The sequence below is a fragment of the Chryseobacterium sp. PCH239 genome (assembly GCF_018924625.1).
Classification (GTDB): domain Bacteria; phylum Bacteroidota; class Bacteroidia; order Flavobacteriales; family Weeksellaceae; genus Chryseobacterium; species Chryseobacterium cucumeris.
Genome location: NZ_CP073027.1, coordinates 57,672 through 980,417 on the forward strand (window position 1 = coordinate 57,672; position 922,746 = coordinate 980,417).

849 protein-coding genes, 7 tRNA genes, 1 other RNA gene, 18 pseudogenes and 1 riboswitch (2 of these 876 running past the window's edge) are annotated in these 922,746 nt (G+C 36.5%); of the genes and pseudogenes, 418 read left to right on the forward strand and 457 right to left on the reverse strand.

Annotated features, from left to right (window positions below; translation table 11 throughout):
- The 14 genes from KBP46_RS00310 to KBP46_RS00375 all read left to right on the forward strand — a co-directional run.
- A protein-coding gene (locus KBP46_RS00310; RefSeq protein WP_216444348.1) for a hypothetical protein crosses the window boundary here: on the forward strand, positions 1–1,907 show its 3' portion. Its footprint begins 1,057 nt before the window's first position; only the last 1,907 of its 2,964 coding nucleotides appear in the window; its start codon lies off the left edge, out of view; its stop codon occupies positions 1,905–1,907.
- Between the two features lie 13 nt (positions 1,908–1,920).
- Positions 1,921–2,970: a hypothetical protein gene (locus KBP46_RS23370; RefSeq protein WP_253297132.1), complete on the forward strand. Its 1,050-nt coding sequence runs from the start codon at positions 1,921–1,923 to the stop codon at positions 2,968–2,970.
- A 9-nt stretch (positions 2,971–2,979) separates the two neighbouring features.
- Complete coding sequence (locus tag KBP46_RS00320; protein WP_216444349.1) at positions 2,980–6,576, forward strand: DUF6443 domain-containing protein; 3,597 nt, start codon at positions 2,980–2,982, stop codon at positions 6,574–6,576.
- Positions 6,576–6,926 carry a hypothetical protein gene (locus KBP46_RS00325; protein WP_216444350.1) on the forward strand — a complete coding sequence of 117 codons (351 nt, stop codon included), beginning with the start codon at positions 6,576–6,578 and terminating at the stop codon, positions 6,924–6,926. Before KBP46_RS00320 ends, KBP46_RS00325 begins: the two co-directional genes overlap by 1 nt.
- Positions 6,927–7,038: 112 nt before the next feature.
- Positions 7,039–7,491: a hypothetical protein gene (locus KBP46_RS00330; protein WP_216444351.1), complete on the forward strand. Its 453-nt coding sequence runs from the start codon at positions 7,039–7,041 to the stop codon at positions 7,489–7,491.
- Between the two features lie 415 nt (positions 7,492–7,906).
- Positions 7,907–8,050 carry a hypothetical protein gene (locus tag KBP46_RS00335; RefSeq protein WP_156121528.1) on the forward strand — a complete coding sequence of 48 codons (144 nt, stop codon included), beginning with the start codon at positions 7,907–7,909 and terminating at the stop codon, positions 8,048–8,050.
- Positions 8,051–9,236: 1,186 nt separating this feature from the next.
- On the forward strand, positions 9,237–10,664 hold the full coding sequence (gene purB / locus KBP46_RS00340) for an adenylosuccinate lyase (RefSeq protein ID WP_047421604.1): 1,428 nt from the start codon (positions 9,237–9,239) through the stop codon (positions 10,662–10,664).
- Positions 10,665–10,715: 51 nt separating this feature from the next.
- Positions 10,716–11,687 carry a WG repeat-containing protein gene (locus KBP46_RS00345; protein ID WP_253297133.1) on the forward strand — a complete coding sequence of 324 codons (972 nt, stop codon included), beginning with the start codon at positions 10,716–10,718 and terminating at the stop codon, positions 11,685–11,687.
- 199 nt (positions 11,688–11,886) lie between these two features.
- Entirely contained in the window at positions 11,887–12,918 is a 1,032-nt protein-coding gene (locus KBP46_RS00350; protein WP_062671838.1) for a YhcG family protein, read from the forward strand.
- A gap of 26 nt (positions 12,919–12,944) precedes the next feature.
- Positions 12,945–16,640 carry a phosphoribosylformylglycinamidine synthase gene (locus tag KBP46_RS00355; RefSeq protein WP_216444353.1) on the forward strand — a complete coding sequence of 1,232 codons (3,696 nt, stop codon included), beginning with the start codon at positions 12,945–12,947 and terminating at the stop codon, positions 16,638–16,640.
- Positions 16,621–17,034, forward strand: coding sequence for a hypothetical protein (locus KBP46_RS00360; RefSeq protein WP_062671903.1), 414 nt, complete (start codon positions 16,621–16,623; stop codon positions 17,032–17,034). The genes KBP46_RS00355 and KBP46_RS00360 overlap by 20 nt, the downstream gene beginning before the upstream one ends.
- A 432-nt stretch (positions 17,035–17,466) precedes the next feature.
- Positions 17,467–18,096 (forward strand): GDSL-type esterase/lipase family protein, encoded by a 630-nt coding sequence (locus KBP46_RS00365; protein WP_216444354.1) that lies wholly within the window; start codon positions 17,467–17,469, stop codon positions 18,094–18,096.
- On the forward strand, positions 18,096–18,428 hold the full coding sequence (locus KBP46_RS00370; RefSeq protein WP_123277756.1) for a gamma-glutamylcyclotransferase family protein: 333 nt from the start codon (positions 18,096–18,098) through the stop codon (positions 18,426–18,428). The genes KBP46_RS00365 and KBP46_RS00370 overlap by 1 nt, the downstream gene beginning before the upstream one ends.
- Positions 18,429–18,694: 266 nt before the next feature.
- Positions 18,695–19,153, forward strand: a complete 459-nt coding sequence (locus tag KBP46_RS00375; protein ID WP_062671841.1) for a GyrI-like domain-containing protein — start codon at positions 18,695–18,697, stop codon at positions 19,151–19,153.
- 133 nt (positions 19,154–19,286) lie between these two features.
- Here the strand turns inward: KBP46_RS00375 and KBP46_RS00380 are convergent, their stop codons facing one another.
- A complete protein-coding gene (locus KBP46_RS00380) occupies positions 19,287–19,643 on the reverse strand; it encodes a diacylglycerol kinase family protein (protein ID WP_216444355.1) in 357 nt (118 codons plus the stop codon).
- A gap of 183 nt (positions 19,644–19,826) precedes the next feature.
- Between KBP46_RS00380 and dnaN the strand changes: the two genes are divergently transcribed.
- Complete coding sequence (dnaN, locus tag KBP46_RS00385) at positions 19,827–20,957, forward strand: DNA polymerase III subunit beta (RefSeq protein WP_034699704.1); 1,131 nt, start codon at positions 19,827–19,829, stop codon at positions 20,955–20,957.
- Positions 20,958–21,026: 69 nt separating this feature from the next.
- Here dnaN and KBP46_RS00390 read toward each other — a convergent pair whose 3' ends face one another.
- Both KBP46_RS00390 and KBP46_RS00395 read right to left on the reverse strand, forming a co-directional pair.
- Positions 21,027–21,860, reverse strand: a complete 834-nt coding sequence (locus KBP46_RS00390) for a GLPGLI family protein (protein WP_123277755.1) — start codon at positions 21,858–21,860, stop codon at positions 21,027–21,029.
- A gap of 48 nt (positions 21,861–21,908) precedes the next feature.
- Positions 21,909–22,079 (reverse strand): hypothetical protein, encoded by a 171-nt coding sequence (locus tag KBP46_RS00395; RefSeq protein WP_184935498.1) that lies wholly within the window; start codon positions 22,077–22,079, stop codon positions 21,909–21,911.
- Between the two features lie 236 nt (positions 22,080–22,315).
- On the opposite strand from KBP46_RS00395, the gene KBP46_RS00400 reads away from it, so the two are divergent.
- The 4 genes from KBP46_RS00400 to KBP46_RS00415 all read left to right on the forward strand — a co-directional run bounded on the left by KBP46_RS00400 (position 22,316) and on the right by KBP46_RS00415 (position 27,315).
- Positions 22,316–23,146: a helix-turn-helix domain-containing protein gene (locus tag KBP46_RS00400; protein WP_216444356.1), complete on the forward strand. Its 831-nt coding sequence runs from the start codon at positions 22,316–22,318 to the stop codon at positions 23,144–23,146.
- A gap of 63 nt (positions 23,147–23,209) precedes the next feature.
- Positions 23,210–23,827 (forward strand): DUF417 family protein, encoded by a 618-nt coding sequence (locus KBP46_RS00405; protein ID WP_216444357.1) that lies wholly within the window; start codon positions 23,210–23,212, stop codon positions 23,825–23,827.
- A gap of 205 nt (positions 23,828–24,032) precedes the next feature.
- A complete protein-coding gene (gene pheT / locus KBP46_RS00410) occupies positions 24,033–26,435 on the forward strand; it encodes a phenylalanine--tRNA ligase subunit beta (protein WP_216444358.1) in 2,403 nt (800 codons plus the stop codon).
- Positions 26,436–26,904: 469 nt separating this feature from the next.
- A complete protein-coding gene (locus KBP46_RS00415; protein ID WP_062671854.1) occupies positions 26,905–27,315 on the forward strand; it encodes an META domain-containing protein in 411 nt (136 codons plus the stop codon).
- Between the two features lie 48 nt (positions 27,316–27,363).
- On the opposite strand, the gene KBP46_RS00420 is transcribed toward KBP46_RS00415, so the two are convergent.
- From KBP46_RS00420 to KBP46_RS00450, 7 genes are all read right to left on the reverse strand, one after another.
- Complete coding sequence (locus KBP46_RS00420) at positions 27,364–27,603, reverse strand: hypothetical protein (RefSeq protein ID WP_002977986.1); 240 nt, start codon at positions 27,601–27,603, stop codon at positions 27,364–27,366.
- Between the two features lie 45 nt (positions 27,604–27,648).
- Positions 27,649–28,545, reverse strand: coding sequence for a 3-hydroxybutyryl-CoA dehydrogenase (locus KBP46_RS00425; protein WP_170872097.1), 897 nt, complete (start codon positions 28,543–28,545; stop codon positions 27,649–27,651).
- 10 nt (positions 28,546–28,555) lie between these two features.
- On the reverse strand, positions 28,556–28,966 hold the full coding sequence (locus KBP46_RS00430; protein ID WP_062671860.1) for a hypothetical protein: 411 nt from the start codon (positions 28,964–28,966) through the stop codon (positions 28,556–28,558).
- Between the two features lie 31 nt (positions 28,967–28,997).
- The gene (bla-A, locus tag KBP46_RS00435) at positions 28,998–29,876 is read right to left on the reverse strand and encodes a CGA/CIA family class A beta-lactamase (RefSeq protein WP_216444359.1); all 879 of its coding nucleotides are present in this window, start codon (positions 29,874–29,876) and stop codon (positions 28,998–29,000) included.
- Positions 29,877–29,942: 66 nt separating this feature from the next.
- Positions 29,943–31,673: a cellulase family glycosylhydrolase gene (locus KBP46_RS00440; protein WP_216444360.1), complete on the reverse strand. Its 1,731-nt coding sequence runs from the start codon at positions 31,671–31,673 to the stop codon at positions 29,943–29,945.
- A 40-nt stretch (positions 31,674–31,713) separates the two neighbouring features.
- Positions 31,714–32,448 carry a hypothetical protein gene (locus KBP46_RS00445; RefSeq protein WP_216444361.1) on the reverse strand — a complete coding sequence of 245 codons (735 nt, stop codon included), beginning with the start codon at positions 32,446–32,448 and terminating at the stop codon, positions 31,714–31,716.
- A gap of 1 nt (position 32,449) precedes the next feature.
- A complete protein-coding gene (locus tag KBP46_RS00450) occupies positions 32,450–33,412 on the reverse strand; it encodes a Gfo/Idh/MocA family protein (RefSeq protein ID WP_216444362.1) in 963 nt (320 codons plus the stop codon).
- A gap of 134 nt (positions 33,413–33,546) precedes the next feature.
- On the opposite strand from KBP46_RS00450, the gene KBP46_RS00455 reads away from it, so the two are divergent.
- From KBP46_RS00455 to KBP46_RS00470, 4 genes are all read left to right on the forward strand, one after another.
- Positions 33,547–34,194: a hypothetical protein gene (locus KBP46_RS00455; protein WP_216444363.1), complete on the forward strand. Its 648-nt coding sequence runs from the start codon at positions 33,547–33,549 to the stop codon at positions 34,192–34,194.
- A 101-nt stretch (positions 34,195–34,295) separates the two neighbouring features.
- A complete protein-coding gene (locus KBP46_RS00460; protein ID WP_062671873.1) occupies positions 34,296–34,946 on the forward strand; it encodes a protein-L-isoaspartate(D-aspartate) O-methyltransferase in 651 nt (216 codons plus the stop codon).
- 316 nt (positions 34,947–35,262) lie between these two features.
- Positions 35,263–36,249, forward strand: a complete 987-nt coding sequence (locus KBP46_RS00465; RefSeq protein ID WP_216444364.1) for a D-glycerate dehydrogenase — start codon at positions 35,263–35,265, stop codon at positions 36,247–36,249.
- Positions 36,250–36,298: 49 nt separating this feature from the next.
- Entirely contained in the window at positions 36,299–36,592 is a 294-nt protein-coding gene (locus KBP46_RS00470; RefSeq protein WP_062671877.1) for a hypothetical protein, read from the forward strand.
- A 118-nt stretch (positions 36,593–36,710) separates the two neighbouring features.
- Here the strand turns inward: KBP46_RS00470 and KBP46_RS00475 are convergent, their stop codons facing one another.
- On the reverse strand, positions 36,711–37,145 hold the full coding sequence (locus KBP46_RS00475) for an endonuclease domain-containing protein (RefSeq protein ID WP_216444365.1): 435 nt from the start codon (positions 37,143–37,145) through the stop codon (positions 36,711–36,713).
- Between the two features lie 289 nt (positions 37,146–37,434).
- Between KBP46_RS00475 and KBP46_RS00480 the strand changes: the two genes are divergently transcribed.
- The 3 genes from KBP46_RS00480 to KBP46_RS00490 all read left to right on the forward strand — a co-directional run bounded on the left by KBP46_RS00480 (position 37,435) and on the right by KBP46_RS00490 (position 40,981).
- Complete coding sequence (locus tag KBP46_RS00480; protein ID WP_216444366.1) at positions 37,435–39,420, forward strand: urocanate hydratase; 1,986 nt, start codon at positions 37,435–37,437, stop codon at positions 39,418–39,420.
- A 35-nt stretch (positions 39,421–39,455) separates the two neighbouring features.
- On the forward strand, positions 39,456–39,977 hold the full coding sequence (locus KBP46_RS00485; protein ID WP_216444367.1) for a Crp/Fnr family transcriptional regulator: 522 nt from the start codon (positions 39,456–39,458) through the stop codon (positions 39,975–39,977).
- 242 nt (positions 39,978–40,219) lie between these two features.
- On the forward strand, positions 40,220–40,981 hold the full coding sequence (locus tag KBP46_RS00490) for an MBL fold metallo-hydrolase (RefSeq protein WP_216444368.1): 762 nt from the start codon (positions 40,220–40,222) through the stop codon (positions 40,979–40,981).
- A gap of 477 nt (positions 40,982–41,458) precedes the next feature.
- On the opposite strand, the gene KBP46_RS00495 is transcribed toward KBP46_RS00490, so the two are convergent.
- Positions 41,459–41,731 (reverse strand): hypothetical protein, encoded by a 273-nt coding sequence (locus tag KBP46_RS00495; RefSeq protein ID WP_216444369.1) that lies wholly within the window; start codon positions 41,729–41,731, stop codon positions 41,459–41,461.
- 51 nt (positions 41,732–41,782) lie between these two features.
- Positions 41,783–42,541, reverse strand: a complete 759-nt coding sequence (locus KBP46_RS00500) for a restriction endonuclease (RefSeq protein WP_216444370.1) — start codon at positions 42,539–42,541, stop codon at positions 41,783–41,785.
- Positions 42,542–42,941: 400 nt separating this feature from the next.
- Between KBP46_RS00500 and KBP46_RS00505 the strand changes: the two genes are divergently transcribed.
- Positions 42,942–43,649, forward strand: coding sequence for a DUF6261 family protein (locus tag KBP46_RS00505; RefSeq protein WP_216444371.1), 708 nt, complete (start codon positions 42,942–42,944; stop codon positions 43,647–43,649).
- Between the two features lie 365 nt (positions 43,650–44,014).
- Here KBP46_RS00505 and tpx (KBP46_RS00510) read toward each other — a convergent pair whose 3' ends face one another.
- On the reverse strand, positions 44,015–44,584 hold the full coding sequence (gene tpx / locus KBP46_RS00510; RefSeq protein WP_202838563.1) for a thiol peroxidase: 570 nt from the start codon (positions 44,582–44,584) through the stop codon (positions 44,015–44,017).
- Positions 44,585–44,870: 286 nt separating this feature from the next.
- Here tpx (KBP46_RS00510) and KBP46_RS00515 point away from each other — a divergent pair, with 286 nt between their 5' ends.
- The 6 genes from KBP46_RS00515 to KBP46_RS00540 all read left to right on the forward strand — a co-directional run bounded on the left by KBP46_RS00515 (position 44,871) and on the right by KBP46_RS00540 (position 49,797).
- Positions 44,871–46,502: an NADP-dependent glyceraldehyde-3-phosphate dehydrogenase gene (locus KBP46_RS00515; protein WP_120231606.1), complete on the forward strand. Its 1,632-nt coding sequence runs from the start codon at positions 44,871–44,873 to the stop codon at positions 46,500–46,502.
- A gap of 155 nt (positions 46,503–46,657) precedes the next feature.
- Positions 46,658–47,167, forward strand: a complete 510-nt coding sequence (locus KBP46_RS00520) for an RNA polymerase sigma factor (protein ID WP_062675295.1) — start codon at positions 46,658–46,660, stop codon at positions 47,165–47,167.
- A 10-nt stretch (positions 47,168–47,177) separates the two neighbouring features.
- Positions 47,178–47,993: a hypothetical protein gene (locus KBP46_RS00525; RefSeq protein ID WP_216444372.1), complete on the forward strand. Its 816-nt coding sequence runs from the start codon at positions 47,178–47,180 to the stop codon at positions 47,991–47,993.
- Positions 47,994–48,055: 62 nt separating this feature from the next.
- On the forward strand, positions 48,056–48,415 hold the full coding sequence (locus tag KBP46_RS00530; protein ID WP_062675293.1) for a hypothetical protein: 360 nt from the start codon (positions 48,056–48,058) through the stop codon (positions 48,413–48,415).
- Between the two features lie 268 nt (positions 48,416–48,683).
- A complete protein-coding gene (locus KBP46_RS00535) occupies positions 48,684–49,193 on the forward strand; it encodes an RNA polymerase sigma factor (protein ID WP_062675292.1) in 510 nt (169 codons plus the stop codon).
- A 13-nt stretch (positions 49,194–49,206) separates the two neighbouring features.
- Positions 49,207–49,797, forward strand: a complete 591-nt coding sequence (locus KBP46_RS00540) for a hypothetical protein (protein WP_216444373.1) — start codon at positions 49,207–49,209, stop codon at positions 49,795–49,797.
- Between the two features lie 41 nt (positions 49,798–49,838).
- On the opposite strand, the gene KBP46_RS00545 is transcribed toward KBP46_RS00540, so the two are convergent.
- On the reverse strand, positions 49,839–51,017 hold the full coding sequence (locus KBP46_RS00545; RefSeq protein ID WP_253297134.1) for a S41 family peptidase: 1,179 nt from the start codon (positions 51,015–51,017) through the stop codon (positions 49,839–49,841).
- 23 nt (positions 51,018–51,040) lie between these two features.
- Positions 51,041–51,376, reverse strand: coding sequence for a hypothetical protein (locus KBP46_RS23375; RefSeq protein ID WP_253297135.1), 336 nt, complete (start codon positions 51,374–51,376; stop codon positions 51,041–51,043).
- A gap of 234 nt (positions 51,377–51,610) precedes the next feature.
- On the opposite strand from KBP46_RS23375, the gene KBP46_RS00550 reads away from it, so the two are divergent.
- Complete coding sequence (locus tag KBP46_RS00550) at positions 51,611–52,645, forward strand: MBL fold metallo-hydrolase (protein ID WP_253297136.1); 1,035 nt, start codon at positions 51,611–51,613, stop codon at positions 52,643–52,645.
- Here KBP46_RS00550 and KBP46_RS00555 read toward each other — a convergent pair whose 3' ends face one another.
- A complete protein-coding gene (locus tag KBP46_RS00555; RefSeq protein WP_062675288.1) occupies positions 52,646–52,933 on the reverse strand; it encodes a GNAT family N-acetyltransferase in 288 nt (95 codons plus the stop codon).
- A 492-nt stretch (positions 52,934–53,425) separates the two neighbouring features.
- Between KBP46_RS00555 and KBP46_RS00560 the strand changes: the two genes are divergently transcribed.
- From KBP46_RS00560 to KBP46_RS00575, 4 genes are all read left to right on the forward strand, one after another.
- Complete coding sequence (locus tag KBP46_RS00560) at positions 53,426–53,881, forward strand: hypothetical protein (protein ID WP_120231602.1); 456 nt, start codon at positions 53,426–53,428, stop codon at positions 53,879–53,881.
- A 114-nt stretch (positions 53,882–53,995) separates the two neighbouring features.
- The gene (locus KBP46_RS00565) at positions 53,996–54,901 is read left to right on the forward strand and encodes an AraC family transcriptional regulator (RefSeq protein WP_120231601.1); all 906 of its coding nucleotides are present in this window, start codon (positions 53,996–53,998) and stop codon (positions 54,899–54,901) included.
- A gap of 86 nt (positions 54,902–54,987) precedes the next feature.
- Positions 54,988–55,989: an aldo/keto reductase gene (locus KBP46_RS00570; RefSeq protein WP_120231600.1), complete on the forward strand. Its 1,002-nt coding sequence runs from the start codon at positions 54,988–54,990 to the stop codon at positions 55,987–55,989.
- A gap of 87 nt (positions 55,990–56,076) precedes the next feature.
- A complete protein-coding gene (locus tag KBP46_RS00575; protein ID WP_123277734.1) occupies positions 56,077–57,069 on the forward strand; it encodes an MBL fold metallo-hydrolase in 993 nt (330 codons plus the stop codon).
- A 333-nt stretch (positions 57,070–57,402) separates the two neighbouring features.
- On the opposite strand, the gene KBP46_RS00580 is transcribed toward KBP46_RS00575, so the two are convergent.
- From KBP46_RS00580 to KBP46_RS00610, 7 genes are all read right to left on the reverse strand, one after another.
- A complete protein-coding gene (locus KBP46_RS00580; protein WP_216444375.1) occupies positions 57,403–57,795 on the reverse strand; it encodes a DoxX family protein in 393 nt (130 codons plus the stop codon).
- A gap of 38 nt (positions 57,796–57,833) precedes the next feature.
- On the reverse strand, positions 57,834–58,610 hold the full coding sequence (locus KBP46_RS00585) for a thioredoxin family protein (RefSeq protein ID WP_120231598.1): 777 nt from the start codon (positions 58,608–58,610) through the stop codon (positions 57,834–57,836).
- Between the two features lie 323 nt (positions 58,611–58,933).
- The gene (locus KBP46_RS00590) at positions 58,934–59,698 is read right to left on the reverse strand and encodes a LytTR family DNA-binding domain-containing protein (protein ID WP_216444376.1); all 765 of its coding nucleotides are present in this window, start codon (positions 59,696–59,698) and stop codon (positions 58,934–58,936) included.
- Positions 59,679–60,692: a sensor histidine kinase gene (locus tag KBP46_RS00595; RefSeq protein WP_216444377.1), complete on the reverse strand. Its 1,014-nt coding sequence runs from the start codon at positions 60,690–60,692 to the stop codon at positions 59,679–59,681. Before KBP46_RS00595 ends, KBP46_RS00590 begins: the two co-directional genes overlap by 20 nt.
- Positions 60,693–60,772: 80 nt before the next feature.
- Positions 60,773–61,216: a hypothetical protein gene (locus tag KBP46_RS00600; protein WP_062675279.1), complete on the reverse strand. Its 444-nt coding sequence runs from the start codon at positions 61,214–61,216 to the stop codon at positions 60,773–60,775.
- The gene (locus tag KBP46_RS00605; protein WP_123277729.1) at positions 61,213–62,196 is read right to left on the reverse strand and encodes a heme-binding domain-containing protein; all 984 of its coding nucleotides are present in this window, start codon (positions 62,194–62,196) and stop codon (positions 61,213–61,215) included. The genes KBP46_RS00600 and KBP46_RS00605 overlap by 4 nt, the downstream gene beginning before the upstream one ends.
- 171 nt (positions 62,197–62,367) lie before the next feature.
- The gene (locus KBP46_RS00610; RefSeq protein WP_253297137.1) at positions 62,368–63,114 is read right to left on the reverse strand and encodes an SDR family oxidoreductase; all 747 of its coding nucleotides are present in this window, start codon (positions 63,112–63,114) and stop codon (positions 62,368–62,370) included.
- A gap of 101 nt (positions 63,115–63,215) precedes the next feature.
- Between KBP46_RS00610 and KBP46_RS00615 the strand changes: the two genes are divergently transcribed.
- Positions 63,216–63,551, forward strand: coding sequence for a helix-turn-helix domain-containing protein (locus KBP46_RS00615; RefSeq protein WP_110010401.1), 336 nt, complete (start codon positions 63,216–63,218; stop codon positions 63,549–63,551).
- A 205-nt stretch (positions 63,552–63,756) separates the two neighbouring features.
- Here KBP46_RS00615 and KBP46_RS00620 read toward each other — a convergent pair whose 3' ends face one another.
- Entirely contained in the window at positions 63,757–65,976 is a 2,220-nt protein-coding gene (locus tag KBP46_RS00620; protein WP_062675276.1) for an NADP-dependent isocitrate dehydrogenase, read from the reverse strand.
- A gap of 359 nt (positions 65,977–66,335) precedes the next feature.
- On the opposite strand from KBP46_RS00620, the gene tpx (KBP46_RS00625) reads away from it, so the two are divergent.
- The 24 genes from tpx (KBP46_RS00625) (at position 66,336) to KBP46_RS00735 (ending at position 83,190) form a co-directional block, all read left to right on the forward strand.
- Entirely contained in the window at positions 66,336–66,836 is a 501-nt protein-coding gene (tpx, locus tag KBP46_RS00625; RefSeq protein WP_062675275.1) for a thiol peroxidase, read from the forward strand.
- A gap of 70 nt (positions 66,837–66,906) precedes the next feature.
- Positions 66,907–67,254, forward strand: coding sequence for a VOC family protein (locus KBP46_RS00630; RefSeq protein WP_216444379.1), 348 nt, complete (start codon positions 66,907–66,909; stop codon positions 67,252–67,254).
- Positions 67,255–67,360: 106 nt separating this feature from the next.
- Complete coding sequence (locus tag KBP46_RS00635) at positions 67,361–68,572, forward strand: DUF763 domain-containing protein (RefSeq protein ID WP_216444380.1); 1,212 nt, start codon at positions 67,361–67,363, stop codon at positions 68,570–68,572.
- A 272-nt stretch (positions 68,573–68,844) separates the two neighbouring features.
- Positions 68,845–69,435 carry a Crp/Fnr family transcriptional regulator gene (locus tag KBP46_RS00640; RefSeq protein WP_079242156.1) on the forward strand — a complete coding sequence of 197 codons (591 nt, stop codon included), beginning with the start codon at positions 68,845–68,847 and terminating at the stop codon, positions 69,433–69,435.
- Between the two features lie 77 nt (positions 69,436–69,512).
- Positions 69,513–69,920 (forward strand): VOC family protein, encoded by a 408-nt coding sequence (locus tag KBP46_RS00645; protein WP_062675271.1) that lies wholly within the window; start codon positions 69,513–69,515, stop codon positions 69,918–69,920.
- 97 nt (positions 69,921–70,017) lie between these two features.
- Positions 70,018–70,428, forward strand: coding sequence for a VOC family protein (locus KBP46_RS00650; RefSeq protein WP_062675270.1), 411 nt, complete (start codon positions 70,018–70,020; stop codon positions 70,426–70,428).
- 25 nt (positions 70,429–70,453) lie between these two features.
- Entirely contained in the window at positions 70,454–70,915 is a 462-nt protein-coding gene (locus tag KBP46_RS00655; RefSeq protein ID WP_216444381.1) for a hypothetical protein, read from the forward strand.
- A 201-nt stretch (positions 70,916–71,116) separates the two neighbouring features.
- A complete protein-coding gene (locus tag KBP46_RS00660) occupies positions 71,117–71,641 on the forward strand; it encodes a DinB family protein (protein ID WP_216444382.1) in 525 nt (174 codons plus the stop codon).
- Positions 71,642–71,643: 2 nt separating this feature from the next.
- Positions 71,644–72,420, forward strand: a complete 777-nt coding sequence (locus tag KBP46_RS00665) for an alpha/beta fold hydrolase (RefSeq protein ID WP_216444383.1) — start codon at positions 71,644–71,646, stop codon at positions 72,418–72,420.
- A 90-nt stretch (positions 72,421–72,510) separates the two neighbouring features.
- A complete protein-coding gene (locus KBP46_RS00670) occupies positions 72,511–72,942 on the forward strand; it encodes a VOC family protein (RefSeq protein WP_216444384.1) in 432 nt (143 codons plus the stop codon).
- Positions 72,943–73,021: 79 nt separating this feature from the next.
- A complete protein-coding gene (locus tag KBP46_RS00675; RefSeq protein ID WP_062675265.1) occupies positions 73,022–73,435 on the forward strand; it encodes an SRPBCC family protein in 414 nt (137 codons plus the stop codon).
- A 36-nt stretch (positions 73,436–73,471) separates the two neighbouring features.
- Positions 73,472–73,711, forward strand: a complete 240-nt coding sequence (locus KBP46_RS00680; RefSeq protein ID WP_228432187.1) for a hypothetical protein — start codon at positions 73,472–73,474, stop codon at positions 73,709–73,711.
- A 133-nt stretch (positions 73,712–73,844) separates the two neighbouring features.
- Positions 73,845–74,711, forward strand: coding sequence for a VOC family protein (locus KBP46_RS00685; RefSeq protein ID WP_216444385.1), 867 nt, complete (start codon positions 73,845–73,847; stop codon positions 74,709–74,711).
- Positions 74,712–74,758: 47 nt separating this feature from the next.
- On the forward strand, positions 74,759–75,592 hold the full coding sequence (locus KBP46_RS00690) for an SDR family oxidoreductase (RefSeq protein WP_216444386.1): 834 nt from the start codon (positions 74,759–74,761) through the stop codon (positions 75,590–75,592).
- 117 nt (positions 75,593–75,709) lie between these two features.
- The gene (locus KBP46_RS00695) at positions 75,710–76,138 is read left to right on the forward strand and encodes a hypothetical protein (protein ID WP_062675262.1); all 429 of its coding nucleotides are present in this window, start codon (positions 75,710–75,712) and stop codon (positions 76,136–76,138) included.
- A gap of 86 nt (positions 76,139–76,224) precedes the next feature.
- Positions 76,225–76,683, forward strand: a complete 459-nt coding sequence (locus KBP46_RS00700; RefSeq protein WP_062675261.1) for an SRPBCC domain-containing protein — start codon at positions 76,225–76,227, stop codon at positions 76,681–76,683.
- A 94-nt stretch (positions 76,684–76,777) separates the two neighbouring features.
- On the forward strand, positions 76,778–77,236 hold the full coding sequence (locus KBP46_RS00705) for a hypothetical protein (RefSeq protein ID WP_062675260.1): 459 nt from the start codon (positions 76,778–76,780) through the stop codon (positions 77,234–77,236).
- Between the two features lie 172 nt (positions 77,237–77,408).
- Positions 77,409–79,412 carry a S9 family peptidase gene (locus KBP46_RS00710; protein WP_216444387.1) on the forward strand — a complete coding sequence of 668 codons (2,004 nt, stop codon included), beginning with the start codon at positions 77,409–77,411 and terminating at the stop codon, positions 79,410–79,412.
- Between the two features lie 680 nt (positions 79,413–80,092).
- Positions 80,093–80,311: a hypothetical protein gene (locus KBP46_RS23380; protein WP_253297138.1), complete on the forward strand. Its 219-nt coding sequence runs from the start codon at positions 80,093–80,095 to the stop codon at positions 80,309–80,311.
- Positions 80,308–80,670 carry an RNA polymerase sigma factor gene (locus KBP46_RS23385; RefSeq protein ID WP_253297139.1) on the forward strand — a complete coding sequence of 121 codons (363 nt, stop codon included), beginning with the start codon at positions 80,308–80,310 and terminating at the stop codon, positions 80,668–80,670. The genes KBP46_RS23380 and KBP46_RS23385 overlap by 4 nt, the downstream gene beginning before the upstream one ends.
- Positions 80,671–80,681: 11 nt before the next feature.
- Positions 80,682–81,014 carry a hypothetical protein gene (locus tag KBP46_RS00720; protein WP_047433535.1) on the forward strand — a complete coding sequence of 111 codons (333 nt, stop codon included), beginning with the start codon at positions 80,682–80,684 and terminating at the stop codon, positions 81,012–81,014.
- Positions 81,015–81,106: 92 nt separating this feature from the next.
- Entirely contained in the window at positions 81,107–81,364 is a 258-nt protein-coding gene (locus KBP46_RS00725; protein WP_216444388.1) for a hypothetical protein, read from the forward strand.
- Positions 81,365–81,619: 255 nt separating this feature from the next.
- The gene (locus KBP46_RS00730; protein WP_216444389.1) at positions 81,620–82,153 is read left to right on the forward strand and encodes an alpha/beta hydrolase; all 534 of its coding nucleotides are present in this window, start codon (positions 81,620–81,622) and stop codon (positions 82,151–82,153) included.
- A 389-nt stretch (positions 82,154–82,542) separates the two neighbouring features.
- On the forward strand, positions 82,543–83,190 hold the full coding sequence (locus KBP46_RS00735; protein ID WP_216444390.1) for a J domain-containing protein: 648 nt from the start codon (positions 82,543–82,545) through the stop codon (positions 83,188–83,190).
- Position 83,191: 1 nt separating this feature from the next.
- On the opposite strand, the gene KBP46_RS00740 is transcribed toward KBP46_RS00735, so the two are convergent.
- On the reverse strand, positions 83,192–83,341 hold the full coding sequence (locus tag KBP46_RS00740) for a hypothetical protein (RefSeq protein ID WP_164723264.1): 150 nt from the start codon (positions 83,339–83,341) through the stop codon (positions 83,192–83,194).
- 474 nt (positions 83,342–83,815) lie between these two features.
- Here KBP46_RS00740 and gcvP point away from each other — a divergent pair, with 474 nt between their 5' ends.
- Entirely contained in the window at positions 83,816–86,674 is a 2,859-nt protein-coding gene (gcvP, locus tag KBP46_RS00745; RefSeq protein ID WP_062675256.1) for an aminomethyl-transferring glycine dehydrogenase, read from the forward strand.
- Positions 86,675–86,770: 96 nt separating this feature from the next.
- On the opposite strand, the gene KBP46_RS00750 is transcribed toward gcvP, so the two are convergent.
- The 5 genes and pseudogenes from KBP46_RS00750 to KBP46_RS00770 all read right to left on the reverse strand — a co-directional run bounded on the left by KBP46_RS00750 (position 86,771) and on the right by KBP46_RS00770 (position 89,994).
- Complete coding sequence (locus KBP46_RS00750) at positions 86,771–87,589, reverse strand: hypothetical protein (protein WP_216444391.1); 819 nt, start codon at positions 87,587–87,589, stop codon at positions 86,771–86,773.
- Between the two features lie 138 nt (positions 87,590–87,727).
- Positions 87,728–87,901 (reverse strand): hypothetical protein, encoded by a 174-nt coding sequence (locus KBP46_RS00755; protein WP_167348782.1) that lies wholly within the window; start codon positions 87,899–87,901, stop codon positions 87,728–87,730.
- A gap of 256 nt (positions 87,902–88,157) precedes the next feature.
- Entirely contained in the window at positions 88,158–88,526 is a 369-nt protein-coding gene (locus tag KBP46_RS00760) for a hypothetical protein (RefSeq protein WP_216444392.1), read from the reverse strand.
- 12 nt (positions 88,527–88,538) lie between these two features.
- Positions 88,539–89,278 (reverse strand): annotated as a pseudogene (locus tag KBP46_RS00765) (YggS family pyridoxal phosphate-dependent enzyme).
- Entirely contained in the window at positions 89,275–89,994 is a 720-nt protein-coding gene (locus tag KBP46_RS00770; protein ID WP_120231575.1) for an AAA family ATPase, read from the reverse strand. The pseudogene KBP46_RS00765 and the gene KBP46_RS00770 overlap by 4 nt, the downstream one beginning before the upstream one ends.
- A 1,093-nt stretch (positions 89,995–91,087) precedes the next feature.
- On the opposite strand from KBP46_RS00770, the gene KBP46_RS00775 reads away from it, so the two are divergent.
- Positions 91,088–91,423, forward strand: a complete 336-nt coding sequence (locus tag KBP46_RS00775) for a multidrug efflux SMR transporter (RefSeq protein WP_120231574.1) — start codon at positions 91,088–91,090, stop codon at positions 91,421–91,423.
- Here the strand turns inward: KBP46_RS00775 and KBP46_RS00780 are convergent.
- The 3 genes from KBP46_RS00780 to KBP46_RS00790 form a co-directional block, all read right to left on the reverse strand.
- Positions 91,392–92,075 (reverse strand): glycosyltransferase family 32 protein, encoded by a 684-nt coding sequence (locus KBP46_RS00780; protein ID WP_216444393.1) that lies wholly within the window; start codon positions 92,073–92,075, stop codon positions 91,392–91,394. The genes KBP46_RS00775 and KBP46_RS00780 overlap by 32 nt on opposite strands.
- Positions 92,076–92,435: 360 nt before the next feature.
- Positions 92,436–92,660 carry a hypothetical protein gene (locus tag KBP46_RS00785; RefSeq protein WP_062675249.1) on the reverse strand — a complete coding sequence of 75 codons (225 nt, stop codon included), beginning with the start codon at positions 92,658–92,660 and terminating at the stop codon, positions 92,436–92,438.
- 7 nt (positions 92,661–92,667) lie between these two features.
- Positions 92,668–93,039 (reverse strand): hypothetical protein, encoded by a 372-nt coding sequence (locus KBP46_RS00790; RefSeq protein ID WP_228436703.1) that lies wholly within the window; start codon positions 93,037–93,039, stop codon positions 92,668–92,670.
- Positions 93,040–93,288: 249 nt separating this feature from the next.
- Here KBP46_RS00790 and KBP46_RS00795 point away from each other — a divergent pair, with 249 nt between their 5' ends.
- Entirely contained in the window at positions 93,289–94,365 is a 1,077-nt protein-coding gene (locus KBP46_RS00795) for a sensor histidine kinase (protein ID WP_123277712.1), read from the forward strand.
- On the forward strand, positions 94,365–95,093 hold the full coding sequence (locus KBP46_RS00800; protein WP_216444394.1) for a LytTR family DNA-binding domain-containing protein: 729 nt from the start codon (positions 94,365–94,367) through the stop codon (positions 95,091–95,093). The genes KBP46_RS00795 and KBP46_RS00800 overlap by 1 nt, the downstream gene beginning before the upstream one ends.
- A gap of 181 nt (positions 95,094–95,274) precedes the next feature.
- Here KBP46_RS00800 and KBP46_RS00805 read toward each other — a convergent pair whose 3' ends face one another.
- A complete protein-coding gene (locus KBP46_RS00805; RefSeq protein WP_253297140.1) occupies positions 95,275–96,081 on the reverse strand; it encodes a DNA-formamidopyrimidine glycosylase family protein in 807 nt (268 codons plus the stop codon).
- Between the two features lie 17 nt (positions 96,082–96,098).
- Complete coding sequence (locus KBP46_RS00810) at positions 96,099–96,728, reverse strand: bifunctional 2-polyprenyl-6-hydroxyphenol methylase/3-demethylubiquinol 3-O-methyltransferase UbiG (RefSeq protein WP_216444395.1); 630 nt, start codon at positions 96,726–96,728, stop codon at positions 96,099–96,101.
- Between the two features lie 198 nt (positions 96,729–96,926).
- On the opposite strand from KBP46_RS00810, the gene KBP46_RS00815 reads away from it, so the two are divergent.
- A complete protein-coding gene (locus KBP46_RS00815) occupies positions 96,927–98,282 on the forward strand; it encodes a deoxyguanosinetriphosphate triphosphohydrolase (protein WP_216445428.1) in 1,356 nt (451 codons plus the stop codon).
- Positions 98,283–98,289: 7 nt separating this feature from the next.
- Here the strand turns inward: KBP46_RS00815 and KBP46_RS00820 are convergent, their stop codons facing one another.
- From KBP46_RS00820 to KBP46_RS00845, 6 genes are all read right to left on the reverse strand, one after another.
- Positions 98,290–99,381, reverse strand: a complete 1,092-nt coding sequence (locus tag KBP46_RS00820) for a nitronate monooxygenase family protein (protein WP_253297141.1) — start codon at positions 99,379–99,381, stop codon at positions 98,290–98,292.
- A 13-nt stretch (positions 99,382–99,394) separates the two neighbouring features.
- A complete protein-coding gene (locus KBP46_RS00825; protein WP_253297142.1) occupies positions 99,395–99,775 on the reverse strand; it encodes a nuclear transport factor 2 family protein in 381 nt (126 codons plus the stop codon).
- Positions 99,776–99,843: 68 nt separating this feature from the next.
- A complete protein-coding gene (locus KBP46_RS00830; RefSeq protein WP_216444397.1) occupies positions 99,844–100,578 on the reverse strand; it encodes an SDR family NAD(P)-dependent oxidoreductase in 735 nt (244 codons plus the stop codon).
- Between the two features lie 7 nt (positions 100,579–100,585).
- Positions 100,586–100,804, reverse strand: coding sequence for a 4-oxalocrotonate tautomerase family protein (locus KBP46_RS00835; protein ID WP_062675241.1), 219 nt, complete (start codon positions 100,802–100,804; stop codon positions 100,586–100,588).
- A 27-nt stretch (positions 100,805–100,831) separates the two neighbouring features.
- Entirely contained in the window at positions 100,832–101,365 is a 534-nt protein-coding gene (locus tag KBP46_RS00840; protein ID WP_216444398.1) for a YceI family protein, read from the reverse strand.
- A 107-nt stretch (positions 101,366–101,472) separates the two neighbouring features.
- Positions 101,473–102,063 (reverse strand): Crp/Fnr family transcriptional regulator, encoded by a 591-nt coding sequence (locus KBP46_RS00845; protein ID WP_228432178.1) that lies wholly within the window; start codon positions 102,061–102,063, stop codon positions 101,473–101,475.
- Positions 102,064–102,244: 181 nt separating this feature from the next.
- Here KBP46_RS00845 and KBP46_RS00850 point away from each other — a divergent pair, with 181 nt between their 5' ends.
- Positions 102,245–103,183 (forward strand): SPFH domain-containing protein, encoded by a 939-nt coding sequence (locus KBP46_RS00850; protein ID WP_062675312.1) that lies wholly within the window; start codon positions 102,245–102,247, stop codon positions 103,181–103,183.
- A 155-nt stretch (positions 103,184–103,338) separates the two neighbouring features.
- Here the strand turns inward: KBP46_RS00850 and KBP46_RS23390 are convergent, their stop codons facing one another.
- Positions 103,339–103,953 carry a DUF4377 domain-containing protein gene (locus KBP46_RS23390; protein WP_253297143.1) on the reverse strand — a complete coding sequence of 205 codons (615 nt, stop codon included), beginning with the start codon at positions 103,951–103,953 and terminating at the stop codon, positions 103,339–103,341.
- A gap of 146 nt (positions 103,954–104,099) precedes the next feature.
- On the opposite strand from KBP46_RS23390, the gene KBP46_RS00865 reads away from it, so the two are divergent.
- The 3 genes from KBP46_RS00865 to KBP46_RS00875 all read left to right on the forward strand — a co-directional run bounded on the left by KBP46_RS00865 (position 104,100) and on the right by KBP46_RS00875 (position 107,186).
- Complete coding sequence (locus KBP46_RS00865) at positions 104,100–106,121, forward strand: hypothetical protein (protein ID WP_216444399.1); 2,022 nt, start codon at positions 104,100–104,102, stop codon at positions 106,119–106,121.
- A gap of 120 nt (positions 106,122–106,241) precedes the next feature.
- Positions 106,242–106,697, forward strand: a complete 456-nt coding sequence (locus KBP46_RS00870; protein WP_123277704.1) for a lipocalin family protein — start codon at positions 106,242–106,244, stop codon at positions 106,695–106,697.
- A 24-nt stretch (positions 106,698–106,721) separates the two neighbouring features.
- Complete coding sequence (locus KBP46_RS00875) at positions 106,722–107,186, forward strand: hypothetical protein (RefSeq protein WP_123277703.1); 465 nt, start codon at positions 106,722–106,724, stop codon at positions 107,184–107,186.
- Between the two features lie 335 nt (positions 107,187–107,521).
- On the opposite strand, the gene KBP46_RS00880 is transcribed toward KBP46_RS00875, so the two are convergent.
- The 4 genes from KBP46_RS00880 to KBP46_RS00895 all read right to left on the reverse strand — a co-directional run bounded on the left by KBP46_RS00880 (position 107,522) and on the right by KBP46_RS00895 (position 114,491).
- Positions 107,522–107,860 (reverse strand): DUF962 domain-containing protein, encoded by a 339-nt coding sequence (locus KBP46_RS00880; protein ID WP_123277702.1) that lies wholly within the window; start codon positions 107,858–107,860, stop codon positions 107,522–107,524.
- Positions 107,861–108,019: 159 nt separating this feature from the next.
- The gene (locus KBP46_RS00885) at positions 108,020–109,702 is read right to left on the reverse strand and encodes an APC family permease (RefSeq protein ID WP_062675235.1); all 1,683 of its coding nucleotides are present in this window, start codon (positions 109,700–109,702) and stop codon (positions 108,020–108,022) included.
- A 104-nt stretch (positions 109,703–109,806) separates the two neighbouring features.
- Positions 109,807–112,071: a CocE/NonD family hydrolase gene (locus tag KBP46_RS00890; RefSeq protein WP_216444400.1), complete on the reverse strand. Its 2,265-nt coding sequence runs from the start codon at positions 112,069–112,071 to the stop codon at positions 109,807–109,809.
- 182 nt (positions 112,072–112,253) lie between these two features.
- A complete protein-coding gene (locus KBP46_RS00895) occupies positions 112,254–114,491 on the reverse strand; it encodes a CocE/NonD family hydrolase (protein ID WP_216444401.1) in 2,238 nt (745 codons plus the stop codon).
- 257 nt (positions 114,492–114,748) lie between these two features.
- On the opposite strand from KBP46_RS00895, the gene KBP46_RS00900 reads away from it, so the two are divergent.
- From KBP46_RS00900 to KBP46_RS00940, 9 genes are all read left to right on the forward strand, one after another.
- Positions 114,749–117,712, forward strand: coding sequence for a tetratricopeptide repeat protein (locus tag KBP46_RS00900; protein WP_216444402.1), 2,964 nt, complete (start codon positions 114,749–114,751; stop codon positions 117,710–117,712).
- 3 nt (positions 117,713–117,715) lie between these two features.
- The gene (locus KBP46_RS00905) at positions 117,716–118,207 is read left to right on the forward strand and encodes a hypothetical protein (protein ID WP_062675232.1); all 492 of its coding nucleotides are present in this window, start codon (positions 117,716–117,718) and stop codon (positions 118,205–118,207) included.
- A 35-nt stretch (positions 118,208–118,242) separates the two neighbouring features.
- Complete coding sequence (locus KBP46_RS00910; protein ID WP_216444403.1) at positions 118,243–120,006, forward strand: TonB-dependent receptor; 1,764 nt, start codon at positions 118,243–118,245, stop codon at positions 120,004–120,006.
- 62 nt (positions 120,007–120,068) lie between these two features.
- Positions 120,069–120,140, forward strand: a tRNA-Arg gene (locus KBP46_RS00915).
- A gap of 698 nt (positions 120,141–120,838) precedes the next feature.
- Complete coding sequence (locus KBP46_RS00920) at positions 120,839–121,111, forward strand: hypothetical protein (RefSeq protein ID WP_131797530.1); 273 nt, start codon at positions 120,839–120,841, stop codon at positions 121,109–121,111.
- A gap of 88 nt (positions 121,112–121,199) precedes the next feature.
- Positions 121,200–122,468, forward strand: coding sequence for a hypothetical protein (locus KBP46_RS00925; protein WP_123277699.1), 1,269 nt, complete (start codon positions 121,200–121,202; stop codon positions 122,466–122,468).
- Positions 122,469–122,589: 121 nt separating this feature from the next.
- Positions 122,590–123,030 (forward strand): transposase, encoded by a 441-nt coding sequence (locus KBP46_RS00930; RefSeq protein WP_123277698.1) that lies wholly within the window; start codon positions 122,590–122,592, stop codon positions 123,028–123,030.
- A 10-nt stretch (positions 123,031–123,040) separates the two neighbouring features.
- Positions 123,041–123,322 carry a helix-turn-helix domain-containing protein gene (locus KBP46_RS00935; RefSeq protein ID WP_367397890.1) on the forward strand — a complete coding sequence of 94 codons (282 nt, stop codon included), beginning with the start codon at positions 123,041–123,043 and terminating at the stop codon, positions 123,320–123,322.
- Positions 123,323–123,535: 213 nt separating this feature from the next.
- On the forward strand, positions 123,536–124,519 hold the full coding sequence (locus KBP46_RS00940; RefSeq protein ID WP_253297144.1) for a diguanylate cyclase: 984 nt from the start codon (positions 123,536–123,538) through the stop codon (positions 124,517–124,519).
- A gap of 546 nt (positions 124,520–125,065) precedes the next feature.
- Here KBP46_RS00940 and KBP46_RS00945 read toward each other — a convergent pair.
- The 3 genes from KBP46_RS00945 to KBP46_RS00955 all read right to left on the reverse strand — a co-directional run bounded on the left by KBP46_RS00945 (position 125,066) and on the right by KBP46_RS00955 (position 129,654).
- On the reverse strand, positions 125,066–125,701 hold the full coding sequence (locus KBP46_RS00945) for a response regulator transcription factor (protein ID WP_216444404.1): 636 nt from the start codon (positions 125,699–125,701) through the stop codon (positions 125,066–125,068).
- Entirely contained in the window at positions 125,694–128,684 is a 2,991-nt protein-coding gene (locus tag KBP46_RS00950; RefSeq protein ID WP_216444405.1) for a two-component regulator propeller domain-containing protein, read from the reverse strand. The genes KBP46_RS00945 and KBP46_RS00950 overlap by 8 nt, the downstream gene beginning before the upstream one ends.
- A 547-nt stretch (positions 128,685–129,231) precedes the next feature.
- Entirely contained in the window at positions 129,232–129,654 is a 423-nt protein-coding gene (locus KBP46_RS00955) for a lipocalin family protein (protein WP_216444406.1), read from the reverse strand.
- 470 nt (positions 129,655–130,124) lie between these two features.
- Here KBP46_RS00955 and KBP46_RS00960 point away from each other — a divergent pair, with 470 nt between their 5' ends.
- From KBP46_RS00960 to KBP46_RS00970, 3 genes are all read left to right on the forward strand, one after another.
- Positions 130,125–131,648: a catalase gene (locus KBP46_RS00960; RefSeq protein ID WP_062675222.1), complete on the forward strand. Its 1,524-nt coding sequence runs from the start codon at positions 130,125–130,127 to the stop codon at positions 131,646–131,648.
- A 5-nt stretch (positions 131,649–131,653) separates the two neighbouring features.
- Positions 131,654–132,163 carry an ankyrin repeat domain-containing protein gene (locus KBP46_RS00965; RefSeq protein WP_216444407.1) on the forward strand — a complete coding sequence of 170 codons (510 nt, stop codon included), beginning with the start codon at positions 131,654–131,656 and terminating at the stop codon, positions 132,161–132,163.
- A 591-nt stretch (positions 132,164–132,754) separates the two neighbouring features.
- Positions 132,755–133,894: a hypothetical protein gene (locus KBP46_RS00970; RefSeq protein WP_148045418.1), complete on the forward strand. Its 1,140-nt coding sequence runs from the start codon at positions 132,755–132,757 to the stop codon at positions 133,892–133,894.
- Positions 133,895–134,028: 134 nt separating this feature from the next.
- Here KBP46_RS00970 and KBP46_RS00975 read toward each other — a convergent pair whose 3' ends face one another.
- Positions 134,029–134,667: a response regulator transcription factor gene (locus KBP46_RS00975; protein ID WP_062675219.1), complete on the reverse strand. Its 639-nt coding sequence runs from the start codon at positions 134,665–134,667 to the stop codon at positions 134,029–134,031.
- A complete protein-coding gene (locus KBP46_RS00980; protein ID WP_216444408.1) occupies positions 134,660–137,650 on the reverse strand; it encodes a two-component regulator propeller domain-containing protein in 2,991 nt (996 codons plus the stop codon). Before KBP46_RS00980 ends, KBP46_RS00975 begins: the two co-directional genes overlap by 8 nt.
- 423 nt (positions 137,651–138,073) lie before the next feature.
- Between KBP46_RS00980 and KBP46_RS00985 the strand changes: the two genes are divergently transcribed.
- From KBP46_RS00985 to KBP46_RS01000, 4 genes are all read left to right on the forward strand, one after another.
- Positions 138,074–139,006, forward strand: a complete 933-nt coding sequence (locus KBP46_RS00985; protein WP_216444409.1) for a hypothetical protein — start codon at positions 138,074–138,076, stop codon at positions 139,004–139,006.
- Between the two features lie 111 nt (positions 139,007–139,117).
- Entirely contained in the window at positions 139,118–139,588 is a 471-nt protein-coding gene (locus KBP46_RS00990; RefSeq protein ID WP_062675216.1) for a hypothetical protein, read from the forward strand.
- 34 nt (positions 139,589–139,622) lie between these two features.
- Positions 139,623–140,042, forward strand: a complete 420-nt coding sequence (locus tag KBP46_RS00995) for a helix-turn-helix domain containing protein (protein ID WP_123279938.1) — start codon at positions 139,623–139,625, stop codon at positions 140,040–140,042.
- Positions 140,018–140,350: a hypothetical protein gene (locus KBP46_RS01000; protein WP_062675214.1), complete on the forward strand. Its 333-nt coding sequence runs from the start codon at positions 140,018–140,020 to the stop codon at positions 140,348–140,350. The genes KBP46_RS00995 and KBP46_RS01000 overlap by 25 nt, the downstream gene beginning before the upstream one ends.
- A 320-nt stretch (positions 140,351–140,670) precedes the next feature.
- Here KBP46_RS01000 and KBP46_RS01005 read toward each other — a convergent pair whose 3' ends face one another.
- The 3 genes from KBP46_RS01005 to KBP46_RS01015 form a co-directional block, all read right to left on the reverse strand.
- Positions 140,671–141,156: a hypothetical protein gene (locus tag KBP46_RS01005; RefSeq protein ID WP_216444410.1), complete on the reverse strand. Its 486-nt coding sequence runs from the start codon at positions 141,154–141,156 to the stop codon at positions 140,671–140,673.
- Between the two features lie 293 nt (positions 141,157–141,449).
- The gene (locus KBP46_RS01010; RefSeq protein ID WP_253297145.1) at positions 141,450–141,722 is read right to left on the reverse strand and encodes an AAA domain-containing protein; all 273 of its coding nucleotides are present in this window, start codon (positions 141,720–141,722) and stop codon (positions 141,450–141,452) included.
- A gap of 38 nt (positions 141,723–141,760) precedes the next feature.
- Positions 141,761–143,842 carry an AAA domain-containing protein gene (locus KBP46_RS01015; RefSeq protein WP_216444411.1) on the reverse strand — a complete coding sequence of 694 codons (2,082 nt, stop codon included), beginning with the start codon at positions 143,840–143,842 and terminating at the stop codon, positions 141,761–141,763.
- Between the two features lie 792 nt (positions 143,843–144,634).
- Here KBP46_RS01015 and KBP46_RS23395 point away from each other — a divergent pair.
- From KBP46_RS23395 to KBP46_RS01025, 3 genes are all read left to right on the forward strand, one after another.
- Positions 144,635–144,874, forward strand: coding sequence for a hypothetical protein (locus KBP46_RS23395; protein WP_253297146.1), 240 nt, complete (start codon positions 144,635–144,637; stop codon positions 144,872–144,874).
- A gap of 116 nt (positions 144,875–144,990) precedes the next feature.
- A complete protein-coding gene (locus tag KBP46_RS01020) occupies positions 144,991–146,433 on the forward strand; it encodes a hypothetical protein (RefSeq protein ID WP_253297147.1) in 1,443 nt (480 codons plus the stop codon).
- Between the two features lie 208 nt (positions 146,434–146,641).
- On the forward strand, positions 146,642–147,211 hold the full coding sequence (locus KBP46_RS01025; RefSeq protein ID WP_216444412.1) for a hypothetical protein: 570 nt from the start codon (positions 146,642–146,644) through the stop codon (positions 147,209–147,211).
- A gap of 80 nt (positions 147,212–147,291) precedes the next feature.
- On the opposite strand, the gene KBP46_RS01030 is transcribed toward KBP46_RS01025, so the two are convergent.
- The 7 genes from KBP46_RS01030 to KBP46_RS01060 all read right to left on the reverse strand — a co-directional run bounded on the left by KBP46_RS01030 (position 147,292) and on the right by KBP46_RS01060 (position 156,282).
- The gene (locus KBP46_RS01030) at positions 147,292–147,750 is read right to left on the reverse strand and encodes an organic hydroperoxide resistance protein (RefSeq protein WP_062675208.1); all 459 of its coding nucleotides are present in this window, start codon (positions 147,748–147,750) and stop codon (positions 147,292–147,294) included.
- 48 nt (positions 147,751–147,798) lie between these two features.
- Positions 147,799–149,097 (reverse strand): epoxide hydrolase family protein, encoded by a 1,299-nt coding sequence (locus KBP46_RS01035; protein ID WP_216444413.1) that lies wholly within the window; start codon positions 149,095–149,097, stop codon positions 147,799–147,801.
- Between the two features lie 271 nt (positions 149,098–149,368).
- Positions 149,369–150,175 carry an SDR family NAD(P)-dependent oxidoreductase gene (locus KBP46_RS01040; RefSeq protein ID WP_123279944.1) on the reverse strand — a complete coding sequence of 269 codons (807 nt, stop codon included), beginning with the start codon at positions 150,173–150,175 and terminating at the stop codon, positions 149,369–149,371.
- Positions 150,176–150,266: 91 nt separating this feature from the next.
- Positions 150,267–150,854: a TetR/AcrR family transcriptional regulator gene (locus KBP46_RS01045; protein WP_062675205.1), complete on the reverse strand. Its 588-nt coding sequence runs from the start codon at positions 150,852–150,854 to the stop codon at positions 150,267–150,269.
- A 242-nt stretch (positions 150,855–151,096) separates the two neighbouring features.
- The gene (locus KBP46_RS01050; protein ID WP_123279945.1) at positions 151,097–151,690 is read right to left on the reverse strand and encodes an outer membrane beta-barrel protein; all 594 of its coding nucleotides are present in this window, start codon (positions 151,688–151,690) and stop codon (positions 151,097–151,099) included.
- 7 nt (positions 151,691–151,697) lie between these two features.
- Positions 151,698–152,930, reverse strand: coding sequence for a PKD domain-containing protein (locus KBP46_RS01055; protein WP_216444414.1), 1,233 nt, complete (start codon positions 152,928–152,930; stop codon positions 151,698–151,700).
- 352 nt (positions 152,931–153,282) lie between these two features.
- Positions 153,283–156,282 (reverse strand): reprolysin-like metallopeptidase, encoded by a 3,000-nt coding sequence (locus KBP46_RS01060; protein ID WP_216444415.1) that lies wholly within the window; start codon positions 156,280–156,282, stop codon positions 153,283–153,285.
- A gap of 195 nt (positions 156,283–156,477) precedes the next feature.
- Between KBP46_RS01060 and KBP46_RS01065 the strand changes: the two genes are divergently transcribed.
- On the forward strand, positions 156,478–157,917 hold the full coding sequence (locus tag KBP46_RS01065) for a LuxR C-terminal-related transcriptional regulator (RefSeq protein ID WP_216444416.1): 1,440 nt from the start codon (positions 156,478–156,480) through the stop codon (positions 157,915–157,917).
- 171 nt (positions 157,918–158,088) lie between these two features.
- Here KBP46_RS01065 and KBP46_RS24090 read toward each other — a convergent pair whose 3' ends face one another.
- The 5 genes from KBP46_RS24090 to KBP46_RS01090 form a co-directional block, all read right to left on the reverse strand.
- Positions 158,089–158,181 carry a hypothetical protein gene (locus KBP46_RS24090; RefSeq protein ID WP_367397891.1) on the reverse strand — a complete coding sequence of 31 codons (93 nt, stop codon included), beginning with the start codon at positions 158,179–158,181 and terminating at the stop codon, positions 158,089–158,091.
- A gap of 520 nt (positions 158,182–158,701) precedes the next feature.
- Positions 158,702–158,866, reverse strand: a complete 165-nt coding sequence (locus KBP46_RS01075) for a hypothetical protein (RefSeq protein ID WP_216444417.1) — start codon at positions 158,864–158,866, stop codon at positions 158,702–158,704.
- Positions 158,860–159,138, reverse strand: coding sequence for a hypothetical protein (locus KBP46_RS01080; protein WP_216444418.1), 279 nt, complete (start codon positions 159,136–159,138; stop codon positions 158,860–158,862). Before KBP46_RS01080 ends, KBP46_RS01075 begins: the two co-directional genes overlap by 7 nt.
- Positions 159,139–159,165: 27 nt before the next feature.
- Positions 159,166–161,988 (reverse strand): T9SS type B sorting domain-containing protein, encoded by a 2,823-nt coding sequence (locus KBP46_RS01085; protein WP_216444419.1) that lies wholly within the window; start codon positions 161,986–161,988, stop codon positions 159,166–159,168.
- 50 nt (positions 161,989–162,038) lie between these two features.
- Entirely contained in the window at positions 162,039–166,547 is a 4,509-nt protein-coding gene (locus KBP46_RS01090) for a fibronectin type III domain-containing protein (RefSeq protein ID WP_216444420.1), read from the reverse strand.
- Between the two features lie 774 nt (positions 166,548–167,321).
- Between KBP46_RS01090 and KBP46_RS01095 the strand changes: the two genes are divergently transcribed.
- Positions 167,322–168,047 (forward strand): response regulator transcription factor, encoded by a 726-nt coding sequence (locus KBP46_RS01095; RefSeq protein ID WP_216444421.1) that lies wholly within the window; start codon positions 167,322–167,324, stop codon positions 168,045–168,047.
- Between the two features lie 161 nt (positions 168,048–168,208).
- On the opposite strand, the gene KBP46_RS01100 is transcribed toward KBP46_RS01095, so the two are convergent.
- Positions 168,209–168,568: a hypothetical protein gene (locus KBP46_RS01100; protein WP_034696561.1), complete on the reverse strand. Its 360-nt coding sequence runs from the start codon at positions 168,566–168,568 to the stop codon at positions 168,209–168,211.
- A gap of 252 nt (positions 168,569–168,820) precedes the next feature.
- Here KBP46_RS01100 and gndA point away from each other — a divergent pair, with 252 nt between their 5' ends.
- From gndA to KBP46_RS01125, 5 genes are all read left to right on the forward strand, one after another.
- Positions 168,821–170,239 (forward strand): NADP-dependent phosphogluconate dehydrogenase, encoded by a 1,419-nt coding sequence (gene gndA, locus KBP46_RS01105; protein ID WP_062675196.1) that lies wholly within the window; start codon positions 168,821–168,823, stop codon positions 170,237–170,239.
- A 13-nt stretch (positions 170,240–170,252) separates the two neighbouring features.
- A complete protein-coding gene (gene zwf, locus KBP46_RS01110; RefSeq protein WP_120232218.1) occupies positions 170,253–171,734 on the forward strand; it encodes a glucose-6-phosphate dehydrogenase in 1,482 nt (493 codons plus the stop codon).
- 28 nt (positions 171,735–171,762) lie between these two features.
- Positions 171,763–172,473 carry a 6-phosphogluconolactonase gene (pgl, locus tag KBP46_RS01115; RefSeq protein ID WP_120231526.1) on the forward strand — a complete coding sequence of 237 codons (711 nt, stop codon included), beginning with the start codon at positions 171,763–171,765 and terminating at the stop codon, positions 172,471–172,473.
- A gap of 690 nt (positions 172,474–173,163) precedes the next feature.
- Complete coding sequence (locus tag KBP46_RS01120) at positions 173,164–173,802, forward strand: TetR/AcrR family transcriptional regulator (protein ID WP_216444422.1); 639 nt, start codon at positions 173,164–173,166, stop codon at positions 173,800–173,802.
- Between the two features lie 715 nt (positions 173,803–174,517).
- On the forward strand, positions 174,518–175,156 hold the full coding sequence (locus KBP46_RS01125) for a TetR/AcrR family transcriptional regulator (protein WP_062675193.1): 639 nt from the start codon (positions 174,518–174,520) through the stop codon (positions 175,154–175,156).
- 63 nt (positions 175,157–175,219) lie between these two features.
- Here KBP46_RS01125 and KBP46_RS01130 read toward each other — a convergent pair whose 3' ends face one another.
- From KBP46_RS01130 to KBP46_RS01145, 4 genes are read right to left on the reverse strand one after another with little or no spacing between them, the layout of a single operon-like run.
- Complete coding sequence (locus KBP46_RS01130) at positions 175,220–176,746, reverse strand: peroxidase, FMP-type (RefSeq protein ID WP_216444423.1); 1,527 nt, start codon at positions 176,744–176,746, stop codon at positions 175,220–175,222.
- An 18-nt stretch (positions 176,747–176,764) separates the two neighbouring features.
- A complete protein-coding gene (locus KBP46_RS01135; RefSeq protein ID WP_216444424.1) occupies positions 176,765–178,219 on the reverse strand; it encodes a ferritin-like protein in 1,455 nt (484 codons plus the stop codon).
- 4 nt (positions 178,220–178,223) lie between these two features.
- The gene (locus KBP46_RS01140) at positions 178,224–180,299 is read right to left on the reverse strand and encodes a GMC oxidoreductase (RefSeq protein WP_216444425.1); all 2,076 of its coding nucleotides are present in this window, start codon (positions 180,297–180,299) and stop codon (positions 178,224–178,226) included.
- A complete protein-coding gene (locus KBP46_RS01145) occupies positions 180,296–180,742 on the reverse strand; it encodes a hypothetical protein (RefSeq protein WP_062675189.1) in 447 nt (148 codons plus the stop codon). The genes KBP46_RS01140 and KBP46_RS01145 overlap by 4 nt, the downstream gene beginning before the upstream one ends.
- Before the next feature lie 449 nt (positions 180,743–181,191).
- Here KBP46_RS01145 and KBP46_RS23400 point away from each other — a divergent pair, with 449 nt between their 5' ends.
- Positions 181,192–181,794, forward strand: coding sequence for a M20 family metallopeptidase (locus KBP46_RS23400; RefSeq protein WP_253297148.1), 603 nt, complete (start codon positions 181,192–181,194; stop codon positions 181,792–181,794).
- Positions 181,795–181,817: 23 nt separating this feature from the next.
- Positions 181,818–182,498: a M20/M25/M40 family metallo-hydrolase gene (locus KBP46_RS23405; protein ID WP_253297149.1), complete on the forward strand. Its 681-nt coding sequence runs from the start codon at positions 181,818–181,820 to the stop codon at positions 182,496–182,498.
- On the opposite strand, the gene KBP46_RS01155 is transcribed toward KBP46_RS23405, so the two are convergent.
- Together KBP46_RS01155 and KBP46_RS01160 are read right to left on the reverse strand one after the other, a co-directional pair.
- Positions 182,495–182,911: a RidA family protein gene (locus tag KBP46_RS01155; protein WP_120231519.1), complete on the reverse strand. Its 417-nt coding sequence runs from the start codon at positions 182,909–182,911 to the stop codon at positions 182,495–182,497. The two genes, KBP46_RS23405 and KBP46_RS01155, sit on opposite strands and share 4 nt — an antisense overlap.
- Positions 182,912–183,068: 157 nt before the next feature.
- Entirely contained in the window at positions 183,069–183,671 is a 603-nt protein-coding gene (locus KBP46_RS01160) for an FMN-dependent NADH-azoreductase (protein WP_120231518.1), read from the reverse strand.
- A 118-nt stretch (positions 183,672–183,789) separates the two neighbouring features.
- Between KBP46_RS01160 and KBP46_RS01165 the strand changes: the two genes are divergently transcribed.
- Together KBP46_RS01165 and KBP46_RS01170 are read left to right on the forward strand one after the other, a co-directional pair.
- On the forward strand, positions 183,790–184,146 hold the full coding sequence (locus KBP46_RS01165) for a helix-turn-helix domain-containing protein (protein WP_062675186.1): 357 nt from the start codon (positions 183,790–183,792) through the stop codon (positions 184,144–184,146).
- Between the two features lie 110 nt (positions 184,147–184,256).
- A complete protein-coding gene (locus tag KBP46_RS01170; protein WP_123279963.1) occupies positions 184,257–184,853 on the forward strand; it encodes a Crp/Fnr family transcriptional regulator in 597 nt (198 codons plus the stop codon).
- Between the two features lie 29 nt (positions 184,854–184,882).
- On the opposite strand, the gene KBP46_RS01175 is transcribed toward KBP46_RS01170, so the two are convergent.
- Together KBP46_RS01175 and KBP46_RS01180 are read right to left on the reverse strand one after the other, a co-directional pair.
- A complete protein-coding gene (locus tag KBP46_RS01175; protein WP_216444426.1) occupies positions 184,883–185,725 on the reverse strand; it encodes a universal stress protein in 843 nt (280 codons plus the stop codon).
- The gene (locus tag KBP46_RS01180; RefSeq protein WP_062675183.1) at positions 185,722–186,198 is read right to left on the reverse strand and encodes a MarR family winged helix-turn-helix transcriptional regulator; all 477 of its coding nucleotides are present in this window, start codon (positions 186,196–186,198) and stop codon (positions 185,722–185,724) included. Before KBP46_RS01180 ends, KBP46_RS01175 begins: the two co-directional genes overlap by 4 nt.
- Before the next feature lie 275 nt (positions 186,199–186,473).
- On the opposite strand from KBP46_RS01180, the gene KBP46_RS23410 reads away from it, so the two are divergent.
- On the forward strand, positions 186,474–186,554 hold the full coding sequence (locus tag KBP46_RS23410) for a hypothetical protein (protein ID WP_253297307.1): 81 nt from the start codon (positions 186,474–186,476) through the stop codon (positions 186,552–186,554).
- Between the two features lie 11 nt (positions 186,555–186,565).
- Here the strand turns inward: KBP46_RS23410 and KBP46_RS01190 are convergent, their stop codons facing one another.
- The 3 genes from KBP46_RS01190 to KBP46_RS01200 form a co-directional block, all read right to left on the reverse strand.
- Complete coding sequence (locus KBP46_RS01190; RefSeq protein ID WP_062675182.1) at positions 186,566–187,771, reverse strand: MFS transporter; 1,206 nt, start codon at positions 187,769–187,771, stop codon at positions 186,566–186,568.
- Positions 187,772–187,859: 88 nt separating this feature from the next.
- The gene (locus KBP46_RS01195; protein ID WP_216444427.1) at positions 187,860–188,774 is read right to left on the reverse strand and encodes an AraC family transcriptional regulator; all 915 of its coding nucleotides are present in this window, start codon (positions 188,772–188,774) and stop codon (positions 187,860–187,862) included.
- 170 nt (positions 188,775–188,944) lie between these two features.
- The gene (locus KBP46_RS01200; protein ID WP_062675180.1) at positions 188,945–189,460 is read right to left on the reverse strand and encodes a hypothetical protein; all 516 of its coding nucleotides are present in this window, start codon (positions 189,458–189,460) and stop codon (positions 188,945–188,947) included.
- 117 nt (positions 189,461–189,577) lie between these two features.
- Between KBP46_RS01200 and KBP46_RS01205 the strand changes: the two genes are divergently transcribed.
- The 4 genes and pseudogenes from KBP46_RS01205 to KBP46_RS01220 all read left to right on the forward strand — a co-directional run bounded on the left by KBP46_RS01205 (position 189,578) and on the right by KBP46_RS01220 (position 194,601).
- A complete protein-coding gene (locus KBP46_RS01205; protein WP_216444428.1) occupies positions 189,578–190,993 on the forward strand; it encodes a PLP-dependent aminotransferase family protein in 1,416 nt (471 codons plus the stop codon).
- 306 nt (positions 190,994–191,299) lie between these two features.
- Complete coding sequence (locus KBP46_RS01210; RefSeq protein ID WP_002978882.1) at positions 191,300–191,476, forward strand: histone H1; 177 nt, start codon at positions 191,300–191,302, stop codon at positions 191,474–191,476.
- 217 nt (positions 191,477–191,693) lie between these two features.
- Positions 191,694–192,842, forward strand: coding sequence for a carboxypeptidase-like regulatory domain-containing protein (locus KBP46_RS01215; protein ID WP_120231512.1), 1,149 nt, complete (start codon positions 191,694–191,696; stop codon positions 192,840–192,842).
- 188 nt (positions 192,843–193,030) lie between these two features.
- Positions 193,031–194,601: pseudogene (locus KBP46_RS01220) on the forward strand (M28 family peptidase).
- 294 nt (positions 194,602–194,895) lie between these two features.
- Here the strand turns inward: KBP46_RS01220 and KBP46_RS01225 are convergent.
- Complete coding sequence (locus KBP46_RS01225; RefSeq protein ID WP_062675177.1) at positions 194,896–195,234, reverse strand: hypothetical protein; 339 nt, start codon at positions 195,232–195,234, stop codon at positions 194,896–194,898.
- Positions 195,235–195,731: 497 nt separating this feature from the next.
- Here KBP46_RS01225 and KBP46_RS01230 point away from each other — a divergent pair, with 497 nt between their 5' ends.
- The 5 genes from KBP46_RS01230 to KBP46_RS01250 all read left to right on the forward strand — a co-directional run bounded on the left by KBP46_RS01230 (position 195,732) and on the right by KBP46_RS01250 (position 198,870).
- Positions 195,732–195,926, forward strand: coding sequence for a hypothetical protein (locus KBP46_RS01230; RefSeq protein ID WP_216444429.1), 195 nt, complete (start codon positions 195,732–195,734; stop codon positions 195,924–195,926).
- Positions 195,927–196,016: 90 nt separating this feature from the next.
- Entirely contained in the window at positions 196,017–196,436 is a 420-nt protein-coding gene (locus KBP46_RS01235; RefSeq protein WP_216444430.1) for a hypothetical protein, read from the forward strand.
- Between the two features lie 124 nt (positions 196,437–196,560).
- Complete coding sequence (locus KBP46_RS01240) at positions 196,561–197,151, forward strand: hypothetical protein (protein ID WP_216444431.1); 591 nt, start codon at positions 196,561–196,563, stop codon at positions 197,149–197,151.
- 47 nt (positions 197,152–197,198) lie between these two features.
- Positions 197,199–197,987, forward strand: a complete 789-nt coding sequence (locus KBP46_RS01245) for a LuxR C-terminal-related transcriptional regulator (RefSeq protein ID WP_216444432.1) — start codon at positions 197,199–197,201, stop codon at positions 197,985–197,987.
- 235 nt (positions 197,988–198,222) lie between these two features.
- Positions 198,223–198,870: a hypothetical protein gene (locus KBP46_RS01250; RefSeq protein ID WP_216444433.1), complete on the forward strand. Its 648-nt coding sequence runs from the start codon at positions 198,223–198,225 to the stop codon at positions 198,868–198,870.
- 197 nt (positions 198,871–199,067) lie between these two features.
- Here the strand turns inward: KBP46_RS01250 and KBP46_RS01255 are convergent, their stop codons facing one another.
- Positions 199,068–199,505: a hypothetical protein gene (locus KBP46_RS01255; protein ID WP_062675172.1), complete on the reverse strand. Its 438-nt coding sequence runs from the start codon at positions 199,503–199,505 to the stop codon at positions 199,068–199,070.
- A gap of 1,046 nt (positions 199,506–200,551) precedes the next feature.
- On the opposite strand from KBP46_RS01255, the gene KBP46_RS01260 reads away from it, so the two are divergent.
- Positions 200,552–201,892 (forward strand): LuxR C-terminal-related transcriptional regulator, encoded by a 1,341-nt coding sequence (locus KBP46_RS01260; protein ID WP_216444434.1) that lies wholly within the window; start codon positions 200,552–200,554, stop codon positions 201,890–201,892.
- An 86-nt stretch (positions 201,893–201,978) separates the two neighbouring features.
- Here the strand turns inward: KBP46_RS01260 and KBP46_RS01265 are convergent, their stop codons facing one another.
- From KBP46_RS01265 to KBP46_RS01275, 3 genes are all read right to left on the reverse strand, one after another.
- Positions 201,979–202,614, reverse strand: a complete 636-nt coding sequence (locus tag KBP46_RS01265) for an HAD family hydrolase (protein ID WP_216444435.1) — start codon at positions 202,612–202,614, stop codon at positions 201,979–201,981.
- A 46-nt stretch (positions 202,615–202,660) separates the two neighbouring features.
- Positions 202,661–204,784, reverse strand: a complete 2,124-nt coding sequence (locus KBP46_RS01270) for a Tex family protein (RefSeq protein ID WP_062675169.1) — start codon at positions 204,782–204,784, stop codon at positions 202,661–202,663.
- 115 nt (positions 204,785–204,899) lie between these two features.
- Positions 204,900–207,296 (reverse strand): hypothetical protein, encoded by a 2,397-nt coding sequence (locus KBP46_RS01275; RefSeq protein WP_216444436.1) that lies wholly within the window; start codon positions 207,294–207,296, stop codon positions 204,900–204,902.
- 371 nt (positions 207,297–207,667) lie between these two features.
- Here KBP46_RS01275 and KBP46_RS01280 point away from each other — a divergent pair, with 371 nt between their 5' ends.
- Complete coding sequence (locus KBP46_RS01280; RefSeq protein WP_120231454.1) at positions 207,668–207,865, forward strand: hypothetical protein; 198 nt, start codon at positions 207,668–207,670, stop codon at positions 207,863–207,865.
- A 112-nt stretch (positions 207,866–207,977) separates the two neighbouring features.
- Entirely contained in the window at positions 207,978–208,655 is a 678-nt protein-coding gene (locus KBP46_RS01285) for a YceI family protein (RefSeq protein WP_216444437.1), read from the forward strand.
- A gap of 89 nt (positions 208,656–208,744) precedes the next feature.
- On the opposite strand, the gene KBP46_RS01290 is transcribed toward KBP46_RS01285, so the two are convergent.
- Entirely contained in the window at positions 208,745–209,101 is a 357-nt protein-coding gene (locus KBP46_RS01290; protein WP_216444438.1) for a hypothetical protein, read from the reverse strand.
- A 202-nt stretch (positions 209,102–209,303) separates the two neighbouring features.
- Between KBP46_RS01290 and KBP46_RS01295 the strand changes: the two genes are divergently transcribed.
- From KBP46_RS01295 to KBP46_RS01325, 8 genes are all read left to right on the forward strand, one after another.
- A complete protein-coding gene (locus KBP46_RS01295; protein ID WP_120231451.1) occupies positions 209,304–209,558 on the forward strand; it encodes a DUF1294 domain-containing protein in 255 nt (84 codons plus the stop codon).
- Between the two features lie 106 nt (positions 209,559–209,664).
- Positions 209,665–209,871, forward strand: coding sequence for a hypothetical protein (locus KBP46_RS01300; protein ID WP_062675163.1), 207 nt, complete (start codon positions 209,665–209,667; stop codon positions 209,869–209,871).
- 136 nt (positions 209,872–210,007) lie between these two features.
- Positions 210,008–211,813 (forward strand): translational GTPase TypA, encoded by a 1,806-nt coding sequence (gene typA, locus KBP46_RS01305; RefSeq protein WP_062675162.1) that lies wholly within the window; start codon positions 210,008–210,010, stop codon positions 211,811–211,813.
- Positions 211,814–211,943: 130 nt separating this feature from the next.
- Complete coding sequence (locus tag KBP46_RS01310; RefSeq protein ID WP_216444439.1) at positions 211,944–213,560, forward strand: glycoside hydrolase family 10 protein; 1,617 nt, start codon at positions 211,944–211,946, stop codon at positions 213,558–213,560.
- 243 nt (positions 213,561–213,803) lie between these two features.
- A complete protein-coding gene (locus KBP46_RS23415) occupies positions 213,804–214,001 on the forward strand; it encodes a hypothetical protein (RefSeq protein ID WP_253297150.1) in 198 nt (65 codons plus the stop codon).
- Complete coding sequence (locus tag KBP46_RS01315; protein ID WP_253297308.1) at positions 213,929–214,354, forward strand: ferritin; 426 nt, start codon at positions 213,929–213,931, stop codon at positions 214,352–214,354. Before KBP46_RS23415 ends, KBP46_RS01315 begins: the two co-directional genes overlap by 73 nt.
- 180 nt (positions 214,355–214,534) lie before the next feature.
- The gene (gene ychF / locus KBP46_RS01320) at positions 214,535–215,626 is read left to right on the forward strand and encodes a redox-regulated ATPase YchF (RefSeq protein ID WP_062675159.1); all 1,092 of its coding nucleotides are present in this window, start codon (positions 214,535–214,537) and stop codon (positions 215,624–215,626) included.
- A gap of 83 nt (positions 215,627–215,709) precedes the next feature.
- Complete coding sequence (locus KBP46_RS01325; protein WP_216444440.1) at positions 215,710–216,789, forward strand: hypothetical protein; 1,080 nt, start codon at positions 215,710–215,712, stop codon at positions 216,787–216,789.
- 345 nt (positions 216,790–217,134) lie between these two features.
- Here KBP46_RS01325 and KBP46_RS01330 read toward each other — a convergent pair whose 3' ends face one another.
- The 3 genes from KBP46_RS01330 to KBP46_RS01340 are packed head-to-tail and all read right to left on the reverse strand — an operon-like array spanning position 217,135 to position 217,746.
- On the reverse strand, positions 217,135–217,293 hold the full coding sequence (locus tag KBP46_RS01330; protein WP_167348781.1) for a hypothetical protein: 159 nt from the start codon (positions 217,291–217,293) through the stop codon (positions 217,135–217,137).
- Positions 217,294–217,329: 36 nt separating this feature from the next.
- Positions 217,330–217,527: a hypothetical protein gene (locus KBP46_RS01335; protein WP_062675157.1), complete on the reverse strand. Its 198-nt coding sequence runs from the start codon at positions 217,525–217,527 to the stop codon at positions 217,330–217,332.
- Positions 217,528–217,557: 30 nt separating this feature from the next.
- Entirely contained in the window at positions 217,558–217,746 is a 189-nt protein-coding gene (locus tag KBP46_RS01340; protein WP_062675156.1) for a hypothetical protein, read from the reverse strand.
- Between the two features lie 279 nt (positions 217,747–218,025).
- On the opposite strand from KBP46_RS01340, the gene KBP46_RS01345 reads away from it, so the two are divergent.
- From KBP46_RS01345 to cls, 3 genes are all read left to right on the forward strand, one after another.
- Complete coding sequence (locus KBP46_RS01345) at positions 218,026–218,964, forward strand: AraC family transcriptional regulator (protein WP_062675155.1); 939 nt, start codon at positions 218,026–218,028, stop codon at positions 218,962–218,964.
- A gap of 89 nt (positions 218,965–219,053) precedes the next feature.
- Positions 219,054–219,818 (forward strand): SDR family NAD(P)-dependent oxidoreductase, encoded by a 765-nt coding sequence (locus KBP46_RS01350; RefSeq protein WP_123279977.1) that lies wholly within the window; start codon positions 219,054–219,056, stop codon positions 219,816–219,818.
- Positions 219,819–219,897: 79 nt separating this feature from the next.
- On the forward strand, positions 219,898–221,364 hold the full coding sequence (gene cls, locus KBP46_RS01355) for a cardiolipin synthase (RefSeq protein ID WP_216444441.1): 1,467 nt from the start codon (positions 219,898–219,900) through the stop codon (positions 221,362–221,364).
- A gap of 91 nt (positions 221,365–221,455) precedes the next feature.
- On the opposite strand, the gene KBP46_RS01360 is transcribed toward cls, so the two are convergent.
- Positions 221,456–222,604, reverse strand: coding sequence for a methionine aminotransferase (locus tag KBP46_RS01360; protein ID WP_120231443.1), 1,149 nt, complete (start codon positions 222,602–222,604; stop codon positions 221,456–221,458).
- Positions 222,605–222,828: 224 nt separating this feature from the next.
- On the opposite strand from KBP46_RS01360, the gene KBP46_RS01365 reads away from it, so the two are divergent.
- The gene (locus tag KBP46_RS01365) at positions 222,829–223,368 is read left to right on the forward strand and encodes a DUF2867 domain-containing protein (protein ID WP_216444442.1); all 540 of its coding nucleotides are present in this window, start codon (positions 222,829–222,831) and stop codon (positions 223,366–223,368) included.
- Between the two features lie 97 nt (positions 223,369–223,465).
- Here KBP46_RS01365 and KBP46_RS01370 read toward each other — a convergent pair whose 3' ends face one another.
- From KBP46_RS01370 to KBP46_RS01390, 5 genes are all read right to left on the reverse strand, one after another.
- Complete coding sequence (locus KBP46_RS01370) at positions 223,466–225,181, reverse strand: hypothetical protein (RefSeq protein ID WP_216444443.1); 1,716 nt, start codon at positions 225,179–225,181, stop codon at positions 223,466–223,468.
- Between the two features lie 118 nt (positions 225,182–225,299).
- On the reverse strand, positions 225,300–225,497 hold the full coding sequence (locus KBP46_RS01375) for a hypothetical protein (protein WP_131797524.1): 198 nt from the start codon (positions 225,495–225,497) through the stop codon (positions 225,300–225,302).
- 109 nt (positions 225,498–225,606) lie between these two features.
- Positions 225,607–226,338, reverse strand: a complete 732-nt coding sequence (locus KBP46_RS01380) for a LytTR family DNA-binding domain-containing protein (RefSeq protein ID WP_216444444.1) — start codon at positions 226,336–226,338, stop codon at positions 225,607–225,609.
- On the reverse strand, positions 226,328–228,238 hold the full coding sequence (locus KBP46_RS01385; protein ID WP_216444445.1) for a histidine kinase: 1,911 nt from the start codon (positions 228,236–228,238) through the stop codon (positions 226,328–226,330). The genes KBP46_RS01380 and KBP46_RS01385 overlap by 11 nt, the downstream gene beginning before the upstream one ends.
- Positions 228,229–229,155 (reverse strand): two-component regulator propeller domain-containing protein, encoded by a 927-nt coding sequence (locus KBP46_RS01390; RefSeq protein ID WP_216444446.1) that lies wholly within the window; start codon positions 229,153–229,155, stop codon positions 228,229–228,231. Before KBP46_RS01390 ends, KBP46_RS01385 begins: the two co-directional genes overlap by 10 nt.
- Before the next feature lie 219 nt (positions 229,156–229,374).
- Here KBP46_RS01390 and KBP46_RS01395 point away from each other — a divergent pair, with 219 nt between their 5' ends.
- The 7 genes from KBP46_RS01395 (at position 229,375) to KBP46_RS01425 (ending at position 238,182) form a co-directional block, all read left to right on the forward strand.
- Positions 229,375–231,243, forward strand: a complete 1,869-nt coding sequence (locus KBP46_RS01395) for a DNA topoisomerase IV subunit B (protein WP_216444447.1) — start codon at positions 229,375–229,377, stop codon at positions 231,241–231,243.
- Between the two features lie 129 nt (positions 231,244–231,372).
- A complete protein-coding gene (locus tag KBP46_RS01400) occupies positions 231,373–231,879 on the forward strand; it encodes a hypothetical protein (protein ID WP_253297151.1) in 507 nt (168 codons plus the stop codon).
- Complete coding sequence (locus KBP46_RS01405) at positions 231,854–234,445, forward strand: DNA gyrase/topoisomerase IV subunit A (protein ID WP_120231437.1); 2,592 nt, start codon at positions 231,854–231,856, stop codon at positions 234,443–234,445. Before KBP46_RS01400 ends, KBP46_RS01405 begins: the two co-directional genes overlap by 26 nt.
- 44 nt (positions 234,446–234,489) lie before the next feature.
- Positions 234,490–235,131: a rhomboid family intramembrane serine protease gene (locus KBP46_RS01410; RefSeq protein WP_216444448.1), complete on the forward strand. Its 642-nt coding sequence runs from the start codon at positions 234,490–234,492 to the stop codon at positions 235,129–235,131.
- 31 nt (positions 235,132–235,162) lie between these two features.
- On the forward strand, positions 235,163–236,251 hold the full coding sequence (locus KBP46_RS01415; protein ID WP_216444449.1) for an AraC family transcriptional regulator: 1,089 nt from the start codon (positions 235,163–235,165) through the stop codon (positions 236,249–236,251).
- A 159-nt stretch (positions 236,252–236,410) separates the two neighbouring features.
- On the forward strand, positions 236,411–237,196 hold the full coding sequence (locus KBP46_RS01420) for an SDR family oxidoreductase (RefSeq protein ID WP_216444450.1): 786 nt from the start codon (positions 236,411–236,413) through the stop codon (positions 237,194–237,196).
- On the forward strand, positions 237,193–238,182 hold the full coding sequence (locus tag KBP46_RS01425) for an NAD-dependent epimerase/dehydratase family protein (RefSeq protein WP_216444451.1): 990 nt from the start codon (positions 237,193–237,195) through the stop codon (positions 238,180–238,182). The genes KBP46_RS01420 and KBP46_RS01425 overlap by 4 nt, the downstream gene beginning before the upstream one ends.
- Positions 238,183–238,198: 16 nt before the next feature.
- Here the strand turns inward: KBP46_RS01425 and KBP46_RS01430 are convergent, their stop codons facing one another.
- The 7 genes from KBP46_RS01430 to KBP46_RS01460 all read right to left on the reverse strand — a co-directional run bounded on the left by KBP46_RS01430 (position 238,199) and on the right by KBP46_RS01460 (position 244,177).
- Entirely contained in the window at positions 238,199–239,740 is a 1,542-nt protein-coding gene (locus KBP46_RS01430) for a hypothetical protein (RefSeq protein ID WP_253297152.1), read from the reverse strand.
- A 7-nt stretch (positions 239,741–239,747) separates the two neighbouring features.
- Positions 239,748–240,320 carry a hypothetical protein gene (locus KBP46_RS01435; RefSeq protein WP_062675138.1) on the reverse strand — a complete coding sequence of 191 codons (573 nt, stop codon included), beginning with the start codon at positions 240,318–240,320 and terminating at the stop codon, positions 239,748–239,750.
- Positions 240,321–240,846: 526 nt separating this feature from the next.
- Positions 240,847–241,206 carry a DUF4180 domain-containing protein gene (locus KBP46_RS01440; protein WP_216444452.1) on the reverse strand — a complete coding sequence of 120 codons (360 nt, stop codon included), beginning with the start codon at positions 241,204–241,206 and terminating at the stop codon, positions 240,847–240,849.
- Between the two features lie 15 nt (positions 241,207–241,221).
- Positions 241,222–242,070: a peptide chain release factor N(5)-glutamine methyltransferase gene (prmC, locus tag KBP46_RS01445; protein ID WP_216444453.1), complete on the reverse strand. Its 849-nt coding sequence runs from the start codon at positions 242,068–242,070 to the stop codon at positions 241,222–241,224.
- Positions 242,071–242,829, reverse strand: a complete 759-nt coding sequence (yaaA, locus tag KBP46_RS01450) for a peroxide stress protein YaaA (RefSeq protein ID WP_062675135.1) — start codon at positions 242,827–242,829, stop codon at positions 242,071–242,073.
- A 4-nt stretch (positions 242,830–242,833) separates the two neighbouring features.
- Positions 242,834–243,535, reverse strand: coding sequence for a CPBP family intramembrane glutamic endopeptidase (locus KBP46_RS01455; protein ID WP_216444454.1), 702 nt, complete (start codon positions 243,533–243,535; stop codon positions 242,834–242,836).
- A gap of 30 nt (positions 243,536–243,565) precedes the next feature.
- A complete protein-coding gene (locus tag KBP46_RS01460; protein WP_034696488.1) occupies positions 243,566–244,177 on the reverse strand; it encodes an L-threonylcarbamoyladenylate synthase in 612 nt (203 codons plus the stop codon).
- A gap of 101 nt (positions 244,178–244,278) precedes the next feature.
- On the opposite strand from KBP46_RS01460, the gene KBP46_RS01465 reads away from it, so the two are divergent.
- The 5 genes from KBP46_RS01465 to KBP46_RS01485 all read left to right on the forward strand — a co-directional run bounded on the left by KBP46_RS01465 (position 244,279) and on the right by KBP46_RS01485 (position 244,795).
- Positions 244,279–244,351: transfer RNA gene (locus tag KBP46_RS01465), tRNA-Met, on the forward strand.
- Between the two features lie 38 nt (positions 244,352–244,389).
- Positions 244,390–244,462: transfer RNA gene (locus KBP46_RS01470), tRNA-Met, on the forward strand.
- Between the two features lie 38 nt (positions 244,463–244,500).
- A tRNA-Met gene (locus KBP46_RS01475) sits at positions 244,501–244,573 on the forward strand.
- A 38-nt stretch (positions 244,574–244,611) separates the two neighbouring features.
- Positions 244,612–244,684 (forward strand) — tRNA-Met (locus tag KBP46_RS01480).
- Positions 244,685–244,722: 38 nt separating this feature from the next.
- Positions 244,723–244,795 (forward strand) — tRNA-Met (locus tag KBP46_RS01485).
- Between the two features lie 56 nt (positions 244,796–244,851).
- Here the strand turns inward: KBP46_RS01485 and KBP46_RS01490 are convergent.
- Positions 244,852–245,091 carry an Ada metal-binding domain-containing protein gene (locus KBP46_RS01490; RefSeq protein ID WP_123279916.1) on the reverse strand — a complete coding sequence of 80 codons (240 nt, stop codon included), beginning with the start codon at positions 245,089–245,091 and terminating at the stop codon, positions 244,852–244,854.
- Positions 245,092–245,109: 18 nt separating this feature from the next.
- Positions 245,110–245,822, reverse strand: a pseudogene (locus KBP46_RS01495) (2OG-Fe(II) oxygenase).
- A 191-nt stretch (positions 245,823–246,013) separates the two neighbouring features.
- On the opposite strand from KBP46_RS01495, the gene KBP46_RS01500 reads away from it, so the two are divergent.
- The gene (locus KBP46_RS01500) at positions 246,014–246,460 is read left to right on the forward strand and encodes a GNAT family N-acetyltransferase (RefSeq protein ID WP_123279914.1); all 447 of its coding nucleotides are present in this window, start codon (positions 246,014–246,016) and stop codon (positions 246,458–246,460) included.
- A gap of 345 nt (positions 246,461–246,805) precedes the next feature.
- Here KBP46_RS01500 and KBP46_RS01505 read toward each other — a convergent pair whose 3' ends face one another.
- From KBP46_RS01505 to KBP46_RS01535, 7 genes are all read right to left on the reverse strand, one after another.
- Complete coding sequence (locus tag KBP46_RS01505) at positions 246,806–247,387, reverse strand: hypothetical protein (protein ID WP_062675130.1); 582 nt, start codon at positions 247,385–247,387, stop codon at positions 246,806–246,808.
- Between the two features lie 274 nt (positions 247,388–247,661).
- Positions 247,662–248,228: a glutathione peroxidase gene (locus tag KBP46_RS01510; RefSeq protein WP_216444455.1), complete on the reverse strand. Its 567-nt coding sequence runs from the start codon at positions 248,226–248,228 to the stop codon at positions 247,662–247,664.
- 33 nt (positions 248,229–248,261) lie between these two features.
- Positions 248,262–248,480 carry a helix-turn-helix domain-containing protein gene (locus KBP46_RS01515; protein WP_253297153.1) on the reverse strand — a complete coding sequence of 73 codons (219 nt, stop codon included), beginning with the start codon at positions 248,478–248,480 and terminating at the stop codon, positions 248,262–248,264.
- Positions 248,481–248,629: 149 nt separating this feature from the next.
- Complete coding sequence (locus KBP46_RS01520) at positions 248,630–249,397, reverse strand: LytTR family DNA-binding domain-containing protein (protein ID WP_216444456.1); 768 nt, start codon at positions 249,395–249,397, stop codon at positions 248,630–248,632.
- Complete coding sequence (locus KBP46_RS01525; RefSeq protein ID WP_062675127.1) at positions 249,372–250,424, reverse strand: sensor histidine kinase; 1,053 nt, start codon at positions 250,422–250,424, stop codon at positions 249,372–249,374. The genes KBP46_RS01520 and KBP46_RS01525 overlap by 26 nt, the downstream gene beginning before the upstream one ends.
- A 217-nt stretch (positions 250,425–250,641) precedes the next feature.
- Entirely contained in the window at positions 250,642–251,115 is a 474-nt protein-coding gene (locus KBP46_RS01530) for a cytochrome P460 family protein (RefSeq protein ID WP_216444457.1), read from the reverse strand.
- A 3-nt stretch (positions 251,116–251,118) separates the two neighbouring features.
- Positions 251,119–252,027 carry a heme-binding domain-containing protein gene (locus KBP46_RS01535; protein ID WP_253297154.1) on the reverse strand — a complete coding sequence of 303 codons (909 nt, stop codon included), beginning with the start codon at positions 252,025–252,027 and terminating at the stop codon, positions 251,119–251,121.
- A 505-nt stretch (positions 252,028–252,532) separates the two neighbouring features.
- Here KBP46_RS01535 and KBP46_RS01540 point away from each other — a divergent pair.
- The 4 genes from KBP46_RS01540 (at position 252,533) to KBP46_RS01555 (ending at position 256,469) form a co-directional block, all read left to right on the forward strand.
- Entirely contained in the window at positions 252,533–252,898 is a 366-nt protein-coding gene (locus tag KBP46_RS01540; RefSeq protein WP_034695620.1) for a BlaI/MecI/CopY family transcriptional regulator, read from the forward strand.
- Positions 252,899–252,903: 5 nt separating this feature from the next.
- Complete coding sequence (locus tag KBP46_RS01545; protein ID WP_216444459.1) at positions 252,904–254,787, forward strand: M56 family metallopeptidase; 1,884 nt, start codon at positions 252,904–252,906, stop codon at positions 254,785–254,787.
- Positions 254,788–254,851: 64 nt separating this feature from the next.
- Positions 254,852–255,742, forward strand: coding sequence for a GLPGLI family protein (locus KBP46_RS01550; RefSeq protein ID WP_062675123.1), 891 nt, complete (start codon positions 254,852–254,854; stop codon positions 255,740–255,742).
- 163 nt (positions 255,743–255,905) lie between these two features.
- Positions 255,906–256,469 carry a sugar O-acetyltransferase gene (locus tag KBP46_RS01555; RefSeq protein WP_120231420.1) on the forward strand — a complete coding sequence of 188 codons (564 nt, stop codon included), beginning with the start codon at positions 255,906–255,908 and terminating at the stop codon, positions 256,467–256,469.
- A 79-nt stretch (positions 256,470–256,548) separates the two neighbouring features.
- Here the strand turns inward: KBP46_RS01555 and fsa are convergent, their stop codons facing one another.
- On the reverse strand, positions 256,549–257,202 hold the full coding sequence (gene fsa, locus KBP46_RS01560) for a fructose-6-phosphate aldolase (RefSeq protein ID WP_216444460.1): 654 nt from the start codon (positions 257,200–257,202) through the stop codon (positions 256,549–256,551).
- A 279-nt stretch (positions 257,203–257,481) separates the two neighbouring features.
- On the opposite strand from fsa, the gene KBP46_RS01565 reads away from it, so the two are divergent.
- Positions 257,482–257,970, forward strand: coding sequence for a YdeI/OmpD-associated family protein (locus tag KBP46_RS01565; protein WP_216444461.1), 489 nt, complete (start codon positions 257,482–257,484; stop codon positions 257,968–257,970).
- Positions 257,971–258,205: 235 nt separating this feature from the next.
- Here the strand turns inward: KBP46_RS01565 and KBP46_RS01570 are convergent, their stop codons facing one another.
- Entirely contained in the window at positions 258,206–258,736 is a 531-nt protein-coding gene (locus KBP46_RS01570) for a hypothetical protein (protein WP_228432525.1), read from the reverse strand.
- A 196-nt stretch (positions 258,737–258,932) separates the two neighbouring features.
- Between KBP46_RS01570 and pepE the strand changes: the two genes are divergently transcribed.
- From pepE to KBP46_RS01590, 4 genes are all read left to right on the forward strand, one after another.
- Positions 258,933–259,625, forward strand: a complete 693-nt coding sequence (pepE, locus tag KBP46_RS01575) for a dipeptidase PepE (RefSeq protein WP_120231417.1) — start codon at positions 258,933–258,935, stop codon at positions 259,623–259,625.
- A complete protein-coding gene (locus tag KBP46_RS01580) occupies positions 259,625–260,476 on the forward strand; it encodes a hypothetical protein (RefSeq protein WP_216444462.1) in 852 nt (283 codons plus the stop codon). The genes pepE and KBP46_RS01580 overlap by 1 nt, the downstream gene beginning before the upstream one ends.
- Positions 260,477–260,585: 109 nt before the next feature.
- Positions 260,586–261,959, forward strand: coding sequence for a D-alanyl-D-alanine carboxypeptidase/D-alanyl-D-alanine-endopeptidase (dacB, locus tag KBP46_RS01585; RefSeq protein ID WP_216444463.1), 1,374 nt, complete (start codon positions 260,586–260,588; stop codon positions 261,957–261,959).
- A gap of 6 nt (positions 261,960–261,965) precedes the next feature.
- Entirely contained in the window at positions 261,966–263,141 is a 1,176-nt protein-coding gene (locus KBP46_RS01590) for a HAMP domain-containing sensor histidine kinase (RefSeq protein WP_253297155.1), read from the forward strand.
- Positions 263,142–263,263: 122 nt separating this feature from the next.
- Here KBP46_RS01590 and KBP46_RS01595 read toward each other — a convergent pair whose 3' ends face one another.
- From KBP46_RS01595 to KBP46_RS01620, 6 genes and pseudogenes are all read right to left on the reverse strand, one after another.
- Positions 263,264–265,120, reverse strand: a complete 1,857-nt coding sequence (locus KBP46_RS01595) for a peptidase M61 (protein ID WP_062675115.1) — start codon at positions 265,118–265,120, stop codon at positions 263,264–263,266.
- Between the two features lie 133 nt (positions 265,121–265,253).
- A complete protein-coding gene (locus KBP46_RS01600) occupies positions 265,254–266,885 on the reverse strand; it encodes a M1 family metallopeptidase (RefSeq protein ID WP_216444464.1) in 1,632 nt (543 codons plus the stop codon).
- A 133-nt stretch (positions 266,886–267,018) separates the two neighbouring features.
- Positions 267,019–269,979: a reprolysin-like metallopeptidase gene (locus KBP46_RS01605; protein WP_062675113.1), complete on the reverse strand. Its 2,961-nt coding sequence runs from the start codon at positions 269,977–269,979 to the stop codon at positions 267,019–267,021.
- 226 nt (positions 269,980–270,205) lie between these two features.
- Positions 270,206–270,963, reverse strand: a pseudogene (locus KBP46_RS01610) (twin-arginine translocase subunit TatC).
- Between the two features lie 135 nt (positions 270,964–271,098).
- Positions 271,099–271,626 carry a hypothetical protein gene (locus KBP46_RS01615; RefSeq protein WP_216444465.1) on the reverse strand — a complete coding sequence of 176 codons (528 nt, stop codon included), beginning with the start codon at positions 271,624–271,626 and terminating at the stop codon, positions 271,099–271,101.
- Positions 271,627–271,695: 69 nt separating this feature from the next.
- Positions 271,696–272,655: an SIS domain-containing protein gene (locus KBP46_RS01620; protein WP_062675110.1), complete on the reverse strand. Its 960-nt coding sequence runs from the start codon at positions 272,653–272,655 to the stop codon at positions 271,696–271,698.
- A 158-nt stretch (positions 272,656–272,813) separates the two neighbouring features.
- Here KBP46_RS01620 and recQ point away from each other — a divergent pair, with 158 nt between their 5' ends.
- From recQ to KBP46_RS01655, 7 genes are all read left to right on the forward strand, one after another.
- Positions 272,814–275,018, forward strand: coding sequence for a DNA helicase RecQ (gene recQ / locus KBP46_RS01625; RefSeq protein ID WP_120231409.1), 2,205 nt, complete (start codon positions 272,814–272,816; stop codon positions 275,016–275,018).
- 168 nt (positions 275,019–275,186) lie between these two features.
- A complete protein-coding gene (locus KBP46_RS01630) occupies positions 275,187–276,272 on the forward strand; it encodes a glycosyltransferase (protein ID WP_216444466.1) in 1,086 nt (361 codons plus the stop codon).
- Positions 276,273–276,348: 76 nt separating this feature from the next.
- Positions 276,349–276,693: a hypothetical protein gene (locus KBP46_RS01635; RefSeq protein ID WP_123279900.1), complete on the forward strand. Its 345-nt coding sequence runs from the start codon at positions 276,349–276,351 to the stop codon at positions 276,691–276,693.
- Between the two features lie 30 nt (positions 276,694–276,723).
- A complete protein-coding gene (locus tag KBP46_RS01640) occupies positions 276,724–277,110 on the forward strand; it encodes a cupin domain-containing protein (protein ID WP_123279899.1) in 387 nt (128 codons plus the stop codon).
- Positions 277,111–277,240: 130 nt separating this feature from the next.
- Entirely contained in the window at positions 277,241–278,644 is a 1,404-nt protein-coding gene (gene lpdA / locus KBP46_RS01645; RefSeq protein WP_047429636.1) for a dihydrolipoyl dehydrogenase, read from the forward strand.
- 120 nt (positions 278,645–278,764) lie between these two features.
- On the forward strand, positions 278,765–279,628 hold the full coding sequence (locus KBP46_RS01650; protein ID WP_216444467.1) for a DUF4476 domain-containing protein: 864 nt from the start codon (positions 278,765–278,767) through the stop codon (positions 279,626–279,628).
- A 194-nt stretch (positions 279,629–279,822) separates the two neighbouring features.
- Positions 279,823–280,647 (forward strand): S1 RNA-binding domain-containing protein, encoded by an 825-nt coding sequence (locus KBP46_RS01655; RefSeq protein ID WP_062675104.1) that lies wholly within the window; start codon positions 279,823–279,825, stop codon positions 280,645–280,647.
- 40 nt (positions 280,648–280,687) lie between these two features.
- On the opposite strand, the gene KBP46_RS01660 is transcribed toward KBP46_RS01655, so the two are convergent.
- Positions 280,688–284,014: a T9SS type B sorting domain-containing protein gene (locus KBP46_RS01660; RefSeq protein WP_216444468.1), complete on the reverse strand. Its 3,327-nt coding sequence runs from the start codon at positions 284,012–284,014 to the stop codon at positions 280,688–280,690.
- A gap of 178 nt (positions 284,015–284,192) precedes the next feature.
- On the opposite strand from KBP46_RS01660, the gene KBP46_RS01665 reads away from it, so the two are divergent.
- The 4 genes from KBP46_RS01665 to KBP46_RS01680 all read left to right on the forward strand — a co-directional run bounded on the left by KBP46_RS01665 (position 284,193) and on the right by KBP46_RS01680 (position 290,495).
- On the forward strand, positions 284,193–284,786 hold the full coding sequence (locus tag KBP46_RS01665; protein ID WP_062675102.1) for a TetR/AcrR family transcriptional regulator: 594 nt from the start codon (positions 284,193–284,195) through the stop codon (positions 284,784–284,786).
- A gap of 89 nt (positions 284,787–284,875) precedes the next feature.
- Entirely contained in the window at positions 284,876–286,228 is a 1,353-nt protein-coding gene (locus tag KBP46_RS01670) for a TolC family protein (protein WP_123279895.1), read from the forward strand.
- Positions 286,229–286,237: 9 nt separating this feature from the next.
- On the forward strand, positions 286,238–287,299 hold the full coding sequence (locus tag KBP46_RS01675; RefSeq protein WP_062675100.1) for an efflux RND transporter periplasmic adaptor subunit: 1,062 nt from the start codon (positions 286,238–286,240) through the stop codon (positions 287,297–287,299).
- A gap of 7 nt (positions 287,300–287,306) precedes the next feature.
- On the forward strand, positions 287,307–290,495 hold the full coding sequence (locus tag KBP46_RS01680) for an efflux RND transporter permease subunit (protein ID WP_216444469.1): 3,189 nt from the start codon (positions 287,307–287,309) through the stop codon (positions 290,493–290,495).
- A 311-nt stretch (positions 290,496–290,806) separates the two neighbouring features.
- Here the strand turns inward: KBP46_RS01680 and KBP46_RS01685 are convergent, their stop codons facing one another.
- From KBP46_RS01685 to KBP46_RS01740, 12 genes are all read right to left on the reverse strand, one after another.
- On the reverse strand, positions 290,807–291,253 hold the full coding sequence (locus KBP46_RS01685; RefSeq protein ID WP_047429652.1) for a KTSC domain-containing protein: 447 nt from the start codon (positions 291,251–291,253) through the stop codon (positions 290,807–290,809).
- A 571-nt stretch (positions 291,254–291,824) separates the two neighbouring features.
- A complete protein-coding gene (locus KBP46_RS01690; RefSeq protein ID WP_216444470.1) occupies positions 291,825–292,721 on the reverse strand; it encodes a retropepsin-like aspartic protease in 897 nt (298 codons plus the stop codon).
- 185 nt (positions 292,722–292,906) lie between these two features.
- Complete coding sequence (locus KBP46_RS01695) at positions 292,907–293,671, reverse strand: hypothetical protein (RefSeq protein ID WP_120231402.1); 765 nt, start codon at positions 293,669–293,671, stop codon at positions 292,907–292,909.
- Positions 293,672–293,880: 209 nt separating this feature from the next.
- Positions 293,881–294,261 (reverse strand): VOC family protein, encoded by a 381-nt coding sequence (locus KBP46_RS01700; RefSeq protein WP_216444471.1) that lies wholly within the window; start codon positions 294,259–294,261, stop codon positions 293,881–293,883.
- 283 nt (positions 294,262–294,544) lie between these two features.
- Positions 294,545–295,207 carry a DUF2306 domain-containing protein gene (locus KBP46_RS01705; protein ID WP_216444472.1) on the reverse strand — a complete coding sequence of 221 codons (663 nt, stop codon included), beginning with the start codon at positions 295,205–295,207 and terminating at the stop codon, positions 294,545–294,547.
- 13 nt (positions 295,208–295,220) lie between these two features.
- On the reverse strand, positions 295,221–295,679 hold the full coding sequence (locus KBP46_RS01710) for a DUF2750 domain-containing protein (protein ID WP_216444473.1): 459 nt from the start codon (positions 295,677–295,679) through the stop codon (positions 295,221–295,223).
- Between the two features lie 39 nt (positions 295,680–295,718).
- Positions 295,719–296,093, reverse strand: coding sequence for a hypothetical protein (locus KBP46_RS01715; protein ID WP_062675093.1), 375 nt, complete (start codon positions 296,091–296,093; stop codon positions 295,719–295,721).
- An 87-nt stretch (positions 296,094–296,180) separates the two neighbouring features.
- Positions 296,181–296,762: a GDP-mannose pyrophosphatase NudK gene (gene nudK / locus KBP46_RS01720; RefSeq protein WP_216444474.1), complete on the reverse strand. Its 582-nt coding sequence runs from the start codon at positions 296,760–296,762 to the stop codon at positions 296,181–296,183.
- Between the two features lie 65 nt (positions 296,763–296,827).
- The gene (locus tag KBP46_RS01725) at positions 296,828–297,733 is read right to left on the reverse strand and encodes a TIGR01777 family oxidoreductase (RefSeq protein WP_216444475.1); all 906 of its coding nucleotides are present in this window, start codon (positions 297,731–297,733) and stop codon (positions 296,828–296,830) included.
- 24 nt (positions 297,734–297,757) lie between these two features.
- Positions 297,758–298,102 carry a hypothetical protein gene (locus KBP46_RS01730; protein ID WP_062675090.1) on the reverse strand — a complete coding sequence of 115 codons (345 nt, stop codon included), beginning with the start codon at positions 298,100–298,102 and terminating at the stop codon, positions 297,758–297,760.
- A 5-nt stretch (positions 298,103–298,107) separates the two neighbouring features.
- The gene (locus KBP46_RS01735; protein WP_216444476.1) at positions 298,108–298,701 is read right to left on the reverse strand and encodes an HPP family protein; all 594 of its coding nucleotides are present in this window, start codon (positions 298,699–298,701) and stop codon (positions 298,108–298,110) included.
- Entirely contained in the window at positions 298,702–299,607 is a 906-nt protein-coding gene (locus tag KBP46_RS01740) for an arginase family protein (protein WP_216444477.1), read from the reverse strand. It abuts the gene before it with no gap.
- 317 nt (positions 299,608–299,924) lie between these two features.
- Here KBP46_RS01740 and KBP46_RS01745 point away from each other — a divergent pair, with 317 nt between their 5' ends.
- The 9 genes from KBP46_RS01745 to KBP46_RS01785 all read left to right on the forward strand — a co-directional run bounded on the left by KBP46_RS01745 (position 299,925) and on the right by KBP46_RS01785 (position 307,273).
- Positions 299,925–300,716 carry a hypothetical protein gene (locus KBP46_RS01745; protein ID WP_062675087.1) on the forward strand — a complete coding sequence of 264 codons (792 nt, stop codon included), beginning with the start codon at positions 299,925–299,927 and terminating at the stop codon, positions 300,714–300,716.
- Between the two features lie 519 nt (positions 300,717–301,235).
- Positions 301,236–301,568, forward strand: a complete 333-nt coding sequence (locus KBP46_RS01750; RefSeq protein ID WP_047429680.1) for a single-stranded DNA-binding protein — start codon at positions 301,236–301,238, stop codon at positions 301,566–301,568.
- Positions 301,569–301,582: 14 nt separating this feature from the next.
- Positions 301,583–302,038 (forward strand): HRDC domain-containing protein, encoded by a 456-nt coding sequence (locus KBP46_RS01755; protein ID WP_228436683.1) that lies wholly within the window; start codon positions 301,583–301,585, stop codon positions 302,036–302,038.
- A gap of 122 nt (positions 302,039–302,160) precedes the next feature.
- Positions 302,161–303,531, forward strand: coding sequence for a histidine--tRNA ligase (gene hisS / locus KBP46_RS01760; protein WP_216444478.1), 1,371 nt, complete (start codon positions 302,161–302,163; stop codon positions 303,529–303,531).
- 101 nt (positions 303,532–303,632) lie between these two features.
- Complete coding sequence (locus tag KBP46_RS01765) at positions 303,633–304,481, forward strand: PH domain-containing protein (RefSeq protein ID WP_216444479.1); 849 nt, start codon at positions 303,633–303,635, stop codon at positions 304,479–304,481.
- A gap of 17 nt (positions 304,482–304,498) precedes the next feature.
- Positions 304,499–305,146 (forward strand): GNAT family N-acetyltransferase, encoded by a 648-nt coding sequence (locus KBP46_RS01770; RefSeq protein WP_202840751.1) that lies wholly within the window; start codon positions 304,499–304,501, stop codon positions 305,144–305,146.
- 52 nt (positions 305,147–305,198) lie between these two features.
- On the forward strand, positions 305,199–305,738 hold the full coding sequence (locus KBP46_RS01775; RefSeq protein ID WP_216445438.1) for a PH domain-containing protein: 540 nt from the start codon (positions 305,199–305,201) through the stop codon (positions 305,736–305,738).
- 9 nt (positions 305,739–305,747) lie between these two features.
- Positions 305,748–306,461 (forward strand): hypothetical protein, encoded by a 714-nt coding sequence (locus tag KBP46_RS01780; protein ID WP_216444480.1) that lies wholly within the window; start codon positions 305,748–305,750, stop codon positions 306,459–306,461.
- A 20-nt stretch (positions 306,462–306,481) separates the two neighbouring features.
- A complete protein-coding gene (locus tag KBP46_RS01785) occupies positions 306,482–307,273 on the forward strand; it encodes a bifunctional 2-polyprenyl-6-hydroxyphenol methylase/3-demethylubiquinol 3-O-methyltransferase UbiG (RefSeq protein WP_216444481.1) in 792 nt (263 codons plus the stop codon).
- A gap of 96 nt (positions 307,274–307,369) precedes the next feature.
- On the opposite strand, the gene KBP46_RS01790 is transcribed toward KBP46_RS01785, so the two are convergent.
- From KBP46_RS01790 to KBP46_RS01800, 3 genes are all read right to left on the reverse strand, one after another.
- A complete protein-coding gene (locus tag KBP46_RS01790; protein ID WP_034695510.1) occupies positions 307,370–307,606 on the reverse strand; it encodes a YtxH domain-containing protein in 237 nt (78 codons plus the stop codon).
- A gap of 99 nt (positions 307,607–307,705) precedes the next feature.
- Complete coding sequence (locus KBP46_RS01795) at positions 307,706–308,548, reverse strand: isoaspartyl peptidase/L-asparaginase (RefSeq protein ID WP_062675080.1); 843 nt, start codon at positions 308,546–308,548, stop codon at positions 307,706–307,708.
- 327 nt (positions 308,549–308,875) lie between these two features.
- Positions 308,876–309,766, reverse strand: a complete 891-nt coding sequence (locus tag KBP46_RS01800; protein WP_034695508.1) for a cyanophycinase — start codon at positions 309,764–309,766, stop codon at positions 308,876–308,878.
- 198 nt (positions 309,767–309,964) lie between these two features.
- Between KBP46_RS01800 and cphA the strand changes: the two genes are divergently transcribed.
- From cphA to KBP46_RS01820, 4 genes are all read left to right on the forward strand, one after another.
- The gene (gene cphA / locus KBP46_RS01805; protein ID WP_216444482.1) at positions 309,965–312,595 is read left to right on the forward strand and encodes a cyanophycin synthetase; all 2,631 of its coding nucleotides are present in this window, start codon (positions 309,965–309,967) and stop codon (positions 312,593–312,595) included.
- A gap of 396 nt (positions 312,596–312,991) precedes the next feature.
- Entirely contained in the window at positions 312,992–313,141 is a 150-nt protein-coding gene (locus KBP46_RS01810) for a hypothetical protein (protein WP_157885777.1), read from the forward strand.
- A gap of 228 nt (positions 313,142–313,369) precedes the next feature.
- The gene (locus KBP46_RS01815; protein ID WP_253297156.1) at positions 313,370–313,783 is read left to right on the forward strand and encodes an N-acetylmuramoyl-L-alanine amidase; all 414 of its coding nucleotides are present in this window, start codon (positions 313,370–313,372) and stop codon (positions 313,781–313,783) included.
- A 98-nt stretch (positions 313,784–313,881) separates the two neighbouring features.
- Positions 313,882–314,265 carry a hypothetical protein gene (locus KBP46_RS01820; protein ID WP_216444484.1) on the forward strand — a complete coding sequence of 128 codons (384 nt, stop codon included), beginning with the start codon at positions 313,882–313,884 and terminating at the stop codon, positions 314,263–314,265.
- A gap of 31 nt (positions 314,266–314,296) precedes the next feature.
- Here the strand turns inward: KBP46_RS01820 and KBP46_RS01825 are convergent, their stop codons facing one another.
- The 13 genes from KBP46_RS01825 to KBP46_RS01885 form a co-directional block, all read right to left on the reverse strand.
- Complete coding sequence (locus KBP46_RS01825) at positions 314,297–314,536, reverse strand: hypothetical protein (protein ID WP_216444485.1); 240 nt, start codon at positions 314,534–314,536, stop codon at positions 314,297–314,299.
- A 103-nt stretch (positions 314,537–314,639) separates the two neighbouring features.
- Positions 314,640–314,930, reverse strand: a complete 291-nt coding sequence (locus KBP46_RS01830; protein WP_216444486.1) for a hypothetical protein — start codon at positions 314,928–314,930, stop codon at positions 314,640–314,642.
- Positions 314,927–315,856 carry a hypothetical protein gene (locus KBP46_RS01835; protein ID WP_216444487.1) on the reverse strand — a complete coding sequence of 310 codons (930 nt, stop codon included), beginning with the start codon at positions 315,854–315,856 and terminating at the stop codon, positions 314,927–314,929. The genes KBP46_RS01830 and KBP46_RS01835 overlap by 4 nt, the downstream gene beginning before the upstream one ends.
- Positions 315,857–316,086: 230 nt before the next feature.
- The gene (locus KBP46_RS01840; RefSeq protein ID WP_062675078.1) at positions 316,087–316,545 is read right to left on the reverse strand and encodes a hypothetical protein; all 459 of its coding nucleotides are present in this window, start codon (positions 316,543–316,545) and stop codon (positions 316,087–316,089) included.
- A gap of 23 nt (positions 316,546–316,568) precedes the next feature.
- Complete coding sequence (locus KBP46_RS01845) at positions 316,569–317,747, reverse strand: hypothetical protein (RefSeq protein WP_062675077.1); 1,179 nt, start codon at positions 317,745–317,747, stop codon at positions 316,569–316,571.
- Positions 317,748–317,973: 226 nt separating this feature from the next.
- Complete coding sequence (locus tag KBP46_RS01850) at positions 317,974–318,807, reverse strand: type 1 glutamine amidotransferase (protein WP_216444488.1); 834 nt, start codon at positions 318,805–318,807, stop codon at positions 317,974–317,976.
- A 32-nt stretch (positions 318,808–318,839) separates the two neighbouring features.
- Positions 318,840–319,961: a carboxylate-amine ligase gene (locus KBP46_RS01855; protein WP_216444489.1), complete on the reverse strand. Its 1,122-nt coding sequence runs from the start codon at positions 319,959–319,961 to the stop codon at positions 318,840–318,842.
- 31 nt (positions 319,962–319,992) lie between these two features.
- Positions 319,993–320,946 (reverse strand): RimK family alpha-L-glutamate ligase, encoded by a 954-nt coding sequence (locus KBP46_RS01860; RefSeq protein ID WP_062675074.1) that lies wholly within the window; start codon positions 320,944–320,946, stop codon positions 319,993–319,995.
- 53 nt (positions 320,947–320,999) lie between these two features.
- Positions 321,000–321,713, reverse strand: coding sequence for an alpha/beta hydrolase-fold protein (locus KBP46_RS01865; protein ID WP_120231385.1), 714 nt, complete (start codon positions 321,711–321,713; stop codon positions 321,000–321,002).
- A gap of 27 nt (positions 321,714–321,740) precedes the next feature.
- A complete protein-coding gene (locus KBP46_RS01870) occupies positions 321,741–322,019 on the reverse strand; it encodes a hypothetical protein (protein WP_062675072.1) in 279 nt (92 codons plus the stop codon).
- A 2-nt stretch (positions 322,020–322,021) separates the two neighbouring features.
- Positions 322,022–323,236, reverse strand: coding sequence for an acetyl-CoA carboxylase biotin carboxylase subunit family protein (locus KBP46_RS01875; RefSeq protein ID WP_216444490.1), 1,215 nt, complete (start codon positions 323,234–323,236; stop codon positions 322,022–322,024).
- A gap of 141 nt (positions 323,237–323,377) precedes the next feature.
- Positions 323,378–324,793: a leucyl aminopeptidase family protein gene (locus tag KBP46_RS01880; protein ID WP_216444491.1), complete on the reverse strand. Its 1,416-nt coding sequence runs from the start codon at positions 324,791–324,793 to the stop codon at positions 323,378–323,380.
- A gap of 91 nt (positions 324,794–324,884) precedes the next feature.
- On the reverse strand, positions 324,885–326,006 hold the full coding sequence (locus KBP46_RS01885; protein ID WP_216444492.1) for an alpha/beta hydrolase: 1,122 nt from the start codon (positions 326,004–326,006) through the stop codon (positions 324,885–324,887).
- Between the two features lie 199 nt (positions 326,007–326,205).
- Between KBP46_RS01885 and glgB the strand changes: the two genes are divergently transcribed.
- The 8 genes from glgB (at position 326,206) to apaG (ending at position 337,390) form a co-directional block, all read left to right on the forward strand.
- On the forward strand, positions 326,206–328,152 hold the full coding sequence (gene glgB / locus KBP46_RS01890) for a 1,4-alpha-glucan branching protein GlgB (RefSeq protein ID WP_216444493.1): 1,947 nt from the start codon (positions 326,206–326,208) through the stop codon (positions 328,150–328,152).
- Between the two features lie 3 nt (positions 328,153–328,155).
- Entirely contained in the window at positions 328,156–329,562 is a 1,407-nt protein-coding gene (locus tag KBP46_RS01895) for a glycogen synthase (protein WP_216444494.1), read from the forward strand.
- A 4-nt stretch (positions 329,563–329,566) separates the two neighbouring features.
- Positions 329,567–330,103 (forward strand): hypothetical protein, encoded by a 537-nt coding sequence (locus KBP46_RS01900; protein WP_216444495.1) that lies wholly within the window; start codon positions 329,567–329,569, stop codon positions 330,101–330,103.
- A gap of 14 nt (positions 330,104–330,117) precedes the next feature.
- Positions 330,118–331,386: a glucose-1-phosphate adenylyltransferase gene (locus KBP46_RS01905; protein WP_062675062.1), complete on the forward strand. Its 1,269-nt coding sequence runs from the start codon at positions 330,118–330,120 to the stop codon at positions 331,384–331,386.
- A 258-nt stretch (positions 331,387–331,644) separates the two neighbouring features.
- Positions 331,645–332,685, forward strand: a complete 1,041-nt coding sequence (locus KBP46_RS01910; RefSeq protein ID WP_062675060.1) for an SRPBCC domain-containing protein — start codon at positions 331,645–331,647, stop codon at positions 332,683–332,685.
- A gap of 125 nt (positions 332,686–332,810) precedes the next feature.
- Positions 332,811–335,627, forward strand: a complete 2,817-nt coding sequence (locus tag KBP46_RS01915; protein ID WP_062675058.1) for a 2-oxoglutarate dehydrogenase E1 component — start codon at positions 332,811–332,813, stop codon at positions 335,625–335,627.
- Between the two features lie 39 nt (positions 335,628–335,666).
- Positions 335,667–336,920 (forward strand): 2-oxoglutarate dehydrogenase complex dihydrolipoyllysine-residue succinyltransferase, encoded by a 1,254-nt coding sequence (odhB, locus tag KBP46_RS01920; RefSeq protein WP_110010291.1) that lies wholly within the window; start codon positions 335,667–335,669, stop codon positions 336,918–336,920.
- 80 nt (positions 336,921–337,000) lie between these two features.
- Positions 337,001–337,390: a Co2+/Mg2+ efflux protein ApaG gene (apaG, locus tag KBP46_RS01925; protein WP_062675055.1), complete on the forward strand. Its 390-nt coding sequence runs from the start codon at positions 337,001–337,003 to the stop codon at positions 337,388–337,390.
- 67 nt (positions 337,391–337,457) lie between these two features.
- Here the strand turns inward: apaG and KBP46_RS01930 are convergent, their stop codons facing one another.
- The 3 genes from KBP46_RS01930 to KBP46_RS01940 form a co-directional block, all read right to left on the reverse strand.
- A complete protein-coding gene (locus KBP46_RS01930; protein WP_062675053.1) occupies positions 337,458–338,012 on the reverse strand; it encodes a 3'-5' exonuclease in 555 nt (184 codons plus the stop codon).
- Between the two features lie 218 nt (positions 338,013–338,230).
- A complete protein-coding gene (locus KBP46_RS01935; RefSeq protein ID WP_216444496.1) occupies positions 338,231–339,208 on the reverse strand; it encodes a glycosyltransferase family 2 protein in 978 nt (325 codons plus the stop codon).
- 6 nt (positions 339,209–339,214) lie between these two features.
- Entirely contained in the window at positions 339,215–340,099 is an 885-nt protein-coding gene (locus KBP46_RS01940; RefSeq protein ID WP_216444497.1) for a lysophospholipid acyltransferase family protein, read from the reverse strand.
- 80 nt (positions 340,100–340,179) lie between these two features.
- Between KBP46_RS01940 and KBP46_RS01945 the strand changes: the two genes are divergently transcribed.
- Complete coding sequence (locus tag KBP46_RS01945) at positions 340,180–340,752, forward strand: thioredoxin family protein (protein WP_062675047.1); 573 nt, start codon at positions 340,180–340,182, stop codon at positions 340,750–340,752.
- 106 nt (positions 340,753–340,858) lie between these two features.
- Here the strand turns inward: KBP46_RS01945 and KBP46_RS01950 are convergent, their stop codons facing one another.
- A complete protein-coding gene (locus KBP46_RS01950) occupies positions 340,859–342,220 on the reverse strand; it encodes an aldehyde dehydrogenase (protein WP_216444498.1) in 1,362 nt (453 codons plus the stop codon).
- 190 nt (positions 342,221–342,410) lie between these two features.
- Between KBP46_RS01950 and KBP46_RS01955 the strand changes: the two genes are divergently transcribed.
- Positions 342,411–344,090, forward strand: coding sequence for a hypothetical protein (locus KBP46_RS01955; RefSeq protein WP_216444499.1), 1,680 nt, complete (start codon positions 342,411–342,413; stop codon positions 344,088–344,090).
- Between the two features lie 17 nt (positions 344,091–344,107).
- Entirely contained in the window at positions 344,108–344,617 is a 510-nt protein-coding gene (locus KBP46_RS01960) for a hypothetical protein (protein WP_120231374.1), read from the forward strand.
- 2 nt (positions 344,618–344,619) lie between these two features.
- Here the strand turns inward: KBP46_RS01960 and KBP46_RS01965 are convergent, their stop codons facing one another.
- The 4 genes from KBP46_RS01965 to KBP46_RS01975 form a co-directional block, all read right to left on the reverse strand.
- Positions 344,620–346,182: an MFS transporter gene (locus KBP46_RS01965; protein ID WP_216444500.1), complete on the reverse strand. Its 1,563-nt coding sequence runs from the start codon at positions 346,180–346,182 to the stop codon at positions 344,620–344,622.
- 270 nt (positions 346,183–346,452) lie between these two features.
- Entirely contained in the window at positions 346,453–347,499 is a 1,047-nt protein-coding gene (locus tag KBP46_RS01970) for an HlyD family secretion protein (RefSeq protein ID WP_216444501.1), read from the reverse strand.
- A 5-nt stretch (positions 347,500–347,504) separates the two neighbouring features.
- Positions 347,505–347,924, reverse strand: a complete 420-nt coding sequence (locus tag KBP46_RS23425) for a TolC family protein (protein ID WP_253297157.1) — start codon at positions 347,922–347,924, stop codon at positions 347,505–347,507.
- Positions 347,921–348,760 carry a TolC family protein gene (locus tag KBP46_RS01975; protein ID WP_253297158.1) on the reverse strand — a complete coding sequence of 280 codons (840 nt, stop codon included), beginning with the start codon at positions 348,758–348,760 and terminating at the stop codon, positions 347,921–347,923. Before KBP46_RS01975 ends, KBP46_RS23425 begins: the two co-directional genes overlap by 4 nt.
- Positions 348,761–348,974: 214 nt before the next feature.
- Here KBP46_RS01975 and KBP46_RS23430 point away from each other — a divergent pair, with 214 nt between their 5' ends.
- A complete protein-coding gene (locus KBP46_RS23430) occupies positions 348,975–349,310 on the forward strand; it encodes a hypothetical protein (protein WP_253297159.1) in 336 nt (111 codons plus the stop codon).
- Positions 349,307–349,726, forward strand: coding sequence for a helix-turn-helix domain-containing protein (locus tag KBP46_RS23435; protein WP_253297160.1), 420 nt, complete (start codon positions 349,307–349,309; stop codon positions 349,724–349,726). Before KBP46_RS23430 ends, KBP46_RS23435 begins: the two co-directional genes overlap by 4 nt.
- A 342-nt stretch (positions 349,727–350,068) precedes the next feature.
- Here KBP46_RS23435 and rplI read toward each other — a convergent pair whose 3' ends face one another.
- The 7 genes from rplI to KBP46_RS02015 all read right to left on the reverse strand — a co-directional run bounded on the left by rplI (position 350,069) and on the right by KBP46_RS02015 (position 355,977).
- On the reverse strand, positions 350,069–350,566 hold the full coding sequence (gene rplI / locus KBP46_RS01985) for a 50S ribosomal protein L9 (protein WP_047429787.1): 498 nt from the start codon (positions 350,564–350,566) through the stop codon (positions 350,069–350,071).
- A 110-nt stretch (positions 350,567–350,676) separates the two neighbouring features.
- Positions 350,677–350,979 (reverse strand): 30S ribosomal protein S18, encoded by a 303-nt coding sequence (gene rpsR / locus KBP46_RS01990; RefSeq protein WP_002979091.1) that lies wholly within the window; start codon positions 350,977–350,979, stop codon positions 350,677–350,679.
- Positions 350,980–351,011: 32 nt separating this feature from the next.
- Positions 351,012–351,353 (reverse strand): 30S ribosomal protein S6, encoded by a 342-nt coding sequence (rpsF, locus tag KBP46_RS01995; RefSeq protein WP_034695444.1) that lies wholly within the window; start codon positions 351,351–351,353, stop codon positions 351,012–351,014.
- A 100-nt stretch (positions 351,354–351,453) separates the two neighbouring features.
- Entirely contained in the window at positions 351,454–352,839 is a 1,386-nt protein-coding gene (locus KBP46_RS02000) for a chloride channel protein (RefSeq protein ID WP_216444502.1), read from the reverse strand.
- 41 nt (positions 352,840–352,880) lie between these two features.
- Complete coding sequence (locus KBP46_RS02005; protein ID WP_216444503.1) at positions 352,881–353,516, reverse strand: hypothetical protein; 636 nt, start codon at positions 353,514–353,516, stop codon at positions 352,881–352,883.
- Between the two features lie 263 nt (positions 353,517–353,779).
- Positions 353,780–355,087, reverse strand: coding sequence for a dihydrolipoamide acetyltransferase family protein (locus tag KBP46_RS02010; RefSeq protein WP_120231367.1), 1,308 nt, complete (start codon positions 355,085–355,087; stop codon positions 353,780–353,782).
- Positions 355,088–355,149: 62 nt separating this feature from the next.
- Positions 355,150–355,977, reverse strand: a complete 828-nt coding sequence (locus KBP46_RS02015; RefSeq protein WP_062675025.1) for an S-adenosyl-l-methionine hydroxide adenosyltransferase family protein — start codon at positions 355,975–355,977, stop codon at positions 355,150–355,152.
- Positions 355,978–356,110: 133 nt separating this feature from the next.
- On the opposite strand from KBP46_RS02015, the gene KBP46_RS02020 reads away from it, so the two are divergent.
- The 6 genes from KBP46_RS02020 to KBP46_RS02045 all read left to right on the forward strand — a co-directional run bounded on the left by KBP46_RS02020 (position 356,111) and on the right by KBP46_RS02045 (position 361,077).
- On the forward strand, positions 356,111–357,070 hold the full coding sequence (locus KBP46_RS02020; RefSeq protein ID WP_002979097.1) for a PhoH family protein: 960 nt from the start codon (positions 356,111–356,113) through the stop codon (positions 357,068–357,070).
- 117 nt (positions 357,071–357,187) lie between these two features.
- Entirely contained in the window at positions 357,188–357,850 is a 663-nt protein-coding gene (locus KBP46_RS02025; RefSeq protein WP_120231366.1) for a porin family protein, read from the forward strand.
- A 133-nt stretch (positions 357,851–357,983) separates the two neighbouring features.
- The gene (locus tag KBP46_RS02030) at positions 357,984–358,484 is read left to right on the forward strand and encodes a hypothetical protein (RefSeq protein WP_079241869.1); all 501 of its coding nucleotides are present in this window, start codon (positions 357,984–357,986) and stop codon (positions 358,482–358,484) included.
- A gap of 460 nt (positions 358,485–358,944) precedes the next feature.
- Positions 358,945–359,601 (forward strand): outer membrane protein, encoded by a 657-nt coding sequence (locus KBP46_RS02035; RefSeq protein ID WP_062675019.1) that lies wholly within the window; start codon positions 358,945–358,947, stop codon positions 359,599–359,601.
- Between the two features lie 75 nt (positions 359,602–359,676).
- Positions 359,677–360,339, forward strand: coding sequence for an outer membrane beta-barrel protein (locus KBP46_RS02040; RefSeq protein WP_216444504.1), 663 nt, complete (start codon positions 359,677–359,679; stop codon positions 360,337–360,339).
- 75 nt (positions 360,340–360,414) lie between these two features.
- The gene (locus KBP46_RS02045) at positions 360,415–361,077 is read left to right on the forward strand and encodes a porin family protein (RefSeq protein WP_216444505.1); all 663 of its coding nucleotides are present in this window, start codon (positions 360,415–360,417) and stop codon (positions 361,075–361,077) included.
- 72 nt (positions 361,078–361,149) lie between these two features.
- On the opposite strand, the gene ffh is transcribed toward KBP46_RS02045, so the two are convergent.
- Positions 361,150–362,511 (reverse strand): signal recognition particle protein, encoded by a 1,362-nt coding sequence (gene ffh, locus KBP46_RS02050; RefSeq protein WP_062675013.1) that lies wholly within the window; start codon positions 362,509–362,511, stop codon positions 361,150–361,152.
- 177 nt (positions 362,512–362,688) lie between these two features.
- On the opposite strand from ffh, the gene KBP46_RS02055 reads away from it, so the two are divergent.
- The 30 genes from KBP46_RS02055 to KBP46_RS02200 all read left to right on the forward strand — a co-directional run bounded on the left by KBP46_RS02055 (position 362,689) and on the right by KBP46_RS02200 (position 390,769).
- Positions 362,689–363,060 (forward strand): hypothetical protein, encoded by a 372-nt coding sequence (locus KBP46_RS02055; RefSeq protein ID WP_041461471.1) that lies wholly within the window; start codon positions 362,689–362,691, stop codon positions 363,058–363,060.
- Between the two features lie 59 nt (positions 363,061–363,119).
- Positions 363,120–364,217 (forward strand): F0F1 ATP synthase subunit A, encoded by a 1,098-nt coding sequence (gene atpB / locus KBP46_RS02060; protein WP_123279856.1) that lies wholly within the window; start codon positions 363,120–363,122, stop codon positions 364,215–364,217.
- Between the two features lie 47 nt (positions 364,218–364,264).
- On the forward strand, positions 364,265–364,459 hold the full coding sequence (atpE, locus tag KBP46_RS02065; RefSeq protein WP_002979108.1) for an ATP synthase F0 subunit C: 195 nt from the start codon (positions 364,265–364,267) through the stop codon (positions 364,457–364,459).
- A gap of 83 nt (positions 364,460–364,542) precedes the next feature.
- Positions 364,543–365,040 (forward strand): F0F1 ATP synthase subunit B, encoded by a 498-nt coding sequence (locus KBP46_RS02070; RefSeq protein ID WP_002979110.1) that lies wholly within the window; start codon positions 364,543–364,545, stop codon positions 365,038–365,040.
- A 2-nt stretch (positions 365,041–365,042) separates the two neighbouring features.
- The gene (gene atpH / locus KBP46_RS02075; RefSeq protein ID WP_123279855.1) at positions 365,043–365,582 is read left to right on the forward strand and encodes an ATP synthase F1 subunit delta; all 540 of its coding nucleotides are present in this window, start codon (positions 365,043–365,045) and stop codon (positions 365,580–365,582) included.
- Positions 365,583–365,598: 16 nt separating this feature from the next.
- Positions 365,599–367,176: a F0F1 ATP synthase subunit alpha gene (gene atpA, locus KBP46_RS02080; protein WP_034695418.1), complete on the forward strand. Its 1,578-nt coding sequence runs from the start codon at positions 365,599–365,601 to the stop codon at positions 367,174–367,176.
- 76 nt (positions 367,177–367,252) lie between these two features.
- Positions 367,253–368,116, forward strand: coding sequence for an ATP synthase F1 subunit gamma (gene atpG, locus KBP46_RS02085; RefSeq protein WP_062675004.1), 864 nt, complete (start codon positions 367,253–367,255; stop codon positions 368,114–368,116).
- A 272-nt stretch (positions 368,117–368,388) separates the two neighbouring features.
- The gene (locus KBP46_RS02090) at positions 368,389–369,747 is read left to right on the forward strand and encodes a hemolysin family protein (RefSeq protein WP_062675002.1); all 1,359 of its coding nucleotides are present in this window, start codon (positions 368,389–368,391) and stop codon (positions 369,745–369,747) included.
- Between the two features lie 10 nt (positions 369,748–369,757).
- Complete coding sequence (locus KBP46_RS02095) at positions 369,758–370,063, forward strand: ATP-dependent Clp protease adaptor ClpS (protein WP_099049883.1); 306 nt, start codon at positions 369,758–369,760, stop codon at positions 370,061–370,063.
- Positions 370,064–370,272: 209 nt separating this feature from the next.
- Positions 370,273–370,887, forward strand: coding sequence for a uridine kinase (udk, locus tag KBP46_RS02100; RefSeq protein ID WP_034697618.1), 615 nt, complete (start codon positions 370,273–370,275; stop codon positions 370,885–370,887).
- Positions 370,888–370,890: 3 nt separating this feature from the next.
- Positions 370,891–371,247 (forward strand): septum formation initiator family protein, encoded by a 357-nt coding sequence (locus tag KBP46_RS02105; RefSeq protein WP_034697620.1) that lies wholly within the window; start codon positions 370,891–370,893, stop codon positions 371,245–371,247.
- A 102-nt stretch (positions 371,248–371,349) separates the two neighbouring features.
- Entirely contained in the window at positions 371,350–372,513 is a 1,164-nt protein-coding gene (locus KBP46_RS02110) for a methylmalonyl-CoA mutase family protein (RefSeq protein ID WP_216444506.1), read from the forward strand.
- On the forward strand, positions 372,513–372,953 hold the full coding sequence (locus tag KBP46_RS02115; protein WP_123279853.1) for a DinB family protein: 441 nt from the start codon (positions 372,513–372,515) through the stop codon (positions 372,951–372,953). Before KBP46_RS02110 ends, KBP46_RS02115 begins: the two co-directional genes overlap by 1 nt.
- A 144-nt stretch (positions 372,954–373,097) precedes the next feature.
- Entirely contained in the window at positions 373,098–374,258 is a 1,161-nt protein-coding gene (locus KBP46_RS02120; protein WP_253297161.1) for a class I SAM-dependent methyltransferase, read from the forward strand.
- 137 nt (positions 374,259–374,395) lie between these two features.
- The gene (locus tag KBP46_RS02125; protein ID WP_123279852.1) at positions 374,396–374,668 is read left to right on the forward strand and encodes a hypothetical protein; all 273 of its coding nucleotides are present in this window, start codon (positions 374,396–374,398) and stop codon (positions 374,666–374,668) included.
- Between the two features lie 158 nt (positions 374,669–374,826).
- Positions 374,827–376,206: a dipeptidase gene (locus KBP46_RS02130; RefSeq protein WP_123279851.1), complete on the forward strand. Its 1,380-nt coding sequence runs from the start codon at positions 374,827–374,829 to the stop codon at positions 376,204–376,206.
- A 200-nt stretch (positions 376,207–376,406) separates the two neighbouring features.
- Entirely contained in the window at positions 376,407–377,327 is a 921-nt protein-coding gene (locus KBP46_RS02135) for a T9SS type A sorting domain-containing protein (protein WP_216444507.1), read from the forward strand.
- Between the two features lie 211 nt (positions 377,328–377,538).
- Positions 377,539–378,462: a T9SS type A sorting domain-containing protein gene (locus tag KBP46_RS02140; protein WP_062674989.1), complete on the forward strand. Its 924-nt coding sequence runs from the start codon at positions 377,539–377,541 to the stop codon at positions 378,460–378,462.
- Positions 378,463–378,541: 79 nt separating this feature from the next.
- On the forward strand, positions 378,542–379,249 hold the full coding sequence (locus tag KBP46_RS02145) for an SDR family oxidoreductase (protein WP_062674986.1): 708 nt from the start codon (positions 378,542–378,544) through the stop codon (positions 379,247–379,249).
- Positions 379,250–379,399: 150 nt separating this feature from the next.
- Complete coding sequence (locus tag KBP46_RS02150; protein ID WP_034697635.1) at positions 379,400–380,146, forward strand: electron transfer flavoprotein subunit beta/FixA family protein; 747 nt, start codon at positions 379,400–379,402, stop codon at positions 380,144–380,146.
- A gap of 40 nt (positions 380,147–380,186) precedes the next feature.
- The gene (locus tag KBP46_RS02155; RefSeq protein ID WP_062674983.1) at positions 380,187–381,134 is read left to right on the forward strand and encodes an electron transfer flavoprotein subunit alpha/FixB family protein; all 948 of its coding nucleotides are present in this window, start codon (positions 380,187–380,189) and stop codon (positions 381,132–381,134) included.
- 191 nt (positions 381,135–381,325) lie between these two features.
- Entirely contained in the window at positions 381,326–381,925 is a 600-nt protein-coding gene (locus tag KBP46_RS02160; RefSeq protein WP_062674981.1) for a bifunctional nuclease family protein, read from the forward strand.
- A 22-nt stretch (positions 381,926–381,947) separates the two neighbouring features.
- Positions 381,948–383,330 carry a nucleoside permease gene (locus KBP46_RS02165; protein WP_216444508.1) on the forward strand — a complete coding sequence of 461 codons (1,383 nt, stop codon included), beginning with the start codon at positions 381,948–381,950 and terminating at the stop codon, positions 383,328–383,330.
- Between the two features lie 298 nt (positions 383,331–383,628).
- Entirely contained in the window at positions 383,629–384,033 is a 405-nt protein-coding gene (locus KBP46_RS02170) for a hypothetical protein (protein ID WP_062674976.1), read from the forward strand.
- Positions 384,034–384,035: 2 nt separating this feature from the next.
- The gene (locus KBP46_RS02175; RefSeq protein ID WP_062674975.1) at positions 384,036–384,446 is read left to right on the forward strand and encodes a hypothetical protein; all 411 of its coding nucleotides are present in this window, start codon (positions 384,036–384,038) and stop codon (positions 384,444–384,446) included.
- Positions 384,447–384,503: 57 nt separating this feature from the next.
- Positions 384,504–385,682, forward strand: a complete 1,179-nt coding sequence (locus KBP46_RS02180; protein WP_120231353.1) for an acetyl-CoA C-acyltransferase — start codon at positions 384,504–384,506, stop codon at positions 385,680–385,682.
- A gap of 297 nt (positions 385,683–385,979) precedes the next feature.
- Positions 385,980–387,470, forward strand: coding sequence for an MFS transporter (locus KBP46_RS02185; RefSeq protein ID WP_062674972.1), 1,491 nt, complete (start codon positions 385,980–385,982; stop codon positions 387,468–387,470).
- Between the two features lie 202 nt (positions 387,471–387,672).
- Positions 387,673–388,599, forward strand: a complete 927-nt coding sequence (locus tag KBP46_RS02190) for a mevalonate kinase (protein ID WP_062674970.1) — start codon at positions 387,673–387,675, stop codon at positions 388,597–388,599.
- A 10-nt stretch (positions 388,600–388,609) separates the two neighbouring features.
- A complete protein-coding gene (locus KBP46_RS02195; protein ID WP_123279848.1) occupies positions 388,610–389,539 on the forward strand; it encodes a UbiA family prenyltransferase in 930 nt (309 codons plus the stop codon).
- Between the two features lie 63 nt (positions 389,540–389,602).
- The gene (locus tag KBP46_RS02200) at positions 389,603–390,769 is read left to right on the forward strand and encodes a proline dehydrogenase family protein (protein ID WP_123279847.1); all 1,167 of its coding nucleotides are present in this window, start codon (positions 389,603–389,605) and stop codon (positions 390,767–390,769) included.
- A gap of 445 nt (positions 390,770–391,214) precedes the next feature.
- On the opposite strand, the gene KBP46_RS02205 is transcribed toward KBP46_RS02200, so the two are convergent.
- Positions 391,215–391,751: a helix-turn-helix domain-containing protein gene (locus tag KBP46_RS02205; RefSeq protein ID WP_216444509.1), complete on the reverse strand. Its 537-nt coding sequence runs from the start codon at positions 391,749–391,751 to the stop codon at positions 391,215–391,217.
- A gap of 968 nt (positions 391,752–392,719) precedes the next feature.
- Here KBP46_RS02205 and KBP46_RS02210 point away from each other — a divergent pair.
- Both KBP46_RS02210 and KBP46_RS02215 read left to right on the forward strand, forming a co-directional pair.
- Positions 392,720–393,829 carry a M14 family zinc carboxypeptidase gene (locus tag KBP46_RS02210; protein ID WP_216444510.1) on the forward strand — a complete coding sequence of 370 codons (1,110 nt, stop codon included), beginning with the start codon at positions 392,720–392,722 and terminating at the stop codon, positions 393,827–393,829.
- Positions 393,830–393,881: 52 nt separating this feature from the next.
- On the forward strand, positions 393,882–394,286 hold the full coding sequence (locus tag KBP46_RS02215) for a hypothetical protein (protein WP_216444511.1): 405 nt from the start codon (positions 393,882–393,884) through the stop codon (positions 394,284–394,286).
- 203 nt (positions 394,287–394,489) lie between these two features.
- Here KBP46_RS02215 and KBP46_RS02220 read toward each other — a convergent pair whose 3' ends face one another.
- Entirely contained in the window at positions 394,490–394,987 is a 498-nt protein-coding gene (locus KBP46_RS02220; RefSeq protein WP_062674957.1) for a DUF4920 domain-containing protein, read from the reverse strand.
- 142 nt (positions 394,988–395,129) lie between these two features.
- Between KBP46_RS02220 and KBP46_RS02225 the strand changes: the two genes are divergently transcribed.
- The 7 genes from KBP46_RS02225 (at position 395,130) to KBP46_RS02255 (ending at position 404,066) form a co-directional block, all read left to right on the forward strand.
- Positions 395,130–396,542, forward strand: a complete 1,413-nt coding sequence (locus KBP46_RS02225) for an APC family permease (RefSeq protein ID WP_062674954.1) — start codon at positions 395,130–395,132, stop codon at positions 396,540–396,542.
- 157 nt (positions 396,543–396,699) lie between these two features.
- Positions 396,700–397,140, forward strand: coding sequence for a GPW/gp25 family protein (locus tag KBP46_RS02230; RefSeq protein WP_002979175.1), 441 nt, complete (start codon positions 396,700–396,702; stop codon positions 397,138–397,140).
- A 24-nt stretch (positions 397,141–397,164) separates the two neighbouring features.
- On the forward strand, positions 397,165–399,048 hold the full coding sequence (locus tag KBP46_RS02235; protein ID WP_062674952.1) for a type VI secretion system baseplate subunit TssF: 1,884 nt from the start codon (positions 397,165–397,167) through the stop codon (positions 399,046–399,048).
- A gap of 84 nt (positions 399,049–399,132) precedes the next feature.
- On the forward strand, positions 399,133–400,020 hold the full coding sequence (bla, locus tag KBP46_RS02240; RefSeq protein WP_123279842.1) for a class A beta-lactamase, subclass A2: 888 nt from the start codon (positions 399,133–399,135) through the stop codon (positions 400,018–400,020).
- Positions 400,021–400,309: 289 nt separating this feature from the next.
- Positions 400,310–403,141, forward strand: a complete 2,832-nt coding sequence (uvrA, locus tag KBP46_RS02245) for an excinuclease ABC subunit UvrA (RefSeq protein ID WP_216444512.1) — start codon at positions 400,310–400,312, stop codon at positions 403,139–403,141.
- Between the two features lie 271 nt (positions 403,142–403,412).
- Complete coding sequence (locus KBP46_RS02250; RefSeq protein ID WP_120231345.1) at positions 403,413–403,817, forward strand: hypothetical protein; 405 nt, start codon at positions 403,413–403,415, stop codon at positions 403,815–403,817.
- Between the two features lie 114 nt (positions 403,818–403,931).
- Positions 403,932–404,066, forward strand: a complete 135-nt coding sequence (locus tag KBP46_RS02255; protein WP_082798797.1) for a bacteriocin — start codon at positions 403,932–403,934, stop codon at positions 404,064–404,066.
- A gap of 37 nt (positions 404,067–404,103) precedes the next feature.
- Here the strand turns inward: KBP46_RS02255 and KBP46_RS02260 are convergent, their stop codons facing one another.
- Complete coding sequence (locus KBP46_RS02260; RefSeq protein ID WP_216444513.1) at positions 404,104–404,643, reverse strand: DUF3828 domain-containing protein; 540 nt, start codon at positions 404,641–404,643, stop codon at positions 404,104–404,106.
- Between the two features lie 118 nt (positions 404,644–404,761).
- On the opposite strand from KBP46_RS02260, the gene KBP46_RS02265 reads away from it, so the two are divergent.
- From KBP46_RS02265 to KBP46_RS02280, 4 genes are all read left to right on the forward strand, one after another.
- Complete coding sequence (locus tag KBP46_RS02265; protein ID WP_062674938.1) at positions 404,762–405,274, forward strand: DUF421 domain-containing protein; 513 nt, start codon at positions 404,762–404,764, stop codon at positions 405,272–405,274.
- A 5-nt stretch (positions 405,275–405,279) separates the two neighbouring features.
- Positions 405,280–405,771: a GNAT family N-acetyltransferase gene (locus KBP46_RS02270; protein ID WP_120231341.1), complete on the forward strand. Its 492-nt coding sequence runs from the start codon at positions 405,280–405,282 to the stop codon at positions 405,769–405,771.
- Between the two features lie 203 nt (positions 405,772–405,974).
- Positions 405,975–406,154 carry a hypothetical protein gene (locus tag KBP46_RS02275; protein ID WP_062674933.1) on the forward strand — a complete coding sequence of 60 codons (180 nt, stop codon included), beginning with the start codon at positions 405,975–405,977 and terminating at the stop codon, positions 406,152–406,154.
- 114 nt (positions 406,155–406,268) lie between these two features.
- Positions 406,269–406,490 carry a hypothetical protein gene (locus KBP46_RS02280; protein WP_034698313.1) on the forward strand — a complete coding sequence of 74 codons (222 nt, stop codon included), beginning with the start codon at positions 406,269–406,271 and terminating at the stop codon, positions 406,488–406,490.
- Between the two features lie 42 nt (positions 406,491–406,532).
- Here the strand turns inward: KBP46_RS02280 and KBP46_RS02285 are convergent, their stop codons facing one another.
- The gene (locus KBP46_RS02285; protein ID WP_062674931.1) at positions 406,533–406,847 is read right to left on the reverse strand and encodes a DUF4286 family protein; all 315 of its coding nucleotides are present in this window, start codon (positions 406,845–406,847) and stop codon (positions 406,533–406,535) included.
- 150 nt (positions 406,848–406,997) lie between these two features.
- Between KBP46_RS02285 and gyrA the strand changes: the two genes are divergently transcribed.
- From gyrA to KBP46_RS02315, 6 genes are all read left to right on the forward strand, one after another.
- Positions 406,998–409,598, forward strand: a complete 2,601-nt coding sequence (gene gyrA, locus KBP46_RS02290) for a DNA gyrase subunit A (RefSeq protein WP_062674929.1) — start codon at positions 406,998–407,000, stop codon at positions 409,596–409,598.
- A 29-nt stretch (positions 409,599–409,627) separates the two neighbouring features.
- Positions 409,628–410,659 (forward strand): hypothetical protein, encoded by a 1,032-nt coding sequence (locus KBP46_RS02295; RefSeq protein ID WP_062674927.1) that lies wholly within the window; start codon positions 409,628–409,630, stop codon positions 410,657–410,659.
- A 299-nt stretch (positions 410,660–410,958) separates the two neighbouring features.
- Positions 410,959–411,795: a 1,4-dihydroxy-2-naphthoyl-CoA synthase gene (locus KBP46_RS02300; RefSeq protein WP_034697698.1), complete on the forward strand. Its 837-nt coding sequence runs from the start codon at positions 410,959–410,961 to the stop codon at positions 411,793–411,795.
- A gap of 79 nt (positions 411,796–411,874) precedes the next feature.
- Entirely contained in the window at positions 411,875–412,804 is a 930-nt protein-coding gene (gene menA / locus KBP46_RS02305) for a 1,4-dihydroxy-2-naphthoate octaprenyltransferase (protein WP_062674924.1), read from the forward strand.
- A 16-nt stretch (positions 412,805–412,820) separates the two neighbouring features.
- Positions 412,821–413,267, forward strand: a complete 447-nt coding sequence (locus KBP46_RS02310) for an SRPBCC family protein (RefSeq protein WP_062674922.1) — start codon at positions 412,821–412,823, stop codon at positions 413,265–413,267.
- Between the two features lie 118 nt (positions 413,268–413,385).
- Entirely contained in the window at positions 413,386–414,072 is a 687-nt protein-coding gene (locus KBP46_RS02315; protein ID WP_047425484.1) for a metal-dependent hydrolase, read from the forward strand.
- Between the two features lie 116 nt (positions 414,073–414,188).
- On the opposite strand, the gene ffs is transcribed toward KBP46_RS02315, so the two are convergent.
- Positions 414,189–414,286: signal recognition particle sRNA small type (gene ffs, locus KBP46_RS02320), an RNA gene on the reverse strand.
- A 130-nt stretch (positions 414,287–414,416) separates the two neighbouring features.
- Here ffs and KBP46_RS02325 point away from each other — a divergent pair.
- The 14 genes from KBP46_RS02325 to KBP46_RS02390 all read left to right on the forward strand — a co-directional run bounded on the left by KBP46_RS02325 (position 414,417) and on the right by KBP46_RS02390 (position 426,403).
- Complete coding sequence (locus KBP46_RS02325) at positions 414,417–415,019, forward strand: DUF4199 domain-containing protein (RefSeq protein WP_062674918.1); 603 nt, start codon at positions 414,417–414,419, stop codon at positions 415,017–415,019.
- A 17-nt stretch (positions 415,020–415,036) separates the two neighbouring features.
- The gene (locus KBP46_RS02330) at positions 415,037–415,987 is read left to right on the forward strand and encodes a glycosyltransferase family 2 protein (protein WP_062674916.1); all 951 of its coding nucleotides are present in this window, start codon (positions 415,037–415,039) and stop codon (positions 415,985–415,987) included.
- The gene (locus tag KBP46_RS02335; RefSeq protein ID WP_216444514.1) at positions 415,987–416,379 is read left to right on the forward strand and encodes a hypothetical protein; all 393 of its coding nucleotides are present in this window, start codon (positions 415,987–415,989) and stop codon (positions 416,377–416,379) included. Before KBP46_RS02330 ends, KBP46_RS02335 begins: the two co-directional genes overlap by 1 nt.
- Before the next feature lie 112 nt (positions 416,380–416,491).
- Positions 416,492–416,881, forward strand: a complete 390-nt coding sequence (locus KBP46_RS02340) for a hypothetical protein (RefSeq protein ID WP_120231334.1) — start codon at positions 416,492–416,494, stop codon at positions 416,879–416,881.
- A 187-nt stretch (positions 416,882–417,068) separates the two neighbouring features.
- A complete protein-coding gene (locus KBP46_RS02345) occupies positions 417,069–417,770 on the forward strand; it encodes a DUF2807 domain-containing protein (protein WP_123279833.1) in 702 nt (233 codons plus the stop codon).
- 65 nt (positions 417,771–417,835) lie between these two features.
- Positions 417,836–419,551, forward strand: coding sequence for a phospho-sugar mutase (locus tag KBP46_RS02350; RefSeq protein WP_216444515.1), 1,716 nt, complete (start codon positions 417,836–417,838; stop codon positions 419,549–419,551).
- A 17-nt stretch (positions 419,552–419,568) separates the two neighbouring features.
- Positions 419,569–420,480, forward strand: a complete 912-nt coding sequence (locus KBP46_RS02355) for a hypothetical protein (protein ID WP_216444516.1) — start codon at positions 419,569–419,571, stop codon at positions 420,478–420,480.
- Positions 420,481–420,502: 22 nt separating this feature from the next.
- A complete protein-coding gene (locus KBP46_RS02360) occupies positions 420,503–421,756 on the forward strand; it encodes a pyridoxal phosphate-dependent aminotransferase (protein WP_062674905.1) in 1,254 nt (417 codons plus the stop codon).
- 121 nt (positions 421,757–421,877) lie between these two features.
- A complete protein-coding gene (locus KBP46_RS02365) occupies positions 421,878–422,468 on the forward strand; it encodes a hypothetical protein (protein ID WP_216444517.1) in 591 nt (196 codons plus the stop codon).
- Positions 422,469–422,595: 127 nt separating this feature from the next.
- Positions 422,596–423,582, forward strand: coding sequence for a phosphatase PAP2 family protein (locus KBP46_RS02370; RefSeq protein ID WP_062674903.1), 987 nt, complete (start codon positions 422,596–422,598; stop codon positions 423,580–423,582).
- Positions 423,583–423,721: 139 nt separating this feature from the next.
- Positions 423,722–424,444 (forward strand): 3-deoxy-manno-octulosonate cytidylyltransferase, encoded by a 723-nt coding sequence (gene kdsB / locus KBP46_RS02375; RefSeq protein ID WP_062674902.1) that lies wholly within the window; start codon positions 423,722–423,724, stop codon positions 424,442–424,444.
- A gap of 98 nt (positions 424,445–424,542) precedes the next feature.
- Positions 424,543–425,205, forward strand: a complete 663-nt coding sequence (locus KBP46_RS02380; RefSeq protein WP_062674900.1) for a hypothetical protein — start codon at positions 424,543–424,545, stop codon at positions 425,203–425,205.
- 66 nt (positions 425,206–425,271) lie between these two features.
- Positions 425,272–425,814, forward strand: coding sequence for a glutathione peroxidase (locus tag KBP46_RS02385; protein WP_216444518.1), 543 nt, complete (start codon positions 425,272–425,274; stop codon positions 425,812–425,814).
- 73 nt (positions 425,815–425,887) lie between these two features.
- Entirely contained in the window at positions 425,888–426,403 is a 516-nt protein-coding gene (locus tag KBP46_RS02390) for a VOC family protein (protein ID WP_317041204.1), read from the forward strand.
- Between the two features lie 110 nt (positions 426,404–426,513).
- Here KBP46_RS02390 and KBP46_RS02395 read toward each other — a convergent pair whose 3' ends face one another.
- Positions 426,514–427,170, reverse strand: coding sequence for an NAD(P)H-binding protein (locus KBP46_RS02395; RefSeq protein ID WP_120231329.1), 657 nt, complete (start codon positions 427,168–427,170; stop codon positions 426,514–426,516).
- 115 nt (positions 427,171–427,285) lie between these two features.
- Here KBP46_RS02395 and KBP46_RS02400 point away from each other — a divergent pair, with 115 nt between their 5' ends.
- Together KBP46_RS02400 and KBP46_RS02405 are read left to right on the forward strand one after the other, a co-directional pair.
- Entirely contained in the window at positions 427,286–427,639 is a 354-nt protein-coding gene (locus KBP46_RS02400) for an MmcQ/YjbR family DNA-binding protein (RefSeq protein ID WP_062674894.1), read from the forward strand.
- 82 nt (positions 427,640–427,721) lie between these two features.
- The gene (locus KBP46_RS02405) at positions 427,722–428,213 is read left to right on the forward strand and encodes a hypothetical protein (RefSeq protein ID WP_253297162.1); all 492 of its coding nucleotides are present in this window, start codon (positions 427,722–427,724) and stop codon (positions 428,211–428,213) included.
- Positions 428,214–428,252: 39 nt separating this feature from the next.
- Here KBP46_RS02405 and KBP46_RS02410 read toward each other — a convergent pair whose 3' ends face one another.
- Positions 428,253–429,173 carry a bifunctional riboflavin kinase/FAD synthetase gene (locus KBP46_RS02410; RefSeq protein ID WP_062674889.1) on the reverse strand — a complete coding sequence of 307 codons (921 nt, stop codon included), beginning with the start codon at positions 429,171–429,173 and terminating at the stop codon, positions 428,253–428,255.
- A 288-nt stretch (positions 429,174–429,461) separates the two neighbouring features.
- Between KBP46_RS02410 and atpD the strand changes: the two genes are divergently transcribed.
- From atpD to KBP46_RS02425, 3 genes are all read left to right on the forward strand, one after another.
- Entirely contained in the window at positions 429,462–430,970 is a 1,509-nt protein-coding gene (atpD, locus tag KBP46_RS02415; RefSeq protein ID WP_062674887.1) for a F0F1 ATP synthase subunit beta, read from the forward strand.
- Between the two features lie 88 nt (positions 430,971–431,058).
- Entirely contained in the window at positions 431,059–431,340 is a 282-nt protein-coding gene (locus KBP46_RS02420) for a F0F1 ATP synthase subunit epsilon (protein WP_062674884.1), read from the forward strand.
- A gap of 78 nt (positions 431,341–431,418) precedes the next feature.
- Positions 431,419–432,237 carry a hypothetical protein gene (locus tag KBP46_RS02425; RefSeq protein WP_216444519.1) on the forward strand — a complete coding sequence of 273 codons (819 nt, stop codon included), beginning with the start codon at positions 431,419–431,421 and terminating at the stop codon, positions 432,235–432,237.
- A gap of 340 nt (positions 432,238–432,577) precedes the next feature.
- On the opposite strand, the gene KBP46_RS02430 is transcribed toward KBP46_RS02425, so the two are convergent.
- The 5 genes and pseudogenes from KBP46_RS02430 to KBP46_RS02450 all read right to left on the reverse strand — a co-directional run bounded on the left by KBP46_RS02430 (position 432,578) and on the right by KBP46_RS02450 (position 439,241).
- Entirely contained in the window at positions 432,578–434,767 is a 2,190-nt protein-coding gene (locus KBP46_RS02430) for a radical SAM protein (protein ID WP_062674880.1), read from the reverse strand.
- Between the two features lie 157 nt (positions 434,768–434,924).
- The gene (locus KBP46_RS02435; RefSeq protein ID WP_216444520.1) at positions 434,925–435,686 is read right to left on the reverse strand and encodes a hypothetical protein; all 762 of its coding nucleotides are present in this window, start codon (positions 435,684–435,686) and stop codon (positions 434,925–434,927) included.
- Between the two features lie 215 nt (positions 435,687–435,901).
- Positions 435,902–436,780: pseudogene (locus tag KBP46_RS02440) on the reverse strand (DMT family transporter).
- A 65-nt stretch (positions 436,781–436,845) separates the two neighbouring features.
- Positions 436,846–438,119 (reverse strand): annotated as a pseudogene (locus KBP46_RS02445) (aminotransferase class I/II-fold pyridoxal phosphate-dependent enzyme).
- Between the two features lie 85 nt (positions 438,120–438,204).
- A pseudogene (locus KBP46_RS02450) lies at positions 438,205–439,241 on the reverse strand (PLP-dependent cysteine synthase family protein).
- Between the two features lie 220 nt (positions 439,242–439,461).
- Here KBP46_RS02450 and KBP46_RS02455 point away from each other — a divergent pair.
- The 8 genes and pseudogenes from KBP46_RS02455 (at position 439,462) to KBP46_RS02490 (ending at position 452,648) form a co-directional block, all read left to right on the forward strand.
- The gene (locus KBP46_RS02455; RefSeq protein ID WP_062674869.1) at positions 439,462–442,947 is read left to right on the forward strand and encodes a DUF2723 domain-containing protein; all 3,486 of its coding nucleotides are present in this window, start codon (positions 439,462–439,464) and stop codon (positions 442,945–442,947) included.
- Positions 442,948–443,036: 89 nt separating this feature from the next.
- Entirely contained in the window at positions 443,037–444,530 is a 1,494-nt protein-coding gene (locus KBP46_RS02460) for a hypothetical protein (protein WP_216444521.1), read from the forward strand.
- A 132-nt stretch (positions 444,531–444,662) separates the two neighbouring features.
- Positions 444,663–445,187, forward strand: coding sequence for a DUF1697 domain-containing protein (locus KBP46_RS02465; RefSeq protein ID WP_120231322.1), 525 nt, complete (start codon positions 444,663–444,665; stop codon positions 445,185–445,187).
- A gap of 521 nt (positions 445,188–445,708) precedes the next feature.
- A complete protein-coding gene (gene kdsA, locus KBP46_RS02470; protein WP_216444522.1) occupies positions 445,709–446,518 on the forward strand; it encodes a 3-deoxy-8-phosphooctulonate synthase in 810 nt (269 codons plus the stop codon).
- A 43-nt stretch (positions 446,519–446,561) separates the two neighbouring features.
- Positions 446,562–448,798 (forward strand): annotated as a pseudogene (locus tag KBP46_RS02475) (TonB-dependent receptor plug domain-containing protein).
- Between the two features lie 133 nt (positions 448,799–448,931).
- Positions 448,932–449,312, forward strand: a complete 381-nt coding sequence (locus KBP46_RS02480; RefSeq protein ID WP_253297163.1) for a hypothetical protein — start codon at positions 448,932–448,934, stop codon at positions 449,310–449,312.
- A 115-nt stretch (positions 449,313–449,427) separates the two neighbouring features.
- On the forward strand, positions 449,428–449,901 hold the full coding sequence (locus KBP46_RS02485; protein ID WP_120231320.1) for a DUF3347 domain-containing protein: 474 nt from the start codon (positions 449,428–449,430) through the stop codon (positions 449,899–449,901).
- A gap of 89 nt (positions 449,902–449,990) precedes the next feature.
- Positions 449,991–452,648, forward strand: a complete 2,658-nt coding sequence (locus KBP46_RS02490; RefSeq protein ID WP_253297164.1) for a multicopper oxidase domain-containing protein — start codon at positions 449,991–449,993, stop codon at positions 452,646–452,648.
- A 180-nt stretch (positions 452,649–452,828) separates the two neighbouring features.
- Here the strand turns inward: KBP46_RS02490 and KBP46_RS02495 are convergent, their stop codons facing one another.
- From KBP46_RS02495 to KBP46_RS02520, 6 genes are all read right to left on the reverse strand, one after another.
- Entirely contained in the window at positions 452,829–454,862 is a 2,034-nt protein-coding gene (locus KBP46_RS02495; protein ID WP_216444523.1) for a S9 family peptidase, read from the reverse strand.
- 73 nt (positions 454,863–454,935) lie between these two features.
- Positions 454,936–456,054, reverse strand: coding sequence for an FAD-dependent monooxygenase (locus KBP46_RS02500; RefSeq protein ID WP_216444524.1), 1,119 nt, complete (start codon positions 456,052–456,054; stop codon positions 454,936–454,938).
- Positions 456,055–456,132: 78 nt separating this feature from the next.
- Positions 456,133–456,633: a GNAT family N-acetyltransferase gene (locus tag KBP46_RS02505; protein ID WP_216444525.1), complete on the reverse strand. Its 501-nt coding sequence runs from the start codon at positions 456,631–456,633 to the stop codon at positions 456,133–456,135.
- A gap of 12 nt (positions 456,634–456,645) precedes the next feature.
- The gene (locus KBP46_RS02510; RefSeq protein ID WP_216444526.1) at positions 456,646–457,254 is read right to left on the reverse strand and encodes a hypothetical protein; all 609 of its coding nucleotides are present in this window, start codon (positions 457,252–457,254) and stop codon (positions 456,646–456,648) included.
- A 184-nt stretch (positions 457,255–457,438) separates the two neighbouring features.
- Positions 457,439–458,305 (reverse strand): RNA polymerase sigma factor RpoD/SigA, encoded by an 867-nt coding sequence (locus KBP46_RS02515; RefSeq protein WP_002979276.1) that lies wholly within the window; start codon positions 458,303–458,305, stop codon positions 457,439–457,441.
- 359 nt (positions 458,306–458,664) lie between these two features.
- Positions 458,665–459,456, reverse strand: a complete 792-nt coding sequence (locus KBP46_RS02520; RefSeq protein ID WP_047374592.1) for a S1/P1 nuclease — start codon at positions 459,454–459,456, stop codon at positions 458,665–458,667.
- 460 nt (positions 459,457–459,916) lie between these two features.
- On the opposite strand from KBP46_RS02520, the gene KBP46_RS02525 reads away from it, so the two are divergent.
- From KBP46_RS02525 to KBP46_RS02540, 4 genes are all read left to right on the forward strand, one after another.
- Positions 459,917–460,858: a type VI secretion system baseplate subunit TssG gene (locus tag KBP46_RS02525; RefSeq protein WP_062674851.1), complete on the forward strand. Its 942-nt coding sequence runs from the start codon at positions 459,917–459,919 to the stop codon at positions 460,856–460,858.
- Positions 460,859–460,912: 54 nt separating this feature from the next.
- Entirely contained in the window at positions 460,913–461,815 is a 903-nt protein-coding gene (locus tag KBP46_RS02530; protein WP_062674849.1) for a TssN family type VI secretion system protein, read from the forward strand.
- A gap of 26 nt (positions 461,816–461,841) precedes the next feature.
- Positions 461,842–462,981, forward strand: coding sequence for a hypothetical protein (locus KBP46_RS02535; protein ID WP_062674847.1), 1,140 nt, complete (start codon positions 461,842–461,844; stop codon positions 462,979–462,981).
- Positions 462,982–463,081: 100 nt separating this feature from the next.
- Positions 463,082–464,257 carry an aminotransferase class V-fold PLP-dependent enzyme gene (locus KBP46_RS02540; RefSeq protein WP_253297165.1) on the forward strand — a complete coding sequence of 392 codons (1,176 nt, stop codon included), beginning with the start codon at positions 463,082–463,084 and terminating at the stop codon, positions 464,255–464,257.
- Between the two features lie 52 nt (positions 464,258–464,309).
- On the opposite strand, the gene blaIND is transcribed toward KBP46_RS02540, so the two are convergent.
- Positions 464,310–465,038 carry an IND family subclass B1 metallo-beta-lactamase gene (gene blaIND / locus KBP46_RS02545; RefSeq protein ID WP_062674843.1) on the reverse strand — a complete coding sequence of 243 codons (729 nt, stop codon included), beginning with the start codon at positions 465,036–465,038 and terminating at the stop codon, positions 464,310–464,312.
- A gap of 362 nt (positions 465,039–465,400) precedes the next feature.
- Positions 465,401–466,054, reverse strand: a complete 654-nt coding sequence (locus KBP46_RS02550) for a metal-dependent transcriptional regulator (protein ID WP_062674841.1) — start codon at positions 466,052–466,054, stop codon at positions 465,401–465,403.
- An 85-nt stretch (positions 466,055–466,139) separates the two neighbouring features.
- Here KBP46_RS02550 and KBP46_RS02555 point away from each other — a divergent pair, with 85 nt between their 5' ends.
- Positions 466,140–467,168, forward strand: a complete 1,029-nt coding sequence (locus KBP46_RS02555; protein ID WP_216444528.1) for a low specificity L-threonine aldolase — start codon at positions 466,140–466,142, stop codon at positions 467,166–467,168.
- Between the two features lie 48 nt (positions 467,169–467,216).
- On the opposite strand, the gene KBP46_RS02560 is transcribed toward KBP46_RS02555, so the two are convergent.
- Positions 467,217–467,720 carry a hypothetical protein gene (locus KBP46_RS02560; protein ID WP_216444529.1) on the reverse strand — a complete coding sequence of 168 codons (504 nt, stop codon included), beginning with the start codon at positions 467,718–467,720 and terminating at the stop codon, positions 467,217–467,219.
- A gap of 311 nt (positions 467,721–468,031) precedes the next feature.
- Here KBP46_RS02560 and KBP46_RS02565 point away from each other — a divergent pair, with 311 nt between their 5' ends.
- On the forward strand, positions 468,032–468,787 hold the full coding sequence (locus KBP46_RS02565; RefSeq protein ID WP_216444530.1) for a hypothetical protein: 756 nt from the start codon (positions 468,032–468,034) through the stop codon (positions 468,785–468,787).
- Positions 468,784–468,993 carry a hypothetical protein gene (locus tag KBP46_RS02570; RefSeq protein ID WP_216444531.1) on the forward strand — a complete coding sequence of 70 codons (210 nt, stop codon included), beginning with the start codon at positions 468,784–468,786 and terminating at the stop codon, positions 468,991–468,993. The genes KBP46_RS02565 and KBP46_RS02570 overlap by 4 nt, the downstream gene beginning before the upstream one ends.
- A 10-nt stretch (positions 468,994–469,003) precedes the next feature.
- Here the strand turns inward: KBP46_RS02570 and KBP46_RS02575 are convergent, their stop codons facing one another.
- From KBP46_RS02575 to KBP46_RS02605, 7 genes are all read right to left on the reverse strand, one after another.
- Positions 469,004–469,558 carry a DUF4256 domain-containing protein gene (locus tag KBP46_RS02575; protein WP_216444532.1) on the reverse strand — a complete coding sequence of 185 codons (555 nt, stop codon included), beginning with the start codon at positions 469,556–469,558 and terminating at the stop codon, positions 469,004–469,006.
- 128 nt (positions 469,559–469,686) lie between these two features.
- Positions 469,687–470,085, reverse strand: a complete 399-nt coding sequence (locus KBP46_RS02580; protein ID WP_062669345.1) for a DoxX family protein — start codon at positions 470,083–470,085, stop codon at positions 469,687–469,689.
- Between the two features lie 18 nt (positions 470,086–470,103).
- Positions 470,104–470,682: a YdeI family protein gene (locus tag KBP46_RS02585; RefSeq protein WP_216444533.1), complete on the reverse strand. Its 579-nt coding sequence runs from the start codon at positions 470,680–470,682 to the stop codon at positions 470,104–470,106.
- A gap of 195 nt (positions 470,683–470,877) precedes the next feature.
- Complete coding sequence (locus KBP46_RS02590; RefSeq protein WP_120231208.1) at positions 470,878–471,351, reverse strand: SRPBCC domain-containing protein; 474 nt, start codon at positions 471,349–471,351, stop codon at positions 470,878–470,880.
- A 192-nt stretch (positions 471,352–471,543) separates the two neighbouring features.
- Positions 471,544–471,870, reverse strand: coding sequence for a helix-turn-helix transcriptional regulator (locus tag KBP46_RS02595; RefSeq protein WP_062669351.1), 327 nt, complete (start codon positions 471,868–471,870; stop codon positions 471,544–471,546).
- Between the two features lie 150 nt (positions 471,871–472,020).
- Positions 472,021–474,135, reverse strand: a complete 2,115-nt coding sequence (locus tag KBP46_RS02600; RefSeq protein ID WP_216444534.1) for a carboxy terminal-processing peptidase — start codon at positions 474,133–474,135, stop codon at positions 472,021–472,023.
- Positions 474,136–474,553: 418 nt separating this feature from the next.
- Complete coding sequence (locus KBP46_RS02605; protein WP_216444535.1) at positions 474,554–475,315, reverse strand: O-methyltransferase; 762 nt, start codon at positions 475,313–475,315, stop codon at positions 474,554–474,556.
- Positions 475,316–475,960: 645 nt separating this feature from the next.
- On the opposite strand from KBP46_RS02605, the gene KBP46_RS02610 reads away from it, so the two are divergent.
- Positions 475,961–476,743: a YdcF family protein gene (locus tag KBP46_RS02610; protein ID WP_216444536.1), complete on the forward strand. Its 783-nt coding sequence runs from the start codon at positions 475,961–475,963 to the stop codon at positions 476,741–476,743.
- A gap of 78 nt (positions 476,744–476,821) precedes the next feature.
- Here KBP46_RS02610 and KBP46_RS02615 read toward each other — a convergent pair whose 3' ends face one another.
- The 4 genes from KBP46_RS02615 to KBP46_RS02630 form a co-directional block, all read right to left on the reverse strand.
- Positions 476,822–477,691, reverse strand: a complete 870-nt coding sequence (locus KBP46_RS02615) for a DMT family transporter (protein ID WP_216444537.1) — start codon at positions 477,689–477,691, stop codon at positions 476,822–476,824.
- 148 nt (positions 477,692–477,839) lie between these two features.
- Positions 477,840–478,283, reverse strand: coding sequence for a VOC family protein (locus tag KBP46_RS02620; protein WP_216444538.1), 444 nt, complete (start codon positions 478,281–478,283; stop codon positions 477,840–477,842).
- Positions 478,284–479,047: 764 nt separating this feature from the next.
- Complete coding sequence (locus KBP46_RS02625; protein WP_216444539.1) at positions 479,048–480,001, reverse strand: DUF6624 domain-containing protein; 954 nt, start codon at positions 479,999–480,001, stop codon at positions 479,048–479,050.
- A gap of 150 nt (positions 480,002–480,151) precedes the next feature.
- The gene (locus tag KBP46_RS02630; protein ID WP_216444540.1) at positions 480,152–481,609 is read right to left on the reverse strand and encodes a PLP-dependent aminotransferase family protein; all 1,458 of its coding nucleotides are present in this window, start codon (positions 481,607–481,609) and stop codon (positions 480,152–480,154) included.
- Positions 481,610–481,701: 92 nt separating this feature from the next.
- On the opposite strand from KBP46_RS02630, the gene KBP46_RS02635 reads away from it, so the two are divergent.
- Together KBP46_RS02635 and KBP46_RS02640 are read left to right on the forward strand one after the other, a co-directional pair.
- Positions 481,702–482,037, forward strand: coding sequence for an antibiotic biosynthesis monooxygenase (locus tag KBP46_RS02635; RefSeq protein ID WP_216444541.1), 336 nt, complete (start codon positions 481,702–481,704; stop codon positions 482,035–482,037).
- Between the two features lie 72 nt (positions 482,038–482,109).
- Complete coding sequence (locus KBP46_RS02640; protein ID WP_253297166.1) at positions 482,110–482,466, forward strand: GNAT family N-acetyltransferase; 357 nt, start codon at positions 482,110–482,112, stop codon at positions 482,464–482,466.
- Between the two features lie 99 nt (positions 482,467–482,565).
- On the opposite strand, the gene KBP46_RS02645 is transcribed toward KBP46_RS02640, so the two are convergent.
- From KBP46_RS02645 to KBP46_RS02675, 7 genes and pseudogenes are all read right to left on the reverse strand, one after another.
- Complete coding sequence (locus KBP46_RS02645; RefSeq protein ID WP_216444542.1) at positions 482,566–483,804, reverse strand: hypothetical protein; 1,239 nt, start codon at positions 483,802–483,804, stop codon at positions 482,566–482,568.
- 89 nt (positions 483,805–483,893) lie between these two features.
- A pseudogene (locus KBP46_RS02650) lies at positions 483,894–484,681 on the reverse strand (DUF2625 domain-containing protein).
- A 10-nt stretch (positions 484,682–484,691) separates the two neighbouring features.
- Entirely contained in the window at positions 484,692–485,567 is an 876-nt protein-coding gene (locus KBP46_RS02655; protein WP_253297167.1) for a phosphotransferase, read from the reverse strand.
- Between the two features lie 195 nt (positions 485,568–485,762).
- Complete coding sequence (locus tag KBP46_RS02660) at positions 485,763–486,920, reverse strand: alpha/beta hydrolase-fold protein (RefSeq protein WP_216444544.1); 1,158 nt, start codon at positions 486,918–486,920, stop codon at positions 485,763–485,765.
- 145 nt (positions 486,921–487,065) lie between these two features.
- Positions 487,066–488,559: a BspA family leucine-rich repeat surface protein gene (locus KBP46_RS02665; RefSeq protein WP_216444545.1), complete on the reverse strand. Its 1,494-nt coding sequence runs from the start codon at positions 488,557–488,559 to the stop codon at positions 487,066–487,068.
- Between the two features lie 285 nt (positions 488,560–488,844).
- Complete coding sequence (locus KBP46_RS02670) at positions 488,845–491,229, reverse strand: TonB-dependent receptor (RefSeq protein WP_216444546.1); 2,385 nt, start codon at positions 491,227–491,229, stop codon at positions 488,845–488,847.
- Between the two features lie 209 nt (positions 491,230–491,438).
- Positions 491,439–491,705, reverse strand: a complete 267-nt coding sequence (locus tag KBP46_RS02675; RefSeq protein ID WP_216444547.1) for a hypothetical protein — start codon at positions 491,703–491,705, stop codon at positions 491,439–491,441.
- Positions 491,706–492,172: 467 nt separating this feature from the next.
- On the opposite strand from KBP46_RS02675, the gene KBP46_RS02680 reads away from it, so the two are divergent.
- Positions 492,173–492,961: a LexA family transcriptional regulator gene (locus KBP46_RS02680; RefSeq protein ID WP_062669386.1), complete on the forward strand. Its 789-nt coding sequence runs from the start codon at positions 492,173–492,175 to the stop codon at positions 492,959–492,961.
- Positions 492,962–493,030: 69 nt separating this feature from the next.
- Here the strand turns inward: KBP46_RS02680 and xth are convergent, their stop codons facing one another.
- The gene (gene xth / locus KBP46_RS02685) at positions 493,031–493,810 is read right to left on the reverse strand and encodes an exodeoxyribonuclease III (RefSeq protein ID WP_123279796.1); all 780 of its coding nucleotides are present in this window, start codon (positions 493,808–493,810) and stop codon (positions 493,031–493,033) included.
- 190 nt (positions 493,811–494,000) lie between these two features.
- On the opposite strand from xth, the gene KBP46_RS02690 reads away from it, so the two are divergent.
- Entirely contained in the window at positions 494,001–495,236 is a 1,236-nt protein-coding gene (locus tag KBP46_RS02690) for a YaiO family outer membrane beta-barrel protein (RefSeq protein ID WP_123279795.1), read from the forward strand.
- Here the strand turns inward: KBP46_RS02690 and KBP46_RS02695 are convergent.
- The 8 genes from KBP46_RS02695 to KBP46_RS02725 all read right to left on the reverse strand — a co-directional run bounded on the left by KBP46_RS02695 (position 495,233) and on the right by KBP46_RS02725 (position 506,606).
- Positions 495,233–498,670, reverse strand: a complete 3,438-nt coding sequence (locus tag KBP46_RS02695; RefSeq protein ID WP_216444548.1) for a sulfatase-like hydrolase/transferase — start codon at positions 498,668–498,670, stop codon at positions 495,233–495,235. The genes KBP46_RS02690 and KBP46_RS02695 overlap by 4 nt on opposite strands.
- Positions 498,664–499,731 (reverse strand): HEAT repeat domain-containing protein, encoded by a 1,068-nt coding sequence (locus KBP46_RS02700; RefSeq protein ID WP_216444549.1) that lies wholly within the window; start codon positions 499,729–499,731, stop codon positions 498,664–498,666. Before KBP46_RS02700 ends, KBP46_RS02695 begins: the two co-directional genes overlap by 7 nt.
- A 9-nt stretch (positions 499,732–499,740) precedes the next feature.
- A complete protein-coding gene (locus KBP46_RS02705; RefSeq protein WP_062669396.1) occupies positions 499,741–500,097 on the reverse strand; it encodes a response regulator transcription factor in 357 nt (118 codons plus the stop codon).
- Between the two features lie 13 nt (positions 500,098–500,110).
- Entirely contained in the window at positions 500,111–502,936 is a 2,826-nt protein-coding gene (locus KBP46_RS02710) for a PAS domain-containing hybrid sensor histidine kinase/response regulator (protein ID WP_253297168.1), read from the reverse strand.
- Positions 502,933–504,018: a PAS domain S-box protein gene (locus KBP46_RS23440; RefSeq protein ID WP_253297169.1), complete on the reverse strand. Its 1,086-nt coding sequence runs from the start codon at positions 504,016–504,018 to the stop codon at positions 502,933–502,935. Before KBP46_RS23440 ends, KBP46_RS02710 begins: the two co-directional genes overlap by 4 nt.
- 388 nt (positions 504,019–504,406) lie before the next feature.
- Positions 504,407–505,222 (reverse strand): ferritin-like domain-containing protein, encoded by an 816-nt coding sequence (locus KBP46_RS02715; protein ID WP_062669400.1) that lies wholly within the window; start codon positions 505,220–505,222, stop codon positions 504,407–504,409.
- 24 nt (positions 505,223–505,246) lie between these two features.
- Positions 505,247–505,957, reverse strand: coding sequence for a ferritin-like domain-containing protein (locus KBP46_RS02720; protein ID WP_062669402.1), 711 nt, complete (start codon positions 505,955–505,957; stop codon positions 505,247–505,249).
- Positions 505,958–506,036: 79 nt separating this feature from the next.
- A complete protein-coding gene (locus tag KBP46_RS02725) occupies positions 506,037–506,606 on the reverse strand; it encodes a fasciclin domain-containing protein (RefSeq protein WP_062669404.1) in 570 nt (189 codons plus the stop codon).
- Between the two features lie 252 nt (positions 506,607–506,858).
- Here KBP46_RS02725 and KBP46_RS02730 point away from each other — a divergent pair, with 252 nt between their 5' ends.
- On the forward strand, positions 506,859–507,428 hold the full coding sequence (locus tag KBP46_RS02730) for an RNA polymerase sigma factor (RefSeq protein WP_228432501.1): 570 nt from the start codon (positions 506,859–506,861) through the stop codon (positions 507,426–507,428).
- A gap of 1 nt (position 507,429) precedes the next feature.
- Positions 507,430–508,251: an anti-sigma factor gene (locus tag KBP46_RS02735; protein WP_216444550.1), complete on the forward strand. Its 822-nt coding sequence runs from the start codon at positions 507,430–507,432 to the stop codon at positions 508,249–508,251.
- Positions 508,252–508,428: 177 nt separating this feature from the next.
- On the opposite strand, the gene KBP46_RS02740 is transcribed toward KBP46_RS02735, so the two are convergent.
- The 3 genes from KBP46_RS02740 to KBP46_RS02750 all read right to left on the reverse strand — a co-directional run bounded on the left by KBP46_RS02740 (position 508,429) and on the right by KBP46_RS02750 (position 511,446).
- Positions 508,429–509,823, reverse strand: coding sequence for an alkaline phosphatase (locus tag KBP46_RS02740; protein ID WP_216444551.1), 1,395 nt, complete (start codon positions 509,821–509,823; stop codon positions 508,429–508,431).
- A gap of 78 nt (positions 509,824–509,901) precedes the next feature.
- Positions 509,902–511,104: a GTP-binding protein gene (locus KBP46_RS02745; protein ID WP_216444552.1), complete on the reverse strand. Its 1,203-nt coding sequence runs from the start codon at positions 511,102–511,104 to the stop codon at positions 509,902–509,904.
- A 3-nt stretch (positions 511,105–511,107) separates the two neighbouring features.
- Positions 511,108–511,446 carry a MerC domain-containing protein gene (locus tag KBP46_RS02750; RefSeq protein WP_216444553.1) on the reverse strand — a complete coding sequence of 113 codons (339 nt, stop codon included), beginning with the start codon at positions 511,444–511,446 and terminating at the stop codon, positions 511,108–511,110.
- Between the two features lie 86 nt (positions 511,447–511,532).
- Between KBP46_RS02750 and KBP46_RS02755 the strand changes: the two genes are divergently transcribed.
- The gene (locus KBP46_RS02755; RefSeq protein WP_216444554.1) at positions 511,533–511,922 is read left to right on the forward strand and encodes a Fur family transcriptional regulator; all 390 of its coding nucleotides are present in this window, start codon (positions 511,533–511,535) and stop codon (positions 511,920–511,922) included.
- Positions 511,923–511,987: 65 nt separating this feature from the next.
- On the opposite strand, the gene KBP46_RS02760 is transcribed toward KBP46_RS02755, so the two are convergent.
- The 3 genes from KBP46_RS02760 to KBP46_RS02770 form a co-directional block, all read right to left on the reverse strand.
- Positions 511,988–512,473, reverse strand: coding sequence for a hypothetical protein (locus tag KBP46_RS02760; RefSeq protein ID WP_034697952.1), 486 nt, complete (start codon positions 512,471–512,473; stop codon positions 511,988–511,990).
- A 342-nt stretch (positions 512,474–512,815) separates the two neighbouring features.
- Positions 512,816–513,478 carry a hypothetical protein gene (locus KBP46_RS02765; RefSeq protein WP_216444555.1) on the reverse strand — a complete coding sequence of 221 codons (663 nt, stop codon included), beginning with the start codon at positions 513,476–513,478 and terminating at the stop codon, positions 512,816–512,818.
- On the reverse strand, positions 513,475–514,074 hold the full coding sequence (locus tag KBP46_RS02770; RefSeq protein ID WP_216444556.1) for a hypothetical protein: 600 nt from the start codon (positions 514,072–514,074) through the stop codon (positions 513,475–513,477). The genes KBP46_RS02765 and KBP46_RS02770 overlap by 4 nt, the downstream gene beginning before the upstream one ends.
- Before the next feature lie 163 nt (positions 514,075–514,237).
- Here KBP46_RS02770 and KBP46_RS02775 point away from each other — a divergent pair, with 163 nt between their 5' ends.
- The gene (locus KBP46_RS02775; protein WP_062669418.1) at positions 514,238–514,729 is read left to right on the forward strand and encodes a hypothetical protein; all 492 of its coding nucleotides are present in this window, start codon (positions 514,238–514,240) and stop codon (positions 514,727–514,729) included.
- Positions 514,730–514,791: 62 nt separating this feature from the next.
- Here the strand turns inward: KBP46_RS02775 and KBP46_RS02780 are convergent, their stop codons facing one another.
- The 3 genes from KBP46_RS02780 to KBP46_RS02790 are packed head-to-tail and all read right to left on the reverse strand — an operon-like array spanning position 514,792 to position 516,404.
- Positions 514,792–515,019 carry a hypothetical protein gene (locus KBP46_RS02780; protein ID WP_062669420.1) on the reverse strand — a complete coding sequence of 76 codons (228 nt, stop codon included), beginning with the start codon at positions 515,017–515,019 and terminating at the stop codon, positions 514,792–514,794.
- Positions 515,020–515,037: 18 nt separating this feature from the next.
- Positions 515,038–515,499, reverse strand: a complete 462-nt coding sequence (locus tag KBP46_RS02785) for an NUDIX domain-containing protein (protein WP_062669422.1) — start codon at positions 515,497–515,499, stop codon at positions 515,038–515,040.
- A 59-nt stretch (positions 515,500–515,558) separates the two neighbouring features.
- Complete coding sequence (locus KBP46_RS02790) at positions 515,559–516,404, reverse strand: AraC family transcriptional regulator (RefSeq protein WP_216444557.1); 846 nt, start codon at positions 516,402–516,404, stop codon at positions 515,559–515,561.
- A gap of 90 nt (positions 516,405–516,494) precedes the next feature.
- Here KBP46_RS02790 and KBP46_RS02795 point away from each other — a divergent pair, with 90 nt between their 5' ends.
- Together KBP46_RS02795 and KBP46_RS02800 are read left to right on the forward strand one after the other, a co-directional pair.
- Complete coding sequence (locus KBP46_RS02795; protein WP_216444558.1) at positions 516,495–517,475, forward strand: polysaccharide deacetylase family protein; 981 nt, start codon at positions 516,495–516,497, stop codon at positions 517,473–517,475.
- Between the two features lie 117 nt (positions 517,476–517,592).
- Entirely contained in the window at positions 517,593–517,982 is a 390-nt protein-coding gene (locus tag KBP46_RS02800) for a DoxX family protein (RefSeq protein ID WP_123279784.1), read from the forward strand.
- A 515-nt stretch (positions 517,983–518,497) separates the two neighbouring features.
- On the opposite strand, the gene KBP46_RS02805 is transcribed toward KBP46_RS02800, so the two are convergent.
- The 18 genes from KBP46_RS02805 to KBP46_RS02890 form a co-directional block, all read right to left on the reverse strand.
- Positions 518,498–520,015, reverse strand: a complete 1,518-nt coding sequence (locus KBP46_RS02805) for a TSUP family transporter (RefSeq protein WP_216444559.1) — start codon at positions 520,013–520,015, stop codon at positions 518,498–518,500.
- A gap of 5 nt (positions 520,016–520,020) precedes the next feature.
- The gene (locus KBP46_RS02810; protein ID WP_216444560.1) at positions 520,021–522,897 is read right to left on the reverse strand and encodes a TonB-dependent receptor; all 2,877 of its coding nucleotides are present in this window, start codon (positions 522,895–522,897) and stop codon (positions 520,021–520,023) included.
- 385 nt (positions 522,898–523,282) lie between these two features.
- A complete protein-coding gene (locus KBP46_RS02815; protein WP_062669434.1) occupies positions 523,283–524,959 on the reverse strand; it encodes an NADPH-dependent assimilatory sulfite reductase hemoprotein subunit in 1,677 nt (558 codons plus the stop codon).
- A gap of 31 nt (positions 524,960–524,990) precedes the next feature.
- A complete protein-coding gene (locus KBP46_RS02820) occupies positions 524,991–526,703 on the reverse strand; it encodes a sulfite reductase flavoprotein subunit alpha (protein ID WP_216444561.1) in 1,713 nt (570 codons plus the stop codon).
- Positions 526,693–527,538: a uroporphyrinogen-III C-methyltransferase gene (gene cobA, locus KBP46_RS02825; protein WP_216444562.1), complete on the reverse strand. Its 846-nt coding sequence runs from the start codon at positions 527,536–527,538 to the stop codon at positions 526,693–526,695. Before cobA ends, KBP46_RS02820 begins: the two co-directional genes overlap by 11 nt.
- Before the next feature lie 23 nt (positions 527,539–527,561).
- Entirely contained in the window at positions 527,562–528,473 is a 912-nt protein-coding gene (cysK, locus tag KBP46_RS02830; protein WP_216444563.1) for a cysteine synthase A, read from the reverse strand.
- A gap of 27 nt (positions 528,474–528,500) precedes the next feature.
- Positions 528,501–529,331 carry a serine O-acetyltransferase EpsC gene (epsC, locus tag KBP46_RS02835; RefSeq protein WP_062669442.1) on the reverse strand — a complete coding sequence of 277 codons (831 nt, stop codon included), beginning with the start codon at positions 529,329–529,331 and terminating at the stop codon, positions 528,501–528,503.
- A gap of 5 nt (positions 529,332–529,336) precedes the next feature.
- Entirely contained in the window at positions 529,337–530,575 is a 1,239-nt protein-coding gene (locus KBP46_RS02840) for a sulfate adenylyltransferase subunit 1 (protein ID WP_216444564.1), read from the reverse strand.
- A 94-nt stretch (positions 530,576–530,669) separates the two neighbouring features.
- Positions 530,670–531,578, reverse strand: a complete 909-nt coding sequence (gene cysD, locus KBP46_RS02845) for a sulfate adenylyltransferase subunit CysD (RefSeq protein WP_216444565.1) — start codon at positions 531,576–531,578, stop codon at positions 530,670–530,672.
- A 12-nt stretch (positions 531,579–531,590) separates the two neighbouring features.
- On the reverse strand, positions 531,591–532,304 hold the full coding sequence (locus KBP46_RS02850; RefSeq protein WP_216444566.1) for a phosphoadenylyl-sulfate reductase: 714 nt from the start codon (positions 532,302–532,304) through the stop codon (positions 531,591–531,593).
- 83 nt (positions 532,305–532,387) lie between these two features.
- Positions 532,388–532,804 carry an Rrf2 family transcriptional regulator gene (locus KBP46_RS02855; protein WP_062669451.1) on the reverse strand — a complete coding sequence of 139 codons (417 nt, stop codon included), beginning with the start codon at positions 532,802–532,804 and terminating at the stop codon, positions 532,388–532,390.
- A gap of 302 nt (positions 532,805–533,106) precedes the next feature.
- The gene (locus KBP46_RS02860; RefSeq protein WP_216444567.1) at positions 533,107–533,601 is read right to left on the reverse strand and encodes a GNAT family N-acetyltransferase; all 495 of its coding nucleotides are present in this window, start codon (positions 533,599–533,601) and stop codon (positions 533,107–533,109) included.
- Positions 533,511–535,859: a zinc-dependent metalloprotease gene (locus KBP46_RS02865; protein ID WP_216444568.1), complete on the reverse strand. Its 2,349-nt coding sequence runs from the start codon at positions 535,857–535,859 to the stop codon at positions 533,511–533,513. Before KBP46_RS02865 ends, KBP46_RS02860 begins: the two co-directional genes overlap by 91 nt.
- A gap of 81 nt (positions 535,860–535,940) precedes the next feature.
- The gene (locus tag KBP46_RS02870) at positions 535,941–537,206 is read right to left on the reverse strand and encodes an FAD-binding oxidoreductase (protein WP_216444569.1); all 1,266 of its coding nucleotides are present in this window, start codon (positions 537,204–537,206) and stop codon (positions 535,941–535,943) included.
- 8 nt (positions 537,207–537,214) lie between these two features.
- Complete coding sequence (locus KBP46_RS02875; protein ID WP_216444570.1) at positions 537,215–538,213, reverse strand: 4-hydroxyproline epimerase; 999 nt, start codon at positions 538,211–538,213, stop codon at positions 537,215–537,217.
- On the reverse strand, positions 538,210–539,700 hold the full coding sequence (locus KBP46_RS02880) for an aldehyde dehydrogenase (NADP(+)) (protein ID WP_216444571.1): 1,491 nt from the start codon (positions 539,698–539,700) through the stop codon (positions 538,210–538,212). Before KBP46_RS02880 ends, KBP46_RS02875 begins: the two co-directional genes overlap by 4 nt.
- Positions 539,697–540,620 (reverse strand): dihydrodipicolinate synthase family protein, encoded by a 924-nt coding sequence (locus tag KBP46_RS02885; protein WP_216444572.1) that lies wholly within the window; start codon positions 540,618–540,620, stop codon positions 539,697–539,699. The genes KBP46_RS02880 and KBP46_RS02885 overlap by 4 nt, the downstream gene beginning before the upstream one ends.
- Positions 540,621–540,712: 92 nt before the next feature.
- A complete protein-coding gene (locus tag KBP46_RS02890) occupies positions 540,713–541,597 on the reverse strand; it encodes an AraC family transcriptional regulator (protein ID WP_228436650.1) in 885 nt (294 codons plus the stop codon).
- Positions 541,598–541,784: 187 nt separating this feature from the next.
- Here KBP46_RS02890 and KBP46_RS02895 point away from each other — a divergent pair, with 187 nt between their 5' ends.
- Both KBP46_RS02895 and KBP46_RS02900 read left to right on the forward strand, forming a co-directional pair.
- Complete coding sequence (locus tag KBP46_RS02895) at positions 541,785–543,173, forward strand: aminopeptidase P family protein (protein ID WP_062669465.1); 1,389 nt, start codon at positions 541,785–541,787, stop codon at positions 543,171–543,173.
- A gap of 20 nt (positions 543,174–543,193) precedes the next feature.
- On the forward strand, positions 543,194–545,365 hold the full coding sequence (locus KBP46_RS02900) for a S9 family peptidase (protein ID WP_216444573.1): 2,172 nt from the start codon (positions 543,194–543,196) through the stop codon (positions 545,363–545,365).
- Between the two features lie 74 nt (positions 545,366–545,439).
- On the opposite strand, the gene KBP46_RS02905 is transcribed toward KBP46_RS02900, so the two are convergent.
- Complete coding sequence (locus tag KBP46_RS02905) at positions 545,440–546,423, reverse strand: hypothetical protein (RefSeq protein WP_216444574.1); 984 nt, start codon at positions 546,421–546,423, stop codon at positions 545,440–545,442.
- Positions 546,424–546,440: 17 nt separating this feature from the next.
- Positions 546,441–547,364, reverse strand: a complete 924-nt coding sequence (locus tag KBP46_RS02910) for a hypothetical protein (protein WP_120231157.1) — start codon at positions 547,362–547,364, stop codon at positions 546,441–546,443.
- A gap of 385 nt (positions 547,365–547,749) precedes the next feature.
- Between KBP46_RS02910 and KBP46_RS02915 the strand changes: the two genes are divergently transcribed.
- Positions 547,750–548,355, forward strand: coding sequence for a DNA-3-methyladenine glycosylase (locus tag KBP46_RS02915; RefSeq protein ID WP_216444575.1), 606 nt, complete (start codon positions 547,750–547,752; stop codon positions 548,353–548,355).
- Between the two features lie 3 nt (positions 548,356–548,358).
- Here the strand turns inward: KBP46_RS02915 and mug are convergent, their stop codons facing one another.
- Positions 548,359–548,862, reverse strand: a complete 504-nt coding sequence (gene mug / locus KBP46_RS02920; RefSeq protein WP_062669477.1) for a G/U mismatch-specific DNA glycosylase — start codon at positions 548,860–548,862, stop codon at positions 548,359–548,361.
- Between the two features lie 237 nt (positions 548,863–549,099).
- Between mug and KBP46_RS02925 the strand changes: the two are divergent.
- Positions 549,100–549,416, forward strand: a pseudogene (locus tag KBP46_RS02925) (multidrug efflux SMR transporter).
- A gap of 163 nt (positions 549,417–549,579) precedes the next feature.
- Here the strand turns inward: KBP46_RS02925 and KBP46_RS02930 are convergent.
- From KBP46_RS02930 to KBP46_RS02950, 5 genes are all read right to left on the reverse strand, one after another.
- The gene (locus KBP46_RS02930; protein ID WP_120231155.1) at positions 549,580–550,281 is read right to left on the reverse strand and encodes a LytTR family DNA-binding domain-containing protein; all 702 of its coding nucleotides are present in this window, start codon (positions 550,279–550,281) and stop codon (positions 549,580–549,582) included.
- Positions 550,262–551,299: a sensor histidine kinase gene (locus KBP46_RS02935; RefSeq protein ID WP_253297170.1), complete on the reverse strand. Its 1,038-nt coding sequence runs from the start codon at positions 551,297–551,299 to the stop codon at positions 550,262–550,264. The genes KBP46_RS02930 and KBP46_RS02935 overlap by 20 nt, the downstream gene beginning before the upstream one ends.
- 184 nt (positions 551,300–551,483) lie before the next feature.
- Positions 551,484–551,879: a DoxX family protein gene (locus KBP46_RS02940; RefSeq protein WP_082798723.1), complete on the reverse strand. Its 396-nt coding sequence runs from the start codon at positions 551,877–551,879 to the stop codon at positions 551,484–551,486.
- A 353-nt stretch (positions 551,880–552,232) separates the two neighbouring features.
- The gene (locus KBP46_RS02945) at positions 552,233–552,736 is read right to left on the reverse strand and encodes a TlpA disulfide reductase family protein (protein ID WP_253297171.1); all 504 of its coding nucleotides are present in this window, start codon (positions 552,734–552,736) and stop codon (positions 552,233–552,235) included.
- 1 nt (position 552,737) lies between these two features.
- Positions 552,738–553,166: a rhodanese-like domain-containing protein gene (locus KBP46_RS02950; RefSeq protein WP_216444578.1), complete on the reverse strand. Its 429-nt coding sequence runs from the start codon at positions 553,164–553,166 to the stop codon at positions 552,738–552,740.
- 150 nt (positions 553,167–553,316) lie between these two features.
- Between KBP46_RS02950 and KBP46_RS02955 the strand changes: the two genes are divergently transcribed.
- Positions 553,317–554,975, forward strand: a complete 1,659-nt coding sequence (locus tag KBP46_RS02955; RefSeq protein ID WP_216444579.1) for an FAD-binding dehydrogenase — start codon at positions 553,317–553,319, stop codon at positions 554,973–554,975.
- 18 nt (positions 554,976–554,993) lie between these two features.
- Positions 554,994–555,797, forward strand: coding sequence for an SDR family oxidoreductase (locus KBP46_RS02960; RefSeq protein ID WP_216444580.1), 804 nt, complete (start codon positions 554,994–554,996; stop codon positions 555,795–555,797).
- Between the two features lie 64 nt (positions 555,798–555,861).
- Here KBP46_RS02960 and KBP46_RS02965 read toward each other — a convergent pair whose 3' ends face one another.
- Entirely contained in the window at positions 555,862–556,851 is a 990-nt protein-coding gene (locus tag KBP46_RS02965) for an aldo/keto reductase (protein ID WP_216444581.1), read from the reverse strand.
- 225 nt (positions 556,852–557,076) lie between these two features.
- Between KBP46_RS02965 and KBP46_RS02970 the strand changes: the two genes are divergently transcribed.
- The 3 genes from KBP46_RS02970 to KBP46_RS02980 all read left to right on the forward strand — a co-directional run bounded on the left by KBP46_RS02970 (position 557,077) and on the right by KBP46_RS02980 (position 561,344).
- A complete protein-coding gene (locus KBP46_RS02970; RefSeq protein WP_216444582.1) occupies positions 557,077–558,348 on the forward strand; it encodes an NAD(P)/FAD-dependent oxidoreductase in 1,272 nt (423 codons plus the stop codon).
- A 33-nt stretch (positions 558,349–558,381) separates the two neighbouring features.
- The gene (locus KBP46_RS02975) at positions 558,382–559,374 is read left to right on the forward strand and encodes an SDR family oxidoreductase (RefSeq protein ID WP_216444583.1); all 993 of its coding nucleotides are present in this window, start codon (positions 558,382–558,384) and stop codon (positions 559,372–559,374) included.
- A 122-nt stretch (positions 559,375–559,496) separates the two neighbouring features.
- Positions 559,497–561,344: a chloride channel protein gene (locus tag KBP46_RS02980; RefSeq protein ID WP_216444584.1), complete on the forward strand. Its 1,848-nt coding sequence runs from the start codon at positions 559,497–559,499 to the stop codon at positions 561,342–561,344.
- A 165-nt stretch (positions 561,345–561,509) separates the two neighbouring features.
- On the opposite strand, the gene KBP46_RS02985 is transcribed toward KBP46_RS02980, so the two are convergent.
- The 10 genes from KBP46_RS02985 to KBP46_RS03030 all read right to left on the reverse strand — a co-directional run bounded on the left by KBP46_RS02985 (position 561,510) and on the right by KBP46_RS03030 (position 575,713).
- Positions 561,510–562,454 (reverse strand): aldo/keto reductase, encoded by a 945-nt coding sequence (locus tag KBP46_RS02985; protein ID WP_216444585.1) that lies wholly within the window; start codon positions 562,452–562,454, stop codon positions 561,510–561,512.
- A gap of 371 nt (positions 562,455–562,825) precedes the next feature.
- Complete coding sequence (locus KBP46_RS02990) at positions 562,826–564,634, reverse strand: hypothetical protein (protein ID WP_216444586.1); 1,809 nt, start codon at positions 564,632–564,634, stop codon at positions 562,826–562,828.
- Between the two features lie 250 nt (positions 564,635–564,884).
- On the reverse strand, positions 564,885–566,036 hold the full coding sequence (locus KBP46_RS02995; protein ID WP_216444587.1) for an efflux RND transporter periplasmic adaptor subunit: 1,152 nt from the start codon (positions 566,034–566,036) through the stop codon (positions 564,885–564,887).
- 7 nt (positions 566,037–566,043) lie between these two features.
- Entirely contained in the window at positions 566,044–570,381 is a 4,338-nt protein-coding gene (locus KBP46_RS03000) for a CusA/CzcA family heavy metal efflux RND transporter (RefSeq protein ID WP_216444588.1), read from the reverse strand.
- 200 nt (positions 570,382–570,581) lie between these two features.
- Positions 570,582–570,944 (reverse strand): hypothetical protein, encoded by a 363-nt coding sequence (locus tag KBP46_RS03005; RefSeq protein WP_131797460.1) that lies wholly within the window; start codon positions 570,942–570,944, stop codon positions 570,582–570,584.
- Positions 570,945–571,077: 133 nt separating this feature from the next.
- Positions 571,078–571,647: a Crp/Fnr family transcriptional regulator gene (locus tag KBP46_RS03010; RefSeq protein ID WP_062669523.1), complete on the reverse strand. Its 570-nt coding sequence runs from the start codon at positions 571,645–571,647 to the stop codon at positions 571,078–571,080.
- A gap of 66 nt (positions 571,648–571,713) precedes the next feature.
- Positions 571,714–572,478: a siderophore-interacting protein gene (locus KBP46_RS03015; protein WP_216444589.1), complete on the reverse strand. Its 765-nt coding sequence runs from the start codon at positions 572,476–572,478 to the stop codon at positions 571,714–571,716.
- 2 nt (positions 572,479–572,480) lie between these two features.
- On the reverse strand, positions 572,481–573,656 hold the full coding sequence (locus tag KBP46_RS03020; RefSeq protein ID WP_216444590.1) for an MFS transporter: 1,176 nt from the start codon (positions 573,654–573,656) through the stop codon (positions 572,481–572,483).
- An 85-nt stretch (positions 573,657–573,741) separates the two neighbouring features.
- Positions 573,742–574,350, reverse strand: coding sequence for a hypothetical protein (locus tag KBP46_RS03025; protein ID WP_062669530.1), 609 nt, complete (start codon positions 574,348–574,350; stop codon positions 573,742–573,744).
- Positions 574,351–574,930: 580 nt separating this feature from the next.
- On the reverse strand, positions 574,931–575,713 hold the full coding sequence (locus tag KBP46_RS03030; protein WP_216444591.1) for an AraC family transcriptional regulator: 783 nt from the start codon (positions 575,711–575,713) through the stop codon (positions 574,931–574,933).
- 71 nt (positions 575,714–575,784) lie between these two features.
- Here KBP46_RS03030 and KBP46_RS03035 point away from each other — a divergent pair, with 71 nt between their 5' ends.
- On the forward strand, positions 575,785–576,990 hold the full coding sequence (locus tag KBP46_RS03035; protein WP_253297172.1) for an MFS transporter: 1,206 nt from the start codon (positions 575,785–575,787) through the stop codon (positions 576,988–576,990).
- Between the two features lie 12 nt (positions 576,991–577,002).
- Here KBP46_RS03035 and KBP46_RS03040 read toward each other — a convergent pair whose 3' ends face one another.
- Together KBP46_RS03040 and KBP46_RS03045 are read right to left on the reverse strand one after the other, a co-directional pair.
- A complete protein-coding gene (locus KBP46_RS03040) occupies positions 577,003–577,710 on the reverse strand; it encodes a DUF421 domain-containing protein (protein ID WP_062669536.1) in 708 nt (235 codons plus the stop codon).
- A 61-nt stretch (positions 577,711–577,771) separates the two neighbouring features.
- Positions 577,772–578,536 carry an MBL fold metallo-hydrolase gene (locus KBP46_RS03045; RefSeq protein WP_216444592.1) on the reverse strand — a complete coding sequence of 255 codons (765 nt, stop codon included), beginning with the start codon at positions 578,534–578,536 and terminating at the stop codon, positions 577,772–577,774.
- A 92-nt stretch (positions 578,537–578,628) separates the two neighbouring features.
- Here KBP46_RS03045 and KBP46_RS03050 point away from each other — a divergent pair, with 92 nt between their 5' ends.
- Both KBP46_RS03050 and KBP46_RS03055 read left to right on the forward strand, forming a co-directional pair.
- The gene (locus KBP46_RS03050) at positions 578,629–578,943 is read left to right on the forward strand and encodes a helix-turn-helix domain-containing protein (protein WP_062669540.1); all 315 of its coding nucleotides are present in this window, start codon (positions 578,629–578,631) and stop codon (positions 578,941–578,943) included.
- 57 nt (positions 578,944–579,000) lie between these two features.
- Positions 579,001–579,555, forward strand: coding sequence for a hypothetical protein (locus tag KBP46_RS03055; RefSeq protein WP_216444593.1), 555 nt, complete (start codon positions 579,001–579,003; stop codon positions 579,553–579,555).
- A 100-nt stretch (positions 579,556–579,655) separates the two neighbouring features.
- Here the strand turns inward: KBP46_RS03055 and bioA are convergent, their stop codons facing one another.
- From bioA to KBP46_RS03080, 5 genes are all read right to left on the reverse strand, one after another.
- On the reverse strand, positions 579,656–580,948 hold the full coding sequence (gene bioA / locus KBP46_RS03060; RefSeq protein WP_216444594.1) for an adenosylmethionine--8-amino-7-oxononanoate transaminase: 1,293 nt from the start codon (positions 580,946–580,948) through the stop codon (positions 579,656–579,658).
- A 279-nt stretch (positions 580,949–581,227) separates the two neighbouring features.
- The gene (bioB, locus tag KBP46_RS03065; protein WP_062669547.1) at positions 581,228–582,211 is read right to left on the reverse strand and encodes a biotin synthase BioB; all 984 of its coding nucleotides are present in this window, start codon (positions 582,209–582,211) and stop codon (positions 581,228–581,230) included.
- Complete coding sequence (bioD, locus tag KBP46_RS03070) at positions 582,211–582,825, reverse strand: dethiobiotin synthase (protein ID WP_062669549.1); 615 nt, start codon at positions 582,823–582,825, stop codon at positions 582,211–582,213. Before bioD ends, bioB begins: the two co-directional genes overlap by 1 nt.
- A gap of 54 nt (positions 582,826–582,879) precedes the next feature.
- Positions 582,880–583,989, reverse strand: coding sequence for a pyridoxal phosphate-dependent aminotransferase family protein (locus tag KBP46_RS03075; RefSeq protein WP_216444595.1), 1,110 nt, complete (start codon positions 583,987–583,989; stop codon positions 582,880–582,882).
- Positions 583,982–584,527, reverse strand: coding sequence for a hypothetical protein (locus tag KBP46_RS03080; RefSeq protein ID WP_253297173.1), 546 nt, complete (start codon positions 584,525–584,527; stop codon positions 583,982–583,984). The genes KBP46_RS03075 and KBP46_RS03080 overlap by 8 nt, the downstream gene beginning before the upstream one ends.
- A gap of 143 nt (positions 584,528–584,670) precedes the next feature.
- Here KBP46_RS03080 and KBP46_RS03085 point away from each other — a divergent pair, with 143 nt between their 5' ends.
- Positions 584,671–586,161: a PLP-dependent aminotransferase family protein gene (locus KBP46_RS03085; protein WP_216444596.1), complete on the forward strand. Its 1,491-nt coding sequence runs from the start codon at positions 584,671–584,673 to the stop codon at positions 586,159–586,161.
- Between the two features lie 388 nt (positions 586,162–586,549).
- On the opposite strand, the gene KBP46_RS03090 is transcribed toward KBP46_RS03085, so the two are convergent.
- Genes KBP46_RS03090 through KBP46_RS03130 form a run of 9 tightly spaced genes read right to left on the reverse strand, consistent with a single transcriptional unit; the run spans position 586,550 to position 600,241 of the window.
- Positions 586,550–587,737 (reverse strand): PepSY domain-containing protein, encoded by a 1,188-nt coding sequence (locus KBP46_RS03090; protein WP_216444597.1) that lies wholly within the window; start codon positions 587,735–587,737, stop codon positions 586,550–586,552.
- A gap of 2 nt (positions 587,738–587,739) precedes the next feature.
- Entirely contained in the window at positions 587,740–590,181 is a 2,442-nt protein-coding gene (locus tag KBP46_RS03095) for a TonB-dependent receptor (RefSeq protein WP_216444598.1), read from the reverse strand.
- Entirely contained in the window at positions 590,168–591,556 is a 1,389-nt protein-coding gene (locus KBP46_RS03100) for an AMP-binding protein (protein WP_216444599.1), read from the reverse strand. Before KBP46_RS03100 ends, KBP46_RS03095 begins: the two co-directional genes overlap by 14 nt.
- Positions 591,557–591,560: 4 nt before the next feature.
- Positions 591,561–591,806: an acyl carrier protein gene (locus KBP46_RS03105; RefSeq protein WP_002979498.1), complete on the reverse strand. Its 246-nt coding sequence runs from the start codon at positions 591,804–591,806 to the stop codon at positions 591,561–591,563.
- A gap of 1 nt (position 591,807) precedes the next feature.
- Entirely contained in the window at positions 591,808–593,199 is a 1,392-nt protein-coding gene (locus KBP46_RS03110) for an MATE family efflux transporter (RefSeq protein ID WP_253297174.1), read from the reverse strand.
- Between the two features lie 8 nt (positions 593,200–593,207).
- Positions 593,208–595,019, reverse strand: coding sequence for an IucA/IucC family siderophore biosynthesis protein (locus tag KBP46_RS03115; protein ID WP_216444601.1), 1,812 nt, complete (start codon positions 595,017–595,019; stop codon positions 593,208–593,210).
- Between the two features lie 6 nt (positions 595,020–595,025).
- Complete coding sequence (locus tag KBP46_RS03120) at positions 595,026–596,342, reverse strand: lysine N(6)-hydroxylase/L-ornithine N(5)-oxygenase family protein (RefSeq protein ID WP_216444602.1); 1,317 nt, start codon at positions 596,340–596,342, stop codon at positions 595,026–595,028.
- Positions 596,335–598,743 carry a GNAT family N-acetyltransferase gene (locus KBP46_RS03125; protein ID WP_216444603.1) on the reverse strand — a complete coding sequence of 803 codons (2,409 nt, stop codon included), beginning with the start codon at positions 598,741–598,743 and terminating at the stop codon, positions 596,335–596,337. Before KBP46_RS03125 ends, KBP46_RS03120 begins: the two co-directional genes overlap by 8 nt.
- A complete protein-coding gene (locus tag KBP46_RS03130) occupies positions 598,715–600,241 on the reverse strand; it encodes an aspartate aminotransferase family protein (protein WP_216444604.1) in 1,527 nt (508 codons plus the stop codon). The genes KBP46_RS03125 and KBP46_RS03130 overlap by 29 nt, the downstream gene beginning before the upstream one ends.
- A gap of 215 nt (positions 600,242–600,456) precedes the next feature.
- On the opposite strand from KBP46_RS03130, the gene KBP46_RS23445 reads away from it, so the two are divergent.
- Positions 600,457–600,918, forward strand: a complete 462-nt coding sequence (locus KBP46_RS23445; RefSeq protein WP_253297175.1) for a hypothetical protein — start codon at positions 600,457–600,459, stop codon at positions 600,916–600,918.
- Complete coding sequence (locus tag KBP46_RS23450; RefSeq protein ID WP_253297176.1) at positions 600,915–601,553, forward strand: TauD/TfdA family dioxygenase; 639 nt, start codon at positions 600,915–600,917, stop codon at positions 601,551–601,553. Before KBP46_RS23445 ends, KBP46_RS23450 begins: the two co-directional genes overlap by 4 nt.
- Positions 601,554–601,791: 238 nt before the next feature.
- On the opposite strand, the gene KBP46_RS03140 is transcribed toward KBP46_RS23450, so the two are convergent.
- The 10 genes and pseudogenes from KBP46_RS03140 to KBP46_RS03180 all read right to left on the reverse strand — a co-directional run bounded on the left by KBP46_RS03140 (position 601,792) and on the right by KBP46_RS03180 (position 609,275).
- Positions 601,792–602,604: an alpha/beta hydrolase family protein gene (locus KBP46_RS03140; protein ID WP_216444605.1), complete on the reverse strand. Its 813-nt coding sequence runs from the start codon at positions 602,602–602,604 to the stop codon at positions 601,792–601,794.
- Between the two features lie 183 nt (positions 602,605–602,787).
- Positions 602,788–603,764: pseudogene (locus KBP46_RS03145) on the reverse strand (3-oxoacyl-ACP synthase III family protein).
- A 125-nt stretch (positions 603,765–603,889) separates the two neighbouring features.
- Positions 603,890–604,480 carry a Crp/Fnr family transcriptional regulator gene (locus KBP46_RS03150; RefSeq protein ID WP_216444606.1) on the reverse strand — a complete coding sequence of 197 codons (591 nt, stop codon included), beginning with the start codon at positions 604,478–604,480 and terminating at the stop codon, positions 603,890–603,892.
- Positions 604,481–604,577: 97 nt separating this feature from the next.
- Positions 604,578–605,099: a GNAT family N-acetyltransferase gene (locus KBP46_RS03155; RefSeq protein ID WP_216444607.1), complete on the reverse strand. Its 522-nt coding sequence runs from the start codon at positions 605,097–605,099 to the stop codon at positions 604,578–604,580.
- Between the two features lie 17 nt (positions 605,100–605,116).
- Positions 605,117–605,698: a nucleosidase gene (locus KBP46_RS03160; RefSeq protein WP_120231116.1), complete on the reverse strand. Its 582-nt coding sequence runs from the start codon at positions 605,696–605,698 to the stop codon at positions 605,117–605,119.
- Between the two features lie 35 nt (positions 605,699–605,733).
- The gene (locus KBP46_RS03165; protein WP_216444608.1) at positions 605,734–606,108 is read right to left on the reverse strand and encodes a hypothetical protein; all 375 of its coding nucleotides are present in this window, start codon (positions 606,106–606,108) and stop codon (positions 605,734–605,736) included.
- Between the two features lie 107 nt (positions 606,109–606,215).
- A complete protein-coding gene (locus tag KBP46_RS03170) occupies positions 606,216–606,917 on the reverse strand; it encodes a DsbA family oxidoreductase (protein ID WP_216444609.1) in 702 nt (233 codons plus the stop codon).
- A gap of 257 nt (positions 606,918–607,174) precedes the next feature.
- Positions 607,175–607,330 carry a hypothetical protein gene (locus KBP46_RS23460; protein WP_253297179.1) on the reverse strand — a complete coding sequence of 52 codons (156 nt, stop codon included), beginning with the start codon at positions 607,328–607,330 and terminating at the stop codon, positions 607,175–607,177.
- A gap of 2 nt (positions 607,331–607,332) precedes the next feature.
- Complete coding sequence (locus KBP46_RS03175; RefSeq protein WP_253297180.1) at positions 607,333–608,340, reverse strand: MFS transporter; 1,008 nt, start codon at positions 608,338–608,340, stop codon at positions 607,333–607,335.
- Positions 608,341–608,345: 5 nt separating this feature from the next.
- The gene (locus KBP46_RS03180; RefSeq protein WP_216444610.1) at positions 608,346–609,275 is read right to left on the reverse strand and encodes an alpha/beta hydrolase; all 930 of its coding nucleotides are present in this window, start codon (positions 609,273–609,275) and stop codon (positions 608,346–608,348) included.
- 158 nt (positions 609,276–609,433) lie between these two features.
- On the opposite strand from KBP46_RS03180, the gene KBP46_RS03185 reads away from it, so the two are divergent.
- Positions 609,434–609,814 (forward strand): helix-turn-helix domain-containing protein, encoded by a 381-nt coding sequence (locus KBP46_RS03185; RefSeq protein ID WP_216444611.1) that lies wholly within the window; start codon positions 609,434–609,436, stop codon positions 609,812–609,814.
- Between the two features lie 88 nt (positions 609,815–609,902).
- Here the strand turns inward: KBP46_RS03185 and KBP46_RS03190 are convergent, their stop codons facing one another.
- Positions 609,903–611,099 carry an MFS transporter gene (locus tag KBP46_RS03190; protein ID WP_216444612.1) on the reverse strand — a complete coding sequence of 399 codons (1,197 nt, stop codon included), beginning with the start codon at positions 611,097–611,099 and terminating at the stop codon, positions 609,903–609,905.
- Positions 611,100–611,343: 244 nt separating this feature from the next.
- Between KBP46_RS03190 and KBP46_RS03195 the strand changes: the two genes are divergently transcribed.
- Positions 611,344–612,075: an MBL fold metallo-hydrolase gene (locus KBP46_RS03195; protein WP_216444613.1), complete on the forward strand. Its 732-nt coding sequence runs from the start codon at positions 611,344–611,346 to the stop codon at positions 612,073–612,075.
- A gap of 16 nt (positions 612,076–612,091) precedes the next feature.
- Here the strand turns inward: KBP46_RS03195 and KBP46_RS03200 are convergent, their stop codons facing one another.
- Complete coding sequence (locus KBP46_RS03200; RefSeq protein WP_062669594.1) at positions 612,092–612,433, reverse strand: hypothetical protein; 342 nt, start codon at positions 612,431–612,433, stop codon at positions 612,092–612,094.
- 519 nt (positions 612,434–612,952) lie between these two features.
- Positions 612,953–613,582, reverse strand: coding sequence for a chloramphenicol acetyltransferase (locus KBP46_RS03205; protein ID WP_216444614.1), 630 nt, complete (start codon positions 613,580–613,582; stop codon positions 612,953–612,955).
- 224 nt (positions 613,583–613,806) lie between these two features.
- On the opposite strand from KBP46_RS03205, the gene KBP46_RS03210 reads away from it, so the two are divergent.
- The 4 genes from KBP46_RS03210 to KBP46_RS03225 all read left to right on the forward strand — a co-directional run bounded on the left by KBP46_RS03210 (position 613,807) and on the right by KBP46_RS03225 (position 616,897).
- Positions 613,807–614,652, forward strand: a complete 846-nt coding sequence (locus KBP46_RS03210; protein ID WP_216444615.1) for an NAD(P)-dependent oxidoreductase — start codon at positions 613,807–613,809, stop codon at positions 614,650–614,652.
- A gap of 11 nt (positions 614,653–614,663) precedes the next feature.
- Positions 614,664–615,110 (forward strand): PPC domain-containing DNA-binding protein, encoded by a 447-nt coding sequence (locus KBP46_RS03215; RefSeq protein WP_120231108.1) that lies wholly within the window; start codon positions 614,664–614,666, stop codon positions 615,108–615,110.
- A 49-nt stretch (positions 615,111–615,159) separates the two neighbouring features.
- On the forward strand, positions 615,160–615,744 hold the full coding sequence (locus tag KBP46_RS03220; RefSeq protein ID WP_216444616.1) for a Crp/Fnr family transcriptional regulator: 585 nt from the start codon (positions 615,160–615,162) through the stop codon (positions 615,742–615,744).
- Between the two features lie 85 nt (positions 615,745–615,829).
- Complete coding sequence (locus KBP46_RS03225; protein ID WP_216444617.1) at positions 615,830–616,897, forward strand: SDR family oxidoreductase; 1,068 nt, start codon at positions 615,830–615,832, stop codon at positions 616,895–616,897.
- Positions 616,898–617,104: 207 nt separating this feature from the next.
- On the opposite strand, the gene KBP46_RS03230 is transcribed toward KBP46_RS03225, so the two are convergent.
- Genes KBP46_RS03230 through KBP46_RS03240 form a run of 3 tightly spaced genes read right to left on the reverse strand, consistent with a single transcriptional unit; the run spans position 617,105 to position 619,124 of the window.
- The gene (locus KBP46_RS03230; protein WP_253297181.1) at positions 617,105–617,911 is read right to left on the reverse strand and encodes an AraC family transcriptional regulator; all 807 of its coding nucleotides are present in this window, start codon (positions 617,909–617,911) and stop codon (positions 617,105–617,107) included.
- A gap of 15 nt (positions 617,912–617,926) precedes the next feature.
- Positions 617,927–618,328, reverse strand: coding sequence for a heme-binding protein (locus tag KBP46_RS03235; protein ID WP_216444618.1), 402 nt, complete (start codon positions 618,326–618,328; stop codon positions 617,927–617,929).
- Positions 618,329–618,332: 4 nt separating this feature from the next.
- Positions 618,333–619,124, reverse strand: coding sequence for an SDR family oxidoreductase (locus tag KBP46_RS03240; protein WP_216444619.1), 792 nt, complete (start codon positions 619,122–619,124; stop codon positions 618,333–618,335).
- 200 nt (positions 619,125–619,324) lie between these two features.
- Here KBP46_RS03240 and KBP46_RS03245 point away from each other — a divergent pair, with 200 nt between their 5' ends.
- The 6 genes from KBP46_RS03245 to pdeM all read left to right on the forward strand — a co-directional run bounded on the left by KBP46_RS03245 (position 619,325) and on the right by pdeM (position 627,724).
- A complete protein-coding gene (locus KBP46_RS03245) occupies positions 619,325–620,773 on the forward strand; it encodes a S41 family peptidase (RefSeq protein WP_216444620.1) in 1,449 nt (482 codons plus the stop codon).
- 282 nt (positions 620,774–621,055) lie between these two features.
- A complete protein-coding gene (locus KBP46_RS03250) occupies positions 621,056–622,078 on the forward strand; it encodes a ligase-associated DNA damage response exonuclease (protein WP_120231102.1) in 1,023 nt (340 codons plus the stop codon).
- On the forward strand, positions 622,075–623,655 hold the full coding sequence (locus tag KBP46_RS03255) for an ATP-dependent DNA ligase (RefSeq protein ID WP_216444621.1): 1,581 nt from the start codon (positions 622,075–622,077) through the stop codon (positions 623,653–623,655). The genes KBP46_RS03250 and KBP46_RS03255 overlap by 4 nt, the downstream gene beginning before the upstream one ends.
- A gap of 176 nt (positions 623,656–623,831) precedes the next feature.
- Positions 623,832–626,282, forward strand: a complete 2,451-nt coding sequence (locus KBP46_RS03260; RefSeq protein ID WP_216444622.1) for a ligase-associated DNA damage response DEXH box helicase — start codon at positions 623,832–623,834, stop codon at positions 626,280–626,282.
- Positions 626,283–626,428: 146 nt separating this feature from the next.
- Positions 626,429–627,031, forward strand: a complete 603-nt coding sequence (locus KBP46_RS03265; RefSeq protein WP_062669619.1) for a 2,3-diphosphoglycerate-dependent phosphoglycerate mutase — start codon at positions 626,429–626,431, stop codon at positions 627,029–627,031.
- 51 nt (positions 627,032–627,082) lie between these two features.
- Positions 627,083–627,724 carry a ligase-associated DNA damage response endonuclease PdeM gene (pdeM, locus tag KBP46_RS03270; RefSeq protein WP_216444623.1) on the forward strand — a complete coding sequence of 214 codons (642 nt, stop codon included), beginning with the start codon at positions 627,083–627,085 and terminating at the stop codon, positions 627,722–627,724.
- Between the two features lie 4 nt (positions 627,725–627,728).
- Here pdeM and KBP46_RS03275 read toward each other — a convergent pair whose 3' ends face one another.
- Positions 627,729–628,580 carry a GLPGLI family protein gene (locus KBP46_RS03275; RefSeq protein WP_216444624.1) on the reverse strand — a complete coding sequence of 284 codons (852 nt, stop codon included), beginning with the start codon at positions 628,578–628,580 and terminating at the stop codon, positions 627,729–627,731.
- A gap of 618 nt (positions 628,581–629,198) precedes the next feature.
- Positions 629,199–630,416: an MFS transporter gene (locus KBP46_RS03280; protein ID WP_216444625.1), complete on the reverse strand. Its 1,218-nt coding sequence runs from the start codon at positions 630,414–630,416 to the stop codon at positions 629,199–629,201.
- Between the two features lie 151 nt (positions 630,417–630,567).
- Here KBP46_RS03280 and KBP46_RS03285 point away from each other — a divergent pair, with 151 nt between their 5' ends.
- From KBP46_RS03285 to KBP46_RS03300, 4 genes are all read left to right on the forward strand, one after another.
- A complete protein-coding gene (locus KBP46_RS03285; RefSeq protein ID WP_062669631.1) occupies positions 630,568–631,158 on the forward strand; it encodes a TetR/AcrR family transcriptional regulator in 591 nt (196 codons plus the stop codon).
- A 124-nt stretch (positions 631,159–631,282) separates the two neighbouring features.
- A complete protein-coding gene (locus tag KBP46_RS03290; protein WP_253297182.1) occupies positions 631,283–631,684 on the forward strand; it encodes a hypothetical protein in 402 nt (133 codons plus the stop codon).
- Positions 631,685–631,686: 2 nt separating this feature from the next.
- A complete protein-coding gene (locus KBP46_RS03295; RefSeq protein WP_216444627.1) occupies positions 631,687–631,977 on the forward strand; it encodes a DUF3817 domain-containing protein in 291 nt (96 codons plus the stop codon).
- Positions 631,978–632,386: 409 nt separating this feature from the next.
- Positions 632,387–632,893 (forward strand): pyridoxamine 5'-phosphate oxidase family protein, encoded by a 507-nt coding sequence (locus KBP46_RS03300; protein WP_062669636.1) that lies wholly within the window; start codon positions 632,387–632,389, stop codon positions 632,891–632,893.
- A 138-nt stretch (positions 632,894–633,031) separates the two neighbouring features.
- Here the strand turns inward: KBP46_RS03300 and KBP46_RS03305 are convergent, their stop codons facing one another.
- From KBP46_RS03305 to KBP46_RS03315, 3 genes are read right to left on the reverse strand one after another with little or no spacing between them, the layout of a single operon-like run.
- Positions 633,032–633,265, reverse strand: a complete 234-nt coding sequence (locus KBP46_RS03305; protein WP_120231091.1) for a thioredoxin family protein — start codon at positions 633,263–633,265, stop codon at positions 633,032–633,034.
- Positions 633,266–633,274: 9 nt separating this feature from the next.
- Positions 633,275–634,159 (reverse strand): dihydrodipicolinate synthase family protein, encoded by an 885-nt coding sequence (locus KBP46_RS03310; RefSeq protein WP_062669646.1) that lies wholly within the window; start codon positions 634,157–634,159, stop codon positions 633,275–633,277.
- 31 nt (positions 634,160–634,190) lie between these two features.
- Positions 634,191–634,646 carry a cupin domain-containing protein gene (locus tag KBP46_RS03315; RefSeq protein ID WP_123279713.1) on the reverse strand — a complete coding sequence of 152 codons (456 nt, stop codon included), beginning with the start codon at positions 634,644–634,646 and terminating at the stop codon, positions 634,191–634,193.
- Positions 634,647–634,747: 101 nt separating this feature from the next.
- Between KBP46_RS03315 and KBP46_RS03320 the strand changes: the two genes are divergently transcribed.
- A complete protein-coding gene (locus KBP46_RS03320; protein WP_216444628.1) occupies positions 634,748–636,199 on the forward strand; it encodes a PLP-dependent aminotransferase family protein in 1,452 nt (483 codons plus the stop codon).
- Between the two features lie 126 nt (positions 636,200–636,325).
- Here KBP46_RS03320 and KBP46_RS03325 read toward each other — a convergent pair whose 3' ends face one another.
- A complete protein-coding gene (locus tag KBP46_RS03325) occupies positions 636,326–637,405 on the reverse strand; it encodes an Atu1372/SO_1960 family protein (protein WP_253297183.1) in 1,080 nt (359 codons plus the stop codon).
- Positions 637,406–637,577: 172 nt separating this feature from the next.
- Here KBP46_RS03325 and KBP46_RS03330 point away from each other — a divergent pair, with 172 nt between their 5' ends.
- Positions 637,578–638,381 (forward strand): AraC family transcriptional regulator, encoded by an 804-nt coding sequence (locus tag KBP46_RS03330; RefSeq protein WP_216444630.1) that lies wholly within the window; start codon positions 637,578–637,580, stop codon positions 638,379–638,381.
- Here the strand turns inward: KBP46_RS03330 and KBP46_RS03335 are convergent.
- The 14 genes from KBP46_RS03335 to KBP46_RS03400 form a co-directional block, all read right to left on the reverse strand.
- Positions 638,363–639,019: a DUF6766 family protein gene (locus KBP46_RS03335; RefSeq protein ID WP_062669656.1), complete on the reverse strand. Its 657-nt coding sequence runs from the start codon at positions 639,017–639,019 to the stop codon at positions 638,363–638,365. The two genes, KBP46_RS03330 and KBP46_RS03335, sit on opposite strands and share 19 nt — an antisense overlap.
- A 52-nt stretch (positions 639,020–639,071) precedes the next feature.
- On the reverse strand, positions 639,072–640,604 hold the full coding sequence (locus KBP46_RS03340) for an FAD-dependent oxidoreductase (RefSeq protein WP_216444631.1): 1,533 nt from the start codon (positions 640,602–640,604) through the stop codon (positions 639,072–639,074).
- Positions 640,605–640,624: 20 nt separating this feature from the next.
- A complete protein-coding gene (locus KBP46_RS03345; RefSeq protein WP_157885741.1) occupies positions 640,625–640,789 on the reverse strand; it encodes a hypothetical protein in 165 nt (54 codons plus the stop codon).
- 27 nt (positions 640,790–640,816) lie between these two features.
- Positions 640,817–641,563: an SDR family oxidoreductase gene (locus KBP46_RS03350; protein ID WP_216444632.1), complete on the reverse strand. Its 747-nt coding sequence runs from the start codon at positions 641,561–641,563 to the stop codon at positions 640,817–640,819.
- Positions 641,564–641,586: 23 nt separating this feature from the next.
- A complete protein-coding gene (locus KBP46_RS03355) occupies positions 641,587–642,378 on the reverse strand; it encodes an SDR family oxidoreductase (protein ID WP_062669663.1) in 792 nt (263 codons plus the stop codon).
- Between the two features lie 5 nt (positions 642,379–642,383).
- Positions 642,384–642,884 carry a CinA family protein gene (locus KBP46_RS03360; RefSeq protein WP_047430617.1) on the reverse strand — a complete coding sequence of 167 codons (501 nt, stop codon included), beginning with the start codon at positions 642,882–642,884 and terminating at the stop codon, positions 642,384–642,386.
- Between the two features lie 128 nt (positions 642,885–643,012).
- Entirely contained in the window at positions 643,013–645,151 is a 2,139-nt protein-coding gene (locus KBP46_RS03365) for a catalase (RefSeq protein ID WP_216444633.1), read from the reverse strand.
- 58 nt (positions 645,152–645,209) lie between these two features.
- On the reverse strand, positions 645,210–645,587 hold the full coding sequence (locus tag KBP46_RS03370) for a hypothetical protein (RefSeq protein ID WP_062669667.1): 378 nt from the start codon (positions 645,585–645,587) through the stop codon (positions 645,210–645,212).
- Positions 645,588–645,602: 15 nt separating this feature from the next.
- Positions 645,603–645,905, reverse strand: a complete 303-nt coding sequence (locus KBP46_RS03375) for a hypothetical protein (RefSeq protein ID WP_131797461.1) — start codon at positions 645,903–645,905, stop codon at positions 645,603–645,605.
- A gap of 62 nt (positions 645,906–645,967) precedes the next feature.
- Positions 645,968–646,555, reverse strand: coding sequence for a ferritin-like domain-containing protein (locus KBP46_RS03380; protein ID WP_120231083.1), 588 nt, complete (start codon positions 646,553–646,555; stop codon positions 645,968–645,970).
- A gap of 72 nt (positions 646,556–646,627) precedes the next feature.
- Positions 646,628–647,422 (reverse strand): KGG domain-containing protein, encoded by a 795-nt coding sequence (locus KBP46_RS03385; RefSeq protein ID WP_062669673.1) that lies wholly within the window; start codon positions 647,420–647,422, stop codon positions 646,628–646,630.
- Positions 647,423–647,637: 215 nt separating this feature from the next.
- Positions 647,638–648,126 (reverse strand): Crp/Fnr family transcriptional regulator, encoded by a 489-nt coding sequence (locus KBP46_RS03390; protein ID WP_301285854.1) that lies wholly within the window; start codon positions 648,124–648,126, stop codon positions 647,638–647,640.
- 176 nt (positions 648,127–648,302) lie between these two features.
- A complete protein-coding gene (locus tag KBP46_RS03395; protein WP_120231082.1) occupies positions 648,303–648,899 on the reverse strand; it encodes a Crp/Fnr family transcriptional regulator in 597 nt (198 codons plus the stop codon).
- Between the two features lie 512 nt (positions 648,900–649,411).
- Entirely contained in the window at positions 649,412–650,296 is an 885-nt protein-coding gene (locus KBP46_RS03400) for a DMT family transporter (RefSeq protein WP_117753074.1), read from the reverse strand.
- Between the two features lie 96 nt (positions 650,297–650,392).
- Here KBP46_RS03400 and KBP46_RS03405 point away from each other — a divergent pair, with 96 nt between their 5' ends.
- Complete coding sequence (locus KBP46_RS03405) at positions 650,393–651,814, forward strand: PLP-dependent aminotransferase family protein (protein WP_062669682.1); 1,422 nt, start codon at positions 650,393–650,395, stop codon at positions 651,812–651,814.
- Between the two features lie 145 nt (positions 651,815–651,959).
- On the opposite strand, the gene KBP46_RS03410 is transcribed toward KBP46_RS03405, so the two are convergent.
- The 5 genes from KBP46_RS03410 to KBP46_RS03430 all read right to left on the reverse strand — a co-directional run bounded on the left by KBP46_RS03410 (position 651,960) and on the right by KBP46_RS03430 (position 655,273).
- The gene (locus KBP46_RS03410; protein WP_034698263.1) at positions 651,960–652,556 is read right to left on the reverse strand and encodes a Crp/Fnr family transcriptional regulator; all 597 of its coding nucleotides are present in this window, start codon (positions 652,554–652,556) and stop codon (positions 651,960–651,962) included.
- Complete coding sequence (gene ytxJ / locus KBP46_RS03415; RefSeq protein WP_216444634.1) at positions 652,553–652,933, reverse strand: bacillithiol system redox-active protein YtxJ; 381 nt, start codon at positions 652,931–652,933, stop codon at positions 652,553–652,555. The genes KBP46_RS03410 and ytxJ overlap by 4 nt, the downstream gene beginning before the upstream one ends.
- The gene (locus KBP46_RS03420) at positions 652,930–653,331 is read right to left on the reverse strand and encodes a DUF1569 domain-containing protein (protein WP_062671526.1); all 402 of its coding nucleotides are present in this window, start codon (positions 653,329–653,331) and stop codon (positions 652,930–652,932) included. Before KBP46_RS03420 ends, ytxJ begins: the two co-directional genes overlap by 4 nt.
- 53 nt (positions 653,332–653,384) lie before the next feature.
- The gene (locus KBP46_RS03425) at positions 653,385–653,921 is read right to left on the reverse strand and encodes a YfiT family bacillithiol transferase (protein ID WP_062669686.1); all 537 of its coding nucleotides are present in this window, start codon (positions 653,919–653,921) and stop codon (positions 653,385–653,387) included.
- 209 nt (positions 653,922–654,130) lie between these two features.
- The gene (locus tag KBP46_RS03430) at positions 654,131–655,273 is read right to left on the reverse strand and encodes a DEAD/DEAH box helicase (protein ID WP_216444635.1); all 1,143 of its coding nucleotides are present in this window, start codon (positions 655,271–655,273) and stop codon (positions 654,131–654,133) included.
- A 214-nt stretch (positions 655,274–655,487) separates the two neighbouring features.
- Here KBP46_RS03430 and pncA point away from each other — a divergent pair, with 214 nt between their 5' ends.
- Entirely contained in the window at positions 655,488–656,093 is a 606-nt protein-coding gene (gene pncA, locus KBP46_RS03435) for a bifunctional nicotinamidase/pyrazinamidase (RefSeq protein ID WP_034698270.1), read from the forward strand.
- Positions 656,094–656,254: 161 nt separating this feature from the next.
- Here pncA and KBP46_RS03440 read toward each other — a convergent pair whose 3' ends face one another.
- Positions 656,255–657,169 (reverse strand): pseudouridine synthase, encoded by a 915-nt coding sequence (locus KBP46_RS03440; RefSeq protein ID WP_062671528.1) that lies wholly within the window; start codon positions 657,167–657,169, stop codon positions 656,255–656,257.
- Between the two features lie 368 nt (positions 657,170–657,537).
- Between KBP46_RS03440 and aroB the strand changes: the two genes are divergently transcribed.
- The 6 genes from aroB (at position 657,538) to KBP46_RS03470 (ending at position 663,352) form a co-directional block, all read left to right on the forward strand.
- Positions 657,538–658,584: a 3-dehydroquinate synthase gene (gene aroB / locus KBP46_RS03445; protein WP_062669692.1), complete on the forward strand. Its 1,047-nt coding sequence runs from the start codon at positions 657,538–657,540 to the stop codon at positions 658,582–658,584.
- Positions 658,585–658,857: 273 nt separating this feature from the next.
- The gene (locus tag KBP46_RS03450; RefSeq protein WP_062669694.1) at positions 658,858–659,493 is read left to right on the forward strand and encodes a porin family protein; all 636 of its coding nucleotides are present in this window, start codon (positions 658,858–658,860) and stop codon (positions 659,491–659,493) included.
- 230 nt (positions 659,494–659,723) lie between these two features.
- Positions 659,724–660,344 carry a porin family protein gene (locus KBP46_RS03455; protein ID WP_216444636.1) on the forward strand — a complete coding sequence of 207 codons (621 nt, stop codon included), beginning with the start codon at positions 659,724–659,726 and terminating at the stop codon, positions 660,342–660,344.
- Between the two features lie 205 nt (positions 660,345–660,549).
- Positions 660,550–661,137 (forward strand): porin family protein, encoded by a 588-nt coding sequence (locus tag KBP46_RS03460; RefSeq protein ID WP_062669698.1) that lies wholly within the window; start codon positions 660,550–660,552, stop codon positions 661,135–661,137.
- A 431-nt stretch (positions 661,138–661,568) separates the two neighbouring features.
- A complete protein-coding gene (locus KBP46_RS03465; RefSeq protein WP_216444637.1) occupies positions 661,569–662,267 on the forward strand; it encodes a porin family protein in 699 nt (232 codons plus the stop codon).
- Between the two features lie 365 nt (positions 662,268–662,632).
- Positions 662,633–663,352, forward strand: a complete 720-nt coding sequence (locus KBP46_RS03470) for a porin family protein (RefSeq protein WP_120231076.1) — start codon at positions 662,633–662,635, stop codon at positions 663,350–663,352.
- A gap of 89 nt (positions 663,353–663,441) precedes the next feature.
- Here the strand turns inward: KBP46_RS03470 and KBP46_RS03475 are convergent, their stop codons facing one another.
- The 6 genes from KBP46_RS03475 to KBP46_RS03500 form a co-directional block, all read right to left on the reverse strand.
- A complete protein-coding gene (locus KBP46_RS03475; protein ID WP_216444638.1) occupies positions 663,442–664,389 on the reverse strand; it encodes a glycerophosphodiester phosphodiesterase family protein in 948 nt (315 codons plus the stop codon).
- 144 nt (positions 664,390–664,533) lie between these two features.
- Positions 664,534–666,033, reverse strand: coding sequence for an amidophosphoribosyltransferase (purF, locus tag KBP46_RS03480; RefSeq protein ID WP_062669706.1), 1,500 nt, complete (start codon positions 666,031–666,033; stop codon positions 664,534–664,536).
- Between the two features lie 99 nt (positions 666,034–666,132).
- Complete coding sequence (purC, locus tag KBP46_RS03485; protein WP_047430685.1) at positions 666,133–666,855, reverse strand: phosphoribosylaminoimidazolesuccinocarboxamide synthase; 723 nt, start codon at positions 666,853–666,855, stop codon at positions 666,133–666,135.
- A gap of 36 nt (positions 666,856–666,891) precedes the next feature.
- Positions 666,892–667,587 carry a DUF3307 domain-containing protein gene (locus KBP46_RS03490; protein WP_062669712.1) on the reverse strand — a complete coding sequence of 232 codons (696 nt, stop codon included), beginning with the start codon at positions 667,585–667,587 and terminating at the stop codon, positions 666,892–666,894.
- Positions 667,588–667,589: 2 nt separating this feature from the next.
- Positions 667,590–668,195: a SatD family protein gene (locus KBP46_RS03495; protein WP_034698295.1), complete on the reverse strand. Its 606-nt coding sequence runs from the start codon at positions 668,193–668,195 to the stop codon at positions 667,590–667,592.
- Positions 668,196–668,653: 458 nt separating this feature from the next.
- Positions 668,654–670,567: an endonuclease gene (locus KBP46_RS03500; RefSeq protein ID WP_216444639.1), complete on the reverse strand. Its 1,914-nt coding sequence runs from the start codon at positions 670,565–670,567 to the stop codon at positions 668,654–668,656.
- Between the two features lie 191 nt (positions 670,568–670,758).
- Here KBP46_RS03500 and KBP46_RS03505 point away from each other — a divergent pair, with 191 nt between their 5' ends.
- The 10 genes from KBP46_RS03505 (at position 670,759) to KBP46_RS03550 (ending at position 680,174) form a co-directional block, all read left to right on the forward strand.
- Complete coding sequence (locus KBP46_RS03505) at positions 670,759–671,898, forward strand: acyl-CoA dehydrogenase family protein (protein WP_120231072.1); 1,140 nt, start codon at positions 670,759–670,761, stop codon at positions 671,896–671,898.
- 21 nt (positions 671,899–671,919) lie between these two features.
- Complete coding sequence (locus tag KBP46_RS03510; RefSeq protein ID WP_062669718.1) at positions 671,920–672,417, forward strand: DinB family protein; 498 nt, start codon at positions 671,920–671,922, stop codon at positions 672,415–672,417.
- Between the two features lie 365 nt (positions 672,418–672,782).
- Positions 672,783–675,713: a reprolysin-like metallopeptidase gene (locus KBP46_RS03515; RefSeq protein ID WP_216444640.1), complete on the forward strand. Its 2,931-nt coding sequence runs from the start codon at positions 672,783–672,785 to the stop codon at positions 675,711–675,713.
- A 474-nt stretch (positions 675,714–676,187) separates the two neighbouring features.
- Entirely contained in the window at positions 676,188–676,901 is a 714-nt protein-coding gene (locus KBP46_RS03520; RefSeq protein ID WP_120231070.1) for a glycohydrolase toxin TNT-related protein, read from the forward strand.
- 10 nt (positions 676,902–676,911) lie between these two features.
- Positions 676,912–677,322 (forward strand): hypothetical protein, encoded by a 411-nt coding sequence (locus KBP46_RS03525; RefSeq protein WP_216444641.1) that lies wholly within the window; start codon positions 676,912–676,914, stop codon positions 677,320–677,322.
- Positions 677,323–677,436: 114 nt separating this feature from the next.
- Complete coding sequence (locus KBP46_RS03530; RefSeq protein ID WP_216444642.1) at positions 677,437–678,168, forward strand: energy transducer TonB; 732 nt, start codon at positions 677,437–677,439, stop codon at positions 678,166–678,168.
- A 104-nt stretch (positions 678,169–678,272) separates the two neighbouring features.
- On the forward strand, positions 678,273–678,740 hold the full coding sequence (locus KBP46_RS03535; protein WP_216444643.1) for a nucleoside triphosphate pyrophosphohydrolase family protein: 468 nt from the start codon (positions 678,273–678,275) through the stop codon (positions 678,738–678,740).
- 3 nt (positions 678,741–678,743) lie between these two features.
- Complete coding sequence (locus KBP46_RS03540) at positions 678,744–679,307, forward strand: thioredoxin family protein (protein ID WP_062669728.1); 564 nt, start codon at positions 678,744–678,746, stop codon at positions 679,305–679,307.
- Between the two features lie 3 nt (positions 679,308–679,310).
- A complete protein-coding gene (locus KBP46_RS03545; protein ID WP_062669730.1) occupies positions 679,311–679,916 on the forward strand; it encodes a DUF4230 domain-containing protein in 606 nt (201 codons plus the stop codon).
- Positions 679,917–679,988: 72 nt separating this feature from the next.
- Entirely contained in the window at positions 679,989–680,174 is a 186-nt protein-coding gene (locus KBP46_RS03550; protein ID WP_123278245.1) for a hypothetical protein, read from the forward strand.
- Between the two features lie 96 nt (positions 680,175–680,270).
- On the opposite strand, the gene leuB is transcribed toward KBP46_RS03550, so the two are convergent.
- From leuB to KBP46_RS03570, 4 genes are read right to left on the reverse strand one after another with little or no spacing between them, the layout of a single operon-like run.
- Positions 680,271–681,395, reverse strand: a complete 1,125-nt coding sequence (gene leuB, locus KBP46_RS03555) for a 3-isopropylmalate dehydrogenase (RefSeq protein ID WP_120231067.1) — start codon at positions 681,393–681,395, stop codon at positions 680,271–680,273.
- The gene (gene leuD / locus KBP46_RS03560) at positions 681,376–681,984 is read right to left on the reverse strand and encodes a 3-isopropylmalate dehydratase small subunit (RefSeq protein ID WP_062669734.1); all 609 of its coding nucleotides are present in this window, start codon (positions 681,982–681,984) and stop codon (positions 681,376–681,378) included. Before leuD ends, leuB begins: the two co-directional genes overlap by 20 nt.
- A gap of 15 nt (positions 681,985–681,999) precedes the next feature.
- The gene (gene leuC, locus KBP46_RS03565) at positions 682,000–683,388 is read right to left on the reverse strand and encodes a 3-isopropylmalate dehydratase large subunit (protein WP_216444644.1); all 1,389 of its coding nucleotides are present in this window, start codon (positions 683,386–683,388) and stop codon (positions 682,000–682,002) included.
- Between the two features lie 29 nt (positions 683,389–683,417).
- Positions 683,418–684,581: a 2-isopropylmalate synthase gene (locus KBP46_RS03570; protein ID WP_082798676.1), complete on the reverse strand. Its 1,164-nt coding sequence runs from the start codon at positions 684,579–684,581 to the stop codon at positions 683,418–683,420.
- 148 nt (positions 684,582–684,729) lie between these two features.
- Between KBP46_RS03570 and KBP46_RS03575 the strand changes: the two genes are divergently transcribed.
- On the forward strand, positions 684,730–686,274 hold the full coding sequence (locus KBP46_RS03575) for a hypothetical protein (RefSeq protein ID WP_123278248.1): 1,545 nt from the start codon (positions 684,730–684,732) through the stop codon (positions 686,272–686,274).
- A 169-nt stretch (positions 686,275–686,443) separates the two neighbouring features.
- Here KBP46_RS03575 and KBP46_RS03580 read toward each other — a convergent pair whose 3' ends face one another.
- Positions 686,444–687,418, reverse strand: a complete 975-nt coding sequence (locus KBP46_RS03580) for a dipeptidase (RefSeq protein ID WP_216444645.1) — start codon at positions 687,416–687,418, stop codon at positions 686,444–686,446.
- 242 nt (positions 687,419–687,660) lie between these two features.
- On the opposite strand from KBP46_RS03580, the gene thrS reads away from it, so the two are divergent.
- Both thrS and infC read left to right on the forward strand, forming a co-directional pair.
- Positions 687,661–689,580 (forward strand): threonine--tRNA ligase, encoded by a 1,920-nt coding sequence (gene thrS / locus KBP46_RS03585; protein WP_216444646.1) that lies wholly within the window; start codon positions 687,661–687,663, stop codon positions 689,578–689,580.
- 174 nt (positions 689,581–689,754) lie between these two features.
- Positions 689,755–690,255, forward strand: coding sequence for a translation initiation factor IF-3 (gene infC / locus KBP46_RS03590; RefSeq protein WP_027372223.1), 501 nt, complete (start codon positions 689,755–689,757; stop codon positions 690,253–690,255).
- Positions 690,256–690,350: 95 nt separating this feature from the next.
- On the opposite strand, the gene KBP46_RS03595 is transcribed toward infC, so the two are convergent.
- Positions 690,351–690,914: a hypothetical protein gene (locus tag KBP46_RS03595; RefSeq protein WP_216444647.1), complete on the reverse strand. Its 564-nt coding sequence runs from the start codon at positions 690,912–690,914 to the stop codon at positions 690,351–690,353.
- A 158-nt stretch (positions 690,915–691,072) separates the two neighbouring features.
- Here KBP46_RS03595 and KBP46_RS03600 point away from each other — a divergent pair, with 158 nt between their 5' ends.
- A complete protein-coding gene (locus tag KBP46_RS03600) occupies positions 691,073–692,146 on the forward strand; it encodes a resolvase (RefSeq protein WP_216444648.1) in 1,074 nt (357 codons plus the stop codon).
- Between the two features lie 86 nt (positions 692,147–692,232).
- The gene (locus tag KBP46_RS03605; RefSeq protein WP_062669748.1) at positions 692,233–692,799 is read left to right on the forward strand and encodes a hypothetical protein; all 567 of its coding nucleotides are present in this window, start codon (positions 692,233–692,235) and stop codon (positions 692,797–692,799) included.
- A gap of 81 nt (positions 692,800–692,880) precedes the next feature.
- On the opposite strand, the gene KBP46_RS03610 is transcribed toward KBP46_RS03605, so the two are convergent.
- The 5 genes from KBP46_RS03610 to KBP46_RS03625 form a co-directional block, all read right to left on the reverse strand.
- Positions 692,881–693,510 carry a response regulator transcription factor gene (locus tag KBP46_RS03610; protein ID WP_123278253.1) on the reverse strand — a complete coding sequence of 210 codons (630 nt, stop codon included), beginning with the start codon at positions 693,508–693,510 and terminating at the stop codon, positions 692,881–692,883.
- 2 nt (positions 693,511–693,512) lie between these two features.
- Complete coding sequence (locus tag KBP46_RS23465) at positions 693,513–694,244, reverse strand: sensor histidine kinase (protein ID WP_253297185.1); 732 nt, start codon at positions 694,242–694,244, stop codon at positions 693,513–693,515.
- Positions 694,241–695,719 carry a lipopolysaccharide assembly protein LapB gene (locus KBP46_RS03615; RefSeq protein ID WP_253297186.1) on the reverse strand — a complete coding sequence of 493 codons (1,479 nt, stop codon included), beginning with the start codon at positions 695,717–695,719 and terminating at the stop codon, positions 694,241–694,243. The genes KBP46_RS23465 and KBP46_RS03615 overlap by 4 nt, the downstream gene beginning before the upstream one ends.
- Before the next feature lie 61 nt (positions 695,720–695,780).
- Entirely contained in the window at positions 695,781–698,249 is a 2,469-nt protein-coding gene (locus tag KBP46_RS03620; protein WP_216444649.1) for a tetratricopeptide repeat protein, read from the reverse strand.
- Positions 698,250–698,621: 372 nt separating this feature from the next.
- Positions 698,622–698,864: a hypothetical protein gene (locus KBP46_RS03625; RefSeq protein WP_062669754.1), complete on the reverse strand. Its 243-nt coding sequence runs from the start codon at positions 698,862–698,864 to the stop codon at positions 698,622–698,624.
- 357 nt (positions 698,865–699,221) lie between these two features.
- On the opposite strand from KBP46_RS03625, the gene KBP46_RS03630 reads away from it, so the two are divergent.
- The 6 genes and pseudogenes from KBP46_RS03630 (at position 699,222) to KBP46_RS03655 (ending at position 705,072) form a co-directional block, all read left to right on the forward strand.
- The gene (locus KBP46_RS03630) at positions 699,222–700,043 is read left to right on the forward strand and encodes an alpha/beta fold hydrolase (protein ID WP_062669756.1); all 822 of its coding nucleotides are present in this window, start codon (positions 699,222–699,224) and stop codon (positions 700,041–700,043) included.
- A gap of 228 nt (positions 700,044–700,271) precedes the next feature.
- Complete coding sequence (gene rpmI / locus KBP46_RS03635) at positions 700,272–700,469, forward strand: 50S ribosomal protein L35 (RefSeq protein WP_034694453.1); 198 nt, start codon at positions 700,272–700,274, stop codon at positions 700,467–700,469.
- Between the two features lie 117 nt (positions 700,470–700,586).
- Positions 700,587–700,930 (forward strand): annotated as a pseudogene (rplT, locus tag KBP46_RS03640) (50S ribosomal protein L20).
- A gap of 350 nt (positions 700,931–701,280) precedes the next feature.
- Complete coding sequence (locus KBP46_RS03645) at positions 701,281–702,444, forward strand: M28 family peptidase (RefSeq protein WP_216444650.1); 1,164 nt, start codon at positions 701,281–701,283, stop codon at positions 702,442–702,444.
- Positions 702,445–702,520: 76 nt separating this feature from the next.
- Entirely contained in the window at positions 702,521–703,696 is a 1,176-nt protein-coding gene (locus KBP46_RS03650; protein WP_216444651.1) for a M28 family peptidase, read from the forward strand.
- Positions 703,697–703,902: 206 nt separating this feature from the next.
- Positions 703,903–705,072, forward strand: a complete 1,170-nt coding sequence (locus tag KBP46_RS03655) for a M20/M25/M40 family metallo-hydrolase (protein ID WP_216444652.1) — start codon at positions 703,903–703,905, stop codon at positions 705,070–705,072.
- Positions 705,073–705,155: 83 nt separating this feature from the next.
- On the opposite strand, the gene KBP46_RS03660 is transcribed toward KBP46_RS03655, so the two are convergent.
- The 16 genes from KBP46_RS03660 to KBP46_RS03735 all read right to left on the reverse strand — a co-directional run bounded on the left by KBP46_RS03660 (position 705,156) and on the right by KBP46_RS03735 (position 719,407).
- Entirely contained in the window at positions 705,156–705,701 is a 546-nt protein-coding gene (locus KBP46_RS03660) for a lipopolysaccharide assembly protein LapB (RefSeq protein ID WP_216444653.1), read from the reverse strand.
- The gene (gene hisIE, locus KBP46_RS03665) at positions 705,670–706,257 is read right to left on the reverse strand and encodes a bifunctional phosphoribosyl-AMP cyclohydrolase/phosphoribosyl-ATP diphosphatase HisIE (protein WP_216444654.1); all 588 of its coding nucleotides are present in this window, start codon (positions 706,255–706,257) and stop codon (positions 705,670–705,672) included. Before hisIE ends, KBP46_RS03660 begins: the two co-directional genes overlap by 32 nt.
- Complete coding sequence (gene hisF, locus KBP46_RS03670; RefSeq protein WP_216444655.1) at positions 706,254–707,006, reverse strand: imidazole glycerol phosphate synthase subunit HisF; 753 nt, start codon at positions 707,004–707,006, stop codon at positions 706,254–706,256. The genes hisIE and hisF overlap by 4 nt, the downstream gene beginning before the upstream one ends.
- Entirely contained in the window at positions 706,999–707,718 is a 720-nt protein-coding gene (gene hisA, locus KBP46_RS03675) for a 1-(5-phosphoribosyl)-5-[(5-phosphoribosylamino)methylideneamino]imidazole-4-carboxamide isomerase (RefSeq protein WP_062669771.1), read from the reverse strand. The genes hisF and hisA overlap by 8 nt, the downstream gene beginning before the upstream one ends.
- A gap of 2 nt (positions 707,719–707,720) precedes the next feature.
- On the reverse strand, positions 707,721–708,299 hold the full coding sequence (gene hisH / locus KBP46_RS03680; RefSeq protein WP_123278261.1) for an imidazole glycerol phosphate synthase subunit HisH: 579 nt from the start codon (positions 708,297–708,299) through the stop codon (positions 707,721–707,723).
- 2 nt (positions 708,300–708,301) lie between these two features.
- Positions 708,302–709,396: a bifunctional histidinol-phosphatase/imidazoleglycerol-phosphate dehydratase HisB gene (gene hisB, locus KBP46_RS03685; RefSeq protein ID WP_216444656.1), complete on the reverse strand. Its 1,095-nt coding sequence runs from the start codon at positions 709,394–709,396 to the stop codon at positions 708,302–708,304.
- A 2-nt stretch (positions 709,397–709,398) separates the two neighbouring features.
- On the reverse strand, positions 709,399–710,424 hold the full coding sequence (gene hisC, locus KBP46_RS03690) for a histidinol-phosphate transaminase (protein WP_216444657.1): 1,026 nt from the start codon (positions 710,422–710,424) through the stop codon (positions 709,399–709,401).
- A gap of 89 nt (positions 710,425–710,513) precedes the next feature.
- Positions 710,514–711,788, reverse strand: a complete 1,275-nt coding sequence (gene hisD, locus KBP46_RS03695; RefSeq protein WP_216444658.1) for a histidinol dehydrogenase — start codon at positions 711,786–711,788, stop codon at positions 710,514–710,516.
- A gap of 226 nt (positions 711,789–712,014) precedes the next feature.
- Positions 712,015–712,872 (reverse strand): ATP phosphoribosyltransferase, encoded by an 858-nt coding sequence (gene hisG, locus KBP46_RS03700; protein ID WP_062669782.1) that lies wholly within the window; start codon positions 712,870–712,872, stop codon positions 712,015–712,017.
- A gap of 247 nt (positions 712,873–713,119) precedes the next feature.
- Positions 713,120–714,217, reverse strand: a complete 1,098-nt coding sequence (locus KBP46_RS03705) for a glycosyltransferase family 1 protein (RefSeq protein ID WP_216444659.1) — start codon at positions 714,215–714,217, stop codon at positions 713,120–713,122.
- Positions 714,214–714,990: a polysaccharide deacetylase family protein gene (locus KBP46_RS03710; RefSeq protein ID WP_216444660.1), complete on the reverse strand. Its 777-nt coding sequence runs from the start codon at positions 714,988–714,990 to the stop codon at positions 714,214–714,216. The genes KBP46_RS03705 and KBP46_RS03710 overlap by 4 nt, the downstream gene beginning before the upstream one ends.
- Position 714,991: 1 nt before the next feature.
- The gene (locus tag KBP46_RS03715) at positions 714,992–715,921 is read right to left on the reverse strand and encodes a glycosyltransferase family 2 protein (protein ID WP_120231046.1); all 930 of its coding nucleotides are present in this window, start codon (positions 715,919–715,921) and stop codon (positions 714,992–714,994) included.
- A 5-nt stretch (positions 715,922–715,926) separates the two neighbouring features.
- Positions 715,927–717,096, reverse strand: a complete 1,170-nt coding sequence (locus KBP46_RS03720) for a glycosyltransferase family 87 protein (RefSeq protein ID WP_120231045.1) — start codon at positions 717,094–717,096, stop codon at positions 715,927–715,929.
- A 29-nt stretch (positions 717,097–717,125) separates the two neighbouring features.
- On the reverse strand, positions 717,126–717,938 hold the full coding sequence (locus KBP46_RS03725; protein WP_062669791.1) for a 2,3,4,5-tetrahydropyridine-2,6-dicarboxylate N-succinyltransferase: 813 nt from the start codon (positions 717,936–717,938) through the stop codon (positions 717,126–717,128).
- A 71-nt stretch (positions 717,939–718,009) separates the two neighbouring features.
- Complete coding sequence (locus tag KBP46_RS03730; RefSeq protein ID WP_253297187.1) at positions 718,010–718,621, reverse strand: isoprenylcysteine carboxylmethyltransferase family protein; 612 nt, start codon at positions 718,619–718,621, stop codon at positions 718,010–718,012.
- A gap of 213 nt (positions 718,622–718,834) precedes the next feature.
- Positions 718,835–719,407 carry a C40 family peptidase gene (locus KBP46_RS03735; protein WP_062669794.1) on the reverse strand — a complete coding sequence of 191 codons (573 nt, stop codon included), beginning with the start codon at positions 719,405–719,407 and terminating at the stop codon, positions 718,835–718,837.
- 154 nt (positions 719,408–719,561) lie between these two features.
- Here KBP46_RS03735 and KBP46_RS03740 point away from each other — a divergent pair, with 154 nt between their 5' ends.
- On the forward strand, positions 719,562–720,197 hold the full coding sequence (locus KBP46_RS03740) for a hypothetical protein (protein WP_216444662.1): 636 nt from the start codon (positions 719,562–719,564) through the stop codon (positions 720,195–720,197).
- A gap of 38 nt (positions 720,198–720,235) precedes the next feature.
- On the opposite strand, the gene KBP46_RS03745 is transcribed toward KBP46_RS03740, so the two are convergent.
- Positions 720,236–720,604 (reverse strand): hypothetical protein, encoded by a 369-nt coding sequence (locus KBP46_RS03745; RefSeq protein WP_034694405.1) that lies wholly within the window; start codon positions 720,602–720,604, stop codon positions 720,236–720,238.
- 385 nt (positions 720,605–720,989) lie between these two features.
- Between KBP46_RS03745 and KBP46_RS03750 the strand changes: the two genes are divergently transcribed.
- Entirely contained in the window at positions 720,990–721,673 is a 684-nt protein-coding gene (locus KBP46_RS03750; protein ID WP_062669796.1) for a hypothetical protein, read from the forward strand.
- 93 nt (positions 721,674–721,766) lie between these two features.
- Here the strand turns inward: KBP46_RS03750 and KBP46_RS03755 are convergent, their stop codons facing one another.
- Both KBP46_RS03755 and arr read right to left on the reverse strand, forming a co-directional pair.
- Entirely contained in the window at positions 721,767–721,952 is a 186-nt protein-coding gene (locus tag KBP46_RS03755) for a hypothetical protein (protein ID WP_062669797.1), read from the reverse strand.
- A gap of 207 nt (positions 721,953–722,159) precedes the next feature.
- Positions 722,160–722,573, reverse strand: coding sequence for an NAD(+)--rifampin ADP-ribosyltransferase (gene arr / locus KBP46_RS24095; RefSeq protein WP_367397897.1), 414 nt, complete (start codon positions 722,571–722,573; stop codon positions 722,160–722,162).
- A 1,406-nt stretch (positions 722,574–723,979) separates the two neighbouring features.
- Between arr and KBP46_RS03765 the strand changes: the two genes are divergently transcribed.
- From KBP46_RS03765 to KBP46_RS03840, 16 genes are all read left to right on the forward strand, one after another.
- A complete protein-coding gene (locus tag KBP46_RS03765; RefSeq protein WP_123278270.1) occupies positions 723,980–724,987 on the forward strand; it encodes a LacI family DNA-binding transcriptional regulator in 1,008 nt (335 codons plus the stop codon).
- A gap of 52 nt (positions 724,988–725,039) precedes the next feature.
- Entirely contained in the window at positions 725,040–725,954 is a 915-nt protein-coding gene (locus KBP46_RS03770; RefSeq protein ID WP_216444664.1) for a carbohydrate kinase, read from the forward strand.
- 11 nt (positions 725,955–725,965) lie between these two features.
- The gene (locus KBP46_RS03775; protein ID WP_062669803.1) at positions 725,966–727,210 is read left to right on the forward strand and encodes a sugar MFS transporter; all 1,245 of its coding nucleotides are present in this window, start codon (positions 725,966–725,968) and stop codon (positions 727,208–727,210) included.
- Positions 727,211–727,215: 5 nt separating this feature from the next.
- Complete coding sequence (locus tag KBP46_RS03780) at positions 727,216–728,625, forward strand: carbohydrate porin (RefSeq protein ID WP_216444665.1); 1,410 nt, start codon at positions 727,216–727,218, stop codon at positions 728,623–728,625.
- 17 nt (positions 728,626–728,642) lie between these two features.
- Positions 728,643–729,482 carry a sugar phosphate isomerase/epimerase gene (locus tag KBP46_RS03785; protein WP_216444666.1) on the forward strand — a complete coding sequence of 280 codons (840 nt, stop codon included), beginning with the start codon at positions 728,643–728,645 and terminating at the stop codon, positions 729,480–729,482.
- Between the two features lie 164 nt (positions 729,483–729,646).
- On the forward strand, positions 729,647–730,120 hold the full coding sequence (locus tag KBP46_RS03790) for a Dps family protein (protein ID WP_002978775.1): 474 nt from the start codon (positions 729,647–729,649) through the stop codon (positions 730,118–730,120).
- 54 nt (positions 730,121–730,174) lie between these two features.
- Positions 730,175–730,870, forward strand: coding sequence for a LytTR family DNA-binding domain-containing protein (locus tag KBP46_RS03795; protein ID WP_002978774.1), 696 nt, complete (start codon positions 730,175–730,177; stop codon positions 730,868–730,870).
- 110 nt (positions 730,871–730,980) lie between these two features.
- Positions 730,981–733,188 carry a hybrid sensor histidine kinase/response regulator gene (locus tag KBP46_RS03800; protein ID WP_216444667.1) on the forward strand — a complete coding sequence of 736 codons (2,208 nt, stop codon included), beginning with the start codon at positions 730,981–730,983 and terminating at the stop codon, positions 733,186–733,188.
- Positions 733,189–733,200: 12 nt separating this feature from the next.
- Positions 733,201–734,259 carry an NADH:flavin oxidoreductase/NADH oxidase gene (locus KBP46_RS03805; protein WP_216444668.1) on the forward strand — a complete coding sequence of 353 codons (1,059 nt, stop codon included), beginning with the start codon at positions 733,201–733,203 and terminating at the stop codon, positions 734,257–734,259.
- 22 nt (positions 734,260–734,281) lie between these two features.
- Positions 734,282–734,833 (forward strand): antibiotic biosynthesis monooxygenase, encoded by a 552-nt coding sequence (locus KBP46_RS03810; protein ID WP_062671539.1) that lies wholly within the window; start codon positions 734,282–734,284, stop codon positions 734,831–734,833.
- 199 nt (positions 734,834–735,032) lie between these two features.
- Complete coding sequence (locus KBP46_RS03815; RefSeq protein ID WP_216444669.1) at positions 735,033–735,590, forward strand: hypothetical protein; 558 nt, start codon at positions 735,033–735,035, stop codon at positions 735,588–735,590.
- Between the two features lie 131 nt (positions 735,591–735,721).
- Positions 735,722–736,768: a cupin domain-containing protein gene (locus KBP46_RS03820; RefSeq protein WP_216444670.1), complete on the forward strand. Its 1,047-nt coding sequence runs from the start codon at positions 735,722–735,724 to the stop codon at positions 736,766–736,768.
- Positions 736,769–736,773: 5 nt separating this feature from the next.
- Positions 736,774–737,466 carry a YoaK family protein gene (locus KBP46_RS03825; RefSeq protein WP_216444671.1) on the forward strand — a complete coding sequence of 231 codons (693 nt, stop codon included), beginning with the start codon at positions 736,774–736,776 and terminating at the stop codon, positions 737,464–737,466.
- Between the two features lie 4 nt (positions 737,467–737,470).
- Entirely contained in the window at positions 737,471–737,932 is a 462-nt protein-coding gene (locus KBP46_RS03830) for a redoxin domain-containing protein (RefSeq protein WP_216444672.1), read from the forward strand.
- 2 nt (positions 737,933–737,934) lie between these two features.
- Positions 737,935–738,453: a thioredoxin domain-containing protein gene (locus KBP46_RS03835; RefSeq protein WP_216444673.1), complete on the forward strand. Its 519-nt coding sequence runs from the start codon at positions 737,935–737,937 to the stop codon at positions 738,451–738,453.
- A gap of 49 nt (positions 738,454–738,502) precedes the next feature.
- Positions 738,503–739,324, forward strand: coding sequence for an alpha/beta fold hydrolase (locus KBP46_RS03840; protein ID WP_216444674.1), 822 nt, complete (start codon positions 738,503–738,505; stop codon positions 739,322–739,324).
- Positions 739,325–739,441: 117 nt separating this feature from the next.
- On the opposite strand, the gene KBP46_RS03845 is transcribed toward KBP46_RS03840, so the two are convergent.
- The 4 genes from KBP46_RS03845 to KBP46_RS03855 form a co-directional block, all read right to left on the reverse strand.
- Complete coding sequence (locus tag KBP46_RS03845; protein ID WP_062669825.1) at positions 739,442–739,648, reverse strand: hypothetical protein; 207 nt, start codon at positions 739,646–739,648, stop codon at positions 739,442–739,444.
- A gap of 46 nt (positions 739,649–739,694) precedes the next feature.
- Entirely contained in the window at positions 739,695–739,940 is a 246-nt protein-coding gene (locus tag KBP46_RS23470) for an HAD family hydrolase (RefSeq protein WP_253297188.1), read from the reverse strand.
- A 29-nt stretch (positions 739,941–739,969) separates the two neighbouring features.
- A complete protein-coding gene (locus KBP46_RS03850; RefSeq protein WP_253297189.1) occupies positions 739,970–740,494 on the reverse strand; it encodes an HAD family hydrolase in 525 nt (174 codons plus the stop codon).
- 176 nt (positions 740,495–740,670) lie between these two features.
- Entirely contained in the window at positions 740,671–741,543 is an 873-nt protein-coding gene (locus KBP46_RS03855; protein ID WP_062669828.1) for an AraC family transcriptional regulator, read from the reverse strand.
- Positions 741,544–741,699: 156 nt separating this feature from the next.
- Here KBP46_RS03855 and KBP46_RS03860 point away from each other — a divergent pair, with 156 nt between their 5' ends.
- A complete protein-coding gene (locus KBP46_RS03860; protein WP_216444675.1) occupies positions 741,700–742,296 on the forward strand; it encodes a hypothetical protein in 597 nt (198 codons plus the stop codon).
- Positions 742,297–742,418: 122 nt separating this feature from the next.
- Here the strand turns inward: KBP46_RS03860 and KBP46_RS03865 are convergent, their stop codons facing one another.
- Genes KBP46_RS03865 through KBP46_RS03890 form a run of 6 tightly spaced genes read right to left on the reverse strand, consistent with a single transcriptional unit; the run spans position 742,419 to position 752,382 of the window.
- Positions 742,419–744,452: an alpha-glucuronidase gene (locus tag KBP46_RS03865; protein ID WP_216444676.1), complete on the reverse strand. Its 2,034-nt coding sequence runs from the start codon at positions 744,450–744,452 to the stop codon at positions 742,419–742,421.
- A 27-nt stretch (positions 744,453–744,479) separates the two neighbouring features.
- Positions 744,480–745,454, reverse strand: a complete 975-nt coding sequence (locus KBP46_RS03870; RefSeq protein WP_216444677.1) for a glycoside hydrolase family 43 protein — start codon at positions 745,452–745,454, stop codon at positions 744,480–744,482.
- A 21-nt stretch (positions 745,455–745,475) separates the two neighbouring features.
- Entirely contained in the window at positions 745,476–746,585 is a 1,110-nt protein-coding gene (locus tag KBP46_RS03875) for an endo-1,4-beta-xylanase (RefSeq protein WP_216444678.1), read from the reverse strand.
- Between the two features lie 10 nt (positions 746,586–746,595).
- A complete protein-coding gene (locus KBP46_RS03880) occupies positions 746,596–748,041 on the reverse strand; it encodes an MFS transporter (RefSeq protein ID WP_216444679.1) in 1,446 nt (481 codons plus the stop codon).
- Positions 748,042–748,069: 28 nt separating this feature from the next.
- Complete coding sequence (locus KBP46_RS03885; RefSeq protein WP_216444680.1) at positions 748,070–749,974, reverse strand: sialate O-acetylesterase; 1,905 nt, start codon at positions 749,972–749,974, stop codon at positions 748,070–748,072.
- Between the two features lie 32 nt (positions 749,975–750,006).
- Complete coding sequence (locus KBP46_RS03890) at positions 750,007–752,382, reverse strand: glycoside hydrolase family 127 protein (RefSeq protein ID WP_216444681.1); 2,376 nt, start codon at positions 752,380–752,382, stop codon at positions 750,007–750,009.
- Positions 752,383–752,896: 514 nt separating this feature from the next.
- Here KBP46_RS03890 and KBP46_RS03895 point away from each other — a divergent pair.
- Positions 752,897–753,583 (forward strand): NUDIX domain-containing protein, encoded by a 687-nt coding sequence (locus tag KBP46_RS03895; RefSeq protein ID WP_216444682.1) that lies wholly within the window; start codon positions 752,897–752,899, stop codon positions 753,581–753,583.
- 980 nt (positions 753,584–754,563) lie between these two features.
- A complete protein-coding gene (locus tag KBP46_RS03900; protein WP_253297278.1) occupies positions 754,564–755,961 on the forward strand; it encodes an RICIN domain-containing protein in 1,398 nt (465 codons plus the stop codon).
- 693 nt (positions 755,962–756,654) lie between these two features.
- Here KBP46_RS03900 and KBP46_RS03905 read toward each other — a convergent pair.
- The 50 genes and pseudogenes from KBP46_RS03905 to KBP46_RS04150 form a co-directional block, all read right to left on the reverse strand.
- Positions 756,655–758,382, reverse strand: coding sequence for a sodium/solute symporter (locus KBP46_RS03905; protein WP_123278287.1), 1,728 nt, complete (start codon positions 758,380–758,382; stop codon positions 756,655–756,657).
- A 3-nt stretch (positions 758,383–758,385) separates the two neighbouring features.
- Positions 758,386–759,543, reverse strand: coding sequence for an aldose epimerase family protein (locus tag KBP46_RS03910; RefSeq protein ID WP_216444683.1), 1,158 nt, complete (start codon positions 759,541–759,543; stop codon positions 758,386–758,388).
- Between the two features lie 27 nt (positions 759,544–759,570).
- Positions 759,571–761,067: an L-arabinose isomerase gene (gene araA / locus KBP46_RS03915; protein ID WP_216444684.1), complete on the reverse strand. Its 1,497-nt coding sequence runs from the start codon at positions 761,065–761,067 to the stop codon at positions 759,571–759,573.
- 39 nt (positions 761,068–761,106) lie between these two features.
- Positions 761,107–761,817 (reverse strand): L-ribulose-5-phosphate 4-epimerase, encoded by a 711-nt coding sequence (locus tag KBP46_RS03920; RefSeq protein ID WP_216444685.1) that lies wholly within the window; start codon positions 761,815–761,817, stop codon positions 761,107–761,109.
- Positions 761,818–761,850: 33 nt separating this feature from the next.
- Entirely contained in the window at positions 761,851–763,551 is a 1,701-nt protein-coding gene (locus tag KBP46_RS03925) for a ribulokinase (protein WP_216444686.1), read from the reverse strand.
- A 128-nt stretch (positions 763,552–763,679) separates the two neighbouring features.
- Positions 763,680–765,668, reverse strand: coding sequence for an alpha-L-arabinofuranosidase C-terminal domain-containing protein (locus KBP46_RS03930; RefSeq protein ID WP_216444687.1), 1,989 nt, complete (start codon positions 765,666–765,668; stop codon positions 763,680–763,682).
- A gap of 52 nt (positions 765,669–765,720) precedes the next feature.
- Complete coding sequence (locus KBP46_RS03935; RefSeq protein ID WP_216444688.1) at positions 765,721–768,354, reverse strand: glycoside hydrolase family 3 protein; 2,634 nt, start codon at positions 768,352–768,354, stop codon at positions 765,721–765,723.
- Between the two features lie 400 nt (positions 768,355–768,754).
- Entirely contained in the window at positions 768,755–771,493 is a 2,739-nt protein-coding gene (locus tag KBP46_RS03940; protein ID WP_216444689.1) for a T9SS type A sorting domain-containing protein, read from the reverse strand.
- A 269-nt stretch (positions 771,494–771,762) separates the two neighbouring features.
- Entirely contained in the window at positions 771,763–774,285 is a 2,523-nt protein-coding gene (locus tag KBP46_RS03945; protein WP_216444690.1) for a glycosyl hydrolase 115 family protein, read from the reverse strand.
- 17 nt (positions 774,286–774,302) lie between these two features.
- Entirely contained in the window at positions 774,303–775,523 is a 1,221-nt protein-coding gene (locus tag KBP46_RS03950) for an SGNH/GDSL hydrolase family protein (RefSeq protein ID WP_216444691.1), read from the reverse strand.
- A 25-nt stretch (positions 775,524–775,548) separates the two neighbouring features.
- Positions 775,549–777,486: a glycoside hydrolase family 97 protein gene (locus KBP46_RS03955; protein ID WP_216444692.1), complete on the reverse strand. Its 1,938-nt coding sequence runs from the start codon at positions 777,484–777,486 to the stop codon at positions 775,549–775,551.
- Positions 777,483–777,929, reverse strand: coding sequence for a carbohydrate-binding protein (locus tag KBP46_RS24100; protein ID WP_367397898.1), 447 nt, complete (start codon positions 777,927–777,929; stop codon positions 777,483–777,485). The genes KBP46_RS03955 and KBP46_RS24100 overlap by 4 nt, the downstream gene beginning before the upstream one ends.
- A 75-nt stretch (positions 777,930–778,004) precedes the next feature.
- A pseudogene (locus tag KBP46_RS24105) lies at positions 778,005–778,864 on the reverse strand (glycoside hydrolase family 43 protein); the annotation flags it as partial.
- A 32-nt stretch (positions 778,865–778,896) separates the two neighbouring features.
- Complete coding sequence (locus tag KBP46_RS03965) at positions 778,897–779,769, reverse strand: esterase family protein (protein WP_216444693.1); 873 nt, start codon at positions 779,767–779,769, stop codon at positions 778,897–778,899.
- Between the two features lie 100 nt (positions 779,770–779,869).
- A complete protein-coding gene (locus KBP46_RS03970; RefSeq protein WP_216444694.1) occupies positions 779,870–781,477 on the reverse strand; it encodes a glycoside hydrolase 43 family protein in 1,608 nt (535 codons plus the stop codon).
- 86 nt (positions 781,478–781,563) lie between these two features.
- On the reverse strand, positions 781,564–783,282 hold the full coding sequence (locus KBP46_RS03975) for a glycoside hydrolase family 43 protein (RefSeq protein WP_123278299.1): 1,719 nt from the start codon (positions 783,280–783,282) through the stop codon (positions 781,564–781,566).
- Positions 783,283–783,456: 174 nt separating this feature from the next.
- Complete coding sequence (locus KBP46_RS03980) at positions 783,457–784,731, reverse strand: MFS transporter (protein ID WP_216444695.1); 1,275 nt, start codon at positions 784,729–784,731, stop codon at positions 783,457–783,459.
- Positions 784,732–784,735: 4 nt separating this feature from the next.
- Entirely contained in the window at positions 784,736–785,347 is a 612-nt protein-coding gene (locus KBP46_RS03985) for a bifunctional 4-hydroxy-2-oxoglutarate aldolase/2-dehydro-3-deoxy-phosphogluconate aldolase (RefSeq protein ID WP_216445448.1), read from the reverse strand.
- 16 nt (positions 785,348–785,363) lie between these two features.
- The gene (locus KBP46_RS03990; protein WP_228432294.1) at positions 785,364–786,377 is read right to left on the reverse strand and encodes a sugar kinase; all 1,014 of its coding nucleotides are present in this window, start codon (positions 786,375–786,377) and stop codon (positions 785,364–785,366) included.
- Positions 786,367–787,785 carry a glucuronate isomerase gene (gene uxaC, locus KBP46_RS03995; protein WP_216444696.1) on the reverse strand — a complete coding sequence of 473 codons (1,419 nt, stop codon included), beginning with the start codon at positions 787,783–787,785 and terminating at the stop codon, positions 786,367–786,369. Before uxaC ends, KBP46_RS03990 begins: the two co-directional genes overlap by 11 nt.
- Positions 787,786–787,913: 128 nt before the next feature.
- Entirely contained in the window at positions 787,914–788,729 is an 816-nt protein-coding gene (locus tag KBP46_RS04000) for an SDR family oxidoreductase (RefSeq protein ID WP_216444697.1), read from the reverse strand.
- A 32-nt stretch (positions 788,730–788,761) separates the two neighbouring features.
- On the reverse strand, positions 788,762–789,937 hold the full coding sequence (uxuA, locus tag KBP46_RS04005; RefSeq protein ID WP_216444698.1) for a mannonate dehydratase: 1,176 nt from the start codon (positions 789,935–789,937) through the stop codon (positions 788,762–788,764).
- 79 nt (positions 789,938–790,016) lie between these two features.
- Positions 790,017–791,975: a RagB/SusD family nutrient uptake outer membrane protein gene (locus KBP46_RS04010; protein WP_216444699.1), complete on the reverse strand. Its 1,959-nt coding sequence runs from the start codon at positions 791,973–791,975 to the stop codon at positions 790,017–790,019.
- Between the two features lie 12 nt (positions 791,976–791,987).
- Positions 791,988–794,882 carry a SusC/RagA family TonB-linked outer membrane protein gene (locus KBP46_RS04015; RefSeq protein ID WP_062669889.1) on the reverse strand — a complete coding sequence of 965 codons (2,895 nt, stop codon included), beginning with the start codon at positions 794,880–794,882 and terminating at the stop codon, positions 791,988–791,990.
- Positions 794,883–794,975: 93 nt separating this feature from the next.
- Positions 794,976–796,304, reverse strand: a complete 1,329-nt coding sequence (gene xylA, locus KBP46_RS04020) for a xylose isomerase (protein WP_216444700.1) — start codon at positions 796,302–796,304, stop codon at positions 794,976–794,978.
- Between the two features lie 106 nt (positions 796,305–796,410).
- Entirely contained in the window at positions 796,411–797,895 is a 1,485-nt protein-coding gene (locus KBP46_RS04025) for a xylulokinase (protein WP_110009769.1), read from the reverse strand.
- Between the two features lie 15 nt (positions 797,896–797,910).
- Positions 797,911–798,636 carry an NUDIX domain-containing protein gene (locus KBP46_RS04030; RefSeq protein ID WP_062669895.1) on the reverse strand — a complete coding sequence of 242 codons (726 nt, stop codon included), beginning with the start codon at positions 798,634–798,636 and terminating at the stop codon, positions 797,911–797,913.
- 921 nt (positions 798,637–799,557) lie between these two features.
- Positions 799,558–800,877: an aspartate kinase gene (locus tag KBP46_RS04035; protein WP_062669897.1), complete on the reverse strand. Its 1,320-nt coding sequence runs from the start codon at positions 800,875–800,877 to the stop codon at positions 799,558–799,560.
- Between the two features lie 287 nt (positions 800,878–801,164).
- On the reverse strand, positions 801,165–801,848 hold the full coding sequence (locus KBP46_RS04040) for an MBL fold metallo-hydrolase (RefSeq protein WP_062669899.1): 684 nt from the start codon (positions 801,846–801,848) through the stop codon (positions 801,165–801,167).
- A 53-nt stretch (positions 801,849–801,901) separates the two neighbouring features.
- Positions 801,902–802,489 (reverse strand): Crp/Fnr family transcriptional regulator, encoded by a 588-nt coding sequence (locus KBP46_RS04045; protein WP_216444701.1) that lies wholly within the window; start codon positions 802,487–802,489, stop codon positions 801,902–801,904.
- Between the two features lie 571 nt (positions 802,490–803,060).
- Positions 803,061–804,251: a DUF3570 domain-containing protein gene (locus tag KBP46_RS04050; protein WP_216444702.1), complete on the reverse strand. Its 1,191-nt coding sequence runs from the start codon at positions 804,249–804,251 to the stop codon at positions 803,061–803,063.
- A gap of 35 nt (positions 804,252–804,286) precedes the next feature.
- On the reverse strand, positions 804,287–804,508 hold the full coding sequence (locus KBP46_RS04055; protein WP_062669905.1) for a DUF4266 domain-containing protein: 222 nt from the start codon (positions 804,506–804,508) through the stop codon (positions 804,287–804,289).
- Positions 804,505–805,431 carry an FAD:protein FMN transferase gene (locus KBP46_RS04060; RefSeq protein WP_216444703.1) on the reverse strand — a complete coding sequence of 309 codons (927 nt, stop codon included), beginning with the start codon at positions 805,429–805,431 and terminating at the stop codon, positions 804,505–804,507. Before KBP46_RS04060 ends, KBP46_RS04055 begins: the two co-directional genes overlap by 4 nt.
- 5 nt (positions 805,432–805,436) lie before the next feature.
- Positions 805,437–805,880, reverse strand: coding sequence for a thioredoxin family protein (locus KBP46_RS04065; protein WP_120230997.1), 444 nt, complete (start codon positions 805,878–805,880; stop codon positions 805,437–805,439).
- A gap of 70 nt (positions 805,881–805,950) precedes the next feature.
- A complete protein-coding gene (locus KBP46_RS04070; protein ID WP_062669911.1) occupies positions 805,951–806,340 on the reverse strand; it encodes a hypothetical protein in 390 nt (129 codons plus the stop codon).
- A gap of 36 nt (positions 806,341–806,376) precedes the next feature.
- Positions 806,377–808,884, reverse strand: coding sequence for a cation-translocating P-type ATPase (locus KBP46_RS04075; protein ID WP_216444704.1), 2,508 nt, complete (start codon positions 808,882–808,884; stop codon positions 806,377–806,379).
- Positions 808,885–808,958: 74 nt separating this feature from the next.
- Positions 808,959–809,423: a heme-binding domain-containing protein gene (locus tag KBP46_RS04080; RefSeq protein ID WP_062669915.1), complete on the reverse strand. Its 465-nt coding sequence runs from the start codon at positions 809,421–809,423 to the stop codon at positions 808,959–808,961.
- Positions 809,424–809,464: 41 nt separating this feature from the next.
- Complete coding sequence (locus KBP46_RS04085; protein WP_216444705.1) at positions 809,465–810,619, reverse strand: efflux RND transporter periplasmic adaptor subunit; 1,155 nt, start codon at positions 810,617–810,619, stop codon at positions 809,465–809,467.
- Positions 810,620–810,621: 2 nt separating this feature from the next.
- Positions 810,622–814,969: pseudogene (locus KBP46_RS04095) on the reverse strand (CusA/CzcA family heavy metal efflux RND transporter).
- A gap of 137 nt (positions 814,970–815,106) precedes the next feature.
- The gene (locus tag KBP46_RS04100) at positions 815,107–815,367 is read right to left on the reverse strand and encodes a hypothetical protein (protein ID WP_238590563.1); all 261 of its coding nucleotides are present in this window, start codon (positions 815,365–815,367) and stop codon (positions 815,107–815,109) included.
- Positions 815,368–815,576: 209 nt separating this feature from the next.
- Positions 815,577–816,251 (reverse strand): MarR family winged helix-turn-helix transcriptional regulator, encoded by a 675-nt coding sequence (locus KBP46_RS04105; RefSeq protein ID WP_123278314.1) that lies wholly within the window; start codon positions 816,249–816,251, stop codon positions 815,577–815,579.
- 233 nt (positions 816,252–816,484) lie between these two features.
- Positions 816,485–816,784 carry a hypothetical protein gene (locus KBP46_RS04110; RefSeq protein ID WP_062669922.1) on the reverse strand — a complete coding sequence of 100 codons (300 nt, stop codon included), beginning with the start codon at positions 816,782–816,784 and terminating at the stop codon, positions 816,485–816,487.
- A gap of 316 nt (positions 816,785–817,100) precedes the next feature.
- Positions 817,101–817,691: a GTP cyclohydrolase II gene (ribA, locus tag KBP46_RS04115; RefSeq protein WP_062669924.1), complete on the reverse strand. Its 591-nt coding sequence runs from the start codon at positions 817,689–817,691 to the stop codon at positions 817,101–817,103.
- A gap of 26 nt (positions 817,692–817,717) precedes the next feature.
- Positions 817,718–818,266 carry a lipocalin family protein gene (locus KBP46_RS04120; protein WP_062669926.1) on the reverse strand — a complete coding sequence of 183 codons (549 nt, stop codon included), beginning with the start codon at positions 818,264–818,266 and terminating at the stop codon, positions 817,718–817,720.
- A complete protein-coding gene (locus KBP46_RS04125) occupies positions 818,256–818,945 on the reverse strand; it encodes a lycopene cyclase domain-containing protein (RefSeq protein ID WP_123278316.1) in 690 nt (229 codons plus the stop codon). The genes KBP46_RS04120 and KBP46_RS04125 overlap by 11 nt, the downstream gene beginning before the upstream one ends.
- Complete coding sequence (locus tag KBP46_RS04130; protein ID WP_216444708.1) at positions 818,942–819,394, reverse strand: sterol desaturase family protein; 453 nt, start codon at positions 819,392–819,394, stop codon at positions 818,942–818,944. Before KBP46_RS04130 ends, KBP46_RS04125 begins: the two co-directional genes overlap by 4 nt.
- Position 819,395: 1 nt before the next feature.
- The gene (locus KBP46_RS04135; RefSeq protein ID WP_120230990.1) at positions 819,396–819,863 is read right to left on the reverse strand and encodes an SRPBCC family protein; all 468 of its coding nucleotides are present in this window, start codon (positions 819,861–819,863) and stop codon (positions 819,396–819,398) included.
- A gap of 57 nt (positions 819,864–819,920) precedes the next feature.
- Entirely contained in the window at positions 819,921–820,757 is an 837-nt protein-coding gene (locus tag KBP46_RS04140; RefSeq protein ID WP_216444709.1) for a phytoene/squalene synthase family protein, read from the reverse strand.
- 1 nt (position 820,758) lies between these two features.
- Complete coding sequence (locus KBP46_RS04145; protein ID WP_062669936.1) at positions 820,759–822,249, reverse strand: NAD(P)/FAD-dependent oxidoreductase; 1,491 nt, start codon at positions 822,247–822,249, stop codon at positions 820,759–820,761.
- Positions 822,250–822,291: 42 nt separating this feature from the next.
- Positions 822,292–822,948: a MarR family winged helix-turn-helix transcriptional regulator gene (locus KBP46_RS04150; RefSeq protein WP_216444710.1), complete on the reverse strand. Its 657-nt coding sequence runs from the start codon at positions 822,946–822,948 to the stop codon at positions 822,292–822,294.
- A gap of 415 nt (positions 822,949–823,363) precedes the next feature.
- Here KBP46_RS04150 and KBP46_RS23480 point away from each other — a divergent pair, with 415 nt between their 5' ends.
- The 3 genes from KBP46_RS23480 to KBP46_RS23490 are packed head-to-tail and all read left to right on the forward strand — an operon-like array spanning position 823,364 to position 824,720.
- Positions 823,364–823,540 carry a hypothetical protein gene (locus KBP46_RS23480; RefSeq protein ID WP_253297192.1) on the forward strand — a complete coding sequence of 59 codons (177 nt, stop codon included), beginning with the start codon at positions 823,364–823,366 and terminating at the stop codon, positions 823,538–823,540.
- Entirely contained in the window at positions 823,525–824,247 is a 723-nt protein-coding gene (locus tag KBP46_RS23485; protein WP_253297193.1) for an NRAMP family divalent metal transporter, read from the forward strand. The genes KBP46_RS23480 and KBP46_RS23485 overlap by 16 nt, the downstream gene beginning before the upstream one ends.
- Positions 824,244–824,720: a divalent metal cation transporter gene (locus tag KBP46_RS23490; RefSeq protein ID WP_253297194.1), complete on the forward strand. Its 477-nt coding sequence runs from the start codon at positions 824,244–824,246 to the stop codon at positions 824,718–824,720. Before KBP46_RS23485 ends, KBP46_RS23490 begins: the two co-directional genes overlap by 4 nt.
- Here the strand turns inward: KBP46_RS23490 and KBP46_RS04160 are convergent.
- The 7 genes from KBP46_RS04160 to KBP46_RS04190 all read right to left on the reverse strand — a co-directional run bounded on the left by KBP46_RS04160 (position 824,660) and on the right by KBP46_RS04190 (position 831,625).
- Positions 824,660–826,039: an MBL fold metallo-hydrolase RNA specificity domain-containing protein gene (locus KBP46_RS04160; protein WP_123278322.1), complete on the reverse strand. Its 1,380-nt coding sequence runs from the start codon at positions 826,037–826,039 to the stop codon at positions 824,660–824,662. The genes KBP46_RS23490 and KBP46_RS04160 overlap by 61 nt on opposite strands.
- Before the next feature lie 12 nt (positions 826,040–826,051).
- On the reverse strand, positions 826,052–826,468 hold the full coding sequence (locus KBP46_RS04165; RefSeq protein WP_216444711.1) for an Hsp20/alpha crystallin family protein: 417 nt from the start codon (positions 826,466–826,468) through the stop codon (positions 826,052–826,054).
- 69 nt (positions 826,469–826,537) lie between these two features.
- The gene (locus KBP46_RS04170) at positions 826,538–826,909 is read right to left on the reverse strand and encodes a hypothetical protein (protein WP_216444712.1); all 372 of its coding nucleotides are present in this window, start codon (positions 826,907–826,909) and stop codon (positions 826,538–826,540) included.
- An 81-nt stretch (positions 826,910–826,990) separates the two neighbouring features.
- On the reverse strand, positions 826,991–828,025 hold the full coding sequence (locus KBP46_RS04175) for a response regulator (protein WP_253297195.1): 1,035 nt from the start codon (positions 828,023–828,025) through the stop codon (positions 826,991–826,993).
- A 32-nt stretch (positions 828,026–828,057) separates the two neighbouring features.
- Positions 828,058–829,227: a PAS domain-containing sensor histidine kinase gene (locus tag KBP46_RS04180; RefSeq protein WP_253297196.1), complete on the reverse strand. Its 1,170-nt coding sequence runs from the start codon at positions 829,225–829,227 to the stop codon at positions 828,058–828,060.
- Between the two features lie 140 nt (positions 829,228–829,367).
- Positions 829,368–830,243 carry a universal stress protein gene (locus KBP46_RS04185; RefSeq protein WP_216444714.1) on the reverse strand — a complete coding sequence of 292 codons (876 nt, stop codon included), beginning with the start codon at positions 830,241–830,243 and terminating at the stop codon, positions 829,368–829,370.
- Positions 830,244–830,251: 8 nt separating this feature from the next.
- Positions 830,252–831,625, reverse strand: coding sequence for a L,D-transpeptidase family protein (locus KBP46_RS04190; protein WP_253297197.1), 1,374 nt, complete (start codon positions 831,623–831,625; stop codon positions 830,252–830,254).
- Between the two features lie 249 nt (positions 831,626–831,874).
- Here KBP46_RS04190 and KBP46_RS04195 point away from each other — a divergent pair, with 249 nt between their 5' ends.
- The 22 genes and pseudogenes from KBP46_RS04195 to KBP46_RS04290 all read left to right on the forward strand — a co-directional run bounded on the left by KBP46_RS04195 (position 831,875) and on the right by KBP46_RS04290 (position 855,068).
- Complete coding sequence (locus tag KBP46_RS04195; RefSeq protein WP_216444716.1) at positions 831,875–832,537, forward strand: BON domain-containing protein; 663 nt, start codon at positions 831,875–831,877, stop codon at positions 832,535–832,537.
- 38 nt (positions 832,538–832,575) lie between these two features.
- Complete coding sequence (locus KBP46_RS04200) at positions 832,576–833,340, forward strand: ABC transporter permease (RefSeq protein WP_216444717.1); 765 nt, start codon at positions 832,576–832,578, stop codon at positions 833,338–833,340.
- Complete coding sequence (locus KBP46_RS04205) at positions 833,340–834,119, forward strand: ABC transporter ATP-binding protein (RefSeq protein ID WP_216444718.1); 780 nt, start codon at positions 833,340–833,342, stop codon at positions 834,117–834,119. Before KBP46_RS04200 ends, KBP46_RS04205 begins: the two co-directional genes overlap by 1 nt.
- 12 nt (positions 834,120–834,131) lie before the next feature.
- Entirely contained in the window at positions 834,132–835,046 is a 915-nt protein-coding gene (locus KBP46_RS04210) for an MlaD family protein (protein WP_253297198.1), read from the forward strand.
- 328 nt (positions 835,047–835,374) lie between these two features.
- Positions 835,375–836,724: a sigma-54 dependent transcriptional regulator gene (locus tag KBP46_RS04215; RefSeq protein ID WP_216444719.1), complete on the forward strand. Its 1,350-nt coding sequence runs from the start codon at positions 835,375–835,377 to the stop codon at positions 836,722–836,724.
- A complete protein-coding gene (locus KBP46_RS04220) occupies positions 836,725–837,048 on the forward strand; it encodes an FIST N-terminal domain-containing protein (protein WP_216444720.1) in 324 nt (107 codons plus the stop codon).
- 41 nt (positions 837,049–837,089) lie between these two features.
- Positions 837,090–837,860 carry an FIST signal transduction protein gene (locus tag KBP46_RS04225; RefSeq protein WP_216444721.1) on the forward strand — a complete coding sequence of 257 codons (771 nt, stop codon included), beginning with the start codon at positions 837,090–837,092 and terminating at the stop codon, positions 837,858–837,860.
- A 2-nt stretch (positions 837,861–837,862) separates the two neighbouring features.
- On the forward strand, positions 837,863–840,130 hold the full coding sequence (locus KBP46_RS04230; protein ID WP_216444722.1) for a response regulator: 2,268 nt from the start codon (positions 837,863–837,865) through the stop codon (positions 840,128–840,130).
- Between the two features lie 114 nt (positions 840,131–840,244).
- Complete coding sequence (locus KBP46_RS04235) at positions 840,245–840,685, forward strand: response regulator (RefSeq protein WP_062669968.1); 441 nt, start codon at positions 840,245–840,247, stop codon at positions 840,683–840,685.
- A gap of 6 nt (positions 840,686–840,691) precedes the next feature.
- Positions 840,692–841,423 (forward strand): polysaccharide biosynthesis/export family protein, encoded by a 732-nt coding sequence (locus tag KBP46_RS04240; RefSeq protein ID WP_062669970.1) that lies wholly within the window; start codon positions 840,692–840,694, stop codon positions 841,421–841,423.
- Between the two features lie 10 nt (positions 841,424–841,433).
- Complete coding sequence (locus KBP46_RS04245) at positions 841,434–843,581, forward strand: hypothetical protein (RefSeq protein WP_216444723.1); 2,148 nt, start codon at positions 841,434–841,436, stop codon at positions 843,579–843,581.
- Complete coding sequence (locus KBP46_RS04250; RefSeq protein ID WP_216444724.1) at positions 843,578–844,804, forward strand: lipopolysaccharide biosynthesis protein; 1,227 nt, start codon at positions 843,578–843,580, stop codon at positions 844,802–844,804. The genes KBP46_RS04245 and KBP46_RS04250 overlap by 4 nt, the downstream gene beginning before the upstream one ends.
- Positions 844,795–845,910, forward strand: coding sequence for a glycosyltransferase family 4 protein (locus KBP46_RS04255; protein ID WP_216444725.1), 1,116 nt, complete (start codon positions 844,795–844,797; stop codon positions 845,908–845,910). Before KBP46_RS04250 ends, KBP46_RS04255 begins: the two co-directional genes overlap by 10 nt.
- 1 nt (position 845,911) lies before the next feature.
- Positions 845,912–847,216: an O-antigen ligase gene (locus KBP46_RS04260; protein ID WP_062669979.1), complete on the forward strand. Its 1,305-nt coding sequence runs from the start codon at positions 845,912–845,914 to the stop codon at positions 847,214–847,216.
- A gap of 119 nt (positions 847,217–847,335) precedes the next feature.
- Entirely contained in the window at positions 847,336–849,645 is a 2,310-nt protein-coding gene (locus KBP46_RS04265) for a hypothetical protein (protein ID WP_216444726.1), read from the forward strand.
- Positions 849,642–850,385 carry a DapH/DapD/GlmU-related protein gene (locus KBP46_RS04270; RefSeq protein WP_216444727.1) on the forward strand — a complete coding sequence of 248 codons (744 nt, stop codon included), beginning with the start codon at positions 849,642–849,644 and terminating at the stop codon, positions 850,383–850,385. Before KBP46_RS04265 ends, KBP46_RS04270 begins: the two co-directional genes overlap by 4 nt.
- Complete coding sequence (locus tag KBP46_RS04275) at positions 850,330–851,565, forward strand: glycosyltransferase family 4 protein (RefSeq protein WP_216444728.1); 1,236 nt, start codon at positions 850,330–850,332, stop codon at positions 851,563–851,565. The genes KBP46_RS04270 and KBP46_RS04275 overlap by 56 nt, the downstream gene beginning before the upstream one ends.
- 1 nt (position 851,566) lies before the next feature.
- The gene (locus tag KBP46_RS04280) at positions 851,567–852,643 is read left to right on the forward strand and encodes a glycosyltransferase family 4 protein (RefSeq protein WP_216444729.1); all 1,077 of its coding nucleotides are present in this window, start codon (positions 851,567–851,569) and stop codon (positions 852,641–852,643) included.
- 126 nt (positions 852,644–852,769) lie between these two features.
- Positions 852,770–853,117, forward strand: coding sequence for a DUF1972 domain-containing protein (locus KBP46_RS23495; protein WP_253297199.1), 348 nt, complete (start codon positions 852,770–852,772; stop codon positions 853,115–853,117).
- A gap of 5 nt (positions 853,118–853,122) precedes the next feature.
- Positions 853,123–853,233 (forward strand): annotated as a pseudogene (locus KBP46_RS23500) (DUF1972 domain-containing protein); the annotation flags it as partial.
- A gap of 75 nt (positions 853,234–853,308) precedes the next feature.
- Positions 853,309–853,989 (forward strand): glycosyltransferase, encoded by a 681-nt coding sequence (locus KBP46_RS23505; protein ID WP_253297200.1) that lies wholly within the window; start codon positions 853,309–853,311, stop codon positions 853,987–853,989.
- A gap of 11 nt (positions 853,990–854,000) precedes the next feature.
- On the forward strand, positions 854,001–855,068 hold the full coding sequence (locus KBP46_RS04290; protein ID WP_216444730.1) for a glycosyltransferase family 4 protein: 1,068 nt from the start codon (positions 854,001–854,003) through the stop codon (positions 855,066–855,068).
- Between the two features lie 643 nt (positions 855,069–855,711).
- Here the strand turns inward: KBP46_RS04290 and KBP46_RS04295 are convergent.
- Entirely contained in the window at positions 855,712–857,292 is a 1,581-nt protein-coding gene (locus KBP46_RS04295) for a hypothetical protein (protein WP_062669992.1), read from the reverse strand.
- Between the two features lie 629 nt (positions 857,293–857,921).
- Positions 857,922–857,995: transfer RNA gene (locus KBP46_RS04300), tRNA-Ala, on the reverse strand.
- 171 nt (positions 857,996–858,166) lie between these two features.
- Between KBP46_RS04300 and KBP46_RS04305 the strand changes: the two genes are divergently transcribed.
- Complete coding sequence (locus tag KBP46_RS04305) at positions 858,167–858,703, forward strand: GNAT family N-acetyltransferase (protein ID WP_062669998.1); 537 nt, start codon at positions 858,167–858,169, stop codon at positions 858,701–858,703.
- Positions 858,704–858,710: 7 nt separating this feature from the next.
- On the opposite strand, the gene KBP46_RS04310 is transcribed toward KBP46_RS04305, so the two are convergent.
- The 3 genes from KBP46_RS04310 to pnuC form a co-directional block, all read right to left on the reverse strand.
- The gene (locus tag KBP46_RS04310; RefSeq protein ID WP_062669996.1) at positions 858,711–859,070 is read right to left on the reverse strand and encodes a VOC family protein; all 360 of its coding nucleotides are present in this window, start codon (positions 859,068–859,070) and stop codon (positions 858,711–858,713) included.
- A gap of 461 nt (positions 859,071–859,531) precedes the next feature.
- A complete protein-coding gene (locus tag KBP46_RS04315; protein WP_216444731.1) occupies positions 859,532–860,563 on the reverse strand; it encodes a hypothetical protein in 1,032 nt (343 codons plus the stop codon).
- A complete protein-coding gene (pnuC, locus tag KBP46_RS04320) occupies positions 860,550–861,146 on the reverse strand; it encodes a nicotinamide riboside transporter PnuC (RefSeq protein WP_062670006.1) in 597 nt (198 codons plus the stop codon). Before pnuC ends, KBP46_RS04315 begins: the two co-directional genes overlap by 14 nt.
- A gap of 25 nt (positions 861,147–861,171) precedes the next feature.
- Positions 861,172–861,278: riboswitch (TPP riboswitch) on the reverse strand.
- A 121-nt stretch (positions 861,279–861,399) separates the two neighbouring features.
- On the opposite strand from pnuC, the gene KBP46_RS04325 reads away from it, so the two are divergent.
- Positions 861,400–861,858, forward strand: coding sequence for a PA2169 family four-helix-bundle protein (locus KBP46_RS04325; RefSeq protein ID WP_216444732.1), 459 nt, complete (start codon positions 861,400–861,402; stop codon positions 861,856–861,858).
- Positions 861,859–861,980: 122 nt separating this feature from the next.
- Here the strand turns inward: KBP46_RS04325 and KBP46_RS04330 are convergent.
- From KBP46_RS04330 to KBP46_RS04365, 8 genes and pseudogenes are all read right to left on the reverse strand, one after another.
- Positions 861,981–862,591 (reverse strand): annotated as a pseudogene (locus KBP46_RS04330) (DUF4142 domain-containing protein).
- A 129-nt stretch (positions 862,592–862,720) separates the two neighbouring features.
- Positions 862,721–863,329, reverse strand: coding sequence for an alpha-ketoglutarate-dependent dioxygenase AlkB (locus tag KBP46_RS04335; RefSeq protein WP_062670013.1), 609 nt, complete (start codon positions 863,327–863,329; stop codon positions 862,721–862,723).
- Positions 863,330–863,541: 212 nt separating this feature from the next.
- Positions 863,542–864,120, reverse strand: a complete 579-nt coding sequence (locus tag KBP46_RS04340) for a ferritin-like domain-containing protein (RefSeq protein ID WP_216444733.1) — start codon at positions 864,118–864,120, stop codon at positions 863,542–863,544.
- 163 nt (positions 864,121–864,283) lie between these two features.
- The gene (locus tag KBP46_RS04345; RefSeq protein WP_216444734.1) at positions 864,284–865,036 is read right to left on the reverse strand and encodes an alpha amylase C-terminal domain-containing protein; all 753 of its coding nucleotides are present in this window, start codon (positions 865,034–865,036) and stop codon (positions 864,284–864,286) included.
- A gap of 67 nt (positions 865,037–865,103) precedes the next feature.
- Complete coding sequence (locus tag KBP46_RS04350; RefSeq protein ID WP_216444735.1) at positions 865,104–865,763, reverse strand: alpha-amylase family glycosyl hydrolase; 660 nt, start codon at positions 865,761–865,763, stop codon at positions 865,104–865,106.
- 11 nt (positions 865,764–865,774) lie between these two features.
- Positions 865,775–866,527, reverse strand: coding sequence for an SDR family oxidoreductase (locus tag KBP46_RS04355; RefSeq protein WP_216444736.1), 753 nt, complete (start codon positions 866,525–866,527; stop codon positions 865,775–865,777).
- Between the two features lie 32 nt (positions 866,528–866,559).
- Complete coding sequence (locus tag KBP46_RS04360; RefSeq protein ID WP_216444737.1) at positions 866,560–867,129, reverse strand: CinA family protein; 570 nt, start codon at positions 867,127–867,129, stop codon at positions 866,560–866,562.
- 27 nt (positions 867,130–867,156) lie between these two features.
- Complete coding sequence (locus KBP46_RS04365) at positions 867,157–867,552, reverse strand: low affinity iron permease family protein (protein WP_216444738.1); 396 nt, start codon at positions 867,550–867,552, stop codon at positions 867,157–867,159.
- A gap of 374 nt (positions 867,553–867,926) precedes the next feature.
- Between KBP46_RS04365 and KBP46_RS04370 the strand changes: the two genes are divergently transcribed.
- Positions 867,927–870,536: a TonB-dependent receptor gene (locus tag KBP46_RS04370; RefSeq protein ID WP_062670024.1), complete on the forward strand. Its 2,610-nt coding sequence runs from the start codon at positions 867,927–867,929 to the stop codon at positions 870,534–870,536.
- Positions 870,537–870,637: 101 nt separating this feature from the next.
- On the opposite strand, the gene KBP46_RS04375 is transcribed toward KBP46_RS04370, so the two are convergent.
- Positions 870,638–871,219 (reverse strand): YdeI family protein, encoded by a 582-nt coding sequence (locus KBP46_RS04375; RefSeq protein ID WP_216444739.1) that lies wholly within the window; start codon positions 871,217–871,219, stop codon positions 870,638–870,640.
- Positions 871,220–871,387: 168 nt separating this feature from the next.
- On the opposite strand from KBP46_RS04375, the gene KBP46_RS04380 reads away from it, so the two are divergent.
- Positions 871,388–872,017, forward strand: coding sequence for a hypothetical protein (locus KBP46_RS04380; RefSeq protein ID WP_120230955.1), 630 nt, complete (start codon positions 871,388–871,390; stop codon positions 872,015–872,017).
- Between the two features lies 1 nt (position 872,018).
- Here the strand turns inward: KBP46_RS04380 and KBP46_RS04385 are convergent, their stop codons facing one another.
- Positions 872,019–872,501: a MarR family winged helix-turn-helix transcriptional regulator gene (locus KBP46_RS04385; RefSeq protein ID WP_062670029.1), complete on the reverse strand. Its 483-nt coding sequence runs from the start codon at positions 872,499–872,501 to the stop codon at positions 872,019–872,021.
- A 2-nt stretch (positions 872,502–872,503) separates the two neighbouring features.
- Positions 872,504–872,992: a GNAT family N-acetyltransferase gene (locus KBP46_RS04390; protein ID WP_216444740.1), complete on the reverse strand. Its 489-nt coding sequence runs from the start codon at positions 872,990–872,992 to the stop codon at positions 872,504–872,506.
- A gap of 160 nt (positions 872,993–873,152) precedes the next feature.
- On the opposite strand from KBP46_RS04390, the gene KBP46_RS04395 reads away from it, so the two are divergent.
- The gene (locus KBP46_RS04395; RefSeq protein WP_216444741.1) at positions 873,153–874,133 is read left to right on the forward strand and encodes a BtrH N-terminal domain-containing protein; all 981 of its coding nucleotides are present in this window, start codon (positions 873,153–873,155) and stop codon (positions 874,131–874,133) included.
- Between the two features lie 88 nt (positions 874,134–874,221).
- On the opposite strand, the gene KBP46_RS04400 is transcribed toward KBP46_RS04395, so the two are convergent.
- The 15 genes and pseudogenes from KBP46_RS04400 to KBP46_RS04470 form a co-directional block, all read right to left on the reverse strand.
- The gene (locus tag KBP46_RS04400; protein WP_216444742.1) at positions 874,222–875,637 is read right to left on the reverse strand and encodes an efflux transporter outer membrane subunit; all 1,416 of its coding nucleotides are present in this window, start codon (positions 875,635–875,637) and stop codon (positions 874,222–874,224) included.
- A 91-nt stretch (positions 875,638–875,728) separates the two neighbouring features.
- Entirely contained in the window at positions 875,729–878,875 is a 3,147-nt protein-coding gene (locus KBP46_RS04405; protein ID WP_062670038.1) for an efflux RND transporter permease subunit, read from the reverse strand.
- Positions 878,875–880,062, reverse strand: a complete 1,188-nt coding sequence (locus KBP46_RS04410) for an efflux RND transporter periplasmic adaptor subunit (RefSeq protein WP_062670040.1) — start codon at positions 880,060–880,062, stop codon at positions 878,875–878,877. The genes KBP46_RS04405 and KBP46_RS04410 overlap by 1 nt, the downstream gene beginning before the upstream one ends.
- A gap of 1 nt (position 880,063) precedes the next feature.
- The gene (locus KBP46_RS04415) at positions 880,064–880,519 is read right to left on the reverse strand and encodes a hypothetical protein (protein WP_034694378.1); all 456 of its coding nucleotides are present in this window, start codon (positions 880,517–880,519) and stop codon (positions 880,064–880,066) included.
- A gap of 116 nt (positions 880,520–880,635) precedes the next feature.
- Positions 880,636–881,148, reverse strand: coding sequence for a GNAT family N-acetyltransferase (locus KBP46_RS04420; RefSeq protein ID WP_216444743.1), 513 nt, complete (start codon positions 881,146–881,148; stop codon positions 880,636–880,638).
- A gap of 173 nt (positions 881,149–881,321) precedes the next feature.
- A complete protein-coding gene (locus tag KBP46_RS04425) occupies positions 881,322–881,552 on the reverse strand; it encodes a DUF2007 domain-containing protein (protein ID WP_062670045.1) in 231 nt (76 codons plus the stop codon).
- A 61-nt stretch (positions 881,553–881,613) separates the two neighbouring features.
- A complete protein-coding gene (gene lat / locus KBP46_RS04430; protein WP_216444744.1) occupies positions 881,614–882,939 on the reverse strand; it encodes an L-lysine 6-transaminase in 1,326 nt (441 codons plus the stop codon).
- A 112-nt stretch (positions 882,940–883,051) separates the two neighbouring features.
- The gene (locus KBP46_RS04435) at positions 883,052–884,602 is read right to left on the reverse strand and encodes an aldehyde dehydrogenase family protein (protein ID WP_216444745.1); all 1,551 of its coding nucleotides are present in this window, start codon (positions 884,600–884,602) and stop codon (positions 883,052–883,054) included.
- Between the two features lie 56 nt (positions 884,603–884,658).
- Positions 884,659–884,844 (reverse strand): hypothetical protein, encoded by a 186-nt coding sequence (locus tag KBP46_RS04440; protein WP_157885742.1) that lies wholly within the window; start codon positions 884,842–884,844, stop codon positions 884,659–884,661.
- 232 nt (positions 884,845–885,076) lie between these two features.
- Positions 885,077–885,265: a hypothetical protein gene (locus KBP46_RS04445; RefSeq protein WP_034694367.1), complete on the reverse strand. Its 189-nt coding sequence runs from the start codon at positions 885,263–885,265 to the stop codon at positions 885,077–885,079.
- An 83-nt stretch (positions 885,266–885,348) separates the two neighbouring features.
- Positions 885,349–886,215, reverse strand: a complete 867-nt coding sequence (locus KBP46_RS04450; RefSeq protein WP_216444746.1) for an SPFH domain-containing protein — start codon at positions 886,213–886,215, stop codon at positions 885,349–885,351.
- A gap of 355 nt (positions 886,216–886,570) precedes the next feature.
- Positions 886,571–889,839: pseudogene (ccsA, locus tag KBP46_RS04455) on the reverse strand (cytochrome c biogenesis protein CcsA).
- Positions 889,840–890,083: 244 nt separating this feature from the next.
- Complete coding sequence (locus KBP46_RS04460; protein WP_184935552.1) at positions 890,084–891,220, reverse strand: tetratricopeptide repeat protein; 1,137 nt, start codon at positions 891,218–891,220, stop codon at positions 890,084–890,086.
- Between the two features lie 136 nt (positions 891,221–891,356).
- A complete protein-coding gene (locus KBP46_RS04465; RefSeq protein ID WP_216444747.1) occupies positions 891,357–891,938 on the reverse strand; it encodes a Crp/Fnr family transcriptional regulator in 582 nt (193 codons plus the stop codon).
- A 260-nt stretch (positions 891,939–892,198) separates the two neighbouring features.
- The gene (locus KBP46_RS04470; RefSeq protein WP_216444748.1) at positions 892,199–892,837 is read right to left on the reverse strand and encodes a cysteine hydrolase family protein; all 639 of its coding nucleotides are present in this window, start codon (positions 892,835–892,837) and stop codon (positions 892,199–892,201) included.
- A 361-nt stretch (positions 892,838–893,198) separates the two neighbouring features.
- Between KBP46_RS04470 and KBP46_RS04475 the strand changes: the two genes are divergently transcribed.
- From KBP46_RS04475 to KBP46_RS04490, 4 genes and pseudogenes are all read left to right on the forward strand, one after another.
- A complete protein-coding gene (locus KBP46_RS04475; protein ID WP_216444749.1) occupies positions 893,199–895,778 on the forward strand; it encodes a DNA translocase FtsK in 2,580 nt (859 codons plus the stop codon).
- A gap of 64 nt (positions 895,779–895,842) precedes the next feature.
- Positions 895,843–896,489, forward strand: a pseudogene (locus tag KBP46_RS04480) (outer membrane lipoprotein carrier protein LolA).
- Between the two features lie 110 nt (positions 896,490–896,599).
- Positions 896,600–898,057 (forward strand): LptF/LptG family permease, encoded by a 1,458-nt coding sequence (locus KBP46_RS04485; RefSeq protein ID WP_120230946.1) that lies wholly within the window; start codon positions 896,600–896,602, stop codon positions 898,055–898,057.
- 131 nt (positions 898,058–898,188) lie between these two features.
- Complete coding sequence (locus KBP46_RS04490; RefSeq protein ID WP_216444750.1) at positions 898,189–898,980, forward strand: hypothetical protein; 792 nt, start codon at positions 898,189–898,191, stop codon at positions 898,978–898,980.
- Positions 898,981–899,023: 43 nt separating this feature from the next.
- Here the strand turns inward: KBP46_RS04490 and KBP46_RS04495 are convergent, their stop codons facing one another.
- The 3 genes from KBP46_RS04495 to KBP46_RS04505 all read right to left on the reverse strand — a co-directional run bounded on the left by KBP46_RS04495 (position 899,024) and on the right by KBP46_RS04505 (position 902,613).
- The gene (locus KBP46_RS04495; RefSeq protein WP_216444751.1) at positions 899,024–900,085 is read right to left on the reverse strand and encodes a 3-oxoacyl-ACP synthase III family protein; all 1,062 of its coding nucleotides are present in this window, start codon (positions 900,083–900,085) and stop codon (positions 899,024–899,026) included.
- A 198-nt stretch (positions 900,086–900,283) separates the two neighbouring features.
- Positions 900,284–900,838, reverse strand: a complete 555-nt coding sequence (gene frr / locus KBP46_RS04500) for a ribosome recycling factor (RefSeq protein WP_142722488.1) — start codon at positions 900,836–900,838, stop codon at positions 900,284–900,286.
- Positions 900,839–901,305: 467 nt separating this feature from the next.
- Complete coding sequence (locus tag KBP46_RS04505; protein WP_216444752.1) at positions 901,306–902,613, reverse strand: PIN domain-containing protein; 1,308 nt, start codon at positions 902,611–902,613, stop codon at positions 901,306–901,308.
- 116 nt (positions 902,614–902,729) lie between these two features.
- Here KBP46_RS04505 and KBP46_RS04510 point away from each other — a divergent pair, with 116 nt between their 5' ends.
- On the forward strand, positions 902,730–903,128 hold the full coding sequence (locus tag KBP46_RS04510) for a hypothetical protein (RefSeq protein WP_216444753.1): 399 nt from the start codon (positions 902,730–902,732) through the stop codon (positions 903,126–903,128).
- Between the two features lie 93 nt (positions 903,129–903,221).
- On the opposite strand, the gene KBP46_RS04515 is transcribed toward KBP46_RS04510, so the two are convergent.
- A complete protein-coding gene (locus tag KBP46_RS04515) occupies positions 903,222–903,806 on the reverse strand; it encodes a super-infection exclusion protein B (RefSeq protein ID WP_216444754.1) in 585 nt (194 codons plus the stop codon).
- Between the two features lie 664 nt (positions 903,807–904,470).
- On the opposite strand from KBP46_RS04515, the gene KBP46_RS04520 reads away from it, so the two are divergent.
- Positions 904,471–905,826, forward strand: coding sequence for a lipase family protein (locus KBP46_RS04520; RefSeq protein ID WP_216444755.1), 1,356 nt, complete (start codon positions 904,471–904,473; stop codon positions 905,824–905,826).
- A gap of 79 nt (positions 905,827–905,905) precedes the next feature.
- Here KBP46_RS04520 and pyrH read toward each other — a convergent pair whose 3' ends face one another.
- The gene (gene pyrH, locus KBP46_RS04525; protein ID WP_062670071.1) at positions 905,906–906,613 is read right to left on the reverse strand and encodes a UMP kinase; all 708 of its coding nucleotides are present in this window, start codon (positions 906,611–906,613) and stop codon (positions 905,906–905,908) included.
- A 168-nt stretch (positions 906,614–906,781) separates the two neighbouring features.
- Here pyrH and porQ point away from each other — a divergent pair, with 168 nt between their 5' ends.
- The 5 genes from porQ (at position 906,782) to KBP46_RS04550 (ending at position 909,872) form a co-directional block, all read left to right on the forward strand.
- Positions 906,782–907,774 carry a type IX secretion system protein PorQ gene (gene porQ, locus KBP46_RS04530; protein WP_062670073.1) on the forward strand — a complete coding sequence of 331 codons (993 nt, stop codon included), beginning with the start codon at positions 906,782–906,784 and terminating at the stop codon, positions 907,772–907,774.
- Positions 907,775–907,858: 84 nt separating this feature from the next.
- On the forward strand, positions 907,859–908,533 hold the full coding sequence (cmk, locus tag KBP46_RS04535) for a (d)CMP kinase (protein WP_123278360.1): 675 nt from the start codon (positions 907,859–907,861) through the stop codon (positions 908,531–908,533).
- 95 nt (positions 908,534–908,628) lie between these two features.
- Positions 908,629–908,979 (forward strand): YtxH domain-containing protein, encoded by a 351-nt coding sequence (locus tag KBP46_RS04540; protein WP_047431084.1) that lies wholly within the window; start codon positions 908,629–908,631, stop codon positions 908,977–908,979.
- Positions 908,980–909,059: 80 nt separating this feature from the next.
- Complete coding sequence (locus KBP46_RS04545) at positions 909,060–909,368, forward strand: phage holin family protein (protein ID WP_034694332.1); 309 nt, start codon at positions 909,060–909,062, stop codon at positions 909,366–909,368.
- Between the two features lie 3 nt (positions 909,369–909,371).
- Positions 909,372–909,872 carry a hypothetical protein gene (locus KBP46_RS04550; RefSeq protein WP_062670076.1) on the forward strand — a complete coding sequence of 167 codons (501 nt, stop codon included), beginning with the start codon at positions 909,372–909,374 and terminating at the stop codon, positions 909,870–909,872.
- A gap of 80 nt (positions 909,873–909,952) precedes the next feature.
- Here KBP46_RS04550 and KBP46_RS04555 read toward each other — a convergent pair whose 3' ends face one another.
- Positions 909,953–910,678, reverse strand: coding sequence for an RNA methyltransferase (locus KBP46_RS04555; RefSeq protein WP_216444756.1), 726 nt, complete (start codon positions 910,676–910,678; stop codon positions 909,953–909,955).
- Between KBP46_RS04555 and KBP46_RS04560 the strand changes: the two genes are divergently transcribed.
- Positions 910,664–913,273: a BamA/TamA family outer membrane protein gene (locus KBP46_RS04560; protein WP_062670078.1), complete on the forward strand. Its 2,610-nt coding sequence runs from the start codon at positions 910,664–910,666 to the stop codon at positions 913,271–913,273. The genes KBP46_RS04555 and KBP46_RS04560 overlap by 15 nt on opposite strands.
- Here the strand turns inward: KBP46_RS04560 and KBP46_RS04565 are convergent.
- Both KBP46_RS04565 and KBP46_RS04570 read right to left on the reverse strand, forming a co-directional pair.
- Entirely contained in the window at positions 913,270–913,887 is a 618-nt protein-coding gene (locus KBP46_RS04565; RefSeq protein WP_062670079.1) for a vancomycin high temperature exclusion protein, read from the reverse strand. The genes KBP46_RS04560 and KBP46_RS04565 overlap by 4 nt on opposite strands.
- Positions 913,884–915,008 carry a ferredoxin--NADP reductase gene (locus tag KBP46_RS04570; RefSeq protein WP_216444757.1) on the reverse strand — a complete coding sequence of 375 codons (1,125 nt, stop codon included), beginning with the start codon at positions 915,006–915,008 and terminating at the stop codon, positions 913,884–913,886. Before KBP46_RS04570 ends, KBP46_RS04565 begins: the two co-directional genes overlap by 4 nt.
- 33 nt (positions 915,009–915,041) lie before the next feature.
- On the opposite strand from KBP46_RS04570, the gene KBP46_RS04575 reads away from it, so the two are divergent.
- From KBP46_RS04575 to KBP46_RS04605, 7 genes are all read left to right on the forward strand, one after another.
- Positions 915,042–915,602 carry a TlpA disulfide reductase family protein gene (locus KBP46_RS04575; protein WP_062670082.1) on the forward strand — a complete coding sequence of 187 codons (561 nt, stop codon included), beginning with the start codon at positions 915,042–915,044 and terminating at the stop codon, positions 915,600–915,602.
- 23 nt (positions 915,603–915,625) lie between these two features.
- Positions 915,626–916,597: an iron ABC transporter permease gene (locus tag KBP46_RS04580; RefSeq protein WP_216444758.1), complete on the forward strand. Its 972-nt coding sequence runs from the start codon at positions 915,626–915,628 to the stop codon at positions 916,595–916,597.
- 527 nt (positions 916,598–917,124) lie between these two features.
- A complete protein-coding gene (locus KBP46_RS04585; RefSeq protein WP_216444759.1) occupies positions 917,125–918,048 on the forward strand; it encodes an ABC transporter ATP-binding protein in 924 nt (307 codons plus the stop codon).
- A gap of 165 nt (positions 918,049–918,213) precedes the next feature.
- Positions 918,214–918,666, forward strand: coding sequence for a MarR family winged helix-turn-helix transcriptional regulator (locus KBP46_RS04590; protein WP_062671553.1), 453 nt, complete (start codon positions 918,214–918,216; stop codon positions 918,664–918,666).
- A gap of 53 nt (positions 918,667–918,719) precedes the next feature.
- Positions 918,720–921,113 carry a 3-hydroxyacyl-CoA dehydrogenase/enoyl-CoA hydratase family protein gene (locus KBP46_RS04595; RefSeq protein WP_216444760.1) on the forward strand — a complete coding sequence of 798 codons (2,394 nt, stop codon included), beginning with the start codon at positions 918,720–918,722 and terminating at the stop codon, positions 921,111–921,113.
- Between the two features lie 118 nt (positions 921,114–921,231).
- Positions 921,232–922,413 (forward strand): acetyl-CoA C-acyltransferase, encoded by a 1,182-nt coding sequence (locus tag KBP46_RS04600; RefSeq protein ID WP_062670092.1) that lies wholly within the window; start codon positions 921,232–921,234, stop codon positions 922,411–922,413.
- Positions 922,414–922,502: 89 nt separating this feature from the next.
- A protein-coding gene (locus KBP46_RS04605) for a four helix bundle protein (RefSeq protein ID WP_216444761.1) crosses the window boundary here: on the forward strand, positions 922,503–922,746 show its 5' portion. 77 nt of this gene lie beyond the right edge of the window; the window shows 244 of its 321 coding nt (coding positions 1–244); the start codon lies at positions 922,503–922,505; its stop codon lies off the right edge, out of view.

Here is a 922,746-nt window from a genome sequence, read left to right on the forward strand (position 1 = left end):
TGATTAAAAACAGATATAAAACTGTTAAAACTGTAGATTTTAATCTTAGTCCTAAAGGCTCAGCAAGTAAAAGATGGCTTTTAACAAAATTAAAACTAAACCAGGATGAATATAATTTTGAATATTATAATGACGGGTTCTTTCCTCCTGAAACAACCCGGGCAGTAGATTTTTGGGGATATTGGAATGGTAAGCCAGAGAATAATCCAATTATTCCTGCCTATACTTTTTCAAAAATAACAGGTGATTTAACGATAACAGGAGACAGCAGAAATTCGAATCCTGCATATTCTGATGCCGGTATTTTGAAAAAAATAATATATCCTACGAAAGGAACCACTGAATTTATTTACGAACCCCATGATTTTTCATATAAAATTGTCAGGAATTCCACCACTGATTTTCTCCCACAGGTTGTTGGTTCAACAGGTGTAACAAGTGGGCTGAGAATAAAAAAAATGATAGATACTCCCAATTACGGAAATCCGATTATTCGTGATTTTAAATACCTTCAGAATAGGGATAATCCTAGTGCCGGTTCGTCAGGAATTTTAAAATCAAATTATGATTTTTTTACATATACAGAGTATACTCAAAACTTTAATGCTGCCCAACAAAACATTAAGCGTATAGTTGAGCAGGGATCAAATATAGAGCAGAGCATTTTCTCAAAACAGAATATGGAATATAGTAAAGTACAGGAATATTTAAATGATTCTCTGTATAAAGAATATACATTTACCAGCTCTTTATGGTACCCTGATTATGCTGATGATTTGCTGGCGAATACAAAATTTTATCTTTCAAACTACAGTAATATAGCTTTGGAAAATTACCAGAAAAATTCGAAAGTTTTCTTCATTGATAACAGCGATAGGAGAGGAAAGTTAAGGGATGAGATTTTCTTTAAAGATAATAATGAGATTCGTCATATAACAACAGAATACAAAACACTGACTTTTCATCCATATTGTAAAAACATAATTAAGGGAAATAATGTAACAAACAATTGTAACTTTAATACAGATAAAGATTACACCACCAAAGTTAATCTTATTAAAGGGATTTGGGTTCAAAAAAGTAGAATACGTACCATGCCGTTTGTTGTTGATGTGGTCAGTGATGAAAATTATCTGTCTAACGGAAATTTTGTTCAAAATACAATTTATAACTATTTGGACAATAAAACCCTAAGTGTTTCTCAAATTCAAAAAAATGAGCCCGGGGGGGAAGTTATTTATAAAACATCTTATTCATATCCATCTCTACCAGGAGATTCTAAACTTGTACTCAAAAATATTCTGAGTACACCTTTAAAAATAACGTATGAACTTGAAAAATGGACAAACACTGGGTTTGTCTCAAGGGAAACATCAAAAGTAGTTACAGAATATGATAATGATCCTGCTAATTTTAATCCGAAATCTATATCGACCTATGACTTATTAACGGGAGCAGCAACAACAGAAATTACTTATGACAAATACGATTCTAAAGGAAATGTACAGCAATATACTTCAAAAGAAGGTGTTTCAACCACAATCATTTGGGGTTACAATAAAACCCAGCCTATTGCTAAAATAGAAGGAGCAAAACTTTCAGATATTTCTCAAACAATCATTGACAATATTGTGAATGCTTCCATTAATGATGGACAGTTGGGTACTGATGCGTCAGAACAGTCATTGATCTCCGCTTTAGATTTGTTTAGAAATAATTCAGCATTGTCAACTTATCAGATTAGTACCTACACATACGATCCATTAATCGGCGTTCGAAGCATCACGCCTCCGTCGGGAATCAGGGAAGTATATATTTATGATTCAGCAAATAGGCTTAAAGAAATCAGAGAAAGCAGCCAGACAGGCAACTTATTAAAAGAATTTAAATATAACTATAAACAATAAAAAAACTTAAATTATGAAAAAAATAATAATCATTGCAGGAATTTTAGCCGCTCAATTATCTTTTGCACAGCTATATACATCATCAGGTATTGTCAATCAGACCTCTACCCCTACATCTTCTAACGTAGGAATCGGAGTTGCCGATCCTCATGCTAATCTGGAAGTGGGTAACCAAAACGGAGGTAAGATAACAATTTCAACAGCAGGATGGAGCGGTACCTCTGCCAGTCCTAAATATCCAGCATTAGAATTTGCTGGTTACTCTAACTCTCCTAAGGCAAGAATCACTGCTACTGAAGAAACAGGGAATATATATGGGTCGAAATTTTCTATTTTACTTAATGATAATACGAGTGCAACAAGCATGACTGAAAGATTTTCAATCCTTTATAATGGAAATGTTGGAATCGGAGCAAGCACCCCTAAAGCAACATTAGATATTCAAAATAGGTTTTTAATTTCAGAAAATGCACCTGTATCTGGTGCAGCAATTAGATCTTATGATACATACTGGTCCAGAGGATATGGATTTGTTGATACTTCTGTTTCAAATAATATGGGACAATTCGGTGCGGTAGGACCTAAAGACAATATAGATTATTTTTATATAGGAAAAGATTACAATAATAATATTGTTAGTTTTTATCCAGCGGATAAAAAAACTGTTTTTTATGGTAATATGGGTTTAAATGGTAAATTAGAAGCAAAAGAAGTTAAAGTAACGCTAACTCCAACGGCTGACTTTGTATTTGAAGAAAACTACGACCTTCCAAAGCTTGAAGAAGTAGCCAAACATATTAAAGAGAAAAAGCACCTTCCTGAAATTGCTTCTGCCAAAGTGATGGAAAAAGAAGGAGTAAACGTTGGTGAATTTCAGATCAAATTATTACAGAAAATCGAAGAGCTTACCCTTTATGCTATTAAACAGGAAAGACAGTTAAAGGATCAGCAGGAAAAAATACAAAAATTAGAAGGAGAGAATTCAGATCTTAAAAACGTTGTTTCCGAAATTAAGCAATTGAAAGAGCAATTCCTTATGATGAAATCTAATACAACCCATTAATATAGAGAAATGTATAAGAAAATATATCTAAGCATTGGGTTGCTGTTGAGTCTTCAAAACTTCGGACAGGTGGTTTTAACCGCTCCTCCTGCTCCCAATACTGAAGTAGCAGACCCGCAAAGTATACGTATGCTTCCGGGGTTTAAGTTCAGTTCTGTCAATGGAACTTTCCGGGCTTACATCGGAGGATCATCATCTGGCAATGGAGAAACTTATACTCCAATTACAGTCAATTATTCGTCTAGTCTTCCAACTACGGAAAATTATGTCTATACCAGACAGTATTTAGTTCCGACTACCGTTTCAGACGGATCTCTTCAGCAGATACAGAGTGTTCAGTTTTTTGATGGCCTTGGAAGACCGAAACAGACTGTGAGTATTAAATCAACTCCTACAGGAAAAGACCTGGTAACCCATATTCCTTATGACAATTTTGGAAGACAGGTGGACAGCTGGCTTCCGGTACCTATGGCTTCATTAAGCGGTAATATTCAAACAGGGGTAGAAGGAAGTGCTAACAGCTACTATCAGTCTAACGGCATTACTGATTCCTATCCTTTTACTCACAAAACATTAGAGGATTCTCCGCTTGACCGGTTATTAAACCAAAAAAATCCGGGAACTGACTGGCAGAACAAGCCTGTTGTTTTTGAATATGAAGCCAATGTGGTGGGTGAAGTTAAAAAATTTACCACCGTTACCGCATGGGTGGATGGAGCCACTTCTTCTCAGCTTGTATTATCCGGTACATACGGAGATGCACAGCTGTATAAAAATACGGTAACCGATGAGGACAGTAATAAAACCATAGAATTTAAAAATGGTCAGGGGCAAACATTATTGGTAAGAAAAGTCATCAGTGCTTCAGAAAATGCAGATACGTATTATGTTTATAATGAATATGACCAGCTGGCATTTGTGATACCGCCTTTAGCTTCTGCCGGGTCAACCGTTTCAGCTTCTGCACTGGAACATCTTTGCTACCAGTATAAATATGATGGTAAAAACAGGCTTGTGGAAAAGAGACTTCCGGGAAAAGGCCTGGAACAAATGGTATACAATAAAAAAGATCAGGTTATCCTGTATCGCGATACTGCTCTCAAAAATGGAATAGCTAATTTTTCAGCGGATCAGTCATGGATGTTCACAAAATATGACCGTTTCGGAAGAGTAGTGTATGCAGGGATTACCAGAGATGCCAATCCAAGAAATACCATACAGAATACCATTGATAATCAACTTGCAGATACTTTTGAAACCCGTGGAGGAAGCTTTACGCTGAATGGAACCAGTATCGAATATGGAAACGTGTCTTATCCTACAACAGTTGATAAGCTTTTGACTGTCAATTATTATGATACCTATCCCCAGGGAGCTCCGGCAGTAAGTGCAGTCTTAGGACAGGATGTATTACCTCAGACCACACAGAATTCAGAAGTGAGTACGAAAAGTCTTCCAACGGCTTCTTATACTAAGAATGTTGAAAATGATGGCTGGACAAAAGTATATACTTACTATGATAAAAAAGGAAGATCAATCGCTACCCATTCTTTGAACCATCTGGGAGGATACACGAAGACCGAAAGCTTCCTGAAATTTTCCGGAGTGCCGGAGTATAGCCTTATTGAGCACAAAAGATCTGCAAACGATACTAAAGTAAATATCAAAGAAACTTTTGAATATGATCATCAGGAAAGATTAGTAAGACACTGGAACCAGGTAAATGGAGGGGCTCAGGAGCTTCTGGCAGAAAATCTTTACAATGATCTGGGGCAGCTGCAGACGAAAAACGTGGGAAATACCACTGGCAGCCCACTGCAAAGTATAAAGTACGCCTACAATATCAGAGGCTGGATGACCAAAGTGAATGATCCTTCCAATCTGCAGAATAAACTTTTTGCGTATGAGTTGCGTTATAACAACCCTAACAGTCAGTTTTCAGGTTCTGCGAGATATAATGGAAATATCTCACAGATGTCGTGGATTACCCAAAATGATGGAGTATTGAGAAATTACTCTTATGAATATGATGCTCTTAACCGACTTAAAGAAGGACGTTTCTGGGATGCCATGAATTTGGAAAGAGGAGAATACCACGAACAGCTTACCTATGATCTTAACGGAAACATTAAAAGCCTTTTAAGAAGAGGAAGACATCTTCCGGGATATACCGCACCAGAAGTAATGGACAATCTGGAATACCATTATGAAAATGGGGAACAAAGTAATAAGTTATCTTATTTAAAAGAAATCGGCACCGGAAATGCCATCAGCGGATATCCGTTAGCATCAGGAAGTACAGGAAGCACCATTACTTATGATGTCAATGGAAATATGACCACTCAGTTGGATAAAGGAATTTCCTCCATCCAATATAATTATCTAAATTTACCGGGTAAGATTACCCAAAACTCCAAAGTGACTGATTATATTTACAGAGCAGACGGAGTGAAAGTAAGAAAGGTTTTCGGAACAGAAACAACCGATTATCTGGATGGTTTTCAGTATACCAATTCGATATTAAAGTTTTTCCCAACATCAGAAGGATATTTTAATGTTGAAACCGGAAAGTATGTATATAATTATACGGACCACCTTGGAAATGTTAGATTAAGTTATGCTAAAAATGGAGCAGGAACAGAGATCATTGAAGAAAGTAACTATTACCCGTTTGGATTGAAGCATGAGGGGTATAATGGATTGGTAGGAAATCCTGCATATAAGTATAAGTACCAAGGACAAGAGTTGCAGGAGACTGGTCTTTACAGTTTTAAGTGGAGAAATTATATGCCCGATGTAGGAAGGTTCTTTAATATTGATCCTTTGGCTGAAAAATTCACATATAATTCTACCTATGCATTCCAGGAAAATAAATTGGGAATGGGTGTTGAATTGGAAGGATTGGAATTACTGAAAAATCATACCGGATTTTTTGCAATTCATGGGAACGCAATGAGAGTTGTCCGAGCTCCGGGATCACAGATGAGTAACGGACAAGCAACCTTTACTGCTGCCGGTATTGGATTGACCACAAAAGGATATAATCCAGGTGGCGCAAGAATATCGGATGGTTCATCAGGTTTAAGATTAAAATCTCATGCTTATAGCGGTCCTACACCAAATGGCGCAACAATGGAAAATGTACAGGAAACGCCGGAAAGCATGGATAGCCAAAAGTTTACCACTAGCAAGAGAGGTTTAGAAATGACTAACAAGATGATCAAGAATTATGATAAGCTCAACACTGCCGCAGGAGGAGCGCAAGAGTTGGTTGGCTTAATGGATTTAGCTTCTAACATTCCTGATGCCATAAAAAGTACAAAAGCATATACACAAGCTGCTAAAGATGTAAAACTTATTAATTCTCAAGCTAAAACAATGGATAGAGTTATAGATTTGGTAAATGAAAGTGGAATTGAAATGAACCAACAAACGAAAAATGATGTTATCAATTTTGTATTTGATGGAACTTTACCAAATCCGGGAGCAGGATTGATGCCCAATTCTTTAATCATCCAAAACGGAACCCAGATTCTTAGGAATAACAATTTGCCTGTACAGCCTCTTAACCAGCAATTAAACACCAATAAAAAAGTTTTACCGTAATGAAAACAATTAAATATATCTCATTAATCTTAATATTATTAAGTATAAGTTGCTGTGTCAATCAGAAACAAAAAGATGAAAAGCAAATCAAAGCAACGGTTCAGAATTTTTGGAAATCAGTTAAAAATAATGATTTACAAGCATATAATGGTTTAATCTACGAATCTGAAAATTTTCCAGGTGTCACAGCAGGTGATTTATACTTTTTACACAAGCATTACAAAGCCTTAAATATACAAGAAAGACTAAAAGGCGAAATAAAAATTAAAGATACAATAGGTTTATCACCAGATATAAAGATGAAATATGTACAATATACATTTAAAAAAAGGGAGATTCTAACAACATAAAAAAACCTTTGACTATAACATTAATTTTTTATAAGCCAATAGGTTTTGATAAAATTTCAGATCCAGTAATTTTAGATAATCACATTGGTTGGGATAAATAATAATGATTTCAATGAAAATAATTAAATATATTTCATTAATCTTAATGTTATTAAGTATAAGTTGCTGTGTCAATCAGAAACAAAAAGATGAAGAGCAAATTAAAAATACAATAAGAGAATATTGGACTGCTATTAAGAATAATGATTTAGAGGGATATAAAAACCTTTTTGATGAAGGTGAAAATTTTGCTGGAGCTATGCAAGGTGATCTATATTTTCTCCATAAAAATTACAATAAAATAAACCCAAATGATGTTCTATTAAAAAATATCAAGATTAAAGATACTGTTGTGATGTTTGCTGAAAATAAACAAAAGTATATTCAGTATACAATCAAAAAAGAAAATGATACTAATCTGATTAAGAAACCATTAATTATAACTTTAATGTTTTTTAAACCTGTGGGATACAATAAAATATTTAATCTTGCGCCATTAAAGAATCATATTGGTTGGGATAAATAATAATGATTTCAATGAAAACAATTAAATACATCTCATTAATCTTAATATTATTAAGTATAAGTTGCTGTGTAAATCAACAGAAAAAAGATGAAGAGCAGATTAAAACAACGGTTCAAAACTTCTGGATAACAGTTCACAACAATGATGAAGAGAATTCCCTGCTGGCGCGAGCGTCTCGCTCGTGTCCACAAATAAAACGAAGCCTCTGCAATAGCAGAGGTTTTTTATTTTTTTTATTTTGAAAAACTATATTGATATATAATAGTGATCATCAAAAGTTAATAAAAATTATTGTAAATTGTATAAAATGAACAGGTTATGTTTTTGTGTCCCAAAAATATGTATATTGGTATACCAAATTAAAGCGTAATCCGAAAAGCATATAGAGTAGGAAAAAAATCAAAAAAATGTTACTATGAAAAACTTAAGAAAACTTTCAAAAAGAGAATTGAAAACAGTTCAGGGAGGTATCCCGATGTGTCTTGCAGGATACTTCTGGTGCTCACTGGAAAGAAAATGTATTCCGGTAGGGTCACCATGCGGACTTATTATCGATTAACTAAATTAAAAATAGTAAAAACAAACAGGCTGTCTCAAAAATGGGATAACCTGTTTGTTATATGCTCTCCACCAATTGACTTAGGAATCAGGAGCGTTAAGAAAATTTCAATGTAATCCGTTAAAAAATTTCCACTGTCTGAGCATGGGGTTTGTTCAGAACCGAAGCAGAACCGAATGATCCATGCGAGTTTGGAAATTTTAGGAGTACATTTAAATTTTTAGCGGATGATTCCCGTCTTGAACTTTTGTATACTTTTGTTTCAAGACAAAAGTATAAATGAAAATCATATTAAATACTTTACAAATTATTTGTTTTACTTCTTTTTGATCTGTGTATTTTAGGCAACAGTCATTTAAAAAGTAGTATGTTACTCATTAATGCCCGACTTAGGAATCAGTAGCGTTAAGAAAATTTGAATGTAATCTGTTAAAAAATTTCCACTGTCTGAGCATGGGACTTGCTCAGAAGCGAAGCAGAATCGAACGATCCATGCGAGTCTGGAAATTTTAGGAGTACATTAAAATTTTTAGCGGATGATTCCCCATCTTGAACTTTTGCATACTTTTGTTTCAAGACAAAAGTATAAATGAAAATCATATTAAATATTTTACAAATTATTTGTTTTACTTCTTTTTTAATCTGTGTCTTTTATTTATTAATGGTATTAGCTAGCAGTCACAACATTCCTCTTCGTGTTTATCTGAAAATAGTCATTGTAATTCTAATTTCTATAATCCTATATTTCTATCTGCGATATATTAAAAAGAAAAGGTTCGGCAGCTAGTCTCGCCTAGAGCATGGTTATAAATAGGACAAGAGATAGTATTAGTTTTTAGTATTAAAAATTAACATGCTACTTATTAATATCTGACTTAGGAATCAGTAGCGTCAAGAAAATTTCAATGTAATCCGTTAAAAAATTTCCACTGTCTGAGCATGGGACTTACTCAGATCCGAAGCAGAACCAGATGATCCATGCGAGTTTGGAAATTTTAGGATTCCATTTAAATTTTTAGCGGATGATTCCCGTCTTGAACTTTTGTATACTTTTGTTTGACTACTTCGAATCTTCGATTTCAAGGCAAAAGTATAAGTAAAAATAATGAATGAAAATCATCCAAACTGGATTTTCAACTCTCACTGAAAAACCGTATTTTTGTACATCTAAAAAGTAAAAGAACGAATGAATTCCTACAAAAATCCATTGGAAGAGCGCTACTCCAGTGAAGAAATGTTATTTAACTTCTCACACAATAACAAATTCCAGAATTGGAGAAAGCTTTGGATAGCTCTTGCTGAAATCGAAAAAGACCTTGGACTTGAAATTACAGACGAGCAGATCGCTGAGTTAAAAGCTAATGCTGAAAACATCGATTATGAGAAAGCAGCAGAGTATGAAAAAAAATTCCGTCATGATGTAATGGCTCACGTTCACGCTTATGGGGATGTGGCGCCTTCAGCAAAAGGAATTATCCACCTGGGAGCTACTTCGGCTTTTGTAGGAGACAATACAGACTTAATCCAAATCCGTGACGGACTTTTAATCTTAAAGAAAAAGTTGGTTAACGTAATGAAGAACTTAGCAGACTTTGCTATTCAGTATAAAGATCTTCCCACTTTAGGGTTTACACACTTCCAGCCGGCTCAGCTGACAACAGTTGGAAAAAGAGCTACACTTTGGTTACAGAGTTTGGTTCTTGACATCGAAGAACTGGATTTCTTCCTTGAAACCCTTCGTTTCAGAGGAGTAAAAGGAACTACAGGAACTGCTGCAAGTTTCCTTGAGCTTTTCAACGGTGATTATTCAAAAGTAAAACACCTAGATAAAGAACTTTCAAAAAGATTCGGCTTCGATAAAGTTTTCGGAGTTTCCGGACAGACTTACGATAGAAAAATCGATGCGAAAGTAGTTGCTTTATTAGGAAATATTGCACAGTCAGCACATAAATTCACAAACGATTTACGTTTACTTCAAAACCTTAAGGAAATTGAAGAACCATTCGAGAAAAACCAGATCGGTTCATCGGCAATGGCGTACAAGCGTAACCCAATGAGAAGTGAAAGAATCGGAGCATTGGCAAAATATGTAATGTCTCTGACAACAAGTTCTGCAATGGTAGCTTCTACACAATGGTTTGAAAGAACATTGGATGACTCTGCGAATAAGAGATTAACCATTCCTCAGGCGTTTTTAGCCGTGGATGCTATTCTTTTGATCTGGAACAATATTCTGAACGGAATTGTAGTATATCCAAACAGAATCAACAAGCACATTATGGAAGAGCTTCCTTTCATGGCGACAGAATATATCATCATGGAAGAAGTAAAAGCCGGTGGTGACCGTCAGGAAATCCACGAAGTGATCAGAGTTCACTCTATGGAAGCTTCCAAGAAAGTGAAAGAGGAAGGAAAAGAAAACGACCTTATCGAAAGAATCCTGAATGATGATTCTTTAAAACTAGATAAATCAAAACTGAAAGAAGTTTTAGATCCTAAAAACTTTATCGGGTTCGCGCCGATTCAGACGGAGGAATTCATCAAGAACGAGGTACAGCCGATTATAGACCAAAACAAAGACTTAATAGGATTGGAAGCTGATCTTAAAGTATAAAACAATATGCAGTCTTTTGGGCTGCATATTTTATTTCCCACTCCAGATAATATGAAAAAACTACTATTAACCATTCTTTTAACACCAATCATTTCTTTTTCTCAGACTAAAGAAGATTTACATTATTTTAAATCCAAAGATTCTTTAGTAGGAGTAAAAGATAAAGCAGGAAAAATAATTGTTCCTGCACAGTTCAAAGTCTTTTCATTCCTAAAAGATGGAGATCCTGTAGAAGGAGAAACCATTCTTTTTGATGGAAGCAAAGAAGGCGAAAAACCGGAGAAAAATGCATGGGGCTATGTGTATGACAGAAATGGGAAATTCCTGTATCAGCCTTTCCTTTATGACAATGGAGCAGATTATTTCTCTGAAGGACTGAGAAGATTGGTTAAAAATGGTAAAGTAGGATTTGCAGACCGAAACGGAAAGATCATTATTGAAGCTGAGCATGATTTTGCATCCCCCTTTAATTATGGATATGCTGCATTTTGTGATGGTTGCGACTGGGAAAAAACAAATGACGAGCACAGATCTGTTGTAGGTGGTAAATGGGGAGTAATGAATGTCAAAGGAGAAACAGTTCAGCCATTAACAAAACCAACAGATCAGGATGTTGAAATAGATGGTAAATATTATCCTAATCAGTTTCAGTATAATGAAAAGGAGAAGAATATCCTTCAGTTCTTTGAAAAACAGAAGAAAAAATTGTCAGATCTTTATTATGTAAATTTTTACAGTAAACTGTCTGAAAAAGAAAAGAATCTTTTTTTTGAAATCGTAGAAAGACCAAAAGAAAACTTTCCTTATTATCAGGTGAATACCTATAATTACAGGAAAAAGGACTTGGATATGCTGTACCGTTTCAAATTCCTGGTTTCAGAAGATGGAAAAACATTTTATGCCATTGACGATTTTAATGAAATGAAAGTTCCTTTTGAAAACTGGCTGAAAGAAGAATTAAATAATGCTGAGCACTTTCAGAAAGAACATAAGGATAATCCGAATAAATTTATCAATAAATAATATAAAATTGGAAATTCGGCAGTTCAAATTTGAAGAACATATGACTTATTCCTTTAAATTTGTACAGAATAATGATTGGAGGGAAAATCTCTTTCAAAAATTTCCAATATAGATGGGTTTAAAGAGAGAAACTTTAACTCAGAAAAAGTAAAAAGAAAAATAAATCTAATATTAAAAATCTGACATCTAATTTTTAATAATGTTACAGAATCAAAATCATCAACAATTAATGGCCGATCTTAAGGAGCTGGTAGACAAGACAAGAAGTCAGGTCGCTGCTCAGGTAAACTCGGCAATGGTGGTTTTGTACTGGGAAATAGGAAAAAGAATAAATGAAGATGTTTTAGATAATAAGAGGGCAGAGTATGGTAAAGAAGTTATTGTACAAATCTCTCAACAACTTACGTTAGAATTTGGAAATTCATTTTCTGAAAAAAATATCCGAAAAATGATGCAGTTTGCGTCTGTTTTTAGTGATTTTAATATTGTCGCATCAGCGATGCGACAATTATCATGGACCCATTTTTTACTTCTCATTCCTATTTCACAAGATACTAAAAGAAACTTTTATCTTGAAGTTTGTAAAATTGAAAATTGGAGTGTCAGAGTCTTAAGAGAGAAAATCAATTCTCTGCTTTTTGAACGAACAGCAATAAGCAAAAAGCCTGAGGAAATAATAGATAAAGAACTGAAAAAATGGTCTGAAAATAATATTTTAAACCCTGATTTGGTTTTTAAAGATCCCTATTTTCTTGATTTTTTGGAATTGAAAGATACATTTTCTGAAAAAGATTTAGAAGAAGCCATTATCGTGGAACTTCAAAAATTCATTTCTGAGTTGGGAAGTGATTTTGCATTTCTTTCAAGACAAAAAAGAATCACAATAGATAATAGAGACTACTACCTAGATTTGCTTTTCTATCATAGGAAACTAAAATCTTTAGTCGTTATCGAACTAAAATTAGGTGAATTTGAAGCCAGCCATAAAGGGCAGATGGAGCTTTATCTCTCATACCTTAATAAATATGAAAAAGTAGAAGGTGAAAACCCTCCCATTGGTTTAATCCTTTGTTCCGGGAAAAATTCCGAACATATAGAACTCATGAATCTGGAAGGGGATAATATAAAAGTAGCAGAATATTTACTTATCTTACCTTCAGAAAAAGTTTTGCTTGAAAAATTGCATCGTTCAATAGAGATAGCAAGAAATAAATTTGAAAATAAAAAATAAATCTAATATTAAAAATCTGACATCTAATGTCTAATAACAAAAGAATTTTCGTAGAAAAAAGAGGAATTTTCGATGTTGAAAGTCCAAAAATTTTTGATGAAGTAAAAGCGGTTGTCCCGGCAGTTCAAAGTGTGAAAGTATACAATGTATATGATATTTTCAACCTGAACGACGGAGAATTTGAAAAAGTGGTAAACAACACTTTCGTAGACCCTGTTACTGATATTTTACATACAGAAAACCCTGCAAAGGCTATTCATTTCGGGATGGAATTTTTGCCGGGACAGTATGATCAGAGAGCAGATTCTGCACAGCAGTGTATCGCTTTGCTGACTGAAAATGAAAAATCAAAAGTAAGAAGTGGTAAGCTGATCGAATTTGAAGGAGTTTCTGAAGCGGATTTGGTTAAAATCAAAGACCTTTTGATCAACAAAGTGGAATCTCAGGAAAAGGACTTATCTATTCTGGATATTCCTGCAGAGGAAACCCCATCAAAAGTAATCATCCACGAAAACTTCATTAATTTCAATGATGTAGAACTTGAGAACTTCTATAACAGCCACGGTTTTGCATTAGGATTGGATGACCTGAAATTCATTCAGGAATACTTCAAAACTGAAGAAAGAAATCCTACGGAAACAGAATTAAAAGTATTAGACACCTATTGGAGCGACCACTGTCGTCACACGACATTCGAAACAGAATTGTCAGATATTCAGTTTGAAGGTCAGTTCAAACACACATTGGAAACTATTTTCAATGATTATATCGAGAAAAGAAAATTCTTAGGCCGTGAGCTGAAGCCAATTTCCTTAATGGACCTGGCAACAGTATGCGGTAAATATTTCCATAAAACAGGGAATCTTGATAACCTTGTTATTTCTGATGAGATTAATGCATGTACCATTCAGATCGAAGCAGAATATGACGGTAAAAAAGAACCTTGGTATTTATTATTCAAAAACGAAACGCACAATCACCCTACGGAAATTGAACCTTTCGGTGGAGCATCTACTTGTTTAGGAGGGGCAATCAGAGATCCATTATCCGGAAGATCTTTCGTTTTCCAGGCGATGAGATTAACGGGAGCTGCAGACGTTTTGGAATCTGTTGACAAAACTTTACCAGGGAAACTCCCTCAGAAAACCATTACCAAACAGGCTGCCAACGGATATTCATCTTATGGTAACCAGATCGGTCTTGCCACTACTATGGTTTCTGAAATCTATGACGAAGGCTATAAAGCTAAAAGAATGGAAGTTGGTTTCGTTACCGGAGCTGTTCCTGTAGATTGGGTAAGACGTGAGAAGCCTGAAAACGGTGATTCAATCATTATCTTAGGAGGAGCAACAGGTCGTGACGGAGTAGGAGGAGCAAGCGGAAGTTCGAAAGAGCAGGACGAGACTTCTATCCACACGATGAGTTCTGAAGTTCAGAAAGGAAATGCTGTAGAAGAGCGTAAAATTCAGAGATTATTCAGAAATCCTGAGGTAACAAAGCTGATCAAAAAATCAAACGACTTCGGAGCAGGAGGTGTCTCTGTAGCAATTGGTGAAATTGCAGACTCTTTAGAAGTAAACCTTGATGTATTACCATTAAAATATGAAGGATTAAACGGAACCGAGCTGGCTATTTCCGAATCTCAGGAAAGAATGGCAGTGGTAGTTGATCCTCAGGATAAAGAAAAATTCATTAAATTCTGTGAAGCTGAAAACATTGTTGCGGTAGAAGTAGCAAAAGTGACAGATTCAGGAAGAATGCAGATGTTCTGGAAAGGAGACAAAATTGTAGACCTTTCAAGAGCTTTCTTAGATACCAACGGATGTTCAAAATCTCAGGAAGTGAAAATCACTCACCTTGAAGAAGTAAAAGAAGAAACAAAAGCTTTCACAGCAGAAAACTTCCTGAACATCTTAAAAGATAAAAATGTAGCTTCCCAGAAAGGACTGCTTGAAATGTTCGACTCTTCAATTGGAGCCACTACAGTAGCAATGCCTTTAGGTGGAAAATACCAGCAGACCCTGATGGAAGGAAGTGTGCAGACACTGCCGATCTTAGGAGCAAAAGATATAAAAACCGTTTCTCTGGCAAGCTGGGGATTCGATGCTGAAATCTCAAAACAAAACTCCCTGTTAGGATCATCTTACGCCGTAGTAGAGAGTGTAGCGAAGATTGTAGCGATGGGAGGCGATTATAAAAACATCCGACTAAGCTTCCAGGAATATTTTGAAAAATTGGGACAGAACCCTGAAAAATGGGGTAAACCTTTGGCTTCACTTTTAGGAGCTTACGATGCACAAATCAATTTAGGTCTTGCGGCGATCGGAGGAAAAGATTCCATGAGCGGAACGTATCAGGATCTGAATGTTCCGCCAACCCTGATTTCTTTTGCATGTGCTAACGGAGACAAAGAAAATATCATTTCTCCTGAATTGAAAAACGCAGGAAACAAACTGTATTTCTTCAATCATATTGCTCAGGAAAACGGACTTCCAAACTATAATGCTTTAAAAGAAGTTTTTGAATTCATTTTTGAAAACATCAAAGCAGGAAAAATTGTTTCTGTGAAAACAGTAAAAGAAGGAGGTTTGGCAGTAGCTTTAGCAAAAATGAGCTTCGGTAACAGATTAGGAGCTGAAATCAATGCTGATGAAGCTGTTTTATTAGCTAAAAATATCGGTAGCTTAATCATTGAAGCTAAAGAAGAATTAAGCTCAGCAGCTCTTCAATTGATCGGAGAAGTAAAAGATTCAGGTGCTGTAAAAATCAATGGTATTGAATCAAACATAACAGATCTTGTAGCTGCTAATACCAATACTTTCGAGAACCTTTTCCCGACAGTAGAAAAAGAAAAGATTACGGTTGAAATTGATGAAAAATCAAACTCAATCCATCCAAGAAATATCATCATCAAAAAACACGGGATTGCGCAGCCTAAAGTTTTTGCTCCGGTATTCCCGGGAACTAACTGTGAGTACGACACGCTGAATGCATTCCAGAAAGAAGGTGCCGTAGTTAGCAGCTTGCCTTTAATCAATATCAATCACCAGTTATTGGATGAAAGCATTGATGCATGGGTAGAAGAGATCAGAACATCTCAGATTCTGGCATTCTCAGGAGGTTTCTCTGCGGGTGATGAACCGGATGGTTCTGCAAAATTCATCGTTAACGTTCTGAAAAACGAAAAAATGAAAAATGCAGTACACGAATTATTAGACAGAGACGGAATGATTATCGGGATCTGTAACGGATTCCAGGCATTGGTGAAATCAGGATTGTTACCTTACGGAAGAATCAAAGATCTGGATGAAAACTCTCCAACATTAGCTCATAATGCTATCAGAAGACACATCTCTCAGATGGTTACTGTAAAAGTAGTGAATGACGAAAGCCCTTGGTTAAAAGGAATGAAAGGACAAACTTTCACTATTCCGATTTCCCACGGAGAAGGACGTTTCATGGCTTCAGAAGAAGAGATTAAGAAATTGTATGAAAACGGGCAGATTGCAACTCAGTACATTGATCTTGATGGAAACATTGCCCACGGAATGCCATTCAACCCTAATAATTCATTATTCGGAATTGAAGGAATTACCAGCCCATGTGGAAAGATCTATGGAAGAATGGGCCATCCGGAGCGTTTTGCAGACGGTCTCATGAAGAATATACCAACCGCGAATTATCACAACATATTCAAAAACGGTGTTGAATACTTCAAATAATAATACAAGAAAAATGATCGTCATCCATGGCGGTCATTTTTCGTCTTTAGGAGGTTTCTACGAAGAAGCTTCCAACGTTCTCATGAAGGATACAGATTGGAAAGTAGGAACACTGGATGGCTTTGATGATATTCTCTACGGAGGTTTCGGAGTGATTGAAGGCAAAGAAAAAATTGAAATCATCTGGAAAGAAGCAGAAAAGTCAAAAGAAGACTTAGGCTTTAAGGCTACCCGTGAATTCTATGAAAACAAGATCAGACAGGGAAAACCTTTCAACACAGAACTCATTCAACAGAAATTAAATGAATTGACTGAAGGGAAAGGGCAGACGCTTTTTGAAATACTGGTGGAAATTATAGAATCACATACGAATATTACGCTGACATTAGAATGATGTAATGAGTAATAAGTAATTTTGTTATATCAGCTTCATCCAATCAACTTGTTGATTCATTCTTTGCTTCCTTGGATAAACATACTCACAATAAAACCTTTGCGTCAAAAATTTAACTATTAAGAATAAAGATTGTAAGAAAAGTTAAGATTCATCGCCGATGAATAGGAAATTCTGCTTCATAATAGCTTTAGCTGTTGCCTTAATAATTCTTTATTCCTTCAAAAATCTTAATGGTTCAAATAAGTTTATTCAACCAGGGTACAAATTGGTCTATAGCTAAGTGAAACGCCCTTGCGAACGAAAACATAAAAAGTTAAACCATGAGCGTCTTTTGCGTTAAAAATCACACAAAATTGAGGAGAATTATTTCCCTTAAACGATTTTTTCTTAATACTTTTACTTCAACAAAACAGGAAACAATAAAGTTCAATGAAGAAAATTATTTACGGGCTGTTCTTCGGTGACAGCATTACCTACGGAGAATATGACGGAGTTTTTGGCGGCTGGGTAGATATTCTGAAAAGATATGCCCTGCAGAAATTTCATGAAGGAAATGGAGATGAACTGATCCTATTCAATCTCGGAATAGGAGGAGAAACCACAGAAGGATTGCTCAAAAGAATTCCTCATGAATTGGCTGCAAGAAATTCTGCTGATGGAAATATCGTTTTTCTAAGCTATGGAGCCAATGATCTTGCGGTAAAAGATGGAGTACAGATTGTAGATCCTGAAAAATTTAAAACCAATATCAAAGAAGCTGTCGCACATGCCAGGCAGTTTTCCAATACCATTTATCTTGTAAGCATTCTTCCTTTCTCTCAAAAAATAGATGGAGTAGTAGTCAGCTCCGGGAAGAAAAGAATCAATGAAGATGTGGTTGTTTACAATCAAATTTTGAAAAATATCGCAGCAGAAGACTCATTGGGATATATAGATTTTTATTCTGCTTTCCTGGATGATAAAGAAATTCTGCTTTCTGCAGACGGTGTGCATCCTAATGAAAAAGGCTATGGAATGATGGCCGAAATCGCAATTCCAATCATTGAAAAGTATCTGTAATGCCTAATTTATTTTCTTATGGAACCCTGCAGAAAGAGCAGGTACAGCTTGAAACTTTTGGAAGAATTTTACAAGGTGAAAAAGATATCTTATCAGGCTATAAATTAAGTATGCTTGAAATTACAGATCCTGAAGTACTTCGGAAAAGCGGTCAGAAATACCATCCTGTACTTGAATTTTCAGGAAACAATGAGGATGAGATAGAAGGAGTACTTTTTGACGTGACAGATGAAGAAATCCTCCAGGCAGATGAATACGAAGTGGATGATTACAAAAGAATCAAAACCGTTTTTAAATCTGGAAAAGAAGGGTTTATCTATGTCGGGAAATAGTCATTGCAAGCAACGCGAAGCAATCTCACTATCTCCTATGAAATTCCAACGGTCTCTTTGTCATTCCGGGCAAAGCAAGAAATCTAAGCTTGAATGTTCTCTCGCAGATTTCGCTAATATGACCAATTTAATATTCAATAGAAGTGGGCTTTAGCCCACTTATCCTATAAAAATAAATTCACTGGCTTCAGCCCAAACTTAAAAAAACTGCTGACATACCCTTGTCACAACCTGTTTTTATCTTTGTGCTAACAAAAAATCAATAAATGAATAACGTAAAAATAGAACCTTTTAAGGTGATCGGGATCTCTGTAAGAACAACCAATGAAAATGGACAGGCAGGAAAAGATATTCCGGTATTATGGGAGAAAATGATCAGCGAGAATATTGTCAATTCAATTCCAAATAAAATAGACAATACCATTTATTCCATCTATACAGATTACGAAAAAGACCATACAAAACCTTATACAACGGTTCTCGGATGTAAAGTCGAAAACCTTGATAACATCCCGGAAGGAATGGTTGGCTATTCTTTTGATGGTGGAGAATATCTGAAATTTGTCCCAAAAGGAGACCTTTCAAAAGGGTTGGTTATCAACGAATGGTTAAAAATCTGGGAAATGGGTTTGAACAGAACATTTACCGCCGATTTTGAAGTGTATGGAGAAAAAGCACAAAATCCTTCAGATGCCGAAGTAGATATTTTCATCGCTGTAAAATAACAAAAAGTGAAAAAACTTGCCTTCACAACCTTTGAACTGAAGACGTGATATTCCCCTCCTTCGGAGGGGTGTCAAAAATTCAAAGAATTTTTGACGGGGTGGTTAAACAATATTTGTCAACAATTCCCCAATTTTAACTAAAAACATATTTCCCATACACCAAGACTCCGACAATCACCGCTGCAATAGCTGTCAGCAATACAGCTCCGGCAGCAATGTCCTTAATAAAGCCAATTCTTTTGTCGAAATCAGGTTGAATGATATCACAGATCTTTTCAATAGCGGTATTAAAAATTTCAGCACTTAAAACAGCGAATGAGGCAATAAGAACCATAGCGGTGTCTGTGCTGCTCAGGTTGAAATAAAAAATAAGGAAGAGATTGACAAAAAATGCGATGAGCTCAATCTGGAAATTCCTTTCCGTTTTTATCATCATCAAAACACCCCTGAAAGCATTGAGAAAACTTTTATGAATAGGAGGTTTTTCCATAATTCTGAACTTTTCAGACAAAGATAGCCTTTGTATTTTGATAAAAAATGATTCTTCGAAGAAATATATGCATAATGTCAAGGCTCAAAACAAATTAAGGATCTTTGTTAAAAACTCCTCCATATTATTCTTTTCTTTGTTGTATGTATTTATTATATTTGTAGAAACTTATTTTATAAATCTATGAAATTTATTATTTCAAGTGGTGAACTGCAGAAGGCTTTGCAAACTGTAAGTGGCGTAATATCAAGCTCTCAATCGAGACCGATTTTAGAAAACTATCTTTTTGAATTAGACGGAAATAATGTTACCATTACAGCATCTGACGGCGAGACAACTCTTGTTACTTCTCTGGAAGTAAAGTCTGATGATACAGGTAAATTTGCTGTTCCTGCTAAAATTTTTCAGGATTTTATCAAGACATATGGTGAACAGCCTCTGACATTTGTTGTCAAAGACAATGCCGAAGGTACCGGAAGCCAGCTTGAGATTTTAGATGAAAAAGATAATTTCGCAGTAGCATTAGACAATGCTGATGACTATCCTGAATTACCGGAATTCGACGCTTCCCAAAGTGTAACGATGCCGGCAGGAGTTTTGTCTGAAGCTTTGACAAACACACTATTTGCTACAAGTAACGACTCTCTTCGTCCGGTAATGACAGGAGTGCTTTTCCAGTTTGGAGAAAATGAAACCAATTTCGTTTCTACAGACTCCCACAGATTGGTGGTGTACAAAAGAGCAGACCTGATGAATGCCGAACCGATGGAGTTTATCATGCCTAAAAAGCCTCTTAACATTTTCAAAAATATCCTGGCAAGTTCTAATGAAGACGTTACCATCGACTTCAATGAGAATATGGCTAAATTTACTTTTGGTAAGCATATCTGGATCTGTAGACTGATTGATGGTAAATATCCAAACTATACAGCGGTAATTCCAAAAGAAAATCCAAATGTATTGACCATCAACAGAAACCTGTTGCTGGGAGCAATCAAAAGAGCGTCTATCATGTCTAACAAATCTACCAATCAGGTGAGATTCAAGCTTTCCGGAAATATTCTTCACCTTCATGCAGAAGATACTGAATATGCAAATAAAGCTGACATGCAGATTCCTTGCGACTACAACGGAGAAGATATCAATATCGGATTCAGTTCCAAATTCTTAACAGAAATGCTTACGATTTTAGGATCTGATGATATTACCATGAAAATGTCTCAGCCTAACAGACCAGGAATCATTGAACCTCTTGATGGTCTTGAAGAAAATGAAAATATCTTAATGTTATCAATGCCGGTAATCGGATTATAATATTACTATAATAAATAATAGAAAGCCGGAATTTTCCGGCTTTTGTTTATGAATTAGTGTTTGGTGATTTTATTTAAAATCAATTTTTTGATTTAGCTCTATAGGATTGTTTTTTTCTCTTAAACTTTTTTGGATTTCAAAAGTTGATTCTCTGAAATTTAACTTTTTCATACCTCCATTTCCATCATCAGTCATTGCTTTATATCCTGATGTTTTTATGTATGCATAAGGATCATTATAGAAATCCTGCATAAGCTTTTTGAATACTTCCCAATTGATTTCTTTTCCACCATTTTCTTCTGATGTATATAAATTTTTATGGTCAAATTTTTGAGTTTTAATTAATCGGAATAAATAATCTTCCTTATCATCATATATTTCTATAATCAAACCAGGCAAACCATGAAATATATATGGTCCTTCGGATATTTGAATTTCGTGAGAAAACCATGCTGTCCAATGTCTGTCTCCATATGTTGTTTCAGCTTTTTGACATTTTATATTTCCAATCATTCTGATATCGTCAGTTAATGTCCAATTCATGACATTAGTAATTGGAATATAAAATTTATCCCTACTTATCATTGATGTGAAATATCTGAAAAATTGATTTGATTTTAGGTTTTTTTTCAGATATATTTGCTCATTAATGTTAGGATAACCCATTCCATAGCCATTCCCATAATAGATCATAGAATCTGATTTTTTTCTTGTATCATCACGGAAAACTGATTCCTGATTTAAAATATCCAGATAATATATTTTGGATTTTGTTTTTTTATATAATGTTGAAGGTCTATAGACAAGTTCATACATAATTGTTAAACTTTGAGAAGGAACAATAATATATGCAAGGAAAAAAAGAAGTAATATGACCTTTTTAAAAGTATATTTCTTATACATTTTAAGTTTATTATAAATCCCCTCTTTTGAAAAAAGGGGATAAATTATCTACATACATCTAAAAGCTGCCCATTCTCCTACGGAATTATCTCTTCCAATGTAAAGTCCACATTCAAGTCCGTACTGAGCACAAATATCATTGTTGCCCGTACTGCACATGTCACCATAAGATGTTCCGCCTTTTAAATCTTTCAATTCGTTTCGTGATAATTTTTTCATAATGCATTTATTTTAAAATTTGTAATTTAAATTTATATATAATTTTTATTTTTAATTGTGGGAAACCGTATTTTCTAAAAAAAATCTATTTATAAGTAAATGAATCTCTATTGGTTATGTTTTTAATTTGTAATATTCTTTAAATTACTATTATTACTTTATTTGTCACTTTTAAAGTGCCTCTTTTTTAGTAGTTTTGTTCTAACTTAAAACGTTTATTTCGATCAATTTTCATCATGAAAATAAAGATACAGTCTTACCACACTTCAGATTTTCCTTCGGAATTCACTACTGAAAACTATAGCGTTTTTCTGTGGAAGGGTTTCGGTATTTTTTCAGTAGATGGCATCAACTATTCTTATAGTGGATACAATATCCTGTTTCTTTCCCCTTATCAGAAGATGAAATTGGTTTCTGAATCGGAGGAAAACATCCATGTGCTTTTCTTTCATGGAGATTATTACTGTATAGAATATCATAAAGAAGAAGTGGCCTGCAACGGGCTTCTTTTCAATAATATTTATCTGAATCCCGGGGTTGAGCTGTCAGAAGAAAACTTCAATTATATTCTTGAGCTTTTTAATCATATCAAAAAAGAAGAAAGTGAAAAGCATCCGTTTTCTGAATCCATTATCAAAACCTATATCCAGCTCATTCTGGCTATCGGAAGCAAACAGAAAAGCAGTATTGAAAACAGCATAATTTCTAATGAAAAGCTTCCCAATAAAAATGCTGCAGAATTTCAGAAACTGCTGGAAACATATTTTAAAACAGAAAAAGAACTGTCATTTTACAGCGATAAACTGAACATTACCAATAGTACATTAAGCAAAGCGGTAAAAAAAGAATTTGCCAAAACACCCACACAGCTTATCAATGAGAGAATCATTCTTGAATCTAAGAAACTGCTTCATTTAACCTATCGGTCTGTCAAGGAAATTGCTTCAGAGTTAGGATTTGGCGATGAATTTTATTTCAGCAGGTACTTTAAAAAATCCGTTGGCTGCTCACCTAAAAATTACAGAGAAAAAGTAGGAATTTCTGTGGTGGCAAAAATGTCCATGTAATGTCCCGAAATGTCTATGTTGGCGCTCTGTACATGTGAATACCTTTGGTGAAAAATAAATCACATGAAAAACAGCAGACTTTATCACCAATTATTACAATGGGATACGTACTTTTTCAATTTTCTTAGAATCTCAATTTTCATCGTTATGGCTTGGATTGGAGGCTTGAAAGCCTTTCATTATGAAGCTGATGGAATTGTTCCTTTCGTTGCCAACAGCCCTTTGATGAGTTTTTTCTACAAAAATGCAGACCATAAAGTTATTAAGGAAGATAAAAAACGGGTTGCAGAATACACTTTGTATAAAAATCCTGAAGGAAAAGTGGTTCAGAAAAATATTAACTGGCATCAGGAAAACGGAACATATGCCTTTTCCTACGGTTTAGGGACAATGATCGTTGTAATAGGAGTTATGGTATTACTGGGGATTTGGTTTCCTAAAATTGGAACAATTGGAGGTGCTTTAACATTTTTAATGTCATTGGTTACCCTGTCATTTCTGGTCACCACTCCTGAAGTATATGTACCGAATCTGGGGGGAGATTATGCAACTCCCCAGTATGGTTTTCCCTATCTGTCAGGAGCAGGACGTCTCGTATTGAAGGATATTATCATGATGGCCGGAGGGTTGGTATTATTTTCTGATAGCCTGAAGAAGCTGGTGAGACCATTGGACCAATAGTTTCATGAATCAGCAGCACAAAGATTAACGAAAATTTATTATCTTAAAATCGCTTCTAAATTTCTCTATTTCTCAAAAAAACACGACATTTGTAGCTCGAAAAATCATCCATGAAAATGGTGGGATTTCAAATAAAAGTTTCAAAATAGAGCAGATGAAACCATAGGACACATCTGACGAATTAAATAAGTAGATAGATTAACAAATGAAAATATCAAACAACTGGCTGAAGGACTTTGTAAAAACGGAATCAAAAACTGAAAGAATCGGTGAATTCCTTACAGATATAGGTCTTGAGGTTGAAGGGATAGATAAATTTGAAAGTGTAAGAGGCAGCCTGGAAGGAATTGTTGTAGGTAAAGTACTTACCTGCGAAAAACATCCTAATGCTGACAAACTGAAGAAGACAACAGTAGAGGTAGGAAACGGAAAAGTGTTGAACATTGTTTGCGGAGCTCCGAATGTTGAAGCAGGACAGACTGTTCCTGTAGCCGTTGTTGGAACAAAAATCTATGACAAGACCGGAAACTTTTTTGAAATTAAAGAAGCAAAAATCAGAGGAGAGGTTTCTCAGGGAATGATCTGTGCAGAAGACGAACTAGGCCTTAGCGAAGATCATGGAGGAATTATGGTGCTGGATGAAACAAAATATGAAGTAGGGAAAAACTTTGCAGACTATTTTGAGTTGACCAATGATGAGGTTTTTGAAATCGGTTTAACACCGAACAGAACAGATGCCATGTCTCACTATGGTGTTGCAAGAGATTTACACGCTTATCTTTCTACGAACCAATTGAAGTCACAATTTAATAAAGTAGCTTCTGAAGTTTTGAATAGCGAAGGAACTCATGATTTCAAACTGGAAATTGAAGATGCAGAATTGTGTCCAAGATATATCGGTGCTGTGATTGAAGACGTAAAGGTAGCAGAATCACCGTCCTGGTTGAAAGACAGACTGAGAGCGATCGGATTAAGCCCGATTAATAACGTTGTAGATATTACCAACTATATTCTTCATGGATACGGACAGCCGCTTCACGCGTTTGATGCAGATAAAATTGCAGATAAAAAAGTGAAAGTAGGTGTAGTAAAACCGGGAACGAAATTCACGACTTTAGATGGTGTTGAAAGAACATTAAATGGTTCTGAAATCATGATCAAAGACGGTAAAGATAAGCCGATGTGTATTGCCGGAGTATTCGGTGGTGAAAACTCAGGAGTATCTGATACTACAAAAACAATATTCCTTGAAAGTGCTTACTTCAACCCGATTGCAGTGAGAAAAGGAGCAAAAGCGCATAGCTTGAATACAGATGCTTCTTTCAGATTTGAGAGAGGAGTAGACCCGAATCTTACCAGAACAGCCATCACTCACGCTATTAAAATGATTCAGGAAATTGCTGAAGGTAAATTGGTAGGTGACTTATTGGAAGAATATCCTAAGAAAATAGAGGACAATTACGTGATCCTTAGATTCTCTAAAATTGAGCAGATTTTAGGAACAAAAATCCACAGAGAAAAAGTAAAGGAAATCTTAAAAGCATTGGAAATTCAGGTTTTAAATGAAATTCCAAACGGTTTCGAAATCTCCGTTCCTGCGTACAGAGCAGATGTAACAAGAGAAATTGACGTGATTGAAGAGATTTTAAGAATCTATGGATACAATAAAATTGATGCTCCACAGAAGATTTCGTTTACTCCTGTTAAGCTAAGCGCTAACGATCAGGACGAACTGGAAAACAGCTGGGCAAGAACTTTACAAGGCCTTGGTTTCAATGAAGTAATGAACAACTCTTTAACTTCTGTAAAAGACGAAACAGATGCTGTAAAACTATTGAACCCTTTAAGCGGTGATCTGGCATTCATGAGAAAGTCTTTATTGGAAGGACTTCTTCAGAATACAGTATATAACATCAACAGAAAGAATCAGGATATCAAGTTCTTCGAATTAGGAAAAATTTATCACAAAAAAGATAAATACGAAGAAAGAAAACAACTGGCATTACTGGTTTCCGGAAGAGATGTTGCAGAAAACTGGCTTCAGCCAAAATCTGCGGTAAGCTTCTATAACCTTAAGGCGTATGTAAAAGTTTTATTGGAAAGATTGGCTGTAGATTACAAAGAAGTAGCTCTAACTGATGACAGATTCTCTGATGCATTGGTATATGAAGCGGATGGTAAAGCATTGGTAAGAATCGGAAAAGTAGCGCCTGCCTTATTGAAAGACTTTGATATTGATCAGGAATGTTTCTATGCAGAAATTGAACTGGAATTTGCTCAGGAGTTACGTTCTAAAAATGAATTGAAATTCAAAGATATTCCGAAGTTCAACAAAATCAGAAGAGACTTAGCTTTATTGATTGATAAAACAGTTAACTATCAGGATTTATATCAGACAGCTAAGAAGAACAAATCTCCATTCATTAAAAACATTAATCTGTTCGATGTGTATGAAGGTAAAAATCTTCCTGAAGGTAAGAAGTCTTATGCAATGAGCTTCGAACTGTTAAACGAAGAAAAAACACTGGAAGAAAAAGAGATTACAGAGGTAATGGATTCTCTGATCAAAGCTTTCCAGAAAGAATTCAACGCTGAGTTGAGATCTTAATCATTGAAAATACATATTTCAACATAATAGAAACGGACTTGTTTAAGTCCGTTTTTTGTTTTATTGCGTTGTTGTTAGGCTTGGGCTAAAGCCAAATGAATTTTGTTGGTCAAAAACGGACTACCTTTGACTAAGCTTAGGATTACAATCCGTTCTATTGAATTTTAATTCAGTGATGTTTTTCCTGCTTCAGTTTATCCACAATCTTTGTCACTCCGTAGGAGTCTCAGAACTCTTTATAAGCTAATTGTAATAGAGATTCCTTCAGAATGACAAAGGCTACGTTACAACTTTAGTGCACATGAAGTTCTTATGTATTAAGGTTTTCAATCCTTTTTTGATCATCAAGAGCATAAAAATAATTCTGAAAAATATTCAAAATATCAAATGTTAAAGAATAATAAAATTCACGGCAACCCGTTTAAATAATATAATTTCCGTAAATTTGGGTTAATTCAAAAAGAAAAAAATGAAAAATCTTTTTTTAAGTATATGTACAGCGGCAGTATTGGCTTCATGTGGATCCATGACAAGCCCGTCTGCATCTAAAGTAGGGAAAGCTCAGCCTGCTCTTGCCAGCACAAAATGGACACTGGCTGAAACGGTAAAAGGTAAAGTTCCAACATTAAATATTGAAGGAGAAAAGATCACTGGAAATGCAGGATGTAACAACTATTTCGGAACAGCTACAATAGATCCGTCTACAGGAAGTTTTGCAGCGGGACAGATGGGATCTACGAAAATGATGTGCAGCAACATCGGAGTAGAGCAGAACTTTATGGATATGATGGGAAAAGCTAACAAATATGTGGTTTCCGGAAATACTTTAGAATTGTACAAAGACAATCTTTTGCTATTGAAATTCACAAAATCAGAATAAAAAACAAAAGGAACTCAATTGAGTTCCTTTTTTATGTTTAGAGTGTTATTAATCTTCCTCTTCTTCGTCGTACTTAGCCAACTCTTCGTCGCACCATTTGAACGCTGCTTCTACTACTTTAGTAGCCTCGTCTGCCATCGTTTCTTCATCATCACCTTCAAGATCATCTAACCACTCAACTTCTTCTTCCTCAACGTTTAGGATAAATCTTGGATATTCTGTATGAACTACGAATAGATCCTCTGGAAATTCCGAATTATCTGCTAATAAAAACTTTGGTAATTTCATTTTTTTAATGTTTTAACTTTCTCAAAGATAAATAAAATTATTGATTTAAGATGACTTCAAAAACATTTTTGAAACTTTTTCAGCTTTTTTGCTTTCAGAATAATCGTAGAACCCTTCTCCTGATTTTACACCCAGTTTTCCGGCTGTCACCATATTCACAAGCAATGGGTTTGGAGCATACTTAGGATTTTTGAAACCGTCATACATTACGTTCAGAATGGCAAGGCATACATCAAGACCAATAAAGTCTGCCAGCTGAAGCGGACCCATCGGATGAGCCATTCCCAGTTTCATTACCGTATCAATTTCTTCTACACCAGCCACTCCGTTATAAAGGGTTTCGATAGACTCATTGATCATTGGCATTAGAATTCTGTTGGCCACAAAACCTGGATAATCATTTACCTCTACAGGAACTTTACCCAAAGTTTTACTCATTTCATAAATGGCATCAAAAGTCTCTTTGGAAGTAGAGTATCCCTTGATAATTTCTACCAGTTTCATGATAGGAACCGGATTCATAAAGTGCATTCCGATTACTTTATCAGCTCTTTTGGTAGCCGCAGCAATTTTTGTGATAGAAATAGAAGAAGTATTAGTTGCAAGGATACAGTTGGCAGGAGCCAGTTCATCCATCTGACCAAAGATCTTTAATTTAAGATCCAGGTTTTCTGTAGCTGCCTCTACAATAAGATCTGCAGAACCTGCAGCATCATTCAATGCTGTAAAAGTAGTGATGTTACCTAAAGTTTCAGCTTTTTGCTCCTCTGTAAGGTTTCCTTTTGCAATGATTCTGTCAAGATTCGTAGTAATGGTTTTTAAACCTCTGTCCAAAGCTTCCTGGGATACATCTACAAGATTTACTTTAAAACCGCTTTGTGCAAAAGTATGTGCAATACCATTCCCCATGGTTCCCGCTCCGATAACTACAATGTTTTTAATCATTTTTCCTTTATTTTTTATAGATAGTTAAATTTTTTGCGTCTGTAAGATCCGATTGTGTGACAACAGCTGTAGAGTCAAAGGTAACATTTCCTACACTCTGGCTTTTTTTACTGTTATTCTGGTTGGAAACAGTAGCCGTTAAACCTCTTATCAATCGTTTTTTCTGATTCTTTGTAAGAAAGTCGGTGCCAACATACAATGTATATTCACCTTCTCTTCCCATGCCTTTTTGGATCAGGACTTCCAGGCTTTTGATCTGGCTTTTGTTCTTAAATTCTTTCAGAAAGCTCATCACAGGCTTATCAGAGGCAGGGCCACAGCATACACTTCCGTAGCTGATCTCTAAATAATTCTGATTCTTCTGAGCGTAAAAGAATGTGAAAGCGAATAGAGCCGTTGTTATTATTATTTTTTTCATGTTAAATCGCTTTAAAAATAAGCTTAAAATTTTACTTATTAAAATATTCCCAAACCTCCCTGGAAATATCTGAAATCATCCTGCAGTTGACTGCATCCGTTTCCGTTGAATTACTGACAAATACGGCTAATGCATAATGTTTTCCATTCGGTAAAGTAATGATTCCTATTTCATTTTCCGCACCTGTCAAACCTGCTTTATTTTTCCCGGAAGCTCCCGTTTTTCTTGCCACGGGAGTGTTTTTGGGAAGTTGTTCCACCATTTTATTCAATCCTGTGGAAGTAGACCATAGTACTTTCATCAGATAATCTGTAGATTTTTTGGAAAGTATTTTCCCGTCATAGAATTTTTTAAGGATATCGACTGCTGATTTTGTAGTACTGTAATTTTCATATTGAACATTCCAGTCTTTATGCATGTCCTCTTCATTATATTTGATCTGAAAACCTTGTACCCCTTTTGAATCTATGAATTTTTGAACAGTCCGGGTTCCTCCCAATAACCTGAGAAGAATATCACAGCCGTTGTTATCACTTTTGGCAACCGTATATCCAATCACTTCACTTAACGGAACTTCTGCATTCTTCCCGGCATATTGATCACGAAGCGGCGACCATGTATTCTCGAGTAAATTTGACTGATCCAGTTTAATTTTCTGATCCAGAGAAAGCTTTCCCTGGTCTATGGCATTCAGAACCGTTGCGGCAATGTGAAACTTGAATACACTTTGCATTGGCAGCTTTTTGTCTGCGTTTTTATTGTATGTAAAACCATTTTCAAAACCTAGGACAGAAACGCCCACAGTAGCTTTTTTGTTCTTAAGGATTGAGTTTATTTTCTGTTCTAATAAAGAAGTCTGGGCAAAGGTAAATGCTGAAATCAGAAGAAAAAAGAATGCTGTTTTTTTCATAATATGATCATTAAAAAAGCCCTCTTCTGAAGACCGGAAGAGAGCTGCAATTTAAGACAATTATTACTATTTTAATTCAAAATAATTCAGATTAACACCATCATTTTCAAAGACAATTCTGATCTTGTTTTCCCCTTTCTGAAGGCTGATGTTTTTTGCTGATACCGTTTTCCAGTTTTCATTTCCACCTGTCGATACCAATGATACTGTAGCTAAAACTTTTCCTGAAGCTGTTTCAATTCTTATTTTAGAATCGTTGGCCGCAGAATATCTGATATCCATCGAATAACTTTTGTCTCCTTTGGACTGAACTGTGTACTGAAGCCATTCTCCGGTTTCTGTTTTTCCTACATAATACTGATTGGTAACTTTATCATTACATTTATATATATCTACCCCGTCATTTCTCATCTGCTGTCCGGAGTTCCATTCCGATCTTTTAGCCGGATCACTTACCCAGAGATTAATAAAATCCTTATCCAGATACGCAGCCCCCATTCTTCCCAAATCATATTCTGAAGCAAATATTCTTCCCGGAGCCTGGTGATTTCTGAAAGGTTTTGTATAAGCATCTGTAATCTGTCTGAACATCGCATCAATTACATCTCTTTTAATTTCCGTATTGTTCAGTTTATAATTGTCGGCAATCTGTAGTAAAGCTTTTTTGGCATATTCTTTAGAAGGCTTTTCACCTCCGTTTTTCCAGTAATCCAACAGCTTTTCATATTCAGGCGTGATTTTTACATTGGTAATTCCCGCGATATTATCAATCTTTTTCATCGGCCAGAAGGCGTATCCTATATTATGCTTGCCCAAAAGCTGAATCAGCTCGGTAAACCATACATTGGAATTCTCACCAGTTTCCCCAAGCCATATCGGCATATTGTGTTTCTCTCTGAGATCCAGCGCGAATTGAATGGTTTGATCATCATTGTAATTCCAGTATTTATGAAAACTGAAGGCCATATTATTATCCCAGATCGCCGGAAGCCCGTTATAATTGTTTCCCCATCCGTTTCCTTCAATAAAAATAATATGTTTTTTATCAACTTCTCTAATAGCTGCAGTGATGTCTTTCTGAAGCTTCCAAAGTGGAGCATTGGACATTTCATCTGTACCATTCGGGTTTTTCCCGGTAAAATTGATATTGGGTTCGTTAATCAGGTCATACCCTCCAATCCATGGATTATCTTTATACCGCTCAGCTAGTTTTTTCCAAAGCGCAATCGTTTTTCTCTGGTTTTCTTCATTAGCCCAAAGTGAAGGCTTGGATTTGTCATTATCAGAGATGTTCGCATCATTTCCCTGACCTCCCGGTGCAGCATGAAGATCCAGAATAAGGTATATTTTATTATCGGTGCACCATTGAAGAAGGTCGTCAGTCATTCTAAAACCTTCATCCAGCCATGTATCTTTTCCTTTTGCAGGTTCTTTTTCAATAGGAAGGGTGTAAAGGTTGTAATGCATCGGCAACCTTATAGAATTGAATCCTGCTTTGGCTAAAAAGTCGATATCCTGCTTTGTGATTCCATTTTTCAGGTAAGCTTTGTAGAACTCATTCATTCCGTCTTCACCAATCAATTCTGCAATTTTCTCCTTAATCTTATACTGAGGGCCTGCAAAATCAGCAGTTTTCAGCATATATCCTTCCTGTAGCATCCAACCGCCGAGCCCAAGACCTTTCAATTGAATATTTTCACCTTTATCATTAACGATTTTTTGTCCTGAAGTCTTCAGTAATTGTGATGTCCCAAATTGAGACAATAAAAGTACGGATAATAGAATGGCTCTTTTCATAGTAGTTTCAATGATTTAAATAATAGGAATTTTTTAGAAATTAGTCATAATGAATGGTGGCATCATAATAAGAATCTACATTCAGACCATTTATTCTGCCAGGAATCCATTGCGTGTGTAAAACAAAATCTTTCAATTGTTTATTGAATTGTTTTTCAAATATATTGTTTTTTTTGTTTTGAAATTCACTTTTTACTGATAAATCCTTAATTTTTCCGTTTTTAGTAATAATAAAAGAAGCTGAAGTGTAGGAATAAAACTTTTCCTTTTTTGATTTATATCCTTGGGGAGTAGGAAATTTTTTTAGATAATCAGTTTGTAGTTTTTCAAACTGATTGTCTGCGGTAGAGTTAGGATAGCGCGAAATATCATCACATTCTTCATATGAAAATATTTCATCGGGATGATTTTTTATAAACAGTTGCTTTGCGGTAAAGCGCAATGAGTCTATAAATTTCTTTCCGAATCTTTTTAAAATAAGTCTGTTCATCTCGATTTCCCGGCAGTTTTCATAGTGATCATTCGGAAATCTTACACAAGATATGGGAATTTGCTGTGTTTTTATATGATTCTGATTCAGAAGCTCGATAAATTCCTTTTCACCCAGATAATCATAGCCTAAGCCAGAGAAATTGGTCCAGGTATAATTTTTATAATTGAAATCATTTTGTGCCTGCTTTTTTTGATCATCACAATCTATCTCGTAACCATTTTTTTTCTGATGACAAGATAGCATTGTGATTGCTGCCAAAAATAGTGCAGACTTTATTTTCATGTTAACTGATCAGTTTCATAATCTCTAAAGCCACTTTCAATGCTTCAGTTCCATCTTCAAGAGAAACTTCTACATTTTTGTCGCCAGTAATCGCATCAGCGAAAGAATTTAATTCGTCCAGAATAGCATTGTTAGGCTGGATATTTGGATATTCAAACAGAATCTGGTTCTTTTCTCCCTCTGCATTTTCAATGATCATATCAAATGGAGTAGGGTTTTCAGGAGCATCTTTCATTCTGATCACTTCAGCCTTTTTCTCAAGGAAGTCAACGGAAATATAAGCATCTTTCTGGAAGAATCTGCTCTTTCTCATCGCCTTCATAGAAATTCTGGAAGTCGTAAGGTTGGCCACACATCCGTTCTCGAACTCTATTCTTGCGTTGGCAATATCCGGAGTTTTGCTGACTACACAAACACCACTTGCGTGGATATTTTTCACTTTGGATTTCGCAATGCTTAATAAGATATCAAGATCGTGAATCATAAGATCCAATACCACAGAAACATCTGTACCACGGGGATTAAATTCAGCCAGTCTGTGGATTTCAATAAACATCGGAGTACTGATGTATTCCTTGGTAGCAATAAACGCTGGGTTGTATCGCTCAACGTGTCCTACCTGTGCTTTGATTCCTTTTTCCTGGCACAAACGAAGAATTTCTTCTGCCTGTTCAAGAGTCTGGGTTACCGGCTTTTCAATAAAGAAATGAAGACCTTTTTTAATAGCTTTTAAAGCGTAATCGTAATGATAAACTGTAGGAGTGACAATATCAAGCATGTCGATCTGTTCCAGTAAATCATCAAAATTTTCAAAATATTTATATCCGAATTCGGCTTCTAATTTCTTTCCGTTTTCAACATCTTTATCATGGAAACCTACAAATTCATATCTATCTGATTGATTAAGAAGTTTTAAATGTATTTTTCCCAAGTGTCCGGCACCTACCAAACCTGCTTTTAACATAGCTGTATTAAATTTTTGTAAAGATAGTGAATGTACATTTATAAAATACATGACTTTTCACTTGGTGATAGTCAGGAATGAACGTCTTCATTCATTAAAGAAATTATACTAAATTCACGGTCAGAAAAATAGCTATGAAGAGAATAATTTCGATTGTAATCATTTCTGGATTATGTACTGCAGGATGTATAGGAGATAGTCCATATGATCCGCAGGCTCAATGCGGAACACCAACAAATCTGATATTTGAAAAAGGAAATAACAAGCTTTCCTGGAGCTTTATCAGCCAGGGAGAAGGATATTTTGAAATACAGTATGGGGAGCAGGGGTTCACTTTGGGAAAGGGAACTACAGTGGTCACCAACAAGTATTTTTATAATCTTCCTCTCTATAAAGATAATAAATATGACCTTTATGTGAGAAAAAATTGTGGAACAGCTAATGGGCGCAGCCATTGGGCAGGACCTGTTACCGTATTGGCTGGCACTACAACTACCTGTGTAAAGCCAGAGTATGCAACCTATTCAAAAACAACCTCTTCTGCGAATTCTTCTAGTTTTGATGCTACAGTATCCTGGGAAAATGATGGGGTTTCCGCATATGAAACGGTTTTGACAACAAGTTCTGCTCCTCCTGCAAGTGGAGATTTGGTGTTTGCAGGTCAAAAAGCTATTTATGTAGGATTAAGTAAAACCTTGAATTATAACTTTTTTGTGAGAAAAAAATGTGCTGACAATACTTTTAGCGATTTTTACGGACCTTATCCGATAAAGTGGAATTAAGAAATAAAAACCAAGCAATCAAAAAATGATTGCTTTATTTTTGTGGATAATTCTTTGCTTCAATTTCTGAAATCTAATTTCTAATTTCTTACTTTTGTCAAATGCAGGATTCGTTTGTACATAAAGGAAAAAGAAAGATTTTAGTAGATTACCTTCGAAACAGAATTGGTATTTCGGATGAAAATGTACTTTCGGCGATGAGTGAAGTTCCGAGACACCTTTTTATCGAAAGTATTTTTGAAGATTTTGCCTATGAAGACAGAGCATTTCCTATTCTGGCTCATCAGACCATTTCCCATCCTTCCACGGTAGCGGAACAGTCTGAATTACTGAAGGTAAAACCGGGTGAAAAAGTGTTGGAAATTGGAACAGGATGTGGATACCAGACCGCAGTGTTAATGGCGATGAAAGCTCATGTCTATACGGTGGAAAGACAGAAAGACCTGTTTGATTTTTCCAAAAAGAAACTCAGAGAACTTCATCTGTTTCCAAAATTCCAAAGCTTTGGGGATGGTTTTGCAGGACTTCCTACTTTTGCTCCTTTTGATAAAATTATCGTTACATGTGGCGCTTCTACACTGCCTACAGAACTTTTAAAACAACTGAATGTCGGAGGAATAATGGTGATTCCATTAGGTCCAACGGATGAGCAGGTTTTATACAGATTTACCAAAGTAGGCCCTACAGAATTTGAAAAAGAAGAATTCGGAGCTTATAAATTTGTTCCGATGCTTGGAAATACAAATCAGTAGAATAGATTTGGTAGACTTAGTGGTCTCAAACACCAGTTCTTTGTGAGAAACATCTTATCAGTAGAAGCTGACTTTTATTCGTTTTTTCAAAAAAAATCATTTGGATTTAATCAAAATTTAAAATCTTTTAACTCCGTTTCGGAATGAAAATTGATGGAATTAAAACCCTCAGTATACAATCACGATCACAGAAATATATATAGATTTTGAATCAAACATTCAGATGAAAAGAAATAATTTTTTTAATATTAAAGTTCAATAACCTTACTTTTTGAGAGTGAGGTTTTTTTATTTAAAATCATTAAATAACAGTACAATGAAAGTTTTTATCAATAAAAGAATTCCCGAAACAGGAATTGAAATGCTGAATGAGGCCGGTCTGGAACTTATATTTCCGGAAAAGGAAACCCTTTCTTACGAAGAATGGATTCATTACTGTAAAAACACTGACACCATACTCAATGTGGGCGGAGATTTCAAATATGATAAGAATTTTTTTGATGCCTGCCCGAATGTCAAAGCCATTGCCTTATATTCTGTAGGATTTGATCACGTTGACATTAAAGAAGCTACGCAAAGAAATATTCCGATAGGGAATACTCCTGATGTTTTGAGCAGAGCTACTTCAGATGTTGCTTTTTTACTGATGCAGTCTGTTGCCAGAAGAGCAAGCTATAATTTTCAGAAAGTAAAAGATGATAACTGGGGAGCATTTGATCCTCTACACGCCCTGGGCCAGGAATTATATGGAAAAACACTGGGGATTTTTGGATTGGGCCGAATCGGGTATGAAATGGCTGAAAAATCAAAAAAGGCTTTTGGTATGAACATCATTTACCACAACCGCCATCAGAATGAAAAAGCAGAAAAAGAGCTGGGGGCAGCTTATGTTTCTTTTGAAGAATTGATCAGAAACTCAGATGTATTGAGTGTACATGCCAATTTTACCCCAGAGCAGAAAGAATTATTCAACTATTCTATATTTGAGCAGATGAAACCGAATGCTATTTTCATTAATACAGCCAGAGGAGGGTTTCACAATCAAAAAGATCTGTATCAGGCACTCGTTGACAAAAAAATCTGGGGAGCAGGTCTGGATGTTACCAATCCGGAACCAATGTCTGCAGATGATCCTATTCTGGGACTTTCAAGTGTCTGTATTCTGCCGCATATCGGTTCTGCGACTTTAGAAGCCCGAAATGGAATGGCCAGACTGGCTGCAGGAAATATTATCGCTTTTTCAAAAAATGAAAAAATGCCGAATTGTGCAAATCCTGACGTTTATTCTCATCAATCATCATAACTTGGAATTATTTTTGTTCTGATGATATAAACCTAAAATCTTAAATACTATGGCACCAGAGAAAAATATTAATGAGCAAAACAAGAGGTTAGAACAGATGGATTATAGCCCTAATGAAGATATATTTAAGAGAGAAAAACATATTTCGCTTGATGGCGACGGAAATCCTATTCTGGATGAAGACTTTGATGAAGATAAAATTGATAAAGGGTTAGATATCCCTGGAGCTGAGGATGATGATGAAATGGAAGAAATAGGAGAGGAAGATGAAGAAAACAACTACTGGAGTCTCAGTGATAATGAAGATGACCATGAAGAAGAAAACGATGATGTTTTAACTTAAATTTTAACGATACAAAAACCAGCCTTATTGAATTTCAGTAAGGTTTTTTTATGCTGAATAACGACTAATATGGGTAAGGGTAATTCCCCTCCCTCGGAGGGGTGGATTCGAAAATTCTTTAAATTTTTGAAGACGGGGTGGTTCCGTAATGCAGCACAATAAAATCCTCCAACTCCTTCATCACCAGACTCAGATTATTCCTCACATCAAAATCACTAATCCTGAAAACCAACAACCCCAAAGATTCAAGATATTCTTCTCTTATCCCGTCATAAATCTGTTTTTCATCATGGCTTGAACCGTCTATTTCTATAATGAGGCCAAGCGTTTTTACATAAAAATCAACGATATAATTTCCGATAATCCTTTGTCTGTCAAAATCAATGGTATAGAATTTTTTTGCACGGACTTTTTTCCAGAAGATCACTTCTCCCAAAATCCGGGCTTTACGTTTTTCTTTTGATAATGCTTTTAAATAGGGATTGTAGGGCAGGTTTTCAACGAAATTCCTGCGGATAGGAATTCCGTTTACAGTAGTAAGGATTTCTTTCATTGTTGTGTTTTTGACCACCCCGTCTTCCAAAGTTGTTAACTTTGAAATCCACCCCTACAAAGGAGGGGAATTGAGGTGTGTTTATTCAAATATAGTATTTAATATTAAATGATAGTCGATTTACAGTTTTCATAACTTTGCTTAAACCTTAAACCTTAAACCTTAAACCTTAAACCTTAAACCTTAAACCTTAAACCATTCTTTCCTTCCCCTCTTGCCTATATTTCCTATTTTGAATATCTTTAAAACTTCAAACATTGTTTAAAAACATAGACCTTTAAATAGTAATATGACATTCCAAGAACAGATACAGCAGGGGATTCCTAATCAGCTGCCGCAACCAAAACCATACGAGACCAATATCAACCATGCTCCGAAGCGTAAAGAAATTTTAGGGGAAGAAGAGAAAAAACTGGCATTGAAGAATGCTTTACGTTATTTCGAACCTCAGTTTCATGCAGAACTGATTCCTGAATTCAAGCAGGAACTGGAAGATTACGGAAGGATTTATATGTACCGTTTCCGTCCGGATTATGAAATGAAGGCGAGACCTATTACAGACTATCCCGGAAAATCTGAGCAGGCGAAAGCGATCATGCTGATGATTCAGAATAACCTGGATTATGCAGTAGCACAGCATCCACACGAACTGATTACGTATGGTGGAAACGGAGCGGTTTTCTCCAACTGGGCGCAGTATCTGCTGACCATGAAATATTTGTCTGAAATGAGTAATGAACAGACCTTGGTAATGTATTCAGGACATCCGATGGGATTGTTCCCTTCTCATAAAGATGCACCAAGAGTTGTGGTAACGAATGGTATGATGATCCCGAACTATTCCAAACCGGATGACTGGGAGAAATTCAATGCATTAGGTGTTACTCAGTATGGGCAAATGACGGCAGGAAGTTATATGTATATCGGTCCTCAGGGGATTGTTCATGGAACGACGATTACTGTGTTAAATGCTTTCAGAAAAATCAAGAAAGAGCCGAAAGGAGGACTTTTCGTTACTTCAGGATTAGGAGGAATGAGTGGTGCTCAGCCAAAAGCAGGGAATATTGCAGGCTGTGTTACTGTATGTGCAGAAGTGAATCCTAAGATCACGAAAATCCGTCACGATCAGAAATGGGTGAATGAGATTCATGAAGATCTTGATGCATTGGTAAAAAGAGTAAGAGAAGCACAGGCGAACAAAGAAACAGTGTCTTTGGCTTACCTTGGAAATGTTGTAGAGGTTTGGGAGAAATTTGATCAGGAAGATTTAAGAATCGATATCGGATCAGATCAGACTTCCCTTCACAATCCATGGGCGGGTGGTTATTATCCTGTAGGACAAAGTTTTGAAGAATCTAATACCATGATGGCTGAAAACCCTGAGTTGTTCAAAGAAAAAGTTCAGGAAACGTTGAGAAGACACGCTGCGGCCATCAATAAACATACAGAAAAAGGAACTTATTTCTTTGATTACGGAAATGCCTTTTTGTTGGAAGCTTCCAGAGCCGGAGCTGATGTAATGGCAGAAAATCCGACATTAGGAAGAGAATTCAAATATCCGAGTTATGTACAGGATATCATGGGACCTATGTGTTTTGATTATGGTTTTGGGCCGTTCCGTTGGGTATGTTCCAGTGGAAATCCGGAAGATCTTCAGAAGACAGATGATATTGCCTGTGCAGTATTAGAGGAAATGGTTAAGAACTCTCCTGAAGAAATCCAGCAGCAGATGAAAGACAATATCCAATGGATCAAGGGAGCGCAGGAAAACAAACTGGTGGTAGGTTCTCAGGCAAGAATCCTTTATGCAGACGCAGAAGGAAGAATGAAAATTGCTGAAGCCTTCAACAAAGCTATTAAAAACGGAGAAATCGGACCTGTGGTTCTAGGCAGAGACCACCATGACGTTTCAGGAACAGATTCTCCTTACAGAGAGACTTCCAATATCTATGACGGATCAAGATTTACAGCAGATATGGCCATTCACAACGTGATTGGGGACAGTTTCCGTGGAGCTACCTGGGTTTCCATTCACAATGGTGGCGGAGTAGGCTGGGGAGAAGTGATCAACGGAGGTTTCGGAATGCTTCTTGACGGAAGTGATGATGCCGACAGAAGATTAAAATCCATGCTTTTCTGGGATGTAAACAACGGAATCTCAAGAAGAAGCTGGGCAAGAAACGAAGGCGCTGTTTTTGCCATTAAAAGAGCGATGGAAGCAGAACCAAACTTAAAAGTAACCCTTCCGAACCTTGTAGACGAAAACTTATTGTAATATAAAAATTCAACATTGGCAACCATCAACAAAAATTGTTTTCACACCTGAACGTAGAGGATAGTGATCCTGTATGGGAGAAGTTTGCTGAGGTTGAATTTTCAAAGAAAAATATATTTACTGACAACAAAGCCTATCTTGTAGAAGATGGGCTTGTCCGTAAATACTACATCAACAGTACCTCAGATATCGATACCGAGATCTGTGCAGAATTCTACTTTCCCGGCGATATTTTTACTGTGGAAGAAAAAAGCTCTGATGCCGTTTATGAGTCCATCAACAAAGGACTGGCCTGGGAAATCACTCTGGATGAGGTGAAAGACCTGTTTGCTGTAAATCCGCACTGCCGTTTCGTACAGAACTACTATCTGAGCAGAAAGCTCAATGCTGCGATGAAAAGGGAAATGCTCTTGCTGAAAAACACTCCGCAAGACCTTTATGAATATCTGCTGAAGAACAAACCCCATTATATTCAGAATATTCCTCTGAAATACCTTGCCTCCTATATTGGCATTACACCTATTTCTTTAAGCCGGATCAGGAAGCGTATTCTGTAAGAAGCTGGAAGCTGGAAGCTGGATGAAGGGAGCTGGAAGTTATTTCCAGTCTTCATATTTTCTGTAGGTTTTAAAAATTAATTGGAAAATTATTGTAAATAAAAAAAGTGACATAGTTGTTCTTTCACCTCAATAACTTCCATCTTCCATCCCCCAGCTCCCATTCTCAAAACACCCTCATTAATTAACTTTTGTTTATTGACTGGCCTTCCGTAAGTTTCTTCCTTTGCTGAAAAAAGAATATGGAAATACAAAAATTAAACTGGGCAGGTGTAAAACTCACTTCACATAACAAAACCATCTTAATAGATGCTGTAGAAGATTTCTCTTATTACAAACCTGTTTTGGGAGATGCTGTAGAGAATCTCATAGAATTTTCAGACCATGTACAGGCAGATTATATCCTGTTTACCCATATGCACCTTGACCATTTTGATAAAGGAGTGATCCAAAAATGCTTAAAGAAAGAGGGAAAACTGATCGTCTACGCAGGATTGGAAGCTATTGTAAGAAAACTTGTACCTGATGTTGAAATGATCGTTATGGATCTTGATGAAACCTTCACAGAAAAAAATATCACCTTCAAACCGGTATTTGCGATGGATGGTGTGGGAGAAATACAATCTTCCTGGATTGTAGATGATGGTGATACTAAAATCTTTCACGGAGGAGATACCATCTGGCACAACCAGTTCTGGAAGCTTGGAAAAGAAAACCCCAATATAGATTACGCTTTCTTACCCGTAAACGGAGTAGTAGTAAATTTCGAGATCATTGGATTAGAATACAGCCCGGTTCCCGCGTCCCTTAATCTGAAAGAAGCATTTGCTGCAGCTCGTCTTCTACACGCCCAAAAGCTGGTGCCTATCCATTACGGATTGTTTGCCCATGAGAAATGCTATATTCCTCAGGTTTTTGACGAGCAGGATTTGAAAAACATTTCTGAGGAAGTTGGACAGGAATATTTGATTTTAAAAGATGGAGCAATGCTGGTAGAATCTTAATTGATATTTATAAGGAAAACTGTCATTCTGAGTGAAATGCAATGGAATGAAGAATCTCAATATCAATAGGAACGGGCTATAATCCTGAGCATAGTTCGAAGGAAGCCCGTTTTCTTTTATGCATAATATGAATTGGCTTTAGCCGAAATTTAAAATTAGGTTTTGGCTAAAGCCTTTTGTATTTTTCTTTTTTATATCGGGCTAAAGCCCGATGCTATTGATAATCTTATTGTACTTTATTTCTTTTTATAATAAGAGTCTAGTTTCCTTCGGAAAGACAAAATGAGCGCTTAGATTATCCACACAGTTTGTCATTCCGCAGGAATCTCGACAACGATTAAACATCAAAACCTTTACAATTTCTCAACAAAAAAGCTATGAAAAGTTTTCCATAGCTTATTCCTGATAATTAAGGTTGAAATTTTGTTTGAAAATAAAAACTTACGGTGAGGCAGGCTTTATTTCTTTTTGAAATAATTATTCATGATCATGATTATTGTCTTTAAATTCATGAGGTTGAAAAGAGACTTGATTATCTTTATCTAAACCTTTAATTTTTTTTAATATTTCTTTTGGACCACTTTCGAAATAGACCACATAATCATAGATTAATCCGTCCTTACTGGTAAATGTTTCTATGTGCCACTCTGTTGCACATAATTCTTCATAAGTTATTCCTAATTTTTCAGCTAATCTTGTCTCATCTTGAATTTGTTGCAATTCCATAAAATGTTCTTTGGCTCGTCCCATGTTATTATATGTTTTTAATTATTTAAATAGTTTAGCAATATTATTATTTTATTAGTATTTACTAAGCCAATCTTTTAAGTTTTCATAATCTTTTAAATCTAACTTATCTTTTAGCTGAGAGGCTTCCTTGATAGCATCTTTTGTGAAAGTGCTAGTAGTTACAATAATACTTTTTGATGGATTTTTAAATGTCTGTACACCAACAACTTCTCGAATAATTCCAACATCTACTTTGTTTTCTGGTGAGTATTTTTTACATTCAACTAAAATTAGAAAGCTAGTTAATGCGTTACGAATACTTGCGATAATATCAGTACCCCCATCTCTTGTTTGTTTTGTTAATGTCACATCAAAACCTAAATCTTCCAAAATACTAGCAACTAATTCCTCAAATTTTCTAGAGGTAAGTTCATGTAGTTTTTCAGGATGTTTATTTAAATATTTTTTAATTTCGTCGTTAACATCAGTTAGTAATATTGACGGACTTTCAATCTCTTCATTGGAGTACAAGTTTTCAACTTTTTCGTCATCTTGTTCATATTGTGTCATTCTGACAAGTAATGTATCTTTTGCATTTTCTAAAGAAAGCATTGATGCTTCAACGTCAACTGCTCGAAATTGATTATCTTGATCCTTTCCTAAAATCACAAAACTCCAGTCCTTATCAATTTTGTCTAATATAATTGTTCCTAATAAATTTTTATCATCGTCTATAAACCATGCTTTTTCCTCTCCTAAAACAAAAGCCATTGGGTTTTTTTGAATATTATTTTTATAAAATTCATGTTCTGAAATTTGTTTTATTGCCATTTTTTTTGTGGATTAATTATATTAATGCGTAATCTAATTATCAAATCTATAAAAATGGTTCAAAAATTAACTCCGTATTTCTACGGAAATTTCCCCAAATATAAAAGGTATCATTCTCAAAACCTTACGGTTTTCCGTAATCCCAAAAGCCCCAACCTCAAAACATCCATTTACAACCTCCCCACCCCTCCAGAACTCTAAAACAATAGCAAAACACCCCTCTCAAGCTCTCCGCTTATTACAAGCAAGTCTGTTTGAAACTTCCCAAGAACTTGGGAACTCTCCTGCAGGTAGGGGGAAAGCTCCCAAGACCACGGGAGGTTTGTTGCAGGTATGTTTGTAACAAAACAATTTTTTCTATATTTGATTATTAATTTATTAATCCCAAAAACACAAAAAAATGAAAATTGCCCTCACACAGCTGAGCACTAAAGATCTTGCGACTTTAGCTCAGAGAATTCTTTCCAATGCCCAATCCGGAAAATACCCTGTTATTAACAATCATCCTCTTGTAGGCGCTTTGGCGTCTTCCTATACGGAATACGATAAGGTCTATACAAAGCAGGTCTACAGCGGAAAAGGGAAGGACGTAGCCACAGCCGATCACGAAAGAGATACCGCCTATGCCAATCTGAAATCTTTCCTGAACGGGTATCGTAAGCTGCCTTCTGCGGCCAACTATCAGCAGGCAGAGGATCTCTACGGAGTATTCAAAACTTTTGGGCTGAATCTGGACAGGCTCAGTTATTCTTCACAAACCGCTCAGATGAAGAAGCTTATAGAAGCATTAGAAACGACAGAAAACAAACAGAAGATCACGCTTCTTTCTCTGGATGCAGCCTTTGCAGAGATGAAAGCTAAGCAGGATGCTTTTGAGGTAGTGTTTGCAGAGCAGGCAGGAGCTAATGCCGATCTTCGTCAAATGACGAGTGCGAGTGCTATCCGTAAAGATCTGGAAAAAACATTGAAAACTTATCTTAATCTGCTCACGGTGATGAAAGAAGTATCGGGCTGGGAATTGCTGTACAGTGATACCAATGAGTTGGTGAAAGCTGCTAAAAACTCTACATCAGAGAAGAAAGAGAGTGGTGAAACTCCACAGAAATAAGTTTTGGTTTTTTTGTTGGAGAACCGAGAAGACGCAAGTTTTTTTTAAGTGATGTCTTATTTTAAGGCGCAAAAAGATTTCAACTTCGCTCAATATGAGATTTTCAGCAGGTAATACGTGATTATTTTCCCACAGATTTCACTGTTCTTTTCCTATTTATCTGCTTAATCCGCCTAATCGCGTTTAGATTCCTTGCTTTACTCGGAATGACAAATATGCCGTTGAAATTTTATCTCCGATAAAATCCTTGCGCCTTACAACAGAAAGTTTTTAATGTCATTTTGCGCCTTAGCGTTTTTCCAACAAAACAATTATAACATAAAAAAACTCAGCAATTCGCTGAGTTTTATTTTTTAAGCCATTTATTATTTCACAACCGCAATAGCCGCTTCATAGTTCGGTTCCTGAGAAATATCCGGCACTTGTTCTTCATAGATAATATTACCTGAAGGATCTATTACCACAACCGCTCTGCTCAGAAGCCCTTTCATTGGAGAATCTACCAGTTCCACCCCATAGTTCCAGCCAAAGTCTGAACGGAAATCGGAAAGCATGATTACGTTTTTGATGCCTTCCGCGCCACAGAATCTTTTCTGGGCAAACGGCAGATCTTTGGAAATACAAAGGACTACGGTATTGGGAAGGTTTCCTGCCTCTTCATTGAAATGATGTACAGAAGCAGAACAAACACCAGTGTCTACACTCGGAAAGATATTCAGAATAACGTATCTTCCTTTGAAGGAATCCAGGGTCTGGTCATTCATATTCACATCGGTAAGGGTAAATTTAGGAGCCGGTTTATTCAGTGCCGGCAATTTGGCATAAGTATGAACTTCTTTCCCGCCCATTAAAACTGTATTGATCGCTTTAGATTTTTGAGCAAAGCCCACCGCAGAGAAGAATAGCAGTGTGCCGCAAACTAATTTTGAAAACATGAAATTTATTTTTAAGCTAAATTATTCTTTTTTCAGGAGCTAAGATTAATTTTAATTCAAATAGATCGAATCTATTGTCAGATTATTTTTTTCAACACAATTTACTTTTACCTTTATATTATTAAACAGGGTTGTTTCAAAGGTGTCATTCTGAATGAAATAAAATGTAATGAAGAATCTCATATAAAAATCAATAAAGATTCTTCATTCGTCAGAATGACGAAAGTCAAATAATTTAAATTTTGAGACAATCTCAATCTTATCACATAAAAAAATAGAAAGATTTATGAGTTCAGAAAATACAGCATCATTTCATCACAGCATTTTTAAAGGAGAAAACGAAATTCCGGAAGAATATAAAGTTCCGGTCATCCATCAGAGAACCTATCTTTTGAATGGAGAACTGGTAGAGTGGAAAGGAGATGTCACGGAAATTTATTCCCCGGTATGCATCCCCACAGAAAACGGATTGGAAAGAAAACTTCTGGGAAGTATTCCGAATATTGGTCCGAACGAGGCGATGGAAGTTCTCGAAGCTTGTGTAAAAGCCTATGATAACGGTCTTGGTGAATGGCCTACCATGTCTGTGGAAGGACGTATCAAATGCATGCAGAAATTCGTATATCTGATGATCCAGCAGAGAGATCTGGTTATCAGACTACTGATGTGGGAAATCGGGAAGACACTGGCCGATTCTACCAAAGAGTTTGACCGTACTGTAGATTATATCAACCAAACCATTGATGCATTAAAAGATCTTGACAGGGAATCTTCCCGCTTTCAACAGGCAGAAGGAACCATTGCACAGATCAGAAGGGCTCCGCTTGGCGTGGTGTTAAGTATGGGACCTTTCAATTATCCTCTCAATGAAATTTTTACCACATTGATTCCGGCTCTGATCATGGGAAATACCATCCTGTTTAAACTGCCAAAGCATGGTGTCCTTGCTCATTATCCTTTATTGAACGCTTTCAAAGAAGCCTTCCCGAAAGGAACGGTGAATACATTATATGGAAAAGGTTCAGAAATCATCACTCCGATTATGGAAAGCGGAAAAGTGAACGTTCTTGCCTTTATCGGATCCAGTAAAGTGGCGAACGGATTGAAAAAACTACACCCGAAAGTAAACCGTTTAAGAGCCATCCTGAGTCTGGATGCTAAAAATGCAGCCATCGTTACTAAAAATGCGAATCTTGATGTAGCGGTAAGTGAGTGTATTTTAGGAGCACTTTCTTTCAACGGGCAGCGTTGTACAGCATTGAAACTGATATTTGTTCAGAAAGAAGTGGCATTGGAGTTTACAGAGAAATTAAGTGCTGCTGTCTCTGCTTTGAAGGCTGGGCTGCCATGGGAAAAAGAGGTGAAAGTAACTCCACTTCCGGAGGTCAATAAACCGGCTTATCTGAAAGAATGTATTGATGATGCTTTACAGAAAGGAGCTGCAGTACTGAATAAAGATGGAGGCTATACAGATGAATCTTTTGTTTTCCCGGCAGTTGTATATCCTGTAAACAGTGAGATGAAACTTTATCATGAAGAACAGTTTGGTCCTGTGATTCCTGTTGTTCCCTTCGAAGATATAGAAGAGCCTATAGAATATCAGGTGAATGCCTCCCACGGAATGCAGGTAAGTATTTTCAGTGAAGATCCTCATGAAGTAGCAAGACTGATTGATCCTTTTGTAAATCTTGTAAGCCGTGTCAATATCAACTGTCAGGCACAAAGAGGCCCCGATGTTTTTCCATTTACAGGAAGAAAAGACAGTGCAGAAGGAACACTTTCTGTTTTTGATGCGCTCCGTTCATTCTCCATCCGGTCTCTGGTGGCGGCAAAACTGACAGATTCCAACAAAGAGCTGCTGAATACTATTGTCAGAGAACATGATTCTAACTTTTTAAGTACAGATTATATTTTCTGATTCTGACTGAAACAGAATTTAACATAAAATAAAAATCCTCAATAAACATCTTGGTTTGTTGAGGATTTTTTTAACTTAATGCCGGAAATTAGAGTTTTGTGTTATAATAAGATGGTGTTTTTTAGAAATATCATCTAAGGATCAGTGTGTAAATCATGTCTTCACCCGAAAAAGAATTTTTAGAGAAAATTGAAAAGCACAAAGGTGTTGTTTTCAAAATCTCTAAAATGTATATGGATAATAAGGACGACCAGAATGACCTCTATCAGGAGATCATTTACCAGGCCTGGAAATCATATGGTGATTTTCAAAAGAGGAGTGATTTCTCCACATGGCTGTACAGAACTGCACTCAACACAGCAATTGTTTTTCTGCGAAGTGAAAAAAAACGTAGTTTTATACAGAATCAGAATGTCGATGGGCTGAATGCCCGGCAGGAACCTTATAATGATACGGATGATATGAATATGAAGCGGATGTATGAAGCTATCCATCAGCTAAGCCCCATTGATAAAGCCCTTATATTCTTTTTTTTAGAGGGTTTTTCCGGAAAAGAGATTGCTGTACAGCTGGGAATTACTGAAGTGAATACACGGGTAAAGCTGAAGAGAGCAAAAGAAAAGCTGAAAGAGATCATTACCAGACAGGGAACAGATTCCTATTAAAAATAACACTATGGATTTAGAAAATTTTAAAGAACTTTGGAATAAAGATACAGGACAGGAATCTCCTGAAATTTCTCTGGAAAAACAGAAGGAAATACATTCTCCGCTGCAGATGCTGAAAGTGAATATGGAGACTGAATTCTGGCTGATGATTGTAACACTGCCTTTGCTGTTAACAGGTTTTCCTTTCGCTTCTAAGGATTCTAATATTAAAACGATTTCAGTATTTGTCACGATCCTGACCGTTGCTATTATTGTTTATTTTTATTCCCGCTTCCTGAAATTGTATAAGCTGCTTAGAAAAAACAGTACCAATACAAATTATGATCTGTTTACGCTCAAAACGCAGCTTCTCATCTCGAAAGAAATTTATATCTCATATTATATTTCTTATATCCCGCTTGGATTTCTTTTGTCTCTGATCCAGATCAATTTTCATTTTGACAGGGAATATAACCTGGCTATTTTCGGGATCAGTCTTCTGATTACCCTTTTGTTGATTGCTTTTATCATCAAATACTGGATCTATTATATGTACGGAAGATACATTGATGATGTAGTGCGTTTGGTAGATGAACTGAATGGAATTGAAGTAAGCCCAAAAGGTGAAAAGAAAAAAACATGGTTTGAACGTTCACAGAAATTTTTCATGAATAAAATGGGAATTAAAGGAAACATCCTGAATACCGTCATATGGTTTGTATCCATGTATTTTTTTATTATTTTATTTCTGACAATTGTTCTTTTGATCATTATCATAGTAGGAGCAAAACTTCATTTTCTGGATATCGGATCATTGCAGAGGGCTTTAAATAAACTGAATTAGAAATTACGCTGTATTCTGTAAAATTTCTATCTTTAGAAAATTGAGTTGTAAAAAAATGTCACATGGATGATTTTAAAAATCAGGTGTATTCTATAGAAGAATTTCTGGAACTGGTAAAGAGCAAACAGGATAGGCAAGCATCCTTTGACCCGGAATATAATTATGCAGTCTATTCTTCAACAGATGAGTTTAAACCCGAAATGAAAGTTTTTATCGGAGATCCTTTGGATATTGGTGAGCATGATAATGAAATCTTACCTGATTTTGTTTTTCATAACAAACTTCATTATATGTGTTCTGATGAAAATATTCAGGATGTGGTGGATCTTGCTTTAAGACAGCGTGCTGATATTAGCTCTTCTCAGCTTATCACAGCTCTGAACCATTATCTTGAAAAAGATGATTTCTTAGATTTTAAATAATAAAAGAATTAAATACTTAAAAACAATAAGCTGATATCAAAAATATCAGCTTATTGTTTTTTTTTATGTAACATTTTTACTTTTCTTCTACTAACTGACCAGGTCAGAAAAAATTATTTCGACTCATACTATTCTGAGGAATTAGTAAAAAAACTTAAAAAACACACAATGAGGCCTGGCGGTATTTTCTGTCAGGTTTTTTTATTTCTTTTGTAAAAATCTGTAACAATTTTTTTAAACGAAAACTAACTCTATAGAGTAACAAGCTATGACCTCATTAGAACAAGAGTTTATCAGTAAAATTGGACAGCATAAAGGAATCCTGTTTAAGATTGCTAAGATGTATATGACTGATAAGGACGATCGTGATGATCTTTTTCAGGAGATTACCTATCAGCTCTGGAAAGCATTTCCCGGTTTCAGAGGTGAAAGTGAATTTTCTACATGGCTATACAGAATCGCTTTGAATACCGCTATTATTTTCCTTAAAAAAGAAAAGAGAAGAAGCTTTATTTCTCATGAAGATTTTTCTAACCAACTCATTATCCAGGAAGATTATGATGATCGTAAAGAAGAGCGCCTGACTGAAATGTATAAAGCTATCCATCAGCTTAATTCTATTGACAAGGCTTTTATATTCTATTATCTGGAAGATTTTTCAGGAAAGCAGATTGCCGAACAAATGGGGATTTCAGAGGGCAATGCAAGAGTGAAAATGAACCGGGCCAAAAATAAACTTAAAGATATCTTAAGCCAAATAAAAACCAACCAACATTAAAATCAGTAATCCAATGAATATCGATGAATTGAAAAATACCTGGAACGAAGATATTGTGGAGGAAACTCCCGAAATAACCATAGAACAGAGAAATAAACTGAATCTTCCCCTTGAAAAAATACGTAAAAATATGCGTGTTGAATTCTGGTGGATGATAGGAATCTTTGTCTTTGCTTTTCTGGTGTGCTCTGTGTGCAGACCATTTAAACTTCAGTTGTACATAACCGTATTGATTGCCTCCATGCTTATTGTTACTGTTTTCTTTTTCAGCAAGTTTTTTAAACTGTACAATGAAATCAGTAATCCTGTACCTAAAACTTATGATTCTTTGAAAGATCTCGTGATGCAGCTCAATCTTAACAAACAGTATTACCTCTCATACTATATCAGTTTTGCCCCATTTCTGGTGTGTGAAATCCTTATTGTCCTGGAGTTTATCCCGTGGCCACAACCTTTGAGCGAATTGAAGATTGCAGTGGTCTTAATTAGTACAGTAACCGTAGGATTATTTTTGCTTTATATTGTTGGAAGGTTCTGGTATCAGCGCTATTATGGAAGATACATCCAATATATTGAAGATCTTTTGGAAGAATTAAAAAGATAAAAAGAGTTCGGCGGGCTGAAAGCCCGCCGAAACTATATTCATTACTGTCCTTTATGTTCTTTTTCTTTGGCAATTTCGTTTTTTATCCAATCCAGTTGTGGGTCTTTTTTATCAATAATATCCTGCATGTTTTCAGTAACAGTCACATCAGGAACAACACCTTTCCGTGAATCTGAAAAACTGATATTAGGTTGTACCAAAAGTAATCCTATGGGAAATCTGATTTCAGAATTGGGAAGCTTTTGGTAGGAATAAAAACCGGCCACAGTTCCGTCATTGGCACCACCTGTTTCTTCTCCCACAAGCGTTGCTCTTTTATCATTTTTAAGTTTGGCGGTAATAATAGACGATGCCGAGAAACTTCCTCCGTTAATCAGTACAAAAATTTTTCCATGGAAGGCATCCTTTTTGGGTTTTGTAGGTTTGTCAGCTTTCATCTTGTAGAATACTTTTCCATCCTTTTTATAGGTACTGAAAGTCTGCGCAAGAAAAAAACTCGGATAAGCGATACTTTTAAGAGCATACTCTAAAGGAGTACTTTTTCTGAAATAATTGGTGCGAAGAGGGGCATTTCTTGAAGTTAACTGAGAAGGCTTGATCAGCGTAAACGGCTCATCAGCTAAATACGAATACAGGTTGTTGATTTCATACAAGGAGCCGCCATAATTATTTCGGACATCTATGATGAGGTAAGGAGATTTCGCAAGGTTGATCTTGGCAAAAGTCTTTTTATAAAACTCATCCGAATAATCCCTTGAAAAGCTTTTCACCTTAATATAAGCAATAGTACTGTCTTTGTCCAGAAACTTAAAACTTCTGTTATAAGAATTACTGGAAGCTACATAGTCGTTCAGTTTCTTTTCCGGGGTCTTTTTCTGCATTTCCTTATCCTTTTCAAGATCAGCGTCAGATTTTGTTTCTCTGGTTAAGGTATACGTCTTTTTTTCTCCCTGGTATAGGGTTTCAAGAGTAGCTTTGCTGTCAAATCCATTTTCGGCAGTATAAAAATTAAAGAACAGATCTTTTAAAAAATACGGGTGGAAAGTGGTATTATCACCATCACTGCTGATCAGACTTCTGTACTTCTTGATATAATCGGATACAGGAATATTATTGATGGATAAAATTTCAGTTCCCGGTTTTATATGTTCAATAGAATCTTTGTTTTGAATAATATACATCTGATCTCCTGAAATATAATATTCAAAACGGCTGAACATCCCTTTCTGATGTTCCAGTCTTTTTATTTCACTTTTGGTAAATTTTTTCTGGGAATTCTCAATGAGAGATGTCCTTCCCGAATTCCTGCAATGACAGGTTGAAGTTTGAAATAAAACTGAAGAGGAGTAAGAGGCTCGGTGAGGGTCTGTTTAAGACTGTCAAATTTACGTTCCAGTTCCTTCCTGGGAATATACCAGTATAATTGAGGGTGCATTTGCTGTAGTTTTGAATACGCAAAGTCCACATCCTCTTTAAGTTGCTCCGGTGGAATACATGAAGCCCGCTGTTCGTTGTGTTTTTTTACAGAGGCACAAGACGAAAAAATAGCGAGAAGAAATATTACCGAATAATTTTTCAATGTATCTGAGTTTTTTAGGGTGCTAAAATAGAAAGTTTAAAATTAATCCCGAGCTAAACGAGTAATAAATTTTTAAAAATACATGATAAATTTAGTTAAAAAATGGAGTAAAATGGAATAAACTTTCATTTAAAAGCAAAAGTCAATACATTTGATATTTATTTCGTACAGATGATTTACTGGATTATTACGTGTATAGCTGTTTTGACGGTAACTTTTTTTATAGTGATCAATATGAAGGCATTTGGTGGAGTGCCAAAAGGGAAGAGGCTGAAGCGTATCAGACAGTCAAAACTTTATAAAAAGAAACAGTTCAGGAATATCAGTCATACTTCTTCCATTACTGAAGGCTACAAGATGTGGAAAGTAACCTACGATTTCTTTTTAGGAAAAAAAGATCCGTTGTTGAAACCTTTAACAGCCATTCCATCTCTTCATACCAATCTGAAAAATATTGATAAAAACGAGGATGTATTGATCTGGCTGGGACATTCATCTTATTATCTGCAGACAGATGGAGTTTCCTTTTTAATAGATCCTGTGCTAAGTCTTTATGGATCACCTTTTAAATACTTTAATAAGGCTTTCAAAGGATCAGATATTTTTAAACCTGAAGATATTCCGAATATTGACTATCTTGTGATAACGCATGATCATTTTGACCACCTGGATTACCCAACTGTAAAATCTATCGGAGAAAGAACAGGAATGGCCATTATTCCTTTAGGAGTAGGGGCACATCTGGAAAGATGGGGCTATCCTGAGAGCAAACTTATTGAAGAAGAATGGGGAACAGAAGTTGCCCTGGAAAATAATATAAAAATTGTCTTTACTCCTGCCAGACATTTTTCCGGCAGAAGGGTAAGGCAGAATGATACGCTATGGAGTTCCTATGTTCTGATAACACCTACAAAAAGAATTTTCTTAGGCGGAGATAGTGGCTATGATTCTCATTTTAAAACAATAGGCGAACAATATGGCCCTTTCGATTATGCTGTTCTTGAGAATGGACAATATGGAGAGGCATGGAGGTATATCCATACATTGCCGGAAGATGTTATTCAGGCTGCTATTGATCTTAAAGCAGAACGAATTATCCCGGTTCATGCTGCCAAATTTGCATTGGCACTTCATCCATGGAATGAACCTTTACAAAAGATAACGGTTCTTGGAAGAGAAAAAAAACTGAACATCCTCACTCCGATGATCGGAGAGGTGGTAGATCTGAATCAGTCAGAACAAAAGTTTACAGCCTGGTGGGAAAGCTGATCAGGCATGCCAGATTTCTTTATATCTTGCGGGATGATTTTCAAACTGTTGTCTTACAAAATCACATTCCGGGTCTACAAGCAAATCTTTTTCTTCTGCGTAGCGTACAAGTTCATCCAGCAATAGTTTAGCGTATCCTTTTCCCTCACGCTCTTCGTCAAGTTTCGTATAATATACAATAAGCAGTCTTCCGTCAACCTCTATAGACATATAACCTGCCTTTTTTTCATCGATAAGTAGCTGCAATTCATCCTGATATTGAGATACCTGAAACTTTATATTTTCCATAACAATGTAAGATTTGGTTGATCAAAAATAATTTGAGAAAATTTCTTTAAAAACATTCTCTTCATTAAAATTACGAAATTAAACTATATGAAATAATAATTTATGGGAATCTTAACGAATTTTATAACATAAGTGGATAAAAGATAAAAGATATTACCATTAAATATCCGTATGCCAGGATCAATAGAGGTGGGCTTAGCCCGCCACACGATATATAATTCTCTACGGCTTTTAGACGAAACTTAAATATGTGTTTTTATAAATCTGCAATGTGTTGATTATTAATGTGTAATAGGGTTGTTACTTAATAATTCTTAGGATATAATCATAACCTTAAAATAATTAATGTTTAAGAATTTAATAAAAAATACAGAAAATAATTCAAAGATAATCAGTTGTTTGTGGTTTTTTTTAACAAATATTAGTATTTGTAATTAATAATTGGCACTTTAATTGACTATCACTTGGTAATTATTTTTAAAGTGGAATGAAATGAAAAAGTTAATATTAACAGCATTATTGGTTGGGACATTCAGCTTAAGTTATGCCCAGTCAGATTATTATAATGATTACAGAAGGAGTATCTCTGATATCAACTGGCAAAGAGTAATTACTGATCTTGTGCTTTCAACAACACAGGCTAATCAGATTTATGTGTTAAATGACAGATATCGTGATTATGATACCTGGAATAGAGTGTATGTGGTGGAACCGGGAAGATGGAGAAACGACCGTTATTCAGAGCTGGAAAGAATTCTGGGTAGAGAAAAGTATATCATCTTTAAAAAGAAGTACTACAGAGGACAGAATCCTGTAATTGTTTACGGAAGAAACAAAAACGATTATAAAAAATACCGTAAACAACAGGAGAAGTATTATAAAAATCAGGAAAAATATTACAAAAAACAAAATAAACATCATGGTCACGGACATGATGATTGGGATTAGATTATTATCAACTCAATATTCACTTTTAAATGGCTGGCAGCATTGTCAGCCATTTAATTTTTTAATCCTATAATTTTTATGATTTAATTTGTTTGATTTTTATAACTTTGATTTATGGAATCACACGAATCACTGAATGGTTTTTATGAAAGGAATGCTCCTAATCTGGCATCTCAATGTGTTGGGGTGAATAAAATGGGGCACTTCAATGTCTTTTCACGGGAGTATTGCTCTCCGCATACTCCTTACAGCAGGAGAGATTATTATAAGATTTCACTCATCATTGGAAAAGGAAAACTTCACTATGCTGATAAATGGATCAAAGTAGATCGCCCCGCCTTATTGTTTTCCAATCCCATTATTCCTTATTCCTGGGAAGCTGATGATGAAGATCAGAAAGGCTGGTTCTGCCTTTTTACCGATCAGTTTCTCCATAATGGAAGCCGTATGGGAAACCTTCAGGATTCTCCGCTGTTCAAGATTGGAGGAACACCTGTTTTCTTTGTCGATGAGGAGCAGCAGAAGATACTTTCTGAGATGTATATCAAAATGATGACGGAGATTCAGTCAGATTATATCCACAAGTATGATATGTTGAGAGCATATCTTCATCTGATGATACATGAAACAATGAGAATGCAGCCGGCAGAAAGCTTTGAACCTTATCAGAATGCTTCCCAAAGAGTGGCGTCCTTGTTTATGGAACTATTGGAAAGACAGTTTCCTATCGACAGCCCTGAGGCCTTTTTGAAATTAAAAACCCCGAATGATTATGCTCAAAGTCTTTCCATTCATGTGAATTCTTTGAACCGTTCGGTAAAAGAGATTACAGGAAAAACAACCAGCCAGCAGATCACCGCAAGGATTATTCAGGAAGCCAATGCCTTGCTGAAACATACGGATTGGAATATTTCTGAGATTGCCTACGGATTAGGCTTTGAAGAACCTGCTTATTTCACCAATTATTTTAAAAAACAAACCGGAATTACTCCCAATGCCTTAAGAATGGATGTTGTTTGAATTTTATAATTCTTAGTTTGAATTCTATATCGTGGTTGGTTTCCGGATGTTCTAATTTTGTCATATAAAATTAAATCATACCTATCATGAAATTTAAAAAATTAGGAAACACAGAAGAACAGTTATCAGCAATCGGTTTAGGATGTATGGGAATGAGCTTTGCTTATGGTCCTACAGACGAGCAGGAAAGTATCAATACCCTGCACAGAGCGCTGGATTTAGGCGTCAACTTTTGGGATACAGCAGATATGTATGCTAATGGAGAAAATGAAAAACTGATCTCCAAGGTTTTAGTGCCAAACAGAGATAAGATTTTTATTGCAACCAAATTCGGATTCAGGTTTAAAGATGGTAAAGCAAGTCACAGTGGAGCTCCCGGAACATACTTCGACGGCTCTCCGGAATGGATCAGACAGGCAGTAGATTTAAGTCTTCAAAGATTAAAGATTGATACCATTGACCTGTATTATGCCCACAGAATAGATCCCAATGTTCCTGTAGAAGAAACAGTAGGCGCTATGGCAGAGCTGGTGAAAGCAGGAAAAGTAAAATATATCGGATTATCTGAAGCTTCTGCAGAATCTATCAGAAAAGCGAACAAAATTCACCCTATTGCCGCCTTACAGTCAGAATATTCCATCCTTACCAAAGATGTTGAAAAAGAGATTTTACCAACCATCAGAGAGCTTGGGATTTCTTTAGTCCCTTATTCCCCATTGGCAAGAGGACTTTTTACCAATATTTATGAAGCGCAGAATCTTGGCGATGACGATTTTAGAAAATCATTACCGCGTTATCAGCAGGAGTATCTTGAAAATAATACCAAACTGGCTAACGAAATCAATGAGTTGGCAGCTTCCAAAGGAGTAAAAGGAACCCAGCTTGCCTTAGCATGGGTGTTGAATCAGGGAGATGATATTATCCCGATTCCTGGTACAAAACGAATCAAATATCTTGAAGAAAACATTGCCGCTGTTAATATTGAGCTTTCTCAATCAGATCTGGATACCATTGATGCGATCCTGAAAAAATACCCTAATGTGGGAGAAAGATACAATGAAGGTTCAATGAAACTGGTGAACAATTAAAGACTATGTTAGATAAAAACTGAGTTCCTGGTAATGAAGGAGCTCAGTTTTTTTTGTTTTAAATTTTAAAATGAAAAACACTCAGCTATGAACAGAAGGGAATTATTAAAGAACGGATTATTGGTAGGAACATTAAGCATGATTCCTTTTTCCGGTTTAATGGCACAGTCTAAAACAACTGTTGAAAAAACTGGAGATGACCTTTCCGGTTTTAAAAAATTAAAATTGGGTGAACTGGAAGTTTTTGTACTAACAGACGGATATATTCATGAAGAAAACCTTAACTCATTCGCTCCCAGAGGAAATATTACAGAATTGAAATCAATCCTTAAAAACAATTTCAGACCGGAAAATTATATCGATATGGCGATGAATATTCTATTAGTTAAAACAAAAAATAAACTCATTTTATTCGATACCGGAATGGGGATTTTTGCTGATGAAAGAACCGGATTTCTATTAAAAAGTCTCCAAAAAGCAGGATTTTCCGCGAAAGATGTTACTGATGTCTTCATCTCTCACGCCCATCCGGATCACATTGGTGGAGTAGTGGATAAACAAAATCAGTTTATTTTCCCCAATGCTGATATTTTTATTTCTAAGATAGAACATGATTTCTGGATGAAAGCTTCCATCAAAGACTTCAGCAACAGTGCGCTAAAAACTCAACCTGAATTTCTTAATCAGATTATTCCTGCCATTCAGAATATTTTGAAAACGATTCAGCCTAAACTGAAATTTTATGACCTTAATCATCCATTATATGACTATTTTAGTTTCCAGTTAGCTCCCGGTCACACTCCCGGTTTAACGGTTACAACCATCTCTTCAGAAAATGAAAAGCTGATCTATATCGCAGATTTGATTCATTCTGATGTCATTCTTTTTCCACATCCTGAATGGGGCTATTTCGGTGACACCGATCTGGATATTGCAACGGCATCAAGAAAAAAACTCCTTCAACAATTGGCAGATACCAAGATCAGAGCATTTGCTTATCATTTACCATGGCCAGGTTTGGGATACACAAAGAAAAAAGCAACAGCATTTGAATGGTTTCCGGAAAGTTTTATGAATTAGCTAATAGGTAGCAGATAGCAGTTTGTAGGTGAAAGGATAAGAGGATTAGGGATAAGTGATATATCGACATTGATTAATACATATGTGCTCAGTATTCCCCTCCTCCGGAGGGGTGGCAAAAATTCAAAGAATTTTTGACGGGGTGGTCAAAAACGGGATGATACATCATACATGCAATACAATCAATAGCAGCGGACTTTAGTCCGCTTTCAAAAACAGTATTCCTCTATCCGCCTTCAGCCAAAACTTATTCATCACCTCACTGAAACAACAGATCCTCCCAGGCAACGGAAGGATCTGTTTCAAACATAAGAAAAAATTAGAGTTTTATCATTAAGCTTCTCCAAATACCAATTCAGGAGAATAAAGCTTTCTGAACATGATGTAAGTTACCGTTAACACAGAAAAGGCAACAATTGCATCTACCGTAGACGGAAAACCCAGGACCGCAATTTTTGAAAAGAAAGCAAAAAGAATATCAAAGAACATTCCTGCAAATACCCATTCTTTCAATCTTAATAATCTATTGGGAAGCAGAAGAACCAGAACTCCAGCAATTTTAAAAACACCTAATATATAAATGAAATGAGGCGGATAGCCAAGCTGTTGAGTAATGTCCCACACCACCGAATTTTTTGTCAGTTCAAAGACACCGCTGGCCCCAAACCATAATGACATAAAAATAGCACCTGACCAATAGATAATTTTTGTAGTTTTTGTTTTCATTGTTGTAATTTTTAGTGATAATTAAATTGTACAGTATTTTATTTAAAAGCTGTTTTTGCTGATCCTGAGATTTCTCCCGTTCTCCTATTCTGAATAAAAGCGATGACTTCCCAGTTTTCCGGAGAAAAGCCTTCCGGCAGTTTAAATGTTGTGATTCCTTCCTGCTGCTTAGTCAAAATGATTGGGTTTTGTTTATGAACAATTTGCCAATGATGAAGATGACGTCCCTCATTTTCACCTTTTCCTACCTGAGTAGAAGAATGTTTTTCAATCAAATTAATAAGAAGTATATTCTGAGGATCGGTGGAAGGCGCTTTATACTGAACATTAACTGCATTCTGAGAAACGGTTGCAGATAATTCTACATTTGTTTTTTTAGAAGCAAACAAGGCTTTCTGAATGGCATTTTTGATATTGTTTTCATCAGAGCCTACAAATTCTGTTTTTCCGTTGACTATCAGCTGTGGAGTATAAACCTGTGAATTCAATATTCGGCTGTACTGCTGTTGTCGTTGAGAGTTTTCAGAACTACTGAATCGGTCTTTCCACCCAAGGCGGTTCCAGTAATCAACATGGTAGGAGAGTAGATACACAGGTTCATCCTTATATTCTTTTTCAATTTTTCCCATCAGCTCATCAGCAGGAGGACAGCTTGAGCAGCCTTCTGAAGTAAAAAGTTCCAAAACAGCAAATCCGTTATTCTCAGAAGCTTGAGATTGTGATGTCTTTTGTTCTTTATTTTGATGGATAAATGCTGAGGTAGCAAATAGTAATGCGGTGAAAGCGCTTACTGTGATTAAGTTTTTTAGTATCATGTCTTTTAATTTGATTCAAAAGTAGATACTCTGCAAAGGCAAAAGAATGCAAAAAAGGGTAAACCGGACAAATTAAGAGGTGAATCCGGAAATTGCAGGGGGAAGTATTTAAAGGTTGTATGCCGGAAGAGAGAGGAAGGAAGTTTTTGGAGTGCAAAAAGGAATTGATGGTTACATTTTTTGATAGTAAAAATACGAGTAATAAATCTTAAAAAATTAAAGCAAAAGAAAACCCTGATCATCTCAATCAGGGCTATAATTTATTTAAATAAGACTTTGTCTTCAAGTACTTCCAGCATCCATCCTCCATCTTCCTTACTGCTTTATCTATCCTCCAGCCAAGTAAAAAAACTATGGGTCTTTTCTTTGTTAATCAAAAGTTTTTCAGGGATTTCAATAGTGAGTTTTACCAGTATTTTACGCTGAAAATAATGTTCCATCTCCTTAATGGCTTTAAAATTAACAAGATATTGTCTGTTAACTCTGAAAAACTGCTTGTCAGACACCTGTTCTGCCACTTGTCCCAAAGGCTGGGTAACAGGAAACTGTTCCTTTGTGAATGTAACCAGATGGGTGATCTCATTATGAATGTAAAAATAAGCAATGTCTTCGGTAGGAATGGTGGTGTATTTCTGATTTTTAAAAACCAGAAAACTACTCTTACCTGCGGCAGCAGGCTGTCTGATTTTCTGTATCAGAGACTCCAGGTCCGGAAGATCATTTTTCTGGAAGAATTTTTTCAGTTCATCAACCTTTCGCAGGGCTTCGGCAATATCTTCCCTGGAAAAAGGTTTCAAAACATAATCAACTCCTTTACTTTTAAAAGCATCCAGCATATATTGATCAAAAGCAGTACAAAAAACGACAGGACAGGTGATCTCCACCGATTTGAAAATTTCAAAGGAAAGTCCGTCCGAAAGATGGATATCCATAAAAATAAGATCGGGTTTAATGTCCTTTAAGCCTTCAATACTTGTTTCAATACTGTCATAAACACCCAGTATTTTTGAGTCCGGTTTTAAGTCTGATATCAAATTCTGCAGGGATTTTGCAGCCCGGAATTCATCTTCAATAATGATTATATTCATGGATTAATGGTAATTTTATCTGAAACTTTTTTTCGTCTGAGTTAATCATAATATCCTTTTCCAGCAAATGTTTGTAACGCATTTTAATATTGTCAAGACCAACTCCCAAAGAATCTTCAGGATTCACTTTTCGCTGTATAGGATTTTCAATTACAATATGATCATCAGCAGTGTAAATTTTAATATGTAAAGGTTTGCTTTGAGAAACAATATTATGTTTGATACAGTTCTCCACCAAAAGCTGAAGCGTAAAAGGAGGAATAAGGGTTTGGGCGGTTTCTTTTCCAAGTTCGTTGGTGAACTTAATTCCTTCTCCAAAACGGGCTTTCTGAAGGAATAAATAAGAATCTACTATTTTCATTTCTTCCTGAACGCTGATGAGGTCCAGTTTTCTGCTTTCCAGTGTAAATCGGTAAAAATCAGATAATTTTACAATAAAATCAACAGTTTCTTCATCACGGGTTTCGGCCATCAGTTTTAATGTGTTCAGACTGTTAAAAAGAAAATGAGGGTTGATCTGCTGTTTTAACAATTCATATTGAGCTCCTAAATTGTCACTTTTTACCTTTTCCAGTTCAAGCTGTACCTGTTGTCCTGTATAATTATTCTGAAGAAGGCTCAGGAACATATAGCACACCAGATTGATCAGGATTCCTCTTACCTCGATCATCAGCATCACCGGACCAAAATTAATATGGGAGAGAATCAGCTGCTGAATCCAGGCCAGGCCAAACATAATTACCATACCAAAAGCGAGTACTACCATCAATCTTGAATACGAGATATGCTGTCTGCGTTTTGTGGTGCGGTTCAGCATATAAATATTGACGTACCACATGATCACCGAAAATGCTGCCGTAATAGCTGAGTTGACCACGGCTTCTTTCCAGTCGAATTGATGGGATGCCAACTGAGGTACGGATGATAAAATACCCAGGAAAATGGAGCTTATCCAGATAATAGCTTGTGAGATTTTTATTTTTTGCTGTTGCATGAAATCTGCTGATTTGAAAAGGTTAAATTAACCTTTTTTATTTAAAATATTATGATAAATAGTGAAACTGTAGTTTTTTATTAAGGCCTGTTTACAGGGCGATAACTCATAAAATACTGTATTCTTTCTTCTTTATTGGGTGAGCTGTTTTGTGGTAGACTATTTTTTATATCATAGGAAACCTTTCCAAGATGATCAGCCTGAACAGTTTCAATACTTATCAATTCTCCGGTGATGGTTCCTCCGATATATTGAGGATTATCATGATACTTCCAGGTTACCAGTTTCATCACAGCACCTGCTTCAGGGGTCTGGATTTCTTTTGTTAAAGATTCCAATGCTTTTTCGTTCCCATATAAGGCAGACATAGTTTCTTTTTTAGGATTTAAAGAATTAGAGATAAATTTGAGAGGTCCCGGGTCAAAGACAACCCTTGAAAGGCCATTATTCATATCACTATTTTCTTTGCTGCAGGCGGTAAGAGCAATAAGACTTACCAGTAAGATAAAGATCATATTTTTCATTTCTTCTGTAAATTTTGAATTAGTCTTTGGGTATTTACTTTCATGGGAACATCAAACAGGTATCCTGTTTTTTCTGCGAGTTGTCTGTGGCAGGCAATGCAGGATTCTTTGGCGAAGGAAGCCGTTTTTCCTGTTGGATGGAGATCATCTCCTGAGAATTTCGCAAATCCCCAACCCTCAGTATCTTGATATTGCTTGGAATCTTTGACCATAAACTGCGCATTGATAAATTTCCCGGGTCTGATTTCCCCATTTGGAAGTTCCTGTTGCTTCCACACAGATTTTACTACAATACTTCCTTCCGGCCAAGGATGAAAATCTTCAGTTTCTACCGCTTTTACAGCGATGTCATTTCCATAGATTACACGGATGGAATTGTCAAAAAGAGTACTCATGCTGATGACTTTCCAATTTTTAAAATCAGGAGTATATTGAACTCCATTGGGAGAAACCGGAAATTGAGCTGGAGCTAGGTCAGTTTTAGCTGCAGAAGGTGAATTGGGCACAGTTTTATTTTGTATAGAAGGTTGTACTGAGGATAATGAAAGGGTATATTTTTTGATCGTTTCAATATCTTTTGCTGTAATCTTGGCTGAAGGATGCAGAAGGGTGTACTCATGGAGAGGCATTTTACCACTTTGCATCATATTGAGGATAGCGTACATTTTTCCCTGATGTTCTGCAGGAGATAACTTTTCCCATTCTGAGAAGTTCAAGACTTCTCTGGCTCTTTTGATATCTTTGTTTACAGCCCAGGAAACAGGAGCAAGTTTATCATACCAGCTTAAATTCTGCTGGTTGGAATGACAGCTGAAACATGAGTTTTCAAGAATACTGATCACTTCCTTTGGCGCTTCAATTTTTCCTGTAACCGGTTTTCCTTCCAAAGGTGTGCTGAATAACTGCAACCCTCCGAAAATTCCTAGAATAGCCAGAAATACGATGGCAATGGGATTTCTTTTTTTCTTTACGGTATCCATAATGAGTATTGTTTTATTTTTCTGGATCAAAAGTAGGCGGGTAGTACATGCTGTGAAACGGAAAACTGTCCGAGCTGGACAAATCAAAAGGCGAATCCGGAATTTTTAACCCCGAAAATCTACAAGAAAATCCCGGTAACACAATTACCGGGATTTGATTAAATCTGTTGTTTATAAAGTAATACCACCATCTATCACAATTTCAGTTCCGGTGACATAGCCTGAAATCTGATCATCTGACAAATAGGTAACCAGTTTGGCAATCTCTTCAGCGGTTCCCATTTTCTTCATTGGAATCTGTTCTATGAGATGGTTTTGGATATTTTTCAAAGTTTCTTCATCCAAGCCTGCTTTACTCATGATTTCTGTTTTTATCGGACCCGGACTTATCATATTCACTCTGATTTTTCTTGGAGCCAATTCTGCTGCTGCCGTTTTGGCAATAGAATTCAACGCGGCTTTGCTTGCCTGATAAGCTGAACTGTTGGGTTTATAGGTAGACGCAACAATAGAAGATAAAAAGATGACAGAAGCACCATCATTTAACAATGGTATGAATTTGCTTAATGTAAAATAAGCCCCTCTGAAATTAATATTCATCACCTGATCGAAATTTTCAACATCCATATTTTCAATAGGAGTCAGAGTTCCGGTAATTCCTGCATTGATAAACAGAATATCTGCTTTACCGAACTTTTTCTCTACTTCATTCTTCAACAGATCAATATCATCAAGATTAGACTGGTCTGCTATGAACGGGATTGCTCCAAGTTCCTGAGCTGCTTTTTCTACAGCTTCTTTTCGTCTTCCGGTAATGATTACGGTTGCTCCTTCTGAGATAAGTTCTTTGGCTGCAGCGAATCCTATTCCGCTGTTTCCTCCTGTTACGATAGCTAGTTTGTTACTAAATTTTTTCATTGTAAATTTTTTTGACAAAGTTATTTCAAAATGGTATACTTTTGTAATCAGTATCACAGAGTATACCAGTATCACGAATGATATCACTTAACTTTGCAATTATGGAACGAGACCAGAACGAAGAACTCAGAGCATTACAGGATACCCTTTATTTTATCGGAGGCAAATGGCGTATTCCTGTTATCAATTCACTTTGTAACGGAAACAGACGTTTCAGGGAAATTGAACGAAGTATTCCCGGAATTACTACCAGAATGCTTTCCAAAGAACTGAAAGATATGGAACTGAATAAACTGCTAAAACGCACCGTTTACCCGGAAACTCCTGTTTTAATAGAATACGAACCTACAGAATACTGCCGAACCTTTGGAAATATTATTCAGGAAATGATCAACTGGGGCAGGGAGCATAGGAGAGTAATTGTGGAAGATAGGTAAGGTGGCAGATGTTAGATTGCAGGAATTAGAATTAGGGATGCGTTGATCTTGATGAGTATATATGTACTCACTATTCCCCTCCTTTGGAGGGGTGGCAAAAATTTTTTTGAATTTTTGGCGGGGTGGTTGTACCGATATTTTTTAACGGGGTGGTTACAAAAAAAGCTCCTTTTTAAGGAGCTTTCATTTATATCAAAACGAACAATTAAATTCCGTCAATGATTTCATTTAAAACCGTACTAGGTCTCATTGCTGCATACGTTTTATATGTGTCAGTTTTGTAGTATCCTTCAATGTTCTGAGGTTTACCCTGAGCACCAATTAATTCAGCATTGATTACTTCTTCGTTTTCCTGCATTGCCTGAGCAACCGGAGCAAACTGAGCTGCCAGTTCAGCATCTGCAGTCTGGTTAGCTAGTGCTTCAGCCCAGTACATTGCTAAATAGAAGTGAGAACCTCTGTTATCGATCTGACCTACTTTTCTTGCAGGAGATTTATCTGTAGCTAAGAATTTAGCGTTAGCTTCATCCAATGCATCAGCCAGAACCTGAGATTTCGTATTTCCCTGAGTTTGTGCCAGGTGCTCTAAAGAAGCCTGAAGCGCTAAGAATTCACCTAGAGAATCCCATCTTAAGTATCCTTCTTCTAAGAACTGCTCAACGTGTTTTGGAGCAGAACCTCCGGCACCAGTTTCAAATAAACCACCACCGTTCATCAATGGTACAATAGAAAGCATTTTTGCAGAAGTACCAAGCTCAAGGATTGGGAAAAGGTCTGTTAAATAATCTCTCAATACGTTTCCGGAAACTGAGATTGTATCTTTACCTTCTCTTGCTCTTTTCAACGTTTCAGTCATAGCATCTTTTACATCAAGGATTCTGATGTCAAGACCTGTTGTATCATGATCAGCAAGATATTTCTCTACTTTTTTGATGATTTCTCGGTCGTGAGCTCTTCCTTTGTCTAACCAGAAGATAGCAGGAGTATCAGATAATCTTGATCTGTTTACAGCTAATTTTACCCAGTCCTGGATAGGAGCATCTTTAGTCTGACACATTCTGAAGATATCATCTTTTTCTACCTTCTGAGAAAGAAGAATGTTTCCAGCTTCGTCCTGAACTTCTACAGTTCCGTCAGCAGCTACTTGGAAAGTTTTATCGTGAGAACCATATTCTTCAGCTTTCTGAGCCATTAAACCTACGTTTGGAACAGATCCCATAGTGGTAGGGTCTAATTTTCCGTGCGCTTTCATATCATCAATCACAGATTGATAGAAACCAGCATAAGAACGGTCTGGAATAATACAAACGGTATCTTCCTCATTTCCGTCTTTGTTCCACATTTTACCTCCTCCTCTTACAAGGGCAGCCATAGAGGCATCGACGATGATGTCAGAAGGTACGTGGAAGTTGGTAATTCCTTTGTCAGAATTTACCATTGCCACTCTAGGTCCTTCAGCAAGAGCTTTTTCAATATCAGCTTTAATGTCAGCTTCCTGAGCATTTCCTTTGATTTTTTCAAAAAGATCCGCAAGACCATTATTTGGATTGATGTCTAACGACTTGAAAGTCTCAGCATATTTTGTAAATACTTCTTTGAAGAAAGTCTCAACGATAGCCCCGAAAATGATTGGGTCAGAGATTTTCATCATTGTTGCTTTAAGGTGAGCAGAAAGAAGTACATTTCTTTTCTTAGCTTCCTCGATAGCTTCCTGAACGAACGCTCTTAATGCATTAAGGTTCATTACAGAAGAGTCAATTACTTCACCAGCCTGAAGACCTGCGAAGTCTTTTAATACAGATTCAGAACCGTCGTTTCCTTTGAATACGATTCTGTATTTGGTAGCATTTTCTAACGTTGTAGAAGTTTCTGTACCGTAGAAATCACCATTGTTCATGTGAGCTACGTCAGTTTTGCTGTCAGATGCCCAGTTACCCATTCTGTGAGGGTTTGCTTTTGCATAGTTTTTAACAGCTTTTGGAGCACGTCTGTCAGAGTTTCCTTCTCTTAATACTGGGTTTACAGCACTTCCTAATACTTTGGCATATTTAGCTTTGATTGCTTTTTCTTCGTCATTTTTAGGCTCTGCAGGATAGTTTGGAACTGCGAAACCTTTACCTTGTAATTCAGCAATCGCTGCATCCAATTGAGGTACAGAAGCAGAAATGTTCGGTAACTTAATGATGTTGGCTTCAGGTTTTGTTGCCAATTCTCCAAGTTCTGCCAAAGCATCACCGATCTTTTGGTCGTCTTTTAAAAACTCAGGGAAGTTGGCTAAAATTCTTCCTGCCAAAGAAATGTCCGGTACTGCGATTTCGATATCTGCTGATTTTGTAAAAGCTTTTACGATAGGTAAAAACGAGTGAGTAGCCAGCATTGGAGCTTCATCAGTAAGTGTGTAATAGATTTTTGATTTTTCTGACATTATACTGTTATTTTTTATTTGAAATTTTAAGTCCCACAAATTTAGTAAATATCATTGTTTTATTTAAGATATTTCCATAAAAAAAAGAGGCTTTTGACTCTTTATATTGATATCTGCTTAATTTATGTTCACCTTCCGGTTATATTTATTTTAGAAATAATTTTATAATGTTCAGAGGCTGAACTTTTTGTCCTTAAAATCAGGCTTTTTTGAGGCTGTAGTTATATAGTAATTATGTCTGATAAAACTGATTATCAATAAGATGTTTTTTATTTTCACTTTAAGATTAATTTAACCATAATAAAACCGGAAAAATTTTCTTTTTTGATTACATTTGAAAAAATAAAAAAATAAATATTATGTCAACGACAATCACTTTAAAAGGAAACGAAGTACACACAATAGGAGCATTACCATCAGTAGGAACCACTGTAAAAGACTTTGCATTGGTAGATTCAGGATTAAATGTAAAAACACTTCAAAATTTTGACGGAAAGAAAAAAGTATTCAATATTTTCCCAAGCATTGATACCCCTACCTGTGCCGCTTCTTCCAGAAAATTCAATGAGGAAGCTTCAAAGCTTGATAATACGGTGATCATCAATGTTTCTAAAGACCTTCCATTTGCATTAGGAAGATTCTGCGCAGCAGAAGGATTGAATAATGTAGAAACACTTTCAGACTTCAGAAGCAGCTTTGGGGACGATTATGAAGTGACCATCGCAGATTCTCCTATGAAAGGATTACTGAGCCGCGCCGTGATCGTTACTGACGAAAACAATAAAGTAGTTTATACAGAGCAGGTTCCGGAAATTGCTAATGAACCTAATTACGATGCCGCTCTTGCAGCATTGAAATAATAAAATAATTTTTGTAGAAAAGCCTTGTGAATATGATTTTGCAAGGCTTTTTTAATCAAAAAAATTGAACATGGTAAAAAGAATCGTAGTCAATATTAAAACCAATGATCTTTCCAGAGCCCATCAATTTTATCAGGATATTTTAGAACTGGATGTTTTGATGGATCATGGCTGGATTAAAACATTGGGTAATGAGGAAGAAGCCAAAGTTCAGATCAGCTTTGCTGAACAGGGTGGAAACGATACGGAAGTTCCTGATCTTTCCATCGAAGTGGATAATGTGGATGAAGTGTATGAAAAGATGAAAAAGGCCGGTTTTGAAATCACTTACGAACTTACCAATGAGGACTGGGGAGTTCGCAGGTTTTTTGTCAGAGATCCATTTGAGAAGCTGATTAATATACTGTCTCACCAATAAAAACGGTTTTATGGATCCGTATGTTTTACCGTAATTAAACATTATTAATGATGCGGATCATTAAATAGTAGAGGAATAAAACTTACCTTTACATTTTAAAAACGGAATGAAACGTTCAGGAACTGCAGATTTACCCCTTCACTATGGCAAAGTACCGCCATGGCTGTATGAGCGTATGTCTGTTCTGGGGCTTTCCATTATTGAAGTCATTCTCATGGATTATGGTAAAGATGAGGTTCTACGCCGGTTGGCAGATCCATTCTGGTTTCAGAGTTTTGGAGCCGTGATGGGAATGGACTGGCATTCTTCAGGGATTACCACTTCCGTTATGGGAGCTTTAAAACGTTCTGTTAACCCAAATTCTCAGTCGCTGGGGCTTTATATCTGTGGCGGAAAAGGGAAGTTTTCCCGCGAAACTCCATCAGAGCTCATTAAAATTGCAGATAAAACCGGATTGAACGGAACAAAACTGGTAAGAGCCAGCAAGCTTTCTGCAAAAGTAGATAATACGGCCATCCAGGATGGTTACCAGCTGTATTTACACAATTTCATTCTTTCAGACAATGGAAACTGGAGCGTCATTCAGCAGGGAATGCATGAATCTGACGGAACAGCAAGACGTTACCACTGGCACTCGGAAAACATTACCTCTTTTGTAGAACAGCCCCACACAGGAATTAATGGGATTTCAAGAGGGAGAATTCTTAACCTTACGGATACCGAAGCCTCGGATAACAGAAAAGGAATTCTGAATATTTCCCATACCAATTCGGCTGAGGTGATGAACGATTTTGCCAGATTGATTCTACCTGCTCATCATGATGTTCGGGCTTCTGATGTTGATCTGAAACGTCTCGGAGCACTGCTGTATGTTACCAGAGAACAGCAGCCACAGAATTTTGAAGACCTGCTGATGCTGGAAGGAGTAGGTCCAAGAACCATGCAGTCTTTGGCTTTGGTAAGTGAAGTGATTCACGGAGCACCGTCAAGATTTGCAGATCCGGCAAGGTTTTCCTTTGCTCATGGTGGTAAAGACGGACATCCTTTCCCTGTTCCGATCAATACGTATGATGAAAGTATCAGCATTCTCAGAAAAGGAATTGAAAAATCCAGGCTGGGAAACTCTGATAAGCTGAATTCTTTAAACAAGCTTCACCAGATTGTCACTGAAGCAGAAAAAGACTTTACACCGGATTTTGATATTCAGCAGGTAATTGAAGAAGAAAGACAAAATTCATGGCGTTTTGGCGGGAAAACGGTATTCGGCGATGCCCAGAAACCCACTGCTCCAAAATCAATACAGCTTTCCCTGTTTTGAAAAAATATTTCCTGTAAAAAGCTTACAATGACTGTATCGGCAGATAGTCATTCCCATCCTCCGGAGGGGTGGCGAAAATTCAAAGAATTTTTGACGGGGTGGTCAGAGATAGTATGTTTCAAATAACTGTTTAAAAACAAAAAGCTTTTAAATGTCTTTAATTTCAATAGAGTATGTTCTTTTGATAAAAATATTCAATGCTTTGTTTAATATTTTTTGCTCTGAATTCAATTAAAAATTTTACTTTTAAAGACTTAAAAAATTGACACCAAATGACCAATAAAGCTTTAGAAACCTGCTATGATTTCCCCTTTTTTTTCCCTGAAGAGCTTGCTGAAATATTCCAGGCTCATGAAAAAACATCTTTCCAGAAAGGTGATTTCATTCTTGAGGAAGGAAAAACAGCCAATGAATATTATATTCTTGAAAGCGGATTGGCGCGTTCCTATGTGAATGATTTCAACGGAAATGAAGTAACAACCCACTTTTTTGTAGAAAATGAAGTCATTATTGAGGTTTTGTCAATGTTTCAGCGGGTTCCGTCTCAGGAGAATATCGTTTGTATTACAGACTGCGAGTGCTGGAGGCTGGATTATGATACCTTCCAGGAGTTGTTCCATAAAATCCCCAACCTCAGGGAATGGGGAAGATCGTGGATGTCTCAGGAGCTTTTTGCCTACAAACAAAGATCTGTAGAAATGTTTACCCTTTCTGCCACCAGAAGATACCTTAATCTGCTGGAGCAAAAATCTAAAGTCATACAATTTGCCCCCTTGAAACAAATAGCGTCCTATCTGGGAGTTACAGATACTTCTCTGAGCCGTATCCGTAAGGAAATCGTCTCTCATCCTAAGAAAATTTAAATCTTGCCCTATGGCAAGTAGATTTTCATTGCACCTCGGTAATTTTGGATTACAGATTAACACTAAAATTACGAAAAATGAAAGTCAATCAAATTTATGTGAACCTTCCGGTAAAAGATGTACAGAAAACCAAAGAATTCTGGACTAAGGTAGGTTTTTCTATCAATGAACAATTCTCTGATGATAAAGCAACCTGCGTTGTTTTGAATGATACCATCTATGTGATGTTTCTGCAGGAAGATTATTTTATGACCTTCACCAATAAACCGGTTGCCAAAGAAAATACCAGTCAGGTTCTTGTAGCGGTAGGTTTGAACAGCCGTGAAGAAGTAGATGAAATAGTAAACACTGCTGTAGAGAACGGCGCACGGCAGCATGAAGAACCTCAGGATTATGGATGGATGTATCAGAACTCCTTCTGGGACCCGGATGGGCATGGCTGGAATATTACTTTTGCAGATATGTCTCAAATGCCTGCTGAATAAATTAATCCAAATAAAAAAATAAATCTTGCCCTATGGCAAGCACATTCTTACCAAATCCTGATAATTTTGGATAACAATCACCACTAAAATTTAGAAAATGAATATTACAGATATTTACGTCAATTTACCTGTAAAAGACGTTCAAAAAACCAGAGAATTCTGGACGAAGCTTGGCTTTTCTATTAATGAACAGTTTTCAGATGAGAAAGCAATATGCGTAGTCATGAAAGAAAATTATATCTACACTATGTTTCTTAAAGAAGAGTTTTTCCAAACCTTTACCAACAGACCTTTTGCGAAAGGAGATACTACTCAGGTACTTCTTGCTATCGGAGTCAACAGCCGGGAAGAAGTAGACGGTATGGTAAAAACAGCGATCGAAAACGGAGGGTCAAAATACAGTGAACCTGTAGATTACGGATGGATGTATCAAAGCAGTTTTGCTGATATCAACGGCCATCAGTGGGAAGTAGTGCATGGTGATGCCTCTCAGATCCCTGCAGAATAATCCATAACACCACAAAATATATCATATGGAAACACAATCAAACGATATAGAAATCATAAAAAATCAGATAACCAGTAATTATTTTGTGATTACGATGAATATCGATGGTATTAGCCACGAAGAATCTATGATTTTTCCCAATGGTGAAGCCAATTGTATGAACTGGATCCTTGGACATTTAATTTACATCAGAAATCCATTACTGAATATTTTAGGAGAAGATTCTGTCTGGGATAGTGAAAGATTTTCTTTCTATAACAGGGGTGAAATTGCTTTAGATCATCAAGATAAATTGATTAGTTTCGAAGATTTAAAATCCTATCTTAAGCAATCCCAGGATAAACTGGAAGCAAAGCTCAACACACTTAAGAGTTTTAAACCTGAAATGGTTAAAGATATATCAACCTTAAGCCTTCATGAAATCTATCACAGTGGGCAGCTGGGTTATCTCCGCAGAATTTTAGGAAAACCGGGTGCTATAAAATAGCATGCTATTTTTAGACTCCTTACTTCGCTCGGAATGACAGGTGCATCGCTGAAATATGAGTATTACCTTTTCAGAAGGTACAATTTTATCGCAGATAAAATCCTTGCGACTTAAAAACGCATAGTTTATAAAACTCTTAGCGCCTTTGCGTTTCTCCAACCTACTAACCTCTAATTTCTAACTTCTAATCTCTGATTAAAAATGAACACACCAAAATCAAAAAAAATGGAGCTCGTTATTCCGGCTTACAGAATGCATTCCCAAAGCTTTATGAATGTTTTGGACGGCATTTCGGAAGAAGACGCCTTGAAAAGAATTGAAAATAAAACCAATCATATCGTATGGATGGCAGGAAACTTTGTCAACATGCGCTATGGATTAGGTTCAGTACTTGGGCTTCAGGGAGAAGACCCTTACAATGATTTGTTTTTCCAGGGAAAAGCATTGAATGAAAGTTTAAAATATCCAACCCTGGCTGAACTGAAAGAAAACTTTCATTCAATTTCAGCTAAAGTCTTTCAAAAACTTCATGAAGTAACCGATGAAGAGCTGGATGAAATATTTGAAATAGGAATGAACATCCCTTTCATTAAAGAAACAAAACTCAATTTTGTCGGAATGTGCATCGGCCGTGAAGACTACCTCTGCGGGCAGATAGGTCTCATGCGCAGAATTTTGGATTATCCGGGAATGAAATATGATGTGGACGAAAATCTTAAATATTAATAATGAATCCAGTAGAAAAAGGCTATAAAAAAGTCAACGGGATCCAACTATATTACGAGATCTACGGATCAGGAAAACCTGTGGTTTTAATCCATGGCGGTGGCTCTTCAATGCTTTATGATTTTAAAGAAGTCATCGCAAGGCTTGAAGATAAATTCCAGCTCATAGGAATCGATTTACAAAATCATGGCAGAAGTGAGCACCGCGATATTCCGGAAACATTTGAACAGGATGCAGACGATGTTGCAGGACTTTTGGCAGAACTTAACATTGAAAAAGCTTCATTCTGGGGATTCAGTAATGGAGGAAGTACCGTAATGCAGATTGGGCATCGTCATCCCGGAATTGTTGAGAAATTAGTGGTTGCCTCTGCTTTTTATAAAAGAAGCGGAATGATAGACGGCTTTTTTGAAGGAATGCAGGAAGCAACTTTTGAATCAATGCCTGAACCTTTTAAAATTAATTTCTTAAGCCTCAATCCTGATTTCTCAAAGCTTGAAAACCTTTTTGAGAAAGATTGTACAAGAATGCAGACTTTTCAGGACTGGAATGATGAAGTGCTGAGGTCAATCAAATCACCTGCATTATTTATCAGCGGCGATCAGGATGTGATGAAGCCGGAACATACTGCCGAAATGTGGCGGTTGGTGAAAGGCTCCCGGTTATTGATACTTCCCGCAACTCATGGTACTTATATGATGCCGGACTTTGATGGAAGTATTGATGCCAACTTAATAGACTTTACCGTCAGGGAAGTAGAAAAATTTTTAAACCATTAAGCGTTTTTTTATTCATAGTAAATTAATTAATCCTTAATGGATCAACAGTAGAAACAATATTTTATAATAATAACTTTAAAATTAAAAATCATGGCTAAATTAAATCCATACCTAAATTTTGATGGAACAGCTGAAGAAGCGTTCAATTTTTACAAAAGTGTTTTCGGTGGTGAATTCGTTGGTGGAATTCATAAAATGGGCAATGCTCCCGGTACCGAAAACCTGTCAGAAGAAGAAAAAAACAGGGTAATGCACATCGCTCTGCCTGTAGGTGAGGACCTGTTAATGGCCTCCGATATTGTACCGGCATTCGGGCAGACTCTTACCGTAGGAAATAATAATTATGTGTCTATTTTCCCTGATTCAAAAAGCGAAGCAGACAGGATTTTTAAAGAACTTTCTGATGGCGGAAACGTGGAAATGCCTATTGAAGATCAGTTCTGGGGAGACTACTTCGGATGTTTTCAGGATAAGTATGGTGTTCATTGGATGGTGAACTATAATGAAGAATCTGCAAAATAATCTTATATTTAACTAATGATAATAAAGAGATGCTCATTTTTGGGCAGCTCTTTATTTAAACTTTTAAAAATATAGAACTATGGATCCAATTAAAATAGACATCACAATTTTAGCACCGGTGGAGAAGGTTTGGAATTATTTCAATGAACCCAAGCACATTACGAAATGGAATTTCGCCCATGAAACCTGGCACTGTCCTAGTTCTGAAAATAACCTTGTAGTAGGAGGCAAATTCAAAAACAGAATGGAAGCAAAAGACAAAAGCTTCGGATTCGATTTTGAAGGCGTATATGATGAGATTATTCCTCATGAGATCATTAGGTATCACCTTGAAGACGGACGAAAAGTGGAAGTTGTATTTGATAAGATAGATGAGAATACAACGAAAGTGATTGAAATTTTCGATCCGGAAAAACAAAATTCTGTGGAAATGCAGCGGGATGGCTGGTATGCTATTCTCAACAACTTCCACAAATATGTTGAGAATCATTAACAATATTTTTTTGTAGCCATGATCAATCTAGTTATCATGTCAAAGAGTTTAAACTCTATGTATGCTTTTAATTATGACTCTGCAGAGCAATTCCTTCACGGAGTTATTGCAATACCTGCTAGAAAAGCCTTAGAAAAGGAAAAAATAAATTCTTTGGAAAAACTTTCAGATTATTCCGAAAAAGAAATTATGCAGCTTCATGGTTTCGGTAAAAATGCGATGATGAAACTGAAGAATTACATGAAAGAAAATCAGGTCTGCTTTAAAGAAGCATAATATATATACAACTGAAGAATTTTGCAGTGTCATTGCAGTAAAACGGATTGGTATCGTTTAAAAGCAAAGGCATAAGATCTGTTTTGCTGTATAGAAAGTTAAAAATACATCACCCTTTTTAAAAATTAAAATTATGAATAATGATATTTTCCCATGTCTCTGGTATGATGGAGACGCCAAGCAGTCAGCCGAATTTTATTGTAAGGTTTTCGGAGGCGAAATCACTGCAGATACTCCTGTTGTCATGAATATTGATTTGTTTGGACAGAGAATTATGCTTCTGAATGGAGGCCCGCAATTCAAAAAAAATGCTTCTATCTCTTTTATGGTAATCTGTGAAACAGAAGATGAAGTTCAAAAATACTGGGATCAGTTACTGGATGGCGGAATAGCTTTGATGGAATTGGGATCTTACTCATGGAGTCCGAAATACGGATGGGTTCAGGATAAATATGGCGTAACATGGCAGTTGTTTCTGGGAGAAAAAGCAAGCGATCAGAAAATAATTCCGACTTTGATGTTTATCCATCAGAATAACGGAAAAGCTAAAGAAGCAATGGAACTTTACACGAAAACTTTTCCCAATTCAAGCATCGGAAATATATTGACCTACGGAGCAGGGAGCGAAGGACATAACATTCCGGAACCGGCAGAAAATGTTCAGCATGCTCATTTTACAATCGATAATTACAGCGTATTCTGTATGGATAATTCCTATGATCACCCGTTTGACTTCAATGAAGGAATATCATTAGTGGTAATGACAGATGACCAGGAACAAACCGACAAATATTGGAATACACTCACTGCTGGCGGTGGCAGAGAAAGTATGTGCGGCTGGCTGAAAGATAAATACGGATTAAGCTGGCAGATTGTTCCTAAGAGACTCATCCAGCTGATGAATGATTCTAACCAGGAAAAAGCCTATAAAGTTGTTCAGGCGATGATGAAAATGCAGAAAATTATTATTCAGGATCTGGAAGATGCTTATAATTCTTAAATATTTTCGGCGTATTGTTTGATGTGATTTAGGAAAAAGATTTGCATATGAAAACACAGAACAAATCAGACTCTAAGTCAAAAGTCCCTAAAGACGGGGTGTTTCCGGAAATTATCAGGAACGATTATCAGGGAAGCCGGAAGCTGCAGGGTAAAAAAGCTGTTATTTCCGGAGGAGACAGCGGCATAGGACAGGCGGTGGCCGTTCATTTTGCCAGAGAAGGAGCAGATGTCGCCATTATCTATAAAGAAAGTGACGATGATGCTAACGAAACCAAAAGACTGGTGGAAAAAGAAGGGCAGAAGTGTCTTCTGATCAAAGGAGATCTTACCCGGAAAGCATTCAGAACCAAATGCGCAGACAAGATTAAAACAGAGTGGAAGAATATTGATATTCTTGTTAATAATGCAGGAATTCATACTTCAAAAAGCAGTCTGGAAAAAATCTCTGATGAACAGATTCAGGAAACGTTTGATACCAATATTATTTCCATGATTTCATTCACCAGAAATTTTCTTCCTATGATACCAAAAGGAGGAAGAATCATTTGTACAACCTCTGTTACAGCGTACCGCGGAAGTGACCACTTAATAGATTATGCGGCAACAAAAGGTGCTGTTTTGTCCTTTATCCGGTCTCTGGCCGATAATCTTGCAGAAAAAGAAATTCTGGTAAACGGAATTGCACCAGGACCTATATGGACGCCATTGGTGAAAGAAGCTTTTGATGACCTTTCCACCTTTGGAAAAGACACTCCGCTGAAACGTGCGGGACAACCTTCTGAAGTAGCACCAGCTTATGTTTTTCTTGCCTCAAAGGATGCAAGTTATATTACAGGAGAAATTATTCATATCAATGGAGGTGATTTTGTCGGAGGATAGAATGAGAAGCTAGAAGTGGTCACAATAACACTCTTACTCTCTGACCCTCAAACTCACTCGCTCTCCGGTACAATCACCTGCAACCTATTATCCACCACCTAATCGCTTAAAAAATATATGGAAAAATTATCATACGAAATAGAAATCAATGCTGAACCTGAAAAAGTATGGAGTGTCCTTTGGGGAGACATTACCTACAGGCAATGGACAACAGCATTTACAGAAGGTTCTTTTTATGAAGGAACGCTTGAAGAAAATAATATCGTTAAATTTCTTGATCCGAAAAACAACGGAATGTACAGCAGAGTGGAAAAAATGATCCCCAACGAGGAAATAAAATTTTTGCACCTTGGAGAAATTTATGAAGGCATCGAAGTCCCTCAGGATTGGGGTGAAGCTACAGAGGCTTACTTTCTTGAGGAGAATGAAGAAGGCACTTTACTGAAAACAGAAATTCAGACACCGGCAGAATTTAAAGAATTTTTTGAAGAGAAGTTTCCAAAAGCGATGTCACTCGTTAAACATCTTTCAGAAAATCAGCTGTAAATAATTTAGTTAGAATTAAAGAAAAATCTGTGAGCTTTGAGATTGCTTCACTTTGCTCGTAGTGACCAATTAAAAAAATGAAACAAATGGAAACCTTATCATACGAAACAGTAATTGATGCTCCCCTTCAGAAAGTCTGGGACATCCTCTGGAGTCCTGAAACATATAGTGAATGGACTAAGTATTTCGGTGCAGGATCTGTTATGAAATCAGACTGGAAGGTAGGTGGGAAAACTTATTTCCTGAATGCACAGGGAGAAGGAATGGTTTCAACCATAGACAGCATGGATGAACCTAACCAAATTGTATTCAAACATCTGGGAATGGTGGATAAAGAGGGAAATGAAGACACCCAGAGTAAAGAAGTCATGGAATGGAACGGAAGTTTTGAGAAATACTTTTTGATAGACTTTGGAGGAAAAACAAAACTTCATGCCGAAGTTCAGGTAGAAAAACAATGGCAGGATCATATGAATACAGGCTTTACAAAAGGATTAATGGTTGTGAAAAGTCTTGCGGAAGGAGTGAGCCTTGGTTCAGTTTGATGAAATTCAATGTTTAATGTTTAAGGTTTAGAGTTGGTTTCTTACCCTGAATACTAATATCTGCTACCTGCCACCTAATATCTACCACCTATAAATGAAATTACTCGTAATACTTTTCGCAACTTTTATTCTGGCTTTGCTGGGGACTTTTTTGTTTCAGGGGAAGCCGGATTTTATATTTTCAGGAAACCTGGGAATGGCTGTTTTTATAATATTTACAGGTTTCTCTCATTTTAAATTTCAAAAGGGAATGGCGATGATGATTCCTGATTTTATTCCTGCCCGAATGTTTTGGGTATATTTTACGGGAGTTCTGGAAATTGCAGCAGGAATTGGATTGATGATCCTGTCAATTCGTGAGATGACAGCAATTTTACTGATCATTTTTTATATACTGGTTTTTATAGCCAATATCAATTCTTCCAGGAATAAGATTAATATTTTTAAAGCCGATTACACCGGTCCGGGAATGAAGTATCTTTATACTCAAAGGATTCCCATGCAGATTATTTTAATAGTCTGGACCTGGTATTTCGGAATTTATTTACACTAAAAAGACAGCCTTTACAGACTGTCTTTTTTATATAATTGAGATTTTTTTAATTAAATGATATAAAATTGTAACATTTTGTAACCTGAATGTGTCTTATTATATAAAATGCATTTGTTTTCTATTGTTTTAAAAATGAGTGCTTTCTATAACTTTAACCTTTAAAACAGAAGTTATGAACCTAAATCACAACATTTTCGGTACAGCCCTTATTGTACTATCCACCATTATGACCAACGCACAGAGTTCTACTGCCAAACTGCCTGGAGATCCTACTTTGCCATCTTCCAAGGCTAATCTTGAGAAACTGATTTCTTACGACAAAGGAAACTTTAAATACAAAGTCGAAGACTATTTTGCAAGACCTAAAGCTTCAGCATTTAAAATCTCTCCTGATGGGAAATATCTTTCCTATAAAGAGAAAGATCAGGAGAAAAAAAATCATGTTTATGTAAAAGATCTTGGCACCGGAAAAATTACCAAAGCTATTGTAGAAAAAGATGATCTGATAAGAAACTATGGCTGGCTGAACAAAAAACGCCTTTTCTATACACAAGATAGAGGTGGAAATGAAAATATCCACCTGTATGCTACCGATACAGACGGAGGAAATCAAAAGGATTTAACACCATTTGACGGAGTAAAAGTGCAGGCCATTATTCCTATAAAAGATACTGATTTTGTTGTGGTTACCATGAATAAAAACAACAAGCAGATCTTTGAGCCTTTTAAAATCAATTTCGTTACCGGGGAAATGACCCAGCTTTATGAAAATAAAGATGTTAACAGCCCTATCGACGATTATCTTTTTGATAAAGACGGAAATCTGAGAGGTTATAGCGTACTTGAAAACGGATTAACCACAAAAACCTATTATAAAGATCTGCAGACCGGAAAATTCAATCTGATCAAATCTGCAGACTGGTCTGATACCTTCAGTATTATAGAGTTTAATGAAAATTCTAAAAATAAAGATGAAGCGTATGTAGTAACCAATCTGGATAGCGATAAAGCGAGAATTGTACTGTATGATCTGAAGAAGAATGCAGTGATTAAAGAGGTTTATTCCAATCCTGTCTATGATGTAAGCTCAATAAGCACGGCGGGTAAAAACAGAAACTATGAACTTGACTATATCAGCTATGAAGGCACAAAAGGAGAAACAGTTCCGGTAAGTAAATTTTATAAAGAAATACATGACAAATTAAAATCTCAGTTTGGAGACAAGGAATTTGGAATTGTTTCTTCTGATGATAATAATGATAAACTTTTGGTTGTTGTAGGAAGTGACAAGCTGTATGGAACTTATTATGAATACGATACCAAAACCAAGCAGACCAAACTTCTGTATAATCTGATGCCGCAGCTGAAGGAAGAAGACATGGCTGAAATGAGACCTATCGAATTTAAAAGCAGAGACGGATTGACAATCCATGGGTATATTACCCTACCTAAAGCGGCATTGGAAGGTAAAAAAGTTCCTTTGATCGTAAATCCTCACGGGGGCCCTCAGGGAATCAGGGACAGCTGGGGATTCAATCCGGAAACACAGTTGTTTGCAAGCCGTGGATATGCTACGCTTCAGGTTAACTTCAGAATCTCCGGCGGATATGGAAAATCATTCCAGAAAGCGGGTTATAAGCAGATCGGAAGAAAAGCAATGGATGATGTGGAAGATGGTGTAAAATACGCCATTGAACAGGGATGGGTAGATAAAGATAAAGTTGCCATTTACGGAGGAAGCCACGGTGGATATGCAACATTGATGGGATTGATCAAAACTCCGGATTTATATGCTTGTGGAGTGGATTATGTAGGTGTATCCAATATCTTTACTTTCTTTGATTCTTTCCCGGAATACTGGAAACCCTACAAAGAAATGGTAAAACAGATCTGGTACGATCTTGATAATCCTGAGGAAGCTAAAATTGCTAAAGAGGTATCTCCTGTGTTTCAGATTGATAAGATTAAGAAACCATTATTTGTAGTACAGGGAGCTAATGACCCAAGGGTAAACATCAATGAATCTGATCAGATTGTAAAAGCGATGCGTGCCAAAGGATTTGAAGTTCCTTATCTTGTAAAATACGATGAAGGACACGGATTTGGAAAAGAGCCGAACAGAATTGAACTTTACAAATCGATGTTGGGATTCTTTGCTGAAAATTTTAATAAGTAAAATATAATTTTATAATGTTTGAAACGGAAGGCTCAGTCTTCCGTTTTTTTTACCATAAAGTCATTGCGAGCAAAGCGAGGCAATCTTATTAAAACTAGAAGTAGTAGAGTTGGAAAACGCAAAGACGCTAAAAATTTTCACAACAATCTGTATATTTTTAAGGCGCAAGGATTTTATCTCCGATAAAATTGAAGACTGCCTATTTTAGTTTTTTAGCTGATTATGTTGACTAAATAGATTTGAGAAGTCCCATGATTAGAAAATAATAAGACAGATCGCTTGCTGAAAATCTCTGATTTTCTTGCGCCTTACAATTATACATTATAACGATAAAAACTTTGTGCCCTTGCGTTTTCCAACAAAAATATTATTTTACAATTTTATCATTCATCATTCATCATTCATCATTCATCAATTATCAATTATCAGTCACCACCTTAGCCCCGATAGCAGCGGTTACCCCGGAACACGAGTGGGAGAGTCGGAGGGTAAGAGGGTGGGGTTGTTTAGCGTGAGGAGTATGAGTGGATAGCGGGAAAAGCTTCTGAAAAATAAATTATGCCTAGGTTGTTGAAAAAAATTATGAAATAAAAACACGATGAATAAAAGAAAAATTGAATTGTAAGAAAAATATTTTAAATTTATTAAAGTAAAACTAAAAGGCTAACCGTCATATCAGTATGGAGGTTGTCGAAAAAATAACAATGCCACAGAAGGAGAAAGAAAGCATCATCTCACAGACCGTTTCCAACTACGGAGGGAAGCTGATGTCTTATATTCGTCCGAAAGTGAAAAACACGGAGGATGCGGAAGATATTCTGCAGGAAGTGTGGTATCAGTTCAGTAGCCTTACGAATCTTTCTGAGATCGTAAACGTTGGGGCTGGCTGTACAGGGTGACGGCGAATAAGATCACAGACCGTTACCGGAAAAAGAAAACAGAAAATCTTGAAGATTTCGTATATGAAGATGAAGATGGCAGTTTTTCTATCAAGGATATCCTTTTGATGGATGAAAGTGCCGGTCCTGAAGTGAAGATGTTTCAGGATGAGATCTGGAAAAAACTGTTTGAGGCGCTTGATGAACTTCCCGAAAAACAAAGGCTGGTCTACGTAGAAAATGAACTGAACGACAAAACCCTCCAGGAAATCGCCGATGAACAGGGAGAAAACATCAAAACTATCATCAGTAGAAAAAACTATGCTGTGAAGCATTTAAGAAACAGATTGAGAAAATTATACGAAGATTTAAAAAGTTAGAAAAAGAAATTATGAATCATAAACACAAAAAGGGTTGGATTTTTTTATTGCTGTGCCCGCCATTAATTTTAGCTGCCGTTACATGGATTGTCATGATGCTTTGGAACTGCCTTCTTCCGGAGATTTTAGGAGCAAAAACAATTACTTTCTGGCAGGCCATGGGAATACTGATCTTAAGCAAAATTCTTTTCGGAGGTTTCCACTTTGGTAAAGGGGTGAGAGATTTCAAGGAAAGAAAGATGAGAGAAAAAATGGCAGGTTTATCTCCTGAGGAAAGAGAGAAATTTAAAGAAGTCTGGAGAAATAAATGCTCCGGTGGATTCTTCAACAGAAATAACGAATAATCTGAAATTTTTAAAGAAGTAGTAAAGTAAAAATCAGCATTCATTCGTCTCTATAAAAAACAAGAAGTAGTAAAATTTAAAATTTTGAAAAAATGAAAAATTCAGCATTAAAAGGGGCTCTTGGAGCATTAGCCGTTGCAGGTGTAGCCTTAATCGCTAAAAAAGCAATACAAAGAAAAAGATTTATCAAAGGTATTTTTGATGAGTACGGAATCAAAGAAAAGTCACCTTTCGGACTGGCAGATAAGATCAGGGAAATGAGTGATGAAGACTATCAGGAACTGAAAGGGAAATTCAAAAAAGAATTTCATTCAAGATGCTGCAAAAATGATAATATGTGTGAAGCATAAGAAAAGTAAAAAACTAAATTGAAATTGTTACATTCCGGCTCGGGAAGCTTCGCTTCCCGAGCCGGAATTTTTACATAAAATAGTCACAGTAAAGGCTTTTTAACACTATATTTGTTTCTTTCTAATTAAAAGCTATTTCCGGTTATGATGAGGTTTACAAATGTTTTTATTGTCATACTTTCATTTTTTTCGATCATATTGTTTGGCCAAAAGTCACAACAAAAACAATATATTTTCTTTTTACATAATAAATTTTTGGAAGATCATTCTTTTGAGGAAAAACATCCGAAATATGGTGTTGCAGAATATGAGACAATACTCAATAAGCTAAAGGATAAAAATACGATTCTCATTTCTGAGAAAAGAAAAGCGGACACAGATCCATCAGCGTATGCTGAAAAAGTAAAAAAGCAGATTGACAGCCTGATAAAAAAGGGAATTCCTGCCGGAAGAATAACAGTGGTAGGAACTTCTCAGGGAGGTTATATTGCACAATATGTCTCTTATTATGAAAAGAATCCACAATTGAAATTTGTCTTCATCGGAGCTAGTTTCAAAGATGATTCTTTGGAAAAAGATAAAAATTTCAGATTGTATGGAAGGATTCTTTCCATTACGGAGAAATCAGATGACGGACATGTGCCGATGTCGTATGAACAGCGGTTCGTCAGATCCCACCTAAAAGATTTTAAAGAAATAGAGCTTAATACGGGATTGAATCATGGCTTTCTTTTCAAAGCACTCAATGAGTGGATTGCTCCCACTAAGGATTGGATTTCCCGTAAGTAATTACGGTCGGTCTATTACCGTTCAGTTCTTATGATTGAAGTTACTACGAAATGATCTGGGTAATTTGCGGCATCTGTGGGAAATGCCTTGAATATGAAGTTGAGATTCCTTGCTTTGCTCGGAATGACAAAGGGGCTGTTGAACTCATTCAATTCATGTATTTGTTGAGAAGTACAGTTTTATCGGGGATAAAATCTTTGCGCCTTAAAAATATGAAGGTATCTGTAAAAAAACTTAGCGTCCTTGCGTTTTTCAACCAATAAATTATGAGAGATATTGAGATTTCTTCACCTTCAATCCACAATGACTTTTTGATCTATACTTCCAACAAAATTTTACCATAAACATCAAACGCAAAGAAAAATAAATCCTTATTTTTGTATTGCTCAATGAAAGATTACTACTATTTTCTCGGTATATCACAGGATGCTTCAGAAGAAGACGTCAAAAAAGCCTATCGTAAACTGTCCTTAAAATATCATCCCGATAAAAATGCCAATGATGACTTTTTTGCGGACCGTTTCCGTGAGATTCAGGAGGCTTATGAAACCTTAAGTGATCGCGCGCTGAGACGTACTTATGATCAGAATTTAGAAAGCCATCAGCGAAGTTTCAGGTATAATATTCCGCCAGCCATCAAAACTTTTACAGCGAATAAAATTCATGCGAAAAAAGGAGAGGAAATTATCATCAACTGGCAGACGAGTAATGCCGATGTGGTGAAAGTTTTGCCTTTCGGATTAGAAAAGCCGTATGGAGAGAGGATCTTTAAGATCACAGAATTTAAAGACGGAAAATTCCAGCTTCTGCTTCATGCAACGAATTCTCTTTTGCACAAAACGGTTGTTCAGGGAATCACCATCACAGAAGTTTTTGAAAACGATTCTGAAAAGTTCAAAAGTTCGGTGGAAGAAATGTTTAAGCCGCAGCCTGCAACAAGAATAAACAAGTCGGGTCAGCCTAAGATTATGATGCTGATCTGGGGAATTATTATTCTGGCAATTGCGATCTATATGCTGATCAAAAATTTCAGCTAGTTTATGCCATTTTCTTTCTTCCCGGGCATTTTTTACATCTTTTTCCCTTCTTGAATTTTTTACAGCATGATTTCTTTTCACAGAACATCTCTTCGTTATTGAATGAGTAAGGTGCCAATGGCGGAACTTTAAATGGGACAATCATATTCATGCTGCAAATATATTAATTTAGAATAAATATAATTAATAAAATTTCATAAAATTCTTACAACCTGATGAATAGCAGTGGTAAATTACTTTAAAAGAGTTTTAATGGAGGTAAATTTGAATGACAGATACTTTCAGTAGAAGTATAAAAATAGATGTTGAATACATTATATTTTTAAAAAAAATCGTTTAATAGATTCAATAATAAGAGTGAGATTTATTGATTATATACACTAATTTAATAATGTATAAAGAACTTAATTATATAGAAATCCATGCTTTTTCTTGTGTATTATGTATAGAATAATGGTTATTGTTGATGAAATTAATGTCAACCTTATCATAATTTACGAAATGTAAATTGTGAGAAATATCACAAATAGATGTGTGAATTATCACCTCCTTGGTACTCTTGTGAAATCATTCAAAAAATTGTAATTTTACCCATCTTTTTACAAACAAAATCTAATAAATAAAAATGAATACAGAACAGTTTGTGAGCCGTCACATTTCCCTTAATGAAGCCGATAAACAGGCGATGTTGGAAAAACTTGGCGTTTCTAGTATTGAAGAGTTAATTTCTCAGACCATCCCTTCTTCTATCCGTTTAGAGAAAGATCTTGAGATCTCGGAACCACTTTCTGAATACGAAATGTTGAACCACTCAAAGGAATTGGCATCTAAAAATACTGATTACACAAGTTATATCGGATTTGGATACCACAATACACTTTTACCTTCAGCAATCCAGAGAAATATTTTTGAAAACCCTAGCTGGTATACGGCATATACTCCATACCAGGCTGAAATTGCACAGGGAAGACTTGAAGCTCTTCTTAATTTCCAGACTGTAGTATGTGATCTTACTGGTTTTGCATTAGCCAATGCCTCTTTGTTGGATGAATCTACTGCTGCTGCTGAAGCAATGCACATGTTCTTCAACAACAGATCTAAAGACCAGAAAAAAGCAGGAGCTAATAAGTTCTTTATTTCTGACCTTGTGCTTCCTCAAACAGTTTCTGTATTAAAAACAAAAGCTGAAGGATTAGAAATCGAAATCGTAGTGGGAGATCATAAAACTCACCAGTTGGATGCTTCTTATTACGGTATTTTATTACAGTATCCTGGTAAAAACGGAATCGTTTTAGACTATACAGAAGATATTGTAGAATATAAAAAACTTGATCTTCAGGTAGCGGTTGCTTGTGATCCGATGGCTTTGGTTAAGCTAAAGTCTCCTGCAGAAATGGGTGCTGACTGTGCAGTAGGAACTACACAGAGATTTGGTATTCCATTAGGGTACGGAGGTCCTCACGCAGCTTTCTTTGCTTGTAGAGAAGAGTATAAAAGAGATATTCCTGGAAGAATCATCGGGGTTTCTCAGGATATGTATGGAAGACGTGCTTTAAGAATGGCATTACAGACAAGAGAGCAGCACATCAAAAGAGAGAAAGCTACTTCAAACATCTGTACAGCTCAGGTTCTTTTAGCAGTAATGGCCGGTATGTATGCTGTTTACCACGGGCCAAAAGGATTAAACTATATCGCTGATCAGATTCACTTTAAAGCAAATGCTTTGAAAAACGGTCTTAAAGCATTAGGATATCAGGTAGTAGAAGAGCCAATCTTCGATACTGTGAAAATCACTATGGCTGAAGATGAGAAAGCAAGATTGGTAAGACTGATGCTTGATCACAGATTAAACTTAAACTATTTCACAGAAGGAGTAGTAAGCATTGCGATCAACGAAAGTACAACATTAGAGAAATTAAACTATCTGATGGCTTCTTTCGCTCAGTTCAAAGACAAGCAGACTTTCAAATTAGAAATCAAAGAAGGATACAGTATTCCGGAAGAAAACTTAAGAAAAGACGAAATTCTTACAGAATCAGTATTCAACAAATACCATACGGAAACAGAATTGATGCGTTACATCAAGCGTCTTGAGAGAAAAGATTTATCATTGACTCATTCAATGATTTCTTTAGGATCTTGTACCATGAAACTAAACGCAGCCACTCAGATGTTACCACTTTCATGGGAAAACTGGGGCGCAATTCACCCATTCGTACCTGTAAACCAGGCTGAAGGATATCAGGAAATGATCCGTGAACTGGAGAAAGACTTAGCAGAAATTACAGGTTTTGCAGGAACTTCACTTCAGCCAAACTCCGGAGCACAAGGAGAATACGCAGGATTAATGGTGATCAGAGAATACCATATTTCAAGAGGAGACCACCACAGAAATGTAGTATTGATCCCTCAGTCTGCACACGGTACCAACCCGGCTTCTGCTGCAATGGCAGGAATGAAAATCGTAGTGGTGAAAAACCTTGAAAACGGAGAAATCGACTTCGAAGATCTTAAAGCTAAAACAGAACTTCATTCAGCGAATTTATCTGCTGTAATGATCACTTATCCTTCTACGTACGGATTCTTTGATGCTAATATTAAAGAAATTACCAACCTTATCCACGAGCACGGAGGACAAGTATATATGGATGGTGCAAACATGAACGCTCAGGTAGGATTTACAAGTCCTGGAAACATCGGAGCAGACGTTTGCCACCTTAACCTTCACAAAACTTTCGCAATTCCTCACGGAGGCGGAGGTCCTGGAGTAGGTCCAATCTGTGTTGCTAAACACTTAGTACCTTTCCTTCCTTCTAACGCGAACATCAGAATCGGTTCCAAAGAAGCTATTGAAGGTATTTCTGCTGCACCTTACGGTTCAGGATTAATCCTTAATATTTCTTACGCTTACATCAAGATGTTAGGAACAGAAGGTCTTAAAAAGGCTACAGGACATGCCATCATGAATGCTAACTACCTGAAAGAAATTTTAGCAGAGCATTTCCCAATCTTATATTCCAACGAAAACGGAAGAGTAGCTCACGAATGTATCGTAGACTTCCGTCAGTTCAAGTCTTTAGGAATTGAAGTAGCTGATGTGGCGAAGAGATTAATGGATTATGGTTTCCATGCACCTACCGTTTCTTTCCCGGTTGCAGGTACATTAATGATTGAGCCTACAGAATCTGAAAGCAAGGCTGAAATTGATCGTTTTGCAGAAGCGTTGATCTCTATCAAAAAAGAAATCGATGAAATTGCAAACGGTGAAGCAGATGCTACAAACAACGTATTGAAAAATGCTCCTCATACAGAACAGCTGGTAATCTCTGATTCTTGGGATAAACCATACAGCAGAGAAAAGGCAGCTTATCCGTTAGAATGGGTAAGAGACCACAAATTCTTCGCTTCTGTATCAAGAGTAGATGAAGCTTACGGAGACAGAAACCTGGTATGTACTTGTGAGCCGATTGAAGCTTATATGTAATCTCAGTTTTTTAACGATAAAAAAGATCCCTTTCAGCAATGAGAGGGATTTTTGTTTTTATAGTCATTGCGAGCGTAGCGAAGCAATCTCAATTTTCTATTTCTCTCTATAATCTCCTTTTGGCTTAAAATGTCCTGTTTTTTGATCGTAAAGAAAAATATATTCTACAGGAATTTTTTTGTAAGGATTATCAACAGAATATTTGATTTCTCTGCCATCTATTGTTAGATTGTCATACCAGAATCCATCCGGTGTTCGCCTCTGGATCAATACAAGTTTTCCTGTGAAAGCAATATCATTAAATCCGTCATTATTGTAGTCTTTAATTTTTAATTGCAGCTCATACGGTTCATAAATTTTGTTGTCTTCATGAGCATCATATGTTCTGACGTTACCCCCATAGATATCTTCTAAAGAGTCTGCTGTTATTTTGTAAATTTCATGACCTCCGTTTCCATGTGCTGTGACCGAGGTTGCCAGTAAATATGGATTTTGTTTTGGGAAAATAGAAACAAATTCATACCGTTCTGCTGATAAAATTTTAACAAGCTTCCCTTCTTGTGTTAATAAGAGTTGATTTTTCCAGGGATATCCAGAATTTGGTCCTGTCTTCCAGTCGTATTCAACAAAGTAATACTCCTGATCTGAACCATTGATTTTCACCTTTTTGAATACCGTTATCTTTTCACCTTTTTGCTGAACAGGACTTTCATGAACATGGAGATCAAAAGCTTGCTGAAGATTTTTGATAAATTTTGAAGAGTCTTTAATTAAAGGATAATCCACAAGATATTCAAGCGGGATAGACATTGTAAGGTTGGGATTCTCTTTGTCTGTCTGTTGAACATTTTCTTTTTTGTGAGTACAGTTCAAAATGAGCAAAGGTAAAAGTGCTGACAGGAATGTTCTTTTCATTAGGGTTATTAGTTACGAAAGAGAAATTTTTTGAAATTTATTATATTTTAATGAAATGCAATCATTTAATTTAAAATTTTTAAAACAAAATCACCTCCCAAAAATCGAGAGGTGTCTTAGTATTTAAATTCCGGTTTGTTATCTTCGTTTAAAGCTATAAGCAAGCAAAATAGCTACGCCCATAGTAACGCAGGTTATAATTGAAATGGTTTCAATGGAAATTCCACTTTTCATCTGTGTGTTTTCTTTTTCACATGAAAAAAAGAATAATAATGTCATGAACAGACATACCGATAGTAATTTTTTATCCATAAATGTATTTGTTTGGTTACGAAATATTTACAGCAAAAAGTATACCGAATTTATAGACTAAGGAATGGGTTTATTGACTTGTCCTTATAGTTAATACCTGGGATTAATGATTAATAAAGGTTTTTCTTATTACTAGCCCTTCGACAGGCTCAGGGGGACAACCGAATACCTATCGAAATTTTTAAGCGTTGTCAGGCTGAGCCTGTCGAAGCCGGTATTTTACTAAAGAGATAGGTTTTTACTGCTTAATTTTCGGTTAAATTTTGGAAACGTTATCTATTACCAAAATATAATGACAATAATGTATAATGATACCGGCAATGAAAAGAAGAGAAGCTATTAGTATCTCAGTAGTCAGGTGATTTAGGATAAAATGCTTTTGTTTTGTAGGTAAGAATTCTTGTATTTTCGTTGTAGAAGTATTCTTTGCCAGGTGAGAAACTAATGGGGATTTGTTGGCAAAATCAAGTTTAAACATTTTGTTTTCACCTATGATGGTGCCGTCAGCAGGAACAATATCAGTTAAGCCCCTTTCTGTGATTGAATGACATACTGCATCAGTGACATTTTTAAACGTTTTGCTATCTTTTATTTCTCTCTCAAAAGTATAAGTAAATGGGAACATATAGTTGTAAACTTAGTTATTTGTTTTTCCTTCATCCCAATAGTAACTGTCCGGGTAGATTCTCGCTCCAAAAACGGCAGTTCCCACCCGTACAATGGTGGCGCCTTCTTCAATGGCTGTTTCCAGATCGCTGCTCATTCCCATGGAAAGCTCTTTCATTTCTACGTTGGGGATATTTCCGGTGATGATGTCCTGCTGAAGTTTTTTCAGGATTTTAAAGCATGCTCTTACTTTCTCAGTTTCAGCACTGAATAAGCCGATGGTCATCAATCCCTTTATCTTTAAAGTAGAGTAGTTGGAATCTTTCGGGTAAGTTCAATAGCCTGATCAGGATTAACTCCAAATTTGCTTTCTTCATTGGATGTATTCACCTGAATTAAAACATCCATCGTTCTGTTTTCAGTCAAAAGTCTTTGATGAAGTTTTTCAGCAAGTTCCAGTCGATCCAGAGACTGGACGCAGGTGACATCGTATTTCAGGATATCTTTGATTTTATTGGTCTGAAGATGGCCGATAAAATGATTTTCATGGGGAATGTCTTTCAGGTCTTCATATTTCTCCTTCAATTCCTGTACCTTGTTTTCTGCGATTAATTCCTGTCCGTTTTCCAAAGCAATTTTGATACGGTCTGCAGAAACAGTTTTCGTCGCCAGTAATAATCTGACTTCATTACTGTTTCTTCCGGATTGCTCACAAGACTTTCTTATTCTTTCATTGATCAAAGCGAGATTGTGGAGGATATCTTCTTTCATGATGAGATGGTTTCTTTGGCTTCCAGTTTTTTAATTAAAGCAGCTTTCACGGCTGTTAAAGCATAATCTTTAGCTTCAGCAAAAGAAATAGCGTATTTTCTTTCAATCGTTCTCAAGTCTTCCGGAAACTGTGCTAATAATTGATTGTAATACGAATCCAGAATTTCAGCGGAAGGCATTTCATAATTAATTTTTAGCTGGAAACGTCTTAGAAGGGCGGTGTCAATAATCTCAGGATGATTGGTGGCACAGATTAAAAGCGCATTTTCAGGATAATAATCAATCAGCTGAATCAAAGTATTAACCAATCTTCTCATTTCGCCCACATCTTTATCGTCGCTGCCCCTTGCTTTCCCGATCTGATCCAGTTCATCAAGGAATAATACCGATCTTTCTCTGGCGGCTTTATCAAAAATCATTTTAATATTCTGTGATGTTTCTCCAATGCGAGACGAAACAATATTACTAAGATTTAAAATAATAATATTTTTTCCAAGGGCATTGGCAATGGCCTTGGCTGTCATTGTTTTTCCACATCCGGAACTTCCTTCAAGTAAAATCTTATGGTTAACCGGCAAGCCATACTCCTGGAGCTCTTTAACGTAATTATGCTCTTTAATGAGCTGTACTAGCTGTTCTCTGTTGTTGGCATTAAGAAATACTTCGTTAAGATTTACCTGTTCTTTATCTTGAATAATAAGGTTGTACAGATTCATGATGATTAATGATTATTGAATAAACAAAGATAAAGCTTTATTGAATGTTAAAAAGAATCCTGAAAAATAATAAATACCTGGTCCAACGGATACTGAATGATAAATAATAAATGATGCTGGTATTAGCAACAATCTGTGAAAGTCTGATCAGTGGGAAAAAGACTATAAAAAAAGAAAAGCCGGACTTGCGGCCGGCTTTTCTCATTTGGATATTAAAATTTGTTATGAAACTAAGATCTTTCTGCTTATGTTTTTGGGCCCTTTTACCCGATGGTAAAAGAGCAATCCGATCTCTCAGATTAAAAACATAAAACAATATAATTAGTATAGATTTTCTATAGGCTTGTTTTGTTTTAAGATTAGTTTCTTTCTCTTCTTACTGTCATGAAATATGAAGTAATTACGACTAAACCTGTTGCGATACCGATATAAGTTATCATTTTGTATTATTTTTAATTATTTGACTTTTTTTATCAATCTTTCAATTGCAATATTACTACTTTCAAATCATGTGCCAAAGTAAAACACTATGATGTTTATCAGTGTATTACGGTGTTTTATGTTCATGTATTAGTGAATTTTTGTTTACAATAAATTAATGTATTATTTGAAATTTATTAATACTTTTATTATTCTATCTGTAAAATCATGTGAATGTGTTAATCGTTTATTGACTTCTATATTGGAGTTGATAAAACAAATAATAAATAATGCTTAGCATAATATTGTTTTAAAGTGTAATTTTTGAACTTTAATTTTTCACCTCAAACAGATTTTTATGTTAATAAAATTTATTCTTTGCTCTGGTTTTTATACTGGAATTTTTGTCAGTTGTCACATTTCATGTCATAGAGAAATATTATTTTATGCCAGAAATGAAAATAAAGTTGTCTGCTGACCGATTATTTTGAGGCAGTAGAATCCAGACAATGAGAATAAATGGATTTGAAAATAAGAAGCTTATGAAAATTATTGAAGTTTCGAAGGAGCTGGATAACAAAACATTTCTTATCCCGGGAATAGAGTGGTGTGAAAGAATTCTCTTTTTGAATTCCCCGGGGGCTTTTACTACTTTTGCAGAAAGAATGAATTTATGGGACGCAGTTATATTTTTCTTGCACTGGCAATTGTATTTGAGATTATTGCCACGACTTTTCTGAAAAAGTCTGAGGAATTTTCTAAACTCTGGCCATCAGTAGTGACAGTTGTTGGTTATGCCTGTGCATTTTATTTTTTGAGTCTTACCCTTCGCCACATCCCCGTAGGAATTACCTACGCCATCTGGTCCGGAGTAGGTATTATTTTTATAACGATGATTGGAGTGATAGCATTCAAGCAGGTTCCAGATCTGCCTGCCATTATCGGGATTGCCCTGATTGTAATTGGTGTGATTATTATTAATGTGTTCTCAAAGATGGGAACTCATTAAAAATAATTTCCTGATGCTTCTGCTTCTGTTTCCAGTGCTGGGATCTTGTTTTGTATAAAAAGAACTTTCCCAGTTTATATTTGAATTTTAAATATCCTCTGAACTCAATGCCGTTAAATAATGTAAAAGGAATGGTCGGATTTTCCTTTAATGATTCCCTTATTCCTTTACTGAATACGGTAGGACCTGTAGTAGCATGGATATTATGTGGATAGCGGTGAGTGTCTATGTTATCAATCATCAATTCTAATGTCTTCTTAAGAAAAGGATGGTTTTTATTGAAAATAAGAGCCCATTGAACATACAGATTTTCGTGTCTTTCTACACTGATCACAGCTTCATCATCTTCCTGAATAAGTTTTTCAAACGGTTTGATAGTGCTGCTGTCTATATCCAGGTATATTCCTCCTTTTTTATATAAAATAGCATACCTGAAGAAATCTGCTTTTGCCGCTCCAATAGTCAGTTTACGGTAGCTTTTGATATATTCTGGAGGAAATTCTTCGGTGATAAACTTCTCTATATCCTGGTCATCATAGAAAAAATAGCGGTATTCCGGATTTTTCCTTTTCATATTCCAGATGTGATACCTTGTAATCAAAGGAAGTTTTTTAGTTATAAAAGTCTGAAATATTTGTTTGGGTACTGCCATTTTCTTTTTTTAAAGTATATTCTTATGTAAAAACCGGAATCATTTTTTCATCAGCAATGTGTAGCAGTAATAAGATTTTTCCTGAAATAGAGAGTTACCTATCTTTGAAATAGCTTATGCTTAGCTGGAGATTTGATTCTATTTTAGACGAATGGTTAAATAATGTGGAGAATAATTTTAATTTTTTTTTAATCTCTCGATGGAGGAAGTTCAGGAATAAGGTGTGATATTGTAAAATCGGATGGTATTTTAAATTTATTTTGCCCTCGGTCTTTCAAAAGGGTTATAAGAAATTCCAATATTGAAATAGAGTGAAGGTTTCGTTCCTGATCGAAGTATAACGGTAGCTCAATGCAGTACTCAAAAACCAGCCTCCGGCAAATCCTGACCTTTTAACTGTGAAGAAAAAGAAGATGGGGTTATCAAAGTCAAAGTATATTCAATATTGAAGTTCCGTGACTGCGGGATTTTATCCGCAAAGAATGCACGGACCTTCAAAGGGAATACTATCCTTTTTTGAGCATAAATAATGTTTTTAAAAGGAAGAATTGCCAGGGGAACAATTACTCTTCTCAATGTTTTCATCGGTAGTTTATTTTAAAGGCTGAATAATAGATTGGAAAAAGCTGAAGGTAAAAATTCTCTCATAGAAGATATCCAGACTGTTTTCAATAATGGCATCCGTATAGCACGCAGTATCCTGAACAAAGGTTTCCTCTACAAAAACAAACCAGAGTTCTGACAATCTGTATCTTCTTCTAAACTCTTCAGAGGCATTGCTGTCAGGTACAGCAGAATGTTTAAGGTCACAAAACAGAATACCTTTTTTCTCTCCTTCATGTTCTACAATATTAATAGAATGGTGGAGGTAGCTGAGAATTTTCATTTCCGAATCAAAACATTCTATAAAATGATGCAGATCAATGAGCTGTATTACTTTTTCTTCCTGTTGAGATTCTGTCATAAAAAAGCATTCTAGAGATATTTCCTGAGTGAGTTCTTGAAAGACTGTTAATTCCATATGTGTCATTTTACGGTACAAAGGAATAGAGAAAAGAAGTGTGTAAATTTGTTTTTATACAAAATGGCTGGTATTTTATACAAAATCCCCGAGTGTGATAATTGGTATAATAAAATACAGGTTTTGTATAATAAAATAGTTGTAATTTACGTTATTGACTATTTTTGTTAATCATAAAATGAGCCTAATCATATGAAATACAGTCCGTGGAAATTTGAAGAAACCTTTGTCATGGATTTTCTGGTGGAAGCCAAGTACGGACTCCGAAGACATCTGCTGTTTCTGATCTTCTTTTTCATTTTGATCTACAGTGCAAGGTTCTGGCATTGGTATTCAGGGATCTATCAGTATTATGTTCTGTTTTTTGTATATACGATTCTGATTGCGATGGTATACATTAATATATATGTGCTGGTTCCGCGGTTTTTCTTTAAAACAAAATACATCACTTATCTTGTACTGTTGGTTCTAATGGGAGTTGTGGGACTTAATTTCATCGGCTATAGTTTCAGGCATCTCTTTCAGGATTTCAGAACGCAATACATTCCGAAAGATAATGAAAGAGGAGGTATTTATGAGGGTGTTTTGATGTGCATTCCGATAATCCTCACGACTACTACCATAAAGCTTTTACAGAAATGGATCAGTGATAATAAAAGGATCAATGAGCTGAGTAATCTTACCTTGAAGATGGAACTGAATGAATTGAGAAATCAGATCAATCCGCATTTTCTGTTTAATATGCTGAATAATGTAAAAGCACTCATCAGAACAGATCCGGCAAAAGCTTCAGTAGTACTTGTAAAACTTTCAGAGTTTCTCAGATACCAGCTCTACGAAAACAGTGAAGAGAAAACGTTGCTGACTTCAGAGATTGATTTTCTGTCCAATTTTTTAAACCTTGAAAAAATAAGACGTGACAATTTCTCTTTTGATATTCAGGTCAATGTGGAGAAAAGAATAATGAGCAGTATTTTTATTCCTCCCAATCTGTTTACCACTTTTGTGGAAAATGCGGTGAAGCACAGTGTAGATCTCAGTGGAGGAGAGTCTTATGTAGAAATAGACATCAATATTGAGAATAAACAGCTTTATTTCAGGTGTATTAATTCAAGAAGTACCGGGTATACCGTTTCAGATAAAAAAAACAGTGGGCTAGGGCTTGCCAATATCACCAGAAGACTGGAGCTTCTCTATAGTGATACCTTTGATCTGAAGATAGAATCCATTGATAAAGAATATGTTGTAAATTTAAAAATTCCCGTGTGATGAATTGTATTATTGTTGATGATGAACCGCTGGCAAGAGCCGAAATGAGATCGCTGATCGCTGAAATTTCCAGTATGGATGTCCTGGGCGAATTTTCCAATGCTCCTTCTGCCCTTGAGTTTCTTAAAGATAATGAGGTAGATCTTATTTTCCTCGATATAGAAATGCCCATGGTAACAGGTCTTGAATTTGTAGAAATGCTTCCGAAAAAATCACTGATTATTTTTACCACCGCCTATTCTCAATATGCATTGAAAAGCTATGAACTGGAAGCAGTGGACTACCTTTTGAAACCTATTGATCCCCAAAGGCTTAAAAAAGCAATTGATAAAGCGGTACTTTATACGGAACTTTTATCTAAAGATACCGTTAAAAATACCGTGGAATCCAATACGGCAGACTTTTTATTCATCAAAGCAGAACGAAGATTCTATAAAATCAGTTTTTCGGATATTAAATTTATTGAAGGGCTCAAAGATTATGTCGTTATTCATACAAAGCAGCAAAAGCTGATCACAGCAATGAATTTAAAAACCATTCATCAGAAGATTTCCGGGGAAACCTTTATCAGAGTAAGCAAATCCTACGTGGTGAATATGAATTTTATAGATTCATTCGACAATCATAATATATACATTGAAGACTCCGAAATTCCTCTTGGAGAAGTATACAGAGCAGATTTTTTACAAAATTTGCCGGAGGACTTCTCAACTCAGACTAATACATGAGTACTAGGTAATGAACAATGAGTAATAATCAATATCAGTCAAATGATTAGAAAATCTGTGTAAATCCGTGTAATCAGTGGGAAAAAATAGAATACTATGATTCAATAGCAACGGGCTTTAGCCCGTTAAATAAATAAAAACAATCAACGGCTTCAGCCAAAACATAAGAATACCGGTTTATTCAATAAAGCTTCTGATCCTTTTCACAATAAAAACTTCTTCTTTTTCCCACACCCGTTTGTTTCTTGACCAATTTTTGTCCACAAACCGGGCACACCGATTTTGTATGGACCAGCCAATGCTTTTTCAAAACAAATTCTCTTTTCCATTTCAAAAAATCAAAACTGTAATTCCTGGCTTCAGCAATGAGCTCTTTTCTTTTTTTAGCAGGAAGATTACCCAGTAAACTTTCAGGCTGCACACCAATTCTGAAAAGAACCTCATTCTTAATAATATTGCCTACACCTGAAAAAATATCCTGATTCATCAATGCATCACAAACCATCATTTTTGGATTGGATTTCAATTTTTCTTCGGCTTTTTTGGGGTTCCATTGGTCGCTCATTACATCAGCTTCCCAATCAATTGCTGAAAGATATTCAATAGGTACGGATTTTACGGAACAGGTATAAAAATAAATGTTTCCGGTAGAGAAAAACAAGGCCAAACGCAAACTTTTATCCGGTTTGGTCTGCTCATCAACACTGTAAGAACCGAACATTAATAAGTGAATTCTGATAGCTGCCTTTTCAAAAACTAGGTAAGTCTGTTTTCCAAAAGTACGGATTTCGAGAAGAGTCTGGCCAATGAAAGAATCTTTCTCAAATTGGGCATTCCCTGAAACTTCTGTCACTTGCTGCCCTGCAAATGGTTGCAAGGTTTCTTTCATTAATATAATGGATGGACCTTCAGGCATACGTTTGTTTTGAGATAAAGATTCAAATAATATTCCATAGCTGCATACAACCTGATTTTTATCCCAAAACAAACCTGTTTAAAATATTTTTAGGCCAGTTTTTGTCCTACAAAACGAATGACGGAACCTGTCCCGTTATGGAATAGTCCCTCATTGAGCTCTATTTCTGTTTCAGCTAATTCAATAATATCATAATCCGGAAAATCAGCTTTGATTTCTTCAATAGAGAATAAAGACTCAATATCTTTTGGACCACCTACTTTTTCGTTTTTTGCAATATATTCAAGATGATTTTTGCTGAAAGCTTCGAAAATAATAAAACCACCTTTACGGAGATATTGATTTAACATCTGATGAATAGAAGATTTGATCGCACCCGGAAAATGAGCGTAGATAAGCGCAATGGCATCAAACTGCTCTTTCTGATAATCCAAAGTGGAAAGTTCTCCCACCTGATAATCAATAATAACCTGCTGTTGCCCTGCTAATTGTAACGCTTTATCTCTTCCGTTTGCACTGATATCGAAAGCAGAAACCAGCCATCCTTGTGTGGCTGCAAAAACAGCATTTCTTCCTTCGCCTTCTGCAGGGAAAAGTATTTTACCTGGAGTTAATTGTGATAATTGTTCTCTTAGATAATTGTTGGGTTCTGTTCCATACGCAAATTCTTCGCCGCTGTACCTTTCGTCCCATCTGTTGAGCCATGTGTTGTCTGTCATAGTTATAATTTAAAATTTGAAAGAAGAATTATAGGGATTCTTCAACTGTATTGGTTGTATCAAATGTAAAATATTTATTCAAGCTTTCCGATTCCTAAAAAACGTTTACTATCATAGATTTTTTGAATGAAAGATCTCGCTAATAAAAATCTAAATACTATTCCATACAATTAAAATTTGGAGTAATTTTGAAAAATGATGAATTTAAACCAGATTTTCACCAATCAACGTACAGGAAACAATCCACAGACCAAAGCTTCACGAACTGATTTTCAAAGGGATTTCGACAGAATTATCTTCTCTTCTGCTTTTAGAAGACTGCAGAATAAAACGCAGGTTTTTCCTCTTCCGGGAAGTGTTTTTGTGCATAACAGACTTACGCATTCTCTGGAAGTATCATCCGTAGGAAGAAGTTTAGGAAGTATTATCGGTGAATTTATTGCTGAAGATTTTAAAAATGAACTCACTGAAGACTCAAAGAATTTTTATCTCTATAATTTAGGAAATGTAATTGCGGCAGCCTGTTTGTGTCATGATGTGGGAAACCCTGCATTCGGACATTCCGGAGAAGATGCCATTGCAAGCTATTTTGAACGAAATGAAAAGGATCTGAAATCAAAATTCAATGAAAAGGAGTGGGCAGATCTGGTTAATTTTGAAGGAAATGCAAACGCCATCAGAGTATTGGCACAGCAGCAGCAAGGAAAAGATGCAGGAGGTATCCAGCTGACATTCTCTACACTGGCAAGTATTGCAAAATATCCGTGTGAAGCGGTTGCAAAGAAAAAAGGAGTCATTCACAGAAAGAAATTCGGTTTTTTCCAGAATGAGAAAGATATATTTCTGGAAATTGCTAAAGAAACCCAGCTTATTTCTGAAAGTGAGGAACCTCATATTTTCAAAAGGCATCCTTTTGTGTGGCTGGTAGAAGCGGCTGACGATATCTGTTACAACATCATTGATATGGAAGATGCCCACAGATTGGGAATTGTTTCTACAGCAGACTGTAAAAACCTGTTTTTCGAGCTCGTAAAATCGGAAACGGATGATGTTCAGAGAATTGAAACAAAGTTACGTTCTATATCCAATGAAAATGAACAGATATCTTATCTGAGAGCAAAAGTTATCAATGCATTAATCAACAAATCGATTGAGATGTATAAGCATAACTTTGAAACAATTCTTGAAGGAAATCTTAGTAATGGATTACTTGATATTTATAAAAAAGAAAATAAAGCACTGCAGGATATCGAAAGTTTCTCGGTAGAAAAAATTTACAATCATAAAGCTGTTGTTGAGATTGAAAATGCCGGTTACAACGTAATGTATGAATTGCTGGATCACTTTATTCCTTCCATTCTGAAACCTGATGACCAAAGAAAATCCTATGATGTAAAAGCTTTGAAATTAATTCCAAAGCAATTTATTTATAATGACGGAACCGATTATCAGAAAGTTCTTGGAGTTATTGACTTCGTTTCCGGAATGACGGATAATTACGCTACCGATTTATATAGAAAAATTAAAGGGATAGACATCGGAATGACCGTGTAGATTCTATTTATTGTAATAATTCAGAAGCCTCTTCGATTAATGACTGCATTAAAGTGGAGGCTTTTTTATGCTTTAAAAGAGGCGCAATCTGACCGGACCAGAAGAAAACCAGATCATTTTTTTGCTGTTCCAAAGCCGCTTTTCTTAATGCCCCCATAAAATGCGTCTGCAATGGGAACGGTAATGTTTTTTCTGTTGCAGCTAATAGATCTCTAGTGATTTTTGTCATAATTCCACGTCCTAATCTTCCGGTATAAGCTCTGGTTAAAGTAGTGGATTTAGCAGCTTCAGAAAATAAAAACTCTTTGTGTATCGGTAACGCTCCGGATTCTTCAGTAGCCAGAAATGCCGTTCCGATCTGTACAGCATCAGCGCCCAGTTTGAAAGCCCCCGCAATTCCACGGCCGTTGGCAATACCTCCAGCAGCCACCACAGGAATTTTTACACGATCTTTAATTAATTGAATCAAAGCAAAAGTTCCCGTAGTAGAAAGTTCTGCCTGATCCAGAAATGAAGGTCTGTGACCACCGCTTTCAAAACCGGAAGCCACAATAACATCCACGCCTGTTTTTTCCAAAGCAATCGCTTCATCAAGTGTTGTTGCATTTCCCAAAACAACGGTTCCCTGACGATGAAGATCTTCGATGAGGTTTTCACCAAGCAGTCCAAACATAAAGCTGAAAACTTTAGGCTTTATATCCAAAACCACCTCCAGCTGATTTTGAAATCTCGATTCAAAAGGGAGTGGTGTTGAAGGAATATCCGTCTGCAGAAGATCAAAATAAGGTTTGAAAGTCTCAACAGCCTTTTGATATTGTTCTTTTGTATATTCTTCGTTAATGATATCGTGATCACTTACCCAGAGATTGAGATTGTAAGGTTTATCCGTTTTGGATTGTATCGCTTTGTGAACGTCAAAGATTTCCTGCGGTGACAAAGTATACGCTCCGAAACCTCCCAATCCGCCAAGATTACTCACTGTTGTTGTCAGTTCAACGGTGGAAAGGCCTCCGCCGAAAGGTCCCTGCAGAATAGGATATTCTATTCCCAGTAATTCCGTAATTCTATTTTTATTCCACATGATTGTATTGGTTTTCATTTAAAAATCTGAATTAAGGCTGTACATTGGTCAAAGTCTTGTTAACGATCATCCATTGTCTGTCTATATGATTGAAAGTTATGAAATTATAATAATTAAAATCATACATCCTTACGTTTAATTTTGCAACAGCAATTGAATTCATAATGTCGATTGAAATAATCTCCGCTTTAAAACCTTTTCCTGATTTCTGCGGACTTATACGATTTCCAACGCCTTCAATATATTGCTCTGCAGTTTTGAAATACGGAACTCCGTTAACGTCTCCGAAAAGCAAAGCATCTTTATAAAAAGCTTTGGCAAGAATATCGGTATTTCCTTCATAAATCCCTTTGAAATAATAATTCTCTATGACATTTCTTATTTCAGTTTCTGAGGTCTGATTGGTTTTCATATCCTTTAGATTTTGTGCAAGGCTACTCAGCGGAAAGCTGAGCAGCCATGCTATAATTAATGATAGTTTCATGATAAATGATGCCCGGCACCCATTCCGCCGTCAACATTGATGATGGCTCCTGAGATTAATGTGTTCTTAGCAATCGCATGAATCATCTGAGCAACTTCTTCAGGTTCTCCAATACGATTGATCAAATGGATTCCTGAATTATTGTCAAGGTCTGCACCATGCATTGGAGTTCTGATCAATCCCGGAGCAACGGTATTGACTCTGATATTATCTTTTCCAAACTCTGCAGCCAGCTGTAAAGTCAGTGCATGAATCGCTCCTTTACTCGAAATTGGTGCTGTGGAAGGAGACTCTGCAATGGCATGATATACCAATGGCGTTCCTACATTAATTACCACACCGTCTTTTTGTTTGATCATTTGAGGAATAACAGCCTGTGTAGTGAAGAATGTTCCTTTCAAATTCGTTGTTAAAAAACGATCCAGATAATCTTCGGTAACGTCCAGAAATGCTTTATTTTCATAAATTCCTGCATTATTAATAAGAACATCAACAGATCCGAATCTTTCTAAAGCTGTTTTTACCAGCGCTTCCCCTGTTGATTTGTCAGAAACACTTCCGGCAACCATTGCCAGATTTTCCCCTGCTCCCAATTCATGATAAACTTCCTCTAATTTGGATGCCGTTTGTGAGTTGATGATGACATTATCACCTCTGTCCAGGAAATAACGGGCCGTTTCCAATCCTATTCCTGAAGAAGCTCCTGTTATAATTACGGTTTGTTTTTTCATTGCTGATTTATTTTTTTCCTGTTGAAAACCCCTGTTCTTTTAATACTGAAACCTGTTCTCCGGCATATCCCCAGTTATCATCCTCAATCTCGTTAATGACAATATGGGTTAAGTGAGGATCCTTATTCAAAACTGAGGTGACAGCTTCACTTATTTTTCTGATTAATTGTTGTTTTGTTTCGCGGTTAAGATCTTCGCGAAGTACATCTACTTTGATGAATGGCATGATGGTGAAATTTTTAAGGTTATAGAATTAATAAGTTTCCGCAACAAGATGGATGTTTAAGTCAAAATTGTTGTAGATCAGCGTATCACCAAGGTTGGTGAAGAAATTGGAAGATCTGAATCTGATGTTGAATTTCGTTCTGTCAACCACTATTTTAGTATCCAAAATAGCAACGTTTTCTGTTTTTACAATGTGTAGACTTGTATCGATAGGATGGGTAATCCCTTTTATCGTAAGATCTCCTTTTGCATAATAGAGGTTTTCATCACCCGGTTCAGCATGCGTGATTTCGAAATAAGCTTCAGGAAACTGTTCAGAATTAAAGAAATCATCAGAAGCCAGATGATTGGCAAACTGTGCATTGGTTTCAGCATCTTCAATGTCCAGGATTTTGATGGAACGGGTATCTATGACAAACTTTCCTGACATAGAACTTCCTTCTCCAAATGTGAAGTTTCCATCTTTTATACCGATAGTTCCATTGTGAGCACCGGTTACTTTTCTTCCGATCCAGTCGATAGTACTGTTTTCTGTATTGACTTTAAAATTTTTTGTGTCCATTTTTATTGGGTTTAAATATTGACACAAAGTTCCGCCGATCAAAAGAAAAAGTTACGTGATCTACCTCACAAAATAGAGGAAGAGATTAATTGTTTTAAAGAGGTTGATTACTGGTGCAGCCTGCTCAAAGTTTCTCTGGTTACTCCCAGATAAGATGCAATCAGATGTTTCGGAACCAGATTGTACAATTGAGGATACATGGATAGAAGTTCTTCATACCGGAATCTGGCATCATTATTCATAAAAGATAACAAACGTTTCTGGGCGGCTACATACCCTTTATTGGTTCTCCATCTGAAAAAATGTTCAACTTCATGAATTTCATTACAGATCTTTTCCCTGTCCTCGTTGGAAATAGAAAGGATGCTGGCATTGGTGATACAGTCTACATTGATGGTTGCCCTTGTTTTACTGTAAAGTGCATCAAAATCTGTCACCCACCACGTAGGCATGGCAAACTGAAGGATAAACATTTTCATGCTGTCATTAAGATAAAAAGCTTTCAGACAGCCTTCCAGAACAAAATATTCATGATTCACAAAATCGCCTTCCGAAATAAGACTTTGCCCTTTTTTTAAAGAGATCAGGTTAAAATGTCCGAAAACATAATCCAATTGCTCTTCAGTAATTGAAGTGAATTTAGAGATGTGATCTTTTAATATTTCTTTTGAATTGACCATGATGTAATGAATATTCAAAAGTAAGTCTTTTTCAGAATAATTTTGGTTTTTAAAAAAAATATGATATCATCAAGTCTGATTTCCCGGGGATTATATTCCGGATCTTACATTTATTTTTCTTATATTTAAGCAGCTACTTACAAAAAATGTTTTTAACAAAAACAGGTGGTGTAACGACATATTAATAAAAATTAAAACTATGAGTATATATTTTGCACCCGTTATTTTCTTCGGGCTTATCATTTTATTCGCTTCGTTTTTTGTCGTTAAGCAGGAAACAGCAGCGATTATAGAGCGTTTCGGGAAATTCCGTGCGGTAAAGCATTCAGGTCTTCACCTTAAGCTGCCCATCATAGATCAGATTGCTAAAAGACTTAATCTGAGAATTCAGCAGTTGGATGTACTGATTGATACCAAAACATTAGACAATGTTTTCATCAAAATGAAAATTTCTGTTCAGTATCAGGTCATTAGAAGTCAGGTGGGAGATGCTTATTATCGTTTGGAAAATCCTGAAAATCAAATTACTTCTTTTGTTTTTGATGTGGTGAGAGCAGAAGTACCCAAGTTGAAGCTTGATGATGTTTTTGTAAGAAAAGATGATGTGGCCATTGCAGTGAAAAGCGAGCTTCAGGATGCCATGAACAGTTATGGTTATGATATTATCAAAGCTTTGGTAACAGATATTGATCCGGATGAGCAGGTAAAACATGCCATGAACAGGATCAATGCAGCAGAAAGAGAAAAAACAGCAGCCGAATACGAATCTGAAGCACAAAGAATCAGAATTGTTGCGGTTGCAAAAGCAGAAGCAGAATCTAAAAAGTTACAAGGGCAGGGGATTGCTGACCAACGAAGAGAAATTGCAAAAGGACTGGAAGAATCTGTAAGAATGCTGAATAATGTGGATATCAATTCTCATGAAGCATCAGCGTTGATTGTGGTGACACAGCATTATGATACTTTACATTCTGTGGGCGCCAGCAACAGAAGTAATCTTGTACTCCTTCCCAATTCACCAACAGCAGCCAGCGGAATGCTGAACGATCTTGTAGTGGCGATGACAACAGCCAACACAGTGGGAGAGGCTACGAAAGGAAAATATCCTGATCCTCCACAAAAAGAGACTGGGTTTTAAGATAAAAAGGAAGTAAAAAGACAGACAGAAATAAACACGTAAAAATGGATCATTTGCTGACTTTTTCGGATCGTCCAAAAGCAACTTCTGACTTCGTTCTTCCAGCTTCCCGCAAAATAAAAAACCGCTTCTGAATTTTCAGAAGCGGTTTTTTATTATTTCTTCGTTTTAGAAACCTGTTCTACCAATGTATATTTGATGGAAGAAGCATCTGCCGGAGGATTTTCGATTTTTTCTGTTTTTACTTTTAAAACATATTCGTAACCCGGCTCATAAGTAAAGCCTTCAATGTGGCTGTAGAAATTCGTCCAGGCTGCAGAAGCGCTTTCTTTTACCTGCATGCATTGCATACGACCGGCTCCAGCAGAACACTCTACGGTTTGCGGCCCTACGATAATTGTCTTTTCATTGGCTGTCATTTCTGCTTTTTTCGTTTTAGAAACCTGCTTTACCAAAGTGTATTTTATGGAAGATCCGTCAGCCGGCGGATTTTCAATTTTTTCTGTTTTTACTTTTAAAACATATTCATACCCCGGTTCATAAGTAAATCCTTCGATATTGCTGTAGAAATTGGCCCAGCTTGCGGAAGTGTTTTCTTTTACCTGCAGACATTTCATAGGAGCTACTCCTGTACAATCTGCTGTTTGTGGTCCTACGATGAATGTTTTTTCATCACCTGCGGATGCATTGGCTGTGGTTGTACATTGCGTCATTGCGAATAATGCTAATGCGGGTGCTGCCCCTTTTAGAATTGTTGCTATACTTTTCATAAACTTGATTTTCCCCATACCTCGCAATTACTGTGCCGAAAAAAAATACTGAATTTGTAGTACTTCTGCTATTGTTTTTTACTTTTTTAATCGTTTAATTTGAATTTCTTAAGAACACTAACCAAAATATAATTCTTATAATAAATATGGATAATCAAATGCAAGTTGAAAATTACAGGATTCAAAAACCTGAAATGTGGGCAGGAAATATCGGGGATGAGGAAATAAAAAACCGAATCAAAGACTCCGAATTTGCCAGAAGACAAATTGATGAAGGTCGCGATTACTGCTATTTTTTAGACAAAAAATACTATACAAGCAATACTGAAAACAGTGAGTACGTATGCATGGCTTATACTCTGAACGAACCGGGAAACCTGGAAAGGGCTTCTGTTTCTGATGTGATTGTTGAGGAAAATGAAGTTTACCAGATTCACAGGATCAGTGTGTTAAGGGATGGAGTGCTGATCGATAAGATTCCGGACACAAAAATAAAGGTTCTTGACAGTGAAAACCAAAGCAGTGGAGGGGTTCTAAGCAGTAATAAAAAAATCAATATTACCATTAAAGATCTCAGGCTGTATGATGTTCTGATTTTAGAAGATTCAAGAATCAAAGAATTTACAGACCGCGATTTTCTTAGAAAGGAGTTCTCAAAATATGTCTGGGTAAGTCCGGATAACTATTGGGCTTATGGCAGTTTTAAATTCACGTTTATCAATGAGCGTGAAGAGACTATTGCTTACAAAAAAACATTTTTCAGAGATGAACAGGGCAATGTTCTTGAGCCGGAAATCAGTTATCTGAAAAAAGGAGACAGATTTGTCATTGAAGAAGAGAATTATATCAACCCTGTAGATTCAGGCCGTGAAATTTTCCCTTATGTAGATTTTGCTACAGAAAGCAACTGGAAAGATCTTTCCAACTATATTGTACCGTTCTATGAGGAGATTTTCAACAAATCTTCTCTAAAGGATTTTGCTCCCAACCTGGTTGAAAAACTGGATGCCATTTCTGATCAGGATGAAAAATTGCAGTTTGCCATAGAATATGTACAAAATCATATTTATTACGTCTTCAATGCAGATGAAATGAATGGACATAAACCACAGGAGCCGTCAGTAACCTATGAAAATAAACAGGGTGATTGTAAGGCAAAATCGGTTTTATTGAAAGTAATTCTTGATTATATAGGAGTAGACGCCTCTGTAGTGCTGGTTAATTTTAATACGGATTATTATATTAAATACTATCTGCCGTCCCTGTTAAGTTTCAATCATGTTGTCGTAAAAGTGAATTATAAAGGTGAAGAATATTTCATTGATGCAACCATCCGTGATGAATTCGGATTGATTGAAAACAGAGGCTTTATCTATTTTATGCATTATCTGGAAGTTAAGAAAGATCAGGAGCTTCAGGTAAGAAAATCTTATAAATTCCCTTACTTCTGCATTGATGAAAGAGTTGATTTAAATGCACAGGGCAATACAGGAAAGCTTACTCTGTCAACGACTTATAAAGGAAACAGAGCCAATGCTATGAGAAGGTATTTTAAAAGTACCAATAAAAGAGAAATCATAGACAGCTGGAACAGCTTTCTTTTCTATGCGCTTAATTATTCAGGTGACCGCAATGGTACAGATGTTCGAAACGTATTCAAAGATGCTGCTATTGATGTAGTCAGTGATGATAAGAAACTGAATGAAGTTAAGATCCAGTATACCGCAACCATTGAAAATCCTTATTTTGTGGATCCGCAGAAAAACCGTTTTCTAATGTACTTTGACCGAAATGTAGTGAAGGCGAGTGCAAGAGATTTCATCCACAAAGATTTACCTTTCTGGCATAATTTCGACAGTGAGAAATATGAAATCAATTTGCAGACGGATCAGAAAATTGATGTTGAAGAAAAATATACAGTCCAGGAAAGTACAATATCCAACCCATATTTTGATTATAAAAGTCGAAAAAAAGTAAACAAAAATGGGGCAAGTGTGTACATTGAATACAATCCTCTGATTAATATTGAAATTCCGCAAAGCGAGTTTGAACAATTCCGAACAGATCATCATACTGTTGCTGACAGTAATTTCGGACTGGGAATTGATATCATTGAACCGGGACTCATGAATATGCTTAAATTTAGCTTTAAGAAGAAGTTTAAATAGAATCCTTTAAGTTCAAAGTTTAAGGTTTAAGGTTTAGAATTACGGCGGGCGGCGAAGCCTCCCGCCGTAATTCTTTACTCACTATTATATTGGTTTACAATCAAAAAACACAAATTCATTATGTCTAAGATATTTTTTCTTGCTTCCTGTATGGCCTTTTCTTTGGTCAGTGCCCAAAAATTAACCAAAGAAAACGTTACAGGATTCTGGAAACTAAAGGAAGCCGGATTTTATGAAGGTAAAAAGAAAGTGATAAAAGAGTTCGATAACTGCCGCCTGATGAGAAATTATGCGATCAGGGAAGATGGTTTCGCCATCTATAATTATGTAGAAGGGAAGTCGGGTGACTGCAGTCCATCTGAACCAAGACTTTCTTTCTGGAGAGTTGTAGAAAACAGGATCCAGTTTTATGTAGATGATAAAAATATCCTTGAAGAAGTGGAAGTAACAATCAATAAAGATCATACGATAACCTTTTCAAGCTATATTCCTGAACCGAAAAAAGTAGATGGAGACATCCTTGCAGAGAAGATAGTAAACACGGTTCATTACGATATACTTGAAAAACAATATTAACCGTAAACACAAAATTTTTAAGGTATGAATTATGTAACGGTCATCTATCTCGGAAATCTGGTATTGTATGCCATGTATTTCTTTGGAAGAATGGGTAGTGAAGTTGATGTTTCAGGACTGGATTATACCGTTTCCGGAATTTTATCTTTATTTCTGATCTTCGCCGGATATCTGAATGCAAAAAAAGGGATGATCTACAGAACCGTCCTATGGATGTTTTTTGTGAATGTCTTCTTATTTGTTTGCTCCGGCTTGTTTGATCAGTTTGGAAGCGATTTTAATATTCTTTCTACAGGTAATAGTGACAGTTTTCTTTTTACATTGGCACTGCTTGTTTATAACGGATATCTTTTTCCTTTGACGATTATCTTTGACGGATCAGGTCTGGCTTTGAAAGTTCCGGTTGTCTTATCATGTATTCTGCCTTCATTGGGTTATCTGATTGGGAAGAAACTCCCTCAGAATAAACAGAATTCTACCAACATATAGTCATTGCGAACCGAAGGTGAAGCAATCTCAATCTAAAAGTAAAGGTCGGAAAACGCAAAGGCGCAAGTATTATTAGAAGGAATGCTTTTAAGGCGCAAAGATTTTATCTCCGATAAAATTTCAAAACTCTGTTTTGTCATTCCGGGAAAAGCAAGGAATCTAAACTTTAATATCCTCTACAGCTCTTGAAAACTAGGCAGATATTATTAAAAAAAATCTGCGAAATCTCCACAATCTGCGAGAAAAATAATATCATCATTTGCTGAAAATCTCACATTGTGCTAAGTCGAAATGCTCTTGCGTCTTCAAAATTAAGAAAGAAAAGAAACTAAAGGCTATTCCTGATTTTGAGGCTGGTTATTGGACGTAAAGAATTTCTGCTTCCCGATTAATAGTTCAAAAAACAGTCTGAAATCTGAGATTAAAGACCATAAAGGATATTTAAAAGTAGCCGGCTTATTCTTCTCAATCACGGCGTGGCTGAACCAGGCAAATCCGTAGCCTACAATAGGGATATACCATAGAAATCTTTCTTTTCCGGAACTGATGACATACCATAATACGAAAAATACGAGAAACGTTCCGATGAAATGGAAAATGCGGGTACCTGTTTTACTATGCTCAGTAAGATAAAACTGATAAAACTCTCTGTATGTTTTGATTCTTTCAGACATGGCGGGTTAGTTTATTGGTTCAATTGAGTTGAAAGCAATAATTCTGCCGATTTTTAAAAGAGCCCAAAAAAGTAAAAAAGCAAAATAACAAATCAGGTCTTTCCATCAGGTGTAACCTATTTGCTATTTTGCCTTTTCGCAATTTTATTAAATGCTTATTTAGCTGTCTTTTAACTCTTTTCCAAGCTTACTGTTTTTATATCCGTAGCAGAAATAAATTACCATACCGATCAGGAACCACATTCCGAACCAGAACCAGTTCTCATGGCTCATTCCTGTAAGAAGATACAGACATGAACTTAAACCAATCAATGGAATTAATGATAAATTCTTGATAAAAGCTACGATACATAGAATCAGGTTGATGATAATAAAAAAGAAAATAGAAGCTCTGAATTCTCCTTCATTAGGATCTGACCAGTTCATAAGGTTATCAAAAAACTCAGGCTGCCACTGGTAGAAAGCCAGTAAACCTCCAATGAAAATGACAGGGAAAATGATTTTACCATTCACGTAAGGAAGGTGGAATCTGCCTTTAATTTTTTCTTTAGCTGGAAGCATTAGTACTCCGGCACATACCAGTACAAAAGCGAAAATAGTTCCGATACTTGTAAAGTCAAGAATAAAAGTTTTATCTGTAAACAGGATAGGAATACCTACCACAATCCCAGTAACGATAGTTGCGTATGATGGTGTTTTATACTTAGGATGTACTTTTTGAAATCTTGCAGGCATCAGTCCGTCACGGCTCATGGCATACCAGATTCTTGGCTGTCCCATCTGGAAAACCAATAATACAGTGGTAATGGCAACAATTGCAACGAAAGAAACTACAAGCTCCATCCAGGCTACATTGGCATTCGTTTTTTCAAATATAAATGAAAGCGGATCTCCCACACCATCAAATTTTTTGTAATCTACCATACCTGTTAATACCAATGTCAGAGCAATATAGATCACGGTACACAATACAAGGGAGATAATCATTCCTTTTGGTAAAGTCTTTTGTGGGTCTTTAGTCTCTTCAGAAAGAACACTTAAAGCATCAAATCCGATATAAGCAAAGAATACTCCGGATACGGCACTCATTACCCCTGCAAAGCCATTTGGCATAAAGGATGGTGTTCCCGTTGTAGGACTTACCGGAGTCCAGTTTTCAGTATTGATATACGCAAAACCAACCAGTATAACCAATATAATTACTCCAAGTTTCAAGATAACCAGAGAGTTATTGAAGTTTTTACTTTCTTTTACTCCTACATAACAAAGCCATGTAATCAAACCGTTAATAACCAATGCCGGAATATCTACAATGAATTTCAAACTTCCGATTAATGGAGCGGTCTTCCATGCATTTAAGAGTTCCTTGTTTTCTGAACCATATTGAACGGCTTTTCTGGCTTCGGTATAGCTGCAGGTAAGATAATCAGGGATATGCATTCCGAGACGTCCTAAGAAACTGGTGAAATAATCTGACCAGGAAAAGGCTACGTAAATATTCCCGAAAGAATATTCCATGATCAGAGCCCAGCCGATAACCCATGCAATCAATTCCCCAAAACTGGCATAAGCATATGTGTAGGCAGAACCTGCCGTAGGAATTCTGCTGGCAAATTCAGCGTAGCATAAAGCGGTAAACCCACAGGCAAAGCCACAAATCAAATAGAGTAGTATTACACCGGGACCGCCTCTGAAAACGGCTTCTCCCAAACTGCTGAAACTCCCAGCTCCAATAATGGCCGCAATACCAAAAAATACAATGTCCCATACCCCTAAGACTCTTAAAAGCCCTGTTGATGTATCTGTATCTGAATAGATTTTTCTTCTAAAAAGTTGACTCATTCAATAACTATATTTGATTTGAAAAAAAGCAAATGTAATGATTTTTTATTTTGATGTTAACAGTTGTTAAAAACATTTGGGGAAAAATGCGCAAACAAAAGAATTTACTCTTTATAAATGGGAATTTCCACATAACTGTCGTTGTACCATTTTATTTCCAAAGGCTCACCTGCATCTTTTATAGTTTCATCACTTACATTTTTTCCTGTGCCATAATTGACCTGCCAGTTCTTATTTTTATTAACTCCTACCAATAAGACCAGTTTGCTTCCTTTTTCTATTTTTTTGCTGATGAAAAATGAGTTTTTGATTGGGATCTGCTCCTTTTTGCCAGGTTTAAGCAGATGACGTTTGAAATTGTTTTTTGCATAGCTGGCTCGGGTAAGATGTGTAGACAGTAAAAATATCTTACCATCAGGCTGTACCTGATATAATAGGGTTTTGGGATCAAAATCCTTTTTGTTGATGGAAACGTTGAATATTCCAGATAAATTTCCGCTTATTGTAATATCCTTTTCCAGAATTTCACTTTCAAAATAAATAGAATTGGTTACATACACACTATCCTGTTTGCTTACTGTATGATAAAGATATTTCGGATTTCTGTCTTTAAAGTCAACCGTCTGTTGGGTAAATTGTTCAGTTCCGGGTTTCTCAAAAACTGAAGAACCGTTTTTACGATCCTGAAGATAAAATTTAAGAGAAGACGAGTGCATTTTATCAAGAGCAGGAACATGTTTCCATGTATTACTGTTAATGATCTGAAAATTGACTTTATCTTTCAGAAGTTCCGGTTTTTTACCATCCTTCAGAATATAATCAAACCATGAAAAAGCAAGTTTATCAATACTTATTCTGGCTACAGGATCTATGAGTAGATTCCCATAACCGAAAACATAAACATAATTATTTCCATAGCTTTGAGCTGCTGCATGATCATAAGGTCCTATCACTAAATAATGGTTAGGATTTTTGTTGTATTTGTGATGTTCTTTATAATAATACAATGCTCCGATCTGATCAGCATCATAATAGCCAGTAGTCGTTAAAACAGGAATGTTTATTTTGGCAAATTCTTTTTTGTAAGGGACCATGTTTTGCCAGTATTTATCATAACCGGGATGATCCAGCCATCTTTGGAATATTGTATTGGGCTTCCCGCTTAAAGAATCAAGGGCTCTGAATGATCTGCCGCTTTTGTACCATGCTGTATTGATAGAATCCCATTTTGTATCATTATTAAAGCTTGCTTCATCAGTCAGCTTATTATTGGTGACATATTGAATCCACTGGAGCATATAGCCCTTGAAGACATTATTCTGAGAAGGATAATCTATTCCGATCCCTACCGAAACCTGAGGCACAATGGTTTTCAAAGCCGGGTGCAGTTTTTTGGCAGCTGCCCATTGGCTGAATCCTAAATAACTTCCGCCTATCATTCCTACTTTACCATTGCTCCACGGTTGCTTGCTTACCCAGTCTATGACTTCATAAAGATCCTGCGCTTCATCTTCAAATGGATGATTGGGGTCATTGCTGTCTCTTTTTCCACGAGTATTAACCACAGCTCCTACATAATTGTAAACAGCTGCTCTTTTCCCCATCCCTGCATCTACAAATTCTCCAGCATAAATATTATTGGTAAGTATAACGGGAAGAGGAGAGGTGTTTTCTTTTTTTCGTACAATTGTAATGGTGAGTTTTGTTCCTTTTTTTAAAGTAAGTATTTTGGATTCGATGATGAATTTCTCCTGCTCCTTTACTTTAAAAAGCTGCATAATCTGGGGTTTGATGCTTGAGTAGGTCATATAATTGACATAGTTTTTACATAAAGCCAGAGCGGAAGCATAGTCTATACTATCCTTATCTTTTTGTTTGTCAAGTGCTGCTTTCAGCCTTTTTTTATGATCCCTTACATCTGAATCAATATCCAGGGTAGGTCCTACTTTGGCAGTCAGTGGCTCGGATAAACTTTCATATCTTGTAGTAAAAGCCGCTTGAAGAGCATCTGGAAACGGAATATTTTTATCCTTTTCAATCAGCCTGGCTATACTGTAGATTTCATGAGCAAGATATTTGTTCCCTGCCATATTATGATCTGCATATTCCTTACGGTAATCGGTTAAACTTGTAATGGAATTTTTGTAATCCTTTGCCGCAAGTTGTAAACGGAACAGATTATCTAAAAACGTGAGTATATACTTCGGTTTGTTCTTAGGAGACTGATATTCAGTAATCACCTTTAAAGCAAGTTCGGGAATTTGTTTTTCCAAAATCACAGAATCTGTTGTTGCTGCTTTCGGAAAGTAAAACTTCTGTGCCTGCATTATATTGACAAAAAATAATGCTAAGAGTATCTTAAATTTCATTAATGGTATTTTTTGAGCTGGTGATGAAAAGTATCACATCAAAAAATGTTCTTAATCATCGTATTGCTCAATTGGTTATTTTTTTTAGCGGGCTAAATTAAGAATTTTTATCAGTAAAGAATGAAATGATCTTATTATTTTTTATTGCATAAAGCCCGCTGAAATGTGTTTAGAAAAGGTTTTTAGTCTTTATAAACAGGAATTTCCACATAGCTGTCATTGTACCATTTTATCTCCATGGGTTTACCGGAATCCTTTACTGTTTCATCACTTACATCTTTACCGGAACCATAATTGATCTGCCAGTTAGGGCTTTTATTCACTCCGACCAATAAAAGAAGTTTGCTTCCTTTCTCTATCTTTTTACTCATGAAATAGGAATTGTTAATCGGGATTTGTTCCATTTTATTCGGTTCAAGAAGCTGTCGTTTTTCATTGTTCTTCGCATAGCTGGCCCTAACAATGTGAGTGGAGAGTAACGAAGACTTTCCATCCGGTTGAATTTGATATAAGGAAGTATCCGTATCAAAATCTCTTTTATTGATAGAAACATTGAAGACTCCGGAAAGGTTTCCACTCATGATGATATCCTTATCAAGAACTTCACTTTCAAAAGCGACAGAATTTGTCATTTTTATGCTGTCTTTTTTACTGACTTTATAATAAGTGTCTTTCTGGTCTCTGTTTTTAAGATCAACAATTTGTGTTGTGAAATTTTTGGTTTCAGGCTTATTAAATACAGAAGATGTGTTTTTTTTGTCCTGAAGGTAGAATTTCAAAGACGAATTATGCATTTTATCAAGATGGGCTACATGCTTCCATGTATTGGTGTTCATTACCTGAAAATTGATTCTGTCTTTTAAAATTTCTGGTTTTTTACCGCCTTTAAGAATATAGTCAAACCATGAGAATGCAAGATCATCAATACTTATTCTCGCCACAGGATCAATAGGGTTTCCATTCACGTAAGTAAATCCGAAACTTTGGGCTCCTCCATGATTATAAGGACCTATGACCAAATAATGGTTCGCATTTTTATTATACAGATGATGCTGTTTAAAATAATACAGCGCACCAATCTGATCATCATCATAATATCCCGTTGTAGTCAGAATAGGAATGTTGATTTTAGAAAAATCCTCCCTGTAAGGAACCATTTTCTGCCAGTATTCATCATATCCCGGATGATCCAGCCATCGTTGAAATATTTTACTTGGCTTTCCGCTTATTTTATCTAACGACCTGAATGACTCCCCGCTTTTGTACCATTTTGTAAAAATAGAATCCCATTTTACAGCATTGGTAAAATCTGCTTCATCGGTAAATTTGTTATTGGTCACATATTGTATCCACTGCAGCATATAGCTCATAAAGATATTATTCTGAGCCGGATAATCAATCCCGATTCCTACGGCAACCTGAGGAACAATCGTCTTTAATGCCGGATGCACTTTTTTTACGGCTGCCCACTGGCTGAAGCCTAAATAACTTCCTCCGATCATTCCTACTTTCCCGTTGCACCAGGGCTGTTTGCTGACCCAGTCTATCACTTCATAAATATCTTGCGATTCATGCTCAAAAGGATTGTTCACATCATTGCTGTTTCTCTTGCCTCTCGTATTCACAACAACCCCTACGTAATTGTATGTAGCGGCTCTCTTTCCAAAGAAACCATCAATGGGACCTGCATAGATATTATTGGTTAAAATAACAGGAAGTGGAGATGTGTTTTCTTTTCTGCGAACAATAGTGACTGATAAGGTATTTCCATTGATCTTAAGATCTTTCGTTTCAATAATGAATCTTTCTTTGTCTTTTGAAGCCAGTAGCTGCATGACCTGAGGTTTGATGCTGGAGTAGGTTTTATAATTCAGATAATTTTTACATAGAGCCAGTGCCGTTTTGTAATCGATGCTGTCCTTATCTTTTTGTTTATCAAGAAGATTCTTCAACAGTTTTCTGGATGCGTTCACATCTCCGTTAAGAGCGAGTTCCAGTCTTGGAATCAGTTTTTCCGGAAGGCTTTCGTATTTTTGATTAAATACTTTTTGAAGGGCATTGGAAAATGAGGTATTGTTTTCTTCTTGCTCCATTTTTGCAAGGGCATACAGTTCAAATCCGATGTATCTGTAGTCTCCCATATTGTGATCCGCAAAGAGCTTACGGTTTTCGAAAAGGGAGGCCAATGAATTTTTATAATCATGAGCCACCAGCTGCAAGCGGAAAAGATTATCCATAAGGTCAACCGTATTTTCAGGTTTATACTTTGCAGACTGAAGGAGGGGAATCACTTGTTGTGCAAGTCCTGGAATCTGTTTTTCCAATATAACAGAGTCATTTACAGCTGTCTTTGGAAAATAAAACTTTTGTGCCTGCAGGAGGTTTACAAAAATTAATGCTAAAAGAATCTTAAATTTCATGAGATGGTGTGTTTATGGTATGTTTTTGGCTGCTGTTGAAAAAGTATCAAATTAAAATGTGTTTTTGATAACTGTTTATTAAAATTGTTTACATTTTATCAAACGAAAGTAGTAAATTTTATCATTGTATGGTGAGAAAATTTACATTGTTATCAAATAAGAATTAACTGTCATTAACACTGTTAAAACTTGCTTAAACAATAAGTTTTTAATATTTTCGTTAACTTATTTAGACTAATTTTCTTATATCAAGAAGAATGAAATCAAAAAAAATACTTTTAGCGGCTGCGGTCATCTATTTCGGAATCTCCGATGCTCAACAGTCCCAATATTTTACCCAGAAAGAAAATTACAGGTTCAATCTAGCCGAAAATCTTTATCAGACCAAAATATACAATGCTTCTCAATACGAATATGCAAGACAATACTTCTACAATCAGAATTTGTCCCGTTCGAAAAAGGAAGGCGCCCAGTTTTTTGATAATGTGATCGGTGTGATTCTTCAGAAAAATCATGCTGAAGAAGGGTTAACGGCTTTCATGAAAGAATATCCTAATTCTGCTTATTTTGCTCAGGCTAATCTTCCACTGGCAGATTACTATTTAGCAAAAAAAGATTTCGATAAGGCGCTGGAGACTTTGAAAAAAGTAAACCAGTATCAGCTTTCGAAAGAGGAGAATACCGAGTATATTCTGAAGCTTGGATATGCAAAGTTCATGACGGGCGATTCTAAAGGAGCTACTGATGCCCTTGAAGAAGCTTATAAATCAGCAGATCAGTCCCAAAAAGGAGATATTGCTTATATGCTTGGGCATTTGTATTACAGCAACAGACAGAATGATAAAGCTTTCCAGTATTTTGATTCGATAAAGGATCAGGATAAGTTCTCCAAACTGGTACGCCCTTATTATGTACAGATGTATTATAATGATAAGAATTACGACCAGGCGATCACGGAAGGAACAGCTTTGTTGAACGAAAATATTTCAGATTCTTATAAAGCAGAAGTTCATAAGATCATTGGGGAGAGTTATTTCATGAAGAATGATTACACTTCTGCCTATCCACATTTAAAAGATTATCTGAGTGTACAGCAGAATCCATCTGAAAACGATTTGTATGAGATGGGATTTGTGGCTGCACAGCTGAAGAAATATGATGAAGCGGTTTCTTATTACAACCAGCTTCTGAACAGTAATTCTGCTTTAGCTCAAAATGCTTATTACCAGTTAGGAAATGCTTATCTGGCCGTAGATAAAAAACAGGAGGCTCTTTCTGCATTCCGTTCTTCTTATCAGATGGATTATGATGCGAAAGTGAAAAAACTGGCTCATGAGCAGTACGCTAAATTAAGTTACGATATCGGTAACCCGTTTGAAAGTCCTTCGGCGGTAATTCAAAGTTATATCAACGAAAATCAGAACGGAGCCAATGCCGCAGAAATGAGGTCATTATTGGTGAAATCTTATCTGTATTCCGGAAACTATAAAGAAACGCTGAATGCAATTGACAGATTACAGAGTTCAACTCCTGAGATCAACAAAGTAGACCAGGAGGTTTCTTATCTATTAGGAACGGAGGAATTCAACAAAGGAAACTATGACGAAGCTGAGAAATATTTCTTAAGAAGTCTTGGTTTTAATATTAATAAAGAATTCAACAGCAGAGCTTTGTACTGGCTGGCACAGGTGTATTACCAAAAAGGAAATTATCCTTCTGCCATTGTACGTTATGAAAAGCTTCTTACGGAAAACTTCCCTGAAAAACAGCAGCTGCCTTATGATTTGGGATATGCCTATTTTAAATCTAAGAAATTTGATCAGGCAGCTACTTATTTCAAACAATATCTTGCCAATCCGAAACCGGAATTTAAAAATGATGCAGAACTTCGTCTAGCAGATATCCATTATGCCAACAATGATCTGAACGAAGCCATTGCTATCTATGATAAAAATGAAGATGCTACGGATTATACTTTGTATCAAAAAGCAATGGCTCTGGGATTCAAAGGAGATACACAGGCGAAGATTAACAACCTTAAAAATCTTTTATCAAAATATCCGGATTCCGAATATTATGATGATGCTCAATACGAAATAGGAACAGCCTACGCTGCTCAGGATGATTTTGCCAACTCCAATGATTATTTCGGAAAAGTAATCAAAGGTTCTTCTGACAAAGATCTGATTGCTAATGCATCTATTTACAGAGCACAAAATTATATAGACCAGAATCAGAATGATAAAGCTCTTTCTGAACTGAAATCTCTGGGTGAGCAGTATAAAAATACGGCCTATGCTCAGAAAGTAGTTCAGGCTGCAAAACCTATCTTTACGAAAAACGGAGACGTTTCAGGTTATGAGACTTTCGCTAGAAATGTTGGGGTAAATGTAGATGCTGCTGAAATTGATGAGATCAATTTATCTACAGGGAAGCAGCTGTTTGCGAAGAAAGATTATAAGAATGCAATTTCTTACTACGAAAAGTATCTGACACAGAATCCTACAGGTGAAGGATTGTACCAGGCTAAGTACGAATTAGGAGAAAGTTATTATCAGACTAACAATTCAACTAAAGCTTTACTTGTTCTTCAGGAAGTTGCTGTAATTCAGAATGATTACCAGGATGATGCACAAACTCGTTTAGCTCAGATCTTCCTTGCACAGGGGAATACTACAGAAGCTAAAAAGTACCTTGAAGGCATTAAAAATTCTTCCAACATCAGCATTAAAAACTATGCGAATGTGGAATTGATGAAACTGTATGCAGAAGAAAATAATTTCTCTGAAGCGGAAAAATTAGCCAATGCAGTGATTGCTAATTCTAAAAACTCGGCAGCCGTTATTGAAACTGCGAAAGTGATCAAAGCAAGAAGTCTGATGAACTCAGGAAAAGATAAAGATGCACAGACTGCCTATTCTTCTCTTGAAAAATCATCCAATACTTCAGTAGCTGCAGAAGCTCTGTATGCAAAAGCCTATTATCAAAATAAAGGAAAAGCTTTCAAGTCTTCTAATGAGACGATCTTTAAGCTTGCCAATAACTATGCATCAGAAGAATTCTGGGGAGCAAAAGCGTTGGTATTGATGGCGAAAAACTATATCGGCCTGAAAGACAACTACCAGGCAAGTTATACATGTGATCAGATCATTGCGAATTACAAGGATTTCCCTGAAATTGTTGCAGAAGCAAAAGAAGTTAAAAAACAGATTAAGAAATAGTACATGAAGGTTTTTAAAATTACCATATATTCTTTTTTAATTTCTGCTTCACTCTGGAGCTGTATTCCTTCATACAGTGCCTATCCAAAAGAGTATAACCACGCAAAAGCTGACTTTCAAAAACAGAAAGCTTTTGTAGTGAATAAGGATCTTAAGAAAGAATTTGAGATTTTAAAACATTCTGATATTTATGAAATTGTAGAAGACAGTACCAATGTATCTAAGATAACACTGCATCCGATGAAAACCTATACTCCTCCTTGTGGAAACCCAATGATTGGAAGTATGATTACAGTCGGGTTACTGCCTTCAGCATTTCCTTATGATATTGTTTACAGTTATGATGTAGCTGAGAATAGTGCAACAAAAAATTATCAATACAAATTACAAGTTTATCAAAGCCTTTGGCTGTTTAATATATTCAGACTGGGGAGAACTTTTTCAAAACAGTCGGGGAAAGCTTTATTAGGCAGTTATATTGCTTCCAATAAATAAAAGCCCGTTATATATTTTTTTCAAATAAAGAAAATATGAACAAGAAAATTCAATTATTATCCATATTATTTTTAGGGTTCTCGTCGGTGGCGTTTTCCCAGATCAAGGAGGAAAAGCTGGTTCTTAACAAAAAAAGAGAGCCGGAAGTGAAGAAGATCGAGAAGAAAAAAACTTCTGTGGAAACCATCAAGAATTATCCGCCGGAAGAGAAATCGCAGACTCCTGTGAAGTATACCATCACGGATGTTCCTGCTGTTTCAGATTTTAAAACTTCAACTATTCAGGGAGAAGATGTAGCACCGAAATTTGACGGAACCGCTCAGAATAACTATTTCCAGTTTGGAATGGGTAATTATGGAAAAGTTCTGGTAGACGGAAACGTTTCAAAAACCCTTGAAAATAAGCTTGAAGTAGGAGCTGATGTTCATGTTTTGTCTACGAATGGTCTTAAAAAAGATTATGACTGGAAATCCGGGCAGACTTCTGCTAATATCGGAGCTTTCTTAAACTCTTACGGAGAAAAGGGGAAGTTTAACCTTAACGCTGAATATGGTTTAGACAGCTATAATTATTATGGAATCTACGCCATGCAGCCTACGGGAGAGCTTGATCTTAAACAAAAAGTAAATCAGTTTAAAGTAAACGGATACTATGATTTTTATTCCAATGAAATCTTAAATGATGTAAGGGTAAAATCATCATTCCTGAAAGATCATTTTGATGCTTCGGAAAACCAGGTTTCCATTCTTGCAAACTTCTCCAAGCATGCTGTTGAATTAGGAAAATCAGGAATCAACCTGAATGCAGATTTGGGAGTAGGATTGGATGCTGTGAAGACAGATTTTGCCATCAGAGATAAAAACTCTTCCAGCTTCTTCAATACCAGCCTTACCCCGAAAGTAACATTCAGCAAAGGAGATTCTTATTTGATGTTAGGATCTTCATTCTCTTTCCTGAATGCTAAAAATTCAGCAGAACTCGTTTCTCAGCAGAAAAACAATAAAACGTATTGGTTCCCGCAGGCGGAGTTCCAGTTTGCAGCTGCCAAAGAATTTAAATTCTACGGAGGGGTAGACGGAGGTCTGAAGCTGAATACCTATGGAGATATGTTGCAGACGAATCCATTCATCCTTTCTGACCAGTTTTTAAAGCCAACGGAGACGAAATATCATTTTTATGTAGGATTGAGAGGAGATATTGATGAAACGTTGAAATACGACTTCTCTGCAGGTTATGGAAAGATGAGAGATATTATGTTCTTTAAGGCCAACGGTCTTTTCGATAATACATCTGTAAACCGTTCTGCATATAATTTTGCCAATACATTCTCTGCAGTGTATGATGATGGAAACGTAAGTGATATCAAAGGGAGTGTACAATATTTCCCATTGGCCAATCTTATTATTGATGGAGAGTTAAGGTTTACAAAGTATGATCTTAAGAACTATGAAAATATTTATAACGTTCCTTTATTCAATGCAAGCATCGGGGCAAAATATACAATGCTTGACAAAAAGCTCTTGTTAGGATTTAAAGGAATATTTGCAAGTGACAGAACGACAAACTCTTATGCGATTGAAGGAGTAGGTGCTCCGAATGTAATTTACCAATCTACGGAGAATACAAACGATAAAGTAGGTGGATATGCTGATTTAAATCTTTCTGCAGAGTATAAAATTCACAAAAATTTCAGTATTTTCGCACTCGGAAATAATCTTCTGAGCTCAAAATACCAGACGTACAAAGGATATAAAGTCCTGGGTGCACAGATTCTGGGAGGAGTGAAAATTACTTTCTAAAACATGAAAGGCAATGATGATAAGTAATCAGGTATTACTTATCATTCATTACTTATGAATACGGCTGCATAGTTTAATGGATAGAACTTCGGATTTCGGCTCCGACAGTGAGGGTTCGAATCCTTCTGCGGTCACAAAGCTCCTTTTTTAGGAGCTTTTTTTATATTATGCCCGACAACCCTTACTTATTATTTTAATATAGATACCCTCAGAATTAGGGTGCTTTTGGTAATCCAGCCTGTTATTATTTTTATTGCTATTCTTTCGTCGTTATCTCTAATTCCTTTGTCTGTTATAGGTTTACCATTTCAACAACCGCTATGAACATCAAACAGTATTGAGAAACATGACAAACAAAATTTACACGACTGTAATTTATATCTACAGAATTGCTTTGTTATTGTTAGCATATCATTATAAATTGCACCATACAACAGACTCATTTTTATTTGAGTTTTCATGGTTATTAGTTTTTTTTCCTCAGAGAGATCTGAGGATTTTTTTACGGGTTATTTTCAATATAGAATTAGACGTTTTGTAATGTATTGTCAGATCATTGTAGGAATTGACAAGAGAACTTCTGTTGTTTATATCATCTTTAAGAGTGTATTAAATATTCAGAATTAAAAATGAACTTTGCTGTTTTAATGGTTTGAAAACCAGTTTTTTATATTTGTTTTGTTGATGTTGATGGTATCTATGTCGTATGCTACAGCATACTGATGAGGTATCTGTAGCGTATATAATTTCTTTATTTCAACTTAAAATAAGATCAATTTTACCACATAATTCCAATGAGGTGAAAATGTATTTTAAGAACATCCGTTACACTATGGCAAAGGCATCAGGTATGTTTCTTTTGCTATGTTGTTTTTCTAATATGTATGCTCAGTTATACTTTGGGAAAGGTTATGATCTCAATATCAAAGACAGTGGTTCTTTCAAAGAAAATCAGGGCATATTACGAACTAAAGATAAGATGCTTGTCCCATTCAAAAATAAAATTTATCCAGAACAATCTCTCAAATTAAAGGAATTGGAAATGGCTTCTCTAATAGGAATGCAAATTCGGTCTCCTCCTTCTTTCAAATATATTTTATACTAAAATAATATAAACACAAATTTAAAATATAGTAACTCAGGAAAAGAGTAATTATAAGACTCTTTTCCTTTTTTCCAAATTATTGAACAAAATGAAAAGTAAATTTTACACAATTTTTGCCTTGGCAATTGGTACATTATCCTTCGCTCAAGTAGGCATTAATACACAAAATCCACAAGGAGTATTTAATATCGATGGTGGAAAAAACAATGCAGTAACAGGAGTTCCAACGGCAGCACAGTTAGCTGATGATTTTATTGTCACGACATCAGGATCTGCAGGCATTGGTGCAATTCCCGACGCTTCTGCTATTTTAGAGCTTAATGTAAGCCAGCTTGCATCAGGGAGCCAAAAGGGATTTTTAGGTCCAAGAGTAGCTTTAACAGCGTATAATGATGCGTCTACAATTCCCAATCCTGCACTTGGTTTATTAGTCTATAATCTGGGAACTCAGGCTACCTTTACTTTTAAGGGATATGTTTATTGGGACGGAACCCAATGGAGACCTTTGGACGGCCGTTCGTTACAGACGGGAACAATAAGCAGTTTGAGATGTACTGACGCAACACTAAGCCCACTTACCTATACTGCCGGAACTCCTTACCAAGGTACCATGTCGATTCCTTATTCAGGAGGCAATGCAGGAGTATATGGTTCACAAACGATAGGACCTGTAAACGGTCTTACTGCAACACTTCCACAGGGTAATTTTGCGCAAGGATCAGGTACTTTAAACTATACTGTTTCCGGAACACCAACAGTATCCAGTCCCACTACAACAACATTTCCTATTTCGATAGGAGGGCAGAGCTGTAGTGCAACAGTAGGCGTTGGGAAAGTGCTTGCACCTGGAGAATATCAGTTCTTTAATTATACATTACCAGCGACGTATGTAGGATTGCTGAGCACACAGGTTGGCGGAACTTATGATGCTATTTTAGGTGGAAAATTAAAATTAGACCTTAATTTTAATGCAAGTTCCAATCAGGGTTCAGGAGCTGTTACCTACAATCCTCGTTTGGTAAATGCCTCCAGTTCTAATATTAAAGTATGGTATTCTGCATTATCAAGTGTAGACCGCTTCCGCCGTTCGAACGTTTTATTAGCGCCTGGAGGTTATATGGAAACGGATAACGGAATTTATCTTAACTGGGGAGATAATATGAATAGTAGTTCTACTCCTGTAGCAGCTACCAGTTCCAGTGATGATTCTCAGGAGATAGAAACGGTAGATGTAATTGTTGATGGAATCTGGTATAGAATAATCGTTTTTGTTTCTGTAGATAATTTAAATGATACTGATCCCAGCAATAATATCCGACGTGTTTTTATGACAGCACAAAGAATGTCTGCTTATTGATTTGATATGAGAGTATAAAATAGAACAGATGAATGCTCCTTAAATCATTATATCCGGCAGATGATTCTGTCTGCCGGTTTATAAAATACCCTCAATTCAACGATTCTAACAATACAGACTAATGAATTTTAAAGAGATTCCAATAGGACCATTAATTGAAAAAGAAGTTGCAGAGTGTGATATAGAACTATCCCGTATCTGTAGCTTTATGAAATGTACAGAGCAGGAAATAAGAAGAATGTACAAGGCTACAAGCATAGAAACAGAAAATCTGTTGAAATGGAGTAAATTATTAGAATATGATTTTTTCAGACTGTATTCACAACATCTGATATTATATGCTCCTGCAATAGCAGGTAAAAACACAGAATATAAACAGAACAAAAAAACAGGTTTACCCCAGTTTCGTAAAAATATTTATACGAAAGAAATCATTGATTTTATTCTGAGACAAATAGAGTCGGGAGAAATGTCAAAAACAGAAGTAATAGAACATTATAAAATTCCGAAAACAACACTGTATAAATGGATATGGAAGTATAAAGGCGAAGAAAATAAATAATAAACATCTTATGGGAAAATTAATACCTGATTATAAAAGAATCTATAATGATATCATTGTAAAAGAATTTCCGGAAAAAAAAGATTCCTGTCAACGGTTATTACAGAAAGAAAGCTTATCAGTTGTGGATATTATGGAACTGAATGAAAAAATTTTTGGAACTCCGGATAGGGAAGCTTTTGCTGCCAGCCAGAGACATCGGTCATTTAGAAAAAAGGATATACTTAAAATACTTGATTATCAGAAAAAAATAAACTCAACAATATCCAGCTTGCCTCTCACTTTAAATTAAGTCGTAACACAGTAACTAAATGGAGAAAAAATTTTCTAATCTAGAAATGTGTTATAACAATAGATCAACCCAAAATATGTTAGCTTTTTAGCTATGAGAGATATAAAAGATAATAATAGGAGGTCTGAAAAGGAGCTCCTTTTCTGTATACCTAAAAACTTATCGTTTGTTTTTTGTTGTTTTTAAGAGTAATTAAAAAATATTAATTTTTATATGGATAATTATTATCTTTTGAGTAATTATTTATTAGTAATGTTGCGTAAAATATTGAATTATATAAAAGACCTGCATATTGATCCTGATACGGACATGCTTAAGCGTATTGATGCTCAGAGATTAAATTTGTTTGCATTTTCTATCGGAGTTGTTTTGCTTCTGAGTGGATTAAGAGATTTGTTATTTGGCTTCAAAGCTTTTTTTGGAGGATTATTTGTGCTCGGTGGAATTTTTCTTCTTCTTTTCTTTTTTACGAAAGCACGCCAGAATATTTTGATATGCTTTACTGTTATTGAGCTTTCTATGATATTGGTTTTTTATTTTTCATCCACATCAGGCTTCGAAAATGGTTTGTCTTTATATTATTTTTTGCTTCTTAATACTTCATTATTTGTTTTTAATACAAGGGAAAACTCGAAGTATATCATCGTGGTTTTTGCTACTGCATTTATTCTTTTTCTGATAAGCCATTATTATGATTTTAGGATATTCAGGGTTGCAGGAACGGAAAATTTAGAGTTTTCAAAAAATCAGAGATTCTTTACTTTTATCAATGTGTTTGTATGGTTTGGAATTCTTGGCTATTTTATCCTGTCAAAGCACTTTATGATTTTGAAATTATACCAGAAGGTCCTTCATGGTGAAAAAATAATGGCGGGTATGCGTGAAAAGCTCAACAGAAAAGATGATATAGATTTGGAAAACCTGGTGAAATTTGCCATGAATGATGATATCGCTTTTATACCCAAAATGAAATCTTCATTTCCCAACTTATATGATAGCCTTACTGAGATAAACCCGGATATTACAGCAGATGAGTTCAAACTATGTGCTCTCCTTAAGCTGGGTTTCACTACAAAAGATATAGCGGAATACAATTGTATTTCGGTGCGGACAGTTCAGACGAGAAAAAGCAGACTTAGGAAATCATTCAGAATATCTTCTGATACAGATCTTTATAAATGGATAGATACTTTATAGTGGGAAATATATCAGTAATTTATAAAATCATAATGGAATGAAAAAAGAAAGATAAGCATATTGCCCATCTTTCATTGTACACTTAAATACAAATAATACTCAATATCGCTAAAAAAGCTACTTGATTTATATTTGGTTTGTTGTATCCTTCACTACCTTATTTCTCACTTATTAAGATATAGTTTCTTGAAGTGACTGCCTTTACTATCGGAAGAGCCTGTCGCTGATGCCTGATCATGAGCTGAAACACTTTTATGATTGGATTTGAATAACCACATCCCTGCTACTATCATCCCAATGGGGATGAAGAAAAATAAAACCAATCTTTTTACATTATTCTTTTTCATAAAGCAAAGCTATACAATAAGGTAACTTGAAAAATCATCACAGCTGTAGTAATTAAACGATAGGACTGACAATTTTTATTGTGATTAAGAAGGGTTCATAGCCAAAAAAACTCTTCTTAAACTTTAAAATGCCACCAGGACAACATATCTCAAAACAGCAAAACCCCTGCAAATTGTTAACTACACAATAATTTTTAATTTATTTTTTATGTACCTGATTTCGATCTCCTAACCTGACAAGATCAACAGTGTTTTTAATATTCAGTTTTTTGTAAATTCTTGCCTTGTAAGTGCTTACTGTGGAAAGATGGAGGCTTAATTCATTTGATATTTCAATATTCCCATACCCCTTAACCAGCAGATCAAATATTTCCTTTTCTCTTTCGGATAAAGTTTCCAATGGATTTATTGGGGCATCTTTTTTAGCAGAAGAAACCAGTTTTTTCACAATCTCAGGAGAGTAGTAGGTTCCGGTTTCAAAGATTTGCTGAACTGCTTCCAGAATATTGTTTTCATCTGATAATTTATTGATATATCCATCGGCACCTTCAATGATATACTGTACTGCGATATCATTGTCATATACAGAGAAAACCAGAATTTTAAGAGTGGGTTGTATTTTTTTTAATTCGCCAATCATGCTTAGATATTTGCTTTCCGGCATATTGATGTCCAGGATGAGCAGATCGAATTCTTCGGCATATAATTTATCCGTGAGTTCTGTATAAGATTCTGCACATGAGATTTTTACGTCTTTGTAGTGGGATTCCAAAATCAGGGTTGTTCCTAGTCTTACCACAAAATGATCATCAGCAATAATAATTTTTCTAGTCATATTTTTGTTTTTTTATTTTAATGGATACAATGGTTCCATTGGGGATGTTATTTTTAAATTCAATTTTACCATTGATCATCATGAGCAGCTGAAGGATGAGGTGCAATCCTAAGCTGTATTTTTGCAGCACGAGCTTTTCATTTTCGATATTATCCTGAAGCTTTTCATAATAGGTCATCTGTTCTTTACTCATTCCTTTACCGGTATCCCTAACTTCCAGAAAAAAGATACTCTCATCCTCAATGGTAGAAAGCTCGATCATTCCATTGGTGGTATTTTTAATCGCATTGTCTATGAGGTTATGGATGATAACGGCTACTACATTCTGATTGATCTTTGAATAAGTGGGATCTTTAATATTGCTGACAATAAGAGTATTTTGTTCTTTGGCAGCCACTTCAAAAAGTGCTTTTTTGGCTTCTACGACTTCATAAACATTATAAGTTTCATTCTTTTCAGAAATATTATAAATTTCTGCATACTCCTTTAAGGTTTTCACGAAATTGTAAAACTCTACTGAAGATTTGTAGAAACTTTCAAAATGTTTCTTTTGAATATAACGGTCATGCTCATCAGTTTCATACAGCTTTTTGGCAGTTATAGACAAGAATTTGATGGGCGTAATAATATCATGACTGATTGTTTCCAGGAGTTTTTTCTGTTGCACGCTTTCTTTTCGAAGCTGTTCTTTGGTATATTCTAATTTTGAGACTGTTTTTGATAATTTCCGGGTCCTTGTTTCAATGATGTCTTCAAGTTCCTTCTTTTTTAATATTTGTCTTTTTATTCTAAGCTTTATCAGCTTTAATGCAAAGACAGATATAAACAGAATAGCAAAAAACTTAAAGATGAGTATCTGATAAAACAGGTGTTTTACATTGATATTAATTGATTTATAAATATATTTTCCCTTCGGAGAAGTTAACACCCTCACAATAAGCTGATAGTGGCCTGGGGCAAGATTTGAAATACTGTATTTGCCATCACTATTTACTCTTTCCCATTTTTCATTCTTAGATCCCTTCAGTTTTGCTTCGATTACCAGATTGGCCCTGTTGGCATAATACGGTACATCTACCCAAATTGTTGCTTTATAGAAATTATTTTCCAGGTTAATATTTTGCCCCTCTATACTGCTTTTTGAATCATAAAAAACAACCCGTTCCAGAAAAAAGTTTTTAGGATAATAACTTCTTATTTTCTGGGGGTCGAAAAATACCAGACCTTTAATGGAAGGGAATACAAAATTTCCATTCTGAAGAACCGAAGCACTTGGCGAGCATCCTCCGTTAAATTCATTTGTATTAAAGCCGTCTTCCTTGCTGTATCGGTAATAGTTGGGCAAAGTTTTTCTGTCTTTGGCATATTGCAGAAGATTGTTTTTCAGTACCTGAAACAGTCCGTTATTAGTGCTGATCCAGAGAAATCCTCTTGGGTCCTCCAGAATGGTATGTGAAAATAGAAGATAGTCGTTTTTATCTTCGGGCATTTTAATAAGCTCTTTATTCTTATAAAGGAAAAATCCATTTCCCTGGGTCATGATCCATAAATTGCCATCTTTTGTTTTTGTGATTTCTCTTACATGTAAAGAGCCTACAGATATCTTTTTAGGAACAAAAGTAGGAGCTTCTATTAAAAATAGTGCGTCTCTTGTTCCTACCAGCCATTTATCATGCCGATATTGATATACAGTGGTTACAATATTAGGGAAGGAAAATTGTAAGAATGGGGTTTTAAAATCTGAGTCTCTGTAAAAGGTAAGGAGAGATTTCAGAGTAGGTTTGTGAAATGTTACCATGAAGTAATTTCTTACTTTCCATACATAAGAAGGTTCATTTTGGAAACTGAGGTTTTCTTTTTTAGAATAATCAGACCTCTTAAGAAAGCGTAGTAAACCAGATTCTCCCTGAACAAGAATATTCTGTTGATGATCATACAAGGAAAAAAAGCTGCTTGTGGTATTAAAATGATACTGCTTTACCAATCCGTTTTCATTGTATACATCACCTAAGGAAGTGATTACCTTATCATCTTCAAAAGGAAGTATTGAATAAAAAATATTTTCATAGGATTTATCTGATTTGTTGGCAACATGAAAATTGTTGAATTTTATTACATTTAACCCATCAGATAATGTTCCAAGGTAGAGTTTATTGTTTACTTCATCATGATAGATGGCAGATAGGGAGTTTTTATTAAGGTCATAATCTGCTAGTTTTTTTAAACTAAAATTATTACGTTCATAGCCTATTTTATACAGTGTATGATTCAGGATAATAAAAGATTGGCTATTGATCTGACTCCAGTACACTTCTATACCATTTTTGAAGAAAATATCAGGAGCATCCAGATAAGTTATTCGGGTAGGAGAGATTTTAATTATTTTTTGTAATGATCTTGAAATGATAAAAATAGTCTGGTCAAAACAAAATGTATCTGAAATATAGTTTTTAGGCAGGTCCTTCAGTGTTGTAATTATATGATCCTTGTACTGTACGGTTCCGTCATGCAATAAGTGATAATAGTTTTTCTTATCAAAATAAATAAAGAAATCTTTATTTTCAAACTGATCTGATAAAGCATTCTTTGTAAAAATAAAGTTCGATTTGCTTTCACGTAATACCCTTTGCAGGCAGCCTGATTTACGAGTAAGAACACTTACATTTCTTTTAGATATTAATGCTGTATTTTCATCAAAAGCTGTTGTATTGTAAATCGTATCTTTCTTTGAATTTCCAAAAAAAGAGGTAAACCTGTTATTCTTAAAGTTGAGATGATTATAAGTGACAAAATTATTTCCGTCATACCTCACCAATCCGTTTTCTGTACTGATCCAGATAAATCCGTATTGATCCTTGGTAACGTCTTTTACACTGTTCTGAGGAAGTCCTTTATCTGTATCATACCATATAGAAGCGGGCTGCTGGCTGTTGTACAGTTGTATATTGATAAGAAATAGGAATATAAGTTGCTTATAAAACATTTTTAATACTTGTAATTATAAAGTATTCATGGAATTAGTATTCTAAAGATTATCAAATTTTAACAGCCGGCAGAAGTGTTGAGCATCGTTTTAAAACTACATGCTTTTACATTTATAATAATAGTTGTGTTAATTATCAGGGCTGTCAGAATGAGCACGATGTGTAAATCAAATGCTTGCCAACCTTTGTATTGTGTAATGAATAAGAAAGTATTTGTACTGAAAGGAATTTTGTTAATAATGATATGATAAACAGTATTTTTTCTCTTTATGATAAAAGAAAAATAAGTAGAGGTCAGACGAGTATAAAAAGCTGATTTTTATATTCTAAAGAACGGATAGAGTTCTTAATATACCATCGGAAATATCAGGATCATGAAACAATTTGTAATTTCTAATTATAAACAATTGAAATAAAATAATATGAACGGACCAATTATCAGTAGGAAAAATGGACTTGAAAATCTATTTTCTTTCTTATAAGCTTCTTCAATAGTAGAATTATACTAAAGAAGAAACTTTACTGTTGATGATCAGGGGTCAGAACTTATTTTTCTTTGTTGTAAGTTTGGGCAAGGTTATTTTTTTGATCCCCAATTAAAGAGACTACTGTTAACGATTTATGATCAAGCTTTTGAATAAGTAATGTATCAATATCGCTACTGGCAGAGGGTTGTGCTACTCCTACAGTGCGGCTCCATAGAAATAGCGTATCATGGGAAACTTTCCATTGTTCATATAACAACGTGTGCATATTTATTGATACAGCAATACCATTGTCACGAAGCTCAATACCTTGCTTTTCATTTTCCTGCCCTGGAATAGGCTGTACCCATTTTCCTATAAGTTCCGCCCTTTTGGAATTAGAGTTTGATGTTGTGTTGGGATCTGTCTTTATATTTTCCTTTTTTGGGGAGGTACATGCTGCCAAAATACTAAGGATAATTATTGAAATTGTCTTTTGCTTCATAATTTTATGTCTTTGTTTTACGTATGTATATGTTTGTTATCAAGGTTGCTATGTGTATGGTAGCGGTGTGTAATCTGTAACTGATTCTCTCTCTCTATATTGGCTGAGCCTTAAAGTTGCTGCTATAATGGATTTTAGTAAATAATAAGTTAATTTTTTTTCAAAAATTAATATCGTATTTCCATTATTTTTACCAATATAAGGTCAATAAAATATTATTCGCAAAAGTACATAAATGTTCTTTATAAGAGGTTTTTAAATCTGTAGTTATAAAACTACATAAGCCACAATTTTAATTGGCAGACAGAAAGTTGATGTATATTTCTGCAATATTTATTTTATAAAATATAGTAGATGTTGTCTATTGATTATTGTGTTAACGATAGATTAATTAAATTTAAGTGATTGAATTTATTAAGATCAATTCAGTAAATCATCTTTCTATATTTGCCCCACTATAAAGAAAAATTATGAAAAAAAATGTTTTACTAGTGGGTATTCTGATCACATCAACACTTTACTCTCAACAGTTGACAACCAATACAGGAAGCCCTGTTGGGGATAACCAGAATTCTAAAACAGTTGGTAATAATGGACCTGTATTGTTGGAGGATATTCATTTAATTGAGAAATTGGCTGCTTTTGACAGAGAGCGAATTCCTGAAAGGGTAGTGCATGCAAGAGGAGCCGGAGCCATCGGTGAATTTGTTGCAGATGCCGATTTTTCTGATGTTACAATGGCTGATTTTTTATCAAAGGCCGGTAAGAAAACGCCTGTATTGGTAAGGTTTTCTACTGTTGTACATCAGCAGGGATCTCCGGAAACCTTCAGAGATCCAAGAGGATTTGCTGTTAAATTTTATACAGATCAAGGGAATTATGATTTGGTAGGTAACAATTTACCGGTGTTCTTTATCAGAGATGCCATTAAGTTTCCAGATATGGTTCATGCATTTAAACCTTCTCCGGTTACCAATAATGCTTCGGATAATAACAGAGTTTTTGATTTTATGGCTAATATCCCGGAGGCTACCCATATGCTGACATGGTTGTTCTCTGACAATGGAATTCCTGCCAATTACAGAGAGATGCAGGGAAACGGAGTACACGCTTTCAAATGGGTTAATGCAAAAGGAGAAATAACTTATGTGAAATATAAGTGGGTTCCAAAACAGGGAGAAAGAAATCTTACTCAGGAAGAGGCTGATAGAATCCAGTCTACACAAATAGAACATGCAACAAGAGATTTATATAATTCTATCCAGAATAAAGACTTTCCAAAATGGGATTTATATGTGCAGATGTTGAAAAAGGATGATTTTGAAAAGCTTGATTTTAATCCGGTTGATGTGACCAAAGTTTGGCCGGAATCTATCGCAAAATCAGTGAAAGTAGGAACGATGATCCTTAATCAAAATCCGACAAATTATTTTCAGCAGGTAGAACAGGCTGCTTTTTCTCCCGGAACTCTTGTTCCTGGAATTGAGCCGTCAGAAGATAAATTGCTCCAAGGAAGACTGTTCTCCTATTTTGATACCCAAAGACACAGAATTGGCGGAAATTTTCAGCAGTTACCAATTAATGCTTCAAAAAATAATGTGACAACATATAACCAAAACGGTTATATGTCTATGAGAGCTCAGAATGGAGAAGTAAACTATCAGCCTTCAATCGCTAAGTCTGAAGTTATCGACAATAAAAAATTCAAATACTCCCAAACTGTTTTCCCTGCTGGTGCAACAACAGTACAGGCTAAAATAGACAAGGAAAACAACTTTAAACAAGCTGGAGAACTTTATCGTTCTTTCTCAAAAAAAGACCAGGATAACCTGATTAAAAACCTGGGTAGTGCTCTGAACAGTGTAGAAAATAAAAAAGTAGTGGCTAAAATGATCTCTTATTTCTATCAGGCAGATGCAGAATACGGAAAACGACTGGCACAATATGTTAAAATGGATCGTCAGCAGTTGGAATCTTTATTATCTTCAAAATAGAAATAATGAAGTATCTTTTTTCTACCATCATGCTGCTTCTGATGACGAGCAGAGTGAGTGCACAGGATATTTTTGCTTATGCAAAAACAGATAATGTAGGAGCTATTGCTCAATTCAAAAAAGAAATTAATTCTAAAAATGAGGAAGGCTATACTCCTTTGATACTTGCGGCATATCATAATCAGGAAAAAACGGCAAAGTGGCTTCTTGAAAATGGAGCTCTGCCTGATCTGCAGGATAACAGCGGTAATACTGCACTGATGGGCGCTACCTTTAAAGGATATAAAGAAATGATTGTACTGTTGATTTCTCATAAGGCGAACATAAACATCAAAAATTATAATGGTGCAACGGCTCTTATTTATGCTGCGGTTTTCGCAAGAACAGAAATTATAAAACTGCTTTTAGACAATGGAGCAGATAAAAATGCTAAGGATAGCAGAGGCAATACAGCTTTGCAGCATGCTGTGATGCAAAATAATGAAGAAGCTGTAAAACTGCTTCAGTCATCATAATTTCATAGAAGAGTTTTTATTTTTTGTCAACTTCCGTAATAATCCTCCTGTCAGTATGATAGGAGGATTATTTATAATGTGTTGTCAGGCTGTGCAGCAGTAAAAGCCGGTTTATTTATATTTTCACGATTTACAGAGATTTGTAATTTTTAAACTACATAAGTGGGATGCAATACTACACGCACGGCAATTTGTTTTTACACGGTAAAGCTGAATTTTTCACATCTTGTATTTTAAATTTGTACCATCAAAATGAATAAGTTCAATTCTTGAAAATTAGAGAACTATTAATTTGATAATGATAAAATGCAAATAAAGAATAATAAAATATATTTAGACTCTCAAACAACGTAGTAATGAAAAATCATCCGTAGAAGAATATATTTATCTCAGACTGTACCGCTTCTATGAAGATTTTAATTGTGCTTTTTGTTTATCCTTAAACAAAAAACATCATTTTCCTATTCCATTTTTAAGTTAAGGAATATTTATCAGTCTTGTGCCATCTGTGCACAAGTGGATATGAGAATCATATTTGCTGAATTATCCCATGTTTTTCACTTCAAAAAGTTTAATACTAAAATTAAAATAATGAGAAAAAATTTAACAACCTTATTAACAGCAGTCCTGTTGGTAACTTCTGCGGGTATTTTTGCACAAACAGCAGGTGTAGGGATTGATACTACAACACCTAATTCCACACTGGATGTCAATGGAAAACTGGGGGTTACTGATATTGATGGGCTTCAGGCACCGAGACTTACCCGCGCTCAGCTTTCTGCAAAAGGAGATGCTCTTTATGGAGCCAATCAGAAAGGAGCATTGATATATATTACAGATATTTCAGCGGGTGACAACACAGGACCAAGAGTGAATATTAATGATGTTGGATACTATTATTTTGATGGAACGATATGGCAAAAACTGATTAATAATTTTAGCAATCTTTATAATGCAGACGGAACTCTTACCAGTAAGAGAACAGTTACACAAAATGGAAAGGATTTAAAATTTGTGAATCAACAAACTACAACTATTAATAATAGTGTAGGGCTGGGTATCGTACAGGATTCAGGAACGGGAACAAGATCTTCAATGGGATTTTCCAATGGTGGAAATTATTCATTGTTTATTTATTGTGATACCAACTCAGAATCACAAATTTCAGCTACAGGAAACAGTACCGGACTTTCTATTGGAACAGGTTTTACAAATTCACCTACAGGTATTAATTTTGTGACTACCCCAGTGGCGGGAGCTAATGGAAGTGCACAAGTAAGTATTGAACCAAATGGGGATACCTTTTTTGTTAAAAATGTAGGTGTTGGATATTCTACTACTACTTTTGCGCCAGGTGAAAAATTAAAAGTAAGCGGAAGTATTACGACAGCAACAACTACCTATCCCGATTATGTATTTGATAAGTATTATAATGGAAAATCTTTATTGAATTCTAAATATAAATTTTTAAATATTTATGATACAGAAAAATTTATTAAAGAAAACAATCATTTACCTGGGGTAACTTCTATTAATGATTTAGCAAAAACGGAAAATGGACTTTACTCGTTTAATTTATCAGAACTTTCAACCCAGACATTAGAGAAGGTTGAAGAACTTTACTTGCATGTTATAAAACAACAAGCGCAGATTGACGCTCAAAAAGAACAGATCAATAAACTACTTGACTTAACCCAAAAATTACAAAGAAAAATAAAGTCCAGAAAATAATAATTGTAACCAGAACTTGACGATTCTGATAGAATACAGATGATTAAAAAAAACGGAATATATTAATTCCGTTTTTTTAATTTTACCTACATTAATAGGTGTGTTGATATTTTTTTATACCAATTACCAGTTGATTACTTGTGTTTGTGTGTTTGGTTTTTATCACCTAACCTTACAAGGTCAACAGTATTTTTAATATTCAGTTTTTTATAAATTCTTGCCTTGTAGGTACTTACTGTGGAAAGGTGAAGATTTAATTCATTTGATATTTCAATGTTTCCATACCCTTTAACCAGCAGGTCAAATATTTCCTTTTCTCTTTCTGATAATGTTTCGAGTGGATTTACGGGATTATTTTTTTTAGCAGAAGAAACCAGTTTTTTCACAATCTCAGGAGAGTAGTAGGTTCCGGTTTCAAAGATTTGCTGAACTGCTTCCAGAATATTGTTTTCATCCGATAATTTATTGATATATCCATCGGCACCTTCAATGATATACTGTACTGCGATATCATTGTCATATACAGAGAAAACCAGAATTTTAAGAGTGGGCTGTATTTTTTTTAATTCACCAATCATGCTTAAATATTTACTTTCCGGCATATTGATGTCCAGGATGAGCAAGTCAAATTGTTCAGTCTGTAATTTTTCTGTGAGTTCTGTATAAGATTCTGCACATGAGATTTTTACGTCTTTGTAGTGGGATTCCAAAATCAGGGTTGTTCCCAATCTTACTACAAAATGATCGTCGGCGATAATAATTTTTCTAGTCATTTTTTTGTTTTTTTATTTTAATTGATACAATCGTTCCAATAGGGGTGTTATTTTTAAATTCAATTTTACCATTGATCATCATGAGCAGCTGAAGGATGAGGTGCAATCCTAAGCTGTATTTTTGCAACACGAGTTTTTCATTTTCGATATTATCCTGAAGCTTTTCATAATAGGTCATCTGTTCCTTACTCATTCCTCTGCCGGTATCTCTTACTTCCAGAAAGAAGAAGGTGCTATCCTCACTAGTAGAAAGTTCTATAACTCCATTGGTGGTATTTTTAATTGCATTGTCTATGAGATTATGGATGATAACGGCAATCACATTCTGATTGATCTTTGAATAAGTAGGATCTTTAATATTGTTAACGATCAGGGTATTTTGTTCTTTGGCAGCAACTTCAAAAAGTATTTTTTTTGCTTCTACAACTTCATAAATATTATAGGTTTCATTCTTTTCAGAAATATTATAAATTTCTGCATACTCTTTTAAGGTTTTTACGAAATTGTAAAACTCTACCGAAGATTTGTAGAAACTTTCAAAATATTTCTTTTGAATATAACGGTCATGCTCATCAGTTTCATATAACTTTTGTGCTGTAATGGATAAAAATTTTATAGGCGTAATAATATCGTGGCTTATGGTCTCCAGCAGTTTTTTCTGTTGGACACTCTCTTTTCGAAGCTGCTCTTTGGTATATTCTAATTTTGAGACTGTTTTTGATAGCGTTCGGGTTCTAGCTTCAATAATTTTTTCAAGTTCTCTTTTTTTCTGTTCCTGTCTTTTTATTCTTATTTTAAGGAGGGTAAATACAATGAGAGCTAATAATAAAACAATACAGGATTTAAAAATAAGCGTCTGATAAAATAGATATTTTACGCTGATATTGAGTGTTTTATAAATGTATTTGCCTTCAGGTGAAGTTAACACCCTTACAATGAGCTGATATTCTCCGGGCTCAAGATTTGCTATATAATATTTACCATCATTGTTTACTCTTTCCCATTTTTCATTCTTGGAATTCTTTAATTTTGCCTCGATAACCAGATTGGCCCTGTTAGCATAATAAGGAATATCGATTAAAATAACCGCTTTATAGAAGTTATTTTCCAGATTAATATTCTGACCTTGTATACTGCTTTTGGATTCTGAGAATACTACCCGTTCCAAAAAGAAGTTTTCAGGATAATAGCTTCTTATTTTCTGAGGATCGAAAAATACCAGGCCTTTGATGGAAGGAAACACGAAACTGCCATTTTGAAGAGCCGCTGCACTTGGCGAACATCCTCCGTTAAACTCATTCGTATTAAAGCCGTCTTCTTTACTGTATCGGTAATAGTTGGGTAAGACTTTTGGGTCTTTAACAGATTGAAGCAGATTGTCTTTGAATACCTTGAATAAACCGTTATTAGTACTGATCCATAGAAACCCGTTTTTATCCTCCAGAATAGTATGTGAAAATAAAAGATAGCCGTTTTTATCTTGAGGCATTTTAATGAGCTGCCCATTTTTATAGAGGAAAAAGCCGTTTCCCTGAGTCATAATCCAAAAATTTCCATCCCTTGTCTTTGTAATTTCTCTAATATGTATGGGGCTTACAGATATTTTTTTAGGAATAAAAGAAGGAGCTTCTATCGAATACAAAGCATCTCTGCTCCCTACCAGCCATTTATTATGACCCAGTTCCTGTACTGAAGTCACAATATTAGGAATCGAAAAATGTAAAAAAGGATTTTCAAAACTGGAGTCTTTATAGAAGGTGAGTTCAGATTGTAACGAAGGGATGTGAAACGTTATAATGTAGTAATTGTTGATATTCAGTACATAAGACGCTGTTTTGTCAAAATGATGTGATTCGTTTTTAGTATAATCAGAACTCTTTAAAAAACGGACTAGTGTCTTGCCATTTTGAACAATAATATTTTTTTGGTTGTCGTACAGTAAGAAATATTTGGTTGTTGTATTGAAATGATACTGCTTTAGCAGTCCATTTTCATCGTACACATCTCCTGAAGAGGTAATTACTTTATCATTGTCAAAAGGAAGTATTGAATAAAAAATATTTTCATAGGATTTATCAGATCGGTTGGCTACATGAAAATTGTTAAACTTAATGACGTTCAATCCATCTGATAAAGTGCCGAGATACAATTTATTGTTGATCTCATCATGATAAATGGAAGCCAAAGAGTTTTCATTAAGATCATAATTGATCATTTTTTTTAATCCGATCACATTGTCTTGATAGGAAACTTTGTACAAAATATTATCATGTAGGATAAAACATTGATTATTGATCTGGCTCCAGTAAATTTTGACATTCTTTTGGAAGAAAATGTCTGAAGCATCCAAATAGCCAACTTTACCTGACGAAATTTTGATAATCTTTTTTAATGTTCTGGAAACAATAAAAATATCTTGCCCAAAACAAAATGTGTCTGCTATATAATTATCATGCAATTCCTTTAAAGCAACTGTGCTGGAATCATTATACCATATGGTTCCATTGTTCAGTAAATGGTAGAAATTCTTTTTGTCAAAATAGATAAAAAAATTTTTATTATTTATTTTTTCCGGGGTTCCGCTTTTTACAAATAATCCATATGATTTACTTTCATGCTGCACTTTTTTCGTACAATTGGTCTGCTGATGCAAAACGTTTATATTTCTTTTAGTAAGGAGAACTATGTTTTCAGTATATGCTGTTATATTATAAATAGAATCCTTTTTTATACTTCCAAAAAATACTGAAAAGCGGTTATTCTTAAGGTTAAGATGATTATATGTTACAAAATTATAGCCGTCATAGCGTACTAATCCATTTTCTGTACTGAGCCAAATAAAACCATATTTATCTTTAATAATGTCTTTTACACTATTCTGTGGAAGGCCGTTATCTGTGTCGTACCATACAGAAGCTGCCTGTTGGCTATAACAAAACTGTATACAGACCGAGAATAGGAATATGAGGATTTTAGAAGACATGGGTAGGTTATTAAAGATAATTTTTCATTCTGCATTGAATTATTAGTAACATAAATGTAGTAAAAATTAATGATTGTTAAAATTTTAAAATGTCGTTTATAAACTACAACAAAGCCAATTAAAAATGACAATATTGATAATCTATCTTTACAGTAATTATTTTAGTGTTTATCAAGGTTATCAGATCTTTGCACTATAAATTTATTACTTGATTTTAACCATTAAAGTTAAATATGTTCCCAAGCATTTTAAACTTGGCTTCAAGGTCATTTTATACAGGGGAGTAGCTTCTCCTCTGTATTTATAGAGATAAATAAATCTATTTTACACAAGTTTTTTAAGTGAAAATTATACAGATTTTCATTGAAAAATATTTTACATAAATAAATTATGAATTAAATATCTGTTTCTAAAAAACAAAAGATGAATAATAAACAAATGAATGTGAAAAAATTAAACCCAAGTGCTATTAAAAACACAAAAATTACATCTTTAACAGCAGTTCTGTTAGGCTTATCATCCAGCATTTTTGCACAAACTGGAAATGTTGGGATCAACACAACATCACCAACAAAAACGCTAGATGTAAATGGTCAGTTACGTGTGAGAGATTTACCAATTATTCCAGCCGGAACTTCTATGGTTGCTGATGGTAATGGAAATATAGGAATGTTTAAGACTGTTGACCCAAACGATTTTATTTTGTACAATGTTGATAGTAATGTTAGACAAAATACGAGTGTAAATGTACCCTTAACATCTATATTAAATCCACTGCAAACGAATGCACAGGATGGCGGCTCAGGGACTACTATACAGCCAGCTAACTGCTGGGTGATACCTAATTCACAGGTTATATTTAAGTTTCCTGCAGGCTCTATAAGAAGAGGTACAGCAACATGGAGTACCTGGTTTGAAATGGCCTATGGATTTGACTGGTCTCAAATAAATATAATTGGAGGAACTGGGAGAATTAGATTGCCCCTTTTCTTTCATAGCAGAGCCTATGCCAGACTCTATAAAAAAACGGGAACTACGTGGTCTGTTGTTGATGTAGTTACAGTAACAATGCAGACCACTCAGATTTCACCATATCTTCAAGAATCGACAACCAGGGATAATACAGGAAATCTATACACAACACCAGGGAGTACCAACCAGAATTTCAGATATTTTTTATCTGCTTTTTATAGTATTGGAGATGGTACGACAGTGAATGTTGATCCTGATAGCGAATATAAAGTAGAATTGTTATATGGAATAGAAAACTTTTCATCAAGAGAAACCCTTACGAATCCTGGTCTTTTACAAAACTGGGGAGTACAATCCGTAGGATATAGTTTTTATAAAAATTAAGATTATTAATTACATTTTTGAATGAGCGGGATAGCGATATTCCGCCATTTGAATTCAAGGATGTATGCGGATAAAATGAATAAGAATAAACACTTTTAATATTGGAGAGGAATGAAAATAAATAATAAGAAAAAAGTAAGCCGATACATGATTTTTCAGTTAGTTGTATTGGTGCTGCTTTTTTTGAACATTATTATTCTTATGTATTTTGGTTACCCTTTATTTTCAGGAATATTTTTCGTGACAGCCTTAGCTGTGCTCGCATACGGAGCATTGAAAAAACGTTTTGTATTCGAATATGAGAATTCCGGACAGGTGGTTTCCATTAAAAACTATCAATGGTTTTCAGGTGGGAAAAAATTGCCAGTCTTTGAAATGCCTCAAAAAAAAATTGTACGGATAGAAGTAAAAAAAAGAGGCTTTCGAAAATATTTAATTATTCTTTTTTCAAATTCTTCAGGAAAGGTATTAAGACGAAATATTGATATTACTTTTTGTAATGAAAATGAAACCTGCCAGCTTTTGGGAGATATAACCAACAATTTGGTAAAGAAAGACCAGAAACTTTCTTCTGATCAATAATGTTGCTTTTTGAATAAAGACAAATTAGTTTAAGATGGAAAATTTAAAAGATATTCATATTGGTGCTTTGGTATATGAGCGTGTAAATGAACAGGATATTGATATGGGCAGAATCTGCAGATTCTTACACTCGACAGAAAAAGAGATCCTGGAAATGTATTCTATGAAATCCTTAGATGTGGATGTACTTCTAAAATGGTCAAAGTTATTGGAATATGATTTTTTCCGTCTCTACTCCAATCATTTAATATTATACGCTCCCGTTGCCAGTCAGAATAAAAATGTGGTAAAATCAAAATTACCCCAATTCCGGAAGAGTTTATATACAAAAGAAATTATAGACTATATGCTGGAGCTCCTCGAAAATAAACAGAAGACTCAAGTTGAAATCATTAATCATTACGGAATTCCCAAATCAACATTGAATAAATGGATAAGCAAGTACAAGCAATAAATACGGGACCTAATTATAAAAGAATTTACCATGATTTCATAGAATCTAAATGTCCGGATAAAAGAGAATATGTAAAGAAATATCTATCAAAAGATACCCTGTCTTTATCCGATGTTTTGAAGATTAATAATATTATCTTTTTTGATGGATTTTCTGAAAGTCAGAAATTCAAATCCTATGATAGACAGACTATTTTTGAAATTCTTGATTATCAGAAAACACATAAATTAAATAATAGCCAGCTAGCCAAACATTTTAAATTAAGCAGAAATACGGTTACAAAATGGAAGAGGATATTTTTAGTATAATCTGCATTTTTCCATTATAAAAAGTAGTAAGGGGAGTATTACTTCGTTTTTTTTCTAAGTTTTTAAGAGTATATCCATCGGATATACTCTTTTTCCTCTTAATTCCCAAAAGTCTGATATAGAATGCTTTCTGTGGAATGTAGTTTTTTATCTACAAATATTGGTTTTTATTATATCTGTGGTCTTTTATCTTTGCGAACTATTTTTATCTACGGTAATAATTATGGGAAGTTTAAATCCGATTTATTCTTTAGAGATTAAAGCATTTCTGAAACAAGAGGTAAACGTTTTTTTATGAGTAAAAAATAAAGCTAAAGTCTCTATTTCTTTGCCTGTAGATAAAAGTTATCCATATAAACCGCCTGATGTACTCCATTTAGCATAACTTTCAAACCTAAATGTGAATCTTTTTTCAAAGAAACAGTAAATGTTTTTTTGTCACCTGTTATTTTGGAAGGTTTAGTAATTGAAACATAGGTTTTTACATCAGAAGGGTTGTCTACTGAAAAAAGTTCTAAGGTAGTTTCTCCTCCATTATCAGAAAGATCAAGAGACAGTGTATAGATTCCAGCTTTGATTTCCGGTGTTACCAGATACATGTTTTCTCCAGGATTGTTCATTGAATAGAATATAATTCTTTTATCACTTGCATAAAGCATAGCTTTTCCGGATTGAGCCATCCAGCATTTATTGATGTCTTTCCAGGTATCAAAACTTTCTCTAAGAGTGGCTACAGGTTTACATTGTGCATGTGCTGTTAGAAACCCTCCTATAACTGCTATTCCCGTAAGTACAATTTTTCTCATGTGTTATTTTTATTTATAATGAGTAAAAATAAGTAAAAAAGCTTATACCGGATGCTATTCTTTTATGATTTAAGTTAGCTTCCACTAATAATTGGTGCAGAGAAAATCAAAATAAAATCATAAAATACTGTAAAATAGTTTGATAGAGGGGGTGCGTTTTGCAGAATTTATGATTTAAAATTAAAATAAGCTTTCTGATGGCAGAAAGCTTATTCAGTTTTAAGCAAAATATAATTATAAACAAGACTTAAAAATAAAATAATTCTATTCCTTCGGTTATGAGTGAGATCATATTAATTTTTTATCTCTTTTCCGCAATTGATAAGTTCGGTGACAAGCTGCCCACTTTGCACTGCCCAATAATTTTTGTCACACACTACAATTAAATTCCGTTTAGCTCTACTCACAGCAGTATTAACCAGATTAAGGCCTTTGGAAACAGGAATAGTAGTGTCAACAAACCATTTATCATAGGTGTCAACAATACTTAAAATTACAGTATCCCATTCTCTGCCCTGAGAACCGTGAACAGTGAGGATTTTCAAATCATTTCTTTCTTGTGGCAAAGAATTGTTGAGTAATCTTATTTGTTTTTTATACGGGGTTAAAATGACAAAATCCTCCGTTCCATTTTTTTAAGGTTATGAACAAGCTTGCTTATTTCTGAAACTTCATTCATTGATACTCTTGATTTTGGTCCTTCATTTTTTTTAGCATTAATATACTGTATCTGGGTTTCACCTTCCGGATTATTGGAGCTAAAGTTGTTTTCATAAACATATTTAGATAGAATCTGAGCCAGATTATTTCCGAACCTGTAGGTAGCATTTAAAGAAGTCTTGGAAATATGTTCAGATTTGAATTCCGAATTGTCCAGGTACTGATTTCTGGAGAAATCCTTTGATTTCGAAAAAAGAGTGTCCAGGAAAATGGCAGACTGAGCCCATAAAAACATATTATAAAACTTGCCATCCCTTTCAATACTGCTGTCGTTAATTTCACAAACCGGAGGTAATTGCTTGTGATCCCCCAGAAATGAAATGGGCGTTGAATGATTAAACAATGTCAAAGCTTTAATAATATTGGCATATCCTGCTTCATCCAGAAAAATATGCTCAACATTTAACTTTGATTCTGCATAACGTCCAATATAGCCATCTAAAGTGCATCCAATGATATTGACGGACTTCAAACGTTCTTCAGTAGAGGAAATAGCTAGTTTAGCTCTTAAATGAACATATCTTTCCAATTCAGATTCTATTACGCCCGGGCTGTGATTTTTGTATTCTGAAAATAGATGCGTGTCAACTTCTAACTTATCTCTTTTTTGAAGGAGTATGGTATCTGCCTTTTTTTTAGTTTCTTTTATATTTGTGACAGACAGTTTAGAAAGAACAGACTGAACTTCCGGAAGAAATTTGGTCTGGTTAATCAGATTAGTGATTTTTATAGATACTTTTTTCTGAATCTCAGCTAAATCTCTCTCTTGAACCGTTCTTTTCTCACTGATTTCAGAGAGTTCATATTTCAAATATTCCAGATCTTTATTGAAATCATAAATTCTCTTTCTACTCTCATAAACTTCCTTTTCTGCACGCGTTGGTTTACTGCTGAATGTTTTGATAATCTTATGGGAAATAGAATTTATTTTAGCAATATTTTTTTCCAGCTGTTGAGTTTCTTTAATGCTGTTTTCAGAAAGTAACTTAACCTCTATCTCCTTTTTTTTGAATATGATATTCACCTCAGCCAATGAGTCTGTATCTCGTTTTATACGCTCAGAAAATTCAATTAAATCATCAAATTCAGGAGTTACGTCTATAAATCTGTCAATGGCTTGCTGCTGATTTTTAAAATTTAGCATTCGTTCCAGAATATCAATTTGTTTATCTATTTCAGCCAGCTTTTTTTGAACCCCTTTTTCTTCACAGACTTCGGGAAATTCTTCCGCAAATTTTTTGGAGGGCGTTCCCAGGCGTATAATTTTTTTTCTGTCGATCCCAGCCTTATCAGTCATTTTAATGATCCCTTTTAAAACTTGCTCAATCGCATTATTGGTGGGAGCTAAAATGGCAATTGTATCCCCTTTTCTGATATAATGGAGCACTGCATAGGCAAGAACAAATTGGGTTTTCCCTGTGCCGGGAGCTCCCCAAACATAAGAAAAGGGATTCGTGAAAATATTTTTTAATGACTGTTTTTGGTTTTCGGAAGGCAGAAGATTTTTCTCAGGAAAAAAGTCAATATTCTGAAAGTCCTCTGAGTATTTCGAAGTTCTCGTAGGTAGGGAGAGATTGCTTCCATTATGTACGTACCAGTCTTTCACTCTTTCAACCAGGAACTTCAGATCAGAGACCACTTTAAGGTCATTTCTTTGTAGCCCAATGAAATCCGGGGATATTTTGTCAGAAGGTTTAATTAAAAGTATATTTTTATCATTGTCGTATTCAATAATTTTAATTTCTGTGGAATCATAATCTTTACCATTGCGGAAATTCCTGAAAAAAACAGCTTCTGTATCAAAAAGCTTTGCAGACAAACGAAGCTTAATCACAGTATACCTGCCTGGCAAATATTCTAAATCAAAAACATCAACTTCCTGGATGCCTTTATTGTTATTCTGTAGATATTCATAATAGTTTTGGCAACTGTCTATTGCTATTTCTCTTATTTCTTCTGCTGTCATTTATTTGACATTTATAAATATTATTCTGCTATTTGCGGGTTGGTGTTTGTAAAATTAACTTGTAATGGGGTTATCTCATTATGGTTTTCCGTAAAAACAAAACTAATGATCTTCTTAAAAGTAAGAATAAGTATTACTATATTTATTAAGGTTCTGGAGTTTTTTAAAAGAATTTGAACGAGTTAAAAAAAAGAAATAGAAAAAATAATATTCTTTATAATCACGGTTACAGAAAGATTGGGTGGCAGTGATTTATTTCTTTTTTAAGCTATAGAAGGAAAATTTTTATAATTTTAGCTTATTATTTTATAATCTGAATGGAATACACCTATAAAACAAACACTTTTTTTCTTTTAAAAACTGTAATTTATACCATTGGATTTCTAAGCTTAATAGCAATGTCAAGACTTTGGATAGGGTCAAATGAAAATTGGAATCAAATGATAGAAAATGATTTTATTCCGGCATTAATAGTCAGAAGTATTTTTTTACATTGGCAGGATTACTATTTTTAGGATTATCTTCAATAGTAAGCAAAATTTACAGGAAAGAAAGCCCTTTTTTGAAAGAACTGGTTATTCTGCTGTTGTTTTCTTTCACGCTGAATGTAATACTGATGTTAGGCTTAATCTGACATGAATTTATAATAAAATACAGACACTCTTTTATTTATAAAATGAGACTATCGAATAAAGTGGGCTTTATATAGAAAAATTTCTGAAATGTGGTAGGTATTGAAGCTTTATTGGCGTATTAATTGATACAAGAAACTTTATTGAATTTTGATGACTAATGGCTAGAACGACTGTAACTCTGATTTTCCTTTTAAGTGGTTTTTTCTTTTTAAATGCACAGGAAAAGAAAGATTCGCTGTATTACAAAATAGAAGAATTTTCAGATAAGAGAAAAGTTACTAAATTCATTCACCGTTTTATATTTCGTAGAGAGCCGGATTCCACTTCCGTGAAGTCCAATACTGAAAAGCTTTTACAAAATACTTATAACAAAAAATTATCAGAAATGTCAGGATAGAAACCATTGACCCTTTTGGATACAGTTCTAAAGAAGGTAAGGAAATAGGCAAATGGTATGATTGGGTAAAGGATCACCTTCATTCCAGTACCAGAAGATCAACAATCAATAATTTTTTGCTTTTTGAAGAAGGAGAAGAATATAACGCACAAAAGCTCTATGAATCAGAGCGTTTGTTGAGAACAATGCCTTTTATCAACAGAGTTAATATCAGTGTGTCCGACAGCACTTCCAGTAAAGATTCTATAGATGTTGTCGTAAAGGTATTGGATTCCTGGAGTCTGAAGCCGAGAATCAGTTATTCCGGAAGTAAAATTGGTTTGGGAGTTACTGAAGAGAATGTACTGGGACTGGGACACACCCTGGATTTCCTTTACAGAAATGATTCTAAAGAAAAGCAGGATTATGTCTTAGGAAGCTATACCACTTATAATCTTTTTGGTACTTATATCAATGCCCAGATTCTTGGAGAACGGGACTTTTCGAGAAATGAGAGAATTAATTTCAGCCTCAGAAGAGACTTTTTCTCTCCTTTAACGAAATGGGCGGGAGGTTTTACATTTGAATATTTTATGCGAAAGGTTTTACTTCCGACAGAAACGGATACTGCTTTTCCTGAAGTTCAGATTAAAGTATACAGTCAGGATTTATGGGGAGGTTATCAGATTCCTGTTTCATCTGATCCCCGTGAGAAGGTATCCAGCAATATTGCCATCATAGGAAGATTTCAGAACTATCAGTACAAAGACAGTCCGGGAATTGATCAGTATCAATATTTCAGCTCTTACAACAGTTTTCTGATGTCTGTTGGGTTTATTCAGAGAAACTTTTCAGTTCAGAAGAATATTTTCCAATATGATTTGCCGGAGGATGTTGCTTATGGCAATTCTGTAAACGTCATTGCCGGAGGATTATCAAGAAATAAAGAAGTGAATCCGTATGTGGGAATTTCAGCATCTTATGGGCGTTTTACAAAACTGGGATATTTTACAGTGAAAGCACAGTTTGGAAGGTTTTTTAATGAAGACAGTCAGAACAGGGAATCTTTCCGCTTTGACGGAACTTATTTCACCAACCTTATGGACTGGAAATTTGCCAAAGCAAGACATTTCTTTTCTCCAACATTAGCCTTGGGAAATCCACAGCATAATTACTCGTATAAAGATAGGATCAACCTTTCTTCTGCAGATGAATTTCCTGTTTATAATTCTGATTATATTGGCACAAAAAAAATAGTGTTAAGATATCAGCTTCAATTGTTTATCAATAAAACCTGGAAGAATTTCCATTTCAGCCCTTATTTAACTACTGCAGTGGGTTGGCTGGGAATGCCCGATGATAAACTATTGAAGACCAAAGCCAATACAAAAATCGGAATAGGTGTTTTAATTAATAATCCCTATCTTGTTTTCAACAGGATTCAGATTTCTTTCATGTATTATCCGCGTGTTCCTTTTGATAATAATTCTGTTTTTGATTTTAACAGTAACAGAAATAATCTTTTACCAATGAATAGTTTTGCAACGGATGTTCCTCATTTTGTCAATTTTGGAAATTAATAATAGAAGATCAATTGGTGCTTAATATCCTGAAAATAAATTGTTTTTCAGATATTATATACGGGGATTCTTTTTGATATAATATTACCCATTTGGGTAATTGACAGGTTGTTATATAATCACAAAATTTGTGATAAAATAGACTGTATGCTGTAAAGTATATTCAGATGCGGTTAAAAAAATCATAACAACTTCAAAACTAACCCCTATGAGACCTTTGAATTTTCTTTTATTATTGACCGCACTCTTTACATCTGTTGTGATGTATGGACAGCAGACTAACACGATACCGACTGTACCAAAGCCAATTCCTATAACCGATGCTGAAAAATGGATTGCAATTTCTCCTATTCTGCTCTTCCTTTTAATTACCTGTCTTGTCTTTTTTAAACTTAAAAAAGATAAAGTCTCTTTAAAAGATCTCCTTTTGGATAAGGATGCGAATGTTCAGATAGAGGTAGAAAAAACAAAACAAAGAGTGGCTTTTTTATCTGCTTCTACTGAAAGTCAGCAGGCAATGAAGGCCGCAGACGCAACAGCTGACAATGGTGAAGGTCCCAATGCCTCAAAACCTAATACGAGTGTAAGCCGTTTTCTTGCATTTATAAGCGGTTTGGTGTCTGTAGGTCTGGCATGTGTTCTCACCACCTTTGCCATCTGGAATTATTTTGATGTAAGCAATTTTCCCCACCTGAATGATCTCGTTGGTGTTTTACTGACCCTGGGGATTGGAGTGGTGCCTTATGCGTTTAACAAAATCACTACAGCAGCTAAATAGACAGATTTTAAAACAATAAAAAACCTTCCTTGCTTTTGGCAGGGAAGGTTTTAATCAAAATGCAATAAACATTCTGAAAACTAAACTACTACATCTATTTTTACATTGATATTTCCACGGGTTGCTTTTGAATAAGGACATGTTGCATGGGCTGTTTCCACAACTTTTCTGGCTTCGTCTATTGCAAATCCCGGTAAAAGTACCTGTAAATGGGCTTGCAGGAAAAATCCATCATCATTGGTGGCCAGATCTACAGAGGTATTGACAGATAAGTCCGGAGGAAGGGTAACTCCCATTTTTACCGCACCTAAATGCATCGCACCGATAAAACATGCCGACCATCCTGCTGCTAACAGCTGTTCCGGATTGGTTCCGTTTCCCTTTGAACCGGGAGAAGTTAGTTCAATACTAAGTTTGCCATCACTGCTTTTTGCTTCTCCGTTACGGCCTCCCGTTACAACGACATTACCGGAATACAGTACTTTACTGATATTGACTACGGTTGTATTTTCTACTTCCTGAATGGTATTTAATTCCATATTTTTATTATTTAGATTAAACGATTCTGTTGATTGATCCTATTATTGTTAAAGTTTTTTTCTTAAATCTTTGAAAGCGGCTCTAAGCTCTTCTGTAAAGATCTGCGGCTGTTCCCAGGCTGCAAAATGTCCGCCTTTTGAAGCTTTATGATAATAATATAAAGTAGGATAAGCTTGCTTCGACCAGCTTTCCGGAGCCTGATAAATTTCGTGAGGAAATACCGAAACAGCTACAGGAACTTTAATGTCTTTGGTCTTCTGCGCCTCCGCACTGAAATTATTCTTGTTATTTTCCCAATAGAAACGTGAAGAAGACGCTCCGGTATTGGTAAGCCAGTAAAGGGTAATATCATCCAGGATGGCATCACGGCCAATGATATTCTCAGGATGAAGATCACTTTCACTCCATTCGGCAATTTTTTCGTAAAGGAATGCTGCTAAGGCTGTTGGAGAATCAGAAAGCAGATATCCTGTTGTCTGTGGACGTGTTACCATCATTCCCCCGTAAGCTGCATTTCTTCCAAAGAATGTACTCATTGCATTGTATGCTTTTGCTTCTGAGGCAGAAAGTCCTGACGGAGCGGGATCACCGGCATTGATTGGTTTTACAAGTTCGGCAGGAATGGTAGCAGGCATGGTAAGGTGGATTCCCAAAAGACCTGAAGGAGCCTGTTTTGCTAATGCATCAGAAATAACAGAACCATGGTCACCACCTTCAGAAACATATTTTTTGTAGCCGAGTCTTTTCATCAGTACATCCCATGCACGGGCAACGCGGTCAGGGTTCCAACCAAGCTCAGCAGGAATCTCTGAAAAACCATATCCCGGAATGGCAGGTATAATTACATCAAAAGCATCACTTGCTTTTCCTCCGTATTTTACAGGATCAGTCAAAGGATCTATTGCATTGATAAACTCCAGCGGAGAACCAGGCCAGCCATGAGTAAGAATCACAGGCATTGCATTAGGCTCCTTTGAACGTACATGGATAAACTGGATATCAAGTCCGTCAATTTTTGTTACAAATTGGGGAAGCGCATTCAGTTTATTTTCTACTTTTCTCCAGTCGTATCCGTTGCCCCAATAGGTGATAAGTTCTTTTAACTGCTCAAGCTGGATTCCCTGGGAAGCATCTTTCACAGTCTCTTTATCCGGGAAGCGGGTTTCGGAAATACGTTTTTTAAGATCATCCAGCTGAGATTGTGGAATATTGATGTGAAAAGGACGGATACTGGTATCATTTTTTGATAATAGAGTAGCAGTATCATTTTTTTGCGCCTTAGAAATAGCAGGTGTACCTAAGATAAAAGTTGCTGCTAAAAGAATTGTTGAAATTGTTGTTTTCATTGCTTTGCTGTATTAGATTTTAAATCTGTTTTTTCTTTTTGATGAGACAAAATTATACCCTGAGATACGCCTGGGAAACGAGTAATGTGTTCAAGTAGTCATATTTCACAGTGAAACAGACATTGCAGATGGTGAACAGGAAACAATATGAAGCAGATGAAAAGTAATGCTAAGAAAAGTGACTGAGATATTGATCTCAAAAAGGATAAAAAAATAAGCTCAGTTCTTCTATAAAAACGGAGCTTATTTTGTGAAAACATTTTTTTCGATGTTATCCGTGAGCTTCTACAGATACATCATTCCATTCTTCCCATACTCTTAAGCGCTGTTCGTAATTTTGTTTTACGAAAGGAAGTGCTACTTTTCCAAGCAATAAACGCAAAGGAGGATTTTCAGTTTCTGCTAACTTTATCAATGCAGGAGCTGTAGCTGCTACGTCACCAAAAGAAGTTTCAGATTCTGAGAAAGCCTTTTTAACACCATCGTAAACAGGATTACTTTGTGTATTAATTCCTGTATGCCAGATATTGGAAGCATAGCCATTAGGTTCTACCAAAGTTACATTAATTCCAAAGCCTTTTACTTCTGTTGCTAAAGTTTCGCTTAATCCTTCCAGTGCAAACTTAGATGCATTATAAAGTCCCATGGTTGGTAAAGTAGCCAATCCTAAAATAGAAGAAACCTGAATGATATGACCACTTTTCTGATCTCTCATAATGGGAAGCACCGCCTGTGTAAGCCATAAAGTTCCAAAGAAATTCGTTTCAAACTGTGCTCTTGCTTCCTGTTCGTTGGTTTCTTCCACCGCACCTGTTAGTGCATATCCTGCATTATTAATCAGAATATCAATGCTGCCGAAGTGTTGGTGTACTTTCTGAACTACTGATAATGATTCCTCTCTTTTATCTACATCTAAGGTTAAAGGCAATACGGAATCTCCATATTTTTCTTTTAAATCATCAAGCGTTTCTACATTTCTGGCTGTTGCAGCTACATTGTATCCTTTGGCTAAAAAGGCTTCTGCCCATGCTTTTCCGAAACCTTTTGATGCACCTGTAATTAAAACTGTTTTTGACATTGTTCTGTTTTTTAAATTGTTATGATTATATTTTTTAAAAGAATTATTTCATATGTAAATGACCGATCGGTCATATTTTGGATAAAAAAAATTACACTGTATTTTCTTCAATCATTTTTTTAAGATTTTTGACGATAGTTATCATTTTATCGTTATTACCAGCCATTCTTGACATTAAGTGTCCACCTTCAAGCATGGCAAACAAAACTGTTGCAAAACCTTCCGCATCCCATTCCGCTCTGAATTCTTTATTGGAAATTCCTTTTTCTATAATACCGGAAATTAATTTTTCTCCCTGTTTTATTCCATTGTTTATTTTTCCTTTAACGACTGGATTGGTATCGTCAGCTTCTGTTCCAAAGTTTAGCAGGGGACACCCGCCAACTACAGGTGGATGGTTGGGATCACTAAAAAAATCAATATAGGCGAATAACTGTTCCCTGGAAGTTTTGAATCTGCTTAAAGTTTTTTGAAGTTGATCAGTCAGCATTTGCATATTATGCTCAACAGCGGCACAGGCAAGTACTTCTTTATTTTCAAAATGAACGTACATACTGCCTTTGGACAACTTGGTGGCCTCCATAATATCACTCATAGAAGTAGCCGCAATCCCTTTTGTATTAAAAATAGGTGCTGCTTTTTCTATAATGAACTGTCTGGTTTCCTCCCCTTTTGCCATAATAATAGTAAATAATGATGCAAATATATGACCGATTGGTCATAAAAGCAAATTTTCTTTGATTTAATTCTGAAAAAATTATCAGTTAATAACAATAAAACAGCCAGAACCTCTATGATAAGACATTTTGTTTCTATTTATCATACATTTATCTTTACTATTTGTTTTTAACTTGAAATAAGGTATACAAGGTTAAAATCTTATTCTGTTTTACTGATGATACAACAGAATAAGATTAACAATTAAAGCTGATAGCTGATCCCTAAATTAATTATACCTTTATATCCAAATCCTAATTCTGCAAACCCTGCAATTTTTCCACCTATTCTTACACCTGCTCCTATCACCTGAAAGTTGAAAGAACTGCTTTTGGAAGATACACTTTGAACATCTGACTGATTAGGACTAAGCTTTTCATTTGAAAAAGTATATCCTAAACCAACCCCTGAATACATTCTGAACTTGGGTTTCGAGATATAGGAATAAGTACTATTGACAGCCAGTGTATATATATCATTCTTCTGGCCCGCTACAGTAAGGTTTTGTTTATTAACAGAAGCTGTATATCTTTCATAAACAAGATCTGTACCGATGGTCCAATTATCTTTAACTGCATAATTGTAACCAATAAAAAGAGCTCCGGAATGTTTTTCATCAGTAGTTTTCGTTTCACTAAATGGTGCTATGATAATATCTGTGAAGACTTTGCCGATTTCGTTGGAAGAAAGAACACCATAACCTGCCTTGATCTCTGAAGTGCCTTTTTGCTGGGCATTGAGCAGAACTACATTAGAAATTAAAAAGCAAATTAGAGTTTTGTTTAGATTGTTTGTCATAAAGTTATTACTTAAATATTTTGATGTTTTTTTGTTGATTGTTTTGGAAAATGATGTTTACGATATACATTCCTTTCTGATACTGTGAAAAATTTATCTTATGATCAGCGATTTCCGTACCTGAGATGCTGGAAACCCTTCTTCCTTCACTATTGTAAATGATTATTTCTTTTACCTTTTCCTTACTTATGATATAGGCAACATCTTTCACAGGATTAGGGTAAAATATAAGCTCAGGCTGTACATTCATATCCGCAGTTCCCAAAGACCCAATAGTAATTGTTTTGCTGAATGTTTCTGCACAGGAGTTTTTGCTGACCGTAAGTGAGACTGTATAAGTTCCCGGGGCAGTATATTGATGAACAGGATTCAATGAAGAATCGGTGATGCCATCGCCAAAGTTCCATGATACAGATGTGTAATTGGCGGAATGATTGGTGAAATTTACAGTTGTTCCGTTAATTCCTGCTATAAAATCCGAATGAAGGTGAAACGTATTACTATTCCATTGTGGCGGATTATTAAAAAAAACAAGATCTGCAATATTCTGAAAGTTTTCGGCCGTATTTTGAGGCATTCCGTTATAAAAAGTGGATGGAAATACATGATCCTGAAAAATTGCAGAATACATAGTGGCTGCCACAAGATAACTTCCTTTAGGTCCAGGATGAATATCGTTATAAGATCCGTGAAGAGCCAGATCCTGGGAAGAATTGTAGTAATGTCTTGCAGATTCTCCGGCAGGAACCATTTCCACCTGCATCAGGTTAGACATCTTCGTAATGGAATCCTTAATTTTTTTCTGAAAAGCAAAATAGGTGTTGTATTCATTGGCAGATGGAACTCCATAGGGAATTTCATACAGAAAAATCTTAGAACAAGGACTGTATTTACGAATAGAATCCCTGATTTTACGGCCGCGTTCAGCGGTTACAGAAACAGGGTAAGAATGACCTGCAGATTCCGCAGTTCCGGGCTGCATGATCACGTATTTATAGTTTTTAGATCTTATCTTTTGATACAATGAAACATCATCTACATGATTCACAAATCCGGTTCCTCCGGGAGTATGTGTTGTTACAGATAGATTTTTCCCTTTTGAAGCCGCTATATTTTTAAAAATTTCAGGCATGTCATTAAAATAGGTGACGCTGTTTCCTATAAACAGAACCTCATCAGACTGGCAGAATGATAACACTGAAAAACCAGTACATATAAGAAAGAGTAGTTTTTTTATCATAGAGTATTTTTTGAGAGTTATTTAAAAAAGGTACCTGCAGAAAACCACTTATCATGCAGGTACACAACACAAACGATGATTAAAAATGTTTTTTTATCAATATAGAGCTATATACTTTTCTTTATCCGTTTTTTAATTATTAAACCTTTTAAAAGTACCTGCAGGAAACCCAATCTATACTGCAGGTACTGCATTAAAAGGTGTTTAAAATGAAAATGTTAGTTTATTTACTTTGTTAGAGATTTTGATTTACTATGAGTTAATGACTGGGTTTATTTTTTTAATTGACTTAGAAAAGTACCTGCAGGCATCACGTATAACCTACAGGTACACGGTACACTAATTATTACAACTATTTCTTGATTAGTTTTGTATGATAAGTCGCCTTATCATCTTTTATCGTGATCACATACACTCCTTTGATCAATGAGGCAACACTGATTCTTTTTCCGTCCGGTTTTCCTTCCTGAACAAGTCTTCCGTCTGCACTGTAAATTTTGTAATCAGCTTTACCTTTCAGATTTTTTACCTCTACAAATGTATCCGCAGGATTAGGGTAGATTTCAAGATCAGAAGATGACTGAACGGACTCCTTAACTCCTAGTGCTGCATTGATCTTTACAGAAAAATCCCATACCGAACCATGAGAGATAATATCACCATTGGCATCTACGAAAGGACTTGCACATGCATCAGCTGAAGCATTGAAAAATCCGCTGGCTACTCTCATTCTTAATGTTTTGTCACCATTGTAAGCATTGGCCGGAACTGCAAATGCAAAACTTCCCTGATGTCTTTTATTGGCATCAGGAGCTGCGCCGTTAATCCCAATTCTTTCTGAAGCTTCAAATACTCCGTTTCTGTTGTAATCAATCCATGCCTGTACCCAATCCTGATAGTTTCCTCCGGCGCGGTTAGCATACACAATATAGTTCATATTATATTGCGCACCCTGAGTAAGCTGAATCAGTTTGGCAGGGTCTTCCGAATAATCTTTATAAGCGTGCTGAACGGTTGTCCCATTTCCAGCTAAATCCACATTGGCTAAAGTCACTCTTAATATTCCACTGAAATACGGACTGATTGTAGTGTTTCCTCCTGTAGTCATCAGGCAGTAATCATATCCGGTGCGCAATCCTTTTGTTTTAAAATTATACACAGGAGAAAATGCTCCGGGAACATTATTAATCACAGTGGCTACACGAACTTCATAAGAGGTCTCATCTTCAAGATTATTTAATAGCACAGAACTAACCGGGCTGGCAGCATTGGACCAGTTTGCTGTTCCTGCTTTCCTGTAATTCACGGAATAGGTTGCTCCCGGTACATGGTTCCATGAAACAGTTGCTGAGGTTTTTAATATATCATTATCGAACGCGGTAAGTCCCGTTGGTGGATTATTTAAAGAAGCGGGAGCATTTCCTACGGTCACTGTAGGAGAAACGGCATAAAATATATTTCCTACTGCTGAAATTCGCAGTTTAATATTTCCCTGAAGCGCAGCAGGCATCTGTATTTCAAAACTTCCGTCATTAGGCGTTGAAGCCACCAGTTCTGTCCATGCTGATCCGTTAACCAGATCGGTTGTATATTCAATCTTTACATTGGCAGCATTATAGGGAGCAAGGTTGGTATTGGCAACATCCCAGGAAATGGTATTGGAAGCATTATTATACAACGTAGTAGAAGGAGTTAATCCTTTGAATTTGAAAGGTCCGTCATTTCCAACGGTTACTGTATTTTCTGCAGAAATCGTTAAAGGTCTGTTCGGGTTATTATCACGTACTGTTACCGCGTAATGTAATACTCTGGGAATGTATGAAACTGTTTCCCATGTGTCTTTATTCGTCAGTTTACCACTCATTACAACAGGCAGGCTAGGGAAATATCTTCTTCCCGAAGCCACTGCAGGAAAAGAACGGGTAAGTGAACCTTCAGGATTGAATCCCCAGCCGCTGTCTCCTGAGATTGAGCTTGTAGAGCCCACGCTGTCATACTGTTCCCAGTTATAGGTAAACTGATCCCCGTTGGCGTCTACTGCATTGGCATCCAGGTAATAGGCTGTACCTTTGGGAATAGTATAGGAAATCAGCGGGGTAATAGCTGGTGCATTATTGGCAATATTTTCAGCTACGCCGCACCCAACTTTACCTTCAAGGTTGTTAAGGATTTGATTGATGGACGAATAGTGGAAATAGGCATCACTGTTCATCTGAACATTATTGGCTGTGATCCCTGCATAGGCCATAATGGTTGTTCCTCCTCCCGGTTCTATATTGACATCTGAGCTTTCAGTAACTGTAGAAAATGTATGATTACCTCCAAGCTGATGTCCCATTTCATGAGCTACATAATCAATATCAAAGGTGTCTCCCACAGGATTCTGATTTTGTGTAAACGCAGAACCTTTACCTAACGGTTCTGCTGCGGTAGGGTTGGTACATATACATCCTATGCATCCTGCATTTCCATTTCCTCCGGCGGCATTAAAGACATGTCCTATATCATAATTGGCATTGCCTACCTGAGCAGTTAAGGTTTGTTGAAGCTGCCCGTTCAAATCATTGGTGTATGGATCATTGGCCGGATTGGCATAGATGATATTGGGGAAATTCTGTATGGTAAGATGGATTGCGAATTCTTTTTCAAAAACACCATTGACACGAGTCATAGTAGCATTCATCTGGGCAACAGCTCCTGCCATCCCTCCGAAATGAGTAGTATATTCACCCGTTGCAGACAAGGCAAGCCTGTAGGTTCTGTACATAGATGCGGCAGGTCTTCCGGTAATATTGATTCCGGCAAGTTTATTTTTTCCGGAATTTTTTAAAGATTTGATGTCCAGTTCCTTTTTGCCTTCCATACTGCAGCTAAAGCCATGCTCAGACTCTGTTCTTTCGGTTTTATAGAATACTCCATAGGTTTTTTTATCTGTTGTGACAGGTTCTATAAACTGGAAGATACCGTCTTTAATAATCATTGACTGTATTTCTGTAGGGGATGTACTGAATCTTACATATTTTGAGGGGTCATCAATTCCCACTCCTACATAAGATCCTAATCCATATTTTTCAGCCAAGGATTTTTCCATCACAGGATTGCTGTACACCGCAAACTTTTCTATGGTTCCTTCTGCCGTTGGTAATTGAATCGTTACTGCTCTTGCATTGGCGCCGGTCTCCTCAGCGTTTTTTAATAACTGTATTAACGCATTAATATCAGTTTTGTAAGCATACTTGATTTTTACCTCTCTTCTGATCTCAGACACTTTTTGTGAAGAGGTTTCCCATCTTTGGGCATTGGAAAGACAGAAGCCTGATATCAAAAATAATGATAATAGAGTTTTTCTCATTTTAAAAATTAGGTATTTAAATAGTGGTATTGCGAAGAATGAATATAATATTCGGGTATTCAAAAGTAATTGCTAATTTTGTATTACAAACAATGATATTTTGAGATTTTCATACATTGTGTATGTAATACGTATGTATTTTTTATTATATAGTAATAGTGTAGTATAATATTGTATTTTAATTCTGATCATATTATGATGAAAAAACTGACTGTTTTATTCTTTTTTATTTCTTCCTTTTTCTATTCACAGCATACAGAAGAAGAATTAAAGAATGTGCTGTTTGATATCGAATTTTCTACTGCCGGATCAAAGGAAATTGAGAAGATTGACAGTCTTATTAAGGTGTGTAAGAAAAATTCTTATAATGATTGTGTTGCATTAGGGTATCTTAAAATTGCCAATATCTACAACCGGAACAGTGATATGAAAAGGTCTTTTTATTATACTGATAAAGTGGAAAAAGAAAACCTTATCAATTCAGATACAGATTTTGAGGTTATATTTTATCTCCATCTTCAAAGGTCACTGCTATACCAGAAATTAGGAGAAAGAATGACTTCTCTGAAACAATTGGACGAAATATATCATAAAGTGAACGAAACCGATAATGCTTATTTTATTTATCTGATTAACTGGCAGTACGCAGGAATATACAATGAAATTAATAAAAAAGAATTAGCATTAAAACATTATAAAACAGCATATAAGTATTCTAAAATTTACAGGGAAAACAAAAATAATCTCTATAGGATAGACAAGAACAGATTGAGCAACAGTTATAAAACCTCACCGTATCTTGGCGGAATGTATCTTGAGCTCAACAAACCTGATTCTGCAAGAATATATATTGAGGAAGCCATCCAGAATGGGAAAAAGATCAATGAAATAGGGATACAATACATTACCTCGTATTATGCTTCCAGGTACTTTAAATCTCTTAATAAAATTCCTGAAGCCCAGCATCATTTATGGATCTGTAAAAATATTGCTGATAATTATTATAAAAGCGAGAATTATCAAAAGTCGGTCGCAATGGAGTTGAAGAACCTGTATGAAAGCACAGGACAGAAAGATAGTATCGCTTATTATGCGAATTGGCTGTTGGATATAGAGTCTTCAAACAGCAGACAAAAACAAACATTGAATGATGCTGTAGATAAACAGAATGAATTGGAAAATAGCAATAGAAAGAAGGAAACAAAAAAACTTTTCTTCATCCTGTCGTTGAGTATTGCCGCATGTCTTCTTTTTATATTTCTTTTCCTGTATTATTATAGAAAGCACAAAAGTAAAAATCTGGATAAAATTGATATCCCTCATCAGCCATCTGTAGATGAAAGTGCTTTTAAAGAACTTATACAGCTTGCCAAAGAAAATAATCCTGAATTTTTAACCCGTTTCAATGAGTATTATCCGCACTTTTCAGAAGAATTGCTGAAAGTTTTTCCTTTAAAAATATCAGAAATAAGATTCTGTGCCTACATCTATCTGAATTTTTCTACTAAAGAAATTGCTGAATATACTTTTACTTCAGTGAGAACCGTACAGACCAAAAAATATAATCTAAGGAAAAAACTGAATATTCCCGGTGATATGGATATCTATGTATGGTTTTCCAAATTGCTGAAATAAACCTTTAAATAGTCATAAAAAACAGAAGCTATCTCATTAATGAAATAGCCTCTGTGCAAGTAAAATATGTTTTGAACGTTTCGTTTAAAAATACCTGCAGAAAATAACACAAACCTGCAGGCAGAAGATATCCTAAATATTAAAAACTATTTTCTGATTCTGAAAAAAGTGCTATTTCTTAATTGTTTTAATCGTTTTTGTAATTCCGTTTATCATTTTTAAAGTAACAAGATATAATCCCGTTTTTAAATCATTCAGATACAACTGAGATGAAGACTGTTCAATCGTTTTAACTGTTTTTCCGGAAGCATCAATAACCTAAACCGACAATAAATTTTTCATATTATGTATGGGGTTTTTAGGGGTTATGTGATAAGATTTTATAATGGGCTATCTTTTAAACTTTGATCAATTTTCTACTTTATATAAAAGCATAGAATAATTTTCGGACAAAAGTAATTGGTAATTCTGTAATTTAAATGGTTTTTGTTTGCGCTTTTGCTATGTTGTGTATGTGATACGTAGGTGGTTTCAGTGGTGTGGTAGAAGGATAGTATTCATATTGTAATTAAGATATTGCTGAATATACCCACACCTCAGTAAGAACCGTGCAGACCAAGAAATACAATCTAAGGAAAACTGAATATCCCCGGTGATATGGACATTTATATATGGTTTTCAAAACTATTGAAATAAAGATTAAGAATATTGTGAAAAGCAACAGAGACTATTTCATTTCGAAATAGTCTCTGCTTTTAAATTAACTTCCGATTGATATCAGTAATTAATTTCTTATAGTTGAAATATGGATGTTTTTCTGTCCGTTGGAATCTATAAGTTCAATGTTGTCAATCATTTCATTATAAACTAAGGTAGTGGTATCATTAAACTGATATCCTTCAATAAATACAGGTCTGTCTTTGGGCAGATTGTTCTGCTCATTCAGCATTTCCAGAGATAAACTATCTGGATAGCCGGCATTTTTTTAAATTTTATTTCTATTAGGCCGTTATCAGCCAGATAGTCAAACTTCTTTAAATGAGGAGGTAAACTGGCTTTGGTTTTAAAAACGTGTACCTTTTCAATACTGTCCTTATAAAGATCAAACATACTGGCAGTTCCGATGGTGTTATTGTAAACAGCAAACTTTACATGGGTGTTTTTCTGTGCGATGAGCATACCTGAAAAGAACACGAGAAATATATATAATAGCTTTTTCATAATTAAAATTGATATTTAAATGTTTAATTAATTTCTGTTTTTTACCATGATCCATCCCGTATATTTTATCGGAGTCTGTTTTTTGTTGGTCTCATTCCAGCCCATATCAAACCAGTAGTTGCCGGTAGATACTTTCTTGCCGCCAATGCTGCCATCCCATTGATATCCGTTTAATTTGCTTCCTTCGTGGATCTTGCTTCCATATCGGTCATAAATACTGAATGTGAAATTAGGTTTCCCGGCCAAAGCAGAATAATCCAGTACATCATTTATTCCATCACCATTAGGCGTAATGATATTAATAAGATTGGGAACTGTAATTTCTACCTCTACAGGAGTACAGTTATAAGCATCTTTTACATAAAAAGTATTGCTGCCACGCGGAACATTGGTAAATACATTTTCATTCTGCCAGTTGATATTATCCATCGAATACTGATAAGGTGTTGTTCCTCCAATGGCAGTCAGGGTAACCGTATTATTGCTGATGTTAATATCTGAAATTACAGGATTTTCTGATGGATAAACCTTTACGGTTTGTCTTGTCGTACATTCTCTCGTTTTCAGATCTACCCAATAAGTTCCCACTCCCACATTGCTGATGGATGGTGTTGTTGCTCCCGTACTCCATAGATAAGACGTATATCCGGGGCCGGCATCCAGTGTGGTGGTATTTTCCATACAGATAATTTTATCCTTTAGTACCTCTGAATAGGTAGGAGGGATAACGGTAAGCGTTACTTCGGCAATTCTGTAACATCCGTTGGCATTGCTTACCTTAATATAAACCACTCCGTCTGGTGCTGGATAATTAGCTGGAGTCAGAATTTCATTGGTTCCGTTATGGGCATCAGCAGGAGAAGGATAATATTGTTTAATAGTTCCAGGTTGTACGTTTACTCCTGCTGAGGTTAAGTTGAATACACCCAGTACAGGATTAGATGGTTCAAAACAAGATGTTAGAGCAGCATCTTTAACGATAGGGCTTTCAGAAACCGTTAAGGTTAAGGTTACCTGTTCACAATCTGTAAAATCAGGATTGTTTCCACAAAACTTATAAACAATAGTGTCTGTACCCATATAGCCGAAATTAGGAACATAAGTAATTACTCCCGCCGGATCAATGGTTGCGGTACCGTTTGCCGGAGGTGTAATAATAGTTACTGTACTCGAAACATAACTTTGAGTTGAATTGGTAAACTGAGGGACTATAGCCTGATAGCCTTCGCAGACAGTCATTGCTTTAGTAGACTCTTCAAGACATGTAAACACTTTGTAAACCGGGGTGATGGCCGGAGTACAAGATCCTACTGCTATTTTTACGGTATAATTTCCGGAAACCAGAGGGGTGTAAGTATTTGCATTGGCTCCTGTAATAGGATTGCCATTCAAATACCACTGATAGCTATCATAGCTGTCATCCACTTCCAAAACAATACCAGGAATACATTCTCCTGTCTGTTTTGCAATTAATGGAATAGAAGAGAACCCTGCAAAATATCCTCCATATCCGGACGTGCTGTATCCTCCATTAATCCCTGCAGTTACAGCTTTATCCGAAATAACCGTTACATTTCCGGTGATAGAAGGGATGGCATACGTTACCCAGCTGTTATTACCTGTTAAGGGAAAAGGACCTTCTGAAGCGAGTGGCGGAACTCCGTTTACGGTTACATTGGCTCCCGCTTCAGTTAAAATATTCAGTTTTACTACAGTTCCGTTCGGAACAGTACTTGTGGTACCTGTGCCGGTTGGCATTTCATTGATCTTTCCGATTTCATCAATTTTTCTGGGTAAAAAACAGTTTAATGGTGGGATGTAGTTGTAACCACAGGTAGCACTGCTGTTATTTACTGAAACCAATTGATACAGATAAACATTTTTTGAAGTCGTTATAAACATATTAAAATGTCCGGAATTTCCCTGCTGAACATAATTGTTTCCTGTGATCCTGTAAAAATCACCACTGTTGATCGTTGCGATAGGTGTAGTAGAACCATTAATGAATATCTGGGTATGGTCTTCCGTTCCAATAATGATACCTCCTTCCAGATCATCAGAGGAAGATCTGGTTCTTACCATGGCAAAAGTACTTCCAAGCCTTTCTGTTGGTACAGATTGATCAAGGATGGCATCAGATCCGGAACTTGTATTATTTCCAAAATTTCCATTGACATTTCCATTGGTAAGCGTAATGGGTTTGTCGGAAACAATTTTGGCTCCAATAAAAGCAGACTGGTTTTGACCTCCCGTTCCAGGACCTCCTGCAAAAATAAAAGACTGTCCTTTATTAAGAGTAATAGTCTGTGTATTGGTAGCTGGTGCTGCTCCAAAGAACGTCACGTTTCCACTCCATGTAGCAGTTACTAAAGTATTGTTTTCTGTAGCCAGTATTCCTGCTGTGAAATTATATCCGGTAAGTGATGAGGTTGTAGGAGTTCCGGCCACGTAAAACTCTTTACCAATCCCGGCTTTCCCTTTACTGGTTATAATTTCGGCGTGTGTAGTATTGCTTACTATTCTTAATGAACAGTAGAACGGCTTTGTCCCTTGTACATGTAACCCTTTAGTGATAACACTATAAGCGTCTGATGTAACATTGGCGGCGATAGCAGATATGGGTACAACAAAGGTTTGCGGAGCATTTTTGCTGATTGTGACAGTGCCAATCGGAGTATTGTTATTATTAATTGTAACAACAAAAGGGGTGGCAGAGTCGGTAGACAGATATAATGCCTGCGTATAACTTGTGGAGGCGTAATAAGGTGCAAACCAATGGTCTGTATCCCTTTGAGCCGAAATAGGAATGCTCATTAGGATAAATAATAAACTAAATATAATGTTTTTCATGAATTACAGAATTTTGATTCTAAAAATTGAAATTTCATTGACAAAAGAGATTAGGATTCTTTAATAAACTTCTTCTGAACGGTTATTCCTCCATCTTCTATCTCGATCATATACATCCCGTGGATAAGATTGCTCACATCAATGGCATTGTTCAGAATGATTCCACTTGATATCAATCTTCCGGCAGCACTGTAAATTTTATATTGAGCTTTGAAGCTTATGTTTTTTACATACAATACTGAACTTACCGGGTTGGGATAAATGTGGATATCTGCCTGATTTAGAGAGTTTGGTACAGGTTGTTTAGATATTCTGACCGTATAATCTTCCACCTCACCTTCTTTGAAATTCGTACAGTTCACAGGAATACCGTCCTTCTGTAAAGCGACTCTCATCACAACATATTTATAATCTGTCATACTTATGAAGGCATTGTCAGGAACAGAGAAAGTTGTACTTGCTGTTGGGGTTCCATTAGGTCCGTCTGCCAGAATTCTTTCATTGATGTCAAATTCTCCGTTTCTGTTGAAATCGATCCAGACTGCAACACCAGCGTTAGTTCCTGAACTTAACGTTTTATCAATGGTAATCTGATTACCTTTTGATCCTTGAATTAAATCAATAAACTTTAAAGGATTTCCTGTGAAATTTGAATACGTAGAGGCAAGAGATTCATTAATCATTTCCTTATTGCCATTAGGTTTTACATTAACCTTTGAAATAAATTCTGTTGTAGAATTGGCTGCTGACATCGGGCAGTAGATGACGGTTGGAGTTGTAAAATAATACAGTTTTGTAAAATTTCCCGGTACTCCGTTACAGATATTGGCTACCTGCATTTCGTATTTAGTGAGCTCCAGCAAGCCAGTAATGGTGTAAGTATTTGTAGGAACTACAACCTCTGTCCAGCTCGGAATACCTACTTTTCTGTACTTCAGTATATAAGTGGCTCCCGGAAAAGGATCCCATACAACCTCTGCCGTTGTTGGCATAATCTGAGTGATCATAAGCCCCGGAGGAGGAATTTCACATATTCTTTCTGTGGTAAATACTTTTGGATTAGACCACGGATTGGCTGTTGTTTCTCCATTACAGATATTGGCAACCTGTACTTCATACGTTTTAAATGAATCAAGATTTTGAATCGTGTATGAATTTGCAGGTGGTTGAGGGATCGTTGGTGTATTCCATGGGCCGGTACCTACTTCACGCCATCTTAAAATATAAGAGGCACTTGGAACAACCGGATTCCAGGTGATCAAAGCTGAGTTTGACGTTACATTACTTATCGTTACAAATGGTGGAGTAGGATCACATCTCGTTGTAAATGTTTTAATAGGCGTGTAAACTCCGATTCCTGTACCGCCACAAACCGCTGCAATTCTTACCTCATAAGTCGTAGCAGGAGTTAAAGCGTTGATTGTTACAGGTGGATTCCCTCCTAAAACAGAAAGGTTTAAAGGAACCCATGCAGAAACAGGGTTTGTAACAGGTCTGTATTCTAAAATAAAAGCATTATTATTAGTAGCAGTTGTCCAGTTGATATTTACAGAGTTATGGGTAATATTGGTGAGTACGGGATTTCCGGGTGTTGCATTACTGCATGGTCTTAATCTTACCGCATAATCTTCTACTTCACCATTGGCTGCATCTGCACACATTACAGGAGCACTGGTTCGTTTCATTACCACTCTCATCGTTGTTGTTAAAGATCCTGTATAAACTCCTGTTGAAGGAACATCAAAAGTTGCTGTTATTGGAGTGGTGGTGCTGGCAGCAGACGTCATTATTTTTTCAGCATCTGTGAAAACTCCATCTCTGTTCCAATCGATCCATGCATTGACAGCATCGGCATATTGAGTTCCTGCCCATTCTTTAGAAACTGACAGTTGATTTCCCTGAGAACCGATTTCAAGATTAATAAGGGTAGCAGCAGATGTGTAACTGATATAATTTGTTTGAACTGATGGGTTATCCATTACCGGGAAGTTGACAGGGGTAACTTTCACATTTGAAATGTAATCGTTAATTCCTGTTCCGGTCATACTGCAATACGTTAACGGTGGAGTTGTAAAACTTACGCTTGGAGAAAAAACTCCCTGGTTTCCATTACAGATGGTTGCAATTTGCACCTGGTATCCGGTTTGCTCGGTGAGTCCTGTTATGGTATAAAAGCTTTGTCCTGCCGGAAGTGTCTGTCCTGTTGCAGATGGAAGCCATGCTCCTGTACTTCCTTGTCTCCATCTGATAATATAAGTAGCATTAGCAGTAGGAATCCATGATACATAGGCAGAATTATGAGTAAGGTTATTCACCGCAATAGTAGTAGGAGCAGCTGTAGTACAAGGCTGTAAATCTATAAATTTTACATAATAATCTTCCACTTCTCCATTGCTGGTGAAAGGTCCGCAGGCATTGGCTGGAGTGAGAGAATATACAATAACACGCATTTTTACTTTACTTGTTCCCAGATAGGCATTGGCAGGAACATCAAATGTAGCATTAACGGGAGTGGTGCTTGAATAGCCAAGATTCATGATTCTTTCTCCTCCGGGACTCGTTGCCGGATTATTATCAAAAATACCATCCCCGTTAAAATCTATCCATGCATTGGTAGAATAAGTTCCTGATATAATTGACCTTCCTACAGACAGTGTATTATTAACTGAATTTCTCAGGAGTGTAATGGTCTTTGTAGGATCTGTAGAATAATCCGTATACGTTGTTGGCCCTGAGTTATTACTGGTTAAAGGTACATTCGTACCAATCATGGTGATATTGTTGATATAACCGTTCGTAACTGTTGCCGTTGCTCCATTACAGTAAGTCAGTGCAGGTGTTGTAAAACCTACAGGAGCAGAAAATGTCCCTTGCGTTCCACAAATGGTTGCAATCTCTACCTCGTATTGGGTCTGTTCAGTTAAAGAGGTAAGCGTTACACTATTAGTAAAAGGAGTTGTTACATTGATTGTTTGCCACGTAAGGGAAGGAGGTATTCTGTATCTTACAACATATGTGGCATTGGCTGTGGCAGTCCAGGTAACATTGGCTGAAGTTGCTGTAATATTATTTACTGCAATATTGGCTGGAGGAGTGTTGGTACAACTTGGTAACGTTGTTCCTGTCAATTGTAACCTCGGTAATACAGCATATCTGCTTGTTGCAGTTGGAAGATTTGCCGGATCCGGATTGGTCGTTGAATTATAATAAATCATCCCACGGTTATTTCCTGCAGAATAACTTCCCCAGTTGGCGGTACATGATGTTCCTGTTGAATTTTCATCAACACCTATCACTACATTGCTTACACCATCCCATAAGAATGGTGTGCTTAGAGGAATTTCAACCCATGTCCCAGCTACCATTGCCGGTAAAGTGCCAGAATATACCTGTGTTAAAGATGGGGTAGAGATCCAGCTTGAAGTGGTTGCAAAATCTGTTTGTGAAGTATTCCCCATATACACTACCCATTGATTGTAATTAGCTTGGGTTGCTGCAGTTGTGGAAACAAAAAACCTGATGGCTGTTATATAATTATTGGTTCCTACTGCGGCTCCAATCTCTGAAGCCAAATAAATCTGTTGGGAATAATTAAATCCTGAACAGGAATATACAGGTAAAAAAGCATGAGTAGCCGTACCTCCTCCAATCTGCCCTGGAGTAAAAGGAGCGCCTGCAACCCATGGTGATTTATCCGTTGCAGAACAGACAGATCTTATCCACCAGTAATAGGTAGCACCCGAAGTCAGAGAGCTGATGTTAGCACTTGTTCCGGGATTGGGTGTGCCTGGTGTTGCAGCTGCAGGAGGAGTACTGTTTGTACTGTAATAATATTCATAGCCATTGGCCGGAGCTGGTGCAGGAGCAAGGGGAGCAGCCCAGTTCAGTGTTGCAGAAGTAGGTGCAATATTAGATACAGGCAGAGTAACAGGTTCAAAACATGTAGGAGCTTGTATTACCTGAACTTCATCTAATAATACATCATCATAAAAATCACCATTTCCTGCTACATCCTTATCAACGGTAAATTTTAATTGAATGGTTGCACCCACATAGCTTGCTGCCAGAGGAACACCAACTGTTCTCCATTCAGGAGAATTGGTATCACCAGACCAGACCTGTATCCATCCGGAGCCGTTATTTACAGCAAGTTTTAGCTGATTGTTGTCGGCAGCAGGTATTGTACCGTTGAGTCCGGTTAAATGGTCTTTAAACCATTCAAATTTGATATAAGGATTGGTTAACCCCGCTAAGTTGATCTGAGGGCTTATCAGTTCAACTGTGTGTTCACCTGCATAAGGTGAAGATGCATCAACCCATGCAAAAGTTCCGGCAGGTTTCCCTCCGTTTCCGGTGGCTCCATATCCGGCTGATCCGGAAAATTTCCACTTAACATTAGCGTTTGTAGAAGTGGAAGAGGGGTTTTGGCTGATCCAGCATGTGGGAAGTGCTCCACTACTGAATGACTGTAAGAACGGCACTGGAACTGGTGCACAGGTTTGCCCCCGGGCATGTGCAAAAGTCATTAAAAATAAGATAATGGGTAGAATTTTTCTCATATAGTTTCATTTTAAGTTAGAGTCTGTTATTCAATTTACTTAAGTTTTTCTTCGAAAGAAATGGGGAATTCTTCTATAGATTTGGTTCAGAAATCAATAGAAAAATCCTCAGTTTTTCAATCACAGAGACAATAATTGGTTTAAAGTGTATTATCATGTTTCCTTATCACCTCTTTTTATAAAAAGTGATCAACGGATAAACAGAAAAGTAGTAGGGTCTAAGTAGGTGGGAATAATGGCAGCTGCAGAGTTGGTGGTCTTTTTATATTTTTTTATAAAAATCACTCACTTTACTGCATGGGTTGTTGTATTTTTTAATGTGTTTTGATTTCTTTCATTTTTATATAGTTTTCTTAGTTTAGTTTTTATGATTGTGACTTGGGTAAAAATAATTTAATAAAAACTTAATATGACTATACTTTTGTATAGTTTTAAATCAAAGATTGATGAATTAATAAGAAACTGATCTTCCCAAAATACTTTCAAAACAGAAAAATACAAGTTTCATTTAAAAATAATGATTTATATAAATATTTTTCTTCCATTCTTTCTCTTTTTTTATCTCCCTACAAGTGTGAAAATGTAATTTTATGGGTATTGAAAATGTAATAAAATGAAGTTGTATAGATTTTTTTATTATCAAAATAAATGATTTATAGTTTTTAGTTTAATTATAATTAAGTTTTGATAGATTTTTTATTTAGCTTAATTATGAATATGTTTGCAAAAGTCACCTAATAAAAAAGTTTTATATCTTATTATCATGTCAAAAATATGAGTGATAAAAATAATTCATTACATGCCGGAAAGGCATCAGAGAAGTATCTTAATGTACTAAAAGCGGTATCGGAAACCAGTCTGGGCTGTGTTTATATTGCAGATCTTAAAACAAGAAAATTAGAGTTTATTTCTGAGAATCCTCTTCTTTTTTCTGGTTTAAGTGCTGCTGAAGTTGAAAAGATGGGTTATAATTTTTTTCGTAAATACACCAAGAAGGCAGATCTTGACATATTAAAGAAAGTAAGTACCAACGGATTAAAGTTTTTTGAATGTCTTTCACCTGAAGAAAAAAAAGTACATACCATTACCTATGATTTTCATCTTAAATATGCCAACAGTGTAGATGTGCTTGTCAATCATAAGATTACACCTATAGAACTCTTTGATGATGGAGAAATTTCCAAAATAGTCTGTGTAGTGTCCTATTCTCTTAACCGGTCTGCGGGAAATATCAGGATCGTTTCTAATACCTCAGAAACCTATTGGAAGTATAATCTCTTCACTGGAAAATGGACAGAAGAATCTAAAGTTGCCCTAAAATTAAGGGAAATAGAAATAATACGGCTTTATCTTCAAGGATTAAAAATAGAAGAAATTGCAGAACAATTGTTTGTGTCACCAAGTACCATAAAGTTTCACAGAAGCAAATTGTTTGAGAGAATTGGAGTGAAGAATATCATCGAGGCAATATCCTACGTAATAACGAATAATTTGATTTAAACTATACTTTTTTAAATGTTTCCAGCTCGAAATGGCTGAGAATCAAAATAGAACGCTCAGTATAACTTGCCGTTTTTAATTAAAAACCGGTTGCTTTCTGTGTATTGTTTTCTGAACATTCTCCTTCTGCAAAATGATAGAAGGAGAATGCCCGGAACAGCTTAATTAAGCTGATAATTTGTAATTACTAAACTCAGGATGAAATGAACATAATTCTGTTCCACCTCTTTTCTGTTAATCAGTTTGTTTTTGTATTCATAAGAGTTCAGGTCTCTGGATAATTTCTGATATGTTTCAAAATCATCACCCTTTATCTTTACTCTTATATTACCGTCTTTTCTGTTGATAATGACATTATCTAAAGTTCTTACTTTAAATAAAACCTCGCATAATGTAGGACGAGCCTTCATTGACCCGATATATCTTTCAACTATATTAATCTTGAACGAATCAAATATGATATTATTAAAAACGATTTTAGAATTAGGCTCCTGAGTGTTGAGTTCAAGTTTATAGTTCATTACTTTATAAATTTTGGCAAATATAAGTTTAATTATGCCAAAAAACAGACTGTTTTAATAGATCATTCCCATATTAATGATCGAATTTTATTCTGTAAACACAAAATCATGTGAAAATGTGAATATTAGGGCCTTATAAATGAGAGAAAAACAAAAGTGCTCTCAACTTTTTATTTCCTTTTATTTTTTTCATAATAGGCATTTCCGTAATTTTATTGTCTGTATAACAAAATTCATATTAATACCAATATAATGGAAAGATATAGTTATGGGATGGTTGGCCTTGGAGTAATGGGGCGGAATCTGCTTTATAATATTGCTGACAACGGGTTTTCAATCGCAGGATTCGACCTTGATCAGGAAAAAGTGAAAGAATTAGAAGGCGGAGCTGCTTCAGAAATGAAGGTAAAAGGTACAGGCTCTTTAGAAGATTTCGTATCCGCACTGGAAGTTCCAAGAAAAATTATTCTTATGGTTCCTGCAGGAAAACCTGTAGATGCTGTGCTGGAAAATATTACCCCACTTTTAAGTGAAGGTGATATCGTGATTGATGCAGGGAATTCTTATTTTGAAGATACCAACAGACGTGTGGCTGATCTGGCATCCAAAAAACTGCATTTTATGGGAATGGGAGTGTCAGGAGGTGAAAAAGGGGCCAGAAAAGGACCAAGTATAATGCCGGGAGGTGATCCGGAAGCCTTCAAACTTCTGAAACCAATGCTGGAAGCTATTGCTGCAAAAGTAGATAACGAAGCATGTACAGCATACATGGGAAAAGGATCTGCCGGAAACTATGTGAAAATGGTACATAACGGTATTGAATATGCAATTATGCAGCTGATCAGTGAAGCCTATGATCTTCTTAAAAGAGGAGCAGGTCTAAATAACGAACAGCTCCATCAGGTTTTCAAAGAATGGAATAATGGTGAAATGAACTCATTCCTTATTGAAATCACCAGAGATATCTTTACCCAAAAAGACTCATTAACAGATAGCTATCTTGTAGATCAGATTTTAGATAAGGCAGGAGCGAAAGGAACAGGGAAATGGACTTCTGAGCAGGCTATGGAAATAGGAGTTTCTATTCCTACTATTGATATTGCTGTAACTTCAAGAATTTTATCTGCCTATAAAACCGAAAGAGTTCAGGCTTCAAAAATATATGCCGATAACGAAATTACAAAGCCGGAAAATACAGAATTATTCATTAAGGAAGTAGGCGATGCGCTTTTCCTTTCTACCTTAATCAGCTATGCACAAGGTTTATCTTTACTGGTAAAAGCATCTGAAGAATACGGCTTTGAAATTCCATTGAAAGATGTTGTGAAAATCTGGAGAGGAGGATGTATTATCCGTTCAGTTTTGCTGGAGAAATTCTATTCTGCTTATACCCAAAACCCTAACCTTTCTAATATTCTGCTTGATAAAGAAATTTCAGAACTGGTAAAATCAAAAATCAAAGCTTTAAGAAAAACAGCAGGATATGCCGTTGCCAACGGAATCTCAAGTTTGGGAATCCAGACGGCTTTGGGATATTTTGATGCCTATACTACAGAATCTCTTCCTGTGAATCTGATCCAGGCTCAGCGTGATTATTTCGGAGCTCATACGTATCAGCGTATTGACAGAGAGGGAGTTTTCCATACTTCTTGGCAAAGTGCAAACAATTAAAAATTCGGAAGAAATGAATCAAAATAGAATCTTGCAGCCAACAACTATCGTTATTTTTGGTGCTACAGGAGATCTGGCAAAAAGAAAACTTTTTCCGGCATTTTATAACTTATATATCGATGGCAGAATGCCCAAAGGCTTTAATATTGTAGCATTGGGAAGGGCAGAAAATACCAACGAAAAATTCAGAAATTATATCAGAGAAAACCTTGAAAGTTTCTCAAGAAAAAAAGTAACTTCTGAAGACTGGGCAGGTTTTCAGGCTCATATTACTTACTTTCAGCATCAGCTGGATGAAGAAAGTTCTTATCAGAATTTACAGCAAAAATTGCAGGATTTTGATTCCGTGTATGGGATAAGAGCAAACAGGTTATTTTACTTATCCATCGGACCTAATTTTATTACCACGATATCCAATCATATCAAAACGACATCATTGGCTTCTGATCCGAAAAGAGATCGAATTATTATTGAAAAACCTTTTGGTCATAATAAACAGTCAGCCATTGAATTGAATAGTCTTTTGGCTAAAACTTTTGAAGAAGAACAGATTTATCGTATCGACCACTATCTGGGGAAAGAAACAGTCCAGAATATATTAGCATTCAGGTTTGGAAACTCAATTTTTGAACCGTTATGGGATCATAAATACATAGAATCTGTACAGATTACAGTAGCGGAAGAAGTTGGGGTAGAGACAAGAGGAGCTTTCTATGAACAGACAGGAGCATTAAGGGATATGATTCAGAACCACCTGTTGCAGATTCTCTGTATGGTGGCTATGGAACCACCGGCTTCATTGCAGTCTGGTGAAATCAGAGACCGGAAAGTTGATGTTCTGAAATCTATCCGTAGAATATCTTCCGATCAGGTTGATCATTATGCGGTAAGAGGTCAGTATGCCAAAGGAATCATAAACGGAGTGGAAGTGAAAGGCTACCGCCAGGAAGATGGAATTGCTTCGGATTCCAATACAGAGACTTTTGCAGCCATAAAATTTTATCTGGATAACGAAAGATGGCAGGATGTTCCTTTCTATGTCCGTACCGGAAAGAAAATGAAAGAAAAGCACTCTTACATTACCATCCAGTTTAAACCGCTTCCTCATTCAACGTTCTCAGACAGTCCGCATCATTTATCAGCAAACAGGCTTATTATTAATATTCAGCCCATGATGGATATCAGGCTGCAGTTCATGACCAAAAAACCTGGACTGACACTGGATTTGAAACCTGCAGAAATGATTTTTGATAATTTTGCCTGTAAAGAAGATACTCCGGAAGCTTATGAAACCTTGTTACAGGATGCTCTTTTAGGAGATCTTACTTTATTTATGCGTTCCGATCAGGTGGAAGAAGCCTGGGATGTTGTCACAACTATCCAGGAAGCCTGGGAAAACAATAAAGATTTATCTTTCCCGAATTATAAAGCAGGAAGCTGGGGGCCGGAAGACGTTAATGCTTTGGTGGAAAGACAAGGGCATAGCTGGGTATAAAACAATATAAATTTAAACAGACAAAAAAATGAATATTACAGTATTTGACGATCTGGAAAAACTGTACAAAAAGGCTGCAGATGCATTTGTTGACCTTTCAAAAAAATCTATTCAGAAAAAAGACCGTTTTGTTGTGGCGTTAAGTGGAGGTTCTTCACCTAAAGCCATTTTCAAATTACTGGCAACACCGGAATATAAAGAACAGATAGAATGGAATAAAGTCTACTTTTTTTGGGTAGATGAAAGATGGGTTCCTTTAAACGATGATAAAAGCAACTTCCGGATGACGGATGAGGCACTTCTTAATCAGGTTCCGGTAGATCAAAATCATATCTTTCCTATGTATGCTGAAGGAATAACTCCTGAAGACTATGCCAAGGCTTATGAGCAGCAGATCAGAACTGTTCTTGGTGATGAAGGTATTTTTGATTTTATCCTGCTGGGAATGGGTGATGACGGTCATACTGCTTCATTATTTCCGGGAGAAGAAGTTTTAAATGAAAAAGAAAAATGGGTGTCTGCCTATTATCTTAAGCCTCAGGAAATGTTCAGAATCACGTTGACTGCTCCTATTATTAATAACGCGGATCATATTCTGGCTATTGCATTTGGTGAATCCAAAAAACATGCGCTGAATGAAGTTTTGAATGGCGAATATAATCCTTCATTATATCCAATGCAGCTTATTGAGAAGAAGGATGGTTTTCAGTTTTTTACAGACGAAAAAGCAAAAAGTTAATATAACTTCTACCTTAAAAAATAAGAGACTGTCCACGGACAGTCTCTCTTCATATCAACTATTCTAATACCGGCTTCCCGGTAAATACAATTTTCTCTACATTAAAACGAAAATAACGTACGCTAAATGAAAACAGCATCATTAGAGAACTCATGACGCTGCAGCATTTAGTGTTTTTACCTTAGTTGCTTTTGTTCGAAATTTTTAATTTTTCCAACTCCAATGGTGCTTCTATGTAAAATGGTTATTAGTTTTGAACAAATATACAAAATAAGACACTTCACAGTGTCTAAAAATTTAAAAAAATGAAAAATATTTTGATCAGCAATTCGAAACCTTAAGAAAACCCTTACGAATACGGCATTATAAGAAAATAATAAAATTGTAAAAAATAGATGGAAGTATATAAAGACGACAAGATGATAAGCGACCGCTAAAAATTTCATCATTACTAAAAGCAACACCATTACATAAATAATGATGCTGCTGAAGTAATGTTTTACCTCAGTATTGAATAGTAAAATACGTATACTGAGGGAACTAACGGTGCAATCTGATCTCTCTCAACCTCACAACTCTGATTGTCTGTTATAAAAATGGTTATTAGTTTATGCAAATATATAAATTTAGACACTAAAAAGTGTCTAAAATGAAAAAAAATTCATAAACTTGTACGATTGAAAGTTTATCATGGAAAGAAAGTCTGTAGCAGGAAGTATACGGAACAAGGAACGCAGTAAAAAAAAGTTTTTGGATGCAGTGGGAAAGATACTGAGAACGAAAGGGTATACTGCCTTGAAAGTGAATAATATTGCTGCTACGGCAGGGGTGGATAAGAAAATGATTTATTCTTATTTTGAAGGTATAGACGGCTTGATTGATGAGTACATCCGGTCACAGGATTACTGGAGCAAAGTAAACATTAAAGAGATTGAAAAAATAAAGCCCAAATTGGATGATGGAGGGAAGTCTTTCATGGAAGAAATGCTTTTATCTCAATTTGACCATGTTTATTCCAGTAAAGAAGCGCAAAAATTCCTTCTTTGGTGTTTATCGGAACCCCGCAAATCTTTAAAAAAACTTACAGAAACTCAGGAAGAAAATAGAGAGCATATTTTTAAACTTTTGATGGATGCACATTTTAAAGATAATGCTGAAGATGTACGCTCTATTGTGGCCATTATGGTTTCAGGACTTTATTACCTGAATATGTTTTCCTCTCTTAATGGAAGTATTTTCTGTGGGATAGATGTCAACACGCCTAAGGGAAGGGATCAGATCAAAAAAGCCATTACTTTCATGTTGCATCATACCTACGAAAATCTCTAGAATTCTTCAATTTGAAAATTAAACTCCCTTTAAAAAAACAAAACCATTAGAAATCTAATGGTCTGTCTATAAGTTGTGTTTCTACCTTAGTTGTTTCGTGTTTGAAATTGTCTTAAAGTATGGGAACTCAATAATACAATTTGATTGTCTTATTTTTCAACCTAATAGTGTTTTAAAATATATAGTTGGTTTTAGTTTGTACAAATATATAAAATAAGACACTGTGTAGTGTGTAAAATGGTGAAAATTTTCTTAATTTTATTTAATGTTTTGAAATTCAGTATTTTATTTTTTGTTGTAAGAGTAAAAATTTCTTTTAATTAATCTTTTTCAATAGGTTTAACCTGTAAATACAACAGAATTTCTATTTTATAGAAAGTATATGCTTCCTAAAAAGAATAAATGGTAAGAAATATCTATAAAAAAGTATTTTATTTAATATCATTCCATTTTTTTGAGTTGAAAAAACAGCATCACTATAGAAAAATGATGCTGTTGGTTGTGTTTTTACCTCAGTCGTTGATGTTCGAAATATTTTAAACTGAGGGAACTAACGATACAATCTGAATAGTTTTTAATTTTTCAACTTCAATAGTGTTTTGTATATAGAATGGTTTTAGTTTTTGCAAATATATACAAATAGATTAAATTAGACACTTGTTGGTGTCTAAAATGATAAAAAAAATCCTTAAACTTGTATATTGAATGTTTAGTCATGGAAAGAAAGTCAGCATCAGGTAGTATTAGGAATAAGGAACGCAGCAAGAAAAAGTTTTTGGATGCCGTAGGAAAAATACTGAAAACGAAGGGATATGCAGGATTGAAGATTAATGATATCGCTGCAACTGCCGGGGTAGATAAGAAAATGATCTATACCTATTTTGGCGGGATGGATGGCCTCATGGACGAATATGTTCGTACCCAGGACTTCTGGGTAAAAGTAACCAGCGAGGAAGTGGAAAAGATGAAACCGAATCTTGAAGATGGAGGCAGAGAATTTATAGAGCATATGCTTCTTTCACAGTTTGATTATGTATACGCCAATAAAGAAGCTCAAAAACTATTGTTGTGGACTATTTCTGAGCCCCGAAAATCATTAAAAAAACTGATTGATACTCAGGAAGAAAATGGAGAATATATCTTCAAATTATTAATGGAATCACGTTTCAAAGATAAAATGGATACCTACCGTTCTATTATGGCCATCATGGTTTCAGGACTGTACTACCTTAATATGTTTGCATCTCTGAATGGCAGCCTTTTCTGTGGTATAGATACCAATACACCTGAAGGACGGGAAAAAATCAAAAAGGCAATATCTTTCATGGTAGAACAGACCCATGATAATCTATAAATCTATTGTAAATAACATAAAAAAAGGGGCAAATTATTGTCCCTTTTTTTATGATACTGTAATCTATCCTTTATGATAAGGGCATCCTGAGGCTGCATCAGAATTTCCGTTGGTATTATAAAACTGTTCTTCAATAACCTTTCTCTGATCCTCAGGAATGTCCTGTATCTTACGAAGGGTATTAACCTGAATGTGAGGCCAGCTTGTAGTACCTCCGTCGTTCCCGAAATCAAATTCAAAGAATACAATTTGTTCATATTGAAGCTGAAGAATTTCTTTTCCATCTTCAATTACTGTTTCAATCCACATATCCATATCCACTTCAACAGTCGGAACGAAACGGTTGACAAAAGGAACATTTAAAACTCCTCCCTGTGCTCCGGTTTTCATTTTGGAAGACATTCTTACATGAACATAATTGCTGACGTGTTGACCTCTTAGCGTATCTCTTAATCTCAAATCAGGGCGCACAGAGTAAGGATATAAATCATCAGCCAGTATCCTCTGGGTATAAATTTTGTTTGAACCCTCATCATTCTTATCGTCTAGAGTTTGATGAACCCACTCAGGCGCTGGTTGATCAAGATCAATGATTTCCTGGGGAGTTACTCCTGCATTACCCATTGTACGTGAAATTGAAAGATGATTGGTTTCCCAGGCCTCTTTACCGTAAGGGAATTGGGGAGAACCTTCAATTAAATAATACGTTTTTTTATCTTTATTTTGAGGGATGATATCTCCAAGCAAAGTAATAGTGCTGCCATGAGGAATTACTCCGCTTCGGGAGATAGAGTAGTCCGGGATAAAATAAGGACCGTCAAGCCCAGCTCCCGGCTTTATTTCCTGTGCCGGAATAATCTCATAATAAGGTTGTCCCGGTTGCAACTGGCTTTGAAGAATATATTGTGGATTGGCTTCTCCGTCTGGTGTTATCCTTAACAAAGGCTCATCTCTGTATTCGCCGGTATATCCATATTTAGCATCCTCTGTTGAAATGGCATGAATACCACGGTCTCTTTCAATAGATTCTTTCGTTGCTGCATGATTATAGACATCACTCAGCCATAGGTACATTCCATTTTCTTCGTGGATAGGTGTATATTTCAGGGCATCTGGCCCTGGGACAGCATTAACACTTTTAATGCTTTGTTCATATTTAACTGCTCCGCAGAAAAGTTCACTGGCACCGCCGCGGTTGCGTACTCCTCCGGGAACGATGGAAAATGTCAGTTTCTCAATATATTCTTCACTGGTAAAAGCAAATTTTCCAGGTATCGTTCCTGGATTGGTTCCGGGGGAAGGCATGATGGTAGTATGTACTCCGCTTGCTAATGATGGTTTTGGAACATCTTTATTGTAATTGACATTATAGCTTACCCAGGTACCCTCCAGTGCAGCCAGAATTCCATAATCTACATTGTTTTCAATGGCCTGCAGCTTGTCTTCTCTGAATGGTCTTACCGGATCATCAATAAGAAGTTTAGAATATCCATCCATTACTTCAGCCAGATTAACTTCCTTTTGACCCGGCATTTTGCGGAATAACTGTTCTCCTCCCGCTTCCGGACTTTCTTTTTTTCTTTTAAGCATGATATATCGTTTTTATGGTTATAGGTTGATGTATTCGAATGTTGGCCCGGCGTTAGTCTGCGCATCCAACGGTTGTTTCATCAGATTAACAGCCTGCTCTTTCAGGGCATACATATACATAATAGATTTTTCCAGTTCTCTCTGATTTCCTTCCACAGCACTTTGAATGGCATCTAATAAACGTCTGTAGGTTTTATTAAACTCAACAGCCTGTGCATGTAATTCTTTATTTTTTACATAGTCTTCCAACTTCGGATTAGGTTTCATAGGATAGGCTTCATTCCAGTCTACAGGAAGGTCTTTTCCTGTGGGTGGAGTTGTTACAGGCATCATTCCGTTTTCATCCATGAAAGGCTCATAGTTTCCTCCCAGATAGAAATGCTCATGGAAAACTTCTTTGAATCTGAAATAATGTGCCAGTTCTACTCCTTCTTCAAACTGGGAGGGGTCAACATCAAAAATAGAATCATCAGCACCTTCACCTTGCCCTTTGATTTCCTGGAAAACAGCAATTACTCCGTCCAAAGCCTCTACAGAATGTAATTTTCCTCCACTTCCGTAATATTGTTCCGGACGGATCTGTTTTGCCGGATTTCCGGTGAAAATTCCTCCGGTATTTAATTCCTCAAAATTTGTCGGAAGTTTTCCATGATCTTTGTAATAAGCAATGATTTGGAAAATAACTATATAGAAGAATAAGATATCATAATATTCACCAATGGTGTGTACATTTTCCATGATGAAATCCTTCATGTTTTCAAGCGTCCAGAAGTTGTTTTCCTGTACGGCAGTTCTTTGAGAATATAATGCAGAAGTGTCCGCTTCGTGATCATATTTCGGAGCTTTTACCAAAGGTTGGCTTGGACTTTCAATCGCAATAAATGTGGCAATGCTGTTGCTTGAGAATGTTTCCAGTCCTACATAGAAATCAACGTTCATCGGTAATTTCATCGGATAAGTAGGATAGTTTTCCTGTTTGTTGACAGAAGGCTGGATGTCAATTGCATTCAGAACATTACAAACCATAATCAGGTGAAGCATCTCTTCTACAGCAACACTTCTGATAATTTGTGAAGCCAGAGCATTAGTCCCATCCTTGATCGAATACAAAGCCGTAAGGTAAGGAGGAATTGTAGAGTGTTCGATAAGAATGGCCGTTTGCAATAGGTCTTGTAAAACCGGTTTATAATCAATTTCTGTTATCCCTCTTTTTAATTCTGAAACTCCAGAACCCAACTCAGATTCCAGATAAGCATTGAAATCTTTGATCTGATCATTAAGCAAAAGATTCGTTAAGGTTTTACTGTGATGTTTTAACCCTTCTATCCAATCTTCTTTGCTCAATGTTGAATCAAATAATAAAGAAGGTAATGAAACGGCTTCAGTAACAACGGCGCTTCTCGCTGCCATTCTTCCTGCGGTTAATAACGTTTCCTGGGGTTGTGCTGTTTTATTGATAAGTCTTTGTCTCATGGTGTTATTTTTTAAGTTGAATTTCAAGATCAGCCAGAATAGATTCTACTGAACGGATCGTGAATGCTGATAAGGTTAAAGTAGGGTTTGAAGTTCCCAGAGTCGTCATATTTCCTGCTCCTACGATATATAAGTTCGGGTGATCCCAGGCTTTACAATAGCTGTTGGTTACAGAATCTTCCGCTTTAGAACCCATTCTGTGAGTTCCTACGATGTGGCCGGCTCCGTTATAAGAATATCTTTCTCCATTGTACACCACAGAATTCTTGTCTTCTGCAGTATATTTTGTGAAATCCTTAATGTTTAATTTGTTAAACATTTGATCGGAAGCTTTTTTTGCCTGCTCCATCGCTTTCATTTCATACTCTGTCAGTTCATAATGAATAACAGGACGGGGAATTCCCATTACATCCAGATATTGATCGTTAATGGTAACTCTGTTATTGGGATTGGGTAACTGTTCTATTTCAAAATGGAATAAAACCTGTTTTGAAAGTCTGTCGGTAAGCTCTTTTCTTAATTCTGCCCCAAAAAGATTCTTTTCGATAAAGTAGGCTACATCTGAGCCTGGAGAAAATGCCGGCCATCCCCATCCCCAATTGTCAAGCGGAGAAATCCATGCTGAGAATTCACCTCTGAAGCCTCCGTCACGGAAAGACGAAATGTTTGTGGTAGAACCAGGGCCTCTGTAAGGATAAACCGGTTCAGGGAAAAGTCCCCAGGTAAGCATTACCATGTGATCCATTAGGTTTCTTCCCACCTGATCACTGCTGTTGGCCGCCGTTTTAACAATATTGTTAACCGTATATTTGGAGTTCAGTAGAATTTTTGGATTTTCAAAAGCATTAGCAGCCAGAATCACGATGGCATCTGAAGTATCAATGGATTCTTCAACAAAATCTGTTTTCTCTTTTGAAGTGTATCTTCTTAAATGAACCTTGGAGATCTTATCTTTATCATTTTGGTCTATGCTTAACCTGTAAACCACACTCTGCGCCTGGATCTGCATGTATGGATTACGCTTAAGATTTTCGTTGTCATTAAGTTTATATAAAGCTTTTTTCAATGTTTTTAAAGCATTATATTTCGCCTGAACAGGGCAGATCGGAACACAGGAAGCATTCCCTTCACAACGTTCTCCCATATAAGGATTCCAAACAGAACCAAGCGCTCTGTATTCTTCTTTTTCAGAGCTGTCTAAAACCAGTTGATATCCGGAATCTTTTGACTCAGCTTTGATGATCTTTGTTTTCCCGTATTTTGGATTCGGAATAGAATTTCTTCCCTGTGGAGAAGGCACCATCATTAAAGGAATCTCTCCGGAACTCAGCTTTACACTTGTCCCTTTAAGTCCCTCAATAATCTTATGATCCATATAACTCTGAGGAATTTCTTCCATCGGAAATACATAGTCTCCATAATATTCTTGCGTCTTCTCTGTAATTGGATACTCCTGTCTTGAAACATCCCCGGAAACCCCGATTTCAAACTCAGCCATCTCATAATAAGGCCTTAATTCTTCATAACTTATCGGCCAGTCGACAGGGGTTTTCTCATCAGAATCTGGTTTTGGAATCTTGATACCATATTTTTCGGTAAGTTTAAAATCGTTGGGAAGCATTCTGGGTGTAGTTCCCAGCCAGTGAAGGGTTGTTCCTCCACCTACTCTTATCGCATCACTAGCAAAGGGCATTGGTCCAAATTGTACAAGATATCCTTTTTTATCTGGATAAGGCTGAACAATGTGTTCCATATCCAGAACGTTGGGAGAAGGAGCCTGCTTTAAGTTAGGATAAGGAGAGTTGGGAACTTTGGCTTCCTCTCTGTAAAAAGTACGGATATATTCATTATAAGTGGTCATTGAGGATACGGAATCCAGCTCAATACCAGCCTCCAGGCCAGCTTCATACATTAGGATTGATATTTCCCTGATGTTATCGGATTTTCCGGCATCTGCACGATGGACCATTTTTCCTTTGGTTATGTCAAATACATGATCGGATAATAGCTTTGCGATCAATGATCCTGCGATCCCCGTTCCTACGATGATCACATCTTTTTTGTTGGTAGTCTGGCTCATGAGTTGCTGTTTACAGGTTTAATATTCCATGATTTATATCCCGGCTGCTTGGCTCCCGGAGGATGGGAGTGCATCAGATTCCATACAAGCCCTTCCTTATAAGAGAGATCATTGATATAGGCTCCTTCCCAGGTTCCCAGATACCACATAGTGATTACTTTTCCGGCAATGTCATTCATTCCCGGGTTGCTGATAATTTCAGATTGAATGGCCTTTTTTAATTCCTCTTCACCGGAAGAACTTTCAAGGATATTTTTAGAAACGGTAAGGAATTCTACGAAGGTTGCTGCTTCCAGGCTTTTTAAAACATAAGTGTAATACGTTTCTGCAAGCCCTGTTGATTGTAGTTCGTTTACCGTAAATCCGGCAAGTGCTTCCGAGATAGACATAAACACGTCGAAATAATAATCGTCGACGTTGAGAATTTTGTTAATAATATTCATTTCGTGAAAAATTTGGGGTTAGATATCTTCATCTCCTTTTAAATGGAGGTTATCATGCCGATCGATCTACAGTTGCAGGATTCTTCAGGTAGCACCTCTTTTTCAGAAATGATTGAATGTATTTCAAGCGATCCATAGTTATCAATTTTGTTTATTCGAAATTAATCAGAACTCAGCAGATGAGATTCAGTATTTCTACGTAATTTGTGCTTATTTAAATTTACTTTTTTGTAAAAAAACCTTTCTATTAAGCTGTTTCAAGAGGTTTTGTTTTCACATAGTTTAGAATTATTTTAAATAATGTGGTATTGAATAGAGAATTAGATTTCACTGTTGGTAAAGTCAATATTCTAAAAAACAATAATAAATTGATGATCAGAATGTAACGAAAGTGAAACGGCAAATGTCTAATCTGTATAATTGAACTTTTTACCCAATTATCACTGGCCATGAAAAAAATTACCGTAACTTTATTATGCTTTGCTTCCTCTGTTTTGCCCGCACAAGGATTTAATACCAAAAAAGAAGAAGCTATTCTTTTCAAAAATTTGAATGAACAAACAGTTCATCAGTCTATTCAAAAGGAAACAGATAAGATATTCAATAAGTTGGTGAATATCAGACGGGATTTTCATGAAAACCCGGAGTTGGCAGGGAAGGAGAATCAAACTCAGGAAAAAATTAAAAAATATCTCCTGGATCTTGGAATGGAAGTTCAAACAGATACGTACGGACATAGTGTTGTAGGAACTCTGAAAGGAGATAAAAAAGGTAGAAAAATTGCCTGGAGATCCGATATGGATGCCCTTCCGAATGATTATCCCGATCCTGAAACTTTCAAATCAACAATAAAAGGAATTCAGCATGGTTGTGGTCATGATATCCATATGGCGATTGGATTAGGAATTGCTGAGGTTCTTGCAAAAAATAAGCAATCATTAAAAGGAACCGTCTATTTTATATTCCAGCCCGAAGAGGAAACTTTCAAAGGAGCAAAAGAAATGCTTCATAATGGATTACTTTCCAGAATAGATCCTACGGGTTGCATGTGACTGCTACACCAGTCGGGCAAATTATGGTGAAGGCCAATGAAATGTTTGCTTATCAGAAAAAAATAAGAATTCAGCTAAAAAACGGATTATCAGAAGACGAGCTCAACGGCCTGGGAAAAAAGATCAGCAATTCGTTATTCCGGACTTCTAACGGAGGCAAACCCTGGGAATTACAATCTATCGTAGATCCTAAAACAGGATTGACAAATCCTGATACCATTTTTAAAGATTATCTGTTCACAGACGGAAAATTCAATAGTTATTCCAAAAATAACGAGTCTTTTCTTGAAACTTACCTGTATGAGACGAATTCCTTTAATTTGGACAAAATAATTCCTACCGTTCAAAAAATTATTCAAGACAGCGGATATAAAGATCATCTTCTTTCCGTTTCATTTGTCCAGGGAAATCCAACTGTTGTTAATGATGAAAAACTGACCCGTTCATCAACAGAAATACTTCGGAATCTGTATGGCAAAAATGCAGTTGCTCCGGATTATGGTCAGGTTCCGTTTTTTAATGATGATTTTTCTTATTTTCAAGAAAAAATCCCAGGAGTATATTTCTTCCTGGGTGGTTCCAATTTTGAAAAAGGCGTGATCGCCATGAATCATTCTCCCAATTTTCAGGTGGATGAAGAAAGTATCAGAACGGGAGTTAAAAGTTTTGCATCCTTAATCGTTGAGCGTCTTAACAGAAACTAATTTTTCACCGCAATGGCATCAATCTCAAACAACATTCCGGGTAGAGCCAGTTGACTTACAGGAATAAGAGTACTGGTTGGCAGCCATGAAGACGTCCATGTCTTTTTAGCTTCCTCTGCCCATATCTCAAGTTTTTCCTGATTGTGGTCTACAATAAGCAAGGTGATTTTAATAACATTTTCAAATTTCATTGAATGGCTCTGTAAAACGATCTGTAAATTTTTTAAAGCATCCTGAACCTGAGTTTTGAAGTCGGCTGCCAATACATGATTTTCACCTACACCGCCGCTCTGTCCGGATATAAAACACATTCTGGAAGGAGATTCCACAGAAATACTGTGAGAAAAACCATAAGGACCGGGATTAAATAGCCCGGTAGGATTAATCAGTTTCGGTTGTTTATTATTTTCCATAATCTTTCATTTAATAAAGTAAAAGTGAGAGAAAAAAATCGGAAAAGTCTTTACATATGTTGAGAAAAATATTCTTTTAATTCTGTAAATATCGCTTGCATTGATCATGAGATTCCAATACAAAAAATGCTGTTCAGAGGAACAGCATTTTTAATTTTTACTCTACAACAATACTTTCAATTCCTTTCTGCAGAGCGGTATCCTGAATAACCGGAACAGAAAGCCCTTCTGCACGGACAACAGAAATGTCCGTCATTCCCATAAACCCAAGAGTTTTTTCTAAGTAAGGAACTACAAAATCATAGGCCTGTCTTTCCCCCTCAGAATAAACTCCTCCACTCGAAAAAGCAAGATATACTTTCTTATTTTTTACAAGACCTTCAGGACCATTTTCACTATAGCTGAATGTTTTTCCTGCTCTGGCGATATGATCGAGCCATGATTTCAATGTTGAAGTAATACTGAAGTTGTATAGAGGAGCTTCAATAATGATAATATCAGCCTCAAGCAATTCATCAATGACGGTATCCGAAAGTTTTACTGTTTCCAACTGCTCAGAAGTACGGTTTTCAGCTGGAGTGAAAAATGCATTGATATGCGTTTCTTCTAAATGAGGAAAAAGAGGATTGGCCAAATCACGTTTCTTTAAAACACGGTCAGGATATTTGTCCGTAATTTTTTCTACAACAGCATTTCCCAGCTTTTTACTGATGGATGACTCGCTTCTTGGGCTTGAAGTAATATGAAGTACTCGTTTCATTTTTTTATTTTTTTTAAAATTGATGTTTCAAAATTATCTATATTTACTAATAAAAAGATAGTAGTTACCAAAAGGTTAGTGATAACATTTAGGTTAGTAATCAGTGAAAACAGAAACAATGGAAGAAGAAAAAATAGTGTATTCAAGGCCGCAATGCAGTAATCATCTGTCTGCTACAGAGGATGCTTTGTATGTTTTGGGAGGTAGATGGACCATCCGGGTGATGATTGCTATTCTGGGTGGACATACACGCTTCAATGAACTCCAAAGAACCATCAGTGGCATTTCAGCAAGAGTATTATCCAGTGAATTAAAAAAACTGGAGGTTAATCATTTGGTTGAAAGAACCGTTATCACAGACCAGAAGCCGGTGTTGGTAGAATATGTTCCCACGGAATACAGCGAGTCATTGAAAGATGTGATTGCAGCACTGGCAGATTGGGGCGCAAAACATAAAAAGAAAATTACAGCCTGATAAGTGGGTAGAAGAGTGGTGTTGAAATTAGAAATACTGTGTTTTTGTGGTATTTGATAAGTTGTAGCATTGCTTGCACTTTAAGTATTTTTGCTCAAATTAGTAACAAGATGGTCATAAGCGAAGATTTATTATTTTCTCACGAAGCCACTCTGGAAAATTATGAAGCAGGAGATGCTGTTTTTCAGGAAGGTACTGCAGCGAAATATTATTTCCAGATCAGACAAGGCACCGTGAAACTGAATACGTTTTTGGAAGACGGAAAAGAATTTGTTCATGGGTTCCCCTTTGACGGGCATTGCATTGGTGAAAGCTATTTATTTACTGATCATCATTATGCCATTAATGCCATTGCTGTGACCCATTGTGAAATTATTAAAATTTCCAAAACCAAAGTTCTCGAAATACTGCTGGAAAAGCCTGAATTAATACTTGAGATTAATAAATATATGGCTGACAGAATGCATTTCAGGTTTATGATTTCCAGTTTTCTGGCCATTTCAGATCCTATCGTAAAGCTGATGAAGCTTTTTGATCATATTAAAAAATATTTCGGATTTGAAGAACCTTATTCATTTCTGGTTCCCTATACCAGACAGCAAATCGCAACCTTAACCGGTCTTCGGGTGGAGACGGTGATCCGGTATGTCAAGAAAATGGAAGAGCAGAAAATGGTTAAAATTGAAAGTACTAAAATTTATTATTAGCTTTCCGTTATTCACTTTCCGTTAGATTATTATTTTAAAATTAAAACAGGCTGATGGGTATTCTGGTAAATTCCCTCGGAAATACTTCTGCTTGCCAGATAGTACAAAAAGCTGTGTTTACCGGGCAGTGCTATAATAAGGTCTGCTTTATCGGATGCTGCAAAGTTAAGGATACCCCTGATAATATTTTCATCATGAGAATAATGAATGCTGCTTGGAATCTCTGTTAAATGTTCGCGGATATAATCTTCCAGTTCCTTTTTCTGGCTTTCGTCCTCTTTTTCGCGGCTATTGATATTTAAAAATGAAAGACGAACATCTTGTTTGTGAATAACAGATTTGTGATGAAACAGTCTTTCCAATCTTTTAATACCCTTGATATCACAAGGAATAAATATATTCTTAACAGGAGTATAATGATAGCTGTGCGGTACAATTAGTGTTTTTACAGGGCTTGTTCTGGCAATACTAATAATATGCTCCGAAACAAAACTCTCAGTGGTAGAAGTCTGATCATCACTTCCCAGAATAATCAGTTCTACAGACGGCTCATTTTTTAAAAGCTCATTAATACTTCTGGTTAATGTCCAGTCACTCAATACCTTGGAAACCTTTATTTCTGGTGATTTTTCAGCGACAATTTTCATCAGCTGAGCGAATAGCAATTCTGTCCTTTGCAAGAGATTATTCACACTTTCTTCATTCACAAATGAATGCCCTTCTGCGATATGCAGATAATCAAATTCAGATTCTCCTGCGGTTTTGAGCAGGATAATATTTTGATATTCGTAGGCTTTTGCCCAATCTGCTGCAATTCTTACTGCATTTTCCGTAGTTGATGTAAAATCAACAGGTACAAGGATTGTTCTCATATTGTATGATGTTTTGGTCCTGATTCTTCCAGGTTTGCGGTCATTTTTTTTACCAAAAGCAGAGCTTTGATGATTTCTTCTTCCTGAATGTCATCAGCTGCCTTTTTATAAAGATCCAATGCCCAGGGATAAACAGTTTCTACAATCTGTTTACCTTTTGGAGTTAAAAAGATCTGTTTATTTCTGCGGTCATTTCTATCAGCTATCCGTTCAACAAGATTTCGTTTGACAAGACTGTTGATAAGATAAGTAATACTTGACTTGTCTTTGCTTACTTTGTTTCCTATTTCCTGCTGGTTGATACCACAATTTCTTGATAGCAAGCCGAGGATTTCAATCAGTTCAAAAGACAAATCCGAATCATATTCATTAATAATGGTCTGAATTTTCTGTCGAAGACGGCTTTTCATTTCACTCATGGCAAGGCCAAGTTCCAAAGCAAGTTCTGATATGTTATTCTGTTTTACGGACATCCTTTTATAATGATATAGGAGGCTAAAGCGCCTTTCCAAAGGGTTTTTAGCATGACTTATTATAACAAATATACGAAAAATTAGTTTTAATTGAAACTAATTAATTATGAAATATTACATTGTAAACAAAGGAAACGTGAATCTACAGGAACAGGTTTTGCACTCTTAAATGTAGTAAAAGGTGTTAATTTAAAAATCTTACTCCGTCAACAGGATTAAGACTTCATGAAAGTAATCTTGAGAATGATTTCCTAAAACAACATGAAAAAATTACCTTGCTATATGCTGCTAAAGACGATGAGTATTGTCATGCGATTATTTTGAAAAAATACCTTGAAAGTATACAACAGATATAAAAAAACAGAGACTAGTTCTCTGCTTTTTCTTTTTTAACGGCCTGGTGCATAATAAGAATGATCCCCAAGAGGAAACATGCAATAATCAGATAACGCCATGAAAGCCCTTTTTGATCCGTTACAGTTCCGCTTACCGAGATGATAAAACTTGTTACAGAAGTGATCACATATACCAATCCGCCCATCAATCCACCGGCAGTACCTGCATTTTTCGGAAAGTAAAGCATACTTGTCGTAAAAAAGGAGGTAAATAAAATTCCGGAACATATATGAATAAAAAAGGCAAATGGAATCATAATAAAAAGGCTTTCTGCAAAATAGCTGGTAGTGATCAACCCTGCAATCAGAATCAGCTGAAGAAGGATAGGTTGCAATATTCTTGGTTTAAAATCAAGAGTCAGCCTGCGTTTTCCTATAAAACCTCCAATCATCCACGAAAATCCTAAGATTAACGTACAGTATCCAATGACTACCGGTGTAAAATGAAAAGTGTTTTCAATAATAAATGGTCCGGTAATATTAAATAACATTACGATAGAGTAGCTGAGCCCCAAAATGAAAATACCCAGCATGAAAATTCTGTTCTTAAGCATCATTTTGTAAAGACTTATATTCTCTGAAAGATCCAGCTTCTTTTTTTGGGGAAGGCTCTCTCCGCTAAAAAACCACTCAAAAAGAAACAAAAATCCGGCATAAGCTGCCAAAAAATAGAAGTTAGCATGCCAGTTAAAGATTTTCTCAAGATATCCACCAAGGAAAGGCGCCAGAATAGGACCACAAGACCAGACAATAGTAAAATAACTCAAATAATGTTTTACCTTTTCCGCATCGTAAATATCCACAAAAATAGCACGCGTTGCCACAACAAGTACTGAAACCGCAGCTCCCTGAAGAATACGAAGCAGACAGATCAGTAAAATACTGTTTGTCATCGTAATTAAAATACTGGTCAGAATCAACAGGAATAATGCTATTAATTTGGGACGGTAACGACCAATGCTATCAAGAATTCCTCCTACAAACAATTGGGAAATTCCGTAGCTCAACAGATATGAAGTCAGGGTAATTTGAATATCTTTTTCCGAAACCATCATTTCTTTGGCCATAGAAGGGAACGATGGTAAATAAATATCAGTGACAAACCCGGAAAGCGGGATAGACACGAAAGCCATAATGGTAATTAATCTGATTCTTTGCTCAGATGCTTCTCTCAACATATTCATTCATTTTTTACATTGCAAAAATAAGTCAAGAAATACAAAACCGGATTTTAAAAGACAAAGTAAAAATTACAAAAATCAAATATTAAGATAAATTCTTAAACTTTAAGGGTGAAGTGCGGGCATACTTTTTAAAAAAATTATTAAAATGAGCAGGCTGGTCAAACCCTAAAGTATAGCCTATCTGGGCAATATCCCAATTGGTATACTTCAGCAGGTTTTTAGATTCTTCAAACATCTTTTCTTTAATAATCTGTGTTGTAGTAAGGTTCGTTACAGATTTCACCGAGGAATTCAGATGATTGACATGCACATTCAGATGCTCGGCAAAATCAGAAGGTGTTTTTAATGTCAGTGGATAAGCAGGAGAGTCCAAAGGAAACTGTTTGTTGAGCAACTCATCGAATAACTTGTATAAACGAACATTTGCAGGAAGTTCATGGGGATTGATGTCTTCCACGCGGTTTTCCAGCGCCAAATGCATTACAGAGGCTAGATTGCTTTTAATGCTGCTGCAACGGAAAGGATAGGGAGAATTGTTCATTCTGTAAATCTGATCAAAATAAAGAGTAGCCAGCTGAGCTTGTTCTTCTGTCAGGAAAATAACAGGCTTGCTCCATTCCTTGAACATTGATGTTTTTTTAAACAGGTTAAATTCTGAATTTCCATTAAAAAACTCCTGGTTGAACAAACAAAAATATCCTTCCTGTACATCGCTTTCACACTCCCATGAATACGGAATACTGGGAGAAGGGAAAAATAAAGCAGGACCATCTATATACAGTTGATGCGCACCATAATGAATAGTGCCTTTTCCAATGATAAAGCTTATTTTATAATAATCACGACGGTTGTAAGGACTTTTGAAACTACAGTATCTCCGCATAGAGATATTGAAGTGGGATTTTCCGGTTTCAAAATCCTCAGAATCAAATATTTTAATCTGATCTTTACGGATGCGTCTGTAATAATCTTCTATCGTTTCCAGCTGATCACTCATAGGTAAAAATTATAAAAATCAAAGATAAGTAAACTATTGTTTGCTTAAAATAATTTTAAATGAGATAATAGAAATAGTAATTATAGCTTTGCTCAATAGTATCAAATACTAAGGTAACAAACTATTTATTATAAACTATCTGTGCAAATCTGTGGGCGAAAATAATTAAATCAACTTTTATTAATTTCCATTTCTAAAATATGAGAAGGAAGTTGAAAAGGTCCGGCCTTTGTACTGCTTGCTGCCACAAATCCGGATTCTTTTAAAAATGCTGCAAGCGGATCATGATCAAGCATATTGATCCAGATGATATCTGTGAAACTCACTGCGGATCTGCATTTCTTCCAAAGAGACTGTCTTGTTTCCGGAGAATCAAACTCTGATAGAATTACAAAGCTGATTTCTGTAGCTCTTTTCCCTTCAGGGACTCCTGGGTGTAAAGAACCACTTTTTATAATGCTGTATCCGATTGGCTTCTGGTCAGCATAGGTCATAATCAGTTGATTGGAAAGATTGTTCAGGTCATTGATCATTTTTCTCGGATCAATTTCGTGCTGAATATATTTTTTGATGTCTTCCTCACTTACAAACTCTTTGTACAATGTATAAACGGAAGAATCGATAATGGTTATAAGATCAGAAATTCCCTCTTCAGAACCCACTGTAAATTTTGAAATGATATCCATAGAATTTTTTTTATTCAAAATTATAAGATTAATCTATTCAAAAAGGATACAGTTCACTAAAATATCATCGGTACAGAAAGGTATTTTAGTAAATTTGTTCAGTACAGTTGTTGTGTTATGATGAAATCTTATAAGTACGAAATTTTTACGGCTGAAATAGAGAAGCAGATCTACAGTGGAATTTTACAGGAAAATGACAGACTTCCCTCCGTTCGTGATATCAAAGAAAAATACAAACTGAGTACAAGCTCTGTGCAAAGTGGATTTGAATACCTTATGATTAAAGGATTGATCAGAAGCCATCCACGGTCTGGCTATTTTGTCACAGGAATTCAGGAGGAGAATATTCCGGAAATAAAGACTCAACTTCCGGCAGTGGTGAGGGATGAAGTATTTATGAAAAATATGATACTTACTTCCAAAAGAACTTCAGAATTCAGCTCTTTTAACACGGCAGTGCCCGGAGATCTTCTGATTCCACAAAAGCTTATTCTCAGAATAATGCAGGAAGTCATTCGGGAGAAAGGAGCATCATTGCTCAGGTATTATCCTTCAAACGGATTGGAGCCATTAAGGAAATATATTGCAAAACAAATGGGAACTTATGGCTGTATATTAAATCCAGACGAAATAATTATCACTGATGGCGCTCTGCAGGCCCTTACAATTGCTTTGAAATCGGTTACAAAAGCACGCGATGTAGTGGCTGTTGAGAGTCCATGTGTGTTTTCTGTATTGGAAGTCCTTGCTCATCTCGAACTGAAAGTCATTGAGATTCCTGTGAATTATAAAACAGGCTTTGATGTTGAATATTTTCAAAAAATCTGTAAGGAAAATAAAATCAGCGCTCTTGTCACTACTCCCAATTTTCACAATCCCACAGGTGTTATAATGAATGATGAAACTAAAAAAGAAATTCTGAGTATAGCAGAAATTCATCAGTTCTGTATTATTGAGAATGATATGTATTCCGATCTTTATTTTGAAGAACAAAGACCGCAAAGTATAAAAAGCTTTGATAAAAAGGGAATTGTGATGACGTATTCATCCTTTTCAAAGACGTTAGCTCCAGGAATTCGTTTAGGCTGGTTGCATGCCGGAAGTTTTTATGCAAAATCCGAAAGAGTAAGATTTGCTTTAGGGCGTTCGGTTTCTCCCATTTATCAGGAACTGGTTCTAAAGCTGCTACAGGGAAACAGTTATGAAAGACACCTTCGGGTATTCCGGAAAAAACTCAATAAGCAGGCTGTTCAGGTATTGGATATTTTAAGAAAGTCCTTTCCTGAAGGTTCTTATTTTCACAGACCGAGAGGTGGTTACAGTATTTGGGGAAAGCTTCCTGAGAATACGGATATGAAAAGATTCTATCAGTATTGTGAAGAGCATCAGATTTTGTTTACTCCCGGAAATACCTTTTCGTTCACTGACAGATACCATGATCATTTCAGGATTGTTTTTGCCGAAAGAATTACTTCTGAAAGCATTGTTTTATTAAAAAATGCAGGTAGGAGAGCGAAAGAACTGCAGTCTTAAACCATTAAAAATAATTAACTATGATAAGGAAATCAAATGGCTTAGTCAATAAGCTTTTTTAAGAAAATCTTATTTATTGTTTTTTTGATTCTTATTGATTTTGAGTGGTTTATTTAAAATTTTACGTTGGCTGTATATAATACCCAACTATATGGCTGATTTTCTACAATAATTTGATTTTATTTTAAAAATTAAATTGAATTTAGGAAAGACTCAGAAAAAATGATTAAATCCATTATTTTTTTTCGACACAATTAGGCTGGAATCACCATAAAACCTATATTTGCAGCCTAAATTTTTAAATAAATGAAAGAACTAATTGAAAAAATCAACGCAGAATTTGAAGCGTTCACAACTGAGGCAAACCAACAAGCGGAAAAAGGAAACAAGGCAGCTGGTACAAGAGCTCGTAAAGCAGCTTTGGAACTTAGCAAATTGTTCAAAGAATTCAGAAAAGTTTCTGTAGAAGAAGCAAAGAAATAATTCACCTTTAGCCGGCTTTTGAAGCCGGTTTTTTTATTTCCGAATACAATAACTGTTTTAGCGTGAAATATGTTAAAAATTCCCAGTTTTAGAATGTGTTTTGCTGAATTTAAATAGTTAGTGTTAAATAGTATTAAAGTGTATTAAATTTCTATTCTTCTATACGCTTCCAGGTTTATATTTGTGGTATTAATTAAAACTAATATAACAAATAACCATGAAGCCTTTTTATCTTCTATTCATTTTCTTTTTCGGTTTTTTTTCTGCACAGAAATTAAGAGTAGTTGATTCCGAAAATGGAAATCCTATTCCCAATGCAAGAATTATCCTTCAGGATCAAATCATTTATACCAATGAAGATGGTTTTGCTCCAGTAAATCCAGATGCTGTTAATTTTGAAGTTTCTGCTTCGGGTTTTCAAAAAGAGAAAATACAAGCCTTTAACGCTCAGGTAAAACTTAAACCTATCTATAAAAATATCGATGAGATCAAAATCATCAATGTAGACATTAAGAAAATATTTGAAGACATCAATAAAAATTACCATAAAAAATATTATGATGATCCTTCTCTTTATGACGTTGTATACAAGGAAAAAGGTTTTGATAACAATAAACTCTACTTTCTGGTCATTGCAGAAGCGAAGTTCTGGAGTAAAAATAACCAATATAATTTTAAAGATGGTTTTCGTAAAAACTATGATGAAATCCTCCAGATGCAGCTGAATAACGTTAAATATCTGAAGAAAGTAAATACTGATAGTGTTTTCACGGGAAAAACCAATGAGTTTTCTCATGAATACCTAGGAAACCTTTTCCTGAATTATGAACTTTACAGAACACTCCAGCATTTAAGAATGAAGGACTGTAAATATAACGGAAGGTTGATTTTTGAGGAAGGTGATGAACAGTTGATTACCTTTAAAATAGAGTCGGGAAGGGGAATTCAGATGAACGGGGAATTTAAATATAATAAAGCAGACAAAGTGATTACTTATTTTGAAACGCATTATTTTCAGACAGATTTTCCTACCATGAAGAAAATGACCACAGATGGAAGAGAATTTCAGTACAAACTTGGGGATGCCACGCTGATTTTTGATTTTTATAAGAAAGACGGTGTCTATGTACCTGCATTGACGAAGTTGGAAGGAGATGGTTTTACCGTTTTTTATAAAGATGAGACCCATGTAAGGAAATTCAGTCGTGAAATTATCTTTACTACTTTTACCAAAACCGATAAGAAAGGACTTAATCCGAAGGTTGATTTTAATATCAGTATCTGGAGTAATGTTCCTGTAAAAGAAGAAAAAGCTGGAACAACAATCCTTTCCAAGGAGGAACAGGCGTTTCTCAATGAAAAATAAAGTGTCATCTCTAAAGGCCATAAGACTGTCATATTGATGGCCTTTTTTATTAATTATAGCTTCTTTCGGAATTTTATTATTTCTTTTGAACGAAAACATTGATTATATAATTAAAAAACCTCTTTTTTAGGCTTAATCCTTCACTATCTCCCTAATTTCTTTTATCTTTAAACCAATCAATAAATAGTATGAGGATAAATAGATTTTTTGCAGTGCCTGCGGTAATGCTGGCCGCTCAGTTTTCATGGGCTCAGGTAAAGGTTGACCCAAAAGAAAGGCTTAGCCCTATCGTAAAAAGTTTTGTAGATGAAGTAAATAATAATTCCCAGCTGGAAAATCTGGCCTCTGAACTGCTGGATGGGATCGGACCTCGCCTTGTAGGAACTCCCGAAATGCTGGCCGCAAATGAATGGAGTGCCAATAAACTTCGTTCCTGGGGAGTAGATGCCAATCTTCAACAATTCGGAACCTGGAAAGGATGGCAAAGAGGGACGACTCATGTTGATATGACATATCCGCGCATAAAATCCCTTTCCGCAACGCAGCTGGCATGGAGTCCGGCTACTAAAAAAGCAATTGAGGCGGAAGTGATTATCCTTCCAAAAGTATCTTCTAAAGCTGAATTTGATCAATGGCTTCCTTCTGTGAAAGGGAAAATTGTATTGATGGCACAATATCAGAAAATAGGACGCTCTGATGAGCAGATTAAAGAATTTGCCACTCCTGAATTGTATGAAAAACTTAAAGCTGAAAAAGAACAGGCTACCAAAGATTTTACCGCTTTTATAAAGAACATAGGTTATGATAATAACACGCTGCCGGAGGCATTGGAAAAAGCAGGGGCGGCAGGTATTGCTATTTCAAACTGGACCGGTATTATGGGAGCTAACAGGATCTTTGGAGCGAAAACAACCAGAATTCCAATGATTGATATCGACGTGGAAGACTATGGAATGCTTTATAGAATGGCGGAAAAAGGGACTCAGCCTAAAATCAAAATTGATGCTCAGTCAAAAGTGCTTCCTGAAGCCAAAAGCTTTAATACAATCGGAATGATCAAAGGAAAGGAAAAGCCTGATGAATATGTGATTCTTTCAGCTCACCTTGACTCATGGGACGGAGCTCAGGGAGCTACAGATAATGGAACCGGCACAATCACCATGCTGGAAACCATGAGAATTCTAAAAAATATTATCCGAATAATAAAAGAACTATTGTCATCGGACTTTGGGGAAGTGAGGAGCAGGGATTAAACGGTTCAAGAGGTTTTGTAGCCGATAATCCTCAGATTATTAAAGGGGTACAGGCTGCCTTTAATCAGGATAACGGAACAGGGCGCGTTGTCAATATCAGCGGGCAGGGATTTGTAAAGGCTTATGATTACGTAGGAAGATGGCTTGATGGCGTTCCAAAAGCAGTAAGAAGTCATATTAAAACTGACTTTCCGGGTATGCCTGGCGGAGGAGGTTCTGATCATGCTTCGTTCGTGGCAGCAGGAGTACCAGGAATTTCTTTAGGTTCTCTGAACTGGGGCTATTTTGGATATACCTGGCATACAACGAAAGATACTTATGACAAGATCGTTTTTGATGAGGTCAAAAATAATGTGATTTTAACTGCGGCATTAGCTTATATGGCATCCGAAGACCCTGAATTCAGCAACCGAGAAAAAAGAGTAATGCCTCAGGATGAAAAAGGAGAGACTGTAAAATGGCCGGAAGTAAAAGAGCCTAGAAGAAGCTCTAAAGATTATAAATAGTTTTCTTTATTTGAAAACACGAAAAGAATAGATGTGATATTCTGATATACTATTCTTTTTTGACCGTTATTAGCTAAAACATTTATTTTATAGTTAAATAATATCTGTTGTTAGCCAATAACGGTTTTTTTATTATGAATTTTCTAAGAAATAGAATGTTTCTCATAACCTAAACCTAATAGTGATAAGATTTTGTTATCTTTAATATGAGATATACTTTAAACGTACTATAAGAAGTATATTGTTTTAATCAGAAATGGATTTCATAATAAATGTATAGAGGATGCGAATTGATTAAATATTAAATAAATTTTTCCATTTTGCAACGGTATTGCGACTCAGCTTAAAATGTAGAGCCAATTGCGTATTATTAAGATAATTCTTTTTTTGATATTCAAGAATTTTATAGATGGTTTCCTTATTGTAAGAGCGGTGTGACTGATTAGCCTTAATGTTTTGGCTATAGTTAAATATGATGCTGTTAATTTCTATTACATCAAACGCTGACAGATTCTTCTTCGATAAAATTTTTGCACATTCCTGCTTTTTTTCCGGATATTTCATGTCAACAAGATCACTGTAAATTCTTTTGTAATCAGGCGTCATTGAGGGCGATTGTTTGTGATGATTCATGATGTAGATTTATCAATTTATAGTCCTTTTTTTAGTAAGCTGTTTTTTGAATACAAATAAATACTAGAGTTGATAAGTTAATTAAAGAGGGTGTCTCAACCAATCATAAGAATACCTTCAATATTTGAAAATAATAAAGTAAACTGCTTTTCAGCTTTACAATAGCTTTATTCTTTAATGCTGCTTACGACTCTAGTATTTGGTCTTAATATTAACTCAACAATAAAAAGTGTATAACATTTGTGTTTTAATGTAAATGTATATTTCTATTCTAAATATTGCAAAATTTTATATACATCATTTATACATCTTTTTTTAAATGGCAAAAACAGACCAAAATCTATCACCAGTATAAGCTAATTAATTCCTAGAATAATTCAAAGGTATTTACTTGAAATCATGCATGTTTCATTGTGCTGTATCTGTGATGTATGTGTTATTTAATACATCGCAATGCTTATTTTATACTTTTACGACGAAACAAAAAGCAGTATAGTATGGAAAAAAAGAATGTATTAACCTTGTTAGTATTGTATTCTCCTGATACGTATTCCCAAATCGGGATTAATACTACTGATCCTAAAATTACTCTGGATATAGCAGGAGCTCCTACACAACCAGCTATACTGGTTAATCCCTTTTCCAATGCAAGAGTAAAACTCGGAGTTAATTCCAATGGCTCCACCATGTAGACAGCAAAATCCAAATTTGTTGATCAGAATAATGTTATCTAAAGTTTTGATATGTGATTAGTACGGGCTTTTACATATAACAAATAAACAATGAAAAATATCATCATAATTTTAATAAGTACACTACTAATCTCTTCGTGTACTGTAAATAATACGCAAAAAAATATTTCTTATAAATCAGCAAGGAAGTATTTTGCTAAAAATACCTATGATAATAAAGATTTTACTGAAAAAATAATGAGTTCACAGGAGGAGTTCGAACGACTTTTTGGGGCTGCAGTAACAATGGGTACCGATGGAAAACCAACGCCTATTGATTTTTCAAATGAAAATGTACTTGCTCTCATTTACCCTAAAACCAATTTGGAAGTGAAAATTATTCCTGTAAGTCTTCAGGAAAATAAGCAGAATCCAGTGTATTCTTATAAAGTGCTTGAAGGTGCTCCAAATGGTTTTATGACTATTCCCAACACAATTATTATCATTCAAGAACCAAATTCAAAAAAATAATTTTTCATAAAATAAAAGAATGAACGCGGAATATTTCCGTATCAATTCAATCTAGTATTGACAGAACAGTATTTGAATATACAATATGATCAGAGCGAGTATAAAAAGAATATTTCAATTTTTAATGATGGTATTTACCTGTCTGTCTATTTTCACTGTCTTATATTCGCAAAATTATACTCCAGGGCAAATAGACAATGCATTAATAATTAAATCCGAGAATCTTAGAATAAGAGGTCAGAAAAAAGAATTAATTTCTTTAAATGAAAAATATATTACTATTTCCAAAAATCAGAATTATCTAAAAGGGGAGATTTTAGGTTATATCAATATTGCTAATATTTATGGAACTATAGGTGATTACAAAAATTCTTTTTATTATTTACAGAAAGCTGAAAAGAAAATTAAAAAGATTAATAGTGCTTATTTATCTGCAAAGCTTTACCAGGAGTATGGACAGGTGAATTATGTTATTGGTTTATACGTAAAAGCTTTGAAATACAATGCGCAGTCTATTTATTATGGTAAGATGATTTCTAATCATAGCGAAAAGGAAATATTATCAGGAATTTATGCAAATAGGGCAGATTTTCTGCATAATGTTCACCAGGATGACTCCTCACTCATTTATTTGCACAAAGCATTAAAAATAAAATCAAGCCCGGTAATTAATTCATTGATAGCAGATCATTATATGGTTTATAAAAAAATATAGATTCTTCTTCATATTATTTAAATAATGCATTGAAGCTATTGCAGAAAATGAATTACTGGAATATTCAAAGAGGACAGACCTATTACTATTATGGAAATTTTTTAAATAAGAATAAAGAGCCTGAAAAAGCATTGTTGTATTATGAAAAATCTGTTGCCATTCTAGAGAAAACCAAGAGAGTATATAATATTCCTCTGCTTTATAAGACAATTTCAAGTACTTATAGTGAATTAAATGATGAGGAGAAAGAAAAGGAATATCTTGAAAAGTATACCAAACTAAAAGATAGTTTGAGCAGAGTCTGCAACGAAAGTGTTAACACTTCAATTGATGAAATTATAAGAGAAAAAGAATCTGAAAATACTTCAAAAAAGAATTTGTTTTTATTTTATAATATTGTGGTGTTTTGTCTTATTGTTATTTTGCTTTTTGTTTATATCCGTTATCAGAAGAATAAAAGCATTATAAAACAGAAGGAATTTGAGGCTCATGTTTTAAAAGAAAAACTCACTCACTCTTACGATTGTATTATTGATCTGGCTAAAAAAAATGATCCTAATTTTCTCAATAAATTTCAGGAAGCATATCCGGACTTTGTTAAAAAGTTGTTTGCAATAAATTCTAATTTGTCGAAATCTGATTTAACGTTTTGTGCAATGATATGGTTGGGATTTTCATCAAAAGAAATTGCACAATATACTTTTGTGGAACATCGATCTGTTCAGAATAAAAAGAACAGGCTTAGAAAAAAATTAAATATTTCTTCAGATGTTGATCTGTACCTTTTCTTTAAAAATCTTTCTGATGGTCACGCTGAAAATAGTATATCAACATGATGTGTTATTTCTTTAAAATAAAATATGTAAACACTGTTTTTTAGCTTTATAGCTGTTGTTTCTAAATGATGTATTTGCGATGTAGGTGGGTTTTGCCGCAAAAGCAGTATTGTGCTATATTTTTGCAAAAGTTTAAAATACAATACTAATTATGAAAAAGAAGGTTATACTTGTTACAAGTATTTTTTGTTCCTTATGTTATTATTCCCAGGTTGGAATTAACACATCTACACCTATGAAAGCACTGCATGTCAACGGAGCTTTGCAGGTTGTAAATGAACTGAATGTGGGAGGGACTGCTTCTACTGCCGGTTCGGCAGGAGTTGCCGGACAGGTTCTTAAGTCTAACGGACCAGGAGCTGCTCCCACATGGCAGAATCTTGCAGGGGTTCCCACTTCTACAGGGACAGTTATTGTAGTAAATGGACAATTTCTGGTGGCTCAGGAAATTATTGTACAAATGACCGCTGATTTTACCTCTGGCCCAGACGTTCCAACGGCTGTAGGAAACCTTACTAATGAGGTTGTGGATAATGAAAACCAGTATACGGGTTCAGCAGCAGGTAATTCATTTAATATATCTGCTGACGGAGTGTACCAGATAACAATGAATGCACAGTTATCAACAGTTAATGGATCATCTCCTGTAATAGGTATCTGGGATAATACAGCCGGTAACCGGGTGGCCCGTGTTAATGATCTGTTTACAGCAACCACGCCGGGTTTGCAAACCTATACGCTGCTTACTTCTATTCCTATGCTGGCTGCTCATACTTATTCATTCAGGGTTAGCAATTCAGATAATGTAACGATTAAGTATTTAAGCTCTGGTTCTACAGGTTCTGGTCCTGTTACGCAAATGTCTTTACGAAGATTGAAGTAGAGTCTTTTATTTAAATTACTATTACTATATAATATAAAAAACAGACTAAAAAATTTAGTCTGTTTTTTTATACATCTTATTCTTTTTTTCATTCATTGCTTTTTTAACAATTTATTGCATAAGCATAAATGATAGATTTAATTTATCTATGATAAATTGGCATTAAAGTACAATATAATTACACAAAAATTGAGTTCTTACTTGTTTTTATCTGCATACTTTGCAATCCATTTATAGAGTGTCGTTTTGGGAATTTTATAATCATTTATTATTTCCAGCTTTGTTTTCTTTCCTGTTTCAATTTGTTCCAGGATAAATTCTATAATTTCCTTAGTGTAGATATTTTTCCTGAATTCAGGTAAAGACGATATTTTTTTATGAGAAGCATTAGGCGAAAATTCCTTTTTAGGTGGAGAAAAGAGGATAAGATGTTGTGAGTAGGCCCGGAAAAAATCATACTCTAACAGTTTGCTCCATCTCAATAATTTATCAGTTGTCAGATCTTCTTCAAGGAACATTTTTTCAATTTCAGATTCAGTGCATTTCATAAAATTACATGCTCTCTGCATGTCTAATGCTTCTTCCAGAAACTTAGCTTTAATAATGCTGCCAATATGTATTTGTTTAAAGTTCAAAATAAACGGTATTATATGATTAAAATTATTTTCGCAAAATTGTAAACCTTAGGGAATTTATTGTGTCGATGTTAAAAAGAGTCTGAATTATAATGAATATCATCATAATTATAGATAGACAATCTTAATTCCTACTTGAGAAGATAAATAAGAGTAAAATTTTTCATCATTTTTTGTTTTGTTCAAATTTAGCATGGATTATTTTTCTTTTATCAAATAGCCATACAACATAAGTACATCATTTTTTATCAAATGTTTATGGATCAAAAAAAAACTCCCGAAAAACGGGAGTAGCAACTTTGATCAGTATTATAGATCTCTATAAAATCAAAAATGAAAACTGATTGTGTTATTAAAATATTAAAAGAGTTTGTTTTTTTGTGGGAATCAAACACTTTAGCTAGGTTGTTAATCTAACAATATGTATTTGTGTTTATGTGTCAAATAGTGTTAAAAAAAAATCCTGGTTTAAATTTATGTCTGATATTTTAAGTAAACAAAATTTTAGATACATCAAAGGTACATCAATTAATTTTTGACTTGATAATACAGGGATTATACATGATGAAAGATCTTTCCTGAGAATGATCATAGAGTTTTATACAAGAGAGAAATTTATCAGATTGTTTCCAATATCAAATAGTTTATATTGTGTAAATCAAATTATAGTGAATTTTATATATTTAAATATTATTTCATTAATGATTTTTATATTAATTATTATATACTGTTTATTTTAGAGAATATATTTGTATTTTAACTAAATTTGGGAATAATTTATGATTGTTTTTGTTAATATTTTTATTTTATTTAATTTTGTGACAACGAAATTGTAATTGTATAATTTGGATGGGAAATTTATTATCATATTCTGTTAATGTTAAGGATTGATATTATTTTTTTGTCCCTTTGAAACTTATTATTAATTTACTATGCAAACACTAAAGCTTAATCAATTTTTGAAAATATTGGTAAGCATTCTGATATACCTTTCATTTTCTACGTTGCTCTATTCTCAGGCATATACACATAAGTATATAGACAGTATGCTGATAAAAGTTAATGAGGATTTAAGAATAAGCGGCAGAAAAAAGGAATTGATTGACCTTAATAATAAATTTTGCAATATCAGTAAAAAACAAGATTACAAAAAAGGGGAGATACTTTCATATATTAATTTGGGTAATATTTATGCTACTGTTGGAATGTATGAAAAAGCATTCAAATATCTACAGGTTGCTGAAGAAAACCTTGAAGGGATTGATGATTATTATTTGCATACGAAATTATATCAGGAGTATGGTCAGGCTAATTATGTAATAGGACTTTATAAAAAAGCAGTTAAGTATAATTCGAAATCCATTTATTATGGTAAGCAAATAAAAGATCAACATGATCGAGAAATTTTATCTCTGGTTTATGCTAACAGGGCTGACTTTTTAAGAGAAAGTAACTCAATTGATTCTTCTTTAATCTATTTACATAAAGCGTTAGAGATAAAGCCTACACCGGTTATCAATTCCACGATTGCTAATCACTATATGCTTTTTGCTAAAAATGAAGATTCAGCACAAATGTATTTTAACAGAGCGTTTTCTCTTTTAAAACAAAGAGAGTACTGGGATCCTCAAAGAGCTCTTACTTATTTCTATTATGGCAATTTTTTATTTGAAAGACAGGATTATACTTTGGCTTTAGACTATTACATTAAATCAGTGGAAATACTCAAAAAAACACGAAGAGTTTATCAGATTCCTATGTTATATCAAACTATTGCCAAGACCTACAAAAAATTGAACAATGCCTCCAAGGAAAAAGATTATCTGGAGAGATATGCTAAATTAAACGATAGTCTGGGAAGGGTGAGGGATGAATCCATAAATAATTCTGTTGATAAAATAACTCGGGAAAAGGAGAAAGATGATATAGACCAACAGAACTCAACCATACTGTATAACGTAATCATTTTTTCATTATTTTTCATTATTATTATTGTATATTATGTCTATAATAAAAGGATTACTAAAAAACGTAAAATCATAGAGGAGAAAGAATTAGAGACAGAGCTTTTAATGAAAAAAATGTCTGTTGATGATGAAAGGCTTGTGTCTTTAGCCAGAAAAAATGATCCTTTATTTTTTAATGAATATCAAAATGCTTATCCTGAGCTAGTTGGAAGGCTTTTAGAAATTAACCCGAAACTATCAGCCAACGAACTTTCATTTTGTGCTATGATACAACTGGGCTTTTCTTCTAAAGAAATTGCTCAATATGGATTTATGCAGCACAGATCCGTACAAACAAAGAAAAACAGGTTACGAAAAAAATTACATATTCCATCCGATGTGGATATATATTTTTTCTTACAAAATTTAAATTCAAAATAATACTTTTAACTGTACATACGGTATCTTTACAGCAGCTTATCTGAAAATAAAAAGGCTTCCATGAAAAGAAGCCTTTGTGTTATAATTTAAATATGAACTTTCAGTTGTGAAAAGGTAAGAATTGCCGGTTCATATAATGGATCAGCCAGTTTTCCAAACCCATATTTGCAGAAAATAAATGATAGTCCATTGGATGTTGCTGAATCATAATCGGTTTGAGTATCGCCAATGTAAACGGAATCTTTGGTAGATAACTGATTTCTTTCCATAAGAAACTGTATGTTTTCAGATTTATTTTTTTGGGTTCGTCCGTGAGACTCAAAATCAACAAACAGATCATTGAATTGATAATAATCTAAAAATGATTCAATATATCCATCCTGACAGTTGCTCACTATGAAAAGTGCATAAGTGTTGGCCAGATTCTTTAAAGTTTCTTCTACGCCATCGTATAAAGTCCCGCCTTCTAAGTGAAGTGTTTTATTTTCTTCGGCTACAATTTCAGAAAGGATTTCTTTAGCTTGCAGATCCGGAATGCCGGGAATAATATCTTTTACAATATCATGGGCTAACAGTCCCATATACTGATCCATGTCTTCGGGTTTCAGCTCTCTTTGGATTAACTCATGTTTGATCAATATCTTATTCCATATTTTGATGATCGTAGCTCTGGAATCCCATAATGTTCCATCCAGATCGAAAATTAGATTCTTTGTTTTCAAAATGATTAATTTGTGGTTTAAATTTAAGTAGGGTAACGTTTAAAAATTACAAAATCATAGTCAGCTGGACTCTTTTTCTTGCTTCATCTACTTCTGTTACTTTTACACGAACATGTTGATGAAGTTTTACAACCTCATTTACATCTGATACGAATCCTTCTTTCAGCTGGGAAATATGAACCAGTCCGCTTTCTTTGATTCCAAGATCCACGAAACATCCAAAAGCGGTAATATTATTGACAATTCCCGGAAGAATCATTCCTGCTTTTAAATCTTTAATGCTTTTGACATTCGGGTCGAATTCAAATACTTTTGCTGCTTTTCTTGGATCTAGTCCCGGTTTTTCAAGTTCTTTTAAAATATCCTTAATTCCTAAGATTCCAACTTCACCTGTAATGTAGTTTTCGGGTTTTATCAGGGCTATTTTTTCTTTATTGGCTATCAGTTCATTGGTTTTAATACCCAAATCTTTTGCCATTTTCTCTACAATTCCATACGCTTCCGGATGTACTGCAGAGTTATCCAGTGGGTTTTTGGCATTGGTGATTCTCACGAAAGCTGCGGCTTGCTGGAAAGCCTTTTCTCCAAGTCTTGGAACTTTCTTTAGCTGTTTTCTATCTTCAAAAGCTCCGTTTTCAGTACGGTAATTCACAATGTTTTCTGCCATTTTTTCTCCGATTCCGGAAACATAACTTAATAGTGATTTGCTGGCAGTATTTAGATTAATTCCCACGGAATTTACACATTTCATCACGGTAGAATCCAGCTCATTTTTCAACTGGGTCTGGTCTACATCATGCTGATACTGTCCAACCCCGATGGATTTGGCATCAATTTTTACCAATTCCGCCAACGGATCAGAAAGCCTTCTTCCGATAGAAACTGCTCCACGTACTGTTACATCATATGATGGAAATTCATCTCTTGCAATTTTACTTGCAGAATAAACGGATGCTCCTGCTTCTGAAACTACAAAAACCTGCAAAGGTTTATCAAAAGCAATTTTTTTTATGAAGAATTCTGTTTCGCGGCTTGCTGTTCCATTACCAATAGAAATCGCTTCGATATGATACGCATTCACCATAGAACGGATCTTTTTCATAGCCATTCCGCTTTCATTTTGCGGAGCATGAGGATAGAGGGTTTCGTTGTGTAATAGATCTCCCTTTTCATCCAGGCATACTACTTTGCATCCGCTTCGGTATCCGGGATCTATTGCCAGAATCCTCTTTTCTCCTAAAGGCGGAGCAAGAAGGAGTTGACTTAAGTTCTCAGAGAAAATTTCAATGGCTTTTTTGTCTGCTTTTTCTTTAGCTTCCTGTAAGGCTTCATTTGAAATAGCAGGTTCCAGAAGTCTTTTATAACTATCTTTTATGGCCAGTGCAATTTGTTCAGAACTTTCATTATTAGATTTGATAATGGCCTTTTCAATAAAATCAATGGCTTCTTCCTTGTCTATTCCTACATTTGTTTTTACAAAACCTTCTGCTTCTGCTCTAAGCATGGCTAAAAGCCTGTGAGAAGGAGTTCTGCTAAGGCTTTCTTCCCATTCAAAATATTGGGAGAATTTCTGGGCTTCTTCTTCGTCTTTTTTAGCTTTTACAACCTTGGAGGTAACTACTGCTTTGCGCTGAAATAGTCTGCGAAGGTTTTTACGGACATACATGTTTTCGTTAATCCATTCTGCCATGATGTCTCTTGCGCCTTGAAGCGCTTCTTCTTCAGAAGCAACTTCATTGTTCAGGTATTTTGAAGCCAGAAACTGAATGTCATTACTTTTCTGGCTCATAATGATTTTAGCTAAAGGTTCCAGGCCTTTTTCCTTGGCTGTATCAGCTTTGGTTTTCTTACGCTTTTTGTAAGGCAGATAAAGGTCTTCTAGCTCCTGGATGTCAAAGCTTTCTTCTATTCTCTGTTGAAGTTCAGGAGTCAATCCATTCTGTTCTTCTATTGATTTTAAAATAGATTCTTTTCTCTTAACAATTTCATCAAATTGCTTACTGATTTTTGAGATCTGTTCGATTTGTGTTTCATCAAGGTTTCCGGTTTTATCTTTTCGGTAACGGGAAATAAAAGGAATGGTACAGTCTTCAGATAATAGTTGTAAGGTATTGTTGATGCTCTTTTCAGAAATATTGAGCTGTTTCTGTATAAATTCTACGGTCGTCATTGTTCTGTTTTCGGAAAGCTAAAATAGGGTTTTGGAATGGAAAAAATGAAGTTGAAATATAAAAAAGCCTGATTACAGAAAATGTAACCAGGCTGTATGATAATTTTTAAATCAATTAAGGCAGAATTTCATTATAGTAAAGAGGTGTTTCATTATTTTTATCATATCCCATTATAATGATTTTGTATTTCTTAGCATCATCATTGTTATAAAACTGGATATGTGAAGGTTCTGGAGATTGATCTTCTAAAAAAGGGTTCCAGTAAAGAATACTTCTGGTATCTTGGGGAATACTTTTAAAACTGTCATTTTCATAAATAGGATTGTCAAAAGGAATCTCTTTATTATATCCGTTTAACGTTATTTTTCTTAACTGTGAAGGTAAACTTTTATCGATTGTTTTTCCTGAAGGACCGTTTCTTTTGGTGTAAATTGCGATAATACCTAATTCTCCTCCAAAGACTCCCACAATAGACCCTTTGCTTACTTTTACCATTGCAATTTCTGACATAGGTAAACTGGATATTTGTCCCGGGTCAACATTTACCTCGTCTAGGAATACACCGGCTACACTCCCTCTGATGTAAGGTATATAATCTCCATTCTGGAATTGAACATTAAGTCCGGCAACTTTACCCTGCAACCACTGCAAGATATTAGTTGAACCTTGGAGATTAGGATTGTTAACAAAATCAAAGACGCTTTCGTTAATACTTGTGAAAAGAGAACTACTTAACTGCTTATTTAATTTTTTTGTTTTATCTTTTAATTCACCTTTTAACTTTACTTCTGTAATATTGATAACTTTATCGCTGATGGCTTTTTGGGTATTAAGGGCTGTGACAGCTCTGGCAACTTCATTCGTGGGTTGTTCATTGGCAGAGCGAGGTGTTAATTGATAGGATGTTAAAGGTAAACTCTTTTGATAAGGGATAAACTCATAACTAGGTTGAAAAAAAACAGTATAATTAGGGTCAGGCTGCTTGGTATTTAATTGATAGGAAAATTTCATTGAATCTTCAAAAAGCAGATTATTCAATGTAAAAAAACCATTGCTGTCAGATTTTATCTGAAAAATCTGAGGACCTGAGTTGGTATCGAAAATTAAATTTAAATCTGTATTAGGAGAAGGTTTTCCCTGAACATTAATCTTTCCTTTATAAGAAAGGAAATTTTGTGGTTCATATTTAATAACAGGGTATTTTCCAGACATAATGGATTGCCAGTCAAATCTTTTCCATTTTTCTGAAATTAGAAGGGCATCCAAAGCATCTGTATTGCACTGGGGGGAGAAATACTGAGCAGGTTTGGAAATTTTTGATGTAATATCTCCAGTAAGCCAAAAAGAACTCAACAAGTTTTGATCCTCCTCAGTATTGCTAGCCTCGGCCTCAGTTATTAAGACAGTATAATTGGGATGATTTAAATTTTTAGAAATATCAAATGAGCTCTTACCACGGGGGGTGCTGTTTATAGAAAGAGATTCTAAAGCAGGTTTTTTGACTTGTAAAGAGTGTGGCTGAACAAAAGATAATCTGCTCGCTATAATATTTTCTTTATCATCAAAAACGGTAAGTTGTAAAATACCATTAACAAGTTGATTGTAAGAAATAGGGTATTGAGCATCATTTGAAATCTTGCTAATTTTAGCTTTATAGACCAATTGATTAGCCATTGTTCCTATTATTTTAAAATATTTAGAACCTTCCGGTAAGTTTTTTGATTTTAAAGAATAAGTAAGCTGGTTTTTATCGCTGGTTACTTGAAGGTTGATTCCTGATGGTGAAACATCTGGAAGAGAAATGTTTTGAGTTTGTCCCTGACTATCCTGAACAATCAACTGGTATTTTTTTCCAATCTTTGGGGTAAGACTGAATAAACCGACATTTTGGTCCAGCCCTTTGAATGTAGAAATCTTTACATTTGGATTGTCTGTATCAGTTATATATCCTTCCCAATTGGAAGGAGCTTCTCCATTTGACTGTAGTCTTACTGCAAATTTGGTGTTGATTCCATCTATGAAGCTTCCACTTTCAGGATGCACAGATGCTGTCCAATGAGAATCACCGTTTACAATTAATTTTTCGGGAGAAGTGGGATTGTATATGGGGATAGGTTTTACGAGCTGAAAATCTTCACTGAAGTTTGCCATCCAGGTGGTGTAGGCTCTGACGTAATATACATCTTCCTTTAAAGAATCCGGTAAAGAAATGCTTCCATTTCCTTCTCCGTTTATTAATGGAAAAAGTTTTTTACTAATTTGAGTCTTATTTTTGTCATACAGTTCTATAAATAGAGAGCTTGATGTGTTTGTAGTAGTATATCCATCAAATACGAAAGCTTTAAACCATAAATTATCTCCTGCAACAAAACTTTTTTTATTTAATAATAAATGTATTTTTTCCTGAGGATATTTCTGTTCAAGAGTTTTAATTGCTTCTTCAGCTTTTGTTTGTGCATTGATACAATACATTGTGCTTATTGCAAATGCTGTTATTAGTTTTTTTGACATGTTTGTATGAAAACTTGTGTTTTTGTTATGAGGCAGTAAAATTACATTTTTTATGCTATATGAAAACAGAAAAAATATATTCATTTAAAATGGTAGAAATAATAATTTTTAGATATGGAATAGATAGTTATAGTAGAATCTATTAATATAGTTTTAAATAATAGAAAACTAATGTTTAATTTTTTGTTTGCGATGTGATCATGTTTAAATATTTACTTATTTATGTTTGCTAAAATCTAATAACCGCAATAATAAACATGAGAAAAATATTTACATTATTCATTTGTTATTCTTTTATAATATCTTGTACAGTCACGGAATATGAGGAGCCTAAAAAGTGTAATTGCACAGTACAGAAATATGAGCGGACCGTGATTTTAAAAAACGGCAATGACGGTACTTATAGTGATTATTCTGACACAGGATGGGTAGTTAAGGGAAACCCACAGAAAGATAATTCTGCTGAATGCTCAAGAAATGGAACTCAAAAGGATACGGAATTCTACAGTAGTTACGATTCTCAATACAGATGGGATGTATATCGTAAATGGGTGTATGATTGCAAATAATTTGACTAAATTTATATTTCTTGATATATGTTAAGATGATGCAAAGCAGGTTTTTCTATTTTTGTACCCGAAAACAACAAAATTTCAATAAACTTTTTTAAAACAGTTCAATATGAAAAAAATTAGCGTAATTGCATTAGTAGGAGTAGGATTGCTTTTGGCATCATGTGATAAAGGAAAAACAGCAGAAACAGCAGCTACGGCTCAGGAACAAACTGTAGCAGAGAGCAAAGGAGAAACACTGGCAGTAGATACAGTAGGTTCTGTAGTAAACTGGAAAGCTTTCCACAAAGGAGGAATGGCACCTCGTTGGGGAACACTTACAGTGAAGTCAGGAGATATCAGTGTTGATGCAGGTCAGGTTTCTGCAGGAAACTTTGTAATTGATATGAATTCTATCAAGGTAGATCCGGCTTCAGTAACAGAAAAAGATAAAAAACCGGCTGATCTTGAGGCGCACTTAAAAAATCCTGATTTCTTTGATGTGGCTAAAAACCCTACTTCAGATTTCAAAATTACAAGTGTTACAGATTTGAAAGAAGCACCAAAAGATGCTGTAGCAGGAGCTAATAAAACGGTAAGCGGAAACCTTACTTTATCAGGAAAAACAATGAATGTTACGTTCCCTGCGAAAGTAGAGGTGACAGAAAATTCAGCAACGATTCAGGCTAAATTCACTGTAAACAGAGCCGATTGGGGACTTAAATTCGGTACTTCTGAAGCAGATCCAGCAGAATGGATGATCAGCAAAGATATCGAGATTGCAATTGACGTAAAAGCTAAAAAATAAGTTATTTAAACTTTAATAACTACAAGAGCTGTCTTCATGAAGACAGCTCTTTTTATTTGAAAATTTTTTTGCTCAAATGGAAAAGGAAATTAATTTACAATCTTGGAGTTCTGGATTCTTACACAATATTCACTTCCCAGATATAAAGGATTTCCGTGCTTCTCAGACCAGAATCCATCCAGTACGTCTTTATTCAGGCACCGGTACACAGCAACTCCTTTATAGGTTTTGTCATCTTCTCCTTCGTAGTTGAAATTAATCACTAAAATTTGGTCTTTATAAAATCCTGTCCCGTTTTGCTGATGGTCGCCAATCATCCATTGAGCAATAATGCGATTATTTTCATCAACAGATAAGGTCAATATACCATGATAAGTTGGCAGGAAAGATTCCTCCTGATTGCTTCCTTCAATAGAGTAGCTTCCCGCCAGATCGTGTACTGTCATTGATTTACTTTTTGAGAGCAAATTTAAAACATTAAGATCATATTGAATAATATTCATTGTACACTTAAAAATTAGAATGATCGACCCTAACTAGAGTAAATATTCTTTACTTTGTAAATCTTCCTTAATGGTTTAAAAATAGTGAAGGTGTAAGTATATTTTTATAAATTAAGCTCTATTTTTGCGGCAAATTAAATGAAGAATGATTCCTTTTCTGTTGATAATAAACGTGCTCGCATTAGGTGCTTTTGGTTTTGATAAATGGCAAGCCAAAAAGCATCAATGGAGAATTTCCGAAAATACCCTTTTAGGAATTTCTCTACTTGGCGGAATTATAGGAGCCGCTGCGGGAATGATTTTCTTCAATCATAAAGTTTCCAAGAAATCTTTTCTCATGAAATTTATACTGGTTGTTTTAATTGATCTTGTTATGTTTTACAGGTTGCTAAGGCTCTGAGTGTGAATGTTAAAATAGTTCTCCGAAATGTTAAATATTTGAATAACATATTAATTATTGTGTTTTTTTTATATTTTTATCATGCTAATAACATAAACAAAACAACATGAGAAATCTTAGAAAAATTTCCAGAACTGAAATGAAATCAGTTCAGGGAGGAATCGTTAAAGGAATGGTAAGATGCAAAGATGCCGACACATGCGCCGTAAGATGGGGATGGGCAACCGGATTCTCCAGTAATTGCGCAGAATTTGACATCATATGCGGTGAACCGCCTGTAATAGATCCATGCGAAATACAAGCTTGTGTATAAATAATTTAAAGAGTGTTTTTCGGACACTCTTTTTTATTGTCTTGTAAATAAGTATTTTAAACAAAATATTAAATATTTGTATAACTAAATATTTTTTCATTAAAAATCACTACTTTTGCACCCGTAAAAATCTTTTATGCAAAACATTAGAAATATTGCGATTATCGCACACGTTGACCACGGAAAGACGACTTTGGTTGACAAGATCATTCACGCTACCAACATTTTCAGAGAAAATCAGGAGAGTGGGGAGTTAATTATGGATAACAACGATCTTGAAAGAGAAAGAGGGATCACGATCTTATCCAAGAATATTTCTGTTACTTATAAAGACACAAAAATTAACGTAATCGATACTCCTGGTCACGCCGATTTTGGTGGAGAAGTAGAAAGAGTATTGAAAATGGCTGATGGGGTTATTTTGTTGGTGGATGCGTTCGAAGGACCAATGCCGCAAACAAGATTCGTACTTCAGAAAGCTTTGGAATTAGGATTGAGACCATTAGTGGTTATCAATAAAGTAGATAAACCAAACTGTCGTCCTGACGAAGTTCATGATAAAGTATTTGACCTGTTCTTCAACCTTGATGCTACAGAAGAGCAATTGGATTTCCCTACATTCTACGGATCTTCAAAACAAGGATGGTTCAACACTTCATTAGAGCAAACTGAAGATATCTTACCATTATTGGATGGTATTTTACAATATGTTCCTGAACCGAAAGTAACAGAAGGTAATCTTCAGATGCAGATTACTTCGCTAGACTTCTCTTCTTTCTTAGGAAGAATTGCAATCGGGAAAGTGACAAGAGGTGAGATCAAAGAATCTCAATGGATTGGTCTTGCTCAGGCAGATGGTAAAATTGTAAAAGGAAAAGTAAAAGAACTTTACGTTTTCGAAGGATTAGGAAAGAAAAAAGTAACTGAAGTACAGGCAGGTGATATCTGTGCTGTAGTAGGATTTGATGCTTTCCAGATCGGAGATTCTTTCGTAGATCTTGAAAATCCTGAGCCATTGGAAAGAACTGCAATTGATGAGCCTACGCTGAATATGACGTTCTCTATCAACAATTCACCTTTCTTTGGTAAAGACGGTAAATATGTTACTTCTAATCACCTGAAAGAAAGATTAACAAAAGAATTAGAGAAAAACCTTGCCTTAAGAGTTCAGCAGACTGATGATGCCAATACATTCCTTGTATTCGGTAGAGGTATTCTTCACTTATCAGTTTTGATCGAAACAATGAGAAGAGAAGGTTACGAAATGACAATTGGTCAGCCACAGGTTATCTTCAGAGAAATTGATGGTGAGAAATGTGAGCCTTATGAATCTTTGGTTGTTGACGTTCCTGAAGAATTTGCTTCAAGAGTTATTGACCTGGCAACTCAGAGAAAAGGTGACCTTCACATTATGGAAACTAAAGGTGAAATGCAGCACATGGAATTCGAAATTCCTTCAAGAGGTTTGATCGGATTACGTTCTCAGATGTTGACAGCTACGGCTGGTGAAGCTATTATGGCACACCGTTTCACAGAATATAAGCCTTTCAAAGGTGCTATTCCGGGAAGAAACAATGGTGTTTTGATCAGCAAAACAACTGGTCCTGCTACAGAATATTCTATTGCTAAACTTCAGGATAGAGGTAAGTTCTTCGTTGATCCGGGTGAGGAAATCTACACAGGGATGATCATTGGTGAACAAAACAAACCTGGAGACCTGGTAGTAAACATCGTAGAAGCAAAACAGCTGAACAACATGAGAGCTTCAGGAAAAGATAAAGATACCGGTGTTGCTCCAAAAATCTTATTCTCTCTGGAAGAATGTATGGAATACATCCAGGGTGATGAAGCGATTGAGGTAACTCCGAACTTCATCAGAATGAGAAAGAAAATCCTTTCTGAAGAAGAAAGAAAAAGAGTAGAAAGATCTGCGAAAGCATAGTAAAAATCTTATACATAAAATCAAAGCCTCGATTTTCGAGGCTTTTTTTCTATACCTACCCATTAAAATGCTTATTTTGGCATAATAATCTCTAAGAATAAAAAATAAATTTTAATGTAGTTTTGTGACTATGAGAATGAATAAATTAAAACTTATCGTTTTATTGGGCGTTTTTGCATCGTATACTACCTCATGTTCCGTTCAGAACAGTGTTGTAAAAACACCCTCCACGAAGAATCCGACAAAACCAATCAACAATACAAATCCTCCAAAAGTAATTCCGGTAGCAACAAAACCAACAACAGGAACAGCAGCTTCAACGGAAGAAAATTTCAGAACCAATCTTCCGGAAATCAAAAGAGAATTCCGCGGAGCATGGATTGCCAGTGTTGCCAATATCAACTGGCCTTCAAGAAATGATCTTACAGTGGAACAGCAGAAAGCAGAAGCAATCAGCATGCTTGATATGCTGAAAGATAATAATTTCAACGCTGCTATTTTCCAGATCAGACCTTCTGCAGATGCACTTTATACAAGTAATATAGAACCATGGTCTTACTTTCTGACTGGAGAAACAGGAACTGCACCATATCCCAATTATGATCCGCTTCAGTTTTGGATCGAAGAAGCTCATAAAAGAGGATTGGAACTTCATGTCTGGTTGAATCCTTACCGAGCACATCATACCAACGGAGGAGCTGTGAATAAGCTGTCAATGGCAAACAAACTCTCTGATATAGTTGTCAGACTAAAGAATGGAATGTATTGGTTTGATCCTGCTAATCCGAAAACACAAGGCCATGTGTCCAATGTGGTAAAAGATATTGTAAAAAGATATGATATTGATGCTGTGCATTTCGATGATTATTTCTATCCTTATGCTACTTACAATAAAGGAGCAGATTTTCCAGATAACGCCAGTTGGAATGCTTACTTAAGCAACGGAGGGACTTTATCCAGAGCAGATTGGAGAAGAGATAATGTGAATAAATTTGTAGAACGTATCTATAAAGAAATTCACGCAGAAAAAAATAATGTAAGATTTGGGATCAGCCCGTTCGGAATTTGGAAACCCGGATATCCGATGGGAATTATAGGTTCCTCTCAATATGACGAGCTTTATGCAGATGCTAAATTATGGTTAAATAAAGGCTGGGTAGATTATTTCTCTCCACAGCTTTACTGGCCCATAGATTCTAAAGGACAAAGCTTTGAAGCTCTGTTAAGCTGGTGGCAGTCCGAAAATACAATGAATCGTCATTTATGGCCGGGATTGAATACTGTTGAGATTAAAGTATCAGACCGTCCAACAGAAATCAAAAACCAGATTGCTATTTCCAGAAATATCCTTAAAAATGATGCAGGAGAAATTCACTGGAGCATTGCAGGGCTTACTAAAAATCCCAATATGCTTCCCGCTTTGAAAAACGGTCCATACAATGAGAAAGCACTAGTTCCGAAATCTCCATGGATAAAAGCTGTTCCATTGCAGACGCCTACCTTATTTATTGCTGATAACGGAAGCTTTGCTCAGACAAGCTGGAGTACAAAAAATGCTGCTGATGTCTTTCTATGGGTGCTTTTTACTCAATATAACGGAGTATGGCAAACAGAAATTTTAACGCTTGATACCCTTTCAAAAGACATTCCTAAATCTAAAGATGGGAAAAAACTGAACGCAGTGGCCATCAAAGCCATCGATAGATTAGGAAATGAAAGTGATTATATAGCAAGAAAGATTAAATAGTAGGAATATAATCCATTATAAATTGGTCATTGCGAACCTTTAGGTGAAGCAATCTCAATCATAAATTAATAAAACCGGTTCTGCCTGAGAACCGGTTTTATTTTAGAATAACTATAAATTATTAGCTTAAATGATTGTAAACCAGTATTATTTTTAAGCATGGTATGGGATTTTATAGCAAATAATGAACTTATCGGAACTGTTTTTGCATGATTCATTCTATAATCACCAAAATATAACATTATGAATACTAAAAGACTTTCCACCAACATGGAAAAGGCATTAAGTGATCAGATGAACAAGGAAATTCATGCATCACACGTTTTTTATCCTACGGAATTTGGGCTGATGATAAAGGTTATCAGGGAATTGCCAACTTTCTTTACCGCCATGCTCAGGAAGAAAGAAATCACTCGATCAAATTCATGGAATATATTTTAAACAGAGGAGGAAAACCAAAGGTAGACGCTATTCCTGCTCCTCCCGCAGATCCCGAAAGCCTTACTGCCTGCTTTGATGGTGTATTTAAACATGAAGTTGACAATACCACTGCTATTTACAGAATCGTAGATCTTTCTATGGAAGAAAAAGACTGGGCTACATGGAATTTTATGCAATGGTTTGTTCAGGAACAGATTGAAGAGGAAACATTGGCTCAAAACTTAATAGATAAATTGAAAATCGCAGGAGGTGACAGAGCTACTGACGAATCTTTATTTACTTTAGATAAAACTTTAGAGGAAGCACCGAATGATGTTCCGCTGGCCCAGAATGCTACGGGAGCTAACCCATAAAACATCCGGTGAATCCAAACCTTTTGAAAATCTGTCAGAATATTGGCAGATTTTTTTTATTATGAAACTCTGCCAAAAATCACTATCTTTGCACACTCGTAATTCAAGGTTCTGAGTTCAATGTTTAAAGTTGAAGATTCCTTGAGTTGCTCCTAAACCTTAAACTTTGAATTTTACAATATGAAATGTGGAATCGTAGGCTTACCGAATGTAGGTAAATCAACTCTTTTTAACTGTCTGAGCAACGCAAAAGCTCAATCAGCAAACTATCCTTTCTGTACGATTGAACCGAACCTTGGAACGGTTTCTGTACCGGATCAGAGATTGTTTGAACTGGAGAAAATCGTAAAACCTGAAAGAGTTTTACCCGCTGTAGTTGAGATTGTTGATATTGCAGGTCTTGTAAAAGGAGCCAGCAAAGGAGAAGGATTGGGGAACCAGTTCTTAGCTAATATCCGTGAGTGTGAAGCGATTATTCATGTTTTAAGATGTTTTGATAACGGAAATATCGTTCACGTAGAAGGTTCAGTAGACCCATTAAGAGATAAAGAAATTATTGATATAGAGCTTCAGCTGAAAGACCTTGAAACCGTAGGAAAAGCAGTTGAGAAAGCTAAAAAATTCATCAAATCAGGGAAGAAAGAAGATATCCTTACTTACGAAACTCTTCAGAACTTACAGAAATTCCTTGAAGATGGTAAAAATGCAAGAGAATTTGCCACTGATGACTTTACAAAATCAATCATCGGAGAAGTTCAATTGTTGACAAATAAACCGGTTCTTTACGTTTGTAACGTAGATGAAAACTCTATCAAAAACGGAAATGAGTGGATTGCTAAGATTGAAGAAATGGCTAAAGGCGAAGGTGCTGAAGTAGTAGTATTAGCCGCTCAGATCGAAGCTGATATCAATGAGCTTGAAACTTTCGAAGAAAGAGAAATTTTCCTTGATGAGCTAGGGCTTACAGAACCTGGTGTTAACCGTTTGATCAGAAAAGCGTATGATCTTTTGAAACTTCAGACGTATTTTACAGCTGGGGTAAAAGAAGTAAGAGCCTGGACTATCGGACAGGGATGGACTGCTCCACAAGCTGCGGGAGTAATCCATACAGACTTTGAAAAAGGATTTATCCGTGCAGAAGTAATCAAGTATAACGATTACGTAAACTATGGTTCTGAAGTAAAAGTAAAAGAAGCTGGAAAGCTTTCTGTAGAAGGTAAAGAATATATCGTACAGGATGGCGACATCATGCACTTTAGATTCAACGTATAAGAAAAGTATTAAAGTTAGTTATAAAAAAAAGCGTTTCCATGAATTTGGGAGCGTTTTTTGCTTTTATACATCAAACTTTAACTATGAAAATCTGTTATTTTACAATTCTTATTTTATTTTTTTCATGTTCTCAATCTGTTGAGAAAAACTGTTTTACCAACAGAAGAGATCAGGTGTTTGAAGTTTATAAGGAACAGAAGCCTTATACTGTGAAGCAGATACTGAATAAAAAGGTTGATTATTTAGAAATTACTAGCCTTAAGAAATACCGCAGTTTTAGGCAAGACAGTGTTGAATCTTTTACCCATGCAGGATCTGAAGTATATGAAAAAATGGAAAAAAGGCTGGAAAGTCAGTTTAAAGTATTCAGAGAGAAATTTTCAGATCAGTTTGCGTTTTATTCTTCGCAGCAGGTAGGGAATGTTTTGTATGGTTTAGGACGAAACAGACTTGGCTTCTGGCTTCTGACTATTGAAAATGAAAAACCTAAAGCATATTTTCTTGGATTGAGTTTCAGCCATTATTACATCAACGAAATTCAGGAATTGCCTATTATCAAAGATGGGTTTCTTCAGTTTGAAGGAAGTCTTGTGAAAATTGTAAAGGTAGGAGGGCTTCCCGGATATGATGATTATTCTGCAATGGAAGACGGGAAACTTTTTAAAATGAACCTGAAAGATGTAACGAAGGATTCTGATCATGATGGTTATAATGATATCTTTGAGAAAAGTTTTGGACTTAATCAGATGGATAAGGATACAGATGGAGATGGCATTAATGACTTTGAGGATATGAATCCTTTATTTAAATCTGAGAAGAACAAATTTACTCAGCTTTATGAGCTTTTACAGCCCAATAATGGAATGATTAATATGAAAAAACTACATTATACATTTCAGATTTATGAAACTGATTGTGACTATTTTCATCAGATTAACCCTGAGGCAAGAGTACTATTTGTTTCGGAAGATAAAAATAAGCAAACTCCTTATCTGAGGATTACGGATGTAACAGACAGGAACATTTCCAAAATTCAAACCAATGATAAAGATCCGAATATATTCTATATCTATGTTTCAGGAAGTGGATTTACTAATGATTATGCTGCAGAGTATATAAAGGGAAAATGGATGCTAAAAGATCTAGGTGGTACTGTGAGCTAAATGAATACAAATTAAAAATCGCTTCTTTTTAAAGAAGCGATTCATTTAATATCATTATAATATTGGAGGCTCTAAGTTTGGCCAACATGGTGGTTCTACACAATTAAAAGACCTTTTTATACAAGTATTTGATGTTGGCATGCACACTTCTGTTACCCCAGGACGGCATTGCTTTTCATAGCATGATGGATGAATTTGTGCACATCCTCCGTTAGCTCCTCCAGCACATATCATTACGCCTCCTTTAATGGTTTTCAACTCTTTTTTATTAAGTTTTTTACCATTATTTAAATGTTGGTTTCTCATTCGTTTAAGTTTTTTTTATGGTTTAGTTTTTTTTTGCTTTTACAATTCAATACCAGGCTGGCATTGAATTTCTGCACAGGCAAAAGAATATTTCTTACAAGTAAGGTCTGGAAGCAAGCACATTTCTTTTCCACCAGTAATTACTCTTAATTGTTTTTTATTCAATTTTTTTCCGTGATTTAAATCTTGATTTTTCATAATGTTTAATTTTTGGTTTAGTGAAGAATTCTATCTTTATGGTTGTGGTCTGCAGATTTTTTGGGCGCATCCCACAGAAATTTTAGTGCAGTTTCTGACATCGTCAGGGGGATAAGTTTCACAAGGAAATTCTGTACATGGTCTTGGTTCCATACAATCTAACATACCTCCTAAAATAGTTTTTAATTGTTTTTTTTCAAGCTTTTTACCTTTGCTTAATTCTACCTTTTTCATAATTTTTTTTTTTATTAAATGATGTTTTATTTATAATTGAGGTCTGCACTCTTTTTGTGCACATTTTGGAGAAATGATTGTGCATCCATATGGATCAGAAGAAGGCTCACAAGGGGTAGGACAAAGAACCGGTTCCATACAGTTGATAAGACCACCTTTAATGGTTCTTAATTCTTTTTTGTTTAATTTTTTTCCGATTTGACTGATTTGATTTCTCATTGATTTGATTTTTAATGGGTTAGTTTTAACGAAAATAATAAAAATAAATGAGTTATATCACTGTATATAGAAAAAAATGAAAAAAAATATAGTGTTGCATCTGTAATATTGTGATAAATTTTCAATAGAATAAGTGATTCCATTGAAATTTTTAATAAATCCATATGGTGTGTTTTTTTGAAATTTAAAAAAGTCTTGAGATCGGACGAGCAATCTGTAATCATTTCAAAAAAGGTTGATTGATAACTTCGTATATTTGAATTTTACAAATCATCTGCGATGGAAAAAATTGCACATACCTCACTGGAAGATTTTTACAAGGAGATGGCTGCCAAACTGGGCAAGGATCTTGAAAGTATTTTTCCAAAAGGACTTCATAAAGACATTGGTCACTTTAATGTTTTTGATATTGCCCAAACGATAGAAAGAGCCAAGACTACTTCTGAAATGCCTTATAATAGAAGAAAGTACTATAAAATAAGCTTTATAAAAGGAAGAAATAGAGCAGAATACGCAGACAAAGTAATTTCAATAAAGCAAAACGCTCTATTGTTTGCTACACCTAAAGTTCCCTATCACTGGGTTCCTGAAGCCCCGGATCAGTCCGGAAGTTTCTGTGTTTTTACGGAAGATTTCTTTATTAAGGATAAGTCTTATTACAATCTGGAAGATCTTCCTATTTTTCAGCCAGGCGGAGTTCCTGTTTTTGAAATTGACGGTGAGCTTGCAGAAGAGATTGAAAGCCTCTTTAAAAAGATAAAAAAAGAAATAGATTCAGATTATGTCTTTAAATATGATCTGATCAGAAACTATGTTCTGGAGCTGATTCATTATGGGCAGAAATTACAGCCTGCATCCAAAATTTCGGCTTCAAATGATGCATCCATGCGAGTGGTTTCCTTGTTTATAGAGCTGTTGGAAAGGCAGTTCCCTATTGAATCATGGGAACAGAGACTGCAATTGAAAACAGCAAAAGATTATGCAGACCGATTGGCTGTTCATGTCAATTATTTAAACAAAAGATTAAAGGAAAGCACTGGAAAGACAACCACAGAATTTATTTCGGACCGGATTATTCAGGAAGCTAAAATACTTTTAAAACAGACAAAATGGAATGTTTCAGAAATATCTTACGCCCTGGGATTTGAAGAGATTGCCCATTTTTCCAATTTTTTTAAAAGGAAAACAACGTTTACTCCATTGGAATTTCGTTCCTGATTTGAATTTTGCAAATTTCAGATTGATTCAAGCAAATACTACAGTCTGAAAATATCCCAACTTTGTACCATCAAAATAATCAAAATACAATGAACACAAAAACAAATATTGCACTGGTAACCGGAGGAAGCCGTGGATTAGGGAAAAATTCGGCACTTAAAATTGCTCAAAAAGGATTAGATGTTATTATTACCTACAGAAGCAACAAAGAAGAAGCTGATGCTGTTGTCTCTGAAATCAAGTCAATGGGAAGAAATGCTACAGCATTTCAGCTTGATACAAAAGATATTAAAAGCTTTGATGCTTTTGTAAAAAACGTAACAGATCATTTGCAGCAAAATACAGGAAGTACTCATATTGATTACCTGATCAATAATGCAGGAACAGCCTTATATTCCCCGATTACGGAAGTAACGGAAGAACAATTGGACGATGTGGTAGATATTCATTTTAAAGGAGTGTTTTTCCTGACTCAAAAATTATTGCCATTTATCAACGATGGAGGAGGTATTATTAATGTCTCTTCAGGGTTGGCGAGATTTGCAACACCTGGATCCTCTGTTTATGGATCTATAAAAGCTGGAGTAGAAATGCTTACGAAATACATGGCTAAAGAGCTCGGTTCAAGAAAAATTAAAGCCAATGTTGTGGCGCCGGGAGCTATTGAAACAGATTTTGGCGGCGGAAGAGTAAGGGATAATGAAGAGATCAATGCTATGGTAGCAGGTGCAACGGCACTGGGAAGAGTAGGTCTTCCGGATGATATTGGTGGAGTGGTGGCATTCCTGTGTACGGAAGATGCAAGGTGGATCAATGGACAAAGAATAGAAGTTTCAGGAGGAATGTTCCTATAGAACTTTTAAAGGCCAAAAGCGGAATTTTTAATTTCCTTTTTGGCCTTTTTTATTATCTTTAATCTAGAGATCAGTTTATATGATTAAAGAATTTCTTGATCAGTACCCCTACCTTCTGCTGGGACTGGAGGCCCTTTATCTTCTCGGGGTTACTTTCCTTGCGGGTAAGATTATTATGGATACCAGAAATACAAGCAAAACACTGGCTTATCTTCTGCTTATTATTTTTCTTCCGGTGGTGGGAATCATTATTTATTTTGTTTTTGGGGTCAACTTCAGGAAGAATAAATTTTATACCTTCAAAATAGAACGTAATGAGCAGATATATCAGAAAGTACAGCAATATATTGAAGAAACCCATCATAAAACACTGAATGGTCATCAGGAAGAATTGCAGAATTTTCTACTCACAGTTAATTTTCTTTATAATGCCGGAAATGCACCCATTTCTCAGGGAAATCATACTGAAGTTCTGATCAATGGTGAGGCTAAATTTGAAAAAGTTTTCGAAGTACTTGAAAAGGCAACCCATCATATCCATCTCGAATATTATATTTATGATAATGATGAAGTAGGGAACAGGCTTGCTGATCTATTGATGAGGAAAGCAAAGCAAGGTGTTAAAATACGTTTTCTTTATGATGATCTGGGAAGTGGGAAATTAGGCCGGAAGTTTTTAAAAGGATTACAGAAAGCTGGGGTAGAAGTATCTCCTGTTAACAAAATTACTTTCAGGCTTCTTGCCAACAGAGTGAATTACAGAGATCACAGAAAGATTATTATTGTAGATGGTGCTGAGGTTTTTACAGGTGGCATTAATGTTTCGGATAAATACATCAATCCTAATCCCAAACAGTACTGGAGAGACGTTCACCTTTATATTAAAGGAGAAGCCGCTTTTTATTTTCAATTTTTGTTTTTCAGCAACTGGGTTTTTGCCACTGAAAAATTTCCTGAAATCTCAACGTCTTATTTCGGTTATAAAAAAACAGAAGCAGGAAGTTCCCTCGTTCAGGTTGCTGCAAGTGGACCTGATACCAGGCCTTCTATTATGTTGTGCACCAGTTCGGCAATTCTTTCTGCGAAGAAAAGAGTATATATTGTAACACCTTATTTTATTCCTGTTGAAACGGTATTGAATGCTATAAAGCAGGCTGGTCTTTCGGGAATTGATGTAAGGCTTATGGTGCCAAAATCAGGAGATTCGGTAGTGGTGAATGCCGCTGCCTATTCCTATTACGAAGAACTTCTGGAGAACAAAGTGAGGGTGTTCTTTTACAAGAAAGGGTTTATTCATGCCAAAACAATGATTGTTGATGACCATTTTTCGTCTGTAGGAACAGCGAATATGGATGTCAGAAGTCAGGAACTTAATTTTGAGGTGAATACATTAATCTTTGATGCTGAAATTAACCTTAAGCTTAAAAATCTTTTTATTGAGGATATGAATGATTGTGAAGAAATCTTCCTTGATACCTGGAAGAAAAGGTCAAAATTCAAAGTTTTTTTTGAACACCTGGCCAGACTGCTTTCTCCGTTAATTTAAAATTCATCTTTGAATAGAAAATAAAAACTCCGGAAACATTTCCGGAGTTGTATGCATAATCTCTTTGCCTCTTTGTTTTAATCAGGAAGTATTAAATCTTTGATAAATTCTCAAGAGCTTTTTCCAGAGTTTCCTGCTTCTTGGCAAAGCATAACCTGATTACATTCTCATTCAGCTTGTTTTTATAGAAAGAAGAGAAGGGAACGCTGGCCACCTTATGATTGATGGTAAGTTCTGAAGCAAAATCAAAATCATTTTTATCAGAAATCTTATCATATTTCAACGCCTGAAAATAAGTTCCTTCACAATCCATAAGTTCGAATGATGTACCTGCAAGACCTTTTCTCAGAAAGTCTCTTTTTTCCTGGAAAAACTGATTCAGATAAGTATAATGTTCGTCATTCTTCATGTATTCTGCCAAAGCCAGCTGAATAGGAGTGTTTACACAAAAAACATTGAATTGATGCACTTTCCTGAATTCTTCTGTTAAACTTTTAGGTGCTGCACAATAGCCCACTTTCCATCCGGTAACATGGAAAAGTTTCCCAAAAGAGGCTACAAGAAGGCTTCTTTCTTTCAATTCCGGATACTTACAGATGCTTAAGTGCTGTTTTCCATCAAAAACAATATTTTCATACACTTCATCACTCAAAATAAGAATGGAAGTGCCTTTTACCAGATTAATAAGTTCTTGTAAGTCATTTTCTTTCAAGATTTTTCCTGAAGGATTGTTAGGATTATTAAGAATGATCATCCTGGTTTTTTCACTGACAAGATTCTTTACTTCCGCCCAGTTGATTTCATAATCCGGAGCTTTCATTTCAAACCGTTTTACAATACCTCCGAAAAGTTCTACAGTAGGTTCATAACAATCATACGCCGGTTCAAAAATAATTACTTCGTCATCCTTTTTAATAAATGATGCAATAGCCGTGAAAATGGCCTGTGTGCCGCCTGCAGTAACTGTTATTTCAGATTCCGGATGGTAAACTGCCTTATGGCTGTTTTCAATTTTTCGTGCAATTTCTTCCTTTAAGCCAATCATTCCGCCAAGAGGAGCATATTGGTTGAAGCCTTTTTTAATAAAATAATCTACATGATTTAATAATTCTGAATCTGGCATAAAATCAGGAAAACCCTGAGACAGATTGATGGCTTCATTCTCATTGGCAAGCTGAGTCATCTGGCTGAAAATAGTAGTTCCTACATTGGAAAGTTTTGATAAAGGAAGTTGTATCATAAAAACAGTTTTGTTGACCGAATTTAATGAAATAATTAAAACAGATTGAACTTATAGTAATAAAAATTAGAAAATAGCATTTTTAAAAAGAATAATGAAAAATTTTAAAATTAAATGTCAGTTTCGGAATATACAACAAATCTAAACATTTGTTTAAATTTTCCTTTTAAATCAATGAAAAGATACTTACATTTGTTAGGCCAACAACCATAAAAACAATGACAATGAGGATTAATAAGACAGAGTTTCCTGAAAAGTCTATTTTATCTCAAGGGAAAAAAGATTTTGATTATATGGATAGTTTTGAGGGAGAACTTGCCAATGACGGAGGAAACATCGATATCTCGGAAATAGGAAAAGCTTTCTTTACAAGCGGACCAAAATGGGGAAAGAAAATGTTTGCTTTCAGAAATAAAATAGTGGGATTATTCGGATTAAAAACCGGAAATGAAGCAGAAAAGCAACCAACAGAGAAGGATTTTCAATGTGAAGTAGGAGAGCGTGTAGGGCTTTTTAAGGTGTTTGATAAAACCAACAACGAAATTGTTCTGGGAGAAGATGACAAGCATCTGGATTTCAGAGTTTCTCTTTTCATAGACAAGAATAAAAAAGAGATCAATAAAAACTCCCTTACCATCTCCACTACTGTAAAATTTCATAACTGGCTGGGAGTGCTGTATTTTTTACCCGTTCGGCCTTTCCATAAAATGATTGTACCAGCGATGCTGAAAAATATGATTGGGCAGCTGGAAAATAAAAGGTAATATTTTGAATCCTTACATGAAGTAGGACTGAAATAAATTAGTTATATAAAACGACCATCCTGTTGTAAGGATGGTCGTTATTTTTAATGGAATAAACTTAATAAAAGCTCAATAGTAAATCAATCTGTGCATTGCTTACTCCTGCGGGTCTGTTCGCTTTAAGCTGAGTGCTTAAACTGCTTAATCCATAACAATATTTTAGAAGATTAGTTTCAATATTGGCTAAAGTATAGCCGGTAACCTGATCATTGACTGTTCCCATAGGCTGAGAGCTAAATGACTGTCCCAATTCGTTGAAGTTATCCACTAAGTTAATAAATAAGCTTGTGTAGTCAGAACTTGTATTCAAACTCCAGAACTGATATCCGAAACGATTAGGGAATACAGGTGGATTAGAGGGATTATAATTTGGAGTTCCGTAATTTGCAATACCTCTTTCTCTATATTCTATTCCTGTTACAAACCATTCTACAGCGCATGGCCAGCTTTCTTGCAGCATCGAATTAACCTGTGAATATTGAACTGCCCCGGTGTTCATTTTGATAACATGCGAAGTATGGGCAAGTTCATGTACAGTCGTTGAAAAATAATCATCAGACTGATATTCTGTCGTTGACCCAGGTCGGAATCTTGCTATCTTCAGGTAAGGAAAAACCACGTAATTGATTCCCTGCCAATCTTTAGCTGTATTCTTCGCTATAATATGTGAACGGTTTCCACTAGGTCTGACAGGTCTTTGTAAGCCTCCAATATCTTTATAAAAATAACGGTAGGCTGCTCTAAACATATGGCCCTGCATATTTTCATAGCCAGGCATGATGTCATGGCTCCAATGATTACTTTTGATATTATTCCGGATCACATTGGAAGGGCTAATCTGGTTATCTTTAATTACAAAATGCTTTCTATCCATATGCAGCTTGAAGTCTACTTTTTTGTTGTTTGGGAAAGGTGTACCGTCCAGTCCGTACTGGCCATTTGCATTGGTGATTCCTTCTCTTGTTCTCAAACCCCTTTTAGCGGTAACTTTGGCGCCTTCAAAAGGGATCAGTGTATTTAACCTTGTATCAAAGATTCGAATAGTACCATATATTGGGGCACCACCTCCGCCTCCTCCGGGATTTGGGTTTGGATTGGGATACCATTGCCCGGGTTCTCCTATATTATCCCAGGGCTTATAGTCGCTAGGCTCCCAAGGAGTGAAACCGGATATGTTTTCTGCTCTATTGACCAGACTATAGACGAATTTATAATTCATATTACCAGTGCCTAAGAGTTCAATATCCTCTTCAGGAAGGTACACCTCCTGAAGAATTTCATAGCTAATACCGGCAGGTAAGGCTGTTTCATTCCTCACAGTTGCATATTGCGGTGTAGGCTGATCGGCCGGAACATCAGGATCATGATAGAATTTACCGACCACCAATACTTCTTTATCAAGTGGATAATCATAAAGAATAAGATCGGATTGTTGTAGTGCTTCCAGTTCATCTTCCGTTGCCGGATTGAATTTAATGTATTTGTGTGTAGAGCGAATATTTACAGCAGTCAATGATCTGTTGCCTTCTGCTTTTGGCTCGGCCAGCAATGATTTGTAAGCAGCCATCATGTTTTCAATTGTGTATGGAATAGGAAGTTGTTCTCCTAATACGGTGGGTTCTCCCTCTTCAGCATATTTTGTTTCATCCTCTGAAGTGAGATCCCTGTTCATGAGTTGGGAATTGGATGCTTCAGTTTCATATTGTTCTATCACATCAGAACAGGATACGGATAAAAGAGAAACCAAAGCTATGTAGAATATTATCTTTTTCATGTTTTAATTTTTAGTTTTTATATTATTTTCTGGTCCGGAATTAAGACTGTTCCGAAACTTTTTCTTTTTAAAAACCACATTCCAATCGGTAGACTGGAATGTATTTTTAAAATCATTATTATTTAGGCTCAATCCATGGTAATCCATTCCATGGCATGGTATAAATAAAGGGAAGTCCTCCGATAGGTTGCGGATTAGGCGCAATAGGAGGCTGGGGTTGAGGGATTGTTCCAGGGTTACTTGGGGTAATAAACGCTGTTCCTCCGGCAATGGATCCCATTTGATTTCTCTTGAGTACTTTTCTAGTGATTTTCATGATAATTTTTTTTTGTTTAACATGACGAAAGTAGAGAAGAGCCTTAACAAAAAACAGCTCCAACTAATAAGTGCGGAGGTTGAATAAGTAAGTGCGAAAGAAAATATTTTTATTCGGGTTTTCCTATGGTGGAAAGGAAGTCATTCTTCTTGCGGTAGGAGACATCCAGAACGGATCCATCGCTCATTACTACCTGTCCGCCTCTGCCTTTAATATATTCCTGAAGATGATTAATATTAATAAGATGCTTATGATGTATTCTGAAAAAATGGTGTTCCATCAGAATGGGTTCAAACTCATGAAGCGTTCTGGATACCATTATTTTTGATTTATCAGCAAGATAAAAAAGAGTATAGCTTGAATCTGCTTCACAGCGTATGATATTGGATATTTCTACCAACTTAAATCCCTGAAGAGTAGAAAGAACGATTTTGTTATCTTTAAGAAGAGGATGATTAGGAGTCTGTATTTTTTTGATATTGTCCAGGGCTTTATTGACAGCAATAATAAAATCTATTTTTTTTATAGGCTTTAAAAGGTAATCTGTAGCCCCGTTTTTAATCGCCTGAATAGCAAAATTTTCGTGTGCTGTGATGAAAATAATCTGAGAATGGACTTCATTAAACTTTGACAGTAAATCGAAAGTGGTTCCGTCACCCAACTGAATGTCCAGAAACAGAATTTCAGGAGAGTTTTTGATAAGATAAATATAAGCCTCTTCAACGGAGGAAGCCTGGAATTCTATGTTGATTTCAGGAAATTCATTTTCCATAAGTAATGCAATATAATCTCTACCATCTTGTTCATCATCAACAATGCATGCCTGTATTTTATTTCTCATAAGGTTGTATATAAAGTTTAATTTGTGTCCCCTGTCTGTTGTTTTCCGGAAACGCATTGATTTCTAAAAATATATTGGTATCAAAAAGCTGTTTGAAAGTCTCAATTCTTTTATGAGAAAGTTTTACCCCAAAGGAGTTGTCTTTTTTCAAAGATTCCTGATTGGAAATTCCTATACCATTATCTTCAATGGTGATGCGTAAAGAAACATTCGTATAATCAAAGCTGATAAGAATTTCTCCTTTTCTGTCCTTTAAGCCTGAAATGCCATGTTTTATTGCATTTTCCACAAAAGGCTGGATCAGTAAAGAAGGAATCGTCCAGTTTTGATCTACCTGTTCAGAAATAATAATTTTATAATCAAAAAGATCTTTTACACGAAGCTTTTCCATATCAAGATACAATGTGAGATATTCTACTTCATCTTTTATAGGCATGAAGGTTTTTTCTGAATAATAAAGCGTTTTTCGGATCATCTTGGCGAAAATATCCAGATAGTTTTCTGTTTCGAGGTAATCTTTTTTATACAATAAAAATTGGATGGAATTGAGACAGTTATAAATAAAATGAGGGTTGATCTGAGCCTTAATAGCCTGGAGTTCAAGTTCGGCAATCTTCTTTTCATACTCCATTTTTTCCATTTTCTTATTCTTTTTTTTGTGCAGATAAGAAGAGATGATCATCAAGAGAGTTCCGATGATGACGATGGCCAATATCAGCCTGAACCACCATGTCTGCCAGAATAGAGGTTTTATATGAAAAGTGAGATCGGAAGAAGCGTAGGATTGTTTTCCGTTATATCCCAAACCATAAACCCGGAAGGTATATTTACCTGGGGGAATAGAGTTGAAGATGACTTTAGAAGAATTATTGATCTGCCATGAGTTATTAAGGCCTTCCAGCTTATATTTATAGCTTATTTTTCCCAGTGAGGGATAATCAAGAAAGCTGAGATTGAAAATAACAGTATTGTGGGGATAAGCAGTCAGGCTTTTCTGCAGGTCGTAATGCTCATTATTTTCAATAGACACCGAATTAATGACGACCTTTTTATGAATGAATTTTTCCTGTGTCAGTAGTTTTTTGATGGAAAATATTCCAAGTCCTTTAGAAGTTCCAATGAATATGGTATCATTTTTTATTGCACAGCCGGCCACTGCATCAGAGGGAAGCCCGTCTGTCTGGGTGAAGTTACTGATATGTTGATTTTTTGCTGTCAGTTCAACTCTGGATATTCCGGAATTGGTGCTTGCCCAGAACGTATTGTTATTTTCTACTTCTATTTTTTTAACCTGGTCATTGATTAATCCATCATTTTTCCCGATTTTTCTTATAATTCCTTGAGTATTAAAAAGAATAATCCCGTTGAGGTTAGTAGCTCCCAAATAGGTGTGATCATCTAATTTTTTAATGTCCGTAAAATAATATCCTTTCAAGAATAAAGTCTTTTTTCGGGTTCTGATATTGTATTTGTACAGATCGCTGAAGCTGCCGGTAAACAGATTCTCTTTGTCGTAAGGGAAAACGGTGTATACCCGTTCCGGAAAAAGGGTAGTTGTTTTTTTACTTTTTAAACTGTAGGTCAATAAACCTCCAGATGTACAGAAAAATAAGGAATCCTGGGTGTAAGGGACAATGTTTTTTAAGGAACAGTATATTTTGTTAGAAGTATTATTGGCTATATCATGAACAATCACTTTACCTGATAAACCGAAAATGGAAATATTCCCTTTTAAATAAACAGAGATGTTTTCATCTTTATCACCTTTATCAAGGATGATATTTTTTATCCTATTGTCTTTGCTGATAAGAGCTCCGGCAGATTGATTGTAGCCGAGAATAATATTTCCGTTATCTTTTGCAATGGCTTTTATATAATCAGAATTACTTTTTACAGGCAAATTGATATGATTGGCAAAAAGGGATTTTGAGATGAAAATACACCATTATTCCTTGAATTGAACCATACGTTATCGTCCTTGTCTACCAGAACATTATTGATCACATAGCGTTCCAGTATTTTGATGGGAGTACCAAGGTTTCTCTTCTTTACAGTAAGTGATTGGTTGAAATATAAAACCCCTCCATTACTTATATTCAGCCACAGTTTATTGTTTTTATCAATAAGTCCGTAGAAAACATTCTCTTGTGGGCTGCAATCATAAGAACTGATCTTTTTTATACCTGAAGGAGCAGAAAGCTGATACACTTCAATTGTATTTTTATTTAAGAAGACAAAAAGATCATCTTTTTCACAGATCATACTTCCGGTTCCTGCTTTCAAATGCTGCTTTTTTCCGGTAATGATGTTGTAGACAAGTATATCTTCCTGATGAGGATCATGCAAATAGAGATTGTAGGTGTGTGGTTCAAACCTGAGCGTTGCAAAATATCTTTTCCCGTACTCTAATGGGATAGGGATCTTTTTAACTTTTCCATTTTCATAGATGAAAATATTCTGAGGATTTAAATTGCCATAAAGATAAAGCCGGTTTCCATCACGGGTAACTTTCGGAATTGAGCTTGAAAATTGATTTTTTACGTACTCATTAATATTCAGATTGATAACGCGGCCGTTTTTTAAATAAGCAAAATCATTCAGAAAGGGAAGAATGAATACCTCTCCGTTGGGCAAAGGTTCACAGGAGATAATATCAATATTCTTTAATCCTTCTTTCTTACCGTATTGTTTAAATTCTTTTCCGTCAAATCTGAATAAACCATTATCGCTGCCTATCCAGATGAAACCATTTTTATCTTGTCTCAGATGATACGTATAAGAACAATTTAATCCTTCCTCATCGCTATAGTTCACCATCCCGGGGATCTGTGAAGGAAATAATGAGGGAAAGAATAAAATTACAGATAATGTGAGGAAAGTAAATAAATTTTTCACATGATAATGATAATTTCGTAAATATATAATTTGATTAAGAATAATACAATGGTTGTAGTAGAATATTGAAAAAAACAAGAGGAAAAAAATTCGGATAATTTTGGACAATTTTGTACTTTTGTATGTTTGCTGAAATCATATATGTCACAAGAAATAAATCCAACCTACTCCGAAGATAATATCAGAACCCTCGATTGGCAGGAACACATCCGTTTACGCCCCGGTATGTACATCGGGAAGCTCGGTGACGGTTCTTCCGCTGATGATGGTATTTATATCCTGTTAAAAGAAATCCTTGATAACTCTATTGATGAATTCAGGATGAGATCAGGGAAAAGAATTGAAATAAAACTGGACGATGGCAAAGTTACCATCCGTGACTTTGGACGTGGAATTCCACTAGGGAAAGTGGTAGACGCTGTCTCAAAAATGAATACTGGTGGTAAGTACGACAGTAAAGCGTTTAAAAAATCTGTAGGTTTGAATGGGGTTGGTACTAAAGCGGTAAATGCCCTGTCAGATTACTTCAGAGTTCGTTCTTTCCGTGATGGAAAAATGAAAGTTGCTGAATTCTCCCGTGGAATGATTACAGAAAACTTTGATGAGAAAGAAACCTCAGACAGAAACGGTACTGAAATTTCTTTTATTCCTGACGGAGAAATCTTCCTGCATTTCAAATACAGGAAAGAGTATATTGAAAGAATGCTCCGTAACTATGCTTACCTGAATCCAGGACTTAAAATTCTTTTCAACGGAGAAACCTATTATTCTGAAAACGGTCTTAAAGACTTATTGGAAGAAGAACTGGAAAGCGATATCCTTTATCCGATCGTCCATTTAAAGGATGATGATATTGAGGTAGCGATTACCCATTCTGACAAATCACAGACAGAAACCTATTTCTCATTCGTAAACGGACAGAATACAACACAGGGAGGAACACACCTTAATGCATTCCGTGAAGCGTATGTGAAAACAATTCGTGAATTTTTCAATAAAAGTTTTGATGCTTCTGATATCAGAAAGTCTATCATTGCTGCCATCTCGATCAATGTAGAAGAACCTGTTTTTGAATCCCAGACCAAAACAAAATTAGGATCTAATGACATGGGACCGAACGGACCTACCGTAAGGACATTCATTATTGATTTCCTGAAGAGTAAACTGGACAATTTCCTGCACAAAAATCCGGAAATAGCAGAAGCAATTCAGAGAAAAATATTAATTTCCGAAAGAGAAAGAAAAGAACTTTCCGGAATTCAGAAACTGGCCAGAGAAAGAGCAAAAAAAGTATCTCTTCACAATAAAAAACTTCGTGACTGCAGACAGCATTATAACGATCAGAAAGCCGAAAGAAAAGGAGATACGCAGATCTTCATTACCGAAGGAGATTCCGCATCAGGATCTATCACAAAATCCAGAGATGTAGAAACTCAGGCCGTATTTTCACTGAAGGGTAAACCACTGAACTGTTATGGTCTTACCAAGAAAGTGGTGTATGAAAATGAAGAATTTAACCTTCTTCAGGCCGCTTTAAATATTGAAGAAAGTCTGGAAGACCTGAGATACAATCAGGTAATTATTGCTACCGATGCTGATGTGGATGGGATGCACATCCGCTTGCTGATGATTACTTTCTTCCTGCAGTTCTTCCCGGATCTGATTAAAAACGGACATCTGTATATCCTTCAGACTCCGTTATTCAGAGTAAGGAATAAAAAAGAAACAAGATATTGTTATACTGAAACAGAAAGAATAAAAGCCTTAAACGAACTGGGGAAAAATCCTGAAATCACCCGATTTAAAGGATTGGGAGAAATTTCTCCGGACGAATTTAAGCACTTCATTGGTAAAGATATCCGTTTAGAACCTGTAGTAGTGGGAAAAGACCAGACGATTGATCAGCTTCTGGAATTCTACATGGGGAAAAATACACCGGACAGACAAACCTTCATCTTAGAAAACCTAGTGGTGGAAGATGATACTGATATTGATAAAAAGAAATACTGAATGAAGTAGAAAATTAAAAAAAAACTTATAACTTAAAAAACTGATTGTAAGAGCTATTGCAGACTGGAAAAAAAGCACAATTTTGGATGAAGTAGGAAATTATAATACTTACACAGCCAAAAAAATAAAATGAGACTAAGTAACCGTAATAAAGCATCAGTTTATAACTCTTTGAGTACACTGCTTTTAATGATTGCAGCGTTTGGGATAACTGTATTTGCAGCCAATGAATACAGATTTCATGCGATGGATAAAGAAAGTTATTTATTAATTATTATTCCTGTGTTGCTGCTGATTGTCTTTTATATCAGCGGAAGACAGATTTTTGAATACGACAGTGATGGAGAAGCTTTGAATTTTAAAAACAGGAATGTTATTCCTTTTTTAAATAAACCTCTTCATGACGAATTTCCAAAATACAAACTGATAAAATATGATGTGGTCAGTATTTTCTTTTTCAAAAGATTATACATTACCGTTTCCAGTAAAAATAATGGTTCTACCATACTCAAATACCAGATCTCTTATTTGAGCAACAAAGAAGTAAACGATTTAAAACTCTCTCTGAACAAAGTAGTGAAAGCTAATAAAGAGAAAAAAGATAAAACAGATGACGACAGAAGAATATTCGCATGAGGGTGAAAGCTTAAAAAAAGTTTCCGGGCTGTATAAAGACTGGTTTCTTGATTATGCTTCCTATGTAATTCTGGATAGAGCGATCCCTTCAATATATGACGGTTTAAAACCTGTTCAACGAAGAATTATGCACTCCATGCGGGAGCTGGAAGACGGCCGTTACAATAAAGTGGCCAATATTGTGGGAAATACCATGAAATATCACCCACACGGTGATGCTTCCATTACAGATGCCATGGTGCAGATTGGGCAGAAAGAACTGTTAATAGATACTCAGGGAAACTGGGGAAATATTTATACAGGTGACTCTGCGGCTGCTGCGAGATATATTGAAGCAAGACTGACACCTTTTGCCCTGGAAGTAGTCTTTAATCCTAAAACTACAGATTGGACAAAGTCTTATGACGGAAGAAACAATGAACCTATTGATTTACCGGTAAAATTTCCCTTGCTTCTTGCACAGGGAGTAGAAGGTATCGGAGTAGGGCTTTCCACAAAAATACTTCCTCATAACTTTAATGAACTTATCAATGCCTCTGTAGCTTACTTAAAAGGTAAAAAATTTGAACTGTTTCCGGACTTTTTAACTGCCGGTTATCTTGACGTTTCCGAATATAACGATGGTCACAGAGGAGGAAAAGTAAGAGCAAGAGCCAAAATTACCCAGACGGATAAGCATACATTAGTCATTTCTGAACTTCCTTATTCCAAAACAACAACGGACCTTATTGACTCTATTCTGAAAGCCAATGAGAAAGGGAAGATCAAAATCAAAAAGATTGAGGACAATACTTCAGATAAAGTAGAAATCCTGATTCATATTCATAATGATGTTTCACCGGATAAGACTATTGATGCGCTGTATGCATTTACAGACTGTCAGGTGACAATCTCTCCGAATGCCTGTGTGATTGTAGGTGACAAACCAATGTTTCTTACAGTATCCGATATTTTAAAAACGAATACAGATCATACCGTTTCCTTACTGAAGAAAGAGTTGGAAATTGAGCTTCATGAACTGCAGGAAAGCTGGCACTTCTCTTCATTGGAAAGAATTTTCATCGAGAACAGGATTTATCATGATATTGAAGAAGTGAAAACCTGGGAAGATGTATTAAAGACCATTGATGCAGGATTAAAACCTCATACCAAACATCTTTTAAGAACCGTTACAGAAGAGGATATTTTAAAACTGACCGAGATCAGAATCAAGAGAATTTCAAGATTTGATTTAGATAAATTTAAAGAAAATATTGCATCGCTGGAAGGTAAAATAGAACAGGTAAAATATAATCTGGCTAACCTGATTGCTTATGCTATTGATTATTATTTAAATATTCAGAAAAAATACGGTAAAGACAAACAAAGAAAGACTGAGCTTAGAATCTTTGATACGATTGATGCAACAAAAGTAGCCGTAGCCAATGAAAAATTCTATGCAAATTTCGAAGAAGGTTTCATCGGAACATCTCTGAAGAAAGACCAGTATTTGTTTGACTGTTCCGACATTGATGATATCATCACATTCAGAAAAGACGGAAGTATGAAGGTAGTAAAAGTGGAAGCAAAAACTTTCATTGGTAAAGACATTCTTCATGTTGCTGTTTGGAAGAAAAACGATAAGAGAACCGTCTATAATATGATCTATCGTGAAGGAAGGGAAGGACCTTATTATATGAAACGATTCTCTGTAACCGGAGTAACCCGAAATACAGATTACCCGTTAGCTTCAGATAAAAAAGGATCAGAAACATTATATTTCTCAGCCAATCCTAATGGAGAAGCAGAAACCGTAACTGTGCTTTTAAAACCTAACCCTAGAATCAGAAAAAACAAAATGGAGATCAATTTCTCCGATCTTGCCATTAAAGGGCGTGATTCCAAAGGAAATCTGGTGACTAAGTACGCTGTAAAGAAAGTAGATATGAAGGAAGAAGGAGTTTCTACGCTCGCTCCCAGAAAAATCTGGTTTGATGATACGGTAAGAAGACTAAATGCCGATGCAAGAGGTACATTATTGGGAAGTTTCAAGGGAGATGATAAAATCCTGACCATCAATACCAATGGTGAAGTAAAGCTGGTGTCTTTTGACTTGGGTAACCGTTTTGATGATGAATATCTGGTGTTGGAAAAATGGAGACCTGCACAGCCGATTACCTGTATCTATTACGACGGAGAAAAAGATATTTATTTCATTAAGAGATTCTTACTGGAAAATACAGTGAATGTACAGACTTTCATGCCTTCTGAACACCCGAAATCATTCATCGAAAATGTAATTGTTGCCAACGATGTTACTGCAGAAATTATTTTTGCAAAAGATAAAGGGAAAGAACGCGATCCGGAAACTATTAATATTGATGAGTTTATTGCGGTAAAAGGAATAAAAGCTATTGGAAACCAGTTTACGAAATTCAAAGTAAAAGCCATCAATATTACCATTCCTGAACCTGTAGAAGAAGAGCCTGAAGTATACGAAGATCCGGAACCAACAGGCGAAACGGATGAAGATGGAGGAATTATTGGAGATTTGTTCCAGGGTGACGGAAATAATGAAAATGAATAGACTAAACTAAGATGTCTGTTCAGATATAACATAAAAAGAACACAATGGATATAGTTGTTATCATTATTATTGCAGCCACATGTATTTTTAGTTACATGGGGTTCAATAATACAGCATTATTTGAGAAATATAAATTCAATGTCGGAGCGATTGCGAATCGTAAAGAATATGTAAGACTTATCAGTTCTGCGTTTTTGCATGCAGACTTTATGCACTTATTTTTTAATATGCTTTCTCTGTATTTTTTCCAGGGAGTCGTTATTAGTTTCTTTGGAGAAGTAGGATTTTTGATTCTATATTTCGGATCAATGATTCTGGGGAATTTATTCAGCTTACAGATTTATAAAAACCAACCTTGGTATTCAGCAATTGGAGCATCTGGTGCAGTTTCGGGAATCATTTTTGCTTCCATAGCCATGGCTCCGAATGAGATCAGTGTCAACTTCTTACCAGGATGGTTATTTGGAACACTATATTTCGGGTACTCAGTATACATGATGCTTAATCCTAAGCAGTGGGATAATCTTGGGCATGCTGCTCACCTTGGAGGAGCGTTTTTCGGATTGGTGTACTCTATTGTCATGCATCCGCAGCTGGCCATGAGCAATATCCTTTTCTTAGGAATCATGTCACTTCCACTTATCTATTTAGGATATGAAATTTTTGTAAGGAAGCGAATAGGATAAAAGACTATTTTTAATCAAAATATCAAAACCAATGAACACATCAGAGTTAAACAGTTTCATCGTGATACTTATCTATGGTTCATTGGTTTTGCTTTCTCTGTTAAAGCTTGCCAACCCTTTAAAAGTAAACCATAAAGCTAATTTCTGGTTCGGGATATTTCTCTTTCTGTGGTCTACTTTTTGGCTGGATGAAGTACTGTTTCTCATCACCGGTTCAATCATTGAGTTTCATTCATTGTTTTGGGTTAGACTTATTCAGTTTTTTACCCCTGTTGTTTTTTACTTTAGTGTGCTGTTTTATACCAATCCTTCCTTTACTTTTAAACTTACAGTTGTTAAGTTTTTAATCCTTCCGGCTGCTTTTCTGGTTTGTCTTATATTGATCAAACTGGGATATAAAAAGCCATTTCAATATCTCAGTATAATTCTGATCCTGATTCAGGCCCTCTTCTATACGGCTCTTTCCTATATTACCATCAGGAAACATCAGAAAAAGATCCAGCAGTTTTCTTCCAATACCGAAGGAATCAATCTGAACTGGCTGGAATATATTATTCTTGTACTTCTTATTGTGAATATCATCTACGTGATTTATAATCTGTTCTATGATCCGAAATCACTGAATTTCTTTATCAATGCCGTCTTTTTGTCGGTTATTTACTGTGTAGGATATTATTCTCTGAAACAGAAGGAAATTTATCCTTTAGAAGAAAAACAAAGACAGGAACTGATCTCTATGGACGAAAATTCGGATCCGGAAGAAGTTAAAAGAAAACTTATTTCTGATGAAGAATTAGTAAGGATTAAAACTTCACTGGAAGGGATTATGGACTTACAAAAGCCGTATCTTGACAGCGAACTTAACCTGATCAAACTGGCTGAAATGCTTTCCGTTTCTACCCATCATCTTTCTTATGTCATCAACACAGGCTTTGGAAAAAACTTCTTCCAATATGTGAATGAATATAGAGTGGATTATGCCAAAAAACTGCTGAAAGAAACCAATAGCAAATTATCCATTTTGGGAATTGCCTACGAATCCGGATTCAATTCTAAGACCTCTTTTAATACAACTTTTAAAAAAGTGACCGGACAAACACCTTCTGAATTCAGAAAATAAGTTCAGGTTTATAAACTCTTACTTTTTATTTGTTTTAAATTTTTGATTTTCAGTGATTTATTTATTTTAGCTTCCCGTTCTTAAAATCAGTTCGTTCAGATAATCCGGAACATTCAGACATCCCCCTTACGATAGCTTTGTACCATACAATTTAAACTTATGGATACCAAAGAATCATATGCAGTCGTCACGGGAGCAAGCCAGGGACTTGGAAAATCATTTGCTGAAAATCTTGCAAAACAAAAAATCAATGTCATTCTTATAAGTCTTCCGGATCAGAATCTCAAAGAATTATCTGTAAAGCTCGAGAAACAGTATGATATAAAAGCTCATTACTATGAAACAGACCTTTCTGTGCATGAAAATGTAATGAAGCTTACAGAATGGCTCAACTGTTCTTTTGATGTTCATATTTTGATAAATAATGCAGGGCTTGGAGGAACGAAAAAATTTACGGAAGCTTCTTCGGATTATATCAACACGATTTTACAGGTAAATGTAGCGGCCACCTCACTGATGACACATCAGCTGCTTCCTAACCTTTTAAAACAACCCAAAGCCTATATACTGAATGTGTCAAGTATGGCTGCTTTTTCTCCCATTGGTTTTAAAACTGTATATCCTGCTTCTAAAAGCTTTATTCATTCATTTTCAAGAGGACTGCATGAAGAATTGAAAGATACCAATGTTTTTGTAAGCGTTGTTAATCCGGGAGCAATGAAAACCAATAAAGATGTTTGTGAAAGAATAGAAAAACAAGGTTTTATGGGAAGATTAACACTTTTGAATCCTGATAAGGTAGCTTCATACAGCATCCGGCAATTATTTAAAAAAGATTCCGTAATTATGGTGAACCCAATCAGCTGGCTGGTGATGAAAATTTTACCCATATGGATCAAGTTACCATTAATGACCCAGGCCATAAAAAGAGAAATCGAAGCATGAAAAAAGTGTGTGTAACCGGAGCAACAGGGCTTCTGGGAACTAATGTTATCCTTAAATTATTACAAAATGGTTATTCTGTTACTGCTCTGGTGCGCCAAAAAAGCAGCTGGCTGGGCGAAGAAAACGAAAATCTGAAGCTTGTGGAAGCAGACCTTCTGTGCGATATTTCAGTGTACCTGACCGATATGGACTGTATTATTCATTTGGCGGCGGAAACACGCCAGAATCTTATCCGCTATGATGAATACAGAAAAGTGAATTACGAAGCTGTTGTGAATCTGTTTACCCATGCAGAATTGATGGGCGTAAAAAAGTTTTTGTTTGTGAGTACAGCCAATACCTTAAGATTTGGAAACACTGCATTTCTAGGAAGTGAAAAAGCATCCCAAATCTATCCTTTTACCCATTCTTTGTATGCGCAAAGTAAACTGGAAGCGGAAGAATATCTTTTAAAAAATAGTAAGAATACGGATGTTATCATTGTTAATCCCACCTTTATGATCGGAGCATATGATAGCAAGCCAAGTTCCGGGAAAATCATCTTCTGGGTATGGAAGAAAAAACTGATTTTTTATCCGAAAGGAGGGAAGAACTTTGTGCATGTGGAAGATGCCGCCAACGGAATAGTAAATGCCGTTGAAAAAGGGAAGAATGGCGAAAAATATCTTCTAGCTAATGAAAACTTAAGCTACAGAGAGTTTTTTAAGAAAGTGAACCGGATTACCAGGCAAAATCCAATCATGATCCCAATTCCCAACAAACTTTTAAGTTTCCTTGGATTAATTGGTGATGTTTTGAGAAAATTTAAAATTAAAACAGATCTGAGTTCTTCCAATATGAAAGCTCTGCAGATTAGTAATTATTATTCTAATCAGAAATCAATAGAAGAGTTGGGAGTTCAATACCAGCCTATTGATAAAGCGATCGAAGATGCTGTTCAGTATTTTATTGAAAATCCTGTTAAAAATAAAAAAACCAGCTCCTAAAAGCTGGTTTATCCAATTATCTTGTGATTTTCTGAGTTACATTTTTATTGGAAATAACACAGGCTTTGCTGCAGTTATTGGCACTTGAAATATTAACCTGTACCAATGCCGGCAATGACCTGTACTCTTCCTTGTTGTAAGGCGCTTCAGTACCACTGCTTCCACCTCCTTTAATATCATATTGTACCTGGGCTACTCCTGTGAATCCTGCCGCAGGCTTGAAAGAAAGTGCTCCCGTAGTGGCGAAATAGGTCCATGTTCCCTGGCTGTTGGTATAAACACCTCCTGTGATATTAGGAATCACAGCTCCATTGTTATCCAGAAAACGGAATGAATTAAAATCAAGGTTGTTATACGAAAGGGTTGGCGGGTTTTGTCCACTTGCAGACGAATAAGCTGCATCATTAAGTAAAGGGTAGTAGATTGACTTTATCCCCGGGCAACCTGCAAACAAATCATCTGTTACTTCAGCAGCATAAGGTCTTGTAACCCCTAAATTTTTCAGTAAATGTATATTTTTAGCAGCTCCGGTAGATGCTGCAAATCCAATTCTGAAAGTAGAAGGAGGCGAAGTATCCAGAGTCCTTACCGTAGTGTTGGAAATAGTAGTCTCGGTATATTTCAGTGAAGTAGGGTAGTAATAATTGTCAATCACCTTTTCTTTCACCGTTCCGTGCTGGATTTCCAAGGTTATATTGTAACCGCCTGCCGGATTGGGAACAAGGGTAACATATGCTTTCCGGAATCTTGCATCATTTTCATTCTGAGGAATTGTAGTTCCGCCACTTTCAATGCTGAACTGTTGAAGTGCTGTATTTTTAATACCTATATATTTTCCTGTTGCCGTATCCAGATAAGCAGATCTGTTGCTGCTGGATGGTAAAGCATTGGTCGCAATACTGTAAAGCAGCGGATAACCGTTATATCCTGCGGGCTCAGCTGAAGACAGATACTGGTTTCCACGTTTTCCTCTTAAAGAGACATTGCTTCGTCCATCGGCTAGGCCTACTCCAAATATTCCGTTTCTAACCCTTTCACCTTGGTTAAAGCTTGTCTTAAAATTTCCGAATTCATCCAGACCTATTCCCAGATAGCCTCCTCTCAGGCCTTCCGTAGATTCTCCACCACGTACAAAACTATATCCTAATCCTCCACCAAAATATCCGAGATTAAGCTGGTCTTTTGGAATAGATCCATCTACCAGGAATATGGAAATTCCATCTCCTCCGTTGGTATTTCCTCCATAAATGGCAAATTCAAACTCGAACTTGATTCCCTGGTCACTTTTGAAAATTTTATCAGCAAGTATCACTCCTCCTGAAATATTATTGACACTTCGGGTAAGTCTTAATCCGTCCGTAGTAAAGGTAGCGTCATTCTGAACACCGCTGGTAGCCACCTTATAGGCTTCCTGAGGCTGTAATCCCTGTGTGAAATTAACAAAGTACGGATAACCGGTTCCCTGTTCATTTTGTGCCTGAATATTTTGTGAGAAAATAAATAAGGAAAAAATAAACAGATATCTTTTGTATCGAAAAATTGAGCTGTTTTTTATCATCACTCAATTATTTAACAACGAAAACAATATTGATAAAAGAACAGTCTGTTGCTGCAGCTTTTACATCATAAGTCATTACTCCATCATCAGAAATAGAAATATTACTGAATACATTAGGATCTGCATCTGTTACATAATAGTAAAGATCTTTACTGGATGGGAAAAAAGGAATTGAAGCGGGAGCACTGGTACTCTTTGCTTTTGGAGATCCAAACTGAGTTTTATACAATGTATATAAATCTTTGGTTCGACCATTGGCTGTTGTGGAAGTGTCAAAAGAAACACTAGGCATATAAAACATTTTTACGGCATTGCTGCTGATACAAAGCCAATCCGGTTTGAGAGGAGTACCGATATTCTGACTTAAACATTTCTTATCTGTATCGTAGATAAGAAGCGAGTTGGCAGGATTGGCAATAGCATCTCTTTGTACTGTAGTCAGTCTGGGTATCAGCATACCTTTATTTTGGCTGTAAACATCCAGAATTGCACTTTGATCAGGTGTGGCTATGTTAATCCCTACTTGAGCGAAAGAAAATGAACTGGCGAAAATGATTGGTAGAAATAATTTTTTAATCATGATGTCTTAATAATTTTTTATCTGTGTGTATGTTTTTTTGGGGAAAGAATATTTTTAGGCTTAATTCTACAAAGGCAATAGTTATTACTGACACATTCATTAAAACAATGAATTGTTCTGCTCAAATAATAGCCAAATGAGACCTTTTGTTCAAAAGCTCACCAACAGATATAGCAAGTAATACTTCATAAAGAAATATCTTATGCCCACCTGAGCGGTTAGTCGAAAAAATAGATTGATTATGTAGCCGTATAAGCTCTTAAATAAGTAAGATTCATATTCCCTCGTGTTTTTTGCAAATATACAAAGAAATATTCATGTGTTTGTGTTTATAGAATTAATTCTAAACTTCTCTTAATAATTAACATATTTTGGTTTAAATTTTTACATAATTTACAAATCAATAAGATGGTTTTTATTATGCAAATCTTTCTATTCTACTAAGAAATATTAAAATATGAAGTGTAGATATTTTAAAATAACGAAAAATATTAGTATTTTTAATATTAAAGGATTGAGAAAGAGTCTACTTTGAAAAATTATTCAATGCATCATTCAGAGTGCTTACAAAATTAACATGTCCTGTTTTATTACTTTCAAAAATAAAATCCTTCATGCTCTTACTTTCATGTTTACTGAAATCACCTATAATAGCTAATCCTATACGATAGTTTGAGAACTTTTGAAGAATCTCTCCCGCCATTTTTGTTTTTAAACCAAAGAATTCAGAGGTAATGTTTTTTTCATGAAGAATAACTTTATCAAACCCTTGATAATAGATATCTCCCATAAGATCCAGTCCGTCTTGTGCAGACTGGATAATGATGTCATCAGAAATAATTTCTGCAATTTTTATCGTGTTGATTTCGTGTGATTTGATGAACATGGTATGGGTAATTATTTATTTCTTTCCATAAATGAATCTATCGTTTTCAGATAAATCCTTTAATAATTGAGCGTTAGAAAAATCCAGATATAATTCCAGCGTTTCAGGACCCAGTTTCTGATTGATTTCCAGAAACAGAAGTCCATTCTCATTTAAAAACTTTTTAGCATCGTCCGCAATTTTTCTGTAAAAGATCAAAGCATCTGAAGTAGGAGAGAATAGAGCCATTTTAGGTTCAAACTCTTTTACAGAATCAGCAATTTCGATCTCTTCTTCAATCCCGATGTAGGGAGGATTTGAAATGATGATGTCGTAATTTTCAGCCAGTTCAAAATTGAGATAATCAGCATGAATGAATTGGATTTCCAATTGGTGGTACTCTGCATTTCTTTTGGCTGTTTTCAATGCGTTTTCAGAAAAATCAATAGATGAAACTTCAGCTTCCGGAAAATGTTTCTTTAAAACCAGAGGAATAATTCCGCTTCCGGTTCCTATATCCAGAATCTTTAAACCTTGAACCTTAAACTTTGAATCTTTAATCTCCCTGATAGCCATCTCCAACAGCTCTTCAGTTTCAGGGCGGGGAATCAGAACATTTTCATCCACAAAGAATTTCATTCCGTAAAATTCTGTTTCACCCAATATCTGCTGATAAGGTCTTCCGGTTTTAAGTTCCGAAACAAGGTGATACAATTTTTCTTCATCGTCAATCAAAAGTTCCTGTTCAGCGAATCTTCTTTGCTGAAATGAATCAAAACCTACAATTTGCTGAATGAATAAAGATGATAAAAACATACTTTCCGACTCTGTATAAAGATCGGAAAGTTCTGTCTTGAAATATTTTTTAAATGCTGAAATTGTCATTTATCTTGTAAAAACCAGTTTTGTATCCGTAGACTTTTCTTCATCAATTCTGTATCCTTCATAGTTGAATGCTTTTACATCTTCCAGTGTTTTGGCATTGGTTTCTGCACAGAATCTCACTACAAGACCTCTGGCATGCTTGGTATACACAACAATGGTCTTCAGTTTTCCATCTTTTAATTCATAGAAATCGAAATCGATCACGGTATGGTTCAGTTTCTTTCTGTCGATTACTTTTCCATACTCATTGCTGGCAAGCTGAAGCAGGACTTCTCCTTTTTTCATTTCAGAATTCAATTGTTCCGTAATCTTTTCTCTCCAGAATTCATAGAGGTTTTTGTATTGCTCAAATTCAAAAGGACGACCCATTTCAAGCCTGTAAAGCATCACTTTATCAGAGGGCTTCAGTAAACCGTAAAGCCCGGAAAGTATTCTATAATTTTTCTGCAGGTAATCTACAGCATTCTTATCCAGTGTTTTGGCATCCAGTCCTCTGTAAACCTCTCCTGTAAAGGCAAACATTGCGGGAGCAGATTCTTTTGCTGTAGGTTTGGATTTCCATTTTTGATTTCTTTCCCAGTTTTCATCAGCAAGCTTAGGTGAAATTTCCATCAACTCAGAAAGATATTTAGGCGATTTTTCTTTTAAATAAGATTGTATCAATGCTGCATCTTCAATGAATCTTGGAGTAGAAGATTTCAAAAGATCTGTTGAATTTTCCACGTTCATTAATTTGGCAGGAGATGTTATAATTTTCATAATGTTAAAATACAGATAAGTGTTTCATATCAATAAAATTCATCATCATCATGGCAATAAAATCAATCATAAAATGACAGATGATCAGAATTTTAATATTTGAATAGCGTTTATAAAATATAGCAAACACGATTCCGATAAAGAAAGGTCCGAGAACCTGGCTTATGGTACCGTAAGTACTATGTAAAATTCCAAATAAGACCGATGAAATAACAATTGCAACGGTGGGGTTGTTGTAGATTTTTTCAAGCCTGGACTGTACATAGCCCCGCATCAGCAATTCCTCTACAATAGCAGCTGTAAGGCATGTAAAAATAACTAAAAAATAGTTATTTCTAAAAATGGGAACAAGGTTGAGAAGCTTATTGCTTATTTTTTCCTCTATAAAAAACAGGATGACTGCATTCAGAATTCCTCCGCCAATCAAACAGATAAAATATAAGCTCAGTACAGCTTTGACATAAAATGCAGCTGAATATTTTGTCTCTTCCTTAAGTAAAAAAGCACTTTTTTCAATAAAAATAGTGTAGAGAAATACGAGAATGAGAATTATCCATAACGTAATTCTGCTGAGAAAGAAATTGACTTCTGTAATTCCTTTTATTCCGGTTATCCTTGTGACAGCCGGAAAAGCATAAAGCATGGCTGCAGCTAAAATAGTAAACGTGAGTAAAATCCCTACAGCATATTTCCCGGTAAGACTCATAATTCAGTATCCTAAACCTTGAACTTTGAATTAAATGATCCCTTTTCCCTGACGGATAATCTCCGGTTCTCCTGAAGTAAGGTCTACAATAGTAGAAGCCACATTATCTCCATATCCTGAATCAATAACAATATCTACCAGATGATCATATTTTTCTGCAATAAGTTCAGGATCGGTAGAATATTCGATAATTTCATCATCGTCTTTAATGGAAGTAGAGGCAATCGGGTGACCTAGTTTTTCAACAATAAGCTGAGGGATCGGATGGTCAGGAACACGGATACCAATTGTTTTATGTCCTTTATATGCTAAAGGTAAACTTTTATTGGCTTCGAGAATGAAAGTAAACGGTCCGGGAAGATGACTTTTCAGAAATCTGAAGACAGAGGTATCGATAGGTCTTGTAAAATCCGAAAGATGACTAAGATCATTACAGATAATTGAGAATTTTGACTTCTCAAGCTTCATTTTTTTGAGCTGAGCCAGTTTTTCCATGGCTTTGATATCAAAAATATTACAGCCTAAAGCATAAATCGTATCAGAAGGATAGATAATCAGCCCGCCGTTGTTTAAAGTTTTAATAACCTCATTCACAAGATTTTCCTGTGGGTTGTCCGGATAAATTTTTAATATCTTTGCCATAAAACAAAGATACAAATAATAAAATAGTTTTCATAAAAGTCCTTTATTTAAAAGAAAAATTAGGATTTGTAAAAAATATTCGTACCTTTGCAATCCAATATCGCGGGATGGAGCAGTAGGTAGCTCGTCGGGCTCATAACCCGAAGGTCATCGGTTCGAGTCCGGTTCCCGCTACTAAGTAAGTGTTTTCGGTAAACACTCTAAAAATACACCGCGGGATGGAGCAGTAGGTAGCTCGTCGGGCTCATAACCCGAAGGTCATCGGTTCGAGTCCGGTTCCCGCTACTAAGCAAGTGTTTTCGGTAAGCACTCTAAAAATATACCGCGGGATGGAGCAGTAGGTAGCTCGTCGGGCTCATAACCCGAAGGTCATCGGTTCGAGTCCGGTTCCCGCTACTAAGCAAGTGCTTTCGGTAAGCACTCTAAAAATACACCGCGGGATGGAGCAGTAGGTAGCTCGTCGGGCTCATAACCCGAAGGTCATCGGTTCGAGTCCGGTTCCCGCTACTAAGCAAGTGTTTTCGGTAAACACTCTAAAAATATACCGCGGGATGGAGCAGTAGGTAGCTCGTCGGGCTCATAACCCGAAGGTCATCGGTTCGAGTCCGGTTCCCGCTACTAAACGAAAGAGAAGCAGTAAGTATTGCTTCTCTTTTTTATTCATTTCTCATCGTTTATTTGTTTTTCCATTGCTGATAAGCTTCTCTCATACAATGACCACACGGACGATAGCCATTTTCTAAAGCTTCTTTCTCACCTGTAAAGAAAACCCTGTTTTCCATCTTCATTCTTTTTCCTGATCGACAGCTGAGTAATCCGTAGATTTTCAATTTTTTATTCCCTCCATAACAAATGTCTCGGTGGTGGATTTTACTTCTAAGACTTTCGGCTGTGATCTGAGAATGCTGAATCATAGTTCACTTATTTAATAATTAGCTGGTTGCATCATGGAAGATAATTCCTAACGCATATCGGTTTCCTTCTCTCACTTCACTTACTCCATGTTTCATATTGACTCTGTGGTACCCCTTTGTTCCTTTTTCCGGTTTAAATTGAGTTGTAAAAATAAGCACATCCCCTTTTTTAGGTTTTAAAACAATGGCTTTTGACTGTGCTCTCGGAATCTGTTGGGTAAGCACAAACTCGCCACCCGTAAAATCTTTGTCAGGTTCACTGAGCATTAATACAATTTGAATAGGAAAGTAGATATCTCCATATAGATCCTGATGTAAGGTGTTAAATCCACCTTTTCCATATTTCAAAATTAAAACCGTAGCTTTTTGCTGGCCGTTAAGATGACATTGATCTAAGAACTCCTGATGATCTGAAGGAAATTGAGTGTCGATATGTAAAGCTTTAAACCATGCATTGGCAATAGAAGCCAGATATGGGTAAATGGTTGTCCGTATGGTTTGAATAATTTTGGGTAATGGATAAGTAAAATATTTATATTCCCCAAACCAAAACGATGTCTGGCCATGACGACTGTTTTACGATAAAGAGAAGAATGATCGTAATCTGATTTTAATAGTTCACATTCTTCCTCAGACAGCAGATCAGGAATAATAGCATATCCGTTTTGATGCATTGCTTCTGTAAGTTGTTGCCAGTCTGTATTTTTGATTGTATGAACAATATTTTTCATTGGTTTGATTTTATTCTGCAAAAGTCTAAAGTTGTTCAGAACAATACAATCCGAAACGTGCGATATTCATTGTGTAATTTAATAAAGATCAGAGTAAGTCTGTCTGGACTATGGTTTTAATATGATTCTGGATGATACCACTGGTCCTGTTTAAAGTTATTTTTGCCGTGTTAATAAAAATAGATATAACGATGAATTACATGATTAAAAAGGCAAGTCTTGAGGATCTTGATGAAACGGCTGAATTGTTCAATCTTTACCGTATTTTTTACAGACAGGAATCGGATCTTGAAAAAGGGAAGGCTTTTCTCAAAGAACGGTTTTTAAACAGTGAGTCTGATATTTTCCTTGCTGTAGCAGACGGAAAAGCCGTAGGATTCGTACAGCTTTACAAATTATTTCATTATACCAGATTGCAAAAACAATGGCTGTTAAGTGATCTTTTTGTTCATCCTGATTATAGAGGGAAGGGACTTTCTGTGGCATTAATTGACCGCAGTAAACAATGGTGTGAAGAAACAGGAGCGTGTGGACTGATGCTTGAAACCGAAAAAACAAATGATATAGGAAACACGCTGTATCCACGCTGCGGGTTTGAATATGACGGACTGCATAATTACTACCACTGGTGGAAATAGAATAAAGTAAGTCAAACGTAATTGTAGAGTACCTTTTTTGAGGTGCTTTACTTCTATAATGAGAAGTAGTATTAGTTCTACAGTTTTGAACATTTAATTCTACAGGTATTTTCAGCCAGCAGAAGGCTATAGTCCTATTTTTGTAAAGCTCTTACAGATCATGGGTAGGACAGTTGATCTGTAGAGTGTATGCAAAAAAATCTCTGCCTAATTTTCTACTTTTTCCCCAAGGGTTTTATGATTAGTACCACAAAACTGCTTTTTCCGGCGGAGATTTTTTGCTTTTGAACAAAAAAGAGAACCACAATTGCGGTTCTCTTTTTTATTTTTAATATGATTTAGATATTATTGTGCCAGTTGAGCATAAGGAGTAAGTTTGTTGTCATCAGACATTGTCTGCCCTAAAAAGTCTCTTTTCTGATCCGCTTTCATTCTTCCCGCAGCATCGTTTGCATTGAAGTAAGCTTCACTTAGTTTTGTAGCAATATCAGCAGGTTTGAATTCAAATTTTGTATCTCCTTCAACACCCAGGTATCCGTTCTTTCTTGTAAGGTTGGTAATATAATTGTTATAATTGATCATCGTACCTCTCAACATATTGTTATGGTATTCCATACATTTTTTAGCTTTTTTAGAAGAATTGTTCAGGATACAGTTTTTCATATTGTTTCTGTATAAAAACCATTCAGACTCTAAAATGCCATATTCTCTACCCAAAGCAATCTTTCCGTTATTCAAAATATTATTATCTCCTTCTTTTGTAGAGATCGTTTGAAGATGCTGAATAACCAATGGAACGGTAGCTTCGATTTTTGATTTTGTATCTTTTAATATACTAAGATCGGCAGCAGGAGAACCTTTCTTTTGTGCTGTCGTAACATTGAAAATAAGCAGTAATAGTACAATCAATAAATTATATCTTTTCATGAGAAATTTTTAAAGCACTAAAATAAATATAATTTCCCGGTTAAAACAAATACATTTTAATATTTATTTAATAAAATTTAACAATTCTATAATGTATATGAACCATTGTTGTAAAAATGACGTCTTCAAGTTCTTTATTGACATGATTTTTGCAATTTAAATTGTTAATGCAACTCAATTCGTGCATCCGAATGGACATTTAGTGTGAAAAAATATTTTGTAGAAGGATAAAAAAACACTACTCATAATGATAGTAGTGTTTTGTAAAGATTATTTATTTGAAATAATGAGTGATTTTATCACTTTCAGGAACCACTTTAGAGTCGAAATGTTCCAGTAATTTTCCTTCCGGGCTGATCAGAAACTTGTTGAAATTCCAGCTTATGGTGGCGTCCATTACTCCATTTTGAGATTTGTGAGTAAGATAATCGAATACAGGAGTGATTTTTGAACCTTTCACATCCACAGAAGTGGTAAGTGGGAAAGTGACTCCATAGTTCTTTTCGCAGAAAGATTTGATATCAACATTGTCATGAAATTCCTGATCTGCAAAATTATCAGAAGGGAAACCTACCACAACCAGTTTATCACCATAATCCTTGTAGAGTTGCTCCAATCCTTTGTATTGAGGAGTGTATCCACACTTGGAGGCTGTGTTTACAATAAGAATGTATTTTCCTTTGTATTCAGAAAAATCAATTTTTCCGCCGTCGATAGATTCAATCTTAAAATCATAAATTGATTTTGCAGGTTTTGTACCTCTTGAATCATCCGATTTAATAAATGACGAAAGGCTTATAATCCCTATAAGCACCATTCCGATAAAAAGTAATTTTTTCATTTAGAAAAGATTTTAATATTAATGTATATGTTATTATTTATTTAATGGTAAAAGCATTTGATCTGCAGCCCATATTTCACCTTCTTCATCTTTAACGACTTTTCCTTCATTTTCAATTTTTTTCAGGACTTTGCTTACCACTTCCTGTGAAGTTCCCAGACTTTCTGCTATTTCTCCGTGTTTGAGTTTTAAGCCCTTCCAGAAAGTCCTCACCAAGAAAATCAAATTTACAGCGAATAAATTCGTCTGCAATAATATTTTTTTGATCCATTTTATTTATTCTTTATTTTGAGCGGTAGTTGAGCTCGTTTTTTTATTGCTGTGCAAAAACCATTTCTGATCGGGCAAAATATTAGCTTTCGAGATTAAATTATTTTATATACTGCTTTTAGTTAGTTGTTTTATCGCTCTTCCAGCCACTGAAGAAAACGGGAGGCTTTATCTTTGGTGACCAATGGCTTTTCCGGGGTGGTAATTTTCAGACTGACAAGAAGTTTTCGTGAAAAATAATGTTCCACTTCAACAATAGCTGTAAAGTTGATCAGATATTGTCTGTTAATCCTGAAGAACTGAGCTCCTGAAACCAGCTGCCCGATCTCATCCAATGACTGTGGAACTGAATATTCTTTCTGATCGAAAGTCACCAGTACAGTACTTCCAAACTGGCTGTAAAAGCAGGCAATTTTGTCAACAGGAATATTATTGTATTTATTATTGGAAAAGACCAGAAAATTGGTTTTTCCTCTTCCTGTTGTCAGATTATTCAGAATATCTTCCAGTTTCCGGTCGGGAGAAGGAGTGTTTTGAAAGAAGTTTTTAAGGTTATTGATCTTTTCAAAAGCGGACTGAATATCTTTTTTCTCAAAAGGTTTCAAGATATAATCCACTCCATTACTTTTAAAAGCTTCTATTGCATACTCGTCAAAGGCCGTACAGAAAATGACAGGCACTTTTATTCTGACCTGGCTGAATATCTCAAAACAGTTTCCGTCTGCCAGTTGAATATCCATAAATATGATGTCCGGAGTTTCAGTACCAGAAAGATATTCAACAGCCATAGCAACACTTTCAATATACTGTACAATGGTAGCTTCCGGTTGTACTGCAGCGATCATCCGTCCCAATGCCTTTGCGGTTTTTATCTCATCTTCTATTACTAAAACTTTCATCTACTATGGGTAATTTTACTGTGAAATTATGATCATTATGCAATATGGTAAGTTCTTTTTCAGCAAAATGCTTGTAACGTTCTCTGATATTTTCAATTCCTATTCCTGCGGATTCCTGGGGAATATTCTTGGGCTGGAAATTATTTTCAATAATAATATATTCGTTATCACTGTATAATTTTATGATTAACGGATTGGCCAGCGATACAATATTGTGTTTGATGCAATTTTCGCACAAAAGCTGCAGCGTAAAAGGAGGAATGTATGAATTTAAGATCTCTTCCGGAATATCTATTTTAAACTCTATGCCATCTTCGAATCTCGATGTCAGAAGGAAAACATAGGCATCCAGAATTGTGAGTTCCTTTTTTAAGGGAATAAGATCCATTTTTCTGTTGTCTAAGGTAAAGCGATAGAAATCCGCAAGCCTTACCACAAAATCTCCGGAACTTTCATCTTTTATGTCAATCATAGACTTCAGTGTATTGAGACTGTTGAATAAAAAATGAGGGTTAATCTGCTGCTTCAGTAATTCATATTGGGCATTGAGATTATCCGTTCTGATTTGTTCAAGTTCAAATTTAATCTGCTGAGAATTATAAGTCTGATACAAAAGATACAGGAACATATAAATCGTCAGATTGATCAATACGCCCCGGAATTCGTACATCAATACCATGGTATTAAATCCATACTTGGGAAATATAATATGATGAAGGAGCACTATGGCTGCCATGACAACTACTCCGATGGATAAGCTGATCACCAGTTTTTTATTGAAAAATCTCGTAGATATATTCTGAATAGAAAATTTCGGCAGACTATAGATATTAAAATACCATACAAACAGTGAGAATAAAAAGGAGATGGAAAAATCTATTGTCAGCTCTCCCAATGTAATATGCATACGCAGTATTTTGGGCACTGAAGCAAGAATCCCCATAAAAAGAGCACTGAAGAGAATGATTCTCGGATCAATCCTGAATACTTTTCTTCCGTTGGTATTTATATATTTTGCATAGATCATAAATAAAAATCAGGCAGTTAAGCAGTCACAAAGATACAAAAGCTAAATAACGGCACGGCAGCACGTCCGTTATTTAGCACTGAGATTTCTATAAAAACACAAAATAGCGCTGCAGAAAGACATCCCGTAACCAGGCTTGAACCGAATGTAAATTTTTCCATTTTTTTAATAGTTTTTAATGAATACTATTTTTTATATGTGATTTTAAAATCCTGTGTTAAGGCATGATTGAAGGTTTCATACTTAGAATTGTAGAAACTCTGTTTGTAACATCTGCGTTCACCTTCTTCAATTCTTTCCCTTCATATTTTTGATATAGAATTTCTGAGTTTTCTGAGAAAGGCAGTTTACTTTTGATAACTTCTACAGACAGAAGGTTATTGGGGACTTTAGCCCCATACCAATAAGGATCGTCCTTTTGCGACCAGGTAACCAATGCCAGTATTCTTTCTTTACTATTGACTTTTCCAGCATTCTCCTTCAAATCATCAATTGCTGAATCGGTGCCGTAGAGCGTCATCATAGTCTGTTTTTTATGATTGATCGAAGAGGTTACAACCCTTAAGTTCATGGCATTAAAATCAAAACTTTCGGGAAGGGACGCATTTTGATTCACAGGTTCATATTCTTTTTGGGAATTGCAGCTCAGAACAAATACGCACATTATTAAATAAACAATCAGATTCTTCATAGCTTAATGGTTAAGAGGAGAGGTAAATACAAAATCATTGTCTTTCATAGGGCGATGGCAGCTGATGCACTCGTTGGCGAAATCTGCTATCTTTCCATAGGGTTCAAGTTTGGGAGATAAAAATCTTGCCCATCCCCATCCTTTTGTAGAAGCGAATTTTTTGGAATCCTTAATCATATATTCCACTTGTTTAAAGGCTCCGGTAGTGACATTCCCATCACTATCTATTATCTGGTCCCATGCTACTTTTGCAATTATGGTTCCATCCGGCCACGGATTTGTTTTATGTTCTTTTGCCGCTTTTACAGCAATATCATTTCCGAATATGATACGCATGGTTCCATTATCAAACCTTTCTGTAGAACTTATCGGTTTCCAGTTTTTATAATCAGGAATATAGCTGATCCCATTCGGTGCAGTAGGGAATGATACTTTGGATGCCTGAGTATGGACGACTTGCTGAAGCTGTTTGTTATAAGCCGAAACCTTTGCAGTATCTGGTTTTTGTTTTGGAGCAAGAGAAGTCACATAGTTTTTCAGGATGCGGATATCATTTTCAGAAAGTTTTGCTTCGGGATGAAGTAATTCGTAGCTTTTTAGAGGCATTGCTTTCAGATTAATCTGGTTAAAAGCTTCCCAAAGTTTTGCATTTTGTGCAGGAGGAGCCAGTTTATCCCATTCAGAAAAATTGAGTCCTTCTTTTCCTTTTTTTATATGATCTGCCACCAGCCAATAAGCAGGTGCAATCTGATCAAACCACTTCAAATTTGTCTGATTAGAATGACAATCGAAACACGAACGCTGCAGGATCGCTCTTACTTCAGTAGGCACATGAATCTCTCCTGTTATGGGCTTTTGTACAATTTCAGGTCTGTAAAACTGAATCCCAATAAAGACAAACAGTACTATCACCAGGATGTTTTTTGTTTTTAATTTTTTCAAAAAACTATTCATATCTCTTTGTTTTTATTCAAATTTCAGGACTTTTTGAGATATGTTTTTCTTAAAATCTGATCAATCGGACAAATTTTACTTTGAATCTGACATTTGTGATTATGAATTTTTTTTAACCTTATTTTTTGATCTGTACTTATCCTTGTTAAGGTTTTAAATCTTAACAAGGATTGCTACTAAAAGAGTTGAAAATCTTTGAGCAACTGGACCTGTTTAGTGTAAAAAAGCAATACAATTGAATGATTTTCTGTAAAATAAACAGCAAGTATTTCCATCCATTCAAAATTTAATAAATTTTAACTATTTTTATTGCATTGATTTTCAGTCGGTTAGTTTTTAAAATGTTTTATCACTAAAAAAATAGTTGTTTGATTCATTTTTATTTCTACATTTGTATAACTAATTTATTAGTGATATAGAATGAGATGATTGTATATCACTTTAATTGATAAATGAACGGAATATGAAAATTCAGACTCTAACAAAAGCAGAAGAACAGGTAATGCAGTATTTATGGAAATTAGAAAAAGGCTTCCTGAAGGATGTGCTTGATCTTTTTCCGGAGCCAAAACCACACACAAATACTGTTTCCACCATTTTAAAAGTATTGAAGGATAAAGAATTTGTAGACTATCATGTATACGGAAGGCAGCATGAATACTTTCCGCTGGTTTCAAAAGAACAGTATTCCGGGAAAACCATGAAGAGCCTTGTGAAAAACTACTTTAAAGGTTCTTACAAAAGTGCCGTTTCATTTTTAGTTGAAAAAAATGAAATGACAGTAGAAGATCTTGAGATGTTATTAGATGAACTCAAAAAGAAAGACTAAGACCTATGGAAGCAATACTTTTATACTTTGGGAAAACTATTTTATGTTCAGGTGTAACATTTTTGTACTATCAGTTGTCATTAAAAGACAAGACATTCCATCATTATAACAGATTTTATCTCTTGGGTGCCATTGTGATATCACTTTTGTTGCCACTCATCAGAATAGATGATTTTACGATAGAAGTAAATAGTGATATGTATATGCTTCTTGACAAGATTCAGAATTTTAACACAGAAAAAAACATAGACAATGGTAACCTTTATTTTAACATTATTTTTTCAGCTCTGGGACTGGTTTCTCTCTATTTTTTAGGGAAGCTGTTGTTTGGGATTTTCAAAATCCAGCAGTTTAAAAACCAATTTCAGAAAGAAAGTTTTGACGGAATCAATTTTTACCGTACAGACCTTACCGAAGCTCCATTTTCTTATTTTAAAAACCTGTTCTGGAAGAATACAATCACATTGAATTCTGATATCGGAAAACAGATTTTAAAACATGAAATGGTACATATTGAGCAGAAACATTCTTTTGATAAGATCTTTATCGAGATTATAACCTCCGTTTTCTGGTTCAATCCGTTCTTTCATCTTATTAAAAGAGAAATTAATCTAATCCATGAATATCTGGCTGATAAAAAAGCCGTAAAACAATCGGACACCAAAGCATTTGCGCAGATGCTTTTAGCAAGCCACTTTTCCGGAACACAGTTGCCTGTTGCCAGTCCGTTTCTAAGTTCAAACCTTAAAAAAAGACTTAAGATGTTACAAAAACCAAAAACCAAGTTCGGATATGCGCGAAGAATTTTTGCCTTGCCGGTTGTATTCTCTATCGCTTTTGCTTATCTGGTAAATGCTAAAAACAGAGAAATTGAAGAAACAAACCTTTCCATTAAACAAGTCGTTTCAGAAATCAAGAAAGATACGATAAGACCTGAAAAATCAGGTCAGGAAAAAATTGCAGAACTAAAAACCGTATCGCCTGAAGACCATACAAAAATTTCAGGACTTGAAAAGAAAATAAAAGAAAAAGAGAAAGAGCTGGAAGGTTTGGATCCCGAAAGTGATCTCTTCAGCGATAAAATAGAAGAAATAAGCAATCTTGCTTCAGAGATAGGAGAAATTGCTTCAAAAGTTGAAGTGGATAAGTATTTCAATTCTGCTGAATGGAAGAATCAGATGAAGGAGCTTGAGAACATGGAACCTCTCAGTAAAAAAGAGCTTCGTAAAATAGAAAGAGCAGCAAAAAAAGCGGAAAAAGCTGCTGCAAAAATAGGAGAACTGCCCATTCCTCCAGCACCACCTAAAGCGCCAAAAGAACCCAAAATAACCTATTTTAAAACAAACAGAATTGTTAACTATAAGGATCTGAGCGCTCAGGAAAAAGAAGAGGTACGGAAAGCAATGGCCGAAGCTAAAAAAGCAATGAAAGAAGCCACTAAGGCCAGAATAGAAGGAGAAAAAGCACGGGTAGAAGGTGACAGAGCACGCGCTGAAGGTGATAGAATCAGAGTACAGAGTGAAAGAATCAGAATTGATGCGGACAGAATAAGAAAAGAAGCTGAAAAAGCACGCGTGGAAGCAGAAAAAACAGCACAAAATTTCAGAGGAGGTAATTTTACGATGGTAAGTTCTTCTCCTAATGTGATGGTAATGCATGCTGACTTTATTAAAAAAGACGGGAATGGCAATATTTCAATGAATGGAGTTAAAAAATTCAATATAAGCCCCGGTGACGATTCCAGATACAAATACTATATAGACGGAAGAGAGAGTTCCAAAGAAGATATTAATACTTTGAAACCTGACAATATCGCAAGTATGCGAGTTATTAAAGGAAGTCTTGTAAAAGGGACCGAAGGGGAAATAAGAATTGAAACAAAGAAATAAAGTTCCATCAGGCTTTGTCAGTTCCAGATTGGCAAAGCCTTTTTAATACAATTTAGCATAGATTATGGGAAAAAAATATTTGATTTTACTAGCATTTTTAGGGGTTTTTGCCAATGCACAAGTCAACAGATTCTTTTATGACTATAAATACATCGCTGATTCTACCAATAAAGCAGATGTGAAAAGTGATATAATGTTTCTGGACATTGATAAAAACGGATCTAAATATTACAGTCGCGAAAAGTTTGTTGCAGATTCAACAACAAAAGCAGATATTGCAAAGCAGATGAAAGGAGGATTTGGGAGCAGCATTAATATCAAAAAAAATATAAAACCCGGTACAATTTCCTCAACGGTTACAAAAAAGTATCCGGATTACAGTGTTTCATTCTCAGAAAACATTGGGAATACCAGCTATAAAATGCCGGAAGATCAAAAGCCTGAATGGAAAATACTTCCTGAAAAGCAGAAAATCGGAGAGTATAATACCCAAAAAGCAACTACCAATTATGGAGGAAGAAGTTGGGTAGCATGGTTTTCTACAGATATTCCTTTTCAGGATGGTCCTTATAAATTCTATGGATTGCCGGGACTTATTGTTAAAATTGAGGACATTACAGGCTCACATATAATAACCCTGATCGGTAATAAGAAAACGGAAGCTGCTTCGCAGGAAGATATTCAAATACCTGGTCTCATTACAATAGGTTTGGGAGGGAAAGAAATAGAGATCAGCAAAAAGCAGTTTAAAAAAGCCTGGAAAGATTATCTTGCTGATCCTACAAAAGATATGAAGCAAACCATGAGCACGCTTCCGGCAGGAGCTGTAGTGCAAATGAAGAATCAGGATGGTAAAAGCATTGATATGAATGAAATGTACAGGAATATTGAAAAAAGAGCAAAAGAAGACCAATTAAAAAATAACAATAAAATAGAACCGGATTTGTTCAAGTAAAATTATATATTTTCTAATATCTGCAGGATGGCATTTTTGTCATCCTGTTTTTTATTTTAACAAAAGACATTGAAGAAAAAAATGATAAATATCAATTCATCATGTTATGATATATTTAGTATCTTCAATGAACAATAAGTAATAGCAACCAAAGTTATATCTCATGACAGAAAAGGAAAAATGTGCAGCAGGGCTTTTATACAATGCCAATTATGATAAAGAACTGATTCAGGAACGTATTGCCTGCAAAGATCTGTGCCAGGAATACAACGGTCTGAAAAACTCCGATACAGAAAACAGATACAGACTTCTTAAGCAAATTATTGGCAGTATAAAAGAGAATATCTGTATAGAACCCAATTTCTGGTGTGACTACGGATATAACATAAAAGCAGGGGAGAACTTCTATGCCAATCATAACCTCGTTATTCTGGATTGTGCTAAAGTAGAGTTTGGTGATAACGTTTTTATCGGACCCAACTGCAGTTTTTATACTGCAGGCCATCCGCTTGATGTGCAGCAAAGGAATGAAGGTCTGGAATATGCACATCCGATCACAGTTGGTGATAATGTGTGGTTGGGAGGAAATGTGGTTGTACTTCCAGGTGTTTCTATCGGAAATAACTCGGTGATTGGAGCTGGAAGCGTGGTAACGAAAGATATTCCCGAGAATGTAGTGGCCGTGGGGAATCCGTGTAAGATTGTGAAAAATATCCTGAAAGAATAATATACAGACCACCATAAAAATAATATCCCGAAACGCTACATTGTTCCGGGATATTTTATATCTAAATAAGGATCAGTGATTATGCTAATTTCTGAGAATCTGCAACAAACTGAGCCAATCCGCTGTCTGTTAATGGGTGCTTCAATAAGCTCAAGATCGGAGGAAGTGGAGATGTGATAACATCAGCTCCGATTTTAGCACAGTCGATGATATGCATTGAGTGACGGATAGAAGCTGCCAGGATTTCAGTTTCGTACATATAGTTATCGAAAATCAATCTGATTTCCTGAATAAGCTTCAAGCCGTCTGTAGAAATATCATCTAATCTTCCTAAGAAAGGAGAAACATAAGTTGCTCCCGCTTTAGCCGCCAAAAGAGCCTGCCCCGGAGAGAAGATCAATGTACAGTTTGTTTTGATTCCTTTATCGGAAAAATATTTTAAAGCTTTGATTCCGTCTTTGATCATCGGAATTTTTACAACGATATTCGGGTGAATAGCAGCCAATTCGTCTCCTTCCTTAATCATTTCTTCATACGTTGTAGAAAGAACTTCTGCAGAAATATCTCCGTCTACAAGTTCGCAGATCGTTTTATAATGGTTTTTGATCGCTTCAGCTCCCTGAATTCCTTCTTTGGCCATTAATGAAGGATTGGTTGTTACACCATCTAAAATTCCAAGGTCTCTTGCTTCCTTGATTTGCTCTAAATTAGCTGTGTCAATAAAAAATTTCATTTTGATAAATAGATTTATTGATACAAATATAGGGAATTAATTGGGTTCTGAGGTATGAATTTTAAGTTACGGAGTGACTGGGTTAGAGGGTTTGGGGTTGGGAGAGTAAGTGAGTTTGAGGGTAACTGTTTTATAAAATAATAAAAAAGAAATTTTATACCTATTCCTTAAACTATTATTTTTGCTTCTAGCTTCTAGCTTCTAGCTTCTAGCTTCTAGCTTCTAGCTTCTAGCTTCTAGCTTCTAGCTTCTAGCCTAACTGGTTTAAATTTATCATCCATGAAAAACAAAAGCTTCACTGCCACATTGGAAATCATAGGAATTAATCCCTTTGTATTTGTTCCGGAAGAGATTCTTGAAGAAATTTTTAATGAATCAGGGAGAAATAAAAGTCCTATTGCTGTAAAAGGGACTGTGAATGGGAAAGAATTTAAGCAAAATCTGATGAAATATCTGGGAGAATGGAGGCTGTATGTGAACCTGATAATGCTGAAAAACTCTCCGAAAAGAATAGGAGAAGTTATTGAAGTTGTTCTGGAATACGATGATTCTGACAGAAGTATTTCTATTCATCCCAAATTAGAAAAGGCGATTAAAGAAAGTGCAGTGGCAACAGCAAATTTTGAGAACCTGATTCCTTCAAGAAGACATGAGCTGATCCGGTATATCAATAATTTAAAAACCGAAGCCAGTATTCAGAGAAATATTGATAAAATTATCAGACATCTGCATGGCGAAACAGATTTTTTCGGAAAGATGATTGAGTAGGATCATAGCCAGACAAAAATTCAAATATATGTGTCAATAATCCACAATGTTGCTGATGAAGCTTTATGATCATACGCTTAGAAAGAATCAATGAAATTGATTTCGTCCTTGGCTTCCTCAAAAATTTAACAATAGTTACTTAATGTTTGCGTTAAATCCAGGCCATGATTTTTGATATTTAAACATATTTACATAAACAAAAATGCCGGAAAAACTTTCCGGCATTTTATTTTTACTAAGAATTTAATGTTTTGCTAAGTTTTACAGCATCTTCGTTGGTTGGGTCATACTGTATAGATTTTGCAATGTGTTCTTTTGCTTTATTAGGATCAGTTTTCTGTTCTGTAAAGGCAAGATAGAAATAAGCGTATGCCAGATTCTTCTTATTTTGCTCTACTTCTTCAGGTTTTACTGTTGCAATATATTTTTCATAAGCAATTTTTGCATTGGCATCATCTTTTGCAGACTGATAGGCGTAGGCCTGGCTGTAATAAGATGGAGCCCAGTCCGGTAATAAAACAGATATTTTCTTCCAGGTATCAATGGCATTAGGCCAGTCTGAAGCATCCTGATAAGCTGCTGCTAATTTTGCTAAAGATTCTGTGTCCTTTGGATTGGCCTCGATCTGTTTTTTAAGACTTTCAATAGTTGGATTCGCTGTTTGACTCGTTGCTGCCGAAGTTTCCGGCTGAGTCGTTTGTGCATTTACAAGACTTACACTTCCTGCTAGTATTAAACCTAAAAATAGGCTATTAATTTTACTCATTTTCATAATCTTATATTTTAAATTCATAATCTAAAATTCAATAATAATTCCACAAAATCTAAAATTTTAGAGGCTTTAAGTTTTTTTAGAAAATATTAACGGGATTGATGTTTTTTTTAGTTTAATTTTTGATTCGTTCATCTTTGAAGCTATCTTTGTAATTCATTTTTTTTATTAATACCTATAATTTCGCCATATGAACATTATATTAGCTTCAACATCCACCCTTTTTGGTGGAGAATATCTGGAATACTTAAGAGAAGAATTAATCCAATTATACAAGGGAATTGACGAAATTGTGTTTATCCCTTTCGCAAGACCAGGCGGGATTTCCCACGATGACTATACGGCTAAAGCACGTTCTTTCTTTGAGACCATCAACATAAAAGTAAAAGGGCTTCATGAATTTGAAGATAAAAAAGAAGCCATTCATCAGGCAAAAGGGTTCTTTACAGGAGGCGGAAATACTTTTTTATTGGTTAAAACTTTACATGAAGAAGGGCTGATGTCTGTCCTGAAAGAAAATGTATCTGAAGGAAAAGCTTATCTTGGATGCAGTGCAGGAAGTAATATCGGAGGTCAGAATATGAAAACGACGAATGATATGCCGATTGTATATCCGCCAAGTTTCGACTGTATGGGATTGGTTCCTTTCAATATCAATCCACACTATCTTGATCCCAATCCGGATTTGAAACATAATGGAGAAACCAGAGAAACCCGTATTCAGGAATTTCTTACTCAAAATGATATCAAAGTGGTAGGGCTTAGAGAAGGAAATTGGATCCGAAGAACAAATGATTCCATTACTGTAGAAGGAAGTGAACTGACAAGAATTTTTGAAAAAGGGAAAGAGCCTTACGAAATAGAATCAGGAAGCAGTCTTTAATGAATAAAGAAGAAATCAACCATTTCATAGAACATAATCTCATTAATTTTTCAGTGAACAGCACCGGATGGAATGATCTGATTCGGAACTTGCTGTATGAATTCGCTGTAGCAGGATGGAATATGGATCATCATGTCTTTGGAAAAGAAAAGTTTGGTGAATTGAGATGTTATACCTATTCTGAAGATGAAATACTCAATACCAAACTTAAAAAGATTAAAAGTAAATATTCAGAACTTTCTGTCAGGACGTGTGAGATCTGTGGAGAAGAAGGCAAGATGAGAACAATCGGCTCATGGCAGACCACATTATGCCTGAATCACTTTCTGGAACAGCAGCCCGTTATTGAAATTGATGACAAACAGAATATCAAAAGAAACAATGAGACTGTTCTGAATATTAAAAATATTGTTAAAGCTGAGATAGAATATGATCTTCAGAGATTATGGCTTTTTATAAATAAAACGGAGTCGGTGTATTTTTCATGGCAGGAGCCTAATTATTATCTGCTTTTAAGAACAATTCCTTTATCATTGTTTCCGAAAGACAGACAGCAGGAAATTTCAACATTGTTTCAACACTTGAATGATTGTGAAATATGCGGTTATAAAGCTATGTACCAAAGAAATTGTCTGCGCTGTCATCATGAACCGTGGAATGACTCCGGATATTTTATTCAGGATTACGGAGAACAATCAAATTATATCAAAGAATGCCAGATGGATATTTTCATAGATGAAGATGATTATGAGAAATATTTCAAACATGATTGTTCATTTGAAAAATCTCCTGACCACCAGATTCTTTTCACTTCCGATGACCTTATTGAGTATAAAAAGCTTTTATTTTAACTATATTTGATTAGAATTAAATAGAGCAAAAGGTTCAGCTGCCGGCCAGCATCAATAGTTTTGCGAACTGTATCTGATACCTGCTTGCTTAGATCCAAACAACAATGCAATGAAAAAAACACTTGCTGTTCTTGTGCTTTCTGTACAGATAGTTGCTGCACAGAATATAGCCCAAAAATTAGATAAAGTAACAAAGGATCTTATGGATTCTTCGGGAGCAGTATCTTCCGTTTTATCTTTTTATGTTTCCGATGAAAATGGTAATTTTATATATGAATATCAAGGAAATAAGGGGCTTTCTACTGCTTCTACGCAAAAGATTTTTACAGCAGGAGCAGCACTTGAAACATTAGGGAAAAACTATACCTTCACCACCACTTCAAGCTATTCCGGAAATATCTCCGGAGGAACGCTGAACGGAAATCTTTTTATCAGCTCCAACGGTGATCCTACATTAGGAAGCTGGAGGTATGATGGGTATAAACCTGAAAATTTTAAAAGGAAACTGATTGATGCCATTAAAAATTCAGGAATAACAAAAATATCAGGAGACCTTGTTATTGACGATTCTTATTTTGACCATCAGACGATTCCGGGAGGCTGGCCGTGGGACGACCTTGGGAATTACTACGGAGCAGGAGTTTGGGGAATCAACTGGAAAGAAAACCAGTTTGACATCAATATCAACGGAACTAATTTTAAAAACTTTTCTTATCCTTTAGAAGGCGTCAAGTGGCTTAATGATCTTAAGGCAGGAGGGAACTCAGATCAAAGCCTGATCTTTACTGCTCCTCATTCTGATGTGGCATTGATTAACGGTATGCTTCCTGCTGGAAAAACCGTTACTGTTTCCGGTTCTACTCCTAATCCACCACTCCAATTAGCAACAGAAGTAAAACAATGGCTGAAAGAATCAGGAATTGAAATTTCAGGAAAAGCAATCACGAATTCTCAACTTGAAATAGAGGGAAAGCAGGCTGTAACAGCTCCGAAAAATAATATTCTCCTCACTTATCAGTCTCCGACTTTAGATAAAATTGTCTATTGGTTTTTAAGAAAAAGTGTCAATCTGTACGGAGAAACGTTAATTAAAACTTTAGGAAAAGAGAAAAAAGGTAATTCAAGTTTCAAAAGCGGAGTTTCTTATCTGAAAGAATTCTGGAAATCTAAAGGAATTAATCCTAATATGATCAATTTTGCTGACGGAAGCGGGCTTTCTCCACAGAATTATGTAGCGGCAAAAGCAGAAGTTCAGGCCCTTTTATATGCTAAAAAACAATCATGGTTTGAGGCTTATTACGACGGATTCCCGGTTCAGGATAATGGAATGAAGATGAAAAGCGGGACGATGAGAGATACCAAATCTTTCGCAGGATATCACACCGCAAAAGATGGAAAAAAATATGTATTTTCGATTATCATCAACAATTATCAGGGAAGTGGAAATACAGAGCTGCAGAAAATCCTGAATGTTTTAAAATAAAATACTTTGAGAAAATCCATACTCACCAGACTCAATAACTGGATCATTTTTGTTGTGATGACTACTTTGGTGATTGCTATTGTAGTAGCATCAACATCGCTTATTAATTTTCTCAGAAAAGAGGAGATCAAAAGGATCAGTCTTCTTTCCAAAGCAATTAGAATACAGCAGGAGGTAAAGACTCCGGATACCGATGTGTTGGATCTGCTGCCGGATATTCTGAATATTAACAATACCATTCCATTCATTGTAACAGATAAGTTCAAAAATCCAATTCTTGATCTCGGATACTACAGAAATATTCCTGAAAGTACGATTAAGGATCCTGAGAAATTGCAGGATCTGATCCGGAATATGGAGAAAAATTATGACCCTATTGAGATCAAAGTGCCGGATGGAAATAATCAGTTTGTCTATTATGACAACTCACGTCTGCTTAATAATCTTCGGTATTCGCCCTATATTTTAGGACTGTTTATTTTACTGTATTTTGGTTTTTCTTTCTGGTTTTTCAGAACAATAAAGAAAACAGATGAAGGCTATCTTTGGGCAGGTTTGGCTAAAGAAACAGCACATCAGATTGGAACACCTTTGTCTTCTATGATTGGCTGGATAGAAATAATGAAGCTGGATAATCCGGATTCAGACGGCGTACATGAAATTGAAAAAGATATTGAAAGACTGAGAACAATTTCAGAGAGATTCTCAAAAATTGGTTCTATTCCTGAGCTGAACGACAGAAATTTTAATGAAACCATTCAGGAGAATTATGACTATTTGAAAACAAGAATTTCAAGGAAAATCAATTTTACACTTAATCTTCCAACATATACTGTTCTGGTTCCTCATAACAAAATTCTGATGAGCTGGGTGATTGAAAATCTGGTAAAAAATGCAGTGGATGCGATGAAAGGTGAGGGTTCCATTACTATGTCGGTCTTTGAAAGAAATAAAAATATTTTAGTTGAAGTAAAAGATAATGGAAGCGGAATGACCAAACAGCAGGCCCGAAATGCTTTTAATCCGGGATATTCTACCAAGAAAAGAGGCTGGGGATTAGGGTTGTCACTGGCAAGAAGGGTTATTCATGAATATCATAATGGAGATATCAGGATTTCTCAGACTGAAGTAGGAAAGGGGAGTACTTTCAGGATAACAATCAGAAAAGAGGAAAACCTTTAATTGCAAATTACTTTTACAAACAATAAACCTAAAAGGTTTTCAAAACCTGTTAGGTTTGTATCAAATAATAAAGATCAGCCTAAGAAAAATAAAAAGCGGGGAAATTTTCCCCGCTTTTCTCTTTATTTTTTACCAGTAAGCCACTGGGTCTGTAATTTCAGTTCTTCCGGAGTCGGATTCGCCTTGAATGAAGGGGTTTCCATGGTCATTTTATCCAGAATCGCTTTTCCTTTCAATGTCATTTTCTCTTTCTTACCGGCATTATCTCTTAAAATAGTTACCGTAACTTCCTGTCCGTCTTTAATGGTTCTTGTATAACCAATAAAATCCTGTACTTTTTTGATGTCTACCGTTCTTCCGTCTAAAGCAAGTACCTGGTCAGTGATTTTGAATCCGATACTTTTTGCAAATGGAGATAGTGCAGAATGGTCGTCAAAAGCAAAAGCATTCGTCTTTTCATCAAAACCTGTCTGGTTCGGGTCTTTGATAAACCAGAAAAGAGGCTGGCTTTCCTGCTTTTTAATATCCACACCTACCATGCTCAGATACTGGGCATAAGGTGTTGGCTGGTTTCCTGCAATATATTTGTTATAGAAATCTTTTACCTGAGGATATCCGGTTACCGTTACCAGTTCGTCAATCAGTTTGTCATCTTTGAAAGGTTTGTTTTCACCAAATCTTTGAGACAGTTTTCTGATCATATCACGGTATCCCATTTCTCCGTTGGACAATTTTCTAAGCTCGATGTCTAAGCACATTGCTAAAAGAGCTCCTTTCTCATATACGTTTCTGTACTGATCTTTGTAAGGCTCTACCAATACATTTTTACTCATTACTGTAAATGGCATCGTATCATCATAGCTCTTGGAGTTGGCAATTTTTTCACCAATTCTTTCAAGGAACTGATCTTTGTTGATCAATCCTTCCTGAATCTGGAATAAGTTGGCAAAATATTCCGTTCCGCCTTCGTACATCCATAAGTGCTGAGACATTTTCGGATCCGCATAGTCGAAATAGTGAATCTCTTCTGAATGGGTCTTCAAAGGGTTTACAGTATGGAAAAATTCATGGGAAACCACATCAGTAATGGTATTGTCAATAGCATCTTTCGGCATTGCTTCCGGAAGAACCACACTTGTAGATTCGTGGTGTTCCAATGCTCCGAAGCCTTTTACTTTAGGCCCGTCACCACCAGAAAGATAAAGCATGATGGCATACTTTTTATTGGTGTTCATATCCCCAAGGAATTTCTTTTGGGCAACAACCATTTTTTCAAGATTGTCTTTGAAATCTGCTGCTTTATATTTTCCTGTCGGAGAATATACACCCAGTACAAGATCCATTCCTCCTGCATTGAAGGTAATATAATCTGGCTTTGTATACATCAATGGAGAATCTGTCACCTTAGCATAGTTAGCCAGAGTAAACGTATCTGTACTCTCGGATTTATCCTGATCCACCAACGCTGTGGTTCCGTAAAAATCAGTTGGTTTCTGAACCACCAGCTGATAAGGAACATCCTGCATATTCTCAATATATCCAATGAATCCATGAGTATTAATCATGTATACTTTTCCTTCTTCAATATCAGTTCCTGAAGGAGAAAATACGGCTTTATGCTTTGATGTATCCAATTCATCATCAAAACTGTCATTCACAAGATATGATATTTTGGAAAGTGCCTGAGCATTTTTCAAGGAGTAAGTATTGTCATTTACTTTAGTATAAGTAAGTTCCTTCCCTTTATTATCGTAAAATTTGATTCCTTCGATGAATCTTCCATAGTCGTCTACAGAATAAGTCCCTGGAACCGTTTTGGGGAAATGAAATTTAATATCTCCGGATTTCATTTTCGGAAACTCCATGGTAACGGCTACTTTATCATCTTTTACATTAACAAGGTCAATGGTGGTTTTTATAGACTGAGCATTCGCTAAAAAAGCAGCAAAAATACCAAGGCTAAGTACTGTTTTTCTCATTAGGTTTAAATTAATAGTTAAATAGTTGCTTTTTTTCTGAATTTGTTACGAAGAAAGTATTAAACTTTTCTTAAAATTTCAAGGTTAAAAAGCGAAAAGGCAAATCTGCTGATGTGCGGATTTGCCTTTTTCTTTATTTCGTTTCCTTATAATTGATATAATAGTTCGGATTTAGCTCAACCGGAGTGCTCTTTTTAAGCTTCACAGTCTGCCATTCTTCAGTTGGAGTTATGGTCTGTTCACTATTGATGATGATTGGTAATTTCAGGTTTTTTACCACATCCGTATAACGGAACTTTAAAGTATCACCATTTTGAGCATATTCAAGGGTTGGTATTTTAATGGTTCTCAGATACTGATCAAAGACCGTTGAAAAATCAATTCCTGATTTTGAGGAAATATAATTTTCTACCTGTTGCGTGGTAACCGTCTGATGATAAAAATCTTTATTCAAACCTCTTAAAATCTGTCTGAACTTTTCATCATTATTGATCACCTGTCTTATCGTGTGAAGCATATTGGCTCCTTTCGGGTACATATCTCCGCTGCCTTCATTTCTTACCCCGTACTGGCCAATAACAGGAATGTCATTGTCTATCAATTTCCTGATCCCCTGAACATAGATGTCAGCAGATTTTTTGTCCATATATTTTTCAGTGAAAAGAGTCTCGGAGTAATTGGTGAAACTTTCATGGATCCACATATCAGCCTGGTCTTTTGCGGTAATATTATTGGCGAACCATTCGTGCCCGCTTTCATGAATAATAATGAAGTCCCAGTTTAACCCAACTCCTGTCCCAGAAAGGTCTCTTCCAAGATAGCCGTTCTGATATTTGTTTCCATAGGCTACATTACTCTGATGTTCCATGCCAAGGTGAGGAGACTCTACAAGCTTGTATGAATCTTCATAGAATGGATACGGACCAAACCAGTATTCAAATGCGGAGAGCATAGGTTTCACCTGCTCAAACTGTTTCTTTGCCTTGTCCAGATTATAGTCAATTACCCAATAATCCAGATCCAGTTTTCCTTTTTCACCCTCAAATGTATCTTTGAAGTTTACATATTTTCCTATGCTTGGGATAATGGAGTAGGCGTTGATAGGATTTTTAACCTCCCAGGTATAATTAGTTTTATTTCCGGTTGTTTTTTTATCGGTTAGTCTGCCATTACCTACACCTACCAGATCGTTAGGCGTTACAATTTTCATAATGATCCCGTTATCAGGTTCATCACTCCAGATATCTTTGGTAGGAAGCCATATGGAAGCTCCTATTCCTTCGTCAGCAGCAGTCATCCATGGATTCCCTTTTTCATCTTTCGTGAAAACCCATCCGCCATCCCATGGTGCTTTTTTTGCTATGGTAGGCTTTCCGGAATAGGTAACGTTAATGGTATATTTTTCGCCTTTTTTGAATTTCTTATTCGTTGTAATGAAGATAAAGTCTCCATCTTGTTTATAATTGGCAATAGGAAAATTCCCTTCCACCTTATCCGCTTTCATCGGCTGTTGAAGGTCAATCTGGAAAACAGGATTGGTAACATCTTTTATGATCTCAAAACTGATTTTATTATTTCCTTTAATGCTTTTCTGTTCAAAATCAGGTTCTACAGAAAGATCATATTTTTTGACATCCCAAAAATTTCTGAATTCAGTATTAGAACCTTTTAAAGTATCCTGTTTAGTGAAAACCTTATCCTTTTCAAAGAACTGTCCGAAAACCAGTCCTGATGCAAATAAGAGTGTATATGACAATTTTTTCATTTAAACTTATATTAAATCTTTTCAAAAGTATAAAATTAAATTAATAGCACATGCCGGAAATCAAATTAAATACAGATTTTAAGAAGGTATAAAAAAAGCCCGGTCATTGCCGGGCTGTAAAACTGATTAGGTTTTATTTTTTGATGAATTTCAGATTTGAAGTCGTTCCTTTATCTTCAATTGAAATAATATAAGCTCCTGTACTTAGGTTTGATACAGAGATTTTATTATCATTAATCTGGCCATTCATTACTTTTTGACCAGCCATATTTGTAATGATAAATTGAGCTTTAGATGAAATCTGAGTTACGTTCAATACATCACTTGCCGGGTTAGGGTAGATCTGGATTGAACTCTTATCTTTCACTGTCTCACTGGTAGAAAGCTGTTGCTGAATCAATACCGGATAATCCTCAACTTCACCATACTGCTGGTTGCTACATCCGCTACTTGGTTGACTTTCATACCCTAATACAACTCTCATAATTACGTTTCCTCCGGTATAAGCGTCTGCCGGTACAGAGAATGTTCCGGAAACAGGTGATACGATACTAGGTGCGCTGGTATAGATGACTTCAGAAGAAGAGAATACTCCGTCTTTGTTAAAATCTATCCATGCTGTTACTCCGTCGTTATACTGAGAACCTGTCCATCCTTTGGTGATACTTACATTATTTCCTGTAGATCCGGACATCAGCGTAATCAGTTTTGAAGGATCTGTAGTATAGTCTGTATAAGGTGTATTGCTGCTGCTGTTTGAAACAGGGCTCATACCCGCACCGGTTACTGTAACATTGGAAATATACTCGTCAGCAGCATTTGTTCCTGTGATTGAACACTTAGCAAATGGAGAGGTTGTAAAATTCGTTGATGCTGAATAAGAACCAACAGAAGCACTACAAACATTAGCTACCTGTACTTCATATTGAGTAGCTTCAGTAAGTCCTGAAATGTTATAGGAGTTTGTTGAAACAGGTACTGTAGTCCATGTTGCTGTTCCTACTTTTCTATACATTACAGAGTATGTTGCTCCTACTAACGCTGTCCAGTTTACAGATGCTGAAGTTCTTGTAATACCGGTTACAGTAATTCCTGTTGGAGCAGATGTTGTACAAGCACTCGCAGATGCGGATACAGTAGCATTTCCAATAGCGTAGAATACATTATCAATGGCGCTTACTCTTATTTTTACACTGGCACCTGTTGCCAAAGAGGAGAACGAGAACGGCTCAGATCCGTCATTCGCTGTAGATGGACTGATAACGGTCCATGTAGTTCCATTGTCTGTAGTATAATCTATTTTAACGTTTTGTACATTATAAGGAGCGTTATTGGTGTTTACTACATCCCATGTAACCGCTCCAGGTGTATTATTGTAAACCGTAGTTGATGTTACTTTGAAAGGACCTTCATTTCCTATATCTACTTTCATCAGACTGCTTTGTGTCTGTTGTTGTGCTGCATCCGGATTATTATCTCTCACGGTTACTTTGAAATTCATTGTTCTTGGTATGTTGGATACTGTCTCCCAATCAGAAGCACTGGTAAGAGTACCATTAAGAACATTGGTGAATTTAGGGAAATAACGGGTAGGGGAGGTTGTAGGCATTAGAGATCTGAAATTCGCTCCATTATTTCTGGTTGCACTTACGGGCCCAAAAGCAGATGTAGCCAGATCATATTGTTCCCAGGTATAAGTCATTGGATCATTTTGTGTATCTGTTGCAGAAGCTGTTAACACAAAGGCTGTTCCTTTAGGGATCATTTTATTAGCCATTGGCTGAATAGAAGGAGGTGTATTGGCTACATTCGTAATAATTCCACAGTCCTGAGCATTGACATATGCACCTACTTCTTCAATATTTTTAGTATGAAAATAAGCATCCGAATGCATCTGGACATTGTAGTTTGTAATACCGGCATATCCCATAATGGAAGATCCGGATCCCGGTTCCATATGGGCACCATGTAAAGCAATAGACATAGTGTGTGCTGCACCGAACTGGTGGCCTATCTCATGCGCTACAAAATCGATGTCATAATTGTCTCCAAAAGGCTGATCCGGAGTAGAAGGAGAAGTAATTCCTGCTCCTTTAGAAGTCGCATCATTATTATTTGCAGGGTTTCTGCAGACATTTCCTACATCTCCGGCGCTTCCACCACCACCTCTGTGGCCAAAGAAATGTCCTATATCATAGGCGGCATTACCTACACCGGCAGTATTGGTAAGCGTTTGCTGAAGCTGCAGGTTCCATGCTCCAGGAGCGCTATAGGTTCCGTTTGAATTGGTGATTACATTTGAATAAGGGTCCGTAGCCGGATCTGCAAATATAAGTTGTGGAAGATCCTGTACGATCATATGGATTCCAAAATCTTTTTCAAAAACACCATTTACACGGTTCATTGTAGCGTTAATGCGGGCTGCTGCTGCAGGAACACTTCCGGCAAGTTGCGTATATTCACCGTTTACAGATATCGCAATTCTGTAGGTTCTGTATTTTTGTTCATTACTTTTATTAGCGCTTCCTAAACCCTTTAAAACATTTTTTGTTTTAAGCAGTTTATTCATTTCTTTCTTTGCCTTTTCAGGCTCAGAAGTTCTACATTCAAAAGGATCTTCATGAGATTTGTTGGATTTGAAAAAGACTCCATATACATCCTTTTCTTTATTGATCGGTTCTATGAATTCGTATTTTCCTGTATCAGTATCGAATGTCATAGACTGAAAATCGTTTGGTGCTGTACTGAACCGGATTTGCTTATGCGGATTATCCAGCCCGATACCTGAGTATGCTCCCAATTCATATCTGTCCGCCATAGATTTTTCTACTACCGGCGAACTGTAAACTGAAAATCTTTCAATTCTTCCATCTGCTGTAGGGAGAGAAACGATTACAGCGCTTCCTCCTTTTCCTGCTTCAGGAGCATTCTTTAGTTGATTTCTTAATGCAGAAAGATCAAATTTGTAGGCATATTCTACTTTTACTTCTTTTCTTACGGGCGTAACTTTTTCCAAGACTGGTTCCCAGCGTTGTGCCTGTAAACCACTTAGACTTAAAGCCAATGCACAGACGAAAATAATTCTCTTTTTCATATTTTTTTATTGTTGTTATTGAAGTTTTAAATATAGTGTATTTTTTTTAATCTTTAGTTAGTGATAGATTGTTAATTACTCCCAACTTTATAATTTTAGTTGAATTTTATCGTTATTTTTAATTATATTAAGAATAAATATAATTAAGGTTGATTTTTTTAAATAAAAAAAGTGCTACCATTCAAATTGAATAGTAGCACTTAAGCTTTCTTAGTAAAAAATACTTTTATTTCTGTACTGCAGGAAGATTTGCGTTGCTCTTCTGTACTTTTTTATAAGTGAACGTACACATCATAATACTGAATTCATATAAAATAAGCAGCGGGAATGCGGCCATCAACATACTCAGAACATCTGCCGGGGTAATAATTGCAGCCACTACCATAATCAGAACAATAGCATGACGACGGTAGGTTTTCATAAATGTAGGCGTCAGAATTCCGATGCTCGTAAGGAAGTAGATCAAAATCGGGAAAAGGAAAATAACGCCCATACCCAAAACCACCTGTAAAATAAAGTGGTATAATCACTTAAATCATAAAGCGGAACGATAATGTCTGAGATTTTAAAAATAACCCCGAAATTAACGGCGAACGGAAGTATAAGGAAATAACCGCATAATACTCCGGTCATGAAAAGAATCCATACCGCATTAATAATATAAATAGAGTTTTTTCTTTCTCTCGGATGTAAAGCTGGGCCAATAAAACGCCACAGTTCCCAAACAATATAAGGAAATGCAGCCACCATTCCTCCAAAAATTGAAACAGCCATCATTACATTGAACTGCTGATACAACCTCTGTACACGAACAGGGAAGTCCTTTGGAAGATGAATACTGTCTTCCCCCAAAATCATTCTTGAAAAATGATTAACCACTCTGAAAGTCGGGAAATCATTTCTGGTAGGCCCAAAAAAGATATGGTCCATAATCCAGTTGATATTAAAACCAACCACAAAAGCCGCAATTATGATAGCAATAATCGAACGGATCAGATGCCCTCTTAATTCTCCTATATGTCCAAGGAAGGACATGTCTTTACCATCACTCACAGAATAAAATTTTAAAGCGCAAATTTATAAAATATTTAATTAAATGACGGATGTTGGTTTTTAAAATTATCGAGGTACATATAAAGCAAAATCAAAATCCCTTTCTTTAATATCCATTTCTGTTAAAAGGTCTTCTGCGGCTACGTTGATTTTTTTCCACCTTTCATCATGGCTAAGATCTATTGATTCGAAAACCCATTCTTCTTCTGTGACTTCATCCGACACCTTTTTAAAATCTGATATTTTCTGTCTCAGTGATTCGTTGATGAACTTATTCCTGAATAACGATTCTATTTCTTCGCTGTATGAGAATATACGCAAATCATCTCCGATATCTGTCAGAGACAGGCAGTCTGCAACAGAATGAAACTTTTTATCATCATAAGTACAGAAGATCAGGCATCGTATGACACGATCAAAATAGTCCTGACTTTTTTGATCATAGTACAAATTTCTATCATGAGTAGAATATTCAGGCCTATGATCAGGTTCCAACGGAAAATGATGTACCTTATTACTTTGTGAATCCTGATAGTCAAGATATTTTTTCAAAAATATTGGGAATAAAATCAGTAAGTAAACAATAATCATCATAATACCTTAAAAATATTTAATTAAAATGCTGATCCGAAGGTATAATGCCTGAAATCTATTATTTGAATTCTAGTTAATCCCTTCGTCCAGCAGTTTATGCAGGTCTATAATCCCGAAATATTTTCCGTTTTCCGTTACTACAAGTTGGCCGATATTATTTTCTTTCAGAACTTTCATGGCTTCTTTAGCCAGAGCTTCCTTTTCAATTGTTCTTGGACGGGCAGACATGATATCTTTAGCCAATACTTTACTGATATCTTCTCCTTTCATCAGCATTCTTCTTAAATCTCCGTCTGTGATAACACCAATAATCTGATCTTCATTGGTCACGACTGTAATTCCGTGGCTTGAAGCACTGATGGAAATGATGACATCTCTTATCGAAGAATCTTCTGTTACCTGAGGTTTTTGGGAAGAAAGAAACTGTTCTACTTTAGACGTAAGATTCTTTCCTAGGCTTCCTCCAGGGTGAAATTTGGCGAAATCATTAGCTTTAAAATCGTTCAGTTCCATTAAAGCAACAGCTAAAGCATCTCCCAAAGCCATTTGTATAGTTGTAGAACTTGTAGGAGCCAGTTTATTCGGGCACGCTTCAACGTCCACATGAGTATCCAGAATAACTTCTGAAAACTCAGCCAGTTTACTGGATTTATTTCCCGTCATTCCGATCAAAGCAGAAGAATAATCTTTTAAATAAGGAACCAGATTGGCAATTTCAGGAGAATTTCCGGAATTGGAGATGCATAAAACAACATCCTGTTTCTGAATAACTCCAAGATCTCCATGAATAGCTTCCGAAGCATGTAAAAACTGAGAAGGTGTACCTGTAGAATTTAAGGTAGCCACAATTTTGTTACCCACATGGGCAGATTTCCCTATTCCTACTACAATGAGCTTTCCTTTTGCCGAGTGAATGATCTCTACAGCCTGGGCAAATTGGTCATCAATTCTGTTTTTTAATTTTTCAAGTTCAGAAATTTCTATTTCTAAAGTGCTTTTTGCAATTGATATAATGTTGGTTCTATCCATTTTACGATGATAAGGTATACAAAAAAGTTTATAAAAAACGTTATATTTTAAAAAGAATATTTAATATAAATTTTATTTTTTATAAATTCGTTCGCTTTTATTTTAAGCAGAATTTTTATAACTTTGGGTGAGATGCAAATTTAGCAATAGAAAATTAGATGAGCGCAAAAAAAGCCAATTTATCAGGCGAATTGAAAAAGTATTTTGGGTTTTCTACATTTAAGGGCCAGCAGGAACAGATTATAGATAACCTATTGAATGGGAAGGATATATTTGTTTTAATGCCTACAGGTGGCGGAAAATCATTATGTTACCAGCTTCCGGCTCTTATTTCGGAAGGAACAGCAATAGTAGTTTCGCCCTTAATAGCGTTGATGAAAAATCAGGTAGATGCCGTGAACGGCCTTTCATCTGATGATGGGGTAGCACACGTACTGAATTCATCATTAAACAAAACGCAGACCAAACAGGTTTTTGACGATATCAAAAGCGGCAAAACCAAACTTCTGTATGTAGCTCCTGAATCATTAATTAAAGATGATTACCTGGATTTTTTGAAAGAAGTGAAAATTTCTTTCTTTGCTATCGACGAGGCTCACTGTATTTCAGAGTGGGGACATGATTTCAGACCGGAATACAGAAATCTGAAACAGATTATTGACAAAATCGCCAATGTACCGGTGATTGCTTTAACGGCTACTGCTACTCCTAAGGTTCAGGATGATATCCAGAAAACTTTAGGAATGACCAATGCATTGGTATTTAAAGAAAGTTTTAACCGTCCTAATCTATATTATGAAGTATGTCCTAAAATCAATGTAGATAAGGAAATCGTTAAATTTATCAATCAGCATAAAGGGAAATCAGGAATTGTTTATTGTCTGAGCCGTAGAAAAGTGGAAGAATTTGCCCAGCTTCTGCAGGTAAATGGCATCAACGCTCTACCTTATCATGCCGGTCTTGACCAAAAAGTGAGAGTAGCGAATCAGGATAAATTCCTGATGGAAGAAGTAGATGTAATTGTGGCTACCATTGCCTTCGGGATGGGAATTGATAAACCGGATGTCCGTTTTGTCATTCATTACGACTTCCCGAAATCATTGGAAAGCTATTATCAGGAAACCGGAAGAGCGGGAAGAGATGGAGGCGAAGGTCATTGTCTGGCATTCTATGATCCAAAGGATATCGAAAAACTGGAGAAATTCCTGGCTCAAAAACCCGTTTCAGAAAGAGAGATCGGATTACAGCTTTTGAATGAAGTGGTAGGTTATGCCGAAACTTCCATGAGCAGAAGACAATATATTCTATACTATTTTGGAGAAAGTTTCGATCCGGTAAACGGAGACGGAGCCAAGATGTGTGACAATTCATCCAATCCACCAAAATTAAAGGATGCTACAGCAGATTTAAAAAAGGCGCTGGAGCTGATCAGTGATACAGGAGAAAAATTCAAATCTAAAGACCTGATTTCCGTTATCGTAGGAAAAGAAAATGCGGTAACAAAATCTTATAAGCTGGAACAAAGTTCTCATTTTGGTTTTGGGAAAGACGAAAAAGATAATTACTGGAAAACAATTTTGAGACAGGCCACTGTTCAGAATTTTTTACAGAAAGATATTGAAACCTACGGGGTTTTAAAAATTACAGAGAAAGGAAAAAGTGTACTGAATGGTAAATCTAAAGACATCTTTTTAATTGCTGAAGACCGTGAATTTGATCTTACTCAGGCAAAAGCTGAGAGCGACCAGGTACAGCAGCAGGCTGGAGGAGGGCTGGATCAGAACCTTTTCAACCTGTTGAAAGAATTAAGAAAGAAAGTAGCCAAAAAACACGGAATTCCACCATACACCGTATTTATGGATCCAAGTTTGGAGGATATGACGGTTCAGTATCCAATAAGTGTAGATGAGATCACCAAAATCTATGGTGTAGGTGAAGGAAAAGCCAAAAAATATGGTAAAGAATTCGCAGATTACATCAAAACATACGTAGAAGATAACAATATCGAACGTACTCAGGATATGGTATTAAAACAGGTGGCCAATAAATCCAGCCATAAAGTTTTCATCATCCAGAGCACTGATAAAAAGATTGACCTTGAAGATATAGCAAGAGCTAAAAACCTTTCTATGGATGAACTTCTTAAAGAAATGGAAAGAATTGTCTATCAGGGAACAAAACTGAATATCGATTACTATATTGAAGATAATTTTGATGAAGACATTGTAGACGGATTCATGGAATTCATGAACGAATCTGAAAGCGACAGTATGAAAGTATTGCTGGATGAATTCGGGGATGAATTATCTGATGAAGAAGTAAGAATGTTGAGAATTAAATTCATCAGTGACGTAGCAAATTAAGAAAATATTAATTAAATAAAGTAAGCTTTTCATTAGAAAGGCTTACTTTATTTTTATAGCGTATTAGATTTTAAAGCTAAGTTAATTTCTGTTAATTGCCATCAAAACAGTAATCTTCATCCTTCCGATATTTGACTTTTAACCAAACTTTTTAGTAACTTTGATAAGATGAAAAAAATATCTGTCATATTTATTCTGCCGGACTTAGAAACCGGGGGCGCAGAAAGGATTGTTACCACAATAGCGAATCATCTTTCCAGAGATAGGTTTGAGCCTAAGATTTTGCTGTTACGTAAACAAGGCGGATATTTGAATTTTCTGAAAAAAGATGTAGAAATTATCGATATCAATACCGAAAGAATAAGACATTCTTTAAAACCCATTTTAGGAGAAATCTATAGAAGGAAACCAGATATTGTATTCTCCGGTTTTGGTGAAGTAAATGCTTATTTGTCCCTGTTCATAAAACTTTTTCCAAGAACAAAATTCATTGCAAGGGAAACTAATGTGGTGACTCAGCATGTAACCCGCAAAGAGATTAAGTTTTTCTATAATTTTTACAATAACTATCAGAGAATCATTGCTCAAAGTGATGATATGATGAAAGATCTTGTGGATAATTTTAATATTAAAAAGAAAAAAATTATCAAAATCAATAATCCTGTAGACTTTGATTTTATTGAAGATAAAATGGCTGTTTCTTTAAAACCTGAATTTTTCAAATACAATTATAAAAATGTAGTGGCCATTGGAAATCTGTCTTCCAGAAAAGGGTTTGATAACTTGCTGAAAGTTTTTTCAAGGCTGAAGAATGAAAACATTATGCTTCATATTTTAGGAGATGGAAAAGACAAAGATCTTCTGCTTCAGACAAAAGAGCTTTTAGGATTGAAAAAAGTGATTTTCCACGGCAGACAGGAAAATCCCTACCAATATCTGAAATATGCAGATTTATTTGTGCTTTCTTCACGATACGAAGGTTTTCCCAACGTTCTTCTGGAAGCAGGAGCGTGCGGAACTTATTCTTTAGCCAATAACTGTCCAGGCGGAATCAATGAAATCATCCAGCATAATGTAAATGGTGAAGTTGCCAATATTGAAAACTATGATGGCTTTGCCCAGCAGATCGTAAAGGTACTGCAGAGCAATTATAACAGAGATGCCATAAAAAACTCTATTAAATCAAGGTTCTCGAAGAATATTATTCTGGATAAATATGAAAAGGTTTTGTTGGATCTGATCAAACCTTCATAGCCCTATTTGCTTTATAGGGTGTTAATTTCTTACTTTTGGAGTTATAAATTTTATCTGAAAACCAATTTTTTCATTCATGAATAAAATCCAAAAATTAGGATGCGCCTGCGAGAAACCGAACTCCAGCTATACAGAATATAGAAGCTCAGCATTAGGAATTGATCATACCAACGGAAGATATGGAGAAGTAACGATTCAACAGTGCAAGTTGTGCCAAAGAATATGGATTCATTATTTTGTGGAATATGAGCATTATCCCAAATCAGGGAGATGGTACAAAGGAATTGTTTCGAAAAAAGACCGTCCTCAGATCACTCCTGAAAATGCAGTAGAATTTCTGGAAAGCCTTGAATGGTATGTGTATGGTGGTTCATTTTTTGAAAGTACAGGCGAATTCGGACAGGGAAAATTGAATCTGTAATATTTGTATTGATTTAATAATATCAAATCCATGAAACCATTTATCATTGTTATTTTGATGCTGAATACTGTTGTAATGACGGCTCAGCAGAAGTCCATTTCCAGAAAAGAATTGTTAAAAACAGCTCTTGATCAGAAAATGAAATCTACCGAAATTCAGGAAATTACAATGGCCGCCGGACAAGGAGCTCCTGAACATCTTCATCCCTGTCCCGTTTTGGGAATCATCAATTCCGGTGAAGCTGTTTTTCAGATCCAAGGGAAAGAAAAAGTGATACTTCATGAGGGAGATGCTTTTTACGAACCTAAAAATGTGAAAATCCTTCATTTTGACAATGCATCATCTGACAAACCTCTTGTGTTTACCGCAATTTATCTCAAAAAAGGGAATGAAGAAAATATAAAGTTCATAAAATAATACTTTTCATCAAACTAAAGCATATAATTATCATTTTTAAAATTGATAAAACTCACTTTGGTGCTTGGTAATTTATATGTAAATTTGTGAGAATTAAGATAGATAATAATAAACAAATTCATACAATAACATGAGTCAATTCGATGTTACCGTAATAGGTTCTGGTCCCGGTGGTTATGTTGCTGCTATCCGTGCAGCACAATTAGGTTTCAAAACAGCAATTATTGAAAAATATTCAACTTTAGGCGGAACTTGTCTTAACGTTGGATGTATTCCGTCAAAAGCGCTTCTTGACAGCTCTGAGCATTTCGAAAATGCAAAACACAATTTTGCAGGTCACGGAATCATCATTAACGAGCCTCAAGCAGATATCGCGAGAATGATCGAGCGTAAAAACGAAGTGATCAAGCAGAATACAGACGGAATCAGCTATCTGATGAACAAAAATCAGATTACTGTTTTTGAAGGAGTAGGAAGCTTCGAATCTGCTACTCAGATTAAAGTGACAAAAAACGACGGTTCTTCTGAAACGATCGAGTCTAAATATACCATTATTGCAACAGGTTCTAAACCATCTACATTACCTTTCATCTCTTTAGACAAAGAAAGAGTGATTACTTCTACGGAAGCTTTAAACCTTAAAGAAATTCCTAAGCACTTAGTAGTAATCGGTGGTGGAGTTATCGGTCTTGAACTAGGTTCTGTATACCTTAGATTAGGAGCTCAGGTAACTGTTGTTGAATTTATGGATAAAATCATCCCTGGAATGGATGGAGCTTTAAGCAAAGAATTGACTAAAGTTCTTAAGAAACAAGGAATGAAGTTTATGCTTTCTACTGCGGTTTCTGCAGTTGAAAGAAACGGAGATACTGTAAAGATCACGGCTAAAGATAAAAAAGGTGAAGAAGTAGTTGTAGAAGGAGATTACTGTTTGGTTTCTGTAGGTAGAAAACCTTACACAGACGGTCTTGGTCTTGAAAAAGCAGGTGTTGAACTTGACGAAAGAGGAAGAGTAAAAGTAAACGACCACTTACAGACGAATGTTGCTAATATCTATGCAATTGGTGACGTTATCAAAGGTGCGATGCTGGCTCACAAAGCTGAAGAAGAAGGAGTTTTCGTTGCTGAAACATTGGCAGGACAAAAGCCTCACATCAACTATAACCTGATTCCTGGTGTTGTTTATACATGGCCGGAAGTTGCTGGAGTTGGTAAAACTGAAGAGCAGCTAAAAGAAGAAGGTGTTGCTTACAAAGTAGGATCTTTCCCGATGAGAGCTTTAGGTAGAAGCCGTGCAAGTGGTGATATCGACGGTCTTGTGAAGATTATTGCAGACGAAAAAACAGATGAGGTTTTAGGAATGCACATCGTAGGAGCAAGAGCTGCTGACCTTATTGCTGAAGGAGTAATTGCTATGGAATTCCGTGCAAGTGCTGAAGACATCGCAAGAAGTTCACACGCTCACCCAACCTATGCAGAAGCGATCAAAGAAGCTGCATTGGATGCTACGGCAAAAAGACCTATTCATATGTAATATCTGATTAAAAGATTTAATCATTTAAATATTTAAAATTAAAGGCTGTTTCTTATGGAAACAGCTTTTTTTGTGGTGCTTTTGGCATGAAAATGGAGATCGTATTTGAAAATTTAATGTATGAAAAAGATTTTTATCAGTTGGATGCTTTTGGCGGGAATCAGTTCATGGGCACAGGAAGCAGGAAAGGCAGGAGAATTATTAAAAAATGAGGCTTCCACTACAGAAATGAGAACCTCTAAAAGCCCGGATGAAAGAAATAAAACTTTTGATCAACCGAGATCTGGAAATAATACAACTCTGAAAAGAGGAAATGAAAATAGAATAAAAAATCCTAATTATCAATGGAACAGAAACTACGGTTATGCAGAAGTTTTTCTGAGAATTCCTGAACAGGGATTTTTTACTGTGGAAGTTGGTGATCAGATGATGGCAAACGGTTCAGGGAAGTATAGGTTCTTTGATTTATCATCAGGGAGAATGCCCATTTCAATCTATGAGAATGGCTTTCTGATCTATAGAACAACATTGATTCTTCGTAATAACAACAGAATGGTGCTGGATTTCTTTACCAACGAAGGTCTCTATCTTCTGGATTCTTATCCTGTGCAAAATCAATATGGATTTAATGACTGGAACGATATCTGGAACAATCCTTACGGAAATCATTCCGGAGACTGGTCTCTTCAGGGAAATGTGATGGATAATCATTCTTTCCGCCAGTTTTTTGATATGATGATGAACAATGAGAGTTTTGATGAAGGGAAAATTAAGATGATCAATCAGCAGATGCGTACCTCTATGTTTACTTCAGTACAAATAAGAGATCTGGTGAAAGCGCTCAGTTTTGATAATAAGAAATTGGCACTCGCTAAATCGATGTACCAGAATTGTGCAGATAAAGACCGTTATTTCTTGGTTTATGATGCTTTTGATTTTGAAAGCAGCAAACGTGAGCTGATGGATTATATTTCGAACTTATAATGTTCAATAGAAACGGGCTTTAGACCATTTATTTTATACAATCAATTCATTGGCTTCAGCCAAAACATATCTTTAAAACATTACATTTTTCATAGTTTCATAACTTTTTGTAAAGCAATTAAAACAATAATAATTATATAGACTAGGATAGCATCTTCAAATTTCCGTACCTTTGTCAGCTAATTTTATCATCAATGCAACTCGGAAAAACTCAAACTTTAACAATTTCAGAAAAAATTAATTCAGGATGGATCCTCGTAGATGAATCCGGTGAAAAGGCTTTTCTACCCAAAATCTTTATTCAGGATGAAAAAGAAACAGGTGAGGATGTTGAAGTTTTTGTGTATCAGGATGACGATAAATTAAAAGCAACTACTGAGATCCCATTGGCAGAAGTAGGTGAATTTGCAGTAATGAGCTGTGTGCAAAGTCTTCCGAGCGGGGCTTTTATGGACTGGGGAATCATTAAAGATTTATTTATTCCTTACAAGCAGCAGAAAACCAAAATCATCGAAGGCAAAAGATATCTGGTTTATATTTATGTAGACGAAGATATGGAACTGATTACCGGTACCACGAAGTTCAAGAGAAATCCTCAGTATGATGAACTTCCGTTCACAAAAGGGGATAAGGTAGATCTGATTATGATGAATGAAAGTGAACTGGGCTGGAATGTGATCATCAACAAACAATACATTGGTTTGATCTATGCTTCCGATGTTTTCAAAAAATTATATCCGTTGTCAGAAGAAACAGGATTTATCAAAGCGATCCGTGAAGACGGTAAAATAGATGTTTCTTTACAGCCGGAAGGATTTGAAAATATTGACGAGTTTAAACAAAAGATTCTGAACAAACTGGAAGAAAACTACGGACTTCTGTATGTTTCTGATAAATCATCTCCCGAAGAGATTAAAGATGAACTTCAGATGAGTAAGAAAAATTTTAAAAAAGCAATCGGAGGACTTTATAAAGATAAGATCATCGATATTTCAGACGATAAGATCAAATTATTATAAAAACAAAAAACGAGCAGAATTTCTGCTCGTTTTTATTTTACTATCTGTTCTTAATCAGAAGCCATCCGTTGTAGATTCTTCCATCAGAAACTTTTATGGTATACCAGTAATTTCCTGTAGAAATAGGATGGGATTCATATCTTCCGTCCCACTGGAAAGGTTTATTTCTGATAATCTCTTTGTAGATTACAGCACCTCTTCTGTCATATAAACTTACCTCCGTTCCCGGATAATTTTCCAATCCTGCAATTCTCCATGTATCATTGATTCCATCACTGTTGGGACTGATTGCATTGGGTATATTGAAAATCGAGAAGTTCTTCTGCCCGATAATACATCCGGATTTTGTTCTCACATAAACGGTGTATTCTCCCATACTTAAATTGGTGAAAATATTGGAATCCTGCCATGTGAAATTATTTAAAGAAAATTCAAAGTTTCCGCTCTGAGAAAGAATAACGGTCGCTGTATTGTTCGTGATATTGACAGAAACAATATGTGCTAAAACAGAATAGCTTACCTGGGTAGAGCTTGTACTTTCACATCCGAAAACGTTGGTTACTTTAACAGTATATGTCCCTGGAGTAGATACTGTAATCGTTTGAGTGGTTGCTCCGGTACTCCATTCATAAGACTTAAATCCAGGGCCTGGATCTAAAACAACCGATTTTCCTTCACAGAAATCAAGCATATCAGGAAGCAGAACAATAGGTTTTGGATTAAGCGTAAGGTTTAATCTCACCACCTTAAAACATCCGTCAGGAGTTGAAACCCTTACGTGGATAAGGGTTGTCCCGACATTCAAAATATAAGCAGAAGGATTAGAAATAGGGTTTCCTGAAGTGTCAGTATAAGTGAAAATATAATTCCCTGGATTATTAATAATACTTGCTTCATATGAGTGAAGATTAACAACCATTGAATTAGCAGTAGTTGTATTACATTGTACCTGCGTAATGTCTTTTGCGGGCACATTATTGGTAGATAAAGTTACTGTAATTGCCAGTTTTTCAGATTCACAGTTGTTAATTGTCTGGGTTACAAAGTACGTTTGTCCGCTTATCAGAGGAGTTGACATTGGAATTACATTTCCTGCTGCATTATAAAATTTAAGAGCAGTTCCCGTTACAACCAGTTTTTCTAAAGTAGGGTTGGCAGAAGCACAAAAATCCTGATTTACATTGGCTGTCGGTTTAGGAGTTGTATTTACCGTTACCTGAATGGCTGTTTTATTACTCTCACAGCCATTAATAGTCTGAGAAGCATAATAGGTTTGTCCATTAATAAGAACAGTTGTTGCAGGTACAATATTTCCTGCCGCATCATACCATTTTATATTCTGACCTGTGATCTGGATGTCAGAGATTTTAGGATTATTGGTTGTGCAGAAAGTTTGTGGAGTGTTTCCTGTAGGGGTAGCACCTTGTATTGAAAATACTTTAAAAGGAGCTTTTTCACTTTCGCATTCCGTATTTTGTTCAGTAACATAATATTGAGCTCCTTCAATAATATAGGATGAGCTGCTAATTAAGTTGCCAGCTGCATCATAGAATCTAATATTTTGGTTATTATTAATGTTCAGTTGATACAAACTCATCTGATTAACGTTACTGCAAAAATAGAAGTCAGTTACTGTAAGTTTGAGAGGTGCATTTTTAATGATCACTTTTACAGCTAATCTCTTGTTATTAAAAGGACAAGATTCATCCTGAACAGAAGCATAATAAATAATGTTGTTCTGTAAAGGAGTAGTGCTGCTTAGAGGTGTAGTGGATATTAAAGAATCATACCAGGTTGTATAGGATGTATTAGGGTATAGATCATGTACTGTTGGATTGATTGATGAACAAAATGTTTGTATTTTATCTCCATCTGGAGTTCCGTTATAACATTTGCCAAACTTTTGAATAAAAGAGCTTATATCATTATTTGTATATTTTATTTCTTTAATATCCTGATCAGGATTAAAGTCCTGATATCCATCATAATTTCCGGCAAGAATCATATTTCCTTCATAATCTATACTTTGGTCAAAAGTATAAGAAGAGAAATCACTTTTATTGAATATTAGTTTACCATCATTTCTGAATTTTAAATAATATGTCTGAGCATCATTTGATAAATAACTGTAATTAAGCCCTAGGTCTATTCTTTTTACAATTTCTTCTGTATTATTATTTCCATTGATAACCTTAATCATATTATCAGCATAACGCACAAAGAAATTTATAGTATTGTCAGCATTGAGCTTAATAGAACGAAAGTCATAGCTTACGTCTCCTTTGATGAGGGAGTTCCATACTAAATGACCATTGGGGGTTATTTTATAGATCATTGTACGTCCATCAGCAGGAGCATTTATTGTGGTATTTGGAAAAGTAATATTTTGTGCATTGTAATAATTACTGGCAGTATAAATATTATTAGCGTTATCAATTTCAATCTTTGAGTTTGCAGTCCCAAGATAGGCACTTAAATAGGTTAATGGTTGATACCACGTGAAATTTCCGTTAGTATTGAATTTTGCCAAAAAACCCTGATTGTAATTAACACTGGTAGAAGGAAAAGAGTTATTATCTATTTTCAAATACGCTTCAAAGTTTCCAAGAATAATAATATTTTTGTTATGATCAGTTTTTACTGCATGTATTGATGGGGTATTGTGAGCATGGAGAGGGCGGGCCCATGAAAAAGCTCCAGCGGAAGTATTCTTCATAACAAATAAACCACTTGGAGGAGGCAGATAAAATACTGCATTAGGATTAGGATCCAAATCAGTAAGAAATTGTGGAGGGTAGTTTGTATAATTTCCTGTAGAGATGATATTGTTATCTAAATCAATTGTACAGGCCATATTATAAACATAATTATAAATATTCCCAAAGACAAAGTTTCCGTTAGTATCTAGCTTTACCATGAATGAACTACCGGAGTTAATCCCTGTATCAAAAATAGTCTCTGAGTTAGGGTTCAGTTTTAAATCATGCCCATCTGTATATCCTGTAAATACAAGATTGTCCTGTTTATCTACAACTAAGGAATTTAAGGATGATGAATATTTTGATCTGATTTCTTTTACCCAGATTACATTTTTGTTCTTGTCAAGTTTTGCAATAACAGCTCTTGAATCTTCATCTGCACTGCTGGTTTTTGTAATATTATCAAATGTAATGCTATTAATGCTGGGAAATGCAAAACGTCCATATCTTCCTCCAACATAAATATTTCCTTGAGAATCTGTATCACTAAAAGCAATATAATGCTGAGATTCTATAATAGAACTTTTGGTTTGAAAATGCCAAAGCAAATTTTGTGAAAATAGAAGTACCGCGTTCAAAACCATGAACAGCGAAAGAATTTTCTTCATCAGTTATTAATTTTTGCGGCAAAGATATAAAAATAGCTTTCTCATTAAACATTAAGTAATAACAAACTTATGTGAACAAACATGATGCATGTCATGACAAATGTGTTTAATTTTTTTGTTTAACAATTTTGTCAAAAATAATTTTTACTATAAATTTGCACAAATTTGTTTAACAAAAATGTCAAATCAAGCAAAAAAAGACCAAACACAGGAATTGATCAAGGAGACAGCGAAGAATTTATTCTTTGTGAAAGGAAAGTTTGATGCTACTACGCAGGAGATTGCAGATGAAGCAGGAGTGAACAGAACGCTTATTAATTACTATTTCCGTTCAAGAGATAAGCTTATCCAGATCATCTTTGATGAAGCGCAAAGAGTAGAACAGGAAAAATCGAAGATCATTCAGAATTCAGCTCTTCCTTTTAAAGAGAAGATCAGCAAATTCATAGAAAGCAGTCTTTCTACAAGCCTTCAGTATCCGTATCTGGAAACGTATATCGTGTCACAGATCAATAAAGGAACCTGCCATCACAGAGAAATTGAGGAGGATATCCTGAACGATATGTACAAGGATATTGAAAAAGAAATGGAATTGGGAAATATTGAGAAAATGGCTCCGGTTCAGTTTATTCTGAATATGGTTTCATTGCTGGTATTTCCAAGTGCAATAAGACCATTATTTATGGAAAATCTTTTAATTAATGATGAAGAATATGATAAAATTATTTCTGAAAGAAAAGAGATTATTATCAATATGTTGTTCAAAAACTAAAAAAAACTAAAGTATTTCTGAAAATGATTCGTCAAATAGAAATAAATAATGAATGAAAATTAAATAAAAAATAAACGAAGTATAAAATTATGAATAGAAAACGTATAACTGCTACAAAGCTAAAAATTGGGATAGCTTCAGCATTTATGATTTTCGGCTCAACACTGATGTCTGCCCAGCAGCAGGTTTCCCTGCAGGAAGCGATTAAACAGGCACTTCAAAATAAAGCAGAAGCTAAAAAAGCTGCTTTACAGGTGAAAAAAGCCGAATACAAGATTGATGAAGCCAGAGCCGGTGCCCTTCCTCAGGTCAGTGCTACGGCAGGTTTAACCTATAATCCGATTATTCAGGAATCTTTGCTGGAATTTGGAGGAGAGAAAATCAGAGCTCAGTTTGGGCAGCCTTGGGGTTCAACAGCTTCTGTACAACTTCAGCAGGCGATTTTTGATCAGAGAGTCTTTACAGGATTGAAAGCTGCAAAGTCAACTAGAGAGTTTTATGTACTGAATGCTCAGTTAACCAATGAACAGATTATTGAAAATGTTGCAACAGCTTATTATCAGGTGTTCGTACAGGAGGAAAACCTTAAAACGGTAACAGCCAGCTATGCCAATACTGAAAAAGTAAGAAATGTTATTAAAAGTTTGGTTGATAACGGTTTGGCAAAAGCAATCGATTTGGACAGAACCAATGTTCAGCTCACCAATATCGGTTCCAACAAGCAGGCTTTAATCAACTCTGTTGAACTTTCAAAAAATGCCCTTAAGTTTTATATGGGAATCCCGATTTCTACAGACATCGAGCTTGAAGAAAAACAAATCGAACCAAAACCTGAGCTGATTGCGAGCAACGTAAATCTTAATGATCGTACAGAGCTTAAAGTTTTAAATAAAAACAGGGAACTTTTGGTTTTCAATAAAAAAGCGACTGAAGCTTATCTTTATCCATCAGTAAATCTTACGGCGAACTACGGATGGGGAGCTAACGGAGCAAAATTCCCATTGACCAATGGCCTTAGTAGAGGCGTTCTCTGGAGCGATTTTTCAGCAATTGGTTTGAATGTCAATATTCCTATTTTCACGGGTGGAGCTACAAAAGCAAAGATCAACCAGGCAGAAATAGATATTCAGGATCTTGATGTTGATATTGAAAACACTCAACTGAGCTTGAGTTTAGATTATAAAAATGCCGTTACCAATATGGAAAATGCATTGATCAATCTCGAAAGCATGAAAGATAATGTAGGATTGGCAGAAAGAGTTCAGAAAAATACCCAGTCAAACTACCAGTATGGACTGGCAACACTTACGGAAGTGCTGGATTCAGAAAATGCTCTTACGCAGGCAAAACAGAACTATTCCAATGCATTGCTGGATTATAAACAGGCAGAGATCAAGCTGATAAAAGCTAAGGGTGAACTAAACACACTACAAAACTTATAATAAACTAAAATGAAAAAAACTTTAATATATATCATCGTAGCAGCTGTACTGGTTGGTTTAGCCGCTTACAAGATTGCCGGTAACAAAGAAAAACAGACGCAGGAAGTAAAAGAAGTTGCCAAACAGGTAGATAAGATCAATGTTAATATTGTAACCGTTACAAGAGAAAATATTGATACAGACTACTCAGCCAACGGAACTTTTATTCCTAAGCAGGAAATGAACCAGTCTTCTGAAATATCAGGACGTATCGTAAGCGTTCTGGTAAAAGAGGGTTCAAGGGTAGGAGCAGGACAGGTTTTGGCAACGATCAAAAAAGATGCTATCGAAGTGGATGTTACCCAGGCTCAGAACAATCTGCAGAATGCTATTATTGATAACCAACGATATGAGAACGCATATAAAACAGGCGGAGTTACAAAACAACAGCTTGACAACTCAAGACTACAGCTGAAAAATGCTCAGGCTGCAGTAAGAGCACAGGGTGTAAAAGTAAATGATACAAGCATCCGTGCAGGAATCAGCGGTACCATCAACAAGAAAATGGTTGAGCCCGGAACGGTGGTTTCTCCTGGAACATCGATGTTTGAAATCGTTAATATCAACAGTCTGAAACTATCTGTTTTGGTAGATGAAAGCCAGATCGGAAAAATCCAGTTAGGTCAGGAAGTTCCGATTAAAGTAAATGTTTTGCCTGAAGATTCTTTCGTAGGTAGAATTACTTTCATTGCTCCTAAAAGTGATGCTTCTCTTAATTTCCCTGTTGAAATTGAAGTACAAAACAGAGGAAACCTTAAGGCTGGTATGTATGCAACAGCTAAATTCAGTACAAATAACGGGGCAGAAACTCAGAATATGCTGACAGTTCCTGCAGAAGCGTTTGTTAACGGAGTAAGCTCAGGACAATTATTCGTTGTCCAGAATGGTGTTGCTAAATTGATCAAAGTAACCATCGGAAAAGTTTACGGAGATAAAGTTCAGATTTTAAGCGGATTGAATGGAGGAGAGCAGGTGGTTACTAGCGGACAGATCAATCTGGACAACGGATCTAAAGTGAACATTATAAAGTAGCAGATCTATGAAGTTAGCAGAAATATCGATCAAAAGACCCTCGCTTGTAATTGTATTATTTACAATTCTGACGTTGGGAGGTATCCTGAGTTATACGCTCATGGGATACGAATTGATTCCAAAGTTTGAAACCAACATGGTAACCATTTCTACGGTCTATCCTGGAGCTTCGCCTGCAGAGGTGGAAACCTCCGTGACCCGAAAGATTGAAGATGCCGTAGGTTCTTTGGAAAACGTTAAAAAAGTAGAATCTTCTTCATACGAAAGCTTATCCGTAATCATGGTTCAGCTGAACGATGGAGCCGATGTAGACTACGCTTTGAATGATGCGCAGAGAAAGGTAAATGCGATTCTGGCAGACCTTCCGGAAGATGTAAAAGCACCGTCTCTGAACAAATTCTCCTTAGATGATTTACCGATTATCACGATGAGTATTTCATCGGATAAACTGAACAGTAAGGACCTTTATGACTTATTGGATAAAAAGATTGAACCTATTTTCTCCCGTGTAAATGGGGTAGCTCAGGTGGACCTTGTTGGTGGACAGGAGAGAGAGATTCAGGTAAATCTTGATGAGAAAAAATTACAGGGTTATGGACTTTCAATTGGAGATGTACAACAGGCCATTCTTTCATCAAACTTAGATTTCCCTACAGGAAGTTTGAAAACGAGAACTACAAAATCTACGATCAGACTTTCAGGAAAGTATAAATCTACAGAGGAAATGAACAACCTTGTTGTTTCCAATAAAAATGGAGCTCAGGTACGTTTATCTGATATCGCAACCGTTTTCGACTCTCAGAAGGATGTTGAAAAAGTAGCGAGATTCAATCAGTTTCCTACCATTTTGATGCAGGTTAAGAAACAATCTGATGCCAATGCGGTAGCAGTATCTGAAAGTGTTCAGAAGACCATCAAAACAGTAGAAGAAGCCTATAAAGTTCAGGGAGTAAAAGTGAAAATCGTAAACGATACGACAGAATTTACTCTTGAATCTGCCAACCACGTTATTTTCGACTTATTCTTAGCGATTATCCTCGTGGCAATTGTAATGTTACTATTCCTTCACAGTATCAGAAACGCATTCATCGTAATGGTTTCTATCCCGGCTTCATTGGTGGCAGCGTTCATCGGAATGAACCTTATGGGATATACTTTGAACTTAATGAGTTTACTGGGACTATCCCTTGTGGTAGGTATCCTGGTGGATGACGCGATTGTAGTTCTGGAAAACATTTACCGCCACATGGAGATGGGGAAAAGTAAGATCAGAGCAGCGTATGACGGAGCTTCAGAGATCGGATTTACCGTTGCTGCGATTACCTTGGTAATTGTGGTGGTATTCTTACCGATTGCGATGAGTTCAGGTCTTGTAGCCAACATCCTGGCACAGTTCTGCGTCACGGTAGTTATTGCCACCTTGTTATCATTATTGGCTTCATTTACCATCATTCCTTGGTTATCATCAAGATTCGGTAAACTGGAACATTTAACAGGTAAAAACTGGTTTGAGAAATTCATTCTTTGGTTTGAAGGATTAATTGACAGGTTTACACACTGGATCACAGGAATTCTTGAATGGTGTCTGAAAACGACATTAAGAAGAATTTCAACTGTAGTGATTACATTTATTGTTTTAATCAGTTCATTCATGCTGGTAGCATTCGGGTTCATTGGAGGTGAGTTCTTCCCGCCAATCGACCGTGGCCAGTTCCTGGTACAAATGGAATTGTCAAAAGATGCAACCGTTGAAAAGACAAACCAATTAACACTAGAGGTTGAGAAGTTTTTAAGAAATGATAAAGATGTTGTAGACCTTATCACAACAGTAGGACAGCAGTCTACAGGTTTTGGTGGAGCTCAGGCAACTACTTACCAATCCGAGGTTCAGGTGAACTTAACAGATAAATCTGAACGTTCTGAAAGTACCAATATCAAAGCTGCAAAAATAAAAAGACAGCTGGAAGAGAAATTCACAGGAGTTGAGTTTAAAACAGCTCCAATCGGTATCATGGGTGCTGAAAATGCTCCTATTGAAATGGTTGTAACCGCTCCGGATAATGCTACCGCAGTAAAAGAAGCAACAAGAATCCTTGAGCTGTTGAAAAAAGTTCCTGGAGCAGTAGATGCAGAATTGTCAACAGATACAGGTAGCCCGGAAGTTCAGGTAAGTATTGACAGAGATAAAATGTCTGCTTTAGGTTTAAACCTTTCAAGTGTAGGGCAGACGATGCAGACCGCGTTCAACGGTAATACTGACGGAAAATTCAGAGCCGGAGAATATGAATATGACATCAATATCCGTTTCGGAGATGTGAACAGACAGTCTATTGATGACGTTAAAAACCTTATGTTTACAAACCCTCAGGGACAGCAGGTTCGTTTAAGCCAGTTTGCTAACGTGGAAATGGGTTCAGGACCAAGTTTGCTTGAACGTAGAGATAAGTCTCCTTCCGTAAAAGTAAGAGCGAAAGCTGTTGGTAGACCGGTAGGTGACGTAGCCAATGAGTGGGCAAACCAGTTCATGAACAGCACCAAAAAACCTGTAGGTGTAGATTACATCTGGAGTGGAGATATGGAAAACCAGCAGGAAGGTTTCGGTACGTTAGGAATTGCATTATTGGCTGCTATTGTATTGGTATACCTGGTAATGGTTTCACTATATGACAGTTTTGTATATCCTTTCGTGGTATTGTTCTCAATCCCGCTAGCGATGATCGGGGTAATGGTAATCCTTGCCTTAACTGCCAACTCACTGAACATCTTTACCATGTTAGGGATGATCATGTTGATTGGTCTGGTAGCGAAGAATGCGATCCTTATCGTTGACTTTACAAATGCAAGAAAAGCAGCCGGAGCAAACACTCACGATGCCCTGGTACAAGCCAACCACGCACGTCTTCGTCCGATCCTGATGACTACCATTGCGATGATCTTCGGTATGTTACCGATCGCATTGGCAACAGGGGCCGGAGCTGAGATGAACAAAGGTCTTGCATGGGTAGTAATCGGTGGTTTGACATCATCACTATTCCTTACATTGATCATTGTACCGGTAGTATACTCTCTATTTGACTCCGTTCTAAGAAGAATGGGTAAAGATACTAAAGTAGACTACGAAGCTGAAATGAAAGCGGATTACGTACACAGAGAACTGAATGAAGACGGATTTACTCCGAAGCATTTAGACAAATAAATTAAACCTTTAATTAACCGAAAGCGCCTCAGATCTTCTGAGGCGCTTTTTTGTTGATATTTGATGATTTAAAATTTAGTTATATAGGTTTGGGCTAAAGCCATTGGATGATTTTTATTATTGTAAATGGGCTAAAGCCCATTTCTATTGATGGTTATTGTGCATTAAGAAAATATTCAATAGGAGTGGGCTTTAGCCCGCTTAAATTTATAACAGCCAATATTGGCTTTAGCGAAAACATAACATCCGGTTTGGGCAACAAAAAAGCTCCCAGTAAAACTGGAAGCTCTTCTATATTGTTGTAGAAAAAATTAATCTGCCATAGCCTCTCCGGACTTTCTGTAAACGAAGTTTCCGTAGATATGTCTTCTTGCAAAACGGCTTGGTGAATCAGCATTGATCATTTTGATATAGGTATTTCTTGGAACCCCCATATATTCATACATATTTCCGTTTAAGTGCTGAACCGTTAAAATTGATTTCTCCAGATAGAAATCCTGAATATTAGATTTTGTAATGGTTTCAGTATATTCTTCTTTATATTTTTCCTGTGTTTCAGGATTAATACTTACCAAAAAGTGGTAGGCTTCAATCACAGACTTGCTTTTTTCTTCTGCTTCCTGTTTTCCTGCTTCATCATTAATGAATTTGTCAGGATGGGTATCTTTCATCACATTTCTGTAAATCGTCTTTAATTCTCTTAAAGTAACGTTTTTATCAACTCCAAGAAGTGTTCTGTGTTCACCAATTTTTTTCATATCTCTAATCCTTATTTTCGGGGTGCAAAATTAAGAAATTAAATCCATAAAATCATAACTTATTCATTATTAATTTGTTTTAATTTTGAATAGCTCTGAAAGTAAAAGGAATAGAGATTAAAAATTTCAAATATCATGCTCTTATTCTCCGTGAAAATACTCATAAGCATACTCTTCTAAATCTCCATCTTTTGATATTAAATTACCCTTTTCATCATAAATTTTAAAAGACTGTTGTATACTACCAATACTTGCAGAGCCATCTAACCCCAAAAGGATTGTGTAAAATGTATCAGTAAGAAGACCTGAAACTATCTCTTTTAATTTTTCGGTTTGAATTTAATCCAAATTTAATTCTTCAATTTTTTTTGAAGTCAAGCTTCTATATTCCATTTGATTATCAAAACTGGAATGAAGAATATTTTGTTTCTCTAAATGAAAGTTTTTTACAAATTCTTCTGGAGACATATTTATGTAAGTTTGTTAAAGTTGGAATAAAAGTATAAAATTTAATCTTTATATCAATTCTAATATCAATAGTATTAAAGAATATCCCAATTTGATTTCACAGCTAATTAAGTTCCGAATACAAATTTTTATTCAGTTTAAAATAAATAAATCCATTCTTGAAATCAATCACTGTATTGAACCTTTTTAAAAACTGATTACCAAAAAATCCCACCATTTTTTCTGTAGAATCAATTCCTTCAGTAGAACCGGAAAGGGTAACCGGGAGATTATAAAGATACTTCTGAGCGAATTGAACAGCTGGGCAAAGAACAACAGGCATTTCATATACAGATCCATCGGAGCCTTGTGCTGTGGCTTTACCTATTGTTTTCATGGCTGTTACCAGAACATTCTTATTTGCAAAAGGAGAAGCAATCGTAAGTACATCATCCGCTCCGCTGTCGAGCCCAAAGAATCCTGAGTATTCTTTGTCATTGACCATGATAATGCTTTCTACAGCAGGGTAGTTGTCGATCATATGAAGTTTTACCTTTTCATATCCTGTTAAATCCATAAGCAGATCATCTTCGTCATAAAACCGGATTTCATTTCTATGATAATCTATTTCAATGAGTTTGCCCTTCATCAGATCCGTTCCGAAAACCCCGTCAAAATGAACAGATTCATAAGGAATAAGCGTAAATCGTATTTCTTTTTTCTCAATATTCCCAAACTGTATTGTGTTGTGGCTGCTGTAATCTACAGTATTTACTCCGTTGGAACCTCTGTTCTCAGACTTTCCGTCAATTTTCAGCGGAATCTTTTTCTTAGAATTACTATTAATGACAGAGCCATCTGCACCGGTATCAAAAAGGAACTTAATACTGTCCGTTTTATTGACTTTACAATATACATACACAGAATTGTTTTCCAGAAAAAACGGAAGAACAGAGATAGGTTTTTGAGCTGATACTGCTATGCAAAGTAGCAACGTAAGGAAAGCAACAATGTATTTCATGGAATAGTTTTAGAAGTACGAAAATAGAGGTAACGAGACCTTTCTCAAAGAAATCATAAGCCATTAACCCACTTTTAACCATTCCTTAACCGTTCTGTGAAACTTTACCAATAAAAAAACAACACTCAATCTGAGTGTTGCTATTCTATTTTTTAGGATTAAATCTTTCAAACTTTTTAATAAGCCTACGGCTGATCACAAGTTCTCTTCAGCTTGGTGAAAATCTTATCAAAATCTTTATAAGAGGTCTCTTCATTATTACGCTTTTGTCTGAAACTGCTGTTGGCACAGTTGTGAAAACCCAGACCAATCATATCAATTAATGCATAATCTTCTTTTTGAGGGTCATTCATTTTGGCATCAAATCTTGCCATTACACCCTTTGGATCAGCATTATTTTTGCTTTTAAGTTCAGTATACGCTCTCCATGCTGCAAACATCTTTTCTCTGTCGGGAGAGGAGATAGCATCAATCTGTTCTCTGCAGGTATCGTAATATTTACTGTTTCTCAGTGTGGTGGGATCAGAATACGCAAGGATTTCTTCTTTATTAAGCTGATATTCATTCTCAAAAGAATCAATAGTTTCTTCCATTAATTTTTTCCATTGAGGAAGATCAATTACTTTAAGGCTGTACAGTTCCTTTTTCTTTTCTTCATACTGCTTTTCCAGTTCCTGTAAATACGTTTCTCTGTTTTTACGGATTTCTTCAAGCTGGGCAATTTTAAAAACAGGTTGGGTGTCAAATACCACGCCATTGAACTGATACAACAGTTTATTTACCCCGTCTATTTCTTCTTTTTTATATTTAGCCGGGTCAAAATACCCTTTATTGTCACAGTTAAAAGTCTGATAGCTGTAAGGGGTCAGATTGTTTGCTTTTGCAGGAGTTTTTTGCCCCCAAATAGTGATGGATAAGGCCAAAGCAAGCCCGATCATCATTTTTTTCATGTACATAACCTGTTGAAAGAATCCGAATTTTCTGAATTTCTATGCAAAATTAAGGCTTTAAATTCGAAATATAAAAGATTAAATAGATTTTCTCAATGGTTTTTGCAAATTTTATATGAATTTTATACTGACAATTTTGTGTTTTAGAAATCCAGGAACATTAAATTCTAAAAAATGGATAGTAATAAACTGATACAGAGCTGTTTTTGTTAATAATAATTACTTACTTCAATAAGATTATAATCCGGATCACGGAAGTAAACTGATTTGATTTTTCCTACCGCTCCGGTTCTGTCTACAATCCCTTCAATGATTTCTATATTTTTCTGTCTGAGCTCTTCCATAATCTCATGAAGACCTGTCTCTGCAATGAAACAAAGATCAGCAGAGCCACAGGTTGGAGTCTCTGCTTTAGGCTCCAATTCATATCCTTTCTGATGCAGATTAATCTTTTGATTTCCAAAGATGAGTGCTTTTCTGTCCTCTCCAAAAGTAATGACTTCAAAGCCCATGACATGAGTGTAAAATGCAATAGTCTTTTCAATATCTGCCACCGTTAAAACAAGATGGTCAAGGCTTCTAATTTTCATACATTAATTTTTAGATAATAACGTTGATCAAAATTAAGGCTATTCAGAAGATTGTGGTCCTGTAATTGATTGTTTTTTTAGATTTAAAATAATAGATTTACACACATTAACACGAAACCATGATTTATTATTTTTTCTTCTTTTTATTATTGCCGTTTTGGGAGGAATTTCTTATCTGATAATGCGTTTTTTCGGCAAATGGACCCGGAATACTCAATATGAAGCATTTTTTAATACTTTGATATTTATTGCATCATTTTTTCTGGTGTCATTTATAAGTCTTTTAATCTTCTTTTCTAACGTTGACTTTTCCAGGTAGTAATGATTCTTTTCTGAGAATCAGATAAGCTATAAAAAGATTGATAAAAAGGGCTGCCCAGACATTCAAACCATAAAAAAGTTGGTAGTCATGACGGGTTTCATTATAAAACAGATTTTTAACAATTCTGAACGTAATGGCTGTGGTGGTAACCGTATAGCTTAAGATCATATACATCCTGTGTCTGTTCACATTTCCCTTTTTGATAAAAAGTATGGCGGCAATAGTGAAATAAGCCCAAAGGATATCCTGTATCAGAAATCCTGTGATTCCGATAATACCACCATTGGAAAAAAGTCCCAGAACAAAGCATGCCGGAACATTGATAATAAGGATGTTGTAGACATATATTTTCCCAATTATCTTATGAAGGCTTTTATTTTCAGTCAAAAACCGATTTGAAAACTGGGTCAGACCTGCCAGAAGACAAAGCGTTACGGAAAAGATATGAATGTAGAAAAAAATCATCCAATACGGATTATCCACAACCTGCTGCTTAAAAGCCAGAAATCCTATATTTTTTTCAAGAGAAGTATACTGGGAAATAGTTTTCAGCATAAGAATACTGAAAAGAATGACCAAAATTAAAGCACTTGCTTTAAAGATCTTTATTCCCAAAGACTTCATATGAGCTAAATTATTAATCTTCCAGCACCGCTCTGATCTGTTTTTCCAGATCTTCCATGTTTTCAAACTTTCTTAATTCCAGTGACTTTCCTGAAGATCTGAGCTCTTCAATAATATCAAGGATTAATTCTAAAGGTTCAGCTTCGTAACCAAACAGATTGCTGTCGAAATTAGTTCCTACCAATAATCCGTCGATATTCATTCCCAGACACCAGTTTTCTACAAACTCGTTGAGAGGAATAGAAGAAGGCTCATAATGATTCCATTCGTTTTCTATGCATGATTTTGCTGTGGCAGCATCAGACCAGAAACAAATGATCTGTACCTCTTCACCGTCTTCATATTCTGACTCGTTGGAATACGAAGTAGCATAGCCTTTGCCATCTTTTAAAGCGTATACTGTTTCTGTTTCTGTGATTTTTTTAATAAAGTCTTTATGGCGGTTCTCCACCGTAATATGATCTTGAAGCATTGTATTTAATTATGAATAATAAATTATGAATGGTAGGTCTTATGAAATTTCACTCCTGTTGATATGAATAATTTCAGGATTTTGACCATCTGAATCTCTTTTAGATCTGCCATAAAGTCCTATTTCAAGATCGTTTGGGGATTCACTGTCCAGTTCGGAAGGATGTACATAAGTATACATACCATAACCATGTCCGGAAACCAGCCATCCTTCAGTAAGGTTTAAATGAATTACATTGAAATCTCCGGCAGGACCTCCGGAATAAACCGGACCGAATTCTTTCATTAATTGTAATGCTTTCTCTTTTACATCTCCGATAATACTGATGTCATCAAAAATAATATAAGTGCCATTTTCAAAAAGAACCCAATCCTGAAATTTGGGATTAATGGCAAGTTTCACATGTTCAATCATCTGTTAATAGTTTAAATATGAGTTATAAGTTAATGTTTTTATTAGATATGCAGTTTTCAATTATCAATCATCATTGATATCTTATTTCTACAGTATTCCTTTGATCCTCAAATGTTGCAGAAGCATGATGGTTTTTGCATCTTTGATTTCTCCTGTATCAATCATTTTCAGACTTTTTTCAAACGATAATTCCAGAACTTCGATATTTTCACCTTCTTCTTCCAATCCACCTCCGTCGTTGATTTTCATTTCATTTAAATACTCTGCAATGAAGAAATAAAGAATTTCCGTTACAGATCCGGGCGACATATAGGCTTCAAATATTTTCTCAACCTTGGAAATTTTATATCCGGTTTCTTCTTCTGTTTCCCTTTTGATACAGTCTTCCGGATTATCATTATCCAACAATCCTGCACAGGCTTCAATGAGCATGCCTGTAGAATTTCCGTTGATATAAGTAGGTAATCTGAATTGTCTGGTAAGAATAACGGTGTTTGAATCTGTATTGTAAAGAAGGATTACTGCACCGTTTCCGCGGTCATAGGCTTCTCTGCTTTGAGTTTCTGTAGTTCCGTCTTTTTTCAAAACAGAGTAGGTGACTTTGTTTAAAGTATACCAGTTATCTGAAAGGATTTCTGTGTTTAATAAGGTGATATTCGGGTTTTTCATGAGAATATTTTCTGTGTTATAATAAATAGGTGTTAAAATATTTTTTTAATTAATTTTTTCTGAATTTACTTCTTTAGTAAGTCTTTTAAAGCGTTCTCCAGATCCGGAAATTTAAAATGGAAACCTGCATCCTGAAGTTTCTTTGAGGAAGCTCTGGAACCTTCCAATATAGTAGTAGCCAGCTCTCCGAATAAGAGTTTCAGCACAAATCCGGGAACATTAGGCATAAATAGTGGTTTTTTAAGTACCTGGGCAATCTTTTTTGTAAGTTCTTTATTGGTGGCATGTTGTGGAGATACAGCATTATAAGCGCCATCTATTGCTGGGTTTTTTAAAGCAAATTCATAAATAGAGCAGATGTCTTCAATGTGAACCCATGGCATATATTGCTGCCCGCTTCCCAGTGGAGAGCCGATATAATATTGAATAGGAGGGATCATTTTCTTTAATGCTCCGTCTTTTTCAGAAAGTACTACAGCAGTACGTATTTTCACAACTCTTTCTGCGAGATCCTGTTCCTTAAAATCGTCAGCAGCTCTTTCCCATAAGACAACCACTTCACTTAGAAAATCGTTGCCTGGCGGATCTGTTTCGGTATAAATTTTTTCTGAGGTTTCAGTACCATAAAAATTAATTCCGGAGGCTGAAATAAAAGACTTTAGCTTAATCTTGTTTTTTCTTAAAGTTGTTCGAAGTAATTCTGCAGAATCTACACGGCTGGAAATCAATTCTCTTTTTCTTTCCGAAGTCCAGCGCTTTTCTGAAATATTGGCACCTGCAAGATGAATGATATGAGAAACATTGTCAAGGGCTTTTTCATCTATAGTTTTTTTTTGGACATCCCATTCATAGTCATGATCATGCACTTTTTTTCGCGTCAGAAACCTGATTTCATATGCGTTACTTATTTTTTTTGCCAGTTCTTTGGCAATCATGCCGCTGGCACCGGTGATCAGAACAACTTCTTTCATAATATTATATTAGTGGTGGGTAGGTTATGCCTGATTTTTTACTATCAGTACAAAATCATCATCCAGAAGTTTATACCCGTAATCATAAATGAATTTATATTCAGAGCCGTTTTTATAAACTTTCAGGTTGGTAAAATAATCGAAATCAAAACCTAAGCCATCCAGTCTGGATTTTGGGACTTTTGTTTTACCGTCGGTATTTATTTCCATCAGGATACGGTAATTTTTGCGAAGCTTGTTATTAACATTCCGCATCAGATTACTGGAATCCTTATTCTGCTTATTGTTATAGGCGTTCCGACAGGCATCGTTGCAGAATTTTTTATCTGATCTTCCGATGATTTTCTCGCCACATTCCAGACAATTCATGATTTTTATTTTAAGTGATGGTTGTGTCTTTTTTTCAGCAGCCTTTTGAACATGCTGTGGGTAGGATAGCTTCTGTTGGGTGTAATATTATTAAAAAATAATGCAACAATCAAAAGAATAATGCATCCGGAAAGAACAGGGGAGAGAACATACCAGTATCCCAATTCCGGAATTTTACCTGTAGAACTTACTGCAATCAGAGCTGTAGCTCCACCCGGTGGATGCAAAGTTTTTGTATACTGCATCAATACTATAGAAAATGATACTGCCAAAGGTGCCGAAAGCCAGATGATATCCGGAATAAACTGATAAACAGTAACACCTACCAATGCCGACAGAACATGTCCGCCGATAAGATTTCTCGGTTGTGCCAGAGGACTCTGTATTGCTCCATAAATAAGAACACTTGATGCTCCAAAAGAACCGATCAGAAATATGTTTTCCGTTTCTGTAAGTGAGTGAGACTGGATAAATGCAATAATCCCAATCCCAAAAAATGCGCCTAAAAATGACCAGAAATGTTCCTTGTAATCAACAAGCGTCTCCTTATAGATCACATATTTTGAAACCCTGAATGTTCTTTTGATTGTCTTCTTCATTTACTCTTCTTTATTTTTTATAATTTGAATTAAGTTATCTACAAATGGACGGGTGTATATTCCGTTTTTATCATAATCAGGATCTAAAATGGTAATCTCTATTCCAAAGCACAAAGGGTTTGCGAACAAAGGTTCCAGCATTTTCCTGAGATCCTCATAACTGATTCCGTCTTCCATCCTGCTGTCTACGGCGGGCATGAATTCATCTTTCAGAATATCTACATCAAAATGAATGAAAAACCCGTCTAACCCTTTATCATTCACCATTTTCAAAAAGTCTTCAGCCGTTTTTCCGAAACCATTTTGTCTGAGACGGTATAAATCAAAATAATGAATCTCGGAGTTGGTAATCTGGTCAACATATTGTTCATCATCAATTTCTGCATTCCCACAGCAAAAGATATTTTCTTCTGACAGATAAGGTTTTAAACCATCAATATCAGTTAGTTTTTCATGTCCGGTACCGGTAATGATGGCGAGATCCATTCCTGCCGCCCCTCCCGTTTCAGAAAGTTCGGGGGGGATGAAGTCTGTGTGCCCGTCAAGATAAAAAAGCCCGAAATCTCCCACTTTTTTCAGAGCCATTGCGTTTCCTATAAGAATGCTGCAATCGCCTCCAAGAATAATATTGAATGAATTCTTTTCGTAATTCCGGAGAATACAATCGGCCTGTTGTTTAGCATATTCGATAATCTGAACTGCATTTCTGACTTTTGATTCCTCATCAAAGTCCATAGAATATTCAGGAGCTTTTAGTCTGAAAACGTTGGCAGGATTAATTCTGCTATGAAAACCAAATTTTCTGAGCCATTCCGGAAGCTTCCGAACTCCGGGTTCTGTCTCATATTCCTTTTTGGTAAGTCCCAAATTGAGAGGAAACTCAAAAATATTGATGTTCCTTTTCATAGATGAATTTTCACAAAGATAAGGAATTATCCGTTTGTAAATGGATAATTGGGAAAATGCCAATCAGTATTACAATATATTTTACAGAAAAGGGATGGTTCATTAACTAAATGAATTTTTAGAACACGACGTCTATGTTTGTTTAATTTTCTGTGTTTTGGAAAATATAATATTCATCGGTATTTTAAAAGAAATTATTACTCATAAAGTTATATTTTTGAATATAACTGTCTTATTTTCATATAAATAAATTGATTTTTATTTCACAGTATTGTGTTTTTTTGTAATTTTGATATCAACATTCAAAAAAACAAACCATGAAAAAATCTAATTTATTACTCAGTTTTCTGTTTTGTCCTTTTATTTTTGGACAGGTAGGGATTAATACAACGTCTCCACAAGGAGTTCTAGACGTTACCTCAGCTAATTCAGCAGTTGTACTCTCCAGAAATGCCAATCCTCCAGCTAATGTAACTACACCCACTGCGGGAATGATCATCTATGATTCCACCAATAAAACTTTAAGATATTATAATGGAACCCAATGGAGTACCGTAATTTCTTCAGTAACATTAACAACAGCCAACGAAGGAGTCGTTAAATTAAATAGTGGAGCAGGTGTAAAGCCTTTCTTTGCATTCAAATCTTCAGGAGGAGTTCCTTTGATGACGTATCAGAATATTGTTTATCAGACACCGATGAACATTGTGACAGACTTTGCAGCACCACCTACCACCACATGGCCTGAAAATATTATCAATCCGGTGCCTGGAGATATATATGATCCGGCAACGGGACGATTTCTGGAAAACCCTATTGCCGGGCAAGTTCATATGTGGAGGGTTATTGTAAGTTATGCCAATAAGAATAATGGTTCTGTGGCCTTTGTAACAGTGAATCTTTCAAATCCTGTTCCTCCTTCAACATTCTCCATAGATCAGACCGCGGTAGCTCCTAATGGGGTAACCTCAGGAGATCTTGTTTTTTATCTTGTGAGTGTTGCCGATCCTTTATCTATTGGTAGCGGATATCTTATTAAAATAAAATCTGATACTTCATTGGATGCCACTATCAATAGTATAACCAGGATTTCTCAAGCTAAAGATTAATCTCATTATTAAGGAGGCAAAAGACATTATTGAATGTGAAAAAATATAAGTTTCAATTTTATTTTTAGTTGCATGATTAAGTAGGAGGTACTCAACAATTTTGTTGAGTGCCTTTTTTGTTGGATTTTTTTAGATGAAAGCCAGAACAGAAAATTTTCCACATAATTTAAAATTTATATTCTTATTTAATTACAATGAGAAATTGTATTTTATACATATTATATAACATTGCAATTTTTAAATGTGAATATTTTTTTAAGAAGAACAAAAAATTATCATAGGTTTTATCTTATTAAATTTTTAATTCATTGGTGGGAATTAATGTCTTTTAATTCTTATAAATCCTATACAATAAAGAAATCTTTTTATTTTCATATCCGTTTACAAACGACTACAAATGGATTTAAATGGTTTATAACCGACTGTGAATTGAAACCATCGCAATCTTTGCAACAGAGATTTGAGAAAAACAGTGAACGTCTCTTATCTGAATTTATTAATCTTTAAAATCTAAAAGTTATGTCACTAAGAAACAAAGTAACATTAATTGGTTACACAGGTAAAGAAGTTGAAATGGTAAACTTCGATAATGGAAACGTAAAAGCAAGTGTATCTTTAGCTACCAGCGATCACTACACGAATGCGAAAGGAGAAAAAGTAGAAGAAACACAATGGCACAATCTGATTGCCTTTGGGAAAACAGCAGAAATCTTTGAAAAGTATGTATCGAAAGGAAAAGAAATTGCCATAGAAGGTAAAATCACCTACAGATCCTATGATGATAAAGATGGGGTTAAACGGTATATCACAGAAATTCGGGTAGACGAGATTCTTTTATTAGGAGGTAAATAATTCTAAAAACACAAATGATGAAAGTAAAAGTTTTTAAAATCAGGCTTCCGGAAGAATTTCTCTACAAAGATCAGAAAATGCTGGATGATTTCCTGGACGCCAATGAGATTATGAAAGTAGAAACAGCTTTTGTGAACGAAGAACGTTATTGGTCTGTCATATTGTATTTTGAGGAATTAAAGCCCATAAAAAGTACAGTAAAAGAACCAAAGGCAGTAAAATATTCTGCAGATACTGATCTTTTGAATATCGATGAAGAAAAAATTCTGGATGCTCTGAAATTCTGGAGATCGGAAAAAGCCAGAGAACAGAACCTGCCCACTTACTTCATCGCGAGCAATAAAGAACTGATATCTGTAGCCAAGTATAAGCCTGCTAAGAAAGAAGAATTGCTCGAGATCAAAGGGTTTGGAAAGCATAAGATTGAAAACTATGGTGAAGAGATCCTTGAGATTCTTGAAAGCGTATGATTTTTTTGAATAATTGATGCTGCAATAAGAAAAGCTGAAGAGAGACTTTCTTCAGCTTTTTATACTATGTAAAATTCCTTTCAATTCCTTACTTTTGCATTTATCAAAATGACATACAACAAATGAAGCCAAGTTTAGCAAAAGGGACGAGAGATTTTACGGCACAGGAAGTTTCCAGAAGAAAATATATCATCAATATTTTACAGAATAATTTTGAATTATTCGGGTTTCAGCCTTTGGAAACACCTAGTTTTGAAAATCTTTCTACTTTGACAGGAAAATACGGAGAAGAAGGTGACCGCTTGATTTTTAAAATTTTAAATTCAAGCATCAACGAAGCGAAAGAAGAGAAAAAAACTCAGATGCTTCATGACTTTCAAAAAGCATTGGAAAAACCATTCAGTGCAGAGAGCCTTACAGATAAAGCTCTTCGTTATGACCTTACCGTACCTTTTGCAAGATTCGTAGCGATGAATCATGGTAAACTGACGTTCCCGTTCAAACGTTATCAGATCCAGCCGGTTTGGAGAGCAGACAGACCTCAGAAAGGAAGATTCAGAGAATTTTATCAGTGTGATGCCGATGTGGTAGGAAGCGAAAGTCTGCTGCAGGAAGTGGAGCTGATTCAGTTGTATCTGAAATCTTTTGCAGATCTTAAAGTTCCTGTAACCATTCATATGAACAACAGGAAGATTTTATCAGGATTGGCAGAATATGCTGGAATTACAGATAAACTGATTGATTTCACTGTTGCTCTTGATAAACTGGATAAAATTGGGAAAGATGGAGTTGTAAAAGAACTGTTGGAAAGAGAAATTTCTCAGGAATCTATTGATAAGCTGGATTTCCTGTTCAGCCAGTCGGATGATGCATTGGAAAATCTTCTTCAGTTAAAAGAAAAATTTGCAGGGAACGAAATCGGACTAAAAGGAGTGGAAGAGCTGGAATTTGTTCTTACCCAATCTCTGAACCTTGGTGTGGATATTCAAAACCTGGTCTTCAATATTACATTGGCAAGAGGATTGGACTATTATACGGGTGCTATTTTCGAAGTGAAAGCGGATGAAGTTGCTATGGGATCCATCGGAGGTGGCGGTAGATACGACAATCTTACTGAAGTTTTTGGTGTTAAAAATATTCCAGGAATAGGAATCTCATTCGGGTTAGACAGAATTTATCTTGTCATGGAAGAACTCAACCTTTTCCCTGAAGAAGCATCAGCCAAAATAGAATATCTGTTTGCTAACTTTGGAGGTGAAGGAATCACGGATGCATTAAAGCTGATCATGAAGCTAAGAGCTAAAGGGATTTCTGCAGAACTATACCCTGAAAATGCAAAGATCAACAAGCAGTTTACCTATGCAGAAAAGAAAGGCATAAAGAATCTGGTTTTCCTGGGTGAAGAAGAAATTAAAAATAATACCGTTACTTTTAAAGATCTTGAAGCCGGAATACAGAAAACGGTTTCTTTAGAAGAGTTTTTAGGAGAATAATTTCTTAATTATATTAAAAACAGAACAACTGCAAAATTACTTTTGTGGTTGTTTTTTTTTGATGGATGTTGAGAATTTAAATACTTTTGAATAAAAAAGGAATGACTAATAATTGTGCGTTGTGTAATACAGAATTAACATCTATGGATACGCTTCTGGGAGCGAATTCGCTTTCGGATGGTAATGTTTTATGCAACAAATGTTTGAATAAAGTGAGCGATATCAATGATGAGTTGCTTTATAATCTTAATGCATTCAGCATTGACGATATCAATAATATGCTGAATACAGAAGACACTGAAGCAGCTCAGACAGTCATGACGGTAGGAAAGACTCTTCCTGCAGCCATAGATTCCGGTTCTCATCAAATCTCAAAAGAGGTTTATAAGCGAAGACACCAAAAAATAAAGAATGAACTGGAAAGGCTTCATGCTAATCTCTCCGTCTTTACCAAAGGAGAAATCAAGGAACTTCCTTATCTTATCTCTGAAGAAGAACAGATCATTGCGATTACAGATGCTCAGTTTGTCAATACACTGGATGCCGGAGTATTGGTAGCAACGCCCAAAAGGATGATTTCTGTATCAAAAGGAATGTTTGGTGCCGCAAAGATTACTATTTACCCTAATGAAAACATACAGTTGGTAAGCTTTGTAACCCATCCGAGATCTCCGATTATTAAACTGCATCTGGAAGAAAGAATAGTTGAGTTTGAATGCTATATGGATAAGGAAGATGCAGAGAAGTTCTATGATACAATAAAAACCATTTATAATAATTCTAAGGATCAATCTCCAAAACAAATGGGTACAGCAGGAAAAAGTATTGCAGTCTCATCAGACGATATTTTGAATCAGCTTGAAAAACTGGGTAAACTGAGGGAAAACGGAATTTTAACCGATGCCGAATTTGCAGAGCAAAAAAAGAAGCTGCTGGAGCAATTACCATAAAAATTTTATACCCAATCATGAAAGATAAAGTATCTGCAAAAATAGTGGAAAGCTGGTTGAAAGGATGGTGCCTTTCAAGAGAAACATCTTTTCCTGTGTCCTATAAATCCGGATTTCATGTTGTTGTAGGAGATGAAAAACAAAAAGAACGTTTTGTGTTTCCTGAGCTTAATGATGATTTTTTTCAGCTTGCCAATTCAATTACCGAGCCCTGGATTTATCTGAAAGCATCTGTTCCCCCTGATCAAATTACAGATCAAATTCCTGAAAGATGGAAACTGCAGCCGCAGGGATATATGATGACCTGTTTTCATCCAATGGAATTTCCGGACACAAGTCTTGCAGAAGGATACCATCTGGAATTTTCTGAGTACAATACAACCTTTGTTATTACGATTGTGGCGGAGAATGGTGAGCAGGCTTCTATAGGACGTATCTCTCTTATAGATGATGTTGCTGTGTATGACAGGATTATTACCGAAAAAAGTCATCAAAGGAAAGGACTTGCCCGTTTTTTATTGAAAGAACTGGAGAAGATCGCTTTATCCAAAGGTTTTTACAAGAATATTTTAGTGGCAACGGAAGAAGGAAAGCTGTTGTATGAAACCTTAGGCTGGAAGCTATACTGTTTGCATACTTCCATTGTAATACCATCAGAAGACTAATATTTTCATTTAATTACTTATAAAGAGTAATTTAGACCCAAAAATTAACGCTATGAGTGAAAAATCAAGACTTGACGAAATAAAAGAAGAACTTAAAAAACTGGATATCAGCCCTACCATATTTGCCCGGAAAGAAATTCGTGAATTACCGGATATCCTTTCACCGGACGAAAGAATTGTCTATCTCGTAGAAGGCAGAAATAAACTCAACAACCATCATATCATCCTGGTAGCCACAGACAGAAGACTGATTTTTGTGGATAAGGAGTTCATGTACGGATTGAAAGTAGAAGACTTTTCTTACAGCAAAATAAGCTCCATACAATATGAAACAGAATTTTTATTAGCTTCCATAGATATTCAGGTGACTGATGACGTGATAGAAATTGATGGAGTAGGAAAGTACCATGCTGAACTGTTCTGTGAAAAAGTAAGAGATTTCATGTCCCGTCCGGAACAACATTTTCAGAGTAAATCCGAACCTAGTATTTTAGATCAGCTGGAACAATTGGGAAGATTAAAAGAAGCCGGAGTTCTAAGTGAGGAAGAATTTCTGGAGCAAAAGAAAAAATTGATGGAGAAACTGCCATAAACAGACAATATGTTGAAATTTTTTAATAATAATTGGTATAACTCTGTATTAGTTTCGGCCCTTATAGCTTTCTTCTGCTTTTTTGGACTTTCTCTATTTAATAGGTATACATTGTATATCTGCTGTTTTCTTCCTTTTATTTTTCTTCTGATAACTTTGGTTCTGGGTATCATCAGAATTGTAAAGAAAGATTATTTGAAAGGAATTTTGCAGATTGTTTCTACAGGAGTATTGGCAGCGGTTACTTTTAGTTACTTCACTTTTGCATTGATGTTTTATCCTTATGATTTTTTTGCGGAAGGATTAAAAGTTCCTGAAAATATTAAATTTGAAAAACCTATAAAGCTTAATGATGAAAAAGACAGGATAAATATTCATCAGCAGGATTTTATTCTTTACGACTATTTCCAGCCGGGGATTTATAAATATGATCTGTTCTTATATAAGATTGAAAAAGGAAAAGCATATCTGAAAATATTTGAAATTACTAAAAACCAGATCCTTTCTGAGGAAAGCATAAAAAAGAAAAGCCAGATTGAAGTTGAAAATAAAACAGATGAATTAAGAAGATTTGAATTAAAAGATGACTTTACAATCTATGAAGGCGATTGGGGACAGTTTTATGGGAGTAGAATAGAGGTTTGGTTTAAACCAGATGATGTCAATAAACCTGATAGAAAATTAATTACAAAAAACTATATTATTCAAGGCTGGATGAGATAGATGATTTAAAGAATTAAACAATGGAAAATTACTTGGAAATCAATAAAAAATCCTGGAATGCCAAAGTAGAACCTCATCTGAAATCGGATTTTTACTTTGTAGATGAGTTCTTAAAAGGCAGGACTTCACTGAACTCCATAGAGCTGGAGCTTCTTGGAGATATAAAAGGAAAAAGTATTCTGCACTTGCAGTGCCATTTCGGACAGGATTCTATTTCCCTGTCAAGAATGGGAGCAAATGTGACCGGCATTGACCTTTCTGATAAAGCGATTGATACCGCCAGAGAACTTGCACAGCAATGCGGTACAGACACAGAATTTATCTGTTCAGATGTATATGAGCTGCCCAATGTTCTGGATCATAAGTTTGACATCGTTTATACAAGTTACGGTACAATTGGATGGCTTCCCGATCTTGAAAAATGGGCTGGAATTATCAATCATTTTTTAAAACCGGAAGGTAAATTCATTATGGCAGAATTTCACCCTGTTGTCTGGATGTTTGATGACGACTTTACAAAAGTCGCTTACCATTATTTCAATGAGAAACCGATTGTAGAAACCTATGAAGGTACTTATGCAGATCAGTCTGCACCTATCGTGCAGGAATATGTCATGTGGAACCACTCCTTAGCAGAAGTTCTCGATAATTTAATAAAAAAAGATTTACAACTGAATGTTTTTCGGGAAATTGACTGGTCTCCATATCCTTGTTTCAGACATGTAGAAGAATTTGAAACAGGAAAATGGAGAATACCGCAGTTCGGAAATAAAATACCTCTTGTATATGCGCTTATAGCACAGAAAAAATAAAACATTCAGGGTTGCATTACAATAAAAAGTCACCGTAGTATTACTACGATGACTTTTTTCCTATATATGAATGTTAAAAAAACTGCTCTGTGTTGATTAGCTTAGGGAATCCTCAGCTTTTGTCTTTACTTCGTCTACTTTATTCTGAACCTGGGAAGCAACATCATTGGCTTTGCTCTTAAGGTCATTTCCCCATTTGTTAAGATTATCTTTAGCTGTATTGATCTTATCTTTTACCGCTTGTTGATCTTCAGGGCTTGAATTCTTATATTTCCAGTAAGCTAATGCACCTAATCCTAGTAAAGCTAATAAGCCTTTTGTCTTGTTTCCCATGATTTCTATTTTTTTAAGTATTAATATTAAAATTTGTTGTTATGAATAATGTAAAATACGTGCCAAAAAAATAAATGGACTTATAAATAAATGTTAAATTTAGGAAAAGACTTCAAGTTTTTCACCATCAAAACTGGCGAAAACCATAGTAGGATAGGAATCCTGATGATATATATTTCCCTCTTTATCAATTGCGATGGCTCCTGCAAACCCATCAATGACTGCAAGTTCATCAAATGTCTTACTGAAAGCCTGTTGAAGGCTCATTCCATCGGTAACTCTCGTTACAATTTTTGCTGCAGTAGCATTACTGACAATATCTTCACCTACACCGGTACAGCTTACTGCACAAAAAGCATTGGCATAATTTCCAGCCACAGTGGCAGAATCCGAAATTCTCCCGGGGATTTCAAAACCTTTTCCTCCAGTAGACGTGGCAACAGCTAGTTTTCCTTCCCGGTCAATCGCTACACAGCCTACAGTTCCTTTCCCTCCATTGGCCAGTTTGGCTTCGTATTCTTTTCTTCTCTGGGGAATTTCTGTAGAAAAACTTTCAAAACCATTTTCCGTAGCATAAATTTTAGCACCATTTCCTCCTAAAACCCTATCGTCTTCATTGATAAGATCTTTAGCCACAAAAATAGGGTTCTGTACATTTTGAATATTAATCACACCACTGAGTTTCTGAGTATTTCCGTTCATAATGGCAGCACTCATACGGATAACACCATCACTCTGGATCTGAGAACCGATTCCTGCATTGTATAAAGGATCATCTTCAAGTAATGAAACGGCATAAGCAACCGTATCAAAAGCCGAATGTGTCTTAAGATAATCGAATGCCTTTTGAGCAATTTGTTTTAATGACTCCTGTTTTGCTGTTTTTACTTCATGGCTTTGATCGCTTTCAGAGAAAAAACCGCCGTGGATAATTACTTTCATAAAATTAAAGATGATGGTTGATAAATGATTTCTTTTACGAAGTTAATTAATAAAAGATAAAAGATAAAAGATAAAAGATAAAAGATAAAAGATAAAAGATAAAAGATAAAAGATAAAAGATAAAAGATAAAAGATAAAAGATAAAAGATAAAAGATGTTGTTGTTAAGCAACTATTATGCATCTGGATATCAACATCAAATGGGGGTGGGCTTTAGCCCGCCTTACAATAAACGTTTTAAATCCATTGGCTTTAGCCCAACTTGAAATATGTATGCTAAATAAAAAAACGGAACCGAAGTCCCGTTTGTATAGCTGTATTTGTTGTTCTATTTATCCTGTGGAATAGGATTAAACTGCGAATTCTCAATTGTCAGTGTTTTTGTCGTAAGATCATAATGATCATTCATAGACATGACATGTACCGTTAAATTATCAATAGAAATAGGCTCTCCAAGGTTGATATTGGTAAGGTTGGTATCTTTGATAAACCTTCCGTCTACCAGAATAACAAGACCTGAACCAACAGCAGTCATTACATCATTATGAATGAAAAGACCTGTATCTTCACCCAATCCGATTCCCAGAGTTCTCGGATTGTTGACTACTGCCTGGAAAAGACGCCCGATTCTTCCCCTCTGTACAAAGTGAGTATCAATAATAACATTATCAATCAGACCCAATCCCTGAGTGGTTTTGATTTCTCCTTTCAATAAGGCTTCAGAGCTGCTTCCCTGGTAGATCATATTTTCAGAAGCTGCCGCTGCACCCGCAGAAGTTCCGGAATAAATAAAATCCTGCTCCTGGTATTTTAATAAAACGGTATCATGAAATCTTGTTCCACCAAGAATAGAAGTCAGTCTCAATTGATCTCCTCCGGTGAACATCATGACATCGGCAGCGTTGGCCCTTGCGACCATTGCATCAGAATTGGCTTCCTCACGGTTGTGGATGTCCAGAACATTTACATTTTTAGCTCCAAGAAATTCGAATGCTTTTTTGTACTCGGAACCTACGATCTGAGGGATTTGAGAGGCAGTTGTTACAATTTCAATGACAGAATTTTCCTTTAGTTTTGATTCGTTGATGATCTTTCTTAAGATCCCACGCTCAAAAAAATTAAGATTTTTTTCGATATTCTGATCATAATCGGTTTCAGCAAAACTTCCTTTGTTTACAGCGCCTCCGATAACTATTAATTTTCCAACAGGTTTCGTCATGGTACAAAATTAAAAAATAATTAACATTCTTTGGCGAAATTCATGCCATCTTTAGTTGATTTTTAATGTTTTAAGAATGTTAATTAAAATTAATTTTTTTTTAACGAATCTTTAAATGTGGTATAGTTTCGTTTAGGGTTTTGCATTATCTTTGGTTTTGAAAGGAGTTATTGTTAACTGTTAAAATGCCAATAGACTATGAAAATCGAAAAGATTCAGGCACTAAGAGGTCCTAACATCTGGAGCATCAGAAGAAAGAAACTGATACAGATGAGGTTGGACTTAGAAGAAATGGAGAATTATCCTACCAATAAAATCGAAGGATTTCGGGAAAGGATTGAAAAATTAATCCCATCATTGATGACGCACCGATGCTCGGAAGGAGTGGAAGGAGGTTTTTTCCATAGAGTGGAAACAGGAACCTGGATGGGACATGTCATTGAGCATATCGCTTTGGAAATACAGACCCTGGCAGGAATGGATGTAGGGTTTGGAAGAACCCGTGAAACAAAAACTCCCGGAGTATATAATGTAGTATTTAATTATATCGAAGAAAATGCAGGAATTTATGCTGCAGAAGAATCTGTAAAAATTGCAGAAGCACTGATTGAAGGCAAAGATTATGATTTGAATGCATGTATTCATAGATTAAAAGAAATCAGGGAGCGTGTACGTCTTGGACCTTCTACCGGAAGTATTGTTGAAGAAGCTGCGTCCAGAAGAATTCCATGGATAAGACTGGGAACAAACTCATTGGTTCAGCTTGGTTATGGAGTGAACCAACAAAGATTTCAGGCTACAATTACCGGAAAAACAAGTTCTATTGCGGTAGATATTGCCTGTAATAAAGAATTAACCAAAAGAATGCTTCACGATGCAGCTATTCCCGTACCGATTGGAGATTTGGTAGTAGATGAAGAAGATTTAAACGCGGTGATCAGAAAAATCGGATATCCCATTGTTATTAAACCTCTGGATGGAAACCATGGAAAAGGTTCTTCCATTAATGTGAACGATTGGGAAGCCGCCAGAACAGGCCTTGAACATGCTCAGAAATATTCAAGAAAAGTAATTGTTGAGAAATATATCACAGGCTACGACTTCCGTATACTGGTGATCAATAATAAAATGGTGGCCGCTGCAAGGAGAGTCCCTGCCCATGTTGTAGGCGATGGAGAACTGAACCTTCAGCAGCTTATTGAAAAAGAAAACAAAGACCCTAGAAGAGGCTATGGCCATGAAAATGTCCTTACTGAAATTGAAGTGGATAAAGACACTTTAGAACTACTAGATAAGCTTCAGTACACGCTGGAAACGGTTCCTCAAAGGGGAGAAGTGGTTTACCTGAAATCAACAGCCAATCTTTCAACAGGAGGAACGTCCATTGATGTAACAGATATGGTACACCCGGAAAATATCACAATGGCTGAAAGAATTTCTAAAATTATCGGATTGGATGTCTGTGGGATTGACGTAATGGCAGAAAACCTTACCCAGCCTTTAAAGGAAAGTGGCGGCGCCATCATTGAAGTTAATGCAGCACCTGGATTCAGAATGCATCTTGCTCCAAGTGAAGGTCTGCCAAGAAACGTGGCTGCTCCGGTGGTTGATATGCTCTATCCTCAGGGAAAACCTTTTACCATTCCCATCATTGCGGTAACAGGAACCAATGGAAAAACCACCACCACAAGGCTTATTTCTCACATTGTAAAAAGCAATGGGTACAGAGTAGGATTTACGACTTCGGACGGAATTTATATTCAAAATACCATGCTGTCAAAAGGAGATACTACAGGGCCGCTTTCTGCAGAATTTATTCTGAAAGACCCTACCGTAGAATTTGCCGTTCTGGAGACAGCCAGAGGAGGAATTTTACGTTCCGGACTTGGTTTTTCTCAATGCGATATCGGGGTTCTGACCAATATTGAAGAAGATCATTTGGGAATGAATGATATTCACAGTCTGAAGGATCTTACCAAAGTAAAGCGTGTAGTACTGGATAGCGTGAAAAAGAGCGGCTGGAGTGTTTTGAATGCCGATAATGAATATTCCATGAAGATTGTGAGTGATCTCGATTCTAATGTGGCTATTTTCAGTATGGATGAAAACAATCCTCATATTGTAAAATTTGCTAAAGAAGGAAAGATAACCTGTGTATATGAGGAAGGTTTTGTAACCATCAAAAAAGGAGACTGGAAGATCAGAATAGGAAAAGCCAAAGACTTCCCGATTACGATGGAAGGAAAGGCCAGGTTTATGATTGAAAACGTATTGGCAGCCAGTTTGGCGAGTTACCTTTACGGATTCGGGATTGAGGATATTTCCAATTCTTTGAGAACCTTTATTCCAAGTGCCCAGCTGACACCGGGAAGACTGAATGTTTTTAAATTCAAAAACTTTAAAGTTCTGATCGACTTTGCCCATAATCCTTCAGGATACGAAGCCATTGAAGATTATCTGAAAAACATAGAATCTACAAAGAAAATCGGTATTATATCCGGTGTCGGAGACCGAAGAGACAATGATATCAGAGAATGCGGAAAAATTGCCGGAAGAATGTTTGATTATATCATCATCCGAAATGAGAAACATCTTCGTGGAAGAACGGAAGAGGAAATCAACGGATTGATTATTGATGGGATTAATGCTGCAGGCAGAGACGTTAGTTATGAGATTATTCCTAAAGAGATTGAAGCTTTAAAGCATGCAATAGGTATGGCAGAAGAAGGAACATTTATCACGGCTTTAAGTGATGTTATTTCCAATGCCATTGATCTGGTTCAGGAATACCAGGCCAGGGAATTGCTGGAAGACGATAAAAACGTGTAAAGACATCTTTATAGAACTTATTACAATTGCAATACGGAATAAAAACGTATTGCAATTTTTTTATCTATTCTGCTGTAGCAGATCGAAGTTTGTTTGATTAAAAATAGAGGCTATGTCTGCGATGACTACTGTACAAACAATTAAAAGTTAATCCTTACGGTTTCCCGTAGAGTATACCTACAGTCTCTCCGTATATTTACAGCGTTTGTATAAACTAAAAGTACAAGTCAAGTTTTTTTAATGTCCTCCTGTTTGGGAGGATTTTTTATTTGGTGTATTCAACAGTTATTTTTAAACCTTCTTTGTTTACGGAAATCCGTAAAGATTATTTTTTTATGTTAAATCTCCAAATGGAGAATATTTTATATATTTAATTTCTAAACTAAAATCAAAACCATGAAAAATTTAAAGAAAATCTCTAAGGAGAAATTAAGAGGTATTAACGGAAAAGGAGGATGTCCTCCAGGCTGGCATGATTGCCCGGTGCCATGGAATGAAAAAGTTTGCATTCCGCATGATAATGAAATGGCATGTCCCGATTTATAAAAAACGATCCCTCACTAAGAGGGATTTTTTGTTCTTATATTTCAAAATTTAAACATTCGCGCCCAAACTTAATGGACTTCGTCCTGAGATATATTGTTTTCTAAATAATTTTTATCAGCTTTCCCTGGTTTTCAGCTGTCTTGCCTGTCAATTTTAAATAGGGTGTTTTTCCTTCACTATTTTGGGAGTTACAAGTTTAATTTTGCTCAAAATAATAAAATGAAATCCATGAGAACAATCAATTACATCGTTATACATTGTACAGCCACACAACCAGATGTTACAATAGAGAGCATTAAAAGGTATTGGAAGGAAAACCTGAAATGGAAAAATCCAGGATATCACTATATGATAAAAGCGGATGGAAAAATAGTAAACACTTTGCCCATTGATCAGGTATCCAATGGCGTTGCAGGGTGGAATTCCCAGATTATCAATATATCATACATCGGAGGCATTGATAAAAGCAACCATCCAAAAGATACAAGAACGGAAGAACAAAAAAAGTCTATTGTAAAGCTACTAAGAGAATTAAAATCAATATTTCCTAAAGCTAAAATTCAGGGACATAGAGATTTTCCCAATGTTCATAAAGCTTGTCCAAGTTTTGATGCTAAGAAAGAATATGCTGGTTTATCATAAGGTGAAGTACTGCAAGACCGTTTTTTAATGATTCAGAGAATAAAAACCTGAAACATATTTGCTCTTAGCAAAATAGATCTCTATTTTTGTGCAAAAACATGTTGCCAGAAAATATAGCAAATTATATCGCAGGTTACGCTGCACTTTTATCAACTTTTCTAGGTGTCCGTGAAATATGGAAATTAAGACCTAGATTTGCTGTATCTACTTATTTTATTGGCGACCCAAATCAGGATGACGTTATCACTATTTACAATAAATCAACTAAGCCAGTCGTGATAAACTATTATTGTATTGAGAAAGATGGTAAAAAGCTTGACTTGGGAGAGGAAGGGGATTTTTACCTAATTACTATAGAACCTCATAAGTATTATAACATCAGGTTGAACGGATATTCAAAATTTAAGTGGACAGGTTCAATATATATTTATTTGTATTTGATAGATAAGAAGAAACCTATAAAACTTAGAATCAATAAATAAAAATTCCCCACTGTTAGGTGGGGATATTTTATTAGTAATTAAAGAATTCTGAAAACTTACTTTTTAGTAATTCTTCAATGAATCTTGAGTAAGCACTGTGGTTATTAGTATCAAATTCCGGCTCAAAATTGAATTGCCTTAATCCTGGTATATATGTCAGAGTTAACTTTGTAAACCCTCCATTATCAATGCTTTTTAAATATTCCATTAACTCTTCTATGCTGAAGCGGTCGTCTATAGATTCCCCCATTACAATGAATATTCTATCCATAATATTTTGTTTATACAAATATACGAAGAAAATCGGCTGGTTCATTTTAGGTGCGGGACATGAAGACCCCTGTCGTTAGACGAGGATATATCTTAATGTTATATCAATTTAGATCTCCCTGATCTTTAAGTATCTCTATGTATTTTTCTTTAGTTAGCGGACAATCGAAAAAATCTTCAGCTGTTTTTGTGCTCTGAAAACACAATTGTCTTTTAATCATCTGCATTAATGGAGTTGCATATTCAGTTTTGCCATGACTAAAATAAGTGTAAATGGAAGACTTTTTTCCATCGACCATAAGATAATAGAAGTTGTGATGATCTTTTTCAGGATTCAATTCAAAGCCTTTTTTCTTAAGAACTTTCATCAAGTCTTTAACCTTTCTTGCCTTCATTTTATTAATCGGATCATGGTTGTTAGTTTGTTTTTTAACTGAATTGCATCATTAGTTAAGTTTTCATCTTTTTCTTTCACATAATTTAAAACTAGAGAATAAAAAGTAAAATCAAAGGCATTTTCTGCTTCTTTTCGAGATTCTCCCCAAACTTCTATTTTAAGTTCTGGATAGGAAATAAAATATAAATCATCTTCATAATCAACTTGGCAAATGATAGTGTCATGAAAATATATTGTTTTCTCATTATACGTAACCTTATCCAAAGTGTAAGGATATGTTTCATGTGGTAATTCGGAACTATAAAGTATATCTTTGGTGGAAATATGATTTAGATCTGAAGTCTGTACAAAAACTTGAAATAGCTTACCATTATCCCTATTTACCTCTCGTTCCACTATTATTTTTTCCTTTCTTTCCTTGAAGTAAGTATTAAATGATTTACGAGGTCTTTTTACAGTCACTTCAAGTTCTGTACTCGTCTTTACTTTTAAATCGTACTTATTGCTTATTACAGAAAATATTGGTCCATAAATCGCCTGCAGTTCTTTTTTGGTAAATTCATTTCTTAATGCTAAAACATTAGAGTAATTATCTACATCAAGAGATAAAATGTCTGATTTATATTGATTAAAGAAAGACGTAGTATTATGGCTATTCGGGTTATAGGGGGCGATAGCACTATGGAAACTATTAAAATCCGTATCAACAATAAGTAATTGTGTTTCTTTTATTGTCGCACTGATTTCTTCTTCAGAATTGTTTTCTGATCTTAACTTGGCAGCTAAAAAAGACTTATAGGAATCAATATACGCTTTTAATACCTTAACTACATCTTCAACACTTGCAGCATGAACAGGGTTTTTGGGATCAATAGTGACCTCAAAAGCAATTTCACGTAGATTACTTAATTCCTTATCGTCCATATTTTAAATATACACATATTTATTGAGACAGCGAATATACAAATAAATAAATATCATAGTATTACGGTTTCCCGTAGGGTATGCTTGCAGTCTATCCGTATATTTACAATGTTTGTAAAAAAACATAGCGTACATGTCAATTTTTTATCCTCCTTCTTGGGGGATTTTTTATGTTTTGAGAGGTCTTCAGGAGTAAAAAATAAAACCTCCGATACTTCGGAGGTTTGTTTCTATAAGCTTTCCCAGGTTGTCTTTATGCTCTGCATTTTTTTAAGATAAAAATACAAAGGAATAAGTTCTAATCTGAGGGTAAAGCTGATTGATGGGTACATAAACGGAATAATGGCCATCATAATAAGGCAAACAGCAATCCCGATAATGGCATCTGCTATGGCAGCCTGTGGTGCCCATTTTTGTTCAAACCAAAGTCCGTAGGCTACAATACCTTTGAACAGGAACAAAGAACAGATCAAAAGCCCTGTCATTGAGTACGGATGATTGGCATTCATCCCGTATAATGATAAAGAGGTTTGAGTGATCAGAGACCCTGCTATCAATAAACCCGCAGCTACTGCGCCTCCGATTAAAAAGATCCATAGGAAAATTTTAATCCAGGTAGGTAATAAGTCTCTTCTTCGTGTTAAAACGTTGTTGTCAAATTCTGCGAAAGGTGTTGATCTTTCTTCCATGTAGTATTAGTTTTATAAGTTTTTTATCCGAAAAAAGCATTCGAACTACCAATCCAGATGGCATCTTTTTTATTGAAGTCTACATTCACCATGGCGGCTTTAGTCATTCTTCCCAGATTTTCCAATAGGATAGGGCGTTCGTCGTTTTCTCGCCAAATATACAACAAACGGATCTCTGCTTTTGCAAAATCTCCGTTGATATCTTCAAAAATAGGTTCATAGAACACTTTTCTCTGCAAAATATAGTTTTCCTTATCCTGAATAGAGTCGGTAATTTCTTTCGTAGGATTCAAATTAACTCCGCTTCCTGCGAATGAAAACAATGGTTTTAGTACAAAATTTTCAAGATTTTCATGCTCCGGGAATTCATGCAGAAAATAACTCTTTGGAACAAACTCATGCTTCAGTAAAGGCAAAAGGAACTTTGAAATTTTAAAGAACCAGTTTGGGTGGGTAATCCATTTTACATCCACTTCCTCGCGGAAATCAAATTCTGTATGCAGATCCGGAATATTGTCCAGTTCATCAAATATAACCCGGTTGTAGATCCTTTTGATTTCGGTTAGCTTACCATTATTTTCATAGTATAGCTTTCGCCCTTCCTTCTTTACTTTCGTCAGACATACCGTTTTGATGCCAATTAATTTTTCTGTGAAAGCAAAATCAATAGCTGTTTTTTGTCTTTCCGGAAAGATTTCAAGCAGGATTACATTTTCAGGATGTTCATCACCTACAATCAGTTCCTTCAAATAGTTTTTAAAGGTATCATGGGACATAGGATTTCTGATCTCCGAAAGAAAAGGATAAACCTCACAATAGGTCTCTTCATATACTTTTTGAAAAGCATACAAAGAAGGAAATGCCTGAAGCTCTATCAGCTGAGGTTCTATTGTTCCGTTTTCACTTTTGCATACTCCAAAATCTATGGTGAAAAAATGAGGTTGATGGGTATCATTGGGAACCCTGCAGTTTTCAGGAATGGCTTTTTGAAGGAGTTCTGCCGGCATTGCTTTAATTTGGCTGATGATACTTTCACTGGCATCGATCAGTTTTTTCTCAAACTCTTTAGTCAGAAAAATCGGGCTTTCTGAAACTCTGAAACCAGGTGCTGTTCCACCTTTTTCAGTCAGTATATTTTTGAGTTGATGGTATTTTTCATCTGAAAACTCCTGATTGAACTGTTTTCTGTATTCTGGGATCATATTTTTTTTCTTTTGTGATGGTAAAAAAAACGGACGTTTATGTCCAATTTGATTTTACCACAAAAGGCACAAAAGTTTTAGAATATAAAAGTTTATAATACACTTTTATAAAATACCTATTTAATTGGGAAATCTTTGATTTTCAAGAAAGCTTATGTGTTCTTCTCAACAGCTTTTATGATTGTAATACCCAAATCCCTTTTGTGACTTTTGTGGTTTGTATTGATTAAACCAAAGATTCAGCTTCTTTCAAAATGTTTTTTTTTGCAAACTGAAGGAATCTCGGAAGAATCTGATGTCTGGTAAGAATGATTTTATCTTCATCGTCTATTCTGTCTATCGTTTCAAGATACTTTTCCATCCCGAAATTTTCGATCATGGCTTCCTTGTTCTTTTCATCCTTCAGATTTTCGATCAGAGATTCAGGATTGGCTTCCGGGTGAAACTGTGTTCCGAATATCTCCTCCGAAAAACGAACGGCCATTACCGCTCTTTCCAGGTTGATATGAGGACGGAATTTTTCAATCGCCATGATGGTCATTCCCAATTCTTGGAAACGGTCGTGATCCGGTTCTATAAACTGGTAGGCCCTCGAATCTACCGCATAAAAAGGATCCTGAAGATTTTTGAATAAGAATTCTTCTTTACCTTCCTCTGTTTTATGAACAGGCATTACCCCGAAGGAATAAGACTTTCTTTTGCAGATATTCCCCAGATTCCAGTGAATACTTGCCAGCTGGAATGAATGGCAGATCAGGAAAAGGTACTTTTTATCTTCATGGTATTGATTATGCTCGAAAACAGCATCTAAAAAATTTGCAAAACGGTTTTCCCATGCAAGGCCTTCACGATGTGGGTTTCCGGGGCCACCGGAAGAAATGAAAATATCAAAGTCTTCTATTTCAGGTATTTCATCTTTATATCTTACATCAAACGTTTTGATCACCACATTTTCTTCAGAGTTCTGCTGAAAAGTTTCGGAAATTTCTTTAATATTTCTAAAACCTTGATTCACATGATTGTTGTTCATGTCCAGCAGAGCAATTCGAATATCTTTCATTACATCATATTTTTTGCAAAGTTACCAAAATATTATGAAGCAGGTTCACCATGGGTGATGCCATACTCCGTTTCAGAGATCATATAATCAACTACTTTCGTAAGATCACCTGTTTCCTTAAAGATCTGAAGCTGCCGGTCTGCACCGGTTCCGTTTTCAAGGATTTTCCAGACGTATTCCACTTCGTTACGGCATCCCAAATCGTCTACCACATCATCAATAAACTCTAAAAGCTCTTTCAATAAATGAGGATAAGGAACGGATTCTTCTTTCCCAAAATCGATGAGATGGGCTTCGATACCACTTTTGGAGGCACGCCATTTATTTTCGTTCAACAGGAGTCTTCTGTAGCTTCTGAAGCTGAGGTTTTGCTGGTGCAGTTTATAGATTTTGGCAACAAGACTCTGCATTATGGCCGCAAGACAAACAGTTTCATCAATTCTTAACGGCATGTCACAGATTCTGAATTCGATGGTTGGATAAAAAGGATGTACCCGTAAATCCCACCAGATTTTCTTGGCATTGTCGATGGTTCCTGTTTTTACCAGAAGATCTACATAGCTGTCAAATTCTGCCAGCGAGTTGAAATAACTTGGTATACCGGTTCTCGGGAATTTGACGAAAATTTCCTGTCTGTACGATTTAAAACCTGTATATCTTCCAATCCAGAAGGGTGAATTGGTCGAAAGAGCATAGACGTGAGGAAGGAAATATCTCATCACATTCTGAATTCTTACGCCTTCTTCACGATTAGGAATTCCAATATGAACATGCAGTCCGAAAATAAGATTTTCACGGGCCACATCTCCCATATCATCCACGATTTTAATGTATCTTTCTCCCTGAGTGATATTGTTTTCAGACCAGTGAGAGAATGGGTGAGTACCACCTCCGGAAACACGAAGTCCCTGTTCATGGGCGATATTGATGAGGTGACGCCTTAAATTCGTTAATTCAGCTCTGGCTTCCTGAATATTCTGGCAGATTCCTGTTTCCATTTCAATCATGGATTCGTGCATTTCATGTTTTAAATTTTCACTTAAAACCGCTTTGCCGCCTTCAATGATTTTTGAAACGTGAGAAACCAGATCCCTGCTTTCCACATCGATGATCTGATATTCTTCTTCAATTCCAATAGTAAACTGATGATGCATTTATTTTGTGTTTTTTAATTCTTTTTCAATGTTATTTAATGGAATCCTTCACGAATGTTCCCCAGGCAATGTTAGGTTTCCCCGGAACATATTCTTTAGCTTTTTCAATAGCCAGTTTGGCAGCATGTTCTATGATCCATGCAAAGTTTTCTTCTCCTACAGAATTGCGGTCTGCATCAGGAGCCGGGTTGCAGAAATCGATGGCATAAGGAATACCGTCTCTTACCGCAAATTCCACGGTGTTGAAATCGTATCCTAAAGCTTGATTCATTTTAATCGTATAATCATGAATAGTCTTCAGTAATTTTTCAAGTTCTTCACCTTGGGTCTGATGCGTGGTGGCGTATCTCAAGTGAGGTGCATTTCTCGGCTCATAAGGCATAATGTGGACATATTTTTGGCCCAGACAGTACACTCTGTAATAATCGTCAAAGATAATTTCTTCCTGTACCATCATCACCAGCTGCTCGGTTTCTCCCAGTTTGTTCCAAAGATCATCCGGGTTTTCCACTCTGTATACATTTTTCCAGCCGCCGCCATCATGAGGCTTCATATAGGCAGGAAACCCTACATAATTGAATATATATTCCCAGTCATGAGGAAATTTCAGGTTTCTGAATGAAGTTTCTGAAGTATTGTCCGGTCTTTCGTGTGATGGAAGCAAAACCGTTTTAGGAAGTGGAATTCCCAGTTTTGACATCAGGGCATTGTTGAAAAACTTCTCATCAGCACTCCACCAGAATGGATTGTTGATGACATAAGTGCCGTTAAGGGCAGCATTTTTTAAATAAGCTCTGTAAAAGGGAACGTCCTGTGAAATTCTGTCGATGATCACTGCATAACCATAATCTGCACCCTGTTCCAGTTTATCAATAGTAACGGGTTCAGCGATGATATCGCCACCTCCCATTTCATTTACTTTTTCTATAAATGCCCAGGGAAACGTGTCTTCCATACCGAAAAGAATTCCTACTTTTTTTGTCATAATTTTTGTTTTTAAGGTGGGTATATTTTTTCTATTTGTCTTTTTTATTGTTTTTAAGAGAAAAATGCTCCTATGAAGGTAGGGAAGACCATTCTCCATAGCGGCCAGTCGTGGCCTATCCATTTTCTTTCATCGTACCAGAAATCTATGCCTTTTATCCTGAGGATTTCAGCCATTTCAACATTTTTATCCCTGCAGATATCCTGATCGGAAGTGCTCAGTACAATATGCATGTGTTTATACTTCCAGGCTTCATCATTTCTTACAAACTCTCTCGGACAGTTAAAGTATACCAGATCATCAGAGTAGCCATCCATAAAATTCCTTATACTGAAGGCGCCGGAAAGACAAAACAGATGAGAAACCAAATCCGGAAATCTGAAAGCAAAATTAGCGGCATGATAGCCCCCGAAACTTGCTCCTGCAACGGCAACGCGGTGGGTTTTGTGAAGTTTTTGGATATAAGGAACGAATTCCTGGACCAGAAACTGTACATACCGTTCATAATTCCTTATTCTTTGCTGAGGCGAGATTTTTTCATCATAAAAACTCCAGCTGTCGATGGTCTGTACATTGTAAAGCTTTACTTTTCCCTGTTCTATAAACCAGTTGATACTTCCGTTAAGATGAAAATCATGATTCTGGGTATATTGTCCCTGGGAAGTTGGGAACATAATGATAGGATGGCCGTAATGCCCGGTCACTTCTACTTTGAGACTTGTTCCCAATATATTTGAATAATACTCTGTATGTTCTATGTGAGGCATTTTCCTTGTTTAGTTTTAATTTAGGTTTTATAGTAATTCATAAAATTCAATTCCTCCAAGTTGATCTTTTTCTAAAATATCCAGTACGTGTGTTCCTAATTTCGGATGTTCGAGGATTATATTTTCTTTAAAGATCCATTTTGATCCTGGTGTATTGGCATGAGTTGAGTCAACGAACTGATAATATGCTTTGCTGTGCCATTTTCCGGGACTTATGTTCTCTAAATTACATTTTAGGATGGAATCTTCGGGTAGGATGTATATTATGAATTCAATAACATTTTGAATGTCAATGTCAAGTTTCATTGTTAAGAACTCAATTTATTACCTTTCGGAGGCAGAATGTTCAGCATATCCGCATGAATCATTTCAGCAGCAGAATCCAGCCTGTCCTGTACAACAGAGGCGTCTCCGGATTTATAGACAATTCCGACATGATAGTCTATCGGAAGAAATTTGACAACTTCTTCGCATTCAAAACTGCTGTAATTCGGTTCTTTATCTTTAATCAGGGCAACGATCAGACCTGAATAATAGCCTGTGGGGGGAGAAACGCTGTAATCATTTCCTCTCAGAAGAGCATCTTCAATTTTCGCCCATTCTCTCCAGATATTGATACCACTCGATGCTTCAACCAGGTCCGGAATATGAGCCCCGCCAACCCTCGATGAAGTTTCAAGGAAGTACCATTTTCCGTCTTCTTTTCCCCGGATGAATTCTGTATGGGTGGCTCCGTTGACAAGTCCGAAGTTGGAAAGAACTCTGGCATTTATATCTTCCAGTGCTTTAAACTCTTCGGAATATCTTCCTAATGTTTTGGATCTGAAAACACCGCCTTCGTGAGAAACCTGCATCGGAGGAGCAAGATATTTTGAGGCAGAAGTAAAAACAATTTTTTTATTAAAAGTAAGGCTGTCTACATGGTAAACGTCTCCCGGCTTAAAGCTTTCCAGTAAAAAAAGATGACGTTCTTCTCCCAGTGTTTCCAAGGCTTCAAGAAGCTGTTCTTTGGAGGTTATTTTCTTAATGCCCGATGCTGATGCTTCAGACCTTGGTTTCAGTACCCATGGAGCAGGAACGCGGTCTGTAAATTCATCCACTTCATGATCATTGAAAACAGCGGTGAATTCAGGAACGCTGATCCCGGAATCCTTTGCTTTTTGCCTCATGGCAAGTTTATCTCTGAAATACCGGTGGGTTGTCTGTCCCATACCGGGAATACGGAAGGTCTCTCTGATTAATGCGGCTTTTTCAACATCATAATCATCCAAAGCCACCACAGCATCTACTTTTCTGGTCTTCATCAGGTGGGAAAATCCCTGAATGAGATGCTCTAGATTCCATACGGAAGGCTTGAGCTCGGGCATATAGAATGTTTCATCAATCGCGTGCCAAGGCCAGTTTTTTTCTTTGAGGTTTTCGGAGGTTACAAGGATGATTTTATTGCCGAGCTTCTTCATTTCGTCCATAAAATCGTAGCCTTTGTAATAGCATGAAATACACACAATAGTTTTCTTCTCCATATAATGTTTTTTAAGATTTAGTGAATTTTCAAAAATAAAAGCATTTATATATTATTTTATTAATATCAAAAAATAAAATATTGTGCGTTTTTGAAAATCCACTAATCAATTATACAGAGTTTTTTTGTAAAAAACTAATTTTTAGTGATAATTTTCAATTAAATTCACCAGGAGCTGAACACCGAAACCTGTTGCTGCTTTTTCTTTTGCATAACCCACACTTCCAAAGGCTACTCCTGCAATGTCCAGATGAGCCCATTTAGGGTGGTTTTCAATGAATTGCTCTAAGAATTTTGCGGCAATAATACAGTCTCCTACAGGTTTCAGAGAGATGTTTTTCATATCGGCCACATCAGACTGGATATCATCATTCCAAACATCCCATAAAGGAAGATTCCAAACCCTCTGATTGGTCTGGTCACCGGTTTTGATTAAGTTGTTTTTCAGTTCCTCGTTATTGGAGAACATAGCAGCACAGGTATCTCCGAACATTCTCACTGAGCTTCCCGTTAAGGTAGCCAAGTCAATAAGGAAATCAGTTTTGTAGTTTTTAGAAAGATAAGACAAACCATCTGCAAGAATTAATCTGCCTTCCGCATCAGTATCAAGTACTTCAATTGTTTTTCCGTTGTAGGCTGTAATCACATCACTTGGAAGCAGGGCCTTTTCAGAGACCGCATTATCAGTAATAGGGAGAACAGCGACGATGTTTACAGGAAGCTGCATTTCTGCGGCATAGATTAACGTTCCCAAAACAGCCGTTGCTCCGCCCATATCGGACTTCATATAATGCAGATTGGCAGAGCTTTTTATTGATATTCCTCCTGTGTCAAAGAGAATACATTTTCCTACCAGACCGAAAGTCTTGGCGTTTTTTGCTGTCGTTTTATATTCTAAAATAGTGAAAGCGGCATCGTAAGCACTTCCTTGATTCACAGAAAGATAAGCGCCTAATCCAAGTTCTTCACATTTCTTTCTGTTAAAAGCAGTGTATTTTAAGTCATATTTTTTAGCCAGATTTTTAAGGTATGCACTTAAGATATCCGGTTTTTTAAGATTGGCTGGTTTGTTAAGCCAGTCCTGGCAGGCAGTTTGCCCGTTAACCAATGCTTCTGCTTTCTGGCTGATATGATCTAATTTTTTCTGGCTTAAATTTTCAAAGTGCAATTCAAATTTCGTATTCCAGAAAGCGTGTTTTTTATCAAAAGGGTAGTTGTAAGTTCCTGTTAAAAGTCCTTTTACAAACTCCTCGAACTGCTTTTCATTCAGGAAGTCAGCAAGGGCTAATGTAGGTACGGCCAGCAGTTTTTCTTTCTGTGTCTGTGAAAATTTAGCCGCCACCTGCTGGATCTCGAAATTTTGTAAGGCGGATTTTCCTAATCCAATGAAATACGTAATTCCTTCTTCATGAGCATTGACAAAAACTTCATATTTCTTTCCGGTGAAAAAATTGGAAATGTTTTTGTTGAAATTTTTACTGGTTTTCGTCCATTCTTCCTCCGTAAACAGTTGGAAAACCTGAGTGTAATTTTTGTTTTTTTTATTGATTAGTTTCATAAATAGATGTTATAATTTCTAAATTCATAAAGAGTGCCGCCTTCATTTTGTCCCTGTCCGGCTTGCATTTTCTGCAGCAGTTTTTATGCATTTAGTTTCTGATGCTTTTTTGTTGTGGTTTTACTTCTACAGGATTTTCTGTGTTGTCATAGAACAGCCATTCTATAGCCCTTGGGAACTCCTGAGACCAGTAAAACTCATTGTGGGTGCCTTCAGGATTGATATTGGTTTTGAATTCAAAATCAAAAAGCTTTTTCTCTTCCCATCTTTTCAGATATTCTTCAAAAATATGAATTCTTTTGACCATTTTAGAACCTTCCTGGCCGCCGCCGTAGAGATAGATCTTCGTTTTAAACGGAACCCGGAAATTCATCATCGGAAAGTTGTTATTGGGTTCTACCCATAGAGAAGGTGAGAATATCAGTAGTTTGGAGTACACTTCAGGATAAAGAAATCCGCTGTATATACTGATCAATGCTCCCAATGAACTGCCTCCGATTCCGGTATTGTCACGGTCTTTTTTAGTTCTGTAATTTTCGTCCACAAAAGGCTTTAAAGTATCTGCAATAAAACGGATGTACTTTTTTCCTTCAGAACCGTTGGCTACATGATCATTATCAAAAATATACTCTTTGATTCTTTCCTCACTGCCATGTTCTATCGCAATGATGATAAGATCGCCGCGCCCGTATTCAGCAAGGATGGATAATTTTTTGTCGATTTCCCAATTCCCGAAACCGCTTCCTTCATTGAAAAGATTTTGTGCATCCTGAAGATATAAAACAGGATACCGTTTCTCTGTGTTGTGATAGTCGTAGGGAAGCAGTGCCCAAATCTTGCGGTAACGGTCAAGCTGCGGAATGTAAAAATTTTCGGAAATAACTTCTGCTATAGGATAATATTCTTCTTTGAACGGTCCCCAGTTCAGTCTCCATTTGTCTACAGAGTCGGACGTTTTACCAGCAGATTTTTTCGCTTTCCGGTTGGGAGTGATATTTCCATATTGATCCAGTTCTACGTTTTCCCAGCCTCCTTTTGTGAATTTGTATTCAATATCATCAGGAAGAAGCTGATCTTCGATTTCTATAAAATAACCGGAAGGATCAATTTGTTTAAGCTGGAAATTATAATCTTTGGGATTCCAGCTATTGAAATTTCCGGTAATAAATACCGGTCTGTCGTCTTTTTCTGCTGTATAAAGTTCAAACCTCATCGTTGTGTTTAATAAAATATTGATGTTAAATTTATAAAAAAGATTGTTTTGAAATCATAAAAAATGTGAGTTAAAAAATGATATATTTGATAGATAGACAAAACATGAAATGATCTTGATAATTATTTGATGAATAATTCATCGCTATTGTCAGTATTTTTCGTAGTTTCAGGGAAAATATAAATATAAACTGATCTTGATGAATTCTGTTAAGACCTACACGCTTTTCACCGATCATGATGTGTATCTTTTTAAAGAAGGTAGGCATTATAAGCTGTATGGTAAATTTGGAGCACATTCTGCAGAAAAAGAGGGCGTAAAAGGCGTATATTTTTCCGTATGGGCTCCTAACGCAAAGAAAGTTTCCGTGATCGGAAATTTTAACAACTGGAATCATAAAGATCATATTTTGTTTCCACGATGGGATGAATCCGGGATTTGGGAAGGATTTATTGAAGGGTTAACCTGGGGAACATTATATAAATATGCTATTGAAACGCAAGGAGGCGAAATTCTGGAAAAAAGTGATCCCTATGCGTTGAGCTGGGAACAGAATATTCAGGCGGCTTCACTGGTTTCCACCACCTGGTACGAATGGAATGATCAGGAGTGGATGGATAACCGCTGGAAAAAAAACAGGCTGGAAGCTCCGCTATCGGTATATGAATTACATTTAGGTTCCTGGGTAAGAGAAGAGGATCAGCCCCAGCGTTTTTTAAACTATAGGGATATTGCGAAAAAGCTCGTTCCTTACATCAAAGAAATGGGATTTACCCATGTAGAATTCATGCCCGTGATGGAATATCCTTACGAGCCGAGCTGGGGATATCAGATCACAGGTTTTTATGCAGCAACCTCGCGCTTTGGCTCACCACAGGATCTGATGTTTCTTATTGATGAACTTCATAACAATGACATAGGCGTTATTCTGGATTGGGTTCCGTCCCATTTTCCGGGAGATGCTAATGGACTTCACCGATTCGACGGTTCTTATCTGTATGAGCATGAAGATCCGAGAAAGGGTTTTCATCCGGATTGGAAATCGCATATTTTTAATTACGGAAGAAATGAAGTGAAATCCTTCCTGATTTCAAATGCCATGTTCTGGCTGGATCGTTATCATGCTGACGGATTGCGTGTGGATGCCGTGACTTCAATGCTTCATCTGGATTATTCAAGAAACGAAGGGGAGTGGGAACCTAATATATATGGAACCAATGTGAACCTGGAAGCGAAAGCCTTTCTACAGGAATTTAATACAGCTGTCTACAAAGAATTTGGAGATAATATCATCACCATCGCAGAAGAAAGTTCAGATTTTCCCATGCTTACAAAACCTGTTCATGACGGCGGTGTAGGATTCGGAATGAAATGGATGATGGGTTGGATGCATGATACACTGGATTATTTCAAAGAAGATTTTATTAACCGTAAATTTCATCATCATAAACTGACCTTCGCTTCCATGTATATGTATAATGAAAATTATATGATGCCTTTGTCACACGATGAAGTCGTACACGGAAAAGCAAGTCTTATTTATAAAATGAAAGGGGATGAATGGCAGAAATTTGCCAATCTCCGTACCCTGTATGTATATATGTATACCCATCCCGGAGCCAAGCTGCTTTTTATGGGCGATGAATTCGGGCAGACCAGTGAATGGAATTTTACAAGAAGCCTCGACTGGCATTTGCTGAGATATCCTGTTCATAAAGGAATGCAGGAAATGGTGAAGGAACTGAACCACTTGTACCGGTCAGAAACTGCCTTTTATGAAAATCAGTTTGATAGAAATGGTTTTGAATGGGTGGAAGCAGATGATCTGGAAAACTCGGTGTATGTCTACCTCAGAAAAGGAAAAAAGAAAGAAGATGTCCTGATGGTAGCTTTAAACCTGGCACCCAACGTCTTGGATTATAAAATCGGGATTCCTGCCGGCACCCACTGGGAAGTTGTTTTAAATTCCGATGATGAAAAGTACAGTGGAAGCGGAGTGGAGCCTGAAATCTTGGAAGAGAAGTATGAAGAATGGAGAGGATACACCAAAACAATGACCGTGAAGCTGCCGCCGTTGGCCGGAATAGTTTTACGTCAGAAGAAAGATAAAAAATATAAATTACACAGAATTAAACATAAGAGATAAAGAATGGTTGTTTATCATTTAAGTACAGAATGTTATCCCGTAGCAAAAGTAGGCGGTCTGGCAGATGTGGTGGGAGCGTTACCAAAATATCAGAATAAAATAGCAGGAGTAGAAGCCAGGGTGGTAATGCCGTGGTACAACAAATCCTTTGTATACGATCATGAATTTGATTTGGTTTTTGACGGATTTATTCATCAGGCAGCCAATATGCTGCAGGTTCAGATATTGAAAGAGAAGACAAATGTTCTGGGATTTGAACTGTATATGGTAAGAATTCCGGGATTATTAGACAGGGACAACCCTTATGGGTACCAGGATGAAAGCTTCCAGTTTCTGGCTTTCCAGCATGGCGTTCTGCATTGGCTTTCTGCGATGAAAATCCGTCCTGATGTACTGCATTGCCATGATTATCATACCGGTCTCGTTCCTTTTATGGTAGAAAACTGCTATGAATTTGAATTCTTAAAAGGAGTAAAAACAATAGGAACTATTCATAATGGCGAATATCAGGGCATGATGAGCTGGAGTATGGCACAGTATATGCCTTCTTTTGATGGGTACAAATGGGGACTGATGGATTGGAACGGACTGATGAATCCTCTGGCCAGCATGATTAAATGTGCTGATGCTTTTACCACTGTTTCGGAAGGATATCTTGAAGAACTCTTTATCAGCTTCCGCGGACTGGAAAGCCTCGTTCGTCAGGAATTCGGAAAGGCATATGGAATCATCAATGGTATTGACACAGAAGTCTGGAATCCTGAAACCGATCCAATGCTTGATTTTAATTTTAACAGTACCAATGCAGTCTCTCAAAAGAAAAAAAATAAAGAAAATCTCTGTAAAGAATATGGATTAAAACCTGAACTTCCTTTATTCGCCTTTATCGGAAGATTCGCAACAGAGAAAGGAGCAGATCTGCTGCCGGATGTTGTATGGAGAAGCATTAAGCAGAGTTATGGCGCTTTAAATATTATGATTCTCGGATCCGGGAACACCTATATAGAAAATAAACTGAAAGAATACGATTATACGTACACCAATTTTGCATTGGATCTCGGATATAAAGAGCATCTTTCCCATAAGATATATGCCTCGGCAGATTTTCTTCTGATGCCTTCAAGAGTAGAGCCATGCGGACTGAACCAGATGTATTCCATGAGATATGGGACCGTTCCTGTGGTAAGATATACAGGTGGGCTCAGAGATACGGTGGAAGATATTTCAACCGGTGGAGCAGGACTGAACTTTACTTATCCGGGTGTAGATGATGTTGTACATGCTATGAACAGGGCATTGGCGATTTATAATCAAAAAGGAGTTATGGAAGATCTTATCCATGCCAATATGAATTTTGATTTTGCATGGGAGAAATCTGCAGAAAAATACATAGCTTTATATAATAGCTGATAGAGTGAAGATTTTCGGATTTCTTTCTGTGATAATGTTTATGCTGTTTTCATGTAAAGAAGACAGAGGAAGCTATCATGGAGGTTATTATTGGATCTATGGCTACGGTCTTTCGGCAACGGAAAGGTATGAAGCGATGGCTGCTATTTCCGAAAAATGGAAAATAAAGTATTACTCTGTAGGTGGTTGTCTGGTAGAGCCTGACGAGATGAAGAGAATAGATGCTATTAATAAAAGGACTTATAATGCCATAGAAAGAAAATATGGGAAAGGCTGGAGAGAAAAGTATCGTAAAGATGTCGACGGCTTTGTAATGAAGAGTGCTGATGTGATGGATGTACTTATTACAAATCCGTTCTTCAGCAATGAACTTAAAAAATATAATATTGAAATCTATAACCTGGACAAAGAGGTTTTAGTATTGAATGATAAAGATGAGTTTCGGGTGACTGTTTATAAAAACGAACTCCAATATGAAAACAAAGAATGCTTTAAAGTAGCAGTAAACACTAAGAACAGAACAGTAAACTTAATAAAATAAAACGCAAGATATTTATGAATCGAAATGTAATCTCTATTGTTTTAGGAGGAGGCAGAGGAACAAGATTATTCCCGTTAACGTATACGAGATCCAAACCGGCTGTTCCTATTGCAGGAAAATACAGACTGGTAGATATTCCTATCTCAAACTGTCTGAACTCAGGATTGAATAAAATTCTGGTGTTAACGCAGTTTAATTCTGCTTCTCTCAATTCACATATTAAAAATTCTTATCACTTTGACATCTTCAGCAAAGGCTTCGTTGATATTCTTGCAGCCGAGCAGAATGTGGAAAATGACAGCTGGTATCAGGGAACAGCAGATGCTGTCCGCCAGTCGATGAAGCATCTTGAAAAATATGATTATGATTATATTCTGATTCTTTCAGGAGATCAGTTGTATCAGATGGATTTCAGGGAAATGCTCGACTTTCATATTGAAAACGGAGGTGATCTTACCATTGCTACCATTCCGGTTAATGCAAAAGATGCCACAGGTTTCGGGATCTTAAAATCTGATGATGAAGGAAATATCACTTCTTTTTATGAAAAACCGGATTTTGACACGCTGTCAGGCCTGAAATCTGAAGTTTCAGAAGAAAATAAACATACCGGAAAAGAGTTTCTGGCTTCCATGGGAATCTATATTTTCACTAAGAATATCCTTAAAAAGATGTTTGATGAAGGAGCTGGTGATGATTTCGGAAAAGATATCATTCCGAGTTCTATCGGAAAATACAAAACATTAAGCTATCAGTACGAAGGCTATTGGACGGATATCGGAACCATAGAGTCTTTCTACGAAGCGAATCTGGACCTTTGCCTGGATCTGCCACAGTTTAACCTTTTCTCTTCATCACCGATCTATACCAGAGCAAGAATGCTTCCACCGTCAAAAATCAATGGTTCCTATGTAAGTAAAGCCGTTTTTGGGGACGGATGTATCATCATGGCAGATAAAATTGAAAATTCCGTGATCGGAAACAGAACCAGAATTGACAAAGGAAGTACCATCGTAAACTCCTACGTTATGGGAGCGGATTTCTACCAAAACACAACGGAAATTGTTCTGAACGACAGAGGTGGCCGTCCTAATATGGGAATTGGAAAATACTGCTATATAGAAAAAGCAATCCTTGATAAAAACTGTTATATTGGAGACAATGTGAAAATCATCGGTGGAAAACATATTCCGGATGGTGATTATGGGACGTATTCCGTACAGGATGGGATTGTCGTAGTGAAGAAAGGAGCTGTGATTGCTCCGGGAACACACATCGGGTAAGAGAAAGGAAGTTGGATGCTGGAAGATGGAAGTTATTGAAGGGCGGAGTAACGCTACGAATCTTATCATGTAAATTCAGGTTTATAAGGTAAGATGAAATGTTTTAAATCAGAAAACTACTAGTGATCATCCGCCAAATAGTGTCCTGCAGTTTCCCTCACCCCGCTTCCAGCCTTTAACAGGGTTAATTATTGTTAAACATACAACTAGAGTGATCAGCATATTGTTCACTCTTTTTATTTGTATTATTTTTGTGCGATGCGTATTTTTAAAATCTTAGCGGTAATCATTATTCTTTTGGGAGGAGCGTATGCTGCTTCCATGTATTATTTTGTAGATGAAAGTAAAAACTTTACGATTGAAAAAGAGATCGACTATCCTGTGGATAAGGTTTTTGCTCAGTTTAATAACCTTCAGAATTTTACAAGATGGAATAACTTTTTTACCAGTTCACCCTCTATAGACATTGATTATTATACGCCTTACGAAGGGCAGGGAAGTGCCATCAGCTATGTAGATCCTAAAAATGATACCGACGGAGAAATGTTCATCAGGTATGAGAACCTTAATAAAACGTTGAAATATCAGCTTTTTGAGGATGAAAATGAAAATCCGACATTGGTTGATGTCAAATTCAAACCTGTTTCTGCAGAAAAAACAAAAATCATATGGTACGTACACACTCCGAAACTGCCGGTCTGGAAAAGAGTGGAAAACTTCTGGACTGAAGACCGTTTTGCTGAAAATATCAATAAAAGTATGGTGAATCTTAAAAACTCTTTAGGTAATAAAGTGGAAAAAGATAACCAGATGGCAGCCATCAAATATGATAGTCTCATGGTAGAAAATGAAGAGGACAAATTGTTGTTGGGGATCAATGTAAGTACCTCAAACAAAAAAGATGCGCTGTACAAAAATATCGTGATGAATTATAACAAAGTCTATAATTTCGTAACGATGGATCTTGGTAAAAGAGATGATGAATTCGGATATCCGGTTCTCATTACTGATGCGGATAATTACAAAGACAAGGAGGTTTCTTATTTCCTCGGAATTCCACTTTCTAAGAAAATAGGAGTGTCTGATAATAATTTCAATTTTAGGTCCGTAAATCCGTCTCAAAATTACGTAATGTACTACAAAGGGAATTATGAGGGACGAATTCGGGCAATCCAGCAGCTCATTCAGAAAGCCAAAAAAGACGAGATGCGCTTCGGAGATATCCGTCAGACCTTTATTGAACGTCCGATGGAAGGTCAGGAGGTAAACGTTAAGCTCTCATTATCAGTGTATAAGTGATTTTTTTTTATTTTATTTTTTCTTAAGTTTTTTTAACGGTTTCAGACTGTTCTAACTCGGTTTTTTTTATTAAATTTGAAGATTAATTCTACAAATAAATTTTAATAAATAGATAAACTGTAATAATGGACAGATTTTCATTCCTAAACGCAGCTCATTCTCAGTTAATTGAGGATTTATACCAACAGTACTTAAAATTCCCGGACTCTCTAGAACCATCATGGAAAGCTTTCTTTCAAGGCTTCGATTTTGCATTGGAGAACTACGGAGATGACGATAACACTCAATTTATTCAGGCTTCAGCCAATGCTGCCCCGGCAGTACAACAACAGATTTCTCAGGCAGTATCCAATGGAGAAGTTCCTGAGCATATCAAGAAAGAATTTAAAGTAGTAAACCTTATTGAGGCTTACAGAACGAGAGGACACCTTTTTACAAAGACTAACCCGGTTAGAGAAAGAAGACACTATACCCCTACTTTAGACATCGAAAACTTTGGACTTTCTAAAGAAGATTTAAATACAAAATTCAACTGTGCAGTTGAAACCGGAATGAAAGAGCCTGCTACGCTGGCAGACCTTATCAAGCACCTTGAAAACATCTACTGTGATTCTATCGGAGTAGAATACATGCACATCAACAACGTTGAGGAAAAAGATTTCATCAAAAGATGGCTTCAGGTAAATGAAAACCACCCAAGTCTTTCTGCCAACGAAAAAACAGAAATCTTATTAAAATTAAATCAGGCGGTAGCTTTTGAAAACTACCTTCACACAAAATTTGTAGGACAAAAAAGATTCTCGTTAGAAGGAGGTGAAACATTAATCCCTGCTTTAGATCAGCTGATCTCAAGATCTTCTCAGTTAGGAGTAGATGAAGTAGTATTAGGAATGGCTCACAGAGGTAGACTGAATGTTTTGACTAACATTTTCGGAAAATCTTACAAGCAGATTTTCTCAGAATTTGAAGGAAAAGAATTTGAAGAAGATGTATTCTCTGGTGACGTTAAATATCACTTAGGTTCTTCTAAAAAAATCAAAACTGCTTCAGGAGAAGAAGTTTGTATCAACCTTACGCCAAACCCGTCTCACCTTGAAACAGTAGCTGCTTTGGTAGAAGGTATCTGCCGTGCAAAAGTAGATGACAAATACAAAGACTATTCTAAAGTATTGCCAATCATCATCCACGGTGATGGAGCTATTGCCGGACAGGGTATTGCTTACGAAGTGGCTCAGATGATGACTTTGGAAGGATACAGAACTGGAGGAACAGTTCATATCGTTGTGAATAACCAGGTTTCATTTACAACGAACTATATGGATGCAAGATCTTCAACATATTGTACAGACATCGCAAAAGTTACAGAATCTCCGGTAATGCACGTAAATGCTGACGATGCTGAAGCGGTTGTTCATGCCATCCACTTTGCTGCTGACTTCAGAGCAAAATTTGGAAAAGATGTTTATATTGACCTTTTAGGATATAGAAAATATGGTCACAACGAAGGGGATGAGCCAAGATTTACTCAGCCTAACCTTTATAAAACCATTTCAAAACACCCGAATCCAAGAGAAATTTATAAAGATAAATTATTAAAAGACAGCGTTACTTCAAATGATGTAATTGCTAAAATGGAAACGGAATTCAAAGCTCTTCTGGATAAAGATTTTGACGCTTCTAAAGAGATTGAGAAAAACGTAATGGATGTGTTCATGGCTGAAGATTGGGTAAACTATCCAATTGGTAAGAGAGGAGCAGTTCAGTTACCGGTAGATACAAAATATGATTTAGCGAAGCTGAAAGAATTGGCGCTTAAAATGTCTACACTTCCGGCAGATAAAAAGTTCATCAATAAAATTACAAGACTTTTTGAAAACCGTATCAAAGCTATTGAGGCTAACTCATTAGACTGGGCGTTAGGAGAGTGGTTAGCTTATGCAACACTTCTTGTAGAAGGTCACAATGTAAGAATCTCCGGAGAAGATGTGGAAAGAGGTACATTCTCTCACAGACATGCTGTAGTAAAAACAGAAGATACAGAAGAAGAATACATCCCGTTAAGACACGTTTCTGAAAACAGATTTGATGTATTCAACTCTCACCTTTCAGAATATGGTGTACTTGGTTTCGACTACGGATATGCAATGGCTTCTCCAAATACATTAACCATCTGGGAAGCTCAGTTCGGAGATTTCGTGAACGGTGCTCAGATTATTGTTGACCAGTATTTGGCAGCTGCAGAAGAAAAATGGAAAATTCAGGACGGATTGGTAATGTTATTGCCTCATGGTTCAGAAGGACAAGGAGCAGAGCACTCTTCAGCAAGATTGGAGAGATTCCTTACCCTTTGTGCTAATGAAAACATGGTAGTAGCCAATATTACTTCACCTGCCAACTATTTCCACTTATTGAGAAGACAGTTGAAATGGGCGTTCAGAAAACCATTGATCGTAATGAGCCCTAAATCTCTGTTGAGACACCCTAAAGTGGTTTCTCCGCTTGAAGATTTTGCAAACGGTGCATTCCAGCCGGTATTAGACGATCCTGCTGCAGATCCTAAAAAAGTAGAGAAATTAGTTCTTTGTTCAGGTAAACTGTACTTCGAATTATTAGCGAAGAAAGAAGAACTGAACTGTGAAAACATTGCATTAGTAAGATTCGAGCAATTATATCCGCTTCAGACAGATGCTATTGAAGCGATCTTCAACAAATATGAAAACAGAAAACAACTGGTGTGGGCTCAGGAAGAACCTGAAAACATGGGGGCATGGTCTTATATCCTGAGAAACTTCAGAGATACAGGAATTCAGGTAGTTGCGCCGGTACCAAGCGGTGCTCCGGCTCCGGGTAGCCACAAAATGTTTGAGAAAAACCAGAATGCAGTGATCAACAGAGTTTTCGACAGAGATGATGCTCCTGCAAAAAGACCAGTAACAGCTTAATTTAAATAATAATCAATTAAAAAATAAAAAATACTCGATATGTCAGTTTTAGAAATGAAAGTTCCTTCACCGGGCGAATCAATTACAGAAGTTGAAATTGCAACTTGGCTTGTAAAAGATGGTGATTATGTAGAAAAAGATCAACCTATCGCCGAAGTGGATTCAGATAAAGCAACTCTTGAATTGCCTGCAGAACAAAGTGGTGTTATCACTTTAAAAGCAGAAGAAGGTGATGTGGTACAAGTAGGTCAGGTAGTTTGTTTAATTGATATGGATGCTAAAAAGCCGGAAGGTGCTGCACCTGCTGCTGAGGCTCCAAAACAGGAAGAGGCTCCGAAAGCTGCTGAACCTGCTAAACAGGAAGCTCCAAAACCTGCTGCGCCGGTAGCTGCGCCACAAACTTATGCAACAGGAGCTCCATCTCCGGCTGCTAAGAAAATCCTTGACGAAAAAGGAATGGATGCTGCACAGGTTTCAGGAACAGGAAGAGACGGAAGAATTACTAAAACTGATGCTGAATTAGCAGCAGTACCTGCATTAGGAGGAAGCCCTCTTACTGCAACAGGTTCAAGATCTACTACAACGACTAAACTTTCAGTTTTAAGAAGAAAAATCGCTCAGAGATTAGTTTCTGTGAAGAATGAAACAGCGATGTTAACTACCTTCAACGAAGTTGACATGTCTGAAATCTTCAGATTGAGAAAACTGTATAAAGAAGAATTTGCTCAGAAACACGGAGTTGGACTTGGTTTCATGTCTTTCTTCACAAAGGCTGTTACAAGAGCATTACAAATGTATCCTGATGTAAACGCATCTATCGATGGTGATTTCAAAGTAAACTATGATTTCTGCGATATTTCAATTGCTGTTTCAGGTCCTAAAGGATTGATGGTTCCTGTATTAAGAAATGCAGAAAACATGTCTTTCAGCGCTGTTGAAGCAAACATCAAAGATCTTGCTACTAAAGTAAGAGACGGTAAAATTACAGTTGACGAAATGACGGGTGGTACTTTCACCATTACAAACGGTGGTACTTTCGGATCTATGATGTCTACACCAATCATCAACCCTCCTCAATCTGCAATTTTAGGAATGCACAACATCATCCAGAGACCGGTTGCTGTTGACGGACAGGTAGTAATCAGACCAATGATGTACGTTGCAATGTCTTATGATCACAGAATTATCGACGGTAAAGAATCTGTAGGATTCCTTGTAGCGGTAAAAGAAGGTATCGACAACCCTGTTGAAATTTTAATGGGAGGTGACGAAAGAAAAGGCCTTGGATTATAGTTTTTAATAAAATTATAACATAATATATGATCTCGCCTTAAAAAAGGCGAGATTTTTGTATTTATTAAGAAAATACTACAATGATGTTTTCAAAAATGACTTCCAATATCAAAGTTTCAGTAATACCTGAATATGATAGTAAAAACAGTTATCCATCCGAAAACCGTTACGTTTTTAAATATAATATTACGATAGAAAATGACGGAAGCTTTCCTATCAAAGTATTGAAAAGAAAATGGTTGATTTTTGATGTGGGATTCGGGTACACAGAAATTATAGGCGACGGAGTGATCGGATTGACTCCCGAGATAGGAACCAATGAAAATTTTGCTTATTTTTCCAATGTGATGCTTCGTTCCGGAGTAGGTAATATGAGCGGAAAATACCTGGTTAAAAACATGGAGACACAGGAAACTTTTGAAATTGATATTCCAAAATTCAACCTGTTGTCTGAAGTGTTGAGTAATTAATAACAGATGTCCTGTCAGAAAGTACAGGTTTTTACAAAGAACCCGGGTTCTATTGTTTGTAAGATAACTAAAGCTTTTTAATTTTTGCTTTCATATACTCATTTACTTCATCATTACTGGTGAGGAAGAGTTTTTCAAATGCCAGTAAAGATATTTTGGCACATACCTCCGCATCAGCTCCTGCTCTGTGATGGGTAAAATCAATTTGATGATATTCTGCTAATGGCTTCAGCCCATATTTCGGAAGATAATTCCATGATTTCTTGGCAAGCTGAATACTGCAAAGATAGTTCAAGTTGGGAGTAAACATTCCGTAATGCTGCAGGCATCCCCTTAAAACAGAGGCGTCAAACCCTGCATTATGAGCAATCATAAGACTTCCGTACATCATATCCTGAGCTTCATACCATATTTCATCAAAGGTAGGTGCATCTTTTACATCTTCCGGCTGAATTCCATGCACCGCAATGTTGAATTTACTGAAATAGGGAAAACTCGGAGGTTTGATCAGCCAGGTCTTTGTTTCTACAATTTTAGAATCCTGTACGATACAAATCCCCATCTCACACGCTGAACTTTTCTCGTGTGTTGCCGTTTCAAAATCTATTGCACAGAAATCCATTGTCTTAAAATTATAATTAGTTGTGGGATTGCGGGTTGTTTTTTGTTGTTGGTTCTCTGGTTTAAGGTTTTGAACCTAAGATTAATTAAAGTTATAAATTTTACTCTAATAAATCCTTAGTTCACTATAGGTAAGAAAGTCGTAATTTTTAATCAATCCCTAATCCCTAATCCCTAATCCCTATAACCTATAACCTATAACCTATAACCTATAACCTCTCATCTGCCACCTAAAAAATGCTTAAAAATCAGCCATTTTGATTGATAAAAATCCTTCTTCTGATGGCTTTGACGAAGTTTCCAAGTTCCCGGAATGTGACTATAAAACGCAAAGTGAGCTCTCAATACAGCCCACAGATGGGAAATGCCATACTTAATTCCAAAATACACTCCGGCGATGCCATCTAAGCATAGTCTGATCAAAATTATCAAAATTACCTGTGGAAAGGGAAGGTTTTTAAGCATCATGGAAAGATTATTTCTCATGTTTAAATAAGTCTTCTGTGCACTCTGCTTGTTGAGTGTTCCACCGCCTACATGATAAACTTTGGAGTTTCCTGTATAATAAATCTTTTTTCCTGAATTAATAAGCCTCCAGCAAAGATCAATTTCCTCCTGGTGAGCAAAAAATCTGGCATCAAAACCATTCTGCTCCCAAAAATCTTTTGAGCGGATGAAAAAACAGCATCCTGATGCCCAGAAGATCTCTGTTTCATCATTATATTGGCCTTTATCTTCTTCCAGATCATCAAATACCCTTCCCCTGCAATAAGGATATCCAAGATTATCTATCAAGCCGCCGGCAGCTCCGGCAAATTCGAAATAACTTCTGTTATGATAAGATAAAATTTTGGGCTGTACTGCGGATATAACTGGGTTGTTTTCTAACAATTCCAATACAGGTTCTGTCCAGTTCTCAGTAACTTCTACGTCAGAATTGAGAAGACAGTAATATGCATGTCTGATGGATTTTAATCCTTCATTATAGCCGCCTGCAAACCCATAGTTCTTATCATTTTTAATAATATGTACTGTAGGAAAATTCTTTTGTAGAAACTCAACAGAATCATCTGTAGAAAGATTGTCTATCACATAAATATCCGCATTCTGAGAAAATTGTACTACACCCGGAAGAAATTTCTCAAGCCAGTTTCTGCCGTTCCAGTTTAAGATGGCAACTGCCAGTTTTTTCTGCATGTCAACCTATTTTTTTTCGGAATCAAAATTTTTGATAGAGTCCTGATATTTCCATTTTCTGTGTGACCAAAGGTAATTGTCAGGATATTTGTGTAAAGTGTTTTCCAATAATTTATGAAATTTTCTCACGACCTCATTTTCTGTAAACTTTTCACCATCCGGATATATTCTGTGATAATTAACCTGATAATAGCCGCGTTTTACCTTTTTCATTTCACAATAAATGAATACAAGATCCATTCTTGTGGCCAGCCTGTCATAGCCTATGAAAGCAGGAGTACGCTGATTTAGAAATTCTAATCCGTAAGTGACATGAGCATGGTGAGGCGTTTGATCGGCTACAAACATATACGCTGAATCTCCGTTGTTTTTAGATCTGAAAATATTCAGAATAACCTCATTGGCTTCCAATGCTTCGTTTCCAAATTTGTTCCGGACTTTCTTCATCTGATTTTCCCAGAAATCACTGTTTACTTTTCTGTAAACGGGATGGCAGTGTGCCTGAGGAATAATTCTTGCCAGTGCATTGATCCATTCCCAATTGAAAACGTGGCCTGCCAAAAGAATAATATTTTTTTCTTCCTCTTTAGCTTCGTGAAATAAATGCTGATTGATATGCTGCATTCTCACTCGGGATTCTGTTTCCGAAATGCTGAAAGATTTGATGGTTTCTACCAGATAATCTGAAAAATTGAGGTAGAATTTTTTTCGGATCTCTTTGATCTCTTCTTCAGATTTGTTGGGAAAAGAGTTTTTAAGGTTTTGAGTAATAACCTCTTTTCTGTATCCTACAATATAATAATTAAGGAAGAAGATGACATCCGAAAAAACATATAATATTTTCAGCGGAAGCTTGGAGATCAGATATAATATTTTGATTAGAAAATTCATAAAACACGCAAATTTAGTGATAATAAAATTATGGTTCTATTTTTGCAGAAGGATATATATTATTTTTTTACTTTTATATTATGAAAAAATTGATAATATTCGCTTTCCTGGGATTAAGTACTTTCGCTTTTTCACAAAATGCAAAAAATTCGCCCGAAAAAGGAAAACAAAAAACAGCTCTTATAGTGCCTGCTGAGGAGGCTAAATTAGAAGCTCAGAAAAAGGCAGCTGAAGAAAAGGCTAAGCTTCCTAAACCTTACGATCCAAAAGCAGATGCTCAGGCTGATATTAATAAACTGGTTGCTCAAGCTAAGAAAGAAGGAAAGAATGTGATGATCCAGGCTGGTGGAAACTGGTGTATCTGGTGTCTTCGTTTTAACAATTATGTACAGACTACTCCTGAACTGAAGGAATTAGTAGATAAGAATTATGTATACTACCATCTGAACTTTTCTCCGGACAATAAGAATGAAAAGGTTTTTGCTCAGTATGGAAATCCGGGTGAAAAATTTGGTTATCCGGTTTTTATCGTTTTGGATAAGGATGGGAAAATGATTAAAGTTCAGCAAAGTGATGTTCTGGAAGAAGGAAAAGGGTACAGTAAAGAAAAAGTAAAAGAATTCTTTACTACCTGGGCCCCAAAGAAAGGATAAAAATATAAAACTGCTTCAGAAATGAGGCAGTTTTTATTTTTATGCATTGATTTATGAATATTTTATAATACAATTCGTTAAATCTTTACAAATATAACCTTCAGCATTACATTAATTTCTTTATCCAGCTTAATTTTTTCTCTGAATAAGGCGGATATTTGATATTCGGTTCTCCCCAGGTTGCTTTTTCAAGAACTGCTTTTGGGTGTGAAAAGGTTTCGAAACCATATTTTCCATGATAATTCCCAATTCCTGAATTGCCTACTCCTCCAAAAGGAAGATGATCATTACTTAAATGCATCACAGTATCATTGATACAGCCTCCTCCAAACGACAATTTACGGGTGAAGTTTTCTTTTTCTTCAGAATCATTGGTGAAAAGATAAGCGGCCAGCGGTTTTTCAAGTTCTAGAACAGAATTAAGAGCTGCATTGTAATTTTGAAAACTGATGACAGGCAGGAGAGGTCCAAAAATTTCTTCCTGCATGATTTCGTCATTCCAGTCTATATGATTCAGAATTGTAGGCTCGATATAGAGTTTTTCTTCATCAAAATTTCCTCCTGAATAGATTTTTTCTTTATCAATTAGACGTACCAGGCGTTGAAAATTCCTTAGGTTAATAATTCTTGTATATTGTTCAGAGCCATTATCATATTTGAATTCTTTAATATATTTTCTGAGCATTTCCAGAAACTGCTCCTGAATGGTTTCTTCCACCAGGAGGTAATCGGGAGCTACACAAGTTTGCCCGGCATTGAGAAATTTTCCCCATACGATTCTTTTGGCTGCCATTTCGAGATTGGCATTTTTTGTAACAATAGCTGGAGATTTCCCACCGAGTTCCAGCGTTACAGGGGTAAGATGCTCTGCTGCTGCTTTGTATACAATTTTTCCGACTTTTGTACTTCCTGTAAAGAATATTTTATCAAACCTTAGTTTTAAAAGAGCGGTTGTCTCCTCAATACCTCCTTCATACACATACAGATATTCAGGCGGAAAGTTTTCATTGATGATTGCTGCCATTGCTTTCATTGTATTCTCTGCTATTTCACTAGGCTTCAGAATACAACAATTTCCGGCAGCTATTGCCGCAATAATTGGAGAAAGGGATAATTGATAAGGATAATTCCAGGCTCCGATGACGAGTATACAGCCAAGCGGGTCAGCGTAAATTTTACTGCTTCCCAGCTGATTGACAAGATTGGTTCTGACTTTTTTAGGCTTTGAAAAGGATTTTAAATTTTTGATATAATAATTAATATCATTCAGAATAAAAGATAATTCTGTAGTGAAAGTATCAAATTTTGATTTTCCAAAATCTTTATTAATTGCTTCATACAGCCTATTTTCATTGGAAATAATAAGGTTTTTAAGCTTTTCAAGATACATTTTCCGGAAAGCTAAGCTTTTGGTTTGCTGTGTTGCAAAAAAATCTCTTTGCTTCAATAGAATACTCTCAATTTCCATCGGTGACTTTTATAATATTAAACGTTCTTATTTTCAGGATCGTATGGGTTAGAAATTTATTAATAATACTTAAATATTGATTTAAATAAAATCATTTTATGTTATTTTTTAATTAATATAATGATAAATATTATAAAACTCATTATTTGGTGATAAAAATTTTGTAATTTTATTTATATAAAATTTAAGGATGAGAAAATTACTCTATTTATTCCCTTTATTCTTTTATTATTTCAGTTACGCACAATGTACAGGTTGCGATGTTCAAAATCCTACCGATCCCAATTATCATTTTCCTGATAATACAACAGTCTGCTTTACTTCCGACATGACATTCAATAATCCGACGTTCGGGACAAATGCTAAGATTTGCATTGCATCTGGTGTTACCTTGCAGTTTCAGAATAGTATAAGCGGAGCGGCCAATGCTCCTGCAAGACTTGAAGTACATGGAACACTCAATTTTAATCAGACCATAACGAGCGTTGCCAATCTCAATGTTCATGTTTTTGATACCGGGAATATAACAGTAGGCGGAGGGAATGGAAATCTCACCATTGACGGACAGATCAATGAAATTGTCAATGAGGGGCTCATAGAACTGGGAGTTTTGCAATTAGGAAATAATTCCAACAATAAGATTGATAATTTTGGAAATCTGAATATTAACGGAAACCTGAATATGAGCAGCTCTGCTACCACTTTATTCAGGAACGAAGGGGGCGGATTGATATTTATTGGCGGTAATTACGGGAATAACGAACAGAGTGTGTATGTCAATTGTGGAACCATTATCTCTCAGAACGGATTTAATATTAATGGCGGTAAAATTATCAATACTGGAATTTTTACAGTTGGGGGAGATATTAATTTGTCCGGAAGCAGCAGCGAGATTTACAATTTTGGACTTTTTACCTCTACGGGAAATATGAATAATGCCCCTTCTGATGCTGTTATTTATAATGAAGGAGAACTGGCGCTGAACCAGTATCAAGGTGGAAATGCTGCTATTCAGGGACCTTCTTCATCTACAAAAAAAGGATATATCGTTTTGCAAAATCCTATTCAGGTGGGAAATGTTGTGATTGGTCCTAATCTCGATTTCCGAAGAACTACAGGAGGATCTGATCCAGGCACGGTTTTTATGAACAGTAATCCAGGTTTTCTGACGAATGTTACCTATGATTGTGCTTCTACCAACAGCTGTAGTGCACCTTTGATCATTAATCCCGGATTTTGTCCTGCCATTAATGGAGATTTGCCGCCAATGGCTGTAGATGACACCTATACTATCGTTGCAGGAGGATCCTCTGCAGGAATTGTTCTGGATAACGACTTTGAAACGTATGGTGGAGCACAAGCAACCCTTTCCAATGTTATTTTATCTCAGGTATCCACCTCAAATTCCAATATTTCATTGAATACTACGGATGGACATATTCTGGCAGCTCCGGGAACTCCTCCAGGTAATTATACTTTAGTTTATCAAATCTGTCAGACCGCTTCCCCGTCAAATTGTGATACAGCAACGGTAACCGTTACGATTCAAGGGACTGTACCTTGTTATAAACCTGCTGCTACAGCAGGAGCTGTTCTTACTCCGGATTTTGGAATTACTTCATTAAGCAGGGCTGATAAAGGAGGAAACAACTGGCCTGGTGTAAGAAAAGGAGCTTGGGCTGTACTGGAATCAAAGAATAAAGGTTTTGTTCTTAACAGACTTACCGATGTTCAGGTAGCAGCTATCCCACAGGCAGACCTTAAAGAAGGAATGATCATTTATAATACGACACAAAATTGTCTGCAGGTTAATATTGACGGAACTGCCACAGGCTGGAAATGTTTCAATACCCAAACCTGTCCGGATTAATAAAAACCTAATTCGTTATGAAAAAAATAGTCTTAATCATTATAATAACAGCATCCGGAATCTTTAATGCTCAGGTTGCTTTAGGAAAAACGACATTAGAATCAGCTTCATCATCTATTGAGTTTGGAAATGAAAACCGTGGTATTGTTCTTCCTTGGGTAACTAATACCTCGGACATTCAGAATCCTGTGAATGGTACTCTGGTTTTTGATACTTCGGATATGAAGGTGAAAGTGTATCAGAATAACCTTTGGAAAGATCTTTCAGTAGACACAACTGGTACTGCTGACACCAGTCTTCAGGATAGTTTGACAGATCAGCCTGAAGCAAAGGTTTCTGTAGGAACACCGTCATCCGTTTCCGGAATTCTGGTGCTTGAAGATAGTAATAAAGCCATGATTTTACCAAAAGTAACTTCTCCTCACCTTAATATTATCTCACCTGCTGCCGGTATGATGGTTTATGATACTCAGAAAAAGCAACTGGCTGTTTTCAACGGAACAGTATGGTCTTTTTGGGGAGAGTAATTCTACATAATATTTCGTACTGCTATTTTTACAGGATGATACAATAGTAGCCCAATTGCAGTAATAAGAGCCAGCCAGAACAGGCCCGTGAAAATTTCCATATTGGAAAGTAGAATAGACTGAGCTGTTATTTTAGCTTTAAAAGCGCCTGTTGTCATGGATAAAGAATCATTCACTGGCAGTTTTGAAATATTAGCACCGAAAATCTGGCTCCATTGATTGTAAAAAACAGGATTGGTGTCTGTAAGGTTAGCGCTGAGTGCATCGGAATGTTTTAGTGTTAAAAATAGCATCAGGTTTTGCATCAGAGCATATCCGATAGCGGTTGTCCAGAATCGGGCTGTTGTACCCAACGCAGTAGCATTGGACACATATTCTTCCGGTGTTCCTGAAATCAGAAAGAAAACAAGAGGTGTAAATAAGAATCCCTGAGCAACACCCTGCAGAAATAAAGGAGGACAGATGGTAGAAAGGGTAGTGTCAGGATAAAAAGTATAGGTAAACCATGCACAATCTATGGCCAGTAAAAGAAATCCGGTGAAGAAAACAATTCTTGAGGAAATTCCCCTAACCAGACAGATTCCTGACAACAAAATACCCAAAAGAGTTCCTGCTACATTCCAGTACTGGATGTTCACAATATAATCCCATGGCCATTTCCATACGGTAGCCATGATGCTGTAGACATTATTCAGTCCGGAACGGATCAGATAAAAGATGAAAAACAGGATCATTCCTGCAATGACATTTTTAGAACTGAAAACTTCGAAATGGAACAACGGTCTCTTGGAATTTCTTTGTTTCAACATAAATAAGCCTCCGGAAAGAAGAAATATAAACAGACACATGATAATGGTATCAGACTCGAACCACATCAGTCTTTTACCATAAATAATGGCATAGCCGCCAGCCTGCAGGCATACCCAAAGAAGAAACCAGCTTGTAATATCCAATTGATACAAAGGTTTTTTAGGAAAAAATCTGTTTCTGTTGAACAGAGCAATACCGATGATCAGTACAAACACATGGAAGTAGACCATCATCAGAACCATATGTTGGAAATCGTAATCTTCAATACTTGATTTTAACAGGGAAGTCGTAATAGTTCCTCCGGTCAGCATAATCGTATACATAAAAAGATATGCTAAGACTTTGGCGTGCTTTGTTTTTAATTCTGCGATAATTAAAGGCAGGAAAATGGCACCTTCGAGCAAACCGAAAATTCCTTCCAAAAACCGGATCACCAATATCACATGATAATCATTGGTGACTGATAAAATATAAAGAATAATCACCGAAATAGAGGCCATCAGCAAAACATAGTATTTCACGCTGAAATAGGCCATAAATCTCTGTAATACTAAAAGGGTAACCACAAATGTCCCATACATCAAAATCATTAAATACTGGATGTCATCTGAATCTACATCCATAAAAGAAGATGTGAAGGCGCTGTTAGAATGTAAAAGCGACAACAACATCAGGTGGGGAAACAATGCCAGTATAAGAAGAGGCAGTTTCAGCCATTGTGGTACCCATTTATGATAAACTGTATTATGTTGCATAATTTTTATGGTGATAAAAAGCAAAAAATCGTTTTTCTGCTGTTTAATCTGAATGAAAAATGCGAAAAGACAAAGGGCAAAAGGGTGTAAAAGTAAAAGGTAAAACGGCAAATATGCTTGAAGAAAAAATTGGCAGATTTGCTATTTTGCGGTTTGCCTTTTCGCTAAAAAAATAATTTAATTTGAAAATTTGAAAATGGGAGAATTTGAAAATTAAATTAAACCGAATATTTTATACTCTATTACTCTCAAACACACCCACTCTCAAACTTAAATCTTCTTCGCGCTCACCAGAACATTCATTCCGGAAAGCAGCTTTTCATTGTTTTTGTTATTATCCAGAATAATTTTTACGGGAAATCTCTGTTCTATTTTCACAAAGTTTCCCGTTGCATTATCGGGTTTAACTAAGGAAAACTGAGAACCTGATGCAGGAGAAACGGAAAGAATTTTCCCTTTAAACTCAACATCGGGATAAGCATCCGCAGTAATAATTACTTCCTTACTCTGGTCAATCTGTCCAAGTTGTGTTTCTTTGTAATTGGCAATGATCCATTTCTCTTTGCTGACAATCTGTACCAAGGCCTGACCTTCTTTAATCAATTGCCCTTCCTGAATGGTCTTCTTTCCTACCCATCCGTCATAAGGAGCCGTAATTACCGTATAAGAAAGATAAAGCTTCGCATTGTTAAGACTGGCAGAACTCTGCTGGATCTGGCTTTTTACAGGGGCAACTTTGGTTTGTTGTTCGTTCGCTCCGGCTTTTACTGCATTTTTCTGCTGTTCCAATGCCAAAAGATTGGCTTTTGACTGTTCATAAGAAGCCTTTACATTTTCAAATTCCTGTTCTGTGGCCGCATCTTCTGTTAACAGGTTTTTATATCTTTTGTAATCCTGTTCTGTTCTCCAGATGTCAATTTTTGCTGAAGCAATTTTAGCATCAATAATCTTTGTATCACTTTCTTTGGTGCTGACACCGCTTTCGATAGTACTGATGGTTGCAGTGTTAGCGTGAAGATTGGCCTCAGCCATATGTACCTGATTCACAAACTCTCTGTTGTCAATGACGATTAATGTATCACCTTTATGTACAAACTGGTTTTCGTTAAACTTTATCGTTTTGATAAACCCTGAAACCTTACTGGATACAGGCGTAATATATTGCTCGATCTGCGCATCATTCGTCGTCACATTTTTTCTCGAAAAAAGATAAAAGCTTACCATTCCTGTGATTCCACTGATGATCAGGATCCAGGCCAGTAAAGTAATGGACTTGTTGATTCTTTTTTCTTTTTGTGTCAATTGTTTCTGTGCCATAGTTTTTATAAGTTCCCAATTGTATATTGGAGTTGGTAATATTTAAGTTGTCGGTTAATTTTTACGGAAATAAGATTAGATTCAGCTTCCAGATACGTATTGTCTGCATCTATCAGTTCAGTAATAAGGCTAAGCTTATTGGCATACTTTGTTCTTACAATACGATAGTTTTCTTTAGCCTGATTAATTGCTTCTTCAGCAATTTTTACCTTCTGGTCTGTCTCTTCAAACTTTTTATAAGCCTCATAAACATTGTGTCTTACATTTTCCTCATTTTCTTCAATCTGAAGTTTGGCAAGATCAATATTTTCCCGTGCTTCCTGCATTCTGTATTTATTTTTGTACAGATTCTCGATAGGATAGGTAAGATTTACCCCTACCATTCCCAGACGATATGCATAGGGTTCGGGAGGAAAGAACATCATATTCGGATATTTAAAAAATATTCACCGCCAGCTGTAATTTTAGGTAAATAATTAGCTTTGGTAATCTTTTGATCCAATTCTTTCAGGGAAAGATTCTTATGGGTAATTTCAACAGACTCATTTTTGTTTAAAGCAGTTTCTGTAAGCTCATCAACATAAGGAATGGCAACATTGTCTGAAATAAGATCTTCTGTGTTGACATGTATTTCCTGATTTTCAGGAAGCGAAAGAATTGTTTTCAGTTTGTGTTCTGCGATCTGAATATCATTATCCAGTTCCGTCCAGCTCATTTTGTGATTGGACAACTGAAGTGATGTTCTTAAGACTTCATTGACCGTTACAACACCATTAGCTTTCAAAGCTTTTACCTGCTTGATGTTTACAGAATCTTCCTTCATTTTATCATTAATCAGACTCTGCTGCTCTTTTAAATGATGGATCTGTAGAAAAGCAGTAATAATGGTCATTTTAAGCTGTCTCTCATCGAGATGGGTTTTTAAAGCAGAAATTTCAGTGTCAATAGCCGCTTTCTTTTCTGTATTTTTAATTTTTCCTCCCATATAAACCGGGATCGATGCTGATAATGTAAAATCATACATTCCATTGATTACATCATACTTGGTGGCTTTATTAAATACACCATTCTGATGCTGGAAAAGGTTGGTTATCTGATTATAGCTTGTATGAAATTCAATGTCCGGGAGTTTCTCCATCTTGAGATCTTTCTCTTTGGTAACGGACATTTCCTGTTTCAGATGACTGATCTGTATGTTTTTGTTGTTTTTCAAACCAATCTCTATAGCTTGCTTTAAGCCGAGATGCTGGTAATCGATCATCTGTGAATGTAAAAAACTGCTCAATAATAAGCACAACGCAATGCACATATACCGGCATGCGTTCAATATGATATTCATAAATTAATTAAAGGATTTTTGCTAAAATGATTTTGATGCAGCAAAGTTACGGTGAGAAGCCACAGACCCTATTTGTGAAAACAGAAAAAGATTTGCTCATTTACGCCAATTTGGAAATTCTTCTTACCTTTATGGAATGAACGACAGCCATTTTAAAGCGGTAGAAGAAGATGATGCCGAATTTTACGTTTATCATGTCCTTACCGGAAATGTAACCACAGAGATTCATTATCACAGTTCAGCACAATTAGTCTATGCAGAAGGCGGTATTGTGCATGTTTTTACGGATCAGAAACACTGGTATCTTCCTGCCAGATGCTTTATGTGGATTCCTGCCGGTACACCACATTATATTTTTCTACCAGTCCAAAGGTTGATTTGTATAACTTTTATTTTAAAAAAGAAGAGAATGAAAGTGGCTTTTTTGATGAAATCAATATTTATTCCGTCAATAATCTCCTTAGGGAAATGATTTTCTATACTAAAGACTGGGATGGGAAAATCACAAAAAATGATACCTCAAAATATTATTTTCTCAAAGCTCTTAAAGGAGTTTTGCAGGAAAAGAAACATAAACATCTGGCATTTCCGATACAGCATCCTTTCCCAAAAGATGAAACATTGCTGAAGATTGCAAGATATATTCATGCTAACCTTGAGAAGCCTCTTACGATTGAATCTACGGCAAAAGAATTTGGTATGAGTACAAGAACCCTTTCCAGGAAATTTAAAGAGATTCTGGGCATGAATTACGTTCGCTTTCTGAGAGCGTTGAGAATTACCCGTTCCCTTGAGCTGATGCTGGAAGGAAAATACAATATGTATGAGATTGCCATGATGGTAGGGTACAACAGCCTCTCGTCTTTTAGTAATATCTTCAAAAGGTAATTGGAATGGCCCCTACGGAATATCAGCATAAATTGAGAGGGGATAAGTAGTGAGTTGGAGGGGTTGAGAGTTTGAGATTCGGGTTACGGGGTGTGAGGTAACGGTTTATAGTGTGGAATAGATTTTCCTACCTGTTCTTCGTACAGGTTGTTAAAAATATAATTTAACGAGTAATAGCTGTTAAGATTTCCTATATTCCCCTTCCCTGAAGGGGTGGATTTTTGCAAAGCAAAAAGACGGGGTAGTTAATATCAATCTTACTTCAAAGTCACCCTATACAAAAGAAAAACCACCTCAATAAATTGAAGTGGTCTTGTATTGTGAGAAATTCTCAGTTGCTTATTAAGCTTCTTCAGTTTTAGCTTCTTCTTTTTTAGGAGCTGCTTCCACTGGAGCATCAGATACGATATCAAACTCGTAGTTGTACTCAACATTTCTGTGAAGTCTGATAAGAGCTGCGAATTTACCAGTTCTCTTGATCGTGTTACCAGGAATTTTGATGTATTTTTTCTCTACAGAAACACCAGCTTTTTCTAAAGCAGCAGATAGATCAGCATTGTTGATAGATCCGAATAATTTGTCACCAGCACCTACTTTTGCAGGGATCGTGATAGAAGTTTTCTTCAATTGCTCAACTACAGCGTTAGCAGCAGCGATTAATTTAGCTTCTTCTTCTTTTCTAGCTTCTAATGTAGCTTCTAAAGCAGCTTTGTTTTTAGGCGTAGCTAAAAGAGCAATTCCTTGAGGAATTAAGAAGTTTCTAGCATAACCTGGCTTTACGTTTACTGTATCAAACTCAAGTCCTAAGTTTTCTACGTCTTTTTTTAGGATAATTTCCATTGTTGTTGTCCTTTTTAAGATTTTAGGTTGTATCTAAAATCAAGTTAGAATTAATGATGTATTCAGCAACAAAAGAAGAGGAAAAACCTCTTCTCTTATTTATTTTTGTCTTATTTCAATAAGTCAGCTACGTATGGTAGTAAAGCAAGGTGTCTTGCTCTTTTGATAGCAGCAGAAACTTTTCTTTGGTATTTTAAAGAAGTTCCGGTGTATCTTCTTGGTAAAATTTTACCTTGCTCGTTTACAAATTGTAATAAGAAATCAGCATCTTTGTAATCAACGTGCTTAATTCCGTATTTTTTGAATCTACAATATTTCTTTTCAGATTTTGTATTGATATCAAGTGGAGTAAGGAATTTTACTTCTGATTCTCCTCCTGCTGAGGCTTGTTTAGCCATTTCATCTATTGCCATGTCTTGTCTTTTTTAAAAAATAGGGTTAATAATTAAGCTTTAGCTGCTTTTACTTTAGCTCTTCTTGTTACAGCGTACTCTACAGCGTGCTTGTCAAGTTTTGTAGTAAGGTAACGGATTACTCTTTCGTCACGCTTAAATGCTAATTCTAAATCAGCAACTACAGTACCTTCTCCTTTAAATTCGATTAAAGTATAGAACCCATTCTTTTTCAATTGAATTGGGTAAGCTAATTTTTTTAATCCCCAGTTTTCTTTAGCAACGATTTCGCAGTTCTTTTCTTTGATTAGATCTACATACTTGTTCACTGCTTCCTCTACCTGTGCCTCAGATAGAACGGGAGTTAAAATGAAAACAGTTTCGTAATTGTTCATAATGTTAAAAAATTTGTTAATTATTTCGAGGTGCAAAAGTAGAAAATATATTTCTTATATGCAAGAGATCTGTGAAATAGTTGATGATTCCTGAGATTAATTATTCTCCTTTGCTATGAATTCCAGCATTCTGTTCATCCTGGTTTCTTATTTCCGTCAAAAAATTCACCTTCAAAACATCATACAAAGAATGTCTGCTTACCAGGATGGAAGCAATAGAAGAGATCATTCCGGCAAGCATCAGATGGAATATCAGGGAATGTCTGTCCGTCATTTCCAGTACAATAATGGCTGAAGTAAACGGAGCCCTTGTTATGCCGGTAAGAAAAGCAACCATTCCTGCCAGAATCACCACATTGGTTTCGTTGGGTGTTAAATGAATAATTCCTGAAATAACAGAACCTATACTTGCTCCCGCAGTAAGAGCCGGAGCAAAAATTCCGCCGGCACCTCCGGAAGTAAAGGAAAGGGCAGGCCCCAGCATTCTCAGAATGGGAACATACCAGTCTTCGTGCTTATCTTTGGTAAAAAGGACACGCTCCATAATTTCTTTTCCCGAACCCAGAATTTCTCTGTTGATAAAATAAGCAATCGAAGCAATAATTAATGCACAAATTACCAGGAATATCACATTGGCCTTATCTGTTTTCAGTTTTTTCTTCTTCCAGCTATTGATTTTAAGCATGGTAACAGATAGCTGGCTGGCCATAATGCCAGCAGTAGCAGCAACTAGTATGATCGGAAGCATAACCATTAAGGAAACATCATTGGTCTTCGGATATCCCAGATATAAATAAGACCCTGCCAATGTTTGTGCTGTAAGACCTGCAATGATTACCGCCGTAAACAAGGCTGTTTTGAAGTAATTGATATGGGTTTTTGACAGCTCTTCCACAGCGAAAACAATTCCTCCCAACGGAGTATTGAACGCTGCAGCAAGTCCTGCTGCCGCTCCCGTCATAATCATATTTTTTTTGGAAATCTTTGGCCACCATTCGGGAAGGTATTCATTCACTTTTCTGAAAACTGAACCCGCAATCTGAATGGTAGGGCCTTCACGTCCTACAGCACCTCCTCCGATGACCAGAATTACGGAGGAAAGGATTTTGAAAAATATAATCTTAATACTTAAAAGATTCCGGATTTTCCTATGTTCTTTCGGATTGGCCAGTTCTACAGCCGCCATCACCTGAGGAATCCCGCTTCCTTTGGCATTGGGAGCAAATTCTTTCACCAGCCACCAGGAAAGTACAAATCCAACAGGTGCAATAATAAAGATCATCCATGCGTGCCAGTCGAAAATGAAATTCATCAGATGTTCGCCCCATGCAAATACCTGTGCGTACATCACAGCAAAAAAGCCTGTTATGACAGATCCTATCCAAAAGGGAATGGCCTGAAGCAGATTATGCTTAAGCTGTTCATTCCGGATATTGTCGAAAGAATTTTTGAGGGATCTTTTTATGAGGGCAAAAATTTTCAGCATCTGCAGGTTTTGAGGGATGAAATTACGGTAAATTTTGGTAATTATATTTCGTTTAAAAACTTTGAGGTGATTTCAGCATTTTCAACCGTAAGAATATCAGGTATACCAAAACTTAAAATGCTGTTTCTGACTTCAAGCTTAAAGCCTTCATCAGAGAAGCTTTTTATTGTTTCTTTTCTTTTTTGGGTTAAAAAGCTCATGGTTTTAAATGAATCACTTCCCACGACATAAAAATCTTTAAAGTCAGGATCTTTAAAATTAATAGAGAAACTGTTGAAGATTCCTGCAATCTTATCCATTAGCTTCTTTTTATTAATGGAAATATACCCAAAATCTTCTTCAAGCTTTTTTAATCCCCAAAGCTGGATAGTGTCATATTTACGATCTAAACGTCCGCCTTTGGAATTTATTCCCACTTTACTGACGATAAAAAGATAGAAAGAGTTATTGCTGTTATTCATATCCTTCACCAGGTAACAGATACGTGGAATAAATAACGGATACATATCAAAAGAGCTGAACTTTTCATATGGGGACTCTTTGACATCAATGACAGTAGTATCGTACGATAGAGAAAGCAGATCATAGATTTCAGTAATGAGTTTTTCATCCTGTTCTGTGAAATCAAAAAACCTTGTGACATCATATTTCCTGTAATCCGGATCCATTTTTCTCAATAATATTTTGTTTAAAAATAATGCTAATCAATCTAATTTCCAAAAAAGTTAGTACAGTATATAAATATTTAAACAATTGATGATTTGATAGGTAATTATTAATTTTGTTGAATATTTGGTATTTATTCAATGAGATATTTAGTGTTTAGGACGTTGTTAAGCTTAAGTAGTAAAAAAACAAAAAACCTTCGAATTTAACCGAAGGTTTTCATTTTATGTGATCAACAATAAGTAAAATTACTTATTACTGATTATTTTATTACTTATATTTCTGTGTTCAGATCCCAGTTTTCAAGGTAGTCGTGAACATGCTTAAGCATCATTCCTCCTAGGGAACCGTCTACCACTCTGTGGTCATAAGAGTGAGACATGAACATTAAGTTTCTGATCGCAATTACATCTCCGTCAGCTGTTTCAAGAACTGCAGGCTTCTTAACGATTGCTCCGATGGCTAAAATAGCTACCTGAGGCTGAGGAATGATCGGTGTACCCATAAGGTTTCCGAAGCTTCCTACGTTAGAAATTGTATAAGTTGCCCCTTGAGTATCCTCTGGTCTCAATTTCTTGTTTCTTGCTCTGTAAGCTAAATCATTGATTGCTTTTGCAAGCCCTGAAAGAGATAACTGATCTGCATTTTTGATAACTGGAACGATAAGGTTTCCGTCCGGAAGGGCAGTAGCCATACCGATGTTGATGTTTTTCTTTTTGATGATGTTTTCACCATTTACAGAAACATTGATCATTGGGAAATCCTGGATTGCCTTCACTACCGCTTTTACGAAAATAGGCATGAAAGTCAGTTTTTCACCTTCACGTTTTTCGAATACAGCTTTGTTTTTATTTCTCCATTTTACAACGTTGGTAACGTCTGTTTCAATGAAAGAAGTAACGTGTGGAGCAATTTGTTTTGCTTTCACCATGTTTTCAGCGATGATCTTTCTCATTCTGTCCATTGGAATGATCTCATCACCTGCACTTACCGGAATAGTAGCTGCCGGAGCTGATACTGCCGGTTGTGGAGCTGAAGCTGTCTGTACCGGAGCAGCCTGCTGAGCTGGCTTGCTTCCTCTGTTAGCAACATATGCTAATATATCTTCTTTGGTAATTCTTCCTTCTAAACCGCTTCCTTTGATAGATTTCAGTTCAGTTTCAGAAATATTTTCCTGTTGTGCGATAGATTTTACAAGTGGAGACAGATAAAGATCTCCTGAGAATTCTACGTTTGAAGCAGCTACTGTCTGTAGAGGCTCTTCAATCGTTTTTAAAGTTTCAGCATCCGGAGTAGCCGCCGGAGTTTCAGTTTTTACTTCTTCTGAAGCTGCGCCTTCTCCTTCAATTTCTAAAATAGCAATGGCTTCACCTACTTTTGCAACTTCATCTTTTTGCTTTAAAATTTTTACAATTTTCCCCGAAACTGGTGTCGGTACGTCTGAATCTACTTTATCTGTTGCAATTTCTACTACGGAGTCATCCTCCTTTACGTTATCACCTTCATTGAATAACCAAGTGATAATTGTCGCTTCCATAACCCCTTCTCCCATGGAAGGAAGCAATAATTTGTATTCTGCCATTTTTGATTTTTAGATTTTGACAAATATATAAAAAAATCGGTTTTTTTAAGAAATATATAATCTTAGCTGAATTCAATATAAATATTTTCTCCCACATTCAGTCCAAACAGGCTTTTAGCGCCGTTTTTCTTGCTTCCTTTGTAGATGGTAAGCTCCAATAACTGACTATCATTGAATATTGCCGCAGACTGTCCGTGGAATTCGGTCTCCCTTTTCCAGTCTGAAACAACTTCTGTATGGCTGGAAAATATTCTTGAAAGGCTTAGATTTCTGAATTTTATGGTAAAACTGTTGTAACCTTTACTGATGTTCTCAAAAAAATCTTTATTGATATTTGATATTATATTTCCGAAATTATCAATATAAGTCACTTCACCAATAATCATCCCTTCCGATTCATTATAAACCGCTCGTGGAAACATAAGTTGTTTTGCGGTGCTTATTTTCCTTCCTATGACTTCAGGAAGTCCGCCATTGGCAAGATGCACTGCTGCAGGAACAAAAATGTCTGTAGAAGTAAAGTTGATAACGTCATCAAAACGATTGTTCAGCGTAAGTTCGTAGATGGCTTCCGGTTTAATATCAAAAAATATAAGGCTCAAAAGGCCGTTGTCTGCCGCCAGGAAGTAAGATCCGTCTGCTTTATAGAGGATATTCTTTCTTGATTTGCTGTAAAAACTGTCTACGGAAAGAATGTGAATGCTTCCTTTGGGAAAATATTTATAAGCATTTCTTACAATATATGAAGTCTGTATAAGATTGAATGCCTGGATTTCGTGGGTGATATCAATAATATTAACCTCAGGGTTTAGAGACAGAATTTTGCCTTTCACAGCAGCAACTCTGTAATCTAAATTTCCGAAATCCGAAGTAAGGGTAATAATTGACATGAGCAATTTATAGAATAGTGTAGTATTGCAAAGTTATTTAAAATAAAAAGAAAGCCCGAAAGATTGTTGAAAAGAATTTGATATAAATTTGAAAAAAAGCTTTAATTTTAAAATCTAAAAATAAAAATACTGCATGTTTGAATTAACATATGATTTGGAAGATATCGATGCGAAAATCTTCTATGGAGTTAATAACCAATATTTCAACTTAATAAAATCAAGCTTTCCAACCATTAAAATTACAGGAAGAGATCATTTTATCTTTGCCATGGGAAATCAGGAAGCTTTAGACATACTGAAACAAAAACTGGATGATATTGTAAGTTTTATCTCCAAAAACAATTCAATAGGGCTGAAAGATGTTGAAAATATATTGAATATTAAAGACGAAAATGAGAAGCAACTGGTATTCGATCAGGATATCATTGTAAAAGGAGTCAACGGAAAAGTTATTAAAGCTAAGACGACCAATCTTAAAAAGCTTGTAAAGGAAACGGAGAAAAAGGACATGGTTTTCGCCATTGGACCTGCAGGTACAGGAAAAACATATACCAGCGTTGCGTTGGCAGCAAGAGCTTTGAGAGATAAAGAAGTAAAAAGAATTATCCTGACAAGACCGGCTGTAGAAGCAGGGGAGAGTCTGGGATTTCTTCCAGGTGATCTTAAAGAAAAGCTGGATCCATATTTACAACCTTTGTATGATGCGCTTCGTGATATGATTCCGCATGAGAAACTGGAAGGTTTCATGGAGAAGAAAGTAATTGAAGTGGCACCATTGGCCTTCATGAGAGGGCGTACACTGGATGATGCTTTTGTGATTCTTGATGAAGCACAGAACACCACCCATGCTCAGATGAAAATGTTCCTTACCAGAATGGGAATGAATGCCAAGTTCATTATCACAGGAGATCCAAGCCAGATTGACCTTCCGAAAAATCAACAATCCGGATTGAAAGAGGCCATGAGAATTTTAAATGGGGTAAAAGAAATCGGATTTGTACATCTTACAGAAGAAGATGTGGTAAGACACCCTGTAGTAAGAAAGATTATCCTTGCTTATAACGACGAAGAGAAAAGACTAAGAAACGACTAATAAAAATGAGTAAAAGTTTCCATTAACCTTTTATTAACCTTAAATAAGTCGGTTAAAATTTGTTAATTTGAAAAAAATAGTTAGTTTTGCACACCTTAAATGTAAAACTAACTAAACATGAAAAAACTTTTACTTGTTGCAGCGGTCGCTGCTATGGGAATTTGTGCCAACGCACAGGAATTTCGATTTGGTCCAAAAGCCGGTTTCGCAATGTCTACTATTAAACTAGACGATAAGCAAGATGATCTTGACGGAAGAAAAATGTCTCCTAAATATACCTTCTATATCGGTGGAATGGCTGAGTACAAATTCAATGATAACTTTGCTGTTCAGGGAGAGGTTTTGTATTCACCGCTTGGAGCTAAAGAAAAGATTGACGGAGTAAACGCTGGAGGAATGTATTTTGGGGAGTCTACTAAAGTAACTTTCGGGACTCTTTTAGTTCCTGTTTCTGCAAAATACTTTATTACAGAAGGTTTCTCTGTAGCTGCAGGTGTTAATGTAGGAATCATTCTTACCGCTAAACAAAAGACTGTCATCGGTTCAGATTTCCTTGATGTAGAAATGGAAGGTGAAGGCGGTGATGTAGATATTAAAAAAGATATCAAATCATTGAACCTTGCTCCGTTCTTAGGTGTTGAATATATGCTGGAAAACGGACTTTTCTTTGATGCAAGATACAGTTTAGGAGTATCCAACCTATCCAATGACAACAGCGGAGGATCTGTAAAAAACAGCTTTGCTCAGGTGGGTGTAGGTTTCAAATTCGGAGGAAACTAATTCTGAAATTTTAGAACCAATTAATAATATAAAGCAGGACAAATTTTGTTCTGCTTTTCCTGTTATAGGGCAGTTTATTCTGATGATAAAAATAATTAGTACTTTTGCACAGTAATTCAAAGCTACTAAAAAAATGAAAAAACTATTATTACTAGGTGCTTTTGCACTTTTAGGAGGTGCTGCTCAGGCGCAGGAAGGTTTTAAAATCGGTGGACATATTGGTGTTCCCGTATCAGATGCAAGTGATGTATCTTCGTTTACATTAGGAGTAGATGCAGCTTATATGTGGAATATTGCTAAAGGTCTTGACCTTGGGGTAACCACAGGATATTCTCATTTCTTCGGAAAAGATCACTTTGATGATTTCGGATTTGTTCCTGTAGCTGTTTCCGGGAAATATAGATTTAAAGGAGCTCCAATCTTTGTAGGGTTAGATCTTGGATATGGTATTTCTACAAAGGATGGAGTAGATGGCGGTTTCTATGCACAGCCTAAATTTGGATATCAAATGTCTAAAGGGGAGTTGTACATCGGTTACCAATCTATCAGCAATAAGCGTGACCTACCGGGATGGGGAAGCTATAGCTGGAATGTAGGAGCTGTTAACATTGGTTATAACTTCTTCTTGAAATAAGAAAAAGCAATTGCATATGAAAACTCCGGCCAAAGGCCGGAGTTTTTTGATTACTTATATATAGACTATACGGATTTCTGATCAGAAATTTTTAATAGAGTGGATGTATAACGATTAGAAATATGTGAAAATAGTCTTAAATAATAAACGATTGTTTAAATTTTAAGAGTTAATAACTTTAAAATTAGTAATTTAGGTTAATTAATTTTATCATTTTTCCAGGATTCATGAGGTTTTAGAAAAAATCAGAAAATTTAAAAAAGTAAATATATTTGAGTGTTGTTGAAAAAAAATAATTTTTTTATTCATAATATTGTGAAAAACTCAATAACATCTCTTAACTATGATTTATTTTTACAAAACCTTAAATTTTAACAATGATATTAATCACATTAACAAATTTTAATATTAGTGGTGACCACTGTAAATTTGCCCTCAGAAAGTATTAAAATTTTTTAAAATGAAAAAAATATTATTAGCGGGTGCTGTTGCACTTTTCGGTTTGTCAAACGCTCAGATTGCTAAAGGAACTACATATTTATCAGGATCTGTTGGTTATTCTCAAGTAGAAACTAACAACGGTAACCTTAAAACTGAAAACTTCAACGTATTACCTACAGTTGGATATTTCGTTAACACTAACTTAGCAATCGGATTAGGTGTAGGATACCAAACTGAAAAAACTACAACTACTACGACTACAACTATCGGAAACGCTACAACTGTAAGCGAAAATGTAATTAAGCAACCAGCTTTCGTTGTTGCTCCATTCGTAAGAAAATACTGGACTTTGTCTGACAAGTTGTATATCTTCGGACAATTAGCAGTTCCAATGCAGTTTGGAAAAACTGAAAATGAAAACAGCTCTGTAACTACAGCTGGAAACACTACAATTTCTAACTCTACTTCTACTGAAGCTAAATACACTCAAATCGGTGTAACTGTTAAGCCAGGTTTAGATTATTTCTTAAACAAAAACTGGTCTATCGAAGCTACTATCGGTGAGTTCGGTTATAGCAACTACAAGCCAAAAGATGGTGATGCTACAAACAACTACAACTTCGGATTGAATTTATCTTCTGTAACTTTCGGAGTTAAATATGTATTTGCAAAATAATAAACAAAGCATATAGCAAGAAAGCCCTGAGAAACTCTTAGGGCTTTTTTGCTATACAAAACTAATATAATAATCATGAAAAAAATCGTATTGATGGGTGCTGTGGCGCTTTTCGGTTTATCTAATGCACAGATTGCAAAAGGAACTTCTTATCTTTCAGGTCAGGTAGGATATTATCACAATGAGAAAAACGAATTTGAAACCAATATAAAGGATGATGTGATCAGAATCCTTCCTACAGCAGGGTATTTCGTTACTAATAATCTAGCCGTGGGACTTGGTATAGGCTATAAAAGTGCTGTTACAAAATACAAATTGGGAAATCCTGCCATAAGTAATGCATTTGAAGTTAAATATACAGATAATGCTTTTGTGGTAGCTCCATTCGTGAGAAAATACTGGACTTTGTCTGATAAATTATACATCTTCGGACAGTTACAGGTTCCATTGGAGTTTGGTAAGGAAAAAATGAATGCAAAAAGTAATATTAACGATGCAGACCCTTTACTTACAGCTGCCTTGAACAGCGAAAATAACTATACCAATATTGGAGTCAATATTAAACCAGGTCTGGACTATTTCCTGACTAAGAACTGGTCAATTGAAGCTACAATAGGAGAATTCGGGTACAATACTCACAAAAGAGATATTGACGGGGCAAAAAGAACTGATGATTACAAATTTGGAATCAGTTTGACTTCCGTGGCTTTTGGAGTTAAATATGTATTTGCAAAATAATAAATAAAATAGATATATTAGCCCTGAGATAGATGTCTTAGGGCTTCTTTACTATAAAACTAATTAATAATAATCATGAAAAAAATCTTATTAGCATCAGCGATTGCTTTATTTACAGGCTTAAATGCGCAGACGACATTCGGGGTAAAGGCCGGTTATGCCTTATCAAAACTGAATTCCAATGAAAATGATTTTGAAATGGGAGGAATAGAAGGAGGTTTGAAATCCAAATCAGGCTTTTATATCGGAGGTTTGGTTGAGCATAAATTCAACAACAAATTTGCCATTCAGGGAGAGGTAGAATATGCTAACCTTGGAGGAAAAGCAGAGGTTTCAATGTCGGGTATTACCGTAACTGAAAAAATGAACCTTAACAGAATTGTAATTCCTGTGTCTGCAAGATATTATGCAACCCCTGAATTAGGAATTTATGCAGGTCCATACGTGAGTTTTAAGACCAGTAACAAGGTGAAATTTGAAATGAGCGGCCCAAATGCAGGTATGGCAGATCCTTCAGGAATCAGAGAAGGAGAGCGTTATGTAGAAAGATATTTGAATGATACGTTGAAGTCTACAGACTTTGGTTTGTTCTTAGGAGCAGATTACGCAATTTATAAAGGATTATTTGTGGATGCACGTTATAGTTTCGGTCTTACCAATATGATCAAAAATCCAGTGGATGGTGAAACTTTAAAAATGAATTTCTTTCAGTTAGGCGTAGGATACAAGTTTAAATAAACAGATCCCAATATAAAAACAAAAAACTCTCAGAAATTCTGAGAGTTTTTTTATGAATGATTTTTGATTTTCTTATTTTCCAAACATTCCACCCATTCCAGGCATATTCGGCATTTTGCTCATCATCTGCATCATTTGCTTTCCTTGAGGTCCCTGCATCATCTTCATCATTTTACCCATCTGATCGAACTGTTTCATCAATTGGTTCACATCTTCGATTTTTCTTCCGGAACCTTTAGCAATTCTTCCTTTTCTCTGTGTATTGATGATAGAAGGTCTTCTTCTTTCTTCAGGAGTCATAGAGTAGATGATCGCTTCAATATGCTTGAATGCATCATCACTGATTTCTACGTCTTTAATCGCTTTTCCAACTCCAGGAATCATTCCCATCAAATCCTTCATGTTACCCATTTTCTTGATTTGATTGATCTGCTTAAGGAAATCGTCAAAACCGAACTCGTTTTTAGCAATTTTTTTATGAAGTTTTTTAGCTTCTTCTTCGTCAAACTGCTCCTGAGCTCTTTCTACTAAGGAAACAACGTCTCCCATTCCCAGGATTCTGTCTGCCATTCTTTCCGGATAGAAAAGATCCAAAGCTTCCATTTTTTCTCCTGTAGAGATAAACTTGATTGGTTTTTCAACAACAGAACGGATCGTTAAAGCCGCTCCACCACGAGTATCACCATCTAGTTTCGTTAAAACAACTCCGTCAAAGTTCAAAGCATCGTTGAATGCCTTTGCTGTATTCACAGCATCCTGACCTGTCATGGAGTCTACTACGAAAAGTGTTTCCTGAGGTTTGATGAAATAATGTACGGATTTGATCTCGTTCATCATCTGCTCATCAATAGCTAAACGACCTGCCGTATCCACAATCACAACATCATGACCGTTTGATTTTGCGAAATTGATAGCGTTTTCAGCAATAGTAGATGGATTGGTAGCGCCTTCTTCGGTATAAACAGGAACTTTGATCTGTCCACCCAATACTTTCAGCTGGTCAATTGCTGCAGGACGATATACGTCACATGCTACCAATAATGGTTTTTTATTTCTTTTTGTCTGTAAATAATTAGCAAGTTTTCCTGAGAAAGTCGTCTTACCAGATCCCTGAAGACCGGCAATAAGGATTACAGTAGGTTTTCCTGAAAGATTGATTCCTTCCTGAGAACCTCCCATTAGGTCTACCAGTTCATCATGAACAATTTTCGTCATCAGCTGTCCCGGAGTAAGGGAAGTAAGAACGTTTTCTCCTAATGCTTTATCCTGAACTCTCTTTGTAAGATCTTTCGCAACTTTATAGTTAACGTCGGCATCTACCAATGCTCTACGGATCTCCTTTACGGTTTCCGCCACATTGATTTCAGTAATTTTTCCTCTTCCGGAAATATTGTGTAATGCCTTGTCTAATTTATCCTGTAAACTATTAAACATATTTATTGTAAATTATAGGTTTGCAAAAATAAGGAATTTTTAGGATATCCAAAGTGTTTGAACACGTAATATTATATATATACGTAATATTATTACAAAGAAGAAAAAATGATAAATATCAAATCATAGTATAATACGATAGAAAAAGTCTATTTTTGCGATCAATTAAAATATAGAATGAAAATTAATCCCAATATTCTTGTTGTCGTTTTATTCTTTCTGACCTTCCTGGTGCATTTTTCCCTATGGAAATTTGTTTTTCACCTGGATGAGATAGTGATCATTAAATTTTACCTTTTTTTAAGTGTCATGTTTATGATGATGATCACCCTTATTATCTTAATCAATAGAGTAGCACCGGAATTTTTAGGATTGTCTGTTATTGGTTTGATCCTTTTAAAATTCGGTTTGATGTACTTAATCAGAAAAAAACTGAACTTTGAAGTGATTCCCGGCTACAAATTCCATTTTATCATGCCTTATTTTGTCCTGACAGCACTGCTTACATACTATGCCATCAAGCTGATTAATCATGATAAAAAACAGTAAAATTATTTATTGAAACTAGAAAAAATATCATATTTTTGCACAACGAAAAAAACCTATCAATGTTTAAGAAATTCGCAGTTTTATTCTACAGTATTTTTGTATTAAACTTAGTGTCTGCACAGCATGGTGAAGCTACTGCTGGGGCAGCTCCTGCTCAAGAGCTTTCAGAGAAAGACAAAGTAAGCAAAGAAAACAAGGAGTTCATCGATCATCACTTATTAGATGCACATGATTTCACATTGATGGTTGATAAAGATGGTCACCACATCGGTTTCCCTCTTCCTGTTATTATCTATGATAACGGTTTTCACTCTTTCATGAGTAACAAAGAAGGGTTTATGCATGGTGAGCCTACTGAAGTGGATGGTTCTTTTTATGTGTTGCACCATGAGAAAATCTATAAGACTGATGCAGCTGGAACTTTAACACTTGGTGAAGACGGTCATCCAACTAACGTGAAACCTTTAGACCTTTCTATTACAAAAAGTGTATTGATTATTTTATTAGTGTCAATCTTTATGTTTGTATTATTTGTTGGAATGGCTAAATCTTATAAGAAGTCAGCAGTTCCTACAGGAGCGGCAAGATTCTTAGAACCATTAATTATCTTTGTAAGAGACGAAGTTGCTATTCCTAATATCGGACATAAGTATAAGAGATTCATGGGGTATTTATTAACAGTGTTTTTCTTTATTCTTTTCCTTAACGTTCTTGGATTAATGCCTTTCGGAATTAATGTTACAGGTAATATTACAATGACATTCTTCCTGGCTATTCTTACGTATTTGATTACGACATTCTCAGCGAACAAAGATTACTGGAAACATATCTTCTGGATGCCAGGAGTACCGGTTCCGATGAAGTTGATCATGCTTCCAATCGAATTATTAGGAACAATCACTAAGCCATTCGCATTGATGATCCGACTTTTCGCTAACATGACAGCAGGACACATTGTAGTAATGAGTTTGATCGGATTGATTTACGTATTCAAGAATTTTATCGCAGGTGTTGCATTCCCATTCTTAACATTAGTAATTTATTTACTGGAAGTACTGGTAGCATTCCTACAGGCTTATATCTTTACTATGTTATCTGCGCTGTTCATTGGAATGGCAGTAGAAGAGCACGAGCACGAACATCATGCAGCTCACTAATTGAAATTATAAATTAAAGTAAAACAAATTTTTTAAAATTATATATTATGGAAATCCCTAAAATTGTAGGTGCTGGTATCGTAGTACTAGGTGTAGGTATCGGTCTTGGTAAAATCGGAGCTGCTGCTCTTGAAGCTATCGCTAGACAACCTGAGCAATCTGGAAAAATCCAAACAGCTATGCTTATCGCAGCTGCACTTGTAGAAGGTGTTGCGTTTGCTGCTCTATTTGCAGTAAACTAATTAAAATCAGACCATTATCTGTGACGGTTGGTTACAGGTAATGGTTCTTTAAAAAAAGTAATAATTATTTATACATTTATATAATGGAATTAATTCATCAGTTTTCATCAGGATTATTTATTATCCAGTCTGTTATTTTTCTAGCATTATTATTTTTGTTAGGTAAATTCGCTTGGAAACCTATTTTAAAGTCTATCAATGACAGAGAAACATCTATTGTTGACGCTCTTAATCAAGCTAAATTAGCTAGAAAAGAAATGGAAACTTTAAAAGAGGATAACGAAAGAATCATTCGTGAAGCTAAAATCGAAAGAGATGCGATCCTTAAAGAAGCCAGAGAGATTAAAGACAGAATCGTAGGGGAAGCTAAAGATGTTGCTAAAGCTGAAGGAGACAAAATGATCGAAGCTGCTAAACAGACTATCAACGCTGAGAAAAATGCTGCAATGGCAGACATCAAAACTCAAATCGGTACTTTATCTGTAAACATTGCTGAGTCTATCTTGAAGCAAAAGCTGGACAATAGCGAAGCTCAAAACGAATTAGTTCAAAATTATTTAAACAAATCAAACCTTAACTAAGAATGCTTACATCTAAAGTAGCTAAAAGATACGCACAAGGTTTACTTGACTTCACCAACGAATCAGGTCAAACGGCTACTGTATTTTCTGAAATGAAAGATGTAGTAAAGATCATGAAAGAGTCTGCGGACTTAAATAAATTTTTCATGACTCCTTATATCGATTCTAAAAAGAAAATAGAAGTAGCAAACGAAATTTTCAAAGGTTTATCTGTTTCTTCTCAGAACCTGATCAGATTGGTTATTAAGCACGGACGTGAAAACCAATTGAAAAATATCGCTCAGGAATTCATCAACAAAGTTGAAGACCTTAGTGGTATACAGAGAGTGACACTTACAACAGCAACTCCGCTTTCAAAAGAAAACCTTGACCAGATTTTAAGATCTACCAATCTTGTAAATGCTGATTCAAACTTTGATCTGAAAGTAAATGTGAAGCCTGAAATTCTTGGAGGATATGTTCTGAGAGTAGGTGACCAGCAGATAGATGCATCTGTGAAGACAAAATTGAACCAAGTTAAAAAAGATTTCCAATTAAATTAAGAAAAACAACCATACAATGGCAGAAATAAATCCGGCAGAAGTATCTGCGATCTTAAAACAGCAATTGGCCAACTTCGATACTCAATCCAACGTTGAGGAAGTAGGTACAGTTTTAACCATCGGTGATGGTATTGCTCGTGTATACGGGTTAGAAAACGTACAATACGGAGAGTTGGTGAAATTTTCTAGTGATGTAGAAGGTATTGTACTTAACCTTGAAGAAGACAACGTGGGAGTTGCTCTACTTGGTGAAAGTAAATTAGTAAAAGAAGGTGATACAGTAAGAAGAACAAACAGAATCTCTTCTATCAAAGTAGGAGAAGGTATGTTAGGAAGAGTAGTAGATACTCTTGGTAACCCAATCGATGGTAAAGGTCCTATTACTGGGGATTTATACGAAATGCCATTGGAAAGAAAGGCTCCTGGAGTTATCTTCAGACAGCCGGTAACTGAGCCTTTACAGTCTGGTATCGTGGCAATTGATGCGATGATCCCTGTAGGAAGAGGTCAGAGAGAGCTTATCATTGGTGACAGACAAACAGGTAAAACTACTGTTGCTATCGATACGATCATCAACCAAAAAGAATTCTTTGATGCTGGTAAACCAGTATATTGTATATATGTTGCTATCGGTCAGAAAGCTTCTACTGTAGCACAAATCGTTAAAACACTTTCTGATAAAGGAGCTTTAGCTTATACGGTAATCGTTGCAGCTAACGCATCAGATCCGGTTCCAATGCAGGTATACTCTGCAATGGCAGGAGCTTCTATCGGTGAGTTCTTCAGAGACACTGGTAGACCGGCACTTATCGTTTATGATGATTTATCTAAACAAGCTGTTGCTTACCGTGAGCTTTCTCTACTATTGAGAAGACCACCGGGCCGTGAAGCTTACCCTGGAGACGTTTTCTACCTTCACTCAAGACTATTGGAAAGAGCTGCAAAAGTAATCGCTGATGACGAAATTGCTAAGCAAATGAACGATTTGCCAGAATCTCTTAAGCCAATTGTAAAAGGTGGTGGTTCATTAACAGCCCTTCCGATTATCGAAACTCAGGCTGGTGACGTTTCTGCTTATATCCCTACAAACGTAATCTCTATTACAGACGGACAGATCTTCCTGGAGTCTGATCTATTCAACTCAGGGGTTCGTCCTGCAATCAACGTAGGTATCTCTGTATCAAGGGTAGGAGGTAACGCTCAGATCAAATCAATGAAGAAAGTATCTGGTACATTGAAGCTTGACCAGGCTCAATATAAAGAACTAGAAGCGTTTGCTAAATTCGGTTCTGACCTTGATGCTTCTACTTTAGCAGTAATCTCTAAAGGAGAAAGAAACGTAGAAATCCTTAAGCAACCGGTAAACGCACCACTTCCTGTAGAAAGTCAGGTAGCGATCGTATACGCCGGAACAGAAAACTTAATGAGAAACGTTCCATTGAACAAGATTAAAGAATTCCAACACGAATATATCGAGTTCCTTAAATCTAAGCACCCGGATACAATGGCTGCTATTAAGTCTGGAAAAATCGATAACGATATTACAGGTGTTCTTAAGCAGGCAGCTAACGATTTAGCTTCTAAATACAACTAAAAAATTCAATGTTTAAGGTTTGAAATATAGTGTTTTAAACCTTAAACTTTAGACCTTAAACTTTGAACCCAAATTAATGGCAAACTTAAAAGAAATACGAGGCAGAATTACGTCAATTTCATCTACGATGCAGATTACACGTGCTATGAAGATGGTTTCCGCAGCGAAACTTAAAAAAGCACAGGACGCAATCGTAATGTTAAGACCTTATTCTGAAAAATTACAGGAGCTTATCCAGAATGTAAATTCTAGCTCTGATCCTGATCAGATTTCTGTATATGCTCAGAAAAGAGAGGTTAAAAGAGTATTATTCATCGCTGTTACTTCAAACAGAGGTCTTGCGGGAGCTTTTAACTCTTCTATCGTAAAAGAGCTTAACCTTCAGTTTCAGAACAACGCCCAGTACGAGGTTGAAGTTCTTCCTGTAGGTAAAAAAGTATATGATGCTGTAAGAAAAAGCCGTACGGTATATACTAACGGAAGTACTGTATATGATAATCTGAACTTTGATGCTGTTGCTCATATCACTGAAGGAGTAATGACAAGCTTCAAAGAAGGTAAATTTGACGAAGTTTATGTTATCTATAACAAATTCGTGAATGCAGCTACTCAGGAAGTAACTACAGAACAGCTTCTTCCAATCTCAATGCCGGAAAACACTGAGCCACAGGTTGAAACAGATTATATCTTTGAACCTAACAGAGCTGAAATCCTGGACAATTTGATTCCAAAGTCTATCAAAACTCAGGTTTTCAAAGCCATCTTAGATTCAGTAGCATCTGAGCACGGAGCGAGAATGACGGCAATGCACAAAGCAACAGACAACGCTCAGGCTTTAAAGAATGATCTAGTGATCTTCTACAACAAAGCAAGACAGGCTGCAATTACCAATGAAATCCTGGAAATTGTTTCCGGAGCAGAAGCTTTGAAAAATTCATAAAGAATTATTTTATCATACAATTAAAAGCACCGATCATTTCGGTGCTTTTGTGTTTATAAAGGGCTGAAACAGCCATTGGCTATTCAAAAATTCCGTTTTTATCAGAAAATGAGTAGGTGTTCCAATTATTTTTTTTATTTAAAAATAGCTGTATTATATCAAGTCATATTTTATTAAGAAAATTCCTTCATCGAAATAATCAATCCCAGATTCAGGCAGGTTATTTTTATTTTACATATCTTTGTAGCTAATAAAATTTATACAACCTCTAAATGGACTCGGACATAGTCAGGCTTTTGCTGGCCTTATTTCTTGTTTTACTAAATGGCTTCTTCGTAGCCGCAGAATTTTCAATTGTTAAAGTTCGTTATTCACAAATTCAGTTAAAAGCTGCAGAAGGAAACTCTATGGCTAAGCAGGCAGAACATATCATCAAACATCTTGATGAATATCTTTCCGCTACACAATTAGGAATTACATTGGCATCCCTTGCCCTTGGTTGGGTAGGAGAAAGTGCCCTGCATCATATTGTCGAAAATATTTTCACGTCTTTGAGCATTAATCTGACTCAGACAACCATTACTACCATTTCGGTGGTAACAAGTTTTGTATTGATTACCATCATGCACATTGTGTTTGGTGAGCTTATTCCAAAATCAATCGCTATCAGAAAATCTGAATCAACGACAATGGCAACAGCGGTTCCGTTGAGAGTTTTCTATACGATTTTTAAACCGTTTATCTGGTTGATGAATTCCATGTCAAATGGTTTCCTTAGACTCGTAAAAATTCATCCCGCTTCCGAACAGGAAATTCACTCTACGGAAGAACTTCAGCTTTTGGTAAAGCAAAGTGCAGACAGTGGAGAAATTGAAGAAGAGAACTATGAGATCATCAAAAATGCATTTGATTTTACAGATCACTCTGCCAAGCAGATCATGGTTCCAAGACAGAATATTACTTCCATAGACTTTGAGGAAGATGTCAATGATATTATCAACAAAATAATGGACAGCGGTTACTCACGTATTCCTGTATATATTGATTCTATTGATAATGTGATCGGAATTTTCTACACAAAGGAAATTATAAGAGAATTTGTGAAGAGAAAAGGGGATCTGGATCATGAAGACCTTAAAGATTTAATGCGTGATGCCTTCTTCGTGGTGGAAAGTAAAAAAGTTTCAGACTTACTGAAGACTTTCCAGCTTAAAAAACAACATATTGCTATTGTTATCGACGAATTTGGTGGAACAGAAGGAATTATTACACTCGAAGATATTCTGGAAGAACTTGTGGGAGAAATTCAGGATGAAGAAGATGATGAAGAAAAAATAGTTGATAAAATAGCGGACAATACCTATTGGGTGCAGGCCACTCAGCCTTTGGACGAAATCAACGAATTCCTTCCTAAAAAACTTCCTCTTTCCGAAGAAAGCGAGTACAACTCACTAGCAGGATTTATTCTTTATGAGCTTGAAGAAATTCCTGAAGAAAACCAGGAGTTTGATCTTGAAGATTATCACTTCAAAATTCTTAAAATGAATAACAAAAGTGTGGAACTTGTGGAACTGATTTATCAGGAACCTAATGCTATAGATAATCTGGCAGACAAAATAGGAGAAGTTTAAAAGAATGAGAATGAATTTTTATAACAGCATAAAAGATTACGAAAACCCGAAACGTCAGTACGAAGAAGAAGTTCTCGTTTTAGATGATACGGATGAAGTTTATAAACTGGTACTGCATAACGATGATATTCATACTTTTGATTATGTAATAGACTGTCTGATCGAAATATGCAAACATACCCTGGAACAGGCTGAACAATGTACAATCCTTGTTCATTATAAAGGCAAGTGTACCGTAAAAACCGGCTCAATGGACGTTTTGAAGCCTATGCACGAAAAATTAATTTCGCGTGAATTAACAAGCGAAATCGTATAAAATAAAATCCGACAAAGTAATTGTCGGATTTTTTTATTAAATCAAGAGCGTAAATTTGAGTAATAACAATAAATCATAAAGACTGACAGCTTTCCCGAAAATATTTTAATATTTAAATGCTTTAATCTTTTAATTTCTCAATACTCTTACATTGTCACATTTTATCTAAAATAGTATATTTGTACCAACTATAAAGAAACAAAAAAACAATGCTTGTAATAGGAATTGCCGGTGGTACAGGATCCGGCAAAACTACAGTTGTTGATAAGATACTTCAGCAGCTTGATATTGAGGGAATGAATATCCTCTCTCAGGATAATTATTATCACGACAACCAGGGTCTTACATTAACGGAAAGAGAAGCTCTAAACTATGACCATCCGAAATCTATAGACTTTGACTTACTGATAAAACATGTAAAAGCTTTAAAAAATAATGAGTCTATTGAACAGCCGATTTATAGCTTTGTTACCCATTCCCGAACAGGAGATCATGTCACTGTAGAACCTAAAAACGTATTGGTAGTAGAAGGAATTCTTGTTTTAACCAACAAAGAATTGCTGAAAGAATTTGATCTGAAAGTATTTGTTCATGCAGATTCTGACGAAAGGCTTATCAGGAGGATCAGAAGAGATACTCAGGAAAGAGGAAGAGATCTGAGCGAAGTATTGCACCGTTATCAGACCACATTGAAACCAATGCACCAGGAATTTATTGAGCCGTCTAAAAATGATGCGGATCTTATTATCCCTAATATGAAACAGAATTCCGTAGCGATTGATTTTTTAACTACCGTTATTAAAAATTCGTTGAAAAAACATTAAAAAATGGAAGAAAACAACCTTATCAAAGACATTCAGCCGAAATCTGAAACATTCAAACTTATCCAGAAATATGTTTTGAATAAGTATACCATTACGATCTGTCTGTTTTTGGTATGGATGATTTTTTTCGATAAAACCTCATTTCTTGTTATTAATGAACTGAATGGTGAGATTCATAAATATGAAGATCAGCTGGATTATTACAAAAAAGAATACGAGAAAAACGATGCTTTTTATAAAAAACTGATGAATAACAAGTCAGAAAAAGAAAAGTATGCGAGAGAAAATTATTTTATGAAAAAACCGAATGAAGAGATCTTTATTCTGGTAGTAGACAGCACAAAAGTAGCTAAAAAGTAATAAAAGTTGAATAGAATGACGTTAATGATGAAAAGAATTTTTAAAATTAAAATTCACTTGAGAAGCAGAATTCACCATTGACCATTCACAAATAAAAAACTAATGTCAAATACAGATATACTTTCAAACTGGGAAAATCTAGTTAAAAAACAGCTTAAAACAGAGGATATTTACCTTGTTCTAGAGAAACAAAATCTGGAAGGAATAGAGGTGAAGCCTTTTTACACAGAGGTTCAGAAACCTCTGGTCAACCTGCCAAGAGTTGAAGAAAGCACCCATTTGGTAGCGAGATATCATGAAAGTCTGGAAGAAGAAGTATTTGCATTTATTTTAGATCAGAATGTAGAAAACCTTGATCAGAAAACTCTTTTTGTAAATAATAAAGATCTTGCAGGGCATATCAGCCCTAAAGAAGAAGATCAGTATTTTTCGCTGATTGATGTCTTTAATGAAAAAGAAGGAACTATTGATGATCAGCTGGTAAAAGAATTGCTGGCCAAAGAATTTAAAAGAAATATTTGTGTAGATATTTCCCTCCATCAGAATGCAGGGGCTGCTATCTATCAACAGCTTGGAATTGCCCTTGCAAAAGCTAAGGAATTGATGGAAGCTTATGGTGCTGAAGTTTTAAGTAAACTAATTTTCAGAATAGCCGTAGGAGGTAGTTATTTCTTTGAAATGGCCAAACTGAGAGCTTTTAAAATCGTTTTTAACCAGCTTTCAAAAGAATACGGACTGGACGAAGTTCCTTACATCTTTGCCGAGACTTCGCTGCGAAATAAAGCAGTTGCTGACAACGAAAATAACCTTATCCGTTCTACACTAGAGCTTGCTTCTGCAATGATTGGCGGGGCAGATGCTGTTTTCTCTAACAATTATCTTGTTGACAGAAGTACAGATAACTCGGAAGAGATCTCATTCAAACAACAGATTGTTCTGGCTTACGAAAGTATTATCAACGTATTTGAAGATGCTTCCAACGGAAGTTATTATGTGGAAGATATTACCCAGCAGTTTGCTGAAAAAGCATGGGATTTATTTGTTGAGATTGAAGAAGCTGGAGGATATCTTGAATTGTTGAAACAGGGAGTTATTCAGAAAAAAATCTATGATCACGCGATTCAAGAACAGCAATGGATTGAAGAAGGGAAAATAAAGCTGATCGGAGTGAATTTGTACCCTAAATTAGACGTTAAAAAGTCTATTGGAGATCTTTACAATGAAAAAGAAATAAAAGCCGTTCGTTGGGCTGAAATGTTTGAGTAATGAAAGAAAAACTGATAGATTTATTTGAATACACCTATCATTTCAATATTGAGATGATTAAAGTAATCTCTGAAAACAGAGGACTTGTAGATGATAAAACAATCAATCTCATTAATCATACTCTTAATGCACAACAGATCTGGAATGCCCGGATATTGGGGGAGAAAACCTTTGAAGTATGGCAGATCAATCCCTTTGAATCTTTGGTAGAAACCAATCACAAGAACTTTCTTAAAAGCATTGATATTATTAACAATTTTGATGTGGACACAAAGATAGAATATCAGAATTCAAGAGGAGCAAAGTTTGAAAATACCATTTTTGAAATGCTTTTTCATGCAGTAAATCATTCTACCTATCATAGAGGGCAAATCAATTCTTTGCTTAATCAGAAAGGTATAACACCGGTATTGACTGACTATATTTTTTATAAAAGATAATTTTAAGATAGTAATACTTTGACTCCGCTTAGTATGACACGGTTAATTATACTGTCTTAATCTCTCAATAGTAAATTAGGCATTTAGCATTAGCATTGTCATGCTGAGCGGAGTCGAAGCATTTTAAACACATGAATATAAGAAGTGGCAGAATCTGTGGGAAATAAACTGTTAAACAAAGACGTTCAAAACTATATCAATGCAAATCTAAAAACAGATCTGCACTCATTATTACTAAAAAAATCCCCTTTTCCTGAGGTTTCCATGCATGAAATTGTACAACAGATCAAAGGAAAACAGGTGGCAGAGAGAAAATTTCCGTTTCTCTTAAAAGAGGGTATTCTCTTCCCACCACAGCTTAATCTTGAACAGTCTTCATCAGAAAAAACAGCGCTTTATAAATCAGGATTTCTAAAAGGAAATAAATTCATTGACCTTACAAGCGGTTTTGGGATTGATGCCTTTTATCTGTCTCAAAATTTTGAGAATGTCACTTTAATAGAGCAGAATACAGAGCTTTTAGAGATTGTTGAAAATAACTGGGGCATTTTACATCGTAAGGCGAAATTTATCAATCTTAAGCTTGAAGATTTTCTGAATGAGAATCAGGAACACTTTGATGTCATTTATCTTGACCCAGCCAGAAGGGATGAGCAAAAAAACAAAGTTTTTCTTTTAGAAGATCTGTCTCCTGATATTCTTGAAATTCAGGAAAAGTTATGTTCAATATCCGATCTTGTGGTGATAAAGCTTTCCCCGTTGATTGATCTTAAATACCTTGTTTCAGTATTACCGGATATTTCAAGAATGGATATTATTGCTCTGAAAAATGACGTGAAAGAGGTTGTCGTATTTCTTTCCAACGAAAATAGGGATAAGACCATCTGTAATTGTGTGAACCTTGAAAGCAATGAATCTGCCTTTAGCTTTACATTTGGGGAAGAAGAAACTGCGCAATCCGAATATTCTGAACCAGAAAGATACATTTACATCCCCAATCACTCCATTCTGAAGGCTGGGGTCTTTAATCTGATCTCTCAGAAATTCGGGTTAAAAAAGCTTCATCCCAACAGCCATCTTTACACTTCCAGCGAAAGAATTGAAAACTTCCCCGGAAGAATTTTAGAAATGGAATCTGTTGATTCTAAAAGCATTAAAAAGAAAGAACAGTTCAATATTATTACAAAAAATTACCCTCTAAAACCTGAAGAAATCAAAAAGAAATATGGTTTAAAAGACGGAGGGGACCGGTATCTTATTTTTACCCAATCCAAAAAAGGGAAAATAATATTAAAATCAGTATAAAAATGTTGCCGAAAAAAGCAGGATTTCTTACTTTTGGGCAATCAAAAATTGAAGCATGAAATCGTTTGCTGTTTGGAGATCAAATAAGTTAAAATAGTGCGGTTTCATTTTACCTTTTAAAAAAAATAATTTTACATATGAAAAAATTAGTTATATGTTTAGCGATTGCAACGGTAGCGGTAAGCTGTAAGAAAGTTCCACAAGGAGGAAACAGAGGTACTTTGAAACTTGAAGAAGGAGTAGAAAGATATTCTGACGACCCTCAGGGAGAAGCTCACGGACATGAAGCCGGAGCTGCAGAACATAAAGAAGAGGCTCATGCAACACCAGAAGCAGTTGCTCCAAAAGCTGACAGTACTGCGGCTGCAAAACCTGCTGAAGCTGATAAAGCGCCAAAAGCTGAACACTAATTAGAAGTACAAAATATATAAGTGCCCTGTTTCTGCAGGGCATTTTTTTATTAAAAAAGAGGACTATAAGGTTCATTAACACGAGGTTGGGAAAATCCTTTCTTTTTGTTTGTTCCTGCCGGGCATTTTTTTTAATTTTAACAAAATAAATTTTTACAATGCAAGAGACATTAAATTACATTAACGAAAACAAACAGCGTTTCGTGGATGAATTATTTGAGTTATTGAGAATTCCTTCTATTTCTGCAGATCCGGCGTATAAAGATGACGTTTTGAAATGTGCAGATGTAGTGGCAGCACACCTTAAAAATGCAGGCGCTGATAATGTGGAAGTTTGCAACACAAAAGGATATCCAATTGTTTTCGGGGAAAAGATTTTAGATAAAAATTTACCTACAGTTTTGGTATACGGACACTATGATGTTCAGCCGGCAGATCCATTGGAATTATGGACAAAGCCACCTTTTGAGCCTTATATTGAAAAAACTGAATTACACCCTGAAGGAGCTATCTTCGCAAGAGGTTCTGCTGATGATAAAGGACAGTTCTTCATGCATTTGAAAGCCTTTGAAGCGATGATGAAGACCAATGCTCTTCCTTGCAATGTTAAATTTATCTTAGAAGGAGAAGAAGAAGTAGGATCAGTAAGCTTAGGCGACTGGGTCAATGATAATAAAGAGAAATTAGCTTGTGACTGTATCTTAATTTCCGATACTCACATTTATAGTAACGAACAGCCGACTGTAACAACAGGTTTAAGAGGTTTAAGCTACGTAGAAGTAGAAGTGGAAGGCCCGAACAGAGACTTACACTCAGGCCTTTACGGCGGAGCAGTTCCGAACCCTATCCACGTTCTTTCAAGAATGATCGCGAATCTGATTGATGAAAACGGGCATATCACCATTGACGGATTCTACGACAATGTTGAAACTGTTTCAGATGCGGAAAGAGCTGAAATGAACAAATTGAAAGACAATCCGGAAGAATTCAAAAAATCAATCGGATTGGGTAATATCGAAGGGGAAAAAGGATATACAACTTTAGAAAGAACATCTATTCGTCCTACTTTAGACTGCAACGGAATCTGGGGCGGCTATACAGGAGAAGGAGCAAAAACAGTAATTCCTTCAAAAGCTTTTGCTAAAATTTCAATGCGTTTGGTACCTTATCAGACACCACAGGAAATTACGGAGAAGTTTACAAAATATTTTGAAAAGATTGCTCCGGATACAGTAAAAGTTAAAGTTACTCCTCACCACGGAGGTATGCCTTACGTTTTACCAACAGATACCAAAGAATTTGCGGCAGCAAAACAGGCGATGGAATCAGCATTCGGAAAAGAAGTTCTTCCTTACAGAGGAGGAGGAAGTATTCCGATTACAGCAATGTTTGAGCAGGTTTTAGGAGCTAAGTCTGTATTGATGGGCTTTGGGTTGGATTCTGATGCGATTCATTCTCCAAACGAACATTACGGACTGTTCAATTTCTATAAAGGGATTGAAAGTATTCCGTTGTTCTTTGAGAATTATTCAAAATAATTAATCGAAAACACGATATGATAAGGTATTTCTGCAAAGAAATACCTTATTTTTTTGCTCTTTTATCAATTGTTAGCGAAGTATTTTCAAGGTTTTGAAAATTAAATTCACTGAAAATAAATGGGTTAATTTTTTATTTGCAATAAGTTATTTCACTATTCATTGAAAGTTTATATTTTTAATACAAAACTTGATTTGCTATGAAAAAATACTACTCAATTGCATTTTTGCTATCATCATTCTGTGTTTTCGCCCAACAAGCCATATCCTTTGAACCTATTGAGGGGTTCAACGTTGGAGATGTCAATGGACAGGCAGGCTGGATCAGTACTCCCACAGGAGGTGTACCGGAAAATGTTACCCATCAAACTATCAGTTTAGATAAAGCAAGTGATGGAAGCCGTTCTCTGAGAATTGTTAAAGAAAATACGTATGGAACGCAGGCTGAGCCAATCATCGGAGGTTTTTATAATCTGTCCGTTCCCCTTGCTTACAATAATTTTTCTGTATCATTTGATATCAATATGTCACAACTCAACGGTTCTGATTTTGGTTTTCAGGCTGTAAACAGTATTGATGACCAGTTTGTCGTAAGGGTAGATTTTGGAAAAACCGGGTCAGTAAAGATCCTGGATATGTTATCTGGTATACAGAACCTTATTGTTGCACCTTCCATCTGGCTGTCAAATACCTGGTATCGGTTAAAAGTAGTGGGAAGCGCTACGGATGTCCGGTATTATCTTAATGATTTGCTGATCTATACGGGTGTAGCAGCAAGTTCATTGAATATAAACCAGCTTCGCTTTGTTCATAATAATTCTTTGGGGTCAGCTTATATTGATCATATTAAAATTAATAGCGAGCTGGGAACAATGGGTGTTCAGGATTCCAATGCAAATATTAAAAAAATATCTCTTTATCCTAATCCTGCAACGGATTTCATCCATATTAATGCTGCTGCCAAAGTAAAAAGTATAGAACTCTACGACGAAACTGGTAAGCTAATAAAGACTGAAATAAACCATAATAAAATAGAGGTAAAAGGCTTACCCAAAGGAATATATATGGTTAATATAAAAACTGAAGAAAGAAATTTTACTGAAAAAGTGATCATCAGATAAATTATTTCATACCTCTGAAAACATGTGCTCTTTTTAGCGTTTTAGTGTATTTATGGATGATTTTTCGGAATTATTGTTTGTTCTTGGATTTAATATCTTTATTATTTTTAGTTAAAAATATTATGTTAATTTTATAATATACGTAAAATATTCATATATTTTGCTTTTTAGATTTAAAACGTATATATTTGCTTGAAACTAAAAAAATATCATGAAGAAACTTTACATTTTCGCAATTTCGTTGATCTCGATATCATCTTTTGCTCAACAAACTATTTCTTTTGAAGCCAGTGAGGGATATACTGCAGGAAACATTAACGGGCAGCAGGGCTGGGTTACTACTAATAATGGAGCTACACCGCCAGTATATCTGACAAGTCAATTGGTATCCGCTGAAATGGCAAGCCAGGGGTCAAACAGTTTTAAAATAACAACAGACGCAGCTTACGGACCACAGCAGAGTCCTGTAATGGGTGGTTTCTATACCTTCACTACACCATTAACATACAATAGCTTTACCCAATCATTTGATGTGAGACTTACCCAAAAAAGTACATCAAGTTCAGATTTCGTTTTTAGAACAGTAAATACCGTAGGAACAGGAGGAATTGTTACTTATATTGATTTTTCTTATGATGGAAGCATTCTGATTGCAACAGCGGGTTCAAATAATTTAGTCGATACCAATCAAACCTGGAATGCCAATACATGGTACAGGGTAAAAATAGTTTCTACGGCTACAGGAATCCAATATTACCTGAATGATGCTCTAATTTATACAGGACAACCATTCAGTAATAACAATATTAACAGAATGGATTTTGTACATGATAATTATGGAGGTTCTGCCTATATCGATAATATCAAAATTAATAATGAAGCAGCCTTGTCTACAAAAGACGCCGTTAAAAATGACGTAAAACTGTCTATTTATCCAAACCCGGCTACGGATGTTATAAAAATCACAACGCCTAACAAAATCAAACATGTTGAAGCATATGATATGTCTGGAAAGAGAGTGGATGTAACATTGAACGGAGATCAGGTAAATGTTAGAAATCTGTCTGCCGGAGCTTATTTGCTGAATATAGAAACAGAAGGAAGAAACTTCACAGAGAAGTTCATCAAAAAATAATTACTGATAAATCTTAGGATCAGCAAAACGCTCCAATTGGAGCGTTTTTGTTATTTTAGAGAATTAAAATTTCAATCATATGTCAGATCATAAAACAGCTTATATAACAGGAGGAACCAAAGGAATAGGTTTCGGGATTGCAAAAATTTTACTGGAAAATGGCATTTCTGTGGCATTTTCAGGAAGAAAAAGAGAAGATGTAATGAGGGCAGAAGAAGAACTTAAGCAATATTCAGAAAATGTTTTGGGGATTGTTTCTGATGTAAGAAGTCTGGAGAGCGAACAGGAAGCTGTAAAATATACCGTTGAAAAGTTCGGTAGACTGGATTATATTATTGCCAATGCAGGATTGGGTATTTTTAAGCCCGTAGATGAACTAACGGCAGAGGAGTGGAATGATATGATAGAAACGAATCTTACAGGTGTTTTTTATACCTTAAAAGCCTCTGTGGAAGAACTTAAAAAGACAGAAGGGTACTATATTACCATTTCCAGTCTTGCCGGAGCGAATTTCTTTGAAAATGGTACAGGATACAACGCTTCAAAATTTGGAGTGGTAGGTTTCACACAGGCTGCAATGATCGATTTAAGAAAATACAATATTAAATCTACGGTGATCATGCCTGGGTCTGTGGCCACTCATTTTAACGGAAATATTCCGTCTGAAAAGGACAGTTGGAAGATCCAGCCCGAAGATATGGGGAATCTTATATTGGATATTTTAAAGATGAATCCAAGAGTTTTGCCAAGTAAAATAGAGTTTAGGGCAACGAAACCAGCTAAGTAACTACATCTAATGTATTGAATAATAATTTAATAAGTATTATGCATGCATAATATATTTTTTATTTATATTAGCAAAAATTAATTCAAACAAAATCTCTGCATAAACTGTCATGATTTTATGCGCCAAAAGGGAAAAAATAAAATAGTACACATGAAAATATTAGTTTGTATTAGTAGTGTTCCGGATACTACTTCCAAAATTAACTTTACAGCAGACAAATCTGCTTTCGACAAAAACGGAATTCAGTGGGTAATTAATCCTCTAGACGAATTTGCGTTGACAAAAGCGGTTAAACTTCAGGAATCTCAGGGAGCAACAGTAACAGTAATCAACGTAGGTGATGCTGCTACAGAACCTGTAATCAGAAAAGCTTTGGCAATTGGTGCTAACGATGCAGTAAGAGTAAATCTTGATCCAAAAGACAGCTATTCTACAGCAAAAGAAATTGCAGCTGTAGCTCAAAACGGAGGATATGATCTTATCCTTTGCGGAAAAGAATCTATCGATTATAACGGAGGTTCGGTTCCTGGAATGGTAGCTCAGTTATTAAACCAACCTTTCGTAAACGCTTCAGTAGGATTAGACGTTAACGGAAGCGAAGCTACTGCAGTAAGAGAAATTGAAGGAGGAAAAGAAACTATTTCTGTAAAATTACCGGCAATTATTGCAGGTCAGAAAGGATTAGTAGATGAGAAAGATCTTATCATCCCGAATATGAGAGGAATTATGTCTGCAAGAACAAAACCTTTGCAGGTAGTAGAACCTTCTTCTTCAGAAGTAAAAGTTCAGGGAGTATCTTATGACAGCGTTCCGCCAAGAGCTGCTGTGAAAATGGTTTCTCCGGATAACCTTGATGAATTGGTAAGATTACTTCACGAAGAAGCTAAAGTAATCTAATCTTTAAATTTTTCAATCTTTAAATTTTAAATGTAAAACAATGGCAGTATTCGTATACGCAGAAAATATAAACGGAGTTTACAAAAAAGCAGCTTTTGAAGCAGTTTCTTATGCTAAAGCTATCGCTGATAAAGCAGGAGATACCGTTACGGCAATCTCTGTAAACCCAACAGATTCTTCAGATTTATTGTACAAATATGGAGCATCAAACGTAATCAATATCAAAGACGAAGGTCTTAAAAATTTCTCAGCAAAAGCTTTTGCACAGGCTGTAAGTGAAGTAGCAGACGGAAATATTATCGTTTTCCCTCACACTACTGACGCTTCTTCCATTGCTCCTATGCTTGCGGTAATGAAGAACTATTCTTTAATTACCAATGCATTGGAAGCTCCTGAAAGCCTTTCTCCTTTCCAGGTAAAAAGAAGAGCATTCTCAGGAAAAGGTTTCATGCATGCAAAAGCAGAAGGGAACGGAGTAATCGTTACTGTTTCTCAAAACGCTTTCGGTGTTAAAGAAAACGCAGTATCAGGTTCAGAAGAAGTGAAAAACTTATCGGTAGCTAATGAAGATACTAAGGTGATCTCTCACGAGCAGAGCTCAGGTAAATTAGACCTTAAAGAAGCTGAAATTGTTGTTTCTGCAGGTAGAGGGATGAAAGGACCTGAAAACTGGGGAATGATCGAAGATTTGGCAAACGTTTTAGGAGCAGCTACAGCATGTTCTAAACCAGTTTCTGATATCGGATGGAGACCTCACACAGAACACGTAGGACAAACAGGTAAAGCAATTTCTCCGAATCTTTACATTGCTGTAGGGATTTCAGGAGCGATTCAGCACCTTGCAGGGGTTAACTCTTCAAAAACTATCGTAGTAATTAACAGTGATCCTGAAGCACCGTTCTTCAAGTCTGCTGACTACGGAGTAGTAGGAGATGCTTTCCAGATTATTCCTGCACTAACAGAGAAAATTAAAGCAATTAAAGGATAAGAAAGTGAATTGTGAATAGTCAATTCTCGCTTTGCTCGTCGATTTTTAATTAAATAAATCACTTGCGAAACAAAATTCACTATTGACGTTTGACAATCATCAACTATACAGATAAAAGCTCGGCTTTCCGGGCTTTTATTTTTGCGTAAAAAAGTGAAAACACAATAAAAAATTAATCTATATTTGTAGCTATGGATTATAAGCAGCTAATTATTCGCGGAATATCGTACAGCCAGACCCAGTCGGGGGCTTATGCATTGTTATTGGAACATGAAGAAACACACATAAAATTACCTGTTGTTATAGGAAATTTCGAAGCCCAGTCTATCTCTCTCGGATTGGAAAAAGATATTCATCCACCGCGTCCTCTTACTCATGATTTATTTACAAAATTTATAGTTTCTGCCAATTATGAGTTAATTTCTGTCATCATCTATCAGATTGTAGACGGAGTTTTCTTTTCAAATATTAACTTTAAAAATAAAGTAACAGAAGAAGAACTGATTCTTGATGCGAGAACTTCTGATGCCGTTGCAATGGCTGTAAGATTTGATGCACCTATATTTACAACGCAGCAGGTTTTAAACGAAGCAGGAATTCTACTGGAACTGGAAGACGTTTCAAAAGAAGAACAATCATTCTCAGAAACTGTACAGACAGAAGATAACTTAAAATCTCTTTCTATGGAAGAGCTTCAGAAACTATTGGATGAAGCCGTTAAAGAAGAAGACTATGATACCGCTCTTGAAATCCAGGAAGAAATCAAGAGGAGGAAAAAGAAAATTGATTAAAGAGATACTTTTTATATAAACTATGAATTTAAAATTACGACTGACCATCCTCAGTTTTCTCCAATTTTTTGTTTGGGGAGCGTGGCTGATTACGATGGCAAACTTCTGGTTTGGCACAAAACATTGGGATGGAACTCAGTTTGGAGCTGTGTTCGGAACAATGGGAATTGCTTCTATCTTTATGCCAACCATTACTGGAATTATCGCTGACCGTTGGGTAAATGCGGAGCGTATATTTTCAGTATTACACATTCTTTATGGGGTTATTCTTTTTATACTGCCTCATTCTGCAGATCCGAATTCCTTCTTTTCGGTAATGCTTGTAGCCATGTGTTTCTACATGCCTACCATCGCATTGGCCAATTCAATTTCTTATACAATCCTGAAAAATAACAATCTGGATGTAGTGAAAGACTTTCCACCGATTCGTGTATGGGGAACTATTGGTTTTATTGTTGCCATGTGGATCACCAACCTTAGTGGAAATAAAGCAACAGAAGGTCAGTTTTATATCGGAGGTGTTGTAGCCATTTTTTTAGGGATTTATGCCCTTACACTTCCAAAATGTCCACCTCAAAAACTGATTGACAAAAATTCGCCGTTATCCGAGCAATTAGGCTTAAATGCATTTAAGCTTTTTGGAAACTATAAAATGGCATTATTCTTTATGTTTTCAATGCTTTTGGGAGCTGCTCTTCAGCTTACCAATGCCTATGGTGACGTATTTTTAAGTGAATTTGCTAATTTCCCTAAATATGCAGACTCATTCGTAGTACAGAGATCTACCATTATCATGTCAATTTCTCAGGTTTCAGAAACACTGTTTATTTTGGCAATTCCTTTCTTCCTGAAGAAATTTGGAATTAAAAAAGTAATGCTGATGTCTATGCTGGCCTGGGTGTTAAGATTCGGATTCTTTGCTTATGGTGTTCCGGACGGATTTGGACTTTCATTAATCATTCTTTCATGTATTGTGTACGGAATGGCTTTCGATTTCTTTAATATCTCAGGATCCCTTTTCGTGGAAACAACTACTGATAAAAAGATACGTTCTTCGGCTCAGGGATTATTTATGATGATGACCAACGGTTTTGGAGCGGTTTTCGGAAGTTATGCCGCAGGATGGGCTATTGATAAGTTCTTTACCCACAAGTTTTCTACGGCTTCAGATCTTTCTGCTTACCTGCAGACAACCCCTGATAATCCTACTTTCCTGAACATTTTAAAGAAAAGCTTCAATGCAGCTGTCAATTCAGATGGAACCCTTTCCTCTGTGGTGATGGTAAAAGACTGGCAGCAGATATGGCTTTCTTTTGCAATTTATGCATTAATACTGGCGGTTTTCTTTGCCGTACTGTTTAAACATAAACATAACCCGGAAGATGTTTCATCAATGAAACACTAATTGAAACTTATATTTATGAAGATATTAAATTGCATTTTTGAAAAAAAATGCAATTTTTTTATTTTCAGATATCCTTTTATGCTATAAAGCTTTGCAGAAGAAAAATATGGAGTTCTATCGTGATATAAACTGCAAGTGGTTATTTTTAATTTGATAATAAATTTTGTTTTTATTTGTAAAATAGTTAAAAATACTGAATCTTTTTTGTAGCTAACAAGTGTTCGGGTACGGAATTTCTATTTTTAAAACACACTCTTTAAAAGTGTGTTTTTTTTTGTATTTTGGCACTTTAGTAAATATGAAAAATATTCAGTTATTAGGATTACTATTAGTAATTATAGGTAGTTTTCTACCCTTGGTACATGTGCCTGTAATAGGGAACTGGAACTATTGGAAGCTTGATCATTATCTGGCTATAGCATGCTGGATTTTTTCTGCTTGTGCCGTTTTTGGAATTGTAAATAACAGTTCCAAAATCGTAAGGTTTTTTGGTATTCTGCTTATTCTTTTATTCGGATTTACCCTGGTTGCTGTAAAAATGCAGTCGCTGCAATATTTTAGTTTTTTACCATTCAAATCCTGGCAGGAAACTTTTGCCGGAATTGTTAAACTGAAATGGGGTTGGGCTGTAGAATTTTTAGGCGCTTTTCTGATGGTTTTTGCAGGAGGAAATAAAAAAGTTAACAACAGAACACAAATATAAACATGAACTTCTTAACACTTTTTTCAGCAGGAATTTTGTTGACAGCAGCTACACAGATTCAAGCTCAGGCAACGGGACAGAAAAAACCGGATAATCCGCCTAAATGTACAAATATAAAAGAAGGAACGTTTGTAAGGCCCAATTACCCGGAAGCAATATGGTATATGACCATTAAAGATAATGTTCAAACCGAATATTTCAATAATGGAAAAGACTTTATCAAATCGACATTGGTTTTTGTGGATGACTGCAATTATAAAGCAATCGTATTGGAGAAATCCGATAAAAATGACCCCGCACAGATAGGAGATGTCTTCAATAATAAAATAGTAGCTACTCAGGATAATATTCTGAAAGTGAATACCAAAATTGAAGGAACTCAATTTGATATAGTATACGTAAAAGTAAAATAAATTCTAACTATAAAAACGGAATCTTTGTTCCGTTTCAGCTAAATAAAAATTATATACATGAAAGAAGTATTCATTGTTTCCGCAGTAAGAACGCCTATGGGGAGTTTTATGGGAAGCTTATCAACAGTTCCGGCTACAAAACTGGGAGCAACTGCTGTAAAAGGAGCATTAGATAAAATCGGTTTAGATCCTAATCAAGTTCAGGAAATCTATATGGGAAATGTTCTTCAGGCAGGGGAAGGCCAGGCGCCGGCTCGTCAGGTTGCTTTAGGAGCAGGTCTTTCAATCAATACACCTTCTACTACAGTCAATAAAGTTTGTGCTTCAGGAATGAAGGCTGTAACAATGGCAGCTCAGGCTATTAAAGCTGGTGATGCAGAAGTAATTGTTGCAGGAGGTATGGAAAACATGTCTTTAGTTCCTCATTATTACAATGCAAGAGTGGCTACAAAATTAGGCGATATCAAAATGCTTGACGGAATGGTACTTGACGGACTTACAGACGTGTACAACAAAGTACATATGGGAGTATGCGCAGAAAAATGTGCTACAGACTATAATATTACAAGAGAAGATCAGGATAACTTCGCTGTAGAATCTTACAAAAGGTCAGCAAAAGCATGGAGCGAAGGTAAATTCAACGAAGAAATTGTACCGGTTTCTATTCCTCAGAGAAAAGGAGAGCCAGTAATCTTTGCGGAAGATGAAGAATACAAAGCAGTAAACTTCGATAGAATTTCAACACTTCCTACGGTATTCAAAAAAGAAGAAGGAACTGTAACAGCAGCAAACGCATCTACTCTGAACGATGGTGCTTCTGCGTTGGTCCTTGTTTCCAAAGAAAAAATGGAAGAACTTGGATTGAAGCCTCTAGCAAAAATCGTTTCTTATGCTGATGCAGCACAGGAGCCTGAAAACTTTACAACAGCTCCGGCAAAAGCTCTACCTATTGCTCTTAAAAAAGCAGGATTAGAAGTTTCAGATATCGATTTCTTCGAATTCAACGAAGCTTTCTCAGTAGTAGGATTAGCTAACAACAAAATCTTAGGATTAGATGCTGCTAAAGTAAACGTAAACGGAGGTGCTGTAGCATTAGGACACCCACTGGGAAGTTCAGGTTCAAGAATCATTGTTACATTGATCAACGTATTGAAGCAAAATAATGCGAAATACGGAGCTGCAGCTATCTGTAATGGTGGTGGCGGTGCTTCTGCAATTGTGATTGAAAACTTATAATTGAGACATACAATTTAAAATATACAAATCGGGGTACAAAGACCCCGATTTTTTGTTGCAGAATAGAATGATATTGTCTTCAATCATACATTCAGATTGATCATATGAACCGTCTGGTCTTTACGGACACAGACGAAAGCATTGATTAATACCTTATCACCTTTAAAAAGTATAAAATAAGATTAAAACTTTGCTGAATTATTTCAATACCCTACAATTATTATTTTCAAAATAACATTAAAAACCGTAGAATATTCAGTAGTTTTTCTATTTTTGTGCTACTAATATATATTTGAAATGTCTGAAACTGAGAATCGACAGCCTAAAAACATAAAGAATAATCCGAAAATTATGAAAGCCTGGGCTGTATATGACTGGGCAAATTCTGTTTATTCCCTGGTGATTACCTCTACCATTTTCCCCATTTATTACTCTATCCTGACCACCGCTTACGAGAAAAAAGAATATGTAGCGGAAACAAAAACATGGATTGATGTTCCGGTGAGGCATATGATCAAAATTTTTGGCGAAGAATATCAGCCGGATGCGGTGTATGGGTATTCCCTTACCATATCATTCTTTATCGTAGTATTGCTGTCTCCATTTTTATCTTCATTAGCGGATACCATAGGAAACAAAAAGTCTTTCCTGCAGTTTTTCTGCTATCTTGGTGCAACATCTTGTATGGGATTGGCCATGTTTACGGGAATGCATAATGTATTTCTGGGACTTTTATTCAGCATTACAGCCAGTGTCGGTTTCTGGGGAAGTTTAGTTTTTTATAACTCTTTCCTCCCGGATATTGCAACACCGGACAGACAGGACGCGCTTTCTGCAAGAGGGTATGTTTACGGATATATCGGCTCGGTAGTTTTAGTAGTCATCTGTTTGGTATTGATTCAGGTTTTTGCCAAAGGAGCAGCCCAGCAGCTACTGTTTACAAGAATCAGTTTCCTTTTAACAGGAGCATGGTGGTTCGGGTTTTCTCAATATACATTCAAACATCTTCCTCAATTTGGGGATGTGAAAGATAAACTTCCTAAAGATTTAGTACTCCTGAACTATAAGAATATCTTCAAAAAACATGAAGAGCAGGGTGGTTTTTTTGAGGTATTTAAAGATAACCTGAGCTTCTATAAAGATATTGCAAAAGAAAGTTTTCACGAACTGTTTAAAGTAGGCGGAGAGCTTTTCAAAGATCGAAATCTGAAATTCTTCCTTTCGAGTTTCTTCTTTTACAGTGTAGGAATGCAGACTATTTTCCTTATGGCTACATTATTTGGAAAGAGTGAAATTAACCTTGCTCAGGATAAACTGATCGGAACACTTTTGGTGATTCAGATTGAAGCAATCATTGGGGCGGTTATTTTCTCACGGTTATCAAAGAGAATTGGTAACAGAAATGTTATTTCAATTGCGATCATCCTTTGGATTGTAGCTTGTCTCTGGGCTTATTTCCTGAACAAAGAAAATCCTACAGTGGAATATCAGTTTTATGGAGTAGCCGCAGTAGTAGGGTTGGTAATGGGTGGCCTTCAGGCAATGTCCAGATCCACCTATTCAAAATTACTTCCTGAAAACTCGATGGAAAACACTACGTATTTCAGTTTCTATGATGTTTTGGAGAAAATTGCCATCATTATCGGAACATTTATCTTTGCAACATTGATTGAACATTTCAATAATATGCGTATTGCAGCCTTATCAATGACCATATTTTTTGGAGCAGGATTAATTTTAATACGATTCCTGAACGTTAAAATGAGAAAAGACAGAGAAACATTATAATTTTAAAAGACGTTATTTTTAACGTCTTTTTTTTGTCAAGGTAATTCATTGAATTTTATCTATGAAATTATATTTATTTACCATATTTTTTTCGTATTTTTAATAGAAGAACTGAAGAAAGTAAAATAGGAGACAATTCGGCCTGAATTTTGCTTATATTCAGCGGAATAATTTTTAACTTTGCAAAAGATTTATTGTCAATATGACCAACCCTTTATTTTATGCAAAAATAATCCTGTTTGGAGAATATGGAATGATTGAAGATTCACAGGGGCTTGTAGTACCCTACAGCTTCTATAAAGGAACTTTGAAATTTTCAGATTTGAGTTCTGAATTTGAACTTAATTCCAACAGACATCTGCAGAAATATTCTGAATTTCTTACAGCACTCGATCTTTCTGACGATTTTAAGTTGGATATTGAGAGCTTCAAAAATGATATTTCAAACGGACTTTTCTTTGATTCCAATATTCCTCAGGGATATGGAGTGGGAAGTTCCGGGGCTTTGGTAGCTGCTATTTTTGAAAAATATTCAGTCAGCAAACTGAACCCTGAAAACATTTCAAAAGATAATCTTAAAAAATTAAAAGCTGTTTTCGGTGAAATGGAAAGCTATTTCCATGGAAAAAGTTCAGGAATGGATCCACTGATCTGTTATATGAATCTGCCAATCCTTATCGAAAATAAAGAAAATTTAGACAGGGTAGATATTCCGGAAGGTGAAGAAGGAAAGGGAGCCATTTTCCTGATTGATTCCGGAATGACAGGAGAAACAGGTCCTATGATCCAGATTTTCTTCGAAAAAATGAAAACAGAAGGTTTCCGTAAAACCCTGAAAGAAGAGTTTATCCGTTATAACAACGCATGTATCGAATCTTTCCTTAAAAAAGACATGAACCCTTTCTTTAGAAATCTTAAAAAGCTTTCTCACTGGGCTTATGAACATTTCCGTCCTATGATCCCTGAAAGTATTTTTAATATCTGGAAAAAAGGTCTGGATTCTAACGCTTATTATTTGAAACTGTGCGGTAGCGGTGGAGGCGGCTATATCTTAGGATTTACCAAAGATTATGCAAAAGCAGAAAAAATGCTTGATGGCTTCCAAAAAGAAGTGATTTACAGATTTTAAATAGATTGGAATGAATTCTGAAAAAGAACCTTTCCAATCTAAAAATTATCTCTCAAAATCTCTATTTTACAGATTTTCACAATTCGTGGGCTTTCTCCTCGGAGCACGTTTTTTTGTAGCCGCTCTTTTGACGTTTGCGCTTTATGTTTCTACTTTTTTCCTGTTCAATCAGGATGAATCTTTCAGAAAATTTGTCTTTGATTTTAAAGTTCACGGTATTATTTTTTGTACCGTCCTTACGATTCTGGCAGGCGGTATTATCAATCAATTCTATGACCTGGAGAAAGATCATTTGGTAAAACCTTTCAGAACAAGGTTACAGAGGTTCATCAAACAGAAATATTTTCTCTATGCATACCTGGCTCTCAGTGCTATTTCTTTAGGGGTAGCCTGGATGATTTCTCATAATGTATTTGCCTTTTTTGTGGTATATCAGTTCTTTATGTGGTTTTACAGTCATAAACTGAGCAGAATACTGATACTGAACAATCTCACTTTTGTCAGCCTCACCCTGTATCCGTTCTTTGGAATGATGGTGTATTACGAAACCTTTTCCAAAAAGGTTTTCCTGATGGCTGTCTTTCTGTTTCTTATCCTGCTCTGTATTGATATTGTGAAAGATACTCTTACCAGAAGTGTGGATAAAACATTCGGATACACTACAATTCCCAATTATTTTAAAAGCAGAAATACAAAAATTATTCTGACTTCCTTACTCATCATTACCATGGTAGTTTCAATGAAGATTATTACAAAAACCGGTATTACCGGGTTTATGGCCTATTATTTTGCCGGAGGGCTTTTTGTTATGATCGTATGCATTTATCTCCTGTTAAATGCTTCGCGAAGAAGTAACTTCTTTACATTGAATATATTACGTTTCTGGGTTTTTATTGGAATCATCGCAATGCTCTTAAATGGAATAGAGCATAAATTGTAAAAAAATTCTTTAAATAAACTGAGGTTATTATTACCTTTGCATAACTAAATTTAATAAATAGGAATGCCCATTTTTAATGATACTAAAATTGCATTTGCAGACAAGTCTGATGCACAATTGAGAAAGGCTTACTGGATGTTTAAAATGATTGAACAGCCCGCTCTTACAAGCCTTGGAACATCTGTTCTGAATTTCACAGTACACAATAACTTTCCTTTCGTAACCGGAATTGTAAAAAATACCTTATTTGCACAGTTCTGTGGTGGTGAAACCCGTGAAGAAAGTATGAAAGTGGTGAAGCAGCTGTTCAAAAGAGGAGTTGGAAGTATTTTTGATTATTCCATTGAAGGGAAAGAAGATGAGGAAACCTTTGATGCGGTTTGCAAAGAAATTAAGGACATTGTAAGATTCTCAGTAGGAAATCCGGCAATTCCTTTTATTGTTTTTAAACCTACTGCTTTCGGAAGAATTGATCTGTATGAAGCTGTTGGAAAAGGAGCAGAACTTACTACCAGCCAGAAAGAAGAATGGGAAAGAGTCGTAAAAAGATTTGATGAAGTATGCAGTCTTTGCCATGAACATGATAAAAAAGTAATGGTGGATGCTGAAGAAACCTGGATGCAGGATGCAGCAGACCATCTTTGCGAAGAGATGATGGAGAAATATAACCAGCAGAAGCCTATCGTTTGGAATACCATCCAGATGTACAGAACCGGAAGACTGGAGTATATGGAAGCCAACCTTCAAAGAGCAAGAGAGAAAAATTACTTCATTGGCTACAAGATCGTACGTGGCGCTTATATGGAAAAAGAAAGAGCCAGAGCAGCAGAAAAAGGGTATGCAGATCCGATTCAGCCAACTAAAGAGGCTTCAGATAAAAATTATAATGCAGGAATTGACTTCGTGATGGATCATCTGGATAAGGTTTCAGCGTTCTTTGGAACCCATAACGAAATCTCTTCTGAGCTGATTATGGATAAAATGAAAGCAAAATCTCTGGAAAGCAGCAATCCGCAAGTTTATTTCGGACAGCTTTACGGGATGAGTGATAATATCACCTTCTATTTGTCTGATAAAGGCTACAATGTGGCTAAATATCTTCCATACGGACCTGTAAAGGATGTTGTGCCATATTTGACGAGAAGAGCCCAGGAAAATACGTCTGTAGCCGGACAAACAGGAAGAGAGCTTGGACTGATCAAAAAAGAATTGGAAAGAAGAAAGAAATAATAATATTGTCCACAATATATATTAGGCCTGCAGTTTTGTGGGTCTTTTTTTATTGAAATTAAGCGACTGGGAAAATATAGAAATTAATAATAATCGAAAAAATTGTCTGTTGTTATGATTATATAGTAAAATAATTTTATTTTTATTGCTGATTTGATTTTAAATAATTATATTTGATAGAGCCATAAAACGAATGCAAAAAAAATAATTTCAATTACTGTTATAATTCTGTTTTAGAATAGAATGTCAACCATATAATAATCCAATACTATTACCCTTTTAAATAGCCCAAATTGTAAAAACTATAATTATAGGAACAGATGATCATAAAAAGAAAAACCCTATCAACTGTATCCTGTAAAAATTTTAAAATAAAATAAAGCAATAGCTTTAGTTTTCTTCTTCAAATATTTTTTAACCTGATCATCTTCTTTGATCAGGTTTTTTAAGGCTCAAAACTTTCGAATTTTCCGTTTTCGTAGAAGAGAACGATACGTTTTATTTTACTTTGCTGATTACCAAATAGTTGACCTAAAATATGATTGTCGGAATTTTCTAATCGCTGAGAATCCGATATTTTTTCCGGAGCTTTATCCTGGGCTGGTATAAACGATTCTCCAGGACTTGACGCTGGAGTTTCTGCTTCCGTTTCATCACTTCCAAATTCATCATCGTCATTCATCATGGTGAAAAGGTCGGGTAGTGGAGTTGTTTTTATTTTTTCCTCTTCAGTATTTCCTTCGCTAGTTTCTGATTCGGGAAGTTGAGATTTCAGCATCTCACCTTCACCGGTAACAAGCCAGTCCCAAAGAAGTTCCGGGAAACGGGATTTTATTTTTATGATAAATTCAAGAGACGGTTTGTTTCTTCCTGATGTGATATGAGAAATAGACGAACGCTGTACATCAATCTCATCTGCAAACTCAGAAGGAGTAAGACGAGAATACTCTATAATTTTGGAAATTCTTTCATTTAAACTCATAAAAATAAGCTATTAATTATTTTACAAATGTAACATATAAAATTTACAAATGCAAAATACAAATGTAAATAAAATAAAATTTCTTTTGTATACATTTGTAACATGCTTTTAATTATTTTAAAATCAGATAATTATGCATAAATTACAAATGTATTTACTTATTATCCAATCTATTGTTACAACGCTCAACAGGTTATTTATATCTATTAAAAGACTGATATTCTTCCAAAGTAATGGTTTAAAAATGTAATTTTAATCCATTGACGGAGTTATTTTGTCTATTAAATATCCTTAAAAATAGAATATACATTATTAAACTACTTAAATCATTTCCGGAAACAGAATTATAGATAAATACCATTTATAAAGCATATAAAAGTACTTTTGGTAGAATTACATTAGTAAATTACTGATGTAAACATACTATTTTAAGTTTATATTAGGCGAAGTTGAAAGAAAAACAATAGTCCTGTTAAACAACAAATTTTACTAAAGAGTAAAGCTCTTAAAAAAAGTGTTATTTGAGTCATTTTCAGAAATCTGTTTGATTGTTTACTTATTTTACATATGTATACAATGATAAACAACAAGGTTATCCACAATTTAAATGTTTAATAAAATAACTCTTAAATGATGAATTAAAGCCTTTTAACCACTTAAAGTGATGTTATAAAAACAATTGAGATGGATTTTATAAGTAACTGATTTTTAATATTTTAAATATATTGAATTAAATTATTCGCAATCCACAATTTTATCCACAGACAATTTGTCTTTCGCTGTTGTTTAATAAGGTTACAATTGTTAACCTGTATTCATAACTCAAAAAATGTCTAATTTAAACCTTGTAAACAATTTTAAAACCAGATGGCAAATGTAAATTTGTAAATTTTACTAGTATTTACAAATGTTAATTTAAGTTTTTGACTAAAAATGGCTAAATTTGATTCTTGTAAACTATTCCTACAATGAATTTTGAACAGATCTATTCACAAACCCCCGATTTCTCAAATCGCTATATTTCCCCTGAAAAATTATTTTCTTATCTACAGGACAATCTCAGCGATTATATTCAGGAGATCGGAACATCCTATTTAGATAAACCTATTTATCAGTTAAGCATCGGAACCGGAAACATTCAGGTATTGGCCTGGTCACAAATGCACGGAAATGAATCCAATGCAACCCATGCTATGCTTGACCTTTTGATAAGTCTTGATAAAGCTCCCGAAATGAAAGAAGATTTGTTCAGTAAAATAAAACTTGATTTTATATTCATGCTGAATCCAGACGGATCTGAAAGATGGACCAGATTAAATGCAGCCGATATTGATCTGAACAGAGATTTTCATAATGAAGCAAGTAAAGAGATTAAATTCCTGAAGAAAGCAGCTGCTTCCAAAAAATACGATTATGCTTTAAACCTTCATGAGCAGAGAACCATTTTTACTACTGATGGTATCCATCCTGCTACACTTTCCTTTTTAGCACCTTCTGAAAACGTAGAACGTACGGTTACTGAAAACAGGAAAAAATGCATGGCAGTTATCGGAAGTGTATACAATCATTTAAAAGAAATGATTCCCAACCAGATCGGAAGATATTCTGATGAATTTTATCCGACTTCTACCGGAGATAACTTTATCAAAGCAGGAATGCCAACCATCTTATTTGAAGGCGGGCACTTTGTTGAAGATTATACCCGGACAGGAACAAGAAAATACTATACAATTGCTCTTTATTATGCATTAAAAGCAATCAGTGAACTGAACTCTGATACTACAGGCTGGGAAACTTACCTTGAAATTCCCGAGAACCAGGAAACGCATTATGATGTTATTTACAGAAATGTAAAGCTGAATACAGAGCATGAATGTATTTTGGATATTGCCGTTCAGTACAGGGAGATCAAAGAAGAAGGAAAGAATGAAATTTCTTTTATTCCTTTTGTAATGGAAGCAGGTGATGTAAAACAAAAGAAGGGCTGGCTGGAAATAGACTGTACCGGAAAGAAATTTATTTCTGCAACTAAATATCCTAAACTGGATGCTGTGGTAGAATTTAAAATTGAAGATTAAAACAATGGTATAAAGATAATCTCCGTTACTAAATTAATTAATAAGGATTATTATGATGAAAAATTTTCTGACCTTAATTTTATTGATAAGTATGGGATTGCCTTTGATGGCACAAAATCAATCTGCCATTCCCTATAAAGCAAATGATAGTGTAATGGTGACCGTAATCCTCCGCCACATGCAGGAAAATCCTGTGGACTCAATCCAGACAAGAGTGATGAAGCAAAAATTTTATCAGAAGCTCAATAAAAGTCACACCCGTATTGTATCCTGGAATGTTGTGATGGGAATAGGACAGATTATTACTTTAAGATTTAAACCTGAATACACAAGAGAAGTGAATCAGGTTTTTGAAAGCGGAGCTTGGGGTGGATTCAAGACAGAGTTTTATCCATCGTATGATTTTCTACCTGTTTATCCGGTAATGTTAGAAAAAGAAAAGAAACTGAGTAAATAATAAGATCAGTTAATATCATCTTATAAAAAATTCGGCAGGCCTTTAGGCCTGCCGAATTTGTATTTTTATATCTGATTTCAGAATTTGACTAGTAAATAAAATTTATATTCAATAGAAATGGGCTTTATCCTATAGAATGTTAAAAAATATTCATCCGGTTTTAGCCAAAATCTAATTTTATAGATTTTATTCAATAATTAAGCTTACTTAACCACTTTAATTCCATTCGCCACAAATCTGATCTCTTCTTTAGGTTGAGTAATAGCATCAATTTCAGACTGTGGCTGTTTAGCATCTTCTGCATAATGTTTCTGCTCATTTACAGAAATTACTTTTCTTTCTGCATTACCATCCAATACTACATTTTTTCCTTTTAAAGCTGTAGGTACGAAGAAAGCATAGTCTTTCATTTTTACAAAAAACTTAGAATTATCTTCTGTCTGGATTGTAAGCCAGCAACCTTTTTTGTCACATACGTCAGTTACTTTTCCTTTAATAGATACATTCTCAACTTTTTTGTTGTCTTTTTTAAGCTGCTTATTCAATTTATCTACGCTGATCGCTTTGGATACAGCAGATGAAGTTACCTGGCTTCCATAAGTATCACCTACCAAAGCTTTCCCTTCTGGTGGTCCGGATTGAGCAAATGCTAATGAAGAGCCTGTAAAAGCGGCAGCAAATAATAAAACTTTAAATTTCATGTTTAATATTTTTTTCAAAAATACTAATTAAAATTGAATCATAAAGGAATAAAAAATGACAAAAAACAGGTGTTTTGATGAATTTTCAACAAAATTGAAAATCAAAGACAGATTTGATTATATTTGACTCCTATACTTGACTATGCAAAAAAAACTGAAACTATGGGATGCCATCATGCTTGTGATGGGATCTATGATCGGAAGCGGGATCTTTATTGTAAGTGCTGATATGATGCGAAACCTGGGATCAGGATATTGGCTCATTGTGGTGTGGGTGATCACAGGAATAATGACAGTAGCCGCAGCCATAAGTTATGGAGAACTGTCCGCACTGTTTCCGAAAGCCGGAGGGCAATATACTTACCTGAAAGAAATCTTTGGTAAAAGAATGGGATTCCTTTACGGATGGGGATTGTTTACCGTAATACAAACCGGAACAATTGCAGCCGTAGCAATGGCTTTTGGTAAATTTACAGCGTATTTGATTCCTTCATTAAACGATGCTGCCCCTATTTTCCAGAGTGGTGAATTTAAAATTACCTGGATACAGATTCTGGCAATTGCTGTGATTCTGTTGCTTACGTATATCAACACCAGAGGAGTAGAGAGCGGAAAAATTCTTCAGAATATCTTTACCGGTTCCAAAATTATTGCATTACTGGGACTGATTGCCGCCGGTTTTATATTGGTAGACATTTCTCATTTAGCAGAAAACTTCAGCTGGGGAACAGATTCTTTTAATAACCTTAAAAAAGATTTGAGCGGAAATTTCCTTAAAGAAGGCTGGGAACCGATTGGAGGAATGACTCTTTTAGGAGGAATTGCTGCTGCCATGGTAGGATCTGTTTTCAGTTCCGTTGCGTGGGAAAGTGTAACATTTGTTTCCGGAGAAATTGAAAACCCTAAAAAGAATGTAGTAAAATCAATGATTTATGGTACTTCTGCTGTAATGATCCTTTACATCGCGGTGAACTATGTCTACTTAAATGCTCTGGACAGAGATGGAATTGCATTTGCTGCCAATGACAGAGTAGCGGTAGCGGCATCCCAGAATATTTTCGGAAGTGCAGGAACGATCATCATTGCTTTATTAGTTATGATTTCTACATTTGGATGTAATAACGGATTGATTCTGGCGGGAGCAAGAGTTTTCCAGACGATGGCAAAAGACGGAATGTTCTTTAAATCGGCAGAAAAAAATAATAAAAATGAAGTTCCTGAAAATGCCTTATGGATGCAGGGAATCTGGGCATCAATTCTATGTCTGAGCGGGCAGTACGGAAATTTATTGGATATGATTTCTTTCGTGATCGTTCTGTTTTACATGATTACAGTTTTTGGGGTTATTTATTTAAGAATGAAACAGCCGGAACTGGAAAGACCTTATAAGACATGGCTGTATCCTGTAACCCCTGTTATTTACCTTGTCATCGGAACTTGTTTCTGTATCCTGTTGCTTATTTATAAGCAGCAATATACATGGCCTGGTTTTGTTTTGGTATTGCTGGGACTTCCTGTGTACTATTTTATCAATCGAAAAAAGGTGGATAATTAATATAAAAAATAATATAACAGATTCATGGGGCTTTCAATTCAGTTTGAATGCCCTTGTTTTTGAATAATATTTAAAGTATTGTCATTATTATTTGCCGAAAATGCGTATTTTGGTATTTCGTTTTTAGAACAGGACCATGAAGTAAAAACAATAAGTTATGGATACACCAAATTACAGAATGCCTTTCGTACCGTCTACTTTAATGACCGAAGGCGGAAGTATCGATACCTGCGATATGGGGGAAAGTATTGCCCACAATATTATGCTGCTGATCACCACCAAAAAAGGGGAGAACAGATATGATGAAAACTATGGAAACGATGTCTGGAACCTTGAATTCGATAATGGAGTTACAAGTGCCATCTGGGAAAGCGTTTTTATCAAAAGCTTAAGAAGACAGATTCAGGAATATGAACCAAGAATCGTGAACCCGCAGATTGATGCTCACATACAATTTGTAGAGCACAGCTACGATACTAAAGAACACACCGAAATTAAAAAGAAAGTAAGAATTGCCATCAATGCAAAAATGGAAGAAACAGGAGAACGTTTTAGTTTTTCCACAGAATTGTTTCTAAGCCCGATGTCTATTGATTAATATTTTTAATAGCGAAAGAAAATTATGAATTTAGATCAGAATATTTATTCCAAAGAATCTGTAAAAGCAAGAATGCTGCAGAATGCAACTAAAGTATGGGGACTAAGAAGCCCGCAGTCTTTAGATCCTTTTGTAAAACTGCTGATAGACGCATTCAGTACAGAGGTCTTCAAAGCGAATAATGAAATACAGACGGTGAATGCCCGTATATTGGAAAAACTGGCAAAACTGCTTACACCGTCCATTTATACACATCCTATTCCGGCTCATTCTGTAGCTTTTACGCAGCCTTATGAGTCTTCTGAAATTTTATTGGAGCACACGGAATTCTTTTTCCGTAAACAGATGACTTCCACGGTAAAATCAGAATCAGACAAGCAGCTGAACATTCCTTTTACTCCTGTAGGAAATGTAAGAATCAATAAAGTTCACACTTCAATCATGTTTGTAGGAAATACCTGCTACAGCATCGATGACAGATTCAACAAAATTCCTATTGCAAGATTTCAGGGAAGACCTGAAGATTACAGAAAAATCACAATAGGGGTAGATGTAAGCAAATATGTAAGTGAAAACTTTCCCAAATACCTGAGCATATTCTGCTCCAATCCTGCTTTCGAGCACCTTGATTTCGTATACAAATTATTACCGTATATTACAGTTTCAAGTAATGGGAATCCTCTGTTTGTAAGAGAAGGATTGAGCTATCTTACAGAAAGTCAGAATGATGGTTACGAGCAGATGTTCAAAGAACAATCCATCAGAAATAAGGTGATTGAAGATATTAAAAGTATCTATCGCCATAAATTTATTGAAGTAACAGGAATCTCTCAAAGTCTGTTCTCAGAACCGGGACAGCTTCCACAGAACCTTGATTTCCTGACTGGAAAAGAAGAAATTACTAAATTTCTGGATAATAAAAGTTATCTGTGGCTTACGTTTGAGTTTCCACCACAGTTTTCAGCAGAAATCCTGGATAATTTCTCATTTGTACTGAATGCTTTTCCTATCTACAACAGAGGTTGGAAAAAAACAGAATACAGCCTTGATATCATGGGAAATAATATTCCTTTGGTAACAGACGAAGGCGAGCATTTTCTTTATGTGGATGAGGTACAGGATGGTGACGGCAGAAGATATACCGAAATTCCTTTCACCCCGGCCGATGATCTTAAAAAAGGGTTGTATACCGTAAGAAAAGGAGGAATGGAGCGTTTTACCAGCCGAAATGCAGTAGATATGATTGCCAATGTTCTGGAACTGACAAGAGATGAAATTGCTGCATTTTCCCTTTTGAACAGAGATAATGTAAAAGGAGTCTTAAGTGAAATGTCTGACAAAATGAAATCCATGGTGCAGAAAGTAAATAATGCCAAAAGGAATATCAGACAGGAGCTGAATTACGTAATCATGGAACCGGTGGAAAAAACCGATCATACCTACGCTTCTTTTTGGGTAACACACTGTACGCTGGCCAATCATATGCGTCCGGGAACTGAACTTTCCAACCAGTTGAAATCCCAGACTGTGGTACTGCTTACCGAAACGTTAGGTGGAGCTGAGGAACAAAAAGGAACGGATAGTATTCAGGCGTATAAATATGCCCTGACAACCAGAGATAAGATCATTTCTTTGGAAGACGTTAAAAACTATTGCCGTATGATTCTGAAAGATGAAGTAAGAGAAGTAAGGGTAAGAAGAGGAACGATGATCAGCAACAAACCAAAAGAAGGTTTTGTAAGAACTGTTGAGGTAGAAATCATTCCGCAGAACTATTCTTTCTACGGAAGAGCCTATTGGGAAAATATGGCCAATATTATAAGAAATCAGATTATTGCCAAAGCCATTGATGGAATCGAATATATCGTAAGGATTACCAATGAAGATGTTGATTTCCAGGATATGTAGTTCTTATAAAAATAAGTTAAAAAAATAAATGCCGTACCCGCTACGGCATTTTTAATGTAATGTTCAGAATAAGATCAGAATTCAATGAAAAAAATATCACTTTTAATACTTCTCCTCCTCTTTGGTGCTCATTTAAAAAGCCAGACTATTAAAGATCTGAAAAATAAAATTAATCAGATAATCTCTACAAAAAATGCAACTGTTGGAATATCTTTAAAAGGAATAGAAGATAAAGATACACTGAGCATCAACGGAAATAAAGAAACTCCAATGTTGAGTGTTTTCAAATTTCACATTGCCTTAGCTGTTTTAAACCGGGTTGACGAAGGTATATTAAAACTGGATCAAAAGTTTTTCATCAAAAAAGAAGATCTGCTACCAGAAACCTGGAGTCCGATCCGGGAAGAATATCCTCAGGGGAATATGTATCTTACCTTAGATCAGTTATTAAGATATACCGTTTCCCACAGTGATAATAATGGTTGTGACATTTTATTGAACATCATTGGCGGAACGGAGACAGTACAGAAATTTATTAATCAGCAGGGGATTAAAGATTTTACCATAAAAGTAAATGAGAAGGAAATGTCCTCGTTTGAAAAATGTTATCTGAATACAACAACGCCTTTGGCAACCACAGAACTTTTAGAAAAATTCTATAAAGGAAAAGTGTTGAAAAAAGAAACTACAAAATACCTGTATCAGGTGATGGTAGAAACTTCAAGAGGGCTTAACTGGATGAAAGCGGGATTGCCTGTAGGTACAGAATTGGCCCACCGAACAGGAATTTCCGGAAGAAATGAAAATAATCTACGCGCTGCAATGAATGATGTAGGAATTATAAAACTTCCAAATGGAAAACATGTGATTTTATCCATTTATCTTAAAAATATTAAAGAAGAAATGGCAGATACGGAAAAAATCATCTCCGATATCAGTCACGCTGTCTGGGAATACTATACGTGCAAATGAAAATTTGTAATTATGATTATACCTTTTTTAATCTCAATATATTTTATCATATCAATAGGAACGGGCTTTAGCCCGTTTTTTAATAAATGAGCTTCCATTGGCTTCAGCCCAAAGATAATGATCTGAAAAATATAAAATCATTCCGGAAAAATTCAATAACATCGGGTTCAGTGTCTTAACAAAACCTAAGAATTTTTTATGAAACTTTTATCCCATTTATATTCAAAAAAAGTCTATAAAATTTCGTATTTTTGCACGTTGTGATTTTCAGGCAAAGTCACTCCAAATTATGAGCAAATCAACAGAATATATAGAAGTTTACGGAGCACGTGAACACAACCTGAAAAATATTAATGTAAAAATTCCACGCAACGAATTGGTCGTGATTACCGGCCTTTCCGGAAGTGGAAAATCGTCATTGGCTTTCGATACTATTTTTGCAGAAGGCCAGCGTCGTTATATCGAAACATTCTCTGCCTATGCCCGTCAGTTTTTAGGTGGATTGGAGCGTCCGGATGTAGATAAAATTGAAGGACTTTCTCCGGTTATCGCTATCGAGCAGAAAACAACCAATAAAAATCCGCGTTCTACTGTCGGAACGGTTACTGAACTGTATGACTTTCTACGTCTTTTGTATGCAAGAGTTTCAGATGCGTACTCTTTGTCTACAGGGCAGAAGTTGGTAAGCTATACCGAAGATCAGATCCTTGAAACCATCAAAGAAAATTATAAAAAAGAGAAAATCATGCTTTTGGCGCCAGTGGTACGTTCCAGAAAAGGACATTATCATGAGCTCTTTGTTCAGATGGCCAAAAAAGGTTACGGGCAGGCAAGAATTGATGGTGAACTGCAGGATATTGAATATGATTTAAAACTTGACCGTTATAAAACCCACGACATCGATATCGTTATCGACCGTTGGATCATCGGTGAGAATGCTTCAGAAGGAAGAATGGAGAAATCATTGCGTACAGCAATGGAAATGGGAGAAGGAATTATCGGAATTCAGAAATTGGGAAGTACAGATATTGAATATTTTTCCAAAAATCTGATGGATGCGGAAACAGGACACTCTCTGGCACTGCCGGAACCCAATACTTTCTCATTCAACTCTCCAAAAGGAAGCTGCCCGAATTGTAAAGGCTTGGGAACCATTAAAAAGATCAATACCGATTACTTTATAGACAATCCGAAACTATCTATCAATCAGGGAGGATTACTGCCGTTGGAAGATATCAAGTCCAATAAATGGATTCTGTCACAGATCAAAAACATTCTTGAGATCTTTGGATTAGGATTAACAACGCCATTGCAGGATATTCCTGAAGAAGCATTGGATTATATCTATAACGGATGTCATAAAGAGTTTAATAAAGACCTGAAATACGCCGGAATTACCAAAAAAATAAAAATTGGTTTCGATGGTCTGATTGCTTTCATGGAGGAGATTATTGAGGATAGGGACTCATATGAAGCTGTTTTATTGGAAAGACATTTTACTACAGAAGAAATATGCCCTGAATGTCATGGTACCCGTCTTCAGCCTTCAAGCTTAAGTTTTAAAATTGATGGAAAGAACATTGCTGAGGTTAATGCTTTAAGCTTAGCGGATTTAAAAGACTGGCTGGCTGATGTTAAAGATAAATTCTCCGAAAAAAATAAAATCATTGCTCACGAGATCTTAAAAGAAATTGAAACCAGGCTTCAGTTTTTGCTGGATGTAGGATTGGATTATTTAAGTTTGAGCAGAAGTTCAAAAACACTTTCCGGAGGAGAATCGCAGAGAATTCGTCTGGCAACACAGATCGGATCTCAGTTGGTGAATGTTTTATATATCCTTGATGAACCAAGTATCGGGCTTCACCAGAGAGATAATGAGAGATTGATCCATTCTCTGAAAAACCTGAGAGACATTGGAAACTCTGTATTGGTGGTAGAACATGATAAAGACATGATCCTGGAAGCCGATGAGGTGCTGGATATTGGTCCGAGAGCAGGAAAATTCGGTGGAGAGATTCTTTGGCAGGGAAAACCAAAAGATCTTTTGAAAGCTGATACCATCACGGCTCAATACATCAATGGAAAAAGAAAAATTGCAATTCCTGAAGAAAGAAGAGCAGGAAGTGGTAAAAATATTGTTTTAAAAGGAGCTACTGGGAATAATCTTAAAAACGTAACCCTGGATATTCCTCTTGGAAAACTGGTTGTAGTAACCGGAATTTCAGGAAGCGGAAAATCTTCTCTGATTAACGGAACATTATATCCGATCCTTAACAAGCATTTCTACAGAGCGGTTCAAGAACCGTTACCATACAAAAAGATTGAAGGGCTAGAAAATATTGATAAAATTGTAGATGTAGATCAGACTCCAATCGGAAGAACGCCACGTTCGAATCCTGCAACCTACACCGGAATGTTTACCGATATCAGAAACCTTTTTGCAGAGCTGCCAGAAAGCAAAATTCGTGGGTATAAGCCTGGAAGATTCTCTTTCAACGTAAAAGGTGGAAGATGCGAAACCTGTCAGGGTGGAGGATTAAAAGTGATCGAAATGAATTTCCTTCCGGATGTATACGTACACTGCGAAACCTGCAACGGAAAACGTTTTAACAGAGAAACCTTAGAAGTTCGTTACAAAGGAAAATCAATCTCTGACGTATTGGATATGACGATTGATGAAGCGGTAGATTTCTTCCAGCCAATTCCTAAGATTTTTGCAAAAGTAAAAACATTACAGGATGTAGGTTTAGGGTATATTACCCTTGGACAGCAGTCGACAACCCTTTCAGGAGGTGAAGCACAACGTATCAAGCTTGCTACTGAATTGGCAAAAAGACAAACCGGAAATACCCTTTATATCCTTGATGAACCAACTACAGGACTTCATTTCGAAGACGTAAAAATCCTGATGGATGCCATCAACCAATTGGTAGAACTTGGAAACTCATTCATCATCATCGAACATAATATGGACGTCATCAAATTAGCAGACCATATTATTGACGTAGGACCAGAAGGAGGAAAACATGGCGGACAGATCGTTGCACAGGGAACTCCTGAAGAAATTGTAAAGTCTAAGAAGAGCTTGACTGGAAAGTTCCTGAAGAGGGAACTGGAGTAAGTATTCATAAAATTTATAGAGCATTTTTAAAACAAGAAAATCGAGATAATAATTGGCTAAACTCATAAGGTTTAGCCTTTTTTATGCTTAAAATACCTTTCCAATATTAAATTTTCAATTATTTTTAAAATTTATCAAACTGATAATCAATTAATTAATCTTTAATGTTAACTTAATGTTAACTCAATGTAAAATTAATATGAATTATTTTTAATAATTTTGGTTAAGAGATACAAAAATAGGTTAGTATAACATTTAAAACCAGTTAGTTATGAAAAATAGAATTCAAATAGTAATGGCTTCACTTTTCGTTTGCGGATTTGCTGCTGTTTTGAACACTGCTAAAGCTCAGACTACAGATCATAATACCATTCAGGAAATTCAACTGAGCAAAAGTGAAACGTTTAACGATATCAGAAATAAATTAGAAGCCAATTTTGACCTTACCAATCCTGATTACAAGCAGGGAACCGTAAACTCAGTGGTGAAATTTGATATCGCAAAAAACGGAAAAATTGTAAACGTTCACTCCAGTGGAGACTGTAAAACCGTAAGTAAAGAAATTGAAACCGTGTTAAGTGATCTCGACTACAGGGTAGATCGCAAAAAACTAACTGATAATATGGTTGCCTATACTTACGTAATGCCAGTGACAGTAGAGATCCACAGCAGATAGTATTCATAGCATATTATTCAATAATATGTGAATAATGAAAACTTATCAGATTAAGTTGTAATAAACAAAATAGTATAAGATTTTAATTTTGGGCTACCATAAAATTAAAACTATATGAAAAATTTAAAAAAGCTGACAAAATCAGAGTTGAAGTCAGTGAACGGAGGAGAGCCTGTAAAATACTGTACGTTTTGCGAGTGGGCAAATAAAGTAATCTGCAGCGATATTCCAATCGTTCAATGTCCGTAAAAAATAAAGCCGCTTACAAAAAGCGGCTTTTCTATTGTTATGTACTCTGAACAAACTCTGTTAATCTTGCTTTAAGATCTTTAGAATTCCCTATTGTATCAAAAGTAATATTATCTATTCTCCATCCTTTCTCTGTATTGATCAGATGCACGGTGTCCATCCAGGTTTCTTTGGGGGAAGCCGCATTATATTCGAAGGCCACCAATGCTTCAGCAGTTTTATCCTGTATCTTAACAGACTTGATTTTATAATCTGTAAATCCTTCATACAGACTGGAAAAAATAGCCCCTTCGAATATTAATGGTTTCTCGTCAGGATGATCACTCTTTTTTACCTTTTCAATATCAGCCTTTGATGCATTGATGGCCTCGTCTAAAACTTTTTTTAAGTCCTGAGAAAATAAAGTATCCGTAATCGGCTGGTTGTAAATAGCCTCGTTGGATTTACCGTATTGAGTATACAGTTCATTAACTTTTTCAATAATGACTGTTTCTGAAGACTGAGTAGGTTGAGACTCATTCTTTTTGCAGGATACAAAGAACAGGAATATTCCTAAACAGAGAAATAATTTTTTCATTGGTATAATTTTGTGGTATTTATTAGAATTCCAGGCTCAAAATGTATACCAAAATCTGCCTATAAAATATTTCTTAAGAATCACAAAAATCAATACATTTGAGTAGATAAAAAAAATTGTGGATCCAATTCTTAATGTTGCTGTCCGTTCCCTCTGCGTTTACCTTTTCATGGTAATTGCTATCCGTTTATTCGGCAAAAATCAGCTTTCCCAGCTCAATGCAGGAGATGTTGTATTATTGTTGTTAATTTCAAATGCTGTTCAGAATGCCATGGTAGGTCCTGATACCTCTCTTCAGGGAGGAATCGTGGCGGCATTGGTTTTGTTTGTTGCTAATTTCATTCTGAAGAGACTCATGTTTTCCAGCCGTTCCTTTCAGACTTTTATGGAAGATGAGCCGGTTATTCTGATCAGGGATGGAATTGCCGATCAGGCAGCCCTGAATCGGGTAAAGATTACAGAAAGCGAATTGGAAGAAGCGATAAGAGAACACGGAATTGAAAACATAAACAATGTAAAGCTTTCCGTTCTGGAAGTGGATGGAAATATCAGTGTTGTTTCTCAGGATGAAAAAAGCAAGCAGACACACTATTCAAGAATTAAAAGAAAAATTAAAAGAAAATACCATTAAATACGATGAATTACGAATTAAGAGAAATGCTTCCCACTGATGAAGCCAGGGTTCTTGAAATTTTCCGCCAGGGAATAGACGGTGGGATTTCCACTTTTGAAACAGAAGTTCCAACTGCTGAAGCCTGGAGCATGGGCTATTTTAACGACTGCCGCTGGGTACTGGAAAATGAAAATAATGAAGTTGTGGGATGGTGTGCCTTAAAACCGGTCAGCAAAAGAGAATGCTATAAAGGAGTTGCAGAGGTAAGCATTTATTTTGATAACGAATATCAGGGAAAGGGATTGGGTTCCGTATTGCTTAAAAAATTGATTTTGGATAGCGAGGATCACGGATTCTGGACATTACAGACCAATATCTTCTCCGAAAATGAAACTTCTATCAAATTTCATCAGAAAAACGGTTTCAGAATCGTAGGCGTCCGTAAAAAAATCGGAAAACTCAACGGAGAGTGGAAAGATATTATCCTGATGGAAAAAAGAAGTGAAATCGTCTAGAAAGCTATAATTTATAATTGATGATTGATGATTTTGTTTGGTAAGCATATGATTCTCCCATAACAAAATTCATCATTGACCTGCGAAGCAAAATTGACCATTGACAATAATCATTGAAATTCAGCCTTAATCCTTGAATCTTAAACTTTTTTAACCTTTGGCACTACCATTGTTATATTAAATAAAGTTGAAAAATAGAAATAATGAAAAATTTGATTAAAATCACAGGAGTTCTTATCGTGGCGTTAATGTTATCATCATGTGTGGTGCATGACAATGGACGCCGGGTGAAAACAGTTCCGCCAGGACAGGCTAAAAAAGTGTTTGGAGGAAGTGCAAAAGACTATGCTCCTGGGCAGGTGAAAAAAAGAAGCGGCTACTAGGAAGTGCAGAAAATAAAAATTAGCAGTAAGTTTTAACATATATTAGCTTAATTTCAATTTCTTTTGGCATTAACCTTGATATATTTCGCTATCGAAATTGAAAAAGTGAAAATAATGAAAAGTATGTTGAAAATTGCTGGGGTAGCAGTGGTTGTTTTAATGCTGTCCTCTTGCGTGGTACATGAGCATCATGGAAGAAGAATGCCACCCGGGCATGCCAAAAGGTATTATGGCGGAAGTGCAAGGTACTATGCACCCGGCCAGGTAAAGAAAGTGTATATTTATGACGATCGTGGTCATCATCACAAAGGCCGCGGTCATGGACATCACAGATAAAAAAGAAAAGCACTGAATTTTTCAGTGCTTTTTTATGATCTATTATAATCTCGATTTTTTCGGATTAAGGAAAGTGTTGAAAACCATCACTTCCTGTCCGAACTTTTTCTCAATTCTTTCAGAAATATTTAAAAGTTCACTTTTAATAAAATCTTCCCTCAGTTCATCATTATCAAAAATTAACAGGAGATTATAATTTTTGCCTTCCTCGATAAAGTCACTGTGTACCTCAGAAAGAATATATTTGTTGACATCCATCAGGTTTTCAGTCATTAAAACCAGTGTTTCATCAATATAATTTTCCCATTCTTCCAGGTTATCTTTCGTGCAGTGGAAAGTTATACTTAATACGCTCATATTTTTATGAATTTTTAAGATTTTTTTGGATAAATTCTACAGCAAAAATCGGCATTTTTTTCGTAAATTAGCCCGTTAATAAAAATTGGAAATAAATAATTTTCAGACTTACAGCTAAGAGTTTGAATATCATTACAATAAAATTTGTTTATGCAAAAAGAAGGAGAAAGACTGATTCCTATCAACATTGTTGATGAAATGAAGTCGTCTTATATCGATTATTCGATGTCCGTTATCGTTTCAAGAGCGTTACCGGATGTAAGAGACGGCTTGAAACCCGTTCATAGAAGAGTACTTTATGGTATGTATGGATTAGGGGTATTTTCTAACAGAAAATATTTAAAATCTGCGAGAATTGTTGGGGATGTATTAGGTAAATATCACCCACACGGAGATTCCTCTGTATACGACGCTATGGTAAGAATGGCACAGGATTGGAGCTTACGTTATCCTCAGGTAGACGGACAGGGTAACTTCGGTTCTATGGATGGTGACCCGCCTGCAGCAATGCGTTATACCGAGGCAAGATTGAAAAAAATCTCTGATGAGGTTCTTTCAGACCTGGACAAAGAAACAGTTGATTTTCAGAATAACTTCGACGACAGTTTACAGGAACCGACCGTAATGCCTACTAAAATTCCGAATCTTTTGGTAAATGGTACTTCAGGTATCGCCGTAGGTATGGCAACGAATATGGCGCCTCATAACCTTTCAGAATCTGTAGATGCAATCTGTGCTTATATCGATAATAAAGAAATTACGATTGACGAACTGATGCAGCACATCATTGCACCGGATTTCCCTACAGGTGGTATCATCTATGGATATGACGGAGTAAGAGATGCTTTCCATACAGGAAGAGGTAGAGTAGTTTTAAGAGCTAAAGTGAACTTTGATGAAATCGGAAACAGAAACGCGATTATTGTTACCGAAATCCCTTATCAGGTAAACAAAGCGGAAATGATCGCCAGAACAGCAGAGCTTGTTAAAGACGAAAAAATCCCGGGAATCCACGAAATCAGAGATGAGTCGGATAGAAAAGGACTTCGTATTGTATATGAATTGAAAAACGATGCAATACCGAATGTCGTTCTTAACCTATTATATAAATATACAGCACTTCAGACATCTTTCAGTGTAAACAATATTGCATTGGTACACGGAAGACCAGAGCAGCTGAACCTTAAAGATATCATCCATCACTTTGTAGAGCACAGACATGAAGTAATCGTAAGAAGAACTCAGTTTGAGCTTAAAAAAGCAAAGGAAAGAGCTCATATCCTTGAAGGATTCATGAAAGTGATCGGAACCCAGGATGCTTTAGACAGAGCAATTTCTATTATCCGTCACAGTGCCAACCCTCAGGCTGCGAAAGAAGGCTTGATTGAGGCATTTGAACTTTCAGACATTCAGGCTCAGGCAATTCTGGATCTTAGATTGGCTCGTCTTACAGGAATGGAGCTTGATAAGATCCGTGATGAATACGATGCGATCATGAAAGAAATTGCTAATTTGGAAGACATCTTAGCTAATGAGCCAAGAAGATTCCAGATCATCAAAGATGAACTGATCGAAATCAAAGAAAAATACGGAGACGAAAGAAGAACTGAAATTGATTATTCGGGAGGAGAAATGTCTATCGAAGATATTATCCCGAATGAATCTGTAGTTCTTACGATCTCTCATGCAGGATACATCAAGAGAACTTCGCTTTCAGAATATAAAATTCAAAGTAGAGGTGGTGTAGGTAATAAAGCAGCAACGACAAGAGATTCTGACTTCCTTGAGTATATTGTTTCTGCAACTAACCACCAGTACATGTTATTCTTTACAGAAAAAGGAAGATGTTATTGGCTAAGAGTATTTGAAATTCCTGAAGGTTCCAAAACAGCAAAAGGAAGAGCTGTACAAAACCTTATCAACATTGAACCGGATGATAAGATTAAAGCCTATATCAGAACGAACAACCTTAAGGATTCTGAATATGTAAATCAAATGAGTGTTGTGATGGTAACCAAAAACGGTACAATCAAGAAAACATCATTGGAAGCGTATTCAAGACCAAGAGTAAATGGAGTAAATGCTATCGAGATCAGAGATAATGACCAGTTATTAGGAGCTTATCTTACCAATGGAACATCTCAGATTATGATTGCTACTAAGAATGGTAAATGTATCCGTTTCCCTGAGGAGAAAGTAAGAGAAGTAGGTAGAGGGTCTATCGGAGTAAGAGGTATCTTGCTTGAAGATGGTGACGAAGCTATTGGTATGATTGTTGTGAACGATGTAGAGAACGAAACAGTACTTGTAGTATCTGAGAAAGGATACGGAAAGAGAACTGCAGTAGAAGACTACCGAATTACCAACAGAGGAGGAAAAGGAGTTATTACGCTTAACATTACTGAAAAAACAGGAAACCTTATCGCTATTCAAAATGTAACGGACGAAGACGGATTGATGATTATCAACAAATCCGGTGTTGCGATTAGAATGGGAATGGATGAAATGAGAGTAATGGGTAGAAATACTCAGGGAGTAAAACTGATCAACCTTAAGAAAAATGACGAAATTGCAGCCATTGCAAAAGTAGAAATGGATAAAGATGTAGAAGAAGATTCTGAAGAATTTGGAGAAACAGAAGAAGGAGTTGTAGGATCGCTATTTGATAACCAGGAAAATGACAATGTAACACCTCAGGCTGGAGATGAAAACCCGGCAGAGGAGAATGAGAATTCTGATTCTGAAGAATAAATTGTACAATTAAATATAGAATAGTTATTATGAAGAAACTAATTTTAGGAATGGCTATCGTGGCGTCTGCTTTTGTTTTCGCACAGAAAGATGCAAATGCCCTGAATGCAAAGCTTCAGGAAGCCAATAAAGCAGCTATGGCTGCGTATGATGCAAAAAATTATGCAGCAGCAGCACCTAAGTTTATTGAAGTTTATGACTTATTAAAATCCAGCGGTCAGGACAATAAAATATATATGTATTATGCAGGACTTAGCCACGCGTTAGCTAATAACAGTGAGCAGTCTATCAAAATATATACAGACCTCGTGAATTCAGGATTTACAGGTGTAGAAACTACATATACTGCAAAAGAAAAGAAAAGTGGCCAGGTTGTGAACTTTGATAAAGCAACTTGGGAGGTGATGAAGAAAAATTCAGACTATACTGACTTCAAAACTGAACAATCTAAGAGTATAGAGACTGATTTGTATGAAACCTTAGTTTCATTACTTCTGAATGCTAAAAAAGCAAACGAGGCACTTGTAGTTATTGATAAGGGATTAGCTAAATTCCCGAACAATGCTAAGCTTAAAGAAGCTCAAACTACAGCATATCTTCAGTCAGGAAACACTGAAAAATTTGTTGCAGGATTGAAAGAACAATTGGCTAAAAATCCAAATGATGCAGTAAGCTGGTTTAATTTAGGGGTAATGCAGAGCAAAAAACCTGAAACAGTTGCAGATGCTTTAGAAGCATTCAAGAAAGCAATTGAATTAAAGCCTGATTTTGCTGATGCTTACCAAAATTTGGTTTATACTACAATTGGTGATGACTCTAAAGTAGTGGCAGATATTAATGCATTGAGAAAAGATAAGCCAGACGAGGCTTCTAAATTAATTGATGCAAGAAGAGAAAGATTTGCTAAAGCACTGCCATTTGCAGAAGGATGGTATAAAGTAGCACCAAAAAATATTGAAGCTGTTACTGCACTAAAAGAAATCTATGTAGTAACTAAAAACCTGGATAAAGTTAAAGAAATGAAAGCTAAAGAAGCTGAGCTAAGCGCAGCTGCAAAGTAATCATTTTTTACAATAACAGATATGAAAACCGGAACAGAAATGTTCCGGTTTTTTCTATTGTAAGCAGAAAGTGTTGACTGAGCTTCTTATCGTGATTTTTTTTGCAGGAGTTTTTAGATCTGTTATGACTTATAAGCCTAACAGGTTTAATTTATTCGACCCCGCTGTGTAGTTTCTATTGAAAATTCTTCATGCCGAATTCATGCATTCAAAATTTCTGGTTTTTATACTGATGAACCTTAAATTTCAACCTGAGAATTTCTCTGTAATTCCGTATCTTTGAGAAAAATTTTTATAAGATGATCGAGTGGAAAACCGCCAAGGAATACGAAGATATTACCTATAAAAAATCTAACGGAGTAGCAAGAATTGCTTTCAACAGACCTGAGGTACGTAATGCCTTCAGACCTAAAACAACTTCAGAATTATACGATGCTTTTTATGATGCCTATGAAGATCCTTCCATAGGGGTTGTATTGCTTTCAGGAGAAGGACCTAGCCCTAAAGATGGTGGCTGGGCATTTTGTAGTGGAGGTGATCAAAAAGCCAGAGGACATCAGGGATATGTAGGAGAAGATGGAAGACACCGTCTGAATATTCTTGAGGTTCAGCGTCTGATCCGTTTCATGCCGAAAGTAGTGATCGCGGTGGTTCCGGGATGGGCAGTTGGTGGAGGACACTCTCTTCACGTAGTATGTGACCTTACTTTAGCAAGTGAAGAACATGCTATTTTTAAGCAGACAGATGCTGATGTTACCAGTTTTGATGGTGGCTACGGTTCTGCTTATCTTGCTAAAATGGTAGGACAGAAAAAAGCCCGTGAAATTTTCTTTTTAGGAAGAAATTATTCCGCTCAGGAAGCTTTCGAAATGGGAATGGTCAATAAAGTAGTTCCTCATGCAGAATTAGAAGATACTGCTTATGAATGGGCTCAGGAAATATTGGCTAAATCTCCAACTTCTATCAGAATGCTGAAATTTGCCATGAACCTTACAGACGATGGGATGGTAGGGCAGCAGGTTTTCGCAGGAGAAGCAACCCGTCTTGCGTATATGACAGAAGAAGCTCAGGAAGGAAGAAATGCCTTTCTTGAAAAAAGAAAACCTAACTTCGGAGAAGATCAATGGATATCCTAAAAATATAACTGATAATTGATAGATGATGATTCATGTATCATGTCTCATTTATCAATTATCGCTTATCAATTATAATTATATGACTGATTGGATAAAAGCCGCAAGGCTAAGAACTTTACCGCTTTCTCTAAGCGGGATTATTATGGGGGCTTTCATTGCAAAATGGAGACTTTACGGAGAAGGAGGAATCTGGGACTGGAAAATCCTTGCGCTTGCTCTTTTGGTTACACTTTTATACCAGATTTTATCAAATTATGCCAATGATTATGGGGATGGAGTAAAAGGAACCGACGCTAAAAGAATCAATGAAGCAGAAGCAAGAGCTGTCGCATCGGGGAAAATTACTGCAAAACAAATGAAGAATGCGGTAATCCTTTTCGCAGCATTATCTTTCATTGCCACTATTGCTTTGCTATACGTAGCCTTCATTCCAAACTATATGAATGAATTCTATATCTTCATAGGATTGGGAGTAGCATGTATTCTTGCAGCAATTGGATATACAGTAGGTAAAAAACCATATGGTTATATGGGCTTGGGAGATATCTTCGTGTTTATCTTTTTTGGATTGGTTTCTGTATGTGGAAGCTATTTCTTATTTACAAAAACTTTCAGCTGGGATATATTATTACCCGGAACAGCGGTTGGAATGATGAGTATGGCTGTTCTTAACCTGAATAATATGAGAGATATAGAAAGTGACAGATTATCTGGAAAAAATAGCTTTGCATTGAGAATCGGATTCAAAAATGCAATGATCTATGAAATGATCCTGTTACAGTTACCATTGGTGCTTATCCTTATCTTTTTAGGAGTAAACGGGTTTATACAGCAGCAAAACTACTATGTGTTTATTGTAATGATCCTGTTATTCCCATTAGCCAAGCTGAGAAGAAACATCATGTCGGTGAAAGAACCAAAAGAATTAGACCAGTACTTAAAACAGGTAGGAATCATGACTTTTGTAATGGCTATTCTTACAGCAGCTGGACTTAATTTATTTAACTAATCCAAAATAGTATATCATGAGTTCTAATGTCTATGTTGAAGCTCAAATGCTTATCAGAAAACCGATTGAAGATGTTTTTGAAGCATTCATCAATCCGGAACTAACCACTCATTTCTGGTTTACCAAATCCACCGGAAAATTAGAAGAAGGTAAAACCATTATCTGGGAATGGGAAATGTATGGCGTGAAATCCGAAGTGAAGGTTCTTCAGATCATTCCAAACCAGCTCATCAGAACAGAGTGGGGAGAGCCTTCAACGAACGTAGATTATGAATTCAAAACCATGGAAAAAGGAACCTTAGTGATCATTAAAAGCTATGGATTCAGCCAAACGGGTGAAGATCTGCTAAAAGTAATTAATGACAATACAGGAGGTTTTACGACAGTTTTAGATGGATGTAAAGCTTATCTGGAACATGGGATTAATTTAAGATTGATTGAGGATAAATTCCCATCAAAATAACAAATTAAAGAAAACACAGATGGCACGAATGCTTTCACAAATGTCACTAATCTCATGGTGTTCTTTGTGAAATGATTTGAGTCATTTGTGTTTAATAATAATTGAAATTAAATTTAAAATGAAAATACAATTCTTAGGACAAAATTGTTTCCTGTTCACCTACAAGGACAAAACAATTCTGAGTGACCCTTTTTACAACTACAAAAAAGCAGAATCAGGTTTTGATATTGCTGCTCAAAAAATCGACTACATCCTGCTGACCCATGCACATGGTGATCATATTGCTGATGTGGCAGAAGTGTTACAGCATTATCCGGAAGCTACCATCATTGGGGTTCCAGAAGTATGCGGTTACTTCCAGCAAGCAAAAAATAAAGACGATGTGAACTTAGGAGGATCGGCAAAAATCGACGATCTTAAAATTTCCATGGTTCCGGCTCATCATACAAGTTCTTTCCCGGATGGAAGCTATGGAGGCGTTCCTGTAGGGTATATTTTCAGGCTTCCTGAAGGTAAGAACATCTATCTGGCAGGTGATACAGGAGTAATGGCTGATATGGAGCTGTTCCCGAGATTATACGGAAACATCGACCTTTCTATCCTTCCGATCGGAAGCCACTACACTATGTGCCCTAGAAAAGCTTCTTTTGCAGCAGCAGAGCTATTAAAAACACCGAAAGTAATCGGATGTCACTTTGATACTTTTCCTGCCATCGAAATTAATCATGAAAGTGCATTAAAGCATTTCGCAGATAAAAATGTAGAATTGGTTTTACCAAAATTAGGTGAGACTTTCGAATTTTAATCAATAACTGAACCGGAGGTAATCTGAAAATTAGAAAAATGAAAATGATGCGTAAGGTATTAAAAACAAAAAAGATAATTATCAAATTACCTCTCTTCTTACTTTAAATCAAAAAAAAATGGCAAGCTACCTAAATCACACCGCTACGACCGATTACCTTTGCTGCGTTCCCACCCTGGAGGATTCTCAGGAGCTGGTTGTTTAGGACTTGCCGTTGCAAAGGTAGGAATATTTTATAAACTTCAAAACTTTATCAAAGAAAATTAGTTGAAAAAATGCAGTGGTAAAGCTAAACGCCTGACATTTAGAGGGAAAAATTTTCAACTTTTTTTAAAAATTTAAATATGACGAAAAGTCCATCAACACTAGGAATTATACTTTTTATCGCTACAATGATCGTTTTTTTTGTAGTATATACTTTTTTCTCAGGAATCAATTATTTTGATATCTCTTTGAAAGCCAATGCTTTTGTTTTACCTCTTTTATATGCCGGAGCTGCTTTCTGGTCTGTAAAATCTTACTGGAACAACCATAGAGTGGTGAAATTTAAAGATGCTTTTAAAAGAGCATTCGTTCCGATGTTCATCGGAGGAATTCTTTCTATTTTTAGTATTTATGCTTTTTTAACTTTTGTAGATCCTGCAGCTAAAAGCCTGTTGAACTATCAATATGTTCAAAGACAAAAATCAGAACTGGATACAGAATATACTTCAGCAAGAAAAATTCTGAAGCATCAGAAAGATATTGATGAGCTGGATCAGAAATACAAAGAAAGATTGCAAAGCTTCACGCCAGAGGCGGTTAAGGGAAAAGATATGCTTACCGCAAGTCATTTTTCAGGATATTTTGCGGCAATTCTTATATTTTACGTAGTTTTGTCGGTATTTTTCGGAGCGTTTTTCAGAACAAGAACGATACATCAACCCGAAGAAACAAATCAAGCCTAATTCTTATTAAAATTTAAATGAATTTATCTATAGTTATTCCGTTACTGAACGAAGAAGACTCTCTGGAAGAGCTTTTTTCAAGAATCGACAAAGTATGCACAACCAGCAATTTATCTTATGAGATCTGGTTTGTAGACGATGGAAGTACGGATTTGTCGTGGAGTATTATTGAGAATATGAAAGTTCAGTATCCTCAGATTCACGCTATTAAATTTTCCAGAAATTATGGAAAATCACAGGCACTTCATGCCGCTTTTGAAAGAACAAACGGTGATGTAGTGATTACCATGGATGCTGATTTACAGGATTTTCCAGAAGAAATTCCGGAATTATATAATATGGTGATTCATGACAATTATGATATCGTTTCCGGTTGGAAAAAGAAGCGTTTTGATAATGTGATGACGAAAAATATTCCGTCAAAATTATTCAATGCAGCGGCTAGAAAAGTTTCAGGAGTTTATCTTCACGACTTCAACTGTGGTTTGAAAGCCTACAAAAAACAGGTGGTAAAATCTGTGGATGTTTACGGAGATATGCATCGTTATATTCCGGTATTGGCTGCCAATGCAGGTTTCAGAAGAATCACGGAAAAAGAAGTACAGCATCAGGCAAGACCTTACGGAACTTCAAAATTCGGAACTGAGAGATTTATCAGAGGATTTCTGGATTTGATAACGCTTTGGTTTGTAAGCCGTTTCGGAGGAAGACCAATGCATTTCTTCGGAGCTGTGGGTACTTTAATGTTTATTGTTGGTTTTCTTTCAGCACTTTGGTTAGGAATTTCTAAACTGATTGATGTAGCAAGAGGAATCTACGGACATTTGATTACCAATAATCCATGGTTCTTTATCGCATTAACCATGATGATTATGGGAAGCTTGCTGTTTGTGGCAGGATTCTTAGGAGAAATGATCATCAGAACCAACCGTGAGCATAAGAATTATAATATTGATGAAGTGATATAATGGAAGAAAAGCTGCCGAAAATTTATTCTAAGAAAGCCATTTTAGGATTTTCTATTTTTCTTTCCACACTTTTCGGAGGTGTTTTGTTATACCAGAATTTAATAGAGGTCAACAAAAAGAAAGAAGCATACACCGTACTGGCAATTTCGGTTCTTTTAACAATTATCACAGGAGTTATTGTCAATATTCCGGAAGAGCCTAAAAGTTCACTTGCTTATATTTGCGGCCTTGGAGGGGGAAGTTTCCTTTCCTATTATTTTATGCCGAAATATTTTCCAGATGAAGAAAAGTATCCGAAAAAAGCAATATGGAAACCCTTAATTATTGGAGCCGCGATTGTTGCAATCCTTTTGACTTTAATCATTTATGGTGCTTCTGTTGAAAATAGTTAAACATAGAAGAGCTGTAATAAATCATCAATTCTTACAGATTTAAGAATAAATATAACGAAAAGCACTCTGTCAGCAGAGTGCTTTTTGTAATTTATAAAAACTTTTAATCCGGATGTTTAAAATCAAATCTATTCTTTTTTACTTTCTTTTACTTTTCGCAGTCTCATGTTCATCAAATAAGCTTTCCGGTTCTTGGGAGTTTATTGATATTTATGATGGAGAAATTTCTAATACGGATACGTTGAAAAATAAAACAAACAATTCCAGATATGGAACAGGAGTTCTGACCTTTTATCAGGATAAAACCTTCAGTTCAATGGGAAACAATGGAATTTATCAGATAGAAAATAATCTATTGAAAATGAAGTATAATGACGATGAAAATATAACCACAATGAAAATCTCCAGTGTAAGTAAAAATTATCTTCTTTTATTTTCAATGGCTGGCAGTCCTAAAACATGGTTTTATAAAAAAGTAAAAAGAATTGAGAATAAGAAATAGGCTCTTCTGAAAAGCAAAAAATTGAAAACTATCAGGTATTTTATTGTCAAAAGACAAAGTTTTTTAGAAATTTTAATCCTATTTTTGTTCAAAATAATATTGAAAGTCCCGTGAGGCCTGAGAAAAGCATTCAGAGATTTTCAGTAAAGATCGTTGCGATTATAATATAGAATATTTAAAATTAAATATGAAAAAAGTTGTATACACATTAATGCTGATGGGAGTAGTTTCCTGTGGAAAAGTTTCTCCAAAAGGGAATATTGAAAAGAAAGATGTGGATGTTTCGGAATTCGTTAACCTTGATCTGGAAGGAAAGTTCCGTGTATTTTATGCCAGAGGTCCGAAAAATTTTGTAGAAATAGAAACCTATCCAAATGTAGCAAGCAATCTGGATGTGGATGTAAAAGATAAAACCCTTTTCATTAAAGAAAAAAGAGGAACAAAAGGAGTCGATTTTTATAATGTAACGATTTATTCCAAATATAATCTTGAAAAAGTAGCTGTTTCAGATTCTGTGGAAGTGAATATTTCAAGCGAAATCAAAACAGATAATTTCAGACTTAACATGAAAAATAATGCAAGTTTCATGGGATCTGTAAACACAAGAAGAGCAGAAGTGGAAATGCATAACAGAAGCCGCGCCAACTTTTTGGGATTATCTAAAGATGCAGTGATAAAGATTTCAGATACAGCAAGTTTAATTGCACCTTACTGGAAAATCACCAATCTGAATATTGATTCTAAAAACGGTAATTATGCAGAAGTAAATGTAAAAGATTCTTTAAAAGGACATATTCAGAACACTGCAAAATTTATCTATTATAACGATCCTATCAGAGCGTTTAAAATTGATAAAACAACGAAAGTCGAAAACAAAAAGCTGGATTAAAAAACAGCATTATTTAAACTAGAAACTAGGAACTTTACAAATTATAAAAGAACAACATTACAAATATGAATACACTAGAAAAAGCGAAACTTTGGTTAAGTGATACCTTCGATAAAGAAACAAGAGATGCTGTACAGACGTTGATCGACAGCAATTCCCCTGATCTGGAAGATTCTTTCTACAGAGAACTGGAATTCGGAACAGGAGGTATGCGTGGGATAATGGGAGTAGGAACCAACCGCTTGAATAAATATACATTAGGACAAGCGACTCAGGGATTGGCTAATTATATGCTTCAGCAGTTCAAAGGAGAAGAGATTAAAGTGGCTATCGCTTATGATGTTCGTAATAACTCAAAAGAATTCGGAAAACTGGTAGCAGATGTTTTAACAGCCAACGGAATTAAAGTTTTACTTTTCAAAGATCACAGACCGACTCCTGAATTGTCTTTCACGGTACGTGATAAAAAATGTAACGGAGGAATCGTATTAACGGCTTCTCACAACCCACCAGAATACAACGGTTACAAAGTATACTGGAATGACGGCGCACAGATTGTTCCGCCTAATGATGAAGCCATTATCAATGAAGTGTATTCTGTGAAATTTGAAGAAATTAAATTCAACGGAAATGATGATCTGATCGAATGGATCGGAGAGGAGCAGGACGATGTGTATATCGATGCATGTATTGAAAACTCTACGTATCAGAACGTTGGAAAAGAAAATTTAAATATTGTTTTTACCTCTATCCATGGAACAACCTATACAACTGTTCCCAAAGCCCTTGAAAAAGCAGGTTTCAAAAAAGTAGATCTTGTAAGAGAACAGATGATCCCAAGCGGAAATTTCCCAACAGTAGAGTCTCCAAACCCGGAAGAGCCTGCAGCATTGGAAATGGCAATGGATCTGGCAAGAATTACCAATGCAGATATCGTGATCGGAACAGACCCGGATGGGGACAGATTAGGAATCGCCGTAAGAAATCTTGATGGTGAAATGCAATTATTGAACGGAAACCAAACCAATACCATCCTTACGTATTACATTCTGAATGAGTGGAGAAAACAAGGGAAAATTACCGGAAAAGAGTTCATTGGTTCTACCATCGTAACTTCCGATATCTTCTTTGATATTGCACAGAAATTCGGTGTAGAATGCAAAGTAGGTCTTACTGGATTCAAATGGATTGGAAAAATGATCCGTGAAGCAGAAGGAACTCAGAAATTTGTATGTGGTGGTGAGGAAAGTTTCGGATTTATGACCGGAGACTTCGTTCGTGATAAAGACTCTTGCGGAAGTATTCTTCTAGCCTGCGAAATTGCAGCTTGGTGCAAAGCCAACGGAAAAACAATGTATCAGTACATGATTGAGATCTATGAGGATCTTGGAATGTATTATGAAGGATTAATCAATATCGTTAGAAAAGGAAAAGAAGGAGCTGAAGAAATTCAGAATATGATGAAAGATTTCCGTGAAAATCCTCCAAAGGAACTGGCTGGTTCATTAGTGGAAGAAGTGAAAGACTTTAAAGAGCAGACAAGTCTTACCATTTCTACGAATGAGAAAAAAATGATGAATGATATTCCGAAGTCTAACGTTTTGATCTATTACACACAGGATGGAACAAAAGTATGTGTAAGACCTTCAGGAACAGAGCCAAAAATCAAGTTCTATGTTTCAGTGAAGGATTCGATTACTTCAGAAGCAGATTTCAGAGACAAATTAAAATCATTGGAAGCTAAAATAGGAGCCGTTAAAACAGATCTTAAACTGGATTAATGCGCTGAAAACAGCAGATGATAAAAAGAATTATAGCAATATACATACTCTCTGCAGCCGTAGTTTCCTGTAAAAAGGAAACTGCAGTTTCAGAAGTAAAACAGGTAAACGATTCGATTACCAAAACTGAATCCAAAGAAGATCAGTACAAACCCATAGACACAGCTTGTTCATCGGCTAACAAAACGGAGGATTATATCACATCTCTTCAGTGGTATCGCACCAAAATTGAAAAAGAGATGGCTGGAAACAGGCCGGAACAGAATGACCAAGTATACGAAGATTATTTAAAAATAAGAGGAAAGTATACCGAATGTCTGATGAGTCTTCATACTGATGTTCTGGATAAATATGTGAATTATTATAACTATGAGAAGGATCAGTACAATTTTCCGGATAACGTTAAAAAAATAGCTTCAGAACTGAATAAAGCAGGTCTTGAATTCAGAGAAGTAGGAGAAGGAATGACCGAAATATGGACCATTCCGGGATATTATTCTTCTCTTTTTAAAAATAAACTGACTCCGGATTATGAAGCTTATGTTTCACAAACAGATAAAGAAAGTGAAACCAATTATGCCGCAGATGCTGGATTAATAATCAGCTGGGAGCAACTAGGCAACAGATTGATTTTCTGGGAGAATTTCATGAATAAATATCCTGAAAGCAAGCTGATAAAGACAGTAAAACAAGACTATAATTACTATTTGTCCGATTATCTTTTAGGAATGGATAATACGCCCACCTACGAAAGAGACCAGGATAAAGGAACCGGAAAACTAAACGATGAGAACAGAGCGGAATTCAACAGGATGAACAAAAAATATCCGAATTCCCATACGGCCAAAAAAGTAAAAGAGATTATGATTCTTTTTGATACACAAACACCGGTAGATCAAATAGATGAGAAGATTCATGGAGAACGATAATATAAATTTAAAATAAGAAAAAGTGAAAGTTTCAAAATTAGCAGCGAACCTGATCGGTTCTGAAATTGTAAAAATTGGTAACGAAGTAAATGATCTAAAAGCAAAAGGAGCGGAAATTGCCAATCTTACTATTGGTGATCTGAATTCTAACATCTATCCTATTCCGGCATTGCTGAAGGAAGAGATTCAGAAAGCATATCAGAATAATCTGACAAACTATCCGCCTGCCAACGGACTTTTATCTTTAAGAAAAGAAGTTTCCAAAGACCTGAAAAAAAGATGGAATCTTGATTATTCTCCAGAAGACATCCTGATTACTGCAGGATCAAGACCATTGATCTATGCCGTTTACAAAACAATCGTAGACGAAGGAGATAAAGTAGTTTATCCTACACCATCATGGAACAACAATCACTATGCTTATCTTACTTCAGCCAACGCTGTAGAAGTGAAAACAAAACCTGAAACCAATTTCCTTCCGACTGCTGATGATTTAAGACCTCACTTAGATGGAGCGGTTTTATTAGCTTTGTGTTCTCCATTGAACCCTACAGGAACCATGTTTACAAAAGAACAACTTTCTGAGATCTGTGAACTGGTCATTGCTGAAAACAAAAAAAGAGGTGAAGATCAGAAACCGTTATACTTAATGTATGACCAGATCTACTCTTGCCTTACATTCGGTGCTGAGCACGTAGATCCTGTTTCTCTTTTCCCGGAAATGAGAGATTATACCATCTATATCGACGGTATTTCAAAATGCCTTGCAGCAACCGGAGTACGTGTAGGATGGGGATTCGGACCTGCTCATATTCTTGATAAAATGAAGGCACTTCTTACTCACGTTGGAGCATGGGCTCCAAAACCAGAGCAGGAAGCAACGGCTAAATTCTATGAAAATTCAGAGAATGTAGATACTTTCGTGAATGATTTTAAAGCTAAACTTGAAAACAGCTTAAAAGTACTTCACAACGGAGTTCAGGATTTAAAAGGAAAAGGACTGGCTGTTGACAGTATTGAACCAATGGGAGCTCTTTATCTTACTATTAAATTAGATTATATAGGGAAAACAAAACCAGACGGAACTGTACTTGAAAATTCTTCAGACCTGGTATTCTACCTAATTAATGAAGCAGGAGTGGCTTTAGTACCATTCTCAGCTTTCGGAGAAGAAAAATCAGAACCTTGGTTCCGTGCTTCTGTAGGAGGATTGGCTGTAGATGAGATCAAAGTTATGCTTCCCAAACTGGAAAACGCTTTGAACAAATTAAAGTAATTTTCTAATAAAATTATAAGCTTCGACTCTGCCCGGCATTACATCGTTAAAATATATCTTTTAGTATTAGCAATGTCACGCTGAGCGGAGTCGAAGCGTTTTTTACACATTCTATAAAACCATGAAGCTTCCGCAGAAATCTTTTCTTGAAACAAAATATGTGTTTTTTTCAACGCTGGTGATCATTACAGTAGTACTCTTAAGTGTTTGGCTTTCCGGAAAAGCAGATCATCGTTCCCTGTTTCAGAATTCAATCTTATCAACCTCTGTTTTAGCTGGAGTATTTTTTCTGTTTATCAGTATAGGACTCTATTCTGGTTTAAAATTAAAAGATAATGTAGGAAATATTTTAAACAAAGAAAGAATACAAAGATATGCAGATAAAACACCAAAATTTGATGGTTTTGAGTTTGATCCACCAGCAATTGGTGATGGAATAGGAGGTGTTATTTTATCAGTTCTTTTATGGATTGTAATTTCAATTCTACTTATTTTTCTTTCGTATTTTTTCGGTCTTTTCTTTTGGTCTGCTGTATTATTATTAGGAGCTATTCTGTATTGGATTTTTTTCAGAGCTTTGAGATTGGTTTTCAAAAACTCCGGAAAATGTAAGGGGGATTTGCTAAAAAGTTTCGGATTTGGATTTTTCTATTCTTTTCTCTACATCTCCTGGATGTATGGAATTATTTTTTTGATCAAATATTTGAATTGAAATCTGTATTTTTTGATCAAAAAATTAAATAAATATTAAAAGTTAAACAACAACTTTGCACGATACTCAACAAGGGATTATCTTTGAAACTTTTACACACCCGAATATAAAAGTTGAAAATTACACGATGAAAAAACTGAGATTTCTACTCTTACCAGTTTCAATATTGGTATGCTCACAAGAGGTTGATACACTGAAGGTAAAAGAGCTCCCCAAGGAAACCGAATTGCCCAAAGTACAAACCTACACTTTAAAAGACGGATCTGTCCGCACTTATCCGAAACCTAAATTATTGGATTTTGTAACCAAATTACCCAGAAACTTTATCAATACCAATAAAGATTTCGTAGCCAAAGATCATGCTTATTATCTGGGAGGAGCTGTTGCCGCTACGTTAATACTCCTGCCATTTGACCAGAAACTGATTGATAATTCAAGAGAACTGGCTGAACAATGGGGAATGGATAAAGATAATAACTACCATAAAGTGGGAGGTGTATTTAAAATTCCGAAAGATGTCGGATCTGCACTGTACCTTATAGGAAATGGCTCTACATTAGTATTATTAGGAATTGGTTTCGGAACCTATGGATTGATAAAAAATGACTACAGAGCCCAGGCTACCGCCAGTGGTTTAATGGAAAGCTTAATTCTTTCCGGAGTTTTCACCCAAACCCTTAAAAGAATTACAGGAAGAGAAAGCCCGTTTATTGCCGAAGAATACGGACACAAAGGAGGCGCATGGAATCCGTTTCCCAGTTTCTCCGCATTCAGTAAAAATACCTCGAATTACGATGCCATGCCGTCGGGACATTTAACCACCTTCATGGCTGGAATCACTGTGATTGCAGATAACTATCCGGATGCCAAATGGATCAAGCCTGTAGGATATACACTGGCAGGAGCATTATGCTTTCAAATGATGCAAAGTAAAGTTCACTGGGCCTCAGACTATCCATTAGCCCTATTAATGGGATATTTTATAGGAAAAACCATATCAAAAAGCAGATACACTTCTTCAGAAGGAACCATCGGAAAGACAAAATATAGTCTCAACTTCACTGCATCCCGCCAATGGGAATACAATATGGTAGGCGTAAAACTCTCTTTTTAAACTCTGAAATCTTTGTTTTGTTTAGGAAATAAGATACTTTTCACTACATTTGGTCTCAGGATAAAAGGTGTATCCGGACTTTTATAAGTGTTGGGATGAAACCTCCTGATTTAAAAAGAATTACTTAATATTGTATTGAATGAAAATAATCGCTGTTATCCCTGCACGTTACGAAGCAAGCCGTTTTCCAGGGAAATTAATGCAGATTTTAGGAGAAAAAACCGTGATTACTACAACCTATCAGAATGTAGTGGAAACCGGACTGTTTGATGAAGTATTTGTCGCCACAGACTCTGAAATTATTCTTGATGAAATCGTAAAAAACGGAGGAAAAGCCGTTATGACAGGACAGCATGAGACTGGAAGCGACCGTATTGCTGAAGCAGTACAGAATATAGAGTGTGATATTGTCATCAATGTTCAGGGAGATGAGCCTTTCCTTAAGTTAGAACCTTTACGTCAGCTGATTGAAGTATTCAGAAATGATAATCAACAGGAAATATCTTTAGCTTCTTTAAAAATACAGCTGCGCGAAAAAGAAGAAATTGAAAATCCGAATAACGTAAAAGTAATTACTGATAACAATGGTTTTGCTTTATATTTCAGTCGTTCTGTAATTCCTTTTCACAGAGAAGTTTCCTTTGATGTAAGCTATTTTAAACATATTGGAGTATATGCTTTCAGAAAAGAAGCGCTGTTGCAGTTTTCAAAACTGGCTATGAAACCATTGGAAATATCAGAAAAGATTGAATGCATCCGTTATCTTGAATACGGAATGAAAATCAAAATGATAGAAACCAATTTCGTTGGAGTAGGCATTGATACGCCGGAAGATCTGGAAAAAGCCCGAAAATTAATTTAAAATCAGAAGAATCAGCAAAACAAATCGGCCTTTTAGTTGTTTTGCGTTTTTGCAATTTTACGTAAATCCCCCTATATTTGAATTTATAAATAAAATTAATGAAGAAGTTATTATTAGTATTTGGACTGATATTTTCGCATGTGATATTCGGACAGACCGCAAAGGAAATTATTGACAAAAACATTGAATTATCCGGAGGGTTAACCAATTGGAAATTATTAAACTCGGTATTGCTTCAGGGAAAAGTAATCCTGGGAATTAAAGATGAATATCCGATAAGAATTTTTCAGCAACGTCCAAATCTTACTAAAACATTGATTACGACCGGAGGAAAAGAAACTGCAATTGAAGGTTTTGATGGTACCAAAGGGTATGCAATGAATTATGCTGCCAATAAACTTCAGGAATATCCTGAATATGTGCCGGAAAGTTTCGATAATGATTTCATTGATTGGGAAAATAAAGGATTTGATGCCAAATACCTTGGAAAAGAAAAAGTAGGAGAGATCTATTGTCATAAGGTAGAACTTACCAAGAATGTGAATAAGAATATGTATTATTTTGATACAAAAACTTATATGCTGATCAAAGAAGTGAAAAAAGATGAAACATTGATCTATTCTGATTTTAAAAAAGTTGGAAACCTAATCATGCCTTTCAGAATTGAATCTTCAAGTGCTAAAAAAGACGGAGATTATGTGATGTTATTAAACAGAATAGACATCAATAAAGTTTTTCCGGCTAATATTTTTAAATTTTAATTCAATTGCAGTTCTCTGCATAAAATTATAAGACATGAAAAAGATTTTTTACTGCTGCTTTCTTTCATGGCATTTCTGCAAAGCTGCACCAACCAAAAAAGTGAAATTTCTAAAGCTAAAACCACAGAACTTATGGGAAAAACAATATATGACTTCAAAGTAGAAGGTCTTGATGGCAAAGAAATCAATTTTGCAGATTTTAAAGGAAAAAAAATCCTGATTGTCAATACGGCTTCAGAATGTGGATTTACTCCACAGTATGCAGATCTTGAAAAGGTATATGAACAATATAAAGATAAATTGGTAGTGATAGGGTTTCCTGCTAATAATTTTGGAGGACAGGAACCTGGAACCAACACTGAAATTGGGGCTTTCTGCCAGAAAAATTACGGAGTAACATTCCCGATGGCTGCTAAAGTTTCTGTAAAAGGCGATGATACAGCACCTATCTTTAAATTTTTAACAGAGAAGGAACTTAACGGAGTAAAGAATACAAGCATCCTTTGGAATTTTACGAAATTTCTTGTAGATGAAAACGGAAAATTGATTGACACCTTTGTAAGCACTACAAATCCTACGGATGTGGCTATTACAAAGTATCTGAAATAAAGATAAAAACTATATTTTTACAAGTGGGTGTTTTACATCCGCTTTTTTATTTTTAACTAATAAACCGTTTCCTATGAAAAAAGTAATTTTTACCCTTTGTATCCTGGCTTCTTTTATGTTAGGCTTCGCTTTTAAAGCTGTTACAGAAAACAAACCCAATGAGATGAAAAGAGTTACCGGTATTGGTGGAATCTTTTTTAAATGTAAGGACACTAAGAAAATGAGAGAATGGTATGAAAATCATCTAGGGCTTAGTACCAATGAATATGGAGCTGTATTTGAGTGGTTTCAAGGCGCTGATAACTCTAAAAAAGGATTCAGCCAGTGGAGTCCTTTCGGTGAAAAAACGAAGTATTTCCTGCCGTCCGAGAAAGATTTCATGATCAATTACAGAGTTGATAATCTTGAAAAACTGGTGGAACAACTAAAGAAGGAAAATGTAACCGTTGTAGATAAGATTGAGACTTATGAATATGGAAAATTTGTCCACATTATGGATATTGAAGGCAATAAAATAGAGCTTTGGGAGCCTAATGACATTGAATATGAAAAATTAGGACAGAAAATGGGCAGCAAAACCACAAAATAGGGAATAGATAAAAGGTAGAAGCATTTAGGGGTTAGGGAATTAATAATGAGAACTTCATCTTTAACCCGAACCCAATCACCTTCGCATCCCGAACCCCGTATTTCAATCAATCATTCATTAGTCTTCTCTGCAAAACAGAAAATATTCCCCAGTTTGATACTGGAGTAGCCGTTACTTTTTATTTTTGAAGAATTGATCATTGCCTTTGCTAAAATATCTGTTGGCAGAGGTTTTTGACTTTCTAACAACCCAAGTTTATTCGCAAATTTAATGATGCGGCTGCCCAATACTTCTCCGGTTCTTTCAGAATCTTTGCGTTCAAGCATTCCCGGTTTAAAAATAGTGATCTTATTAAAATGCAGTTGTTTTACAGCTTCTTCCAGTTCCCCCTTCATTTTAGAATAGAAAATTTTAGACTGTGGGTTCGCTCCGTAAGCCGATACCAGAATATAATCTTCCACTTCATTCTCTTTTGCAGCTTTCGCAAATTCATACTGATAATCAAAGTCTACTTTCTTCTGGGCTTCTTTACTTCCGGCATCTTTTAAAGTAGTTCCCAGACATGAAAACGCCACATCTCCCTTCACCATCTCTTTCCATTCCTCCGGTTTTTCAAAATTCACTACATGAACTTTCAGCTTATCATTCTGAATATCAATAGGTTTTCTGACGAAAATATCCACTTCATCAAACTCTTTGTCATTCAATAACTGATTGACAAGATCTTTTCCTGTGGCACCTGTAGCACCTATTACAAGAGCTTTCATAATAATTGCGGTTTTGTAAGATTATTTCTTTCTTAAATTTACTAAATTTGAATTAAAGATTAAAGAATTAATTTGATCATTACCTATTACTTATCACTTATTACTTATATTGAACATGGATGCCAACGATATTTTAGATTACTGCCTGGCCAAAAAAGGAGTTACGGAAAGTTTTCCTTTTGATAACGAAACTCTCGTGATGAAAGTAGACACCAAAATGTTTTTACTGATGGGACTTGAGAGACAGCCGTTGGCCATTAATGTAAAAACAGATCCGGAATGGAGTGCAGAGCTTCGTGAGCAATATCCTCAGATCACAGGTGCTTATCATATGAACAAAACCCACTGGAATTCCGTAGCAGTAGATGGATTGAAAAGAGATCTGATCTTTAAACTCATTGATCAATCCTACGAGCTGGTTTTCAAATCCCTGACTAAAAAAGCACAGAATGAAGTCAATTCATTATAGTACATCAAATAAATTGAGGTACGGGATTTGTTATCTATTACTGGTGAAATAATATATTTGACATTAATAAAATAAATTACAAATGAGAAATCACCTTTTATTATTCGCAGCAGCCGGAACATTGATGCTGTCAGGCTGCACCAAGCCGGTAAATAAGAACACTACAGAAAAAAACACTTCTGCTGTATCAGCCTCTGAAAAATATCCCGAAACTCTTAAATTAGAATTTTCAGGAACAGACGCATTTACCATTAAAAATGCACGGCTCAAAGTGAGTTTATATGGAATGGACGAAAAACTGGCTGATGCTCCTGCTACTTTAATTACAGAACAGGAATATGAACAGAAATCAATACCCTTCACCATCAATCTGCCAATACCTGAAGATGCCGGAAGCAAGATCAATCCAAAACCTGCCGGTCCTGCAAAATATTATGTAACCATAAGCTGGGATTCTGATGGAAACGGAAAAGCAGATCAAAAAGGAGATATCTTTATTGATTACGACAAACAGTTCCCGAATGTGAAACTGAATAATGAAACCCAGAAAATCTACTTAAAAGTATTAAAATAAACAAAAAGGCTATTCCCAACGAATAGCCTTTCTCTATATTTAAAAATCAAATTTTTCTGTTATTCTTTTATCCTCATCCAGTCTTTCAATCAATTTGTCCAGACCTTCAAATTTGATTTCATCATGAAGAAAATCCCTGAAACTTACCGTAATCTTTTCATCATAAATGTCATCATCAAAATCAAGGATATAAACTTCCACAGTTAGTTTTTCTCCATTTACCGTCGGATTGGTTCCGATACTCAGCATACCTTTATATTGGTTGCCCTTTACGAATACTTCCACAATATAAGCTCCTTTTTTAGGTAGCAACTTGATTGATTCCGTATCAATATTTGCTGTGGGATATCCGATGGTTCTTCCAATCTTTTTCCCATGAACTACAGTTCCGGAAACAGAGTAGGAGTATCCCAGCATTTCGTTAGCTTCCTTAACATTACCTGTTAATAGAGCATTACGTACTTTAGTGGAACTGATATTATTTTCATGAATATTAATTGCTTCCATCTGTTCTACCTCAAAATCAAGTTCTTTTGATAATTTCTGGAGAAGCTCAAAATTTCCGCTTTTATTTTTTCCGAAGGAATGATCGTATCCTATAATAAGGTACTTTACATTAAGTTTGTCAATTAAAATCTGACGTACAAACTCTTCTCCGGTCAGATTTCTGAATTCTTCATCAAATTCTTTCAGGAACAAATTATCAATGCCATATTTTTCAACCAGCTGTTTCTTTTCTTCCAGTGTATTGAGAAGCTTTAAATCTTCATTAGGATTAAAAACAAATCTTGGATGTGGCCAGAACGTAAGAATTGCTGTTTCCAGATTATTTTCTGTACCTATTTTAGTCAGCTCATCGATAATACTCTTGTGCCCTAGATGTACCCCGTCAAACATTCCTAAAGACAATGCTAAAGGCTTCTGTGAGGAGTAATCTGTAAAATTCTTGAAAACTTTCAAAACGGAAAAATTTTGATTGCAAATATAAAACCTTTATTTTTAATGTAACGGAGGGAATCTGAAAATTTGAAAATGAAAAATTTTGAAAAAAGTCCTACATTATATAATACTATAATAATAACAATTTAGTGAATTGCCAATTTGCTGTTAAATATAATGATAAATATTGAATTTTACATAGTAAATGACAAACTCATCCATCTCTTCAAAAGCATGATAAAAATCTTTTTTTTACCAATTGCGGGTTTATGAAGAATCACTATATTTGCACCAAGAAAAAATTTAGCAATGGCAAACCAAATTAAAGGTAAAATTTCTCAAATTATTGGTCCGGTAATCGACGTTGTCTTCACAGATGTGGAAGCTGTTCCAGCAATCTATGACGCGTTAGAAATTACAAAAGAAAACGGTGAAAAAGTAGTTTTAGAGGTAGAACAACATATTGGCGAAGATACAGTAAGATGTATCGCAATGGACGCTACTGACGGTCTTAAAAGAGGGCAAGACGTAATTGGATACGGAAATCCTATTATGATGCCTATCGGAGAGGCAGTAAACGGAAGACTATTCAACGTTGTTGGTGATGCTATCGATGGACTTCAAGATATTTCTAAGGATGGTGGTCTTCCAATTCACAGACCAGCTCCAAAATTTGATCAATTATCAACTTCAGCAGAAGTTTTATTTACAGGTATTAAAGTAATCGACCTAGTTGAGCCTTATGCAAAGGGAGGTAAAATTGGATTGTTCGGTGGTGCCGGTGTAGGTAAAACAGTATTGATTCAGGAGTTGATTAACAATATTGCAAAAGGACACGGAGGTCTTTCTGTTTTCGCCGGAGTAGGTGAAAGAACGAGAGAAGGAAATGACCTTTTGAGAGAGATGTTGGAATCAGGTATTATCAAGTATGGTGATGATTTCATGCACTCTATGGAAAACGGAGGTTGGGATCTTTCTAAAGTAGACTTAGAAGCTATGAAAGATTCAAAAGCAGCATTCGTTTTCGGACAGATGAACGAGCCGCCAGGTGCAAGAGCGAGAGTAGCACTTTCTGGTCTTACATTGGCTGAGTACTATAGAGACGGTGGAGAAAGCGGACAAGGTAGAGACGTACTTTTCTTCGTAGACAACATCTTCCGTTTTACACAGGCTGGTTCTGAGGTATCTGCACTTCTTGGTCGTATGCCATCAGCAGTAGGTTACCAACCAACGCTAGCTTCTGAAATGGGTGCGATGCAGGAAAGAATTACTTCAACTAAAAATGGTTCAATTACTTCAGTACAGGCGGTATACGTACCTGCGGATGACTTAACTGACCCGGCTCCTGCAACTACGTTTGCTCACTTGGATGCAACTACGGTACTTGACAGAAAGATTGCTTCATTAGGTATCTATCCGGCGGTAGATCCACTAGCTTCTACTTCAAGAATCCTTGCTCCTGAAGTTATCGGTCACGATCACTACAACTGTGCTCAAAGAGTAAAAGAAATCCTTCAAAGATATAAAGCACTTCAGGATATCATCGCAATCCTTGGTATGGAAGAACTTTCTGAAGAAGATAAAGCTGTTGTATACCGTGCAAGAAAAGTTCAGAGATTCTTATCTCAACCTTTCCACGTAGCAGAGCAGTTTACAGGTATCCCAGGATCATTGGTAGACATCAAAGATACGATCAAAGGATTCAACATGATTATGGATGGTGAGTTAGATCACTTACCAGAAGCAGCTTTCAACTTGAAAGGAACCATCGAAGAAGCTATCGAAGCAGGACAAAAAATGTTAGCTGAAAACGCTTAATAATTAGACATAAAGATTACAGATACCAGACATGAGACTTTAAGGTTGTCTGAAATCTGAAATCTGAAATCTTCAAATCTAAATTAAAATGAATATAAAAATTTTAACACCAGAATACGTAGTTTTTGAAGGAGAAGTAGACTCAGTATTATTGCCTGGAAAAAATGGTGAATTTCACATCATGAAAAACCACGCAGGAATTGTTTCTTCTTTAATCGGAGGTGATGTAAAGCTTTTTGCTAACTCTATTGATGAGGCTTATGCTAAAAATTTCACTAAAGAAGCCGGAAAAGACTCTGTTTTTGCTTATGCTATCAAAAGCGGTGTTGTAGAATTTAATCATAATAAAGGAATTATCCTTTGTGAATAATTAAATGAAAAGCTAAATATATTTTCAAGAAAGTGTAACTTTGTGTTACACTTTTTTTATTTGTAAAAGTCTGATTGTATGAAGAGAGGCATAATCATATTATTTACAGTTCTGGGTATTTTCCTCCATGCCCAGAATATCAAAACCAAAAGAGGAATTATTAATCTTGACGGTATTCCGGTAGCTAAGCTCTCCAACAAATCCAGCGAATATACGTTTATGGATCTTAAAGAGACCCCGATGTATACGATTAAATTCATTGATAAAAGCATCGTGGATTCTGTTCGCGACAGTTATATCATTGTCAACAGAGTATATAACAGGGACAAAACCATCGAAATTGATTACTCGTCACCTTCTGCATTTTCCGGAGAAGAAAAATCTGCAGTCTTTACTTCAGTTAAAGATCTTAAAATTATTGATAACAAAGGGATCAATGTTAAAAACCTGGATGAGCTTTTTTCAAATGTCCCGAAAAGGAAGCTGGACGCTAAAACAAAAGATGCTTATGCGATCAGAAAGAAAATAGACAAGATGAATATTGAGGTCAATAAAGTAGGAGAGATTCTTAGCAATGGTGTTCCTGTAGGGTATTTTACCAACTTGCCGGTAAGTTTCGGCTCAGAAGATATTATCATGGATAAGACCCCAATAGATATTGAAATTTATGATGCTAAAAGTAAACTTATCGGAAGGTATATCACCACAACAAAACAGCTGAAAACAGCGGGAGGAAAGTCTTTTACGATCTATAGAGAAATGTCCGGAAGGGCTTCGATCCTGAAATTTCCGACCTATAAAGCACTGGCTGAGCGCATGGCAATTATGGATCCCAATTTTATCAAAATACAGGAAAAAGTAAACGTAGGTACTGTTTCAAAAGAGACCCCTAATTAATGTAATACAGATTTTATCAATAGGAACGGGCTTTAGCCCGTTTTTTTATTATGGATCAAATTCATCCGGCTTTAGCCAAAACTTTAAACCACCCCGTCAAAAATTCTTTGAATGTTTTGCCACCCCTCCGGAGGAGGGGAATATTTTGCCGGTTTATTTATGGCAGCTAGAAATTTGGATTAATCTCTTCTGAATGTGAAAATGGAATGTCTTATCCTTTCAAATCCAAATCAGCGAGAGATGATCATTCAATAGAAACAGGTTTTATTAATACAGAAAATTAACAATTCATAGAAAATTGTGTCTTTTTAAAAAATCCCTGACAAAAAAGTGGAAATTTTTATAAACTTAAAATCACCCCATTTTCCTTCAATTGTTGTATCGGTTTTGAGAACCAGAATAACTCAAAATCATCAAAATTTTCTTCAAATTGATTTTTAAGTTGTTGAATTGTAGGTTTTTTAGAATTTTCAATAGCATTCTCTTCCAATACATTCATCAGCCATTTTGCTTTTTCCTGTTCCAGTTCAACCTTCACAATATTGGTTTTTAAGTGGAATGTAAGAAGCGTATACGTACCAGAATATTTCTTTTTATTTTTTACGCGATTCTCAGCGATTACATTTTTGGTCAAAAAGACAACTTTTGAATTTGCTTTCAGACTGAACTGCCCATCTTCCAAAAGACAGTCATGAATATAATCCGGGTGAATGGTAGTCCTTGGAATTTTAAAATCAAACCAATCCTGAAGCGGCAGTTCGAAATTGACTCCATGCATATAATTGAACAGAGACTTTTTTAATCCGAAGCTGAACTTATTGTGATCGATTCCGGTTTTATCTTTAAAGTCAATATCATTATTAGCAAACAAAATTTCCTGTTTTACCGGAACTACTCCAAAATCTTCCGGGCTCATTCCAACGGGTGAGTGAGCAGTCATTGCGAACTGATGCCAGAATCCACTTTGAAGAATTCCCATCTCAAACATCTGCCGAATCATTTCCAGAGAATCTACCGTTTCCTGAACTGTTTGGGTAGGATAGCCATACATCAGATAAGCATGAACCATAATTCCTGCTTCTGTAAAATTTCTTGTTACATTCGCTACCTGGTCTACAGAAACTCCTTTATCTATTAACTTCAGCAATCGGTCACTGGCCACTTCCAGACCTCCGGAAACTGCAACACATCCTGAAAGTTTCAGAAGATAGCAGAGATCCCGGGTAAAGCTTTTTTCAAAACGGATATTGGTCCACCAGGTAACTACCAGATTTCTTCTGAGGATTTCCAGAGCTACTTCTCTCATTAAGGCAGGCGGTGCGGCTTCATCCACAAAATGGAATCCTGTCTCACCGGTTGTTTTGATTAATTCTTCAATCCGGTCTACCAGAATTTTAGCAGAAATAGGTTCGTAGATCTTGATGTAATCTAATGAAATATCACAAAACGTGCATTTCCCCCAATAGCATCCATGGGCCATGGTCAGTTTATTCCACCTTCCGTCGCTCCATAAACTGTGCATCGGATTGGCAATTTCGATAACGGAAATATACTGATCAAGTTTTAAATCTGTATAATCAGGAGTTCCTATTTCAGACTGTTTGAAGTCATGCCTTTTAGAATTGTTTTTATAGACAACTTCTTTATTTTTGAGAAGAAAAGTTCTTTTAAACTCGCCTTCTTCTGGTGCAACTTCTAAATTCTGGTAAAGCAGTTCCAGAGGAAGTTCACCATCATCTAAAGTAATAAAATCAAAAAATTCGAATACTCTCTGATCTTTGACTTCTCTTAATTCCGTATTGGGAAATCCTCCTCCCATAGCAATTTTAATGTGAGGATAATGCTTTTTGATCCATTGGGCACATTTGAATGCTGAATACAAATTACCAGGAAACGGAATGGAAAAACAAACAAGCTTTGGCTGAACAGTTTCAATTTTTTCCTTAAGAATTTTTAAAGTAAACTCATCGATAAATGTAGGTTCACCAGATAATTTCGAATATAATTCATCAAAAGAATTGGCACTTTTTCCAAGGCGTTCTGCATATCTGCTGAAACCAAAATCGGAATCGATATTTTCCACAATATAGTCGGAAATATCTTCCAGGTATAGAGTTGCCAGATGTTTGGCCTTATCCTGAAGTCCCATATTTCCAAAAGCAAATTCCATATCATCCAGCTGGTTGAAACGGGAAGCTTCGGGAAGAAAGTTCATGCTACAGATCTGTCTTGCTAATGTAGGAGTTTTATCCTGTAAAAAAGTAATGACCTGATCTATTGTTTTTAAATATTCTTCTCTTAAGGCATAGATTCTCTGAGAATTTTCAGAGGTGCTATGAAGGTCAATTTCTTTACTGAAAACCTTCTGAATTCCATCCTTTGAAAATAATTCCAAAATAACATCAATCCCCAAATCTACCTGATAGCTTGAAATATTCTTGGTATTTAAAAATCCTTTTATATAAGCTGTTGCAGGATAAGGAGTATTAAGTTGGGTAAACGGCGGAGTAATAAGAAGCAGGTCTTTCAACAGAAATTTTTTGCAAAGTTATTCCAAAGTTTTTTTAGAAAAAAATTTTTTCCCCTGATTATAAACAGTGAAGAAAAGTCTTTAGAGATATTGCATTTATTACTATTCGATTTTCTTGATTCTTCTTATTTCCAATCCATGGAAGCAGCAAAGCATTTTAGAATAAATTAGAAGGTTTATTAAACAAAGCATCCGGAGAATTGCTTTCAATAAATGTTAAGAAAGCATCTTCGTCAAAATATCCGTCTACATCAAGAATTTCAGCTTTCAGCAATCCGATTTCGCCAGGTTTTTCAAGGCTTATATTTTCAATAAACTTTCCGGTCTTGCCTGTTATTTCATTATGGAAACTGATTAAGTATCTGGAATAAATATTACCTTCAGCCACCGTGTAATGTCCGTTTTCTGCAATGAGAGAAGTCATAATGCTTCCTCCGATGTATGTTTCATTATCATTCCCCGAAGCACCAAACAATACTTTTGAGGTCACATTTCCGGAGCAATATAATGAACCGTTGATGATAATATTTTCTGCCTGTATATTACCGGTAACAATAAGGACAATATAATCCTCCACAAAAAGTTTCTCCGACAAGTGAAGATCACTATCGATAAGAATGATTTTATATCCTTCATCTTCTGAAGTAATCAGTTCCAGAGAAGTGTTGCTTTCATTTTGTATAAGAACAATTTCAGGAGCATCGTTTTCATTATTGATGTACAGGGAAGCGTCCTTTAACTTTTCTGCTGTTTCATCGTCCAGCATTTCGAAAAATTCAGTAAGGCTTTCTTCATCTATGTCACTTTCATTGAAGAAATTGTTTTCCAGGGCTTCGTGAGCAATGCTGTATAGGTTTTCTGATTTTTCTTTGAGTTGTTTGTATAATTGGTCTTTGGTAAGTTTTTGCAATTCTTTCATCGGTTTTTAAAAGTATATACATTATCTATTCAGTGGGGGAAACACCTGTTAATAGACTGATGCAATATAGTCAGATAAATTATGTTACGCCAGAAAGAGATGTATTTTTTCAAATATTTTTTTATCGATGATTTTCTGAGCTGATAGATCAGATTATTTCATACAAAAACCGAACTCATAAAGAAGTCCGGCTTTTGTATAATAATTTATGAGGGTTAAACATGGCCTATTTTCTTTTGATCCCCAATTACATTCAAGGTAACTCCGAAAAGAATTAGAGTAATCCCGATGAGTAAATTAGGAGTAAATTTTTCATGAAATATCAGGACACTGATCAATACAGCGACTACAGGTTCCAAAGCTCATAAAATAGCAACCGGAGTAGAACCTATATATTTAATAGCAAATACCAAACATAAGCTGGAAATAACTGTAGTCAAAAATGCAAAAATAAGAAAGTTAATAAAAATTTCTGTTGAAGGAATAGCAAAAGATTCATTAGCCATCAAAGCTTTGGTCATAAAGAACATTGAGGTAAAAAGCATAGAATAAAACGTAAGCTTAAATCCTGAAACCCTGATATTCGATTTGTTGACAATGACCATATATAATGCATAGAATAGTGAGCTGAGCATTACAATTCCCAATCCTGCAAAATTAATTTCCAGTCCGTTTCCTTTTAAACATAAAACAATGACTCCAGCGAAAGCAAGAAGTAATGATGCTCCCGATAGTCTGGTTAATCTCTCTTTGTAAAAGAAAAGCATGATGAGTGCTACAATAATCGGGTAAATAAATAAAACGGTAGAGGCAATTCCTGGCGTGAGGAAATCATATCCTAAAAACAGAAACTCCGAAGAAAGGGCATAGCAGATTCCAAGGATGGCCAGAATTAGGGCTTCTTTTTTATTGATTCTAAAACTTTCTTTGGAATACAGCAAATATCCTCCCACCATTAAAGCTGAAAAGAAAAATCTGTAAAACAGCGTGATATCCATTGAAAAGTGTGCCTGCTTAACAGGCAGGATAAAAATAGGAATCATACCATATGAAACGGCTGATAAAATTCCCAGCGTGTAACCTCTAAGTTTCATTTGCTTTTATAGTTATTAAACAAAAAAGCCACTGATTGATTCAGTGGCTTTTTTATTTTTATGAATTAAATCGGTTTAAAACTTAATCCTTGTTCCTGCAGTAATTTTTGTTCCTGCTCTTTGTAGTAGCCACCTACTAACTTATCATGAATTGCTTCAAACGCTGCCAGAGTTTCATTGATCTCTGCATCGGTATGAGAAGCGGTAGGAATAAGCCTTAAAAGAATCATTCCCTTCGGAATGACCGGATATACCACCACAGAGGTGAAGATACCATAATTCTCTCTTAAATCTTTTACCAATAGAGTAGCCTCTACAGGAGTTCCCTGCATCATTACCGGAGTTACACAAGTATTAGTGTCTCCAATATTGAATCCTCTTTCTGTAAGTCCGTTCTGTAGTTTGTAAACATTCTCCCAAAGTTTAGCTTTGATTTCAGGTCTTGATCTCAATAGCTCCAGTCTTTTTAATCCTCCGATTACCATTGGCATCGTAAGAGATTTTGCAAAGATTTGTGATCTTAAGTTGAATTTCAGATATCTGATGATTTCTTTGTCACCCGCAAGGAATGCTCCGAAACCAGCCATTGATTTTGCAAATGTAGAGAAATAGACATCGATCTGATCGTTACAGTCCTGCTCTTCACCTACACCGGCACCTGTTTTACCAAGAGTTCCGAAACCGTGGGCATCATCTACTAAAAGTCTGAACTGGTATTTAGATTTAAGATCACAGATCTCTTTGATTTTACCTTGTTGTCCTCTCATCCCGAAAACACCTTCTGTAATCACAAGAATACCTCCTCCTGTTTCTTCAGCTACCTTGGTTGCTCTTTGAAGGTTTTTCTCAAGACTTGCCATATCATTATGCTTGTAGGTAAATCTTTTACCGGAATGAAGTCTTACTCCATCCACGATGCAGGCATGAGAATCCATATCATAAACAATCACATCATTTCTGCTTACCAAAGCATCAATGGTAGAAACCATTCCCTGGTAACCGAAATTCAATAAATATGCTGATTCTTTTTTACGAAGTCTGCCAATTCTCTTTCCAGCTGAAGGTGCTGGTCTGTTTCTCCGGACATTGCTCTTGCTCCCATTGGATAGAACATTCCATATTCTGCAGCCGCTTTCGCATCCGCTTCTATTACTTCAGGGTGATTACACAGCCCTAAATAGTCATTGGCACTCCAGAAAATTACTTCTCTCCCCTGAAATTGCATTCTCGGGCCGATAGGTCCCTCTAATCTTGGGAAAATAAAATACCCTTCACCATAATCTGCAAATTGTCCAAGTGGTCCTGGATTTTCTTTTATTCTTTCAAAAATATCCAACATTGTATCGTAATTTTTAAGTAATAAAGCCTTTTTTGTCTGAATACGCAAAAGGCTTTATTTATTTGTATCGTGATTTTATTCGTTCTTATTTGATAAACTCGGTTTTGAAAACTTCGTCATAGTTGTGAACACAGTTGTTAACAAATCCTTGTTCTGCCATCCATTTGTCACTGTATACTTTAGTGATGTATCGGGAACCGTGGTCAGGATAAATCAAAACAACTACGTCATTTTCTGTAAGTTCATGAGACTGGGCATACTGCATCAATCCCTGGGTTACAGCTCCGGTAGTATAACCTCCCATAATAGCTTCTTTCAAAGCAATTTCACGGGTTCTGTACGCCGACATTTCATCATTTACCCTTACAAACTCATCTACCTTGTCAAAAAGCAGGGCAGAAGGGATCAGGTTTTACCCATTCCTTCAATCTGATAAGGATGTACATCTTCTTTGTGGATTTCTCCTGTCTCGTGATAGCTCTTTAGAATAGAACCATCAGCATCAACACCAATAATTTTGATATCAGGATTTTTTTCCTTCAAGAATTTGGCAGAGCCGGATAGCGTACCACCAGTTCCTGTACAAGCGAAAAGGTGAGTGATCTTACCTTCTGTCTGTTCCCAAATCTCGGGACCTGTTGTCTGATAGTGTGCATCAATATTAAGTTCGTTAAAATATTGATTGATGTAAATAGAATTAGGAGTTTCCTGAGCGATTCTTTTAGCTACTTCATAATATGATCTCGGATCATCTGCCGGTACATTGGCCGGGCATATATATACCGTGGCTCCCAATGCTTTCAGATAAGCAATTTTTTCAGGTTTTGTTTTATCACTTACTGCAAGAATACATTTATATCCCTTAATGATACACACCATCGCAATAGAAAACCCGGTGTTACCGGAAGTAGTTTCAACAACTACAGAATCTTCCTTTAAAAGGCCTTTTTTCTCTGCGTTTTCTATAATATGAAGTGCGATTCGGTCTTTGGTGGAATGTCCAGGATTATATGATTCTAACTTGGCATAAATGGTTGCTGGAATATCTTTTGTCACAGTATTTAGCTTCACCATCGGAGTGTGTCCTATCAGGCCAAGAATATTATCGTAAACATTACTCATTATTTGTTATTTTCAATAAAATCTGACTGCAAAAATACAAAAAATAAATAATTACTAAACTTTTGTTTGATTTCTAGGGCATAGTTTGTAAAAAAATATTTTAGTATTTTCAGTTTTGACACGAGTATAATCGCAAATACTGCGCCAAAATTTTTAAATTTTGTTAAAACCCGCATAAAATAAGATAAAAGCCTTATTTTCGCATAATTGATTTAATACTATGAAAAATTGGACCTTTAGGCAATGGAACACCGTTTCAGGATGGGTGATTTTCGTTATTGCTTTCTTCACGTACTTGTCCACCATAGAACCCAATTTCAGTTTTTGGGATTGTGGCGAGTACATTTCTTCTGCAGTAAAACTTGAAGTAACGCACGCTCCCGGAGCTGCTTTATTCCAGATAGTGGGTGCCGTGGCAGCCATTTTTGCATTAGGGAAAGGCGAAAACTATTCTATCGTGATCAACGCGATGTCTGCATTGTTCAGTGCGCTGACTATTTTATTTTTGTTTTGGACGATTACTCATTTTGTGAGAAGACTTTTAAACAAAGATTTTGAAGAAATTACAAAACATCAGGAAATCTCTATTTTATTTGCCGGAGCGGTTGGAGCACTTTGCTTTACGTTCTCAGATACATTCTGGTTTTCGGCAGTAGAGGGAGAGGTTTACTCTATGGCTTCTATGTTCATTGCGCTTTTGGTCTGGTTAATCACCAAATGGGAGAATGAGTATCAGGCGGGAGACAGTGAAAGATGGATTATTCTTATTTTCTTCGTTCTAGGACTTTCTGTGGGAGTACACATGATGTGTATGCTTGCAATTCCTGCCGTATGTCTGGTATACTATGCAAGAAATTACAAGTTTACCTGGAAAAACTTTATCTGGGCAAACCTAATTACACTGGGAATTTTGATTATCGTTTTCAAAATTATCTTCCCTTTAATTATGACAATGTTCGGAAGACTTGAGATTTTCTTTGTGAATGGTCTTGGACTTCCTTTCCACTCCGGAACAATTGCAGCATTTGTTTTAATGGTAGCGATCTGCTATTTCTTAATCAAATATGCAAAAAAAGCAAAAAGAAATATCTACCAGACGGCTGCATTATCTGTAGTTTTCATGATGATCGGATTCTCCTGCTGGATGGTTATTCCTATCAGAGCCAATGCGAATCCGCCAATGAACCTTAATGATCCGGATACAGCAATCGGGATGTTGGATTATTATAACAGAGAGCAGTATGGTGACTGGCCAACAATCTACGGACAAAACTATACAGCATTTCTGGATGCTAACGGAATTGAGAAAAACGAAGACGGAAGCTTTAAGACACAAAAAACCGGGGAAATCTACGAAAAAGACGAAAAAACCGGAACCTACAGAAAAACCGGAGACCGTTTCAATTATGTATTCAACAAGTCTCAGGTAAGCTTAATGCCAAGAATGTTTAATGAGGATAAGGATGTAATGGCCAACTATATTTCTATGTATGGTGCTCCTGATTTTACATTCAACTATGCGAATGAAGATGTGGCAGACAATCCACAGGCAAAGCAGATTTTTGATGAACTGAGAGCGAAATATGAAGACAAATCCATTACTGCTTCAGATTATCTGAAAGTAAAACCTTATAACCTGATCAATGTTCAGAAGCCTTCATTCCTTCAGAATATGGATTATTTTATTACGTTCCAGAACGGATATTATTTTGTAAGGTACCTAATGTGGAACTTTGTAGGAAGACAAAATGATCTTGAAGGAAACATGGAAAGCACAAAAGGAAACTGGATTTCCGGTATTCCTTTCATTGATAATGCTACTGTAGGAAATCAGGATAAAATGCCTGCTAAATTCAAGAATGAAAGTACAGTAAAATTCTTCTTCCTTCCATTAATTCTAGGATTGATTGGGTTCTTTTTCCAGTTGAACAGAGACTTTGGAAGATTCTATGCACTGTTATCTTTATTTATTTTAACAAGTGTAGGAATTGTTTTCTATACAGGGGTAAAACCTTTTGAACCGAGAGAAAGAGATTATGCGATGGTAGGTTCTTTCTATGCATTTGCGATCTGGATCGGTTTGGGTGCCGGAGCTATTCTTTGGTTCTTACAATCTAAAATAAAATCAAACGGGGCCAATATTGCTCTGGGAGTGGTTTTATTAGGAGTACCATTCATGATGGGCTTCCAGAACTATAATGTTCATGACAGAAGCAACAGATATACTGCATACGACTATGCGTATTCAGTGTTGAAATCATTACCGAAAAACGATATCCTTTTCGTTTACGGAGATAACGATACTTACCCGGTTTGGGCTATTCAGGAGACGGAACAGTTCAGGGATGATGTGAAGGTAGTTAACTTTACCCTTGCTTCAACTCCATGGAATCTGGATCAGATCAAAAGAAGAACGTACAATGCAATGGGAATCCCTAGCCAGCTGACACACGACGACTATAGAGATGGGGTAAACGACCAGATCTATATGATGAAGAAGGAAGATTGGGAAGGTGTTTTCTCTATGTTGAAAGAACAGGGAGCTCCGGAAACAGAATTCCAGTCTTTCAGAAAATATCTTACTCAGGATTCTTTAACTTTGAAACAGGCGATTGAATTCATTAAATTCAAATCTCCTGAAAAAGACGAATTGTTGAAAATGTATTTCGGGGAAGAGAAATTTGAAAAATACAATATCCTTCCGGTAAACAAATTCATCCTTCCTGTGAATAAAGAAAATGCTTTAAAAGCAGGAATTATCAACAAAGAAGATCTTCCAAACGTAGCCAATCAGATTATGATTACTTACAAAGGAAATACGCTTTATAAGAACAACCTGATTTTGATGGATCTTTTAGCGAACTTCGACTGGAAGCGTCCGATCAACTTCTCGTCAGGAGGTATTTACGACAGTGAGAATATTTTCTATCTGAACGATTATCTTCAGTTTGACGGATTCAGTTACAGATTGATTCCTATCCAGACACCTCCGAGCGCTGATGGAGATATGGGACGAGTAGATGCCAATTCTCTTTATAATGTAGTGAAAAGCTTCAGATGGGGGAACTTCAAAAACTTAAATGCTCACTTTGATGAAACTGCAACTTCCAATATCATCAGCTACAGAATGTCAGCAAGCAGAGCGGCGGCAGCCCTTGCGTTAAGCGGACAGAAAGCTAAAGCATTAGAAATTCTCGATCTTGCAGCGAAAGAAATTCCAGCAGAGAAATATAATGATCCTCGTTCTTTAAGTTCAATTGTTTCAGGATACATCATTGCAGGTCAGGAGCAGAAAGGTCTTCAGCTTGCTGAGGTACTTAAGAAAGGAATCTTTGAAGAGTATGATTATTATTTAAGTCTTTCTAAAGCAGATCAAAGCTATTTGAGAAGACAGATGAGAACAAAACCCATGGAATATTCTCTTGTGGTTTCTGCGGTAACAGATGCTTATACCAAGATCGGACAAAAGGAAAAAGCATATGCTTATCTGGTAAAATCCATAGAGCCGATTGACAAGAAGTTCAATGTATTTATCAAAGATCTTCAGGAAATGGGAAGAGATAAGGCGATGAAAGAGTCTGAAAATGTTCAGCAGATCACACCATTCTATCAGTACTTATTTGATGTCATGGAACCTTATGATTCTACGTATTCAAAAGAAAAGGAAAGTCAGATTACCAACGCGATTATCAAAGCGACAAAATAAAAATACTTTAAAACGGAACTTCGGTTCCGTTTTTTTATTATTGGCAATCATGAATATTAAGGTTATATTTGTGAAAGTAAAAATACATAATGTCCGAAACACAAAATAGCAAATTCCCAATCTATGCCGTCATTGCTACGGTTCTTTTTAAGCTTCTTTTTTTATTAACGCACTACATTCAGGAAGATGCATTTATTACCTGGAGGGTTGCCCAGAATCTGTTGGATTACGGAGTCATTGGCTTCAATGGAGATACCAGGATTTCTGCTTCTACCACACATCTGTATGTATTTGTATCCTATATTTTCAATCTTATTTTTGGAAAAGAAAATTTTATTGAGCCCCTTTTGATTTTTAATTCTCTACTGTTTACTGTAGGAACGTTATGGCTGTCTCATTTGGTTTTAAAAAATCCATGGCATAAGGCAATCTTTATATTTCTGATCGGGATTTTGCCGCCATCCATTAAAATTTCAATCCTTGGAATGGAGTATGGAATCCTGTTTTTTCTGGAGATGGCATTGCTGTATTATGGTTTCCATAAAGGGAAAAAATGGGTGGTGACCCTTCTTCCTGTTTTAATTATGTTTACAAGGATTGATACAGTAATCTTCCTGGGAATTGTATTTCTTGTAGATCTATTCTGGAACAGAAAAATAAGATGGAATTATATTTTTGGAGGAGCTTTTGGAGTTTTATCAACCGTTGCTTTCAACTGGTTTTACTTTGGGGAACTGGTGAACAATACCATTACTGCAAAAAAATTACTTTACAGTGAAAATTTTACGATTCAGCAGCATATCGGATATTTCTTTAAAAGTTTCGGAAACTTCTGGGGAATGCTGAAAGTTCCGGGAGATTTCAATCCTTTGACTATCGTAGTTTTGATTTTTGAATTGCTTTGCTTTATTTATCTGATCAGACAAAGGGAAAAAAGAAACTACTTTTTGTGGATGATTTTTCTTTTCGGATGGGCAAAACAAATCATTTTCATTTCTCAAAAGAGCTTGTTTGACTGGTATTATTGGGTGCCACAACTTTTGCTTTTCGTTCCCGTTCTTATTTTTGTACTGGAACAGAAAGAGAGGAGAAACCTTTGGCTGTCATTGCTTGTTACATTCTATATCTTCCCAATGCTTGTCTTCCAGACGGTTCATTGTATTGCGACAGGAAACGGGGAATGGAATTACCGCAGAACAATTGGTACATTTTTAAATCAATATGAGAAGGATAAAAACCAGTGGATCTTATTGGAACCCGCAGGTTATGTACCTTATTTCTCAGGATTAAAAACGATTGATGAGGTTGGATTGGTTGATAAACAGATTCAGGAGGAAATTAAAAAAGATAAGGTCAATTACTGGATCAACACGGTAAAAAACAGAAAACCGAAATATCTTCTTTCTTATCAGAATTTATACGAAGAAAAGAATGCCAATTCAGAGTACTATAAAACTCATTATAAGCTTCTGAAAGAATTCCGTGTGAAAGATCATCTGAAAAGTGATCATAAAATTCTGGAAAAAATTTACCATCTGAAACCTTCCGGAACAGACTATAATTTGTACATTAGGGTTGATTAAAAGATTGAAATATTTAAAAATTGAAAGAATTCAGAAAAAAGTTTTATAATAACTCTTTCACACTAATACTCTCAAAACCTCCGACCCAACAATCACTGCAACCTAATATCTAAAACCTAAAACCTGAAAAAAATGAAATACTGTGCTTTTCTTCGTGGCGTCAACGTAAAAGGAACCAATATGAAAATGGCGGATGTATGCCAGGTTTTTAAAGATGCAGGAATGAAGGAGGTAAGTTCCATACTGGCTTCCGGAAATATTGTTTTTTCGTCAGATAAAAATACGACAGAATTAAAAACTATTCTGGAAAAAGCGATGTCGCAACATTTTTCTTATGAAGCTTTTTTGTTTGTGAAATCTCAGAAAGAAACTGAGGTTTTCTGGAACAGTATTCCTTTTGAAAAAAAAGACGAGCTTCATATTTATGGGTTTGTCGGAATTCCCGGAGTGGAAAAGATTTTAATGGAAGAGTTTCAGAAAGCAGGTCAGGTAGAAAATGAAAAGGCAGCAATCGTTAATGATATATTTTACTGGCAGGTTCCGAAAGGAAATACCTTAGATTCTACCTTCGGGAAAGTATTAGGTAAAAAGAGCCTTAAAGATCAGTTTACCAGCAGAAATGTGAATACGTTTGAGAAGATTTTGAAAAAATTCTAAATATATCATTGCAGATGCTTCGACAAGCTCAGCATGACACCGCTAAAAAATAACGTTAATATGATGTGGCTTCGACTTAGGTTTTTGTACATTGATTGTTTATACTTTGTATTATAATTTTCACATTAATAAAACAGCTAGTATTAGGGTTGTCATGCTGAGCTTGTCGAAGCATCCATCAATTATAACTTATCCAGTGCCGATTAACAGTTAGTATTAGAGCTGTCATGCTGAGCTTGTCGAAGCATCTATCACTTATCAATTATCCAGTGCCGATTAACAGTTAGTATTAGAGCTGTCATGCTGAGCTTGTCGAAGCATTTATCACTTATCAATTATCCAGTGCCGATTAAAAGCTAGTATCAGAGCTGTCATGCTGAGCCTGTCGAAGCATCTATCAATAAATAATAAGAAATCCAAAAGCCAAAAACTATTGCAGCCATAGCCTGTTAAAGCAATCAAATAATTTCCATTTGTGAAACTTTCTCAGTATTTTTACTGAACTTTTTAATTACAACAAAATGATTCAGTATTTAGATAATATTTCGCACAAAGATTCAAAAAACTTTTTCCTTATTGCCGGACCTTGTATTATTGAAGGGGAAGATATGGCATTAAGAATTGCTGAAAAAGTAATCAGCATCACTGATAAATACAATATTCCTTATATTTTCAAAGGAAGTTTCAAAAAGGCTAACAGAAGCCGTGTAGATTCGTTCACAACCATTGGTGAAGAGAAATCTTTTGAAATCCTTAAAAAAGTAGGAGAGACTTTCAATATTCCTACCACAACAGATATCCATGAAAATGAGCATGCAGCATTAGCCGCACAGTATGTAGATGTTTTACAGATTCCTGCGTTCCTGGTGCGCCAGACTGATTTATTGGTGGCTGCTGCTAAAACAGGAAAATGTGTTACCCTTAAAAAAGGTCAGTTCCTTTCTCCGGAAGCGATGAAGTTTGCGGTTCAGAAAATTACAGATTCCAATAACGAGAAAGTAGCCATTATTGAAAGAGGAAATTCTTTCGGATATACAGATCTGATTGTAGATTACAGAGGAATTCCTACGATGAGAGAATACGCTCCAGTGATTTTGGATGTTACTCACTCTTTACAACAACCTAATCAAAGCTCAGGCGTTACAGGAGGAAGACCGGATCTTATTGAAACCGTTGCCAAGGCAGGAATTGCAGTAGGAGCAGACGGAATTTTCATCGAAACGCATCCTACACCGGAAACCGCATTATCTGATGGTGCTAACATGTTAAGATTAGATTTATTAGAAGATTTGTTACAAAAATTGACAAGAATTAGAGAATCGATTTTGTAATTGTTAAAAAAACATTAATTTTAGAAATTCTAAAACATTTCTTTTGAAAAAACTAGTTTTACCGCTAAGCCTTATGGTCCCTGTACTGTTTTTCTCCCAACAAAGGAAAAAAGATACAGCGACTACTAAAGTAACCGATATAGAGGAAGTTGTCTTCCAGAAAAAAGCAACAGGAAGAACCAATGACCTTACCAATGTAAGAATTTCAGCGAAAGAAGCGAAATCAGTAGCTTCGATAAATGGTGGGATTGAAGGATTGCTTAAAACACTACCTTCCGTAAACTCCAATACCGAGCTGTCCTCACAATATATGGTTCGTGGTGGAAACTATGATGAAAACCTGATCTACATTAATGATATTGAGATCTACAGACCTTTCCTGATCAGAAACTCTCAACAGGAAGGAATGAGTATTATCAACCCGGATATGGTTTCTGCAGTGAATTTCTCTGCGGGAGGATTTGAAGCTAAGTATGGCGATAAAATGTCTTCTGCCTTAAATATCTACTACCGTGAGCCTGAAAAATTTGAAGTTTCAGGAGAGGCAAGCTTAATTGGAGGAAGGCTTACAACAGGTCTGGCTTCAAAAAATAAAAAATTTACTGCTTTATTTTCCGGCAGATACAGAAATACCAACCTTGTTCTTAATACCTTAAAAGAAGATACCGATTTTAATCCAACATATTGGGATTTCCAGTCTTATCTGAATTATCATGTCAGTGATAAATTTACGATGTCATTCATCGGATATTATTCCAAGAATGATTATGAGATGATCCCAAGGGCAAAAAGTGTTACTTTCGGAAGTCTTCAGCAGCCTATTACCGTTAATATTGGATATGGAGGTCAGGAAAATGACCAGTATAAAACATGATGGGAACATTCTCTATGAACTATAAGCCGGCAGATAAGTGGAAGCTTACTCTGGATGCCTTTGCTTATCAGAACAGAGAAAGAGAATATTACACGATACAGTCAGCATACGAGCTTCAGACCTTTGATCCTGTGACGCAGCAGCCTGTCACATCTTTCGATGTTGGAGGGCAGATAGAACATGCAAGAAATGATTTGTTTGTAAGAACATACGGAACACAGTTCAGAGCAAAATTCTCTCCCAATGTCAATACAGACTTTGAGGTCGGATTTAAATATGAAAAAGAAAATCTGAAAGATCTTACCAATGAATGGAAATTGGTAGATTCTGCAGGATACAGTATTCCAAGACCGGAAGTCATTGATCCTAGAACAGGAACTACAGGAGATCTCAAGCTTGCTTATTATATTGCCGGACAAAATAATATCGAACCGACAAGACTTTCTGCCTATGCACAGTATTCTCAGAAATTCTATTGGGGAGCCAGTAAAGTATTTGTGAATGCAGGAGTACGTGTGGCCAACTGGAGTTTCAATAAAGAAACCATATTCTCACCAAGAGCTCAGTTTGCGATCAAACCGGATTGGGACAGTGATATGTTGTTTAAAATTTCAGGAGGAATCTACTATCAGGCTCCTTTCTATAAAGAAATCAAGGATTTAGATGGTAATTTTAACTCCAATATAAAATCACAACGCTCTATTCAGGTCATTCTTGCCAATGATTACGAGTTCGAGATGTACGACAGACCATTCAAACTGACAACGGAACTTTATTATAAAAAGATGGATAACCTGATTCCTTATTATATGGATAATGTAAGGATTCGTTATTCCGGGCAAAATAATTCAAAAGGATATGCTTATGGTATCGATACCAGACTATTCGGAGAATTTGTTCCGGGTGTGGATTCATGGTTGTCTGCAAGTTATGCCAGAGTGTATGAAAATATTGATGGAAGAGGAGATATTCCGAGACCTACAGATCAGAGGCTGAGGTTTGCGATGTTCTATCAGGATTATATGCCAAGCTTTCCGTCTATGCGTGTGAACCTTACTTTAGTATATGCTATGGGATTACCTACGGGAGCTCCCGTAATGTTTAACAGCAACGGACAACCTGATTTTGGTTCAGCTTATAATTATCAGCAGACGCTGCCTTCTTATAAAAGAGTAGACTTAGGATTGACAAAGGTATTTATTGATCCGAAAGAAAAAAATAAGAGATCGGGTTTCTGGGGTAATTTTGAGGAACTTACATTAGGTGTTCAGGTTTTCAATGCATTTAACATTAACAATACTGTTGCGAACCAATGGATCACAGACTATAACAGTAATTATATGTATCCTGTTCCGGTACGTCTTACGGGACGTTTCTTTAATGTGAAGCTGGAATTCAAACTATAGAATTACTATCAAAAATAAAAATAGCAGAAAGCTTCCGAAAATCCGGAAGCTTTTTTGTTTACCCGAATTTTATAACAACATTACCAAATTCTGTAACAACGGTTTCAGAGATATTTTTATCTTTGTCTTACCAATGAAAAAGATTCTTGCCATTTTGTTTTCTATTTTCTACTTCGGGTTTTCTTCCGGAGCAGCTTTTAGCATTCATTATTGTATGAAAGATTTGGTTTCTGTAAGTCAGAAAGCGGATGATATTTGTGCAAAATGTGGTGTTAAGGAAAAAAAAGGATGCTGTAAAACAGAGATCAAAATCGTAAAAATAGACGATTCCCAGAAATCAGATTGTCTGAACGTTGATTTCTTAAGTGCAGTTTCAGAGATACCGGTGAAACATCAGTTTTCCGCTATGGATAAGTCTTTTTCTGCCACCAAATTTACTCAGATCCAGATCAATGCACCGCCTGAAAGCCGGCCGGTACCTATTTACATCAATCATTGTAATTTTAGAATTTAGAATTTGTCAGTCGTTTCTGGTATAATATATACTGTTATGAGCGACATGCTCTGACGCATTTACTGATGCGTAATCCATTATTCTTTATTAAAAATTAATTCTAAAATTTAAAACAATGAAAAAATATATCATCACAGCAGCTTTATCATTATTCTCAATCGTTTCATTATCTGCACAATCTAAAAAGGATGCTCAGGTTTCTAAGCTCTACCAAAATTATATTGCTATCAAATCAGCGTTAGCTTCAGATGATGTGGATAAAACTTCAAAAGCTGCAACAGAATTTATTAAAACAGCTTCTGTTATTGATTATAAAGTAGTTTCAGAAGGAAACCTTAATATTCTCAGAAAAGATGCTTCTGCCATTTCGGATGCAAGAACTATTGCTACACAAAGGGAAACTTTTTTAAACCTTTCAGACAATATGATTGCTCTGACCAAGGAGTTTAAACTTTCTGAAAAACCAGTCTACGTTCAATATTGCCCAATGGCAGACGGAAGCTGGCTAAGCGATGAAAAACAGATCGTTAATCCATATTACGGAAAGTCTATGCTTACATGCGGAAGTGTAAAGTCGGAGATTAAATAATTTCCGTACTATTCTTTAAAATAATGAGTTGCAGAGTTTAAGTTGTAATTAACTTTAAACTTTGCGACTTCTAAAAAGTTCGAAATATTATGAAAAAGCTGATAATGTTTCTGGTACTTTTATTCTCCGTATTGACTTTCGCTCAAACTACAAAAAACGTTTATACTTGTCCGATGCACCCAGAAGTGGTGTCTTCCCAACCTGGAGACTGTCCGAAATGCGGAATGACTCTGGAGAAGAAAACTGTTGCTGTAAAGTCAAAAACAGTAACCAAGTCGGAAGCGAAATCAATAACAGAAGTAAAAGGAAAATCTTCAGAAACAAAAAAAATACAACCCCATTCTCAAATTACCTATGCATGTCCAATGCATCCGGAAGTTGTTTCAGACAAACCAGGAAAATGTCCTAAATGCGGGATGGAACTTGAGGAAAAAGAAAATCATTCTTCTACAGATAAACCCAAAGAAGAAGGTTCTGTTTTGAAAAGAAACTCTGAAAACGGGAGAATTACTTTTGGAGGGAAAACAGTTCGTTATGACCTTTATGTAAAAGATACGATTGTTAATTTCACAGGAAAAAACAGAAGAGCAATTGCAATCAATGGTAAACTTCAGGCTCCTACTTTATATTTTACTGAAGGAGATACTGCAGAGATTTATCTGCACAATATGCTTAAGGAAAATACAGGACTGCACTGGCACGGTGTGATTCTTCCCAACGAACAGGACGGGGTTCCTTATCTTACCACCAAGCCTGTAAAACCTGGAGAAACCCATTTATATAAATTCAGAATTTCTCAAAACGGAACGTACTGGTACCATTCTCACGAAGCACTGCAGGAACAGATAGGAATGAACGGTATTCTGGTCTTCAAAAAAAGAGAAGGAGAACCAACAATAGAATACAATGCTGATATTCCGGTATTACTGGGAGACTGGAGTGATGATGATCCTATGCAGATTGCGAGAAGGCTTCATATGGCGAATACAGACTGGTATGCTGTAAAGAAAAATGCTGTACAGAGTTACTGGGAAGCAATTAAATCAGGAAACCTGGGAACAAAGGTATTGAATGAATGGAAAAGAATGGAAGCCATGGATGTAAGTGATGTCTATTACGATAAATTCTTAATTAACGGAACTCCAAGCTCTGATTATTCTAATTTAAAAGCTGGCGATAAAGTAAGATTAAGAGTTGCCAACGGAGGCTCATCTACCTATTTCTGGCTGAATTATGGCGGAGGAAAGATAAAAGTAGTGGGAAATGACGGAAATGATGTAGTACCGATAGAAGTTGATCGTCTGATTGTCGGAGTTTCCGAAACATATGATATTGAGGTAATCATTCCAGAAAGCAAAAGTTTTGAGTTCAGAGCGACTTCTGAAGACAGAATAGGACATGCTTCCCTTTGGCTGGGATCGGGTGAAAAGATAGAAGCTCCCAATCTTCCAAGGTTGATGCTTTTTGAAGGAATGAAAATGATGAACGGTATGATGGAAATGAGTGGAAATATGAAACCGATGAATATGACGATGGGAAATCAAATGATGGATATGAACGAAGTGATGTATCCCGAATTATCTGAAAATCAAAGAAAAACTACTGCAAAGCATATCAATGAGATGATGGGAGTGAAAACCAAAGAAGATAAGAAAGAAGATCATTCTCAACACTCAGGAATGGAGATGAAGGAAGAGAAAACAATCAAGAGGCTGTCTTATAATATTTTAAAGTCTCCTGAAAAAACAATTCTTCCTACAGACAGTATTCGGGAAATGAAATTTACGCTGGAAGGAAATATGAACCATTATCTGTGGACGCTGGATAATAAAACGGTAACAGAGACGGATAAAATTCTGATCAAAAAAGGAGAGGTTCTTAGAATTAAACTTTATAATAATTCCATGATGCGTCACCCGATGCACCTTCACGGTCATGATTTCAGATTAATTAATTCAAAAGGAGAGTATTCTCCATTGAAAAATGTAGTGGATATCATGCCAATGGAAACAGTAACAATAGAATTTGCTGCCAACCAGGACGGAGACTGGTTCTTCCACTGTCATATTCTATACCATATGATGGCAGGAATGGGAAGAATTTTCAGTTATGAAAACTCAAAACCCAATCCACAGCTTCCGAACAGAAAAATGGCCTGGAAAAACTTCATACAGGATAATAAAATGACCAGTTCTATGGCAATGCTGGATTTAGCAAGCAATAAGATCCACGCAGAAACAATGACGATGTTTGGACCTAGATGGGCTAATCTGAATGAGTTTCATACCAACTGGAATTTTGATCATTTTGAAGGAAGTGCAAAAGTAGGACGTTTCTTAGGAAAATTTCAATGGGCATTACCTTATGCAGGAATTAGAGTGCAAAAAAATCATGAGATCATGGAGAGACAGATGGCAGAAGAGCTCGGAATGGAATTTCATGGGAAAAAGACCTGGTTTGGACAGCAGAAGGCCTCAAAAAATAGATTTGCATTCATTGTTGGTATGCAGTATGTATTGCCAATGCTGATTACCGCTGACGCAAGTGTTGATCAAAACGGAAAAGTGTTATTGGAGCTTAGCCGTGAAGATATACCGCTTTCCAGAAGGCTGAGAGGAAATTTTAGCATCAATTCAGATGGAGAATTTTCTACAGGACTTCGGTACATTGTTCAGAAGTGGTTATCCCTTTCCGGAAACTATGATAAAGAAATAGGCTGGGGTGCAGGTGTTACTTTAACTTATTAAATTTAACTAAATTATATTAAAAAAAGCTGTCTCATTGAGGCAGTTTTTTTGGTTAGGTAAATGCTTGTATAAAGAATTTTTTTGTAAAGAATATATGATTCTACAAATGATATGAGTTTATGTAAAGACAAAAGCCACCTCATTTTCACGAGATGGCTTTATATAATGTATAAGATGCTTTTATTTAGAAGCTCCTACTGCTTTTTCAGTCTTTGCTGGTGTATAAGTAACTTTTGAAATATCAACCGTCATTTCTTTCAGACGTTTTGCCACATTTTCAGGCATTTCTTTCTGATATCTTCCTCCGATTACTTCAGCAAGGAATTTTTCGGTTTCAGCATACATCGCCATACTGTTCACAGGTTTACGGAATCCGTGGCCTTCATCATCAGCAAGAATGTAGTTTACCTTTTTACCTTTATCACGAAGAGCGATGACAATCTGATCTGCTTCAGCCTGCTTTACCCTAGGATCATTAGCTCCCTGAACAATCAATAATGGTTTGTTGATTTTATCTACACTGAATAATGGGCTTGCATCATGCATACGTTTTTTACCTTCCTCCGTTTTAGGATCACCTACCATACCATAAAGGAAAGCACGTGCAGCTTCCCAGTAAGCAGGAACTGAATCCAGTAACGTAAATAAGTTACTTGGTCCTACGATATCTACTCCTGCAGCATATACATCCGGAGTGAAAGCCAGACCGGCAAGTGTTGCATAGCCACCGTAGCTTCCTCCCATAATCACTACTTTATTTTTGTCTGCAATTCCCTGATCGATCAGATATTTTACGCCCCAGGTAATGTCATCCTGCATCAGTTTTCCCCATTGAAGATCTCCACCATTCTGGAACTTTTTACCATATCCGCCACTTGCTCTGAAGTTAGGCTGAAGCACGGCATATCCTCTGTTGGCTAAAAACTGTACGGTTGAGTTATATCCCCAGTAATCTCTCGGACCTTTCGGGCCTCCATGAACCAACACCACTACAGGAACATTCTTACCAGATGAACCTACAGGTAAAGTCAGGTAAGCCGGAATTTCAAGTCCGTCACTACTTTTGTAGCTGATAGGAGTCATTGCTGCCAGATACTTTTCAACCTTTTTTAATTCTGTTCTTGGGGTATACTGGAAAATCAGCTGTTTTGTCTTGGCGTCGAAGAAATACGCTTCTGAAGCATATTTATCACCACCCACAGAAACCAGAAACTTAGAATAATCATTGGTAGAACTTGCAAAACCGACCTCTCTTCCAGGAAATTTACTTTGCAGGAATTTGTAATTAGCTTCCCAAGCTTTATCTTTCCAGTAATATTCTGTTTTATCTCCTGTGTAAGAGGTGTAAATCATTTTTCTTGTATTTCTGTCCATAAATAGTCCTCCAAAGTCCACTTTATCTTTAGGATCACTTTCTATTTTTGTAATTTGTTTTGTTTTCGGATCCATCAGGAATAGTGCGGATTTATCCAGATCTCCTTTGTTAGTTACCAGATAAAACTTAGAATTGTCTTCGTTCCAATTGGAGATATAAGCACTTTCCGTTACCAATGTTTCGTAAATGGGAGTCAGTTTATCACCTTCTTTATAAAAAAACTGGGTAGTTCCTTTATCATCCGTTTTGGAAAGAACTCTCAATTTTTCATCCCAGTCAAATTCATAGCTTGTGATACGGTCTGTATTTTCATAAATCTTTTTCAGCTCACCTGTAGAAATTTTCACCGAATACAGATCATGCCATGCTTTATCGCGGTTATTCAATCCAATCATCAACAAATCAGGATTTTTTCTGCTTGCCAGATAAATACTTGCAGTCACGTCTTTAAGCGGTGTAATATTTCTGGATTCAGGAACTCCTTTTGTTACTTTTGCCATTGGATCTACTGCAAAAATATTCATGTTTTCATCACCGTTATTATCTTTTACATACAGAATGTATTTTCCGTCTTCTGTCCAGAAATATCCATTCAACGGGCGTTTGCTGTTTGTTAAAGGACGTGCTTTCTCAAAAGGCTCATCAATTTTTTTTACCCAGATATTCATAATCCCTTCATATTCTTTTGTAAAGGAAATCCATTTCCCATCCGGACTCAATTGTCCCCCGGCAATTTCCGGGTTACCAAAGAATAAACCTCGGTCCAGTACCGGGACTTCCTGTGCTCGTGCTGTATGTACTCCTATGAGCAGGAGTAACACATAAAAGATTTTTTTCATGCTTTTAAGTTTTAGTTGTTATTAATAAATTGTTTATGATTTTTAAATTTTTATCGATTCTAACAATAATGACCTACATTTCCAGTTTTAAGATTTTTTTTGCCATTTTCTGATTCATACTTTCCGGTAGTAAGCCCATCAGAAAATTCCGGATTGAATTTCCTTTTTCCCATTGAGAAACCTTTCCGATAGTACGGCTTGTATTAACTATATAATCAACTTTTTTCCTTCTGGTACTCTGAAACTTTTTGAAAATAACATTGAAATCCTGATGATCTTCCATCAATTTTCCAATGATATAAGCATCTTCAATAGCCTGGCAGGCACCTTGCCCCATATTGGGAGTTGTGGCATGAGCGGCATCTCCTATCAGGCATAGATTTTCGGAATACCATTGAGGAATAGGAGCGAGGTCAGAAATTGGATTACAGATGATGTTCTCGTGCCGGGTGGCTTCAATGATTTTTAAAACCAACGGATCAAAATCATAGAAAATGTCTTCAATCTGCCAATATCTTCCGAAGCTTTTTTCATTGATACAGGCGTACCAGTACACTTTTCTATCCGAGATTTTCACAAAACCAAAACGTTTTCCTTTGCCCCACATTTCAAAAGCTTCCTGATGGTATTTTTCCGGGAGATCATAATCTACCAGGCCACGCCAGCATTTCTGCCCTGAGTTTCTTATAATACCCATTTTCAGGATCTGATTACGGATAGGAGATTTTATGCCGTCTGCTCCAAAAACGATGGTACTTTCAATCTGGCTTCCATTGTCAAAATCTAAAATATAGTTTTCCTCTTTTCTTATTTTTTGTAATGAATGATTTAATTTGATACAATCAGACGATAGGTTTTCAGCCAGAATTTTCTGAAGCTCAGCCCGGTGAATAGCAACATTACAGGAATTGTACTGCTTTTCCAGTTCCAGAATTTCTGTTTTGGAAATGGTTTGTAAGGATTCATTGGCGATAACGATCCTATGAATTTTATTACCTGCATTTTCAATCTTTTCTTTTAAACCCAAATGGTTAAAAACCTGCATGGCATTGACGGCCATCATAATACCGGCTCCTACAGGTTTTATTACAGGAGCAGACTCATAAATCGTAAAATCATACTGATGCTTTTTCAGTACATTTCCGAGGGTAAGTCCTCCGATTCCTGCTCCGATGATTGAAATGGTATTCATAAGGCTTAGTTTTATTTAAAACGTAAAGAAGCGAAAGATTCTTATGGGGGTATCATTTTATGACTGTCAAATGGTAACTTATAGCGTTAAAATATAACTCTCCGATACTTTTTTAAAACCATATCGGCTGAAAAAATTGTGAGCACCATGATTATTGACTCCGCTTTCCAGTAAAATAAAACTGATATTCCAGTTTTTAGATTCGTGAATAGCTTTCTCTAAAAGTTTACTTCCCAGTGACTGGCCTCTTACAGACTGATCCAGAAGCATATCTTCCAGAATGGCATATTTTTTAAAAGGACTGTTGATGACATTGAAAACCATCATGCCTACAATTTCACCACCTTCATTTTCTGCAATCAGGATATTCAGTTTGGAACTCCCGTCAGAATTAAAATCGGTGATCAGCTGTTCGGTAAGAATCAGTTCAAGATCAGGATTCCAGTGGTGTGAATCTATCGCTCTGCCGGACATCATTTCACCATGAGAAATATAAGAATCTGTTTTATGAGTCATAAAAAAGTCTACGAGCTCTTTCACGCGGCTTTTATCGGTAAGCCATTGGGTAGTATATTTCATGAGGTGATGGTTTTATTTTAGATTTTTAAGTTCTTCCAACAGTTTATTCTGTTTATTGATGAATTGATCCAAATGATCTGTTTTCAGAGGATGAGCACTTTGGTATTTTTCAATTTCAGGAAGCGTTTTTCTGATTTTGAATACAAGGTATTGATCATGAAGTGTGGTCCTGTTTGCTTTTATTTTGGCGATGAGGTCTCTGATCGTCTGTGTTTTTACATCATATTTTTCAGCGCTTGCTTTTATCTCTTTTTCAATTTGTTTCTTTGTAACAGAATCGGTTACCGAATTTGATAGTGCCGATGCATCATTATAATATGTTTCCGATTTACCGATAATATCATCATATTCCGAAATGGAGGTTTCAGTATCCTTTTGAATATTGTCTATTTTTGTATCAAGATCCTGTAAATTTTTATCATTTTTTATCAGCTCCTGATAAATTTCATGAACAAGGTTTCCTTCACGTGAGGAGTATCTGGTATTTTTTTTAATAGCTCCTGAAACTGAAGATTCAGCATTGTCAACTGCGTTTTCTACCACGGGAGCCTGCTTCGATTGGTTTTCTCTGCAGGAAAGTAGAGATAAAGCCAGAATAGAGGCGAAAAGTATTTTTTTCATAGTATGTTTTGTTTTGGTTGAAATCAACATCATATCCAAAGCAATTAAAATTAATCATTTCAATGGTAACACAAGGGACTAAAGGATATGATTTTAATTAGTTGAACAAACTTTGAAAAATGTTACATCCATAAAAAACGGAGCCTGAAAACAGACTCCGCCTATAAAATTTTTTACGCTAAAATTATTTACCCAGATAAGATTTAAGAATCTTGCTTCTGGTATTGTGTTTTAGTCTCTTAATTGCTTTTTCTTTGATCTGACGAACTCTCTCTCTTGTAAGATCGAAAGTTTCACCAATTTCCTCTAAAGTCATTGGGTGTTTTCCGTTCAGTCCGAAGTACAATCTTACCAGATCAGCTTCTCTTGGCGTCAAAGTATTCAATGCTCTTTCAATCTCGATTTGCAGAGATTCAAGCATCAGATCTTTATCAGGACTTGGAGATTCTCCTGAACGTAATACATCATAAAGATTAGAATCTTCACCTTCTACTAAAGGCGCATCCATAGACAGGTGTCTTCCGGAGTTTTTCATAGATTCTTTGATATCTTCCTCGCTCATGTCAAGAACTTCAGCCAATTCTTCCGGAGAAGGTGGTCTTTCATTTTCCTGCTCAAGGTGAGCGTATGCTTTATTGATTTTGTTGATAGACCCAATCTTGTTCAATGGTAGTCTTACAATTCTTGACTGTTCAGCCAATGCCTGTAAAATTGATTGACGAATCCACCATACTGCATAAGAGATAAATTTGAAACCTCTAGTTTCATCGTACCTTTTTGCCGCTTTCATTAATCCTAAGTTACCTTCATTGATCAAATCGGGTAAAGAAAGACCTTGATTTTGGTATTGTTTAGATACAGATACTACGAAACGAAGGTTGGCTTTGATTAATTTCTCAAGTGCGGCTCTGTCGCCTGCACGTATTCTTTGTGCCAATTCTACTTCCTCGTCCGCAGTGATCAGTTCCACTTTACCAATTTCCTGCAAATACTTGTCTAATGAAGCAGTTTCCCTGTTGGTAACCTGCTTAGTGATTTTTAATTGTCTCATTTATTTTATCCTCAAAAAAGAGTTACTATAATATATACGTATGAAAAGGTAAAAAGGTTACACAGGATTTAATATTTTTGTGCAAAGTATACTATAAAATGTATTAATGATTTTTTAATAACAGATTAAATAACTGATAACTAAATTGTTGTGTGTTTTGGTTTATCATTTAAAAAAATAAATATAAATTCTAAAAGAGGTAAGTTCATTTACAAACTTTATAATTTCCCTAAATCCTAAATCCTAAATCCTAAACCTTAAACAAAAAAAACGAAACCGAAGTCCCGTTTTTATCTCTAAGAGTTATATTTTAAATTGTTTTGGGTTAAATAACCCGAGCTTGCAACCCGAAATTCTACTTAGAAAAGTTCATTCAATACTTTTGCCAGTCTCAATCCTCCGTACAACAATTGTCTTTCCATCGTTTCATTGAACTTGTACTGATAGTCGTAAGATAGCTTAGAATCGTTTGGAGTCTGTGCATAGATTTTGTTGGCGATTTTATGAGAATCATACAACCAGTCTTCCAGTGTTCCGGATTGGATCTGTGCTACTTCTTCTTTAGATTTGATATCTAAAAGCTTGGAATATTCAGTGTAGCTGTATTTTTGAGAATCTACTAATTTCCCATCCCATACAGAGTGTAAATTGGTTTTTTCCCCGAAATAGGTAACGTTGATTTTGTTTCCTCCTAAATCTTCCGCTCTCCCTACGTGAAGTGGCTGTGCAAGATCTCCCATAATGTGGATGAGGAAGATTAAAGCAATTTTTCTGTCTTTTTCAGAAGTGTTTTTGTCTTTGATCTGGCTTGACAATGTATTTACCTGAGTGTAAAGACTTGGTCCTGCCTGTGCTTTTAAATTTTGTTCAAAAGCTTTAAAATCAGTCATCGGATCAATGTTTACATAATGCCATGATGAAGCCTGCTTCCATGCGCCTGTTGTATCAGATTTGATAAAATCCGGCCAGTTTGCCCAGTAAGCCAGACGCTCTTTTCCCATGATCTTTTTAATCTCTCTTCTTGCTTTGCGGGAAAGGTGGTTTTGTGCAATGTCTGCAATCACTCTGTGTCCCGTTAATCCCCACGCATAAGAATAAAGTGAAGAGGCCATGAATGCTAAAATCAGAATTTTAGAATAAATACTTTTCATTTTAAATAACAATTTTCAGTCTGCAAAGATACGGCCCGCTTTCGGAATGAGCATGCTTTATCCTGAATTTATTCCATATGATGATGTTAATAAAATTTAATTTAAATAAAAGAAGCAATTACAGTAGGTTTGACGCTTGGATTTTTCCGGTAATAAAGGTAACAGGATAGAACAATACGGATTACAGTTTAAAATCTGAATCACAATCTTACACTTTAAATTTTAAACCTTGAACTTTAAACTATAAATTAAAACCCTTTAATCGATTGATTCTGAATAGTTAATTTTAAATAATAAAAAACAAATAAATAGGGTATTTACCGTATTTTCACGGAATTTGTAGAAAATTATTCCTATTACTGTCAATAAATTACTACTTTTAGAATAAAATTGTTGTAAAAATATTTTTTCAAACTTATGAGATATATTATCTTTACAAGTCATAATCAGAGGAAACACTATGTATGAGAATAATATTGTAGATATGCATTACAATAAGCTGCAGACAGACTTTAAGGCTGAAGCTGTAGCTGTAAACCTCTTGAAATACCACCGTGCGGTAAGTAATATATTCATTGAGCGTGTCGGTGTGAACGACCGTGCTTACCTAAAAGACATCAAAAGTATTTCAAGCAGTTATTTAGGATTTGATGAGGAAGTTTTTACGATAGAGAGCTACAGAGAAGGTATTTACGACTATCTTCCGGAAGGCTTATTCCATCCACCGTCTCTGGGAGCTTCCAGAAAGAATGTAGATACGGTGGTAAGGGAAATCAGGAAGCAGAAAAGGGTAGAAGATGATGCCCGTAAGTTTTTCCGGCCTTTTGAGCTGGAAGTATTCTTTACGGAAATCAGTGCTTTGCTTAAAGAATCAGAATTTGATATTACAAGCAGCACCGATTCTTTACTGGACACAGTAAGTGAACTTTGGCCCATGATCAAAATGCTGGATAAGCAGAGTGCCTATATTTTTATGCACATTTTACCTTTTTTCCATCAGATCAGAGGAGATAAAAGATGGTTTGAAAGATGTTTGACTGCTTTTCTGCAGGTACCGGTACAGGTTACTTTTTCACCTAATATTATTGACGGAATCGAGAAAAATGATGATTCCATGTTACTGGGAAATTCAAGATTGGGAGTCACCTATATTCCAAGCGGACCTCATATGGACGGGCAGCGAAACTGGGTGGTGAACATTGGACCAATTCCTTATGGGGATATGAAGAAGTATATTCCGGGAAGTCCGTTCAGAAATGTGCTTCAGTCATTGTATGACTATTTTCTTCCTGTAACAGTGGATGTGGAAGAGAATTTTGTCACAGAAAAAGAGGAATATTCATTCAGTCTTGAAGACGATGAAAGAAATGCCAGCCGCCTTGGATACTCTACATTCCTCTAAATTATTTTATTATATTTACAGCTACCAACAAAGTATAAATTCGAAAAGAAACAAATGGAAATTTCTTCAGTAAAAGGTATTTTTTTAAGGTATATCTTAATGCCTTTAATCGCAATTATTATGATGGTTATACTCGGTGTAATCAGGAGAAATAAACCTGCGATCAAAATTAAGGTGATCATTATATATGTACTCCTTTGCAGTTTGTGTCTGGCTATCCCGGGCGTTTTTGGATTTGCAGGGAACCTTTTTAATCCGTACTGGTATCTTATTGCACAGGTGATCTATCTTATTTTTGGGATTATTCACGTGAACTTGCTGCATAAATATTTCAAAAAGCACATCGATTCTCTGGCAATGAGTATTCTGTTTGAGTCTATCCTTTCATTAACGTGTATCGCTTTGGGCGGATATCTTTTCACCCTGATCTTCAACTGGATGAGTAAAGGTACAGGATATGCTGTGATGGCAGCAACAAGTATGGTGATCTTTGTGGTTCCGATGGTGTTTTATTACTGCTATATTCAGTTTATCAGTATTCCTTTTGATATTTATAAAACATGGAGATATTCACCGGAGCAGAAGCTTCCTGATTTTGAAGGGGCAGATTTTGACAGATTAATGGTCCTGAATGTTGAACTGAGCAAAAAACTGGAAGATACCAACCGTTTCAGAATTAAAGCGAAAACACTTCCTACAGGGGTTACTTTCGGAGATTGGTTCTACAGGGTAGTGGATGATTACAACCACAAAAATCCAGGGTCCATTATTCATCTTTCAGACGAAGGAAATGAACCTTATTACTGGATCTTCTACACCAAAAAATCGTTTTTCAGCTTTAGAAAATATATAGATTTCGACCACGACATTACGACAAACAACATTTCTGAAAATGAAGTGGTGATTTGTAAGCGAGTTATTCAGCATGAAGAGGAGGGAGTCAAAAGAAAATCATAAACACAAAAAATTAAAAAGTATTAAACATGATACAGCCTATTAAACATTTTGCAATCAATTGGGTGGACGGGATGAAGGTTTCCCAGAGACACCTTAATGATCAGGATAATTTCTTAATTGATACCATCAGAGATTCCAATTCCCTTGGAATTACTACATATAACTACGGGCTTTTACCTATTTCGAACGAATTTACAGACCGTACCATTTTTGACGTTCACAACACGGCAACCAATGATGTACAGCTTGTAATTAAGCGTTGCAGCGCTGTGACAATGGCAGGATACCGTATTGAACTCACAGACAGAAGGATCAGCGTGAAATCATTGGCGAAATCAATGAATGAAGAACAGGCTGATGGTGAATATTATATTCTGATCTCTGTAAATCCTTTTGATAAAGTACCTTTTGGAGATATTGATCCTGAGGAAATTCCGCCACGCCACCCGAATGCACAGCCGAATCACCATATTGAACTGCTTCCCGTAACGTCTTTGAACAGCAGCTATTCCGGAGGAAATTATCTTATCATCGGTAAAGTAGATTTAAAAGGAAATATTGCTCAGGTGGATTCTAACTTTATTCCGCCTTGTACTTCTGTACAGAGTCACCCGGCTTTGGTGGATTATTATAGCAGCTATGCGAAGTCTATCGGAAACCTTCAGCAGTATGCTTTTAAAATTATTCAGAAAGCATCCCATAAAAATCAGAATACAGCATTGGCACAAAACGTTAAGTTCTTGTGTACTACCATGGTGAATACTTTTGGAGATATGTATTTCCAGTTCAGAAATGTTACCCCTTGGCAGCCGCCTGTATTTTTAATTGAGTCTTTTGCAAGACTGGCGCTTCATTTATACAATTCAACCCAGCTTCTTGTTCCTGCAGAACTGGAGGAAATGCTGAACTACAGCTTAGAGTGGAGTGAAATTGCCCCTCATACCTTATTGAACCAGCTTTCTATTGTAGCAGAAACGAATTACGATCACCATAATTGTGGTGAACCATTGCTTTACATTCAACAGATGTTGAGAAGTCTTGAAATTATCTTCTCTAAACTGAGCGAACTCGATTATATTGGTCAGAGAAAAGAAAATATCATTGTTAATGAGCAGGAAGTTTCCACAAACACGAATCCAAAAAGAGGTTGGAGTGTTTTAGATTAAAATTATTGAGTAAAAATAGAGTCCCGGATGAAAATTCGGGATTTTTTATAGGCCTATTTAGAAAAAATTAAAATTAAATTTGTTGTAAGGATTGATAAAAATGAATTTACAGGTTATAAGACAGGATACTCCGGGATGTTCGGATAAGATATTTTTAAACAGTGCAGGGGCTTCATTAATGCCTAAATCTGTTGTGGAGACTACCATTAAGTTTTTATATGAGGAACAGGAATCGGGAGGGTATGCAGCAGCGGTACGAAACCCGGGTATCATCAATCAGTTTTACGAAGAGACTGCAAAATTGATTAATACAAAACCTTCCAATATAGCATTTGTAAGCAGTTCTACAGATGGATATGCAAAAGCTTTGTCCAGTATTGATTTTAAAGAAGGCGACTGTATTATTACCACCAATGATGATTATATATCCAATCAGATTGCTTTTATTTCTTTGCGGAAAAGATATTGTATTGAAATCATCAGAGTGGCCAATCTTCCTGACCATGAATTGGATCTTGAAGATTTTGAAAATCTGATCAAAAAGCATAATCCCAAATTAATTGCGGTTACTCATATTCCTACCAATTCCGGTTTAATTCAGAATGTGGAAGGAGTGGGGAAGTTGTGTAAACAGTATGATGTCCTGTATCTTGTGGACGCCTGCCAGTCTGTAGGGCAGATCGTGGTGGATGTAGAAAAAATCCATTGTGATTTTCTGACGGCAACCGGAAGAAAGTTCATGCGCGGACCCAGAGGAACCGGATTTTTATATGTTTCGGATAAAATATTGAACCAGAAAATGTATCCTCTGTTTTTAGATAGTTTTGGTGCTCAATGGACAGCATTTGATGATTTTCAGCTCCATGACACTGCTAAAAGATTTGAACTTTTTGAAAGACCTTATGCTGCTTTAGCTGGATTTGCAGAGGCTTTACGTTATGCCAATGCAATAGGAATGGATCAAATTGAAAATTACAACCGGAAATTGACCGATACTTTAAGAATTAATCTGCAGAATAATGGTTTCAGAGTTCTGGATAAAGGGAACAGATTAAGTAGTATTGTGACTTTTTGCCAGGCAGATGGAAAGGTTGAAAAGATTCATAAAGCTTTGAGTGATCATAATGTGTTTTTTAAGGAAAACCGCAGACAGGATGCATTAATTGATTTTACGTTTAAAAATATAGACCATGCGATCAGATTATCCCCTCATTACTTCAATACCATGGAAGAAATTGAAAAAGTATCACAACTTTTAGAAAATAGTAATCATTAATATGATGGTTTAAAAATCGAAGCGCCCTGGCATTCGCCAGGGCGCTTCAAATTTATTTTTTATTCAGAAGATCAAGTGTATGTTCTACGTGTCCGCCTCCTTTCCATTCATCGTGTCCGGGGATAATCAAAGTTGCCTGTGAGTATTTGTTTTTCAGTTTTGTCATGGTTTGAGGCCATTGGGCAACATTGGCTTCTCCCGTATACCCAAGATCAACAGCTGCTTTGCTCTTGACAAGACATCCTCCGTCCAGTATTTTATATTTGGGAAACCATACCACTACATTATCGGCAGTATGTCCTTCCCCAAGAAAGTCTACTATAAATTCTTCTCCACCAATGCGGTAAGGTTTTCCTGTTTTAATAAGTTCAGTAGAAGTTGCTTTTCCATCCTTCTTCAAAAGCTCATTGGTTTTAGCTGTAGCGTAGGTTTTGATGCCTTTCTTATTATAAAAGCTTAAATCTCCGGCTCTGTCTTCATGCGAATGAGTTGCAAATACCGCAATAACAGGAAGGTTATGTCTTTTCTGAATAGTATCCAAAAGACTTTGATACTGTGTTTTCTGCCAAGGGACATCGAATAAGACAACCCCTTTTTTGGTCACCAGATAAACAGCATTGGTAGAATATTCTTTTCCTCCGAATACTCCGAAAGTTTTATAAATATAAAAATTGGGCTGAATCTGTGGTTCAATGACAAAATCTCTTACCTGAGTGGTTTGAGCCGTTGCCAATGGACTGAATAACATCGAAATAATAAAAAACGGAATGCTTTTTTTCATAATTTTTTTAAGTAATAATTAAAGGTTGGGTATTTGTCGGAAAGACAAAGTCTATAGAAAGTTTTGCAAACCTAGGTAAAAATAAATTTTCGGGTATTTAGGAAAGGAGAGTTTAACCGTTTTTTAACAGTTTGAGGAATAGAGTAAAAGTAGATTTATATGAATATCAAACCTAACAGGTTTTTAAAACCTGTTAGGTTTATTTGGGATAGAACATTAAGTAAAGTTTCGCTGTAAGCTTAAAATCAGAATGATACGTCTTAACTATACTTTTCTACTTAAATTTCTTAATCGTTTAAATTTTTAAAAGCCTAATTTTTTTAATGAAGATCTGTTCAGTTTATTTTTTCAGGGGTAATGGTTTATTTCTTAACAAGTATTTTCTCAGTAGCTTTTTTGCTTAGAATTTCTGTTTTGCCCTCAATTTCTATCGTCATGGATTTATCAAAACTTTCTATTTTTACAATTTTCACTTTTGTATCGAGCAGCAATTTTCTGTCGTTCAGATATGTCAGAAAAGCATCATCAGAAAGGGTAACAGAAGCAAAAGTTACATTTTCTCCTGGTTCACAACTGCTTAATTTTTGTAAATCCTGAGCGATAATATTACCATCTTTATCAGGAATAGGTTCTCCATGAGGATCGAATTTAGGATGATCCAGAATTTCGTCCATTTTATCAAAGAAGATTTGAGAATGCACATGCTCAAGCTGTTCTGCTATCTCATGAACGTTTTCCCAGCCGAAATTCATTTTCTTAACCAGGAACATTTCGGTAAGCCGGTGTTTACGAACCACCAGGGCAGCTTCACGTCTTCCACTTTCTGTAACGATTAAGGGTTTGTAGGTTTCATAAATGACCCACTTTTTTTCCGCAAATTTCTTCATCATATTATTGACACTCGGCATTTTTACATTTAAAAATTTGCTGAGCTCATTAATCGTAACCTTTCCTTCATTGTCAACTAAATGAAACAAAGCTTTCAGGTAATTCTCCTCTGTTAGGGTTGTTTTCAAAATGTTAGATGATTTTCAGTACAAATCTAACAAAATAAAATGAAAAGTTGACTCTTGTTATTTTAACTTTTTTTACTTTTACTCTATGAAATTTTCATTCAAAAACGATTATTCTGAAGGCTGCCATCCTAATATTTTACAGGCCCTTTCGCAGTATAATCTTGTACAGCAGGCTGGCTATGGAGAAGATGAGTATTCATTAAAAGCGAAAGCATTAATTAAAAAAAAAATCAGCAATCCAGATTCGGAAGTTTTTTTAGTTTCTGGAGGAACGCAGGCTAACTTAATTGTTATTTCTGCAATTCTAAAACCTTATCAGTGTGTAATATCTGCTGCTCCCGGGCATATTCTGAATAATGAAACAGGAGCTATTGAAGCTACAGGTCATAAAGTACTTAGCATTGAAACGGCAGATGGAAAAATAAGACCTTCAGATATTGTTCCAATTTTAGAAGGACACAGTAATGTGCCACATCAGGTGATGCCTAAACTGGTTTATATTTCCAATTCTACAGAGCTGGGAACAATCTATCAGGCAAAAGAACTGGAAGAACTTTCTGCATTTTGTAAGGAAAATAAATTATACCTGTTTATGGATGGGGCAAGGCTTGGTCATGGACTGACAGCAGAAATCAGTGATCTTACCCTGGAAAAAGTAGCTGCTCTTACCGATATTTTCTATCTTGGAGGAACTAAAAATGGAGCTTTGATAGGAGAGGCAATTGTGATAAATAATCCTGTGCTACAGGAAGATTTTGCTTTTAATATCAAACAAAAAGGAGCGTTATTGGCAAAAGGAAGACTGTTGGGAATTCAATTTATGGAACTCATGAAAGACAATCTGTATTTTGAGCTGGCACAACATGCCAATCAGCAGGCGATGAAAATTAAAAAAGCGTTGCAGGAAAAAGGAACGGCTTTTCTTTCCGATACCTATACCAACCAGATTTTTCCTATTCTCAGTAACCAACTTATAGAGGTATTATCTGAAAAATTTGAATTCTATGTCTGGAAGAAAGTAGATGAAAATTTTTCAGCCATTCGTCTTATTACTTCATGGAGCACAGAAGATGAAGCTGTGAACCGTTTTATTGAAATTATTGAACAGAATTAGCATAAAAAAACAGCCTTTTTCCAAGGCTGTTTTTGTTTTTATAATGGATTATTTTTTCAAAGCTTCGTTGACTATTTTACAGTCTGCAGGTGTTAGCTTCTGTCCGTCTTTATAACTTATCTTTTTCTCATCAGCATATTTAGATTGTCCGTCTTCTTCTTTATGATCACCAATACCTTCCGTCAAAACATTATCCTTTTGAAGGAAGTAGATGTCTCTTTTACTCTTTTTACCTTCAGAGCTGAATTCATAAGTTAGTTTCAGGGTATCTCCGGATTTGAAACCCGTTAGATCTCCTTTTGAACTGTCTTTTTCACTGTTTTTATAAGATAATTTTCCGGTGATTGTTCCTAAATTGTCATCAATAGAAGCAAAAACACTGTCTTTCCCTGTTGTCCCGATATAACAGAACGATTTTGGTCCAAGAGTATCTATTACAGGTTCTTCCACAGCAATGGTATCTGCTTCTACTTTGGGAGCCGGAGCTTCAGTTTTCTTATTACAATTGATTAAAAAAGCTGATACAGCGCCCAATAAGATTAATTTTTTCATATCCTTAATTGTTAAAAATCAAATTTCTATTCTGCTAAAATAATAATAGTATTTGTATATTAAAAATAGGATATGAAGAGATAATGATTTTTTGGTGAAAATTAATATTTCATAAAATGGATTTTAAGGAAAAATATTAATTAAAAAAATACATTGAAATTACTAATACTTACGGCATGTTAATTATGCTTTATCTAAGTGCACAAAAATGTTTAAAAACATTGCTCATCATGAAATACTATTTTAATGCTCCTAAAAATGTCTGATGTTTTTAGGCATGAAAAATGATTTACTCTTTAAAAGTGATTGTAATGAAAAAGAGTGCTAAAGTGCTGGGCTTAGGATTATTTATTTTAGGTGTATGTTTTGTCGGGGGACAGACTCCTCAGAATTATATTTATACCTCCTCGGGAGATCTGCATGGAATTGAAAAACTGATTACCCGTAAAGATATCGGCGGAGTACAGATTGTCTATAACTGGAAAGCTTTGGAAACATCAAAAGATGTATATGATTTTTCTGTTATTGAGAAAGATCTGAATTATCTGACAAGTCTTAACAAAAAGCTATTTATCCAGCTTCAGGACAGATTTTTTGAACCACAGGCAAAATATATTCCAGAGTATGTGTTGAAAGATAAAGAGTATACAGGAGGATTGATTCCTCAGTATGATAATCCGGGTGAAAATAAACCAGTTGGAAACGGTTGGGCTACCCAGCAATGGAATCCAGCGGTTCGAATGAGATTTCAGAAGCTGATAGGTGAGCTGGCAAAGCAATTTGACGGAAAAATACAGGGGATTAATCTTCCGGAAACAGCGATAGATATTGATATGAAAAAGATAAAACAGGATTTAGCTGCGACCGTTATTTTCAGGCTGAATTGGAAAATTTACAATTTGCAAGAACTGCTTTCCATCAGTCTTACGTATTGCAATATGTTAATTTCTTTCCGTGTGAATGGGAAAATGATCACCAATATATGTCCAGACTGTTCGATTTTGCGTATAAAAATAATATCGGATTGGGTGGACCAGATATTGTTCCTGATAAAAAAGCACAAATGAAAAACTCTTATCCTTTTTTTAATCAGTATAAAGGAAAGCTTTCTCTTGTAGCCATGGCCGTTCAGGAGCCGACGCTGACGTATAAAAACCCGAAAACGAAAAAACCTTTTACCAAAGAAGAATTTACAGAATATGCTGAAAACTATCTTGGCGTTAATATTATTTTCTGGAGTGTGGAATCTCCCTGGTTGAGAGATCCCAGCTAAGAATTCTCCTTTATACTTTTAATAAACCTCGAAATCCTCTTGCGGCATAATAAGAATCTGCACCGTTGTGATAAGTAAATACAGTATTGTACCGTCTGTCACAGAAAATAGCACCTCCAAGTTCACGGATCTGTGGTGGTGTTTTGATCCAGCTTGAAGTCTTTTGGTCAAATTTTCCCAATTCCTGAAGTTGACGATATTCTTCCTCTGTCAAAAGTTCAATGCCCATTTCAGAAGCGGTATCAATGACATTGCTTTCCGGTTTGTTGGCTTTTCTGGCATCCCAGGCAGGATAATCATAGCATAAGCTTCGGCGTTTGGGGCTTTCCGGAGAACAGTCAACGAAAGAATATTCATCTGTTTTTTTATTATAATCTACCACGTCGGGTTCACCTTCTGTAGTTTCCATTTCGTATAAAGAACGGACCTTTTCGGGATGGGCTTCCAGTTTTTGTTGGATTTTTCCCCATTTCAGATCTTTATGACGGTTCATATTTTTTTCAAAACGGGCTTTTAGTGTTTTCAAAAGCTCGTTGATTTGTTCCTGGGTTAGTTTCTTTTTCATGTCAAATTTTATTTTGTTATGTTGATTGGTGTTGTTGGAAATCGCGAAGACGCAAATTTTATTAATAATGGTTTGTTTAAAGACGCAAGGATTTTACCTGTGATAAAATTTCTGAATCTCTAAAATTATTAATCAGTAATCGTAATTTTTCTTTCTGCAGGTCTGAAATACCAGGAAATAATGACCAGTACCAATAATAATACCGCAGGAAAAGTTCTGCCGGCCGTATCACCAACGATAAGATGGGAAATTACAGCGCCTGACATGACAAAGAAAAATCCTGCGTAAGCCCATTCTTTGAGTATTAGTCGCTTAGGAATTAAGATGGCCATAACGCCCAGAATTTTCCAGACTCCGATGATGGTCATCAGATAAGAAGGATAGCCGAGATTAGTAAAATTGGCCAGTTCATCTTTGTTTTTCATCAGTTGGACAATGGCTGTTGAAACCATTCCCAAAGCCATCCAAAGGGTGAATATCCAATAGATGATTTTTGTTCTTTTTTGTGAGGGTTGTGGTGTGTTCATGATTGTTTTTTTATATAATTAGTCGTTTAATCCTATTTCGTCCATGATTTGTGGGATGCATTTTTCAATGCGGGCTTCACGGGTTTTAGATTGTTTTGCAGAGGAGAAGTGGAGGAGATAAGCTCTTTGTCTTCCGGGAGTTAATGCTTTAAAAGCTTCCTGTAATGCAGGATCTTGATCCAGCTTCTCCTGAAATTCTTCAGCCATTTCAAACTCTTTTGTTTTCTTCATTTCTACTTTAGCACCTGATTCTTCTATTTCAACGGCTTGAAACATATAAGAGCGAAGAACTTCCTCCAAATCATTAATTTGTGCTACTTCGGTAAAACGAATCTGCCTTGCGGCCTGTACATTTTTAGACTGCTGAATCAAAATATGATCAGGATCTTTCATCAAAGCTCCTTTAAAGAAGAGAAGCGCACAATATTCTTTAAAACCATGGATCAGGAAAATATTTTTCCCTTCATAGGTATAACAGGGACAGCCCCATTTTAAATCTTCTACAAGCTCAGTACTAAGGGCAATAGCTCTTAATTTTTCAAATTCTTCCTGCCATTGTCCGGCATTTTCGAAGAAAAAATTAACTTTTGGATTCATGAGTTCTGGGTTTATGTGTTTGAGGGTTTTAGAGTGGGAGAGTTTTGGGTTACGGGATGTGGGATTAGGGTTATTTTGGGGTGTGATTTGAGTTATTCAGGTTTGAGGGTATTAGAGTGGGAGAGTTTCGGGTTTCGGGATTCGAGTTATTCAGGGTAGTTTATAAACCTCGCACCCCGTATCCCATATCGTCTATTATCTCTTCCTCTCACCACCCAACAATTCCTGCAAACGATTATGCGCCATATTAATACCCTGTGCAAAAGGCATTTTCAGGTGCTGGTCTCTAAAGTCTACAGATTTATAAATGGTTTGGATCGTGATTTTGCTGGTGGTGTCCGTTAACTTTTCAAATTCTAAAAATTCCATCTGAACCGGAAATGGGGTGTTTTCCATCTGGAAAGTTCTTATAATTTTTTCATTCTGAACAATGTCATGAATAGTTCCATTGGCACTGAAAACCACATCGCCCTGAGGGTTTGATGTTTCAAAGCGGTAACTTCCATGTTGTTTGTTTTCGAAATGGGTTACTTTCGTTCCCATCCATTGTTCGAACAATTCAGCTTCTGTATACGCCTTGAAAAGAAGTTCTACGGGAAGGTCAAATTCTCTGATGATGAAGATTTCCTGTTTGCCGTCTTCTGCCTGGATTTTTGTTTTAAGTTCCATATTTTGGGTTTGGTTTTTGAGTTTCGGGATGTGAGATCCGGGTTATTTTGCATTAGAATAGGAGAGTTCAAGGGTTCGGGATGCGAGATCCGGGTTTTTGTGTTACGAGGTTCGAGGTATTTTAAATTGCAATTCATTTATCCAATCAATCTTGAAACTTTGTACCCCGAAACACGTATCTCGCACCTCGCATCACGCTTCTTTATTCTGATACGCTTTCATCACACTTTCCAACTTGTTGAATTTCTCGTCCCACATGTTGCGGAAGGGTTCTATAAAATCGGCTATTTCTTTCATTTTATTGGGATTTAGGTGATAGATAATTTCTCTGCCGTTTTGTTCAGATCGCAGCAGTTCACATTCTGTAAGGATCTGGAGATGTTTTGAAACAGTGGGTCTTGCCGTATCAAAATTCGAGGCAATGGCTCCTGCTGTCATCGAGTGTGTCGCTACTAACATCAGTATAGATCGTCTTGTAGGATCTGCTATCGCCTGAAATACATCTCTTCTTAAATTCATCGTGTAGTTATTTGACTACAAATATATGTGTAGTTATTTAGCTACGCAAATATTTTGTAATAAATTTTTGATTATAATGAAAAAAGCTCAACAATATAAGGTAATACATTGTTGAGCTTTGAATTTTTATAGGAGAATAGGGAAGTATGCTTAAGATCTTACTTCCAGATCTTCAACGATATTTATGGCTTCCTGCAGGTAGAGGTCTTTTTGCAGATTTTTAATCCATACCTCCGATTTATTTTTGAATGCGGCGTCATTTTTCTCTCTTTCAATATCTTTTGGATACATGGTAAATGTAAGACCACTTTCTAATGTTTTTAATACTTTGAACTTATCATCCTGAGTTTTTCTCTGCTTCATCAGATCGCTGTATTTTTGTATGCTCAAAGGCACTGTTTTTTCCTTACCCAGATTTTCTTTCCATTGAGCGTATTCAAGTAATAGCTTATAATTATCGTTTTTAGCAATTCTCTCTGCACTTACTTTCTGCAAAGCCTGAATATTAAGAAAGTTTTGTTTATTGAAGCTAGTCCCCTGTATTTTATCCCAGGCTAATGCATAGTCATCATATTTTTCACCGATGTCTGCATAAGAAAAGATATCTTTCATCTGGATATCTGAGCTTACACCTTTTCTCTGGGTAGACTCTCCGGTGATTCTGTAATATTTCTGAATGGTTAGTTTTATGGAACCAAAATCTTCCTCCGTATTTAAAAACCTGTTCAAATCTACAAATACCTGTACCGTTCCTTTTCCATACGAAACAGGAGAACCCATGATAACTGCTCTTCCGTAATCCTGCATCACACCGGCTAAAATTTCTGCTGCGGAAGCAGACAATTCATTCTGAAGAATCACCAGTGGGCCGTTCCAGATGGGAACTTCATTTTTATTTTTTAATGTGGTAATCTTTCCATTTCCGTCCTTCACCTGTACATAAGGGCCTGCATCCATGAAAAGTCCCATAATATCACCAACTTCCGTTAAAGAACCGCCAGAGTTCCCTCTAAGATCCAAAACAATTCCCTGGATATTTTGTTCTTTAAGTTTGATGATTTCTTTTTTAATATCATCAGAAGCATTTCTGCCGTCTTTATCTTCAAAATCCGCATTGAACTTAGGTAGATTAATAAGCCCGTATTTTTTATCGGATGCATTGATGATAATACTTTTAGCGAAAGTATCTTCAATCGATATTTCTTCACGGATAATGGTCACATCCTGAATCGTTCCGTCCTTTTTCTGTACGGTTAAAGTGATTGGCGTTCCTTTTTCACCTCTGATTAATTTAATGGCTTCGCTGGAAAGCATATCCACAACGTTTACAGGATCAGTATCGGGAGTAGATTTTATTTTTAAGATCTTATCACCCTCAGTCAGCTGTTTGGTCTTCCATGCCGGAGCTCCAATGGATAATGTACCGATATAGAGGTTTCCTTTCTTCTCCTGAATTACGGCGCCTATCCCGATGATCTTTCCTTTGAAGTCCATATCAAAATCTTTCTTTCCCTGCGGTGAATAATAATTGGTATGAGGATCGAAAATATGAGTATACGCATTGATATATACAGTAAACCAATCCATTTTTTGCCTTTTCCTGAATCTGATAAATTTTTCTTCCAGAAGATCTTTCACATTTTCTGTCGCTTTTTTTATCTTTTCATCCTGGCTCAGCACTTCAGGCTTACTGGTGTTTTCTTTATTGTTAGAATCTTCCTTCTTCTTTTCTTCGCTTTTCCTGTTCATGGATTCTATCTCCTGCAGAATATTGTATTTCACATATTTCCTCCATTCATTGTACTGCTGCTGATTATTGACAGGTGCATTTTTCAGTTTAGGTTCCAAAGTCAGTATTTCATCTTCTTCCAGATTGATGGGTTTACTGAAGATATCCTTCGTCATTTTATCAATTTCATCAATCCTTTGATACAATTTATCGACTGTCAGTTTATAAAAAGTCAAATCTCCAGTGTTCAGATAATCATCCAGTTTGGTTTCATATTTACGAAACTCATCCATATCAGATTGCAGGAAATAGGTTTTTGTAGGATCTATAGATTCAAAATACTGTTTATACACTTCTTTTGAATACGCATCATTAATAGGTTTGGGGCTGTAATGCAGATAAGACAAAATATTCTTTGTATTGACCATGATGATCTGCATCTTTTCTTCTTCATTGAGAGGAGGACGAAAACCGAACACGAAAAATGTAAGCGGAAGAAGAAGTAATAAACGAACGGATCTAAAATTTTTCAACATATCTATGATTGTGCTTTTAATTGAAAACTATGCTTTTTTATTGCTATTAATTGATGTATTTTCCAATTTGATGATTGAAAATAGTAGCAAATAAGAGTTTTCAATATACTTTTATAAAATCATGTGAATGTATGAAAAATATTGGTAATAAGGAGTTGTAGAGTGGGATTTTAAGATAAGTTTAAGGTTTCGGTGATTAGACTTCTTAAAATATTGTATAGCTATTATTTATATAATTTATCTGAAGAAATATTAAATAATTAGTCTCGTGTAAGAACATGAGGCTGATTATTTAAACTATTATAGAATTAAATGAGATCTGTATTTCCTTTTTCTTGTAAGAAATGCACCTTTACCTCCTTCAACTATTTCTGCAATATGCGATATCTGCGTGATCTGCGGGAGATTTTTAGATTGTTTATTTTATAAAAATACCGATATACTTTCCATTGTATTCTACTACAGTCGTTTCTATGTTTTTTTTGATACAAAAATCCTGATAAGCGGAATTGTCACCAATATCATCGCTAATAAAGACTGCGCCAGGCTTCAATCTTTTATAAATCTGATGGTAAGCCCACATTCTTCCGTGGTAACTTTTGTCAGAATCATAGTGGAAAACATCAAAAGAAGAAACCTTTTTAAAAATTTTAGGTAATGATTCTCTGTCTGCAAAACGGAATAACTGCCAATACTTTTTAAGGTTTTCAGGAACAACATATCCTACATATTGATCACCATCCTGAGCAAGATAAGGCATATCTGAGCTGTAGAGTGTACCATTTCTTTGTTGAAGGGAAAGCAATATGGCCAAAGAAGACCATCCATACGCCACACCTGTTTCCAGAACGTTTTGTGCTTTGGTAAATTCACAGGCGTAATAAATAAGCTCCAGAGCACCAGGTCCACCCATGGTAATAGGACATTCTTGTTCTTTTAAACTGGCTTTTTCCAGAATATCAGCAAAGGTAGATCTGAAGTGATCGGTATTCATAGAGAAAAGTCGGGAAACCGCTTCTTTTTGGGAAACTGCTATGGAGGCAGCCCAGGAATTTGTTTTTGCTTTTCCCTTGAACGGGCTTCTTCTGCTTACCGTATTTTTAATGATTTTTCTGCCCAGTTCAGGATAAAGAGCAGGTCTTTTAAGATAAGCTACAAATGTTTTGAGAACTGTTGACATTTCATTGATTGTATTAAAGTTACAAGACAAATGTATCTTATTAAAAACCATATTGCATTGAGGCAATATTAATTTTGAGAGTAAATCTGTTTAAGATTTTTTAATAAAAAGAGTCCGGTAATCAATCAGTGAAAGATCTTGTTTTGACGTGAATGTTAAGTTTTAAAGCATTGATTTTCTTTGATTTAAAAAACCAAGGATGATTACTAAACGTGCTGGGAGCTTCGTTAGCAGATTTTGGTGATTAGGCAGATGTTTATACAATAATCTGCGGGATCTGTTTGATTCGCAAAAGATCATATTCTTTGATTTCAGCTGTTTAAAGGAGAAATCATTTCTTTATACTTTGGGAAGAGTTTTTGTTTTTTTCTTTACAAAAATGTCTGTCCAAAAATATATGGAGTACGGTCATAAAAATGGCGATACTATTCTGCTTTTTCACTGGGTAGGTATTTGGTTTTCGTTAACACACTAAAAAGTGTGTTGTTTGCAAATGTATAAAATAATTGGATAAACAGAAAGAAAAATGAGACGAAATTATTCTGATCATTTTTAATAGTCTAATGCTGTGGAAAATGATACTCAGGAAATTGCCTTATCTTTGAGGTTTCTATGCCTTCCGGCATTAATCAATAGTATTCGAAAATGAAATTTTTATTAGACCTTTTATTCCGTGTTGTTCAGCTTTTTACAGAACCTTATTTCTTAGTATTTCTTGCGGTAGTCATCATTGCTCTGCTCAAAAGAAAAAACAAACGCAAAAATCTGAGAATAGGAGTTGGCTTTTTTGCCGTTTTAATGATCATTTTCATAGGAAATGGCTTTCTGGGAAAACTGACTTCCGGATATCTGCAGAAAAATTATGTGGGTACAATTGTGACTAAAAATAAACCTCCTCAAAACCCTGTTATTGTTGTATTGGGAGGTGGAATTGTAGATTTTGAACACACAGAAAAGCTGCATACCATGTCTTATTCCAGAATGGTAACGGCTTATCAGTTGTATCATGAATACAAGACCAATAATCTGCCTTGTAAAATACTGATTTCCGGAAAGGGAAGAGGACACAAAAGTGAAGCAGAATTATTCAGTGAAAATTTTAAAAAGATGGGAATATCAGATGCTGATATCATAAAAGAAGATAAAAGCATGAACACATATGAAAATGCAAAATATTCCAGCAAGATCTTACAGCAGATGGCTCCTTCTGATGTATACCTGGTTACTTCCGGGTTTCATATGAAAAGGTCTATGGCTTTGTTTCAGACATTTGGATTAAACCCGGTTCCACAAGCCTCAGATTTTATAGATACTGAAATTACTGTATTTCCTAACAGCTATAATGCGGCATTTACTTTTGTGATGCTCAAAGAAGTGTTGGGAATATGGCAGGTGCAGCTGTATAACAGCCTGGGATTGAATGGATAGTTATTTAAAACTATGATATAAAAACCGGACACTTAAACTAACTTAGGTGTCCGGTTTTGGTTTAAAAAGCTTTGATTTTTATTTTGTTTTCTTAATAGAAATTGCCGTCTGCAAAACCACAGAAGCAATAATAAAGACCAATCCTATATAAAACGAAAGATTCACTTCTTTGCTTTCTCCGAAAAATAAGAACGCCATAATAATAGCATACACAGGCTCCAGATTGTATGTTAAGTTAACGGTAAATGCCGGAATTTTCTTCAAAACCTCTGCAAACATCACATATAAGCCAACGGTACAAAAAAGTGATAAAACGCCCAAATAAGCCGTGTTTTTTAAGTCAGGAACTATGCTATCTGACTGAAAATAGAGGAGATATACGGGCAAAAACGCTCCCCAGCATAAAGTACCGGCAATCATCTGATAATAGTTGATAATTTTGGTATCAAAATGACTCACCAGACGTTTGTTATAAATCGTATACAAAGCCCCGAATGCCGATGAAAAGACGCCTAATATAATCCCAAGCTGATAGGAAGTATCAAAGTGAAATATTAAACTGATTCCTACAATCGTTAACGTACTGAGAAGTAATTCTGAAAGCTTGAATTTCTCCCTATCAAGAACAGGTTTGAATACAGCTGTGAAAAAACTTGTCAGGCAGTAGCACACCACACCAATGGATATATTGGCATATTTTATACTGGCATAGAAAAGAAGCCAATGGAGCGTAAGCAGTAAGCCGGCTTTTGAAATCTGAATTTTTCCCCGGAAAGGAATATTCGTTGGAATTTTCAAGAGCTTTACAATAAAGAACAAAATAATAGAGGAGAAGAGGAGTCTGTACCAGACCAGTAAACCTTCGTTAAGAGTGATCAATTTCCCGAATACACCTGTAAATCCGGCCAAAATTACGGCCAGATGTAATAATAAATATGATTTTTTCATTTGAGAATGAACTGTAAAATTGGAATTAATATTTTTGTTAGAATGTGAAGCACGGCAAAACCGATCGTTAATAAGTTAACGACATGAGTATGCTTCAAATTAAATTGAAAATATTAAGGTGCCGGAGGAGGCAGACAGTTCGAGCGGTTCATATTGATCTGTTGAATGTCAAATATAGGGAAAAATATTTTGAAAGTTTACATAAAAATACATTGAACTTGTGTCCATCCGGATCTGCAAATACAAAACCGTAGTAATTTTCTCCAAAGCTCTCAGGCTCTGAAACAATGGTTCCACCAGCATTTTTTACTTCTTCAGCCCATTCATCCACCTGACTTTTGCTTTCTGCAGAAAGGGTGAATATAATTTCGTTGGAGCTTTGAGGATCTCCAAATTTCATGCTTTTCAGGTTGTTTTCTATGATATTTTTTAAGAAAAAGTGAACAACCAATTCATTTCCAGCCATAAAAAAACTTACCAGCTCATTGGAACTGTGTGGGCTATTAGGTCTGAATCCCAGTTCAGTATAGAATTTCTGTGTGCGTTCGAGGTCGGTTACGGCCAGATTGGCCCAGATCATTTTAGGTTTCATACTATTTTATTTTTTGGTTAGGATAAAGGTATTCTGTTTTTACAGAAGAAAAACTGCCATGTGGCAAGATTTTGTATTTCCTTTGATTAATTTAACATAATGTAAAAGGGGCAAATTATGATGAAAAACTGGGAGTCTGCAAGAGAACCTTGTCAAGGGTTAATTTTCACTACGAATTTTTTTTCAAACCATTGAACCAGAAGGATTTTACGCCCCTTTAAAGAAAACTCACTGGATGGCCTTGTAGAGAAATATGAAGTAAAAAAAATCGTACAAGGCAATATGCTGATCATTTTTTCTCTGTACAACGAATCTTGATTAAAATAACCCAACAGTGTATAGCGCAATTCATAAAATGTTTTTCAGGATCATTTTATATGCAAAGAAAGAGTTCTTAAAAACTGTTATAATGTATTTGGCTGAAAAATATTGAATATAGAGTATTCTCAGGAGGTTAATTACTCTATTTCTGAATAATAATAAAAATCCTATAATTTATATTATGTTAAATTGTATGTTATTTGGGTTTCAAAGATTCACAGAACATGTTATATTTCATGATTTTATAATTTCGGTTATTGCATCAGATTTTCAAGTATAATAAACTCTATCTTCCGCAACTGTTTATATTTTCAGATAAATAATCTTAAATCCAGAAAGTTTTTAATCCCTTACGTTTCTTATAAAATAAATGGCAGATTAAGGAATCTTTTAATTGAGCCTTAATCCGCCACTTGTGCCAACTGCTGTAATCAGATGGTTTTCTATTTATTTAATTTTTCTAATTCGGGTAATTCTCTTTTATATTTTTCAACGTCCCAAACCAAATTCCAATTTTTAACATAGTTAGAGATTGGATCTAATCCGACTTCTGTTCTTCTTTTATCTACATTGTCAGGATCAGTTAAAGGTAAAATATAGTAAGTATTATTACTTTGATTGATTCCTATTTGGCTTCCGTAGATTTGTTTTCTGCCTTCGCGAATTTCTATTCTGTCAATTAACAAAGCTAAAGAACCTGGACTCGCATTGCCTTTTGTTACCGCTTCTTTCATCATGGGTAAATATTTTTTTTGCGTTTCCAGATCTGAATGTTGAATGACAAGAAATAATGCACTATTGGCTTGCGCGCCTACTTTGTCTTTACCCACCCAGCCTTTTTCATCTAATATTTTTTTTACTTTTATTAAGTTAATGGAGTCTTTCTGATTGGTTATTTTCCAAAGGTCATTTATTTCTTTAGAATTTGGGCCGAATTTTTTTTGAGTTTCACTCATTTGTACTCTATATTTCTGGTCTTCATCAAGAATTGCCAATAACTCAGCCTGCAGGGGTTTGTCATAATTTGCTTCTATGGCTGCTATTTTTTTTTCTAACTTTTCAATGGTTTTCCCCCACTCTTTTTTCGAATGCAAGTTTTCTAAATCAGTATCAGAATTTAAGTGCTTTAGATTGGTCCAGCCTTTTTCTATTGATAAGTTCAGCCATTTAAATGCTTGCTTTGTATTTCCTGCTAAAGAGGATGAACACGCCCCATTATATAAGTGACTTGGATTTTCGCTTTCGATTTTAAAAGCTTTATCATATAAATCTGCAGACATTTTATACTCTTTTGATTCATATAATTGATTAGCTTCACTTATTAATTTTGAATATTCCTGAGCATTAAAGCCTGAGAATAAAAATAGTAATAACAAAGTATAAATAGTATTTCTCATGTTTTCTGTATTTAATTCTTAAATTTTAGATGGTTATTATTCTACTAATATAAAATTTATTTTGATGATTGTATTGTTAAGAGATCACAAAAAAGAAATTATACTAGGTTTTCGTTAGATTGACGAATTTTTTGTTTTTTAATTAAATAATCATATTGAATACCTATTTGTAAGAATTTTCTTCATGAATAAAACGACCTCTTCAAGTTCTTTCTCATTCTTTGAAGCAAAACCTAATCGAAAAGCATTCTCTTCTTCATCTATTCGTTTGATTTGCAATTGTAAATGAGTTTTCAATGTATTAACACTGTAGGGATGTTTGAGCTGTATCCAAACCGACAGGCCGCCGTCTGGTAAGGTAAAAGAGATATAAGGGCTCAGATGATGTTGCAAAAGTATATTCAGATAATCTCTGCGTTGATGGTAAGACTTTTTGGCTTTCTTCAGATACCTTCCCAAATCACCACTTTTAATCAATTCTGCTAATGCATTCTGCATATATCCATCCCCTCCTACATCAATTGCTTTTCGTAAAACAACAGCTTCCTGAATGAAATTTTTAGGAGCTACCATAAAACCAATACGAATGGAAGAACCCAATATTTTTGAAAATGAACCAATGTAAATGACATTCCCCTTATGAGCTCCACTTGCCAAAGGTAAATATGGTGAGGAGGAATAATGATAATCATAATCGTAATCATCCTCAATAATAGCAAACGAATATTGATTGGAAAGCTCCAACAGTTTCATTCTCCTTTCAACGCTCAAAGTGACTGTTGTAGGATAATGATGATGAGGAATGAGGTATACAGCGGTTATTTTTTTCTTTTTACACATTTTTTCGAGAGCATTAATGTCCAGTCCGTTTTCGTCTACAGGAACCTCTATTACAGATGCTTTTGTTTTCTCAAATGCACTGTTCGCAATAGGATATCCCGGTTTTCCGGAAACAATAATGTCTCCATCCTGTAAAAGCAACTGAGCCGCCAGATAAATGCTCATTTGTGCGCCATGGGTAATCAATAGGTTATCAGCGGAAATATTGAGTCCTCTTGTTACAGATAAATATCTCGATAGCTCTTCTCTTAGTTTTAATGTACCTTGAGTTGTCCCAACAACTGCTTTTTTAATGCTAAAGCTTCTTGATGTATAGCTGCGGTAAATTTTCAACAGTTCATCTATAGGAGAAAGGCGAATATCGGGATGCCCATCATCAATGAAAATCTCAGGAAGAACAGTCAGCTCCTGCTGTGACGGATCTTTCTTTGATTGATGAATCGGAAGGTCGAAATTATTTTCATAGGATAAAGATGAATCTTGAGCGTTCCACTTTTGAGGTTGTAGAGTTGGAATACTCTCAGATACTCTGACCTGTTTCCGGGGAATAATCAGGATCCAATCCTGGGCATTGAGCTCTTCATATGCAGCGATTACCGTCTTACGGTGCACACCCAGTGTTTTTGCAAGTTCTCTGGTACCGGGAAGAGCCATTCCGGGCTTTACATTACCGTTTCTTATTGCATTAATAATAGAGATGGCTATCTGTCTGTAAACAGGAAGCTTTTTTTCTTTATCAATAGTGATGATATGTTCAAACGGAAACATTCTGGACTACTCTATATGTTTAATCTGGTATACAAATGTAGTCCAAATTACCTATAATTTTGCCCTGTAAATCAAATAATTTAATTAAAAGTATGATAGCTGTAATATTTGAAGTCGCTCCTGAAGAAGGAAATAAAGATGAATATCTGGATATAGCGAGATCCCTAAAGTCAGAACTGGAAGGAATTCCTGGATTTATTTCGATTGAACGGTTTCAAAGTCTCGTAGATCCCCGAAAAATCCTTTCCCTGTCCTTTTGGAAAGATGAAGATAGTATAAAAGAATGGCGCAACAGAACCACTCACAGGAAAGCACAACAGGCAGGACGAAATTCTGTGTTTGAAGATTACAGATTGCGTGTAGCTTCCGTGATACGGGATTATGGGATGTCTGAAAGACAGGAAGCCCCTGCGGATAATATCTTTTGAAGTAACAGTAAAAAAATAAAAATGATTACGTATCAAATTTAAGAGAAAATTGGAATAGAAGAATTTACTCAGGTGCTGGTAAACTCTACATTAGGAGAAAGACGTCCGGTAAACGAACCGGAAAGAATAACAGAGATGCTGCAGCATGCCAATCTTATTGCAACTGCTCGGGATAATGGTAAATTGATTGGAGTATCAAGATCATTAACTGATTTTGCATTCTGCACTTATCTTTCAGATCTGGCGGTTGATGAGAATTATCAAAAGAAAGGCATTGGAAAAGAATTAATCCGATTGACAAAAGAACATACCCCAAAAGCTACATTGATTTTATTGGCCGCACCAAAAGCTGTGGGCTACTACCCTAAAATCGGGATGAAACAGTGGGAACAGTGCTATATACTGAACAATGTGGAGGATTTGAAATAATGAAATACCCCGGAAAATAAGAAGACATGTACTAAAACTACATGTCTTCTTTAAGTAAAATCACTTATTTATATTGTTTCCCGCTAAGCTATATATCTGTTACCTGTTAAACGGATACTCATTAATCCAATGAAAACTCCTCTTGTTTAAAAGATAATCTTCTTTTTTCTTTCTTATTGTTTTTATTTTTACAGAATCACGACCCTTATTTCCTGTAAAAATGATACTATCTTTTTGAGTATTGTAATGCAGGTAAGCATATAGGTCCTGATGATCTATTTTACGAAGCATAAGTGTTTTATTTTCAGTATCTAAAACGCTCTGGAATGTTTTAGTACTGTCATTGTTCAGGATTACTTTTGTCCGGCTTGGAGAAGTTATCAGTATTTTTTTCCAGCCAATGGAATCGTTGCATGATATTTCCTGGTTGTTTATGATAAATTTATCTACAATATATGCACCCTCCATCGGAGCGGCCGGAGGTGTATAGAATAGTGCTGATGAAGAGCTTAATATGAAAAAAGCTATTACAAGCCATTTGAATACAATAACTGTAATACTCTTCCACTTTTTGTCGAATGTTCTTTTTTGAAAACGTAACTGCGATGGCTGATGCAAGATAAAAAAACGATATAATGCCATTGCATCACCGCTTACAATAAAAATACAGAACAAAACAATATGACTGGAAAATATTTTAACCGGCACATCATAGAAAAAATTCAACAGAGCTACATTGATCATCACCGTCATGGAAAAAAGTGCACCAAAGGTTTTGGTTCTCCTGAAAAGAAGCAAAAGTCCACCAATAACTTCCAACAATCCGGAAACGAATGTATAACCAGTGGAAGCTCCCATCATAGCCCATACCATCCCCATTGGTGACATATCTCCAACTTTTTCTTCCAACCTGCCAATTGAATTAGGAGGAAACTGTCCGTCGTGTAGTTTTGCAAAACCGTATGAAAGCATTATCATAGCTACATAATAGCGTGCCACTACTACCGTAAACCAATGAAGATCTTTAAATGTCCGCTGTTTTTTATCTGCAAGAAGTATAACGAGTGCAGCCACTACCGCTAAGCCAATATTTACAAGCACTACCCAATAATCTAATGTTGTATCGCCGCTGCCAGTCATTGTAATATATTCTACCTGCGTTTGCTGAAAAACATTTTTACACAACCACAAGACTCCACTCTTATGTATTCCTGCTAAAGGCGAAAACTGAGAGGTAAAAATAAAAAGATACACATAAGAAATAACAAACAAATGCAGAAAACGTAGTACAGCATTATGCTTTCTCTGATTGGGAAAAGTGATGGGTTTTGTATTCATATTAACAATATTTATTTAAGATAAGAAAGCTTGTATTCATCATATAAATTTTTAGATATAGTTTGAGTGAAATTTAAAAGTTCTATTATTTATTTCTCTGCATCAAATCCAAGTTTCTTTCTAAATTCAAGAGTAAGCTTGTAACTTTCTTCAATTTGAACTTTCTTTTTTGATCCTTTACTCATATCCTTACCTTGTTCTGTCCATAAGTAAGGAAAAAAACTGAATACCTGGTCGCCTTTAAGTTCTGCTACATCTTTTTTCCAATTTGCCCATCTGTATTCTTTATAAAATTCATCAAGATTTTTATTAAAGCAAAAATTCAGAAATTCAGTGTAAGTAATGTCAAGAGGTTCATATTCCAAATTATCAGGTGCCAAATAATATACTTTTCCTAAATCGTTTCCAAGTCCGCCACCATTAAGAATGAAAATACCTCCTATTGCATCGTCAGCAATTAAAAGATATGGAATTGGCTGTCCATAATCCTCAAATGTTTTTCCTCTATTCCATTCCGGCAATGACCTGCTTAGCTTATCACTACCTGAGCCAAGAATTCTTATCCAGCCATTATCAACCAAAAGGCCCCTGTCATGTATACAATTGAACCCATTGGAGATTTGGTTGTAACTTGGGTTTTGTATAAAGCATCCCTTGCTTGGTTGCTATCTACGGGTAATATTTCCACTTTATTTTTTGCGGTGTCTATCCATTCTTTTACAAGAATCCAACCTTGATCTTTATCGTTTATTAATTCATCAATAGAGCGCATTTTTGTTTGTCCATAAGTTGTTAATGAGAAGAAGGATAATATAATAATTGTCAAACATTTTATCATGCTGATTAGTTTTCTAAAATGATAATTAATTGTATACATTTTTCTGTCATTATTTTACCTCAATTTTATGATAAGCAATCCATCGTTTGAGATTGCCCACCATTCTTTTTAAATGATCTTCATTCAGGAAAATATTGGTCCAATATTCAAATCTGTCGCACTGAACACTTATATAATAGGTCATAATAGCCAGACATGCGTAAGGTAAAAACTTTTTTTCTTCATCATGAATTTTAGTGACAGTTTCATAGCCTCTTATGAAATGATCTGCTTTTGCCTCATACTCTTCTTCGTTCAAATGGGTTGTAAATAGCTGAAATAGAAAATAAGAAATATCAAAGCATAAATAACCGTTGCCACAAAAATCAAAGTCAAAAAATGTGATTTCTTTTTCGTTATCAATATGTAAATTATCAAACCAAACGTCAAGATGAACCGCTCCATATCTCATTTTCTGCAGGTCTGTATTTTCCATTTTTAGCGTTAAAAAATCGGAAAGACTTTCTAAAAATTGAATTTCGGTCGTGTTTTTACTATAGAAATTTTTTGTCCTTGCAACAGGGTTCTTGAGCAGGTTTTGAGCATTGTAAGACATTCTCATCAGTTCTACATGTTCTGTTGATTGATGAACTTTAGCTAGTGCCTGCCCAATCAGAAAGCTGGTTTCCGGTGAGAATTTTGCTGTTTTTATACCCTTAGCATATGAAAATAAAACACCGAATCTTGTTCCTTCCGGAGCTTCAATTTTCTGAATAAAATTGTTTGATTGATCTGCTATGGGAAAAGCAACTTGTCGGTCTGCTTCTTTCAGGTGATTGAGAAGTCTTAATTCTTCTTGAATTTCTAATTCAGTTCGCCAATCATGAGTGTACACTCTAAAAACGTATTTGTTTTCGCCATCATGAACGATGTATAAATGGTTCATTGCAAGCCGGAAGATCCTGCATTCTGTGTTTTCGGTTAGTCCATATTTTTCTTGAATAAGTTGACCAAGTCTATCAGGTGAAAGCGTGCTGCTTATTGTCGGAAATTTCTCTGTCATGTAATTCTCGTGCGTAGCTGGTTATATAGTTTGCGCAATTTCGTTAACATTTTTCGATTTTACACCTATTACATCCATTTATTTAACTATTTCATGCAATTCAATTTCTAAATCCTTCTTTTCCTTTTCTTTATAAAATTCAGAATTTGCTAATGAAATATTGAATTCTTTAACAGTTACAGAGTAATCCTGTTTTAGTAAGATTTTAGCCTTTATAATATTTAAATAAGCCTCTGAAAAATTTGGATAAGAATCTATAAGGATTTTCCAGGCCTGAATAGCTTTATCATATTGCTTTTCATTATAAAATGCCCATCCTTTTCCATTTAAAATACCCAATGAAAAATTTAGATTAACACCGTAATTGGAGCGTATTTCTTTATCCAATGATGATTTAATGCTCAAGTCTGTTTGCTTATTTGATATATACTTTGACTGAATGGCAGACCAATCTTCAAATATCTCGTAAAGAGCTGTATTAATAAGTAAGCCTGGCGTTGCATTATGATCTGCTTTTTTAAACTCATATCCTTTCATATCCAGAAAGGGATTGTTAATTTTCTTAATGATGGAATCCATTTTCAGGAAATCTTCGGGATAATCGTTTCCAATTCCATAGCGATAATATTTTTTTGTATGAAAAGAGCGCTTACTGAATTGATTTATAGAATCTGTTAGGTCAACATTTTTCTGAGTAAAAAATGGGCTCATAGAAATAATTGCATTCAAGTCATTTATTCTGGAATTCAATAATGATGTTGTAAAATATCCATATCTGGAATGACCAATTAAAACTCTAAAAGAAGAGGCTTTGTACTCTCTCTCAGCTAATGGGATGAGTTGTTCAAAAATAAATTTTTCATTCTCTTGTGCAAGGCCGTTGGGATCTGAAATTTTATACTGTGTTTCCAGATAGCGGTATCTTTGTTCTGATTCAACGCTTATTACGATAGAGGAAGGAATCTGTTCATTACTCGTTAAATAGTCAATGGTATTGAGAATATAATGATTACTTCTTTTATTTTGCCGATCAAATACAATAATTAATGGGAATTTGTTCCCGGACTTCTTTTGCCATTCTATGGGAACTATTACAGAAATCTTTTTCTCAAATCCCAGACTTGTTGATTGTAATATTGTGTCTTTTAGTGTTTTATATCTTTCATAGTTCTGGGCAAGCAGTGAAGACGTTGCTGAAGTGAAAACTAAAATAAAGAGTAAGTACTTTTTTATCATGGATATCAGTTAAGACTCAAATTTACGGATTGTGTTCATATAAAATTTGTAATGATGGTAATGTTGTTCGATTTTTTCCATAAAAAGCTCCAAAATCTTTAGATTTTGGAGCTGACTTTAAACAGACAGCCTTTCAGCTGATTAATTATTGCTTGGTGATTTTATTAAAAAAAGTATCACCTTTAAAGATATAGTCTCCTGAAGGATATTCAGTAAGATCGATGGTATTTTTCCCTTTTCTAAACAATATGTTTTTAATGAGGTTACCGTTATTATCATATAAATAAACATTTTCGTCTACTGAGGATTCCACGTTGATCACTCCTGTCGTTGGATTAGGATACACGGAAGTTTTCGTTTTTGGGGAAACTTCTCTTGATGACAGATAACAACCTGAAATATAGGAATCTCCAATAATATTAAAACCTTTGTTGATGAGTTGGGCTCTCGCAAGCATCGCTTGTGGTGTAGAATAAACCAATCCTGTTGCATCTATAACTCCGGACGTTATTGTCGAATTCGCCCAGGTAGGATTATTATTCAGAGCGATGAGAAAATTGCTGTAATTTGTACATGATAAGCCGACATTTTTAAATCCAAAATAGATTGAATTCCAGCTGAAGTTCTGAAGCTTGATATTCCATGAAGAAATATCCTGGTCAAAATGTGAAGCACCTGCAAACATATTAAATCCAGCAAAATAATCAATCTTACTTACATCCCAGTTTCCGATGGGCTGATTGAATGATACTGCATTTTCAAACATATGCTCAAAATCTGTCACTTTACCTGTATTCCAGTTATCAAGTGGCTGATTAAATGCTGCTGCATTATAGAATGTATAGCGGAAATTAGTCGCATTTTCTGTATTCCATGAATTTAATGGCTGGTTGAAAGCTGTGGCATCTGCAAACATGGAGGAAAAATCAGTTCCGGATATCGTATTCCAGGCAGAAATATCCTGATTGAAAGAAGATGCAGAAGAAAACATGCTGCTGAAATTGGTTACTTTTGCCGTATCCCAGTTTCCGATATTCTGATTAAACAGCGTCGCTCCGCTGAACATACCGCTCATGTCCGTAATACGGAATGGATTCCAGTAAGAAAATGAAGTATGGCCTGTCAAAGATGAACAGTTAAGGAACATTTGTGATAAACTGGTTATCTGTGTTAAATCAGGAGTATCTGCAGCCGTTACGTTAAGATTGGGACAGTTGGCGAATGCTCTGTCGAATTGCTGAAGCCATGTCGTATTTCCCCACTGGCTAAGTTCTATAAGTTCCTGATTTCCACCTGGAGGTATGATTTCGGTATTGGCCCTGAATCCGTAAAATGATCCGTTACCGCTTGATACTTTTAATTCGTAAGTGGCCTGCAGAGGATCTGGATGGAATGATGGCCCAAAATATATGAGTAAAGGCTCATTGCTGCTGGAGTTTACATAATCAAACATCCCGTTATGCTCAGGATATCCTACTTCTTCCCAGTGAATGGTGTAATCGGTTCCTGTGCCGCCGAATCTTATTGAATGATCAATGACGCCGTTTGCATTGGGTTTCCAGATGGTAGTAAATTCATTCTGCGCATAGGAAATGCAAAATAAAAGGAGAAAAATGATTATTAGTTGTTTTTTACACATAAATTAAAAGAGGTTTTTGTTAGGTTAAAATTGGGTTTAGTAAGACAATTAATTTCCCGGGATTCTTTATCTTATCTCTAATACAAAGGTACTTACGCGCAGCGACAGAACTCGTCGTATTAAAAGTTATAACCTCTTTTTTTTAGTTTTTTTTTGATTAATTTTTGTATAAATAAACAGAGTAAAAACAGCCAGAAATTGTTTGCATTCTAAAGAAGGATTTTGAATGGACAACAAAAAAATCTGCAGCTATTAATTCATAATAACTGCAGAAATGAGATTGATTTATATTGTTATTTTCACACCGGCTGAAATATTAATTCCGGGAAGCGGGCTGAGAAACTTTAACTGAGAGTTCTGAAGCCTTGCCTCGGTGTTCAACAGATTATTTCCTATAATATAATACTCCAGATCACCTATGCCTAAACTGTTGTCTTTATAGGCTAAACGTACATTTAGCAATGAAAATGCCGGCATAGGAAGCTCAGGATTGATATTCTTTCCTAAATATTTTTGTTTTAAATAATGGTCTAAACTTACATTCATACTGAAGTTCTGTATACTTCCTTCCAGAGAGAATCCAAAACGGCTTGTTGGCATATTGGGCATATAATCACCATCACTCCACTTTCTTATGGAGCTGTCGGCAACACTTATATTTCTTACCAGATCATAATATCCGCCTATCTCCCACTTTCCTATTTTTCCAAGATCTGTTTTATAAGTAGCTTCAGCTTCAATTCCATTGATTTCTGTGTCATCAGAACGCCATTCTTTTACAATAAAAGTATTTCTGGAAATTCCGGTATGGGCAAGGTAAATATAATTTTTATAAGAAGTATTGTACCAGCTGGCGGAGACTCTTAGGTTTTTCAGATTAACTCCAGCCCCGATTTCAATGGTGTTGGCTGTTTCCTTATCCAGCTTGTCATCACCATTTTCTTCTGTCAGGATCGCAAAATGATTATTTCCTGAATACAGTTCATTCACTTCCGGAGCTCTTTCTGAATGGTTGTACTGTACTTTCAGATATCCTTTTTTAAAAATATTCCATTGTGCAGAACTATGAAATTGGTGAAGGGTGAAATCTCTGTCGCTGAGTTTTCCGCCCGAAAGACCTCGGCTTCTGACATACTTATTATCTGCTTCCGCTCTACGTTGTACATGATCATTTCTATACCCAAGATCAAACTGGATGATATTAAAATCAAGATGCTGCATCGTAAAAACTCCTATTTCTCTACTGATATTATTAGGCAGATATCTTTGGCCTCCGGTTCCTTCCATATCTCTGTATTGTACTTCAAGACCTGTAGTTCCTGTGAGAAATTTCAATTTCTGCTGTGTGATTTCCAGACGTCCATTGTGTTGGTTTACAGCAAACTGATTGGCACGGTAACGATCCAGAAGTTCTGCGTTTTTTGAAAATACGCCCATATAATTCAGTTTGATACTTGAAATCGGAGAATGGGTAAACTTGTAACCGGATTCAAACATAGCTTTATGAGATAAGCTTCTGATGTTGATGGGACTATATTCTATTTTGGGTTGTGGTTTTCCATGGCTATGTTGGGGAATTTTAGGGATGGCATACCCGGGAACTCCAAAATAGGAATAAGAATTCTGATAAGCTCCTCCGACATACAATGATTTTCCAATATAACTGGTTCCTACATAAAATGAATTGCTTTCCGAATGACTGTTGGGTATCACTCCATCTTTTGTTTCCACATAATCCTTGATTCCGTTTACTTCACTTTTATAACGGTCTTTCACGGCATCCTGACCAGGAACATACAGATCATTCTTTGGATTGGGATAATGTTTACCATCAGCAGGATTGTAATACGTAGAACTGAAGGTGTAAAGATCATCTTCAGAGAGTTCATATTCGATCATGTGATCCTTGGCAAACTGGCTGATGTAAGGAAAAAGACTTTTATTGAGTACACGTCTTGAATTTACATCGATCTGGCACAACGACTGTAAGATACTGTTGAAACCGACAAGATCCGGATCATAGCATCTGCTGTCTTTTGATTTTCCGGGAATTCTGACCATTTCCTGCTTCTGATTGGATGCTCCTACCGTCCAGACCCAGTTTTTCGCAATAACTCCTTTCGCTGAAAAAGCTTGTCTTTGTCCACTGTTGCTTCCGCCTTCAAGAAGACCTTTTACATTGATCTTTTTAGCCGGCAATTGTCTTGCGATATAATCCGTTTCAATATCTATGGCTCCTCCAATGGCCTTTCCTCCATATAAAACTGATGCAGAGTTTTTATAAACGGTGATACTCTGAACATTGTTCATCTCTATATCCGTATTAAAATCAGGGCTTATCCCGGAAAGATCATTCACTGCTGTTCCGTTTTCCAGTATTTTTACCCGGTTTCCGCTTAGGCTTCGGATCACGGGAGCACCGGAATTCGGTCCGTATCCCGAATTTTGAATTCCTGGAATTTTACTCAATGTTTCTCCCAGGGTGTTGGATTGAATAAAATCCAGCTTTTTTCTTGAAATATTTACAGTGTTATAATTAGATTTTCCCTGTACTTGTACAGACTCTATGTCTTTTACAATTTTTTTTTCAGGGGTACTTTTCTGAGCTTTCAGAATGGATGGTGAATACATAAGTGTGCCACCCACCAAAAAATAAACAGTCCTTTTCATGTGCATATACTTTAATGATCCGGCAAAGCTAGAACATTAAATTCATTAATGCAACAATGTTGCTTTATTGGTTTTTATTGAAAGCGCCGAAAATAAATTTAATTATTTGATAATAAATGTGTTATGAGATATTTTGCGGTCTATAAGGATATAGAAAAACCGCTCTGGAAAGAGCGGTCTGATTTTTTTACTGTGAATTTGCTTACTGATTAGCAAGTAGAACCGCACTCAAGTAATTTGATGTGGACTACACCATTGACAACACATTGTGTTTGGCATAAAGCGTTAGTTACAACAGTGCTTACACCGCCTACTACTCCACCTACTGTAGATCCTACGCCAGATACAACACCTCCAACGATAGTACCTACACCGCCTACTACTCCACCAACTACACCTCCTAGTCCACCTAGAAGACCGCCGATTGGATCTAGTAATCCGTTACCTGAAATAGCTTTTAATTCGTTTCTGTCCAATTTTTTTAAGTTTTTCATAACTATAATTTTATATGATTATTACATCACGAATATATGAATAATAACTTTACAATTGCAAATTATTTTGAATAAATTAATTATAAGTTTTTATTATTTAATATTTCATTAATATAAGTGTGTTTTAATAAGGATATAATTTTCACTTATATGTGATTGATTTTCTAAAAGTTAAAAATGATAACTCAATTTGTGGAATTTAGAGTTATTATTTTTGCATTAAATGCTCTTTATTAGTATTTATTTTTCAATGGCTATAAGGCCTCTGTAATTTGCCTATAAACAGGCTTCAGATAAGGTGAAAGTTGATTGTTTGAAGTCTTCAGATAGATTAATTTTTTTAAAAAAGATAAAAGGAAGATAAAATTTGTGTTCTTCTTGTGGTAAAAACCATTCTGTTCATTGATAACGGAATCAAATTTTGTATTTTTGCTGACATACTTATATCAATGTCAGTTTTTTCAAATAATATACGCTTTTTAAGAGCCAGGAGAAAGCTCTCCCAACAGAATGTAGCCGATGAATTATTGATTTCAAGAGTCCGGTATTCAAAATATGAAAACGGAATTTCTGAACCTCCTATCGAGTTGTTGGTAAAAATCTCAAAATATTTCCACGTAAGTATTGACCTTATGCTGTCTGTAGATATTGAGAAGCATCCGATAGATGAAATGCTAAAGCTTCCGGATAACAGAATTGTTCTTCCGGTTGCGGTAGATAATCATGGAAATGATACGATAGAAATTATTCCTCAGAAAGCTTCAATGGGATATCTGGAAGGTTATAGCGATATAGACTACATCGAAAGTCTTCAGCGTATTGCTCTTCCTTTTCTTACCAATGGAAAATACAGAGCTTTTCCTGCAGATGGAGATTCTATGCCCCCGTTCAGAAATGGGTCTTATATTGTAGGAAAATATGTAGAGGGAATCAATGAGTTGAAACAAGGCAAAACCTATGTTTTTGTTACCTTAAATGACGGAATTACCTATAAGCGTTTTAAAGAAAGAAAAGAAAATGCCATCTGTGTAAGTGCGGACAATTCGTTTTATGAACCTTATGATATTCCTTTTGAAGAAGTAGTGGAAATATGGCAGTATGCTTCAGGAATTTTCCCTGAAGATTTTGAACCGGGAGATTATGAAAGCTACAATTTTAAAGAAATGTTCCGTGAACTGAGACAGGATATCAGGAATCTTGACAAAAAGGTTTCTGGCCGTCGCCGTAAACAATCTTAATACTTATAATATTTATTAATATACTCCCGGTTTTTACTCCGGGAGTATATTATATATGAACTTCTCTAATTACAAACGATCCGATAGTTCAACCCACACGGGAGCATGGTCACTGCTTTTTTCCCACCCCCGTACATGACTGTCTACTCCACCGGAAGTCAGTCTAGGCTGAAGATATGGACTTAATAGGATGTGATCTAATCTCATTCCTGCATTGCGGTCGTAGGCTTTATACAAATAATCCCAGAAGGTATAGACTTTTTCGTCGGGGTAAAGACTTCGTACAGAATCAAGCCACCCTTTTTTCTGAAGATCTTTAAATGCTTTTCTCACTTCCGTTCTGTATAGCGCATCATTTTCCCAACGTTCAGGTTTATAAACATCCATAGGTTCGGGAATGATGTTAAAATCGCCGATAAGGATAGCAGGAAGTTCCATTTCGATGAGCTGGTTGGTTCGTCGCTTAAAACGTTTAATCCAGGATAATTTATAATCAAATTTAGGTCCGGGATAAGGGTTTCCATTGGGAAGATACAAACAGCAGATGACCATTTGATCAATAATAGCTTCTATATAACGGCTTTGTACATCGTCTGTGTCACCCGGTAAAGCTCTTTGTACCTCGGTGATTTCTTTGTTTTTTGCCAGTATGGCTACTCCGTTCCAGCTTTTCTGCCCTTTCCATATCGCCTGGTATCCTGCTTTATTGATTTCCTGTACAGGGAAACGTTCCTGTGGGGCCTTTAGCTCTTGAAGGCAGACGATGTCTGGTGAAGCTTCCTTCAGCCATTTGAGTAAAACAGGAAGCCTGCCGTTGATTCCGTTTACGTTATACGTTGCTATTTTCATGATGAAGCTTTTTAAAAAATCAATTCTTTTTTAATTACGACAATAATTATTCCATCATAAATATCTATTATTTGATGTTTTGTGGAATAATAATCTCAAAAAAGTAAGTTTTAATAAATAATCTCTGGGTTGAGAGATAAAAGTTCAATATATTTGTAATAAAGATGTAGCTCATTAATAATAAACCTCGATGAAAAGATATCCGACCTTTTTATTAGCTTTACTTTTTCCAATTACGCTATACAGCCAGCAGAATCTTACTGCTGATGAATTATTTGTTAAAGCCCGTACCACTGCTTTTGAGCAGAAAGACTATGCTACATCTATTGCCCTGGCAAAAGAGGCTTTGGAAAAAGCTCCCAATTATACTGATATTTCGGTTTTTTTGGGAAGGCTATATACCTGGAACAAAGATCTGGCTGCAGCAAGAGCTGTGTTTGAAGATCTCGGAAAAAGAGAGGTTCAGGATGAAGACTATTTTCTGGCGTATGCTTCATTGGAATATTGGAATGATCAGAATACAAAGGCTATCGAAATTATAGATAAAGGACTTTCTTATCATTCAAAATCTGAGACATTACTGTTGTTGAAAGCAAAAGTATATTTTGGAATGGATCATTATGAGGAAGCTGATAAAGCGATAACCACTCTATTATCTATCAATCCAAAAAATACAGAGGCAAGGGCTCTTGCAGTAAGAATCAAGGATCTGTCTTCTAAAAATGCTGTCGGAATTATTTACAACTATTCCCATTTTGACAAGCAGTTTGATGACGACTGGCATATCGTGGGCGTAAGTTACAAAAGAATTACACCTATTGGTTCTGTGATCCTTCGTGGAAACTATGCGAACAAATTTGCACAAGGCGGTACACAGATTGAGTTGGAAGCCTATCCGAGACTTTCCAAAATGTTCTACCTTTATGTAGGCGGAGGATATTCTGATGATGTAGGTCTGTTTCCGAAATACCGTACCGGAGTTTCCCTGAATGCCAATCTTCCTCACAGTTTTGAGGCGGAACTGGGCTACCGCCAGCTTCATTTCAGCAACAGCATCTGGATGTATACTGCGGCTGTAGGAAAATACTATAAAAATTTCTGGTTCAACCTTCGTACTTATATAACGCCTGACAGCAAAAACATTTCCCATTCTTATACAGGAACGGTACGTTATTATACCAAAGGAGCTCAGGACTATTTTGCTTTTCAGATCGGAACAGGAATAAGTCCGGAAGAATACCGAAATAACCTTTTGGAAAATGAGACCTTTAAGCTTAAAACCTTTAAAATAGGTGCAGAGTATAATTTCTCTTACCGCTCCGTCAATCTTTTTTCTGTAGGAACGATGTATTATAACCAGGAATTCCGTCCGGGTGAGAAAGGGAATCAGTTTGATATTACTTTAGGCTATACCCGAAAGTTTTAAAACTTTGACTTTGTTTTTTTCTTAAAGTTGACCATTACCGAATCCGGCATCAGTTTTTTCGTGGAATAAAACTGAGCATTCATGCTTTTATACTGATTGAACCTGCCGTTGATTTTACCCATGGCTGCAGCATCATTGGAAGCATCTTCTTCCATATCCTTAAGTGTGAAAAGCTGTCCGTCATGGATATAATATTTTTCAGAAACAAAATCTATAAGCTGGTTTTTACTCTGCATCATAGGAATTCCGGCCTTGCTGATTTCAGAATCTGCAGAAAAGCCACGTCCTACCCATGTAACTGTAGAAGGGGTATTGATTTGATAATTATTTCTGTAGTACGCCAGAATGGAAGGCGCGATATCAAAATGACTTACTGTTTTATAGAATCGCTTTGATTCTTTTAATAACGGCGAATAGATTAATAAAGGCACATGGAATCTGTCAATTTTAGATTCTAAGGTTATTTCAGGCATACTATGATCTCCTGTAATGACAAAAATTGTGTTTTTGAAATCAGGGCGTTTGCTGTAATTTTCAAAGAAACCTTTCATCGCATCATCAGCATTCAATACGGAGATGAGCTGATTTTTGTGAGCGGCTGCCCACTTTTTCTGTTCTTTGGTTAAAATCCCTGAGTTAAGTCTTTGGTTGTACAACTTTTCATAATAATCCTTATTGTTGATTAAAAAAGGATTATGGGTTGAAAGCGTAAGTATCATATTGAAATACGGTTGATTCTGTGCTTTCTGCTGCTGTTGCATTTTACTTAAAACAGCCTGATCTTCATATCCCCAGCTCTCCCCGTTGTTGGCAGGAAGTTTACGGTAAGGACTGCTGAATGAGGCTTCATCTATGATATGATCTACTCCACTGTACTCCAGAAATTCACGGTAGCGGTCAAATGATATATGGCCTCCGTAATAGAATCCTGTTTCGAATCCGTTCGCTTTAAGGATATTATAAAGATTGAAATTTTCCGGTGTTTTTTCTATTTCAAGGAACCCGTTTTTTCCAAAAGGAAGAGACCCCGTCAATGATGGTAATGCTCCGAATGTTCTTCCTGCTGAGCTTAAACTGTTTTCCCAATACAACCCTTTACTGGATAAAGAATCAAGATAAGGGGTGAAGTTACCGATATATCCCTTCGGCGATGTATACGCATGTCCGAAGCCTTCCATCACAAGAAAAACAAGATTAGGAACTTTCTCGGATTTGTGCATATAGGATCCTAAGAAATCCGGCGTGTTTTCTTTTCTCCAGAACGGAAAGTTTTTGTCGATCATTTCTGCATTGGCAGTAAAATCTTCATTATCGCTCAACAATTCTGTGAGTTCCGGATGATCGCTGATGAAATTATCTTGGTTGGATTTAAAGAAATAAGCCCATTTACTTTTTGCTGCATTTTGGTTAAACTCAGTATCAGAATTCAAAACTTTTGCTCCTGCTAGATTGGAGGGAATAAAGAATGCTGTTAACCCAAAAATCAATAGTATCACTCCCGGATAGATTGATTTTAAAGCTGTTTTACCTGCAATCCATAAAGGAACAAGGGAAGCTGTTATCAAAATTCCCAGTAATGCAAAGTTTTTGAAGTTGAGCATTCCGCTTGCCTGTAAAATCTGCTTCATCTCTTCTTTGCTATAGTATAAAAGGTCTGCACCCAATACATTACGGCTTTCAGAAAAATATAGGAATAAGATATATTGTGTAACGGTTACAACAACCAGGGTTAGTACCCCAAGGATTCTTGCCCAGCCTTCTTTGATAAAATTAATAATCAGATATATAACTCCGACACAGAATGTCAGTTGCAGTGCAAATAAAATATTTTCAAAGAAAAGAGGGCCAATAATGGCTGATGTTTCAAATTTGGGAAAGGTATATTTGTACCATAGAGATTCTGCGGTTACTCCTATTAAAAATAATGCAAAGAAAACCAACGCCAGCATTCCCCATTTTTTGAGTCCCGCCTGAAGAATAGCATATATCCTTTCTTTCAGAGGTAAATGCTGTGTGCTTTGGTTGAAACCTTGTCTTGTCATTTCGCCCCAGCCATGAGATTTTTTGAAATAATCTATAAATCCGTTAACGCCTGCTTTTACCACTATGGGATGAAAATAAAAAGGTTCGGAAAAAGCCGTGAAAATCAATCTAAAGAAGTCTTTTCTTTTGGTATAAACCTGATGGCTTACGAGATCCACCAGTATCGCATAGATGGAATATAAAAATCCCATTGAAATCACAAGGGCGAACAGAACGATAAAGAACGGCCAGTTGATAATTCCCAGCAATAAAAAGATGATAAAGATAATATAACCTGAAAACTCGATGAGCGGACCGAGAAATTCAAAGAAGAACCAATAAGGAAGGCTGATCATCCCCAGCTTTTTATACTTTGGATTGAACATCATTTTTCGGTGTTTCCACAGGGTTTCCATGGTGCCGCGCATCCATCTGTTTCTTTGTTTTCTAAGAATATCTTTGGATTCAGGAACTTCTGTCCAGCATAGAGGATCCGGAATAGTAAGTACTTCGTAAGGCTCATTTTTTTCCTCCATGTACTTTCTCATTCTTACCACCAGCTCCATGTCCTCTCCCACTGTATTTTTGTCATAACCACCGCACGCCAGTACAATTTTTCGGTCAAAGACTCCAAAAGCACCGGAGATCAAAATCAGTCCTGATGCTCTGGACCATGCCATACGTCCAAGTACAAAAGCTCGAATGTACTCCAATGCCTGTGTTCTTCCCAGAAGAGATTTCGGCATATTGACACTTACTACTTTTCCGTTTTCAATAACGCAGTTGTTGGCCAGGCGAATCACTCCACCGCAGGCAATGAACTTTTTATCAGTTTGCTCCAGCATTGGTTTTGCGAGCTTTAAAATCGAATCCTGTTCCAGAATACAGTCAACATCAATGCAGACCAGATATTCACCGGAGGAAATATTGACGCCAACATTTAAAGCATCCGCTTTTCCTCCGTTTTCTTTATCAACAACAATCAGTTTTTTGAAGGCCGGATTTTTACTTTTATACACTCCTCTTACCGCATTGGTTTCTATTTTTCCCTGAATAAAATAAGCTACAGACTCGAGTTCGTAAGCTTCAATCAGCTTTTGAATGGAATCATCCTTACTTCCGTCATTTACAATGATAATTTCAAGATTATGATAATAAAGAGATAAGAGGGAACGTACATTTTCCACAATGGTCATCCCTTCATTATATGCCGGAGCAATAACGCTAAATACCGGAGCGTTGGGATTGGCCGCAATAATACTGTAATCTGTGAATGTATTTTCTTTTTTATAACGCAATACAGCACCAAGCGCATAAATTCCTATCCAGCCATAGATAAGGGTTACTGCTGTTCCGTAAATCAAAAACAGCCAAATAACAACTTCATAGATGATGTGTGAGAATTCTAACATACTTTTTCCTGTAATGCGTATTTAATAATTTGAATGAGTTCTTCTGAAGAGGTTTCTTTTTGGGATATTTCTGCCAGGTATTCCTGTTGCTCCAAAGCACATAAAGCTTCTGCTGCATGCACTTTTATTCCTGAGTCTTGGTTATTTAATAATTGATCTTTCAGAAAATCTGTACTGTATTGGTCTTTCGACTTTTTCATGACTTTCAGAATCTCTTTCTGTACTTCAACCGGCTGATCGGGATATATTTCCATAAGATGAGCTATGGTGGAAGAATTTTCCAGTGACAATAAAGTTTGTACGGTCTGTATTCGTACATCAACAGAAGAATGATCCAGGAGATCAATTACTGTAGAATAGAGTGATAATATCTGAAATTTCCTTAAGAGTTTAAGGGTGAAAATGACTACGGATTCATTAGAACTTTTCATCCAGTTTTTAATATCATCCCCTGAGTTCTCGGGAATGTTGTTGATCGAAATAAGCAAACGAAGCTGCTGCCATTCTGATATTATGGAGGAAATGCTGTTCAGGAAATGAAGACCTTCGAATCCTTTAAAGTTAACCATCGCATATTGTGCCTCCTGATACACCTGAGTTGAAGGATGGGTTAAAAATGTAGAAATTTTTGGCAATGCTTCTTCCACGTGCATCGCTGTAAGTTCCTGTATTCCTCCTGCAATGATATGTTCTTTCTTTTGATTCAGCTTTTTCAATGCTTCTTCCTGAAGTCCATATTCACGGAATAAGTCTTTGATTTTATTTTGTGCTGCTCCGGAAAATTTTTTCTCAGATTCTGCCAGTTTCTGAAGGAACAGATTTCTGAATGAAGGACTGCCGGAAGTTACTGAAAAGGTAGTGTCTGCAGGCATTTCCTCTTCACCATATACAATCACTTCTGAGATTTTTTTATTGATCACTTCAGACCATCTGAATGACTGAACAGATTCTCTGTACTGATAAAAGCTGTAAATCAGTACAACGATGATCAGTAAGAGTACTAAAGACAGCATTCCCAGAAAAACAAGAAAAAGAAAATGCACAGAAGTGGTGAGAAACATGGTTGTAGTTTATTTTAAAGAAAATCTTTTTATTCTTAATGTTAATTCATTGGGACTGAATGGTTTCACAATAAAATCAACAGCTCCGAGGTCAAAGGCATTCAGTACTACTTCTTCCTGCCCCATACTGGAAAGCATGATCACCGGTATCTGCTTGCCCATTGTTTTAATAGCCGAAAGTATTTCAATTCCTGAGGCAAACGGCATCATAATATCTGTGATGGCCAGATCTACATCTTTGGTTTTAAGGGTTTCAATAGCGTCTTTCCCGTTTCTGGTCAGGATCACTTCATGTCCTTCTTTTAGTAATTTGTGTTCAATCGTTTTTAGAATCAGTTCGTCGTCTTCGGCGATTAGAATCAGCATAATTTTAGTTTTTTTATTGTATTAGATTTTTAATTAATTGTAATCCTGTTGTTATCTCCCGGATAATTTCTTCTTCCATGGAGATAAAATCCATGTCAGGATCTGCTTTATTTTCCCAGCTGGCAGTACGTTCTGTAAGTTTTATCAATCCTGCTGTTCCTGCTGTTCCTTTAAGCTTGTGAAGAATCAGTTTCAGATTGGCACTGTCTTTTTCTGCTGTGCTTTTTTTGATATTCTCTTCAGCCTGAGTAAGCTGATCTACTACAAGATTTAGGAATATTTTTCTGAAATCCTCATCATCATCGCCTATCTGTTCATTCAGGATATTTATATCGAGGTAATTTTCCTGATGGGAAGCATCTTCAGCAGGGCTATTATTTTCGTTAATGATATACTTTTTAAGCATTTCCAGCAGATCTGCCTGTCTTAAAGGTTTAGGCAGGAAATCATTCATCCCGGAATCCAGGCACTTTTCTTTCTCTCCAAGCACATTCCCTGCTGTTACTCCAATAATCGGAACATTGGAATATTCCGGGAGTAAGCGGATTTGTTTGGTAGCTTCAATGCCATCCATTACCGGCATCTGAACATCCATTAAAATGATATTGAATACCTTTTCTTTACACTGCAAAACCGCCTGAAGTCCATCCGTAGCTTCTGTAAGCTCTGCATCCGGAATCAATGAACGCATCATTTTGTGGTTAAGAACCATATTGACAGGGTTGTCATCTACCAGTAAAACCTGCGGTGCCTGCATCAGTATGGAGGTTTCTGTTTCCGGTTGTGGAATGCTGGTTACCTCTTTTTCAGTATTTTTTACAGCTCGTCTCAATGTTTTATAGAGTTCTTCAGACTTGATAGGTTTCAGCAGGAAGAATGAATTGTTTTCCTGACGGAAAGAATTGATCACATCATGTTCCTCGGAAGACGTGTGGAGAATAATCAAAGGAGAAGATTCATTTTGTTTGCTGAACAGTTCTTTGATTTTTTCTATCGTTTCCAGTCCGGAAATAATAGGCATATGGTAGTCCATCAGAATAACATCAAAACGCTCTCCTGCAAGTAATATCTGAAGAGCTTCCATTCCATTGGCTGCAAGCTTTGAATCTATATTTTTATAAGCAAGCATGTGTTGAATGATAATTCTGTTGGCTTCATTATCATCTACAATAAGTACCTTGTTTATTTTCAGATCTTCATCATCATGACGATCAGATAGTTCATAAGGAACTTCGATATCAAAATAGAAAACAGATCCTTTTTGGGGTTCGCTCACCAATGATAGTTTACTTCCCATATATTTCAGAATATTATTGGAAATGGTCAATCCGAGACCCGTTCCTCCATACGTTTTACTGATAGAGCTGTTTTCCTGCGTAAAGGCATTGAAAATATGGTGTTGCTTTTCCTTAGGAATACCAATTCCGGTATCTCTTACAGAAAATCTAAGTTTGATATTCTTGCTGTCCAGATTCAGTTTTTCTACTTTAAGCTCTATTTCTCCCTGTGCTGTAAATTTCACGGCATTTCCAAGAAGGTTAATCAAAATTTGTTTCAACCTTGATTCATCCAGCCAGATGGTCTCAGGAAGTCCCTGTTCTATATTGAGGAGTAATTCTATATTTTTTTTCTGTGACTGGTAAAGGATTACATTGATCACCTGGCTTACCATGTCATAAATATTGGATTTTTCAATGATAAGATCCATTTTTCCGGATTCTACCTTGGAGAAATCAAGAATATCGTTGATGATATTCAATAAATTCTCCCCTGATTCATTGATGTAATTGAGGTATTGAGTCTGTATATCATTCAACGGCGTTTTTAAAAGAAGGTCGGAAAAGCCAATAACACCATTCAGCGGAGTCCGGATTTCATGGCTCATATTGGCTAAGAATTCAGACTTTGCTTTGCTGGCAATATCTGCCATTTTCTTGGCATTTTTCAGTTCACTATTGATTCTTACGGAGGGTGTAATATTCTGTGCAGAAACAATAATTCCTCCTATAACATTATTGGAAAGATACCATGGTGTCACTTCTACACTGTAATGCTGAATGATTCCTTTACCCGGAACTTCTATGGCCATGTCTTCATTTTTATAGGCCTTTCCTGCCAGTGCATCCAGATATATTTTTAATCTCTCATCCGGTACATTGGGTGAGATTTTAAACATGTTCTCTCCAATAAGCCTGATATCATTCATCTGAAACTCATCTTTCCAGCTTCTGCTTACGGAAACATAATTGAGATCTTTATCAAACATGGCTACTGTAGAAGGTACGTATTTTACAAAAGACTGCAGCATAGCTTCTTTTCTGGCCAGTTCAAGGTAGATATTTTTGAAGGTATCAATATTCTGAATGATTCCGTAGACTCTCGTACATACTCCATCTTCAAATTCCGGTATACCTTTTACCCTTACCCAGATCATCACGCCGTCATTTTGTATTAGCTGTAATTCTTCATCGTAGGGAACGCCTTCTTTTACAGCCTTTTCGAATAAGGATTCCAGCTTTTCGCGGCTTTTTTCACTGTAAAAACCCAGTGCATTTTCAAAATCAGGCTGAAAATTTTTATCTATTTTATGAATTTCCCGGGTGGACTGCGACCAAAAAACCGTGTTGTTTTTCAGGTTGACTTCCCATCCTCCCACCTGGGCAACAGCACTGGTTTGTTCCAACATCTTTTTGGTATGAACAAGATCTTTTTCCAAACTTACTCTTTCCGTAACATTCAGTGCAGTGCTCACCACATAAGGTTTTCCTTCTTTGTTGATTTCCACAAGATTATGGTACATCCAGATCATTTCCTCACCTCCTTTTGCTTTCAGGATCATAGTCCCGAAATCTTCATGGTTCTTATTAATTCTTTCGAGATATTGCTCCAGAAGAGGCCAGTTTTTTTAGGAACAAGATCTTTTAAATTTAACATTTCTACCTCTTCAGCAGAATATTGAAGGGTTTCTCTTCCTTTTTCGTTGACCGCAATGATATTTCCTTCCATATCATGCATACTCATCAAGCCTATAGCGTTTTCAAAGAAGCTTCTGAAGCGGCGTTCAGAGCTTTCAAGTTTAAGCTTTTCTTCGATGCGTTGGGTGATATTAATTCCAAAACAAAAAATCTCTGAATGATTTTGATTGAGCTTTAAAGACCATTCAATAATGATCGTTTGGGTATCATCTATTTTTGTTGAAGTTGTAAATGTTACTTCTTCATCCGTATTGGGAAGGTTTTTGGAAAGTAATTGGAGCTGAGAATTATGATTCCCTATCAGATCAAGAAAATTCTGGCCGAGAATCTGACCTTTATCCATTTGAAAAGTCTTTTCAAAAGCCGGATTACTCTCTTTCAGTGAAAAGTCTTTATCCAGAACACAGATCAGGTTATTGGAAATGGTAAAAGTCTGTTGAAAATATTCAGCCTGAATATTTTTCCTTTTACCCGTCAGAATTTTTGTGATTGCGTCTCCTATTTTTTTCAGAGTAGATATCTGGTCTTTTGTGATGGTTTTAGGTTTATAGTCGATAACGCAGATTGTCCCCAATACAAAACCTTCATCGTCAATCAACGGAACTCCTGCATAAAACCGGATTCCACCCGCCAGAATAAGTGGATTTTCTGATGATCTTTCATCCAATAATGTATCATTGATGACCAGAATTTCTCCACTTGCTATTGAATATTGGCAGACTGTATTTTTTCTGTCTACAAAATCAAGAGCCATTCCCACGCAACTCTGAATGGTCTGGGTTTCGCTTTCCATCATAGCAATAAGCGCTGCAGGACAGTCTGTCACCAGACATGCTGTTTCTGCAAAAATGTCTAACTGGGGATCTTTTTCAAGGTTCAAAAGATCAAAATACTCCAGTTTCTTCATTCTCCCTTCTTCATTCGCAGGAATTGGATATTTCTTCATATATTATGTCAACAATTAGAGACTTTTCTTTTTTGATTATTAAAAAATGATAATCAAGGCATTAAAGTTTATATTTTAAATATTTTTAAGTGCTTTAAATTATTATTTTAATAAGTAAACCAAATTACGAAATTATTTCGTATTCCGTTACAGTAAATTTTATAATAAAGCTATATGTGTATTTATTTAAAATTTGCCGGCAAAAGTTTTAAGTAAAGAAGTACCATCTATTATGAGGATAAAAGTACCTTGTCTGATCGTAAAATCTGTTGTATAATACACTTTAAATGTGAATATTTTTGAAGGGAGAACATTCATTATTACAAAAAAAGTCCATTCCCGGAAAATTCGGAAATGGACTCACCACTTATCATCATCCAAATCACAACTAAACTATGAACAATGAAGCAATAGCCTGTGCATCGCTGCCACTTAAAATTTCATCATAAGCTGCAGAACCTGCCGCAGCCCCAAATAGAGTTGCTGTATTGTAGCCTGCCTGATTGGTATTGTCTTCTCCTGCATACACAGGATTGGTGGCTGAAGGCATACTTCCACCGTTAGCAAGCTCAATCCACCCTTTGTTAGCTCTCATTCTTCTTACTTGTGAAGCATGTCTTGCTTCAACGGAATGAATCTGTAATGCTGCCTGAAGCACTACTTTGTTGGACATCACATTTCCTGCCTGTCCTTTATAAGCTCTTACTCCGGTATCTTCAAAGGCCTGAGCAAGGATAAGAAATTGGTTATAATCTGTAAAAGGCATGAAATTTCCGCCTGCTGTAAAATCGAACGTAGGCTTATTTCCGGGAGTTGTTCCTAAAGAAGTCAGTGTGCTTTTCAGGAAGCTTACATGGGCGGATTCATGTTTTGAAATCTGCATGAAAACGGTTCTGTCTCCATTAGGGATTAATCCTGGTGTTGATAATCCTATGCTGTAGTACTCATTTTCCAGATATTCCAGTACCAATGCCAGTTGTAAAGCATCTGTGAGTGTACTTTTTAAAGCCATACCTGTTAACCCTGTTTTTGGAGCTTCTGCTTTGGCTGGAGTAGCCATCATCGCTCCTAATCCAAGAGGCACAGCTGCTGTAGCTGCTTTTTTTCCGAATAAAGAAATATTCGTGATGGTTTCCAGTCTTGAAGCTTCTGAAGTGAAAAATTTATCATCAGAAAGCTTATCCAGTAATCTAAGAATATTCATAATGTGAGTTTTTAAGGTGAATGATTAGTTGATTCCTCTTTCTTTCCAGGTAAAAGGTGTTTTGATAAATGTTCCGGCAGCCATTACAATGTCTTTTGGCTCTTTGGCGAGATCAAGTCCATTGGCATCTATCACATCGTCTCCCGAAAAATCTGCAGATCCGGGATTGATTAGATTTCTGATGGCAGAGGCATGTCTGGCTTCCACAGAAACTATTTTACCTGCAATCACAAGATAGGCAGGATTGGAAATGTATTTTCCTGCTCCATTGTAAGCTGCTACGCCGGTATCTTCCAATGCTTTTGCGGTAGCCAATACTGAATTTCTGTCATTAAAATTCACATTAGGATACTGGAATTCAAGCTTAGGGAGCACATGATCTGTAGCACCGCTAATCGCAACTTTGAAGAAATCACGGTGAATCACCTCGTGATGATAGAGATCTGTAAAAACCTCTTTTTCAATACTGGAAATCCCCGTATAAAAATTGTTGACCACTTTCGTGTAAAAATCGGCTTCAAGCTGTTCTAAGGCATAGGCATAATTGAGTACACCTACATCTCCTGTTCCAAGATCATACTTGGATTCTTCTATAATCTGGAAGTCATCATCGTCATTACATCCGATAATGGTAAGGCCTGCGATGGCTAATCCTACTCCACCTAATTTTAAAAAGTTTCTTCTGCTGGTATTAAGGGTGGCACCCTGATTAGAAACCTGAATTACTTTTTTCATACTATTAATTTTTTTAGTGTTAGATATAAAAGAAACAAAAACAGCATATTGGATATGCTGTCTGAAATCTTAGAATTTATTACGGCATCAATACAGTATCTATTACATGAATCACTCCATTAGATTGGTTCACATCAGCAATTGTTACTTTGGCACTGTTTCCTTTTGCATCTTTTATGTAAAGATCTTTACCTTTTGTCCAGAAAGTAAGGTTTTCACCCTGTACAGTTTTCATCATACTTTTTCCGTTTCCTGCTTTTACGGCTGCCCAAATTTCTTTAGCACTGTATCTTCCTGGAAGAACATGATAGGTTAAGATAGAAGTAAGTGTGGCTTTGTTTTCAGGTTTTACAAGATTTTCTACTGTCCCTTTTGGTAGTTTTGCAAAGGCAGCATCTGTAGGTGCCAATACGGTAAAAGGTCCTGCTCCCTGTAATGTCTCTACCAGACCGGCAGCTTTTACAGCAGCTACAAGAGTTTTATGATCCTTGGAGTTGACCGCATTTTCAATAATGTTTTTGGAAGGATACATAGGAGCACCTCCTACCATTACTGTTTTTTCTTTCATCGTTTGTGCAGTTACCTTTCCGCTGAAAGCAAATGATAAAACTACCATTGCTAAAACTGTGATTTTTGAATGTGTGTTCATTGTGTTGATTTTTAGTTAATTATATTGAATGTGTTTTTAAAGTCATTTACGAGGATGGTTTTATTTTAGATTGAAAAAAAAACAAATAAATTATAACTGTCTGATTTGTAGTATATTATTTTTAAAGAAAAATAAAATCAACTCATGAAATACGATTTTTGTATTGAATATTTTTTAATAATTTTCAGGAAAACATGTACGAAATAAAAGATGTGTTGAATTTTGTTGCCCATATGTTTTATTTTATTACATTTGAACAGAAAAATAAATATTATTAAAACAACCTATTCTGAAGAGGAACTTATCGTTTTATTAAGAGAAAAAAACGAAAACGGTTTTCATTATCTGTATGACCACTATTCGGGTGCGTTATACGGAATCATTCTTCGAATCGTTCAGTCTAAAGAATATACCGAAGAAGTTATTCAGGATGTTTTTGTCAAAATATGGAACTCCATTCATCAGTACGACTCCTCCAAAGGACGGTTTTATACATGGATGATCAATATAGCCCGGAATACGGCTATCGACTATCTAAAGTCTAAAGGATTCCAGAATGAGCTTAAAAACCAATCACTTCCTGATTTCGTATATAATACTGCAGAGCTTTCAACTACCAATAATTCTTCTGATTATATCGGATTTAATAACGTGCTGGAAGGTCTGGAAGCAGACAAGCAGGAGCTTATAAATCTTGCTTATTATCAGGGATATACCCAACATGAAATATCTGAAAAACTGAAGATACCGCTGGGAACGGTAAAAACGAAAATGCGGAATGCACTGATGAAATTAAAAGATTTGCTAAAAGATTACCAATAAATTGAACACTAAAGAATACATATCATCCGGAATTATAGAATCTTATATTCTAGGTCATGCTTCTCCCGAGGAAGCAGGGATTTTGGAGTGTGTGATGAAGAATAATGCTGAAGTGAAAGCGGCTTTTGAAGAAGCACAGAAAATTTTGGAACAACTTGCTACAGCTCAGGCTGTAACACCTCCAGGTGATTTGAAATCTAAGATCTGGAATAAAATTCAGCAGGAACAGATTGTTGAAGAAGTAACTCCTACTCTTTCAACAGATATCACTGATGTAAAAACTCACAGGGAAATCACTCAACAGGAGAGAACTCAAACTACGACTCCCTGGAGAACTTATGCAGTGGCGGCTTCGGCATTGTTTCTTGTAAGTGTTGCCGGAAATTTATTCTGGATGAACAGCCAATCTGCCAGTAAGAAAGAAATATCATTACTGATAGCAGATAAAAAACGTCAGGATCAGACGATGGAGAAGATGAATCAGAAGCTTGATATGTTCTCTAATCCCGATATGCAGATGGTTATGCTGAAAGGTGTAGAAAAACACACAGAAGCCAAAGCAATGGTTTTCTGGGATAAGAAAACAAAAGAAGTTTACCTGAATGCTGAAAAACTTCCTAAAGCTCCCGAAGGAATGCAATATCAGCTTTGGGCTATAGAAGATGGAAAACCGGTAAATGCAGGAATGTACACTGAAGATAAAGACAGTAGGATTGCCTTGGCCAATATACCAAAAGCCCAGGCTTTTGCGATTACTCTTGAAAAAGAAGGCGGAAGCAAAGTCCCTACAATGGAAAATATGTTTGTAATGGGTGGAATTTAAGTTTCACCCATTTCATTTATATAAAACAGGATCATTTGACAGAATACTTAATGTGAAATAAGTGAAAAACTTATCCTTTAATTTTTATGGAAGTCTTTTTTGCATAAAAAAACAAGGCGGACACAATCAATCCGCCTCGTATCTCCCAAATAATTAAATATGAAAAAATATGAATGTCTATACCAGACAGGCCTTCAGCATTAGATCATGAAGGTCTGTATTTTTAATAAACGGCTGTAAAAGCTCGTTTCCAGGACCATAAGCCGCTACTTCCACATAATCTCCGGAATGATCCATGCTGATCCACCCCACAGAATTCCTGCTTTTCTGAATTTCTGAATACAATTTAAAAGGCAGTTTCTTATAATTATAAAGCCCTTCTTCTTTTTCAAGTCCGTTGTAAAAACTTAGCAGATGCTTGGCTTCATCATCGGTCAATGTGATTTTGTTACCTTCATAAATCCAGTCTTTAATATCTTTTACCGAATAATCTTTGTGAATCCTGTTGAGAATGTATTCATTGGTGTATTTGTAATCGGAAATGCTGTTAAATTGCCTGGTTGTATCCGCTCCGTAAATAGTGCCCGGATTAGCGTTTCCATGGTCTGTAGTGATGATGACTAAAGTATTTCCGTCTTTTTCGGCAAAATCCATTACCGTTTTCACCGCTTCATCAAATGCCAGCTGATCATGGATGAGTGCCGCTACGTCATTGGCATGGGCAGACCAGTCTACTTTTCCGGCCTCGATCTGAAGGACAAAACCTTCAGGATGATCTTTCATCTGATGAATAGCAGTATTGGCCATTTCAGCAAGAGTCGGTGTATTTTTGTACTCAGTAAGGTGCGTTCTGTCAATGGTATACGGTAATGCTCCTGTACTGAAGATTCCTAATAATTTTTCTCCTCTTTTGATTTCTTTCAGATCGCTTTGTGTTTTTAGAATTCGGTACCCTTTTTTACTGTAAACAGAATAGAGGTCTTTTTTGTCTTCTCTTTTGGAGGGATTGAAAAACTCGTCTCCGCCTCCTAACAGCACATCGAATTCCAGCTCTGCATACATTTCTGCAATTTGAGGTTCAGCATTTCTTTTGGAAGAATTTATACAGAATCCGGCTGGAGTCGCATGAGTAATGGTTACCGTAGTCACGCAGCCTGCTTTTTTTCCTGCTTTTTTATATTGCTGCCATATCGGAAGATGTTTCTCTCCGTTAGCTCCGATGTTTAAAACTCCGTTTTTCACTCTGATCCCTCCTCCAAAGGCTGAACTTGCGGCAGCAGAATCTGTGACAACAGAACTTGCAGAAGCGGTGTCCATCAAAGCACGGGTCACCTTTTTATCATGATACAGATTAAGCCAGTTACTTCCTTTTCCTAAAATGTTCCGTGAATACAAGTGTGCCATTGAAAGTGTTCCCAGGCTCATCCCGTCACTTACCATGAAAATGATATTCTTCGCTTTTCCTTTCTGGTGCAGTTCTGTATTTTTCCCGAAGCTCCATAAATCAGATGGTGATAAGGTCAATAACCCTGAAAGTAATGCAGATCCTTTTAGAAATTTTCTTCTGTCCATATTGTTTTTGAAATAATGCTGTAAGTTATTGTATTTAAATTTTTATCGTAACATTGTTGCATTAATTAAAAGTTAATTTTAAATGTTCTTTGGAAACGGATCTTCAAAACTTTGTTTTTTGTCAAATAGTTCCTTTTCCCTTTCATTAATAAGACAATGTTGAAGGTCTGATAACATTTGATCTTTATCCAGATTCTGCCCGATAAACACCAGTTCATTGATTCTGTCGCCCCAGTTTTTATCCCATCTGCTTTCTATAAACTTCTGATTATCTGAAAATGAAGAATACTGAACCCTATGATTCATAGGCATACTACTCCACCAAACTCCTGCTTTTTCAAGCCTGAATGAACCTCCTGCCTGAGAAAAATTCAATGCATCATCAGGTCTTGAAGCTAACCAGAACAACCCTTTAGCTCTTATGGTTCCTTCCGGATAATGATGATTCAGATATTCCCAAAGCCTTATGGGATGAAAGGGCTTTCTATCTCTAAAAACAAGTGAACTTATTCCATATTCTTCAGTTTCCGGTGTGTGATGACCGGATTGTAACTCTTTTTGCCAGCCAGCGGATGACTGTGCTTTTTCGAAATCAAAAAGCTGTGTATTCAAAATCTTTTGAGGATCAATTTTTCCAAACTCAGCGTGTAAAAGATCTGCGTCGGGATTCAGTTTTCGGATTGCTGCTTTTAAAAAGCCAAGTGTTTCAGTATTGATAAGATCTGTTTTGTTCAAAATAATCACATTGGCAAATTCAATCTGGTCGGTCAGAAGATTAACAATCGTTCTGTAGTCGCCCTCCATATCAGTAAGATCGCGGTCCAGCAACATTTCATTAGAGCCAAAATCTTTCATGAAATTAAAACAATCTACCACCGTTACCATTGTATCAACATAACTGAAACGGGACAGATCTATTCCACTCTCTTCATCAATATAAGTAAAGGTTTGAGCAACAGGAATAGGTTCACTGATACCTGTACTTTCAATAAGGAGATAATCAAAACGGTTTTCATTCGCCAAACGTTCTACCTCTACCATAAGATCTTCACGAAGTGTACAGCAAATGCACCCATTACTCATTTCAACAAGCTTTTCTTCTGTTCTTGAAAGGGTATTTTGATTTTCAACCAGGCGGGCATCAATATTAATTTCGCTCATATCGTTCACTATTACAGCTACTTTTAATCCTTGTTTATTGTGAAGAATATGATTCAGTAGTGTCGTTTTTCCAGCTCCCAGAAAGCCGCTGAGTACTGTTACAGGAAGTTTTTTAGTCATGATTTAATGTTTATGATTTTTAAAATTGATGATATGACCTGTAATCAAACCGATAGCTCCGATATAGATCAGAGGAAGATGAACTTCAAACAGAAAATCTGTCAATATAGAAATGAAAATAAGGCTTAATGATATCCAGAACAGAAACTTCAGCCACCGGTTTTCCATTTTTTTTGTTATTCTGAATACCACAACGGCTCCTATGAAAAGGAAAACCAGATCAATATAAGGATTATGAGAGATTCCCAATGGAACAATTAATAGCAGTGGAAAGACAATACAATGAATCAGGCATAAAACAGCAGCGGAGATTCCTACAGCATCAAGAATTTTTGATTTCATAATAGTATGGATTAATTTTCTTATCGTAACTTTGTTGCAAAAGTAGAAATAAAAATTTAAATAACGCAACTTTGTTGCATTAAAATATGAAACAGGTCAGAAATACTCACGCCAAAACTGAAATTTTAAACCTTATTAATAGTTCGGATGTTGCCCTTACCCATTCTGATATTCAGAAGAAACTGGGAGATCTGTGCAACAGAGTAACCATCTACAGGGTTCTGGAAAGGCTTGAAAACGAAGGTGCGATACACAAGATCGTCAATATTGATGGTGTAGTGAATTTTGCAAAGTGCAGTGGAAAATGTACCCATGAACAGCATTTTCATAATCATGTTCATTTTAACTGTAAGGAATGCCATTCCGTTACGTGCATTGAAAATGCTATTCCGGAAATCAGTTTACCGGAACATTTCATCGCACACGAATATAATTTTATCATCAGCGGGATATGCCCGAAATGTACTGATGCTTAAAAAATAAAAAGGCAGAAAAGCGAATATGCTGATCTGCCTTTTGTTGTACTGAAATATAAATTCTGTTATAAAGAAGAAATATAGACTTCTATCTTGGTACCATCATAATTGAAGGTTCCGTCAGAATTCTTTTTGCCCAATACCCATTTCATATCCACAGGTACTGTCCATGCCGATCCTAATGAAAATCCGTTCACAGATCTGATTTCATTTCCGTTTCCTGTAGTAATTGCTGAGTGAAAGAATGTTTTATCAATAAGCCTGTAAAAACCAATGGCCTTCCCTGCCGGAATGGGTGTGTATCCGTCCCATTTTTCTCCAGCCGGATAATTGAATAAGGTTAACCATTTTTGTCCTGCAGATTCAGCAAGCTGAGTAGGACTTATCCTGGCACCACGCATATACAATGCATAGGCAACTACATCATGACATACTCCACTGTTGTATTTCGAAATATTCTCTTCCCCAGAGAGAATGGAATGAGCAACGGGTGCCCTTTCAGATAGGGATAGCTGAGCCTTCCTGGCTCCTTCAGGTGTTATAAATGACATATTGTAATATTTTGTTTGGTGACGTAAAGATACGGCTTTAAAATTTAATCACTTATGTTAGAAAATATTTTAAGTTTCGGCTAAAGCCAATGGAAGAATACTTTATAAAATAGGCGGGCTAAAGCCCACCTCTATTGATATATAAATGTGGTATTATAGCAGAGACAAATGTAAATATTCAATAGGAACGGGCTTTAGCCCGTTTTAACAATTAAATACAGATATATTGGCTTCAGCCAAAACTTAATATTGGCTAAGTTCAGGCTGAAACCTTTGAAAAATAAATAATAAAATGTGCGGGTTAAAACCCGCCTCTATTGATCAATATAATTAACAATTCATTTAACAATAATACATGCATTCATAGCTGAAAAGCTTCCCCTCTTTAAAAGTAAAAATAAAGAGCCCGGCATCTCCATTCTGAATGTAATATTCGTGCGGAGAAGAAATCCAGCGTGTTGAGAGCAGATCTCCAAAACGGGTAACAAAATCCTTTTCATTATAATTAGAATCCATACGTTCATTTCCCAGAATCACAGCTTCGCCATTGTTGAAGGACATTTTGTAAATGCTTCCGGAAACTTTTCCTTTATATTCTTCAAAGGCTACAATCATATCAGATGTTCTGTAAAAATATTGAGGTTCCCAGCCGCATTCAGGGGTATTGGGAATGTCTTTTACCTTCTGCATTTCCAGCTGTTTCATCTGTGCATCAGTGATTTTTCCGTCAAAAAGCTGGGTTTCTTTCCACACAAAATGCATATTTAAGGCTTTCAACTTTTTTTCATAAGCTTCAGTTTCTGGTTTTTTTGCCAGTTGATCCGCCAGAAGAAGTTCAAAATCGATATCTATCTTTGGATTTTCTATGCCTGAATAAGATTCTTGCCAATAAAGTAATGCTTGTTTAAGATTTTTATCTTCCAGCCATGCAATTTCGCGCAATCTACCAACCTGAGTCAGTTCTTTTTCCTTGTTCTTTCCTTTTGCAGCCAGATAATCTTTCAAATTTTGTCGTATGTAAGTTCTGTTCCCAGGTATTTCATCTGGATATATTCCGGATTTTCGTGGAAATGGTCGCCAATATATACCCAGCCATCCTGATACAGGGGTACATAATCAATGCAAATCAGTTCGTTTAAAGCCAATTTTCGTGTTGCCGTACTTTCCGTTGTAGGGCCTTTTCGTACACGTAATTCTGATCCCTGCACATAAAAATGGGGACATTGATATCCCTCTTTTCCTCTATAGAAATATTGTAGTGGTTCACCCGCTGATTTTTTCCCACGCATAGACTTTTGGAGTGGCTGGCGGTCTATAAAACCAATATCACCGTTGCTTACCTGTACTTTGTATTGCGTTTGGGTAGAATCCAGGAGGTAAAGTGGTGCTTCAGTAGAAAAGATTCCCAAAACGTCCTTATTTTTTCCATTTTCACGATAAAGGTGACCCCATTCGGAGGTATAGGCCGGGCATGCTCCGGCACTCTGAGCCTTGATATTGTAAAAGCAGCATTGAATGATTCCGGCTGCCAATAGTATCTTATTCAATATATTGTAATTTATATCTGCAAAAGTTTCCACGTCTTTTACAGAGGTGTTCATAATGGTTTCTATGGTTATTGTTTCAAAAATAATGAAAAATAAGAGTTTGTCCCAAAGTTATTGTTATTCAGAATGGGTATAAATTCCATCCTATTCATCTGTTTCCATTGGGTAGCGTAAATAAAAATACTATTTTTATCGGCCAAAAAAGTAAAAACTCATTATGCCCACTGATGCTTCTCTTAAGCTGATTCCGATGACAACTTTCGTGCTGGAATATTATTCACACGAAGGATATGCCGATCTTCAGATTTTGAATCTGATGAATAATTATGCCAATTTCTTAAAGAAGCGTTTAACTCTTGGAATGTTTGTTCCTGTAGACCGTAAAGGAAATATTCTGAAAGAACCGAAAAATTATACCGCATGGAAATCTCTTGACCATAACGATGGAAGAAGAACGGATATTGTAGGTTTTGAAGAATATGCAGAGTATCAGAAGGCCGAGCAGAACTGCATGTTTGAAGGATTTAAAGTAGATTATAATGGATACTCAAAAGTGAGAATCATTGCTTCATACGACCCTTCTATCGAATTGTCTTTTAATAAAAATGATCTGATCCCTACAGGCTTCAATGATGTAGAATCACTGACGGTATTTGATGATATCTTTTTAACATCCAGTGCATTAAAAGCAATTGGGATAAAACGATAAATAATAGTTGTACTATATAAAAACCTTTATCAGCACTGATAAAGGTTTTTTGTTTTCTTGTTCTATCTGACACATTCTCCCGAATGGCAGTGGTAGCCTGATGGACAAAGCCCGTTGATGCAGGGGCCTGCAGCATCAGGATAGCACCTTTCATCTGCACGGCAATGAGAGTGAGGAGGACAAAGGGAAAGCAAATTGCCAAGGCAAACGCCTACAGGAAGCGGAAGATTCAGCTCTATTCCAATGGCTCCGATCATGTTTTTTAATGTTTTTCTGTTTAATTTTTTCATGGCTTTTGTAGTTAGGTGTTAGTAATTTTTTAATATACTTTCAAGTTCTGTGATGAGATCTTTCTGTGCCGGATTGATCCGTTTTTGTGCTTCTTCTGAAGCAAACCATTCCCATTGGTCCACTTCGGGAATTTCAATTATTTTGCCGGATTTGGGTGGCCATTCTAATGGAAAGCTATTGCTGTAAAGACCTGAAGTATCAATATCTCCTTCCAGGGCCCATGCATAAACTGTTTTTCCTCCTTTTTGTCTGATGGGTGATAATTCTATGAATTGGCCTTCTGCTGCTTTACCTGTTTCTTCTTTAAATTCCGTTAATGCCCTCACTAATGGATCTTCATCAGGAAGAATTTCTCCTTTGGGGATAGACCATGCGCCAGAATCTTTATTTCTCCAGAAAGGGCCGCCGGGATGAACCAGAAAGTAATACAGACTGTCTTTTTCTTTTTTAAAGAGCAGAATCCCGGAACTTGTTTTCATGGGTTTAAAGATTTGATTATTAAAGATATAAAAAAAATATAATCAGATGATCAATAAGATCAGCCTTTCTTTTTAAACTGAGAGGGTGACATTTGTTTGTACGTTTTGAATATTTTATTAAAGTGGCTGGCATCATTGAAACCCAGCCTGTCGGCAATTTCACTGATATTATAATGGCTTTGCAGTAAAAGCTTTTCAGCAGTCTTCAGCTTATGCTGTATGATATGCTGTTGTATGGAGAAACCTGTCTGTTTTTTAATATAAATGCTGATGTAATTGGGAGAAAGCATAAATTCTTCAGCCAGGTTCTCAATTTTCATTTTTTCAGCATCCAGAGCATTGACATTGATATAATACAGTATCTTTTCAATTCTATTTAGATTTTGAGTGAGCCGGTTTTTTGCAGTAGCATTTTGCATCGTATTCCGGATAAGAATAGTCATGATACCCGAAAACAGATCAGTAGTTATCTCTTTGTTATAGGTGTTTTTATGGCTGAATTCATACAGAAGAATCCGGGCAAGCTGTAAAAGATGTTCCCTGTCTGTTTTGCTCTTAATCGCTGATTCATACACGAAGGAATGATCTTCCATCAGGAGCTGTACAGCCTTTTTAAGTTCATTGTTTTTGTTGGGCAGTAAGTTTTCCCAGATATACTGTTCTGTGAATTTTATATAAATGAATTTCGTTTTGTTTTTAATTGAAAATTCATGGCCGTCACTTGGTCTGAGTAGAAATACATCCCCTTTTTTATACGGGAAAGTAATGCTGTTGAGGTGATGAAATCCTTTTCCGTTTTCTATAATGATCAGTTCATAAAAATTATGATTGTGATATTCAACATCCCAGTTTTCCTTTTCAATACTGAAAACATTAAAAGAGCTGAAATTAACGATTCGTTTCATAGAAGAATGGATTTTTACAAATTTACCATTAATTTTTACAATATATGCCAATGGATTATTGATGAATTTTGCCTTATCAATACATTCAAAATGAAATATATAAAACAATCAGTATTGCTGCTTGCCTCTGCAATTGTTCTGATGTCCTTTTCTGATCATGAAAGAGATACAAAAGAAAAAAAGCAACAGCATGAAAAACAGGCCCGAACAAAAAAATACTGGCCGAATGGTGCTCAATTGGTCATTTCCGTTTCTATGCAGTTTGAGACCGGCGGACAGCCGGAAGGCGCTGAAAGTCCTTTCAGTGGAACTCCTCTTCCCAAGGGACAGCCGGATCTTCCCGCAGAAAGCTGGTACCGCTACGGAGGAAATGAAGGAATTTACCGTATGCTTGATTTATGGAAAAAATATGACATTAAAGTTACCTCTCATGTCGTAGGAACTGCTGCTGAAAAGTATCCTGAAGTTGCCAAAGCTATTGCAAACGGAGGTCATGAAATTGCCGCTCATGGTTTTACCTGGGATAACCAGTGGAATAAAAATTATGCTGACGAACTGAATTTCGTAAAGAAAGGTGTGGATGTTGTTGAAAAAATTACAGGGCAGAAAGCTGTTGGTTATAATGCCAACTGGTTGAGAAGAAGCCCGAATACACTTAAAGTATTACAGGAACTGGGTTTTCTGTATCATATTGATGATCTAAGCCATGATGAACCTTTTATAACTAAAGTAAAAGGAAAAAACTTTGTAGTCGTTCCTTATACGCTTCGTAACAATGATATTGTCAATATTGAAGGGAAACACTGGAGCCCGGAGCAGTTTTTGGCCCAGCTGAAATTTGAATTTGACCGGTTGTATGAAGAAGGAGCTTCCAAAAGGAGAATGATGAGTATCAGTTTTCATGACAGAATAGGTGGAACTCCTGCAATGGTACATGCCATGGAGGAATTTATCCAATATACACAACAAAAACAGGGAGTCGTTTTTATGAGAAAAGATGATATTGCCAAAATGGTGATGAACGATCCGGATACTCCGGTTGACAAAAGCGAAGAAACGTTTAATAAGTAAGGAAGTTATCGAAGTCTGTAAAAACAAATTAGAGATAATTGAAAAACACCGTAAAAGTGAATCCCAACAGATTTATATCTTCCAGCATCCCGCTTCCATGCTAAAAAAAATACCTTTATGAACAATACAAAAACAGCCTATTTTTTCCTTCGTGTATCGATGGGAATCAACTTTTTGGGACACGGATTGGTTCGTCTCGTTAAATTGCAGGACTTTGCATCAGGAATGGTGAAGGGTTTTGAAACAAGCTGGCTTCCGCAGCCATTGGTACATCTGTTTGGTGTCACTCTCCCCTTTCTCGAATTTACAATCGGCCTTCTGCTGATCATTGGTTTTAAAACCCGAATTGCGGCGATGGCCGGAGCTTCTCTCATTATCCTGCTCCTTTTTGGAAGCAGTACTGTTGAAAACTGGGAAGCAATGGGAATTCAGATGATTTATGCAGGTTTGTTCTACATTCTGGTCAGCAGAATTGAGGATAATTACCTGGCATTGGACAGGAAATGATAAAAGCAAAAGCTGGTACAACTGGGAAAATTAAGGAAGTAAAAGGATAAAGAAGAAAGAGATTATTCGGAAACTTTTGCCTTTACTTTCCCGGTTTTTTTCATGATGTGAGATTATGTTACAACTTCCTTAGATTCAGTTACTCTGTTGTTATAGTTAAAGCTCGCCTTTTCAATCGGATCTTTATTCAATAAAAATGCAAAAGAATTACAGGAATTGCTTTCCAGATATCAATATGATAACCTGTTTGATGATTCAAAATTCAGAAGGAGATTCCCGGAATTTAATGTAACTTGTTACAGGCAGGAATTGAGCAGATCAAAAAAGAACAGCAATCTGTAAAATAAAAAGTGCTTATAAAAAACGCAAAGTTTTAATGGTTTCAGATTTTTACTAAAAATGAGTAATGGTAGTGTCAATACACTGCATCATTAATTTTTCCCCTGATGCCTCAAAATAAAGTAAACATTAAAATCTCTGCGTTTAATACTTTTTTTCTGTTTTTATATTTGTTCTTATGAGAAGATCGATTTTGTTATCGTAATAAGGCTCATGGCAATAACCACCATTCCTACCACCACAAACATTTTCTTTGTGGGAAGTTTTGCCGTAAGCATCGCAGAAAACGGAGCCGTAAAAACACCTCCCAGCAAAAGCCCCAAAACAATATTCCAGTGGTGGATACCTATGGTAAAAATAAAGGTAATGGCACTGGTAATGGTTAGTAAAAACTTTGCAACAGTGGAACTTCCCACTACATATCGGGGAATCCTTCCCTCTTTGATCAGCGTTCCGGTTACCAAAGGTCCCCAGCCGCCGCCGGCAAAAGAATCTATGAAGCCGCCTGCCAATCCTAATATTCTGAGATTGGTTCTGCGTTTGGCTTTCGCTTGTCCGGTTTTTTTATCTTTAAATGCATTGTTTAAGATATTAATTCCAAGATAGAGCGTGTAGCAGGCAATAATTGGTTTTACGATGTGAGCATAATGTTCACCATAATGAGACAGTGTTAAAGCTCCGATAACAGAACCCACAATAGCCAATGGAAACAGCACCCAGACCATTTTTTTATTCACATTTCCCAATTTATAATGACTGAAACTCCCGGCCGCTGTGGTAAACGATTCCGCAGAGTGGATGCTGGCACTTACAACCGGCGGCGGAACATTCAGTAATAAAAGAATTGTAGTACATATCACTCCGTAGCCCATTCCCATAGATCCGGCGACAATTTCTGCCATAAAGCCCGCAAACAGCATCCAGTAAAAAATATGGTCATCTTTATTCAGAAAATGCTGAATATCATCAGATAAATTAAACTGATACACGACAAGGCCAAATAACCCGAAAAGAAGTAAAACACCTATGATGCCCAGATAAATATTGGCTTTTCTCTGGGCTGTTTTGGTGATACTGATCAGCTTTTGAATTTCCATATCCGGTTTTGCAGCAGCTTTTCCGTCGGACAGATATTCTGTTGTAATCTTATTAAGTTCTTTTACTTTATAATTGAAATCGCCTGTCAGTTGATTACGGATATGCTGCATATTGTCCAATACATGATCCATTTCGTCAGGAATCACTTCGGTAAAGGTTTCTCTTAATCTTTTAGCGATGGTTGGAGATTTTCCGTTGGTGGAAATAGCTATTTTAAGACTTCCCTTTTTAACAATGGATCCTAAATAAAAATCACAAAGATCAGGTTTATCCGCAATATTGACCAGTACACTTTTTTGCTGGGCTTTTTCTCTGATTTCACCGGCCAGTTCAACATCATTTACCGCAATAATGGCCAGATCAGTACCGTTAAAATCGTGGTCATGATATGCTCTCTCATGAAGTGTTATATTGGAAAACTGGTTTTGTAAAGTTCTGACCTCCGGAATGATTTCTTTGGCTACCAGTTTGATGGATGTTTCCGGTGAATTGCCCAGAACAGATTCCAGCTTTTCAAGGGCAACCTTGCCGCCGCCAATAATCAGCAGCGAAAGGTTTTCAAGTTTTAAAAATATGGGATATAAAGAATTACTCATCCTGATTACAGTTTTAAGTCATAGGTAAAAGCGAGATAATACAGTCCTCCGATTTCAGGACCTGCTGCATACTGGAAGTAACGGCGGTTCAGCAAATTGGTAGCTCCAATCTTAATATTGGCACGGATTTCAGGAAGCTTCCATGTTGCCTGTGCATCAATGGTGTAATAAGCGGGAATTTCTCCGGATGCTAAAGGACTTTCCCACATAAAACCGCTCTGCCATCTGGCTACAAGAGTGAATCCTATATTTTTAACAATCTCTCTGTTTCCCAAGCTTACATTTACCATCCACTTCGGAGTGTTGAAAGCTGTAATAAACAGGTCTGAGTTATTATTGGAAGCCAGATCATTATAGGAAACATTGGTGTTGATATTGTAATTTCCTGTGATATTATATCGGAATCCTAAAGATGTTCCGTAGCTTTTGTAGGTACTGTTGCTGTTGGTATAAACCCTGTATCGGTCCTGTTTACTTCTGTCGAGCATGGCAAGAACAGCGGTATTGCTTCCTACCTGGCTGTTTTTAGGAACAGCCACTTCTACCTGGCCCAGGAATCCTTCGTAGATATTGTAATAAAAATCCCAGTCCAGCACCAGTTTATTATTGAAAAAAGTAGACTTATACCCTACTTCAAACGAATTGATTTTCTCCGGCTGTAATTTCTGAAGATTCGCTACCGTTAAAAGCTGTTTGTTATCCTGAGCTGCCTGAGCCTGGGTTTTTCCTGCGTCAACATCAGCGTTTACTGCTGAGGTAAATTTATCGATGGAAGCCAGCGTATAAGAGTTTTCCAGATAGCCTAATCCGTCATTTACTTTGGACAGGCCTCCTACTCTTCTTACGTTTCCATTATTCACGAATGAAAGGGCTTCAAATAAAGATGGAAAACGATAGCCGTTTTGAAAAGAGGCCCGGAAATTATGCTGTTTTACTGGGGAATACACTACACTTATTCTTGGATTTAGTTTGGCTTCAAATTCCGGGTTTCTGTCGATCCGTAAAGCGGCATTAATTTTTACTTTATCATCGAAGAAAAGCTTGGTAATCTGTGCAAAAGCCCCATATTTCTGATAGATAACATCTTTCCCGAAAGTACCATTGGCTAAAGGAATGTTTCTTTCATTCACGGGACGGTTAAAATCAACAAAGTTATTTCCATCCGGAGTAATGCTGTACAAACGGTAATCTACTCCTGCAAGAAGGTTGAATATCTTCACAAACCTGCTGAAATCATAGGTCAGTTCCCCCTGATAAAAGCGGGATTTCTGTTCAAGCTTGGCTCCTCCTGTTGCCGGAGCTCCTGCTACGCCTCCATTGGCTGAATCCCAGTTATTAATTCCGATAATGGTATTTTTTAGCTGTTCAAAGGCTGCAGTTCCTGGTACAACCCTGTTTTTATCAGCTTCCTGACGGGCGAGAGTAAATGCTTCATTAAGATTGATTCCGGCATTCAGGCTGTTCTGAAGTGCGGTCTGGAATATATTTTTCCAGTTGGTATTGGAAAGATTTGTCAGATCAAGATTATCTGCCAAAGGTTTGAGATTATAAGAATCTCCTGTATTTTCTATGGAAACATAAGCTCTGAAGGTTAATTCTTTGCCTGTGAGTTCTACTTTATGGTTCTGAACTGTGGCATTCTGCAAACGGATTTTATTCCCTCTCTGGAAAGTTCCGTCCAGCAAACCGTAGCGATAAACGTAAGATGTTCTCCACTGATCTCCGAAACGATAATATAAACCTGCATCGAACTTAATATTTTTCACGTCAGGGCTTACCAGATCTTTTTCCAGATATCCGGTTCTCGAAACGTTGAATGTGGTTGGTTTTCCGTTGTAATCTACTTTTACAGCTACACGGTTGTTTCTTTCGTCACCGTATTTATTCCAAAGATCTTCAGCCGGATTGTTGGCCAAAGCAAAGTTAGGATTGGCTGTTACCAATGAACCTGGATTCTGATCTGTCAGATTATTGGAAACCCAGTCTGTTCCACTGAAGTAAGAGGCATTAACTTTAACAGCAAAGTTCTTATTGATCACCTTTGCAAAACGAATGGCACTTTCTCCCAGAGAACTTATTTTATGGTTCACATTGTCTACATGATTTACTCCGCCACGGAAATAAACACTTATCCCTTCAGAGGTAAACGGATCTTTGGTCTGTAAACTTGCCAGTCCGTTGATGGCATTCATTCCGTACAATGCAGAAGCCGCTCCCGGAGTTACTTCCATAGATTGAATATCCAGTTCTGTAGGTCCTATAGCATTTCCCAACGGTACTCCCAACGTTGCCGACTGTACATCTACGCCGTCTACCAATTGCATGAAACGGAAATTGTTAGGTGAATTGAATCCTCTTGAATTTGGAATTTTCAACGTAAGGCTTGAGGTTAAAAGCTGTAGTCCTTTTACATTTTCCAGTGTTTCATAGAATGAGGCTGCCGGACTTTCCCTGATGGTTTTAATATCTATTTTCTCAATAGCGATCGGTGATCTTAATATCTTTTCCGGAACTCTGGAGGCGGAGATCACCACATCATCAATAATGGTATTCTGAGGATTAAGGCCTACCGTTATTTTGTTGGAAGGTGAAAGTATTTCAACCGTCTGACTGGTAAAGCCATCTTTCCGAATCACCACCCTGAATGGTATGGTAACCCTTGTTCTGATTTTAAAATTACCTGCCTGATCCGTTAATGCGGTATCCTGCGTGTTTTCGATCTGTACTTTTACGGAGTCAAGACCTTTGTGTGTTCCTGTGTTCTTGATGCTTCCGCTAAGCTCTATAAGTTGCTGCTGAGCTTCTGCCAGGTTAAAAAATAGAAATGTAAATGCAATAATGCCTGCTTTTGGTAGAAAATTTCCCTGCTTTTTGTTTTTCATTTTTTCTTCATTTTTAAGGTTGAGAATGAAGCTGCCTGAATTTTTACATTGATTATTTTTACCACAAAAGGCACAAAAGTTTTCATTTTAAAACAATTTAGTTCAATTATGTAAGTTTAAAAATGACACTGTAGAAAAGTTCACATTAGATGAAAATCAAAGATTTTACAAAACTTAGGTGTACTTATTATGCACAAAGTTTGGCTCTTAAAAAGCTTAAGTGTTTAAAACTTTTGTGACTTTTGCGGTTTTGAATCGAAAAACTTCAAACAGCTTGTTTGTATTGTTATTTGAGAATCAACAACACATACACATTCGTCCGCTTAAATGAAGAGGTTGAGTTTTTTTGTTTTTTTTCAGATCATAATGAAAATCAGCCATATAATTAATTTAAGGTATGTAAGTAACGGTATGAAAAATCACCAAATGTTTCCTCTGCAAGTCTTTTCTGTACGTAAATCGCGAAAAGTTCATCCAGAGTGGTCAGAATTTCTTCTTCACCAATATTTTCTTTAAATTTTGTATTCAGTCGCATTCCTAAGCGGTCTCCCCCAATGTGAAGATTATATTTCCCATAAGCTGTACCTACAAATCCGATTTCAGCATTGGGAGATCTTCCACAGCCATTGGGACAACCTGTCATACGGATCGTGATATCTTCTTCCAGCAGACCATATTTTTCAAGGATAGGCTCTATTTTTGTGACCAGTGAAGGCAGATAACGCTGTGCTTCAGCAAGTGCCAGTGAACAGGTATTTAAAGCTACACACGCCACAGAGTTTTTACGTAAAGCACTTGCTCTGTCGGTATGTTCTGAAATTCCGTGCTCTTTTAAAATACCTTCGATTTCAGGCTTATCTTCTTCATCAATATCAGCAAGAATAAGGTTTTGGTTGCAGGTAAAACGGAAATTGGCTTTCCCTGTCTGTGCAATTTTTAATAGTCCTGATTTTAAAGGATATCCTTCAATATCAAGGATTCTTCCGTGCTCTACAAATACGGTGTAAAACCACTTTCCTTCATGATTCTGTATCCAGCCGTAGCGGTCTTTTCTTTGTGTAAACTTAAATTCACGGGCCGGCTCAAAACTGAAGCCTGCTCTCTTTTCTACTTCAGCTCTGTACTGATCGATACCTAATTTATCAATTGTGTATTTTAATCTTGATAATTTCCGGTCGCTTCTGTTACCGAAGTCTCTTTGTACCGTTATAATTTCGTACACGGCTTTCAATACTTTTTCCTCGGTATCCACAAATCCAAGGATAGAAGCAAGACGGGCATACGTGGCTTCATTTCCGTGAGTGGCACCTAATCCCCCTCCCGCAGCAATATTGTAACCTACGATTTTATCATTTTCGATAATCGCGATTAAAGCAATATCATTGATGAATACATCCACATCGTTATTGGGAGGAACGGCTATTCCAATTTTCAGTTTTCTCGGAAGATATCTGTCCTGATACAAAGGATCTTCCTCTGCTTTACGGTCTACCAGAAGTTCATCATCAATCCAGATATCATAATAAGCTTTGGTTTTCGGAAGACACATTTCACTGATTTTTCCTGCCAGTTCGTAAGCTTCCTGCTGTAAAGGGGATTCCGAAGGATTGGCTGTACAGGTTACATTTCTGTTGACGTCTCCACAAGCGGCAATCGAATCCAGATGCTGAAGATTGAAACTTTGAATGGTAGGTCTTAAATGAGATTTTAAAATACCATGCAGCTGAATGGTTTGCCTGGTAGTCACTTTTATCGTTCCCGTAGAATGATCTTCAGCCGTTTCATTCAATCCTACCCATTGCTCCGGAGTTAAAAAACCACCGGGAAGTCTTAATCTGATCATATAAGAATACAGCCATTCCAGTTTTTTGGAGACACGCTCTTCCCTGCGGTCTCTGTCATCCTGCTGGTACATTCCGTGAAATTTGATCACAGTCTGGTCATCTTCTCTGATGGCTCCGGTGAAGTTATCTGCAAGACTTTCCTTTAAAGTTCCTCTGAGTCCGTTACTGCCGGTTTTAATTTTTTCTACCGGTGAAAGGTTCTCTTTATTGTTGTTCATAATTGTTTCCTTTAATTTTTACGACTACTTTTTAATACACATCTTTAGCATATCTGCCGCTCAGTTCCATTTCTTCCAGGTAGGTTACAGCATCTTCTTTGCTGCGTTTTCCTTCAGTCTGGATAATGGTGAGAAGCGTTTGTTCTACATCACGGGCCATTGGTTCTTTAGCACCGCATACATACACCGATGCTCCGCCTTCAAGCCAGTAAAAAACTTCCTGGGCTTTTTGTTCCAACCTGTGCTGAACATATACTTTTTCAGCTGTATCTCTTGAAAAAGCGAGGTCTAAATGGGTCAGACTGCCTGTTTTGAGAAAATCCTGCAGCTCTGCCTGGTAAAGGAAATCGGATACAAAATTCCTGTCTCCGAAAAACAGCCAGTTTCTTCCTTCTGCACCTGTGGCATCACGCTCCCAAAGGAATGACCTGAAGGGCGCAATCCCTGTTCCCGGACCAATCATGATGATATCTTTATCCGCTTCCGGTAATTTGAAATGCCCTGCTTCCTGAATATAAAATTCCACCTCTTCTCCTTCTTTAAATTCACTCAGAAAGCCACTGCATAACCCATTATGTTTCTGATGGTCAATAAAAAATTCTGATTTAGCAACCGTAATATGAATTTCCGTATCACCATGAGCTTCCACAGAGGAAGAAATGGAATACAGACGTGGTGCCTGAGCGGTTAATATCTGTAAGATTTCTTCAAATTCGTCTGCATTTTTTACAGGATAAATTCTAAGAAGATCAAGAAGACTTAATCTGACTTCCGGAATGGAATGCCCTGTTATTTTTGCATATTGAGCCACTACAGATTTAAGTAAATAGCTGATGTTAAGATGCTTGAGTAGGAGTTCTTCCACAGTGTCTGTAACTTTTGCTGTTTCAACCTGTTTTTTAGGATTAATTCCTGTGAGCGTAATAATCTCATCTACAACATCTTTTGAATTGAAAGGGATCACTCCCAAAGCTGCACCGGGGCGGTAACTAAGCGCTTCTTCTGTTTCAATTTCAATATGATAGGTTTCTTTTTCTGAGGTAATATCGTTCAGATTGATAATGGCTGAAACTTTCCCCTGATATCTTTTTCTTCCGGCGGAAACTTTTGGGGCTGAAATATTTTTTGTACTCTGCCCCGCATTTTTATTAACTGTTTCAAATACATGCTCTATCCAGTGGGAAGCTTCCTGTTCGTAATCAATGTCACACTTTTTCAATGGAATAATACGCTGGGCACCTAATATTTCAAAGCGTGAATCGACATCTTCTCCAGTCTGGCAAAACAGAGGATAACTACTGTCTCCCAGTGCCAGAATTCCGTATTTAAGTCCGCTGAGATCAATTTCATTTTCATGAATATAATCGTAGAATTTTTTAGCAAGAGCAGGCGGTTCACCTTCTCCCTGAGTACTGATGACGACAAAAAAGAACTCTTCTTTGGCAAGATCTTTAGGCTTGTATTGGGAAAGGTCAGCCAGTTTTACCTGAATTCCTTTTTTCTTGATTATACCGGCCAGTGCAGTAGCCAGTTTTTTGCTGTTTCCGGTTTCTGTACCGTAAGCCAGTGTTATTTTCTTTACAGCATATTGGGTAATACTAATAGTTTCCTGTAGTGGAAGGACGCCCGGAAGTGAGGATCCTCCGGCAATACCCGCAAGATATCCGCTTGCCCAGATGGCTTCGTCTCTGGATAGGTCTCCGGAGATTTGTTTTAATACATTTAATTTAGATTCAGACAGCATATTCAAAGAAATTTTGAGTAGTAGGGATTAGACTTCCGTTTTCTACTGATTTAAAATAAAGACCTTCCTGCTCGGCATTTTCAAGCCATGAAAATTCTTCATGCAGATTGACGATTTTGCCAACCACAACCAAAGAAGGAGAAGCAAAGTTTTTGTCTCCGAATTTTTCGTTAAAATCATCAAATGATGACGTGTACACCTTCTGAAAAGGCGTTGTTGCCTGTTCAATGACTGCAATTTTTTTATCACCTGAAATCTGAAGTGCTTTCAGCTTTTCCACAAGAGGAGTAAGATTTCCTTTAGACATATAGAAAACAAGGGTATCATTGGTGAGAGCAAGTTCTTTCCAATACTCTTCAGTTACAATCTCTGATTTATAGTAGGTCAGAAAACGAACGGATGTGGAATATCCTCTGGCCGTTAAAGGCATCCCTGCAAAGGCGGCTGCACCTAAAGCGGCTGTAATTCCCGGAATGATTTCGTAAGGAATATGATTTTCTTTTAAAGCCTGTAACTCATCAAGAATATTCGAGAATATGGAAACATCCCCTCCTTTTAGTCTTGCGATGGTTTTATTCTGGCGGGCATATTCCACCATTAAAGTATTGATATGAGACTGAGGGGTGGAAGCATTTTTGCTGCATTCTTTCCCTACATAAATAATTTCTGTGTCTTTATTGACGTAGGTTTCCAGAATCTCAGGACTTACAAGACGATCGCATAAAACAACGTCTGCTTCTGCGATTGCTTTTACAGCTTTTACAGTGATCAGTTCAGGGTTGCCGGGCCCTGCACCGATAAGGAAGACCTTTGGTGATTTTATATTTGTTTTCATTGAAGTAGTTGTTAATTAAGGAATTAGAAAAGTCCTTCTACCGACAGATATCTCTCTCCGGTATCGTAATTAATTGTCAGGATTTTAGCGTTATGTGGTATTTCCGGTAAATGTTTGGCGATGGCTGCTAAAGCGGCTCCTGTGGAAACTCCGACAAAAAGACCTTCTTTTTTAGCTGCGTTAAGGGCATATTCATAAGCTTCTTCTTTGCCTACTGTAATCACTCCGTCTAAAAGGGTAATATCCAGAATGGAAGGAACAAAACCTGCTCCCAATCCCTGCAATGGATGTGGCGCCGGGCTTCCTCCGCTTAATACAGGTGATAATTCCGGCTCTACAGCTATTACTTTTACGTTGGGATATTTTTCTTTAACCACTTTTGCTATTCCGGTAATGTGCCCTCCGGTTCCCACTCCCGTAATGATGTAATCCAGACCATCCGGAAAGTCTTTTAAAATTTCCTGAGCGGTGGTTTCTACATGTACTTTTACATTGGCAGGATTGTCAAACTGTCTGGGAATCCATGAATTGGGTGTTTCTTCAGCAAGCTCATTGGCTTTTTCAATAGCCCCTTTCATTCCTTTTTCTCTTGGGGTAAGCACAAATTCTGCTCCGTACGCTTCCATGATTTTGCGGCGTTCTATACTCATGCTTTCAGGCATAACAAGGATTAGTTTGTATCCTTTCACGGCAGCAGCCAGAGCGAGTCCTATCCCTGTATTTCCGCTGGTAGGCTCTATGATAACACTGTCTTTATTTAATAATCCTTTGGCTTCTGCATCTTCAATCATCGCCAGTCCGATTCTGTCTTTAATGCTTCCTCCCGGATTGTTTTTTTCAAGTTTGATCCAGATTTCATGATCTGAACCGAAGAGTTTGTTGATTTTCACGACAGGTGTATTCCCAATCGTTTCTAATGCATTCTGAAATTTCATATCAATGTACTTTTTATTTTTGTTTTTTTAGATCACAAAGGTTAATGATTCCGGTAATGAAGAATTATCCTTTATTTTTATTTCACTTTTGTGGTAGACCAGAGAGTTGGCAGGAACATCCTGTGTAACCCAGACATTTCCTCCGATAATGCTTTCCCTGCCTATGGTAGTTTCGCCTCCCAGAATAGTAGCTCCCGAATAGATAATCACATCATCTTCAATATTGGGGTGTCTTTTCTGATGGGCTTTTTCTTTGGAAACATTCAAAGCTCCGAGGGTTACTCCCTGATAGATTTTGACATTATTTCCGATAACCGTTGTTTCTCCAATCACAATTCCCGTTCCGTGATCAATAAAAAAAGACTTTCCAATGGTAGCTCCCGGATGAATATCAATTCCGGTTTTGCTGTGGGCGTATTCTGAGATGACCCTTGGTAAAATTTTCACTTCCTGACTCCAGAGCTGATGCGAGATACGATAGACATACGTGGCAAAAAAGCCGGGATATGCCAGGTATACTTCTTCCAGTGAGTCAGCAGCGGGATCAAATTCCAGAATGGATTTTGCATCCAGCACCAGCTGATCATAAATTTCTGGTAAAGCTTCAAAAAACCGATTAACCTGTTTTTCAGTAAGGGTTTTATCTCCTGTTACCGTATTGATAAGTTCTGAAAGTGTTTCCTGCAGTGCCTCAAAATTTCTTTTCAGCTCATCTTCAGTATTGTCATGCTGAGGAAGGAAAAGTGTTTCATACAAATCCTTCACCCACTTTTTAGTCTTTATTTTATCAAAGAATCCATGAATACTGTTTTGCTTAGTCTGATGAATTCTCTCTGTTAATTGATCGGAAATTGCCATTTTTTCTATTGAATTATACAGGCTGCTACCGTTGAATTGGACGTTTCATCCACCAGAATGGCAGAGCCCGTTGTTTTGTTATTGGTAAAGCTGTCATAGACCAAAGGCTGTGCCGTTCGCAGGGTAACTTTCACAATTTCATTCAGTTTAATCTCTCCATCGGCCTGTTCCCTGATAAGAGTATTCACATTGATCTTGTAATCAACCTCTTTTACTACTGCTTTTATCAGTCTGCTGTTTTGCTGCAAAAGGTATTTATTTCCTTGCTGCAAAGGTTTCTGATCCAGCCAGCATAAAAGAATTTCAAGATCTTTTTCAACGGCCGGAATATGTTCTTCCGTGGCAAAAATATCTCCACGGCTGATATCTACATCATGAGCAAGATGAATAACGGCTGGCTGGCCTTCAAAGGCTTCTTCTTTTTCAATGCCATTGATCTCAATTTTGGTGATTTCAGTGGCCAGGTCTGCAGGAAGTATATGGATTTTGTCTCCTTTGGTGAACTTTCCGCTTAAAATTTGTCCGGCATATCCTCTGTAATCATGCAATTCTTCAGTCTGAGGACGAATCACGTACTGAACCTGAAAACGGCTTCCGTTATTTTTTTCTTCATTGATCGTTACTTCTTCAAGATATTCCAGTAAAGAATTTCCTTCATACCAGTCTGTTCTGGAAGATTTTGAAACAATATTATCTCCTTTTAATGCAGAGATCGGGAAATAACTTACATCATTCAGTCCAAGATTTTCTGCAATTTTTGCATATTCTGATTTTATATTTTCAAAAATTTCTGCCGAATAATCTACCATATCCATTTTATTAATGGCTACAGCTACTTTCTTTAATTGTAATAAAGAGGCGATGATGGAATGCCTTCTGGTCTGTTCAATCACTCCTTTTCTTGCATCAATCAGAATAACCATCAGATCTGAGTTGGATGCTCCGGTGATCATATTCCGGGTATATTGTACATGACCGGGAGCATCAGCGATGATAAATTTTCTTTTTGCCGTTGAAAAATAGCGGTAGGCAACATCAATGGTGATTCCCTGTTCTCTTTCTGCACGCAGACCATCTGTTAAAAGAGCAAGGTCTACTCCGTCTTCATTTTTGTTTTTAGAATGTTTTTCAAGGACTTCCAACTGGTCCTGTAAAATGCTTTTGCTATCGTAAAGCAGTCTCCCGATAAGGGTACTTTTACCGTCATCCACGCTTCCTGCTGTTATAAATCTTAATATATCCATCCGATTGTAATTATAAATGATAAGTGATAAATTATGAATGATAATTGATGAAAATACTTTGTGTAATCATTAATCAATTATCTTTTATCATTGACTAAAAATAGCCTCCTTTTTTTCTGTCCTCCATAGCGGCTTCTGTTACCCTGTCATCAATTCTGGTTTCGCCACGCTCTGAGATTCTTGTCGCTACGATTTCTTCGATAACGGCATCTATCGTAACAGCATTAGATTCCACAGCTGCAGTACAGGTCATATCTCCTACGGTGCGGTAACGGATTTTCTTAGTAGTAATGACGTCTTCCGGTTCTAAAACCACATGGGAAGAATTGGCCAGCCACTGTCCGTTGAAATCGATTACTTCTCTTTCATGCGAAAAATAGATGGAAGGAAGTGCAATTTTTTCTCTTCGGATATAATTCCAGATGTCAAGCTCTGTCCAGTTGCTGATAGGGAAAACCCTTACATTTTCTCCTTTGTGAATCTTTCCGTTAAAGATATTCCAAAGTTCAGGACGCTGAAGTTTAGGATCCCACTGCCCGAATTCATCACGAACGGAGAAGATTCTTTCTTTGGCCCTGGCTTTTTCTTCATCTCTTCTGGCTCCTCCGATGCAGGCATCAAATTCAAATTCTTCAATCGTATCAAGAAGCGTATAGGTTTGCAGCCAGTTTCTGCTTGGGAATTTACCTTTAGCTTCAGTCAGTTTTTTACTTTTTATGGTGTCTTCCACTTTCCTTACTACCAGATTCACATCCAACTGCTGTACCAGCTGATCACGGAAATCCAATACTTCCGGAAAATTGTGGCCGGTATCTACATGAACAAATGTAAACGGAATTTTCCCATGGAAGAAGGCCTTTCTTGCCAGATGCGCCAGTACGATACTGTCTTTTCCTCCACTGAATAACAACGCCGGACGTTCAAACTGGCCTGCGACTTCTCTTAATATATAAATAGATTCGGCTTCTAACTGATCTAAATAATTTAACTGCTGTATTGACATTTTTTTCTTTTTTTATTGATGAATATGCAGACCGCATTCTTTTTTGTTGGCATCTTCCCACCACCAACGGCCTGCTCTGAAATCTTCTCCTTCTTTGATCGCTCTGGTACAGGGCTCGCATCCTATGCTCACAAATCCTTTTTTATGAAGGTGATTGTAAGGTAAATGATGATCTTTTACATACGTTGTCACCTGTTCTGTCGTCCAGTGAAGGATGGGATGAAATTTTATGATTCTGTTATCAGGATCCCACTCCAGCTGAGGCATATTCTGTCTGTTGGGAGAATGTTCGGATCTCAGACCTGTGATCCATACTTCATAGCCTTCCAGTGCTTTTCTTAAAGGATGAACCTTTCGGATGGTACAGCATGCTTTCCTTTTTTCAACAGATTGATAGAAGGAATCAGGGCCGTTTTCTGTTACAAATTCTCTGAGCTCTTCCGTATCCGGATAATAAGCTTTGATGTTCTTTTTAAAGAAAGCCTTGGTGGAAGTCCAGGTTTCATAAGTCTGTTCAAAAAGTCTTCCCGTATCCAGGGTGAAAATTTCAATATTTAAATCTTTAATCAGATGAGTGATGACCTGATCCTCGTAACTGAAACTGGTTGAAAAGATCACTTTACCCGGGAATCTTTCAGTCAGTATTTGCAGTGCATTAGTTTGAAAAGAAGCTTCATCAGCCTCTTTCACAAGATTTTCGAATTCATTTTTCAGACTGTTTTCCATTTTGAATTGAGATTTAAGTCTTGCAAATATATATAAAATTCTATAACTCCTATCAAAATAGTAGAATTTAAATAAAAAAAATTTTATTCTTTATTGATGAACTTGGTTAAGGTAGCTTCCATCATGCTTTTTCTGGTCTTTTCACGAACGATCATAAGTTCTTTCCTGAGATAGCATACTGCCTCATCTACACAATCATCACATGCTTCGTAAAAATTTAAAGAAACGCATGGCGTAAGAGCGATCGGGCCGTCAAAGATTCGGTAAATGTCTGCTAATGAGACCTCATCGGGTGATTTTAAAAGATAATACCCGCCTACTTTGCCTTGCTTGCTGTTAACGAGTTTGGCTCTTTTTAGTTCGAGAAGAATCTGTTCCAGAAATTTCTTGGGAATGTTTTCGTCCTGTGCAATAACGGAAGTTGGCAGAAAGCCCTGGTTATAATTCCTTGCTAATCTGACCATTGCTTTAAGCGCATATTTGCAACGTTTCGACATCATAATTTCTGCAAGTTATGATAAATTATCTGATAAATGAAATGTTTTTATAGCTGAAAACTTAGTATTTTAACCACAAAAGCCACAAAAGATAAAAACACTTAAGTTAATTTTAAGTACAGATAAACTGCTGAGAAGTTCACTTAAGTTTAAAAATCGAAGATTTTTATAATACACAAACATCTGTGTAAATCCGTGAAATCTGTGGGAAAAGCTAACCACCCCGTCAAAAATTCTTTGAATTTTTGCTATCCCTCCACAAGAGGGGAATTCTAAGCCCTCCGTTTGTAATATGAGCCATAAGTTTACTCTTTCTGTAAAATAAAATAAGCCAGTTCTCTATCCTCCCGTTTTAGATTTTCAACTCTTTTAAAGCCGCTTTTCAAAAGTACTTTTTGGGACCCGATATTATCAAGATCAGTTACTGCTACGATATCTTTCTGATGATTTATTGATAAACAGTGGTCAACAAGTGTTTTACAGACGTCCGTTCCGAGACCTTTACCCCAGTATTTTTCATCTAAAGTATAGCCTATTTCCATCTGATCAGGATTGTCGAGAAAGATTCTGGCAAGGCACATTCCAACAAAATCATTGTTCTGGGCTTGGAAAATTCCCCATCTGCTGAATGGTCCCCCTTCATAATCTGCCAATGCTTTGTCAAACATTTCTTTATATTCTGCCGGGGTTTTGTAGGGCAGATACCGGGTTACATTTTCATTTTCAAAAAGAGTGGAAAATAATGAAAATTCTTCAGGGGTAAATTCACGGATAATGATCCTGTCGTTTTTATAATGCATTGAATATTGTTATCAAAGAATAAAATTACATAAATAAATGAAGAACTGCTCATAAACAGGATAAAAAAATTGGGCTTACAATGAAGCCCAATCAACTGTATATGAATAGTAATACTATTTTTAATGAATTTCTGAGAAGTTTTCCCTAAAGAGGTTTCAATATCAATCAAATAAGTTCCGCTTAGGAAGTGTTTAACGTCAACCTTATCACCAATAGCTTTAGCATTCATTTTTCTTCCAAACATGTCGTAGACAGAAATTGATTTGATTTCCCCCTTTGTTTTAATTGTCAAAACATCAGAAACCGGATTTGGATAGATAGATGTTTCTGTGTTTGTTGTATCAACATTTGCAGTGGATAATAGTGTACAAGGTGTTGTAATACTTCCATATGGTTGTGTGTTGTATGCAAACTCAGTGACAGAATAATTTGAACCATTGGCCCCAACGCTCACTTTGAAATAGCCGTTAATATCGTAGCCATCGAATTGGTTTCTAAAACCAACATAAGCGGTTTTACCAGACCAGGTAGTATAGGTAGGAGTATACACATCCAGTTGTCCGGGAGTCCAAGTTGGATACCCTATATTATTTGCATTCGTTATGGTGGTACAGGCTGGAATTAAACTAATATTTCTTGTTCCTGTTTGGCACACTAATCCTTTCCAATAAGTTTCCAATTTTAATTGATTGGCTCCATAGTACCAGGCGCCATACCCTGCATCATCACTAAGCTCCGGGTTAATGATAAAATATTTCCAGGTTGCCCCTGAGTTGGTGGTTACTGTTGTTGGTGTTGGGTTGGCATAACTTTCCAGAGGAGTTCCGGTAACTATTTTGTAAGGATCTTTATAAGAAAAAGTTAAGGCCAAAGCTGTCGTTGATCCTAATGAAGTTACGCCTCCTGTTATAGCCGGATTCAGGAACGTAATTGATGAATTTAAGACCTGACTTTTAGAATGACTGGTTGCTGCACCATTTATAGTAAGTGTAGCAGTCGTAGGGCTTGTAACTACTATACTTGCAGTTAATCCTGCTGGTAATGAAGACGTGAAATGGGTTCCTGCAGTAAGAGTTGTTCCATTGGGTACGGCAAATGTTGCTCCGTTCAGCGTAATCGTTGATATAGGGGCAGATGCTACTGTTCCGTCTAATGACACGACTCCATTATTGTTTAAGTTCTCTGTAAATGTACTGTTGCTAAGGGCTAATCTTGGTGGAGTATTGGCAACTCCGGTTGCGGCTAAGTTGGCAGGCTGCCATAAATTTATTCTTGAAGGATGGTTTAATGCTGCCAGCATTCTGTTAACCTGTCCATTGGTAAACATTTTATAACAGCCGGCAGAACCATTGTATCCCATATAGTTTTCAACGTTTACTTTTTGTCCAAGACAATTGTTACCAGAGTTACATCCCAATCCGGAAGAAGTATTTTCTACAGGGGTGTCTGCAACTCCATCCCCATCATTACCTGGATTTGCAGTTGAACAAAGAACATTGAAGGTGTGCTGAAGATTTAGCCAATGCCCGAATTCATGAGTGAATGTATCAGAAAACTCGTTTGAAGCCACTGTTCCTGCAGCATTAAATATATAACGTCCATTATACACCACTCTGGCTGTATTTACTGAAGTCATGTATGAATCCGGATACCAGGCAACTCCTGATTGATATAAATCCTTATTGGCATATAGGTCATTTTGGATATACACATTCATATACTTTGTATTATCCCAGGCATCGGAGCCAATTTCTGCATCATATCCGCCTCCATTGCCATATCCGCCTTTGAAAGGGTGAAATACTACTCCACTTGTTGCTTTTCCGGTTGGATCAATTTTAGCTAATCGAAATTCAATACTTAATGCTCCTCTGATAGATTGGAAATCAGGATCAACGGTATTTGAATCCGTGTTGATTCCATTGAAATTTAAGTTGATTTGTTGCAGTAAGTCAACTACTTTTTGGTAATTTACTTTTACATTACTTTGAGATTCTCCATACACATGAAAAACCACAGGGATGATGTAGGTTGGATTGCTGGCCCTATTATTCAATGAATTTTTGTCTGATCCCATTTTTTTTACGAAATCTTGAGTGTATTTCTCAAAATTTTCATATTCAGCCTTAGATTCAGGGTGCAGTTCAAAATGTTTTTTCATCATTTCATCTGCTTTACACTCACGAGGTCTGTTTTCCTGAGCAAAACCTATTACTGGAAATAGGGAAACAATTAGTAGTAATTTAAATTTTTTCATAAATTTTGGATTTGGTTGTTAATAAATTATTTAAGTAATCAAATTGTTTTAGCTTTAATTTGGTGTGTTATGTGATGTTTTTTAACTAAATCTATCAGGGTTGAATATTTCTATATCAACCGTTGGCTTTTCGTCATTGGCAAGTTCTGAAACTGTTTTTCCAAAAATGGGTCCTAGGCTTAGTCCCATCATACCGCCGCCGCCTGCGATAATCAGGTTCTTCAATTGGGAAGACTGTCCTAAATACGGAAGGCCATCCGGGGCGCAGGGTCTGTATCCAAACCAGATTTCGGATTCTTTAGGGGATTCAACCTTAAAATCGGGTAAATATTTGGGGATGGATTGGATGATTCCTTCTACCCTTTTCATATTAATTTTATCCTGATGGGAAGCCAGCTCCATCGTTCCGCCGAAACGGATCTGTCCATTCATTGGAGTCACTGCTACTCTAGCTTCGAGTAATAAAGCGGCATGCTCTAATGTATTATGCGGATTTTCCGGTTGGTGCATCAACGAATAACCTTTCCCGGGCATTAATTGTATTTTAATACCTGCTTTTTGTGCAAGTTCAGGTAAAAATGAACCTCCTGTCATGATAAACTGGTCGGCTGTAAATTCTTTACCATTGGCAATGACCGTTTTAATCGTATTTCCAAAAGTTTTAAAGCCCGTTACTTGATGATGAGTATGAAAAACGACACCTTTATTTTTAAGATAAGAGATCATTTGTTTCATCAGTTTCATGGGATTCATATGGCCGTCGCACTTATAATTAACCCCACCGGTTACATCCAGCCGGACATTGGGCTCCAGCTCCTGAATTTCTGATTGATCCAGAATATCAACAGATAATCCCATATTGATGGCTTTGTAAGCCAACTCTGTCTCTTCTTCTGCCACTTTCTCTGTTTTATAGAGCATTAGAATACCATTTTGATTCAGTTCAAAATCAAATCCGTCTTTTTGGGCAATTTCATCATACAATTTGCTGCTTGCCAGATTAAGATCCCGGATTGCAGTAGCAGAGTAATCAACATGTTTCTGGTTGGAATGTTTCAAAAACTTCAATCCCCAGGAAACCAGCCTGGAATTGAGTGAAGGTTTTACATAAAACGGACTTTTACTGTCAAACATCCAGCGTATTCCCTGAGCAACTACACCCGGTGCGGCCAACGGGGTAAAATGACTGGGCACAATCATTCCTGCATTTCCATAAGAACAGTTGTTGGTAAGATCATTCTGTTCCAGAATTTCCACCTGCCATCCTTTCTGTAAAAGATAGTACGCTGAGCTTAATCCTGCTATTCCTGCACCGATAATCAGTGCTTTTCCTCTATTCTGTGTCATATGCTTGTTTACATCACCTGAAAACCCTGCCAATAAGGATCTTCATCATCAATAATAATATGATTATATCCGGTAATTCTTGCCCAGCCTTCTACTGACGGAATAATGGCTGGTCTCCCATCTAAAGTAGCAGTCTCTTCAATTCTCCCGATAAACTGGGAACCGATATAGCTTTCATGAATAAATTCTTCCCCTTGCTTCAGTTTTCCCTTAGCATACCATTGGGCCATTCTTGCTGAAGTTCCCGTACCACATGGCGAACGGTCTAAAGCATTTTCACCCACCAATACTGCATTTCTTCCGCTGGCTTTAGGATCTTTAGGTTTCCCCGTCCACTGAATGTGGCTTAATCCTGTAATATGTTCAATTTCCGGATGGATGAATTCATATTTTTCGTTGAGCAATTTTCTGATAATTTTTCCATAATGGATGAGCTGACTGGCCGTAAAATCAGAGATATCTCTGAAATTTTCCTGAGGATCTATAATAGCATAAAAGTTTCCGCCATAAGCGACATCAGCACTTATTAAGCCAAGATCCGGACATTCTACTTCCAGGTTTTCAGCATAGAGAAAAGATTTTATATTCGTCAGCTTTACAGACTTTACTTTTTTCCCTTCCTGTATATAATCGATGAGAATAAGCCCTGCAGGGGTTTCAAGACGTAATTTTCCCGGAATTTTAGGTACAACAAGTCCTTCCTCAATAGCAATGGTAACTGTTCCAATGGTACCGTGTCCGCACATGGGAAGACATCCGCTGGTTTCAATATATAAAACTCCGATATCGTTATTTTCATCGACAGGAGGATACAGCATACTTCCGCTCATCATATCATGACCACGGGGTTCAAACATCAATCCTTTTCTTATCCAGTCATATTCTTTCATGAAGTGAAGCCTGCGTTCCATCATGGAATTTCCTTTTAAAATAGGTGCACCTCCTGCAACAAGACGTACAGGACATCCACAGGTGTGAGAATCTATACAAAAAAAAGTTCTGTTCATGTGGTCTGTAATTTTAAAGATTCTGAATTCATTACTCCATCCACCATTCTGCTGATTTGTAATGGATTGCCATTTTTAAGCTCATCGGGTAGAAATTCATCCGGCCAGTTCTGGAAAGAAACAGGACGAACGAACCGCTTTACAGCATCCGGCCCCACAGAGGTAAAACGGGAATCAGTAGTAGATGGAAACGGACCACCATGCTGCATGGCATATACAACTTCCACTCCTGTAGGCATTCCATTGAATAGTAGCCTTCCACATTTATCTTTGAGAATATTGATCAGTATTGGATTATTACATACATCTTCATCGGTGGCTGCAATGGTAATGGTTAACTGTCCTTTTAGCTGCTGGGCAATCTTCATGATCTCTTCATCTGTTTCACACGCTACAACAATACCAAACGGGCCAAAGACTTCTTCACTCAAGACGGGATTATTCAGGAATGTTTTAGCATTTGTCTTTATCACTGAAGCACTTCCCTGATCATTTTCTGCGTCTGTATTTGATGAAGCAATTATTTCAATATCTGTCTGCTCTGTTGCAATATTTCTATTTTTTTCAAAACTTTCCAATATCCCTTTGTGAAGCATTGTAGCGGGAGCCACATTTTGAATTTCCTCTTTTAGAGCATTGATAAAGCGGTCAAGTGCCTTTCCTTTCAAAGCAATAAATACTCCAGGATTGGTGCAAAACTGTCCTGCTCCTAACGTTAAAGAAGTACTATATTCTTTTGCCAATGCTTCTGCTTTGTTTTCAAGCAAGTTTTGAAAAGCAAATACAGGATTGATGCTTCCCATTTCTGCAAATACAGGAATAGGATTTTCACGGCTGTTAGCAATATCAAACAAAGCCTTCCCTCCATTGAAGGAACCGGTAAACGCAACTGCCCTGATGTCTTTATGCTGAGTTAAATAACCTCCGATCTCATAGGATGTTCCGGTAATATGACTAAAAACTCCTTCAGGCCATCCAAAGGCTTTAACAACGGCTGTTATAGCATCAGCCATCATTTGTGAAGTCTGAGGATGTGCCGGATGTGCTTTTATAATGACAGGACAACCCGCACCGATAGCACTGGCAGTATCTCCTCCTGCAGTAGAAAATGCAAAAGGAAAATTACTGGCTCCGAAAACAACGACAGGTCCGATGCCTACATTATATTTTCTGAGATCTCCTTTTTGTTTTTCAGGCTGGGCAAGATCAATTCGGGCTTCTGTATATATCCCGGAAGCAACAGCTTTTGCATAGCTTCTCCATTGTCCTACTGTTCTGGCTTTTTCGCCAATAAGTCTGGCTAATGGCAATGACGTTTCCTGATGAGTAACTTCCAGAAGCTCTACTCCTAATACTTCGATTTGATCAGCGACAGCATTCATAAATTCTGCCCGCTCTGTGACTGTCGTGTTTTTAAGAAACTGAAAGGCTTCAGCAGCCTTTTGGATTCTTCTATCAATATTTTGTGTTGATGTTTCTTCCATCATATTTGTTGTTCTGGAATTAATAATACGGGACGATTCGCTCTGCCCTCTTCAATGATTTTTTGAATTCTTTCAGCTTCCTCTCCATGAAGTTCAAGACGTGGGGCTCTCACATAAGGATTGCTTATCCCTTCTGCTGTTGCAGCCAGTTTAATATACTGAATAAGTTTAGGGTGAATATCGAGCTCCAGCAATGGCATAAACCATCTGTAAATTGCTACAGCTTTATCATATTCATTGGCTTTCACATAGTTGTACATTGCCATGGTTTCATTAGGAAACGCATCTACAAGACCTGCCACAAGACCGTCTGCTCCAAGCATCAGGGTTTCCAGACAAATCGTATCTACCCCGCCAAGAATTTTGATCCTTTTTCCAAAACGGTTGATCATTCTGGTTACGTTCGCCAGATCTCTTGTCGATTCTTTTACAGCCTGAATGGTCGGATATTCAATAAGCTCTTCAAACATTTCAAGGGTTACATATATACCATAATCAACAGGATTGTTATAAATAAGAATAGGAAGATCTGTAGCGGAAGCCACTGCTTTAAAGTATTCAACAACTTCATGGTTATCGGCTTTGTAGCGCATAGGTGGAAGCAACATAAGACCGTCTGCTCCTAGTTCTTTTGCTTTCTTGGCGAAGTTGATTGCATTTCTGGTAGTATTTTCGGAAAGATTAAGAATAACAGGAATTCTTCCCTGAGTTATCTTTTTGGCATATTTCAGCAGTTCAAATTTTTCTTCTGTTTCCAAAGCACTGGCTTCTCCTAATGTTCCTGCAAGGATAATCCCGTGAACTCCTGCTTCAATCTGGGCTTCTGTATTGGTGGCAAACATGTCAAAGTCTATCTCACCTTCTTTTGTAAAAGGCGTTAATACAGCGGGATAAATACCTTCCCAGTTTAGTTTTGTACTCATATCAAATAATATTTATCCAAAACTAGCAGAATTTTAAAACGGTAAATGTTAATATTTTAATAGGTTCTCACCGTATTTTAACATGTTGTTTTTTATTGCTCTATGGTGGCTTCTTTGTAGTGCTTCAGGTATTCTTTAGGAGAATATTTCATAATGGATTTGAAAACCCTGTTAAAATTGGTAAGGCTATTGAATCCACTATTAAATGCAACGGAAGAAATACTATACATATTACTGGCTGTCAATAGTCTGCAGGCCCGTTGTACACGAAGTTCATTTAGGTATTCAATATAAGTGATGCGGGTACGTTTTTTAAAAGACCGGCAAAATGCCTGAGGTGTCATACAGGCTTCTTTGGCAATAAGATCAAGGGTTAGTTTATGTTGGGCAAAATTTTTCTTGATAAAAGTCTGTGCATTTATAATTCTTTGATCTGTATCAGAAACAGGATTAGGCAGATTTTTTTCTGAGGATAAAGGAATATGCAAATGCCTGTTTTGCATAAGGTGGTTTAAAATCCTTATAAAATCAATAATTTGATCTACACCATTTGTTTTTTGCAGTGCAGCAATATCTCCTGCGATATTTTCTTTAAGTTTGGCTGCTACCTGGAAACCCACTTCTGAATGATTGATGAAGTTTTTAAGTTCTTCAAATTCCGGTAAGTCAAAAAATGCAGCAATCTTTTTATGAGGATCAAAGAAAATAGAAATAGCATGAACTTTCTGCTTTTCGTTTTTCTCAAAACTACCCCTGAAAACATGGGATTGATTAGCTCCGAGATAGAAAATATCACCTGCCTCGAAATTAAAGAGATTCTGTTCTATGGCCAGTGTTCCATGCCCTCTAAGAATCCACATGATCTGTGTTTCTGTATGACGATGGAAATAAGGATAGAAATTAGGCATTATATCTTCCTGAATGCGGATACTTTTATTGGTATCGGCAGGAACAGAAAACTGGAGACTCTTCATCATAATATGAAAGCTTTACCGGGTTATTAGATTAGCAAGGTTAAAATATTGCTGAAGTTAAGCAAAATATGAACATTAAATATCATATTAAAATCCAAATTTTACATATTCTTATTTTTAATGAATAAAGTACTATAAATAGTACAAAATCGTAACTTTAAACTTTTAAAATAAAAAGTATTCATAATATATGTTTTCAGCACAAACTTATCAAGACAGAAGGTCAGTATTACAAAGAAGTGTCTCTAACGGAATCTTATTATTTCTTGGAAATATAGAGAATCCTGTGAACTTTGAACATAATCCTTATTATTTCCGTCAGGACAGTACCTATTTATACTATTTTGGAATTCAGGAACCCCGCATTGCGGCTATTATCGATATTGATGAAAATAAGACCATTGTTTTCGGAGATGAACTAAGTATCGATGATATTGTATGGATGGGCAGGCAGGAAACCTTGAAAGAAAAAAGCCTGAAGTCCGGAGTACAGGAAACTTTACCTTATGCAGATCTTTCTCAATATATTGTAAAAGCAAAAGCTTCAGGAAGAAAAGTACATTATCTTCCTCCCTATCAGTCTTCCAATAAAATTGTACTGGGAGACCTTCTTGGGATTAAAATTGCAGAACTGCAACCATCTGTGGAAATGATTAAAGCCATTGTAAAACAGCGTTCCATCAAAGAGCCTCAGGAAATTGTACAGATTGAACAGGCTGTGAATGTATCCAATGAAATGCATTTGCTGGCCATGCGTGCAACGAAGCCGGGAATGAAAGAATATGAAATTGCCAACGCGATCCAGTATCTTGCAGCGAATAAAGAATGTCAGATGTCTTATCCTCCTATTGTGACCATCAACGGAGGAATTCTGCATAACCATTATCGTCTTAATACCATAAAAGAAGGCGATCTTTTCCTGAATGATTCCGGAGCAGAAACCGCAATGGGATATGCGGGTGATCTTACCAGAACCTTTCCTGTAGGGAAAACTTTTACAACGAAGCAAAAGGAAATGTACGAAGTGGTTCTGAACGCTTTTAATCAGGCTCAAAACCTTTTGAAACCGGGAATACGATTTAAAGATATTCACCTCAAAGCGGCACAACACCTGGTAGAAGGGCTTATCGATCTTGGATTGATGAAAGGAAACCCTGAAGATGCTGTAAAGAATCATGCTCATACCCTATTCTTTCAGTGTGGACTCGGGCATATGATGGGACTTGATGTACATGATATGGAAGATCTTGGAGAACAGTATATCGGTTATACAGGAGAAGAACCAAAAGATACCAAAACATTCGGACTGAAATCTTTACGCTTAGGGAAAGCTTTGGAATCCGGTTTTGTTGTAACTGTTGAACCAGGTATTTATATGATTCCGGAACTGATTGACATTTGGCAGGCTGAAAATAAAAACGTAGACTTTATTAATTATGATAAAGTAAATGAATACCGGAATTTCGGAGGAATCCGTGTGGAAGATGATTTCCTGATCACAGATAACGGATACAGACTTTTAGGTAACGGATTAATTAAAACCGTTGAAGAAATTGAAAATTACAGAGCTGAACATTGAGTTTAATTCAAATACTATCTATGAAGAATATAAAAAAACTAACAGCTATTGCCTTGTATTTCCTGTGCTTGTCACCATTCGCGGCACAGAAGACACAATGGACTCCAGATGGCAACGCTTATTATTCATTTACTAAAAAAGGAGTGGAAATTGTTGATCTATTGCATCCCGGAAAAGATCAGACGCTTTTAAACAGTAGTGAACTGATTCCTGCCGGAAGTTCTGAAGCCTTACAGGTACAGAGTTTTCAGGTATCTCCTGATGATAAAAGTTTATTGCTTTTTGCCAATACAAAGAAAGTATGGAGAGATAATACCCGAGGAGATTACTGGATTTTCGACAAAAATACCAAAAAGCTTACCCAATTGGGAAAAGGATTACCTGCTTCCTCACTGATGTTTGCAAAGTATTCTCCTGATGGCAAAAAAGTAGCTTATGTATCTAAGCATAATATTTATGTGGAAGATCTTGCCAGCAATCAGCAGACTAAAATCACTACAGATGGTACAGACGGAATGATCAATGGAACTTTTGACTGGGTATATGAAGAGGAATTCGGAACCCAGGATGGTTTCAGATGGTCCCCGGACGGCAGAAAAATTGCTTACTGGAAGCTGGATGCACGTGGTACGAAAAACTTTCTGATGATCAATAATACAGACAGTCTGTATTCTTTTACCGTTCCGGTAGAATATCCAAAGGTGGGAGAAGATCCTTCCGGATGCAGTATCTGGTTTTATGATCTTGCTTCCCAATCTTCAAAGAAAGCCGATATTGCAGGGGATGAGAAGCAAAACTATATTCCAAGAATGGAATGGGTGCTGGATTCTAAATCCATTATTCTGCAGCAACTGAACAGAAAGCAGAATCAAAGTAAAATTATCGTAGCAGATGCCAATTCCGGAAGCTGTAAGGTCATTCACACAGAAAGCGATGCGGCTTGGATTGATATAAAAACCCGATGGAATGACAACGATCCAAAAGGCTGGGACTGGATTAATAATGGTAAAGAATTTTTATGGCTTTCTGAGAAGGACGGATGGAGACATATTTATAAAATAGATATGAATGGTAAAGAGACCTTAATTACAAAAGATGCTTACGATGTAATTAAACCAGAATTCTTTGATGTTAAGAACAACCAGATTTACTTTTTAGCTTCCCCGAATAATGCCACTCAGAAATACCTGTACAAAGTAAGTATGAAAGGAGGAAAAGCCCAAAAAGTAACCCCTGAATCCTATACAGGCTCTAATACTTATACGATATCACCCAATGGAAAAATTGCCATGTTTACCAATAACAGTATCAATGCATTTTCAGCAGATGCAGTGATATCACTTCCGGAACATAAAGAATTGGTTGCTGCCAAGAGGTCTGCAAAAGCAGATCCTGCAAAATCTAAAACTGAATTTTTTCAGATTACTACCCAGGACGGTATTACATTAGATGGTTGGGTAGTAAAGCCTAAAAACTTTAATCCTAATAAAAAATACCCAATCGTTTTCTACGTATATGGGGAGCCTGCTCTGCAAACAGTCACAGATGATTTTTATACCGGCTGGAATTGGTTATATGCAGGAGATATGGCTGAAGACGGTTATTTATATGTTTCTCTTGAAAATCGGGGAACACCTTCTCCGAGAGGACGTGAGTGGAGAAAATCTGTCTATCGTAAAATAGGTCAGATGAATATCCGTGATCAGGCGATGGGAGCAAAAGCTTTATTTGAAAAATGGCCTTATATTGACACTTCAAGAGTTGCCGTATGGGGCTGGAGCGGCGGAGGCTCTTCTACCCTGAATCTTTTGGGGCAGTATCCCGACATTTACCAAACTGGAATCGCTATTGCACCGGTTGCCAACCAGTTATTCTATGACAATATCTATCAGGAACGTTATATGGGGCTTCCACAGGAAAACAGAGAAGACTTTGTGAAAGGCTCACCATTGTTTTATGCTAAAAACTTAAAAGGAAATCTTCTGTTGGTTCATGGAACAGGTGATGACAATGTACATTACCAAAATACGGAAGTTTATATTAACGAACTGGTAAAATACAACAAACAATTTCAGCTGATGTCTTATCCTAACCGTAGCCACGCTATTAATGAAGGTGAAGGAACCTTGCTGCATCTGACAACTATGTTTACCAAGTATTTAAAAGAACACTGCCCTCCGGGAGCAAGATAAAAATATACAAAAACCTGCAATATTGCAGGTTTTTGTATTTAAAGAGTATTTTTTATTAAACCTGGTATTGTAAACTACGATTTAGTAATGATGATATAGTAACTTGTGTCACCACCAGTTGGTATATTGAGAAAACATTCATCGTGGGTTAACTGATTGGGTTCTCCACTGACATATTGAAGGAAAAGTGCCACTTTCTGATTGGGTACTGTTGTTTGTAATGTATGCATTAACATCTGAGCATTTGAAAATGAATAAGCTGTATTTGTTGCATTTCCAGAATCATCCCTGCCTGCGGTAATAATTCCTCTTGAAACAGAATTAGAAGTATAAGTACTGCCGGATGCTTTGGCAAAAACGGTATTTATATTGATCTGTCCGGAGAAACTATAATTTTGAGTGTTATTATATCTGTTGCAACGTACTGATCCCCAGGCTTCAAAAGAATATACGCCAGGCTCAGGAATTACAATATATTTAACATTACTTACCGACTGACCATTCACTGTTGCTGAAGTATCTGTACCAAAAGTAAATCCTGCGCTATTGCCTTTTAGTCCGGCATCATTAATAATAGGAATATTGATATATTGATTGGGGTCATATAGCGAAAATCCTCCGGTGTTGTTAGAAAGTGAATAGGTGGCAGGATATTTTGAAAGTTGCTGATAATACAAATATTTAACAGTAACTGGCATTATTGCACTATTTCCGGAGGCATCCACGCCTAATTTATTGAAAGGAGGAGTATAAGCCGGTGATGAAAGTCCAGGTAAATTTTCATGCCTTATATTAAGTACTCCGGCAGAGTTTACATGTAATAGGGCTGTGGGCGTGGATGTCCCTATATTAATTCCCACATTTCCGGTATTGATTACTTTCATAAGTTCTGAAGATGAGGAGTCATTAATTTCCAAAGCTTTAGTTGTGCTAGTATTGTTTTTAGATACAACATCAAGAGTGGCGCTCGGTGTAGCTGTATTGAATCCTATATTTCTGCTTTGAGCAAATAAAAAGAAGGAAACAAATGTAAAGGGTATAAAGAATATTTTGTTCATTACCGTTTTATTTGCAGTTATAACTTAGAAATAATGAATGTTACTTTTTTATCAGCAGCCCCTGAAAGAGAACATGCATTTGTGTTGAACTGATCACCTGTTCCCCAGTTAGTAAATAAAGCAACTTTCTGATTGGCTGTTGTAGTTGCTATAATAGAAAATATGCTATTTTGTGAGGGATAATCATATTGCCCTGGGCTGCTTAAATTACCTGTACTGTCACGTAGAGGAAATAGATTGGAGCGTATACTGGTCTGTTCGTTATAAGTAGTACTTCCTGCAGATGCCAGATAAATGCTGCTGGCTACACCTATAAAATTGTTCCCTCCACTACTACCGGAAATAGCACCTGTACAATTTATATAATACTTTAAATTTAGCTTGTACACGCCAGGATCAGGAATGGTAATGTAAATTACATTGGTTGCCGGATTACTTCCTCCGGAGATCCTGTTTAGCGTTGCAGATGTATCAGTCCCCAATGTTACATTTAGTGAATTACTGGCAATACCGGTAGCCTGGAAAGGTAGACTATAGAAAATACTATTATTGTAAAGAGAAAATGCTGAAGTAGTCTGAGAGTTATCGATAGTAATGTATGAATAAAGTACAGCAGGTACATAGGTACCTACATATCCATTGGCATCTACTGCAATAGGCGTTACACCGGATGCTAATTGGGGAAGATTTTCGTAGCGGATACTTCCTTTGGTATGCAGCTTTGCAGTAGGGATAGGTGCGTTTATTCCCACATTTCCATTATCAAGAACTGTCATCATTTCCGTTCCTGTGGAATTGTTTATTTCTAATGCTTTTGTAGTATTGGTATTGCCTTTTGAGACAATATCCAGTGCTGCAGATGGGGATGGCTGATTAATGCCTACCTGGGAATGGCTTAATGCAAAAGTAAGCACAAAAGCCTGTAATAATATTTTTTTCATCGTGTGTTATTTGATGACAAATCTGCATCAAAAATCAAAATATATCAAATAAATATATACAACATAAATACATCACGTATACAGCGCAAATTTCGCATTTAAATTTAAATGATTCATTTTCAGTCATTTAATTATTTTATTGCTACATCAAAATAGATTTGTTTACTTTTATTTAGATATTGAAAACGTGAGCTTTAAAAATTATTATCATACATATTACGTATGAATACTCTTCTTTTAACAGTATAAATATTAAAAACAAAAGCGTATTGAAAAATTACTGCGCTTTACATATTTATTATTTATTAAAATAAACTCATCTTCCTGAATTTCATTTAAGATAAATTATCATTATTTTTGAATTGATAATTCTAATATCACGGATTTGAAACTACCACGCGCCTATTACTCCAATCAAGATGTTCTTTTTCTGGCTCAGGATCTTTTGGGAAAAGTACTTTTTACCAAAATCAATGGTGAAACAACAGCCGGAATTATTGTAGAAACAGAAGCCTACTTTGGCGTTAAGGATAAAGCTTCCCATGCCTATGGAGGCAGACGTACAGACCGTACAGAAACATTATACAGTCATGGCGGTGTATCTTATGTGTATCTATGCTATGGGATTCATCATCTTTTCAATGTGGTGACTTCAGTGCAGGATGATCCTCATGCCGTTCTTGTGAGGGCTATAGAACCTTTAATTGGAAAAGAAATTATGGAACTCAGAAGGAATATGTCTGCTTCTAAACCTTCTATTTCTGCAGGTCCGGGATCAGCAGCGAAAGCATTAGGAATTGACCGGACATTCAATAAAAAAGATCTGGATGGACATGAGATCTGGATTGAAGACCATGGGATTTCATATCCTCAGTCTGAAATCATTGCAGGTCCTCGTATTGGTGTTGCCTATGCACAGGAAGATGCGCTTTTACCCTGGCGTTTTTTTGTGAAAGGAAATAAATATGTGAGCAAACCCAATAAAGTATAAATATCAGGATTCATGAACCGAATGATAAAACTCTTTATAATACATCACCAGACTGTCAAGAGAGAACCCCCGGTTCAGCCCACTTGTATTGGGCAAAACCCAGACTTTTGCCCCACAAAAATCTTCTGACTGCTCTCCCCAAAGAATTTCTTTTTTCTTAGAAAATGCCTTGTAAGCTGCTTTACCGAGAAAAGCAATATATTTCGGCTGGTACTTTGTTATTTTCAGTTTAAAACTTTCAAGAGATTCATCAAATTCCTCCTTTGAAAGTTCATCTGCACGAGAGGTTGCTCTGGCCACAGCTGTGGTTAGTCCATATCCAAAATCAAGAAGAGAAGTATCATTCACCGCTTCTATTTCATAAGATGTAAACCCTGCCTGATGCAGTACTTTCCAAAAACGATTACTCCTTCCTGAAAAATGGTGACCGTCATTGGATGATTTTAAGCCAGGATTAATTCCACAAAAAATAATGTTGAGATGCGTTGAAATAATGTCTGTCAGCATAATGATATTAAGTTACTTCGAGGTATAAAGGTATCACTTATTTGTGTTATCCAATTCCATTATATTATATGAAACGGTTCATCTTCGGTAAAATACATTCTATCTCTGTTTTTTACCGGATCACATAGTTTGTAGGGCTGACTATAAATTGGTAATGATAATTTTGTACCGTAAAAGCAATGAATTTTCTTTAAAAGATTTTCATTCTCAATATCATTTCATTAAAACAGAAATAGTATGAACTGGATTGCATTAATTATCGCAGGGATTTTTGAAATCGGATGGCCATTAGGGCTTAAACTATCCCAACAGCCGGAAAATAATAAATGGAGCTGGATCATTTTTTCGATTCTATGTATGACTGTCAGTGGTGGATTTCTTTGGTATGCTCAAAAAGTATTCCTATAGGAACGGCATATGCAGTCTGGACAGGAATTGGTGCAGTAGGAACTTTATTGGTGGGTATTCTTTTTTTTCAGGATTCAGCCAGTATCTTAAGGTTATTGTCTGCATTACTGATTGTTGTAGGGATTATTGGTCTTAAGTTATTTTAAACAAAAAATTGGCTTAGGATGATTAAACATCTTAAGCCAAAGCAGTATTCAACATTCAAATCATAAACTATCTCTATTTATATTGGTCGCCCTTTGAATTGAAAGACTTAAAATTTTCCTCCCTTTGACGGGGTGGTTTTGAACAGGATTTCACTTCTCAATCCTAAAGCTCTATCAATGGCTTATAAGTTCTTCCCACGGGAAGTTGTTTTCCATTGATCTGAATAATATTGGCAGATTTTACTTCTATTTTTGATCTTGATATGATATAAGATTTATGAATGCGGGCAAACATTTTGGGATTTAGAATTTCCTCCATTTTACTAATGGGCATTTTAAAAGTGAAAGTCTCTGTCTTTGTATGAATATGAATGTATTCTCTTAAACTTTCAATATAAAAAATATCCTGGAGAATAATTTTAACCTTCTTTTTACCACTGTTCATGAAAATAAAATCACGTTCGTAAACTTCGAGTAAAGCATCATCTGCTTCCATCAAATGCTTGAATTTTCCAATAGCAGTCAAAAAACGCTGATAAGGGATGGGTTTCATCAGATAATCTGCAATATCAAGCTCATAGCCTTCTACCGCATACTGATGATAAGCAGTTGTAACAATCACAAAAGGAGGATTTTTTACATTTCTGAGAAAATCAAAGCCTTTTACTACCGGAAGATGGAGATCAAGAAACATTAAATCTACATCATGAATACTTAAAAGACTACTGGCATATACTGCATCTGCACATTTTCCTACGAGATTCAGTTCCGGATCTCTGGAAATGAAATTTTCCAGGATATCTGCAGCAATAGGTTCATCTTCTACAATAATACAGTTGTATCTTTTAGTGGCTGGTTGTATCATAGAAATCAATGGTTAAAGTTACACTATAACGGTTATTCTTATCTTCTACAGAAAGCGTATGGTTGGGATAAAGCAATTCTAGCTGCCTGCGTATATTTTTCAGACCTATTTTTGTGGAATGCTTATGGGGTTGTTTCTGCTTGGAGTTTTCTATGAAATAAGTAAGGATTCCGTTTTTTAATCGGATATCTACGGTAATGAATGCTTCTCCCAGACTTTCGGAAACACCATGTTTAAAGGCATTTTCTACAAACTGTATCAATATCAGAGGTGAAATTTTCTGAAAAGGATTATCAATATCTTCTATAAAACTAACGGTAAGCTGATGGTAACGAATCTTCTGAATCTGGATGAAATCTTTAATATTTTCAATATCCTTGGTTAGGGAAATCGTTTTTTCTGCAGCTTCATAAATATTATACCGCATTACTTTGGAAAGCTGAAGAATAACATCTGGAGTTTCATCTGCTTTTTTCAGAGCCATTCCGTAAATGTTATTAAGCGTATTGAAAAGAAAATGAGGGTTGATCTGTGCCTTTAGCATGGTAAGCTCCTGATCCAGTTTTTCAGCTTTTAATTGAGAGATCTGTTCTTTGAGTACATTCTTTTGCCGTGTAATTTCAACCCCAAAAATAAGGCCTATCATAAAAATCAGATCCATAAAAGAATTAAAAACCACATAGCCATTGATAAATCCTGAAGTATGCTTTCCGTCCAATGTTTCTGTAACGCCATAGATATACGGATATATGATATAATGGGTTAAAAACCGGTGACCCAAAACAGATGCTGTTACAATGAAAATACAGAAAATATATTTAAAAATAAGTTTAAGATCCACCTTTTCATATACATACAGCAAAGCATATGCTAATGGAATTTTCACAAAAAGATATCCGAGCTCCAGTATAAATGTATTCTGAAGTCTTATCTGCCATTTGAAATCCGGAAACTGATATCTGGACCAATAAAAGTCAAGGTAAACCTCCAGAATATAATACAATATCCAAAAAAGCAAATGAATCCGCCATTTGGATTGACTGTCTGATTTCAAGCTTATTATGATTTAAAAGTACAAAGTACTATTTGTTCTCTCAAATATAAAAAATAAGTCTATCAAATGGACGTAACCATCTATAAACTATCAGTTTTGATTATGAGCGGTAATAATGTTGGAGGAAAAACAGATGATTTATGAAGGTCTAAATTTTCTTTTTACTCATAAAATGCAAAGAAACTTTGGGGTACATAAGATTCAAAAAGCAGAAGATCAGTAATACATTGAATTCAATACCATTCGTTCCTCCACCTACCACAAACCATCCATTTTGCCAATGGACATAATAGATTCCCAAAATGAAAATCAGAATATTACAAACAGCTATTGGTTTGATGTATCTATCAATCCAGATTAATGGTACTGATAAAAGATGAATCAGTTTTACTATCCATGCTATATAAATTCCTACAGGATTGAAACCTAATCCATTCAGGTATATCTGTCCAAAATCATTCACATCCCCACTGAAAATGGAAATCACACTATGCATCAGTAAGATCACTGAAAGCGCAAAACGAAGGTAGAAACTCTTTTTCACAGAAACAAAATTAGAATACAAAAACAAGGATTCAATATTTTGTATATCAACAACTTTGAAATCAGTATAAAAGTTTTGTTTCGTAGTAATAATAACCTTTATTATTGAACGCTATTTTAATGAGATATTAAATTTTACACATATTTCAATATAAAGTGATTTAATTGGTAGATTTTATTATATTTACGTCCAGATACAATGATGAGTTCCCTCATGATCATTACTATATCTTTACAGATATTTTAAATGATTAAGGCAAGATTCTAATACACAAATACTTCTATCTTTTTCAATTAAAAAAGAGTGGTAAAATAACTTACCACTCTTTGTCTTATATACGGAAAAAAACTTTCTTAATTCTGTGTCAGGCTTTTCTTAATGAAATCTTCAAGTTCTTTACCATGAAGGTTTTTAGCTACAATAGTTCCCTGCCCGTCAATAATGACATTAAAAGGCAGTTCTTCTATTTCATAAAGCTTTGCTACAGGGCTTTTCCAGAATTTTAAATCACTGATCTGTATCCAGTTGATCTGAAACCTGTCGATTGCTTTCTGCCAGCTTTCTTTATTCTTGTCCAAAGAAACACCTACTATTTCGAACTGATTTTTTTTAACCTGCCCGGAATAAGTGTCATACATTGTTTTCAGTTGAGGTTGTTCTTCTACGCAGGGTGCGCACCAGGTTGCCCAGAAGTCGATCAGAACCAGTTTCCCTTTTAATGCTGAAAGAGAAAATGAAGTTCCATCTGCCTTTGTCATTGTTATTTCAGGAGCTTTCTTCCCTACTTCTATGGTGTTCTGGGCAGAAAGATATCCTGAAAACAGTATGAAAAATAGTATTGTTAAAGAGTTCTTCATATTAATCATTTGTAGGATAATTTTTATCCAGCCAATCTGTTTTGATGTTTTTCGGAAGATTTAAAAGCTTTGCATTTTTGAAGCCCAATTCCATTAACAATGCAAATGCAGGACGGATATTAGGACATTTTACAAAAGGACAGCAACCGCAATAGATCACAATTTCTCTGTTCTTAGGAATATCTTTAAGATAATTTCTCAGTTTTTCCAGATTTTCAGGTTCATGAGTCGGTCCGATGTCTACAGAACCTTTCACAATAGCTTCAGGTCCTACCGAAATGATGACCAGATCTTTTGTTTTTTGATTTTCAATTCTGGAAGCCAGTAATGCCGGATCCATCAGCTGGCTGTCTTTCCATGGATCCTGTTTTTGCTGTGCCTGACTGAATATTGAACAAACCAGGCAGGCAATGATAAACAAATACTTCATTCTTCTATTTTTCACAAAGATAAGTTGAAAAGTTCAGAGTTCAGGGCTGATTACTCAAAGCAGGTTTATTTAAATTTTTAATATTAAATCCGATTCCGAATAATTTTATACATTTATCTAACATATTGTTGAATCAAAACACGCTTAACAATGGAAGAAAAATTCCAGCCCGATGCAATTATTATCGGAACCGGACTGGCAGGGCTTACCGCGGCGATGGAAATTACCAATGCCGGAAAAAAAGTATTGCTTCTGGATCAGGAAACAGAGCAGAATATCGGCGGACAGGCATTCTGGTCATTTGGAGGATTATTTTTGATTAATTCTCCCCAGCAAAGAAGAATGGGAATCAAAGATTCTTATGAGCTGGCATTACAGGACTGGAAAGGTACCGCTGGTTTTGACCGTCCCGAAGATTACTGGCCCCGCCAGTGGGCTGAAGCTTATCTGAAATTTGCTGCCGGTGAAAAGTACGATTATATTTCCAAACTGGGAATCAGGCTGATGTTTATGGTGGGCTGGGCAGAACGTGGTGATGGATCGGCAACGGGTCATGGAAATTCCGTACCCCGTTTTCATGTGAGTTGGGGAACAGGCACAGGTGTAGTAAAACCCTTTGTAGAAAAAGCTTACAAAGCTCAGGAAAAAGGTCTGCTTCAGATGAAATTCAGACATCGCGTAACTGAAATTATTACAGAAAATGATAAAATAAAAGGTCTTAAAGGAGATATTCTGGAAAATGATACCCAGGAAAGAGGTGCTGCTACCAACAGAAACGTTATCTCCACATTTGAATATTCAGCTCCAAATATTATTATTGCTTCCGGAGGAATTGGTGCCAATCATGACCTGGTAAGAAAAAACTGGCCGGAAAGATTGGGCAAGGCGCCTGAAAACATGGTTTGTGGTGTTCCGGCCTATGTGGATGGTAAAATGATAGGCATTGCAGAAAATGCAGGTGCTCATATCATCAATCCGGACAGAATGTGGCACTACACGGAAGGCTTACAAAACTGGAATCCAATCTGGCCCAACCACGGAATCCGCATATTGCCGGGGCCATCATCGCTATGGTTTGATGCTAAAGGTGAACGTCTCCCCGCTCCTTTTCTTCCGGGATTTGATACGCTGGGGACTTTACAGTATATCCAGAAAACAGGGTTTTCTTATTCATGGTTTATCCTTACACAGAAAATTATCAAAAAAGAATTTGCCCTTTCAGGTTCGGAGCAGAATCCGGATATCACCAATAAAGATTATGCTCTTTTTCTGAAAAGGATTTTTGGGAAAAAGGCACCCGCACCTGTAGAAGCCTTTAAAGAACACGGTAAAGACTTTATTGTTTCAGATAACCTGGAAGATCTGGTTAAAAGAATGAATCAACTGGCAGGAAATAACCTGTTGAAATATGAAAAGATAAAATCACAGATTGAAGCCAGAGACCGCGAACTCAACAATAAATTTTCAAAAGACACCCAGATAAATTATATCCGGAACACCCGAAATTATTTAGGAGATAAACTGGGACGTGTAGCGGCACCACACAAAATTTTAGATCCGGAAAACGGACCTTTGATTGCAGTACGTCTTAATATTTTAACCCGAAAAACGTTGGGCGGAATAAAAACCAATCTGAATGGTCAGGTATTGAGAGAGGATGAAAGCATCATTGAAGGATTGTATGCTGCAGGAGAAGCTGCGGGCTTTGGCGGTGGCGGAATGCATGGTTATAGAGCTCTGGAAGGAACATTTTTGGGAGGCTGCATCTTTTCAGGAATGAAAGCCGGACAATATATTGCCAGACTTTAAAATTAAATACTAATGAATATGAGTAATTATTTTAATCATAAAGTCATTTGGATTACAGGTGCATCATCAGGCATTGGAGAAGCTTTAGTGAAAGAGCTTTGCAAGAACAGCAATGCAAAAATTATTCTTTCTTCCAGAAAAGAGGGCCAGCTTCATTCCGTTGCTGAGAAAGCTTGTTTGAGCAGAGACAGATATGCGGTCATCCCTTTAGATCTTAAAAATTATAAAGAAATGCCTTCCATTGCAGCAAAAGCAAAAGAAAAATTTGGAAGGATTGATATTCTGATCAATAATGCAGGATTGTCACAACGCTCATTAGCCATGGAAACCGATATTGAAGTAGATAAACAGCTTATCGATATTGATTATATAGGAACAGTAGCTCTTACAAAGGCTGTTTTGCCTTATATGATCCGAAATAAAGGAGGACAGATTGCCGTTGTATCAAGTCTAATGGGAATTTTCGGTGCTCCTATGCGAAGCGGATATGCCGGTGCAAAACATGCTTTACATGGATTTTTTGATGCCTTGAGGGCAGAATTATTCAGCCAGAATATTAAGATTACGGTGATCTGTCCGGGTTTTATTCAGACTGATATTTCTATTAATGCTGTTACCGGGGACGGTTCATTACAGGGCACGATGGATGATGCTACGAAGAATGGCATGCCCGTAGATATCTTCGCAAAAAAAATGCTTTATGCCATAGAGAAACAGAAAAGACAACAAGCGATAGGCGGTAAAGAAGTGATGGCTGTTTACCTGAAACGATTTTTTCCAGGCCTATTGGCAAAAATAATCCGTAAAGCAAAGGTAGTATAAAGAAAAGCCCGATTCTTTCCTGAATCGGGCTTTTGAGTTAGTTAACGATAATGGTTACCTTCATTTACTCAGGAACCTGCGCCTTTTCATAAATCAGTCCCTCATTTTTTAATTCTTTCCAGAATTCGGCAGGAATATTGGTTTGCAAGGCATTCATATTATCTTTCACCTGCTCAGGCCGGCTGGCTCCAGGAATAATAGAAGCAAATTCATCAGCGGCCAGTACAAAATGCAGTGCGGCATCAATAAGGCTTATATTGTATTTTTCAGCAAGAGAACTCATTTTTTTCCGCTTTTCATACATTCCTTTTGGAATTACATCTTTATAATTATAACGTTCTCTTCCTGCTATATAGCCTGAATTGTACCCTGCTCCCGAAACCAATTTTACCCCAGCATTTTTAACAGTCGGAAGAAGGCGGTCCACAGCATCTTCATGTTCAAGAATAGAATATTGTGTGGCCGAAAGACAGATATCCGGATCAGCAGATTCAATACAGTCTAAAATAGGTTCTATCTTATTAACACCCATTCCCCAGGCTTTTATTACTCCTTGATCACGAAGTTCAGAAAGTATCTTAAAAGCACCGTTTCTCGCCTGCTTCAGAAAATAAGGATAACGATCTCCTACCTGATCTTCAGAAAGGTCATGGACATAAACAATATCAATATGACTCAATCCGGTTCTTTGAAGGCTGTCTTCAATAGATTTCTGTACGGCGTCGGCTGTATAATCATGCAGGAAGTCGTAATCAAGAGGTTTTTTCCACATGGTTGGAGGAACATCAGATTCAGGAACCTGATGAAAAAGCCTTCCTACTTTGGTTGAGAAAATAAAGTCATCCCTGTCTTTATCTTTAAGGAAATTTCCAAATCTCCGTTCACTTTTGGTCAATCCGTACCATGGAGAAGTATCATAATACCGGATTCCGATATCCCAGGCTGCCTGCAGTATTTCATGAGCCTGTTCATCTGTGATATTTTCAAAAGCTGTTCCTATTGCTACACCCCCTATTCCCAGTTGGTGCTTTTCGGTTAAAATGTGTGATTTCATATATGAAATATTTAAAGTGTTGGATGATCAGTAAAGTACAAACATCGTGCTGGCAGTGAATGAAACGTTAAAAAGAAAATACCTGTTGAAACCTGAAATTCTTAATGAGAGCTGATATTAAGGCTGTTTTGGCAATTTATAGATTATGTTAAATATTTGTTTTGTCGTTCTTTTGGTCTTGTTATTGAATGAAATTCAGTACACCATTTGAAATAATCACATACTATGAAAAAGCACATTCTAATCGTAGGAGGAGGATTTGCGGGTATTAATCTTATCAAGTCTCTTCAGAATGATAAAAGGTTCAGAATAACGCTGGTTGATAAAAACAATTATCATTTTTTTCCGCCGCTTATCTATCAGGTAGCTACTTCGTTTATAGAAGCTTCCAATATCAGCTATCCTTTCAGAAAACTGTTTTCAAATAATAAAAATGTGAAATTTCACATGGGAAGCCTGATCAGAGTACATCCGGAAAATAAGACAATAGAAACAGATACCGGAAATCTCAGCTATGATTATCTGGTTCTGGCATTGGGCACAGAGTCTAATTTTTTCGGAATGGAAAATGTAAAAAAGTGTGCTCTTCCGATGAAAAACATAGAAGAAGCACTCTATCTGAGGAATCATATTCTACTGACTCTGGAAGAAGCGGCCAGAAATAAAAATATTAAAGAAGCCGAAAAACTTCAGAATATTGTTATTGCAGGAGGAGGACCAACGGGAGTAGAACTCGCAGGAATGTTGGCAGAAATGGGAAAATATATTGCCCAGAAAGAATATCCGGAAATCAAGCTCGGACTTTCTAATCTCTATCTTATTGATGCCTTGCCTACTTTACTTTCGCCCATGAGCCAGCTGGCTCAGAAAACGGCTTATGATAAGTTGAAAGAATTAGGAGTGAAAATCCTTTTGAATGTCTCTGTAAAGGATTATACGGATAATAAAGTCATCTTAAGTGACGGAAGCTCTATTGAAACGGAAACCCTGATCTGGACTTCAGGAGTTATTGGAAAAGAAATTCCAGGATTACCGGAAGAAACTATTGGAAAAGGCAGAAGAATACTGGTGGACGACTATAATAAAGTAACCGGAACTACCAATATTTATGCGTTGGGAGATATTTGTCTGATGATTTCCGAAGAAAAATATCCTAAAGGACATCCTCAGCTGGCTCAGGTCGCCATTCAGCAAAGTAAAAACCTCGCTGCCAATTTTAAACGGATAGAAGATGGAAAAGTGCTGGAGCAATTCAGGTATAATGACAAAGGCAGCATGGCCATTATTTCTAAATACAATGCGGTAGTAGATCTTCCGAAAAATTCCTTTAACGGTTTTATAGCATGGCTTACCTGGCTTTTCATCCACATCATTCCGCTGGTAGGGTTTAAAAATAAACTTCAACTTGCGATGGACTGGTTCAGATTATTTATTACCAATAACCCATCCATCAGGCTTATACTTTTTCCAAAAAGAAATACAGAAAACGGATCATGATAAAAAAATAAGAACACTTAAATCCATCATATTATGAAAAATCAAAGAAGACCACCATTTTTTGGAGAAACAGTCGTTATCACAGGTGCTTCAAGCGGAATTGGTAAGGCTACGGCAGAGGCATTTGCAGAACAGGGAGCTGATCTTGTGCTGGCAGCAAGAGGAGAAAAAGCGCTTACAGAGACTGCAGAATTATGCAGGAAACTGGGAGCAACAGTGCTTGCTGTTCCTACAGATACTTCTGTTGCAGAAGATGTTCAGAACCTTGTCAAGGAAACCCTTGAATTCACCGGAAAAATTGATTATTGGGTCAATAATGCGGGAGTGTTGGCATTTGGTAAATTTGAGGAAATTCCAGTTGATGTCAGTGATCAGATTGTTAAAACAAACCTTTTGGGATATATGCATTCGGCACATGCAGTGCTTCCTGTTTTCAAAAAACAGAAAAAAGGAGTCTTACTGAATAATATTTCTATTGGCGGATGGATGCCGGCACCTTATGGAACAGCATATACAGCCTCGAAATTTGGTGTGCGCGGAATGGTAGAAACTTTGCAGGGTGAAGTTTCAGACTTTCCTGATATACATATCTGTGCGCTTTATCCCGGTTTTCAGAAATCATCAGGAATAGAACATGCTGCCAATTATTCAGGGATAAAACTCAGCACACCTCCTCCTGCGTTTGATCCTCGTAAACTGGCAGCTTCAATTGTAAAAACAGCCAAAAATCCAATTGAAGCTTCTTATCCCGACTGGTCAGCAGTAGTTTTTAAAAATTTGTATGAATTGTTTCCTGGAATAATTCGTTATGCATCTTCCACTGGGGTGAGAATGTTAATGAGAAAAGCCAATAAAGATGAAAATACCGGAGGAAATGTACAGAACCCTTCTACAGGAAGTATGAGAATTGACGGGAAAACGCTATTTTCTATTCCTAAGAAACCATTAATTCTGGCAGGTGCAGGAATCCTTGGAGCACTGGCTGTTGGGTTCATTTTTTCAGGGAAATCTAAAGAAATAAGATAAGGTTGATAGAAATAAACTTTCATTGATATATTTTGAAAAAGTCTCTTTACTATATTTTTTGTGATATATTTCATAAATTTACAGAACTGTATCAATCTGATGATAGTTAAAATATTTCCAAGGTGAAAATTCACAACAAAAAAAAGTACCTCAGTTTCCTTAAATTTAAAAGAGATTTCCAGAAATACGGACTGGAAAAAGCACGCAGTTATGAGCTTATTCTGCATTGGCTGAACAACAGACTGAGCAGAAACCAATTTCTTGTTCTTTCCGGAATTCTGGTGGGCTGCACAGCTGGTCTTGCGGGAGTTATCCTGAAAACACTGGTGCATAATATCCATTATTTCATTACCAATAAAGTTCATTTTGAATATCAGATTTTATTCTATATTGTTTTTCCTTTTTTAGGAATTGTTCTGACAACGATGATCGTTTTAACTTTGTTTAAAGGTCAGGATCGTAAAGGTATTGGAGCTATTTTATACGAAATTGCACAGAATTCCAGTATCGTAGCTTCCGTTAAAATGTATTCCCAGGTGATACAAAGTGCTGTTACCGTAGGATTGGGAGGTTCTGCAGGATTGGAAAGTCCTATTGCCGTTACCGGAGCCGCTATTGGTTCAAACTATGCCCAAACGTACAGACTGAGCTATAAAGAACGTACTTTATTGCTTGCTGCAGGAGCTACTGCCGGGATTGCGTCTGCTTTCAATGCTCCTATTGCGGGGATTATGTTTGCCTTTGAAATTCTTTTAACCGGAGTGGTTTTTACCGATTTCATTCCGTTGGTCGTTGCTGCGGTCTGCGGAAGTCTTTTATCAAGGATTTTGCTTCAGGAAGATGTTCTTTTCAGATTTTATACCAGAGACCCTTTCAACTATAAAAATGTTCCGTATTATCTTATTTTAGGGATTGTTACAGGATTGTATGCCCGCTATTTTGTGATTATTTCTCAGAAAGTAGAACATTTTATAAAAGGTCTTCAGCTTTCAAGAATGCGTAAAGCGATGTTCGGAGGAGCTGTACTTTCCCTGTTATGCGTACTTTTTCCTCCTTTGTTCGGGGAAGGATATGAAACGGTAAAAGCTTTCACCAATGGAAATACCTACTCTATTATTGAAAATAGTTTTTTCAGGTATTTTGAGATCGGAGACTGGACCATTATCATATTTTTGGTTCTGGTATTGCTTTTAAAGGCCTTTGCCACCTCATTTACGATATTCAGTGGTGGAAATGGAGGTAACTTTGCTCCTTCTCTTTTTGCAGGAGGAACTTTAGGCTACTTATTTGCATTAATTTGTCAGCATATTGGTTTTACAGATGTTCCGATGACTAATCTTGTCCTCGTAGGTATGGCTGGTGCTATGAGTGGAGTTCTGTATGCTCCTCTTACCGCTATTTTTCTGATCGCAGAATCAAGTTTCGGATATGATTTGTTTATTCCTCTGATGATAGTTTCCATCATATCCTATCTCATTGCAAAGTGGTTTTCCCCGATTTCTCCTGAACTGAAATCATTGGCAGATGAAGGAAAAATATTCACAAATAAACATGACAAAAACCTTCTGTTTGCTTTAAGAACCGAAGACTTTATTGATAAATATTCGCAAACGATCAATCAGAATGCTTCTGTTACAGAACTGTTTGAAATGGTAAAGAATGGTAATAAAAATATTTTCGCCGTTGTGGATGAGAACAGAAAGCTCAAAGGAGTTCTGACGCTGGATGACATTAGGCCTTATCTTTTTAACAAAGAAATCGAAACGTCCCAGACGGTTACCCAGATCATGAAAGCACCGCCTGCCGTTCTTCACCGTGAAAATAAACCCCTGGATATTCTTCAGACCTTTGATGATACAGGTGTATGGAATCTCCCTGTAGTAAGTGATACCAATGATTTCATCGGTTTTATCTCAAAATCCTCAATATTAATGAGCTACAGACAGCTTCTGAAGGAATATTCCGATTAATATTGAGAGAAGAATATCACAACTGAAGAACTCCATTCCCCTCCTCCGGAAGGGTGGCGAAAATTCAAAGATTTTTTGACGGGGTGGTTTTCGCCATTGAATCATAAAAAATCCGTTCAGCAATGAACGGATTTAATTTTTAATCTGTAATGAAAGTTGAAAAATTTAGTTGCTCGCCTTATTCAGCAGCTCAATATCTTCCTGATCCAGAACAAGTTTTGGTGCATTGAAGACCGTTTCAAGCTGGGAAGCACTGGTAGCACTTACAATGGGTGCTGTAATCAGAGGATTAGATAACAGCCATGCCAGAGAAACGGTTCCCTGCGTTGTATGATGCTTTGCACTTACCTGATCCAGCGCTTTTAATACTTCCAGTCCTTTAGGATTTAAGTATTTTCTTACGCCCTCACCTCTTGCACTTTTTGCCAGATCTGCTTCATCACGGTATTTACCCGTTAAAAAACCTGCTGCCAAAGACCAATAAGGAAATACACTTAAATCAAACTGCTCTGCCAGAGGAGCATAATTTTGCTCAAATCCTTCTCTTTCCATTAAATTGTAATGAGGCTGTAACGCAACATATTTAGGAAGGCTATTCTTTTCTGCAGCTTCAAATGATGCTTTCAAACGTTCCGGAGATAAGTTGGAAGCCGCAATATAACGTACTTTTCCAGCCTTAATGATCTCATCATAAGCAGAAAGAGTTTCTTCTACAGGAGTAGTATTGTCATCAAAGTGTGTATAATAGAGATCAATATGATCCGTCTGAAGTCTTTGCAGAGACTCATCTACAGATTTAAGAATATGTTTTTTGCTGATATCATAGCCATGTTCTTTCGTTTCTGAGCCTACTTTCGTAGCTAAAACGATATCATTACGGTTAGATCTGCTCTTCATCCATTTTCCGATGATCTCTTCAGACTGTCCGCCTTTTCCATTCACCCACCATGAATAGGTATCTGCAGTATCTATAAAATTGAATCCTGCTTCAGCAAAGCGGTCCAGTATATCAAAAGACTGTTTCTCGTCCAATGTCCATCCAAAAACATTTCCTCCGAAGTTGATGGGTGCAATCGTCAAATCGGTGTTTTTGATTTTTCTTTTTTCCATAAAAATAATTTTACTAAGTGACCTCTAAGGTAGGGAATATTAAGCCTGGAAAATATTCAAAATGACCATTCCAGCCATAGTTATTATAAATGGGAATGCTGATGTTTCCTAAGTTTTTTATTACTTGAATGTGTTGGAAAGCGCAAATAATTTAAAAGCTAACTGCTTTAAGATACAAAGATTTTATCTCCGATACAATTGAATACTATTTATTTTTATAGCTCTTTCTGAAAATCTTACATTGATTAAAGTTGAAATGTTCTTAGACCTTTGCCGCTTCTAACAGAAATACATGTGATTTCATTAGTAACAGAAAAAATAAAAACAGCCATGTAAAAGCTGTTTTTATTATCTATCAATTAAAAATACGGTTATTTTTCAACCTGAGGAATTTCAATAGCGATAAGCTGAAGTTTATATTCCTGTAACTGATGATGAATGGTTGACAAACCGTTGCTGAAGAATGGTGATGCTTTAAAAAGCTCATGATAATATTCGATACCCTCAAGAACATTTTTCCTGAAAGCATTCCATTTTTTTGTGTGCGAATGGGTAATCTGTGCAGTAGATTCGGTGATTTCCTTTCTCAGATAATCCACATACATTTTCAATTCATTGATGAACATATTCGGCCGTTGGTTATCTGAAAGGATATTGGTATTTCCGTAGATATGTTTTACCATTTCCGAAAGAGAAACTTCTTTATCAAAAAAGGCAATATTAGGTCCCGGACATATCACAACGCCTTGCTTTTCACCTTTAATTTCAAGGTTCTGTTCCATGTATGCCGCATTCACAAGTCCTACACACAGGCAGGCTTTATCGGTAATTTCGGATTTTCTTTTATTGAATTCTTTTTCAGTGAATGCATCTTTATTTTCGTAAAGCTCTTTCAGTTTGATATCCTGAAACTTTCTGGAAGCGGTACAGGTTCCTTCCGGAGAAAATTCTTTGCTTAGTGCGAGAAGTTTTTTAGGACAAGAACTTCCATATTTCCCTTTTGCTTCTTTTTCAAACTTCAATACTTCATTAGATGTACCTTTTACAGTATTGAAAGGTACTCCCAATGGCGAAATATTACTCAGATAGAAATCCTGCTCTTTTGATTGTACAAGTAAATTCCTGGTTTCTGCATCTACCGATGTTGCTTCGGGTACCAGTAGAAACGGAGAACCCCATCCTACGCTGTCTACATTATAATTAGCCAATAAAAACTCATGTTCTTCAGAAGTTCCTACTCCACCCTGAACGGTAATTTTCATTTCTAAAGGTTCGGAAACTACATGCTTCCCTTTTTGTTCCAAAGCAGCTGTCATTAAGGCGTGAGCTGATTGGATCAGATCGTTTTTTTTCTGTTTGAATTCCTCCATGATAGGCCCGAGAAGCATTCCTTCAGTAGCAAATGCATGGCCTCCGCAATTCAGTCCGGATTCTATTCTGTATTCTGAAACCCATAATCCTTTTTTAGCCAGAAAATTTCCCTGAATCATAGCCGAACGGAAATCGCTTACTTTAAGGATAATTTTCTTTTTAATGTTTCCGTGTTCGTCCGGGAAAAAATCTTCAAACTCTTCCATATAGCTGTACAAACGGGGATTCATGCCTGCAGAAAGAACCATTGATGATGATAGCTTACTTTTGGCAAATCCACGCAGTGAAGCATGCGCATCGTTATACATTACAGGAAGCTGTTCATTATTCTGATAGTTGTCTTTATCTACTTTCGTCATGATATTGACATCAATACTTCCCGGTTTTAAATTCGATTCGATGAAGTTCTTGATATTGGAACTCCAGTTATCTTTTTGATTGACAAGGTTTTGAAGGCTGTTTTTTAGATCTGAAGTATTCGGAAGCATAGCCATGAATTCCTTCAAAGCTTCCTTGTTTTTGCTGATTTCCTGTTTGAAAGATTCAAATTTTTCATTCACGATATCGTCTACCATATCCAGATAAGCGGTAACTCTTTTTGCTCTGTAATCTTCTGTTTTTGTTGAGATCCCGAAATAGTCAAGATTGAACTTTTTGTTGTAAAAGTTCTTCATTTTTTCCAGGATTTCATCATCAATAATAGAGATGACGGAAGAAATTCCATACTGGGCAACACGAATCGGGCTGTCTATGGTATAAGCCAGTCCCATTACCGGAATATGGAAATTGTGCAAAGGTTTTTGTGTCATAAAGTTTTGATAAAAGTTTTTTATTGTTCATCTAAAAATCTTTACAACTATTCACTTCTTAAAAATATTATTTTAAAATGAATTATGCGTCAAATAGTATTTTAATTATTGAAAACATGTCAAATGTCATTTTTTTGAATTGTTTAAAATAAAAAAAGATCAGCTGAATAACTGATCTTTTCTTCTTGTCTGTTTTATTCTAACCGCAAAAGTCACAAAAGCTTTTGTGACTTTTATGATTTCACTTTAATTATTCTGCTTTGTTTTTAAGCATCATCAGAAGGCTGTAGGCTCCTTTCTGTACAATTTTCTTATCCTTTAAAGCATCTGCTTTTACAATCTCCGTAAACTGATCGTCAGCAATTCCGGTGACCACTGGAATCATTTTGTAATTGGATTTTCCAAGATCTTCAAAAACATAATTTTTATTTTCAAAAGACACTACAGCCTCGTTAGGAAGTCCCATTGTATAACGACTGCTGATATTCACTTCGGCATTCACATACATTCCTTTTACAAATTCAGTATTCACATAAGATAATCTGGCAATTGCCGTTGCAGAACCTCCGTTTTCAATACTGGGAACTACGCTGACAATTTTAGCATTGGATTTCACATCCGGATTCTGATTGTTATATACGAGAATTTCCTGCCCCACTTTTACATCATTCACATCATTTTCAAAAACCTTTAATTCTAAAAGTAATCCAGCTGGATTAATCAGCTCAAATAATGTATCTGCCGGATTGATATACTGCCCGTTATTCACAAGAATTTTACTTACAAAACCTGTAAAAGGAGCATAAATGTTGATTTTACTTCTGATATTTCCGGTAGTCAGACCTTTGGCATTAATTCCGATGATTCTCAGTTTTTCCTCAAGTCCTTTTAAAGTAGCATTCAAAGTAGAATAATCTGCCTGAGCAGTCTGTAGGGTTTTGTCACTGCTGGCTTTGCTTGTATTCAAATCTTTCTGACGGTTGAAATTCAGTCTTGCCGCTTCGAGCTGAGCTTTGGTCACCAGATAATCCTGCTGCAATTGTATAAACTGAGGGTCTTCCACTACTGCAAGCACTTGTCCTTTGCTGAAATGACTTCCATTAATGATATTGATCGTTTTGATATGTCCACCCATAATACTGGAAACTAAACTGATATGCGATGGTGCAATTTCTGCCTTTCCGTTTAATCTCACCAGTTTTTCCATATTCCTGTTCTGAATACTGGTTGTGGTTAATCCTACAGACTGAATCTGTTTTTCTGTAAGATGAACGGAGTTTTTGTCGTTCTTAGAAAATTTCGTGTTTTCATACACCGCTTTTTCCTCCTCATTTTTTCCAGAACATGAAGATAAAGTAAGGATGAAAACCACGCTGTATAGGGATATATTCTTGAAATGCATGTTGATATTATTTTGAAATTAAGAATTGAAGTTCAGCTCCGATCTGATTCAGTTTTTCAAGCTGATCAATATAATCTGCTTTGGTTTTTACGGCCTGATTCACCAGGATTACCCAGTCCAGATAATCTATTTCTCCTACCTCCATCTGTTTCTGAGCAGTTTTTAGAATAGTTTCGGATTTTGGAAGCTGTTTTTGTTCATAATTTTCAATGATCTGCTGTTGGTTCATATAGGTAGTTAACTGTTGTTTCAATCTGTTTTTAAGTTCAATTTCTTTTCTCTGGTACTGATTTTCGGAGATGGCTATTTTTGCCTGTGCTGCCTTTGCCAAAGCTCTCTGTCCTTTGGTGAACAGTGGAATTCCTACTCCTACCTGAACCGAATTGAACCGATTATTATTGATGTTTTTCATACTTTGATTGGTGTATCCTATAAGAAGATCCGGAAGCAGCCTGCTTTTTTCAAGCTGTACTTCTGCCTCTCCTACTTTGATCTGCTGCTGCAGATATTGAAGCTCAGGGTGCTGTTGTACCATTTCTTCTGAAATCTGTAGACCAATATTCATCCTGGGCTGATCAGCAATAGGTTGATAAGTTGTTGTAGATTGTAGCAATAATTGGAGTTGAAGCTTTGCGATATTCAGATCATTTTCAAGGGTATTCAGTTGTACTTTTATCTGTTCTTTCTGAATTTCAGCGGTGGATTCCTCCAGAATATTGGCTTCCCCTTTTTTTAATCTTAATCCGGCTTTATCTGCAAAATTATTGTAAAGCTGGCTGATGTATTCCAGCACTTTTTTCTTCTCCTGAAGCACCAGTATCCTGTAGAAAACACTTGTTACTTCTTTGGTAAGCTGTGCCCTGGTCAGATTCTGATTGATGACACTGGCAGACCATTCGGCATCCAGCATTTGTTTTCTTTTTGAATACACCGTTGGAAAACTGAATCTTTGAGTGATTCCGAATGAATTATCCGTTTCCTCGCCCTGAATCTGGCCAAATCCTCCGGTAATTTCCGTCTGGGGAATATCCAGATAACTGGCTTTCAGTTTTTCCTGATAATCTGAGAGTAATTTTGAATTTTTAAGAGTACCATTCTGCTGGTATGCTTTTTCCAAAGCCTGATCATAGGTAATATTTTCCTGAGCCTGATAGCTTCCAAAGGAGATCATCAGTAAGAAAACAGACAGTTTTTTATAGTTGGTTTTTTTTGAGAATTTCATTTTATCTTTATTAATATGTTCAAAGAGGACGTATAAAATTGGAAGGACAAACAAGGTTAAAAGAGTCGCAAGCATTAATCCTCCGATCACCACCGTTGCCAGAGGTCTCTGTACTTCTGCTCCTGCACCGTTGCTAATGGCCATGGGAAGAAACCCCAGAGAAGCTACAAACGCAGTCATTAGAACCGGGCGAAGCCTGATTTTTGTCCCTATGAGTACAATTCTGCTGGTGTTGGCTATTCCATTCTTTTTCAATCGGTTAAATTCTGATATCAAAACAATTCCATTAAGTACGGCAACTCCAAATAATGCAATGAATCCTACACCTGCACTGATGCTGAAAGGCATTCCTCTCAATGCCAGAAAATACACCCCTCCTATCGCAGATAATGGAATAGCAGTATAGATTAACAAGCTGTGTTTTACAGAACCGAAAGCAAAGAATAAGAGCAGGAAAATCATTACTAACGAAATAGGAACTGCGATTCCCAGTCTGGCTTTGGCTTCATTTAAGTTTTCAAAAGCACCTCCATAAGAAACAGTGTATCCTGGTGATAGTTTCAGGTTTTTATCTGCTTTTTGCTTAAGTTCTTCAACAATACTCTGGACATCTCTTCCTCTCACATTAAAACCTACAATAATCCTTCTTTTAGTATCTTCCCGCTGAATCTGGTTCGGACTGTTTTTAAGCTCTACTTTAGCCAATTGTGACAAAGGAATCTGTTCTCCTGAAGAAGTTGGAACCAAAAGATTCTGAATGCTGGTAATATCTTTTTTATGTTCATTATCCATGCGGACAACGATATCAAACTTTTTCTCGCCTTCATACAAAGCACCTGCGGTCTGCCCTGCAAAAGCCATATTAATTACCCTGTTGATGTCCGCCACTGAAATATTGTATCGGGAAAGTTCCGAACGGTTATAATCAATCACAACCTGCGGAGCACCTACTACTGGTTCGATATATAGATCCTGAGCACCTTTTACGGTGTTGATGATGCTTCCCATCTTTTTTGCATAGGCGGCAAGGCTGTCCAGGTCTTCACCATAAATCTTGCAGACTACATCCTGCCTTGCTCCGGTCATCAGCTCATTGAAACGCATCTGTACAGGAAATTGAAAACTGGTTGTCAGCCCCGGAATAATGCTTAAAGCTTTGCTCATTTTGTCAGAAAGCTCAGAAAATGTCGTTGCAGAGGTCCATTCCTTTTTAGGCTTTAAAACGACGATCATATCTCCGGAATCCATTGCCATTGGTTCCGTGGGAATTTCTGCACTTCCAATTTTCATGACTACTTTTTCTACTTCAGGAAACTGTGTTAAAAGAATATGCGCCGCCTGTGTAGTGGCTTTCTTGGTTTCATTGATATTACTTCCCTGAAGAATTCTCATTTCGACAGCAAAGTCGCCTTCCTCCAAAGATGGTATAAATTCTCCACCCATTCTGGAAAGGATAAAAACAGCACCTGCAAACAGGATTAGCACACCAATAATGATAGTTTTTCTGAATTTAAGAGCTTTCATCAGTAATCGCTGATGTCCGGTTTCCACTTTACCCATGACGCGGTCCGAGATGTTCTCTTTTTCTTTTTTCTTTCTGCTTAATACCAGAGAACTCATCATCGGAATATAAGTCAGGGAAAGAATAAATGCTCCGATCAGGGCAAAGGCAACAGTTTGAGCCATAGGCTTAAACATTTTTCCTTCAATTCCCTGCAGGGTAAAAATCGGAAGATATACAATTAAGATAATAATCTGTCCGAAAACTGCACTGTTAACCATTTTGGTCGCAGAGCCTGAAACCTGATCATCCATTTCTTTTTTTGTGAGCATATTGTCTTTCCCAAAGTACTTTTTATGAGCAAGCTGATGCAGCACGGCTTCCACAATAATGACAGCACCATCTACAATAAGACCGAAATCCAGCGCTCCAAGACTCATCAGATTTCCTCCAACCCCGAAAATATTCATCATGATAATGGCGAAAAGCATGGCCAAAGGAATAACGGAAGCCACTAGTAATCCTGCTCTGAAATTTCCTAAAAATAATACCAGAATGAAAACAACGATCAAAGCCCCTTCCATCAGGTTTGTTTTTACAGTACTGATGGTATTGTTCACCATTTTAGCGCGATCAAGGAAAGGCTCAATCACCACTCCTTCCGGTAATGATTCCTGGATTTTCTCCAGTCTTTGTTTAATATTTCCGATAACGACATTGGCATTTTCTCCTTTCAGCATCAGAACAATTGCTCCGGATACTTCTCCGGTGTCATTATAGGTCATAGCACCATACCTTGTCGCATAACCGATCTTGACAGACGCTACATCTTTAATATGCACGGGAATTCCTTCTTTAGTTTCCGCTACCTGAATGCTTCCAATATCTTCTGTACTTCCCAGTAGTCCTTCGCTGCGGATAAACAGAACGGTTTCTTTCTTTTCAATATATGCACCTCCGGTATTCTGGTTATTCTTTTCCAGTGCTGCAAAAACATCATTGATGTTGATGTTAAATGCCTGTAATTTATTAGGATTAATGGCAATTTCATACTGTTTCAGTTTTCCTCCGAAACTGCTTACATCTGCCACACCTTTTGTTCCCAAAAGCTGTCTTCTGACCACCCAATCCTGAATGGTTCTCAGTTCTGTTTCGTCATATACATTTTCGTATCCTTTTTTGGCTCTTACCACATATTGGAAAATCTCTCCCAACCCTGTTGAAATAGGCCCTAATTCCGGCTTACCGATTCCTGTCGGTATATTGTCCTGAACAAGCTGCAGCCGTTCCTGAACCTGTTGACGCGCCCAATACACATCCGTCTTATCATCAAAAACTACCGTCACTAATGAAAGTCCGAAACGGGAGAAACTTCTCAGCTCTGTAATTCCGCTGATATTGCTGGTAGCCTGTTCGATAGGAAACGTAACAAGACGTTCTATATCTGCTGCACCATATGAAGGAGCAGTAGTAATGATCTGAACCTGATTATTGGTGATGTCCGGCTGGGCATCAATAGGAAGTTTAGTGGTTTCATAGACTCCAAAGAGGATGAGAGCCACAGTAAACAGAGCAATGATGAGTTTATTCTTTACAGAAAACTCAATAATTTTATTTAACATGGAAAAAAGATTAATGGTAATCCGGAATGCTTTATAAAAGCTGAAATGCTCCCAAAACTTAAAGTATCAAAACATGCATTTGTAACTTCTTTGGTTAAGGCTTAAGCATCAATACAATGCATTACGAATTAATTGATATGTAACAAAAATTCACTGCTTTAGGTAAGAACATAAAGCATTAATTTTCAATGTGAAGTTGATTAAGAAAGCCGCGGTGGCTGGAAAATCTGAGAAAGGTATTGGTTGGAAAAGTCTTTTTCCTTGTAAATACTGCTTTTCTTTGAAACAGTAATTTCCTTAGGTTTTTTTATTTCGAATGAAAGCTCCGGAAGCTGTGCGTGTACGGTAAGTACGATAGGAGGATTGATAAAAGGCAGTTTCTGATCGGTATCCCAGTCTGAATCCTCTTTGTGGTTATCATAGTGCTCCATTACAAATTCTGAAAAGCTTCCATGGTATTCCATGAAATGTTCCACAAACATAGGCACTTTCAGTACTTCCCCCGCATTGGTGGTAGCCAGCACATACATCATTGAACATAATATGGAGAACCATTTTAACATGAGTGCAAATATAGGGCTTAAATTTTTTCTGAATGGGCTTTAGTATTAATTTTTTGAGAATTTTAGCCAGTTTAAAAGCAGTTTAAATAATTAATAACTCTTCGTAAAAATGTTAGGTTTATCAAACAAAAAATCAAAGCCTTGACTTTAGTCTGCTCAGTGTCTCCTGTGAGATATTAAGATAGGAAGCCACCAGTTTGTTGGAAAGCCGGCGTACAATAATCGGATTTTCTTCCAGTAACTGTTTGTATTTTTCAAGAGCATCCTGCACCATAAAAGACATCAGCCTTTTAGTGTTGGCAATACAGGCAATTTCAATATAAATTCTGTAAAATTTTTCCCATTGAGGAATAATGTCCAATAAATGATAAAAATCCTGATGGGTAATATAATAGACCTCTGAATCTTCTACTGCCTGAAGAAGTTCATCAGAAGGTTCCGAAGTAATAAAGGTATGAAGCGCTGTAGCGAACTGATTTTCAAAAGCAAAATATCTTGTAGAATCCTGCCCTTCCTTATTAATGTAAAATATCCGTAAACAGCCTTTTACAACAAAGAATGTTTTTTTGGGAGAATGAACATTGGTAACGAGAAGCTCGTTCTTTTTTAATTTGACAGGTTTGAAATAAGAAAGAATAACTTTCAATTCTTCATCTGTTATTGATATTTTGCTTTTAATATATGAAACTAATACGTCTTCCATTTATTTAAATCAGTCACCGCAAATGTAGCAATAAATATGTTAAAAACTTATTGCTGTTCCTGCTTCTTAAGTGCTTTCAGAAGTTTTTCCTTCCGGTTGCCCTGCTCTCCAATAGGAACAGGCGTATAGGGCTTGGGTGTCCCATTTCAGGTTTGTTTTAAAATAGGTGCGAAGCTCATGTACAGTAGTATATTCTGCAGCGATGTAAACATATTCTTTCAATACACCTGATGGAAACTGAACAGATTTCACCACTTCGGCAAGCATGCTTCCCTGCTCAGGATGAGGATTGTGCAGCCATTCTACAGATAAATCTGCTGCCGAACATAAGATCAGTTCGTCCTCTTTACCTGCCACTTCCAATATTATTTTTGCTCTTACGTAGGAAGGAAACTGTTCTGCGATGGCACAAGTCACAGGCAGAGCCGTTGCGTCTCCTGCCATCAGATAAAAATCAGCATCCGGAATTAAAGGTTTTGTGCTTTCTTTCATTCCTATTTCCAATACATCACCTGGATTGGCCTTCAATGCCCATGCAGAAGCCGGACCGTTATCACCATGAGCTACAAAATCAATGCTCAGTTCCTTTTCTTCAAGGTCAATTTTTCTGTTGGTATACGTTCTGATGAGAGCTATGTTTTCTTCTTCAGCGGGTATAAATATTTTATTATTAGATCCTGACTTAACGTTAGCCAATAGTTCAGTCTGTTTTTTATCAATATTAAATATGACACGGATTAAATGCGGTGTAATAAAGAGTTTCTTTTTAACGGTAAATACAGAACGTATTTTTTTCGTTTCTTTTACTTGAGATATTAGGGAATATTCCATTTTTATTTTTTGTTAAATAGTAAAATAATCATTGCAATGACACAGCTGATTCCTCCGAACAGGTATACAGTCTGATAATCAAACCAGCCGGCAATTAATCCTGCTATAGGACCTGCCAATCCTAATGAAAGGTCAACAAATGCGACATAGGCTCCTAGTGCTGTTCCTCTCATCTGGGGCTTTACTTGTTGAATGGCAAGAACTCCCAATGCAGGAAAGACCAATGAAAATCCTACTCCCGTCAATCCACATCCGATAATAGCCAATGTTTTGGAGGCAGAGGTCCAGATCAGCATTTGTCCTGCTACTTCGATAATCAGAGAGATCAAGGCTATTGTAAATCCTCCGTATTTATCCGGAAAAGAAGCAAATAAAATTCTGGTCAGCACATAACATGCTCCGAAGATCATAAAGGCAAGAGAAGCATCACCCCAATTTTTTTGAGAGAAAAACAAGGCAATAAAAGAAGCAATACATCCAAAAGCCATTGATGAAAAAGCAAGGCTCAGACCCTGACCCGATATGGTACCAATTACTTTGTAGAAAGGCATTCTTATATGATCTTTATCTACGGGAATAGAAGGAAGTTTTGCTGTGGAAAGCCAACTTACCAGCGGAAGTAAGGCAATAAGAAGAAAAGCAGGAAAAATATTGTATTCTTTACTTAACCAGATACTGATGGGAGCTCCGATTGCAATTCCCGCATACATGGCAATACCATTCCAGGTCATTACTTTTCCCGAACTGGAATGTCCTGCAAGACCTATTCCCCACGTTAATGCTCCTGTAACGAGAAAACTTTCACCAATCCCATGAATAATTCTTGCCAATAAGAGAAAAGCAAGTGCCAGAATCGGTTGAGTCTGAAATAATACTGCCAGGACATAAGCAATTCCTGCAATAACAGCCAGTATTACGCCGGACATTTTACTTTTCTTAGCACCTCTGGTATCTGTGATTTTTCCGGAATAGGCACGGGTTAAAAGTGTTGACAATGATTGCAGACCAATCACAAGTCCTACAATAATGCTGTCAAAACCCAACGTGTTCTGAACAAACCTGGGAAGTACTCCCAACGCAATTCCTATGGTAAGGTAAACTGCAAATACCGAAATGATAATAGGAGCCGTTGCCTGATAGAAATTAATAGTCTGTCCTTTTTCTAATGTTGTACTCATAAATTTTGTTTAAAATATTCGGGTGCAAAGGTCCCGGTACAACAGATAAAAAACTTTGACTTAGATCAAAAAAGGAAGAATGGCATTAATCAAAATCCAGAAAACTATCCGTAAGTTGTTTCCACTGTATTTTTGCAATTCCCAGCATTCCGCCTAAAGCAGTAGCAAGATTTCTGATGACATCCGGAAGCTTTGCGTTCCAGTTGGGTCTTTCATTTCGTCCGTATACGGCTGCTTTTAAATAAGCTATATTGCGGGATATCATAAAAGTTGAGCTGGCTGCAGAACTATAAAAATGGGCAATATGACGACTTTTTTTATTTTGAGGATTTATCGAAGGTCTGCATGTGATTGATATACTTTCAGAAAAACTGTCCTGATAGAAGCAGATATCTGTTATTTTTACCCAATCATACCCTTTAGCCTCAGGTTCTCCCGGACCAGGAATATCAATCCTGATAAAATCTCCTTTTTGAGGTTCTCGGTCTGCAGGATTCCCATTAAAATCATATAATTTAAATGCAGCGAAAGCTTTTCCGGTATAATTTTCCCAATTATTAACTGAAAAGAATCTTTCTTTTAATAGGTTAAACTTTTCCGGAATCAGATCCTGGTCAAATACTTTTCTGCTTTCCGTATCATGGAAGCCACCGAACTTTTGTGCAGGAACTCCTTTAAATATCTTTGGACTCATATGACAGGTTTTTATCCAATGTAGTACAAAAAACTTTCAGAATTTATGAGTAGGATCACAAAAGAGTTAAGCGTGTGTTTAATTATTATCTTTATAAAGTCGTATTCTGATAATAATTCACTTTTTGAGATTTCTTTATTCTGCTTAAAAAACATGCGTACAATTCTTCAAATGGCGAATTATATTTATCAGGAGAGGTTTTTACATTGCTTATTTCGGAATCTCAAAGAAAACAAGGAAGATTTAGGAAATAATTACTTTTAGGAAAAATCAATAATTTTTAAAAAAAATAAACTTATACTGTTTTGCATAACATGATTTTTGTTTATATTTGTGAATCGAAATAATTTTTTTTCATCATTTGTGTTTTTTTAAGGTCTCCATCCGTGGAGACCTTTTTATTTTCAATAATATCATAATTGAATATTGACTAATGAAGTGGAAAAACGGGCGAAATGTGAAATATTTTCTTATTTAATTCGGTTGATGGCTTTTCTTTAAAGGAATGTACGAAGTTTTATAATGTTAATAACTCCCCTTTTTTAATAATTTCAAACTGTTTTTATAAAGATTAAAAAAACTATTGAATGGTTTTAATAAAATCAGTTGGCCTGAATTTCATCACAGAATAAAAACTTCTGGTATAAGCCTGAACACTCTTGTACCCTACTTCATAAGCTGTTTCTGAAATGGTAAGATTTCCGGAACTCAAATATTCCAGACTCTTGATGATACGAAGCATTTGCTGATATTTGCTTAAAGTAAGACCTGTTTCTTTTTTGAAAATACGCTCCAGAGTACGGAAAGATAAAAGCGCTTTATCACTCAGGTCTTCCATTTTGATCTCATTTCGGTAATGACTGTGGAGATGTTCTATGACTTTAGCAAGGCGTTTATCTTTAGGAAGACTGATATGAAGAGTCAGTGAATGTTCTACAAACCGTGGAAGTTCGTTGAACAATGCTTTCAGAAACAGGCTTTCATGATGATCCGGAGTCATCAGCTTAGACCATTTCTCTGCATATTTTATCATTTCCTTTAAAACCGGAGGAACAGAAAATACCTTCACTTCTTGATAAAAAGATTCTTGGATACTGATCTCCGCAAACATGATCATCAGTTTGATCTTTTCAGAATGGGAATTGGTTTTATGGACTGCATTTGGTGGGATCCATACGGCATGATTTTGAGGGAGGAGATAGATTTTTTCTTCGATAGTAATATACTGGAAACCACTCTCTACATACACGAGCTGCCCTTTCTGATGGTGATGCAGAACATTATCATGCACCCAGTTTTCTTCAAACCATACAAAATAAGGCTTTTTCAGTTCATCTATTTTTATACTGTCATTAGCATTCATGTCGTTTTAGGTTAAAACTTTGGCAAAATTAAACAAAATTACTGTGCTAATTTTGTACAAAAGTTTTTATTATGATGAAGAATGAAGTAAAAAAGAATGCTTCGTATGTTTTATTAATTATTAATGTTCTGGTAGTTATACTTATTTCCAGCAATCTCCGTTCACCGATTGTGGCGGTTGCTCCTGTACTTGGAGAAGTAAGGGAGGCTTTGAAACTGGATAATTTTCAGGTGAGTCTGCTTACTTCTATTCCCCTGTTTATGTTTGCCGCCTGTTCTGTACTGGTGAGCAGATTTTCCAATAAGTTTGGAATAAGTAAACTGCTTATGTATTCTCTGATTATTCTAAGTTTTGGATTATTCTTGCGAATCACCGGATCTCTATGGCTTTTGTTTTTGGGTTCTATCTTCATTGGTTTGGGAATATGCATTGGAAATGTGGTTACTCCCGGATACGTTAAAAATAATTTTCCAAAGCAGATTGGTCTTATGACAGGAATTTTTGCGGTATCTATGAATCTTACAGCAGCTTTAGCTTCAGGATTCAGCGTGAAAATAGGAGAACTGACAGGTTTTGGATGGAAAGGCTCTCTGGGAATATGGCTGGTGATTGCCGCATTGGGTTTCCTTGTTTTATCATTGGAATTTATATTTAACAAAAGAAATCCGGCTCCACCTAAAACAGCGCTCAGTACCTCAGATTTTAATATGTTCAAATCTTCCCAGGCATGGAATATCAGTATTTTTATGGGACTGCAGTCTTTATTTTATTATTGCCTGGTAGCATGGCTTCCTTCATTTCTTGCGGATTTTCATATGCAGGGAGAAAGCTCCGGCTGGGTGTTTTTTGTAATTCAGATTACCATGATTCCTGTGACGTTTTGCTGTCCGATTATTGCCAGTAAAATGAAAGACCAAAGACTTATGATCCTTTTTATATGTACCCTGATGTTCGGAAGTACTCTGATGTTTGTCTTCCTGAAATCTCAGTGGATTTATGGGAATGCGGTGATAATTGGTATTTCTAATGGATTATCTTTCAGTTTGTCAATTCTTTTCTTTTCTACAAGAACGAAAAGCAGTATCAATGCCGTTAAGATATCAGGAATGGCTCAGTCTGTAGGATATCTGATTGCAGCGTTCGGGCCTCCGTTGTTTGGAAAACTTCATGATTGGGATACTTCCTGGAACAGTTCATTCTATTTGTTAAGCTGTGCGGTAATACTGATGCTGTATTTTGGATTGAAAGCAGCGAGAAATAAATATGTTGAGGATTAGGATAGTCAAAGGTCAGGTGACACGTCTTTTATTGCTGGATGCTACCCATTCTTCCTTTTGGCATTTCGGGCAGCGTCCGGCATTACCCTCTCTTTTATGTTCAGTATACCCACAGAATATACAAGAGTAATGTCTTTCCTCACGAATATATCGTAACGGATTATGTAATGAGCCTGGCATAATAGGAAGTCCATACCTTACAAATTCATCTTCTAAAAAAAATACACTGATTTCTCCTGATATTTCTTCTATAGCCATTTCAATTTGGCCAAGTTGCGAAATTCCCTTTAGTCTCAGCTCTGCAAAGAATTCGTCACTCCCAAGGTTTTCTTTTTGAAAGTTTTTAATGGAGAATTCTCCATTTTCTACCAGGCAGATGGATTTTCCTTCCACCAGATTTTCAAAACTTTTACTTTTTCCGATAAAATGCGTCACAATAGAATATAGAAGAATAATAACAATAAAAACAATAAGGGACGAAATAATTCCAACATCTTTATTAAACATAGGATCTCCTGCTGCCGATCCCAGGCCAATAATGACTACCAATTCAAAGATTGAGAGTTGTTTTACCCCTCTTTTTCCTAAAATTCTAAGTCCGATGATGATGGCAATGAACATAATCATGGTACGAAGAATGATCTCCAAGAGAAAAGACCATTCTTCGTGTCCCAATAATAATTCTTTCCAATCAAGATTTAAGAGAAAAACTGACAGCATATAAATTATTTATCAGGAAATATTCAAAAAATAAGCCATAACTCCTGTTATTTATTCACATCTATTTCAAACTCGCCTCTTCTCCGTCTTTCAATATGAAACATTGATTTTCGAGTCCTTTTTCTGTTATTTTTCCCTGAATAAATTTCCGGTCTTCTCTGCAATGGCTTACCGCTTCCAGATGGGTTACCCAAACAGTAGAATCCGGTGCATATTCACAGACCTTTACAATGTCTTCACTGGTCATAATAATAGGATCTCCCACAGAGAAAGTGGCGGCTCCTCCGGCAACAATAATGTGCTGTGGTTGGTGTTTGTCAATTTCTGATGCAATTTCATCATACCAAATCGTGTCTCCTGCTATGTAAACGGATTCATTTTCTTTTTTAAAAACAAAACCATTTACGATACCCATTTTTTCTCCTATTTCTCCGGTTCCATGTTGTCCTTTCGTGGCAGATATCTCAATATTTTTCCACTGAATCTTATTATTCACAGCAATAATATTGGTAAATCCCTGTGCAGCAATGTGGTCTGCAATAATATCCGAACAGATGATCGGAATATTTTTATCAAGAAGTCCGACGGCTGCAGGATCCCAATGATCAGGATGAAGATGGGTGACGACAACAGCATCAATTTCTTTTAATCTTTTATTTAATTCTTCTTTATTAAAAGGCAGATCTGTAAGTGGGTTCAGTAATTCACTGTCCGTCATAGGCATTTTCCCCATAGAGTCTTTTTCACCCAGCATAGGATCTACAAGGACGGAAATTCCATCAATATTTAATAGCAATGTTGCATTGCGCCATAATTGTAATTTCATTTTGAGTATGTTTGTAGAACAAAGCTATTACCCGATGAGGGTAAAACAATCGAAGGTTACCAAAAGGTTAACCACAAATATTCAACTGTGTTATGAATTTCGAAGAATTTAAAAACTGTGGATTAAGAAGAAGCCTGAATATTCTTTCAGGGAAATGGAAGCCTCTGATCCTGCACAATCTTTTTGAAGAAGATCGGGTACGTTTTGTAGAACTTTGGCGGAATATGCCCCGGGTTTCCAAGAAAGTATTGGCAGAACAGCTGAAACAGTTGGAAGAAGACCTTATTATTGAAAGGATTGAAGTTTATAATTTCCCACCGGAAGTCTATTATAAATTAACAGAGAAAGGACAAAAACTGGGACCTATTCTTTCCGAACTTCATTTATGGGGAAATGAATTGGGATAAAATTATTTTTAAATATTTTATATATTGTTGAAAAAAAACTAATAACAATTTTTACAAATGAAAAGAATCATTATTTTGATCTCCTGCGCAATAGGCACATGGGTAACTGCACAGATAGTGCCACCACCAACGATTCAAAGATCCAACACAACATCCCGCGGCCTAACTGTCAATTCAAGAAAAGGAACATTAATTGAAAAGAAAATCATCAATTTAGGTAAATTTAAAAACCTGAATATTCAAAAAATTGTAACGAAAGATATTTCTGACAATTCATCGGATACTTTTCTTGGAATTATGTATGAATATGAAACCTTTGGTGAAATCTCCAAAAAGACACTTACTATTGACAAAAATGAATTGGGAAAACTGATTCAGGCTCTTCAGATGGTAGAACAGAAAGAAAATGATAAGGCTGGCCAGGAAACCAGATATAAGTTTGTAACGATGAGTAATATTGAATTCGGAAGTGTTTATCGTGAAAAACTTTCTTCATGGGTGAATTATATCAAAATTCCATCCAATCATTTTAATCAGAACTTGCTGGAATTCAATAAAGATGAATTAAAAGAATTGATTGCTATTTTGAAGAAATCAGAACAGGATATTTAAAAAATACCGGCACTGGCATTCAACATAAAAACCTTATAGGTCCTGGAAACCTATAAGGTATATTAAAAAATTAAAAATAATTATTACCGGACCGGATCTTTTATTCTCTAAACTGATCCAGTACCTCCGTAATATTCTGATAGACAAAATCCAATTCTTCCGATGTAATACAATATGGAGGAACCAGATAGATTACATTTCCTAACGGCCTCATAATAATTCCTCTCTGTAAGAATTCATTGTAAAGCTTCTTCCCTATTTCATTGAAATAAGAAGTATCATTCCCGGTTTTAAAATCGAACGCTAAAATAGTTCCGATCTGACGAACCTTTTCTACATGAGGATGCAAAGCAAGTACTTTCACAAACTCTGAATGTTGATGAGTGATGCGGTTAATATTCATTTGAGTTTCATTTGTCAATAGTAATTCCATACTGGCAAGTGCCGCGGTACAGGCTAGAGGATTAGCTGTAAACGAATGCCCGTGAAATAAGGTTTTATAACGGTCTTCAGAAAGGAAAGCCTCATAAATTTCATTGGAGCAGGTTGTAATTCCCATAGGCATCGTTCCTCCTGTCAATCCTTTTGAAAAACACATAATATCCGGCTTTTCCGTAAGATAATCTGCTGCGAAAAGTTTACCTGTTCTTCCAAACCCTGTAAAAACTTCATCCTGGATCATGAGAACGCCTTCTTCTCTACAGAATTTCATCAGCTGGCTAAGATCTTCTGCTTTATACATCAGCATTCCGGCAGCACCCTGAACTAATGGCTCATAGATAAAGCAGGCTACTTCAGCAGCAAGTTCTTTAATCTGCAACCGCAGGCTTTCTATATTTTCTGCATTGGGTGTATCTATAAAAACAACTTCAAACAACATGCTTTCAAAAGGTCTTGTCCAAAAGCTTTTTCCACTTACAGACATAGCCCCGAAAGTATCTCCGTGATACGCATTTTTAAAAGCTAAAATCTTTGTTTTCTTATTCTCTTTATTGTATGCATATTGAATACACATTTTCAAAGCAACTTCTACTGCGGTAGAGCCGTTATCCGAATAAAAGACCTTTTCCTGGCTATCAGGCAGAAGTCTCAGTAAATTTTCTGAAAGCTGTATTGCCGGCTCATGGGTAAATCCTGCGAAAATCACCTGTTCCAGTGTATTCAACTGTTCAAAAACACGTTGTGCAATATAAGGATGAGAATGGCCGTTCAATGTTACCCACCATGATGAAACGACATCCAGATATTTTTTTCCTTCGGTATCATACAGATAAATTCCTTTTCCTTTTACAATAGGAATGGCATCATCAGCTGTTTTCATCTGCGTGTACGGATGCCAGTTCACCGCTTTATCTCTCTCCTGCAGACTGATTTCTTTGGTTAATGTATTCATATATTGATCTAAAAAGTAATAAGTGATGGAGATGGATTTAACAATAATTTAGTTGAATATGTTGGCGTAAATGTTGTATTGATCGCAAAGACGCAAAGTTTTTATTATAGATTGCGTGTGATATTTAAGGACGCAAGAAAATATTGCTTACTAAGCTTTTGCGCCTTTGCGTTTTCCAACTTATAGAGCAGTTTATAAAAGTTCAAAAACCAGTTTTATAATAAGCACTATAATACCAATAATCCAGCTCATCACTCATTATTTATCGTTTATAATTTACTAGCAGCATGTTTCTTTTTTCATCATAGGTTTCAATCCTAAGGTCTGCAGCATCTGCATATCTTCAGAAACTCCCGGATTTGGTGTTACCAGTAAAGTTTCTCTTTCTCCCGTGAAAATGGAATTGGCTCCTGCCATAAAGCACCATGCCTGTTCTGTTTCAGTCATTTCTATACGTCCTGCGCTTAATCTCACCATAGAAGATGGCATTACGATTCTTGCTGTGGCAATCATTCTTACCATTTCCCACGTATCTACTTTTTCATTATCCGCTAATGGTGTTCCCGCTACCCTTGCTAATGCATTAATTGGAACGGATTCCGGATGTTTTGGCATTGTTGCCAATGTTAAAAGCATTGAAATTCTGTCTCTATGCGTTTCACCAAGTCCGATGATTCCTCCGGAACATACTGTGATTCCTGCTTTCCTTACATTGTTGATCGTATTGATCCTGTTGTCAAAAGTTCTGGTAGAGATGATCTCCTCATAATACTGTTCAGAAGTATCAAGGTTGTGGTTGTACGCATATAATCCGGCTTCCTGAAGTCTGATCGCCTGTTCTTCGGTAAGCATTCCCAATGTACAGCAAACTTCAAGGCCAAGATCATTGACTCCTTTTACCATATCAATCACCCTGTCAAAATCACGGTTATTACGAACTTCACGCCATGCTGCTGCCATACAGAATCTTGAAGATCCTGAATCTTTCGCTTTTTGGGCGTGAGCAATTACAGTTTCTGTAGGTAATAAAGCCTGTACTTTGATATCCGTGTGATAACGGGCTGCCTGCCCACAATAGGAGCAGTCTTCAGGACATCCGCCGGTTTTGATAGATAATAATGTTGAAATCTGTACTTCGGAAGGATCATGCCATTCGCGGTGTACTGTGGCTGCTTTATAAATCAGTTCCATCAGAGGAAGGTGGTAAATTTCCTCGATCTCTTCTTTAGTCCAGTTATTTCTCAATGTTGTTTTTGTATCCATTATCCTATTTTTGTTATTGTTAATTGCTTTGCAGCATGTTGTATAGATTCCTTATCCGTACTGTTGATTTCGGGAATCTTTATAATTTTTGTTTCTTTTTCAATAAAACTGCAGATCACTCTTTCTGTATCTTCGGGGAAATCTCCGTTAAGAATTAAATATTCCAACTTAATTCCTCTCTGTTGTAAAGCTAAAATTGAGAGCAGGCTATGATTGATGCAGCCTAAATAATTTCTGACTACCAATGCTGTCGGAATGTTTAATTCTTCAATAAGATCTATCATAAAAGTAGTATCTGATATGGGTACCATAAGCCCTCCTGCTCCTTCTACAATCAGAGGATTTGCTGTATTGGGGAGTTGAAAATCATTCAGATTGATGGTTATATTTTCTTCTCTTGCAGACTGATGTGGTGATGCAGCCAGTTGTAAGCGGTAAGTTTCCGGATGACAAAAGTTGGTATCTGTCCATGCTTCAATTTTATGACTGTCTGTATAGTGCAGATCTCCTGATTGTATCGGTTTCCAGTATTCTGTTTTAAAATGCTGAACCAAAACGGCTGAGCAAACTGTTTTTCCTATTTCGGTTCCTATTCCTGTTATAAATAATTTCATGTTTTGAGATTCGGGGTTCGGGATTCGTGTTACGGGTTTTGAATCTTTTTTGCTTTAAATAAACTCTTTAATAATTCCCGTCAGTTTCATAATTTCTTCTTCTGTATTAAAGCTATGAAGGCATATTCTCAACCTTTCGCTTCCTTCTTTTACTGTAGGACTGTATATAGCATAGGTTAAAAATCCTTCTTCAGATAAAATGTTCTGTAATTCTTTCAGTTTGTGATTATCCGGAATTAGAATAGCCTGCACTGGACTTGTTTCTGCCGATGGAGACTGTAATTTACTGCTTCGGAAAACTTTGATGTTATTCTGAAGTTTTTCAGCCAGTTCATGATTTTGATCTAAAAATTCATATCCTGTTTTGATGCTCATCCATTGGAAATCCTGTGCTGATGTGGTATAAATGAAAGGACTTGCAAAATTGATCAGGTAAGATTTCACTGTTTCATTACAGAGAATAGCTGCTCCATGAGCCCCGAGAGCTTTTCCATAGGTCACCACAGCTGCTGAAACATGGTTCTGTAACTGTAATTTTTCAATCAATCCATATCCAAAAACGCCGAAGGCGTGGGCTTCATCAACAATCAAAGAAGATTTATATTTGCTGGCAAGGGCAGCGATTTCCTGAACAGGAGCAAAATCTCCTTCCATCGAATAAAGACTTTCTATCGCAATATAACAATGTCCTTTCTGTCTTTTTAAAATATTTTCAAGATCTTCGATATCATTGTGTTTGAATTTCAGTTTTTTAGCATTGGATAGTTTGCAACCATCATGTACTGACCGATGAATTTGTTCGTCCACAATAATGGCATCATGACGGCTGGGAAGCGTTGAAAACAAAGCAAGGTTGGCATTATATCCGGATGGGAAGAGCAATGCCGATTCAAAATGATGTTTCTGCGCAATCTCATTTTCCACGGAAACTGCGATATCACTGTTTCCGCTAATTAACCTTGAACCTGTGCTTCCCGAAAGCAGTTGAGGGTTATCCATAATCTTTTGCAGCAGTAATTGTTGAAGGTCTTTACTTTTTGCAAACCCCAGATAATCATTGGAATAAAAATCAATTCCATCGGATAGAAGCCTTAAACTTCTTAAGGTTCCTTTGTCTCTTCGTTTATCAAGGGATTCCTGAAAACGTAAAGTATTGCTAAGCATAATTTAATTGAGCTACTTCTTCTGTAATCGCATTAATCCACTCTTTATGCAGTTCTTTTTCTATGTCCAGAATATGATCTGCATGGTGTTTCCAGTCTGGTGAGAATTCATTGAGCTGATGAATCATTTCTTCCAGATGTCCTTCTTCTTCAAGGATAATAGATTTTACCATAATTTTAGAAGAAGCTTCGGTAAGTGCCTGCTGATAAACAGGGTAAAGTTCATCCGCCCGAACCTCAATAGCATAGGTTACGAAAAGATAGGCAGCATATTTGATATCTGTTTTATTAAGTTGGAAAGCTTCCTGAAGATAACGACAGGCTTTAATATCTAATGAGTGAAGATATTGGCTTGTTGCGATAGGAGCCAGAAGTTCTGTGCTTTCATAGGTTTTGCATAATTCAGGGTTTATTTTCCCAATCTGCTTTTTTAAATAATAGGCGTGGCGGTGCTCTTCAGCAGCGTGTTTCAGCTGGATTTGAGAAACTAATGTTGGATGTTCACATTTTGATATTTTTCTTGCACCGGCATTTTCCATAAATGAAAGCGTGTTCAGCCATTTGGCGTGGGTACTTCCTTCCTGTACAATTTTTTTAACAGATGATGAAATTCCATAGATTTTTATTTTGATGTCAAAAGTAGTATATTGCCGGATGGTTACACTGTGCCAGTTTTGATATTATGGATAGTCCGGTTAAGATTCCTTATGAAAGTTTTATAAAAATTGATAGAAAATCAGAAACTTCTATCTATCTGCAGATTGCCAATCAGCTGATCAACGCGATTCAGAGAGGATTCCTACCTTTTGGAACGAAGCTTCCGGGAACAAGAACTTTCAGTGAAATGCTGGAAATCCATAGAAATACGGCCGTTGCAGTATATGATGAATTATCAGCCCAGGGCTGGACGGAGAGTTTTCCCAACAAAGGAACTTTTGTGATTGGAAAAGATCAGGAAAAACCTGTTAAATTGAATGATTTTAAGCAAAATAACCTTCAGAACTACCCTGTTTCGACTGGTTTTTCATTTAAAACGTCCAATATTTTAGATAATCCTTTCGAGCATTCCAATTGTGAATATATCTTTAATGATGGGGTTCCGGATATTCGTTTGACGCAGATAGGGCAGCATTCAAGATTTTACAGTTCTATTTTAAAACGTAAATCTAACCAAAAAGCGTTTGGACATTATAATCATGACGGAAGTGAATTTTTTAAAGAACATTTATCCCAATACCTGAATCTTTCCCGTGGACTTCCTATTTCTAAGAACAATCTTCTCATTACCAGAAGCACGGAAATGAGTATTTATATTGTTTCTGAGATTCTTCTTTCCAAAGGTGACACAGTATTGGTGGGAGCTTTGAGCTACTTTTCAGTCAATATGATATTTATGAAAGCTGGTGTTGACATTGTTTCAATTCCGATTGATGAAGAAGGAATTATAGTAGAAAGCGTACGGGAAGCCTGTAAAAAGCAGAAAATCCGGATGCTTTATCTGACACCGCACCACCACTATCCTACTACAGTTGCATTGAGTGCTCAAAGACGTTTTGAACTGCTGGAGCTTGCCAATGAATACGGATTTATCATCCTGGAAGATGATTATGATTATGAATTTCATTACGATAAAAGTCCCATTCTTCCTCTTGCCAGTGCTGATACCAACGGAATGGTGATCTATATCGGTTCTTTCGGGAAATCTCTGGCACCGGGATTCAGGACAGGATTTATTGTGGCTCCTGAGAATCTGATGACAGAAATGCGTAAATACCTGGGAATTATAGACCGTCAAGGCGATATTCTGATGGAAAGAGCACTTGGAGAAATGATTGCAGAAGGAGAAATCAACCGTTATCTGAAGAAATCTTTGAAAGTTTATCAGGAAAGGCGTGATTATTTTTCCGGATTGCTGGAAGAGAATCTGGGTGAGTTTATCTCTTTTGAAAAACCCTCCGGTGGACTGGCTATATGGCTGGAATGGAATATTCCGCTGAACCTGATGCAGCTGAGTAGAAATTGTGCGAAGGACAATCTTTTTATTCCTAAAACATTGTTATATCAGAATAAAGGGCTTACGGCTATTCGTTTAGGTTTCGGAGATCTGAATGTTGAAGAGATGAATAAAGGAATTGAGGTGTTTTCAAAAAATGTGAAGGGATTGATTGAGTGATGAGATCTCTCGCCGATTGAATAAATTACGGCTTCACTTACTGAAAATCTTTGATTTTCTTGCGTCTTAAAAATGCATTAATATTAAAAAACTTGCGCCTTTGCGACTTTCCAAAAAAAAGATTATCTTATTTTTGAACGCGAAGGCGCAAATAATGACCAAAACAATGTGTTTTAAGGCGCGAGGATTTTATATGCGATAAAATTGATACTGTATATTCTTGCTTTGAATAGTAAAAGTGAAGAGGCTACGTCAAAGTGTCATTCTGAACGAAATGAAATGTAGTGAAGAATCTCTTAGTTAAATTATAATGAGATTCTTCCTTCGTCAGAATGACAAAGCCACAAAAACCACGTCATTTGACTTTTGAGATAACCTCTTCTCTTTATTAATGATGAGAAGGAAAAATTATTTTGTTTTTCTTATGCTTCGGTTGCTTCTTTTTTCTGTTTAAGTAGATGATAAAACCGGTGATGGGAAGTGAAGTTGCAATAATAGCTGCCAGAAAATAAATAATTCTGGTGGTCATTCCCAGAATACTTCCGGTGTGAAGATCGTAATTTCTTTCCCTTAATGCGGTTCCATATCCAGTATTTTTGTTTTTATAAGATTGAGATTTTAAAACTTCTCCTGAATACTGATCAAAATTAAACTGTTCATTCCTGTATTGTCTTGCGTCATAGGTCAACTCTGCATAATAAGTTCCTTCTTCCGATCTCGGAAAATTGACAAGTGCTGATTTTTTGTCTTTCATCCCTTTTTCCATGGTATTTCCAATGAGATTGAGAATGTTTTTTCGGTTTGAAAATTCTTCGGAAGGAATTGTACTTTTGGCTTTCTTTTCTGTTGGAATGTTTCCGTTCAGTGTATTCTTTACCCATTTATCTACATCTTCAAAGCTCCATATCAATGCAGAATAAGATATTAAAAGTAAAGGAATGATGGCATAGAATCCTAAGACATTATGAGCGTCATAATTGATTCTTTTCCAGTTGGCCGATATTTTAATGAAAAACATTCCTTTCAGCATGGCTTTACTCATTTTTCGGGGATACCATATCACAAGCCCTGATAGAAGAATCAAAGCAAATATCAATGTGGAATAACCGGTAATCGTTTTCCCAATTTTCTCACCCAATAGAAGTCTTCGGTGAAGATCCAGTACAATTTCAAAGAAATCCTTTTTGGCGTCTTCCACTTCCTGTATTTTTCCGGTATAAGGATCTACATAGATCCGGTAATAATAAAGATAAGTTCCCCAATACGTCCATGCTTCGTCATCCATTTTTAAGGTACGGAATACATACGTTCGTAAGGGATCAGAAGGCATAACAACTCTTTTGACCTTTAAACCTTCGGGAAGTGCTTTTTCTGCTTTTTCCGTAAGTTCAGACAGTGAAAGTTTTTTTCTTCCGATATTTTCAACGTAATATCTGTTGGGGTGAACAATATGTTTTAATTCTTCTTCAAAAGTCAGGATACATCCTGTAGCGGCCATGATAACAACTATAAGCCCGGACGTTAGTCCGAGCCATAGATGTAACTGATAGGCAATTTTTCTGAATTTCAGCTTCATTCTTAAAATTTAAAGCTTACCTCAGCAACAAAATTACGAGGCATCTGAGCGACTACCACTCCCTGCCCTGCAAAATATTGTGCATTCCCCAGGTTGTTCATTTTAAACCCTAATCTGTATCTTTCTTTTTCAAGAGAAATGGAAGCATTCACTAAAGTATAGGCAGGAAATACAAATTGTCCGGTAACCACTTTATTTCCGGTAATCTGTTTTCCAACACGATTTACCCCGAAACCAATTCCTAGTCCCTGAAGTCCTTTGATCGGAAGAATATAACTGATCCATGAATTGAATACATTGGCAGGACCTGCAGATTCCGGACGGCGCCCATCTACAGCGGGATCAGCCTTTTCATATCTGCTGTGATTATAGCTATATCCAGCCATGATATTTAATCCCTGAACAGGGTTCATGATCGTTTCGATTTCAATCCCTTTGCTTCTTTGCTTTCCATCCTGAACAACAATATTGTATTCTTTTCCGTCACGGATCACTCCGGTTCCTCTCTGGATATTATCGACAAGGATATCGTAGTATCCAACCGTGAAATTCACTTTATTCCTCCAAAGATTTCCCTTGATTCCTACTTCCCACTGATTGGCCATCTGAGGTTTCATCTCACCGCTAATGTCCGGAAGCTGCTGGGTAACAGGAGCTGTATAGCTGAAGCCGTTCATATAGTTCCCATAGGCAGATAGCTGATCTTTAATGATCTGATATACAATTCCTACTTTTGGAGACCATGCAGTCTGGCTGAAATCACCGGTACGTTTGTTATCATTCAGATTAAGCTGTCCTTTACTTTCGTAATGATCCATACGCAAGCTTAAAAGCGTAATCAAACGGTCCGTAATATAAGTGACGTTTGAAATATAGGCTCCATAAAGGTTTGATGCGGAATTATTTCTCACTAAAGGTGTTTTGCCTGCCTGAATGGCTGCCTGTGTAAATGCCTGGATTTTTTGAAGGGCAAGATCTTTAGAAATATTCGGGTATCCCTCTAAGCTTTGTCCGTTGACATTATCAAAGACTACAATTGGAGAATGGTTATTATTGATTGTCTGATTCAGATAATCTAATCCGATCAATACTTTATTTTTAATTTTCCCGATATTAAATTGTCCATTGAAGTTCTGCTGAACACTTGTAGAAGAAGCTTCAGAGTTCTGCCACTGTACATTACGTTCCAGCAGTGCATCACTGGTTGTCCCTCTGATAAACTGGTATTGATATAATCCTTCCGTTTTTCTGAAGTTTCTTGAAAGTAAGGTTTGCGAAGTCCATTGATCTGAAATTTTGTAATTAGCCTCTGCTTTTACATTAATAGACGGAGCTTTTAAGGTCATATCATTGTTGGAATATGATCTTTTCCAGTCAAAGCCTAGTCCATCAGGATTATGGGCAAAATATTGCCTTGTTCTCGGAAGGAAAATAATCGGAGTGTTGGTTCCTTCATAATTATAAATCTGAGCTCCCAGGTTAAATTTCAATCTTTCATTAACCTGGTAGCTTACAGTTGGGGCTACAAAGAATGATTTTCTGAATTCGGAATCCCTGAAACCATTCTGATACTGATAGGCTGCATTCAAACGAAATAACATATTTCTGGATTCTGTAATCGGTCCGTAAACATCGGCGGTAACACGGTTCAGGTTGTAGCTTCCCATCAGATAAGAAGCTTCTCCTCCGAAATAATCTTTCGGTTTTTTGGTTACCGCATTAATCAGGCCTCCAAACGAAGTTACCGCGCCTCCATACAACGTTCCTGAAGGTCCTTTGATGACTTCAAGACGTTCAATATCTGCAGGATCGATCTCACCATTGGTGGTTGCAGGAACACCGTCTACCATCGATACTTTCGTAGGGAAACCTCTAAGGCTGTAGTAGAAACTTCCGTCTCCCGAGCCTCTTCCCGGACTTCCCTGCATTTTTACCATACCCGGAACATTTTTCAATACTTCCGAAATATCATAAGTAAGCTGTTCCTTCATAATCTGCTGATTGATGCTTGTATAAGCCTGTGGATTTTCAAGAACTTTCAAAGGCATTTTGGCCACTGAAGTACTGTCTTTATCCAGAAATTTATTTCTGCTCACTGCATATACGGTAATTCCCTCAATTACATTATTGTGTAACGGGGCATAGATTGCAGGGATTTCATAGACATCTTTCTGGATGTGGATGGGTTCCCTCATCAGTTCAATGTCATTTAAAACCACCTGAAGCGTATATTCTCCAGGTGGCACATTTTCAAAGTAATATTCTCCTAAATTATTGGTTTTTGCCTGATAAGACGTATTGACAAGTCTTAAAACAGCATTTTTTACCGGTGCTTTTTCAGACAGCATGATTTTGCCATGAACTCTGTCGCCCTGCTGTGCAGAAAGCGAATTGGAAGATAAAGCAAGACCAAGAAGTAATATAAGGGTTTTAGATGTTTTCATGCTGTAATTTTTGTAACAGGGGATAGTTTATTTTACCGTTTTGTGATAAAGGGAATGATTCTATACGTTCTGTGCGTACATATTGTGGATTAATACGCAGTTTATTTTTAATGGTTTCGGTGATGATCTGAGGATCAATTTCCGGATTGTCATACAATACCACGATTTTTTTATCATTGGCATTCAGACATACGAAAGTATTGCCCTGCATTTCATTTTTAAGGATAAATTCTACCTCATCCAGATTAAGACGTATTCCGAAAAGCTTCATGATACGTTTTATTCTTCCTGTGATATAATACATCCCGTTTTCACCTTTTCTGGCGGTATCTCCGGTATGCAGTACAGAAGGCTGTTCGTACGTTTTCAAATCGTCCAGCTTATTGGCGTAGCCTCCGAAAATACTGATGTGTGAAAAGAGAAGTTCATCGGTTTCAGGATCAATTCTGAAACTTCCGTTGTGTACGGGCGTTCCGATAGAGGTTTCTCCCTCCAGCAATCCTTCTGTAGTAAGATAAGCCATTCTTCCTCCAGCCTCAGTCTGGCCATATTGTGCAAAGAATTCTTTTTTAAATTCATGACAATAAGAGAAAATGGTTTTTCTCAATTCAGCGTTAATTACTCCGCCGGTATGGGTAAAATACCTCAGACCTGGAGAATCTTTTCTGAAGAATCCTATTCTGTTTAGATTTTCATAAAGAAAGGGAACTCCACCCAAAGTACTGTAACCGTACTCCTCCATTTCATCCCAGAATGCTTTCTGCATAATGTCTTTATCGGTACAGACAATTCTTCCGGCACGCATGCAGTTGGTGGTGAAAATAGAGAATCCGTACACAAAGTTGATCGGAACGTTTAAAGGAACTACATCCGTTTTCTGAATCGGCATATACTGAAGGATGCTCAATGCGTTCTGATAAAGACTTTCATCAGATAATTTAACCAGTTTTGGAACACCTGTTGTCCCTGAAGTACTCAAAAGGATTTTGATGTCAGGGTGAATGGTAACTTCACTCTTATAATCATCCTTTGCGAAGATGCTGATGTTGTCTGAGAATGCTTTCAGAGTATATCCTTCAATAGCTTCTCTTTGTGGGTCAAAGATGTATTTCGGACGGTATTCTGCCTCAATACGTTCTTTGAATTCTTCATGCAGTTTCTGTCCCAGTACCGCAATCGTGTGCGCTGTTCCGTAAAAATTGAGAAGCACCTCAATGCTTGGCAGCTGATTGTCATTGTATAAAAAGAGCAGCCCTTTTTCTACGGGGTTTAAGCCTAAAGACCGGTACAGTGTTCCCACCGGTATTGTTGTACCGGTGGAAGCATCTGTAAACGCCAGGTTCTTATTGGCAATTACATTTTCTAAAATTTTCATAGGCTTAGTTTTCTACGAATACATCGTATTTTTTCATTTTTTCACGAATCTTTCCGACGGTTCCCATCTCCAGAATATCGTTAAAATCAAACTTGATCTGATAAAACTGTTCAAGGGCTTCTACGATCAGAAGATGAGACATAGAATCCCATTCCGGGATTTCCTGATACGTAAGCTTTTCATCTACCAGTTCTTTTTTTATAGCGATGGCAGAGGCGATAATTTCATAAAATTCTTCTGTAGTGTTCATTTTAAATTTTTATAGTTTTCCATTTTCCATTTTTAAAAATCATTAGGAATAGCACAGCTAAAACAATCTCCGAAGAAACGATAGCGGTAAATATTCCTCTCAGTTCCCAATGAAGTCTTACCCCTAAGAGATAAGCCATAGGAAGCTGTATCACATAAAACATGACGATATACAGCAGGGTAACCTGCATGATATTTCCGGCTGCATTCAAGGCACGGCTGATGACCATGGTGAATCCTAACAGCAGATAAGCCATTGATACCACGTGGATGTACTGTACCGCATATCCTGCAACTTCAGGTTCTGTAGTGAAAAATTTCACCACATATTCCGCAGCAATCTGCCAGAATAAGGCTACAATGACCAGATAAGTCATGTTGATGGTTCCGGCTCTCCATACTGTTTTTTCAGCACGTTCCGGTTCTCCGGCACCCAAATTCTGGCCAGTAAGAACTCCGGCAGCATTTCCTATTCCCCATGCAGGCATTGTAGCCACGGAAGCAATACGCTGGGCAATGATATATCCTGCAAGTGCTGTGGTTCCGAAAGTAGAGATGATCTTCACCATAATCAGCCAGCTGGATGTTGGGATGATATACTGAACCAATCCTCCAAAGGCTATTTTCAGAATCTTTTGCAATAAGGGTAGATCAAGCTGTAAAGGAACTCTGATGCTGATGCTGGTTTTTCCTGTGGCGAATATGAATGCCTGGTATAAAACTCCTAATGTTCTTGATAAAACTGTAGCATATGCCAATCCCATCAATCCGAAAGCAGGAATAAATCCTAATCCGAAAACAAGGATCACTGCAAAAATGATATTCGAAATATGACAGATCCAAAGTGATTTCATGGCAATATCAGCATCACCAGCCCCTCTGAAAAGTCCATTCACAGAAAGACGGAGAATCACAAGCCCGATACTCAGGAAGACCAGTCTTGAGAAAGAAATTCCATCCGTTACCGTACTGGCATTGATTCCCAGAAAATCAACAATTTCTGATGCAAAAAAGCAGGAAACCCCACCAATAAGCACTGCAAAAAACAGAGCCAGCAAGATGATATATTGGGCTGTTCTGCCCATTCCTTCTTTATCTTTTTCACCCGCTCTTCTGGCGGTAAGGGTTGCTGCTGCAATTCCCAAACCTACTGCGATGGCATAGGCGAAGTTGATGTAGTTATCAGTAATTCCCACAAGCCCAAGAACCTTGTCGCCTAATTTTGCGATAATCAATAGATTGACACTCACAAAAACAGATTCCATGACAAGTTCCATCACCATGGGAATGGCAAGACTAAAGATGGAACGGTTGATACTTCCGGAAGTCAGTTCAACTTTCTTTCCGGCTATGGCTCCATACGTAAAAACCGCTCCTTCTTTTAGTATATGCATGAATTTCCTCATACTGCTGCTACTGAATTTTTATTGGCAATCTGATACAGCGGGTTAGGCAGCGCTCCGTCTTTTCTCGGAATGGCAAATGCCTTGTTTTCACTGTAACCGTTATTTTTAAGACGCAGACTGTTGATATAGAATCTTTTGAATGCCGGTACATACAGGTCATACTTTTCGTATCGTTCCTGAAGATGGGTATTCTCAGCTTTATAATTTTCTACACAGTTATGAACCAGTTCCCAAAATGTTTCTTCATTAAAATTGGAATACGTATGCAAAGCATTCGACAGATATCTGAAGAAGGCATCAAAAACTCCAAGTAAAATAAATAGCGGAATATTTTCTTTGTTGGAAGACTGGATCAAACCATCTGCAAGGTGTGCAGGAAGTTTTTCTCTGGCTTCTGTAGTAAGTACAATATCATCCACAAAGTCTTTGATGACAATTCTCTTCGGAACCCCATTTTTCAAAACAACCATAATATTTTCCCCATGAGGCGTTACACATAATGAATGCGTGTAATAAATGTGTAATAATGGGGTAATATAAGCATCAAGATAGCTTTCAATCCATTCTTTAATGCTCAAACCTGCTTTTTCTGCAAAGGCCTGAACCAATGGAACTCCACTTTCATCTACGTACAGTAAAGAAGCCATCGTCACCATCTGTTCATCCTCTTTCAGATAGTTCTCAGCACTTTCTCTCCATAATGCGCCAAGGAATTCATTATACTGATATGGAACGTTGACAATAGCTCCGTATTGAGGGTGCAGATAAGTAATAGCAGCTTCTTCTCCCAGGAAAATAGTTTCTTTATTTTCCAGATAGGCGTCATCTTTTATTAAACCTTTTACCCAATCTGTAATAGCAGGAGCAATTTTCATCTGCTTGGGTGATAATCCTCTGATATTCCCTGTGCTCAGAATAGAAACAGCCGTTTTCAGGTATCTTTTTTTAGGATGATCTACATTGAATAAAGTACGGATACTCTGCTGCGGACTGTAGGTGTCACTACCCTCACCCAATTGTATTAAAAGTCCGGAAGCAATATCTCCAGCAAAATGTATCTGAAGCTTATGCTCCCACTGCCATGGATGTACAGGGATAAAATAATAATCTTCAACAATTTTTCCTTCGCTGATCAGTTGCTGCTGAAAATCATTATACAGCAGGTCTCCTATTTCAGAACGATAAAACTCATCTCTGTCAATATGTTCCAAAGCCTGGAATGATGATCTGCTTTTATGGGAAGCCAGCCAGATCACTTTTAGATTCTCATCGGCTTCAGGGGCAAATGTTTTCAGGTCTTTTGGAGAAAAACCTAACCGGCTTTTATTCACAATTACCCATGGATGTCCGGTCATATTGTGCTCTACGGTCTGATAATCTGCATCCGCAAGATCTTTTGAAGACATCACTCCTCTTGATAAGATTAAAGCATCACAATACAGGGTATGCAGTAATTCTTCCGTGTATCTTGCAATGGTATAAGGATCTAAATCGAATACAGTCTGCATTTCCAGGAAGAAAGCCGCTACATCCACAGAAGACAAATCTTCACCGTTTTCTGTTTTTGTAATGCTGTGTTTATCAATATGCCAGTAATCCATCATTCTTTCCTGTCCGCAGAAGCTGTATGAAATATTTTCAAATCCTGTTTCGAGCTTGAAAACTGTATATCCGTCCTGATCTTCAAAGGTCACGACAGGTTTCAGAAGCTCTTCGTGCATCAGTTCTGAGATGGTTTTGGCCATTAGGTTTCTGTTGGCCTGATTCCAGTTTTCCTGGCTTATTGTATTTTTTAAGTTGGTGTTCATTTTTAGTTAAATTTTGGCAGTTGGTAAGTCAGCATATTTTTCGACATCAAAATCCTGGAAAGCAATTTTCTTTTCAATTTTATAATGCTCTCTTCCCAGAATATCATTGATGATGTAGGAATTACGGTAAGCAGCCATTCCCAGATCGGTAGAAATATAGCTGTGGGTATGAACTTCGGCATGAAGCACATAGATTTCGCCTCCGTTGTGGTCTATTGAATAATTCCTGTTGACATCAAACAATCCACTGGAATCTCTCTTAATTCTATCCTGAATATTCTTTATGAATGCAGGTTCGTTATAACGGTATCCTGTTCCCAGAATCAGATAATCAGCTTCCTGATCATAAGGAATTTCCTGTTCCAGTTGGGTAAACTCAAGATTGATAAAATCCGGATTGCTGTTGTCTACTCTGTTCAGCTGGCTGTTAGGAATAATTGTAAGATTAGGATCCGCATTATCGATATTCAGATCATAGATGAAATCGTAGATATCATTGATCAGATCGTAATTGATTCCTTTAAACTGAGCCTGCTGTTTGCTTAAAATAGTTTTCCTTGCAGATTCACTTCTGTTGTAGAAATAATCTACGTAGTCAGGTGAAGTAAGTTCCAGTGTGAGCTTAGAATATTCCATAGGGAAAAATCTGTCCGGACGGGAATACCAACCTAGATGTGTTTCTTCGTTCCTGTTTTGAAGCAGGTCATAAAAAACTTCTGCTGAACTCTGTCCGGATCCGATAATGGCAATTTTCTTTCCTTGAGATAACAATTCCTCTTTTCTATACAGATAAGAACTGGTATGAATAACACGGGAATCATCCTTCGGAATGAAAGAAGGAATATGAGGTTGTGTTCCTGTTCCTAAAAACAATCTTTCCGTTTTAAAAATAGTCGTTTCTTTGGTTTTGGTATGAATAGTCGTTACATGATATAAACCGTCTTCATACGTAATATCCACTACCTGAGTAGAAAAACGGCATTGCGGAAGCTGTTCAATCACCCATTGGCAGTAACGGTTGTACTCTTTTCTCGGAATGAAAAAATCTTCTCTGATAAAAAACTTATACAGTCTTCCGGTTTCCTTCAGATAGTTCAAAAGGCTTAAAGGATTCGTAGGATCCGCCATGGATACGCAGTCGCATAAAAATGGAGTCTGCAGGGTTACATGGTCGATCATTAATCCCGGATGCCAGTCGAAACCATCTCTCTGGTCCAGGAAAAGGGTTTTCAGTTCCGGAATCGGATTGGATAATGCGGCAAGTCCCAGATTAAAAGGGCCTATACCTATGCCTATTACATTGTATACGGCTTCGTTAGTCATTTTTTGTGATGTTTGTGGTGATTTGTACCTCTTTATTCTGTGGAAATTTTTCCCAGTACCATTCTCTGTAGCAGAAGTTCAGATTGGCTTTTTTATGAGGCATTTCAATTACTTTGTCTACTTTGAAGCCTACGTGGGCTTTATTCATCATAGACGCAAGCGAGTCTACAGATCCTTCGCCTACCATTTTTCCTACCTGTGGCTGTGCAAAAACATAATCCACCATAGACTGCGTGGATGGAGAGACAAATTTTTTCTTTGGATCGGTAGGTGCAATAAACTGGTGCGTTCCGTAGTCGGTAGGCAATACTTCGTAATAATCGCCTACAATATCTCTGCATGCCCAATAGATCTCGATATTACAGGAAGGCTCATCATTTCCGGCAATAATATAGCTATGGGCTTCATCACCTGGAAGCATCAGTCTGTAATAGGTTTCCAATTCGTCAATGGGCCAGTTCATCTGCCAGATTTTAACGGCGTGTTCACGGTTGAACCATTCATGAAGCATTTCAAGGTCGTTTTCAAGATCTATAGGACGCATACTCATCGTCACGTCTTCTTTCTGGAAGTACCTTTTAAAGAAAACCTCTGTTCCCTGCGGATTTATTAATTGATCCGAGAAGAAGTTTTTGTGAAGAAGGTTCGGAACTTTAGCATAAGCAATTGAAGAAGCATTTACACCTCCATCTACATCAGCAACCGCCGACTGAAGATTTGATTTTACAGCCCAATATCTTTGATTCAATGCATAATCCGTTAAAGATGATGGCTCAGACTCATGAAGATTTTCAAATTCCCTGTACAGAATATGGATTAATCTTCTTTCTTTAACAAGTCCCGTCTTACCTATTGAAGCAATCAGTGCGCTCAGGTTACTTACCAGGAGATGGTGTGAAATAATATCCAGAAGACGTTCATCTCTGATGAAAAGGTCTTCCACTTCAGGATAATCTTTAATCAGAGATTCATATTTTCCTTTGAAACTTTCTTTGATCAGATATCCTTGTCCGTCTCTCACATAAATAGATTGAGGAAGCAATTGATTATCCAATTGTACAAGCAGATTCTGCTGATGTACTTCCGGAGCCATTCCCAATTGATTGTACAACCAGTTTAAAGGCGAAAGCAACAGATTTATGTATTTTTCAAACCAGATAATGGCTGCTTTTTCTGCATCTACACCCAGTTGATTCGCAACATTCTTAAAGAAATGCGCCGTAAAATTGAATCCGTCTGTAGATTCATCCTGACAAAGCCTTGCTAACAGAATCACTTTATCTTCATTTGAAAAAGGATTTTCACGGAGCAGAATATTGAGACTGTCCATATTCTTCCCTTCATAATGAACGCTTAACGTGGATGGTTCCAGTAATAATTTAAAATTCGGAAAGTCATTTTCAAATGAAGCTTTTTCGTGCTGCCACCAGATAGCGGAAGCATAACCTCTGTTGAGATCTTTTAAGCTGTTTGTTCTTACAGATCCTGTCATTAAAACATGCAGAGAAAATTTCAACATCCAGCTGAAATCTGGATTATACACCGTTCTTATGGAAGATGTTGCATAAAAATCCTCACCCAATGGCCCGATGTGAATGATTTTCCCGGAACCGAGCATTTCAGGATATTCTTCTGTAGATAAAAGATATTGTGCCTCCCATGGATGGCATGGAACGATGTAAAAATCATTGATGTTTTCAAAATCGTAGCTTTCCGGTAAAGAAGTCCATTTTTCGAAGATTTCTTTTGCTGAAATCCCCGGAAGAGATTTTTCTGTAATACAGTCTTTATGGATCAGGAAGTAATCCAGCTGAAATCCTTTCCCGAATTCAGGGCCGTATAACAACTGTTCTTCCTCAGAAAATCCCATTCTTGATTTGGTGAAAGGATGCAGATTGTGGCCTGCGGGAAGCATTTGCTCAGATTCAAGGAAAGAATAGGTCAACAACTGATCATCCTGCAGGCAGGCTTCTGTTGTCAGTTCCAGATTTCTTAAGCTGCTTTGAATTCTTTCCACAAAGTTTCTAAAACTCGTTTCGTTGGTAGTTTCAGAAAGTTCTTTGTAAACCAGTTCAGTAAGCTTTTGATCATTCACTTCAAAAACTTCTTGGTTTTGATGATCTACCGCCCACAAAACAGGTCCGTATTCATGAAAAAGAGTTTCGGAACGATAGGAAACCGGAGCAAATAAAAACAGTCCGCTTTTTTTCATTTCAAATCTCATAAACAATGAATAATCACTGTTCTGAAGAGCCTTTGCTGTAAGAAGATCATATTTCGGAACGCCCTGATAGAATTTTCCGTTTCCCAGTTCTCTCAGCATTCCGTTCAACAGAATTCTGAAAGTAATTTCCCGGGCTTTTTCTCCCGTTTTATTTTTCTGAATTAAAGTCTTTTCCATGTGCTTTGATTGTGGTGAGAATTTGATGAATGTCCTCCGTAGTCGTAATCGGGTTCAGGAAGGTAAACTTCAGATAGAAGTTCCCATCCACTTTTGTACTGGCTACAAGGATTTCTCCGCTATAGAACAATTTCATCTTGATGTATTGATTCAAGGCATTCAGATCACTGATTTCCGGATTTACATACCTGAAAACAAGAACACTCAAGTCGGAATCTGAAAGGAGTTCAAAATCAGCATCTTCAGAGATCATCGCTGCGGCATCTTTGGTAAGATCGATCACGGTATCTGTATATTCTGCCAATTGTTCTTTCCCCATCATTCTTAGGGTAAACCAAAGTTTTAACGCATCAAATCTTCTTGTACTCTGGGTAATGGATTTATTGATCTGTGCCGGAATTTCTTCTTCATCCATTTCCTTAGGATTCAGATAATCTGCGTGGTGTTTAAGAATCAACAGTTCTTTTTTGTTTTTCACAATAAAAGCACTGCTGCTGATCGGCTGGAAGAATGATTTGTGATAATCAATCGTTACAGAGTCGGCTCTTTCAATGCCATTGATAAGATCACGGTATTTTTCGCTTAATAATAAAGCACAACCGTAAGCGGCATCTACATGCATCCAGATGTTATAATGTTCTGCAATATTGGCGATATCATCCAGTGGATCAATGTTTCCAAAGTCTGTCGTTCCGGCTGTCGCTACGATTCCGATAGGAATATTTCCTAATTGCTCTTCCCTCTTAATGTATTTCTTTAAAAGAGAAATATCCATACGGAAACGGTCATCGGTCGGAACTTTAACAATACTTTTCTCACCTAATCCCATAATGGATGCATTTTTCAGATTGCTGAAGTGAGATTTATCGGAAACAAATATCCTGAAACGGCTTGCCTCCGCTGGCAGACCATCCATTTTAATATTGTGGTTATATCTTTTCTGAGAAAAACAGTCACGCATCATCACCAATCCCATTAGGTTGCTCTGTGATCCTCCTGCTGTGAAAACGCCATCGCTTTCGTTCGGATTATATCCGATCTGACCGGCAGTCCAGTCGATCAGTTTTCTTTCCATAAAGGTTCCTCCCGCACTCTGATCATAAGTATCCTGAGAAGAATTGATAGCACTTACAAGGATTTCTCCTGCCAATGCCGGAATGACTACAGGGCAGTTAAGATGCGCTACATATTGTGGTAAGTGAAAAGCGGTGGCATGTTTCACATAGATTTCATCTACTTCAGCCAGCAGCTCATTATAGTTGGATAGTTTTTGGTTAAGATCAATCTGTTGTACCATTCCTTTCATTGTTCTGGCTTCTATACCACTGAAAGGTTTGTTGTTTCTGTGAAGAAATTCCTGAACCAGGTCCAAAGTACTGTTGACAGCATTACGATAATGATCATAATTGTCAGGATGAAAAATATTCCCAAAATTCCCCGAAATGTGGGGTGAAGTTGTGCTTGTGAGCGCTTCATGGGATATTAAATTGTTGTTCATAAAAGTTTTGTAATGTGATTTTTTAATCTGTGAGTTGTTGTGGTTTTTTTTGATATATGGTTATATATATCTAATAGTCAGGTTTTTAAATTTTGCATTTTTTATTATATTTTATTTGGTGATTACATAATTATTACTAAATTTGACTTAGCTATTGTTATTTAGAATAATTAAAAACAAAGATAAAATTATTACTTAACACCAAATTTTTTTTAATGAATTCTACAGAAATTTTAGATAAAGACTGTTTAACAGCTGTAAAACTGCTTCCTACGGTCATAGAAGTCACCTCTCAGGAAAGAAGAATGATAAAAGATGCGGCATTGCATCTTCAGAAAAAGTATGACACTTATGAAAACCGTGATTTTATAAAACATGTTCATCAACTGGCCTCTTATTTTCTTCCGGAAAGGATTCTAAATATAGCAGCTGATTTTGCGAGTGACTTTTCTGAAAATCAGTATGGCGCGCTGGTTTTTACAGGATTGATGGATATAGATCAGGAGGAAATAGGTTCTACTCCACCCAACTGGCAATCGGCAGATTATTCAAAGTTTAATTTATATGGTTTTGCGTGTGCGCTTATTCATGGGGCACTTCCCTCAAAGCCTGTACAATATTATTCACAGCGTAAAGGCGGCGGATTGATCCATGCCATCATTCCTGATGAAAAATGAAGGAAACGCAAACCGGATCAGGATCTTCTACAGATTTATATGTCCATACGGAAGACGCTTTTCTGAAACATCAGGCTGATTTTTTAAGCTTTATGTATGTGAGAAACGAAGAGCAGGTTCCTTCAACGCTATATTCCATCCGTTCTCATGAGTCTATCGGGGAAAAGTACAGAGCACTTTTTGATCCTATTTATAAAATTCCGAAAGACGCCAACCTGGAAACTGGAAACAGTGAAGAAGACACCCTGGATTCTGTGTTGTATGGGAATTATAGCCTTCCTTTCATGAGATTCGATGCTGCTGAACAACTTTTCAATTCCAGCATCAGACAGTCTGATGAAGCGCAGCATACACTGCATGAATTCTGGGAAGAAGCCCGACATTTGATTTATTCAGGATTTACTCCTCAGGCTGGTGATGTTATTCTTGTTAATAATCACTTATGTGCTCATGGAAGATCGGCCTTCCGTGCGGGAATAAGAAATATTGATGGTGTAGAACAGCCATGTGAAAGAAGGATTATGCTTCGTATGATGAGCAAAGTAAGTCTTATTGATATGAGAGCACACACCCTTACGGAAGATCCGTTCTTTGTGATTGAGGAACATCTGGGGAAAAATTTTCAACATTTTTAATAGAATGCCTGGTTAGTTGGTATTTTTGAACATTCAATCAGTCGAAAACCTTTTTGGGCATTGCCCGAAAAGGTTTTTTTTCTGGTTAGCCCTTTTAAAAGGTTAATAAAGTAAGTTTTGGCTAAAGCCAATGGATTTATTATCTATTTATTTAAACGGGCTAAAGCCCGTTCCTATTGAATATTGATTAGTTTTTATATCAATAGAAGCGGATTTTAGTCGAAACTTAAAAAAGGGTTTATTGTTTAAAAAATCTGTCAAACAAAGACAACTGTTCCGATAATGATCTGCTCCAGTATTCCGGAACGTGCCCGCCTAAAGATTCTGTGTAGAGATGCTGGATCTTCATTTCAGTCAGCTTTTTATGAAAATTCCTGTTCATATTAATCATTTGGGTATCATCCGTTCCACAGTCGAAAATATATTGCTGATCTGCTGCGGCCATCAGTTTTATTCTGTTGTCCGTAAGGAAATTCGGATTGATAGACTCCAATGGTCCCAGCACTTTATTCACCATATATTTCTGATATCCTTCCCCGAACGAATTGAAGTCCAGTGCTCCACATGAACTTCCAACGATTCCAAATGTCTTGTTATACGTAACCCCGATGTTGGTAGCTCCATAGCCTCCCATACTCCATCCTAAAATCCCGCGGAATTTCTTCTCAGCTTTCACAGGATAGTTTTTATCAATAAATTCTACCAGTTCTTTTCCAATAAAAGTCTGATATTGCGAATCCTTAACAACCGGGCTGTCTACATACCAGGAACTGTAATTCCCATCCGGAAGCACATAGATTGTTTTCAATTGCTGAGCTTTTTTAACCAGATCAGGAATATCCTGCTTGATAATCCTGTCCGGATTTCCGCTGAAGCCGTGAAGAATATAAACGGACGGATATTTCGTATTACGCTGAAGATTGGGGGTAATAATTACTGTTTTGATTTTCTTATTCATTTTCGGACTGAAAACTTCCTGATGAATAATTTTTTGTGCGGATGACTGTACAAAGGCAGTCATTACAAATACAATGTTGATAAGCTTCTTCATGCTGAAATAAATTTTAATTAATGATAATCACTGGTATCGTATTTTTTAAAACATATTGTGTACCAATGCATCTTTGACAGAGCAAAATTGTAGCATAAAAAAGATAAAAGCTTCAACATATGTTGAGGCTTTTATCTTTTTATTTTGTTTTAATACCGTGGGATCCATGCAAAATGGTGATCATCAGTATTTCCAAAGCATTAATCCTGCCTGATAACCTGTTCCCAAGGTCCATATAAGAATATAATCTCCTTTTTTCAATGATTTTACTTCTTTTTGATATTGGTCTAAAGCTAAAAATGGACTGGATGCTCCGGTATACCCAAGCTCTTTAGAGTAAAAAGGAATTTTTTCCTCCGGCAGCTGAAAGTAATCACGGATCATATTGATATTCCTGATAGAAAACTGTGAAAATAAAAACAAATCAATCTGCTCAAGGCTTATCTGATTGCGCTTTAAGAACAGAGGAATATTTTCCAGTGCAAAATTAACACTTCCCATGCCGTCAAAAATACGATCCCAGGTTGTCAGATCGCCATGATCATGACGTGAATTTCCTTTAGGTGGGTAGAGTACGGTATTACAAAAACTGCTGTCTGTATGATATAATACATCTAATAACCCTGAGGTGTCGTCCCCATCATTTTCTACGATGAAAGCAAAAGCAGAATCTGAAAGACAAAAAGCGGTAATCGGATTGTCAGGATCTAATATCCTTGAAAATTTTTCGGCACAAACTACCAAGGCTTTTGTTCCGGACCGGGTTCCTTTTAAATATTTTGATACCTGATCCAGCGCTATAAACGCTCCAATACAGTTGGCGTTCATATCATAACATAGGGTATTCGGTTTTCCGTTAAGCGCATGATGGATCTGGATGGCGTCACAGGGAATATGATGTTCGGGAGAACTGCTTACAAAATAATAATATCTATATCGAGGATTGAAATATTACTTTCTTTAAGAACTCCTCTTGCAGCTTCAATTCCCATAGAAAGTGTAGTTTCAAAAGAATTCTCGGGAACAATAAAACGTTCTGCCCTGCCTAAGGCATTCTGGATTTTTTGCATTGAAATCTCCTGCCTTTCAAAGTGTTCAATAACGGCTGTATTATTTTCTACAAAATCAGGATGATAGAAATACGTGTGGTGTAACTTCATGTTTGGTTAATATTTTAATTATATCTCTTACTTGTGATATAATGTAAATTTAACATAATATTGAAATATATCCCAGAAACATGAAATAAATCATTAATACTGATTATTATAAATACGGGTAAAATTTAATGGTATTTATCTCCCTGAACTTCTTTTTTGATCCGACTGAGCTGTGTAGGTGTAATTCCCAGATAAGAAGCAATGTGATGCTGTTTTAATCTGTTATAAAGAGTGGTGTTTTCAAGCAACTGCAAATACCGTTTTTTAGCTGTTTCGTATTTGAGGGAAACTTCCAGAGGTTCTTTTTTAACTACCCAGTTTTTTTCCAGATAATACATATTAAAAAGAGCAAGGTCATGGTGTTTTTCAAGCAATCCCCGATAGGCTTTTGCAGGATATTGTATTACTGAGCAGTCTTCCAGTGCAACGATATTAAAATCGCTGGGTTCATTTTTTATAATAGCAGCTGTAGAAGCAACAAAGCTGTTTTCTTCAAAAAAGATTTTGTAAATGTTATTCCCCTGTTCATCTACTGTGTAATATCCTATAAGTCCTGACTTTAAAAAGTAATAATATCTGGTCATAGAACCGGATTCCAGCAGAAGATCGTTTTTGTGGTAGTATTCTTCTGTACAGATATCCAATAAATCTTTAATGGTTTCCTCAGATAAAGGATAATAGTGATTAATATGTTTTACAAATTCTGAATGCTTCATTTTGGTATTTGGAAAGTATAAAGGACTGTATTACACAATCATCTGTGAAACCCTGTGTAATCAGTGGGTACATACAATCTTTCTGTTTTGCAGAAAATTAATCCAATACTTTTTTCATCATCAGATCGGTCTGTTCTTCTTCCCCAAGCCTGAAAATATGCTTATCAAACTCAATGAATCCATTTTTTCTGTAAAATTGTAAAGCTCTCAGGTTTTTTTCCCAAACCCCAAGCCATAAGTATGATTTACCAAGCTGCTCAGCTGTTTCCAAAGCCTGGTTATAAAGAAGCTGGCCCACTTTTTTACCGTGATGGCTTTTCTTTACATAGATTCTTTCAATTTCAAGGGCGGTATCATCCTGAAGTTCGGTCTGTGCCTCTCCGGAATTGACTTTCAGATAGCCTACAGGATTGTCTTCTTCCCAGGCAATATAGAAAAATGAGTCAGGATTATTCAACTCTGATTTTATTTTTTCTGTATTAAAACTTTCTTCCAGATACTTTTTCATGGCCTCTTCCGTATTATCTTCTGCAAAAGTTTCAGAAAACGTCTGTCTTCCTAAACTTTGTACAATTTCTACGTCTTCAGCCGAGGCTTTATTAATGATAATTGAACTCATAATGATAAGAATAAATGTTATGAAAAAAGAATTTTCTTAAATGCTTCGGAAGCCAGATGTACCTGTACACTCCAGTCATCAGCGGCATCGCTTCCTGCATCGTCAGAAATATATTTCAGACATAAAAACGGAATGTTTTCCTGTTGGGCAATCAATGCTAGTGGATAGGCTTCCATGTCTACAATATTATAATCTGTCTCAGAGTGGTTCATTTCAAAACTGTCTCCGCTTCCACAGATTCCCTCTTTCAAAGTATCCATTTTAAGACCGTATTCCAATACAGGTGGTACTCCGGATAATGGTGTTTCATACAATTGAAACCCTAATCCTCTTACGTCCATGTCTCTCTGGATGAACTTTGTACAGCATACCACTTCTCCTTTGTGAAATCCTTTACTTCCTGCAGAACCTAAATTCACGATCAGTTTAGGTTTTCTTGTATGAATTTCTTTGGTTAATTCAATCGCTGCATTTACTTTTCCGATGCCGGTAATTAATTTGTTTTTATCGTCAAAAACGGTTCCTGCTTCGGAATCTAATGCAAAAACAAAAAGGGTATCATCTATTGAATAATGACTTTCGTTGTTAATTTTTATCATTGAGAAATCAGATTTATACAGCTATTGACACTGTATTACAAAGATACAACAGGTTTTCCTTTTTTTGCATTAAGAACGATAAATATTAAATAACATACAATAAACAGAAACAAAGGAATCTTGAATGCAAAATAATTAAACTTTTCTATGGGAGTTTGCACTATCCTGCCCATAATGGGTGAAAGCATCATCATAAAACTTAAAATTGTTATGAGTACTTTATTTTTCCATCTTGTAACATTAAGTATAGCACCTAAAAGCCCTAATATAGCAAAAATTTGCTCTATATTCCAGAAATCAAAAGCAGTAAATAGAAGCCAAAAAATAAATGGTAATCCTATCATTTGTCCCGTTAAAATAATGAACAGGTAAGAAATAATTGAGGTATATCTAAAAATGTTAATGTTCATTTTCTTAAATCTTAGCGGATTTCATTGAAGTCTTTCAAATATATAAATATTCAATTATATACCTAATTAAAAACCCCAAAATAAAACTATTTTGGGGTTCTCATATCTTAGATGCTGCATCCGTCTGCATCACAGGAAGCTCCGTTTTCACCGGAAAGATCCTTAAACGGGCTCACGGTTTCTTTATACGTCTGCTGAAGGGCATTTTCAAATACCTCTGCAGGCTGCGCGCCGGAAACGGCATATTTACCATTCAAAACGAAGAAAGGAACTCCGGAAATTCCATTGTTTCTCGCCTCCTGAATATCCTGGTTGACTTCATAATTCAGTTGATCTGTAGTAACGGCCTGTATTGCTTCTTCTTTATCAATTCCCAGACTTTCTGCAAGAGCTATCAAAACATCTGTGTCTCCAACATTTTTACCGTCAATAAAATGGGCAATAAACAATGCTTCTTCCATTTCATTGGATTTATTGTGTTTTTTAGCCAAATGAAGCAACTTGTGAGCACTGAAGGTGTTGGTGATCAGAGTCTTTTCGAAATTAAAATCAATTCCGGCTCCTTTTCCCATTTGAGTAACCTGCCCCAGCATCTGAGCAGCCTGAGGCTCAGCAACTCCTTTTTTCTCCCTGAAATATTGTATTGTATCCTGAGTTTTATTGGGGTCTAGAGTTGGATCCAGTTGAAAACTCTTCCACTCTACTTCTACTTCATCTTTAAAAGGAAGCTTATTCAAAGCCTGTTCAAAATTATTTTTTCCGATATAACAAAACGGACACATCACGTCCGACCAGATTTCTATTTTCATTGTCTTTAATTTTAAATCAAGAAACTGTTTAAACTTATCAAAAAATATTCAATCTCTATTAAAACCGTTAAGAAGCATTTAAAAGATAAAGCGTAGTTAGATGAGTCATTCAGATTTTTAATCGTAAAGCGAAGCCCATCTTAATACTCTTAAACTCTTATTAAATCTTAATGGTTCAAAAATAAAAGCTTAATCAATTTCAAATTAATAGTACAAAGATACTGTATTTTATTTAATGTAACAAAAATCATTACAGTTTAATTCTGACAGGCGGAAAGTACCTGTCTGCGCTTCCCTACGATTCCTTTTAGAATCATCATTGCAAAGGCAAGAAGTCCAAAAACAAGACCTATCCAGGGAATATACTCTACTCCTTTAGTAACGATTACCCATCCACCGATGGTAGTTCCCACTGTCACCCCAGATTTCCGAATGAGGTAGCAAGGCTGTTGGCAAACTCCAGTGACTCCGGTGCTGAAGAGATCATATAAGTGGATGCATTCAAAAAGCTCGGTGAATAAAGGAATCCCCAGATTCCAATAACAGCAATCGTTGCCCATAGGTTTCCGTCAGAAAAATAGAGAAAAACAGGTACCACAATAGTTCCGGAAAGAAAAATAGCGGTGGTACCTGCCACATTTTTATTAAGCATTTTTCCGGCAACTCCATTGGCAAATACTCCGATAATTCCAAACAACATAAGCATATAGCTTATCATTGAAGTATCCATTCCCTTGGCTTTGTTCAGATAATCTGCAAAATAACTGTAAGTAGAAAACCACGCAGTAATCATGAAAAAATTAGTCAGTGTACTCAGTACAAATGGAGGTTGCTTCAATATTCTGATCTGATTTCCATAAGATTTTTTCTCTTTCACAGGCATTGGAGGAAGCATAAAATAAACGACCATCAGAGCAATCAGACTCACCACAGTCTGTATCATAAATGAATATTGAAAGGCCCAAAGCCCGGCAATCCAGGTGGCAAACGGTACTGTTGTTACCATGGCAATGGCTACTCCATTAAAAACAATTCCCATTAATCCATTCTTTTTCCGGTCATCTGCCTGAGATACCGCCACAGATAATGCAGTCGCGATATATACCGGCTGAAGGAATGCAGGTAAAATTCTCACCAACATCAGCAGCCAGAAAGGAGGTGAAAAAGAAGATACAAATCCTGTAATCAGAAACATGAAAATCGCAGTAAGCATTATTTTCTTACGGTCAAAACCTGATGTCAGTAAAGTCATAAAAGGTCCTGTAAGCGCAATAATTAAAGCAAAAGCACTCAAGAGATACCCAGCCTTGTCTATGCTGATCTTATAATGTTCTGCAATCTGTGGAAGAATTCCGATCACCCCAAATTCTGTTGTAATAACCGCTATAAATCCCAGACATCCAATGTATGCATATTTTTTCATGACACTTATTTGCCGGATTTTAAGTTTTGATGGGCAAACTCAGCCATTTCATTCACCGCTGACTGCACTTCTTCCAGTAGTTCTCCCATATGCATAAATCCATGAACCATATCGTTGTAAAGGCTTGTTTTAACCTTAACTCCCGCATTTTCCATATTGGCAGAAAGCTGTTTCCCATCATCCAGTAAAGGATCATGTTCTGCCAGAATAATTAAGGTAGGTGGTGTCTCTTTAAAATCTCTGATTAAAACAGGAATTGCCAGAGGATTATCTTTTTCCTCTTCCGGAAGATATCCTGCCCATGCTTCTATCCCACCCTGTTTATTGAGAACCGGACCGTTTTCATAGGTTTCCCAGGTTTTTGAATTCAACTGATTATCTACTGCAGGATAAATCAATACCTGAAATTTCAGATGTTTTCCCAGCTGAGTAGAAACTGCCGTTGATAAAGTCGCTCCGGCACTGTCCCCTATGATTCCTACTTTATCAGTATCGATTCCTAAAGATTCTGCATTTTCAAATACCCATTTTACACCATCGATACAATCATTTAGACCAGCCGGAAAAGGATGTTCGGGAGCAAGACGGTAATCTATAAAAATAACTACAGCTCCTGTTTTATTAGCCAACTTGCGGACTACAGCATCATGGGTCTCATACCCACCGGCAATAAACCATCCTCCATGAATATAAATAATAGCTGGTGATTGTTGAACATCTCTTCCTTTAGGACGGTAAATACGGATAGGAATCTGATGATTTTCCTGTGGAATATGCAGCTCTTCAATCATGGTTACTGATTCTTTCTTCCCGCTAAGCTGAAGAGACATGGTTTCAAGAAATTTTCTTGCTCCGTCTAAAGAATCCTGAGGATTGAAGGGTTGTATACTTTCTAAATGATTTAAAATCTGTTTTATCTTAGGCGTTAATTGCATTTTTATTTTGATTTAAGTTGTTGTTACTGCGGAAAAACATGAGCGCTATTGTCCTTCCTCTTGCAGTTATTTTCTGTTTTGATGAACAAAATTAAATCTCAAACCTTACATTTGCATTGTATACAGCTAAATGTATGGTACTAACAAATTTGTAAGTAATGGGCAAAATAAAAGAAAACTCAACGAATAATATCAACAAAAAGTATATCCAGGGATGTGATCTGAGCTATGCAGTATGCAAAATCGGAGGACGTTGGAAACTGATTATTTTAAATAAGTTAAAAGACGGAAAATTACGTTTCAGTGAACTTAGAAACTCTATTTCAGGAATAACGGAAAGAATGCTAACCCTTCAGCTGAGAGAACTTGAAAAAGAAAGTCTGGTAAAAAGAACTGTCCATGCTGAAGTTCCGCCAAGAGTAGATTATGAACTTACAGCTATTGCCAGAGAGTTGATTCCGATCTGGAAACAGCTTGATGAATGGGGAGGAAAACATAGGGAAATGATGATGCAGACCCAGGAAACAATTGAAGAGTAAAGATTAGAATCTGCAGATTTGAAAATAAAAGAAGCGTGATTTTATCTTGATAAAATCACGCTTCTTCAGCAAGTCAAAATATAAAAAATCACATCTCTGTGTTTGCTTTATTTACTCTTTTTGAAAACACTATATGAGCGATCAGAGCCAATACACCAAATACAGTTCCTACAAAGCATACACCTGTCCATTGAGCCTTTTGCCAGGCGATAGAAGCCAGCCAGGTTCCCAGTGATCCTCCGATAAAATAAGATACCATGTACACCGTATTCAGTCGGTTCACCGCATTGGATTTAATCAGGAAATAATTGGTCTGGTTCATAATATGGCTCGACTGTACTCCCAGATCAACAAGAATCACCCCTACAATTAATCCCCAATAGGTTTCTCCTGCAAAATAGGTAAAGCCCCAGCTTCCTATCACAATCAATAAAGAGTACAATATAATCCGGTTAATATCAAGATACTTTTGAAGTTTCCCCACCTTAGCTGCAGCTAAAGCTCCTACAGCTCCTGCTAATCCAAAGCTTCCCACTACAGACGATCCGGCATTAAAAGGAGGTTTCTCCATGTGAAAAACCAATGTGGTAAACAAAGCACACATCGACCCGAATGCCATAGCTCCACGGAATGATGCCAGTTGAAGAATCGGTTGTGTTTTGGCAAGTTGGACAACAGAACGCATCAGCTCTTTATAACTTCCTTTAAAATTAGGAGACAGCTCCGGAAGCATTTTATAAACAGCTAACCAAACAAGAATCATCAGTCCGGCTGCAATTCCAAACATGGCTCTCCACCCCCAGACTTCTCCTACGATTCCACCTACAAAACGTGACAGAAGGATTCCGAGCAATAACCCGGACATAACCAACCCGATATTGGAAGATTTTTCTTTATCAGATGAAAGCTCAGCTGCAATAGGGACAAATAATTGCGGAATTACTGATGTAGCTCCAATCAGTAAACTGGCTGCATACAGCATCCACAACTGAGTAGCAAAAGTCATCCATAAAAGTGAACCAAAAACCAGACACAAATCAATTAAAATTAATTTCTTGCGGAAAAACTTATCTCCCAAAGGAACAATCAGCAGCAATCCTAATGCATAGCCAATCTGTGTAAGGACAGAAATTTTACTCGCAGCACTTTCAGAAACCTGAAGTTCTTCAGAGATGAGTGCCAATAAAGGCTGATTATAATAATTGTTGGCGACTACAAGCCCGGAAATAACGGCCATAAGCCAGATGACAGTCCGGGAAATACCCTGGGAAGAACTCTCCTGCATTACGTATAAAGTTTTTATTTGAATTGAAAGTCATCTGACAGCAGATCGTCAGATTTTTAAGAGATCAAAGATAATCATAAAAAAAAGAAATTTTCCGGTCTCATCTTTTACATCTTTATGAATAATCCGTAATGTTGCGATAAGTAGAATAATCTCAGCATTCTGTATCTATGATTGTTTTTATTGATCATATATATCGATGAAAAACCTTTTGAATATTAGAAATATTAAGGAAATTTGCAACATGAGAATAATTCCACTTAAAGAAGGCAATTTTTCAGCGAGCAAAACCAAAGAATTTACGCTTTTAACAGAAGAAAATTTTGATACCATCGGAGGAATCAAAATGTCTGTGCAGCCTTTTCTTATTATTACTGAAAATGATTATATCCTTTTGGATGCAGGAATTGGCTGGAAAAATGAGTCCGGAACAACGGTGGCTTCAGAAATTCTTAAAAAAGAAAATATTCGTCCTGAACAGATCACAAAGTTATTGCTTTCCCATCTCCATAAAGATCATATTGAAGGAGCTGTAAAGCTTACAGAAAATGGTTTTGAAGCTGCTTTTCCCAATGCTCAGATGTATATCCAGAAACGTGAACTGGATTTTGCCATGGACAAGAAAGGCAATCCTTCTTTTGATTTTGATATCCTGGAAAAATTGATTCAACTCCCCAATATTATTTGGATGAATGAAGATCGGGGACAGATCACAGACGAAATTACATATGAAGTAGTCGGCGGACATACTCCTTTTATGCAGGTTTTCTGGATCAGGGAAAATGATGAAACGGCTTTCTACGGAGCCGATGATCTTCCTCAGGCTTCTTATTTAAAATACCATTTGGCCTATAAAAGCGATTTCGATGGCAGAAAAGCAATGGAGCTAAGGCTTAAATGGGAAAAAGAAGCAAGAGAAAATAACTGGAAAATTCTTTTATATCATGATCTGGATAAAGCCATAGTAGAAGTATAAATGCAGAAAAAATGGTTTAAATTTCATTAAACCATTTATAAATATCAAATTCAGAAGGAATATTCAATTTTTTTCTGATTCTGTTTTTCCTGTTCTGTATTGCTTTTGGAGTCACAAAAATACAGGTTGCAATTTCTTTGGTGGTCATATTGAGCTTAAGGTAAATACAAAAGATCAGTTCAGAATTTTTAAGGGAAGGCTGTATATCAGATAACTTTTTAAAAAAATCGGGATAAACCAATCTGAATTTATTCAAGAGACGAGGAGAATTTGCTTTAGCCAATGCCATTATTTCGTCTTGTACAAGAATCTTTTGGGTTAAATCCTCTAAGTTAGTTTCAGGTTTTCTATTTTTCATAATACTTTTTCATCTCTTATTTCAGATACCACATCTCTTGTGTATCTGTACAAAGTCTTTTTTCACTGTTCAATTTGTGTTTTTACAGAATCAATACCGGGAATAAAATAATTTTTATATATTCAAAATTCTATAGTTTTAATTAATATTATTCAATATTTTATGGTTTATAGCTTGCAATTATTGAAATATTTTGCTAAAAAAATAACACCTATGAATTTCTTTCCATTTTTACACAGGCAAAGAAAGAAAAAATGATTAAAATTTTATTAAATATGTGTACCACATACATACCACGTTATATTTTGAGTCAAAATATCATAACTGCTTTTATCAGCCTGTTTCCCATTATTTGCGTCTTATTTTAACAGGAAGTAAATGTAGTGGGTTATTGTATTAACTTTTTATGATCTCGATCAATGTTTTCAGCGTATTTACCACAGAAGTGAATAATGATGGATCCATAAAAAAAGCCGGATTTATTGTAAATCCGGCTTTCTTATAAATTATGTATTATTTTTAGTCTTGATCCAACCCTTTCTGAAACGCTTCCAGATATCTGGAAAGATGAATTCCATCTGCCAATCCGTGATGAGCTTCAATAGAAACCGGAAGGTATTTTCTTCCTTCACGAATATTGAACCGTCCAAAGGCGATTTTAGGAACCGATTCTGTGGTATTAAAATCAGTAGGATGTAATATCGCACTGAACGAGTTCCACGGGATGGTGGTGTGTCTGATGTGGTCCTTCCCCAGCCTTTCATTACTTAACCTAAGGCCTATACTTGCATGAACACCTTTTATCTCCTCCTGCAAAGCGGCATTGAATGTTTCGAAATCTTCTGAAAAAGGAGTGAATGAAAAACCGAAAGTACCATCCGGTCTGCCAATCGTACTGCCAGCGTGAACGGTATCAAACTGTATCACCTGATCATCAATGATTCTGAGCTTTAGCTCATCCACAGTATTAATTGCCACCATAGATTTGTGGAAATAATAGGCAAAAAATGAATACCCTTTTTCTTTTGCCCTATTATATGCTTTTGTACAGTCTACCTCGGTTGTAAATCCAAAATAAGGGCTTGCCATACCAGAAAAAAATTCAAAATGTTCTTTTCTGTTCCAGTTCTCTATATCTACGATCTTCATTGATTCTTATTTGCTGCAAATTTCTGAAAGTTTATCCGGTTTTAAAAGTTTATGCTGAAAAATATAATTAAAACTTAATTTTGTAAAGTACCCATTTGGTCGATATTTTGCTGCAAAACAATCATATTTTATACTTTCATTGATTTACTTTTCAACTAACTCCTTTTCATCCAGGAGATTGAAAACATACAACCTTAATTAATAACAAAATAAAAGATAGGATAATGGAAAAAATCGGATTTATCGGATTAGGAAATATGGGCCACCCTATGGCAAAGAATATTGAAAAAGCAGGTTTTCCACTTTCTGTTTACAACAGATCATCGGAAAAAACCAAAGGTTTTCAGGAAAAATCTACCGTCTATACCGAAATTAAAGACCTTGTACAAAACAGTGATATTATATTCACCATGCTGACCAACGACAGTGCTGTAAAAGCAGTATATAAAGAGATTCTTCCTTTAGATATTCAGGAAAAACTCTTTGTGGATATGAGTACTATTTCTTCGGAAACGTCCACAGAAACCGCTGCCGCTCTCAAAATAAAAGAAGCATCTTTTATTGATGCTCCTGTAGCAGGAAGTACTTTACCGGCAAAAGAAGGAACACTGATCATTATGGCAGGAGGTGAGGAAAACGATATCCAGCGCGCTATGCCTTATCTTTTGAAAATGGGAAAATCTGTAAAACATTTGGGTGAAAACGGAAAAGGAATCGCAGGAAAACTATCGATCAATTATTTTTTGTCCACTATCTATCAGGGACTGGCGGAAACTGTTTTACTCTCAGAAAAATTAGGAATTGAACGATCAGATATGCTGGAAATTATTAACGAAAGTGCCAGCGGAAGCGGTGCAACCAAAGTAAAAACGCCATTGTTGATTGAAGATCAGTACGCTCCGGCATTTGCCCTTGATCTGATGCTGAAAGACATTCTTCTCGCTAAAAATGCAGGAGCAGATTATCCTCTTTCCGAAGCTTTGATTCAAACCTATCAAAATGCGCATGACAAAGGTTTTGGTGAAGATGATGTGATTGGAATCATCAATTATTTGAAAACAATAAGATAAATACAGAGATTATGAATTACAAAGGAAACCGTTGGTCTGCCAGAAAAACAGATCAGATTTATCTCTTGAGTCTTGATAATCATTCCTACATTATAGAAACTTTAACGGATTTTATTCAAGATCAAAATATCCAGGCAGGAGAAGTAACCGGAATTGGAGCTGTAAGTGAAGCTACCCTTCGTTTCTTTAATCCCGCAACCAAAAAATATGTGGACAAGACTTTCAAAGAACAGATGGAAGTCACCAATATTTCCGGAAATGTGTCTGAAATAGAAGGGAAACAGACGCTTCACCTTCATATAACGCTGGGAAGAGAAGATTATACCGCTTTGGCTGGGCATCTTCTGGAGGCAAAAATTCAGGGAGCGGCAGAATTTATTTTCTATCCATTGAATACAAGGGCTGTCAAAATCAAAAATGAAGAAATAGGCATCAACCTCTATGATTTCGAAAAATAGGGTTTCAATTGCTGTTGAAAAATAGTAATTTTAATGAAATATTTATTGGATGTTTGAAGTACTGCTTTCCCATATCGAAAACAAGGTTGATATCACGGACGAACAGAAGAATAGGATTCAGTCCTATTTTACCCTTAAAAAACTTCGCAGAAAACAGTATCTTCTTATGGAAGGAGATGTCTGCAAATCGTTGTCTTTTGTAAGCAAGGGGCTGCTGAAGTCTTATTTTCTTGATGAAAAAGGAAATGAGCACATCAATATGTTCGCCTTTGAGGGCTGGTGGATTTCAGATTTCAACAGTTTTATCAATCAGGAAAAATCTGTCCTGAATATTGATGCTATTGAAGAAACAGAAGTCCTGATGATTACCCTGGAAAACTATGAAAAAATGATGCTGGAAATTCCTATGATGGACCGCTATTTCAGAATTTTATATCAAAACAGCCTTGTGACAAAAGATTACAGACTCATTGTTTCCAATAGCTATACGGCTGAAGAAAAATATCTTCAACTGGCACAAAAGAATCCTGAAATGATCAAAAGAGTTCCACACAACCTTATTGCTTCTTATCTTGGTCTTGCTCCTGAAACCGTAAGCAGAATCCGTAAAAAGAATTTTATGAATAATCCTTGATCCAGATCAACCCAAATGCATGATCCACATCAATGGTAAAGCCTTCTGTCAGCCATAATTTTGTACAGGAAATTTTACAATACTTATGGAAAATATTGCATTGGTAGTTGGCGCTACCGGAATTACAGGAAGTAACCTTGCTGAAGAATTGATTGCACAAGGCTGGACAACATACGGATTATCCAGAAACCCGAACACTCCTATTGATGGTCTTCGTACCATTAAAGCAGACCTGATGAATGAGCAGAACCTTGCAGAAGCACTGAAAGAGATCTCTCCCACTCATATCTACTTTACCACATGGATGCGCTGCGACACAGAAGAAGAAAATATCCAGGTCAACAGCCTATTGGTGAGAAATCTGCTAAACGTTTTATCCCATAAAAAATCGGTTCAGCATGTGGCTTTGGTTACAGGGCTTAAACATTATCTGGGGCCATTTGAAGCTTATGCTAAAGAAAGCGTTTTACCGGAAACACCTGTCAGAGAAGAACATCCAAGACTTTCCCTTCCCAACTTTTATTACGCGCAGGAAGACGAAGTATATAAAGCTTCTGAAAGAGATGGTTTTACCTGGAGCATTCACAGGCCTCACACCGTAGTTGGATATGCCATAGGAAATCTTATGAATATCGGGACTACATTGGCTGTATACGCCAGCATCTGCAAAGAAACTGGAAGAAAGTTCATCTGGCCAGGTTCAGAGGCTCAATGGAACGGTGTTTCAGATGTGACTGATGCCAAAATACTGGCTAAACAATTGGTTTGGGCATCATCTACAGAATCTGCAAAAAACCAGTCTTTTAATATTGTTAACGGAGATGTTTTCCGATGGAAATGGCTTTGGAAAAAACTGGCGGTCTGGTTTGGTGTAGAAGCTGAAGGTTTCAACGGAACGATAAGACCTCTTGAAAAAGAACTGGAAAACGATCACGAAACCTGGACAGCCATTGCAGAAAAATATAATCTCAAAGAAAGTAATCTTAACCGTCTGTCGTCTGCATGGCATACTGACCTGGATCTGGGGAGACCTCTGGAAGTGATGTGTGATATGTCTAAAAGCAGAAAACTGGGCTTTACAGCTTACACAAGTACAGAAGACTCTTTTACACAGGTATTTGAAAGATTAAGATCAGAAAATATGATCCCATAACAGTAAGAAAACGCAAAGAGGCCGGAAAATCATAAATGATCGATAGATTCTCGCAGATGTTGTGATTAATCAACGATTCAGGATCACATTTTATCAGAGATAAAATCCTTGCGACTTAAAATCATCACATTGTAAAACCTTTCTTGCGACTTTGCGTTTTCCAACAGTTAAATTATAGTGTAATTATGTTTTTTTAGTAGTTAAAAGTTAGATCTCCGTAGTCGTTACCCCGAATTTCTTTTTGAAGGAAGAATAAAAGTGAGATAAATTCTCAAAACCCAGATCAAGATAAATATCTGAAGGCTTTTTATCTCTGTTCTTAATTAAATAATACGCTTCTTTTAATCTTTTCTCTTTCAGCCATTGCTTGGGTGTCATTTCAAAAGTTTTGCTGAAATCTCTTTTAAATCCCGAAAGACTGCGTCCTGTAAGTCTTGCAAAAGCATCTACAGATACATTGAACATAAAGTTTTTGTTCATAAATTCTTTAAGATCAATCTTATGAGGTTCAGAAAAATCAAAAAGAAGGTTCTTAACATCCGGATTACTCAGCAAAAGTAACTCAATAGCTTCCTTCACCTTTAATGCTGCTAACTTTGAGGGAATTTTCTTTGTTTTATTAATGTAAGGAATAAGAGAAGCAAAATAGCTCTTAAAAAAATCATCAGGTTCAAAAAATAACCGCTCATTACCACTAAAACCTGTATTTATGGTTATTTTATTTTCTGTAGCATACTGTCTCAGCGTTTCATCATCCAATGTAATGGAAACAAACTGATACTTTTCATGGCTCGAAGGATATTTGATCGTTCTGATCAGTTGGTTTTTTCTCACCAGAACTACGGTATCTTCTTTAATCACCGTTTTACCATGCTCATGAAAAGCATGAGTCTCTCCGGATATCTGAAATCCCAGAAAATGATCCGGAATAAACTCCTCATGGCCTCTGTAAGATTCAAAGGCGCATGAATAAACCAGTTTGTCAAATATGATCTCAGAAGTATTTTCCATCATACAAATATCTGAAATTTAAGCAATAGCCTGTGCTCCTGCTTCTGCAATTTCCTTATCCTGCTCCGGGCTTCCTCCTGAAGAACCTATAGCACCAATAATTTTTCCTTCTGCATTTTGAAGGACAATACCACCTGCAATAGTCAAAAGCCCTTCATTTGAATTCAGCATACCATATCCATGGATGCCTGTTTCTGAGATAATACTTCCCATCATTTCAGTATTTACACCAAACATAGCGGCAGTTCTTGCTTTTTTAACGGCAAAATCAATCACTCCATAAACACTATCCAGTCTTGCTAATGCGATAAGGTGTCCGCCCATATCTACCACAGCAATAGTTACTGGAATATTTAGAGATAATGCTTTTTCCTTGGCTGTTTGCAAAGCCTTTTCGGCTGTTTTATAATTCAACTCCATGATATTAGCTTTTTGCGGTCCATGCCTCTGCCTGAAGCTGTTTTACAAACTCTTCGGTTTCCTTCGGATGAACATTTCTGAAGTTGCTGTTGTCATCTAAAGCTACATTTACAATCACTTCGGCCATAGACTGAGGATCAAGCTGATGTGCTAAAGATTCTGCTGCTCCGTCAAACGCTGATTCAGGAGTAAAGTTGCTTTTCGGATCATACCAATGGAAAATAGAATCTACGCCTCTATCATTGAAACCTGTTCCAAATACACCTGGATTACAAGTTGCAATTTTGATATTGAACGGAGCTAACTCAGTTCTCAATCCTTCTGCAATAGACTCCAGCGCATGTTTTGAAGCACAATAAGCCGCAACATAAGGAACGGTCCATAAACCTCCCATCGAAGACGTGAAAATAATCTTTCCACTTTTCTTTTCTACAAACCTTTTAATAAAACCTTGTGCAAGGTTCAATGCACCAAATACATTCACTTCAAACATAGAACGGATAATGTCTACGGGCTGTTCAGCAATCGGACCGCCTTCCATAATTCCGGCATTGCTGATGAGAATGTCAATATCACCATATTTCTTTACAATATAGTCTACATCTCTTTGGCTTGTTACATCCAGTTTGTCGACAGTCAAATCAACTCCCTGTTCTTTAGCTTCACGGATTAAATCACTCATTTGAGGATAGACCTGAGCTGTAGCGATTATTTTGTGTCCTTTTTTAGCAAGATCAAATGCTACTATCTTTCCAAATCCACTTGCTGCCCCTGTAATTAAAATTGTTTTACTCATTGTATTCTTTTTTAATGATGTACAAATTTCAAAGATTTTAAGAAGGTCAATATTGCCTGAAAGTTCATTTTCATATTGCTGAAAAGTTCAAAAAGTGCATCAGAAAAGATTTTTTTTAGAAAAACTCTCTTTTTTGCATCATAAAAAATTAGGATTATCGTTAGGTTTGTAAGCTTTACAACACAACTAATAACTAATATATGCTTAAAATTAAAACACTTTTTTTAATTTTTATCACATCTACTTCTTTTAGCTTTGCTCAAAACTGCAATTGTGAAAGTAATTATCAGTGGGTAAAAAAGACTTTTGAAGAAAATGATGCCGGATATCAGTATGTGATTGATAAAAAAGGTCTTCCCGCTTATCAGGCTCATAATGATGACTTTCTGAAAAGAATCAAAAATGCAAAATCCGATACAGAATGTTATCAGACAATATATGACTGGCTTAAATTCTTCAGATCCGGTCATTTTTCAGTTTCAAAAATAGAAAATAAAGCTACCGAAGCCCCGCCAGCAGCTAGTGAAAATACCAAAACAGAATTGGTGAAAATAGATCTTGAAAAGTTCAAAAAAGAAGCTGCATCTAAAAATGATTCAGATATTGAAGGAATCTGGGAAGTTGAGCCCTATACAATAGGTATTAAAAAGTTTGGGGAAGTATATAAAGGTTTTATCATACAATCCGCAGCCGAAAACTGGAAACCTAATGAATTAAAGCTGACTTTCAACAACGATAAAACAAAAGGAACCTATTATCTGAGAAATAAAACCGGACAGGAAATTCACGATATGAGACTTGTAGGAAAAAACTATCTTGAAATCAATGACTTTACCCTGAAAAGAGTTTCCCCGAAATTTGAAAAAGAAGAAGGAATTGAAACGTATTATGAGGCTATTATGGCACAAAAACCTTTCTTGAAGCAGCTTAATAAGACTACACTGCTTTTGAGAATCCCTTCATTTAATGGTGCTTTGAAAAAAGATATTGACAGCGTTATTACAGCCAATAAATCAAAAATTGAAAGTACAGAAAATCTAATTATTGATATCAGATATAATGGTGGTGGAAGTGATAACAGTTTTGCCAAAATTATTCCTTATCTCTACACAAACCCTATCCGAAGTGTAAGAACACAGCTTTATTCTACAAAACTGAATAATCAGAGAATGCTTGATTTCTATGACAACTATCAGAAATATGGTATGCAGGCAGATGAAAGAGAATATCTGAAGAAAGCTTATGACAAACTCAGCAAGAACTTAGGCAAATTTGTAAGCCTTCAGGATGATGGAAAAATTGTAGGAATTACCAAAATGGATAAAATTTCACCATATCCAAAGAATGTAGGAATCATCATTAACAACGGAAACGGAAGTACTGCAGAAGAATTTTTACTGGCTGCTAAACAAAGTAAAAAAGTAAAGCTTTTCGGAACCACTACTGCCGGAGTTCTGGATATCTCCAATATGTATTTTGTAAATTCCCCTTGTAACGAGTTTAAACTGGGTTATGCACTCTCCAAAAGCTTTCGTATTCCTGATATGGCCATTGACGAAAAAGGTATTCAACCCGATTATTTCATAGACAAAACTATTCCGGATTATCAATGGATTGACTTCGTAAATGACGTGTTGAATGAAAAATAATCGATAGAAGCTGTTTCGAATCGGAACAGCTTTTTTTATGCCTTCAATCTTTCCTGTATCATTTTCCATCAATAGAAATGGACCATTATCCTGGGCGTAGTCGGAGAAAGCCTGTTTAATAAAAGAAATTTCATTACCGGCTTTGGCCTGAATTTATTATGAATGATCATTCAAACATAATAGATCCTGTTATTAGATTTCATACCACAAAAATTAAAAAATAAACACTTTATTGTAAATTGGTTAAGTTTTTGAAGCTAATTCTATAAACCAATTACACCATTGAAATTAATCACATTTACAAAAAAAGGCATTTACTGTCCTCAGGGAAAATTTTATATAGATCCCTGGAGACCCGTCGAGATGGCTGTTATCACCCATGGTCATGCTGATCATGCCCGCTGGGGAATGAAAAAATACCTTTGTCACCATTTTACCAAACCTATTCTGTACCAGAGAATTGGACCAGATATCGAATGCCAGAGCGTAGAATATGGAGAAGTGATTACCATCAATGGAGTAAAACTTTCACTTCACCCTGCCGGACATATCATTGGTTCTGCTCAGATAAAGCTTGAATATAAAGGCTATGTAACTGTCATTTCAGGAGATTATAAAGTTCAGGATGATGGGTTAAGTACTCCTTTCGAACTGGTAAAATGCAATGAATTTGTGACAGAAAGTACCTTTGGACTGCCTATTTACAACTGGCTGGAAGTTCCGGACTTAAATAAAAAACTCCAGAACTGGGTTCTGAAAAATAAAGAAAACAATAAAACTTCTGTATTCATAGGGTATTCTTTAGGAAAAGCCCAGCGTATCATGAAAGCAGTGGAAGATTTAGGGAAAATATATGTTCATTATTCTATCGGAAAGCTTAATGAAGCCTTTGAAACAGTCGGAATTGAACTTCCTGAATATACCATTGCGGATTTCAGAGAACGTCCGAAAGAAATGGAGCACGAAATTGTGATTGTACCACCTGCTTTGCTCGACAGTAATATCATCAAAAAGATTCCAGATCCGGCCACGGCCATATGTTCCGGCTGGATGCAGGTACGTGGTGCCAGAAGATGGCGAAGCGCGGACGCAGGATTTGCGATGAGTGATCATGCAGACTGGAAAGGGCTGTTACAAACGGTAAAAGCAACTGAAGCAGAGCTGGTTCATGTTACTCATGGACAGACAGAAGTTTTTTCAAAATATCTTAATGAAACAGGAATTAAAGCAGATGTTGTAGAAACACTTTACGGTGAAGATGAAGAAGAATCTGAAAAAGAAATCTCACAAAATCCGGAATCATGAGACATTTTGCAGACCTTATCAACGCGTTGGAAACAACCAATAAAACCAATGCTAAAATTGATGCCATCATTGACTATCTTGAGCGTGCTCCTGATGAAGATAAAATATGGTTTATCGCTTTATTTACCGGCAAAAGACCTAAGAGAAATGTCAATACCAATTACATGAAAGAATGGGCCCTGGAAATCACAAAACTTCCTTATTGGCTGTTTCAGGAATCCTATTCTTCGGTAGGAGATCTTGGAGAAACTCTATCATTAATTCTTCCGCCTCCAGAGGAAAAAATTGAACGTTCATTATCAGAATGGATGAATGATATCGTGAGTCTGAAAGGCAAAACAGATGCAGAAAAAAAAGAATTTGTACTGCAGTCCTGGAATGGGCTGGATTATACCGAGCGATTGATTTTCAATAAATTAATTGGCGGAAGCTTCCGGATTGGAGTTTCAGATAAAACATTAATCAATGCACTGACAAAATTTTCAGGGCAGGAACCGAGTGCTTTGATGCACAGTTTAATGGGAAAATGGCAGCCGGAACAAGTTTCCTTCAAAGAACTTATTGATGCCGAAAATGTAAACCCAGACAACTCAAAACCATACCCTTTCTGCCTTGCCTATCCTTTGGAAAAAGAGACTAAAGAACTGGGAAGTCCTGATGAATGGCTGGTAGAATACAAATGGGACGGAATACGCGGGCAAATCATCAGGAGAAACGATGAAGTGTTCATCTGGTCAAGAGGTGAAGAACTCGTCACAGAACAATTTCCGGAAATTGCAGACGCCATAAAAGCCATGAAAGGTAACTTTGTACTGGATGGAGAAATACTTGCAGTAAACGATGGTAAAGTTTTAAATTTTAATGAATTACAAAAGAGATTAAACAGGAAAACTTTAACTAAAAAAATGCTCTCAGAAATACCTATAGAAGTCTTTGTCTATGACTTACTGGAACTGGAAGACAACGATCTGAGAGAAAAACCCATCTCCGCAAGAAGAGCTTTACTTGAAGAATTATTACTGAATGAGAACCCTGAACGCATCAGCATTTCCAAAAGTCTGGATTTTGAAAAATGGGAAGAACTGAATTTGCTTCGTGAAAATTCAAGAGATGTAAACAGCGAAGGTTTGATGTTAAAACAAAAAAATTCACCTTACCATTCCGGACGGAAAAAAGGTGACTGGTGGAAGTGGAAAATCAATCCTTTTACCATTGATGCCGTTCTGATCTATGCCCAGAAAGGAAGCGGCAGGCGAAGTGCTTATTACACAGATTATAGTTTTGCTGTGAAAAACGGAGATAGCCTGGTGACCATTGCCAAAGCCTACTCAGGATTAACAGATAAAGAAATCATGGAGGTGAGCCGATTTGTTACCAAAAATGCCATCGAGAAATTCGGTCCTGTAAGAACGGTAAAAGCAGAACTGGTCTTTGAAATTGCTTTTGAAGGTATAGGTTTCAGCAATCGTCATAAAAGTGGTGTAGCTCTACGATTTCCAAGAATTGTAAGATGGAGGAAAGACAAAACCGTAGACGAAATTGATGATTTGGAAGAAATAAAAAAATTAATACAATAGATTTTAAAACAATGTCGCAAGATATTTTTATTAATACTATTTTCGTTCGCAAAGACACTACGTTCAGCGATAGTAATAATTATCTTTACTGAGTGAAACGTCCTTTCGATCGAAAATTAAACAATATCACACAAATTCTTAGCCCCTTTTGCGTTAAAACAAAATAAAAAATAAAATTGGCAGCTTTCGAACATACCAACGGACTAAAGATCATTCAGCAATGGATGACGGATAAAGGTATTGCCCCTTTCAGATTTCAGCTGGAAACCTGGAAAAAATTTGGAAACGGATACAGCGGAATGGTGGTTGCTCCTACGGGTTTTGGAAAAACTTTTTCTGTTTTTTTAGCCTTAATTTCAGATTTTCTGAATCATCCTGAACAATATAAGAAAGGATTAAAAATGATCTGGATCACGCCACTCCGATCTTTGTCCAAAGATATTGCAAAAGCGATGCAGGAAGCCATTGATGAAATCGGGCTTGATTGGGCTGTAGGCGTAAGAAACGGAGATACGGATCCGAAAGTTAGACAACAGCAGGTAAAAAAGATGCCTGAAATTCTTGTTGTAACTCCTGAAAGCCTTCATCTGCTTCTGACACAAAAAAATAATGAAACATTTTTCCGGGATATGAAATGTGTAGCAGTGGATGAATGGCATGAATTATTGGGTTCAAAGCGTGGTGTCATGGTAGAACTTGGTATCTCTCAGCTTAAAAAATATGTTCCGAAGATCAAAATATGGGGAATCACCGCAACCATCGGAAATCTGGATGAAGCCATGGAAGTGCTTATTCCGTATGATATTAAAAAGACAAAAATTACAGCCAAAGAACATAAGAAAATAGATATTTTGCCGGTGTTCCCGGATGAAATCGAGATATTGCCATGGGCAGGACATCTGGGAAACAAACTTGCAGATAAAGTTGTTCCTATTATTCTGGAATCAAAATCTACCATTGTATTTACGAATACCAGAAGTCAGAGTGAAATGTGGTATCAGCTTTTACTCGATGCTTATCCTGATTTTGCAGGTCAGATCGCTATCCATCACAGTTCCATTGATGCTCATTTAAGAATTTGGATTGAAGAAAATTTAAGTTCAGGAAAATTAAAAGCTGTGGTTTCCACATCATCTTTAGACCTCGGAATTGATTTTAAACCTGTAGACACGGTTATTCAAATTGGTTCTGCCAAAGGCGTTGCACGCTTTCTTCAAAGAGCCGGACGTAGTGGCCACTCTCCTTTTGAAACTTCAAAAATCTATTGTGTTCCCACCCATTCTTTGGAACTGATCGAGGTTTCAGCTCTAAAAGAAGCTGTAAAACAGAAAGTGGTTGAGCCCAGAGAGCCACAGGTTTTATGTTTCGATGTGCTGGTTCAGTTTCTGATGACATTGGCGGTTGGAGACGGCTTTTATCCTGATGAACTGTACCCAAGAATTAAAAAAGTATATGCCTTTCAGGAAATGCTGGATGAAGAATGGAAAAGCATCCTGGAATTTCTTACGATTGGCGGCAGTGTGTTGAAAAGCTATGAAGAGTTTCATAAAATCGTCATTATGGAAGATGGTCTTTATAAAGTAACTTCAAGAAAAATCGCTATGCTCCACCGGATGAATATGGGTGTGATTGTGAGTGATGCCATGTTGAAGGTAAAATTTATTTCCGGTGGCTATATCGGAATGATTGAAGAATATTTTATTTCAAAATTAAAAAAAGAAGAAAAATTTATTCTGGCCGGACGTACACTGGAAGTTGTTATCATTAAAGATATGACGGTATATGTAAGAGCAGCTAAAGGAAGAGCCCTGGTTCCGAGCTATCTTGGCGGAAGGCTTCCTTTGAGCTCCAATCTGGGGCATTTTCTTAGAGAAAAACTGTCACATGCCTTAAATCCGAAAGCTTCGGAAAAAGAGCTTAAATTTTTACACCCACTTTTAAAGAACCAGGAAAAAAACTCCCATATTCCAAAAGAAGATGAGTTTCTGGTGGAATTGATCAAAAACCGTGAAGGATATCATTTGTTTATGTATCCTTTTGAAGGACGTCTGGTTCATGAAGTAATGGCTGCCCTGATTGCCTATCGGATCTCGAAACTGGCTCCAATATCCTTTTCTATGGCGATGAATGATTATGGATTTGAACTGTTCAGTGATAAAGAAATTCCTTTAAATGAAGACAATCTTCAACAGATTTTAAGCAGAGAGAATCTGATGAATGATGTGATCGCAAGTATCAATTCTGCGGAAATGGCAAGGAGAAAATTTAGGGATATTGCAGTGATTTCAGGAATGGTAATTCAAAATTATGCCGGGCAACAACGTTCTAACAAATCATTACAGAGTTCTGCCGGACTGATTTTTAAAGTATTGGAAGACCATGATTCCAATCATTTTTTAATAAAACAGGCGTATACAGAAGTTTTTAATATGCAACTTCAGGAACAGCGGCTTGTAGAAGCTTTTAAAAGAATTGAAAAATCTGAAATTATTTTAAAATATTCCCGATCATTTACTCCGTTAAGTTTTCCTATTAAAGTGGACAGTTTACGACAAACGCTTTCAAGTGAAGGACTGGATGCGAGAATTAAAAGAATGCTGAAACTGTCTGATATAAGTGATATTTGATGATTAATTCAATATTTTTCTCAATAAATCCACGCTATTTTAAATCTTATTCATTACCTAATATTCTACGTTAATTTTCTTGATAAGTTTAAATAATCATCGTAACTTAGAGTATACCTTCTTAGAAGTTGAAATAAAATTTAAAAATGGAAAAATTGTTCTTAGTCCGTCACGGACAGTCACTCTGGAATCTGGAAAACAGATTTACAGGGTGGAAAGATATCGATATAACTGAAACCGGTATTGAAGAAGCAAAAAAAGCAGGTATTGCGCTGAGAGGAGAAAGAATAGATATAGCATTCACTTCTGCCCTGATCAGAGCCCAGCATACCCTCTCTGTCATTCTGGATGAAATAGGAAATCCGGATATTCCTGTCGTTAAAGATAAAGCATTAAATGAACGTTCTTACGGAAATCTGGAAGGGCTCAACAAAGCAGAAACGGCTCTGAAATATGGTGATGAACAGGTTCATACCTGGCGCAGATCATTTGATGTAGTTCCACCAGGTGGAGAAAGCCTTAAAGATACTTACAACAGAGTAATCCCTTATTTTGAAAGCCAGATAAGGCCGTTGCTGAAACAAGGGGAAAATGTATTAATTGTAGCGCATGGCAACAGTCTACGAGCGCTTATCATGTATCTGGAACATCTTTCTCCTGAAGAAATTTTAGAAAGAGAAATTGCTACTGGTTTTCCACTGACTTATATTTTTGATGAGAAATTTCATGTAAGCAGGAAAGTTAGCTGATCTGGTTTAAATAGATTAACTTTAAACCTTCAATTTTCAATTTATTAAGTGTTGATAGCAACTAAAAATATTTCCATCCAAAACGAAAGTTTCATTCTCACCAACCAGCGGGCAGCATTCTGGCAAAAAGAAAAAGCCTTGATTCTATCTGATCTGCATATTGGAAAAACCGCTCATTTTCGTAAAAACGGCATTGCACTGGCCAATCATATTATGAAAAGTGATATGGAAAGATTGTCAGCGCTGATTGCATATTTTCAGCCTGAAAAATTTATTGTAGTCGGAGATCTACTTCATGCCGGAGACAATTCTGATGTAGATGAATTCTGCAGGTGGAAAAATCAGTATCCAGATATAAAGTTTTATCTTATTGAGGGAAATCATGACCGGATCTCAAAACCTCTGGAAGAAAAGTTATGCTTTAATTATAAATCTGAATTACTTGAAATAGAAGGCATCACTTTTATTCATGATTTTGATGCAACAGCATCCGGATTCCAGATTACCGGACATATCCACCCAGGAATTGTGCTGAATTCTGCTGTTAAAAACATCAGACTTCCATGTTTTGCTCTCAGCAACAATCAATTATTATTACCTGCTTTCAGCGAATTCACAGGACTAGATACAAAAAACCTGCCTAAGAAAAGCACATTTTTTGTATTTACAGATGAAGAAATTTATGAAATATGATCACTTAAGGTGTTAACTCCAGTGGATTTTCATATTTCTTATTCTCTTTTCTTTCTTTTTCTCTTTTCTTCAGTATTTCCTGTCCTTTTATAATGGTAGTTCCATAACTAGCAAGTACACCTGCTGCATTCGTTTCAGCATTACTTTGTGCCTGTTTTAATTTTGTCTGTGTGGTTTCTGCAGCTCCGGTGTATCTGCTTTTCTTCATATTGATTCGTTTATTTTTTAATTGAGAGTTAGACATAGATTTTACCAATTCAAAATCATAATCTCCTTTTTCATCGGTGATTTTTATGATTAAACCAGGTAATCCACTGAATTTCATTGGCCCGTACGGAAACGGAATTTCAGGAGCATACCATGCAATCCAGTTTCTTCCTTTAAAGGTAACTTCCGCTTTTTTACAATTAATCGTATTGATTACTTTAGTTTCATTTATAAGCTTCCAGTTCTTTATCACGGGTTCTTTATAGGTGAACAATGACATGAAAACTGAATCAAAATATTGTATGTTTTCATGAGTTTGTATAATGGTAAAGTTAAAGTCTGTTTTTGGAATTACCGTTCCTTTTTTCCAACCCAGTGTTATACTTCCATCTGGATTATTTGTTGTTGTTCCTGAGTTTGCCATTACTGAATCTCCTTTAAGTGATACTGTATTTGCAAAAAATGCACAATTATCACCTATTTGTAACAAAAATTGGTCTTCATATTTGTTATCTGTTCGCGTATCAAATTTGGCTCTTAACATATATGTGAACTCACCACGTAAAGTATCTTGTTTGTATGATTGGCTATAGGATAAAACACTATACAACAGAATGAATAGTTGAAGTAACTTTTTATGGCAATCCATAGGCGAGATTTCATTTTTAAATAGCACTTATAATCAAATATCTTACACTATAAGTGCTTCAATTTACATTAATTAATTAGCTGCAAGATGTTTAGGATCAGAGCCGGAAAAGATAGGTGTTTTACAGTTAATAGCTTCAACCCTTTCACGCCATTCTGTTGCTTGTTGTGGTGTCCAGTCCTGAGTCGTCATAGCTGTTATACCGCAAGAAGTTTCGGCAATCCAAGCTTAACTTGCTTTTACCGCTTTAAGTTCGTTTCGGGATAATTTTTTAAAATTTTCATTATTTGTGTTTTTAAATTTGAATATAAATGTACACAATAATTTATCTCAGAAATGAATTATTATTTTATGTTAAATAATTGATTTTCAATAATTTCAATTAATACAATTTAAATAACGAAGTCTATTCTATAATCAGAAAATTGTAATTTTATACATGCTACATAATCAGAATTAAAGAGATTTTTTTAAACTGAAAATATTTTAAGAAAAAATAAAAGGCAGATAAAAATCTGCCTTTATAAAACCATCATTTACATGCCTCTAACATCCTGATTTGTAGTTTTCGCTATGAAGCATAGCTTAGAAATTATTATAAAAACGATTCGTGAAATCTTAATTTTTCTTGCTTAAACGAATACTGTAGACTGTAATCAATACCGTAACCAACAGAAATAAAGCACCTATCCATGGCGTACTTGCCAAACCTAAGGAAGAGGTAACAATGATTCCTCCAGCATAAGATCCGATTGCAATACCGATATTAAAAGCCGCAATATTGATCCCTGAAGCTACATCCTCAGTTCCCGGGACTTCTTTTTCAGCAATCTGTACCACCAATAACTGAAGTCCGGGAACAGAAGCAAATGATAAAGCTCCTAAAAGAAAAAGAGTAATGATGCTTAAAACCGGACTGCTTACTGTAAAATAAAACGCAAGCAATACCAATCCCTGTGCCGCAAACATCCATAAAAGAGCTTTCAGAGGATTTTTATTCGCAACTTTCCCACCAATGAGGTTTCCTAAAGCAATGGCAATTCCATAAATCAAAAGGATAAAAGTGACCGTAGATTCCTGAAATCCCGTAATTTTCTGTAAAATAGGTGACAGATAGGTAAATACTACAAACGTACCTCCATACCCCATCGCAGTCATTAAAAAAGCAAAAATCAAACGTTTGTTTCCCAATACTTTAAACTGACTTTTTAAAGATGTGGTTTTCCCATTTTTAAGGTTATTTGGAACTAATAACAAACTGGCGACCAACCCTATAATTCCAAGGATTGAAACCCCTATGAAAGTTGCTCTCCATCCGAAATGCTGTCCTATAAATGTTCCCAGTGGAACTCCTGTTACAATCGCAAGAGTAAGTCCGGCAAACATAATAGAAATGGCTGTGGCTCTCTTCTCTTCAGAGACCAGCGAAGCTGCAATGGTAGAACCTATGGAAAAATAAACTCCATGGGCCAACCCCGTAAGTATTCTTGCCAGAATTAATGTTATAAAGCTGGGAGCTATAGACGCCAGTCCGTTTCCAATAACAAATAGCATCATAATGGAAACCAGAAGCATTTTGCGTGGTACTTTCCCTGTTAATGCCGTTAATATCGGTGCTCCGATAGCTACTCCTATCGCATAAAGACTTACCAGTAGCCCTGCAGAAGGAATAGTAATTCCAAGGTCAGAAGCTACTGTGGGAAGCAGGCCTACAATAACAAATTCTGTAGTTCCAATTCCAAAGGCACTTATCGTTAATGCCCAAAGTGCTGCAGGAAGACCTTTTTTAACAGTCTTTGATGCGGTATTGATCTGTATTTCTTTTTGAAAGTTCATTGTCTTGTAATTTGTTGAGATTAACAAGGCAAAGTTCCGACGAATATCTGTATTATAAAAATTATTTAAATTGTATCAAAGTATCAGAATAATGATAGTTTTATTTTACATTTAAAATGTGTTCCTTTGTAAAATATTATCATCAGTTTTAATGAAGAAATCAGAAGCAACCCGTCTTACTATTCTCCAGAAAGCATTCGAATTGATCTATGTGAAAGGTTTTCAGACTACAAGCATTGATGAAATTATCGCAACGACTCAGGTGACGAAGGGTGCTTTTTATTATCATTTTAAAACCAAGGATGATATGGGACTCGCTATTATTACGGATCTGATGAAGCCCAATTTCAGAAAGATTTTCATAAACTCTCTTCAAAACAGTCAGAATCCTTTAGACAGTATTTATGATATCATGTTCCATTTACTGATTGAAAACGACTTTTTAAAAGTGGAATATGGCTGCCCTACTTCAAATTTCGTACAGCAAATGGCACCATGGCATCATGCTTTTACACAGGCTTTGCATGAACTTTCAAAAGAATGGGAACAGGCTCTTGCAGAAAGTATTGAGAAAGGTAAAGAAGCAGGAATCATCAACAAAGAAGTAAATGCAAAAGAAGTAAGTGTTTTTGTTATTTCAGGCTATTGGGGAATAAGAAATCTGGGTAAGTTAGAAAATTCAAAAGAAGTATATCTTATTTATTTAAAAGGACTTAAGTCTTATTTCAACACGCTTCAATAATTTTTTCTCAAAAAACATACTAAGCAGTATGTTTTTATTTTACCTTTGTTGTGTTCAAAAAAAAACGATGTATCAAACCCTTACTTTTTTACATTCCCTCACCCGATGGTTGGTCTTAATAAGCTTGATTTATGCAATTTATCGTTCTTTCAAAGGATATTCTTCCAACAGAAAATTTACAGGAGCAGATAACAAGGTAAGGCACTGGACTGCAACGATAGCTCATATTCAGCTGGCCATAGGAATTATATTTTATTTTAAAAGCCCGATGATCCGATACTTCTGGAAAAATTTTAACGAAGCCAAAGACTCTTTGGAACATGTATTTTTCGGACTAATCCATATTTCGCTGATGATTACAGCCATTATTATCATCACGATCGGCTCTGCATTAGCCAAAAGAAAATTGTCGGATAAAGAACAATTTAAGACAATGGGACTCTGGTTTTCTATCGCATTGATTATTATTTTCATTGCCATTCCGTGGCCTTTTTCTCCTTTTGCAAACAGACCTTATTTCAGATAATTATGATCAATTTATTTAAAACAAAAATCGGCCGGCTTAGGATTCTGGCTATTTTGGAAGGAATTTCCTTACTGATTCTGATATTTATTGCAGTCCCTATGAAATACTGGATGGACAATCCTTTATGGGTAAGACTCATTGGCCCTGTGCACGGAACATTATTCCTACTCTTCCTGTTCAATACACTGAGTGTGGGCGTAGAGCAGAACTGGAAATTTAAAGAAATAACATGGAAGGTAATTTTGGCCTGCTTTATTCCGTTTGGTACTTTTTATATTGATAAAAAATTCTGAGCAAGCTATGAAAATTCTTTTTATATCCTCCCGGGAATTTTCCAAAAAGATATAATGTCTGATATAAGAAGCCAGGTGTTTGGGAGGCGAAATCTGCATTCGTCAAATTTACAGAAAACTTATGGGCAGAAAAAGACAATATCTGAATTCAAGAGATTTAAAATCAAACATTTAATTCTCTTGCAGAATTTAATTATGCAGATATATACAATCATCTGCGAAATCTGTATGATCTGCAAAAGATAGAAATTGATGAAATGCTTGCATCTTATATAGTATTAAAAATTATTCTGCTTCTTTGCGATTTCAAAAAAAACTAAAAGAAATCCATGTAAGATACCACATTTTATCCTCTTTTGGTCAGGTATTTGAATCTTATACTACTTACCAATCACTAAAATATAAGAATATGTCAACAGAAAACCTTACCCACCTGGAAGCGATCAAAAAGATCAAAGAATTGTCAGAAAATGCAAGAATATGTATGTTCTGTACAGAACTGGAAACCACTCCCATCAATTCAAGACCCATGACCCTGCAGGAAACAGACGACAGCGGAAATCTATGGTTCATAAGCAGTGGTACCAGTAACAAAAATTTTGAGATAAAAGAAGACCGTAGAGTACAACTATTTTTTATGAACAACAGCGATTCCCAATATCTTTCCGTTTACGGAAAAGCTTCTGTTTATAAAGATAAAGCAACGATCGAAGATAAATGGTCTCCTCTGGCTAAAGCCTGGTTTGACGGAAAAGATGACCCAAATGTTACCATTATCCGCGTAGAACCTAAAGAAACCTATTATTGGGATACCAAAGCGGGGAAACTGGTAAGCCTTTTCAGTTTTGTAGCTTCTGCCATAACCGGAAACAAAACCAATAATTCTGACGGTGTTGAGGGAAATGCAACGATTTAAAAAGTCCGGAATAAAAAAATCTCTCGCAGATGTTGCAAATTAAGCAGATTTCTATGTAATTATCTGCGTAATCTGTATAATCTGCGAGATAAAAAACGGCTCAAGAAATTGAGCCGTTTATACCAGATTAATGAAATTCTAATTTTTCACATCCTCCATAGACGCTCCAAAATTAATATGAAGAACATTCCCGTTGGGAGTTACTAAAGCTGGTACAGATTTTACACCCGCTTTTTCAGCATCTTCAATTTTGCTTTTGTCATCACCTAAATGGATAATCTCAACATTTTCCGAACCTATAAGGCTAACAATATCATGTTCTGCACTGATACATACAGGGCATCCTGCATGATAAAAAATGGACTTTTTCATAGGATTGTACTAATTAATAAGCGTTGCAATAATATTTTTTAATTCTTCGGTTTCTTTTTCGTGTAAAGGTTTTAAAGGACTTCTCAAATTTCCGCCATCTTCACCCAGAATATTGAGACCCGATTTCACCGCTCTTGGCAATCCTTTGTTCACAATAAATTTTAAAAGATCAAACTGCTGATAGAAAATTATTTTTGCTTTCTCAAGATCACCTTCCTCCACTGCATTATAAAGACTGATATTCAATTCAGGAATGAGATTGGGAGCTGCAGTGCACCAGCCTCTCGCTCCTGCAGAAAATGCAGCCAGAGCCAAAGGATTTGAACCGTTATAGAATGCAACCTCTTCTCCAAGTTCCCGCCTTAGATAATGCATTCTCTGGATGTCTCCCGTACTTTCTTTGATCATCGTTACATTGGGAATTTCAAGCAGCCTTTTCAGCAAAGCCGGGGACATGTCTACTCCACTTGTTGCCGGATTATTGTACGCCATAATCGGAATGGAAATCTTACGGGCTACGGCATCATAATGCGCTACAATTTCATCATCCGTCAGCTTCCAGTAACTCATTGGGATAATCATTACCGCATCTGCTCCAGCTTTTTCTGCGAACTGGGCATGGTGAATTGTTTTTTCTGTTGTAAGATTAGAAACCCCTACCAATGTCGGAATTCTACCTTTTACCTGCTGTAAAGTAGCTTCAGTAACTTCTTCTTTTTCTTCGTCAGACAGATAAGGCATGACTCCTGTACTTCCCAATGGAGCGATACCATGGCTTCCGGAAGTGATCAGTCTTTCTACCAAATGCTTGAAAAGCGGAATATCTACTTTTTCGTTTTTATCAAAAGGGGTTATAGGATAGGCTATAATCCCTTTGAACGGTACATTTTTCATGTTTTTTGTTTAAAAGTTTAAAATATTGATATTAGAGGTCTCTTCCTTCTTCCTCTCTCAAAGCGACTCCTAAGTTCTGCAACTGAGGAGCATTTTCACAAGCGATATATTTGGCAGGTTCGGTATCGCTCAGATTCTGGTGTTTATGCCAGGCCCAGGAAGGAATATATACAGCATCACCAGCTTCCCAATATACTCTCTCATCCTCTACTTCTGTCCAACCTTTTCCTTCAATTACAAATAATACGGTTTCATAAGTATGGCGGTGTCTGTTGGTTTGCTGCCCGGGAGTTAAACCTCCAATCGTCATACTGACATTCTTACTCGGAAGATCTACAAAGAAAACAGGATGCTTTCTTTCTGTTGAAAACTGATTATGCTCTCCTGCATTTTCTACATTTTTATGAATCAAATGGCTTGCTTTTACATACTTAGGTCTTGCAAAAGTTTCGTGGAAATCTTTAGAACTGAATTGTTTCTTATCCATGATTTTAAAATTATTATGGTTTTGTGCTTTATTGCATGACAAAATTATTCTATATTTGGACTGTTTAAATGATTCAGTTTTTACATAAATAGATAGTCCAGATGTTACGGCCTTGGAAATTGGAATTAGAAATTGATAAAAAGCTTGATAAAGCAGTTTATCTACAGATTGCAGATACTATTATCACTGATATTCGTACAGGAAGATTAAAAGCAGGGGATGCCCTTCCCGGAAGCCGAAACCTTGCCCAAACGTTAAAAATAAACAGAAACACTGTTGTAGAAGCCTATCAGGTGTTGATCAATGAAGAATGGGTAATTTCAAAAGAAAGAAAAGGTATTTTCGTGTCAGAAAAGCTTCCTGTCTTACATGAAAAAAATGCAAATGCATTGCAGGATTCTAAAAATCTACAGGCCTTGCCTAATGGAATTTTAATTAATTTCGATGACGGGCATCCCGATAGTAAAATTGCACCTGTAACAGAATTGGCAAGAGCTTATAGGCAAATTTTCAGTATTAAAGCCAAATGGCAGATGATGGGTTACGGAGATGAACATGGAGATTTGGATTTTAGAAAAATGATCTCTCAGATGCTTAATCATCAGCGCGGAATGCATATTCTTGAAAACGAAATTTCTATCACCCGAGGCAGTCAGATGGGTATGTTCCTTACTGCTCAGAGTCTTTTAAGTCCTGGTGATATGGTTGTTGTGGAAGATCCCGGCTATCAGCCTGCATGGCAAGCGTTTCAGTATGCAGGAGCACAGCTTTTGTCTGTACCTGTAGATCATGAAGGAATCAGTGTCGAGGCTGTTGAAAAGCTTTTAAAACAACATCGAAATATAAAAGCATTATACATTACTCCTCACAGGCAATATCCTACTACCGTTACGCTAAGCCTTTCAAGAAGATTAAAACTGATTGAGTTATCAAATCAGTATAATATGACCATCATTGAAGATGATTATGATAATGAGTTTCACTTCGGATATCGTCCTATTCTCCCGATTTCAAGTTTTCCCGGACTGCACAATTATGTGTATATCGGAACTTTAAGTAAGGTGGTAGCTCCCGCTTTGAGGATTGGTTATCTGACCACTAAAAATCAGGAACTGCTGAAAAGAATTGGTGATCTGAGAAAGATCATTGATGTGCATGGAGATGTCATCATGGAACAGGCAGTTCTTCAGCTCATTAAAGAAGGTGCCATAAAAAAGCACATCAGAAAAGCAACCGTTCATTATAAGAACAAAAGAGATTTTGTTTTTGAATTGTTGAAGAAAAACATGAAAGATATTGCTGATTTTACACTACCCGAAGGTGGTCTGGCTTTTTGGATAGTTCCTAAAGTACAATTGGATTGGGATGTGGTAACAACTTTATTACTGGAAAAAAATATTAAGATTATTCATCCTAAACAATATAGTCAAAATAATGTAAATGGATTCAGATTAAGCTATGGAGCGCTTTCCGAAGAACAGCTGAAACAAAGTATTCCTTTGATTGCTGAGATTTTTTCAAGGTTTATGATCAAAGATAACGTTGAATTATAATGGAAAATAATTATACCCCGGTTTTTATCCCTCGCAGATTTTACAGATTACACAGATTTTTATGCTCGGTGTAATCTGTCAGATCTGTCAGATTTTTATGTAAAAAACATTAATGATTATGAAAATCTACTCTACTTCAAAAACTGCCTGAATCTCTACTGAAGAACCTACAGGAATAGAAGAAGCCCCCAAAGTAGCTCTGGCATGTTTTCCTTTTTCCCCGAAAACTTCAACCGCAAGATCAGAAGCAATATTCATCAGATCTGCATGTTTTGTATAATCATCCTTGGTATTGAAGATTCCTGTAAGCTGAACACATTGTTTTACTTTGCTCAAATCTCCTCCAACCGCTTCATTTAACACTGAAATCACGTTCAGCATGGTTACTTTTGTAGCATCTTTCACCTGTTGCTCATTTACTTCAATACCTAATTTTCCCGGATTGAAAATTTTCCCGTCTTTTAAAGCAACCTGATTGATAAATACCAGATTTCCGGAACGTACAAACGGCTGATAATTTCCTGCCGGTTTTGGAACCTGTGGAAGTGTAATATTTTTCTGCTTCAATATTTCATTGAAATTCTGGTGATTTTCAGCAGCAGCTATTGTTTTCTTAAGATGAGTATCCTTTAACGCCAGTGCTATTTTTGCGAAATTTCTTCCCTGAAGTTCAGCAATATTTCGTTCTCCTTTCGTTGGTCTTTCCACATCTTTTAATGAAGCCATGCTGGTAACTCCCAAAACCGTATTCCCCTGTGGAATAGATTTGTTCAGCTCTTCTGTTCCACGAATTCCATTAGATACCAATACCATCCCGTGCACAGCAAGACTGTTCCAAAAGGCCTGAAGAGCAAGCTCTTTTCCTGCTCCGCTTCCCGCTGACATAAAAACAGTGGCAGGAACTCCTTCCAAAGCGTGATTAGTCCACAACGGAACGGTTTTCGATAAAAACTCACTCATCCCCGTACTGATATTCCCGAAATAAACCGGTGAACCAAAAGCAATTCCATCATACGAGGTTAGTTCATCTACAGTTGCTACAGGAAGATTTTTCAGGGTTGGATTTTGTGAAGCTTTGACTAATTTGATATACGGAACTGCATTATTTTCAATTTCCATTCCTTTGGCTATTTCTTTAGCCAATTCGTAAGTTCCACCATTATCGGAATGGATAAGAACCAATATTTTAGCTTTATCTTGTGCCATGATGTAAGTGTTATTAGATAATAAAATTAAAATAAAAAAAAGACATAGTTTTTTCATTCTGAATAAGATATAAATTATATTTTGGATTAATCATGTAGTTATTACATTGATAATACAAAATTACTACTGTCGTTTTTATTAAATTTGCCAAAATATACATACAAAACGACATATGAAATGTGGACTGATTGAAAAAACGGAAAGCCAGTTTGTAGATTCTATAGAAAAAGAAGCTTATGTGTGGTGCGAAAAAAACTGGAAACACGATGATTATGAACACAGGCATACCCGTGCCCAGCTTACATTTGTGGAAGAAGGTTATCAGTATTTTCATATTGACAGGAAAATTTATCTTGTCCCACAATATCATGTCATCTGGATTCCTTCAGGAAAGGCCCACAAAATTACCTCAGAGGCACAAACCGTTAATCTGATGGTATTTCTTTTCAAATCTGTTTTTGAAGATGAATTTTATCAGAATGTTCAGGTATTTGCTGTTCCACCTGTTTTGAAAGAAATGCTTTTGTATGCCTCAAAATGGAACCAATCTCTGAATGAAAATGAAGAACAGGATATCTTCTTTAGAGCTATTTTAAAAAGTCTTCCTAATTTCTGCAGGGAAAGCAGCGGTCTAGAAATCCCTGTACCAACTGACACCAGACTGATTCCCGTGTGCAATGATATTAATTCCAATTTTAAATATAATCTGGATATTGTTTCTTTAGCCGAAAAAGCACAAATGTCTGTGAGAAGTCTCCAGAGAATTTTTAAAAATGAAACAGGAATTACGTTACAGAAATACCTCCAGCTAACCCGAATTTTAAAAAGCATTGAGTTAATTGATACCCAACAATATACTTTGAGTGAAGTAGCTTATAAAGTAGGTTACCAAAGCCTGTCAGCATTCACAGCATCATATTTTGCGATTATGCAGACAAAGCCAAAGATGAATAAAAATCAAGGGGTTTCATCATGAGCCATATCAACGGGTTTTGATTCCGGAGAACCTTTTTCGCGGAGCCATATAGAGAGAAGAACAAGAGAAGCTACTGCCAGGAATTCACTCTGCCAGTTTTGAAAAGATTCAAACCAGAATCTTGATTCTGAAATATATTGAATGGCCGTTACAGCAGTATTTCCTTTTATCATCTGTTCATCATTGAAATCCTTAAGACTTCCATAAAAATGTAAAATAAAACTTGCTAGAAAGAGAATGGCAAAAGCGAGTGATAAAGAGTGTTTGTAGAGTTTCAGCCATATGCCTCCTTTTTTAACAGGCCACGGTGCTTTTGGGTGTGGTACGGGTTCTTTATCAACATCTTCGTCCTCTGTCATAGATTTTGATTCACTAGAGCCTTTTTGTCTCAGGGAAATCGTTAATAAAACATACAGCATCATCTGTAGGAATTCGCTTTCCCAATTTTCAAAAGTTGCCTGTATAAAATGCCCGCTATGGATGTATTCACCAATCTTTAAAGCAGGCTGTCCGTTTTCAATAAGTTCTTTATTTTCTGTTTTCCAGCCCATAAATAACTGTCCTGCAAGAAAAATAATCATCAGGATAATCAGAACAATACTTAAGCTGTTGCGATACAGGAAGCTGTTGCGTGACATATTTCGGAGTTTAAAGGTTAGAGTTCAGGGTTCAAAGTTTAAGGTTTAACGTTTATAAATCACGTTTTTGATAAGGAAATACCTTTGGCAGGTTCTTTGTGGTAGGCCCGGTAAGGATTTTTCCGTTAACATTAAACCGGGATCCGTGACATGGGCAGTCCCAGCTCAGTTCAGCACTATTCCACCGCACTTCACATCCTGCATGTGGACAGGTACTTCTCAGAAGATGCAACGTGCCATCATTTTCTTTGTACAGTGCATAAGATTCGGATTTGTATTGGATCACTTTTGCTTCACCTTCTCCAACTTCTGAAAAGGACTCAATTTTATCCTTGAAAATTTTATCTTTCACAAAATCAAATGCCACAGTTGCTGCTTCCTTCACAAAATCAGAAAATCCGGCAATAGGTTTGATTCTTGAAGGATTAAATAAGTCTCCATATTTACTTTTTCCGGTAATGATTAAATCATGTATTATTTGTGAGGAAAGTGTCCCGAATATCATTCCGTTACCTCTGAAGCCTGTTGCCACAAAAATTCTTTCCTTAGTTTCTGGTAATTTCCCAATGTATGGAAGCCCATCTACTGGTTCGTAATATTGGCTGGACCAGCTGTAGAACACAGTTTCCACATCAAAGTATTTCCGTACATAATTTTCAAGCCTTGAGAAGCATGCTCCGGTGTCATCAGCATGTCCTGTTTTGTGGTCTTCACCGCCTGCAATCAATAAGTTTTCACCATCGATATTCTGAATACGGTAATAATGATAAGGTTCACAGAGATCATAACCTAACTCCCGCGGATATTTATCATTTTTCAGAGTAAATGCCATCACATAGCTTCTGTAAGGCGCGTTAGTAAAATGAAGCAGATTCACTCCCGACGGAATATGAGTGGCATATACTACATGTTTTGCTTGTATTTCTCCCTGGGAGGTTTTTAAAATAACATTGTCTTTCTGCTCATCATGTTCTTCAACAAGACAATTTTCCAGAATAGAACCGCCCAGTTTTATAAAAGCCCCGCAAAGTCTTTTAATATATTTTATCGGATGAAAATGCCCCTGACCAGGAATAAGCACCGCTTCTCTGAACGGGATAGGAAAAGGAATTTCATTTACATAACTCATTTCGTGGCCTACTTTAGCTGCTCCTTCTACAATGTCTTTTAACTGTTCTTCCTGTTTTTCATCCAGGGCAAAAAGGTAAGCTGATTTTCTTGTGAAATCACAGCTGATCTGATATTTCTGAATATTATCTTCAATAATACTGATGGCATCAGTTCCGGATTGTGCATACAGTTGAGCATTGGTCTGCCCAAAATCGCGGATAGCCTGATTAAAGGTTGTATCAAAAAAATCGTTTAAATGGGCCGTTGTACCGCCGGTAGTTCCGAATCCTATATTGGCTGCTTCCAGAATAATACATTTTTTTCCGGATTCCTGAAGTTTCAGTGCTGTTGAAACTCCTGTAATTCCACCTCCTACAATGGCAACGTCAAATAATGAGCTGAGATCCGTTTCTGTAGAAAATTTTCTGATCTCTTCCTGCCAAATACTTTTTCTTGCACCGTCTCTGTACATCATCAGAATTTTTTATAGTTAATTTATCTGATACTCAGGGTATCACTTTCGGGCAGACCGGATTTATCGGTATTGGACGAACTGCTTTTCTGATCCCTTTTCTTGTTTTCGTCTTCATCAATATTACATCGGCAGGAAGTAAAAGCAAACAGGCTGATAACGCCTAAAATAAGTGCTGTAGTTTTCATATTTTAAATATTTTGATGTTTTATACTTTATCCGTTTACTATCAGTCCTCCATTGGGATGAAGTACTTGTCCTGTCATTTGTGAGGCATCCGGACTTGCCAAAAAAAGAAAGCTGAAGGCTATTTCTTCAGGCGTTGCATTTCTTTCCAACGGTGGTTTGTTGGGATTTTCTTCTTTTTCATTAAAAGTTTCTTCAGTAAGCGGTGTAGCCACAGGTCCCGGAGCAACGGCATTAATCCTGATTCCTTTGGGTTTGGCCTGCAGTGCCAATGAGCGGGTGAAAGAAACAATAGCGCCTTTTGTTGCAGAATAGTCAAGGAGCTCAGGATGTCCCTGATAAGCGGAAACGGAAGTGGTATTGATTACGCAGCTTCCTTGTTTCAGATAAGGAAATACGACTTTAGTTAATAAAATCATTCCTACAATATTGGAATCAAAGGTCTGTCTGATGTTTTTCTCTTCAAGCTGTTCGATGCTTTCTGCAGGAAACTGAATTCCCGCATTATTAATGAGAATATCAATTTTTCCGAATGCCGATATCACTTCTTTTACCGTTTCTTCACAAAATTCATAATCATTGATATCTCCTTGAAAGATGATGCATTTTCTATTCAGGTTTTCAATTTCTCTTTTTGTTTTTTCAGCATCACTATCACTTGAATGATAAATAATAGCAATGTCTGCTCCTTCCAAAGCAAAAAGAAGAGCCACTGCCTTACCGATTCCGCTGTCGGCTCCGGTAATCAAAACAGATTTGTTATCTAATTTTCCCATTTCATAATCTTTTTATTTCTGCTCTATTCTATTGGTTTCTGCATTTCTGCCATTCTATGAGCGGCCATACTATCACTTGTAAGATTCGCCATCGCTACGGACAGTTTATTTTTCAAACCCGAAATTATTTTATCTTCATTATTCATCAGAGCGTTATAGCCGTCAATTGCCACTTCTTCCGGAGAGGCCAGACTATCTTTATCTTCCAGTATTTTACTGCGGTTCATATCTGCTTTATTAAAGAAATCAGTGTCTGTAGGGCCGGGTAAAAGAGCCGTCACTGTAATTCCGGAGTCTTTCAGCTCTTCACGAATGGCTTCAGACCACGACAAAACAAATGCTTTGGTAGCATGGTATACCGAATGCCATGGGCCAGGAGCTTTACTGGCCACAGAAGCCAGATTCAGAATTTTTCCTGATCCTTTTGGAAGCCTGTCCTTAATAAAAAGCTTTGTAAGGATGAGAACTGAAATAATATTTAAATGAACAATATCTATTTCCCTATGAATATCCGTATCCTGAAATTTCCCATACACTCCCTGTCCTGCGGCATTAACTAATATTTCAGGACTTATTGCATTCATTTTCAATTCAGAATAAAGAGAATACGCTTCTTCTTCTAAAAACAGATTTTTAGAGATACTGATCACGTTTACTCCATGGTTTTTAAATTCTTCGGCTTTTCTTACCAGTTCTTCATGGTCTCTGGCTACAATAACAAGATCGTAGCCGTTCATGGCAAACTGTTTCGCGAGTTCATAACCAATACCACTGGTAGCACCTGTAATAAGTACAAATTGATTCTTGCGTTGCATAAATTTTATTTTAAGATTAAAAGCCTGTTAAGCTCACTTTTAAAACAGCCCAGAATAAATTCCGTGTAATACAGCTGGGCATTTAGAGCTTGTGTTTTCGGATGTAATTCCAGTTTTTTAGTCAGGACAATCTCACCTTTGTAAGAGAATGAGAAATAGGCAAAAATTTTATATCCTGAATTCCGGATTGGCGTGCAGTAGCCGGTAGTGGCAATAGACCAGTCGGATTCGTAAAGTCTTGCTACATTTAAAGCCATCGTCTCTGCAATATTCTCTGAAACGCAGTCACATTCTTCGGCTTCCTGTCTGTCAACCTTTAGTAATTTTACTTTTTCTGACAAAGAATAGGCTGTCATTCCTCCTTTGTAGAACATTGACGCATTAGGCATCTGTGAAAAAGCCAGTTGCAAGCATCCTGACGTAACACTTTCTGCAATTGAAATGGTTTCATCGGTGGTCATCAGTGACTGACTTATATATTCTAAAAGATTTTTCTGAAAATCCATAATAATATAATTTTTAATGAGGTTAAAAAAAAGAAAGCTAAAAAAAGCTGCTGAATAAATAGACAGCAGCTTTGCTTTCACATAAAAATATTCAAGTTGCTTGGTGTGGTGTGAAGGGTGTTTATCATTTAAGCGTTTCTCTCCTTTTCAAGATCCCAGACTCTGTGCTGAGCAACAGCCTGGATGAATTTATCTGATGGATCATTGTCTTCCCATGTAATGATTGCAGGATCCTCATGTTGTTTCGCTGATACATTGGAATTATGGTAAAGTACCTCTGTATCTTTTCCAAAGTAAATTGCTTTACAGTGTTTATAAGCTTCATTGATGAAATGCAGAACCAGATGTTTGTTTTCAGCAATCATCAATTCTTTTACGGAATTTTCTCCCGGACAGATGGTAAGAGCATCAAAACAGACACTTGCCGTACTGGTAAGAGAATGTTTGGGAGTCAGCTCGGAACCGTCATTGAGTTTTACCGGAGCAACACTTGTTGCAATCAGTTCCACTCTGGCACCTTCTGCTTCAAGTTTTGTTTTAAGATCATTGACAGCTCCTCCATCTGCACCGTTAGCCAGAATAAAGCCTATTTTTCGGCTTTTAATCGTGTTTTTAACGGTATTCATCATGCTTAAAGCATCAGAAAACTGTGTATGTGGTTCTTTTTCTTCGCTTTGAAGTTCTATGATGTTACTATCCGCCGGCAGACTTTGATTGGGCCATTCCAGTTTTTTAACTTCCACTCCTAATTTTTCCGCTACTTTCCATGCAAGATCTGTATCAATATAGGCAAGCTGCCCTACCAGTCTTTCTCTGATCTCAGGACGGGTTACCTTTGACAATTCAAAGATCAACGCATTCTGAAGGTGTGTTTTCTCCGGTGCAGACTGGCTGTTATAGAATAATTTCGCCTGTGAATAATAATCTACAAAGCTTTTACTCCTTTCTCTGATCTTCACTCCTGAAACTCTTTCCTGCTGGGAGGTAAAGCCGCCTTCAGACATCATGGCCTGAAAAGGACATCCACCGCCTATGGAATTCGGTTCATAGCTGCTTTTTCCTTTCACGATCTGCTGTCTCATATGGCCATCTCTTTGGTTGTTATGAACCGTATTGATGGATTTGTTGATCGGTATTTCATGGAAATTAGGCGACCCCAGTCTTGAAAGCTGTGTATCGGTATATGAAAATAATCTTCCCTGCAGCAGCGGATCATTGGTGAAATCAATCCCAGGAATAATATGTCCCGGGTGAAAAGCAATCTGCTCGGTTTCTGCAAAGAAATTATCCGGATTTCTGTTAAGCGTTAAAGTTCCAACAATTTCTACAGGAACTTCTTCTTCGGGAACAGTTTTTGTAGGGTCAAGAAGATCAAAATCAAATTTGTGTTCATCTTCTTCAGGAATAAGCTGTACCCCGAAATCCCATTCCGGATAATCCCCATTTTCAATGGCTTCCCATAGATCGCGTTTATGGAAGTCAGAATCTACTCCGGAAATCATCTGAGCTTCACTCCAGGCTACGGAATGCACGCCTAATCTGGGCTTAAAGTGGAATTTTACAAAATGTACTTTTCCTGCCTCATTGATGAATTTAAAAGAATGTACGCCAAAGCCCTCCATCATTCTCAGACTTCTCGGGATCGCTCTATCGCTCATTAGCCACATAATCATGTGCATACTTTCGGGCATTAGTGAAATAAAATCCCAAAATGTATCATGAGCAGATGCAGCCTGCGGAATTTCATTGTCTGGTTCCGGTTTTACGGCATGCACAAGATCAGGAAACTTGATCGCATCCTGAATAAAAAATACCGGCATATTATTGGCCACCAGGTCATAATTTCCTTCTTCAGTATAGAATTTCACCGCAAATCCACGGACATCCCTTGCAAGATCTGTACTTCCTTTACTCCCTGCTACAGTTGAAAACCGTACAAATACAGGTGTTTCTTTTCCCAGTTCTGTTAAAAATTTTGCTTTGGTATACTCTGCAAGGCTTTTAGTAAGTTTAAAAATGCCATGCGCGCCGGAACCTCTGGCGTGAACTACTCTTTCAGGGATTCTTTCATGATCAAAATGGGTAATCTTTTCCCTCAGAATGAAATCTTCCAGTAATGAAGGGCCGCGCTCTCCGGCTTTTAAAGAATCCTGATTGTTATTGATCTTTAAGCCCTGATTGGTAGTCAGTTTTTCATTATCATTGGAAGTACTGTGTACATCCAGTTGTTCTGCTTTCTTGTTGTGTTCGTTGGTGTTCATATTCATAATCTTTTTGTGGTTGGTGTATTTTCTTTCAAAAGCAGTAGATCATTGGACACAGAAATTAATCTGTCTTATTTCCCAGAATTTCAAGAATCCTGTTGATATATTCTTCTTCCTTCAGAACTTTATAATAAGCTGTTTTGGCATATAAAGTAAATGCGGGAGATTCATATCTTATTTCAGCATCCATATCCGTAGTTTTCGTTGTGTTATTAGAGTGGAACTCCTGGATATTGAGGATATATTCTTCGAGATAAGTATCTATAACTCCTTTCAGAACTTCACAGGTAGCATTGTTCTTAATCTTTTCCAGAGACTTGATCAGAAAAGCTGTCACTCCGTAAGAATTCATAACAGACGGAAATAAAGACTCATTCTCTATTGCATTATTTTTGTTGTTCAATTCGGACTGTTGCAAAGTGTCGTTTTCAAATGTCATATTCAAAAAATGGTATTAGTTATTGGAAACTTTCAAATACTGTTCAAAATAATGAAGGTCATTTTTATCTTTTATGGATAAATAAAACATGATCTGCTCCGGTTCTTTTAAGCCTATACTGCCTAAACAGTCGAAATGAGCAATTAACGCCTGGATATTTTCAATATCAATATCTTTCAGAATGATAAATAGCAGGAAGATATTTTCTCTGATCTCTTTAGCATAAATTGCAGCTCCATCTTCGAAACACGTCCCTGTATGGGAGACTTTTACAAAATCTTTGTGTTTCAGTGTTTTTATGATTTTCTGACAGTCCATATATTTTGATTTCATGATTAAAATAAGCCATATAGAACAATCTATATGGCTTATTGCATAGTTTAGTCTTCTTGTTCTGCATCGAAATTGATGGATGTCTCCGCAATATCTGTAAGATACGAATCCGTATCTTCTTCTTCCTGAAGGGTTCTTTCAAGAAGGTCTGCAGCCTTATCATGTCCCATGGTTATGGCTAGCTGGGCCAGCCCGCCGTAAGTGGCAATTTCGTAATGTTCTACTTTCTGTGCAGCAATAATTAGTGCTACATCTCTTGTTGCAGAACCATCTTCTGTGGATTTGATGACTTCTTCGCCTTCTTCGATGATTCCTTTAATAGCTTTACATTCTTTTTTTTCGGGCTTTTCTTCAATAAGCTGGAATACTTTTTCCAGTCGCTTAACGTGTTTTTGGGTCTGAAGATGATGATCTTCAAACGCATCCTTCAGTTCTTCCGTTGTTGCGGCTTCCTGCATCTTTTCCAGCGCTTCAAGAATGGCATTTTCAGCAAAATAAATATCTTTAAGAGCACTTACAAAAAACTTATGCAGCGGAGAACTTTTCATTTCATCCTTGTTGACTGTTTCTTTGTCTGCCGTACCTTTCTTGGTAGCAGGAACTGCACTTTCAGTTTCTAATATTTTATTGGGCATGGTGTAAATGGTGTTTGTTATTAAAGGATTACCTCTTTATATAAGTCTAAAGAGGCAATCCTGGAAAAAGAATTATGAATTACGTCTGCCTCCGAATCCGGAACGACCTGAAGATCTTCCGCCTCCGTGGGATGCCTGGCCTCCCATTCTGGCTATTCTTGTACGCTCAGATTTACTCATCGCAGCAAATCCTCTTCTTGAATTTCCTGAGTTTGAGTTTGAACCTCCTCTTCCTGAGCTATTACTATTGTTTCCTGATCTCGATGAACCTCCTCTTCCTGAGCCGGAACCTGAGTTCGAAGATCTGCCTCCACCATGTGAAGCCTGACCTCCCATTCTGGCTATTCTCGTACGCTCAGCTTTGCTCATGGAAGCGAAACCTCTTCTTGAAGTACCATCTCCCGATGATGACCTGCCTCTGCCTCCTGATCGGGAGCCGGAACCAGAATTTGAACGTCCTCGGGAACTACCACCGGAGTTTCCTCCACGAGAACCGCCTCTACCGGAAGTAAATCTTCCCTGGCTGTCTCTCTGCTGGTTGCCGTTTCCGCCTCTTGAACTGCTTCTTCCTCCTCTACGACCCCTCTGATCATCATCGTCTTCTTCGTCATCATCATAATCTTCATCATCTTCATCATCATAATCGTCGTCGTATTCATCATAATCATCTTCATCGTAATCATCATCATAATCGTCATTTTCATTATCAAAATAATTTTCATATTCTGAAAAATCATCGTCATAATCTTCATCTCTTGTTGCATCATTAAAACCATGATCATATCCTAATTGATATACTTCTTCAAGGTTTTCTGGCGAATGCGAACGCCCTCTTGAGCTGCTGCTTCTCGAATTTCTAGTGTTCATAACTGAATTTTTTTATTAATATTCAGTGATGTCTATTGCAGTCCGTGACTAGTATTAGACGGCAACAATTGGGTGTCGGTAATTTTAAATAATAATAAAAGCGAAATGCTTTTTGCTTGCCTTTTACTAAGGGCTTAAGAATAGTGTTGAAGAACTATGCCAAATGTACAATAGAATAACTCACGTTTTTATGATCTGAGTCATTAAAATCATATTTAATATAAAATTTTACGATCTTTTAAAGAAAGTATACCTTCTTTTTCCATCTTTTTTAGGTTTCTAATCACTGTTTCTACACGCAGACCTGTAAGATTGGCAATCTGTTGGCGTGTAAATGCGATGTGAAAACACTGATGACAATCTTCATGATGAAAGCTTTTAAGATAATCCATTAATCCTTTTAGTCTATGCATGGGATTTAGTGAAGCCAGGCTCTGCATCATTTTTAGTTTATAATAAATTTCCTGGGAAAAACAGGCATTCATTTCAAGAGAAAGATGGGGGTGCTGATCGATCATTTCCAGAAAATTATTTTTGGGAAGTCTTATAATTCTGGATGCCTCAAGACAAACTGCATTCACCGGATAATCCTGACTAAGAAAAAGCATGGCTTCCCCAAAGCTTTGATTTTTACCTAAAATATTATGAATAAACTCTTTTCCCTCTTCACTATAATTATTAAGCTTCACCTTTCCGCTACCTATCTGAAAATAATAAAGCGCATGATCTTCTTCTTTAAAAACAACTTCTTTTTTTTATATATCCTGTCTTCTGCGCCATAGGAGTACAAAAGATTTTCATCAATATTCATACAGCTTATTGTTTTCATAATTTCAATGGATTTTTTTAATGAAAAACAAATAATATGCCTGAAATAAGGTTAGTATAGAATTTTACGATTTTCAATTCTCACAATTTTATCTCTTTCCATATGTTTAATCGTTCTTATTGCAGTTTCCACGCAAAGCCCTGTAAGACTCGCCATTTGCTGCCTAGTTAAGGGAACTAAAAAAGAATAGGGACTCAGGTCTTTTTGAGAACTTTTAAGATAGTCCATTAATCCTCTAAGCCGTATAGAAGGGTTTTGAGAAGAGAGACTCTGCATCATAATGAATTTATAATAAAGGCGTTCAGAAAGAAAACTGTTTACCTCCATATATAATTCAGGAGATTGATTCAACAGATTGAAAAAAGCAGATTTATGAAGTCTCAGAATACTGCATTCTGTAATAGCTTCCGCATTCACAGGATATGGCTTTTCTATAAAAAGAATAGATTCTCCACAACTTTCTCCGTCGGATAAAATATTTTGAATAAACTCTTTGCCTTCCTCATTATAATTGTTGAGTTTTACTTCTCCTTTTACAATCTGGTAATAATAATTAGGAATGTCTCCTTCAAAGAATATCATTTCTGAAGGGGTATAACGTCTCGTTTCTGCTCCCGCTGAAATCAAAATGTTTTCGTCGATAACCATAATAGTTTTTTTTGGAATTGTTTTCTTCTTCCTATCCTCCTAGTCTTAGTAAAAATATTATTGATAATCGATACTGAAATGAATGCAAAAACCACACCTTACCTATTGTCATTAAAGTTAAAAAATGTTAAAAATTTCAACAACTTTAAGTCTTTTTGTATTTATTGATTGAATATCATTACTAAAAATGCAATTAAATTACTTTTTTGATATTGTATTTTTAAAAACATAGTTTCATCAATATGTAAAAACGCCAAACAATAAACCCCGATTCTCTTGATTAGAACGGGGTTTTCAATGTAATAACAGGAAAATTTGTTATTTTTTTTGTATTCTATTGTTACGGCTTCTTGTAATATATGTACATTTTTTTGAAAAAACCGTAGATCCTATATTGTACCGGAAGGGATTGGATTTGTATTGGAAAACCTGTAAGATTCTTGTGTTAATAAAGTCAAAATAAGATTATGATTGGTTAATTCTTTTATAAGTCATGAATGCTTTATATTTAATTATTTCGCAAACTTCTTAGTTCCTGCAACACATAAGATCACTCCTACTGTCACCCCTAGCATTCCTACACTTACCTGCTCATGAAGAAGCCATGCAGCCAATGCCAGCCCAAAGAAAGGTTGAAGTAACTGCAGCTGGCCAACAGTAGCTATTCCTCCCTGTGCTAATCCTTTATACCAGAATATAAATCCAATAAACATACTGAAAAGAGAAATATAAGCCATTCCAAACCATCCCTGAAAACTGACATTTTGAATATCAGCCGGAAAATAAATAAAAAATAAAGGAATCATTACAGGCAGCGCCAATACCAAAGCCCACGAAATCACCTGCCATCCGCCTAATGTCTTGGATAATTTAGCTCCTTCAGCATAACCCATACCACATAAAATAACGGCAAGCAGCATCAGAATATCTCCAATAGGTGATGCAGATATTCCTTGTGAAACAGCATAGCCAATCACCAAAAGGCTTCCTACAATCGAAAAAAGCCAAAATATAGGATGAGGTCTTTCACCACCACGCATCACACCAAATACAGCAGTAGCCAAAGGTAACATTCCCAGAAATACAATAGAATGCGCTGAAGTAAGATATTGAAGCGCTAATGCTGAAAGAAGAGGAAACCCTACCACACAGCCAAGAGAAACCAATAATAATGGAATCAAATCTTTTTTGACAGGACGTTTTTCTTTCCCAAGCCATAATACGATAAGCGCCAGGACTCCGGCAACAGCTGCACGAACAATCGTTACAAAAGTAGGACTCATTTCCATTACAGCTAATTTAGTGGCCGGCAAACCGCCGCTAAATAAAACTACACCTATAAATCCATTGATCCAGCCACTTATATTTTCATCTTTTGATAGTTGCTTTGTCATCATTTTATTCAAGCTTTTAATTAATATTCAAAATTAGAAAGGATAATTAAATAAACACAGTATCAGTTTTGTATATTTGCATGAGCACAGTTTAACAATATGAGTAAAGAATTTTTATATACGGAAATTGCAGACGGAATTGCAGGACAGATCAGAAATGGGATTCTAAAGACAGGAGATAAGCTTCCTTCTGTAAGAATGCTATGCCAGGAACATCAGGTGAGTATGAATACTGCCAAGCGTGTTTTTCTCGAACTGGAATCACAGTCTTTAGTAGAATCTAAACCACAGTCTGGGTATTTTGTAAGCCAGCTGCTCTCTGCAAAACTTCCTTTACCTGAGGTAAGCCGCCCATCATTGATCGCCAATAATGATGAACCGGATGAACTGATCAGTAAGGTATATGAAAATATGGGTAAAAAGGATCTTACCTTTTTCTCTATAGGAATTCCATCAGGAGCTCTCTTACCTCAGGCTAAACTTAAGAAAGAAATTGTAAACGCCACAAGGGAATTAAAAGACGGTGGTACAGAATATGAAGAACTTCAGGGAAATCTGAAGTTAAGAAGAATGATTGCTGTACGTTCTTTGCAATGGGGAGGAAATCTGAGCGAAAATGACCTGATTACCACCAATGGCGGAATGAATGCTCTTTCTTTTTGTTTAATGGCTTTAGGAAAACCAGGAGACACCGTTGCTATTGAAAGCCCTTGTTATCCCGGAATTCTTCAGCTTGCCAATGGTTTGGGTTTAAAAGTCTTGGAACTTCCTACCCATCCCACTACCGGAATAGAAATTGAGGCTTTAAAAAAATTAATGCCTAAAATAGATCTGTGCTTGTTGATTCCCAATTTTAATTCACCTTTGGGAAGCTGTATGCCTGATGAAAATAAAAAGGAAATTGTAAAAATACTTTCTGAAAATAATATTCCGTTGATAGAAGATGACGTCTATGGAGACCTTTATTTTGGTTCCAGCCGTCCAAAATGTTGTAAATCTTTCGATAAGGACGGAAACGTACTGTATTGCAGCTCTATTTCAAAAACTTTGGCTCCCGGATATCGTGTAGGCTGGATTGCTCCGGGGAAATATAAAGATAAAATTCTTAAGCTTAAACTGCTGCATTCTACATCTTCTATTTCCATTGTGAATGAAGCTGTTGCCAATTTTCTGAAATCCGGAAAATACGAAAAGCACCTTCAGCAGCTTCGCAGAACATTACAGTTCAATTATCAGAACTATGTACAGACCATTGCGGAATCTTTTCCTGAAGGCACAAAAACCAGTCGTCCACAGGGAGGCTTGTCTTTATGGGTAGAATTTGATCAAAAGATTCGAACAACAGAATTATACGATCTGGCCATTAAACAGAATATCAGTATCGCTCCCGGAAGAATGTTTACCTTTCAGGAACAGTTTGAAAACTGCATGAGGCTCTGCATAGGGCTTCCATGGTCGGAAGATACACAGACAAAACTCAGACAGGTTGGACAGCTTGCCAAAAAGATTTATTTAAAGTAAGGAAGATGGAGGCCGGAAGATTGAAGCTAAAATAGTTTTAAAAATAATTTACCTTAATTCTTATTGATATTGTAAAGGAAATCTTATAACTCTTGAAGTTTTTTTATATTTACCAGAACTTCAAGCCTCCATCTCCCAGCCTTTCTTATTTATTATCCGGGATGAAATTTTTTCTCGCCAGCTCCTTTCTTACACGGCTCAGGCTCTCAGGAGTAATTCCGAGGTAAGAAGCAATCATCCATTGTGGAACTCTCAGGAGTAAATCCGGATACATTTTGATGAATTTCATATACCTTTCTTCTGCAGTCTCTCCCAATAAAGAATTGATCCTGTTTTGAAGACTTCTGATATGTTTCTGAAGAAGAAAATCACTTCTTTCGATGCTGTTCGGAAATTGTTCTACCAGTTTGTTGAAGAAATCAGGATGAAGAAACAAAACTTCAGAATCTTCCACTGCTTCTATATAATAAATGGATTTTTCATTGAAATAAAGGCTGCTTCGGTCAGAAATCAGCCAGCTTTCCGGAGCAAACTGTATAATATGTTCCTTTCCGTTTTTATCAATGGAATACATCTTTATCAGGCCTTTTTCTACAAAGAAAATATGTCGGCAGATTTCACCATACTGAAGAAGGAACTGATTTTTAGGAATTTTCTTTACTTCATAGTGAAGACTACACGTATTCACATTCTGAAGCGGAACATTTAAAACTTTGGCTAAATAATTATTTATATTCTTCATGATACAATCTGGCTTAAAGAAATATCCTGGTGTGAAGCACTGTTAACAGGTTTTCCGTTCTCTATGACAATCAGCTGCGGACTTTCATGTCTGATCTCAAAATCTGCTGCTATTTTGTTAGAAACAGGCCGGTGTGCCAATAAATCCAGATAGTATACACTCACCGGTTGGTCTGAATTTTCTATTTCTTTTTCAAAGTTTTTCAAAACTGTCCTGCTTATGAAACAGCTTGTAGAATGTTTAAATATCGCTATCCTATTCTGAAAAGAGTCTTCCATTGCTTTGGCAAGGTCTTCTTCAGATTCTATCTTTTTCCAGAATGTTTTTTGGTCAGGGGTTTCGTTTTTACCACCGAATATTTTATCAAAAAAACTCATACATTAAATTGTTTTAGATGATGATCAAGATGTTTGTATTCTAAAAATGTCCAGTCTTTTTCAGTCATTGTACCGAATAATCTGTGGCGGTCCGGCAGGTTGTTTTTTTCACAAACTTCCCGGAATTCTTCCAGCGTTTTCAGCAGATTGGTTTTTGAAACATCGAAATCACACTCAAAATTAACGATTAGTTTTTGAAAAGTAGGCATGTTTCTGGGAATTCCATTATTGAAAATATGCATTTCTATTTTAGTAAAAATCCCTACTGCCTCAAAAATGACATTAATACGGGGAAGTTCGAACTTTCCCAAAGCCACCTGAAGAACTAAATCACAATGCTTTAGCATTTGACACACGTTCATCTTCCCCCATTTTCCAATAGAGTTTTCAGATAACATAGAAATCCTGTTAATGATTTCCTGATAATATATAGGATTATTAAGACGTTTTCTTACCAACCTTTTTCTATCTTCAGATTTTCAATATGAGCAAAATGATGATTGCAATGCCACACATATAAAGCAAGGCTTTCTCTTAAATTATAATTTTTATTGTGCTCAGGATGATGAAAGGTTCTTTCAAACTGTTTATTGGTAAGACTTTTAAGAAGAGCTACCCATCTTTGGTGTGTTCCCTTCAACATTCTCATTGCCGGTTTTACGGGCATATGAAAACTGTCCTGTAGCTCCGCCCATTTCGCTTCATCATAAGGCTTTATAGTAGGATTTTCTTCTGTCAGTGCCAGTTTGAAACGGATAAAACTGTTCATATGACTGTCAGAAAGATGATTCACAAGCTGCCTTACTGTCCAGCCTCCTTCTCTGTAAGGAGTATCCAATTGATCATCTGTAAAATGTTCAATAAGATTCTTTAGCCTTCCAGGAAAATCTTTGATTACTTTGATATAAGTATCCAATGTAATATCACAAATATTTTCAGGCACTTCAAACGGGCCTATTGGAAACTTTTTTTTCTCTAAATCAATCATTGTTCAGGTTTTAATTTTTTAATTATTGGTATTACTATTATTGATGAGAATAATTGACAAATACCAGCTTGCGCGAATTTATCAAAAATTCAAGAATATAAAGTGAATAAAGCATTAATTATACCGATAATGTTTTTTGTGGTACCGATTTTTTATTAAAAAAGGCTTCAATTGTATAAACTGAAACCTTTCTTGATTATAATAAAGTATTAATATCCGTGTAAATCAATACCTTCTGTTCTTTGCAGGGTTACTTTTCGACCCATTTTCTTTTGAATTACTCTGAAATGCTGCAATTCATCATCCGTCAAAATGCTGATTGCACTTCCTTTTTCATTGGCACGCCCTGTTCTACCAATACGGTGAATATAATCCAGCGGTGAACGCGGCAACTCGTAATTGATAACACATGGCAGGGATTCAATATGGATTCCTCGCCCAATTAAGTCTGTAGCCACCAAAATCTGAGCACCGTTTACTTTAAATTCTTCCAGATTATTTATTCTCGCTCCCTGTGACTTCTGGCTATGAATGGCCACAGCTTTTATTTTATTCTTTTTAAGTTTCTCTACCAGATTATCTGCAGATCTTGTAGACGAAACAAAAATCAAAGCCTTTTCAACTTTTTTTTCTTTGATCAGATATCGTAAAAAAGGTCCTTTATTTTCCGGAGCAACATGATAAGCAAGCTGTTCGATATTATCAATTTCAACTTCTTCTTTTTTAATCTCAATAATTGTAGGATTGATAGAAAGACGTTCTTTCATTTCAGCAACTTTATCATTCAAGGTAGCTGAAAATAAAGTAGTTTGTTTCGCTACAGGCATCATGGCAAAAAGCTTATTCATTTCTTCACCAAACCCTAGCTGAAACATTTTATCTGCTTCATCAATCACCAAATGTTTAATTCCTGAAATACTTAATGCATTATGATCAATTAAATCCAGCAGACGTCCCGGAGTAGCAATCAAAACTTCCACTCCAAACATTCCCTTCATCTGTGGATTGATAGAAACACCTCCATAAACAGCCATCGTACGGACTTCTCTCTTTAGATTTTCTGTGAATGCCCTGAAAACTTCATCGATCTGAATAGCTAATTCCCTGGTAGGAACCAATATCAAAACCTGAACATTACGGTTTTTTTTAACTTCCGCATTCTGTAATTTTTCTAGAATCGGCATCACAAAACACGCTGTTTTACCAGAACCTGTCTGAGCAATTCCCATCAGATCTTTCCCTTCCAAAATAACAGGAACAACCTGCTCTTGTATAGGGAACGGTTTTAAATATCCTAATTTTTTGACAGAACGAATAATATTGTGTGATAATCCTAACGATTCAAATGACATAAAAATACTTATTTCCTGCAAAGATACGCTATTGATATTTGGTGTAAGCCTCAAAATACAATAGGCTGTAGATAAACTTCAATTATTTAAAATTTTATGCCTTTCATTCAAAAACATTGAAAATTTATATTGCCGATTTGTCCGAAAATTCAGGTTTGGACAAATTTTTGAAGATTAGTTTTGTAAATTTATCAAAAATTCGAGAAATCAAAATATGAAAAAAGCGTTAATAATAGTCGATGTACAGAATGATTTTTGTGAAGGCGGAGCACTTGCAGTTCCTGGAGCGAGCGAAATTATTCCATACATCAATCTCCTGATGGAGGAAAATGAATATGATCAGGTGGTTCTTACACAAGACTGGCATCCTGCAGGTCATAAAAGTTTTGCAAGCAGCAATGGAAGAAAGGTAGGAGAAAGTATTATTTTAAATGGTGTTCCACAGTTTATGTGGCCGGATCACTGTATTCAGGGAACTTTTGGGGCAGAATTTCACAAAGATCTGAACAGAGATAAAGTAACCCACATTGTACAGAAAGGTAAAAATATTGAAATTGACAGCTACAGCGGTTTCCAGGATAACAACCATTTTATGAAAACAGGTTTGGATGATTTCCTGAAATACCATGATATCCAACTGGTAGAAATTGTAGGTCTGGCATTAGACTATTGTGTTAAATTTACAGCACAGGACGCAGTAGCTAACGGATATGTGACGTGCCTTCATTTCAATGGAACACGTGCAGTAAACGTAAAACCTGACAACGGCAGAGATGCCATCTATGAAATGATTGAAAAAGGAGTAACGGTGTTGGGTTAATTCTTTTTAGTGATGAATGATGAGTTATAAATTTTGCAATTCACCACTTACAACAATAAAAAAGCGCAGAAAATAATTCTGCGCTTTTTGTTTTTATCCTGAAGATACTTTTTGAAAGAATGAAAGATGTTAGAAACCTGAATCTGTCATTCATCGTTATTTTAAAGCATTTTAAGGTTGTTCACTTCCAGTTCTGTAAGGATTCTCCAGTGTCCTCTCTTGATATTCTTCTTCGTTAATCCTGCAAACATTACTCTGTCTAAAGATTCTACCTCGTATCCTAATCTCTGGAAAATTCTTCTGATCACACGGTTCCATCCGATGTGGATCTCAATTCCAATTTCATTCTTAGGTTTCCCTTCAATATATGAAATCTGATCAACCACAGCTAATCCTTCATCAAGACGGATTCCTTCTGCAATAAGACGTAAATCTTCACCAGTAAGTTTTTTATCCAATGTTACATGATAAATCTTCTTAGCATCAAAAGATGGATGCGTCAGTTTTTTGGTCATGTGTCCGTCATTGGTCAGTAAGATAACTCCTGTTGTAGAACGATCCAGTCTTCCCACCGGGAAAAGTCTGTACGGAGAAGCATTCGCTACAAGATCCATTACAGTTTTTCTTGCTTTATCGTCTTTTGTAGTAGAAATATAACCTTTTGGCTTATTCAAAAGTACATATACAGGTTTTTCAGGAGTAATGCTTTGTCCGTCAAAAACTACTCTGTCTGTTTTCTGTACCTGATATCCCATTTCAGTTACCACCTTTCCGTTGACTTCTACCAATCCCTGAGTAATCAGTTCATCAGCTTCTCTTCTGCTGCAGATTCCGGAATTAGCGATATACTTGTTAAGACGGATGCTGTCTTTATGAACATCTTTTTCAATTTTATTCAACCTTCTTTTCTGTACAAAAGATCTTGTTTTGTCATCATTTCTGTCTTCACCATTAGATGGTCTTCTTCCGTATTTCAGGCTGCCTCTTTCATACTTATCTCTTGTATCGAAATTCTTTCCTCCTCTCTTCGGTTTTCCAAAAGATTTTTTCTCATAGCTCTCACTTTTGTTCGTGATATAAGGTTTTCTTTCAGATTTTGAACCTGAATCTTCGTTAGAATTTTCGAAACTGTCGGTATTTCTTTTAAAAGGTTTCTTTTCAAATCTTGAGTTGGATCCCTGATGTTCTGGTCCTTTTCTTCCTCCGTCTTTAGAGAACGGCTTCTTGAAAGGTTTTGATCCTGAAGAATTTCCAGATCTGGAAGCACGAGAATCATCAGAACTTTTCTTGGTTGAAATTCTTGGTCTCTTTGGTCTATCTGAATTATTATTATCTCTGCTCATTCTAAAAATTTATGCAAAGATAGTAATTTAGTTACGAGTTAAAAATTAAGAATCATAACTTTGCACTATAGTTTACATTTTAACTTTACATAAAATAGAAGATGATAACAATATTAAACGATAATTTTTCACAGCTCAACGAGTTTCTTCACGAAAAAACTTTCAGTAAAATTTTCATTCTTGTAGATGAAAACACCCATGAATACTGCCTTCCTGTTCTTTTAGGAAATATGGAAACGGATCTTGGCTTTGAAATTTTAGAGATTGAAGCGGGAGAAGAAATGAAAAATATCCAGACAGCCAATCAACTTTGGGAAATTCTTACAGAAATGCAGGCGGACAGAAAAGCGCTGGTTATCAACCTTGGCGGTGGTGTAATAACCGATATGGGCGGATTTGTGGCATCTACTTATAAAAGAGGAATACAGTTTATCAATATTCCTACTACCCTTCTATCGATGTGTGATGCTTCCATAGGGGGAAAAACCGGGATTGATCTGATGCACTATAAAAATATGGTGGGAACTTTTGCTTTCCCTGAGCAAATCTTTATTTTTCCCAAATTCTTAGAAACACTACCTTTTAAAGAATTAAGAAGCGGATTTGCTGAAATGCTGAAACATGGGTTAATTGCTGATAAAAATCATTGGGACCAGCTAACACAGATCCGTAAACTGGAAGTAGAAACGGTAATCCCACATATTCAAACGTCTATGAATATCAAACAGAATGTTGTAGATCAGGATTTCCATGAGCAGAACATTAGAAAAACACTTAATTTCGGGCATACCATAGGACATGCGGTAGAAAGTTTATGTCTGCAGCAGGAAAACCCGATTCTTCACGGTGAAGCTGTGGCTATGGGAATGATTGCTGAAGCTCATCTGGCTTATCTTGAAAACCTTATTTCTGAAGAAGATTCAAAAATAATCATTGAAAACATTCAGAGATATTATCCATACCTTGATATCAGCGATTTTAAAGATGAAGATATTACTGCTTTACTACTGAATGACAAGAAGAATACCGACAGCAAAATCAATTTCTCTCTGCTTTCTGGAATAGGTTGTTGCATCTATGATCATCAGTGCAGCAAGGAAAATATCCTTGAATCTTTATCTTTTTATAGAAAATTGAACGATGCTTAACGTGTTTTTCAAAAATAAATTTATTTTAAAACGTGTTTTTGACAAAATTGTCAATTTAGACCACGTCTAAACAAACATTTATTTAAAATTACAAATATTTAACAATCAATACTTTATTTAAAAAATCACTTAAACACTAAGTGATTTTTTATTGATTTTACTCATAAAAAAATTTTGGCAAGCAATTTGAAAGATACTCTCCGTTCAACTGAAAAGCTGGACAAGTAGTAAAATTTAAAATTAAGAAAGAGTAAAATTAAAAAAATTAAAGTTATGAAAAAGTTAATTTTAGGATTAGCGTTAACTGCAGGAACATTCGCATTCGCTCAACAGACAGGAAACACATCTTCTAATCCGGTAACATTTGGGGTAAAAGGAGGTATGAACGTTTCTTCCCTTTCAAAAGATAGCGGTCTTGATGATCAAAAATCTAAAATAGGATTCAACGCAGGTGTATTTGCCAACATTCCATTAGCCGCTTCATTCAGCGTTCAGCCAGAGGTTCAGTATTCACAATATGGTAATAAATCAGATTATACGTTAGCAGGAACTAAATATTCAGCTTCTACTAAACTAGATTATATTACAGTACCGGTAATGTTCCAGTACAACCTGATTCCAAATCTTTATGTGGAAGCAGGACCTGAATTTGGTTTTATGGTAAGTGCTAAAAACAAGTTCAAAAATGAATCAAACGGGCAGTCAAGTACTACAGACAACTACAAAGACAATTTAAATACATTTAACTTTGGTATTGGTCTTGGAGCTGGATATTATTTCACTCCGAACTTAGGACTTACCGCAAGATATGTTGCAGGTTTAACAGATGTAGCGAAAAACAGACCTAGTGGATCTGATGCTACAAGAAACAACCTATTCCAGGTAGGATTAGCTTATAAATTTAAGTAAGCTACATATTCACTAACAAATTTTATATTCAATAAAAAGAACAGATTAATTTTTTAATCTGTTCTTTTTTTATGTTAAAATAACAAAGTGTCGACAAAATAACAAAAATATATCCCAATTTGATGATTTATGGATTTGTTAAAAACCCATAAAGTCTTTATACAAGGGGTTTACCGGCATATTGTTTGTTGCTTCTCGGACGTTAAACAACGTAAAAATTAAACTAATCTATGAAAAAGATTTTTCTGGGCCTGGCACTTATCGCAGGTACTTTTGCTTTTGCTCAAAGCACTTCAACTTCTACAGAGGCTACTACTCCATCCACATCTTCACCCAAAATCAAATTCGGTTTGAAGGCGGGATTAAATGTTTCCAACCTTTCTAATATGGATATGAATTCAAAAGCCGGATTCCATGGTGGTGTTTTTGTGAATATTCCTGTCGCTAAGGATTTTTCGGTTCAGCCGGAAGTATTATATAATGCTGTGGGAGCTAAAGAGAAAGGAGGCAGCAATGCAAAACTTAATTTAGAATATCTTTCCGTACCTGTAATGTTCCAATATAAAGCACTTCCTAATCTATATGTGGAAGCAGGACCACAATTTAGCTTTTTAATTGATGCAAGATTAAAGAAAAGCGCTTCTACTGGTGCTTTAAAAAATGCAACTCAATCGTTCGACTTTGGAATCGGGTTGGGAGCCGGTTACAATTTAACCAAAAACATTGGCGTGAATATAAGATACACTGCAGGATTATCTGATATTGTAAAAACAAAATACCAATACGGATATGACAGAGAAGGATCTGTTCGAAATGGTGTATTCCAGGTAGGAGTAAACTACAAATTCTAAAGCTTTATTAAGCTTTTTTCATTAAATTTTTATAATTAAAGTGGAGTCGGATTAAAATTAATCCGACTTTTTTAATGCGATAGAAAAATTATTCTTCAAAAACCACAATAAATAGTACATTCACAGTACATTTACACTTTGGCATACAGTTTGTTTCTTAATGAAAAGTTAAATAAAACTTAAAAACTATTAAAATAAAAAACTTATGAAAAAGATTTTTTTAGGCCTTGCCCTAGTAGCAGGTACTTTTGCTTTCTCTCAGAAAACTTCAACAGCTTCCGCTTCGCCAGTTAGATTTGGTGTAAAAGCAGGTCTTAATATCTCTACTCTTTCTGATAATGACTTCAACTCTAAAGCCGGATTTTACGGAGGAGTATTCGCAAACATTCCTGTAGCTCAGGACTTCTCTTTCCAACCGGAAGTAATGTACAGCGGAATGGGAGCAAAATTTAAAGCAGACAGCGATGCTAAAGCAAACCTAGATTACATCTCTGTTCCTTTAATGCTTCAGTACAATGCTCTTCCTAATCTATACCTGGAGGCTGGACCACAGTTTAGTTTCCTTGTGAATTCAAAATTAAAATATAAATCAAACTCTGCAGATGCCAAAGATATTTTCAAATCATTTGATTTCGGAATTGGTCTTGGAGCAGGATACTATTTCACACAAAATATCGGAGTTACTGCAAGATATGTTGCAGGTTTAACAGATGTAGCGAAAAACAGACCTGATTTATCTGAAGATAAAGCGAAAAACGGAGTATTCCAATTTGGTTTAGCTTACAAATTCTAAAAACAAACTTTCTATTCAATACAAAGCCGGATTATAGTAAATCCGGCTTTTTTATTGTTTGAATATTTTTTGGCAAGAAATTTGCGTACAGAATAGTAATTGTACTCTATTCCGGAATTTCCAATTTTACAGTTCCTGTTTTACAATGAATAGGTATTGATTCAATTGTGTATTCAATTGAAATTCAAAACTAACTCTAACTATTACCATTAATTTTTAACGAGAACTGCAAGAGATAGCTGGACATTAGAGTGCACAACAGAATACTGAAAAGTGTTTTGCTTTATTTAAAATACATTTTGATTTCAATAGAAAAAGTCAGGTTTATTAGTTTAATCCTGACTTTTTCGCATACCGTATGATTTTTATCACTTCTTATCTTTATGGCAGATATTTTGCCACAAAAAAAACAGAAAATAAAACTTATAATCATGAAAAAAATTTTTCTAGGACTTACACTTGTTGGCTCTTTTTTAATGAATGCTCAGGAAAAAGAAAAGTCTCCTACCCAACCATCTTCAGTAAAACTTGGGATTAAAGCTGGTTTCAATGGTTCTACTTTCAGCAGAGGGGAAAGAAACGAAGTTGATAATAACGAAAAAATCAAAGCCGGTTCACATATCGGAATATTTGCCAATATTCCTGTTGCTGAAAAATTCAGTATACAACCCGAGCTTCTTTTCAGCCAGCTAGGATCAAAAACGGAAGATCTCTTTATTCATGATTCCGGAGATTATTTTACGAAGCAGGAATATGAGTACAAAACTAATCTAAACTACCTTACTCTTCCTATTATGGTTCAATACCATATTCTTCCTCAATTGTATGTGGAAGCAGGACCTGAATTCGGATTACTTCTGGGAGGAAAAATAGAAGGAGACGGAAGAAACGAAATAAGATACGATAATACAACGACTGTTAATTCTGAGAATTTCTCTAATAAAATTTCAATGAAATTATATAATAAATTCAATTTTGGAATTGGAATTGGCGCAGGATATTATTTTACACAAAATTTTGGAGTGACTGCAAGATTCACAGCAGGTATAACAGGAATTTTCAAGAATGATTACGGTAGTAAAGTCAAAAACAATGCGCTTCAGCTTGGAGTGGCTTATCGCTTTAAATAGAGATATTTATTATTTTCAAAACGGATGCCGGGCTTTTAAGAGTCCGGTATTTTTATTTTTTATTCTTAAAAAGAGCCCGGAAGAGTTATTAATCCCTGAAAAAGTCAATTCCAGTTAAAAATTTTTCATGATTTCAATTATCAATAATAAAGCGCATTGAGCATTCAACTATTTTCACAAAACATTCAGTTTACAAAACATTTATTCATCAAAAAGGGATAAATGGTTTAAAATAAACTTTCCAAAAACCATCTGAAAAGCCCTTTAAACAGGCATTTTTCGACTTTGGCAAGCAATTTGCAAAATACTTGGAGTCTGATTGAGAGATATCCGACACACAAATAGTAAAATTAAAAAATAAAATTATGAAGAAGTTATTTTTAGGATTAGCATTAACTGCTGGTACACTAGCTTTCGCTCAGGAGACAGAAACAAAGACGGAAACGAAAACAGTCAATGCATCACCACTAAAAAAAGATGTTCAGCCTATTAGATTCGGGATCAAAGCAGGGGGAAACTCAGCGTATTTCAGCCAGCAGAAATTTGGAATCAACACACAACAACTAGGTTTCCACGCAGGTGTATTCGTTAATATTCCAATTTCTAAACAATTCAGCTTCCAGCCAGAGGTATTATATAACCAAATGGGGGCAAAAGATGTAATGTATTCTACAGAAACTGACAATGGAGTAACGAATGTAAAAACTAAAGTACAGAGCAGAGTAAAAATGGATTACATTTCAGTTCCATTAATGGTTCAGATGAGACCTACTGACAAATTTTATATTGAAGCAGGACCTGAATTCAGTTATTTCATTAACGGGAAAAATAAAGGAGAATCTACTGTAGCAAGTACTACTGGAGGTGTTACAACAACTACTTCAAGTTCTCACTCTACAGATATCGACAAAGATATGATCAACAAATTCAACTTTGGTTTAGGCCTTGGTTTAGGATATGATATTACTTCCAATATCGGTATCAATGCAAGATATGTAAACAGCTTAACAAAGATTGATAAGAGCATGTCTGCCGCTGAAAACAACAACAGAGTATTTCAGTTAGGTCTTAACTACAAATTCTAATTAAGAACCAATTTTTTAACCGAAGTGCATTAACCTTGCACGCATAAAATAGCCGGAAGATTTTCTTCCGGCTATTTATATCAAAAGTTTTATTCAAATATTGTCGGATCATCACTGATCACCCCATCTATTCCCATTTCTTTTAATTCCTTTAATCTTTCTCTGGTATTCACAGTCCATGGGATTACTTTCATGCCTAATGAGTGGCATTCCTGTATTAATTGAGACGTTACAAGATTGTGTTCCGGACTGTAAATAGTAGGAGTGAAACTCAGGAACTTCATATCTCCGGCTACTCCACTCAGATGATCTGGATACATTTTGAACTTTTCCACAGAAATATTTTTAAAATAAGCCTGCTGCTGGGCCAGTTTTTTATCATCTACCTTTTCCACAAGTAAAGCGGTCATGATTTTAGGATATTCTTTATGAAGAATTTCCAGTGTCCGTGGATCAAAAGATTGAATGATTACCCTGTCCTGAATATTTTTTTCTACAATAATCTTCATCATCAGATCTACAAATTCTTGCGGTTCAGGATGAAATATGTTATCAGAAAAGGGACGTGTTTTCGTTTCTATATTGTAAAAAGGCAGTGGTCTTTTCAATTCTCTGGCATAAGCCTCAGATGCATCAATGACGTCTGAAAAGAGCGGTTTCTGAGCCTTCATTTTCTTTTGATCAGGATAATTATTCAGTTTTTTTAAACCTACGTCAAATGTTTTGATCTTTGCGTAAGGCATTTCATATATTTTGTAATAAAAGCCTGAATCTTTGGGAATGTAAGTTCCATCCGGTTTTGTAACCAATTCCGGTGAAAGAAAAGCATCATGCGAAAGAATCACTTTTTTATCCCTGGTGATGGCCAAATCCATTTCCAGAGTTGTCACATTCATTTTAAGGGCATTCTTCATTGCCGGGATCGTATTTTCGGGGTAAAGAGATTTTCCTCCGCGGTGTGCCTGCTTGTCAAAAGACTGCGAAGAATACAATTGGGTAAATACCAGAAAAATACCCGTAAAAAGTGCGTTTTTCATATCCTGAAGTTTTAATCTGACAAAATTAAAACTCCATTATATACTGTATAATACAGGAATATTAAGCTTTTGCTACATTTAAACAACAAAAGAGCCGGATTACAAATCCAGCTCTTCTATTTTGATATATTTCAGATAAAGAGATTAATTGAATAAATCTATCTCTTCTCCTTTTCCAACAGGATATTCTTCTGTAAAGCATCCGAAACAGTGATTAGCTGATCCTAAAATGTCTTTCAGGTTGTCTATGCTTAAAAACTCTAAAGAATCTACCCCAAGATAATTTTTAAGTTCTTCCGTAGTCATATTCGCTGAGATAAGATCATCTTTAGACGGAGTATCAATTCCCAGATAACAAGGAGCAATAATGGGTGGAGAAACACTTCTGAAGTGAATCTCTTTTACACCTGCATCTTTTAAAATTTTAACCAGTCTTTTAGATGTTGTTCCACGAACAATAGAATCGTCAATAATGACTACTCTCTTGTCTTTCATCTCAGAGATGATCGGGTTCAGCTTAAGGTTTACTACCCTTTCTCTCATTTCCTGTGTAGGAACGATGAAACTTCTTCCGATATATCTGTTTTTGATCAAAACCGGACGGAAAGGTATTCCTGAAGCTTTAGAGAAACCAATAGCAGCCGGAACTCCGGAATCCGGAACTCCAATTACCAAATCAGCTTCTACAGGAGCCTGTTCCCAGATTTTCTCTCCGGATTTTTCTCTGATCTCGTAAACATTGATATTTTCTAAGGTAGAGTCAGGTCTTGCGAAATAAATATATTCGAAAGAACAGATTCTCTGCTTACCCTTCGCTTCATCCATCATATAAGAATGAAGTTTTCCAGGTTCGTTTTCGTTGGTATAAATGATCTCACCAGGAAGGATATCACGTACATACTGAGCACCCACAGCATCCAATGCTACAGATTCTGAAGCTACTACATAAGATTTTTCATCAATAGCCCCCAATACTAACGGACGGATACCGTTGAAGTCTCTGAATGCAAAGAATTTGTTTCGGGTCATCCCTACTACAGAATAAGCTCCTTCAATCTTTTCCATGGTTGCTTTAATCGCTCCACGAAGACCTAAATCAAGGTTTTTCTGAATCAGTCTCAGGATAACTTCAGAATCGGAAGTCGCTCTGAAAACTACGCCTTCAGCTTCTAATTCTGCTTTTAATTCTTTGGCATTGGTAAGGTTACCATTGTGTGCTATCGAAAGTATAATCTGGTCATATTCGTTTTTCGCGAAAAATGGCTGAAAATTATATTTCTTCTTATCTCCTGCAGTGGTATAACGGGTATGCCCAATTGCAGAATTTCCCATAAAAGTTTCAGGTTCCTGAATTTCTTTATAAACATCCAAAACCAGTCCTTCGTCTTTCATGTTTGTGATTCTTCCATCCTTTAAAACGGAAATACCACAAGCCTCCTGACCTCTGTGCTGTAATGCAAAAAGGCCAAACTGTGAAAGAGAGAAAGTATCCAGATCATTATCTGAATACATTCCGAAGATCCCACATTCTTCATTAGGGGCATCCAGTCTTTCCTCTTCCTGAGTTCTGAAAAGATTCCTTCCGTAAGTCTGGGTTTCAAACTGTTTTAAATATTCACTTTTATGAATGTCTAAACTTTTCATTTCTATTTTTTCTAAATTAAAAGATTAAAAAATTTAATGATTAAAAAGATTACAGCCTGTTTAATTTTTAAATGGTTTAATCTTCAAATAAATTAAATCTTATTTCTGTAAAAGATTTTTAAGACGGTTGTAGATTTCAACATAAGCCTCAGTAACTTCTCCTAAGTCTCTTCTGAATCTGTCTTTGTCTAATTTCTTCATGGTATCTTTATCCCAAAGTCTGCAAGTATCAGGAGAGATTTCGTCTGCTAAGATGATTTCACCGTCTGAAGTTTTACCTAATTCGATTTTGAAATCTACCAGGATGATATTGATTTTGTCAAACAGGTCGATAAGGATATCATTGATATCTGAAGATAACTCATACATTTCGTCAAGTTCTTCGTAAGTAGCTGCTCCTAAAAAAACGGCATGGTGATCATTGATAAGCGGATCTCCCAATTCATCTTTTTTATAACAGATATCGAAGATCGTTACCGGAGATTTAATTCCTTCTTCCACTCCTAATCTTTGCGCCATGCTTCCTGCAGAGTAGTTTCTTACTACCATTTCCAAAGGAATGATAGATACTTTTCTTACCAGCTGCTCTCTTTCGTCTAATTTTTGGATGAAATGAGTTTTGATCCCTTTTTCATTTAAATATTCAAAAATAAGAGTTGTGATGGCGTTGTTCATTTCTCCTTTAAGGTCTACCTGACCTCTTTTTTGAGCATTAAATGCTGTAGCATCGTCTTTGAAACGTACTACTACTTCATCAGGATTATCGGTTGCAAATACTTGTTTTGCTTTCCCCTCGTACAACATTTCTTTCTTTTGACTCATAATTTTACTTTCTAAATTGTAGTTAGATTTATTAATTTATTTTATTATTATTCCTGTTAAGACAGCCAGTCCAAAACTCAGCAGTGTACCAATTAATACATATTCTGTAAGCTTTCTCTGTTTTGCCTGTGCAAGGTCGCTGAATCTGAAAACAGATTTGGCAGCCACCATGAAACCTACGCCTTCCCAGTGATTCACCATAATAAAAGTGAAAACCAGCAGGCGTTCTAAAATTCCGATATATTTTCCGGCACTTGATAAAGATTCGGTTTGAATAGTATTGGGGCCATCCGGAGCAGGCGTCCATGATGACAATAAGATTTTTATAAAAATAGAAGCCGGTGTTGTTAAAAACAGTGCCGCCATAATTACCTTTAAAAATTCCTGATTCTGTAAAAATCCAAAGCTGAATTCCTGGAAATAAAAAGAAACTCCGCCAATCACAAGAATATGCAGCAGCTGATCTATGAAAAACCATCTTTTCTTAGTCTTTACATTCTGGAAACTAAGCTTGGCTGCATCAATAATAAAGTGAGTTATTCCCACTAATACAGCAACCCACCAAAGCTGAAGATCCCAAATAAAAATCAGACTTAAAACAATGTGAATCAGAACATGAATGTATAAAAACTTACTTTTCAGTTTATAGTTTTCCTTATCTGCAACCCATGAATTTGGCTGAAGTATAAAATCTCCGAGTAGATGTGCCAATATGAGTTTGATGAAGATCATGCCTATAATTCTGAGATTTTCTTTCTGAAATACTGATTGGTTTCCACGATGAGCTCATAGTTGGCTCGTTTCAGTCTCTGGCTTACCGAAGACTGTGAAATAGCAAATCTCTTAGCAAGATCCTCCTGTGTGATATCCTGATTCATGATCATTTCATGAATAATCTCTGCCGTAGCCATCGTCCAGTTATCAAAATCCTTGGACGACCATTTCAACAGGATATTAAGATCCCTGTCCACCGGATCACTGGAGGTTTTAATAGCAACCGTATGACCGTCACTTTTAAGATCATTAAGCAGTCTTCCTGAATTAACATAAGCTGTACCATTAGATTCAGTGATCTTCTCAGAAGAGAAACTTTCCTCACCAATACCTATGGCCATTCTTACATCCAGATTTTCGACACTTTTAATAAGAGATTTTATGGCTAGAAAACGCCAGAAAACGTCATCAATTTTGCACTTGAACTGAAACTCATCTCCCCTGTAGATTTCCCATGTGTGAGGAGCGCTTCCCCATTTTTCGAGAAGATGTTTAAGTCTGGTAATCCAAACTTCAGTGTCCGCATGCTGTGAATTTATAATATCACCGGTAATGACCGCTATCATACTGCAAATATAAGCATAATTACTTATATATAAAAAATATAAGCAGAAACACTTATAGATATTCATTATTAGCGAATCAGCTTATATCAATGATGTAGTAAACATAAGGTTTTTAAGGCATTATATAAAACTACAAAATTACAGAAATGCAAAAAAATGTCCGATCTTTTAGTATTATATTTACTTTAACTCTACTTTTTTCATTTTTTTCAGGCAAGAAGCTGTTCCTGCTATCCGCTAATACTCCTCGCTCCTACCTACTCCGGCTTCTTAACCCTCCATTTCTCCCACTTATACTCCGGGGCAACCGCTGCTATCAGGGCTAGAACACTCATTGCGAGCAAAGTGAAGCAATCTCCAACTTTGTTTCTATATTATATTAAAAATAAACCTAACAGGTTTTTAAACCTGTTAGGTTGGGATGGTCACAAAATTGTAGTATTTAAATCTGATTTTATTTACTTTTTAATAAACTGATGCGCTTCCTCATCAAGCTTTAAGAAATATATTCCTGTAGGAATTCCCATCACCGGAATACTTTTCTTATACCTGAAAGGATCCTTCTCCGTATAAATTACTTTCCCGGAAAGATCTATAACCTGAGCCATTTTTACATGGGTAACTTCTCCGTTCACATATAGATTATCGTAAACAGGATTCGGATATATTGTAAACTCATTCTTAACCGTAATGAATTCTGCTGTAGACAATGTGCCACCAAGGTTCTGACAGTAATTGGACGGATAAGAATCCCATTCACTGATAGTAAAAGTATTATTAGGCTGATTGATGGTGTTCTTTCTGTATAAAGATACGTTCCCGTTATTATTGGTCGTGTATTTTACCCCGATAGCATCTACTGTAACTGTTTTGTTATACGCAAGTTCCACATAATTTCCTCCCGCAAACATCATAGGATCAGAAGCTGTAGCAAATCTTGCCTCATCAGGAGTATAACATGATAAAGTGCCTTTCGGATTCAGGATAACAAAAGTTTCATTGTTTCCTACCCTGCCTTCCAATTCATATGTGTCACCATTATAGAAATCTCCGGATAGACTATTTTTAAACTGAATATTAATTCTGTAATTATTTAAATTAACCTCATGTCCTGTTTTATTGACGATTTCCAGCGCATTATTTTTCACAGATTCCGTATTTGTTCCGGATATATATTTGGTAATGATAAGATCCGAGGCATAGGAATCCGAAGCAATTGTTGAGGCTGTCACCGTATTACTGAATGGAGATTCCAGGTATGCTTTATCAAAAGCTTTCACCGTAAAAGTATAGATGGTTGACGGGCTCAGATGATCGATGCTGATGGAAGTCCCTTTTGTAACCGCAACAGGTGTCGCTGATCCATTCATATAAACTCTGTAGCCTAAAACATCATTATCAGGAGAAGCCGTCCAGCTCAGATTCACAAAATAAGCATTCTGCTGGGTTGAAACCAGTGATCCGGGAGCTGCGGGAGCAATATTATCAGGCGTTTCGGACCAGATCATATCAATCCACTCAGGATGATCTATAAATGGATTTCTATTTTTTTGTATAGTATAAACAGCATTGTTCCGGTCAATTTCTCTTTGTGAAACAGGATCTGCTGCACTCCATTGTTTCAGCATAGCAATATAAGCAAGATCAACCGCTCTTTCTTCCGTTCCATCCAATGGACACTGATCAGTAGCCGGAGTAAGATTGGCCGAAGTAGTATAAGCTGTATTAAATGAACCTAATTTTCCTTCATACCGTACTGCAAAATACAACAAGCTCCTGGCAATATCACCTTTGAATTCATTAATAGGTTCATACACTCTTCCGGTATAAGGGTAATTGGGAATAGCTGCATTGGATATTCTCGAAGTGTTGGAAAAAATATAATGGCTGGTATTATTTCCTATTCCATAAGGATAATTGCTCCTGCGCTGGTTGATCCATCCATCAACAGGAATTATAAAATTCAGATCCGAATACATAGGATAATCACTGATAGATGAGCTTGTACTGAATGTACTTTGCGGCATCATATGTTCTCTGTTATACCCCTGCCCTTCCATACCGACACCTGCTACCAGCTGATCCGCAGTATATTCATAAGAATCAGGTCCTGAAGGAATTTCAGAATAGATATCCAGCAGATACTGAGTATTGGAAGCATCATGATCATAATATTTATCCAGATCAGTCTGTCCATACAACACCTTAAGATCGTCATAATGCCAGTTGACCATCTTTTCAGAAATAATATCATGAAGTTTTGATTTCAGAGCATATCCTGTCAATCCGGCAGTTCCGTCGTAATATCCGGCAGGAACCTGCGCAGAAATATAAGAGGAAATTAAAATGATAGGAAGTAGAAATTTTTTCATGCTTTAAAAATTGGGGAACTAAAATAGTGAAATAAAAAACGGAAAGGACTGAATATTTTATTAATAAAGTATTAATTCTGAAAATATAAAAATTTGAAAACTAAAGGGATTACCCTTTAGATATTACGATTGAAATAATTTATTTTAGCATTCCATCAATTTGGTTATCTTTGGGAACTAACTATTATTATATGAATACAGAGACTATTGACAACATCAAAATGATAGCGGAAACCGCTAGAGAATTCGCAGAAAAGAACATCAGACCGAATATTATGGAATGGGATGAAAGCCAAACGTTTCCAAAAGAGTTATTCCACCAATTGGGTGAGATGGGTTTTATGGGAATTGTAGTTCCTGAACAATATGGAGGTTCCGGCTTAGGTTATCATGAGTATGTTACTATTCTGGACGAAATTTCTCAAGTTGACCCATCTATTGGTCTTTCTGTAGCAGCACACAACTCACTTTGCACCAATCATATTTACGAATTTGGAAATGAAGAACAAAGACACAAATGGCTTCCTCAGCTGGCTTCCGGAAAAGTAATCGGAGCTTGGGGACTGACTGAGCACAACACAGGTTCTGATTCAGGAGGCATGTCTACTACAGCTGTAAAAGATGGTGATGAATGGATCATCAACGGAGCTAAAAATTTCATTACTCACGCTATTTCAGGAGATATTGCCGTAGTAATGACAAGAACAGGAGAAATAGGTGCTAAGAACAACTCTACTGCTTTTGTTTTAGAAAAAGGAATGCCTGGTTTTACTTCCGGAAAAAAAGAAAATAAACTGGGAATGCGTGCTTCTGAAACAGCAGAATTAATTTTTGATAACGTACGTGTACCGGATTCTCACCGTTTAGGAGAGGTAGGTGAAGGCTTCAAGCAGGCTATGAAAGTTTTGGACGGAGGTAGAATTTCTATTGCTGCATTAAGTTTAGGTACTGCAAGAGGAGCTTACAAAGCTGCTTTGAAATATGCAAAAGAAAGACATCAGTTCGGAAAACCTATTGCAGATTTCCAGGCAATCAACTTCATGTTAGCAGATATGGCTACAGAAATTGATGCCGCTGAACTTCTTATCCAAAGAGCTTCTACACTTAAAAATGCAAAACAAAAAATGACAAAAGAAGGAGCTATGGCTAAATTATATGCTTCTGAGGCTTGTGTAAGAATCTCAAACAATGCAGTTCAGATCTTCGGTGGATACGGATATACAAAGGACTTCCCTGCTGAAAAGTTCTATAGAGACTCTAAGCTTTGTACGATTGGAGAAGGAACTTCTGAAATCCAGAGACTGGTCATCGGAAGAGATATCACGAAATAACATTTTAAAATCCCAATACAAATGATTAAACAGGCACTTTTAGGTGAATTTCTGCATGAAGCTGAAAACACCAGAAAAATTTTACAGGCAATCCCCGACAGCGCACTAGACTGGAAACCGTCCGAAAAAAACTGGACAACCGGTCAGCTTGCCTCTCACATTGCTGAAGTATACAATTGGTACGAATCCACTTTCAATAAGGATATTTTTGATATGGGTACGTATAAGTATGACAAAGGAGATATTTCCAAAGCGGAGAATATCCTTGCAAAATTCGAAGAAAATGTTGCCAACGCACAGAAAGCTCTTGAAAACTCGGATGAGAACACTTATTTCAATGAATGGAAAATGGAAATGGATGGAAATGTACTTTTCCCTCCTATGCCAAAGGTTCAGGTGGTAAGAGCTTTTCTTTATAATCATTTGTACCATCACAGAGGTGAGCTTGTGGTTTACCTAAGATCAACCGGAAATAAAGTTCCGGGACTTTATGGCCCCACTGCTGATGATAAAATGTAATTAAGGATTACATACATTAAATATAGTAAGCTGTTTCATTCTGGAACAGCTTTTTTTGTCTACTGAATACGGAATAGCGTAATAAATTCAATTTACTAACATTATTCACATATCTTTAAATAATTATCAATTTATATTGTCTCATTTTAATTAAATAACAAACAAAATATCAATATAATATTTTTTTCAAAATCAACGCATTCTTCATTACTTTCACTTTTCTGTATTAATGAGCCTTTTCAATTATATATAATGTATTGCATAATATATTATATACAAACTCCAAATATTCCTTAAAAAATTTTGTTTTCCGTAATATATTTTTTATTAGATTTGATATTCCACAATCAAATTTAATATTTAATATGAAAAAACAATTAACGCTGATTGGAATGCTCCTTATTTCGGGTATTTCTTTCGCACAGACTGACCGTCTTTGGTCTGAAGGTTCAAAAAGAACTTCATCAGAAATCTTTGCAAACAAAACCGGCATCAGCAATCCTAAGGTATACAACCTGGATATCAACGGATTGAAAAACATTCTGGCAAAAGCTCCCAAGAGACTGGCTGCAGGCGAAAAATCAGAACTCATCATCTCTTTTCCGAATTCTGAAGGCAGAATGGAAAATTTTAAAGTGAGGGAGAATTCCAATTTTGCCCCTGAGTTGGCAGCAAAATATCCGGATATCAAATCCTATGTAGGACAAGGTCTGGATGATCCTAATTCCACAGTTTATTTCAGTGTTTCTCCACTAGGACTGTCATCTATGGAAATTTATGGTGACAAATCGGCTGTTTTCATCGAGCCTTACACCAAAGATCTTTCTTCGTATGTAGTGTACAGAAAATCTGACAAAAAAGATGATCTTAACAAATTTGAATGTACCGTGGTGGATGCCGCACAGAAAGGAGTTTCCAATTCTGCTCTTGCAGCAAGACCTAACGCTGACGATGCCAAACTGAGAACATTCAGACTGGCATTATCGTGCACAGGAGAATACACCACTTATTTCGGAGGTACAAAAGCTCAGGCTTTAGCAGCAATGAACACCACAATGACCCGTGTAAACGGTGTTTTTGAAAAAGATTTCGCTGCAAGAATGGTTCTGATTGCCAACAATGATGCTGTCATCTACACCAATGCGTCTACAGACCCCTATTCTGCTGCTTCAGGAATGAGCAACTGGAATTCACAGCTGCAAAGCACTTTAACATCTGTAATTGGCGAAGCTAATTATGACATCGGACACTTGTTCGGAGCTTCAGGAGGTGGAGGAAATGCAGGATGTATCGGCTGTATCTGTACAAACGGATCAAAAGGAAGTGGTTATACTTCTCCGGCAGATGCCATTCCTTCAGGAGATAATTTCGATATCGACTATGTAGCTCATGAAATGGGACATCAGTTCGGTGGAAACCACACCTTCTCCATGAATAATGAAGGAACAGGTGCCAATATGGAACCAGGTTCAGGATCAACCATTATGGGATATGCAGGAATTACCAGCCAGGATATCCAGCCGCATTCTGACGCGTTTTTCCATGCAATCAGTATCCAACAAATCACCAATAATATTAAAGCTAAAACCTGCTCTGTTAATACCAATACAGGAAATTCAATTCCTACAGCCAATGCAGGATTAGATTATACTATTCCAAAAGGAACTCCATTCGTACTGACAGGAACAGGAACGGATGCTGACGGAGATTCTTTAACCTACATCTGGGAACAAATGGACAACGCTTCTTCTTCTCAGACAGGAGCAAGTTCCGCCGCAAGTGCTACAAAAGACTCAGGACCTAATTTCAGATCATGGACTCCTACTACTGCACCTGTAAGATATTTTCCAAGAATGGCTTCGATTTTAACCGGAGCAACTACTACAGCTGGTTCTGAAATCACAGTTGAGGCTCTTTCTTCAGTTGCCAGAACATTAAACTTCAGATTTACTGTTCGTGATAACAAAGCAGGAGGTTCAGGAAATAATTCCGATGATGCTGTTATCACTGTTAACGGAACTGCCGGACCATTCAATATCACTTCACAGAACTCTGCAACAACATACGCCGGAGGAAGTTCTCAGACAGTAACATGGAATGTGGCAGGAACTACAGCCAACGGGGTAAATGCTGCTAATGTGGATATCCTTTGGTCTACAGACAGTGGAAATACATGGACTACTCTATTGGCAGGAACTCCGAATGATGGCTCACAGGCAGTTACTATTCCTAATGCCAATACAACGACAGGAAGAATTATGGTAAAAGGATCAAACCACATTTTCTTTGATGTTAACAATGCTAACATCTCTGTAAATGCAGGTTCCGGAACTCCTGACACCGTTGCTCCTACCGCGCCTACCCTTGCAGCTTCAGGAACTACAGCTACAACCACTAACCTTTCATGGTCTGGAGCTACAGATAATGTTGGTGTTACCGGATACGATGTATATCAGGGAGCTTCATTAATTGGTTCTACGGCTTCTACTACATATACTGTAACAGGACTTTCACCGACAACTACGTATTCTTTCTCTGTGAAAGCAAAAGATGCGGCAGGAAATGCTTCTGTTTCCAGCAACACTGTAAGTGTTACGACTCTTTCCGGAGGAACGGTTACTTATTGTTCTTCTTCGGCCTCAAACACAGCAGATGAAAGAATAGGAAATGTAACCTTTGGATCTATCAATAATACGTCTACAGGAACTGCAGGATATGAAAACTTCACTTCAGTTTCCACGAATGTTACAAGAGGAAGCGCTTACACAATTTCCATTACTCCGGTTTGGACTTCCACAAAATACAGCGAAGCTTACGCGGTTTATATTGATTACAACGGAGACGGAGACTTTACAGACAGCGGAGAGCTGGCATGGACAAAAGCAGGTTCTACAACAAGTCCGGTTACAGGATCTATTACAATCCCGGCTACCGCTACTGTTGGTTCTACAAGAATGAGAGTAATGATGAAGTATAGTTCAATCCCTACTTCTTCATGTGAAGCTTTCACTTACGGACAAGTAGAAGATTATACCCTTAATATTGTTTCTTCCGGAAAAGGAGATCTTCATAGTACGAAAGATCTGATCACCGATGTGAAACTTTATCCAAACCCTGCAAGAGATATACTTTATATTTCCAATACAACTTCTGAAGATTACAAAATCTTCGATATGGGTGGAAAATTAATCGACTCAGGAAAACTACAAAGAGGATCAGTGAACGTAAGCAACCTTATCAAAGGTGCTTATATGATTCAAATCGGAGAATCTTCTAAGAGATTTGTTAAAAACTAATCCTTTACAATTAAACGATGTAAAAACTGCTCCTTATGGGGCAGTTTTATTTTTTTAAAGTAAAATATCATCACAATAAACAATTATAAATGAAATTAATTACATAAAAACATTTTATTTAAAACAAAATAACTATAATTTGAGTTTTTTAATTTAAATTTATCGCATAACAATATTTTATTGTGCCGTTTACCCAGATTGTATTTAAGGGAGCTCCAAAGCCGTTTTTGATGTCTCATGCAGCTGCTGTTTTTGACTCTATTTCGGAGTAAATTGATATTTCTACACTTTACTGTCAGAAAAGTGTATTATTAAAACAAATTCCAGCCTCAAAAATTTCTCTTACTGAACAGAAAATCATTACTAATCCTCATTTCAGTAATTCATTTAAAATCTTTGTAAATAATATGATGTTTCAAAAAGGTAATTCCCTCTAATACCACATTATTTTAAGATAATTTAAAATTTTTTTATATGAAACATTTATTTAAGTACATCTTTTTTTTAGCCATCACTTCTTTCTCGGTTGCCTGTAGTTCTGATGATGATGAAGTAATAGACATCAATCCGGATGTGACCACTGTATTCTACAAAAATGCGGATGAATTGGCAGTAACCTATGATCCCGGTAATTCGGTAAGTCAAGCCATAAAAAATCAAGCTTATGACCTATACAAAAGGGGAAAATGGAGTGAATTGGAATCACTTTTTAAAGCTAATAATTTAAATGGTGGATGGCCGCCTGCCAACGGAGGTTATAATATTGTTGATGATGTTCCTTTACAGGTTGGACAAAAATTCGACAGATACAGCGGAGCAGTGGGCAACTATACCGGTACCGGAGTTCCTACATTAGGAGGAAGTTTTACAAGTCCTATTATCAATGGTTACACTTATACTTTTACCCAAAGAGCATTAAATCAACCTGAAGACAAGTATGATTTTTACTATGAAATCGATGTTTTGAATAGTTCCATGCAGTTTAAAACCCAAACCGCAGACATCATTCCTTGGTTTAACCAGGCAGGGAAAGGAAAACAAACCATGTGGAAAATCCCTATCGACATCAACACGGGTTACCAGAAAACATGGAATAAGCTGGCTGAAGAAGGTTATATAAAAGTTACCATTAAGAAAAGCCCAAGCGGAAAATACACTAATTTAGTAGGTACAGTTATTCAGCCATAAATCAACCCAGATGTATTCAATATCAGAAAAAATAAACCTAACCGAAAAAGCTACTGTTGAAAAAAGCACCTTCATCAACGATGAAGCTCTTCCATCAGCAATAACCACTTTCACCTGCTGTCATTGCGGCAACAAAAATACCGTTGCAATAGTACCTTATGAATCAGGATTTCCCGTTCTGCAGCTGTATCATGAAGATAAAGTAGTATCTAAAAATGAATTGTTAAAGCACAAAATTGTCAACGGAACTTCTCAAAGAATGTTGCATTTCGGAGAATTAACAGTTAATGATTTACCTACTTTATATTTTGGTATCGATTGCACTTCCTGTCATTCAAAATATATAGGCGTTTTCAGCTATGGGGAAAAGCAGCCAGGATTGATGATATTGACTATCTCAGGAATCTGGAAATATGAGTAATTGAAATCTTATCTATATCCTATTAAAAGTCCACAAGTTTCAGATTGTGGACTTTTTCTTACTTTAGTGAAGAAATTAATAACATTATTGATAACCAGGAAAACACATTAATTCATGAAAAAGATTACTTTACTTCTTTTCATGCTGTTCTTTAAGCCAGCATATTCACAAAAAACACTTGCCCAGTATCCTGATAACCAGTTTCCATACCAAGGAGGTTCTATCCAATTGTTCTCAGATATGCAGGACTATTTCCTGAAAAGCAGATCAAAACCATGTGATCAAAATGAGATGTATTTTGTAAGCCTAAAGATTGATGAGAAAGGTAAACCTGCTTTAGTAAAGAAAAAGAGCGATGATCCTATTATAGAAAAGAACAAATGCGCTTTTACTCTTGCTGTCAAATCTTTAGGAAGCTTAAAAAACTGGCAGCCTGCAGAACAAAACGGACAGAAAGTTGCCGCTTATTTCGATTTTCTATTTCAACCCAAAGATTTTTTTGAAAATTACAAACCTGATTACGATATTGTTAAATCATATCAATCCGCTGCCATGCCCGGAGGGATGAAAGCATTTAGAAAAGAAGTTGTTGAAAGCTTAAATAATTATTTGGATTGGGAAACTTACAACCCAAAAGGAACATTTCTTATATCCTTTTCAATAGATGAAAATGGAGACATCATCAATGTAGATATTGAGCCCAAAGTAGAAAACAATAAAATTCTTCTTGAGGATGTAAAATTTGCTCTGAAAAAAATAAAAGGGAAGTGGAGTCCGGCAAAAAAGAATGGAACACCAGTAAAATCATGGTTTAGAATACCTATTAACTTTAATTCGCGGGAATAAAATTAAAACAATAGACAGCCTGCGCTTTTGAGTCTCATATTTTACTCGTGTACATTTCACATTTTACAAATCCTTTTCTATCTTTGTGGGAAATAAAAAAATTCATGGATAAAATTGATAGTCTGAACCAAGTAGCAGAATTCCATACTACTTTCAAAGCCCCTATTTTAGATACCCCACAAATTCCTTCTCCAGAAAGATGCAATCTGAGAGTAGAACTTTTACAGGAAGAATTAAACGAACTGAAGCAGGCGATTGCTGACAATAATATTGTAGAAATTGCTGATGCATTGTGTGATCTTCAGTATGTTTTGAGTGGTGCTGTACTGGAATTCGGACTTGGCAACAAATTTGTAGAGCTATTCAACGAAGTTCAGCGCTCCAATATGTCGAAGGCATGTGATAATGAAGAGCAGGCAAAGGAAACTGTTGAATTTTACAAAGAGAAGAAAGTAGAATCTTTTTATGAAAAGTCCGGAGAAAAATTCAATGTTTACAGACAGGCAGATCATAAAGTATTGAAAAACAAATACTACTCTCCTGCTGATTTAAAATCAATTATCGAAAAATAAAATATGAAAAAATTTATTACCAATATTGTTGCCTTTTCAACCTTGTTTTTGGCTTCACAACAGCTTACTGCACAAAAAGTAGTGGTAAACCGTGAAGTTGAAACCCAGAATGACGGCAAAATGCTTTTGGGAAACCAGTTGAAAGAGCAGTTTTTAAAAGCTCCTTATGCAGATTGGTATGTGAAAGAACATGATGAGTATGTTCTTGATCAAAAAGCAGTCAGTGAATTAAAAAAAGAGAGAATCGGAACCTATGATATTATTGTTTTTATGGGAACCTGGTGCGAAGACAGCCACAGAGATTTTCCAAGACTGATGAAAATATTGGAAGCCGTAGGTTATCCGGAAAATAAATTGAATATTATTGCTGTTAACCGTAAGAAAGAATCTCCTACCGGAGACGAAAGTCTTTACAATCTTCAGAAAGTTCCTACCATTATTCTGAAAAGATATGGAAAAGAAGTAGGTAGAATTATAGAAATGCCCACTACAGGATATATTGAAAGGGATTTGGTTCAAATTCTGAAAAAGAACGATTCATCTGTCATCAAAGAAATTTTTAAATAGATTTTGAGAAATTATAGAACAATATTATCCTTTGTAGCCGGTGCTGGTGCGATGGTGCTGCTGTTTTTTGGTCTGAAATCCTGCCTGAACCCTGGAAATAAAACTGAAAAATCGGATTATTATATCCTGACCAATCAGATTTCCAAGATGAATAAGATGGTGGTCATGGAGCAGAATACTTCCAGTATGCAGAAAACCAAAATGGGTTATGAAGTTTTTGGGAAAGAAATTTCCAGCAACAGCATTATTACGTATACCAAAACCAATGCACAGGTTTCTTATGATCTTAACAAAATGAAGATCGAAGTAGATTCCATCAATAAAAAGCTTATTATTACCGAGCTTCCTGATGCTGAGATCAGAATAACTCCAAGTGTTGAAATTCAATCTTTAGACGATTCTTTTATTAACAGGATCTCGGAAAAAGACATTAAAAATGTTACAGCTAAAGCTAAAGAAACGGCAGAAAAATCAATTGATCAGAATCAGTTGAGAACAGAAGGCCGTAAGCAGCTCATGGAAAACCTGAATAATATTTTTGTATTGGCTAAGGCTTTGAATTATGAAATAGAAGACAAGACCGGAAAAATTGGTATTCTGGGACTTTAGGTTAAAATATTTCTGTTTGGCAAACCCTTTGAATGATAATATCCATATTGTTTACATTTAAAATTCAAACTCATGAATACAAAAGGAAAAACCACCAGGAAAGAATCTGCCAATACCGCAGAAACCCAAAAGCAAAATCAGGATTTCCAGAATATTCCTGCAGCATCAAAAAAGACCAATCCACCTGATATTGACAAAGAAGATGTTCAGAAGTCTTCCAAAAACAAATCAGGAAAAACGGATAACACAAAAAAATAAAAGAGCTTTTAAGGCTTTATTATAATGAAAAACGAAAAGTTCCGTCTCATACGAGGCGGAACTTTTCTTTCTAACTATCTAACTGAACTTTTGTTTCTATACAATGGTCGATTTTCCGATCTTAATATTTTCAAAATTGTAATAAGACTTTTCAGAATATCTGATATGATCGGCAATAAAGCTTCCCACTTCACTTGTGGAGTAATACTGTTTGCTATTAAGATCGATTGTGACATACTTATTCTCAATAGCATGCTCTACCGACTGTCTTAATTTTTCTGCTGCGGTCTTTAAACCAAGATGATCCAGCATCATCGCCACACTTAAAATAGAAGCAACAGGATTGGCAATTCCTTTCCCTTTCGCCTGTGGATAAGATCCGTGAATAGGCTCAAACAAAGCATTCTTCTCTCCTACTGAAGCAGATGGTAACAATCCGATGGATCCTCCGATCACACTTGCTTCATCGGAAATAATATCACCAAACATATTTTCCGTTACAATGACATCAAAATGCTTAGGATTAAGGATCAGCTGCATGGCTGCGTTGTCCACAAACATATAATCAAGCTCTACATCCGGATATTCCGGTGCAATTTCCTGACACGTCTTTCTCCACAATCTTGACGTATCCAAAACATTGGCTTTATCGATAAGCGTAAGCTTTTTCTTTCTTTTCTGTGCTTCCTGAAACGCCATGTGCGCAATCGGAATAATATCTTCACGGCTGTATTTGCAGACATCATAAGCGTAAGCACCTTCCGGATCTGTAAATTTTTCACCAAAATAGATTCCGCTTACCAGTTCTCTGAAAATCTGAATATCAGCACCTTCAATAATTTCTCTTTTCAATGGGCTTTTATCAATCAGAGAGGCATAGGTTTTTAAAGGACGGATATTGGCAAACAATCCTAACTCCTTGCGAAGTTTCAATAATCCCTGTTCAGGTCTTACTTTCGCTTCCGGATTGTTATCAAAAATCGGATCACCAATAGCTCCGAACAGTACAGCATCAGACTCTTTACAGATTTTCAGCGTTTCTTCGGGCAAAGGATTTCCAGTTTTAAAAATAGCCTCTGCACCGATTAATCCATATTCAAAATGGAATTTACATTGAAAAGCTTCAGCAATAGCATCTAATATTTTAATGCTTTCACCGATGATTTCCGGGCCAATCCCATCTCCGGGAAGAACCGCGATTTTAAAATAATTGTCGCTCATTTGCTTTTTGTGTTTTTAATTCAAATTCTGTGATCGTCTGCTTTCTGCTGATTAAAAAATCAATATCGTCATAGCCATTCAGCAGGCATATTTTTTTATAAGAATCTAATTCAAAGGTTTCAGTGGTATCTTTAAAGCTGATGGACTGTAGTTCTACATCAATAGCGATTTCATTATCAGGATTTTCATTGATACCCTCTAAAATTTCTTTTAAAAATTCTTCGGAAACTTTTACAGGAAGAAGGCCGTTATTCAAAGCATTTCCTTTAAAGATATCCGCGAAATAACTTGAAACAATGACCTTGAATCCATAATCCGTTAAAGACCAGGCAGCATGTTCACGACTACTCCCACAACCGAAATTATTTCCTGCAACAAGAATCTCACCACCAAATTTGGGATTGTTTAAAACAAAGTCCGGATTAGGTTCCCCAGTATGAATATTGAACCTCCAGTCTCTGAACAGATTTTCTCCGAACCCTTTTCTGTCTATACTTTTCAGGAATCTTGCCGGAATAATCTGGTCTGTATCTATATTTTCTGCCGGCAGTGGAACTGCACGGGATTTTAAAACAACTAATTTTTGCATTTACTTTTAATCTGTTTAGTTTAAACTTTCAAAAGCTGATATTTTACCTTCTATGGCTGCTTTTGCTGCAGTAAGCGGGCTGGCAAGAATTGTCCTTGAGCCTTGTCCCTGTCTGCCTTCAAAGTTTCTGTTGGAAGTGGAAACACAATATTCTCCTTCCGGGATTTTATCATCATTCATCGCCAGACATGCAGAACATCCCGGCTGACGAATCTGAAATCCTGCATCACTGAATATTTTATCCAAACCTTCCTCATAAATCTGTTTAACCACCTGCTGAGATCCGGGAACAATCAGTGCTTTTACAGCCTCAGATTTGCTTTTCCCTTTAATATACTGGGCTGCAGAACGGAAATCTTCTATTCTTGCATTGGTACAGCTTCCTATGAACACATAATTAACTTTGATACTGTTAACTGCCTGTCCGGCTTCCAGTCCCATATATTGTAAAGCTTTCTCTTCAGATTCATTTTGCGGTGCCGGAATCACTTCGCGGATTGAAATCCCCATTCCTGGATTAGTACCGTAGGTAATCATAGGATAAATATCCGAAGCATCAAAGCTGAGTTCCTGATCAAAAACAGCGCCTTCATCTGTTTTCAAGGTTCTCCAATAGGCTACTTTTTCATTCCAGTCTTCTCCTTCCGGGGCGAATTTTCTTCCCTTTACGTATTCAAAAGTAGTTTCATCCGGAGCAATCATTCCGCCTCTCGCACCCATTTCAATACTCATGTTGCAGACCGTCATTCTTCCTTCCATTGACATTTCTTCGAAGACATTACCTGCATATTCGCAGAAATATCCTGTTCCGCCGTCTGTTCCTATTTTTGAAATGATATAAAGAATCACATCTTTAGGCTGAACATTTTCGTTTAATTTGCCATTGACGGTAATTCTCATTGATTTCGGCTTGTTCAGCAATAAACACTGGCTGGCAAATACCTGAGCTACCTGGCTGGTTCCAATCCCAAAGGCAATTGATCCAAATGCCCCATGGGTAGAGGTATGGCTGTCACCACACACAATACTCATGCCCGGCTGGGTAATCCCTAATTCCGGAGCGATGATATGAACAATCCCCTGATATTGATGTCCCAATCCGAAAAGTTCAATATTATTTTTTTTACAGTTTTCTGTAAGCTGTTCTACCTGATTTCTCGAAAGATCATCTTTAATAGGCTGATCCTGATGCAAGGTAGGTACATTGTGATCCGCAGTCGCAACAATCTGTTCAGGTCTGAAGATTTCCAGATTTCTGGATTCAAGTTCTGCAAAAGCCTGAGGGCTTGTTACCTCATGAATAAGATGTTTGTCTATATAAATGATCTGAGGTCCGTCAGGAATGGTTTCTACCACGTGAGCGTCCCAAACTTTATCAAAAAGTGTCTTTTTACTGTTGTTCATTGTTTACTTTATCTTGATTTAAATCAAACCTATCCTATTTTTCTGGCGAAAGAATCCATCATAACACTCAGATCATCGTTGTCTATTTCTTTTTTAAGGTCAGCGATTTTCAAAAATTCCTGATACAGATAATCAAGTTCATTTTTGGTAACCTCATAACCGATATGCTTGAAACGGTAAGCCAATGCTGAACGTCCGCTTCTGGCAGTAAGAATGATTGAAGAGGCATTCACGCCTACTTCTGCAGGATCTATGATTTCATATGTTTCCCTGTTTTTAATGACTCCGTCCTGATGAATTCCTGAGCTGTGAGCAAAGGCATTAGCTCCTACAATAGCTTTGTTGGGTTGCACAGACATTCCCATCAGATCAGATACCATTGCGCTCATTTCATTCAGCATTCTGGAATTCACATCAGTATGCAGATTCAGATTTTTATGCTGTTTTAAAATCATGACGACTTCTTCCAGCGCTGTATTACCCGCTCTTTCTCCCAATCCGTTGATCGTACATTCAATCTGGCGGGCTCCATTAATTGCTCCGGCAATAGAATTGGCAGTAGCCAGTCCCAGATCGTTATGGCAATGACATGAAAGCACTGCTTTTTCAATTCCCTTTACGTTTTCTTTCAGATATTTTATTTTCTGACCATACTCTTCCGGCAGGCAATATCCTGTAGTATCAGGAATATTCAGGACAGTTGCTCCTGCTTTGATCACCGCTTCACACACTCGCGCCAGATATTCATTATCTGTTCTTCCTGCATCTTCAGCATAAAATTCAACGTCTTCAACATATGTTTTCGCATATTTTACTGCTTCTGCCGCTCTTTCAATAATATCTTCTCTTGTGGAGTTGAACTTGTATTTAATATGAGAATCCGAAGTTCCGATTCCTGTATGGATTCTTGGTTTCTTTGCCAACTTCAGCGCTTCTGCTGCTACATCAATATCTTTTTTATTCGCTCTTGTGAGTCCGCATACCTTTGCATTTTTCACCAGTTTTGAAATTTCTGAAACCGATTCAAAATCTCCGGGGCTGGAAATCGGGAATCCTGCTTCAATGATATCAATTCCTAATTCGTCAAGCCTTTCAGCAATAATCAGCTTCTGTTCCGTATTCAGTTTACATCCCGGAACCTGTTCCCCATCTCTCAGTGTCGTATCAAATATTTCGATTTTTTCGGAATTCATAAGTGAAGTTTTTTACTTAATTTTGGCTCAAAACTACAGCTTGCGATATTTTTTTATTTTCATTTTTCCTGAAAATTACAATATTCAACAGCTCAAAAAACAATTGTATTTATTTATTAATCAATAATTTAATTCCTTAAAATTTACAATGGCAGAATTGCAGAAAGATTTTTTGTTTGTATTGGTAAAGTCATTGACCACCTCTGAAAAAAGACAGTTTAAGCTCTACGTAAACCGACTCGGAATTAACGTAGATGCCAAATTCCTATTGTTATTTTCTGAGATGGACAAGATGAAAGAATATGACGAAAGTATTATTATTGAGAAAAAAATATCTACAAAACAACAGCTTTCTAACCTTAAAGCCCATCTTTACAAACAAATCCTGGTGAGTCTCCGCATGAACCCGAGTCATCAGAACTATAGAATCCAGCTTCGTGAACAGTTGGATTTTGCCAATATCCTGTATCAGAAAGGACTTTATAAACAGGCTTTAAAGATATTGGACAAGACCAAACAGACAGCTTTGGAACTGGATGAAAAGAGTATTGCTTCGGAGATCATAGATCTTGAAAAAGTAATTGAATCACAATTCATTACACGAAGTATTGAAGGTCGTGCCGAAGAGCTTATCAAGCAGTCTCAGGAGATCAGTAAACAAAACCGTTATACAACAAAATTATCCAATCTTTCGTTGAAATTATATAGCGAAATGCTGACCCATGGTTATGTTAAAAACGATGCAGACCGGCAGGAAGTCATGGACGTTTTTAACTCCGAGATTAAAAACATTAATCCTGAGAAATTGAATTTCACAGAGAAATTATGGTATTACAAAGCCCATGTCTGGAAAAACCAGCTTTTACAGGACTATAAATATACCTTGAAATATGCTTATCAATGGGTCGATCTTTTTCACAAGAAACCTGAAATGATCTATAGCCATCCTGTCTGGTATATCAAAGGGAATACGTATTTGCTGAAAATTTTGTTTTTATACGGAAATATTGATATTCTGGAGGAACATTTCCAGAACTTCAATACAATGGTTCATTCGGAGAATTTTGTTCAGAATGAGAACCTTCAGTCTCTTATTTTTCTTACTCAGTACAATACGCTGATGAATATTCACTTTGTAAAAGGAGAATTCTTCACAGGAACCAAACTTATTCCTGAAGTGGAATTAAAAATGGAAAAGCTCAGAGAGAGGATTGATGAGCACCATTTTATGATTCTTTACCTTAAAATGGCCGCCATGTTCTTCGGAAGTAAAATGTTTGAAAAGTCCATTGAATATTCTATGAGGATTATAGAATCCAAAGGAAATGTACAGGAAGACCTCTTGTTCCATACAAGAATTCTGATCTTAATGGCAAAATATGAGTCTGGCAATGATGAAGATTATGATGAATTTATTGCTTCTACTTTGAAATTTGCGAAGAAAATGAAAAAACCGGAAGAATTCCATTTTGAAAGCATTCAGTTTTTTAAGAACCTGAATAATCAAATCCCGGATCAGAGACAAAAAGCTTTTGAAAGCTTTGATAAAAAGCTGGAAGAATATTCCAATAATGAATATTATAGACGTTCGTTATTCTATATTGACATCCACGGATGGATTAAGTCCAAAGTTCAGAATGTGGATGTTATTGAGATTATCAAGCAGAAAGTAAAGTATAAAAGAAAGCATTAAATAAGAATATATAAAAATATATTTTTCAATAATTTACAATGTTTTATTTCATGTAAAATAAAACATCAAAAAACATTTTTTAATATAATCTTTTATAGATTTAGGTATTAACAGGTCGCTCCTCCGGAGCGACCTGTTAATTATGCTGTGATGTAATCGGATGATGATTTTATTTATACATCTTCTTTATAAAATTCAATGCATTTCTATGGCTGATTTTTTCCATCAGTTCATGTGAAAAACGCTTCTCAATTTCTTTATTGATAGCATTAAATGCAGATGCATCATCATATCCTTTAAAGAAAAATGGATGACGGGATTTATCAGGATGGTTTTTACAGAAGAAAAAATCGGCACCATAGGCAACTGCATCTTCTCCGCCCAAATCAAGGCCGTACTGAATATGTTCATATAACATTTCCGGATTTGTATCATCGACACAATTGCGGATAAAATTGAGTCCGATCAGCCCTTTTCTTTTAATCACTTCTTTCGCCAGTTCATCGGGAAGATTTCTCTTTTTATCATGTACCTGTCTGTAGTTGGAATGGCTTGCGATAACAGGAATTTTGTAGTTTCTCTGATCAATATAATTAAGAATTCCATAGGCAAGCTGATCACTGGTGTGGGCAAGATCAATAGCAATGTTTTTTTCTGAGAAATAGTCAAGCAGAACTTTACCGTCATCTTTCAATCCTACATCGGAATTGTTTCCTCCTCCAAAGCGGTTTTCAGTATGATGGGTTATTCCAAGGTAAAGAATTCGTTGTGTTTTTTCAATAATCGCTTCTAGATTTTTAAAACCCTTTTCCAAAGTGTCATCTTCGCCACAGAAGCCGGATGCATTTTCAATAGAAGCGATAACTCCTACTTTGCCTATATTTTCAGGATTTTTATAATTGTTACCATCGAATAAGAAAAAACTTTCATTTTGCAGGAGATCTGAAAATATTTCGCTCTGTTTTGCTCCGTAAGCAGTACTATTTTGCCCTGTCGCGGAGTATATAGCCATCACCTGAAGCTTTACATTTCCTTCTTTTAAATAAGGAAGTGAGCATCCAAGTTCTTTGTCGTTAATTAATGAACCCGGCTCCAGCAAATAGCATAATAAATCGCAGTGAAGGTCAACATTTATACCATTCATATTAATTGTAATTAATTTGTTTTTAAAGACTTACAAAAAGAACAAGGATTTTAATATTGGTATTATCATGAATAAAAAATCAAAGGTATTTTTCTATGAAAAACGAAATATGGAATTCAGTGAGACTAAAACCATCTGCATCTTTTACATTTTTAATATTAATTCTCATTCTAAATATATGCTAATATAGTATTTTATCTAAAAATTCCGTATTTTTGCATCTTAAAATTTCTTAGTAAACAATGATAAAAATTACACTTCCAGACAATAGTGTCAAAGAATTCGAGGGAGCAGTGACTCCCCTTGATGTGGCAAAATCTATAAGCGAGGGATTGGCTAGAAACACCATTTCCGCAATTGTTAATGACAAACAAGTAGAAACGACCACACCTATAACCACGGATTCTACGGTACAGCTTTTGACCTGGAATGATGATCTTGGAAAGAAGGCTTTCTGGCACTCTTCTGCCCACCTTCTGGCGCAGGCAATCCTTGAGTTTTATCCTGATGCTAAGTTGACCATCGGTCCTGCTATCGAAAGCGGATTCTACTATGATGTAGATTTCGGGGATGAAAGTCTATCTGAAAAAGATTTTGAGAAGATTGAGAAAAAGATCCTGGAAAATGCAAAGAAAGGTTCTACTTTCTCTTTATATCCGGTTTCTAAAGAAGAAGCTTTGAAGACGTATGCAGATAACCCTTACAAAGTGGAATTGATCTCTAATCTTAATGATGGGGAAATCACTTTTGTAACCCACGATAACTTCACAGATTTATGTCGTGGTGGTCACATTCCGAATACAGGAATCGTAAAAGCGGTTAAAATATTAAATGCAGCAGGAGCTTACTGGAGAGGTAATGAAAAGAACCCACAATTAACAAGAGTATATGGTATTTCTTTCCCTAAGCAGAAAGATCTTACAGAATATCTAGAAAGACTGGAAGAAGCTAAAAGAAGAGATCACAGAAAATTAGGTAAAGAACTTGGAATCTTCGCATTCTCTGAAAAAGTAGGTGCAGGTTTACCACTTTGGCTGCCAAAAGGTACTGCTTTAAGAAGAAAACTGGAGAATTTCCTTTCTGATGCTCAGAAAAAAGGAGGTTATGAATTCGTTATGTCTCCACATATTGGAGCCAAAGAATTGTATGTAACTTCAGGACACTGGGATAAATATGGTGAAGACAGCTTCCAGCCGATTAAAACGCCGAACGAAGGAGAAGAATTTTTGCTGAAGCCGATGAACTGTCCTCACCACTGTGAAATTTACAAAACTTCACAATGGAGCTACAGAGATTTACCAAAAAGATATGCAGAATTCGGTACGGTATACAGATATGAGCAAAGTGGAGAGCTTCACGGTTTAACGAGAGTTCGTGGATTTACTCAGGATGATGCTCACTTATTCTGTACTCCGGATCAGCTTTCTGAAGAATTTGAAAAAGTAATTGATCTTACGTTGTATGTATTCAAATCTTTAGGGTTTGAAGATTTTGTAACTCAGGTTTCATTAAGAGATCCTGAAAACAAACAAAAATATATCGGTTCTGATGAAAACTGGGAGAAAGCAGAAAGTGCGATCATCAATGCAGCTCAAAAGAAAGGTTTAAAAACAGTTGTAGAATACGGAGAAGCGGCATTCTACGGTCCGAAGCTTGACTTCATGGTGAAGGATGCTTTGGGAAGAAAATGGCAGCTTGGAACGATTCAGGTAGACTATAACTTACCGGAAAGATTTGATCTTCATTATATCGGAAATGATAATGAAAAGCACAGACCGGTGATGATCCACAGAGCACCTTTCGGTTCTATGGAGCGTTTTATCGCTATTCTGCTGGAAAACACTGCAGGTGATTTCCCGTTATGGCTGAGCCCGGATCAGTTTATTATTCTACCAATCAGTGAAAAATATGTAGATTATTCAAAAAAAGTTTCACAATTTTTGGAAAATCACGATATTAGCGGTCAGATTGATGAAAGAAATGAGAAGACAGGTAAAAAGATCCGTGATGCTGAATTGAATAAAATTCCTTTCATGCTTGTTGTAGGAGAAAATGAAGAGAAAGAAGGCACGATTTCTGTAAGAAGACGTGGAGAAGGTGATCTTGGAGCGATGAAGCTGGAGGATTTCGTTGCTTACTTCAAAAAAGAAGCAGCCATATAACTTTTAAATTAAAAGATTGAAGGATTCAAAAATTTTAATAATTAACTGGAATCTTTTAATTTTAAATATTTAAATCAATTAAATTAAGTAATTAACCAATAAAATTATAATACAATAGCACAAAGATTTAACAACAGGGGCCCACAGAGACGTCCGGTACAAGAGGACGCTCACTTGATCAACGATAAAATTCGTGTGAGAGAGCTTCGTTTAGTGGGCGATAACGTAGAGCCAGGAATTTATCCAATTGACAAAGCAAGACAAATTGCTGCGGAACAGGAATTGGATTTAGTAGTAATTTCTGACAAGGCAGAACCATTTATTGCAAGAGTATTGGAATACAAGAAATTCTTATACGAGCAAAAGAAAAAACAGAAGGAACTTAAAGCCAAGCAGGTAAAAGTGGTTGTAAAAGAGATCCGTTTCGGACCTCAGACTGATGATCACGATTACGAATTCAAAAAGAAGCATGCTGAAAAATTCCTTGAAGAAGGTTCTAAATTAAAAACCTACGTATTTTTTAAAGGACGTTCGATTATCTTTAAGGACCAGGGAGAAATTTTGCTTTTAAAACTTGCTCAGGAACTTGAGCATGTGGGTAAAGTAGACCAGCTTCCTAAACTTGAAGGAAAAAGGATGATTATGATGATGAGTCCTAAAAAACCAGCAAAATAATTAAGTCATTATTTTATATAAAGAAACCTCAAATTACTTTGAGGTTTTTTTATGCTTATATTTTAAGACAAGACTGTCCCGGGCTGCTCTACGGCTTATCCCTCAAAATCTCCACAGTCATGTTCTGTGAAAAGTGGCAAAGCTTTTTTGGTGGTAAAATATTTTGATATTCTTTTGTTCTTTAACTCCAGTTTTTTGCCTTCTATCACAAGTTCGTAAACGGGTGCTTTATCTATTTGAGTTAAAATATAGGTTCTTTCCGGTGTTTTAAAGATCGTTTTGTTTTCTTCAGTAGTGTATGAAAAATCATCAATTTCAAAAGTGTCTTTTTCATCACAGACGTTGGTCCATCTGATCTGCTTCTTCGTTATAGAAAGACTGGCCAAATCGCATGAGTAACAGTTCCCGGAGAATTCTATACCATATTTATCAGGCACATTGGGGCTTTTACTATTCAATACGTCAATAGGAACCAATGTTGAAAAATCAGCTGGAATTTCTACTGGTTCCGGATCATTCTTCACTGGTTCCGGTTGAGATGATGCCACTTCTTTTTGAGTATCCGGAGATGTATTTGTTTCTGTTTTTTTGTCTGAAGAAGGTGAACAGGATGCCAATAAAGCAGTCACCATTGAAAGGCTGATTATTAAGTTTTTCATTTTTATAAAGTAAATTACAATATTGAGGTTTTCATTTTGTAAAATTCTCCAAAATCCATCGTTCAAAATATCCCTGTTTTCGGCCATTTATTCCCTATATCAGGTGGTTTTATTGGCTGCTGGTCTGAATACTGATACATTTGCGCAAAAATATAAAAATGAAAGTCATCAATCAATTCTTTATATCATCCATGGTGATTCTTGCAGGATGTAACCAAAAGGATAAAACATCAGAAACACATAATGTAAAAACTGAAGTAAAGCAGAAAACGGTAACATTTGCCGATTTCAAAAAAATACAAGGCGTGGACAATGTTCAGGAGGTACCGTTTCAATTATTTACTAAACTGGATTCTGTACAGTTTTTTACCGCGCCGAATACAGATGCTCCCTATTTGAAAATGCCTTATAATAAACTCGATAATTATTATGGATTTGAAGAGTTTGAGGACTTCTATTCTATTCATTACAGCATTAATAATAACATTTCGAACAGTATTGAAGCGTTTGTCCTGAAGTCGGAATTCACACCGGCATACGAACTTACGTTAAAAGGGGTTGACCTTTATGAGATCAGAAGCAGCACTTTTAGAGAATCTAGTGATTCTAAGAATAAATCTTTTAAGAAGTTCGGGACCATCGTGGAGATTTCTGAACAGGAATTTAAAGCCAGTTCAAAAAAACAAATTGGTGAAAAGCTGGTAAAAAATCCCAATATACAACTGCAGGCAGATAACTGGGTTTACAAAGAAAACGGCAGAGAAGACGTCATTACACAACATGAAAGTATCTCTACCGAGACCGGACCGCTTGCCAATGAATATGTAGGAAGGTCACCCTATTTAAACCTGGAAGTATTCAAAGAAAATTCTGATGAAGCTGCAGATTCCTACTATTCTTTTTACAGTTTAAAAAATGCAGTTATGTTTGAACTGAGTACAGAAGGTTATCCGCAAATCCTTCCAACTAAAGGCTGGGTTACCTTCATTTCATCCAATCATGATGTGGGGAGTAATTTTGTTATTTCTAAATACTTTCCTCAAACTAAGAAACAGGACAACCTTTTATATGTGAATTTCACCAACTTTAAAATAGCAGATGATAAAAAGGCTTTCTGGACCGATAATGACACTTTCTATGCAGAAGTCTACCCTCTTAACTCTGCTTCGGCTAATGGTAAAAAACATAAAACGGCTTATATAAAAATCCAGCTGAAGACTGACCTGCTTTAATTTGATGAAATAAAAACCCCTGAAATCAGCGAGTGCACAGGGAAATAAAGTCTAATATCTTTGCTGCAATTATTTAAAGAGATACAATGAAAAAATTAAGTTTGACCCTTCTTTTTTGTTTATTAAGTTTTATGACTTTTGCACAATCGTTAAAAGTCGTTATTAAACAGGATGGAAAAGTAATTGACCCCGTGAATGATGTTTATGAACTGAAAAAATCTCCTTTTTTATTTGAAATCACGTCTTCCAATCTGGAAGGATTTTTAGTGGGTGCCACAACAAATAAAGACATCTATGCAGGAGCTTTGGGCGTTTTGAATACTGAAGTTCCATGGTTCCAGAATACAGGTATGGCCGAAGAGCTCTATAACAAGGATAAAGAAATGTTTCTGATGGATTCCGCGCCTTCATACTGGTATTATACAGATGCAAAAGATCACAGATTTGATAAAAACCCAAAAGGCAATGCAAAGCAATGGACTGCTACCCGTACGATTACAAGATTTTATGATATCATGGTAGATCAGCCCATCAGTTTAAAAGATTTTGACGGCAGCGTTTTCATCCTGATGTACCAGCCGGTTTACAATGACGAATACGATTTAGTAGACAAAAAGAATCTGTTTCAGGCTGCGTTGAAATTTAAAGATTAACCGTACACACCCAAATTATTTGATTATATAAGAAAAAGGCTGCTTACATGATGTGAGCAGCCTTTTTTCGGGATGATTATTTTATTCGATAATCAAGCCGTATTCTATAGCTAATTTTATAGCTGAACTCAGGTTGGAGGTCTGAAATTTTTCGATAAGATTTTTGCGGTGGCTTTCTACCGTGTGCGGACTTATAAAAAGCTTTTCCGCCATTTGATTGGTAGTAAGCCCTTTTGCTGCTTCACCCAGAATTTCTTTTTCTCTTCGTGTCAGTTTCGGAACCTGACTTAATCCGTCTGTTGATTTTTTCTCCAGAACAGCTTTGGTTTGAGAGCATAAAAACCTGTTACCGCTATATACAGCATTAATTCCTTCGATAATTTCGGAAACTGAAGCATTTTTTTGAATATATCCCAAAGCCCCTTCAGCAAGAGTACTGTTGATGACGGGCAGTTCGTTATGAACACTAAGGATAATAATCTGAAGGCTGCTGTACTTTTTCTTTAAAGGTTTGATGAGTTCAATGCTGTTGGTATCTTCCAGATTAATGTCGAGCAGCAGAATGTCAACCGCCTGTTTTGCAAGGCCTGCATTCATTTCGGAGACACTTTTGAAACAATCTACGACATCTATTGTTTCATTGTTGCCTAAAATATTTTTCAGACCTTCCAATAGAAGCGGATGATCGTCTGTTATGGCTACTTTTATCATGTTTAATGAATAGGGATTTGAAGTTCTATACTGGTGCCAATATTTAATTCGGAGGTGATATTCATGGTTCCTTTTAAAAACTGGACTCTTAATTCTATATTGTGAAAACCTGCTGTTTTTCTAACGTCTAAATTAGTATGATCGAAACCTTTACCGTTATCCTCTACCGTAAGATTTAATAGGTTTTCTTCTTCGCTTACCTGAATGATAATTTCAGAAGTCTCGGCATGCTTTATCGCATTGTTGACCAGTTCCTGAATAATCCTGTAAATGATCAATTGCTTTTCCTTCGATATGGAATTGCTGTAATTGATAAACTCTGTATGGATTTCCAGAGCATGATTGGAAATTCGTGAAGCAAACTCCTGAATAGCCACTTCCAAACCGTATTTTGTTAATAAATCAGGCATTAGATTATGTGCCACCCTTCTCAGTTCTTCTACAGCACCATCGATCTGTTCAATTGATTTTGAAATTCCTTCTTCAATATTTTCGGATTGATGAGGATTTAAATAAGAAAGTTGATGCTTAGTTCCGGACAGCAAACCTCCCAATCCGTCATGGAGATCACGGGCGAGACGGCCACGCTCCTGCTCCTGCCCTTCAAGCAATGCAGTAAGGGTAGATATTTTCGAGTTTTGTTTTTCCTGTTCCATGGCTAAAGCATGCAATTCGTCTCTTCGTTTAATAGACCTGGCACGCTGTTTATAGGCATACAGCAACAAGAGGATCAAAATAATGAAAAAGATAATAAAAAAATGTAGTACGTATTGATCTTTTCCTTGAACGCCAGAAGCTTTTTAAAGGTATTAATATCGTTATTCTTCTGTTGGGTTTCCAATTTTGCCAAACGAAGCTGCTGTTCTTTTTTCTCGGATTCAAGTTCTGAGAATTTCAGTCTTTCACGCTGGTTTTCTTCTACCAATTTTAGGTTGTTATAAACCTGTTCACGCTGTGCACGCAAAATATTAATAAGTTTGATTTCCTGTGCTTTCTTGTCGCTTTCGAGCTGTAGCTTGATGTACTTTTGCTCCTGTCGCTCTTTATCAAACTGGGATTCTAATCTTTTGGTGATATCCAGTTTTTCCTGATCGTAAATGCTCTTGTATTGATCAACATAGCTTTTATAATAAGTCAGTGCTTCTTTATAATTACCCTGCTCTTCACTAATTCTGGATAGAGATTCAAGGATAGACAATTCTATCATATGATTTCTTACCGGGCTTTTCCCAATTTCCATGGAGGCTTTCAGAAAATAAGATTTGGCTAAATCATAATTTTTATCCTGCAATGCCAATTCTGCCAGAATTCCAAAGGAAGAAGCAATGTGAATAGCATCACCAATCTCCAGGCTCACTTTATTGGCTAACTGTGCATATTGCATAGCTTTATCACTGTCAAACCCAGTATATAAATTAGCTAAATTGATGGCAGCATATGAGAGGCTGTTTCTGCTAAGCATCGCATCTTTATTTTTATTAAAAGTCGCAATAGCCTGTAAATAATACTGTTCCGTTTTATTTCGAAACATTGTATTGGATGGCTCCTGTGTATATTTTTGTTCATATACGTACCCCATCCGCATGTAAGCATCAAAGATAAGATTGGGGTCATTTTGCTTGGAAGCTAACAATAGAAATTGTTTGCTGTATTTTTCTTCCAGCTGATATTCATTCAGGTCAGAATAAATGGCAGATAATTCCTTGGCTGCATTACCCAATCTTCCATATAGTGTGGAAGTAGTTGGTGAGTTTTCATAATATTCGATCGCTTTCAGGTAAGCAGCGACAGCATCGGTCGTTTTATTATTGCGTACCAGAATCCAGCCTTTTGCATATTGTACATAACCCTTTGCTTCATTACTACTCGTTTTTAAGCTGTATGCCCTAGCCATATCAAGGCTTTTTGAAGACTCCGCGGTTTTATTATCCAGCCGGTAATTCATGGCCTGTACCGCATATAAAATTGTGGCATACTTTCCATCCGCCTGTTTTGCAGCAAGGGAAATATTAGTATCTAAAATCTGGTAAGATTTGGGCTTAAGATTATGAAAGAATAATGCTGTAGCGTACCTGGGAGCCAGGTTGAGCTGTTCTGCCGTATTGTTTGAGGCATGGCTGTATTCTCTTTCTAATTTGCTTAAAACATCCTGTGCCTGAACAAAAAATGGACAAATAAGTAAAGTAAATATAAGTAATAACCTGTGCATCAAACCCTTATCTTTATTAAATTGCATTCCATTAAGGAACGTAAATATAGGTAAATCCCTGTTAATCTGTTTCGAAACCATGCTTTTCAGCAAAAGCACTCCACTTCAGGTATTTCTTTTCATTTTTAAAGACCGGATCTTCACCATAATAATACATCAAACGTTGAGTTGCATATTCGTAGGCACTGTAAGTATTGGCCTGTTCATAATACTTGATGGCTTTCTTCAGATCCGTTTTTACTCCCATACCGTGTTCGTAGATAATGCCGTAATAAATCCCGGAATAAGATTGATCATAGTCTTTCTTCAAGTATACCAAGAGGTTTTTATAGTCTCTTAACTGGTAATAGATTTCTGAGATTTTATCGTAATTGTAGGTATATTTTTTCTCAGCTTTCTGATAAAAATCCAAAGCTTTACTGTAATCCTGCTTCACGTGTTGTCCAAAATAATACAGATCACCCAGGTTGACAAGAGCCATTTCGTCACCAAGCTCGGCACTCTTTTCATAGGCCTCAATTGCTTTTTTGATATTAAAAGAATACCCAATTCCGTTGTGGTACAAAGCCCCGAGATTGTTCCAGGCTACAGGGTGGTTTCGTTGTGCTGCTTTTTCGTAATATGCAATGCCTCTTTGCGGATCAAATAATGATTCTATTTCAGGGTCGGTAAGCAGTAATCCTATTTCTACCAGGCTATCCATGTCACCCTTTTGGGCAGATAACTCAAAAAGACGAAGTGCTTCGTGGTAATTCTGGTTTTCCTTTTCGTCAAAAGCCATTTTTTTAATCGTTCCAACCTCCATGAATTGTTCGGCGTTCTTACCCGTCTGGCTTTTCCAACGGTTATAAAAGGAAGTAAAGTATTCCAGATCTTTTCCCCGGAATGAATACCGGTCCAGATAAACGGCACCATATTCGGAAGCCTCTACCCGGTGAATGCTTTTGTCTTCATGCATCCTCAACATATTTTCACCCTGATACAGAAACAACAAACCTTCTTCTGTTCTGTAATTCAAAGGATTGGAAATATAATCATACAATTGGGCTGACAGACCATTCTCAAAACCGAACAATTGATACCCTTCATTTTTTTGAACCGATAAAAATCCATTTTCCAGATAGTGAATCTGCTTAATTTCCGGTTGGGGAGTGATTAACCAATTTCCATTACCTGCATCAAAAAGTCCTGATCCTGCATTGGTTTCCAGGATAAAGACATTATTTTTATATCCGGCATTGGACTGTGCTTTTATTTTACTAACAGATTCATTTTCCAGCAGAAACTGATGTTTTAAAGCATGATAGATCTTCCAGCTTTTGTCTTTACGAATAGCAAGAGTTTCATAATTATCAATTAAGATCATCTGATCTGCTTCGTCTATAATGAGGCGGCCTCTTTCATCAATCAATCTGCCCTTCTTGTCAAATTTGTTCGGTTTGATCCAGAAACAGGTACTTGCTTTTGAGATGCTGCCTTCTAAAAAGTCTCCGAGATAGTTTCCTTCTTTTGTATAATATTTTCGTTTTCCGGTACCTTTTTGTCTGGTGAAAAATAATTCAGGGAAATAATCATATTCATATGGATTTTCGCTTTCAATAGGGATAATCAGTATGTTTTCATCGTTGTAAACTCCGAATTTTCCATCTTTTTCTACCAAAAGAAATCCATAGGCTGCTCTTTCAATGGCATCGTATTCCGCAGGAATCATCCAGGTGTTTGAATAGATTTTTAAAATCCCTGATTTGCCATTCACCTTTACTTCACCTAAAGGTTCCTGCCCAAAATCGAATACGTCAAAAGCATCTTCATATACCGGAGAAACCCATTCTTTTCCGTCACTTTGCAGGTAACCAAAAAAAGCACCTTTTTGAATTACCGATATATTGTAGTAATCATCGGCTTCAAAAATATCATCATAAACTGCCGGAGCTAAAATACCCCCTTTTGCATCTTTAAGGCCAAACTTCCCGTTCTCTTCAAATACAGAAGATGCCGCTTTTTTATAGGCAAGCTCTTCAAAATATCCTAATCCGTAATTAACCCAGTCGGTTTGTAAAATTTCAAGAAATGAGGAATATCCTGTCTGTGAAAACAAGGGATCCAGCAGCGAAAGGTTACGGGCTTTAACAGCCTTTTTATACAGCTTGCTTTTTTGCTGAATTTCTACCAGCCATTCCTTTGCCTGTACCATATGTTCTTCTTCGTTCATATTGAAAACATCTGTTGCATTCAATACAAAAGTGTCGTAAGGTAAAGCTTCCAGAAACTCGAACATCTTATTAACGGGTTCGTAATAAGCTTTCTTGTAATGCAGCTGAAAAGTATCTGCCAGCAGATTGAAAAAATAACGCAACTGAACAATTCCCTGATTTTTATCTGAGAAAAATTCAACGCCTTCCACTTTGATGTCTTCTGCGAGCAGAGGATACAACAATAATGGAATTTCATAGTTCCACTCGCCAAGATAGGTATCGAATGTCTGATTTGCTTTCTGATCGTAGTTGTATAAATAAATCCGGTGCGCCATTCGTCAAATTTTATAATGTCGGAAAGCATTACAGCATTCCCTGTTACCTGAGGTTACCTCCAGAGTAGCTGCATAATTCGAAGATACGCATCAATATTACTTTTACAGCTTCTTCCTCACTCCATTGTATTTGGCTAGTGTTTTTACCCATAGTTTTTTAGTGTTTATTCGAAATAAGAATTTATCGTTGAATCGGGTGTGAAAAAGAAAGCTATAAAAGTTATAAATTATTGTTTATCCGGGAGAGATTTTAACCGTTTTATCTTTATTAGATTTTTAGGTCAAAGATAAAAATAGAGACAGTATAAAAACATCCCTGATATCAGTGGTTTTTAGTTTAGTCTGTTTCATAATATAATGCATCACATCTTCTTACGGCCTATAGGTTTCGGCCTGTTCAAACAGGATCATGTAACAATAAAATGCAGTTAAAACTACTCCGATAAGGCCGGAAATAAGAAATATAAGAAGGTAATACACCACTTTTTTATCTTTCTTTTGTATAAAATTGATAATGAAAGTAATCAGCGTACACAGGAATCCTGCTCCAAAAAATATAATTAAGACAGCAAAAAATAAAGCTCTTTCCAGGTGTAGGTCTGCGGATGAAAGCATAACAGTTTAAATTTACAGGTTAACAATAAGTTCAGCAGGTTTGACTGAAAATAGTAATGATCAAGCCTACCTGAATTGTATGTTTCATATTCATCGTCAATATTAGAGAGAACCGTCAAATACTGCAATCCCGATTATCAGGTATATTTTGTGCTGCCTTACTTTTTTGAGTATTTTCTTTGTAACAAAAACATTTTCAATCTATTTACTCTTTAAAGAGTATTACCTATACATTATTATTGTTAACAAATTTTTAAACAATTATTATCTTAGATCAAGATATTCTAAAGATTTTCTATCTAAATTTGTGATATAAAAAATCAAACACACTATTTATTAATATTAAAAAAAGAAACAATGAGCACACTTACATTAAAAGACGGAACAGAAATTTATTACAAAGATTGGGGGAAAGGACAGCCGGTTTTCTTTCACCACGGATGGCCATTATCGAGTGATGACTGGGATGCCCAAATGTTCTTCTTTCTGGAACAGGGTTATAGAGTAATTGCTCATGACAGAAGAGGACACGGAAGATCTGAACAGACACCTTACGGACATGATATGGATACTTATGCATCTGACGTAGCAGAAATTGTTAAAGCTTTGGATTTGAAGGATGTAATCCACGTAGGACATTCTACAGGCGGTGGTGAAGTAATCCGATATGTAGCAAAGCATGGTAACGGAAGAGTGGCAAAAGCCGTTCTGGTAAGTGCAGTGACACCTATTATGGTTCAGAATGAGAATAACCCGAATGGAGTTCCTATTTCCGTTTTTGATGATATCCGAAACAATACCGCAAAACACAGACAGCAATTCTTCATCGATATTACCTTCCCTTTTTATGGGTACAACAGAGAAGGAGCCAAAGTTTCAGAAGGAATCCAGAGAAACTGGTGGAGACAAGGTATGAATGGTTCTATCAAAGCACATTATGACTGTGTGAAAGCATTCTCTGAGACAGATTTCACCGAGGATCTTAAAAGTGTAGATGTTCCTGTATTGGTAATGCACGGTGAAGATGATCAGATTGTACCTTTTGAAACCACAGGCAAGGTAGCTGCTACTCTACTTAAAAACGGGAAACTGATTTCCTATCCCGGATTCCCGCACGGAATGCCAACTACAGAAGCTGAAACCATTAACAGAGATCTTCTGGAGTTTTTTAAATCCTAATTTTTATACATACCATATCAATTCTGGTAAAAAAATCATTAATATAAGGCAGACCTGTTGTTATGCAGGTTTGCCTTTAAAATTTAAGGTATCCTGCTTTCTATGATGTAGATTAAAAAAACTTTCACGGATCACTTTTTTTTCGTAATTTTGCACACTATTATTCCTAATGTCTTTAGGAGTAGCCAAAACAGATATTGATAACAAAAACAATAAAAAAGCAAAACAATGCCAAAATTAAAAACGAAATCAGGTGCTAAGAAACGTTTTGCTCTTACCGGAACAGGTAAGATCAAAAGAAAAAACGCTTACAAAAGCCACATCTTAACTAAGAAAGAAACTAAGCAGAAGAGAAATCTTACGTCTACTTCTTACGTAGCTAAAGTGGATGAGAAAAGCGTTCAACGTCAATTAGCAATTAAGTAGTTTTTATAAATCTATATTCGGTTTATAAGAATTCAAACAAATTCACAATTTTAACCCTGAAACGGTGCAAATAAGAGCAATAACACTGCCGCCCTTTTCAAAAAAACAATTTAAATTATGCCAAGATCAGTAAATGCCGTAGCTTCAAGAGCTCGCAGAAAGAAAATTTTAAGCACGCTAAAGGTTATTTCGGAAGAAGAAAGAACGTTTGGACTGTAGCTAAAAACGCGGTAGAAAAAGCAATGCAATATGCTTACCGTGGTAGAAAAGAGAAAAAGAGAAATTTCAGAGCACTTTGGATCACTCGTATCAACGCGGGAACTAGAGAGCACGGAATGTCTTACTCTCAATTTATGGGAGCTCTTAAAAAGAACAACATCGAACTTAACAGAAAAGTTTTAGCAGATTTAGCAATGAATCACCCTGAAGCTTTCAAAGCTGTTGTAGATCAAGTAAAATAATGTAGAATAGATTTTGTTATCAATATAAGTCCCGGGTTTTCCCGGGATTTTTTTGTTATATACTTTTCAATTTCTTATATGGTAAATTCCATTCTAATTGCCATATCAACAGTAAACTTTATGAGATAGAATTTACAAAAGATGAATTTATCATTAAACACATTCAATAACAAAGAAAAATTTACCTAAATTTTATTTATTTAGCGAATTTTACTCTAACACAATAATAAATTTAATAAAAAGTTAAATTATTATTGATAAATCAAACAAATTAACACTATTCCAGTTAATAATTAACAATAAATGATGATTTATTGCTATATTAGCAATCTCTAAAGAAAGTATCAAAAATGAAAAAAGTTGCAGCTTTTTTGCTCACATCCATTGCACTGCAGAATATAAGTGCACAAAGTTTTATTCAAGCTTATAAGGACAGAGCAGATATGGTTACCCAAACCAATATTAGTACAAACCTTCAGGAATTTGCAGGTTTTGGAATTAAAAAAACTGGCACAACAGCCAATAACAATGCTTTTGACTGGCTTAAAAACAAATATCTGTCCTACGGATATACAGCAACTAACATGTCCGAAGATTCTTTTACTTACGGAAGCAACACTTCAAAAAATTTAATTATTACCAAAACGGGAACAGTCTACCCTAACAAATATGTTATTATCTGTGGGCATTATGATACAATTGTAGGCCCTGGAGTAAGTGACAACGGAAGCGGAACTTCCATTATTCTTGAAGCAGCAAGAATATTGAAAAATGTTCCAACAGAATACTCTATCAAGTTTATTCATTTTTCCGGGGAAGAACAGGGGCTTGTGGGAAGTAACCATTATGTAAATAATGTAGCTTATCAGAATGGCAGTCAGGTTTTGGATATAAAACTGGTTTTAAATATTGACCAGGTAGGTGGGCTTATTGGAAATAATAACAATACGATTACCTGCGAAAGAGATACTGGTGGAGTGTCTTCCAACAATGCAGCCTCTACTGCTGTAACACAGGAACTGATGAACTGTACTACCCTTTACTCTCCTCTTCAGACGAATCTTTCGTATGCTTACAGCTCCGATTATATGCCTTTTGAGGCGAAAGGATACACCATTACCGGGTTCTACGAATATCTGAGAAGTGAAAACGAACATACAGTAAGTGATACTTTTGCCAACCTGGATCCTGTATATGTCTTCAATGTAGGAAAAGCAGCTGTGGGAGCTTTACAGCACTTTGCCGTTGCCTCTACAACCAGCAATCTTTTAAGCACTAAAGATACAGCACAACACTCAACAGAAACCATCAGGTTTTATCCTAATCCGGCTAAAGATCTTGTGACTGTGGAATTTCAGGAAAAAGTAAAACAATTCAAAGTTGAAGTCAACGACATGTCAGGAAATACTGTGTTATCGCTTGAAAACCAGGACAAAATAAATACTTCAGGATTAACAAACGGAGTCTACACCTTTACCATTAAAACCGATAAAGGAAATACTACAAAAAAATAATCATTAATAAATAATGTCAGGTGGAATATTCTGAATCTGTTTTACATTTAGGAATATTCAGCATTACTTTCATAGAATGAAGAAAATCACTACTTTTTTATTGGCTTCTGTTGCTTTTCAAAGTATTGGAGCCCAAAGTTTTATACAGGCTTACCAAGACAGGGCGGATATGGTAACCCAAACCAATATTACCACTTACCTTCAGGAATTTGCTAATTTAGGTGTAAAGACTACAGGCTCAGCAGCTAATGCCAATGCGCTGACATGGCTCAAAAACAAATATCTTTCTTACGGATATACAGCCAGCCAGATTGTAGAAGACCCTTTTACAGCAGGGAGCTATAATTCTAAAAACCTTGTTATTACCAAGACAGGAACTGTATACCCCAATAAATACGTAATCATTTGCGGACATTTCGACAGTATTACCGGCCTGGGAATCAATGATAACGGAAGCGGAACTTCTATTATTCTTGAAGCAGCAAGGATTCTGAAAGATGTTCCGACTGAATATTCTATAAAATTCATTCATTTTTCCGGGGAAGAGCAAGGACTTCTGGGAAGTAAGCATTATGTCAACAATGTGGCTTACCAAAGTGGTGTTCGTGTCCTGGATATTAAACTTGTTTTTAATCTGGATCAGGTAGGCGGTGTGATGGGAAATAACAACAATACTGTTTACTGTGATGAAGATCAAGGCGGACTTTCTTCCAATAATGCAGCTTCGGCTGCTGTAACTCAGGAACTGAGAAACTGCACAGCACTCTACTCTCCTCTTCTGACTGCTGTAGATCCCGCTGCTGATACGGATTACATCCCTTTTGAACAGAAAGGCGAAGTGATTACAGGTTTCTTTGAAAGAATAAGAAGCACCTATCCGCATACAGTGAATGATACTTTTGCCAATACAGATCCTGTATACATTTACAAGATAGGAAAAGCGTCTGTGGGAGCACTGCAGCATTTCGCCGTTGCTACCGGAACATTGGGAACGCATGAAACCGCTGTAAAAAACACACTGGAAAGTGTAAAAATCTATCCAAATCCTGCCAAAGATGTCATCAATATTGAACTTCCGGATTCCAGGGTTAAAAACTTCACTTTTGAAATCACTGATTTCCAAGGACGTTCTATTTTCAAGAGAAACAATGAAACCAAAATTAACGCGTCCTCACTTGAAAACGGAGCTTATATCGGAATTTTAAAAATTGGGGATCAAAAGGTTGTCAGAAAAGTGATGATTGAAAGATAATACAATATGCAAGCCTCTATTTGTAAATAAAACCTTTGAATAGTTTCAAAGGTTTTATTTTTATACCAGATCCACATTACAGTATTTACAAAACATTCGCAATAATCAATATGATATTCATAGTAAATATTCTTTTATTTTAAAATATTAAACACTTTATTGTGATTTATTTACTACATTCGTGTTACCAAAATAATATTATTTATATGAAAAAAATCACAACACTTTTATGCTCTGCATTGATGATGCAGAGTGTTGCGGCTCAAACTTTTATTCAGGCTTACAAAGACAGAGCTGACCTGGTAACACAAACCAACATCACCAACAATCTCCAGGAATTCAGTAATTTAGGCGTAAAAACCACAGGTTCAGTAGCGAATACGAATACCCTGAACTGGATTAAAAACAAGTATCTTTCTTACGGCTATACTGCGAGCCAGATAGAAGAAAGTCCTTTTACCTTTGGAAGTACCAGTTCCAAAAATTTAATCATCACCAAAACAGGAACGCTGTATCCTAACAAGTATGTCATTATATGTGGGCATTTCGATACCATTTATGGCCCTGGAGTGAATGATAACGGCAGCGGAACGTCTATTATTCTTGAAGCAGCAAGGATTCTGAAAAACGTTCCTACTGAATATTCTATAAAGTTCATCCATTTTTCAGGTGAAGAACAGGGATTAAAAGGAAGCAGCCATTATGTGAACAACGTAGTATATCAGGGAGGTGTCCGCAAATTGGATATCAAACTGGTCTTCAATCTGGATCAGGTAGGCGGAGTGAAAGGAAATAACAATACAACCGTATATTGTGATGAAGACCAGGGAGGTGTTTCCAGTAACAATGCTGCTTCTGCAGCTGTCACACAACAACTGAGAAATTGTACAGCACTCTACTCTCCTCTTCTGACTGCCGTAGATCCGGCAGCTGATACGGATTATATTCCTTTCGAACAGAAAGGTGAAGTGATTACCGGGTTTTTTGAAAGGATAAGAAGCACTTACCCTCACAGCTCTAAGGATACTTTCATCAATATGGATCCTGTTTATGTATACAAGATCGGAAAAGCAACCGTGGGTGCCTTACAGCATTTTGCAGCAGCATCAACTACCATGAGCAAACCCGCTTCAAAAAATTCACTGGAAGCTGTAAAGATCTACCCTAATCCAGCCAATAATATGATTAATATTGACTTACCGGATTCTAAGGGAATGGATTTCAGCTTTGAAATCAGCAATTCTTTGGGAAGGTCACTTTTGAAAGTCAATAACGAAAGAAAGGTTAATGTTTCATCCCTTCAGAACGGAGTCTATGTTGGAGTTTTGAAAGTGGGCGAAGAAACCCTTGTCAAGAATATTATGATTGAAAGATAAGAAATCAATTCATTGATAATAAAAAAACAGCAGGGGTATTCTATTCCTGCTGTTTTGTTTTAGAAGAGCGTGTTTAAATATTTTTATTTCAAACAGTTATTTTTTAATGCGAGTCCTTTTATTTTAGAAATAATAGCTTGTTCATTAATAAAACCATTTTTGATATCTGCTAATAATTCTTCCAGAGTTATTTTATATACATCCGCTTCATTAAATGACAAAAACCGTATAATTTCTTCTAAGGCTTTATCAAAATCTTTAAGTCCACAATAGGACAGATATTTTATCTGAGATGCTAATTCATTGTGCTTGTCTCTTTGTAATAAATTATCCTCAATATCAATAGCCCATTGATATTCTCCTAGTTTATACCAGCAGTTTGACATGAATAATAGTCTGTAGCTTTCAGATTTTGTAGATAACTTGCTGATATTCTGCAAAATTTCTACAGCGGGCATATATTGCCCGTTATCCATTAAATTCTTAGCTTTCTGTAACCCATCAATCATATCTGAAAGTTTATTTTCTATGATCTTAAAATAACGCTTTTCATTTACCGAAAGAATTCTTGTCTTACAATCAAAAAGCGAGTCAATTTTATTGATCTCTGCCTTTAAGAATCTCTTCAATCTCCTCCATTGAAAATCCTTTGGCTTTCAATAAAATTAAAAAGTGATACAACAGATCTGCAGCTTCATTTTTAAAGAGATCATCATTACTGTCTTTTGCTTCTATAACTAGTTCTACGGCTTCCTCGCCTACTTTTTGAGCCATTTTATTGATTCCTCTCTGATATAATGAGTAAGTATATGAGTCTTCAGCCTTCATATCTATTCTCTGAGATATTTTTTCTTCCAGTTCATACAGAAATCCTTTAGTACTCTTTTCCCCGAAACAACTAAAACTGCCTGTATGGCAAACCACATTTTTCGGAACGGCTTTAATTAAAATGGTGTCCTGATCGCAGTCGATATCAATACTTTTTACAGTTAAAAAATTACCCGATTCCTCACCTTTTGTCCAGAGTCTGTTTTTGGAACGGCTGAAAAAAGTAACAATTCCTTCTTTTTTTGTTTTCTCAAAAGCTTCCTCATTCATGTAGCCCAGCATCAAAACCTGCAGCGTTCTGTTATCCTGAATGACTACCGGAACAAGCCCGTTATCTTTACTAAAATCTATTTTCATCGTACTTCAATTTTTTGAGTTTTTAACTGTTGTTTCAAATCCTGAATTCCTATTTCATTAAAGTGGAAAATACTGGCTGCCAATCCTCCTGTAGCTTTTGTTTCATTAAATACTTTAACAAAATGATCTACAGCACCAGCTCCCCCAGAAGCAATCACGGGAATGGTAATACTATCTGAAACCAGTTTTGTAATGCGAAGATCAAAGCCATTTTTTGTACCATCTCCATCCATTGAAGTTAGCAGAATTTCTCCTGCTCCAAGGGATTCTGCTTGTTTTGCCCATTCCAGTGTAGAAAGTTCAGTAGCTTCTCTTCCTCCTTTGATATGCACCAGATCTTTATCGCCTACTTGCCTTGTATCAATAGCAACCACTATACACTGGCTCCCAAATTCTTTAGCCAGATCAGAGATAAGGGACGGATTTTTAACCGCGGAAGAATTGATACTGATTTTGTCTGCCCCGGCTTCCAAAAGCTTTCGCACATCTTCCACAGACGAAATTCCGCCTCCCACTGTAAACGGAATACTGAGCTCTTTGGCAATTTCTTTTACAAGTTCTACAAAAGTCTTCCTGTTTTCAATAGTTGCCGTAATATCCAGGAAAACAAGCTCATCAGCTCCTTCCTGCTCATATTTTTTGGCAAGTTCTACAGGATCCCCTGCATTTTTAAGATCTTCAAAGTTGACTCCCTTTACAGTTGCTCCATCTTTGATATCCAGACATGGAATAATTCTTTTCTTAAGCATTTTCAATAAAATTTTGAAGTTGTTGTAAACTTATTTTTCCTTCATAAATTGCTTTTCCAATGATTGTTCCCGAACAGCCGACATCCTTCATCTTATAGACATCAGCAATACTTGAAATACCGCCGCTTGCTACCAGCTGAACAGATGTTTTATATAAAATTTCAATATAAAGACCTGTTGAAGGACCTTCCAGCATACCGTCTTTTGCAATATCAGTACAAATAGTGGTCTGTATTCCTTTTTCCTGATACTGAAGGATGAAATCGATGATATCATTGTCACTTTCTTCGAGCCATCCCGAGGTTTTAATCTTTCTGTTATCACAGTCTGCTCCCAGAATAATTTTCTCACCATACTTTTGAATCATTTCATAGCAGAATTCAGGATTTTGCACTGCAATACTTCCTAAAGTGATCTGTTTTGCACCGGAATTAAAGGCTGTTTCAATATCCTCCTGAGTCTTTAATCCTCCTCCAAAGTCGATATGCAACGAAGTGGCACGAGCAATATTTTCCAGAACCTTCTGATTCACGATATGCTTTGATTTTGCCCCGTCAAGATCTACCAGGTGAAGAAACTGAATACCAAAACTTTCAAACTCTTTGGCCACTTCTACAGGGTCTTCATTGTATATTTTCTTTGTATTGTAATCTCCTTTTGATAAACGAACACATTTACCGTCGATAATATCAATAGCCGGAATTATCTTCATCATTATAAATTTATAAAGTTCTTAATGATCTGATTCCCTACCATTCCCGATTTTTCCGGGTGAAACTGTACTGCATAGAAATTGTCTTTCTGCAATGAAGCACTGAACGGCAGGATATAATCACAAACCGATGTTGTATAGTCTGACAGTTCACAATAATAGCTGTGAACAAAATACACATCACCACTCTTTTCTATTCCTGAAAACAGTGGCGAAGTCTGCCCGGAAACGGTATTCCAGCCCATATGCGGAACAATATCCTTTGCCGGAAACTTTCTGACATTGATATCAAAAATCCCCATTCCTTCGGTATCTCCTTCTTCATTTCCTTTACACATCAGCTGCATTCCCAGACATATTCCTAAAACCGGCTGTATAAGACCAGGAATCAACAGATCAAGCTCTTTTTCCTTCAGCAGTTTCATGGTTGATGAAGCTTCTCCCACGCCCGGAAAGATCACTTTGTCAGCTTTTAAAATCTGTTCGGGATCATCGGTGACCACGGAATCAACATTCAGTCTGTTGAGGGCATTCTGAACGGAATTTACATTTCCTCCGTTGTATTTTATTATAGCGATCATATTTATAAACTTCCTTTTGTAGAAGGTAAACTGTAGTTAGCATCCGATTGGTTCACTGCCATTTTAACGGCTTTTGCAAATGCTTTAAAAATGGATTCAATTTTGTGGTGTTCGTTATCTCCTTCTGCTTTGATATTCAGATTGGACTTTGAAGCATCGGTGAAGGATTTAAAGAAGTGAAAAAACATTTCCGTAGGCATGTCTCCAATTTTTTCTCTTTTAAACGGAGCATCCCATACCAGCCACGGTCTTCCGCCGAAATCGATAGCCACCTGAGAAAGACAGTCATCCATCGGAAGCAGGAAACCATATCGTTCAATACCTTTTTTCTTTCCTAAGGCTTTTAAAATAGCTTCTCCCAGCACAATTCCGGTATCTTCTATCGTGTGGTGTTCATCTACGGCAAGATCACCGTTCACTTTAATCGTAAGATCCATATTTCCGTGTCTGGCAATCTGGTCCAGCATATGATCAAAAAAGTGAAGCCCGGTTGAAATATCTGATTTTCCGTTTCCATCAAGATTGACCGTAATTTCTATATCTGTTTCATTGGTTTTTCTGGATACTTTAGCCTTTCTCATTCCTGATTTTAAAAACTGATAGATCTCCGACCATTTTAAAGTAGATAGCTCCGCTTCGCTATTTAAGTTTTTGTTAAGATAAATAGCTTTAGTACCTAGATTTTTAGCAAGTTGAACATCGGTATTTCGATCACCAATTACATAGGAATTTTCAAGGTCGTAATTCCCATAAATATATTTTCCGAGCATTCCAATTCCGGGTTTTCTGGTGGGAAGATTTTGGGATTCAAAGCTTCTGTCAATCAAAATATCACTGAAAGTTATCCCTTCATTTTCAAATGCCTGCAACATTTTCTCATGAGGTTTTATGAAGTCGTCTTCAGGGAAACTCTCAGTTCCCAATCCATCCTGATTGGTGACCATTACCAATTCATAATCTAATTCATTGACAATTTTTGCAAGATTTTGAAAAACTCCCGGATAAAACTCAAGCTTTTCCAGAGAATCAACCTGAAAATCTGCAGGCGGTTCAATAATTAACGTTCCATCGCGGTCTATAAAGAGTACTTTTTTCATTGTTAGATACTTTTTAAAAGGTTAATTAATTTTTCATTTTCGGCACGGTTTCCCACATTAATCCTGATACATCCCGGAATGGCCGGATCTCTTCTGCTGGTTAAAACTTCCTCTTCCAGCATTTTTGCATAGACATTATCAACATTTTCCATTCTGATCAGAAAGAAATTGGCATCTGTTGAAAAGACTTCGGAAATACATTGAATTCCTTCAAACTGCTGTTTCAGCCATGTTCTTTCTTCCAGAATACGACTTACGTTCTCCTGAAGTCTGTTTTCTTCCGCCAGAGTCTTTAAAATCAATTCCTGGCTCAAAACATTCACATTATAAGGTGCTTTTACCGTATTAATAAGACTGATAATTTCTTCAGATGCATATGCCATACCTACTCTTGCTCCGGCAATTCCCCATGCTTTAGAGAAGGTTTGCAGCACAATCAGGTTAGAATATTTTTCCAACAACTCAAGACTTGATTTTTTACCAGAGAATTCGATATACGCTTCATCTACCACTACAATTCCGCTGAAATTCTGAATATAAAATTCAATATCATCCACACTGTTTCCGGTAGGGTTATTAGGAGAACATAAAAAGAAAATTTTCAGTGAAGGATCTTCTGCTGTTTTTAAAAAATCATTTTTAACGATTTCAAAGTTTTCATCCAGATCCAGTTTCAGAATTTTATTTTCATTGATGGCTGCATAGAAACCGTACATTGCAAAGGACGGATTCATCATCAGAATGGCATCTTTTTTAGGCTCGCAAAAAATTTTAATGATAAGATCTATCAGCTCATCACTTCCGTTTCCTATGGCAATCTGTGAAGGTGCAACTTTTTTAATCCCTGCAAGCTTGCTTTTAAGCTTTTTCTGGGTAGAATCAGGGTAACGATTGCATTCTCCAAAAGGGCTTTCATTCGCATCCAGCATTACCGGAGCATTAAATTCATTGTGATCCCTGAAACTGATGTATGGCTGTAATTGTAATATATTTTCTCTTACGAGTGGTTTGATACTGTTATTTTTCATTGTATTGTTTATCTAAATCTATTTTAAACCGTTAAGTCCAGGACCTTTATTTTCAAATGGTTTTATGGTTATGCGTTTTTCAACATTTATCATTTTAATCTTATTGATACTGCATTTTTGTGAGCAAACAAACCTTCTGCTTCTGCCATGAGTTCTATGGTTTTTCCCAAATTCTGAAGTCCTTCTTTTGAAAGTTGCTGGAATGTTATTTTCTTCACAAAGCTATCCAGGGATACTCCGCTGTAGTTTTTTGCATAACCATTGGTAGGAAGCGTGTGGTTGGTTCCACTGGCGTAGTCGCCCGCGCTCTCGCAAGAGTAGTTTCCAAGAAAAACCGAACCTGCATTCTCAATCAGCGGAATGTATTTTTCAAAATCAGCGATAGCCAAAATAAGGTGTTCAGGAGCATAAAGGTTGCTGAACTCAAGAGCCTCTTTCAGCGTATTGATCAAAATAAAAGAGCTGTTTTCCAAAGCCTGAGCCGCAAATTCATTTCTCGGCAAGTCTATGATCTGACGTTCAATAGCCTTAACCGTCTCTTCAAATACTTTAATATCTGTAGTGATAAAAACCACCTGACTGTCACTGCCGTGTTCTGCCTGTGAAAGAAGATCGGCAGCGCAAAAATCAGGAACAGCCTGCTCATCAGCTATGACAAGAACTTCACTCGGACCGGCTGGCATATCAATGGCAACTCCATACCGTTGTGCATATTCTTTTGCCGCTACCACGAACTGATTTCCAGGACCAAAAATTTTATTAACTGCAGGAATAGTCTCTGTCCCAAAAGTCATCGCTGCAACAGCCTGCGCCCCACCTGTTTTAAAGATTTTCGAAACTCCGCAAAGTTTTGCGGCATACAAAATTGCGGGATTGATATTTCCGTTTTTATCCGGTGGTGTGCAAAGAACAATCTCTTTACAACCTGCAAGATTGGCAGGAACCGCAAGCATCAATACGGTAGAAAATAACGGAGCTGTTCCTCCCGGAATATAAATCCCTACTTTTTCTACTGCACGATTTTCACGCCAGCAAACCACTCCTTTCACTGTCTCAACTTTCTGAATTTCCTGCTTTTGAGAAGCGTGAAATTTAGAAATATTTTCTTTAGCCTGTTGGATAGCCTGTTTCAGTTCATTACTAATCTGTTTTTCTGCGTTTTCAATTTCTTCTTCGGTCACAGAAATGCTTTGAGTGTCTGCTTTATCAAATTTTTTATTGAATTCTCTTAAAGCTTTATCTCCGTTTTTTTCAACTTCTGCAAAAATGTCTGTGATAAGTCCTGAGATTTCTTTCTGTTCCAAAACAGGACGTTTTACTAAGTCTTTCCAGCTGTCTTTTATGGGATATCTATATATTTTCATTGTATTATTTTTAATTGTTTTTTACGCAAAGGCGCAAAGTTTTTAATTCATATATCTTTTTTAAGACGCAAGAAAATCTTAGATTTTCAGCAAGTGCGTGAGTATAATTTTGTGACTTAAAATGGTATTCAATTTTATCGGAGATAAAATCTTTGCGTCTTAAAATAGTATCAACTTCATTTTTATTGCGCCTTTGCGTTAACCAACATCTATCATTATGATTTTTTTAAATAACCATTTTATCAATTGGAATGATTAAAATATCCTGAGCCCCATTTTCTTTGAGTTCGTCAATGACATCCCAGAAACGCTCTTCATCAATCACGGAATGAATACTGCTCCAGCCTTCTTCTGCAAGCGGAATCACCGTAGGACTTTTCAATACGGGGAGAACGCCGGCAACTTTCTGTATTTTTTCGTTGGGAACATTCATCAGAATGTATTTTGAATTTTTTGCTTTTAAAACTGCTTTGATTCTGAATACAAATTTTTCAAGAATGGCTTCTTTTTCAGCTGATAATTGAGGCGTTTGAGCCAAAACTGCCTCCGATTTCAGCAAAGTAACCGTTTCTCTTAATCCGTTTTTGAATAAGGTGCTTCCTGAGCTTACAATATCGCATATTCCGTCTGCCAGACCGATATTAGGTGCTATTTCTACAGAACCGGAAATCACGTGAATATCTGATACAATTCCCTGGTTTTCTAAAAAGTTTTTCAGAGTGTTAGGATAAGAGGTAGCAATTTTTTTACCCTGGAAATAAGAGATTTCATCGCTTTCTACTTCTTTGGGAACAGCTAATGAAACACGGCATTTTGAAAAGCCAAGTTGCTGGATCGTTTTAATGTTTTTACCTTTTTCAACCAGAAGATTTTCGCCAAGAATGGCTACATCCACCACTCCGTCTTCGAGGTATTGCGGGATGTCTGAGTTCCGGAGATACATGATTTCCATCGGAAAGTTATCTACTGAAACTTTGAGTTGGTCTTTACCGTTGTTGACGAAGATTCCGCAGTCTTTGAGAAGCTGAAGAGATTCTTCGTAAAGCCGGCCGCTTTTTTGGATTGCAATTTTTAATTTACTCATTTTGCCTTTTTTGGGTCCGAGCAAATAAAAACTGATCTGTTGAAATTTCTGATGAGAATTCAGGAAACAAAAAAACCGTCTATTTACTCAGACGGTTTTAATTATTTTTGATTTTAGCACATACTTATATCAATCAATTCCGTCTAGCAGAGATGATGATGATAATGATGTAATGCTAAAAATGTTGGTTTCATTGTATTGAATTATGATGCAAATGTAGGATTTATTTTTAAAATGCAAAGTTTTTTCAAATAATTTTTTGATAAAAATTCATCAACTCTTTTGCAATGGATTCGTCATTAAACTTCTGAACAAACTCGAAACCCTTTTCCTCACGGCGTTTTCGCTCGGATTCATTTTCCCAGAGAAATTTTAATTTGGCTCGGATATCAAGATCGTTCTCAGGATTCACATACACAGAGTCTTTTCCACCTGCTTCAGGCAGACAACTGGTATTGCTGGTAACAACAACAGTTTTCGAGAAAAGTGCCTCAATGACAGGGATTCCAAAGCCTTCAAAGAAGCTAGGATAAACAAAAATATCTGCCAGTTTATAGAGACAGGCCAGCTCATCCATAGAAACGCCTTCAAGGAAAAGCACCTGTTTTTCCATTTTGTTTCTTTTCAGAAAGCGTTCTATTTTCTGATAGTATCCGGTTTTTCGTCCCACCACAACCAATGGAATTTCTGTACCGTTGATCGCTTTTACAACATTCAAAAGGTTTTTACGGTCTTCGATAGTGCCTACATTCAGTACAAATCTTTCGGGAAGCTTAAATTTCTCTTTGACAGCCTTCATTAATTCCGGAGACTGCTGTTCTTTAAAAGCATGATGACATCCCTGATAAATAACTTCAATCTTAGTCTCAGGAACTTTTAAATACTGAATAATATCTTTTTTGGTCTGTTCTGAAATCGCAATGATTTTGTCAGCCGTATCAGCGGCTTTTTTGAATTTCCAGAAATGAATTTTCCTGTCAAAAAAAGAATAATACTGCGGATATCTTACAAAAATCAGATCATGGATGGTAACCACCTTTTTAATAGGCTTTGGATCCCATTTGAGTGGAAGTTCGCCCGATAATCCATGGAATATATCAGCACCTTGCCTCTGGGCATCTTTACCCATTTTAAGCTGACGGGACAGGTTTCCTTTAGAGGTTTCAATAAAGTGAACATTAGAACGCTCCAGAATCTCCTTTCCTCTCTCGGACTTATTTTTGTTTAATAACAGATATTCATTCTCCGGTTCATATTCGGAAAGGATTCTTACAAGATCTCTCGAATAGTTTCCCAGGCCGGATGTATTGTGGAAAAACCGTTTGGCATCAAAGGCAATCTTCATCGTTGGATCTGTTTTTGAAATTCCTGAAATGTTCCGAATGTATGTCCTTTTTCTTTCAACCATCCTACAAACGAGTCAAATCTTTCCACCATATCTTTTCCTGAGTTTTTTACCGTAAATCCAGGAAGTTTAAAGGTATCATCTTTAATTTCTGCAAATTCCCAAGGATGGAAATAAATATTCAGATAATTATCCTTTTTCAAGGTGTCCGAAGCCAGTTTTTTGTAGAAAAACAAAGGGAAATTGTGAAAGCTTAGCCAAAACAAAGGAATTCTGAAGTTAGGAGAAACCGAAGCCGGAATCTGCGTTACATTTCCTTCTTTGAAATACGTTCTTGATACTTTTAAATTATTATATCTTCCCGGCAAAAATGTAGGGTTGATGGAGGAATTGTATGCATATCCTGCTTCTTCCACTGCTTTTTCATCTACCGGCATCATTCTCGGCATTCTTAATCCGGTCACTTTTGTGGAAAATAATTCTTCCAGTTTCTCTCTAGATTCCTTCAGGTGCTTGTCTTCAAATTCCGAATGAAACCAGGTGTGAGAAGCCAGTTCATGCCCCTCATTCAATAACCTTTCGATAAGGTGTTTGCTATTTTCTGCAAAAACTACTGTGGAAAAAAAAGTAGCTTTAGCATTATGTTTTTTAAGAATATCGAGAATTCTCTCTAATCCTGTCTGTGAAATTGAAATCTGCTTTTCAAAGGGAATTTCACCCTTATATTCTAATGGCATATCAAATTCTTCAATGTCAAAACTCAATAAAACCATTCTAAAAATTTTTGTTTTTAATAATATAATTTGGTCTGTCTTTCACCTGTTTGAATATTTTACCTAAATAAATTCCCATGATTCCGAGGATGATCAACTGAAGTCCTCCAAAGAAAACAATGGTCATAATCAAAGATGCCCAACCGGAAATCTCTGTTTTGGCAATAAATGAATGAATTACGTAGGCTCCATATCCGATTACTGAAAGCGCTGAGAATAAAAAGCCCAGATATGCTGCCAGATAAAGGGGTTTTACACTGAAAGCAGTGATTCCCGTAAAGGCAAAAGTAAACATCTTTTTGATATTGTAACTGCTTTTCCCTGATAGTCTTTCTGCTGCAGTAAAATCGATTCCTGTTTGTTTGAAACCCATCCAGCTCGTTAATCCTCTAAGGAACAGATCGTCTTCATTAAAATTTCTCATCACTTCAACTGCACTTGCATCCAATAGTCTGAAATCTGAGCCGCCGCCTTTTGTTAAGTTAACATCTGATAAACTTGATAAAAGCTTGTAAAACAGGTCTGATGTTTTTCTTTTAAAAAAAGAAATCTCTTTAGGATACGTTCTAAAGGTAAAAACGACGTCATAACCTTCTTCCCATTTCTGAATCATTTCCGGAATAAGCGCCGGCGGATGCTGAAGATCTCCATCCATAGAAATGACTGCATTTCCGTGGGCATTGTCCATACCTGCCTTTACAGCGGGCTGGTGTCCAAAATTACGGGAAAATTCGATGAATTTTACTTCATCATACTGACTGGAAAGTTCTTCTAATTTTTGTTGAGTATTATCCCTGCTGCCATCATTCACAAATATGATTTCAAAGTCATAATTGTTCAAACCATCAAAAACTTCTTTAATTTTCTGATGGATCATGGCCACGTTTCCTTCTTCGTTATAAGCGGGAATTACAATTGAAATTTTCTTCATATGTATTAATTCAGGCTGTAATTTGTCTCAAAATCTTTAGTCAGAAGTTCATAAGTCACTCTCAACCAGATTACAATACAAGGTACGGCTTTTAACGAATATTTGATAATATAATTCTCTTTTACAAATTTCGGGAAAAGGTCCGAAGTTGAGAAACAGGTAAAAATAATAACAAAAATCAACAATCCAATGATCAATGGTGTTCTTTCTTTCTGAAGGAAAAACCAGATCAGCACTCCTACCACCGCAATAATATACGTAGGAGATTCTGAACTTGAACTGAATAATACCAAAAATAGTAATGTTGAAGCCAAAATCATCAATTGAAAAGCATAATGCTTATATTGCTTTATTCTGATGTAAGGTAAAGCAAAGAGAGGCAATCCGCCTGCTAAAAACACAAGGTTTGAAATGGATGCATCACCTAAAATTCTTCTCACAAAGCCCATTAAAGAGATATCCTGCATATTTCCAAGAACCTGATTTTCGCTATTCTTTTCTACAATAGACTGAAACCAGTCCGAGTAACACTGAATGACAAACTGCGGACTTGAATAGGCCATCGGAAGTACGAAAAATAATATAGCAATGCCAATTCCTGAAAGTATAAATTTAGTTTTGCTTTTAATAAAGAAAAACTGAGTTAATCCTACAATTCCGTAGATTTTTACAAATATTCCTATTAAAATTGCAGTTACGGATTTTACTTCTTTTCTTTCGTAAATATACACTGCAGACAACAACAAAAGACCGGTCAGCGCCACATTGAACTGCAGACTTAAAGCTGCTGTGATGTATTCCTGAAGGCAAAGCAATCCGAAAATGGCTTTCTTACTGTCTGAAAAAGGCAGTTTATAAATTCCGTAGATAAAGATGAAAGTATTGGCAATATTCCAAAGTGAGATTCCCAGCCAATCCGGCATCATGGCAAACGGCGCAATCAAAGCACTGAAAAATACACCATAATGGTTCAGATCAAAATAGAGATCGGGATAATGGATAAATAAGTTTTTCTGATGAATGGTATTAAAGAATACGTTTTTAAAAATCAGATAGTTATTGATCGCATAATCTCCTCTCAGATATTTGGAAATTGCAGTAACAACGGATATAATAAGATAAACCCCAAATATATATTTAGGGTTTAATAGTATTTTAAGAAATTTTTCTTTCAAGATTGTGGTATTAGATTAAAATATTAATCTTAAACGGCTACATTATTCTCTCTCAATGCATCATTCAGAGATGTTTTCTTGTCTGTAGATTCTTTTCTCTGACCAATGATCAGTGCACATGGAACCTGATATTCTCCTGCAGGATACTGTTTTGTATAGCTTCCAGGGATTACTACTGAACGTGCAGGAACTCTTCCTTTGATTTCAATAGGTGTATCTCCAGTAACATCGATAATTTTTGTAGAAGCAGTCAATACCACGTTAGCACCCAGTACAGCTTCTTTTTCTACGTGAACTCCTTCTACAACGATACATCTTGAACCGATAAAGCAGTCATCTTCAATGATTACGGGAGCAGCTTGTAATGGTTCCAATACCCCACCGATACCAACGCCACCGCTCAAGTGAACGTTTTTACCGATCTGTGCACAACTTCCTACTGTTGCCCAGGTATCTACCATTGTTCCGGAATCTACATAAGCACCAATGTTAACGTAAGATGGCATCATAATAACTCCTGGAGCAATGTAAGCACCTTCTCTCGCTACTGCATGTGGAACAACTCTCACCCCTTTTTCAGCATAACCTTTCTTCAAAGGCATTTTGTCATGAAATTCAAACGGGCCTACTTCAATAGTTTCCATTTTCTGGATCGGAAAATACATTACTACAGCTTTTTTCACCCATTCATTTACCTGCCATCCGTTTTCTGTGGGTTCTGCAGTACGAAGTTCCCCTTTATCAACTAAAGAAATGACTTCTCTGATCGCCTTCTGGCTGTCTTCATTCTGCAATAATTCTCTGTTGTCCCAGATATTTTCAATAGTTTGTTGTAACGACATGTTTCTTATTTAAAATTATACCGCCCAAAGATACAAAAAAGTTCAGCAAAACAGGTTGTAACATCATGCATTTAATAAAGACTCAACATGCGCCTCACCTTCTTTTTGTAGGCGATGTAAATTTCTCCATGTTCTTTTAAGAGATACTCTTCTTCAAGCCTGATCTGGATCTGCATCAACATACTTCCCGTCAGTAGAAGAGCAAAAGTAATTACGGTAGGGAAAGCAAGGAAAAATCCAATAAGGCTTATGGTCATTCCCAGAAATATAGGATTTCTTGAAAACCTGAATAATCCGTGAGTTATCAGTTCTGTTTTTGCTGAGTTATCAATTCCAATCCTCCATGAGTTTTTCATTTGTAACTGGGCAATAACAACCCAAATCAATGCCATCATCATTAAAACCAACCCTGTGTATTGAATGAGATCATATTCCAGCACATTGATTTTAAAAGCAGGGAAAATGTCTTTCGGAAAAAACAAAAGAAGTATTGTATAGATAAACAAAGCAAATAAAACCAGCTTAAAATACAATCCCACAAGTCCATATGCAGAATCATCTTTGGGAAGAACATTAGGATTTTTGCCAATCTGTCTGGCTACTTTATAACTAATTCCAACAAAGGAAATGATAAAGAAGAGTATGAAATATAAAGGAATAAAGAATCTGATGAAATCTGCCATATGATAATAGTTTTGGACAAATTTCATAGGTTTTGGGATGCAATGCTATTGCAATGACAAGAATATTATTGATTTGCAGAAATGCGCAATTGTAAAACCTGGCAATTCCCCTCCACCGGAGGTGTGGCAAAAATTCAGAGAATTTTTGACGGGGTGGTTAAAGAAGAAGATTATGTAAGTTTTGGCTAAAGCCCATTTCTATTGATAGAATATTTACAACACTCTTTGAGCATGAAGATAGGCCTTATTCCAGTATTTTTCATTCAGGGATGAAATGATTACGCCTTTTGAGGTAGAAGCATGAATGAATTTCACTTCTCCATCAGGGCCTATATCATGAACAATTCCCACATGGGATACTCTGCTTCCTCCGGCTGTCGCAAAAAACAACAGATCACCCGGTTTTACGTCTTTGATATCAATATTCTTTCCGGCATCGGCCTGATCAGAAGATCTTCTGGGAAGATTAAAATTATTTTCTTCAAATACTTTTACCGTAAATCCCGAACAGTCAAATCCTGAAGAAGTATTTCCTCCAAATTTATATGGTGTTCCGATATACTTTTCTGCATCTTTCAAAATATCATTGATGGACCTGGAAACACTGCCATTAAATTTTGAATCCAGTTTTCTGAGATTTTCAGCCTTCGCTACGGCTTTTGTATTTGACTTTTTGCTCGCAGAAGCACTTTTCGAGGATCCACAAGAAACCATAAAAACAGCAGCTGCCAGGGTAACCACCAACTGCTTTACTTTTATTTTTTGTTGAAATAATTCCGCTCCCATATTCTTCTGATTTATAATTAATTAACAAAATTTACCACAAATATACATTTTATAATTTAATTATGGTATAACTATACTACAACTATATTATAAATATATGTTAAAGTTTTGATTTTCATTATTTATTGGTATATTTGATTTCTATTTTAAAGATATGGCAACCTATGAAAGTGTAATCAAGATCACAGGAGCAGTAGGCGATCTGGTATTTTATACTCTGAATGGCAAAAATGTGGTTCGGAAGAAAAGCGGGTTTAATAAAGCTGCGTTTAAAAAGAATCCATCCTATGAGAAAGTAAGACAGAACAGTTCTGAATTCGGACACTGTTCCAAAATGGGGAAAATGATCCGGAAAAGTCTGGAAGTATATATTAAAGAAACAGGTGATCCTCTACTCTACCAGAAATTTGCAAAGGTGATGACTGCTATCAAAGATTTAGATAACACTTCTGAAAGAGGAAAAAGAACAGTTGAAAACGGCTTAAAGACTGAAGAAGGAAGAAAACTCCTGAGAGATTTTCAATGGGGAACGGTCAGGAAGGTTTCAGATTGTGTAAGAATGGAAGATCAGGTTCTGTATAAAAATGACCATTGTACATCAGAATATACCGTGATTATGACGATGAAATTAGATTCTGAAAATTATAATATAGAAAGCAATGAAGAAATAATCAGCTGGAACACACAACAGAATCCATCTTTTAAAAAGTATTTTTCTGAGGATGGTCTTCTCTATTTTATAGCATTAAAGGATGAAAATGATAAAATTACCCATATGGGATTTGTTTAAATAAAAAAGTCTGCAGTATATTCTGCAGACTTCTTGTTTTATTTCTTTTCTCCTTTCCAGCTTCCTGATACGGCAGGTGTTGGAAGTGAGTTGGACCAGTTTCCGTTTCCTTTTTTTTCTGTGGTTAACGTTCCTTTGAAATCTCCTTGTGAAGGAAGCCCCACTCTGGCGTTAAGATCTCCTGTCTCACTTAAATTTCCGGTAATGCTGTAGTTTTCATTATTAACATCAGAATGCATTGTTCCTACCACTTTACCACTTTCATCTACCACAAAGTTCCAAACTCCTTTGTCTGCTCCTTCATAAGAACCAGACCATGTTCCTACATAATCATAAATAGTATCATCATCAGAGCTGCAACCGATAAATAAAAACGCCGTTAATAAAAGTAAAAAAAGTTTCTTCATAGTTTCAGTAGTTTTATAACCTAAAATCCTGTTATTCTTCTGTACTTTCCTTCTAGAGACCCAGTCAGAGAGAATATTGCTTAATATTTATTATTTTTTTGTTTCGTGCAAATCTACTAATTTTTTCATTCAAATTATCTGAATTTTAATTAGCACCCAATATGTTTATTAAAAAACGACATATTTCGGCTAAAATACAAATATTTTTCAAACAAATAGAGTGTCTATAAATTTTGAGTTATTTTAAAATTTATACGTTAAACTTAATATTAATATGTTTAATATCCATTTACAATTAGTTTATATTAGATTTCATGCCGTTTGCATTCTATTTTAAAGATATTTCTTACCTTAGTGAAAAATTTAACCTTTTTCAAAAAATAACATGAAAACAAAAACATTATTTTTGGCAGCACTTGCTATTTGTGGAAGTTCAACAGCGCAGGTTGGGATCAATACCGCCACTCCAAGTCATACTTTGGATGTGAATGGTCTGGTAAGAGTAAGAGGACTTTCAAATGCTGAAAAAAAGATTGTTGCGGCAGATGCACAAGGAGTTTTAACGCTTATTTCTCCAGAAGAAATTTTTGCGCCAAAGGCTATACTGAACACATCTACCTCTTCCAGTGAACAAAGATCGACTGTATACGAAGGAAAATGCTTCCAACCTGGCGACAATGCTTCTTCCTGTACCGTTTCTGTAAACCATTACTCTTCCTGTGCGGGATTCAGTAATCCTGTTGACACTCAAATTATTGTAGGGCAGGGAATTAATACAGGAAACGGACAATTTCTAGGAACATGGACAGCCCGATATGTTGATAATAAAGGGTTTGCCAATGCAACTGCTGTGGCTAATCAGACAGCACCTGACTATCCCAGAATCTCTTATCCAAGTACCAATACAGTGAACTATTTAGGAAGTGGAAACTTTGCGGGTCAATGTAATACAGATTTGGTTACTACCATCAATCAGGCCACCGGAGATATAAAAGTAGAGTCTGTAAAGCGAAGCATGTACGCACACCTTGTGTACCTTATTAATATTGCCCGCTCCAGATCTTTATAATAGTTGATATTTGATTTCAAAAAGGCAGCCACAATATTTTCATTGTGGCTGTTTTTGTTAAATGAAAAAACCCTCTGAAAAGAGGGCTTTGATTTATCTTGGAAAAGGAAGCGTTACCGGATAGCAACCACAAAGACAGTCCCATTGATCAAAATCTTCTGAACAAACACCAATAGCTTCACATCTCCATAAAGCACCTGGAGGACATTGTGGAACATTAGGTCCTGCTCCTTTAACTGTTTTTAATTCTTCTCTCGAGATTTTCTTTAAATTTTTCATGGTTTAAAATGTTTTAGTTCATTTCAAATATAAGAATATTCATTAAACGGTAATTTAATTTGTGAAAAATTTAACTTTTCAAACAAAAAGCCTCTAAAAAGAGGCTAAAAACTATTATTGAATGAATGAAAAACTTATCCCAAATGTATGAAATATCCATCCCGGCTTTTATGAGTACAGTCATAAATCAGCTTTTTTCCATAATTCCTAATTAATAATTTCTCCTTGACTGTTGTCCAGTTTTTCACGGAATTTCTGAAGATCTTCCGGACTGGGCCTACTCCACTCTGTAATTTCTCCGATAATTTTCAAAGGCATTTCGGAGCGATAAGATCGGGTTGGATTTCCCGGAAACTTCTTATCTGTTACATTGGGATCATTTTCGAAATTCCCTGTGGGTTCTACAATATAAACACGCTCTGCTCCATCACCTTTTGCCAGTGCAGCAGCAAGCCCTGCTCCATTGATTAAAGCAGTGAAATAAATATGATTCATTTTGAATTCTGATTTGTAGTTAGAATTTCCTCCCGCTGTCAACAGTTCTCCGATCTGTAAGTCGACTTTTGTTCCGTGGTAAAAAGGACCTTTATCAGACGGATGTTTTTGAAGTAACTCTGACAATTCGGCATTGTTTTTTGATTTTTCATGATCTCCTAACTCATTATAGCATCTGGAAATATTCAGGTAAAGAGAAGGTAATGCACTTTTAACAGTATCATCATTTATTTTTAAGGCAAACTTTAAGGAAGTTTCAAACCATTTCAGCTGATCAGCGGTGGTTTTCTGGTGATGTGACAGATAATAAGCTGCCAGAAACTTTTCATGATCGTCTGATGCATCTTCCCAGGCTTTTAAAAATAATTGAGCTGCTTCTTCAGGCATTCCCTTGTCTTCAAAGCTCATCCCTTGCAGACAAAGCTTGATCACAGGATTAAAAGGAGAAAATTCCATGTTTTATTTTTTTTCCAAATCTAGTTTATTCTATTGGAATTCTTTATTTAAAAATGTATAGTTGGAAAATTGAGAAAATAAAAGATCCTTTTTGTAGTTTAAACACATGCCTAAGAACAGGAATAATATGAGAATGCCTAGTATAAGTTTACCTAGAATCTTTGAGATGGATGTGACTAGAAGTTTCCTGCAAATATAACAAAAAAGCCCTCTCAAAGAGAAGGCTTCTGCTATATAAAAGTTTTTATTAAGATCCTATTGGAACGCAAGAGCAAACACAATCATAAATACCCTGGTCTGGATCACAAACATAGATCGATTCGCATTTAAGATAGTATTTTGCAGGACATGTAATTGGAGTCCCTGCTCCCTGAACATTTTTCATTTGATCTCTTGTAATTTTCTTTAGATTTTTCATAGTTATTTATTAATGTATTAGTTTTTAGTACCTTCAAATATAACTAAATAAAATTAATCACAAAACAATTGAAAATTTTTCTTTACGATTCTTTATCAATAAGAAATAGGCCTTGCTGATCCAAAGTTAAAATCTTTCTTCTGTGTTAACCGTTATTGTTTTTGATAAAGATTAATACAATTACCAAAAAAGCTGAATATATAAAAAACCTTTATAAAAAGGGCTTTATTGTCGTGGATAATACCAGACTAGAACTCCCTATTGTAAACCTGCATTTAAAAGATTTTAATTAACCCGAAATACAAATCGCCACGATTTCTTGAGAAACAGTAAATCTAAATTATATAGCCGGAAATTACTTTCCAATCCTATTAAATATTTTTAATTTTAAGTCTTAACTGGCCAGGCAGAAATGAAAATTATATACAATTTTTGAAATTCATAGAATAAACGTTTAACCAAAATTAATAATTACCATAAGATAATTTAACAAATGGTTAATATTACAACAGTCAACAAAATGTAAACAATTGTAAATCAATGTTTTAATCAGAATGATAAAATTTGCCAAATTACACTATTTTTTTTAACTACCAAATAAATTACACTATTGTTTTTTACTATTTTATGAAATATTTTTGCCCATTAAAAAAATAAAATGAAAAGGTCTTCTATAAAAGATATTGCTAAACTGGCAGGAGTTTCCGTAGCCACAGTATCTTATGTTCTCAACAGAAAGGAAGGGCAACGTATCAGCGAGGAGACCCGTAAAAAAATTTTTGAAATTGCTGAAACGATTAACTATACTCCCAATAAGATTGCAAAAAGTCTTAAAACGAATAAGACCAAGCTGCTGGGGCTCATCGTTGCAGACATTTCCAATGACTTCTATTCTCATATAGCAAGGAATCTGGAAGATAAAGCTTTACAATTAGGTTATACCCTGATTATTGGTAGTTCTGACGAAAATGCAGAAAAATTTGAAAAACTTACCCAGCTTTTTTCACAACAGCAGGTAGATGGAATGATCGTTGCTCCTGTAGCAGGATCAGAAAAGACGCTTGAAAACCTTATTCAGCTTAAATATCCTGTTGTAACGATCGACAGGTATCTTAAAGGTGTTTCTGTTCCGGGAATTACCATTGATAATCAGGAGATAGCCGAGAGAACAACCAGCCTGCTTCTTAATAAGGGTTTTGATAAAATGATCTACATTGGTTACGAAACTGAACTTCCGCATCTGCTGGACCGACAGCATGGTTTTGAAAAGGCAATAAGCTCTTCCAGCAAAACAGCTGATATACAATATCTTCTGGTGGGATTAGAAAATATAGCACAAGAGGTACGTGCTCAGCTTGAAAATAACCTGGGAAAACAACCTGAAAATACCGCGTTATATTTTTCCAGTAATAAGCTTGCGGTAGCAGGACTTTCCTATCTCGTTAAAAACGATATAAAAGTTCCGGAACAGGTCTCTGTAATCGCATTTGATGAAACCGATGCTTATGACCTCTTCCCTACGGAAATCACCTACATCCAACAGCCGATTGAAGAAATGGCAGAAGAAGCAATTAAGCTTCTGGACGGGCAAATCAATGATTATACAGCTACCGGAAAGAGAATAACATTATCCGCAAAGCTGGTTGCTAAAGCCTCTTTAAAATAATTAATCTGATATAAAACATTTTTTAAACAATAACTTAAACGTTTAACCTAATATGATAACAAATAAATCAAACTATGTGGTGTGCTTCGGAGAAGTTCTGTGGGACATCTTCCCTACCGGTTCCAGAGCTGGTGGTGCGCCATTTAACGTTGCCTACAATCTTTTCAAAATGGGAATCGATACCAAAATGCTAAGCCGTATAGGAAATGATGATTTAGGACATCGACTTCTTAATCAGATCCAGGATTGGGGAATAACAACAGATTTCATACAGATCGACCAGGAAAAGGCCACAGGAACTGTCATTGCCGATTTTGATGAGCATGGAGAGGCTGCATATGACATTGTGCAGGATATTGCCTGGGATTATATTCAGCCACTGCCGGAGCATAAGGAACTGATACAAAATTCAGAAGCATTTGTTTTTGGAAGTCTGATCACAAGAAGTGAAGCATCTCAGAATACTCTGCTGGAACTTTTAGAATATTCAAAATTCAAAGTTTTTGATGTTAACTTCCGACCTCCTTTTATTGATTTTGAATTCATTAAAAAATTATTGCATAAAGCTGATCTTGTTAAAATGAATAAGGCAGAACTCAGAACCATTCTTGAATATCTAGGTGAAGAGTATATTGACGAAGATACAAGCATCAGACATCTCCAGGCTTATTTTAATTTAAATGAAATTGTCCTTACAAAAGGAAGTAAAGGTGCCAGATACTTTGTGGGGAATATTGCGTATGATTTCCCGGCAGTTCATATTGAAATTGCAGATACTGTGGGCAGTGGAGATTCTTTTCTGGCCGGGTTCCTGTCTAAAAGAATTCAGCGAAGATCTCCGGAAGAGATCATGAAACAGGCCACATCACTGGGTGCTTTTATCACTTCGAAATCGGGGGCATGCCCTGATTACACCTATGAAGAATTCAAGGCATTCAGAGAAAAAAACAGCTGTAAAACCTCTTAAAAACATACGATATGAATACTCCAAAATTTACAGATAAGAAATATTACATCATCCTGTCATTTGTTACGTCCTTATTCTTCTTCTGGGCCATTGCGCTTACCATGGGTGATGTACTGAATAAGCATTTTCAGAATGTCCTCCATATTTCGAAATCCAAATCTGGCTTGGTACAGCTTTCCATCTTCGGGGCTTATGCACTCATGGGGATTCCGGCGGGCCTTTTTATGAAAAGATTTGGTTATAAATTAGGCGTTATACTAGGGCTTTCGCTTTTCGCACTGGGAGCCTTTCTGTTTATTCCAGCGGCCGACACTTCCTCATTTAATTTTTTCAGACTAGCTCTTTTTGTCCTTGCGATGGGGATGGCAACCCTTGAAACAGTAGCCCATCCTTTTGTAGCAGCTCTTGGTGATGAAAGAACGAGTGATCAGAGGGTTAATTTTGCACAGTCTTTTAATGGATTGGGAGCCATTATCGGTCCTTTGTTGGGAGGATATTTCATTTTCGGGACGCCTAATTCAGGATCAGGATCCCTGGATTCAGTTAAAAATCTTTATACATGGATTGGGATTGTCATTCTTGTGATTACCATAATTTTCAGCTTTATCAGAGTACCGGACCTTAAAGACCCTCATGCTGAAGATATCATCACTTCAGACAATGAAAAAGGAGAAGACCAGTCTGTATCAGATCCGCACGCACCGCTCTACAAGCAGAGACATTTTATATTTGCCGTTATTGCCCAGTTTTTTAATATTGCCGCACAGGGCGGGACATGGGCCTATTTTATCAATTACGGGGTAGAAAAAATGCACCTTCCGGAGATACAGGCTTCCTATTATTTTTCTTTAAGTATGGCGATGATGATGATCGGAAGATTTATCGGGACTTTCCTGATGAGATTCATTGCTCCCAACAAACTGCTGGCTATTTTTACCGCATGTAACATCATTCTGTGCCTTATTATTTCCCAAAGTTTCGGATGGGTATCATTTATAAGCCTTATTTTGCTCAACCTGTTCCTGAGTGTAATGTATCCTACTATTTTCAGTCTTGGACTTAAAAGATTAGGGTCAAAAGTTCAGCAGGCTTCCTCATTTCTGGTTATGGCGATGTTTGGAGGTGCTGTTTTCCCTCCGATTATGGGTAGAATTGCAGAAAAAGACATTGCCCATGCCTACCTCCTTCCTATTCTCTGTTATGTCGTTATTTTATTATTTGCATTAAAATTCTACAAGCCCAAAACACTTAAATAATCCCTATGAAAACAAAGCTTTTATTAGCCTGGTGCATTTTACTTATATGCGCCGGAAGGGGAATCAATGCCCAGATCACAATAACCAACAAAAAATTTTCCTTTGGGACAACAGGAAGAATCGGAGCTGGTTATTCTCCAAATGCCGATGGAAAAACAGGAAGACAGCTGAATCTGAACAATCAAGGATCCTTAGGTGGCAGAATGGATCAGGGAGATTACGTAGATTTCTTACCAGCCTTCCATTTTAGCCCGGTGGTAAACGGTGACAGTACCAAAAGTACAAAGATCGATATGCAGGCAAGACTGAGCTTTTATTCAGGAGGAACTTTTCTGGGAAATGTAGATTCAAAATCCAATCAGGGGATGATTATTGCCTTGCCGGAAGCCTTTGTTGAGGCCAGAAATATTATGGGAAGTGACTGGGATGTCTGGGCGGGATCAAGATGGCTGAGATATGATGATATTCATATTGCAGATTATTTTTATTTTGATGACCATTCGGCAACCGGTTGGGGTGTAAGGCACAAAAACACACGATTTTCCATGTTTTTCCCGGCGGCTATTGATACCGCGGCCAGCAACTCCACTCCTTATTCTTACACCAATGTGATCAGCGGATCAAAAAACCTGATCTACAGACAAAGAGAAGTTTTTGTCCTTGAGCAGACGCTGCCATTTAAAAACACAAAACACAAGCTGAAACTGATGGCGGAATTTCATCATGTAGAAAAATCAGGAGAAAATTCTGTAGAGCAATACCCATCGGATCAGGGCTGGGTTTTTGGAGCTAAATTAAATACAGATATTGTAACGACAATTCCGGGTTCATTCAATCAGTTTTCTGTAAGATACGGGACCGGAATTGCCAATGGAGGTGATAATGGTAATACACAGACCTGGAGAACCTACGGAGCTCCTGATGAGGTCACAAAAACGTATAAAGGAGCTTACTCTTTTACGGTTGTTGAACATTTCCTCTGGAATATCTCAAACCGCTGGTCACTTAATCCCTATGCCGTTTTCACCAAAAGTAAAGGAGGATCAACCAGTACTGATAAAGCGATGGACTATTATAACCGTGAAATTTTCAACAAAAAAACAGAGTTTAATACCGGTATAAGAGCGACCTATTATTTCAACAACTGGTTTCATATCCTTTCTGAGTTCCATTATGCCACCCGAAAAAACGGAACGCAGGATGCTGCATCAATGATGAAACTGGTTTTGGCTCCTACTATTGTCCCTACCGCTGAAAGAAGTGTCTGGGCAAGACCGCACATCCGGTTGATTGCAGAAGTTTCAAGATACAATAACCAGGCAATGAGTACGCTATACTCACCATTTTTACAACAGTCCGGGGCAAAAAGATTCGGGACTTATTTCGGAATACGGACAGAATGGTGGATTTTTTAAATTAAATAAAAAAAATAATGAATATAAAATTAGGGGCTTCCCTACTCTCCTGGATTACTCCGTTATGGAATGCAGAATCAGGAAAATATGCAATAGAAAAAACCGCTCAGGCCGGGTTTGATCTGATTGAAATACTGTTGCCGAATTCAATGGACTTTGATGCCGGTACAGTAAAAAAACAATTGAAAGACAATCATCTGGAAGCAGTATGTTCGCTGAATCTTCCCAAAGATGCTCATATTGCGTTTGAGCCTGAAGCTGCGGAAAAGCTTATCAAAAAAGCCATCGATAAAGTATATGAGTTGGAAACCCATCTTCTGGCTGGTGTCCTGCATGGCGGAATCGGTGTTTTTACCGGAAAACCACTCACAGAAAACGAAAAAGAAATCATTGCTGATGTGTGGTGCAATGTGGCGGATTACGCCCAGGCCAAAAGTATAGATATCGCCATAGAACCTATTAACCGCTATGAATCCTATGTCTGCAATACAGCAGAAAATGTACTTGAACTTATTAAGAAAACGGGCCGAAATAATCTCTTCCTTCACCTTGATACCTTCCATATGAATATCGAAGAAAATAATTTTTATGACCCGATTATCAAATCCGGAAAAATACTGAAGCACATTCATGTGACAGAGTCTCACCGGGGAATGCTTGGAGAGGGAACCATCAATTGGGAAGAATTTTTCTCTGCATTGAAAAAAATCAATTTTGAAGGGAATCTGGTTCTTGAAAATTTCAGTTCCTCAATTCCGGAAATGCAGGAAAAGGTTTCATTATGGCAGAAATCACCTTATGATTCTCAAACATTGGCAGAAGGAAGTCTTGCCTTTTTAAAGAAGCATCTCAGCTGATAAAATTATCTGTTATATTATTCTGAAACTTATGGAAAGCGGAGATTGTCCGCTTTTCACCGATTGATTCTGCCCGTTCGCCGAAAATACCGATCGTTTTATAGGATTATGACTGACCTTTACATCAGAAAAAGGCAATAATGCTCAACTAAAATCTTATTATTATGAAAACAAAAATCGGAATTACAGAAAAAAACACAGAAGCTGTTGCAGAACAATTAGCAAAACTATTAGCAGATGAAACACTGCTTTACATCAAAACAAGAAATGCCCACTGGAACGTAACCGGAGATAACTTCCATGCCAATCACATTTTCTTTGAAGAACAATACAAACAACTGGATGAACTTATTGACAGCGTTGCAGAACGCATGCGTAAAATCGGCCATTATGCACCGGCCACGATGAAAATCTATCTGGAACTGACTCATTTAACAGAATACAGTGAAAGAACAAACGATGGTCTGGGATACATGAAGGATTTATTGAGTGATCATGAAAGCATTATCGAATTTCTCCGCGGAAACATCACCCCATTTGCAGAAAAGTATAAAGATTACGGTACCAGCGATTTTATTACAGGTCTGATGGAAACCCATGAAGAAATGGCATGGATGATCCGTTCCTATTTCAGATAACACAAAATAAAAAAGTTATAATTATCTTTGTGTAAACCATAAATAACTATACCTATGAAAGCCTTAATCGTGGATGATAATGATATCGCAAGAACAACATTAGCCCATCTCGCCAAACAGGTTCCGGATCTTTCGATCGTCAGCGAGTTTTCCAATGCTATAGAAGCTTATCATTATCTTCAGTCCAATTCCGTCGATCTGATATTTCTCGATATAGAAATGCCGGAAATGACAGGAATTGAGCTCACGAAAACGCTTTCCGGTAAAGAGACCATCATCATTTTTACCACCTCGAAAAAAGAATATGCACTGGAAGCCTTTGAGCTTAATATTGCAGATTACCTTCTGAAGCCCATTATGCCGGTAAGATTTCTGCAGGCTGTAAGCAAGGCACAGACGATTCTTGAAAGCAGAAAAGAAAATGTGGAAATCACAAGGGATGAGTTTCTTTTTGTAAGGGATTCCAATATTACAAGGCGCCTAAAGCTGGATGATATTTTCTATGCAGAAGCTATGGGTGATTATGTAAAATTTTACACCAAGGAAAAGATGTTTGCCATTCACGGCAAAATGAAAACAGCTGAAGAACGTCTTCCCAAGGATCATTTTATAAGAGTTCACCGTTCCTATATTGTTTCAGTAGGCAAAATTGACACCCTGCAGGACGGTGGTATTATGATCAATGGCAAATTCATTCCTGTGGCAGACGCATACAGAAAAGCTCTCAATACACGAATGAATGTCTTTTAGCCGTTACAGGCAATCAAACATTTAAATTCGGCTTGATTTAAGCCCGTGAACAGTTCCTGGTCCATCTTGACTTTTTACCGGTATTTTATCTTAAAATCAGACCGTTAATTATGAAAAACATATCTTCAGTAATGGATAACAAACGATTCAGCTATTTTATTATCCTGACTTTTATTGCGGGCTCACTCCTATTGATAGCTGTTCAGCTCAATTCTGCAGGAAATACAAAGGCGCTGATTCAGAATAACAATACCTTGCTGAGCGAATTGCGTTCAAGCAATCATTTACGGGAGATTGACCGTGATATTCTGGGAGTGGAAAGCAGAATCAGGGCGTCTATTGCAACGAATGATACTACCCATCTTGAAGGCATTGACCAAAAAATCAGTCAGATTGAAAATTTCCTGGATTCTCTGTCCAAAGACAATGTAAATGCTGAGGAAGAAAAGCTGATTCACAGATTAAGCGTTCTTGCCATGGAAAAGAAAACGACCAAAGATAAACTCCTGCACCGTTATCTTTCTGTTGGAAACATGGACGATAATACCTCCATTGCCAATCCGCGTGCAAGAAAAATTTCTAATGAAATCACCAGCATCACGGCTAAAATATATGAAAGCAGAAAGCTGAATATGGTTGAACTCAGCCAGAAAAGTGAAGAAATGGGGCAAAAAGCAAGATTCTATGATATTTCTTTACTGATCTTACTGATTTTGAGCGGTTCTGTCGTTGGATATCACATTCTCAGACAGTTCAAACGCCAGAGGTTACTTATAAGCGAACTTGATATTGCCGAGAAAAAAGCGTTGGTAGCAGCACAGACCAAAGAAAATTTCCTTGCCAATATGAGCCACGAAATCAGAACTCCTTTAAGCGGAATTCTCGGGTTTACCAATCTGCTGCAAAAACGCCCACTGGATGAAACCTCAGCAGAATTTGTCTCTTCCATACAGCGTTCCGGAGAAAACCTGATGGCGATCATCAATGACATTCTGGATTTATCTAAAATAGAAGCCGGGATGATGCGCATTACCCCTGGAATTTTCAGCATTAACGGTCTCGTTAATTCCGTAGAAACATTTTTTACAGAACGGGCCAAAGAAAAAGGACTTACCATTTCCAGTACGATTGATCCTTCAATTCCTGACACATTGGTGGGAGATGCCACAAGACTGACGCAGATTTTAGTGAACCTGATCGGAAATGCCATAAAATTTACTCATCAGGGAAATATTTCTGTTGAAATCTACAGTAAACAGCAAACAGAGAACGAAGCTGTTCTGGGATTTAAAATTTCAGATACGGGAATAGGAATTGACAAAGAAAAGCTTACTGAAATATTCGAAAGATTCAATCAGGGAGAAGATTCAACGACAAGAAATTACGGTGGAACAGGATTAGGTTTATCCATAGTGAAAAGCCTAATTGTACTGCAAAACGGAAACATCGAAGTAAGCAGTGAACAGGGCAAAGGAACTACATTTCATTTCTATATTCCTTACGGAATTGCTGAGGAACAGCTTACTGTCATTCCAGCTGTTGATCCCCACTATTTTAAAGATAAGTCCAATACGCCCCTTAAAGTATTGGTGGTTGATGATAATGTGATCAATCAAAGCCTGATGAAACACCTGCTCTCCCAGTGGAATATTGATTTTCATATTGCATCGAACGGCCTCGAAGCCGTAAGTTATCTCAAAAGCAATGCATGCGACCTGGTTTTAATGGATATACAGATGCCGCAGATGGACGGCTATGCTGCCACCCAAAAAATACGGGAAGAACTCAGACTGGATATTCCGATCATCGCAATGACCGCCCATGCGCTGGCAGGAGAAAGAGAAAGATGCCTGAGCCGTGGGATGAACGAATATATTCCTAAGCCTGTCAATGAAGAAGAACTGTTTATGCTTATTTCGAAACTCGGGTTTAAAGAAAATAATAAAAACGAAAAGAAAACCGAAAATCCATCATCTGACTATCAGTATATTGATCTCACTTATATGCACACGGTGAGCGGCGGCGATAAAAGCTTCGAACAAATGGTCACTCAACAGTTTATTGAGAATATTCCCAATCATCTACAGAAATTGACAACAGCTTATGAAAACCGGGATTTTTCAGGGATGAAACTGTGGGCTCATGATCTGAAATCCAGCATTGCCATCATGGGATTACATCCTCTGTTAAAGGAAAGACTTGATATTCTTGAAACAGCATCAGCAGAAAATACTGATCAGCAAAAAATACTGGCAGAAGTACAGAACGTTTTGTTGAAAGCTGTTTCTGAAGCTGAAGCATTCTCAAAAACAATTTAAAAATAAGAAAAAATGAATTTATTTTCACCCATACACATTCGCAGTCTTACCTTAAAGAACAGGATTGCACTATCTCCTATGCAGCAATACAGCGCTAAAAACGGAGTTCCCTGCAACTGGCATCTCGTTCACCTTGGAAGCAGGGCTGTTGGCGGTGCAGGATTGATCCTTACCGAATGTACAGCCGTTTCAGAAGAAGGTCTGGCTACATTATCCGATGTAGGAATATGGAACGATGAACAAAAAAATGCCTGGAAAAACATCGTAAATTTTGTGCATGAACAGGATGCTAAAATAGGAATTCAACTATGGCATGCAGGAGGAAAAGGCAGCCTGAAACATCCCAATGAAAGAATGAAACCTCTCACTCCGAAAGAAGGAGGCTGGACGGTAAAATCATCTTCTGCCCAGGAATTCAACGGAGTTTTTGCTGAAGAACTCACCATTGATGAGATTCAGGAACTGAAGACTAAATTCGTTAAAGCAGCCCTTCGTACTCTTGAAGCAGGGTTTGATACCATTGAACTTCATGCGGCACATGGTTACCTGTTCCATCAGTTTTATTCCGCAGTGATCAACAAAAGACAGGATGAATATGGCGGAAGTTTTGAAAACAGGATCCGTTTCCTTGTAGAAACCGTTCAGGAAATCAGGAAAGTTATTCCTGCTGAAATGCCTCTGTTCGTACGAATTTCTTCAGTTGACTATATAGAATCGGAGGAAGCCTGGACTCTGGAAAACAGCATTAAACTTTCAGAGATCCTTAAAGAAAATGGTGTAGATTTCATTACTGCTTCCGGCGGCGGATTTACCAATGTAAGCAAGGATAAGGTATTTCCCGGATATCAGGTTCCTTTTGCAAAAGCGATTAAAGAACAGACCGGGATTTTAACAGGAGCTGTTGGAATGATTACGGAAGCAGAACAGGCTAATGATATTATTGTCAATGGAGATGCAGATCTGGTAATCATTGCCCGGGAACATCTGAGAGATCCTTATTTTGCTATTCATTCTGCCAAGACATTAAGTATTGAAACAGAAATTCCGTGGCAGTATAAAAGAGCGTATTAAATTAACCCATAAAAAATCAGTTATGGAAAATCAGGGTGCTTCAGTAGTCATTACCCATCATATTCTGGATGGAAAACAATCACAGTATGAAAAATGGCTGGACGAAATTATTCCTGTCACCAGGCATTCGGAAGGCTTTATTGATCTTCAGATTGTTCGTCCTATTCCCGATCTGACTTTTGTGTATACCGTCATTATCCGTTTTGATACGATTAATCATCTTAAAAGCTGGATGGAGTCGGATAACCGGAAAAAGCTTATTGAGAAAGCGAATCCACTGTTCAGGAAAAACGACCATTATCAGATCAGATCCGGGCTTGATTTTCTTTTTACGACAGAAAATGAAGGGAATAAAGTTCCGGTACGCTGGAAACAGTTTCTGGCAACCTGGTCTGCCATTTATCCGCTGTCTGTTCTTATTCCTGCTTTGATCATTCCTTTTTTAAGATTTTTATATATTCCACCCAATCATTATTCTGATGGATTCATCAATTCGGGTATCATTGTTTTTCTGATGGTATTTGTCGTCATGCCCAATTATACGAGACTGATCAAAAAATGGCTGTATAAATAACCACATTTAAAAACTATCCTTTATCAATCACTGTAACCTACAGTGATTTTTTTGTTTCAGGAGCGTTCCCTGTTATCGTTTGAACATCATCAGCTTATTCAACGATTGTTTTCGCCTGTTGAGCGAACAGCAGGCAAAATTAAAACAACCGGTTTGTAGCTTTACATCATCAATAACATAAAAATCAAAATCAACAACTATGGAAATCTTACAAACTCCCGAAAACGCACTATCTCATTCAAGCGTAAGTGCCATCATCAATGCCCCCATTGAAAAAGTGAATATCGCAGACTGGCTGCTTAATCTGCCGGATGCCGAATACCAACGCTGCTCTACCCAGCATATCGGAGCTGCTATTTCAGTTACCTTTGATGGTAAGCCGGTATCTTTAAATGTAGAAACCATTGGGGATGCTCTGATGGTTCAGCATTATGTTGCAGATGTTCACCGTCCTGACTATTGCCGCATGCTTTCCATCTCTGATTCAATTACAAAAAACGGACGTACAAAAGTTCAGGTTCTATGGGAGCTGAAAGCGACAAAGATTGATGAAAAGACCTGTCTTTATACCAATGAAATTCATGCGACAGCTACTCCAGAAATGTTTGAATACCTGAAAGAACACGGGATCAACCTTGCAGATGCCGCTGCATCAAGACAGGCTGCTTCAGATGCCCACAATCATGAAGAAACACCAAACTTTGCAAAAAGCATTGAAAATAAAGCACTGACAGGTCAATATAACCAGCCTTTTTAAAAAAGTAGCAACCCTCTATATCCTCAACGACTCATTTTGCCTTTTCACCGAATGACATCAAGAAAAAGTAAAATTCAGAAGTAGCTTTACAATAGCAAAAACAAAGAGCATTAATCACAAAAAATAATACTATGAATCCATCATCATTAAGTTTCAGATACGAATTAGAAAAAAAGGAACCGCGTACCAGTGACGGTGGTACAACAAGAGGTGCTTCCGTAAAAGAATTCCCTGCTTCTGTAGGTATTGCCGGAGTTTCCATGAGATTACAGCCCGGAAGCATGAGAGAGCTTCACTGGCATGCCAATGCTGCAGAATGGGCGTATGTAATTTCAGGAACGGTACGTACAACAATTATACATCCGGACGGACGAAGTTATACTGATAATTTTGAACCCGGTGACGTATGGTATTTCCCGAAAGGCTACGGACATTCCATCCAGGCTACCGGAACAGAGGAATGTCATTTCATTCTGATTTTTGACAATGGTAACTTTTCGGAAGACCATACCTTCAGCGTTACAGATTTTCTGTCAAGTGTGCCACCTGAAATCGTTGCACAGAATTTAGGACTAAGCCTTGAAGAAGTAGCAGAACTTCCACAGAAAGAGGTTTACTTCGCAGCGGGAGTCGTTCCGGATGAACTGTCCGTGAATGCCACAGCCCGTCCCGAGGAATCAGACATTGAACTGACAAGCCTGCACCGCTATCCTCTGCATTCCCAGCAGCCAAGAATCATTCCCGGCGGTGGTCTCCAAAGATTGGTTACGAGTAAGGAATTTCCGATCAGCACCACAATGGCAGGTTCTGTGCTGGAGCTGCAGCCCGGCGCTTTAAGAGAAATGCACTGGCATCCTAATGCAGATGAGTGGCAGTATTTTATATCCGGACAGGCAGAAATGTCGGTATTCCTGGCGGAAGGAGTTTCTGTCACAGAACAGTTCAATGCCGGTGATGTAGGCTATGTACCTATGGGAGCCGGGCACTATATCAAAAATACCGGAGATACCGTCTGTAAGGTATTGATCGGATTTAATAGCGGCACCTATGAATCCATTGATATCAGCGAATGGCTGGCAGGAAACCCTAAAGATGTGGTCATCACCAATTTCGGACTGAAGGAAGGAGAAATAGAGAAATTTCCGGAAAAGAAAGTATTCATCAAACCTGGAAAATAGCGCCTGTGCTTCCGGAAACAAAAATCCTGCTCCCTGACAAGACCGTCAGAACACAGGAGAAACTGGCAGTATTCCTGGCTTTTATCGCAGGATATACAGATGCCACAGGACTGATACAATGGAAAACCTACGTTTCTTTTATGAGCGGCAATACGACCCAGTTAGGTGCGGCAGTTTTCAGTGAAAAATATAGTGTTATCATCAGTTCTGTTATAGTGATCAGCTTTTTTCTGGCAGGAATTTACACAGGAACGTGTCTATCATTATCAAAGAAGTTCAGAAGCACAAAGATGATCTTCTACACAGTTTCCGGAATCATGATCCTTTACAGCATCAGTGATTACTATGAACATATTGCCAATGGAGTGACTATAGCTGTTATCGGTTTCTCAATGGGTCTTATGAACACCATTGTCACTTCGGTAGGTAACCAAAAGATCAATACCGATTTTGTGACAGGTACTTTAAACAGTCTGGCAAGAACAGCTGCTCTGTTTGTCATGAGTAATCAGGTAGACGAGCGGAAGGAATACAAAGTGAATATTTTTCATTTGTTATTCTTATGGGTGGGTTTCCTCTCCGGTGCTTCAGCAGCTCCTTTCCTGCTCTTTTATTTAGGAAACTGGACGCTGATTTTTCCCGCAGCCTTACTGCTCATCTGTACATTCACAATACCAATTCCAACGATTAAAAACTAATCCTATGCTACAAAAAAATACGGTTGCCCCTGATTTTACATTATTTGCAACCCCGGATCAGAAGATTACCTTATCCGAATTCAGAGGACGAAATGTCATTCTTGCATTTTACCCGGCAGACTGGAGCCCGGTGTGCAGTGACCAGATGGCACTATACAACGAAATGCTGAAGTATTTCAAAAAATATGATGCGGAGATTTTCGGAATTTCCGTAGACAGCAAATGGTGCCACCTGGCATTTTCACAATCCAGAAACCTGCACTTTCCACTGCTTGCAGACTTTGAAGCCAAGGGAGAAACAGCCAGGAAATATGGTGTTTACAATGACGAAGAAGGAGAATGCAACAGAGCCCTTTTTGTCATCAATAAAGACGGCATCATCGAATGGAGCTACCTCTCTCCCACCGCCATCAATCCTGGGGCAGACGGAATTTTAGAAGCATTAGAAAACCTTAACACAAAATAATTATGTCACTTAAACCATCAGTCAGCACGGCTGACCACACGCAGGGCAGCTCAGATGCCAGCTTAGTCATTGTAGAATACGGGGATTATCAGTGTCCTTACTGCGGAGCAGCCTATCCGGTTCTTAAAGAGTTACTAAAGGAATTTGGAGATCAGATCAGATTTGTATTCAGAAATTTTCCTCTGTCAGAAATGCATCAGTATGCAAGAACAGCAGCGCTGGCAGCAGAAGCGGCAGCTTTGCAGGGAAAATTCTGGGAAATGCATGATGCTATTTATGAAAACCAGGAATATCTGAATGCTGATCTTCCGTTAAAGCTTGCAGAAAAACTGGGATTAAATATTCCCCAATTCAAAGCTGATATTCATAAGAAGGAATTAGTAGAAAAGATAGATACAGACTTTGAAAGCGGTATCGTCAGCGGAGTGAACGGAACTCCTTCTTTTTTCATTAACGGAAATAAATTCAATGGCGGTGCAGAAGATCTTTTCCAGTTGGTACGTGAAAACACAGCCTATTAATCAGAAAATATTTAAACAAAATCAATTCATAACATTAAAAATAAACAACATGAGCACATTAACATTAAAAGACGGAACAGAAATTTTTTACAAAGATCAGGGAGAAGGACCTGTACTGATGTTTCACCACGGATGGCCTTTATCATCTGATGACTGGGATGCACAGGTAATTTTCTTTTTACAGAGAGGATACAGGGTGGTTACCCACGACAGAAGAGGTCACGGGCGTTCCAGCCAGAATATCTATAATCACACTATTGAACAATACGCTTCTGATGCCGCTGAGCTGGTTGAATTTTTAGATCTGAAAGATGTTGTACACATCGGGCACTCAACAGGTGGTGGTGAAGTAATCCGCTATGTGAATAAATACTCGAATGGAAAAGCTAAGAAAGCGGTTCTGATCAGTGCCATTCCACCGGTAATGGTGAAAAGTGAGAACAATCCTGACGGCGTTCCGATGGAAGTCTTCGACAATATCAGGGAACAGACTATGAATAACAGAAACCAGTTTTATTATGATCTGACTTTTCCTTTCTACGGCTATAACAGAGAAGGAGCGAACGTAAAAGACGGTGTACAGAGAAACTGGTGGAGACAGGGATTAATGGGCGGAATTGTAGCCCATTATGACGGAATTAAAGCCTTTTCGGAAACAGATTTAACCGAAGATTTAAAAGCAGTGGATATTCCTGTCCTGGTGATGCATGGCGAAGATGACCAGATCGTTCCTATTGCCAATGCAGCATTAAAATCAATTAAATTATTAAAGAACGGAAAACTGATCACGTATCCGGGATTCCCTCACGGAATGCCGACTACGGAACATCAAACCATTAATAAAGACCTTTTGGAATTTATCAGATCATAAGTATCAATACTTTTCTAAGCAACAAAGATGAACCTTTCAAGGGTTCATCTTTTTATTATTCAAGACAATAGAACACATTGAAAAACAAAACCTTATAGTTCCACTATTTTTTACTTTTTATTCACCCTTTATTTTTGAAAGGTCAATCCCGAGTTTTGTAAATTCTTCTGTTCCTTTATCTGTAATGTAATATTGCCGTTCGGCAGGATTATCCTTGGCAATCCAGCCCTTCTCTACAAATTGTTCCAGCAGAAGCTGCCCTAATTTTCCTCCAATATGCTCATAGCAGGGTTTGGCGGGTTTTCTTGCGCTTGGTTTGTTCATATCCTTATATTTAATAGTGTTTCTGGTAGTATAGTTTTAGGAAATATCAATTCACATGCAGATAATCTTTAATTGTTTTCAGAACCCCGAAGCTGTCATTGGTACATGCTTCAAAATTAGCGATCTGCTTTACATTGGGATGCGCATTTTTCATGGCGTAAGAGTATTTGGCATTCTTCAGCATTTCTATATCGTTCATATAATCCCCGAAAGCCATTGTATTTTCAGGAGAAATACCCAAAGATTTCTGTAAGATTTTCAGAGCATTCCCTTTATTGATATCCTTATTCATAACATCCAGCCAATGCGCTCCTGAAATAACTACCTCAAGACCGAATTCTTCAAATTTTTAAGAGCCGGATACAGGTGTTTTTCTGAACCATCAGGATGATAGACTGCTATTTTAAAAGCTGTATCATCAATTTTTTCCGTAAGATCATCCGTTTTCATATTTTCGGTATAATACTTTGAGAAAAAATCTACAAACTGCTGATCTTCGGTCTCATAATAAGCCATTTTTTTAGCAGATAATACAGCTTTGGCGCCTGGTATTTCACGAACAGCTTTGATGATTTCCACAATATATTTGTATTCCAGTGTATCGGCAAAAAGCTCCTGATCTTTATAGATAACATACCCTCCGTTCTCAGCAATAAAACCAATCTCACTTTCTATTTCTACGAAGTAATGGGTAATTCCCGGCATCTGTCTTCCGCTTGCGGGTACAAATACAATATTTCTTTTTTTCAGTTCTTTATAAACTTCTGCAAACTCAGGGCTCATTTCATGGCTGGAATTGAGAAACGTCCCATCCATGTCCGTCACAATTAATTTAATCTGTTCCATAATTTTATTTAAAAACAATATTCTGTTTGCAACAGAATCGTCATTTGCTTATTCTTTTCAAAGATATTGATTTATTATTTTTTCTTGCAATGAATGGTGGGAAGGTTTCTTAATATAGCTGCACTTTGTTCCGAAGTAATGTCCCGCTGAGACTTTGCCAGCATTTTCGTATAAAACTATTGGATAAAGTAATTAAATTCTTTCCGGTATTGAGAAGGGCTTTTTTGGATGTAATCTTTAAAAGTCCTGTTAAAATAGCTGAAGTTATTAAACCCTGATTCAAAGCAAACTTCTGTGATACTCAATGGCTGTTCCGCCAGAAGCTTAAGGGCATGGGTAATTCTGTATTCGTTAACAAACTGCGTAAAGGTCTTATTGGTAATTTTTTTAAAATAACGGCAGAAAGACGGCACTTTCATATTGGCAAGATCAGCCATTTCTTCGAGGGTTATAGCTTCTTTAAAATGATCTTTAACGTAATTGAAAATAAGATTGATTCTTTCATTGTCTTCAACCTGCGTCTGAAGGTAATATTTTCCTGCATTTAAAATCCTGTAATCCTGAGTCACAGACAGTTCATCCAAAATTTTCAGAAACCTGCACAGCTTGTCCAGTGAAGAAGTTTCATGCATCTCCGTAATCTCTTTCCCGATTGTTTTCTTCACCTCTTCCCCGAATACGATTCCTGCCTTTGACTTTTCCAGCAGAGCCGAAATCCTTTGCATCTCCGGTATATCCCAAACAGGTTCTCCCAGAAAATCAGGCTTAAACTGGATGACCATTTCATACTCATTATGCGTACTTTCATTGGTCAGTCCACAATGTGGAAGATTGCTTCCTATCAGTACAAGATCTCCTTCTGAAAAATAAGTGATACTGCTTCCGATCTGTCTCTTCCCGGAGCCTTTGCATACAAAAATAAGCTCAACCTCAGGATGGTAATGCCAGACATGAGATTTTATATTCTCATTAGTCAGAAATTTAAGACTGGTAAAACTGCTTCCTATAGTAGGTCTTACCGCCTCAAAAGAAGGATTTACATGTTTCATAGGACAAATACAAATAATTTCATATGCAAAATTAACAAATAATACATTAATATCATTAAACAAGGTTAATATAGTACATCAATATGAAAATTTAATTATAGCGTGAGAATTATTGCTGCAATAGCTTTGCAGTATTAATCCTAAAAGCCTTAACCCATGAGCACATTATTAAAAGCCGTATTTTTTGCAGGAGCCTTATTGTTCTCAGCAAACGTAATGAGTAAGGATAGAGATTTTTCCCTTTCCTTTGGAAATGTACAAGACAAAACCCTGAACTTTGAGCTTTCAAATGCTAAAAGTGTTTCTGTTTTTGTTTATAACACTGCACATGATGAACTATTTTCCGAAAATCTTAAAGATGGAGATCATGTGATGAAGACTTATGATTTTCAAAACTTTACACCGGGAACGTATTATCTGGTAGCAGAATCAGAAGCCAAGATAGAGAAATACAAGATAAAAATTAATGCTGATAATGTAATGGAGGTGGAAAAAACACCTGTAAGCGCTGTGAATAAACCTGAATATACAATTTCCGGGCATATGGCCAAGCTTCACATGTCTGATGTAAAAGGTACTGTAAGCATTTCAGTATATGACCTTTCCAATACAACGTACTATACTTCGAATAAAAAATATGCTGACGGCAAGGTGGATATCACTTTTGATCTTGATCCTAAAACTGCTGATCAGTATATCATCCAGGTAGAAGAAAACGAAAATGTTTTTAATAAAATAATTCCTCTCCGATAAAACGGAATATACAGATAGATTGACCTATCGATCATTCCAATTATTTTGGATTAAAATTTTACTTACAGTTTATTGTTTTGAGGCAGCTCCATTTCCTAACAGAAAAAGAGCTGCCTCATTTTTTAATTGTGATGGCCCATGTTCAGTTTAATCTTTTTCAGATCTTCCAGTTCATGAACAGGACGTTCTGTGTCGTAAGGAATCGGCTTTTTGGAAAAAGTCTGGAAATACAGCAGGCAGGCATCTTTCCACCATACCGCATCCTTAGATTGAATTTTAAGCTTTGACTGAACATCAGCAAATCTCTGTTTATCAATATAAGGTTCCATTCTATCCCAGGTTTTCTGATAATCCCTTACCTTCTTCACCCCGGAATCATAGGTATAGCACAGCTCATCCCACAAAGATTTTCCATCTTTCATTGTATAATCCCACGGAACATGATGAAACCACAGGATAAGATTTTCCGGGCAGGCTGAGATATTCCCGTATCTTTCATTCAGTGGTGTAAAATACTGTGAAACCGCATTACTTCCTGTTTTTGTTCTGTCAAAACCTAACCCTTTAGCATCAGCCTGATGGTAATAGACAGGTGACCAGTCCGGTCTTCCGCCTTTATAATCTCCCCACGGTTCAGGGCCGTAGTGATGGCCTCCTGCAAAGATATGGTGTAATCCTAACGGCATCATATAATCCACAGCAATTTCTCTGGAAGAAAGCATCATTTCTTTTACCGGATTCAGAAAGTTCTGATCGTCTGTGAATGTCATTTTAATCCATTCCTCTGCAATCTGCTGTGAGGTCAGCTGATGATTCCATGCCAATCTCCCGAATGCATACCAGTTGGCCTGAGCAAAATGATGTCCGGTCCAGTTGGTATCTTCCCCTATATTGGCAACGGCTGAAATGGCTGTCAATTTTGCAGGTCTTAAGGTGCCGTCTGTTATTTTAGCAATCGTAGAACCCTGGCCGTCAGAATAGGTGTCGCTATCCAGTGTTTCCTTGAATAATGGAGCCAGAAAAACGAGATGATTTGAAAAGCCCAGATATTCCTGGGTGATCTGAAATTCTACCATTTCAGAAGTTTTTCTTAATGCTCCGAAAAGCGGATTAAAAGCTTCGCGGGGCTGAAAATCAACCGGACCGTTTTTGATCTGAATAATGACATTATCCCTGAATTTACCATCCAGAGGAACAAATTCCATATAAGCCTGTTTGGCTCTGTCGTCTTTGCTCGGACTGTAGACAAATGCTCTCCACATCACGATTCCACTGTAAGGTTTCAGAGCATCAGCCATCATATTGGCTCCGTCTGCATGCGTTCTTCCATAATCCTGAGGGCCAGGCTGTCCTTCGGAATTGGCTTTCACCAAAAACCCGCCGAAATCAGGAATTAATCTGTAAATTTCAGCTGCTTTATCTTTCCACCACTTTTGTACATCTTTATTCAAAGGATCTGAATTTTGTAATCCACCCAGCACTTTAGGTGAAGAAAAATTTACAGAAAGATATACCTTGATGCCATAAGGTCTGAAAATATCGGCCAGAACTTTGACTTTCTTAAGATAGTCTTCCCTAAGCATATTGGGCGATGCGTTCACATTATTTAAAACAACGGAATTAATTCCTATAGAGGCATTAGCTCTCGCGTATTCTTCATAGCGCGGAGAAATTTTACCAGGTAAATCTTCCCATTTCCAAAGTGATCTTCCTGCATATCCTCTTTCAATACTTCCGTCCAGATTATCCCAATGATTCAAAATCCTTACGTCATATGAAGGTTTTTCAATGGTGTTTAAGTGAGACAGGTTGGCCTTTGTCTGCTGTAATCGCAAAATATGATAGACTCCATACAGCAGTCCTATTTCTTTCCCTGCAGAAATAACGATTTTTTCAGACGTGGAAATAATTTTGTAGCCGTCTTTCAGATTTTTCTCCTTGTTTTCTGTACGAAGTTCCACCACCTGCCCCTGCCAGTGGCTGCCCAGCTCTTTTCTGGCAATAATCAGCGTGGGACTGTTCCCTTTGGAAATAATTTTATCTGCCGATATTCCGTTTTTTGCAGGAAACCGAAGCCATAGCTGACTTCCGTCCTCCGCGAAAACCAGCAAAGGAAATATCAGAAAAAATAGAATGTTGAATCTCAGATATCGCATTGAAAAATTTTAAGTTATTAAAGATGACTATGACTGGTCATCAAGACCTTCAATCGTTTTGATTTTACCTTCGTGATCGTATTCCAGTTCAATCACTTTCATACTTCTCAGCCATGTTTTACCCCCACTCGGGACAGAATCATGGAAAAACAGATACCATTTCCCTTTGAATTCCACAATACTATGATGAGTGGTCCATCCAACCACCGGAGTAAGAATTTCACCCTGAAACGTAAACGGTCCATAAGGATTATCCCCGGTTGCATAGCAAATCAGGTGGGTGTCTCCTGTAGAATAAGAAAAATAATATTTGCCATTGTACTGATGCATCCATGACGCTTCAAAAAAGCGGTGCTTATCACCATGAAGCAATGGTTTTCCGTTTTCATCGATGATGACAACGTCTTTAGGAGCTTCCGCAAATTCAAGCATATCATCGCTCAGCAGTGCCACTTTTGAATGGATTGCAGGCTCATCATTTTCAGGAATTACAGCAGATTCAAGTGCCTTATTATCTCTGTAACGCTGTAATTGTCCGCCCCAGATCCCTCCGAAGTACATGTAATATTTTCCTTTATCTTCAAAAATGCAGGGATCGATGCTGTAACTTCCCATCATCGGATGTTTTTCAGGAATGAAAGGTCCGTAAGGTTTATCACTCACTGCAACACCGATTCTGAAGATATCATTTTGGTCTTTCAGGGGAAAGTACATATAATACTTCCCGTCTTTGAAGGCAACATCGCAATCCCAAAGCTGTCTTCCCGCCCATGGAATATCTTTTACCGAAAGTACTACACCATGATCTTTAATTTCTCCGCTGTCCACATTATCCATTGAGAAAACATGGTAATCATTCATATCAAAGTGGTCCCCGTTATCGTTTTCTTCAATTCCGCTTTCGCGGTCGTGAGAAGGATAGATATAGATTTTATCTTCAAAAACGTGAACGGAAGGATCTGCCATATAATCTTCCGGGAATAAATATTTTGATTTTTTCATTAAATAAAAATTCTATTGATTTTAATTTTTCTCTGCCAGTTTTATTATTTTTTGTACCACAGGTTTCTCCTGATCTTTCCTGTCAAACAATAACGGGTAATCTGTTCTTCCTTTTACCGGGAAATCGTTTTTCCAGGATTGTTTGTCGGTAACTCCCCATAAGGTTACCCTTCTTATTTTATCTTTATGTTTTAAAAACAAGCCAAAGAAATCGAGGTAACGTTTTTCCCATTTCGTTTCTACTTCCCTGGGAAGTCCTTTGGTGTAAGGATTCATTTCTTTCTGATAGGCAACGGTATCCGAAACATTGGCGGAGCTACCCCAAGGAGAAGGCAGTGCACTAAGTTCCAGCTCTGTTATATTAACTTTAACTCCAGCATTGGAATAATCTACAATTGCTTTTTCATACTCATCCATAGAAGGGTTATCCATTCCGACATGGGCCTGCATTCCTACTCCATCAATACGGATTCCTCTTGATTTAAGTTTCTCAACCATTGCAATGACTGTTTTTACCTTTTCAGGATACCATTCATTATAATCGTTGTAATATAATTCTGCATTGGGATCAGCTTCCTGTGCATAATGAAATGCCAAAGGAATAAAATCTTCACCCAGAATTTCGTAAAACTTACTTTTCCTGTAGGTTCCGTCTTCAAGAATGGCTTCATTCACCACATCCCATCCTTTTACTTTCCCTTTGTAACGGGAAACTACCGTTGTTATGTGGTTTTTCATGCGTTGTTTCAACACTTCCGGAGAAACATCTTTTCCATTTTTATCTGAAAAAAACCATTTTGGAAGCTGTGAATGCCAGATTAACGTATGTCCGATGATGAACATATTGTTTTTCATCCCGAAATCAACAAATTTATCGGCGTCATCAAAGAAGAACTTTCCTTCCTGAGGCTGCAGGAACATAGATTTCATACAGTTTTCGGCAACAACAGAACTGAATTGTTTTTTGATAATCGCCGCTGCTTTCTGATCTGTCCCGTCAATCTGGGGAAGGCTCATGGCAGTTCCGATATAAAATTTATCCTGAAATGCTTTTTTTAAAGTACCGTCAGACTTCTGCGCCGACAGCCCGGAAGCGGTAAGAGCCGCCAAACCAATTAAAATACGTTTCATAGTAATTTTTTTATTTTCTTCTTTCAGCCAGATCTTTTTCAATCTGAACTTCCATTTTTTTATTGATTTTGTAAAATAAAAGCAGTCCGCAGGCAATGAAAAACGGTATGGACGGGAAAATACTCACAAGCATCTTCGCTCCTGCTGCCACTGTCTCAGGCTGAATAACCTGTTCGCTCCCGTGTACTGAAATGTATCCGTATTTTCCAATGATCAAAGCTACCAGAGAGCTTCCGATGCTTAGACCTACTTTCAATCCTACCATCATGGCAGAAAAGATAATAGCGGTTGCCCTGCGGTTGTTTTTCCATTCCGAATAATCTGCCACATCAGCAATCATTGCCCACAAAAGCGGTGTGCTGATTCCATAAAAGAATCCGTGTAAAATCTGTGACAGGAACATCATTCCCACTGCTTTCGGAGGATAAAATATAAAAGCGAGGATGAATAATGTAGATATGAATAATGAAGCAATAAAAGTATCTCTTTTTCCAAATCGGTCTGCCAGTTTTTTAGAAAAAGTAATGCCTACAATCATCATGACAATTCCTCCTGCATTAAATAATCCGAACCCGGCAGATTTCGGATCTTCCCCAAAGAAATTCATCCCTGCCGAATTAAAAAATGCTGTAATTGGCGAAATAAAGCTCTTCAATGCATTTTCATCCACATAGTTGTTAAAATAATAGACATAAGATCCTCCTTTCATGGCCAATGTGATAAATATAAATGCAGTCACGGTAAGCATAATAATCCATGGCCTGTTCTGGAACAAATCTTTTAAATCCTCTTTCAGGCTCGATTTCTGCTCTGGCTTGGGAATGATTCTCTCTTTGGTGGTAAAAAAGGTAATCAGTAACATGACGGATCCGATCACAGCTAGCCATGTCATAACGGTTTCAATTCCCTGTGCTTTGTCTCCATGTCCTACGTATAAAATTATAGGCAGCATAAATACCTGTACAAAGAACTGGGCAAACATTACAGCTACAAAACGGTATGAAGAAATACTGTTTCTTTCTCCCATATCTCCTGTGATAACGCCACTCAAAGCGGCATATGGCAAATTATTGGAAGCATATAATAACAATAATAATGAATAGGTAATCGCAGCATAGATCATTTTACCCTGATAGGAAAAGTGAGGTGTACTGAAGGCTAACAGAGCTGCAATACCGAGCGGTACAGCGGTAAATAAAATCCATGGACGGAATTTCCCCCATCGTGAGCTTGTACGGTCTGCCAGCGCTCCGATAAGCGGGTTAAAACCAAATCCGGCAATTAAACCTACCGTAAGGGTGATAACAGAAGCATCTTCTGCTTTGAGTCCGTAAATATCTGTATAAAAATAGGTCAGGTAGGTGACTAAGGTCTGAAAAACAAGGTTGGCTGCCAGATCTCCCAGGCTATACCCTACTTTTTCTATTACCGATATTTTTTGTGGTTGATGATCCATTGATTGTAATAAGGTTTTCTATGTTAAATTAATTTTTTTCTGTTGTAAAAGGTGAGGCCGGAAGTCCGCTTTTATTTTTAAGATTGCCGTCCGGGTTATCTGCCCAGCCGTAACGTACATTAACAGGACTGGTGACCTGATCATTCCATACCCTAACTTTATTTCCTTTTGCTTCTGCTTTTGCCCATTGATAACGGCCATCTTTCTGCTGTATGGCAAAACCTTTCAGTTCTCCCTGTACCAGATCGTCTGTACCGGGTTTAAAGGATAAAATAATGGTATTGCCTTCTGTTTTCATCGACTGATAAACGGGGCCGTCAGCTATGATTTTTTTGCCTTCCCCGATTTTCAGGGCCTGTAAAGCCAACCTGTCGCCCACTGTTTTTTTATTGAGCGGATGAATATCATTCCATTCTCCCACATCAATCGTTACCGCAAGTCCTGAATAAGGAACATTCAGAGAAATCTGCCTTTGTTGTTCTCTCAGCTCAGCCCAGTTGCTTTCAATCGGTTCATCCTTTTTCTCCATGAAATTGGCCAGCTGTACAATGAAGAACGGCAGATCAGTCTTGTTCCATTTTGAACGCCAGTCTGAGATCATTGTTGAAAGCAAATCTCCGTATTCTTTTGGTTTCCCGGTATTACTTTCACCCTGGTACCAGATAAATCCCTTGATTTTATAATTGATCAGCGGATTAATCATGGCATTGTAAAGTCCTACCGGTTTCCAGCGGATAAATGTCTGTCCGGGAGCCATTTTTTCCATTTTTGCTCCTATTTTATATTTCCACTCGCCTTTAAGATCTGTTTTTTGTCCGTCGATTTCTAAGTAATAGGGTTTATCAGCAATAAACTGTCCTTTTCCGCTGCCATTGATAACTCTAACCGTAATGATATTCTTTCCTTCTTTTAAAACACCTTTCGGAATGTCATACCAGCGTGGCGGATATTCATAGGTTACATTGCCTACTTTCATTCCGTTGATGTAAGTAATATCGGCATCTTTTATCCTTCCCAGATTGAGAAATGCCGTTTTCTGATCCACTCCTTTGGGCAGAATAATTTCTTTACGGAACCATACCGAACCTTCAAACGGACCTTCCTGATCTTCCCATGATCCCGGTACCATCATGGTTTTCCATCCGGAATCATTGGCGTTATCTTTTTCCCAGTGCTGGTTGAAACCGATATCACTCTGATCCAGCTCTGCATACCAGGCTTTGCTTAATGATCTTTCCTGGGATTCTGTAGATTGTATCAGGTCATCGTTTTTCCATTTTTCTGCTTCAGCAAGATATTCCGGGTATTTTTTCAGTGATTTTTCATCCATCCAGGCCTGAACCGGAGAGCCTCCCAGACTGGTATGAATGATTCCTACAGGAACTTTGTTTTTTTCATTCAGTTCTTTCGCAAAAAAATAAGCAACTCCCGAAAAATCAAGAATAGTCTGAGGATTGGCACTTTCCCATTTCCCGCCGTCAAGATCATTTTGCGGAGCTTTAAAATTATATTTCTGCGGAACAGTGAAGAATCTTATATTCTGATTATTGACGTTTTTAATTTCATTTTCATATAAAGGTGTCAGCCTGCGCATCGGAAGTTCCATATTGGATTGTCCTGAGGCTACCCACACATCACCAATAAGAATATCTTTAAGGGTGATCTCATTAATCATCATGGTATATGGACCTCCGGCATTAAGCTTTGGAAGCATAAGAGACCAGTTTCCCCTTTGGTCTGCTGTGGCATTATACGTTTTATTGATAAACTTAATTGTAATTTTTTCTCCTGCATCGGCATATCCCCAGATTTTAAGATCCTGATTTCTCTGAAGGATCATTCCGTCTGAAACCAATGCGGGAAGCCTTACCTTTGCATGAAAACTGCAAATAGCTGCAAGAAAAAATAATAAATATAGAGTTCTGTTCTTCATGGAAAAAATCTGTTTTTAATGTTGGTTTAGCTTTATTTCTTTTCGTAATTTTCTGTCAGTAAACGAACTTCAATGACTTTAGCGGTCATAAGTTTTTCATCTGCAAGGAATTTTACACTAAGATTTTCTTTATTCTTTTCTGAATCCGGAATCGGAACAATCAGATATTGAGGTAAACTTCCTGACTTTCCTTCCAGATTTTGGGTAATGATTTTTTTACCGTTGATCTCAATATTCAGCGTACGGCTGGTATTCGCATCAAAGTACAGCAGGTAAAGGTATGAAGCATTTTTTCCGGTATTTTTCATCCGATAACTGAACCAGCCTTTGGCATCACGGAAATGGCGGTCTTCCATATATCCTGTACCAGAGTCTTTGCTTTCTATAAAATGATCTGATTCTGGCTGCTGTTCGCCCAGCTGGATCTTATCTGCGGTGATCATATCCAGCTTTCTGGTTTCTGCTTCTTCTTTTGCTCTTTGCTTCAGTATATTTTCTATTCCATTTTTGTCAGCCTGAGGCCAGTACAAAATATATCTTTCTGCCTGAATACTGTAAAACGGTACAAGTTTTAAACCTTTCCCGAATTTTTCAGACGGATAAAGACCTGTAACGGTAAAGTTGAGCGGTTTATTGTTCGAAGGCGCAACATGACTGACAACTTCTGAAGAATTTCCGAGGATAACGGGAATTTCGTTTAAAGGGATCTGCGGACCATGAGCAATATGGCCGCCTCTGCTATCGTCCGCAAGAAGTCCCTGTTGATTTTCGGTACCGTATGTTGCGGCAAGCACCACAGGACCGTATTTAAATGCATAATAACTGGAGCGGTCAGGCAGCTGTTCTGCGGAAAGATGCATTGGCAAAATCATTTTCACGACATCTCCTTTTTTCCATTTTTTGGTCAGGGTAAAATAGCCGTCAGAACCACGCTGTGCTTTTTCCTGTTTTCCGTTGATCAGAATTTTTACTTCCGAAGGTGTGGTCCATTCGGGACATCTTAATTTTAAATCAAATTCTGATTTTCCTGCAGCATCGAAAATCAATGTTGTTTCAGGAACTTCCGGGAAGTTGTTTACCTGACGGATGACTACATTTTGCTCTTTCCATGTCAATGTGGAAGGGATAAACAGGTTCACATATAAATCCTTATCTGACCGGGCATAAATCATTTCCCCATATTTGGCATGGTTTTCCATTCCGGATCCCACACAGCACCAGAAGCTAGTCTGAGGCTGCGAATACACCCGGTAATGTCCGGGACGCATTGGCGTAAAGTAAACAAAGCCTCCTTTGTCATGATTTTCTGTGGAAAGGATATGATTGTATAGTGCTTTTTCGTAATAATCGATATAGTAAGATTCAGGCAACGTTGCATAAAGCTCTTTGGTAAGCTTCAGCATATTATAGGTATTGCAGGTTTCCGGACCTTCAATATTTTTTATCATACTGCTGAAATCATTGACAGGGTTAAAATGCTCACTGACACTGTTACCTCCAATAACTGAAGATCTTTTCTCTGTAACGTTATGCCAGAAAAAATCAGCGGCATTACTCCAGGACGTATTATTCTCAAGATCGGCAATACGTTTATAGCCGATTACTTTTGGAATCTGTGTATTGGCATGCAGTCCCGTAAGTTTATCTTCTCCTGATAAAAGCGGTGTAAGAATAGCCTGATGGGAAAAACGGTGAGCCAGTTTGAGATATTTCCGGTCATGAGTGATATCATAAACATCTGCAAAAACTTCGTTGAGCCCTCCATGTTCACTGCGCAGCATATCCTGTATCTGCTCATCAGAAAGATCTGAAACTTCATTTGCCATCCAATCTGTAAGCTTTATAAGCATTGCCTTTGCTTTTTCATTTTTGGCATACCAATACGCATCGCGCAGCCCTGAGTACAGTTTGTGAATATTATATAAAGGTACCCAGCGGTCGTTCAAACCGAAGCCTGAAGCGCGAATATTTCCCTGTTTTACTTCTTTCCAGATTTTTTTTCCGTTGGGAATCCCTGAAATGTATCCGTCCGGAGAGGTTTTCTGGCACCGTTCCAGCTCACTGATCATATAATCAATTCTCTGTTGTATCGCAGTATCTCCTGTAGAAGCATACATCAGGGATAATGCGGAAATATAATGTCCTCCTATGTGACCGTCCAGTCCTGTATTTTCCCAATTAGGATAATTATCTGCCCTGGGTTTCAGCCCCGCTTCTTTAAGATAAGGAGCCAGCAGCCTGTCAGGTTCCATTGCCATGAGATATTGACGGTCTGCCATCATAGCTTTATTGAAAACACTCTCTGATAACTTTACAGTTTCCAAAGGGAAATAATGAATTTTCTTATTCATCTGCGCTGAGGCAAATGAAGCAAAACACAATAAAATAACCGAAAGTTTTGGGGTCATGGATAAATGTTAATTCAACATTTCTAAAATAACAGAAAGAATCTATATACGAAACAATTCCTGAGTCTGTTTGACTTATTTTTTCATTTAAAACTTTCAATAAAGCCCTGAAAACAACAAAAAACACACTACCTTATCATAAAAATAAGATAATTAATTTACAGTAAAACAAAACCTTAAAGCCATATGATTCCCTATGAAAATGAATTCAGGATATGTTTTGGCAAAAATTTCAAAGATATAGCAAATACCTTATCGTATTTTTAACGTTAAGTCCCTTTTCTTGACTATTATCAATCTTCTTTTTAATTTTAACACAATTTTAACATTCAATTCATGTATGATTAACCTGATTTCAGTGATATTTTCCGGTTTTGATACCGGTTTTACCTCCCAAAATATCCGTTAGGAATAATTTTAATGAAATAAATCATCCGGATTAAAAAAGTGTATGAATCACATTTATATAATATCATATCCATAAAAGATTTACCTTTGTAGTAAAATATAAAAGATGACTGAGGATTACTCCCAATATCCCAAACACCTTGTTGCTGTTGACTGTATCATTTTCGGTTTTGACGGCGAAAATCTTAAAATCCTTTTGGTAAAAAGAAATTTTGAACCTCAAATGGGCGAATGGTCATTGATGGGTGGCTTCGTTGGTAGTGAGGAAACCTCTGATGAAGCGGCCAACAGAGTTCTGTGTACATTGACCGGTCTTGAAAACATTTATCTTGAACAGCTGAAATGTTATACGGAAATTAACCGTGAGCCGACAGCCAGAATCATGTCTATCTCGTATTATGCACTGATCAATATTGAGAAAGACATCCAGATCAATGAGCAGTACAGTGCAGAATGGGTGGAACTACAGAAAGCTCCTGATCTTATCTTCGATCATAACGAAATGGTAAAGGATGCTGTAGCCAGGCTGAGGAGAAGAGCTTCCACAGGACCTATAGGATTTGAGCTTCTTCCTGAAAAGTTCACAATGAAAGATCTTCAGAATCTTTATGAAGCTATTTTTGATGAAAAATTTGACAAGCGAAATTTTACCAGCAAGATCAACAGTATGGATATCCTTGTGAATACGAATAAAAAGGATATGACTTCATCCAGAAAAGGGTCTTTTCTTTACCGGTTTGACGAAAAAAAATACAATAAAAAAATCTCACAGGGATTTATGTTTAAAATCTGATAGACCAACCTGTTTAATTTTGGAAAAAGTATTCCAGAAAATTAACAATTTAGAATGATAGAAAATTCAGCATACTCTTATTAAAATCTCACTTTTGTGAGATTTTTTTTGTGTTTCTGGCGGAAATTTCCAGCAGGACAAACAGTTATTTTGTCTTTTTTCAGAATGATCGTAATAAAAATTTATGATAAGGTTTTTTCTTTTCTCCTACCACACAATGCATTATAATTATATGGCTTATAATCTTATTTATGATATGTAATTTTTGTTAATTTTCAATAAAATATTGACTCATATTTAATGTTATATGTATTTTTATGCAAAACTAATAACCATATTTAACAACAACTCAAATTTTCACAAACCCCGAACTTAACTTCGTGGGAACCAGAAAAAAGAGAGAAAAAGATTTTCCAATTGCAAACTGAATAGAAATGATTCCAGTATTCCACCTGAAACCAGTATTGAAAAATTAGGTAAGGAAATATAGGGTCAAACAGGTTAAACGGTTTAGTAATCTGAAATCAATCCTTATTCAAATCCACCGTTAATAAAAATTAAGAAGTTTTACTTATCTGCGCAATACTCCTGCGCAGTATAAAGAATCAGAATATTGACGGCTAAAAAATAAGACCAAACTTTAAATATATCAAATTATGAGAACAAACAAAATGTGGCTTTTTCTGGCCTTTCTGTTAATCATTCTTTCCAGCTGTTCTACAATGGATGAAAAAAATTTACTAGAAGACCCTGACTCCAACTTAAGTGCCAGCACTAGTGCAAGAGCGTTGGCAGCAACACCAATGCTGCATGTCGGAGGCAGATACCTTAAAGATCCCTGTGACAATAATGTTGTCTTACATGGTGTCGCCATAACTCCAAGCCCCTGGTTCAATGGCTGTCAGTATGGCGCCAATTCCGGCTACTGTACCTGGGATAATTACAATGTACAGGGCGCACTGAACTATAATAAGGCTGTCATGAACAAGCTCACCAGTGCTGCTGATGGCTGGTATCTCAATTACATCCGCCTCCATATTGATCCGTATTGGACCAATGATCCCGGACCGGCTATCCCAGAGAACGATATCTCAAGATTCAATTATAACCGCCTGGTAACTTATACAGATCAGGTGATAATCCCACTGATCAACCATGCCCGCAGCCTGGGAATGTATGTCATCCTACGTCCGCCAGGCGTATGTCCAAATCGTATTGCTGTGAACGATGCCTATCATAGCTATCTTAAAACCGTATGGACCTTTTTGTCGCAACATCCGGGGCTAAAGAACGCTGACAATGTGATGTTCGAATTAGCCAACGAACCTGTTGAGATTCTGGGTACAAATGGCACATGGGGATCGACAGGAAACGAGCACTTTGCAGCACTTAAAAACTTCTTCCAGCCATTGGTTAACATTATTCGCAACAATGGAGCCAATAATGTTTGCTGGATACCGGGCACAGGATGGCAATCCCATTACCAAGGCTATGTCAATAACCAGATTACAGGTGGTAATATTGGTTATGCTGTTCATATCTATCCAGCTTACTGGGGCGGTCTCAGCAACTATCAAGCCTTTCAGAATGCATGGAATATCAATGTTAAACCAATCGCAGACATTGCACCAATTGCCATTACCGAGACCGACTGGGCACCTCAGGGATATGGTACCTTCGGCATCGGTACAACAGGTATCGCAGGCGGAAGCGGATTTGGCGCCAATTTAAAATATATCGTGGATCAGTCAGGCAATGTAAGCTGGAATGTTCTTGCCCCGGATAATCTCCTCCACAAAGGCGATCCTAATGCAGGAACAGCCTACAACAACGATTGGGAAGCCTGCGCCGCACCAGTTAAACAGTGGTTCCAGCAATATGCATCCTCCAATTATCCTGTTGGAAACTGTAATACAACCAGCAGCCTGGTTAATAATGGCATTTACGAAATCGAGTTTCAGACCGATGCCAATAAAGTAGTTGATCTAAAATCCGGAGAGGATGCCAATGGCGCAGTGTTAAGACCATGGACAAGGAATGGTGCTGCTGCACAGCGCTGGGTTGCCATTGACGCCGGCAATGGTTACTGGCGTTTTGTATCCAAAGCGAGTGCAACCAATCGCTGCATTGACTTAGCCAGTAACAGCAATACACTGGGAACTTCGATCAGACTTTGGCAGAACTATGGTAATGATGCACAAGCCTGGCAGGTAGTTGCTGTCTCCAATGGTTATTATAAAATCCTGTCCAAGGTGGACCCTACACGTGGCTGGGATATTCCCAACTGTACCATGGATGGCAATTCAAACTTACACCTTTGGGATTATTATGGTACGTCCTGTCAGTTGTTCAAGTTCAAATATATTGGGATGAACTGATATCAATAAAAAAACAGGGTGCTTTTTAAGCATCCTGTTTTTTTATTGTATGTGAAAAGTCAATTTTGCTTCGCAAGTCAATGGTGAATTTTTAAAAATTGACAATAAAGCGAATTCACTATTGACCTTTCACTTTTTTCATATAATCAACGTTTACAAAAACTTACGTATAGAATAGTCTTAAAAACAATATCAAACGATTAAACTAAGTGCCATACAGATGCATAAAGTGCATATAATTAATTCTGAAATAAAAAAATAGGATGCTTTTTCCAGCATCCTATTTTTATGTGAAAAGTCAATTTGCTTCGCAGTCAATGATGAATTTAAAATTGACAAGTGAAACGAATTCACTATTGACCATTCACTTTTAAAAAGTCAATTTTGATTCCCAGTCAATGATGAATTTAAAATTGACAAGTGAAACGAATTCACTATTGACCATTCACTTTTAAAAAGTCAATTTTGATTCCCAGTCAATGATGAATTTAAAATTGACAAGTGAAACGAATTCACTATCGACCATTCACTTTTAAAAAGTCAATTTTGATTCCCAGTCAATGATGAATTTCTAAAATTGACAGTGAAACGAATTCACTATTGACCATTCACTTTTAAAAAGTCAATTTTGATTCGCAGTCAATGATGAATTTAAAATTGACAAGTGAAACGAATTCACTATTGACCATTCACTTACCAAAACCTTACATACAAGGCGGTCAGTAAAAGCAGTGTCATCACAATCAAAACTAATGTCCTGTTGTCTACTTTAAACATTGCTACATCAATGGCAAAGGCTTTAGGATTAATTTTCGGACCTGCAAGACTGATCAGGATCATGGCGATGATGGTGATAAAAAACGACCATCCCATATTAATCAGGAAAGGAATTTCGGTAATGGTATGAACCACCCCATTTTCCAGCTTTTCATAAGTGAATGCTGTATACATCCACGTCTCTTTCCCGAAAATTTCAACGGCAAAGCTGTTGAAGAAAATGGCCAGGACAAACCCTAAAATAACTCCTACCAAAGCGGCTGTACCAGTCGTTCTTTTCCAGAACATTCCCAAAAGGAACATGGCAAAAACTCCAGGACTGATAAAGCCTGTGTATTTCTGGATAAATGTAAAACCTCCTTCACCACCAATTCCTAAAACGTCAGTCCAGGTAAAGGCCAATGCTGCCATCATGGCGATAATAATGACCCAGCGGCCTGTTCTCACCATCTGAATTTCGGTGGCATCTGTTTTAAGGTATTTCTTATAGATATCCAGGGTAAAAATGGTTGAGATACTGTTCACTTTTCCTGCCAGTGAAGCTACAATCGCTGCTGTCAACGCTGCAATGGCCAATCCTTTTAATCCTACTGGTAAGAATCCTAATATTGCAGAGTATGCCCCATCTTTCACTCCGTTGAATCCCGGAAGGTGTCCTTTGGAATATAAAACATAAGCAGCAATTCCCGGAAGCATAACAATTACAGGCATGAATAATTTCAGAAAACCTGCAAACAGAATCCCTGTTCTTGCCGTTTTGAGATCTGCTCCCAAAGCTCTCTGTGTAATATACTGATTGCATCCCCAATAGTTCAGGTTAACAATCCACTGACCGGCAAAATACATTGCCAGGCCCGGTAATACCACATATTTCTGTACCTCAAGGTTCTGAGGCATTGCCAAAGTAGTGGTTGTAGTTGTTGGTTTTTGAAGAATCAGCTTAAAGTGCTGCGGAGCCTCATTGATCAGGGTATTGAATCCTGCCAACGCATTTCCTACAGCGGCTCCGTTGATTCTCTGGTCCACAATCTGCAACGCCATATAAACTGTTGCAAAACCTCCGATAATAAGGACTGCCACCTGTATAACGTCTGTATATCCAATTACTTTCATTCCTCCAAGACCAATCAGAAGAGCCATAAGCAAAAGACCGATCATAATGCCGTGAAGATGTTCTCCTCCCAGCAAAGTATCGATGGCAAGAGCACCAAGATAAAGGATGGAAGTAAGATTCACAATAACATACAGAAACAGCCAGAATACTGCCATGATCAGCGAAACAGATTTGTTATACCTTCTTTCCAGAAACTGGGGCATGGTATAGATCTTATTTTTAAGATAGATCGGAATAAACCAGACCGCAATGATGATCAGCGCAACAGCAGCAATCCATTCGTAAGCGGCAACAGCGATTCCGACAAAGAAACCTTCACCGCTCATTCCGATAAACTGCTCAGCAGAGATATTGGAGGCAATTAAGCTGGCTCCGATCGCCCACCAGGTCAAAGATCCTTCCGCAAGGAAATAATCCTTACTTCCTGTAGATTCAGACTTTTTCTTTTTATAGATCCATAATCCGTAAGAAGCTACCACTACAAAATAGATCAGGAATATGATGATATCAATAGTTGCTAATTTTCCCATAGTTTACTTTTTTACGGAGAATTTATAGATGGTTTTCGACTGGTATTTCTGTCCGAGCTTCAATTCTGTAGAAGGAAAAGAAGGCTGGTTCGGTGAATCCGGGAAGTGTTGTGTCTCTAAGCAGAATCCTGTTCTGAATTCATTTTTACCTCCGGTTTTGGTATCAAACTTTCCGTCAAGAAAATTTCCGGAATAAAACTGCACACCGGGTTCATCTGTGAAGACTTCCATTAATCTTCCTGTTCCCTGGTGATACACTTTGGCGATACTTCTCAAACCTTTTCCATTCAAAATCCAGTTATGGTCATATCCTTTTCCTTTTTTCAGCTGATCATCGTCTGCACTGATATCTTTTCCAATCGGTTTTGAAACCGTGAAATCAAAAGGAGTTCCTTTTACAGCTTTCTGCTCACCCGTAGGAATTAAGGTTTCGTTCACTGGAAGAAAATGATCTGCATTAATCTGTAGTTCATGATCGGTAATCGTTTTAGTAAAATTTCCTGACAGGTTAAAATAGGAATGCTGGGTAAGATTCACTACAGTAGGCTTATCTGTTTCAGCTTCATACGAAATTTCCAATGCATTATCGTCTGTAAGCGTGTAAAAAACGGTTGTTGTTAATTTCCCCGGATATCCTTCTTCACCGTCTGCACTGGTGTAAGATAATTTCAATGTTGGAAATTTTGCATCCTTTACCACTTCAATATTCCAGAATCTGGTGTGGAACCCTTCTTTTCCTCCGTGAAGGCTGTTGGGACCATCATTTTTGTTGATTTCATAGGTTTTGCCATCTAGTGTAAATTTTGCATTGGCAATTCTGTTGCCGTATCTTCCGATCAAAGCCCCGAAATAATAAGGATTACCATCGAAATATCCTTCAGGTTTTGTAAAGCCAAGGACTACATCCTCATATTTCCCGTTTCTGTCCGGAGCGGTTAAGGAAGTGATAATCCCGCCGAAGTTGATAACCTCAACTTTCATCCCGTTTTTATTGCTTAATGTGTATTTTTTAATAGAATCGCCCTTAGGCGTAACTCCATAGTCTGAAGTATGAACATTCTCCATTTTCCCTGAAATATCCTGTTTGTTATTTTCTTTTCTGCAGCCGAAAATAATTAAAAATAATAAAATAAAAATGCTATTATGTGTTGCTTTTTTCATAATTATTTACATATTTTTTACAATTAATTAACGATAATACATTTCATTCCAACGAAGTGTATTTTTGAAATCACGCATTCTGGTATCTTCATCAATGACTAATGATTCAATTCCTGCTATCTCAGCAAAATCTTCCAGCTGCTCTGCCGAAATATTTTCACTGTAACATGTATGGTGTGCCCCTCCTGCCAGTATCCAGGCTTCTGCGGCCGTATATAAATCAGGAAGAGGTTTCCATAAAACTCTTGCTACCGGAAGCTTTGGCAGCTCTTCTGTAATTTCCAATGCTCTTGTCTTGTTGATCAGCAGTCTGAAATGGTTTCCAAAGTCCATCAGGGCAGCATTAAGAGAATCAATATTTCCTCTGGAGTTAAAAACAAGACGAACGGGATCTGCTTTCCCTCCGATTCCCAACGGATGGATCTCACATGATGGTTTCCCTGCTGCCAGCACAGGATCTACTTCCAGCATATGGGAGCCTAAAATAGAAGGATTGGAAGGGTCTAAATGATAGGTATAATCTTCCATAAAGGCATTTCCACCTTCAAGGCCCTGCCCCATTGTTTTCATGGCACGTACGAGCGCTGCGGTTTTCCAGTCTCCTTCGCCTGCAAATCCGTATCCTTTCTGCATCAGTCTCTGTACGGCAATTCCCGGCAGCTGCTCCAGCCCGTGAAGGTCTTCAAAGGTATCTGAAAATCCTTTAAATCCTCCGTCTTTTAAAAACTTCTCAAGGCCCAATTCAATTTTTGCAGCGGTGTGCAGCGAACTTCTGTTGGCTCCTCCTTCCAAAAGAGAGGCTGCCATGTGATAAGAAGATTCATATTCTTCCATCAGGCTTTTTATTTCTCCCTCACTTACAGAATTGATAACGCCTACAAGATCACCGATTCCCCAGGTATTGACTGAAAAACCGAACCGGGTTTCAGCTTCCACTTTGTCACCGTCTGTAACGGCTACAAATCTCATATTATCTCCAAAGCGTGCAAATTTAGCTCCCTGCCAGTCGTCCCAGCCTGCAGCAACGCGGCTCCAGTCACCAATTTGCTTCTGAACTCTTTCTTCTGACCAGTGCCCTACCACGACTTTTCTGTTCTTTCGGAGCCTGCTTACCATAAAACCAAATTCACGGTCTCCATGAGCCGCCTGGTTAAGGTTCATAAAGTCCATGTCCATGGTAGACCACGGAATATCTCTGTTGAATTGGGTATGCAGATGCAGAAGAGGCTTCTGTAAAATTTTTAGCCCTCTGATCCACATTTTAGCGGGTGAAAAAGTATGCATCCACGTAATTACTCCTATACAGTTTTCTGCATGATTGGCTGCTGCAATGGTTTCAAATATCTCTTCGGTAGTTTTTACCGTTGGCTTTACAATAACTTTTACCGGGATGAAAGAAGATTTTTCAAGTTCTGCCACAATTTTCTGTGAGTGTTCTGCTACCTGTGCCAGTGTTTCTGGTCCGTATAAATGCTGACTTCCTGTGATGAACCAGACTTCTTTGGTATTGAGAGGTGTTAACATAGTTTTGTTGATCGTTAATAGTTGTTTATCTTGAAATGTTTAGTGTTTAAATTCCTGTCCGTAATAAGCATTCTTGCCGTGTTTACGTTCATAATGTTTTTTGATGAGTGAGTCTTTCAGACGTTCTGAATCAGGATTGATCTGCCTGGTGAGGTACGCCATTTCGGCAATGGTTTCCAGTACTTTGCTGTTGTAGACCGCTTTTTCAGCATTTTTTCCCCAGGTAAACGGACCGTGATTGCCGATCAGGACCATTTCTACTTCTTCCGAAGAGAGCTGTTTTTCTTTAAAGCATTCCAGAATCTGTATTCCTGTATTGTATTCGTAGTTTCCTTCAATCAGTTCATCCCGCATCGGTGGGGCGCAGGGAATATCCGTCGTAAGATGATCTGCATGGGTTGTCCCGAAAACAGGGATATCCAATTGTGCCTGTGCCCACGCCACGGAATAGATGGCATGCGTGTGGGAAATTCCACCGATATTTTCCCAGTTTTTGTACAGGTAAGCATGGGTCTTGGTATCGGAAGAAGGTCTGAGCCTGCCTTCAATGACATTGGCATCAAAGTCCAGAATCACCATATCTTCCGGCTTTAAAATGTCATAAGGGACACCGCTTGGTTTAATGGCAAAAATGCCTTTATCACGGTCTACAGCACTTACATTCCCGAAAGTATAGACCACCATCTTCAGGGCATCCAGCTGCATATTCGCTTCATAACATTCTCTTTGGAGTTCTTTATAGGTATTCATTTTGAGTATCATTCAAAAGTTTAAAATGGAAAATCAGGAGTTCTGAAGTTCTTTCCTGTTGTTTTTCAGTTTGGTATTGTATTCTACAAAATCAGCGAGCTTCTGGTATTGCTGCATTAATTCTCTGTAGTGCTGTACTTCTTCCGCTTTCGGCTGATATTCCGCTTCAAATGCGGAGCCCATTTTCATGCTTGCTTCCTGAACGGTCGGATAAATTCCTGCTGAAACAGCAGCATAAACAGCAGCCCCTAACGCGGGAGTCTGGTCCGAAGCGGCAACAACAATCGGCATATCCAGAACATTAGCGAGTGTCTGCATGATAAACGGTGATTTCCTTGCTACTCCTCCGATTCCGATCACTTTATTGATTTTCACACCTTCCTCTTCAAAACGGTCAACGATCTTCTTAGCTCCGAAGCAAATGGCATTGACTAAAGCTTTGAAAATATGAGGAGCTTTTGTTCCCAGAGAAAGCTGACTAATTGCTGCCTTAAGTTGCTGGTCTGCATCCGGTGTTCTTCTTCCGTTTACCCAGTCCAATGCAATCGGAACACTATCTGAGAGAGGAATTTTTTCTGCTTCAAGAGTCAATTCTCTGATAAGTCCGTCCTCCATTTCTTCAGCGAGCTTTGTTTTATGCTCCTCTGAAATATTTTCGGAATGTATCATCACCTGGTGAACCGGCCACATCAGGATATCTTTATACCATGCCAGCACATCTCCAAAGGCTGACTGTCCTGCTTCAAGCCCCATCAGTCCTGGAATTACGGAGCCGTCAACCTGTCCGCAGATTCCTTTAACGGTTGTATTCCCGATAGCTTCCTGTGAGGCAACCATAATATCGCAGGTAGAAGTTCCCATAATCCTGATCAGGGTATTTTCTTCCACCTTTGCTCCCACAGCGCCTGAATGGGCATCAAAAGTTCCTACGGTAATAATAGTTTTGGTGGTAAGACCTGTTTTTGCGGCCCATTCTTCATTCAGATAGCCGGCAACTTCATCTGAAGTATAGGTTTCCCTGTATAATCTTCCTCTGAGGGTTCCGAGAGAAGGATCAAGCCTGTTGAGGAATTCTTCGGAAGGCAGACCGTCCCATGATTCATGCCACATGGCTTTGTGACCGGCAGCACAACGGCTTCTTTTGAACGTGGCCAGGTCTTTATGATCTGATAAAAGATAGGTCAGATAATCACAGTGCTCCATCCAGGTGTACGCAGCATTTTTTACTTTTGCATCTTCTCTGCTGATGTGCAGTATTTTGGCCCAGAACCATTCTGAAGAGTAAATACCGCCTTCATATTTTGTATAATCTTCACCACCCCAGTTTCTCGCAAGGGTATTGATTTCTTCGGCTTCACGAATGGCAGTGTGGTCTTTCCATAAAATCATCATGGCATTGGGGTTTTCCTCAAATCCCGGAACCAGTGCCAAGGCAATTCCGTCGCTTGTTACTGGTAACGGTGAAGAGCCTGTAGTATCAATACAAATACTGACGATCTGCTCTGCCGGTATCCCGCTTTCTTTTACTATTTCTGAAATCGTTTTTTCCAGACCTTCAATATGATCTGAAGGATGCTGTCTGAAACTGTTGGCTGATGGATTACAAAATCGGCCTTCCTTCCATCTCTGGTAGTAGCTGACTGAAGAAGTTATTTCGGAACCGTTTTCAGTATCAATAAGGACGGCCCGTACGGAATCTGTACCGTAGTCCAGCCCGATAACATATTTTTTCATGGTGGTGAAACGTTTTTGATTATTGAGATTTTAAATTCTCCTGATGAGATAAAAACAAATATAAGATTCTATTTTAAATAAATGTAAAAAACACACTTATTTTTTATAACATACTATAAAACAGTTTTTTAAATTGTTTTCACCTTTAAAACAACCAAAGAATTGCCCGGAATTTCTGTTGAAATTTCACCTTTTTTAGCTTCTGAATTCTCTTCTTTGGGTTTCACAGGTTCAGCATCGAAATTATTTTCACTGGAAAGCTGCGGCGCAGACAGAAGAATTTTGGTTACTTTTTTACCGATTTTCAGAGTTTCTGGTTTGATATTTACCGTTTTAGCCTGAGTATCAGCATTGACGATTTTAATAATGATTTCATGAGTTTTCGTGTCCTTCACTGCTGTAGCATATAATTTTTCCTGGCCAGATACTGCTTTTCCGTTGCTTTCTATTTTCAGTATATCCGTTCCTTTATTGTTGGAAAATAATTTCTGAACATAATAATTCGGGGTCGCGTAGGATTTCAGATTATTGAACCAGATGAGATCGGGCGTCCACTGCCAGCCGTCAGCATGGGCAAAAAGCGGCGCGTAAGAAGTCATATACACCACATCTGCATTTCTTTCAAGACCGGTCATAAAAGCAGCTTCTGAAAGGGCCGTCAGCCAGTTATTTTTATTATCAGGTTTTACCACGCCTACAGACTGGGCTGCATATTCTCCGGCAAAGACTTTTGGCCCGGAACGGTCATACTGGTCGTATCTGTCTGCATTTTGCATAAACCATTCGGGAGAGTTGTAATAATGTTCATCTACAATCTGTGCGTTAAGCTGCTTCAACTCTTTCCATCCATATTCGAAGAACTCGCCGTCGGGTGACGGTCCACTTCCGGAGATAATCTTAATGTCAGGATATTTTGTGTGAATGGCTTTTTCAAATACTTTATAGCGTTCGATATAATCCGCTCCCCACTGTTCATTTCCCACTCCGATAAATTTTAAATTAAAAGGCTTTGGATGCCCCATTTCAGTACGGATTCTCCCCCATTTTGTTCCGGAATCTCCGTTGGCAAATTCAATCAGGTCCAGGGCATCCTGAACGTAGGGATCAAGGTCTTCCATTTTCACCAGTTCTGCGGTATTGAACTGGCAAGCCATTCCGCAGCTCAGAATAGGAACAGGTTCTGCACCCAGGTCTTCGGAAAGCTGGAAATATTCATAAAATCCTAATCCGAAAGACTGTCCGTAATCCGGTGTAAGCCTGTGCGGAAATCCTGTACTCCATTTATTGATAAGGTATTCACGGTCTGCTATATTTCCTATTGTTTTTTTCCACTGATAGCGTTCTGCCAAGGTTCTTCCTTCTACGATACAACCTCCCGGAAATCTCAAAAATCCGGGCTGCAGATCATATAATTTCTGAACTAGGTCTTTTCGCAAACCTCCTTTTCTGCCTTTCCAGGTGTCTTGTGGGAAAAGTGAGATCATATCCATATTCACAATGCCGTTTCCGGTAAATGTAATCCGCAGTTTTGCTTTTTCTACAGTTTTCGGTGCTTTGAAAACTGCTGTATACTTCTGCCATCCGTTTCTTTTTATAAGTGTGGAAACTGAAGAAATTTCCTTCCCATTTTCATCAACAAGACTTGCATTTACCGCAGCAATATTTCCTGAAACATTCTCGAGATCAAAACTGAAATCATATTGTTCTCCCTGATGAAGGCCTATTCCCCTGAATCCTTCATTCTCAAGAATATAATTTTTATCGTTCAGAACGGTAATTCTTGCGTAATTTTTATTGGTTTTGGCAGGGTCAGAATAAATGGTCAGAAACCCGGAATCCAGGTTAGGAGAAAGTGTTTTTGTGTTGGGCTGTTTCCATCCTGTAAATGGTTCGTCAAATTCAAAACTGCGGTTTTTAATCAGTTCAGCATACAATCCGCCATCTGCTGCAAAATTGATGTCTTCAAAAAAAATCCCGTACATGGTGGGCTGTATTTTAATAGGTGTAGAGGTTTCTTTCAGATCCAGGTTAAAGGTACGGACCGTATTATTCTGAGCCGAAAAAAAAGCAGCACTGAGGGAAATCGCGATGGAAAATATTTTATTTTTGGTTGTCATAGATCGTTATTTTGAAAACTAAAGCATGTCTCAATTTGTCTTGAATCAATTTTTATTTTACTGTTAATGGAATGCTTTTCAACACGGCATCATCAGAAGTTCCGCCATAAAAAATGGTATAATCGCCGGGTTTTGAAACCAGATCATCTGCTTTTTCATCATAGAAGGCAAATGAATCTTTGGAGAGGGTCAGCTGAATATTTTTTGTTTCTTTAGATCTGATTAAAGTCCTCTCAAAAGCCCTTAACGTTTTTACCGGTGCCTGGGTATCATTATTTCTTTTGATATAGACCTGAGCGACTTCTTCGCCATCCCTTTCTGAAACATTGGTTACCGGAATTGTGATCGTCACATTTTCGTTGGTATTGATAGTATTTTTGCTGAGTTTTGAATCTCCATAAACAAATTTTGAATAGCTCAGGCCATGCCCGAACGGATAAAGAGGTTTTTCCGTCATATAACGGTAGGTTCTTCCCTGCATATCATAATTCTCAAATCCTTCGTGTTTGCTTGTCTTTGAAAGAGCGTTATCCAGCTGCTCAAGGTTTTTGTAAAAGGTAATGGGTAATTTTCCTGAAGGGTTATAATCCCCTGCCAAAACATCTGCTACGGCCGTTCCTCCTGATTGTCCGCCATACCAGGCATTCAACAGGGCATCATAATTTTTCTCATCCTGTTCCAATCCCAGAGCACTTCCGGTACAAAGAACAAAAACAACAGGTTTTCCGGTTTTTCTAAGCTCCGCTAACAGTTCCCGTTGCACTTTAGGAAGGGCAATCGAAGTTTTGTCACCTCCTCTGAAGCCTTCTGCATTTACCATCATCTCTTCACCTTCCAGACTTGGAGAAAGTCCGCCTGCAAAGACAATGACGTCTGCACTTTTCACCTTTTCCCTCACCGAAGCAAAATTAACAGGGTCTTTTCTGTAGACTTCAAAGCTGATGCTTACATATTTTCCTTTTTGTGTATGACGCAGTTCTATCTGGTATTCTTTTCCTTTTTCCATTTTTACAGGAAACTCTGAAGGATGTCTTGCATCAGGTCCTTTTCTTGTTGCGATTTCTTTTCCGTCCACAAAAAGGGTATAGATATCGGAAGTGGAAGCAGAAAACACGACCTCTCCTGTGTAGGTACTTTTGAAAATCCCTGAAATGATGGCTGAGGTATTTTCTCTTCCTACATTGGGTGCAAGCCGGGTTCCTCCAAAGCTGTTGTAGCTGATGGCAGTAGAATTTACGGAAGTATTGGCCGGCTGCCCTTTGAATTCATTATTATTGAAAAACGCTACTTTCATTCCTTTCGCACCGTTTTTCTGACTGATAAAATTCTGGTATAATGACGTTCTGGAAGAAGGATCTGTGACTTCGCTTCCTTTTTCGTAGATAATTTCAGCATTCGGGAATTTGGTTTTGATTCCTTCTAAAATCGTTACAATGGAAGAAGGGGTTCCATTATAGTTTCCTAACTGCATCAATCCGTCATCAGCGTTTGGTCCTACAACGGCAATTTTTTTAATATTTCTGCTGAGAGGCAGAATATTCTTTTCGTTTTTCATCAGCACAATTGACTTTTGTGCCATTTTCAGTGCCTGCTTTTTATGTTCTTCAGAATCGACTACAGAATACGGAATGGTATTCCAGTGAACGGAAGATTTCGGATCAAGCATTCCCAGTTCAAACCAGCCTTTAAGGATTCTGCGCATCGACGCATCGATATCTTTTTCGGTAATCAGTCCGCTTGCCAGAGATTTATTCAGATTGTTATAGGTATCTCCGCATTCCAGATCCGTGGAATGTTTCAGGGCATCTGCTGCGGTTGTTTTTTCGTCAGGATGGGTGCCGTGGTATTTTTTCTGAAAGAAATCGGCCAGTGCCCAGCAGTCTGAGACTACCATTCCGTCATACTTCCATTTTCCACGGAGGATTTCAGTAAGTAAAGTATTGTTTGCACAACATGGCTGCCCGTCAAAAGCATTGTAAGCACACATTACTTCTCTTACATTCCCTTCCTGAACCAATGCTTTAAAAGCCGGCAGATAGGTCTCATACAGATCTCTTTTTGAAATTTCTGCATTGTAGGAGTGGCGGTTCCATTCCGGTCCGCTGTGTACTGCAAAATGTTTGGCACAAGCGTGGGTTTTAAAATATTTCGGGTCGTTTCCCTGCAGACCTTTTACTGCAGCAACGCCGAGAATAGAGGTAAGATAAGGGTCTTCACCATAGGTTTCCTGGCCTCTTCCCCATCTTGGGTCACGGAAAATATTGATATTGGGTGTCCAGAAGGTAAGTCCTTCGTACCGCCCTGTTTTTTGGGCTTCATCAAAAGATCTGTTGTATTTTGCCCGTGCTTCATCAGAGATCATTTCAAAAGTTTTCAAATGCTCCGGAACATCCCATGTGGCTGCCATCCCGATTGCCTGAGGAAAAACTGTGGCTGTTCCTGCTCTTGCCACTCCGTGAACTGCTTCATTCCACCATCCGTAGGCAGGAATTTCCAGACGGGGAACTGCCTGGGAATTATCCATCATCATTCCTATCTTTTCTTCTGTGGTCAATAAAGAAAGAAGGTTCTCTATTCTTTCATTAACCGGAAGATCCGGGTTTCTGAATGGGTATTTATAATGGCTCTGGGCAAAAAATAAAGGTGCTGCAAGGGTTGCACATAGGATTATTACAATTCTTTTCATAGGTATATGGTTTCAATAAAGTCCTAAGACTTTGTGGATGCTGTAATTAATGATTTTCTAACCACAGATTTCACGGATTTTCACAGATGACTGCGCATATTTCTTTATAAGAATGGGGTTAGCAAAGTCCGAAAAATGGTTGTTGATTTTGTGATTAATCATTTCAACCCACTGATTTTACAGATTTTCACGGATAATTATGTTTTCATTCTTATTTTATACAAATTGCCAGTATCATTAAACAACAATGCAATGAAAAACAAATATAACGTTCTATTTTAAATAAATGTAAATAATACACTTAAATTAAGAATAAATCCTACTTACTTTTGGTTTTCATCTACCAGATTGTGGAAATAAAGCCACCATAAGCAGTGCTCATGATGGCTTTGGACTCAATTTACTCTTTGATAAATTTTTGTTTTACGACTGTATTATTTTTTTGAGTAACCTCAATAAAGTAAATACCAGCCGGGAAATTCCCCACATTAATTTGGTTTTTCCCTGAATTTATTTTCAACCCGGTTCTGATAACGCTTCCTCTAGCATCAAAAATGATGGCAGTTGCTTCTGACAAATCAGAATCAATGAAAAGGTCTGCTTTTACCGGGTTAGGATATATTTTTATCCCTTCTTTTTTAGCTTCAGCAGAAATGTTTCTGGCACTTAACGATCCGAAATTTAAAGGAAGAACATTAGCTGAATAGGCGTTTTCTTCTGTAAGATATGCTTTGAAAGATCCTATTGCAGGTTCACTTCCGGCAGTTATTTTATAGAAGCCTGTTACTCCGTTTTCTGTTTTCAGCACATAAGCATTCGCCGGAACTTTGATGCCCTGGTAAACTCCGTTCATCTGATTCACAGTGATTGCTTTGGGTGTGGAAACATTTCCTGTACCGCTGAAAGTAATATTTCCTGTAGCATTGATGATTACCGGAGTATTTGCAGGAATGATCCCGTTTGAAATTGCGGTACAACTGATATTACTGGCATTCGGAGACATCAGATAAGCGGTAACTCCGGAAGGTATATTAGCCTGGAATGGAAGGATCAACACATCGTAACCATTAAATATACGGCTGTAAGAAGCTGTATTGGCTGTGAAGTTAAACGGCACCTGAAAATCCATACCCTGACCGGAAAGGACAAGATTTGAACAAGCTGTACCTGAAATCACATTATTGGCAGATGAACTTACGTTTGAATTCACATAATAAATGCTGTTAGAGTTAGCACTCATAGGCTGCCAGTTATTGGAGGAAGTAACTCCTGCTGCATTTCTGAAGTCTACAGAAGTGTAGTAGCCATTTTCCAGTGCATCCATCAGATAGCTGTCGCTTGCGGAATAGGTACCTCCGAATTTTGAAGCAATTTCATTACCTACATTGAAATAAACATCTCCCAGATTAAGGGTCAGTACAGAGCTGTAATTGGAATTTCTCAATCCTAAAATTCCTTTGCACCCGTCTGTAAGCACCTGTCTTGAAATATCTAAGGTGATATCGAAGTTTCCTCCCTGCGGAAAATTAATCTTGCCGTAATTATATGATTTCGTTACGCCCTGACTGTTGATGTAATATAAAGTCGTATTGTCTGAATAGCTTTGTCCCGCTGTTGTATAGCTGTTTACATGCAGGATCAGTTTATTGTACCGGTCATTAAGCTGAAGATATCCGTTAGCCGCAGTCATATTATTACTGATAAGAGGGCTTGGATTAGAGAACGTCACCGTTGTATTGCTGATATTGAATCCTGTCCCAAAAGCTGTACTGGTAGTAGTTTGTGTTTCGATTTTATTATAATGAATATCTCCGCCTGTCATCAGAGAAGCAGGTCTGTCGCTGCTTTTATTAAAAACAAATGTCATGACACTGGAAGGGCTGATATCAGCAGTAGGCCGGAATGTTGCTGTACTCAAAGAAATAGGTGTGGTAACCATATTGGATTGTGTATTGGTCAATACTTTTGTTCCTGAAGTTGTGTAAAAAGGCAAGTCAACCTTCAAGCTATACGTGTTCTGAGAAGGATTGATGACCATAAGAACAACCTGATTTCCATCCTGGGAAATATAAGAAGAGCCTTGTAAAACTCCGGTTTTGTCATCCCATTTAGCTTCTATTCTCGTTTTTCCTGTTGTGTACTTGGCATAATGTGAAAGAATATAGCCTCTTTTGGTCATTACACCTGCGGGAGTTCCGTAAGTTCCGTCACCCATTAAGCCATAATAGCGTTTGGCAGAGTAATGGATCCATGCATTGATATTACCCAATAAAGCATTGTTGACGCTGCTGGCAAAGGTAAATGCATCGGTATTCCAGCTGAAATCTCTTGCCGGCTGGGTAGATGATGAGTTCCAGTTGATCAGATATTCTGTCTGCCAGATTTCTTTGTTATAATTCTGAAATTGTTTGTAAGTAGACTGCATAAGCCCATATTGATGCCCGCCATACACTTCAAAATTAGCCATTGCTGTAGGATCCAGCAAAGCACTGGCAAAATTATCCGTAAATCCCACACTTTCCGGGGCAATCACTTTACAGTTGATAAGCTGTCCGTAATTTTTGATAAAATTAGTAATCTGTGCAGGGGTCCAGATGCATCCCTGATACTGTGCCATTTCATCCGGTTCATTTTGAATGGAGATATAATCAAGATCTACTCCATTGTTCTGGAGATAGGTAACAAAGCTGTTAAGATAAAGGGCATAATCCTGATAGTTTTCCGGCTTTAAATATCCGATCTGCTGTACTCCGTTCGCATCAGTATACACTGCATTCACATGGTTATTGGTTTTCCAGGCTGCGGGCATGGTCCAAGGCGAAGCAAAAATGGTAAGCCCCATAGATTTGGCCAACTGTGCTGTAGCCAGTACGGAACTCCAGTTGCTGCTGTTTTCGGGAATATATAATCTCATAATATTATATCCACCTTCACTGGAAGCTCCCCAAAGCGTCTGAATTTCTGATGCAGACATATGATTATAGGCAAACTGGGGACTGCATACAAATCCACCGAATCCTCTTATTTTCTGATAAGCAGTATTCTTATCAATTTTTACCGTAGTAAGCTGCCCATGCAACAGACAGCTGAAAAGCAAACATATAGAATGAATGCTGAGAAGTTTTAAAATTTTTTTCATAATGGTTTAGTTTTAGATAGTCGTGATTTTGATTGAAGACAATTAATGTAAGGGCAATAGATTCCCCATCAAGACGGTTCATTTTCAAAAACCGTCAGGAAAATACCCTGAATGATATCAGGCAGCGATCTGTTAAATAAAGTTGCTTACAAAATCATTCGCTGTTCTTTCTCTTCATTCTCTGTGAGGGAACTGTATTTCAGATTGGAATTTGAATTAAGATTAATGTTTCATAATTAAAGTGTTGTTTGTGATGAGTATCGGGCCAATCAGCGAAGCATTTCGCTTTCCGGAGCGCCCAGGTAAGAGGGTTTTAATCCTCCGGTGTTGATCAGTATCTTTTCAAGGACAATGCCGGGTTCCAGCACTCTGAAACGTAACATGTGCTTTCCAGCCTGCTGAACCGAATGCTTTGTAATAGATTTAATAATATGTTCGGACTGCCATCTTCCCAATTCTCCTTTGTAATAGCCATTGAAGTTGACAATTTGCGGAGTTTCGTTGTCAAAAGAAATTTCGTAACGCAATCCTTTATTATGATTAAAATTTAAAGTCGGAGCTAATAATAACTGGACTTCAAACTCCCCTTTTGATTCAAAATTGATATCATATTCCAGCCAGATATTTTCATCAGCTTTCGGATAGGCATTCTGTGGAAATGTTGTCACTCCCGACTTTGTTTTTCCGAAATCAGGAATCACTTCCCAATGAATCTGGTTAGAGTTGCTCATTCTTGCAAAATTTTCTGCTTCAATGGAAACATAGCCGTTTTTCTCCTGAAATATTTTTTCTTTGGGAACCTCAGCTTCAGAAATATAGGTGACTTCAGGCATTATATTTTCTTTTCCGTCTGCCCAGCTTTTATATCCTATCCTCATCTGATCCATCATATGCTTCCATTTTCCTCCGGCAATCACATTATTGTATTGATTATCCAGATAAGCGTTTCTTTCAAAACATGCCTTCACTTTATCTGCGTAGAAATTGGCTCCCGGATCTTTTTTCGCTGCCAGTTCCCTGTTTTTTGCCACAGCATAATACATTTCGTATAAATTACTGCATGCATCAATCGGATACAAAACCAACTGATAATATGCATCCTGGTACTCAGCCGGAATCTGCTCTTTTAACCGTAAAGCTTCTACGGCCAATGCTCTGTAATCATTTAAAACCGTTTCAAATTCATGGTAATTCTCTAGGCTGTACGTTTTGCTGTCAAGCGTTTCAGGAGTTACTCTTCTGTTGTATTTGGAATACAGATTAATCATCCCGGCAATTTCTTTTGCATGTTTTTCACCAAACTGCTGAGCAGCCCATTTCTCAGTATATTCCAAAAGGTTTTTAGCATTAAACTGCTTCGGATTCCAGGCCATTTCCAGGAAAAAACTGATCGGAAACTCCATAGGTTTTAAATCTCCTACATTCACGACCCAAAGCTTATCTACTTTATGTTCATAGGAAAGGTTCATCTGTTCCCAGACTCTCTGGATAGGGCTTATGTTGATCCATTTGGAGTTTCTCGGGCCACCTACATAATCGAAGTGGTAATAGATTCCATATCCTCCTTTATGCAAAGGCTTTGAAAGGTCCGGAAGCTTTCTTACATTTCCCCAGTTATCATCACAGAAAAGCAGAATAACATCATCCGGAACCCTCATTCCTTTATCATAATAGTCCTGAACTTCTTTATACAATGCCCAGACCTGAGGTGTTTTCTCAGCTTTTTTTCCGGTAACCTCAGCGATGATTTTACGCTGGTCTTTTACAATTTTCTCCAGCAGGGAAATATTGGTTCCCTCTCCCATTGCTTCGTCACCATCACCCCGCATTCCTACTGTAACGAGTTTTTCCCAGTTTTTGCTTCTCTCCATTCCGGATTTCCAGAATTTTTGTAAAACTTCCGCATTTTTGGCATAATCCCAGACATTCGGGAGATTATTTTTTTTGATATACCTGTGCCAATCGGTTTGTGCCAAAGCCATAGGCTCATGGTGGGAAGTTCCCATGACAATACCCATTTCATTGGCTAACGGCCCGCTAAGAGGATCATCGTCATAGAATGCCTTTCCCCACATTGCCGGCCAGATATAGTTTCCTTTGAGTCGCAGGATCAACTCAAAAACTTTTTCATAAAACTTACTGTTTACTCCACCAAAGGTTGCTCTGGCCCAGCCTCCCAACGAGGGCTCTTCATCATTAAGGAAAATACCACGATACTCTACAGCAGGCTCTCCGTCTGTATAAATTCCTTTTTTAAAGTATACATTTTCTTTTTTCTCAACCGGAACGTCAGCCCAATAATACCATGGTGAAACACCTATCTGCTTAGACATTTCATAAATTCCATAAATTGTTCCCCTTTTATCACTACCTGCAATCACAATGGCTTCGGAAACGCCCGGAAAAGGATTGCTGATATTCTGAATGATATATTTTTCTCTTTTCCCTGTTAATGCTTTTCCATCCAGCTTTTTTTGACGAATTAAATCATCAATGGTCTTGCTTTTACCTGCTTCACCAATAATGATGATCATTCCGTTCACACCAGAGTTTTGGGAAACCAGATTAGGCTGAACACCAGTTACTTTTTGAAAATCAGATTGAAGATTCGCAACGGCACGCAGAATTCCTTTATCCGAATCGCTGTCTGAAAAAAGCATCAAACCTGAATTGCGTTCTTTCAATACCATCGAATTTTCTGTCTTAGCAAAAGAAATAAATGGTTCGGTTGCTTTTACAAAAAATATAAACAACAACGTAAGAAACAGCGAAATGTTTTTTGTAAAATTCATACTATATCTTTTTGATTTTAATTTTTAAATAAGTTCAGATCCACAAATTCTCCCATTCTCCTGTAGCCGGCCTCATTGGGATGAAGAAAATCATGATCGTGCATATCGTTTAAGATGACTTCCGGATTTTCACTTTGCATTTGTTTTGCAAAATCGATGACGGCATCAAATTTTCCGCTGTTTCTTATCCAGTCATTTACTTTTTTCCAGGCCTCGATACGGAAAGGTTTGTCATAGAACGACTTTCCAAAAGGAAGAATTGTTGCTCCGTACACTTTGATTCCGTTAGCATGTGCCTTATTGATCATCACCTGGTAAGCGGCAATCAGTTCTTCTATTCTTTTGGAGGCATCATCAGCATCTCTTGTTCCTCCCAGATCATTCACTCCTTCCAGAATGATCAGCCATTTTACGCCCTGCTGATTGAGGATGTTATAATCGAAACGGTCTAATGCTGTAGGACCCAAACCGCCACGCACCACACAATTCCCACCAATCCCGAAATTAAGGACACTTACATTCCTGGTTGAAGGATTCGCCAGTAACCGCTGCGAAAAAATATCCGGCCAGCGATTCTGTTTATTGGTTCCCGATCCTCTTCCGTCGGTAATGGAATTTCCCATAATAGCGACCGCATACGAGGGTTCACCTGTCTTTACATCGATGTTAGAAAGCGAATACCAATGATCTGTTTTTACAGGATTTTTAAATATAGCAGCACTCGCTTGCACACCTTTAACAATAAAAGAGGTTGTTCTTGAACCCGGATGTCCGGTGACAGATTGGGTTACTTTTGTATAGGAAATTGTAATAGCCAGTAACGAATTAGGCTTCAGGTTAAAGTTTACTTCATCAGAATAAATATCAGATCCGGGAGCAATTTTAAAACTGTTTTTCTTCTCAAACGTTAATGATCTGATGGTAGCTGCATCCACATTGCTGCTATCGGACGGAACAGCAATGGAAACCGCTTTTACCGCCAGACTATCCATGGAATACTTGTTGGAAAAACGTAACCGCAATTTTTTCCCACCTACAGATACACGCACAATCTGACGCAGGGTATTCCCCGAAAGCCCCGGTTCCGGCGGAAGGTTTTTAGGTTCTACCAATTGGGGAGCTGTTGCCCAGGTAGTGAGCCATTGGCCTTTGGATGATTGCTTCTCCAAACTCTGGGAGGAAGAGCAGGAAGCCAAAAATCCCGAAATGATGAAGAGGTATAAGTTTTTGAAGCGCATTTTTCCTTTTTTTGTTTATCAATCTTTAATTTCTTACTACAAATCCTCCGTTCGGCTGAATTTCAATCGTAAAGTCCCCTTTTTCATTTACTTTCACTTCTTTTTCTGATGAATTTCCCTGCGCATCATCATTAATGAATCTAACTGTTTTCCCTGCAAACATCGGAAGCTTTATTTTCAGTTTTTGGGATTGCTTCTCAGCATTTACACCAGCCACATACCATTGATCCGCATGTCTTCTCGCAACCACGGCATACTTCCCGGGATAGCCGTCTATGAAGACTGTTTCATCCCAAAGTGTCGGAACTTCTTTCATAAAGCTGAGCTGAAATTCCGGAGCATCGGTCAGATTATTCGGCATGATGCCAAACATCTGAACGGGATTCTGAAACAGGACTGCTGTAGCCAGCTGAAAGCCATCTGTGGTATGCCTTTTATTTTTGTCTCTGTTGGATTCCGTTAAATACGTATTGAGGAAAGTACCTCCGAATTCCATACTTCCCACTGTATTTCTGATGAAAGGATGAAGTGTGGCAAAAAAAGCTTCCTGTTTCCGTACATCTTCTGAGAAATAAAGCATTTCTGAGGCAAGAACGGCTTCGCTTCCTACATAATTCGGGTACATTACTTCCCAGCCTCTCGGTACAGTGGCTCCATGGAAAATAATGGTTAATCCGTAATCATTGGCATCCGACAGAATATCTTCGTAAAGACGCATGGTTTCCTGTTTGTCTCCTCCGAAGAAATCCACTTTCAGTCCTTTTACGCCTAATTCTTTCAGCCATTTCATTTCCTTTTTCCGTTCAACGGATGAACTCATTTTATTTCTCGGTCCCATGGGTGCATCATTCGCAGCACCGTTGGAATTATACCAGAGTAATACCCCGACATTTTTAGATTTTGCATATTGAATAAGCTCTTTCATGCGGTCTTTTCCTATGTTTTTATCCCAAAGCGCATCCATAAGAATAAACTGATATTTCAGCGCAGCAGCAAGGTCTATGAATTTCACCTGATCATCATAGTTCATACTGTTATCCTGCCACAGAATCCAGCTCCAGGTAGATTTTCCGAACTGATACTTCTGTGAAGGCTCATACATCGGATCTACCACATCAAAAGGAATGGTAGTTTCTACGATGGGTTTCAGGGAGCTGCCTACTGTAATTGTTCTCCACGGTGTCTTTCCGGGAAGAGAAACGGCTGCTCCGGTACTTCCGAAACCGTTATTTTCAGCAATGCTCGGATATGCTACTTTGTAAAGGCTTTTTTCTGCTGTGGTTTCAAGGTGTGAGGCACAATATGTACTGTTCACTCCTGTCTCAGAAAGTAATACCCAGCCTTCATTTCCGATATGGAACAGACCCGGGAAAACGTATCCATAATCGGATGGTATTCCCAGCTCAGCATCAGCTTTATAACCACTTTCATAACTTGGCGCTGTGCGGGCAAAACCTGTCATCGGTTTCATCATAGGTGAAAGAAAAGTAGTAGTCTGTGACGGAAATCTGTACCCTGTGGTTTCTGACTGTACCACAACACTCAGCCGTTCTTTCATCGGTGGAATATTGTAACGGAAAGCAATATTGTTGTTGCTGACCTGAAATTCAATGCTTATTTGATGCTGATCTGCATTGATGAAATTAACCGATAAAGTATTGGCTTTGTAATCAATCTCAGATTTTTTGATTTTTTCGTTCGTATATTTCTTAGAAATGATATCTTTTTTGCTGTCCACAAATTTCAGATCCTTTGAAAAATCGGACTCATTGGTTACCAAACCCAGCGGGGATTTTTCAAGCATTGCTTTTCCCTGAAGGATAACATTATACGATGCTTTTCCCCCTTCTGAAAAAACCTGAAGCTTCAGGTGTCCATCCGGACTTGAAATCTCTGCTACCTGTGCAAAACCTTTGCTGATCAGAAACAGGCTGAATACGATATATAAAATTTTTTTTCTCATAACTCATTATTTTCAAGAAAGGTCCAGTAATCGAAATACATAATATCTGTTGAGGCTTTTCCATTGAATACAAAATACAGATCATGAATGCCGGTAATTTTTTCAGTCAACTGAACTTTTACGGTTTCCCAGCGGTCATCACCGCCCGTCAGCGGAACCTTTACCGTTGCAGCAACCGGTCCGTTCACAGCATCCAAATGAATGGTCATTGTGACGTCACTGTTATGGGTAGTTCCGACCCTTGCAGAAAAAGAACTAGCTCCTTTTTTCCGGAAATCAACGTTCTTTACACTGGTATACGCTCCATTTTTCTTTGCTTTGATGAAAACACCAACCTCTTTATTCTGATAGGATTTTACATTTTCCGACCAGGCAATCATTTCTGCCTGATTGAATGAATAAGGATTAACTGTTGCGATAGCTTTTGTAATTCCGTTAGTCATTTTAAATGGCGAAATGGATCCGTCTTTATTGAAGGTAACCTCTTCCAGACTTACTGATCTTGTAAACCCGCTTCCGCCCGGCAATGCACCATTGTGATAAAAGAAATAGGTTTTCCCCCGGAAATCAATAACACCGGGATGATTGGTGAATGACTTCCCTTCCGTAGGCATAACAATTCCTCCATATTTCCAGGGTCCCTGTGCTGTTTTACCTGTAGAATAGCCTATGAATTCAGGAAGCGGACCACCTGGCCAGAAAAGATAATACAGGTTTTTCCTTTTGTACAGCCACGGGCCTTCCTCGTATTTTGTGGGTCTTTCCTGGTTAGGTTTTCCGTCCCTTTTTCCAAATGATTCTTCGATCATCGGAACTTCTGTAATATTTCCGGAATAGGAGATCATATCTTCATTCAGCTTTACGTATTTTAATTTAGGATTTCCCCAATACATATGAGCCTGTCCGTCATCATCCACAAAAACGGTGGGATCAATATCTCCCCATTCGCTCTGAACAAGAGGTTTTCCCAGCGGATCATGAAAAGGCCCCAACGGACTGTCGCCAACGGCAACCCCTATAGCGCCTTTATTATTGGTTTTGGACCACATCGGAACGTATAAAAAAACTTTCCGTTTCTTTCTAAACATTGTGCGGCCCAGGCATCGCGTTTTGCCCAGTCGAAATCTTTATAGGAAAGAATTGTTCCGTGATCTGTCCAGTTGACCATATCATTGGTGGAATACACTTTCCAGTCGTTCATGGTAAACCAGGTGGAGTCATCCTCATCGTGTGTGGTATACACGTACAGCCTGTCATTGTACACCATTGGTGCTGGGTCTGCAGTGTAATTGGTCTGAATAATAGGGTTCTGCGCAGTTCCCATTGAAAATAAACCTATCAGCGGAATGAAACTTATATGTATTGTACGGATATTCATAGAAATTTGGATTTAAAAGCTTAATCCTGTATTTATTGTGACTTCAGAATACGATTGACCTCGTCCTGATTGACAGGTTTGAAAAGCAACTGTGAGAACAGATACAGATCATTTTTCCACACTTTGAAATCGTGACCGCCCGGTTCTATATAAAAAATATGGGGAATTTTATTGTCTGTAAGATAGTCACTCGTTCTTTTACTGAAAGGCATTAGCCTGTCCTGGTCTCCGCATGAGATCCAGAGAAGTTGTAAATCTTTAGCTTTGGATGGATCCGGGAGAAGAACTTGAGGTTCTTTTGTATTTGGAGCTGCGGAAAAGGCTCCCACCCATGCGAACTTATCGATATTTCCCAGTCCGAAATTCAGGGTCTGTCCACCACCCATGGAAAGTCCGGCAATCGCTCTGTCAGTTCTGTTTTTTTTAATAGGATATTTTTTTTCTACAAAGGGAATCAGATCATTCAGTAGGTCTTTTTCAAAGGTTGCAAAAGCTTCTACTTTATCCTTTGCCATGATGTCTCCGGTTGCCCTGTCGTCCATCATCGCCCGGCCGTTGGGAAGTACAACGATCATGGGAGAAAGTTTTCCTTTGGCATAGAGATTATCTAAAATAATTTGCGGAGTTCCATTTTTAAACCACTCTTTTTCATCTCCTCCAATACCGTGTAGCAGATATAGAACGGGATATTGAGCACCTTTTTTATATCCGGGAGGCGTATATACCAAAGCTTTACGTGTAGTTCCAACCGTTGCCGAAGAATACTGTATAGTATCAATTTTTCCGTGTGGAATTTCCTTTTTTTCTGTATCGAAATCCTGTGGTACTTTTTTATCAAAAACCTGTGCAGAAATAAAAACTCCTGACAGCATGAAACCTAATGCTAATACAACTGACTTATTCATGATTTTTATTTGTAGTTTTAACACTTATTATCTCAGTTAAAAAAATAATAGCGTATTATTTTTTTGCTTATTTATCACACATTTTCTTTGCTTCTGCTTATTATTTTCCAGTTTCATTGATCCTAAAAAAATCAACATCTACGAAACCTCCGGCATTTTTAGTGGCATAATTGAAAACTGCGAATTTGGATCCCATAAAAAATCTCCGGTAATCAAAGATCATTTTGTAGTCTTTTGCCATTTCGGTCCATTTCTTCTGATCGGTACTGTAATAAAAGTCTGCAAGATCTTTCCCGAGGTTGAAATCAGCATCAATACGGAGAAAAACCGTATCCGAATTGAGAGGAATCCGTTTTTTCTCTTCTTTTTTAACTCCTGTAATCGCTTTGGTTTTGCTTTCCAGGCTTACTTCATTTGCTGAAAAAACAATGAATTTTTCTTTACCTTCCTTTACTACTGACAAAATCCCGGAATCCCCGTTGAAGGCGCTGAAACCTGCAACATCTCCATCTTTCATTCCTTTGAGATCCATTGCTACAACCGCTGAAGAGACCGGACCTTCCATTCTTTGAGTTAAAGTATTGGGTGCTGCGTACAGATTATCTACTACCCTACTGGTTTTCAGTCTCAGAAAGCCTTTTCTTTCGGATAAAGACCAGGCTTCATTCACCGGATTATGATTCCATTGCCACTGGATTTTCATTGTTTTATCAGAGAACTCATCGCTTTCTACAAGATGATTTTTTGCTTTGAATAGCGGAAGCGGAACTTCTCCCTTCAGAGGAACTTTTCCGTTATCTCCCAGTACCGGCCAGTCATTTTCCCATTGTACGGGAAGCAGCAGCGGAACACGTCCTACTCCATTTCTGTCCTGAAAAATAAGAGAATACCAGTTTCCGTTTTTATCATCAATCAAAGCGCCCTGACCTGCGTAAGAGACCCCTAAAAAATTGTCTTCCAAAACGACTTTTTTCTCGTAAGGGCCTATCACTTTATCTGCTCTGTAGACGACCTGGCGGCGTTTTCCGTTTTTGGGCCAGGATATCATCATCATATAATATTTCCCGTTTCTTTTGATGATCTGATTGCCTTCCAGAAGTCCGGTTTCCGAAGCATCTTTCTGAAATACCTCAGTTCCATCCGGATTTCCGATCACTTCTTTAAAATCGGGGCTCAGTTCAAAAACTTTGTTGGAAGTGAAAACATATATTCTGTTATCGTCATCAAAAAACAGTGAAGCATCATGAAAATGCTGTGTTCTGGTGATCAGCTTCCATTTTCCTTTTTCAGGATCATCAGTCACATAGAAATAAGATTTGAAAGGTTCATCATTCGGAGAGAATAAAACGTAATATTTTCCTTTATGATAACGGATTGAAGAAGCCCATTGACCTCTGCCGTAAACGGTTCCGTTCAATAAATCATATTTCGAGTTGTCATTCAAAGTATCGAAAACATAACCAGACATTTCCCAATGTACCAAATCCCTGGAATGCATTACCGGAGCTCCCGGCATCAGATGCATGGTGGTACTGATCAGGTAAAAATCGTTTCCGTTTCTGGTAATGGATAAATCCGGTGCATCTGCCCAGATGATGGGATTGGTAAATGCAGTACTCTGTTTTCCGGAAGGATTTACCTGGGCTGAAAGAAGATTCAGCCCGATAAATCCCAATAAAGAAACTATATAAGATTTTTTGATTTTCAAGGTTTTGATATTTTGGTTCGATTTAATTCTTTACAATCTTAAAAGGAACACTTCGACAAGCTCAGTGTGACATTGCTAATACTAACTTAATTCGGTACAATATCATTGGAAGATGTACTGTAAAGCCCGATAAGGCTTCCTGTAAAGCCTCCCGCTACATCAGTAGAAAGAATATCTCCTGAAACCGGTCCTCCCAAATTTTTATAATTCGTGCCATCCAGTGAATAATTAAAGCTATGTTCATCTTTATCGGCAACAACCTGCAGTTTAACCGGTTTGGATAATGAAATCTTCTCGCTGGCGATCAGCTTTGATTGTCCTTTTTCTGTTCTTTCCAATACGATGTAGAAATCTTTATCTTTTTTCGTGATTCCAAAAACATAATTGAATGTTTCGCTTTGGTAGAGGGTAATTCCAGCCAATTCTTTTTGCGATTTTGGTTTATAATCCAGGGTTACGGAAGTTTCGAAGTCTTCGTGCTGTAATCTGTGGAACAAAGATGAAATCGGAGCCAACGCTTTGATGTTCGTTTCCATTGGATTCACTTTTACACCATTTTTTGTTGCAGTAATGAAGTTTTCACGAGGTCCGCGCATGGCAATCCATCGGTAGTCAAGGTTTTTATCGGTCAGCTTATCAGCATAAGTAAAGTTTCCATTGGGTAAAAATCCGTTTTGTCCGTTTTGATTCTGAACTCCAGCAGGTAATTTCAGTTTTGGTTTCATTGGAACCAGCCCGTTTTGGAAAACCGGGTATTTTCCGCTCCAGTCAACTGGAAGGATGAATGTTTCACGGCCTTTGTTGACTCTGTTTTTCTCGTTCGGACGTATTGCCAGAAATACTCCATAATATTGGCCTTCCGGTGTTTCTACCAGATCTGCATGACCTGCCCAGTCTACTTTTTCCTTTCGGTCTTTTGGGAAATAGCGCTGCGTCAGAATCGGATTATTATCAGCTGGAACGTAAGGTCCTTTGGGAGAATCGGACATAAAAATAACTTCACTGTGATTACCACCGGTTCCTCCTTCTGCACACATCAGGTAATATTTGCCATTCTTTTTGTAAATATGAGGCCCTTCAATCCAGATGGGTTTTTGGGAAAGGTCTACACCTCCGTTTACAATAATTTTATCCGAACCCGGAACTACCTGGTCTTTTTCGAGATCATAATCCCACATCTTAATCACACGGTGGCCGTTGTACTGCTCGCTACCTTGTGGTGGAGCATCATTATGAACGATATATGCTTTTCCATCATCATCAAAGAAAATAGCAGGATCAATACCTTCAAAATTGAGTTTCTGCACTTCGCTCCATCCTTTTGCTGGATCTTTGGTTTTTACGACCATATTTCCAATACCACCTGCAAACTGGGTAGTGATCATATAAAAAGTATCGTTGTGCTGATTGTATTTGATGTCCGGGGCATAAATTCCATGGGAAACGCCTGAATTTTCAACCTTAAGCTGTGAAGGTCTGTCCAAAACGTGCCCTACCTGTTTCCAGTTCACAAGATCTTTAGAAGTAAAAATAGGAACTCCCGGAAACATTGAAAATGAAGAGTTTACGAGATAGTAATCTTCGCCTTTTCTGGTAATACTGGGATCGGGATAACAGCCCTGAAGAATCGGGGAATAAAATTCGTCTGGTTTAAGAGGGTTATCATTGTATATTTTATCGTTTCCACGGTAATTGAAGTCTGAGAAAGTCTGGGCAGAAATAGTAGTCACCGAGAGCAAAGCTGCTGCTGCAAGGATATTCGTTTTATTCCTGAAAAAAGCTAAATTCATTATATTCTGTTTCATTGTTATTCTTTTTTTATAGTTTTTAAAATGTATATTTTTGAATAGGTGTTGTTCTTTTTAACGCTAAGTCCGCAAATTTTTTAACGACTATCTTTTTAAGGTTCGCCAAGGCGTTATACTCAGCAAATGGCATTTATATTTATCATTATAATCGTTTACCGATCGTTATATATTTTAAGCGGTTTTCTTCCGGTTGACTATTTTAATTAATCCCCAGGCTGTAACATAGGAAATTCCGGCTATGAAAAATATAATGTTGTAGCCCCCGTTGATATTTCCTGATTTTTTAAAAGCGTCGAGAACAATTCCGATAAAAAGCGGAAAAATAATTCCTGCCGCTGAGCCCAGCATTCCGCCAAAACCAATGACAGAACTGACATAATTGTTGGGTAACTGATCTCCGACCGTAGTCATAAGATTGGCTCCCCATCCTTGATGTGCAGCTGTTGCAAAGGCAATGATGATTGTGATCATCCACATATTATCTACATATTTTGAGAACATGACCGGAACTACCATCAAAGCAAACAATAACATGGTAATGCTTCTTGCTCTTCCGATGGCCCAGCCTTTTTTGATCAGAAATGATGAGAGATATCCTCCACCAATACTTCCGATCGTGGTTCCGCTGTAAATAATAATTAACGGAAGCGATGGTTTTGTTAAATCCATTTTAAATACATCCGAGAAATAGGCCGGCAGCCAGAACATGAAGAAATACCAGATAGGATCGGTTAACATTTTACCGATGGCAAACGACCATGTTACTTTATATTTGAGTAATTCCGATAAAGGAATTTTCGTTTTCTCTTCTGCTTTTTCAGCCTGATCACTTTTAATGTACTGCAGTTCTTCCTTGCTGAGATTTTTTGTTTTTTCCGGTACGGCATAAAATTTCCACCAAAGGACAATCCAAATCATGCCCAAAGCTCCAATCCACACAAAAGTCTGCCTCCAGCCGTAATGCCCAAGAATGAACGGAACCAATAGCGGCGCCAAAATAGCTCCCACCGTCGCTCCTGAGTTAAAAATTCCCGTTGCCAGTGCTCTTTCTTTTTTGGGAAACCATTCAGCCACTGATTTGATGGCAGCAGGAAAGTTTCCTGCTTCACTGATTCCCAACGTGCTTCTCGCAATGATAAACCCGATGGTACTTTTGACAAGACCATGTCCTATCGAGGCCAAACTCCATACAATAAGGGAAACCGCATACCCGATTTTGGTTCCGACCTTGTCTATAAACCTCCCCATCGCCATATAACCGATGGCATATGTCGTGGTAAAGGCCATGACGATATAGCTGTAATCTTTTTCATCCCAGCTGAATTCTTTTTCCAGCAAAGGTTTCAGCAAACCCATTACCTGACGGTCAAGATAATTGATCGTAGTGGCGAGAAAGACAAGAGACAGCATCCACCATCTTATATTGCGGTTTTGAGGAGCCTGCATTGAGTTATTGATTAAGTTGTTGTAATAATTTTTTTGTTTTCAGAGTCAGTTCTTCTTCATTATTATCTTTTCCGATGAGAGAGCTTCCCAGCCCTGCTGCTATGGCACCTCCATTGAGCCATTCACTGATATCTTCAGTTTCAGCATGGATTCCTCCGGTGGGCATAAAATTCATTCCCGGAAAAACAGGCTGTACCGATTTGATGTAGTTCTTTCCTAAGGCATCAGCCGGAAATATTTTAACCAGTGTTAACCCATTCTGATGCGCGATATTGATATCAGAAGGGGTAAAGCAGCCCGGAATCAGAAGGAGATTTTTTTCGAGAGCATGGTTTACCAATGCTTCACTGATAACCGGTGTAATGATGAAATCTGCTTTTGCGTTAGCATAATCATCCATTTCCTGTATGTTTTTTACCGTCCCGATTCCTAACAGAAGATCAGGAAATTCTGTATGGGAAATTTCTTTCAGCTTAGTGAAATTTTCCAATGCCTGATGACCGCGGTTGGTATATTCTATCACACGGATTCCTGCTTCGTATAAAGCTTTTACGATATTTTTTGAGACCTCAAACGATTCGTTATAGAATAACGGAACTATTTTCTGGTCTTTTATTTTTGTAGTATTTCACTCATAATTTCTCGATATTTATGCTTTCATCAATGGTATCTCCCTTTACAAAAAGTTTTTTAAAAGCAACTTTTGTCGCATCCTCAAGGATCTGCTCATCAGAATTTCCTTTTAAAATTCCATGAATCAAGGCGGCCATGAAAGAATCACCGCTTCCTACCCTTTCCTCGATTTTATCTGAATTATATTTTTCTGAAATCAAAAGTTTCTCATCAGCAAATAAGGTGGCAAAGTAATTTACCTGTTCTCCGTTTGTAAAGCGGAAAGTATTTGCAATTTTTTCCACAGCCGGGAACTGTTTCCGGATTTCCAACGCTGTTTTTCCAGCCTGTTTCAGAAGATTTTCATCATCGAATTTTCCGTTAAGCTCATATTTAACCGGAATATCCAGGAACTGCCCAACAGACCAGATATTTCCCATAAGAACGTTCACAAAAGGCATCAGCTCTTTAATTTTGTGAGGATTCTGGTTTTGCCAAAGCAATGCTCTGTAATTCAGGTCCAGAGAAACTGTAATATTTCTTGTTCTGGCTTCTTTCATGATTTGCAGACATTTATGGAATGCGTTGTCACTCAATGCCGGTGTGATGGTACTGATATGCAGCCATTTTACTCCTGAAAATAGTTCATCATCACTGAAAGTTTCAAAATCCGACTGGGTAAAAACAGACGGAAATCGGTCGTAAACCACTGAAGCGTTCTGCATATCTCCATCAAAAGAAAGGTAAAATGTTCCTATTCTCCCTTGAGTTTTTTCTGCAAGAACTTCTATTCCTTTATTGTTAAGCTGAAATTCTAAGTGATTTCCAACAAAATTCTCAGGTAAAGCTGATAATAATTTCACAGAATTCTTCCACTGGGAAAGTGCTGCCGCTACATTGTATTCGGCACCGCCCACATACATTTTCAGAGACTGCTCGTTCAACCAGTTTCCTTCGGAATCCGGGGCAAAGTGGAGAAGCAGTTCCCCGAAACATAGTATTTTCGTCGAGTCCTGCATGGTATTAGATTTCAAAATAATTTTTTGTATTGTGATAACAGATATCCTGAATGATCTTTCCTACCCATTTTTCATCATCGGGAAGAAGACCTCTTTCCATTTCACTTCCGAACAGATTGCACAAAAGCCTTCTGAAATAATCATGTCTTGAGAATGACAGCAGGCTTCGGGAATCGGTCAACATGCCGACAAAAGTGCTTATCAAACCGATATTGGAAAGTGTGTTCATCTGTTTGGTCATCCCGTCGAGCTGATCAAGAAACCACCAGGCTGCTCCAAACTGTACCTTGGATTTGATTCCTCCTTCATTGAAGTTTCCGGCAAGGGATGCCAGAACTTCATTAAATGCCGGATTCAGATTGTATATAATGGTTTTGGCCAGTTTTTCTTCTGAATTCAATGCATCCAGCAAAACGCTCAATCGCTGTGCATAATATGGTTCTCCAATGGCATCATATCCTGCATTGGCTCCCATTTTTCTGAACATTTCTGAATTGTTGTTTCGGGTTGCCCCTACATGAAACTGCTGTACCCAGCCTTTTTCTGCATACATTTTGCAAAGCTCTTTCAGCATATAGCCACATAAGGCATCCGGATCGGAAAATGTTGAAATATTCCCTTTCAGGAATTCTGAAAACTCTTTTTCAAGGTTTTGATTCCACTTTGTGGTATCCGGAAAATATTCAAAGCCGTGATCGGCTACTTTTGCCCCTGCTTCCACAAAATAATTGATTCTGGACTGAAGTGCATTCAACAGATCAGAAGCTGACACGATGGAAAACCCACAGACCTTTTCAAGCTTTTTAATTCCTGAAAGATACTGTTCGGGATTAATCATATTAATATAACCATCAGGGCGGAAAGCCGGAAGAACAGCTGTCTGGAAGCTGCTGCTTTTTAAAGCTTTATGATGAACCAGATCATCTGCAGGATCATCTGTAGTGCACAACGCTTCTACCTTAAAATTCTGAATGATGGATTGTGGTAAAAAGCCGTCTGTCTGCAGACTTTCATTCATCTGATGATACACCGTATCTGCATTATTGGGTGATAAATATTTGTTGATACCAAAAGTATTTTTGAGTTCCAGATGCGTCCAGTGAAACAGCGGATTGCGAAGGGTATAAGGCACCACTTCGGCCCATTTCATGAATTTTTCCTGATCTAAAGCATTTCCTGAAATAAACTGTTCATCAATGCCAAAATTTCTCATGGCTCTCCATTTGTAATGGTCACCATCCAGCCAGATAGCCGTTGGAGAACGGAAGTTCTGATTGGCAGAAATAACATCTGGCTCAAGATGATTGTGATAATCAATAACCGGCATATCTTTAGCATAACCGAAATACAGATTTTCTGCTTTTGCTGATTCAAGCAAAAACAATTCTCCGAAAACGTCTTTATTTTTAGTGGAATTACTCATTATTTGTTGTTACAATCCTGGATTTTAATTGTCGTTTATTTCTGACTTCATGAAAGCCGGCATTTTAAAAACAGAACCCTTAATGAAACCATTAAGGTCCTGTTTGATGATATGAAGAAATTAGCTTTTTATACTCCGCTGAATGCGCTGAAACCTCCGTCAACAGGAATCAGTGCTCCTGTGATGAAACTTGCAGCATCTGAACACAGAAACTGTACAACCCCATTCAGTTCTTCTACTTCTCCAAATCTCTGCATGGGTGTTTTGGCCATTACTTTTTTACTTCTTTCGGTTAAGCTTCCGTCCGGATTCAACAGAATAGCACGGTTCTGATCACCAATGAAAAATCCTGGTGCTACAGCATTAACGCGTATTTTATCTCCGAATTTCAATGCCAGATCAGAGGCCAGCCATTGGGTAAAATTGGTGATTGCGGATTTGGCGGCAGAATATCCGGCTACTCTTGTAATTGCTGAATACACAGCCATGGAAGAAATATTAATAATGTTTCCGCTTCCCTGCTCCGCCATTACTTTTCCGAAAACATAGCTGGGGTAAACTGTCCCGTTGATATTGAGATCGGTAACCTCAGCCCATCCTTTCATATCCATATCAAAAAATGACTGTTCGGGTGATAAGGTTGCTAACGGAATGTTTCCACCTGCTATATTGAGCAGAATATCAATGCTGCCATACTTTTCTTTTATTTTCAAGGAAGCGGCTTCAAGGCTTTCAATATCCATCACATTGGCTTCTACAGCAAGTGCATCCCCGCCCAAATCTGTCAGTTCTTTTACCCGGGCATCCAGTGTTTCCTGGTTTCTTCCCAGTGCGACAACTTTTGCTCCGGCCTCTATAAAACTTTTGGCAAGGCTGCCTCCCAAAACGCCCGAAGCCCCTGTGATGACTGCTACTTTGTTTTTAATACTAAACAGGTCTTTCATTTTACTTTTTACTATTTTATTACAAACGCAGATTAATTTTTCTGTAATTCTGACTGAACGGCAGCCATTACTCCTTCTATCTGGCCCAATGCCAGCATTCTTCCTAAAAATGAGTAACCGGGATTATATCCTTTGTCAATATCTTCCGATAAAAGTCTACCATGGTCAATCCTCATAGGAAGATCAGGATTTTCTTTTTCGAATACACGGATCACTTCAATGAGCTTTCCTCTTCCTCCCAGATGATGAGCCTCGATGAAATCGCCGTTTTCAAAGACATTTGTACTTCTCAGGTGAACGAATTTGGTACGGTGAGCAAATTTTTGCGCAAGCTTTGGAACATCATTCTGAAGGTTGGCACTGAGAGATCCGGCACAGAAGGTTACTCCGTTGTGAGGGTTATCAACAGCCTGCAGCAGCCAGTCAATATCTTCTTCATTGGTCACTATTCTTGGTAATCCCAGTAATGAAAAAGGCGGATCATCAGGATGTACACACATCTGGATACTCCATTTTTCACAGACAGGCATTATTTTTTCAAGGAAATATTTCATGTTCTGACGAAGCTGATGCTTATCTATACCATCGTACAAAGCCAGCAGACTTTTGAACTTTTCTACAGGATTCAATTCACCTTCTTTGATATTTCCATTCACGAATCCCTGTGTTTTTACAATGACTGAGTCTATCAGGTCATGATTATCTTTTTCTGTTAATGTATTTTTTAATTCTTCTACTTTTTGAAGGGTTTCCGGACTGTAATCGTTTTCTGCACCTTCCCTTTTAAGGATATGAATTTCGAAGTACGCAAACTTGGCTTTGTCAAAATAAAGTGAGGATGAACCATCTTCCCATTCGTGAAAAAGATCGGTCCTTGCCCAGTCGAGAACAGGCATAAAGTTGTAGCAAACTGTTTTAACTCCTGCTTTACCCAGATTTTTAAGGCTTGTGATATAATTTTCTATTAAAGAGTCACGGTCTTCACCTCCGTATTTGATGGCTTCGCTTACGGGAAGACTTTCCACAACAGACCAGCGAAGTCCGTGGCTTTCTATATAGTTTTTATAATCATTGATGGCCTCTGAATTCCAGATTTCTCCGTTTGGGATATCGTGCAGGGCAGAAACAATTCCTTCTACTCCTATTTGACGAAGTGTGCTGAGTGCTATTTTGTCTTTTTTGCCAAACCAACGCCAGGTTTTTTCCATAGTTTTAAAATTTAATTCAGATAAACAAAGCAGGTGCTTTTCACACCTACTCTGTTACTGATATGAATGTAGAATGAAATTAATTGTATCCCGGATTCTGATATTTTGCTTTAATATCTGCCGATACTTCCATGGCATCGATCTGGTTCTGAGGAATCGGTCTCAGATAATGAAATGGTTTTATCGTTCTAGTAACCGTTTGCGGAGCATGATCTCCATAAGAAGCTCCTCCAATCTGATAACTTGCCGCATAATCTCCCCACTTCTGTGTACGTACCAGATCATACCATCTGTAGAATTCTCCGTAATATTCACGGGATCTTTCTGCAAGGATATAATCAATGGTAATTACAGATGGCGTAGCAGCAGTCATTGCGGCACTGTTATCTGCTACATAAGCGGTATTCTGTGCATTATTGAACTTCCATTTTCCGGCACGGGCACGGATGACGTTGATAAGATCTCTGGCTGTCATAGCTCCTGAAGCCCCTTTTACAGCTGCTTCTGCGGCAATAAAATAGAATTCTGAGAATTTGGCAACGCTGAAAGGACGTGTTAATCCTGCATTCGGATATCCTAAGCCGTTTGGATCATCGGTACGGTAAGTTCCTATTTTCCAAAGACCAGGATATACAATTCTGCTGATTCCGTTCGGTGCAATGACCCAGTCTGCTCTTCCTGACAGAGTTCCTGCTCCCACACCACTTTGCCCTGCTCCCGTAGGATAAGAAGGAGTCTGGCTGTCATCATTAAGGAAGCTTAAAATAGCACCTCCTGGCTGTACAGGCAGATTATTGGCATTATAAAGTACGGGAACTGTAGTTAATCCCGTTCCATTCTTGTTCCAGTTTCCTCTGTAAGTGGTTACAAAAGTTCCGTCATAACGGGAATCGTTGGTTTTATCTGCAAAAGTATTTTTAATAACTCCCAAGGTAGGACACATACGAACCCAAGGACGTCCCAAAGGCTGTGATGCTTCTCTCTGTACGGGGCTAACAATGTCTGCCCCTAACCATGCTGTTGTTCTACTACTTTTGATGGCAGTATAGTTCCAGGTCTGCATCCATGCTGCAAAATTGTCCGGAGCCCAGCCTGATCCGAATCCTACAGGATCACTTTCGTTATAGTATGTGCTCGACTGAGTATGATCTGCATACAACATCGATTCGGTATTTCTGTCATTTGAACCTACATTCACATCATAGAAGGTAGGCTGAAGCGCATAAGGACCGGGATTGTTGATTCCTTCCAAGGCAATATCATAAGCCTGCTGGAAATACCATTGGGCATTGTGTCCGTCCGGGTCAGTTCTTGCTGCTTCAGGATACGTTGGAATTCCGTTTGGATTCTGCAGCCACCATCCGTAAGTAAGATAGGCTTTGGCAAGCATTAGTCTTGCTACATTTTTAGTGACACCTCCGGTTACCCTTGGTGATGCCGGCAGATTTTCTATTGCTTTTTTAAGGTCAGCAAAAACAGTTTTTGTGTATACTTCCGGTACGGTATTTCTTACGGAAGAGGTGGAAGGTAAAGTGTTATATTTCAGTTCTCCTGTTCCTAAATCCAGTGGAACTCCTCCATACGTTTGTACAAGCATGAAATAGTAAAAACCGCGGAAGAAACGGGCTTCAGAGATCATAGATTCTGCGATTCCGAATCCTGGTCCTTTTTCAATAATTCCGTTGGCAGTATTGATATACGGGAATACAGAGTTCCAGACCATACTTGTAGGAAAGGTATTGGAATTGATAATCCCGTTTCCGGACATATCTAATTCCTTAAAGTTACCGTCCGCACTCTGTGCCCAGGTAGATTCGTCAGTTCCGTTCTGACAATTGCTCATAAAGTAGCCATTGCCGTACAGTAATCTCATCTGCCTGTATAAAGCCGTAAATCCCTGATTAACACCATCCGGTGTATTAAAATAATCAGCGGTATATATTGATCTTGGCTGTTCATCAAGAATTTCATTACAACCTGTAAATGTTAAGGATAAAAAGATTGCTCCTAATAACAGTTTTTTATTAAAATTTATCATGACAATACAGTTTTAAAAGGTTAAGTTAAGTCCCATTAAGTAATTTCTTGTGGAAGGGTTATTGGTTCCTATAACAAGCTGGCGGCTCTGATATCCGCTTACCGCCTGATTTTCATTTCCGAAAGAGTTCGGTTCCGGATCCATCCCTGAGAACTTATGATACGGTGAGAATAGTACAACAGGATTGGTTACGGTGAAGTAAATTCTTAAGCTGGTAATTTTCAGGTCCTTTAAAAAATCTTTGTTAACATTATATCCTAAGGTAATGGTACGAAGCTTAAGATAAGAAGCATCAAACATAGCTAAAGTAGAAGAATACTTCGGATTATCACCACTCAGATGGCGCCCCGGACGTGGAAAATAAGCTCCTGTATTGTCTTCTGTCCAGTAGTCTACATCTACGTTATTCCCTCTTCCCGTTAATCGGTTAAGATAACTTGCAGATCCATAAATGGTACTTACCAAAATTCCCCCATGCTGGAAAGCTCCGACTGTGCTCAGTTCAAAATTTTTGTAAGCAAAGCGCATATTAAATCCTCCCTGGAATTTCGGAGCCGTATCAAAAATCTGTCTGTCATCCGGTCCAATTGCTCTTACCGGTGTTCCGTCAGCATTATAACCTCCGGTGTAAAGAACTTTGATAGATCCTACAACATCTGCAGCAGTACCCGGTTCCAGAATATTCTGGTAAGGATCGCCTGCCTGCCAAAGACCGATGTACTGATAATCGTATAATGAATTGATATTATGCCCTACAAACCATGAGTTATTGATGTCACGTTCTGTTCCTGATGCAAGCGATAAAATTTTGTTTTTATTAGTATAGAAATTAACTCCTGCTTCCCAGGTAAATCCATCCGGATTATCGAAAATAACCCCGTTTAAAGAAACTTCAACTCCTTTATTTTCTGTTTCTGCTACATTGGAAACAATGGAAGACCATCCGCTTGATGCCGGAAGGCTTTTCTGTGTTAACAGGTCATAGGTATGGGTTTTGTAATACTCCACACTCCCCGTAAGGCGGTTGTTCAAGATCCCGAAATCTACTCCGTAGTTTTGTGTTTTTGAATATTCCCATCCCAGGCTTGGGTTAGGCGGCTGATTTCCATAGATTCCTGTACTTCCTGCACTTCCGTAATTATAAGGAGCAACGTTAAATCTTCCCATCGTAGAATATGGATCTACTGCCTGATTGGAAGTCTGTCCCCATCCGGCTCTGAATTTAAGGAGATTAATCACTTTGATATTCTGCATGAAAGATTCATTGGTAACATTCCACCCTAGTGATAATGCGGGATAGGTGTGCCACTTGTTTCCCGGAGCAAGCCTTGAAGATCCGTCAGCACGAAGTGTCGCCGTAAGCATATACCTGTTATCATACGTATACATGATTCTTCCCATCGCTGAAAGCAGGCCTGTTTTCCAGTACACCTGGTCTTCAGGTCTTACGGTAATATCAGCCTGAGGCGACTGTCCTAAGTTATAATACTGGAAAAAGTCTGCCGGAACATTCTTTGCACTCATGTATGAGCTTGTATACTTATTCTGTTCTGCTGAATAAAGTGCTACAGCATTTACTTTATGCTTACCAAATGTACGGTCATACGTTAAAAGGTTTTCCAACACCCAGTGGTAGGTCTGGTTATTCCCTCTTCCGGCTGCGGAAGGACCTAGAGGATTCGTATTAAAGACTCCTACACCGGAGTAATTTCCGCTGTTTGAAGTACGGTAATCCAACCCTACATTTAATCTGTACTTTAATCCTTTGATCGGAAGGCTGGCTTCCCCGTAAAGATTGTTATAGGATGCGAAGGCCTTGGTCTCATCGATATATTTATCTCCCAGATTCCCCAGGCTTCCTCTTGTATAAATCCATGTCTGATCGATACCGCCAGCTGTACTCATTACTCTTTTCGGAGTTCCGTCCGCATTGTAAGGATTAGCAATAGGAGAATATCCTAAAACAGCTCCCGGGTTTACCCCATTTCCTTCAGAAACGGAATAGTTTGTATTGGTAGTGAAACCGAACTTAAAGATAGATCCCACCTGCTGATCAATCGCCATACGAAGAGCAAATCTTTCATAACTTTGAATAGGGATTAATGCGTTTTGCTTGAAGTATGACAAGCCTACATTATAATTTCCACCTTCTGTTCCTCCAGATACGCCAATATCATGACTGGTCATCATGGCAGGTTTATAATACAAACTTTGCCAGTCTGTATTAACACTGCTATTTTCATCCGCCCCGTTGGAATACAAAGGTGTTGTATTTCCTGCTGGAATGGCATAAGCACGCAACTGCGCAAATTTAGGGCCATCCATCATCGGATATTTTGAAAATAAGGTCTGAACTCCTGTAAAGGTGTTATAACTGAATTTAGGTCTCTGTCCTTTTGCCCCTCTGTTGGTGGTAACAAGGATAACACCGTTTGCTCCTCTTGATCCATAAATGGCTGTAGCAGAAGCATCTTTGAGAATATCAATACTTTTGATGTCACTAGAGCTTATATCTCCCAGTGATCCTACGAAAGGAATACCATCCAATACAATCAGCGGGTTATTATCTCCTGTAAGAGATCGTGTTCCCCTGATACGAATCTGCATGGCAGCACCCGGTTTTGTAGATGTTTGCGAGATATCTACCCCAGCTGTCCTTCCCTGTAATGCCTGGGTAATGTTGGCAGAAGGTACTTCACGCAAGGCATCTCCTTTTACAGTGGCTACAGAACCTGTCACAGCTTCTTTTCTCTGGGTTCCATATCCTATCACAACAACTTCATCTATTTTATTTTCTTTAGCTACTGTATCTTTCTTAACCTGTGAATATGCTATGCCGCAAGGCAACAGAGTCATTGCAAAAAACAGTGCTGCTCTATTGCTTTTATTGAAATAAAATCGGTTCATAATTATTATTTTAATATTAGTTGTTGAATAAAAGGCTCTTTAATAATTATTGTGTATAAAAATCCTTAGTGTTTATAAGCCTTTTATTTTTAATTATATATACATATTCACGATGGCTTCAAACAATTCCTGTTTTCCGCTTTTTGGCTGTGGTTCGCCGATTTCGTGAGCTATTCTCTGCAGATCTTCCAACGTAAGAGTACCTTCCTCGAATGCTTTTCCGTTTCCTTTATCAAAAGAAGCGTAGCGGTCTGTTCTCAGCTTTTTGTAATCTGAATTTTCAAGGATATCAGCTGCAGCAAGAAGACCTTTTGCGAATACATCCATTCCTGAGATGTGGGAAATGAACAGATCTTCAGCATCAATAGAATTTCTTCTGATTTTGGCATCAAAATTCACCCCTCCGGTTCCCAGACCTCCTGCCGGAAGAAGAACAAGCCATGCCTGAACCATATCATAATAATCGATCGGGAATTGGTCTGTATCCCATCCGTTCTGATAATCTCCTCTGTTGGCATCAATACTTCCTAAAAGTCCTGCATCAACAGCAGCCTGAAGCTCATGTTCGAATGTATGGCCTGCCAATGTAGCGTGATTCACTTCGATATTCAGTTTAAAATCCTTATCTAATCCATAATGTCTAAGGAATCCGATTACGGTTTCAGAATCATAATCGTACTGATGTTTGGTAGGCTCCATCGGTTTTGGCTCAATCAGGAAAGTTCCTTTAAAGCCCTGCTGGCGGGCATAGTCTCTTGACATGGAAAGGAAACGCGCAAGGTGATCTTTTTCACGCTTCATGTCTGTGTTCAAAAGGCTCATATATCCTTCTCTTCCACCCCAGAAGACATAATTTTCACCACCAAGCGCTATCGTTGCATCTATTGAGTTTTTCACCTGAGTTCCTGCACAGGCTACTACATCAAAATTTGGATTGGTAGAAGCACCGTTCATGTATCTTTCATGAGTGAAAACATTGGCTGTCCCCCATAAAAGCTTAATTCCTGTTTCCTGCTGCTTTTGTTTGGCGTATTCCACGATAGTCTGCATATTTTTCTCGTAGTCCTTCCAGTTGCTGGCAGGGTCTACAAGATCGATATCATGGAAGCAGTAATAATTGAATCCCATTTTAGACATGAATTCGAAACCTGCATCCATTTTGTGCATTGCTCTGGTTACCGGATCGTTTCCGATATCCCATGGGTGGTGAATGGTAGGACCTCCGAAAGGATCACTTCCGTTGGCACATAAGGTATGCCACCATGCCATCGCAAATCTTGTCCAGTCTTTCATTGGTTTTCCCATCACGATCTTTTCCGCATCATAATAGCGGAATGCCAAAGGGTTCTTACTTTCTTTCCCTTCAAACTTAATTTTTTCAATACCTGTAAAAAACTCTTTTGTACCTGTTAAAGTGTTCATATTTATTTGATTATTTTTATTTCTGTTTTTAATTTTTTGCGTAGAAATTCCCTTCTCACTGATTCTGAAAAGTCAGTAAGAGGATGAAAAATGCTGTGTAATGGTCCTAGATTATTTCGTTAAGATGATGTTTCCATCTGGCATAGGCTTCTAAATATTGTTCCTGTTTTTCGTGTTCGGGCTCTATCACCGCTATTTTTTCGAGTGAAGAGAATGCTTCTCTGGAATCTGAATAAAATCCTATTCCCATTCCGGCAGCTCTTGCTGCTCCTACCGCTCCATCGGTATCATAAAGTTCAATAACCGCGTTGCTGACACTGGATAGCGACTGGCGAAAAATCGAACTTAAAAACATATTGGCATTTCCGGCACGGATCACCTGGATATCCATGCCTATATTTCTCATGATATCCATTCCATATTCGTAAGAGAATACAATACCTTCCTGTGCTGCCCGAAGAATATCGCCTTTTGAATGGATATTGAAGTTTATTCCGTGAATTGAACAGCTTGTATCCTTATTTTCCAGCACTCTTTCAGCTCCGTTTCCAAAAGGAATAATGCTTAACCCTTTAGATCCGATGGGTGAAAGTGAAGCCATATCATTCATATCACCATACGAAGAAAGCGAAGTTGCAAAATTGTGCTTCAGCCAGGAATTTAAAATTCCGGTTCCGTTGATACACAGTAAAACCCCAAGCCTGATCTGTTCCGGTGTGTAATTGACATGGGCAAATGTATTAACCCTTGATAATTTATCATATTCCAGCTGGTCCAGCACTCCATAAACCACTCCTGAAGTTCCTGCTGTAGAGGCAATTTCTCCAGGGTTAAAGACATTCAGGGAAAGCGCATTGTTGGGCTGGTCTCCTGCTCTGTAAGAAATAGGTGTACCTTCCTTTAAGCCTAATTCTTCTGATGCTGCCTTTGAAACTGTTGCCTGAATACCAAATGTAGGTACAATTTCCGGGAAGAAACTTTCAGGAATTCCATAGTGGTTAATAATATCTTCTGAAATGCAGTTATTCTTAAAATCCCAGAATATTCCTTCTGATAAACCTTCAATGGTCATTCCTATCTGCCCTGAAAGTCTCATGGCAATATAGTCTCCGGGAAGCATTATTTTATCTATCTTTTCAAAGATCTCAGGTTCGTTTTCTTTTACCCATGCAAGTTTTGAGGCGGTAAAATTTCCCGGTGAATTCAACAGATGTGAAAGACATTTTTCTTCTCCTATGGTTTTGAAAGCCTTTTCACCATAAGGTACAGCACGGCTGTCGCACCAGATAATGGATGGTCTTAAAAGGTTCTGATCTTTGTCTACAAGAATCAACCCATGCATCTGCCAGGTAATCCCGATTCCTTTAATATCTTCTGCATGTACTCCGGATTCATGCATGACAGCTTCGTGTGCCAACTTCAGATTGATCCACCAGTCTACCGGATTTTGCTCTGCCCATCCGGGATTTATAGCAGTGATTTTCATCTCTTTTTTGGGAGAAAATTCAGAAGCAATCACTTTTCCGCTGGACGCCTCAATGAGACACACTTTCACAGAAGAACTGCCAATGTCATAGCCTAGTAAGTACATAATTTTTTAAAGGAATTATTTTATAAGTTTTGTATTGTTTTTCTTGTAAATCTTTGCATCAAACCTGTAATATCTTGCTGCACGGTGTGATACATCTTTTTGAATTTCATCCAAGGGAACAATATAGGGGAATGAAGATATTTTTTTATGGAAATTTTTGATATCAATATTCTTTTCATTTAAAGCGCTATAGAGCTGATAGAGCTGTCTTATGGTGAATCTTTTTGGCAGCAGTTCGAAAATAATGGAGAAGTCAGATTCAATCCATTTTCTGATCTCCATTAAAGATTCATTGATAATCTTGTTATGATCAAAAGGCAGTAAAGGAACCTCATCAACAGGATACCAGTCTACAGTTTCATATTTTGTACTGTTGATCTTGTGATCTATTTTACAAAGAGAAAGGTAAGCAACTGTAATAATCCTGTCTATATGATGTTTATATTCCTGATCCATCCATTTGATATCATGCGCATTGCTTGCTCTCATAGGATCGGCAAAGCATTTAAACTGCTTGAGAACCATTTTTTTTATCCCTGTAAGTTCATGAAGTACTCTTTGTGCAGCATCGTCTACATCTTCATCACTGAAAATTAAGCTTCCTGGAAGTTTGATCTGTTTTTCCAACGGTACATCATCAACATGGCGTTGTACTAGTAATATATTCAACCGGTTTTCATGGTCAAATCCAAATACAACACAATCTACAGAGACATAGGTATGGATAAAGTTCTGATTCATTAGTTCGTTAACATTTTGGTAACATTACAAATATAAAAATTCATCTGAATAAAAAAATAAATCCGCTATTATCTACTGCTTATCAATGATTTACATATCGAATTTTTATGATATGAATTGTATAAAAAATATGATAAGGTTATCATTGTTTTTACACTTACTTATTTCATAAGATATGAATTCACAATCAATTGCAATTTTAAAATACTCTTAAAAAGATTATTTTTTTCCGATTAAATATTATGATAAGAAGAGTTAATTTTTTTTTCATTTTGCACGAAAAAAAAATGTAAAAAGCACACTTTTCATTATTAAAAAAGAGGTAAATCTTCATTTTGGATTACCATTTTTTACACTCTAACTACAAATAATTACGAAACAATTAACTTAAACAACAATTTAATATCATTATGCAAACATGAAAAAGTGGTATATAAGCAACGTGTTTATTTGAAAATTTCATGAATAAAGGTAAAAAAACTGTACATGTTTAACTTGTCCAGTTTTCTTAGGAAAAGCTTCCTTCAATGTTTTTCCAGGGTTTTAGGGATAAATTCCAAGCTCATTTCTGGATCAGATAAACCAAAGATCTTTTGTAATCCTGAAAACATGGCAATGTCTCTATCCAACCATATAAGCAATTTCTTTCATATGATAGCAGATAAAAAGGTTAGAAGTCTTGGATATTCTTATAATATAAAAAAACCTCCCGTGTCAATAGGGAGGTTAAAGTTCAAAATGAATTATAAGTAGAGTGATGTGGTGTTAAACAAGTTTTCTCTTCAAAACTTCTTTTAGTATTAACAATGCCTGTGCCATATACATCACCGTTTAAAGAAATCTCTATTTTTGTGGTACATTTTGATATCATTAACTTGAATCAAATTTTATATCATTTTTCTTCAGTACTTATCTATTTTTCTAAAACAGTCTGTTATGCAATGATCTCAAAGCTTCTACCTTAAAAGCTGAAGGAACTAATAATGAAATATTATTTTCACTTCCTCCGTAGGAGATCATTCTTATTGGAATATGTTTTACTGCTTCAGAGACAATAGTTGCATATCCGTGATTATTTTTCCTGAAATCCCCCACAATACATATAATAGATTGCTCACTGTCAATTTCAACAGCTGAAAAGGTGTTTAGTTCTCTTATAATTTCAGAAAGATTTTCCGTTTGGTCAATGGTTAGGGAAACAGCGACTTCAGAAGTTGTAATCATATCTATAGGTGTTTTGTATCGTTCAAAAATTTCAAAAACCTTTCTCAAAAAACCATAGGCCATCAGCATACGTGAAGATTGAATACGGATAGCCGTGATTCCATCTTTAGCAGCTATTGCCACAATTTGATTTTGATTGGTAGCCTCTCCAGAAATCAATGTTCCGACGGCAGATGGATTCATGGTATCTAATAACCTTACAGGAACATTATATTTTCTGGCAGGAAACACACTTTGTGGATGAAGGATTTTAGCGCCAAAATACGAAAGTTCGGCTGCTTCATCAAAACTAAGTCTCGCTATAGATTTTGTATTTTGTACATATCTCGGGTCATTATTATGAAAACCATCAATATCTGTCCAGATTTGAATTTCTTCTGTCTGTAATGCTGCTCCCAGCAAGGAAGCGGTATAATCAGAACCTCCCCTTTGCAGATTATCAATTTCGCCCTGAGCATTTCTGCATATATACCCTTGGGTAATGAATAAAGTATCTTCCGGATATTTTGCAATTTCAACAGCTGCCTGTTTTCTTATTTCATCAATATTAGGTTCTTTGTCTTCATCAATTACCATAAAATCTAATGCTGATAATAATACAGAAGAAACTTCTTTTTCTTTTAAGTATAAATGAAAAAGGGTCGTTGAAATAATCTCACCTTGCGCAAGAATAATACGTTCTGCTGTAGAAGAAAAATTTTTATGTTTGAACTGATAAAAAAGATCAAAAATCTTGTCAATAAAAGCTAAAGCTTCCAAAATTCCTTTTTCAGTTTTAAATAATTCATTTACAAATTTTATATATTTCTGCTGTAGGCCATCAATATGCTTGTAGGCCGCTTCAATATCTTTGTTTTCATAGAGCTCAGATAATTTCACCAAATCATTTGTTGTACCTGAAACAGCTGACAAAACCACCAAATGTTTATCTGATTGCTGAGATCTGATTATTGGTAATAACTGTTCGATACGTTCCGGACTTCCTACTGACGTCCCTCCAAATTTCAATACTTTCATAATAAGATTAATTGTTAATTTTTATCAATAAAAAAAGGAGCCTGTCGTGATGACAAGCTCCTTTTTTATTTAATTTCTAACCAATAGGAAAATGACTCACGACGTTGGACGTAAGTACTGTTTCTTTCCTTTTTTTAAGTTAGATAATATCATTTTCTTTTTTTGCTGGGCAAATATACACTTTTTTGTTAATCTTTATAAAAAAAGTACGAGTTAAATTTAAAATTCTTATCATGAGTTTTCAGATAGGAACAATAAAACGCAAGCAATTTCATTATGTTCTATTTTTAACCAGAAACGCTGCAATTCTCTACAAATTTTTCAAACTTCCGATCGGTATTTCTCATTACGGGGCCATGACCAAAACAGATGATAGCAGGGTTAAGTGTTGCCAATTTCTTGAGCGATTGGACATTTCGCCTTTGATCTGATGTAAATATATTGGGTGGGAGCCTCAAACCAACTGCTGTGGTAAGCAAATTCATATTTGTGGCCACATCTCCGATGATCAATACTCCATCCCGCTCACGGAATAAAGAAATATGACCTGCAGAATGGCCAGGGGTCTCTATTACCCGAAAATCTCCAATGATATCATTTTCAACAATTGTCTGCTTTACTTTATGTCCCTGCCCTGCCCAGTACTTTTGCTGTAGCTTTGCTATCCAATGCTGTGGAGTTGGATAGTCGTTGGTTACCATACCTGTTTCAGTTCTAAAAACTTCGTTAGGATGACAGAGTAATGGTATTTCAAACTCAGCACAAATCTGATCACTACAACCCTGATGATCTGCATGAGCGTGAGTCAGTATATGCTGATAAACGGGAATTTTCTGGACAGCTTTCTTTACAGAGCGATATGAACTCCGTATTCCGGAATCTACCAATACACCCTCAATAATATAGCAATTGATGCTATTTCGTGGCATTAATGAAATCTGAAATACTTCGGGAGCAATTTGACGTAGCATATTTTTTTGTACAAATCTACAGTGCTACCTAAGATAACATAAGGACATTTGTCCTATAATATATTGGGTCTGTGTATTTGTCCCTTCGCCCGTGTAAGCGATCTCTGGGTGATGCCCAGGTAAGATGCCAGATCCTGGGTTGCAACTCGTTTTACGAGTATAGGTTCGTTAGTGAGAATATAACTATATTTATCCAAAGCCGACCTATTATTATAATTAATCATATAGCTTTCTTTTTGGCTATACTCAAGTTCCATCACTGATTTTATAACTTCGTTCCAAGCAGTCACGTGGGTAAGCAACTGTTGATAATCCGGGAAATTAATTCTATAAATTATACTATCTTCTATAGCCCTGATGCTCCTTATTGATTTCTTCTGTTGTACAAACTCCTGAAAAGAGGTAACAAACTCATTCTCAAATTTGAAACACGTTACATTTTCTTTACCATCCTTATCAAGAGCATATGCTTTTACTCCACCACAAACAATAAATCCAATATAACGGCATGATTCGTCTTCACGAATAAAAAAGTCTCCTTTTTTTAAACGAATCGGTTTAAAAAACTGTAAAGAAAAGTTGATTTCCTCAGTTGATAATTGTCCTGTTGATGATAAGTAATTTTCCAATACATTACTCATTTCTATTATTTATATTTACTATTGTTATTAAAATTCTATGAATTACATGTCCAATCCATTGGGCAAGTATTATGTCCGGTATTATTAAAATTGGCTTTTATATTTTCCTGAAATTTAGTAGTCATGGAAAATAAATGAAAGCTAAAGTGTTGACTCATAAAAATACTAATCCGGTAATTGAACTCACCATTAGATGTCATGTGCATTTCCATTGCTGATATCTATGATTTTTTTGAGATTTTTCTCTCCTCTCGTTCCAATCGTACAGAAATCTCAGTTTATTTTATAAAGATACACTTCTTTTAATTAAAAAAAACAGACCATAGACGTGCATCCTAATGTTAAAATATCATTATAACGGTAATGGTAAGTTCAGTAATTAATTGAGGACTAATACTTAAACTATCGAAGTGAGTCTGAACCTATTTCTTGTTTCTGCATTAAAGTGTTTGAGTACTCGTTTTGGTCACAAAAAACCAAATTGCGCCAACTAAAGACAGCTGGCGCAGTTTTTTTAATAAATACATCTTAATTGAATGTTAATCTTCAAAATTCTAACTAAAAAAAAATTTTACTTAAATCTCAAATTCAGAGAGATGATATCAGATTTCATTCCTACGGATTTTGTATAATGTCCGTATCTGATTTCTAACATATTCAGCCTTTCAACACCAAATAAACCATTCTTCGGACTGATTCTTATTCCCGCTCCGTAAAAATTACTGCTGAATTTTGACATATCATAATTACTGGTATAAAAGTCATCAAAAGCCGTGTGTTGCTGATATGGTGCAAAATATTTGGCTGCAGTCTGAGAATAATACCTGTAAAATGGAGTTACCGAAACAAAAGGTGAAATTTTCACAGGCGTTTCTAAACTGAATGTATTTGATTTCAAGCCCCAATCATCAGTGTAATAACGATAATAAGTTCTCAAAATGACTTTGTCGCCGAGGAAATAATTTGCTCTTACTCCCAAAGGAATTTTAAACCGTCTATCCGGCAAAGTTTCCTGATGGACGGAATTATCATTGAAATAAACCCTATGGAAAGGTAAACTTAAATATCCTGTCTGCTGAACACCATCCGCCAACAATTCAACCTGAAAGTTCTGATTGATAATTTGTGAATATGATAGTGACAAAGCATAAGTATTTCTTCCGCTTGTCCCATAGTTATCATGTTCTCCTCCTGTACTTCCATTGGTTCTCAGTTCAATCGGCGCAATCAGTTTTACCTGATCCAGATAAGCCTGGAATTTCGCCGTAAACTCTCCCATTCTGTTCTTTGTCTTTTGTGAAAACCCAATGTTTGCTCCGTACGATGTGTAATCAAACTCGAAGGAAGTAGAAATACCAGCCATTAAAGTGGTTCCTTTATCCGTATTTTCACGGCTCCAACTCAATGCAGGATAAATTCTGTTGTCTGCGTGGGAAGCGGATGAATTGGCTTTCAAATCTATCATATCCGACGAAGCAGAAGTATAATGATCGATCCCGACACTGAGATCGAATTTATTTTTTCTGTCCTTCTTGTCATATTTTACCATGGTTACATCGATGGTATTGGAAATATCGGTCAGTTTTTCTGTACCAATTCCTCCCGTAACAGCAGAGTTATTCCCGTTTTGTTTATAATAGCTTGAAACTAAATTAACTTCATCAAAAGTCAGCTTTTTAGGCTGCTCATTGTTTGTATTTTCCTGTGCTTTTGCATTGAAAATTCCGAAAAGAGCAATAACACTTACGATTATTTTTTTCATTCTTGAATCACAATTAAATTTTACGATTACTCTTTTTAATTACATCCGCAACCGCCACCTACTTTTCCTGCATTCGCACCTGAAGATCCTTCTCTGTACGATTGAAAGCTCAGTTCGGTTTTTTCAATTTTTCTGTTTCCAAGAGCCATTTCGGCATCGTTTAATTTGTTTTTCTCGTACTCTTTTACCGTTGTACAAGACTGTACTGAAGCAACTGTGATTAGTAAGAAGCCGAATATTTTTATAAGGTTTTTCATTTTAGATTAATGTTTTGAGATGAATAAATTTTGTCCTGATCATCAATAATGATGCATTCCAGATGGTTGATCTGGTTGATCATATGGAGGGCCGCATCAATTCCCATAATACTTACCGGAGTTGCCATTGCATCTGCAATTTCTGCGTTAGGACAAAAGATCGTAACACTTTTTACGCCCGAAACAGGCATTCCCGTTTTGGGATTGATGGTATGAGAATATTTTTTACCGTTGATAACGACGAATTTTTCATAATTTCCCGAAGTTGCAACCGCCATATCTGTAATATTCATATAAGAAAACGGCTGTTTTGCGTTATCAGGATCGGCAATTCCCACAGTCCAGGGCTTTCCGTCTGCCTGATTTCCCCAGGTCGTTAAATCTCCTGAAGCATTTACAATTCCGGAAGTGACACCTCTGTTTTGAAGCATCTGTTTTGCCATTTCAGCAGCATACCCCTTACCGATTCCTCCAAAGCCAATCCGCATGCCTTTTTCTTTTAGCAGAACAGTTTGCTCTTCGCGGTTAAGAATAATATTCTGATAATTTACTAGTTTCAGATGATCTTTAATCAGTTCAGGATTCGGAAGCTCTCTCATTTCCTTGTCGAAATTCCAGAAACTTTTATCGATTCCACCATAGGAAATATCGAAATATCCGTCTGTTATTCTGCTGATTCTAAGGCTTCTTTCAATCAGGTCAAAAATCTCCCAATCCACTTTTACAGGCGTGATTCCGGCATTTCTATTGATGAGATTGGTCTGGCTTTCCTCACTGAATGTCGTCAAGAGCTTTTCAATTCTCCGAATCTCGTTAATCGCTGCATCGATATGCTGATTTGCCAACTTTTCATCATCGCTTACAACAGTAATTTCAAAAGCGTTCCCCATTAGTTTCTGAGGTCTTTTGAATTCTCTTACCATACTTTTTATTTTTGATTTTCTTTTATACTTTTTATCTCTTTGCTGAAAGCCAGCGCATCTTCCGAAGGCAGTCCTTCCCAGCTTTTCAGGACTTTTCCTTCAGAATTCAATAACAATGTATAAGGAAATAATCCTTTTTGATTGTATTGATCGGCAAGCGAAGCATTTTCTTTTTTCAGTTCAGAGGAAAGCTGATTCTTTTTATTTCTTGGAAAATCTGCATTGATATAAACGATGAAATTTTCCGACTCCAGCTTTTTAAATTCATCAGTTTCTATGATATTTTTGTGAAGTTTGATGCACGGAATACACCAGTCTGAACCTGAAAAATTCAATAAGATAAGTTCTTTATTTTGGGAAGCTTGTTTTTTGGCATTTTCCAAACGGCTTTGCGCATGAATGCCAATAGCGAATACAACCATTAATATGGCTGAAAATAGTGTTTTCATTATTATAAAATTAATGATATAAAATAATTGATGATGTTGGTCTGTGAGCACAAACCAAATTGAGACTGAATTATATAAAAGAAACCCTTGGTGGTTCCCATACGGAATTCAGAAATCCTTTATAACAAAGATCTTCATCTTTTGATGGGATTTTATGACATTCTAAAGAACTGAAATGATATGGTCCCGTTTCAAAACTGAATCCCTGATTTATCGTAAAAACCAATGACAAAGGGGCAGAATGTATGATAAACGGAAGTTTCTGATCTTTACCGTAATCTCCATCTTTCACAGGATGATCATAATGTGTTTTTAGAAATGCGGTAAGTGTCATATCCGGATTCAATTCTTTATGTTCGAAATAATGCTCGACCAATTCCGGGATTTTCAAAAGCTGATACAATTCGGTTGTGGAAACCAAATATAAAAATAACAACAATATGGAAATCAACTTTTTCACTATTCAAAATTATGAAATATTTTATTACAAATATTTTTATCTTCTTCCCAAATATCTTTTCATCAACTTATAAAGCTCAAACCACAAAACTGAAATAGCAGCAACAATCAATGTCATTCCCAATTCTTTTGCTTCAAGCGGAGTTACACTAAAGAATGCTGATACCGGCTTTACATAAAGAATAAAAAGCAATAATACAAGAACCAACACGGAAATTCCTGTCAATAAAAAGTTACGATTTTTAAAACTTTCAAAAATACTATAATAGAAAGACCTGTTTACCAGACTGAGTAATATATTAGAAAATATTAAAGTACTGAAAACCAATGATCTAGTTTTAGATTCATCATTCCCCAGACCAAGAGAATACTGATATATCCACAGTATTCCTGCCGTAATGATGATCCCCTGAATAATGCTTATTGTGAGCTCTCTCCAGTTCAGAAAAGTATCTGTCAATGCCCTCGGAGGCCTTTGCATCGCATTTTTTTCCATTGGTTCATTCTCATAAACAATGGAACACGTCGGCCCCATAACCAGTTCCAGAAAAATCACATGCACCGGAGTAAAAATATGGGGAAATACCCAACCCAAAAACAAAGGTAAAGAAACAGTGAGTATAATAGGAATATGAATAGAAATAATATACTGGACCGCTTTTTTTATATTGGCATAAATTCTTCTTCCTGCAGCAACCCCAATTACGAGTTTATCCAGATCATCATTGGTGATGACCAGTGCTGCGGCTGATTTGGCAATTTCAGTCCCTTTATTTCCCATGGCCACTCCAATATGAGCTGCCTTTAAAGCTGGCCCGTCATTCACACCATCTCCCAGCATTGCCACTACGTGGCCTTGAGCTTTCAAGGCAGAAACCACTTCGAGCTTTGCTTCAGGAAACATTCTTGTAAACAAAGTGGTATCTTCTGAAACTTTTATAAGCTCTGTTTGTGAATACCCTGCTATTTCACTTCCATTAACAGGCAGAGTCTTGTTTTCTATTCCTGCCTGCAATGCAATAGCTCTTGTAGTATCTGCATTATCTCCTGTAATGACTTTTACTTTAATACCGGCATCATAGATATGTTTAAAAACTTCTTTTATTCCTTTTTTAGGAGGGTCATAAAATACAGTCAGACCTAAAAAGTCAAATTTAAAATCCTGCTGCTTGTCAGGGAAATCATTTCCTTCAAAATGAGATCTGGCAACACCGAGAACTCTGTATCCCTGTTCTCCGAAATTCTTTATTAACGTTCTTATTTTATTTTTTTCTTCTTCTGAAAGACTGGAAACACTTATAATGGCTTCCGGAGCTCCTTTAGCTGCTATAATTCTGTCTTTTTGCTCATTTTCAAAAAGATGGGTCATCATCGGCGGTTTACCTTCCAACGGGTACTCATGAAACAGCTGATAGTCTTTTCTTTGATCAGGCTTACGATTCTGTTCATAGACCTTATGTAGTGTTATTTCCATGGGGTCAAAAGGTACAGGTTCACTACTCCACATCGCATAATCAATGAGTTCATGCAGCACTGTTGTCTCAAACTCTGTTTCTTCATAAGTTCTGTCAGAACGGTAATCATATAGATGTTTCAATTGCATGGAGTTTTCCGTAATCGTTCCTGTCTTATCAGTACAGATTACAGAAACGCTTCCCAGCGTTTCTACAATACTGCTTCGTTTAATAATAATTCCTTCCCGCATCAGTTTCCATGCGCCCAAGGCCATAAAGGTCGTAAAGGCTACAGGAATTTCTTCAGGAAGAACAGACATTGCTAATGTAAGCCCACTCAATAAACTGGTCACAAAATCTCCTGTTTTGACAAAGCTGAAGATGCATACTGCCAGGAAGATGATGAGCCCGATAACAGCCATCCCCTTTACAAAGTTCCTGATCTGAAGCTGTAAAGGAGATATTTCTGTTTTTATATTGAGTATGGACTGTCCTATTTTTCCTACTCTTGTTTCCTTTCCAATATTTTCAACCTCAAAAACCGCAAGTCCGGAAACTGTAATTGTTCCGCTATAGACTTTATTATCTTCAGATTTGCTGTCCTTGAAAACAGAAAAGCTCTCTCCGGTAAGGGAAGATTCGTTGACAGAAAAATCGTTGCTATGAACAATTCTTCCGTCCGCATTGATGAGGTTTCCTTCTTCGGTAATACACAGATCACCAACTGCTATTTCAAAAGTGGGAATATCTATAATCTTTGAATTCCTAATTACCTTACTTAAGGGTTCATTCAATTTTTCAAGTTCTTCCAGTGCCTTTTTGCTCCGGTTATCCTGATAAAAAGAAATTGCAGTAACTCCAACAATAGCAGCAAACATAAATAAAGCCTCGCCATAATCTCCTGTAAGCACATAAATGAAGGAAACACAGATAAGAAGAATCAGCATCGGTTCTTTAAGGATGTTGAGAAGAAGATCTGCCCATGATTCTTTCTTAACCGCTTCGAGACGGTTATATCCGTATTTTTTTCTGGAAGCGGCTACTTCAGATTCTGTAAGCCCTTTCAAATTTTCCGGTATATTGTAATTCATACGAAATGGATATGATATTAAATTTACTGATTGTTTTGTTATATCAGGGTACTATTTCTGTTTTTTACAGCCTCCTATTCAATCTGCTTTTTCACCTCATTTACCCATTGTTCAATTTCTGACTTTTGGGTATCAGTCAGCTTTGCATTCTGATGAACAACAGTATAGGATGTAAGGGGCATTTCGCCCTCTCTGATGGTTTCTGCAACCTCATCAAGTTTCTTTAACTTTTTCTCTTTTGAATAACTGTTAAATTCATCAAAATTGAGATGCCGTTTTCCTGAGTTCACATGATCTGCCAGCCACCATTTTACAGGCTGTATGTTATTGTACCATGGATAAGCCGTGGTGTTGGAATGGCAGTCATAACAGCTTGTTTTTAATAATCCCAGTACATGAACCGGAACCTGATAATGTTTTTCAATGGCATTATCCGAAGGAACTGTTGCAATATTTTTATCAGTATCAAAAAACTGAATCACAATCAGAAACAAGGCTATAAAACCTGCTCCTGTTTTTATTAAAGATGATGTTTTCATAATTTGTATTTATTGATAAGTTCTTTTATTTTACTATAATTTTATTCATCTGCAGTGTTCTTAAGTTTCATAAGAAGTGTATATGCATTTTTGATGACTATTTTTTTATTCTTAAAATCGTCAGTATTCATAATCTGTACGAATCCGTTTTCTGTTTCACCTAATGTTACAGGAGTCAATCGGTAGGTCTGTTTTTTTTCTTCAACGAAGACAAAGTCTTTTCCTTCAAAATTGACAATACTCTGCTCGGGAACAGCATTGGAAAAAGAAGTACTGGTCTCGATCTCGGCATTCATATACATTCCCGGTACAAGACTCTGGTCATATTTTTCAAAATGACAGTGTACTTCAGCCCATCCGCCCGGGTTTACATCTTTGCTGATCAGCAGAATTTCACCATAGTATTTTTTATCAGGTTCGGCATTGGTATAGGCAGCAAACCTCTGCCCTTTCTTCAGATTTGCCAGATCTTTTTCATATACTTTGAGATTTAGATGAATATCATCCGGATTAATAAGTTCAAAAAGGACATCGGAGGGATTCACATATTTACCAATATTCACGTTGACCTTGCTTACAAAGCCATTGATACTGCTGTAAACCGGTACACTTTTTTGAATACTTCCCGAATTGAGAGATTCAGGATTGATATTGATAAGGCGGAGCTGCTGAGCCAGGGAGTTCATCAGGATTTTCTGACTGTTCATTTCAGACTGAGCCTGCTGCATTACCTTATCGCTGGTGGCCTGACTTTGGTTAAGGGTTTTCTGGCGGTTATAATCCAATTGGGCAAAATGATTTTTAGATTTTGCCATTAAATAATCCTGCTGAAGCTGAATAAACTGTGGATTTTCTATCACTGCAATCACCTGCCCTTTTGATACCGGCTTTCCCGGAAGCAGGCTGCTCGATTTCAGGTATCCGCCTAAAGGAATACTGACAGAAACCAGATTTTGCGGTGGTACATCTATCATTCCGTTAAGTTTTAAAACAGAGGAAATCTTCTGTAAAGAAAGTACCGTTGTTACGACAGGTGCATTTTTCAGTTGAGCATCCGTAAGCGTTACAACATTTTCATCTTTAGAAGATACTGCGGCTGGTGCCGGCTTGGCTTTTCCATGGTCTCGACACTCATAAAACATGAGCAATCCTATTATTGACAGGGAATATGATATAATTTTAAATGTACGTTTCATTGTTATGGATTTAAAGTGAGATATTCCAGCTCTATAGCACTCTGATTCAGTTTCCAGACTGCATCGGTATAGCTGTTTTTTAAAGTAACCGCCTGATTGATCAGGATGACAAATTCCAGATAATTGATTTCGCCGGCAAGAAACTGTTTTTTAGCTGTTTCAGTGATGATATCGGCATTTTTCAGTTCCGAGTTTTCGTATTGCGAAACAATATCAAGGTTAGCCTGATAAATTCCGGATGCCTTTCTGTATTGATTCTGCAGGTTGAATTCCATGTTGGCAATATCACTGTCCACAACAGATTCAGCAATTTTTGCGGCCTGAATTCTGGCTTTCTGTCCGCCTGAAAAAACAGGAACCGAAACCCCAAGCTGTACAGAATGAAACTGTGGTGCACCGTTGTAGACTTTTTCATCAGCACCCGTCCCTCTAAAGCTGTTGAGGTTGTAGGCCAGCTGAAGTCCGGGAAGCATTTTTGCTTTTTCAAGGGCAATCTGCTGTTCAGAAATATTTTTCTGTTGCTGTAATACTTTAATAGCCGGATGCAAGCTAAGCTCCTCTTTAAGACCTCCATGGTAAATTTTCTGATCTTCAGGAAGAAAATCTGTTTCTGTATTTAAAAGCCACTGAAGCTGATATCCCAGCATAGTAAGCTCCTGGCGCAATTGCTTCAGCTGAATTTCAATAGAAGATTTCTGATTGGAAGCCGTAGTTTTTTCCAGAATATTGCTTTCTCCTGCTTTCAGACGGATATTTGCCTTATCGAGAAAATCAGTGTACAGCTTTAATGTTTCCTGAAGCAGCTTTTCTTTTTGTTTCGCATACAGGATATTATAAAAAGTAAGACTCACCGCTTTCTTCAGTTCATATTCCTTAAGAGAAACATTCAGCAGAGACTTTTTCCATTCTTCCGTGTATACATTCTTCTGCTTTTTATACACAGTCGGAAATGCGATATTCTGTGAAATTCCGAATTTCATATCCGTCAGTGCACTGTTGATCTGACCATAATCTACTGTTACTCCCGTTTGAGGAATATCAGATGATGACCTGATAAGGGCTTTTGTATATTCTGATTTTAATTTTTCATTTTTAAGATTTCTGTTATTTTTCAAAGCAATATCAACAGCATCCTGCAATGTAACGGAAGTCTGGGAGTTTACCTGCCCCGCAAAACCGAAACATATAATAAAGACCAGAACGGAAATCTTTTTTTTATTTTTTATTTTTTTCATTTTTAAATCCTTTTTCAATAGTTACATACAATAATGGTAAGACGAACAGAGTAAGAAAAGTTGCGACCATCAGTCCTCCAATGACCACTGTGGCCAAAGGTCTTTGTACTTCTGCTCCTGCTCCGTTGCTGACAGCCATCGGAATAAACCCCAAGGAAGCAACAAATGCTGTCATCAGCACCGGACGAAGCCTCGACTCTCCACCATCTGTAATGATTCTTACAATATTTTTAATTCCTCTCTTTTGAAGACGGTTAAACTCTGAGATCAGCACAATTCCATTGAGTACTGCCACTCCGAATAGAGCAATAAATCCCACACCCGCACTAATGCTGAAAGGCATTCCTCTAAGTGCCATCAGAAATACACCACCAATAATAGAAAGTGGAATCGCGGTGTAAATTAACAAGCTTTCTTTAACGGAATTAAAGGCAAGGAAAAGCATTACGAAAATAAGAGCCAGAGCAATGGGAACTGCTATCATGAGACGCTGTTTGGCATTATTGAGGTTTTCAAACGAACCTCCATACGTCATATAATATCCTGTAGGAAGTTTCATTTTCTGATCTACCTTCTGCTGAAGTTCTTCTACAATACTCTGAACATCCCTGCCTTTGATATTAAAACCTACTACAATTCTTCGTTGGGCATTTTCCCTCTGAATCTGGTTGGGACCATTCTTCACTTCCACTTTAGCAAGCTGGGACAGCGGAATCTGATTTCCAAATGGTGTAGGAACCAAAAGATTTTTAATATCGGTAACATTTTTCCGGTCTTTGTTATCCAGACGTACGACCATATCAAAGCGTTTTTCACCTTCAAAAACCAATCCGGTACTTTGCCCCGCAAATGCGGTATTAACCACCCGGTTGATATCTGAAACAGATAAATGGTACTGAGCGATCAGAGGACGGTTGTATTCAATGATTACCTGCGGCATTCCCGAAACAGGTTCTATATAGAGATTCTGGGTTCCTTCCACTGTTTCTATAATTTTCCCGAGCTTCTGTGCATTTTGGGAAAGCACATCAAGGTCTTCCCCAAAAATTTTGATCACGACGTCCTGTCTTGCCCCGGTCATCAGTTCATTAAAACGCATCTGAACAGGATATTGGAAGCTGGCAGTAATTCCCGGTACATCCTGCAGTTGTTTCCCCATTTTATCAGCCAGCTCCGGAAAAGTGGACGCTGAAGTCCATTCTTTTTTATCTTTTAGAATAACCATCATATCAGAAGCATCCATCGGCATCGGGTCTGTAGGAACTTCCCCGCTTCCAATTTTTGTGACCACTTTTTCCACTTCGGGAAATCTGGATTTGAGAATGTGTGCTGCTTTCTGGGTACTTTCGATAGTTGTCGTCAGATTACTTCCAGGCAAAACCCTGGTATCTACGGCAAAATCACCTTCTTCAAGGGAAGGAATAAATTCACCACCCATTTTGGACAAAATGAAAACAGCAGTTATAAATAAGACTGCCACTATCCCAAAAACTATTTTGGGCGCTCTGAGAAGTTTGAGCAAAACTGCCAGATATACCTTCTCTACCTTTTTCATCATTCTGTCTGATAATGTAGGCTTACCGCTTCTTTTTCTAAGCAATAACGCGCTCATCATTGGAATATAGGTCAATGAAAGCAAAAATGCTCCCAGCAGTGCAAAAGCTACGGTCTGGGCCATAGGCTTAAACATTTTGCCTTCAATTCCCTGCAGGGTAAGGATCGGGAGATAGACAATCAGAATGATAATCTGTCCGAAAACAGCGCTGTTCATCATTTTTCCTGCAGATTCTATAACGACGGTATCCATTTCTGATTTTCCGACAGAGAAAATCTTTTTAAACTTTGAATTATGACTGAACTGATGTAAAACAGATTCCACAATAATCACTGCTCCATCAATAATCAGCCCGAAATCCAAAGCCCCAAGACTCATCAGATTTCCGCTGACTCCAAAGAGGTTCATCATACATATTGCAAAAAGCATCGCCAAAGGAATAACAGAGGCAACCAGCAAACCTGCTCTTATATTCCCAAGAAATAAAACGAGTACGAAGACTACAATCAATGCTCCTTCCGTAAGGTTTTTTTCTACTGTTCCAATGGCATTGTTCACCATTTTGGTTCTGTCCAGAAATGGCTCTATCACCACTCCCTTCGGAAGCGATTTCTGAACCTGGGCAATTTTTTCCTTTACATTTTTTATGACCTGATTACTGTTCTCGCCTTTGAGCATCATTACTACAGCTCCAGAGACTTCTCCCTCATCATTAAAGGTCATGGCCCCATAACGGGTTGCAAACCCCTGCTTTACCTCAGCAATATCCCGTATAAACAACGGAACATCATTTGTTTTTGTCGCAATAGAAATATTGTTGATTTCTTCAATACTTCCTACTAACCCTTCACTCCTGATATATAGAACAGTAGGCCCTTTCTCAATATAGGCACCTCCTGTATTCTGATTGTTGGCCTGCAATGCATCAAATACGTCATTGATTGTTATTCCATAGGCATTAAGCCTGTCTGGATTTACAGCAATTTCATATTGTTTCAGCTTGCCTCCGAAGCTGCTCACCTCTGCCACTCCTTTTACTCCCAAAAGCTGTCTTCTTACAATCCAGTCCTGAATGGTGCGGAGTTCTGTGATATTGTATTTTTTTTCATATCCTTTTTCAGGCCTCACTACATACTGGAAAATTTCGCCAAGTCCTGTCGAAATAGGTCCAAGCTGCGGATTTCCTATTCCCTGTGGAATAACGGACTGTATCTGTTGGAGCCTTTCGGCGACCTGCTGCCTTGCCCAATAGATGTCTACATCATCTTCAAAGACAATGGTAACCAGAGAAAGTCCAAACCTGGAGAAACTCCTGATCTCCTTTAATCCTGAAATATTATTGTTGGCCTGTTCTATAGGAAAGGTAATAAGCCGTTCTATATCTGTTGCACCAAAAGAGGGTGCCATCGTAATGACCTGTACCTGATTATTGGTGATATCCGGAACAGCATCTATTGGCAATTTGGTAACCTGATAGGTGCCTACACCAATAAGTCCCAATACCAACAATGCAATAATGAGTTTATTCTTTACAGAAAACTCAATGATTTTTGTAAGCATAAAAATGATTGATTATCTTAATTATTGTAATGAAATTCTGGTATCCTGAAACGTAGCCCCAAGCATCTACATATCATGCAAACACCTATAAGGAAAGAGAATACCTTCCCAATCAAAAAATGACTGAGAAAAACAGATTAAGATTGACGAAATCTTGGCGGCTGCCAGATAGAATTAAGAATTTCCTTATTGTAAAGCGCACTTTTGTAAAAGGTCTTCTTGATTTCAATAGGAGTAAACACCTTCTCTACACAATGAAAATCTAAGGAAGGATTAATAGTGAAAACCACAGACAACAGGTTTGCATGTGATACAAAAGGTAATCTCTGGTCCTGATCATGGTCACTGTCTTTCACAGGGTGGTCGTAATGGGTTTTCAGAAATGCAGCAAGTGACATTTCAGGATTGAGATTTTTATGCGTTATATAATGCTCTATAAGGAGCGGTATTTTCAAAAACTGATACAATTCAGTTGTAGAAACTAAAAACAATGATAGCAACAATATGGAAATCAACTTTCTCACGCTATCAAAATTATCAAATTTTTAGTTAAGAATAATTTTAAATAAGCTAATCATTACATATTTATATTTAGTTTTACTAAAAACTACTCCATAATATTTTTGTTGATAGCGTATTCGTCATAGACAATATTAATGAGTTCATCAGAGTTAATATTTCGCGAAAAAATAGGATAATGGAAAGCATCAAGCTTGTTAAGAATACGAATGAGATCCATCTTTTCTTTATAGGTAAGATTTCCGGCAACAATATTCGTTGCCTGACGAATTTTTTCCATTTGTCTTTCGAGAACAATCAATCCTTTTTCTGAAATACGGATGAGCTTGCTTCGTTTGTCCATATCAGACTCTGTCTGCTCCACAAGTTTCTGACGAAGAAGCCTTGCAATAACAAGCATGCCAACTGGCTTATCATGTATATTTTTTTTGATAAGTGCCATTTTGGTCATTTCGCCAAAAGCTTTTAAGTTGATAAGGTAAATAAAGTCTTCCTGAGTAGAAAATTCAGAATTAATAATAGCTGACTTTGAATAGGTTTTAGCGTATCGGTTTATATGGACCAGTAAGGTACTAATTGCACTTTCAGCACTCCTGCCATTCTCCTTTCCTTCCCAATACGGCTCATCAACAAGGTTCTCTCCACCGGAAATCCATGATTTAAAGCCTTCAATAGTAGGTGGATAAGAATGTGAAGATGTTTTATTCTCTGACTCAAATTGCTCAAGAAGAGTCATAAATTCTTTGATAAGGGTAAAATTCATTTCAATTAAATACTATGCAAATATACCTGCTTTTAATTTAATATCAATTCTTTGCTCACTGCATATTGTGTCTATTCAAGGAATAATAAAAAGAGGAACCAATTACTATTTTTGAAACATTTATGTAAATCTCTCAACAAGCAAAAAAGAATATAAATAAACCAAATTAAAAATTAAGAAAGCTGTCCGAAACTGATAAAGTTTCGGACAGCTTGTCGTATGAGGTCTTTGAATTAATTTGTTCTTTTTCTCCATTCAGCCTTCACATCTTCAGCAGCATCTTTTGTACTTTCCCAAGCTTCATCGGCTTTATCTTTAATATCTTCCCATGCCTCGGACACATTTGATTTTACCTTATCTAACCAGTCTTCCTGCGTCGCTTCCTGATCATTATCTCTTTTTTCATTGATATAATCTTTTGCTTTATCCGCTAATTCACTGATCTTCCATTTTGCATTATCAGCCGCATTTTTTAAAGAGTTTTCTGTTTCATTAACTGCATTTTCCGCTTTGTTATAATCTGAATTATTCATAATATAATATTTTAGTAATTGGTATATAAATAAACAATTTCCATGCCTAAAACGTCCGTTAATATGTTAAAAATATCTTAAAATATTAAATCATCATTTTAAAAACCACACTTCATTTAATTATGCGTCTCATAACCAATGACATAATCTTTAATGCATCCTACAATATTCTCTGCAGCAGTATATCACTTTATGTCCTTATGCTACTATGACGCTGATCATTCTTTTGCCAATTTATCCGGTATCACCGGTTAGCAGAATTTTTCCCATGACATTTGAATTTAAATGTATCCTAAAACATTATCCCCAAAAGGCATTAAATCTTCTCTAAAAGATGGCCAAAGTATTTTTTCTTTTTCACAAGATAACTTTCATTCACTTCATTGGAATCAATTTCCAAAGGAATTCTGTTGTTGAGAATAATCCCACTGTTCTCTATTGATCTGATCTTATCCGGATTGTTGGTCAACAGATTAATATTCCCGACCTCTAAAATATTCAACATTTCAACGGCTATGTCAAAGTTTCTTCCGTCTGCCGGGAGCCCTAGTTTCAAATTGGCTTCAACAGTATCCAATCCTTTCTCCTGAAGTTCATATGCCCTGAGTTTATTAATGATTCCGATATTTCTTCCTTCCTGACGAAGGTAAATGATCACTCCTCCATTTTCCGACATATATTTCATAGCAGCATCAAGTTGTTGTCCACATTCACATTTTTTGGAATGAAAAACTTCTCCTGTAATACATTCTGAATGAAAACGAACATTGACAGTTGTATTAAAATCTGTATTGTCTGCTACCCAAACCAGATGTGGACTCCAGTCTTCTTCATTCTCCGAAAATGCATACACCATGAACATCCCATATTCTGTAGGTATTTTTGATCGAGCTTGTATTTTGAGCATTTTTTCTGATTTTAAGTTAATATAATCTATTTTTCAAACGGACTTTTTCTGTCTTGTTTTACCCATATCAATTTTGAAGTATCATAACCGATCTCCTGAGCTTTACTGAGAAAATTTTGTTTTATGTTTTCGGGAACGGTCTTTTCACGGGATAGAATCCACAAATAATCTAAGTTTTTTCCAGCAATCAAGGCGTATTTGTAATCTTCCAGGGCTACGACGTTATATCCGCTGTAAAAAGGGCCGAAAAAGCTCACTTTCAGAGCTGCAGTGTTCTTGTCTCCTCTAAATTTAGCTGTTCCATTAACAGACACCCATTTATTCTTTTTAAAATTATACCCGCTGTTGACTACTTTTACATTTCCTTCCTCATTAAGACTGTACTGAGCGATTGCATTATCAAGATCTTTTTCAAAGCGATAATCGAATCGGGCTATCTCATACCATGTTCCTAAATATCTATTGACATCAAATCGATCAATAGGCTGCGCTTTTTCGGGCATAGAAGAACAAGAAAACAAAATGATTAACAACGTGAAACTTGATAATAATGTAAGAATGAATTTATTTTTCATTTTTAGTTACTTTTTTAAAGAAATAAATATTAAGTAAAAACTGACTGTAACCATAAACGGCATCTTCTACAGGGATAGTTCCCATTCTAATCCCTAAAAAGTCATCGGGATTATAATTAACAACCGGCGAAGGAATAAAAGAACCTGTCAGGATTCCATTCACTGCAAAAAAACCGGGCATCAATATCAGATATACGAGACTAACCTTTCCTATCCATTCTTTTTGAACAATAAAATGAAGATAAAATAGGGTAAGCAGTGTTACAATTACGGTAAGAAGCGTGTATATTCTCTCATAATAAAGAAAACCAACCACACCAAGAATAATAAATGACGTGAATACGATGAGATTATTAAAAGCACCAGCCCAATCAAGACGATAGAATTTCTCAATGCAGTAATAAGTGAAAACGCATGCAAAAGGAATACAGTAAAAAAACAGCCATTCTTCAACAGGAAGTCCTGCTATTTTAAATCCTAAGGTATAATTGAGATCAAACCACCATACTCCATTTGCGGTAAACCATATATCCCAGACAATAAAAGGAACTCCCACAATGGTCGATGACAGAAGAAACTTTCCAAAAAATCTGCTAAACTGTATTCTTCTGTCAAAAGATGCAATAAAGCAAATAATGATCGTGAAAAAATTAATCAGTATGTAAGTATAAGGCATCATTTTTTATTGAAATACATTTTAAAATATTTAACAGGAACCCACAAAAAGCCAAAACATTCTCCTTTTTCTTTACCCAAATGTTTGTGATGTTGCTTATGGGCCCGTCTTATGGCAAGGAAGTAAGGGTTTTTTGCTTTTGTAAAAATTTTTGCTCTCTGGTGAATAAAAATATCATGCACAAAGAAATAGGCCATTCCGTAGAGGCTTATTCCCAGACCGATAAAAAACCAATAACTGAAATTCTGCTGTACTCCCAGATATAATAAAGCAATAGCCGGGCTTGCAAAAATGAAAAAGAACCAATCATTCCTTTCAAGCTTGCCATCATGAATATGATCATGATGATCCCGGTGCAGGAACCACAAAAAGCCATGCATAATATACCGATGGATCAGCCATGTAGCTCCTTCCATTGAAATAAATACTCCCAAAACGATCAGAATATTCATTTTAATTATGTTTATCGTTAAAAAGATCATCCAGAACTCTGTATCTGAAATCGAAAATACTTCTGAGTTTTTCTTTTACAAATAACTGATGGGCTATTTTACCTAAAATTCCCATCGGCAGTTCATAATCTACTGTGTCTTTCATGAGTACTCCATTCTCATTAGGGATAAATTCATGAAAATGATTCCAGTACTTGTATGGACCTTCTTTCTGAAAGTCTGTAAAACTTTCATGATCTTTTACCTGGCTTATAACGGTTTTCCATTTCATCGGAATTCCCAGCACTGGAGAAACTGTGTAATCTATTTCCATTCCTTTAAAAATAGGCTTATCCTTAACATCGGAAAGAACAACAAAGCCCATGCTCTCAGGGGTTATTTCTGATAAATTATGAGGCGATGAAAAAAAACTCCATGCCGTTTCAATGCTGCAACTCAGCTGTTGCTCTCTGTATAATCTGTACATCATTTATTTTTTATCAATTGTTAAACACTTCAACAATCATTTTAATCCTGTATTCTACGGTCAGAAATAAGCAGATTTGTAACGGATATAACTTTTGAACGCAACCAGCAACTTTTGTGAATTGGCAATTCTGATTCTTTGCTGCAACATATTCTGGGAGCTTGTTCTTTTTATTTTCTCAAACAGGGAAAGATAGTATCTGTAGGCAAGGTATACTCCGAAAATGGATGATCCTGGCAGTTTCTTAATTCCCTGCAATGCTTCTTTGAATTCTTGTTCAATTTCATTTTCAATCTGCGTTTTTACTATATTATCAAAGACTGACATATTCAGAGATGGGAAATAAGTTCTTCCTAAAAGCTGATAATCATCTTTAAGATCCCGCAAAAAATTTACTTTCTGAAAAGCAGATCCTAATTTCATTGCAAAGGGTTTAAGCTTATCATATTGCTGCTTATCACCTTCTGTAAATATCTGCAGACACATTAATCCTACAACTTCTGCAGATCCGTATATATACTCTTTGTACAGGTCAGAATTATAATCAATTTTATGAAGATCCATTTCCATACTATGTAAAAACTGATTGATCAGCTTTATATCAATATCATACTTCCGAACCGTTTCCTGAAATGAATGCAAAATAGGATTGAGTGATATTCTATCTTCAAGCGCTTCATAGGTTTCCGCTTTTAATCTCTTCAGAAGCTTTTCTTTATCATAGCCATGAAAACTATCTACAATTTCATCTGCAAGGCGCACGTAACCATAAATAGCATAAATAGCAGGCCTGATAGCAGGCTTGAGGGCAAGTATTCCCAACGAAAAACTGGTACTGTATTTTTGTGTAGTGTACTTACTTACTTCGTAAGACAATTCATCAAACAGCTTTTTCATATTATTTTATTTTTAGTTTACTAACTTCAGCCGCCACAATTTTCCCTGAAATTACCGAGGGAGGAACTCCGGGACCAGGAACCGTCAACTGTCCTGTATAGAACAGATTCCCGATCTTTCTGTTCCTTATCTTGGGTTTTAAAACTGCCGTCTGTGATAAAGTATTAGATAACCCGTAGGCATTACCCTCATAAGCATTATAATCAGAGATAAAATCGCTTACACAATAGCTTCTTTTATATTCAATTCTGGAAATAAGATCGGTTTCACCGGTATGTTTTTCAATTCTTTCAAGCATTTCCATCAAATATTTTTCCCTAACAGGTTCCTCATCATGTATTCCAGGGGCAAGGGGTAGCAGTAAAAAAAGATTCTCACAACCTTCAGGAGCTACATCCGGATCTGTCTTGGAAGGGCAACATGTATAAAAGAGAGGCTTTTTGGGCCATTTTTTATTTTTATAAATACAATCTATATGATTATCAAGTTCATTTTCAAAAAACAAAGTATGATGTTTTAAATGGGGTATTCTTCCTCTTATTCCCAAATAATAAATAAGACAAGAGGGGGCGAAGGTTCTCGTCTTCCAATATTCATCTTTATAGTTTCTGAGCGATTTGGGAAGCAGTCTTTCTGTATGATGATAATCTGATGAAGCAATGACCGCATCAAATTCATATGTTTTACCATCCACTAGTATGGAAGATACCTTTCCTTTTTCCGTATTTATTTTTTGTACTTCATGATTAAAATGAAACGTTACACCCTGTTTTTCTCCTACCTCTTTCATAGCAAGAACAAGTTGATAAAAGCCTCCCATAGGATATTTTGTGCCCAAAACATAGCCTCCGTAATTCATAAGGCTGTACAGGGCAGGAATCTGCTGGGGAGAAGCTCCGAGGAATATAACCGGAAACTCCATCAGAGATTTTAATTTTTCATCAGAAAAGTATCCTGATACATACTTTCGGAAATTACTGAGAAGATCAAGCTTGAGAGCACTGTTTGCTATTTTTAAAGAAGCAAATTCACGCCAGCTGTAGCAGGGCTTGGTAACAAATTCCTTCATTCCGATTTCATACTTAAATCTAGCAGACTCCATAAATCTGTCATACTGATTACCTGCTCCACTTTCTGTTGCTTCAAAAAGTTCTCTTATAGCATCATTATCTCCAGGAACAGAAACTTTTTCTCCTGAGAAAACCATTTCAAACTGTGGGTCTAAGGAAACAAGTGTAAAAAAATCAGACACTTTGCAATCAAAATCATTGAAAAATCTCTCAATAATATCAGGCATCCAGTACCAGCTAGGGCCCATATCAAAAACATAGCCTTTATCTGTTTTAAACTGCCTTGCACGGCCACCAGGTTGGTTATGCTTTTCAAATACATGCACTTCATTGCCGGATTTTGCGGCATAAGCAGCTGCTGAGAGTCCTGAAAATCCAGAACCTATCACTGCAATTCTCTTTCTTAAGTTTCCAGTATTCATTGGTATTTATCTAATAGTTTTAACAGATAATCTTATATCGTATCAATTAAGTTCCTTATTCACCATATCCAGCAAACTGGCATTTGTCAAATTCATTTTGTAAAAAGAATCATGGAATTTGTCCAATTTAGAAAGTATGGTAATGAGTAACATTTGTTCAGAACGGGTCAAATTCCCCACCACTATCTTTGAAACTTTACGAATCTCCTGCATATGCTCCTCAAGCACCGAAATTCCTTTTTCTGTTATCTGAATATATTTTTTTCTTTTATCTTCCTGAGATTTTGTCTGTTCAACCCAACCATTATGAATCAAACGGTTAATAATTAGTATCCCTGATGATTTTTCACTTACATTATGGCCGATAAGTTCCATTTTAGACATTGCTCCCCTTGTCCTTAAACTGATCAGATAAATAAAATCATCCTGGCTTGAAAAAACAGAATTCCCAATTGAACGGGAATACATTTTCGCAAACCGTCCTATTCTTATAAGTAAAGTATTAATAATACTCTCGGAACTTCTTCCTAACTCCTTCCCTACCCACCAAGGATTTTCTGATTCAGAAGGATTTTTATGGCAATCATTAATCCAATGTATAAACCCTTGAAGATCATTATTATATAACGCCTTATTTTCATTTTGCTGAATGAATTGATGAACAAGTTCCAAAACTGATTTTAAAAGATCAAAATTCATATCAATCAAATTAGTATACAAATATACTAAAATATGTATATAAATATACTTTAAATTGTTTTATTTAAAAATTATTAATTAAAGAAATACAAAGATTGGGTTTTAAACAAAAGGAAATAAAACAATAAAACACTAATAAACAATATTTTACATATCATCAATTAGATTAAAAAAATGAAATCATAAGAAAGAAATTAAAAACATATAGTATATTTATAAACTTAATATTTATAAATATCAAACGCTTTAATAAGATTACCCTGTTGACTTGGTCGCTATTTTACAATATAAATCCCGGGCTTTTTTAATTATTAATGTATGTATTGCAATATATTATGTATAATGGAATTGAAAAAACATATTGATTATTAGTCATTTTAATAGTATCTTGTAGAAAACAAATCTTTATTACGATATGTCTGCCAAACGTTACGTTCAAACCCACACCAGGAGGATAAGAAAATTCTTTGGGTTATTAGGTCCGGGATTAACGACTGGTGCTGCCGATGATGATCCGTCTGGAATTGCAACATATTCTCAGACAGGAGCTCAATTTGGTTATGGACAGCACTTTATATGCTTCCCTTTATGATTGCGGTACAGGAAGCTTGTGCAAGAATAGGAATGGTTACCGGTAAGGGGCTTACGGGAGTAATCAAAATGCATTACAGTAAGAGAATATTGTACAGTTCAGTAGGGCTTGTGGTGATTGCCAATACGATTAATATCGGGGCGGATATTGGAGCAATGGCCGCTGCCGCACAATTAATTATCCCTGTTGATATTATCATACTGATGCTTGTTTTTACTATCAGTATATTGGTCTTGGAGATATTCACCAGCTACCAGGTGTATTCAAAATTTCTAAAGTGGCTGGCATTGTCTCTTCTTGCCTACCCTCTTACTGTATTCATCATTGATCAACCCTGGAAAGAAATACTAAAAGCCTCTGTTATTCCTCATTTTGAATTTTCATTTAATTTTCTTTTCATAATAACCGGAGTGTTTGGAACAACTATTACCCCTTATATGTTCTTTTGGCAGGCTTCACAGGAAGTGGAAGAAGAAAATAAAAAGGGGTTAATACAAGATGGGAAACCCCAAATCGGATGGCGTCATATTCATGCGATGAGAAAAGATAATAATATAGGCATGATCATTTCCGAATTTACCACATGGTGTATTATTTTGGTCGGAGGAACCGTTTTGCACAGCGCTAATATAACAGATATTAATACCGCAGCTGATGCGGCAAAAGCTTTGGAACCTTTAGTGCAGTCATTCCAAATTCTGGATTGATATCCAAAATTATATTTGCCATCGGCATCATCGGCCTGGGTTTGCTTGCTGTCCCCGTTCTCTCAGGATCAGTATCTTATGCCGTTTCAGAAGCTCTTAACTGGAAAGCCAGTTTAGATATGAAATTTACAAAAGCAAAAGGATTTTATATGGTTATTATTATTTCTACCCTTATTGGCCTTTGTATGAATTTTATTGGTATAAACCCAGTAAAAGCTCTTGTTTATACCGCAGTTCTCAATGGCATAGCAGCTGTACCTCTTTTGTTTCTGATTATCCGGATATCAGCAAGTGAAAGTATTATGGGAGAATTTAAAAGCAGATGGCTTTCAAAAAGTTTATTATGGGCGACATTTTTCTTTATGGCCACCGCTTCTGTGGCAATGTTGTTTACTATTTCAATAATAATTCCCTATTCCACTTGTGTTAAAATAATTTCTTCATCTTTTTTAAGAATTTTAACCGGAACCTGAAGATCTGTTTGAATTTTCACCCTAAGTGCCTCCAATGCAGAAGATTCTCCGTGAACAAGCATAATCTGCTTGGGAGGAATTTCATATTTTTTAACCCACTCTATTAATTCAGACTGGTCTGCATGAGCAGATAGTCCCGTGATTTCTGCAATATGGGCTCTGACCTCATAGAATTTCCCGTGCATTTTCAGCTCGTGAGACCGGTTGAGCAGTGCTCTACCCCTTGTACCTTCAGCCTGAAATCCAACAATGAGGACCGTATTTCTACTGTCCCCAATATAGTGTTTCAGATATTCCAGCACTCTTCCGCCAGTAATCATACCACTTCCCGCAATGATAATTTTTGATTTTTTTTCTGCGATGATTTCCTGAGTTTCAGTATAATCTTTTGTGATATAAATCTTTTCAATAATATCATTCCATTTCTGGGTATCAACCAAAGTGTATCCAGAGTACCTGACCATGATTTCGGTGGCTGAAGCTGCCATAGGGCTATCCAGAACCACTGGAATACTGACTGGGATTTTATTTTTGTTTTTAAGTTCCTGAAGGATATACATGATTTCCTGTGCCCGTCCAACCGCAAAGCAGGGAATAATTATATTTCCCCGGTCTTTTAGGGTTTTATTAATCCAATACTCCAACTGATCAGACAAGTCTTTATTTTCGTGAAGTCTGTCCCCATAAGTTGATTCCATAACCAAAAAATCAGCTTGGAAAAAAAAATCGGGAGGAGCTAAAACTGCACTGTGATTTCTTCCAATATCTCCAGAAAAAACTATTATTTTCCCAAAGCAGGTAATTTTTACAGAGCACGCTCCTATAATATGTCCACAGGGTTTAAACATACAGCTTATATGATCGCTTAGTCTAATTTCCTCATTTTCATCAATCACATAAAACTGTTTAAAAGATCTTTCTGCATCATTTATCGTATACAAAGGTTTTGCCGGATTATGTCTTGTATAATGATGACGGTTGGCTTTTTCAGCATCTTCCTCCTGAAGTTTGGCACTATCAAGTAATATTAGCTTTGTAAGTTCCTTAGTAGGGCCACTCATGTAAATTTTACCTTTAAATCCATTCTTTACGATAAGCGGAATATATCCGCAATGATCAAGGTGAGCATGGGTAAGAATAATGGCATCTATTTCCGAAACATCGGTATTCAGTGGCATCCAGTTTTGCTCTCTAAGGTATTTTACTCCCTGAAACAAGCCACAATCAATTAAGATTGTAAGTTCAGGAGTTTTTAATAAATGCTTCGATCCGGTAACAGTTTCTGCACCGCCGAGTGATGTTAGAGTTATAGCGTTCATGGTAATACAATTTTATTGAACTTTTACTTTTTTATTCATTTGCTTTACAGTATTTGCTTTGCCCATTTTGATGTACAGACGGCCATTTCTATAGTGGGCTTTAATATTACTGACATCAATACCTTCCGGAAGTCTGAAACTCCTTGCAAGAGAAGAGATTAAAAATTCTTTCCTAACATAATTTTTCTTAATTTCCTCTTTTTTACCTGATGTATAAGCCTGAATATTCAAAATGCCGTTTTCCACCCTTACCTTAAAATCGGCTTTCTTAAAACCGGGAGCATTGACCAATATCTTATAATTCCCGTTTTTATCAATAATATTGAATGAATGTTCTATTTTAACAGGCTGGTTAAGAATCTCATTTGTACTCCAGAACTCTTCTGTTAATAGTTTTGCTGCAGATTGTTTTTGGGCTAAAGTTTTCATAATAATCGTATTTGATTAGAGATCAAAGGTACCATAAGACATATTCAGAAACAGTGACAGTCATTGCATTTAATTGTGACCGTCATCATCCTTCTGCCACCTATTAATAATATCGATAACTTCATAGGCATCGGACGGATCTGCATTTCTGACAGACGCCCATCGTAATCTATCATTTCTTATTTCGGGTACATCATCTTTAAATGGATCTTTAAACCATGCTATAATATATCTGACTCCTAAAGAAATAAGAATTTTAAGAATAACGGATGAAACAGAACAGTCGTTACCGTTAATGATAACAACATCTTTTGCCTCGGCAAAATATACTGTTGCCTCATCCAACGGAACGCTGATGATGGTAATTTTATGCCTTTTATGATTGGCTAAAGCAAGAAATTGTTTGTCAATCTGACTTGTATTGTACGCGATCACTTTCATAGCTTTTTTTCATTCATCAAATGTATTGAAGAATAAAAAAGCCAACCGTGTTCAAAATCATTATTAAAAATGATCTGTATTTCAATTTTTCATTTTCTGTAATCGTGTAATGTCCAAAATTGTAATTCTACCTGCATTTCTGTCAATAAGACCTTCTTCTTTAAAATCTCCAAGTATCCTGCTCACTGTTTCGATAGCCATACCGGCCATAGAAGCAAGATTCTCTCTGGAAATTTCAAAATTTCCTGTCTCTGAATGGGCCTGGTATAATTTGCTGAGGATTTCCGCCATTCTTTTTCTTACTGAAAAATAAGCAAGGTGTAAAAGCTGCTGTTCATGGTTAACAACACTTTGCGCCAGAATTTTAATAAACTTTTCTGCCACATCAGGATATTTACATACCAACTGATCCAGCTCCTCTCTGGGAATAGAGCGCAAGGCAGCATCTTCAAGTACTTCGGCCGTTTCTTTATACTCTCTTCCTGTAAACAATGAGGTAATTCCAAAATATTCGTCAGGGTAATATACACAGGTCATCAGCTCTTTTCCATCTTCTGTCATTTTTGTAGTTTTCACCGACCCGGAAAGTATAAGGTATACTGTATTTGCTGTATCACCTTCCGCGTATATAATCTGTTTCTTTTTAAGGATTTTGATTTTTCGATCATCAAAAGATTTTTTCAGCTCATCCAGACCATTTACAGGTTGAAACAGATGATCCATCTGTTCAGAGTTACTGCTATAAAACTTTTTCTGATGTTCTTTTTTCTTAAGTCTGCCCTCAATTGCATTTAAAAGTTCAATATCATCAAAAGGTTTTGTCAGATAATCATCTGCTCCCATTTCAATTCCTCTGCGTATTTCTGCCCTATCCGCTTTAGCAGTAATAAAGATAAAGGGAATCAGTGAAGTTTCTTCTCTCTTGCTTAAGAGATACAGTACCCCATACCCATCGAGTTCCGGCATCATAATATCACACAATATGATGTCAGGTATATATTTGATGGCCAGCTCTACTCCCTGTTTACCATTTTTTGCCTGCAAAACTTCATATCCAGCCAGCATCAGAATTTCGGAAGTGCTTTCCCGGATGTCATCATTATCTTCAATGATCAATATCTTTATTTTTCCATGAAATAGTAAAACTGTTATTTTCTATTAAAAGACAACGTAAACTGAGTTCCATTACCAGGCCCGCTGTTAAAATCAATTTTTCCATTCATCAGATTAACATACCGTAGAACAATATTTAATCCCAGGCCGGTTCCCGGAATATTACCAATATTATGAGCTCTGAAAAAAGGCTGAAAAAGCCCTGCCTGGTCATCTTCAGGTATTCCAATTCCGTTATCTTTTACCGTCATCTGATAATATTCTTTATTTATTTCTGTACAAAACTCAATAAGCGTATCTTCTCCGGAGTATTTGATCGCATTGCTGATGAGGTTCATAAGACAGTTCCTTAATAAATTCTGATCCAGATTTACAATATTTTCTACTCCGGTATGTTGATAAATTACAATTTGATTGTCTTTGGTTATCAACTGCATTTCTTCTACAAGTTCTTCCGAGAATTTTATTATATCAAACTCGTGATAATCCGGGGTTACAATACCAGCTTCCAACTTCTCCAGAGAAAGAAAATCGTTAAGAATTCCATTGAGACCAGTGATTGCATTTTTTATTTTATGAAGGTGTTTTAGGATCTGAGAATGATCAGCAAGCTGAAGATACTTTTCAATGAGAACTACAGAAAGTTGCATCGAGCTTAAAGGGGTACGAAATTCATGCGAAGCCATAGATACAAAACGACTTTTCATGCGGTTAAGCTCTTTTTCTTTCTCAAGAGAAAGATTCGCTTCTTCTTTTGCCTTTTCCAAGGCACTTAACATTTGTTGAAGAGATTTTGTTCTCTTCTCAACCAGCTCTTCCAGCTCAGTTGTATATTTTTTAAGAAATTCCTCAGCTTCTTTCTCCTTAGAGAGATCGTGTATAAACCCAGTATAAATAACCCTGTTTTGAAGCTGGACTTCGCTTACAGCAAGTCTGAACGGAAATTGGGAGCCATCCTTTCTAAGACCTTTTACCTCTCTGCCTTTACCAATTATTTTTTTTTCTCCTGTCTGCTGATAACGCAACAGATACCCGTCATGTCTGCTGTGATGGGGTTCCGGCATTAATACAGAAATATTTTTACCGATTAATTCTTCTTCTGTATACCCAAATATCTTTAATGCAGAGGGATTTAAATTTTCAATCCTCCCCTGACTGTCAATAGTAATAATTCCGTCTATTGCTGTTTCTATAATTGCTTGCAAGAGCCTGGCGCTTTCCATAAAAAAATAAATACTTACCCTAATTAAAGATAAGTATTTTAAATCAATTTCCTGTAAAACACTTTAATATGTCAACAAAATACATATTTCTTAATTATTATTTTCGTCCATATTTTTAGAATCTAAAAATAGATATGACCTCCTTCCGGAATAATCAATAAAGGAATCTGTAAATCCTGAGCTTGTCTGGCTGCATGGCTACCGGCAATAAGCCTTCTTATAAAACCTTTTTGTTGATGTCCCATAACCAGCATATCTATATTTTTATCTTTTAAAATATTCAATCCTGTATCAATACTGTCGCTTTCAATATAGTTATAACAGATTTTTCCCTCAAGATCTTTAAAAAAAGTATCTTTCTTCTGCTGATAGGAGATATTTTCTATGAGATCAACAGCGGTGTCTGTAATATGGGTAATAAGAAGCTCAGCATTGAAATAGTCCGCAAATTTGATGAGTGCATGTGATATTTTTATATCCTGTACATTCAGATCTGTTGCAAATGCAATTTTTTTCAGATCTTTATACTGATATCCTGATGGGATGAGAAGTAGCGGATATTCCGTATGTTCAATCATTTTGATACTGTTACTTCCCAGAAGGAATCGTGCAAGATTACTCGCTCCCTTCATTCCCATTACCACCAGTAATGTTCTGTTTCTCGCCGCTGTGTCGTTAATCAGTCGGATCGGATCTCCTGTTTCACATGCATAATAGATAGAAGGATGAAAGGGAAAAGCATCCTCACCCCAGATTTTTTTTTCTTCGGATTCAATGTTTTTAACTTCTTTCTTTAGTTCGTCCTCATATTCTTTTTTTAATACAGGATATTCATACAAGGCCCATGCGGTCTGTCCGAACATTGGTTCCTCAATAGGAATATTGAAGGCGTGACATAGTTCTAGATTACTTTTTAATGCATGTGCCAGATGAAGAGCATATTCTGCGGCAGTTCTGGCGGGCTCCGAAAAATCAGTGGGTACTACAATTGTTCTCATTATTTCAGTTATTTAAATTGAAGTTTACTTTCCAAAATAGGATCAAGATTATAAATGTCATTATAAAACACAAGCTGTCCATTTTTTATACGGCAGGTAAGGTATGTGATCATGATTGGAACGGGCTGCCTTAAAACGAAATCTTTTCTTTCATAACGATCCATCAAAGATTTCATAAGCGGAATTTCATTTGCAGCACCATCATATTTCAGCAGCTCACCAGCCAGCTCGCCAGCCTTTTCTACACGGATGCAACCATGGCTTAAAGCCCGTTGGCTTTTGCCAAATAATTGTTTCTGAGAGGTATCGTGAAGATACACTCCATAGGAATTTGAAAATCTGAAAACGACTGCTCCAAGTGCATTATCACAGCCTGAAGACTGCCTTATACTGTATTGATATGGATTTTTATAAACTTGTTTCAAATTCGATGATGTAACGGGTATTGCTTTTCCTGATCTGTTATACAGTGAATAATGATGTTCTTCCAGATACTGACTGTTCTTTACTATTTTAGGAAGCATCTCTTTTATGAATATATTTTGAGGAACTTTCCAATCAGGGCCTGTTGTAAAATAATTAACTGTACTTTTTAAAACAGGACTAGGAGTAGAAGGCTTTCCTACAATCACATTATACGTGAGTATCTTATCTTTTTGAACAAAATCCAGAGAATAAGAAGGAATATTTACCAACAGATAGACATCTCTACCAACATCCATCCAGCGTAAACGCTCCATATTAATGGCTATCTTTTTAATTTCTGATTCCTGGTTGGAGACACTATTACCTTTAAAGATCATATTCAGGTAATTCTGAAGATCAATATATTCCTTAATTTTAGGTTCAACATCAAGAACTGCTTTTGACAAATCACCTTTCTTAACTGCCTGATACAATATCTCTCCAGCTTGAAAGCCCTCTATATCATCATTACTATCAATAAAAGACGAACTAAAAAAAGGATTGTATTTTCCAAAATGCAGATCGTTGATAAAGGTAATTAGTGCATCTGTCATTAAAATATCCGTTACTGCATTGTCCTTAGTATTTGTCTGTTCAGGTTGATTTCTTAAAGTATTCAATCTTTCATTAGTAAGATTCTCCTGATGGTAATCTTTTGCCGACAATCCCTTCTTACCTGCATCCTTAAGTAAAAGAATCGCGTCCTGAAGCAGGTCTTGTTTTATAGTTGAATGAGTCCACACATATTCAAACTGGTGCTGTTTATAAAACTGATTAACAGATTTTGGAAAGTTCAATTCTGAAAGTTCAGTTTTATTACTCAATACAAGTTCTATTTGATTTACAGAGCTGACATCTTGTCCAGAGAAAAATGTAATACCGAAAATGACCGCTATCCAATTCAATAAATTTTTCATAATCCCGAATTTAATCATGTAAAATTCCAAATTCAAAACATTATGAATAATGACCCTTATCACATAAAAAAATGATATTGCCCTTTACTGCATCTTTCTTTTATAAATGTGATCATAAGTTGTCTTTGAAAGATCAGCTTAAAAACCGAAACATTAGTTTCACTATGATGAACATCATTTTTCAGAATGACTGCCATCATTCCTTTTACAGTAAGTCTTTCTGAACTTTGAGGCATAAATTAACTACAAATGAAAACAAATGAACAATTACAACAGGATGTTCAGGAAGCCATCAAATGGGAACCTATGCTGCATCCGGCAGAAATCGGAGTTACTGCATCAGATGGTGTTGTCTCATTAACAGGTACTGTTGATAGTATCGTGAAAAAAAAACAGGCTGAGAATGCAGCCAGAAATGTAAGCGGAGTAAAAGTACTGGTCGAAAACATCCAGGTAAAACTTCCGGATTCAAAAGTAAAAACTGATATCGAAATTGGCGCTGAAATCATCAGTGCTTTTACTTCCAATGTTATTATTCCCCAGGATAAGATAAAGGTTAAGGTAGAAAACGGATGGGTAGATCTGGATGGTGAGCTTCCCTGGGATTATCAGAGAGAGATTACTGAAAATGCAATACAATTCCTCCCTGGAATAAAAGGTATCTTTAATAATATCACCATCAATCCTGATACTAAAGATGCCGTCAGCAAGAAAAAAGTAGAGGAAGCATTGAAAAGAAGTGCTGTTGATGAAAGAGAAATAACGGTCTCTGTATCTGGTACAACAGTAACCCTGACAGGAACTGTCCATTCATGGCAGCAAAAGGAAGAAGCAGGCCGGATTGCCTGGAAAACGCCTGGTATTAAACATTTAAAAAACAAACTGGAAGTCGATTATGAATACAATGTATAAGTAAACGATTCCGGTTATCAGAAATTAAACATAATATTGTGAAATCTTTTCTTACAAAAAGCTTTGCTCTTGCAGGCAATATTGCCTCCTTTTCTGCTCGGTTTTTCAGAGAGATGTTGAAACCCGGTTTTGAATATAAAGAGTTTACCAGACAATGTTTTGTTGTGGGATATCAGTCATTGCCTCTGGTAACCGTAACCGCTTTTATCATGGGGCTGGTACTTACCATTCAATCCCGTCCGGCGATGTCAAAATTTGGGGCTGAATCCTGGATACCTGGGATGGTTTCACTTTCATTAATAAGAGAAATTGCCCCGGTTATTACTGCTTTAATCTGTGCAGGAAGAGTATCCTCCGGAATAGGTGCCGAGCTTGGCTCAATGAAGGTTACCGAACAGATTGATGCTATGGAGGTTTCTGCCATTAATCCTTACCGCTATCTTGTGGTAACAAGAACTCTCGCCACAACATTAATGATACCCATCTTAGTTGTTTTTGCAGATTTGGTAGGAATCATAGGAGGTTTTATAGGGATCAATATTCACGGAGATAATAGTATCAGCCATTATTTTTCCCATGTTTTTGACTCTCTGGAATATGCCGATCTTCTTCCCGCAAGCCTAAAAACATTTTTTTTCGGTTTTTTTATCGGAATTATCGGCTGTTATCATGGGTTTACTGCTGAAGGAGGAACAAAAAGTGTAGGAAAAGCGGCCAACACAGCCGTAGTTTCAGCTTCCCTGATGATCTTTATTATTGATCTGATAGCAGTACAGATTGCGGATTTATTTTTTGAACTGTAATGGAAACATATGAAAAAATGAATGCTGAATTTACCATGCCTGTAGCTAACGGACCTCTTATCGAGTTTAAAAATGTATATAAATCCTATGGTAATAATAAGGTTTTGGACGGGATAAGTTTTCAGGTAAAAAAAGGAGAAAATCTGGTGATACTAGGTAGATCAGGTTCAGGAAAGTCCGTTACGGTAAAATGCCTTGTAGGCCTTACCAAAATAGATGAAGGAGACATCTATATTGACGGAAAAGCCATAACCAATCTTAATGAAGAAGAGCTTAACAAGGTGAGGAAAAAAATTGGTTTTCTGTTTCAAAACGGAGCTTTATATGATTCTATGACAGTGAGACAAAATTTAGCATTCACTTTACAGCATCATAATAAAAAACTAAGTGAAGAAGAGATAAATAAGGCTATTACTGAAGCATTATACAATGTTGGGCTTGAAGAAGCGATTGATAAAATGCCTTCAGAGCTTTCAGGAGGGATGCGAAAAAGAATAGGCCTTGCAAGAGCTCTGATTATAAAGCCTGAAATTATGATCTATGACGAACCTACCGGAGGATTGGATACAATTACTGCCAAAGAAATTATAGAGCTTATCTGCAGTATTAAGCAAAAGTTTAATACAACCTCTATTATCATCACCCATGATCTCCTATGTGCAAAGTATACCAGTGACCGGATTATTGTACTGAAAGATGGGAAAGTCAATATTGAAGGAACCTATCAATTGATTGAGCACAGTAAAGACGCTTGGGTAAAGTCATTTTTTGAAAAATAAAGAGAACACGTCATGAAAAATGAATCATCAAACAATCTGAAATTAGGAGTCTTCGTTATAGCTGGAATTATTCTTTTTATATTGACCATTTATTTTATTGGCCTTAACAGAAATATATTCGGTACAAACTTTATTTTGCGTTCAGAATTCGAAAATGTAAGCGGATTAAAACAAGGCAGCAATGTACGCCTTTCAGGAATTAACATCGGAACTGTCAGTAAAATAGACTTTATTTCTGATTCATTGGTAATGGTAAAAATGAGCATCAAAAAGAATGTTCAGCGATATATCAAAACAGATGCGGTGGCAAGCATCGCTTCAGACGGTTTGGTTGGTGATAAAGTACTAGTTATTTCTCCGGGAACAGGTTCTTCCAAAGTGGTTGGTAATAACGCAGTAATTGCTTCATATAAAACTACAGAAATTGAAGATGTACTTTTCAGTATCAAGAAAAGTGCAGACAATATCCAGACCGTTACCACCGGCTTGGTTGATTTCACAGCAAAAATGAATAATAAGGATGGTTTATTGGTAAAAGTAATGACCAGTAAAGATTTTGCCAATCGGATAGATAAAACAGTACAAAATATTCAGACGAGCGTAAATGATTTCGCATCATTTACTCCTACCCTTCGCAACAAAGATGGAATCATTAATAAAATATTTACTGATAAAAATTGGAGCGATAATGTAGAAAGCAGTGTTCTTGACTTAAAAAACAGCTCAAGGCAGATCAGTATTTTTGCCGAAAAGCTCAATGATAAAAACAATATACTTTCCAAAATCACTACAAACGATACTTTGGCTGCTTCATTGGAAAAAACACTGGATAATCTGGAGAAATCTTCTGATGATCTAAAAAATTCACCTCAAAAATCAACAATGAAGAAAACGTTGTTTCCAAATTGGTTGATAACCCTAGATTAGGCAGATCAGTAGATTCCACAATTAATAATATCGGTAAAGGAGTCGATGAACTCAGAGAATTGGAGGCGGCAGCAAGAAATAATTTCTTATTAAAAGGATATTTCAAAAAAAAAGCGGCAAATAAATAAAAGCCTACCCAGTGAAAATTTAAAACCACACGTACTTAATCCTGTAATTAATATAGAGATTTTGCTTACACAACTCCACATAAGATATTCAACAATAATTAATTATTACTTCAAATTATTAATCTTTACAACAAAATAATTCATTAGATAATGAAAATTCATTATTTTAGTAGTAAACTTAAAAACTAAAACCAACGCAAATGTGTAAAATTTTTATTGTTGATGATGACATTTTTTTTGGAGAAATGCTAAAATATCATCTCCAGCTAAATCCTGATTATGAAGTTCTGTTATTCAACAATGCAAAGGACTGCCTTTCCAATCTTTATCTTAATCCAGATATCATTTGTATTGATTTTGGGCTGCCAGACATTCAGGGCGATGAACTTTTTATACAGATTAAAAACATATATCCTGATCTCCCGATTATTGTTATCAGCGGACAGGAAAATATTGAAGTTGCCATCAATTTTCTAAAGCTGGGAGCCAAGGATTATATTGTAAAGAATGAACATACAAAAGAACTTTTGTGGAATTCTATCATGAGATTGAAAGAAAACATCAGTTTAAAACAAGAGGTCGAAGATCTTAAAGACGAGCTCGAAAAAAAATATACGTTTGAAAAAACAATCATTGGACAAAGCCATCCCATAAAAAGTATATTTTCTAAAATTAATAAAGCACTTACTTCCAATATCAATGTTTCCATTACCGGAGAAACCGGCACCGGAAAAGAAGTTGTTGCGAAGGCCATCCATTATAATTCATCAAGAAAGAACAAGCCTTTTATCGCTGTCAATATGGCTGCGATTCCTAAAGAACTTGTAGAAAGTGAGTTTTTTGGTCACGAAAAAGGAGCTTTTACAGGTGCAACAGAAAGAGCCAGCGGAAAATTTGAACAGGCCAATGGAGGAACTATTTTTTTAGATGAAATTGCAGAACTTGATCTTAACATTCAAAGCAAACTTCTTCGTGCCTTACAGGAACGAGAGATCACAAGAGTAGGTGGAAAACAGAAAATTGAACTGAACGTAAGGATCATCACAGCTACACATAAGAATCTTGCACAAGAAGTTAAAAAAGGAAATTTTCGTGAGGATCTCTATTACCGGATTATTGGCCTTCCCATTGAACTTCCTCCTTTACGTGAAAGAGATCAGGATGTTTTGATTTTGGCCAAACACTTTATAGATCTTTTCGCAAAGGAAAATAAGAGCAAACCTTTAAGCTTATCTTCAGATGCAAGGAAGAAGCTTCTGGATTATCATTTCCCGGGAAATGTAAGAGAGCTAAAATCCGTTGTTGATTTGGCCTGTGTGATGTGTGACCATCACGAAATTACAGCAGAAGACATTAATTTCTACAATCTGGAAAAAGACTCAGAATCTTTTCTCAATGAACAAAAAACGCTAAAACAATATACCACCGATATTATTTTGCATTTTCTAAAAAAAAATAATAATGATGTCATTAAAACTGCAAAATTATTAGATATAGGCAAATCAACTATATATAATCTTATTAATAACCTTGAAATCGAAAATAACTAGATGAAAGTTGCTAAATTACTTTTTACGGACGGAGAATTCAAATATGAAAGAAATGATGAAAAGCTTAACTATCAGGAAGCTCAAATCATTATAGGATATGGAGCCAGAAGTATTATTGAAGAGGATAACTTTTATCTTCTTTTAAAGGAAAAGTTTCCTAATGCCGAGATAGCCCTGTCTTCTTCTTCGGGAGAAATTTTCTGTAATGAAGTCTATGATGATACGGTAGCTTTAACCATAATCAGCTTTTCAACAGCTTACATAAAAACATCACAGATTGATATTGAAGACTTTTCATGCAGCTATGATGCAGGAAAAAATTAATTGAAAACCTTCCTTCTCAGGATCTTAAATGGGTTTTTATTTTGTCCGATGGCAGTAAGGTTAATGGCAGTCAATTGGTTCGCGGACTTAATGCCAGCCGCCCCGAGGAAGTTTTGATTTCTGGTGGGCTGGCCGGGGATGGAGATAAATTTGAAAAAACTGTAGTTGGACTCAATCAGGTTCCTGAACCCAATAAGATTCTGGCCATTGGATTTTATGGCGCAAACCTGGAATTATCTCATTCTTCAATTGGGGGCTGGGAAAGCTTTGGGCTTGAAAGAGTGGTGACCAAGTCACATGATAATGTTCTTTATGAAATTGATAATAAAAATGCATTAGATCTTTATAAAAAATATTTGGGGAAATACGCCGAAGACCTTCCCGCCTCTGCTCTTCTTTTTCCATTGTCTCTTACAATGCACCAAGATTCTTTATCAGTAGTGAGAACAATTCTTTCCATTAAAGATAACACGATGATTTTTGCCGGAGATTTGCCGGAAGGAAGTAAAGTAAGGTTTATGAAAGCCAACATGGACAGACTTATTGATGCAGCCAATGATGCAGCCAATCAATGTCTTAAAATGAATACACATACTCCTAAACTGGGAATTATTATAAGCTGTGTGGGAAGAAAAATAGTATTGGGAGACAGAGTCTATGAAGAAGTGGACATCGTACGTGATGTTTTTAAATCAAGTACTGTACTAACCGGATTTTACTCCTACGGAGAGTTATCTCCTTTAAGCCCGTTCGGCAACTGTGCTCTGCACAATCAGACTATTACCATCACCACAGTTAATGAAATTGAATAGCTATGGAAACCAAATTTCACAATTTACTCGAAAGACAGATCAATAAATATCTTACGGAAGATTGCAAAAATCATCCGCAATTTAAAAATTTCATTCATGCAGTTAATGAATCTTACAAATCCTTTGAAAGAGATAAAGAGCTGATGGACTATGCTTTCAAACAAAGTGAAGAAGAATATCAGGAGCTATATCAAAGTCTTAAAAATGAAAATACACTCAAACATGAGTCTATCAGTAACCTCTATGAATCATTAAAAATTATTGATTCTGATATTGAAATAAAAAAATCAGAAGATCTTAAAGAACTTTCACTGTATCTCTCTGAACAGCTTAGAAAAAGAAAAAGAGCAGAAGATTATATCAAGCAGCAAGAGGAAAAATACCGGAATATTATTGCAAACATGAACTTAGGACTCATTGAAGTAGATAATGATGAAATTATTCGCTATGCTAACCAATGCTTTTGTAATGTGTCAGGGTTTGAACTGGATGAAGTAATGGGTAAAAATCCAAGTACACTCTTTTTGTACGGAGAAAATAACGTCCGGTTTTTACAAGAACAGATAGAACTAAGAAAAAAGGGAATTTCCAGTGTATATCAGCTTCCTGTAAGAAACAAGAGAGGAGAAATAAGATGGTGGGCAGTAAGCGGTGCTCCTAATTATGATGATCAGGGAAATCTGTTAGGCTCCATTGGAATCCACCTTGATATTACTGACCAAAAAAAATTGGAAGAAGAGTTAAAACTTGAAAAAGCAAAAGCACTGGAAGCATCCAAGGCTAAAGAGGTTTTTCTTGCCAATATGAGCCATGAAATCCGAACACCCCTTAACGGTATCATTGGTTTTCTGAGAGAACTCAAAAGAAGCAACCTTGCTGATGAACCGAAACAATTTGTAGAAAACAGCTATAACGCTTCACAGCACTTATTATCCATTATTAATAACATACTCGATATTTCTAAAATTGAATCCGGAGAAATGTCTTTGGAAATTAAAAGCTTTTCTTTAAAAGACAGTATTCAAAAAGTCACTTCCGTTCTCAAGCCAAAAGCAGAAGAAAAAAAGCTTAAACTTATTACAGATTTCTCTTCAGATATTTTTCCGGTTTTAAAAGGAGATTCTTTAAGACTTGAACAGGTGCTCTATAATATCATTGGTAATTCTTTGAAATTCACCAACGAAGGGTATATCAAAGTTGAAGCTAATGTGCTGAAAAGTTTTTTAAACCAACAGACCATTTCGATCAGCATTACGGATACCGGTATTGGAATGAGTGAAGAATATGTACGCAATATATTCAAAAAATTTAATCAGGAAGACAGTTCAATTTCAAGAAAGTATGGAGGTACAGGTCTGGGAATGTCTATTACCCGGGAACTTGTTCACCTTATGAAAGGAGAAATTAATGTAAAAAGCGAAAAAAACTCAGGAACATGTATTACAATAGTTCTGATTTTAGACAAGGGTGATGAAAAAGCTTTAAAAGAAAGTAATTGGAAAAATCAAAATATATCTATTGCGGGTACAAAAGTGCTCCTGGTAGAAGATAATCCGCTCAATCAGCTGGTTGCAGAAAGATCTCTGAAACATTTTGAATGTTTCGTTGTCAAAGCTGAAAATGGTAAAATAGCATTAGAAATATTAAGCAAGGAACAATTTGACATTATTCTGATGGATTTACAAATGCCAGAATTGGATGGTATTGAAACAACTAAAATACTGCGAAACGAACTTGGGATTAAAGTCCCTGTGATAGCACTAAGTGCTAATGCTTTTAAAACAGAAATAGACACCTGTATTAATGCAGGAATGAATGACTATATCACAAAACCCTTTAATGAAGAAAATTTACTCAAAGTAATTTACAAGTACGTTAAAATCCCTGAAAATACTATAAAGACAGTGCCGGAGGCACGTGAAAATTTCTACAACCTTAAAAACATACAGATACTCAGCAGAGGAGATAAAGATTTTATGCGGAAAATGCTGTCAATATTTATTGGACAGACTGAAACAACAATTCCATTAATTCAAAAGGCGTTTGATGAGAAAAACTATGCTGAAATTGCAAAGCTGATCCATAAAATCAAACCAAGTATACAAGCTATAGGAATCACTTCTATTGAAAGTGAAGTAAAGCAGCTTGAATTAATTACTATAGAACAAAATAAAGAATTGCCTGATTTATATTCCTTGTTCGAGAAAATAAAACAGACCCTTGAAATTGTGGTCACTCAATTGAAAGATGAAATAAACCAATCTATTTAATCCAAAATCTAGACATCATTCCATATTATGGAAAAAACACAAATGTAAACAGTTGACAAACAACAATTTAACAAAAGGCATAGAAGTAGAAATATTGTTTTTAAATTAAACAAAATGGAAACAAATAATCAAAATTTAAAACTCTTTATTGTGGATGATGACAGTTTTTGTTCAAATGTTTATCAGCAGTATCTGAAAAACCATCATTATGAAGACATTACCTCTTTTAGCTGCGGCGAAGATTGCCTGGACGAACTTTATCAGAAACCGGACATTATTTTTCTGGACCATAATATGGAAGACCTGAATGGATTTGAAGTTCTAAAAAAAATAAAACGTTTTGATCCTAATATTTACGTCATCATGGTTTCCGGGCAGGAAAATATAGATACAGCAGTAAATGCACTTAAATATGGAGCATTTGATTATTTAACGAAAAATATAAATGTCTGTGAGAAAATGGTAAAAACGATAGAAAAAATTTTAAAAATTAAAGAAGAAATGTCTCAAGGCAAACTTAAAGGTTTTCGCAAATTTTTTTCAATGATATTCTAATAATCTATGGTAAAAAAACTCATCATATCAGTTATTTTTCTCTTTCTTCTCAGCTCTTGTAAGACCTATAATGTTCTGGAAGAAGAGCAGGCATCCAGAAATATGCAGGATTTCAGTTTTGATCCGGATTATGAATACAAAATCCGAAAAGATGATAAAATTACGCTTTCTGTATGGGGCCAGGATGATCTAAGTGTAGGTTCTGTATATGGAATTTATAATTCTAACGAGGTTTATGGCAAATGGCTTCTGGTTGATAAACATGGAAATATTGAAATTCCCAGACTGGGAACCACCTTTGTTGTTGGAAAATCGGTTCCTGAATTGAAAGAAGAAATTAAAACCAAGCTAAAAAAATGGCTGGTAAACCCCGTGATTGATGTCAAAGTCCTGAATAAAGAAATAACGGTAATGGGGGAAGTAAGAAATCCAGCTGTTATCCAGGTAGATAAAGATCAGAATACATTACTGGAATTGGTTTCAAAAGCAGGAGGTTTTGAAATGTACGCCAATCTCAGGTTAATAAAAATTTTAAGACAGGAGGGCGAAAATGTGAGGATTACCAATATTGATCTTAGTAAAATGAAAGATGTTCCCAATCAGAATATTATACTTCATCCGGGAGACTATGTAATTGTACCCTCTAAGAAAAGTAAAGATTTTGATAAACGAATCTCCACAATTATTCCATTTGCAACCGTAACCTCTGCTGCTGCAATTTTAATAGGTCTGTTATAAAACTTACACCATGAATAACGAAAATGTTCGGTTTCTCAAACCTCTGTTAAGAGGGCTGCCCATAGTAGTTCTTGCAATGATATTTTCTGTTTTGGCCGTAAAAAAATATCTGAATTACGTTACACCCATGTTTGAAAGCACGGCAAAACTAAAACTTGCCGATACCCAGCAAGGTGTGCCCAGTGCAAATCTTTTTAAAGATTTTGATGTATTCGCATCTTCCAACAAAATCAGTACAGAAATTGAAGTTCTCAAGTCTTCTTCACTCATTGAAAAAACTTTAAAAAAATTATCCTTTTCCACAGAAATATACCGTAAAGGAAAAATGCACTCTGTAGAGCTGTTTACAGACTCTCCAATAAAAATAGAAGCTACATTAAGTGATAAAAAAAACTATGATAAGACATTTTCTTTACATATCATATCATCAAAGAACTATCTACTTCTTACTTCAGATTCCACAAAGGAGTTAAAAGGTACCTTCGGAATTCCTGTTAGCATTCCAGGAGGCAGGATACTGATCACAAAAAATGATGATTATCTTCTGTCCAAACCTAATGCACAAATTATTGATTTTTACGATTTTGTATTTTTAAGCAGAGAGAAACTTTTAGAAAAGATTAATAAAAGTCTCGACATTGTTGCCGTTGACAAAGATGTTCCCGTTATCAGAATCAACTTTAAAAGTAATGTCCCAGCCAAAGCAAGTCTTTTTGTAAATACACTGGCTGAAACATATATTGAAGATTATATTGAAAATAAATACCGGGCAGCCAATACTACTGTTGATTTTCTAAAAGGAGAAATCGGACAGGCTAACAATAAATTATCTGAAACAGAAAACCGTATTGAAAATTATAGAAACAAAGAAAATATTATCAATATCCCACAGGAGACTGAAACGGATTTGAGAAAAATAGCCCAGCTAAAAATTCAACAGAGTAATCTCAAAATGAATCTTGACGCCATCAAAAGTCTTAACAGCTATATTACGGAAGGAAAAGATAATTATCTTGATCTGGCCACAAACTTTGAGGCATTCAATGATCTTCTTTCTACCGAAATGGTAAAAAACATGAAACAGCTACAGGCTGAAAAAAAGGAATTATTACTTACCTACACGCCTGAACATGAAAAAGTAAAGATCATTGACACAAAAATTAAAGACCTCACTGATTATCAAACTGAAAGCATACAAAATACCCAGAAAAATTTACAGATAAAATACAATGATATAGAACATGATATTCAGACTGCAGAAAGAGCTTTCATAGGTCTTCCTGAAAAGGAAAAACTATTGAATATCATGAATAGAGAATTTAATCTCTATGAAAAAAACTATAATTTTCTCAATGAAAAAAGAATAGATGCCGAGATCGCAAAAGCTGCAAAGATCTCATTTCATAAAATTATTTCCCGGGGAGAACTGCCACAGGAGCCTGTTTCACCTATGCGTTCCATCATTATTATTGTTGCTGCCATTATGAGTATGGTTGCTTCTATTTTCCTGATTTATGCAGTACATTTTGCCAAAGCCAAGGTGAATGATATTTTCACTATTGAAAAAAACAGTTCCATACCCATAGCATTCACTACTCCATTTATCAAAAAGAAAGAAAAAATAATGCATCATTTTCTGGAAAATGTTTTGGAAATGGAGCTTAAAGAAATAATAAAAGATAAAAGTCAGATTTGTATTACTTCATATGATAAAGCACAGCAGCATACATTTCATGCAAAAAATATCATCAAAGCATTACAACTGCAATCCAGAATAGTTCTGTTAGTAGATGCAGCCGGAACCTTAAGCAATTCAGAAGCAGATCATTATATCAATTTATCAGCCGAGGAAAACCTTAAGCTTACAGCTCAGGATATCAGGAATCTTATTCGTGAAAAAATGAAGGAAAGCAATATCTGCATTATCAATAATCAGTCTATAAAACAAGGCAAGCTACCTTTACTTTTTATGAATATTGCAGATCAGAACCTGTTCATACTTGACAGCAGAAAAACCGCAGCCAAAAACATAACAAACATTGAACTTTTAAAAGACGAATACAAACTTTCCAATCTTTGGTTCGTTTTGAATAAAGAAGGATACAACCCTAGTCTGATAACGACTATTAAACGTATTATAAACAAATATAAATCGTGAAAAGAATCCATGAAATATTTAAAAGCGCCTCTGTGTTGGTTTTTACAGATCAGCTCATATTCAGCGGGAGCAATTTTCTTCTGACCTTTTTACTGGTGAGAAAACTAAGTATTTCTGAATTTGGAATATTTTCATCCATCCTTTTAATAACCTATTTTCTGGTAGGCATTTCTAATGCCTTTATTGTTCAGCCTTTTCAGATTTTATCAGCAAAGAATTTCAGTAAAAAATCACTGGGCTTTGCATTTATGGCTTCATTGGTTTTGATTTCCATGTTCAGCCTGCTTGTTTTTTTTATTACTCTTCTTCCTGTTCCGGCAATAGCATTTGTGAAAAACAATCTTTCTGCCCTAATAGTTTTTATTTCAGCCTATATTTTACAGGACTTTCTCAGAAAAATATTACTGACCATAGATCATATTAAAATTGTCCTTTTTATCGATACTATCTTTATTATTATTTTCCCTCTACTTGGATTTGAGACGTCCCTTACTTTATGGAAAAGCTTATATATTATCGGTATTGTAAACATTGCAGCATCTGTTCCCGGCATAGGATACCTTATAAAAAATGCAGATTTCAATCTGAAAAACACCTCACTTTTGCGCTATTACTTTACAGAGGGTAAGTGGCTTTTAAGCGCTTCTGTTCTTCAATGGCTTTCAGGTAATTTCTTCACCCTTGCGGCAGGTGTATACCTAGGAATCAATGCTTTGGGAGCATTAAGGCTTGTTCAATCCTTCTTCGGAATTATCAATATTATCTTACAAACCATTGAAAATTATTACCTTCCTAAAACAGCTCAGCTTTATTATCAAAATAAAAATCAGGAAAAAAAAGAGCTTCTTCTCAAGATAAGGAAGGCTATAGCCCTTTTAGCTATTATAATCGTTTGCTTTTTCACCTTTTCAGATTCGTTGATTATTATTCTCGGAGGTGAAAAATACCATCAATATGGATTTGTCATTAAGCTGATCTCAGCTTTATATATTGTAATCCTGTACAGTTATCCAACCCGGATTTCTATCAGAATTTTAGAGCAAAATAAGGCGTTCTTTATCGGATATTGTATATCCTTTGTTTTTTCGGTTCTGAGTTTCCATTTTTTATTAAAATACGGGCAGCTCTATGGCGCTGTAGCCGGATTAGCAGTTAATCAGATTGTAATGATTGTTTACTGGAAAATAATTCTAAACAAAAAACAAATTTCGGTATGGGCATAGTACATTTAATATTAGGAAAAGCGAACCCCGAAAAAATGAACGGCGTTAATAAAGTGGTATATAATATCGCTACAAAACAGGCCGAAAACAAAGGGAAGGTAGAAGTATGGGGTATTTCTGAAAACACAGAAATCAACTATCCAGAAAGGACATTCATAACAAAGATTTTTAAGAAAAAAAGAAATCCTTTTTCTATTCCCGAAGATCTTAAAAAAGAAATTCTGGCCGCTGATCAGGCAACAGTTTTTCATTTTCATGGAGGATGGATTCCCATATTTGCTTCTTTAAGTAAATTTTTAAAGAAAAATAACTACCGATATGTAATAACTCCTCATGGTGCATATAATAGTATTGCCATGAAGAAAAGCAAATATATAAAAAAGATTTACTTTAAAATATTTGAAAAAAAAGTCATTGAAAACGCTTCTAAAATCCATTGTATAGGAGAAAGTGAAATAGAAGGTCTCAATTCTGTTTTTCCAACCTCAAAAGGTGTTCTGATCACCTATGGCTATGATAGAATAAATACCAGCAATTATTGCAGTAATCTCAAAGAACCTATTATTTTCGGGTTTGTTGGCAGACTGGATATTCATACAAAAGGTCTGGACATTCTTATTGAAAGTTTCGCTGCTTTTTCCAGAAAAAAGCCTAATTCCAAACTTTGGATTGTAGGAGACGGGGCTGAAAAAAATGATCTTATCCATACCATAAAATCATATAATATAAGTGACAAAGTAGAATTGCTGGGAAGCAAGTTCGGAGAAGAAAAAAATAATCTAATCAAAAGAATGCATATTTTCGTGCATCCTTCCAGAAATGAAGGCCTGCCTGTCTCAGTTATTGAAGCCGCCGACTTTGGAAAGCCCTGTATTGTCACCAGAAATACGAACATCGGCCACCTTGTAGAAAAATATGACGCCGGCATTTGTATTCCAACCCCTGATCCTACTCTACTTACGCACTCTTTTATAACAATTTCTGAAGTATGGGAACATCAGAAAAAGTATATCGCCATGTCGGAAAATGCTATACAAATGGTGGAAGAAGCTTTTGACTGGAAAAAAATTCTTGACGATATGAATACTCAACTCTACAATATCTGATATGGAAACCTTATCCCCTAAACATCAGCTCTTTCTAAAAAAAACAAATAATCAATTGTTTATTATTCTGCTGCTAATGGTAGCCTGCTTTTTTACGTGGAGTGAAAATGTTGCTATCACAAGGGGAATAAAGATAGTAGGTAGAATGGGGGTTATGATTTCTTCTATTCTTGTTTATCAAAAAATCATCAATTATGGCGGAGTAAATTCATTGTCCTATAAAAATATTTTCTCCCCTATCCTGTACATGGGCTATCTGACTTTAGGATTTATATCATTCTCCTGGAGTACCAATCCGGGATTCAGTGCACTGCAATGGTTTATGACTTTTCAGAGTTTTGTCTTTGCTTATTTCTTTGTAAAAAGTTTAAAAATACTGGATATTTATTTTGAAGGCCATAGCATCCGCCTTTATCATCTTTTAGGAAACACTGTATTTGTATTGCAACTTGTCTTTGTTATCGGGCTATGGATTGCTCCTGATATCTTTTTCCGTCTTACTGACGGAGGTGAAGAGGCCAGACTTGGCGGTACATTAATGAATCCCAATGAGCTTGGAATGCTTGCCGGTGTGGGTTGTGCCTGTCTTATTTTTGACCTTTACCGTTTTAAAAATAAAATTTGGACTATTATAAAGATCATCATCATTATGTATGCACTTTATATGACGGGATCAAGATCTTCACTTATCGGAATTTTACTCATTATATTTTTCCACGTTAACCAGACCAAGAAAAAAACTTTAAAATTTGCCATTATCGGAGTGGTGGCGATAATAGCTCCCTTTGCGGTTTACAGTATCATTTTAAAGGGTGGCGATCAGTCTCGTCTGGAAGAAGTAATGAGCCTTACAGGGCGACTTCCTTTCTGGAAAGCTTTAATTAATGAAGGATTACCAAGGGAACCACTTTTTGGTTTTGGATTTATGAGAATAGACTATAAAGAGTTTTTTCAGAGCGCCCACACCTATCCGGGAAAAATGACTCATAATACATTCATGCAGGTTCTTATGAATCTTGGTTTTATTGGGCTCACCATTGTTTTTTTTCAGGTCTTTTTTACTCTAAAATCAATAATGTCCCAACCCAAAGAAACAAAACTTATGCTCATTGGAATCCTTATTCCTATTATCATCAATTCTTTTACTGAGTTTGGAATATTTGGAGAAAGCAATTACGGAATTTTATTTTACCAAATTATAATCTTTTCCGTGGCTATTAAAAACAGCAACCATCTTACCAGGCTGCAAAAAATTGTTCTTAAAAGAAAAAGACCTGATCTTATAGAAAAAAATTCCATTCTATAGTTTTTTTTCCATTTTTTGGAAAACACATCTCACTAAAAAACAACACAAACGACACAAATTCAATAACTTAAACAATTGGCAAGATGTTTATATCCTATATTAATATAAAATAGAACATCATGAGAAACTTATTTAAAAACATAGGATATAAACTGTATCTGAAACAGCAGACAGGAAGTAAAAGAATCTCATTTTCTTATATTCCCAACCAGGATGGAAGTGTACGATGGTTTTGGAATTCGCGATCAAAAAAGCCTTTATTCCTGAAGTTCTATAATATAACAACGATTAAGGGAAAATTATTTGCCTTCGTTGTGCATCTCATATTCTTTCTGAATCTGCAGAAAGTAGTATTCAAAAAAGAGACTTTATATTATACCTCAGAAGAAAACCCTTTATTTGACATCATGAATGATTGGGCCATATTTACCGGAACTCCAGGCCCTAATAACAAAGCCGTTTTATTTGCAGACAAATGCTTCTTCAAAATTGCTGCGACAAAAAATGCAAAAAATCTTATCAATAAAGAATATAAAATCATCACCTACTCCGGAACCAACAGATTGTATTCAACACCTTCTGCATCTTTAATTAATGATTATGTATTAAGGCTTTCTGATATTTCAAATAACGGAAAGAGACAAAAGAAATTCAGTGGAATTCATGCTAAAGCTCTTCAGGGAGTCAAAGAAAAATATCAGACTGCCATTAAAATATCCAATTGGAAACATTTCGGCACATTGATAGAAAACTTCACCACAATTGATGATAAACGGATCCCTCCAAATCTGATGCGAAAACTTAAAATGATTCTGGAAAATATTGATAAAGATGAAATGATACACTTATCCTTTTCTCATGGGGATTTTACTCCCTGGAACTGCTGTGTAAAAGATGATATCCTTGGAATATACGATTGGGAACTGGCTTCATTTGAAAAACCTAAAGGATTTGATTTCTTTCACTTTATCATACAGAACAGTATCCTTATACAGCATATGCCATGGAAAGAAACCTGGACACAAATCAGAAAGCACAATAAAACTGCATTTAATTTTAATGATAATGAACTTAAAAAATATCTGAAATTCTATCTGCTGACCAATGTGCTTTATTACCTGAAATTGTATTCTGAACAAGAACAATGGCATCTTCAGATTCATTGGCTTTTAAAAGTATGGTCGGAGGCCTTGAATATGTATCTTACTGAAATCAAAACCGAACGAGAGCTTCTTATCATGGATATTTTTGATTACTTATATCCTCAGAAATATGCTGCACTGAAATTCCATGATAAAGAACCGGAAAAACTCCCTCTCAACTCTGATATTGATCTTGTTATCTCCTTCCAGGATGCTTCAAAAATGGCTGTATTTCTAAAACAGAACAGTCTGGTCAACAGAATAAAAATTGTCAAAAAATCATTCATGTACAACATAAGGCTTATTACTCATGATCTTAAGATTCTTAATCTGGATCTTATTTATCAGCTGAAGTGGAAACATCTTGAATTTATGGAAACACACAGAATGATAGATCATGCGGAGCAGAACAGATATGGAATTAAAATATCATCTCCACAAGATACGGCAAAATACCTGTATTATTTTTATACCCTAAATAATAGTAAAATTCCGGATTCATATAAAAGTTTTGTATATGAGAATGCCTCAGAAACAATAATGAAAAGTAAAACAGAATGTATTACAATGCTGAAAAACAAAGAATGCAACAGAGGATTTTTATTCCTTAAGAATCTCGGCGGCTATTTAAAAGATATTTTTTCAGAAAGAGGATTCATTATTACTTTCAGTGGTGTAGATGGTGTTGGAAAATCAACGGTTATTTCTGAAGTTTCGGAGCTCATTGAAAAACGCTACCGAAGACCTGTAAAAGTTCTCAGACACAGACCTTCTCTCCTTCCGATATTGAGTGTATTTACAAAGGGAAAAGAAAAAGCGCATCAGGATATTGTAAATTCTCTGCCAAGACAAGGTAAGAATGATCATTTTTTCTCCTCATTGTTAAGATTTACATATTACTATGCAGATTATATTATTGGACAATTTATTATTTATCTGAAATATGTGTTAAGAGGAAAAATTGTATTGTATGACAGATATTATTTTGATTTTATTGCAGATAGTAAAAGAAGCAATATCAAACTTCCGGAAGGCATCACAGAAAACGGATATCATCTGCTATTAAAACCCAAATTTAATTTTTTTCTGTATGCTGCTCCCGAAAAAATTCTGGGCAGAAAAAAAGAACTTTCCTATCATTCAATATGTGCTTTGACAGCATCATACGGCAGATTATTCTCAAAACTGGAAAAAAAAGATCCGAAGATCAAATATCTTTCCATCGAAAATAATGATTTGGACACCACTTTAGGTACTATAATGAACACTATAATTGCTGCAAAATGAAAACAATTGTTGAAAAAATCATAAAGCTCAGAAATCCGGACTTTACTTTAGATAAGGCATTAAACTCCGAAGCCGTATTCCTTCTGATTTGGGTTCAGTTCTGGAGTCTCATCAGAGGACTGAAGACGATATTCTTTTTAAGAAATCCAAAAGGAATGCTTTTGGGAAAACGTGTAGGATTCTTCAATGTTTCAAAAATACAATGGGGAAAATTTCTGAGATTAGGGAATGACGTTTATATTTCTGCACTGGCTAAACAGGGGATAGAATTTGGAAATAATGTTTCTATAGGGGCTTTCAGCAGAATTATAGTTTCTACTTCATTAAATAATATTGGAGAAAAAATAAAAATTGGAAATAATGTAGGGATTGGAGAATTTGCTTATCTCGGAGGTTCCGGAGGTCTTGAAATTGGTGACGACTGTATTGTAGGACAATACCTTAGCTGCCATCCGGAAAATCACAATTATGAAGATCCTGATATTTCCATAAGACATCAGGGCGTGAATCGAAAAGGAATTAAAATAGGCAAAAACTGTTGGATTGGCAGTAAAGTTACAATTTTGGACAGCGTAGAAATTGGCTCCGGCTGTATTTTAGCAGCAGGAAGTGTTATTACAAAATCATTTCCAGACAACAGTATTATAGGAGGTGTACCTGCAAAACTAATAAAAATGAGAACTTATGATGACTACCAATCAGATTATACTGGCGACTTGCTATGCCGTAAATCCCTATAAAGGTTCGGAAGATGCCATGGGCTGGAATTTTGTATATCAGATTGCCCGGTTCCGAAAAGTGATTGCCATTACAAGAGAAAATAATAAAATCCATATTGAAAAATATATGGCAGAAAATCCTGATCCTGTATATATGAATATCCAATTCCTTTATTTTGATCTTCCTTACTGGATGCGCTTCTGGAAAAAAGGAAATCTCGGTGCCATGCTTTATTACTATCTGTGGCAAAAGAAAGTTGTCTCTTTTATCAAAAAACAAAAACTGGATTTTGATATTGTTCATAATGTCAACTTTCATAATGATTGGACGCCAAGCTTTTTATGGAAACTTAATAAGCCTATGGTTTGGGGACCGGTAGGACATCATCCTCTGATTCCAAAACAATATCTGAAAGATTATTCAATACAATATTTAATTAAAGACCGCCTTATCTGGCTGATCAAAAATTGCTTTTGGAAATTTTCCGTATCACTAAGAAATACAATTGAGCATTCAGATCATATTTGGTGTATGAATAGCAGTGTTCCGGAAAAACTGAAGCCGGGTAAAGGCAAATACTCACTTTATCCTTCAGTAGCATCAGAAGACTTTTTCCAGAAAAAAGAACTACTTCCAAAATCAGACTTTAAGATAATCAGCGTAGGAAGGTTCGTTCCCTTAAAAGGGTTTGATTTAACAATAAAATCTTTTGCCCAATTCATTAATCAAATTTCAGAAAAAGATAAAGCATTATGCAAACTTACTCTTATTGGAACGGGGGAACAGAAAAAATCTTACCAGTCCCTTATCAGCAGTCTTGAAATGAATAATTTCATTGAAATAATAGAATGGATTGACCGGAAAGAACTCATGAAAATCTATGAACAATCATCAGTATTTTTATTTCCGTCACATGAAGGGGCAGGAATGGTAGTTCCGGAAGCACTCTCATTTGGATTACCGGTGGTATGTCTTGAAAATGAAGGCCCTGGAGAGTTCATCAATCGTACCTGTGGCTTTGCAATTCCACAGCAGGAATACAATGAAACCATTGAGAAGCTCAGCTATGCATTACTAAGGCTTTTTCTGGAAAAAAATCTAAGGAAAGAAATGAGTACCGGGGCAAGAAAACATTATCTGGAAAGATTTTCCTGGGAAAAAAGAGGTGAATATCTGAATACAATTTATAATCAAATCTGAAATGAAAAGAATTGTTGCCATTCATTTATTAAATGATTATAGCGGAAGTCCAAAGGTACTGATGCAGTTATTAAAAGCCTGGACAAAAAATAGTATGGAAACCCATCTTTTTACTTCAGGTGGAAGAAAAGGTTTTCTTTCTGATATTTCTAAAGTGAGAAATCATTATTTCTGGTATCGCTTTTCACCCAATCCTGTCACAAGAATATGTAATTTCTTTCTCTGTCAGTTTCTATTAATGATAAAGCTTTTGTTTTTCCTGAAAAGAAAAGATATTCTCTATATCAATACTGTGCTTCCTTTTGGAGCGGCTATTGCCGGAAAAATAAAAGGCTGCAAAGTAATCTATCATATCCACGAAACTTCAATCAAGCCTGCTATTTTTAAGAATTTGCTTTTTGGAATAGCAAAATTTACAGCCCATAAGATTGTTTTTGTTTCAGAATTTCTTTTGAGGCAGGAATCTCTTATCAACAACCAGGTTCTTCTTTACAATGTATTGGAACATGATTTTGTTGAAAAAGCAGACCAATTTCAAAATCATAAAAATACAGTTCCGGTGGTTTTAATGATCTGCTCTTTAAAAATATACAAAGGGGTAAACGAGTTTTTGGAGCTGGCACAACAAAATTCACAATATATTTTCAAACTGGTAGTCAATGCTTCAGAGCAGGAAATTTTAGATTATTTCAGGATGAAAGAAATTCCAAAAAATCTGAAAATCTATCCTACTCAGGTTGACACTCATATTTTTTACCGTGAGGCTGATTTAGTGGTCAATCTATCTCATCCCGATCTTTGGGTTGAAACATTTGGATTAACTATTCTGGAAGGAATGCGATATCGTCTTCCTGTTATTGTTCCGCCAATTGGCGGCGTTACGGAGCTTGTGAAAAATGGTGAAAATGGTTTTTGGGTTAATTCTAAAAATATAAATGAGCTATCTGAAAAAATAAACTATATATTAAAAGATAGAATTATTTATCAATCTTTCAGTGATGCAGCTTATGCTAAAAGTCTGATGTTCTCGGAGGAGTATTTTGAGAAAGAATCAATCCATATTATTTCCAGTTTATAACAGATTTTCCATTTTTTGGAATTATGCACAAATATTTACAAAAATAAAATACTGATTATCAACAAATTATAATCCAGTTTACTTTTGGAACATGAATAGTTATACTCTTTTTAAATATAACTAATTATGAAAACAAAAGTAGCAATTATCGGAACCGTTGGCTTACCTGCCAATTATGGAGGATTTGAAACTTTAGCTGCTCATCTTGTAGAAGAGCTCTCAGATACCTATGATTTTACAGTATACTGTTCCTCAAAAAAATACCCAGAAAAAGAAAGGAGTGAAAGCTGGAAAGGAGCCAGACTAAAATATATTCCTCTAGACGCCAATGGAGTTCAGAGTATTGCATATGATACATGGTCTATTATTCATTCATTATTTTACTGTGATGTTTTACTGATTTTAGGGGTAGCCGGAGCCTGGCTTCTTCCATTTGTAAAAATGTTTACCAGTAAAAAATCATTATTTCCATAGATGGTATCGAATGGAAAAGAGATAAATGGTCATTAGCAGCCAAATTATATTTATATTGGGCAGAAAAACTGGCAGTACAGTTTTCTGATATTGATATTTCTGATAATGAATCTATTCAGGATTATACTTCTTTAAGATATAAAACAATCAGCAGGGTAATAGAATATGGGGCAGACCACACAAAAGTAAATTTGGTTCCCACATCAAAAAATATTGAAGAATATCCTTTTTTACTGGGTGAGTACGCCGTAAAAGTGTGCAGAATAGAACCAGAGAATCACGTTCACACTATTTTAAAAGTATTCAGCGAATTTCCTGGCCGCAAGCTCGTAATGGTTGGTAACTGGAAGAATAGTCAATATGGTGTGGAATTGAAACAGCAATATTCAGATTTCGAAAATATTCATCTTTTAGATCCAATTTATGAGCAAGAGACAATAGATCTTATTCGCGGAAATGCTTCGCTTTATATTCACGGTCATTCTGCAGGAGGCACCAATCCTTCTTTAGTGGAAGCCATGTTTTTAGGACTACCGGTTATCAGCAATGGTGTTTCTTACAACAGAACAACTACAGAAAATCAGGCATTTTATTTTTCAAATGCAGAAGAATTGAAAAATATTTTGGCTCAACTGAAAAATGAAGATCTTCAAAATTGTGCAATCAGGATGAAGCAGATAGCGGAAAGAAGATATATCTGGAAAAAAATCGCAAAAAAATACCATAATCTTATTGAAGAAACATTTACTGCAAAAAACAAAGCAAAAGTATATCCTGTAATTTGTAACCTGGAGAAAAAAATCCTTGAAAAGTACAACTTAGAACATCTGAAAAACATACAGTTATTCAATAATCCCAGTGAACCCATTTAAAACAAAGTACCATGAAAAATTTTATAGAACTATTAATATCGGGAACCCTTGCCTTCATTTTATCAATCTGTATAATCCCCGTAATGAGAATCATTGCCCAAAAATTTAGATTGGTAGACGTTCCCAATACAAGAAAAATACATTACACTCCTACTCCATTAATTGGAGGTCTGGCTATTGGAATGATTATTTTACTATTAATTGAAATTTCCGCAGATAAAAGCTGGAGAATAATACTTCCAATTATTGTAACCTCTTATATTTTACTTCTGGTGGGAACTCTAGATGATAAAACTGATATTAAAGCTATTTATAAACTAATCATTCAAGTTTGTGTAAGTATCATTATAGCGACTTCCGGAATAAGAATTTCATCTTTATACGGATTGTTCGGAATCTATGAAATTAATACATACTTCCAGTATCTGCTCACTGTTTTGGTTATCGTAACAGCAGTTAATGCTTTTAATCTTATAGATGGTGTGGATGGGCTTGCAGGTAGTGTAGCAGGAATAGGATTTGTTTTGTTCTTTATTATCATGTTAATAGAAGGCAACTTAGGGCTGGCAAGAGTAGCTATACTTTTTGTTGGAAGTATTATAGCTTTTCTAAAATATAATCTTTCTCAGAAAAATAAAATTTTCTTAGGAAATTCAGGCTCGCTATTTTTAGGATATTTATTGATATGTCTGGGAATTTTCATCACAAAGTTTGATAACAATACAACAACTTTTCCTTATGGAGTATTTTTTATACTTTTTGTATTTACTATTCCCGTAATTGATTCTATACGAGTGTATACTGATAGAATATTAAGAGGAAAATCACCTTTCAAAGCAGATAAAACCCATATCCATCATCTTCTTCTTTTATTAGGTTTTTCTCATAAAAAAATAAGTATTACTTTTATTTTGATTAATGTTCTGACATTTCTCGTTCAGTATGTTTTTTTTAAAAGCTACTCTATTTATTCTTCATTAATCTCCTTTTTTATATTTATAGCTGTTTTCAAAATCATTAAAAGTATTAATCATTTCCTGAGCTGGAAAAAAAGGATAAAAGAATTAGAGTACAACTAAGATTGTTTCATTTATTCACTGTCATTTTTTGGAATCTCTTGTATAAACTCCTCTATCACTAATTATAAAACAAGATGCTGCGAGCACTTTAGTAGAAACCCTTCATGAGAATAACTAAGGGCAAGTAATAAACAAAGAAAGCAAGGATGCTCTGTTTCTCCGGATGAGCAAAAAGTAATTGGCTTCATCATGATTTATAAAACTTCTAACATCTTTTAAAAGCAGTAAAAGCTAAAAAGTCAATTGAAAACTAACTGTTGTTATACATATTTAAAATCTTACAATAAAATTGCGCAAAATTTTATTGTAGAGAATTACTTATAAAAATGAGCTTTTTAGAGTCCAATCATCAATAAAGTGATTGGATATGATGTAGTTCTACATTGCTTTTGTATGGTAATTCAACAGTTATAATAAGAGTAGAATACTTTTAAAGACCTTATAAATTTAGAATAAAAACAATACAAATTATCTCTAAAAATAAAAGACACAAAATTTATCAATACAAATCACATCAAATCACTACTTTTTCCATAGAACGGAAAAAGTAGTGATTTTAATCCATAAAAAAACTACAAAGAAATAATCCTTGTAGTTTTTCTGTGTTTTTAGAATCGCTGAACCTTAACATAAAAGCCGCTATTTAATTTTGGAATTTTACAAAATCCAGATAAAAAGAAGGGTTTCCAGCATTGAATGAGGTCGGAACTACTCCATTTGTTTTACCAGCTAACACAGTGTAGGTTCCTGGTGTAGCAAAATATAATACACGGTTCTGATCTCTTGGAAACATGAATGCAGCAGTGTTTGAGCCACAGTAGCTTCTCCAGACATCACCAATACCGTTAATATAAAAAAAGTAATCATTACAATCAGAATTGATCGCAACTCCACATCGGAAAAAATACCATCCTTTTGCAGGGATAGTTACCTGAACTCCCGTATTTAATCCTGCAGCTCCAGTTCCGCCTGTATAAGGATTTATTAATGTCCCGGTATATGGTGTCCAATTATTGGCGAACGCTGTAGTAACAGTGGATGACCATGTTGCCAAACCATTGGCATCACTTGTGAGGACATACCCCAACTGCTGAGTACCATCTTTAATTTGAAGAGCACCGTTGGTAGTCCCATTATCAATAATAACTTTTGCATTTGATGCACCCGCGGGCACCGTATTGGTCCCCATCAGGACTTTTCCTGTACCATTAATACTTAAATTGTTTCCCGCCATTGCTATATCTGTAGCTTGTGAGAGGGTTCCTCCCAGTTTTACATCTGTACCTGATAATGTAAGACCATTGCTTGCGGTAATATTGTTATTAATAATCGTTGTTCCTCCGTTTCCATTCCCTCCAGCAAGCTCTGTAACAGTCATAAATCCTATCTGAGGATTCAACTGAGCTGTTCCTGCTCCTCCTAATCGTACTTTTACAGAGGTATCCACTGTAGGTCTGTAAATAGCATAGGCTTCTGGCTGGCCTCCTATTGAAGTGGCAGGATAATTATTTATCGCATCAACAACACCGGTGGTACTGGAGGGAAGAACAGAATTATTTGAAGCATCAACCCACTCATAGACAAAGAAACCTCCAGCTAGTGAGAACTCTGTAGCATGCAGTTGGCAACGGAGAACATAGGTTTTCCCGGCTTTCAAATTAAAAACACCGGCATTATAAGTAATATTATTGGCTGCAATTACAGACCCAAATGTAACGTCCGACCCTGTAGATACTGTTTGAATAGCGTTTGGTTTTACAATAATATAATCTCCTGTAGAAGAACTTCCTTTTGAAAGGATTTCCCATGTAGAAGAAGCTCCTGTAAGCCCGGTATTGATTAATTCTACACTTTGATTTGCTGGTACAAGAACATTGGGATTTCCATTAATAGTCTCTGGAGATGCAGAATTTACTGTAATACTAAAGTTTGTATTATTTTTAATCCTGTAAATACGTCCTTTATAATTCCCAGCCCCACTGACTGCGGAAGGGAGATTAAAAACAGCATTGGAACCACCATTATAAGCAACATGGAAATCTGATGAGTTCAAATTATAAGAATTTGTAATAACAGCATTATAATTTGCTGCTAATGATCCATTAATATCCATAGTGGAACCTGGATTTGCAGTATTAATACCAACATTTCCTGCCTGGGCAAAAGCAAAAGTAGAGCTTAAAGCTAATACTGCTATAAATAATTTTGTATAAATTTTAACCATTCATTATTGTTTTACATATCATAACTGATATTATTACGGGGTAAAGGTATGCTAATAGAGATGTAAAAATTCTTCGAATGCCGTGGAAATACATGTACAGGCTTGTGGAAAAATATCCACAAATATTAATATCAAAAAATAGGCTGTATCATATAACAAATCAGACAACCTTAAAAACTAAAGTCCGTTATTCTGGACTTTTAAGAGATCTATTTCAGATCAAAATATTTTAAATACAATTTTGGAGAAAAAGAATAAAAATTTATGGGTATTGAGATTATTTGGTATTTCGTATATATCTGCGATTTCTTTTAATTAAAAAAATTTCAATAACCTTCGGTAATAGAGAAATATCCATTTGTGAATTAGATTTATGTCTACTGTTCATAATCCATAGACCTCCATCATGACCTTCCTTTATATCTTTCCACTTTAATTGATAAGCATCTCTATAGAAAAGAGTCCATAACTTTGCTCTAACACAATGCAACATTTAAAGGTTATTAAAAGTGGAACTAAAAATTTTTGAAAACTATACCATCCCTTTTTACAAAAAAACCTACAAAAATTGATTTTTGTAGGTTTTATCATATTTTCGTACATTATATACATTTTATAATTGCACTAAGTGGAGAATACGGGATTCGAACCCGTGACCTTTTGACTGCCAGTCAAACGCGCTAGCCAACTGCGCCAATCCCCCGTTTTTTTGTAAGGCGATACAAAAGTAAGTATTTAAATGATATTTGCAACTATTTTATAATTTTTATTGAATTAAAATTAATGGAAATAGGCTCAATGACCATAAAATCCATCATTATCCCTAGAATAAATTCCTAATTAACCTATTTTTGTCTGAAATTATAATACAATCATGCAACTCTATACAAAAAGATTAGTTCTTCGGGATATTACGATTGATGACAAACAGGATATTTTCGATTACCGCTCAGATGCCGAAGCCAATAAATTTCAAGGCTGGATTCCTGAAACCCTGGAAGAAGTGGAAAGTTTTATCCAAAGAAACACAACTGAATTCAACCAACCTGAAAGCTGGTATCAGCTGTTGATTACTGATCAAGAAACAAAAGCAGTCATTGGAGATATCGGAATTCATTTTATTGGAGATGAAAATGTACAGGTAGAACTTGGAATTACCTTAAACACCTCATTTCAGGGTAAAGGGTATGCTTCTGAGGCTTTAAAAGGTATCATTGATTTTCTTTTTAATGATTTACAAAAACACAGAATTACAGCTTCCGTAGATCCTGACAACACTGCTTCTCTTCAACTGATGGAAAGAATTGGTTTAAGAAAAGAAGGGCATTTTGTGAAAAGTCTGTTCTGGAAAAATAAATGGGTTGATGATATTATTTATGCAGTTCTTCGTGAAGAATGGGTTACAGAATAGATGCCTTTCAGATATCATTGTTTTGCTGTACTACGCAAAATGAATTTCCTTCGGGATCAAGAAGAACTACATAGTCAGCATCATCTTCGTAATTCCAGCCTGGCATCTTTCCAGCCCCAATACTAAGAAGCCGCTCTACTTCCTGCCGCTGATTATCAGTTATCAGGTCCATATGATGTCTCTTTGGCTGTTCTGAACTGGTTAATTTTAATGATAACTGCATTCCATCTCCTTCCTTTGGTATCAGAATGGCAAAGTCAACATCAGGCTCATTCTTTATTTTGTAGTGCAAAGCTTCACACCAAAATGCAATTGCTCTGTTCAAATCCGCAACGCCCCAAACGATGGATAATATTTTTAATTTCATTTTAGTGTTGCTTTAAATAATAAAGAATTTAAGATCTTATAACTCTATTCTCAAAAAGAAATAATTACAAAACGGTATATTTTTCGTAAAATAGAGTGAATTTTGTTCTTACAATCGTTAAAGTAACTAAACCATTGCAAATCAAATAGGATACGATCATTGTATGAAACCACTTTTTAACCGTAACTGTAATCCAGTTATCATTTTCGATCAATGAGTACATCTCTTTTTTTAAGTGCGTAATCACATGATCCTTTTCTTTCCGTTTAATGAAAATAAGTCTTTCATAATCTTTGGTAATCTTTAATCATTTTTAGTTTAACAAGTCTTTATGTTGGCTTATTTCATGGGGTTAGTTTTATTATTCCAAATATAGTGAAATAATAAAAATTACTTTATGACGCCAGTCATAAAAGAATACCAGCATTAGATAAAAAGTTTATTAACAAAGAATTTTCTACTCAAAAAGAAAAGTCCAAATCATCAGCAGAAGGTCTGAAATTAGAATGCATCGCAGCTGTAAAATAATCACAGAACACCTGATACACTTCAGAATTAATATCCGTAGCCCGGATTCCCAGCTGTGTATAAATAGTAAGAATCTGATGGGATAATCTTTGAACCAGCTCTACTCCATATTGGTGGATTTCGTTTTGATATCCTTCAGAAATATCTTTGTGATCACCGAGTATATTTTCTACTTCTCCGGCAATTTGCAATACTTTTTCCAAATGCTTTTCAACAGACTCTGTGAAACTTTTGAAATGGATCTCAGGACGAATATATTCTGCTTCTTCAATAAAATGAGAAGCCATTCCCAAATAGTTGACCAACAGTGTCAAGTCTGCAAAAATCCGAAAAGGAATAGTGTCCAGAATATCATTGGTGAAAAAAGTATCGTAAACAAAACTATAGTCTTCATTAACGAGCACATTTTCAACAGTGAATGAATAGGTGCCACTGGCCTTCATTCCCATAGATTTCCAGTTGGGAATAACCTCAGCTTGTTCTTTCGAAATAATAAATGATCGAATTATTCCATTGCCATGACCATCCATTAAAGGTTTTCCATTTTCTGTAATTTTGGCATTCAATGTAAAATGGGTAAGATGAGGTGCACCTGTTGCAAAATTCCATGAACCGTTGATCAGATAGTGGCTGTTGTCTATTTTTTCTGCAGTTCCTCCCACCATTCCGCTGCCACCAAAGCAGGTTTCAGAATGGATAAACAGTAATTGAGCAATTTCAGGCTTGATATTTCTGGAAAAATAATTGGCTCCGGCACAAAGTGTCAGCATCCAGCCAAAGCTTCCATCGGTTTCTGCACAGCTAAATAAGGTGTTAAGTCCTTCTTCAAAACGATAGCCGAGTCCTCCATATTTTTTGGGAACCCATATTTTAAGCAGTTTTTCTTCATGAATATGCTGCATTACTTTATCAGAAATTACAGGGGCTCCATGAAGTTCCCGTCTGATCTCTTTAGTACTCAGCATTAGCTTTCGATTTAATAATTTTTTGCCACTCTATATATCCGGAAATGGCTACTAAAAATAAGAATGACGTCAAAACAGCATAGAGATACAATTCTTTATGAATCATTAAAGGAATAGAAATGATATTACTGACATTGAGTATCACCCAATTTTCAATTTTCCGTCTCGCCATCAGCCACATTCCCGCCCAGGCAAAAGCACTCACCAGAGAATCCCAGATAGGAACATCCGAGTCTGTAAAATGGGTCAGAAAAGACCAGAATAAGATAAAAGTTCCCAGAACAATTCCTCCCGTAATCCATTTTTCTGTGGTGGTGGTAACAGAGATTTCCATTTCTGATTTCTGCTTTCCGAATTTCCAATATAACCATCCATAGATGCTCATGATCAGATAATAAAGATTTAAGGTAAATTCAGCGTACAGCTTGGAAGTAAGCATCACATACAGCGTAAGCAGAATCCCCGCAATTCCGAAAAGGTAGTTGTTGACATTGTTTTTACGGGCCAGTAAAACCTGAATGACTGAAAATAAGACTCCGAACCATTCCGGTAAGGTAATTTGTTTTAAAATGTCCTGCATCATATTAATTATTAGAAATCAAATGATGAGATGATCAGTAAGCAATCCCTACACCGGCATTATCCGGATCAGGTGTGGAAATACATTCCTGGGTATCATCTCAGCCACTGTTTTGTAGCACCCCATTGTTCGGCAAAGGTGCAGCTTTTTGTTGAAAAAAGAAAGGACTTTGGTTTTTTATTTACAGGATATGATCACGATTATAAAGAGTCGATGAGGGAAATTATAATTTTATGGATAACTAAAAATTTATATTATGGACAATCAAGAAATATCAGTACTTAATGACTTACTTCACATTACCAACGACAGAAAGCAAGGCTTTGAAAAAGTTGAGGGAAAAGTATGGGAAATGTATCCGGATGTAAAAGATGAATACGAACATATGATTTCGCAGTCGAAAATCATGAAAAATGAACTGATCAACCTCATCACAGAAAAGCAAGGCACTCCGGAGGACTCAACGTCCATGGCTGGAGCTGTTCACAGAACTTGGATTGACATTAAAAATTCTTTTACCATGGGAAATCTCATAGAATCTACATTAGAAAATGTGGTATTTGGCGAAAAAGCAGCTATTGAAGCTTATCAAAATGCCCTGGACACAGGTGAGCTCAGCCCAAAAAGTACTGAGATTGTGTCTGAACAGCTTCGTATCCTTAAAGATTCTTACAGACAATTCAAGAAAATTGAAGAATATAAAAAGAAAGAATAATCAAAAAACTCCTCTTAAAAAGAGGAGCTTACTATAATCAAGAACAAAATAATATTTAATCAATTCAAAATTATTAAATATTGTATGCTCATACTTATGATGCAGGTCATAAAAACTCAATATTATTTGACCGCATTTTTAGCTTTTTCCGATTCCTGCAAATGATGTTCAAGTGTCGGAAGGGCTTTCGCTGCGAAAGATTTTAATGAGGCTTCTGTTCCTTCTGACGCCTCTTTTTTGAATGCTTCCACATCTTCTTTATGATCACTGACCATTAGATCTGTATATTTTTGTCAAAGTCTTTACCTTTCTTAGCTTTCAGGTCATCATACATCTTCTGCTTTTCGGCATCCAGACTTGTGGGTAAGGTATACCCTATTCCTGATGCCCAATTCTTAAGCTCGTCATTCGCTTTGGAATGATCGGTTACCATCATTGCTCCCAAAGATTTTACCACTGAGTTTTCAGCGTTTGTTGCGGCCAGTTTTCCCATCATTACTTCCATCAGTCCTCCTATGGCTGCAGCATCTGCAAACTTTTTGTCCTGATCACTGAGAGTACTTTTCTGATCTTTGGTGTCTGACATTTTGGTGGAGTCGCTTACCGTCATCCCGGATTCTGCAGGGGCAGACATTGTGGTACTTTCCTCAGATTGACTCGTGGTTGTCGGTTCGTTTTTTTTGCAGGCCGTTAAAGCAGCTAATGCAAAAATTGTTACTACAAGATTTTTCATAATAATAAATTTTAAGTGGTGATATTAATGAAGTCAAACAATGACTTTGTTTATAAATGCAACAATTTATCTGCCAAAAACCGATTACAACACTTCTAACCTAATCATAAAACATTATGAATAAATACCTTACAACTTATTAACCAACCGGAATGTAAGATTAATACGCTCCTTCATAGCGGTTAGAGACTTGGCAATACGATGTTCCCAGTTTTCCTGAAGGTCTCCTTTCATAATCAATAATGATCCGTGAGGAAGAGGCAGGCTGTATTTACTCTGATGATGGTCTTTTTTCCTGAAATCAAAATTTCTGGTTTGCCCCAGACTTACTGACGCAATCACCGGACGTTTCCCATATCTGCTTTCCTTATCCCGATGCCAGGCAACAGAATCGTTATGATCTCTGTAAAGGTTCAACAATACGGAATTGAATTGATAGCCAAATGTTTCTTCTATTCTTTGTTTTAAAGAAAACAGTTCCGGTGTCCAATGATGGGCATCCAGTTCATTGTCTGAAGGATAGGCATTTTTCTCATCTCCATACCAGGCGGTTAAGCGAGGTGTGAGAACCATCTTATCATACATTTTCTGGGTACGTTGTTTCCAGGGAGCTGTTTCAAGCAGATGAATTTTAAGGCGGTCAGCTTCTTCCTGATTCAGGAAATGTTCTCTGTATTCCAGAAGGTCTTTTGGAAATTCGTACAGATCTGCTGAGTCGAACAGGCTAAGTTGGGTCATTTTTAAACTTTATAAATGGTAGAATACAGTTTTCTTTTACAGTATAAGAGTTTTGTTATTCAATTACAGTTCATTTTAAAAAACTAAATTGATACAAATTATATCCACAAATATACTACAACTGATACAAAATCAACCAAGATAAAAATGTTGCATTTTAAACCTTTCCGGATTTCAATAAAAAGGAGACCTGATTTTTTCAGGTCTCCTTTTTAAAGATTGTATTTACATGGCTTTGCTGTTAAGATTGGTATCAGCAACTTTTGTAAGCAGTTCATCACATTTTTTTCTTCTTCCAATGTGCTTAAAAAGTTTTTAAGACACTCTTCTTCCTTCAATACTTTTGCGAATGCTGCCAGTGTTCCATAAGTAGCAATTTCATAATGTTCAACTTTTTGCGCTGCTGCAATAATGCCCGCATCTCTTACTGCTCCCGGTTCTGTCTCTTCCATAATGCTCTTTCCTTCATCCAGCAATCCCTGCATAGCATCACATTTTTTTGTCTGGGCTTTTTTTCCTAATGCTTTAAAACATTCTTCCAATCTTTCCACATGGCCTTCTGTTTCCGTGATGTGCTTATCAATGCCTTGTTTAAGCTTTTCACTGGTTACATTTTTCATCATTGCCGGCAGCGCTTTCAGCAGTGCTTTTTCAGCCCAGTAAATATCTTTCAGCGCATCTTCAAAAAGATCTTCCAAACTTTTGGCTGCATTTTTTTTAGCCGGAGTTTTTGCTTTTGCTGTTGTTGCTTTTTTGGCTGGTGTTTTTTTGGTTGCCGTTTTAGTTTCCATATTATAATAATTTAGTGATTGATTGGTGGTAAATCTGCAACTATAAGACCATTTTTGTCCAAAATACTGAGATGTGGTATCTAAAATTACAGGAGCTTATATGGTAAGATAAAATTAGAATAGCTGTTCGCAGAGAATAAAAGGCCTGAAAATTTGCCAATCATTACGGTGTTTGTTTTTTTACCCATATACTTACCGAACCAGAATTTACAGTAAACACCGCTTTCCCGTCTTTATCCGTATAAATTTCTTCATGACGGTTCTTTAAAAAATCGGTATAAACCGAATCCGCATGTTCTTTTCCCAATTCTATTTCTTTATAACCTTCTTCGCTATTAGACATGATTACAATGCAGCCCGCATGCTTTTCATCTCCTTCCCTTACAAAAGCCACGCAGTTGGGATGATCAAAATAATCGGTCTGTTTACCATATGCAAAAAGCTTTCTCGCTTCAAGCAGACCGGGAAGCTCTTCAACCTTCGGCATGATGATATGCACTTCCTGCTCATCCTTTATATCGATATAATCTGCACCAAAAAGATCGGGATAAAATACACAGGGATAAGCTTCATCGGTAAGAAGAATAATAGCATAAGCCAAGGATTTGAACCAGTCTTTCACCGCAGATTCAAGAGCCTGAAGCTGCTGTGTATCGTGGTTTTCAACAAAAGAAACTGAGAATACCGGTTTCTTCTCCAGGAAGCTTCCTTTTAAAATCCGGCTCATATCATAATCTTTACCACCCTGTGATGCTTTAAAGAAATTATAATGCAGCGGAGTATCAAAACAAGAGATAAGATCAGACATTTTATCGGAAAAATACTCAATTTTTTCTGCCTCGTCTTTCCAGAATTCACCCAAAACAAAACATTCAGGATTTACTTCTGTTTTAATATAGGAGACCCAGTCTTTCAAAAAGTTGGAGGAGATATGGTTTTAAGGCATCCAATCGGATTCCGTCTACTTTCGTTGTTTCCATATATCATCTGATCCAGTTTTTCATTTCCTCCACAACATAAGGATTACGGTACTCTATGTCAGCTCCCATCAGATAATCATAATTACCGAACTGATGACTTACGGCATCTGTCCACTCCTCACCATATTCATTATGGATTTTAAAAACACCCTTCATCTCCTCTCCTTCTCTGATCACATAATCAATACCGCTGAAACAGTGGCAGTCCCATATAAAGTCCGAATACACTCCTTTTCTTCCCGGAAAAGTAAATTTCGTATAGGCTGAAACCTCCATATTTTCAGAGATTCTTTCATTACGCTTTTCTTCATTCAGCTGATGTACCATAATCTTTTCTTCTTTATCTCCACCCATCCTGTGGTTTAAAACAATATCCGCATACACAGACATTCCCACTTCATGCGCTTTCTCTATTGCCATTAAATATTCGGCTTTTGTCCCGTACCGGGTTGGTATACTGCCTTTCTGATCAAATTCTCCCAAATCATAAAGATCATATACATCATAGCCACGCCCTTCCATATTGAGACTGCATTTATTGGCAGGCGGAAACCATACGGCAGTAAATCCCAAATCTCTTAAATATTCTGCTTTTTCAGCAAACTCATTCCATAGGTTTCCGGGATGATACCAATGGAAAAACTGAATAATAACTCCATTCATATCCGTTAAGATTAACCGTTAACAATTAAACCTCCATTAGGATGAAGAACCTGTCCCGTTATCTGTGATGAAGTATCTGTGGCAAGAAATAGAAAACTTGCTGCCACTTCTTCGGTAGAAGCATTACGTTCTAGCGGCGGTTTATTCTGATCTTCATCTTCTTCCCCAAATGTTTTTTCCGTAAGCGGCGTGGCTACCGGTCCGGGTGCAACAGCATTCACCCGTATTCCTTTAGGTTTAGCCTGCAGTGCCAGTGAACGGGTGAACGAAACAATAGCGCCTTTGGTTGCTGAATAATCCAGTAATTCTTCATGTCCAAGATAGGCAGTAGCTGAAGTAGTATTGATAATAGAATCCCCTTGTTTTAAATAAGGAAATACAATCTTTGTCAGCAGGATCATTCCGATAATGTTGGAATCGAAAGTTTTGCGGATATCCTCTTCTTTAAGATTTTCTATACTTTCACAAGGAACCTGGGTTCCTGCATTATTAATCAGTATATCTATTCCTCCGAATTTAGAAACTACCTCATTAACAACAGATTTACAAAATTCACTATCATTAATATCACCTTCAAACGAAAGGACTTTTCTTCCTGTTTTTTTTATTTCATCCACTGTTTTCATGGCATCTTTGGCATCATGATAGTGTATGAAGGCAATATCAGCTCCTTCTTTAGCAAATAAAAGAGCGATGGCTTTACCAATTCCGCTGTCTGCTCCTGTAATAAGGACAGATTTATTTTTTAGTTGTAAATCTTTCATAGGTGTGATTATAGTTTATTATTGAAATAGATTTATTCTTTGTTTTTCCGTTTCTTATCCAGTTCCAGCTTAAAGCATCCCAGAATGAATTCACTGTAATAGAGCTGGGCATTAACAGGTTTGGTTCTGGAGTGCAGATCTAATTTCTCTGAAAGAACCACTTTTCCTTTGTGGGCAATGGCAAAGTAAGCGAAGAGCTTCCCTTCTGATTCTTCCACCGGAGTGGCATATCCTGTTACTCCAATAGACCAGTCGGTTTTGTAGAGTTTACCTACCTGCAACGCCATTGTTTCAGCAATATGAGGAGATACAGAGTTATATTGTCTGGCTTCCAGAGCATCTACATCAAGAAGATTTACCTTTTCTTCTAAAGTATACGCTGTCATGCCGCCTTTAAAAAATTGGGAGGCATCCTTCATCTGGGAAAACGAAAACTGTAAAAATCCGGCTGTAACACTTTCAGCCGTTGAAACGGTTTCATCTCCTGAAAGAAGATACTCTCCGATACGCTTAAACAGTTTCTCGAGTTCTATGACGAAATGCACCAGGGATTTTACTGACAATGAATCAGCGTGGGCAATTTGAGAAGATTTTAAAATCATGCTGTATATATTATAATAGTATTAAGACTATTGTTGCACGGGATCCTGTGAATGTTCTTTTTCTTGGGATAGTTGTCCAAGTTTCTCATAATATTTGTGAAGCTTGTCCAGCTCTTCTTCCGTCAGATCTTCAATATCCACCAGTCTGTTACTGGCTTTTTCATAGGAGGCTATCAATTCGTTGAGTTTTATCTGAATAGCCTTAGAGTCTTTATTCTGAGTTTTCTGAATCAGAAATACCATTAGGAAAGTTACAATTGTGGTTCCCGTATTGATAACAAGCTGCCAGGTTTCAGAATAATTGAAAAGAGGTCCACATACAGCCCAGACAATAACCAGTAAACTTGCTGTAATAAAAGCACCCGGACTTCCGGTTATACAGACAACACGATCTGAAAACCTTTCAAAAAATTTTTTTTTCATAAATAACACGATTTTGAATAAAATGGTAATACAAGTTATCAAAACAACAGTATAAAAATTATGACTCAAGTCACCTATGCCTTTTATGACTTAGCTATTATTATAGTATACTTTCCAACAATATTGAGTTTTGTTTAAAAATGTGGAGAACCGCATAATTATTTTTACCCGTTAAAAACAAGCCATTTTTTTGATCAATCTCTTTTATAACAAATTGTAAACGAAAGATGTGGAATAGTTAACATATTCAAAAAAGAGAGAAATAAAGCATATTCCAAAAACTGAATAAAATCACTTCGTTAAGATTTAATACTTAATTAAAAAATAATTATCCATCTTTGCAGCCTTAAAAATCAAACACGCTAGTTTATTTCATGAGCATTACTTTTAAAAAGCGACTAATTATAGCGCTTGTATTACCTACGGCCGCCATCTATTATGGGCAGAGTACGAAGGATTCTTTAGAGAAATCCAAATCTATTGATGAGGTTATGTTGGTGGGTAGAAACCTTTCCCAAACAGCCAAAGAGAGAAAAACACCTGTTGCGGTTTCCAACATTAAGGCTGCAGAAATTCAGGAGAAACTGGGAAACAGAGAATTCCCTGAAATTATGAAGTCTACTCCATCCGTTTACGTGACCAAAGTAGGTGGTGGTTTCGGAGACAGCAGAATCAACATGAGAGGTTTTGACGGAGCTAACATTGCTGTGATCATCAACGGACAGCCTGTGAATGATATGCAGGGAGGTACCGTTTACTGGTCCAACTGGACCGGTTTGGCTGACATTGCGAGCAATATTCAGATTCAAAGAGGTTTGGGAGCATCTAAATTTGTTGTTCCTTCCGTGGGAGGAACCATCAATATTGTTACCAAAGCTACCGATTCTGAACAGAAAGCAATGGTGAAAGGAGAAGTTGGAAATGACAACTACTCCAGAATATCTGCTATGTATTCTTCCGGATTAAAAAACAAATGGGGAACAACTGTATTGCTTTCCCGTTGGCAAGGTGACGGATACATCAATGGAACAAAAGGAGAAGGTTACTCATGGTTTTTCTCTACAGGATTTAAACCTAATGAAAAGCATGCTTTCAACTTAATCGCTACCGGAGCTCCTCAGGTACACGATACAAGAAGATCTTCTGCAACCGGAGCCAATGTGGCAACATTGCAACAGTTTGAAACTTACGGAAGAAGATACAACCCACAGACAGGAATGTTGAATGGTTCTCAATTCAACCTTGCTCCTAACTTCTATCACAAGCCTATCGCATCATTGAACTGGGACTGGACAATGAATGACAATCTTAAATTATCCACAGTTCTTTATGGTTCATGGGGACGCGGTGGCGGTGGTACCGGACTTAACGGTTCTATCAAAAACGCAGCCGGACAAACTATGAACTTCATGAATTATGGAGCAGGTGGTGACGGTACAATCAACTGGGATATGATTTATCGTTATAACAGAGGCGGTATGGTAACGGATTATAATGGAAATAGCTTCCAGAAATCTACTTTTACTGCTCCTGCAGGCTCTCCTGGCGACTATAATGGACAATATGTATCTACTCTGAACGGAACCACTGGTATTGTGAGAAAGCAAAGCATCAATGCTCACGACTGGTATGGAGTAATCGCAGACCTTAATTACAAAAAAAATAACTGGACTTTCAACGGAGGGATTGATCTTAAAACTTACAAAGGAGCTCTATATGATATTGTAACGGATATGTTGGGATCTGATGCTGTATTTGTTCCTGGTACAGCAAATGCTCCAAAAGGATATTATATCAATCAAACGGTAAAACCAGAACCGCTTACCAAGCTTAAAGATGCTCAGAAAGTATCTATCCATAATGAAGGTTTGGTAAAATGGGCTGGTATTTATGGAATGGTGGAGTACAGTTCTGAGAAGCTAAGTGCATCTGTCCAGGGATCTGTTTCCGAGCAATATTACAAGAGAAGAGACTATATGCTATATACTCCTGGAAATCAGGAGACAAAATGGTATCATAAAACAGGTTATATTGTAAAAGGAGGTGCCAACTATAATATTGACGACCACCACAATGTATTTTTCAATACAGGAGTTATCTCAAGACAGCCTTTATTCAATGCATTATTCCCGTCCAACCAGAATATCTATAATGATGCTAAGAATGAAAGAATCTTCTCTGTGGAATTAGGATATGGTTTCAAATCGCGTTATATAGATGTGAACATCAATGCTTACAGAACGCAGTGGGATGACAGATTTATCTCAAGAACATTCAATGCTACAGCGGCAGATGTTGCTAAATTCCCTCAGCTTAACCTTGGAAGTGCATATTTCTACAATGCTCTGAACGTAGGTCAGCTCCACCAAGGAATCGAATTGGAAGCAAAAGCCAGACCTTTTACGAATCTAAGATTAAGAGGAATGGTATCAATGGGTAACTGGAAATATAAAGGAAATGCTAACTTCAACATCCTTGATGTTCAGAACAACCAGGAAATAGCTGGTGCAACCGGAACCATCAATATCAAAGACCTGAAGGTTGGAGATGCTGCTCAAACAACTGCAAGCATCGGTGCAGATTATAATATCACCAAAGCTTTCAGTATCGATGCCAACTGGGAATATTATGACAAGCTTTATGCTCAGTTCAACCCGATCAACTTCCTTACGGAAGCCGCAAGAGAAAAAGGAATTGTAAAATTGCCAAGCTATCATTTATTTGATGTAGGGGCTTCTTACAAGTTTACATTGGATGCGAAAAAGTCTTTAACATTGAGAGCGAACGTTTACAACTTATTCAACAAATATTATATTTCTGAATTAAGCTCCAATATCTTCGCAGGTGATAAAATTGCGAATGGTCCGGATGCAGGAAAAACGTATCAGGAAGCTGGAAGAGTGTACCAGGGAGTTGCAGACGGTAATACAGGATTCCTTGGTTTTGGAAGAACCTGGTCAGTTGCAGCCACTTTGAGATTCTAAGTAATATATTTCAATAATGAATCAATTGAATAGGCTGTCCCAAAAATGGGACAGCCTATTTTCATCATAAGCATTAAAAATAAGGTTCTATCTTTTACAGCTTAAAAATTTTTAGGTTTCTTATGTTGAGCAGCTTGTTTTGCGATTTCGTCAATACGGTTTTTTCTGGTTTCGGGTCTTTTGGCCAACACAATCCATTGCAGCAGCATTTTTTTCATGGATTTGCTTAAACTTAGAAAATAGGTTTCGGAACCTTCATGTAGTTTAAATGTTTCATTCAGATCTTCAGGAATAGTAAGATCTTCTACAGAATCCAAAATATTCCAAGAACCATTCTCTTTTGCAATTCGGATAGTTTCAAATCCTGCTTTTGTCATCAGCTTATTTTCGATCAGTTTCTGAACCTTATCCTTATTAATTTTTGACCAGGTACTTTTCGGTTTCCGTCTGCTGAATAGCTGCATAAACGAACCTTCATCAATTGTCTTCCTTGTACTGTCAATCCAACCAAAACAAAGGGCTTCATCTACCAGATCCGTCCACTGAACAATGGGCAAATTTGATTTTGTGGTATTGCAAATAAGCCATACAGACTGTTCTATATGATGATTCTCTTCAAGCCATTGCCGCCATTCTGTCTTTGTCCTGACATGAAAGGTCTGTTTCTCTGCAATTTTACGCATAGCTTTTTTTTATTACTGTAAAATTAAAATACTTTAGTGACAATAGTTTGTCAGTATTAAAATTTCAAATAATTAATTATGACATCCCATAATATAAGCCTATTAAAGAAATAAATGATAAATTAGTCAAAATAAATCATTAAAAATATTCTACCTTATCAATCGAATATGGACAGAGAAACTATAGATTATATTATTAGATACTTTAGCAAATTAATGACAAAGGATGAATCATTAGCACTGAATCATCATATGTATACTTTGAAGAGTTCTGAAAGTGTACATATGAGAAATCTAATGATAGAACGAGGCTGGATAAATTCTGATCCTGAAGTTATACAACTATTAGAACATGGATATCAAACTTTTGAACAAAATGTTGTGACCCGGATAATGGCAGAAACTCCCGAAAAAGTTTTTTTCAACAATTGTCCTGAATGCCACAAACTCGCCCGTACTCCACATGCTAAGCAATGCAGATATTGTGGATATCACTGGCATCATTTAACTGTTGCTCACTTTAAGCTCAATAATACATTTCAGATTACAGGAAGAAATTTTTTCTTAATAGGAAAAATTGAAGAAGGTAAAATAAAAGAAGGACAAAGAATAGATTTAAGAATATTGGGTCTTAATAAAAAGCCTAAAATTCAATCCATTGAATTTGCCCTTACACGGCACGACGGAAAAGCGTGGGAAGATATTGCACTGGGCATAGACGAGCTAACTGCAGAAGATAAAGAATATTTAAAAAGTATCATGCCTGTCAGAGATCCACTTGACATCATAATAGAATAAATTATTTTTTCGAGTTCTTCACCTGCAGTGCTCTCTGATAAAAGGACTGATTGGCAATTTTCTCTTCGGCTTCATCAATGGCAGTCAGCAGATTATTTTTATTGTCTGCAATATCACCTAAAATCTGGGACATCAGTTCCCAAACGGGTTTCATTTTTTCAATGAGCTCCTGCCCTTTTGAAGTGAGTTTAAAAAGCCTTTTGCGCTCGTCCTGTTTATCTTTTTCCCATTGGATCAACTCCTGCTTTTCAAGTTCTTTGAGCAGTGTTATGGTGGATGGATGGGTATATCCTATTTCATTGGCTATTTCAACAACACTTGCCATTTCTTTTTTATAAATGGTGAAAATAACCGGAAACCACTTCAGTTCAAAATCAATTCCGAATGCTTTATAGATGAGTGCTCCGTCTTTCCTCAATTGTTCGCTTAGGCGGTGCAGTCTGGTGGATATGGCAAGAATTCCTGCTTCGTTGATTACATTCATATTCAGTCAAGATTTAAGTGGTAAAAAACATCATCGGCACTCATTAGAGGAAACTTCGCGGGAAGATCGCTTTTTTCAATCTTTACAAAAAGATTCCTTTCATAGAAACGCTGGGCTGCTTTCAGTACCGTTATGGTTCCCAAATATAAATCATCAATTCTGTTTTCGCGGCAGAAAGAAATTAAAACTTCCAGTAATTCTTGCGCAATATTCAGTTCTTTTCCTCTGAATTCCTTTTTAACAAACATTTTTCTGATGGCTCCTGCCTTTTCATCAAATTTAACCAATGCTATAGAACCTACCAGCTGATTATCTACAAAAGCACCCCAAAAGTTACCTCCGGCTTCCATGTAAAAACTTTCTATCTGCAAAAGATCAGGCTGATCTTCTATAGTAATCGGAATATTAAACTCTTTTTGCTGGATCGTCAAAATCAAATCAATAGCCTGTTCTGAATAGGAATTCCCTATGGATTGTATCTCTAATTTCATAGTGTCACATTTTAAAGTACAAAACTACGTAGTTGAATACATATATGCAAATCAATTCTACTTTTTAAAAGATTTTAACACTAAATTTCAAAAAAGGGAATTTATATATAACGATATTTATGTAATTTTCTTTGCCCAAAAATTAATAACCCACGCCAAAATGAAAATAGAAAACCTGAAGCCTTTTAGCGGACAACATTGTGAAACTACTGCCACAGGAACATTATTACAACACATTGGAATTGAACTTTCCGAACCCGTGCTTTTCGGGTTGGGTGAAGGTCTCGGTTTTATTTATTGGAATATGAAAACGATGGACTTTCCTTTCATAGGAGGACGGATAAAACCTGATCTGCTCACTCAAAATTTAGCCAGAAATCTGAATCTGGAATTAACCGTAAAGAAAACTTCTTCACAACAAAAGGCCTGGGATAAGGTTAAAGAACTTCTCAATGACGGACAGGCAGTAGGATTGAAAATGGATTGCTATCATCTTGAATATTTCTCAAATCCTTTCCATTTTGCCGGACATTATGCTGCTATTTATGGTTATGATGATGAAAATGCTTTTCTGATTGATACCAGACAACAAGGCGGACAAGTACAAACATCTTTAAAAAGTCTGGCTATGGCCCGTTCTGAAAAAGGTCCGATGGCTTCTAAAAATCTGTATTATACCCTCAGGAATAAAGACAGAAAATTTGATCTGAAAAAAGTCATCATTACTGCGATCAAAAATAATGCATCTGAATATCTGAATCCACCCATTACCAATATTTCTTACAAAGGGATTTTAAAAACAAGTGCTGAAATTATCAAATGGTTCAATACAAGTAAAGATATTGAAGGAGAATTTAAGCAAGCGGCTTTACTAATGGAAAAAGCAGGAACCGGAGGTGCACTGTTCAGGAATTTATACCGTGATTTTTTGAAAGAAAGTTATGAACTGATTCAACTTGATCCGCTGAACACAGGCTATGAAGCCTTCACTGAAATTGCCGGACTCTGGACAAATGTATCTCAGCTGTTTGAAAAAGTGAGCCAGACAAAGGAAATAAAATATATTCAACAGGCTTCGGATATTTTAAAAACGATATCTGAAAAAGAGAAAAAAGCGATGGAAATATTGGCAACACTCTAGCTATTTTTTGCAAACTCTTTAAGTTTGAAATAAAAAACGTATGCCATTCATGACATACGTTTTTATGATATTACATTGCTGAAAACAGTTATTTCCAGCCTCCGCCTAAAGCCTGATAAAGCTCTACGGCTGCTTTCATTTTACTGTATCTTGCATTGGAAATGTTAAGTTCTGCATTCAATGAATTCACACTTGCATTCAATACTTCAAGATAGTTCGCCATACCATAGTTCACTAATTCCTGGGAATAGTCAACCGATTTTTTGTAGGCATCCAGCTCTTTTTGTTTCAATTCAATGAATGAATCCTGAACAGAGAAAACCCTGATAGCATCCGAAACTTCTTTCCCGGCAGTCAAAACTGTTTTTCTGAAGTTTAAATAGGCAGTTTCTTTATTGGCAAGACTTACGTCATAGTTGGTCTGAATCTGTCTCTTATTTAAAATCGGCTGAGCCAGTCCTGCAACTACATTGGCAAATAAAGAGTTCACACTAAACAGGTGATCAATATCTACTGATTGTACACCTCCGCTTCCTGTCAGTTTTAAAGTTGGATAAAACTGAGCTTTGGCAGCATTGGTCAACTCAAAAGCATTCATTAAATTATATTCCGCTCTCATAACATCCGGACGGTTGGCCAGAAGTTGAGTAGGATAACCTAATTTCAAATCGATGGGAAGCTTTTGCCCTTCCAATGTAGATCTTTCGATAGCGTGAGAAGGTTCTCCCATCAAAAGACTCATGGTATTTTCCAGCAACTGTATCTGTGTATCAATATCAATCAGTAATGATTTGGCATTGAAAACCAGAGCCTCACTTTGCTGTACTGCTACTTCAGTAACTGTTCCGGAAGTTTTTAAAGCCTTAGTAGCTTCAAGGTTTTTCTCTCTTACCGCAATGGTTTCCGTAATAATTCTCTTCTGTGCATCAAATGTCAACAATTGATAATATGCAGAAGCAATGGAAGACACCAAACTACTTTTAACCGCTTTATGTGCTGCAACAGTTCCTAAATAAGTGGTCAGCTGTGCTTTCTCCTGTGCCTTCAATTTACCCCAGATATCAGCTTCCCATCCGATACTTGCCGTAATGTCAAACTGGTTCACATAACGTCTTGATCCGATGATCTGTCCAAACTGTGTATTGATAGACTGAGTTTGAAAGGTATAGTTGGGTCCGATAGAAAGTGTCGGCTGATACGCTGCTTTACTCTGTTTAAGATACGCTTCCGCAGAATTAATACTTTCCAAAGCAATTCTGATATCAAGATTGTTCTCCAGTGCCTTAGAAATATGCCCCTGCAATATCGGATCAGTGAATATCTCTTTCCAGGAAATATCTGCAATATTCGTACTGTCCGAAGGAAGCATATCTGTACGGAACAGCTTTTCGTCTACAACATTCTTCGGTCTTTCATATTCTTTTCTTGCCATACAGGATGAAATGGCTCCGAGTATGAAAACTGAAAAAGTGATTCCTTTTATGATGTTTAATAAACTCTTCATTATTTTTAATTAGAAGTTAGAGTTTAGAAGTTAGAAGTTAGTTTCTAGACTTATCTCTAATTGCTAACTTCTAATTTCTTAAATCTTAATTTTACTCTGCTAAATTGATATCTTCTTTTTTGATAGGTTTAATTTTTTCCTGTAGTGTTTCAAAAATCACATACAGAACCGGAATTACAAATAATCCCAAAACAGTTCCTATCAATAGTCCGATGGCCGCACCCGTAGCGATAGATCTGTTACCTACTGCTCCAATTCCACTTGCCAGCACTAACGGCAATAAACCGAAAATAAAGGCGAATGATGTCATCAGAATAGGTCTCACTCTGGCTTTCGCTGCATTGATGGCTGACATTACAATGGTTTCTCCATGATGCCTTCTCTGAACAGCAAATTCCACAATAAGGATTGCATTCTTCGCGAGCAATCCCACGAGCATGATCAGGGCAATCTGGAAGTAAATATTATTTTCAAGTCCCATGATCTTCTGGCCGAAATAAGCTCCCATTACCCCAAGAGGAAGAGAAATAATGACGATCAGCGGAAGGATATAACTTTCATACTGTGCAGAAAGGATAAAGTAAACGAAGATCAAACTCAGTCCGAAAATCAAAAGCGTTTGAGATCCTGAATTTAATTCTTCTCTCGTTAACCCGGTAAATTCTACGGCATAGTTTTGATTAAGGGTTTCATCCGCTACCTGCTGTACTGCGGCAATTGCATCCCCGGAACTGTATCCGTCAGAGTTCGCTCCCGTTACCTTCACTGAAGTAAAGAGGTTGTAACGGCTTACGGATTGTGGTCCGTATGCTTTTGTCAATGTTACAAACTGTGAGATCGGCGTCATAATCCCTGATCCTGTTCTCACATAAAGCTGATTCAGATTTTCAATATTCTTTCTGTTTTCAGGAAGAGCCTGAACCATCACTCTGAACTGCTTTCCATACTTAGTAAAGTCTGCAGTATAAATACCTCCGATATACCCCTGCATCGTAGCCAGAATCTCGTTTACAGAAACCCCAAGCTGCTTACTCAGAGGAACATTAATTTCCATCTGGTACTGAGGATATTTGGTATTGAATGAAGTCTGTGCAAACTGAATTTCCGGTCTCTGCATCAGCTTACCGATGAATTCATTGGTTTTAGCATCCAGATCAGCATATTCTCCGCCTGATTTATCAAGCAATACCATTTCAAAACCTGCACTGTTACCAAATCCCGGTACACTTGGCGGCTGGAAGAATACGACTTTAGCATCAGGAACAGATCCTACGATTCCAAATAATTTTTTAGTGATATCTTCAGAAGTCTGTCCGTCTTTTTTTCTTTCTTCGAATGGTTTCAGTTTCACAAAGGCAAGACCGTTGTTACTTCCGTTCCCGGATAAGAATCCTCTACCTGTCGAGATCGTTACGTTCTGTACGCCCGGAACTTTCAATGCCTTAGCCTGAAGAGTTTTCAATGCGTTGTAAGTTCTTTCCATAGAAGCTCCCGGAGGAAGCTGAACATCGGTAAAGATAATCCCTCTGTCTTCTGTAGGTACAAACCCTTTCTTCATGCTGCTGCTTGCCCAGAACAGAATACCTCCGGTAACAGCGAAAATTATCAGGGTTACCCATTTATGTCTCAACAGGAATACAAATCCTCTTCCGTAACGCTCAGTAGTTGTTTTAAAAGCAATATTAAACTTATAGAAAAACTTTTGTAACAGGTTCAGATTTTTATATTCTGCATGATGCGCTTCGTGAGGTTTTAAGAATAATGAACATAAAACCGGACTCAACGTTAATGCGTTAATCGCAGAAATGATGATGGCTATAATCAGCGTAATACCAAACTGTTGGTAGAATACCCCAGTAGGACCTGTAATAAACGTCACTGGAATAAATACCGCTGCCATTACCAAAGTAATCGAGATAATAGCTCCCGTAATCTCATCCATCGCCTCTACTGTTGCTTTTTTAGCATCGGAAATACCATGCTCCATCTTGGCGTGAACGGCCTCGACGACGACGATGGCATCATCCACTACAATACCAATCGCCAGTACCAATGCAAATAAGGTTAAGAGGTTTAATGAATATCCGAATAAATTCAGGAAGAAGAATGCCCCCACAATAGATACCGGAACCGCGATAGCCGGGATCAGCGTAGATCTGAAGTCCTGAAGGAAAATATATACTACAATAAATACCAGAATGAAGGCTTCGATAAGGGTATGAACTACCTTTTCAATAGAAGCTTCCAGGAATTCATTGGTATCGAAGTTGAAAGTATACTTGATTCCCTGCGGGAAAGTTCCTTCAGCCGATTTCAGATAGGCTTTGATATTTTTAATAATCTCCTGTGCGTTGGATCCCGGAGTCTGGAAGATCCCCATACTGATGGAAGGATTGTTCCCGTTCTCCCCGATTCCTGTGTAAGACTGTCCTGCCAGTTCCACTTTGGCAACGTCTTTCAGCATCAGGTTTTGTCCGTTTGCCAAAGATTTGATGATGATATTATCGTACTGTTCCTTATCGTTGAATTTCCCTACGTATTTGATGATATACTCAAAAGAACTACCGCTGTTCTGGCCGATAGAACCCGCTGCTGCTTCTCTACTCTGCTCATTGATGGCATTGGTAACGTCGGTAGGAGTTACACTGTAGGCAGCCATTTTTGCAGGATCAAGCCAGATTCTCATCGAGTAGTTTTTACCACCGAAAACGTTCGCATCTCCAACACCATTTACCCTTTTCAGGTTAGGAATAATATTGATATTCAAAAAGTTCTGAAGGTATACGTCATCCAGGTCTTTATTTTCAGAATAGAAGGACATATACATCAGGGCACTGGTCTGCTGCTTCTGGGTTACTACCCCTGAACGCGTTACTTCGGCAGGTAACAGCGGCGTAGCTCTCGCTACACGGTTCTGTACGTTTACCGCTGCAATATCCGGATCTATTCCCTGTTTGAAGAAAACCTGGATCTGGGCAGAACCGTCGTTTCCGGCACTGGAAGTGATATAATCCATACCTTCCACCCCATTGATCTGTTCTTCCAAAGGTACTACTACACTTTTCATTACCGTCTCGGCATTGGCTCCCGTATAGTTTGCGGAAACACTCACCGTAGGCGGTGCAATGTCCGGATACTGTGTAACCGGTAACGAGATCAGTCCCAGCACACCGAGAATCACAATCAGGATTGAGATTACGGTGGATAAAACCGGTCTGTTAATAAAGTTTTTTATCATTAGAATTTCGGTTTTATTGATTGAACAAGACTATCCATTTTAATTGGCTGCGGTTTCACGGCTGTTCCCGGTTTCAGACCTCCGATACCAGCTGCAATAACTCTTTCACCTTTATTAACTCCTGATTTGATAAGAGCCATATTGTCGATTCTGTCGATAACATTCACAACAACGTTTCTGGCAGTATCTCCCTTTTCTACTTTGTATACGTAAACGATACCTTGTTGCTCATAAGTAGCACTTTCAGGGACAACAAGAACATTATCATAATGCTGAGGGAATCTGATGGTTCCACTGTTCCCATTACTTAATAATTTCTGAGCATTCGAGAAAGCAACTCTAAACTGGATAGTTCCGGTTGTAGGATCAATCTGACCGGTAATGGCTTCAATTCTCCCTTTTTCAGGATAAAGACTTCCATTGGCCAACTGAAGTTCCACCATAGGTAAGTTTTTAATTTTTTCAGGCATCGATGCGCCCGGAGATTTTTCAAGGAAATCAAAATATTCCTTTTCATTCATCGCAAAGTAAGCGTAGATCTCAGAGGTATCAGAAATCGTTGTCAGAGGAGTCTGGTCAGACGGCCCTACCAAACTTCCTACTTTCAATGGCAGTCTTCCGATCACTCCAGAAATAGGAGCACGAATGATAGAATATTCGATGTTGGCTTCCACCCCTTTATAATTGGCTTCAGCCTGTCTTTTGGCTGCATTGGCCTGCTGTAACTGTGCCTGAGCCTGAGCCAACTGAGCCTGGGCAGTCTGTAACTGTACGTTGCTGATGATATTTTTCTGAACAAGAGGTTTTAGTTTGTTTACTTCAACCTGAGCTGCATTTACAGAAGCCTGAGCCGCCGCAACACTGGATGCCGCTGCACCAATTCCTGCTTTGGAAGCTGCTGCATTTTCGTTCAGGATATTGGTTTCCAGACGGAACAAAGGCTGTCCTTTGGTAACATATTGTCCTTCATCTACCAATACCTGGGTAATATACCCTTGTATCTTTGCACGTACATCATTGTTTACCCTACCCTGGATGGTAGCCGGAAACGTCTGATAACCCACTATATTTTTTGACTCCACTGAGATAACAGGATATGGCTTGGCACCATCCTGTTTCGGAGCTTCTTTTTTGCAGGCAGTCAGTGAAAGCGCTGCAATGGAAAGTATAACTAGCTTATTATTCATTTTATAGTTTATTAAGAGATTCCTGAATATTTTCTATGTTTTTATTTAAGAGTGCTTTGTAAACTTCTATTCTTTCGTTGTATCCATCGTCTTTACTTTTTTTAAAATTGTTTAAATCATCTAATAGTCTTAGTTCGTCCTGCATTTTCTGGACAATTTTTTCGAATCGTATTTTCTTGTATTCATCATTGATGAAAAAATACCGTTTCCGCTCATCCATTTTGTTATGATCTACGATAAGCTGGGCATTGAGCAGTAATGAAATACTGGTAGAAACAGAGCTTTTACTCGCAGAGAGCACTTCAACAAACTCGTCAAAAGTAATTCCTACTTTCTCATAGTCGAAAAGAAGGTAGGAATAAATTTTTGAAGCTAAAGGGGGTAAGCTAAACACGGTGCCATAGAATTTTACGGCATCTTGAAAAATTTTTTCATCAATTTCTATACTTTGGTGCATAATATAAAAATTTGAACAAAAGTAGAAATTAGTTCAGAACCAAACGAACAAACCTGATAGAGTTTATAAATACAGGGCGTTTTAAAAATTCAATGAAAGTTGATTTAACTTTTTGATTAAATTATAATCTTCTCAAAAGCTTTTCTCATTCCGTCTTTCAAAAGAACTTCTCCGCAATAAGAATAACCTCTGCCTTCAAGGATTTTCAACATGGCAATATTGTCATGATTGGTATCAACTTTAATACTCTGAATTCCATGGGATTTAGTAAATTCTTCGATCTGATCAAAAAGCTTCTTTACCATTCCCTGTCCTGCAAATTTTTCATCTACAGCCACTCTGTGAACTACAACAAATTCACCATCACTTAACCACGCTCCTTCAATGGTGCTGTAAGCAGGTTCATCATTCAGAATAAGTGCTACATATACTGCAATCTCTCCATCCACTGTCATAACGTGACCAAATCCTTTGGCAATATCGCTTTCCACTGTCCCGAGATTAGGGTACCCGTTCTGCCATTGGGTACTTCCATCCTGTCTTCTTCTTTCGATGGATTGCTGAATGATTTCCCAAATAATGTTTCTGTCTTCAATTTCCGCTTGTCTTAGTTTAATCTCTGGATTCATGTTATAAAAATTTGATTAAAAGATTGAATGATTTAAGAATTTAAAATCAGAGTTATTGCTTTTCGTTCAATCTTTGAAATATTTATTTTTTGATGGTTTGCAATTAAAAAACCGAAAATTAATTAAAATTAATTTTCGGTTCGAAGTAGTAAAATTTAAAATTATGAAATTGTTTATTGATTTTCACTTTGTTGAAGGTAAGCATCAATAATTTCAAATGCTCTTTTTTCTTCTTCCAGATCTACCATTACCTTCAGCGAGGTGGCTGTTGGCGTAGTGGTAAACGTAAGATAATTATTTTCAACGGTATTTGCAATTTGCGCGTCATCCAATTTAGACTTAACCAACTGAATTTCTGAAGGGTTATCACTTTCATAAACTGATACTCTCGTACTTCTTTCCATATTCTAATTGTTTGAGTATCTAAATATACAATGTTTTTTTTAAAATTACAAATTCCGGATTTTAAATTTTATTAATATTGTTTTCAATTTTGTCTAAAGCAAGCTGGATTTCTTCTTTAGTAACATTCAAGTGAGGTCTGAAACGAAGAGACTGATCCCCGCAAGGAAGAATAATCAATCCGTCATTGAAAAGCTCGTTCATCAGGTGGTTTCTCTGCTCTGCAGTAGGAAGATCAATAGCACACATCAAGCCTCTTCCTCTTGCATTGGAAATTTTTTCAGGATATTTTTCAGCAAGAGCTTTTAAGTTTTCCAGTAAGAAATCTCCAACTACTCTTGCGTTCTCAACAAGATTTTCTTTCTCAATCACTTCCATTACCAACTGGAAACGAAGCATATCGATAAAGTTCCCTCCGAATGTTGAGTTGATTCTTGAACTTTCCCTGAAAACATTGTTCGGAACCTGATCAAATTTTTCTTTGTTAGCCAATACACCACAAACCTGAGCTTTTTTCCCGAAAGAAATAATGTCCGGTTTTGCTGTGAAATGCTGGAAAGCCCACATTTTCCCTGTAATGGCAATCCCTGTCTGAACTTCATCAAAAATAAGTAAGATTTCGTTATCATCACAGATTCTTCTTAATCCTAATAAGAATTCGTCTCTGAAATGATTGTCACCTCCTTCAGCCTGAATAGGTTCAATGATAATACAAGCCACTTTATCAGGGTGCATCAAAATAGCCTCTTCAATCTGAAGTAAAGCAAGATTTTCGTTTTTGATAGTTTCTTCAAGGTTCTCTTCTGTGATGGGAAACTTTAATTTTGGATTTAAAATTCTCGGCCAGTTAAACATTGGAAAATATTGATACTTTCTTGGGTCAGAAGTATTGGTTAGGCTCAAAGTATAACCACTTCTTCCATGGAAAGCCTGTTTGAAGTGGATACAGATTCCAGCTTCAGTGTCTAATCCTTTTTCAAAGTTTTTGCGGGTTTTCCAATCGAAGCATGCTTTCATTGCATTTTCAACCCCCATTGTTCCGCCTTCAATAAAGAAAGCATATTGTAATTCTTCAGGGATAACCACTCTTTCGAATACCTCAAGGAAATGAGCGTATTCTTCCGAGTAAACGTCAGCCAAAGTAGGTTTATTAACAGCCATTCTTCCTAACCATTCTGATCTTTCAACAAGATAAGGGTGGTTGTATCCGATGGATGCAGATGCAAACATAGAGAACATATCCAGGTATTCTCTGTCTGTCAGTTTATCATAAAGCCATGATCCGTGTGACTTTTCAATATCCATCACAAAATCGAAACCGTCTGCCAACACATGTTTTCCTACTGTTTCTTTTACTTTATTTGCTTTTATATCTAATGTGTGTTCCATAATAAATTTGTAGTGTGATTTAATAAATGAACGGTTAAATGATCCAAAAATGAAGCGTTTAATCATTCAGGTTATTAAGTTTTATGTTTTTTGAGTGCTTTAAGTAAAGCTTTTATAAATCAAATTTAATTCCCTGTGCTAAAGGAAGTTGTGCGGTGTAATTGATAGTATTGGTTTGTCTTCTCATATAATACTTCCAGGCATCAGATCCTGACTCTCTTCCACCACCGGTTTCTTTTTCACCACCGAAAGCTCCACCAATTTCAGCACCGGATGTTCCGATATTGACGTTGGCAATACCACAGTCTGAACCAGCGTGAGAAAGGAACAATTCTGCCTCTCTTAGATTCTGGGTCATGATTGCAGAAGATAATCCCTGAGGAACATCATTCTGAATAGCGATCGCTTCTTCTAATGTTTTGTATTTGATCAGATATAGGATTGGTGCAAAAGTTTCGTGCTGAACAATTTCATAAGAATTCTTCACTTCCGCTACGCAAGGTTTCACATAGCATCCGGATTCGTAATCTTTACCAGATAAAACTCCGCCTTCAACAACGAATTTTCCACCTTCTTTTTTACATTTTTTGATGGCTTCTTCGTATTGGTTTACAGCATCAGTATCAATAAGCGGTCCTACATGGTTTTTCTCATCCAATGGGTTTCCGATTTTCAGCTGACCATAAGCTTTTGCCAATCTTGTTTTCACTTCATCATACACACTTTCGTGGATAATCAGTCTTCTTGTCGAAGTACATCTTTGGCCCGCAGTTCCTACAGCTCCGAAAACAGCTCCGATAATTGACATATCAATATCAGCTTCTTTTGTAATAATGATCGCATTGTTTCCACCCAATTCAAGGATAGACTTCCCGAATCTTTCAGCTACTTTAGAAGAAACCATTCTTCCAACTCTTGTAGATCCAGTGAAAGATACCAGTGCTACTCTTTTATCATCTACCAGTTTCTGCCCGATTTCGTGGTCCGATACCAATACACTTGAAATTCCTTCAGGAAGATTATTTTCCTTCAAAACTTCCATCATGATATTCTGGCATGCAATAGCACAAAGCGGTGTTTTCTCAGATGGCTTCCAAATGGTAACGTTACCACAGATCCATGCTAATGCAGTGTTCCAGGACCATACGGCTACCGGGAAGTTGAATGCGGTGATAATCCCAACAACTCCCAGCGGATGGTATTGCTCATACATTCTGTGTCCAGGTCTTTCAGAGTGCATAGTGTACCCCTGAAGCTGTCTTGAAAGTCCAACTGCAAAGTCACAGATATCGATCATCTCCTGAACTTCACCAAGACCTTCCTGTAATGATTTCCCCATTTCATAAGAAACAAGTTTACCAAGGTCGTCTTTATATTCTCTTAATTTTAAGCCCAGCTGTCTTACCACCTCTCCTCTTTTGGGAGCAGGAATCAGCCTGAATTCCTGAAATGCCTTTTGAGCAGTTTCAATTACTTTGTCATAATCACTTTCTCCGGAAGTTTTTACTTTAGCGATCAACTTTCCGTCTACAGGAGAAATGCTTTCTATCACCTTTCCTGAAGCGAAATATTTTCCACCCACTGAAGTCCCTTTGTTCTCTTCTTTGATACCAAGATTTCTAAGTGTTTTTTCAATTCCGAAATCCTTTACTTTTTTTGACATAAAATCTTACTTTTCGTTCTCTCTAAAGATAAAAATATTATGTGAACCTCAAAACTTTAATTTTTAACAGGCTTTTTATTTGGACTAATTACAAACATGCTTATCTTTGTAGGGTAATCTTTTTGATAATCACCAATGGAAAATTCACAAGAAAACAACTCAAAGCTTAAAAAGTGGTTCAAGCGTGTGGGATGGGCTGGATTAGCTTTCTTTACCATAAAAGGCTTGATTTGGCTGGTCATATTCTACGTTGGAGCAGATAGTCTCCAGAGTTGTATACAATAAAAAAGCAGAGAAATTTTCTCTGCTTTCTTTTTGACATAAGCTTAATCAAATTATTATTTCTTTATTGTAAAGCCAAAAAAAGAGGTCTTTTTTATATTTTCTGTAATTTAAAAAAAGGAGGTTATCATAATTTTCTATGGATCTGCCTCCCAAAAAGATTACTCTTCTTCCTCAATTCTTTCCTTTCATTTACTCTTTCTTCTTCCTCCCTGCGTTGACTAGGCTCTGATGCAGCAGGTATTCTATCTGTCCGTTCACACTTCTGAATTCATCATTGGCCCACTTTTCAAGAAGTTTATAAGTAGACTCATCTATCCTTATCACAAAGGATTTTTTGCCTTTGCTTTCCGAAGAGTTCTGAGCTTTTTCTGATTTCATTTTCTAAATTCTCTAACATTATTTCTGACTATTTTAGTGTAAAAGCTATCTGCACTAAAATCTAACTATTAATTGTTCACTTCTTAATTGTAAAGTGTTCCCGCATTTAATATGGGAGTTGCTGCTTTTTCACCGCAAAGAACCACCATTAAATTGCTTACCATTGCCGCTTTTCTTTCATCATCAAGATCTACAATATTTTCTTCCGAAAGCTTTTTCAATGCAAGGTCTACCATTCCTACAGCTCCTTCCACAATCTTTGTTCTTGCAGCAACAATAGCCGTTGCCTGCTGTCTCTGAAGCATTGCTCCCGCAATTTCCGAAGCATAAGCCAGGTGCGAAATCCTTGCCTCCTGAATCACGATTCCAGCCTTTGAAAGACGGTCTGTAAGTTCCTGCTCCAAAATAGAATTGATTTTATCTCCTCCTTCTCTTAATGTAATCGGAGCATGATCATCTTCTAAATTATCATAAGGAAAGCTCATCGCCAAATGTCTTACGGCAGCCTCACTCTGCATTTTTACAAAGTCTGAATAACGCTCCACATCAAAAGCCGCTTTATAAGTATCTCCTACTTTCCATACAATTACAACTGCAATTTCAATAGGGTTACCCATTTTATCATTGACCTTCAAAGTCTGACCTTGCAGATTTTCGGAACGTAAAGAAATTTTTTGTGATGAATATAAAGGATTGATAAAGAATAATCCGTTCTCTTTTACACTTCCCACATATTTTCCAAAGAAGTTTAATACTCTCGAATGGTTAGGCTGAATAATCATTAACCCTTTTAAGAAAAAGCACGAAAGAAGAAAGCAAAGCATAGAGATAACCACATAGGCTATACTTTGATCTACTCCACTCACAAAGAAGTATACTGCTGCAACAAACAAGGTCAGGCAAATGACCAATGTAAGATAACCCGACATGGGTTTTAATGTTTTTTCCATGATTGAATTTTAATTTGATATTATTTTGATATCATAAAGATAGTAATGAATTTTGAATTATGAATGATAAATTTTGATTTTTTTGAGGTGCGAGTTTTGGGATCCGGGAATTTTTAACTAATGCAAAGTTCGGAAGGTTAATTTATTAGGATGTATAATACTTTTGTTCGCAAAGCCAATTCGTTTAGCTAAGACCGCTAGTTCTTTGCTGAGTGAAACGCCTTTTCGAACGATATTTTATCCCAAAATCATTGCGAACCTTAGGTTAACACAACTCATCCCAAATCCAGCAACAATAGAAATAAAAAAATCCCGGAAAGTGAATTCCGGGATTTTAATTTATAGTTTCAGTATTTTATTTCTTTGTTAAAGCTTTAAACTTTATATAAGAAACAGCTGATAAAATAATCATTGTTGAGATTCCGATGTATACCCAAGCTGGTACAGGTACCGGATCTCCCGCTGCGTATGAGTGAAGTCCGCTCAGGTAATAGTTTACTCCAAAATAAGTCATTACCATTGAGCAGAACGCAAACATTGTTGCTACGTGGAATGCCCATCTGCTTCTCAATCCCGGTACTAATCGCATGTGCAGTACAAATGCATATACCATGATAGAGATGAAAGCCCATGTTTCTTTCGGATCCCAGCTCCAGTATCTTCCCCATGATTCGTTCGCCCAGATTCCTCCTAAGAAGTTTCCTACCGTTAAAGCAAATAATCCGATCGTTAATGACATTTCAGAAACAATTACGAGTTCCTTCAATGTCGTATCGTGGTGAATTTTATACGTTTCTTTATTGGAGATAATATAGAATACTAATGAGATCACCGCAATAATCATCGAGAGTGCGAAGAATCCGTAACTTGAGGTAATAATGGCTACGTGAACAATCAGCCAGTAAGATTTCAATACCGGAACAAGTGGTGTAATCTGCGGATCAAGTGCTGAACCTCCGTGGGCAAATCCCATCATGATAACAGCTACCATAAATCCGGCTGCAGGAATCAATGCATTGGCATTTCTGTACAGGATCAAACCTGCCGTAATCCCTACCCAGGAGATAAAGATAATTGCTTCGTATCCGTTACTCCAAGGAGCGTGTCCTGAGATATACCATCTTGCAACAAGTCCTAAGAAATGACACAGATATCCAATTAAACCAATCGCAATGATTACTTTAATTGCTTTATTTAATACTTTATTTGATTTGAATAATTCAACAAATCCTAAGATCAGAAGAAGACCGCCGATAAGCGTGTAGAAGATCAATAATTTGAAGTTAATATCTACCTTATTCATAAATACTTCAAGATCAACTTTGGATTTAGCAGGAACAACTGCTTTACCCCATTTCTGCTGATAGTCTGAAAGCTTTTTCAATTCTGCATCTGCTTTGCTCCAGTCACCGGTTTTTTGTGCCGTAAGCGCTTCTGCAAAATAAGGTCCCATTACCTGCTGAGATTCCATATCCGGTTCGAATTTCTGATCCAGCCATGAATGCCATGTATGGTTGGCATCATTTTTCACAGGAACAATTCTCATAAACTGACCGCTGAAAAACTCATTGAAGATCTGTACTCTTTCGTTTACAGCAATTACTTCTTTATCGTAGTTCGTTTGTTCAGCCGGTTTTTTACGGAATGCGGTGTTGTAATCATGCTCAAGAATATAAGTAAGATTACCGTTTGCATCTGCAGGGAAAAGGTTCATCAATGAAGTATAACCATCTTCATCTGCTTTTGTTTTATTCTTCAGTTCATCACCTCCTTTAGTTCCTACTTTAATAATAGGAACCATTGTCCAGCTCGGAGTATCTGTATTGATAGAAAGGAACCATTGGTTGGCTGTAAGAGATTTTCCGTCTGTTCCTTTAAATTCGTCTTTCTTGTATAATTTTCTTAAAATATCGATTGCTTCTGTATTGATAGGAACAATTCTTCCTTCAAAGTTCTGAACCAAAAGATATCCGAATTTATCAGCATGTTCTTTGCTGATTTTGTTTCTTGCAATGATTTCATCGGGAGAAATAGATCTCATTTTCCCCATTGGAGTTGCCAGAGAGTTCTGCTTTGGAGCAGCACCGTCAAGCGGCTGGGCAGACGGAGCCGGAGCGTGAGAATGGTTATCTCCTTCCACGTGAATATGTTCTCTGCTTCCGTCGGTAGTTCCGTGAGTTTCGATTTTTTGTGCATGTAAACCTAAACTTAAGAACAATAAAAGTATACCTGCTGCTTTCTTTTTATTCACGTCAGCCAGCATTTTATTTAATTTCCAGAAATGAGTTCCTTTCCAGAAGAAAATGACAAACATTCCAAGGAATAAAAGTCCGTATCCGATGTAAGAAATCAATGTTCCCCAGTAATCGTGATTTACGGAAAGAACGGTTCCCATTCTGTCCGGATCAAAACTCGACTGGAAGAAACGGTATCCTTTATGGTTAAGAACGTGGTTCATATAGATTTTATAAGGAGTTTCTTTACCTTCGTCAATGATTTTTACGTGGCTTTCATAAGCACTCGGAGATGAACTTCCAGGATATGTTTCCATCACGAAATCATCCAGTTTCAATGCGAAAGGGGTGTTGTACACTTTAGGTCCGAAACCTACCATGATGTTTAAACCATCCATCGTCACCTGCTTGTAAGCATTCGGATTTCCTTTTTCAACAGAAAGATCTACAATTTGTTTTGTTTTTGGACCCTGAAGCTCAATCTGAAGCATATCAGGAACATTGGCATCTTTCTTTCTGTCGCCTTCAATAGCCATCAGTCTTCCTTTTTTAAGACCTTCAGGTACTACCAGCTTCAGTTCGTTAATGGTATATAAACTCCTTAATGCCAAAGGTTGGAATTCATCTTTCACTGTAGTTCCTGTTGCCTGAGTAGCCATGGTCATATAGCTTGCATCTACAGGAGTTTTGATGAATAATTTTCCGCCTTCATTTTTGAATTCAACAGCACCTTCAATAGCTCTGTTGAATGTCACCAAAGTACCGTTGATGGATTTTGTTTCTCCCGGTTTGATGTAAATGTTCTGTCTTCCGGTATTTCCGGTAGAAACCAAATGAAGATACTCAGCACCATTTGGCTCAGCTACAAGGCTATCTTTTTTCTTTGGATGTATTCCTTGGCAAACACTTTCACTTCTTTTCCGTGGAAGTCATAAGTTGCTTTGAAATCTTTGTGTAACGGAGACATCAGATAAGGAACATCCTGATAATTCAGCACATCACCCTTTTCTTCGATCTGAATTTTAAAGAAATTTTTATCAGTTACGATTTCGTTGGACGTTTCACCTTCTCTGATGTGCATTTGACCTTCGAAACTGATGTATCTGGTGATGGCACCACCGATAAAGATAAAAACAAAGGCAAGGTGGAAAACAAGAACCGGCCACTTATCTTTTTTCCACAGTCTGTATCTTCCGATATTTCCTATGAAATTGAGAATCAGTAAGACCATGATCAGTTCGAACCATTTAGCCTCATAAATTAATGCTTTTGCTGTAGGAGTTCCGTAGTCGTTTTCTAAGAACGTTGCATAAGCCATCGCGAATGCGTACACCAGCAACAATACAGCCATTGTCCTGGTTGAGATAAGAATATCTTGGAGCTTCTTCATGATTTATTGTACTTGACATGCAAAAATAAGCATGATAAACCACAAAGAGCTTAAAAAAAGCTGTTTTTTATCACTTTGGCCTTGGTTTTGCTTATTTTGAAACGTTCTTAATAAGCGCGAAAACATTAGGAAAAATTCAATTTTTAAAAATGTAAATATCTGGATTTATATTGCCTATCCGACTGATTGAGAAACTCTATAACCAATTCCATATTCTCAACATAATCAACTCATATAAAACATTTTACGTATCCAAAGTATGATTCACCTCCATTTTTAATTTCAGCTTATTGATTAAAGTATCAATTCCGGTGAGTGATCCATCCATTTTCTTAGCTTTTAAAAACAAATCCATTGCTTCCTGATACTCCATTTTTTTCATATGGTAAATTCCTAAATTTTTATAGGCATCAGCATTTTGCGAATCAAGCTTTAATGAATCTTCAATATCTTTGCGTCCTTCTTCACAAAGGTTTAATTTAATTTTTGCCAGTCCGCGGTTATTATAGGAATATGAAAATTTTTTATCCACTGAAATAGCTTTGTTTAATAAAGGGATAGACTCTTCATATTTTTCGAGGAGAATTAGTGTATACCCTTTATTATTTAAAGCAAATTTGTTGTCCGGATTTATTTTTAAGGCTTTATCATAATATTCAAGAGATTCTTCCAACGATCCTGTTTCAGTAAAGGTCAATGCAAAATTCGTCCAGTCATCCGTAGTCATGGAAGAATTATTTTCTTTGAATGTAATGGCTGTCTCTTTTGCTTTTTCAAAGTTCTTAGCATTAATATGAGATACTATTGCCATCCTGTAGATATCAAGATCTTTTGATTCATGCATTAAACTGTCAAAGATTGATGCCGCTTCACAATACTTCTTTTCGTTAAATTTATAGATTCCTTCTGTATATTCTTTAGGCAGTTTCTTCTGACGGATAAGATTGACAATAGCTTTTCCATCGTTAAATATTAATCTTCCATCACTCATATAGATAGGTTTGTGGCTCGGAAAAATATTGATTAAAAAATCAATGGCTGAAGAAACCATTAAGATGATGAAAAATAAAGTAAGAAATTGAGTATTTGAAATGATTAAATAAGAGAGTAAAGCCAGTAATAATGATGCAGCCGGCCCTCCAAATACATATAAAATATGCTTATTGACAGAAAATCTTTTTTCTTCACTTTCACAGAGTCCTCTTCCCCATTTAAGGGGATTTTTAAAAATATAAAAAGAAAAATCTTTGAAATTGATGAGAAAACTGTTATCCTTATCTCCATAAGAACCCATAAAGACATGTACTTTCTTTCTTGTCACCAGCCAAGCGGTAACGGCATGTCCCATTTCATGAAAAAAGACTGTTAAAGGTCTGACCAATATTAAAAAGATGAAAATAAAAATTCCGGGGACACCAAAAAATTCCATTAAAAAGTCTTCAATCGGTTATTAATTATCATTCTTTATCCTATCGGATACAAATCCTGATATGATAAAGAAAACTGTTGCAATATACTTATTTTTCCAATGACATTTTCCTCCTGATTTTGCTTAAAAACTCATGGGTAATTCCCAGATAGGATGCTACCTGCTGCTGGGTAATCCGTTGTTCCAATCCAGGATACTTTTCAAGGAATTCAAGATATCGTTTGTCCGCTGTTTTGCCCGTTAAGGAAAGAATTCTTCTCTGCAACGCTACCGAAGATTTCTGGTTCATGATTCTGAAAAGCTTTTCTATCTGTGGCATTGTTTTATACAGATTTTCTTTATCTTTTCTAGAAATCATCAAAACTTCACTGTCTTCAAGGGCTTCAATATTGAGAATACTGGGAACGGTATTGATAAGACTGTCAATATCGGTGATCCACCATCCTTCTACCGCAAAATAAAGGGTTTGTTCCAATCCATTTTCATTCAGGTAATAGACCTTGAAACAGCCAGTCAAAACAAATCCTTCAAAATTACAATAGTCGCCTTCTTTGAGAACGATTTCTTTCTTTGTAAACTTTCTGTATTCAAAAGGCTTTTTAAACTGGTTGAAATCCTCCTGGGAAAGATTTACATAGTTACTGATATTTTTATAGAGCAGATCGGGCATTCTGTAATTTAAACAAAATAAAGGTATCAAAATTATTGACACCTTTATTGAATTAAGTGATGTTAAGTCGTTTTTATATATAAGCAATAGAACTTCAATTTTTGTTGGGTAAACGTAAAGACGCAAAGTTTTACCATACATATTGTTTATTTTAAGACGCAAGAAAATTGAAGATTTTCAGCAAGATAACCTGTTTTAGATTTTTATCGGAGATAAACAATTTTTACTATCATTTTGTGCCCTTGCGTATCCAAAGAAGCCTACTTGCTTAAAAATTCATTTGTATTCATTACGAGGGCATACAGGTTTCCAAGAGCAGAAATCCCCGCCAAAAAGGATCTTTGAACTTCTTCAGCCTTTATCACTTCCCCATTCAGTTCACGGTTTCCGGTGGCTGTGGCACCACCGATAATGATATTGGTAAACCCGAAATCGAAAGCAGCTCTGGTGGTAGATTCCACGCAGACATCTGTCATCATTCCTGTAATCACCAGATTTTTAATGGTCTTTGACTGAAGATAATTCAGAAGATCAGTCTCTCTGAAGCTGTTGGGAAAGTGCTTGACAATCACTTTTTCATCTTTCTCCGGCAAAACCAGATGATTGATTTTAGCTCCATCTGTACCAGGAATAAAAAATACTGCACCATCATTGGTAGAAATATGCTGGATGTGAATAACAGGAAGATGATTGTTTCTGAAATATTCTAAAATCCTTCTGGTGTTTTCAGCGGCCTGTACACTTTTTTCCAGCGTCATTTTTCCGCCCGGGAAATAATCATTTTGTACGTCGATAATTAACAGTGCCGTGTGTTCCATTTTTTGTTGTTGTGCATTCATTGTAATCATTGAAATTAATATCAGACAAGAGGTCAGTATAGTTTTAAATTTATTTTTCATGAGTAAAATTGTATAGGTCAAAATTACAGAGGTCTCATGGCCTGGCCTTTGAACTAGTTCAAAAAACACTACTGACATCTAAAAACTTAATATTGTTAATTTTTTTCGTACTCATCGGTTTAGAACGAAAATTTTATTATCTTTTTAAAGAAAAACTATTGACAAACAGTTAATATAATTTAACGGTACCAGATTTGGATAAGCAAAAAAAATAGCCTTATTTTATTCTGTCATAAAAGAAAATATTTTTAAAGTAAAAATTTTAAATAACCTTTATAAAAGCGGGATTACCAAAATGTTTTTTGGATAAAAAAGATTCATTTAGTGTTGAATAAAACATTAAATTTGCGACATTGATATTATGGATAAAAAGACACAAAAAAAACCGACTGAATCGCCTGAAAAAGGCAGAATCTTATCTAAGCCACGTATTTTTTTCGGGCTTACTTTTATACTTTTATCGGCTGTTCTTGCACTCTCATTCGTCTCTTATCTGATGAACTGGAAAGCAGATCAAAGCCAGGCCGGAACCATGCTGGACAAAAGCATAAAATCTTCCAATATCTTTGGTAAGGTAGGCGACTGGCTTGGGAATATTTTCATTTTTGAAAGTATTGGTATTGCTTCATTTATCATTGCATTTTTGTTCCTTGTAGTGGGAACACTGATCCTTAAGAAGAAAATCTTCAAACCGTGGAAAACGATCGGCCACTCTTTATTTTTCATCTGCTGGCTTCCTATTTTTATGGGGACACTTACGAAAGGCCAGGGTGTTTTAGGCGGTGTTTATGGATATCAGATCATGGACTATCTTAACTCTATCATCGGAGCAGTAGGTCTGTGGACGGTATTAGCAGCAAGCATTCTGCTCTATTTTATTCTTGAATTCAATCTTCGCCCAAGTTCTATCAAGGCAAAACTGGATAAGATCAATGAAAATACGATCGGAAAAGTAAAATCTATGATGCCGGACTCCAATGATGATTTCGAAGCTGATGAGGAATTGAAAGAGGAAGCAGAGGAAGCGGAAGAAGAGACGCTTTCCAGAGTTACGGTGAGTGATGTTGCCAACAAGCCCGTTACAACTCCTGTCAATACCATGAAAGAACCAGAACCTGTAAGTGCTCCGAAAGGATTTCCTGAGGTTCCGGTTTCCAACGAAATAGAAACCATTTCTACGCCCAACCATACTTCTTTTGAAGCAGAGCCAAGAGATGTTTCTCAACAGGTAAGCTTAAACCTTTCTACCAAGCCCATTGTTCCGGTTTCAAGCCCGGAGGAAGCATTTGATATCAGACCTTCTACTCCGTCTCCGGCAGTAACCACTGCTTCGGCACAGGAAAATATTAAATTCAATGTAGAAGTGGCACAGGTGGTTGATGTTTTGGATGATTCTGATAAAAAGTCTCAGGAACTGGTAGAAAAGCATGGTTTATATGACCACAAGCTAGATCTGGCCAACTTCCAGATGCCACCTGTAGATTTGCTGAAAGATTACGGTAATGAAGAAATTTCTATCAATAAGGAAGAATTAGAAGAAAATAAAAACAAGATTGTCGGACTTCTTAAGAATTTCAATGTTGGAATCGCAGAGATTAAAGCAACAATCGGTCCTACAGTTACGCTGTATGAAATTGTTCCTGAAGCAGGAATCAGAGTAGCAGCGATTAAAAAACTGCAGGATGATATTGCGCTGAACCTTTCCGCATTAGGAATCAGAATTATAGCGCCAATGCCAGGAAAGGGAACAATCGGTATTGAAGTGCCAAGAAAGAATCCTACCATGGTTTCTATGCGTTCTGTTATCGCTTCCCAGAAATTCCAGAATACGGATATGGATCTTCCGGTAGTTTTCGGAAAGACCATTTCCAACGAAATCTTTATGGCTGACCTTTCAAAAATGCCTCACTTATTGATGGCAGGAGCAACAGGTCAGGGTAAGTCTGTTGGTATTAATGCTATCCTTACTTCCCTTCTTTATAAAAAACATCCGAGCGAACTGAAATTCGTCATGGTAGACCCTAAAAAAGTGGAACTTTCATTATATTCTAAAATTGAAAGACACTATCTGGCAAAACTACCGGATGCAGAAGAAGCCATCATCACAGACACCAATAAAGTAATCAATACACTGAACTCTCTTTGTATTGAAATGGATACCCGATATGATCTTCTGAAAAATGCTTTCTGTAAAAACTTAAAAGAATACAATAAGAAGTTTACGGAAAGAAAATTAAATCCTGAAAACGGGCACCGTTATTTACCGTATATCGTATTGGTAGTAGATGAGTTTGCAGATTTGATCATGACGGCAGGAAAAGAGGTTGAATTACCGATTGCCAGACTTGCACAGCTTGCCAGAGCCGTAGGAATCCACCTTATTGTAGCTACACAGAGACCATCCGTAAACGTAATTACAGGGATGATCAAAGCCAACTTCCCTGCAAGAGCTGCCTTCAGAGTAATTTCCAGTGTTGACTCCAGAACCATCCTTGATTCTCCGGGAGCAGATCAGCTCATTGGTAAAGGAGATATGCTTTATTTCAACGGAAATGAGATCCTGAGACTTCAGTGTGCTTTTGTAGATACTCCGGAAGTGGAAAGACTGGCAGAGTTTATCGGAGAACAGAAAGGATATTCTTCAGCATTATTACTTCCTGAATACGTATCTGAAGATTCAACAAGTACAGTAGGTGCTTTTGACCCGAACGAAAAAGATGCTTTATTTGAAGAAGCAGCAAGAATCATTGTTTCTACGCAACAGGGATCTACCTCAATGCTTCAGAGACAATTGAAACTGGGTTATAACAGAGCCGGAAGAATTATGGATCAGCTTGAAGCAAGTGGTATCGTTGGAGGCTTTAACGGAGCAAAAGCAAGAGAGGTTCTGATCAGTGACCTTCATTCTTTGGAACAGTTTTTGGAAGATCTGCGTAGTTAAAGGAAAAACACATCGTTTTAACCTTAAGAATTAAAGAAAATCTAACGATTATTAAATTAAGAAAATGAAAAATATTATTTCAAAAGTTATATTGGGAAGTTTTGTTGTAGGTGCAGTAGGTATGGCCAACGCTCAGAAGATTGATGCTAAAGCTAAAAAGATATTGGATGATATTACAGCCAACTACAATTCTAAAAAGAATTCTTACTTCAAATTTTCTTTTGGAAGCGGTCTTAACGGGCAGGTAACAAAAACAGAACCTGGTATTTATTACGTAGCAGGAGAAAATACAAACTGAAGATCATGGATACAGAGCAGATCTTCGACGGAAATAAAATTTACAATATCAACGCCGATGATATGGAAGTAACTATTGCTAAACCTAACGGAAGCAGTACCATGTTCTCCCCTATCAACTACCTTACAACCTATAGAAACGATTATAACGTAACATACAACGGTAAGAAAGTGGTCAATGGTGTGAATGCTGACTTTATTAAACTGACCCCGGTAAAAGCGAACGGAATAAAATACGTATACCTTTTTGTAGATTCAGCGAAAAAGCAGATGGTAAAACTGGAACAGCACGGAAACAATAAAGATGTTGCAGTAATTGCTATTAAAGACTATAAAGAAAACCAGGAGCTGGATCCTAATATGTTTGTTTTTGACAAAAATAAGTTTAAAAACTACATCGTTACAGAACTTTAAAAAGCTGAAAGTGAATTCGCAACTATGTAAATTTACTTTTAACGTTAAAAAAATAACAAAATATAAAAAGCCACAAGTAAACTTTGTGGCTTTTTGATTAATTTTGGCGCATGTTAAAAATACTAGACCGATACATTATAAAAACCTTCTTTGGACCGTTTTTCTTTATATTCAGCGTATTGTTTTTCATTTTTATTGTAAACATTATCTGGGTACAGTTGGGACAGTTTATGGGAAAAGGATTAAGCTACTGGCAAATCCTTAAACTTCTTTTTTATCTTGGGGTGAACGTCATCAGTATGGTTCTCCCGCTTACGATCCTTCTGGCGAGCATTATGTCGTTTGGTGAATTTGGAGAACGTTACGAACTTGCAGCAATGAAAGCGGCAGGAATTCCTTTGACTCGAGTAATGACTCCTCTTCTTGGGATTTCCACGGCACTTGCCATCATGCTGTTTTTCTTCTCTAATAATATTATTCCGGACTTTCAGAAGAAAGCCAAGAACATGCTTTTCAATATTGCCCAAACCAAACCGGCTATCAACTTTACTCCAGGACAGTTTATTGATCAGATTCCAGGTTATATGGTAAAGTTTGACAAGATCTATGGGGAAAACGGTGAAAATATTGAAGGCGTTTTTGTTCATAAAAAAGCCAATGCTTATGAAAACCAACAATCTGTAGTGGCTGAAAAAGGAAAATTTGTTCCGGCTGTTAACAAGAATTTTCTAAAGCTTGTACTTTATAACGGCTATGTATTTGAAGATGCTTTTGCCGGAAAAGGTGATAACGTAAGGCTGAAACAACCGGACCAGGCTATTAAATTTGATACATTGGTATCCCACTTTGACATTAGTGAAATCATCAATAAAGCGATCGAAAAAGAACAGATTACGGATGACTACCGTTTCCAGACCTATAACCAGCTTGACGGAACGATTACCAAAACCAAAAAAGACAATAAACAGTTCTTTGATAACATCGGTTCTGAGGTTCTTAACCAGACCAATTCTGTGATTACCTACATGGATAAAGGGAATAAACATAAAGTAGCTCCGAAGACCCAGATTAAACTGGACACCGTAAAAGGTGAAAAAAAACTGGAAATCATTTACAATTCCTATAACAGATTAGACAACCTGAAATCAACACTGGAATCTAAAAAGAATGAATACAGTTCTAACGTAAAATACTTCAGTAAAGTCGTTATTTACCAGCAGAGAATTGTTGCGTATTCTGTTACCTGTATCATCTTCTTTTTGATCGGATCCAGTTTAGGTTCCATTATCAGAAAAGGAGGAATGGGACTTCCGGTCATCATCGCTATCGTTATTTTCATCATCTTTTATGTCATGAATGTCGGGGTGGAAAATATGTCATGGAGTGGGAAAATGAATCCTTATCTGGCAGCATGGCTTCCCAATCTGATCCTTCTTCCTTTTGGAGTCTGGATGACGTATAAAGCACTTACAGATTCGCAACTGTTTGATGCAGAAAAATACAAAGCATTGTTCAAACCTATCACCAAAAGGTTTACCAAAAGTAAGGAACATCAGAGATACCAATAATTCTGATTTTAAAATATAATTAAAAGCTTCGGAGAAATTCCGGAGCTTTTTTGTTGATTATTATTACAATATTTAATTGATAATGATTTTGAATTTAAAAATTTATATTTGTGGGAATTTAAAACAAAACCATGAAGAAATTACTACTTATTGGCCTGTTCGGTCTTGTATCACTCAATGCCCACGCTCAGGATCAGGATGAGACCGGAATCTACAACGGTGAAAAATACGGCTACATCATTGACAAATCCGGAAAGAAAATTGAAGGTGTTGTACATCTGCACGGCGGCTATTCAAGTCCGTGGCAAAATCAGTTAAAAGTAAAATTTGCAGCCATTGCTGATATTGACAAAGTAAAGAATAAGATAAAATTCAAAACCTACGACACAGACGATATCAAAGAATACATGTTATACGAAGGTGACACTCCAAGGGTTTTCAAGTCGGTAAAATACTCAAACATGAGAGAGGCTCTGAACAGCTCTGAAAGTTCAACAGGATTATCAGCCGGCTTTAAGGCGCTCAACAACCTATCCAGAACGGAACAGTTTGCTGAAGTAGTAGCAGAAGGTAAAATTACAGTTTATAAGCTTTATGGCTATCCTACGGCTCTTTCTGCAAACAGTACTCAGGCCATCACGCAGAGAGAAACAGACCGGTTAAGAGAGAATCCCAATTATATCTTTTCAAAGAAAGGAGGAAAAGCTGAAGAATTAACGCCCACAAAAGCCAAAATTATCCTGGCAGACTGCCCTTACGTAAAAGCAAAAATAACAAAGGGAGAATATGGTTCCCTGAAAAATGAAGAGAAAAAAAGAAGCGGTCTTGGAAAATTCATCCGGGATGAAATCAACAATTCAACGGTGGATAAACTTTCAATTATCAATGAAGTGATCTATGATTACAATGAGAACTGTAAATAGAATATACAAAAAGAGGTTTCCGGTTGGAAACCTCTTTTTATTTTTAAAACTGATACACAAAAGCATTGATATTCATCCCTGCTCCTACTGAAGCAAATAACACAATATCATTTTTTTTGATTTTATGATGTTCCAGTTCATCCTGCAAAATCATCGTCAGCAAAGAAGGAATCGTAGCCACACTGCTGTTACCTAATTTATGAATAACCATAGGCATGATATTTTCCGGAACCGGTTTTCCATACAGCTGATAAAACCTGTTCACGATGGCTTCGTCCATTTTTTCATTCGCCTGATGAATGATAATTTTATTGAGCTGATCAATAGAATATCCACTGTTGTCCAGACATTTTTTCATCGCATCCGGAACATTCACGAGAGCAAATTCATATATTTTACGACCATCCATCTTAATGTATCGGATATCCGGGCATCTTTCGTTGTTGTAAGATTTTCCAAAATACAGATAGTCTTTTTCTTCAAGGGTATAAGAAGCTGACAAATGGGATTTGATCCCGGCATCATCATCCTGATTTACTTCCAGAACAGCCGCCCCGGCACCGTCGGCATAGATCATACTGTCTCTGTCGTGGATATCTACCACACGGGAAAGTGTTTCTGCTCCAATAACCAGGCATCGCTTCGCTATACCGGATTTGATAAACGCGTGAGCCTGAATTACCCCTTCAATCCATCCCGGACATCCGAAAAGAACATCATAGGCCACACAGAAATTATTTCTGATTCCCAATACATGCTTCACCCTTGCAGCAAGGCTGGGCACCGTATCAGACTGAACCGTTCCGAAGCGAACATCCCCAAAATTATGGGCAAATATAATATAGTCCAATGTTTCAGGATCGATCCCTGCATTTTCTATGGCTGCACGCGCCGCAATGACGCCCAGATCTGAAGTGACCTGTGTACTATGTGCATATCTCCTTTCTTCAATACCTGTAATCTTTTTAAGCTTATCCGTAATGGAAGCGTTATTCTCCTTTAATAAAATCCCTTCTTCATTAAGAAAAATATGTTTATCAAAAAATAAATTGGTTATTGTTTCCGATGGGATATAATTTCCTACCCCGATTATTTTTGTCATCATTATAGTATCTGTTTCCTGTTTTTTGATTAAACGTCAGGAATAATTCATTAAATATAATGAATGAACGTAAATACTTCACAATATAGTATAGAATAAGAATGCATTGCATTATAAAAAGTTTAAGCAATAGCTGAAAAGTAATAAAAAAAAGAGGTCTCCCATCGGAAACCTCTTTACAAATATTTTAAAAACTGAAAATTATACTTTCATAATTTCAGCTTCTTTTGTCTTAAGATGCTCATCGCAAAGCTTAACATATTTATCAGTGTAAGCCTGGATTTCTTCTTCCACGCCTTTTACGACATCTTCAGAAACTCCTTCCAGTTTTTTAAGTTCTTTCAAACCGTCCTGTCTTGCATTTCTTACCGTTACTTTAGTGTTCTCAGTTTCCACTTTAGCCTGTTTTGCAAGCTCTTTTCTTCTTTCCTCTGTTAAAGGCGGAACATTAAGGATAATGTTTTCTCCGTTGTTAGAAGGTGCAAAACCTAAGTTGGAATTGATGATTGCTTTTTCAATCGCATTGATTGCCGTTCTGTCCCAAGGTTGAATAGAGATTGTCATTGCATCCGGAACAGAAACATTCGCAACCTGGTTGATAGGAGTCATTGCTCCGTAGTATTCTACCATTACATCCTGAACCATTGCCGTAGAAGCACGTCCTGCTCTAATTCTTTGAAATGCGTGATCCAGGTGCTTTACCGCTGCATCCATGTCCTGTTTTACAGATTCTAATATAAGATCTAATTCTTCCATTATTATAGTATAGTTTGATAAATTACACATCTATTAATCCATCTGAATATCAATCAATTAAAACTAAAAACGCTGTAAAAATCAGTGTTTCCCTACTATTTTAAATTCCTTTTTGCTATTCAGTGCTGCAAAAATAATGATTATTTCCATATTCTGGTAAGACTGCATTCTGTATTTTGTGAAAACGTTGATATTTTTGAATAGGACGCTGTATAAAATTATTTATTATTCGTCGTTACTTGTTTTCTGTTTTGTTTATGATGAATTTAAGTTGATCAATTATCTAGGTGATTTGTATCCTTTACATGCAAAATTAAATCCTCAAACATTTGATGTTTATTAAATTTCCTTAGTCAACAAAACAGGAATCAGAATAGTTTTTAAATCAAATAAAATGCATTAATAATACTACTTACTTAAAAAAAATATATTTAGTTAATACTTTTAAACTCTATAAAGTGCTTTATTTATGAAGAATATAGCTCTAATGCCTTCCAAGTTTCAAATCTCAAATTTTCATTTATTTTATTGCCTAATGCACTCGTAAAATCTTGGGTCTCAGTTTTAATACTTAACTGTGGAAATATTTTTTGTGCTTCATCGAGATCTTTAAAATTCATAACCCCTAAACCATCCTCTGTAATAATTCCATCTTTTACTCCGCATACTATGACTGGTAAATTCTTACACCATTCTTTTATATCAATAAATTTTCCATCCTCATAATCTAAAGTAATGATTTCTTTTGATAACGTTATTTCGTCAATTTTAAAACTAGTATCCAATCCTCCGGGAAATGAAAAATCAATAGTCATATACTGTTCCGTTGTATATCTCCGATAAACTGTAGAATACTCTAAATTGTACTCTAATTCATCTACTGTATCAAAATAAATATTATCATAACTGGTTACAAAATATTTGACAATGAAATCGAACTCTAATAACAACTCATAAGAAGAAGACTCTTGTTTTGCTTCTAAGATATCTTTTTGTAATAATTTACAATCTATCAAGAATACATCAGTGATTTCCTCTCCGTCAAATCCGTAAGAGTCGAATTCAATATCATTAAACTTTTCTAATATCTCCTTGTTAATAACTTCCCAGTTTCTCTCTATTTTTTTATCTGCAAATGCAACTTGATCTTTCAACTCATTATCTTTTCTAATAACTGTGTCAATTAAAGATACTAGATCTTCTTGGAGTATTAATAATGGAACATTATTTTTTAAGTGGTGATTGTAATTGCTTATATAGTTTTTCCAATCAGGATCTTTAGAAAGTAAGTAAGCTGAATTATTATTTTTTTTACACCAATGCTTAATTGACTCAAGTACAAACGCATCTGGAAATTCTTTTTTTTTACTTGTACTGAAAGGTGCTCTGATTTCTAAGTACATATTAAAAATATCTAATACATTTACTTTATCACTTGGTATTGTTACGACCCGATAACTTTCAAGAAATAGGTCAAAGTTTTTTTTTACTTCTTCAACTGCCCTTGAATAACTATACTCCTCTATAAACTTATTAAACGCTGGTACTGTCTTTAGATATTGAACTTCACTCACTGAAATTTTATCAATAGCTCCTTGAATCTTTTCTTCAATTTTTTTATTAACTTCTGCTATTGTTATATCTGTAAGATAAATTTTGACAGAATTGTCATCTACAAGCTTCTTTAACTTCTGTAAGGTTTTATTATTAAAATCTAATTTTATACTTACAAAATACTGAGTATCAATAATTAAGTTTCGTGACTGAAGTTCCATATCATTAATAAAATTACTGGCTTAATGTACCATTTTTAATTGTAAACCTAGTTAATTTTAGCAAAAAAAGTATTCTTAACTAAAGGAAAAAGAGTTATATTTGACTAAAAACAATCATGAATACATATTTTTTTAGAGCTGGAAATTTCGCAAACAATTATGGTAATGAAAATTATATAATAACTGAACATGATATTAAACAAATAGAAGCTATTGATACAGTAGCATTTCAACCAATACCATTATCAGAAAAATGGTTGATTAAACTAGGTTTTACAAAAATTGCTGCAGATTCGAATATAATTGCAAATTATTCTAAAGATGTCAACATTCAAGAAAAAATGCAAATTACTTTAAAAGAAGGTGAAATCAAAGAAATAAGCCTTTTTTCTGTTAATAATTTTGGCGATGAAAATTGGGATTCTATCACAAGTCAATCCATTTTTTTTACTGTACACTATCTACAAAACCTAATGTTAGACCATGCCAAACCTGGATATCCCTTTAAAAGATAAACTTATCCCCAATTAAGGTAGAGATGGCCGGAAGATTACAACTTGGTTATTTAGGTTATCAGACAATTAAAATCTTACTACAATGAATTACAATTAAGGGGCATTTTTGTACTCTTCAATATCATATTTTAATTGTTCAATATATTCTGGACTTTCTTTACGTAATTTTTCTAAAGATGCTAAAACATGTTCAGATATGTAAGGTATTGCATGTTCAGATATAGTGTAAGTCCAAAAAAGACCTCTTATCCCTCCTTGCCCTGAGCTAGAAGATTTGTAAATAATCAATTTATTTTCTAACGCAACAACATTAGGATTCATTGCTGGCAAGTTAATTGTCTTCCTACCTGTTCCCGCAATATATGCAATCAACATTTTTTCTGGATTTGTTAAACCAAACATTTCAAGTTGTACTTTTCTAACAAAAGCTTTATTTTGCCTATTTACATTGTACTTTCTAATAAAGTAAGAAACTAACGAAACAATTAAAAAAGCAAAACTTCCTAATAAAAATACACCTGAATACTGCCCATATTCTTTGTTAAACTTTGCAATTTTAAGATATTCAAGATACTGAACTGGAACAAGAGTCAAAACACAACTCACAATGAAAATGAGAAATATTAATTTCATAGGAATCTTGTCCCAGTCGAAAAATTTAAGAATAAATGCTTCCATAATTATTTAGTTTTTCCACAAATATAACAAAAAGCCTTCTCAAAGAGAAGGCTGTAGATTTAAATTCTTGAATGCCTAAGAGTAAATTTTTTGAACCTACTTCCATACACAAACTTTAGGTGATCACAGCATTCATATAAGAATTTGTTATCATCATCCCATTCATCTTCTGGGCCCAATTGTAAAAAACCATAGATTTTTCCACCTACATCTGAAACATGTAAATAATGTTTCGTTTCATTACCATTTTTAATGGTTCTATATATTATCATTTAAACAATTCCCCACTGTTATACGGGTACTATCTCTAATATAATGATTTTACTTTTGAACTACAACTAATTATAAAGTTTTTTATATTTTTTTTGCATGAACTGGCATCTCTTACTTGAGCTCCATATAGATTTGTCCGCTTATCTTTTCTTGAAAAAAGGATTTTTTTCTATTCTTTTTAAACAAAGAATCCGGGTACAAATACCTACCAAACATTTTGGTTATTTCTACTTAGTGTGATATCATTTTTTATAACGTCCTTTACTCTATTCTTTTAAACGAAACGTCGGCAGGTATTTTAAACGGAAAACTTGCCATAACAAACAGAAAGTTTTGGAGAAGACATTTTGCAGAAATGAACAATTATAAACTAATTTAAACCAATCACATCATGACAAATCCATCTTTAGATGCCTATCAACAAGTTTTTGGTATGGCAGGTCTTGCTAACCGTGCCGGAGGCTACAACGGTTTTGGTATCCAACTGCAGCAACAGCTTCAGTATGATTTATCCTATTATTTTAACAATGTTCCTCCGGTTAAAATAATGGATCAGAAAACACCTTCCATAGCTAATCCTTCAGCCGTATCGGAATTAGGAAACTGGGATCTGGTCTGGGGACCTGCCCTGATCGAAGAAAAAAATGAAAAAGGAGTTCCTACCGGAGTTGCAGATAATGCATTATATGTTGTTAAATCTGATGCTGTCGCATTTCCGGGAGGTCCTACATTGCCTACCTACGTTGTGGCTATTGCTGCCACTAATCCTTCCTCTCTTTACGATTGGGAAACAGAAGATTTTTCGGTAGCCGAAGTGGTCAACTGGACGACTTATAATCCTTCCAACTTTGCTCCATCAGCCTTTAACGGCATTGACCCTTATATTTCAAAAGGAACGGCTACCGGGGTCGGTATACTTCTGGGACTTATAAGTCCGGGTGATGCAGCCGCACCCAATACCACGCTTCAACAGTTTCTTGCCAGCTTAAGTCCGGATCCGGATACTGCCATCATATTCTGTGGACATAGCCTTGCCGGAGCATTATCTCCTACCCTTGCCCTTTATCTGAAAGAGAATAAGGATCTGGATGCCTTCGGAGTAACGCTTGTATATCCTACCGCCGGACCAACGCCAGGTGAGGCTGCATTTGCCAGCCTGTTCAACAGTAAATTCCCGCCATTACCTCCGGGATGGCAGCAACAGACAGGTACTTATCAAAGCTGGAATACCATGCACTGGAATGATCTGGACGTTGTTCCTCATGCATGGCCGGTATCGGAACTGGGGAAAATTGCAACGATTTATGGCCAGGCTCCTACCTATATGACGGCAGCCTTATTAAACGCTTTACAAAAGATGGCGATTGCTGATTCTTCAAATTCAGGAGCCAGTTATACAAGAATACAGAACCAATCGCTGCCAGGCCGGCTCCAACACTCAAGCGCCTCCTCGGTGAGCATCAAAACTCCTCCTGAGTCTTTGCAGGACTATATGCTGCAGCTATCCGTACAGCATGTGGGAATGTATAATGGCATTCCTGCGGAAGGATCCAATCCACAGGTAGAAGGACTTATTTTATCACAGCCATTACCAAAACCAGAGGTGAAGCTGGTACCGGGAGTAACTGCTGTCACGGAATTAGAGATGATTCTAAAAATAATCGATCAGATCATCGGATGGATTTCTTCCCGTTATGTTTTGGTTGAAAAGGAAAACGTCACACAAAATGCTGGTGTGGATAAATAATTCAGATTAGTGTTAAAATGAAAACACCTGTCACAATTACTGTAACAGGTGTTTTTATATTTTTTAGAACTTATATTGATTATAAATTAACCAAAGTACCTACATTTTCTCCGTCTACGATTTTTTCTAAATTTCCATCTTTGTTCATATCGAATACAATGATTGGCAATTTATTCTCGTGGCTCAAAGTAAAAGCAGTCATATCCATTACTTTAAGGTTTTTCTCAAATACTTCATCAAAAGATAATGAATTGTATTTTACAGCATTTGCATTCTTTTCAGGATCGCTGTCATAGATTCCGTCTACTCTTGTTCCTTTTAAGATTACATCAGCCCCGATTTCGATCGCTCTTAAGGTAGCCGCTGTATCAGTGGTAAAATAAGGATTTCCTGTTCCGGCTCCGAAGATCACTACTCTTCCTTTCTCAAGGTGTCTTACTGCTCTTCTTTTGATGAAAGGTTCAGCTACTTTATCCATTTCGATAGCCGACTGAAGTCTTGTTTTGATTCCTGCATCTTCTAATGCGCCCTGTAAAGCCATACCATTGATAACAGTAGCAAGCATTCCCATATAATCTCCCTGCACTCTGTCCATACCTTTTGCAGCTCCTGCTACCCCACGGAAGATATTTCCTCCTCCAATCACGATCGCTACTTCACAGCCTTTTTCAACTACCTTTTTGATCTCAGATGCATATTCCTGCAGTCTTTCGTTGTCAATACCGTATTGTCTGTTTCCCATTAAGGCCTCACCGCTCAGTTTCAGAAGGATTCTTTTATATTTCATCTTTTATTTTTAAGTAACTTTTTATTAGTACGGGTTTCCCCGGAATTTGATTTTGCAAATATAATCATTAATGATATTGATAAAAGAAAAATATTTAAATAGAAATAATGTAAGAAATATTTTGAAAAGTACGAAAAAGGATTATTTTTGCATTAATTATAAATTGAGTTGAAGAAAATTATCATTTTTTCATTATTTCTATCAGGAATTGTTTCTTATGCGCAAACGGGAACAAATGTCTATCCGTTCTTAAATGTACCTGTATCTGCAAGACAGGCTGCTTTGGGCGGAGATGCAATTTCGGTAAGAGATTATGATGTTTCCTTTGCTATTGCAAACCCTGCCCTTTTAAATAAAGATTCTGACAAACAGCTTTCTGTAAACGCAACGGCTTACCTTGCCGACTCGAAATACGGAACGATTGCTTATGCCAAAGACTTTGAAAATGGCCACATGGCTACCATCAATGCAAGGTATATGAGCTATGGAAGTATTCCGAGGACAGATGAAAGCGGTTTTGAAAACGGAGAATTTAAAGCTTCAGATGTAGCGATTGGCGCAGGCTATGCCTACCAGTTTGAGGAAGACTGGACGATTGGTGGAGGGCTTAATTTCATTACCTCAAAAATTGACAACTATACTTCTTCCGCCATCTCAGGAACAGCGGGAATTACCTATCATAATAAAAAGAATAAAGAAGTACTATCACTTGTGATGAGAAATTTTGGTTTCCAGCTGAAATCCTTTAACGGAACAAGAGAGAATCTTCCGTTCAGGGTTGATCTGGGATATACCAAAATCATCAAGAATTTTCCTCTTGCCATCACCATTACCGCACATGATCTTCAGAAGTTTGATATTTCCTCAGAAGAAAACCTGGACGGGCAAAAAGTGGGTGCCGGCAGAAAGATCGCAGACCACTTTTCTTTGGGAGCAGAATTGTTTCCGGAAAAGAATTTCAATATTAGACTGGGATATAATGTAAAAAGAGGAAATGAACTGGCTGTTGCAGATCAAAGAAACTTCTCGGGACTTTCTGCTGGATTTGGAGTTAAGGTTTCCAGATTCCGTATTGATTATGCCCACGTGAGATATCACAACTCTTCGAACGTCAATCAGATAGGAATTTCCATGGACCTTTCCAGCCACAGAGGAGAATAATCTTCCTGGCCGGAAATTTCTTAATTATTCTGAAATTTTCTTACTTCTTCTTGATTTTCTAAAAAAAATCTTGAAATTTGCAGTATGAAAAAACCTGTAATTGCTATCGATGGGTACTCGTCTACCGGAAAAAGTTCTATCTCAAAAATCATTGCTGATCAACTGGGACTTATTCATATGGATACAGGAGCACTTTACAGAGGAGTTACCTGGTATGCTTTGCAGCATTGTCTGAATGAAAACGGTGAGATTGATCTGAATACATTGTTCTCTTCTTTTAATCAGATCAAACTTGAATTTAAAAATAACGACGGCACCCTTATTCTTTTCCTGAATGACACAGATATCTCTACGGAAATCCGTACCAATATCGTATCTGATAATGTGAGCCTTGTTGCCAAGCAAAAAGAGGTGAGAGATTTCCTCCTGCAGTCACAGCGCACTTTGGCAGAAAAAGGTGGCGTTATTATGGACGGGCGTGACATTGGGACAGTAGTTCTGCCAAATGCAGACTATAAATTCTTTCTTACTGCCAGTATTGATGAAAGAACCAACAGAAGGTTTCTGGAACTGAAAGGACTGGGAATTGAGGCGGATAAGGAACAGGTAAAGCAAAACCTTATAGAACGCGATAAAATCGATAGTGAGCGTGAAATAGCCCCATTGAAGCAGGCTGACGATGCTATTGTTATTGATAATTCGACACTCACCAAAGAAGAAACCATACAGCTTATTTTATCTCACATCAAAAAGATTTAACAATTTTTAATAGGCTTCAAGCCTCCTTTGGTATACAAATTGTAAGTTTTATTACTGTAAAAACTAATCTATTATTAATTATTAAAAAACTTAAAATGTCTAGAAAAGGAAATAATACAGCAGGTATATTGGCAGGACTTCTTGCAGGTGCTGCGGCAGGTGTAATCTTAGGAATGTTATACGCACCGGAAGAAGGTAAAGAAACCAGAAAAAAAATTAAAACGAAGGCAAATGATCTTAAAGATCAGGCAAAGAACAAATACGGTGAGGTTTCTGAAAAGGTGAAAGACCAGTACAGCAATATTTCTTCTACTTTCAAGGAAACAGCTAACAGCGTAGCACATACAGTGAAAGACGGATATGACAAATACAAAGATCAGATTGTTTCTAAAACTGCAGATTTGGCAAAAGATGTAGAAGCGGAACTGAATGATCTGAAAAAATAAGTAATTTATCTTTTTTAAGTAAATTACAGAAAGGAACTTTTGTGCGAAAGTTCCTTTTTTTGTAACTTTAAAAAAAAACAATGATAGAAACTATTAAAGAATACGCCTCCAAGAGAATAGATCTTCTGAAAATTGAAGCGACTGAAAAGTCGTCACTTTCTGCCGGGCTCATTACTTACTTTGTAGTACTGCTTGTTGCTTTTGCTTTTTTTATTATCCTTTTCAACTTTGGAATCGCTTTCCTTATCGGAAAAGCACTGGATAATTATTCCTATGGATTCTTAATTGTGGCTGCATTTTATGCGCTGGTAATGGCGTTTGTAGTTGCCTTCAAAACTAAAATTGTGAATACTGTTGCAGATCAGGTTATTAAATTTTTAAATCATTAAACTATGGGCAGAAAATACGAGAGCATAGAAGAATTAAGAAGAAAGAAAAAACTGCTTCAGGGTGAAATAAGTGATCTGGAAAATCTTCTTACCTTCAAAAATACAAAAGAAAGCTTAAGTGCATTTACCAATGGTTTAAGTGATCAGTATCTTCAGGAAAAGATTGATGAAGACGGTGATGAAAAAGTAGTTTTAAGAAAAGATGTCATTGCCAAACAGCTTACTTCAGAAGTAAAAGATCTTCTGATCAGCAAAAATACAGCTGTAGGTATTGCGAGCTCTGCTTTCAAAGGAGGAAACCTTACAGACGGGCTTGTAAAACTAGGGGTTACTGCTATCGTAGGGAACTATGCCAAAAAGAATATGAAAAGTTCCAACTGGAAGAAAAAACTGATTGGTGCAGCATTGATTTACCTTGCTCCTATTGCTCTGAAATATGTCAGAAAAAAGATGGAGGTTTATCAGAAAAATAAAAGTGTTTCAAGTATGGAGCAATTGATATAAAAATCAGATATCAGAAACCAGACGCCGGATATTATTCAGTAATATTTTACAATAATTTTTAACCTCTGGTTTCTGATTTTCTATTTTGAAAATAACTGTCCTAAAATAATCCCGGCAGCCATTGACACATTGAGGCTTTCTGTAGACTGGGATTTTCCAAATCTAGGAATACTGATGCTTTTTTGTGCCAGTTTTTCCGTCTCCGGTCTCATTCCGTTTCCTTCATTTCCTAAAATAAGGTTTAGCTTTTCGGGTTTCTGGAAAGTATAAATATTCTCCCCTTCCATATCCGTTCCGATATTTACATTCTCTGTTTTGGAAAGATATTCCACCAGATCAGTATACACCACATTCACTCTGGTAAAAGATCCCATCGTTGCCTGAATGACTTTCGGATTGTACACATCTACGGTATCTTCACTACAGATGATCTGTTCGATCCCGAACCAGTCTGCAAGACGTATAATGGTTCCCAGGTTTCCGGGATCCTGTATTCCATCCAATACCAATTGTATATTCTTATCTTCCCATTTTTCTTCCTCGGCAAGGTAACATACCGCCACGGAATCTTTTGGAGTTTTAAGAAAACTTATTTTTTTTAATTCATTTTCAGAGATATGGGTAACAGGGATATCAGTACGGTCCAATTTTTGTGGATCGGTTGACAATATTTCTTTAACTTTAAAGTTAGAATTAGAAAGTTCACAAATGATTTTATTACCTTCAACCAAAAACAAATTGTATTTTTGTCTGAACTTCTTTTTATCTAAAGATTGTAAAACTTTTATTGTATGAGCTGTAAGCATTATAAGAATTCTCCTCAAAAATATTATAAAATTATCTCATTTGCAACATTTGTTGGTCTCCTTTATGCTTGTAGTACGACAAAAAAAGTTCCTGAGGGCGAATATCTGCTTACCAAGAACAGTTTAGAGTTCGAGGATAAGAAAGTATTTTTCGATGAGGAACTTAAAGATTATATTCAGCAGAAGCCCAATAAAAAGCAGTTCCTTTTCATGCCATTAAGTCTCCTTCTGTACAATATGGCGGATCCGAAATACGACACCATACTTAATGAATATATGACCTATCCCGGTGAGATGAGAAATCAGAAGCTGAGAGATTCTTTATTCCTTAAATATAATATGAAAAGCAGTGTCGGAAAAAGTCTTCTTTTCGACCGTTTACTGCACAACTGGGGAACACCGCCGGTTATTCTTGATCAGACAAGAAGTGAAAAAAGTGCTGAATCTATCAAGAAAAGACTTACCTACAGGGGATATTGGGATGCTGATGTCAATTTTAAACATACACTGGATTCCGCTTCCAAAAAAGCATCGGTTAATTATTCCATCAAACATAATGATCCTACACGTATCAAGGATTATTTCTATAATATTCCGGATCAGGGGATCAAAGGGTATTACAACTATAATCTGAACAGAAGTCTTGTAAGATCCGGACAGATCCTTGACCAGACCGTTCTGGAAAGAGAGGTGACCAGAATTACGGATCTGATGAGAGAGTTTGGTTTCTACAGGTTCAATGCTTCCAATGATGAAGTTTATTTCGTTGCAGATTCCCTTAAAAGCAGAAAACAGGTTCCTTTAACCCTGGAAATTCATAAAGATTCCCTGGATACCCCTTATAAAATAGCCACTTTTGGAAATATTGATGTTGCCATTGTGGATGAACCCGGTGATTATCCTAAAAACACCAAAAAAGATAGCTTAAGGAGAATAAGATTCCATACGATGAATGATAAATATAAACTTTCATCGGTGTGGAGAGCTATTATTCCGGACAGTAAAAAGGTTTTTGACCAAACGAAACTGGACGTAACCAAGAGAAATCTTTTATCGATGAATAACTTTAGCATCGTTAAAGCAAGAGACTCACTTAGACAAGGCGGAATGACCTCTCCAAACGACAGTATTGTAGATGTTTTGTATGTACTGAAACCACTTCCGAAATACGAACTTAAAGTGGGAACAGATATTAACTATTCTCAGGTTTTAAACCTGGGGATCTCCCCTTCTGTGGACCTTACCACCCGAAATGTTTTTAGAGGAGCGGAAAACCTTTCTACCAGTCTTTCAGGAACATTTGGTTCTATCAGAAGTACAAAAGATATCAGTAAAAGAGTTGCAGCCTACGAAATATCAGCTCAGGCATCCCTGAACTTCCCAAGACTGCTGCTTCCTTTTAATTATTATAAATTCATTCCAAAACGATACACGCCTACATCATCTATTTTGCTGGGGGCATCCATACAGAACAACATCGGTTTGGGAAGGTTGATTTTCAATACGGGACTGAACTATCAGGCAAGTGTTAATGATCAGGTGTATCACAAGCTTACTTTATTCAATACTCAGGTCAGTCTGACAAAAAATAAAGATGCGTACTATGACTACTTTGTGAATGACGGAAGGGTAAAAGATGAAGTTTTTGGAAATTATTTTATGTTTAACCCGGAAACTGCGCAGACCGGACAAGATTACAAAGATGGAAAACTCAGTGTAGATGAAGTTTCCAAAATGATTATTGAGAACGATGCTTACCGTGGAAGCCTTAATCAGCAGGGAAGAGATCTTTTAACAGCCTTTACCGGAACATTGGTGAACAAAGACAGACAAACTCAGGATGTCCTTATTTCTTCCATGATCTACAATTTTGTCTATAGTGAAATTGGAAAGAAAGAATATCCAAATGCCTTTTATTTTAACGGAAAAGTGGAGCTTGCGGGAAATATATTAAGTATATTCAATAAAAAAGATAACGGCGGAGGTATTGTTACCGGCCCGCAAGGAACTATTTTCGGACTGCCTTACGCACAGTTTGTAAAATTTGATATTGATACAAGAAAATATTTCAAATTTAACGGAAACCAGACATTGGTGCTGCGCCAGTTTATCGGAGTTGGAATACCTTACGGAAACTCTCAGGATATGCCCATCATCAAGTCTTATTTCAACGGAGGTTCCAACGATATCAGAGCCTGGGTAGCCTTTGGAGGATTAGGTCCTGCAGATTCCCAGGTGGATGAAAGAGTTCGTACCTATATGACAGACAATCTAAAGCTTACCACTAATATTGAATATCGAATTCCTTTCAATAAAACTTATGAAGGCGCTTTATTTACCGATATCGGAAATACATGGAGTCTTCGTAACTATAACGATGGATATGGAGATGAATTTAAGTTCGGTAAGTTCTGGAAACAGGTGGGTATCGGAAGTGGATTCGGATTAAGATTAAATATTGCCTACGTAACGGCGAGAATTGACCTTGCGTATAAGATCTATGACCCGAATAAACCTGAAGGCGACCGATGGAGATTCAAATTCATCCAGCCTTTCAAACCAACAGTTAATATCGCGTTCGGATATCCTTTCTAATCCGGAGAAACGCCTAAAATAAAATAGACTACAGCAATCACACGGGCGAGGATTTCCCTCGTCTGGTTTCTGTAGAAACTCTCGGGTTTTGTGACATCCTGCGCATCAAATCCCAAAGCATTCATATCATTATTTCTTGCAAAAAACAATGCTCTCAGGTTGTGATATCCCTGAGATACAATGATGACATTCTTCTTCTTATAAACATCCTTACAACGAAGAATACTTTTATAGGTATTAAAACCTTTAGGATCTTCCACAATAATATCTTCAGGCACACCTTCCTGATTGATCAGATAGTTTTTCATTGCTCCCGGTTCGTTATAACCTTTGCTTTTTTCCCCGCTTACTATAATTTTCTTGATTTTCCCATGATGGTAAAGAAGGGCTGTGGCATCCATTCTTTTGGTGAAATAAGGATTGGATTTTCCGGATCTCATTTTTGGAGATGTTCCCAGAACCAAAGCAATTTCACGAGGTGGAATTTTTGAGATTTTGGTATAAGTTCTCCCATTGGTAAGCCCGAAAACCCACACATTACAGAAGCATATCATCAGAACTCCCAATTCCAGTGATATAAACCCAAGGTTAAATATGTTCCTAATAACTCTCAACTAAGATCAAAGTTAAGCTTTATTTTTTTACTTTTCACAATAGACATACAGGCTAAAATATGTCCCTGCTCTTCCTCTTTTTCGGTAAGATACTCATTTTCTAACAGTTCTACTTCTCCTTCATCTAAAGAACATTCACAACTTCCGCAGATTCCGGATTTGCAGGAATAAGGGACAGGAAACTTTTTCATCAGAAGCTGCTGAAGGATTTTATCCTTGTTATCAGGAAGCTGGGTCGTATATTTTTTCCCTAGCATGGTAAATTCGACCTCAATATTTTCAATCAGAGGAAATTCTTTTTCTACAGGATAAATATCATCATTAAATTCTTCAAAAAGTTCAAAATGAATATTCTTTTTCGGAATTCCGTGATGATAACATGCATTGGCCAATGTCTTGATCATTTCTCCTTTTCCGCATATTAATACTTCATCCACGGCATCCCAAATGGTGGATTCTTCATCTGTATCATCCAAATGAAGGATCTGATTGATGATCAAATGTAACTTCTTCTCATCCAGTCTGCCATAGAAAAACTGATCTGCTGTTTTCTCCTGAGAAAAGAAATAAAATATCTGAAGCCTGTCACCATATGTTCTGGCAAGGTTGTCCAGCTGTTCGCGATAGACTAAATCTTCTGAACTTTTATTTCCAAAAAATAAAAACAACCGCGTTCTGGGTTCATTGTGAAGAATATTTTTGAAATGACTTAAAATAGGGGTAATTCCAATGCCTGCTGCAAAAGCAACAATAGTTCTGAATTCACTGGGTTTGGATACAATGGTAAATCTCCCGGAAGGTTCACTTACCCAAAGTTCATCACCAGCATTATAATTTTGAAATAACTGCGAAGTAGCTCCTTCAGAGGAATTCACCTTTATCCCCAGACATATTTTCTCTTCATAAGGAGCTGAAGTCATTGAATAATCATTAATAACTTCTTTCCCATGTGATTGAAATCTTATACTGACGAACTGCCCGGCTTCAAACCTGAAATTTTCTCTTAAATTCTCAGGAATATCAAACTCCAGAGAAAAAGTATTTTTGGTCAGCTCTTCCTTTTTCGCTATTTTTAACGGATGAAACTGTATCAGTTTCCCTTTATAGATTTGTTGTTCCATAACTTCAATTCAAAAATAGATAAAAAATAATTTATGAAGAAGATAATTTTATCCACGTTACTTCTTACTGCACTGTACAGCTGTAAAAAAGAAGGTCAGAAAACTGAAGACACAGCTGGCGCAGACCCTGTTTCTGTATCTCAAACTACAGAACCTGAAGGAAGTACAGCTATCCCCCAAGAACTTTCCCCTGAAAATGTAAGCCAGCATTTGGCAAAAAATAATGATACTTTATATGTAACCAATTTTTTTGCAACCTGGTGCGGCCCATGTATCAGAGAAATTCCAAGTTTTAAAAGTAAAATGGAGGAATTGAAAGGCAAACCTGTAAAATTCACTTTCGTGAACCTTGATGATAAGGCAGATTGGGCTGGTGCTGTTAAAAATTTTGCTGCAGAAAATAAATTGGGAGGCAGCATTATCCTACTGGATGGACAAAAATTAGATCCAAACTTCTTTCACAACAACTTCAAACAATGGGACGGAGGTTCTATTCCCTTTACTTTCATGAGAAAAGGTGATAAAACTGACGAATATCTGGGAATGATGACGGAAGATGTTTTGAATTCTAAAATCGATTCTTTCCTAAAATAAATAGACTGAACTCTTTCTGAATCATGTCAAAAAGATTTAAAATCCTGTGTTTATTATTCGTGATTGCCATTATTGCAAGCGCAATTATTAATCTGAACACAGGATTTTTAAGTTTAAGCTTCCAGGACTTCTTTCAGGATTCTGCGCACAGCCAGATTGCTGAAATCCGTATCAACCGTGTCCTAGTAATGATGCTGGCTGGGATTTCTATTCCTACTTCTGGTTTCCTGATGCAGGAATATTTTCAAAATCCACTGGCAGGACCTGATATATTGGGGATAACATCAGTCGCCAGTTTATCAGTTGCTTTTTATATTTTCTTTTCCCATACTATTTCCCTTCCTGAATTTTTACAGAATAGTTTTCTCAGTTTATCAGCTATTGTAGGAAGCTTACTGTTGATGTTGGTACTCCTCTCTATGTCCAATAGATTTCAGGACAAATCATATCTTATTATTTTCGGGTTTTTGGTATCTGCTTTTGCCGGAGCTATTGTTTCTCTGCTTCAGTTTTATGCAGAAAATCAGAGTCTTAAAAACTATATTTTATGGTCTTTCGGAGCGAATAATATGGTAACGAGGAATCAGATCTATGTACTTTCCGTTCTGGTTTTAATCGGAATGTTGATCTGCTTCAGAGCGATAAAACCACTCATTGGAAATTCTCTGGGTAATTCCTATGCACAAAGTTTAGGTGTAAATTTGAAACAGTTGAAACTTTTAATAATCGTGGCGTCTTCTCTCTTATCCGCTTCTGTCACTGCATTTTTAGGACCTATTCTGTTTACTGGAATCATTGTGCCACACTTTTGCAGACTTGTTTATAATCCATCCAGATTATGGCAGCAATGGATTCTTAATATGTTTCTGGGAATGCTTATTATGTTATTTTTCTCTGTCATTGCCGAAAAAACACAGATTCCTTTGAATGTAATAAGCTCTGTATTCGGGATTCCTGTGATTCTGATGATGCTGTTGAAACAGAATAAAGTATGATCGTGATATACACAAACCAGACAACCAGTTTCAAAATTAATACGGGGTCAGGAAAATAACCCATAGAATTTGAGAATAATTTTATAACTTACTTCACTAGATAAAAAAGGAAATCAATCATACTGTGTCATTCCGAAGGAATCTAAATTACTTTGTCGAGATGCTTTCAGCATGATTTATTAAGTAAAACTTATATAGTTATAAACGAAACAATGAAAATTGAAAAAACACAAAAAAAAATAATTTTTACAAATACTTTGTTATTTGTAATCAGTTTTATTTTTGTTAGATTTTCAGACATTTTTAGAATGCATAAAGATTTACATTGGATTTATACTTTTGCAAACTTAACTCACCTTATAATCTTTCCAACTACTATATTTTTATCCTTGATATTAGCATTTAATAGTTATTCTAAAATAAAGCAAAGGAAAATCCTATACATTCTTTTGAGTTTATCTCCTATTATTCTATTTTTACTTTTATTCATTTTTTCAATAAGTATCAATCATTAAAGTCAGTATTAAATGCACCTACAGATCAAACAGGCAAATATCGGATACAATACCACATTAATCTCCAATGCCAATGCAGATTTAAGGCTTGGTGATGTATGCCTGTTGATTGGTAATAACGGTGTAGGGAAAACAACATTAATCAAATCTATCCTGCATCAGCTCCCTTTACTGAATGGGGAAATTTCTATTAACGGAAAAAATGTAAAAAATCTTTCGGTAAAAGAGATTGCGGAGAATATTGCCATTGTCTTTTCAAAGTCAGTTATTCCACAGCATTATACCGTTGAAGATCTTATTTCTCTGGGAAAGTATATCTACTACCCTTTTTATTTTGAATTAAAAAAAGAAGACCGCGATGAAGTTGCACATATTATTGAAGAACTGGATCTTAATCAGTACCGATATACTCTTTTGAAAAACCTATCAGATGGCAATCTTCAGAAAGCGTTTATTGGCCGTGCTATTACCCAAAATTCGCCTATTATCATTCTGGATGAGCCTACTACCCATTTGGATGAAAAAAATAAAATCATCATTCTAAAAACCCTGAGAAAGCTGGCTAAGGAACAGAACAAGCTTATTCTGTTTTCTTCTCATGACTGGCGACTGGCCAAAGAATTCGCAGACAAAATATGGTATGTAAAGGAAAATCATTTGTATTCCGGAATTGTTGAGGACATTTTGCTTCAGCATAATGAACTTACGAATGCTTCCTTATTTCAAATCAATGAGACCTTTATTCCGCCGGTGATCTCTGCACCACAGTTTCACAAGGAAATGCTGTATTCTCTGCTTCAAAAAAACTTCCAAAAAGACCTGTCTGACCTGAATTTCGAATTTCAGAACCCATTTTGGGTAATTACTAAAGATTCCGCTACCTATCAATGTGAATATTTTGAAGAAATTATCATTTTAGTCTCAAACATTCATTAATACTTGATTTTCTTTGATTTATCCACATACTATGCATGCATAGTATTATGCTAATCATACAATTTAATCCATTTATTTACAGCCTATTAACAAAATTTAACGTTAATAAATATTATGCATGCATAATATTTATTAAATTTGGGTAAAACCATTGGCGCAAAAATGATGGATCATAATAAGGAAAAAATAGAAAACGTAGATTTAATTTTAAAGCAGACCTGGCTGGCTGTTTCTAAAATGTACACAGAATTAGCCCAGGAACATGATTCCACAGCGGTACAGGCACTCACACTTTTAAAAATAGATCCTAAAGAAGGAACTCGAAGTACCAATCTTGGACCGAAGATGGCTATTGAACCCACTTCATTAACGAGAATCATCAAGCTTCTTGAAGATAACGGATACATCTATAAGGAGAAGACCACCACTGATAAAAGAGAGGTGATCATCAAACTTACAGATAAAGGATTAAACTCCAGAAATATGTCTAAGGAAGTCGTTGTGAATTTCAACAAGAAGGTGATGGAAAAAATTTCTCCGGAAAAACTGGAGGCTTTCAAAGATGTGATGGGTGAAATCATGAAAATAGCCAACGAATTATTAAATAACCGAAAATAAATTATGATGAAGCCTTCGGGTTCATATCATCTTATACAAATAAAAATTTACATATGAAAAGAAGAATCAAACATGTAACGGTTCTTGGTTCAGGAATTATGGGAAGCGGAATCGCTGCTCACTTCGCCAACATCGGCGTTGAAGTATCACTTTTGGATATTGTTCCTTTTGAACTTACTGAAGCTGAACAGAAAAAAGGTTTGACCAAAGATGACAAAGCAGTAAGAAACAGAATTGCTTCCGAAAACTTTGAAAAACTTAAAAAAGCAAGTCCTGCACTTCTTTATTCACCAAAGTTTGCAGACAGAATCAAAATCGGAAATTTCGATGATGATTTGCCGAAAATAAAAAATACCGACTGGATCATTGAAGTAGTCGTTGAAAGACTTGATATCAAGAAGTCTGTGTACGAAAAAATTGAACAGTTCAGAAAACCGGGAACATTAATTTCTTCCAATACATCCGGTATTCCTATTCATCTCCTTACAGAAGGGAGAAGCGAGGATTTCAAGAAGTACTTTGCCGGAACACACTTCTTCAACCCGGTAAGATATCTTCCCCTTTTAGAGATTATCCCAACAAACGATACAGCTCCTGAAATCATCGATTTCTATATGAATTACGGAGCGAAATTCCTGGGTAAGACGACTGTCTTAGCCAAAGATACACCAGCTTTCATTGCCAACAGAATTGGGGTGTTTTCTATGATGGATCTTCTTCACAATGTACAGAAATTAGGACTTACCGTTTCTGATGTTGATAAATTAACAGGTCCCGTAATCGGACGTCCAAAATCTGCAACATTCAGAACGGCTGACGTTGTAGGTCTTGATACTTTGGTAATGGTAGCCAACGGAGTTCGTCAAAGCGGTGCTGAAGCGAATGACTTCAATGATGTATTTGCCCTTCCTCCTTATATCCAGAAAATGATGGATAATAAATGGCTAGGTTCAAAAACAGAACAAGGTTTCTATAAAAAAGTGAAAAATGCAGAAGGAAAATCTGAAATTCACGGATTAAACCTTGATACTTTGGAGTATGAACTTCAAGGAAAATCATCCTTCCCTACTCTGGAATTAACAAAATCTATAGATAAACCGATTGACAGATTTAAAGTATTAATTGGTGGTAAAGATAAAGCTGGTGAATTGTACAGAAAGTCTTTAGGAGCATTATTTGCTTACGTTTCGCACAAAGTACCTGAAATCTCTGACGAGGTCTATAAAATTGACGATGCGATGAGAGCCGGTTTCGGATGGGAAAACGGTCCATTTGAAATCTGGGATGCTGTAGGTGTTCAGAAAGGTATTGAACTGGCAAAAGATGCAGGATACGAAGTTTCTGACTGGGTGAAAAATGTAGAAACTTTCTATAAAGTTAATGACGAGGGTCAAAGCATTTACGTTGATAAAAATTCAGGAGAATACAACAAGATCCCTGGTCAGGATGCATTCATCATCTTAGATAATATCAGAAAAAATAAAACGCTTTGGAGCAATTCAGGGGCTGCTATCCAAGATTTGGGAGACGGAATTATCAACTTTGAGATCCGTTCAAAAATGAACTCTCTTGGAGGTGAAGTTCTTGACGGATTAAACAGAGCGATTGATTTGGCAGAAAAAGAATATGATGGATTGGTTGTAGGAAATCAGGGAGCTAACTTCTCTGTAGGAGCTAACCTTGCCATGATTCTTATGATGGCTATTGAGCAGGATTGGGATGATTTGAATATGGCAATCGCTTACTTCCAGAAATCAATGATGAGAGTACGCTACTCTTCTATTCCTGTAGTAGTTGCTCCTCACGGAATGACCTTAGGTGGAGGATGCGAAATGACCATGCATGCAGACCGAGTGGTTGCAGCGGCAGAAACGTATATAGGACTTGTAGAAACCGGAGTTGGAGTCATTCCTGGTGGTGGTGGTACTAAAGAATTGACTTTAAGAACTTCCAGAGAATTCCACAATGATGATGTTAAAAATAACAGAATTCGTGATGCTTTCATGAACATCGCTATGGGTAAAGTAGCTACTTCTGCTTACGAAGCTTACGATATGGGAATCCTTGAAAAAGGAAAAGACATCGTTTCCGTAAGCAAAAACAGACAGATTGCTGAAGCGAAAAAAGTAGCGAAACTATTAGCAGAACAAGGCTATACCCAGCCCATCGAACAGAAAGTAAAAGTTTTGGGTAAAGACGCATTAGGAATGTTCTACGTAGGAACTGACCAGATGTTAACCGGAAACTTTATTTCTGCACACGATAAGAAAATTGCTGATAAACTAGCCAACGTGATGGTAGGTGGAAATCTATCAGAGCCAACAGTTGTAACGGAACAGTATCTATTGAACCTTGAAAGGGAAACTTTCCTTCAGCTTTGTGGAGAAAGAAAAACTCTGGAGAGAATCCAGTACATGTTACAGAACGGAAAACCATTAAGAAACTAATACTTTCAAAAATAATTAACAAACACTTTGTCATTCCGAAGGGATCCAAACATTGAATAGATGCTTCCAGCATGACAAACAGTATGGTTAATTTTTATAACAATTAATTAATAAAACAATGTCAAAGACAGCATACATAGTAAAAGGTTTCAGAACTGCCGTTGGAAAAGCTCCAAAAGGAAGTTTAAGATTTACAAGACCTGATGTCATGGCGGCTACCGTTATTGAAAAATTAATGGCTGAGCTACCACAATTAGATAAAAATAGAATTGATGACCTTATCGTAGGAAACGCAATGCCGGAAGCTGAACAAGGGCTTAATGTGGCGCGTCTGATCTCTTTGATGGGGTTAAATACCGATAAAGTTCCGGGAGTAACCGTGAACAGATATTGTGCATCAGGAAGTGAGGCAATTGCTATTGCTTCTGCGAAAATTCAGGCTGGTATGGCAGATTGTATCATCGCGGGTGGTACAGAATCTATGTCATATATTCCTATGGGAGGTTATAAGCCGGTTCCTGAAACGGATATCGCAAAAACAAACCCTGATTATTACTGGGGAATGGGTTACACAGCGGAAGAAGTTGCAAAACAATATAATATTACAAGAGAAGAACAGGATCAGTTTGCTTTTGAATCTCATATGAAGGCTTTAAAAGCTAATCAGGAAGGTAAATTTGCCAACCAGATTGTTCCGATTCCTGTAGAATATAATTTCCTGGACGAAAATCAGAAACTGCAGACTAAAAAGTTTGATTTCTCTGTAGATGAAGGGCCTAGAGCTGATACTTCTTTAGCTGGATTAGCAAAACTAAGACCTGTATTTGCCAACGGAGGAAGCGTAACTGCCGGAAACTCTTCTCAAATGAGTGACGGAGCGGCTTTCGTAATGGTAATGAGTGAGGAAATGGTAAAAGAATTAGGACTGGAGCCTGAGGCAAGATTAGTGGCTTATGCTGCAGCCGGATTAGAACCAAGAATCATGGGAATGGGGCCAATTTATGCTATTCCAAAAGCATTGAAACAGGCTGGTTTAGAATTAAAAGATATCGATTTGATCGAGCTTAACGAAGCTTTCGCCTCTCAATCTGTTGCTATTAAAAAAGAATTAGGTTTAAATCCTGACATCTTAAACGTAAACGGAGGAGCAATCGCCCTTGGTCACCCGCTTGGATGTACAGGAACAAAACTGACAGTACAACTTCTTGACGAAATGAGAAGAAGAGGCAACAAGTACGGAATGGTTTCTATGTGTGTAGGAACCGGTCAAGGAGCAGCTTCTATTTTTGAACTTCTTTAATAGACGGATAGATAATAGACTTAAAGACACCAAAAATGAATGAATGATTTTTTAAGAGGCACAATTTTAAAAAGCTTAAAATTTGGCAAATGAGTATGGAATTATCAAGATTAACTTTAGATCTTACAGATACTTTTCCGACTTATGAAAAGTATGGTTTGAAAAATCAAATGGACAGATTTGCAATTTCAATTCCATCAAATATAGCTGAAGGTTCAAGCAGGACAAATAAGTCTTTTAGTCATTTTTTGGATATTTCTTTAGGTTCTTCATTTGAATTGCAAACACAAATATTGTTAGCAAATCATAGAAAATATTTATCTGATGAAAAAA

What these genes read in the sequence shown, in the direction of transcription:
- KBP46_RS23370 (WP_253297132.1), top strand. Translation starts at nt 1,921, where the DNA reads ATGAAAAAAATAATAATCATTGCAGGAATTTTAGCCGCTCAATTATCT.
- KBP46_RS00320 (WP_216444349.1), top strand. Translation starts at nt 2,980, where the DNA reads ATGTATAAGAAAATATATCTAAGCATTGGGTTGCTGTTGAGTCTTCAA.
- KBP46_RS00325 (WP_216444350.1), top strand. Translation starts at nt 6,576, where the DNA reads ATGAAAACAATTAAATATATCTCATTAATCTTAATATTATTAAGTATA.
- KBP46_RS00330 (WP_216444351.1), top strand. Translation starts at nt 7,039, where the DNA reads ATGAAAATAATTAAATATATTTCATTAATCTTAATGTTATTAAGTATA.
- KBP46_RS00335 (WP_156121528.1), top strand. Translation starts at nt 7,907, where the DNA reads ATGAAAAACTTAAGAAAACTTTCAAAAAGAGAATTGAAAACAGTTCAG.
- purB (WP_047421604.1), top strand. Translation starts at nt 9,237, where the DNA reads ATGAATTCCTACAAAAATCCATTGGAAGAGCGCTACTCCAGTGAAGAA.
- KBP46_RS00345 (WP_253297133.1), top strand. Translation starts at nt 10,716, where the DNA reads ATGAAAAAACTACTATTAACCATTCTTTTAACACCAATCATTTCTTTT.
- KBP46_RS00350 (WP_062671838.1), top strand. Translation starts at nt 11,887, where the DNA reads ATGTTACAGAATCAAAATCATCAACAATTAATGGCCGATCTTAAGGAG.
- KBP46_RS00355 (WP_216444353.1), top strand. Translation starts at nt 12,945, where the DNA reads ATGTCTAATAACAAAAGAATTTTCGTAGAAAAAAGAGGAATTTTCGAT.
- KBP46_RS00365 (WP_216444354.1), top strand. Translation starts at nt 17,467, where the DNA reads ATGAAGAAAATTATTTACGGGCTGTTCTTCGGTGACAGCATTACCTAC.
- KBP46_RS00370 (WP_123277756.1), top strand. Translation starts at nt 18,096, where the DNA reads ATGCCTAATTTATTTTCTTATGGAACCCTGCAGAAAGAGCAGGTACAG.
- KBP46_RS00375 (WP_062671841.1), top strand. Translation starts at nt 18,695, where the DNA reads ATGAATAACGTAAAAATAGAACCTTTTAAGGTGATCGGGATCTCTGTA.
- KBP46_RS00380 (WP_216444355.1), bottom strand. Translation starts at nt 19,643, where the DNA reads ATGGAAAAACCTCCTATTCATAAAAGTTTTCTCAATGCTTTCAGGGGT.
- dnaN (WP_034699704.1), top strand. Translation starts at nt 19,827, where the DNA reads ATGAAATTTATTATTTCAAGTGGTGAACTGCAGAAGGCTTTGCAAACT.
- KBP46_RS00390 (WP_123277755.1), bottom strand. Translation starts at nt 21,860, where the DNA reads ATGTATAAGAAATATACTTTTAAAAAGGTCATATTACTTCTTTTTTTC.
- KBP46_RS00395 (WP_184935498.1), bottom strand. Translation starts at nt 22,079, where the DNA reads ATGAAAAAATTATCACGAAACGAATTGAAAGATTTAAAAGGCGGAACA.
- KBP46_RS00400 (WP_216444356.1), top strand. Translation starts at nt 22,316, where the DNA reads ATGAAAATAAAGATACAGTCTTACCACACTTCAGATTTTCCTTCGGAA.
- KBP46_RS00405 (WP_216444357.1), top strand. Translation starts at nt 23,210, where the DNA reads ATGAAAAACAGCAGACTTTATCACCAATTATTACAATGGGATACGTAC.
- pheT (WP_216444358.1), top strand. Translation starts at nt 24,033, where the DNA reads ATGAAAATATCAAACAACTGGCTGAAGGACTTTGTAAAAACGGAATCA.
- KBP46_RS00415 (WP_062671854.1), top strand. Translation starts at nt 26,905, where the DNA reads ATGAAAAATCTTTTTTTAAGTATATGTACAGCGGCAGTATTGGCTTCA.
- KBP46_RS00420 (WP_002977986.1), bottom strand. Translation starts at nt 27,603, where the DNA reads ATGAAATTACCAAAGTTTTTATTAGCAGATAATTCGGAATTTCCAGAG.
- KBP46_RS00430 (WP_062671860.1), bottom strand. Translation starts at nt 28,966, where the DNA reads ATGAAAAAAATAATAATAACAACGGCTCTATTCGCTTTCACATTCTTT.
- bla-A (WP_216444359.1), bottom strand. Translation starts at nt 29,876, where the DNA reads ATGAAAAAAACAGCATTCTTTTTTCTTCTGATTTCAGCATTTACCTTT.
- KBP46_RS00440 (WP_216444360.1), bottom strand. Translation starts at nt 31,673, where the DNA reads ATGAAAAGAGCCATTCTATTATCCGTACTTTTATTGTCTCAATTTGGG.
- KBP46_RS00445 (WP_216444361.1), bottom strand. Translation starts at nt 32,448, where the DNA reads ATGAAAATAAAGTCTGCACTATTTTTGGCAGCAATCACAATGCTATCT.
- KBP46_RS00450 (WP_216444362.1), bottom strand. Translation starts at nt 33,412, where the DNA reads ATGTTAAAAGCAGGTTTGGTAGGTGCCGGACACTTGGGAAAAATACAT.
- KBP46_RS00455 (WP_216444363.1), top strand. Translation starts at nt 33,547, where the DNA reads ATGAAGAGAATAATTTCGATTGTAATCATTTCTGGATTATGTACTGCA.
- KBP46_RS00460 (WP_062671873.1), top strand. Translation starts at nt 34,296, where the DNA reads ATGCAGGATTCGTTTGTACATAAAGGAAAAAGAAAGATTTTAGTAGAT.
- KBP46_RS00465 (WP_216444364.1), top strand. Translation starts at nt 35,263, where the DNA reads ATGAAAGTTTTTATCAATAAAAGAATTCCCGAAACAGGAATTGAAATG.
- KBP46_RS00470 (WP_062671877.1), top strand. Translation starts at nt 36,299, where the DNA reads ATGGCACCAGAGAAAAATATTAATGAGCAAAACAAGAGGTTAGAACAG.
- KBP46_RS00475 (WP_216444365.1), bottom strand. Translation starts at nt 37,145, where the DNA reads ATGAAAGAAATCCTTACTACTGTAAACGGAATTCCTATCCGCAGGAAT.
- KBP46_RS00480 (WP_216444366.1), top strand. Translation starts at nt 37,435, where the DNA reads ATGACATTCCAAGAACAGATACAGCAGGGGATTCCTAATCAGCTGCCG.
- KBP46_RS00490 (WP_216444368.1), top strand. Translation starts at nt 40,220, where the DNA reads ATGGAAATACAAAAATTAAACTGGGCAGGTGTAAAACTCACTTCACAT.
- KBP46_RS00495 (WP_216444369.1), bottom strand. Translation starts at nt 41,731, where the DNA reads ATGGGACGAGCCAAAGAACATTTTATGGAATTGCAACAAATTCAAGAT.
- KBP46_RS00500 (WP_216444370.1), bottom strand. Translation starts at nt 42,541, where the DNA reads ATGGCAATAAAACAAATTTCAGAACATGAATTTTATAAAAATAATATT.
- KBP46_RS00505 (WP_216444371.1), top strand. Translation starts at nt 42,942, where the DNA reads ATGAAAATTGCCCTCACACAGCTGAGCACTAAAGATCTTGCGACTTTA.
- tpx (WP_202838563.1), bottom strand. Translation starts at nt 44,584, where the DNA reads ATGTTTTCAAAATTAGTTTGCGGCACACTGCTATTCTTCTCTGCGGTG.
- KBP46_RS00515 (WP_120231606.1), top strand. Translation starts at nt 44,871, where the DNA reads ATGAGTTCAGAAAATACAGCATCATTTCATCACAGCATTTTTAAAGGA.
- KBP46_RS00520 (WP_062675295.1), top strand. Translation starts at nt 46,658, where the DNA reads ATGTCTTCACCCGAAAAAGAATTTTTAGAGAAAATTGAAAAGCACAAA.
- KBP46_RS00525 (WP_216444372.1), top strand. Translation starts at nt 47,178, where the DNA reads ATGGATTTAGAAAATTTTAAAGAACTTTGGAATAAAGATACAGGACAG.
- KBP46_RS00530 (WP_062675293.1), top strand. Translation starts at nt 48,056, where the DNA reads ATGGATGATTTTAAAAATCAGGTGTATTCTATAGAAGAATTTCTGGAA.
- KBP46_RS00535 (WP_062675292.1), top strand. Translation starts at nt 48,684, where the DNA reads ATGACCTCATTAGAACAAGAGTTTATCAGTAAAATTGGACAGCATAAA.
- KBP46_RS00540 (WP_216444373.1), top strand. Translation starts at nt 49,207, where the DNA reads ATGAATATCGATGAATTGAAAAATACCTGGAACGAAGATATTGTGGAG.
- KBP46_RS00545 (WP_253297134.1), bottom strand. Translation starts at nt 51,017, where the DNA reads ATGTTCAGCCGTTTTGAATATTATATTTCAGGAGATCAGATGTATATT.
- KBP46_RS00550 (WP_253297136.1), top strand. Translation starts at nt 51,611, where the DNA reads ATGAAGGCATTTGGTGGAGTGCCAAAAGGGAAGAGGCTGAAGCGTATC.
- KBP46_RS00555 (WP_062675288.1), bottom strand. Translation starts at nt 52,933, where the DNA reads ATGGAAAATATAAAGTTTCAGGTATCTCAATATCAGGATGAATTGCAG.
- KBP46_RS00560 (WP_120231602.1), top strand. Translation starts at nt 53,426, where the DNA reads ATGAAAAAGTTAATATTAACAGCATTATTGGTTGGGACATTCAGCTTA.
- KBP46_RS00565 (WP_120231601.1), top strand. Translation starts at nt 53,996, where the DNA reads ATGGAATCACACGAATCACTGAATGGTTTTTATGAAAGGAATGCTCCT.
- KBP46_RS00570 (WP_120231600.1), top strand. Translation starts at nt 54,988, where the DNA reads ATGAAATTTAAAAAATTAGGAAACACAGAAGAACAGTTATCAGCAATC.
- KBP46_RS00575 (WP_123277734.1), top strand. Translation starts at nt 56,077, where the DNA reads ATGAACAGAAGGGAATTATTAAAGAACGGATTATTGGTAGGAACATTA.
- KBP46_RS00580 (WP_216444375.1), bottom strand. Translation starts at nt 57,795, where the DNA reads ATGAAAACAAAAACTACAAAAATTATCTATTGGTCAGGTGCTATTTTT.
- KBP46_RS00585 (WP_120231598.1), bottom strand. Translation starts at nt 58,610, where the DNA reads ATGATACTAAAAAACTTAATCACAGTAAGCGCTTTCACCGCATTACTA.
- KBP46_RS00590 (WP_216444376.1), bottom strand. Translation starts at nt 59,698, where the DNA reads ATGAATATAATCATTATTGAAGATGAATTCCGGGCTGCAAAATCCCTG.
- KBP46_RS00595 (WP_216444377.1), bottom strand. Translation starts at nt 60,692, where the DNA reads ATGCAACAGCAAAAAATAAAAATCTCACAAGCTATTATCTGGATAAGC.
- KBP46_RS00600 (WP_062675279.1), bottom strand. Translation starts at nt 61,216, where the DNA reads ATGAAAAATATGATCTTTATCTTACTGGTAAGTCTTATTGCTCTTACC.
- KBP46_RS00605 (WP_123277729.1), bottom strand. Translation starts at nt 62,196, where the DNA reads ATGGATACCGTAAAGAAAAAAAGAAATCCCATTGCCATCGTATTTCTG.
- KBP46_RS00610 (WP_253297137.1), bottom strand. Translation starts at nt 63,114, where the DNA reads ATGAAAAAATTTAGTAACAAACTAGCTATCGTAACAGGAGGAAACAGC.
- KBP46_RS00615 (WP_110010401.1), top strand. Translation starts at nt 63,216, where the DNA reads ATGGAACGAGACCAGAACGAAGAACTCAGAGCATTACAGGATACCCTT.
- KBP46_RS00620 (WP_062675276.1), bottom strand. Translation starts at nt 65,976, where the DNA reads ATGTCAGAAAAATCAAAAATCTATTACACACTTACTGATGAAGCTCCA.
- tpx (WP_062675275.1), top strand. Translation starts at nt 66,336, where the DNA reads ATGTCAACGACAATCACTTTAAAAGGAAACGAAGTACACACAATAGGA.
- KBP46_RS00630 (WP_216444379.1), top strand. Translation starts at nt 66,907, where the DNA reads ATGGTAAAAAGAATCGTAGTCAATATTAAAACCAATGATCTTTCCAGA.
- KBP46_RS00635 (WP_216444380.1), top strand. Translation starts at nt 67,361, where the DNA reads ATGAAACGTTCAGGAACTGCAGATTTACCCCTTCACTATGGCAAAGTA.
- KBP46_RS00640 (WP_079242156.1), top strand. Translation starts at nt 68,845, where the DNA reads ATGACCAATAAAGCTTTAGAAACCTGCTATGATTTCCCCTTTTTTTTC.
- KBP46_RS00645 (WP_062675271.1), top strand. Translation starts at nt 69,513, where the DNA reads ATGAAAGTCAATCAAATTTATGTGAACCTTCCGGTAAAAGATGTACAG.
- KBP46_RS00650 (WP_062675270.1), top strand. Translation starts at nt 70,018, where the DNA reads ATGAATATTACAGATATTTACGTCAATTTACCTGTAAAAGACGTTCAA.
- KBP46_RS00655 (WP_216444381.1), top strand. Translation starts at nt 70,454, where the DNA reads ATGGAAACACAATCAAACGATATAGAAATCATAAAAAATCAGATAACC.
- KBP46_RS00660 (WP_216444382.1), top strand. Translation starts at nt 71,117, where the DNA reads ATGAACACACCAAAATCAAAAAAAATGGAGCTCGTTATTCCGGCTTAC.
- KBP46_RS00665 (WP_216444383.1), top strand. Translation starts at nt 71,644, where the DNA reads ATGAATCCAGTAGAAAAAGGCTATAAAAAAGTCAACGGGATCCAACTA.
- KBP46_RS00670 (WP_216444384.1), top strand. Translation starts at nt 72,511, where the DNA reads ATGGCTAAATTAAATCCATACCTAAATTTTGATGGAACAGCTGAAGAA.
- KBP46_RS00675 (WP_062675265.1), top strand. Translation starts at nt 73,022, where the DNA reads ATGGATCCAATTAAAATAGACATCACAATTTTAGCACCGGTGGAGAAG.
- KBP46_RS00680 (WP_228432187.1), top strand. Translation starts at nt 73,472, where the DNA reads ATGTCAAAGAGTTTAAACTCTATGTATGCTTTTAATTATGACTCTGCA.
- KBP46_RS00685 (WP_216444385.1), top strand. Translation starts at nt 73,845, where the DNA reads ATGAATAATGATATTTTCCCATGTCTCTGGTATGATGGAGACGCCAAG.
- KBP46_RS00690 (WP_216444386.1), top strand. Translation starts at nt 74,759, where the DNA reads ATGAAAACACAGAACAAATCAGACTCTAAGTCAAAAGTCCCTAAAGAC.
- KBP46_RS00695 (WP_062675262.1), top strand. Translation starts at nt 75,710, where the DNA reads ATGGAAAAATTATCATACGAAATAGAAATCAATGCTGAACCTGAAAAA.
- KBP46_RS00700 (WP_062675261.1), top strand. Translation starts at nt 76,225, where the DNA reads ATGGAAACCTTATCATACGAAACAGTAATTGATGCTCCCCTTCAGAAA.
- KBP46_RS00705 (WP_062675260.1), top strand. Translation starts at nt 76,778, where the DNA reads ATGAAATTACTCGTAATACTTTTCGCAACTTTTATTCTGGCTTTGCTG.
- KBP46_RS00710 (WP_216444387.1), top strand. Translation starts at nt 77,409, where the DNA reads ATGAACCTAAATCACAACATTTTCGGTACAGCCCTTATTGTACTATCC.
- KBP46_RS23380 (WP_253297138.1), top strand. Translation starts at nt 80,093, where the DNA reads ATGGAGGTTGTCGAAAAAATAACAATGCCACAGAAGGAGAAAGAAAGC.
- KBP46_RS00720 (WP_047433535.1), top strand. Translation starts at nt 80,682, where the DNA reads ATGAATCATAAACACAAAAAGGGTTGGATTTTTTTATTGCTGTGCCCG.
- KBP46_RS00725 (WP_216444388.1), top strand. Translation starts at nt 81,107, where the DNA reads ATGAAAAATTCAGCATTAAAAGGGGCTCTTGGAGCATTAGCCGTTGCA.
- KBP46_RS00735 (WP_216444390.1), top strand. Translation starts at nt 82,543, where the DNA reads ATGAAAGATTACTACTATTTTCTCGGTATATCACAGGATGCTTCAGAA.
- KBP46_RS00740 (WP_164723264.1), bottom strand. Translation starts at nt 83,341, where the DNA reads ATGAATATGATTGTCCCATTTAAAGTTCCGCCATTGGCACCTTACTCA.
- gcvP (WP_062675256.1), top strand. Translation starts at nt 83,816, where the DNA reads ATGAATACAGAACAGTTTGTGAGCCGTCACATTTCCCTTAATGAAGCC.
- KBP46_RS00750 (WP_216444391.1), bottom strand. Translation starts at nt 87,589, where the DNA reads ATGAAAAGAACATTCCTGTCAGCACTTTTACCTTTGCTCATTTTGAAC.
- KBP46_RS00755 (WP_167348782.1), bottom strand. Translation starts at nt 87,901, where the DNA reads ATGGATAAAAAATTACTATCGGTATGTCTGTTCATGACATTATTATTC.
- KBP46_RS00760 (WP_216444392.1), bottom strand. Translation starts at nt 88,526, where the DNA reads ATGTTCCCATTTACTTATACTTTTGAGAGAGAAATAAAAGATAGCAAA.
- KBP46_RS00770 (WP_120231575.1), bottom strand. Translation starts at nt 89,994, where the DNA reads ATGAATCTGTACAACCTTATTATTCAAGATAAAGAACAGGTAAATCTT.
- KBP46_RS00775 (WP_120231574.1), top strand. Translation starts at nt 91,088, where the DNA reads ATGGGACGCAGTTATATTTTTCTTGCACTGGCAATTGTATTTGAGATT.
- KBP46_RS00780 (WP_216444393.1), bottom strand. Translation starts at nt 92,075, where the DNA reads ATGGCAGTACCCAAACAAATATTTCAGACTTTTATAACTAAAAAACTT.
- KBP46_RS00785 (WP_062675249.1), bottom strand. Translation starts at nt 92,660, where the DNA reads ATGAAAACATTGAGAAGAGTAATTGTTCCCCTGGCAATTCTTCCTTTT.
- KBP46_RS00790 (WP_228436703.1), bottom strand. Translation starts at nt 93,039, where the DNA reads ATGACAGAATCTCAACAGGAAGAAAAAGTAATACAGCTCATTGATCTG.
- KBP46_RS00795 (WP_123277712.1), top strand. Translation starts at nt 93,289, where the DNA reads ATGAAATACAGTCCGTGGAAATTTGAAGAAACCTTTGTCATGGATTTT.
- KBP46_RS00800 (WP_216444394.1), top strand. Translation starts at nt 94,365, where the DNA reads ATGAATTGTATTATTGTTGATGATGAACCGCTGGCAAGAGCCGAAATG.
- KBP46_RS00810 (WP_216444395.1), bottom strand. Translation starts at nt 96,728, where the DNA reads ATGACAGACAACACATGGCTCAACAGATGGGACGAAAGGTACAGCGGC.
- KBP46_RS00815 (WP_216445428.1), top strand. Translation starts at nt 96,927, where the DNA reads ATGAATTTAAACCAGATTTTCACCAATCAACGTACAGGAAACAATCCA.
- KBP46_RS00820 (WP_253297141.1), bottom strand. Translation starts at nt 99,381, where the DNA reads ATGAAAACCAATACAATCATGTGGAATAAAAATAGAATTACGGAATTA.
- KBP46_RS00825 (WP_253297142.1), bottom strand. Translation starts at nt 99,775, where the DNA reads ATGAAAACCAATCAGACCTCAGAAACTGAAATAAGAAATGTCATAGAG.
- KBP46_RS00830 (WP_216444397.1), bottom strand. Translation starts at nt 100,578, where the DNA reads ATGAAAAAACAAACCGTAATTATAACAGGAGCTTCTTCAGGAATAGGA.
- KBP46_RS00835 (WP_062675241.1), bottom strand. Translation starts at nt 100,804, where the DNA reads ATGCCATTCATCAAAGTAGATGTACTTCGCGAAGATCTTAACCGCGAA.
- KBP46_RS00840 (WP_216444398.1), bottom strand. Translation starts at nt 101,365, where the DNA reads ATGGACACAAAAAATTTTAAAGTCAATACAGAAAACAGTACTATCGAC.
- KBP46_RS00850 (WP_062675312.1), top strand. Translation starts at nt 102,245, where the DNA reads ATGAGTATATATTTTGCACCCGTTATTTTCTTCGGGCTTATCATTTTA.
- KBP46_RS23390 (WP_253297143.1), bottom strand. Translation starts at nt 103,953, where the DNA reads ATGAAAAGTATAGCAACAATTCTAAAAGGGGCAGCACCCGCATTAGCA.
- KBP46_RS00865 (WP_216444399.1), top strand. Translation starts at nt 104,100, where the DNA reads ATGGATAATCAAATGCAAGTTGAAAATTACAGGATTCAAAAACCTGAA.
- KBP46_RS00870 (WP_123277704.1), top strand. Translation starts at nt 106,242, where the DNA reads ATGTCTAAGATATTTTTTCTTGCTTCCTGTATGGCCTTTTCTTTGGTC.
- KBP46_RS00875 (WP_123277703.1), top strand. Translation starts at nt 106,722, where the DNA reads ATGAATTATGTAACGGTCATCTATCTCGGAAATCTGGTATTGTATGCC.
- KBP46_RS00880 (WP_123277702.1), bottom strand. Translation starts at nt 107,860, where the DNA reads ATGTCTGAAAGAATCAAAACATACAGAGAGTTTTATCAGTTTTATCTT.
- KBP46_RS00885 (WP_062675235.1), bottom strand. Translation starts at nt 109,702, where the DNA reads ATGAGTCAACTTTTTAGAAGAAAAATCTATTCAGATACAGATACATCA.
- KBP46_RS00890 (WP_216444400.1), bottom strand. Translation starts at nt 112,071, where the DNA reads ATGAAATTTAAGATACTCTTAGCATTATTTTTTGTCAATATAATGCAG.
- KBP46_RS00895 (WP_216444401.1), bottom strand. Translation starts at nt 114,491, where the DNA reads ATGAAATTTAAGATTCTTTTAGCATTAATTTTTGTAAACCTCCTGCAG.
- KBP46_RS00900 (WP_216444402.1), top strand. Translation starts at nt 114,749, where the DNA reads ATGAAATCAAAAAAAATACTTTTAGCGGCTGCGGTCATCTATTTCGGA.
- KBP46_RS00905 (WP_062675232.1), top strand. Translation starts at nt 117,716, where the DNA reads ATGAAGGTTTTTAAAATTACCATATATTCTTTTTTAATTTCTGCTTCA.
- KBP46_RS00910 (WP_216444403.1), top strand. Translation starts at nt 118,243, where the DNA reads ATGAACAAGAAAATTCAATTATTATCCATATTATTTTTAGGGTTCTCG.
- KBP46_RS00920 (WP_131797530.1), top strand. Translation starts at nt 120,839, where the DNA reads ATGGCAAAGGCATCAGGTATGTTTCTTTTGCTATGTTGTTTTTCTAAT.
- KBP46_RS00925 (WP_123277699.1), top strand. Translation starts at nt 121,200, where the DNA reads ATGAAAAGTAAATTTTACACAATTTTTGCCTTGGCAATTGGTACATTA.
- KBP46_RS00930 (WP_123277698.1), top strand. Translation starts at nt 122,590, where the DNA reads ATGAATTTTAAAGAGATTCCAATAGGACCATTAATTGAAAAAGAAGTT.
- KBP46_RS00935 (WP_367397890.1), top strand. Translation starts at nt 123,041, where the DNA reads ATGGGAAAATTAATACCTGATTATAAAAGAATCTATAATGATATCATT.
- KBP46_RS00940 (WP_253297144.1), top strand. Translation starts at nt 123,536, where the DNA reads ATGGATAATTATTATCTTTTGAGTAATTATTTATTAGTAATGTTGCGT.
- KBP46_RS00945 (WP_216444404.1), bottom strand. Translation starts at nt 125,701, where the DNA reads ATGACTAGAAAAATTATTATTGCTGATGATCATTTTGTGGTAAGACTA.
- KBP46_RS00950 (WP_216444405.1), bottom strand. Translation starts at nt 128,684, where the DNA reads ATGTTTTATAAGCAACTTATATTCCTATTTCTTATCAATATACAACTG.
- KBP46_RS00955 (WP_216444406.1), bottom strand. Translation starts at nt 129,654, where the DNA reads ATGAAGCAAAAGACAATTTCAATAATTATCCTTAGTATTTTGGCAGCA.
- KBP46_RS00960 (WP_062675222.1), top strand. Translation starts at nt 130,125, where the DNA reads ATGAAAAAAAATGTTTTACTAGTGGGTATTCTGATCACATCAACACTT.
- KBP46_RS00965 (WP_216444407.1), top strand. Translation starts at nt 131,654, where the DNA reads ATGAAGTATCTTTTTTCTACCATCATGCTGCTTCTGATGACGAGCAGA.
- KBP46_RS00970 (WP_148045418.1), top strand. Translation starts at nt 132,755, where the DNA reads ATGAGAAAAAATTTAACAACCTTATTAACAGCAGTCCTGTTGGTAACT.
- KBP46_RS00975 (WP_062675219.1), bottom strand. Translation starts at nt 134,667, where the DNA reads ATGACTAGAAAAATTATTATCGCCGACGATCATTTTGTAGTAAGATTG.
- KBP46_RS00980 (WP_216444408.1), bottom strand. Translation starts at nt 137,650, where the DNA reads ATGTCTTCTAAAATCCTCATATTCCTATTCTCGGTCTGTATACAGTTT.
- KBP46_RS00985 (WP_216444409.1), top strand. Translation starts at nt 138,074, where the DNA reads ATGAATAATAAACAAATGAATGTGAAAAAATTAAACCCAAGTGCTATT.
- KBP46_RS00990 (WP_062675216.1), top strand. Translation starts at nt 139,118, where the DNA reads ATGAAAATAAATAATAAGAAAAAAGTAAGCCGATACATGATTTTTCAG.
- KBP46_RS00995 (WP_123279938.1), top strand. Translation starts at nt 139,623, where the DNA reads ATGGAAAATTTAAAAGATATTCATATTGGTGCTTTGGTATATGAGCGT.
- KBP46_RS01000 (WP_062675214.1), top strand. Translation starts at nt 140,018, where the DNA reads ATGGATAAGCAAGTACAAGCAATAAATACGGGACCTAATTATAAAAGA.
- KBP46_RS01005 (WP_216444410.1), bottom strand. Translation starts at nt 141,156, where the DNA reads ATGAGAAAAATTGTACTTACGGGAATAGCAGTTATAGGAGGGTTTCTA.
- KBP46_RS01015 (WP_216444411.1), bottom strand. Translation starts at nt 143,842, where the DNA reads ATGACAGCAGAAGAAATAAGAGAAATAGCAATAGACAGTTGCCAAAAC.
- KBP46_RS23395 (WP_253297146.1), top strand. Translation starts at nt 144,635, where the DNA reads ATGGCTAGAACGACTGTAACTCTGATTTTCCTTTTAAGTGGTTTTTTC.
- KBP46_RS01025 (WP_216444412.1), top strand. Translation starts at nt 146,642, where the DNA reads ATGAGACCTTTGAATTTTCTTTTATTATTGACCGCACTCTTTACATCT.
- KBP46_RS01030 (WP_062675208.1), bottom strand. Translation starts at nt 147,750, where the DNA reads ATGGAATTAAATACCATTCAGGAAGTAGAAAATACAACCGTAGTCAAT.
- KBP46_RS01035 (WP_216444413.1), bottom strand. Translation starts at nt 149,097, where the DNA reads ATGAAAACAACAATTTCAACAATTCTTTTAGCAGCAACTTTTATCTTA.
- KBP46_RS01040 (WP_123279944.1), bottom strand. Translation starts at nt 150,175, where the DNA reads ATGTCAAAAACAGTTTTAATTACAGGTGCATCAAAAGGTTTCGGAAAA.
- KBP46_RS01045 (WP_062675205.1), bottom strand. Translation starts at nt 150,854, where the DNA reads ATGGCAAAAGGGGAGGAAACCAGACAGTTCATTATAGAAAAAGCAGCA.
- KBP46_RS01050 (WP_123279945.1), bottom strand. Translation starts at nt 151,690, where the DNA reads ATGACAAACAATCTAAACAAAACTCTAATTTGCTTTTTAATTTCTAAT.
- KBP46_RS01055 (WP_216444414.1), bottom strand. Translation starts at nt 152,930, where the DNA reads ATGATAAAAAAACTACTCTTTCTTATATGTACTGGTTTTTCAGTGTTA.
- KBP46_RS01060 (WP_216444415.1), bottom strand. Translation starts at nt 156,282, where the DNA reads ATGAGAAAAACTCTATTATCATTATTTTTGATATCAGGCTTCTGTCTT.
- KBP46_RS01065 (WP_216444416.1), top strand. Translation starts at nt 156,478, where the DNA reads ATGATGAAAAAACTGACTGTTTTATTCTTTTTTATTTCTTCCTTTTTC.
- KBP46_RS01075 (WP_216444417.1), bottom strand. Translation starts at nt 158,866, where the DNA reads ATGCTGAATGAGCAGAACAATCTGCCCAAAGACAGACCTGTATTTATT.
- KBP46_RS01080 (WP_216444418.1), bottom strand. Translation starts at nt 159,138, where the DNA reads ATGAAAAAGCTATTATATATATTTCTCGTGTTCTTTTCAGGTATGCTC.
- KBP46_RS01085 (WP_216444419.1), bottom strand. Translation starts at nt 161,988, where the DNA reads ATGAAAAACATTATATTTAGTTTATTATTTATCCTAATGAGCATTCCT.
- KBP46_RS01090 (WP_216444420.1), bottom strand. Translation starts at nt 166,547, where the DNA reads ATGAGAAAAATTCTACCCATTATCTTATTTTTAATGACTTTTGCACAT.
- KBP46_RS01095 (WP_216444421.1), top strand. Translation starts at nt 167,322, where the DNA reads ATGAGTGATAAAAATAATTCATTACATGCCGGAAAGGCATCAGAGAAG.
- KBP46_RS01100 (WP_034696561.1), bottom strand. Translation starts at nt 168,568, where the DNA reads ATGAACTATAAACTTGAACTCAACACTCAGGAGCCTAATTCTAAAATC.
- gndA (WP_062675196.1), top strand. Translation starts at nt 168,821, where the DNA reads ATGGAAAGATATAGTTATGGGATGGTTGGCCTTGGAGTAATGGGGCGG.
- zwf (WP_120232218.1), top strand. Translation starts at nt 170,253, where the DNA reads ATGAATCAAAATAGAATCTTGCAGCCAACAACTATCGTTATTTTTGGT.
- pgl (WP_120231526.1), top strand. Translation starts at nt 171,763, where the DNA reads ATGAATATTACAGTATTTGACGATCTGGAAAAACTGTACAAAAAGGCT.
- KBP46_RS01120 (WP_216444422.1), top strand. Translation starts at nt 173,164, where the DNA reads ATGGAAAGAAAGTCTGTAGCAGGAAGTATACGGAACAAGGAACGCAGT.
- KBP46_RS01125 (WP_062675193.1), top strand. Translation starts at nt 174,518, where the DNA reads ATGGAAAGAAAGTCAGCATCAGGTAGTATTAGGAATAAGGAACGCAGC.
- KBP46_RS01130 (WP_216444423.1), bottom strand. Translation starts at nt 176,746, where the DNA reads ATGCTTAAAAGAAAAAAAGAAAGTCCGGAAGCGGGAGGAGAACAGTTA.
- KBP46_RS01135 (WP_216444424.1), bottom strand. Translation starts at nt 178,219, where the DNA reads ATGAGACAAAGACTTATCAATAAAACAGCACAACCCCAGGAAACGTTA.
- KBP46_RS01140 (WP_216444425.1), bottom strand. Translation starts at nt 180,299, where the DNA reads ATGAGCCAGACTACCAACAAAAAAGATGTGATCATCGTAGGAACGGGG.
- KBP46_RS01145 (WP_062675189.1), bottom strand. Translation starts at nt 180,742, where the DNA reads ATGAATATTATTAACAAAATTCTCAACGTCGACGATTATTATTTCGAC.
- KBP46_RS23400 (WP_253297148.1), top strand. Translation starts at nt 181,192, where the DNA reads ATGAAAAAAATTACCGTAACTTTATTATGCTTTGCTTCCTCTGTTTTG.
- KBP46_RS23405 (WP_253297149.1), top strand. Translation starts at nt 181,818, where the DNA reads ATGGTGAAGGCCAATGAAATGTTTGCTTATCAGAAAAAAATAAGAATT.
- KBP46_RS01155 (WP_120231519.1), bottom strand. Translation starts at nt 182,911, where the DNA reads ATGGAAAATAATAAACAACCGAAACTGATTAATCCTACCGGGCTATTT.
- KBP46_RS01160 (WP_120231518.1), bottom strand. Translation starts at nt 183,671, where the DNA reads ATGAAACGAGTACTTCATATTACTTCAAGCCCAAGAAGCGAGTCATCC.
- KBP46_RS01165 (WP_062675186.1), top strand. Translation starts at nt 183,790, where the DNA reads ATGGAAGAAGAAAAAATAGTGTATTCAAGGCCGCAATGCAGTAATCAT.
- KBP46_RS01170 (WP_123279963.1), top strand. Translation starts at nt 184,257, where the DNA reads ATGGTCATAAGCGAAGATTTATTATTTTCTCACGAAGCCACTCTGGAA.
- KBP46_RS01175 (WP_216444426.1), bottom strand. Translation starts at nt 185,725, where the DNA reads ATGAGAACAATCCTTGTACCTGTTGATTTTACATCAACTACGGAAAAT.
- KBP46_RS01180 (WP_062675183.1), bottom strand. Translation starts at nt 186,198, where the DNA reads ATGTCCGTAAAACAGAATAACATATCAGAACTTGCTTTGGAACTTGGC.
- KBP46_RS01190 (WP_062675182.1), bottom strand. Translation starts at nt 187,771, where the DNA reads ATGTTGAGAGAAGCATCTGAGCAAAGAATCAGATTAATTACCATTATG.
- KBP46_RS01195 (WP_216444427.1), bottom strand. Translation starts at nt 188,774, where the DNA reads ATGAGTGATCAGCTGGAAACGATAGAAGATTATTACAGACGCATCCGT.
- KBP46_RS01200 (WP_062675180.1), bottom strand. Translation starts at nt 189,460, where the DNA reads ATGGATATCATTTCAAAATTTACAGTGGGTTCTGAAGAGGGAATTTCT.
- KBP46_RS01205 (WP_216444428.1), top strand. Translation starts at nt 189,578, where the DNA reads ATGATGAAATCTTATAAGTACGAAATTTTTACGGCTGAAATAGAGAAG.
- KBP46_RS01210 (WP_002978882.1), top strand. Translation starts at nt 191,300, where the DNA reads ATGAAAGAACTAATTGAAAAAATCAACGCAGAATTTGAAGCGTTCACA.
- KBP46_RS01215 (WP_120231512.1), top strand. Translation starts at nt 191,694, where the DNA reads ATGAAGCCTTTTTATCTTCTATTCATTTTCTTTTTCGGTTTTTTTTCT.
- KBP46_RS01225 (WP_062675177.1), bottom strand. Translation starts at nt 195,234, where the DNA reads ATGAATCATCACAAACAATCGCCCTCAATGACGCCTGATTACAAAAGA.
- KBP46_RS01230 (WP_216444429.1), top strand. Translation starts at nt 195,732, where the DNA reads ATGGAAAAAAAGAATGTATTAACCTTGTTAGTATTGTATTCTCCTGAT.
- KBP46_RS01235 (WP_216444430.1), top strand. Translation starts at nt 196,017, where the DNA reads ATGAAAAATATCATCATAATTTTAATAAGTACACTACTAATCTCTTCG.
- KBP46_RS01240 (WP_216444431.1), top strand. Translation starts at nt 196,561, where the DNA reads ATGATGGTATTTACCTGTCTGTCTATTTTCACTGTCTTATATTCGCAA.
- KBP46_RS01245 (WP_216444432.1), top strand. Translation starts at nt 197,199, where the DNA reads ATGAATTACTGGAATATTCAAAGAGGACAGACCTATTACTATTATGGA.
- KBP46_RS01250 (WP_216444433.1), top strand. Translation starts at nt 198,223, where the DNA reads ATGAAAGCACTGCATGTCAACGGAGCTTTGCAGGTTGTAAATGAACTG.
- KBP46_RS01260 (WP_216444434.1), top strand. Translation starts at nt 200,552, where the DNA reads ATGCTGATAAAAGTTAATGAGGATTTAAGAATAAGCGGCAGAAAAAAG.
- KBP46_RS01270 (WP_062675169.1), bottom strand. Translation starts at nt 204,784, where the DNA reads ATGACGACCGTAGAATTTATACAGAAACAGCTCAATATTTCTGAAAAG.
- KBP46_RS01275 (WP_216444436.1), bottom strand. Translation starts at nt 207,296, where the DNA reads ATGTCAAAAAAACTAATAACAGCATTTGCAATAAGCACAATGTATTGT.
- KBP46_RS01285 (WP_216444437.1), top strand. Translation starts at nt 207,978, where the DNA reads ATGAAAAAAATTAGCGTAATTGCATTAGTAGGAGTAGGATTGCTTTTG.
- KBP46_RS01290 (WP_216444438.1), bottom strand. Translation starts at nt 209,101, where the DNA reads ATGACAGTACACGATCTGGCGGGAAGCTACTCTATTGAAGGAAGCAAT.
- KBP46_RS01295 (WP_120231451.1), top strand. Translation starts at nt 209,304, where the DNA reads ATGATTCCTTTTCTGTTGATAATAAACGTGCTCGCATTAGGTGCTTTT.
- KBP46_RS01300 (WP_062675163.1), top strand. Translation starts at nt 209,665, where the DNA reads ATGAGAAATCTTAGAAAAATTTCCAGAACTGAAATGAAATCAGTTCAG.
- typA (WP_062675162.1), top strand. Translation starts at nt 210,008, where the DNA reads ATGCAAAACATTAGAAATATTGCGATTATCGCACACGTTGACCACGGA.
- KBP46_RS01310 (WP_216444439.1), top strand. Translation starts at nt 211,944, where the DNA reads ATGAGAATGAATAAATTAAAACTTATCGTTTTATTGGGCGTTTTTGCA.
- KBP46_RS23415 (WP_253297150.1), top strand. Translation starts at nt 213,804, where the DNA reads ATGAATACTAAAAGACTTTCCACCAACATGGAAAAGGCATTAAGTGAT.
- ychF (WP_062675159.1), top strand. Translation starts at nt 214,535, where the DNA reads ATGAAATGTGGAATCGTAGGCTTACCGAATGTAGGTAAATCAACTCTT.
- KBP46_RS01325 (WP_216444440.1), top strand. Translation starts at nt 215,710, where the DNA reads ATGAAAATCTGTTATTTTACAATTCTTATTTTATTTTTTTCATGTTCT.
- KBP46_RS01330 (WP_167348781.1), bottom strand. Translation starts at nt 217,293, where the DNA reads ATGAAAAATCAAGATTTAAATCACGGAAAAAAATTGAATAAAAAACAA.
- KBP46_RS01335 (WP_062675157.1), bottom strand. Translation starts at nt 217,527, where the DNA reads ATGAAAAAGGTAGAATTAAGCAAAGGTAAAAAGCTTGAAAAAAAACAA.
- KBP46_RS01340 (WP_062675156.1), bottom strand. Translation starts at nt 217,746, where the DNA reads ATGAGAAATCAAATCAGTCAAATCGGAAAAAAATTAAACAAAAAAGAA.
- KBP46_RS01345 (WP_062675155.1), top strand. Translation starts at nt 218,026, where the DNA reads ATGGAAAAAATTGCACATACCTCACTGGAAGATTTTTACAAGGAGATG.
- KBP46_RS01350 (WP_123279977.1), top strand. Translation starts at nt 219,054, where the DNA reads ATGAACACAAAAACAAATATTGCACTGGTAACCGGAGGAAGCCGTGGA.
- cls (WP_216444441.1), top strand. Translation starts at nt 219,898, where the DNA reads ATGATTAAAGAATTTCTTGATCAGTACCCCTACCTTCTGCTGGGACTG.
- KBP46_RS01360 (WP_120231443.1), bottom strand. Translation starts at nt 222,604, where the DNA reads ATGATACAACTTCCTTTATCAAAACTTTCCAATGTAGGAACTACTATT.
- KBP46_RS01365 (WP_216444442.1), top strand. Translation starts at nt 222,829, where the DNA reads ATGAGGATTAATAAGACAGAGTTTCCTGAAAAGTCTATTTTATCTCAA.
- KBP46_RS01370 (WP_216444443.1), bottom strand. Translation starts at nt 225,181, where the DNA reads ATGAAAAAGATAATATTCTACATAGCTTTGGTTTCTCTTTTATCCGTA.
- KBP46_RS01375 (WP_131797524.1), bottom strand. Translation starts at nt 225,497, where the DNA reads ATGAAAATCACTAGAAAAGTACTCAAGAGAAATCAAATGGGATCCATT.
- KBP46_RS01380 (WP_216444444.1), bottom strand. Translation starts at nt 226,338, where the DNA reads ATGAGAAATAAAATACAGGCATGCATTGTTGATGATGAACAAGATGGT.
- KBP46_RS01390 (WP_216444446.1), bottom strand. Translation starts at nt 229,155, where the DNA reads ATGGTGAACTATAGCGATGAGGAAGGATTAAATTGTTCTTATACGTAT.
- KBP46_RS01395 (WP_216444447.1), top strand. Translation starts at nt 229,375, where the DNA reads ATGTCACAAGAAATAAATCCAACCTACTCCGAAGATAATATCAGAACC.
- KBP46_RS01400 (WP_253297151.1), top strand. Translation starts at nt 231,373, where the DNA reads ATGAGACTAAGTAACCGTAATAAAGCATCAGTTTATAACTCTTTGAGT.
- KBP46_RS01405 (WP_120231437.1), top strand. Translation starts at nt 231,854, where the DNA reads ATGACGACAGAAGAATATTCGCATGAGGGTGAAAGCTTAAAAAAAGTT.
- KBP46_RS01410 (WP_216444448.1), top strand. Translation starts at nt 234,490, where the DNA reads ATGGATATAGTTGTTATCATTATTATTGCAGCCACATGTATTTTTAGT.
- KBP46_RS01415 (WP_216444449.1), top strand. Translation starts at nt 235,163, where the DNA reads ATGAACACATCAGAGTTAAACAGTTTCATCGTGATACTTATCTATGGT.
- KBP46_RS01420 (WP_216444450.1), top strand. Translation starts at nt 236,411, where the DNA reads ATGGATACCAAAGAATCATATGCAGTCGTCACGGGAGCAAGCCAGGGA.
- KBP46_RS01425 (WP_216444451.1), top strand. Translation starts at nt 237,193, where the DNA reads ATGAAAAAAGTGTGTGTAACCGGAGCAACAGGGCTTCTGGGAACTAAT.
- KBP46_RS01430 (WP_253297152.1), bottom strand. Translation starts at nt 239,740, where the DNA reads ATGATAAAAAACAGCTCAATTTTTCGATACAAAAGATATCTGTTTATT.
- KBP46_RS01435 (WP_062675138.1), bottom strand. Translation starts at nt 240,320, where the DNA reads ATGATTAAAAAATTATTTCTACCAATCATTTTCGCCAGTTCATTTTCT.
- KBP46_RS01440 (WP_216444452.1), bottom strand. Translation starts at nt 241,206, where the DNA reads ATGTTCATCAAATCACACGAAATCAACACGATAAAAATTGCAGAAATT.
- prmC (WP_216444453.1), bottom strand. Translation starts at nt 242,070, where the DNA reads ATGACAATTTCAGCATTTAAAAAATATTTCAAGACAGAACTTTCCGAT.
- yaaA (WP_062675135.1), bottom strand. Translation starts at nt 242,829, where the DNA reads ATGAAAATTATAACATCTCCTGCCAAATTAATGAACGTGGAAAATTCA.
- KBP46_RS01455 (WP_216444454.1), bottom strand. Translation starts at nt 243,535, where the DNA reads ATGAGTCTTACCGGGAAATATGCTGTAGGGATTTTACTCACGTTTACT.
- KBP46_RS01460 (WP_034696488.1), bottom strand. Translation starts at nt 244,177, where the DNA reads ATGGCAAAGATATTAAAAATTTATCCGGACAACCCACAGGAAAATCTT.
- KBP46_RS01490 (WP_123279916.1), bottom strand. Translation starts at nt 245,091, where the DNA reads ATGATTCAGCATTCTCAGATCACAGCCGAAAGTCTTAGAAGTAAAATC.
- KBP46_RS01500 (WP_123279914.1), top strand. Translation starts at nt 246,014, where the DNA reads ATGAATTACATGATTAAAAAGGCAAGTCTTGAGGATCTTGATGAAACG.
- KBP46_RS01505 (WP_062675130.1), bottom strand. Translation starts at nt 247,387, where the DNA reads ATGAAAAGATATAATTTATTGATTGTACTATTACTGCTTATTTTCAAT.
- KBP46_RS01510 (WP_216444455.1), bottom strand. Translation starts at nt 248,228, where the DNA reads ATGAAAAAATTACTTTTTATCGGAATGGTGCTTATAGGGATTATAAGC.
- KBP46_RS01520 (WP_216444456.1), bottom strand. Translation starts at nt 249,397, where the DNA reads ATGAAAGTTTTAGTAATAGAAGATGAGATAAAAACCGCAAAGGCATTG.
- KBP46_RS01525 (WP_062675127.1), bottom strand. Translation starts at nt 250,424, where the DNA reads ATGATCTATGCAAAATATATAAATACCAACGGAAGAAAAGTATTCAGG.
- KBP46_RS01530 (WP_216444457.1), bottom strand. Translation starts at nt 251,115, where the DNA reads ATGAAGAATCTGATTGTTTATTTAATAATGTGCGTATTTGTTCTGAGC.
- KBP46_RS01540 (WP_034695620.1), top strand. Translation starts at nt 252,533, where the DNA reads ATGAAAATTCAGACTCTAACAAAAGCAGAAGAACAGGTAATGCAGTAT.
- KBP46_RS01545 (WP_216444459.1), top strand. Translation starts at nt 252,904, where the DNA reads ATGGAAGCAATACTTTTATACTTTGGGAAAACTATTTTATGTTCAGGT.
- KBP46_RS01550 (WP_062675123.1), top strand. Translation starts at nt 254,852, where the DNA reads ATGGGAAAAAAATATTTGATTTTACTAGCATTTTTAGGGGTTTTTGCC.
- KBP46_RS01555 (WP_120231420.1), top strand. Translation starts at nt 255,906, where the DNA reads ATGACAGAAAAGGAAAAATGTGCAGCAGGGCTTTTATACAATGCCAAT.
- fsa (WP_216444460.1), bottom strand. Translation starts at nt 257,202, where the DNA reads ATGAAATTTTTTATTGACACAGCTAATTTAGAGCAAATCAAGGAAGCA.
- KBP46_RS01565 (WP_216444461.1), top strand. Translation starts at nt 257,482, where the DNA reads ATGAAAAACAAAAGCTTCACTGCCACATTGGAAATCATAGGAATTAAT.
- KBP46_RS01570 (WP_228432525.1), bottom strand. Translation starts at nt 258,736, where the DNA reads ATGAGTAAAATTAATAGCCTATTTTTAGGTTTAATACTAGCAGGAAGT.
- pepE (WP_120231417.1), top strand. Translation starts at nt 258,933, where the DNA reads ATGAACATTATATTAGCTTCAACATCCACCCTTTTTGGTGGAGAATAT.
- KBP46_RS01580 (WP_216444462.1), top strand. Translation starts at nt 259,625, where the DNA reads ATGAATAAAGAAGAAATCAACCATTTCATAGAACATAATCTCATTAAT.
- dacB (WP_216444463.1), top strand. Translation starts at nt 260,586, where the DNA reads ATGAAAAAAACACTTGCTGTTCTTGTGCTTTCTGTACAGATAGTTGCT.
- KBP46_RS01595 (WP_062675115.1), bottom strand. Translation starts at nt 265,120, where the DNA reads ATGAGAAAAACAGTACTTAGCCTTGGTATTTTTGCTGCTTTTTTAGCG.
- KBP46_RS01600 (WP_216444464.1), bottom strand. Translation starts at nt 266,885, where the DNA reads ATGAAAAAATTGTCATATACACTCTTATTTGCATCAGGACTGGTTTTC.
- KBP46_RS01605 (WP_062675113.1), bottom strand. Translation starts at nt 269,979, where the DNA reads ATGAAAAAGAGAATTATTTTCGTCTGTGCATTGGCTTTAAGTCTAAGT.
- KBP46_RS01615 (WP_216444465.1), bottom strand. Translation starts at nt 271,626, where the DNA reads ATGATGATTATTGTTTACTTACTGATTTTATTCCCAATATTTTTGAAA.
- KBP46_RS01620 (WP_062675110.1), bottom strand. Translation starts at nt 272,655, where the DNA reads ATGGATAGAACCAACATTATATCAATTGCAAAAAGCACTTTAGAAATA.
- recQ (WP_120231409.1), top strand. Translation starts at nt 272,814, where the DNA reads ATGAGCGCAAAAAAAGCCAATTTATCAGGCGAATTGAAAAAGTATTTT.
- KBP46_RS01630 (WP_216444466.1), top strand. Translation starts at nt 275,187, where the DNA reads ATGAAAAAAATATCTGTCATATTTATTCTGCCGGACTTAGAAACCGGG.
- KBP46_RS01635 (WP_123279900.1), top strand. Translation starts at nt 276,349, where the DNA reads ATGAATAAAATCCAAAAATTAGGATGCGCCTGCGAGAAACCGAACTCC.
- KBP46_RS01640 (WP_123279899.1), top strand. Translation starts at nt 276,724, where the DNA reads ATGAAACCATTTATCATTGTTATTTTGATGCTGAATACTGTTGTAATG.
- lpdA (WP_047429636.1), top strand. Translation starts at nt 277,241, where the DNA reads ATGAGTCAATTCGATGTTACCGTAATAGGTTCTGGTCCCGGTGGTTAT.
- KBP46_RS01650 (WP_216444467.1), top strand. Translation starts at nt 278,765, where the DNA reads ATGAAAAAGATTTTTATCAGTTGGATGCTTTTGGCGGGAATCAGTTCA.
- KBP46_RS01655 (WP_062675104.1), top strand. Translation starts at nt 279,823, where the DNA reads ATGCAACTCGGAAAAACTCAAACTTTAACAATTTCAGAAAAAATTAAT.
- KBP46_RS01660 (WP_216444468.1), bottom strand. Translation starts at nt 284,014, where the DNA reads ATGAAGAAAATTCTTTCGCTGTTCATGGTTTTGAACGCGGTACTTCTA.
- KBP46_RS01665 (WP_062675102.1), top strand. Translation starts at nt 284,193, where the DNA reads ATGTCAAATCAAGCAAAAAAAGACCAAACACAGGAATTGATCAAGGAG.
- KBP46_RS01670 (WP_123279895.1), top strand. Translation starts at nt 284,876, where the DNA reads ATGAATAGAAAACGTATAACTGCTACAAAGCTAAAAATTGGGATAGCT.
- KBP46_RS01675 (WP_062675100.1), top strand. Translation starts at nt 286,238, where the DNA reads ATGAAAAAAACTTTAATATATATCATCGTAGCAGCTGTACTGGTTGGT.
- KBP46_RS01680 (WP_216444469.1), top strand. Translation starts at nt 287,307, where the DNA reads ATGAAGTTAGCAGAAATATCGATCAAAAGACCCTCGCTTGTAATTGTA.
- KBP46_RS01685 (WP_047429652.1), bottom strand. Translation starts at nt 291,253, where the DNA reads ATGAAAAAAATTGGTGAACACAGAACACTTCTTGGAGTTGATAAAAAC.
- KBP46_RS01690 (WP_216444470.1), bottom strand. Translation starts at nt 292,721, where the DNA reads ATGAAATACATTGTTGCTTTCCTTACGTTGCTACTTTGCATAGCAGTA.
- KBP46_RS01695 (WP_120231402.1), bottom strand. Translation starts at nt 293,671, where the DNA reads ATGAAAAAAATGATGATCGGGCTTGCTTTGGCCTTATCCATCACTATT.
- KBP46_RS01700 (WP_216444471.1), bottom strand. Translation starts at nt 294,261, where the DNA reads ATGAAAATTAGAAGCCTTGACCATCTTGTTTTAACGGTGGCAGATATT.
- KBP46_RS01705 (WP_216444472.1), bottom strand. Translation starts at nt 295,207, where the DNA reads ATGAAGTCTTTGGGAATAAAGATCTTTAAAGCAAGTGCTTTAATTTTG.
- KBP46_RS01710 (WP_216444473.1), bottom strand. Translation starts at nt 295,679, where the DNA reads ATGCTTCAAGATCATATTACGGTGGAGAACCGCCATAAAGACTTTATT.
- KBP46_RS01715 (WP_062675093.1), bottom strand. Translation starts at nt 296,093, where the DNA reads ATGATTGAACATGTGAAACTTGCCATTAATCCCAAATTTCAGGATTGG.
- nudK (WP_216444474.1), bottom strand. Translation starts at nt 296,762, where the DNA reads ATGAAAAACCCGAATATCACCTTATTAAACACAGAAATCCTTTCAGAT.
- KBP46_RS01725 (WP_216444475.1), bottom strand. Translation starts at nt 297,733, where the DNA reads ATGAAAGAAGTTGTTCTGATCACCGGTGCCAGCGGCATGATTGCCAAA.
- KBP46_RS01730 (WP_062675090.1), bottom strand. Translation starts at nt 298,102, where the DNA reads ATGAATTGTCTGGAATGTGGCGAGAAAATCATCGGAAGATCAGATAAA.
- KBP46_RS01735 (WP_216444476.1), bottom strand. Translation starts at nt 298,701, where the DNA reads ATGAAGAAGACAATCAAAAGAACATTCAGGGTTTCAAAATATGTGATC.
- KBP46_RS01740 (WP_216444477.1), bottom strand. Translation starts at nt 299,607, where the DNA reads ATGAAAAGGAACATCAATATTTTTGAGTTTCCTCTCAATTTGGGACTT.
- KBP46_RS01745 (WP_062675087.1), top strand. Translation starts at nt 299,925, where the DNA reads ATGAAAAAATCTAATTTATTACTCAGTTTTCTGTTTTGTCCTTTTATT.
- KBP46_RS01750 (WP_047429680.1), top strand. Translation starts at nt 301,236, where the DNA reads ATGTCACTAAGAAACAAAGTAACATTAATTGGTTACACAGGTAAAGAA.
- KBP46_RS01755 (WP_228436683.1), top strand. Translation starts at nt 301,583, where the DNA reads ATGATGAAAGTAAAAGTTTTTAAAATCAGGCTTCCGGAAGAATTTCTC.
- hisS (WP_216444478.1), top strand. Translation starts at nt 302,161, where the DNA reads ATGAAGCCAAGTTTAGCAAAAGGGACGAGAGATTTTACGGCACAGGAA.
- KBP46_RS01765 (WP_216444479.1), top strand. Translation starts at nt 303,633, where the DNA reads ATGACTAATAATTGTGCGTTGTGTAATACAGAATTAACATCTATGGAT.
- KBP46_RS01770 (WP_202840751.1), top strand. Translation starts at nt 304,499, where the DNA reads ATGAAAGATAAAGTATCTGCAAAAATAGTGGAAAGCTGGTTGAAAGGA.
- KBP46_RS01775 (WP_216445438.1), top strand. Translation starts at nt 305,199, where the DNA reads ATGAGTGAAAAATCAAGACTTGACGAAATAAAAGAAGAACTTAAAAAA.
- KBP46_RS01780 (WP_216444480.1), top strand. Translation starts at nt 305,748, where the DNA reads ATGTTGAAATTTTTTAATAATAATTGGTATAACTCTGTATTAGTTTCG.
- KBP46_RS01785 (WP_216444481.1), top strand. Translation starts at nt 306,482, where the DNA reads ATGGAAAATTACTTGGAAATCAATAAAAAATCCTGGAATGCCAAAGTA.
- KBP46_RS01790 (WP_034695510.1), bottom strand. Translation starts at nt 307,606, where the DNA reads ATGGGAAACAAGACAAAAGGCTTATTAGCTTTACTAGGATTAGGTGCA.
- KBP46_RS01795 (WP_062675080.1), bottom strand. Translation starts at nt 308,548, where the DNA reads ATGAAAGTAATTATCCACGGCGGTTTTTTCTCTGAAAGCGATCAAAGC.
- KBP46_RS01800 (WP_034695508.1), bottom strand. Translation starts at nt 309,766, where the DNA reads ATGACGAAACCTGTTGGAAAATTAATAGTTATCGGAGGCGCTGTAAAC.
- cphA (WP_216444482.1), top strand. Translation starts at nt 309,965, where the DNA reads ATGAAAATCGAAAAGATTCAGGCACTAAGAGGTCCTAACATCTGGAGC.
- KBP46_RS01810 (WP_157885777.1), top strand. Translation starts at nt 312,992, where the DNA reads ATGAAAAATTTAAAGAAAATCTCTAAGGAGAAATTAAGAGGTATTAAC.
- KBP46_RS01815 (WP_253297156.1), top strand. Translation starts at nt 313,370, where the DNA reads ATGAGAACAATCAATTACATCGTTATACATTGTACAGCCACACAACCA.
- KBP46_RS01820 (WP_216444484.1), top strand. Translation starts at nt 313,882, where the DNA reads ATGTTGCCAGAAAATATAGCAAATTATATCGCAGGTTACGCTGCACTT.
- KBP46_RS01825 (WP_216444485.1), bottom strand. Translation starts at nt 314,536, where the DNA reads ATGGATAGAATATTCATTGTAATGGGGGAATCTATAGACGACCGCTTC.
- KBP46_RS01830 (WP_216444486.1), bottom strand. Translation starts at nt 314,930, where the DNA reads ATGAAGGCAAGAAAGGTTAAAGACTTGATGAAAGTTCTTAAGAAAAAA.
- KBP46_RS01835 (WP_216444487.1), bottom strand. Translation starts at nt 315,856, where the DNA reads ATGGACGATAAGGAATTAAGTAATCTACGTGAAATTGCTTTTGAGGTC.
- KBP46_RS01840 (WP_062675078.1), bottom strand. Translation starts at nt 316,545, where the DNA reads ATGGAAGAAAGATCAACACCTTTCGCAGAATTTGACAACAACGTTTTA.
- KBP46_RS01845 (WP_062675077.1), bottom strand. Translation starts at nt 317,747, where the DNA reads ATGATCCCAGAATACAGAAAACAGTTCAATCAGGAGTTTTCAGATGAA.
- KBP46_RS01850 (WP_216444488.1), bottom strand. Translation starts at nt 318,807, where the DNA reads ATGAAAGATATTCGAATTGCTCTGCTGGACATGAACAACAATCATGTG.
- KBP46_RS01855 (WP_216444489.1), bottom strand. Translation starts at nt 319,961, where the DNA reads ATGCATCATCAGTTTACTATTGGAATTGAAGAAGAATATCAGATCATC.
- KBP46_RS01860 (WP_062675074.1), bottom strand. Translation starts at nt 320,946, where the DNA reads ATGACAAAAAAAGTAGGAATTCTTTTCGGTATGGAAGACACGTTTCCC.
- KBP46_RS01865 (WP_120231385.1), bottom strand. Translation starts at nt 321,713, where the DNA reads ATGCCTCACATAGAACATACAGAGTATTATTCAAATATATTGGGAACA.
- KBP46_RS01870 (WP_062675072.1), bottom strand. Translation starts at nt 322,019, where the DNA reads ATGAAACTTGACATTGACATTCAAAATGTTATTGAATTCATAATATAC.
- KBP46_RS01875 (WP_216444490.1), bottom strand. Translation starts at nt 323,236, where the DNA reads ATGGAGAAGAAAACTATTGTGTGTATTTCATGCTATTACAAAGGCTAC.
- KBP46_RS01880 (WP_216444491.1), bottom strand. Translation starts at nt 324,793, where the DNA reads ATGAAACTAATCAATAAAAAAAACAAAAATTACACTCAGGTTTTCCAA.
- KBP46_RS01885 (WP_216444492.1), bottom strand. Translation starts at nt 326,006, where the DNA reads ATGAGGTTTGAACTTTATACAGCAGAAAAAGACGACAGACCGGTATTT.
- glgB (WP_216444493.1), top strand. Translation starts at nt 326,206, where the DNA reads ATGAATTCTGTTAAGACCTACACGCTTTTCACCGATCATGATGTGTAT.
- KBP46_RS01895 (WP_216444494.1), top strand. Translation starts at nt 328,156, where the DNA reads ATGGTTGTTTATCATTTAAGTACAGAATGTTATCCCGTAGCAAAAGTA.
- KBP46_RS01905 (WP_062675062.1), top strand. Translation starts at nt 330,118, where the DNA reads ATGAATCGAAATGTAATCTCTATTGTTTTAGGAGGAGGCAGAGGAACA.
- KBP46_RS01910 (WP_062675060.1), top strand. Translation starts at nt 331,645, where the DNA reads ATGCGTATTTTTAAAATCTTAGCGGTAATCATTATTCTTTTGGGAGGA.
- KBP46_RS01915 (WP_062675058.1), top strand. Translation starts at nt 332,811, where the DNA reads ATGGACAGATTTTCATTCCTAAACGCAGCTCATTCTCAGTTAATTGAG.
- odhB (WP_110010291.1), top strand. Translation starts at nt 335,667, where the DNA reads ATGTCAGTTTTAGAAATGAAAGTTCCTTCACCGGGCGAATCAATTACA.
- apaG (WP_062675055.1), top strand. Translation starts at nt 337,001, where the DNA reads ATGATGTTTTCAAAAATGACTTCCAATATCAAAGTTTCAGTAATACCT.
- KBP46_RS01930 (WP_062675053.1), bottom strand. Translation starts at nt 338,012, where the DNA reads ATGGATTTCTGTGCAATAGATTTTGAAACGGCAACACACGAGAAAAGT.
- KBP46_RS01935 (WP_216444496.1), bottom strand. Translation starts at nt 339,208, where the DNA reads ATGCAGAAAAAACTGGCAGTTGCCATCTTAAACTGGAACGGCAGAAAC.
- KBP46_RS01940 (WP_216444497.1), bottom strand. Translation starts at nt 340,099, where the DNA reads ATGAATTTTCTAATCAAAATATTATATCTGATCTCCAAGCTTCCGCTG.
- KBP46_RS01945 (WP_062675047.1), top strand. Translation starts at nt 340,180, where the DNA reads ATGAAAAAATTGATAATATTCGCTTTCCTGGGATTAAGTACTTTCGCT.
- KBP46_RS01950 (WP_216444498.1), bottom strand. Translation starts at nt 342,220, where the DNA reads ATGGAAATTGAGAGTATTCTATTGAAGCAAAGAGATTTTTTTGCAACA.
- KBP46_RS01955 (WP_216444499.1), top strand. Translation starts at nt 342,411, where the DNA reads ATGAGAAAATTACTCTATTTATTCCCTTTATTCTTTTATTATTTCAGT.
- KBP46_RS01960 (WP_120231374.1), top strand. Translation starts at nt 344,108, where the DNA reads ATGAAAAAAATAGTCTTAATCATTATAATAACAGCATCCGGAATCTTT.
- KBP46_RS01965 (WP_216444500.1), bottom strand. Translation starts at nt 346,182, where the DNA reads ATGCAACATAATACAGTTTATCATAAATGGGTACCACAATGGCTGAAA.
- KBP46_RS01970 (WP_216444501.1), bottom strand. Translation starts at nt 347,499, where the DNA reads ATGGCACAGAAACAATTGACACAAAAAGAAAAAAGAATCAACAAGTCC.
- KBP46_RS23425 (WP_253297157.1), bottom strand. Translation starts at nt 347,924, where the DNA reads ATGATGTTCTTTCCTCCCGAACCCTATGCATATCGTCTGGGAATGGTA.
- KBP46_RS01975 (WP_253297158.1), bottom strand. Translation starts at nt 348,760, where the DNA reads ATGATCGATTACCAGCATCTCGGCTTAAAGCAAGCTATAGAGATTGGT.
- KBP46_RS23430 (WP_253297159.1), top strand. Translation starts at nt 348,975, where the DNA reads ATGAACGACAGCCATTTTAAAGCGGTAGAAGAAGATGATGCCGAATTT.
- KBP46_RS23435 (WP_253297160.1), top strand. Translation starts at nt 349,307, where the DNA reads ATGATTTTCTATACTAAAGACTGGGATGGGAAAATCACAAAAAATGAT.
- rplI (WP_047429787.1), bottom strand. Translation starts at nt 350,566, where the DNA reads ATGGAAATTATCCTAAAAAAAGACGTAGAAAACTTAGGACTTGAGTTT.
- rpsR (WP_002979091.1), bottom strand. Translation starts at nt 350,979, where the DNA reads ATGGCAATAGATGAAATGGCTAAACAAGCCTCAGCAGGAGGAGAATCA.
- rpsF (WP_034695444.1), bottom strand. Translation starts at nt 351,353, where the DNA reads ATGAACAATTACGAAACTGTTTTCATTTTAACTCCCGTTCTATCTGAG.
- KBP46_RS02000 (WP_216444502.1), bottom strand. Translation starts at nt 352,839, where the DNA reads ATGCTGAAAATTTTTGCCCTCATAAAAAGATCCCTCAAAAATTCTTTC.
- KBP46_RS02010 (WP_120231367.1), bottom strand. Translation starts at nt 355,087, where the DNA reads ATGGCAGAATACAAATTATTGCTTCCTTCCATGGGAGAAGGGGTTATG.
- KBP46_RS02015 (WP_062675025.1), bottom strand. Translation starts at nt 355,977, where the DNA reads ATGTCAATTATTACCCTTACTTCGGATTTCGGAAATTTAGATTACAGA.
- KBP46_RS02020 (WP_002979097.1), top strand. Translation starts at nt 356,111, where the DNA reads ATGTTTGAATTAACATATGATTTGGAAGATATCGATGCGAAAATCTTC.
- KBP46_RS02025 (WP_120231366.1), top strand. Translation starts at nt 357,188, where the DNA reads ATGAAAAAACTTTTACTTGTTGCAGCGGTCGCTGCTATGGGAATTTGT.
- KBP46_RS02030 (WP_079241869.1), top strand. Translation starts at nt 357,984, where the DNA reads ATGAAAAAACTATTATTACTAGGTGCTTTTGCACTTTTAGGAGGTGCT.
- KBP46_RS02035 (WP_062675019.1), top strand. Translation starts at nt 358,945, where the DNA reads ATGAAAAAAATATTATTAGCGGGTGCTGTTGCACTTTTCGGTTTGTCA.
- KBP46_RS02040 (WP_216444504.1), top strand. Translation starts at nt 359,677, where the DNA reads ATGAAAAAAATCGTATTGATGGGTGCTGTGGCGCTTTTCGGTTTATCT.
- KBP46_RS02045 (WP_216444505.1), top strand. Translation starts at nt 360,415, where the DNA reads ATGAAAAAAATCTTATTAGCATCAGCGATTGCTTTATTTACAGGCTTA.
- ffh (WP_062675013.1), bottom strand. Translation starts at nt 362,511, where the DNA reads ATGTTTAATAGTTTACAGGATAAATTAGACAAGGCATTACACAATATT.
- KBP46_RS02055 (WP_041461471.1), top strand. Translation starts at nt 362,689, where the DNA reads ATGAAAATTAATCCCAATATTCTTGTTGTCGTTTTATTCTTTCTGACC.
- atpB (WP_123279856.1), top strand. Translation starts at nt 363,120, where the DNA reads ATGTTTAAGAAATTCGCAGTTTTATTCTACAGTATTTTTGTATTAAAC.
- atpE (WP_002979108.1), top strand. Translation starts at nt 364,265, where the DNA reads ATGGAAATCCCTAAAATTGTAGGTGCTGGTATCGTAGTACTAGGTGTA.
- KBP46_RS02070 (WP_002979110.1), top strand. Translation starts at nt 364,543, where the DNA reads ATGGAATTAATTCATCAGTTTTCATCAGGATTATTTATTATCCAGTCT.
- atpH (WP_123279855.1), top strand. Translation starts at nt 365,043, where the DNA reads ATGCTTACATCTAAAGTAGCTAAAAGATACGCACAAGGTTTACTTGAC.
- atpA (WP_034695418.1), top strand. Translation starts at nt 365,599, where the DNA reads ATGGCAGAAATAAATCCGGCAGAAGTATCTGCGATCTTAAAACAGCAA.
- atpG (WP_062675004.1), top strand. Translation starts at nt 367,253, where the DNA reads ATGGCAAACTTAAAAGAAATACGAGGCAGAATTACGTCAATTTCATCT.
- KBP46_RS02090 (WP_062675002.1), top strand. Translation starts at nt 368,389, where the DNA reads ATGGACTCGGACATAGTCAGGCTTTTGCTGGCCTTATTTCTTGTTTTA.
- KBP46_RS02095 (WP_099049883.1), top strand. Translation starts at nt 369,758, where the DNA reads ATGAATTTTTATAACAGCATAAAAGATTACGAAAACCCGAAACGTCAG.
- udk (WP_034697618.1), top strand. Translation starts at nt 370,273, where the DNA reads ATGCTTGTAATAGGAATTGCCGGTGGTACAGGATCCGGCAAAACTACA.
- KBP46_RS02105 (WP_034697620.1), top strand. Translation starts at nt 370,891, where the DNA reads ATGGAAGAAAACAACCTTATCAAAGACATTCAGCCGAAATCTGAAACA.
- KBP46_RS02110 (WP_216444506.1), top strand. Translation starts at nt 371,350, where the DNA reads ATGTCAAATACAGATATACTTTCAAACTGGGAAAATCTAGTTAAAAAA.
- KBP46_RS02115 (WP_123279853.1), top strand. Translation starts at nt 372,513, where the DNA reads ATGAAAGAAAAACTGATAGATTTATTTGAATACACCTATCATTTCAAT.
- KBP46_RS02125 (WP_123279852.1), top strand. Translation starts at nt 374,396, where the DNA reads ATGAAAAAATTAGTTATATGTTTAGCGATTGCAACGGTAGCGGTAAGC.
- KBP46_RS02130 (WP_123279851.1), top strand. Translation starts at nt 374,827, where the DNA reads ATGCAAGAGACATTAAATTACATTAACGAAAACAAACAGCGTTTCGTG.
- KBP46_RS02135 (WP_216444507.1), top strand. Translation starts at nt 376,407, where the DNA reads ATGAAAAAATACTACTCAATTGCATTTTTGCTATCATCATTCTGTGTT.
- KBP46_RS02140 (WP_062674989.1), top strand. Translation starts at nt 377,539, where the DNA reads ATGAAGAAACTTTACATTTTCGCAATTTCGTTGATCTCGATATCATCT.
- KBP46_RS02145 (WP_062674986.1), top strand. Translation starts at nt 378,542, where the DNA reads ATGTCAGATCATAAAACAGCTTATATAACAGGAGGAACCAAAGGAATA.
- KBP46_RS02150 (WP_034697635.1), top strand. Translation starts at nt 379,400, where the DNA reads ATGAAAATATTAGTTTGTATTAGTAGTGTTCCGGATACTACTTCCAAA.
- KBP46_RS02155 (WP_062674983.1), top strand. Translation starts at nt 380,187, where the DNA reads ATGGCAGTATTCGTATACGCAGAAAATATAAACGGAGTTTACAAAAAA.
- KBP46_RS02160 (WP_062674981.1), top strand. Translation starts at nt 381,326, where the DNA reads ATGGATTATAAGCAGCTAATTATTCGCGGAATATCGTACAGCCAGACC.
- KBP46_RS02165 (WP_216444508.1), top strand. Translation starts at nt 381,948, where the DNA reads ATGAATTTAAAATTACGACTGACCATCCTCAGTTTTCTCCAATTTTTT.
- KBP46_RS02170 (WP_062674976.1), top strand. Translation starts at nt 383,629, where the DNA reads ATGAAAAATATTCAGTTATTAGGATTACTATTAGTAATTATAGGTAGT.
- KBP46_RS02175 (WP_062674975.1), top strand. Translation starts at nt 384,036, where the DNA reads ATGAACTTCTTAACACTTTTTTCAGCAGGAATTTTGTTGACAGCAGCT.
- KBP46_RS02180 (WP_120231353.1), top strand. Translation starts at nt 384,504, where the DNA reads ATGAAAGAAGTATTCATTGTTTCCGCAGTAAGAACGCCTATGGGGAGT.
- KBP46_RS02185 (WP_062674972.1), top strand. Translation starts at nt 385,980, where the DNA reads ATGTCTGAAACTGAGAATCGACAGCCTAAAAACATAAAGAATAATCCG.
- KBP46_RS02190 (WP_062674970.1), top strand. Translation starts at nt 387,673, where the DNA reads ATGACCAACCCTTTATTTTATGCAAAAATAATCCTGTTTGGAGAATAT.
- KBP46_RS02195 (WP_123279848.1), top strand. Translation starts at nt 388,610, where the DNA reads ATGAATTCTGAAAAAGAACCTTTCCAATCTAAAAATTATCTCTCAAAA.
- KBP46_RS02200 (WP_123279847.1), top strand. Translation starts at nt 389,603, where the DNA reads ATGCCCATTTTTAATGATACTAAAATTGCATTTGCAGACAAGTCTGAT.
- KBP46_RS02205 (WP_216444509.1), bottom strand. Translation starts at nt 391,751, where the DNA reads ATGAGTTTAAATGAAAGAATTTCCAAAATTATAGAGTATTCTCGTCTT.
- KBP46_RS02210 (WP_216444510.1), top strand. Translation starts at nt 392,720, where the DNA reads ATGAATTTTGAACAGATCTATTCACAAACCCCCGATTTCTCAAATCGC.
- KBP46_RS02215 (WP_216444511.1), top strand. Translation starts at nt 393,882, where the DNA reads ATGATGAAAAATTTTCTGACCTTAATTTTATTGATAAGTATGGGATTG.
- KBP46_RS02220 (WP_062674957.1), bottom strand. Translation starts at nt 394,987, where the DNA reads ATGAAATTTAAAGTTTTATTATTTGCTGCCGCTTTTACAGGCTCTTCA.
- KBP46_RS02225 (WP_062674954.1), top strand. Translation starts at nt 395,130, where the DNA reads ATGCAAAAAAAACTGAAACTATGGGATGCCATCATGCTTGTGATGGGA.
- KBP46_RS02230 (WP_002979175.1), top strand. Translation starts at nt 396,700, where the DNA reads ATGGATACACCAAATTACAGAATGCCTTTCGTACCGTCTACTTTAATG.
- KBP46_RS02235 (WP_062674952.1), top strand. Translation starts at nt 397,165, where the DNA reads ATGAATTTAGATCAGAATATTTATTCCAAAGAATCTGTAAAAGCAAGA.
- bla (WP_123279842.1), top strand. Translation starts at nt 399,133, where the DNA reads ATGAAAAAAATATCACTTTTAATACTTCTCCTCCTCTTTGGTGCTCAT.
- uvrA (WP_216444512.1), top strand. Translation starts at nt 400,310, where the DNA reads ATGAGCAAATCAACAGAATATATAGAAGTTTACGGAGCACGTGAACAC.
- KBP46_RS02250 (WP_120231345.1), top strand. Translation starts at nt 403,413, where the DNA reads ATGAAAAATAGAATTCAAATAGTAATGGCTTCACTTTTCGTTTGCGGA.
- KBP46_RS02255 (WP_082798797.1), top strand. Translation starts at nt 403,932, where the DNA reads ATGAAAAATTTAAAAAAGCTGACAAAATCAGAGTTGAAGTCAGTGAAC.
- KBP46_RS02260 (WP_216444513.1), bottom strand. Translation starts at nt 404,643, where the DNA reads ATGAAAAAATTATTTCTCTGTTTAGGAATATTCCTGTTCTTTGTATCC.
- KBP46_RS02270 (WP_120231341.1), top strand. Translation starts at nt 405,280, where the DNA reads ATGAATTACGAATTAAGAGAAATGCTTCCCACTGATGAAGCCAGGGTT.
- KBP46_RS02275 (WP_062674933.1), top strand. Translation starts at nt 405,975, where the DNA reads ATGAAAAATTTGATTAAAATCACAGGAGTTCTTATCGTGGCGTTAATG.
- KBP46_RS02280 (WP_034698313.1), top strand. Translation starts at nt 406,269, where the DNA reads ATGAAAAGTATGTTGAAAATTGCTGGGGTAGCAGTGGTTGTTTTAATG.
- KBP46_RS02285 (WP_062674931.1), bottom strand. Translation starts at nt 406,847, where the DNA reads ATGAGCGTATTAAGTATAACTTTCCACTGCACGAAAGATAACCTGGAA.
- gyrA (WP_062674929.1), top strand. Translation starts at nt 406,998, where the DNA reads ATGCAAAAAGAAGGAGAAAGACTGATTCCTATCAACATTGTTGATGAA.
- KBP46_RS02295 (WP_062674927.1), top strand. Translation starts at nt 409,628, where the DNA reads ATGAAGAAACTAATTTTAGGAATGGCTATCGTGGCGTCTGCTTTTGTT.
- KBP46_RS02300 (WP_034697698.1), top strand. Translation starts at nt 410,959, where the DNA reads ATGATCGAGTGGAAAACCGCCAAGGAATACGAAGATATTACCTATAAA.
- menA (WP_062674924.1), top strand. Translation starts at nt 411,875, where the DNA reads ATGACTGATTGGATAAAAGCCGCAAGGCTAAGAACTTTACCGCTTTCT.
- KBP46_RS02310 (WP_062674922.1), top strand. Translation starts at nt 412,821, where the DNA reads ATGAGTTCTAATGTCTATGTTGAAGCTCAAATGCTTATCAGAAAACCG.
- KBP46_RS02315 (WP_047425484.1), top strand. Translation starts at nt 413,386, where the DNA reads ATGAAAATACAATTCTTAGGACAAAATTGTTTCCTGTTCACCTACAAG.
- KBP46_RS02325 (WP_062674918.1), top strand. Translation starts at nt 414,417, where the DNA reads ATGACGAAAAGTCCATCAACACTAGGAATTATACTTTTTATCGCTACA.
- KBP46_RS02330 (WP_062674916.1), top strand. Translation starts at nt 415,037, where the DNA reads ATGAATTTATCTATAGTTATTCCGTTACTGAACGAAGAAGACTCTCTG.
- KBP46_RS02335 (WP_216444514.1), top strand. Translation starts at nt 415,987, where the DNA reads ATGGAAGAAAAGCTGCCGAAAATTTATTCTAAGAAAGCCATTTTAGGA.
- KBP46_RS02340 (WP_120231334.1), top strand. Translation starts at nt 416,492, where the DNA reads ATGTTTAAAATCAAATCTATTCTTTTTTACTTTCTTTTACTTTTCGCA.
- KBP46_RS02345 (WP_123279833.1), top strand. Translation starts at nt 417,069, where the DNA reads ATGAAAAAAGTTGTATACACATTAATGCTGATGGGAGTAGTTTCCTGT.
- KBP46_RS02350 (WP_216444515.1), top strand. Translation starts at nt 417,836, where the DNA reads ATGAATACACTAGAAAAAGCGAAACTTTGGTTAAGTGATACCTTCGAT.
- KBP46_RS02355 (WP_216444516.1), top strand. Translation starts at nt 419,569, where the DNA reads ATGATAAAAAGAATTATAGCAATATACATACTCTCTGCAGCCGTAGTT.
- KBP46_RS02365 (WP_216444517.1), top strand. Translation starts at nt 421,878, where the DNA reads ATGAAGCTTCCGCAGAAATCTTTTCTTGAAACAAAATATGTGTTTTTT.
- KBP46_RS02370 (WP_062674903.1), top strand. Translation starts at nt 422,596, where the DNA reads ATGAAAAAACTGAGATTTCTACTCTTACCAGTTTCAATATTGGTATGC.
- kdsB (WP_062674902.1), top strand. Translation starts at nt 423,722, where the DNA reads ATGAAAATAATCGCTGTTATCCCTGCACGTTACGAAGCAAGCCGTTTT.
- KBP46_RS02380 (WP_062674900.1), top strand. Translation starts at nt 424,543, where the DNA reads ATGAAGAAGTTATTATTAGTATTTGGACTGATATTTTCGCATGTGATA.
- KBP46_RS02385 (WP_216444518.1), top strand. Translation starts at nt 425,272, where the DNA reads ATGGCATTTCTGCAAAGCTGCACCAACCAAAAAAGTGAAATTTCTAAA.
- KBP46_RS02390 (WP_317041204.1), top strand. Translation starts at nt 425,888, where the DNA reads ATGAAAAAAGTAATTTTTACCCTTTGTATCCTGGCTTCTTTTATGTTA.
- KBP46_RS02395 (WP_120231329.1), bottom strand. Translation starts at nt 427,170, where the DNA reads ATGAAAGCTCTTGTAATAGGTGCTACAGGTGCCACAGGAAAAGATCTT.
- KBP46_RS02400 (WP_062674894.1), top strand. Translation starts at nt 427,286, where the DNA reads ATGGATGCCAACGATATTTTAGATTACTGCCTGGCCAAAAAAGGAGTT.
- KBP46_RS02405 (WP_253297162.1), top strand. Translation starts at nt 427,722, where the DNA reads ATGAGAAATCACCTTTTATTATTCGCAGCAGCCGGAACATTGATGCTG.
- atpD (WP_062674887.1), top strand. Translation starts at nt 429,462, where the DNA reads ATGGCAAACCAAATTAAAGGTAAAATTTCTCAAATTATTGGTCCGGTA.
- KBP46_RS02420 (WP_062674884.1), top strand. Translation starts at nt 431,059, where the DNA reads ATGAATATAAAAATTTTAACACCAGAATACGTAGTTTTTGAAGGAGAA.
- KBP46_RS02425 (WP_216444519.1), top strand. Translation starts at nt 431,419, where the DNA reads ATGAAGAGAGGCATAATCATATTATTTACAGTTCTGGGTATTTTCCTC.
- KBP46_RS02435 (WP_216444520.1), bottom strand. Translation starts at nt 435,686, where the DNA reads ATGAAAGAATTGCAAAAACTTACCAAAGACCAATTATACAAACAACTC.
- KBP46_RS02455 (WP_062674869.1), top strand. Translation starts at nt 439,462, where the DNA reads ATGAAAAATTGGACCTTTAGGCAATGGAACACCGTTTCAGGATGGGTG.
- KBP46_RS02460 (WP_216444521.1), top strand. Translation starts at nt 443,037, where the DNA reads ATGTCCGAAACACAAAATAGCAAATTCCCAATCTATGCCGTCATTGCT.
- KBP46_RS02465 (WP_120231322.1), top strand. Translation starts at nt 444,663, where the DNA reads ATGAAATACTGTGCTTTTCTTCGTGGCGTCAACGTAAAAGGAACCAAT.
- kdsA (WP_216444522.1), top strand. Translation starts at nt 445,709, where the DNA reads ATGATTCAGTATTTAGATAATATTTCGCACAAAGATTCAAAAAACTTT.
- KBP46_RS02480 (WP_253297163.1), top strand. Translation starts at nt 448,932, where the DNA reads ATGAAAAAGATTCTTGCCATTTTGTTTTCTATTTTCTACTTCGGGTTT.
- KBP46_RS02485 (WP_120231320.1), top strand. Translation starts at nt 449,428, where the DNA reads ATGAAAAAATATATCATCACAGCAGCTTTATCATTATTCTCAATCGTT.
- KBP46_RS02490 (WP_253297164.1), top strand. Translation starts at nt 449,991, where the DNA reads ATGAAAAAGCTGATAATGTTTCTGGTACTTTTATTCTCCGTATTGACT.
- KBP46_RS02495 (WP_216444523.1), bottom strand. Translation starts at nt 454,862, where the DNA reads ATGAAAAAAATCTTTTATGTGTTACTCCTGCTCATAGGAGTACATACA.
- KBP46_RS02500 (WP_216444524.1), bottom strand. Translation starts at nt 456,054, where the DNA reads ATGAATACCATTTCAATCATCGGAGCAGGAATCGGAGGACTTACCCTC.
- KBP46_RS02505 (WP_216444525.1), bottom strand. Translation starts at nt 456,633, where the DNA reads ATGAAATATACTACCCAATGGCTTACCGATAAAAGCCGCGTGAAAGAG.
- KBP46_RS02510 (WP_216444526.1), bottom strand. Translation starts at nt 457,254, where the DNA reads ATGAAAAAAATACTTTTCGCCTCTATTCTGGCTTTATCTCTACTTTCC.
- KBP46_RS02515 (WP_002979276.1), bottom strand. Translation starts at nt 458,305, where the DNA reads ATGAGACAATTAAAAATCACTAAGCAGGTTACCAACAGGGAAACTGCT.
- KBP46_RS02520 (WP_047374592.1), bottom strand. Translation starts at nt 459,456, where the DNA reads ATGAAAAGTATTTATTCTAAAATTCTGATTTTAGCATTCATGGCCTCT.
- KBP46_RS02525 (WP_062674851.1), top strand. Translation starts at nt 459,917, where the DNA reads ATGTATGAGAATAATATTGTAGATATGCATTACAATAAGCTGCAGACA.
- KBP46_RS02530 (WP_062674849.1), top strand. Translation starts at nt 460,913, where the DNA reads ATGGAAATTTCTTCAGTAAAAGGTATTTTTTTAAGGTATATCTTAATG.
- KBP46_RS02535 (WP_062674847.1), top strand. Translation starts at nt 461,842, where the DNA reads ATGATACAGCCTATTAAACATTTTGCAATCAATTGGGTGGACGGGATG.
- KBP46_RS02540 (WP_253297165.1), top strand. Translation starts at nt 463,082, where the DNA reads ATGAATTTACAGGTTATAAGACAGGATACTCCGGGATGTTCGGATAAG.
- blaIND (WP_062674843.1), bottom strand. Translation starts at nt 465,038, where the DNA reads ATGAAAAAAAGCATTCCGTTTTTTATTATTTCGATGTTATTCAGTCCA.
- KBP46_RS02555 (WP_216444528.1), top strand. Translation starts at nt 466,140, where the DNA reads ATGAAATTTTCATTCAAAAACGATTATTCTGAAGGCTGCCATCCTAAT.
- KBP46_RS02560 (WP_216444529.1), bottom strand. Translation starts at nt 467,720, where the DNA reads ATGAAAAAATTAATCTTATTGGGCGCTGTATCAGCTTTTTTAATCAAT.
- KBP46_RS02565 (WP_216444530.1), top strand. Translation starts at nt 468,032, where the DNA reads ATGAAAAAGAGTGCTAAAGTGCTGGGCTTAGGATTATTTATTTTAGGT.
- KBP46_RS02570 (WP_216444531.1), top strand. Translation starts at nt 468,784, where the DNA reads ATGAAAAACTCTTATCCTTTTTTTAATCAGTATAAAGGAAAGCTTTCT.
- KBP46_RS02575 (WP_216444532.1), bottom strand. Translation starts at nt 469,558, where the DNA reads ATGAAAAAGAAACTAACCCAGGAACAAATCAACGAGCTTTTGAAAACA.
- KBP46_RS02580 (WP_062669345.1), bottom strand. Translation starts at nt 470,085, where the DNA reads ATGAACACACCACAACCCTCACAAAAAAGAACAAAAATCATCTATTGG.
- KBP46_RS02585 (WP_216444533.1), bottom strand. Translation starts at nt 470,682, where the DNA reads ATGAATCCAAAAGTTAATTTTTTCTTCGAAAATGCCGGACAATGGCAG.
- KBP46_RS02590 (WP_120231208.1), bottom strand. Translation starts at nt 471,351, where the DNA reads ATGGAACTTAAAACAAAAATCCAGGCAGAAGACGGCAAACAGGAAATC.
- KBP46_RS02595 (WP_062669351.1), bottom strand. Translation starts at nt 471,870, where the DNA reads ATGAATTTAAGAAGAGATGTATTTCAGGCGATAGCAGATCCTACAAGA.
- KBP46_RS02600 (WP_216444534.1), bottom strand. Translation starts at nt 474,135, where the DNA reads ATGTTGAAAAATTTTAGATCCGTTCGTTTATTACTTCTTCTTCCGCTT.
- KBP46_RS02605 (WP_216444535.1), bottom strand. Translation starts at nt 475,315, where the DNA reads ATGTCAACAGTTCTCAAAACATTTGTAGCTTATCTTAAAAGACCTGCT.
- KBP46_RS02610 (WP_216444536.1), top strand. Translation starts at nt 475,961, where the DNA reads ATGAAATTTTTATTAGACCTTTTATTCCGTGTTGTTCAGCTTTTTACA.
- KBP46_RS02615 (WP_216444537.1), bottom strand. Translation starts at nt 477,691, where the DNA reads ATGAAAAAATCATATTTATTATTACATCTGGCCGTAATTTTGGCCGGA.
- KBP46_RS02620 (WP_216444538.1), bottom strand. Translation starts at nt 478,283, where the DNA reads ATGAAACCTAAAATGATCTGGGCCAATCTGGCCGTAACCGACCTCGAA.
- KBP46_RS02625 (WP_216444539.1), bottom strand. Translation starts at nt 480,001, where the DNA reads ATGAGAAATACTATTTATACTTTGTTATTACTATTTTTATTCTCAGGC.
- KBP46_RS02630 (WP_216444540.1), bottom strand. Translation starts at nt 481,609, where the DNA reads ATGTTTCCGTTTGAACATATCATCACTATTGATAAAGAAAAAAAGCTT.
- KBP46_RS02635 (WP_216444541.1), top strand. Translation starts at nt 481,702, where the DNA reads ATGATAGCTGTAATATTTGAAGTCGCTCCTGAAGAAGGAAATAAAGAT.
- KBP46_RS02645 (WP_216444542.1), bottom strand. Translation starts at nt 483,804, where the DNA reads ATGAATACAAAACCCATCACTTTTCCCAATCAGAGAAAGCATAATGCT.
- KBP46_RS02655 (WP_253297167.1), bottom strand. Translation starts at nt 485,567, where the DNA reads ATGAACCATTTATACATCGTTCATGATGGCGAAAACAAATACGTTTTT.
- KBP46_RS02660 (WP_216444544.1), bottom strand. Translation starts at nt 486,920, where the DNA reads ATGATAAAAAAGTACTTACTCTTTATTTTAGTTTTCACTTCAGCAACG.
- KBP46_RS02665 (WP_216444545.1), bottom strand. Translation starts at nt 488,559, where the DNA reads ATGTGTAAAAAACAACTAATAATCATTTTTCTCCTTTTATTTTGCATT.
- KBP46_RS02670 (WP_216444546.1), bottom strand. Translation starts at nt 491,229, where the DNA reads ATGAAAAGGACTGTTTATTTTTTGGTGGGTGGCACACTTATGTATTCA.
- KBP46_RS02680 (WP_062669386.1), top strand. Translation starts at nt 492,173, where the DNA reads ATGTCAGTTTTTTCAAATAATATACGCTTTTTAAGAGCCAGGAGAAAG.
- xth (WP_123279796.1), bottom strand. Translation starts at nt 493,810, where the DNA reads ATGAAAATAGCAACGTATAACGTAAACGGAATCAACGGCAGGCTTCCT.
- KBP46_RS02690 (WP_123279795.1), top strand. Translation starts at nt 494,001, where the DNA reads ATGAAAAGATATCCGACCTTTTTATTAGCTTTACTTTTTCCAATTACG.
- KBP46_RS02695 (WP_216444548.1), bottom strand. Translation starts at nt 498,670, where the DNA reads ATGTTAGAATTCTCACACATCATCTATGAAGTTGTTATTTGGCTGTTT.
- KBP46_RS02700 (WP_216444549.1), bottom strand. Translation starts at nt 499,731, where the DNA reads ATGTTTCTCACCACTTCTGTGCATTTTCTTTTTCTTGTTTTTCTGGGA.
- KBP46_RS02705 (WP_062669396.1), bottom strand. Translation starts at nt 500,097, where the DNA reads ATGCTGATTCTAATCGCCGAAGACGACGAACTGATTCTAAAAACGATT.
- KBP46_RS02710 (WP_253297168.1), bottom strand. Translation starts at nt 502,936, where the DNA reads ATGATCCTGAAAGCAAAAGGAGGTGAGGAAATGATCTGGATGTACCAT.
- KBP46_RS23440 (WP_253297169.1), bottom strand. Translation starts at nt 504,018, where the DNA reads ATGAAGAAATATCCAATTCCTGCGAATGAAGAAGGGAGAATGAAGAAA.
- KBP46_RS02715 (WP_062669400.1), bottom strand. Translation starts at nt 505,222, where the DNA reads ATGAATATTCTTAGATTACTGGATAAGCTTTCTGATGATAAATTTTTC.
- KBP46_RS02720 (WP_062669402.1), bottom strand. Translation starts at nt 505,957, where the DNA reads ATGAAAAAAGTAATTCAGGTTTCTAATCAGGGTGCCACCCTTAATACC.
- KBP46_RS02725 (WP_062669404.1), bottom strand. Translation starts at nt 506,606, where the DNA reads ATGAACACACATTCAAAAATCACAGTTTTAGCAATGGTAGTTTTATCA.
- KBP46_RS02740 (WP_216444551.1), bottom strand. Translation starts at nt 509,823, where the DNA reads ATGGACAGAAGAAAATTTCTAAAAGGATCTGCATTACTTTCAGGGTTA.
- KBP46_RS02745 (WP_216444552.1), bottom strand. Translation starts at nt 511,104, where the DNA reads ATGACTAAAAAACTTCCTGTAACAGTACTCAGCGGCTTTCTGGGAGCT.
- KBP46_RS02750 (WP_216444553.1), bottom strand. Translation starts at nt 511,446, where the DNA reads ATGAAATCAAAAATTCTTGATGCTGTAGGAATCTCCGCTGCTGTTTTA.
- KBP46_RS02755 (WP_216444554.1), top strand. Translation starts at nt 511,533, where the DNA reads ATGAAACAGGTCAGAAATACTCACGCCAAAACTGAAATTTTAAACCTT.
- KBP46_RS02760 (WP_034697952.1), bottom strand. Translation starts at nt 512,473, where the DNA reads ATGTCATTTATAACACCTGAAGGAGCCAGGAAGGCTCAGCTATCCCTA.
- KBP46_RS02770 (WP_216444556.1), bottom strand. Translation starts at nt 514,074, where the DNA reads ATGAACACCTCTGTAAAAGACGTGGAAACTTTTGCAGATATAAATTAC.
- KBP46_RS02775 (WP_062669418.1), top strand. Translation starts at nt 514,238, where the DNA reads ATGCCCACTGATGCTTCTCTTAAGCTGATTCCGATGACAACTTTCGTG.
- KBP46_RS02780 (WP_062669420.1), bottom strand. Translation starts at nt 515,019, where the DNA reads ATGAAAAAATTAAACAGAAAAACATTAAAAAACATGATCGGAGCCATT.
- KBP46_RS02785 (WP_062669422.1), bottom strand. Translation starts at nt 515,499, where the DNA reads ATGAAAACAAGTTCCGGGATTCTGCTCTTTAAAAAAGAAAAAGACAGT.
- KBP46_RS02790 (WP_216444557.1), bottom strand. Translation starts at nt 516,404, where the DNA reads ATGAAACGAATCGTTAATTTCAGCTCTTTTAATGTTTTCAGTATTGAA.
- KBP46_RS02795 (WP_216444558.1), top strand. Translation starts at nt 516,495, where the DNA reads ATGAAATATATAAAACAATCAGTATTGCTGCTTGCCTCTGCAATTGTT.
- KBP46_RS02800 (WP_123279784.1), top strand. Translation starts at nt 517,593, where the DNA reads ATGAACAATACAAAAACAGCCTATTTTTTCCTTCGTGTATCGATGGGA.
- KBP46_RS02805 (WP_216444559.1), bottom strand. Translation starts at nt 520,015, where the DNA reads ATGAGTAATTCTTTATATCCCATATTTTTAAAACTTGAAAACCTTTCG.
- KBP46_RS02810 (WP_216444560.1), bottom strand. Translation starts at nt 522,897, where the DNA reads ATGAAAAACAAAAAGCAGGGAAATTTTCTACCAAAAGCAGGCATTATT.
- KBP46_RS02815 (WP_062669434.1), bottom strand. Translation starts at nt 524,959, where the DNA reads ATGAACAACAATAAAGAGAACCTTTCACCGGTAGAAAAAATTAAAACC.
- KBP46_RS02820 (WP_216444561.1), bottom strand. Translation starts at nt 526,703, where the DNA reads ATGCTGTCTGAATCTAAATTAAATGTATTAAAACAAATCTCCGGAGAC.
- cobA (WP_216444562.1), bottom strand. Translation starts at nt 527,538, where the DNA reads ATGAAAACAAATATAAAATCACCAAAGGTCTTCCTTATCGGTGCAGGG.
- cysK (WP_216444563.1), bottom strand. Translation starts at nt 528,473, where the DNA reads ATGAAATTTCAGAATGCATTAGAAACGATTGGGAATACACCTGTCGTG.
- epsC (WP_062669442.1), bottom strand. Translation starts at nt 529,331, where the DNA reads ATGGCAATTTCCGATCAATTAACAGAGAGAATTCATCAGACTAAGCAA.
- KBP46_RS02840 (WP_216444564.1), bottom strand. Translation starts at nt 530,575, where the DNA reads ATGGATATATTAAGATTTATAACAGCAGGAAGCGTGGATGACGGTAAA.
- cysD (WP_216444565.1), bottom strand. Translation starts at nt 531,578, where the DNA reads ATGTCAATACAGCAGTTAAATTATTTAGATCAGTTAGAAGCCGAATCT.
- KBP46_RS02850 (WP_216444566.1), bottom strand. Translation starts at nt 532,304, where the DNA reads ATGGAAAACAGTCTGAAAAATGAATTCGAAAATCTTGTGAAAGAGGCT.
- KBP46_RS02855 (WP_062669451.1), bottom strand. Translation starts at nt 532,804, where the DNA reads ATGATGTCGAAACGTTGCAAATATGCGCTTAAAGCAATGGTCAGATTA.
- KBP46_RS02860 (WP_216444567.1), bottom strand. Translation starts at nt 533,601, where the DNA reads ATGCATTATAAAAACGACAGGATCATTATCCGTGAATTTACCCCTGAA.
- KBP46_RS02865 (WP_216444568.1), bottom strand. Translation starts at nt 535,859, where the DNA reads ATGAAAAAATTTAAATTACTACTAATTGTTTCCCTATTTCCAGTAATA.
- KBP46_RS02870 (WP_216444569.1), bottom strand. Translation starts at nt 537,206, where the DNA reads ATGACACAGAATAGAGGAAAAGCACTGATTATCGGTGCAGGAATAGCA.
- KBP46_RS02875 (WP_216444570.1), bottom strand. Translation starts at nt 538,213, where the DNA reads ATGAACAGAACTTTTTTTTGTATAGATTCTCACACCTGTGGATGTCCT.
- KBP46_RS02880 (WP_216444571.1), bottom strand. Translation starts at nt 539,700, where the DNA reads ATGATGGAAGAAACATCAACACAAAATATTGATAGAAGAATCCAAAAG.
- KBP46_RS02885 (WP_216444572.1), bottom strand. Translation starts at nt 540,620, where the DNA reads ATGAGTACAAAACTAAACTGGGAAGGTATTTATCCCGCTGTATTAACG.
- KBP46_RS02890 (WP_228436650.1), bottom strand. Translation starts at nt 541,597, where the DNA reads ATGATGAAGAGTCTCCAGTTTTCTGTTCCTGCCGATACCAATAAAAGT.
- KBP46_RS02895 (WP_062669465.1), top strand. Translation starts at nt 541,785, where the DNA reads ATGTTTTCAGCACAAACTTATCAAGACAGAAGGTCAGTATTACAAAGA.
- KBP46_RS02900 (WP_216444573.1), top strand. Translation starts at nt 543,194, where the DNA reads ATGAAGAATATAAAAAAACTAACAGCTATTGCCTTGTATTTCCTGTGC.
- KBP46_RS02905 (WP_216444574.1), bottom strand. Translation starts at nt 546,423, where the DNA reads ATGAACAAAATATTCTTTATACCCTTTACATTTGTTTCCTTCTTTTTA.
- KBP46_RS02910 (WP_120231157.1), bottom strand. Translation starts at nt 547,364, where the DNA reads ATGAAAAAAATATTATTACAGGCTTTTGTGCTTACTTTTGCATTAAGC.
- mug (WP_062669477.1), bottom strand. Translation starts at nt 548,862, where the DNA reads ATGCTGACAGACATTATTTCAACGCATCTCAACATTATTTTTTGTGGA.
- KBP46_RS02930 (WP_120231155.1), bottom strand. Translation starts at nt 550,281, where the DNA reads ATGATACAACCAGCCACTAAAAGATACAACTGTATTATTGTAGAAGAT.
- KBP46_RS02945 (WP_253297171.1), bottom strand. Translation starts at nt 552,736, where the DNA reads ATGAAGAACTCTTTAACAATACTATTTTTCATACTGTTTTCAGGATAT.
- KBP46_RS02950 (WP_216444578.1), bottom strand. Translation starts at nt 553,166, where the DNA reads ATGAAGTATTTGTTTATCATTGCCTGCCTGGTTTGTTCAATATTCAGT.
- KBP46_RS02955 (WP_216444579.1), top strand. Translation starts at nt 553,317, where the DNA reads ATGGAAGAAAAATTCCAGCCCGATGCAATTATTATCGGAACCGGACTG.
- KBP46_RS02960 (WP_216444580.1), top strand. Translation starts at nt 554,994, where the DNA reads ATGAGTAATTATTTTAATCATAAAGTCATTTGGATTACAGGTGCATCA.
- KBP46_RS02965 (WP_216444581.1), bottom strand. Translation starts at nt 556,851, where the DNA reads ATGAAATCACACATTTTAACCGAAAAGCACCAACTGGGAATAGGGGGT.
- KBP46_RS02970 (WP_216444582.1), top strand. Translation starts at nt 557,077, where the DNA reads ATGAAAAAGCACATTCTAATCGTAGGAGGAGGATTTGCGGGTATTAAT.
- KBP46_RS02975 (WP_216444583.1), top strand. Translation starts at nt 558,382, where the DNA reads ATGAAAAATCAAAGAAGACCACCATTTTTTGGAGAAACAGTCGTTATC.
- KBP46_RS02985 (WP_216444585.1), bottom strand. Translation starts at nt 562,454, where the DNA reads ATGGAAAAAAGAAAAATCAAAAACACCGATTTGACGATTGCACCCATC.
- KBP46_RS02990 (WP_216444586.1), bottom strand. Translation starts at nt 564,634, where the DNA reads ATGACACAAAAACCTTTGCACAATTTCCATATTCCGGTAATGGGACTG.
- KBP46_RS02995 (WP_216444587.1), bottom strand. Translation starts at nt 566,036, where the DNA reads ATGCATTTCAAGAATATATCCCTATACAGCGTGGTTTTCATCCTTACT.
- KBP46_RS03000 (WP_216444588.1), bottom strand. Translation starts at nt 570,381, where the DNA reads ATGTTAAATAAAATTATTGAGTTTTCTGTAAAGAATAAACTCATCATT.
- KBP46_RS03005 (WP_131797460.1), bottom strand. Translation starts at nt 570,944, where the DNA reads ATGTTAAAATGGTTCTCCATATTATGTTCAATGATGTATGTGCTGGCT.
- KBP46_RS03010 (WP_062669523.1), bottom strand. Translation starts at nt 571,647, where the DNA reads ATGGAAGACGTATTAGTTTCATATATTAAAAGCAAAATATCAATAACA.
- KBP46_RS03015 (WP_216444589.1), bottom strand. Translation starts at nt 572,478, where the DNA reads ATGGAATATTCCCTAATATCTCAAGTAAAAGAAACGAAAAAAATACGT.
- KBP46_RS03020 (WP_216444590.1), bottom strand. Translation starts at nt 573,656, where the DNA reads ATGAGTACAACATTAGAAAAAGGACAGACTATTAATTTCTATCAGGCA.
- KBP46_RS03025 (WP_062669530.1), bottom strand. Translation starts at nt 574,350, where the DNA reads ATGAGTCCAAAGATATTTAAAGGAGTTCCTGCACAAAAGTTCGGTGGC.
- KBP46_RS03030 (WP_216444591.1), bottom strand. Translation starts at nt 575,713, where the DNA reads ATGAATGCTAATGACAGTATAAAAATAGATGAACTGAAAAAGCCTTAT.
- KBP46_RS03035 (WP_253297172.1), top strand. Translation starts at nt 575,785, where the DNA reads ATGATGAAGAATGAAGTAAAAAAGAATGCTTCGTATGTTTTATTAATT.
- KBP46_RS03040 (WP_062669536.1), bottom strand. Translation starts at nt 577,710, where the DNA reads ATGCTGTCAGTTTTTCTCTTAAATCTTGATTGGAAAGAATTATTATTG.
- KBP46_RS03045 (WP_216444592.1), bottom strand. Translation starts at nt 578,536, where the DNA reads ATGAAATTACAATTATGGCGCAATGCAACATTGCTATTAAATATTGAT.
- KBP46_RS03050 (WP_062669540.1), top strand. Translation starts at nt 578,629, where the DNA reads ATGAATTTCGAAGAATTTAAAAACTGTGGATTAAGAAGAAGCCTGAAT.
- KBP46_RS03055 (WP_216444593.1), top strand. Translation starts at nt 579,001, where the DNA reads ATGAAAAGAATCATTATTTTGATCTCCTGCGCAATAGGCACATGGGTA.
- bioA (WP_216444594.1), bottom strand. Translation starts at nt 580,948, where the DNA reads ATGAATACATTAACCAAAGAAATCAGTCTGCAGGAGAGAGATAAAGCG.
- bioB (WP_062669547.1), bottom strand. Translation starts at nt 582,211, where the DNA reads ATGGATACAAAAACAACATTGAGAAATAACTGGACTAAAGAAGAGATC.
- bioD (WP_062669549.1), bottom strand. Translation starts at nt 582,825, where the DNA reads ATGAAATTATTTATAACAGGAATAGGAACCGAAATAGGAAAAACAGTT.
- KBP46_RS03075 (WP_216444595.1), bottom strand. Translation starts at nt 583,989, where the DNA reads ATGCTTAGCAATACTTTACGTTTTCAGGAATCCCTTGATAAACGAAGA.
- KBP46_RS03080 (WP_253297173.1), bottom strand. Translation starts at nt 584,527, where the DNA reads ATGGAAAATGCCGGTGCAAGAAAAATATCAAAATGTGAACATCCAACA.
- KBP46_RS03085 (WP_216444596.1), top strand. Translation starts at nt 584,671, where the DNA reads ATGGATAGTCCGGTTAAGATTCCTTATGAAAGTTTTATAAAAATTGAT.
- KBP46_RS03090 (WP_216444597.1), bottom strand. Translation starts at nt 587,737, where the DNA reads ATGAAGCTGAAATTCAGAAAAATTGCCTATCAGTTACATCTATGGCTC.
- KBP46_RS03095 (WP_216444598.1), bottom strand. Translation starts at nt 590,181, where the DNA reads ATGAAAACATCTAAAACCCTTATATTACTTCTTGGTCTTGCTTTATCT.
- KBP46_RS03100 (WP_216444599.1), bottom strand. Translation starts at nt 591,556, where the DNA reads ATGAAAATTTTAGAAAATGTAATTGCCAATAAGAACCTGGCGTTTACA.
- KBP46_RS03105 (WP_002979498.1), bottom strand. Translation starts at nt 591,806, where the DNA reads ATGAACACTACAGAAGAATTTTATGAAATTATCGCCTCTGCCATCGCT.
- KBP46_RS03110 (WP_253297174.1), bottom strand. Translation starts at nt 593,199, where the DNA reads ATGCATATACTAAAAGAAGGAGCGGTTTTTACGTATGGAGCCATAGCC.
- KBP46_RS03115 (WP_216444601.1), bottom strand. Translation starts at nt 595,019, where the DNA reads ATGAACACCAACTTAAAAAATACAATAAGCCAGGAAAACTGGAATCAG.
- KBP46_RS03120 (WP_216444602.1), bottom strand. Translation starts at nt 596,342, where the DNA reads ATGACTAACGAAGCCGTATACAATGTAATAGGCATAGGTATAGGCCCT.
- KBP46_RS03125 (WP_216444603.1), bottom strand. Translation starts at nt 598,743, where the DNA reads ATGGAAAAGACTTTAATTCAGAAAAATAAAACGGGAGAAAAAGCCCGG.
- KBP46_RS03130 (WP_216444604.1), bottom strand. Translation starts at nt 600,241, where the DNA reads ATGAACAACAATTTAATATCCCATGAAGCGCTCACAAGCACAACTTCA.
- KBP46_RS23445 (WP_253297175.1), top strand. Translation starts at nt 600,457, where the DNA reads ATGAATTCTACAGAAATTTTAGATAAAGACTGTTTAACAGCTGTAAAA.
- KBP46_RS23450 (WP_253297176.1), top strand. Translation starts at nt 600,915, where the DNA reads ATGAAGGAAACGCAAACCGGATCAGGATCTTCTACAGATTTATATGTC.
- KBP46_RS03140 (WP_216444605.1), bottom strand. Translation starts at nt 602,604, where the DNA reads ATGAAGAAGCTTATCAACATTGTATTTGTAATGACTGCCTTTGTACAG.
- KBP46_RS03150 (WP_216444606.1), bottom strand. Translation starts at nt 604,480, where the DNA reads ATGAAGCATTCAGAATTTGTAAAACATATTAATCACTATTATCCTTTA.
- KBP46_RS03155 (WP_216444607.1), bottom strand. Translation starts at nt 605,099, where the DNA reads ATGAGTTCAATTATCATTAATAAAGCCTCGGCTGAAGACGTAGAAATT.
- KBP46_RS03160 (WP_120231116.1), bottom strand. Translation starts at nt 605,698, where the DNA reads ATGATAAAAATTAACAACGAAAGTCATTATTCAATAGATGATACCCTT.
- KBP46_RS03165 (WP_216444608.1), bottom strand. Translation starts at nt 606,108, where the DNA reads ATGAACATTAACATTTTTAGATATACCTCAATTATTTCTTACCTGTTC.
- KBP46_RS03170 (WP_216444609.1), bottom strand. Translation starts at nt 606,917, where the DNA reads ATGAAAATAGAAATCTGGTCGGACGTGATGTGTCCGTTTTGTTATATC.
- KBP46_RS03175 (WP_253297180.1), bottom strand. Translation starts at nt 608,340, where the DNA reads ATGAAAAAATATGCATACATTGGATGTCTGGGATTTATAGCGGTTATT.
- KBP46_RS03180 (WP_216444610.1), bottom strand. Translation starts at nt 609,275, where the DNA reads ATGCAATTAACGCCTAAGATAAAACAGATTTTAAATCATTTAGAAAGT.
- KBP46_RS03185 (WP_216444611.1), top strand. Translation starts at nt 609,434, where the DNA reads ATGGGCAAAATAAAAGAAAACTCAACGAATAATATCAACAAAAAGTAT.
- KBP46_RS03190 (WP_216444612.1), bottom strand. Translation starts at nt 611,099, where the DNA reads ATGCAGGAGAGTTCTTCCCAGGGTATTTCCCGGACTGTCATCTGGCTT.
- KBP46_RS03195 (WP_216444613.1), top strand. Translation starts at nt 611,344, where the DNA reads ATGAGAATAATTCCACTTAAAGAAGGCAATTTTTCAGCGAGCAAAACC.
- KBP46_RS03200 (WP_062669594.1), bottom strand. Translation starts at nt 612,433, where the DNA reads ATGAAAAATAGAAAACCTGAAACTAACTTAGAGGATTTAACCCAAAAG.
- KBP46_RS03205 (WP_216444614.1), bottom strand. Translation starts at nt 613,582, where the DNA reads ATGAAGATCGTAGATATAGAGAACTGGAACAGAAAAGAACATTTTGAA.
- KBP46_RS03210 (WP_216444615.1), top strand. Translation starts at nt 613,807, where the DNA reads ATGGAAAAAATCGGATTTATCGGATTAGGAAATATGGGCCACCCTATG.
- KBP46_RS03215 (WP_120231108.1), top strand. Translation starts at nt 614,664, where the DNA reads ATGAATTACAAAGGAAACCGTTGGTCTGCCAGAAAAACAGATCAGATT.
- KBP46_RS03220 (WP_216444616.1), top strand. Translation starts at nt 615,160, where the DNA reads ATGTTTGAAGTACTGCTTTCCCATATCGAAAACAAGGTTGATATCACG.
- KBP46_RS03225 (WP_216444617.1), top strand. Translation starts at nt 615,830, where the DNA reads ATGGAAAATATTGCATTGGTAGTTGGCGCTACCGGAATTACAGGAAGT.
- KBP46_RS03230 (WP_253297181.1), bottom strand. Translation starts at nt 617,911, where the DNA reads ATGATGGAAAATACTTCTGAGATCATATTTGACAAACTGGTTTATTCA.
- KBP46_RS03235 (WP_216444618.1), bottom strand. Translation starts at nt 618,328, where the DNA reads ATGGAGTTGAATTATAAAACAGCCGAAAAGGCTTTGCAAACAGCCAAG.
- KBP46_RS03240 (WP_216444619.1), bottom strand. Translation starts at nt 619,124, where the DNA reads ATGAGTAAAACAATTTTAATTACAGGGGCAGCAAGTGGATTTGGAAAG.
- KBP46_RS03245 (WP_216444620.1), top strand. Translation starts at nt 619,325, where the DNA reads ATGCTTAAAATTAAAACACTTTTTTTAATTTTTATCACATCTACTTCT.
- KBP46_RS03255 (WP_216444621.1), top strand. Translation starts at nt 622,075, where the DNA reads ATGAGACATTTTGCAGACCTTATCAACGCGTTGGAAACAACCAATAAA.
- KBP46_RS03265 (WP_062669619.1), top strand. Translation starts at nt 626,429, where the DNA reads ATGGAAAAATTGTTCTTAGTCCGTCACGGACAGTCACTCTGGAATCTG.
- KBP46_RS03275 (WP_216444624.1), bottom strand. Translation starts at nt 628,580, where the DNA reads ATGGATTGCCATAAAAAGTTACTTCAACTATTCATTCTGTTGTATAGT.
- KBP46_RS03280 (WP_216444625.1), bottom strand. Translation starts at nt 630,416, where the DNA reads ATGAACTTTCAAAAAGAAATACAGATCAATACCGCATCAAAGACTGTT.
- KBP46_RS03285 (WP_062669631.1), top strand. Translation starts at nt 630,568, where the DNA reads ATGAAGAAATCAGAAGCAACCCGTCTTACTATTCTCCAGAAAGCATTC.
- KBP46_RS03295 (WP_216444627.1), top strand. Translation starts at nt 631,687, where the DNA reads ATGATCAATTTATTTAAAACAAAAATCGGCCGGCTTAGGATTCTGGCT.
- KBP46_RS03300 (WP_062669636.1), top strand. Translation starts at nt 632,387, where the DNA reads ATGTCAACAGAAAACCTTACCCACCTGGAAGCGATCAAAAAGATCAAA.
- KBP46_RS03305 (WP_120231091.1), bottom strand. Translation starts at nt 633,265, where the DNA reads ATGAAAAAGTCCATTTTTTATCATGCAGGATGCCCTGTATGTATCAGT.
- KBP46_RS03310 (WP_062669646.1), bottom strand. Translation starts at nt 634,159, where the DNA reads ATGAAAAATGTACCGTTCAAAGGGATTATAGCCTATCCTATAACCCCT.
- KBP46_RS03315 (WP_123279713.1), bottom strand. Translation starts at nt 634,646, where the DNA reads ATGGATAAGAAACAATTCAGTTCTAAAGATTTCCACGAAACTTTTGCA.
- KBP46_RS03320 (WP_216444628.1), top strand. Translation starts at nt 634,748, where the DNA reads ATGTTACGGCCTTGGAAATTGGAATTAGAAATTGATAAAAAGCTTGAT.
- KBP46_RS03325 (WP_253297183.1), bottom strand. Translation starts at nt 637,405, where the DNA reads ATGGCACAAGATAAAGCTAAAATATTGGTTCTTATCCATTCCGATAAT.
- KBP46_RS03330 (WP_216444630.1), top strand. Translation starts at nt 637,578, where the DNA reads ATGAAATGTGGACTGATTGAAAAAACGGAAAGCCAGTTTGTAGATTCT.
- KBP46_RS03335 (WP_062669656.1), bottom strand. Translation starts at nt 639,019, where the DNA reads ATGTCACGCAACAGCTTCCTGTATCGCAACAGCTTAAGTATTGTTCTG.
- KBP46_RS03340 (WP_216444631.1), bottom strand. Translation starts at nt 640,604, where the DNA reads ATGATGTACAGAGACGGTGCAAGAAAAAGTATTTGGCAGGAAGAGATC.
- KBP46_RS03345 (WP_157885741.1), bottom strand. Translation starts at nt 640,789, where the DNA reads ATGAAAACTACAGCACTTATTTTAGGCGTTATCAGCCTGTTTGCTTTT.
- KBP46_RS03350 (WP_216444632.1), bottom strand. Translation starts at nt 641,563, where the DNA reads ATGGGAAAATTAGATAACAAATCTGTTTTGATTACCGGAGCCGACAGC.
- KBP46_RS03355 (WP_062669663.1), bottom strand. Translation starts at nt 642,378, where the DNA reads ATGCAACGCAAGAATCAATTTGTACTTATTACAGGTGCTACCAGTGGT.
- KBP46_RS03360 (WP_047430617.1), bottom strand. Translation starts at nt 642,884, where the DNA reads ATGGATTTTCAGAAAAATCTTTTAGAATATATAAGTCAGTCACTGATG.
- KBP46_RS03365 (WP_216444633.1), bottom strand. Translation starts at nt 645,151, where the DNA reads ATGAATATGAACACCAACGAACACAACAAGAAAGCAGAACAACTGGAT.
- KBP46_RS03370 (WP_062669667.1), bottom strand. Translation starts at nt 645,587, where the DNA reads ATGACATTTGAAAACGACACTTTGCAACAGTCCGAATTGAACAACAAA.
- KBP46_RS03375 (WP_131797461.1), bottom strand. Translation starts at nt 645,905, where the DNA reads ATGGACTGTCAGAAAATCATAAAAACACTGAAACACAAAGATTTTGTA.
- KBP46_RS03380 (WP_120231083.1), bottom strand. Translation starts at nt 646,555, where the DNA reads ATGCCCAATAAAATATTAGAAACTGAAAGTGCAGTTCCTGCTACCAAG.
- KBP46_RS03385 (WP_062669673.1), bottom strand. Translation starts at nt 647,422, where the DNA reads ATGAACACTAGAAATTCGAGAAGCAGCAGCTCAAGAGGGCGTTCGCAT.
- KBP46_RS03395 (WP_120231082.1), bottom strand. Translation starts at nt 648,899, where the DNA reads ATGGTTATCGACGAAAACATTTTGATTTCAGCGGGAGCAGAAACGAGA.
- KBP46_RS03400 (WP_117753074.1), bottom strand. Translation starts at nt 650,296, where the DNA reads ATGATGACAAAGCAACTATCAAAAGATGAAAATATAAGTGGCTGGATC.
- KBP46_RS03405 (WP_062669682.1), top strand. Translation starts at nt 650,393, where the DNA reads ATGAGTAAAGAATTTTTATATACGGAAATTGCAGACGGAATTGCAGGA.
- KBP46_RS03410 (WP_034698263.1), bottom strand. Translation starts at nt 652,556, where the DNA reads ATGAAGAATATAAATAATTATTTAGCCAAAGTTTTAAATGTTCCGCTT.
- ytxJ (WP_216444634.1), bottom strand. Translation starts at nt 652,933, where the DNA reads ATGAGTTTTTTTGATAAAATATTCGGTGGTAAAAACGAAACCCCTGAC.
- KBP46_RS03420 (WP_062671526.1), bottom strand. Translation starts at nt 653,331, where the DNA reads ATGTTATCTGAAAACTCTATTGGAAAATGGGGGAAGATGAACGTGTGT.
- KBP46_RS03425 (WP_062669686.1), bottom strand. Translation starts at nt 653,921, where the DNA reads ATGATTGATTTAGAGAAAAAAAAGTTTCCAATAGGCCCGTTTGAAGTG.
- KBP46_RS03430 (WP_216444635.1), bottom strand. Translation starts at nt 655,273, where the DNA reads ATGTCATTTGAATCGTTAGGATTATCACACAATATTATTCGTTCTGTC.
- pncA (WP_034698270.1), top strand. Translation starts at nt 655,488, where the DNA reads ATGAAAAAAGCGTTAATAATAGTCGATGTACAGAATGATTTTTGTGAA.
- aroB (WP_062669692.1), top strand. Translation starts at nt 657,538, where the DNA reads ATGATAACAATATTAAACGATAATTTTTCACAGCTCAACGAGTTTCTT.
- KBP46_RS03450 (WP_062669694.1), top strand. Translation starts at nt 658,858, where the DNA reads ATGAAAAAGTTAATTTTAGGATTAGCGTTAACTGCAGGAACATTCGCA.
- KBP46_RS03455 (WP_216444636.1), top strand. Translation starts at nt 659,724, where the DNA reads ATGAAAAAGATTTTTCTGGGCCTGGCACTTATCGCAGGTACTTTTGCT.
- KBP46_RS03460 (WP_062669698.1), top strand. Translation starts at nt 660,550, where the DNA reads ATGAAAAAGATTTTTTTAGGCCTTGCCCTAGTAGCAGGTACTTTTGCT.
- KBP46_RS03465 (WP_216444637.1), top strand. Translation starts at nt 661,569, where the DNA reads ATGAAAAAAATTTTTCTAGGACTTACACTTGTTGGCTCTTTTTTAATG.
- KBP46_RS03470 (WP_120231076.1), top strand. Translation starts at nt 662,633, where the DNA reads ATGAAGAAGTTATTTTTAGGATTAGCATTAACTGCTGGTACACTAGCT.
- KBP46_RS03475 (WP_216444638.1), bottom strand. Translation starts at nt 664,389, where the DNA reads ATGAAAAACGCACTTTTTACGGGTATTTTTCTGGTATTTACCCAATTG.
- purF (WP_062669706.1), bottom strand. Translation starts at nt 666,033, where the DNA reads ATGAAAAGTTTAGACATTCATAAAAGTGAATATTTAAAACAGTTTGAA.
- purC (WP_047430685.1), bottom strand. Translation starts at nt 666,855, where the DNA reads ATGAGTCAAAAGAAAGAAATGTTGTACGAGGGGAAAGCAAAACAAGTA.
- KBP46_RS03490 (WP_062669712.1), bottom strand. Translation starts at nt 667,587, where the DNA reads ATGATCTTCATCAAACTCATATTGGCACATCTACTCGGAGATTTTATA.
- KBP46_RS03495 (WP_034698295.1), bottom strand. Translation starts at nt 668,195, where the DNA reads ATGATAGCGGTCATTACCGGTGATATTATAAATTCACAGCATGCGGAC.
- KBP46_RS03500 (WP_216444639.1), bottom strand. Translation starts at nt 670,567, where the DNA reads ATGAAAAAATTTCTACTTCCTATCATTTTAATTTCCTCTTATATTTCT.
- KBP46_RS03505 (WP_120231072.1), top strand. Translation starts at nt 670,759, where the DNA reads ATGAATACAGAGACTATTGACAACATCAAAATGATAGCGGAAACCGCT.
- KBP46_RS03510 (WP_062669718.1), top strand. Translation starts at nt 671,920, where the DNA reads ATGATTAAACAGGCACTTTTAGGTGAATTTCTGCATGAAGCTGAAAAC.
- KBP46_RS03515 (WP_216444640.1), top strand. Translation starts at nt 672,783, where the DNA reads ATGAAAAAACAATTAACGCTGATTGGAATGCTCCTTATTTCGGGTATT.
- KBP46_RS03520 (WP_120231070.1), top strand. Translation starts at nt 676,188, where the DNA reads ATGAAACATTTATTTAAGTACATCTTTTTTTTAGCCATCACTTCTTTC.
- KBP46_RS03525 (WP_216444641.1), top strand. Translation starts at nt 676,912, where the DNA reads ATGTATTCAATATCAGAAAAAATAAACCTAACCGAAAAAGCTACTGTT.
- KBP46_RS03530 (WP_216444642.1), top strand. Translation starts at nt 677,437, where the DNA reads ATGAAAAAGATTACTTTACTTCTTTTCATGCTGTTCTTTAAGCCAGCA.
- KBP46_RS03535 (WP_216444643.1), top strand. Translation starts at nt 678,273, where the DNA reads ATGGATAAAATTGATAGTCTGAACCAAGTAGCAGAATTCCATACTACT.
- KBP46_RS03540 (WP_062669728.1), top strand. Translation starts at nt 678,744, where the DNA reads ATGAAAAAATTTATTACCAATATTGTTGCCTTTTCAACCTTGTTTTTG.
- KBP46_RS03550 (WP_123278245.1), top strand. Translation starts at nt 679,989, where the DNA reads ATGAATACAAAAGGAAAAACCACCAGGAAAGAATCTGCCAATACCGCA.
- leuB (WP_120231067.1), bottom strand. Translation starts at nt 681,395, where the DNA reads ATGAGCGACAATTATTTTAAAATCGCGGTTCTTCCCGGAGATGGGATT.
- leuD (WP_062669734.1), bottom strand. Translation starts at nt 681,984, where the DNA reads ATGCAAAAATTAGTTGTTTTAAAATCCCGTGCAGTTCCACTGCCGGCA.
- leuC (WP_216444644.1), bottom strand. Translation starts at nt 683,388, where the DNA reads ATGAACAACAGTAAAAAGACACTTTTTGATAAAGTTTGGGACGCTCAC.
- KBP46_RS03570 (WP_082798676.1), bottom strand. Translation starts at nt 684,581, where the DNA reads ATGAATTCCGAAAAAATCGAAATATTTGATACGACACTGAGAGATGGG.
- KBP46_RS03575 (WP_123278248.1), top strand. Translation starts at nt 684,730, where the DNA reads ATGGCAGAATTGCAGAAAGATTTTTTGTTTGTATTGGTAAAGTCATTG.
- KBP46_RS03580 (WP_216444645.1), bottom strand. Translation starts at nt 687,418, where the DNA reads ATGAATGGTATAAATGTTGACCTTCACTGCGATTTATTATGCTATTTG.
- thrS (WP_216444646.1), top strand. Translation starts at nt 687,661, where the DNA reads ATGATAAAAATTACACTTCCAGACAATAGTGTCAAAGAATTCGAGGGA.
- KBP46_RS03595 (WP_216444647.1), bottom strand. Translation starts at nt 690,914, where the DNA reads ATGAAAAACTTAATAATCAGCCTTTCAATGGTGACTGCTTTATTGGCA.
- KBP46_RS03600 (WP_216444648.1), top strand. Translation starts at nt 691,073, where the DNA reads ATGAAAGTCATCAATCAATTCTTTATATCATCCATGGTGATTCTTGCA.
- KBP46_RS03605 (WP_062669748.1), top strand. Translation starts at nt 692,233, where the DNA reads ATGAAAAAATTAAGTTTGACCCTTCTTTTTTGTTTATTAAGTTTTATG.
- KBP46_RS03610 (WP_123278253.1), bottom strand. Translation starts at nt 693,510, where the DNA reads ATGATAAAAGTAGCCATAACAGACGATCATCCGCTTCTATTGGAAGGT.
- KBP46_RS03615 (WP_253297186.1), bottom strand. Translation starts at nt 695,719, where the DNA reads ATGCACAGGTTATTACTTATATTTACTTTACTTATTTGTCCATTTTTT.
- KBP46_RS03620 (WP_216444649.1), bottom strand. Translation starts at nt 698,249, where the DNA reads ATGGCGCACCGGATTTATTTATACAACTACGATCAGAAAGCAAATCAG.
- KBP46_RS03625 (WP_062669754.1), bottom strand. Translation starts at nt 698,864, where the DNA reads ATGCTTTCATCCGCAGACCTACACCTGGAAAGAGCTTTATTTTTTGCT.
- KBP46_RS03630 (WP_062669756.1), top strand. Translation starts at nt 699,222, where the DNA reads ATGAGCACACTTACATTAAAAGACGGAACAGAAATTTATTACAAAGAT.
- rpmI (WP_034694453.1), top strand. Translation starts at nt 700,272, where the DNA reads ATGCCAAAATTAAAAACGAAATCAGGTGCTAAGAAACGTTTTGCTCTT.
- KBP46_RS03645 (WP_216444650.1), top strand. Translation starts at nt 701,281, where the DNA reads ATGAAAAAAGTTGCAGCTTTTTTGCTCACATCCATTGCACTGCAGAAT.
- KBP46_RS03650 (WP_216444651.1), top strand. Translation starts at nt 702,521, where the DNA reads ATGAAGAAAATCACTACTTTTTTATTGGCTTCTGTTGCTTTTCAAAGT.
- KBP46_RS03655 (WP_216444652.1), top strand. Translation starts at nt 703,903, where the DNA reads ATGAAAAAAATCACAACACTTTTATGCTCTGCATTGATGATGCAGAGT.
- hisIE (WP_216444654.1), bottom strand. Translation starts at nt 706,257, where the DNA reads ATGAAAATAGATTTTAGTAAAGATAACGGGCTTGTTCCGGTAGTCATT.
- hisF (WP_216444655.1), bottom strand. Translation starts at nt 707,006, where the DNA reads ATGCTTAAGAAAAGAATTATTCCATGTCTGGATATCAAAGATGGAGCA.
- hisA (WP_062669771.1), bottom strand. Translation starts at nt 707,718, where the DNA reads ATGAAGATAATTCCGGCTATTGATATTATCGACGGTAAATGTGTTCGT.
- hisH (WP_123278261.1), bottom strand. Translation starts at nt 708,299, where the DNA reads ATGATCGCTATAATAAAATACAACGGAGGAAATGTAAATTCCGTTCAG.
- hisB (WP_216444656.1), bottom strand. Translation starts at nt 709,396, where the DNA reads ATGAAAAAAGTACTCTTTATAGACCGCGATGGAACGTTAATTATTGAA.
- hisC (WP_216444657.1), bottom strand. Translation starts at nt 710,424, where the DNA reads ATGAAAAATAACAGTATCAAACCACTCGTAAGAGAAAATATATTACAA.
- hisD (WP_216444658.1), bottom strand. Translation starts at nt 711,788, where the DNA reads ATGAAAATATATAGATATCCCATAAAAGACAGCTGGAAAGACTTAGTA.
- hisG (WP_062669782.1), bottom strand. Translation starts at nt 712,872, where the DNA reads ATGAGTAAATTAAAAATTGCAATCCAAAAAAGCGGCCGGCTTTACGAA.
- KBP46_RS03705 (WP_216444659.1), bottom strand. Translation starts at nt 714,217, where the DNA reads ATGAAGATTGCCTTTGATGCCAAACGGTTTTTCCACAATACATCCGGC.
- KBP46_RS03710 (WP_216444660.1), bottom strand. Translation starts at nt 714,990, where the DNA reads ATGGTTTTATTGAGTTTTGACATTGAAGAATTTGATATGCCATTAGAA.
- KBP46_RS03715 (WP_120231046.1), bottom strand. Translation starts at nt 715,921, where the DNA reads ATGAAGAAAATTTCAATTGTAATTCCCGCTTATAACGAAGAAGGAAAC.
- KBP46_RS03725 (WP_062669791.1), bottom strand. Translation starts at nt 717,938, where the DNA reads ATGTCGTTACAACAAACTATTGAAAATATCTGGGACAACAGAGAATTA.
- KBP46_RS03730 (WP_253297187.1), bottom strand. Translation starts at nt 718,621, where the DNA reads ATGGCAGATTTCATCAGATTCTTTATTCCTTTATATTTCATACTCTTC.
- KBP46_RS03735 (WP_062669794.1), bottom strand. Translation starts at nt 719,407, where the DNA reads ATGGGAGCGGAATTATTTCAACAAAAAATAAAAGTAAAGCAGTTGGTG.
- KBP46_RS03740 (WP_216444662.1), top strand. Translation starts at nt 719,562, where the DNA reads ATGGCAACCTATGAAAGTGTAATCAAGATCACAGGAGCAGTAGGCGAT.
- KBP46_RS03745 (WP_034694405.1), bottom strand. Translation starts at nt 720,604, where the DNA reads ATGAAGAAACTTTTTTTACTTTTATTAACGGCGTTTTTATTTATCGGT.
- KBP46_RS03750 (WP_062669796.1), top strand. Translation starts at nt 720,990, where the DNA reads ATGAAAACAAAAACATTATTTTTGGCAGCACTTGCTATTTGTGGAAGT.
- KBP46_RS03755 (WP_062669797.1), bottom strand. Translation starts at nt 721,952, where the DNA reads ATGAAAAATTTAAAGAAAATCTCGAGAGAAGAATTAAAAACAGTTAAA.
- KBP46_RS03765 (WP_123278270.1), top strand. Translation starts at nt 723,980, where the DNA reads ATGAAAAGGTCTTCTATAAAAGATATTGCTAAACTGGCAGGAGTTTCC.
- KBP46_RS03770 (WP_216444664.1), top strand. Translation starts at nt 725,040, where the DNA reads ATGATAACAAATAAATCAAACTATGTGGTGTGCTTCGGAGAAGTTCTG.
- KBP46_RS03775 (WP_062669803.1), top strand. Translation starts at nt 725,966, where the DNA reads ATGAATACTCCAAAATTTACAGATAAGAAATATTACATCATCCTGTCA.
- KBP46_RS03780 (WP_216444665.1), top strand. Translation starts at nt 727,216, where the DNA reads ATGAAAACAAAGCTTTTATTAGCCTGGTGCATTTTACTTATATGCGCC.
- KBP46_RS03785 (WP_216444666.1), top strand. Translation starts at nt 728,643, where the DNA reads ATGAATATAAAATTAGGGGCTTCCCTACTCTCCTGGATTACTCCGTTA.
- KBP46_RS03790 (WP_002978775.1), top strand. Translation starts at nt 729,647, where the DNA reads ATGAAAACAAAAATCGGAATTACAGAAAAAAACACAGAAGCTGTTGCA.
- KBP46_RS03795 (WP_002978774.1), top strand. Translation starts at nt 730,175, where the DNA reads ATGAAAGCCTTAATCGTGGATGATAATGATATCGCAAGAACAACATTA.
- KBP46_RS03800 (WP_216444667.1), top strand. Translation starts at nt 730,981, where the DNA reads ATGAAAAACATATCTTCAGTAATGGATAACAAACGATTCAGCTATTTT.
- KBP46_RS03805 (WP_216444668.1), top strand. Translation starts at nt 733,201, where the DNA reads ATGAATTTATTTTCACCCATACACATTCGCAGTCTTACCTTAAAGAAC.
- KBP46_RS03810 (WP_062671539.1), top strand. Translation starts at nt 734,282, where the DNA reads ATGGAAAATCAGGGTGCTTCAGTAGTCATTACCCATCATATTCTGGAT.
- KBP46_RS03815 (WP_216444669.1), top strand. Translation starts at nt 735,033, where the DNA reads ATGGAAATCTTACAAACTCCCGAAAACGCACTATCTCATTCAAGCGTA.
- KBP46_RS03820 (WP_216444670.1), top strand. Translation starts at nt 735,722, where the DNA reads ATGAATCCATCATCATTAAGTTTCAGATACGAATTAGAAAAAAAGGAA.
- KBP46_RS03830 (WP_216444672.1), top strand. Translation starts at nt 737,471, where the DNA reads ATGCTACAAAAAAATACGGTTGCCCCTGATTTTACATTATTTGCAACC.
- KBP46_RS03835 (WP_216444673.1), top strand. Translation starts at nt 737,935, where the DNA reads ATGTCACTTAAACCATCAGTCAGCACGGCTGACCACACGCAGGGCAGC.
- KBP46_RS03840 (WP_216444674.1), top strand. Translation starts at nt 738,503, where the DNA reads ATGAGCACATTAACATTAAAAGACGGAACAGAAATTTTTTACAAAGAT.
- KBP46_RS03845 (WP_062669825.1), bottom strand. Translation starts at nt 739,648, where the DNA reads ATGAACAAACCAAGCGCAAGAAAACCCGCCAAACCCTGCTATGAGCAT.
- KBP46_RS23470 (WP_253297188.1), bottom strand. Translation starts at nt 739,940, where the DNA reads ATGAATAAGGATATCAATAAAGGGAATGCTCTGAAAATCTTACAGAAA.
- KBP46_RS03850 (WP_253297189.1), bottom strand. Translation starts at nt 740,494, where the DNA reads ATGGAACAGATTAAATTAATTGTGACGGACATGGATGGGACGTTTCTC.
- KBP46_RS03855 (WP_062669828.1), bottom strand. Translation starts at nt 741,543, where the DNA reads ATGAAACATGTAAATCCTTCTTTTGAGGCGGTAAGACCTACTATAGGA.
- KBP46_RS03860 (WP_216444675.1), top strand. Translation starts at nt 741,700, where the DNA reads ATGAGCACATTATTAAAAGCCGTATTTTTTGCAGGAGCCTTATTGTTC.
- KBP46_RS03865 (WP_216444676.1), bottom strand. Translation starts at nt 744,452, where the DNA reads ATGCGATATCTGAGATTCAACATTCTATTTTTTCTGATATTTCCTTTG.
- KBP46_RS03870 (WP_216444677.1), bottom strand. Translation starts at nt 745,454, where the DNA reads ATGAAAAAATCAAAATATTTATTCCCGGAAGATTATATGGCAGATCCT.
- KBP46_RS03875 (WP_216444678.1), bottom strand. Translation starts at nt 746,585, where the DNA reads ATGAAACGTATTTTAATTGGTTTGGCGGCTCTTACCGCTTCCGGGCTG.
- KBP46_RS03880 (WP_216444679.1), bottom strand. Translation starts at nt 748,041, where the DNA reads ATGGATCATCAACCACAAAAAATATCGGTAATAGAAAAAGTAGGGTAT.
- KBP46_RS03885 (WP_216444680.1), bottom strand. Translation starts at nt 749,974, where the DNA reads ATGAAGAACAGAACTCTATATTTATTATTTTTTCTTGCAGCTATTTGC.
- KBP46_RS03890 (WP_216444681.1), bottom strand. Translation starts at nt 752,382, where the DNA reads ATGACCCCAAAACTTTCGGTTATTTTATTGTGTTTTGCTTCATTTGCC.
- KBP46_RS03895 (WP_216444682.1), top strand. Translation starts at nt 752,897, where the DNA reads ATGACTGAGGATTACTCCCAATATCCCAAACACCTTGTTGCTGTTGAC.
- KBP46_RS03900 (WP_253297278.1), top strand. Translation starts at nt 754,564, where the DNA reads ATGAACAAGCTCACCAGTGCTGCTGATGGCTGGTATCTCAATTACATC.
- KBP46_RS03905 (WP_123278287.1), bottom strand. Translation starts at nt 758,382, where the DNA reads ATGGGAAAATTAGCAACTATTGATATCATCATATTCCTGATCTATTTT.
- KBP46_RS03910 (WP_216444683.1), bottom strand. Translation starts at nt 759,543, where the DNA reads ATGAAAAAAGCAACACATAATAGCATTTTTATTTTATTATTTTTAATT.
- araA (WP_216444684.1), bottom strand. Translation starts at nt 761,067, where the DNA reads ATGTTAACACCTCTCAATACCAAAGAAGTCTGGTTCATCACAGGAAGT.
- KBP46_RS03920 (WP_216444685.1), bottom strand. Translation starts at nt 761,817, where the DNA reads ATGAATACCTATAAAGAACTCCAAAGAGAATGTTATGAAGCGAATATG.
- KBP46_RS03925 (WP_216444686.1), bottom strand. Translation starts at nt 763,551, where the DNA reads ATGAAAAAATATGTTATCGGGCTGGACTACGGTACAGATTCCGTACGG.
- KBP46_RS03930 (WP_216444687.1), bottom strand. Translation starts at nt 765,668, where the DNA reads ATGACAACCAAAAATAAAATATTTTCCATCGCGATTTCCCTCAGTGCT.
- KBP46_RS03935 (WP_216444688.1), bottom strand. Translation starts at nt 768,354, where the DNA reads ATGAAAAGAATTGTAATAATCCTATGTGCAACCCTTGCAGCACCTTTA.
- KBP46_RS03940 (WP_216444689.1), bottom strand. Translation starts at nt 771,493, where the DNA reads ATGAAAAAAATTTTAAAACTTCTCAGCATTCATTCTATATGTTTGCTT.
- KBP46_RS03945 (WP_216444690.1), bottom strand. Translation starts at nt 774,285, where the DNA reads ATGAATTTTACAAAAAACATTTCGCTGTTTCTTACGTTGTTGTTTATA.
- KBP46_RS03950 (WP_216444691.1), bottom strand. Translation starts at nt 775,523, where the DNA reads ATGCGCTTCAAAAACTTATACCTCTTCATCATTTCGGGATTTTTGGCT.
- KBP46_RS03955 (WP_216444692.1), bottom strand. Translation starts at nt 777,486, where the DNA reads ATGAGAAAAAAAATTTTATATATCGTATTCAGCCTGTTTCTGATCAGC.
- KBP46_RS24100 (WP_367397898.1), bottom strand. Translation starts at nt 777,929, where the DNA reads ATGACTAACGGAATTACAAAAGCTATCGCAACAGTTAATCCTTATTCA.
- KBP46_RS03965 (WP_216444693.1), bottom strand. Translation starts at nt 779,769, where the DNA reads ATGAATAAGTCAGTTGTATTAGCATTAGGTTTCATGCTGTCAGGAGTT.
- KBP46_RS03975 (WP_123278299.1), bottom strand. Translation starts at nt 783,282, where the DNA reads ATGAAACAGAATATAATGAATTTAGCTTTTTTCAGGAATAAAACGAAT.
- KBP46_RS03980 (WP_216444695.1), bottom strand. Translation starts at nt 784,731, where the DNA reads ATGCAGGCTCCTCAAAACCGCAATATAAGATGGTGGATGCTGTCTCTT.
- uxaC (WP_216444696.1), bottom strand. Translation starts at nt 787,785, where the DNA reads ATGAGTAATTCCACTAAAAATAAAGACGTTTTCGGAGAATTGTTTTTG.
- KBP46_RS04000 (WP_216444697.1), bottom strand. Translation starts at nt 788,729, where the DNA reads ATGAAAGACCTGTTTAGTATTAAAAACAAAGTAGCAGTCATCACAGGG.
- uxuA (WP_216444698.1), bottom strand. Translation starts at nt 789,937, where the DNA reads ATGGAAAAAACCTGGCGTTGGTTTGGCAAAAAAGACAAAATAGCACTC.
- KBP46_RS04010 (WP_216444699.1), bottom strand. Translation starts at nt 791,975, where the DNA reads ATGATAAATTTTAATAAAAAACTGTTATTAGGAGCAATCTTTTTATCC.
- KBP46_RS04015 (WP_062669889.1), bottom strand. Translation starts at nt 794,882, where the DNA reads ATGAACCGATTTTATTTCAATAAAAGCAATAGAGCAGCACTGTTTTTT.
- xylA (WP_216444700.1), bottom strand. Translation starts at nt 796,304, where the DNA reads ATGAACACTTTAACAGGTACAAAAGAGTTTTTTACAGGTATTGAAAAA.
- KBP46_RS04025 (WP_110009769.1), bottom strand. Translation starts at nt 797,895, where the DNA reads ATGTACTTACTAGGCTATGACATTGGCAGTTCTTCTGTGAAAGTGTGT.
- KBP46_RS04030 (WP_062669895.1), bottom strand. Translation starts at nt 798,636, where the DNA reads ATGAATCAGAACTTTATCCATACCTATGTCTCTGTAGATTGTGTTGTA.
- KBP46_RS04035 (WP_062669897.1), bottom strand. Translation starts at nt 800,877, where the DNA reads ATGAAAGTATTGAAATTTGGAGGGACGTCAGTAGGAAGTCCGGAACGT.
- KBP46_RS04040 (WP_062669899.1), bottom strand. Translation starts at nt 801,848, where the DNA reads ATGCTACGTCAAATTGCTCCCGAAGTATTTCAGATTTCATTAATGCCA.
- KBP46_RS04045 (WP_216444701.1), bottom strand. Translation starts at nt 802,489, where the DNA reads ATGAGTAATGTATTGGAAAATTACTTATCATCAACAGGACAATTATCA.
- KBP46_RS04050 (WP_216444702.1), bottom strand. Translation starts at nt 804,251, where the DNA reads ATGAAAAAAATAATCGTAAGTGTTATTGCTCTTTTCGGAATTTTCAAT.
- KBP46_RS04055 (WP_062669905.1), bottom strand. Translation starts at nt 804,508, where the DNA reads ATGAAAAACCTTATAAAAATATTCGGCTTCTTACTAATCACAGTTGCT.
- KBP46_RS04060 (WP_216444703.1), bottom strand. Translation starts at nt 805,431, where the DNA reads ATGGTAAGAGAATTCAAAAGACCTCAGAAACTAATGGGGAACGCTTTT.
- KBP46_RS04065 (WP_120230997.1), bottom strand. Translation starts at nt 805,880, where the DNA reads ATGAAAACACTATTTTCAGCCATATTAATGGTTGTATTCGCTATTGGC.
- KBP46_RS04075 (WP_216444704.1), bottom strand. Translation starts at nt 808,884, where the DNA reads ATGAATTACAATATACCGGAAAATTTGAAAGGGCTTACAGAATCTGAA.
- KBP46_RS04080 (WP_062669915.1), bottom strand. Translation starts at nt 809,423, where the DNA reads ATGAAAACATCATCTTTAATAAAAACAGGAGCAGGTTTTATAGCCTTG.
- KBP46_RS04085 (WP_216444705.1), bottom strand. Translation starts at nt 810,619, where the DNA reads ATGAAACGTACATTTAAAATTATATCATATTCCCTGTCAATAATAGGA.
- KBP46_RS04100 (WP_238590563.1), bottom strand. Translation starts at nt 815,367, where the DNA reads ATGTCACTTGCTGCATTTCTGAAAACCCATTACGACCACCCTGTGAAA.
- KBP46_RS04105 (WP_123278314.1), bottom strand. Translation starts at nt 816,251, where the DNA reads ATGAATTTTACCCTTATCAAAGAATTTATGACTCTTCTTGAGCAATTT.
- KBP46_RS04110 (WP_062669922.1), bottom strand. Translation starts at nt 816,784, where the DNA reads ATGAATAATTCAGATTATAACAAAGCGGAAAATGCAGTTAATGAAACA.
- ribA (WP_062669924.1), bottom strand. Translation starts at nt 817,691, where the DNA reads ATGCTCAAAATACAAGCTCGATCAAAAATACCTACAGAATATGGGATG.
- KBP46_RS04120 (WP_062669926.1), bottom strand. Translation starts at nt 818,266, where the DNA reads ATGAAAAATAAATTCATTCTTACATTATTATCAAGTTTCACGTTGTTA.
- KBP46_RS04125 (WP_123278316.1), bottom strand. Translation starts at nt 818,945, where the DNA reads ATGATGCCTTATACTTACATACTGATTAATTTTTTCACGATCATTATT.
- KBP46_RS04130 (WP_216444708.1), bottom strand. Translation starts at nt 819,394, where the DNA reads ATGAATATTCTGATCGTTTTGGGAGTATTTATTTCAATGGAAGGAGCT.
- KBP46_RS04135 (WP_120230990.1), bottom strand. Translation starts at nt 819,863, where the DNA reads ATGATGTACAGATTATACAGAGAGCAACAGCTGAGTTGCAGCATTGAA.
- KBP46_RS04140 (WP_216444709.1), bottom strand. Translation starts at nt 820,757, where the DNA reads ATGAAAAAGCTGTTTGATGAATTGTCTTACGAAGTAAGTAAGTACACT.
- KBP46_RS04145 (WP_062669936.1), bottom strand. Translation starts at nt 822,249, where the DNA reads ATGAATACTGGAAACTTAAGAAAGAGAATTGCAGTGATAGGTTCTGGA.
- KBP46_RS04150 (WP_216444710.1), bottom strand. Translation starts at nt 822,948, where the DNA reads ATGAATTTTGATCTTTTAAAATCAGTTTTGGAACTTGTTCATCAATTC.
- KBP46_RS23480 (WP_253297192.1), top strand. Translation starts at nt 823,364, where the DNA reads ATGTCTGCCAAACGTTACGTTCAAACCCACACCAGGAGGATAAGAAAA.
- KBP46_RS23485 (WP_253297193.1), top strand. Translation starts at nt 823,525, where the DNA reads ATGCTTCCCTTTATGATTGCGGTACAGGAAGCTTGTGCAAGAATAGGA.
- KBP46_RS04160 (WP_123278322.1), bottom strand. Translation starts at nt 826,039, where the DNA reads ATGAACGCTATAACTCTAACATCACTCGGCGGTGCAGAAACTGTTACC.
- KBP46_RS04165 (WP_216444711.1), bottom strand. Translation starts at nt 826,468, where the DNA reads ATGAAAACTTTAGCCCAAAAACAATCTGCAGCAAAACTATTAACAGAA.
- KBP46_RS04170 (WP_216444712.1), bottom strand. Translation starts at nt 826,909, where the DNA reads ATGAAAGTGATCGCGTACAATACAAGTCAGATTGACAAACAATTTCTT.
- KBP46_RS04185 (WP_216444714.1), bottom strand. Translation starts at nt 830,243, where the DNA reads ATGAGAACAATTGTAGTACCCACTGATTTTTCGGAGCCCGCCAGAACT.
- KBP46_RS04190 (WP_253297197.1), bottom strand. Translation starts at nt 831,625, where the DNA reads ATGAAAAATTTATTGAATTGGATAGCGGTCATTTTCGGTATTACATTT.
- KBP46_RS04195 (WP_216444716.1), top strand. Translation starts at nt 831,875, where the DNA reads ATGAAAACAAATGAACAATTACAACAGGATGTTCAGGAAGCCATCAAA.
- KBP46_RS04205 (WP_216444718.1), top strand. Translation starts at nt 833,340, where the DNA reads ATGGAAACATATGAAAAAATGAATGCTGAATTTACCATGCCTGTAGCT.
- KBP46_RS04210 (WP_253297198.1), top strand. Translation starts at nt 834,132, where the DNA reads ATGAAAAATGAATCATCAAACAATCTGAAATTAGGAGTCTTCGTTATA.
- KBP46_RS04215 (WP_216444719.1), top strand. Translation starts at nt 835,375, where the DNA reads ATGTGTAAAATTTTTATTGTTGATGATGACATTTTTTTTGGAGAAATG.
- KBP46_RS04220 (WP_216444720.1), top strand. Translation starts at nt 836,725, where the DNA reads ATGAAAGTTGCTAAATTACTTTTTACGGACGGAGAATTCAAATATGAA.
- KBP46_RS04230 (WP_216444722.1), top strand. Translation starts at nt 837,863, where the DNA reads ATGGAAACCAAATTTCACAATTTACTCGAAAGACAGATCAATAAATAT.
- KBP46_RS04235 (WP_062669968.1), top strand. Translation starts at nt 840,245, where the DNA reads ATGGAAACAAATAATCAAAATTTAAAACTCTTTATTGTGGATGATGAC.
- KBP46_RS04240 (WP_062669970.1), top strand. Translation starts at nt 840,692, where the DNA reads ATGGTAAAAAAACTCATCATATCAGTTATTTTTCTCTTTCTTCTCAGC.
- KBP46_RS04245 (WP_216444723.1), top strand. Translation starts at nt 841,434, where the DNA reads ATGAATAACGAAAATGTTCGGTTTCTCAAACCTCTGTTAAGAGGGCTG.
- KBP46_RS04255 (WP_216444725.1), top strand. Translation starts at nt 844,795, where the DNA reads ATGGGCATAGTACATTTAATATTAGGAAAAGCGAACCCCGAAAAAATG.
- KBP46_RS04260 (WP_062669979.1), top strand. Translation starts at nt 845,912, where the DNA reads ATGGAAACCTTATCCCCTAAACATCAGCTCTTTCTAAAAAAAACAAAT.
- KBP46_RS04265 (WP_216444726.1), top strand. Translation starts at nt 847,336, where the DNA reads ATGAGAAACTTATTTAAAAACATAGGATATAAACTGTATCTGAAACAG.
- KBP46_RS04270 (WP_216444727.1), top strand. Translation starts at nt 849,642, where the DNA reads ATGAAAACAATTGTTGAAAAAATCATAAAGCTCAGAAATCCGGACTTT.
- KBP46_RS04275 (WP_216444728.1), top strand. Translation starts at nt 850,330, where the DNA reads ATGATGACTACCAATCAGATTATACTGGCGACTTGCTATGCCGTAAAT.
- KBP46_RS04280 (WP_216444729.1), top strand. Translation starts at nt 851,567, where the DNA reads ATGAAAAGAATTGTTGCCATTCATTTATTAAATGATTATAGCGGAAGT.
- KBP46_RS23495 (WP_253297199.1), top strand. Translation starts at nt 852,770, where the DNA reads ATGAAAACAAAAGTAGCAATTATCGGAACCGTTGGCTTACCTGCCAAT.
- KBP46_RS04290 (WP_216444730.1), top strand. Translation starts at nt 854,001, where the DNA reads ATGAAAAATTTTATAGAACTATTAATATCGGGAACCCTTGCCTTCATT.
- KBP46_RS04295 (WP_062669992.1), bottom strand. Translation starts at nt 857,292, where the DNA reads ATGGTTAAAATTTATACAAAATTATTTATAGCAGTATTAGCTTTAAGC.
- KBP46_RS04305 (WP_062669998.1), top strand. Translation starts at nt 858,167, where the DNA reads ATGCAACTCTATACAAAAAGATTAGTTCTTCGGGATATTACGATTGAT.
- KBP46_RS04310 (WP_062669996.1), bottom strand. Translation starts at nt 859,070, where the DNA reads ATGAAATTAAAAATATTATCCATCGTTTGGGGCGTTGCGGATTTGAAC.
- KBP46_RS04315 (WP_216444731.1), bottom strand. Translation starts at nt 860,563, where the DNA reads ATGCTGAGTACTAAAGAGATCAGACGGGAACTTCATGGAGCCCCTGTA.
- pnuC (WP_062670006.1), bottom strand. Translation starts at nt 861,146, where the DNA reads ATGATGCAGGACATTTTAAAACAAATTACCTTACCGGAATGGTTCGGA.
- KBP46_RS04325 (WP_216444732.1), top strand. Translation starts at nt 861,400, where the DNA reads ATGGACAATCAAGAAATATCAGTACTTAATGACTTACTTCACATTACC.
- KBP46_RS04335 (WP_062670013.1), bottom strand. Translation starts at nt 863,329, where the DNA reads ATGACCCAACTTAGCCTGTTCGACTCAGCAGATCTGTACGAATTTCCA.
- KBP46_RS04340 (WP_216444733.1), bottom strand. Translation starts at nt 864,120, where the DNA reads ATGGAAACTAAAACGGCAACCAAAAAAACACCAGCCAAAAAAGCAACA.
- KBP46_RS04350 (WP_216444735.1), bottom strand. Translation starts at nt 865,763, where the DNA reads ATGAATGGAGTTATTATTCAGTTTTTCCATTGGTATCATCCCGGAAAC.
- KBP46_RS04355 (WP_216444736.1), bottom strand. Translation starts at nt 866,527, where the DNA reads ATGAAAGATTTACAACTAAAAAATAAATCTGTCCTTATTACAGGAGCA.
- KBP46_RS04360 (WP_216444737.1), bottom strand. Translation starts at nt 867,129, where the DNA reads ATGATTTTAAAATCTTCTCAAATTGCCCACGCTGATTCATTGTCAGTA.
- KBP46_RS04365 (WP_216444738.1), bottom strand. Translation starts at nt 867,552, where the DNA reads ATGAAAAAAAAATTTTTTGAAAGGTTTTCAGATCGTGTTGTCTGTATA.
- KBP46_RS04370 (WP_062670024.1), top strand. Translation starts at nt 867,927, where the DNA reads ATGAGCATTACTTTTAAAAAGCGACTAATTATAGCGCTTGTATTACCT.
- KBP46_RS04375 (WP_216444739.1), bottom strand. Translation starts at nt 871,219, where the DNA reads ATGCGTAAAATTGCAGAGAAACAGACCTTTCATGTCAGGACAAAGACA.
- KBP46_RS04380 (WP_120230955.1), top strand. Translation starts at nt 871,388, where the DNA reads ATGGACAGAGAAACTATAGATTATATTATTAGATACTTTAGCAAATTA.
- KBP46_RS04385 (WP_062670029.1), bottom strand. Translation starts at nt 872,501, where the DNA reads ATGAATGTAATCAACGAAGCAGGAATTCTTGCCATATCCACCAGACTG.
- KBP46_RS04390 (WP_216444740.1), bottom strand. Translation starts at nt 872,992, where the DNA reads ATGAAATTAGAGATACAATCCATAGGGAATTCCTATTCAGAACAGGCT.
- KBP46_RS04395 (WP_216444741.1), top strand. Translation starts at nt 873,153, where the DNA reads ATGAAAATAGAAAACCTGAAGCCTTTTAGCGGACAACATTGTGAAACT.
- KBP46_RS04400 (WP_216444742.1), bottom strand. Translation starts at nt 875,637, where the DNA reads ATGAAGAGTTTATTAAACATCATAAAAGGAATCACTTTTTCAGTTTTC.
- KBP46_RS04405 (WP_062670038.1), bottom strand. Translation starts at nt 878,875, where the DNA reads ATGATAAAAAACTTTATTAACAGACCGGTTTTATCCACCGTAATCTCA.
- KBP46_RS04410 (WP_062670040.1), bottom strand. Translation starts at nt 880,062, where the DNA reads ATGAATAATAAGCTAGTTATACTTTCCATTGCAGCGCTTTCACTGACT.
- KBP46_RS04415 (WP_034694378.1), bottom strand. Translation starts at nt 880,519, where the DNA reads ATGCACCAAAGTATAGAAATTGATGAAAAAATTTTTCAAGATGCCGTA.
- KBP46_RS04420 (WP_216444743.1), bottom strand. Translation starts at nt 881,148, where the DNA reads ATGAATCCAGAGATTAAACTAAGACAAGCGGAAATTGAAGACAGAAAC.
- KBP46_RS04425 (WP_062670045.1), bottom strand. Translation starts at nt 881,552, where the DNA reads ATGGAAAGAAGTACGAGAGTATCAGTTTATGAAAGTGATAACCCTTCA.
- lat (WP_216444744.1), bottom strand. Translation starts at nt 882,939, where the DNA reads ATGGAACACACATTAGATATAAAAGCAAATAAAGTAAAAGAAACAGTA.
- KBP46_RS04435 (WP_216444745.1), bottom strand. Translation starts at nt 884,602, where the DNA reads ATGTCAAAAAAAGTAAAGGATTTCGGAATTGAAAAAACACTTAGAAAT.
- KBP46_RS04440 (WP_157885742.1), bottom strand. Translation starts at nt 884,844, where the DNA reads ATGACCAGCCAAATCAAGCCTTTTATGGTAAAGAAAGCTAATCCAGCC.
- KBP46_RS04445 (WP_034694367.1), bottom strand. Translation starts at nt 885,265, where the DNA reads ATGAAATCAGAAAAAGCTCAGAACTCTTCGGAAAGCAAAGGCAAAAAA.
- KBP46_RS04450 (WP_216444746.1), bottom strand. Translation starts at nt 886,215, where the DNA reads ATGGAAAAAACATTAAAACCCATGTCGGGTTATCTTACATTGGTCATT.
- KBP46_RS04465 (WP_216444747.1), bottom strand. Translation starts at nt 891,938, where the DNA reads ATGCCCGATCTGCTCTATAAAAATATCAGTAACTATGTAAATCTTTCC.
- KBP46_RS04470 (WP_216444748.1), bottom strand. Translation starts at nt 892,837, where the DNA reads ATGAAAAATAAATTTAAAACTATACTGACCTCTTGTCTGATATTAATT.
- KBP46_RS04475 (WP_216444749.1), top strand. Translation starts at nt 893,199, where the DNA reads ATGGATAAAAAGACACAAAAAAAACCGACTGAATCGCCTGAAAAAGGC.
- KBP46_RS04485 (WP_120230946.1), top strand. Translation starts at nt 896,600, where the DNA reads ATGTTAAAAATACTAGACCGATACATTATAAAAACCTTCTTTGGACCG.
- KBP46_RS04490 (WP_216444750.1), top strand. Translation starts at nt 898,189, where the DNA reads ATGAAGAAATTACTACTTATTGGCCTGTTCGGTCTTGTATCACTCAAT.
- KBP46_RS04495 (WP_216444751.1), bottom strand. Translation starts at nt 900,085, where the DNA reads ATGATGACAAAAATAATCGGGGTAGGAAATTATATCCCATCGGAAACA.
- frr (WP_142722488.1), bottom strand. Translation starts at nt 900,838, where the DNA reads ATGGAAGAATTAGATCTTATATTAGAATCTGTAAAACAGGACATGGAT.
- KBP46_RS04505 (WP_216444752.1), bottom strand. Translation starts at nt 902,613, where the DNA reads ATGGAACTTCAGTCACGAAACTTAATTATTGATACTCAGTATTTTGTA.
- KBP46_RS04510 (WP_216444753.1), top strand. Translation starts at nt 902,730, where the DNA reads ATGAATACATATTTTTTTAGAGCTGGAAATTTCGCAAACAATTATGGT.
- KBP46_RS04515 (WP_216444754.1), bottom strand. Translation starts at nt 903,806, where the DNA reads ATGGAAGCATTTATTCTTAAATTTTTCGACTGGGACAAGATTCCTATG.
- KBP46_RS04520 (WP_216444755.1), top strand. Translation starts at nt 904,471, where the DNA reads ATGACAAATCCATCTTTAGATGCCTATCAACAAGTTTTTGGTATGGCA.
- pyrH (WP_062670071.1), bottom strand. Translation starts at nt 906,613, where the DNA reads ATGAAATATAAAAGAATCCTTCTGAAACTGAGCGGTGAGGCCTTAATG.
- cmk (WP_123278360.1), top strand. Translation starts at nt 907,859, where the DNA reads ATGAAAAAACCTGTAATTGCTATCGATGGGTACTCGTCTACCGGAAAA.
- KBP46_RS04540 (WP_047431084.1), top strand. Translation starts at nt 908,629, where the DNA reads ATGTCTAGAAAAGGAAATAATACAGCAGGTATATTGGCAGGACTTCTT.
- KBP46_RS04545 (WP_034694332.1), top strand. Translation starts at nt 909,060, where the DNA reads ATGATAGAAACTATTAAAGAATACGCCTCCAAGAGAATAGATCTTCTG.
- KBP46_RS04550 (WP_062670076.1), top strand. Translation starts at nt 909,372, where the DNA reads ATGGGCAGAAAATACGAGAGCATAGAAGAATTAAGAAGAAAGAAAAAA.
- KBP46_RS04560 (WP_062670078.1), top strand. Translation starts at nt 910,664, where the DNA reads ATGAGCTGTAAGCATTATAAGAATTCTCCTCAAAAATATTATAAAATT.
- KBP46_RS04555 (WP_216444756.1), bottom strand. Translation starts at nt 910,678, where the DNA reads ATGCTTACAGCTCATACAATAAAAGTTTTACAATCTTTAGATAAAAAG.
- KBP46_RS04570 (WP_216444757.1), bottom strand. Translation starts at nt 915,008, where the DNA reads ATGGAACAACAAATCTATAAAGGGAAACTGATACAGTTTCATCCGTTA.
- KBP46_RS04575 (WP_062670082.1), top strand. Translation starts at nt 915,042, where the DNA reads ATGAAGAAGATAATTTTATCCACGTTACTTCTTACTGCACTGTACAGC.
- KBP46_RS04580 (WP_216444758.1), top strand. Translation starts at nt 915,626, where the DNA reads ATGTCAAAAAGATTTAAAATCCTGTGTTTATTATTCGTGATTGCCATT.
- KBP46_RS04585 (WP_216444759.1), top strand. Translation starts at nt 917,125, where the DNA reads ATGCACCTACAGATCAAACAGGCAAATATCGGATACAATACCACATTA.
- KBP46_RS04590 (WP_062671553.1), top strand. Translation starts at nt 918,214, where the DNA reads ATGGATCATAATAAGGAAAAAATAGAAAACGTAGATTTAATTTTAAAG.
- KBP46_RS04595 (WP_216444760.1), top strand. Translation starts at nt 918,720, where the DNA reads ATGAAAAGAAGAATCAAACATGTAACGGTTCTTGGTTCAGGAATTATG.
- KBP46_RS04600 (WP_062670092.1), top strand. Translation starts at nt 921,232, where the DNA reads ATGTCAAAGACAGCATACATAGTAAAAGGTTTCAGAACTGCCGTTGGA.